Below are 922,746 nucleotides of genomic sequence, written 5' to 3' on the forward strand. Positions count from 1 at the left end.
CCGCAATACCGCCAGACAGCTTTCCAGCTTATCTACGTCGACAGCGATGTAGGACGGGCAGTCATGATGTCCGCTCAACAGGCAGACCGCCGCGGAAGCGACGGCCTCGCCGGCCAGCCGCAGGGCTTCCTTCTCCTCCGGCGCGACGGCGTGCTGCAGGCGCGGCGCGTGTTGATGCATTTCATGGCACAGTTCAAACAAGTTATCACGTAGATGGTCGTTTTCGCTGACTGACATATAGCCTTTTGCTTTACGCAGCTGCAAATAAGCGTCGAGATCAATGTTGGCATTAATCAGCTTATTCATCAGGTTACGATACAGTCTGTCAACGCTCATCGCGGTTCCTCCTCTGTCGTCCTTTACCACAACCATAATATGGTCATTTTTTGTACAAAACGATGAGGCAGATCAATAATTCTCAGGTCATTAACATCCTTTACAATGTTACAACGGCGATTAAAATCCTTTTCGGCGATCTCAACGACAAAAAGCAAAAAATGTTATACGTTCTCAAAATTAAAACCTTTCAACTCACGATGATAAAATTATTTATTGCAGTAATGATCACATATTAGCGCAATTCACATTGCCATAAAATGCCGCCAGGTGTCATATCATTTCATAAAATGTATTACGTATAACATTCAATAAGAGCAGCAAGCAGATCGATCCTGTTTGTAACCTTTACCGCTACCGCTTGAAGGAACTGAAATGATTACGCCCGGCAAAAGAAACTATATCTTGTTGAGTCTTTTCGATTTCCTCTACCTCTTCGCCTGGTCCTCGACCATGGCGTTCTTCGTTATCTGGACCACTCAGCATCTCGGGATTAGCGCAACCAAAACCGGTCTGCTCTACTCGGTCAACGCCTTTATCGCCCTGCTGATGCAGCCCTTCTTCGGCTTTATTTCCGATAAGTTCGGCCTGAAAAAACGGCTGATCTGGATCCTGGTCGCCATGCTGCTGCCGGTAGGCCCGTTCTTTATTTATTTGTATGCGCCGCTGCTGGTGCACAGCTTCTGGCTGGGCGCGCTGCTTGGCGGGGTATACCTGGGGATTATTTTCAACTCCGGCTGCGGAGTTATCGATTCGTATATTGATAAAATTTCGCGGCGCTACCAGTTCGAATACGGCCGGGTCAGGATGTGGGGATCGTTAGGCTGGGCCGCCGCCGCGTGGATCGTCGGCAAATATATCGACAGCAATCCGAACCTCGCTTTCTGGCTGGCCAGCGTCGCCATCGTTATCGCGGCGATCTGCTTTATGCTGACCAAAATCGAACTGACCGAAGCGGAAATGCAAAAAAGCAGCGCGCTGAAAGTTTCGCACGCCCTGGAGCTGGCGAAGAACGGCCAGTTCTGGATGCTGCTGGTCTTCACCCTTTTCGTCACGCAAATCTATGACACCTACGATCAGCAGTTCGCCCAGTACTTTTCTCTGCAGTTTTCGACGCCGGAAGAAGGCAATCGCTGGTACGGCATTCTGGCCTCCATTCAGGTATGCGGCGAGACCCTGTTTTTATGCCTGATGCCGTGGTTCGTAAACCGCACCGGCGCGAAATGGGCGCTGATCATCGCCGGGCTGATCATGTCGGTGCGTATCGTCGGCTCCGCGATTCCGCTGGGTCCGGTGTGGATCGGCGCGGTAAAAATGATGCATGCGCTGGAAAAACCGCTGATTTTAGTGTCGGTGTTTAAATTTATCGCCGCCAACTTCGACAACAAGCTCTCCTCGACGGTCTACCTGCTGGTGCTGTTCGTCGCCTCTATCGCCACCGCCATTTACTCGCCGCTGGCCGGGTATTTGTACGACACCATCGGCTTTGCGCATACCTATTATATTCTGGGCGGCATCGCCGGGCTGTTTACGCTAATCTCGGTATTTACGCTTCGCGATAATAGAGAACCGACCGCGCCGGGGGCTGCGCCAGGCGCTGGCGTTGCGCAAAGCCATTAATCAAAATTCGCCCGGAAGCCTCTTTCGGGCGAATTAGCGGAAGCTCCACTGCACGCTCATCACAAATATGGCCGGGACGATAATGCCCGTTTCGACGCCGAAATAATCGGTAAAATTGTACTGCAGGCCATGATAAATATAGGGAGAGAAACCGACGCCGGTGAGTTTCTTCGCCGTTCGATAGGTGCCTGAATCGCCGCAATCGCGAAAGGCTTTAAAGAAGAACTCGCCGGTATAGGCATAGACGCCCTTGAACGTCCAGCCATTTGCCCCCGCGTACCAGTCCCTTCGCGCTCCCAGAGAGAGGCAGCGGTCGGCAAAACTATTCTTCATGGTCCCGACCAACGCGCTGTACTTTGAATCCGCAGACAGCTTGCGCTCAACGGAAAAAAACTGGTTATTGAATTTTTCGTTATATTGACCGTGATTACCGGTCATGTGATAAACAAATGAACCGGTATTGACCGAATATAACGCCATCTCGTTGGCATAAACGGGCGTCGCGCCGATCATGGCCAGCGCGCAGACGAAACCACCCAACTTTTTAAACATGGGAAACCTGATAAAAAATAAAGACTAAAAGCAGCGGCTATTTTACCGCTTCAGGTTAAACCAGATCTAAACCGACGTCCCCCGATTGCCGAGATAATGGCTGAATAACCCCCTTATTTTGATTAACAATCTGGATAATCATGCCGATAAAAAGAAACACAGATATCGCCGGGCTAACATGAAAAGGAGTATAAACTTTCCGCCGATCTCTGTAGAATCCCTGCCCTGACCATCCCAATAATTGAACACTTTTTAAGCTATGAGCAATGTCACCCCTCAGCCGAAAATCGGCTTTGTCTCTCTGGGCTGCCCGAAAAATCTCGTGGACTCAGAACGTATCCTGACTGAACTGCGCACCGAAGGATATGACGTGGTTCCCTCCTACGATAACGCTGATATGGTTATCGTTAACACCTGCGGCTTTATCGATAGCGCCGTGCAGGAGTCGCTGGAAGCGATTGGCGAAGCGTTGAAAGAAAACGGCAAAGTGATCGTCACCGGCTGCCTGGGCGCAAAAGAAGATCAGATCCGCGAAGTGCATCCGAAGGTGCTGGAAATTACCGGCCCGCACAGCTATGAACAGGTGCTGGAACACGTCCACCACTACGCGCCGAAGCCTAAACACAACCCGTTCCTCAGCCTGGTGCCGGAACAGGGCGTGAAGCTGACGCCCCGTCATTACGCTTACTTAAAAATTTCCGAAGGCTGCAACCATCGCTGCACCTTCTGCATCATCCCGTCCATGCGCGGCGATCTGGTCAGCCGTCCGATTGGCGAAGTGCTGGCGGAAGCCAAACGCCTGGCCGATGCCGGGGTCAAAGAGCTGCTGGTGATCTCTCAGGACACCTCCGCCTACGGCGTTGATGTCAAACATCGCAGCGGCTTCCACAACGGCATGCCGGTCAAAACCAGCATGGTTAGCCTGTGCGAAGAGCTGGCGAAGCTCGGTATCTGGGTGCGCCTGCACTACGTCTATCCGTACCCGCACGTTGATGATGTGATCCCGCTGATGGCGGAAGGCAAAATTCTGCCTTATCTCGATATTCCGCTGCAGCACGCCAGCCCGCGTATTCTCAAAATGATGAAACGCCCGGGCTCCGCTGACCGCCAGCTGGCGCGCATCAAGCAGTGGCGTGAAGTTTGTCCCGAACTCACCCTGCGTTCGACCTTTATCGTCGGCTTCCCGGGCGAAACGGAAGACGATTTCCAGATGCTGCTCGACTTCCTGAAAGAAGCCCGCCTCGACCGCGTCGGCTGCTTCAAATACAGCCCGGTAGAAGGCGCAACCGCCAACGAACTGGCGGATCAGGTGCCGGAAGAGGTGAAAGAAGAGCGCTGGAACCGCTTTATGCAGCTGCAGCAGCAGATCTCCGCCGAGCGCTTGCAGGAGAAAGTCGGTCGCGAAATTTTGGTGCTGATCGACGAAGTGGATGAAGAAGGGGCAATTGGCCGCAGCATGGCCGATGCGCCGGAAATCGACGGCGCGGTCTACCTTAACGGTGAGAGTAAAGTCAAACCGGGCGACGTTGTGCGGGTGAAAGTCGAACACGCCGACGAATACGATCTATGGGGCTGCCGGGTTTAATTTCGCCCGCTGACCGTATCCCGGATGACGGCGCTCGCGCGCCTTATCCGGGCGACAAAACCGCACAGGATTAACGTGCGGAGTGCTTTCCCGGAGGCGGTGCTGCGCACCTGTCCGGGCTACTAAACCGCATACGGTGGTGAATCCGTAGCCCCGGTCAGCGCAGCCGGGGAATCACGCCCCTACCCTTTTATCCTCGGATCCAGCGCATCGCGCAGGCCGTCACCCAGCAGGTTAAACGCCAGCACCGTCAGGAAAATCGCGATTGCCGGGAACAGCGCCACGTGCGGCGCCATCACCATATCCGCCCGCGCTTCGTTGAGCATCGCCCCCCACTCCGGCGTCGGCGGCTGCGCGCCAAGCCCCAGAAATGACAGGCTGGCGGCGGAGATAATCGACACGCCGATGCGCATCGTAAAGTAGACCACAATCGACGATACCGTGCCGGGCAAGATGTGATTAAACAGGATGTTAGCATCGCTGGCGCCAATGCTGCGCGCCGACTCAATAAAGGTCTGCTGCTTAAGCACCAGAGTATTGCCGCGCACCAGACGTGCAAATGCCGGGATCGAAAAGATCGCCACCGCGATAATCACGTTCGACATTCCGCTTCCCATTACCGCCACCACCGCAATTGCCAGCAAAATCCCCGGGAAAGCGAACAGCACGTCACAGATACGCATAATAATGCGGTCCCACCAGCCTTCGTAGTATCCGGCCAGTAGCCCAAGCACCGTGCCGATGGCCGCGCCGATGAATACCGCGAGTACCCCGGCGGCCAGCGAGATCTGCGCCCCCACCAGCACCCGACTGAAGATATCCCGCCCCAGGGAATCAACGCCGAACCAGTGCATCATTGACGGGCCGTCGTTGAGCCGGTCGTAATCAAAATAGTTTTCCGCATCGAACGGCGCAATCCACGGCGCTACGATCGCCACCGCGATCAGCAGCAGGACAAATATCCCCGCCCCCATCGCCACCGGCTGACGGCGAAACCGCCGCCAGAACTCGTGCCATGGGGTACGTATCTGCCCGGGTTTAATCCCCGGCATCGCGTTGATAACCGCTTGTCTTCTCCAGTTGAGCAATCGCACCTTACTTGTACCTGATAGCTGGATTAATGGCGGCATACAGCACGTCCACCACTAAATTAATAAGAATAAACTCCAGCGAAAACAGGAGGACTTCCGCCTGAATCACCGGGTAATCGCGCATCTCCACCGAGTCCACCAGCAGACGCCCGAGGCCTGGCCAGTTAAAGACCTTCTCCACCACGATTGAACCGCCGAGCAAAAAGCCGAACTGCAGCCCCATCATGGTCACCACCGGGATCATCGCGTTGCGCAGGCCGTGCTTGAGCACCACCAGCGTTTCGCTGACGCCTTTCGCCCGCGCGGTACGCATGTAATCTTCATGCAGGACATCGACGAACGAGGCGCGGGTAAAGCGCGCCATCACCGCCGCCACCGCCGCCCCCAGAGTCAGCGAAGGCAGAATATAGTGGCGCCAGCTGTCGGCGCCCACCGTCGGCAGCCAGCCCAGCTCAACGGAAAAGACCTGCATCAACAGCATGCCGAGCGCGAACGCCGGGAACGAGATCCCGGTCACCGCCAGCGCCATCCCCAGGCGATCCGGCCAGCGGTTGCGCCACACCGCCGCCACGATCCCCGCCGCCATCCCGAACACTACCGCCCAGCTCATGCTGGCGAGCGTCAGCCAGAACGTGGGCATGAAACGGCTGGCGATTTCGCTGCTTACCGGGCGACGCGAGGCCATCGAGGTACCGAAATCCCCCTGCACAATATTGCTGATATAGTGCCAGAACTGCACGTGCAGCGGCCGATCGAGCCCCAACTGCTGGCGCACCATTCCCACCACCTGAGCATCCGCTTCCGGCCCGGCAATCAGCCGCGCCGGGTCCCCGGGCAGCATATGCACGAACAGAAACACCAGCACCGCCACAATCAGCAGCGTGGGGATCAGCCCCAGCAGGCGTTTAATCACATAATTGAGCATGCTTCTCCTTGCGTGAAATCCCCGCAGCCTGCGCCCGGGGACCCACAGCTATCTACTTAAGATCCGCCTGTTCAAAGCTAAATCCGGTATCCGGCTGGATATAGAATCCGGTCAGATTTTTACTGTGCGCTGAGACCAGTTTTTCGACCACCAGCGGCACCCACGGCGACTCTTTCCAGATAGTATCCTGCGCGTCCTTATACAGCCGCGTTTTTTCCTGCGCATCGGTGGTTTTCAGCGCGTCGTTGAGATCTTTATCGACCTGAGGATTGCTGTAGAAAGCGGTATTAAATAGGGTCGGCGGCCAGTTTTGCGACGCGAACAGCGGCGACAGCGCCCAGTCAGCTTCCCCGGTCGACGCCGACCAGCCGGTGTAGAACATGCGTACGCCGCTCTCTTTCTGCCCCTTACCTTCCACCTCCGCCGCGCGCTGGCCCGCATCCATCGCCGTCAGCTGCGCCTTAATGCCCACCTGCGCCAGCTGCTGCTGGGTAAACTGCAGCACTTTCTGCGCCGTACTGTGGTTATGCGACGACCACAGCGTGGTGCTAAATCCATTCGGATAGCCTGCCTCTTTCAGCAGCTCGCGGGCCTTGGCCGGATCGTACGGCCAGGCGCTGTAGCTTTCAGCGTAGGCAATAGACGGTGGCACCACGCCGGTCGCCGGGGTGGCATAGCCCGCAAAGGCCACCTTCACCAGCGCCTGACGGTTGATGGCGTAGTTAATCGCCTCGCGCACTTTAGGGTTATCGAACGGCTTCTGCGTCACGTTCATGCTGATATAGCGCTGCATGATCGACGGGCTGGCCACCAGCTCCAGCTTGCTGTTTTTCTCCAGCAGCGGCGCCTGCTCGTAGGGGATCGGGAACGCAAACTGCGCTTCGCCGGTCTGCAGCATCGCCGCGCGGGTATTGTTATCCACCACCGGACGCCAGGTAATGGAGTCCAGCTTCGGCAGCCCCGGCTGCCAGTAACCGGCGAACTTCTTCACTTTAACGAAGTCGGTCTGATTCCAGGTGTCGAGCTGGTACGGACCGGTGCCGACCGGATGGAAACCAATCTCTTTACCATATTTCTTCAGCGCCGCCGGAGAAATCATCGCCGTTGCCGGGTGGGCCAGGATATTAATAAACGCCGAGAAAGGCTGTTTGAGGGTAATTTTCACCGTCGTCGGGTCAACCGCCTCGGTGCTGGCGATATTTTTATACAGGTTATAGCGCTTGAGATGATTTTCCGGATTGCTGGCGCGATCGAGGTTGGCCTTGACCGCTTCGGCATTAAACTCGGTACCGTCCTGGAACTTCACCCCCGGGTGCAGCTTAATGGTATAAACCAGCCCGTCCGGAGAAACGGTATAGCTTTCCGCCAGCACGTTATGCAGTTTCATCTCTTTATCCAGGCCGAACAGCCCCTGATAGAAAGACTTCGCCACCGCCTGCGACAGCGTGTCGTTAGCATCATAGGGGTCGAGGGTCGTAAAGTTAGAACCGACCGCCACCACCACATCTTTTGCGGCAAAAGCCGGCGTCGCTGCCAGCGCCGAAGCGACGCCCAGCGCCAACAGCCATTTGCCTGAAACGCGTTGAGTCATGTTGTTCTCCTGAAATGCTGCATTATGGATGTCGTTGTTATCGTGCCAGCACGTCGGCGGCGGACTCTCTGGCGACAAAGTGCCCCGGCCCCACCTGCTGTAACGGCGTACTCACCCCCTCTTCGCCCCGTCTGAAGATATTACCCGGCAGCTCGTCGGAGAGCAGCACGCGCTGCGGACGACGATGCGTAGGGTCGGCTACCGGAACGGCGGCCATCAGTTTACGGGTATAGGGATGCTGCGGGTTTTCAAACACCGCGCGGCGCGGGCCAATTTCGACAATGCGCCCGCGATACATCACCGCCACGCGGTGGCTGATGCGCTCAACCACCGCCATGTCATGGGAAATAAACAGAAATGCGATGCCCATCTCGCGCTGCAAATCGAGCATCAGATTGATAATTTGCGCGCGTATCGACACGTCCAGCGCCGATACCGATTCATCGGCAATCACCACTTTTGGATTGAGCGCCAGCGCGCGGGCAATACAGATGCGCTGGCGCTGGCCGCCGGAAAACTCGTGCGGATAGCGCCAGGCATGTTCCGGCTCCAGTCCGACGCGTTCCAGTAGCCAGGCGACACGTTCGCGGGCGGCGTCCCCCTCGAGCAGGCGGTGCACGCGCAGCGGCTCCATAATCGAATAGCCCACCGTTTGCCGCGGGTCGAGGGAAGCGTAAGGGTCCTGGAAAATAAACTGGATATCGCGGCGCAGCGCCTGAAGCTTACCGCCCGTCAGCGTATCAATCCGCTGACCGTTGAAGGTGATGCTGCCGCCTTGGGTTTCCACCAGACGCAGCAGCGCCCGTCCGGTGGTGGATTTACCGCAGCCCGACTCCCCCACCAGGCTTAGGGTTTCGCCGGGCCATAAATCAAAACTGACTTTTTCGACCGCATGCACTTCACGGGTAATGCGGTTGAGAATACCGCTACGCAGCGGAAAGCGCGCCACCAGATCGCGAACTTTGAGGATCGGTTCCCCGGCCACAACGGTGTTCTGCTCCTCCGGCGACGGGCTTTGGTTTAGCAGCGGGAAACGGCGCGGCAGAGAGGTGCCGCGCATCGCGCCCAACCTGGGCACCGCGGCCAGCAGCGCCTGGGTATAGGGATGCTGCGGCGCGCGGAAAATCTCCTCCACGCTGCCGGTCTCCACCGCTTCGCCGCGATACATCACCAGCACACGGTCGGCGATATCGGCCACCACGCCCATATCGTGGGTAATAAAGATAACGCCCATCGCCATCTCTTTTTGCAGAACGGCGATCAGCTGTAAAATTTGCGCCTGGATAGTCACATCCAGCGCGGTCGTCGGTTCATCGGCAATCAGCACCGCCGGGCGGCAGGAGAGCGCCATGGCGATCATCACCCGCTGACGCATCCCGCCGGAAAGCTGATGCGGAAAGCGCGACAGCATGGCTTCCGCTTCCGGAATGCGTACCTGATCGAGCATTTTTTTCGCTTCGCGCAGGGCCTCATCATGCTTCAGGCCCTGATGTAATCGGATCGACTCGGCAATCTGTTCACCGATAGTGAAGACCGGATTCAGCGAGGTCATCGGCTCCTGAAAGATCATCGCCATATCCGCGCCACGCACGCCGCGCATATCGGCGTCAGACTGTTCGCTCAGCTCAATCACCTGCCGGTTGCGACGACGCAGCAGCAGCGCATCGCTGCGCACTTCGCTGACCGCCCGATCGAGCAGGCGCATCAGCGCCAGCGACGTTACCGATTTGCCCGAGCCGGACTCGCCGACTATCGCCAGCGTCTCGCCGCGCCGCAGGGTAAACGACAGGTCGCGAACGGCGGAAAAAGCCTGCTGCTGCTGGCTAAACGTAACGTTCAGGCCGCGCACCTGCAGAACATCATTAGCATCGATTTCTTGACTATGCGGCAACGCCCTTTCCTCTTATTCGCGATAAATACCAATCGTGGGCGTATCACCCGCATAACACCAGGCCCGGTACATGCCTTCACTATTAAACGGCAGCGCCACGTTGCCTTCACGGTCGACGGCGATCAGGCCGCCGCTGCCGCCCAGCGCGGGAAGTTTCTCCATCACCACCCTTTCGCAGGCCTCCTGCAGGCTGAGATGGCTGTACTCCACCAGCGCCGAAATATCGTAAGCCGCCAGCGTACGCATAAACACTTCGCCGGTGCCGGTACAGGAAACGGCGACGCTGGCGTTATTGGCATAGCAGCCCGCCCCCGGCAGCGGGCTATCGCCGACGCGTCCCGGCAGCTTATTGGTCATTCCGCCGGTTGATGTCGCCGCCGCGAGGTTACCCGCCAGATCCAGCGCAACCGCGCCGACGGTGCCCATTTTGTGCCGCTCATCCAGCGGCGCGGCGTGGTGGTCGAGCACGATATCGCCGCCCTCCTGCGCCTGACGCAGCTGCAGCAAGCGCTCGGGGGTCGAAAACAGGCTGTTATCGACCCGTTCCATACCGTGGGCAGCGGCAAACGCTTCCGCCCCCTCGCCAATCAACAGCACATGCGGGCTCTGTTCCAGCACCAGGCGCGCCGCCAGCACCGGATTACGTAAATGCTGAACTCCCGCCACGGCGCCGGCCTGCAAGCGGCAGCCATCCATCACGCAGGCATCGAGTTCATGGCGGCTATCGCGGGTAAATACCGAGCCAATACCGGCGTTAAATAACGGGCACTCCTCCAGCAGCCGGACCGCTTCGGTTACCGCATCCAGCGCGCTGGCCCCGGCCGCCAGCATTTTTTGTCCGCTATCGACAATCGCCGACAGCGCCGTTACGTACTCCCGCTCGCGCGCCGGCGTCATCTGCGCGCGGCTAATCGCCCCGGCCCCGCCGTGAATTGCTATAACCGCCTTACCCATTACGCCGTTCCTTACCGATAAAGTGTATAAATATCATTATCGTGCTGACTGTCCTATACAATTTTTGAATATAGAAAGAGCGGACGGTGATGTAAAGCTTGTACCCAGGTGGCATATAGCCCGCCCCTCTTTTCTGCCATAATAGGCGTTTTCGATGTTTGCCCGCAGGAGAAACCCATGGATTTTACCGCCGGACTGATGCCGCTCGACACAGCCCTGACCCAGATGCTCACTCGTATTACGCCGCTGAATGCGACGGAAACCGTACCGCTGTTGCAGGCCTTTTCGCGCGTGACCGCCCATGATCTCGTTTCACCGCTCAACGTTCCCGGTTTTGATAACTCGGCGATGGACGGCTACGCCGTACGCCTGGCGGATCTCGCCGACGGCGCAGCGCTGCCGGTGGCGGGCAAGGCCTTCGCCGGTCAACCCTATAACGGCGTCTGGCCCGCGGGCGCCTGTATCCGCATTATGACCGGCGCGCCGGTACCGGAAGGCTGCGACGCGGTGGTCATGCAGGAGCAGACCGAACAAACCGATGATGGGATCCGCTTTATCGCCCCGGTGAAAAACGGGCAGAATATCCGTCGTCTCGGCGAAGATATCGCTCATGGCGCGGTCGTCTTCCCCGCGGGAACCCGCCTGACCGCCGCCGAGCTGCCGGTCATCGCCTCGCTGGGCATTGCCGAGGTTGACGTGGTGCGTAAAGTGCGGGTGGCGGTGTTCTCCACCGGCGATGAGCTCCAGCTGCCGGGCCAGCCGCTGGCCGACGGGCAAATTTACGATACCAACCGCCTGGCGGTACACCTGATGCTGCAGGAGCTGGGCTGCGAAGTGATTAACCTCGGCATTATTCCCGACGACCCGGCTAAACTGCGCGAAGCCTTTATCCAGGCAGACCAGCAGGCCGACGTGGTGATAAGCTCCGGGGGCGTTTCCGTCGGCGAGGCGGACTACACCAAAGCGATCCTCGAAGAGCTGGGGGAAATCGGCTTCTGGAAGCTGGCGATTAAGCCGGGTAAACCTTTCGCCTTCGGCAAGCTCGGCCATAGCTGGTTCTGCGGCCTGCCGGGTAACCCGGTTTCCGCCACGCTGACCTTCTACCAACTGGTTCAGCCGCTGCTGGCGAAGCTGTCCGGCAACGTCGGGCAGGCTCAGCCGATGCGCCTGCGCGTGCGCGCCGCAACCCATCTGAAAAAATCGCCGGGCCGTCTCGATTTTCAACGCGGTGTGCTGCAGCGCGGCCCGGACGGCGAACTGGTGGTAAATAGCACCGGTCACCAGGGCTCGCATATCTTTAGCTCATTCAGCCTCGGCAACTGCTTTATCGTGCTGGAGCGCGAGCGCGGCAACGTGGAAGCGGGCGAATGGGTGGAAGTCGAGCCGTTTAATCATCTGTTCGGAGGGCTGTAATGGGCGTGGAGCTGAGCGATGCGGAGATGCTGCGCTATAACCGGCAGATTATTCTTCGCGATTTCGATTTTGACGGTCAGGAGCAGCTGAAAGCCTCGCGCGTGCTGGTCGTCGGCCTCGGCGGGCTGGGCTGCGCCGCCGCGCAGTATCTGGCGGCGGCAGGCGTCGGCCAGCTTACCCTGCTCGATTTCGATACCGTGTCGCTCTCCAACCTTCAGCGCCAGACCCTGCACAGCGACGCCACCATCGGCCAGCCGAAGGTCGACTCCGCCCGCGGCGCGCTGGCGCGGATGAATCCCCACGTTCAGCTCACGACGCTCAACGCACGGCTGGAAGACGCGGCGCTGGCGGCGCAAATCGCCGCCCACGATCTGGTGCTCGACTGTACCGACAACGTCGCGATCCGTAACCAGCTCAACGCCGGATGTTTCCGCCATAAAACGCCGCTGGTCTCCGGCGCCGCGATTCGCATGGAGGGACAAATCAGCGTCTTTACGTATCAGGAAGATGAACCCTGCTACCGCTGCCTGAGCCGCCTGTTTGGCGACAACGCCCTCACCTGCGTCGAGGCCGGCGTCATGGCGCCGCTGGTTGGCATCATTGGTTCACTACAGGCGATGGAGGCGATTAAGCTGCTCGCCCGCTACGGCAGCCCGGCGACCGGCAAAATCGTCATGTACGACGCCATGCGCTGTCAGTTCCGCGAAATGACGCTGCCGCGTAACCCTCACTGCGAGGTGTGCGGTACGCCCTAACCCCTTTCCGGCGGTACCGCCGCCGGATGTTTTGTGACCCGCCGCGACTTTTTCGCCTCCGTTTTCCCCCCTCGCTATGCTTGTTGATTTATATCAATACAACTTTCATTCGAAAGTAATTTAATCTTCATATGCAAATTAGAGGGTGAATTATGATCTTCAACATTCAGCGTTATTCAACCCATGACGGCCCGGGGATCCGCACTGTCGTCTTCCTCAAAGGGTGTTCGCTGGGCTGCCGCTGGTGCCAGAACCCGGAAAGCCGCGCCCGCACGGCGGATTTGCTGTATGACGCGCGCCTGTGCCTGGACGGCTGCGACCTCTGCCAGCAGGCCGCGCCGGAGGTGATTACCCGCAAGCTGGACGGCCTGATTATCCACCGCGAAAAACTCACCGATGCGTATATTGGCAAACTGCGCGACTGCTGCCCGACCACCGCATTAACGGTGTGCGGCGAAGAGAAGAGCGTCGAAGAGATTATGGCCACGGTGCTGCGCGACCAACCGTTTTACGAGCGCAGCGGCGGCGGCGTCACGCTCTCCGGCGGCGAGCCGTTTATGAATCCCGAGCTGGCCCGCCAGCTGTTTGAGGCCAGCCACAACGCGGGGATCCACACCGCGGTCGAAACCTGCCTGCACGTGCCGTGGAAATACGTCGAGCCCTCTTTGCCGTTTATCGACCTGTTTCTCGCCGACCTCAAGCACGTCAACGAAGCGATTTTCCAGCAGTGGACGGACGGCAGCGCCCGCCGGGTGCTGGATAACCTGCAGCGCGTCGCGCAGGCCGGAAAGAAAATTATCATTCGCGTGCCGCTGATCCAGGGCTTTAACGCCAACGAAAGCGATATTGCCGCCATTACCGATTTTGCCGCTGACCGCTTAAAGGTTGGCGAGATCCACTTCCTGCCGTACCACACGTTAGGAATGAATAAATACCAATTACTCAGTCAGCCCTATACCGCACCGGATAAACCGCTTGCTGCACCCGAGCTGCTCGCCTTCGCGCAGCGCTATGCTCAGAGCAAAGGTTTAACGGCGACTCTACGAGGATAACCTTATGACAACGTTGAAACTGGATACTCTGAGCCCGCGCATTCAGGCGCATAAAATGGCGCTGGTGCATATCGTCAAGCCGCCGGTCTGTACCGAGCGCGCCCAGCACTATACCGAAGCCTATCAACAGCACCTGGATAAACCGATCCCGGTACGCCGCGCGCTGGCGCTGGCCCATCACCTGGCGGAACGCACGATCTGGATTAAGCACGATGAACTGATCGTCGGCAACCAGGCCAGCGAAGTTCGCGCGGCGCCTATCTTCCCGGAATACACCGTTAGCTGGATCGAAAAAGAGATCGACGACCTCGCCGATCGCCCCGGTGCCGGGTTTGCCGTTAGCGAAGAGAATAAACGCGTGCTCCACGAAGTGTGCCCGTGGTGGCGCGGTCAAACCGTTCAGGATCGCTGCTACGGCATGTTTACCGACGAGCAAAAAGCGCTGCTGGCGACCGGCATTATCAAAGCGGAAGGCAATATGACCTCCGGCGATGCTCACCTTGCGGTCAACTATCCGCTGCTGCTGGAAAAAGGCCTCGACGGCATGCGGGCGAAAGTCGCCGAACGCCGTTCACGCATTAACCTGACCGTGCTGGAAGATCTGCACGGCGAGCAGTTCCTCAAAGCCATTGATATCGTGCTGGAAGCGGTCAGCGAACACTGTAAGCGCTACGCCGGGCTGGCGCGCAGCATGGCCGCGACGGAGAGCCGCGAAGCCCGCCGCGACGAGCTGCTGGCGATAGCCGAAAACTGCGATATCATCGCCCACGAGCCGCCGAAGACCTTCTGGCAGGCGCTGCAGCTGTGCTATTTCATCCAGCTGATTCTGCAGATCGAATCCAACGGCCACTCGGTCTCTTTCGGCCGCATGGACCAGTATCTCTACCCTTACTACCGCCGCGACGTTGAGCTGGCACAATCATTGGATCGCGAACACGCCATCGAGCTGCTGCACTGCTGCTGGCTGAAGCTGCTGGAGGTGAATAAAATTCGCTCCGGCTCGCACTCGAAGGCGTCCGCCGGTAGCCCGCTGTACCAGAACGTCACCATCGGCGGCCAGAATCTGGTGGACGGCAACGCGCAGGACGCGGTGAACCCGCTCTCCTACGCCATCCTTGAATCCTGCGGTCGCCTGCGCTCAACGCAGCCTAACCTCAGCGTGCGCTATCACGCGGGCATGAGCAACGACTTCCTCGACGCCTGCGTGCAGGTGATCCGCTGCGGCTTCGGCATGCCGGCGTTCAATAACGACGAAATCGTTATTCCTGAATTTATCAAACTCGGCATTGAGCCGCAGGACGCGTACGACTATGCCGCGATCGGCTGCATCGAAACCGCCGTCGGCGGCAAATGGGGCTATCGCTGCACTGGGATGAGCTTTATCAACTTCGCCCGCGTCATGCTGGCAACCCTGGAAGGCGGCCGCGACGCCACCAGCGGTCAGGTCTTCCTGCCGCAGGAGCACGCCCTGTCGAAAGGCAACTTCGACAACTTCGAGCAGGTGCTGGCCGACTGGGATACGCAGATCCGCTACTACACGCGCAAATCTATCGAGATTGAGTACGTCGTCGACACCATGCTGGAAGAGAACGTGCACGATATTCTCTGCTCGGCGCTGGTGGATGACTGCATCGAGCGCGCGAAGAGCATTAAGCAGGGCGGCGCGAAATATGACTGGGTTTCCGGGCTACAGGTCGGCATCGCTAACCTCGGCAACAGCCTGGCGGCGGTGAAGAAGCTGGTGTTCGATCAGGGCGTTATTGGTCAGCAGGCGCTGGCAAAGGCGCTGGCTGAAGACTTCGAAGGCCTGACCCACGAGCAGCTGCGCCAGCGCTTAATCAACGGCGCGCCGAAATACGGCAACGATGAGGACAGCGTGGATATGCTGCTGGCTCGCGCCTACCAGACCTATATCGATGAGCTGAAGCTGTATCATAACCCGCGCTACGGCCGCGGCCCGATCGGCGGCAACTACTACGCCGGCACCTCGTCCATTTCCGCCAATGTGCCGTTTGGCGCGCAGACCATGGCGACCCCGGATGGCCGTAAGGCGCACTCGCCGCTGGCGGAAGGGGCCAGCCCAGCCTCCGGTACCGACCATCTCGGGCCGACCGCGGTCATCAGCTCGGTGGGCAAACTGCCGACCGGTTCGATTCTTGGCGGCGTGTTGCTTAACCAGAAGCTGAACCCGGCCACGCTGGAGAATGAATCCGATAAGCAGAAACTGATGGTGCTGCTGCGCACCTTCTTCGAGGTGCATAAAGGCTGGCATATTCAGTACAACATCGTGTCGCGCGAGACGCTGCTTGAAGCGAAGAAACACCCTGACCAGTATCGCGATTTAGTGGTCCGCGTGGCCGGTTACTCGGCGTTCTTTACCGCCCTGTCGCCGGATGCTCAGGACGATATTATCGCCCGTACCGAGCATACGCTGTAAATAACGTCCCCCGGCTTGCGCTGCGCTTAGCCGGGCTACAGGTTCGAAGCCGTTTGCGGGCCACTGCCCCGGGTAAGGCGTTTACGTCGCAACCCGGGGTTTTCTCCTGCACATCGGTGAACGCCAACTTTCATTCGAAATAAATTTGTGCTCCCCATCACATTGTAATTAGAATGTTACTGGTCGAAGTTAAGCCAGGAGCATGTGTTATGACCGTTAAAGTTATCGTCACCGATATGGACGGAACTTTTCTCAATGACGCCAAGCAGTATGACCGCTCGCGTTTTCTTGCGCAGTTCGCGCAACTGCAACAGCAGGGTATTGAATTCGTTGTCGCCAGCGGCAACCAGTACTACCAGCTGATCTCTTTTTTCCCGGAAATCCGCGACCGCATCTCCTTTGTCGCCGAGAACGGCGCGCTGGTTTACGAACACGGTCAACAGCTGTTCCACGGCGAACTGACCCGTCATGAATCCCAGGTCGTCATTGGCGAACTGCTGAAAGACCCGCAGCTCAACTTCGTCGCCTGCGGCCTCGAAAGCGCCTATGTCAGCGACCGCGCGCCCGAGGCGTTCGTCACCCTGATGTCAAAGCACTACCATCGCCTGCAGCGCATTAGCAGCTATCATGATATTGACGATAAGCTGTTCAAGTTTTCGCTTAACCTGCCGGATAGCGAAATCCCGCAGCTTATCGATAAACTGCACGTCTCGCTGGACGGCATCATGAAGCCGGTCACCAGCGGCTTCGGCTTCGTCGATTTAATTATCCCCGGCCTGCATAAAGCCAACGGCATCAGCCGCCTGCTGAAGCGCTGGAGCATCTCGCCGCAGGCGTGCGTGGCCATTGGCGACAGCGCTAACGATACGGAAATGCTCAAGCTGGTGAAATACTCTTTCGCGATGGCCAACGCCGCCGACAGCATCAAGGCGGTGTCGCGTTTTGCCACCGATGATAATAACCACGACGGCGCGCTGAACGTCATTCAGGCCGTCCTCGACCACGCCGCCCCCTTCAACCAGTAACGCCGCGCCGGGGTTGACCGCCCCGGCTTCCCGTTTTGTGCGCCTCTGCATAATTTTAAACTTGCATTAACTTAATTTTAACTTAAATTATCATATGTAAGATTTATTACTTTCGAATGAAAGATGAGAGGTCATCATGGCTGTTACCCATACCAGTGAAACTTTACCTGCCGACCCTAAAGCGGCTATCCGCCAGATCAAGCGGGAGCTGCGGGCGCAAATTGGCGACGTACAGGCGGTGTTCGATCGGCTGACGGCGCGTATCGCCGCGCGTCTGGAAGAGATTGACGCCCTCAAGGCCAGCGCTCAGGACGTCTGGCCGACAATCCCGTTCGAGGCGATTGCGCGTGGCCAGGTCCCGGAGGCCCAGCGCGAGCTCATCAAGCGTCGCGGCTGCACGGTCATCAAAGGCCATTTTTCTCGCGAACGGGCGCTGGCGTGGGATAACTCGATGCTCGACTATCTCGACCGCAACCATTTTGATGATGTCTACAGAGGCCCGGGCGATACCTTTTTCGGCTCGCTGGAGGCGTCGCGGCCGGAAATCTATCCGATTTACTGGTCCCAGGCGCAGATGCAGGCGCGCCAGAGCGACGAAATGGCCGCCGTGCAGTCGTTCCTCAACCGCCTGTGGACGTTTAACCGCGACGGGAAACAGTGGTTTAACCCGGACGTGAGCGTCATCTACCCGGACCGCATTCGCCGCCGCCCGCCGGGAACCACCTCGAAAGGTCTGGGCGCGCATACCGACTCCGGCGCCCTGGAGCGCTGGCTGCTGCCGGCCTATCAGAAAGTGTTTGCCGACGTGTTTAATGGCAATATTGATGCTTACGACCCGTGGGACGCGGCGCACCGTACCGAAGTCGAAGAGTATACGGTCGACAATACCACCAAATGCTCGGTGTTCCGCACCTTCCAGGGCTGGACCGCGCTCTCCGATATGATCCCCGATCAGGGTCTGCTGCACGTGGTGCCGATCCCGGAAGCGATGGCGTACGTGCTGCTGCGTCCGCTGCTCGATGATGTCCCGGATGATGAACTGTGCGGCGTCGCGCCGGGTAAGGTGCTGCCGATTTCGGAAAAATGGCATCCGCTGCTGATCAAAGCTTTAAGCTCTATTCCGGCGCTTAACGCGGGCGATTCGGTATGGTGGCACTGCGACGTGATCCACTCGGTCGCGCCGGTGGAAAATCAGCAGGGCTGGGGCAACGTGATGTATATTCCCGCCGCGCCAATGTGTGAGAAAAACCTCGCCTACGCGCAGAAGGTCAAAGTCGCGCTGGCGCGCGGCGCTTCGCCGGGCGACTTCCCGCGCGAAGATTATGAAGCCAGCTGGGAAGGACGTTTCACGCTGGATGATTTAAATATCCACGGTAAGCGCGCGCTGGGAATGGTTGATTAATCGTCATATAGCCCCTTCGCTTCAACGGCGGTACGGCGGTTACCGGCGCGTATCCGCCGCACCGAATCGCGTACCGCCAGCGTGCCATGCAAGAGTAACGCGCCGTGCGGCGCATCGGGACGGATCAGTCTTTGCTGTAGCAAATGCACCGCTTCAACCCCTAATTCATCGCGCGGGACGTGGACGGCGGTTAGCGGTACATCCTGAATCGCCGCCAGGTTAAAACCGTCGATACTCATGACGGAAATGTCCTGCGGGACGCGCAAACCGCGTTTTTGTAAGGCGGCGATCGTGCCTGCCGCCATAAAATCACCGCCCACCAGGAATGCCGTCGGCAGCGGGCCGTCGCCGCGCTGATCCAGCCACTCCCCTACTTTTTCCTCGGTATCCCGGGCGCTGAAATTGGCCACATCAATGAGATCCCTGCTTTCGGCAAAGCTCAAATTCCGCGCGCGCCACGCCTGCTTGATCCCCAGCAGACGCAGCTCCATGGTATAGCGGCGCAGGCACATCACGTTCATGATCGCCTGATGCCCCATCTCAAACAGGTAGCGGGCGGCGAACTGGCCGATCAGCCGATGATCCGGCGCGACGGAGGGTAAGCGCATTCCCGCGTCGTGGCAGTTGATCATCACGCAGGGCTTCGCCAGATCGGCCGCCAGATCGTGAATATGCGGATCGTCGATACCCAGTAAAATAGCGGCCTGGGTCGAGGCTTCATGCATGCGCTGCAAAAACAAATTGGCATCGCTGTCATTCTCTTCCAGCGCGCAGTAGCGCAGGTGCACCTCGTGCGGCATAAGGGCGCTATTGATGCTTTGAATCACCCGATAGTAGTAAATATCCGTACGCTCATCGAAAGCGCGCTGGGGCGCGAATACCACGAGGTTGTTGAGCAGCATTCGCCCGGCGGCGATACCCTCCATCACGCCCAGCTCGCGGGCGCACTCCAGTACCCTCTGGCGGGCCCTGGCGCTGGTGTTCGCTTTCCCCGCCAGCACCCGCGATACCGTGCTGACCGACAGCCCGGTACGCGCCGCGATTTCGCTCACTTTAAGCTTTTTGTCCATTTTGTGATCGCGCTCTACTTTGCTGATGAAAAAATTTTCATATCGAGAATGTGAATATTTTTAAGCGATTTGGCGATGTCATACTGCGATCCCGATCGCCCCATGAAAAAATTTGCAGAATTGTCGCTATTGCCCGCTCGCATTCTCCCTTAGCCTGAATTGGTCCAACACCTTTGAGATTAGTCAACCAATAGTGTCGAGACATCAACCTTAACAAACAACGAAATAGAAAATTTTAGCGACAACTCAGCAAGCGGGTTGGTCAATTTTCCCTACTACATGTCTCGTGGAGAGTTCTATGAGCCAAGGCCTCAATAACGATATGGCGGTGAGTAAATCGCGCCGCATAGTGAAGAACCTGCGCTGGTGGATGCTGGTGCTGTTTTTGCTCGGCGTCACCGTTAACTACATCACGCGCAATTCGCTGGGGATTATCGCCCCGGAATTAAAAACCTCTCTCGGTATTACCACTGAACAGTACTCGTGGATCGTCGGCGCTTTTCAGCTGGCGTATACCATTTTTCAGCCGCTCTGCGGCTGGCTTATCGACGTCATTGGCCTCAAGCTCGGCTTTATGATCTGCGCCACGCTGTGGGCCATCGCCTGCATCGCCCATGCCGGCGCGGGGAGCTGGCTGCACCTGGCGATTCTGCGCTTTTTCATGGGCGGCGCTGAGGCGGCGGCGACGCCAGCCAACGCCAAAACGCTCGGCGAGTGGTTTCCTAAATCCGAGCGCCCGATCGCCGCAGGCTGGGCCGGGGTTGGTTTCTCCATCGGCGCCATGCTGGCGCCGCCGATTATCTACTTCGCGCACGCCTCGTTCGGCTGGCAGGGCGCATTTATGTTCACCGGCGCGCTGGCGCTCGTATGGGTCTTACTGTGGTGGGCGTTCTATCATAACCCGGAAAAACACCCTAACCTCGGCAAAGCCGAGCTGGCGCTTATCCAGCAGGACAATGAAGCGCCGCCGGTTAAGCTGCCCTTCTTTACCGCGCTGAAAACCGTATCGAAAAACAAGCGCTTCTACGGTATCGCCATTCCGGCCTTTATGGCGGAACCCGCCTGGGCGGTGCTGAGCTTCTGGGTACCGCTCTACCTGGCGAAAGAGCACGGCATGGATCTCAAGCAAATCGCCATGTTTGCCTGGCTGCCGTTTCTGGCGGCCGACCTCGGCAGCGTCGCCAGCGGCTATCTGACCAAACTGTATACCCGCTGGTTCGGCTGCTCGCGGGTGAACTCGGTGGTCGCCAGCTCCGTCACCGGCGCCTTCCTGATGATTTCCCTCGCCACCGTGGCGATTACCCGCGATCCCTATATCACCATCGTGTTGATTTCAATTGGCGGCTTCGGCCACCAGATTATCTCCTGCATGCTCAGCGCGCTGGTGGTGGAGTCGTTCGATAAAGGGCAGATGGCGACCGTAAACGGGATGCGCGGCTCCGCCGCCTGGATCGCCAGCTTTTTGTTCTCGCTGTTAATTGGCGTCACCGCCGACAAAATCGGCTTCAACCCGCTATTTATCGCCATGGGGTTCTTTGACCTGATTGGCGCGGTATTCCTGGTGGCATTTATTGCTGAACGTCGCGCAAAACGCGCCTGAGAGTGGATGTAAAAAAATGAAGACTTTGAAAAACTGGACCTTACACCAACGGCTGGAGCATCACGTTGAGCTGCTCGTCGACGGCCAGCACACCCTGTGTCTGTACGTACTGGAAGAAAATATGTTCCGCGTGCTGCTGAAGCGGCACGGCCAGCTGGCGCTGGATCGCACCTGGAGTATCGCTCCCCAACAGGACGTGCCGTGGGAAGGACGCCCGCGCGAAGAGCTGAGCGGCTTTAGCCTACCCGCCTGGCAGCTCACGGAGCATAGCGACGCCCTGACCATTGCCACCGACCAGCTGCGCGTCACCGTCCACCAGCCGCTGTGGCTGGAATGGCGCTATCGCGATGAGGCCGGCGAGTGGCAGCCGCTGGCGAACGACCGCCCCACCAGCGCCTATCTGGCGAATGCGCACGGCGACGGCGTTGCCCACTACCTGAGCCGACGCAAAGACGAACGCTTCTATGGTCTGGGCGAAAAGGCCGGCGATCTGCAGCGTAACGGTAAACGCTATGAGATGCGTAACCTCGACGCCATGGGCTATAACGCGGCGAGCACCGACCCGCTGTACAAACATATTCCGTTTACCATCACGCAGCGCAGCGATGTCAGCTACGGTCTGTTTTACGACAACCTGAGCAGCTGCTGGCTGGATCTCGGTAACGAAATCGATAATTACCATACCGCCTATCGCCGCTGGCAGGCGGAAGCGGGAGACATTGATTACTATTTGTTTTCCGGCAAGCGGGTACTGGATATCACCAAAGCGTTCGTCCGCCTGACCGGCAAAACGCTGTTCGGACCGAAATGGAGTCTCGGCTACAGCGGTTCGACGATGCACTACACCGACGCGCCGGATGCGCAAAACCAGCTGATGAACTTTATCCGCCTGTGCGATGAACACGCCATTCCGTGCGATTCGTTCCAGCTCTCTTCCGGCTATACCTCGATTAACGGCAAGCGCTACGTCTTTAACTGGAACAACGACAAGGTGCCGCAGCCGAAGGTGATGAGCCAGGCCTTCCACGATGCCGGGCTGAAGCTCGCCGCCAATATTAAGCCCTGCCTGCTGCAGGACCATCCGCGCTATCACGAGGTCGCGGAGCGCGGGCTCTTTATCCGCGATTCACAGGCCGATGCTCCCGAGCGCTCCAGCTTCTGGGATGACGAAGGGTCGCATCTCGACTTTACCAACCCGCAAACCGTCGCCTGGTGGCAGGAAGGCGTGACGACCCAATTGCTGGAGCTGGGCATCGACTCCACGTGGAACGATAATAACGAGTATGAAGTCTGGGACGGCGAAGCCCGCTGTCACGGATTCGGCCACGAAATTGCTATCAAACATATTCGCCCGGTGATGCCGCTGCTGATGATGCGCGCGTCGCTGGAGGCCCAGCAGCGCTTTGCGCCGCAGAAACGCCCGTATCTGATCTCTCGCTCCGGCTGCGCCGGGATGCAGCGCTACGTTCAGACCTGGAGCGGCGATAACCGCACCAACTGGGAGACGCTGCGCTATAACACCCGCATGGGGCTGGGTATGAGCTTGTCCGGGCTGTTCAACGTCGGACACGATGTGGGCGGCTTCTCTGGCGACAAACCGGACCCGGAGCTGTTCGTGCGCTGGGTACAAAACGGCGTTATGCATCCGCGGTTTACCATTCACTCGTGGAATGACGACCAGACGGTCAACGAAGCCTGGATGTACCCGGAGGTCACCCCGGCGATCCGTTCAGCCATTGAGCTGCGCTATCGTCTGCTGCCGTACCTCTATACCCTGCTGTGGCAGGCTCACGCCGACGATGAACCGATGCTGCGCCCGACCTTCCTCGATCACGAACACGATGCGCAGACGTTTGCCGAATGCGACGACTTCCTGCTGGGTCGCGATCTGCTGGTCGCCAGCGTCGTCGAACCCGGCGCGCGTCAGCGCCGCGTGTGGTTACCGGCAAACCAGGACGGCTGGTACGACTTTTACAGCCACCAGTGGTACGCAGGCGGCCAGTGGATCGTCCTTGATGCGCCGCTGGAAAAACTGCCGCTGCTGGTTCGCGCCGGGACAGCCCTGCCGCTGAGCGAACGCATTCGCCACGTTTGCGCTGAAAAAGACGATACCCGCGAGCTGAAACTGTTCCCGCTGAAAGGAATGGGGACCTGTCGCGGCCTGCTGTTTGAAGACGACGGCGAAAGCTGGGGCTACCGGAACGGCAATGCGCTGTGGGTGGAATGGGAAATGGTCTGCGATAGCGCCAGCATTAACCTGAAGGTCAAGGCGCGCGGCGATTATCGTCCGGCGTGGAAAGCGCTGAAGGTATTGTTGCCGGCGGGGGAAAAACGCAGGCTGCGGGTGAACGGTGAAGAAAGGAGCGAGTGGCGGGTGTAGCCCGGATAAGGCGCAGCGGCGCCTCCGGGGAATTCTGCCACTCTGCAAACTGCTCCCGGGGGCGGAGCTCAACGCGCCTTGCCCGGGCTACGGGCTCACCGCCGTCTGCGGGCCGGTAGCCCGGATAAGGCGCAGCGGCGCCGCAATCCGGGACAAGCAACAGAAAAATTATTCGATACCTTTAGTACGCAGATAATCTTCGTAGTTACCGGTGAAGTCGACCACGCGCTCCGGCGTAATTTCAATCACCCGGGTCGCCAGCGAGCTCACAAACTCACGGTCGTGGGAAACAAAAATCAGGGTCCCCTGATACATCTCCAGCGCCATGTTCAGCGATTCGATCGATTCCATATCCAGGTGGTTGGTCGGTTCGTCCATCACCAGAATGTTCGGTTTCTGCATCATCAGCTTACCGAACAGCATACGGCCTTTTTCGCCGCCGGAGAGCACTTTCGCCGGCTTTTTGATGTCGTCCTGGCTGAACAGCAGTCGGCCCAGGATGCTGCGCACCGCCTGTTCGTCATCGCTTTCCTGTTTCCACTGGCTCATCCACTCAAATACCGTCAGATCGTTTTCGAATTCATATTCGTGATCCTGGGCATAGTAGCCAATCTGCGCGTTCTCGGACCATTTAACGGTACCGTTATCCGGCATCAGGTCGCCGACCAGGGTTTTCAGCATTGTGGATTTACCCACGCCGTTGGCACCCAGAATAGCGATCTTCTCCCCCACTTCCAGCAGCAGGTTGAAGTTTTTAAACAGCGGGCCGTTGTCAAAGCCTTTTGCCAGCGCTTCCACTTCCAGAGCGTTACGGAACAGCTTCTTATCCTGCTCAAAGCGAATGAACGGGTTCTGACGGCTGGACGCTTTCACTTCGTCCAGCTTAATTTTGTCAATCTGACGGGCGCGCGAGGTCGCCTGGCGAGATTTAGAGGCGTTGGCGCTAAAGCGGCTCACGAAAGATTGCAGGTCGGCAATCTGCGCTTTTTTCTTGGCGTTATCCGCCAGCAGACGTTCGCGCGCCTGGGTCGCCGCGGTCATATATTCATCGTAGTTGCCCGGGTAAACGCGCAGCTCGCCGTAATCCAGATCCGCCATGTGGGTACAAACCATGTTCAGGAAGTGACGGTCGTGCGAAATGATGATCATGGTGCTGTCGCGATCGTTGAGGGTCTGCTCCAGCCAGCGGATGGTATCGATGTCCAGGTTGTTCGTCGGTTCATCAAGCAGCAGGATATCCGGGTTGGAGAACAGCGCCTGCGCCAGCAGCACGCGCAGCTTCCAGCCGGGAGCCACTTCGCTCATCGGGCCGTAATGCTGTTCAACCGGGATACCGACGCCGAGCAGCAGTTCGCCGGCGCGCGCTTCGGCGGAGTAGCCGTCCATCTCGCCGTACAGCACTTCAAGGTCAGCCACCTTGTAACCGTCTTCTTCGCTCATCTCCGCCAGGGAGTAGATGCGATCGCGCTCCTGCTTCACTTCCCACAGCTCGCCGTGGCCCATAATGACCGTATCCAGCACGCTGAACTCTTCAAACGCAAACTGATCCTGGCGCAGCTTACCGATACGCTCATTCGGGTCGAGGGAGACGTTGCCCAGCGTCGGCTCAAGATCGCCGCCGAGGATCTTCATAAAGGTGGACTTGCCGCTACCGTTGGCGCCAATCAGGCCGTAACGATTGCCGCCGCCAAATTTGACGGAAATATTTTCGAACAGCGGCTTACTGCCGAACTGCATGGTGACGTTGCTGGATACTAGCACGGGGTTATCCTGAAAATAGAGAATGAGAAGTGTGATGAACCAGACATTATGCCAGCAAATGCTTCACTTTTCACGGGGCGTTATAAAATCATCAATGACGCTTGTGTTAGGGTCGTGTCATATTGCGCGGTTACACTGCTTAATGCGTAATTTTTTACCTTAATCTGGAAGGAACCTATGACCACACTCTCCCGCCATCCGGCTTTCTTATCGCTGCAGGGCGGTATCAACTTTCGTGACCTGGGCGGCCAGCGTACCGCCGACGGGCGCCGCGTGCGGACCGGAAAACTATTCCGCTCCGGCTCGCTGCATATGATGACGGCCGATGACCTCACCCACCTGGACGCCATCCCTCTGAGCCGGGTCATTGATTATCGCGACCCGGGAGAAGTGAATCGTAGCCCCGATAAGCTGAACGAAGCGGCTCGCTACCTCAACGCTCCGGCGAATCCGCACGTTCGCGACGTCAACGCCAAAGTCACCGAGCTCAACGCCGCCACGCTAAACGCCCTTAACGGCGAGCAGTTTATGCTGGAGCTCTATCGCCAGCTGCCGTTTAATAACGCCGCTTATCGCCAGCTGGCCGGCTGGCTGATGGAGCCTTTCGACGGCGCGCTATTGCAGCACTGCGCGGTAGGGAAAGACCGTACCGGCGTGGGCTGCGCGCTGACGCTGTTCGCCCTCGGCTGCGATCGCCACACGGTGATGGAGGAGTACCTGCTCACCCAGGGCATGCTGACGCAGGTCGAGGATTTTTTGCTCGCATCCCTCGGCAATGAGCTGTCCGTCCGCGGTCGGCAAAACCTGGCGGAAATGATGACGGTGCATGAATCTTACCTTGCCGCCGCGCTTTCCGGCATCGATGAACGTTACGCCAGCGTCGATGCCTGGCTGGAAAAAGAGTATCAGCTGACGCCGCAGGCGCGAGAAGCGCTCCAGGCGCGGCTTCTGGAGGGGTAATCCCCTCCCGTTTTTAGCCTGCAGGGCCAGCGTTGACGGGCTACACTCACGGTCACAGGAAAAAAATGTGATTTCGTACACATCTCATTTACCTGTTTGCCGGAAAGCACATATAATGCGCTCCCATCGACTTCCTGTTTAAACTGACAAAGGCCTGTGCGGCATTAATATCGCCCACGACATAAAGATTATGAAATTATCAACACTCTTCGCGGCAGCCTTCGCCATCGTGGGCTTTTGCAACACAGCTTCTGCTGTAACCTACCCTCTGCCTACCGACGGCAGCCGTCTGATTGGCCAGAACCAGGTGATCACCATTCCGGAAGGCAACAAGCAGCCGCTGGAATATTTCGCCGCCGAATACCAGATGGGTTTATCCAACATGCTGGAAGCCAACCCGGGCGTGGACACCTTCCTGCCGAAAGGCGGCACCGTGCTGAATATCCCGCAGCAGCTGATCCTGCCGGACACCGTGCATGAGGGTATCGTCATCAACAGCGCGGAAATGCGCCTTTACTACTATCCGAAGGGCACCAACACCGTCATCGTGCTGCCGATCGGTATCGGCCAGCTCGGCAAAGACACCCCGATCAACTGGGTAACCAAAGTTGAGCGTAAAAAAGCCGGTCCGACCTGGACGCCTACCGCCAAAATGCACGCTGAATATGCCGCTGCCGGCGAACCGCTGCCGGCCGTTGTTCCGGCCGGTCCTGATAACCCGATGGGCCTGTACGCGCTGTATATCGGCCGCCTGTACGCCATTCACGGCACCAACGCCAACTTCGGCATCGGCCTGCGCGTCAGCCACGGCTGCGTGCGTCTGCGTAACGACGATATTAAATTCCTGTTTGAAAACGTGCCGGTCGGCACCCGCGTAGAGTTTATCGATGAGCCGGTAAAAGCCACTACCGAGCCTGACGGCAGCCGCTTCATTGAAGTTCACAACCCGCTGTCCACCACTGAAGAGCAGTTCCAGGGCGGCGAAATCGTACCGATTAACCTGACCAAATCCGTACAGGCGATTACCAGCCAGACTGACGTAGACCAGAGCGTGGTCGATCAGGCGATCCAGAACCGTTCCGGTATGCCGGTGCGTCTGAACTAACAGCGCATCGCGCAGCGCGGCGGGCCCGGTGCCCGCCCTTTTTTTATCCGTTATTCACCAGAATAATTCCGCCGTGATCGTAGCGATAGTGGCAATGGGCATACTCCAGCGGCGTACCGTCCTCCAGATAGATCACCTGCTCCACCTCCAGCACCGGATCGCTCGCTTCGCAGTTGAGATATTCCCTGTCCAGCGCCTGCGGTTTCATCGCCCGCACCACCCGATACGATCCCATCATCTTGAGCCCCAGCGTCTCCTGCAGGTAGCGAAACACCGAGCCTTCGAGATGCGTTTTATTCAGGCCGGGCACCAGCGCGACCGGCATCACGGTGAGATCCAGCGACACCGGTTCCTCGTTGAGCAGCCGCAGGCGAACGAAATCATAGACCGGGGCATCGGCGTCAATCAGCAACGAAGTTTGCTCTTTTTCCGTCGGAAAGCGCAGCTCGAAGCGAATCACCCGGCTGGCCACTTCCCCTAAGTGCTCCCAGGTTTTGGTGGCGCCAAAATAGTCGCTGCCGGGCAGTTCCCACTGCGAAAGCTGGAGGAAATTTTTGCGCACGAAGGTGCCCTGCCCCTTGCGGGTGTAGATAAGGCCTTCGACAATCAGCTGACGCATCGCCTGCTGGATGGTCATCCTGCTGGTGCTGAATTCCGCCGCTAACGCGAACTGGTCGGGTAACGGCGCGCTGGCGGGGTACTGTCGGCTGATGATACGTTTTTTGATTTCCCGCGCGATACTCAGATATTTGGCCGTCATTCCCCGATCCTTTTACGTTGCTGATAGCGACTGGCGGGCAGAATATACCATCTGCCCGCGCGAGGCGCCGCTACATCTCTTCGCCATTGCTGCGAATGGCCCGCTTGAGCCAGGCATAGCTTTTCTTCGGAACGCGCTTAAGGTCCTTCAGGTCGTGGTTTTCACGGTTCACATAGACAACGCCGTAGCGTTTGCGCATATCGCCCTGCGAACTGAGAATATCGATCAGCCCCCAGCCCAGATAGCCAATCACCTGCGCGCCGTCCTCAAATATCGCCTCTTTCATAGCGCTGATATGATCGCGATGATAGGCGATACGGTAATCGTCAGCGATCGGGTTCTCGCCGTCCCAGGACTCAATCACCCCGATGCCGTTTTCAATCGGGAAGACCGGCAGACGCCAGTCGTTGTAGTAGCGGGTAATGATGGTGCGAAAGCCCAGCGGATCAATCTGCCAGCCCCACTCGGTAGCGTTCAGATAGTCATTCTTTTTATCGCCGAACTGCATGTAGTGGTTCACCGGCGTGCCCGGCGGGATCGGATCGCTATCCAGCGCCTTGCTGGCGTAGTAGCTAAAGGCCAGATAGTCGATTTTGACCTGCGCCATCAGCGCCAGATCCTCTGCGCGGTAGATATCCGCAAAGCCTTCGCGAGCGACAACGTGCATGACTTCCGGGCTGTAGCCCTCCCCGGCGAAGGCGCGCAGCAGATTCTGGTTTAAAAATTCGTCGAGCTGCTGGGCGCAAAGGATATCGCGCGGTTTACAGGTCGCCGGATAGACCAGCGCGTGGGCCAGCATCCCGCCCATCAGGCACTGCGGCTTCGCCTGGTGCAGATACTGCGTCAGGTGCACGTGGGCCATCATCACGTGGTGCTGGATCTGATACAGCTCGCGCAGGGTCTTCTCGCCGCGCATGTAGCCTGAAATCAGAAACGCGTCCGGCATATGGTAGAGATTCTGTTCATTAAAGGTCAGCCACCACTTCACCTTATCGCCAAAGCAGTCGATCATCTTCTGCCCGTAACGAATAAAGGCTTCCATCACCCGGCGGTCGGTAAACCCGTTGTAGCGTTCAGCCAGCGACAGCGGCATATCGAAGTGATACAGGCAGATCATCGGCTCAATGCCGCGGGCAATCAGGTCATCGATAAACTGGTGATAAAAGGCGATACCTTCTTCATTGAACTCACCGTCGCCTTCCGGGCAAACGCGGCTCCACGCAATCTGGAAGCGGTAGCAGTTCATGCCCAAATCCTGCATCAGGTCGAAGTCTTCCCGGTAGCGGTGGTACGAATCGGTCGCCACCTTCCAGTCGGAAGTCAATTCCGCGGACTGGCGGATATCGTAAACCGACATCCCTTTACCGCCCTCATTCCACGCCCCCTCGGTTTGCATGCTGGAAACCGAGTTACCCCATAAAAAATCTGCCGCTAGTGTTCTGTTCATCGCTCGCACCCATGACTAGTCATATAAATTTCATGACTAGTCATATAAACGAAATCTTATTTTCGGGCAAACCCAGGGATCGTTTTTTGTGAGCGCAGCGGATAAAAAAGCCGGATCGCGAAACAGACGATCCGGCGTGCAAGAGAGGAAGTTACTGCTGTGCTAGCTGGTCGCGACGGTATTCGCCCTGGCGCTCCAGCATCCAGCCCGGATACTCTCGCGGCAGCGCGCTGACCGCATCAAGCCGCGCCAGCTCGTCGCCGCTGAGGACAATGCTGGTTGCCGCGAGGTTCTCGGCGAGCTGCTCCGCGCGCTTCGCGCCAATGATCACACTGCTTACCGCCGGCTGATGCAGCAGCCAGGCCAGCGCGATTTGCGCCACCGAAACGCCCTTCGCATCGGCAATCTCGCGCATTACATCAATGCAGTCAAAAGCCCGCGCTTTGTTCACCGGTGGGAAATCGAACTCCTGACGACGGCCGCCGCTCGCCGACTGTCCGTCGCGATCGTACTTACCGCTGAGCAGCCCTCCCGCCAGCGGACTCCAGACCATCAGGCCCAGGCCTTCGCTCTGCATCATTGGCGCCAGCTCGCGCTCCAGATCGCGCCCGGCAATGGTGTAGTAAGCCTGCAACGAGGCAAAGCGCGCCAGCCCCAGTCGTTCGGAAATGCCCAGCGCTTTGACTATCTGCCATGCCGCCCAGTTCGACACGCCGATGTAGCGGACGTGGCCGTGCTGCACCAGATTATCCAGCGCATACAGCGTCTCCTCGATGGGGGTCGCCGGATCGAAGCCATGGAGTTGATAGAGATCGATATGATCGAGCTGCAGGCGACGCAGGCTCTCCTTCACGCTGCCGATGATGTGATAGCGCGAACTGCCGCGCGAGTTCACGCCTGCGGTGCCGGTTTCGCCAAACACTTTAGTCGCCACCACGACGTTTTCACGCGGCACCTTCAGATTCTTCAACGCCTGGCCGGTAATCTCTTCCGAGCGCCCTTCCGAATAGACGTTAGCGGTGTCGATAAAGTTGATGCCCGCATCGAGCGCGCTGCCCACTAGCTGCTCTGCCTCCGCCTGGCGCAGCTGCCCCACTTTCCCCCACAGGCCGCCTTCGCCGCCGAAGGTCATGGTGCCCAGGCACAGCTCAGAGACAAAAAGGCCGGTATGGCCCAGTTTTTGATAACGCATAGGACTCTCCTTAATCAGGGTGATTCACCATCGTGAAGAGAGTTATACCCCGGAAAAGGAGAGCGCGAATGTGGCGTTTCTGTCCGTTTCTTGCCCAATTCTCTGAAAATCAGAGCTGCAGCAATCCATACCCCACCAGCGCCGCCCACAGCAGCATGGGCAGGGAATAGACGTGGAAACGCCACCAGATACGACGATCGCCGGCCATGCGCAGCGCAATCAGATTGGCCAGCGAGCCCGGCAGCAGGCCGAACCCGCCAACGTTAACCGCCCAGGCCAGCAGCGTTGAGGGCTGAACGTAATTAAGCAGCAAAATGGTCGCCGGGACGTTGCTGATAAACTGCGACAGGCCAATCGAGGTCAGCCACAATCCTCCCGCCGAGAGCTGGCCAACGCCGTTGAGCGCATGCTGTAGAACAGGCAGTTGGATCAGCAGGTGAACGTCAATAAACATCGCCATAAACACCAGCAGCAGCGTCCAGTCGACATTGATAATCACCGCCCGCGCCAGCAGCAGAAAACCCAGCGCGATCAGCGCCAGTCCCCACAGCTCCTGCTTCAGCTCTAAGGCGGTCAAAAAGACCAGATAGAACGCCAGGCAGCTCCAGACCAGCTTTGGCCGCCACGATGGCGCCTTATCGCTGCTCTGATAGTTGAGATGTTTCGCGGGAAAGCAGAACCAGCACAGCGCCAGCAGGGTGATCATCATCGCCGCCGCCAGCGGCAGCATCTGGCCGATAAAGGCCGGAAAGGAGAGACCTGAGCGCCCCCAGAGAAGAATGTTTTGCGGGTTTCCGATAGGCGTTAACAACGACCCGGCGTTCACCGCCAGCGCTTCAAAAATGATTAACCGGCTTGTCGGGATGGCGCACCATTTTTTCAGGGTCAGCGTGAGCGGTACGACAATAAACAGCGCCACGTCGTTGGTTAAGAAGGTGGAAAGCAGCGCGGCCGCCAGCACCATAAAAATGGCCAGCTGGCGTTCGGTCACAAAGCGGCGCGCCATTTTGCGGCCAATGACGTCAAAATAGCCGCTCAGTTCGATACCTTTGGTCAGTAGCATCAGCCCGCTAAGGGTGATAATCGTATGCCAGTCAATGGCGTGAAGCCAGGCGGCGGGGGCAAACGGAACAAAGAAGCTTAAAACAACGCCGATAATCAGCAGCAGATGTAAAAAGCGGTCGCGGATCAGCGACTGAACAAAGACGAGGTTCATTCTCCCAGCGACCCCTGCTTGAGGGTAAACTGTTTAAACATCGCCAGCGTCTCTTCGCTGACGTGGTGCTCCATCCCTTCGGCGTCGCGACGCGCAATCTCCGGGCTAACGCCGATCACCAGTAAAAAGTTTTCGACGATCTGGTGGCGTTCCCGGCTTTCATGCGCCAGCTTCTCCCCTTCCGGAGTCAAAAAGATCCCCCGCCAGGGGATCTGTTCGATCAGCCCGACGCTCGCCAGTCTTTTTAACATTTTCGCAACCGTTGGCTGCGACACCCCAAGACGCGCGGCCATGTCCACCTGACGGGCTTCTCCCACTTCCATAATCAGATCGGAGATCAGCTCCACGTAGTCATCAATCAGCTCCCGACGATGCGCCTCGCGCACCTGACGAAACCCCTCAACGTGCTCCTCGACATTCACTAGCTGCGTCACTTTTTTTGTTATTGGCTTACCTGCGCGACGGTTCATTGTGCTTCCTCATTCCTGTGACGCATCAAGCATCATATAAAAGGATCCCCATTGTAATGGATCGCGCACGGAGAACAAAAAATTAACGTTTTAGCCATAGCTATAAAATATAGCCTGTGCTATATCTGTACGTAATACACACATCCTTCAGGGAGCGAAGGACGAAGTTACAGGAGGTCGTTATGAATGAATTCAAGAGGTGCTTAAACGTGTTTACCCATTCTCCTTTTAAAGTTCGGTTAATGCTTGTCGGTATGCTGTGCGATCTGATCAACGGCAAACCCCCACAGGATAAACCCAACAACTAGCGCGGCGTCGCGGTACGCCGCTTCATTTTTCTGTCATATTTCCCTGCCACACTGGCTGATTACTCAGCGCTTCAGCAACTTTTTTCAAGTTTTGTAAGCTTTCTCCCAAAACAATCCGTTATGGATAGTTGACCTTAACATTTGCAAGCCCTATCTTTTGTCAGCCCTGCCACTACTGCGGCTCGCAGAGACCCTCTTCACGCACTGTCCAGCAGGTTTTACCCCTTGATGCCAGGGGACGCACATGGCTCTTTTTTGATTGTTTACTATGAATGTCACGCTGAAAGAAACGCTGGTCGCCCGCGGACTGGTACTGAACCCATGGACAGGATTCTATTTTTTACAATCGCTGTTTATTAACCTGGCGCTGGGCTACGACTTTAGCCTGCTCTATACCGTTGCTTTTACCTGCGTGCTGCATCTTCTGTGGCGCAGCTTTCCGCGCGCGCAAAAAGTGGTGGTCGGCGTTTATTCGCTGCTGGCGGCCATGTACTACCCTTTTGGCCAGGCCTACGGCGCGCCTAACTTCAATACGCTGCTGGCGCTGCATGCCACCAACCTCGAAGAGTCCACCGAGATCCTGACCATTTTCCCGTGGTACAACTATCTGCTGGCCGTGTTTATCTTTGCGCTCGGCGTCATTGCCGTACGCCGCAAGCCGGAAACGTCGGCGCGCTGGGGGAAAATGGAGACGCTGGGGCTGCTGTTCTGCACCGCGATTTTCTTTCTCCAGCCGGTGCAAAACCTCGCCTGGGGCGGCGTCTTTAAGGTTATCGATACCGGCTATCCCGCCGTCCGCTTCGTTAAAGATGTGGTGGTGAATAATAATGAAGTGCTGGATGAGCAGGCGCGAATGGCGCAGCTCGCCAATATGAAAGACAGCTGGCACGTACTGGCGGTAAAGCCGAAGTATCATCTGTATGTGGTGGTGATTGGCGAGAGCGCCCGTCGCGATGCGCTCGGCGCCTTTGGCGGCCACTGGGACAATACCCCGTTCGCCAGTTCGGTAAAAGGCTATCTGTTCAATGACTACGTTGCCGCCAGCGGCTCAACGCAGAAGTCGCTCGGTTTAACCCTCAACCGGGTGGTCGACGATAAGCCGCAGTTTCAGGATAACTTTGTGACCCTCGCCAACCGCGCCGGTTTTCAGACCTGGTGGTTCTCGAATCAGGGGCAAATTGGCGAATACGATACGGCGATTGCCAGCATCGCCAAACGCGCGGATGAGGTTCAGTTCCTCAAGAATGGTGATTTCGAGGCCAATAAAAATACCCAGGATGAGCAGCTCTTAACGCTGACCGCGCAGGTGCTGGCCACCCGCCGTACCCAGCCGCAGCTGATCGTCCTGCATTTAATGGGCTCACATCCGCAGGCCTGCGATCGCACCAAAGGGAAATACACGGTTTTTGTTCAGTCGAAAGAGACCTCCTGCTATCTCTACACCATGACGCAAACCGACACGCTGCTGAGCAATCTTTATACTCAGCTACAAAACTCTGGCGAAACCTTCTCGATGACCTATTTTTCCGATCACGGTCTGGCATTTAAAGAGCGCGGGAAAGAGGTGCAGTATCTGGCGCACGACGATAAGTATCAGCAGAATTTCCAGGTACCGTTTATGGTGATCTCCAGCGATGATAAAGCGCATAAGGTCATTAAAGCGCGGCGCTCCGCCAACGACTTCCTGAGCTTCTTTTCCCAGTGGACCGGGATCAGCGCTCAGGAGATTGCCCCGCGCTATCGTTTCATCTCTGAACAAAAGGCTGGCCCAACCTACATCACCAACTTCCAGCTGAAGAAAGTGGACTATACCCATCTGGGTACCGACGCGTTCACTATCAATTAACTCAGACGCGTAAACAGCAGGCAAAAAAAATCCGCCCCTCAAGGCGGATTTTTTATATCACCGAAGTGATTAGAAGCGGTAACCTACGCCAGCAATCCAGGTGCCAACGTCAACGTTACGAATGCGAGACTGCTCGTAGGAGAAGTCTAGGGCAACGTTTTCGATCGGGTTGAACTGCAGACCAGCGCCGTAAGAGAAACCGTAGTCGCTCATATCAGATTTGTTCGGGTAGCTGTTGTCCTGGAATTTACCGTAACCAACACCCACTACGCCGTAGATGCTAGCCCAGTCGTTCAGACGGTAAGCCGGACCTGCGGTGATGCCGTAGTACTGGCCTTTTTTGTAAACGCCAGATTCAGAACGATCTTTTTCGGTGTAGGTGAAAGAACCGATAACACCCAGCGGGTTGTTGTCTTGCTCGTAGCGGTACTTCAGGTTGAAACCGCCAGCTTTGTTCGCTTCACCCTGCATGTCGCTCTGCGCGTAGCCACCGGTAACGGTAGAAGTCGCAGCGAAAGCAGTGGTACCTACGGATGCAGCCAGAACAACGGCCAGTGCTGAAAAACGTGCAATTTTATTCATAACCACCTCAAATGTGTTTCTAATAAGTCCTAAGCCTTAAATATAACAAAAACTTTTGGGAAACTCTTTTCACTTTACATTGTCTAACGTACTTTTTCATGTAACTAAAGGTTTCTACGTTTCTATAACAAACTGGAAAACAAACCTTTTTTACAAATATACTCCTATTAAGGCTCATAAAGCGCCAGACGTGTATCCAGATTATTCCTAATCTGGTGGTGAAATTATCTTCAGACCCGCCCTATTGTACTGCTTTTAAGACCCTTTTTTTCAACATTAGCTCAACCGGCGCGGGGTAATTCAATTACACTGGAACCTTTACCGCATTTGACAAAATTGACAGGAGAAAGGATGCCCGGCTCGTCTCGTAAGGTACCGGCATGGTTGCCGATACTGGTTATTTTAATCGCCATGATTTCCATTCAGAGCGGCGCCTCGCTGGCCAAATCACTCTTCCCGCTGGTCGGCGCCCCAGGCGTTACCGCCCTGCGCCTGGCGCTCGGTACCTTAATCCTGGTGGTCATCTTCAAACCCTGGCGCCTGCGCTTTGCCCCGGAGCAGCGTCTGCCGCTGCTGCTGTATGGCCTCTCGCTTGGCGCGATGAACTACCTGTTCTATTTATCGATTCAACGCATTCCGCTCGGCGTCGCCGTCGCGCTGGAGTTTACCGGGCCGCTGGCGGTAGCGCTATTTGGATCCCGCCGCCCCCTCGACTTCGTCTGGGTGGCGCTGGCGGTGCTCGGGCTATGGTTCCTGCTGCCGCTGGGGCAAAGCGTGTCGCAGATCGATCCCGTTGGCGCGCTGCTGGCGCTCGGCGCGGGCGCCTGCTGGGCGGTTTACATTCTGACCGGCCAGCGCGCCGGGGAAGAGCACGGCCCGGCAACGGTTGCCATGGGGTCGCTGATCGCTGCGGTGGTCTTTGTGCCGATGGGGATGATTCAGGCCAGCGATACGCTATTTCAGTGGGGACTGCTGCTGCCGGGGCTCGGGATCGCCATTTTATCTACCGCGCTGCCCTACTCTCTGGAGATGGTGGCCCTGACCCGTATGCCGAGCAAGACGTTCGGCACCCTGATGAGCATGGAGCCGGCTCTCGCCGCGCTTTCCGGGATGGTGTTTCTTGGCGAAACGCTAACCGCGACCCAAACGCTGGCGCTGGGGGCGATTATCCTGGCGTCAATGGGCTCTACGCTGACAATGCGTCGGGAAACCAAAATCCAGAAGGTCGACATCAGCTAACTAAAAAAGGGCTGATTGGCGGAAAAACCAATCAACCCCCTTTGATTTATAAAGCATTTCACCCGACTAACAGCCCTGCACTATCAGACCGATAGAGACTACCGCCGCTGCAAAGCTCAGATCCGTTGCTATACTTAATTCCGCAAGTTATTGGGATGAGACGCTCCGAATAATTCGAATTTGAAGTATGACGAGTACATATATCAAGAGGATATGACACTATGAGTACCGCAAAACTGGTTAAAACTAAAGCAACGAATCTGCTCTATACCCGTAACGACGTCGCTGATAGCGCTAAGAAGGCGACCGTTGAGCTGCTGAATCGCCAGGTGATCCAGTTCATTGACCTGTCTTTGATTACCAAACAGGCTCACTGGAATATGCGCGGTGCAAACTTTATTGCCGTTCATGAGATGCTGGACGGCTTCCGCACTGCGCTCGTCGACCACCTTGATACGATGGCAGAACGTGCCGTACAGCTTGGTGGCGTAGCGCTGGGTACCACTCAAGTCATCAACAGCAAAAGCCCGCTGAAAAGCTACCCGCTGGATATCCATAGCGTCCAGGACCATCTGAAAGAGCTGGCCGACCGCTATGCCATCGTCGCCAACGATGTGCGTAAAGCCATCGATGAAGCCAAAGATGAAGACACCGCTGATATCTTCACCGCCGCTTCCCGCGACCTGGATAAATTCCTGTGGTTCATCGAAGCCAATATCGAGTAACGCCAACTGCCGTCAGCCACGCTGGCGGCTTTTTTATTTACTTCCTTCCCCCCCCCGCCACGCACCACCTCAGTGCATGAGAATGTTCAAAATACGTGCAAAAGTAAATCAATTGTAATAATCACCTCACACAATCGTTACGCCGAGATTGTTTTAACATCAGGGTTTGCGCTAAAAATGCTCGTGTTATGCGATGCTCTTATGATGCACCAAAATAACGCCCCATAATGGTGCATTTAACGTTGTCCGTTATCAACATTGTGCAACAGGATTCATCCTGATTGTTATAAAACAACAGGTTGTAAAACTGGCATGATATTTTCATAAGGCAACTTGTTCTCGCAGGGGATCGTCCCGTGGATAAAAAAGGAAATGCTATGAAGTCTGTATTTAAAGTTTCACTGGCTGCACTGACCCTGGCTTTTGCGGTTTCTTCTCACGCCGCTGATAAAAAACTGGTTGTCGCGACCGATACGGCGTTTGTTCCGTTCGAATTTAAGCAGGGCGATAAGTATGTTGGTTTCGACGTTGACCTGTGGGCAGCGATTGCAAAAGAGCTGAAGCTCGATTACACCCTGAAGCCAATGGACTTCAGCGGCATTATTCCGGCGCTGCAAACCAAAAACATCGACCTTGCGCTGGCGGGGATCACCATCACCGACGAGCGTAAAAAAGCCATCGACTTCTCAGACGGCTACTACAAAAGCGGCCTGCTGGTCATGGTCAACGCCAATAACAACGATATTATGGATGTCAAAGATCTGAACGGTAAAGTGGTTGCCGTGAAAGGCGGCACCGGTTCCGTTGATTACGCAAAAGCGAATATCAAAACCAAAGATCTGCGCCAGTTCCCGAACATCGATAACGCCTATATGGAACTGGGCACCGGTCGTGCCGATGCGGTTCTGCACGATACGCCAAACATCCTTTACTTCATCAAAACGGCGGGCAACGGCAAGTTCAAAGCGGTAGGCGACTCGCTGGAAGCGCAAAACTACGGTATCGCCTTCCCGAAAGGCAGCGACGAGCTGCGCGAAAAAGTGAACGGCGCGCTGAAAACGCTGCGTGAGAACGGCACCTACAACGAAATTTATAAAAAATGGTTCGGTACTGAACCCAAATAATAATTAGCGATGCTCTCTTCCAGGCCTGCGGTGGTCTGGTAGACCTGGAGCGCTCCGGGCTACCCCCTCAGCAGGCCTGAATAGTTTTCTCAGAGGGTTTTCCTCTGTTTTCGAGACGGTAACAGGAACACATTATGCAGTTTGACTGGAGTGCCATCTGGCCCGCCATTCCTATTTTGCTGGAAGGCGCCAAAATGACGCTGTGGATTTCGGTCCTCGGCCTGGTCGGCGGTCTGATAATCGGTCTGGTGGCCGGTTTCGCCCGCTGTTTCGGCGGCTGGATTGCCAACCACATCGCGCTGGTCTTTATCGAAATCATCCGCGGCACCCCGATTGTGGTGCAGGTAATGTTCATCTACTTCGCTCTACCCATGGCGTTTAGCGATTTACGTATCGACCCGTTCTCCGCGGCGGTGGTCACCATTATGATCAACTCCGGCGCCTATATTGCGGAAATCACCCGCGGCGCGGTGCTGTCGATCCATAAAGGCTTTCGCGAAGCCGGCCTCGCGCTGGGCCTCTCTCGTCGGGAAACCATTCGCTACGTGATCCTGCCGCTGGCGCTGCGCCGTATGCTGCCACCGCTGGGCAACCAGTGGATTATCAGCATCAAAGATACTTCGCTGTTTATCGTCATCGGCGTGGCCGAACTGACCCGCCAGGGCCAGGAAATTATTGCCGGTAACTTCCGCGCGCTGGAAATCTGGAGCGCCGTTGCGGTTATCTATCTGATCATCACCCTGGTGCTGAGCTTTGTTCTGCGTCGTCTTGAAAGAAGGATGAAAATCCTGTGATTGAATTTAAAAACGTTTCCAAGCACTTTGGCCCAACCAAGGTGCTGCATGATATCGATCTGAAGATCAACCAGGGCGAAGTCGTGGTGATTATCGGGCCGTCCGGTTCCGGTAAATCGACCCTGCTGCGCTGTATTAATAAACTTGAAGAGATTACCAGCGGCGATCTGATCGTCGACGGCCTGAAGGTTAATGACCCGAAGGTTGACGAGCGCCTGATTCGCCAGGAAGCCGGGATGGTGTTCCAGCAGTTTTATCTGTTCCCGCACCTGACGGCGCTGGAAAACGTGATGTTTGGCCCGCTGCGCGTGCGCGGCGCCAATAAAGCGGCGGCGGAAAAACTGGCGAAAGACCTGCTGGAGAAAGTCGGCCTCGCGGAACGCGCGCACCACTACCCTTCTGAGCTTTCAGGCGGGCAGCAGCAGCGCGTGGCCATTGCCCGGGCGCTGGCGGTGAAACCGAAAATGATGCTGTTTGATGAGCCCACTTCCGCGCTTGACCCCGAACTGCGTCATGAAGTGCTGAAGGTAATGCAGGATCTGGCCGAAGAAGGCATGACCATGGTTATCGTTACCCATGAAATCGGCTTCGCCGAGAAAGTGGCTTCGCGCCTGATCTTTATCGATAAAGGGCGCATTGCGGAAGATGGCGATCCGCAGATGCTGGTGAATAACCCGCCCAGCCCGCGCCTGCGCGAGTTTTTGCAGCACGTAGCCTGATGCCTCCGGCTCTCCCTTCGCGGGAGAGCCGCTTTCCAGAATCATCCCAACCCCACTCTCCGAATCGCGTCTTCTATACTTATTGGTTTGAGATGCAATGGAGGTGCCTGTGCCGCGGATTTTGTTACTGCTTGCCCTATTCTTCACCGCTCCGCTCTGGGCCGCGACGCTGCCCGGCGTTCCGGCAGCCACAACGGATCAGTCCAGCAGTAGCGAACCCGATCTGGCGCAGAAGAAAGCGGCCTACGGCGCGCTGGCCGACGTGCTTGAAAACGCCGATGCTCGTCAGGAGCTTATCGATCAGTTGCGGAAAGCCGCCGCCACGCCGCCGCCGGACAGTACGCCGACGCTGACGCCGCCGGAAATAAAAGATGAGACCACGGTGCTGGAGAACGTCACCCACATCAGCCGCGAATACGGCGAACAGCTCTCTTCGCGCTTCTCCCAGCTGTGGCGCAACATCACCGGTTCTCCGCACAAAGCGTTTAATTCACAAACCTTCACCAGCGCCGCCTGGCATTTCCTGCTGCTGGCAGGTCTGGTGTTTGCGTTCTGGTGGCTGGTACGCCTGGCGGCCCTGCCGCTGTATCGCAAGATGGGTCACTGGGGACGGCATAAAAACCGCGACCGCAGCAACTGGCTTCAGCTACCTGCAACGATCGCCGGCGCGTTTATTTTCGACCTGCTTCTGCTGGCGCTCACCCTCTTCGTGGGCCAGCTTTTAAGCGACCGCCTGAACGGTAATAATCCCACCATCGCCTTCCAGCAAAGCCTGTTTCTCAACGCCTTCGCGCTGATTGAATTTTTCAAGGCCATTCTGCGGCTTATTTTCTGCCCCCGCATCCCGGAGCTACGCCCGTTCAACCTCAGCGATGACGCGGCGAAATACTGGAACCTGCGCCTGAGCGCGCTGAGCAGCCTGATTGGCTACGGGCTCATCGTCGCGGTGCCGATTATCTCCAACCAGGTCAACGTCCAGTTTGGCGCATTGGCCAACGTGGTGATTATGCTGTGCATTACGCTCTGGGCGCTGTATCTGATATTTCACAATAAGAAATTGATTACTCAAGGACTCATCCATCTCGCCGACCGCTCGCTGGCATTCTTTAGCCTGTTTATCCGCGCCTTTGCGCTGATCTGGCACTGGCTGGCCTGCGCTTACTTTATCGTGCTGTTTTTCTTCTCGCTGTTCGACCCCGGCAACAGCCTGAAATTTATGATGGGCGCGACGCTGCGCAGCCTGGCCATCATCGGTGCCGCCGCGCTGGTCTCCGGTATTCTGTCGCGCTGGATTGCGAAAACCATCACCCTGTCGCCGGAAACCCAGCGCAACTATCCTGAACTGCAAAAACGGCTTAACGGCTGGATCTCCGCCTCGCTGAAAGCGGCGCGGATATTAACGGTTTGCGTGGCGATTATGCTGCTGCTCAGCGCGTGGGGCCTGTTCGATTTTTGGCAGTGGATGCATAACGGCAGCGGGCAAAAAGCGGTGGATGTGCTGATCCGCATCGCGCTGATCCTGTTCTTCTCGGCGATTGGCTGGACGCTGCTCGCCAGCCTGATTGAAAACCGTCTGGCATCGGATATTCACGGCCGCCCGCTGCCCAGCGCCCGCGCCCGAACGCTGCTGACGCTGTTTCGCAACGCGCTGGCGGTGGTCATTAGCACCATTACTATCATGATCCTGCTTTCGGAAGTGGGTGTGAATATCGCCCCGCTGCTGGCCGGCGCCGGCGCGCTGGGCCTCGCGATTTCGTTCGGCGCGCAAACCCTGGTTAAAGATATTATTACCGGGATTTTCATCCAGTTTGAGAACGGCATGAATACCGGCGATCTGGTGACCATCGGGCCGTTAACCGGGACGGTAGAACGTATGTCGATTCGTTCCGTCGGCGTACGCCAGGATACCGGCGCCTATCATATTATTCCGTGGTCTTCGATAACCACCTTCGCCAACTTCGTGCGCGGGATCGGCTCGGTGGTGGCCAACTATGATGTTGACCGGCAAGAAGATCTGGATAAGGCCAACCAGGCGCTGAAAGACGCGGTCGCGGAAGTGATGGCGCAAGAAGAGATTCGCGGGCTGATCATTGGCGAGCCCTCCTTCGCCGGGCTGGTGGGCTTAAGCAACACCGCCTTCACCCTGCGCGTCACCTTTACTACTCTGCCGCTGAAGCAGTGGACGGTCCGCTTCGCTCTTGATACTCAGGTAAAACGACACTTTGACCTCGCGGGCGTGCGGGCGCCGGTACAAACTTACCAGGTTCTGCCGATGTCAGCGCCGGCGGGACCGCCGGCTCCCGCCGAGCCGACGTTATAAAGCGCGGCAACGTTTGGCTTCGTCCATAAAGGTCCAGGCGATAAAGCGGCTTTGCTTATTCCCCTGGGCCATCTCTTTTTTCACCACTTTCACCGCGCCGACGTCGGTCAGCGCGCGGTAGAGCGGCGGCAGGTTGTCGCCGCGAGACACCAGCGAGGTAAACCACTTCACCTGACGGCCAAACTGCTGGCTCTCCTGAATCATCTGCGTAATAAACGCGACCTCGCCCCCTTCGCACCACAGCTCCTGCTGCTGGCCGCCAAAGTTCAGCACGCTCTCTTCGCCCAGCCCCAGGTTGCGACGCTTACGCTCACCGCCCGCCTGCGCGCTGGCGGCGGAATCATGGAACGGCGGGTTGCACAGGGTTGCGTCGTAGGTCTCATTTTTATGAATAATGCCGGTCAGAATCGCTTTGGCGTCTTTTTGACGACGCAGGCGGATCTGGCGAGTAAGGCCGGGATTGCCGTTGACGATAGCCTGGGCGCTGGCGAAGGCGTCGGCGTTCACTTCGCTGCCGGTGAAGCGCCAGCCGTACTCATGCACGCCGATCAGCGGATAGATGCAGTTTGCGCCAACGCCAATATCGAGAATACTGGCGTTGGCCGGGATGGTCCCGCTATCCAGCGCCAGCAGATCGGCGAGATGATGGAGGTAGTCCGCCCTGCCCGGCACCGGCGGGCAGAGAAAGCCGTCGGGTATATCCCAGTGTTTCACCGCGTAGAAGTGCGCCAGCAGCGCTTTATTCAGCGCCTTCACCGCCAGCGGGTTAGCGAAGTCGATGGTCTGCTCACCCACCGGGTTAAGGGTGATAAAGCCCTGTAGCTCAGGGTGGGCCTGGCACAGCGCGGGCAGGTCGTAGCGTTGTTGGTGACGGTTACGCGGGTGTAACCCCGGTTTCTGGGCTTTCATGGCAATCTCCTTTGAACAGCCGCGTAAGATACCCGTTGACGGCGGCGCGGTAAATAAGTGAGTCTGGATATCTCTTTTTTTGTCACGGGTATCGTATGTACTTCTACCAACCTTCGCACGGACACGGGCTGCCTCACGACCCGCTGAACGCTATTATCGGGCCGCGGCCCATCGGCTGGATAGCTTCCGTTGATAACAGCGGCCAGCGTAACCTCGCCCCCTACAGTTTTTTCAACTGCTTTAACTATCGGCCACCCATTATTGGTTTTGCCAGCAGCGGTTGGAAAGATAGCGTGCAGAATATCGCTGAGACGAAAGAGTTCGTCTGGAACCTGGCCACCCGCCCTCTGGCGGTCGCGATGAACGAAACCTCGGCCACCCTTCCCCATAACGAAGATGAATTCATCCGCGCCGGGCTGACTGCCGCTCCCAGCCGCATCGTCAGCGCGCCGCGGGTCGCCGAAAGCCCGGTAAACTTCGAGTGTCGCCTCTCACAATGCATCCAGTTAACCACCGCCGAAGGGCAAGCGGTTGACACCTGGCTGGTGCTGGGCGAAGTGGTCGCGGTGCATATCGATGAATCGCTGCTGGATGACGGAATTTACCAGACCGCCAAGGCCCAACCAATCCTGCGCGCCGGAGGGCCAAGCGCCTATTACGGCATTGATGAAAGCCTGCGTTTTGATCTTATTCGTCCGGACGCCCGCTAAGCGTACTTCCCGGCCGGCAATATCTCCGTTGCCCAGGCCGGGCTGCTGATTTCCGTATCCCCGCCTTAAGCTCCCCCTCCCCGTGCGCTTTATGTAGAAAAATTGCGGTCAATGTAAATAAATGTATTTATTTTTTTATAAATGAGTGATAAAAATTCGTTCGTTTTTGATAATGATTATCACAATCATTATCAAACTCATTACTTTGTATAGAAATCACCTGCAGTGGTCGGGGCGAAGCAACGCTTCGTCTGCGGTCGTTATGGCCTAATTAAAACGATAAGTCACTTATTGAAATGGAAAAAAATAACAATTTGCCGTTCAGCAGTTTTAACTCGCTCACGCTCTTCACTGGCTTATGCCTGAGTCTTTCTCCGTCCGGCCAGCTACTTGCAGCGGATAGCACTGAAAATACTAGCGGCGAAACGCTGGTGGTCGAAGCGCAGACGCCATCGCTTTACGCGCCGACTCGCTCCGCCGATCCAAAATTTTCACGGCCGATCGCCGACACCACGCGAACGGTTACCGTGGTTTCTGAGCAGGTGATGAAGGATCAGGGGGTCACTAACCTCACCGACGCGCTGAAAAACGTCCCCGGCGTCGGCGCTTTCTTTGCCGGCGAAAACGGCAACTCGACCACCGGCGACGCCATTTACATGCGCGGTGCGGACACCTCCAATAGCATTTACGTCGACGGTATCCGCGATATTGGCAGCGTCAGCCGCGATACGTTTAATACCGAACAGGTCGAAGTCATCAAGGGACCGTCAGGCTCCGACTATGGGCGCAGCGCGCCGACCGGCTCGATCAATATGATCAGCAAACAGCCGCGCCTCGATTCGGGTATCGACGCCTCCGCCAGCGCTGGCAGCGCCTGGTTCCGACGCGGCACGCTGGATATTAACCAGGCCATTGGCGAAACCAGCGCGGTGCGTCTGAATCTGATGGGCGAGAAAACCCACGACGCGGGCCGGGACAAGGTGAAAAACGAGCGTTACGGCGTCGCGCCATCGGCGGCATTTGGTCTCGGCACCGAGAACCGCCTGTACCTTAACTATCTGCACGTGACCCAGCACAACACCCCCGACGGCGGCATTCCTACCATCGGGCTGCCGGGCTATTCCGCTCCCAACGCCGGCACCTCGGCGCTGAATCACTCCGGCAAGGTCGCCACCAGCAACTTCTACGGCACCGATTCCGACTACGATGATTCCACAACCGATACCGTGACGATGCGTTTCGAGCACGACCTGAGCGACACGACGACGATCCGCAACACCACCCGCTGGTCTCGCGTGAAGCAGGATTATCTGATGACCGCGGTGATGGGCGGAGCGTCAAACATTTCCCAGCCAAACCCTGACGATGTGGGCACCTGGACCTGGTCGCGCCTGGCGAATACCAAAGACATCAGCAACAAGATCCTGACCAACCAGACTAACCTGACGTCGACGTTCTACACCGGCGCTATCGGTCATGACGTCAGCACCGGCGTGGAATTCACCCGTGAAACCCAGACCAACTACGGGGTCTATCCGCTCACGCCTCCGGCGGTGAATATTTACCATCCGAACAGCGACATCTCCATCGGCGGCCTGAACCGCAGCGGCGCCAACGCTAACGGGCAGACGGATACCTTCGGCGTCTATGCTTTCGATACCCTGCAAATTTCCCAGGACTTCGAACTTAACGGCGGGATCCGTCTGGACAATTACCAGACCAAATATGATAGCGCCAGCCTGTGCGGCGGTACCGGACGCGGCGCCATTGCCTGCCCGACGGGGGTCGCGAAAAATACCCCGCTCACCACCGTCGATACCTCAACCAGCGGTAACCTGGTGAACTGGAAGGCCGGCGCGCTGTACCACCTGACCGATAACGGCAATCTCTACGTCAACTACGCCGTTTCCCAGCAGCCGCCGGGAGGCAGCAACTTTACCCTCGCGCAAAGCGGCACCGGCAGCAGCGCCAACCGAACTGACTTTAAACCGCAGAAGGCCAAAACCAGCGAGCTCGGCACCAAGTGGGAGCTGATGGATAAACGCCTGCTGCTGACCGCCGCCCTCTTCCGCACCGATATTGAAAACGAAGTCGAGCAGAACGACGACGGCAGCTATTCGCAGTATGGTAAGAAACGCGTTGAAGGCTATGAGATTTCGCTGGCCGGTAACATCACTCCTGACTGGCAGGTTATCGGCGGCTATACCCAACAGCATGCCAGCGTTCGTGAAGGCGCGAACACCGCCCAGGATGGCACCAGCGCGCTGCCGTATACGCCAGAGCACGCGTTTACCCTCTGGAGCCAGTACCAGGCCACCGATGCGATCGCCGTCGGCGCCGGCGCGCGATACGTCGGCAGCATGCATCGCGGCAGCGACGGCGCGGTCGGCACGCCTTCTTATACCGAAGGCTACTGGGTGGCCGATGCTAAAGTCGGTTACCGCATTAACCGCAATCTCGACCTGCAGCTGAACGTCTACAACCTGTTTGATACCGACTACGTCGCCTCGATTAACAAGAGCGGCTACCGTTATCACCCGGGCGAGCCGCGGACCTTCCTGCTTACCGCCAATATCCATTTCTGATCCACGGCGGGGCGGCAACGCCCCGTTTTCTCAGGAGATAAAACGATGATGTACCATATTCCCGCCGTTCTCACCCCTCAGGAAGTGGACGATTTTACCGCTCAGCTTCAGCAGGCGGAATGGGTTGACGGGCGCGTGACGACCGGCGACCAGGGCGCTCAGGTCAAAAATAACCAGCAGGTGGACACCCGCAGCAACCTCTACGCCGAGCTTCAGGGCAACGTGCTGGCGGCGCTGAACCGCAGTTCGCTTTTTTTTGCCGCCGCGCTGCCGAAGGCGATTTCCAGCCCGCTGTTCAACCGCTACCAGCAGAGCGAAACTTACGGTTTTCACGTCGACGGCGCGGTGCGCAGCCAGGCGCAGGGCGGCTGGATGCGCACCGATCTTTCCGCCACCCTGTTTTTAAGCGCTCCGGAAAGTTACGCTGGCGGTGAGCTGGTCGTCAACGACACCTACGGGCAGCACGCGGTTAAGCTCCCGGCCGGGGACCTGGTGCTCTACCCTTCGAGCAGCCTGCACTGCGTCACCCCGGTGACCTCAGGCGTCCGCGTCGCCTCGTTCTTATGGATTCAGTCAATGATCCGTGACGATAAACGCCGCAGTATGCTGTTTGAACTGGATGGCAATATTCAGAAATTAAAAAGCCGCCACGGCGAAAGCGACGAAGTGCTGTCTCTGCTTAATCTGTACCATAACCTGCTGCGCGAATGGTCAGAGATCTGAGCCTTGTCTGGTCATTTTTTACCCCCATATTCTCTATACTAAAGAGAGAAGAGATAGCGAGGTGAACTATGGCATCAGGTTGGGCAAATGATGACGCGGTGCAGGAACAGATCGACAGCACCATCAACGACGCGATAGCCCGGGCGCGAAATGAGCTGTCATCGGGCGAAAGCAACAAATTTTGTGAAGAATGCGGAGAGCCGATTCCTGAGGCGCGCAGACGGGCGGTGGCGGGAGTCAAATACTGCGTTAAATGCCAACAGGAGAAAGATTTACATAACAATACATTTTCGGGATATAATCGCAGAGGATCCAAAGATAGCCAGCTTCGCTGACCGATATTTACCGTTCATTACCGCATATCGCATTAACTTTTCGCGCACGATTTTTGGCAAACGGAGTGGCAAAATGTGCCCTTCCAGCCCGCTGAACGCCGTCCCAACCGGTTTCGCCGCCACCGGCTAAAATAATTTATTAATATTCAATAAATTAATAATCATTCAAAAAATTAGATTGAGATTGTTAATTTCCTTCGATTTTATCTCCCGCCAAAAACCGTGATACTTATCACATCGACGGAACATCGTCCCCTATACAGAACAACCTGCGAGAGATTAATTATGAAAAACATCAAATACGCTGCTGCCGCTATCGCCCTGTCCGCTCTGTCTTTCGGCGCGTTCGCCGCTCAGCCGGTCACATCGGCTCAGGCAGAGAGCATGAACAAAATCGGTGTGGTTTCTGCTGAAGGCGCGACGACGCTGGATGGACTGGAAGCCAAACTGGCTGAAAAAGCAGAGGCCGCTGGCGCGACCGGCTATAGCATTACCTCCGCTAACAGCAACAACAAACTGAGCGGTACCGCGGTTATCTACAAATAATCGCCAGCATTTCCTGTAGCAACACTCTGTAATGCCACTGTTTTAACCCTGTAAGATCCTTTAATACCCTTGCCTTGCCCGTCCATGCCACTGGACGGGCTTTTTTTTGCCTGCCGATACAGTTACCAGCTCTCAGCCACCTTCGCCAGCCCCTGCTCCAGAGAGGAGGCGACGCCGGTCGCCACCAGACAGCAGGCCAGCTGAATTTTCAGCGATTGCGGCAACGGCTCGCTCCCTACAGAACAGCGCTCAATCCAGCGCGCGGTCACTTCGGGATCTTTTGACGCCGGCAGGACGAGCGCCTGCTCCGCTGCGCCATCCTGACGCTCGTTAACCACCCGCGTACCGGCCGCGTCAATCAGGCTGATCTGCGGACAGCGCTGCGGATTGGCGTAAACTTCGCCTTCGGTACCGTGCATCAGCAGCGCCCGGCCGCCGATCTCGGCAAAGAATTTCGCCACCCGGCCAACGTATTCAGGATGCGATACGCTCGACAGGCGCAGCGCCGCATCTTCAGCAAACGGCGTCGCCAGCTTGGCCAGCGTGTGGGCGCTGTTACGCACCCCCATGCGCCAGCGCATCGCCAGCTGTTTTTCCAGCGGCGGACACAATGCGCCGACCGGCACGTAAACCGGCTGATGGCTGTCTAACCGCGCCTGGGCCTGGCCCGCCTGAAGCGTCGCCGGGATCCCCATCAGTTCAAAAATCGTTTCCGTCAGCACGCGGGTGGGATCGTGGCTCACGCCGTGAACAATCACCGGGAAGCCAAGCTTATGCAGAAGCACGGCGAGCAGAGGCGTCAGGTTAGCCTGCTTGCGCGCGCCGTTGTAGCTGGGGATCACTATCGGCATCGGTTTAGCGACCGGCGGCGTCAGCTTCATCGTATGATTCTGCATCGCTTCATAGAAGCCCTTCATCTCCGCTTCACCTTCGCCCTTGATGCGCAGGGCAATGAGAATGCCGCCGAGTTCGAGCTCAGGCACCTCGCCGTTAAGCATCCGCGAGTAGAGCGCGCGCGCCGTCTCCACGTCCAGGTCGCGGGCGTGATTTTTGCCGCGCCCGACTTCTTTAATGATTTTGCTGTAGTCCATTGCAGGCTCCTCTGAGCTTCTCACATCATCGACACTGCACCGCTAACGCCGTTTGCGACGCGTCTGTTTTGTTTTAGTTTTTACTATAACCTCAGGGACGGCTGGCTGCTCTATCGGAAATACGGGTAATGCATTCAATAAACGCTTACCGTAGTTTTTGGTCAACAGGCGTTTGTCATAAATCACCACCTCTCCCCAGCAGCTATGGCTACGAATCAGGCGGCCAACCTGCTGAATCAGGTTGAATGACGCGCTGGGCAGGCTCTGAACTTCGAACGGATAGCGGTTGAGGCTTTTGAGCCACTCGCCTTCGGTAATCACCACCGGGCTGTCTATCGGCGGGAACGCGATCTTATGAATATGCACCTGGCTTAACAGCTCGCCTTTTAAATCCAGCCCTTCCGCGAAGGATTGCAGCCCAACCAGTACGCTGCGCTCGCCGCCTTCTACGCGTTTGCGATGCAGCTCGACCAACCGGTAGCGAGGCTTATCGCCCTGAACCAGCAGCAGCAGGCGCAGATCGGTAACGTGTTCGAGAAAGCGCTGCATCGCTCTTCCGCTGGCGAACAGCACCAGCATGCCGAGATGCTTTTTGCTCTCGACCTGCTCCCGGAAATAGGCGGCCATCTCGGCGATATGCTGCTCTTCGTTATCGATAAGCGGTTCGTAATGCATCTGCGGAATGACGATTTTGCCCTGTTCGACGTGGTTGAATGGCGAGTCCAGCGCCACAAAGCGGTCTCCCGCCTTCTCTTTCAGCCCGCTCATCTCCTGCAAACGCGAAAAGCTATTCAGCGAGCGTAGCGTCGCAGAGGTGACGACGATATGCGGGACGCTGCGCCACAGCAGCCTCTCCAGCTGTTCGCTGACGCGGATCCCCACGCAGTGGAACCAGATATGCATCTGGCCGTCCCGCAGGTCGCGGGTAACCCATTTGGTCACCGGCGCGCCGGAGGATTGCGCCAGCGATGCCAGCCGCCAGAGTTTACTTTGGCTCTCAAACATCCCCAGCGCGCGGTTCATCTGCAGCAGAACCCGATGCAAACGCACCACGTCGTGGCTGCCGGTTTTTTCGCCCAGATCGTTAAGGAACAGCTCCGCCAGACCGCGCAGCGTCTCGGTGAGCTTCGCCAGCCGCTGGCAGATTTCCATCACTTCCGCCGGTAGCTCTCCCATCGGGAAGCGGTGCTCAGCCTCCTGCCCGGCCGGCATGTACAGGTTGAGGATGTTATTCAGGGAGGAGATGAGTTCGTAGAGCTCCTCGCAATGCCCATTCAGCCGTTCGGGATTGGCCAGCGGCGGCGTGGTCTTAGGGCGAAACTGCTCCATGCAGGTCGCGACCAGCTTCGTAAAAAGATCCAGCTGCAGGCGGTACCACGGGGCGGTAATTTCCGCGCTCATTTCCAGCGCATCGCGGGCCACCTCCGGAAGATGGTGGCCTTCATCCAGCACCAGCAGCAAATGCTTAGGCTCCGGCAGCACCGCTTCGCTCTCCATGGCCGCCATCACCAGCGCATGGTTCGCCACCACCACTTCCGCCTCCTGAATTTCCCGGCGGGCGACGAAGAAGGGGCATTCGCGGTAGTAGTGGCAGTTACGATTCAGGCAGCTGGCTTTGTCGGTGCTCAGGCGGCTCCATAATGAATCATCAACGTTTTTATCGGTATGATCGCGCAGGCCGTCCCATTTATAGCTATCGAGATCCGCTTTCAGCGTCGCGCACAGCTTCTGCTCCGCCTGGTTATTGGGCGTGAGTTCGTCATCAAGAAAGGCCAGTAAATCCTGCTGCGTCGGTTCGGTGCTGGCAAGGGCGGCCAGGTTACGCGGGCAGACGTAGCGCCCGCGGCCAAAGGCGGCGGTAAATCGCAGGTCGGGAATGATTTTGCGCAGCAGCGGCAGGTCTTTGCTGTAGATTTGGTCCTGCAGAGCAACGTTGGCGGTACTGACCACCAGCGTTTTTTGTTCTTCACGGGCAATGGCGATGCCGGGAATCAGATATGACAAGGTTTTACCGACGCCGGTCGGGGCTTCTATCGCCAGATGCCGCCCCTCTTCCCCGGCAAGCGTCTTCGCCACATCGGCGATCATCTGCCGCTGCGGAGGACGGGGAATAAAGTCAGGAATTTGTTCCTGAAGCGCCTTATACCAGGCGGCGATTTGCGCTTTCAGCGCTGCGGTCAAAGCCATGAGAAAACCTGAATACTGTATAAACAGCCACTATTGTGCCATTTTTTCGCCATCGGGAGGAATGTCTTTCTGAGCAAACTGGAATCTCGCTCGAGGTTCAACGTGAGCGAAGAGCATGCCGGGCAAGGAGCCTTACCCGGATAACCCATCCGGGGCATGGCCGCGCGTTCGCGGCTATGCCCGCAGGAGTGACGGGATAGGGTTACTCAGCCGCCGCGGGTTTGCGCGGGCGACGACGGCGAGGAGGTTTACCGTCCTGAGTTCGCGCTTTCGGCGCTTCGCCATCGGTACGACGCGGCGCGGACTGCTGACCGCGACCTTGTCCCTGGCCGCCGCGGCCCTGGCTTTGGCCACCACGGCCGCCGCCGCGCTGCTGCTGACGACCGTTCTGAATCGGCTCGGCTTTGATCGACGGATCCGGCTCATAGCCCGCAAGGGCGATACGCGGGATCTCTTTTTTCAGCAAGCGTTCGATATCATGCAGCAGCTTATGTTCATCCACGCAGACCAGCGACAGCGCTTCACCCGTTGCCGCGGCGCGCCCGGTACGACCAATACGGTGCACATAGTCTTCCGGTACGTTTGGCAGCTCGTAGTTCACCACGTGCGGCAGCTCTTCAATGTCCAGACCGCGCGCGGCGATATCGGTCGCCACCAGCACGCGAATGCCGCCGGATTTAAAGTCAGCCAACGCGCGGGTACGCGCGCCCTGGCTCTTGTTGCCGTGAATGGCGGCGCTGCGGATGCCGTCTTTATTAAGCTGCTCCGCCAGATGGTTAGCGCCGTGCTTGGTGCGGGTAAAGACCAGCACCTGCTGCCAGTTGCCTTCGCCGATCATCTGCGACAGCAGCTCGCGCTTGCGCTTTTTGTCGACAAAATGCACCAGCTGGCTCACCTGTTCTGAAGCGGTGTTGCGGCGAGCGACTTCAATTTCCAGCGGATTATGCAGCAGCTTTTCCGCCAGCGATTTAATCTCGTCGGAGAAGGTTGCGGAGAACAGCAGGTTCTGGCGCTTTGCCGGCAGCTTCGCCAGTACCCGGCGAATATCGTGAATAAAGCCCATATCCAGCATACGGTCGGCTTCATCCAGCACCAGCACTTCAACTTTGTCCAGGCTCACGGCGTTCTGATGTTCAAGATCCAGCAGGCGACCGGGCGTTGCCACCAGGATATCGACGCCGCTGCGCAGCTTCATCATCTGCGGGTTAATGCTCACGCCGCCGAACACCACCAGCGAACGAACGTTAAGGTATTTGCTGTAATCCCGCACGTTCTCGCCAATCTGCGCCGCCAGCTCGCGCGTGGGGGTCAGGATCAGCGCGCGCACCGGACGACGGCCTTTAGCGTGCGGTTCTTTCTGGACCAGGTGCTGAAGCAGCGGCAGCGTAAATCCCGCCGTTTTACCAGTACCGGTCTGGGCGCTGGCCATCAGATCGCGACCCTGTAATACCGCCGGGATGGCCTGCTGCTGAATAGGGGTTGGCTCAACGTAGCCCTGCTCAGCGACGGCGCGCAGGATTTCAGGATTCAGGCCAAGGGAATCAAAAGACATAACAACTCCGAACCGCCCCGGCCCGTCACAGGCGTAGTTTTCAGGGAGATTATTGCGAAAGAGATGGCAAAAACCACAATGCCATGAAGCTGCGCAGTCTAGCAGATTTTGTGATGAACCGCATAAAATCTGCCGAAAAGAATCCTCTGGCTAACAAACCACTGCTCCCGGTCCTGGCGATAAACAAGCGCCGCCGCAGAACGCGGCGGCGACAACAACTAACGCAGGCGATACTTAATTTTTTCGACCATCTTCGCGGTGGAAATGCCGTAGCGGTCGTGCAGCGTCGGAAGCGCTCCGGCCAGCAGGAATTCGTCGGGCAAACCGACGGTATCCAGTTCGCAGCGCACGCCTTTGCGCATCAGCAGCGCGGCAACCGCCTCCCCTAACCCGCCAACCGACGTGTGGTTTTCCGCGGTCACCACCAGACGACCGGGCCTCGACGCCTGCGCAACGATCGCTTTTTCATCGAGCGGTTTGATGGTGGGTACGTGCAGTACCGCCGCGCTGATATTATCGGCCCGCAGTTTTGCAACCGCTTCCAGGGCGCGCATGGTCATCAGCCCGGAAGAGATGATCAGCACATCATTACCGTCCTCCAGCAGCTTCGCCTTGCCCAGCTCAAACTGATAATCATATTTATCGAGCACCAGCGGCACCTTACCGCGCAGCAGACGCATATACACCGGACCGCTGTGGTCGGCAATCGCCGGTACCGCCTGTTCTATCTCCAGCGCATCGCAGGGATCGACGATGACCATCCCGGGGATGCCGCGCATAATCGCCAGATCTTCCGTTGCCTGATGGCTCGGCCCGTAGCCGGTGGTCAGACCCGGCAGCGCCGCGCAGATCTTCACGTTCAGATGCTCTTCGGCGATAACCTGATGGATAAAATCATAGGCGCGGCGGGTAGCAAAAGCGGCATAGGTGGTGGCGAAGGGAATAAATCCCTCCTTCGCCATTCCCCCGGCGGCCCCCATCAGCAGCTGCTCCGCCATCCCCATCTGGAAGAAGCGATCCGGGAAGGCCTGGGCGAAGATATGCAGATCGGTATACTTTGACAGATCCGCGGTCATCCCGACGATTTCCGGGCGCTGCGCCGCCAGCTTCGATAGGGCGACGCCAAACGGGGCGGAAACGGCCGCCTGGCCTTCATCAGCAATAGAGGCGATCATCGCCGACGTCTTTAAACGTGGTTTACTCTGGCTCATTACAGCACTCCTTCCGGTTTGTTGGCGTCCAGCACCGCAATCGCCTTTTGCCATTCGTCGGCATCGACGCGGATAAAATGGTTCTTATCGCGGGTTTCCAGGAACCGCACCCCTTTGCCCATCAGCGTGTCGCATAAAATGACCCGCGGCTGGTTGCCCGCATGATTTTTCGCGTTGTCGAAGGCGGTAATCACCGCCGCCAGATCGTTGCCGTCCACGCGCTGCACGTACCAGCCGAAGGCGGACCATTTTTCATGCAGCGGCTCAAAGCCGAGGATTTTGCGCGAATCGCCGTCCGCCTGCTGTTTGTTCACATCAACGATATTTATCAGGTTCGTCAGGCCGTAGTGGGCCGCCGACATCGCCGCTTCCCAGGTCGACCCTTCGTCCAGCTCCCCATCCGACATGGAGTTATAAACCCAGGATGCGCTGCGCTTCTGCCGCAGGCCGAGCGCCATCCCGACGGCAATGGAGAGCCCCTGCCCCAGCGAGCCGCCTGACATCTCCATCCCCGGCGTATAGGTTGCCATACCCGACATCGGCAGACGGCTGTCGTCGGAGCCGTAGGTCTCCAGCTCCTCTTGCGGGATAATTTCCGCTTCCAGCAGCGCCGCATAATAGGCGATGGCGTAATGGCCGTGCGAGAGCAGGAAGCGGTCGCGTCCTTCCCACTCCGGTTCTTCCGGGCGGTAGCGCATCGCGTGGCTGAACGCGGTGGCCAGCACATCCGCATAGCCTAACGCCTGGCCGATGTAGCCCTGTCCCTGAACCTCGCCCATTTGCAGGGCATAGCGGCGGATACGCCACGCCGCCGCGGCAACTTTTTGTGATTCCGTGATTTTCATCTGCTTGCCTCGCTTAGTGGATTAACATGCCGCCGTTCACGTCCAGGGTGATACCGGTCGAGTAGGAAGAGAGATCGCTGCCGAGGAACAGGGCGGCGCGCGCGATATCCACCGCATCGCCAAGGCGGTTCATCGGGATCCCGGCAAGGATATTGGCCGTCATGTCGTCGGTCAGCTTACCGGCGGTGATATCGGTCTGAATCAGCCCCGGGGTAATGCAGTTAACGCGGACGTTATCCGGACCAAGCTCGCGCGCCATCGCCCGCGCCAGGCCGAGCACCCCGGCTTTCGCCGCGCTGTAGTGCGGGCCGCCGAAGATACCGCCGCCGCGCTGGGCGGAAACCGAAGAGATACAGACGATGCTGCCCGATTTTTGCGCCCGCATCGTCGGAATAACCGCCTGCGACATCAGCAGCGTGCCGCGCAGGCTGACGTCCAGCACCGCGTCGTAGTTGGCGCGCTTAATATCCATCAGCTTCAGCGGCTGAGTAATCCCGGCATTATTCACCAGCACATCGACCCGGCCATATTTCGCCAGAATCTGTTCCATCGCCGCCTGAACCTGAACTTCATCGGCAACGTTCGCCGCAAGGCCAAGATGGCCTTCGCCTAAGGCCGCGGCCGCCGCTTTGCTGGCTTCGCCATTGAGGTCGAGAATGACCACGCTGGCGCCGTTTTCAGCAAATAATTTGGCGGTGGCAAAACCCAAACCGCGTGCCGAGGCCGCGCCGGTAATAATGGCGACTTTATCTTTTAATAACATATTTTCACTCCATGACATGACGCATATTAATTAACAGGATATATTTCCGTTATTGTGGCTCATCGAGAAAGAGAATCACCACCAGACCTATTGCGGCGCAGATACCAAAATAGGTGAATACCGAATTAAAGCTGCCGGTTTGATCGAGTAAAAAGCCCGCAGCCATCGGGGCAACAAATCCGCCGAGGTTACCGCCGCTATTGATAATAGAAGAGGCGATCGGATAGGTTTTATTATCCGAAACGGCCATACCGTAGGCGGTAAAGGCCGGCCAGCCAATATTCAAACATAAACCGACGAAGAATAATCCGACACAGACCGCCCAGGTGCTCGCGGGAATATTTAGCATAATGAGCATCATGACCACGGTGGAAATCGCGGTAAACATCATTGTCGGTTTACGTCGCCGGCCTAATACCTTATCCGAAATCCATCCACCGCCAATCGCACCTATAAAACCGCCAATACACGGCATACTTGCCACGAAGCCCATGCTCATTACATCAAAACCGCGCTCTTTAACCAAATAAAGCGGGATCCACGTTAATAATCCGTACAGCACGCTAACCATCATAAAATAAGCCAGACAGTCGCCAAGAATATTTTTCGAGGTAAATAATCCTTTCGCCGTATCAATAGGGGTAAGCTTTTTCACCCGAATAAATTTATCCAGCCAGATAAAGCGATCGGCAATTAATATATTTTGCCGTACGGCGTTTTTATCGCTTTCACGCCCGGCGTTAATCTCTTCCAGTTCGCTTTGCGAAACAAATCCGCTCTCTGCGGGTGTTGACTTAACCAACAGGTACCACGCCACCGCCGCCACAATTCCCGGTATCGCAAAGGAGAAAAAGACCCATCGCCAGCCCCAGGTTACCGCGATCCATACCGCCAGCGGCGGTACGATGATCGGCGCAAACATGGTGGCGGCGATGTAGACGCCCGTTGCCGTGGCTTTCTCTTTCGGCGGGAACCAGTTATTAATGGTCGAAGCCAGGCCTACCGGACATGGCCCTTCGCTAAGCCCCAGCCCCAGCCGCACCATCTTCAGGCCAAACACCGAGCTCACGGTGCCCATTAGCCAGGTAAAAGCGGAAAAACCGAAAATCGACAGCGCGACCAGCCCTCGCGTGCCGCGTTTGGCAATGAAAAAGCCGGCCGGGATCTGGCTGACCGCATAGCCCAGGAAAAACATGCTGGCGATGGCCCCGGCTTCAAAGTTGTTGATATGAAACTCATCAATAATGAACGGCAATACCGCGCCGATATTCGTTCTGTCGGCGTAATTTATGGCATACACCAGGAAAATCATCGTCAAAACCACAAAACGATATTTTGTTTTCCTGGCGTCAGTACAGACCACAGTATCTATACGTGACATAGGGTATCCTCTGTATTTTTTATGCTTTTTGTCGCGAACCTTACCGCATCGCGCCCTGTTATCAGGCCTGTGGTTGCAATATAACAATCCCAAAAAGAAAGGGTATTCAAAAAAGCTCAATTACGCGTGAGAAAAATTTGCTTCGTGACTGCATTCAAATTCCTGTCAATTATTTTTCCGAGGGCTTCATATTTAAAACTGTTAAGTTCATCACGGATTACGCCATATCTTATTTCCCGGCTATGCTATCCTGACCCTCATTTTCTGGGATAACCGCTGGATGTACTGTTTTTTGAGTAAACAAATCACCCTGCATTATTCCACTCACCGGAGGAAATCATGAACCAGCCGCTGCCAAATAAAAGCTTGCCGATGCCATCCTTACGCAATATTCAGGCATTTATTGAAGTGGCCGATACCGGCAGCCTGAACCTGGCAGCGGAGAATCTCAATATTACAGCTTCCGCAGTCAGTCATCAGATAGCCAGCCTGGAACAGTATCTGGGAAAGAAGATATTTTCCCGCAGCAGTAAAGGAATGGTCTTAACCACCATTGGTGAAAAATATCTTAAAGAAGTTTCCGGAGCCTTAAATATTATTGGCCAGGCCACTAACCAGGTGATTAATGATATCCACCAGGATTATTTACGGATTCATTCAGCGCCGAGCTTTGGCTTATTGTGGTTGATGCCCCGACTTCATAAGTTTCGCCAGGCCTGGCCGGAGCTTAAAATTAGCCTGACCTGTTCTTATGAAAGCATTCAGTTCTCCCGCGATAATATCGATATTGATATTCGCCACGGGCTCTCACAGTGGCCGACCCTGGTGGTCAAGACCATAAAAAACGAACGCATGCTCCCCTTCACCTCATCGACTTATTTAGCCGGACGCGACGTTCAGTCCATTGAAGATTTGTTGGCCTGCGATCTTATTCATTCCGATAGCACGCTGATCGGCTGGAGCAACTGGCTGTCCTGGCATAAGGTTCGCGGCTGGAATAAAAACTTTATTTTTAATTTTGACCGCTCCTATATGAGTATCGAGGCCGCGCGCATGGGGATGGGGATTATTCTTGAGAGTAATTTGCTGGCCGGGCAGAGCGTTCGTCAACGTCACCTGGAACCCGTCTTTAGCCGCGACGTCAGTATGCCGGTGAATGCCCATCACTTCGTTTTACCGCACCCGAATGAGCAAAAAGAGAAAGTGAAGATCTTCTTTAACTGGGTTGCCGAAGAGCTAAGCCACGAAGGATTTCATATCTAGCAGCAAACGGTGGACAAACTGCAAACCTGCGCCTAGAGTTAATCAATCGATTGATTAACTTTTCCAGCGCGATGACGACAACTCCCATTACCAGCAAGGGCGAGCAGGCGAAAAGCCAGCTTATCGCCGCCGCAATCGCCCAGTTTGGCGAATACGGCCTGCACGCCACGACCCGCGATATCGCCGCTCAGGCCGGGCAAAATATCGCCGCCATTACCTACTATTTTGGTTCCAAAGACGATCTCTACCTCGCCTGCGCCCAGTGGATCGCTGATTTTATCGAACACAATTTCCGCCCCCACGCACAGGCGGCGGAAGCGCTGTTCACTGAGCCTGTGCCGGATAAAACTGCGATGCGCAGCCTGATACTTGGCGCCTGCCAGAACATGATCCTGCTGCTGACCCAGGACGACACCGTCAATTTGAGCAAATTCATCTCCCGCGAGCAGTTGTCGCCGACGCCGGCCTACCGGCTCATCCACGATCAGGTGATTGCTCCACTACACTGCTACCTGACCCGTTTAATCGCCGCCTATACCGGCCTTAACGCCGACAGCACGCAAATGGTGCTTCACACCCACGCGCTGCTGGGCGAAGTGCTCGCTTTTCGCCTTGGGCGGGAAACGGTGCTGCGGCGCGCGGGCTGGGCCGAGTTCGATCGGGACAAAACCGCACAAATTATTGAGGTTATCACCTGCCATATTGATTTCGTTCTGGAAGGATTATCGCAAAGGAGTCTGGAGTCATGAAAAAACCGCTCATCATCGTTGTGCTGCTTCTCCTGCTGGTCGCTGTCCTTGGCGGAGGCTGGTGGTGGTACCAGAGCAGCCAGCAGAAAACGCTCACGCTATATGGCAACGTGGATATTCGTACCGTCAACCTCAGCTTCCGCGTGGGCGGGCGGCTGGCGTCGCTCAGCGTCGACGAGGGCGATGCGATTAAAGCCGGGCAGACCCTGGGCGAGCTGGATCGCGCGCCGTACGAAAACGCCCTCCAACAGGCGCAGGCCAACGTGTCCACCGCCCGGGCGCAGTACGACCTGATGATGGCGGGGTATCGTTCGGAAGAGATTGCCCAGGCCGCCGCCGCGGTCAACCAGGCGCAGGCGGCTTACGACTACGCGCAGAACTTTTACCAACGCCAGCTGGGGCTGCGCAAAAGCAGCGCCATCTCCGCTAACGACCTGGAAAACGCCCGCTCCTCGCGCGATCAGGCCCAGGCGACGCTGAAGTCCGCGCAGGATAAGCTGCGCCAGTATCGCGCGGGAAATCGTCCGCAGGAAATCGCCCAGGCCAAAGCCAGCCTTGAGCAGGCGCAGGCCGCGCTGGCGCAGGCGAAGCTGGATCTGCACGATACCACGTTGACCTCGCCGTCCGACGGAACGCTGATGACTCGCGCCGTCGAGCCGGGCAGCATGCTCAGCGCCGGCGGCACGGTGATGACGCTCTCGTTAACCCATCCGGTGTGGGTACGCGCCTATATCGATGAAAAAAACCTCGGCCAGGCCCAGCCGGGTCGCGAAGTGCTGCTTTACACCGATAGTCGCCCGGATAAACCCTACCGCGGCAAAATCGGCTTCGTTTCCCCTACCGCTGAATTCACGCCGAAAACCGTGGAGACGCCGGATCTGCGCACCGATCTGGTTTATCGCCTGCGTATTGTGGTCACCGATGCCGACGACGCGCTGCGCCAGGGGATGCCTGTCACCGTCACCTTCAGTCACGGAAACGGCCAATGAGCGAGGACGTCATTACGCTGAGCGGCCTGACCCGGCGCTTTGCCGGCATGGACCGCCCGGCCGTCGCGCCGCTGGACTGCACCATTCACTCCGGCTATGTAACCGGTCTGGTGGGCCCTGACGGCGCGGGAAAAACCACCCTGATGCGCATGCTCGCCGGGCTGCTGAAGCCCGACGCAGGCAGCGCAACGGTCATCGGCTACGACCCGATTGCCGACGATAGCGCCCTGCACGCGGTGCTCGGCTATATGCCGCAGAAATTCGGCCTGTATGAAGATCTGACGGTGATGGAAAACCTGACGCTCTACGCCGATCTGCGCAGCGTGACCGGCGAGGCGCGGGAAAAAACCTTCGCCAGGCTGCTGGAATTTACCTCCCTCGGCCCCTTTACCAGCCGGCTGGCGGGCAAGCTTTCCGGCGGCATGAAGCAGAAACTTGGTCTGGCCTGCACCCTGGTCGGCGAACCGAAAGTCCTGCTGCTTGATGAACCCGGCGTCGGCGTCGACCCCATCTCGCGCCGCGAACTGTGGCAAATGGTGCATGAACTGGCGGGCGACGGAATGCTGATCCTCTGGAGCACCTCTTATCTTGATGAGGCCGAGCAGTGCCGGGACGTGCTGTTGATGAACGAGGGCCAGCTGCTCTATCAGGGGGCGCCAAAAGAGCTGACGCAGACCATGGCCGGACGCAGCTTTTTGATTTCCAGCGGCGAGGAGAATAATCGCCGCCTCCTCCAGCGGACGCTGAAGCTGCCGCAGGTGAGCGATGGCGTGATTCAGGGGAAATCGGTACGCCTGATCCTTAAAAAAGAGGCCAGCATCAGTGAAGTCCAGAACGCTACTGATATGCCGCCGCTCGAGGTCGCCGAAACCGCGCCGCGCTTCGAGGACGCCTTTATCGACCTGCTGGGGGGCGCCGGGACCGCCGAATCACCGCTGGGCAACATTATCCACACCGTGGAAGGCTCCCATGAGGACACGGTGATTGAAGCGCAGACCCTGACCAAGAAATTCGGCGATTTTGCCGCCACCGACCACGTTGATTTCCAGGTCAAGCGCGGGGAGATATTCGGCCTCCTCGGGCCTAACGGCGCGGGCAAGTCCACTACCTTTAAGATGATGTGCGGCCTGCTGGTCCCCACCTCCGGTAAAGCGCTGGTGCTGGGCATGGACCTGAAAGTCAGCTCCGGCAAGGCGCGTCAGCATCTGGGCTATATGGCGCAGAAGTTCTCGCTCTACGGCAACCTTTCCGTCGAGCAGAACCTGCGCTTCTTCTCCGGCGTGTACGGCCTGCGCGGGCGGGAGCAGAACGACAAAATCGCCAGCATGAGCGAGGCGTTTGGCCTGAAAAGCATCGCCCGGCAGGCCGCCGACGATCTGCCGCTCGGCTATAAGCAGCGCCTGGCGCTGGCCTGCTCGCTAATGCACGAGCCGGATATCCTGTTTCTTGATGAACCCACATCCGGGGTCGATCCCCTCACCCGCCGCGAATTCTGGCTGCATATCAACAGCATGGTGGATAAAGGCGTGACGGTGATGGTCACCACCCACTTTATGGATGAAGCGGAGTATTGCGATCGTATCGGCCTGGTCTATCACGGCAAGCTGATCGCCAGCGGCACGCCGGACGATTTGAAGGCGCTGGCAGCGGATGATAAACAGCCTGACCCGACGATGGAGCAGGCATTTATTACCCTCATCCACGATTGGGACAAGGAGAACGCCGGTGAGCGCTAAATGGCTATCGTGGCGGCGCGTACGCGCCCTGTGCGTGAAAGAAACGCGGCAGATTGTCCGCGACCCCAGCAGCTGGCTGATTGCGGTGGTCATCCCCCTGCTGCTGCTGTTTATCTTTGGCTACGGGATTAACCTCGACTCCAGCAAGCTGCGGGTGGGCGTGCTGCTGGAGCAGCAAAGCGAAGAGGCGCTGGATTTTGTCCATACCATGACCGGCTCCCCCTATATCGACGCCACCGTCAGCGATAACCGCCAGCAACTGGTGCAGATGATGCAGGCGGGACGCATTCGCGCGCTGGTAACCATTCCGGTAGATTTCGACCGCAAGATGGCCCGCCCCGGCGACGATGCGCCGATCCAGCTCATCACCGACGGCAGCGAACCGAATACCGCTAACTTCGCCCAGGGCTACGTCGAAGGCATCTGGCAAATCTGGCAGCAGCAGCGGGCGGAAGATCGCGGCGAAACCTTCGAGCCGCTTATCGACGTGCAGACGCGCTACTGGTTTAACCCGGCCGCCATCAGCCAGCATTTTATTATCCCCGGCGCGATTACCATCATTATGACGGTGGTCGGCGCGATCCTGACCTCGCTGGTGGTGGCCCGCGAGTGGGAGCGCGGCACCATGGAGGCGCTGCTGTCGACCGAGATTACCCGCGCCGAACTGCTGCTGTGCAAGCTGATCCCCTACTATTTCCTCGGCATGCTGGCGATGCTGCTGTGTATGCTGGTGGCGGTGTTTATTCTCGGCGTGCCGTTTCGCGGTTCGCTGGTAATTCTGTTTTTTATCACCAGCCTGTTTTTGTTGAGCACCCTGGGAATGGGGCTGCTGATTTCCACCATTACCCGCAACCAGTTTAACGCCGCGCAGGTGGCGCTGAACGCCGCGTTTCTGCCGTCAATTATGCTGTCCGGGTTTATTTTTCAGATCGACAGCATGCCGGCGATAATCCGCGCGGTGACCTACGTGATCCCGGCGCGCTATTTTGTTAGTACCCTGCAAAGCCTGTTTCTGGCGGGCAATATCCCGGTGGTGCTGCTGGTGAACGTGATGTTTTTAATCGCCTCGGCGGTAATGTTTATCGGCCTGACGTGGCTGAAAACCAAACGGCGTCTGGATTAATTTGTCTGCGCCCGCTCCCCGGGTCGCGGCGTGAACGCCTTACCCGGGCTACCGTTTCTGCCAGATTAGGTAGCCCGGATAAGCGCAGCGCAATCCGGGGATCACAAAGAGAGAATATACGATGTTTCATCGCTTATGGACGTTAATCCGCAAAGAGCTGCAGTCGCTGTTGCGCGAACCGCAGACGCGGGCGATTTTGATTATGCCGGTACTGATCCAGGTACTGCTGTTCCCCTTTGCCGCCACGCTGGAGGTAACGAACGCCACCATCGCCATCTATAACGAAGACAACGGCAAGCACGCCGTGGAGCTGACCCAGCGCTTCGCCCGCGCCAAAGCCTTCACCCACGTTCTGCTACTGAAAAGCCCGCAGGAAGTACGACCCACCATCGATGAACAAAAAGCGCTGTTGGTCGTGCGTTTCCCGGCAGATTTTTCGCGCAACCTCGACACCAACCAGACCGCCCCGCTCCAGCTTTTGCTGGACGGGCGCAACTCTAACAGCGCGCAAATTGCCGCAAACTATCTCCAGCAGATCGTCAAAAGCTATCAGCAGGACCTGCTGGAAGGTAAAGCCAAACCGAACAATAGCGAGCTGGTGGTGCGCAACTGGTATAACCCGAATCTCGATTACAAATGGTTCGTGGTGCCGTCGCTGATCGCCATGATCACCACCATCGGCGTCATGATCGTCACCTCGCTCTCCGTTGCCCGCGAGCGCGAACAGGGCACGCTCGACCAGCTGCTGGTGTCGCCGCTGGCAACCTGGCAAATCTTTATCGGTAAAGCGGTCCCGGCGCTGATCGTCGCCACCCTGCAGGCAACCATCGTGCTGGGGATTGGCATCTGGGCCTATCAAATTCCGTTTGCCGGCTCATTGCTGCTGTTTTACTTCACGATGATCGTTTACGGCCTGTCGCTGGTAGGATTCGGCCTGTTGATTTCGTCGCTGTGCTCCACGCAGCAGCAGGCGTTTATCGGCGTATTCGTCTTTATGATGCCGGCGATTTTGCTCTCCGGCTACGTTTCGCCGGTGGAGAATATGCCGGTATGGCTACAGAACCTGACGTGGGTAAACCCGATTCGTCATTTCACCGATATCACCAAGCAGATCTATCTGAAGGATGCGAGTCTGGCAATCGTGTGGGGGAGTTTGTGGCCGCTACTGGTCATAGCGGCCACCACCGGCTCAGCGGCGTATGCGATGTTCCGAAGAAAGATCGCGTAGTTTTTTATCTTTCGCCAGCAGTGATACCACCGCCGGACCGGCCAGTATCGCCAGCCCGGCGAGGGCCAGCAGCAGGTTATTGTGCAGTACGCGCGACAGCAGCCACAGCACGATCACCGCGGTGCCGAAGTACCAGGTGGTGGTGAGTTCCTCAAGGAAATCACCGACGTCGCGCCAGCGCTCATCGTGATGGCGCTGCAAAAACAGCATCGACACTAACGTGACGCCGTACAGCACGCACAAACCTAATCCGACGCGCACCAGCGCGCCGCTCATCCAACCCATCACCAGTACTGCCACGACCAGTAGATGCAACATAATCTGCCAGCAACTAAGACCCGTTGCGACGCGTACACGTTGTTGCCACTTCATGGCTTCTCTCCTGAAGGATTTTTCTCTGCTACTCAGAGTACCGCACTTTACGGAAAATTCCGTATCACCGCATCTTTTTGTGACCTCTACTACACTATTTCCTACAGGAAAGTGACATTGCCCAGAGAAATAAGGACGAACAAATGCCGCGATTTTCGTTAAACGTGCTGACAATTAACACCCATAAAGGCTTTACTGCGTTCAATCGCCGCTTTATTTTGCCCGAATTACGCGAAGCGGTGCGCAGCGTCAGCGCCGACATTGTTTGCCTGCAGGAGGTGATGGGGGCGCACGAAATTCATCCGCTGCATATCGAAAACTGGCCGGATACCACCCACTATGAGTTTCTCGCCGATACCATGTGGAGCGATTACGCCTACGGCCGCAACGCCGTTTACCCGGAAGGACATCACGGCAACGCGGTGCTTTCTCGTTTTCCCATTGAACATTATCAAAATCTCGATGTTTCGGTGGGCAACAGCGAAAAGCGCGGCCTGCTCTACTGCCGCATCGTGCCGCCGGAAAGCGGAATCGCTATCCATTTATTCTGCGTGCACCTGGGGCTGCGCGCTCATCAACGCCAGGCCCAGCTGACGATGCTGGCGGAGTGGGTGAACGGTTTACCCGCGGGCGAACCGGTGGTGGTGGCCGGTGATTTTAACGACTGGCGGCAGCAGGCTAACCGGCAGCTTAAAGCCCAGGCCGGGCTGGAGGAGATTTTTACCCGCGCCAGAGGGCGTCCGGCGCGGACTTTCCCGGTCAGCTTCCCCCTGCTGCGCCTCGACCGCATCTACGTAAAAAACGCCCATGCCAGCCAGCCTAAAACGCTGGCGTTAAAACAGTGGCGTCATTTGTCCGATCATGCACCGCTTAGCGTGGAGATACATCTGTGAAATGCAGCTGGCAGGAAGGAAACCGCATTCGGCTATTAGAAAATGGCGATAACTATTATCCGGCGCTGTTTGCCGCCATTGGTCGCGCGCAGCAGCGGGTGATCCTCGAATCCTTTATCTGGTTTGAAGATGACGTCGGCAAACAGCTCCATGCCGTTCTGTTAAAAGCGGCCCAGCGCGGCGTGCGCGTCGAGGTATTACTGGACGGCTACGGCTCGCCGGATTTAAGCGAAAGCTTTGTGGGGGAGCTGACGTCGGCTGGCGTGATTTTTCGCTACTACGACCCGCGCCCGCGACTGCTCGGTATGCGCACCAATTTGTTTCGCCGCATGCATCGTAAAATCGTGGTGATCGACGACGTTACCGCCTTCGTCGGCGGAATTAACTACTCCGCCGAGCATATGACCGATTACGGCCCGGAAGCCAAACAGGATTATGCCGTGCAGGTTGAAGGGCCGGTGGTGCTCGATATCCTGCAATTTGAACTGGAAAACCTGCCTACCAATGAGGCGACCCGCCGCTGGTGGCAGCGGCGTCGGCATAAGCCTGAAATCAACCGCAACCCCGGCGAGGCCCAGGCGCTGTTTATCTGGCGGGATAATCAGGATCATCGCGACGATATTGAGCGTCACTATCTGAAAATGCTGACCACCGCCCGCCGGGAAGTGATTATCGCCAACGCCTACTTTTTCCCCGGCTATCGCCTGCTGCACGCCATGCGCAACGCGGCCCGCCGCGGCGTGCGCGTCAAGCTTATCGTGCAGGGCGAACCGGATATTCCGATTGTCAAATTCGGCGCGCGCCTGCTCTATCACTATCTGGTGAAAGGCGGCGTGCAGATTTTCGAATACCGCCGCCGTCCGCTGCACGGCAAAGTGGCGCTGGCGGACGACCACTGGGCCACCGTCGGTTCCAGCAACCTCGACCCGCTCAGCCTGTCGCTGAATCTGGAAGCCAACCTGGTGATTCACGACCGCGAATTTAACCAGACGCTGCGCGATAATCTCAATGGCTTAATCCTTAACGACTGCCGCGAGGTCGATAAGCGCATTTTGTCGAAACGCACCTGGTGGCGGCTCGGCATTAGCGTGCTGGCGTTCCACTTCCTGCGCCACTTCCCTGCCTGGGTCGGATGGCTACCGGCCCATACGCCACTGCTGTCGCGGGTTCAGCCCCCGGTACAGCCAGAAATTGAAACTCAGGATCGCGTAGACCCGGAAAATCAGGAGGTGAAATCCTGATGGCGAAATCTCACCCTCGCTGGCGGATGGCGAAAAAAATCCTGACGGTGCTCTTTTTTATCGCCGTCGTCGTTCTGCTGGTGGTCTACGCCCAGAAAATTGACTGGCAGGACGTGTGGAAAGTGATTCGCGATTACAACCGTACGGCGCTGCTCAGCGCCATCGGGTTGGTTATCGCCAGCTACCTGATCTATGGCTGCTACGATCTGCTGGGGCGCGCCTACTGCGGCCACAAGCTGGCTAAACGCCAGGTGATGCTGGTGTCGTTTATCTGCTACGCCTTTAATCTGACGCTCAGCACCTGGGTAGGCGGCATTGGTATGCGCTATCGGCTCTACTCGCGTCTGGGGCTGAGCGGGGCGACCATTACCCGTATCTTCTCCCTGAGCATTACCACCAACTGGCTGGGGTATATCCTGCTCGGCGGCATTATTTTTAGCTCCGGCATGGTGAAGGTTCCCGAGCGCTGGTATATCAGCCAGCCGTCGCTGCAAATTCTGGGCGTCGTTTTGCTGCTGATTTCCGCGTTTTACCTGTGGGGCTGCGCCTTTGCTAAAAAGCGCCATCTGACGATAAAAGGCCAGCGGCTGGTTCTGCCTTCCTGGCGCTTCGCGATATTGCAGATGGCGGTTTCCAGCCTGAACTGGATGGCGATGGGGGCGATTATCTGGCTACTATTGGGGCCTCAGGTGGACTATTTTCTCGTGCTCGGGGTACTGCTGGTGAGCAGCATTGCGGGGGTTATCGTGCATATTCCGGCAGGCATTGGCGTGCTTGAGGCGGTGTTTATCGCCATGCTTTCCGGAGAAGAGATTTCGCGCGGCGCGATTATCGCCGCCCTGCTCGCCTACCGCGCGCTGTACTACTTCCTGCCGCTGCTGCTGGCGACCATCGGCTACTTAATTCTGGAGAGCCGGGCGAAGCATCTGCGGGAGAAAAACCAGCGCAAGCTGGCGGGAGAAGAGTAAAAAAAGCCCCGGTCGCGGATGCTGACCGGGGCTGCGATTGGGTCGATATCGTGGATATCTGCCGCTATTTTATCCACTTTTCCGTTGATGAACTTTCCCGGTGGCGCTTCGCTGACCGGGCCACAAGTTCACCGCTGTCTGCGAGCCGGTAGCGCGGATAAGGCGCATCGCGCCGCCACCCGGGAACGAGTTAACGACGGTTGCCGAAAATGCGCAGCAGCATCAGGAACAGGTTGATAAAGTCCAGATACAGCGTCAGCGCCCCAAGAATCGAGTATTTGCGCAGCGTTGACGCATCGCGAACGTCAATCTGCTCGCCGATGTTTTTCAGCTTCTGGGTGTCATAGGCGGTCAGGCCGACAAATACGATCACCCCGATGTAGGTCACTGCCCACATCAGCGCTTCGCTCTTCAGCCAGAAGTTAACCAGCGACGCCAGCAGGATACCAATCAGCGCCATAAACAGCATATTGCCGAAGCCGCTCAGATCGCGTTTGGTGGTGTAGCCGTAAAGGCTCATCGCGCCAAACATCCCGCCGGCCACCACGAAAGTACTGGCGATCGACGAGTAGGTATAGACGATGAAAATGCTGGAAAGCGTGAGCCCGGTGAGCGCCGAATAGAGCATAAACAGGGTGGTCGCCATCCCTGCGCTCAGCCGCTGCACCATGCCGGAGAGCACGAATACCAGCCCCAGTTGGGCGATGATCAGGCCGAAAAAGGTTATTTTGCTGGAAAAGACGAACATCATCACCGCAGGAGTATTGGCCGCAAACCACGCGATAAACGCCGTGAGCAGTAGCCCGACCGTCATCCAGCCGTACACCTGCGCCATATAAGTTTGAAGTCCGCTGCGACCCTGTACGATCGCCCCGGAACGAGGATATCTGTCCATGACTGTCTCCTGATTAACGAAATTTATCTTCTAAGCGTACCACACTACCAGCGTTCTGCCGCCCTGCGGTCGCTATCTCGCGCATCGACCCAGCGCTCGCCTTCCGGCGTCGCTTCGCGCTTCCAGAACGGCGCGCGGGTTTTCAGGTAATCCATAATAAACTCCCCCGCCGCAAACGCGCTGCCGCGATGGACGCTGGTGACGCCGACAAAGACAATCTCTTCTCCGGGCCACATTTCGCCGATACGGTGAATCACCGTGACCCGCCCCAGCGGCCAGCGCTCGCGCGCCAGCTCAACGATTTCCGCCAGCGATTTTTCGGTCATCCCCGGATAGTGCTCAAGAGTCAGCGCTTTGACGCTGTCGCCAAGGTTGTGGTTGCGAACCTTGCCGGTAAAGGTCACCACCGCGCCGTCTTCATCGCGCTCGGCCAGCCAGGGATATTCGTCGCCGACCTTAAAGCGGTCGTGGCTAACGATAATACGCGTCTGCGTCATCTTATCCTCCGGTGACCGGCGGGAAAAACGCCACTTCATCGCCGGCCGCCAGCGGATGATCAAACGTCGTCAGCGTCTGGTTTACCGCCGCCAGTAGCTTGCCCTCCTCCAGCGCCAGCGCCCAGCGGTCGCCGCGGGCGATCAGCTGCTGGCGAACGGCTTCAACCGTGGAAAGCCCGTGCGAATCGAGCGTCAGGGAATCGGTGCCGAGCAGTTCGCGCACCTGAGCAAAAAAAAGGACCTTAATCATGGCTATCTTCCACTTTAAAATCGCCGGACTTGCCGCCGCTTTTCGCCAGCAGGCGCACCGGACCAATCACCATATCTTTCTGTACCGCTTTGCACATATCGTAAATCGTCAGCGCGGCGACTGAGGCGGCGGTCAATGCTTCCATCTCAACGCCGGTTTTCCCGGTCAGGCGGCACAGGGATTCGATGCGCACCCGGTTATGCTCGGGCTGCGCCTGCAGATGGACTTCGACTTTGCTCAGCATCAGCGGATGGCACAGCGGAATAAGCTCCCAGGTGCGTTTTGCCGCCTGGATCCCGGCGATGCGCGCGGTGGCGAAGACGTCGCCTTTGTGATGGCTGCCGTCGATAATCATCGCCAGCGTCGTGGCCTGCATCTCAACATAGGCCTCGGCGCGCGCTTCGCGAACCGTCTCCGCTTTCGCCGAGACATCGACCATGCGCGCTTCGCCGGCGGCGTTAATATGGGTCAGCTGTGACATAAATTACTTCTTAAGGTGAGAGATAAAGTTGCACGGGCGCGTACGCGCATCGAGCTGCGGCGCAATAATATTGTCCCATGCGGTACGACAGGCTTTGGTTGAGCCAGGCATCGCAAAAATCAGCGTACGGTTGGCGACCCCGGCAACGGCGCGGGACTGCAGGGTCGAGGTGCCGATCTCTTCGAAGGAGAGCATGCGGAACACCTCGCCGAAGCCTTCGACCTCACGGTCAAACAGCGGCAGCAGCGCTTCCGGCGCCTGGTCGCCGTCGGTAAAGCCGGTGCCGCCGGTAATCAGCACCACCTGCGCCTCATCGCCGGCAATCCACGCCGACACCTGGGCGCGAATGGCGTAGCGGTTCTCTTTAACAATCGCCTTATCGACGATGACGTGGCCCGCCTCCTCTGCCGCATCGCGCAGCCAGTGGCCGGAGGTGTCGTCCTCTTCGCCGCGTCGGCTGGAGACGGTGAGAATAGCAATACGGGTCGGGATAAACTCAGCGCTGGCCTGGCTCATCTGATCGCTCCTTAAAATGAATTATCCACCGATATACGACAGGTTCTGCGTAATACCGGTGTTGCCCTGATGCAGGAAATGAGTTTGCTTTTTGTGCGTTAACGCCTCGGAAATTCTCGCCTCCAGCGCCGACTGCTGCCGCTCATCGGCGAGCAGATCGCGCAGGTCGACGCCGCCTTCACCGAACAGGCACAGGTGCAATTTACCCACGGAAGAGACGCGCAGGCGGTTGCAGGTAGCGCAGAAATCTTTTTCATAAGGCATGATCAGGCCGATTTCCCCGGCATAGTCCGGATGGCAAAACACCTGCGCCGGGCCGTCGCTACGCTGGCGGATCTGATGGATCCAGCCGCGGCGCAGCAACTCATCGCGCAGCACCATGCCCGAAATGTGATGGCGGCGAAACAGATCGCTGCCTTCGCCGGTTTCCATCAATTCAATAAAACGCAGCTGAATGCGGCGCGGCTGGATCCACGCCAGAAAGGTGTCGAGCTGGTGATGGTTAACGTCGCGCATCAGCACGGTATTGACCTTCACTTTTTCGAAGCCAGCGGCAAAGGCGGCATCGATGCCGTCCATCACCTGACGAAACTTGTCCTGGCCGGTGATGGCGTGAAACTGACGCGCATCGAGGCTGTCCACGCTGACGTTAATCGCCGTCAGCCCGGCATCGCGCCAGCTTTCAACATCCCGCGCCAGCCGGTAGCCGTTGGTGGTGACCGCAATCTGGCGAATGGAGGGATTTTCCCGCACGGCGGCGATGATGTCGGTAAAATCGCGACGCAGCGAAGGCTCACCGCCGGTCAGGCGCACCTTTTCCGTCCCCAGGGCGGAGAACGCGCGAGTGACGTGACGGACCTCATCGACGCTGAGGAAGCCTTTATTGGTGACGGCGCCGGGCTTATAGCCATCGGGCAGGCAGTAGGTGCAACGAAAGTTGCAGACGTCGGTAATTGATAAGCGCAGATAGTAAAACTTCCGCGCATATGCATCGGTAAGCTGTGAAGCCATAGACACCTTTCCAAATACGGGAGACGCGGTCATTTCTTTCCACGCCCTGGTGACAACCGAAGTTGTCACGGCCAAAGCACCATATCTTTTGACACAGGCACAGAGGCTAGAGTGTTAACGGGTTATGCCGATAGTAGCGCTTTCATAACGGTTTCGCCATTTCCGATTTCGTTATATATTCAATTACATATCGCTACGATCGCGCATTTTCGCTACAGAATAGCTAAAAACCACGCTTTTGCATTGATGTCGGTCAGTTTGTCAGGTCCCGCCCATCGTCTTTTAGGGGTAGATCGGTTACTGTGAGCCCGATTAATTGTTATAAGGGATTTTTATGCGCAATCGTACTTTCGCCGATCTTGATCGCGTTGTGGCTCTCGGCGGCGGGCACGGGCTGGGCCGGGTGATGTCATCCCTCTCTTCGCTCGGTTCACGCCTTACCGGCATCGTCACCACCACCGATAACGGCGGCTCTACGGGACGCATTCGTCGCGCGGAAGGCGGCATCGCCTGGGGCGATATGCGCAACTGTATTAATCAACTTATCGCTGAACCCAGCGTGGCGTCGGCGATGTTTGAGTACCGTTTTAGCGGCAACGGCGAACTTTCCGGGCATAACCTCGGAAATCTAATGCTTAAGGCGCTGGATCACCTGAGCGTCCGGCCGCTTGAAGCGATCAATTTGATCAGAAATCTCCTTAAGGTTGACGCGTTTCTGATCCCGATGTCGGAACAACCGGTCGATCTGATGGCCATTGACCACGAAGGGCACGAAGTCTACGGCGAAGTGAATATCGATCAGCTTGCCAGCGTGCCGCGCGAGCTTATGCTCTCGCCGCCGGTCCCCACCACCCGCGAAGCGATAGAAGCCATCGCCGAAGCCGACTTAATTCTGATTGGCCCCGGCAGCTTCTATACCAGCCTGATGCCGATTCTGCTGCTCGATGAGATGGCGCAGGCGCTACGCCGCACGCCCGCGCCGATGGTGTTTATCGATAATCTGGGCAAAGAGCACAGCCCGGCAGCCAGCCTGACGCTGGCGGACAGAGTCGCCATTATGGAACAGCAGATCGGTAAACGGGTGATTGACGCGCTGGTGGTCGGCCCGAAGGCCGATATCGCAGGGATTGAAAATCGGGTCGTCATTCAGACGCCCCTTGACGCCAGCGATGTGCCCTATCGTCACGATCGGCAGCTATTACGCCGCGCGCTGGATAAAGCGATTCAGGCCTTAGGCTAATCCTCAAAGCAGGCTTATTGTCGGGACACAATCAGGCTGGCTTAAAATCTTAAGGTTGTCTTAAAAAAAAACGGGCAGCATAGCGAACATCTCTTTATGTGGACGTTCGCTATGTCGTTATTTTCTTTACGCCGGCCAATGCTTAACCGTACGGTCTATTTGATTCTTTTCGCCAGCTATATCGGTCTGGTGCTGAATATCGCTTTCTATCGCCAGGCGTTTACCCTGCTGCCGGTCAACGGTCTGCACAACTGGCTGGTGTTCCTCAGTATGCCGATTGTGGCCATCAGCGTGATGAATATCATCACCACGATAGCGTCGTTCCTGAAGCTTGACCGCCTCGTCATCAGCCTGTTTATTTTGCTTAGCGCCTCGGCCCAGTATTTTATCTGGACCTTCGGGGTGATTATCGATCGGGCGATGATCACCAATATCCTCGATACCACGCCCGCCGAAAGCTTTGCGCTTCTCTCCGGCAGAATGGTCTTGATACTGGGTCTCACCGGCGTTCTGGCGGTGGTCGCGGCCTGGTGGGTTAAAATCCGCAAACCGGCAACCCTGTGGCGCAGCGTGGCGATACGGCTGGCGAGCATCGTGGTTTCAGCGCTGCTGATTATGCTGGTCGCGGCATTTTTTTATAAGGATTACGCCTCGCTGTTTCGCAATAACAAAGAGCTGGTGAAGTCCCTGAGCCCGTCAAACAGCATTGTGGCGGTGAATTCATGGTATGCGCATAACAGAATGGACAATCTTCCGCTGGTCAAAATTGGCGAAGACGCGGTTCAGAAACCGGTGATGCGCAGCGGACCGCGGAAAAACCTGACCATCGTGGTATTAGGCGAAACCTCAAGGGCGGCCAACTTTTCCCTGAACGGCTACGCCCGCGAGACCAACCCGCGCCTGAAACAGGATAATGTTATCTATTTCCCCGATACGACCTCTTGCGGCACCGCGACTGCGGTTTCCGTACCGTGCATGTTCTCTAATATGCCACGCGCCCACTATGATGAAGAGCTGGCGCACCACCAGGAAGGCGTGCTGGATATCCTGCAGCGGGCGGGAATTCAGGTGCAGTGGAATGATAACGACGGCGGCTGCAAAGGGGCCTGTGACCGGGTGCCGCATCAGAACGTCACCGATCTCAAGCTGAGCGGCCAGTGCATCGACGGCGAGTGCTACGATGAGGTGCTATTCCATAACCTGGATAGCTATATCGACAATCTTCAGCAGGACGGAATTATCGTTCTGCACACCATCGGCAGCCACGGTCCGACCTACTACAATCGCTATCCGGCACAGTTTAAACAGTTTACGCCGACCTGCGATACCAACGAAATTCAGAGCTGTACCCAGCAGCAGCTCACCAATACCTACGACAATACGATTTTGTATGTCGATTATGTGGTCGACAAAGCGATAAAATTACTGCAGTCAAAGCAGGATAAATTCACCACCAGCCTGGTGTATCTGTCGGATCACGGCGAGTCGCTTGGCGAGGATGGGGTATATTTGCACGGGCTGCCGTGGTCCATCGCGCCGGAGACGCAAAAACACGTCCCGATGCTGCTGTGGCTGTCCGCGGATTATCAACAGCGCTATGGCGTCTCCAGCCAGTGCTTGCAGCAGAAAGCGAAAACGCAAGCGTATTCGCAGGATAATCTCTTCTCCACCCTGCTCGGTCTGCTCGGGGTCAGCACCCGCGAGTACCAGGCAACAGACGATATTTTAACGCCATGTAGAGAGGCAGGCCGATGAAAATTTTAGTCATTGAAGACGATGCGCTCCTGTTACAGGGATTAATCCTGGCGATGCAAAGCGAGGGCTACGTCTGCGACGGCGTGTCAACCGCCCACGAAGCCGCGCTCTCTCTGGCCAGCAATCACTATAGCCTGGTGGTCCTCGACCTCGGCCTGCCGGATGAGGACGGCCTGCACTTCCTGGCGCGTATGCGGCGGGAAAAATTCAGCCAGCCGGTGCTGATCCTCACCGCCCGTGATACCGTTGATGACCGCATCAGCGGCCTGGATACCGGCGCGGATGACTACCTGGTTAAGCCGTTTGCGCTGGAAGAGCTTAACGCCCGTATTCGCGCCCTGCTGCGTCGTCACAATAATCAGGGCGATAACGAACTGACCGTCGGCAATTTACGCCTGAACGTCACCCGGCGGCTGGTCTGGCTCGGCGAGCAGTCTCTGGATTTAACCCCCAAAGAGTACGCCCTGCTTTCTCGTCTGATGATGAAGGCGGGCAGCCCGGTGCATCGCGAAATTCTCTATAACGACATTTACAGCTGGGACAACGAACCGGCCACCAACACGCTGGAGGTGCATATCCATAATCTGCGCGATAAGGTCGGCAAATCACGCATCCGCACCGTCCGGGGCTTTGGCTATATGCTGGTTGATAACGCGGAGACGGAATAACGCTATGGCTTTTTTTGTCAGTGAAAACTGGACCATGCGTCATCGGCTGCTGCTGACAATTGGCGCAATCCTGGCGGTGTGCCAGTTGATCAGCGTGTTCTGGCTGTGGCATGAAAGCCAGGAACAGATACAGCTGCTGGTCGCCAGCGCCATCGAAGGGCATAACAATCAGAAGCATATTGAGCATGAGGTTCGCGAAGCGGTAGCCAGCCTGCTGATCCCGAGCCTGCTGATTATTGGCCTGGCGCTGTATATTTCCCTGCTGGCGGTTAAAAAAATCACCAGGCCGCTTTCCCGACTGCAGCTCGAGCTGGAAAGCCGTACCCCGGATAATCTGCAGCCTATCGCGCTGAAAGAATCGGTTCCTGAAGTGACCGCAGTGACCACCGCGATCAATCAGCTGGTATCCCGCCTGAATTTAACCCTCGATCGCGAGCGCCTGTTTACCGCCGACGTCGCCCATGAGCTGCGCACGCCGCTGGCCGGGCTGCGGCTGCACCTGGAGCTGCTGGCGAAAGTGCACGGCGTTAACGTGGATCCGCTGATACAGCGTCTCGATCAAATGACCAACAGCATTACTCAACTGCTTCAGCTGGCGCGCGTCGGCCAGTCATTCTCCGCCGGTAGCTATCAGCAGGTTGCGCTAAAAGAGGATGTTTTCGAGCCGCTGCAGGACGAGCTCGAGACGATGCTGCAGCAGCGCCAGCAGAAGCTGGTGTTCAGTGATAAAGAGGGTGAAGCGGTAGTTTCGGGCGACGCCACGCTGGTGCAGGTGATCCTGCGCAATCTGGTGGAAAACGCCCATCGCTATAGCCCGACGGGGTCGACGATTAAAGTGTCGATAGCGCCCGGCCCAACGCCAATTCTGGCGGTCGAAGACGAAGGCCCGGGAATCGATGAGGCGAAAAGCGGTGAATTAAGCAAAGCGTTCGTTCGCATGGACAGCCGCTACGGCGGTATTGGTCTTGGGTTAAGCATCGTCACCCGCATCGCCCAGCTGCACGACGCGCAGTTCTTTTTACATAACCGTCAGCCCGGACCCGGCGTTCGCGCCTGGGTACTCTTCCCTAAAGCTTCGCGTCAGAACGTCAGCACCCACTGATGGAAAAAGGCAACGACGATAACAAACGCGCAGGTGACTGCCAGGTATTCGCGGAAGGTTAATTTTTGCATGGCGCTATCCTCAGTAAAGTGAGGATAGTTTCGCCAAACAAGATTAAGCCAACATTAAGCATCACGGAAAATCACGACAGAGGGGCAATAAATAACCAAAGCGTTCTGGCCACCTCGTTTTGACGCATGTGCTCGCTTTTCTGTCGGGTGGCGGCTAACGCCTTTTCCGACCTACGAAAAACACATCCTGTCCATCACCCCGAAGACCGTAAGGCCCGGCGATAACTCCGCTACGACGCGGCGATAAACAGCTCGCGCAGCTGATGAAGCTGGTCGCGAATTTGCGCCGCCTCTTCGAACTCCAGGTTCTGCGCGTGCTGCATCATCTGCCCTTCCAGTTCGTGAATCTTCTGCTGAAGCGCCTTCGGCGTGAGGGCGACCGTATCCGCCTCAACCGGAGAGCGGGACTTGCCGCGCCCCTTGGTTTTGGTTTTCGCGATATTCTGACCGAGCGCCAGAATATCGACCACTTTCTTGTTGAGCCCCTGCGGAACAATGCCGTGCTCTTCGTTATACGCCTGCTGCTTCTCACGGCGGCGCTCGGTTTCACCGATCGCTTTCGCCATCGACGGGGTGATTTTATCGCCGTAGAGAATCGCTTTGCCGTTGATATTTCGCGCCGCGCGGCCAATGGTCTGAATCAGCGAGCGTTCAGAGCGCAGGAAGCCTTCTTTATCGGCGTCCAGGATCGCCACCAGCGAGACTTCCGGCATATCCAAACCTTCACGCAGCAGGTTGATGCCCACCAGCACGTCAAACTCGCCGAGGCGCAGGTCGCGGATAATCTCCATGCGCTCCACGGTGTCGATGTCCGAGTGCAGGTAGCGAACCCGCTCGCCGTGCTCTTCCAGATATTCGGTTAAATCTTCCGCCATCCGTTTGGTCAGCGTCGTGACCAGCACGCGCTCGTTGATCGCGGTGCGGAGGCGAATTTCCGAGAGCAGGTCGTCGACCTGGGTGCCTACCGGACGCACCTCGATGATCGGATCCAGCAGCCCCGTCGGGCGAACAACCTGGTCCACCACCTCGTCGCCGGATTTATCCAGTTCATAGGCCCCCGGCGTCGCCGAAACGTAGATCGTTTGCGGCGCCAGGGCCTCAAACTCTTCAAACTTCATTGGCCGGTTATCGAGCGCCGACGGCAGACGGAAACCATACTCCACCAGCGTCTCTTTACGCGCCCGGTCCCCGCGGTACATGCCGCCGATTTGCGGGATCGTAACGTGGGATTCATCGATCACCAGCAGACCATCGGCCGGCAGGTAGTCAAACAGCGTCGGCGGCGGCTCGCCCGGGCCGCGGCCCGACAGGTAGCGCGAGTAGTTTTCAATCCCCGAACAGTAGCCCAGCTCGTTCATCATTTCGAGGTCGAACTGCGTACGCTGGCTTAGACGCTGCTCTTCCAGCAGCTTGTTGTTCTCCAGCAGCACCTTACGCCGCTCCGCCAGTTCCACTTTAATCTCTTCCATCGCCTGGACGATGCGCTCGCGCGGGGTGACGTAGTGGGTCTTCGGGTAGACGGTGAAGCGCGGGATGGTCGACTCGATATGACCGGTCAGCGGATCGAATAGCGACAGGCGCTCAACTTCCTCATCGAACAGCTCAACGCGCAGCGCGACGTCGTCAGATTCCGCCGGGAAGATATCAATCACTTCGCCGCGCACGCGGAAGGTACCGCGCTGGAATGCCTGATCGTTGCGGGTATACTGCAGCTCGGCCAGGCGGCGCAAGATAGCGCGCTGGTCAATGATCATGCCCACCGTCAGGTGCAGCATCATCTTCAGATAGAGGTCCGGGTCGCCCAGGCCGTAAATAGCGGAGACCGACGCCACCACCACCACGTCGCGACGCTCCAGCAGGGCTTTGGTCGCCGACAGACGCATCTGTTCAATGTGTTCGTTCACCGACGCATCTTTCTCGATGAAGGTGTCCGAGCTTGGTACGTAGGCTTCCGGCTGGTAGTAGTCGTAGTAGGAGACGAAATACTCCACCGCGTTCTCCGGGAAGAACTCTTTCATCTCGCCGTAAAGCTGCGCCGCCAGGGTTTTGTTCGGCGCCAGCACCATCGTCGGGCGCTGCAGGTCAGCAATAACGTTGGCGATAGTAAACGTTTTACCTGAGCCGGTTACCCCGAGCAGCGTTTGATGCGCCAGGCCATCTTCCAGCCCCTCTTCCAGGCGACGAATGGCTTCCGGCTGGTCGCCGGAGGGACGGAAAGCAGAATGCAGCTTGAACGGTTTACTCATCAATCAGAACCTGAAGAAGGGTTGAATGGCAGGTGTTTAATTCTACTCGTCAGCTCAGCTTTTGCCAATAAAAAATACTGGATATAAAGCCAGTATCCTATTATCGTATCCGGGCTAATTCGCGCTTTTTACCGCCAACATGGGCAAATAAAAAGCGCTTTACGGGATAATCCGCCACTCTGTAGGGTTATCCCCAAAAAGTATTGTCATTTAACATTTGTCAAGCGAGAGGATGAATGTTTTATGGCAGCCGGTGACACTTTTCTTACAGGCATTGCTTTTATCTAATCAATTGATATTTAATATAATTTAATAAAAGACGGGTTTCGCGTCAATTCGCCCGCAGGCCGCGTACTCTCTAGCTTACCGCAAGTTTTCTAACTCTAATGCACAAGGTTATCCACAGGAATAGTGGATAACTGTCTGCAGCCCATGACCCGTGCCACCCGCACAAAACCGATCGCCTCGGCAAAAACCGTCGCGAAAAAAATTAATTGAATTTTTTTTGCTGTTTATCGAGGAAGAGCAGCGAAATTTTTTGCACCACATTTCAGCGCGCGGGCACCGGGAAAGTGCAAGGTCGATCCGCTTTCGCCCGGCAGCACCTGTATAGACCAGCAAATACCGAGAGTTCTTTTTCCTGGCAAGAGATTTGCAGAATCTTCTTGTCGCCTGCTATCCCAGGAAAGGAGAAAACGTCTATGTTGAGTCTACGTGCCGTGAATCACTATTACGGAAGCCAGCACACGCTGTGGAATGTCGACCTCGAGCTCAGGCCCGGTAAATGCACCTGCGTAATGGGGCTTCAGGGGATGGGTAAAACCACGCTCGTCAACTGCATTACCGGCCATCTGCCGGTGGCCAGCGGCAGTATGACCTGGCAGGACGGCGGATCGGCGCCCTATGACCTGATGCCGCTCTCCGCGCAGTCGCGCAGCGCCATCGGCATTGGCTACGTCCCGCAGGATAAACGGATCTTTTCGCAGCTGAGCGTCGAGGAAAATCTGCATATCGCCCTCGCGGCGGGCGGCGAACCGGCGTCAGCGGTCGCCGGAGAGATTTACGATCTGTTTCCCGAGCTGTACGCTCTGCGGCAAAGTAAAGGGATTACCCTGACCGCCGACGACCAGTACCAGCTGGCGCTGGCGAGAGCGCTGATAACCCGCCCGCGCCTGCTGATCCTCGACGAGCCTTCGCGCGGCGGCGGCCAGCGTTTCCTGCACAAGCTCGGGGATTTACTGATGCGCCTGAACCGCGATATTGGCCTGACGGTGCTGATCGCCGAACAGCATCTGCCGTTTATTCGCCGGGTGGCGGATCGTTTCTGTCTACTGCACTGCGGACGCAGCGTCGCTCAGGGCGACGTTAACCAGCTGGATACTCCGCTGCTGGCGAAGTGGATGACGCCCGATCCAGCGCGCTGAGGTCGAGATACTGCCCCAGATCCTCACGCTGAACCGCATTCGCCAGCCACGGGATCTCGCCGAGCAACGGCGCGGGCAGTACGCGCTTCAGCGTCGCCAGATACTCAGAGTGGCGCCTGCCCGGCGGCTGGATATCATTGGCTATCCAACCCGCCAGCGGCAGCCCGGCCTGAAGCACCGCCTGAGCGGTAAGCATCGCATGGTTGATGCACCCCAACTTAACGCCAACCACTAAAATCACCGGCAGCCGCTCTTCCCGTACCCAATCGGCAAAGGTCAGCGTCTGCGAAAGCGGCGTAAACCAGCCCCCCGCCCCTTCCACCAGCAGCCAGTCAGACAGCGCTTCCAGACCGCGCAGGCCTGTAGAGATCGCGGCGGCGTCGATCGGCCTCCCTTCTTCAGCGCTGATAATATGCGGTGACGTCGGCTCAGCAAAGGTAAACGGGTTGACCTGCTCGTAGCGTAGCGCCACCCGGCTATTGCGCTGTAAAGCCAGCGCATCCTCGTTGCGCAACCCCTGCGGCGTATATTCGCTGCCGGAAGCCACCGGTTTGTAGCCCGCGCTCTTAAATCCTTCGCGGTTGGCCGCCTGCAGCAGAGCGCAGCTGGCGACGGTTTTACCCACTTCGGTGTCGGTACCGGTAACGAAAAAACGTTTAATCACGTTCGATAACTCCTGTGAAAAGATGATACGTCAGCGGACACTGGCCCTGCTGCTGCGGCCAGGCGAGCTGAAGCTGCCGCAGCTTGCCGCGGCTGAGCGTAGCTGCGCCGCGCCCGTGGTGTAGATGGGTCGCGCCAATGCCTTTAAGCGAGCGCATCGCGCTGAGCGCGTCGGCAAACGGCAGCGTGATGGCGTGGACGTGGCCGCTGGCGCGGCGACCGGCCAGCGCCTGACGCACCGCCTGCTCGCTGAGAAAACGGTTGGCGTGCGGCCGCGCATCGATGGCTCGCCAGGCCTGATTGAGCTCCGGCAATGAACCAGACAGCAGCGTACTAAACGCGACGCGCCCGCCGGGGCGTACCACCCGGGACAGCTCATCAATGGCGGTAGCGAGATTGTCGCACCACTGAACCGCAAGGTTGCTCCACGCCAGGTCAACGCTGCCGTCCGCCAGCGGGAGCGCTTCGATGTCGCCCTCGACGTAGCGGTGCGCGCAGTTTCCGCGGCGGGCTTCCGCCAGCATGTCGACGGAAAGATCCAGCGCCGTCACCCGGCTCCCTGCATCGCGCCAGAAACGGCTTACGCTACCGGGGCCGCAGCCCGCGTCCAGCACTTCAGGAAAGGTCTTGATATCGAGCTGTTCCAGCAGCAGAGAGGCGCTTAGACGCTGTAATTCGTCGTGCTGGGTGTAATGCCCCGCCGCGCGGCCAAACGCCGCCGCGATGGCGCGCTTATTCACCGCCGTCATGCAGCACCTCCAGCAGGCGGGCGATATCGGCGGATTTATGCGCGGCGGTCAGCGTCAGGCGCAGCCGCGCGCTGCCGACGGGGACCGTCGGCGGGCGGATTGCCGTCGCCCAGCAGCCTTCCTCGCGCAGGCGGGCGGCCAGCCGCAGCGCGCGGGCGTTGTCGCCGACAATCAGCGGCTGAATCGCGCTGCCAGAATCGGTGAGTTCGCCGGGATAGCGGGTCATTCCCCGGCGAAAGTCGGCGATATGGCCAGCCAGCGTTTCCCGCCGCTCCTGACCCTCGTCGCCGCGAATAACCTCCAGCGCGGCGCTCAGCGCCACCGCCTGCGCCGGGGGCATGGCGGTGCTGTAAATCAGATGGCGGGCAAACTGCAGCAGATAATCCGCCAGCACCTCGCTGCACAGCACCGCCGCGCCGCTGACGCCGAACGCTTTCCCGAAGGTGACGATAAGCAGATCCGGGCGTACCTGCTGCGTATGGCAGCTGCCGCGCCCCTCTTCGCCGAGCGCGCCGATACCGTGCGCGTCGTCAACCAGCAGAAGCGCGCCCGCGGCCCGCGCCGCCTGGCACACCTCCGCCAGCGGCGCGCTATCGCCGTCCATGCTAAAAATGCCTTCGGTCACCACCAGCTGCTGGCCGGTAAGCGGTTTCGCCAGCAACTCGTCAAGATGGCGGCAGTCATTGTGCTGAAAGCGCCGCAGCTGCGCCGGACTCAGGCTGGCGGCTTCCAGCAGCGACGCGTGGCTGAGACGGTCGGCGACAATCCGATCCTCTTTGCCCGCCAGCGCGGCAATCACCGCCTGGTTCGCGGCAAAGCCGGAAATAAACAGCAGCGCGCGCGGATAGCCCAGCCAGTCGGCCAGCTGCTCCTCCAGCGCGCGGTGCGCCTCGCTATAGCCGCTGACGTGGCCGGAGCCGCCGCTGCCGACGCCGTAGCGCTCCGCGCCCTGCTGCCAGGCTTTGACAATAGCCGGATGCTGGCTGAGGCCAAGATAATCGTTGCTGGAAAAATTGAGCCAGCGCCGTCCTTCGCGGCTGAGCCAGCGTCCTGCGCCCAGCGTCACCGGCAGGCGACTGCGCAAGGCATCCGCCGCCCGCCGCTCCTCCAGCGCCAGCTCGATGCGGTGCTGCCAGCTCATAGCGCCGCCGCGTTGTAATATTCCTCGGTATCCGGATTCATCAGCGCCTGCTCCAGGCGCTGCTGCTGGGCGTTATCGCCTTCCAGCACCGCGGTCTGCTGCGGGTTAATCCCCAGCTTGCGGAACAACTGCAGGTCTTTGTCCTCTTCCGGGTTTGGCGTGGTCAGCAGCTTGCAGCCGTAGAAAATCGAGTTCGCTCCGGCCATAAAGCACAGCGCCTGGGTCTGTTCGTTCATCTGTTCGCGCCCGGCGGAGAGGCGCACGTGCGAGGTCGGCATCATGATGCGCGCAATGGCGATAGTGCGGATAAAATCAAAAGCGTCCACGTCGTCGTTGTCCGCCAGCGGCGTGCCTTTAACCTTCACCAGCATGTTGATCGGCACGCTTTCCGGCGGCGTCGGCAGATTGGCCAGCTGCAGCAGCAGCCCGGCGCGGTCTTTAACCGTTTCGCCAAGCCCGACAATCCCGCCGGAGCACACTTTAATCCCGGCATCACGCACCTTGTCGAGGGTGTCCAGGCGCTCCTGGTAGGTACGGGTGGTGATGATATTGCCGTAGAATTCCGGCGAGGTATCAAGGTTGTGGTTGTAATAATCCAGACCGGCGCCGGCCAGGCGCTGCGCCTGGCTATCGTCGAGCGTACCGAGGGTCATGCAGGCTTCCAGCCCCAGCGCTTTCACCCCTTTCACCATCTGCTCAAGATACGGCATATCGCGGTCGTTAGGGTTCTTCCACGCCGCCCCCATGCAGAAGCGGGTTGAACCGGCTTGTTTCGCCTGTCGCGCCGACTCCAGCACCTGTTCAACTTCCATCAGGCGTTCGGATTCAAGGCCGGTTTTATAGCGTGCGCTTTGCGGGCAGTATTTGCAGTCTTCCGGGCAGGCACCGGTTTTAATCGACAGCAGCGTGCTGACCTGAACCTGGCGCGGGTCAAAGTGCTGACGATGGATCTGCTGCGCTTCAAACAGCAGGTCCAAAAATGGTTTATTAAATAACTCAGTGACTTGCGACATTGTCCAGCGTGGGTGGTGAGCCATTAGCCTCTCCAAAGGGTTTTGTTAATTGTCGGTTCGGTTTATACTCGTAAACCTAAATGTTTTCAAAATGGTTTACAAGTCGATTATGACAATGGACGATCTCGCTTTCGATCGGCGCCACATCTGGCACCCTTACACTTCAATGACTTCGCCGCTGCCGGTCTATCCGGTGGTGGCCGCCCACGGCTGTGAGCTGACCCTCGCCGACGGCGGGCAGCTGGTTGACGGCATGTCGTCCTGGTGGGCGGCCATTCACGGCTACAACCACCCGCGGCTGAACACGGCGATGAAAGCGCAGATTGAGCAGATGTCGCACGTGATGTTCGGCGGGATCGTTCACCCTCCCGCGATCGCCCTGTGCCGCCAGCTGGTGGCGATGACGCCGGAAAGCCTTGAGTGCGTATTCCTCGCCGATTCCGGTTCCGTCGCCGTTGAAGTGGCGATGAAAATGGCGCTTCAGTACTGGCAGGCGAAGGGCGACCCGCGCCGGCGCTTTCTCACCTTCCGCAACGGCTATCATGGCGATACCTTCGGCGCGATGTCGGTCTGCGATCCGGCGAACTCAATGCACAGCCTGTGGCAGGGTTATTTACCCGATAATCTCTTCGCCCCGGCGCCGCAAAGCCGCTTTGACGGCGAGTGGGATGAGCGGGATATCGTGCCGTTCGCCCGACTGATGGCCGCCCATCGTCATGAAATCGCCGCGGTGATCCTCGAGCCGATTGTCCAGGGCGCGGGCGGCATGCGGATGTACCATCCCGAATGGCTCAGGCGGATCCGCAAGATGTGCGATCGCGAAGGCATTCTGCTGATTGCCGATGAGATTGCCACCGGCTTTGGCCGGACGGGTAAGCTGTTCGCCTGCGAGCACGCGGGTATCGCGGCGGATATTCTGTGCCTCGGCAAAGCGCTGACCGGCGGCACCATGACGCTCTCCGCCACCCTCACCACCCGTCAGGTGGCGGCAACCATCAGCGACGGTCAAGCCGGCTGCTTTATGCACGGCCCGACCTTTATGGGCAACCCGCTGGCCTGCGCGGTGGCGACCGAGAGCCTGCGCCTGCTGGAAAGCGGCGAATGGCTGCAGCAGGTGGCGGCCATTGAAGCGCAGCTCAACGCCGAGCTGGCGCCGGCGCGCGAATCAGAGCAGGTTGCCGATGTGCGGGTACTGGGAGCGATTGGCGTGGTCGAGACGCATCGATCGGTCAACATGGCCGCCCTGCAGCGCTTTTTCGTCGAGCAAGGCGTGTGGATCCGCCCGTTCGGTCGCCTGATCTACCTGATGCCGCCGTACATCATTACGCCGGAGCAGCTGAGCCGCCTGACGCGGGCGGTTAACATCGCTGTTCAGGATGAAACATTTTTTAGCGAATAAGAGACGGTAAAGGCGCGGCTCACGCGCTACACTTCTTCGCTAATCAGTGAATTAATGCGAGGAAAGACGATGAAATTAATCAGTCATGATTTGCAGGATGGCGAGAAGCTGCCCAATCGTCATGTCTTCAACGGCATGGGCTACGATGGCGATAATATTTCGCCGCATCTGGCGTGGGACGATGTCCCGGCCGGAACCAAAAGCTTTGTGGTGACCTGTTTCGATCCCGATGCGCCGACCGGCTCCGGCTGGTGGCACTGGGTGGTGGCCAACCTGCCGGCCGATACCCGCGTGCTACCGCAGGGGGCGGGCTCCGGACAGGCGGAACTGCCCGAAGAAGCGATTCAGACCCGCACCGATTTTGGCCAGGCCGGATACGGCGGCGCGGCGCCGCCAAAGGGCGAGACCCATCGCTATATCTTTACCGTCCACGCGCTGGACGTCGAAAAGATTGCCGTCGATGAGGGCGCAAGCGGCGCGATGGTCGGCTTTAACGTCCATTTCCACAGCCTCGGCAGCGCATCGATTACCGCCCTGTTTAGCTAACGATCCCGGATTGCGGCGTAAACGCCTTATCCGGGCTACAGGTGAGTGCGATTGGGTAGCCCGGGTAAGGCGTCAGCCGCAACCCGGGAAAACCAAAACAATAACTACTCTGTTACCGCCAGTACGGCGTTTTTGCGCACACGCGCAAACCACACCGCCGTCAGCAGTCCAAGCCATACCAGACCGGCGATCAGCGCAATCCGCGTCTCCTCCACCATTCCCAGCACCGCGATGACCAGCCCCATAAACAGCAGCGTCAGCAGCGGGGCAACCGGCCACAACGGCACCGGGAACGCGATATTGCCGCGCTCTTCAGCGGACAGGCCGCGACGCATCGCAAAGTGAGCCAGCAGGATCATCACCCAGACCCATACCGTCGCGAAGGCCGCCAGTGAGGCAATCAGCACAAACACCTGCTCCGGCATCAGGTAGTTCAACACCACCGCCGCCAGCAGCGCCACGCCCATCACCACCACCGTCATCCACGGCACGCCGTTGCTGGCGATACGCTGGAAGCTCTTCGGCGCCAGCCCCTCTTTCGCCATACCGTACATCATGCGCCCCGCGCCGAAAATATCGCTGTTGATCGCCGAAATACTGGCGCTGATGACGATGATATTCAGGATGGTGGCCGCCGCTGGAATACCCAGACCATCAAAAATCAGCACGAACGGACTGCCCCGCTCGCCGAAGCTGTTCCACGGGAATATCGCCATCAGAATGGCCAGGGTGCAGACATAGAACAGCACGATACGCAGCGGGATAGTGTTGATCGCCTGCGGGATCACCTTCTGCGGATTCTTCGCTTCCGCCGCGGTGACGCCGATAATCTCGACGCCGCCAAAGGCGAACATCACGATACCGAGCGAGGCAATAATCCCCTCCCAGCCGTTAGGGGCAAAGCCGCCATGGCTCCATAGGTTCTCCAGCCCGGTTGCCGGGAAAGCGTTACCGAACCCGAAGAAAATAATACTGCCGCCCGCCACAATCATGGCGATAATCGCCACCACTTTAATCAACGACAGCCAGAACTCCATCTCGCCAAAAACGCGCACGCTGCACAGGTTCATGGCGCCGATAAAAAAGATAATGCTCAGCACCCAGATCCAGCGCGGAACATCGGGATACCACAGCCCCATATAGATGCCGAAAGCGGTAACGTCCGCGAGGGCGACGATCACCATTTCAAAAGTGTAGGTCCAACCGGTGATAAACCCCGCCAGCGGGCCAAGATACTGGCGCGCGTAGCTGCTGAAGGAGCCGGAAACGGGGTTACGCACCGCCATTTCCCCCAGCGCGCGCATCACGATAAACACCGCCGCGCCGCCGATCAGATAGGCCAGCAGTACCGCCGGACCCGCGGCTTTGATCGCCGATGCCGAGCCGTAAAATAGCCCGGTACCGATGGCGGAGCCGAGCGCGATAAAACGAATGTGCCGGGCGTTCAGCCCGCGCAGCAGGTGTGGCTTGTTTTGTTGTTGCATATGCAAGTGTCCTGATAGTTTTTATACGACGACAAATATGCGTGTAGGGCGGCCGGGAAGAAGCGATCTTCCCGGCGCGGGTACAGAGAACAGCGATGGTTTAGAGCACGGCGGGCAGCAGCCGCGTCAGATGACGCGCCGCCAGAAGCGCAATGGCGTTTTCGATATCCGGGGCGAAGAAACGATCCTCGGTGTAATGGGTGACCCGTTCGCGCAGCAGGTGCCGCGCCTCTTCCAGCAGCGGGCTACTGGTCAGGCCTTCGCGCATATCCAGCCCCTGTACGGAAGCCAGCCACTCAACGGCCAGCACACCGCGGGTATTTTCCGCCATCGCCCACAGGCGACGCCCGGCGGCTGGCGCCATGGAAACGTGGTCCTCCTGGTTGGCGGAGGTCGGCAGACTGTCCACGCTGTGCGGATGCGACAGCGCTTTGTTCTCGCTGGCCAGCGCCGCCGCCGTCACCTGGGCAATCATAAAGCCGGAGTTGACGCCGCCGTTTTTCACGAGGAACGGCGGCAGCTGCGACATATGGCTGTCCATCATCAGGGCGATGCGGCGCTCGGAGAGCGAGCCGATCTCGGCAATCGCCAGCGCGATATTATCCGCCGCCATCGCCACCGGTTCGGCGTGGAAGTTACCGCCGGAAATCACGTCATTCTCGCTGGCAAATACCAGCGGGTTGTCGGATACCGCGTTGGCTTCCACCAGCAGCACCTCCGCCGCCTGGCGAAGCTGGGTCAGGCAGGCCCCCATCACCTGCGGCTGACAGCGCAGAGAATACGGGTCCTGCACCTTGGTGCAGTTATGGTGCGACTGGGAAATAGCGCTGTCGTCGGTCAGCAGATGGCGATAGAGCGCCGCGGCGTCAATCTGCCCGCGCTGGCCGCGCGCTTCATGAATGCGCGGGTCAAACGGCCGGCGCGACCCGAGCGCCGCCTCGGTGGTTAACGCCCCGCAGACCACCGCGGAAGAGAATAGATCTTCGGCTTCGAACAGGCCGCGCAGGGCAAACGCCGTCGAGGCCTGGGTGCCGTTGAGCAGCGCCAACCCCTCTTTCGCCGCCAGAGTAATCGGCTCAAGCCCCGCCTGACGCAGCGCTTCCGTCGCCGGCAGCCACTCCCCGCCGCGCACCCGCGCTTTCCCTTCGCCAAGCAGGGTTAAGGACATATGCGCCAGCGGCGCGAGATCGCCGGACGCGCCGACCGATCCCTTCGCTGGGATCCACGGCGTCACGCCCGCGTTGACCAGGCCAATCAGCGCCTGGATCACGCTCAGGCGAATCCCGGAAAAACCGCGCGACAGGCTGTTAATTTTCAGCACCATAATCAGACGCGCGAGGTCGTCATCCAGCGGATCGCCTACTCCCGCCGCGTGCGACAGCACCAGCGAGCGCTGCAGGTTTTCCAGGTCTTCGGTAGAGATGCGGGTTTGCGCCAGCAGGCCAAAACCGGTGTTGATGCCGTAGGCGGTGCGGCCTTCCGCCAGAATGGCGTTAACGCAGGCGACGCTGTCATCAATCGCCGCGAACGCGCTTTCGTCGAGGGCGAGCTTTAGTGGCTGACTGTAGACGTCGCGCAGCTGCGACAGGCTGAGTTGACCCGGAATCAGTGTTAAAGCGTTCATTTAGCGTGCCCCTGCGTTGCTGCCACCATCGGAAGATTCAAACCTTGTTCTGTCGCGCACTCAATCGCGATATCGTAACCCGCATCGGCATGGCGCATCACGCCGGTCGCCGGATCGTTGTGCAGCACCCGGGCGATACGCGCCGCCGCTTCATCGGTACCGTCGCAGACGATAACCATGCCGGAGTGCTGCGAAAAGCCCATCCCTACCCCGCCGCCGTGGTGCAGCGACACCCAGGTCGCGCCGCTGGCGGTGTTAAGCAAAGCGTTGAGCAGCGGCCAGTCGGAAACGGCGTCGGAACCATCGCGCATCGCTTCCGTTTCGCGGTTCGGGCTGGCGACGGAGCCGGAGTCAAGGTGGTCGCGGCCAATGACAATAGGCGCGGAGAGTTCGCCGCTGCGCACCATTTCGTTAAACGCCAGCCCCAGCTTCTGCCGCCACTCGAGGCCTACCCAGCAGATACGCGCCGGTAGTCCCTGGAAGCTGATACGCTCGCGCGCCATATCCAGCCAGTGGTGCAGGTGCTTATCGTCTTTAACGATCTCTTTCACTTTAGCGTCGGTTTTATAGATGTCCTGCGGGTCGCCGGACAGGGCCACCCAGCGGAACGGGCCGATGCCGCGGCAGAACAACGGGCGGATATAGGCGGGTACAAAACCGGGGAAAGCAAACGCGTTGTCAACGCCCATCTCCTGGGCCATCTGGCGAATGTTATTCCCGTAGTCAAACGTCGGCACGCCCATGTCGTGGAAAGCCAGCATCGCCTGAACGTGGTCAGCCATTGAGCGCTTCGCCGCCAGGATAGTGCCCCGCGGGTCCGACTCGGCTTTAGCCTGGTACTCTTCCCAGCTCCAGCCTTTCGGCAAATAGCCGTGCAGCGGGTCGTGGGCGCTGGTCTGATCGGTCACCATATCCGGGCGCACGCCGCGCTTGACCATTTCCGGCACGATGTCGGCCGCGTTGCCGCACAGGGCGATCGAGATCGCCCGGCCTTCGGCGGTGTATTTTTTGATGCGCGCCAGGGCGTCATCCAGCGACGTCGCCTGTTCGTCAACGTAGCGGGTACGCAGGCGGAAATCGATACGGCTCTGCTGGCATTCAATATTCAGCGAGCAGGCGCCCGCTAAGGTCGCGGCCAGCGGCTGCGCGCCGCCCATGCCGCCCAGACCTGCTGTTAATACCCAGCGCCCCTTCAGGCTGCCCTGGTAGTGCTGGCGCCCGGCTTCAACGAAGGTTTCATAGGTGCCCTGCACGATGCCCTGGCTGCCGATATAGATCCAGCTGCCGGCGGTCATCTGACCGTACATCGCCAGCCCTTTAGCATCCAGTTCGTTAAAGTGTTCCCAGGTTGCCCAGTGCGGCACCAGGTTGGAGTTGGCGATCAGCACCCGCGGCGAATTTTCATGGGTTTTGAATACGCCCACCGGCTTACCGGACTGCACCAGCAGGGTTTCGTCGCTCTCCAGGTTTTTCAGCGCCTTCACGATGGCGTCGTAGCATTCCCAGTTGCGCGCCGCGCGCCCGATACCGCCGTACACCACCAGCTCATGCGGGTTTTCGGCGACATCCGGATCGAGGTTATTCATGAGCATACGCAGCGGAGCTTCGGTCAGCCAGCTCTTCGCATTTAGCGTCGTGCCACGCGGTGCACGGACGTCCTGCTGGCGGTATTTGCTTTGCGACATCGGGGGTTTCTCCTGACAATTAACGTTGTGTACGTAGATACATATACTTGTCTATACAAGCATGCGCAAGCCAGGATTTAACACAAATGATACATTTTTGTTATATTGCGTCAGCAATCACGTTTTGCCGACGCGCAGGAAGATCAGGAAGCAAAATGGCCCTGCAGACGGTAGCGGCTGCCGGGGAAAAGCAGACGCGCGTGGGAGACGATATGGGTAGTGGACCAGGTGCGGCGGCGGATCAGCAGACAGGGGTCGTGCGCGTGAATGTGCAACAGCGCGCACTCCTCAGCCGTTGCCTGCACCGCCTCGACAATATGCTCCCCTTCGGTCAGCGGGGCGATGAGCGACAGGTAGTCGTGGGGCGTGGTGGCGGTATAGTCCTGACGCAGATAGTCCGGCACCACGGCGGCGTTGACGCAGCGGTCCTCAATCTGTACCGGGACGTCGTTTTCAAAATGCACCATTAGCGAATGGAAAATCCGCGTACCGGCGGCCACGTTCAGCGCCGCGGCCTGAATCAGGTCGGCCTGCGTTTCCTCCAGCAGCAATACTTCACAGCGGTGCTGATGATGACGAGAGGCAATTTCTTCGGCGATGCTGCGCACTTCAAACAGCGCCGACTGCCCTTTCGGCTCTGCGACAAACGTCCCTACCCCCTGTAATCGCACCAGCAGGCCTTCATCAGTCAGTTCGCGCAGCGCCCGATTGATGGTCATCCGGCTAAAGCCAAACTGCGCCACCAGTTCCGCCTCCGAAGGAATGCGATCGTGCGGACGCCAGACGCCGCTGTGGATCTTTTCGCTGATAGCCTGTTTCACCTTTTCATAGAAAGGCGCAGGCGCGGAACGAGGTTGCGATGAGAACATGGCCGGGCTTCCTTGTGCGAATGGGCGCGAAACGTCCAGAATATACTGAATCGCTACTGCCACCAATGGGCGATTTGCCACGCCAGACGCGCTGCCGCGCGGGCTCCCTGGCTATCAATATCGTACTGCGGGTTAAACTCCACCAGATCCACCGCCTGGAGCTTACCGCTGCGGCACAGCGGCTCGACGATGCGCAGCAGCGTGGCCAACGGGATGCCGAGCGCGGCAGGCGCGGAGACGGCGGGCATTTCGCGCGCGGGCAGCACGTCGAGATCGATAGTCAGATACAGGCGATCGTAGCGGGCGATATTACGCGCGAGTTCCGGGATCGCTCGCGCTTCGAAAGCGTTAAGCACATCGAGATCTTCGATAATCGTCACCCCGCGGCGGGCGGCCTCGTCCAGCAGCGCCTGGGTATTGGCGGCGCGGCTCACGCCGATGCAGGCGTAATGAAAAGCGCGCCGCTGCGCTTCGCAGGCCAGCGCCAGCTGACGGAATGGCGTACCGGAGCTGGCCCGGTCGGCGATACGTAAATCCAGATGCGCGTCAAGATTAATAATGCCGACCTCCTCCCCGGGAAACGCGTCCAGAACCCCGGCGCCGTGGCCGAAGGCCGTCTCATGACCGCCGCCGAGGACCAGCGTACGCTTGCCCGCGCGTTGGCAGGCGGTTACCGCTTCGCGCAGCGCCTGCTGCGCCGCCTCCAGCGCGTCGTCCGCCACATGGATAGTCCCCATATCCACGCAGCGGTCATGTCCGTCATGGCTGGCCATATTGGCCAGCGCCCGGCGCAGGGTTTCCGGCCCCCTTTCAGCGCCGGTGCGCCCTTTATTGCGCCGAACCCCTTCATCACAGGCGAATCCCAGCAGGGCAATGTCGCCAGCCAGCATCTCCGGCTCAAAACGCTCGGCCCGGACGATAGTCTGAAACAGGCGCAGCGCGTTGGCCGCCTCCGCGCTGTCGTCGCGTCCCTGCCAAAGCGCGGCGGGGGTAGGTTGCCATAGCTTCATACGATTTCTCCACGAACGACGCGCTGCCAGAGCGGACTGCGCCCGGGCTCATAAACCATCTCCACCGGATGCTCCGCATCCCAGATAGCGAAATCGGCAACAAAGCCCGGCGCCAGCTGGCCGTGGCTCGCCTGGCGGCCCAGCGCCTGCGCCGCATGACGCGTCACGCCTGCCCACGCCTCCTCCGGCGTTAAGCCAAATTTCACGCAGGCCATATTCATCGCCAGATGCAGGCTGGCAAAGGGGCTGGTGCCGGGATTGTAGTCCGTCGCCACCGCCATCGGGACCTGATATTCACGCAGCAGTTCAACCGGCGGCCTGCGGGTTTCGTTAAGGAAATAGAACGCGCCGGGCAGGAGCACCGCCACGGTGCCGCTGCGGCTCATCGCCGCCACGCCTTCCGGCGTCAGGTATTCGATATGGTCGGCGGAAAGACCGTGATAGCGGCTCACTAATTCGGCGCCGCCCAGCGAAGAGAGCTGCTCGACGTGTCCTTTTACCGGAATACCCAATGCCTGGGCCGTGCTGTAAATCCGTTCCGTTTGCGTCGGGCTAAAGCCAACGTTTTCGCAGAAGGCATCGACGCTTTCAAATAGCCCCTCTTCCCACAGCGTGGGTAGAATGGTTTCACACACCAGATTGATATAGCCGTCCGGGTCGCCTTTATATTCCGGCGGCGTGGCGTGGGCGGAGAGCAGCGTTGGCGAAACCTCGACGGCATGCGTCGCGGCAAGCTGCTGTACGACCCGCAGCATTTTGCGCTCGTTTGCGAGATCCAGCCCGTAGCCGGATTTAATCTCGAGCGTAGTGACGCCTTCGCGCAGCAGAAGAGCCAGCCGCTGCCGGGCCAGCGCCAGCAGTTCGGCTTCGCTGCTATCGCGGGTGGCGCGCACGGTCGCGTTAATGCCGCCGCCGTTGGCGCTAATGGTCTGGTAGGAGACGCCGTTGAGGCGCTGCTCCCACTCCTGCGCCCGGCTGCCGCCGAAGACCAGGTGCGTATGGCAATCAATCAGCCCCGGCGTAAGCAGTCTGCCGCCGAGGTCAATACTCTGCCCTGCGGGCGCCTCGCCTTCTGGCACAATCGCTTCGATACGTCCGTTGCGTACCAGCAGCGCATGATGATCCAGCAGCCCGTAAGGCTGAGAGGAACGGGGGTCGAGTGTGGCAAGGCGGGCGTTTCGCCAGATTACGCGTTCGGAAAGGGTGTGTGTCATAGCCGTCAACTTGTCATGGGTTGTATAGACATTTATTTTGATCCCGCGCGAAATGTCAACCCGACAGCGGCGAATGTTATTTATTTGTGATCAAAAGCGATCCATTCCAGCCGCTCGCTATGTAAAGGAAACAACTTTTTTGCGCTACATCTTCCCGTTTCGTTTAAGTTGGTATAAAACAGCAGGCTTTAAAGGACTTATCCTCTTAATTTATTCTTGCCCGGAGCAATATGAACACATATTCCGTTTCCCGCCTGGCGCTGGCGCTGGCCTTTGGCGTGACGTTGTCCGCCTGTAGTTCGACGCCTGCCGATCAACAGCCCTCAACGCAGACTGCGCCGGGCACGGCCTCTCGTCCTGTTTTAACCGCCGATGAGGCGAAGAACTTTTTACCGGCGAGCTATTTCCAGTCTCTCGATCCGAACGCCGCTGCGTGGACGCCGTCCGCCATCAGCCTCCCGGCGCAGCCGGATTTTGTCGTTGGGCCTGCGGGTACCCAGGGGGTAACCCACACCACCATTCAGGCCGCGGTGGATGCAGCGATTACCCGCCATTCTAATCGTCGCCAGTTTATCGCCATTATGCCGGGCGAATATGCCGGCACCGTCTACGTGCCGGCGGCACCCGGCGCGCTGACCCTGTACGGCACCGGCGAGAAGCCGATTGACGTAAAAATTAGCGCCGCAATTGATTCAGAAATGGATCCGGTCTCCTGGCGTCATCAGGTTAATCCGGGCGGTAAATATATGCCGGGTAAACCGGCCTGGTATATGTACGACAGCTGCCAGAACAAACGTACCGCCACCATTGGTGTGATGTGCTCAGCGGTTTTCTGGTCGCAGAACAACGATCTCCAGCTGCAGAACCTGACTATCGCCAACAACCTCGGCGACAGCGTAGACGCGGGCACCCATCAGGCCGTGGCGCTGCGTAGCGATGGCGATCGGGTGCAGATTAACAACGTGAACATCCTTGGCCGCCAGAACACCTTTTTCGTGACCAACAGCGGCGTACAAAACCGCCTGCAGGATAACCGTCAGACCCGTACGCTGGTCAGTAACAGCTATATAGAAGGCGACGTCGACATCGTTTCCGGCCGTGGGGCGGTGGTGTTCGATAATACCGACTTCCGCGTGGTCAACTCACGCACCCAGAAAGAGGGTTACGTTTTTGCTCCGGCGACCCTTAAGAGCGTGACCTACGGCTTCCTCGCGGTGAACAGCCGCTTTACCGCTTCCGGCGATAACGTCGCGCAGCTGGGCCGTTCTCTGGACGTTGACGGCAACACCAACGGCCAGGTCGTGATTCGCGATAGCGTCATTAATGAAGGCTTTAATGTTGCCAAACCGTGGGCTGATGCCGTCGCTTCTAACCGTCCGTTTAGCGGCAACACCGGTACCGCGGATGCCAAAGGCAACCCGCAGCGTAACCTGAACGACGCGAACTTCAACCGCATGTGGGAATACAACAACCGCGGCGTGGGAAGCGTTGTCGTCGCAGAGCCGAAGCAGTAACGCTCAAACCGAAAGGGGGAGCCCTTCCCCCTTTGTCTTTCTGGTTTACCCTCTCCCTTCTCCATCGCCCTCACCCGCGCGCCATCATCGACACGACCGCCCGTTCGCCGCAGAACGCCGCTATGTACAAGTTTTTCACATTATCTTTACAAATAATAACTAATAAAAACAATGCTTTATTATGAGGTGTTAAAAAAACAAACTAAATGTACAAAATTAATTCGTAAAAATTGTACATCCTGAAAATCGTGACTATAGTTATTACGTAAGTTTTAAATCCTGCATTACAGCATTCTTATGATTTAAAAAAATGCGCACCATTTCCTTTGAGATGGTGAAGAACCGTATCGCAAAGATGATGGCTATCCACATCTTTGTTTGGTGATTTATTGCCTAATATGACTCGAGATATACCATGCAGACTAAAAACACCATTCCCGCAGAGTTTATTGCAAACTCGGCTTTGCTGAAAAATATCGAACATATGGTGCAGGCCCAGACGCAGAGTGAAGCCGTCAGCCACGATCGTTTAATCGTTGAGGTGCAGCGTCGCCTGAATATCGAGAAAAATGAAATTCTCGCCGACTTATATATCCAAACGCTGCATATGCTACGCGCCAAAAGTCATCACTAAGCGTGATATGTGATTTGTTAAATTAAGCCAGCATTAACATTTCTGCCTCGGAGGACAAATGAACAACGACAAGCAAGGTCACTTTTTTAATCATTACGATCTTTGGATTAACAATAACCTTCTTCGTCAAGGATTACAGCTGGTACTGGATTCGTTATCACCAGGCTGTTTTCATGGAAAATATGTCTTTTTCACCAGCGATAACTATTATGCGGTGCTCAATCATCATTATGATCGCAAAAGAGTTCGTTTTGTCCTGCTCACCGATGGCAATGATTTAAACTTTCTGAGCGAGCTGCCGATGTACAGAATTCCTGCGCGCGCCACGCCGGCTGAGATAAAATCTTTTATTCTCCGCCCTACCTTGTTCGGTAAGAAGCCTGACAGGGAATCAGAAAATATTATTTTTACCAGTCGTGAAAAAGAAGTGATTCGTCTGATGAACGATGGCGAAGCGATGGTAAATATAGGGAAGTCGCTGAATTTACATATTAAAACAATTTATCAAATTCGCCTGACCTTAATTAAAAAACTTGGCTGCTCGGGCCGGACAGATTTTTTTAATATTAGCCGCAGCGAAACATTTAAAGCCTGGACCCAGCGCAATTTCTGACAGTTTACCGAACGGCCAACCTGGTCACGCATCGGGAAGACAAGCGGCGGAATAACATCTCTAAAAATGTTCCGCTGCTAACCCCCTCTCTCGCTTACTCTCCGTGAAACTCGATAGTGTAGCCCTGGCTTTGCCAGTGGCTCAGTAATTCTGCCTGCAAAGGGGTCAGCGCGCGGCCAGTCCAGACAAAAATATGCTGTCCGGGGAATAATTCCGGGCGGGGAGAGTCAAGCGGCTCTGCCAGCACGTTGACGTGCCAGGCGCGCTGCGATAAACGCCACGCTTCCAGCCACAACCGGGTACGATCTTCGTTTCCCCAGCCAACCAGCAGGGTCTCTTTACCCACCTTTTTGCGCGACTCCGCAAGAATAAGCGCCACGCAATCAATCAGGATACCGTCCAGCATACTGATGATGGCCAGGGAGGTGTTCTGATCGAGATTGAGCTTGCTGCGCACCGGGACAAAAAGCCGGTCAATAAGTTTATCTACGGGATATTCATGGCTGAGAGACATGATGCGGGTACGTAATTTCGCGGGCTGTACAAGTCGCAGAAGAGACATCATCTCTTCCTGGAGCAGAACGGCTGCGTCGTGCGATTCAGGCTGCTGGCCTTCCAGTAGCGCCTTTACCTTGCCAACCGAAACCCCCCGATCGATCCAGCGTTTGATTTCCTCAATGCGCTGAACGTCCTCCTCGTCAAACTGGCGGTGCCCTCCCTCGCTTCTCTGCGGCTTGAGCAAACCATATCTCCGCTGCCATGCACGCAAAGTCACGGGGTTGATTCCGCAACGTTCGGCAACTTCACCGATGCTGTAATATGCCATTAGCGCCCTCTAACCTGAAAATACTTTCCCGACTAAATTAACTAATTTAGCCAGGTTGTACAATTAACTTTTCTTGTACAGTTAAAATAAACAGGTCGGACGCCAATGTACAGGTCAAAAAAGAATAATTATTTTACCGTTCACTACGTTTTTTTTACGTAAACATGCACTCCACCGCAGAAAAAATTTAAAGAAGCTCCCACGCTGTTTTTTTCTCAGGCCATGCTACCGCGGGAATTCCCCCCAGACACGGTCTGGCAAATAAATTACCCTGGAAATGGATAATGCCCGCGGACTCCAGCCACATCCACTCCTCCGGCTGCTCAACGCCCACCGCTGAAATGGCGATTTCCAGCGAATTACAGCATTTAATAATGGCCTGCACGATGGCCTGTTTTGGGCCGTGCTTATGGATATCTTTAACCAATTGGCGATTAATCTTAATGCGGTCCGGCTGAAACTGGGCCAGCAGCAAAAGCCCGGCAAATCCGGCGCCAAAGTGATCGATCGCCACGCGAATTCCCGCGGACTTGAGCTTTCGTACGGAATCGGTGAATTCATCAACGCGGGAAATGGCTTCACTCTCGGTGAATTCCACGATAATTTGTTCTGGAATCAAACCATTGGATTCAATTTCCGCCAGCAGAAATTCGACAGCCCCGGGAATATTAACCAACGTCATCGGTAGCAGGTTAATCGACAGAGTGCGTCCACGCAGGCGCAGACGTCCCGCCATAGCAAAGGCAATACGCTTGCTGAGGAGGTCCGTCGAGTACATTTCCTCTCGCGACAGCCCATCAAAATAGACCGCCGGCGATTCGCCGGAAGGGGTACGCAGCAGCGCTTCCACGGAGACGATCTCTTTCGCAAACGGGTCGATAACCGGCTGGAACGCGAAACTGCATTCGGCCCGCGCCAGCGGCGTATCAGGATACGAGGCTTCCCCTTCCGTCACAAAATCCCAGCTTTCGGCCGCTGGAATCTCGTAATAGTTCTCCTTTTCCGTTGCTTCCACGAAAGTACGGAAAAAATGGAGCGCTCTGTCGTCATAGGTGAGTTGATATTTCGTGGTCCCTTTATCCAGCACAACCTGCAGCACTTCATCGCGGTCATACTCTCGTAAATCAAAGAGTTCCATACCTATTTTGCCAAAGCGCCGCGTCGGACCATGATCCCTGAGTAGTTCAACAAGATTATGGTGCCGCGGGTCTGTGCAGATACGGCGATAAATTCCCTCGACCTTCTCTTCAGGCCCTTCTAATAATTGAAAAAAATGGGTGCCGTTAAAAAGCAAAATACCCGACACCTCTTCCTGGCCATTTTTTACATTTGCTTCAGCAACCATGCTGTCAAGCGATTTAATTGACACGTTGTCGCAGATATGGCTGCGATAAATGATGGTAGTGAGCATGAAATTTCCGACAGAAGAGATAAAAACTAATGAGATATTACAGTAGCAGTTCCACCGCAATAAGTCCTGTAAAACAGCTGGTCTTATTAACAAATAATTTACATTAACCAACTCATTTCACTGCGATTCTTGCCTGCCTGTACACCTGTACAAGCCGTACATCTTATGATGACGATACCCTTACGATAACAAAGATTAAAACTCATTTAAAATCAATAAATTATAAAAAATATCAAAAAACTTAACATATTTTTTTCATTTTTTATGTACAAGTTGACGATCATTGTATAACTTTAATCGCAAGTTTACTGATGATTGAACTGACAGGAGCACATATGCAGCAGAACGGTTACATTCCTGACACGGCTAACGCTATTGCCCACTACTTCAATAAAGCGTCACTGCCTTCGCAGCAGGAAACATTAGGGCAGATTGTTATGGATATCCTTAATGAAGGACGGAACCTCAATCGCAAATCTCTGTGTACAAAACTGCTGGGTCGCCTTGAAGTCGCTTCTGGGTCTGAAGAAGAAATGCATTATCAAACGCTGATCGGCCTCCTGTTTGAGAACCAGCAATAAAAGTTCCGCCGGCTATCTGGTGATTTAAGTCGTTACTGAATGAGGAAATATAAGGGATGGGCCAGAATCTGACACGGATTACCGGCTTGCGACTAAATTCCCAGTCATGGAGATGACGATGATCAGAGATACAGTTATGAATAGCGATGATTTTGATCCATTAACAGATTTACTGATTGGAGAAGCGGTCTTATCCCTACTCAAAAGTAAGGGGCCTATAAGTCAACAGGCGCTGATTGGTAAACTCCAGGCTATGCAGGCGGGAGAAATGGATTCAAAGCGGCGGAACGCCCTGGGGCGTATTATCGATGAAATCAGTAACAGGGTAGCTCGCCGTAGTAAGAAAATAACTCTGGGTACTTCAGGCGCTAAAAATAATTGGGCTGAACAAAATGCTTTATTAGGTTCTCCCCCGCGGCCTGGTACAAATAAAATCCACTGACCCTTCGCGGTCAATCTTTTAACTAACACAGTAGAGAATATGATGAGACAGACTATGCATCAGCAACCGGATATTTACGCAGGCCTGAACGATAACGCACTCTCTGAATATTTCCGCAACGCAGGCGACAGGCTGATCGATGAATCCGCGGTCATGTCGCTGGCTATCAGCAGTATTCTTGAGTCTGAAGGACATCTCAGCAACAAGGCGATTATTCTGTGGTTAATTACCGCTCTCGAGACCACCCGCGACGTGGTAACCGCGGACGTCATCCGCAAAACTCTGGAAATCGTCGTCAGCTATACCATGGATGATATCTAATTTATTAACCGCTCCGCATTAAACAGGGAAGTCGCATATCGCGAACCGAGGGATTATTTTATTACCAAAGCGGTGGGTATATGTTAAATCCCCGCGCGGTGTCATTTTTTTAAAACTCGCCCCTGACATCAGATCAATTATCTGAACGGGGCGAGTTTTAAATCAAGATAAGTATGCTAACCCGGCACTCAACGTTATTCATCCCGAGGAAAAGACCGCCGATATCACTGCGCTACAGCACCCCGGCCAGGCGGCGAACGCCGTCGAGCAGCACCTCTGGCGGATGGTTGGCAAAACCGAATAAAACCCCCTCGCGCGACATCGGCCGCTGGCAATATCGCTCAAAACTCTGCACGCCTAAACCGATCTGGCGCGCCTTAGCGACGACCTCTTTTGCCTTTAGACCATCCGCTAACCAGCAGACGATATGCACTCCCGAATCCGTTGGATGCACCCGCATGCGCCCGGCAAAATAGCGCTCAATCGCCGCCTCCAGCGCGCTTTTTCGCTCAAAACAGGCTTTACGGATACGACGAACATGGCTGGCATAGTGTCCCTCGCGGATAAAACGCGCCAGAATGGCCTGTTCCAGATATCCGCTACAGAGATCGGTGTAATATTTCGTCATGGCGAACTGTTCGCGCAAATGCTCAGGGACCACTAAAAAACCCAGACGAAACTCGGGGTACATCATCTTAGAAAAGGTACCGGAATAGATGACCCGCTGATGTTTATCCAACCCTTGCAACGCCTGTAAAGAGCGGGCGGCATAGCGGAATTCGCTGTTGTAATCATCTTCAAATATCCAGGCCCGATTGGCTTGCGCCCATTCCAGCAAAGCAAGCCTTCTTGGCAGGCTAAGCGTTCCACTGAGCGGGAACTGATGCGACGGCGCGGTATAGACCAGCTTAGCTTGCGGGTAATGACGTATTCCATCCTGAATATCCATGCCTTCACCGTCAACGCGAACGGGCCGGACCACCGCTCCCCGGGCGGCGAATGCGCCGCGCGCGCCATTATAGCCGGGATCGTCGAGCCAGACTTCATCGCCCTTTTCCAGTAAAACCTGAGCGGTAATGGCCAGCGCCTGTTGAATACCATTGACAATAATAACCCGATCTTCATGGCAATTTACGCCGCGCGTCGCCTGAATATAGTGGCTAATCGCCTGTCGTAAAGGTAGATATCCATAAGCCGTGGCGTGCGCCCCCAGTTCGTGGCGCGATTGCCGCCAGACGCGCCCCAGCAGCCGCCCCCATAACGCATGCGGGAAGAGATCGGTACAGCCGATACCGACGGCAAAAACCTGACGCATTTCACCGCTCTCTTCCCTCTCGGACCATGATGGCAGCAATGCGGCAACGTCAGGATTAAGCGGCCCTGCGGCGGCTATTGCCGTTTCCGGCTGTGGCGACGATTCATACTCGCTAATGACGCTATCCGGAATATGTTCGCAGACAAAGGTGCCCGCGCCCTTACGCGTCACCAGATACCCCTCATCCATCAGGCGGTCAAAACCAGAGATAACCGAATTCCTGGAGATCGCCATCATCTCTGCCAACGCCCGGCTGGAGGGAATTTTTGAACCCGCCGTTAAGCGCCCATCCAGAATCGCGTTACGCAGGGCGTGATACACCTGATCTTTGATAACGCCGCGCGGGAGCAACAGTTCCTGAAACAGCGGTGCAATAGGTTTTGGCATAGAGGCAATGGCGATCGTTAAGCTAAAAGTGGACCCTATAAATATACATAAAGTGTCACTTTTTAGGAACCAGAAGAGCGCCTACCATAGCGGCAGGTAAAGACCATCCCGGTTTATAAAAGTAAGGAACCGCCATGAATAGCCAAAATAGCGACGTTAATCACGGGCAAATCACCCTCCTCCCCGCAGCTGATAGCGACTTTGCCCAGTGGCTGCCGCTGTGGAAAAGCTACCAGACGTTTTATCACGTCGACATTCCGGAGGAGGTGACGCGCCTGACCTGGAGTCGGTTTTTAAATCCGGTCGAACCGATGTTTTGCGCCGTGGCAAAACGTGAGGGAAAGATAGTAGGATTCGTTCATTATCTCTTCCACCGCTCCACCTGGGCCGAAAGCGACTATTGCTATCTGGAAGATTTATTCGTTGATCCGGACGTCCGGGGTCAGCATATCGGTAAACAACTGATTGAGTACGTTCAACGGCAGGCGCGGAAACGCCATTCGGCCAGCCTGTACTGGCATACGCATGAGACCAACCTTCGGGGCCAGCGTCTATATAACTGGGTCGCGGAAAAAAGCGGCATGATTGAGTATCGTATGCGGGTGAAGTAGCCCTTTCGTCAGGCGTAAAAAAACCTCGCCGCGGCGAGGTTTCTGTCACGCACGGCGGGTTTAGTAAGCGTTTACCACCACCCACATTGGGCCCTGGCCTACGGCATAGCGCCCTTTTTCCTCTAGCAGCCCCTGCTCGCCTTCGATTTCATACACCGCGATATGATGCGACTTCTGACCGGCGGCGATCAGATATTTGCCGCTATGATCGAGGTTAAAGCCGCGCGGCTGGGTCTCGGTATTCTGATAACCTTCAATCGACAGCACGCTGCCGTCTTCCGAGACGCTGAAGATGGTGATAATGCTGGCGGTACGATCGCAGGCGTAGAGGTGACGGCCATCCGGGGTCAGATGGATATCCGCCGCCCAGCGCACGCCGGCGAAATCAGGCGGCATCATGTCCAGGGTCTGTACGCACTCGATTTTGCCGTGCGGATCTTTCAGCTCCCAGACGTCAACGGAGCTGTTCAGTTCGTTGACGCAGTAGCCGTACTGCTGGTTCGGGTGGAACACCATATGACGCGGGCCTGCGCCTTCAACGGTGGTCACTTCAGCCGGCTCCTGCTCTGCGAGAAAACCGTCGTCGCTCAGGGTAAACAGGCAGATACGATCCTGCTTCAGCGCCGGCACCCACAGGGTGCGATTGTCCGGGGAAATATTTGCCGAATGGCAGCCTTCCAGCCCTTCGACAACCGTCACCGCTTCTCGCGGCAGGCCGTCCACCAGCGGCGTGACGCTCACGCAGCCTGCATTATAGGACGCGCTAAACACAAAGCGCCCCTGATGATCGGTAGAAATATGCGTTGGGCTACCCGGCAGCGGGGCTTCGCCAGCGAAGGTCAGGGCGCCGTTATCGGGCGCAATGCGGTAGGCCAGTACGCGAAACTCCGGACGCACGCCGACGTAGAGATACTCTTTGTTCGGGCTCACCACCATCGGCTGGACCTGCCCGGGGGCATCGACAACCTGCACCAGGGTCAGTTTCCCCGCAAGATCCAGATCCCAGACGTGGATCTGCTGGCTTTCCGGGCTGGCGGTATAAACGGTTTGTTTCATGAATACTCCTTCCTCACTGCACGTGGAAATTTCATTTTTCAGACTAACGGCACCCTGAAAAACACAATATGCATACACCATGCTATTCAGGTTGCCTCCTCGCAGCCTGAAAGATCAAGTGTATCGGCTCTTTAGCGGTAGATGCTGAAAAGTTTGCCCGAATGGCGCAGCGGTGTACCATCATAGCCTGCTAACTTTTCATCATTAACCGGAAACAACACATGACCTCACGCGTGATTGCCCTGGACTTAGACGGCACCCTACTCACCGGCAAAAAAACCATTCTCCCCGCCTCGCTCGACGCGCTGGCACGCGCCAAAGACGCGGGATATCAGATCATCGTCGTCACCGGTCGACATCACGTCGCTATCCATCCTTTTTATCAGGCGCTGGCTCTGGATACACCTGCAATTTGCTGTAACGGCACTTATTTGTATGATTATCATGCAAAAAAGGTTCTGGAGTCCGATCCTATGCCGGTAGACAAAGCCCTGAGCCTGACCGAAATGCTTAACGAGCACGCTATTCACGGTCTGATGTACGTCGATGACGCCATGCTGTATGAGCAGCCGACCGGGCACGTTATCCGCACCGCCAACTGGGCGCAGTCGCTGCCCGTCGAGCAGCGTCCGGTGTTCACTCAGGTCGATTCTCTGGCGCAGGCGGCCCGTGAAGTCAAGGCCGTGTGGAAATTCGCCCTGACCGATGAAGACACCGCAAAACTACAGCGCTTTGCCCAACATGTTGGTCAGACGCTGGGTCTGGAATGCGAATGGTCGTGGCACGATCAGGTGGATATTGCCCGGGAAGGCAACAGCAAAGGCAAACGCCTGGCCCAGTGGGTCGCGTCGCAGGGGCTGTCGATGCAGGATGTTATCGCTTTCGGCGACAATTATAACGACCTCAGCATGCTGGAAGCCGCCGGTACCGGCGTGGCGATGGGCAACGCGGTGGAGGACGTCAAAGCGCGCGCCAACGTCGTGATCGGCGAAAACGAGACCACCAGCATCGCCGACTACATCTATCGCCACCTGTTGTAATCAGGCGGCTATCGACACGCTTTTTATCTGCGCATACAGCCGCTGGCCTGGGACAACCCCCAGCTCATCACGAGCCCAGGGGCTGATGCGCGCCCATAGCGTACGGCCGCTAATCTCCAGCCTGACCTCAACCTGGCCATGGCTTTCAATGCACTGCATGACCTGCGCGGGCAAAATGTTGCGGATACTGGTTTGCTGAGCGGGCTGCAGCACCAGAGAAACGTCCGAGGCCTGAATGCGGATCCGCGCGCTTTCGCCCTGCGGCCTGTCGAGCCGGTTGACCCATATCTGCCGATCGCCCAGCGCCAGCGCGGTCATGGCATACCGCGGATGCTGAGCGGCGACGGTTACGTTCAGGATAGTGCTTTGCTGATCCTGGGGAAGCCAGGGGTGCATTACGCTACTGCTCCACACCTCTTCCAGGCAACCAAAGGCTTTGACTTTCCCCGCTTCCAGCACCAGGACGTTATCCGCCAGATGCTGAATCTCATCCAGAGAGTGGCTGACGTACAGCATCGGGATATTGATTTCGCGCGCCAGACGCTGCAAATAGGGCAATAGTTCGCGCTTGCGCGGGATATCCAGCGACGCCAGCGGCTCATCCAGCAGCAGCAGTTCCGGGGCGGTAAGCAGCGCCCGGCCAATCGCCACCCGCTGTTTTTCTCCGCCGGAGAGACCGCCCGGCAGGCGGTCAAGCAGCGGCGCAATGCCAAGCAGCGCCACCAGCTTGTCAAACTGCGCCGCCATATTCTTCGCCATGCCATATTGCAGATTGCCGCGCACCTTATAGTGCGGGAACAGGCGAGCGTCCTGAAAAACGTAGCCAATACGGCGTCTTTCCGGCGCCAGGCAGATACGTTTTTCAACATCATTAAGCACTCTGCCGTTAAGCACGATGCGCCCCTGCTGCGGGCGCGTCAGGCCGCTAATGGCGTTAATCAGCGAGGTTTTACCCGCGCCTGAGACGCCGAAAACCGCGGTGATGCCGCTGGCGGGAAGCGTCTCGCGAATTTGCAGGCAGTGGGTGCCCAGCGTCTGGCTAAAGTCGAGTTCGAGCATGATTATTTCCCCATCCGCTGACGGCTAAGGCGGGCCAGCCATTCGGAAATCAGCAGCGATACCAGCGCCAGCGCAATCGAAATCAGGCATAAACGCGCGGCCGCGCCTTCGCCGCCGGGAGTCTGAATCAGGGTATACATTGCCGAAGGGATGGTGCGCGTTTCCCCAGGAATATTGGCAACAAACGTGATGGTGGCGCCAAACTCGCCCAGCGAGCGGGCGAAAGCCAGCACGGTGCCGACGATAATGCCGGGTAGCGTCAACGGTAGCGTAATCGTGAAAAACACCCGCCAGCGGCCGGCGCCGAGGGTACGCGCCGCCTGCTCAAGCTTGATGTCGACCCCTTCCAGCGCGAGGCGAATGGCCCGCACCATCAGCGGAAAGGACATCACCGCCGCCGCCAGTACCGCGCCGCGCCAGCTAAACGCAAAGCTCAGACCAAACCAGTCGTACAGCCAGCTGCCGATAAAACCCCGTCTTCCCATCGCGATCAGCAACAGATACCCCACCACCACCGGCGGTAATACCAGCGGCAGGTGGAGAAGGCTATCGAGCAGCGCTTTACCGGGAAAATCCCGGCGAACCAGCAGCCAGGAAAAAAAGATGCCAAAAGGCAAGCTCAGTAACACCGCCAGGGATGAGACTTTCAGGCTCAGCAGTACCGCCTGCCATTCAGGATCGCTTAAGAACATTAGTGGGTAGAAAATCCGTAACGTTTAAAGATGGCGGAAGCTTCCGGCCCTTTAAGATAGTCATAAAACGCGCTGACCGTGGCATTTTTATGCCCGTCGACGATGGCCAGCGGATATTCCACTTTCTTATGGGAATCTTCCGGGAAGGTACCGACAACTTTTACGCCCTTGCTGGCGACCGCATCAGAGCCGTACACGATCCCCAACGGCGCTTCGCTGCGCTCAACCAGAGCCAGCGCGCCGCGCACGTCTTCCGCCGGAGCCAGCTTCGGCGACAGCGTCTCCCAGGCACCCAGCTTTTGCAGCGCTTCTTTCGCATAGATGCCGGCCGGCACGTGCTCCGGGTCGCCAACGGCCAGACGACCGCCTTTCAGCAGGCTGGTCCAGTCGGTTTTATCATTAATACTGATATCGCCCTGAGCGCTGGCCTTCGGCGCCACGACCACCAGGCTATTGCCGAGCAGCGTCGCGCGTGATGCGGTATCAATGCTTTTTTTCTCGACCGCGTAATCCATCCATTTCTGGTCGGCGGAGATAAACAGATCCGCCGGCGCGCCCGCTTCAATCTGTCGCGCCAGGGTCGATGAAGACGCAAAAGAAGAGACAACATCAACGTTCTTCTCTTTCTTATACTCTTTAGCGATATCCTGCATGGCGTTGGTGAGCGATGCCGCGGCAAAAACCGTCACCTTGCCCTCTTCCGCCAGCGCGTGACCCGCAACGGAAAACGTTAACGTTGCCCCAGCGATAAAGCGTAACCATTGACCTGTCATCTGAAACTCCCGTCGGTTCGTTATGTAGTAGACAATATAACGATAGCGCTAAGATTTTCCCAGCGAAAATTAGGGGTAATCAGTAACGGCTCAATGGAGGGGGGACAAATAAAAACGCCCGGGAGAACCGGGCGCGGGGGAAATCAGTGGTTTTGCGGTCTGCTGTCTTTATGACCGGCTCCGGAGAAGAGGTTAAACACTTCGCCCAGCCCGTAAATCAAGCCCAGGATGATAGCCATCACCACAGGGACCATGACTACGGCAAAAACCAGACTTTTCAATAGCTCTAACATGGTTGGCTCCAGAAAGTACGGATAGTTTATTGTAACTAATTCAGCCGGAAAAACACGCCCCATTTGTGCGGTGCCTCACTGGCCACCGTGAGAGATGCATCTTGCAAGATGACCGCTATCGGTCACAATACTCTTTTTCATCAGGATATGATTATGCAGGCTGAAATCCTTCTTACCCTCAAATTACAGCAGCGCCTGTTCGCCGATCCCCGCCGTATCGCCCTGCTGAAACAGATTGACCAGACCGGCTCAATTAGCCAGGGGGCAAAAAACGCGGGCATCAGCTATAAAAGCGCATGGGATGCGATTAATGACATGAATCAGCTCAGCGAGCAGCCACTGGTCGACCGTGCAACCGGCGGCAAAGGCGGCGGCGGCGCGGTCCTCACCCGCTACGGGCAGCGGCTGATTCAGCTTTACGACCTGCTGGCGCAGATTCAGCAGAAAGCGTTCGATGTCCTGAGCGATGATGATGCCCTTCCCCTCGACAGCCTGCTGGCCGCCATTTCGCGATTCTCTCTGCAGACCAGCGCGCGCAACCAGTGGTTCGGCACCATTACCGGCCGCGACCATCAGCAGGTCCAGCAGCACGTTGAAGTCCTGCTGGCCGATGGGCAAACCCGCTTTAAAGTCGCCATTACCGCCCAAAGCGCCGATCGTCTGGGCCTTGCTGAAGGCCAGGAAGTATTAGTGCTGCTCAAAGCGCCGTGGGTCGGCATGACCCAGGATGCGGCCCTGGCGCAACAGGCCGACAACCAGCTGGCCGGACGTATCACCCACATCGAACGCGGACCGGAGCAGTGCGAAGTGCTCATGGCGCTCCCGGATGGGCAGAGCCTCTGCGCCACCCTGCCGCTGGAACAGACGCGCGATCTGGCGGAAGGGGCGGAGGCGATAGCATATTTTAACGCCGATCGCATCATTCTTGCCACGTTGTGCTAACGGCATTGACATTGCGCTCGCGAAGACGTATCCCTGAAGTACATCGCTGCAAAAAGTGGGATACACAATGTCATTGTTGCAAATTTCGCAAGGCACGTTTCGTCTTAGCGATACCAAAACGTTAAATATTGAACACCTCAGCGTGCGGGCTGGCGAAAGCTGGGCTTTCGTCGGCAGCAACGGTAGCGGGAAGTCGGCGCTTGCGCGGGCGTTATCCGGCGAGCTGACCCTGCTAAGCGGGCAGCGCGAGTGCACCTTCTCGCGCATCACCCGTCTCTCTTTTGAGCAGCTGCAAAAGCTGGTCAGCGATGAGTGGCAGCGTAACAACACCGATTTGCTCAGCCCGGGAGAAGAAGATACCGGGCGCACGACGGCGGAAATTATCCAGGATGAGTTTAAAGACGCCACCCGCTGCGCTCGCCTTGCTGAACAATTTGCCATTAGCCACCTGCTCGAGCGCCGCTTTAAATACCTCTCTACCGGTGAAACGCGCAAGACCCTGCTGTGCCAGGCGCTGATGGGCGATCCCGACCTGCTTATCCTTGATGAGCCGTTCGACGGCCTCGATGTCGCCTCGCGCCAGCAGCTCGCCGAGATGTTGGCCAGGCTGAACGACGAAGGTATCGCCCTTGTTCTGGTTCTCAATCGTTTCGACGAGATCCCGGCGTTCGTGCAGTATGCCGGGGTGCTGGCGGACTGCGTGCTGAGCGAAACCGGCGAAAAGCAGGCTCTGCTGCAGCAGGCGCTGATTGCCCAGCTCGCGCATAGCGAAAAGCTTGACGGCATGACGCTGCCAGAACCCGACGCCCCCGCCGCGCGCCTTGCGCTAGACAGCAAAGCGCCGCTCATCGTGCTAAACGACGGTCTGGTTTCTTACAACGACCGCCCGATCATTAATCGCCTCAGTTGGACGGTCAATCCCGGCGAGCACTGGCAGATCGTCGGCCCCAACGGCGCCGGTAAATCGACGCTACTCAGTCTGGTCACCGGCGATCATCCCCAGGGATACAGTAACGATCTGACCCTGTTTGGCCGCCGCCGCGGCAGCGGTGAAACCATCTGGGATGTCAAAAAACATATTGGTTACGTCAGCAGCAGCCTGCACCTTGAATACCGCGTCAGCACCAACGTGCGTAACGTGATTCTCTCGGGCTACTTCGACTCGATCGGCATCTACCAGGCCGTTTCCGATAAGCAGCACAAGCTGGTGCAAAACTGGCTGGATATTCTGGGTATCGACCAACGCACCGCCGACGCGCCGTTCCACAGCCTCTCCTGGGGGCAGCAGCGGCTGGCGCTGATCGTCCGCGCCCTGGTCAAACACCCGACCCTGCTGATTCTCGATGAACCGCTACAGGGGCTGGACCCGCTCAACCGTCAGCTGGTGCGTCGCTTCGTTGATGTGCTGATTAGCGAAGGGGCGACGCAGCTGCTGTTTGTCTCCCATCACGCCGAAGACGCCCCGGACTGCATTACCCACCGTCTGGCCTTTGTGAGGAGTGGAGACGGTTACACTTACCAGCAGGGTCCGCTGCAAAATTAAGCCTGTACAGGGGTCTGCGGATCCCTGATTTTTTCAGAATAATAGCTATCACACACACCATCACTCTGTTTTTACAATGAAAAAACCAAAATGGCCCGATTGGAAATTTTAGTGTAAACGATTCCACCAATTTGGCCTGTGTCACACTTTTGGCTTCTTTGGTATGCTATCTTCTTCTCACACGATAAGCCTATTGGAGCGAATCATGAAAGTACTGGTTACAGGTGGTAGCGGTTACATTGGAAGTCACACCTGCGTTCAACTGCTACTGCAGGGACACGAAGTGATTATTCTCGACAATCTCTGCAACAGTAAACGCAGCGTACTGCCAATCATTGAACGTCTCGGCGGGAAAAGCGCCACCTTTGTCGAAGGCGACATTCGTAACGAAGCGCTGATGACGGAAATCCTTCACGATCACGCTATTGAAGCGGTGATCCATTTCGCCGGCCTGAAAGCCGTCGGCGAATCCGTCGCCAAGCCGCTGGAATACTACGACAACAACGTGACCGGCACACTGAAACTCGTTTCCGCCATGCGCGCCGCGGGCGTGAAAAACTTTATTTTCAGCTCCTCCGCCACCGTGTACGGCGACCAGCCAAAAATCCCTTATGTCGAAAGCTTCCCGACCGGGACTCCGCAGAGCCCGTACGGTAAAAGCAAGCTGATGGTCGAGCAGATCCTCACTGACCTGCAAAAAGCGCAGCCGGAGTGGAGCATCGCACTGCTGCGCTACTTCAACCCGGTCGGCGCGCATCCGTCGGGCGATATGGGTGAAGATCCGCAGGGCATCCCGAACAACCTGATGCCGTATATCGCGCAGGTCGCGGTCGGCCGTCGTGAATCGCTGGCGGTATTCGGCAACGACTACCCAACCGAAGATGGCACCGGCGTGCGCGACTACATTCACGTGATGGACCTGGCCGACGGCCACGTCGCGGCGATGGAAAAACTGGCTGATAAAGCCGGCGTGCATATCTATAACCTTGGCGCAGGCGTCGGCAGCAGCGTGCTCGACGTGGTCAACGCTTTTAGCAAAGCCTGCGGCAAACCGATTAACTACCACTTCGCGCCGCGCCGCGAAGGCGACCTCCCGGCCTACTGGGCGGACGCTGAAAAGGCCGATCGCGAGCTGAACTGGCGCGTGACGCGCAACCTTGACGAAATGGCGCAGGACACCTGGCACTGGCAGTCCCGTCATCCGCAGGGTTATCCAGACTAAGGAACCTTCATGAGCGTATTTAACCCCGTCGACCATCCACATCGTCGTTATAACCCGTTAACCGGGCAGTGGATTCTGGTTTCTCCGCATCGCGCCAAGCGCCCCTGGCAGGGGGCGCAGGAAACGCCGGCAAAACAGAGCTTGCCCGCGCACGATCCGGACTGTTTCCTGTGCCCGGGTAATACCCGCGTCACCGGCGACAAAAACCCGAACTACACCGGTACGTTTGTTTTTACCAATGACTTTGCGGCTTTGATGACCGATACCCCAGACGCCCCGGAAAGCGACGACCCGCTAATGCGCTGTCAGAGCGCCCGCGGCACCAGCCGGGTCATCTGCTTCTCGCCAGACCACAGCAAAACGCTGCCGGAACTGAGCGTAGAGGCGCTGGAAGGCGTGGTTAAAACGTGGCAGGAGCAGACCGCCGACCTTGGAAAAACCTACCCGTGGGTGCAGGTTTTTGAAAATAAAGGCGCGGCAATGGGCTGCTCCAACCCGCACCCGCATGGCCAGGTGTGGGCAAACAGCTTTCTGCCTAACGAGGCGGAACGCGAAGATCGTCTGCAAAAAACGTACTTCACCGAGCACGGCGCGCCGATGCTGGTGGATTACGCGCAGCGCGAATTAGCCGACGGTAGCCGCACCGTCGTCGAGACCGAACACTGGCTCGCGGTGGTCCCTTACTGGGCGGCGTGGCCCTTTGAGACGCTGCTGCTGCCGAAAGCGCACGTACAGCGCCTGACTGATTTAACCGACGACCAGCGCAGCGACCTCGCGCTGGCGCTGAAAAAACTGACCAGCCGTTACGACAACCTGTTCCAGTGCTCATTCCCCTACTCGATGGGCTGGCACGGCGCGCCGTTTAACGATGAAGAGAATAATCACTGGCAGCTGCACGCGCATTTTTATCCGCCGCTGCTGCGCTCCGCGACGGTGCGCAAATTTATGGTCGGCTATGAAATGCTGGCCGAAACCCAGCGTGACCTGACGGCCGAGCAGGCCGCCGAACGTCTGCGCGCTGTGAGCGACGTCCATTTTCGCGAATCCGGAGTATAACCATGAGTCTGAAAGAGAACACCCAAGCCCTGTTTGCTGAGAAATTTGGCTATCCGGCCAGCCATGTTATCCAGGCCCCAGGCCGCGTTAACCTGATCGGCGAGCATACCGACTATAACGACGGGTTCGTACTGCCCTGCGCCATTGATTACCAGACGGTCATCGCCTGCGCGCCGCGCGACGATCGTACCGTGCGGGTGATTGCCGCCGATTACGCCAATCAGACCGATGAATTCTCTCTCGACTCGCCGATTACCAGCCACGATACCCAGCAGTGGTCGAACTATGTTCGCGGCGTGGTTAAGCACCTGCAGCAGCGGAATAACGCTTTCGGCGGCGCAGATCTGGTGATCAGCGGCAACGTGCCGCAGGGCGCCGGATTAAGCTCCTCGGCTTCGCTGGAAGTCGCCGTCGGCACCGTGTTCCAGCAGCTGTACCATCTGCCGCTCGACGGCGCGCAGATCGCGCTGAACGGCCAGGAAGCGGAAAACCAGTTCGTCGGCTGCAACTGCGGCATTATGGACCAGCTGATCTCCGCGCTCGGTAAAAAAGATCATGCCCTGCTAATCGACTGCCGCACCTTAGGAACGAAAGCGGTGTCGATGCCGAAAGGCGTGGCGGTAGTGATTATCAACAGTAACTTTAAGCGCACCCTGGTCGGCAGCGAGTACAACACCCGCCGCGAGCAGTGTGAGACCGGCGCGCGTTTCTTCCAGCAGCCCGCCCTGCGCGATGTGACTTTACAAGAATTCAATGCCGTCGCCCACGAGCTTGACCCGGTGGTCGCCAAACGCGTTCGCCACGTGCTGACCGAGAACGCGCGCACCGTAGAAGCCGCCGCCGCGCTGGGAAAAGGCGACCTGCAGCGGATGGGCGAACTGATGGCGGAATCTCACGCTTCCATGCGCGATGATTTTGAAATCACCGTCCCACAGATTGATACCCTGGTGGACATCGTCAAGGCGACCATCGGCGATAAAGGCGGCGTACGCATGACCGGCGGCGGTTTCGGCGGCTGTATCGTTGCGCTGGTGCCGGAAGATTTGGTCGATACCGTACAGCAGGCCGTTGCCAAAGAGTATGAAGCGAAAACCGGTATCAAAGAGACCTTCTACGTCTGCAAACCGTCTCAGGGAGCTGGACAATGCTAAACCCAACAACGGAGCTGGCGCCGGACGGCCAGCCGTGGAATCTTCTCACCCTGCGTAACGACGCAGGCATGACGGTCACGGTGATGGACTGGGGCGCGACGCTGCTCTCCGCGCGCGTGACGCTGGCTGACGGCAGCGTACGCGAAGCGCTGCTCGGCTGCGCGAACCCTGGCGACTATACCCGACAGGCCGCCTATCTCGGCGCCTCCGTCGGCCGTTACGCTAACCGTATTGCCAACAGCCGCTTTACCCTTGATGGCCGCACCGTCAATCTGACGCCTTCCAACGAGGCGGGGCATCAGCTGCACGGCGGTCCGGAAGGTTTTGACAAGCGCCGCTGGCAGATTGTCAGCGCCGACGATCGTCACGCGCTGTTTTCACTCTCATCCCGCGATGGCGATCAGGGGTTCCCCGGTAATCTGACGGCAACGGCGCGCTACCGCCTGACCGACGATAACCGGATAGCCATCGAATATCGCGCCACCGTTGACCAGCCGTGCCCGGTGAACCTGACCAACCACGTCTATTTTAACCTCGATGGCGTGCAGAGCGACGTGCGTAGCCATAAGCTGCAAATCTTTGCTGATGCGTATCTGCCCGTTGAGAGCGATGGTATTCCGGGAGGCGATTTGCAAAACGTCACCCTGACCAGCTTCGATTTCCGCACGCCGAAGGTGCTGGCGGACGACTTCCTGCGCGATGAAGACCAGCAGAAAGTGAAAGGTTACGACCACGCCTTTCTGCTCCAGGCGCTGGGCGATGCCAAAAGCCCGGCGGCCCACGTCTGGTCGCAGGATGAAAAGCTGCAGATGACGGTCTATACCTCCGCGCCGGCCCTGCAGTTCTACTCCGGCAACTATCTCGCCGGTACGCCGTCGCGCACGGCGCAGCCGTACGACGACTGGCAAGGCCTGGCCCTGGAGAGCGAGTTTCTGCCGGATTCGCCAAACCATCCGGAATGGCCGCAGCCGGATTGCGTGCTGCGCCCCGGCGAAGAGTACGTCAGCCTGACGGAATATCAGTTTATTGCGCAATAATCCCCCGCCCTCCCGATGGAGGGCTTTTTTTATCCTTTCGCTGAAAATTACGCCACTTACAGACAAAAACATAACCTCTGTTTTACAAGCACCTTACACTGAGCGACTATTTTCGCTATGGTTAGGGATAAGCATTGCCGTGAGGTAAATCACGGCAATATAATGAGAATAGTTATCAATCAATAAATATATACACTACCGCATTCGGGTCGCATCAAGGCGGCACATGAGCGAATCCTGGCAGCATAGTCAACTATGTCGCCAGGGTGAGTAAAAGTAGCCAACGAGGAAGCGGCGCGAAGGATGACGTGTATTGAGGAGTAAGTGTATGGCTGTAACTAAGCTGGTACTCGTTCGTCACGGCGAAAGCCAATGGAACAACGAAAACCGTTTCACCGGTTGGTATGACGTTGACCTGTCTGAAAAAGGCGTGGGTGAAGCAAAAGCGGCCGGTAAGCTGCTGAAAGAAGAAGGCTTCAGCTTCGACTTTGCTTATACCTCTGTGCTGAAACGCGCCATCCACACCCTGTGGAACGTGCTGGACGAACTGGATCAGGCCTGGCTACCGGTTGAGAAATCCTGGAAACTGAACGAGCGTCACTACGGTGCGCTGCAGGGTCTGAACAAAGCGGAAACCGCTGAAAAATATGGTGATGAGCAGGTTAAGCAGTGGCGTCGCGGCTTCGCGGTAACGCCGCCGGAGTTGACTAAAGACGACGAGCGCTATCCGGGCCACGATCCGCGCTACGCAAAACTGACCGACGCAGAACTGCCGACGACCGAGAGCCTGGCGCTGACCATCGACCGCGTCGTACCGTACTGGAACGAAACGATTCTGCCGCGTCTGAAAAGCGGTGAGCGCGTGATTATCGCCGCTCACGGTAACTCCCTGCGCGCGCTGGTGAAATACCTCGACAATATGGGCGAAGCAGAGATCCTCGAACTGAACATCCCGACCGGCGTACCGCTGGTGTATGAGTTCGACGAGAACTTCAAGCCTATCAAACATTACTATCTGGGCAACGCCGACGAGATCGCCGCGAAAGCCGCGGCCGTAGCCAACCAGGGTAAAGCGAAGTAATTTTCGCGGGATGTAAAAAAAGCGTGGAGCTATCCACGCTTTTTTTTATTTTGAGAGTCGGCGTAAAGCTTAGCCGCGACGCGCTTTTACCGCATTCGCCAGCTGACGAAGAAGCGTATCGGTATCTTCCCAGCCAATACAGGCATCGGTAATGCTTTTGCCGTAGGCCAGCGGCTCGCCGCTGTCGAGACTCTGATTGCCTTCCACCAGATGGCTTTCGATCATCACGCCCATAATCGACCGCTCGCCGCCGGCAACCTGCTGGCATACGTCTGCGCCGACCTCCATCTGCTTTTTAAACTGCTTGCTGGAGTTGGCGTGGCTGAAATCGATCATGATCTGAGCGGGCAGGCCTGCTTTCGCCAGACCGACCTTCACTTCGGCCACGTGCTGCGCGCTGTAGTTCGGCTCTTTACCGCCGCGCAGGATAATATGGCAATCGCTATTACCGCTGGTATTCACAATCGCCGAATGCCCCCATTTGGTCACCGACAGGAAACAGTGCGGCGCGCCGGCGGCGTTGATAGCGTCAATCGCGACTTTGATGGTTCCATCAGTGCCATTTTTAAAACCTACCGGACAGGAGAGGCCGGAAGAGAGCTCGCGATGCACCTGTGACTCAGTGGTACGCGCGCCAATCGCGCCCCAGCTCATCAGGTCGGCAAGATACTGCGGGGTGATCATATCGAGGAACTCCCCGGCCGCAGGCAGACCGCTGTCGTTAATGTCCAGCAGCAGCTTACGCGCGATCCGCAGGCCATCGTTGATGCGGAAGCTATTATCCATATGCGGATCGTTGATCAGCCCTTTCCAGCCCACGGTGGTGCGCGGTTTTTCAAAATAAACGCGCATCACGATTTCCAGCTCCCCTTTAAGCTCCTCGCGAAGCTTAAGCAGGCGTTCGGCATACTCTTTCGCCGCCGCCGGATCGTGGATGGAGCACGGGCCAATCACCACCAGCAGCCGATCGTCGTTACCTTTCAGGATCTGGTGGATCGCTTTGCGCGCATGCGCAACGGTATTGGCGGCATTTTCGGTAGCAGGGAATTTTTCCAGGAGCGCAACGGGAGGTAATAATTCGTTGATCTCTTTAATGCGTAAATCGTCGTTCTGATAATTCATCTTATTTCCAGCGTTGCCATACTTATCTAGTTAATTGCAATCCCTCCAATCTATCTCTTCGGTCAAAAAGTGTAAACATGATTTTACAGTAGCGGCAGAATATTCCTGGAAATAGGCTAAAAAACGCCATAAAGTCGCGGAATAATGGCCACAAGCTATAATTTTTAACTGTTAGAACTTAATTTTCTTTAGCATTCAGCATTATATATTAATGCCGTTCGCTAATACCGAAGCTTAAACCACAACGAGTAGAACCTCCGGCAAATGCACTGTTGGAAGAGGTAATGCGATAAATCGACATAACAGGAGCATCCAATGAAAATGAACAAGCTAACCAATCTTCTCCTCGCAGCAACCCTGGGTCTGGCCAGCGGCGCGGCGCTGGCTGCCGATACCGGCGCGCAGTCGAATAACGGGCAGGCCAATTCAGCGGCAGACGCGGGTCAGGTCGCCCCCGACGCGCGTGAAAACGTGGCGCCCAACAACGTCGATAACGGCAAGATCAACTCCGGTTCCACTGATACCGGCGGCACAATGCTCCACCCTAACGGCTCGACCATGAACCATGACGGGATGTCGAGCGATGAAGTGCACAAGAACTCAATGTGTAAGGATGGCCGCTGCCCGGATACCGATAAAAAAGTCGGCCAGGAAGACGCGACAAAAACTGATGGTACCACGCAGTAATCAAGGTGGGATGCCAGCGTTAGGGAGAGCTAAGGCTCTCCTTTTTTCATTTTATTCACCCCAAAACGCGAATCATGTCATAAAGTAATCATCAAAATAATAATGTAGGGATGTCACCATGGGGCAATCGCACTCGCATCGTTCTCCACCATCCGCCGAAGATAAGAATGCCCGTCGGCTGCTGCTGGCGTTCTGCGTCACGGCCGGATTCATGTTGATTGAGGTCGCAGGCGGACTCATTTCAGGTTCGCTGGCGCTGCTGGCCGATGCCGGACATATGCTGACGGACGCCGCGGCGCTGCTGTTCGCCTTTCTGGCCGTGCGTTTCGCCAGTCGCCCGCCCAACGCCCAACACACCTTTGGCTGGCTGCGCCTGACGACCCTTGCGGCCTTCCTCAACGCCATCGCCTTAGTGGTCATTACTATTTTGATCGTCTGGGAGGCCATTCAGCGCTTTCATCATCCGCAGCCGGTTGCCGGTAAAACCATGATGATCATCGCCGTTGCCGGGCTGCTGGCCAATATTCTGGCCTTCTGGATCCTGCATCGCGGCAGCGAGGAGCGTAACCTCAACGTGCGCGCCGCCGCGCTGCACGTGCTGGGGGATTTGCTCGGTTCGGTTGGCGCCATTATTGCCGCGATAGTGATCCTCACCACCGGCTGGACGCCTATCGATCCTATTCTGTCCGTGCTGGTGTCGTGCCTGGTTCTGCGCAGCGCCTGGCGTCTGCTGCAGGAGAGCGTCAATGAACTGCTGGAGGGCGCGCCGCGTTCGCTTAACGTCGACGCATTAAAACGCGATTTGCGCCGCTCGATACCGGAAGTTCGCGACGTACACCACGTTCATGCCTGGCTGGTAGGAGAAAAAACGGTGATGACGCTGCACGTGCAGGTGGTACCGCCGCACGATCACGACGGTCTTCTGGACCGGATCCTCGACTTCCTGGAGCATAAGTATGAGATTGAACATATTACGGTGCAGATGGAGTATCAGCCCTGTAGCGGCCCGGAGTGCCGTCTGAACATGACGCACGCCGGGCATGGACATCATCACCACCATTAACGGGAAAACGCGTGAGAGCCGCGCTCACGCGCGCTGTTAATCCACATGCGGCTGCCGTTGAGCGCGATAAATGTCAGCAGCAGGTATTCGAGCGACATCGCATAGACGCCCTGCAGGGCGAAAATCACCACGCTAATGACGTTTATAATCACCCACAGCAGCCAGTTTTCGACATATTTGCGCGTCATCAGAATCATCGCTACGACGGAGAGCACCATCATGCAGGAGTCCCAGAACGGGAAGGCGTCCGGCTGCAGCTCCGGCATGGCGACCTGCAGGCCCAGGGTTTGCATCAGCGCCACGGCAATCCGCGTCAGAAACGCGAACACCGGGTTAATAAATATCGTCATCAGGCCAATCGCCACCACGCAGGCCGCCAGCCAGCCTAACGCTTTCGGCAGCGGTAGCCAGCGGATTTGCAGTTCCGCCTGGTTATCACTGGTTTGCCGCGACCAGGCGTACCAGCCGTAGACGTTGGCCGCGAAGAAAAAGATCTGCAGCAGAAGGCTGGCGTAGAGCTGGATCTGAAAGAAGATAATGGCAAACAGCGTGACGTTGATCAGCCCGAAGGCATAGTTAGCGATCTTCTCCAGGCTCGCCAGCCAGATGCACAGCAGGCCAGCGACGGTGCCGACCGCTTCAATCCACGACAGGTCATATCCCCCGGCGCCAATTGGTATATGCACTAATATGTTCTGCGTACTAAAAAAATCCATCTTATCCCCAGAGCGTTCTGTAACGCAGTAATGATCTATCCCCGAAGTGTAGCCGCAAAATCGAGCATTCTGTTTAGCGGAACCAGCGCCCCGGTCCGCAGCTGCTCATCAACATGAATTTCATGTTCAGCGCCCCCCTTCTCCAGCGCTTCAGCAATCGCCTGCAGGCCGTTCATCGCCATCCATGGACAGTGCGCGCAGCTCCGGCAGGTTGCCCCTTCGCCTGCCGTGGGCGCTTCCAGCAGCTCTTTTTCCGGTACCGCCTGCTGCATTTTGTAGAAAATACCGCGATCGGTGGCGACGATGAGCTGCGTGTGCGGCAGCGTTTTAGCGGCATTGATCAACTGGCTGGTTGACCCCACCGCGTCAGCCATATCAACAATCGCCTTCGGTGATTCCGGGTGAACCAGCACCGCGGCCTGGGGATAAAGCGCCTTCATTCTTGCCAGCGCTTGAGTTTTGAATTCATCATGAACTATACAGGCGCCCTGCCAGCACAGCACGTCGGCGCCGGTCTGTTTTTGCACATAGCTGCCTAAATGGCGGTCCGGCGCCCAGATGATTTTTTCACCCAAGCTATCAAGATGCTCAATGAGTTCCACGGCGATGCTCGACGTCACAACCCAATCGGCGCGCGCCTTGACCGCCGCTGAAGTATTGGCGTAGACCACGACCGTACGATCCGGATGAGCGTCGCAGAAAGTGCTAAACGCCTCGATCGGACAGCCCAGATCGAGCGAACACTCCGCATGCAGCGTGGGCATCAGGATGGTTTTTTCCGGACTGAGGATTTTTGCCGTTTCTCCCATAAAGCGCACGCCGGCAACCAGCAGCGTTGAGGCGGAATGTCGGGCGCCGAAGCGCGCCATCTCCAGGGAATCTGAGATACAGCCGCCGGTCTCTTCGGCCAGTTGCTGGATTTCGGGGTCGGTGTAGTAATGAGCCACCATCACCGCATCGCGCTCGCGCAGCAGGCGTTTAATTTTTTCACGATAAAAGTGCTTCTCATCGCGGTTTAACGGCATTGGCTTCGGAGGAAAAGGGTAAATCGCCGCTTCCGGGTCAAACATTACGCTCATCTTGCAGTCTCGTTTCGCTGGCTTAACTTTCAGACCGTGATAATGCCTGCAGAGAGGTATTAGTCGGCCATGGTGTTTTATATGCTAAACAAGATAGCCGATTGTGCGGAAAATGTCGTGAGGAATTTTGCCCCTCAGGGAGCAGGAGCATTTCCCGGAGGCGATGCTGCGCATCTGTCCGGGCTACCGGCCCATGCACGGGTGCGCACAACGATAAGATGGAATAGCGCAGTATGGGATAGTTGTAATATTTAAGCGAAGGCTGGATAGCAAAAAAGCGCCGCCAGCGCCATTTTTACATTGGTGGGTCGTGCAGGATGACTCGCTTCGCTCGCCCTTCCGGCCGTCGCCGCAGGCGGCTCCGTTGTCTCTCTTCGTTCGACTCAAACCTGCGGCAGGTTCGAATCTTGGATATCGCAGATAGCAAAAAAGCGCCTTTAGGGCGCTTTTTTACATTGGTGGGTCGTGCAGGATTCGAACCTGCGACCAATTGATTAAAAGTCAACTGCTCTACCAACTGAGCTAACGACCCCTTGCGGGTTTACTGCTAACTGGAACGATTCAGGATGGTGGGTCGTGCAGGATTCGAACCTGCGACCAATTGATTAAAAGTCAACTGCTCTACCAACTGAGCTAACGACCCGCTCGGGTACTTCCTGAATATTCTTCACTCGTCACCAATTTATAATTGGTGGGTCGTGCAGGATGACTCGCTTTCGCTCGCCCTACGGGCCGTTGCTGGCGCAACGTTATCCTTCACGCTTAACATCTGAGTTCGATGTTAAATTGGTGGGTCGTGCAGGATTCGAACCTGCGACCAATTGATTAAAAGTCAACTGCTCTACCAACTGAGCTAACGACCCGAGTGGTGGGTGATGACGGGATCGAACCGCCGACCCCCTCCTTGTAAGGGAGGTGCTCTCCCAGCTGAGCTAATCACCCGATACAGCGCTGGATACATCTTTTAGTGGTGGGTCGTGCAGGATTCGAACCTGCGACCAATTGATTAAAAGTCAACTGCTCTACCAACTGAGCTAACGACCCACTATTTTTGCCGCTTTGGGCTTGTTCGATATCCCTTGGCAACGGCGGCATATATTACTGATTTCAGAATTCAGCGCAACAACAATTTAGATAAAGATCGCTTAACTGCTTAGGATTCATGCGACAAGACCAGAAATGATGCGATTTCTGGTCATGCCATAATCATCCGAGTGCGTTAAGGCGTTTTTGCGCTTGTTTGGCCCCATCGGTGCCAGGAAATTTACTGACCACCTGCTGGTAAACCGCCTTCGCTTTTGCGGTATCGCCTTTGTCCTGCATGATAACGCCGACTTTAAACATCGCATCGGGCGCCTTCGGGGATTTAGGGTAGTTTTTCACCACGGAAGCGAAATAGTACGCCGCATCGTCTTTTCTACCCTTGTTGTAATTCAGCTGACCGAGCCAGTAGTTGGCGTTCGGCTGGTAGGTTGAATCAGGATACTTTTTGACGAAGTTCTGGAAAGCCGCCATGGCGTCGTCCTGCCGGGAAGGATCCTTCACCAGCGCAATAGCCGCGTTGTAATCGGTGTTGGCATCGCCGGTTGACGCCGGAGCGCCTGACGAAGCCGCCGGCGCGCTAGCCGCAGCCCCCTGATCGCCCGCTGAGGTCTGGGTTTGCGCACCCGTTGCGCCGCCGCCGCTGCTCAGACCATCGATCTGCAGCAGGATCTGCTTCTGGCGCTCAACAACCTGATTCAGCTGATACTGGCTTTCCTGGATTTGACCGCGCAGGGAATCAATATCGGACTGATTATCGGAGAGTTGCTGCTGGAGTTGGGTTAAAAGCTGGCTGTGCGCATTGGAAATACGCTCGAGTTGAGTGACGCGGTCTTCGACCGAGCCTGAGCCGACACTACTGATTGGCGCCTGAGCAAAAGCGGCCCAGGGGGCCGCTATGCCAACCAGTAACGACAGACTCAACAGATGATGTCTGAAGTTACTGCTCATGCAATTCTCTTAGTAAACCAGTACGGCGCGACGGTTTTTGGCGTAAGCCGCTTCGTCGTGGCCCAGTACTGCAGGTTTTTCTTTACCGTAAGAAACGATGGAGATCTGGTCAGCAGAAACACCTTTGCCCTGCAGATACATCTTAACGGCGTTAGCACGACGCTCGCCCAGAGCGATGTTGTATTCCGGCGTACCACGCTCATCCGCATGACCTTCTACGGTCACTTTATAAGACGGGTTGCTACGCAGGAAGTTTGCGTGCGCGTCCAGCATTGCAGCGAAGTCAGAACGGATATCGTATTTGTCCAGATCGAAGTAAACGATATTGTTCTGCTGCAGCTGTTGCATCTGCAGACGAGCCTGCTCTTCGGAAGACATGTTGCCGCCGTTAGCGTTACCGTCCATACCAGTGCCGGCACCCAGCATGCCTTCACCGCTCTGGTCGTTGCTGGCGTTCTTGTTAGAAGAACATGCCGCGATTGCCATAACCGGCAGAGCGATCAACAGCCCTTTCAGCACTTTGTTCAGTTGCATTTCTTTGATTCCTTTAATAATCAATTATTTATTATCACAGATACGGCGACCAGGCAGGTGATTTTACCTGTCCATCAGTTGCCGGAAGACGCGCTTTGAAACGCCCATCTGTAGAAACCAGATTCAGCACGGATCCCATCCCCTGAGAAGAGCTGTAGATTACCATAGTGCCGTTAGGTGCCAGACTTGGCGTTTCATCTAAAAACGTTGATGACAGAACCTGTACACCACCCGCTTCCAGATCTTGTTTGGCAATGTGCTGCTGACCGCCGGCCGAGCTTACCATTACCATAGTTTTACCATCAGCGCTCACGTCAGCGTCCTGGTTTTGTGAACCTTCCCAGGTAATACGCTGCGGCGTACCGCCGTTAATATTGACTTTATACACCTGCGGACGACCCGCCTGGTCGGAGGTAAAGGCCAGGTTCTGGCTATCCGGGAACCAGCTTGGTTCGGTGTTGTTGCTACGACCGTTGGTCACCTGACGAATCTGACCAGAGCCCAGATCCATCACGTACAGGTTCAGGCTACCGGTTTTCGACAGGGCGAAGGCCAGTTTGCTGCCGTCCGGCGAGAATGCCGGCGCGCCGTTGTGCTGCGGGAAGGAAGCAATCTGACGAACGGAGCCGTTAGCCAGCGTCTGCACAACCAGCGCAGAACGACCGCTTTCGAAGGTCACATAGGCCAGCTTCGCGCCGTCCGGAGACCAGGCCGGAGACATCAGCGGCTGGGTGGAGCGGTGAACGAGGAACTGGTTGTAGCCATCGTAGTCGGATACGCGCAGTTCGTACGGGAACTGGCCGCCGTTGGTCTGCACCACATAGGCGATACGGGTACGGAAGGCGCCCTTGATGCCGGTCAGCTTCTCAAATACAGCGTCGCTGGCAGCATGCGCGGCATAGCGCAGATACTGTTTTGTAACTTTAAATGAGTTCTGCGCCAGCACGGTACCCGGCGCGCCACCGGTATCAACCAACTGGTAGGCCACGTTGTAGGAGCCGTCAGGGTTTTGCGTAACCTGACCCACTACGACGGCGTCAACGCCCAGCGCAGACCATGCCGCAGGCTGCACTTCCTGAGCGCTGCCCGGCTGCTGAGGCAGACGCGAGCGATCGAGCGGATTAAACTTGCCGCTGTTGCGCAGGTCAGCCGCCACGATACCGCCCACATCTTCCGGCGCAGCACCCTGCCCCGCCCACTGGAACGGCACAACGCCGATTGGGCGTGCCGAGTCGACCCCTTGGGTAATCTCGATGCGTACTTCTGCGTGCAGCACTGCCGCCCACAGCATTAAAAAACCAAATGCTACTCGTAATGCCTGCTTCATCATATCTCCCTTATCCAGGCGGAAAGCCCACGATAATTTAGCAGAATGTTAACAAACTCAAATACACAAAACTACCAAAACCCTGGGACTACCGAAGTTTGTTTTCCCCGCATAAACGGGGAAAACGATTACTGAGGTTTGAAGTCCAGTGGCGCATTTTTGAATGTTTCATAAACAGCCTGCGACGGCGGTTTAGGGAACTTCGTCATCCGGCTCGTTGCCGCCAGCATTTGCTGACAGAACGCCGGATCGCCGCCTTCCGATTTCACACTTAACAGCGTTCCATCCTGAGCCAGATTCACACGTAAAGTACAGGTTTTACCCTTATAGGTATCCCAGTCATAGAGATGACCTTTAATCGCAGCCTGAACCTGTGAAATATAGCTGTTAATCTCAGCCTGGGATGCCCCACCCTGCCCCTGCTTACTTCCTTTAGCAGGAGATGAGCCCCCAGCGCTACCGCTGGTATTACCTTTCGGCGCATTCTTACCGGAGCTCAGGTCGCCGAGAAGATCGTCAACGCCGTTGGCCTCTTTGGCCGCAGCGGCTTTCTTCGCGGCGGCGGCCTTAGCGGCGGCGGCTTTCGCCGCTTTGTCCGCGGCGGCCTTCTCTGCTGCTGCGGCTTTAGCTGCCGCGGCTTTCTCGGCGGCGGCTTTTTCCGCAGCGGCGGCTTTGTCGGCTGCCGCTTTCTCGGCAGCGGCTTTCTGCGCGGCGGCTTTTTCTGCCGCTTTTTCGGCGGCCGCTTTTTCTGCAGCGGCCTGTTTCGCCGCTTCCTGCTGCGCTTTTTTCTCTGCCTGCTGCTGCGCTTTCTTCTCAGCTTCCTGCTGAGCTTTCTTCGCCGCATCGGCTTCGGCTTTCTTCTGCGCGTCCGCAGCCGCTTTCGCGGCTTCCGCTTCTGCCTGTTTCTTCGCATCCGCCGCCGCTTTCGCCGCGGCCGCTTCGGCGGCTTTCGCCTGAGCATCGGCCTTCGCTTTCGCGTCAGCGGCGGCTTTGGCGGCAGCTTCCTGCGCCTCTTTCGCCTGTGCGTCCGCTTTGGCTTTGGCCGCTGCGGCGGCTTTCGCCGCGGCTTCTTCCGCCTGTTTCTGCTGCTCTTTCGCCTCTTTAGCCGCTTCCTGCGCCTGCAGACGATCCTGTTCCAGCTGTTTCAGCCGTTCCTGCTCAGCGGCCTGTTTTTCACGTAGCTCTTCCGCCTGCTGCTGAGCCTGCTTTTCACGCTGCTCGGCAGCGCGGCGGGCGCTGGCCTGCTGCTGCTGTTGGCGGTCATAATTCTTCACAACCGCCCCCGGATCGACCATTACCGCATCGATAGAGGCCCCCCCACCGCCGCCGGCAGAAGCATCCAGATGCTCGTCAAACGAACTCCAGATCAGCAGCGCTATCAATACGATGTGCAGCGCGACTGATACTATGATCGCTCGTTTAAGCTTGTCGTTTTGTTCGGTTGCCTTTGACACTATCGGTTCCCAAAAACTGTTCGCCTGTTCCCGTTATACGACGTCCGCCGCGGGACGCTGTTGTCCCAAAGCCGACATGCTGACGGGCGTGCATATTGCGAGCGATTAGATCGGCTTGGTCATCAAGCCAACCGATTTAACCCCTGCGCTATGCAACAGGTTAAGCGCTTTAATAATCTCATCGTATGGCACCTCTTTAGCGCCGCCGATCAGGAACACCGTTTTCTCATTCGCCTCAAGTCGACGCCTGGCTTCCGCAATCACCTGTTCCGGCGGCAGCTGCGATAGCGTTTCCGGGCCAACTTTCACGCTGTACTGCCCGACGCCGGAAACTTCAACGATCACCGGCGGCTCATCATTGCTTTTCACCGCCTGCGATTCCGTTGCGTCCGGTAGGTCGACCTCTACGCTCTGCGTAATGATCGGCGCTGTCGCCATAAAGATCAGCAGCAGCACCAACAGGACATCCAGCAGCGGAACGATGTTGATCTCGGACTTCAGTTCGCGACGCCCGCGTCCACGTGCTCTGGCCATGGCTTACCCCTTATTGCTTTCGCTGCTGGTAAACGCCTGACGGTGCAGAATAGCGGTGAACTCTTCCATAAAGTTGTCGTAGTTCAGCTCAAGTTTGTTCACGCGCTGGTTCAGACGGTTATAGGCCATAACCGCTGGGATAGCGGCAAATAGGCCGATAGCCGTCGCGATGAGCGCTTCTGCGATACCCGGCGCCACCATTTGCAGCGTCGCTTGTTTTACCGCGCCCAGCGCGATAAAGGCGTGCATGATCCCCCAAACGGTGCCGAACAGACCGATATACGGACTGATAGAGCCGACCGTACCGAGGAACGGGATGTGGGTCTCCAGGGATTCCAGCTCGCGGTTCATCGAAATACGCATCGCGCGCGATGCCCCTTCGACAATCGCTTCCGGCGCGTGGCTGTTCGCACGATGCAGACGGGCAAACTCTTTGAAACCGCTGTAGAAAATTTGTTCCGAACCGGTCAGATTATCGCGACGGCCCTGGCTTTCCTGATACAGGCGAGAAAGCTCGATACCGGACCAGAATTTATCTTCAAACGCTTCGGCTTCACGTGACGCCGAGTTGAGGATACGCGTTCTCTGAATAATGATGGCCCAGGAGGCGATAGAAAAACAAACTAAAATCAACATGATAAGTTTAACCAGAAGGCTCGCCTTCAGGAACAAATCAAGGATATTCATCTCAGTCACTGCTTAAACTCCGCGACAATAGACTTGGGAAGCGCACGAGGCTTCATTAAGAGTGGATCAACGCACACGATAAGAACCTCAGCTTCATTCAAAACGACGTTCTCGGCGTTGACGATTCGCTGCGTGAAAACCAGAGTAGCACCGCGCATTGCGGTTATCTCCGTCTGGATTTCGAGCATGTCGTCGAGTCTGGCGGGCGCAAAATACTCGAGAGTCATTTTGCGAACCACAAAGGCAACTCGTTCAGCCAGCAAAACCTGTTGGCTGAAGTGATGATGGCGCAGCATCTCTGTGCGTGCTCTTTCATAGAAAGCGACGTAGCTGGCGTGGTAAACCACACCACCGGCGTCGGTGTCTTCGTAATAGACCCGAACCGGCCATCGAAACAGCGTTGTATTCACTTTACATCCCGGTAATGCAACAAAAGGTTAGTGCTTTCAAACTTCGCTACTATACGCGCGGGAATCGTGGTTTGGAATGGGGGAAAGTAAACGAGGAGTAAATTTTTATGGGCTTATGCAAGCCCATATGGTTAACAGAGATTTCTTATTCAAAAGAAGAAAAAGAACAGGCCTAAAACGAGCACAATATCAGCGATAAGCGGACAAAAAATTCCCTGCCAGTGAATGGCGCGCGGACGGAAGCCCACGCCGTGGATAACGCCGGTACAAACCGCCCACATCAGCAGGAAACCGTGCCAGATTTCCAGCTCGCTGGTTTTGGCCGCAAAGCGCGACGGATCCCAGAAGATGCAGCCCGCCAAAGCCAGCGCCATCAATAAGGAAAGCGCCCTTAACGGGCGCTTGTCCATTATCGCATACAGAGTAGCGATAATACTCATCAGTGTTCTTCTTTACCTGCTTTGGTCGCTTCCACGTGCTCAAGCGCCAGCGCGGTAATCACCCCAAAGGCACAGGCAAGAAGCGTTCCCAAAATCCATGCGAAATACCACATATATAGCTCCTTACCTTAGTACAGCGAATGGGTGTTCTTTTCGATGTCTTCGCGCGTAATGCGACCGAACATTTTCCAGTAACACCAGGTGGTGTAGGCCAGAATAATCGGTACGAAGACAATCGCTACGTAAGTCATCACGTTCAGCGTCAGCTGGCTGGAGGTCGCGTCCCACATGGTCAGGCTCGCGTTCATCGCCGTGCTTGACGGCATAATGAATGGGAACATGGCGATACCGGCAGTCAGAATGATGCACGCCAGCGTCAATGAGGAGAACAGAAACGCCCATGCGCCTTTGTCCGCTTTGGTCGAGATGACGGTCAGCAGCGGCAGCGCCACGCCCAGGGCAGGAATCGCCCACAGCGCCGGCATGTTATTAAAGTTCACCATCCACGCACCGGCCTCACGAGCCACTTCTTTGGTCAGCGGGTTAGACGGGCCGGTATGATCCATCACCGATTTCACCACATAACCGTCGATGCCGTAGTAGACCCAAACGCCCGCCAGTGCGAAGCCGATCAGCGTCACCAGCGCCGCCACCGTAGAAACGGAGCGGGTGCGCAGGTGCAGTTCACCCACGGTACGCATCTGCAGGTAGGTCGCGCCCTGCGTCAGGATCATCGCCACGCTGACAATACCGGCCAGCAGGCCAAACGGATTCAGCAGCTGGAAGAAGTTTCCGGTGTAGTACAGGCGCAGATATTCATCAACGTGGAACGGAACGCCCTGCAGCAGGTTACCGAACGCCACGCCAATCACCAGCGGCGGCACGAAGCTGCCGACGAAGATGCCCCAGTCCCACATGTTGCGCCAGCGGTTGTCCTCAATCTTCGAGCGGTAGTCGAAACCTACCGGGCGGAAGAATAACGACGCCAGCACCAGGATCATTGCCACATAGAAGCCGGAAAACGCGGCGGCATAGACCATCGGCCAGGCGGCAAACAGCGCGCCGCCGGCGGTGATCAGCCACACCTGGTTTCCATCCCAGTGCGGGGCGATGGCGTTGATCATAATTCGACGCTCGGTGTCGTTACGACCGAGGAAACGGGTGAGCATCCCCACCCCCATGTCGAAGCCATCGGCGACAGCAAAACCAATGAGCAGAATGCCAATCAGCAGCCACCAGATAAAACGCAATACTTCATAATCGATCATTTGACGACTCCTGTCTTAGCGTGCCGACTGAATAGCCGCAGAGGACTGTTCAAAGTGATAGCGACCGGTTTTCAGGCTGCTTGGTCCTTTACGGGCAAACTTGAACATGAGGAACAGTTCAGCCACCAGGAACAGCGTGTACAGGCCACAGATCAGCACCATTGAGAAGATCAGGTCGCCTGCGGTCAGCGACGAGTTCGCGACAGCCGTTGGCAGCACCTCACCGATAGCCCACGGCTGGCGACCATATTCGGCGACAAACCAGCCGGATTCAACGGCAATCCACGGCAGCGGCAGACCATAAAACGCAGCGCGCAGCAGCCATTTTTTCTCACCAATGCGGTTGCGAATCACGCTCCAGAAGGAAGCGCCGATAATCAACAGCATCAGCACGCCGCACGCCACCATGATACGGAAGGCGAAGTACAGCGGCGCAACGGCAGGAATAGAGTCCTTGGTCGCCAGCGCAATCTGCTCTTCCGTCGCGTCAGAAACGTTGTCGGTATAGCGTTTTAGCAGCAGACCGTAGCCAAGATCCTTCTTCACGTCGTTAAACCGATCGCGAACGGCCTGGTCGGTTGAACCGGCACGCAATTGCTCCAGCAGCGCGTACGCTTTCATCCCGTTACGAATACGCTCTTCGTGCTGAACCATCAGGTCTTTCAGGCCGGTAACCTGTTTATCCACGGAGCGAGTCGCAATAATGCCCAACGCGAAAGGGATTTGAATCGCGAAGCGGTTCTCCTGCGCCTTCTGGTCAGGAATACCAAACAGGGTAAAGGCCGCCGGAGCAGGCTGAGTTTCCCATTCCGCTTCGATAGCCGCCAATTTGGTTTTCTGCACGTCGCCCATTTCGTAGCCGGATTCATCACCGAGAACAATAACGGAGAGAATCGCCGCCATACCGAAGCTGGCTGCGATAGCGAAGGAGCGCTTGGCGAAAGCAAAGTCGCGGCCTTTGAGCATATACCAGGAGCTGATGGCAAGAATGAACATCGCGCCGGTCACGTAGCCTGACGCCACGGTGTGAACGAACTTAACCTGAGCGACCGGGTTCAGAACCAGCTCGGAGAAGCTGACCATCTCCATACGCATGGTTTCAAAGTTGAAGTCCGACGCAATCGGGTTCTGCATCCAGCCGTTAGCGACAAGGATCCATAGAGCCGACAGGTTGGAGCCCAGCGCCACCAGCCAGGTAACGGCCATGTGCTGAACTTTGCCCAGACGATCCCAACCGAAGAAGAACAGACCTACAAAGGTAGATTCGAGGAAGAAGGCCATCAAACCTTCAATGGCCAGCGGCGCACCGAAGATATCGCCCACGTAGTGAGAGTAGTAAGACCAGTTAGTCCCGAACTGGAACTCCATGGTCAGACCGGTTGCCACACCCAGCGCAAAGTTGATACCAAACAACTTGCCCCAGAACTTGGTCATATCTTTATAAATCTGTTTGCCGGAAAGGACGTAGACCGTTTCCATGATGGCCAGCAGGAACGCCATACCTAGCGTCAGTGGCACAAACAGGAAGTGGTACATCGCGGTCAAGGCAAACTGTAAGCGCGACAGTTCGACTATATCTAACATCATGACTCCTTGCTCATCGCATGAAGACTCCGAGAGTGAACCCCGTTAGAAAGGGTCACACGCATGCCCCAATACAAATTTATTTGCTTCTTCTCACTACGCCCGTTTTCTCTTTCAAGAATGCGGAGGCACTGAAAAGTTACAAACATGTTAACAAAACACCCAAATTGATCCCGTGATTATATTACGCTGCAAAACCCTTACAATAAATAGGTTTTTATTGTGATAAATTTGCAGTTTTCGACAGCGATCAATTTTTAGCGAAAATACCAGATTTCGGTCAATTTGATCCGCGACAATTTAACTCCATTTCGCGGTCTTTTCCAAGTTTTAAACATTGATTTAAATCAATTTTCATTTTAAATGTTAATTATGTATATCGTGTACCTCACAGGTAAACACCAAGTTAACAATATGTTTTTCAAGAGTATCATCAGTTACTGAAAATGATAGTCCATTTATTTCGTCGCTGAGGGGAATTTAATGAGCTGAACGCTGATCGCGTAAATGTGGTTATCAGTCGATAATGCCGCGTAGCTCACAGATTTTTTTTATCAAGTTAACGCCATAAATTTTTTTCTTATTAGATTTATCATTGCATTTACTTAAAATTAACACAATTGCGTAACTATCTCATTATCAAGTAAACGCAGCGCCTCTTTTTTCTTTTGGTGATGTAAAGCGTCCTTCTCTTTCGCGGTATCATCTACATCGCGCTTTTACCCTCGCCACGTGACGCTTGCCGGCCCTCCCCCTTTTTTTTCAACAAAAATGAAATATAAATTGCACAAATCACCATTTTATATCTTTAATCTAACAAATTGCCCGCGCCACATATAAAAATCAGCACATAAATTCCGTTACTACGCTCACAGAAAAATTTAAAGAAGTGTATTCATCGCTTATTAGCGAAGGCAAAATCAAGACGAAATATAAAATAAGACCTTGCTCACAAACATCGCATTATATTTATTACCAGGATTCAAACAGAAATAAATCCAGACAATGAATAAAAATATAACCACATGATACAAAAGAAGTTTTTCACGAAAAATCAAAAACGAGAGTTTTTTGAAAGATATTCTGAAAATAGATCAATTGCTTCCCCTCTGCGAACCACAGACACTCCAGCCCTATTAACAGGCGGCCATCATCATCGCTGCAAATATTAGAAAGTCGTTTTTATTTTTTACCATTAGCCTTACAGAGGATTACCCATGAAGAAATCAACACTTGTTATTGGCGTCATTGGTGCTGACTGCCATGCAGTAGGCAACAAAGTCCTGGACCGCGTTTTTACTGCCCATGATTTTCGCGTAATCAATCTGGGCGTGATGGTCAGTCAGGATGAATATATTGATGCCGCCATCGAAACCGGCGCGGATGCCATCGTCGTGTCGTCTATTTACGGCCACGGCGACATCGACTGCCTGGGGCTGCGCGAACGCTGCATCGAGCGCGGTATTGGCGACATCCTCCTTTACGTTGGCGGCAACCTGGTGGTTGGTAAACATGATTTTGCCGACGTCGAGGCCAAATTCAAAGAGATGGGTTTCAATCGCGTCTTTGCCCCAAGCCACGATCTGGAAGACGTCTGCCAGCTGATGGCGAACGACATCAACCAGCGCCACGGCGTTGAACAGCAGTGTCTGGAAGAGGCTATCTGATGCAAACCGTCTCTGTCGATATCGGCTCGACGTGGACCAAAGCGGCCCTCTTCGCACAGGAGGGGGATGAGCTGACGCTGGTAAACCACGTTCTGACCCCGACCACTACCCATCACCTGGCGGAAGGCTTTTTTGCCAGCCTGAACCAGGTGCTCAACGTTGCCGATGCGCGCCCGCTGCTGAACCGCGGTGACGTGACGCTGAAATACTCTTCATCGGCAAAAGGCGGCCTTGCCGTCGCGGCGATGGGGCTGGTGCCGTCTATTACCCTGGAATCAGCGAAAGTCACTGCCCACTCGGCGGGGGCCAAAATCGCCCAATACTACGCCTACAAGCTCAACCGTCACGATATCCAGGAACTGGAAGCCACGCCGCCGGATATCCTGCTGTTTACCGGCGGCACCGACGGCGGCGAGGAGAGCTACGGCCTGGCCAACGCCCACGCGCTGGCGGAGTCAAAGCTTGACTGCGCCATTATCTATGCCGGAAACCGCGATATTCAGGACGAGGTTCAGGCCATCCTCGGCCACAAAGATTTGACCACGGTAGACAATATTCTGCCCGACCTCGATCACCCGAACCCGTACGCTGCCCGCAAGGCGATTTGCGATGTCTTCTTATCCCGTATCGTCAAAGGCAAAGGGCTGGACGTTATCGTCGCTGAAACCGGCGAAGAACCGATGCCGACGCCGTGGACCGTCTACGAGCTGGTGAAAACCATCAGCCATTACGACAGCGCATGGAAAGAGTTCATGCTGATTGACATGGGCGGGGCCACCACCGACGTCTACTCCGCCTGCGCCAACACGCTCTCCCCGGATACCGTTCTGCACGGGGTGCCGGAACCGTTTGTGAAACGGACGGTGGAAGGCGATCTCGGCATGCGCGTTTCGGCGGTCGTGGTCGGTGAAAGTACCCGGGAGCTGGTGAACGCGGTGTTTGCCCACCAGCCGCAGCGTCAGGAGGCCTTTTACCGCTACCTGCGCCATCTGGTCGCGCAGCCGGATTATCTGCCGGTTAACGAGGAAGAAAAATATTTCGACACCGTGCTGGCCGGGCTGTGCGTTGGCTACGCCAGCGAACGCCACGCGGGCACCAAAAAACAGGTGTGCACCTGCGTGGGCAACGTCGATTTACAGATGGGCCGCGATCTGACCACGGTGCGCAAAGTCGTGGGTTCCGGCGGATGGCTCTCCCGCGCCAGCCGCTTCGACATCCAGAGCTGGCTGAAATACCGTGAACTGGATGACGACGGCCGACGCATTCTCTTACCGACCCGGTTTGACTATTACCGCGATGCAAAAGGCCTGCTTCCGCTGCTGGCAAACGTTGCCAGGCTCTACCCCGAGCTCGCCGCTCGCACCAGCATTCACTGTTTAACCCTATAAATGAAGGCAGCTACGAATGGAACTTCGAAATAAAAAATTAACCCATGACGAATTCATGACCGAGCGGCATCAGGTATTGCAGACCTGGCATACCGGCAAGGACGTTGAGCACTTCGAAGATGGCGTGAAGTACCAGCAAACCATTCCTGAGAAAAAACGCTTTTCTCACGCTCTGCTGAAGGCCGACCAGGAAGGTAAAACCCTGAGCCAGCCGCGCGCGGGCGTGGCGCTGATGGATGAACACATCGCGCTGCTCAAAACCCTGCAGGAAGAGTGCGATCTGCTGCCGAGCACCATCGATGCCTATACCCGCCTCAACCGCTACGAAGAAGCGGCGGTCGGGATCCAGAAATCCATCGAGGCGGGGACCTCCAAACTGAACGGCCTGCCGGTGGTTAACCACGGCGTCGCCGAATGCCGGCGGATGACCGAAGCGCTGGAAAAACCGGTCCAGGTACGCCACGGTACGCCGGACGCGCGCCTGCTGGCGGAAATCTCCATGGCCAGCGGCTTTACCAGCTACGAAGGCGGCGGTATCTCCTACAACATTCCCTACGCCAAGCGCGTCACTCTGGAGAAGTCGATTCGCGACTGGCAGTACTGCGACCGCCTGATGGGCCTGTATGAAGAGCACGGTATCCGTATTAACCGCGAACCGTTCGGCCCGCTGACCGGAACCCTGATCCCGCCGTTTATGTCCCACGCGGTGGCGATTATCGAAGGCCTGCTGGCGCTGGAACAGGGCGTCAAGTCGATCACCGTCGGCTACGGCCAGGTCGGCAGCCTGACCCAGGACATCGCAGCCATTCGATCTCTTCGCGAGCTCTCCCACGAGTACTTCGGCAATTACGGTTTCGACGATTATGAGCTGAGTACCGTCTTCCACCAGTGGATGGGCGGTTTTCCGGAAGATGAATCGAAAGCGTTCGCCATTATCTCCTGGGGCGCGGCGGTAGCCGGGATGTCCGGCGCCACTAAAGTAATCACCAAGAGCCCGCACGAAGCGTTCGGTATTCCCACCGCGGCAGCCAACGCGCAGGGGCTGAAGGCCTCCCGCCAGATGCTCAATATGGTCAGCGATCAGAAGTTCCCGCCATGCGCCGCCGTTGATCAAGAAGTGGAACTGATTAAAAGCGAAGTCCGCGCAGTACTGAAGAAAGTGTTCGAGCTGGGCAACGGCGATATCGCCCGCGGTACGGTGCTGGCCTTCGAGGCGGGCGTTCTGGACGTGCCTTTCGCTCCGGCTTCCTGCAACGCCGGCAAAATTCTGCCGGTTCGCGACAATTCCGGCGCTATCCGCGTGCTTGAAGCCGGCGCGGTACCGCTGCCGAAAGACATCCTCGCCCTGCACCACGATTACGTCGCCGAACGCGCGCAATTTGAAGGACGCAAACCCTCATTCCAGATGGTTGTTGATGACATTAACGCGGTATCCCACAGTAAATTAATAGGAAGACCATAATGAAAATTAAACAGGCCCTTTTCACCGCTGGCTACTCTTCATTCTATTTTGACGATCAGCAGGCGATTAAAAACGGCGCGGGTCATGATGGATTCATTTATACCGGTGCTCCGGTAACGCCAGGCTTCACCTCGGTACGCCAGGCGGGTGAATGCGTGTCCGTCCAGCTGATTCTGGAAAACGGCGCGGTGGCGGTCGGCGACTGTGCCGCCGTACAGTACTCGGGCGCGGGCGGCCGCGACCCGCTGTTCCTCGCGGAAAATTTTATCCCGTTCCTCAACGATCATATTAAACCGCTGCTGGAAGGCCGCGATGTCGATACCTTCCTGCCGAACGCCCGCTTCTTCGACAAGCTGCGCATCGACGGCCATCTGCTGCATACCGCCGTCCGCTATGGTCTTTCCCAGGCGCTGCTCGATGCGACCGCGCTGGCCAGCGGTCGCCTGAAGGCGGAGGTGGTTTGCGACGAATGGCAGCTGCCCTGCATCCCGGAAGCGATTCCGTTATTTGGTCAGAGCGGCGACGATCGCTACATCGCCGTGGACAAAATGATCCTCAAGGGCGTTGACGTCCTGCCGCATGCGCTGATCAACAACGTCGAAGAGAAGCTGGGCCTGAAAGGCGAAAAGCTGCGTGAGTACGTGCGCTGGCTGTCCGATCGCATCCTGAGCCTGCGCGCCAGCCCCCGCTATCGCCCGACGCTGCATATCGACGTATACGGCACCATCGGCCTGATTTTCGATATGGACCCGGTTCGCTGCGCCGACTATATCGCCAGCCTGGAGAAAGAGGCGCAGGGTCTACCGCTGTATATAGAAGGCCCGGTGGATGCGGGTAACAAACCGGACCAGATCCGCATGCTGACCGCCATTACCAAAGAGCTGACCCGCCTCGGTTCCGGCGTAAAAATTGTCGCCGACGAGTGGTGCAACACCTACCAGGACATCGTTGACTTTACCGATGCCGGCAGCTGCCACATGGTGCAGATCAAAACCCCGGATCTCGGCGGCATTCATAACATCGTGGACGCGGTGCTGTACTGCAACAAACACGCGATGGAAGCCTATCAGGGCGGTACCTGTAACGAAACCGAGATCAGCGCCCGCACCTGCGTTCACGTCGCGCTGGCTGCGCGTCCGATGCGCATGCTGATCAAGCCGGGTATGGGCTTCGACGAAGGTCTCAACATCGTGTTTAACGAAATGAACCGCACCATCGCGCTGTTGCAGGCTAAGGATTAAGAGATGGCTCGTACCTTTAAGATCTTATCGCCCACGGCTATCCTCGGCTATGGCTTCCCGGAAGAGAGCTTTCGTAAAGCCATGGAAGAGTCGCCGGATCTGATTGCCGTTGACGCCGGTTCATCCGATCCTGGCCCCCACTACCTGGGGGCGGGCAAACCCTTTACCGACCGGGCCGGGGTGAAACGCGATCTGCGCTATATGATCGTGGCCGGCGTGAAAAACAATATCCCGGTGGTGATCGGCACCGCCGGAGGATCCGGCGCCGCGCCGCATCTGGAGTGGTGTCGGCAGATAATCCATGAGATTGCGCAGGAAGAACATCTGTCATTCTCCCTGGCGTTGATTCCGTCTGATGTCGATAAAGCGATCGTTCATCAGGCGCTGGATAACGGCAAAATCACTGCCCTGGATTTTGTGCCGGAGCTGACTCATGAGGCCATTGAAGAGAGCACCTATATCGTCGCCCAGATGGGGATCGAACCCTTCCAGCGGGCGCTGAAGGCCGGCGCCCAGGTAGTGCTGGGCGGGCGGGCGTACGATCCGGCCTGCTTCGCGGCGCTGCCGATCATGCGGGGCTTTGATGAAGGTCTGGCCCTGCACTGCGGCAAAATTCTTGAGTGCGCGGCCATAGCCGCCACGCCGGGCTCCGGATCCGATTGCGCTATGGGGATTATCGACGACAACGGCTTTACGCTGAAAGCGTTCAATCCAAAGCGTAAGTTTACCGAAACGTCTGCGGCGGCGCATACGCTGTACGAGAAGTCCGATCCGTATTTCCTGCCCGGTCCGGGCGGCGTGCTGAACCTGAAAGGATGCACCTTCACAGCCGTCAACGAGGGCGAAGTGTACGTCAGCGGTTCTCGTCATGAAACGACGCCGTACGCGCTGAAGCTGGAAGGCGCACGCCAGGTCGGCTTCCGCTGCCTGACCATTGCCGGAACGCGCGATCCGATCATGATTGCCGGGATCGACACGATTCTCGAAGAGGTACAGGCCAGCGTTAAGCGCAACCTCTCGCTCGCTGACGACAGCATCCGCATGACCTTCCATCTGTATGGAAAAAACGGCGTGATGGGCAATCACGAGCCGATGAAAACCGCCGGGCATGAACTGGGCATTTTGCTCGATGTCGTTGCGCCGACCCAGGATATCGCCAACAGCGTCTGCTCGCTGGTGCGCTCTACCCTGCTGCACTACGGCTATGAAAACCGCATTGCGACCGCGGGCAACCTCGCCTTCCCGTTCTCGCCTTCCGATATTCAGAGCGGCCCGGTATACGAGTTCTCAATTTATCACCTGATTGAAGCCAGCGACGCGCTGCGCTTTGACTTCCATATCGAACAGGTGACGCCAGAAGGAGTTCAGGCATGAAACAATCCCTATGCTCACTGGCGCAGGTGATCCGTTCCAAAAACGCCGGACCGTACGAACTGGTTTTAGATATTTTATTTAAAACCCGGGAGGATTATCAGCGGGTAAAACGTTCTGAACTATTAACTCCGCAGCTCATTGCCGGTTTATATAACGTGAAGCCTGATTTTATTCATCGTATTGTCTGGTTCGATCCGGCCAACGCGGTAAAAATCGTCATGCCACGGACTATTATTTCCGGCAACGTCGGAGACAATGATGTTTATGGCGCTCAGCAGCATGCGCCGTTATTAAGTATTGAGTTCGACCTGTAATTTCTAAAATACAACAACATCCATTGGGGTACAGGATTTCGCTGTATCACTGTATTCCAGACAATTTATGCGGTTGGTCACCACAGGCGTACGTCTGCGCTGCTACCTGGCGCGGGCGTACGCCGCCCTACACCACTTCACCGACTAACCCTGTTCCGATGGAGTAAATATGAAAAAAATAAGTTTAACCAAAATGATCATATTAGGCCTGATACTCGGCATGATTGCCGGGGTGATCATTAATAATATGGCATCAGCAGATACAGCAAAATCCTATGCGCAGGATATCTCCATCTTTACCACTATATTTTTACGCATGGTAAAAATGATTATCGCCCCGCTGGTAATATCAACGCTGGTGGTCGGTATCGCCAAAATGGGCGATGCGAAAACGCTCGGGCGCATATTCTCTAAAACCTTTTTCCTGTTTATTTGCGCCTCGCTGCTGTCGATTGCGCTGGGTCTGGTGATCGTCAATCTGTTCCAGCCAGGCGCGGGCATCAACTTCGTCCCCCACGATGCCGGAGCCGTGGCCGCCGTTCAGTCCGAACCCTTCACCCTGAAAGTGTTTATCTCGCACGCGGTGCCAACCAGCATCGTTGATGCGATGGCGCGCAACGAAATTCTGCAAATCGTGGTGTTCTCCATTTTCCTCGGCTGCAGCCTGGCGGCGATCGGCGAAAAAGCCGAGCCCATCGTGAAGGTGCTTGATTCACTGGTGCACGTGATGCTGAAGCTAACGGGATACGTCATGCTGTTCGCGCCGTTGACCGTTTTCGCCGCCATCTCCGGGCTGATTGCCGAACGCGGTCTGGGCGTGATGGTCAGCGCCGGGATCTTTATGGGCGAGTTCTACCTGACGCTGGGCATGCTGTGGGCGATCCTGATTGGCCTGTCGACGGTGATTGTCGGCCCGTGCATCAGCCGTCTGACCAAAGCGATCTTCGAGCCCGCGCTGCTGGCTTTCACCACATCCAGCTCAGAAGCCGCCTTCCCAGGCACCCTCGATAAGCTGGAAAAATTTGGCGTCTCTTCCAAAATCGCCAGCTTCGTCCTGCCCATCGGTTACTCCTTTAACCTGGTGGGCTCCATGGCCTACTGCTCGTTCGCCACGGTGTTTATCGCCCAGGCCTGCAACGTCCATCTTAGCATGGGCGAGCAGATCACCATGCTGCTGATCCTGATGCTGACCTCGAAAGGAATGGCGGGCGTGCCGCGCGCGTCAATGGTGGTTATCGCCGCTACGCTGAACCAGTTCAACATTCCGGAAGCGGGCCTGATTTTGCTGATGGGAGTCGATCCGTTCCTCGATATGGGACGCTCCGCCACCAACGTGATGAGTAACGCCATGGGCGCCGCCATCGTTGGCCGCTGGGAAGGCGAGCATTACGGTGAAGGCTGCCGCGGCACCGCCCCGGTCAAAAAACCGGAGCAGGATCGCCCTGCCAGCGAAACGTCCGAAGTGGCGATGTCCTGACAGCAACATGGCTATGAGCCCCAGGCCGGATACGTCCGGCCCGGTTCCCTCCAATCATCCCAACAGGACACACCATGAACGTAAAATTTCTCGGCGCCTGCATCTTAACCGCCAGCTTACTGTTTGGCGCCGCCGCGCAGGCGCAAAGCGAGCCGGACTACGCCAGCATTATCGAGCAGGCGCATCAGAAATATAAGAGCAACCACGATGGTAAAGTCGCCGACTATATCCCTGCTCTGGCGAGCTATAGCCCGAATAATTTCGCCATTACGCTCGCCACGGTCGAAGGCAAAATTTACCAGACCGGCGACGTGAAAAAAGCCTTTCCGATGGAATCCCTGAGCAAAGTCTTCACCCTGGCGCTGGCGATGGAACAGCGCGGGCCGCAGGAGGTGCTGGATAAACTTGGCGCCAATGCCACCGGCCTGCCCTTTAACTCCGGCTTAGCCGTGGAGCTCACGCAAGGCGCGCCGGAGAACCCGTTGGTTAACGCCGGCGCCATGAGTACCGTGAGCCTGATTGCGGCGAAAGACAAAACCGAACGCTGGAACAACATTCTCAACAACCTTAACGCCTGGGCCGATAGCTCGCTGCGCGTTAATGAGCCGGTATTTCAATCCGAAATGGAGACCAACCAGCATAACCAGGCGCTGGCGATGCTGATGAAGTCATACCACAGCTTTTATGGCGACCCTCAGGAAGCCGTCGAAATCTATACCCGCCAGTGTTCGGTGGATGTCACCGTCGAGCAGCTCGCCAAAATGGGGGCCGTACTCGCCAATAAGGGCAAATCGCCGTTCAACGGCAAGCAGTTGCTTAATGAACGCTACGTCCCGCAGGTGCTGGCGGAAATGGCGATTGCCGGACTGTACGACGGCAGCGGCAAATGGCTCTACACCGTCGGTATCCCGGCGAAATCGGGGGTCGCCGGCGGAATGGTCGCCGTCGTTCCCGGGCAATACGCTATCGCCGTCTACTCTCCTCCGCTGGATGCAGCCGGTAACAGCGTCCGCGCCCAGCAGACCATCGAGTATGTCGCGCATGCGACGCAGGCCAATCTCTTTATAGCGAAATAGTGAGAAGTAAAATGTCGAAACCCTTTGTCTGGCAGGAACTTTTTGTTCAGAGTAACGATAATACCGAATATGAATTACTAACGAATCAACATGTTAAAGTGACAGAGTTAGATGGGGAAGAGGTTATCAAGGTTGCGCCGGAAGCGTTAACATTGCTGGCTCAGCAGGCATTTTATGAGGCTTCATTTTTCCTGCGCGCCGGGCATTTAAAGCAGATCGCCAGCATCCTGCACGACCCGCAGGCCAGCAGCAACGATAAATACGTTGCGCTACAGCTGCTGCGCAACGCCGAAGTCTCGGCAAAAGGCGTGCTGCCCAACTGCCAGGATACCGGGACCGCCACCATCGTCGCGAGCAAAGGCCAGAACGTCTGGACCGGCGGCAACGACGCTGAGGCCCTGAGCCAGGGCATCTACACCACCTTTCAGGAAAACAATTTACGCTATTCGCAAAATGCCCCCCTTGATATGTACACTGAGGTCAACACGCAGACTAACCTGCCCGCGCAGATCGACATCAGCGCCGCGCCGGGGAGCGAATACCGCTTCCTTTTCGTCAATAAAGGCGGCGGTTCGGCGAACAAAGCCGCGCTATTTCAGGAAACAAAATCTATCCTGCAGCCGGAAAAACTCACCGCCTTTCTGACTGAAAAGATGAAAGCGCTGGGCACCGCCGCCTGTCCGCCGTACCACATCGCCTTCGTTGTGGGCGGTCTCTCGGCCGATCAGGCGTTGAAGGTTGCCAAACTGGCTTCGACAAAATATTACGACAACCTGCCGACCAGCGGAAACGAACTGGGGCAGGCGTTTCGCGATACGTCGCTGGAAGCGGCGCTGCTCAAAGCCAGCCGCGAGTTCGGCATTGGCGCGCAGTTTGGCGGCAAATACTTCGCCCATGATATTCGCGTGATTCGCCTGCCGCGGCACGGTGGCTCCTGCCCGATCGCAATGGCCCTTTCCTGCTCCGCCGACCGGAACATCAAAGCCAAAATCAACAAACACGGCATCTGGCTGGAGAAGCTGGAGCATAATCCGGGCAAGTTTATCCCTGATTCTCAGCGTATCGAAAACGGGGCTCAAAGCGTTCAGCTCGATCTGAACCGGCCGCTGCGCGAAATTCTCCGCGAGATGTCAACGCTGCCCGTGGGCACCCGACTGGCGCTGAGCGGTCCGATCGTCGTCGCCCGCGACATCGCCCATGCCAAACTCAAAGAGCGCCTCGATAACGGCGAACCGATGCCGGAGTACATGCGCAATCATATCGTTTACTACGCAGGCCCGGCGAAAACGCCGAATAATCTGGCCTGCGGCTCACTCGGCCCTACCACCGGCGGACGCATGGATGGGTACGTCGATGCTTTCCAGGCGGCAGGCGGTAGTCTCATCATGCTTTCCAAAGGCAACCGCAGCCAGCAGGTAACCGACGCCTGCCATAAACACGGCGGCTTTAATCTCGGCAGTATTGGCGGCGCGGCGGCCCTGCTGGCGCAGCAGTATGTGAAAAGTTTACGCTGCCTTGAGTATCCGGAGCTGGGGATGGAAGCGGTGTGGATGATGGAAGTCGATAACCTGCCGGCGTTTGTGCTGGTCGATGATAAAGGCAATAACTTCTTCAGCCAGTTCGAGCATCAGCATCGCTGCGCAACCTGCCCGGCGGGGCATTAAGGAGGGTTTATGCACGCGCGTGGAAATCCCGACCGCCACCGTCAGCGCCAGCAAAAGCTGAAAACGCAGGTTGATACCCGCGTGGCGGCGGCTACAGAGCAAAGAGGTATTCTGATCGTCTTTACCGGCAACGGTAAAGGCAAATCCACTGCCGCCTTTGGCACCGCAACGCGCGCCGTCGGGCATGGTAAAACCGTCGGCGTCGCGCAGTACATCAAAGGCCAGTGGGATAACGGTGAATACAATACTCTGCAACCGCTCGGCGTTGAGTTTCACATCATGGGTACCGGTTTTACCTGGGAAACGCAAAACCGGGAGGCGGATATTGAGGCGGCGTCGGCCGTATGGCATGAGAGCAAGCGGATGCTGGCCGACCCGGGCTACGATCTGGTGGTGCTGGATGAACTCACCTATATGCTGGCGTATCGCTATCTGGATACTCAGGAAGTGATTGCCGCTATTGTCAATCGTCCGCCCAGGCAGAACGTGATTGTCACCGGCCGCGGCTGCCACGCCCGATTGCTTGAGCTTGCCGATACGGTCAGTGAGCTGCGCCCGGTGAAGCATGCCTTTGACAAGGGCATTCAGGCGCAGGTAGGAATTGACTGGTAGTTTTATCCGGCTCGCGCTGCGCTTAGCCGGGCTACGGGTTCACAGCGTTCTGCGGGACGGTAGCCCGGACAGGCGCGCCAGCGCCGCCTCCGGGGAAAGTGCCCGGCCTGATACCTCGGCGCGGTTTCTTCCCGGTGGCGCTGTGCCGACCGGGCTACGGGTCCACTGCGTTCTACGGGACGGTAGCCCGGACAGGCGCGCCAGCGCCGCCTCCGGGGAAAGTGCCCGGCCTGATACCTCGGCGCGGTTTCTTCCCGGTGGCGCTGCGCTGACCGGGCTACGGGTTCACAGCGTTCTGCGGGACGGTAGATACTGTGAACGCCTGCAACTCTTTTCACCACTGTCATCTTCTCCGGCTCCCGGATGACAGGCACAACAACGACAGCGACATCCCGCGCTGTCGTTTCATCCGGCACGCTTTCTTACGCTATCAACAGCTCATGCTGTGACGCATCGAACGCCTTTCCTGACTTCAGTACACCGTACGCCACCTGCGCCAGCTTTCGCATCATCGCCCCTATGATGACTTTCGCACGCTTACCATTCCCTTCCAGCCTTTTCCTGAACGCTTTTCCCCACGCCGTATGGTACAGCGCCGATAACGCTGGCATGTATAGCGCTTTGCGCAGATGAACCGGTCCCGCTTTGCTCATCCGGCTCGCCCGCATCACGCTGCTGCCTGACTCATGCTGCACCGGCGTCAGTCCTGCATACGCCGCGAACTGCCGCCCTGTACCGAACTTCAGCTTCAGGCCCGTATACGCCAGCAGAACCGCCGCCGTTTTCTCTCCGATGCCCGGGATACTGTTCAGCAGCTTCCGCCGTTGTTTCATATCCGGGTCATTATCCGTCAGGTCTTTTATCTGTTTTTCGATACGCGCCAGCTCCGCGCTCAGACACCCCAGCAGGATATCAATGCTGGTCAGCTGAACTTCCGGCGCGGTTTCCCGCCGGTTTTTCTCCTGTGTCTGCATCTCTGTCAGCGCCTGATGGCGTAACACCAGGGCTTTCAGTGCCCGCTCTGTCGGATGGGGGGCCTCCCAGGCTGGCGGGCGTTTTTCCCGGCAGAAGTGAGCCAGCATACGGGCGTCCACTTTGTCGGTTTTACTGCGCAACCCCTCACTCTGTGCGAAAGCTTTACTGAGGGCGGGGTTGATGACGGACACGGTATACCCGGCATCACTCAGATGCGCGGCCGCGTCTTCCATGTAGGTGCTGGTGGATTCCATGCAGACATGGGCACGGTTCACATCATGGCCGCGAAGCCAGCGGACCAGCGCTTCGTGCCCGGAGAGGGTATTGTCAAATTTTTTACAACGATGCCGGCCATCAGGGCGAAGAATATCGACATCCAGTTTAGCTTTGGCGACATCAATACCGATGAAGTGGAGTTCATTTTCCATAGTGAAACCAACCTTGCGAATACGGGTTACCGGTGAAAGCCGGTCCATGATACTGTCCGGTTTATCACATGAGAAAGAACGGCGGTCCGGTGCAAAGGATCTACGGAACAGGCGCGAAAGCCTAAGCCCGGACACGGCATCCGGACCGCCATCAGAGAGAACTGGCCGGTTCTTTCTGACGGGTTAATCATACAAGCCCGGACAGGCGCGCCAGCGCCGCCTCCGGGGAAAGTGCCCGGCCTGATACCTCGGCGCGGTTTCTTCCCGGTGGCGCTGCGCTGACCGGGCTACGGGTTCACAGCGTTCTGCGGGACGGTAGCCCGGACAGGCGCGCCAGCGCCGCCTCCGGGGAAGGTGCCCGGCCTGATACCTCGGCGCGGTTTCTTCCCGGTGGCGCTGCGCCGACCGGGCTACGGGTCCACTGCGTTCTGCGGGACGGTAGCCCGGACAGGCGCGCCAGCGCCGCCTCCGGGGAAAGTGCCCGGCCTGATACCTCGGCGCGGTTTCTTCCCGGTGGCGCTGCGCTGACCGGGCTACGGGTTCACTGCGTTCTGCGAAACGCCATCAGGCAGCCGACACCACCGATTTTTGCAGCAGCCACTCGCGGAATACCTGTAGATGCCGGGATTCCGCTTTATCCTCCTGCCACGTCATAATAAAGCGGTTTCCGGTACGAATCGGCACATCGCAGGGGATCACCATCTCGCCGCTATCCAGGTCATGTTGAATAGCAAAACGCGGCAGCAACGCAACGCCCAGGTTCGAACGCACCGCCGCAATCAGCATCGAGAGCAGGTCAAAACGCGGACCAATGTTGATCTGCGGGCTGGTGATATTCGACAGCGCAAACCACTCCTGCCAGCCGTGAATTCGCGTGCTTTGATGCAGCAGCGGAAACTCGCTCAGCAGCTCCTCCACCGCCAGCTTCTGCCCGGGTTCGGGCAGCAGCCCGCAGCCGCACACCGGCAGAATTTCCTCTTCGAACAGATACTCAACCTCCGCCCACGGCGAGCAAAAATCCTCGCGCATAATGGCGGCATCGTACTCGCGGCTAAGAAAATCGCCAATATTCGCCAGCGAATGAATATTAACGATAATGCCCGCATGTAATTTATTAAACTCGCGCAGATTGGGGATCAGCCAGTGGGTGCTAAAGGTAGGGTTGACGGCCAGCTCAAGAACCTGCACCGTCGGTTGCCATGTCATAATCGAATTGGTATCACGCTCCAGTTTGTTAAGCGTTTCCTTAACGATAGTCAAATAATGCTTGCCAGCCTCATTTAAAAAAATCCTTTTTTTAGCATGGTTAAATAATGACGTATGGAGGAAATCCTCCAGCGCCGTGACTTGTCGGAACACGGCGCTTTGTGTTAAAGCCAACTCTTCCGCAGCTCGCGTATAACTTTCGTGGCGAGCCACAACCTCAAAGGTCACCAGTAATTCAGTTTTGGGTATTTTTCCTCTCATAACGTCTTCCATTTACGCCGTGCAAAAATTGTTTAATAGATAAAAAAAGCGCGCAAGGACATCCGGTTAGCCCCGTGTGTTATATTTTATTTTACCCTCAGATGTCATTGATCTATTCCATGATTAACGCATACTATAATCGATCAAATAATAACCAATGATACCCAGGCGCTACAATAAACACAATTTAAACAATGTGATTGCCATGCAAATAACGGCAAGAAGTTGTCAATATTTTTTCATATTAACTTGTTTATTTGCGAAGTCAGTCGATGGGCGGTGAAATTTAATTATACGCTGATGAACATAAATGGAAAATTTTCCGCGATCGGTCACACATAATGGACGCTCCAGGAAAAATCTGTATTAAGGTTAAACGGCGGCTAATCGGCCTGCGGAGAAGCCGCCGAGAGACGCCGATCGCGGAACAGTTGCGGGCTGGTGCGGTGAGCCGCGCGAAACACCCGGCAAAAATAGCTGGTTTGCGCGAACTGAAGCTTACGCGCTACGCTATCTATCGAATACCTCGGATCGGCGAGCAGTTCCCCGGCCCGCTGCATTTTTCGCTGATTAACCCAAACTTTAAAATTCACTCCCTGGCGTTTTTTAAAAAACCGGCTAAAATAATTCGCACTCAGACAGACGTGGGCGGCAACAGACTCCAGAGACAACTCGCCATATAAATTCTCATCAATATAGCGTAGCGCCGATATTAATTTTATTTCATGCGGAGATTTTTGCGAATAATAAAACCCCCTTTTCTCCAGCGATGTTTTCGAGCCCTCTTCTTTTTCCTCTGCAGCCGCAGAAATATTATTAATGATAAAATTAAGTAATCTTATTGCCGCCGCCCGATGATGATTATCGGTCGATTTATGATGGTCGCATATAATATAGCCGAATAACTTATCGCCCTGAATCAGCGGTAAGACCAGGAAATTGCCGCTACCATAGCAATCAGGCAATCGATTGTCTTTCACATCAATCACCGTTGCCACCAGCCCTGTTGCCCGAGAAAAAACCTCTGCCAGCGCCCTGAAATAATCCAATACTGCATCTTTGCTCTTTTGCGCCACGTTATTCTCCACAACTTTTGCAAACGCTTAATATGCAAAATAGTGCGGATAAAAAGGATGATGCCGGACGCAAAAAATAATCTCATTTGCGCAGGTGAAAATGATTAAATTGCATGAACGTGCGGCCGGAAGCCGAGTGATACCGGATAGCTCATCGCCAGGCAAAAAAAAAGGCCATCATCAGATGGCCAACCATGTCGAAATTGGACCAGCCCTTAACCATGCAGAAAGTCAGGGCTGTTTTTTTTTACTTATTACTTAATCACGGTTTTCAGCGCTTCGCCGATATCGGCCAGGCTGCGAACGGTTTTCACGCCTGCTGCTTCCAGCGCCGCGAATTTCTCGTCCGCAGTGCCTTTGCCGCCCGCGATGATGGCGCCCGCGTGACCCATACGTTTGCCTTTCGGCGCGGTCACGCCGGCAATGTAGCCGACAACCGGTTTGGTCACGTGATCTTTGATGTAAGCAGCCGCTTCTTCTTCCGCGCTACCGCCGATCTCGCCGATCATGACGATCGCTTCGGTCTGCGGGTCTTCCTGGAACAGCTTCAGGATATCGATGAAGTTAGATCCCGGGATCGGGTCGCCGCCGATGCCCACGCAGGTGGACTGGCCGAAGCCGTAGTCGGTGGTCTGCTTAACCGCTTCATAGGTCAGGGTACCGGAGCGGGAAACGATGCCCACTTTGCCAGGCTGGTGAATGTGGCCCGGCATGATGCCGATTTTGCATTCGCCTGGGGTGATCACGCCCGGGCAGTTCGGCCCGATCATGCGCACGCCCGCTTCGTCCAGCTTCACCTTCACGGTCAGCATATCCAGCGTCGGGATACCTTCGGTGATGGTGATAATCAGTTTAATGCCCGCATCGATAGCTTCCAGGATGGAGTCTTTGCAGAACGGCGCCGGAACGTAGATAACGGATGCGGTTGCACCGGTCGCTTCTACCGCTTCGCGCACGGTGTTGAACACCGGCAGGCCCAGATGGGTGGTGCCGCCTTTGCCCGGCGTTACGCCGCCAACCATTTGCGTACCGTAAGCAATGGCTTGTTCAGAGTGGAATGTACCCTGGCTACCGGTGAAGCCCTGGCAGATAACCTTGGTATCTTTATTAATTAAAACGGACATTATTTCCCCTCCACTGCGGCAACAACCTGCTGAGCTGCATCCGTCAGACTTTTCGCTGCAATAATATTCAGGCCGCTGTCAGCCAGTTTCTTCGCGCCCAGTTCGGCGTTGTTACCTTCCAGACGAACCACTACCGGGACGTTAACGCCCACTTCGGCTACCGCGCCGATGATGCCGTCGGCAATCAGGTCGCAGCGTACGATACCGCCGAAGATGTTAACCAGAACCGCTTTAACGTTGTCATCAGAGAGGATAATTTTGAACGCTTCGGTGACGCGCTCTTTGGTTGCGCCGCCGCCAACGTCAAGGAAGTTAGCCGGTTCGCCGCCGTGCAGCTTAACGATGTCCATGGTACCCATCGCCAGGCCCGCGCCGTTCACCATGCAACCGATGTTGCCGTCCAGCGCGACGTAGTTCAGTTCCCACTGCGCCGCCTGAGCTTCACGCGGATCTTCCTGAGACTGGTCGCGCATTTCGCGCAGATCCGGCTGGCGGAACAGCGCGTTGCCGTCAGCGCCCAGTTTACCGTCGAGGCAGATCAGGTCGCCCTGCCTGGTGATCACCAGCGGGTTGATTTCGATCAGCGCCAGGTCGCGCTCAAGGAAAATGGTCGCCAGACCCATAAAGATTTTGGTGAACTGCTGAACCTGTTTTCCTTCCAGACCCAGTTTGAACGCCAGCTCACGGCCCTGGTAAGGCATCGGACCCGCCAGCGGATCGATGGCGATTTTGTGGATCAGGTGCGGGGTCTCTTCCGCCACTTTTTCGATTTCCACGCCGCCTTCGGTAGAGGCCATGAAGACCACACGACGGGAGCTACGGTCAACGACCGCGCCGAGGTACAGCTCTTTATCGATATCGGTCGCCGCTTCCACCAGGATCTGGTTAACCGGCTGGCCGTTTGCATCTGTCTGGTAGGTCACCAGGCGTTTGCCCAGCCAGTGTTCAGCAAATGCGCGAATGTCTTCTTTGCTCTTAACTACTTTCACACCGCCCGCTTTGCCGCGGCCACCAGCGTGAACCTGACATTTCACTACCCACGGACCCGCGCCGATTTTTGAAGCGGCTTCTTCTGCTTCACGCGGAGTAGTACAGGCATAACCCACCGGCGCCGGTAAGCCATAGCGGGCAAAGAGTTGTTTTGCCTGATATTCATGTAAGTTCATGTGTTCAGTCCATCCTTCAGGGAATAATTATAAACCTGTAGGCCTGATAACGGCGCTAGCGCACGTTAGCCGGCCTACGGTAGGTAATACTCTTGCTGACTACACGTCCAGCAGCAGACGAGTCGGGTCTTCCAGCAGCTCTTTAATCGCAACCAGGTAGCCTACCGATTCACGTCCGTCTATCAGACGATGGTCGTAGGAGAGCGCCAGGTACATCATCGGCAGAATTTCGACCTTACCATTCACTGCCATCGGACGATCTTTAATGGCATGCATACCCAGAATCGCGCTCTGCGGCGGGTTGATGATCGGCGTGGACATCAGAGAACCGAATACGCCGCCGTTGGTAATGGTGAAGTTACCGCCGGTCAGGTCGTCTACGGTGAGCTTGCCGTCGCGGCCTTTTACTGCCAGCTCTTTAATTTTCTTCTCGATATCCGCCATGCCCAGCAGGTCGACATCGCGCAGAACCGGGGTCACCAGGCCGCGCGGCGTGGAGACCGCCATGCTGACGTCGAAATAGTTGTGGTATACCACGTCATCGCCATCGATAGAGGCGTTAACTTCCGGATAGCGTTTCAGCGCTTCAACCACCGCCTTCACGTAGAAGGACATGAAGCCCAGACGGATACCGTGACGTTTTTCAAACGCGTCACCATACTGCTTACGCAGATCCATAATCGGCTTCATGTTGACTTCGTTGAAGGTGGTCAGCATGGCGGTAGAGTTTTTCGCTTCCAGCAGACGCTCGGCAACGCGTTTGCGCAGACGAGTCATCGGCACGCGTTTTTCAGAGCGGTGGCCCAGCTGCGGAGCCGGAGCAGCTGCAGCGGGCGCAGCCGCCGGGGCTGGAGCTTTAGCCGGAGCGTTCGCCAGATGTTTCTCTACGTCTTCGCGGGTCAGGCGGCCGCCAACGCCGGTGCCTTTAATGGCCGCCGCGTCGAGGCTATGTTCCGCGAGCAGACGGCGAATCGCCGGGCTCAGCGCATCGTTGTTTTGTTCTTCCAGAGAAGCCTGCTGGCGCTGGGCCGGCGTCGACTCTTTGGCATCGGCTTTCGCGCCGGACTCTTTGCCCGCGCTGTTGCCTTCACGCAGGCGGCCGAGGATCTGACGAGACAGAACGGTGGCGCCTTCGTCTTCAATCACTGCGTCCAGAATGCCATCCGCTGAAGCCGGTACTTCCAGTACCACTTTGTCAGTTTCGATTTCTACCAGCACTTCGTCACGAACAACCGCATCGCCCGGTTTTTTATGCCAGGTGGCAACCGTTGCGTCAGCTACGGACTCAGGCAGGTCGGGAACCAGAATATCTACGCTACTCATTATGTATCCTTTAATTAATCGACGTTCAGCGCGTCATTGACCAGATCTTGTTGCTGTTTCTGGTGAACGGACAGGTATCCTACCGCCGGAGAGGCGGAGGCCGGGCGGCCTGCATAACGCAGAGAGGCCCCAAACGGAATCACTTCACGGAAGTGATGCTGGCTGCAGTACCACGCGCCCTGGTTGAGCGGTTCTTCCTGGCACCAGACAAAATCATGCACGTGCGCATAGGGTTTCAGCGCTTCCTGTACCGCCTGGTGCGGGAACGGGTAGAGCTGCTCTATGCGAACGATAGCGACATCTTTTTGCTCTTTCTTGCGGCGCTGTTCCAGCAGGTCGTAGTAAACCTTACCAGAGCACAGCACAACACGCTTCACGGCTTTCGGGTCGAGATCGTCGATTTCACCGATTGCCGGCTGGAAGGTGCCGTTCGCCAGTTCGTCCATGCTCGACACCGCCAGCGGGTGACGCAGCAGCGATTTCGGCGACATCACGATCAGCGGGCGACGCATACCGCGCAGCGCCTGACGACGCAGCATATGGTAAACCTGCGCCGGCGTGGACGGTACGCAAACCTGCATGTTCTGCTCGGCGCAGAGCTGCAGATAGCGTTCCAGACGCGCGGAGGAGTGCTCCGGTCCCTGGCCTTCGTAGCCGTGCGGCAGCAGCATCACCAGACCGCACATACGGCCCCACTTCTGCTCGCCGGAGCTGATGAACTGGTCGATAACCACCTGCGCACCGTTAGCGAAGTCGCCGAACTGCGCTTCCCAGATGGTCAGGGTGCGCGGCTCCGCGGTAGCGTAGCCATATTCAAACGCCAGTACCGCTTCTTCCGACAGTACGGAGTCCCAGACTTTGAAATGGCCCTGGCCGTTGTGGACGTGCTGCAGCGGCGTATAGGTTGAACCATTTTTCTGGTTGTGGATCACCGCGTGGCGGTGGAAGAAGGTCCCGCGCCCGGAGTCTTCGCCGGACAGACGCACCGAAATGCCTTCATCGACCAGCGTAGCGTAGGCGAGGTTTTCCGCGCCGCCCCAGTCGAACAGCTTCTCACCGGCGGCCATTGCCTGACGGTCGCCGTAGATTTTCGCGACGCGCGACTGCATCTCAACGGCTTCCGGCACCGTACTGATGCGTTTCGCCAGCTCCTGCAGACGCTTAGGTTCAACTTTATCCGGGTAGCTCTCATCCCACTCGTGGTTGAGGTAAGGGGACCAGGTAAAGGAGTGCATGTTCATCGGACGCCACTCCTGCACCACGCATTCGCCGGCATCCAGCGCGTCGCGGTAGAGGTTCACCTGCTCGGTAGCGTCTTCCAGCGTCGCGACCTTATCGGCTTCCAGCTTGTCAGCGTAGATTTTGCGCGGGGTCGGATGCTTTTTGATTTTCTGGTACATCAGCGGCTGGGTCGCGCTCGGCTCGTCGGCTTCGTTGTGGCCATGACGGCGGTAGCACACCAGGTCGATGAAGACATCGCGTTTGAAGGTATTACGGAAATCCAGCGCCAGGCGGGTCACGAAAGCCACGGCTTCCGGGTCATCGGCATTAACGTGGAAAATCGGCGACTGCACCATCTTACCGATGTCGGTGCAGTACGGGGTAGAACGCGCATCCAGCGGGTTGGAGGTGGTGAAGCCAACCTGGTTGTTGATAACGATGCGTACGGTACCGCCCACTTCGTAACCGCGCGCTTTGGACATGTTCAGGGTTTCCTGAACCACGCCCTGGCCGGTAACCGCAGCGTCGCCGTGAATAGTGATCGGCAGCACTTTGTTGCTGCTCGGTTCGTCGAGACGATCGAGACGCGCGCGTACGGAGCCGATAACCACCGGGCTGACGATTTCCAGGTGCGACGGGTTAAACGCCAGCGCCAGGTGCACCAGACCGCCTTCGGTTTCCATATCGGACGAGAAGCCCATGTGGTACTTCACGTCACCGGTACCAAGGTGCTCTTTATGTTTACCGGCGAATTCGTCGAACAGGTCCTGCGGTTTTTTACCCAGCACGTTGACCAGTACGTTCAGACGACCGCGGTGCGCCATGCCCAGCACCACTTCGCGGGTGCCGCTCTTACCCGCGTGGCGGATAATCTCTTTGAGCATCGGGATCAGCGCATCGCCGCCTTCCAGCGAGAAGCGTTTAGCGCCCGGGAATTTTGCGCCGAGGTAGCGCTCCAGGCCTTCCGCCGCGGTCAGCTCGCTGAGGAAGCGCTTTTTCTCTTCGGCGCTAAAGCTCGCTTTGCCCGCTACCGACTCAATACGCTGCTGGATCCAGCGTTTTTCTTCGGTAGAGGTAATGTGCATATATTCCGCGCCGATGGAGCCGCAATAGGTCTGCTTCAGGGCGGAGATCAGATCGCCCAGCTTCATCGTGTCTTTACCGATGGCAAAAGAGCCTACGTTATAGATCTCCTGGAAATCGGCCTCGGTCAGATCGTGGTAAGCCGGATCGAGATCCGCCACTCTCTCTTGCTGCCACAGGCCCAGCGGATCGAGATTCGCATGCTGGTGACCACGGAAGCGGTATGCGTTGATGAGCTGCAGGACTTTAACCTGCTTCACATTGGTGTCAGGGTCGGAAATCGAAGAAGTGTAACGCGAGGCATCCTTCGCCAGGCGGCGGAAATAATCACGCGTTTTGGAATGAAATTGATCCGGTTTGACTCCGGTGCCAGGTAACTGCTGGAACATAGAACGCCAGTTGGCGTCAACAGAGTCAGGATCGGTTAAGAAGTCTTCATAGAGCTGTTCTATCCAGCTCTGGTTCGAACCAGAGAGGTAAGAAGAGTCCAGCCAGGCTTTCATTGCGCCGTTCTGCATCGTGATCCCTTAAGCATTTATATGCTTATTTCGCCGTAGAAACTACCACGCACAGAAGTTGTACGTGCCGGGGTTCACTTTTTGCGGAGGAGTTGTGGTTTCGTCCGCTAAGGAACCTTTAAAAACTGTCTAATAATCTTCTTTGTTCAGGCTGCGACTGTGTTGCGACCCTCACTCACTCCGGTCACATCGTTCACTATGCTCCCGGAGATTCGTTCTGCTCGCGCCTTGTCTCGCGCTGAACATCTCGATTATTACTATTAATGTGGCAGTTTTTAGAGGTTTCCTGCTATATCCCCCGGCGGCGCGAACGCTTGCCGGGGCAACTGCTTCGGGTAGCCCGGATAAGCGATAGCGCCATCCGGGACAGACCGGGTTGCTTACGCACTGCGCTGCAGCAGCATCGACTTAATATGGCCGATGGCGCGCGTCGGGTTCAGCCCCTTAGGACACACACTGACGCAGTTCATAATGCTATGACAGCGGAATACGCTGAAAGCATCGCTCAGCCCTTCGAGGCGCTCGCTGGTTTCGGTATCGCGGCTGTCGATCAGGAAGCGATACGCGGCCAGCAGGCCAGCCGGGCCGATAAACTTGTCCGGGTTCCACCAGAACGACGGGCAAGAGGTTGAACAACATGCGCAGAGAATACACTCGTACAGACCATCGAGTTTCTCACGCTGCTCTGGCGACTGCAGATGCTCGCGAGCAGGAGGATTTTGCCCATTATTCAACAAGTAAGGCTTAATCTTCTCATATTGTGCATAGAATTGCCCCATGTCTACCACCAAATCACGGATAACCGGTAATCCTGGCAGCGGACGGATAACAATTTTCTTGCCCGGCTGATTCAGCGCCGAGATCGGCGTGATGCACGCCAGACCATTTTTCCCGTTCATGTTCAGACCGTCGGAGCCACATACCCCTTCACGGCAGGAGCGGCGGAACGACAGCGACGGATCTTTCTCTTTCAGCTGGATTAACGCATCCAGCAGCATCATGTCACGACCTTCTTCCGCTTCGAGGGTGTAGTCCTGCATGCGCGGAGCATCGTCTACGTCCGGGTTATAACGATAAACTGAAAACTCGAGTTTCATATTCCTGTCTCCGCATTAATAAGTACGAATCTTCGGCGGGAATGCCGGACGCAGCTTCGGTTCCATATTGACGCTACGACGCGTCATGGATTCCGACTCTGGCAGATACAGGGAATGGCACAGCCAGTTTTCATCATCACGATCCGGGAAGTCGAAGCGGCTATGCGCACCGCGGCTTTCGGTACGGTAGTTCGCAGACATTGCGGTGGCGTAAGCGGTTTCCATCAGGTTATCCAGCTCCAGACACTCAACGCGCTGGGTGTTGAACTCGCTGGAAGTATCATCCAGGCGGGCGTTTTTCAGACGCTCGCGGATCGCTTTCAGCTGCTCAAGGCCCTTCGCCATTGCGTCCCCTTCGCGGAATACCGAGAAGTTATGCTGCATACACTCTTGCAGCGCTTTGCGGATTTCGACCGGGTCTTCACCATTGCGGTTGCCGTTCCAGCGGTTCAGACGTTCCAGCGAAGCATCGATCTCGTCATCCGTCGCATCGCGCAGTACGCCCTGTTCGGCGATAGACTCCTGCAGATGCAGGCCCACCGCGCGGCCAAAGACCACCAGGTCAAGCAGCGAGTTGCCGCCCAGACGGTTCGCGCCGTGTACCGATACGCAGGCGATTTCGCCTACCGCGAACAGCCCCGGAATCACCACGTCTTCGCCCTGCTCGTTAACGGTCAGCGCCTGGCCGCTCACTTTGGTCGGAATACCGCCCATCATATAGTGGCAGGTTGGGATAACCGGAATCGGCTCTTTCACCGGGTCGACGTGAGCAAAGGTACGAGAGAGTTCCAGAATACCCGGCAGACGGGATTCGAGAACCTCTTTACCGAGATGGTCAAGCTTCAGCTTGGCGTGCGGGCCCCAAGGACCGTCACAGCCGCGACCTTCACGGATTTCGATCATGATGGAACGCGCCACCACGTCACGACCCGCCAGGTCTTTCGCGTTCGGCGCATAACGCTCCATAAAGCGCTCGCCGTGTTTATTCAGCAGATAGCCGCCTTCACCGCGGCAGCCTTCGGTCACCAGAACGCCCGCACCGGCGATACCGGTCGGGTGGAACTGCCACATTTCCATATCCTGCACCGGAACGCCGGCGCGGATCGCCATACCCACGCCGTCGCCGGTATTGATATGAGCGTTGGTGGTGGACTGGTAAATACGGCCTGCGCCGCCGGTCGCCAGCACGGTGGCGCGAGCTTTAAAGTAAACCACTTCACCCGTTTCGATGCACAGGGCGGTACAGCCGACCACCGCGCCATCGGCGTTTTTCACCAGATCCAGCGCGTACCACTCGGAGAAAATAGTGGTGTGGTTTTTCAGGTTCTGCTGATAGAGGGTGTGCAGCAGGGCGTGACCGGTACGGTCAGCCGCCGCAGCGGTACGTGCCGCCTGCTCGCCGCCGAAGTTTTTCGACTGGCCGCCGAACGGACGCTGATAAATAGTGCCATTTTCGAGACGCGAGAACGGCAGACCCATATGGTCCAGCTCCAGAATCGCTTCCGGGCCGGTTTTACACATATATTCGATGGCGTCCTGATCGCCAATGTAGTCCGACCCCTTGACGGTGTCGTACATATGCCATTCCCAGTTATCTTCATGGGTATTACCGAGCGCGACGGTGATGCCGCCCTGCGCGGAAACGGTATGGGAACGGGTCGGGAAGACTTTGGAGAGCAGCGCACAGGTCTGGCCGCTTTGGGAAATCTGCAGCGCCGCGCGCATACCTGCGCCGCCGGCACCGATCACAACTGCATCAAATTCTCTGACTGGCAATTTCATTACACACCCCACACCACAACAAATCCATAAAGAACGTAAGCCACCAGCGCAACAACGATCAGCAGTTGCAGAATTAAGCGCACGGCCAGTGGTTTAACGTAGTCCGTTAACACCTGCCACATCCCAATCCAGGCGTGGATCAGAATGGAAACGAGAGCCAGCAGGGTGAAGACTTTAGTGAACGCGGAGGAGAAAAAGCCCGTCCAGACTTCCCATGAAATTTCACCGGTGGTGGCAAAAAAGCCCACCATATAGATGATGTAGAGGGTCAGAACGATAGCGGTAGCACGGACCAGAATAAAGTCATGTACGCCGTTGCGTCCTAGTGCTGAGGCGTTGCTTACCATACGAGGACTCCTGCGAGAAGTGAAAGCACGACAGTAATAACAAAAGAAATTTTGGCGGAGCGTGTCCCTACTTCGAGGGTTTCTTCAAGGTAGCCAAAATCCATCAGCAGGTGGCGAATACCGACCACCGCGTGATACGCCAGCGCGGTCAGGATGCCCCACATGATGAACTTCACAAAGAAGCTATCCATAATGGATGCCGCAGTGAGAAAACCTTCGGGAGAGGAAAGGCTGGTGCCCAGCAGCCAAAGCAGAATCCCGACCGCCACGAAGGTGATCACTCCGGATACGCGATGGAGAATGGACGCTATCGCCGTGATTGGGAACCGGATCGTTTGCAGATCCAGATTGACAGGTCTTTGTTTTTTCACATTTCTTACCATGAATAACGCCCACATGCTGTTCTTATTGTTTCCTTCCTCCGGTCTGCTTGCGGGTCAGACAGCGTCCTTATCTATAACTAAAAGTCATGTTAAAACGCCTTTTCAGGAGTTAAAGCGTGACAAAATAACGCTGGGTGGCTCGGGATTGCAGGGTGTTCCGGAGACCTGGCGGCAGTATAGGCCGTTCACAAAATCATTACAATTAACCTACATATAGTTTGTCGGGTTTTCTCCCGAACAGTGATCAATGTCACGATAACAACATATTTTTAATTTTTAATCATCTGATTTGACAAATATTAAACATTATTGTTACAACCATTACCAGATAAATGCAATAATACGCAAAAGTTATGGGGTCACTCTTTTACCTGAGAATAAGTTATGCAACAGTGAGAGAGTATTGACCGATGTAATCAGGACAGTTATTAGTGGTATATAGTTTTAAAATATTCGGGCTGCTAAAACGCTGATTTGCTGTTGTTTCATCGTAGGCTGAAGTCGTACCATCAAGCGCCCTTGCTCTGTACCCTGCCCCTTTCGCGACGCAGAGCGATGTGCAACATAACAAACTGGTAACGTCATCTGCTACGGGCCGAATGCAAATCCACCACCCGGCAGTCTTAAGCAATAAAGGCGCTAAGGAGACCATAAATGTCTGATGCTAAAGCAAAAATCACCCTGGGTGGTGATACTGCTATCGAACTGGATGTGCTAAAGGGCACTCTCGGTCAGGATGTTATTGATATTCGTAGTCTTGGTTCAAAAGGCGTATTTACTTTTGACCCTGGTTTCACCTCAACCGCATCCTGCGAATCTAAAATCACCTTTATCGACGGTGATGAAGGTATCCTGCTGCACCGCGGTTTTCCGATCGATCAGTTAGCAACCGACTCCAACTATCTGGAAGTATGCTACATCCTGCTGAACGGTGAGAAGCCGACCCAGGCCCAGTACGACGAATTCAAAACTATCGTTACTCGCCACACGATGATTCACGAACAGATTACCCGTCTGTTCCACGCGTTCCGCCGCGATTCACATCCGATGGCCGTTATGTGCGGTATCACCGGCGCGCTGGCCGCCTTCTATCACGATTCGCTGGATGTAAATAACCCACGCCACCGCGATATCGCCGCATTCCGCCTGCTCTCCAAGATGCCGACTATGGCGGCAATGTGTTACAAATATTCTATCGGCCAGCCTTTCGTTTATCCGCGCAACGACCTCTCCTACGCGGGTAACTTCCTGAATATGATGTTCTCCACGCCGTGTGAAAAATATGAAGTGAACCCGATTCTGGAACGCGCCATGGACCGTATCCTGATCCTGCACGCCGACCATGAACAAAACGCTTCGACTTCCACCGTGCGTACCGCCGGCTCTTCCGGCGCCAACCCGTTTGCCTGCATCGCTGCGGGTATTGCCTCCCTGTGGGGACCGGCGCACGGCGGCGCCAACGAAGCGGCGCTGAAGATGCTCGAAGAGATCAGCTCCGTTGAGCACATTCCGGAATTCGTCCGTCGCGCGAAAGACAAAAACGACTCTTTCCGCCTGATGGGCTTTGGCCACCGGGTGTACAAAAACTACGACCCGCGCGCCACCGTTATGCGTGAAACCTGCCATGAAGTGCTGAAAGAGCTGGGCACCAAAGACGATCTGCTGGAAGTGGCCATGGAGCTTGAGCACATCGCGCTCAACGACCCGTACTTCATCGAGAAGAAACTTTACCCGAACGTCGATTTCTACTCCGGTATCATCCTCAAAGCGATGGGCATCCCATCCTCCATGTTTACCGTTATCTTTGCGATGGCGCGTACCGTGGGCTGGATTGCGCACTGGAACGAAATGCACAGCGACGGCATGAAAATCGCCCGTCCACGTCAGCTGTATACCGGCTATGAAAAGCGCGATTTCAAAAACGATATCGCCCGCTAAGTCGGCTATCGCTACGACAAAAAACGCGCCTTCTGGCGCGTTTTTTTATTGCTGGCATCCCGGGCACCAGTAAAACGGCCGCGACGACAGCATGGTCCTCTCGATAATCCCGCCGCAGCGCTCGCAGGCCTCCCCTTCGCGATGAAAAACCTTAAAGCGAAACAGCGCGCCGTGGTGCTTATTCTCATCGGCCAGACCGCGGGTGTTGTAGGACAATCGCGGGATCTCCAGCAGCGCATGCGCCAGCGCATCGAGCTGTTTTTCATCCAGTTCAGAGGCTTTATGCCGCCCGGTCAGCCCCACCTGCCAGAGGATCTCCACGCGCAGATAGTTGCCTAATCCGGCAAGAAACGCCTGATCCAGCAGCAGACCGGAGAACTGGCGGTTGCGAAATTTCGCCGACAGCAGCCGCGCTTTAACCTGTTCAACGCTAAGGCGCATATCGAGCACATCCGGCCCGACCCGCAGCAAAAATGGATGGCGGGCGAGCTGCTCGGGCGTCAGCATTTCAATATCGGAGGCGCTGTAGAGCAAAATCGCCCTGCGCGCGGTCTGCAGCCGGACGCGCAGAACGCGCGTCGTTTCAGGCTGCTCCCCCGCGTCCACCACTCGCCAGACGCCGTACAGCTGATTGTGGCTATACAGCGTTAGCCCGCCGGAGAAGTGGGTCAGCAGCGCCTTGCCGCGAGTTTCAATGTGCGTCACTCGCTGGCCGACCAGCTGAGATTGGTATTGTTGTAACTGCGGGAAGGCGAACCACGCCCCGGTCAGGGGTTCGCCTTTAATCGCCGCTTCCAGGCTATCCGCCGCGCGGCGAATTTCCGGACCTTCCGGCATAATCTTATCCTTGTGTTAATGCGTTGCGCCGCCGCCGACTTTCACGTCCCCGTCCTGCTGCAGGGCAACGGCGATAGCCGTTTCCAGCGCCGCACGCACCGTGTCTACCGCCATACTCGCTTCGCCGGGGTGAGCCGCGGCCTGCTCCGGCAAATACGGTATATGGATAAACCCGCCCTTCGCGCCGCTGCGATGACGCAGGCTATGCAGCAGGCCATACATCACGTGATTACAGACAAACGTCCCCGCCGTCTGCGACACCGACGCCGGAATGCCTTTGCTCCGCAGGGCGGTCACGATCGCTTTGATCGGCAGCGTGCTGAAGTACGCCGCCGGGCCTCCGGCTACGATCGGCACGTCGATCGGCTGCAGGCCTTTATTGTCCGGGATCCGCGCATCATCGACGTTGATCGCCACCCGTTCAACGGTGATGTCGACGCGACCGCCCGCCTGGCCAATCGCCAGCGTTAAGACAGGTTTCAGCTCATCCAGCGCGGCGTTCAGCGCCGTCATGGCGTCGCCAAAGACGCACGGCAGCTGCCGCGCCACCACCGGCTGCCCGGCGATGATAGCGCCGTCCAGCCGCTTTACCACTTCCCACGAAGGGTTAACCGCTTCGCCGCCAAACGGTTCAAAACCGGTAATCAGTACGCCAGCCATGATCCCTCCTTACAGGAACATCAGGAAATAGAGCAAAAATACGTTCACGATAAGCAGCATAACGCCGGTCGGCACCTGGGCTTTGATCACCGCGTTTTTATCCGGCAGCTCCAGCAGCGCGGCCGGGACGATATTGAAGTTCGCCGCCATTGGGGTCATCAGGGTCCCGCAGTAGCCGGAGAACATGCCAATTGCCGCCATCACCGCCGGGTTACCGCCGTGCTGCAGCACCAGAATCGGGATCCCGACGCCCGCCGTCACGATGGGAAACGCGGCGAAAGCGTTGCCCATCACCATCGTCAGCAGCGCCATACCCAAGGTATAGACGGCCACGGCGATAAACCGGCTGTCTACCGCCAGATAGTGCTGCGTCAGCCAGGAGATGCTATTGCCGACGCCCGCGGCGGTAAACAGCAGCCCGAGCACCGCGAGGATCTGCGGCAAAATAAACGCCCAGCCCACGGAATCCAGCAGGCGACGAGCTTCCTGCAACGGCTGCGCCGCCGTTTCATGGGTCATGCGGATAGCCATCACCAGGCCGAGCAGCGTACCTGCGGTCATTGAAAACAGCGTGATCAGCGTGGCGTGATTGCCCGGACCAAAGATAGCGATCTGCAGCGAGGGGAGATTATTAAACAGCAGCACGCCGATCACCGTCACCACCGGTATCGCCAGCGCCGGGAAAAACAGCCGGTTGCCAAGACGCGCGGCGCTGGCGGTACGTTCTTCCTGCGAGCGCTGATGATAGCGACCGAGGCGCACGCCGCCAAAACCGGCGATCAGCGCCAGTACCACCACCACCACGCCAACGCCGATATTGACGGTGCGCTTGTCGCCGACCAGCTCATAGGTCCAGTCGCCAAACAGAAACACCAGGCCGTACAGCCCCCAGAACAGGCCGGTTGTCAGCCTGCGCGGGTTGGCCTTATCGCGCCATGACATCACCGCTACCACCAGCAGAACGACGCCCGCCAGCCAGTAAAGCCAGGTTTGCTGAAAATTCATGCGGCACCGCCTTTCGCCTGGCCGGCGTTAACCTTGTCCAGCTCGCGCTGGAGATGGCGGTCGAGGCGCCACAGGCGGGCGGAGTGGATCAGGAAAGCGCAGACCGCCGTGGGGATCCCCCACAGGGCGATGTGCAGCGGCTCGGTCTGAATGCCACCCGACTCCAGCATAAAGTTATGCATAAAGATAATCGCGCCGAAGGCGACGAAAATATCTTCCCCGAAGAACAGGCCGACGTTATCGGTCGCCGCCGACATCGCGCGCAGGCGATAGCGGACCTCGCCAGGCAAGGCGCCAAAGTTTTTCTCCGCCGCCCCTTCCGCCATCGGCGCCAGCAGCGGGCGCACCATCTGCGGATGTCCGCCCAGGCTGGTGAGGCCCATCGCCGCGGTCACTTCACGCACGAACAGATAGACGATAAGCAGACGACCGGCGGTGGCGCTGCGGATCTTCGCGATCCACATCTGCGCGCGCTCTTTCAGCCCGTGCCGCTCCAGCAGGCCAATCACCGCCAGCGGCAACAGCAGAATAAACGGCAGGTTGCGAGTATTGAGAAACCCTTCACCCAGCTTTTCCAGAATGGTCGCGATCGGCATATGCGCCGTCAGACCGGTGATGATCCCGGACACAATAACCACCAGCACCGGGTTAAAACGCAGAACAAATCCGACCACGATCGCCGCAATGCCGATCAGTGGCCAGAGAGATAATGACTCTCCCATAGTAACATCCTGTATGTTGTTGTGAGTTGTTGTCTAATTTTAAAACATTGATTTTATTGTTTTTATTCTTGCACTTCCGCACTGACCTGTATATTGCGCCCGGCAAACGCCGCGCGCAAGCGGCGCGCAAAATCCAGCGCGTGCTCGCCGTCACCGTGCAGGCAGACGGTTTCCGCCACCACGTGCGCCCATTCGCCGGTGATACTGCGCACCCGGCTGTGCTGCACCATTTCCAGGGTTTGCGCCAGCGACTGTTCTTCGCTTTCGATCAGCGCGCCGGGCTGGGTACGCGGCACCAGGCTGCCGTCCGCCAGATAGCCGCGGTCGGCGAAGACCTCCTGGCGAGTGGTCAGCTGATAACGCTGCCCGGCGCGAATCAGCTCGCTGCCCGCCAGGCCCACCAGCACCAGACCCGCGTCAACGTCATATACCGCTTTGGCGATAGCGTCAGCTAGCTGCGGATCTTTTGCCGCCTGGTTATAGAGCATACCGTGCGGCTTGACGTGCCGCAGCTCGCCGCCCTGCGCGCGCACCAGCGCCGCCAGCGCGCCAACCTGATACAGCGTTTGCGCATAAACCGTTTCCGGCGGCAGCTGCATCGCCGTACGGCCAAAATTTTCCCGGTCGGGAAAGCTGGGATGCGCGCCCACCGCGACGCCATATTTCAGCGCTTCGCGGACGCACTGCAGCATCATTAGCGCATCGCCCGCATGGAAACCGCAGGCGATATTGGCGGAAGAGACCAGCTGTAGCAGCGCGCTATCGTTGGCGCAGCCTTCGCCGAGATCGGCGTTTAAATCAATCTTCATCGTTAAGTCTCCATGCCAGTTGTTCAAAGTAACGTTGCCTGTCGGCGCGCGCTTTCAGCGCTTCCTCCAGGGAGCAGGGAACAAAGTGGATCGGTTGTCCCAGCGGGATCTGCGCCAGCTGGTACATGTCGGCTTCGATAATGGTCGCAATCCGCGGATAGCCGCCGGTGGTCTGCGCGTCGTTCATCAGTACGATGGGCTGGCCGTTATGCGGAACCTGCACCACCCCAGGCAGCAGGCCGTGGGACAGCATCTCGCGATCGGTCATTCGCTTCAGCGGTTGCCCCTGCAGGCGGTAGCCCATGCGATTGCTCTGCGGGCTAAGCCGCCACGGCGAACGCCAGAAGGCGTCCTGCGACACGCTATCGAACTCCTGGTACTCCGGCCCGGGCAGCGCGCGGATGCGGTTGCCGATGGGCAGCTGCTTCACGCCGCGCGGTCCGCGGAACTGCTTATCCGATTTCCCCAGCTTCAGCCGGTCGCCGTCCTGCAAGCGTCGCCCTTCAAGGCCGCCAATTCCCACTTTCAGGTCAGTGCTGCGCGAACCCAGCACCTTCGGCACCGCAATTCCCCCCGCCACCGCCAGATAGCTGCGCACGCCGTGCTGGGGATTCTTGAGCACCAGATGCTGCCCGGCCTTGACCGCCGTTCGCCAGCCCACCCATACCGGCTCGCCATCGAGCTTCGCCTCGCAGGCGGCGCCGGTCAGCGCAAACCAGCCGCTACGCTCAAACTGAATATCCACCTGGCCCAGGGTTATCTCCAGCGCCGCGGCGTTGGCGCCGTTACCCACCAGCAGATTGGCGGTGACCAGCGCCGGCTTATCCATCGCGCCGCAGCGGCTGATGCCCAGCTGACGCAGCCCTTCACGCCCGCCGTCCTGCACCGAGGTATACATTCCGGCGCGGATAATTTTTAACATACGCCCTCCTTTTGCGGCACGAAACGCACTCTGTCGCCGGAACGCAGCAGCACCGGTTCCTTGCGCTTCGGATCAAATAGCGCCAGCGGCGTACGCCCCAGCAGCTGCCACCCCCCCGGCGTCGCCAGCGGATAGATCCCGGTTTGCGCGCCGCCAATACCGACGGACCCGGCGGGCACCAGCAGGCGCGGCTCCGCCCGTCGCGGCATCGCCAGCTTTTCTGGCAGGCCGCCGAAATACGGGAAACCCGGCTGAAAGCCGAGGAACCACACCACGTACTCCACCGACGAATGCAGCTCAACCACCTGCTTCTCGCTCAGGCCGCTGTGGCGGGCAATTTCCCCCAGATCCGGTCCGTATTCGCCGCCGTAAACCACCGGAACCGACACCTGCCGCGATTCCGGTTCGAGCGTATCGCACTCCTCCCACCAGAGCTGCAGGCGCTCAATCGCATCCCACGCCGTCTGCTGCGGATTACGCAATATCACGGTAATGTTGTTCATCCCCGGGATGGCTTCCACCACCTCGGTATGGCCTACCAGCCGCTGGGCTAACCGCCAGATCCGCTTCTGGCTTTCCAGGGTTACCGGCGGCTCAAGCTCCAGTACCACTGCCGTTTCACCTAACAAATAACAACGCGCTCGCTGCACTTTTGCCTCCGTTCATCAAGCCGGGTTGGGGATATCAATAAACGTGACGTCCAGTTCGGTATTTTCCGTTAGCCATTCGCTTAACGCGCGAATTCCGCCGCGCTCGGTGGCATGGTGCCCGGCGGCGTAAAAATGCAGCCCCTGCTCGCGCGCCGAGTGGATGGTTTGCTCTGAAACCTCACCGGTAATAAACGCGTCGACGCCAAAGCGGGCGGCGCTGTCGATAAAGCTCTGGCCGCCGCCGGTGCACCACGCCACGCGAGCGACTTTGTCCGGCCCGGTGTCGCCGCACCACAGCGGTTTGCGTCCCAGCCGCGCTTCAATCCACGAAGCCAGTTCCAGACCCGATACCGCCATCGACAGTTCGCCCCACGGCACCAGCGGCTCGATTTCGCCCATCACGTTGATGCCGAGCAGCGACGCCAACTGGGCGTTATTGCCCAGTTCCGGGTGGGCATCAAGCGGCAGGTGCCAGCCGTAGAGGTTAATGTCGTTAGCCAACAGCGTTTTGAGGCGGTTGCGCTTCATGCCGCGAATCACCGGCGATTCACCTTTCCAGAAGTAGCCGTGATGGACGATCACCGCATCGGCCTCCAGGCGCACGGCTTCATCCAGCAGCGCCTGGCTGGCGGTTACGCCGGTGACGATTTTTTGTATCGTCTCGCGCCCTTCCACCTGGAGCCCATTGGGGGCGTAATCACTGATGGCCGCGCTATTCAGCTTTTCATTAATCAGTTGTTCCAGTTCACTATTTTTCATTGCCGCTCCACCAGGTCATCATTCTATGCAGAGGGATAACATAACGGTATCCGCCCGGTCAGTCGATAGTTCTGCCGCTTCGCCGTCCATTTTGACTTTTCGCGAAATCCCGCAATTTGTCTACTCCCTCCTGCGCGCATTCGTGTATATTTATGCACTATTACAGCATATTAAATAACCAGAAAGCCTATAACGCCATGAATATCGCTAGTTAATAGCTATTCATGCAGAAAGATCGACTTTCTTTTTTATGGCAGGACGAAGCATTACATGAACACACAATCCTCACAGCCGCGGGCGATTTATTACGTCGTCGCGCTGCAAATCTGGGAATACTTCAGCTTTTACGGCATGCGCGCGCTGCTGATTCTTTATCTCACCAATCAGCTCAAGTATGACGATAATCACGCTTATGCGCTGTTCAGCGCCTACTGTTCTTTAGTTTACGTCACGCCGATTCTCGGCGGCTTCCTGGCCGATAAGCTGCTGGGCAACCGCATGGCGGTGATGCTCGGCGCGCTGTTGATGGCCATCGGCCATCTGGTGCTCGGCGCCAGCGAAATCGCCCCCACCTTCCTCTATCTGTCGCTGGCGATTATTGTCTGCGGCTACGGGCTGTTTAAATCCAACGTCAGCTGCCTGCTCGGCGAACTGTATGAACCCACCGACCCGCGCCGCGACGGCGGTTTTTCGCTGATGTACGCGGCGGGCAACGTCGGGTCTATCATTGCGCCAATCGCCTGCGGCTACGTGCAGGAGGAGTACAGCTGGGCGATGGGCTTTGCGCTGGCGGCGGTAGGCATGATCGCCGGGCTGGTCATTTTCCTCAGCGGCAACCGCCATTTCCGCCATACCCGGGGCGTCAATCGCGAAGCGCTGCGGGCGCGGAGCTTTGTTTTACCAAACTGGGGCTGGCTGCTGGTGCTGCTGATCGCCGCGCCGCTGCTAATCACCGTGCTGTTTTGGCAGGAGTGGTCGGTCTATGCGCTGATTGTGGCGACGGTTATCGGCCTGGCGGTACTGACGCGGATCTACCTGCGCGCGGAGACCGCCGGGCAGCGTAAAGATCTGCGGCTGATTATGGTGCTCACCTGCTTCAGCCTGCTGTTCTGGGCCTTTGCGCAGCAGGGCGGCAGTTCCATCAGCCTGTATATCGACCGTTTCGTTAACCGCCATTTTATGGGCTATGAAATACCGACCGCGATGTTCCAGTCGGTCAACGCCTTTGCGGTGATGCTCTGCGGAGTGGTGCTGGCGTGGCTGGTGAAAGAGAATATCAACGGCAACCGTACCGTGCGCATCTGGGGCAAGTTTGCGTTGGGCCTCGGCCTGATGAGCGCCGGGTTCTGCATCCTGACCCTCAGCGCCCGCTGGTCAGCCGCCTATGGCCACTCCTCGATGCCGCTAATGGTATTGGGTCTGGCGGTGATGGGCTTTGCCGAGCTGTTTATCGACCCGGTTGCGATGTCGCAAATCACCCGCATTCAGATCCCCGGCGTGACCGGCGTGCTGACCGGCATTTATATGCTGCTCTCCGGCGCAATCGCCAACTATCTGGCGGGGGTGATTGCCGACCAGACCTCGCAGGGGTCGTTCGACGCCGCCGGGGCCATCAACTACTCGATTAACGCCTACATTGAGGTGTTCAGCCAGATAACCTGGGGCGCGCTGGCCTGCGTCGGCCTGGTGCTGGCGATCTGGCTGTATCACTCCGTTAAGATCAGGGCTCGTCGCCTGGCGATGGAGTCTTAAGTTCTCTGGCGGCTTCCCAGGCCGCCAGCGTCTCCAGCCGCGCCTGCTTGTGGTCAACAATCGGGCGCGGATAATCCAGCTTTACGCCCTGCTTTTCCGCCCACAGCCACGGTTGATGCACCGCTTTCTCTGGCACTCCGGCCAGCTCCGGCAGCCAGTGACGAATAAACCGCCCCGCTTTATCGAAGCGTTCTCCCTGGGTCGTCGGGTTAAAAATACGAAAATAGGGCGCGGCATCGGTACCCGTGGAGGCCGCCCACTGCCAGCCGCCGTTATTCGCCGCCAGATCGCCATCAATAAGCTGTTCGATAAAGTAGCGCTCGCCCAGCCGCCAGTCGATTCGCAGGTCTTTCACCAGGAAGCTGGCGACAATCATCCGCAGGCGATTATGCATCCACCCTGTGGTATTAAGCTGACGCATGGCGGCATCGACAATCGGGAAACCGGTTTGCCCGCGCTGCCAGGCCTGAAGCGCGGATTTATCATCCAGCCACGCCACGTTATCGGTCCAGCCGATAAAAGGGCGACCTTTACACAAGTTTGGGTAGTAAACCATCAGATGACGGTAAAACTCGCGCCAGATAAGCTCGTTGAGCCATACTGCCCCGGCTTCGCCATCCAGCGCCCGCGGCTGCTCAACCAGCAAACGGTGCAGGCACTGGCGCGGCGAGAGCGCGCCCACCGCCAGGCACGGCGACAGCCGGCTGGTTCCTTCGACGGCGGGAAGATCGCGCTGCTGTTCATAATCGGCGGCTTTTTGCTGGCAGAAACCACGGAGCCGGGCGATAGCGCTTTTTTCATCCGCGGCGAACAGCTCGCTATCAAAGGGCGTCTGCGGATAGTCTATTTCCACATTAGAGGCGGCAGCGATGGGGCCACTCGCGCGGACTTTCGGCGCGGCGACGCACTCGGGCAGCGCTTCCTGTAAACGGCGAAGAAAGGCATTTTTAAACGGCGTAAACACCTTATACATTTCGCGATTGCCGGTCAGCACGCTGCCCGGCGGCAGCAGGACGCTGTCATCAAAACCCTGACAAGTCACTCCGGCCAGGGTATTTTCCACCGCGGCATCGCGCTGGCGTTCGTTAATTTCGTACTGATAGTTGTAAAACAGATGTGTGACCTGCTGCTGCCCGCAGAAGCTGGCGAGCCGTTTTACGCTGGCGGCAAAATCTTCCGCCTGTTCAACGTGCAGCGGGATCCCCTTTTCCGCCAGCGCCGCTTGCAGGCTGTGAAGGTGGCTGACGATAAATGCCGCCTGACGCGCCGCCATCCCGTGCTGGCGCCATTGCCCTGGCGTGGCGATAAATAACCCCAGCACCCTGGCATGGGGGTCGCGGCAGGCGGCAGCGAGCGCCAGATTATCGTGCATGCGCAAATCCGCGCGAAACCAGACCAGATGGGTGGCCATAACATTCCTTTCATCATTAAAATGGATACATACGACGTCTAAAACAGCTATCCCCCGGGCTTAGCCTGCGGGAAGTTAATAAGTGTAAGCCACTCCAGGCAAAAAAAAACCGCCGGATAAACCGGCGGCGTGATTGATAACAAAATTCTTAGGCGCAGCGCCTGCGCTTCAGCAAGCTTAGCCGTTCGGCCATCTGCAAAGGTTAATAAAAATCTGCGGAGGCCTTTTCCGCCTGCGCCATCCATACCGGCTGTTCGCTGGTTTTTGCCCACACGCGGTGCAGCCAGCTGTAAAAACGCGCGCGGTCTTTCCAGAACAGCATTACCGGCAGCGCCAGCACGCCAGCCGTCACGGCGAAAGCGCGACGCGCAAAGATGATATGAGCAGGATAAGTTTTGTACAACGCCATAATTTCTCTCCCCTTTGTCAGGCCGGCAAGCAAGGCCGGAAAAGTTACAATGTTTCTCTGCTTAAAATAGTACCGCTTTGGCTGTAATTTTACTACTCATCCGACCACTAAAAAGCGCCTATTTAGCTTTTATTTACATTCATCCGGTAACTTAGTTACAAAAAAGTTAAATTAATACTAATCATTAGTTAAATTGTGGGCTTGGTGATTTTTATATTTTTTTTACACCCCCGTCGCTGATTTTTGCGAAATCTTTGCGCCCGACTGCCTATTCTCCTCGTAAATCGAAAATACACCCGGAGGTGGATTGTGACTGCAGGCGTAATCGCTGGCGTAGCGCTGGTGTTCCTGTTGCTGGTTTATCTGGTTTATGCCCTGATACACGCGGAGGCATTCTGATGGCCGCTCAAGGATTTTTGCTCATTGCGAGCTTTATTCTGCTACTGATGATCCTGGCGCGTCCGCTGGGCGCGGCGCTGGCGACCATGATCAATGATGCCCCGCTACCGGGCCTGGCCGGTATCGAACGCGGTTTATGGCGGGCGGCGGGCATTCGTTCGCAGGAGATGAACTGGTATCAATATTTATTCGCTATCCTGCTGTTTAACGCGCTGGGACTGGCGGCGCTGTTCGCGCTGCTGACGTTCCAGGGCTCGCTGCCGCTCAACCCGCAGCATCTGCCCGGCCTGTCGTGGGACCTGGCGCTGAATACGGCGGTGAGCTTTGTCAGCAACACCAACTGGCAGGCCTATGCCGGTGAAACCACCATGAGTAGTCTTAGCCAGATGGCCGGGCTGGCGGTGCAAAACTTCCTCTCCGCCGCCACCGGCATCGCGGTGATCTTTGCCCTCACCCGCGCCTATGCCCGACAGAAAGTCAGCACCCTGGGCAACGCCTGGGTCGACCTGACCCGCATCACCCTCTGGCTGCTGCTGCCGATTTCGCTGCTCATCGCGCTGTTCTTTATTCAGCAGGGCGTACCGCAGAGCTTTTCCCCCAATCAGGGATTTACCTCGCTTGAAGGGGTACGCCAGATGCTGCCGATGGGGCCGGTGGCCTCGCAGGAAGCGATAAAAATGCTGGGGACCAACGGCGGCGGCTTCTTTAACGCCAACTCGGCGCATCCGTTTGAAAACCCTACCGCGCTGACCAACCTGGTGCAGATGCTGGCTATCTTTCTCATCCCGGCGGCGCTGTGCTTCGCCTTCGGCGAGGTGGTGGGCGACCGCCGTCAGGGACGCGCGATTCTGTGGGCGATGACGCTGATCTTCATCGTCTGCGTGGCGGTAGTGATGTGGGCGGAGACCCGCGGCAACCCGCATCTGCTGAGCCTTGGCGCCGATAGTAGCCTGAATATGGAAGGCAAAGAGAGCCGGTTCGGCATTCTCGCCAGCAGCCTGTTCGCCGTGGTCACCACCGCCGCGTCATGCGGCGCGGTCAACGCCATGCATGACTCCTTTACCGCGCTGGGCGGGATGGTGCCGATGTGGCTGATGCAGATAGGCGAAGTGGTCTTCGGCGGCGTGGGCTCTGGCCTGTACGGCATGCTGCTGTTCGTCATGCTGGCGGTCTTCATCGCCGGGCTGATGATTGGCCGCACACCGGAATACCTCGGCAAAAAGATCGACGTGCGCGAAATGAAAATGATCGCGCTGGCGATCCTCGTGACCCCAACGCTGGTGCTGCTCGGTACGGCGCTGGCAATGATGACCGAGGCCGGGCGCGCGGGCATGTTCAACCCCGGACCGCACGGCTTCAGCGAAGTGCTGTACGCCGTCACCTCCGCGGCCAACAACAACGGCAGCGCCTTTGGCGGCCTGAGCGCGGCGACGCCGTTCTGGAACCTGCTGCTGGCGTTCTGCATGCTGGTTGGCCGCTTCGCGGTGATTATCCCGGTGATGGCCATTGCCGGTTCGCTGGTGACCAAGAAAATTCAGCCCGCCGGCAGCGGCACGCTCGCCACCCACGACGCGCTGTTTATCGGCCTGCTGATCGGCACCGTACTGCTGGTGGGCGCCCTGACCTTTATTCCCGCGCTGGCGCTCGGCCCGCTGGCGGAACACTTTTCCTTACTTTAAGCGATTGCGGAGCAACCTGTTATGAGTCGCAAATCATTAGCCCTGCTGGAGCCGACGCTGGTGCGCCAGGCGCTGCTGGACGCCGTGAAAAAACTGAGCCCTGCCGTACAGTGGCGTAACCCAGTGATGTTTATCGTCTGGATCGGCAGCCTGCTGACCACCCTGCTCGCTATCGCCATGGCCAGCGGGCATATCGCCGGCAGCGCCGGTTTTACCGCCGCCATTAGTCTCTGGCTGTGGTTCACCGTCCTGTTCGCCAATTTCGCCGAAGCGATGGCCGAAGGCCGCAGTAAAGCGCAGGCCAACAGCTTGAAGGGGGTCAAAAAGACCGCCTTTGCCCGTAAGCTGCGCGCGCCGCAGCACGATGCGCAAATTGACCACGTACCCGCTGAAGATCTGCGTAAAGGCGACGTGGTGCTGGTCGAAGCGGGGGATATTATTCCCTGCGACGGCGAGGTTATCGAAGGCGGCGCATCCGTGGATGAAAGCGCCATTACCGGCGAATCCGCGCCGGTTATCCGCGAATCCGGGGGCGACTTCGCCTCGGTGACCGGCGGGACGCGTATTCTCTCCGACTGGCTGGTGATCCGCTGCAGCGTCAACCCGGGCGAAACCTTCCTTGACCGGATGATCGCCATGGTTGAAGGCGCCCAGCGCCGCAAGACGCCGAACGAAATCGCCCTGACGATCCTGCTTATCGCCCTGACCCTGGTGTTCCTGCTGGCCACCGCCACCATCTGGCCCTTCTCCGCCTGGAGCGGTAACGCGGTCAGCGTGACGGTGCTGGTGGCGCTGCTGGTGTGCCTGATCCCGACCACTATCGGCGGCCTGCTGTCGGCTATCGGCGTCGCCGGGATGAGCCGCATGCTCGGCGCGAACGTGATTGCCACCAGCGGACGCGCGGTTGAAGCGGCGGGCGATGTCGACGTTCTACTGCTGGATAAAACCGGCACCATTACCCTCGGCAACCGCCAGGCTTCAGCGTTCCTGCCCGCGCAGGGCGTGGAAGAGAAAACCCTTGCCGATGCCGCCCAGCTCTCTTCGCTGGCCGACGAAACGCCGGAAGGCCGCAGCATCGTGGTGCTGGCAAAGCAGCGCTTTAATCTGCGCGAGCGCGATCTGCAATCGCTGCACGCCACCTTCGTGCCCTTTACCGCCCAGACCCGGATGAGCGGGATTAACATCGACCAGCGGATGATCCGTAAAGGTTCCGTGGATGCCATTCGCCGCCACGTTGAGGCTAACGGCGGCCACTTCCCGGCCGATGTCGATAAACAGGTTGAAGACGTGGCGCGTCTTGGCGCCACGCCGCTGGTGGTCGCCGAAGGCGAGCGGGTGCTGGGGATTATTTCGCTGAAAGATATCGTCAAAGGCGGCATCAAAGAGCGTTTTGCCCAGCTGCGTAAAATGGGGATTAAAACGGTGATGATCACCGGCGATAACCGCCTGACCGCCGCCGCTATCGCCGCGGAAGCGGGCGTGGACGACTTTCTCGCCGAAGCGACGCCGGAAGCCAAGCTGGCGTTAATCCGCCAGTATCAGTCGGAAGGACGGCTGGTGGCGATGACCGGCGACGGTACCAACGACGCCCCGGCGCTGGCGCAGGCCGACGTCGCGGTCGCGATGAACTCCGGTACCCAGGCGGCGAAAGAGGCGGGTAACATGGTAGACCTCGACTCCAACCCCACCAAACTGATCGAGGTCGTGCACATCGGTAAACAGATGCTGATGACCCGCGGTTCATTAACCACCTTCAGTATCGCCAATGACGTGGCGAAGTACTTTGCTATCATTCCGGCCGCCTTTGCCGCGGTCTATCCGCCGCTGGCGATGCTTAACGTGATGCATCTGCACTCGCCTTCTTCGGCGATCCTGAGCGCGGTGATTTTTAATGCGCTGATTATCATCTTCCTGATCCCGCTGGCGCTGAAGGGGGTGAGCTATAAGCCGCTGACGGCCTCGGCGATGCTGCGCCGCAACCTGTGGGTCTATGGCCTGGGCGGACTGCTGGTGCCGTTTATCGGTATCAAAGCGATCGACCTGTTACTGACCCTGATCGGGCTGATGTGAGGAAAAAACCATGTCATTGATTCGTCCTGCTGTTGTGCTGTTTATTCTGTTAACGCTGCTCACCGGCGGCGTCTATCCGCTGTTAACCACCGCGCTAGGACAGTGGTGGTTCCCGCAGCAGGCCAACGGCTCGCTGCTGAGGATTGACGGCGAAGTGCGCGGTTCCAGCCTTATCGGGCAGAACTTTACCGCGCCGGGCTATTTCCAGGGTCGCCCATCCGCCACGGCGGAGATGCCGGATAATCCGCTGGCATCCGGCGGCAGCAACCTCGCCGCCAGCAATCCGGCGCTGGATAAAGCCATCAGCGAACGAGTGCAGACCCTGCGCGTCGCCAACCCGGACGCCACGTCCAGGGTTCCGGTGGAGCTGGTCACCGCTTCGGCGAGCGGACTGGATTACAGCCTGACCCCGGCCGCCGCCCTGTGGCAGGCGCCGCGCGTCGCCAAAGCCCGGCAGCTGAGCGTGGAGCAGGTCACGCAACTGGTCAACGAGGCAACGCAAAAACCGTTGCTCAGCTTTCTCGGCCAACCTGTGGTAAATATACTGCAGCTGAATATGTCGCTGGATGCCCTGAAGGATAAGTGAAATGAGTGACGAGCCGCTGCGTCCGGACCCCGATCGCCTGCTGCAACACACCGCCGCCCCGCATCGCGGTAAGTTAAAGGTTTTTTTCGGCGCCTGCGCGGGGGTGGGGAAAACCTGGGCGATGCTGGCGGAAGCGCAGCGGCTGCGCGCCCAGGGGCTGGATATTCTGATTGGCGTGGCGGAAACCCACGGGCGTAAAGAGACGGCGGCGATGCTTGAGGGGCTCTGCACCCTGCCCCAGCGCCGCCTCTCCCACCGCGGGCGCTACGTTAAAGAGTTTGACCTTGACGGCGCCCTGGCCCGCCGCCCGGCGCTGATCCTGGTCGATGAGCTGGCGCACAGCAACGCGCCCGGCTCCCGTCATCCTAAACGCTGGCAGGACGTCGAAGAGCTGTTGGAAGCCGGCATCGACGTGTTTACCACCATTAACGTCCAGCACCTCGAGAGCCTGAACGACGTCGTCAGCGGCATCACCGGCGTGCAGGTCCGTGAAACCGTCCCCGATCCGTTTTTCGACGCCGCCGACGACGTAGTGCTGGTCGACCTGCCCCCGGACGATCTGCGCCAGCGGCTCAATGAAGGGAAAGTCTATATCGGCGGCCAGGCCGAGCGGGCTATTGAGAACTTCTTTCGCAAGGGCAACCTGATCGCCCTGCGCGAGCTGGCGCTGCGCCGTACCGCCGATCGGGTCGATGAGCAAATGCGCGCCTGGCGCGATCGTCAGGGACAGGAAAAAGTCTGGCACACCCGCGACGCCATTTTGCTCTGCATCGGCCACAACACCGGCAGCGAAAAGCTGGTTCGCGCCGCTGCCCGCCTCGCGGCCAGGCTGGGGAGCGTCTGGCATGCGGTGTATGTGGAAACCCCCTCTCTGCATCGCCTGCCGGAAGCGAAACGGCGGGCGATCCTCGCCGCGCTCAGGCTGGCTCAGGAACTGGGGGCGGAAACCGCGACCCTCGCCGATCCTTCTGAAGAGCGGGCCGTTCTGCACTACGCCCGCGAGCATAACCTCGGCAAGATAGTGATTGGCCGCCAGCAAAAAAGGCGCTGGTGGGACCGCAGCGGCTTCGCCGATCGTCTGGCCCGCCACGCGCCGGACCTCGATCTGGTCGTGATCGCGCTGGATGAAAAAGCCGCCCCCCTGCCCGCTCGCGCCAGCGATGGCCGGACCGCAATGGAAAAATGGCGTTTGCAGCTCCAGGGATGCGTCGTCGCCATCGCCCTGTGCGCGGTGATAACCGTCGTCGCCATGCAGTGGCTGATGGCTTTTGAAGCCGCCAACCTGGTGATGCTGTATCTGCTGGGCGTGGTAATTATCGCCCTGTTGTATGGACGCTGGCCGTCGGTGCTGGCGACGGTGATTAACGTGGTCAGCTTTGACCTGTTTTTTGTCGCGCCGCGCGGTACGCTGGCGGTTTCCGATGTGCAGTATCTGCTGACCTTTAGCGTGATGCTCACCGTCGGGCTGCTTATCGGCAACCTCACCGCCGGCGTACGCTATCAGGCGCGGGTGGCGCGCTATCGCGAACAGCGCACCCGGCATCTGTACGAAATGTCAAAAGCGCTGGCGGTGGGCCGCAGCCGTGAGGATGTCGCCGCCACCAGCGAGCGCTTTATCGCCTCGACGTTTCAGGCGCGCAGCCAGCTGCTGCTGCCCGATGAAACGAACCGGCTCTCTCCGCTGACTCCGCAAACGGCGACCATCACCTGGGATGACGCCATTGCCCGCTGGAGCTTCGATAAAGGGCAGCCCGCCGGGGCGGGTACCGATACGCTACCCGGCGTGCCGTACCAAATCCTGCCGCTGAAAAGCGCCGCCCGCACCTGGGGGCTGCTGGTCGTGGAACCAGCCAACCTCCGCCAGCTGATGATCCCCGAACAGCAGCGCCTGCTGGAAACCTTCACCCTGCTGGTCGCCAGCGCGCTGGAGAGACTGACGCTTACCGCCAGCGAAGAGCAGGCGCGGCTGAACAGCGAACGGGAAAGCCTGCGTAACTCGCTGCTGGCAGCGCTGTCCCACGATCTGCGGACGCCGTTAACGGTGCTGTTCGGCCAGGCTGAAATCCTGACGCTCGATCTCGCCAGCGAAGGGTCGAAACACGCGCCGCAGGCCAATGAGATTCGTCAGCACGTGTTGAACACCACCCGGCTGGTAAATAATCTCCTCGATATGGCGCGGATCCAGTCCGGCGGCTTTAATTTGCATAAAGAGTGGCTAACTCTGGAAGAGGTGGTCGGTAGCGCGCTGCGTATGCTGGAGCCGGGGCTCGGCGGCCGGCATATTCAGCTCGCGCTGCCGGACCCGCTGCTGCTGGTTCACGTCGACGGGCCGCTATTTGAACGGGTACTGATTAATCTGCTGGAAAATGCGGTGAAGTACGCGGGAACAGAGGCGCACATCGGCATTACCGCGCACGTCGACCCGCACAATTTACTGCTTGAGGTTTGGGATAACGGACCGGGTATTCCTGCCGGCCAGGAACAGGCTATCTTTGATAAATTCGCCCGCGGGAATAAAGAGTCGGCGATCCCCGGCGTCGGTCTGGGCCTGGCGATTTGCCAGGCGATCGTTGAGGTGCACGGCGGAACGATTAGCGCCGCGACGCGCCCGCAAGGCGGCGCCTGTTTCCGTGTTACACTGCCGAGAGAAGCGCCCCCTGAACTGGAAGATTTAGCCGAGGAAATGTGATTAACGTTTTGATCATCGAAGATGAGCATGCTATCCGCCGCTTTCTGCGCACCGCGCTGGAAGCCGACGGCATGCGCGTATTTGAAGCGGAAACGCTGCAGCGCGGGCTGATTGAAGCCGCGACCCGCAAGCCGGATTTAACCATTCTCGATCTTGGCCTGCCCGATGGTGACGGCAACGCGTTTATCCGTGAGGTTCGCCAGTGGAGCCTGATGCCGATTATCGTCCTCTCTGCGCGCACCGAGGAGCAGGACAAAATCGCCGCGCTTGACGCCGGCGCCGATGATTATCTCAGCAAACCCTTTGGTATCGGTGAACTGCAGGCGCGGCTGAGGGTGGCAATGCGCCGCCATGCCGGCGCCCAGGCCGATGAGCCGCTGGTGCGTTTTGCCGATGTCGAAGTCGATATCCCCGCCCGCCGCATCGTGCGCGGCGACGAAGAGATCCACCTGACGCCCATTGAATTTCGCCTGCTGGCGGTACTGCTGAATAATCCCGGCAAAGTGCTGACCCAGCGGCAGTTGCTCAACCAGGTCTGGGGGCCGAACGCGGTGGAACACAGCCACTATCTGCGGATCTATATGGGACATCTGCGACAGAAGCTGGAGGCCGACCCGGCGCGCCCGCAGCATCTGCTGACCGAAACCGGGATCGGCTATCGGTTTATGCCCTAGCTGATCCCCGGCTCGCGCTTTGCTTAGCCGGGCTACAGGCCCGCCGTCGTCTGCCAGGCGGTAGCCCGGACAAGCGCGTCAAGCGCCGCCTCCAGGAAATGTGCCGGGCCTCATAAATCAACGCTGTTTCATCCCGGTGGCGCTGCGCTGACCGGGCTAAGGGTTCACCGCCAACTGCGGGCCGGTAGCCCGGATAAGGCGTTTACGCCGCAATCCGGGGAATGCAGGCGATTATTGCCCGTAGTAGGCCCCTGCCCCGTGTTTACGCAAATAGTGTTTATCCAGCAGCGTCGCAGAGACCGGCTGTTCATCAATGCTCAGCTGACGGGTCCACATATTCATATAGGCAATCTCCTCCAGCACCACCGCATTATGCACCGCGTTCGCCGGATCTTTTCCCCATGCAAATGGGCCGTGCCCGTGGACCAGCGCGGCGGGCACGCTGAGCGGATCGGTATGCTGCGCCCCCAGCGTTTCGATAATCACGTGACCGGTATTGGTTTCATAATCACCGCGGATTTCATCATCGCTGAGCGGGCGGGTACAGGGGATCGGCCCATAAAAATAGTCGGCGTGGGTAGTGCCCATCGCCAGCAGCGGCCTGCCCGACTGCGCCCAAATCGTCGCGTGGCGCGAATGGGTGTGCACAATTCCGCCCACGCCGCTAAACGCCTTATACAGCTCCAGATGGGTCGGCGTATCCGACGAGGGCTTATAGCGCCCCTCTACCACCCTGCCGGTCGCCAGCTCCACCACCACCATATCCTCGGCCGTCATCACGGCGTATTCCACGCCGGAGGGTTTGATCACCACCAGCCCGGCCTCGCGATCGATACCGCTGACGTTGCCCCAGGTAAAGGTCACAAGATGAAATTTCGGCAGCGCCAGATTGGCGTCAAGAACCGTCTGCTTGAGTTTATCCAGCATACTTCACTCCTGAATTCACATTAACTTCATGCTGCGGGGCAAGAAAACCCTGCTGGTATTTATCCGTTAACCACGCTTTGGCCTCGGCAATTCTCTCGCTATCCAGCCCGTCATTTTTGGCCCACATCTCAATCAACCATGCGCCGCGATAGTTCAGCGCGGCAAGCGAACGGAAGATCTCGCTGAAATCCACGCAGCCGGTGCCGAACGGCACATCGCGGAACTGCCCCAGCGAGGCGTGTGAAACGGGCTGGGTGTCTTTCAAATGGATGGCGCTGATTTTATGAATGCCCTTACTCAACTCTTCAGGAACATCGTTTTGCCACGCGCTTAAGTTGCCAACGTCCGGATAGACGCAAAACCACGGACTGCAAACCTTCCGTTCGAGATCCAGCCAGCGCGAGATATTGCTCATAAAGGCGGTATCCATAATCTCCATCGACAGCATCACCTGTGCTTTCGCCGCTTCGGCCACCGCCCAGTTGATGCCCTCAATAAAGTATTCCCGGGTCTGTGCCGAAGAGGATTCGTAATAGACGTCATAGCCTGCCAGCTGGATGTTGCGGATCCCGACGTGGCTGGCAAAATCCAGCGCATCAAGCATCAGTTCCCGCGCCTTGAGCCGGGTATCGCGATTGACGCTACCAAAGGGATGGCTGCGGTGCGCGGAGAGGCACATGCTCGGCACATCAATGCCGCTGTTGATTTTGTCCGCCACGAACGCCAGCCGCTGCCCCCGATTCCAGCGCAGCCTGGCCTGGCGTTCGGGGCTTTCATCAACGGAGATTTCGATAAAATCAAACGCCAGGCCGGCCGCCATTTCGAAGCGTTTCGGCCAGTCCAGCGCTGCGGGGAGCGCTTTTTCGTAGATGCCAAGTCTGGGTTTCATTGCGCCGCTCCCGTCGCCCTGGAGAGGCTTTGCGCGACAGCTAAGTAACGGGCGTAGCCTTCGCGCAGCTGCTGATGCCGATTGCTATCGGGTTGATAGCAGACCACCTCGGGCTGCGTGGCCGCAATCGCCTCGCTGAAGTTAGCGTAGGCGCCACTGCCGGCCGCGGCGCACAGCGCGGCGGCTCGACAGCCGGCCTGTTCGATATCCACTACTTCCAGCGGAAGATTGGCCGCATCGGCGTACATCTGCGTCCAGCCTCTCGACTGGCTCGGCCCGCCGGTAAAGCGAATTTTTTGAATATCCCGATTGAGTTCAATAATGCGGTCCTGATGCACCAGGTGAGAAAAAACGATCCCGCGATAGATGGCCGCAATAATATCCTTTTTCGTATGATGCCCCGCGAGGCCCACCAGCGCGCCGGGCAGATCCATCGCCAGATTGGAACCGAACAAATAGGGTAAAAAAATGAGGTTGCTGTCGGTATCTTGCGCGATCCAGCTTTCGAAATGGTCGTAGCAGCGGTCATCGTCAGGGAAAAACTGCTTCACAAACCAGGAGAGATTGCTCGCCGAAGTGGGGCTGCCCTCGTGAACGAAGTATTTGCCCGGAATGCAGTATTTCCCCCAGATGTAGGGAAAGTCGCTGGCAATAATGCTATCCGTCACCGAGGTGGCGATACTCCAGGTTCCGGCCACCGCGCTCAGGGTATCCGCCCGATCAATGCCCGAGGAGACGGCGGAGGCGACCACGTCGAAAAAGCCGCCGAAAACCGGCGTCCCCGGGCATAAACCGCAGTCCAGCGAGGCCTGCAAGGTAATGTGGCCCACGCAATCCGTTGAGTTCACCACCGGCGCGGTTTTATCCACCACTTCCTCAATGCCAAATAGCGCCATCATGTCGCTGTCGTAGCGAGAGGTGAACTGGTTATAAAAATTACTGCCGGAGATATTGGTGATTTCTGCCGTCGCTTCGCCGGTCAGGCGGAAACGGATGTAGTCGTGGACCATCAAAACGGCATCGATTCTGTCGTAATTGGCCGGCTCATACTCTTTAAGCCACGCCAGCAGCGACACCGGATGTCCGGTCCACAACTGCTGCAATCCTTTTGGATAGGCCAGTTTGTCGATACCTTCACGGTACCATTTTTTGACAAACTCAAGCGCCCGGGTATCAGATGAAATAATCCCATTGCGCACCGGCTCGCCTTTTTTGTCAATCGCGTAGAGCCCTTTGCCGTGCGAGGAGAAACCGATCCCGCCGATGCTTAGCGGCGGCACCTGGCTTTCATACAGCGCTTTTTTTATCACGCTGCAAACGGTATCCCATAGCTCATGCATGTTCCGCTCGGTAAAGCCCGGCTGTTCGGATAATACCTGCGCATATTGCGACGCCACATGAATCTCTTGCCCTAACTCATTATATATACCGGCTTTGGTTACCGTACCACCGATATCAACCCCGATAAAATTCATTTCCCTTCGCCTCATATTTAAAATAAATTAACGTCTGGCTGAGCTAATAAAGGTGGCGCCCCAAATAATAAGCCCTTTCACCACATACTGAACGTAAGGTGAGATCCCAAGGAGGTTTAAACCATTATTCAGTACGCCGAGCATCATGGCGCCAATCAGCGTGCCGATAATCATTCCGCGGCCGCCGGCAATTGATGCCCCGCCGAGCACCACGGCGGCAATTGCATCCAGTTCAAATCCGACGCCGGCATTCGGCTGGCCGCTCATCACGCGCGAGGTGAAAATAAGACCGGCAAAACTGGCGGTAAAGCCGCTGATCACGTAAACCAGCAATTTATAATATTTCACCCGCAGCCCGCTCAGGCGCGCCGCTTCTTCATTACCGCCGAGGGAATAAACATAGCGACCAAACGGCATATGATTCAGGACGATATAAAAGATGAGATATAAAACCACCATCAGAATAATAGGCACCTGAATACCGAACAGATATTCGCGGCCCCAAAAAGCGAATGAATCCGGTAAACCGGAGATGGGGTAGCCGCCGGTATAGATCAGCGCCAGTCCCTTCGCAATAATCATTGCCCCGAGGGTCACGATAATCGGCGGCATTTTACCGTAGGCGGTTAAAAAGCCGTTCAGCGCGCCAAAGGCGACGCCGGAAAACAGGCCGATAAGAATGGCTAACCACGGTTCTAAACCATAGTACTTCATTAATCCCGCCATCAGGGTACCGGCCAGGGCCATGACCGCGCCGACGGAGAGGTCGATCCCGCCGGTCAGGATGGCAAAGGTCATCCCGATAGCAATGATGGCATTAATCGAGACCTGGCGGGCGACGGTCGATAAGTTATCGACCGTTAAAAAGTAGTCATTAAAAATAGCCATACAGGAGAACAGGAGTACCAGACCAACAAACGGCAGGAACGCGGGCATTTTTAATAAACCATGGAGCATCTTTTTATTTTTATCAGGAGATGCGGCGGGCGCTAATGACACGTTTTCATTACTCATTTAATACTCCCTAAATAATATTACCGGCAGCGTGCAGCATAATCACAGTGGAATTTATTTGGTCGCTCTCGAGTTCGGCAACGATATTACCGTCGCGAAAAACCATCACCCTGTCGCTAACGCCAATCACCTCTGGTAGCTCAGATGAAATCATAATTATTGAAATACCCTGGGCGGTGAGGTCACGCATGATTTGATAGATTTCTGATTTCGCTCCGACATCAATACCGCGAGTCGGTTCGTCAAAAATAAGAATATTGACATCATGATTTAACCAACGAGAAATAACGACTTTCTGCTGGTTACCGCCGCTCAACGTCCCTACCGCGGTTCCAGCATCCGGCGTTTTCACGCCAACGTGATTAATTAAACGCTCGGCGGTCAGGCGCTCTTCGTTATCGCGGATAAGCGAGAACTGGCAGGCGTGTTTGTTAAGCCAGATATTATCTTTGACCGAAAAAGGAAGCACCAGCCCCTGCGTTTTTCGGCTTTCCGGCAACAGACCAATGCCCAGACGCAGAGCCCGGTCGGTGGATTTTATCGTCACCTCTTTTCCGGCCAGGCGGACGCGCTTTTTGAAGCATTTATCCGCGCCGGTCAGGGCCAGGATCGCTTCGGAACGCCCCGATCCCACCAGCCCGGCGAGGCCTAAGATCTCCCCTTTGCGCAGCGTCAGTCGATTGACCTGGCTAGTTTCGGTAAGCTGAATTTCCGCCTCCAGTAGTATGTCGTCATGCGCCAGCGTCCGCCGTGCGGGATAGATATTCTCCACTTCACGGCCGACCATCATCTGGATCATCTCGGCGATATCGATATTGTCGACCTTTGCCGACCCGATATATTTGCCGTCGCGGAGAATGCTCAGGCTGTCACAGATCTCATATATCTCCTCAAGATGGTGAGAGATAAAGAACATCCCGACGCCTTTGGCCTTTAAATCGCGCATCACGCGGAAAAGATGCTCCGCCTCACTCGGGGTTAAGGTCGCGGTGGGTTCATCCAGAATGAGAATTCGCGCATCTAGCGACAGCGCTTTGGCAATTTCCACGAACTGCTGCTCGGCGACGCTGAGATGGCAAATTTGCTCATCGGGATCGAGGGTCACGCCAAGATCTTTAAAAATCCGCAACGCCTCGCGGCGCATCGCTTTACGATCTAACAGACCAAAACTATTTACCTTTTCGCGATTAAGGAAAATATTCTCATAAGCGTTCAGATAGGGAATAAGAGAAAATTCCTGAAAGATAATCCCTACGCCGCAGGCAATCGCGTCACGATAGTTATGAAAATGCTGTTGCTTACCGTCAATAAAAATATTACCGGCGTCAGGTTGATATATCCCGCAAAGGATTTTCATTAACGTCGATTTACCCGCGCCGTTTTCACCTAATAAAGCATGCACCTCCCCTCGGCCAAGGGTGATATTAACATTATCCAGCGCCTTGACCCCGGGGAAGCTTTTACTGACGTTTTTAACTTCCAGTAAGCTGGGCATAAACATCGCTCCATAATGGCTCGATAAAATAGCGAGCCATACTTTAATAAGAATCCGGCACGGCTCACCTGAATTAGCGAGAGCCGCTATGGCGTAATAACGCGATTACCAGTGGAAATCTTTGGCGTTGGTTTTATCGATAAGCTTCACATCAACAGGGATCTCCTTAGGAATATTCGCACCCCAATGTTTCGCCAGGGCAATGCCTAAGCCAATACGCAGCTGATCGCGTGGGAACTGAGCGGCGGTAGCAATAAACGGCGTATTACCTTTAGCAATTTCAGCGACTGCTTCCGGGGAACCATCAACGCTCACCAGCTTCACATCGCGTCCTGATGCCTGAATCGCCGCCAGAGCGCCGAGTGAGCCAACATCATTCACGCTAAAAATACCGTTGAGCGTCGGGTTGGATTGCAGCATATTTTCCGTCACGCTCATGGAGGTATCGCGCTCTTGTTTACCATTCAGTTTGGTAATCACTTTAATATTGGGATGCTTTTTCATCGCATCTTCAAAGCCGCGCACGCGCTCCAGAATAGGCACTACCGGAATCCCGTCGAGAATCGCTACGTTGCCTTTATCACCCAGCGCTTTGGCTAAGTGTTCACCGGCAATAAAGCCTGCATCATAGTTTTTTGAGCCGACAAAAGAATCTATCGGGCCATTAGCCTGAGCATCTATCGCCACCACCACCACGCCAGCTTTTTTAGCGGCCAGCACGGCGGTTTCCGCACCGACGCTATCAGCCGGGTTAATCAGCAAAATATCTATTTTCTTTTGCAGCATATCCTCAACATCGCTAATCTGCTTGGAGACATCATGCGCCGCATCCGCTGTATAGACGGTGGCGTTAATATCTTTTGCCGACTGCTCAAGCGACTCTTTCATGGTGACGAAATATTCGTTATTCAATTCCTGGAACGACATGCCGATAGTTAGCGGCTTAGCATTAACGCAGGCGACCATACTCATCGCCAGAAGTCCTGAGAGTAATGCTTTCGTATTCAATTTTACAGGCATTCAATATCTCCTTTTTGAGTTATGCGCTAAAGGATAAAGATTATCCTTTAGCGTTTTCATGGTACGAATGTTGCCTGATAGCCTGAGCAATAAATTAATGACCGGTAGACTTCACCAGACCACCGATATTTACTCCAGTTATCACCATGATACAAATCCAGTATTTATTTAGCCGCCATTCATTTCAAAGCGGATGATAATTAAAATAAATGGCGCTATTTAAGAATTACGTTTTTATGGCTTAATAACGACCTTGATAGAATCGAGCGATTTTGCCATTTCAAACGCCGCTTTCCACTCATCGATAGAATAGAAATGAGTGACGACGCCTTTTGCAGTCAGCAGGCCGCGCTCAAAGAGATCGATGGCGATTTCATAGCTGTACGGGCCAAGATGCGCACCGCGAATATCCAGCTCTTTGCGGTCGCCAATGATCGACCAGTCGGCGGTGGTTTCTTTACCAAACACGCTGAACTCGACAAAACGACCTAGCTTACGAATCATCTCCAGTCCCTGAGTAACGCCAATCGGCGCGCCGGTAGCTTCAATGTAGACGTCGCAACCGTAGCCTTCAGTCATGGCTTTAACAATGGCAATGGCGTCTTCTTTGGCCGCATTGATAACCACATCCGCCCCAAACTCTTTCGCCAGCGCCAGACGGTCTTCCATGGTGTCGATCACCACCAGCTTTTTCGGCGTTTTCAGATGAGCGACCTGCACCATACACAGCCCCAGCGGCCCGGCGCCGGCGATAACAACCACATCATCCAGTTCGATATCTCCGCGGCGTACCGTGTGGATTGCGCAGGCCATAGGTTCGATCAGCGCAGCATCTTCTTCACTCAATGATTCAGGAATTTTATGAATAATCGCGCGTTCGGAGAAACGCATATATTCAGCCATACCACCATCGGCGACATCTTTCTGGAAGCCGTAAATATCATGGGTTTCGCACATCCAGTATTTGCCGGTTTTACAGAAACGACATTCATGACAAGGTACAATCTGCTCCGCCAGAATACGGTCGCCAATTTTTAATTTATATTTTTCTGCCGAGCCGGGGCCTAATTCAGCAACCCGGCCATAGAATTCATGTCCTGGCACCACTGGCGTTTTCACCCACGGATTATCGCCCCAAAACATCGGTGCGCCGTCCTGGGCTTTGCAATCACCAGCACATATTCCACAGCCATCAACTTTTATAACCACTTCTTTTTCTTGTGCTACCGGGCGCGTAATCTTTTCAAAGCGATAATCCTGGGGACCATGGCACACAACAGCTTTCATATCTTCAGGTAATTGTTCCATCGTAAACCTCATTTTCGGATAAGTAATGAAGATGGATAGTATTGCTGACGCAATTATCCTCCACCTGGCACAAGAGTCGTGAGATGATGATGCAAATATATTATTACGTAGAGAGTTTAACTGGTCTCTACGATTTCAAGGCATTCCTGACGATAGATATCTTTTGGTAGCTTATTAGTAATAAGAACATCAATATCTGCCAGGTCGCATATTTTATATAATGAATAGCGCTCAAACTTACTGCTATCGACCATCAGAATTTTTTGGTCGGCCACTTTCAGCATTTCTTGTTTCAGACGCACGTTGACTTCATTGCTATCTTTGATTTCCAGGCCTGAATCAAGGCCCTGGCAAGAAAAGAACAGTTTATTGACCTTAAAGTTATTAATAATAAATTCAGCTACTGGCCCATGAAAATCGCCGTGTCTTTCAGAATACTCGCCACCCACGCTGACAATTCTTATTTTCTTTCGGCAGGCTAATGTCTGAATAATATTTAATGAATTGGTAATTACCGTCAGTTCGATATCGGGCAACTGCCGTGCTAAAAACCAGCATGAACTACTATTATCCATAATAATGCATTCATGCTCATGAATGTACTGTAATGCGCTTTTGGCAATGCGCATTTTTCGCTCTGGTTGCTCTTTTGTTCGCTTAATAAATGCTTCAGCTTTATCGACAAAATTCCCATTATTTGTGGGATTATCCACATCTAAAAATGATGCATTATTTTCTGAAATCATCGCACCGCCAAAGCTGCGAACTATTTTTTTATTTTTCGCCAGCGAGGTTAAATCTCGGCGAATGGTTTCTGGAGATACGCCAAATATCTGTGAGAGCTCATTAACTCTGGCACATCCTTTTTCTACGACATATTCCAAGATTAATGAATGACGTTTCACTTGTAACATAGACGTTCTCAAGAAAGCATTCAGGATTTAATGACATAAATATAACAAAATCGTCCATATCAGTAAGTGATATAAATCATACAAAATCAAAACAAGTTTTTAGCTTTTTTTAGTTTGAAGCTGATCATATATATCAAGTAACTTTCATTTTGAATGAGATAAATTTGTGATTAAAATCGCAGAATTAGCCGTCATTGTTCGTTTGCTTTAGCAGCATATTCACTAAAACGGGCAAACCCGGTCAAAGCAATAATACCCGTTTATGCCCGATTCAGTCAGCGTAATGCCCGGCAAGGCTGTGCCGTCTTGATAACACGTAACGTCAAACTTTGCGACATCGCCAAAGGGTGACGACTTTTGCCGCCTCTGAAACCAGCAGGAACCCAATATAAAACGCGCTCCCCTTAAACTCCATCTCGCGCAGCATCCAGAACACCAGCGAAAGCGAAGGTAGCATGAAGATCAGACGCAACGGCGTCTGCGCATACGCCAGCCACAGCGCATAGCGACTGTGTCGCCAGAAGAGAATCATCGAGACGGGAATAGTGATAATCAATATGGCATTAAGCGGATATAGCCAGGCTGCCGCGGAACCGTAGCTTTGCACAAGCTGTAGATAAGCGAGGATATCGCTGTAGAAAGGCACTCGCTGATGGTAGACATTCCAGACAATAAACTGGAGGAGATAGAACAGATCCATCCCACCCCAGAACCAAAAAACGTTTTTTCGTTCCAGTTTCATCGCTATCCCTGCGAAAAAATCAGGCCCTGAAAAGGGCCTGATTATCATGATGTCAATTACGCGTTTTTCAGCACTTCGCTGACAATCTCCACCGCTTCTTTCTCAATCTGCTGACGATGTTCAGCGCCGAGGAAGCTTTCGCAGTAGATTTTATAGGCGTCTTCGGTTCCTGACGGACGCGCGGCGAACCAGCCGTTGTCGGTCATCACCTTCAGGCCGCCAATCGCCGCCCCGTTACCCGGCGCCGCGGTCAGACGCGCGGTAATCGGGTCGCCCGCCAGGGTGCTGGCGCTGACCATTTCCGGAGAGAGCTTAGACAGCGCCGCTTTCTGGGCAGAAGTCGCGGAAGCCTGCAGACGGTTGTAGCTCGGCGCGCCGAAGCGCTCTGCCAGCTCGTCGTAGTGCTGCTGCGGGTTTTTCCCGGTGACCGCGGTGATTTCCGCCGCCAGCAGGCACATGATGATGCCGTCTTTGTCGGTAGACCACGGGGTGCCGTCAAAGCGCAGGAACGAAGCCCCCGCGCTCTCTTCACCGCCGAAGCCGAAGCTGCCGTCAAACAGACCATCAACAAACCACTTAAAGCCGACCGGCACTTCCACCAGCTTACGGCCGAGGTCGTTAACCACACGGTCAATCATCGCCGAGGAGACCAGGGTTTTACCCACAGCGACATCTTTGCCCCACTGCGGGCGATGCTGGAACAGGTAGTTAATCGCCACCGCCAGATAGTGGTTCGGGTTCATCAACCCGGCCGGCGTGACGATACCGTGACGGTCGTAATCCGGGTCATTCGCGAAGGCCAGGTCAAATTTGTCGCGCAGCGCCAGCAGGCCCGCCATCGCGCACTCGGAGGAACAGTCCATACGGATTGCGCCGTCTTTATCGAGATGCATAAAGCGGAAGGTCTGATCGACGTGGTCGTTGACGATGGTCAGATTGAGGTTGTAATGCTCAGCGATACGCTTCCAGTATTCGATACCGGAGCCGCCCAGCGGGTCGACGCCGAGGGTCAATCCGGCTTTCTGGATCGCCGCCATATCGACGATATCCGCCAGCCCTTCAATAAACGGCTGCACCAGATCCTGTTCTTTAACGTGGCCGGAGGCCAGCGCCGCGTCAAGAGAAATACGCTTGACGCCCTGCAGACCGGCAGCCAGCAGTTCATTGGCGCGATTTTCGACAACCTTGGTCACGTTGGTATCAGCCGGGCCGCCGTTTGGCGGATTGTACTTGATACCACCGTCTTCCGGCGGGTTGTGGGACGGCGTGATCACAATACCGTCAGCCAGCGGACCGCCCTTTTTGTTATGCACCAGAATCGCATTAGAAATCGCCGGCGTCGGGGTGAAACCGTTGTTTTCCTGAACGATGACGTCAACGCCGTTCGCCGCCAGCACTTCCAGTACGGAAATGAAGGCCGGTTCGGAGAGTGCATGAGTGTCCTTCCCGACGTAGCATGGGCCGGTGATCCCGTTCTTCGCGCGGTCTTCCGCAATTGCCTGAGCAATCGCCAGAATATGCTGCTCGTTGAAGTTGTGGCGCGCCGCGCTGCCGCGGTGACCGGAGGTGCCAAACTTCACCGCATGTTCCGCGTTGCCGACTTCCGGCTTCAGCACATAGTACTGGGCAGTCAGCTGGGCGACGTTAATCAAATCACTCTGTTGCGCAGGTTGACCCGCGCGCTTATCGATTGCCATTGCCTGATCCTTCTGGTGCAAAAGTTAATTAACTAGATCGTACCGCAAACCTTTTCGATCAATTCCGCAGGGAACTGCATAGACTGCATGATATGTTCGATCATGCTGCATTTGCGACCGGTATTGGTATTTGTAATGACCCACCACGGCGTGCCCGGAACCTGCTTAGGTTTCGTCTGATTACCGTTTTTCTGCAGCGTGCGCTCATCCTCAGCGAAATAAACGCGAGTGCGGCCGTGGAGGGACTCGGTCGCCTCCGCGAACGCTTTGCTGTCTAAGGAGTAGAGGGTAGTCAGAACCAGCATGAAACGGTTTACCGCGCGCTTTTGATCAGCGTACTCATCAGATAACAGCAGCTCACGCATCGCGCGGACTTTATCCTTCAGAGGATTAGCGGGCTTCACTTCAGCGACAGGCGTTGGCGCAGGGGCCGGAGCGGCTTTCGCTACCGGCGCGACAGGCTGGGAAACGGCGGAAAACTTCAACATACGCCGTAAAATGTCGGATGCGCTCTCGCCAATATGCTTGGTGTGGCTGGCAATATAGCTATAGAGTTCATCATCAACTTCAATTGTTTTCATCTTAATCCAGTGCGATATCTTTTTCTGAATACAAGTTGTCGGGATTATAGGGTCAAATCCCAACCGCGGATAGCGTCAAACCAGGATGGCGGTAAAACTCGGAAATCTTCCGGGTCTTGCAGCCGGATGGCAGAATGTCCAACATAATACCCTAACCCGACGGAGCGAAAAAAAGAACTTTGCCATGAAATTAAATAGCCGAGCGCAATCTGCACAGAATCCGCACAATAATCCCCCTATCGTCCTGGTCCACGGCCTTTTTGGCAGCCTGGATAACCTTGGGATCCTCGCCCGCGATCTGGTTCACGATCGCGATATTTTACAGGTCGACATGCGAAACCACGGTCTTTCGCCGCGCTCGCCGGAAATGACCTATTCCGCGATGGCCCAGGATCTGCTTGATACTCTCAATGAATCACAGATTGAGAAAGCTACCTTTATTGGTCACTCAATGGGCGGAAAGGCGGTGATGGCGCTGAGCGCGCTGGCGCCGGAGCGCATCGCGGGTCTGGTCGCCATTGATATCGCCCCGGTGGATTATCACGTTCGCCGTCATGATGAAATCTTCGCCGCCATCAACGCCGTCACCGATGCGGGCGCCGCAACGCGTCAACAGGCGGCGGCAGTCATGCGCCAGCACCTTAACGAAGAGGGCGTGATTCAGTTTCTGCTGAAGTCTTTCGTGGACGGCCAGTGGCGGTTTAACGTACCGGTGCTGTGGGAGCAGTACGATAATATCGTCGGCTGGCAAGCCGTCCCGGCCTGGCCGCATCCGGCGCTGTTTATCCCCGGCGGTAACTCCCCCTACGTCACCGACGCATACCGCGACGCACTATTGGCTCAGTTTCCCCAGGCGCGCGCGCACGTTATCGCCGGCGCCGGGCACTGGGTACATGCCGAAAAACCGGAGGCCGTGATCCGCGCAATTCGTCGTTATTTAACCTCTATCGCCGCCTGACTGGCTAAAATGTGCCCGACCGCGCGGCTTAATGCCCGCGGTCGTTGGCGCAGCCCGTCGCCTGATGTATTATGGCGCGCTGTCTGCGTCGGCTATGCCCGATAGCTTGTTTCCCCCGAAGTCACTCTGAATCATGGCAAAAGAACAAACGGACCGTACGACATTAGATTTGTTCGCAACCGAGCGTCGGCCGGGTAGACCGAAAACCAATCCGCTTTCGCGCGATGAACAGCTGCGCATCAACAAACGCAATCAGCTTAAACGCGATAAGAGTCGCGGTCTTAAGCGCGTGGAGCTAAAGCTGAATGCCGATGCGGTCGACGCGCTTAATGAGCTGGCGGAAGCCCGTAATATGAACCGCAGCGATCTTATCGAAGAGATGCTGATGAGCCAGCTGGCGGCCCTGCGCGGCCAGGATAAAGCCTAAAACCCTCAAAAAATAAGCTTTCATGTAGCAGAGTGTGCAGTTGGGCGTGATTGCTGTTTCCGCGCCCTTCTCTGTTCTGCTATCATTGCCCCTATCTGCGGGCATTACGCCACTACCACATCATTAAGTTTCAAGAGGTTATTTTACTCATGGCAATCATCGGCATCTTTTTTGGCAGCGACACCGGCAACACCGAAAATATTGCAAAAATGATCCAAAAGCAGCTTGGTAAAGATGTTGCTGATGTTCACGACATTGCCAAAAGCAGCAAAGAGGATCTGGAAGCTCACGATATCCTGCTGCTCGGCATTCCGACCTGGTACTACGGCGAAGCCCAGTGCGACTGGGACGATTTCTTCCCGACGCTGGAAGAGATCGATTTCAACGGCAAACTGGTCGCGCTGTTTGGCTGTGGCGATCAGGAAGACTATGCTGAATACTTCTGCGATGCGCTGGGTACCATCCGCGACATCATCGAACCGCGCGGCGCAACTATCGTTGGCCACTGGCCGACCGCGGGCTACCATTTTGAAGCGTCTAAAGGCCTGGCCGATGACGATCACTTTGTTGGCCTGGCCATTGACGAAGACCGTCAGCCAGAATTGACTAACGAACGCGTGGAAAAATGGGTAAAACAGATTTCTGAAGAGCTGCACCTTGAAGAAATCAAGAATGCCTGAGTCTAAACGGCGAAATCATCAGATTTCGCCGAATTGATAGATAAAAGCAATCAAAGTTATAGCTACAAGTTTTTAACTTTTAATCACATATCTGTACAATGTCCTCTGATTTAACGGGGTCGCGTGAAGCACTTTGTAGCGAGTGCCTCGTTTTTGACAGCATACAAGGCCCGATGCTTGCAGTTTTCATTTCACCATGGCAGTTCTATAATGAGACGCATTACATCGGGTGATTCTCTGTATTACTTCCGCTGATGGAAGTAGATCGTTTAGCAACAGGACAGATTCCGCATGACTGACAACAATACCGCATTAAAGAAAGCTGGCCTGAAAGTGACGCTTCCGAGATTAAAAATCCTGGAAGTGCTGCAAGGACCGGATAACCATCATGTCAGTGCGGAAGACTTATACAAACGCCTGATTGATATGGGTGAAGAGATTGGCCTGGCCACCGTCTACCGCGTACTGAACCAGTTCGACGACGCCGGTATCGTCACCCGTCATAATTTTGAAGGCGGTAAATCCGTTTTTGAACTGACGCAGCAGCATCATCACGATCACCTGATTTGCCTCGACTGCGGCAAAGTGATCGAATTTAGCGATGATTCCATCGAAGCGCGCCAGCGTGAAATTGCCGCAAGGCACGGTATTCGTCTGACCAACCACAGCCTGTACCTGTACGGACACTGTGCGGAAGGCGACTGCCGCGAAGATGAACATGCCCACGACGCGGCAGAGAAATAATCACCGCATCGTATACCGCCAAAAGCCAACCTGAAGGTTGGCTTTTTTTTGCCCGGAATTTGCCGCCTCTTTCTCTCGCGCTGCAATACGTTTACTGTCAGTGCATCCTGAGGTGTACGGAGAGTCGACATGGAGCTTCGCCAGCTACGCTATTATGTGCGCATTATTGAAACCGGCAGTATGGGCCGCGCCGCGCTTGACCTGAATATCGGCGTCTCCGCGCTGAGCCAACAGATGGCGCGCCTGGAGAACGAACTCGCCATCCGTCTGCTGCAGCGGACATCGCGCGGCGTAATGCCGACCAGCGCTGGTCTCGCCTTCTACTCCCAGGCGCAGCTGGCGCTGCGCCACGCCGACGATGCGGTTCTCGCCGCGCGCGAGGCGCGCCTTTCCGGCCACGTCAGCGTCGGTATGGCCCCCAGCACCGCCTCTGTACTGGGGGTACCTTTTATTCACGCGATGCGCGAAAGCTATGCCGACGTCCGCCTGCATTTGGTCGAGAGCCTCTCCGGTAATCTGGAACGCATGATCAACACCCGCCAGCTTGATTTAGCTATCGTGTTCCAGAAGGAGAAGCTTGCGCGCTGGAGCGCCAGGCCGATTCTCGAAGAGCGTCTGTTTCTGATTGGCACCCATGACGTGCTGGCCCCCCTTCCCGAAGCGAGCATCTCGCCTGGCCAACTGGCCGCTATCCCGCTGATAATGCCAAGCCTGGGGCATGGCCTGCGCGGCAGGCTGGAGGCGATCTGCCAGGAGCACGCCCTGAGCGTCGATGTGGTGGCTGAAATCGACGGTCTGGCCCTGCTGATGCGCGCCGTCCGCGACGGACTGGGCGCCACGCTGCAGCCGGGGGCGGCGATTTCCCATCTCGACGGCGAGTCCCTGAGAGTGATCGGCGTCGAGAATCCGATACTCAGTCGGCCAAACTTTCTCGTCAGCCTTTCCGATGATGAACTGACCCCAGCGGGCCTTGCCGCGCGGGTGATACTGGCGAAAGTCATGCGTCAGCTCGTGGAGTCAGGCCGCTGGCCCGGCGCCAGCCTTTACGCGCACTAAACCCCCCTTTAGCAATACGCCATAGCGTCCTTACGGCCAAAACGAATACATTTCCATTACAAATTTAACAATCAAGCAAAGCGTAATGGAGCCAAAAATGGTGGATGTACTGGTGATTGGCGGCGGCAATGCCGCGCTATGCGCCGCATTAACCGCCCGGGAAGCCGGCGCGTCCGTGCTGCTGCTGGAGGCTGCGCCGCGGGAATGGCGAGGCGGAAACTCTCAGCACACGCGGAATCTTCGCTGTATGCACGATGCTCCGCAGGATGTTTTAATCGACAGCTATCCGGAAGAAGAGTACTGGCAGGACCTGCTGCGCGTCACCGAGGGCAACACCAACGAAGCGCTGGCGCGGCTGGTGATCCGCACTTCAGCGCAATGCCGGGACTGGATGCGCCAGCACGGGGTTAACTTTCAGCCGCCGCTCTCCGGCGCCCTGCACGTTGCCCGCACCAACGCCTTTTTTATGGGCGGCGGTAAAGCCCTGGTCAACGCCTATTACCGCAGCGCGGAGCAGATGGGCGTTAAGATCCGCTACAACACGCCGGTACAGGCGCTCGAATTAGATAACGGCGAATTCGTCGCCGCGCTGGCGGGCGAAGAAAGGATCGTCGCCAAAACCTGCGTCCTCGCCGCCGGCGGGTTTGAATCTAACCGCGAGTGGCTGCGTGAAGCATGGGGACAGAACGATCGTGGTGAATGGCCAGCCGATAACTTTCTCATCCGCGGCACCCGCTTCAACCAGGGCGTGCTGCTCAAGTTTATGATTGACGCCGGGGCTGACATCATCGGCGATCCTTCACAATCCCACTGCGTCGCCATTGACGCCAGGGCGCCGCTCTACGATGGCGGGATCTGTACGCGCGTGGACTGCGTGTCGCTGGGGGTGGTCGTCAACCGTGACGCCAGGCGCTTTTATGACGAAGGGGAAGATTTCTGGCCCAAACGTTATGCCATCTGGGGCAGACTGGTCGCCCACCAGCCGGGGCAAATCGGCTACTCAATTATCGACAGCAAAGCGATCGGCCACTTTATGCCGCCCGTTTTCCCCGGCGCCCAGGCCAATACCATTGAAGAGCTGGCTCGCCAGCTGGGATTGGACGCAGAAAGCCTGGCGCAAACCATCGCCCGCTACAACGCCGCCTGCGCGCCCGGCCAGTTCGATCATACCCGCCTTGATAACTGCGCGACATCCGGCCTGACGCCGCCGAAAACCCACTGGGCGCGGCCCATCGATACGCCGCCCTACTACGGCTATGCCCTACGACCGGGGATCACCTTCACCTACCTCGGGCTGTACGTCAATGAACACGCCGCCGTCCATTTTGCGGGCAAGCCCAGCCGAAGCCTGTTCGTTGCCGGTGAAATGATGGCCGGCAACGTGCTGGGCAAAGGCTATACCGCCGGCGTGGGCATGTCGATCGGGACGACATTCGGCCGCATTGCCGGCCAACAAGCCGCCAGGGCGGCACTGCAGGAGAGACACCATGAAGTCGCTTGAAAAGCTAATCATTGACGCGCAAATCATCACCCAGCCCGAAGCGGAGGTCGAACGGGTGATGCAGGTCTGTAACGCCTGCCGCTATTGCGAAGGGTTTTGCGCCGTGTTTCCGGCCATGACCCAACGCCTGGCTTTTGGTAAAGCGGATATAAACTACCTGGCCAACCTGTGCCATAACTGCGGTGCCTGCCTGCATGCCTGCCAGTACGCGCCGCCGCATGAGTTTGCCATTAATGTCCCGAAGGCGATGGCGGAAGTGCGGCTGGAAACCTATCAACATTATGCCCAGCCCGCGGCTTTCGGCAGCCTGTATCGTCGGGCCGGCGTGACCACGGCGCTGGCGCTGGTCGGTGGGTTGATCCTCTTTCTGCTGCTGGCGATGGGGCTCAAAGGCTCCCTGCTACATCCGCCGCTGGCCGGCGATTTCTACCAGATTTTTCCCCATAACCTGCTGGCGTGGATGTTTGGTTCGGTCTTCGTACTGGCCATGGGCTTACTGATGGCCGGCGTGATCCGTTTCTGGCGCGAGATCTCCCCGGGGCATCCCCACGCCGTTGATATCGCCGAAGCCTCGCATAACGCGCTGACCTTAAAATATCTCGACGGCGGCCACGGTAAGGGCTGCAACGAGGCTGATGACGCGTTTACCCTGATGCGCCGTCGTTTCCATCATCTTACCTTTTATGGTTTTCTGCTCTGTTTCGCTGCCACCCTGGTGGCCACGGGCTATCACTATTTTGCCGGATGGGAAGCGCCCTACCCGTTCTTCAGCGCACCGGTTCTGCTGGGCACGCTTGGCGGAATCGGCCTGCTGGTGGGCCCGGCAGGCCTGCTATGGCTGAACCTTCGTCGTTCGCCGCTGCACGGCGACCCGCGGCAAAAACCGATGGATCGCGCCTTTATCCTGCTGCTGCTGCTGACCAGCTTCACCGGCCTCGCCCTGCTGGCGGGACGGGACACCTCGTGGATGGGCATTCTGCTTGCCATTCATCTCGGCGTGGTGATGGCGCTGTTTTTAACCCTTCCTTACGGAAAATTCGCCCACGGATTTTATCGCTGTGCGGCGTTACTCAAGTGGGCGATTGAGAAACGGCGCGGAAAACAGGCGGCAGTCGCAGGCGACTAGCCCCCCTCTTACCTCTATAAAAACAAGATAAAGACAATGGAGAGCAAACCCTATGACGCAACCCTCATCGCGCGCCGGTACCATTGGCGCCATCCTCCGCGTGACCAGCGGTAATTTTCTCGAACAGTTCGACTTTTTTCTGTTTGGTTTTTACGCCACCTACATCGCCAGAACGTTCTTTCCGGCGGAAAGCGAGTTTGCGGCGTTAATGCTCACCTTCGCCGTCTTTGGTTCGGGCTTCCTGATGCGCCCTATCGGCGCGATAGTGTTGGGGGCCTATATCGACAGAATCGGCCGCCGTAAAGGGCTGATGGTGACGCTGGCGATTATGGGCTGCGGGACGCTTCTGATAGCGCTGGTGCCCGGCTATCAGACTATCGGCATTCTCGCCCCCATCCTGGTGGTTGTCGGGCGGCTGTTGCAGGGTTTCTCGGCGGGCGTCGAGCTCGGCGGCGTGTCGGTCTATTTATCGGAAATCGCCACGCCGGGGAACAAGGGATTCTATACCAGCTGGCAATCCGCCAGCCAGCAGGTGGCTATCGTTGTGGCGGCGCTGATTGGCTACGCGCTGAATGAAACGCTCGGCCACGATCAGATCGCCGAATGGGGCTGGCGCATTCCCTTCTTTATTGGCTGTATGATTATTCCGCTGATTTTTGTGCTGCGGCGTTCGTTACAGGAAACCGAAGCCTTCCTGCAGCGTAAACATCGTCCTGATACCCGGGAGATCCTGAGCACAATTGTCAAAAACTGGCGCATCATCTCGGCGGGCACCTTGCTGGTGGCAATGACCACGACAACTTTTTACTTCATTACCGTCTATACCCCGACCTACGGCAGAGCCGTGCTGCACCTGAGCGCCCGCGACAGTCTGCTGGTGACCATGCTGGTCGGCATCTCCAACTTTATCTGGTTACCGATCGGCGGGGCAATTTCTGACAAAATAGGCCGTCGAGCGGTGCTGATGGGCATTACCCTGCTGGCGCTGCTCACTACCTGGCCGGTAATGCACTGGCTCACCGCCGCGCCGGATTTCACCCGCATGACGCTGGTCCTGCTCTGGTTCTCGTTCTTCTTTGGTATGTATAACGGCGCGATGGTGGCCGCGCTGACGGAAGTGATGCCGGTCTACGTCCGCACCGTCGGCTTTTCACTGGCCTTTAGCCTCGCCACCGCGATCTTCGGCGGCCTGACGCCGGCAATTTCCACCGCGCTGGTAGAGATAACGGGCGATAAAAGCTCGCCGGGCTGGTGGCTGATGTGCGCCGCGCTATGCGGATTCGCCGCTACCGCAATGCTCTTCGTACGCCTGAGCCGCGGCTACCGGCCGGCAGAAATACCCCGCTAAAATAGCAACGGGCGGAGTTTTCGCTCCGCCCGTTTGCTTGCCGCCATCTGGCTTAACGCGGTGTATTATTGCTGCGGATCTCTTTCCAGATCTGGTCGCAGCGCGCCTCTACAGCCTGATCGTTCCCGGTTTTGCGCGCCTGGATGCACTGCTGATAATCCAGAACCCGCACGCTTTCCTGGGTCGCGAACTGCTGATGCTGTTTCTCCTGTTTCAGCACGTTCAGTACGCTCTGACAGGCTTCCACTTTATCCGGATTGCCCTCAGCGCTATTGATGCAGGCGCTGTAGGCATCTTTTAACTTTGAGTCTTCCTTAGGCGCTGGCGACTGGGTACAGGCAACCAGACCTGCTGCCATAATGGCGACAAGCATTAACTTTTTCATCATGAACCTCGGGAAATTGCGGCGGGTTTTCCCCGCCGCAGTGGCATCAGAAAATGGTGAACGGAGCGATAACCATGAACTTCACGTCGCGCTCATCCTGGAAGATGTTGCCGTAACCGCCGCTCCAGCTTGGGATATCGGAGTGGTTGTCGTATTGCGTAAAGTGGAGTTTGAACAGCGTGCCCTTCGCGCGTCCTTCCTGAACGGTGTACATGGCATCCAGGCTATAAGCGGACTCTTCCAGACGTTTATCCGGGTTGTAGTACGCATCAGGTGAGGACATTCTCCCCGGCTTCGCATCCCAGGCATAAACGTAGGATGCGCCGAAGGCCCAGCCCGGCATGTTCCAGTTCTTCATGTCATACATCGCGCCGAAGAACACCGCTTTTTCACCGTTGGCGTTGAAGTCCGAACGGTTATCCCACCAGATATCCAGTCGCCCGTTAGACGATGCATAGGTAGGCGTCATACGCTGCAGGAAGTAGCCCTGCTGGCCATCAGCTTTAACCCAGGTGCCTTCCAGACGCAGATCCAGAACGTCGGCAACCTTATAGCCAAAGGTCAAGGCCTGCAGCCACGCGGTGCCGTCATAGATATCGTTAGCCCCGCCGTTGCTGACTTTATCGCGGGTGCCATAGAACTGATAGCTGGTGGTTAACGGCGTGCCGGCGACATCAAACTTATAGCTGGCCTTGGCAAAATACTGGTCGATGTAACCCTGTGCCTGGCCAAACGCCGCTTCCAGTACAAGGTCGTTTTTAAAATCATATTTGGCGCCGAGAGAGTGGAGATAATCCACCTTGGTTTTCTTGTCGTTCTGATAGAACTCATCCATCTCAATGTGCCACGGCGCTTTATATTCGTTTGTCCACATATAGGAGAAACTCAGCGCGCCCGCATCACCGTAGTCAAAGTTCGCGCCAGCTTCCGCGCCCTGGTAAGTACCGGGCATAAAGCTCCAGTGCGGCGCCAGCAGCGTTTGGCCGGTTGGCTGAATATAGCCCGCGCGCGCCCATGCCGGACCAAATTTAAATTTCGCGGCTGCTTTATACAGGCTGATCCCGCTCTTATCGCCGGAATAGTCTTCATCGTAGCCTTTATTACGCGAGGAGAAAGCGATTTCGTTCGGGTGACCGCTCTCGCTGCTTTCACCCATTTCGATGGCGGTAAAGGCAGCGACGTCAATACCGAACATGTCGGCGGCATAGCCGGACTGGAAGTCGAGGTTGGCGTTCCAGGTGGAGTGTGACAGGTTAGTTTTATATTTATCGCCGTCGGTCACATCTTTACGGTCGCGTTCACGCTGCCAGTAATAGATGCCGCCGGTTAACGTTGAATCATCAATGAACCCTTCTGCTTTTGCATCCGGCACCATTGCAAATCCTGACAGGGCTGTGACACCGGCAATAGCCAGCGCCAGCGTACTACGTTTGCCACTAAACGTACGCATATGCATATCCTCTTTGACGTTTTAAAGTGCGGTCACCAAAGGGCAACACGCAAAAAATAAAATAAAACTGCTAAAAAAGTGGTGCGCTAAAAATTCGCATAACCACTGGGTATAGACTATTTTTCGTGACGCGAATTATCAATCTCTTTCGCCGACCAAAGATGAAGATTATGACAAAGCGCACATAATTTATGTCTTTATGTTTCAGTCTTAGACATCACACATTTAGCGTGGAAGTGCTTGCAAAAACAGAGAAAATCAATAGAAATGAAAGTGATCACCTAATTTCAGGTGATATGCCGGAAGGATTAAAAATAACGCTTATTACAATCTGTAAACAAGATTAATTCGCATCGCGAAAATATGGTAATTTAATTCGCTGATTCTGAATAAAAAAAACGCCGCAGTTAGCGGCGTTCTTAATGATGGCGAATAGCTACGCGCCGACTTTCGTCCAGGTATCGCGCAGGCCGACGGTGCGGTTAAACACCAGATGGCTTGCGGTGGCATAGCGGCTATCCAGGCAGAAATAACCTTCACGCTCGAACTGGTAGGCTTTTTCCGCCTGCGCCTGCGCCAGGCTCGGCTCAGCGAATCCCTGTTTAATCACCAGCGATTCCGGGTTCATCACCGCGAGGAAATCTTCCGCCGCGCCCGGGTTCGGTACGCTGAACAGGCGATCGTAGAGGCGGATTTCTACCGGCAGCGCGTGCGCCGCGCTCACCCAGTGAATCACGCCCTTCACCTTGCGACCGTCGGCCGGGTCTTTGCTCAGGGTGTCGGCATCGTAGGTGCAGAAGATAGTCGTGATATTGCCTTCCGCATCTTTCTCCACGCGTTCCGCTTTAATCACGTAAGCGTTACGCAGACGAACTTCTTTACCCAGCACCAGACGCTTGTACTGCTTGTTCGCTTCCTCACGGAAGTCGGCGCGATCGATCCAGATTTCGCCGCTGAACGGCACCTCGCGGCTGCCCATCTCCGGCTTGTTCGGATGGTTCGGCATGGCCACCATTTCACTTTCGCCCTGCGGATAGTTTTCGATAACCAGCTTAACCGGGTCGATAACCGCCATCGCGCGCGGGGCGTTTTCGTTCAGATCTTCACGAATGCAGGATTCCAGCGACGCCATCTCGATAGTGTTGTCCTGCTTGGTCACGCCGATACGTTTGCAGAACTCGCGGATAGATTCAGCGGTATAGCCGCGGCGGCGCAGACCGGAGATGGTCGGCATACGCGGGTCATCCCAGCCTTCAACGTGCTTCTCGGTCACCAGTTGATTCAGCTTACGCTTGGACATCACGGTATATTCGAGATTCAGGCGCGAGAATTCGTACTGGCGCGGATGCACGGGAATGCTGATGTTATCCAGCACCCAATCGTACAGGCGGCGGTTATCCTGGAACTCAAGGGTACATAGAGAGTGGGTAATCCCTTCCAGCGCATCGCTGATGCAGTGGGTGAAGTCGTACATCGGGTAGATGCACCACTTGCTTCCGGTCTGGTGGTGATCGGCAAACTTAATGCGGTACAGCACCGGATCGCGCATGACGATAAACGGAGAGGCCATATCGATTTTTGCGCGCAGGCAGGCTTTACCTTCAGCAAATCCGCCGCTACGCATTTTTTCAAACAGCGCCAGATTCTCTTCCACGCTGCGATCGCGGTACGGGCTATTTTTACCCGGCTCTTTCAGCGTGCCGCGGTACTCACGGATCTCCTCCGCTGACAGTTCGTCAACGTAGGCCAGACCTTTATTGATCAGCTCAACCGCATACTGGTGCAGCTGATCGAAATAATCAGACGAGTAGCAAACATCCCCGGACCAGTGGAAACCTAACCACTGCACGTCGTTTTTAATCGACTCAACGTATTCGATATCTTCCTTCACCGGGTTGGTGTCATCGAAACGCAGGTTGCATTGGCCCTGGTAATCCTGGGCGATGCCAAAGTTCAGGCAAATAGACTTCGCGTGGCCAATGTGCAGATAGCCGTTCGGTTCCGGTGGGAAACGGGTATGAACGGTGGTGTGCTTACCAGTAGCCAGATCTTCATCAATGATCTGACGAATAAAGTTAGTCGGGCGGGCTTCTGCCTCACTCATCGTGGGTTCCTCAAAGCGTAAACAACGTATAACGGCACATGATCTTACAAGCAGGGCGTAGAGACAACTATTAGTTACGCAAAATAGCGATCAGAAGGAGATTATGGGGGTGTTTGCGGTAAAAAAAAGCGGCGCAGCTTTCGCTGCGCCGCTGAGGCATAAACGCCACTCAGGAGTCTTACTTGCCTTTAATTTCGTACAGCGGCGTCTGGCCCGCAACAACCTTACCGGTTGCCTGGATAACCAGCGCGCTGTAGTCGTCGCTGTTGCTGCAGACGACCGGGCTAATCATCGAACGCGCGTTAGCGTTGAGGAACTCAAGATCCAGTTCCAGAATCGGCTCACCCGCTTTCACTTCCGCGCCCTCTTCCACCAGGCGTTTAAAGCCCTGGCCGTTAAGCGCAACGGTATCGATGCCCATATGGACGACGATTTCCGCACCGTTTTCAGTTTCCAGACAGAAAGCATGGTTGGTGTTGAAAATCTTCACCACGGTGCCCGCCGCCGGCGCAACAACAATCTTATCGGTCGGTTTTACCGCCACGCCGTCGCCGACGGCTTTGCTGGCGAAGGCTTCATCCGGAACCTGCTCCAGCGCCACAATGTCGCCGGTAATCGGCGAAACCAGCGCTTCGACAGTCTTCGCGTTAGCAACAGCCTGTGGTTTAACTGCCTGAGCGGCTACGGGTGCGCTATGAGACGCTGCAGCCGCTGCGGCAACCGGGCCACGGGCAACCACTTTCTTCATTTCATCGCCCACGGATTCCGCTTTCGCGCCCACGATAACCTGGATGGTCTGCTTGTTCAGTTTAACCACACCGGAAGCGCCAAGGCGCTTACAGGCCGCGTCGTTAACCAGCGCAGAGTCCGCCACGGTCAGACGCAGACGGGTAATACAAGCATCAATCGCTTTCAGGTTATCCGTACCGCCGACCGCCGCGATGTAGTTGGTCGCCAGCTGGGTTAAACCTTCTTCGGTATTGCTATTGGCCTCTTCAGTGACCACGTCATCCACTTTATCTTCACGACCCGGCGTTTTCAGATTGAACATGCGGATAACCGCGCTGAACAGCAGGAAGTAGATAACGAAGAACACGACGCCCATCACGATCAGCATCCAGACGTTTTTACTGGCTGCCGGCAGGCTGTACATCAGAACATAGTCGATGGCGCCTGCGGAGAAGGAGAAGCCCGCGTGGATACCCAGCGCCGTCGCAACGAACAGGCTGATACCGGTCAGGATGGCGTGCAGGAGGTACAGCAGCGGCGCCAGGAACATGAACAGGAATTCCAGCGGTTCGGTCACACCGGTCAGGAACGCGGTGATGGCCACCGAAAGCAGCATACCGCCGACCATCGGACGACGCTCTTTCGGGGCTGCGAAATACATCGCCAGCGCCGCACCCGGCAAACCGAACATCATGATCGGGAAGAAACCGGACATGAACATCCCCGCGGTGCCGTCACCCGCATAGAAGCGGTTGATGTCGCCGTGGAACACCGCGCCAGCAGCGTTGGTGAATTCACCAATCTGGAACCAGGCGATGGTGTTCAGCACCTGATGCAGACCCGTCGGGATCAGCAGGCGGTTGATGAAACCAAAGATACCGGAGCCGAGCGCGCCCGCGCCGACAATCCATTCACCGCCGGCATGAATGGCGTTCTGCACCGGCGGCCAGACGTAGCCGAAGATGGCTGCCAGCACCAGACAGAAGAAGCCGGTGGCGATGGGCACAAAGCGTTTGCCGCCGAAGAAGCTCAGGAAGTCAGGCAGTTTGATGCCCGACCAGCGGTTATACACGGCGCCGCCGACCAGACCGGTAATGATACCCGCCAGCACGCCCATGTTGATGGCCGGGTTGATGGTGACCATCGCTTTGGTCAAAACGAAGTAACCTACCGCCCCCGCCAGCGCCGCGGCGCCGGCGCTGTCTTTCGACCAGCTGGATGCGACGCCGATAGCGAAAATCAGCGCCAGGTTGTCAAAGATTGCCCCGCCCGCCTGGGCGATAAACGAAATGTTAAGCAGATCCGGTTGACCGAATCGCAGCAGCAGCGCCGCGACCGGCAGCACTGCGATAGGGAGCTGTAACGCCCTACCGAGACGCTGAAAAAAACCTAAAATATTCATCTTATTCCCCCTATGAGACCCCGATGAGGCTCACTAAAGCCACTTTATTATTGTGTAACCTGGTTAATTTTTTAACTTACCTGCAAAGTGTCTGAAAAATTAATTCGTCTCGCAAATTAAATGGGTATTTTTTGTGACAATAGTCACCAAATATCGTATTCACCTCCGCCTTTGACTGGCTAACAACGAAAACTTATTTTATCATTCAAAAAATCAACACGGATTGACCCCGGTCGGCGCAGTTACTGCGATACTCTTAATAGTATGCTGGCGCCAATCCGCCAGGTTCTAATTTAACTATAGAGGTGAACAATGAGACTGATCCCCCTGGTAACAGCTGAACAAGTCGGTAAATGGGCTGCCCGGCATATCGTTAACCGCATCAATGCGTTCAAACCGACAGCGGACCGCCCGTTTGTCCTCGGTCTGCCTACCGGCGGCACGCCTCTGACCGCTTATAAAGCCCTGGTTGAGATGCACAAAGCAGGCCAGGTTAGCTTTAAGCATGTCGTCACCTTCAACATGGATGAGTACGTAGGCCTGCCGAAAGAGCACCCGGAAAGCTATCATAGCTTTATGCATCGCAACTTCTTTGATCACGTTGATATCCCGGCGGAAAATATTAACCTGCTGAATGGTAACGCGCCGGATATTGATGCAGAATGCCGTCGCTATGAAGAAAAAATTCGTTCTTACGGTAAAATCCACCTGTTTATGGGCGGCGTGGGTAACGATGGCCACATCGCTTTTAACGAACCAGCCTCTTCTTTGGCTTCACGCACACGCATCAAAACCCTGACCCACGATACTCGCGTAGCGAATTCCCGTTTCTTCGACGGTGACGTTGACCAGGTGCCTAAATATGCGCTGACCGTTGGCGTGGGCACGCTGCTCGACGCGGAAGAAGTGATGATTCTGGTGCTGGGTCATCAGAAAGCGCTGGCGCTGCAGGCGGCGGTGGAAGGCAACGTAAACCATATGTGGACCATCACCTGTCTGCAGCTGCACCCGAAAGCGGTTGTCGTCTGCGATGAGCCGTCCACTATGGAACTGAAAGTTAAGACACTGAAATATTTCAACGAATTAGAAGCCGAAAATATCAAAGGTCTGTAATGTAGTTTCGTCCCGCAGCAGACCCTGCGGGACAACCATTTTTGACAACCGGGGGTCGTAATGTATGCATTAACCCAAGGCCGGATTTATACCGGTCATGAAATTCTGGATGACCATGCGATTGTTATCGCCAATGGCCTTATCGAACGTATCTGTCCGCAGACTGAGCTGCCCACCGGGATCGAACAGCGCTCGGTTAATGGTGCGATCCTTGCCCCCGGTTTTATCGACGTCCAGCTTAACGGCTGCGGCGGCGTGCAGTTCAACGACACGGCGGATGCGGTCACCGTTGAAACGCTGGAAATTATGCAGAAGGCGAATGAACGCTCCGGCTGCACCAGCTATCTGCCCACGCTCATTACCGCCAGCGATGACCTGATGAAACAGGGTGTCCGCGTGATGCGCGAGTATTTGCAAAAGCATCCCAACCAGGCGCTGGGCCTGCATCTTGAAGGTCCGTGGCTGAATATTGTCAAAAAAGGCACCCATAACCCGGATTACGTCCGTAAACCGGACGCCGCGCTGGTCGATTTCCTGTGCGAAAACGCGGATGTAATAACCAAAATCACCCTCGCGCCGGAACGCGTTGAACCAGATGTTATCCGCAAACTGGTGGCCGCAGGTATCATCGTCTCCGCCGGTCATTCCAACGCGACGCTAAAAGAAGCGAAAATCGGTTTTCGCGCCGGGATTACGTTTGCCACCCACCTGTTTAACGCTATGCCGTATATTACCGGCCGCGAACCGGGTCTGGCCGGGGCGATTTTCGACGAACCGGATGTCTACTGCGGTATCATCGTCGATGGCATGCACGTCGATTACGCTAACGTCCGCCTCGCTAAACGCTTGAAAGGCGACAAGCTGTGCCTCGTCACCGACGCAACGGCGCCGGCGGGTGCCAATATTGAGCAGTTCATTTTTGCTGGTAAAACAATATACTACCGGAACGGCCTGTGCGTAGATGAGAACGGTACCCTCAGCGGCTCTTCATTGACCATGATTGAAGGGGTGCGTAACCTCGTTGAGCATTGCGGCATTGCGCTGGATGAAGTGTTGCGTATGGCGACGCTCTACCCTTCCCGCGCCATTGGCGTAGACAAACAGTTAGGCAGCATTGCCCCGGGGATGGTCGCTAACCTGACCGCATTCACCCGCGATTATAAAATCACCAAGACCATCGTTAATGGTAACGAGGTCGTCACTGAGTAAGTAAAAGTATGACAGCAGGCGGACAGGCTCAAATTGGTAACGTCGATCTCGTAAAACAGCTGAACAGCGCGGCCGTCTATCGGCTCATCGATCAGCACGGCCCCATCTCGCGTATCCAGATTGCGGAACAAAGCCAGCTTGCCCCTGCCAGCGTAACCAAAATTACGCGTCAGCTTATTGAACGCGGACTGATCAAAGAAGTCGATCAGCAGGCCTCCACCGGGGGCCGCCGCGCCATCTCAATTATTGCCGAAACCCGCAGCTTTCACGCCATCGGCGTACGTCTTGGCCGCTATGACGCCACCCTGACGCTCTATGATTTAAGCAGTAAGACCCTCGAAGAAGAGCACTACCCGCTGCCGGAAAGAACCCAGGAAACGCTGGAACACGCCCTGCTCAACATCATCGCCTCCTTTATGGAGAGCTGTCAGCGCAAAATCCGCGAGCTAATCGCCATTTCGGTGATCCTGCCGGGGTTGGTCGATCCGGAAAGCGGCGTCATTCGCTATATGCCGCATATTCAGGTGGAGAACTGGGGGCTGGTTGAAGCGCTGGAAAAACGCTTTAAAGTCACTTGCTATGTCGGGCACGATATTCGTAGCCTGGCGCTGGCGGAGCACTACTTTGGTGCGAGCCACGACTGTGAAGACTCCATTCTGGTGCGCGTACACCGTGGGACCGGCGCAGGGATCATCTCCAACGGGCGGATTTTTATTGGCCGTAACGGTAACGTCGGGGAAATCGGCCATATCCAGGTCGACCCGCTGGGCGAGCGCTGCCACTGCGGCAACTTCGGCTGTCTGGAAACCGTCGCCGCCAACGCCGCCATTGAACATCGCGTTCGTCATCTGCTGGAGCAGGGTTATCAGAGCAAAATCTCCCTCGATGACTGCACGATAAAAACGATCTGCAAAGCCGCAAATAAAGGCGATGCGCTGGCCTGCGAGGTGATCGAGCACGTTGGCCGTCATCTGGGTAAAACCATCGCTATCGCCATTAACCTGTTTAATCCGCAAAAAGTGGTGATTGCCGGGGAGATCGTGGAAGCGGAGAAAGTTCTCCTGCCGGCGATTGAAGCCTGTATCAATACCCAGGCCCTGAAGGCATTTCGCAAAAATCTGCCAGTAGTGCGATCCACGCTCGATCATCGTTCAGCCATCGGCGCTTTTGCCCTGGTCAAGCGCGCGATGCTCAACGGGACTCTGCTCCAGCGTTTGCTGGAAAGCTAAAGCCGCTTTATAGTTTCGCCTTTCTCCAACGATGTCGGACAGTTCATGACCATTCAAAACATAATTTGTGATATTGACGGCGTGCTGATGCACGACAATGTGGCCGTGCCGGGCGCCGCTGAATTCATCAAGCGCATTCTCGAAAAAGAGATGCCGCTGGTGATGCTGACCAACTACCCTTCGCAAACCGGGCAGGACCTGGCAAACCGCTTTGCGACGGCGGGAATCGATGTCCCTGATACCGCCTTTTATACCTCGGCGATGGCCACTGCCGATTTTCTGCGCCGTCAGGAAGGCAAAAAAGCCTATGTGGTCGGTGAAGGCGCGCTGATTCACGAACTGTACAAAGCCGGCTTTACCATCACCGACGTCAATCCGGATTTTGTTATCGTCGGTGAGACGCGCTCCTTTAACTGGGAGATGATGCATAAGGCTGCTTTTTTTGTCGCTAACGGCGCGCGCTTTATCGCCACTAACCCCGATACCCACGGTCGCGGCTATTACCCGGCCTGCGGCGCGCTGTGCGCCGGTATTGAAAAAATCTCCGGCCGCAAGCCGTTCTACGTGGGTAAACCGAGCCCGTGGATTATCCGCTCCGCGCTCAACAAAATGCAGGCGCATTCAGAACAGACGGTCATCGTCGGCGATAACCTGCGCACGGATATTCTGGCGGGTTTCCAGGCCGGTCTGGAAACCATTCTGGTGCTTTCCGGGGTAGCCACGCTTGATGATATCGACAGCATGCCGTTCCGCCCTTCCTGGATTTATCCATCGGTTGCGGAAATCGATATTTTCTAAATAAAACCACGTCCTGCGACGTGGTTTCTTATTTTCAAGCCTCTTCTGAACGCTTTCATCTAAAAGAAAAGCGTTATTACTGAATATTCATCAACAAAAGCGCTCAAAACATACTCTTTTTTCACTATTCGACAATCACAATTGCGTTATTTTCTTTTGCTGGCGTAAACCCCTTGCGCCCTTCGCCCCTTTGCGGCATTTTCTAAAGCATGCACTGAGGCTTCGCGATTAGACGAAGCCTGCACAACATCAAACAAGACAGGGTAACGGAGAAGGCTATGTGTTCGATTTTTGGCGTACTGGATATTAAAACTGACGCGGGTGAGCTGCGTAAAAAGGCACTGGAGCTTTCCCGCCTGATGCGCCACCGCGGTCCGGACTGGTCAGGCGTCTATGCCTGTGATAAAGCCATCCTGGCGCATGAACGCCTGTCAATCGTCGACGTGAACGCCGGCGCGCAGCCGCTGTACAACGCTGCAAAAACTCACGCCCTCGCCGTTAACGGTGAAATCTACAACCACCAGGCGCTGCGCGCGGAATACGGCGACCGCTATGCGTTCCAGACCGGTTCCGACTGCGAAGTTATCCTCGCGCTGTATCAGGAAAAAGGTCCGGACTTCCTCGACGATCTGCAGGGGATGTTTGCTTTCGCTCTCTACGACAGCGAAAAAGACGCGTATCTGATTGGTCGCGACCACATCGGCATCATCCCGCTGTATATGGGTCACGACGAACACGGCAACTTCTACGTTGCCTCAGAAATGAAAGCGCTGGTTCCGGTATGCCGCACGATTAAAGAGTTCCCGGCAGGCAGCTACCTGTGGAGCAAAGATGGCGAAATCCGCGAGTACTATCAGCGCGACTGGTTCGACTATGACGCGGTCAAAGACAACGTCACGGACAAAAACGAACTGCGTCAGGCGCTGGAAGAGTCGGTGAAAAGCCACCTGATGTCCGATGTCCCTTACGGCGTCCTGCTCTCCGGCGGCCTGGATTCATCGGTGATTTCCGCCATCACCAAAAAATATGCCGCGCGCCGCGTCGAAGATCAGGAAAAATCAGAAGCCTGGTGGCCGCAGCTGCACTCCTTCGCCGTCGGTCTGGAAGGCGCGCCCGATCTGAAAGCCGCGCAGGAAGTGGCTAACCATCTGGGCACCGTGCACCACGAAATCCACTTTACGGTGCAGGAAGGCCTGGACGCGATTCGCGATGTTATCTATCACATTGAAACCTATGACGTGACGACGATTCGCGCGTCAACGCCGATGTACCTGATGTCGCGTAAAATCAAAGCCATGGGCATCAAAATGGTGCTGTCTGGCGAAGGTTCTGACGAAGTATTTGGCGGCTACCTTTATTTCCATAAAGCGCCAAACGCCAAAGAGCTGCACGAAGAGACCGTACGCAAGCTGCAGGCGCTACATATGTTTGACTGCGCTCGCGCCAACAAAGCGATGTCCGCATGGGGCGTTGAAGCGCGCGTGCCGTTCCTGGATAAGAAATTCCTCGATGTGGCAATGCGTATCAACCCGCAGGACAAAATGTGCGGCAACGGTAAAATGGAAAAACATGTCCTGCGTGAATGTTTTGAATCTTACCTGCCGGCAAGCGTCGCCTGGCGCCAGAAAGAGCAGTTCTCTGATGGCGTCGGTTACAGCTGGATCGATACTTTAAAAGAAGTGGCCGCTGAACAAATTTCCGATCAGCAGCTGGAAACCGCCAGCTTCCGCTTCCCGTACAACACGCCATCATCGAAAGAAGCGTATCTGTACCGTGAGATCTTCGAAGAGCTGTTCCCGGTTCCAAGCGCGGCCGAATGCGTTCCTGGCGGCCCTTCCGTCGCATGCTCTTCAGCAAAAGCGATTGAGTGGGACGAATCTTTCAAAAAAATGAACGATCCGTCAGGACGCGCGGTTGGCGTACATCAGTCGGCCTACTAACCGGCGCGGTTTTCCAAACGGACTCTTCGGAGTCCGTTTTTGTTTTGTGCCTTATTTAAGCCGTTAAAAACGATAAATAACCAATAATTGCCGATTATTGCGCCACGCTGTTCGCAACCTAACCAAACAGTTACGTTCAGCCCATTTTCGATGAAAAAGGGGTTGACGCTTCAAGGCTCAATACGCATAATGCGCCCCGCAACGCCGATAAGGTAACGCGCAAAAAGATGGCTACGTAGCTCAGCTGGTTAGAGCACATCACTCATAATGATGGGGTCACAGGTTCAAATCCCGTCGTAGCCACCATCTTTTTTGCGGGAGTGGCGAAATTGGTAGACGCACCAGATTTAGGTTCTGGCGCCGCAAGGTGTGCGAGTTCAAGTCTCGCCTCCCGCACCATTTACTCTTTCGCGTTGGCAGTAAAAGATTTTTGTTGGGGTATCGCCAAGCGGTAAGGCACCGGTTTTTGATACCGGCATTCCCTGGTTCGAATCCAGGTACCCCAGCCATATTTTCGATGTTTGCGGTTCACCGCGACGGTATTGGGGTATCGCCAAGCGGTAAGGCACCGGTTTTTGATACCGGCATTCCCTGGTTCGAATCCAGGTACCCCAGCCATCGAAAATAGAGTAAGATTTTGGCTACGTAGCTCAGCTGGTTAGAGCACATCACTCATAATGATGGGGTCACAGGTTCGAATCCCGTCGTAGCCACCATACAAAGGAATTATTGATTCAGTTCGATAAATCCAAAAGAATTGTTGGGGTATCGCCAAGCGGTAAGGCTCTGGTTTCTGATACCAGCATTCCGAGGTTCGAATCCTCGTACCCCAGCCAATTTTAAAAGTCGCTCACGCTGTGCGCGCACTCGTTGGAGTATTTCCAGGCGCTAAGCCACCGGTTTGACCCCGGTACGAAATGGTCAACGTAAAATTGGGGTATCGCCAAGCGGTAAGGCACCGGATTCTGATTCCGGCATTCCGAGGTTCGAATCCTCGTACCCCAGCCAACAAAAGCAAAAAGCTCGCTTCGGCGGGCTTTTTGCTTTTTGGCGTTTACGCTATGCGCATCACCGTTCCGCACCCCGACCTCACCTTTGCAAGCCGGGGTCTTTCTCGTTACAAACCTAACGCATATTTCAACGCCTGGCGCTTTAATCCGCCAGCGCGCTCGGCCGCCATCAGCCCTAAATTTCGCAGCATACGCACCGGCGGCAGGTCGTTGCTGAATCCGGCGTAAAACAGATCCATTCCCGACTGCATAATAAAGTTGTCCGCCTGACGCCGCGTCTGGTAGCGCTTAAGTACCGGCAGGCTGGCCCACTCCTCGCCGTGCGCTTTTGCTCTGCCAAGAATATCAAGCAGCGCATCGACATCGCGATAGCCGAGGTTCACCCCCTGCCCCGCCAGCGGATGAATGGTGTGCGCAGCATCGCCCACCAGCGCCAGCCCCGGCTTCACATACTGCAATGCGTGGCGGCGGGTGAGCGGGAAGGCGCCCGCGCTCAGCGGCGTAACCTCTCCCAGCCGCGACGGGAAGTGACGAGTAATTTCCTGCTGTAGCTGAGTCATGCTCATGCCCTGCAGCTGGCGGATCCGCGCCGGCGCGTCGTACCACACCAGCGAAGCCCAATGGTCAAACAGCGGTAAAAACGCGCGCGGCCCCGCTGGGGTGAACTGCTGCCAGGTACTGTCGCCGGGATCGCCCGCGCACTGTACGCTTATCAACATACAGGATTGCTGATACTGCCACGCGTGGATGCCGATTCCGGCCAGCTGCCGCACCTGCGAACTGGCGCCGTCCGCGCCCACCACCAGCCGCGCATCGATCTGGCTGCCGTCAGTCAGCGTTAACGACGTGTACATTTCTTCGCGCCGCATCGCCTGGAGCGATGTCCCCACCCGCAGCGATATGCGCTCATGGGCTTCCAGCGCCTGCCACAGGGCAAGCTGCAGGACGTTGTTTTCCACCATATAGCCCAGTTCAGGTAGCTTCAGCTCCGCAGCGTTGAAGACAACGTGGGCGCTTTCCCACTCCCAGGTCTCGAGCTGGCGGTAGGCATGGGCGCGCATTTTCCGCACGCTATCCCAGACGCCGAGTCCTCTCAGCAGCCCTACCGATGAGGCGCTGATTGCCGAAATACGCACGTCAGGCGGTGAAGAAGCATCAAAAGCCGGTGGCGCGTTTTTTTCAATAACCGTCACCGTAAAGCCCTGCTGCGCCAGGCCAAGCGCCAGGGCGCCGCCAACCATTCCGCCGCCGACGATAACGACATCTGTTGCATGAATTGTCATGGCTATTATCCTTAAACCCGAATCCCCTCAGTTTACCGGATTTTTATTCGGCTTGTGGTGATTACGGTCGTACTGGTCAGGGCGCGGTCAAAGCATTACAATACGCGCCCTGCAATCCTGGCTTTATATCCGTCACCCTTCACATTGCAGAGCAACATCCGGTGAAGACGCTGACTTTGGGTATACCTAATTAAGCATGAGCAAGTCGATGACAAAAAAACTCCATATTAAAACCTGGGGCTGTCAGATGAACGAATACGATTCATCAAAGATGGCCGATCTGCTGGATGCCACCCACGGGTATCAACTCACTGAAGTGGCGGAAGAAGCGGATGTGCTGCTGCTCAATACCTGCTCAATCCGTGAGAAGGCTCAGGAAAAAGTATTCCATCAGCTAGGACGCTGGAAGCTGCTGAAAGAGAAGAATCCCAATCTGATCATCGGCGTTGGCGGCTGCGTGGCTTCTCAGGAAGGCGACCATATTCGCCAACGCGCCCATTACGTCGATATTATTTTTGGGCCGCAGACCCTGCACCGTCTGCCGGAAATGATTAACTCGGTACGAGGCAACCGCAGCCCGGTCGTCGATATCAGCTTCCCGGAAATCGAAAAATTCGACCGCCTGCCGGAACCGCGCGCCGAAGGCCCAAGCGCCTTTGTTTCCATCATGGAAGGTTGCAACAAGTACTGCACCTACTGCGTGGTGCCTTACACCCGCGGCGAGGAAGTGAGCCGCCCAAGCGACGATATCCTGTTTGAAATCGCCCAACTGGCGGCACAGGGCGTGCGTGAAGTCAACCTGCTCGGGCAGAACGTGAACGCCTGGCGCGGGGAAAACTACGACGGCACCACCGGCAGCTTTGCCGATCTGCTGCGTCTGGTTGCAGCGATCGACGGTATCGATCGGATCCGCTTTACCACCAGCCATCCGATCGAGTTCACCGACGATATCATCGAGGTTTACCGCGATACGCCAGAGCTGGTCAGCTTCCTGCACCTGCCGGTGCAGAGCGGTTCTGACCGCGTGCTGAACCTGATGGGCCGAACCCACACGGCGCTGGAATATAAAGCGATTATCCGCAAACTGCGCGCGGCGCGCCCGGATATTCAGATCAGCTCCGACTTTATCGTCGGCTTCCCTGGCGAAACCACGCAGGATTTCGAGCAGACCATGAAACTGATCGCCGATGTGAATTTCGATATGAGCTACAGCTTCATCTTCTCTGCGCGTCCGGGAACGCCGGCAGCCGATATGGTCGACGACGTACCGGAAGAGGATAAGAAGCAGCGTCTGTATATTCTGCAGGAGCGTATCAATCAGCAGGCGACGGCCTGGAGTCGCCGTATGCTCGGCACCGTGCAGCGCATTCTGGTGGAAGGCACTTCACGCAAGAGCATCATGGAGTTGTCTGGCCGCACCGAGAATAACCGCGTGGTGAACTTCGAAGGCTCGCCTGAGATGATCGGCAAGTTTGTCGACGTCGAAATCACCGACGTCTGGACAAACTCCCTGCGCGGTAAAGTGGTGCGCACCGAGGACGAAATGGGTCTGCGCATCGCGGAAACCCCGGAGTCGGTGATTGCCCGCACCCGTAAAGAAAACGATTTGGGCGTCGGTATCTACCAGCCATAATCCGTTCAGGCCTGCCGCTCCGGCAGGCCTTGTATTTCCTCTCCTCAACCCAATATCTACAGGGATGCTTGCGCCATATTCCGATGACGTGAATAATTTCCTGACAGGCCATCTTCTGGCTACCTATGCATAAGAGGAACAGTTTGAACACAGACACTCGCGAAATCACCCTTGAGCCCGCAGACAACGCCCGTCTGCTGAGCCTATGCGGCCCGTTTGATGACAACATTAAACAGCTGGAACGCCGTCTCGGCATCGAGATTAACCGTCGTGACAACCACTTTAAACTGACCGGTCGACCGATTTGCGTCACCGCTGCGGCGGATATCCTGCGCAGTCTGTACGTCGACACCGCGCCAATGCGCGGCGAGATTCAGGATATTGAACCGGAACAAATTCATCTGGCGATTAAAGAAGCCCGCGTGCTTGAGCAAAGCGCCGAAAGCGTGCCGGACTACGGTAAGGCCATCAATATCAAAACCAAACGTGGCGTGATTAAGCCGCGTACGCCGAATCAGGCGCAGTACATCGCCAATATTCTCGACCACGACATTACCTTCGGCGTCGGCCCCGCCGGTACCGGGAAAACCTACCTGGCGGTCGCCGCCGCGGTGGACGCGCTGGAGCGTCAGGAGATCCGCCGTATTCTTCTGACCCGTCCGGCGGTTGAGGCCGGCGAAAAACTGGGCTTCCTGCCCGGCGATTTGAGCCAGAAAGTGGACCCGTACCTGCGACCGCTGTACGACGCGCTGTTTGAAATGCTCGGCTTCGAAAAAGTCGAAAAGTTGATTGAACGCAACGTGATTGAAGTCGCGCCGCTGGCCTATATGCGCGGCCGTACGCTGAACGACGCGTTTATCATTCTCGACGAAAGCCAGAACACCACCATTGAACAGATGAAAATGTTCCTGACCCGTATCGGCTTTAACTCTAAAGCGGTTATCACTGGCGACGTCACGCAGATTGACCTGCCGCGCAGCACCAAATCGGGCCTGCGCCACGCAATTGAAGTGCTGGCAGAAGTCGATGAGATTAGCTTCAACTTCTTCCACAGCGAAGACGTCGTGCGCCATCCGGTGGTTGCCCGTATCGTTAACGCCTATGAAGCCTGGGAAGAAGCAGACCAGAAACGTAAAGCAGAGCTGGCCGCCGAGCGCAAACGCGAAGCCCAGGAACAGGAGCATAAATGAGTCAGGTCATTCTCGATTTACAGCTGGCTTGCGAAGATAACGGCGGAATGCCGGATGAAGCCCTGTTTCAGCGCTGGGTCGATAGCGTTATCCCGCAGTTTCAGGAGGAGTCGGAGCTGACGATTCGTCTGGTTGATGAAGCGGAAAGCCACGAGCTGAACCTGACCTATCGCGGGAAGGATAAACCGACTAACGTGCTCTCTTTCCCGTTCGAAGCCCCGCCGGGCATCGAAATGCCGCTCCTTGGCGACCTGGTTATCTGCCGTCAGGTGGTTGAACAGGAAGCGAAAGAGCAAGGCAAACCGCTGGAAGCGCACTGGGCGCATATGGTGGTCCACGGTAGCCTGCATCTTTTGGGCTATGACCACATCATCGACGAAGAAGCGGAAGAGATGGAATCCCTCGAAACAGAGATAATGCTTGCTCTGGGCTATGAGGATCCGTACATTGCCGAGAAGGAATAACCCGTTGCCGGCTTTGCCGGCGACTGGCCGCTATGCCGGGCGCTGAGTATACGCGTGACGAGCGACTATTTAATCAACATGAGAACCCATACGACGCCATGAGCGACGACAATTCACACAGTAGCGACACAGTAAACAGCAAAAAGGGATTCTTCTCCCTGTTACTCAGCCAGCTCTTTCACGGTGAACCCAAAAATCGTGACGAACTGCTGGCGCTGATCCGTGATTCCGGGCAAAACGACCTTATCGACGAAGATACGCGCGATATGCTCGAAGGGGTAATGGATATCGCCGACCAGCGCGTCCGCGACATCATGATCCCCCGCTCGCAGATGATTACCCTGAAACGCAACCAGACGCTGGACGAGTGCCTCGATGTGATCATCGAATCCGCCCACTCGCGTTTCCCGGTGATCAGCGAAGATAAAGATCACATTGAAGGGATTCTGATGGCCAAAGATCTGCTGCCGTTTATGCGCAGCGATGCCGAAGCCTTCAGCATGGAAAAAGTGTTGCGCCCGGCGGTTGTCGTGCCTGAAAGCAAGCGGGTTGACCGCATGCTGAAGGAGTTCCGCTCCCAGCGTTATCATATGGCTATCGTTATCGATGAGTTTGGCGGCGTCTCGGGTCTGGTGACCATTGAAGACATCCTTGAGCTGATCGTCGGTGAAATCGAAGACGAATACGACGAAGAAGAAGACATCGATTTCCGTCAGCTAAGCCGCCATACGTGGACGGTGCGCGCGCTGGCCTCAATCGAAGACTTCAACGAAGCGTACGGCACCCACTTCAGCGATGAAGAGGTCGACACCATTGGCGGCCTGGTGATGCAGGCGTTTGGTCATCTGCCTGCCCGCGGCGAGTCTATCGACATTGATGGTTACCAATTCAAGGTCGCAATGGCTGACAGCCGACGTATTATTCAGGTACATGTAAAGCTTCCTGATGATGCCCCGCAGCCGAAGCTGGAAGACTAATCCAACGGGACGATTAACCTAAATGGTATTTGCCTCTCTTATTGAACGCCAGCGCGTACGCCTGCTGCTGGCGCTGTTATTCGGAGCCAGCGGAACGCTGGCTTTTTCACCTTATGACTTCTGGCCGGCGGCGATTATTTCGCTAATTGGCCTGCAGGGTTTAACGCTCAACCGCCGTCCTTTACAAAGCGCCGCGATTGGCTATTTCTGGGGACTCGGGCTATTCGGCTCGGGTATTAACTGGGTTTACGTGAGTATCGCGCAGTTCGGCGGCATGCCCGGTCCGGTTAACGTTTTCCTGGTGATTCTGCTGGCCGCGTATCTCTCCCTCTATACCGGGTTATTCGCCGGTATTCTTTCGCGCCTGTGGCCGAAAACCAGCTGGATACGCGTGGCCATCGCCGCGCCGGTGGTCTGGCAAATCAGCGAATTTCTGCGCGGCTGGGTGCTCACCGGCTTCCCGTGGCTACAGTTCGGCTACAGTCAAATCGACGGCCCGCTTAAAGGCCTGGCGCCCGTGATGGGCGTTGAGGCGATTAACTTCCTGCTGATGCTCGTCAGCGGCCTGCTGGTACTCGCTATGGCGCAGCGTAGCTGGAAGCCGCTGATCGCCGCCGTCGTGTTGTTCGCCCTGCCCTTCCCGCTTCGCTATATTCAGTGGTATCAACCGCTGCCGGAACGCGCAACCACGGTTTCGCTGGTACAGGGCGATATCCCCCAGGCGATGAAATGGGACCAGAATCAGCTGCTCAACACCCTGAAAACCTATCTGGATCTCACCCAACCGCACATGGGTAAATCGCAGCTGATCGTCTGGCCGGAGTCCGCAATTCCCGATCTGGAAATCAATCAGCAGCGTTTCCTGAGCATGATGGACGATCTGATGCGGTCGAAAAACAGCGCGCTGATTACCGGTATCGTCGACGCGCGCCTGAACGCGCAGAATCGCTACGATACGTACAACACCATTATTACGCTGGGCAAAGATAACCCATACAGCTACGACTCAAAGAATCGCTACAACAAGAACCATCTGGTGCCGTTCGGTGAGTTTGTGCCGCTGGAATCAATTCTGCGTCCACTGGCGCCGTTCTTCGATCTGCCGATGTCCTCTTTCAGCCGCGGGCCTTACGTGCAGCCGCAGCTGGTTGCGCATAATATGCGTCTGACGGCGGCTATCTGCTATGAGATCATTCTTGGCGAGCAGGTGCGGGATAACTTCCGCCCGGATACGGATTTCCTGTTAACCATCTCTAATGACGCGTGGTTCGGCAAATCTATCGGTCCGTGGCAGCACTTCCAGATGGCGCGGATGCGCGCGCTGGAGCTGGCCCGTCCGCTGCTGCGCAGTACCAATAACGGCATTACCGCGGTCATCGGCCCGCGCGGTGAAATACAGGAGATGATCCCGCAGTTCACCCGCGCCGTATTGACCACCAAAGTGACCCCGACTTCAGGGCTGACGCCGTACGCGCGTACGGGGAACTGGCCGCTGTGGGCGTTAACCGCGCTGTTTGGCTTTGCAGCGCTGCTGATGAGTCTGCGCCAGCACCGTCGCTAATTGCTTCTCCCGCGGCGGCATTCGTCGCCGCGGTCACCTCTCCTTCTTGTCCATTTTGGCACGACCATTGCTTAATAAATTGATGTAGCAGCGCGATCCTTGAGGGTACAACCTGGTTGCACCACCACCGATCGCCATGCTGCGCTATTTTGGTGCAATGGGGGATTTTTGCCTTTAAATGGTGCGGTACGCTTCGCAAAAATCAACAATATAAGAGCAAAATCTTTACATTAAGCCAAACTAAATGCTAACAAACACATACAAATGCTGCACGCAAAGACGGCAGCAATAAAAAGCACACACATTCACAATGGGTATCAATAGCGTCTGATGGCGCTGAGGATAAGGAGTCGGATATGCAATTACGTAAACTGGCCGCAGCAATGCTGGTCATGGGACTGACCGCCGGTGCGGCGCATGCAGAAGATGCGGCATCCACCGCTGGCCAGAGCACTCTGGATAAAATTGCCAAAAACGGCGTTATCGTCGTCGGTCACCGTGAATCATCCGTTCCGTTCTCTTACTATGACAACAAACAGCAGGTCGTCGGCTACTCTCAGGACTACTCGAACGCGATCGTTGATGCCATTAAGAAGAAGCTGAACAAACCGGATCTGCAGATCAAACTGATCCCGGTCACCTCACAAAACCGTATTCCGCTGCTGCAAAACGGCACTTATGATTTCGAATGCGGTTCCACCACCAACAACCTTGAACGTCAAAAACAGGCAGCGTTCTCCGACACCATTTTCGTTGTCGGTACCCGTCTGCTGGTGAAAAAAGGCGGCGCGATTAAAGATTTCCCGGATCTGAAGGATAAAGCCGTCGTCGTCACCTCCGGCACCACCTCGGAAATTCTGCTGCACAAGCTGAACGACGAGAAAAAAATGAATATGCGCATTATCAGCGCAAAAGATCACGGTGACTCCTTCCGTACTCTGGAAAGCGGTCGCGCGGTGGCCTTTATGATGGATGACGCTCTGCTGGCGGGCGAACGTGCGAAAGCGAAGAAACCGGATAACTGGGAGATTGTCGGTACCGCTCAGTCTCAGGAAGCCTATGGCTGCATGCTGCGCAAAGACGATCCGCAGTTCAAAACGCTGGTGGACGACACGGTTGCCCATGTTCAGACTTCCGGTGAAGCCGAAAAATGGTTCGATAAGTGGTTTAAAAATCCTATTCCGCCAAAGAATCTGAATATGAACTTTGAACTCTCTGACGAAATGAAAGCGCTGTTCAAATCACCTAACGACAAAGCTCTTAACTAATTAAAAAAACAAAGGGCGGGGAATCCTGCCCTCCCGATTGTTGCCACGGCGCGGACAGACTATACGGCGGCTGGTCGTTCCCCAGCGGCCGCGAATACCGAAACAGGCTGAGCAACAATCTTCGAGGGTAGCGCTGCTACCCTTTTTTTTCCAGGAGTCATTTATGTCAATAGACTGGAACTGGGGGATATTCCTGCAACAGGCCCCGTTCGGCAACACCACCTATTTAGGCTGGCTGTGGAGTGGTTTTCAGGTCACCGTCACCCTGTCGGTAACGGCCTGGATTATCGCGTTCTTTGTGGGGTCGCTCTTCGGTATTCTCCGTACGGTCCCGAACCGTCTGCTGTCAACTATCGGCACCTGTTACGTTGAGCTTTTTCGTAACGTTCCGCTTATCGTTCAATTTTTTACCTGGTATCTGGTGGTACCTGAACTGCTGCCGGAAAACATCGGTATGTGGTTTAAGTCCGAGCTGGATCCCAATATTCAGTTCTTCGTTTCCTCGATGCTGTGTCTGGGATTGTTTACCGCCGCGCGCGTCTGCGAACAGGTTCGCTCCGGCATCCAGTCCCTGCCGCGCGGGCAGAAAAACGCCGGGCTGGCGATGGGACTAACGCTACCGCAAACCTACCGCTACGTTCTGCTGCCCAACGCCTATCGCGTTATCGTGCCGCCGATGACCTCTGAAATGATGAACCTGGTGAAAAACTCGGCCATCGCCTCCACCATCGGACTGGCCGATATGGCCGCGCAGGCGGGCAAGCTACTGGATTACTCGGCCCATGCCTGGGAGTCGTTTACCGCTATCACCCTCGCCTACGTGTTTATCAACGCCGTTATTATGCTGATCATGTACGTGGTCGAACGTAAGGTCCGCCTGCCGGGCAATATGGGGGGTAAATAATGTACGATTTTGACTGGAGTTCCATTATTCCTTCCATGCCGTATCTGCTGGCTGGACTGGTTATTACCTTAAAAATTACCGTGACCGCGATTGTTATCGGGATTGTCTGGGGGACGATTCTGGCCGTCATGCGCCTGTCGAGCTTCCTGCCGCTGGCGTGGTTTGCCAAAACCTACGTTAACGTCTTCCGCTCCATTCCGCTGGTGATGGTACTGCTGTGGTTTTATCTGATTGTTCCGGGGTTCCTGCAGAACGTGCTTGGCCTGTCGCCGAAAACCGATATCCGCCTGATTTCAGCGATGATCGCTTTCTCCATGTTTGAAGCGGCTTATTACTCGGAAATTATTCGCGCCGGTATTCAGAGTATCTCTCGCGGCCAGTCCAGCGCTGCGCTGGCGCTGGGCATGACCCACTGGCAATCCATGAAGCTGGTGATTCTGCCGCAGGCCTTCCGCGCCATGGTACCGCTGCTGCTCACCCAGGGCATCGTGCTGTTCCAGGATACCTCGCTGGTCTACGTCCTGAGCCTGGCCGATTTCTTCCGTACCGCCTCCACTATCGGCGAACGTGATGGAACCCAGGTAGAAATGATCCTGTTCGCAGGCGCCGTATATTTTGTATTTAGTCTCAGCGCATCGCTGTTGGTCAGCTGGTTGAAGAAAAGGACTGTGTAATGATTACCCTGAAAAATGTTTCAAAATGGTATGGTCACTTTCAGGTGCTGACCGATTGCTCCACTGAAGTGAAAAAAGGCGAAGTGGTGGTGGTCTGCGGGCCATCAGGCTCGGGTAAATCCACGCTAATTAAAACCGTCAACGGTCTGGAGCCAATCCAGCAGGGTCAAATCATCGTCGACGGCACCACGGTTAACGATAAAAAGACCAATCTGGCTAAGCTGCGCTCGCGCGTCGGGATGGTATTCCAGCACTTCGAACTGTTCCCGCATTTGTCGATTATCGATAACCTGACGCTGGCGCAGGTTAAGGTGCTCAATCGCGATAAAGCCGCTTCACGCGCAAAAGGGCTCAAGCTGCTGGAACGCGTGGGACTTTCCGCTCATGCAGAAAAGTTTCCCGCTCAGCTCTCTGGCGGCCAGCAGCAGCGCGTGGCCATCGCTCGCGCATTGTGTATGGACCCCATCGCCATGCTGTTTGATGAACCCACTTCCGCGCTTGATCCAGAGATGATTAATGAAGTACTGGACGTGATGGTTGAACTGGCGAATGAAGGGATGACGATGATGGTGGTCACCCACGAAATGGGTTTTGCCCGCAAAGTAGCGAATCGGGTTATCTTTATGGATGAGGGGAAAATTGTCGAAGACGCGGATAAAGAAGCGTTTTTCGCTAACCCGCAATCAGAACGGGCGAAAGACTTCCTCGCCAAAATACTGCACTAAGCCTCCGGCGCGCACGCAAAGTGCGCGTCGTCCTTTTATTCCCCTTATCATATTGAATTATAATCACTCGCCCACGCTTAAATAACTGCCACCCATATATTCACACCCCATCGCTGATAATTCACAAGTTGAAATGACCAATTCAAATAAAATTCAGGATTAACATCGTAGCCTCGATAATCCTGCATCGCTAACATAGCACGACTATTTACGAGGACACTGAGCACTTAAAAAATTCGGTTTGGTATTTTATAAAAAATAAAATTCTTAAAATTGAAAACCACGAGCTGCTGGCGAGCTCATAACACCAGTCAGAACAAAACTCAATTTCCTTTACAAGGGCATCATTATCGAATGAAACAAATGGATATTTCTTCATGAAATACAACAATAACAAACTGTTAAACGCGCTTTTTCTTTACTTTATTTTTACTGCCTCCACGTTTGCGGATGTTGCCAACAACACTCATCAAACTGAACAGGATAAAGCTCGCCAGAGCGCATTAAAGCCCGAGCAGCAAGATTATCAATCATCGCGCACTGGCTCGCATAAATATAAACTTATTTTTCCGGTGGAGGAGACCTGCCGGTATATCAGCCACGTCAATATCATTTCCTCAAATGAAAAACTCACGCAACGTCTCCTGCGCAATATCGCCGTCCAGGCAGAAAAGAAATGTCTGGGTATTAAAGGCATTCGCCAACTCGCTACGGCATTACAAAATGAAATCATAGTCCAGGGGTATATTACTTCACTTATTGATATACCTTCACAGTCACTGGAAGATGGCGTTTTAGACATTACCCTCACCTACGGTAAGATAGGCAATATGATATGGTCTTCCGACAGCGGCGCCACGTCCAGCCTGTGGAATGCCATACCTACCGCCACGGGTGAGATCCTCAAACTAACCGACCTTGAGCAAGGGATGGCCAATCTGCAACGGCTACCCGGTTCGTCGGCGCAAATGAAAATCCAGCCCGGGAAAAACAACGCGGAAAGCGATATTCAGATAACGCGTAATCTGGCTAAAAAATGGCAGGTAAGCGCGTGGATGGATGATGCCGGCAGCCGGGAAAGCGGTCGCTATCAGTCCGGGGGCGCACTCTATCTCTATGATATGGCTACGCTTAACGATATTTTCTATGTCTCCGCCGGAGGCGACGTCGAATTTAATCAGCATAATGACGGCAACCACAATAGCAGCCTCTATTATTCGGTTCCTGTCGGGTACTGGTCGCTAAGCCTTTACGGCTCGCAGAGCGAATATCGTCAGCAATTTAAAGCCAACTATTCAACCACCGAATACAAAAGCGAAAACCGTTACGCCAGCGCGACGCTCTCGAGGCTGCTTTCCCATACGCGGCAGCAAAAAACCACCCTGGACGCCCGGGTTGCAAAAAGCACGTCTCGTTACTATTTTGGCGGCAGCGAACTCAAGGTTATGCGCAAGCAGAACCCGGTTTGGGAATTGACCCTTCGCCAGCAGCGCTACTTCAATAAAAAAATCATCGATGCCAGCCTGGGCATTCAGCGCAGCTTGCCCTGGCTTAGCTCCATGCCAACCCTTGAGGAAAAAGCGGGTCTCTACAGCCCACTTTCGCGGGTGATACATGCTGATATTCAGGCATTTATGAAATTTGATATTACCGGCGATCGTTTCAGCTACGCGCCGCATATTAATGCTCAGTTTAGTCCCGATATTTTATCCACGGATAATAAATTTAATATCGGCAGCCGCTGGACGGTACGGGGTTTTGATGGAGAAAATTCGCTGTCCGGCAACCAAGGCTGGTACTGGCGTAATGATTTTATCTGGGATATGCCAACCCCGGATCGGCAATTATATTTTGGTCTGGATATTGGCCGCATCACCGGCAGTGAAAAATATAAACAGGGTAAAGTTATTTCCGGCGCCGTAAGCGGGCTGCGCGGCCAGCTATTTTCCACGCAGTATGATTTTTTTATCGGTACGCCGTTCATTAAACCCGATCGTTTTCATAGCGATCCGCTCAACCTTGGTTTCTCGCTCAACTGGAGGTATTAACGTCGTTAAGTAAACTAATAAACATTCATCAACTTTTAGGCAATTTATTTAAAGGAATAAACGCAATGTTCAAATTTAAATTTACTTATGTCGCCCTGGCGGCAGCACTCAGTTCGTCTTACGTCTATGCCGATCCGACGGTCTGGACCCACTCATCCGGAGCTACCGTCGTTGATATTGAAACGCCTAACGCAGCGGGCGTTTCTCACAATATGTACCGTGACTTTAATGTCAGTAACAAGGGCATGATTCTCAACAATAGTTCCAGCGATCTTACTCACGACACCTTAGGCAATATCGCTAAAAACAATAATCTGGCTAATGGCGGCGCTTCGGTGATCCTCAATGAAGTGACCTCAAATAAATCCAGCTCGCTCAATGGATTTATCGAAGTCGCCGGCCAAAAAGCCGATGTTATCATCGCTAACCCAAACGGAATCTCCTGCTCAGGCTGTAGCTTTATTAACACCGATCGCGCGGTTTTAACCACCGGCCAGGTAAAGCTCAACGACAGTGGCGCGATTGACAGCTATACCATCTCCCAAGGTCAGATCACTATTGGGCAAAACGGGATGAATGCAACAAATAGCTATGCCGCCCTGCTGGCAAATGCTATTGCCATTAACGGTACCGTCAGCACTCCCAACGCGACGGTAGCCGCAGGAAACTTCACGCTTGACAACAATACAGGGCAAATGACCTCTGCGGGTAAAACGCCTACGGTACTACAGATGCTGATTCCGGAATACAGCATTGATATTAGCAATCTTGGCGGAATTAAAGCTAACAGCATCAGCATGATTGGCAACGACTTAGGTCTCGGCGTACGCAATAAAGGCGCGATTGTCGCCAATAGCACACTGACAATGTCCAGTAACGGTTCACTGACCAACGAAGGATCGATCACCAGCAACGGTATGCTTACGCAGATCGCCGCCGCCGGGAATATTAAAAACACGGGTAACATCTCGACGACAAACACAACTATTATCAATGGATTACAAACACTTACCAACAACGGAACCATATCCAGCAGCAAACAGTTGATGGTCAGCGCCTCTGGAAATATCGAAAACAACGGCACCATCAAAAGCAGCACAGCATTAAGCGTAGCGACTAACGGCAACCTGAAAACGGCTTACGGCTCTAATCTTCTTTCTGATAATCAACTGCTAGTATCGGCTCTTGGCAATATCGATAACGGCGGTTCAACCCGGGCGAAAAATACCAGCATTGCTTTTAGCGGTAGCTCGCTTAAGGTAACCGGTAACATTCACGGAACGGACAATCTCGTGATTCAATCGGTTAAAGATAAAGCGCTCTCATCCGGCGAAATCAGCAACTCGGGAACCTTAAAAGGGGGTAACGTCACCATCCAGACGAACGGTACGCTGGCGTTAAACCGTGATAGCAAAATACTCGCCAGCAATATGCTGACAACCAACAGCAACTGGCTGAATAACGACGGGGGAACCGTGCGCGGCGATTCTGCGGTCTTAAACTTTAATAACAACGCGATGCAAAACAGCGGAGAAATTATTGGCGGGACCATCAACATTTCCACCAACTCAGATCTGGTAAATAAATGGCTTATGCAATCCTTTGGCGATTTCACCATTGATACCCACAATAAAGGCAACATTATCAACCGCGACAAAATCGTAGCTGGCGGAACGATGACCTTAAATGCAAAACAAGTGGTTAACGGCGGCTATAAATGCGGGTTCCTGAAACTGTTCACCTGCGATGCCGGCTTACTGAGCGGCAATAAACTGGTCCTGAATACTTCTCACCGATATGCTTCTGAAGTGGGTGGCGAACAGTATTTCAAGTTAACGGAAGTTAACACCACCAAATAAATTATTAACCGCAAACCAGCCATCTTATTGAACTACACTCTGAAATGCCGGCGCTGGTAGCGCCGGCATTTTATAAAATTGACATGAGCCGCTGAGTTTATCCGAGGCCCGGTATATTCAACTCCGGGCCTTATCATTTATGGCTCAAATGGCCGACGCTGGAACTGATCGTGCCCGCATTTGGGGCAACGCGGCAGCACATCCGGCGTATACACCGGCAGATGGTAATGGCACTTCTCACACACCAGATTGCCGAGCCCGACCACTTCGCCGCTATGATAAACGCCGTGGTGGCTGAGGTCCTGGAACACTTCGCGCCACTCAAGCTGGGTTTTGTCGGTAATATCCGCCAGTTCCTGCCACAGGCTCTCTTTGATCACCCGCATAAAGACGCTGTCCGTTAGCTCATCCTGGCTCTCTTCATAGCTGAGGGCGAACTCTTCCAGATCGCGTCTGACGGCGCGAATAACGTTGTCGATTTCACTCTGCGTTAACTCGCCGGACTGGCTAATCTTGACCCTGGCCTGCTCCACCAGCGCGTCAATATCGCGTTCTCCGTTGCGTAACCGCTCGCTGAGCGTCGACACCAGCTCTCGGTAGAATTGAGCAACCTTGTTCATCTTTTCGCCTCCGGTGTGGTTAACTTCTTATAATGGTAGACGTTATCTGCGGATTGCTCTGCAAGCCAAGCCACAGAGTCGCGAAATTTTCTCTACCGCTTTCATCTCGGTAAGTGTGTGAAAGGCTGTTTTGACGTTGGCGTTTGGGCTATGCTATGCCGATCTGAAATAACACATCCATTGGCTACATTTTGTAGCTGTATTGAAAACAGGACCACTGGCTGCCATGCAAGAGCAATACCGCCCGGAAGAGATAGAATCAAAAGTCCAGCAACACTGGGACGAGAAGCGTACCTTTGAAGTTACCGAAGACGAGAGCAAAGAGAAGTATTACTGCCTGTCGATGCTTCCCTATCCTTCTGGTCGACTACACATGGGCCACGTGCGCAACTATACCATCGGTGACGTGATTTCCCGTTACCAGCGTATGTTGGGCAAAAATGTCCTGCAGCCTATCGGCTGGGATGCGTTTGGCCTACCTGCGGAAGGCGCAGCGGTGAAAAACAACACCGCGCCGGCCCCGTGGACCTATGACAACATCGCCTACATGAAAAACCAGCTGAAGAAGCTGGGCTTCGGCTATGACTGGAGCCGTGAAGTGGCGACCTGCACCCCGGAATACTACCGCTGGGAGCAGAAGTTCTTTACCGAGCTGTATAAAAAAGGCCTGGTCTACAAAAAAACCTCCGCGGTGAACTGGTGCCCGAACGACCAGACCGTACTGGCGAACGAGCAGGTTATCGATGGCTGCTGCTGGCGCTGCGACACCAAAGTCGAGCGTAAAGAGATCCCGCAGTGGTTTATTAAAATCACCGCCTACGCTGACGAGCTGCTGAACGATCTGGATAACCTGGATCACTGGCCTGACACCGTTAAAACCATGCAGCGCAACTGGATCGGCCGCTCCGAAGGCGTCGAAATCTCCTTCGATGTGAACGACTACGCCGACAAGCTGACCGTCTACACCACCCGCCCGGACACCTTTATGGGCTGCACCTACCTTGCCGTCGCTGCGGGCCACCCGCTGGCGCAGCAGGCTGCCGCCAATAACCCCGCGCTGGCGACCTTTATCGACGAATGCCGCAATACCAAAGTTGCCGAAGCCGATATGGCGACCATGGAGAAAAAAGGCGTCGATACCGGCTACAAAGCCATCCACCCGCTGACCGGCGAAGCGATCCCGGTATGGGCGGCAAACTTTGTGCTGATGGAGTACGGCACCGGCGCGGTGATGGCCGTCCCGGGTCACGATCAGCGCGACTACGAATTTGCCAGCAAATACGGTCTGAACATCAAGCCGGTTATCCTGGCCGCCGATGGCTCAGAGCCCGACCTCTCTGAACAGGCGCTGACCGAAAAAGGCGTATTGTTTAACTCTGGCGAGTTCGACGGTCTGGATCACGAGGCGGGCTTTAATGCTATCGCCGATAAGCTCGCGTCTCTTGGCGTCGGCGAACGTAAAGTGAACTACCGCCTGCGCGACTGGGGCGTTTCCCGTCAGCGCTACTGGGGCGCGCCGATCCCAATGGTCACCCTTGAAGACGGCACCGTGATGCCGACGCCGGAAGATCAGCTGCCGGTTATTCTGCCGGAAGATGTCGTGATGGACGGGATCACCAGCCCAATTAAAGCCGATCCGGAGTGGGCGAAAATCACCGTTAACGGCCAGCCGGCGCTGCGCGAAACCGATACCTTTGACACCTTTATGGAGTCCTCCTGGTACTACGCGCGCTACACCTGCCCACAGTACGACCAGGGTATGCTGGACCCGGAAGCGGCGAACTACTGGCTGCCTGTCGATATCTATATCGGCGGGATCGAACACGCCATTATGCACCTGCTCTATTTCCGCTTCTTCCACAAGCTGATGCGCGACGCGGGCATGGTGAACTCTGACGAACCGGCTAAACAGCTGCTTTGCCAGGGGATGGTGCTGGCGGATGCCTTCTACTACGTTGGCGAAAACGGCGAGCGTAACTGGGTGTCGCCGAAAGAAGCGACTACCGAGCGCGACGAGAAGGGCCGTATCGTTAAAGCCTTCGACCCACAGGGCCGCGAGCTGGTCTATACCGGCATGAGCAAGATGTCCAAGTCGAAAAACAACGGCATCGACCCGCAGGAAATGGTTGAACGCTACGGCGCGGACACCGTGCGTCTGTTTATGATGTTCGCTTCTCCGGCCGACATGACGCTTGAGTGGCAGGAATCCGGGGTGGAAGGTGCGAACCGCTTCCTGAAACGCGTCTGGAAACTGGTCTACGAACATACCTCCCAGGGCGAAGCCGCTGCGCTGGACGTTGCCAGCCTCAGCGAAGATCAAAAAGCGCTGCGTCGCGACGTGCATAAAACGATCGCGAAAGTGACCGATGATATCGGCCGTCGTCAGACCTTCAACACCGCGATTGCGGCGATTATGGAGCTGATGAACAAGCTGGCGAAAGCGCCGCAGGAAGGTGAACAGGATCGCGCGCTGATGCGTGAGGCCCTGCTGGCCGTGGTTCGTATGCTCAACCCGTTCACTCCGCATGCCAGCTTTACCTTGTGGCAGGAGCTGGGCGGCGAAGGCGATATTGACAACACGCCGTGGCCGGTCGCTGACGAAAGCGCGATGGTTGAAGACACCACTCTGGTCGTGGTCCAGGTAAATGGTAAAGTTCGTGGTAAAATTACCGTTGCGGTGGATGCAACCGAAGAGCAGGTTCGTGAGCGTGCGGGTCAGGAGCATCTGGTTGCGAAATATCTCGACGGTGTGACCGTACGTAAAGTGATCTACGTTCCGGGTAAACTGCTCAATCTGGTCGTTGGCTAAGCGCAGGAGGAAGCGTGCGATATCTGGCAACATTGTTGTTATCTCTGGCGGTGTTAATCACCGCCGGCTGTGGCTGGCACCTGCGTAGCACTACGCAGGTTCCGACCGCAATGAAAACCATGATCTTCCAGTCGGGCGATCCTAATGGTCCATTAAGTCGTGCCGTCCGTAATCAGCTGCGTCTGAACGGGGTTGAACTGGTCGACAGCAGTACGCTGCGCAAGGATATTCCTTCCCTGCGTCTGGAGACATCGTCCATTCAGAAAGATACGGCGTCTATTTTCCAGGACGGCCGTACTGCGGAATATCAGATGGTGATGACGGTAAACGCCAGCGTCCTGATCCCAGGTCATGATATCTATCCCATCACGACCAAAGTCTACCGCTCGTTCTTCGATAACCCGCAGGCGGCGTTAGCGAAAGATGCCGAGCAGGACATGATCGTTCAGGAAATGTACGACAAAGCGGCAGAGCAGCTGATCCGTAAGCTGCCGAGCGTACACGTTGCGGATGTCGAAGCCACCAAAGAGGATGAGAAGCCGGTCGCCACGACCCCAGCCGCTTCCACCTCCGGCAATCGCGTCTCCACCACGCTGGGTAACTGATGATTCGGTTGTACCCGGAACAGCTCCGCGCGCAGCTCACTGAAGGGCTGCGCGCGGCCTATCTGCTGCTTGGCAACGATCCGCTGCTGCTGCAGGAGAGCCAGGACGCCATCCGCGAAGCGGCCGCGACCCAGGGCTTTATCGAACACCACACCGCCACCGTTGATGCCAGTACCGACTGGCCCGCCCTCTTCTCGTTAAGTCAGGCCATGAGCCTGTTTTCCAGCCGCCAGACGCTGCTGCTGATCCTGCCCGATAATGGCCCTAATGCGGCAATTAACGAACAGCTTGCGACGCTCGTCGGCATGCTGCATGACGATTTACTGCTGATCGTTCGCGGTAATAAGCTAACGAAAGCGCAGGAGAACGCCGCGTGGATGACGGCGCTGACCAGCCGGGCGGTGCAGGTTAGCTGCCAGACGCCGGAATATGCCCAGCTGCCGCGCTGGCTCGCCGCGCGCGCAAAGCAGAATAATCTGCAGCTTGATGACGCGGCCAGCCAGCTGCTGTGCTACTGCTATGAGGGTAATCTGCTGGCGTTGGCCCAGGCTCTTGAGCGCCTTTCGCTGCTGTGGCCGGATGGTAAACTGACGCTGCCGCGGGTTGAGCAGGCCGTGAATGATGCTGCGCATTTCACACCTTATCACTGGGTGGATGCGCTGCTGGCCGGTAAAAGCAAGCGCGTTCTCCACGTTCTGCAACAGCTGCGTCTGGAAGGCAGCGAGCCGGCTATCCTGCTGCGCACCCTACAGCGCGAGCTGCTGCTGCTGGTCAACCTGAAGCGGCAATCGGCCCATACGCCGCTGCGTTCGCTGTTTGACAAGCATCGCGTATGGCAAAACCGCCGCCAGCTGGTCAGCGACGCGCTGGCACGCCTGAGCGCCGACCAGTTGCGTCAGGCTGTCACGTTGTTGACCCGCGCGGAGCTTACCTTCAAGCAGGATTACGGGCACTCCGTATGGCCCGAGCTGGAAAGTCTCTCTTTATTGCTCTGCCATAAAGCGCTGGCAGACGTTTTTATTGATGGTTGATATGACTCAGTTACAGGCGATGTACGGCGGCACCTTCGATCCGGTGCATTACGGTCACCTTAAACCGGTGGAAATTCTGGCCAACCTTATCGGCCTCAATAAAGTCACCATCGTGCCCAACAATGTGCCGCCGCACCGCCCGCAGCCCGAAGCCACCAGCGACCAACGCAGGCATATGCTGGCGCTGGCCATCGCGGATAAACCGCTGTTTATCCTCGACGATCGTGAGCTTAAGCGCGACACGCCGTCATATTCAGCGCAAACCCTACGCGAGTGGCGCCAGGAGCAAGGGCCACAGCGCCCCCTGGCGTTTATCATTGGCCAGGATTCGCTGCTCACCTTTACCACCTGGCACGAGTATGAAAGCATTCTTGATAACGTACATCTGATCGTTTGCCGACGCCCGGGTTATCCGCTGACCATGGCGTGCGAGCAGGATCAGCAGTGGCTGGACAAACATCTCACTCATGACGTCGAGCGGCTGCATAGCAGCCCGGCGGGCGTTATCTACCTGGCCGAAACGCCGTGGTTTGATATTTCTGCCACCCTGATTCGCCAGCGTCTTGAAGCTGGCGAGCCCTGCGCGGACATGCTGCCGGAAACCGTGCTCGACTATATCCATGAGCAGAAGCTCTACTGCTAGCCTTGCCACAAGGAGAGTCTTATAGACTCCTTTCGAGAGGGTCATCATGAAGTTATGGTTAGTTCGTCATGGCGAGACCGAGGCCAACGTCGCGGGCCTCTATAGCGGACATGCTCCCACAGCCTTAACCGAACGCGGAATCAGACAAGCGCAAACGCTGGGAAAGCGGCTGCAGGCCGTTCCTTTTCAGCGCGTGTTTTGCAGTGAACTTGAACGCACCCAGCGTACGGCCAGCCTGCTGCTTGGCGACCGTGACGTCCCTCGCCAGTCCTTTGCCGAGCTCAATGAAATGTTCTTCGGCGACTGGGAAATGCGCCACCATCGCGATTTACAGCATGAAGATGCGGAAAACTACGCCGCGTGGTGCGCCGACTGGCAGCATGCGGCGCCCACTAACGGTGAAGGCTTTCAGGCGTTCGCCGAACGCGTCTCCGGCTTCACCGCCGCCCTCCCTCAGCACCGGGAACTTAGTCATCTGCTGATCGTCGGCCACCAGGGCGTGCTTAGCCTGTTAATCGCTCAACTTCTGAATATGCCGGATTCGGCGATGTGGCACTTCCCCATCGAGCACGGCGCGTGGAGCCTTGTCGATCTCCAGCCCGATTTCACTACCCTGCGCGTGCTGAATAGCCAGGCAGTTTGGCTGGCGGAAGAAGAATTGCGCGCAGACCATTGACAGGGCAAAGCAGGCTGTTATTCTCCGCAGCCAGGCTGCATTTACCATTTGAACTTTGCAGAAATTGTTTTACAAAAATGGCGATGCAATCATCGGCGATGGATGGGATGATAGCGGCCTTAACCGCCTATTTATCGACATTTATCCCGATTTTGCTACCAGTTCAGGTATACTGTCAGGCTGTTTATTATTATCACTCTTCACACACCCAGGGGGAACTCTTGCAGGGTAAAGCACTCCAGGATTTTGTTATCGACAAAATTGATGACCTGAAAGGTCAGGACATCGTTGCCATTGACGTTCATGGCAAATCCAGCATCACCGATTGCATGGTTATCTGCACAGGCACTTCTACGCGCCATGTTATGTCCATCGCCGACCACGTAGTGCAAGAGTCTCGCGCCGCCGGTATGCTGCCGCTGGGCGTTGAAGGCGAAGCCGCCGCGGACTGGATTGTCGTCGATCTCGGCGACGTTATGGTTCACGTCATGCAGGAAGAGAGCCGTCGTCTGTACGAGCTGGAAAAACTCTGGAGTTAACGCGTGAAGCTGCACCTGGTAGCCGTTGGCACCAAAATGCCGGACTGGGTTCAGACCGGCTTTAGCGAATATCTGCGCCGTTTTCCAAAAGATATGCCGTTCGAACTGGTGGAAATCCCCGCCGGAAAACGCGGCAAAAATGCCAACATCAAGCGAATTCTGGAAAAAGAAGGTGAAATGATGCTGGCGGCCGCAGGCAAAAACCGCATCGTCACCCTGGATATTCCGGGGAAACCATGGGATACGCCGCAGCTGGCGCGCGAACTGGAACGCTGGAAACAGGATGGCCGGGACGTCAGTCTGCTCATCGGCGGCCCGGAAGGCCTTTCACCCGCCTGCAAAGCGGCAGCGGAACAAAGTTGGTCGCTCTCAACGCTCACCTTACCTCACCCGCTGGTTCGCGTACTGGTGGCCGAGAGTCTGTATCGGGCGTGGAGCATTACCACCAACCACCCTTACCACCGTGAGTAATGATGACCAGGGTAGACTAAGCAGCGAATGAAATTACAGAATTCTTTCCGCGACTATACGGCTGAATCCTCGCTGTTCGTGCGCCGGGCGCTGGTCGCTTTTTTGGGGATTTTGCTGCTTACCGGCGTATTGATCGCCAATCTTTATAACGTGCAGATTGTGCGTTACACCGACTATCAAACGCGTTCAAACGAAAACCGCATCAAGCTGGTCCCTATTCCGCCAAGCCGCGGCATTATCTACGATCGCAACGGCACGCCGCTGGCGCTCAACCGCACGATTTACCAGCTGGAAATGATGCCGGAGAAGGTCGACAACGTTCAGCAAACGCTGGATGCGCTGCGCGACGTTATCGATCTCACCGATGACGATGTAGCGAACTTTAAAAAAGAGCGCGCCCGCTCCCACCGCTTTACCTCCATTCCGGTGAAAGTCAATCTCAGCGAAGTACAGGTCGCCCGTTTCGCGGTTAACCAGTACCGTTTTCCCGGCGTAGAAGTCAAAGGCTATAAGCGCCGCTACTATCCCTATAATTCAGCCCTGACCCACGTTATCGGCTACGTCTCCAAAATTAACGATAAAGACGTCGATCGCCTGGATAAAGAGGGAAAGCTGGCTAACTACGCCTCCACGCACGATATCGGCAAGCTGGGGATCGAACGCTATTACGAAGATGTCCTGCACGGGCAGACCGGCTATGAAGAAGTTGAAGTAAACAACCGCGGCCGGGTAATTCGCCAGCTGAAAGAGGTTCCGCCGCAGGCCGGGCGCGATATCTATTTAACGCTCGACCTGAAGCTACAGCAGTATATTGAAACGCTGCTGGCCGGAAGCCGCGCGGCGGTCGTGGTCACAGACCCGCGTACCGGCGCCATCCTCGCGCTGGTCTCGACGCCAAGCTACGACCCCAACCTGTTCGTTGATGGTATTTCCAGCAAAGACTACTCCGGGCTGCTTAACGATCCTAATACGCCGTTAGTCAACCGCGCGACCCAGGGCGTTTATCCACCAGCATCAACGGTTAAGCCTTACGTGGCCGTCTCGGCGCTCAGCGCCGGGGTTATTACCCGCAACACCAGCCTGTTTGACCCCGGCTGGTGGCAGCTTCCCGGCTCGGATAAACGCTACCGCGACTGGAAAAAGTGGGGCCACGGCCATCTGAACGTCACTAAAGCGCTGGAAGAGTCGGCCGATACTTACTTCTATCAGGTTGCCTACGATATGGGTATCGATCGCCTGTCGGAGTGGATGGGCAAATTCGGCTATGGCCACTATACCGGCGTTGACCTGGCGGAAGAGCGCTCCGGCAACATGCCGACCCGCGAATGGAAGCTCAAGCGCTTCAAGAAACCCTGGTACCAGGGCGATACCATTCCGGTCGGGATCGGACAGGGCTACTGGACCGCAACGCCTATCCAGATGAACAAGGCGCTGATGATCCTGATTAACGACGGTGTGGTTAAAGTGCCGCACCTGCTGCAGAGCACGGTGGAGGACGGCAAACCGGTGCCGTGGGTTCAGCCCCATGAACCGCCGGTCGGCGATATTCACTCTGGTTTTTGGGAAATCGCCAAAGACGGGATGTTTGGCGTCGCCAACCGCGGCAACGGTACCGCGCATAAATACTTCGCCAGCGCGCCGTATAAAATTGCGGCCAAATCGGGTACCGCTCAGGTCTTCGGCCTGAAAGCCAACGAGACCTATAACGCGCACAGAATCGCTGAACGCCTGCGTGACCATAAACTGATGACGGCGTTTGCCCCTTACAACAACCCCCAGGTTGCCGTGGCCATTATTCTTGAGAACGGCGGCGCAGGTCCGGCAGTCGGTACCATTATGCGTCAGATTCTCGATCATATAATGCTGGGCGATAACAACACCAACCTGCCGAGTGAAAACCCGGCGGTAACGGCTGGGGAGGATCAATAATGACTGATAATCCGAATAAAAAATCGCTATGGGATAAAATCCACCTCGACCCCACCATGCTGCTTATCCTGCTGGCGCTGCTGACCTATAGCGCGCTGGTTATCTGGAGCGCCAGCGGTCAGGACATGGGCATGATGGAGCGTAAAATCGGCCAGATCGCCATGGGGATTGTTATTATGATCGTCATGGCGCAAATTCCGCCGCGGGTCTATGAGGGCTGGGCGCCCTATCTCTATATATTCTGTATTATCCTGCTGGTGGCGGTTGATGCCTTCGGCGCCATCTCTAAAGGGGCGCAGCGCTGGCTGGATCTCGGCATCGTCCGCTTCCAGCCGTCGGAAATCGCCAAAATAGCCGTACCGCTGATGGTGGCGCGCTTTATCAACCGCGACGTTTGCCCGCCATCGCTGAAAAATACCGCTATCGCGCTGGTGCTGATTTTCCTGCCCACGCTGCTGGTCGCCGCGCAGCCGGACCTCGGGACCTCGATTCTGGTCGCCCTGTCCGGTCTATTCGTGCTCTTTCTGTCTGGTCTGAGCTGGCGTCTGATCGGTATCGCCGTGGTGCTGGTCGCCGCCTTTATTCCGATCCTCTGGTTCTTCCTGATGCATGATTATCAGCGCCAGCGCGTAATGATGCTGCTCGACCCGGAAACCGATCCGCTCGGCGCGGGGTACCACATTATTCAGTCAAAAATTGCCATCGGCTCCGGCGGGCTGCGCGGGAAAGGCTGGCTGCATGGAACCCAGTCGCAGCTGGAGTTTCTGCCTGAACGCCATACCGACTTTATCTTTGCCGTACTGGCGGAAGAGCTGGGGCTGATTGGCGTGCTGATCCTGCTGGCGCTCTATATTCTGCTTATCATGCGCGGGTTGTGGATTGCCGCCCAGGCGCAAACCACCTTTGGCCGGGTCATGGCCGGCGGTTTAATGTTGATTTTATTCGTTTATGTCTTCGTAAATATTGGTATGGTAAGTGGTATTTTACCGGTGGTGGGGGTACCTTTGCCGCTGGTCAGCTACGGGGGCTCTGCCCTAATCGTATTGATGGCCGGGTTTGGTATCGTTATGTCGATCCATACTCACAGAAAAATGTTGTCGAAAAGCGTGTAAGGGGTTCGCGATGCGTAAGCAATGGCTGGGGATCTGCATAGCAGCAGGGCTGCTGGCGGCATGTTCGGGTGAAGACGTTCAACAAAAAACGGTCAGCACTCCACAGCCGGCCGTTTGCAATGGCCCGACGGTGGAAATTAGCGGCGCCGATCCGCAGTATGAAACGCCTAACGCAACGGCGAATCAGGATTACGAACGCGATGGCAAAAGCTATAAAATCGTTCAGGATCCCTCTAACTTCACCCAGGCGGGCTTCGCAGCTATCTACGACGCCGAGCCTAACAGCAATCTGACCGCATCGGGTGAAGCGTTTGATCCCACGCAGCTTACCGCAGCCCACCCCACGCTGCCGATCCCAAGCTACGCGCGGATCACCAACCTGGCGAACGGCCGCATGATCGTAGTACGTATCAACGATCGCGGCCCCTACGGTAACGATCGCGTGATTTCACTGTCGCGCGCCTCAGCCGATCGCCTCAATACCTCGAATAACACCAAAGTGCGCATCGATCCGATCGTCGTCGCGCCGGACGGCTCGCTTTCCGGTCCGGGGATGGCATGTACGACAGTGGCCAAACAGACCTATGCCCTGCCTGCCCGCCCGAATCTTGACGGCGATAACAGCGCGGGGATGAGTCAACCCGCACAAACTGACGTGCACGCCATCAGTAACTCAACCCTGAAGCCGGAAGACACTACCGGCGCTCCGGTTAGCAGCGGCGGTTTCCTCGGCGCGCCGACGCCGCTGAATAACGGCGTGCTGGAAGGCAGCGAGCCTGTCGTGCAAACCGCGCCGGTTACCGCACCAGGCTCAGTACAAGGCAGCGTTGCGCCTGCCGTAGCCGCCACTGCCGCCGTGACGCCTGCCGCAGCAGCCAGCGCCGGCGGAGATTTCGTCGTGCAGGTCGGCGCCGTCAGCGATCAATCGCGCGCCCAGCAGTACCAGCAGCGTCTGAGCCAGCAATTTTCCGTCCCGGGCCGCGTCACGCAAAACGGCGCGGTATGGCGGATTCAGCTCGGCCCATTCAGCAGCAAAGCGCAGGCCAGCACGATCCAGCAGCGTCTGCAAAGCGAAGCTCAGCTGCAGTCATTTATTACTCGCGCCAACTAAAGGCATCGCACCCGCGTCCCCTGCTCGTTGCGCATGACAAAGTCATTAACAAAGTCGTGCGCAATGTCGGATGCTGGTTCGTAGTGCGTTTGTTATAGTAAGGCACTTTTTTAACTCCATCACGGATGCCGTTGTTCAGACCATGAAGACCTCTTTTACCGCTCGTTTACTCGTTACGGCGCTCTCCGTGGCAGCGCTGTCCTCCGCTGCCCGCGCCGATGACCTGAATATCAAAACTATGATCCCAGGCGCCCCGCAGATTGACGCCGAATCCTGGATTCTTATCGATTACAACTCAGGCAAAGTACTGGCAGAAAACAACGCCGACTCCCGCCGTGACCCGGCAAGTCTGACCAAGATGATGACCAGCTATGTGATTGGTCAGGCCATGAAGGCGGGCAAGTTTAAAGAGTCCGATCTGGTCACCGTGGGTAACGACGCATGGGCGACCGGCAACCCGGTCTTTAAAGGCTCCTCGTTGATGTTCCTTAAACCGGGTATGCAAGTGCCGGTTTCCCAGCTGATCCGCGGTATCAACCTGCAGTCCGGCAACGACGCCTGCGTGGCGATGGCCGACTACGTCGCCGGTAGCCAGGATGCCTTCGTCAGCCTGATGAACAACTACGTTAACGCCCTTGGCCTGAAAAACACCCACTTCCAGACCGTTCACGGCCTGGATGCCGATGGTCAGTTCAGCTCCGCGCGCGACATGGCGCTTATTGGCCAGGCGCTGGTGCGCGATGTCCCGAACGAATACACCATCTATAAAGAAAAAGAGTTTACCTTCAACGGTATTCGCCAGCTCAACCGCAACGGACTACTGTGGGACAACAGCCTGAACGTCGACGGGATTAAAACCGGCCATACCGACAAAGCGGGCTATAACCTCGTGGCTTCCGCAACCGAAGGCCAGATGCGCCTGATCTCCGCCGTAATGGGCGGCCGTACTTACAAAGGCCGCGAGTCCGAAAGCAAAAAGCTGCTGACCTGGGGCTTCCGCTTCTTCGAAACCGTTAACCCGATTAAAGCCGGTAAAGAGTTCGCCTCTGAACCCGCCTGGTTCGGCGATAGCGATCGCGCCTCTCTCGGCGTGGATAAAGACGTTTATCTGACTATCCCGCGCGGCCGCATGAAAGATCTGAAGGCCAGCTACGTGCTAAATAACGCCGAGCTGCATGCGCCGCTGCAGAAAAATCAGGTGGTCGGCACGATTAACTTCCAGCTGGATGGCAAAACGATCGATCAGCGCCCTCTGGTCGTACTGCAGGAAATCCCGGAAGGCAATTTCTTCGGCAAAATCATTGATTACATTAAGTTAATGTTCCATCACTGGTTTGGTTAAAAATCGACCACTTGAAAGTGTGATTTACATCCCCATATACTAGATATCCTGATAACTCCCACACGTCGTGGGAGTTATTATTTTTTGTTGTAACACCGGAGCTGACATGAAAACCAAACTTAACGAACTGCTTGAATTCCCTACTCCATTTACTTACAAAGTAATGGGACAGGCGTTGCCGGAGCTGGTTGACCAGGTGGTTGAAGTGGTACAGCGCCATGCACCAGGTGATTACTCTCCGACGGTAAAACCCAGCAGCAAAGGCAACTACCACTCAGTCTCTATTACCATCAATGCAACCCACATTGAGCAGGTAGAAACCCTGTATGAAGAACTGGGCAATATTGAAATCGTACGGATGGTGCTGTAAATCGATTCCCCCGACCCGGCCCTGCGCCGGGTCTTTCTCGCTGTGATATACTCCCCCACTCAAATCATTCTCTCTCTGCGGAGACGTTGTTTTGCAGCACAATAAAATCCTCATCCGCCAGCTCGGCCTGCAACCTTACGAACCTGTCTCGCAGGCAATGCATGAGTTTACCGATAGTCGCGATGATGCCACCCTGGATGAAATCTGGCTGGTGGAGCATCATCCGGTATTCACGCAGGGTCAGGCCGGAAAGGCTGAACATGTTCTGGTCCCCGGCGAGATACCGGTTATTCAGAGCGATCGCGGCGGACAGGTCACCTATCATGGCCCCGGACAGCAGGTGATGTACGTTCTGCTGAATCTTAAACGCCGCAAGCTGGGCGTGCGTGAGCTGGTGACTCTTTTAGAGCAAACTGTCGTTAACACCCTGGCGGAGTATGGTATTGAATCGCACCCGCGGGCAGACGCGCCCGGCGTCTACGTGGGCGAACAGAAGATCTGCTCTCTGGGTTTGCGCATCCGCAAAGGTTGCTCATTCCACGGTCTGGCGCTGAATATCAACATGGATCTGTCACCATTCCTCAGGATTAACCCATGCGGTTATGCCGGAATGGAGATGACGCAGATGCGCCAGTGGCGGCCTGATGCTCGTACGGATACCGTCGCGCCACGCCTCGCCGCCAATTTGCTGGCTTTACTGAACGATCCGCCGGCGGAATTTATTCAATCCCGCTAGCCATCACGTCCCGTGAGCGCGGGACGTCACATTTTTCCATCAGGCTGGATTAAGTCTTTATTTTTGCAATCAATTATCACTAATAAAATCATTGTGCCCGCTATAATGGTGCTAATCATCACTAGCGGAAATATAGAGTGGACGAAAATAACTCTCAGCCAGAACCAACCGAACGCCTTGACGATCGCCACGATCGACAGATGTTTCGCATTCTGCGTAATATTGATCTCAATTTACTCACTATTTTTGAAGCGGTTTACGTCCATAAAGGTATCGTCAACGCGGCCAAAATACTGAATATCACGCCCTCTGCGATTAGTCAGTCCATCAACAAACTGCGCGCCCTCTTCCCTGACCCGCTTTTTATCCGTAAGGGCCAGGGCGTGACGCCAACGGCTTATGCCTCGCATCTTCATAAGCATATTAGCCAGGGTATGGAAGCATTTCTCAACGCCCTGGATTTAACCGGAAATACCCGTAGCGAGCGGGTGATAACCGTGGCTACCTCGCCGGCCATTGGCGCGTTGATCATGCCGGTTATCACCAGACAGCTGCGGAGCGTCTTTCCCCAGATTTTGCTGCACAATGTCGCCATCACCGACGCGGCCAGCCAGTTAAACCAGCGTCAGGTTGACCTGCTGATTGACAGCTTCCCCCATAGCGGGCAGGCGATTACGCACCATGTGCTGTTTCAGGATAGCGTACATATCTTCTGCCGGGCAGGGCATCCGGCCCTGGCGCTGCCGGCAACCTCAGCAAACCTGAGTCAATATGAATTCGCGCTTCTGCAGCCTGAAGGCCAGCGCTATACGACCATCCTGCGCCACCTGCAGGAGCATCTCGGCGAACGTCGCTATGGGTTCAGCAGCTACAATCTGTTAACTCAGGCAGCCCTGGTCAACGACAGCGATATGCTGGGGCTAATCACGTCCGGAATGTTCTCGCTGGTCGAGAAGATTTGGCCCTTAAAAATGATCGATTTTCCGCCTCTACGGGAAGAAAGAATTGATATTGCGCTGCACTATAACAAGCTCAGCGCGCAGGAGCCCTTGTTGAAAGAGATCGTCGAGACGATTCGCCAGGCTTTTTAGTCGATAAAGCACGTGAGGGAAAAGCATAAAACAACAACTATTTTACAATTTGCCGGCCAGCAGGCTGCTTTATCCCCCGTATCAATGATATACTGCCTGCGTTTAATTCAAAAATAGTTGATAAATGCAACATTTACTTGAATTGATTCGCTTTCCTTCGTCACTCGCAACTGGAACACGCACGCTATGAGTAAACCCATTGTGATGGAACGCGGTGTTAAATACCGCGATGCCGATAAAATGGCCCTTATCCCGGTGAAAAACGTGGCAACTGAGCGTGAAGCTCTGCTCAGAAAACCGGAATGGATGAAAATCAAACTTCCGGCTGACTCGTCCCGTATCCAGGGGATCAAGGCAGCGATGCGTAAGAACGGCCTGCACTCCGTGTGCGAAGAAGCCTCTTGCCCCAACCTCGCGGAATGTTTTAACCACGGAACGGCAACCTTTATGATTCTGGGCGCCATCTGTACCCGCCGTTGCCCGTTCTGCGATGTTGCCCACGGTCGCCCGGTGACGCCGGACGCCAACGAGCCGCAGAAGCTGGCGCAAACCATCGCCGATATGGCGCTGCGCTATGTGGTGGTGACTTCCGTGGATCGTGACGATCTGCGCGATGGCGGCGCTCAGCACTTTGCCGACTGCATCAAAGCGATTCGTGAAAAAAGCCCGACGATTAAAATTGAAACCCTGGTACCGGACTTCCGCGGCCGTATGGATCGTGCGCTGGAAATCCTCCAGGCGACGCCGCCGGACGTGTTTAACCATAACCTGGAAAACGTGCCGCGCCTGTATCGCCAGGTACGCCCGGGCGCCGACTACAACTGGTCGCTGAAGCTGCTGGAACGCTTTAAAGAAGCGCATCCAGAGATCCCGACTAAATCAGGCCTGATGGTTGGTTTAGGCGAAACCAACGCTGAAATCGTTGAAGTGATGCGCGATCTGCGTCGCCACGGCGTCACCATGCTGACGTTAGGCCAGTATTTGCAGCCGAGCCGCCATCACCTGCCGGTACAGCGCTACGTGAGCCCGGATGAGTTCGAAGAGATGAAAGCCGAAGCGATGGCCATGGGCTTTACCCATGCTGCCTGCGGCCCGTTCGTTCGTTCATCCTATCATGCCGACCTGCAGGCCAAAGGCATGGAAGTGAAGTAACCCCTCCGGCCGCGGCGTAATATTTTTCGCGCTGCGGCCCATCCTGCCGATGCATTCCATTACTCAGTAAAAAACCCGACGCGGTAACAGTTGGTTGCATCTTTTTCGGCGAAACTTCGTGCATATAACATAAAGAGGCCGCAGCGTTAACGCTGTGGCCTCTTTGCCGACGCGGTCTCCCCGTCGGAAGCGAGCCTCCTTCATCAGGAAACTCGTCGCGAATTACTCTTTATGAGAGAGCTTCTGTGCCGGCGCTTCTTCAGCACTGGTCTTCTTCGCACTGTCATCATCATCGCTCATGGCTTTTTTAAAGCCTTTGATAGCCGAGCCCAGGTCTCCACCCAGCGTGCGTAACTTTTTGGTACCAAACACCAGGATAATCAGCGCTGCGACTACCAGCAGTTTGGTAATACTAATCTCACCCATAGCTAACCTTCTTCTCTAATACAAGCTGCGAATACGCCATCATACACGCATACAATTAACGGCTATTTGACGCGCGGACACAATAGCAATCTGTAACAAGGTGAATCAAGCCTTGTTTAAAAAAACGTCATAATAATTGCGGTGGCGCAAAGCGGCGATTGCGCAACACCGGCAGGCGCTCGCGTACCTGCTGAATATAATCAGCTGAAAGTTCGGCAAAAATCAACTGCGGCCGCTCTCCCGCCCCGGCAAGCGTTGTCCCTAAGGGGTCGATAATACGGCTTTGACCGATATTACGCGTCCCGCACTCTCCTGCGGCGACAATATAGCAGGTTGTATCCAGCGCCCGCGCCGCCAGCAGCGTCGCCCAGTGATGTTCCTTCAGCGGCCCTTTTACCCACGCGGCAGGCAACACTATGAGCTGCGCGCCGCTGAGCGCTAACGACAGGGCCAGCTCAGGGAAACGTAAATCGTAGCAGGTCATCAACCCGACGCGCATCCCATCGACTTCGATTAGCGGCGGAATTTGCCGCCCGGCATCGACCAGCCTGGATTCCTGGATATTGAACGCATCATAGAGATGCAGTTTCTGGTATTGCGCCACAATCTTCCCCTGACGCAGGGCCACCAGCGTATTCGTCGCTCGACCTTCGCCGGAAGGGATATGCAGGGTCAGCACCGTCGTCAACGCGCTGTTTTCGCTCTCCGCCAGCAAGAGCTGTAAGAAGCCGCCATCCAGCTGCTGGGCGGATTTAACCGATAAATCCGCATCGTTATCGTCTCGCGCCAGCAACGCCTCAGGCAGAACCAGAAGCGACGCCCCCCGCTCCGCGGCCTGGCGCATCATGCTGACGCAGGTCTGCGCGTTTCCCGTCCAGTCCGGCGTTACGGCAAATTGTCCGGCAGCAACAAACATCTTTTCTCTCCCATCAGGTTAGTCGTAGCCAGTGAGGTCTTTCGCGCGCTACACTCGAAGTTTAGTCTCGATCAATAAACAGGGAATGACCGTGTTGCAACTCCTTTTGGCTGTGTTTCTTGGCGGCGGCACCGGCAGCGTTTTGCGCTGGTGGCTGGGTATGAAGTTTAACCCCATGCATCATGCTATCCCCATTGGTACGCTCACCGCTAACCTGCTGGGCGCTTTTATTATCGGCGCAGGGCTGGCATGGTTTAATCGCCTGACGGATATCGATCCGATGTGGAAGCTGCTTATCACCACTGGCTTTTGCGGCGGGCTGACCACCTTCTCCACTTTCTCCGCCGAGGTGGTGTTTCTCCTGCAGCAGGGGCGCTTTAGCTGGGCGTTACTCAACGTACTCGTCAACTTATTAGGCTCATTTGCCATGACCGCCGCTGCGTTCTGGCTATTCTCTCATGCCGCCAGCCGCTAACCGCAGGCAAAAAAAAACCCGCCATGAGCGGGTTTTTATATTCTACTGACGCGTTGCTTAGATAGGCATTACGTTTGCAGCAGAAGGGCCTTTGGCACCGTTAGTGATTTCGAACTCTACGCGCTGACCTTCAGCCAGAGTTTTGAAACCGTTGGACTGGATTGCAGAGAAATGTACGAATACATCTTTGCTGCCATCTTCCGGAGTAATGAAACCGAATCCTTTGGACTCATTAAACCACTTAACGTTACCTTTAATCTTAGACATCAAAATTACCTTTATATGAAAAAATCGACACTAATACTGTGTCGGGTATCAGTACACCAATTGTGGTACCTTTTGTCCAGCGCAACTTTGCTAAAAAGTGATAAAAGTCTCTATCTTTTTGTACCTCGTTCCCTTTAGTCTTTGTTTTTCCACAAGACAGTCCGCTTATCTCTTTTATGGCTATCAAAATTCGCATCAAAACTGAATGCGCGCCCAGGCAAAGTAAACGTTACCGTTGTTGTAGGTACCGGGTATATAGGTCATCTGGAACGTTGCCGGGCCGTAACCGATGGAAGCCAGGGGCAGCACGACCGGAATCGGGATATATTTCCAGTTATCACGCGCCGTCACGCCAAGCGTGTAGCCCAGACCAAGGTGGAAATTATCGTCCGCCAGCGGACGCCAGGTCTTCTCCCAGCCATAGCCGCCGATAGGCTCCCATTTGTTATAAGAGTCTTTAAAAGCCATCAGATAGATGCCATGCCAGTTCCCTTTATCGTCCCAGCGCGAAACCCCGAAGCCGGCGCCCCACGGGCGTTCGTTATAGCGGTCCGTTTTCTCTTTATCGTAGGCGAAACGGGCATGCCAGGTCACCGCGGGGATATAAAGATCGTAGTGCTCAGGCTCATTCCACGTCTGCGAGACGTTATCGCTTAGCGTATTGTAGCCGTCGCGAAGCGTCGAGCTAAACGATGCGTTAGCGGAGGTGGATGATAGCAGCAGGCCCAGGCATCCAAGAAAAAATCCTATAAATCGACGTCGCATTAACACGTTCTCTTACCAGTATCATTTTTAAAGCGGAGTAAGATAGCAAAGATAAACTTAATACTACCTTAACGGAATTAGGCAAACTCTTGATTTGCCCGGTACAAAAAATCTGAAATCCCCCTCGCCTGACGTTTAACTATGCGGGCCTTGTACCGTCAGAGAGAGATTCTCATCGATTTATTGATTTGCATCAGCGAGTTTCGCCCGTTTTTTAGGCACATTCGCTCACTTAATTTTTCCTTCGCTTTATTTATCAGCAGATTCTTTGGGTTAATGGTTTAGGGGTAAAAGAATGCTTACGCTAGTAGAGATCCTGATTGGGATTGTGGTCATTGTGGGCGTCGCCCGCTACATCATTAAAGGCTATTCCGCCACCGGCGTGCTGTTCGTCGGTGGCTTAGTATTACTCATCGCCAGTGCGCTAATGGGGCATAAAATTTTACCTGGCGACGCAAAGAGCACCGGTTACTCCGCCACCGATATTGTTGAATATATCAAGATACTGCTTATGAGCCGCGGCGGCGACCTCGGCATGATGATCATGATGCTCTGCGGGTTCGCGACCTATATGACGCACATCGGCGCCAATGACATGGTGGTGAAGCTGGCGTCGAAACCGCTGCGCTTCATTAACTCACCCTATCTACTGATGATCGCCGCCTATTTCGTTGCCTGCCTGATGTCGCTGGCCGTCTCCTCGGCAACCGGTCTGGGGGTGCTGCTGATGGCGACGCTGTTCCCGGTCATGGTCAACGTTGGCATCAGCCGCGGTGCCGCCGCCGCTATTTGCGCCTCTCCGGCGGCGATTATTCTGTCCCCGACCTCCGGCGATGTCGTGCTGGCCGCTAAGGCCGCCGAAATGCCGCTGATTGACTTTGCCTTTAAAACCACGCTGCCTATCTCGATTGTCGCCATTATCTGCATGGCGATCGCTCACTTTTTCTGGCAGCGCTACCTGGATAAAAAAGAAAACGTCGCCCATGAAATGCTCGATGTAAACGAGATAACCACCACCGCTCCCGCCTTCTACGCCATTTTGCCGTTTACCCCGATAATCGGAGTACTGATTTTCGACGGCAAATGGGGCCCAGAGCTGCATATCATCACTATTCTTGTTCTCTGCATACTGCTGGCGGCGGTTCTGGAATTCTGCCGCGGCTTTAACACCAAAAATGTGTTTAACGGCCTGGAGGCGGCGTATCGCGGCATGGCTGACGCGTTTGCCGGAGTGGTGATGCTGCTGGTTGCCGCCGGCGTCTTTGCTCAGGGGCTGAGTACCATTGGCTTTATTAACGGCCTGATTTCTGTTGCCACGTCGTTCGGCTCCGCCAGCATTATTCTGATGCTGGTGCTGGTCATTCTGACCATGCTGGCGGCCATGACCACCGGTTCAGGTAACGCCCCCTTCTATGCTTTCGTTGAGATGATCCCGAAGCTGGCGCACTCTTCCGGTATCAATCCGGCTTATCTTTCGATTCCGATGCTGCAGGCGTCTAATCTTGGCCGAACCATTTCGCCGGTATCCGGCGTGGTGGTCGCCGTCGCCGGGATGGCAAAAATTTCGCCGTTTGAGGTGGTAAAACGGACCTCTGTCCCGGTTCTGGTGGGTTTGTTAGTGGTGATTATCGCCACCGAAGTGCTGGTTCCCGGCAGCGCAATCCGCTAACGGTGAAACCCTGTGAAAAGGCGCCTGTTGGCGCCTTTTTTATGCTTTAATAACGCAATGTTATCAATGACCATTCGTCATCAGGAATAAAAATGTTCAGGAAGGATTTCGTCGCCATTGCCCTTTTGCTTAGCGCCGCCCAGGTCAGCGCGGATCCGCTGATCGCCACGCAATACGGTGATTTTGACCGCTACGTGCTGGCTCTCTCCTGGCAAACGGGGTTCTGCCAAAGTATGCAAGACCGAAACCGCGGCGAGCCGGAAGAGTGTCGCCTGCGGCAGGAACTCAGCAATAAAGCCGATTTCCTCACCGTTCACGGCCTGTGGCCGAGCCTGCCAAAATCCATTGCCGCGCGCGGAGTGGACGAGCGCCGCTGGATGCGTTTTGGCTGCGCGACCCGCCCTGTTCCCAACATGCCTGAAGCGAAAGCCGGGCAAAAATGTCGGGCGGCGGAAACCGGTCTATCGCTGGAAATGGCAAATAAACTTAACGGCGTCATGCCGGGTTCGGGCGGCAACTCATGCCTTGAACGTTATGAATACGCCAAGCATGGCGTTTGCTTTGGGTTTGATCCTGACAACTATTTCGGCGCCATGGTGCGCCTGAACGGCGAAATTAAGCAAGGGCCTCTTGGCGCTTTCCTGGCCAAACATTACGGGCAAACCGTTAGCCGGGATGACTTCAACGCCGCGGTCGCTCAGGCCTATGGAAAACAGAACGTTAAGGCGTTCAAGTTGACCTGCAACGGCAACCCCGCCTATCTGACAGAGATGCAAATCTCCATCAAAGCCGCGGCCATCAATGCCCCGTTATCCGCTAACTCACTCTTACCCCAGCCCCATCCGGGAAACTGCGGTAAGCAATTTCTGCTGGATAAAGCCGGCTAGGTTTTATACGACTTAGCTATCGTTCGTTAATGAATGTGCGTTTAATCACTTCAAACCACCAGCAAGTCTCAGTATGATGAGAGGACATTAACCCTTGCCATTTTCGGTGAGGGTTTTCTTTTACGGACAGGTTCCTGGATAACATGGAGTATGAGATGACCAGACCCGCAATCATCATTAATGAACTTGACGCAGAGCGCATTGACAGGCTGCTGGAACAGCCGGCTTTCGCCAACTCGCCGGTCGCGGACGCGCTAAATGACGAGCTTGACCGCGCGCAAATGCTGGCCCCTGAAGCCATGCCGCATGATGTTGTCAGCATGAATAGCCAGGTCAGGTTTCGCGATTTAACAACCGGCGAAGAGCGCATCCGCACCCTGGTTTTCCCGGCCCAGGTAACGGATAGCGCCACTCAGCTATCGGTTATGGCCCCGGTTGGCGCCGCCCTGCTGGGATTAAAAGTCGGCAGCGCGATCCACTGGGAATTACCGGGCGGCACCTCAACGCACCTTGAAGTGCTGGAACTGCTCTATCAGCCGGAAGCCGCTGGCGATTTCCACCGTTAACCCCCTTCCTGCCTGAGGCGTTTCACGCTTTATCCAGAGGATGTATCTACATCCTCTTTCTGAGCTTTTCACTCTTCACTTCTCATTTGACAAACTTTTACGCCGCACTCCAGCCGATCTGACAATTTTGCGACCTGAATGGCACAATACTTTCCTATAATGTGTTGATATAAAAGCAGACGAACAAGGAGGAATGCATATGTATAAAACAATCATTATGCCCGTTGATGTCTTTGAAATGGAGTTAAGCGATAAAGCCGTTCGCCATGCCGAGTTTTTAGCCCAGCAGGACGGGGTTATCCATCTTCTCCACGTACTACCCGGCTCATCAAGCTTCACGATGAGTCGTTTTACCGCCGACCTGCGCCGCTTTGAAGAGCACTTGCAGCACGAAGCAGAAACGCGCCTGAAAACGATGGCCGGACATTTCAGCATTGACCCGTCGCGAATCAAAATGCACGTCCGCTTTGGCAACGTGCGCGATATGGTCAATGAACTGGCCAATGAAATAAAAGCCGATGTGGTCGTGATTGGCTCCCGCAATCCTTCCATCAGCACGCACCTGCTGGGCTCCAACGCCTCAAGCGTGATTCGTCATGCCCATATTCCGGTGATGGTGGTCAGATAACTCCAGCGAGCTAAAAAAAAGAGGCTACCCAAGGGTAGCCTCTTTACTGTGCAGGTTGAGTCTTACTTTATTATGAATTATGCAGTTTTAGTGCGAATCAGGTAATCGAACGAGCTCAGCGACGCCTTCGCACCTTCGCCGGTGGCGATAATGATCTGTTTATACGGAACGGTCGTGCAGTCGCCGGCGGCGAAAACGCCCTTCACGTTGGTTTCACATTTCGCATCAATGATGATTTCACCCATGCGGTTGCGCTCAATCGCGCCTTCCAGCCAGTTGGTATTCGGCAGCAGACCTATCTGAACGAAGATCCCCGCCAGCGCCACGTGGTGTTCATCGCCGCTCACCCGGTCGCGGTACTGCAGGCCGGTGACTTTGCTGCCGTCGCCCACCACTTCTGTGGTCTGCGCGTTAAGGATGATATCGACGTTTTTCAGGCTACGCACTTTATCCTGCAGAACCTGGTCGGCCTTCATTTCCGGCGCGAACTCCAGCAGAGTAACATGCTCAACAACGCCTGCCAGATCGATTGCCGCTTCCACACCGGAGTTACCGCCGCCGATCACCGCCACGCGCTTGCCTTTAAACAGCGGGCCGTCGCAGTGCGGGCAGTAGGTTACGCCCTTGGTACGATACTGATCCTCACCCGGCACGTTCATGTTACGCCATTTCGCGCCGGTGGCAATGATCACGCTGCGCGCTTTCAGCACCGCGCCGGAGGCGGTTTCAATCTGATGCAGACCGCCTTCAACCGCCGCAGGGATCAGTTTTGAGGCGCTCTGGGAATCGATAACATCAACATCGTATTCGCTAACGTGCGCTTTTAATGCGCCAGCCAGTTTCTGGCCTTCCGTTTTAGGTACTGAGATATAGTTTTCGATATCCACGGTATCCAGCACCTGGCCGCCAAAACGCTCGCCCATCAGGCCGGTACGAATGCCTTTGCGCGCGGAGTAAACGGCTGCAGCTGCGCCGGACGGGCCGGAACCGACGATTAAAACATCGTAGGCTTCACGTTTATTCAGCTCTTCCGCCGCACGTTTTTCCGCACCGGTATCCACTTTAGCCACGATTTCAGTCAGCGTCATGCGGCCCTGACCAAATTCCTTACCGTTCATAAATACCGCCGGTACGCCCATCACGTTGCGTTCGGTGATTTCATTTTGATACGTTCCGCCGTCAATCGCCGTGTGCTTGATGCGCGGGTTCAGTACCGCCATCAGGTTCAGCGCCTGAACCACATCCGGGCAGTTATGGCATGAAAGCGAATAGTAGGTTTCGAATTCAAAATCGCCGTCGATATTGCGGATCTGCTCCAGCAGGGTCTGGGCTTCTTTTGACGGATGACCGCCGGTCCACAGCAGAGCCAGAACCAAAGAGGTGAATTCATGTCCCAGCGGAGAGCCGGCAAAGCGCGGTCCCTGGCTGGAGCCGGGGTTGGTAATCAGGAATGACGGCTTACGCACCGCCAGGCCGTTATCTTCTTTGAAGGTGACTTTATCTGAGAGTTCAGCAATTTCAGCCAGCAGTTCCCTGATTTCTGCCGATTTAGCGCCGTCATCCAGCGTGGCAATCAGCTCAACAGGTTTAGTCAGCTTCTCAAGGTAAGCCTTGAGCTGGGTTTTCATGTTGGTGTCGAGCATTTTTATCTCCTGGGCTTAAAACATCATCATGCAAGCGGCCTCGTCCAGGCAGCCTGAATACGCTTGCATCATGGTGTTGGAATAAAACGGGCGCCGGTGCGCCCATGACTGAAATAATTTCCAAACTATTTCGCGTCAGAGCAAGGCGGCGAGCCTGAGAATCCCCGGGAGCTTACTGAAGTAAGCGACCGGGGTGAGCAGGCGACGCCAACGCAGCTATGGCGTGAAAGACGATGGAAATTTAGATTTTGCCGACCAGGTCCAGGGATGGAGCCAGAGTCGCTTCGCCTTCTTTCCACTTAGCCGGGCAAACTTCGCCTGGGTGAGAAGCTACGTACTGAGCTGCTTTGATTTTGCGCAGCAGGTCAGACGCGTCGCGGCCGATACCTTCAGCGGTAACTTCGATAGCCTGGATAACACCCTGCGGGTCAACAACGAAGGTGGCGCGATCTGCCAGACCTTCATCTTCACGCATGTTGTCGAAGTTACGGGTCAGGGCGCCAGTCGGGTCGCCGATCATCGCGTATTTGATTTTGGCGATGGTTTCAGAGCTGCTGTGCCACGCTTTGTGGGTGAAGTGGGTGTCGGTAGAGACGGAGTACACGTCTACGCCCAGCTTCTGCAGTTCTTCGTAATGGTCTGCGACGTCGCCCAGTTCGGTCGGGCAAACGAAAGTGAAGTCAGCCGGGTAGAAGAAGAAGACGCTCCAGCGGCCTTCGGTATCTTTCTCGGTTACTTCGATGAATTCACCGTTTTTGAACGCCTGGTTTTTGAAAGGTTTGATTTTGGTATTAATTAAGGACATCTATACTTCCTCCGTGTTTTCGTTGAGGTCTAAGTTAACGAATTTTTCCTGACTCGACCAATGCGTTTGCATTATCGAATCAATAAGCGTTATCTAACAACCGGAACAAGACAACTTTGTGAACCTGTCAACGCGATGGCAAACTTCTGCCGCGTTTCGCATGATATGCGCTGAAAAGTAAAAAGGCCGCCCTCGCAGGCGGCCCCGTTACCTGAAACACCCGCAGGTAGGTTCAGCGCCAGTAGCTGGCAATGTGTTGCGCTCTACACCTTAATGTAATAGCTCAGCGATTACATCACCCGCTGAACGAAAGGGCAATCCATGCGTCTTCAGGTCTTACCTATGGCTGTAATAGGTTTTACCGCAGCCCTGGCTTTTATCATTGATTTTACAGGTCTTCACTAAATTGCCCCCTGTTCATACGGATCTGAATCCCCGGCTTCCGCGATGAGCTTCCTCCCGGCCGGCACATAGGAAGCGCCTTAATGACCCTCATCGGTTGATAAACGATACCGGCGTCAACGTCATAACGGTAATTGACCCTATGATAACGAAAATAGGCTTCAACACGCGATTAGGCCGCAGATAAAGAAAAACTACAGATTATGAAGGAGGTAAAGTCAGACTTCATAAACGCCCTTCAGCCTTAGGCGTTGCGGTAAACAAAAGGATCTGGCGGAATGTACGACGGTGGTATATATTTAGATAAACTTAATGACGACGCGAGTAATAAATAATAAGAAACAAATATTCACCCAGCAAATATGATGCGACCATATAATAATCTATTTTTCTTACCGCCAGCTTAACAGGACGTTGAAAATGGCTAATCTTTACGATCTCAAGAAATTCGATCTGAACCTACTCGTTATTTTTGAATGTATTTACCAGCACTTAAGCATCAGTAAAGCGGCGGAAACGCTATTTATTACCCCCTCTGCCGTCAGTCAATCTCTCCAGCGTCTACGTAACCAGCTCAATGACCCGCTATTCGTTCGTTCAGGTAAAGGGATAACGCCGACTACGGTAGGCGTTAATCTGCATCATCATCTTGAAAAAAATCTAAATCAATTAGAACAAACTATTTATCTGACCAATCGTTCTGAATTAAAGAAACGTCTTGTGGTTTATGCCCCGCAGCTTTTTATTACCCCTAAAACAACCAATTTGCTTCATATGTTATTAAATGATTCAAACCTGTACGTTGAGCATCACGATCTGCTGGCATCAGGAGAGTCGGTAGAAAGCTTGTTATCCTACCGTAAAGCCGACCTGGTATTCAGCACTCTGCCGCTGTCATCGCGAGCCACCGTCTGTAAACGCATCCAGGAAATGGACATTTCGCTGGTGTGTAATGAAAACCATCCCAGGCTGGCATCACTGACCACGACGAAGGCCATACTGCAGGAACGATTTACTTATTACCTGTCTAACGATCAGGGAACTAAATCCTTTCAGAACCAGGCTGCCGGCATTCTTGCTGATAGAAAAATCGCTTTCAGTAGCGATTCATACACTGCCATACTTAATGTTATTCAACAAACTGATTTAATCGGTTTTGTGCCGACCTGTATTTTAGAATACATTAGCTTTCAAAATAAGTTTAAAATTATAGAGGCGCCGTTTAAGATCCCCGCCATCAACATTTACATGATTTACAACCGGGTAAATATAGACGATCCAAAGTTTGCAAAATTTATCGATGACTTCGAAAGAAATAACGCCATCGAATAATTAAAATAATTTCATTAAATTGATGAATAATAACCAACCTCTTGATTACAAAAAGAGTATGATATAAGTAAAAAGTATCTTTCGCATTAAAGGAATAATGGCTGTGTCTTTTATAAAACTTCCATTACCAGAGTCCGTTCTGCAGGCTAGCCAGCAAAGAATAGAGTGGGTAATGGAAAACTTCTCCCGTATTTGCGTCTCTTTTTCTGGCGGTAAAGATTCAACAACCATGCTGCATCTCACGGCGCAGCATGCCCGCCATACAGGCAAAAAGATTTGCGTCCTGTTTGTTGATTGGGAAGCGCAGTTTTCCTACACCATTGCGCATTGCGAAAGGATGCGCGAAGAGTATCGCGACGTTATTGAGCAATTTTTCTGGGTGGCGTTGCCCCTCACCACGCAAAACTCGCTGACCCAATATAACCCCGAATGGCAGTGCTGGGAACCCGGTGCGAACTGGGTGCGCCAACCGCCGAAAGATGCGATTACCGATCCCGGCTATTTCCCGTTTTATCAATCGGGTATGAGCTTTGAAACGTTCGTCCGCGAATTTGCCGATTGGTTTTCGCAAAACCGTCCCGCGGCGGTTATGGTCGGCATCCGCGCCGATGAATCGCTTAATCGGTTTATCGCCATCTCCTCGCAGCGTAAGCTTCGCTTTGCCGACGATAAACCCTGGACCACCTCAGCGCCGGGCGGTCACGCGTGGTACATCTATCCTATCTACGACTGGAAAACCGCCGATATCTGGACCTGGTTTGGTAAAAGCGGCCTGTCCTATAACCCGCTCTATAACTTGATGTATCAGGCGGGCGTTCCGCTGCGCTATATGCGTATTTGCGAACCCTTTGGCCCGGAACAGCGCCAGGGGCTGTGGCTCTACCATGTGCTGGAGCCTGAACGCTGGGCTGCCATGTGCCAGCGCGTCAGCGGCGTCCACTGCGGCGGGGTCTATGCCGGTCACGATAATCAGTTCTACGGTCATCGGAAGCTGGATAAGCCGGAGCACCACACGTGGAAAAGCTATGCCCTGTTCTTGCTCGATAGCATGCCGGAGAAAACGGCGGAACACTATCGCAATAAAATCGCTGTTTATCTGCACTGGTACCAGAGGCGGGGAATGGCGGATATTCCGGATACCCAACCGGCGGATATTGGCTCCAAAGATATCCCCTCATGGCGGCGCATCTGCAAAGTTCTCCTGAACAATGATTACTGGTGCCGCCAGCTCTCTTTTAGTCCGACCAAATCTCATCAATATAAACGCTATCGCGAACGTATGAATAAGAAGCGCCAGCAATGGGGAATACTATGCAACGACAATTAATCCAGGCTATTGAACGCTATCTGCAATCGCTGGAAGATGAAGAGGAAAAGATTACTGCGCTTAACGCCTTCCGCCAGACTCTGCATAAATATAGCCCCTTCAAATCACAACCGGTTGATTGCGTACTGTGGGTCAAACAGGAAAACGTTTTGCCTAATGATTACAACCCAAATAACCTTGCGCCGCCAGAAAAGCGCCTGTTGTTCACCTCGCTGGAAACGGACGGCTTCACGCAACCCGTGGTGGTGTTGAAACAGGAGCATGAGCGCTACGCCATTATCGATGGTTTTCATCGCCATGAGCTGGCCAGCGGCAAAGCGGCGCTGAAAAAACGGCTGAAAGGCTATCTGCCCATCGCCTGCCTGGACAATAACGGCGCTAAGCGTGATTCTCTGATGGCCGCGACCATTCGCCACAACCGGGCGCGGGGGCGGCATCAGATTCATGCGATGTCGGAAATTGTCCAGGAACTGACGCATCTCGGCTGGTCCGACGCGAAAATCGGCAAAGAGTTAGGTATGGATTCAGACGAAGTATTGCGCCTGAAGCAAATCAACGGTCTGGTGGAGATGTTCGGCGACCGTCAATTTTCTCAGGCGTGGACCGTTAAATAACTACAGACGACACAAACGTTCCGCCGCAGCCAGCAGCGTTGCTGGCTGTTTGGCAAAGCACAGGCGTATCAGCTTATGCGGGAACGGATCGGCGCAGAACACCGACAGCGGGATCGCCGCGACGCCGATTTCAGTGGTTATCCAGCGGCAGAAGCTGACATCATCCAGATCCGAGACGGCGCTATAGTCCGCCAGCAGGAAGTAGGTCCCTTCGCAGGGCAAAATTTCCAGGCGGCTGGAACGCAGCGCATCAATAAACAGATCCCGCCGCTCGCGGTAAAACGCCGGAAGCTGCCGGTAATGCTCCGGTTCGCGACGCAGCATATCGGCAATCGCCAGCTGCGCGGGCGTATTGACGGCAAAAGTCAGATACTGATGCACTTTCCGCAGCTCGCCGCTAATGGCGGCAGGCGCCACGCAGTAGCCAACCTTCCAGCCGGTCATATGAAAGGTTTTGCCAAATGAAGAAACCGCTACCGCCCGTTCGCGCAGCTGCGGATGCGCCAGCACGCTGGCATGGCCTTCGGCGGCAAAGCAGATATGTTCATAAACTTCATCGCTAAGCACGTAGATTTCACGATCGGCAATCGCCTGCCATAGCGCGGCAAAATCTTCACGCAGCCACACCGTTGCTGACGGGTTGTGCGGCGTATTGAGGATAACCAGTCGGGTTTTGTCGCTGAGGCTCGCGGCGAACTGCTGCCAGTCAACGCGAAAATGTGGCGGCTGGAGGGCAATACGCTTCAGCACGCCGCCCGACAGCTCAATCGCCGGGGCATAGCTATCGTAGCTTGGGTCAAAGCAGATAACCTCGTCGCCGGCGCGCACCAGGGCGGTAATCGCCGCATACAGCGCTTCCGTCGCTCCGGCGGTCACGGTCACGTCGCTGTTGGCATCGGGACGGTAGCCGTACAGCTCTTCGGTTTTATCGACGATGGCTTCGCGCAGCGCGGCCACGCCGGTCATCGGCGCATACTGATTGGCCCCCTGCGCCACATGATATGCCAGTCGCTCCTGCAGATAGCGTGGGCCGTCGAAATCCGGAAACCCCTGCGACAGGTTAATCGCCTGATGCTGCTGGGCCAGGGCGCTCATTTGGCTAAAAATGGTCGTGCCCAGTGAGGGGAGTTTACTCTCAGGAATCAGTGGCTTATTGCTCATTCTTTTTGTACCGTTTGTGATGCTGTTGTTGAAGCCACTATAACACGATGTTAATATTTGGCAATCAAGACGCTTAGACGTCTAAATGATAACGTTATTTCGCTTATGATTGAAAAACCGCTATCAACACAACGCCACCGTCAGCACGACCTACCGTTCACTCTGGAGAACTCATGATCCGCGCTATCGTGACCGATATTGAAGGCACCACCAGCGACATTCGCTTCGTCCACAACGTTCTGTTCCCGTACGCCCGCGAACGCCTGGCCGGTTTCGTTACCGCTCAGCAGTTTGTCGAGCCGGTGAAGACCATTCTCGATAACCTGCGCGAAGAGATCGCCCAGCCGGCGGCTGGCGCCGAAGAACTTATTGCTACCCTCTTCGCCTTTATGGATGAAGACCGCAAATCGACCGCCCTCAAGGCGCTGCAGGGCATTATCTGGCGCGATGGCTACGTTCATGGCGACTTTACCGGCCACCTGTATCCGGATGTTCTGCCGGCGCTGGAAAAATGGAAGTCACAGGGTATTGATTTATATGTATATTCCTCAGGCTCCGTTGCTGCGCAGAAATTGTTATTTGGCTACAGCGATGAAGGTGATATTACTCATCTGTTCAACGGCTATTTCGATACCCTGGTAGGCGCCAAGCGTGAAGCGCAGTCCTACCGCAACATTGCTGAGCAGCTGGGACAGCCTCCTGCCGCCATCCTGTTCCTGTCCGATATTCATCAGGAGCTGGATGCCGCGGAAGAGGCCGGTTTCCGCACCCTACAGCTGGTGCGCGGCGACCGCGACCCGGCCAGCCACCATCCGCAGGTTCAGCGTTTTGACGATATTCATCCGGAGCAGATCCCAGCATGAGCGCATTAACCATTTTTTCCGTGAAAGACCCGCAAAACTCGCTCTGGCACAGCACTAACGCCGAAGAGATCCAGCAGCAGCTCAACGCCAAAGGCGTCCGTTTTGAGCGCTGGCAGGCCGACCGTGATTTAGGCGCGGCGCCAACCGCAGAAACGGTTATTGCCGCCTATCAGCATGCGATTGATAAGCTGGTGGCAGAGAAAGGCTATCAGAGCTGGGACGTGATCAGCCTGCGCGCGGATAATCCGCAAAAAGAGGCGCTGCGGGAAAAGTTTCTCAACGAGCATACCCACGGGGAAGACGAAGTGCGCTTCTTCGTCGAGGGAGCCGGTCTGTTTTGCCTGCATATTGGCGATGAGGTGTTCCAGGTCCTGTGTGAGAAGAACGACCTGATTTCGGTTCCCGCGCATACGCCGCACTGGTTTGATATGGGTTCTGAGCCCAACTTCACCGCCATCCGCATCTTCGACAACCCGGAAGGCTGGATTGCCCAGTTTACCGGGGACGATATCGCCAGCGCCTACCCGCGGCTGGCGTAATGCCGCGACTCAACGGGTGAACAGGCTTATCACCACTCTCATGGCGTTTTCCCGGAGGCCGCGCGTGGCGCGCCTGTCCGGGCTAGCCGACCCGCAGACGGCGATGATCCTGTAGGCCGGGCAAGGCGGCCAGCTATCGCCCGGCGATTCCCTGCGCCTAAGCGCCAATAAACCTCGGCGGATCGAAAGCGGTCACCGGCGGCAGCGCCTCGCGCCATGGCTCAATTTCCACCCAGCAGCTCTGGGCGCTACAGCCCTGCCCCAGGCGCGAACTGCCGCGATCCTCGGTGAGCACGTTGGGATTACCGTGCTTATCCAGCGATCCCTTTTCATTCGGATCCAACGGATCGTACCAGGCGCCGGTCGACATCTGCACCACCCCCGGCAAAATCTGCTCGCTCAGGTGCACGCCGGCGAGAATCGCGCCGCGGGCGTTATAAACCTTGACCACGCTGCCTTCGCGGATATCCCGCGCCTGCGCATCCTGCGGGTGCATCCACAGCGGTTCGCGTCCCTCAATTTTCGTCGCCCGGCTCACGCTGCCGTGATCGTACTGGCTATGCAGACGGGTGCGCGGCTGGCTGGAGAGCAGGTGCAGCGGCCAGCGCGCCGCTTCCTGCCGCTGCCGCTGCGCCTCCTGCTCATCCCACCACGGGTGGCCTGGGCACTCGCGATAGCCAAATCCGGCGATGGTTGCTGAAAAAAGCTCAATCTTGCCGGACGGCGTGGCGAGCGGATAGCGCTGCGGGTCGGCGCGAAAATCCGCCAGAAAGACCTGCGGTTTCTCCGGCGCGCTATACTCCAGCACTCCCTGCTGCCAGAACGCCTCAAACGACGGCAACGCGATCCCTTCTTCCTGCGCGCGCGGCCGCGACGCTTCGTAGATTTGCCGCAGCCACTGCCCGGCGTCGCGCCCCTCGCTAAAACGCTCAGCGAACCCCAGCCGTTCGGCGAGATCGCAGAAGATGGCGTAATCATCGCGCGCTTCGCCCACCGGCGGGATCTGCGCGCTCATGGCGATCATAAAGCCATCGTGACCGCCGCTGCCGATATCTTCCCGCTCCAGCGAAGTGGTGGCCGGCAAAACGATATCGGAAAATTTGGCCTGCGCGGTCCAGAACTGCTCATGTACCACTACCGTTTCCGGCCGCCGCCAGGCTTCGCACAGGCGGTTAAGATCCTGATGATGATGAAACGCATTGCCGCCCGCCCAGTAGACGAGACGAATATCGGGGTAGCGCAGATGCTGGCCGTCAAACTCGTACGCTTCGCCCGGATGCAGCAGCATATCGGAAAGACGCGCCACCGGAATCACACTGTTCACGGCGTTATCCCCGGCCGGAAGACGCGGCCCGGAAAAGGCCTTCCGCGCCGCCCCAGCCAGATTAGTACAGGCGTAGCCAAATCCTAATCCGCCACCCGGCGTACCGATTTGCCCCAGCAGCGCGGTGAGCGCCACCGTCGCCCAGTAGGCCTGCTCGCCCTGGCGCGCCCGCTGAATCGACCACGAGATATTGACCATCGTGCTCAGGCTCGCCATCTCGCGCGCCAGCGCGGCAATTCGCTGCGCCTCAATACCGGTTATCGCCGCCGCCCATTCCGGCGTTTTTGCGACGCCATCGCGCTCCCCCATCAGGTAGGCGCGATAAGGCGCGAAGCCCACGGTATGGCTGGCGACAAAAGCGCTGTCGTAGAGGGATTCAGTAATCAGCACGTAGCAGAGCGCCAGCAGCAGCGCGGTGTCGGTCCCCGGACGAACCGCAAGCCACTCTGCGCTCTCCACGGCGCTCAGGTCATTGCGCACCGGGCTGATATTGATAAAGCGCGTCCCCTGCTCCTGCATCTTTTCCAGCCAGTATTTCAGCATATGATCGTTGGCGCCGCCGCCGTTGACCTGCGCATTACGCAGCGGCAGGCCGCCGAATGCGACGAACAGCTGACACTCGCGCGCCAGCTCGGAAAAGTGGGTATGCTGGCGGTGCAGCGGGCTCAGCGGACCGAGTATATGCGGCAGGATGCGCTCGCCCGCCGCGCTGCTGTAGGTATTGGTGCTGGCGGTATAGCCGCCAAAGCACTTAAGGAAGCGATGCAATTGGCTTTGCGCGTGATGGAAACGCCCGGCGCTGGCCCAGCCGTAGGAACCGCCGAAAATCGCTTCATTGCCGCAGCGCGCTTTGACCGAATTCAGTTCACGCGCCAGCAGATCGAGCGCCACCTCCCAGCTCACCTCCACAAACGGCTCTTTACCGCGCCCCTCGCGGGAAGCCGGGCCATTTTGCAGATAGCCGGCGCGCACCGCCGGACGGCGAATGCGCGTCTTGCTGGTGACCGCATCCGGGAGCGACTGCCCAATAGGTGAGGGATTTTTATCCCACGGCACCGGCGTCACCGCCTCAATGTTGCCGTCACGGGCCTGGACCTGCCAGGTCCCCCAGTGCATCACGGTCAGATTATGTTGTTTTTTCATAGTGCCTGTTGTTTGTCACCCGATAATGGTCGCTATAATAAATCGCCGGAACAATAAAAATAAAACATCGGCAGCCATACAATCCACTGCATCAAAGGCATTATCCATTAAGAATGACTCAAGGTTATTGCATAAAGCGATATATTAAAGAGCCACATTAATAATAATTAAGCAGCAATAGTGTTTTGAATAAATAATACTGGCAAGCAAATTAAACCCACAAAATAAAAATGGATAAAGTCGCATCATGAAATATTTTCAGGTTGCCGATGACAAATTTAAGTTTTCCTCAGGCAAATCTGCGATATAACATTGTTGATATAACTTAGACATATTTTGTATTTGAGGTTGCGTAGCGGTTATTGTCATGCTACTGCTCCGCAGCCACCTCCATCACAGGACCATAATAACAATGTCGCAGAAAATGAAATTATTGCCCATCGCGCTGGGCCTGCTCTCGCTTGCCTCCGTTAACGCTCTGGCGGCAGAGGCGTTATCGCTTCAGGGAAAAACCATCGGCGTCGCCGTGGTCGGCACGCAGCACTTCTGGGATCGTGAAGCCTATAAGGGTGCGACCGAAGAGGTAGAGAAACTGGGTGGTAAAGCGATCGGCGTCGACGGCGGCCGCGATAACCAGGTTCATGCGAATAACCACGATATTTTACTGTCGCGTAAGGTTGATGCGGTAATTAGCATTCTGGGCGACAGCGCCGTTGAGCCTAAATTCAAAGCGCTACGCGATGCCGGCATTCCGGTATTTACCGTAGACCACGTTTCGAAATATTCGGTCAATAACACCACCTCAGATAACTACACTTTAGGGTCAACCATTGGTCGTTATATGGCCGATGAGCTGGGCGGCAAAGGCAACGTCGCGGTATTTAACGCATTCTCCAGCTCCCTGCGTATTTGCGGCATTCGTTACGACCAGTGGAAATATGTCCTTAAAGATTACCCGGATATTCATATTATTCAGCCGGAGCTGGCCGAACAGTTTGCCAACTCCCCGGAAGACGCGCGGAAGAAAACCCTCGAACTGCTGAGCCAGTACCCGAAAGGTAAGCTCGACGCAATTCACGTGGCCTGCTGGGATCAGCCGGCAATCGGTATTGTCCAGGCGCTGGAAGAGACCGGACGCGATAAAGACGTGAAAGTCACCGCCATCGACGCCGGTCCGGAAACCCTGGAGATCATGGCCGAACCGGGCAGTCCGTTCGTCGCCAACGTCGCCCAGCAGCCGCACCTGATTGGCCAGACCTCCGCCGATAACGTCGCGCGCTACTTCGACAAACAGAAGCTGCCGCTGCAAACCTTTATTCCGGTAGTCCCGGTGAAAGGCCCGCAGGAGGCGAAAGCGGTCTACAAACAGCTGGGATATGGCGAACTGCAGTGATCACTCAATCCTCCGGCGGGACGAACCCCGCCGCTGGCCTGGCGATGAACCAGATCAGCAAAAGCTTTGCCAACGTGACTGCATTAAATGCGGTCACGCTGCTTCTGAACCCCGGTGAAATTCACGGCCTGATCGGTGAGAACGGCGCGGGAAAATCGACGCTGATAAAAATCCTCGCTGGCGTCTACCGGGCCGATAGCGGCAACGCCACGCTGGACGGCGCGCCGCTGCCGCTCGGCAATCCCGCAGCGATTGAAGCGCTGGGCATCCGCGTTATTCACCAGGAGCTCAACCTGATCCCGCACTTTACCGTGGCGGAATCGGTGTTCCTCGGCCAGGAGTATCGCACCCGCTGGGGGGCGCTGGACCGACGGCGAATGAACGCCGCCACCCAGGCGTTTTTTCGCGACAGCTGGCAGTTGGACATCAATCCCCGCCGCCTGATCCGCGACCTCAGTCTCGCCGAGCGCAAGCTGGTGCAAATCGCCAGGGCGCTGATCGACGGCGCGGCAAAGCTGGTGGTCTTCGATGAGCCCACCGCGCCGCTGGAGGCGCAGGAAGCCAGCCTGGTCTCCTCAGCGATTCTGCGCCTTCGCGAGCAGGGGATCGCGATCCTCTATATTTCCCACTATCTCAACGAAATCGCCGCCCTTTGCGATCGCGGTACGGTGCTGCGTAACGGCGAGGTCGTCGGCTATCCCGACCGGGACCTCCTGCAGAATACCGACGCGCTGATTAAAATGATGGTCGGTCGCGACATTGAACAGCTCTATACCCCTCGCCAGAGCAGCGCGCATCAGGTCGATGCCGCCGCGCCGGTGCTGTCGGTTCGCCATCTCAGCGACGGTCAGCAGCTGCACGATATTAGCTTTGATATTCAGCCGGGAGAGATCGTCGGCGTCGCCGGGCTGCTGGGCGCCGGGCGCGACGTGCTGGTCGATCTGCTTTACGGGCTGCGCCGCCCCCGCAGCGGCACGATAAGCATCGACGGCCAGGCGAAGCGGCTGCGGACGCCGTATCAGGCGACCCGCGCCGGACTGGCGCTGGTGCCGCGCGACCGTCGCCATCAGGGGCTGATTCTCCCCTTCTCCACCGCCGACAATATCAATCTGGCTTCGCTACCGGAAACCGCCACTTTCGGCTGGGAGCATCGCGGCAAAGCGCTGGATAAAGCGCGCGGCTGGATCGAACAGCTCGCCATCCGCCCCGGCCGTCCGGAACTGCCGGTACGTTTTATGAGCGGCGGCAACCAGCAAAAGGCGATTCTCGCCCGCTGGCTGGGCACCGATGCGCGGCTTTTCATTCTCGATGAACCCACCCTCGGGGTGGATATCGGCGCGCGCAGCGATATCTATCAGCGTACCCGCGAGCTGGCGGATCGCGGTCGCGGCGTGCTGGTCTCATCCAGCGACGCGCCGGAGCTGCTGGGCCTTTGCGACCGCATCCTGGTGATGTGGCGCGGCGAGCTGGTGGCCAACCTCCCGACCCGCGGGCTGACGCTGGACGCGCTGCTGGTGACGATTAACGGTGGACAGGAACAACAGGTATGAGTGCAGGTATCCAGCGCCGCCCCCTTCCGGGCATCACGACGCTTATCGAAAAATTTCCCCTGATTCTCTTTTTTGCGCTGCTGGTCTGGCTCAGCCTGCAGTCGCCTTTCTTTTTAAGCTGGCAAAATATCAGCATGATGCTGGTGCAGAGCGTGCCGCTGGCGATCCTCTGCTTTGGCCTGGTCTGCGTGATTGCCGTCGGCGGCGATGATGTGGTCTCCGGCGGCATCGACCTGTCGCTGCCCGCCATCGCGGTGCTCGGCGTCGCGCTGCTCAGCCTCGGCATGGCCGAGTGGAACACCCCTTACCTGGCGCTGTTTTTACTGCTGATTGCCGTGAGCCTGGCCTGCGGCGCGGTCAACGCTACGCTGGTGCTGGCGGCGGGTCTGCCGCCGCTGCTGGCGACCCTGTCAACCTCGGTGGCCTTCACCGGACTGACCGACCTGCTGACCGGACAGCGGCGCATCGCGGTAAACGACCCGCTGATGGTGGCCTTTCGCGATAACGATCTTTTCGGCATTCCCTTGCCGCTGCTCTATCTGCTGGCAGTCTTCGCGTTGTTTCAGTTTTTGCTCCACCACTCCCGCTTCGGCCAGCATTTACAGGCGGTGGGCGGTAACCGCGATATGGCGCAGATGAGCGGGCTCAACGTCCGCCGTTTGACCATTATCGTCTGGCTGCTGGCGGGCATCGCCGCCGGCCTGGCGATTTTGCCGCTGCTCAGCCAGGGCTCCGGCAGCAGCAGCGGCACGGCGACGCCGCTGCTGCTGGAAACCGTCCTCGCCACTTTTATCGGCGCGGCGTTTTCGCGGCGTCGGGTGGTCACCATCTGGGGGGCGCTGCTCGGCGCGGTACTGGTCAATGCGCTCTCGAACGGGCTCGGCCTGCTGGGGGTGAATATTTTCTGGATGGGCGCGATCAAAGGCGGCCTGATCCTCGTGGTGCTGGCGGCGTCGGCGGTCAGACATAAAGGAGGCAACTGATGAGCCAGATGACGCTCAAGACCCCATCAACGAGTCAAACCGGCAGCAGCCCGCTGGCGTGGCTTTCCCGGGCGGGATTCGGCGGGATTACCCTGCTGGCGATTGCCCTGTTCGGCTGGGCGAACCCGGTATTTTTGACCTTCGATAACTGGGCCAATCTGCTGCAGGGCAGCGCGATTTTGTTGATCGTGGCGATGGCGATGACCCTTATCGTTAGCGCCGGGGCGATTGACCTCTCCGTCGGCGTCGCGCTTGATTTCGGCGCCGCCTTTGCGCTGGTGGCGCTCAAAACCTGGCACCTGCCGTGGCAGGCGGCGGTGGGCTGCGCGCTGCTCGGCGGGGTGATTATCGGCCTGCTGAACGCCTTCCTGATCCTGGTCTGCCAGATTCGCCCGTTCCTCGCCACCCTCGGCACCTGGTTTATCGCCAGCAGCGCCGAACGCATCTATACCGACGGCGGCGGCTCTATCTCCTACCGCCGGATGGCGCCGGAGTATCACGATCTGGCGGTCGGCAATATCGCCGGTATTCCAACGCCGGTGGTGATTGTGCTGGCGCTGTGGCTGGCGGCCTGGCTGATGACCGAACGCACGCTGTTCGGCAAATACGTACGCGCTATTGGCCAGAACGGCGAAGCGGCGCGGATCGCCGGGATCCGCGATCGCCGGACCATGCTATGGGTGCTGGTGGCGGCCTCCGCGCTGTGCGCCGTCGGCGGCGTCATTCTCTCCGCCAACTTGCGCCAGTTTACGCCGCTGGCCGGCCAGGCCTACCTGATGGACGCCATCGCCGCGGTCTTTATCGGCACCGCCTTCAACCGGCTGGGTCGGGTCAGCATCGCCGGCACCCTCGGCGGGGTGCTATTTCTGGCGATCATCGATAACGGCCTGAACCTGATGGGGCTGAACTACCTGGTGAAAGACGCGCTGGTTGGCGTGATTCTGGTGGTGGCGCTGGCCCTCTCCTTCTGGCAGGCGCGTCTGCGCCAGACCCATCGTTAAGCGGAGCTCTCATGGCAACCTTTGACGCCGTCTTTGTCGGCCTGACTATTCTTGATATCGCCGGTCGTCCGGTTATCGACATCCCGCCGCGCGGCGGGGTAGCCTTTATCGAACAAATCCGCCTTAACCCCGCAGGAACCGCCGCCGGGGCCAATATTAACGCCGCGAAGCTGGGCATTCGCACCGCCGCGGTGGCCTGCCTCGGCAAAGATGAAAAAGCCGATTTTATCCTCGCCAGCTACGCGCGCCTGGGGATCGACTGCTCGCTGATCCAGCGCACCGCGCAGCAGGAAACATCGGCGACGATCCTGCCCATCCGCCCCAACGGCGAGCGCCCGGCACTGCACTGTCGGGGGGCCTCCGATGCCCTTTTCGTCGGCGAAGAGGAGTTTGACGCGATCCTTGATTGCCGCTTTCTGCACCACGGCGGCAGCGGCCTGCTGGCGGCGATGGACAGTGGGCAAAGCGCGCTGCTGTTACAGGCGGCGAAAGCCCGCGGCGTCACCACCAGCTTTGATTTAATCGCCCCCGACGCGCGCACCCTGGATCTGCTGCGCCCGCTGCTGCCGTCGGTGGACTACTTTATGCCTTCCCTTGAAGAAGCGGCGTATCTCTCCGGGGAGACCCAGCCGGAAGCGATCGCCCGCTTTTTCTTTGCGCTTGGCGTCGGAACCTGCATTCTGAAGGACGGCGAGAACGGCTCCTGGCTGCTGACCCGCGATGGCGCCGTCGAGCATATCGCGCCGTACCGGGTCGATGCCGTAGATACCACCGGCTGCGGCGACAGCTACTGCGGCGGCTTTATTGCCGCGCTGGCCCGGGGGTTAAGCGTCAAAGCGGCGTGCGAGGTGGCTTCCGCCGTCGCCGCGCTGGTGGCGACCGGGATGGGATCGGATGCCGGCGTGGTGGACTGGCAGCATACGCAGGCATTTATGGCGACCCACCGTCGCGGATAACAAGCTTCGCCGCCGCATTGCGCGGCGGCAAGCGCGGCTTAACGCCACTGATAGAGCAGCGGCTCTCCGGCGACATAGCGCTGGAGGTCGGCGGCAATCATCGCCGTATGCTTAGCAATGCTCTCCCGGGTCGCCCCGGCGATATGCGGAGTAATAATCACGTTATCAAACTCGGTGACAAACGGATGGTCGCGCCACAGCGGCTCGCGATGGTAGACATCCAGCGCCGCGCCGCCCAGCGGGCCGTGGCGCAGCGCGTGAATCAGCGCTTCTTCGTCCACCACCGCCGCGCGCGAGGTATTAATCAATAGCGCGCCCGGCTTCATGCTATTCAACAGCTGCGCGTTCACCAACCCATCGCTGTGCGGGCCGCTGCTCAGATGCAGGCTCACGATATCCGCCTCGCGGAATAGCCCTTCAAGCGTCGTTTTCTGCAAACCCGGTTCGTTGATATCTTCGGCGGCGACAAACGGGTCCACCACCAGTACCGCCATGCCAAAGGCGCGGGCGATACGCGCCACCCGGCGGCCAATATTACCGTAACCGATCAGCCCCAGGGTTTTGTTGCGCAGCTCGCTGCCTTTAAACACTTCATAGGGGCTTTGCGGACTGACGTCCCACACCACATCGCGGCGCAGCCCGCTCTGGGTGGCCTGCGCGGCGTTCTCGGCGTGGGTAAATTCGCCGCGCTTTAGCGCCGCGTGCGATTGCGGAATATGCCGCGCCAGGCTCAGCATCAGCCCCAGCGTCAGCTCGGCGGCGGCGTCGGCGTTGCGCCCCGGCGTATAGAGCACGCGGATACCGCGCGCCTGGGCGGCTTTGGTATCGATGTTCACCGGATTGGCGCGCGTGCAGGCGATCACCTGTAAACGCGGGCAGGCGGCGATCACCGCTTCCGTCACCTCATCATAGCTGGTCACCAGCACCTCGGCGTCGTGGGCCAGTTCGATCAGCTGGCCTGCGCTCAGCTTCGGCTTGCCCAGCGCCCAGCCTTCCACCCGCAGTTCGCCCAGTTGCTGAAAAGCGCTGAGGTCGCCGGCGTGTTCGGCGGTAAAAACAATTTTCATATGCGTTATTCCTGAGAAATACGTTGAAGCGCCTCGCGGCGGGCCTGCCACACCGGGAGCATCTGCTCGCGCAGCAGGCGGTAAACCGGATAGAGCGCAGCGTAGCGGCTATGCGCCTGCGGATTGGGCCGATAGCGGGTCTGCTCCAGCGCCGGATAGCGGCTGAGGGCATCGACGCTGCGCGCCGCCAGAATCGCCGCGCCGCGCGCGCTAAGCTCGTTGAAAGGACTGGAAACCACCGTTCTGCCGGTACAGTCGGCAATCATTTGCAGCCATGTCGCCGAAGCCGCGCCGCCGCCGGTCAGGTACAGTTCGCCGCCCTGCGGGTAGTCCTGAAGCGAGTCGACGATGGCGTAGGCCAGCCCTTCGAACACCGCCCGCTGCAGCTCCGCGCGGGTGGTGTGCTGGCTAATGCCGAAATAACCGGCCCGCGCCTCGGGACTAAAGAACGGCGCGCGTTCGCCGTTGAGGTAGGGCTGCCAGAAGACGCCGCCGCTGCCCGGTTCGACGCTGGCGATATTCTGTTCCAGCTGCCGTAAATCCGGCTCCAGCGAGATTTGCTGCTGGAGCCAGTCGATGTTCGGCGTCCCGGCCTGCATCGGAAAAAGGTTAATAAAGCTGCCCGCTTCGGTGTGGGTGACGTAGCGCGTCCCCTCGTTGACCGACTGGCGACCGTGGCAGACGATACCGGTGCAGCAGGTGGTGCCGAGAATGGTGTAGATATCGCCGTCGTTGACCGCGCCGCAGCCCAGCGCCGCGCTGCAGACATCCAGCGCGCCGGCCGCCACCGGCGTGTCCGCAGGCAGCCCGGTGAGCGCCGCGACCTCTTCACGCAGCGCGCCCGCCTGCGCGTCCGGCGCCAGCAGCGGTGGGAACAGATGTTGTAAATCTGCCAGGCCCATCTCATTGAGCACCACCGTGGAGAGCTTCCCGCTCTGCTGATTCAGCAAAGAGGTGCTGGCATCGGTGAGATCCAGCGCCGCGACGCCGGTGAGGCGAAAGCGGATCCAGTCCTTGGCGAAAAACAGATAGCGGGCCGCCGCCAGCCGCTCCGGCTGGTGATGCTTGAGCCAGCACAGCTGCATGCTGGTGTTGCAGGGCTGCAGGTGGGTGCCGGTATCGTCAAAGAAACGGCGGTCAAAGCCGGGGCGGCTGAGCAGTTCGCTCATCAGCTCGCGGCTGCGGGTGTCGCTCCACAGAATACCCGGCCCGACCGGTTCGCCTTCGGCGTCGCTGAGCCACACCCCTTCGCCCTGCCCGGCGAGGCCGATGGCGCGTAAACGCCCGTTTTGCAGCGCCGGATGCCGGGCGATATCGCGCAGAATCGCCACCACCGATTGCCATAGCTGGGCCATGTCCTGCTCGGCGTCACCGTTGGCCGACAGCCGCGGGCCGGTATTCTGCGCCGCGCTGGCGCACGCCTGAAAGCGTTGATCAAACAGCACCGCTTTCACGCGCGAAGTGCCGATATCGATTCCGAGATAAAAATCCATGCCTGACCCGTTGGTGAAGAGAAATTTAGTCGCGTTCGTAGCGGCGGCGCATCAGCTCGCATTCGAAGAGAAACTCCAGTCCTTCCAGCTGGCGACGGGCCTCGTTAATGTCTTTGCCCCAGCAGGTCAGGCCGTGGCCGCGCAGCAGGAAGCCGTAGCGCAGCGGGTGGGTCTGGGCATAATCTTCAATACGCGCCGCCAGAGCGTCGATATCCTGGTCGTTATCAAAAATGGCGACCGGTACGGTGTCGAGATGGCTGTGCTGGCCGGTCAGGGTTTTCTGCATTTCATAGCCCTGCAGCGCCAGGGTGGCGCCTTTTTCAATCCGCGACAGCACGGTGGCGTTGACGGTATGCACGTGCAGAACCACGTTCGCCTCCGGGAACAGGCGATACACCAGGGTGTGCAGGCCGGTTTCAGCGGAGGGTTTACGCCCGGAAGGCGCTGTGTTGCTGGCGATCTCCACCTGCAGGAAATCCTCCGTCGTCAGGCTGCCTTTATCGCGCCCCGACTCGCTGAGCCAGCACCAGGTCTCATCCTGACGCACCGACATATTGCCGCCGGTAGCCGGCGCCCAGCCTTTCGCGCCGATCCAGTGACAGGTGGTGACCAGTTGCGCGAGTCTTTCTTGCCACATAGCAGTTCCTTAGTTTAGCGATGTTATATTTAGCCGTCTAAATGGCTATTCACCCGATACTAACATCGCCAGCGCAAGCGAACAATATTTCAGGAAAGACTTACTTTGATAATGGTTATATCAGAAAAGAATATGAAATTGCGCTTTTTAACAACAATACAACTGAGCATTTTCATGGCGCCAAAATTACCGGCTGCGGGCGGTCAAAAAGATGGGGGATCGTGCCACCGGAAAACGGCGCAAAATTGGCCGCATTTGTCGATTTAGCCCTCCCCGCAGTTCGCGCCACCCGACAGGAATGCGCGCGCAATAGCGCAATCCCCCTGCTCCACGGCGGTGCAAAACATGTCACTGTGCACACATTTATGGCAAACATCGGCTAAATAACGCCATTTTATGTGCACACTGCCCACCCCATTGTGTTACCCCTGCCCCGCTTTTTCTGGCACACCTCTTGCTACCCCTCAGTGATCGCTTTTCGGATAGCCACTCAGAGGTTCCACCATGTCAAACAGCAATGATTTTCCGCTCGTCGAAGCGCCCGCCTCCGGGCGTAAAGGCGTATTTTCCATCTCGATGGTTCTGTTCAGCTTTACCTTTTTTACCGGCACCATGTTCGCGGGCGGCAAGCTTGGCGTCTCTTTCTCCATCGTTAACCTGCTGTGGATTGCGGTAATCGGTAACTTTTTGCTGGCCCTGTACGCCGCGTCGCTCGGCTGGATCGCCGCGCGCAGCGGGCTGAATACCGTGCTGATGGGCCGTTTTTGCTTCGGTGAAATCGGCAGCAAGCTCGCCGATTTTATTCTCGGCTTCGCCGAGCTGGGCTGGTACGCCTGGGGCACCGCGACGGTCGCCATCTCGCTGGTCAAAATCCTCGCCCTGCCTGAGGCGACGACCATTCCGCTGATGATCCTGTTCGGCATCCTGTTCTGCGTCACCGCGCTGGTGGGCTATAAGGGGCTGGATGCGCTGTCGCGCGTGTCGGTACCGCTGATGTTTATTCTGCTGGTGGTGTCGATGTATCTCGCCGCCCATCATGCCGGCGGCTGGCAGGCGATGACCCAAATCGAACCGGGCGAAACCATGAGCTGGTCGGCGGCCATCACCATGGTATTCGGCACCTTTGCCAGCGGCGCGACCCAGGCGACCAACTGGACGCGGCTGGCCAACTCCAGCCGTACCGCCATCGTCGCCAGCATGAGCAGCTTCCTGATCGGCAACGGGCTGATGATTATCGCCGGCGCCTGGTGCGCCATCGTCTACCAGCAGGCCGATATCGTCGAGGTGCTGATTCTGCAGGGGCTGTCGGTCGCCGCGGTGGTGATGCTGTGCCTCAACCTGCTGACGATTCAGGGGCCGACGATCTATAACGTCTCGGCCGCCGCCTGTCATCTGCTGCGCAGCGAGCGTCGCCGCACCCTGACCGTGGTCGCCGCCGGCGTCGGGATTTTGCTGGCCATTGGCGGTATGTATGAAATGCTGATCCCTTTCCTGGTGCTGCTGGGCAGCATCATTCCGCCCATCGGCGGCGTTATCCTCGCCGACTACTGGTTTTATCGCGGCGGCCGCTATCCGCTGCTGCACACCGCCCGTTTGCCGCGTTTTAACTGGCTGGGGCTGGGCGCCTACGCCGTGGGCGCGGTGGTGGCTTACCTGTCGCCGTGGATCGCCCCGCTGGTTGGCATTAGCGTGTCCGCGCTGGCCTATATCGCGCTGACTCGCCTGAGTAAACGCCAGCCCGCCGCTGATTCGGTCGCGGAGCAGTAGCCATGAGCCTGACGGTCGGCGAAATCCTCGCCCTGGAGGGGCTCTCCGCCATGCGCCTGCGCGCCGGTAAACAGGGGCTGCAGCTGGCGGTTCGCTGGTACTACGTGGCGGAAAATGAAAATATCGCCGAATGGATCATGGGCGGGGAGCTGGTGTTTATCACCGGGATCAACCATCCCCGCGATGAAGACAACCTGATCCATTTGCTGATGGAGGGCAAGCAGCGCGGGATCGCCGGCATGGTGATCCTCACCGGCGACGTCTTTATTCAGGCGATCCCGCCGCGCCTGATCGCGCTGGCCGACGCGCTGGGCATTCCGCTAATCGAACAGCCCTATCTGCTGAAGATGGTGATCGTGACCGAACGCATCGGTACCGCGCTGGTGCGCAGCGAAAACGCCCTGCAATCGCAGCGCGATATTCTGCTGCAGCTGTTAACCGGCGACTATCCCGACCTGCAAATTCTGCATCAGCGCGCGCTCCACCAGCAGTTGGATTTTACCCGCCCGCTGCGGGTGGCGGCGCTGCGCCTTGAGGGGATACCGCGTCTGTTTCGCCAGTTTCCGCCGGAGCAGGCCGAAGCCTGGCTGCAGCAGGCCCGCCGCACCGTGCGCCAGCGTCTGCAGCAACAGCTCAATCAGCAGGGCAATCCCTACCCTCTGGTCGAACGCAGCAATATGTTTCTCTTCCTCCTCCCGGATGAAGACGGCGAGTTTTATCAGCAGAAAACCTGGCTCCAGGCGTGGCTGATTGCGCTGGCGGAGAGCGAAGACGGGCTTTCGCTGCTGTGCGGCCTTTCGGCGCCGGTACAGCAGCTGCAGGGATATCAGCGCGCGCTGTCGCAGGCGCGCCAGGCGCTGGACCTCAGCGATAACCTGCGTCCGGCCCAGCGCATCAGCGACTACCAGCAGCTGGGGTTTATCAAGCTGCTCTCCGCCGTTAGCGACCCCGCCCTGCTGAGCGATTTTATGCACGACACCCTCGGCTGCCTGGTTGAGCCGGATCGCAAAAGCCCCTGGCTGCTGCTGGAGACGCTGGAAACGCTGCTTCAGGAGAGCGGCAACGTGGTCAGGGCCGCCGAGCGGCTGGGCATTCACCGCAACACGCTGCATCAGCGTATTCAACGTATTGAAAAGCTGACCGGCTATCCGGTCAGCCATCCGCAATTTCATCTCAACGCCTCGGTCGCCTTAGCGATCTGGCGTATGTCGCAAAACCATTTACGGGAACAACCATGAAAATTATCAACGCGCGCCTGCGCCATCAAGAAGCGCTCTATACCCTCGACTTACAGGACGGCGTGATTAAAAGCATCAGCGCGCAGGCCGCGGCGCAGACGGCTGACGCCAGCGATATCGATGCCCAACAAAAGCTGGTTATCCCGCCATTCGTCGAGCCGCATATCCATCTTGACGCCACCCTGACGGCGGGCGAGCCGGAGTGGAACATGAGCGGCACCCTGTTTGAGGGTATCGCCCGCTGGAGCCAGCGCAAAGCGAGCGTCACCGTCGAAGATACGCGCCAGCGGGCGCTGAAAACCATCGGCATGCTGCGCGACAACGGCGTGCAGCACGTGCGTACCCACATTGATGTCACCGACCCTTCCCTGACCGCGCTTGAGGCGATGCTGAGGGTGAAAAAAGAGGCGGCCCATCTTATCGATCTGCAGATCGTCGCCTTCCCGCAGGAGGGCATTGAGTCCTTCCCCGGCGGACGCGAACTGATGACCCGCGCCATCGAAATGGGCGCCGACGTGGTGGGCGGCATTCCGCACTACGAAAACACCCGCGATAAGGGCGTCAGCTCGCTGGTTTTTCTGATGGATCTGGCCGAGCGCCACGGCTGCCTGGTGGACGTACACTGCGATGAAACCGACGACCCGCAGTCGCGCTTTCTGGAGGTACTGGCGGAAGAGGCCCGGGTGCGCGGCATGGGCGCGCAGGTCACCGCCAGCCATACCTGCGCCATGGGCTCCTACGATAACGCCTACTGCTCGAAGCTGTTCCGCCTGCTCAAAGCCTCGGGCATTAACTTTATCTCCTGCCCGACCGAAAGCATTCATCTGCAGGGGCGCTTCGACAGCTGGCCGAAACGCCGCGGCGTGACGCGGGTGGCGGAGCTGGACCGCGCCGGGATCAACGTCTGCTTCGCTCAGGACTCGATTCAGGACCCGTGGTATCCGCTGGGCAACGGCAACATCATGCGTATCCTCGACGCCGGGCTGCATATCTGCCATATGCTGGGATACGAAGATTTGCAGCGCTGCCTCGATCTGATTACCGAGAACAGCGCCCGCACCCTGTGCCTCGGCGACAACTACGGCATTGCCGAAGGACGCCCGGCGAACCTGCTGATCCTCGATGCGCAAGACGACTATGACGCGCTGCGCCGCCAGGCCAAAGTGCTGACCTCCATTCGACATGGCAAAGTTATTTTGCAGCGCCAGGCTGAGCAGATTCGCTACCCGGCATAAGCCTGACGTTGACGCGGCGCGCATCCCGCGTCAACCCGCTGCTCGCGCACGGATTTATGTGGTACCTTCTTACTACTTTTTCCGTGCCGGCCTTGGGCTCCAGCGTCGGCGCGGGCTCACTGAGAACAACCCGTACCCTGATACTATGAGCGAAAAAAAATGGATTAAGGCAGAGGACGTTGCCCGGCTCGCTGGCGTCTCCCGTTCCGCGGTTTCCCGTACCTTTACGCCCGGCGCATCGGTGGCGGAAAAAACCCGCCAGAAGGTCCTCGCCGCGGCGGAAACCCTGGGCTATCAGGTGAATATCATCGCCCGCACGATGAACACCGGCAGCAGCAACTTTATCGGCATCGTCACCGCCGGGTTTGATAACCCGTTCCGCAGCAAGCTGCTGTCGCCGCTGGTCCACCAGCTGGCGCTCAACGGTTTTATGCCGCTGCTGATGAACGCCGACGATCCGCAGCAGCTCGCCCCGTCGCTCAGGCAGCTGCTGAGCTATCACGTCGCGGGGGTCATTATCACCTCCGGGGCGCCGCCGCTGTCGCTGGCGGAGGAGTATCTGGAGCGAAAAATCCCGGTGACCCTTATCAACCGCCACGCCGAGCTGGCCGGCTGCGACCGCGTGTGCAGCGACAACGCGCAGGGGGCGAAACTGGTGGCCGAGCTGTTTGCCCAGCGCCAGTGGCGACAGGTCGGGTTTATCGGCGAAAGCCTGGATAACTTCAGCACCCGCCAGCGCTACGAAGCGTTTGTCGCCCACACCCAGGGCACGGAAGTTGCCGCGCACTTCTGCGACAGCGCCGGCTATCAGGCGGGGTTTGCCGCCGCCAGGCAGCTGCTCGCCGCGCATCCGCGGCTGCAGGCGCTGTTCTGCGCCACCGATATGCTGGCGCTCGGCGCGCTGGACGGCCTGCGGGCGGACAATCCCACGGCTTCGCTGCCTGCGATTATCGGCTTCGACGATATCCCGCAGGCGGACTGGCAGCCCTATCAGCTGACCACCGTGCAGCAGAATACCGCCCTGCTCGCCCACCATGCGGTGGATCTGCTGGTGACGAGGATCGCCAAATTCAGCCTGCCGTCACGCCACCGTGAAGTACCGGTGAAACTGATCGTTCGTCAAAGCGCGAAATGAAAAATTCATTTTATGCCGGAGCGATCACAGAATAATTTTTTTAATCCATCCACACTCATTTTGCCCTTCGGGGCTGTTTTTTTCAGGCAATTTGCACACGTGTGCAAAATGGGGAGTTATGATGAAATCACTGGAATCAAATGAACTGCAGGCCCGCTACCGTTTAGCCTGCGAGCTGGCGAAAGCCGGCGCTGAGCTGGCGTTCGAATACTATCAACAGCGCGACCGGCTGGCGGTGGATCATAAAGGCGACGACCTGCAGGACGTGGTCAGCGTCGCCGATAAGCGGGTCGAAGCGTTTGTTAAGCAGCGCATTATGGACGCCTTCCCGCAGGACGGTTTTCTCGGCGAGGAGAGCGGGACGCAGATGCCGGACGCGCGCGTGCTGTGGGTTGTCGATCCCATCGACGGCACCAGCTGTTTTCTCAACGGCCTGCACACCTGGTGCCTGTCGCTGGCCATCCTTGCCGACGGCGAACCGGTTATCGGCGTGGTGTACGACCCCAACCATCGCGAGCTGTTCCACGCCCTGAAAGGCCAGGGCGCATGGCTTAACGATGCGCCCATCGCGCCACATCCGGCGGCGACGGTCAAAGAGGGGGTGATGGGCGTCGGCACCTCGCACCGCGTGACGCCTGCGCTCTTTCTGCCCTTCCTTGATGCGCTGCTGAGCGACGGCGGGATGTTTATCCGCAACGGCTCCGGGGCGCTGATGAGCGCCTGGGCGGCGGCGGGCAGGCTTATCGGCTACTACGAACCGCATATGAACCCGTGGGACGGGCTGCCGGGGCTGGTGCTGATGCGCGAAGCGGGCGGCCTCAGCAATGACTATCTGACAAACGACGGGATTCGTCACGGCAACCCGCTGCTGCTGGCCAGCAAGACGCTCTACCCACAATTAAAAAACATGCTTTGTCACCCATTACCTTAACCGTATCGGGTCAGGCTTTATCTGATTATGTACTCTACACAACGACGATAAACCTCACGGACGAACCACACTAATCAGTCAGGCCTCCGACCTTCGGAGATACCATTATGTCTGGAAGAATTATCGCATTTTTTCGCGCTTCGCCGCCCAAAGCGGGCGGAGAGTTCGATGAACAGCGCTTTCGCAGCGTGCGCTGGCAAACCTTTATTACCATGACCCTGGCGTACGTCACCTTCTACGTTTGCCGGCTGTCGTTCACCGTCGCCAAAAGCGCGCTGGTGGAGCTCGGCATTACCCCGACGGAGCTGGGCATGATCGGCTCAACGCTGTTTTTCAGCTACGCCATCGGCAAGCTGGTCAACGGCTTTATCGCCGATCATGCCAACGTGGTGCGCTATATGAGTCTCGGGCTGCTGCTGAGCGCCGGGATGAACCTGATGATGGGGATGACCAGCAACGCCATGCTGCTGGCTATCTTCTGGGGAATCAACGGCTGGGCGCAGTCGATGGGCGTCGGCCCCTGCGTGGTATCGCTGGCGCGCTGGTACGGCTGTAAAGAACGAGGCACCTTTTACGCCATCTGGTCGACGGCGCATAACATCGGCGAAGCGATGACCTATATGGTGATCGCGGCGGTGATTGCCGGGTTCGGCTGGCAAATGGGCTACCTGTCGACCGCCGCGCTCGGCGCCGCCGGGGTGGTGCTGATGCTGTTGTTTATGCGCGACTCGCCGCAAAGCTGCGGCTTTCCGTCAATCAACGTGATTCGCGACGAACCGCTGGAAGAGACGGAAGCCCGCGGCTCGGTGTTTAAGAACCAGCTGCTGGCGCTGCGCAACCCGGCCCTGTGGACGCTGGCGCTGGCCTCGGCGTTTATGTATATCGACCGCTACGCGGTGAACTCATGGGGAATTTTCTTCCTCGAACAGGATAAAGCCTATTCTACCCTCGAGGCTTCCGGGATTATCGGGGTCAACGCCATCGCGGGTATCGCCGGAACCATTATCGCCGGGATGCTCTCCGACCGCTTCTTCCCGCGCAACCGCAGCGTGATGGCCGGCTTTATCAGCCTGCTCAACACCGCCGGCTTCGCGCTGATGCTCTGGTCGCCGCACGGCTACTACACCGATATTCTGGCGATGATTATCTTCGGTGCCACCATCGGGGCGTTGACCTGCTTCCTCGGCGGATTGATCGCCGTCGATATTTCATCGCGTAAAGCGGCGGGCGCCGCGCTCGGCACTATCGGTATCGCCAGCTACGCGGGGGCGGGACTCGGCGAGTTTCTCACCGGCATCATCATCGATAAAACCTCGATGATCGAAAACGGCAAAACGCTGTATGACTTCAGTACGCTGTCGCTGTTTTGGGTAGGCACCGGCCTCGTGTCCGCGCTATTCTGTTTTACCACCGCTGCGATTGTCGCCAGGCGACACGCGATAGAACGTCAGACCTCATTCTCATCATAACTCTTTAACCGATAAGGAATATTTTATGATGCCTGTACGACATCAGGTTTTGCTACGTCTGCTGCTCGCCTGCGCCCTGCCGCTGCTGGCCGCGCCGGGGCACGCCGCCGCGCAGTTTGCGCTGGAAAAGGTGGTTGAACTCAGCCGCCACGGCATTCGTCCGCCGACGGAGGGCAACCGGGAGGCCATCGAAGCCGCGACCCAGCGCCCGTGGACGCAGTGGACCACCCGCGACGGTGAGCTCACCGGCCACGGCTATGCCGCCGTCGTCAATAAAGGGCGCGATGAAGGCGCGCGCTATCGCCAGCTCGGTCTGCTGACAGCGGGCTGTCCGGCGAACGGGGAGATTTACGTTCGCGCCAGCCCCCTGCAGCGCACGCGGGCCACCGCCCAGGCGCTGGTGGACGGCGCATTTCCCGGCTGCGGCGTGGTGATTCATCACGTCAGCGGCGACGCCGACCCGCTGTTTCAGACCGATAAATTTGCCGCCACGCAACCCGATCCCGCCCGCCAGCTGGCGGAAGTGAAGAAGAAGGCCGGCGATCTGGCCCAGCGTCGGCAGGCGCTGGCCCCGGCCATTCAGCTGCTGAAAAACGCGGTCTGCGTATCCGACAAGCCCTGCCCGGTGTTTGATCTACCATGGCAGGTGGAGCAGAGCAAAAGCGGCAAAACGTCGATTAGCGGTCTGAGCGTAATGGCCAATATGGTCGAGACGCTGCGCCTGGGGTGGAGCGAAAACCTGCCCCTCAGCCAGCTGGCGTGGGGCCATATTACCCGCCCCAGCCAGATCACCGCCCTACTGCCGCTGCTGACGGAAAACTACGATCTGAGCAACGACGTGTTTTATAGCGCGCAAAAACGCGGCTCGATTCTGCTCAACGCGATGCTGGAAGGGGTACAAGAAGGCGCCGCACCGAACGTGCGTTGGCTGCTGCTGGTGGCGCACGATACCAATATCGCCATGGTGCGTACGCTGATGGATTTTAGCTGGCAGCTGCCGGGGTACAGCCGCGGCAACATCCCGCCGGGCAGCAGCCTGGTCCTCGAGCGCTGGCGCGATACCCACAGCGGGAAACGCTACCTGCGCGTCTACTTCCAGGCGCAAAGTCTGGACGATTTACGCCGCCTGCAAACGCCGGATAATCAGCATCCGATGCTGCGCCAGGAGTGGCGTCAGGCGGGCTGCCAGACCACCAACGTCGGAACGCTGTGCCCTTACCAGGCTGCGCTGACGGCGCTCGGCAAGCATATCGACCGGCAGTCCGCTCCGGCGGTAGAGATGGTGCTGCCATAAGTTGAAGGCGAAGCGAGGGAGATCGCTTCGCCTTTTTCGCTCAGGTTCAGGCCTTTTCTGGCTTGAACGCCCCGGCGGCGACCTGCTCCGGGGTCACCACGCCGCTATCCAGCACCCAGCCGCTGATTAACGATGCGGGCGTGACGTCGAACGCGGGATTGTAAACCGCGGCCTCTTTCGGCGCCCACTGTACCGCGCCAAAGCTGCCGGCGACGCCGGTCACTTCGGCGGCCGCCCGCTGCTCAATCGGAATCGCCGCGCCGTTCGGGCAATGGCGGTCCAGGGTGGTCTGCGGCGCGGCCACGTAAAACGGGATCTGATGATACTTCGCCAGCACCGCCAGCGAATAGGTGCCGATTTTATTGGCTACGTCGCCGTTGGCGGCAATACGGTCAGCGCCCACCCAAACCGCGTCGACCTGGCCCTGCGCCATCAGGCTGGCGGCCATCGAATCGGTAATCAACCGGTACGGCACGCCCAGCTCACCCAGCTCCCAGGCGGTCAAACGTCCGCCCTGTAACAGCGGGCGCGTTTCATCCACCCAGACGTTGGCCACGTTTCCCTGCTGATGCGCCAGCGCAATCACCCCCAGCGCGGTGCCGACGCCCGCCGTCGCCAGACCGCCGGTATTGCAGTGGGTCAACAGGCGGCTGCCCGGCGTCACCAGCGAGCTGCCCGCCTCGGCGATGCTGGCGCAAAGCTGTTTATCTTCTGCGATCAGGCGCAGCGCCTCCGCTTCCAGCGCCTGCGGATAGCGCTCCTCCGCCAGCGCCAGCTTCATGCGGTCCAGATTATTCATCAGGTTTACCGCCGTCGGCCGCGCGGCGCGCAGCGTTTCCAGCGCCTGAGACAGCTCATCGCGGGTCAGACCACGCTGCGCCAGCAGCGCCAGCAGCAGGCTCGCCGACAGGCCAATCAGCGGCGCGCCGCGCACCCGCAGGGCGTGAATATGCTCCACCAGCAGCGCCACGTTATCCGCCGCCAGCCAGCGTTTTTCCTGCGGTAAGGCCTGCTGGTCAAGAATAAAGAGCTGATTTTCGCTTACCCGCAGGCTGGTGGTCTGTAGTGTCTGCATTTAGTTAAATCCCTGTTGCGTTGTTGTATCACATTGTGTCAGGATGGAATCCAGAAGTATAGACGTCTGAACGGCTTAATCAGAATTTTGAGGATCGAGGCAATGTCGCAATACCATACTTTCACGGCCAGCGATGCGGTGGCTTACGCCCAACAATTTGGCGGTATCGAAAACCCGTCAGAACTGGTGTCCGCGCAGGAAGTGGGCGATGGTAACCTCAACCTGGTATTTAAAATTTTCGATACCGAGGGCGTGAGCCGGATCATCGTCAAGCAGGCGCTGCCCTACGTGCGCTGCGTGGGTGAATCCTGGCCCCTGACCCTGGACCGCGCGCGCCTTGAGGCGCAAACCCTGGTGGCTCACTATCAGCACTGCCCGCAGCATACGGTGCAGATTGTGCATTTCGACCCCGAGCTGGCGGTAATGGTGATGGAAGACCTCTCCGATCACCGCATCTGGCGCGGCGAGCTGATTAACAACGTTTATTACCCGCGCGCCGCCGGCCAACTGGGGGAATACCTGGCCCAGGCGCTGTTCCACACCAGCGACTTTTATCTGCATCCTCACGAGAAAAAGGCCCAGGTGGCGCAGTTTATTAACCCCGAGATGTGCGAAATCACCGAGGACCTGTTCTTTAACGACCCGTATCAGGTTCACGAGCGCAACAGCTATCCAGCCGCGCTGGAGGCCGACGTCGCCGCCCTGCGCGACGATACGCAGCTGAAGCTGGCGGTGGCCGCGCTCAAGCACCGCTTCTTCTCCCATGCCGAAGCGCTGCTGCATGGCGATATCCACAGCGGCTCGATTTTCGTCGCCGAGGGCAGCTTTAAGGCCATCGACGCCGAGTTCGGCTTTTTCGGCCCGATAGGCTTCGATATCGGTACCGCCATCGGCAACCTGCTGCTCAACTACTGCGGTCTGCCAGGCCATCTGGGGATTCGCGATGCCGCCGCCGCTCGCGAACAGCGCCTCAGCGATATCCAGCAGTTCTGGACCACCTTCGCCGAGCGTTTTCAGGCGCTGGCGGCGGAGAAATCCCGCGATGCCGCGCTGGCCTGGCCCGGCTATGCCTCCGCGTTTCTGAAGAAAGTCTGGGCCGACGCGGTGGGCTTCTGCGGCACCGAGCTGATTCGCCGCAGCGTCGGACTGTCGCACGTGGCGGATATCGATACTATCCAGGACGAAGCCATGCGCCATGAATGCCTGCGCCACGCCATCACGCTGGGTAAAGCGCTTATTCTTATTGCCGACCGTCTCGATAATGTCGAAGAACTGATTGCGCGAATTCGTCAGTACGGTTGAATTCTCTATCCTGTCGTTCCCGGCTCGCGCTGCGCTTAGCCGGGCTACGGGTTCACCACCGTCTGTGATCCGGTAGCCCGGCTAAGGCGTTTACGCCGCGAGCCGGGAAGCAACAACCCACCATCCCCTACCCCAGATACTCAATCACCGACAGCCCGCCGTTATAGTCGGTGCTGTAGATTATGCCCTGCGCGTCAACGAACACGTCGCAGGACTGGATCACCCGCGGACGACCGGGCCGGGTATCCATCATCTTCGCCGGCGCGGCGGGCACCAGCGCCCCGGTTTCCACCGGTCGATAAGGGTTGGAGATATCGTAAGCGCGAACGCCCGCGTTCTGATAAGTGGCGAAAATCAGCGTTGAGCTGACAAAGCTGCCGGGGCGATTCTCATGCAGGTTATGCGGGCCAAAGTGCGCCCCTTTCGCCACGTAGTCAGCTTCATCCGGCTGCGGGAAAGTGGCGATACTCACCGGGTTCGTCGGTTCGCGAATGTCGAACAGCCAGATCAGCTTCTCGCCGTCCTGCTGGTTATCCAATACCGCCTCATCGAGCACCACCAGCAGCTCCCGGTCCGGAAGCGGCAGCGCGGTGTGGGTACCGCCGCCAAACGGCGGACTCCAGTTACGGTGGCTAATCAGCTTCGGCTGCGCGCGGTCCTGCACATCGAGCAGCGTCAGGCCGCCGTCGCGCCAGCTACCGTAGGCGGTGTCGCCGGCGATAATCGCATGATGCAGCGCATAGCGCTTACCTTCCGGCCACTGCGGCGTTTCCCCCGTCGCCTGGTTCATTCCCGGCAGCCACCATCGCCCGGCGACTTCCGGCTTACGCGGGTCGGCCAGGTCGATAGTCAGGAAAATATAGTCGCTAAAGCCGTCGATCAGCGCGGAAACGTAGGCCCAGCGTCCGCCGACGTACCAGATGCGGTGAATGCCGATGCCGTTAAGCGACAGGAAGCTGATTTCACGCGGTTTATCCGCAACCGAAATATCAAAAATCCGCAGCCCGGCGCTCCAGCCCTTATCCTGCACGTCGCTGACCGTCTCGCCCACCGAACGGGTGTAGTAAACCTTTTCGTCGGCAAAGCGGGCATCGGCGAACAGATCCCGGGCGTTGATCACCAGCAGCAGATCGTCGTGCGCCTGTAAATGAACGTTCCAGGTACCGGGCGGCGCGGCGATGTAATTGACCGTTCGCGGATTTTTCGGGTCGCGCACGTCCACCACGGAAAAGCCCTGTGAGACCATATGGCCGATATAGGCAAAACCACGATGGACCATCAGCTGGACGCCGTCCGGGCGTCCCCCCTGATCGCTATGCCCAATCAGCCGCATATTGCGGCTGTATTCTGGTGTGGGCAAAACACTCATTTGTTTTTCGCTTCCAGGGTAGCGAACCACGGGGCGATAAAGTCTTCGGTCTGGCCCCAGCCCGGGATAATTTTACCCAGCGAGGCGACGTTCACCGCCCCCGGCTGCGCCGCCAGCAGCGCCTGCGGGATCGCCGCCGCTTTAAAGTCGTAGGTCGCAGGCGTCGGTTCCCCGGCAATCTTATTGGCGATCAGGCGCACGTTGGTGGCGCCGATAAGCTTCGGATCCACCGCCACGCTCACCTTCCACGGGCTGCCGGATTCGCGCATCAGCTGCAGATCCTGGTTGGAAATATCGATGCTGTAGAGTTTGATCTCGGTGCGGCCGTTCTCTTTCAACGCTTTATACGCGCCCTGGCTGAAGGCGTCCCAGGTTCCCCAGATAGCATCAATTTTGCCTTTCGGATATTTCGCCAGGATCGCGCCGACCTTGTTGGCGGTATCGCCCTGCACGTCGGAAGAGACCGCGCCGATGGATTCCAGCTCTTTGATGCCGGGATTTTGTTTAAGCAGCGTCTGGTAGGCCGCCTGGCGGCGCTCCATCGGCGGGAAACCCGCGACCCACAGTTTGACGATATTGGCTTTGCCGTTGAAATCTTTTACCAGTTGGCCAAAGGAGAGTTCGGTCAGCGAAGCGTCATCCTGCTGGGTAACGGTAACGCCCGGGATCTCGCCGTTTACCGCGGTATCGAAGACCGATACTTTGATCCCGGCGTCCACCGCTTTTTTCACCAGCGCGGTGGCGTAGGGGTCGCGTCCCTGAGAAAGAATAATGCCGTCGTATTTCTGGCTAATCGCCTGGTTAACGAAGTCCTGGAATTTGGCGTCATCACCGTTGCTGAGGAAGGTGCTGATTTTAAACCCAAGCTTTTTCCCCTCCTGGATCGCCCCGGAGACAAACTGGGTGGTGTTATCGTCGGAGCCCAGATTGCGGATCACCGCGATGCGAATCGGCCCGCTATGTTCGGCAATCGCCGCCGGAAGCGGCGTCGGGGTTTCAGCAAAGGCCGCCGCAGCGTTGAACAACCCCAGTGCGATGAGTGAAAACGTTATCTTTTTCATAGTGTTTACCCTGTAAAATATTAGGTGCGGCGCTGAAAATAGGTCAGTGCGAGCGCGCCAGCCAGCACCAGCCCTTTAATAATGTCCATTGCGTAGTACGGCACCGAGAGCATCACCAGGCCGTTGGAGAGCACGCCCAGGATCACCGCCCCCACTAGCGTACCGAGCGCGTTCGGTTTACCTGAACCGGCCAGCGAGAAGCCAATCCACGCCGCCGCCACCGCATCCATCAGGTAGCCGCCGCCGGCGTTCACCTGCGACGAGCCGATACGCGAAGCCAGCAAAATGCCGCCGAGCCCCGCCAGCAGGGAGGCGATCACGTATGCCGCCACCTTATAACGGGTGATCCGCAGGCCGGAGAGGCGCGCCGCTTCCGGGTTGCCGCCGATGGCGTACATCCGCCGCCCGTGGGTGGTAAAAGAGAGCGCCAGCTGAGCGATAACGGTCACCACCAGCATAATGATCACTATCGTCGGCACCTGCCCCAGCGAACCGAACGCCGCCGGGATCGCGCCTTCCGCCATATCGCCGCTCGGCAGCACCATATTTTCGGTAATTGACCCGCCGTAGCTGTAGGTCATCGCCACGCCCTGAATCACGAACAGGCTGGCAAGCGTCGCCAGCATGTCGGGAATACGCAGGATCACGATAAGAAACGCGTTAAATAGCCCCACTAAGGTACAGAGCGCCAGGGTGACAACAATCGCCTCGGTGGTGCCGAAGCCGTGCCAGACAAACAGCGAAATCACCAGCGCATTGGCCAGCGAGGCGGTGGAGCCTACGGACAAATCGAAGCCGCCGATGGTCAGCGATATCGACACGCCGATGGCGATCACCGTCACGATGGCGATGGAGCGCAGGATGTTGATGATGTTAAACGGGTCGAGGAAGTTGTCCGACGCGAGGCCAAAAACGGCGATCAGCAGGACGACGGTCAGCAACATGCCCCATTTGTAGAGAAAATCGAAAAATCGCTGACGGCCCGATACCGTCGCGTTCACTGCCAGGGCTTTACTCACGCTGCTGCTCCTCCGGTGGAGTAATAAAGAATGTTCTCTTCCCGGGCCTCTGCGCCCGGAATTTCCGCCACGATGCGCCCGTCCCACAGCACGCAGATGCGATCGCACAGCCCGACCAGCTCGGAGAATTCGCCCGAGGCGTAAATCACCCCTTTACCTTCCCGCGCCAGGCCGTCAATCACGTTGAAAAGATCCGTTTTGGCTTTGACATCGACCCCTTTGGTCGGCTCATCGAAAATCAGGACATTGGCGTTGCCGCGCAGCCATTTGCCAATCGCCACCTTTTGCTGATTGCCGCCGGAGAGACGGCGCAAGGTTTGCGCCGGACCCGATGTCCGTATCCCCACCCGGGCGATCACTTCTTCCGCCCACCGCCAGGCCTGACGATGGCCAAACAGGCTCCAGCGAGAGAAGCTGCTGTCGGCGCTAACCGCCAGGTTCATCGCCACCGGCTCTTCGATAAAAATACCCTCCTTGCGCCGCTCTTCCGGCACCAGCGCCAGACCGCGCGCCACCGAATCCGCCGGGTCGCGCGGTCGCCACGGTTGGCTGTTCAGCTCGCCGCGCGTCAACCGGCTTTTGCTGGCGCCAAACAGCGCCTTGCACAGCTCGGTTTTGCCGGCGCCCGCCAGCCCGGCGATCCCCAGAATCTCCCCCTTGCGCAGGCGCAGCGAGATATCCTGCAGCAGCCCTTCGTCGTGCAGCCCTTCAACCTGTAACAGCACCTCATCGCTATGCGGCGGCCGCTTCGGCGGGAAGATATCGCTCAGCTCATGGCCGAGCATCTTTTCGACGATCTGCTCGCCGCTCAGATCGGCCATCGGCCCGCTCTCAATCAGACGACCGTCGCGCAGCACCGTCAGGGTGTCGCAAACCGCGTTTAATTCATGAATGCGGTGCGAGATAAACACGATGCCTATGCCCTGAAGCTGCAGGAGGCGCACCACCGCAAACAGGCGCTCGCTTTCGTGTTGATCCAGCGGCGCGGTCGGTTCATCAAGGATAAGAAAGCGGCAGTGATGCGACAGCGCGCGGGCCAGCAGAATTTGCTGTTTTTCCGCCAACGTGCAGCCGTCGATGGAGCGACGTACGTCGAGGCTGACGTCAAGCTGGGCCAGGGCCTCGCGCGCCAGCTGGCGCAGCCGTCCCCAGCGAAAAGCCAGCCCCGGTTCAGCCAGCCTGTCGAGCATGATGTTTTCCGCGATACTCAGGCCCGGGACCAGCGCGACGTCAACCTCCTGCTGCACCAGGTGAATCCCCAGCTGTTTGGCGTCGCGCGGCGAGCGAATGCTCACCGGCTGATTGTTAATCACTACTTCGCCTTCGTAATGGGCGTGCGTGCCGCACAGCACCGCCATGAGCGTTGACTTACCCGCGCCGTTGGCGCCGGTGAGCGCGTGCACCGAGCCCCCCTTCAGGGTAAAAGACACGTTGCTCAGCGCCCGAAAGCCGGAAAAGGCCAGGCTAATATTTTGCATCTCAAGGCGATTGCCGGTCATCCCCTGCACCCTGTCGATTAATGTTCTGATTTAACGAATTTTTCATAGCCGCCCTTGACTGACAAATGCATAAAAGGCATAAGTTAAAGCGAAATAATATTAGCCATCCGGATGTCCAGACATAACATCGGGTTAGCGAAACAGCACAAGGACAGCATTGATGAGTCACAGCGATATCCGCGTGGTCCCCGGCCCCGCCAACTACTATTCCCATCCCGGCAGCCTTGCCCGGCTGCAGGATTTTTATAGCGAAGAACAGCTTTCACGCGCGGTGTGGGTGTACGGCGAGCGGGCTATCGCAGGCGCGCAGGCTTTTCTGCCGGCAGCGTTTAACGTTGCTGGCGCCAAAAAAATCGTATTTAAAGGCCACTGCAGCGAAAGCGACGTCAGCGAGCTGGCCCGCACGTCCGGCGACGATCGGTCGGTGGTGATTGGCGTGGGCGGCGGCGCGCTGCTCGATACCGCCAAGGCGCTGGCCCGCCGCCTCGGCCTGCCGGTGGTGGCCATCCCGACCATCGCCGCCACCTGCGCGGCGTGGACGCCGCTGTCGGTGTGGTATAACGATGCCGGTCAGGCGCTGCAGTTTGAGATTTTCGACGACGCCAACTTCCTGGTGCTGGTGGAGCCGCGCATTATTCTTAACGCGCCGGCGGAATACCTGCTGGCGGGCATCGGCGATACGCTGGCGAAATGGTATGAAGCGGTGGTGCTGGCTCCGCAGCCGGAGACGCTGCCGCTCACCGTGCGCCTTGGCATCAACGGCGCGCTGGCGATCCGCGATGTACTGCTGGACAGCAGCGAAACGGCGCTGGCTGACCAACAGCGCGGCGAGCTGACCCAGGCCTTCCGCGACGTGGTGGATGCGATTATCGCCGGCGGCGGTATGGTGGGGGGATTAGGCGAGCGCTATACCCGCGTCGCCGCCGCGCACGCGGTGCATAACGGGCTGACGGTACTGCCGCAGACCGAGAAGTATCTGCACGGGACCAAAGTCGCCTACGGCATTCTGGTCCAGAGCGCCCTGCTCGGCCAGGACGAGGTGCTGGCGCAGCTGGTGCAGGCGTATCAGTGCTTTAACCTGCCGACCACGCTGGCGGCGCTGGAGGTGGATATCAACAACCGCGAACAGCTGGATCAGGTGATTACCCATACCCTGCGCCCGGTAGAGTCCATCCATTTTCTGCCGGTTGAACTGAACGCCGAAACCCTGCGCGCCGCGTTTGAAAAAGTCGAACGTTTCGCCGGTTAATCCCCCGTTTTATTCGCCTCTGCCGCCCGGCGGAGGCGCTTTCGAGCCGCCTCGCAAAGCGGATGTTTCTGTCTTTATTCCGCATAAAATCTGCATTATCGTCTCCTATAAGATAATTTAAATTTACTTATAATCTTATTATTTACTTATAATGAGCTTTGACTTAAAGTGGAGGTCAGGATGATCGTTTTTTGGTCGAAAAGCGCAGAAAAACAGCTCGCCGCAATAGATTCCCGCTATCAGGAGAGAATCAAAGAAAAGCTACGCACCATGGATGATAAAAATGCGCCGGCTCCGGACATTAAAAACTCAAGCAGTCGGGATCCGAAGATCATTATCGATTGCGTGTCGGTGATTATCGCATCATCTTCACACAGTTTGAGGGGCTATCTGAAAGCTGCTATGTCGTAGCGATAAAACGAAGAACCTCAACAACCTATCTTCACGAGGAGGCAACGCCTTATGGCAGTGCAACTCATTAAGGACGACGAGGGCAACCCGCAGTATGTGGTGATCCCCTATAACGAATACTTCCAGATGCGTCTGAAAATGGCGGAATACGATGATGAAAAAGAGGAAGAGTGGGAAGACGTCCCCTACGAATCGGATGAATACGACGATATTCCCTTACCTGACAGCGTCTGCGACATCATGGATAAAGAGAAAGTCAGCCTGCAGGCGGCCTGGCGCATTTTGCGCGGCCTGTCGCAGCAGGAGGTGGCCGATAAGCTCGGAATTAGCCAGTCTGCGGTTTCCCAGCTAGAAGCTATCGACTCCCGCCCGCAAAAGCGCACCCGCGAAAAGCTGGCGGCGATATACGGCTGTACGCAGGAGCAGATCAGCCTGTATTTGCCGAAAGAGGGTTAGCAGCACTTCGCGCCGCCTTTGCCGCCGTAGCGCGCGTCCTGACGCTCGCGAAAAAACTCTTCGTAAGTCATCGGCGTTTGTTCGGGATGGGTCGCGCGGATGTGCTCCACGTAGTTGTCGTAATCCGGGACGCCGATCATCATTTTCGCCGCCTGGCCTAAATATTTTCCTGCTTTCGAAAGGGTATCAAACATTTTCAACTCTCATAATCGCCCCCCTTCTCTCAAAGAGGGGCGATAACGTGATGGTTTAGTGAGCGCGTTTCGCCTGGGTCACCAGGCTATCGGCATCAGCAGGCATCGCCTGGTACGGGGTCTCTTTCGCCGTCGGTTTGTCCTCTTTCAGCGCCGCCAGCGCGGTCTTAATCGAGAACAGCGCCAGCACCACGACCACCACCATAAAGAAGATGGTCAGCCCGGCATCCAGACGGTTGTTAAACACCAGCTGCGCCAGCTGCGACTCGGTGTACTGCGGCGGAATATTACCGCTGTCGATCATCGCCTGGAACTTGTTGGCAATCGCCAGGAAGCCGACTTTGGTGTCGGTGCTGAACGACTTCTGCCAGCCCGCGGTCAGGGTACAAATCAGCAGCCATGAGGTCGGCAGCAGCGCGACCCATGCATAGCGCTGGCGCTTCATCTTAAACAGTACCACCGCGCACAGCATCAGCGCCATCCCCGCCAGCATCTGGTTGGCAATACCAAACAGCGGCCACAGCGTGTTGATGCCGCCGAGCGGGTCAACTACGCCCTGATGCAGGAAGTAGCCCCACGCCAGCACGCACAGCGCCGTGGCGAGAAGGTTCGCCGGCAGCGAGCTGGTTTGCTTCAGCCCGGGGCTTATCACCCCCAGCAAATCCTGCAGCATAAAGCGCGCCGCGCGCGTACCGGCATCCACCGCGGTCAGGATAAATAGCGCCTCGAACAGAATGGCGAAGTGATACCAGAAGGAGACATCCATCAGGCCGCCCAGCGAACCGTGCAGAATGTAGGCCATGCCTACCGCCAGCGTCGGCGCGCCGCCCGCGCGGGAGATAATCGACTGCTCTCCCACTTCGTGAGCGATCTGGTTAAGGGTATCCGGCGTCACGGTAAAGCCCCAGCTGCTCACCACCTGCGCCGCCGACGCCACCACATCGGTCACGCCCGCCGGAGCCAGCACCGCCATCGGGCTGTTCATCGCGAAATAGACGCCCGGGTCGATAATACAGGCCGCCACCAGCGCCATAATCGCCACGAAGGACTCCATCAGCATGCCGCCGTAGCCGATAAAGCAGGCCTGGCCTTCATTGGCCAGCATCTTCGGCGTCGTGCCGGAGGCGATCAGGGCATGGAAGCCGGAAACCGCGCCGCAGGCGATGGTGATAAACAGGAACGGGAACAGGCTGCCGCTCCACACCGGGCCGGTGCCATCGATAAATTTGGTCAGCGCCGGCATCGTCAGCGTTGGACGCATGATCAGGATACCGATCGCCAGGCCGACGATGGTGCCGATTTTCAGGAAGGTGGAGAGGTAGTCGCGCGGCGCCAGCAGCAGCCAGACCGGCAGCACGGCGGCGATAAAGCCGTAGCCCACCAGAATCCAGGTGAGCTGCACGCCGGTATAATCAAACCACGGCGCCCAGGTCGGGCTTTCCGCCACCCAGCCGCCGGAAATAATGGCAAACACCAGCATCACCAGGCCAATCACCGACACTTCGCCAATGCGACCGGGGCGCAGATAGCGAATATAGATCCCCATGAAAATCGCCAGCGGGATGGTGAAGGCGACGGTGTAAGTCCCCCACGGACTGTGGGTCAACGCTTTCACCACGATCATCGCCAGTACCGCGAGGATAATCACCATGATCATAAAGCAGGCCACCAGCGCCAGCACGCCGGCGGTCGGGCCCATCTCCTCTTTCACCAGCTCGCCGAGCGAACGTCCGTCGCGACGGGTGGAGACGAACAGCACCATGAAGTCCTGTACCGCCCCGGCCAGCACCACGCCCGCAAGGATCCAGATCATTCCCGGCAGGTAGCCCATCTGCGCCGCCAGCACCGGGCCAACCAGCGGCCCCGCGCCGGCAATAGCGGCAAAATGGTGGCCGAACAGCACCTTCTTGTCGGTTGGAACATAGTCGAGGCCGTCGTTGTGACGCACCGCCGGGGTCATGCGCGTCGGGTCGACCGCCAGTACATTTTTGGCGATATAGAGGCCGTAGAAGCGATAGGCGATCAGATAGACGCAGACTGCCGCGACGACAATCCACAGCGCGTTGATCTGTTCACCCCGGTTTAGCGCGATATAGCCCAGGGCAAAGGCTCCGATAACGGAGAGCAGTGTCCAGATGAGGTATTTCCCTGAATTATTCATCATTGTGTTCCACTGGTAGGGTAATCAGGATGTTACAAGTTGTTTCTAGAACATAATGTGAATTTTAACAACTTTGAAACGTTGCAGATGTCGCCTGACGGCAAGGATTTATCTCACATTGCAAGCGAGATCACTTCTGGCAGGAAAAGAGATGAAAACGGGGAGGATAATCTGTAACTGCATCGCAGTCTGTTTCCCGGAGGCGGCGCTTGACGCGCCTTGTCCGGGCTACCGGCCCGCAGATGGCGTTGAGTTGGTCACCCGATCGCCGGCGCCACAGACGGCATGTTACCCGTAGCCCGGCTAAGGCGTTCACGCCGCCAGCCGGGAACAGGCCAGGCGCATTCCCGACCCGCAGGCGGCGGCGAACCTGTAGCCCGGTCAGCGCAGCGCCACCGGGGAGCAAAGCGCAGAGGATTTTTCGGCCAGGCGCATTGCCGACCCGCAGGCGGCGACAACCCCGTAGCCCGGCTAAGGCGTTCACGCCGCCAGCCGGGAACAGGCCATGCTTCAGCCGAGGATCGCCGTACTCAGCCGGCAGGTGCAGCAGCGGCGCCCCCGTTCGTCGAACACCACAATTTCCCAGCTTTGCCCCTGACGCCCCAGGTGCAGCGGTCGGCACTCGCCGCGCACTTTGCCGCTGGAGACCGCCCGGTGATGGGTGGCGTTAAGTTCGGTCCCCACCACGCACTGGCCCTCTTCGGTCATCAACCATCCGGCCATTGAACCGAGGGTTTCCGCCAGCGCCGCGGAGGCGCCGCCGTGTAGCAGCCCGAACGGCTGATGGGTTCGCGCATCGACCGGCATTTCCGCCTCCAGCACGCCCTCTTCCAGCCGGGTATACACCATCCCCAGATGCGCCACCATCGTATTCGCGCTGGTCGCGTTAAGCGCATCCAGCGTCATCTGACGTTTCCAGGCCATTTATGCCCCCAGCGTCGAGCCGCCGTCCACCACGATATCCTGCAGCGTGATATGGCTGGCGTGAGCGGAGGCGAGGAACAGAATGGTATTGGCAATCTCCTGCGGACGGGCGATTTTGCCCAGCGGAATGCCCAGCTTAAACTGCTCGCCGAAACCGCGAATGCGCTGCTGTTCAGCGTCATCGCTGACCCACAGCGTGCGCTGCATATCGGTGTCGGTCGAGCCAGGAGAAACCAGATTACAGCGTACCCCGCTGCCCGCCAGCTCAAGGCCAACGGTCAGCGCCAGGCTCTTCAGCGCCGCCTTTGACGCGCCGTAGGCGCTCATGCCGATGCGCGGAGTATGCGCAGCATCGGAGGCCACCGTCACAATCGCCCCGCCTTTCTGGCGGCGAAACTGCGCCATCGTCTGCTGGAACAGGTTAAACGCCCCGCCGACGTTGACGGCGAAGGTCTGCTGCCAGTCTTCCTGGCTCAGCGCATCGGTCGCCCCCATCCGTAAAATGCCGGCGGCATTGACCAGCACATCCAGCCGTTCAATGCCAGCCAGCAGGCGGCCACATACCTGCGCCACCTGCCGCGCGTCGGCGACGTCCAGCGTCTCGGTGGCGAACGGATAGCTTTCACCGTCGAACGCCAGATCAAAGCCGGTTACCTGCGCGCCGGCCTCAACGAACGCCAGGGCGGTGGCGTAGCCGATCCCCTTGCCCGCCCCGGTGATCCACACGGTCTGGCCGTGAAAATCGAGTCCGTTCATTATTTCACCTCGCGGGACAGTAGCGCCCACCAGGCGTCGATAGTCGGGTTTTTCGCCAGCACCACGAAGTCGATATCGCCATACACTTTACGCCAGCGCGCGGCGAGCGCCATCATACGCACCGAGTCGAGGCCGTAATCGATCAGGTTTTCATCGTCCATCGGCTCGTCGCTTTCATCCAGCAGCGGCAACACCAGCGCGCGCAGCGCCGCTTTTGACGCCGGCAGCGGCAGCAGCTCTTCGGTCATCACCACGCGACCGGAGCGGCCCGCCACGTAGTTGAGCGCCATCAGATGCTCTTCACGGCTGAAATCGGCCAGCGCATCGGCGACAAAGAACGGCTTAATATCGCGCATAAACGCGTCAGTCGCAGTGGTCATACAGCCGATATGGGCGTAAACGCCGGTGATGATTAGCTGGTCGCGCCCCGCCTCTTTCAGCATCTCCTCCAGCGGCGAGCGATGAAACGCGCTGTAGCGCCACTTCACCAGCACGGTATCGTTGTCGTCCGGCGCAAGCGCGGCAATCACCTGCTGCTGCTCCGGCGAACGGGTCAGGCCAGGCCCCCACATGTCGTTCAGCAGCGCGCGGTCTTCATCGCTCTGCTCTTTCGGCTGGGCGGTGTAAAAAACCGGAATATGGTTCTGTTTGCAGAACTCGCGCAGGGCGGCGATGTTGGCCACCACTTTCTCCATCATCGGGCTGTTTTCGCCCCAGAAGTTAAGGAAATACTCCTGCATATCGTGGATCAACAGCGCGGCGCGGGACGGCTCAAATGCCCAGTTCACTTTGTTCGCCGGGATATCGCTGGCTTCCGGCAGCGCGTAAGCCTGTAATTTTGGGATTGCCATTCTGTCTTCTCCTTCAGCCCAGCTTGCGTTCAGCCAGCCACTGACGTAATTGTTTTTTATCGACTTTGCCCACCGGCGTCAGCGGCAGCGCATCAACGCACTCCACGCGGTCCGGCAGTTTAAATTCTGCGACCCCTTGTTCCCGCAGGAAGCGGCGTACCGCCACCGCGCGCAGAGGCTCTTTTACCACCAGATATGCGCAGCTCTTTTCCCCCAGCAGGCTGTCTTCCATGCTGACCAGCGCCGCGTGGATCGCCGCAGGATGACGCAGCAGCAGGTTTTCGATCTCTTCCGCCGCGATCTTCTCGCCGCCGCGGTTGATCTGATCTTTTTCCCGCCCCTGCACGGTGATGTAGCCCTCTTCATCGATCGAAATCAGATCGCCCGAACAGTAGAAGCCGTCGGCATCAAAGGCTTCGGCATTATGCTGCGGGCTCTTGTAGTACCCGCGGAAGGTGTACGGCCCGCGGGTCATCAGGCGCCCGACTTCGCCGCGCGGCAGCGGATTACCATCGGCATCGGCCACCCACACTTCGTCATCCGGGCACATCGGGCAGCCCTGGGTGTTGATGATGCGCTCGGGGCTGTCGTTGAGGCGGGTATAGTTCACCAGCCCCTCCGCCATGCCGAAGACCTGCTGGAGCTGGCAGCCAATTTCCGCCGGAATGCGCGCGGCGAGGGTCGCTGAGAGGCGCGCTCCGCCCACCTGCAGCAGCCGCAGCGATTGCAGTTGAGCATTGCTGCCGGCGTCATGGATCTCCTGTAGCCACAGGCTGACCGCGGGGGGAACCAGCGAGGTCAGGTTGATCTGGTGCTTTTCTATCAGCGGGAAGCAGAGGGTCGCGCTCGGGTCGTGCGCTAACACCACCACGCCGCCGGCGAGGAACACGCCTAATGAACCCGGCGAGCTCATCGCGTAGTTGTGGGCGGCGGGAAGCGCGTTCAGATAGCGCGTTTCGGCGCTTACGCCGCACAGCTCGTTGCTGCGGCGAATGCTGTAGTCGTAGTCGTTATGCGTACGTGGGATGAGCTTCGGCGTCCCGGTACTGCCGCCGGAAAGCTGGAAAAAAGCCACTTCGTCGGCAGGCGTCGGATGCGCAACGAAACTATCGTCAGCGCGCTCGATGGCCGCCGTCAGGCTCTGCTCGCCGTCGTCGTTCAGCAGCAGCGCCACGCGTACCGACGGATGCTGCGCAACAAAAGCGTTAAGAAAATCATCATCGGCAAACAGCGCATGTGCGCGGTCGGCAATCAGTAAGGCGGGTTCAATTTGCGCGGCGTAGGCGTTCAGCTCGCTACGCTGGTGGCTGAACAGCGCGTTGACCGGCGCAACGCCGATACGCAGCAGCGCGAAGAAGGTGATATAAAATTCCGCAACGTTGCCCAGCTGCACCAGCGCCGTTTCGCCGCGCTTCAGGCCCTGATGCTGCAGCGAGGAGGCGAGGTTATCCACCAGGCGGTTGAATTCACGGTAGCTGTAGCTTTTGTCGCCGTCGATAATCGCCGGGGCGTCGTTTTCCGCATGACGGGTAATCAGTTGAGTTAACGGCAGATCCTGCCAGTAGCCTTTTTGCCGATAGCGGGCCGCGAACGCTTCCGGCCAGCGGGTAAATTCGATCATCATCGTCCCTTATTGCAAGCCGAATACGTTCAGCATGGTGGTCAGTTTGACGCCGGTTTCGCGCCACTCGCCCAACGGCGAAGAGGCCGGAACGATACCTGCGCCGGCAAATAGCCGCAGGGTGCGCTGCTGCAGGCGCGCGCAGCGGATGGTCACTACCCACTCGCCGTTGCCTTCGTCATCACACCAGCCAACAATGCCGCCGAATAGCTGGCGGTCGAACGGCTCCAGTTCGCCGATCAGGCGTTTCGCCGCCTGATGTGGGAAACCGCTCAGCGCCGGAGTCGGATGCAGCAGGCAGGCCAGCGACATGGCATTCTCGTTTGCCAGCGCGGTGCCCTGAATCTGCGTCGCCAGATGCCACAGGGTCGGCGTGGTGATCAGCTGCGGAGAGTCCGGCAGGGAGAGTTCGCTGCTGCGCGGCGCTAATACGGCCTTCATCGCCTGAGTCACCAGCTCATGTTCATGGCGATCTTTTTCCGACGCCAGCAGCCTGTGCCCCGCTTCACGATCCAGCACATCGTCCGGCTGGCGGCGGGCGGAACCGGCCAGCGGCAGAGAGCTGAAATGCGCGCCTTCTTTACGCAGCAGCAGCTCTGGGCTTGCGCCCAGCAGCACGCCGCCGTCTGAGAGCGGCACGTGGAAGTTAAAGCTGGCCGGATTCTGGGCGATCAGGCGCTCGAGCAGCGCCCCGCTATCGACCCGTTCGCGGGTGGTGATATCAATCAGGCGCGACAGGACCACCTTGTCCACTTCCGGCGTCGCGGTGAGGGCCGCCGCGCGCGCCACCATCGCCATAAAGGTGTCCTGCTCGGGGATCTCCCGGCGCTGCACGACATCCATCGGATTTTGCCCCGACGCATAGCGCGCGGAGTGCTGCTTTTCAGTGCGGGAGAACGCTGTCCAGCTCGCGGGGATAAACAGCTCGGAGGGCTCGCTGGTATCGAACGGAATGGCGCCGACCATCACCGGTCTGGCGATCCCGGCAGTGCGCGCCGCTTTAAAGGCGGCGGCCATTTTTTGCTGAAACTCTCCGTCCGGATCATCGCCGTCGGCGGCGGGATGAGAGAATCGGCTAAAGCAGCCAGCGGTGGTGAAACTGCGGTACGGCGACATAAAGAAGAAGCTTTCCGGCGGCAGGGTCATTTTTTTCTCCCGAACTTCCTCAGCCAAAGACGTTTCCATATCATCCTCCAAAAACGATAAAGATATTACGAATAATTATCATTTATATTTTGGTTGGCTAACCTAAAAGGTATTGCGCTTTATGTCAACCGTACAGGTAGCATGTTGTGCGACTTATACCCGTCATACTTCAAGTTGCAGGTGTGTTGGCTGTGTTCGCTCACCCGAATCATTTACTACAGTAAGCTCATCGGGATTCGTTCACTTGCCGCCTTCCTGCAACTCGAATTATTAGGGTATAGACTTGCATCCACGCGGCGCAAAGCTGAAAATGAGAAGCATTTATCACCACTCAATCAGGATGCGAATACGTGAATTTCTCCACCTTTTGCCGCCGTACCCTCCTCGCCAGCGGCCTGGCGATTTTAGGAATGAGCTCAGCGCTGGCGGCAGACTGGCCGCGCCAGATAACCGACAGCCGCGGAACCCATACGCTGGAAAGCCAGCCGCTGCGCATTGTCTCCACCAGCGTGACGCTGACCGGTTCGCTACTGGCGATTGACGCGCCGGTGGTGGCCAGCGGGGCCACCACGCCCAACAACCGCGTCGCCGATGGCCAGGGTTTTTTGCGGCAATGGAGCGAGGTGGCGAAAGCGCGCAAGCTGGCGCGCCTCTATATCGGCGAACCGAGCGCTGAGGCCGTCGCCGCGCAAATGCCGGATTTGATTCTGATTAGCGCCACCGGCGGCGATTCGGCGATGACGCTCTACGACCAGCTTTCCACCATCGCCCCGACGCTTATCATTAACTACGATGATAAAAGCTGGCAGGCCCTGCTGACCCAACTGGGGGAGATTACCGGCCACGAAAAACAGGCGGCGGAGAGAATCGCGGAGTTTGATAAAAAGCTGGCGGCGCTGAAAGAGAAAATGAAGCTGCCGCCGCAGCCGGTCACCGCGCTGGTCTACACCGCCGCGGCCCATAGCGCCAATATCTGGACCAAAGAATCCGCTCAGGGACAGCTGCTCGAGCAGCTGGGCTTTACCCTCGCCGACCTGCCCGGCGGGCTGCATGCCAGCCAGAGCCAGGGAAAACGGCATGATATCGTGCAGCTGGGCGGGGAAAACTTAGCCGCCGGACTTAACGGCCAGAGCCTGTTCCTGTTTGCCGGCGACCAAAAGGACGCCGATGCGATTAACGCCAACCCGCTGCTATCGCATCTGCCCGCCGTTGAAGGGAAACGCGTTTATCCGCTGGGGACGGAAACCTTCCGCCTGGATTACTACAGCGCTGTGCTGGTGCTGCAGCGTTTAGCAGCGCTCTTTGCCTAAGCCGATCTCCCGGGGGCGGCGCCAGGCGCCTTGCCCGGGCTACAGGACGGCAGACCGCTGGGGACGCGTAGCCCGGACAGATGCGCAGCATCGCCGCCGGGAAAATTCTCCAACACCCTGCGCGCTTCTCCCGGGGGCGGCGCCAGGCGCCTTGCCCGGGCTACCGGACCGCCGGGAAAGCCCAGCGGAGTTAACTTTCGCTGACCGCTTCCGGGCGCTGAAAGCGGCGCAGTTCGCGTAACAGCCCCACCAGCACCGCGCCCACAATCACCAGCGCCCAACCGCTGGCGCTCGCCGAGGCCACCGGCGTCAGGATCGCGCCCAGGCCGCCGAGCAGCGCCGCGCCTATCGCATCGCCGGTCACGTTCTGCGCGGTCCACAGACCGTTGATGCGCCCGAGCATATTTTCCGGGGTCTGGGTCTGAATCAGCGTATATTGCAGCAGCGAGCTTATCGCGCTTAGCCAGCCAAACAGCGCCAGACACAGCGCGCCCAGCTCCCACACCGGCATCAGGCTGAACAGCGCAATCGCCACAAACGAGCCGACGGTGGTCGCCAGCATCAGCACGCCCGGCTTCGCCGTCTGCGCCAGTTGCCCGCTGGTTAGTGCCCCGAATGCCGCGCCCAGTGGGATCGCAGCATAGAGCAGGCCAATCTGCGACGCCGACATCTGCCAGCTTCCGGCCAGCGCCGGATAGAGCACGCGCACCGCGCTGGCCATCGTCAGCAGACCGCCAAGCAGCGCGATGCCGCCGATAAGCGGGCTGTTAAACAGAAACTTCAGCCCCGCGTTCAGCGATTTCAGCGGGTGCTCGCGCGGCTGCGGCGGCGGCGCCAGCAGCGGTAAACGCAGCAGAGTCAGCGTGGTGATAAAGGTTCCCGCCGCCGCCAGACCGTAGTTCCAGGCCACGCCGCCGGTTGCCAGTAGCAGACCGCCGATCATCGGCGAAATCACCGAGCCCAGCCGCACCGTCAACATGGTGATCGCCCCGGCCTGCATCAGATTTTCCCGGCCAACCAGCGCCGGCGTCGCCGCCAGCAGCGCGGTCACGCCAATAGAGGCGAACAGACCGTCCCAGATACCGAGCAGATAGATGGCGATTAACGACGGCTCCGGCAGCATGGCGTTCAGGCACAGGCCGACGAAACCAATCCCGCAGGTGCCGCGCGCCAGCAGGATCAAACGCTTACGCTCATAGCGGTCGGCAAGCACGCCGCCGATCATCAAACCGACAAACATCGAAGCGCCGGTCAGGGTCACCGACAGCCCCACTTGCCAGGTTGAATGGGTCATCATCTGGATTTGCACCGGGATCGCCACGCCCAGCAGGCCAAGCGACAGGATTGAAATAAAGCGGGCGATAAAGACGGCGCGAAAGGCCGGGTGAGTTTTCAACAAGCTGAGATTCAGCAGCCAGGATTGTCGGTTCATGACAGCGCCTTGTTATTATTTTCCATACCATTTTTATGGGTGCACATGCTAACATAACTGAATAGAATCGATAACGATAATTACTATCATTATCATGCCAGGGATGTAAGCCATGTCGTGTTCCACGACCGCGGCGCGCGCCTTTGCCGTGCCGGGTCTTTTAATCGTTTTAATCATCGCCGTTGCGCTCAGCCTGCTGATCGGCGCCAAACCCCTACCGTTTAGCGTCGTCCTCGATGCCTTCACCGGCACCTGCCAGAGCGCCGATTGCACCATCGTCCTTGATGCCCGGCTGCCGCGAACCCTCGCCGGGCTGCTGGCCGGCGGCGCGCTGGGTCTGGCTGGCGCGCTGATGCAAACGCTGACCCGCAACCCGCTGGCGGACCCCGGGATCCTCGGCGTCAACTCCGGCGCCAGCTTCGCTATCGTGCTGGGCGCGGCGCTGTTTGGCCTTTCTTCGCCGCAGGAGCAGCTGCTGATGGCCTTTTGCGGCGCGTTCGGCGCCTCGCTGCTGGTCGCCTTTACCGGCAGCCAGGGCGGCGGCCAGCTCAGCCCCGTGCGCCTGACCCTCGCGGGGGTCGCCCTGGCGGCGGTGCTGGAAGGGCTTTCCAGCGGTATCGCGCTGCTTAATCCCGACGTCTATGACCAGCTGCGCTTCTGGCAGGCGGGTTCGCTCGACGTGCGCACCCTGCAAACCCTGAAAATTGTGCTGATCCCGGTGCTGATTGCCGGTCTGGTGACCCTGCTGCTGAGCCGGGCCTTAAACAGCCTGAGCCTCGGCAACGATACGGCCACCGCGCTCGGCAGCCGGGTCGCGCGGACTCAGCTTATTGGTCTGCTGGCGATTACCGTTCTGTGCGGTAGCGCCACGGCGGTGGTGGGGCCGATCGCCTTTATCGGCCTGATGATGCCGCATATGGCCCGCTGGCTGGTGGGCGCGGATCATCGCTGGTCGCTGCCGGTGACCCTACTGGCGACCCCCGCCCTGCTGCTGTTTGCCGACGTGCTGGGGCGCCTGCTGGTGCCCGGCGAACTGCGGGTTTCAGTGGTCAGCGCCTTTATTGGCGCGCCGGTGCTGATCTGGCTGGTGCGCCGCCAGCCGCGCGGAGGTGGCATGTGATTGCGCCTTCTCGTCGCCTGATATTGAGCTGTTTGCTACTGCTGGTCGCCAGCGTGCTGGTCTCCCTGTGGGGGCTGGGTAGCGGCCTGGTGCCGTTAAGCGTTGAGCAGGTTATTTCCGCGCTGCTTGGCGATGCGCCGCGTAACGTCACCCTGGTGGTGACCGAGTGGCGTCTGCCGCGCGTGCTGATGGCGCTGCTGATCGGCGCCGCCCTTGGCGTCAGCGGCGCGATTTTCCAGTCGTTGACCCGCAACCCGCTGGGCAGTCCGGACGTGATGGGGTTCAACACCGGGGCGTGGAGCGGCGTGCTGGTGGCGATGGTGATGTTCGGCCAGAACCTGGCGGCCATCGCCATGGCGGCAATGGTTGGCGGTATTCTCACCGCGCTGGTGGTCTGGCTGCTGGCGTGGCGCAACGGCATTGAGACCTTTCGCCTGATTATTATCGGCATCGGCGTGCGGGCCATGCTGGTGGCGTTCAATACCTGGCTGCTGCTGCGCGCTTCGCTGGAAACCGCCCTCTCCGCCGGGCTGTGGTATGCCGGTTCGCTTAACGGTCTGACCTGGGGAAAAACCTGGCCCTCCGCGCCGCTGATTCTCTTGATGCTGGCGTGCGGGGCGCTGCTGGCGCGGCGTATGCGGCTGCTGGAGATGGGCGACGATACCGCCTGCGCGCTGGGCGTGCGGGTTGAACGCTCGCGGCTGCTGCTGATGCTGGTCGGGGTGGTGCTGACCGCCGCCGCTACCGCCCTCGCCGGGCCGATTTCCTTTATCGCCCTCGTGGCCCCGCATATCGCGCGGCGCCTTAGCGGTACCGCCCGCTGGGGGCTGGCCCAGGCGGCGCTGTGCGGCGCCCTGCTGCTGGCGCTGTCTGACTACTGCGCGCAGCGTCTGTTTATGCCCTATCAGTTACCGGTGGGCGTGGTGACCGTCAGCATTGGCGGCCTCTACCTTATCGGGTTATTAATTCAGGAGTCCCGCAAAAAATGACCGCTGTCACCTCCCGTTTGCGCGGCGACCAGTTGACCCTGGCGTACGGCAAAAAAACCATCGCCGAATCGCTGAACGTCACCATTCCCGACGGCCACTTTACCGCCATTATTGGCCCCAACGGCTGCGGTAAATCGACGCTGCTGCGCACCCTGAGCCGCCTGATGACGCCCGCCAGCGGTCATGTTTATCTCGACGGCGAGCAGATCCAGCGTTACGCCAGTAAAGAGGTGGCAAAGCGCATCGGCCTGCTGGCGCAGAACGCCACCACGCCGGGGGATATAACGGTTCAGGAGCTGGTGGCCCGCGGGCGCTATCCGCACCAGCCGCTGTTTACCCGCTGGCGCAAAGAGGATGAAGAGGCGGTCAGCAGGGCGATGAAGGCCACCGGCATTACCGATCTGGCGCGGCAAAGCGTCGATACCCTCTCCGGCGGCCAGCGCCAGCGGGCGTGGATCGCCATGGTGCTGGCCCAGGAGACGGCGATTATGCTGCTCGATGAGCCTACCACCTGGCTGGATATCAGCCATCAGATCGATCTGCTTGAGCTGCTAAGCGAGCTGAATCAGCAGAAGGGCTATACGCTGGCGGCGGTGCTGCACGATCTGAACCAGGCCTGCCGCTACGCGACCCATTTGATTGCCCTGCGCGAGGGTAAAATCGTCGCCGAAGGCGCGCCGAAGGAGATCGTCAGCGCGGAGCTCATTGAAAAGATTTACGGTCTGCGCTGTACGATCATAGAGGATCCGGTGGCGCATACGCCGCTGGTGGTGCCGCTGGGTCGCCGATAGATATTCCCGGCTCGCGCTACGCTTAGCCGGGCTGGCAGAAACGGTAGCCCGGGTAAGGCGTTTACGCCGCAACCCGGGAGTTTTTCTATCCTTCCCCGAGGATCTCCCTGACCACCGGGCCAATCGCCTCAAAGGCCTGCGGGGAGATAATATCCACGTGGGCGCAATCCTGGCTAAACACCTCCAGCTCGCCGACCCACGGCCCCCAGACCCTCTGCGGCTCCATCCCGGGCTGACGGGTTTTCTCCGCCACGAACAGCGTCGCCTTACCGTCAAACTTCGCGCTGTGCGCGGTGGTCAGCAGGCGCACCGCGTCGGCGTAGTTACCCTCGATAACGCTGAACAGCTCACCGGAAGCCTGCCCCTGCTGGGCGGCCAGAAACGCCTCGCGCTCGCGGGCGATCTCCGCCAGCACCTCAGGGTCCAGACCGTTGGCCTCTTTCTCCGCCCAGTTCTGCGTTTCCGGCGGCCAGGTATCCAGCAGGCCGAGAAACGCCACCGCTTCGCCGCGCTGGCGTAAGCGGGCGGCAATTCCCTGCGCCAGGGTGCCGCCGAGCGAATAGCCCAGCAGATAATAGGGGCCGTGGGGCTGCTGCGAAAGCAGGGTTTGCAGATGATGCTCGCAGACCGCATCCAGATCCGCCGCCGTCGCCATCGGCCCGTGCGGTCGCGGCGACTGAATGCCGACGATCGACCAACGCGGGCTTAAATAACGCGCCAGCACGCTGAACTGCCAGGCAAAACCGGAAGCTGGATGGAAGCAAAATAGCGTCGGGCCGTCGCTCTCGCGCAGCGGCAGGATCGCGTCGAAGCCCAGCCGTTGCGCCTGCTCATCGCTAAGATCCGATGCCAGCAGCGCGCTCAGCTTGCCGACGGTAGAAGCGACCATCACCTGCCCCGGCGTCACCTGGCGTTGCAGTTCGCGGCCGAGCGTCGCCGCCAGACGCATCGCCAGCAGCGAATGGCCGCCAAGGGCGAAGAAATCGGCGTCGATATCGTTCACCTCGCAGCCCAGCAGCTGGCTGAACGCCGAGGCGACGGTGGTTTCCACGCCCGGCTCCGGCGGACGACCGCGGCTTACGCGGCTCAGCGTCGGCAGCGGCAGCGCTTTGCGATCCAGCTTGCCGTTGGCGCTCAGCGGCAGCGCCGGCAGTTGAATCAGCACCACCGGCACCATATGCGGCGGCAGCTGTTCGCCAAGCCGCGCTTTAAGCGCCTCGGTATCCAGCGGCAGGCCGGATTCAGAAACCAGATAGCCCACCAGCTGGCGGGCATCGCCCCCGGTCGCCGCCGCCTGGTTGAAGACGCAGGCGTGAGCCACCGCCTGCGCAACGTCCGGCAGCGCCGACATTGCGCGATCAATTTCCCCGAGTTCGATCCGCTGGCCGCGGATTTTTAGCTGGTCGTCGCTGCGCCCGAGATACTCGACCGCGCCGTTATCCAGCCAGCGGGCAACGTCGCCGGTGCGGTACATGCGCTCGCCCGGCGCGTAAGGGTCGGCGATAAAGCGGCTGGCGGTTAAATCGGGGCGCCCGAGATAGCCCTGCGCCAGCTGAATGCCAGTCAGGTAGAGATCCCCCGCCACGCCCGGCGGTACCGGGCGCATCGATGCATCGAGGATGCGTAAGCCGGTATTCCACACCGGCCAGCCAATCGGCACGCTGGCGCCGGTTACCGCCGCCAGTTCAGGCCCGCTGGCCGGATACCAGCTGACGTCCACCGCCGCTTCCGTCGGGCCGTACAGGTTATGCAGCGGCGCGCCGGTCAGCTCCTCCCACTCCCGGCACAGCGCCGTCGGCAGCGCTTCGCCGCTGCAGAAGACCCGGCGCAGGGTATGGCACGAAGCGACGTTTTCCGTATTCAGCGAGGCGACAAACGCCGCCAGCATCGAGGGGACAAAGTGGGTGGTGGTCACGCCGTAGCGGGCGAAGAACTGCTGCATCGCCAGCGGATCGCGATGGGCCTCCGGCTCGGCCATCACCAGCTGCGCGCCGGCGATAAACGGCCACCAGAACTCCCAGACCGATACATCAAAGCTGCACGGCGTTTTCTGCGCCACCACATCATCGGCGGTGAGCGGATAGTGGTCCTGCATCCACAGCAGGCGGTTGACGATGGCGGTTTGCCCGACCATGACCCCTTTCGGTCGCCCCGTCGAGCCGGAGGTGAAGATGATATACGCGGTATGCTCCGGCTGCGAGAGCGCCAGCGGCGCGGCATCCGCCGCCGCCAGCGGCTGTTGATAGCACAGGCTTTCGAGGCCGGGGATATCGCTGAAGCGCGCCCGCTGATCTTCAGAGGTAATCAGCAGCGAGGGACGGGCGTCTTCCAGCATCATCCGCAGACGATCGTCGGGATAGCCGGTATCCAGCGGCAGCCACGCGGCGCCGGCTTCAACGATGCCGTGCAGCGCCAGGGTCAGGAATACCGAACGCGGCAGCGCCACCGCCACGCTATCGCCCGGCTTGACGCCCCGCGCGCGAAGCTGTTCAGCCAGCGCCACCACCTGCTGGCGCATCTCGCGGTAGCTAAACTGCCAGCGGCCGTCCGCCAGCGCCGGGGCATCCGGGGTTTTCGCCGCCTGCTCCGCCACCCGCGCGCTCAGGGTGGTGAGCGGCAGATCGACGGCGGTGGCGTTCACCCGCTGTAGCTGCTCCGCTTCCGCCGCCGATAGCATATTCACGTCGCCGCAGCGCAGGGCCGGATTATCGGCAAACTGCGCCAGCAGCGCGGAAAGTCGGGCGATATGGTTGCCCAGCGTCTGTTTATCGTAACGCTGCTTATTGGCCAGCACCTCCAGCGACAGGCCGCCGGCTTCATCCGGGAACAGCGCCAGCTCAAGGTCGTTGACCGGACCGGTCGCCAGGGTATGGGTAATCGCCTGTACGCCATCGATATCCAGCTGATAATCAAAAACTTTAATATTAAGCACCGGGCCAAACAGCGGTTCGTCGCCCGCCGCCTTGCCGCTGTCGCGGACAATCTGTTCGGCGTCATAGCGCTGATGGCGGCGCATTTTCTTCAGCTGTCCGGCAAGACGCGCGGCCAGCTCCGCCAGCGTTTCCCCGGCGTCAATGGTGACCGCCAGCGGCAGAACGTTGAGCACCGGACCGGTGGCGGTGAGCGCCGCGGAGCCCATACGACGCATAAAAATAAAGCCTGCGGCATACTCCGTTCGGCTGCACAGCCGTCCCAGCCACAGGGCGGTCAGCGCCAGCGCCAGGTCCGCGCGCTGGCACTGCGGCGCGCTTGCCGCCAGCCGGCTAAAGACGCCGGCATCCACCTCCAGCTTCATGCGCCAGATATCGCTGCTGGTCGCCCTTCCCGCCAGCGGCGCATCCGACAGCGAGGCCGGAGACGGCAGCGCCTGACGCTGCGCCTGCCAGAACGCTTTGTCGCGCTGCCAGGCATCGCTGCCGTAATAGCGCTGGTACTCTTCCACCACCTCGGCAAAGGGCGTAAACGGCGAGGCGGGCGTCTCTTCGCCGCGCTGCCAGGCGCGATAAATCGCGGCGATCTGGCGGGTAATGGCCGGGAAGCTGAAGCCATCGACCAGCAAATGGTGGTAACGCTGATACCAGTACCAGCGGTTATCGCCTACCCGCAGCAGCTGATGGCAGACCAGCGGATTACCGCCATCCACCCGCAGATTCTGCCCGAGGTCGGCCTGCATCCTCGCCAGCGCGGCGGCGTGCGGGTCGCTCGCCGCGCGCAGATCCTGATAGTCCGGTTCGGCAAAAACGCGGCGTTCATCAACCCACTGCCAGGCTTCGCCGCTATCTTCACAAAAGCGCATGCTGAGGGTGTCGGCCTGAGAGAGCCCGGTGATAATCGCCCGCCCGAGCAAGACTGGGTCAATATCGCCGCGCAGCTCAACATAGTGGGCGACGCTCCATGCGCCGGGCAGCGTCGAGAGGCGCTCCGCTATCCAGATCCCCGGCTGCGCCGCAACCAGCGGTAAACGTGTGGTCATTATCGGCTCCTCAGGACGCATGGTGGGCGGGGGTCAAGGTAGACCAGTTCGCCGCCAGCCAGGCGTTGCACGCCTCTAACGACTGCGGCGGGCACTCTACCGACCAGCCTTGCGGCAGCGCGCAGTGGCGCGGCCACAGGCTGTACTGCTGCTGCTCATTGCGCAGGATGTAAAACTGCCCTTGTGGATTGTCGAAGGGATTACTGAATTGCATGTCAAATTCCTCGTAAAGCGCGCGTTGCTACTCGTCACGGCATAAAGGCTGCCACAGCTGGATGAGCCCCGCCGTCAGCCCGCCGCGCCAGCACAGCGCATCATGCCCGCCGTCAACCTGACGCCAGAAAATCGTCTGCTGTTCCAGATGCGCCAGCAGCGCCTGGTTGGCGCGAAAAATGATCGGCTCGCGAAGACCGGCTTCCAGCCAGATACGTAGCCCTTGCGGATGTAATTCGCCGCGGCTCAGGCGGTCAATCAGCAGGCCCGTCTGCGCGCCACCGCGATGCGGCCACCAGTAGGAGCCGGACTGGCTGAGCACGCAGCCAAAGCGCTGGGGCCAGTAGAGGGCGGCGAACATCGACGCCAGGCCGCCAAAGCTCTGACCCGCCACCACCGTGCGATCGGCGCGATCGCTGAAAGGCGCTAGTCGGTGAACCATTGGCAGCAGCTCTTCCTGTACCGCCAGCCAGAACGCGTCATTGCAGGGCAACTCTGCGGCCCGGTGCGGGTTATCAATCGCGTCAATCAGCAGATAAACCGCCGGCGGCAGCCGTTTTTCGCGGGTTAAGCCTGCCAGCGGCGACCATACCGGCATACTTTCGGCCCAGAACTGGCCGTCGAGCAGGATCGCCAGCGGGCGCTGCTGCGGCTGCGCGTCGCCGGTGGCGTAAACCCATATTCGTCTGCGGTTGCCGAGCCGCTGGCTGCGCCACTCAATGCAGATCGGAGGCTGATAAGGTTCTTCACCCAGCGCCCAGCCCGGCTGCTCCGGGGCTTCCGGCAGCTCCAGCGCGGAGACCGCGTGACCGCGCCCGCCCTTCCAGCTTTGCGGATTGAGCGGGTCGGCAATCGCCCGCGGCAGCAGCCTGCGCCAGCCTTCGCGCAGCAGCGCGCGGTCCGGGCCGTCGCCGTTAAAAAGCTGAGGAGAAAAGTCGTCGTCGCGCGCGGAAGGGATAAAGCAGTAGCTGCCGCGCCAGGTGGGAGAAAGCGTGGTTTGCCAGCGCCAGGCATCGGTGCCGGGAATGCGCTGCAGCGTTTGCGGCACGGCGTTTTTATGATGGTCAGTCACGCCGGTAATATAAATCCACACCCGGCGGGTTGCCGAAGACGCTTCGTCGCCCGCCGGATCGCGCCACCAGAAGGTCACCCGATACGCGTCGTCCACGGCCTCTATTTGCGGACCGGAGATAGTGCGCCACCAGTCGTCGCATCCTGTCTTATGCATTCCTTTTCAACCCTATGTTTATCGTGACATTTATCAACAAACGCATTAATAAACGCAATATTTATTGATAATATTATTGATAACTATTTTCATTTGCAATAGCGTATTAGCGCGCTGTGGGAAGCGCGTCTTTCAAAAATAAACATGTCAGAGAGGGCTCATTTAGCCAGCGACGGAATGCCTTTGCCCTCTACCGGCACTATTGATTCCGCCTCCCCTCCCGACGGGAAGGGCCTTTGGGGAAGGCGGCGACGAAAAGCAGGAATTACAATGAATAACAGGATCAAATCCCTGGCCTTGCTGGTCAATCTGGGAATCTACGGGGCTACCTTTCCGCTGAGCGCGGCGGAAACGGTCTCCGATAGCAAAGCCGCATCCGCTGATGAAACCATGGTCGTCACCGCCGCCGAGCAGAACCTGCAGGCCCCCGGCGTTTCAACCATTACCGCGGATGAAATTCGTAAACGCCCGCCCGCGCGCGACGTGTCGGAAATTATTCGTACCATGCCCGGCGTTAACCTGACCGGCAACTCCACCAGCGGCCAGCGCGGCAACAATCGCCAGATTGATATTCGCGGCATGGGCCCGGAAAACACCCTGATCCTGATTGACGGCAAGCCCGTGACCAGCCGCAACTCCGTACGTCTGGGCTGGCGCGGCGAGCGCGATACCCGCGGCGATACCTCATGGGTACCGCCGGAGCTGATCGAACGTATTGAAGTCATTCGCGGCCCGGCGGCCGCGCGCTACGGCAACGGCGCGGCGGGCGGCGTGGTCAATATCATCACCAAGAAGAGCGACGGCGAATGGCACGGTTCATGGAATACCTACATGAACGCCCCGGAGCATAAAGACGAAGGCTCGACTAAACGCACCAACTTTAGCCTCAGCGGCCCGCTGGGCGGCGATTTCAGCTTTCGCCTGCTGGGCAACCTCGACAAAACCCAGGCCGATGCCTGGGATATCAACGACGGACATCAGTCCGAGCGTACCGGCGCCTATGCCAATACCATGCCTGCCGGGCGCGAAGGGGTGAAAAATAAGAACATTAACGGCGTCGTGCGCTGGGATTTCGCGCCGATGCAGTCGCTGGAGTTTGAATCCGGCTACAGCCGTCAGGGCAACCTCTACGCGGGCGATACGCAGAACACCAATACTAACGATCTGGTGAAAGAGAACTATGGTAAAGAGACGAACCGCCTCTATCGCCAGACTTACTCCGTCACCTGGAACGGCGGCTGGGATAACGGCGTGACCACCAGCAACTGGGCGCAGTACGAACGTACCCGTAACTCGCGTAAAGGCGAAGGTCTGGCGGGCGGCACGGAAGGTATTTTCAACAGCAACCAGTTCAGCGATATCGACCTCGCCGACGTGATGCTGCACAGCGAAGTCAACATTCCTCTGGATCTGGTGTTCAACCAGAACCTGACGCTGGGCACCGAGTGGAATCAGCAGCGGATGAAGGATCTGGCGTCAAATACCCAGACCTTTATGGGCGGCGATATCGATGGCTATGACAGCACTGGCCGTAGCCCGTACTCGAAGGCCGAGATCTTCTCCCTGTTTGCCGAAGACAACGTGGAGCTGACCGACACCACCATGCTGACGCCGGCGCTGCGTTTCGATCATCACACGATCGTCGGCAACAACTGGAGCCCGTCGCTCAACCTGTCTCAGGGTCTATGGGATGACTTCACGTTAAAAATGGGCATCGCCCGCGCCTACAAAGCGCCGAGCCTGTACCAAACCAACCCGAACTATATTCTCTATAGTAAAGGCCAGGGCTGCTACGCCAGCGGCACCGGCACCGGTTGTTACATGATGGGTAACGATGACCTGAAAGCCGAAACCAGCATCAACAAAGAGATTGGCCTTGAGTTTAAGCGCGATGGCTGGCTGGCGGGGGTGACCTGGTTCCGCAACGACTACCGCGATAAAATCGAAGCGGGCTACGCGCCGATTTCGCACACCGCGAAAGGTAACGTCAAAACCGATATCTATCAGTGGGAAAACGTGCCGAAAGCGGTGGTTGAAGGTCTGGAAGGCACCCTGAACGTGCCGGTCAGCGAAACGGTGAACTGGACCAATAACATCACCTATATGCTGCAAAGTAAAAACAAAGAGACCGGCGATCGTCTGTCGATTATTCCGGAATACACCCTGAACTCCACCCTGAGCTGGCAGATTCAGGAGGATATTTCCGTACAGTCGACCTTCACCTGGTACGGCAAGCAGCAGCCGAAGAAATATAACTACAAAGGTCAACCGGCGGTGGGTTCTGAAACGGACGAAGTCAGCCCGTACAGCATCGTTGGCCTGAGCGCCACCTGGGATGTGACCAAAAACGTCAGCCTGACCGGCGGCGTGGATAACGTCTTCGACAAGCGCCACTGGCGCGCGGGTAATGCGCAAACCACCGGTAGCCTGACCGATGTTTCGTATATGGCTGGCGCTGGCGCCAATACCTATAACGAATCAGGCCGCACCTGGTATCTGGGCGTCAATACCCACTTCTGATTGTCTGGCCGTTCCCTCCGCCCTCTTCTCCTGGAGGGCGGACGGGAGAATCTGTTAACATCGCCTGATGCACATCCAACACTCGATCATTCAACTTGCCGGTCACTCGCTGCAGCGGGTGGATTTCGACCCGTTGACCTTCCAGCCTGAAGACCTCCTCTGGCTCCCGCATCATGCCCGGTTAAGCGGCTGCGTCCGCAAGCGGCAGTCCGAGCATCTCGCCGGGCGTATCGCCGCGGTTTACGCGCTGCGGGAAGTGGGCGAAAAAGGCGTCCCTGCCATTGGCGACCAACGCCAGCCCCTGTGGCCGGCCCCGTGGTACGGCAGCATTAGCCACAGCGAACGCAGCGCGCTGGCGGTGGTCTCCGCCCGGCCGGTCGGCGTTGATATCGAACGAGTCATGGCGCCTTCGCTGGCGGCGGAGCTGGAAAGCAGCATCATCAATAGCGCGGAAAAAAAACGGCTGGACGCCAGCGGCCTGCCGCCTGAACTGGCGCTGACGCTGGCGTTTTCGGCGAAAGAGAGCGCGTTTAAGGCCAGCCATTCGGCTATCCAGGCCAGGATGGGTTTCAGCGATTTTGAAGTGACGTATATAAAGGAAGAAAATCTGCGGCTTCGGCTCTCCGCCGGGGAGTATCGGCTGCAATGGATTAAGGCCGGTGAATACGTCATCACGATCTGCGCGCCGTAAAAACATAACCCGCGCGGTAGCCGCACGGGTTATCGGTTTAAGGCGCCGTAAAATCAGCGCATTTTCTGCGCCAGTTCGGCGACGGAAGCGGCATCGAAACCGTGGTGTTTACGCAGCCAGCCGCGATCTGCCGCCGCCGCATACTCGCCATCCGGGATCCCCAGACGTTTGAGCGGGATTCCCGCGCCGGCTTCAGCCAGCACTTCCGCCACCAGGCTCCCAAGACCGCCGTTGACGTTATGCTCCTCCACCGTTATCACCGCCTTGCACGGCTTCAGGGCCGCCAGCAGCGCGGCGGTATCGCAAGGACGGATGGACGGCACGCTCACCACTTTGGCCTGAATTCCCGCGTCGGCCAGCCTCTGCGCGGCATCGACGATTTCGTGCACCGTCGATCCGGTGGCGACCAGCGCGATATCTTCGCCTTCCCGCAGCGTGACGACCGCTCCCGGCACAAAGCGATAGCTTTCATCGTGCAGCTCCGGCAGCGCCTTACCGTCAAGACGAATATAGACCGGCCCCTGATAGCCGATGGCGTAATCGATAATCTGTCGACATTCGCGCGGCGAAGACGGGGCGAAAATCTGGATATTGCCGAAACCGCGCATCACCGCCAGGTCATCAATCGCGTGATGGGTGCTGGCCAGCGGGCCGTAGCTGGCGCCGGCGTTGAGGCCAAATAGCTTAACGTTGGTGTTGTTGTAGCAAACGTCGACTTTAATCTGCTCATTAGCGCGGGAAATCAGGAACGGCGCGGCGTTACAGGTAACCGCCACTTTCCCCCCCAGCGCCAGGCCCGCCGCCGTCCCGACCATGCTCTGCTCGGCGATGCCCACGTTCACCAGACGCCCGGGGAACTGTTTAATAAACGGCGCGATTTTGGCCGTTGAGGTGGAGTCAGCGACGACCGGCACCAGATCGACGCCGCGGTCAACCGCATCAATAAAGGCCTGAACCATCACGCTCGCCAGGTGTTCTGCATTACTCATCTTTCAGTTCCTCCAGTGCCAGTGCAATCTCTTCGCCTTTCGGTACCCGGTGGTGCCACTCCGGGCGCCCCTGAATAAAGGAAATACCGGCGCCTTTGGTGGTGTTGGCGATAACGACGTTCGGTTTACCTTCCTGCTTCAGCCCTTCCAGGGTCGCGACAACCGAGGCCATGTCGTTGCCCTGACATTCGGTGACCGTCATCCCGAAGGCCTTCCATTTGTCGGCCAGCGGATCGGTATTCATAATTTCGCGCGTCGGGCCCGCCAGCTGGAGATTGTTCTTGTCATTAATAATGATCAGGTTATCAAGGCCGTAATGCGCCGCGGCCAGCGCCGCTTCCCAGTTACTGCCCTCCGCCAGTTCGCCATCGCCGGTAATTAAAAAGATGCGGCGGGTGCTGTTGCTTTTTTTTGCCGCCAGCGCCAGCCCCACCGCAACAGGCAAACCGTGGCCCAGCGCGCCGGTGTTGAGCTCAATGCCCGGCGTTTTCTGACGAACCGGGTGACCGGGAAGATGGGAATTGGCATGCTGATAGGTGTCCAGCCAGTCAACCGGGAAGAAGCCCGCCTCGGCCAGCACGCAGTAGTAGCAGCCCACCGCATGGCCTTTCGACTGGATGTAGATATCGCGCTGGTCATCAGCAAGGCGCTCCGGCGCGACGTTCAGAATGCGGAAATAGAGCGCGGTGAGCAGTTCAACCTGCGACAGGTCGGCGCCGGTGTGCCCACCCGCAGGGCTGTTGGCGTTCAATCTGACGATATGGCGACGTACGGCGCGGGCTTTGCGCTCGAGTGCCTGGACATCATAGCTATAGGGATTCATTTAATACCTCTGAATTTATTTTCAACTTGGAATATTTATTCCGTCAGGGACTAAAAAAACCAGACATCCCCAGGCAACGCATCGTAAGGCTTACGCCGCTGCATCATACTCAGGAACATTCTGCCTCCTTACCACCGGGCGTGACGTCACCCGGGCACTTTTCAGTTGACCTGAAATCGCTATGAATATATATTCAATATCGACTCTTTATTCAATTATGCGGCTACTGTTCTGTTTTTGTCCATAGCTGATTTTGAGGATTGGCGAAAGTTAGATATCCATCACACTTAACTGTCTTTTCTTTTCGCGTATGATAATGAGCTCTAAGATAATGGCTGCACGTAAATGATTTTCGGGGAAATATATGGCTAAGCAGGATGAACAACGGCTATTAGTTAAGATTGCCACGCTCTACTATCTCGAAGGACGAAAGCAGTCCGATATTGCTCAAATTCTCTCCCTTTCTCAGTCATTTATCTCCCGAGCGATCGCCCGCTGCCAAAAAGAGGGCGTGGTCAAAATCAGCGTTGTTCAGCCATCGAATATTTTCCTCAATCTTGAAAAGGGCCTCGAGGATCGCTACGGAATTAAGCAAGCCATCGTCGTGGATACCGAAGAAGACGCCAGCGATCACACCATCAAGCGCGCCATCGGTTCCGCCGCCGCCCACTATCTCGAAACGCGATTAAGACCAAAAGATCTGATTGGCGTCTCTTCGTGGAGTTCGACTATCCGCGCAATGGTTGATGAGGTCCACGCGCAAAACCTGAAGGCCAACGGCGTGATTCAACTGCTCGGCGGCGTGGGCCCAAATGGTAACGTGCAGGCGACTATCCTCACCCAGACTCTGGCGCAGCATCTGAACTGCGAAGCCTGGCTACTGCCTTCCCAGAGCATTGAAGGCTCCACTGAGGAGAAAAATCGCCTCGTGGCCAGCAAAGATGTCGCCGACGTCATTGCCCGCTTCGATGAAGTCGATATCGCCATCGTCGGCATTGGCATCCTTGAGCCTTCGCAGCTGCTCAAAACTTCCGGTAACTACTATCACGAAGATATGCTCCAGGTGCTGGCGGAACGCGGCGCCGTGGGCGACATCTGCCTGCACTACTACGATAAAAACGGCAGAGCGGTGTTACGCGATGATGAAGATCCTGTGATCGGCATGGCGCTGGAGAAGGTGAAAAAGTGTCCTAATGTGGTGGCCCTTGCCGGTGGCAGCGAGAAGGTCGCGGCTATCAAAGGCGCGCTTTCGGGCGGTTATATCGATGTTCTGATCACCGATTACCCAACGGCCAGACTGCTGATTGCCGGTTAATTTCCTCACTCAAACGCTTTCCCACAACCTTTACGCTTTCTCCGAAGCGTAAAGGTAACGCAAATAAAACATTATATTTCAATAACATAAAACCTTAAAATCACCTCATTCCCCATCCGTACCTGAACGCTTCGCCGATCGGATAAGTGTGATTGCCAGCACAATTGATAACTTTTCCAGTAGCCCGACGGGAAGTTTCTGGCTAAGGTATCAAATAAATAATCACTATCGAATATATATTCAGTGATTAAAAAAGTGAAAACGAATTGTCACATCATGGCCTGCTAAGAAGCAATGCGATCAAGAGGAGTGCCTACCTTCCCCCTCCGCGCCAGGACGAAGTGTGACTCAGGAGACTACCTAATGCAGGCAACACGTAAAGAGTTCATCATTGCGCTGGATGAAGGCACCACCAATGCCAAAGCCGTCGTACTCGATAGCCGCGGCCAGGTCGTGGTGAAATTCTCTCAGCCGCTGGCGATCCAAACGCCGCGTGAAGGCTGGGTCGAGCAGTCGGGAGAAGTCCTGGTTGACGCTTCGCTGGAGGTTATCGCGAAAGCGGTAGCGCACGTTGGCGCAGAAAACGTCGCGGCATTAGCCATTAGCAACCAGCGCGAGACCGCGATCGGCTGGTATCGCCAGAGCGGTAAGCCAATCAACGCCGCGATCACCTGGCAGTGCAGCCGCAGCGCCGCGTTTTGCGATGAACTGCGCCACAGCGATAAAGAGCAGCAAATCAAGGCCGTGACCGGCCTGCCGATCGCGCCTCTGTTTTCGGCCTCGAAAATGCGCTGGCTGCTGGAATCCCTTCCTGAGGGGCGCGCGCTGGCTGAGCGCGGAGAAATCTGCCTCGGCACTATCGACAGCTGGCTGCTGTGGAACTTAACCCAGGGCGATGCGTTCTCCTGCGATTACTCCAATGCCGCGCGTACCCAGCTGCTGAACCTGCAAACCGGCCAGTGGGACGACGACATGCTGGCGCTGTTCCAGATCCCGCGCGCCGCGCTGCCGGAGATTAAACCCTCCAGCGGATTGTTTGGCTATACCCGGGGGTTGAACGCTATCCCTGACGGTATTCCGGTGATGGCGATGGTCGGAGATTCCCACGCCGCGCTGTTTGGTCACGCGCTGGGCGAACTCGGCTGCGTTAAGGCCACCTACGGTACGGGGTCATCGGTGATGGCGCCGGTAAAATCCGCACAGTGCGATATCGACGCGCTGGCCACCACCATCGCCTGGCACGACGGCGACAGCATCACTTACGGACTCGAAGGTAATATTCCGCATACCGGCGATGCCGTAGCGTGGATGGCGGACAGCACCGGCTTGAGCGAACTTTCCGATGCCGAACTGGCGCATGAACTCAACACCCTGCCCGCCTCCGTGGACTCCACGCTGGGCGTCTATTTTGTGCCGGCGTTAACCGGCCTGGGCGCCCCGTGGTGGGATGACAGCGCCCGCGGCGTGATTTGCGGCCTGAGCCGCGGCGTCAAGCGCGCCCATCTGATTCGCGCCGCGCTGGAATCCATTACCTATCAAATCGCCGATGTCGTGGTGGCGATGCGCCAGCAGGACGACTTCCACTTGACGGCGCTGATGGTCGACGGCGGCCCAACCAAAAATGACTGGTTAATGCAGTATCAGGCTGACCTGCTCGGCTGTCCGGTGATGCGCAGCGACGTTGCCGAGCTGTCGGCGATTGGCGCGGCCCTGCTCGCGCGCAAAGCCCTGAATCCCGGATCGGTGACCGACCTGAAAGCGTTTTTAACTGAACACAGCGAATTTATCCCCGATATGGCCCGCCACCAGCGCCTGCAGAAAAGATGGCAGGAGTGGCGCCATGCGGTGAACAGAACATTATGGAAACCGGCAACGTCCGCCTGACGCCCACCAGGGAATCGAACGCGTGACGCACCTTACTCATCAACAAAAGGAGACCCCCGGCCCATAAATTTGATTTACAGGCCTTACGTTGTTTCACCGTACCCGACAATAACAACCAAGAGAGAAAATTGTCATGAAATTACGTTTAACGCTTTTAACCGCTGCTACCCTGACCGCCTTTTCTTTCGCTGCCCAGGCGGCAGAAAAAGGCACCATCATGATCATGGTAAACTCGCTGGATAACCCCTATTACGCCTCTGAAGCCAAGGGCGCCAGCGAGAAAGCCAAAGAGCTGGGATATCAAACCACCATTTTGTCGCATGGCGAAGATGTCAAAAAACAGAATGAGCTGATCGATACCGCCATCGGTAAAAAAGTTCAGGGCATTATTCTGGATAACGCCGACTCCACCGCCAGCGTCGCCGCCATTGAAAAAGCGAAGAAAGCGGGTATTCCGGTGGTTTTAATCAACCGCGAAATTCCTGTCGATGATATTGCGCTGGAGCAAATTACCCATAATAACTTCCAGGCCGGTTCTGAAGTCGCCAACGTATTTGTCGAGAAAATGGCCGAGAAAGGAAAATACGCCGAGCTGACCTGTAACCTTGCGGATAATAACTGCGTGACCCGCTCTAAATCATTCCACCAGGTGATTGACCAGTACCCGGATATGGTCAGCGTCGCTAAACAGGACGCGAAAGGCACCTTAATCGACGGCAAACGCATTATGGACAGTATTCTGCAGGCGCATCCCGACGTTAAAGGCGTGATTTGCGGCAACGGTCCCGTCGCCCTCGGCGCCATTGCCGCACTGAAAGCGGCGAATCGCAACGACGTGGTGGTGGTCGGTATCGATGGCAGCAACGATGAACGCGACGCGGTCAAAGCCGGCACCCTGCAGGCCACCGTGATGCTTCAGGCGCAGGCCATCGCCGCTCAAGGGGTGACCGACCTCGATAACTACCTGCAAAAAGGCGAAAAACCGGCCAAGCAGCGCGTGATGTTCCGCGGCATTCTGATTACTCAGGACAATGCAGACAAAGTGCAGGACTTCAATATCAAATCCTGATTTCGGGTTGTTGCGCCCCTTGCGGGGCGCACAGGAGCGTATTATGTATAAAAAAATCTCGCTGATGCTGGTCGTTCTCGCGCTCGGAGGCTGTCGTATCGTCTCTCAGCAGGAACTGGCCGATCTTAAATCTCCGCCCAATCCGCATATGGCGGATATCGATCGGACATGGCAAGACCAGCTGGTTCCCCAGGTTGTGGCTAAAGCTCGCCCCGTCGCCGAGCTGATGACCGCCCTGCGCGCGGCGAAAGATATTGATAGCGCCTGCAAAGCGTTAGGCTATCGCGCTCAGGACGAAAACCCGTGCGTGTTTTACGTCAAAGTCGAAGGCAATATCAGCAAAATTGATTCCGCCTCGCGCAGCGGAAAAATGACGATTGAGGATACCCGCGGCGGCAACGTGGTGGTGCAAATTGGCCCGACGCTGCGCGGCACATTATTACGCGACGGCTATCAGGGCGCCAGCTATCAGGATTTTAACGATCAGGTGCTGTTTGGCGAATATAGCCGGAAGATTAACGAGCACGCGGTAAAAATGATCCAGACGGCGCAGGTGAAAACCGGTGAAGCAGTCCAGGTGTACGGCGTATTCTCGGCCTGGGATATTCCACAGAACATTCCTGATATTACGCCAGCAAAAATTGTTCGTTTGGGAGGACAATAACATGCAGCGGCAAGAACTCGTCAATTCCCAACCAGTCGACTCTGAAGTTATTATCGAAACCCGCGAATTATCTCGCGTTTATCCGGGGGTTGTCGCCTTAGATAACGTGAATTACCGGGTCTATCGAAATAAAGTAAACGTTCTGATCGGTGAAAATGGTGCGGGTAAATCCACCATGATGAAAATGCTTGCTGGCGTTGAAACACCCTCCTCCGGTCAAATTATTCTTGATGGCGCGCCGGTGACCCTTAGCTCGACGCACCAGGCTGAAAAGCAGGGAATCAGCATCATATTTCAGGAATTAAATTTATTCCCAAATATGAACGTCATGGATAATATTTTTATGGCTAACGAATTCTTTCAAAAAGGGAAGATTAACGAAAAATATCAATATGAGTTAGCCAAATCATTACTGGAAAGGCTGGAACTTGATGTCGATCCCTACACCCAGCTCGGCGAATTAGGCATCGGCCATCAGCAGCTGGTGGAAATTGCGCGCGCGCTTTCAAAAGACACCCGGGTATTAATTATGGATGAACCCACTTCCGCGCTCAGCCAGTCGGAAGTCAAAATCCTGTTTAACGTCATTGAACAACTTAAACGCCGCGGCGTCACCATTATCTATATTTCCCACCGTCTGGAAGAGCTGATGGAAATTGGCGACCACATCACCATTTTCCGCGACGGACGCTTTATCAGCGAGCGCGAGGTCAGCGACGCCAGTATTCCGTGGATTATCGAACAGATGGTCGGCGATAAGAAAAAACATTTCGACTACCGGCCGGCGCCGAAAGGCGAAGCGGTACTTGCGGTTGAAGGTCTGACGGCGCTTCATTCCAGCGGCGGCTATAAGCTCAACGATGTGACCTTTACCTTAAGTAAGGGAGAGGTGATCGGCATCTATGGCCTGCTCGGCGCCGGGCGCACGGAGCTGTTTAAAGGCCTGGTCGGTCTGATGCCCTGCCAGGGCGGGAACGTCCATCTCAACGGCGAAAATATCGACAAGGCGCCGTTCCAGGCGCGGCTGAAAAAAGGGCTGGCGCTGGTGCCCGAAGACCGTCAGGGCGAAGGCGTGGTGCAGATGATGTCGATTCAATCGAATATGACCCTCTCTGATTTCAGCCTGCAGGGCTTTCGCCGGGCGTGGAAGTGGCTGAATCCGCAGAAAGAAATCGCCTGCGTCAAAGAGATGATTCGCGAACTGGCGATCAAGGTCAGCGACCCCGAGCTGCCCATCACCTCGCTCAGCGGCGGCAACCAACAGAAAGTGGTGCTTGGCAAAGCGTTGATGACGAAGCCGGAGGTGGTGTTTCTCGACGAGCCCACTCGCGGTATCGATGTCGGCGCGAAAACTGACGTTTATCACCTGATCGGCAAAATGGCCCAACAGGGTCTGGCGGTGATGTTCTCTTCATCGGAGCTGGATGAAGTGATGGCGCTGGCGGATCGCATCCTGGTGATGGCCGATGGCCGGATTACCGCCGATTTACCGCGTCATGCGGTAACCCGCGAAAAGTTAATCGCGGCTTCAACACCTCAAGATTAATCAGGCTGGAACCCATCATGAACCAGAAATATATGATTTATATGTACCTGCTGAAGGCCAGAACGTTCATCGCTCTGCTGCTGGTTATCGCGTTCTTCAGCGTGATGGTACCGAATTTCCTGACCACATCTAACCTGCTGATTATGACCCAGCACGTGGCCATCACCGGCCTGCTGGCCATCGGCATGACGCTGGTTATCCTGACGGGCGGTATCGATCTTTCCGTTGGCGCCGTGGCCGGCATCTGCGGCATGGTGGCCGGGGCGCTATTAACTAACGGCCTGCCCTTGTGGAACGGCAGCGTCATCTTTTTTAACGTGCCGGAAGTGATTCTGTGCGTCGCGCTTTTCGGCGTGCTGGTCGGCTTTGTGAACGGCGCGGTGATCACCCGCTTCGGCGTCGCGCCCTTTATCTGCACCCTGGGCATGATGTATGTCGCCAGGGGTTCAGCGCTGCTGTTCAACGACGGCAGCACCTACCCGAACCTTAACGGCATGGAAGCGCTGGGTAATACCGGTTTCTCCACCCTGGGATCCGGGACGCTGATGGGCATTTATCTGCCAATCTGGCTGATGATCGGCTTCCTGCTGCTGGGCTACTGGCTGACCACCAAAACCCCGCTGGGCCGCTATATCTACGCCATCGGCGGTAACGAATCCGCCGCTCGTCTGGCCGGCGTGCCTATCGTTAAGGCAAAAATCTTCGTCTACGCCTTCTCCGGCCTGTGCTCGGCGTTCGTTGGCCTTATCGTCGCCTCCCAGCTGCAAACCGCGCACCCGATGACCGGCAATATGTTCGAAATGGACGCCATCGGCGCCACCGTGCTCGGCGGAACCGCGCTGGCGGGCGGTCGCGGCCGGGTGACCGGCTCAATCATCGGCGCGTTCGTCATCGTCTTCCTCGCCGACGGCATGGTGATGATGGGGGTCAGCGATTTCTGGCAGATGGTCATTAAGGGCGTGGTTATCGTCACCGCCGTCGTCGTCGACCAGTTCCAGCAAAAACTGCAGAACAAAGTCATCCTGATGCGTCGTCATGAGGAGAAGCTGGCTGCGGCAGGCGCCACCAGTTAATCACGTCTTTATTACCCCGCCGGACGCTCTGCCGTCCGGCCTCTATAAGGGATGAAAAATATGCAAAGAAATTTCACACATAAAACGGTGGTTATCACCGGAGCCTGCCGCGGAATTGGCGCCGGTATTGCCGAGCGCTTTGCTCGCGACGGCGCGAATCTGGTGATGGTCTCTAACGCCGAGCGCGTTCATGAAACCGCGGAAACCCTGCGCCAGCGCTACCAGGCCGATATCCTGTCGTTACAAGTTGATGTCACCGATGAAGCGCAGGTGCAGTCGCTGTACGAGCAGGCGGCGGCGCGTTTCGGCGCCATCGACGTCTCTATCCAGAACGCGGGCGTGATCACCATCGACTATTACGATCGCATGCCGAAAGCCGACTTTGAAAAAGTGCTGGCGGTTAACACTACCGGCGTCTGGCTGTGCTGCCGCGAGGCCGCCAAATATATGGTCAAACAGAACCACGGCAGCCTGATCAACACCTCTTCCGGCCAGGGCCGCCAGGGGTTTATCTACACCCCGCACTATGCCGCCAGCAAAATGGGCGTGATCGGCATCACCCAGAGCCTGGCCCACGAGCTGGCGCCGTGGAATATCACCGTCAACGCCTTCTGTCCGGGCATTATCGAAAGCGAAATGTGGGATTACAACGACCGCGTCTGGGGCGAAATCCTCAGCACCGAGCAGAAACGCTACGGTAAGGGCGAGCTGATGGCGGAGTGGGTCGAAGGCATTCCGATGAAGCGCGCCGGTAAACCGGAAGACGTTGCCGGGCTGGTGGCGTTTCTCGCCTCCGACGATGCGCGCTATCTCACCGGGCAGACCATCAATATCGACGGCGGCCTGATTATGTCGTAGTTGGGCTGTTTCCCCGGGTTGCGGCTGATGCCTTACCCGGGCTTCCGGTCGGCACAATTTTGTAGCCCGGATAAGGCGTTTACGCCGCAATCCGGGTAAACAACAGATCAGCACCGTCTGGTAGCCCGAACAGGCGCAACGCGCCGCCTCCGGGAACGCCAACACCGGGCATGCTAAAGAATATTTTTTAGAGAGTGATAACTATGATCGCAAAAGATTTCGCCCAACAGCTGTTTAATCTGCAGGATCGCGTGGCCTTTGTAACCGGCGCGGGCAGCGGCATCGGTCAAATGATTGCTTACGGCCTCGCCAGCGCGGGCGCCCGGGTCGTTTGCTTCGATCTCCGCGAAGACGGCGGCCTTGCCGAAACCGTCAAAAATATCGAAGCCATCGGCGGCGAGGCCTGTTTTTACACCGGCGATGTACGCCAGCTTAGCGACCTACGCGCTGGGGTGGCGTTGGCAAAAAGCCGCTTTGGCCGCCTTGATATCGCCGTCAACGCCGCCGGTATCGCCAACGCCAATCCGGCGCTGGAGATGGAAACCGAGCAGTGGCAGCGGGTAATCGATATTAACCTCACCGGCGTGTGGAACTCCTGTAAAGCGGAAGCCGAACTGATGCAGGAAACGGGCGGCGGTTCGATTATTAATATCGCCTCGATGTCCGGCATTATCGTTAACCGCGGCCTCGATCAGGCCCATTACAACTGCTCCAAGGCGGGCGTTATCCACCTGTCGAAAAGTCTGGCGATGGAGTGGATCGGCAAAGGGATTCGGGTCAACTCCATCAGCCCCGGCTATACCGCCACGCCGATGAACACCCGCCCTGAGATGGTTCATCAGACCCGCGAATTCGAAAGCCAGACGCCGATCCAGCGTATGGCGAAGGTTGAGGAGATGGCCGGCCCGGCGCTGTTCCTCGCCAGCGATGCCGCGTCGTTCTGTACCGGCGTTGACCTGGTGGTCGATGGTGGTTTTGTCTGCTGGTAGAACGGACCGAATGCCAGTATGGATGTCAATATACTGTCAGCGACCGGCGAAGCAGTATGCAGGGTGGCGGCGCGATTGTTTTAACCGGTCGTTGTTCTCTCGCCGTCCATCCTGCTCCCATAAGCAGAAAAAAGGTGCCTTAAGGTTCCTTACCCAGCCTGCGGATAAGCGGGGATAGCTCCCCGCATACCGGCTACTTCTTCGTTTCGTAAGCGAGAACGGCCTCAAACTCCATACTACGTTCTTTGATGCTCAGCTCGCACAGCGAGTCGCGCACCATTAACGTCACTCCCAGCGCTGTCAGACACAGCACGATGATTGCCACCAGGGCGTATTTTGTCAGCATCTCGTTGCCTCCATGCGAAGAAGAGGCTACTATCCAACGTGCTAGGGTTGGATCGTGAGCCTCAGGTTGATGGGAACATCTCCTGGGGCTTCGTCTTTCTGAATCCTCACCTAAGCCTGAACGCAGAAAGCCTCAGGCACCCGCCGCCATCATACGCTTCCCTGCGCAATCCACTGTATATTTAACCAGCTCAATCCCTTTTTCAGAAAACGTTTAGACGGCCTACATTCCGGGGAAGGTCACGCTGTTGCCCGGCGCTTCGCGATGCAGATGAATAAAGTTCAGATGGCGCTCGTACTGGTCAAGAATATCGGTGATCACCTGCTCTTTGCTGTAGTCCATCAGGTCGTTGCCCTGACTCCCCTCCAGCAGGAAGGTCTCCAGACGATAGTAGGTCGACTTCCCGCTGCGCGCCCGGTAGGTAAAACCGGGAATGGAGTACTGCTGCGGCCAGATCTGATAAACAAAGTTCTGCTCGTCGCCCATATGCACCAGCAGGTCGAGATGGCCCAGGCTGTCCCCCTCTTCCGGCGGCAGGCTTTTCAGCTCGACGTAAGCGCCGCGCAGCTTCAGCTCCTGCGCCACCTCTTCCATCGCCGGGAAGCACACCGTCTCCATCATCTGGCGGGTATAGCGCGTGCCGGGATAGTTCATCAGCCGCGACAGACGCTTCTTCCAGCTCAGGCGATCCTGCACGCCCATCGGTCGCGGGGCGGTGTCGCGGTTGGCGCTCTCGCGGCGATAATCTTCCACCTTCAACGACTTATACAACCCCGCCATCACGAAGAAGATCACAAAGCTAAACGGCAGCCCCATAATCACCGTCGCGTTCTGCAGAGCGGAAATGCCGTTAGTCATCAGCATCCCCAGGGTCAGCAGGCCGATGACCACCGACCAGAAGATGCGCAGCCAGTTTGGCGCATCGCTGTTGATATCCTTCAGCTTCGAAGTGAAGTTACCCAGCACCAGCGCCCCGGAATCCGCGGAGGTCACGTAGAACAGCAGGCCGGTAATGGTGGCGACCGAAGCGCTAAAGGTAAACGCCGGATACTGCGCCAGCAGGTTATAGAAGCCGCGCTCCGGGTGGGCGACCGCCTCGGCGGCGAAGGCCGCATTGCCGTGGATGATTTCATACAGCGCGCTATTGCCGAACACCGACAGCCACAGCAGGGTAAAGGTGAACGGGATAATCAGCGTTCCCACCACAAACTGACGAATGGTGCGTCCACGTGAAATACGCGCCAGGAACAGACCGACAAACGGCGACCACGCCACCCACCACGCCCAGAAGAACAGGGTCCAGTTGTTCATCCACTCTACCGGGCGATCGAAAGCGAAGCTGTTGAGGGTCATGCCCATAAAACGATTCACGTAGTCGCCAACGTTAAGCACCAGCGCGTTGAGCAGGAACTCGGTATCGCCCATAAACAGGATGAACAGGATTAGCCCAAGGGCCAGCACCACGTTAAGCTCGGAAAGAATACGGATGCCTTTATCCACCCCGGAGGTCACCGAGATGGTGGCGATTATCACCGACAGTACGATCAGCGCCGCTTTCGCCCCCAGCGAATCCGGAATATTGAACAGCACGCTGAGGCCGTAGTTAAGCTGTACCACGCCAATTCCGAGGGTAGTGGCGATACCGAAGATGGTGCCGATCACGGCGGCGATATCCACGCTGTGGCCAATCGGCCCATTAATCTTCTTGCCGAAGATCGGATAGAGCGCGGAGCGGATGGTCAGGGGTAAATTATAACGATAGCTAAAGTATCCCAGCGCCATCCCCATCAGGGCATACATCGACCATCCGGTCAGCCCGTAGTGAAACAGCGTCCACACCATCGCCTGGCGCGCCGCCTCCATGGTCTGCCCCGCCCCTTCCGGCGGCTGCATATACTGGGTCACCGGCTCGGCGACGGAGAAGAACATCAGGTCGATGCCGATACCGGCGGCGAACAGCATTGCCGCCCAGCTGAGCACGCTAAATTCCGGCTTCGAGTGCTCCGGCCCGAGCTTCACCGAACCGAAACGCGAGCAGGCGATGCACACCACAAACACGATATAGAGCGTCGCGGCCAGCAAATAGTACCAGCCGAAGGTGCGGGAAACCCAGTTCAGGGTGCGGCCAATCCAGGCCGCGGAAAAATCGCTGAAGAAGAGAGTCATCAGGGAAAACAACAAAATCAGTCCGGCGGAAGTGTAAAAAACCACCGGATTGATTTTGTCCTTTTCTCTGCTCGGCGAAAGGTCTGTCATCCATTCTCCTTACTGTTTTTGCAACTATTAGAACCAAAATCGGCAACAATTAAGACACATTTTATATTGAACGTCCAATCAAAAACCGCTTTAATAGATAAACAAAGCTGATGAATGGAGTCTGAGAAATGCCCAAACTGGGGATGCAACCGATACGGCAGCGGCAGCTGATTGACGCGACCCTGGCCGCCATCAATGAAGTGGGAATGCACGATGCCACCGTCGCGCAGATCGCCCGACGGGCTGGCGTATCGACCGGCATCATCAGCCACTATTTCAAGGATAAGAACGGGCTGCTGGAAGCGACGATGCGCGATATCACCGGCCAGCTGCGCCAGGCGGTGTTGAGCCGCCTGCACGCCCTGCCCGATGCCGGCCCGCGGGAACGCCTGCGCGCCATCGTGGCCGGCAACTTCGACGACAGCCAGATAAGCAGCGCGGCGATGAAGGCCTGGCTCGCCTTTTGGGCCAGCAGTATGCATCAGCCGATGCTCTATCGCCTGCAGCAGGTCAGCAGCCGACGACTGCTGTCGAATATCGTCTATGAATTCCAGCGCGCCCTGCCGCGCGAAGAGGCGCAGGAGGCCGGATACGGTCTCGCCGCGCTGATCGACGGGCTGTGGCTACGCGCGGCGCTGAGCGGTAAACCGCTGGATAAAGCCCGCGCAGAAACGCTCGCCGAGCACTTCATCAGCCAATATCTGCCACCGACTTCTCAATAATGGAGGACCCATGTCCCGAATGGCCGAACAGCAGCTTTACATCGACGGTGGTTATGTTTCCGCCACCAGCGGTAAAACCTTCGAGACGATTAACCCCGCTAACGGCGAAGTGCTGGCGACCGTCCAGGCCGCCGGCCGCGAAGACGTCGACCGGGCGGTAAAGAGCGCTCAAAAAGGGCAAAAAATCTGGGCGGCGATGAGCGCCATGGAACGTTCGCGCATTCTGCGTAAAGCGGTCGATATTCTGCGCGCTCGCAACGACGAACTGGCGCGTCTGGAAACTCTCGATACCGGCAAACCGCTGAGCGAAACCGCCGCCGTTGATATCGTCACCGGCGCAGATGTGCTGGAGTACTACGCGGGCCTGATCCCGGCGCTGGAAGGCAGCCAAATCCCGCTGCGCGACAGTTCATTCGTTTATACCCGCCGGGAACCGCTGGGGGTGGTCGCCGGGATCGGCGCCTGGAACTACCCGATCCAGATCGCCTTATGGAAATCGGCCCCGGCGCTGGCGGCCGGTAACGCGATGATCTTTAAACCGAGTGAAGTCACCCCGCTCACCGCCCTGAAGCTGGCGGAGATCTACCGCGAAGCGGGCCTGCCGGCGGGCGTATTTAATGTGCTACCGGGCACCGGTGCCGAAACCGGTCAGTATCTCACCGAGCATCCGGATATCGCCAAAATCTCCTTTACCGGCGGCGTCGCCAGCGGCAAAAAAGTGATGGCTAACGCCGCCGCTTCTTCACTGAAGGAAGTGACCATGGAGCTGGGCGGTAAATCACCGCTGATCGTCTGCGAAGACGCCAGCCTCGACCTCGCCGCCGACATCGCGATGATGGCTAACTTCTACAGTTCAGGCCAGGTCTGCACCAACGGCACCCGGGTATTCGTTCCGACGCGCCTGAAAGCGGCGTTTGAAGAGAAAATCCTCGCCCGCGTGGCGCGTATCCGCCCCGGCGATCTGTTCGCTGAAAGCACCAACTTCGGGCCGCTGGTGAGTTTTCCGCACCGCGATAACGTGCTGCGCTACATCGAGACCGGTAAGCAAGAAGGCGCGCGCCTGCTGTGCGGCGGCGAAGCGCTGAAAGGCGAAGGCTTCGACCGCGGCGCGTGGGTCGCCCCGACGGTGTTTACCGACTGCGATGACCAGATGACCATCGTTCGCGAAGAGATCTTCGGCCCGGTGATGTCCATTCTGAGCTACGACGATGAGGAAGAAGCGCTCCGCCGCGCCAACGCCACCGAATATGGCCTCGCCGCCGGCGTCGTTACGCCGGATTTAAACCGCGCCCATCGCCTGATTCATCGGCTGGAGGCCGGGATCTGCTGGATCAACACGTGGGGCGAGTCCCCGGCGGAGATGCCGGTCGGCGGCTACAAGCACTCCGGCATTGGCCGCGAAAACGGCGTGCAGACGCTGCACAGCTACACCCAGATAAAATCCATCCAGGTTGAGATGGGTCAGTTTCAATCCATATTTTAACCAGGAGGTCATTTTTGCAGTTTGACTACATTATTATTGGTGCCGGTTCCGCCGGCAACGTACTGGCTACACGACTGACGGAAGATCCCGATACCACCGTCCTGCTGCTGGAAGCGGGCGGCCCGGATTACCGTTTCGACTTCCGCACCCAGATGCCCGCCGCGCTGGCCTTTCCCCTACAGGGTCGGCGCTATAACTGGGCCTACGAGACCGAGCCTGAACCGCATATGAACCATCGCCGCATGGAGTGCGGACGCGGGAAGGGCCTCGGCGGATCCTCGTTAATCAACGGCATGTGCTATATCCGCGGCAACGCTATGGATCTTGATAACTGGGCCTCGGCGCCGGGGCTTGAGCACTGGAGCTACCTCGACTGCCTGCCCTACTACCGCAAAGCGGAAACCCGCGATATCGGCGCCAACGACTACCACGGCGGCGACGGCCCGGTCAGCGTCACCACGCCAAAGCAGGGCAATAATCCGCTGTTCCACGCGATGATTGAAGCCGGCGTACAGGCCGGCTACCCGCGCACCGACGATCTCAACGGCTACCAGCAGGAAGGGTTTGGCCCGATGGATCGTACCGTGACGCCGCAGGGACGCCGCGCCAGCACCGCGCGCGGCTATCTCGACCAGGCCCGCGCGCGTCCTAATTTGACTATTCGCACCCACGCGCTGACCGATCATATTATTTTTGCCAGCAAGCGCGCCGTCGGCGTCGAATGGCTGGAGGGCGACAGCACCGCGCCGTCAAAAGCCACCGCTAATAAAGAAGTGCTGCTCTGCGCGGGCGCTATCGCCTCGCCGCAGATCCTGCAGCGCTCCGGCGTCGGCAGCCCGGAACTGTTGCGCCAGTTCGATATTCCGCTGGTTCACGCCCTGCCCGGCGTCGGCGAGAACCTGCAGGATCATCTGGAGATGTACCTGCAGTACGAATGTAAAGAGCCGGTGTCGCTCTACCCGGCGCTGCAGTGGTGGAATCAGCCGAAAATCGGCGCCGAGTGGCTGTTCGGCGGGACCGGCATCGGCGCCAGCAACCAGTTTGAAGCGGGCGGATTTATCCGCAGCCGCGAGGCGTTTGCGTGGCCGAATATTCAGTACCACTTCCTGCCGGTGGCGATTAACTACAACGGTTCAAACGCGGTGAAAGAGCACGGATTCCAGTGCCACGTCGGTTCCATGCGCTCCCCGAGCCGCGGCCACGTGCGTCTGAAATCGCGCGACCCGCACCAGCATCCGGCGATCCTGTTCAACTATATGTCGCATGAACAGGACTGGCAGGAGTTCCGCGACGCCATTCGCATCACCCGTGAGATCATGAGCCAGCCGGCGCTGGATAACTATCGCGGCCGGGAGATCAGCCCGGGCATTGAGTGCCAGAGCGATGCCGAACTGGATGAGTTCGTACGCAACCATGCGGAAACCGCCTTCCACCCCTGCGGTACCTGCAAGATGGGCTACGACGAGATGGCGGTGGTGGATGGCGAAGGTCGGGTTCACGGGCTGGAAGGCCTGCGCGTGGTCGACGCCTCGATTATGCCGCAGATTATTACCGGCAACCTTAACGCGACCACGATTATGATTGGCGAAAAAATGGCCGATGCCATTCGCGGCCGCCAGCCGCTGCCGAAGAGCACCGCGGCGTACTATGTGGCGAACGGCGCGCCGGTTCGGCGGTAAGAGTAAGCCCCGCCCCTCTCCCTGCGGAGAGGGTTAGGGTAAGGGAAAACTAGCGAAAATCTTCCAGCCGCTTTATCTGCCGTCCATCAGCATCAAAATTCTCCGGCGCCAGCCACGCTCGCAGCGCCACGTCGCGCGCGGGCCATTCGCTATCGATAATCGACAGCATATCGCTATCGCGGGTGCGTCCTTTACGCACCATCCTCTGGCGAAGACGCCCTTCCCAGGTAAACCCCAGCCGGTCGGCGGCGCGGCGGGAGGCGAGATTCATTGAGTCGCATTTCCACTCCAGCCGACGATAGCCGTGAGCAAAACCATTTTGCAGCAGCAGCCAAACTGCCTCGGTCCCGAGCGGCGTATTTTTCATCGCCCGCGACCAGGTGACGTGCCCTATCTCCACCGTGCCCATCGCCCGCTCAATCGCCATATAGCTGACCAGCCCGACGGCCCGCTCGGCGTGGAGATCGATAACCGCATACGGCACCAGCCCATCGTCCATGACCTTGCCGGTAATCCAGTGCGCCGTTGACTCCACGCTCTGCGGACAGTTGCTGGCAAGCCACGTCCAGTCGCTGTCGTCGCCGAGGGTGTAGGCGGCAAACAGATCCGCCGCGTGCCGCTCGGTATCCAGCGGCTCCAGCCGGCAAAAGCGGCCATTTAACGCCGTGCGGCGCAGAAGCCCCGCGCCCTGCCACCCGGGCACGCGATCGTTGACCTGCTGACCAAACTCATTGATTTCCGGCACGCTTATCTCTCCCGTAGTGTTATCAGGTTGTTATATCAAGAAACCCGGATTGCAGGAAGATGCTGGCAGAATAAGCTATTGAGTTAAGATGGGATGAAAATCAGCCCCGTTCGCGCGAGGCTTAGCGGGGCTACGAGTAGGTGGCCCGGGTCAGGCGGTTACGCCGCGACCCGGGAAATCATCCCCTTACTTCGCCAGGCTCGCGAAGCGGGCGAATACCGCATCAAAAATCGCCAGCCCTTTTGCCACCTGTTCGGCGCTGATGGTGCACGGCGGCACCACGTGAATGCGATTTTCCACGACGAACGCCAGAAGGCCGGCTTCGGTCAACGCGCCTTTAATGGCCGCCATATCGGCAGCGCCCAGCGGCGTTTTATGTTCGCGGCTGCTAACCAGCTCCAGCGCCTGGAACAGACCGCGGCCGCGCACGTTGCCGATAATCGCGTGCTTCTCCGCCAGCGCTTCCAGCCCCGGACGCAGCACCTCGTTGCCGATGGTCGCCGCGTTCTCTACCACCTTCTCTTCTTTCATCGCGTCAATGGTGGCGACAATCGCCGCCATCGCCAGCGGATGGCCGGAATAGGTCAGGCCGCCGGCAAAGAAATGGTCATCAAAGTAGCGGGCGATCGGCTCGCTGATCAGCACGCCGCCGGCCGGGACGTAGCCGGCGTTAACCCCTTTGGCGAACGTCACCAGATCCGGCACCACGCCGTCCTGCTCGAAGGCAAACCAGCTCCCGGTGCGGCCAAAACCGGCCATCACTTCATCGAGGATCAATATAATACCGAACTCGTCAGCCAGCGCCCGCACGCCCTGCATATAGCCCTCCGGCGGCACCAGAATCCCGGCGGTCCCCGGGATCGACTCCAGCAGAATCGCGGCAATCGCGTTCGGGCCTTCACATTCGATCATCCGCCGCAGATGGGCCAGCGCGCGCTGGCACTCCTCTTCTTCCGTCGTGGCGTTAAATTCGCTGCGGTAGAGATAGGGGTTAAAGAAGTGAACGTGACCGCGCGAATACTCGTTCGGTACGCGCCGCCAGTCGCCGGTGGCGGCAATCGCGCTGCCGGTATTGCCGTGATAGGAACGATAGGCGGAGAGCACTTTATCGCGCCCGGTATAGAGCCGCGCCATACGGATGGCGTTCTCATTGGCGTCGGCGCCGGCGTTGGTGAAGAACACTTTGCTAAAGCCTTCCGGCGCCAGCTCGACAATCCGCTTCGCCGCTTCGCCGCGGGCGAGGTTGGCGGTGGCGGGAGCGATAGTCACCAGCGCTTCCAGCTGGGCCTTCATCGCCGCCAGTACGCGAGGGTGCTGATAGCCAATGTTGACGTTGACCAGTTGGCTGCTGAAATCGAGGTAAGTATTGCCTTCGTAATCCCACAGCTCGCAGCCTTTTGCCCCGGCGATCACCAGCGGATGTAAATTGCCCTGCATCGACCATGAATGAAACACATAAGCGCGATCCAGCTGCCGAACTTCATCATTGCTTATCGCTACCTCGTTCTGTAGTGCCAGCTTCATACCCTGCCCTCTCTCATGTCGTTGTTGTTGGCCTCATCATTGGCCGTTCAGGGAAGAAACGGATAGAGCCAGTCAGGCGAAAATGATGTGACACCGTGTCACATCGCCGCGCGCCGACTGGCCCTGTGCCCGCGCGCGCGGGGTTTCTATAGTGGGAACGACAACCTGCACAGGAGAATGAAATGGCAACGAGCAAAGTGGTGTTTATTACCGGGGCGACCTCGGGTTTTGGGGAAGCGGCGGCGCAGGTCTTCGCCGATGCGGGCTGGTCGCTGGTGCTGAGCGGACGCCGTTTTGAGCGGCTGAAGACGTTACAGGATAAGCTCGCCTCGCAGGTACCGGTGCATATTATCGAACTCGACGTGCGCGATAGCGATTCGGTCGCCGCGGCCGTGGCGGCCCTGCCCGCTGATTTCGCCGACATCACGACATTGATTAACAACGCCGGACTGGCGCTGTCGCCGCAGCCCGCGCAGAAAGTGGATCTGGACGACTGGAAAACGATGATCGACACCAACGTCACCGGGCTGGTCAACGTGACCCACGCGCTGCTGCCGACGCTGATTAACCACGGCGCGGGGGCGAGCATCATCAATATCGGCTCTATCGCCGGGCAGTGGCCCTATCCCGGCAGCCACGTCTACGGCGCCAGCAAGGCTTTCGTGAAGCAGTTTAGCTATAACCTGCGCTGCGATCTGCTCGGGACCGGGGTGCGCGTGACCGATCTCGCGCCGGGGATTGCCGAGACGGAATTTACCCTGGTGCGCACCAAAGGCGACCAGGCGGCGTCGGACAACCTGTATCGCGGCACCACGCCGCTGAGCGCGCGGGATATTGCCGAACAGATGTTTTACATCGCCACGCTGCCGGATCATATGAATATCAACCGGGTCGAGGTGATGCCGGTGCGCCAGGCCTGGCAGCCGTTCGCCATCGATCGGGATTAAGGTTTGGTAGACCGGAGACGCGCATCAGACATCGCGCTCGGGCCTGGTAGCCCGGACAGGCGCGATAAGCGCCGCCTCCGGGACGGTGTTGAGGGGTTCCGTTCACTATTATCCCGCAGAAAATGTCTCACCGTGGTACGTGAACGGGTAAAGGGGGAGAAAACCGTCTCCCCCTTTACAATCCCCGCGGTCCCGCAAAGAAATCGGTGCTGCGCACTGCGCTCACCTCCCGGACCTCAGGTTCGCCGATTTCAGCGGGGGCCAGGGCATCGCTGCATATCACGTTGTTTCAGAGACATATCCGCTGCTGCATGAAAATCTCCCGGAGGCGGCGCTTACGCGCCTGTCCGGGCTTGTATGATTAACCCGTCAGAAAGAACCGGCCAGTTCTCTCTGATGGCGGTCCGGATGCCGTGTCCGGGCTTAGGCTTTCGCGCCTGTTCCGTAGATCCTTTGCACCGGACCGCCGTTCTTTCTCATGTGATAAACCGGACAGTATCATGGACCGGCTTTCACCGGTAACCCGTATTCGCAAGGTTGGTTTCACTATGGAAAATGAACTCCACTTCATCGGTATTGATGTCGCCAAAGCTAAACTGGATGTCGATATTCTTCGCCCTGATGGCCGGCATCGTTGTAAAAAATTTGACAATACCCTCTCCGGGCACGAAGCGCTGGTCCGCTGGCTTCGCGGCCATGATGTGAACCGTGCCCATGTCTGCATGGAATCCACCAGCACCTACATGGAAGACGCGGCCGCGCATCTGAGTGATGCCGGGTATACCGTGTCCGTCATCAACCCCGCCCTCAGTAAAGCTTTCGCACAGAGTGAGGGGTTGCGCAGTAAAACCGACAAAGTGGACGCCCGTATGCTGGCTCACTTCTGCCGGGAAAAACGCCCGCCAGCCTGGGAGGCCCCCCATCCGACAGAGCGGGCACTGAAAGCCCTGGTGTTACGCCATCAGGCGCTGACAGAGATGCAGACACAGGAGAAAAACCGGCGGGAAACCGCGCCGGAAGTTCAGCTGACCAGCATTGATATCCTGCTGGGGTGTCTGAGCGCGGAGCTGGCGCGTATCGAAAAACAGATAAAAGACCTGACGGATAATGACCCGGATATGAAACAACGGCGGAAGCTGCTGAACAGTATCCCGGGCATCGGAGAGAAAACGGCGGCGGTTCTGCTGGCGTATACGGGCCTGAAGCTGAAGTTCGGTACAGGGCGGCAGTTCGCGGCGTATGCAGGACTGACGCCGGTGCAGCATGAGTCAGGCAGCAGCGTGATGCGGGCGAGCCGGATGAGCAAAGCGGGACCGGTTCATCTGCGCAAAGCGCTATACATGCCAGCGTTATCGGCGCTGTACCATACGGCGTGGGGAAAAGCGTTCAGGAAAAGGCTGGAAGGGAATGGTAAGCGTGCGAAAGTCATCATAGGGGCGATGATGCGAAAGCTGGCGCAGGTGGCGTACGGTGTACTGAAGTCAGGAAAGGCGTTCGATGCGTCACAGCATGAGCTGTTGATAGCGTAAGAAAGCGTGCCGGCTGAAACGACAGCGCGGGATGTCGCTGTCGTTGTTGTGCCTGTCATCCGGGAGCCGGAGAAGATGACAATGGTGAAAAGAGTTGCAGGCGTTCACAGTATCTACCCAATCTGCCACCCTCCAACACCGAGCCCGAAAATCCCGGGTCGCGGCGTAAATGCCATACCCGGATACTCCTTCGCAGACGGCTGGAAACCCGTAGCCCCGGTAAGCGCAGCGCCACCGGGGAGATTGGCCGCTGATGCTTACCGGCTGCTCTGCAAAAACTGCCTGACGCGCTCGGAATCCGGGTTGCTAAAAAACTTCTCCGGCGGCGCTTTCTCAATCAACAACCCTTTTTCGAGAAACACCACCTCATCCGAGACCTGGCGCGCAAAATCCATCTCATGAGTCACCACCACCATCGTGTAGCCCTCGGCGGCCAGCGCCTTCATCACGCCCAGCACCTCGTTGACCAGCTCGGGGTCCAGCGCCGAGGTCGGCTCATCAAACAGAATGACCTCCGGCGACATCGCCAGCGAACGGGCAATCGCCACCCGCTGCTTCTGTCCGCCAGAGAGCGTAATCGGATAAACGTCGGCTTTATGCGCCATCCCCACTTTCTCCAGCTGCTGCATGGCGATGGCTTTCGCTTCATCACGCTTCATCCCCTTCACGTGCAGCAGCGCTTCGCTGACGTTCTGCTGCACCGTCAGGTGCGGCCACAGGTTAAAGCTCTGGAACACCATGCCAACCCGCTCGCGGATTTTCGACAGCTGGCGGTGGGACATCGCCCGGCCATTATGCTCATCAATACCCAGCCGCTGGCCGCTGATGCGGATCTCGCCGCGATCCGGCTGTTCCAGCCAGTTCATGCAGCGCAGCAGCGTCGATTTACCCGACCCCGACGAGCCGAGAATGCTCACCACGGTCCCCTTCTCTACCGTCAGGTTGATATCACGAAGAACTTCAACGTTATCAAACTGTTTAGAGACGTTTTTGACGCTTACTGCAGTGGTATCAGACATGACTCATTCCTCTTCTGACTCCCCAGGCGCTCAGACGCTTAATCAGCAGCTCCAGCAGGATGCTGATCGCCCAGTAGAGCCCAATCGCGACGATAAAGGCGTTAAACGGGATAAAATAAGTGGCCTGCACGCTGTTAGCCGCAGCGGTTATCTCCTGGACGGTGATAATGCTGAGAAACGCGGTATCTTTCAGGCAGATAATCAGCTGGTTGCCCATCAGCGGTAGCGCTGAAGAGAGAATATTGGGCAGAATAATGCGGCGGAATATTTTGTAGCGCGAAAATCCCTGCGCCACCGCGGCCTCGATATAGCCACCGGAAAATACCCGACGCTGGCTGCGTAAAATCTCAAAAAAATAGGCGCCGTGGTAGATAACTAAGGCGATTAGGCCTGCGGTCCAGGGTTCCATACTAATACCAACTTGCGGTAGCCCGTAATAGAGCAAATAGGCAAGAATCAAAAAAGGAATCGCCCGCATTAAGCTAACAAAGGCAATAATAAGCCGGTTAAGGGTTTTCTTTTGATATTCGGTTAAATAGCACAGGACCACACCGATAATTAATCCGGCGATGGCCGCGGTAATAAAAAGCTCAAGGGTGGCGAGTAAACCGGCAATAAAGCTGTCGCGCACCGACCAGATAACGGCCCACTGATTCATAGCACCTCCTGTATTTATCGCGCCAGACGTTTCGCTTTACGCTCGGCCATCCCCTGCAGTTTCAGCAGCAGGCCAATAATCACCACGTACAGTAGACCCGCCGCCAGAATTGGCGAAAGAGGTTCATAGGTGACCGAGGAAATTCGGTTAGTGACGCGCGTCAAATCCACCACGCCAATCACCGCAATGGCCGGGCTACCCTTGATCAGGAACGACATCTCGTTAACCAGCGCGGGCAGGCTTTCAATCCACATCTGCGGCAGCATGATATAGCGGAAGTAGGCCCAGCGACGCATTCCTACCGACTCCGCCGCTTCCCGCTGTTCGCGGGGGAAGGTGCGAAAGGCGTTGCGCCAGATTTCGGCGTTAAAGGCCGAGGTATTGAGCGTCAGCGCCACAATCGCCGCGACGTTTTTATCGAGGTTGATCCCGACGGTCGGCAGAGAAAGAAACAGGAACAGCACCAGCGTGACCAGCGGCGTCGCGCGGGCAAGGCTGATATAGACCACCAGCAGCTGATCGATAACCGGGATACGCAACATGCGCACCAGGGCAATCAGCAGACCGATCGCCACGCCAAAAGCAATGGCGATGGCCGAAATCCAGAGGGTCGTCCATGCGCCTTCAATCAGTAACTGCCAGGAAATTGCATCCATGAAGCCCTCCTTCACCTAAACAGGCGGCGGTTTCCCGCCGCAGAACCCATTACAGACCGGCTAATTTATGGAACTGTTCCGGGCTGGTGATTGGCACGTTCGGAAGATCGTCATAGGTTTCGCCAAACCACTTTTTCTGTAGTTCCGCGAGCTTGCCGGTCTCCTTCATGTGGTTCATAAATTTGGTCATATAGGCCAGCAGCTGCGGCGAGTTTTTCGGGATCGGCCACGCCATATAGCCCGGGCCGGATACCGCCAGCCCCTTGGCGAACACCTTCGGTTTGGCCTTCGCCAGATCGTTGACTGAGATAACCACGTTAATCACGTAATCCAGCCGTTTGTTGGCAAGGTCGGCGTAGGCTTCAGGATAGGAGGGATACTCCACCACCGGCCCCAGCTTGCCGCCGGTTTTCTCCAGCATCGCTTTCAGTTCCGGCAGCCGCGCCAGCAGCGCGCTGCCCGCCTGGACGCCCACTTTTTTCCCGCTCAGTTCGGCAATGGTGTTCAGGGAGTTATCGCCCGCGCGTTTAACAAAATAGTGCTGCGCTGACGCCCACGGCGGCGTGAAATCAAAAACCTTGAGACGGTCGTCGGTAATCACCGCGCCGGTTAACGCCATATCGTATTGCCCGGTGGAAACCGCCGCCAATAATCCGGTCCACGGCAGAATGCTCTGGTCAACGTTGAATTTCGCGTATTTACGTAATTCATCGAGCATATCTTTGTTAAAGCCATCCGCCTGGCCGTTATTCATAAAGTTAAAAGGCGCGTAATCATCTTCGGTCGCGACTTTCAGGGTGCCGGATTTTTCTATTTCCGGAAGATCTGCGGCTGCTGCGTGATAAGAAAAGGCCATCGCCATGATGGCGCCCAGACAAATTGAACCTAATGATTTGTTCATTAATTCACCCCTAATTAATTCGCCAGACGTGTTCATTCCAGAACATGAAAAGGTTTTGCAAAATATGTGCCGACGGAAGTTCCGAACCGCGACTGATGAATGCGTTTTTACTGTAGGGAGCGTTTTTAATTTCCGGATAGAGCCAGATTCACCGCGCGGATGTGTCAGTCATTCTCAGGGTGGTATGGAATTTGCTCGAGTTTCTGTACTGAGCGTTTGAGTAAGGAGCCTGGCATGATCCGACACCTGTTACACGTTGATTTCGACCCGCGCCGCGGTTTGCAGGAGCAGGTGCGCGAGACGCTGATTAACGCCATTCTGGGCGGTATTTTTTCCGCCGACACGCCGCTTCCCTCCTGCCGCCAGCTGGCCAGCCAGCTGCGGGTATCGCGTAACACCACGGCGCTGGTTTTTGAGGGGCTGGTTAACGAAGGCTATCTGCTGAGCCGTCCGCGCAGCGGTTACTACCTGCACCCGGATTATCAGCATGCCAGCCGCGCCGCCGCGCCGGAAGCTGCACCCCAGGATGAGCGTTCTGCACCACGCTGGGGCACGCGGCTGCAAATCACGCCCAGCCAGCAGGAGTCGATTCTGAAACCGGCCGGCTGGATGAACTACCGCTATCCGTTTATCTACGGTCAGCCGGATACCCGCCAGTTTCCGCTGGCGACCTGGCGTTCGGCGGCAAACTGGCTGCACGGCGGCGTGCGCGACCCGGCGTGGGTGGTGGATCATATCGATCAGGACGTACCGATGCTGATTGAGCAGATCCGCACCCGGGTGCTGCCCAAGCGCGGCATTGTCGCCTCGCCGGACGAGATTCTGATTACCCTCGGTTCGCAAAACGCGCTTTACCTGCTGACGCGCCTGCTGATGTCATCCAGCACGCGCGTTGGCGTGGAGAATCCCTGTTTTCGCGAGGCCATTAACACCTTTCTGCTCGCCGATACCGATATCGTGCCGCATCCGGTGGATGAGCAGGGGATCGTCCTCAATGACGCCCCCTGCGATTACTACTATGTGACGCCCGGCCACCAGGTGCCGACCGGGGTAGCCATGAGCAAAGCGCGGCGCAGCCAGCTGCTGGAGCATGCCGCTCACCATGACGCGGTGATAATTGAGGACGATTACGACTCTGAAAGTAACTTTATGCTCAACCCGCTGCCGGCGCTGAAGGCCAGCGATCGCTGCGGTAGAGTGATCTACGTGAGCAGCCTGTCAAAAGCGCTATCGCCGGGCCTGCGGCTGGGCTTTATGGTCGCTGACCCGGATCTGATTGATGAAGCCCGGGCGCTGCGCCGTCTGGTGTACCGCCATCCGCCGACCAATATTCAGTATCAGATGGCCCATTTCCTCGCCCAGGGCCACTATGAAACCCACCTGCGGCGCTACCATTACGACTCGGCCCAGCGCTGGGACCGTCTCAACAACGCGCTGCAGCAGCATCTGCCGGAGTGCCAAATCATCCCCGGCAGCGAACACGCCAACGCGTTCTGGCTGGCCACGCCGGAGCAAATCAACACCCAGCAGCTGACCTGGCGCGCCGCCCACGCCGGGGTGCTGATTGAGCCCGGCGCGCGGCATTTCCTCAGCGACGCGCCGCCGGCTAACTTCTTCCGGATGGGGTTTCACGCCATTAATCCTGACGCTATCGAACAAGGCGTGGAGGTGCTGCGCGGCCAGCTGGCGCAGATGGGCTGAGCGCCGGGCCCCGCGTCCTCACGGTCATGATGACAAATAAGGGTGAACGGCGGAAACAATCAGACCGACGGCAAAACACATAAAGACGATGCCACCGGTTTTATTCAACTTAACAAAGGCATTCCCGGACGACATTTTCGTTTTTACGCTGTGTGCGAAAAGGCCGTAGAGTGAATGAATGACAACAACCAGAATACAGAAGGTTATCGACAGCACGCTGAACTGCGGAATAAAGGGCTGCTGGGGATGAATAAACTGGGGGAACAGCGCCATAAAAAACACAATGGGTTTGGGATTAAATAGCGACACCAGCAACCCCTGACGAAACCGGTAGCTGGCGGAAGGTATCACGTCCTCTGAAGACGAGAGAGGTTGATTCAGTACGCGGGGCACCGAGCGATAGAGTTTTATGCCCAGATAGATCAGATAGGCCGCCCCGACCCCCTTGACGATCAACAGCGTCAGCTGAGAAGTGGTAATCAGCACGCCAACGCTGCTGGCGGCAATAATCGAGATGACCCCCATTCCAACCGCCACGCCGATGATCCCCGCCATCGCATTACGCAGATTGTAATTCAGCGTGTTGGTCAGCGTCAGTAATACTCCGGGTCCGGGACTGGCAATGGTCAAACTGGCGATCAGAATATAAATGTAGAGCTGCTGCATTGAAAAAAGATCCTGTACAGAACAGGGCGCCACTCCGCCCCTGAAATGATTAACGACGTAGTATCTTCAGGACGTGCGTGCGCTCAGCGTCAAAAGCACAACCGTACATGATTTTTTGTACACTACAGTAACAATTTTAAATTGTCATTAAATTTAAAATTATCCATATAATTCATTAAAATAAATAATAATCGTTTATTTTAATATCATTACCCTGCTATTTATCCATTAAAAGATTACGGATAAGTAAACCTGTATAACGCAGCTAAAACGCCATCGTTATTATCCCGGCGACGATCGCCGATGGACTAGCGGTATTGTTCAAACTCCACGGCTTCGCGAACCTGGAGCAGCGCCGCACGCAGGCTATCCAAGGGGACTGAACCAAGGGCGATGCGGAGCGCCTGCGGCACGTTCGCGGCAGCGCAAAACGGTTCGGCGGTCGACACGGAAATATGGCGATCCATCAGCATTTTCACCAGCCGATCGGCCCGGCTCTCCTCGCCCAGAGGCAGCCAGAGGAAGTACGAACTCGGATGGCTCACAAAGGGAAGCGCGCCGAGCGTCTCACGCGCGAGCGACTGCCGCAGCCGCGCATCCCGTCGCTTCTGCGCCGCAAAACGCGCAACCGTCCCATCATCAATCCAGGCGCAGATCAGCGAGCTCATCAGCGAAGGGGTATTCCACGTCGTGGCCCGTATGGCGCGTACAATCTCAGACCGATAGCGGGACGGGCAGATAACCGCCCCCACGCGCAGCCCGGTGGCGACGTTTTTCGAAAAACCGGTGATATAAACCGTTCTTTCCGGCGCATAGCTGGCCAGCGGCGGCGGCGGATTGCGGACCAGCCAGGCGTATGCGGTATCTTCAATAATCAGCAGGTCATGCAGGCGCGCGAGGTCCGTCAGCGCCTGCCGCTGGCGAGAAGTGAGCACCCAGCCGAGCGGATTGTGCAGCGTCGGCATGGTATAAACCGCCCGTACCCGCCGCTGCCGGCACAGCTGGTGAAGCGCTTGCAGATCCGGCCCCTCCGCGCGACAGGGGATCGCCACCAGTTCCAGATGATAAAGCGCGGCCAGGGCCTTAAAGCCCGAGTAGGTCAGCGCATCAACCGCCACCACATCGCCGGGGCGCAGAAGGCCCATCACGGTCACCGCCAGCCCGTGCTGGGCGCCGCTGACGATCAGCACGTTTTCCGCGTCGGGCGCAAAGCGGCTACCGGTCAAATGGCGGGCGATAGTTTCGCGCTCGGAGAGCCGCCCGGCATGAGGCTGGTAGCGCAGATGAGATTCAATATCCCCCGCCATCGCCCGCCGCCTGAGCGCCTCGCGCAGCGCATCCCCCTGCGCCGGCAGCGAAGGATAGTTGAAGTTGAGATCGATAACATCGCCCGCCACCGACTGCTGATCGACGCCGTGCCCCGGCGGCAGCGAGATATCCCGCACAAAGGTGCCGCGCCCGGTTTCGCCGCTGACCAGCCCCATTGCTTCCAGTTCACGATAAACGCGGGTGGCCGTGGCCAGCGAGATGCGTTCATCGGCGGCAAGGGTACGATGGGTCGGCAGACGGGTTCCGGCCGGCATCTGTCCGCGATGAATCGCCTGCGCGTATCTGTCGACAATGGTTTTGTATCGGGCTTTCATCGGTGAATGTATCTATGACAATAATTTGATTGTATTAGATTAAGAACACTACCATCGCTTCAGACATTGCTCAAGCGGGCACTGCACAGCCAATATTGCGAGGTTAGCGTGGTAGATTCAGCGGTTCATAACACAGCTCCGGGGCCGTGGTCCGGATGGCTTAATGGTTTGCTGGGCGTCATCATTTTTAGCGGTTCGCTGCCCGCGACGCGTCTGGCGGTGCTGGAGATGGACCCTTTTCTATTGACCTTTCTGCGCGCCTCCATCGCCGGGCTCCTGGCCATCGTGCTGGTGGTCGGCTTTCGCCAACAACGCCCGCGCCTGTCGCAGCTTATGCCGCTGGCGATTGTCTCGTCAGGGGTGGTGATCGGTTTTCCGCTGCTCACGGCGCTGGCGCTGCGACACGTCACTTCAGCGCATTCGATAGTTTTTCTTGGGCTTTTGCCGCTGACGACGGCCATTTTTGGCGTGCTGCGCGGCGGCGAACGTCCGCGTCGCGCTTTCTGGATCTTTTCGGTTATTGGCAGCCTGCTGGTGGTGGGATTCGCCCTGACGCAAAACGCGGCGGCGTCGCTCAGCGGCGATCTGCTGACGCTGGCGGCGGTGATCGTCTGCGGCCTGGGCTATGCGGAGGGCGCGAAGCTGACCCGGGAGCTCGGCGGCTGGCAGGTGATTAGCTGGGCGCTGATTATGGCGCTGCCTTTTATGCTGGTGGCCTCGTGGATGACCCGGCCAGCGTCATGGGGCGCCCTGACGGTATCGACCTGGGCTGCGCTCGGCTACGTGTCGGTTTTCAGTATGCTTATCGGTTTTATCTTTTGGTACAAAGGGCTGGCCGCTGACGGTATCGCCGCCGTCGGCCAGCTCCAGCTATTACAGCCATTCTTCGGGCTTGGCCTGGCGGCGGCGCTGTTGCACGAAACCGTCAGCCCCGTGATGCTGGCCGTGACGCTGGGCGTGATTCTGTGCGTTGTCGGTTCGCGTAAATTTGGTCGCTGAAGCCGTTCCCAAAGGCGGGTTGCTAATATTGCCCTGGTAGCCCGGACAGGCGCGCAGCGCCGCCTCCGGGACGGTGTTGAGGGGTTCCGTTCACTATTATCCCGCAGAAAATGTCTCACCGTGGAACGTGAACGGGTGAAGGGGGAGAAAACCGTCTCCCCCTTTACAATCCCCGCGGTCCCGCAAAGAAATCGGAGCTACGCACTGCGCTCATCTCCCGGTTCGCCGATTTCAGCGGGGGCCAGGGCATCGCTGCATATCACGTTGTTTCAGAGACATATCCGCTGCTGCATGAAAATCTCCCGGAGGCGGCGCGTCGCGCCTGTCCGGGCTACCCGATCTGCCTCCCTCAGGCGCAGAACCCGCAAATCCCGGGTCGCGGCGTAAACGCCTTACCCGGGCGACGCCTTCGCAGACGGCTGGAAACCGTAGCCCCGGTAAGCGCAGCGCCACCGGGGAGAACGGCCGTTTACACTACCCGCGCGTACTGCAGCATCACCTGCAGCAGCACGTTCGCGCCGGCCTCAACGTGCTCCGGCGACGCATACTCGATTTCGTTGTGGCTGATCCCATCCTTGCAGGGGATAAAAATCATCCCGGTTGGCGCCAGGTAGCTCATATACACCGCGTCGTGTCCGGCGCCGGAGACAATCTCCCGCGCGGGATAGCCCAGACGCTGCGCGGCGTCGGCAATCGCCGCCTGGCAATCCGGGTGGAACGGCGCGGCCGGATAGTGGCTCACCTCTTTCAGCGCTACCTTCAGGCCGCTCTCCCGTTCTACGTCGGCGATAAACGCCCGCAGCTGACGGTCCATCTCATCCACCAGCGCATCGCTGAGATTGCGCATATCAATCGAAAAGGTTACCTCGCCCGGCACCACGTTACGGCTGTTCGGATAGACCTGCACCCTCCCTACCGTACCGCGCCCCTCGTCGCTGCGCCCGGCAATCGCCACCACCTCCTGCATAATACGGGTGGCGACCTGTAAGGCATCCTGGCGCAGGCGCATCGGCGTCGGTCCGGCGTGGGACTCCTGGCCGGTCACCACGCAGTCATACCAGCGGATCCCCAGCACGCCCTGCACGATACCGATCATTTTCTCTTCATCCTCCAGAATCGGCCCTTGTTCAATATGCGCTTCGAAGTAGGCGCCAATCGGATGATCGCCCGGCGTCTGGCTGCCGATATAGCCGATGCGCGCCAGCTCCTCGCCCACGGTTTTACCGTCCGCATCCTGAGCGGCATAAATGGTTTCCAGCGGGAAAACCCCGGCAAACACCCCGGAGCCCATCATCACCGGCACAAAGCGCGATCCCTCTTCGTTGGTCCAGAACACCACTTCAATCGGCGCTTCGGTTTCGATATCCCGATCGTTCAGGGTGCGCACCACCTCCAGCGCCGCCAGCACGCCGTAGTTGCCATCAAATTTACCGCCGGTCGGCTGGGTATCAATATGGCTGCCGGAGACAATCGGCGGCAGCGCCGGATTACGCCCTTCGCGGCGCATAAAGACGTTGCCGATTTTGTCGACGGTGACGCGCATCCCCGCCGCCTGCGCCCAGCTAATCACCAAATCTCGTCCCTGACGGTCAAGATCGGTGAGCGTCAGACGACAGCAACCGCCCTTCGGCGTGGCGCCGATTTCCGCCAGCGTCATCAGCGAATTCCACAGGCGTTCGCCGTTAATCCGGTAGTCGGTGGTGTCGGTCATCGGGGTAAAAAGGACATCACTGCTCATTTCGGTCTCCTTGCATAAACGCGGCGGCCAGCTCAACCAGCAGACGATCGCTGCCGCGCGGCCCTAAAAATGAGATCCCCAGCGGCAGACCGCCCGTCTGGGCGACCGGCAGCGTCACCTGCGGACGTTGGGTCATCACGGAAATTAACAGCAGGTCATGGGACAGGCGGCGGACCACCTCTATCTCCTCGGCCTGCGCCGTCAGCAGCGGCGCGCCGTCGGGAACGGTCGGCATCACCAGTACCGCATCGCCCAGCTGCGCGTCCCACCAGGCGGCAAAACGCACGCGCTGCTGGCAGGCGGCGTCAAACTGCGCGCGGGTGACCGCTTTGCCCCAAAAAAAGCGCTCGCGGACGTCCGGCCCTAGCTGCAGGCCGTAGCGCTCAATGGTTTCGCCCTGCGCCTGCCACGCTTCGTAGCCCTGAATCTGGCGAAAGGCGAGATAGATATCGTCCACGTCCGGCAGCGGCGCGGCGAGCGGGGTTACCGCGCCGAAAAAGCGCGCCAGCCGTTGGCGAACCGGCTGCAGCGCCTGCTGGCTGCGCAGCGGCAGGCGGGAAAACAGCCCATCATGACAGGCCAGCCGAACGCCGCTCAGATCCGCGCGTTCATCGGCAAACAGGCAGGCGGCGACGGCGGAAAAGACCTCCGGCGAGCGGGCAAAGAAACCGCAGGTATCCATGGTGGCGCACAGCGGCTGGCAGCCGTCGAGGGAGAGACGGCCGTGGGTCGGACGCAGGCCGAACAGTCCGCAGTAGCTCGCCGGCGTCCGAACCGAGCCGCCGGTATCGGTACCGAGGGCAAAATCGCACACTTCGTTCGATACCGCTGACGCCGAACCGGACGAAGAGCCGCCGGGAATATGGTTCGGCGCGGCGCCGTTGCGCGGGGTGCCGTAATGGACGTTGTGCCCGCTCATCGAATACGCCAGCTCGCTGGTATGGGTTTTACCGATAAAGCGCGCGCCGTTATCTAACAACGTTTGCACCACCGGCGCGGTGCGGTTTTTAATCCCGGACAGCGCCAGCAGATGCGGATTGCCGCCGCCGGTCGGATAGCCCGCCACGTCGAACAGATCTTTGACCGCAAAGGTTAACCCGCTCAGCGGCCCGCTGAGCGCATGCGCCACCGGATGCGGCGGATAGGGCATAAAGGCGCGAAGGTCATCCTGCATCGTGTTTTCTCCTGGCTTCAGGCGTAAAGCGCCTGGTTTTCAACGGACGGGCTCAGCTCGCGCCAGCGATGGCAGCTCACCACGTGACGCGGCCCGGCCTGGTCGGTGGCCGGCTGGCTTTGCGTACAGGCGGGACGCGCGTGCGGACAGCGTTCGGCAAACGCGCAGCCCGGCGGCAGGCGCGAGAGATCCGGCGGCGAGCCGGGAATGCAGCGCAGCGCATCGCCCTTTTTCAACCCCTCTTTCGGACGGCTGCCCAGCAGCACCTGGGTATAAGGATGGCGCGGGCGATACAGAATCTCCTCAATCGACGCCTCTTCGACGATGCGCCCGGCGTACATCACCGCCACCCGGTCGGCGATCTCCACCGCCGCGCCAATATCGTGGGTCACAAATATAATCGACAGATCGCGCTGCTTTTGCTGCTCACGCAGCAGGATCAGGATCTGGATTTGCACCGTGGCGTCGAGGGCGGTGGTCGGCTCATCCGCCAACAGCAGCTGCGGGTTGCAGGAGAGCGCGAGGGCGATCATCGCCCGCTGGCGCATTCCGCCGGACATCTCGTGCGGGTAAGCATCCAGCCGCCGCTCGGGGCTCGGAATACGCACCTGGCGCAGCGCCTCCAGCGCCCGCTCCCGCGCCGCCTGCCGCGACAGGCCTTCATGACGACGCAGCCCTTCGACAATCTGCTGGCCCACGGTATAGACCGGGTCGAAGGCCAGCAGCGGCTCCTGGAAAATCATCGCGCAGCGCGCGCCGCGGTAGCGCCGCAGCTGCCCGGCGTTCATGGTCAGCACCTCTTCCTCACCGACCTTCAGGGTGCCGGAAAGCACGCTGCTTTTCGGCGGATGCAGCCGCATCAGGGCGCGCAGGGTCACGCTTTTCCCGGAGCCAGATTCGCCGATCAGCGCCATGACCTCGCCCTTTTGCACATCAAAGGAGACGCCGTTGACCGCGTTGACCGTCTGACCGTCGCGGCGGAACTCAACCCGCAGATCGCGGATATGGACGTAGGCTTCATGCGACATGGCTGACCTCCTGAATGGCGATATTTTGATGCCAGGGCGACGCGGGCTGCGCCATCAGACAAGCGCTCTGGTGCCCCTCGCCGACGCTTTGCAACGTCGGTTTCACCTCGGCGCACACCGCTCTGGCGTGCGGACAGCGGGTATGAAAGCGGCAGCCGGAAGGCGGCGAAATCGGGCTGGGCGGATCGCCGTTAAGCGCAGAGGTTAAGGTGCGATTATGCGGGTCCATCGACGGCATCGAGCTTAACAGCGCCCGGGTATAGGGGTGGGCCGAGGCGGTAAACAGCTGCTCCGCCGGGCCAATCTCCACCACCTCGCCGAGATACATCACCAGAATGCGGTCCGACAGCCAGCGCACCACGTGCAGATCGTGGCTGATAAACACATAGGTCAGCGCCAGCGTCCGCTTCAACTCCTGCAGCAGCTGCAGTACCTGGGCTTCCACCGATTTATCCAGCGCCGAGACAGCCTCGTCGAGGATCACCAGCCGGGGCTTCATCGCCAGCGCGCGGGCGATATTCACGCGCTGGCGCTGGCCGCCGGAGAGCGCGTGCGGATAACGGTGGGCAAAACGTTCCGGTTCAAGGCCGACGTGCGCCAGCAGATAGCGGGCGTATTCGCTGGCCTCTTTGGCGCTGACGCCGTGTACCCGCTGGCCGAACGCGATGCTCTCTTCCATGGTCATACGCGGGTTGAGCGACGCGTAGCTATCCTGGAAGACCATCTGCACCTGGCGGCGATACGCTTTCATCGGCAGGCGCGATGAGCCCACCTCCAGGCCATCGAAGATCAGCTCCCCGCTATCCTGTTTGAGCAGCTGCATCAGCAGCCGCGCGGTGGTGGATTTACCGCAGCCCGACTCCCCCACCACGCCGAGGGTTTCGCCTTTAATCACCGCGAAGCTGACGTCGTCCACCGCCTGCACCACTTCACGCGCTTTGCCGCCGCCGGCGGGAAAATGCTTCAGCAGGTTGTTGACCTTCAGCAGCGGCTGCGCCGGTCCGCCGAGATCGATATTGATAAAGGGTTGCATCGCTTACTCCTTAATCGCCATTGCCGCACGCAGGCGGTCCGCGAGGATATTGAACGAAATGGAGGTGATAAAAATCATCAGGCCGGGCAGCGCCGCTACCCACGGCTGGGTATAAATCGCCGTACGCAGGGTGTTCAGCATCAGTCCCCATTCCGGCTCCGGCGGGCGAACCCCGAGGCCGAGAAAAGAGAGCCCGGAGGCGAGGATCATGCACACCGAAATGAGTCCGGTGGAGAAGACGAAAATCGGCCCCAGCACGTTGCCCAGCACCTGCACGCGAATAATGGTGAACGCGCTGGCCCCGGTGGCCCGGGCGGCGTCGATGTAGTCCATATGCCGGACCTGCGCGGTGACGCTTTCGGCGATACGCGCCACCTGCGGCACGAACACCAGGGTCAGCGAGAGCAGCGCGTTACCGATGCCCGCCCCCAGCGCGCCGGAGAGCGCGATCGCCAACAGCACCGAGGGAAAGGCGTAAAACACGTCCACGGTGCGCATAATCAGGGTATTGGTTTTACCGCCCGCATAGCCGGCGATAATGCCGATCGCCCCGCCGATAAAAAAAGCGAACACTACCGGGACAATCCCCATAAATAGCGACAGCCGGGTGCCGAGAATCAGCCTTGATAGCATGTCGCGCCCGAGCTCATCGGAGCCCAGCGGGAAGCCGTCGGTACCGATCGGCTTGAGGCGTAAAAACATCGACGTTTGGTACGGGTCTTTGACGATAAGCCAGGGGCCGAACAGCGCCAGCGTCAACAGCACGAGGATGATCGCGCCAACGAATACGCCGCCGGGGTCGCGCAGCAGGCGGCGAAACACGCCGCGCCAGTAGCCTTGTCTGGCGACCGTCGTGGCGGAGACGGCAATGCCTTTAGTCGTCACGGTATCCACCATCGTTAGCTCCTCTTAATTCGCGGGTCGAGACTGGTTTGCAGAATATCCACCAGCAGATTGAGCAGCACAAAGAACAGCGCCAGTACCCAGATGGTGCCCTGCAATAACGGCAGGTCGCGCTGGAAAATGGCGGTGTTCAGCAGCAGGCCGGTGCCGGGCCAGGAAAAAACGGTTTCCACCAGAATCGAGCCGCCCATCAGATAGCCGACCTGCAGCCCCATCACCGCCAGCGCGGTCGGCGCGGCGTTTTTCACCACGTGCAGAAAGATCCGCGATTCGTTGAGCCCCCGGGCGCGCAGGCCGACGATAAACTCCTGGCTGAGAATATCCGCCACCTGAGAGCGAACGGTGCGGGCGATGATGCCGGTCGGGATCACCGACAGCGTGAAGGCCGGCAGCAGCATAAACTGCAGGTGTTCCCAGTCCCACTGCCAGCCCACTTCGCCGATTGGCCCGCCGCCGGTCGCCGGCAGCAGCGCGAATTTGACGCTAAAAACGATCACCAGCAGCATCCCCAGCCAGTAGTGCGGCACGCTGACGCCGAACACCGACAGCACCGAGGCCAGACGGTCAATAATGCTGTTACGAAAGTAACCGGCGACAAAACCAAACAGGCTGCCCAGCACAAAGCCGATCGCCGTCGCCAGCAGCGCCAGACGCAGAGAGTAAGTGACCGCCGTCATCACCTCATCGATGACCGGACGCCCGGTGGCGACCGACATCCCCAGATCGCCGTGCAGCGCCCGCCATAGCCAGTGCACAAACTGCAGCGGCAGCGGTTTATCAAAGCCGTAGGCCTGCATTAAGGTCTGACGCAGCGATTCCGAGGCGTCCGGCGGCATCACCGATACCAGCGGATCGCCCGGCGCTATCTGCACCAGCATAAAACAGATCACCGCCACCCCGAGCATGGTGGGGACGGCCAGCAGGATGCGATATAGCAGGGTATTGATCATCTCTTGCTCCCGTGTCGATTACTCTTTTTTGCTCACCAGACTGAGATCGATAAACCAGCTTTGCGGCTGCACCACTCCGGTGACGGCTGGCGATATCGCCCGTGGTCCGACATCGTGGGCGACGAACAGGAACGGCACCTGATCGACCAGCGCGGCGTGCAGTTCGCCGGCGGCTTTATCCATTTCGGCCGGGGTAAACGCGTGCTTCACCGCCGCCGCCAGCTTTTCGGTTTCCGGGGTCGAGAAGTAGCCCCAGTTGGTCGCCACCGGCGGGAAGGCCTTCGCGGTGGAGAAGCGGATCATGCCGAAATAGGGATCGTTAACCGCGGCGCTAACGTTGATCGCGTCGATCCCTTTCGCGGAGGGATCTTTCGCCCCGAGGCGCCAGTTAGTGAACAGGGTGTTCCATTCGTTGACTTTAATATCGACGTTAAAGAAGCAGCTTTTCAGGCTCTGCTGGATGTACTCGTTCATCGGCAGCGGCTGCATCTGCCCGGAGCCGGAGGCCGAGGTGGCGACCGTGACGTGCAGCGGTTTCCCGGCGCTATACCCGGCTTCGGTCATCAGCTTGCGGGCGGTATCCGGGTCATATTTGATCTGGAAGGTAGGTTTACCGCGCCACGGACTGCCGGCCTCGTAGACGCCGGTCGCTTCGGTCATATAGCCGCCGAGATAGCTTTTAAGCTCCGCGCGGTTCAGGCACAGGTTGGCGGCTTTGCGCACGCGAATATCTTTCCACGGCGAGCCCTCTTCGAAGGAGAACTGCCACGGCCACAGGTGCGGCTGGGTGTTGGCGTAGATTTTAAAGCCCTGGGCTTTAATCTGATCGACCGCATCCGGGGCCGGGGCTTCGATCCAGTCCACCTGCTTCGAGAGCAGCGCCGCGGTGCGGGCGTTGGCTTCCGGCAGCGGGATCAGCACCACTTTATCCACCCGCGGAATGCGATCTTTGTTCCAGTAGTCGGGGTTTTTATCGAGGATCAGCTGCTGGCGGGGAACCAGTTTTTCCATTTTGAACGGACCGCTGCCCACCGCGTGGGCGGCGAATTCGGTCCACGCCTGCTTACTGCGCGCGGCGGTATCGCCGGTGCCCGACGGCACCGCGTCGTACAGCTTCTGCCACGCGGTCGGCGACACGATAAACAGGTTAGTGAGGTTATATGGCAGCAGCGCGTCCGGTTCGGAGGTGGTCAGCGCCACGGTGTGGTCGTCAATCTTTTCCGCGCCGGTGAGAGTCGGCATGCGCGACAGCGTGTTGCCGATCTGGCCGGGCGCATACTGCGGCGCGGCTTTATTCAGCACCTTATCCACGTTCCAGACGATGGCGTCGGCGTTGACCGCAGAACCATCGTGAAATTTAACCCCCGGGCGCAGGGTGAAAATCCAGCGGCTTTGATTTTGCGGGTCAACGTGCCACTCGGTCGCCAGCCCCGGCACCAGGCCGCTGGGTTTCTCTCCCTGCGACAGATCCCATTCAACCAGGGCGTCGTAAAGCGGAATGCCGGTAAAGCGGTTGCCCTCAAAACCCTGATCGGGCTGTCCGAGGGTCAACGGGATATCGGCGGCGGTCATGGCGATCCGCAGGGTTGAGGCCTGAGTCGGCACAGAGGCAAACAGCGCCAATGCCCCGCTAACAGCAACGGCGAGATGGCGTTTACGCGAAAGTAATTTTGTCTTCAGCATCACATTGTCCCTGTTAAATAAAAGTCGCTATTTAACAGGCAAGATACATACCAGTTCTGAACGCGCGGAAAATAAGTGTGAAATGGCTTATAAAATAAGAATGACTTATAACATCCCTATGATTTTACTTGAAAAATAAAATCACCTTATCTTTTTGCACCGCCAGCGGGAATTCTGTTGCAGGATTGCACCAGCCTAACTTTTTACGCAAAGGAATCATCACGTGACGTCACTTTTTATAAAATAAATTCATAATCTTCGGCAAATCATCAGTTTGAGGCGTTGTCTTCTATACTTCTTGATAAAGAGAAAGAGGGAGTCGCCATGCCGTTACCTGATTTTCACCGCTCCGAGCCGTTTACCCTCGGCATCGAGCTGGAGCTCCAGGTCGTCAACCCGCCGGGCTTTGATTTAAGCCAGGACTCTTCCGCGCTGATTGACGAGATCCAGGGTACGCTGAAAGCGGGCGAGGCCAAGCATGACATTACCGAAAGCATGCTGGAGATCGCCACCGGCGTCTGCCGCGACATCCACCAGGCGACGGCGCAGCTGAGCGCGGTTCAGCAGGCGGTGCTTCGTGCCGCCGCCCGCCATCACGTACAAATCTGCGGCGGCGGAACGCATCCGTTTCAAAGCTGGCAGCGCCAGCAGATCAGCGATAGCCCGCGCTACCGGAAAACCGTCGAGCACTTTGGTTATCTGGCGAAGCAGGCGACGATCTTCGGCCAGCACGTGCACGTGGGGTGTCAAAACGGCGATGATGCCATTTATCTTCTGCACGGCCTGTCGCGCTTCGTGCCGCATTTTATCGCGCTGAACGCGGCATCGCCCTGGCTCGACGGGACCGATAGCGGCTTTGCCTGCTCGCGGCTTAACCTTTTCGCCGCCTATCCCGATAACGGTCCGATGCCGTGGGTCAATAACTGGCAGGCTTTCATCGGCCTGTTTCGGCGCCTTAGCTATACCAGCATGATCGACAGCATGAAGGATCTGCACTGGGATATTCGCCCCAGCCCGCGCTTTGGCACTGTCGAAGTCCGGGTCATGGATACCCCGCTGACGGTTAGCCAGGCGGTGAATATCGCCGGGTTTATCCAGATCATCGCCTGCTGGCTGCTGACGGAGCGGCCGTTTAAGCATCAGCCCGAGGATTATCTGCTCTACCCCTTCAACCGCTATCAGGCCTGCCGCTATGGGCTCGACGGGATCAATACCGATGTGAACAGCGGCGAACAGCGAACATTGCGCGAAGAGATTTTACAGCTGGCGGATAAGCTGGCGCCCAGCGCCCATAAGCTCAATGCCGACAGCGCGCTGGAGGCGATGGTGCGCCAGGCGAAGCAGCATCGCAGCGAGCCGCAGCAGATGCGCGAGTTTGTCGCCAACGGCGGTTCATTGATCGGACTGGTGCAAAAGCATTGCGAGATCTGGACGGCGTAGCGGCGATAAAAGGCTATACTGCACGCTCTCGTTGGTTGTCTGGAACCCTGCCGTGCGCTTGCCATCACTTCTGCCGCTGTTGCTGTTATCTCTGCCCGCCTTCGCCAGCGGGACATGCTCGCTGACCGACCCGTCCCTGACGCTGCAAAGCTATACCGTCGATCCGCAGCGCGAACGCATTGTGATGTACTGGCAGAAAGAGGACGGTAAAGCCTGGGGATCGCTGCGCTCGCTGCTGGGGGATATCAACCGCGACGGGCAGGTGCAGATGGCGATGAACGGCGGAATTTATGATAAAGCCTACGCGCCGCTGGGGCTGTATATCGAGAAAGGTCGGCAGTTGACCCCGCTTAACCGCGCCTCCGGCGGCGGCAACTTTTTTATTCGTCCCGGCGGGGTGTTTTATCTGCGCGGGCAAAACGCGGGGATTGTCAGCATCAATAAATTCAGGGCGTCGCCGGCCATCCGCTACGCCGTGCAGTCGGGCCCAATGCTGATTGAAAACGGCAAGATCAACTGGCGACTGAAGCCATCCGCCAGCTCGCGCAAGCTGCGTAACGGCGTGGGCATCACCGGCGATGGCAAGGTGGTGTTTATGCTCAGCGCGCGTGAAACCAATTTCTACGATTTCGCCTGCTACGCGCAGGCGAAGCTCAACGTGCGCCAGATGCTCTATCTCGACGGCACCATTTCGAAGATGTACCAGAAAGGCGATAGCGTGCCGTGGCAGTATCATCCGTTCGTCACCATGATCGCGGTGGAGAGTAGATAGTCGGCAAAACATCGTCTGCGGGGGTGTTTCGCAACCCGGCAATATTCTGCACCGATTTCCCCGGTGGCGCTGCGCTTACCGGGGCTACGGGTTTCCAGCCGTCTGCGGAGGAGTAGCCCGGGTAAGGCGTTTACGCCGCGACCCGGGATTTCCGGGCACCGTGCCCGAGGCATCTACATCCGGCGATGCCCCCACTCGCGCAGGCGCTGGAACAGCACGTACAGCGACGGAATAAACAAAATGCCGATTACCGTCGCCACCAGCATGCCGCTGAACACCGTGGTGCCGATAATCCGCCGACTCTGCGCCCCGGCGCCGGTGGCGAGCATCATCGGCACAATCCCGATGATAAAAGAAACCGCCGTCATCATCACCGCGCGGAAGCGGCGGGTGGCCCCTTCGCGGGCGGCGTCGACGATCGACATTCCCTCTTCGCGCTTCGCCCTGGCAAACTCGACGATCAAAATCGCGTTTTTCGCCGCCAGCGCGATCAATAGCACCAGCCCTATCTGCACGTACACATCGTTGGCGTACCCGGCCCACCAGAGCCACAGCAGCGACCCGCCGATGGCGAACAGCACCGACAGCATTACGCTCGCCGGCAGCGTCCAGCTCTCATACTGGGCGACGAGGAACAGCCACGCCATCGCTACCGCCGCCAGCACAATCCACACCGCCTGGTTACCGGTCTGCTGCTCCTGCCAGGAGATGCCGCTCCAGGCGTAATCATAACCGTGGGGCAGGTTCGCTTGTAAAATCTGCTCCATCACCGCCATTGCCGTCCGGCTGCTGACGCCTTCGGCCGCCGACCCGCTCACCGATACCGACGGAAACTGGTTATACTGCTGAATAAACGGCGCGCCCACCGTCGGCGTAATCGTCACCAGATTACTCAGGCGAACCCGCTCGCCGCTGTCGCTGCGCACGTACAGCTCGCTTATCTGCTCTGCCCGCTCGCGCCACTGCATCTCGTTTTGCATTACCACGTGGTAGACACGATTGTTAATGCTGAAATCGCCGGCGCGAGTGCCGCCAAACGCGGTTTGCAGGCTGCTGAAAATCCTCGCCACCGGTACGTTCAGCCGGGCCGCCTGGTCGCGGTCAACGGTGAGCGTCAGCTGCGGCACGTTACTGCTCCAGGTGGTAAATACCCGGCTCAGCTGCGGATACTGGTTGGCCGTCCGCAGCACCTGCTGCGTCACCTGCTCCAGCTCCGCCGGCGATTGTCCGGCCTGGGCCAAGATGCGTAAATTAAATCCGGAGGCGTTGCCCAGCCCCGGCAGCGTCGGCGGCGCAAAAGTCATGATCGTCGCCTCCGGTAGCCCCATCAGCTGGCCCTGCACTTTTTCCATCACCGCCTCCAGCGGCGGCCGCTGGTGCCAGTCCTTCAGCATCACCGAGATAAACCCGCCGTTTGAAGCGCTGGTACCGTTGAGAATATTAAAACCGGAGACCTGAATCACATCCTCAACCGCCGGATTCAGTTTCAGCAGCTCGCGCGCCTGGGCCATCACCGCTTCGGTACGCTCCAGCGAGGCGGCTTCGGGCAGCTGTACGCTGGCAAAGAAATAACCCTGATCTTCCTGCGGCAGAAATCCCTTCGGCATGGTGGTGAAGCTAAACACCACCACCCCGGCCGCCGCCGTCGTCGCCGCCAGCGCCAGCCAGGGGCGACGATTCATCCTCCCGACCAGACGCCCGTAGCCATCGCGCACCGTATCCAGACCGCGGTTAAAACCGCGCCAGATGGCGGCTGGCTGCTGCGGCCGCGGACGCAGCAGCAGCGCGCACAGCGCAGGCGTCAGGGTCAGCGCCACCACGCTCGACAAAGTCACCGCCGTCGATAGGGTCACCGCGAACTGGCGATAGAGCTCGCCGACGATCCCCGGCAGCATCGCCACCGGCACAAACACCGCCAGCAGCACCAGGGTGGTGGCGATCACCGGCCCGGCGATTTGCCGCAGCGCCTCGGCGGTTGCCGCGCCGCGCGCCAGCCCCTCCGCCATTTTGCTTTCCACGCTCTCCACCACCACGATGGCGTCATCCACCACCATCGTCAGGGCGAGAATGATTGCGAACAGGCTCAGGGTATTGGCGCTGTAGCCCAGCGCATAGAGCACGGCGAAGGTACCGATAAGCGAAACCGGGATCGCCAGCGCGACTATCAGCGTCGCCCGCCAGCTCTGCAGAAACAGCGAGACCACCACCACCACCGCCAGCAGGGTCAGCGCCAGCGACACGCCGATCTCTTTGATCGTCGCCGCGACAAAGCGGGTGGTATCAAACTTCACTTCCCAGGTGAGATCCGCCGGGAAACGCGCATGCAGCCGGGTCAGCTCGGCGCGCACCGCGCTGGCGACCTGTAGGGCGTTAGCGGTGGGCGTCGGATAGATGCCGAGATAAGCGGAGTCTTTGCCGTTGAGCTGCGCGCCGGAGCTGTAGCTGCGCGCGCCCAGCTCGATAGTCGCTACGTCGGACAGGCGCACCAGCTGGCCGCGGTCGCCGCTGCGAACCACAATTTGTCCGAAACCGGCGGCGTCGCTCAGTCGACCAATACCGTTGATGGACAGCGTCTGCTGCTGGCCGTTAAACACCGGCGGCGTCCCCACCTGCCCCGCCGCGCCCTGCACGTTCTGCTCGCGCAGCGCCTGGGAAACATCATCGGTAGTGATATTCAGCGCGTTCATGCGGTCGGGCCGCAGCCAGATACGCATGCTGTAGTCGCGCGCGCCGAATATCTGCACTTCCCCGACGCCCGGCAGACGCGCCAACGCCTCGCGCACCTGTGTGCTGGCGTAGTTGCTGACAAACAGCGGCGACAGCGTGCCGAGCGGCGAGTAAAGACTGACGCCCATCAGCAGGTTCGTCGCCCGCTTGCGCACCTGAACGCCGTTTTGCTGCACGTCGGCAGGCAGTTGCGCCACCGCCTGCGACACGCGGTTCTGCACGTCGATCGCGGCTAAATCGGCATCGGTACCGGCGGCAAAGGTCAGGCTCAGGCTGTAGGTTCCCTCATCGGAGCTGGTAGACTCCATGTACAGCATATGATCGACGCCGTTGAGCTGGGTCTCCAGCGGCGCGGCAATGGCTTCCGCCACGTCCGCCGCGCTGGCGCCCGGCCAGCTGGCGCTGACGTTGATGACCGGCGGCGTAATTTGCGGATACTGCTCAACCGGGATCAGCTTCAGCGAGACCGCGCCGACGAAGGTCATCAGCAGCGCAATCACCATCGCAAAGCGCGGACGACGGATAAAAAACGTGAGCATCTTCTCTCCCTCTTTAGTTGAGCAGCTGAACGGCTGCGCCGTCACGCAGGCGCTGGGCGCCCTCCGTCACCACGCGCTCGCCCGGGAGGAGGCCTTCCGCCACCGCGAACTGCTGCCCCTGCTGCCCCGCGGGGGTCAAGCGGCGCATCGTCACGGTGTTGTCCGCCGTCAGCACCCAGCTGTAAAAGCCCTGCGCGTCCTGCTGCATCGCCGCCGCCGGGATCATCGGGCTCTCCTGAAGCTGCCGCGGGCGGAAGAAAATGGTGACGTTGCCGCCGGGCAGCAGACGGTGCTGCGGATTAGCGAATTCAGCGCGCAGCGCCACGCTGGCGGTGCGGCTATCAATACGGTTATCGACGGAGGTCAGAACGCCGTCTTCACGCCGTCCATCGACATCCACCTGCGCGAGCCACGCTTCCTTCAGCGCGGCAATATCCGTGTGCTGCCCCGCTTTGGCGAAAAAGGCGGTTTCATCCAGCGAGAACGCCACCCGAATCGGATCGAGCTGAACCACATCGACCAGCACGCCGCTGGCGGGGTTCACCAGGCTGCCGACGTGAAACGGGCTATGGCCGACGCGTCCGCTGACCGGCGAGGTAATGCGGGTGTAGCCGAGCGTAATCTGCTGGGCGGCAATGCGCGCCCGGGCCTGCTCCACGGCGGCAGCGGCGACATCGCGCTGCATCTGCGCGGTATCAAGGTCGTTGCGGCCGATCGCGTGGTTATTGATCAGCTGCTGGTAGCGGCTCAGCAGCTGCTGGGCCTGGCGTAGCGACGCCTGCGCGCTCTTCAGTTCGGCCTGGGCCAGCGCCAGCGCGGCTTTCGGCTGGGCGTCATCCAGCGTAAACAGCAGATCGCCCTGGTTGACGTACTGCCCATCCTGGAAGTGGCGCTGCACAATCTTCCCTTCGGTGCGGGCGCGAATATCGACGGAGTGAATGGCCTCGACGCGGCCGGAGATTTGCCGTTCGCCGGCGTGCGGCGCTTGTTCCACGGTGACGACGCGGACCGGAACGGCCGGCGCGGCGGCGGCGGCGAGCGCGTAGCCTGCCAGGCCGCAGGCCAGCAGGGCGGAGCGGATGATCTTGTTCATGGGGAATTCCTTACGACGATGCGGCGTCCCTCCCCCGCAGGAGAAGGGACGCCGGGCGGGTCAGACACGCTACGCGGTTTTACGGAAACGACGGGTCAGGCGTTTCTCAACTTCGACCACCAGGAACATCGCGATACCGATGACCAGCGTGATGAACCAGTAGCGCGGCGGCAGCCCTTCGGTGCCAAACATCGTCTGCATCACCGGTACGTAGATGATGACCAGCTGCATCAGCAGCAGTACGCCGCTCACCAGCCAGATGCCTTTGTTACGCAGCAGCCCCATGTTGAGCGAGAAGCTGTCGCTGCTGCGGCAGTTAATCATGTACACCCACTGTGCGGTAACCAGCATCTGCAGCAGGACGGTGCGGATAAACTCCGGGCTGTGGCCGCGCGGCGCCAGCCAGGCTTCCAGAATAAAGGCAGCCACGGCAATCATCGTGCCGACGAAGGCGACGCGCCAGACGGCGAAGGCGTCCATAACGTGCTGGCCGGTTTTACGCGGCGGACGGTTCATGGCGTTGCGCTCGGCGGCTTCAAACGCGAGGCCGAAGGAGAGCGTCGCGGAGGTGGCCATGTTCATCCACAAAATCAGCACCGGCGTCAGCGGAATGATGTTCCCCGCCAGCAGGGCGATGATAATCAGCAGCCCCTGCGCCAGGTTGGTCGGCATGATGAACAGAATGGTCTTCTTCAGGTTGTCGTAGACCCGACGCCCCTCTTTGACCGAACTGGCGATGGTGGCAAAGTTGTCGTCGGTCAGGACCATGTCGGCGGCCTCTTTGGTCACCTCGGTGCCTTTGATCCCCATGGCGATCCCGACGTCGGCCTGGCGCAGCGCCGGGGCGTCGTTGACGCCGTCGCCGGTCATGCCAACCACTTCACCGTTACCCTGCAGCGCTTTCACCAGGCGCAGCTTGTGCTCCGGGCTGGTACGGGCAAAGATATCGTACTCAACGGCGGCTTTCGCCAGCTCGGCGTCGTTCATGTGCTCCAGCTGGTAGCCGGTCATCGCCTGGCTGCTGTTGGTGATCCCCAGCATCTGGCCAATGCTCATCGCCGTCTGCGGGTGGTCGCCGGTAATCATCTTCACGCGGATCCCCGCGTTCTGGCAGGCGTGGATAGCGTCAATCGCTTCCGGACGCGGCGGGTCCATCATTCCGGCAATGCCGAGGAACACCAGACCTTCGCGCAGATCGTCGTGGGTCAGCGTGGTGCTGCCGACGTTGGCCGGTTTGTAGGCGGCGGCGACCATACGCAGGCCCTGGCGGGCAAAGCGCGCCATCTCCTCTTCCCAGTACTGAGGCTCAAACGGCACCGCCCCCTGCTTGCTCAACTGCTGGCGGCACAGGGCAAAAATCACGTCCGGCGCGCCGGTAATCAGCACCTGCTCGACGTCGCCCATTTTCTGGTGGGTCGCCATGTATTTATACTGCGAGTCGAACGGTATCTTCGCGACCAGCCGCGCGTCGACGGGCGCAAGCCGCGCTTTCGCCGCCAGCACCTTCAGCGCCCCTTCCGTTGGCCCGCCGGTAATGCCCCACAGGCCGCGCTCGTCCTGAATCATCTGGCTGTCGTTACACAGGTCGATGGTGCGCAAATAGGTTTCCAGCACGCTGCCCGCTTTAATCTGCACCGGCTCGTTGCTGCCTTCCAGGCAGATGTTACCCTGAGGCTCGTAGCTGTCGCCCTCGACGCGGTAGCAGCAGTCGGCGGTGATGATCGCTTTGACGGTCATTTCGTTCATCGTCAGGGTGCCGGTTTTATCCGAGCACACCACGGTCATGGCACCCAGGGTTTCCACCGTCGGCAGCTTGCGGATAATCGCCCGCTGACGCGCCATCGCCTGTACGCCCAGGGAGAGAATAATCGAGATAATCGCCGGTAAACCTTCCGGCACGGCGGCCACCGCCAGGCTAATCAGGGAGAGCAGCAGCTCGCCGAGAGGAATGTCGCGCAGCGCGAGGCTGAAGACGAACAGTGCGGCCATCATCGCGAGGATAATGACGAAAATCGCTTTGCCGAGCTTATCCATCTGCACCAGCAGCGGCGTACGGTGCTTCTCAATCCCCGCCATCATCTGGTTGATGTGGCCGAGCTCGGTCTCCTGACCGGTTGCGGTCACCACGCCAACGCCGCCGCCGGCGCTGATGGTGGTGCCGGAGAAGAGCATATTGGTACGGTCGCCCAGCGGCAGTTCGCCTTCCAGCGCGTCGGTGGTTTTATCCACCACCGTCGACTCGCCGGTGAGAATCGCTTCTTCAACCCGCAGATTATGGCTCTCAATCAGGCGCATATCGGCAGGGACGCGGTCGCCCGCGCGCAGAATCACGATATCGCCCGGCACCAGGTCGCGGGTGGGAATGGTTTCATGCTTGCCGCCGCGCTGCACGCGCGCGTCGCTGGAGAGCATATTGCGGATGCCCTGCAGCGATTTTTCGGCGTTGCTCTCCTGGATATGGCCGATCAGGGCGTTGATCACCGTGACGCCAAGGATGACGAGCGTATCGACCCAGTGGCCCATGACCGCGGTGAGCGCGGCGGCGGCCAGCAGGACAAAAATCAGTACGTCATTAAAATGGGCAAGGAAGCGCAGCCAGGCCGGCTTGCCTTTTTTCTCCGGCAAGGCGTTGGGGCCGAAGGTTTTCAAACGCTCTGCGGCTTCGGCGGCGCTGAGGCCGCTGGCATGGCTTTTAGTCTGCGCCAGCACCGCATCAACCGTCTGCTGATATGCGCGGCGTGGCGCGACATCCCCTGAGGGGGTGGTATTATTAGTTTTGATCGTTTTGGTCAAAATATATCTCCCTTAAAATTCCGTGAGGCGGAAAGCCTGGAATCATTCCGGGCCAATGAGAAAAATTTTAAACAGCGGAGATAATTTAAGCTTGCGCAATATTTAATCTCTCGCAAATACAAAATTTATGGTAAGTTAATTCTATAAAACAACTATTGCAGAATATTAATAAACCAAAACTAAACGAGGTCTACTATGTTTGGAATCTACCGCGGACGCCGTCTGGTACTGTACATCCTGCTGGCCATTATTATCGCGACTCTGGTGGGATATAGCACCTATACTTTTGTAAAAGCGCTGGCTTAATAATGACGTTAATTTACATTACGGTGTAATTAACTTAATCACAAATAGTGCCAAAATAATTAACATGAGAATAAGCGAGGACGTTTAAATATAATACTTAAGGCGTAATATGATTGCGTACGAAACGATATTGCATTGATTCTCTTTTTACCGGACAATATGTTTTTAACTGATGATTAACAAATAATGAAACATCCGCTAGAAACGCTCCTCAGCGCCGCCGGCATTTTGCTGCTGGCTTTGCTCTCCTGCCTGCTGCTGCCGGCGCCCTCGCTGGGCCTGACGCTGGCGCAAAAGCTGGTGGCGACATTCCATCTGATGGATCTCAACCAGCTTTATACCCTGATCTTTTGCCTGTGGTTTTTAGCGCTGGGCGCGGTTGAATATCTGCTGCTGCGCTGGGTCTGGCGTCGCTGGTTTTCCGTTGAGCGCTAGGCCGGTCAGGTCACGCATACCGCTGATCAGCGCTTCGCACCAGGCGGCGTAATCGTGGCCGCTGGAGGAGGGATGGAAGCTCACCGTATAGCCCTTCTCTTTGAGCACCTGCTCAAATTCAAGCGTATTGGCATAAATGCCGCCGTCCGGCCCGTTGGTTTCGAATTTCCCCGCCTGCAGCCAGAATCGCACCGGATAGCGCGGCGACTGCTGGTACTGGCGGGTCAGCCAGCTGGCCTCCTCCCCTTGCGGCGCCCACCAGTATGACCCGGACAGGCTCAATACGTTGCCAAACTGTCGCGGATAGCGCAGCGCTACCCAGGACGCGGCCAGCCCGCCGTAGCTGGAGCCGGCGACCACGGTTTTTTGCCGACTCAGGCTGAGTCCCTGGCGGCGCAGCCACGGCAGCAGCTCATGGGCCATAAAATCGGCGAAGTGCGGATTTGGCGGCAGCTCCTTCGCCCGTCGCGGATGATCGAGACTATCAATAAACACCACGTTGATCGGCGGCAGCCGATGGCTGGCGATCAGGGCATCCAGCACGTTGGCGAGGCGGTACTCGTGCTGGTAAGTTTTGCCGTCAAAGAGCAGTAGGGTCCAGCGCGCGGGCTGCGGCAACCGCGGGCGATAAATCAGCACTTCCCGCGTATTTTGCAGAAAGTCACTGCGCAGCTGATGGCGGGTTAAGGTTCCGTAGCGGAGCGGCTGCGCCATCCGCTGGGCGGTGCAAAAACGCGCGGCGTTGAGGGCCAGCAGAGAGTAGCGATTCCAGCGGTCGTGGGCGGCATTGACGCTGTTCGGGTTGAGCGGGTCAGCCTGGGCGCTGACCAGAATCGCCCGCCGCTGCTCCCGCGCGCTGCCGGTTACCTGCGGCACGTCCGGGGCCAGCTTATACTGCATGAGGGTATCGGCGGGCACCACGTAGCTGCGAAACCAGACGTCAGAATCGCCGAGGCGAAACAGCGGATCGTGATCCCCCGCCGGCGAACCCAGAATAAACACGTTGCGGCTCGCCCCGCGCCACAGGAAAGTTACCCGCTTATGGCCGGCGTCCACCGGTTCCACCATTGGCGTCCCTTCCCGCTCGCGCTCCTGCCAGAAATGCGCCGTTGAACCTCCCGCCGCCAGTTCACGCTTCAGCCGCTGCAGGCGCGGGCTGACCGGATCCAGCGGCTGAATTTTGGCCAGCGCGGTGGTTTCCCGCATCTGCCACTGAAAGCGCCAGCGCGCACCTTCTTCGCCGTGCAGCACCAGCGATGAGGCGCGGTGTACCGGCAGAGAAAACAGCAGGGTTTGCTCGCCGTCCGCCGGACCGCCCGCCAGCAGCGTGCGCAGACGGCGGTTATTGTCATCCAGCAGTCGGGCATCGGTGACGCCGGAGAGGGTCGCCGCGACGTAGTTCTCGCCCAATGTCGGCAGGTCAAAACAGACCTCGCCGCTGGCGTCGAATTTCCCCTGTAGTTCACCCTGTAACGAGGGAGATTCGCAGTTCATTGCCGCCGCCGGTAGGGTACTCATGCCAATCAGCAGGCCGCTCCACGCCGTCTTCATTAGCCGAAATTTCCTTGTAAGAATTTGTTAATAACGCTAATGCAAATAATAACCATTTGCAATAACATTAACGCCGTTAATGATAGGCGTCGGTCGATTCCCCTCGACGTGGGCGTTTTTTGATGGCGATTCAACCAAGGATAAAAAATAAACATGTTTAAATATAATAAGATAACAGCTTTCTGGGCCGCGGGCGTGGCGGCATCTCTGTTTGGCGGGCTGGCGCTGGCGGCGGAGGAAACGATCGTCGTCACCGCCGGCAGCGGCGAGGATCCCACCGCGCCGCTGAAGGGAATCGTGGCGACAAAAACGCTGTCGGCAACAAAGACCGCCGCGGAGATCGTCAAAACGCCGCAGTCGGTATCGGTGGTCACCCGCGATCAAATGCGGGCGCTGGACGTCACCTCGGTTTCCCAGGCGCTGCGCTATAGCGCGGGCGTTTTTACCGAATACCGAGGTTCATCTAACCGCAACGACGAGGTATTCGTACGCGGCTTCAGCTACGTGCCCAAATTCCTTGATGGCCTGAGCTACGGCGCCACCGCCTCGTCGCAAACCGGCACGTTCGACCCGTGGCTGCTGGAGCGCGTCGAGCTGGTGCGCGGCCCGGCCTCGGTGCTGTTTGGTCAGGTCAACCCCGGCGGGCTGATTAGCATGACCAGCAAACGACCGACCAGCCAGCCGATTCATGAGGTGCAGTTCCGTACCGGTAATAACCACCTCGCCGAAGGCGCTTTCGACGTTGGCGGTACGCTGAGCGATGACGGCCACCTGCTCTATCGCCTGAACGGGATCGCCCGCACCCAGAATAACCAGATCGATGACTATAAAGAGACGCGGATGGCTATCGCTCCCGCCCTCACCTGGTATCCTAATGACGCCACGCGCTTTACCCTGTTAACCAGCTATCAGAAAGACCCGGACGCCGGCTACCGTAACTTCCTGCCGCGTTACGGTACCGTGGAAAGCGTCGACGGCAGCTATATTCCGCGCGATTTTAACGTCAGCGATCCCAGCTACAACCAGTCGTGGCGTGAACAAACGATGATTGGCTATGAATTTGAGCACCAGCTCAACGATACCTTGACTCTGCGCCAGAATGCCCGCTACGCCACCATCAAACAGAAGTATCGCTACCTGGTTTACTCCACCAGCGCCGCCAACAGCTCGGTACTCTCCCGCCGCGCCCAGCATGAACAGCGCCAGACCGATGAGTTTGGCATCGATAACCAGCTTGAAGCGCAGTTCGCCAGCGGTCAGGTGGCGCATACGGTGATTGGCGGTGTGGATTACAAAACCAGTAAGGATAAGCAGTATCTTGGTCGGGCCGGCGGCTCGCAGTACGATATCGACTGGCGCAGCCCGAGCTACGGGGTTAACGTCGATGAAAGCGCCTTCAGTCCCGCCACTAATGAACAGCAAAATCTCGACCAGACCGGGGTGTATGTTCAGGATCAGCTGAGCTGGCGGAACTGGGAACTGTTAGTTTCCGGGCGCTACGACTGGGCGGAAGTGCGCACCACCGATTTTACCGACGCCAGCGGCACCCAGCAGAATGATAATAAGTTCACCTGGCGCACCGGCCTGCTGTACGCCTTTGATTCCGGTCTTTCCCCCTATATCAGCTACAGCACCTCCTTCGAACCTAACCTGCAAACCAACCGCGCACCGGGCGTCGGACCATTCGATCCCAGCGAAGGCAAACAGGTTGAGGTGGGTCTGAAATACCAGCCTGACCCAAACGCGTTGATGACCCTCGCGCTGTACGATCTGACGCAGAGCAACGTCGCGACCTACAACAGCGCGGCCGGGTGGTTTGAAAACAGCGGTAAAGTGCGCTCGAAAGGCGTTGAAGCCGAAGCGCACGCGACGGTTTTCGATAACCTCAATCTGATCGCGTCTTACACCTACACCGACGCGGAAACCGTCAATACCACCGTCGTCGGTACCGAAGGGAAAACGCCGGCACGCATTCCGACCCATATGGCTTCGGCGTTCACCAGCTATACCCTGCCGGACGGCGCGTTAAAAAGCCTGACCGCGGGCGTTGGCGTACGCTATATCGGCACCAGCTACGGCGATGCGAAAAACACGTTTAAGGTACCGGCAGTGGATCTGTACGACGCCATGGTCAGCTATGAGTTAGGCGAGCTGAATTCGAGCCTGAAAGGGGCGAAAGTGCAGTTCAACGTCAACAACCTCGCCAATACCAAATACGTGGCCTCCTGCGCCAGCGATAGCGCCTGCTTCTACGGCATTGGTCGGACGGTGACGGCGACGGTGAACTACGCCTGGTAAGAAAAACGTCCGCCGGTCTTCCCCCGGCGGACGCTTTCAGTGCGCGCGGCTGTGGTTTTCTTTACGGTAGGCGCCCGGCGGCAGGTTAAACGTGCGGGTGAAGATACGGGTAAAGGTTTGCTGCGAGTCAAAACCGTATTTCAGGCAAATATCGTAGACCCGCTGATCGGTATCGCGCAGATCGCGCGCCGCCAGCAGCAGCTTACGCTCGCGGATATAGCGCCCCAGACTCTCCCCTTTGTACTGTAAAAACAGCCGTTGCAAATGCCACTTCGAGTAACCGGCGTGGCGCGCAATATCGTCGATACGTAGCGGTTGATGCAAATTATCATCAATCCACTCGACGATAGTATCAATGACCTGAGCGGAAATAGTCATATGTCCTCTATCCTCCTGAACCACTCTCATCGTTAGCGCCACCAGGCGTTAAATGATTGCGTTTTATCAGCGACCCAAACCGGCTCACCCAACATTGGCGTCAGCAGTCGCCACGGTCGCCCTGTGCTGGCCTCCGCCAGCCTTATGTACGGATCGTCCCATGTGTGTTTTGCCAGCACGAAGCGCCCGGCATGGCCCGGCAACACCGCGCGTGCGCGCACATCGTCAGCGGCTTGCGCCGTCTCTTCCGGCATCATGTGGATGTACTTCCAGTCCTGGTCATACTGACCGTTTTCCATGATCGCCAAATCCACCGCGCCAAACTGTTCGCCGATGGCTTTAAAGTGCGGGCCGTAGCCGCTGTCGCCGCTGTAGTAAATTTTCTGCTGCGGGGTGACGAACATGAAGCTGGCCCACAGGGTCTGGTTGCGCTTGAGGCCGCGGCCGGAAAAGTGGCGCGCCGGCAGGACGTGCACCGTCAGCTCACCGCTCACCTGAACCGACTGATTCCAGTCCGCCTCGCTGATTATCGCGCTCTCCATTCCCCAGTAGCGCAGATGCGACCCGACGCCCAGCGGCGTCACCACCCGCTTGACCTTCGGCATCAGCGCTTTAATGGTGGCGTAATCGAGGTGGTCGTAATGATCGTGCGAGATAATCAGCAGGTCGATCTCCGGCATGCCCTCAGCGTGCCACGGGTAATCCCCGGCAAAGGCCTTATTAATAAACGAGAACGGCGCCGCATAGCGACTAAACACCGGGTCAATCAGGATGCGCTGGCCCGCCAGCTGCAGATACCACGAGGAGTGCCCCAGCCAGACCATCGCGTCCTGCCCTAACGGCAGGCTGGCCAGATCGGTGTTCACCAGCGGCAGCGGCTGGGCAGGTCTGGCGTTTTCCCGTTTGGCGACCAGAAATTCCCACCACGCGGCCAGCATATTTTTTTGCCCGGTAAACCCAGGCGTCGGAAGCTGATTGTGAAACTGGCCGTCGCGATAGTGCGGAGACTGCTCCACCAGGCTGAGCTGCGCGCCCTGCGGCGCCTGACCAAATCCGGCATTTAACACAAACGGCAAAGTTGTTGCTGACGCTAATAACATGATGGCGACCACGCTGAAAGTGACACGGTTCATATCCTGACCTGGCGAAATCCTCCTTCCTGGAGGTTTTAGTTATAAGGCTTGATTATGAGTGAGTAAGCACTCATTATTAGGAAGAAGCTGAAAGTCGTCAAGACGATTTTCAAATTTTGACAGACAGCGTTGCAGTGCCCATGTCAGGCATGCTTAGATCGTGGTTTTATCATGTGTGAGGTAAAGTGTAGTGGCTCGTCCTAAGAGTGAAGATAAAAAGCAAGCGTTACTGGAGGCCGCAACCGCCGCCTTTGCCCAATCGGGAATCGCCGCCTCAACCTCCGCCATCGCCCGCAGCGCCGGGGTTGCCGAGGGTACGCTGTTTCGCTACTTTGCCACCAAGGACGATCTGCTCAACGAGCTTTATCTGACCATAAAAGCGGATCTGGTTAAGACAATGATCGCCGGTCTCAACCCGAACGAGACCGAGTCGAAAGAGAACACGCGCAATATCTGGAACAGCTATATCGGCTGGGGCGTGCGTAATCCCATGGAGCATAAAGCGATTCGCCGGATGGCGCTGAGTGAAAGGATCACCGACGAAACCCGCAACCGCGTCAAAGAGATGTTTCCCGAGCTCAATGAACTCTGCCAGCGTTCAATCAAGCCCGTTTTTCAATCCGAAGAATACCGCACCTTTGGCGATGCGCTGTTTCTTTCGCTGGCCGAAACTACCATTGAATACGCCTGCCACGAGCCGGAGCGCGCCGTACGTTTTGTCGAGCTGGGCTTTGAAGCGATGTGGCAGGCGCTTGCCGAGGACAATCGCTGATGGACCACCGCTCGCTGCATGACCACGCGCATCGTATCGCGCTGGAGCTCCCCTTTACCGAGCACTGCTGGCCGTTTGGCCCGGAGTACGATGTGTTTAAAGTCGGCGGGCGGATTTTTATGCTGACCGCGACGGTTCGCGGCCGCGCGCTGGTTAACCTGAAGTGCGATCCGCAGAAATCACTGCTTCATCAGGCGATTTACCGCAGCATCGAGCCCGGCTATCACATGAACAAAAAGCACTGGATCACCGTGGTTCCCGGCGAAGATATCAGCGTAGATCTGCTGGCGGAGCTGATCGATGATTCGTGGAACCTGATCGTCGATAAACTCAGTAAAAAAGAGCAGCAGCGGCTGCGCCCGCGGTGATTTTCAGCGCTGCGCGATAAGTGTTATCGCATTTTTGCCCCTTATCTTTTTTCCGTCATCGCTGTACTCTTCCTTCACGAAACGCACCCGCAAGGGGTTGTAAACAGTGAGGAAGAGTATGGATATCGTATCGGTTGCCTTAAAGCGCTACTCCACAAAGGCATTTGACGCCACTAAAAAGCTGACTGCCGAGCAGGCGGAAAACCTGAAAACGCTGCTGCAGTACAGCCCGTCAAGCACCAACTCCCAGCCGTGGCACTTTATCGTTGCCAGCAGCGATGCAGGTAAAGCGCGCGTCGCCAAAGCGGCAAGCGGCACCTACGTGTTTAACGAACGTAAAATTCTCGATGCCTCCCACGTGGTGGTTTTCTGCGCCAAAACCGCAATGGATGACGCCTGGCTTGAGCGCGTGGTCGATCAGGAAGAGGCCGACGGCCGCTTTGCGAACGCCGAAGCCAAAGCCGCGAACCACAAAGGCCGTACCTTCTTTGCCGATATGCACCGCAAAGAGCTGCACGACGACGACCAGTGGATGGCGAAGCAGGTTTATCTCAACGTCGGCAACTTCCTGCTTGGCGTCGCGGCCATGGGTCTGGACGCCGTGCCGATTGAAGGCGTCGATTTCGCGATTCTCGATGCCGAATTCGACCTGAAAGCCCAGGGCTACACCAGCCTGGTGGTGGTACCGGTCGGCCATCATAGCGTCGAAGACTTCAACGCCGCCCTGCCGAAGTCACGCCTGCCGCAGGCGACGACGATTACCGAGATTTAATTCTCTGCTTTTCTTTTACGTCAGGATAATCCCCGGATTGCCGCTGTCGCCTTATCCGGGCTACAAAATTACACACTGTGGGAACCCGTAGCCCGGGCAAGGCGCATCAAGCGCCGCCCCCGGGAATAGCCCGCAGTATTTTGCAGCGAGGATACCCCCACGTGCCAGATGCGCTCCGCATAGCGACCAATGGCCGCCAGGCGTTGAGCGTACGCTGAATAATGCGCTGCTCTTTTCGGACCACGTTCATAGGCATTCCCTGTCGTTAATGTTTATCCAGCCACGCCAGCGCCTGCTCGCCCGTTTCATCCATCGGCAAATAGACCAGCAGGCGCGAACCGTTGCGCGGGGCCGAGTACCAGTACATCTGCTGCAGGCTGAAGCGGCCGAGCTGCGGATGGTTAAAGTGTTTCACCTGATTTTCCACCCCGCGCACCTCATAGCGCTGATGCCAGAGGGACTCGAACTCCGCCGACGCGGCGAAAAAGCGCGCCAGCTTATTTTCCCACAGCGGATCGCCGCGGTGCTCCGCCATCGCCGCGCGGAAATAGGAGACAAACGTCGCCAGCACATCGCGATTCTCGATGCGGCTGCGCCAGGTTTCATTGGTCAGGTACAGATAAATGCAGTTGCGATCTTCCTCCGGGATGGTGGCGAAATCGATACCCATCAGGCGGCAGAAGCTGTCGTTCCAGGCCACAATATCAAAGCCGGGATTCTGAATACTGGCGGGCTGCGGCATCAGGCTATCGAGCATCCGCCGGGTGCCGGGGCTGATGCCTTCGCATACCGTCACCTGAGTGGCCTCAGGCGGAGTCAGCCCGGCCAGCACAAACAGATGCCGGGTCTCAAGCGGGCTGCACTGCAGCGCATTCGCCACCCCTACCAGCACCGCCGCCGACGGATTGACCTCCCGCCCCTGCTCCAGCCAGGTGTACCAGGTGACGCCGACGTCCGCCAGCATCGCCACCTCTTCCCGCCGCAGGCCCGGCGTGCGCCGCCGGCCAACGCGGGGCAATCCCAGGCGCTGCGGGTCGAGGCTCTCGCGGCGGGCGCGCAGAAACGCCCCCAGCTGTTTGCGGCCGTCATCGGGCGCGGCGAGGGTCATTTCACGTTGCGGCATGGTCGTCATAAAACCTCCAGCATGGTAGTACCAATACCAGTATAAGCAGGAACTGGTACCCGTTTAATTTATCGGTGATGCTACGGCTATCCGCTGAATGACGCAATGGAGAGATCCGATGAATTCGTCTGCTGTTTCACCCGGCCGCGCCGGTTTATTCCTTCTGTTGACCGGCCAGATGCTGCCGCTGATCGATACCTCGATCGCCAACGTCGCGCTGGACTCCATTACCCAATCGCTTAACGCCAGCGCCACTCAGCTGGAGCTGATCGTCGCGCTGTACGGCGTCGCCTTTGCCGTCTGCCTGGCGATGGGCAGCAAGCTTGGCGACAACTATGGCCGCCGTCGTCTGTTTATGTGGGGCGTGGCGATGTTTGGCGTCGCCTCCCTGCTGTGCGGGATGGCGAACTCCATCAATACGCTGCTGGCGGCGCGCGTGGTGCAAGGGGCCGGTGCGGCGCTGATCGTGCCGCAAATCCTCGCCACCTTGCATGTCACCCTGAAAGGCACCGCCCACGCCCGGGCCATCAGCCTGTACGGCGGCATTGGCGGTATCGCCTTTATCGTCGGCCAGATGGGCGGCGGCTGGCTGGTGTCGGCGGATATCGCCGGTTTAGGCTGGCGCAACGCCTTCTTTATTAACGTGCCGATCTGCCTGCTGGTGCTGGCCTTCAGTCCGCGATACGTCCCGGAGACGCGGCGCGAAGCGCATTCGCGCATCGACTGGCAGGGCACCTTTAGCCTTGCGCTGATCCTCTGCTGCCTGCTGTTTCCGATGGCGCTGGGGCCGGAACTGCACTGGCCGTGGACGCTGCAGCTGATGCTGGCTGCGGCGCTGCCGCTGCTGGTCTGGATGCGGGCCAGCGCGCTGGGCAAACAGCAGCGCGGCGAGCAGCCGCTTTTGCCGCCTCGCCTGTTGAAGCTCACCAGCATTCGCTTTGGCATGGCCATCGCCCTGCTCTTTTTCAGCGCCTGGTCCGCGTTCATGTTCTGCATGGCGCTGACCATGCAGGCCGGTCTGGGGATGGCGCCGTGGCAGTCCGGCAACAGCTTTATCGCCCTCGGCGTGGCCTACTTCATCTCCGCGCTGTACGCGCCGAAACTGATAGCCCGCTACAGCATGGGACGCATTTTGCTGACTGGTCTGGCGGTGCAGATTGTCGGCCTGCTGCTGCTGAGCGCGACCTTTTATCGCCTCGGTATCCACACCACCACCCTGGCGCTGGTCCCGTCCACGGCGCTTATCGGCTACGGGCAGGCCCTGATCGTCAATAGTTTTTACCGTATCGGGATGCGCGATATCAGCGCCTGCGACGCCGGAGCCGGGAGCGCGATTCTCAGCACTCTGCAACAGGCGACGCTGGGTCTGGGTCCGGCGATTCTCGGCTCGCTATTCTTAGCTCTTGCCCAGCGCAGCGGCGGCGACTATCCGCGGGCGCTGATCGATTTCCTCGCGGTGGAAGTGGTGATGATGCTGGTACTGGGCGCCATCGCGCTATGGCTACGCCACCACCTTAACGTCCGCCCGGCGGTCGCGACCTCATAATCACATCCGCGTAACCTGCAATTTGCATAATAGACATCCAGCGGTCATCATAACCGCTGGATGTAAAGGAGACGTTATGCAGGAATTAATATCGCACATCGCCGCATTAGGCATCAAAATTACCCCCACGACCTCACTCATTATTATCTTCGGCATTATTTTTCTGACGGCGATTGTCGTTCACCTTATTCTGCACAAAGTGGTGCTGCGTACCTTCGAAAAGCGGGCGCAGGCCAGCAGCCACCTGTGGTTGCAAATTATTACCCAGAACAAATTGTTTCATCGTCTGGCCTTCACCCTGCAGGGGATTATCGTCAACGTGCAGGCGGTGTTGTGGCTGCAAAAAGGCAGCGAGGCGGCGGAAATCCTCACCACCTGCGCCCAGCTGTGGGTGATGATCTACGCGATGCTGTCCTTCTTCTCGCTGCTGGACGTGGTGTTCAATTTATCGCAGAAATTCGCCACCGCCTCTCAGCTGCCGCTTAAAGGCATATTTCAGGGAATTAAGCTGGTCTGCGCGATTATTGTCGGCATTCTGGTCATCTCCTTACTGATTGGCCAGTCGCCGGCGATTCTGATTAGCGGCCTCGGCGCGATGGCCGCGGTACTGATGCTGGTGTTCAAAGACCCGATTCTCGGCCTGGTCGCTGGGATCCAGCTCTCCGCCAACGATATGCTCAAACTCGGCGACTGGCTGGAGATGCCGAAATATGGCGCCGACGGCGCGGTGATCGACATCGGGCTGACCACGGTGAAGGTGCGCAACTGGGATAACACCATCACCACCATTCCCACCTGGTCGTTGGTTTCCGACTCGTTTAAAAACTGGAGCGGTATGTCGGCCTCCGGCGGCCGCCGCATTAAGCGCAGCCTGAATATCGATACCACCAGCATTCATTTTCTCGATGAACAGGAGCAGCAGCGCTTAATTCAGGCCCGGCTGCTGAAGCCGTATATGGATTCGCGTCATCAGGAAATCAGCCTGTGGAACCAGCAGAACGCCGCCGATCAATCGATATTGAATCAGCGCAAGATGACCAATATCGGCACCTTCCGCGCGTATTTGCAGGAATATTTGCGTAATCATCCGCGCATCCGCAAAGATATGACGCTAATGGTTCGCCAGCTGGCACCGGACGCCAACGGTTTGCCGATTGAGATCTATTGCTTCACCAACACGGTAGTGTGGGCAGAGTATGAGAGCATCCAGGCGGATATTTTCGACCACGTATTTGCGGTGGTTGACGAATTCGGCTTGCGGATCCATCAGTCCCCCACCGGCAACGATATTCGTTCGCTGGCGGGCGCGTTTACTCAGTAATATCCTCAGGCACTGGCGCGGGAAATGACGCGCCAGTCCATCATCACCCGCTCAACCGCGGCGTCGGGATTATCGATCCTTTTCATTAATAACGTCACGGCGGTACGGCCAATTTCGCGTGAAGGCTGTTCCACGGTGGTCAACTGCGGCGATACCACTTCAGCGAGTTCGGTGCCATCAAAGCCGACCACCGCGATATCTTCCGGTACCCGCAGCCCGGCCTGCGCAATGGCCCGCAGCGCGCCCGCCGCCAGCGAATCGGAAACCGTAAACACCGCATCCGGCTTCTCTTCCTGAGCCAGCAGCGTCTCCATCGCCTTTGTACCGGCTGCGGCGCTTAAGTCGCTGGCGTAGATCACCTGCTGATAGTCCAGCTCGCGAACGTGCAGCACGCTTTTATAGCCGCGCTCGCGCAGACGGGAATAGCGGTAGCTGAGATCGTGGTTGATTAAAGCAATGCGTCTGCGCCCGCCGTCGACCAGCCGGGAAACGGCGCCCTGCGCCGCGTCGACGTCGTTGATGCCGACGCAGGAGATACTGCCGTTATCGGCGTATTCCGCGCACTGAACCCAGGGCGCGTCGCCGATCATGGTGGTCAGTTCCGGCAGGCTGGAGAGCGCGTTCATGGTGATGATGCCGTCGACCATTTTGCCGGAAAGCAGCTGCAGGCCCGAGGTGGAACGGGCTAAATCCGAACCGGAATTACACAGCAGAATCCGGTAGCCGTTCTTTTCCGCCTCTTCTTCAATACCCTTGACCACTTCGGCGCAAAAGGGGTTGGCGATATTCGAGACCATCACCAGAATCATATTGCTGCGGGCCGTTCGCAGCTGGCGGGCCAGCAAATTCGGCTGGTAGTTACTCTCTTTGATCGCCTGCAGCACACGTTCGCGATTCTTCGCTTTCACGGTATCGCTGTTATTCAATACCCGCGATACCGTCGCCACCGAGACGCCCGCCAGACGAGCGATTTTCTGAATTGACATAGAGGCTGCACTTCCCGCATAGACGTTATATTTCGCAGGCTATCATAAATGAGCGCCGTCCGCGCCGTCAGCAGGTTTTGCAAGAATCGACGGGATTGATTAGCACGCTAAGGTCGCTATCATGATAGCGTCGGCGTTGTTTCGCGAGAGGCGAAACGTACGCTGGCCGTTGAACGTCATCGGCATATAACTGGGGTATCTCTTGAACACCATAAAAAATATTCACATCGCGGCGGCAATGATCACCGACGGTCAAGGACGCTGTCTCTTAGTACGCAAACGAGGGACGGAATACTTTATGCAGCCTGGGGGAAAGCCTGAAATCGGGGAAGCCTCGGAGGCGGCGCTGATCCGCGAGCTCGAAGAGGAGCTCAACTTCCTCGTCTCACCTGAAGAACTGGTTCCGGTAGGCCGCTTCACCGATACGGCGGCAAACGAGCCGGGCCATACGCTCTCTGCGGATATCTTTCAAATAGCAACCAACAGAGCGAGCTTTACACCGACGGCAGAAATAGAAGAAGTTATCTGGTATACGCCGGGCCAGGATCGGCATATTAAGCTTGCTCCTCTTACCGAGAATCACCTGCTTCCTCTGCTGAAAAAGGCGTAAGCGCCCGGGGCGCATCGAAAGTCTTGGTTCATTTGTCTGCAAGCCAAAATCCATGGTGCCGTCGTTCCGGTGGCGTTGCGGCGGCCTGCAGGCAGAGCCAGTTCAGGCTGAAGCGCCCCACTTCCACAAGAAACATTTGTCCGCATCTTCCGGTTAAGATTTAGCACATCCTGCTGATTCACCTCCCTTCAAACTGCGACGTGTTTTAGCTCTTAAAAACGCCCCATTTTGTACGCCAGATCATATTTCGCCAGACAATCCTTTCCCCCACAATCCAAAATATCGCAACTTTCCCTTACAAAAATAAGGGCATTACAGAATAACCCCCACGAAATAAAACAAAATAAAAACACAAAATTAACAAACAGCGATGAGATAGCGTTTTTTTTGACTTATTGTGCTGTTTTTTTTTAACCAATTCTCCCCGATTCAGCGAGAAAATTCCTGGTAACTATGGATTATTCTTAAAGAGAGATCGACATAAAATTCTGTATCTTAAGATTTTTCTTATTCATAATAGTAGGTTAGTATAAATCCAGACAATTTTTGGACTTAAGAATTTACACATTTTTCATCTATATAACTCTCCAGAAATTAAAGTTGTCACATTTATTAACTAGCCATAATATAGCCACATCATTGAACGATAGGGTAAGACAATATAGGGAAATAAATCGACATATGCTTCCGCAGAAATATGAGAAGGTATACTGCATAAGCTGTCAGTATCAGTGCGAAATCTATCCACGACCTACGATAAAATCGATTAACTGCACTGAAACTCACTATTGCGTATGGCCTGATAAAAATATCTATTTAAAAAATGGTGTGCATTGTTTTTTAATTAACAAGCACTACAACTTCTCTAATTCTGGATATATTTTTGTTGATTTTTCTCGCTATAACATCAGATTATTCACCAATAATAAATGGATTGAATATCTGCTCAAAACAGGCTTGCGGGTAATTTTGATTGCCGACAGATTAGCGCAGCCGCTGGCGCTGTACTGGAAACACCGCTGTCAGCAGATAATTTCGATTATCAATACCGGCGATACTCGAGATGAGATTGAAAAGAAAATACAGCTTTCGTTTCTCGGTCAAAGAGATGCTCGAGGTTACCGTCAAAAACTTAGCGATCAAGAGGTATTGGTACTCGATCATTTACTCGCAGAGAAGTCGGTTAAAGAGATAGCAAAAGAATTGCAGATGGCAGAAAAGAGAATTTACGCAATCAAGCTCAGCTTGCAGAATAAGATGGGAGGCAGAGGGAAGTTAAACATTATTCTATCTGGATAAAGTCATTATCAGTATTTGTAGCAATAACTCCATAAATGGAACTAACTTAATTATTCTCAGGAAATTTAAAATGAAAAAAATCGTATTAGCGGGTGTTGTGGCTGCGGCTCTTATCTCTACCAGTGCAATGGCTAACGTGACCACTTCCGCCACTGCCAGCTGGGATGCTAGCGCAACTAAAGACGTCACCAGCGCGCTGGTTGTCACTCCGCTGAAATCCCTGAACTTCCAGTACGCTGAAGGGATTAAAGCGTTTAACGCCCAGAAAGGCGCTTTTGACATCACCATCCAGGGCCAGTCTGGCGCGACTGACTTCACGCTGACCTCTCAAATCGTCAGCAACACCCTGAGCCGTACCACTGACGCCTCTACTCTGGCCGTTGGTGTGAGCTGGAACGGCAACGCGCTGAACAAAACCACCCCGGTAACGATGATTGATACCGCCAACAACATCTCCGCGGGTCTGGATGCGCTGGCAGTCGCGACCGCCTTCGCAGGCGCCGATCGCGTCAGCACTCAGGGTAACTTCGATTTCACTATCGACTCCGCGACTTCTGACGGCAGCACCGCCGCTGAGTTCAAAGATTTAACCGACGGTTACTGGAGCGGCGACGTTCGCGTTCAGTTCAATGCGGAATGGACTATCTAATCAGGTGTAGCCAACACCTGTCCGGTATGACAAGGAGGCTTCGGCCTCCTTATAAGGATGCGCCATGAAACTGAATCCATTATTACTCTCTCTCTTTTTATTCACCGTGACGCCCTCCTCCCATGCCATTAATGTCGGAGACGTCACCTCAATAATGGGGCCGGACGCCTCGACGCTGGCAAAAGAAATCATTAATACCACCGATACGGCACGTTACGTTAGCGTCAGCGTGGAGCGTATCTCATCGCCTATGGCCGGCGGCAAGGTTATCCCGATGGCGAGCAGATCGGAATTATTATCAACACCAGCCAGTCTGATATTACCTGGAAATGCTAAAGAGAACTTTCGTTTTTTTTACAAAGGACCTCAGGATAACCAGGAACGTTATTATCGCATATCCTGGACCGATGAGCCGGTGACCGAGTTTGAAGCCAATAAAAAGAAAAAACAGGGCGAGGCAACGACCTCGGCCATTATTGGTACGATTCTGGTGGTCGCGCCGCGTGAAGAAAGATTTGACTATCGTCGCGATAATGACACGGTAACCAATACCGGTAACGCTTCATTCCGCGTTATCTCCTACGGACCCTGTCGTGATAAAGCGAAGGATGAGGGGAAAGGCTGTCGTGAACGCTATTATGTCATGCCTGGTATCAGCGTAAAAATAAAGCATACCGATCTCACCAACAAAAAAACACGAATTGGAATATGGCACGGTGAGCAATATATAAATGTAAACTGAGTAATATTATGGATAATCTTGGTTATGTCAAAGGGACGTTGTTCGCTGGGTTATTGATTACGGTAAACCAGGGTTGGGCAGCTAATGCCACAGCGCCAGTTAAAGTCAGTAACTATGTTATTCCTTCGGTATTTGCTAACGCGTTATATCAGGGCATGTCGGTCCCTGTTTTTATTCGTTATGAAGGCGATAATAGTACCCAACGCAGCCAGCAAAAAATCGCTGATGCCATCCTTACCATCAAGGATAATGAGTTTCGCCTGAACCAGATCGCGCTCAGCGATCTGCCGGAACGAACCGAATTATCACCTCAGATAAAATCATTGCTCAACGACATGCAGGACAAAAGCATCGGCGACGGTCAGCGCGTTTATATCAACAAAGACGCCTCTCTCTCACTCGATACGCGTTCCTTTTATCTTGAGCTGACGGTTAACCGGGCAGCCATGCAGGCCGCTATTTTGCCGCGTACCAATATGCTTGGGGAATCCACTGCTCAGAATCTCTCGAGCGTGCTGAATTACTCGATGGGGAGCTATTACAACAAATATGAGAATACCGATAGCGCCAGCAGCTATCTGACGCTGGACAATACCTGGTCGCTGCGGGAGCACCATCTGAATTTTAACGGTTCCCTCTACGGGATTGGTACCGGCAACCAGCAGGGTAAACTGTATCGCTCGATGTACGAACGTGACTATCAGGGACGCCGCTTCGCAATGGGGATGGTGGATACCTGGAATCTGCAATCGATCGCCAGCATGAGCGCCCTGAACTCCAGCCGCATTTACGGCATCAGCTATGGCAATAAAAGCAGTTCCCAAACGCAGGACAATACGCTTGCTCTGGTGCCCGTAACGGTGTTCCTGCCGGCCGCCGGCGAAGTTCACGTTTATCGTGACGGCAAACTGCTCAGCATTCAAAACTTCTCGATGGGTAGCTACGAGCTCGATACGTCACGCCTGCCGTTTGGCATCTACAACGTTGATATACAGGTGGTCGTTAACGGGCGCGTGGTCAGCAGCCGGACGGCGAACATCAATAAAACGTTCGCCCGGAAATCGAGCGTGACCGGCGATCTCTCGTGGCAAACTTTCGCGGGCAGCCTCGAATACAACAAGATGGACTATCGCCATAAATACAACATCAATTATGGCACACGGAATACGTGGATAGCCGGGGTCGCCGCTGCAACCAGCCAACCCTGGCTTTCCGGCGTGAATCTGAAAACCACGCTCTACGGTTTTGACAATTACGGCGTCAATGAAACGGAAGCGAACGTGATTTTCAACAACGCGTTCAGCTTTAACCAGCAGGGGCTGCTCGCTACCGACGGCAGCTGGCAGAGTACCTCCACCTTCAACATGAGTTTACCGGACGGGTATGGCAACCTGTGGGGGTCGCGCCAGTACAGTTCCATCGGTAACGCGCTACCGATGCAGCAAAACGACTACGTGACCGTCGGCGCCAACGCTAACCTGCGCAAAATCGCGCCGTTCCTCGGTACGCTGAGCGTCAGCCGCACCAATAACAAATATACCGGGAGCACCTATACCAACGTCGATTACGATCAATCGCTGTTAGCTAATCGCTACGCAACCGTCACGCTACGCGCCGGTATTCAGAACTATCAGTACAACAACCATGAAAATCTGCGCGATAAGTACGTCAATATTGACGTCTCTATCCCCTTCTCTACCTGGCTCAGCACCGGGGTGTCCAGCCAGAACGGAAACATGCTGGCGAACGCCACGCTGCGCAAAAGCTTTGACAACAGCGCCATTACTCAGGTTGGGGCATCGGTTTCGAAGCAGATTAAACAGAATAAAAATGACGATAGCCGCTATCGTTCCGACGATTACGCCGCCAATGGTTACGTTAGCTATGACACCAAATATAACGCTGGCACCGTCTCCGTTAGCCGCTCATCGCAGCACAGTTCAAACTACAGCCTGAGTTCGCAGGGCAGCGTAGCCTGGACGGAAAAAAATATCTATGCCGGAAAAGGTACCCAAACCGCAGGCCTGGTGGTCAACACCAATTTCAACGGCAAGGGCCGGATGATGGCGCAGATCAACGGTCAAAGCTATCCCCTCACCGGCAAAAGCAACTTCATCAGCCTTCCGCCTTACGCGGAATATAAGGTGGAGCTGATGAACGACAAAAACTCAGAAGACAGCGTCGACATCGTGACCGACCGCCGCAGCAAAGTCGTGCTCTATCCGGGCAACGTCAGCGTGATTAATCCGGAAGTCAAACAGCTGGTCACCGTATTTGGCCGGGTGAAAGACCGTCGCGGCGGTTACTACGCCAACGCCGATATTCATAACCACATTGGTAAAACCCGAACCGACGAACTCGGTGAGTTCGCCATGGACGTCGATAAGCGTTATCCAGTGATTACCCTGGTCGATAAATTCGGCGGCATTTGCGAAGTGGATCTGGATCTGAGTGAAGCGAAAGGCGCCGTATGGGTCGGGGAGATTCCTTGTGAGATCCAACAACAAACGGCATCAGTGACTGGAGATGTTAAGAATGTCTATTAAACCCCAGAGCATCATGCTGCTGGCCGGCTGGCTGCTGGCTGCGCCGGCTATGGCGCTCACCCCCAGTAACAGCGGAAGCGGCAGCAACTCCTATATGTTTATCGACAATGATGTTGATGACGAATATTTCATCACCACCAGCTCCCTCGACCCGCGCTTCACCGGAGCCAACGTCTGGACAAAATATCCGACTAACCAGCGTAGCCTGGGATATATAACCTACATCGGCTGGGCTTACGCCAACCGCTACTTCGACCTGTGGATCGAGAATTCGCCCATTAACCAGCCATTTCTCGGGATCCGCTGCATGTCTACGGGCTCAAGCTGCCCGGCGTCTGGCTATATTTCTCCCGATGTCATCGATAAAGACGGCTACTATCATGCGATGTCCGGCAACACCGTAGCAAACGGTTATTACGGCGCCGGAGCGCTGAGCCAGTCGGCCTATGAGTATTTTCGCGATCGGCCGGTGGGGACCATCGATTCTTTGCAGCTTAATCTTTGCTACATGAATTCCAATACCGATTATGACTTTGCCTCCGGCGTTCGCTGTAAAGACCTCCCCAGCGGGGGAACATGGCGCTACTACACGTTCAACCTCGAAAAGGTCTCGCATCTGAAGTTAAACAGTACCGGTGCTCTGGCAGAAGTGTGGATTGCCAGCGATGGCACGCCAAGCGTTAACCTCGGCTCTGATTTGTGTCAAATGGGTGTGGTCGGGAGTGCTTCGGGGATCATCTGTAAAATGGTGTCTTACAGTTTTCAGGAGACTAAAACTCTCACCACCTTACTTGATTTCCGGATGGTGATCGACACGGCGATGCTGGGATTTTCTCCTTCTACGTCTGACGTAAAGTACAGCGGTGATGGGGCAAGCTGGACCAATTTTGGTACGGTCAGCACCTATAACAAGGTTTTCAAACCGTCAGGCGAGTACGTTTACGTATTCCTGTCCAACGCCTTTTTCCAAAAAGTCCTCAAGGCAGGAACGGATTTAACCAACAAGGATGCTCTGTTTACCTTCTATTTTGATAACTCCGTCACGCCACAATCGGGTTATTATCAGTTCACGCCATCAACATTAATTAACATCATCCCACGGGAATACGGGATTAGCATTGTCGCCAGCGACGGGACTTCTCATCCCAAAGCATCCGGCAAAATCGGTAGCGAAGAGCCCATCACCTTTGAGTATAAAGTCACCACCTCCGCGTCGCGTCAGGCCGACAGTATTACCGCCCAGGTGATTGGCGACTCCGTCAACATGTATGGCTTGCCGTTCTGCCTGTTTACCTCAGCGGACGAGACGCTAAAAGTACCGGTCCCGGCCTACCTCGAATGGACATCCGCTACCGGTAAAGCGGTAAAAGTCCGCAACAGCTGCGGCGAAGCGCCTGTCGATATGACCAACGCCGTTTGGGTACAGACGGCCTGGAACGCCAACGTCAACGATGGTTTCTTTTTTACCACCACGCTGAAACTGCTGTTTCCGATGGATGACCCACATTCACAATTCACCACCAATGGTCATGACTGGATGGGGACCGTCAGCGCCACCGGCGATGTAAAAGTGACCGCCACGTGGGTCGGCGTGGACCGGGGGGTGTGATGCAAAAAATCCTTGTCATCGGATTATGCGGGCTGTGTATTCAGCCCGCTTCCGCAGTGTACTTTGATTCCATCATTTATGATATGGATGCCAGCAAAGATTTTATCTCCCGGCCGCTGGTCAACGATACAAAAAGCACTAACTTATATACCATTTCGGCTTACAAAATCTCCCGGCCGGGCAACGGTAATGAGCGACCGGTGCCCGGTCAGGATAAAGATCTGGTCTGGTCGCCGCTGCAGTTCACCGTGCAGGCCAAAGGTCAGGAATATTTTAAGCTCTATTACCGTGGGCCTAAAGATGACGTTGAGCGCTATTATCGGGTGATCTTTAAGGAGACGCCCGTCACGGTTTTCCCCTGGCGTCAGGATCAGAAAAAACTGAATGTTGTCCCTTCGGTATCGATGAGCACAATTCTCATCGTGCGCCCGCGTAAGACGCGATTCCAGTATGAAATTAATGAAGCCACAGGCACCATTAAAAATACTGGCAATACCTATTTTAGAGTCATTCTGCAGAAAGGCTGCGATGGTGACGATGAAAGTTCAACGCAATTTTATATGCTGCCAGGGGAGAGCTGGACAGGCCCCGAGGCGAAGACTAGCAACAGGAAATACATTGTCGCATTAGGCCGCTATCATCAGTTAGGAAAGGGCTGTTTTATGAATTCGCCGGGCTAACCGCCGCTAATCCAGAGCGGGGATATTATGCCTGAAGCGCAGCTCGCGCAGGCGGTTGAGCCCGCCAAACTTTTTGCATAAAGAGTATTGAAAGCGGTAGACGCTGCGGGTATCGCACGCCATGATGCGGGCGATATCCTGACTGGAGTGCCCATCTGCCAGCAGGCGCAGCGTCTTCATTTCATGCTCCGTCAACGACGGTGTGCGCCGGCAGCGAAGATTTCGCCCCAGCATGATGCGTTTTATTTTCTTGATTAAGCTGGTTAAGCCATCGTTGACCTCTACCACCGACCATAATAATCCGGAACGCAACATCCAAAAATTAGCCATGGGTAGCATGCTCTTATCCGCGAGCAAAATAACTTTCAGCCCGGTCTCCTGCAATTTTTCAGCCCATCCCTCATGCAGAAAATACAAAATATTGTCGAGAGAGAAATCCACTACCACCATTCCTTCAGGCAGGAAACAGGTAATTTCACGAAATACAAGATCATTTACCGCACGTTTGAAAAAATAGTTTTTATCTGGCCATACAGAAAATTTCCTCTCTCCACAATGCGAACGTTCAATTTTATCTTCTGCTTCAATAGGGCAGTTTAAACCACACGCCATACATTTAATCTCATGGTCACCTGCCGGCATTACGCTTACCTCTTGAGTGGCTAAAAATATTTTCGAAAAGATACAGACGGAATATCAAACATACTATAAACAAAAATTCCTGCTGCTATTATATTTACTATAAACATAGAAAACAAAAGACTAATTTATACTTCCAGACCTTAGGGAAAATAACGTTAACAGATCTTATTAAATATTTTAATAGAATCTCCTATAATTTAACTATATCATATTCTATATATCAAAACATATCTGACCTGATTTCCTTAGTCGAAGCGAGCATAATATTTTTTTGTGACTAAATTTATCATCACGCAATACATAAAATTCGCAGGCTATCATCATTCTTTGCTTCTTGTGGGCAATGACCCATTCACCGCCGCCGGGAATGTCTCCGCCAGCCAGTCGATAAATACGCGCAGCCGGGAAGTGACATGGCGATTCTGCGCATAAACCACGTGAAAGGGATAAGGAGCCGGACGCCATTTGTTCAATATTTCCACCAGTAATCCGTTCGCCAGCGCATTTCTCAGCGAATATGAGAAGGTCTGCACAATACCCAGCCCAGCCTCCGCAGCCGCAATATGCGCGTTGCTCTCATTTATGCCAAGGTGATGTTCCGTTTTAATCTCTTGCGCGATGCCGTTAGCCAGAAAGCGGAACGGGAAGGCTCTTCCGCTGGCGGGAGATAAATAGCTGACCAGTCGATGTCCGTTCTTCAGCTCATCGGGATACGCGGGAACACCATAAAGCCTGAAATAGCCCGGCGTGGCGCAGGTCACGATCGTCGCTTCGCCGATTTTGCGCGCGATCAGCGTCGAGTCGTCCAGCGGCCCGCCTCTGATCGCGCAGTCGATATTGCCGCTGATAAGGTCAGATGGGCTGTCAGCGACCGCCAGATCGATGCGGATATCCGGATAAGTCGCCATAAAATCAGCCAACAGCGGGATCAGCACATCGCGAGCGGTGGATCCGCCTACCGCGACGCGCAGATGGCCCTTTGGCTTATTGCGGGAAGCGCGAAATGAGGCATCCACCTCATCCAGCTCTTTCAGAATCCGCACCGCTTTTTCATAGTACTCGCGCCCTTCCGGCGTGACGGTAATGCGCCGGGTCGTGCGCTGTAGCAAGCACACGCCCAGATGCGATTCAAGCTGTTGAATCGCTTTACTAAGGCTGGCATTGGGCATATTCAGGGAGTCTGCGGCCCGAGTAAAGCTGTTGGCTTCAACAACGCGCGTAAAAACTTTAAGGGCTGAAAACCGATCCATTATTCGCTGTTCCTGATAGCAGTCGCTGATTATTCACCGGCGTGAAGAGTGTTTTTCACATTACTCCGTTTTTTGCATCCGTGGCTGACGGTAGAGTGACTCCCGTACTCAGTCGCCAGGTGGTCACGGTAAGTGGATGACTCAATTGGCATATTCATACTTTAGTTAAGGAAGTGCATCATGAGTAAAAAACTTTCGGCAAAAATCGCGTTAGTCACCGGCGGCACCTCGGGCATCGGCCTGGCATCAGCCCGGGAGCTGGCCTTGCAGGGAGCGACGGTCTATATCACCGGTCGCCGTCAGGAAGAGCTTGATGCGGCGGTCGCGTTAATCGGTCCCGCCGCCAGCGGGATCCGCGCCGATGCCTCGATATTAAGCGACCTCGATAGGGTGTTTTCGACCATTGCCAGCGAATCAGGGCGACTGGATGTGCTTTTTGCCAATGCGGGCGGCGGCGATATGATGCCGCTGGGCGCCATAACGGAAGAGCACTTCGATCGCATTTTCGCTACCAACGTGCGCGGCGTGCTGTTCACCGTCCAGAAGTCCTTGCCGCTGTTGACCCTGGGGGCTTCCATCATCCTTACCGGCTCGACCGCGGCGGTGAAAGGCACCGCGAACTTCAGCGTGTACAGCGCCAGTAAGGCCGCCGTGCGTAATCTGGCACGCTCATGGGCGCTGGATCTCAAGGATCGCGGTATCCGCGTGAATGTGGTCAGCCCGGGACCCGTCCGTACGCCCGGCCTGGGAGGACTTGTCGCAGAAGAGCAGCGTCAGGGGCTCTTCGATATGCTGGCCGCCGACGTCCCGCTGGGCCGCATTGGCGAGCCCGAGGAGGTCGCTAAAACCGTCGCTTTTCTGGCGTCAGACGACGCGAGCTTTATTAACGCCGCCGAAATCTACGTTGATGGCGGGCTGGCGCAGATCTAAAAAATGCTGCCTGAAGACCCTTGGATTCATGGGTCTTCAGGTGCTACCGTACATCTATAATTAACCGTTTTGTTCTGTCGCCGAATGATCGGTATACCTGTTCTAATAATTATGGATGATGATATCAATGAAACTCAAAATAGCGCTTATCGCGCTCGGCTGTTCGCTCGCCGCCCTTTCCGGCTGTACCTCCTCAAAATCTTCACCGGAACGCCACGCTTACTACTTTATTTCACACCGCAGCGATTTCGTCGGCGGTAACTTCGCCACTAACCGTCAGGAAAACTACCGCTTAAATCTGCCGAACTTTACTGAAATCTATACCCGCGGCCAGCAGGACAGAAAATCGGGGATGAGCGAAAGCGACGCCCGCCGTACTGCCGACGCCATCAGGCAGCAGGTGGCGCAGGGCACAAAAACCCAGCACGCGTTCAACGGTAACGCCAGCGATAAATGGGACAACGAGATGGAAAATAAAGACGCCGTGCTGTTTGGTAATGAACTGGCCGGGACCTATCTCGACGGCTATTTTGGCGTGAAATAACACAGCGGGTGCGCGAAATGCGCACCGCGCCTTCTGCTTATCTTTCCACCTGCACCCAGCGCTGCTGCTGATGGCTTTTCACTATCGCATCAACGATGTACATCACGTCCGCCCCCTCATAGAACGAGGCGAAACGCCGCGACGACGCCGGCGGCATCTCACCGGCGCGCACCGCCTGATAAAAGCTGAGCATCATATTTTTAAACGCATCGGGCCAGCCTTCGTTATGCCCGCCGGGGAAATGGGCGCTGGCGGCGGCCTCGCCGAGCATCAGGCTCGGATCGTCGCTCAGCAGCTGGTTTGGCTGCTGGCGATGACCTACCCACAGCCGCTGCGGCACCTCCTGCTCCCATGCCAGCGAACAGTTACTGCCGTTGATCTCTACCGTCAGGCCATTTTTTCTCCCGGCGCTGACCTGCGAAACGGTAAAACAGCCCTTACTGCCGTCATCAAAACGGAACAGTACCGACCCCAAATCTTCGGTGTCGACGGGCCGCGCCTCATACGCGCCATTATCGCGATGCTGGCTAAAGGTCGCATCCCCGGCGACGGGCGCCTTACGCGTCGGCCAGACGATAGAGAGATCCGCCATCACCTCGACAATGCGGCGACCGGTCATAAACTGCACCGTATCGCACCAGTGGGAGCCAATGTCGGCCACCGCCCGCGAGGCGCCGCCCTGCGCTGAATCAACCCGCCAGTTATAGTCGGTTTCCAGCAGCATCCAGTCCTGCAAATAGCTGCCATGCGCCGCAAACAGCCTCCCGACGTCGCCGTTGCGCACCATCGCCGCCGCCTGCTGCACCATGGCGAACTGGCGATAGACAAAGCTAACCCCGTGGACCACGCCGGCATCCTCCGCCAGCGCCACCAGCTCACGCGCTTCTTCCGCGGTCATGCAGAGCGGTTTTTCTGAAAAAACGTGCAGACCGGCGGAGAGGATCTGGCGGTTAATCCGCGCGTGCAGGTGGTTCGGCGTACAGTTATGCACCACCTGCAATCCGGGGTGGGCCAGCAGCGCCTCGACGCTGCCGTAGGCGTGCGCCACGTTGAGCTGACGCGCCTTCTGCTGCGCCATCTCGAGGCTACCGTCGCACAGCGCCACCACCTCGATATCCCCCACCCGGCGCAGCGCCTCCAGGTGCGCCGGCCCGATAAACCCGGAACCAATAATGCCGACCTGGATCATTCTCTCCCCTCCTTGCCCGCGGCGAAATCATCAAACGCCCGCCCGGAGACCGGGATGATATGGCGGCGGATAAACTCGCTGCCTTCGCGCGCGCCAACCTCCGCGTCCTTCAGGCAGCACTCCCACTCCAGCACCGCCCAGCCGTCAAAATCATACTCGGTGAGCTTGCTGAAAATCGTTTTGAAATCGATCTGCCCGTCGCCCAGCGAACGAAAGCGCCCCGCCCGCTGCGGCCAGTTCTGATAGCCGCCGTAGACCCCGCTGCGCCCGTCGCGGCGGAATTCGGCGTCTTTGACATGAAACGCTTTGATTCGCGCGTGGTAGATATCGATAAAGGCCAGGTAATCCATCTGCTGAAGATGAAGGTGGCTGGGATCATAGAGTATGTTGCAGCGCGGGTGGTTATCGAGGCGCTGCAGAAAACGCTCAAAGGTGACGCCATCATGCAGATCTTCGCCGGGATGGATTTCGTAGCAGAGATCCACGCCCTGTTCGTCGAAAACGTCCAGCAGCGGTCGCCAGCGCCGGGCCAGCTCATCAAAGGCCTCATCGAGAAGCGGCTGATTATGCGGCGGCCACGGATAAAAATAAGGCCACGCCAGCGCCCCGGAAAAGGTGGCATGCGCTTTCAGCCCCAGACGCGCAGAGGCCACCGCCGCCTGGCGCACTTTCTCTACCGCCCACTGCTGGCGCGCCTGCGGGTTACCGCGCAGCGCGGCGGGCGCAAAGGCGTCAAAGGCCGTATCATAAGCCGGGTGAACGGCCACCAGCTGACCCTCAAGATGGGTGGACAGCTCGCCGATCGCCAGGCCATGCTCCGCCAGCTTGCCGCTCACCTCATCGCAGTAGGTCTGGCTGGCGGCGGCGCGTTCAACATCGAAAATCGCCGGATGGTTGCAGGGGATCTGTAATGCCTGATAGCCCAAACCGGCAGCCCACTGCGCCAGGCCCTCCAGGGTATTAAACGGCGCCTGCGAACCGATAAACTGCGCCAGAAAAATGCCCGGCCCCTTGATTGTTTTCATACCACCTCCTGAAAAATTAACGCGACTCTTTCTCGTTGTACTGGAAAGAGAAAAGGAAAATCAGGGCGATGACCGCTGCGGCCACCGCCGGGATCCACCAGAAGGCGACCCACGCCTGCGGTACGCTCTGGCCTGCCACCAGGTGGTTATACAGCGCGCCGGAAATCTGCGATCCCAACAGCATGCCGATACCGTAGGTGAACATCACAATCATGCTCTGCGCCTGGCCCTTCACCTTTTCACCGGCCACGCGATCGGTGTAGATAAAGCCGACAACAAAGAAAAAGTCGTAGCAGACGCCGTGCAGCAGGATGCCGAGATAAAGCAGGAACCGTCCCTCTTCGCTGACGCCCAGCGCAAAGAAGGCATAGCGTACAAACCACGCCGCCATGCCGATCAGCAGCATGTATTTCACCCCGAGACGGCGGAACAGCAGCGGGATCACCAGCATAAAGAAGATTTCTGACATCTGACCGAAAGACATTGCGGTGCTGACGTCCGCGATACCGGCATCCGCAAGATAAGACGCGGTGTAGGCGTAATAGGTCCCCAGCGGAATCGAAATCAGCGTCGCGCAGAGGGAGAAAATCAGGAAGTGACGCGTTTTCAGCAGCGCGAAGGCGTCGGCGCACAGCAGGTCGCGAAACTGGACCGGGGTCCCTTTCGCCGGGGCCGGCGTGTGCGGCAGCGTCAGGCTATAAACGGCCAGCGCCACCGAACAGAGCGCCGCAACAGAGAAAATTCCTGTGGTATCGGAAATCCCCGTCACGCCGATAAAGATACCGGCGATGATCCAGCCGATGGTGCCGAAGACGCGCACCACCGGGAAGGTTTTATCGACGTTCGCCAGGCTATGGAAAGCGATGTTATTGGTCAGCGCCAGCGTCGGCATATAGCACAGGGTATAGCCGAACAGCAGGCCAATCAGCAGCGCGCCGTTTTGCGCCACCAGCGCCTGCGGGACAAACCATAGAATCACCGCGCCGGCCAGATGCATCACCGCCATCACCTTCTGCGAAGCGAAAAAGCGATCGACCAGCATGCCCAGCACAAACGGCGAGAGAATAGACGCAATCGGCCCGGCGGAGAAAGCATCGCCGATCAGCAGCGACATCTCATAGCGGGTCATCACCAGCCCCAGCGTCACCGACCAGCTACCCCAGATAAAGAACTGCATAAACATCATTAACGACAGCCGCGGCACCAGAAAACGGTGGGCTACGCGGGGACTTTCACGACCTTCGGTTGTTGTGACCATTTCGACCGCCCTCAAAAAAGTAATCGATTACAAATACGCTCAAATAAAAAGTAATCGATTACAAAAAGAAGATCGCGAGCAAAATACGCTAAGCGCGAAGAAGATCACAATAAAAGTGGAAGATACCCCGCCGGACGGCGGGGCGATCGCGCGCTACGCCGTCCGGCGCAGGGTTTTAAAGGCCGCAAACAGGAACAGGATCCACACCGGCAGCAGAATCGCCGACAGACGCATCCCGTCGATGGTGCACATCAGCACCAGGATCAGCGCCAGAAAGGCGATACAGATATAGTTACTGGCGGGCGACAGCAGAGCTTTAAACTTCGGCTCGCGCCCCTTGCGCCGTTGGGCGGCGCGGAATTTCAGGTGCGCCAGGCAGATCATGATCCAGTTCAACAGCAGCGTCGCCACCACCAGCGCCATCAGCAGGCCGAGGGCTTTCTGCGGCAGCAGATAGTTAAGCACCACCACCAGGGAGGTAATAATCCCGGAAAGCAGCAGGGAGTTGACCGGCACGCCGCGCTTGCTGACGCGGGCGAGAAACTTCGGCGCGTTGCCCTGCACCGACAGTCCAAACAGCATCCGGCTGTTGGAGTACACGCCGCTGTTATAAACCGACAATGAAGCCACCAGAATCACAAAGTTCAGCGCAGAAGCCACCACGTTGCTGTCAAGATTATGGAAGATCATTACGAACGGGCTGCTGTCGGATTGGATTTCCACCCACGGATAGAGCGCCAGCAGAACCACCAGCGAACCGATATAAAACAACAGAATACGGTATACCACTTGGTTAACCGCTTTCGGGATGCTCTTTTCCGGGTTCTGCGCTTCTGCGGCAGTAATGCCAATAAGCTCCAGTCCGCCGAAGGAGAACATAATGACCGCCAGCGACATAATCAGGCCGTGCCAGCCGGTGGCGAAGAAACCGCCGTGTTTCCACAGGTTATCGATTCCCGCTTTACTTCCGCCGTGGCCGCCGAACAGCATCCACAGGCCAAAGCCAATCATGCCGATAATCGCCAGCACCTTAATCAGCGCGAACCAGAACTCCGCTTCGCCGTAAAGGCGAACGTTTACGAGGTTCACGGCGTTGATAATGAGGAAGAAAGCGGCGGCCCAGATCCACGTCGGCACGTCCGGCAGCCAGTACTGCATATAGATGCCGGCGGCGGTCAGCTCCGCCATCCCCACCAGCACGAACATTACCCAGTAGTTCCAGCCGGAAAGAAAACCGGCGAACGGGCCCCAGTATTTATAGGCAAAGTGGGCAAAGGAGCCAGAAACCGGCTCTTCAACGACCATTTCGCCAAGCTGGCGCATGATCAAAAAGGCGACGATGCCGGCGACGGCATAGCCGAGCAGGACCGCCGGTCCCGCCATTTGAATCGCTGGCCCGATGCCGAGAAACAGGCCGGTACCGATGGCGCCGCCAAGGGCGATAAGTTGGATATGTCGGTTCTGTAAACCGCGGTGCAGCGTCGGGCCGCTTTCCTCTACGGTCTCCGACGACGTTGACGCGTCTTTCACGTCGATCCCCTGTGTATTTATATGAAGGGGCACCTTTTAACACTTATACTCGCCATACTTCAAGCGGCAGATGCGCAGGCTTCATACGTTCATTGATTTATCACAAGGGACGATCGGCCCTGCCCGCCTCTGCATTTTGGCTCAGAACGCGTAACCTACCGATACCTTGAACGTCCGCGGTTCGCCGCGGAACAGATAGGTTCCGCTGTCATCCGCGCCGGACCAGTAGTTCTCATCCGTTACGTTATCGACACCCGCGCGTACCGTCATCTGGTTTTGATTCTCGTTAAGCGCCAGTCGATAGCGCACGCCGAGATCGAGGGTGGTATAGCTATCAATCTTCTTGCTGTTCGCCTGATCGGCATACTGCGAACCCGAGTGGTTGAGGCGCGCGGTGGCGGTCAGACCGTCGATGGGCTTGATGTCATACTCTGCGCCAAGCACCGTGTAGAACCCCGGCACGCCGATCGCTTTCTTACCATCGTTCACACCCTTCGCGGTTTTCGACAGTTCGGCATCCAGCCAGGTAGCGCTGGCGTTAAGGCGCAGGCCATACAGCGGTTCGCCGAAGATATTAAATTCGACGCCGCGGTTACGCTGCTCGCCGTTAAGCCCGTAATAGCCGTTGCTGTCGAGGACCGCTGACGGCATTTTAATTTCAAACAGCGACAGCGAGCCGCCAATTGTGCCGAAATCGGCCTTCACCCCGACTTCGTTCTGTTTTGAGTGAATGATCCCAACGCTTTCACCATAGTTTTTAGCGGAGGTTGGCGCATTGCTGCCCGGCTGTAGCGCTTCGGTATGGTTGGCGTATAAAGAAATCACTTTCCACGGCTTATAAACCACGCCGTAAGTGGGCATCCAGCGGCTGTCATCAAATGCGTCATCGGTTTGCAGGCCGGTGGTTTTGTTGTAATTGCGCACCACTACCTTTTGATGGCGCGCGCCAGCGGTAAACAGCAGCGTATCGTCGAGCACGCCAAGGGTGTCGCTTAGCAGCCAGCCCTGGGAACGGGTGCGGCCGCTGGTCAGCGGATCGTCATAGTCGCCGCCGAATGAAGCGTTGGCCGGAGGCGCGACCTGCCGGGTATCGTAGATGTTCACCAGCGGATTATCCGCCGCCTTCGACATCCGCCATGCGGTTTTGTCGTTTTGAGTTTTCGCCGAATAGCCGACGTTGACCCTGTGCGATACAAAACCGGTGGCGAACTCGCCGCGAAGGCCCGCCATGCCGCTGGCGGTATCAATATAGCGGTTGGTATCGAGGCGCCCCGCCGTGGCGTTGCCCGCCCGGTCAATCAGCTTCGAGGCGCTATACAGGCCAATCTCATGGGCATGCTGCGCCCCTAACGAGGCGTAGGCGGTCCATTTATCAATAATGTCGTATTCCATTCTCAGCATACCGAACTCATTTTCGATATCGCTGTAAGCCCATTTTTGCGTGTAGTTATGGGTGTTATCCGGCAGACGCGGGATAAAATCCACGGCCGAAATATTGATCCCCATCGGGCCGCCGTGGAAGGTTTTCTTCTGATAGCCAAAGTCAAAAGAGCTGCGTAAGCGCTCACCGCGATAATCGAGGCCAATCGAAGCCAGAGTGGTTCTGCGCTTGTCATTGTCGACCGCCGCCTCGCCTTCGCGATGCACCAGGTTCACCCGCGCGCCGAACTGGTTATCGTCGCCAAAGCGACGGCCTAAATCCAGCGAGCCGCCGACCTGCGAATCCGAGGTATAGTCGACGCCAACGTTGGCGGTGGGGATATCTTCCGCGCGCTTAGGTTCGAGGTTAATCATCCCGCCGACGCCGGAGCTGGCGGCGCCGTTGAGCAGGGCGTTGGCGCCTTTAAAAATTTCGACCCGCTCAAGCATGGCGGTATCCACCACCTGACGCGGCACCACCCCGGCCAGCCCGCTCAGGGTCATATCGTCGCCGTCAAACTTGAGGCCGCGAATGCGGTAGGTCTCGGCATAGTTACCGTAACCCTGCACCGGCTGAACCCCGGCATCGTTGCTCACCACGTCGGTGATGGTTTTCGCCTGCTGGTCCTGAATCAGCTTCGAGGTATAACCGATGATGCTAAACGGAACGTCCATGGCGTTTTGCTCGCCGAGCATCCCGAGACGCCCGCCGTTCGCCACCTGTCCGTCGAGATAGGCAGGCACCACCAGATCGCCGCCGGCTTTAAAATCGCTGGCGGGCGTTGCCTGGACGACCATGGTTTCTTCGCTTTTCTTGCTTTCCGCCGCCGCGGCTGAATGGGTGATTGCGCCGATGGTTAACGCCAGCAGCGTTTTGCGTAGCGGGAAAACAGAAGAGTGATAGGTACGCATAATGAGTCCCATAGGTAAGAAAAAATAAAAAAAGATTAATTATTAATAAAATCAATAAATTAACATTTACTTCGCCGCCGATGTTCTCTTTTCGATCTTGCGTGAGCGAGCCCTATCCCGCTTTCGCAGTTTCCCCGTGAGCATCCGCTGAGGCAGGCAATCACCGAAAACATAAAAACAAAATAAGAATGAGAACTATACGCATTATCTTAACGTAATCAAGAAGGGCTTTTAGCGCATGAAAAAACGTTTCATTTTTCGCTGAAAAGTATTCAGAGCCGGGGAAGTGACTAAAAGAGAAAAGAAAAGGAATACAAAACGCTGATGGAAAAGCGCCGGAACCTGACAGGCTCCGGCATACAGTATTACGCGCTGGCGCTGTCCAGACGCGCCAGCTGGTCGGCGCTCAGGGTCAGCGCGGCGGCGCGGGCGAAGCTCTCCACCTGAGCGATGCTGGTGGCGCTGGCGATAGGCGCCGTTACGCCTTCGCGGCTCATCAGCCAGGCCAGCGCGACTTCGGCGGGTTTGGCGTCGTTTTGCTCCGCCACCTCAACCAGCGTATCGACGATGCGCAGCCCGCGCGGATTGAGATATTTGCCAATGCCGCCCCCGCGCTGGCTTTGCGCCAGATCGGACTGCTGGCGGTATTTGCCGGTCAGGAAGCCGGACGCCAGGCTGTAGTAGGTCACCACGCCGATATCGCGGCTGATGCACAGGTCGCCGAGCGCGCCCTCAAAAGCCGAGCGATGATAAAGATTGTATTCCGGCTGCAGCACCTGCCAGGCCGGCAGACCGCTTTTGCGCGACACTTCCAGCGCGCTCGAAAGCTGGCCGGCGTCAAGGTTGGAGGCGCCCATAGCGCGGATTTTCCCCGCCTGCTGCAGAGCGTGAAACGCCTCGAGGGTTTCCGCAACCGGCGTTTCCGGGTCCGGCCAGTGGGCAAAATAGAGGTCGATATAATCGGTGTTCAGGCGCCGGAGTGAATCCTCAACCGCCTGCTGGATCCACGCTTTTTTCAACCCTTTATGCCCGGGAAGGCCTAAATCGGCCCCCACTTTGGTGAAGATCTTCACCTTATCGCGCATGCCGGGCCGCGCCTGTAGCCAGCGGCCGATAATGGTTTCAGACTCGCCGCCCTGATTACCCTCCGCCCAGCGGGAGTAAACATCCGCCGTGTCGATAGCATCAAAGCCGTGGTCTATAAACGCATCAAGAATGGCAAAACTGGTTTTTTCATCGATGGTCCAGCCAAAAACGTTGCCGCCAAACACCAGCGGGGCGATGGAAAATCCGGTTTTGCCCAAGGGACGTGTGATCATGCCGTTCACTCCTTATCGCTTATATTCAGTATCCTTCGGAACGCCGTGAGGGCCAGGAAAGGACAATTACGGGATAGTAAGAAAAGGAAGCTTGAAGCGGGCTAGCCGTGCCCGCTGAATGCATAACAACATTATGTCCCGGAATAGACGTCAAAGCTAAAATATTTCCCGGCTAACTTTTTATAAGTGCCGTCGGCGAGAATGCGGGCAATCGCGCCGTTAATCTCCTGGCGCAGGGCATCGTCCTCTTTGCGCAGGCCAATCGCCGCGCCGGCGCCGAACAGCTTGTCGTCCTTCAGATGGCCGCCAACGAAGGCAAAATCTTTACCCTGCGGCTGCTGCAGGAAGCTGTAGTCGGCCATCATCCCGGACAGCACCGCGCCATCAATACGCCCGGACTCCAGATCCTGAACCACGCGATCCGCCCCCTGATAGGCGACGATATTGATCCCCGCCGTGCGCCAGTGCTGGTTGACGTAAGTCTCCTGCGCCGAGCCCTGTTCCACGCCGATGGTTTTGCCCTTCAGCTGTTCGACGGTATTCCCGGCCAGGGTATTTTTACGCGCCACGAGGAACACCGGACCGTTGTAGAGCTTGTCGCTAAAGCCGATCTGCTCTTTGCGCTTCTCGGTCATATACATGCCGGAGAGGATCGCGTCGAACTTACGCGCCTTCAGCGCCGGGATAATGCCGTCGAAGTTGCTTTCCACCCACACGCACTTGGCCTGAAGCTGGGCGCAAATCGCGTTGCCGAGATCAATATCAAAACCCGCCAGCTTACCCTGCGGATCTTTCCATTCAAACGGCGCAAAGGTGGGATCGACGCCAAAGCGAATTTCCTTATTTTCTGCGGCCAGGGCTGAAGTTGAGGCCATCATCGCGACCCACAGCAGAAGAGATTTTTTCATTATTTACGGACTCCAGAGATCAACGGCAGTGTGTTTCAACTAACCGGACGAACAGCGTCGCGCCGGTAGAAATAATGTCATCATTAAAGTCATAGCCGGGGTTGTGCACCATACAGCCGCCCTTCCCGCCTTTCTCCCCATTACCCAGCAGGAAGTAGCAGCCGGGGCGTTTCTGGAGCATAAAAGCGAAATCTTCGCTGGCGTTCATCGGCGAAATGGATTCCAGCACGCCCTCCTCGCCAAATACCTCCAGCGCCAGCGCTTTGGCGAACTCGGTCTCCTCGTCGCTGTTGGTCAGCACCGGATAGGAGTCAAAAACCTCAACCTCGCTGCTGGCGCCGTAGCTTTTGGCGGTAAAATCAGCGAGCTCCTTGATCCGCTTAATCAGCAGGTCGCGAATTTCCGGCTTCATCGCCCGCACGCTCAGCTCCATCACCACGTTCTCGGGGATGACGTTGGAGGCGATACCCGCCTGGAAAGTACCGACGCTCACCACCGCGGTTTCGCCCGGCGGTACGTTACGGGCAACGATACTTTGCAGATTCATCACCAGCGCCGCGCCGGTCACAATGGGGTCGACGGTGCGCTCGGGGTGCGCGCCGTGGCCGCCGTAACCGGTAATGGTGATTTTGACCGTATCCGCCGAGGCCATAAAATTACCGGCGTAAAAGCCGAGTTTCCCCACCGGCAGGCCCGGCATATTGTGCAGGCCGAAGATGCGCTCGCAGGGGAAACGTTCAAACAGGCCGTCTTTAATCATTAAATCCGCGCCGCCGATAGCTTCTTCCGCGGGCTGGAATATCAGGTGTACCGTGCCGTTGAACTGGCAGGCCGGCGAGGCGATATATTTCGCCGCCGCCAGCAGAATGGTGGTATGGCCATCGTGGCCGCAGGCGTGCATTTTCCCGGCAACGGTGCTGGCCCACGGGAGATCGGTCGCTTCGAAAATCGGCAGCGCGTCCATGTCGGCGCGCAGGCCGATCGTGCGCGGAGAATCGCCTTTGCTTAAGGTTCCGACCACCCCGGTTTTCGCCAGCCCGCGGGTCACCGTATAGCCCCACTCGGTCAGTTTTCCGGCCACCAGCTCGCTGGTATTAAACTCTTCCAGGCTTAATTCCGGATGGGCATGTAAATAATGACGGATCGCAATCATTTCATCTTCGGTGGCTTTAATTTCAGGAATTACACAGTCGGTCATGCCGGTCTCCGGGAATAGAATCAGATGCAAAGCTTTAATAACTTAACGTGCTAAGGGTTTATTGCAAGCAGGATTTCTTATTCCGCAGGCAGTTTTCATCTGATTTATTCATAGTGATTTAACGGCGAAGCGGACGTCTTTTACTCTCGCCTGAACCAGGGCGCTTCTTACATTCTCTGCTTTTTATTAACCATGAAGCACAATAACAATTTATAAAGTCTAAATACGCAGATAAAACATCAAAGAAGAGGCGCAAGGATGATATTTTCAACTTTGCGCTTTTTAAGTGAGAACAAGGGCGGGTGGGCATTGCCCGATAGCGCTACGCTGACCGGACTACCGTCCCTCAGACGCGGGGAAATCGGTAGCCCGGACAGGCGCGCAGCACCGCCTCCGGGGGAAGCGGTAGCGAGGTTAAGGCAGAAAAAGGTTAGTGACTCAGCGCGCCGTTAATCAGGATCGACGTAATAATCCCGGTCGCGGCGGCAATCAGCACATAGTTGCCATCAATATAGGACCAGTGCTGCCCGCGCGGCGGTGCCGGTAATCCGCGATCGTTCCAGTCGTTTATCCGGTAATCATTGCCGCGAAAACGTTCCGGCGCCGGATGACCTTTGCGGAAATCATGCCCGTTCCACGCAAAGTGGTCCTGCTCATGACGCGCCTGATGAGGGTTACCCTGCGGCCCCTTGTCACCATGCGCCGGGCCACGGTTATCGCCGTTGCCCTGATGGTTGTTAGCCTGCGGCCCCTGCTGACGGTTACCGTTCGGGCCGCCGCGCCCGGCGTCTTGCTGCCAGACCTGCTGCTGACCGTGGTTGTTGCCGCCAGGGCCATCCGCCCAGGAGACAGAAGTTAAAGCACAAGATAAAATAATCGCCAGTGAAAGAATCTTTTTCATAATACACCTCCTGATATATTTCCTTTGTACCAGGAGAATGTGGAGGAATAGTGAGTAACAATATAACCAGGACAATTCCTGGCATATCCGCTTAGTCTTCCAGGGCGCATTTTTATTGCCTGCGCTCATTTAACCCAGCCACAGGGTTTACTATGCCCCCGGGTATACCGCAAGCCGGCTCGATATCCATTGCGGATAATTATCCCGAGGCTGAACCATGGACGCTAAATAACAAAAAAGGCCGCTTTCGCGACCTTTTTTAGCAAAGAGTCAGTAATTACTCAGTGACTTTAGTTTTTAGCTCTTCGGCACCCTGCTTGGTTTTATCCCAGCCTTCTTTGCTGACCTCTTTGGTCTTATTCCAGCCTTTTTCGGTGCCTTCTTTAGTTGCGTTCCAGCCCTTCTCAGTCCCTTCTTTGGTCTTATTCCAGGTTTTCTGCGCGCCTTCGCTGACTTCGCTGCCTACGCTGTCGCTTTTGCCTTCCGCCGCGTGTTTAGCTTTGAGCTGCTGCTCTTCACCCTGGTGCTGGGCCTCGTGCAGTTTTTCCTTCGCGGTGTTCGCCCCTTCATGGGCCGCCGCGACGGTATCGTCGGTTGCGTGTGTCGTTGTTGCAGCAAAAACAGGAGCTGCTACCAGAATCGCAGATAACGCAATCATTGCTTTTTTCATAATATCCTCTCTCGCTAACGAACTTAATGTTATGAGTCGCATTTAGCATGGCACAAGATTTTGCCGTCTGGCTTTAGGGATTGTTCTTAAAACTGATTTCAGACTTTTCTATCGACTTTTGGTCTGCCGCTCCCCCCCTTTGCACCTGTCCGGGCTGCCGCTTTTTACCGCTATAGAGTCCGCAGCCATCAGAAGTCTCTCCCGCTCAGCCGAACGGCCGCTCTTTTGCCAACCGGCTCACGTTTTTATACCCTGGTTCGCACTTTTCCGCCGCTGACGTTCCCCTGATCCTGTCGCTATGCTTTAATAAGCTAAACCGGTTTAACTAAGTTTAGCTATGGAGATTTTTCAGCATGATTGCAAAAGTTTGGGTTCTGGGAGATGCGGTAGTTGACCTGCTGCCGGAGAGCGAAGGCCGTCTGCTGCGCTGCCCCGGCGGCGCGCCGGCCAACGTGGCGGTAGGTATCGCCCGTCTTGGCGGCATCAGCGGGTTTATCGGGCGCGTCGGCGACGATCCGTTTGGCCGCTTTATGCGCCACACCCTGCAGCAGGAGCTGGTCGACGTCAGCCATATGCGCCTCGACGGCGAGCACCGAACCTCCACCGTCGTGGTCGACCTTGACGATCAGGGCGAACGCACCTTTACCTTTATGGTGCGCCCAAGCGCGGATCTGTTCCTGGCGAAAGAAGACCTGCCGCAGTTTGCCGCCAACCAGTGGCTGCACGTCTGCTCTATCGCGCTCAGCGCCGAACCCAGCCGCAGCACCACCTTCGCGGCTATGGAGAAAATCAAGCTGGCCGGCGGCCGGGTCAGCTTTGACCCCAATATCCGCCCGGACCTCTGGCAGGATCAGGAGCTGCTGCACGCCTGCCTCGATCGCGCCCTGCGCATGGCCAACGTGGTGAAGCTGTCGGAAGAGGAACTGGTATTCATCAGCGGAAGTGATGATTTAGCGCAAGGCATCGCCAGCATCACCGCGCGCTACCAGCCTGAATTGCTGCTGGTCACCCAGGGCAAAGCGGGCGTGCTTGCCGCCTTCCAGCAGCAGTTTACCCATTTCAGCGCCAAGCCTGTGGTCAGCGTGGACACCACCGGCGCGGGTGACGCTTTTGTCGCCGGACTGCTCGCAAGCCTTGCCGCCAAAGGGATGCCGACGGATATCGAAGGGCTGGAACCCACCCTGACGCTAGCGCAAACCTGCGGCGCTCTGGCGACAACGGCGAAAGGCGCGATGACCGCTCTGCCATACCAGCGCGATCTTAATCGCCAGTTTTGATTCTTCAGGCCGTCGTGCGCGGCCCACTTTGTTGCATCCATCACATTTATTAAACCGGTTTAGCAAAATCCATTTCCAAATGTTAAGGGTCATGCTTAACATAGCGCCTAAACCGGTTTAGCAAAAAAAACAACATTTCCAAATTTTACTTTCGGGATGCAACCAGCATGTATAAAAAAAGCACACTCGCGGTCCTTATCGCTTTGCTAACCGGTGCCGCCTCAGCCCACGCGCAAACGGACCTCAGCACCATCGAAGCCCGCCTGGTCGCGCTGGAAAAACGCCTGCAGGAGGCGGAAAACAGAGCGCAAACCGCGGAAAACCGCGCCGAGTCAGCGGAGAAAAAAGTCCAGCAGCTGACCACCCAGCAGCAAAAAAATCAGGACACGACGCAGGAAGTGGTTCAACGTACCGCCAAGCTTGAGAAAAAAGCCGATGAGAAAAGCGGCTTTGAGTTTCACGGCTACGCCCGCTCCGGCGTGATAATGAATGATTCCGCCGCCAGCACCAAATCCGGCGCCTATATGACGCCAGCGGGGGAAACCGGCGGGGCTATCGGCCGTCTGGGAAACCAGGCCGATACCTATGTTGAAATGAACCTTGAACATAAGCAGACCCTGGATAATGGCGCGACGACCCGCTTCAAAGTGATGGTCGCCGACGGCCAAACCAATTATAACGACTGGACGGCGAGCACCAGTGATTTGAACGTTCGCCAGGCTTTCGTCGAACTGGGCAACCTGCCTGCCTTTGAAGGGCCGTTTAAAGGCTCCACCCTGTGGGCAGGGAAACGTTTCGACCGCGACAACTTTGATATTCACTGGATTGACTCTGACGTTGTGTTCCTCGCCGGTACCGGCGGCGGTATTTACGACGTCAGGTGGAACGATAGCATTCGCAGTAACTTCTCTCTTTACGGACGCAACTTCGGCGATATTGCTGACTCGAGCAATAGCGTGCAGAACTATATCGTCAGCATGAACAACTTCATCGGTCCGGTGCAGGTGATGGTCAGCGGGATGCGGGCAAAAGACAACGATGAACGTCAGGATACCAACGGCAATCCGGTCAAAGGCGATGCGGCAAATACCGGGACGCATGCGCTGCTCGGGTTGCATAACGACACTTTTTACGGCCTGCGTGAAGGCACCAGCAAAACCGCCCTGCTCTACGGTCACGGCCTGGGCGCTGAAGTTAAAGGCATCGGCTCTGACGGCGCGCTACGCTCGGGCGCCAACACCTGGCGCTTCGCCAGCTACGGCACCACGCCGCTCAGCAAAAACTGGTTTATCGCCCCGGCTATCCTGGCGCAAAGCAGTAAAGACCGTTATGCCGAGGGCGACAGCTATCAGTGGGCAACGCTCAACATGCGTCTGATCCAGGAGATCAACCAGAACTTCGCCCTCGCTTACGAAGGCAGCTACCAGTATATGGATCTTAAACCTGAAGGTTATAACGATCGCCATGCGGTGAACGGTAGCTTCTACAAGCTCACCTTCGCTCCGACCTTTAAGGTCGGCAGCATCGGTGATTTCTTCAGCCGTCCTGAAATCCGCCTTTACACCTCATGGATGGACTGGAGCAAAAAACTGAATAATTACGCCAGCGACGACGCGCTGGGCAGCAGTGGTTTTAAATCGGGCGGCGAATGGTCGTTCGGTATGCAGATGGAAACCTGGTTCTGACGGGTAACGTCTGACGGCAGGAACATCCGGGGCGATTACGCGCGCGTTGTCGCCCCGGACACGATAACGACGCAGAAACTGCGCCCCCGTGAACACGGGACGACAACACGAAAATTTTACGCATTCAGAGGGTACTATGGATTTTGAACAGATTTCCCGCTCGCTGCTTCCGCTTTTGGGAGGCAAGGAAAATATCGCCAGCGCTGCGCACTGCGCCACGCGTCTGCGGCTGGTGCTGGTCGATGATTCGCTGGCCGACCAGCAGGCCATCGGCAAAATTGAAGGGGTTAAGGGCTGTTTCCGCAACGCCGGGCAGATGCAGATTATTTTCGGCACCGGGGTGGTGAACAAGGTCTACGCCGCCTTTATCCAGGCGGCGGGCATTAGCGAATCGAGCAAGTCGGAAGCCGCCGACATTGCGGCGAAAAAGCTTAATCCTTTCCAGCGTATCGCGCGCCTGCTGTCGAACATCTTCGTGCCGATTATCCCGGCAATCGTCGCCTCCGGCCTGCTGATGGGCCTGCTGGGGATGGTCAAAACCTACGGCTGGGTTGACCCGAGCAACGCCCTCTACATCATGCTGGATATGTGCAGCTCGGCGGCGTTTATCATTCTGCCGATCCTGATTGGCTTTACCGCGGCCCGCGAATTCGGCGGTAACCCCTACCTCGGCGCGACGCTCGGCGGCATTCTGACCCACCCGGCGCTGACTAACGCCTGGGGCGTGGCCGCCGGTTTCCATACCATGAACTTCTTCGGCCTCGAGATCGCCATGATCGGCTATCAGGGGACAGTGTTCCCGGTGCTGCTGGCGGTATGGTTTATGAGCCTCGTTGAGAAGCAGCTGCGTCGCGCGATCCCCGATGCGCTGGACCTGATCCTGACGCCGTTCCTGACGGTGATTATTTCCGGTTTTATCGCCCTGCTGATTATCGGCCCGGCCGGTCGCGCGCTCGGCGACGGCATCTCGTTTGTCCTGAGTACCCTGATTAGCCACGCCGGCTGGCTGGCTGGACTGCTGTTTGGCGGTCTCTATTCGGTTATCGTCATTACCGGTATTCACCACAGCTTCCACGCCATCGAAGCCGGGCTGCTGGGTAACCCGTCCATTGGGGTTAACTTCCTGCTGCCGATTTGGTCCATGGCCAACGTCGCTCAGGGTGGCGCCTGCCTGGCGGTATGGTTTAAAACCAAAGACGTCAAAATCAAAGCCATTGCGCTGCCCTCGGCGTTTTCCGCTATGCTGGGCATCACCGAGGCGGCGATTTTTGGTATCAACTTACGCTTCATGAAGCCGTTTATCGCGGCGCTGATCGGCGGCGCGGCGGGCGGCGCGTGGGTCGTGTCAGTGCACGTCTATATGAGCGCAGTCGGCCTGACGGCGATTCCCGGCATGGCCATCGTGCAGGCCAGCTCGCTGCTGAACTACATTATCGGTATGGTCATCGCCTTTGGCGTCGCTTTCGTCGTCTCTCTGCTGCTGAAATACAAAACGGACGCTGAATAATGTCACTTCCATCACGTCTGCCTGCGATTTTGCAGGCCGTTATGCAGGGCCAGCCGCGCGCGCTGGCCGATAGCCATTATCCCCGCTGGCACCATGCGCCGGTCACCGGGCTGATGAACGACCCCAACGGTTTTGTCGAGTTTGCCGGGCGCTATCACCTGTTCTACCAGTGGAACCCGCTCGCCTGCGATCATAAGTTCAAGTGCTGGGCGCACTGGAGTTCAGACGATCTGCTGCGCTGGCGGCATGAGCCTATTGCGCTGATGCCGGATGAAGAGTACGACCGCAACGGCTGCTACTCCGGCAGCGCGGTGGATAACAACGGTACGCTCACCCTGTGCTATACCGGCAACGTGAAGTTCGACGATGGCGGCCGAACCGCGTGGCAGTGCCTGGCGACGGAAAACGCCGACGGCACTTTCACTAAGCTCGGCCCGGTCCTGCCGCTGCCGGAGGGCTATACCGGCCACGTCCGCGACCCGAAAGTCTGGCGGCATCAAGACCGCTGGTACATGGTGCTGGGGGCGCAGGATCGGCAAAAGCGCGGTAAGGTGCTGCTGTTCAGCTCCCCGGACCTTCATCAGTGGCGCAGCGAGGGCGAAATCGCCGGTGACGGCATTAACGGCCTGAGCGACGCAGGCTATATGTGGGAGTGCCCGGATCTGTTTGCGCTCGGCGACCAGCATATTCTGATCTGCTGCCCGCAGGGGATTGCCCGTGAAGAAGAGCGCTTCCTCAATACCTATCCGGCGGTGTGGATGGCCGGTGGTTTCGACTACGACCGCGCCGCGTTCAGCCACGGCGAACTGCGCGAGCTGGACGCCGGATTCGAGTTCTACGCCCCGCAGACCACGCACACCCGCGATGGCCGCCGCCTGCTGGTCGGCTGGATGGGCGTCCCGGACGGCGAAGAGATGCGCCAGCCGACGCTCGCTCATGGCTGGATCCATCAGATGACCTGCCTGCGCGAGCTGGAATTTATCGACGGTCAGCTCTACCAGCGTCCGCTGCGCGAGCTGACCGCCCTGCGCGGGGAAGCGCACGGCTGGCAGGGGAACGCTCTGCCGCTGGCGCCGATGGAAATCGCGCTGCAAACTGCCGCCGACGACGCGCTAAGCCTTGATTTCGGCGGCACGTTAACCCTCGAGCGCGACGCCAGCGGGATCCGACTGGCGCGACGCAGTCTCGTCAGCGACGAGATGCACTATCGCTACTGGCGCGGCGAGGTCCGCACGCTGCGGATTTTCATCGATCGGTCGAGCGTGGAGATTTTCATTAACGACGGCGAAGGCGTAATGAGCAGCCGCTGCTTCCCGGCTTATCCGGCGCAGCTGATTTTCTCCGGTAGCGCGCCGGATGCATTCTGCTACTGGCCGCTGCGCACATGCATGGTAGAATAAGCGTTTTGCTTTCAGGCTCATGGCGTCGTAATGAAAACCAAACGCGTAACCATTAAAGATATCGCCGAACTGGCGGGCGTTTCCAAAGCGACCGCCAGCCTGGTGCTGAACGGGCGTGGCAAAGAGCTGCGCGTGGCGCAGGAAACGCGCGAGCGCGTGCTGGCGATTGCCCGCGAGCAGCACTATCAGCCGAGCATTCACGCCCGCTCCCTGCGCGATAACCGCAGCCACACCATCGGCCTGGTGGTGCCGGAGATCACCAACTACGGCTTTGCGGTCTTTTCCCATGAGCTGGAGATGCTGTGCCGCGAGGCGGGCGTCCAGCTGCTGATCTCCTGTACCGACGAAAACCCCGGTCAGGAGAGCATGGTGGTCAATAACATGATTGCCCGTCAGGTCGACGGGTTGATCGTCGCCTCCTGTATGCACGCCGATGCCGACTATCTCAAGCTCAGCGAACAGCTGCCGGTGGTGCTGTTTGACCGCTACCCGAATGAAAGCGCCCTGCCGCTGGTGATGACCGATTCAATTACCCCGACGGCGGAGCTGATTGCCCGCATCGCGCCTCAGCATCGCGATGAGTTCTGGTTTTTAGGCGGCCAGCCGCGCCTGTCGCCCTCCCGCGATCGTCTGGCCGGGTTTACGCAGGGTCTGGCCCAGGCGGGTATTGAATTGCGCCCGGAGTGGGTGATCAACGGCAACTACCATCCCAGCTCCGGCTATGAGATGTTCGCCGCCCTCTGCGCGCGTCTGGGTCGGCCGCCAAAGGCGCTGTTTACCGCCGCCTGCGGGCTGCTGGAAGGGGTGCTGCGCTATATGAGCCAGCACCATTTGCTCGATTCAGACATCCACCTGGCGAGCTTTGACGATCACTATCTCTACGATTCGCTGTCGCTGCGTATCGATACCGTCCAGCAGGACAACCGCCAGCTGGCCTGGCACTGCTACGATTTGATAAGCCAGCTGATTGACGGCAACACGCCCGAGCCGCTACAGCGCTACCTGCCGGCGACGCTGCAGTTTCGGCATCGGTGATACTACGGAGGTTTAAAAGGTTATCGAAACGTGTTAACGGACTATTTGTCTTGCCGCGTTGAAAATGCAGTGGCACCGGACGCGTTAAAGCCACGACTTACGTAGTCTCAAAATCTCTTCTGGCGCGCCTTCAAATATGAAAGGATTAAAAAACATCCTTCCCCAGAAGAGTTTTCTGTCCACTTCACTTAACCCCACCTCATCGCCGAGGGCTTTCCAGTTCATATGGACCGTATCGAGATAATGGGCAATAAGCTCAATGGCTTCACGTCTGCTCAGTAAAAAACGGTCGGCAGCCGACAGGCAAACCGCAAGGTTACTCATCCGATTTTCGCCTACGATCAGCATAGCCTGTGTGGCTTCATTGCCGGCTCTCCCTTGAGGACAAATGTCATATGCAGGCGTCAGGCTAAGCCTTTTACCATCCCAAAATGCCGCATGGTTTCTGGCATGATCGTCGGTATTACCACAAATAATGTTAAAAACAAGTCGCCCAAACAGCTCCCGCAGCGTCTCTTTAGGGGCACTAAAACGCTGACGTATAATGTCCGCCAAATCTTCATAGCTCGCATATCTTGCCATCATTTCATCAAGACCAAAGATAGTCAGCGCTGACACCATCAGGCGGCGTTGCCAACCGGTCTTGCTTTGGACGCGATCAAAACGCTCGATAAGCAAAACATCTTTACCAGTAGTATGGCGAAAGAGAACAGGCGCAACATTCAACCCAACGCAGCCTGCCAGGCGCATGGCGATATATTCGCCTTTAACAACATTATAGGTATCTGTTGAAGAAGAAAATTTAGCGATAAATTTACGATTCCCAAATTCGATCATCGCTTTTGGTCGTGCTCCACCGAGTGAAGTGCCGTGAAATAACGCCTGTTCAAGATCGACGGTTAACGGTATACCGTTTTCCACCATCGACGCTGCCTGCATAAGCTCTTCAAGCGATGCTCCTCGGGCCGCGCGTGGAACGTACTCCGTCGCAGAGCGCTGAAAATCAAGACCACCAATCCGATCGGAACCGGACTCAAGTAAGTAGGTCATTTCATCCAGGGTGTTGGGATCGGTATCTCTGCCTTGTGCGCCCATCAGTCGGTTCAGAATAACTCGCCGCCCCCAGGCATCAGGAGCTCCATCGCGTAACGCGCCAGCCATTTGCAAACCAGGGGCAGGTACCATTGCGCCTCTGACTAAAGGAAGCTCCGGCACATAAACCGCTATCGCCTCTTTCCGCTCCAGATAACTGCGGCCGTAGTTGAAAATAAACCGACCGTTGTCTCTGCTTAACACTCCGGCGACAACGGGTTCTGTTGCTCCAGGCAGCCAGATCCAGACATACACTTGCTCAAGGCTATTCTCAGAAGTCATCATTTATCACCTTCCTTGAGTGATGAACCGCACGCGGCATTAATGACAGCGTTTTCTCTGCATTAGCAATATGTAACGCCAGAGCAGAACTATCTGGCGTAAACAGCGGCACGCCCACTATTGTCGCCAGTTCAAATACCGCGCCAATCGCACATCCCATATCGCCTTCCTCAGCACGATAAACCAGCCCACGCGACACGCCAGCACGTTCTGCCAGCTCCTCGATAGTGAGTCTGGATTCTATGCGCGCGGTGCGGATCATCATTCCCAGCAACCGTGCTGCATCGCGACTGTAACGAGAGTAGGTTCGGGTTGACGGCTTTGCCATAATGCTTCTCTTGTCTTATTAATAGAACTTAGTTAGCGATTATAACCTGTTTATAGAACACTACAAATGAGCCAACTCAGTCATTCCAAAGAGCTCATGTCCCATAAAAAAAACAGAAATGGCTATTACGCCCCATTAATAGAACACGTTCACGCATCCAGGCCCGCGATCCGCACCAGATGTACGGTGAGCCATAACAGCTCGTTGCCGCCGAGGGTGATATCGAGCTGGGCTTTGACGTAATCGCGGATCAGCAGCGCGCAGCGGTACGCCTCCGGATACTCCTTAATCACCTGCACCAGCAGAAAACTGTCCCGCGCGCCGTCCAGCTCTCCCTCTTGTAAACGCTGGAGGAAAAACTGCATATGGACCAGAAAACGCGAGTAGTTAATCGAGTCGGTGTCTATCGGCTGTTTAAAGTGATACTGCACGAGATTAAAAATATCCTTCAGCATCTTCACCGACTGCATGGTTTGCGCCACGTCGTCGCCCTCGCTCTGGCCGTTTACCAGATGAAAGGCGATATTCCCGGCTTCCTCCTCCGGCAGTTCAATCCCGTACTGCTGGCGAATAATCGTTACCGCCTCGCTGGCGACGCGGAACTGCTGCGGATAAAAACGCCTGACTTCCGGCAGCAGGCGATTTTGAATGGCGATCCCTTTGCGGCTGCGCTCGATGGCAAAGGTCAGGTGGTCGGCGAGGGTAAAGAAAATCTGCTCGCGAACCTTGCTGGCGAGCTGCATATTGGCGCGGGAAATAATCATCGCCGCCATTTCAATGACCTCATCCGGAATGGCGGAGAGCGCCTCAAGATAGCCGCTGCGCGCGCCGAGCGCCTGGGTCACGAACAGCTTCTCAATCTTCTCCGGGGCGATCTCATCCCCGGGTCTGCTGTTGAAGCCAATGCCTTTCCCCATGACGATAACCTCCCTGCTATCGTCATCCATAGAGAGCACCAGGCTATTATTGAGCACCTTCTGAACAATCATCTCTGCGACTCGTCGTGGTTGCCGTTTTGCGCGATGACATCCTTATACCACCAGAAGCTGCGTTTGCGGATCCTTTGCAGGCTTTTCAGGTCATCCTCGCCGCGATCGACATAAATAAAACCGTAGCGCTTGGCGTATCCCTGATGGGTGCTGACCACGTCAATCGCCGCCCACGGACAGTAGCCCATCAGCTCGACGCCGTCGGCTATCGCCAGGCGCATTTGCTCAATATGCGCCTGTAAGAAGGCGATGCGATAGTCGTCATTTACCGTCCCATCAGGCGCCAGCTTATCCGGCGCGCCCATGCCGTTTTCGCTAATCAGAATCGGCAGGCCGTAGCGTTCGCACACTTTACGCAGCGTCAGGCGCAGCCCCACCGGATCGACCACCCAGCCGTAGGGGGTTTTGCCAACCCACGGGTTTTCCGCCGGACGATAAACCCCCTCTTCGCCCAGCATAATTTGCTGGTCCCCGGCGCGGGGCGCAACGTCGCCGCCGTCGCCCCGGCTGGCGGCAATGGTAGCGGTCGAGTAGTAGTTAATGGCGATAAAGTCCGGCCTCCCCTGCTGCAAAATCAGCGCATCTTCCGGCTGCAGCTCCGGCGCGAGGCCGCGATCCTGCATATAGGCCCACGCCAGGGCGTTGTAGCGGCCATGCGCCGCAACATCCAAAAAGCTCCAGCAGCGCAGCGTCTCCCAGTTATGCGCGGCGATGGCGTCCTCAGGCTTACAGCTTTCGGCGTACATCGACGTGGTGTTTATCGCCGGGCCAATGCGCAGCCCGGGGAACTCGCGGTGGCACAGGGCGAAGATCTGCGCCTGGGCCAGCATCATATGATGATTCTGCTGGTACAGCGCCTTCTTGTCCGGCAGTTCGCGATCCGCTGGCACGCCAATCGCGCCGGGATGGAGGATCATGGTGTTCTGTTCATTGATGGTCAGCCAGAGCGGAACTTTGGCGGCAAATTCGCTGAACAGCAGCCTGGCATAGCGCACGAATGCCTCCCCGGTTTTGCGGTTCAGCCAGCCGCCTTTAAGCTCCAGCGCCCACGGCAGGTCGAAGTGGTACAGCGTGACGATGGGGGTGATGCCATGGCGGGTCAGGGCGTCGATCAGGCGGTGATAAAACGCCAGCCCGGTCGGATTCACCGGGCCATCGCCGTCAGGTATCACCCGCGACCAGGCCACCGAAAAACGGTAGGCCTTCAGCCCCATCTGCGCCATCAGCGCGACGTCCTCCTCCACGCGATGATAGTGGTCGCTGGCGATGCGGAAGTCCGCCGTTCCCGGCGGATGGCTGAGCATATCGACCACCGAAGGGCCTTTACCATCTTCATTCCACGCGCCCTCGACCTGATAGGCCGAGGTGGACGCGCCCCACAGAAAACCGTCCGGGAACTGCGCTTTCTTTTGATAAATCATGCCTGCGCCTCCTTAGCGGATTGCACCATCAGTTGCTCCCCGTAATCGACCTGCGCGGCGGCAGTCAGGCGCAGTGAGTGCTGCTCATCGCCGTTGACCACAATCACCGGGGTAATCAGGTCATACCCGGCCTGCTCGATGGCGGGTATATCAAAGCGGATTAGCTCCTGTCCCGCTTCCACCCTATCGCCCACCTTCAGCGTAGAGCTAAAGTGCTGGCCGTTAAGATTAACGGTGTCGATACCGATATGGATCAGCAGCTCAAGACCGCTGTCGCTCTGCAGGCCAACGGCGTGGCACGACGGCAGAAACATCATCACCGTGCCGCTAAACGGCGCGCGCAGTACCCCTTCCTCGGGACGAATCGCCAGGCCCTCGCCCAGCAGGCCGCCGGAAAAGACGTCATCGTTCACTTCGCTGAGCGCCACCACCGGGCCGCGCAGCGGGCTGAATACTTCCGTCTCCCCCTCGTTTTTCGGGCTCACCGCAGGCTGCGGCGCCTCGCCCACTTCCTCTTGTTCCTCAGGAACGTCTTTAAAAGCGATAAACCAGGTCAGGGTAAAGGTCACCACGATGGAGATCGCGCAGGTTACCAGCGCATGGACGATGTTCATCGGGTTTTCGCCGATAAACGCCGGCAGCGCCGCGAGGCCTGGCGAGACAAACGCGTAGCGCACCAGCCCGCTCACCCCGGCGTAGACCCCGGCGCAGCCGCCGCCGATCATCGCGGCAATCAGCACGCGGCGGAACTTGAGCAGCACCCCGTACAGCGCCGGTTCGGTGATCCCCAGCAGCGCGGTAAAGCCCGACGAAGAGGCCAGCTGGCGCAGGTTGCTATTTTTGGTTTTCAGCGCCACGCACAGCGTCGCCGCCCCCATCGCCACGTTGGACGCCAGCATCCCCGGTCCGTTAATCATCTCGTAACCGCTTTTACTCAGCTGGCCGGTGGCGATCGGCGTCATCGCCCAGGCGGTGCCGGTAATAATCAGGAAGGGCTGCAGGGTGCCCATCAGCATCGGGATCAACCAGCTGGCGTGGCGGTCGATAGCGCCCGCCCCGGCAGCCACCAGATCGTTAAGCAAAATGCCCGCCGGGCCGACCACCACCAGCGCCAGCGGCGCGGTAATCAGCAGGATCAGCATCGGCTTAACAAAGAATTTAATAATCGACGGCGAGACTTTTTCGGCAAAGCGCTCCACCCACGACATCAGCCACACCGTCAGAATGATCGGCAGCACCGAACCGGCGTAATCGGAAAGCAGGACGTTGATGCCGACAAAATCGACCGCTTTACCGGCCGCCAGCATCTGGCCGATGCCCGGATGCAGCAGCACGCCCGCGAGGGTCATCGCCAGAATCGGGTTGCATTCAAACTTCAGCGATGCGCCGTAGGCCAGCAGCACCGGTAGGAAGAAGAAGGCGGCGTCGGCAATAATATTCAGCAGCTGATACGTCGAGCTGGTCTCGCTAATCACCCCCGTGAGCTTGAGAATAGCCAACAGCGCTTTAATCATCCCCGCGCCGGTAATCGCCGGGATCACCGGGGTAAAGGTGGTCGAAATAACGCTGATAATCCGTGCGACGATGCCGGCCGGCTTCGCATTTTTATCGCCGCCTGCCGGGCCTTTTTTCTCCGGCAGCGCCTTATTGAGCCGCCGGTAAACCTGCTGCACCTCGTTACCGATCACAATCTGGAACTGGCCGCCCTTCTCCACCACGCTGATCACGCCGGGGAGGGTGCCAATCTGCGCATCGTTTACCTTTGCGCGGTCGTTGAACTCCATGCGCAGCCGGGTGGCGCAATGGGTGAGCATGCGGATATTCTCCGCACCGCCCACCGCGTGGAGGATTTTGTCTGCTGTTTCGTTATAGTTCATAGTGTTCCCTGGTGTTGGGGCAAAAAAAAAGACCAAAACAGAGACGCTCCCCTTGGCGGGAGAGCATTTCTATTTTGGTCTTGCCTGCTTTCGCAGTAGCACGCCATCATAAAAATGGGTTATTTCGGCGGATTATCTAAGCGCCCCTGTGTAATGACAATGGCAACCGAACAAAAATGTGAGCTGGATTAAGTAAATTCTTAACTAAATATCAACCGAGGGCCTGCTGGCGTAGCCAGCTCTGCAATAGCTTACCGTTGGGGGTCATATCACTATCCTGACGTACGCAGAGATAATAATCCCGGCCATCATCAATTGCCGCATCGAAGATTTTCACCAACTCGCCGCTCTTCAGATAGGGAGCGATCAGCGGCTCGCGCATGAGCGCGCAGCCCAGCCCGGCCTGCACGCCCGCGAGGGTCAACAGGCCATCCTCAAACAGCGGCCCGGTCGAGCGCGGCGGGCGCTTCACTCCCTGCTGTACAAACCACTGATTCCAGGTCGTGCGCTCCTCGTCGTGCAGCAGCGGCATCTGCAACAGCTGTTCCGGGGTATCAATATGCCCGTGCAGGCGTAAAAAGGCCTGGCTGCATACCGGCACCATTTTGCCGGAAATCAGCTTTTCGCTTTGATAGCCCACCCAGTGACCGTTGCCAAAGCGGATCGACATATCGGAAGCGTCGCTAAGATAGTTGCGATGGTTGGCGTAGACCACGTTGATTTCGGTATGCGGATTGGCGTGCACGAATGACGGCAGGCGGGGAATAAACCAACCCATGCCAAACAGCGGGATCAGGCTGATCGTCACCTGCTGGGTTTGCACCTGCTCGACCAGATGCTCGGTGGCCTGGCGCAGCACGTTAAACGCCGCGCGGATCGAGCGATAATACTCCCGCCCCTGCTGGCTGAGGGTCAGCCGTCGCCCCTGACGTTCGGTGAGCGGGATCTGCAAATAGCCTTCCAGCACTTTGAGCTGATGGCTAACCGCCGAGGGCGATATCGCCAGCTCCTGCGCCGCCAGGGTTACGCTGCCGAGGCGCGCGATCGCCTCGAAGGCGCGCACCGCCCGCAGCGGCGGATCGTTTACCAAAGTACTCTGCGACCAGCTACCCGGCGCCTCCGATTGTTCTGTTTTTTTCATATATTGATTTTCTTAGCGCATTACGCTATCCAGTGATTTATTAAATTATATTTAAAATCATAATGATAGTTAACCACACATTTATAATAAGAAAGAATATATGCGTATTTTACAATTTAATTCATTTGTTGGATGGTAGCTATTATTTGAGCATCTTGTCGGAACAGTCAGTTGGACACACTCATACAACAAATCATCAACGGGGTCATGCTCGGCAGCATCTACGCCCTGATCGCGCTCGGCTATACCATGGTGTACGGCATCCTGCGCATTATTAACTTTGCCCACGGCGACATTCTTATGGTCGGCGCGTTGACCACCCTTTCCGGGATGCACGCCCTGAACGCGCATTTCCCCACTCTGCCGCCGCTGGCGCAGCTCGGGCTGGCGCTGCTGCTGGCCATGACGGTCTGCGCCCTGCTGGCGATGGCGGTCGAACGCTTTGCCTACCGCCGCCTGCGCAACGCCCCGCGCCTGGCGCCGCTGATCTCCGGGATCGGCGTCTCGGTGCTGCTGCAAACCGTGGCGATGATCGTCTGGTCGCGCAATCCGCTGATGTTCCCGCAGATCCTGCCAATGGATCCGATCGCCGTGACCCACGGCAGCGCAGCGCATCCTCCGGCTCTCATTACCGTCACCGGTATCGTCACCGTCGCGCTGGCCCTCACGGTGATGCTTGGCCTGTGGCTGCTGGTGGAATACACCCGCTTAGGCCGCGGTATGCGCGCGGTAGCGGAAAATCCACGCATCGCTACGCTAATGGGCGTTAACCCTAACGCGATTATCGCCCTCACTTTCGCCATCGGCGGCGTATTCGCCGCGCTGGCTGGCGTGATGATGGCCAGCAACTACGGCAGCGCTGGTTTCTCCATGGGCTTTCTGCCCGGCATTAAAGCCTTTACCGCCGCGGTGCTCGGCGGCATCGGCAATATTCGCGGCGCGATGATCGGCGGCCTGCTGCTGGGGCTTATCGAATCCCTCGGAGCGGGCTATCTCGGCGACCTGACCCACGGCGTCTTCGGCAGCAACTACCAGGATATTTTCGCCTTTATGGTGCTGATCCTGGTGCTGGTCTTCCGCCCGGCCGGTTTGCTCGGCGAACGCGTCGCGCACCGGGCTTAGGAGAAAAATCATGACAACGCTACAACTCGATACGCCTGCCGTCTCCCGCCGCTTCTGGTCCGGGATGACCCTGTTGGTCTGCGCGCTGCTGGTGGCGCCGATGGTCGCCAGCCAGCTCGGCGGCAACTACTGGGTGCGGGTCATCGACTTCGCCCTGCTCTACGTTATGCTGGCGCTGGGGCTGAATATTGTGGTCGGCTATACCGGCCTGCTGGATATGGGCTTTATCGCCTTTTACGCCGTCGGCGCGTATTTGGCGGCGCTGCTGGCTTCTCCGCATCTGCTGGACGTCTTCCCGATTTTAAATAGTTGGTTTCCGGACGGCCTGCACACCTCCTGGCTGGTGATTATTCCGCTCGCCGCGCTGGTGGCGGCAGGCTGCGGTATCGTGCTGGGCGCGCCGACGCTGAAGCTGCGCGGCGACTATCTGGCGATTGTCACCCTCGGGTTCGGCGAAATTATCCGCATCCTGATGCGCAACCTCGACCGTCCGGTCAACATCACCAACGGCGCAAAAGGCATCTCCGGGGTCGATTCGCTGAATCTGTTCGGCCTCAAGTTTAGCGGCGTTTATCACTGTTTCGGCTTTAAAGTCCCGGCGCTGTGGCTGTGGTACTACCTTCTGATGCTGGTGATTGTGGCGATTATTTTCGTCTGCCTGCGGCTGCAGCATTCGCGCATTGGCCGCGCCTGGCACGCCATCCGCGAGGATGAAGACGTCGCCCGGGCGATGGGCATCAACCTGCGTAACTACAAACTGCTGGCTTTCGCTATCGGCGCCTCATTCGGCGGCGTGGCGGGCGCGCTGTTCGGCGCATTTCAGGGCTTTGTTTCGCCGGAATCCTTTACCCTGCAGGAGTCGATTGCGGTGCTGGCGATGGTGGTGCTGGGCGGGATGGGGCATATCCCAGGCGTGATCCTCGGCGCGGTGCTGCTGACCGCGCTGCCGGAGCTGCTGCGCAGCCAGGCGGCGCCGGTACAGCAGGCGCTGTTTGGCGAAGTGCTGATTGACCCGGAAGTGCTGCGCCAGCTGTTCTACGGCCTGGCGCTGGTGCTGGTCATGCTTCTGCGCCCGCAGGGCATCTGGCCCGCGCGACATCAAGGAGCGAAAGCATGAGCCTGTTAAGCGTATGCCATATGACGAAGCGTTTCGGCGGTCTGACGGCGGTCGACAACGTATCGCTGAGTATTAATCAGGGTGAAATCTACGGCCTGATCGGCCCCAACGGCGCGGGGAAAACCACCTGCTTTAACCTGATTACCGGCCTCTACCCGGCGGACAGCGGCGAGTTCGCTATCGGTGGCGAAGCCTATTTTCCGAGCAATATTGAGAAAGTGACCGCCGCGGGCATCGCCCGCACCTTCCAGAACGTGCGGCTGTTTAACAACATGTCGGTACTGGAGAACGTTATGGTGGGCCGCCACGTCCGCACCCGCAACGGCCTGTGGGCCGCGATCTCCCGTCATAAACGCGCCCGCGCCGAGGAGACGCAAACCCGCGAGCTGGCCTGGCACCTGCTGGACTATACCGGCATCTCGCAGTTCGCCCACTATCGCGCCTGCGACCTCGCCTACGGTCACCAGCGGCGGCTGGAGATTGCCCGCGCGCTGGCCACCGAACCGCGCCTGCTGGCGCTGGATGAACCGGCGGCCGGAATGAACGCCGCCGAGAAGATGGCCCTTGGCGAACTGCTGCTGCGCATTCGTGACGACGGCAAAACGCTGCTGATGATTGAGCATGACGTCAAGCTGGTAATGGGGATCTGCGATCGCCTGATGGTGCTGGATTACGGCAAAACGTTAACCAGCGGCACGCCGGATACCGTACGCCGCGATCCGGCGGTGATCGCCGCCTGGCTGGGAGGCAATATCCATGTCTGATTTATTAACCGTCAACCAGCTTAGCGTCCACTACGGCGGCATCCAGGCGGTGCGCGACGTCTCATTCAGCGTTAAAGAGGGCGAGCAGACCACGCTTATCGGCGCCAACGGCGCGGGCAAAAGCTCCACCGTGCGCGCCATTACCGGGCTGGAACCCTTTAGCGGTGAAATTTTGTTTAACGGCAAGCCGATCCGCAAACGTCGGGCCAAATCCCTGCTGCGCGAAGGACTGGTGATGGTGCCGGAAGGACGCGGCATCTTTGCCCGCATGACGGTGCTGGAAAACCTGCAAATGGGCGCCTGGCTACGACGCGACGCGGCGGCGGTAAAGCAGGAGATGGGCGCCATCTTCGCTAATTTCCCGCGCCTCGCCGAACGCCAGCATCAGTTGGCGGGGCTGCTCTCCGGCGGTGAACAGCAGCTGCTGGCGCTCAACCGCGCCCTGCTCAGCCAGCCACGCCTGCTGATCCTCGACGAACCGTCGATGGGCCTGGCGCCGCTGATGGTCGAGAACATTTTTCGCGTTATCGCCACCCTGCGCCAGCGCGGCGTCGCGCTGCTGCTGATCGAGCAGAACGCGCGCCTGGCGCTGGAGGCCACCGACAGCGCCTGGGTGATGGACAGCGGCAGCATCGTCGAGCGCGGTCCATCGCAGACGCTGCTGGCCGACGATCGTATTGCACAGATCTATTTGGGCGAAATGCCCGTTTAACACACCAACCAGCATCAGGGAAAAACAATGAAAACCGTAAAAATCAGCGCGCTCAGCGCCGCTATCCTGCTCAGTGGTTTTGCCTCATCCGCCGCGTGGTCCGCAGCCAGCGAAACCGTGATTATCGGCCTGGCTGGCCCGCTCACCGGCCCTTCCGCGCGTATCGGCAAGGATCTGGAAAACGGCGCGCAGCTGGCGATTGACGATATCAACAAGCAGCACCCGACCATCGGCGGCAAGGCGGTAACCTTCAAGCTGCAGTCGGAAGACGATCAGTCCGACCCACGCACCGCCGTTGCCGTCGCCCAGCGTCTGGTGGACAGCGGCGTCGCGGGCGTCGTCGGCCACTGGAATACCGGCACCAGCATTCCCGCTGCGCGGGTTTACCACGATGCGGGCATCGCCCAGGTCGCGCCGGTCGCCACCGGGCACGCCTACACCAAACAGGGCTTCGACACCAGCTTCCGCGTGATGGGCCACGACGATGACGGCGGCCAGTTTGCCGGACAGTACGCGGTACAAACCCTGAAGGCCAAACGCATCGCGGTCATCGATGACCGTACCGCCTTCGGCCAGGGGCTGGCGGATGAGTTTATTAAGTCGCTGGAAGCACAGGGAATCAATATCGTCGATCGCCAGTACGTCGATGACAAAACCGTCGACTTCAGCGCCGTGCTGACCGCGATCCGCAGCAAAAACGCCGACCTGATTTTCTTTGGCGGCGTCGATAGTCAGGCCGCCCCGCTGGCGCGCCGCATCAAACAGCTGGGCATGAACGCTACCCTGATGGGCGCAGGTGGCTTCGTTAGCCAGACCTTCCTCCAGCTGGCGCAGAAAGAGGGCGACGGCGTGGTGGCGCTGGAGCCGGGACTGCCGGTCGAGCGGATGCCGGGCGGTAAAGCCTTCGAGCAGGCCTACCAGTCGCGCTATCACACCCATATCGAACTGCACGCGCCGTTCGCCTATGACGCTACCCGCGTGCTGGTCGCGGCGATGGAAAAAGCCGACTCCGTCGATCCCGCCGACTATCTGCCCGCCCTGCGCGCCATTAACTACGCCGGCGTGACCGGACAAATCGCCTTTGATAAAGAGGGCAACCTGAAATCGCCAACCTTTACCGTTTATAAAGTCGTCGAGGGCAAATGGCAGCCGCAAACCGTACTCGGCGGCGCAACAACGAAGTAACGCAGTGAGGCAATGTGATGAGTGATCATAATGAGCTGGGCATTCTCGCCCGCCGCAAAATTGAAGCAGAAATAATCAAGCCGATTTACGACATCCTGGTACGCGAGATAGGTAAGGCTCGCGCCCAGGCGGTCATCGGCGAAGCGATTGAAAACGCCGCCATTGAGGCGGGAAAAGCGTTTGCCCGCCAGGAGCCTGACGGCGCGGATATTCGCAGCTTTGTCGCGCTGCAGTATCTGTGGGAGAAAGATAATGCCCTGGAGGTCACGGTGCTGGACGCCGACGACCAGCAGTATAACTACAACGTAAACCGCTGCCGCTACGCCGAGATGTATCACGAAATGGGCCTCGGCGAGATTGGCCACCTGCTCTCTTGCGCCCGCGACGATAAATTTATCGTCGGCTACGCCCCGGACGTGGAGCTGACCCGCACCACCACCATCATGGAGGGCGGTAAGTGCTGTGACTTCCGCTATCGCGTGCAAAAGGACAAGTCATGATAACCGTCAACGGCGCACGTCTGTGGTCGACGCTCAACGAGATGGCGCTGCTCGGCGCCACGCCGGCAGGCGGCGTGACCCGGCTGGCGCTCAGCGAAGAGGATCGTCAGGCGCGCGACCTGCTGCGCCAGTGGGCGCGGGAAGCCGGCTTTCCCTGCGAAGTCGACAGCATGGGCAATATGTTTATTCGCCGCGCCGGTAAAAATTCGCAGTTAGCCCCGGTGCTGACCGGTTCCCACGTCGACTCCCAGCCGCTCGGCGGCCGCTATGACGGCATTTACGGCGTCCTCGCCGGGCTGGAGGCGCTGCGCACGCTGAACGATCGCGGCATTGAGACCGAACGCGATATCGTGCTGGTGAACTGGACCAACGAAGAGGGTGCGCGCTTTGCCCCGGCGATGCTGGCATCCGGCGTGTGGGCCGGGCAGTTTAGCGAAGATTTCGCCCTCGCCCGTATAGACCGCGACGGCATCAGCGTTAGCGCGGCGCTGGAGGCTATCGGCTATCGCGGGGAATGTCCGGCCGCCGCCTTCCCGCTCCACGCCTGCTACGAAGTGCATATCGAACAGGGGCCGATTCTGGAAGAAGAAGGCGTTGATATCGGCCTCGTTCACGCGGCAATGGGCCAGCGCTGGTTCAACGTCACCCTGGAGGGCTTTTCCGCCCACGCAGGCACCACGCCGATGGGCAGCCGCCGCGACGCGCTGACCGCTTTCGCCGAGTTGGCGCTGGCGGTGGAGCATATCGGTATCGCCCATAATCCCGACGGGCGCGCGACTATTGGGATGGCGCAGGTGATACCGGGCTCGCGCAACGTGGTGCCGGGACGCGTGGCGTGCAGCGTCGAGTTTCGTCATCCGCAATCCCCGGCGCTGGAAGCCATGGAACGGGAACTGCATCGCGCTGCTGAAGCGCTGGCGGCGCGCGGCGTGACGGCAAACGTCGAGCGTATTTTTGATTACGCGCCCATTACCTTTGATGCCGGATGCCTGGCGCGCAGCCAGCGGGCGGCGGAAACGTTGGGCTACAGCGCGCGAACCATAGTTTCCGGCGCCGGGCATGATACCTGCTATATCAGCAAGGTCGCGCCCGCCAGCATGATTTTCATTCCCTGCGAGAAGGGCATTAGCCATAACGAAGCGGAGAACATTCTGCCGGAATGGGCGGAGAAAGGGGCGAACGTGCTGCTCAACAGTTTACGTCTTGCCGCGGATGAGTCCGCTTGCGGCGCGGCATAAACGCGACATGGCCCACGGCAGTACAGGCCGTGGGCTATTGCCGATTAATGCTTTTTGCGGTTGCGGCGCATATCGATAGTCACCGCCGCGACGATAATGATGCCTTTGATAATATCCTGCACGTAGGCGTCGACGCCGACAAAGGTAAAACCGCTTTTAATCAGGCCGAGGATCATCGCGCCGATTAAGGTCCCGGTGATGCGCCCCACCCCGCCCATCAGGCTGCTGCCGCCGATAACCGCCGCGGCGATAGCATCCAGCTCGTAGGACATGCCCATGCTCGACTGCCCGCTGCTGACGCGCGCCGCCAGCACCACGCCCGCGAGGCCGGAGAGCGCCCCGGCGATGGCATAGACGATCACCAGGTATTTATTCACGTTGATACCGGAGACCTTGGCCGACGTCATGTTACCGCCGATAGCGTAAACGTATTTACCGTAGCGGGTATGCTTCAGGGCAATATGGAACACCGCGGCGACGACGAAGAAAATAATCACCGGCATCGCCCCCTGGCCGATGGCGGTAAAGCTGTCGGATAAGAAGCTGATGGGGTTGCCCTGAGTGTAATACTGCGCCAGACCGCGCGCCGACACCATCATCCCAAGCGTCGCGATAAACGGCGGGATGCCGGTGCGGGTCACCAGAAAGCCGTTGGTTAAGCCGCACAGCAGGCCGACGCCGATACCGGCGCCAATCGGGATAATCGCCGGCATATTGACCAGCGACGGGAACATCGGCGACAGGCTATCGGAGGTTTGCGCAAGGCTTGCCGCCACCACGGCGGCGAGCGCGATCACCGACCCGGAGGAGAGATCAATGCCGGTGGTAATAATGACCTGGGTGACCCCGACCGCGATAATACCGATAATCGCTACCTGTAAAACAATTAATATCAGGCGATTGGTGTTTAATAAAAAGGACTGGTCGCGGACGTACCAGCCGGCAATTTCAAAAGTCAGGGCAATCACCAGCATGACGATAAATATCCCGGTATCTTTCGGCAGCCGGTGGCGTAATTGCCCAAAGAAAGAGGGCTTCTCAGTGATCGGGGTTGCCGTTATTTTCATATTGCTCATTCTCTGTGCCTCAGTGGGATGCCAACGACAAAATGGTTTCCTGGTCGGCGTCCTCTTTATCGAGGATGCCGGTAATACGCCCTTCATGCATAACCATCACCCGATCGCTCATCCCGAGAATCTCAGGTAATTCTGAAGAGACCATAATCACCGCCACGCCGCGGTTGGCCAGCTCGCTGATCAGATGGTAAATTTCCGCTTTTGCCCCGACGTCGATTCCGCGCGTCGGCTCATCGAGGATCAGTATTTTCGGCTGCGCCAGCAGCCAGCGGGCAATCAGTACCTTCTGCTGATTACCGCCGCTGAGGTTATTAATAATCTGATCCATGGTGGGGGTTTTAATATTCAGGCGGCGGATCTGCTCCATGCAGTCTTCGGCCATTTTGAGGTGCTGAACAAAGCCGGTTTTACCGATATATTCCGGCATTTTGACGATGCTCATATTCTCCAGCACCGACAGCACGAGAAACAGCCCGGACTTTTTCCGGTCTTCCGTCAGCAACGCCATCCCTTTCTCAATCGCCGTCGAAGGCGAATCAATATTGACCGGCATCCCATCAATCAGCACTTCGCCGCTATCGGCTTTCTCCATGCCGAACAGGCTCTCCATCACTTCGCTGCGCCCGGCTCCCACCAGCCCCGCCACGCCGAGGATTTCGCCGCGGCGGACGCTAAAGTTGATATCGTGAAACGCCCCCTTGCGCGATAGATTGCGGACGGTCAGCACCTCTTCGCCAATAGCGTTATTGAACTTGGGAAAGAGCTGGGTGAGCTCCCGGCCGACCATCTGGGTAATCAGCGACTGGCGGGTAAACTCGGTGGTCTGTTTACTGCCGACCCAGGTGCCGTCGCGAAATACGCTGATCTCATCGGTAATCGCGAAAATCTCATCCATTTTATGGCTGATATAGATAATGGCTTTTCCCTGCTGGCGTAAATCGCGAATAATGGTAAACAGATGCGCCACTTCGCTCTCGGTTAACGCCGAGGTCGGCTCATCCATAATCACAATATCCGCGTTCCACGAAACCGCTTTGGCAATTTCCACCATCTGCTGGGAGGCGATACTTAACTCCCCCACCAGCCGGTCGGCGGATAATCGGATATTCAATTTATCCAGCAGATCCTGCGTCTGACGGGCAAGCTGGCGATGATCGACAAAACCATATTTCATCGGCTCGCGGCCGAGCCAGATATTTTCCGCCACCGTCATGTGCGGCACCAGGTTCAGCTCCTGGTGGATCATCGAGATCCCGGAGCGCAGCGCGTCCATCGTATCCTGAAACTGGACCGGCTCCCCTTTAACGCGGATCGCGCCCTTATCGGGACGGTAGATCCCGATAAGGCATTTCATCAGCGTGGATTTTCCGGCGCCGTTTTCGCCCATCAGCGCGTGCACCGTCCCCGGGCGCACGCGTAATGAGACGTTGTCGAGCGCCTTTACGCCGGGGAAGAATTTGCTGATCCCTTCGGCTTCAAGTGCAAAAGCGTTCATACTTCACCTCCGTACCCTGAGCGACTATTTCTGGTTGCGATTGACGAACTCAGCCATGTTGTCTTTGGTGATCAGCTGGTAAGGGACGTCAATGATCTTTTCCACTTTCTCGCCGTTGGCCAGCTTAATGGCGGCATCCACCGCGCCTTCGCCCTGCCCTTTGGCATCCTGGAAAATCGTGGCGATCATTTTGCCGTTTTTGAGCATTTGCAGGGCATCGGGCGTCCCGTCCACGCCGGCAATCAGGATATGGTTCGGGTTTTTACCCAGCGCCTGCAGCGCGCCGATCGCCATTTCATCGTTGTTGGAGGCGATGGCCTGAATGTCTTCGCCGCTGGTCATCCAGTTGCTGACCACGTCAACGGCGTCGTTACGGGTAAATTTAGCGGTCTGCTTCTGCACGATTTTGATATCCGGGTACTTCGCCACCACCTCTTCGACGCCTTTGGTGCGGTCACGGGTCGATTCATTCGCCAGGTCGCCGAGCAGAATGGCGACGTTACCTTTGCCGTTCATCGCTTTGGCTAACGCTTCCATCTGTAAGCGCCCAGCCAGCACCGAGTCGGAGCCGACGTAGGCCATTTTGTCGGTCAGCTGCGCCTGCGGGCGGCGGTTAACAAAGATCAGCGGAATGCCCGCTTTGGTCGCCTGGTCCATAATCGGTTTGACCGCGTTGGTATCCACCGGGTTGACGATAATCGCGTCGACGCCCTGGCCAATAAAGTTCTGTACCTGCTGTAGCTGCTGGGAGACGTCGCCTTTGGCATCTTCCACCTGCGCCTTAACGCCGTCTTTTTGCATCTCTTTTTGCATGGCGGTGCGCAGAATCGTCAGGAAGTTGTCATCGAAAAGCGCCATCGAAACACCGACCGAAATATCTTTCGCCATAACGACCGCTGGCAGCATGCAGGCTATCAAAGAGGCAACAACCGTTTTCTTGATGTTCATAGTTGATCCTTTATTTTCAGGTGCATCGGTTAGGTAAGGTAAAATGAAAAAATAGTTTCATTAATCGTGCGCTAAGCGCCTGCTTTTTCAGCTTTTCGAAAAAACGGCCTGCGCGCTGGCGCCTTTTTCTCGGGTGATCGAAATCACAAAATTCAGTTGTTTTAAAATGGTTTTTTGAAACATCAGTCCATTTGTCGCGGAAGAAAAATTCCAGACCATTTATTTCATTAACAACACATATGAAACTTTTATAAGTAAATAACTGAAATGAAAATTTTAAAACTACGCGTTAACAGAACTTTGACACACATCTAACATTGACGCATAAACGCGCAAAAAATGAGAGGCAGCCGACGATTTGCCGCGCGGCGCGCCGATAGCGGCAGCGGTATGAAACGGGGTATCAGATACGGGGTTAAAAGGGGATATTGTCACGCGGACCGCGAGCGTTCAGTCGACGTTTTCAGCGCTGTAAAGGATAAATTCGACCTTGCCGTCGCTAAAGAGATGCGGCTGATAGCCGGTTTCCAGGTGACGCAGAGCCAGCTCCACCGCCAGGCGGGCATGCTGATGGGCATGCTGATCGATCGTCAACGCCATTCCGCCCTGCGCCAGCTGTTCACGGGTGGTGCGGTAACGTTCATGGGTGATCCAACAGCACTCGCCGTAGCGGCGGTGGCGAGCCAGCGCCTGCGCCACCTGCGTGTTGCCCAGCCCGGTATTGTAGATGCCCACCACGTCGCAGTTGCGGCGCAGGGCCTCTTCCAGCAGGCGGTCGATCCGCTGCCGGTTGTCCTCCCCCGCCAGCACCTCGCCGAGCTGCAGATGCGGAAAGCGCTGGGTTATCACCTCACGGAATCCCTGAATACGCAAACGATGGGCGCTGAAGTCCTGGCGTCCGCTGAGCATCAGCACTTCTCCAGGCCGATGCGCCATTAATCCCATCATCCTGCCCGCGGTGCGGCCAGCCTGCTGCTGATCGATGCCGACGTGGCAGAGCCTCTGCGCGCCGGGCAGATCGGTAACCAGCGTAATCACCGGCACGTTCGCCTCGCGGCACTGGCGCAAAGCCTCGTAGACCAGCGGATGTTCGTTGCCAAAGACAATCAGCGCATGGCGCTTTTTGCTGCTGCGGATAATGCTTTTCGCCAGCTTTTCCGGCGCGGACTCCGCCACCAGCGTACGGTGCAGCGTCAGTCGGCGATAGCCAAGGCTATCCGCCACGTCGGCGAAATCCTGCGTCAGGCGGGTGAAAAAGCGCGAATCGTTACCGCTGAGAAACACTTCTATTTGCCACGGGAGACGGCGCTCTTCCGGCAGAATGCGCTTCAGCCCGGCTTCCCGCGCGGCCTGCAGCACCTTACGCGTGGTTTCCGGCGACACGCCGCCGCGTTCGTTAAGCACCCGGTCAACGGTTGCTACGCCCACGCCAATCCGTTTAGCCAGCGCCTCCAGCGACATGCTTTTCATCGTTTCCCCCATGATGGAAATCCATCAAAACGCCTGTGTCGGTCAGTGTAGCAAACGGATTACTTTGGCAACGCTGAATCCCTCTTTCTGGAGAAAAAAATGACCTGCATTCGTTTTGCCTTGTTGGGCAGCGGTTTTATCGGCCAGGTTCACGCCGCCAGCCTCGCTCGCCATGAGCGAACCGTTCTGTCCATGGTGGCTGACGCCGACCCCGAACGGGCGAAAGCGCTGGCGTCCCGCTACGGCGCGCGGGCGGTAACCGTCGCCGAGGCCATCAATAGCGACGCCATTGACGCGGTACTTATCGCCAGCTCGACGCCTTCACACGCGGCGCTGCTGGAGGCTGCCGCCCGCGCCGGGAAAGCGGTCTACTGCGAAAAACCGATCGATCTTTCGCTGGCCCGCGCCCGCCAGGTCGTCGAGAAAGTGCTGCCGCTCGGGGTACCGGTGACCGTTGGCTTTAACCGCCGCTTCGACGCCAGCCACCAGCAGCTGCGCCGGGAGATCGAGGCCGGGGTGATTGGCAAAATAGAACTGGTGCAGATGGTGTGTCGGGCATCGATTATGCCGCCGCTGGAATATCTGCGCAGCTCCGGCGGCCAGATGCGCGACCAGGCGATTCACTTCTTTGACCTGCTGCGCTTTCTTACCGGTGATGAAGTGACAACCGTCGCCGCCATGGGGGATGCGCTGGCGCTGGCGGAAATTGCTGAATTCGACGATGTCGATACTTCCATTCTGATGCTGCGGATGCGCGGCGGCGCAATGGCGCAGCTGGACAACACCCGGCGTACCGGCCACGGCTACGATGAGCGCATTAGTCTGCTTGGCTCGGATGGCGTGCTGGAGTCCGGCAGCCAGACAACGCGCGGCGTCACGCTGTGGCAGGGAGAGCGCCGCATTCAGCCCGGCCTCTACCCGGACTGGTTCAGCCGCGTCGAGGGATCGTACTACGCGCATCTGGACGCGTTTGTCCGCTCGCTAGGCGGAGAAGAGGTGGCGGACCTGCCGGGGCTGCTGGACGGCCTGCGGGCGCAGGCCATCGCCGAAGCCGCCGTGCTCTCGCTGCAGCAGGGGCAATTTGTCAGCGTCGAACCGCTGGCGTAAAAAAGCCCCGTATGCGGTCGGCATACGGGGCCGCTTCGCTTAGCGCTCTTCGTTAAATACCACGCCAATCTGCCGCCGCACTTCATCCATCACGCTCAGGTTTTCCAGCACCCTGGTCAGCGGGCGGATCGGCGAGTCCGTCAGCCCCTGACCGACGCACCAGGCAAAATGCTCGGCCTGATAAAACAGCTGGTCGTAGCGGTTGCGCGGCTCCTCCCAATGCAGCACCTGCCCCCCCTGACTGGCGGCGAGGGTAAAATTCCCCGGCGCGTAGAACTGCCCGTCAAGGGTAAGAGTCGCATCGCGTCCGGCCACCACCGCGCCGCCCGGCGTGTTGCTGAACAGGGTGGTGTTCAATAATCCCTGGAGGCCCTTTTCCCAGTTAAACAGCATCGAAATCTGCCCGTTGACGCCTCTTTGGGCGGGGCGTCCGCGGGCGATAATATCCTGCGGTACGCCGCCGACCATCACGCTGAATGAGGTCAGATAGCTGCCGAGATCCATCATCGGCCCGCCGGCGAGATCGGCATTAAAAATGCGATGATCCGGGGTAAAGAACTCGCCGTGATCGGCGAGCAGCGTGTGCAGGTCGCCCAGTACGCCGTCCTCCAGCAGTTGGCGAATCACGTCATACTTCGGCGCGTAGTCGCACCACATCGCCTCCATCGCCAGCGTCCCCTGCTTCACGGCTTCCGCTTTCAGCGCCGCGCCTTCCCGCCGGTTCAGCGCAAACGGCTTTTCAATCAGCACATGCTTGCCCGCCTGCAGCGCACGCAGCCCGTCGGGAAAGTGGTGGTTATGCGGCGTGGCAATATATACCGCGTCAATATCCGGTCGCGCCAGCATCTCATCCACCTGAGCGTAAGCCTGCGGGATCCCCCAGCGGGCGGCAAAGGCGTCGGCTTTTTGCTGCGTGCGCGAGGAGACGGCAACCACCTGCTGGCGGCTGAGCTCTTTTAACGATTTCACAAAGCGCTCGGCAATCCAGCCGGGGCCAATAATCCCCCAACGCAGCGTGGGGATCGCCGAGGCGGCGTGGTGGCGCGGTTTTGGTAACTGTGACGGGAACATAGCGGCTCCTGATTTTATTTTGCCGGGGAGGGACACTATAAGCAGGCGCGGAGGAGGACGAATAACGAATTTATGATGGAATTCCATCATCGACATAGTGCTTGTCAAAAGCGCGGGAGTCGCGGATAGTCCGGGCAGCTCATCACTATCAAGGAGTCAGAGATGTTGAAAAGTTCGTGGCGTAAAAGCGCCCTGATGGCCGCCGCCGCCGTTCCGCTGCTGCTGGCGAGCGGTTCATTATGGGCCAGTGCCGATGCTATCCAGCAAAAGCTGGCTAATTTAGAAAAACGGTCCGGTGGCCGGCTGGGCGTGGCGCTGATTAACACGGCGGATGATTCGCAAACCCTTTATCGCGGCGACGAACGTTTTGCCATGTGCAGCACCGGTAAAGTGATGGCCGCCGCCGCGGTGTTAAAGCAGAGCGAAAGCCATCCCGATGTGTTGAATAAAAGGCTGGAGATTAAAAAATCGGATTTAGTGGTCTGGAGCCCGATTACCGAAAAACATCTGCAAAGCGGAATGACCCTGGCGGAACTCAGCGCGGCGGCGCTGCAGTACAGCGACAATACCGCGATGAATAAGATGATTAGCTACCTTGGCGGACCGGAAAAGGTGACCGCATTCGCCCAGAGCATCGGGGACGTTACTTTTCGTCTCGATCGTACGGAGCCGGCGCTGAACAGCGCGATACCCGGCGATAAGCGCGATACCACCACCCCGTTGGCGATGGCCGAAAGCCTGCGCAAGCTGACGCTGGGCAATGCGCTGGGCGAACAGCAGCGCGCCCAGTTAGTGACGTGGCTAAAAGGCAATACCACCGGCGGGCAAAGCATTCGCGCAGGCCTGCCCGCAAGCTGGGCGGTCGGGGATAAAACCGGCGCCGGAGATTACGGCACCACCAACGATATCGCGGTGATCTGGCCGGAAAATCATGCCCCGCTGGTGTTAGTGACCTATTTTACCCAGCCGCAGCAGGATGCGAAAAGCCGCAAAGAGGTGTTAGCCGCGGCGGCGAAAATCGTGACCGAAGGGCTGTAGTCCGGGAACAGGCCCGAACTGCAACCCTCTGCGCTCTGCTCCCGGGGGCGGCGCTCAACGCGCCTTGCCCGGGCTACGGGTTCACCGCCGTCTGCGGACCGGCGCAACGCGCCGCCTGCGGGACAGCCTGAATAGACAGCCGCCACATTTTAGTCGGTAATTTTAAACGTCAGCGCGTAGGCGCTGGTTTTCCCTTCATCACGCGCGCCGCCCATCTGATATACCCGCACCGTATATTTCCCGCTGACACCCAGACGCTGTTCAAAAATATCGCCGCTCATAGAACCGTTAAAAATCGCGTGATTATCCGGAGTAATCACATTAAAAAAGGGATGCGGCCACTGGCTGTTCATACCGATATGCATCATCTGGCCGGCTTTCGCCTCCAGCGTATAGTCATTAACATCGTCGCCGGTCACGGTACTTTTTATTATCGTGCCGTTGCTGCCTTTATCAAAATGAATGGTATTGCTGTTTATATTATCACTTGCCATTGATAATACTGACGTTAATAAATAACTTGCACAGATCACGCCGCCAACAATTAATTTTATTTTTTTCATTTAATTAACACCTTATGTTTTTTATGCGCGCTGTTATAGCACATAAGGTGCCCGGAGTAAGCTTATTCGCCATATCACTCGCCGGGATAAACGCGTCGAAATTAAGGCCCCCCGCTCAAATAAACGAGGGGCCTGGTTTCAGCATGATTTATTTCTGCGGACGCATTGCCGGGAACAGGATAACATCGCGGATGGTGTGGCTGTTAGTGAACAGCATCACCATACGGTCGATACCGATACCCAGACCGGCGGTCGGCGGCAGGCCGTACTCCAGCGCGGTGACGTAGTCTTCGTCGTAGAACATCGCTTCATCATCCCCCGCCGCTTTGGCGTTGACCTGCTCCTGAAAACGCTGGGCCTGGTCTTCCGCGTCGTTCAGCTCGCTAAAGCCATTACCGATTTCACGTCCGCCGATGAAGAATTCGAAGCGGTCGGTAATTTCCGGGTTCACGTCGTTACGGCGCGCCAGCGGCGATACTTCCGCCGGATACTCGGTGATAAAGGTCGGCTGGATCAGATGCGCTTCCGCCACTTCGTCGAAAATTTCGGTGACGATACGCCCCAGACCCCAGCTCTTCTCAACGTGAATGCCGATGGATTCCGCCAGCGCTTTCGCCGCATCGAAGTTATCCAGCTCCGCCATCTCGGTTTCAGGACGGTATTTCTTGATCGCTTCGCGCATGGTCAGTTTTTCAAACGGCTTACCGAAATCGAACACCTGGTCGCCATACGGCACTTCGGTTTTACCCAGTACGGTCTGCGCCAGCGTGCGGAACAGGGATTCGGTCAGTTCGATCAGATCTTTGTAATCCGCATACGCCATATAGAGTTCCATCATGGTGAACTCTGGGTTATGGCGCACGGAGATACCTTCGTTACGGAAGTTACGGTTGATTTCGAACACCCGTTCGAAGCCGCCGACCACCAGCCGTTTCAGGTACAGCTCCGGCGCGATGCGCAGATACATATCCAGATCGAGCGCGTTGTGATGGGTGATAAACGGACGCGCGGAGGCGCCGCCGGGGATCACCTGCATCATCGGCGTTTCGACTTCCATAAAGCCGCGCGCGACCATGAACTGACGCATGGTCGCCAGGATCTGCGAACGCACCTTGAAGGTGTGGCGCGACTCTTCGTTGGAGATCAGATCCAGATAGCGCTGGCGATAGCGCGCTTCCTGATCCTGCAGGCCGTGAAACTTGTCCGGCAGCGGGCGCAACGCTTTGGTCAGCAGACGCAGCTCGGTGCAGTGAATGGAGAGTTCGCCGGTCTGGGTTTTGAACAGCTTACCGCGGGCGGCGATGATGTCGCCGAGATCCCATTTCTTAAACTGCTCGTTGTAGACGCCTTCCGCCAGATCGTCGCGGGCGACGTACAGCTGAATGCGTCCGCCCACGTCCTGTAAGGTGACGAAGGAGGCTTTACCCATAATACGGCGGGTCATCATGCGGCCAGCCACGGAGACCTCGACGTTCAGAGAGGTGAGCTCGTCGTTTTCCCTACTATCGTATTCAGCATGGAGCTGGTCGGAAGTATGGTCACGGCGAAAGTCGTTCGGGAACGCCACGCCCTGCTCGCGCAGCGCGGCCAGTTTTTCACGACGGGTTTTCAGTTCATTATTAAGGTCAATTGCCTCATCGGCACCTTGTGCTTGTTGTTCAGACATGTTGGTTCCTCATAACCCTGCTTGCAAACTTGCTTCGATAATTGAACCAGGCCTGTTCCGGCGTCGGCGCCGGAGAACAATCTTAAGGAGCCTGGCTTCAATTGCGGCTGATTTCACTCAGCCCTGTCTTTTGTAACCTCTTTTTATCTTCGGCTTTCGCGCCCGCCAGAATATCCTCCTCCTGTTCAGTAAGGGGTGCAAGGAGCGGCTTTTTGCTCCGTTTAGGGATGCGATAATCCCGGAGGCGGTGCTGCGCACCTGTCCGGGCTACAGATCCTGGGCATTGACGCCGGGAAGTTCACCGGCGGCCGCGCGGCGTTTGCCGACGCTGAACGCGGCGGCGAAGGCGACAACGACAATGACCGCTACGCAGCCCAGCGTCCATTCGCCCATCTGGGCAAAGAAGTGCTGATACGCGGCAATCGCCGTATCGCTGATTTGCGACTCGGTAGTCTGCTGCGCCACCACGCCCGCCAGCCAGTTGGCTACCGCGCCGGTCGCCAGCATATAAATCCCGGTCAGTACCCCGGTGACGCCGGGCATATTGAGGCGGGTGATCTGCGCCATCGCCACCGGGTCGATAAACAGCTCGGCGAAACCCATCAGCGCCAGGCCGGCCACCATCATGCCCATCGATGCCTGTCCCTGTGCCGCGCCGTGGCGCGCGTTAAGCGCCAGCAGCATAAAGCCGCAGCCCATCAGCACCAGGCCAAAGGCGAACTTCAGCCATACGCGCAGCGCCGAGCGGGTCGCGCCCTCCGGCCGCATCAGCCACGCCAGCACGACGCCCGCCGCCATCACCGCCACGGCGTTAACCGACTGGAACAGCGCGGTCGGCACCTCAATATTCAGCAGGCGGCGGTTAACAAAGTGGTCGATGAACAGGCTGATCGAACTGCCGCCCTGCTGCGCCAGTACCCAGAACAGGGTCCCGGTCAGCATCAGCAGAACGATTTGCCACAGCGCGCGGCGATGCTCCGGGGATTTGACCATAATGCGCGCCACCATCTGGGCGGCGAATACGCAGACGATCGCCAGCAGGTAGCCGGACCAGTTATTCTCCAGCAGCAGCGTGAAAAACACCGGCGCAACGCAGAGCATCACCACCAGCCAGCCCCAGGTCGGCAGCACAAATTTCACCGCCCGCAGCGCCTGTTTATCGACGCCGCGCGCGTGGCGGAAGTAGCGGCTGCCGCTTAAGAAAATCATCAGGCCGACAAACATGCCGATACCCGCCAGCGCAAAGCCGATATGCCAGCCGTACCACTGCGCCGCCAGCCCGCAGGCGATAGGCGCGGCGATGGAGCCGACGTTCCCGGCGGCGTACAGCAGCGAGAAACCGCCGTCGCGGCGAGGGTCGTCAACGGCGTAGAGCTCGCCCAGCAGACAGCTGATGTTGGATTTGAACAGACCGTAGCCGCAGATAATGATCGCCAGCGCGAAGTACAGGCTCCAGGTGGAATCGGATTCGACGCCCAGCACTACGTGGCCAAGCGTCATTAATAGCGCGCCGGCAATGACCGCCGTGCGGTTGCCGAGCAGGCGGTCGGCAAGCCAGCCGCCGAGAATAGGAGTGACGTACACCAGGGAGGCGTAGGCGCTGAACAGACTGATGGCGTGGCTGTCATCAAAGCCGAGCTGATGGGTGAGATAGAGGATGAGTAAGGCACGCATGCCGTAAAAGCTGAAATATTCCCAGATTTGGATCGCAACGATGTAATAGATCGCGCGCGGCTGTGAGGGTGTTTTCATGTGTTCTCCTTGCAGCGTGAAAAAGGGAAGCGGCAAGCCACTTCCCTGTTGTGCATCGATTATTTGTTGTTTTCTTCTCTCAGCACTTTAACGGTGTAACGACCATCCGCCTGACGATAGGCGCCGTGGATATCGGTTTCGAAGCCCGGATAGTGGGCGCCGATTTCGCACAGCATCTGCAGGAATTCCAGCACCGGACGGCTCTCTTCGGTGATCATTTCACCCGGCATCACCAGCGGCACTCCCGGAGGATACGGCAGGATCATGTTGGCGTTGACGCGGCCCACCATCTCTTCGAGATACACCTCTTCGGTCTGACCGTGCAGCTCTTTCTGGAACGCGGCGTACGGCGTGATCATCATGGTTGGCAGCACTTCGAACGCGCGGAACATCAGGTCCGGCAGGTTGTGGTGCTCAATCAGTTTGTGAATGTTCTGCGCCAGTTCCTGAACGCGCATGTTTTCGTAGAATTCAGGATCTTCACGGTACAGCGACGGCAGCATATTTTTCACCCGCAGGTTCAGGTCGAACGCGCGTTTGAAATCGGTCAGCGCGCGCAGCAGGCTCAGCGCTTTGGTTTTGTCGATACCGATGCTGAACAGGAACAGCAGGTTGTACGGACCGGTTTTTTCGACCACGATGCCGTGCTCATCGAGATACTTCGCCACGATGCTTGCCGGAATACCGAAATCATCCATGGTGCCGTCTTTCTTCATCCCCGGGGTCAGCAGCGTGACTTTAATCGGGTCGAGATACATATGTTCGTTATCGATGTTTTTGAAACCGTGCCACGCGCTGTCGGAGCGCAGCGGCCAGCATTCCGCGCCATCGATATGTTCCGGCTGCCAGACGTCGAAGAACCAGCCGTCGGATTCGCCTTTCAGGCGTTTAATCTCTTTACGGAACTTAATTGAACGTTCGATAGAGCCGTCAATCAGGCGCTTACCGGCGTTGCCTTTCATCATCGCCGCCGCGGTTTCCGTCGAGGCCACCACGCCGTAGTGCGGAGAAGTGGTGGTGTGCATCATGTAGGCTTCGTTAAAGGTTTCTTCGTTTACGTCGCCTTTAACATGAATCATTGATGCCTGAGAAAACGCCGCCAGCAGTTTGTGCGTGGACTGGGTTTCGTAAATCACTTTCCCTTCGACGCGGCCGCCGCTCATCCCGCATTTGCCTTCATAAATCGGCGAGAAGTTGGTGTAAGGCACCCACGCGGAGTCAAAGTGGATGGATTTCACATCCAGGGTTTTCTTGATGTAGTCCGTGTTGTACAGCAGGCCATCATAGGTGGAGTTGGTGATCACCGCGTGCACCGGCCAGGTCGCGTTCGGGGTTTCTTTCACGCGCTTCGCGATGGTCGCGTGCTGGAATTCGCTCTGCGGGATACCGCCGAGGATGCCGTAAGCGTTACGGGTCGGGCGGAAGTAGATTGGCGTAATGTCGCTCATCATCATCAGATGGGTCAGCGATTTATGGCAGTTACGGTCAATCAGCACGGTGCTACCGGCCGGGGCGGAATACATACCGACGATTTTGTTGGCGGTAGAGGTGCCGTTGGTCACCATGTAGCTGCGTTCTGCGTTGAAGACGCGGGCGATGTACTCTTCCGCTTCTTTATGCGGGCCGCTGTGATCCAGCAGGGAACCGAGTTCAGAAACTGAAATCGAGATATCGGATTTCATGGTATTGGAACCAAAGAAATCGTAGAAGATGCTGCCGACCGGGCTTTTCTGGAACGCGGTACCGCCCATGTGGCCTGGGGTACAGAAGGTATATTTGCCTTCACGCACGTATTTAAACAGCGCTTTGGTCAGCGGCGGCAGAATGGTGTCGATATACTCGTCGGTATTCTGTTTGATTTTGTTCGCAATATCTTCCGCCGCGCCCAGCGCATATTCGAAGAAGCGAACCTGCATGCGCAGATCGTTGAGGCTCACGTCCAGCGTTGAGTAAGTATTCGCAAAGGCGTACAGCGGCATATATTCGTTCATTTTGCTGATGTCTTCGCACAGTTCGAGATTGTATTTATCCCAGTCGAAGATCACGCCGCACAGACGCGCATTGTTTTCGATCAGTTTTAATAAGTCGTCACGGTCGTTCGGGTAGACAATACGGAAGTCCAGGCGTTCGAGGGCGCGATGCAGCTCACGGATGGGCTCTTCTTTGAAGTAAACACCCATGTGATTCATGATTGCGATAACGTTCATAGTCAAATCTCCAGATAAAGAAAGCCCCTCCCGCCACGTCGTGACAGGTGATGGAAGGAGCCTCAGGAATAGGGTTACGGATTAATGCGCGCTGGCGGTGCTGCTATCAGCGGAGCCGTCGTTACTCTGACGCTGGTGCATTTTGCGGCCGTAGAACATCAGGATGATCAGGCTGACGATAAAGGTGCCGGCCAGTTCGAAGGAGCTTGCCCCCATCAGGGCGATGAAACAGAACCCGCAGCCGAGGACGGAGCAAATCAGGCTGACGAAGTTGCGGACGTTAATGCCTTCGAAGCGAATCAGGTCAACGCAGGAGTAGAAGTAAGGCAGCATGGTCAGCAGAACCGCGATACCGGTCAGCTCGCCGAACAGGTCGGAGGCTTTCCCGCCGGTGGAGTTCATCAGGGTGATCAGCACCATCAGGACGGTCATTTTCACCGCGGCCAGCAGCAGGCCTTTTTTCGGGTTGCCGTTTTTATCCAGTTCACCGTAGATTTTCGGGAAGTTGCCGTCGTTAGCGGCGCGCACGCCGGCCTGGCCGACCAGCATCATCCACGAACCGAGAGAAGTCAGGCAGGCAAAGGCGGTAAAGGCCGACACCATCGGCGCAGCCCAGCCGCCAAGGATAGTCGATGCGCTGATAGCAAACGGCGCGCCGGACGCGGCCATCTCAGACGCAGGGTACATACCGGCGATGACCTGGGTCGCGGCGATATACACGATACCCGCCAGCGCGGTCCCCAGCATGGTGGCCAGCGGTACGGTACGTTTCGGGTTTTTCACCATCCCAGTACTGACGGCGGCAGATTCTACCCCGACAAAGGCCCACAGACAGAGAAGGATACTTTTCACCACCGCATGGCTATCCGTCGTGGCTGAGGTGTTCCAGTTTGCCTGATAGGTGGCAACGTCAAACCAGTGCCAGCCGACCACCGCGGTCATCACGACCGGAATAAGCACCAGCACCAGACCAATAGTCGTCAGGCGGCTTACCCAGGTACCGCCGAGCATATTCACGAAGGTGAATATCCACACGATGGCAATACAGGCAATACCTGCCGGTACCGGGTTATTTAAAATAGGGAAGAATGTTGATAAATAAGAGACGGCGGTAATGCCGATTGCCAGATTGCCGATCCAGTTAGCGTGATAATAAAGCACACCGGTCTGGAAACCGAACGCCGGAGATATTTCGCCGGCGTAGGCGATGGGGCCACCCTGCTGCGGGTTTTTGGTCGCCAGACGGGCATATACATAAGCCAGCGACATCGCGCCAATAATAGATATTACCCAACCCCAAATGGCGATAGAACCGATACTCGCCAGGTTCGCAGGTAATAATGCAATACCGCTCCCCATCATATTACCGGCTACCACGCCGGTACAGGCAAATAGCCCGATCTTCTTGGCAGAACTCATGTTTGCTTTTCTCCTAAGTTTATTTGGGAGGTACAGATCATGATGATGAACCTTTTATTGACCCGACCAACTGCCAATCAGATTACGGATTAGTACGAGATAAGTCCTAAAGATAAAGTGAAATAACTGCAAACATCAGACAAATGATATTTTGACCTTTTTCGCGCAACATATCAGGATGACATGTTGAGGTCAGGAAAAGATAAATATTAATAAATTACATGCATTTACGAACACAATTTCGTGTTGAAGATGTGTTAAAAACAAGCAAGAAAAGGATATAAAATATAACAACAGAGGCGCTCATGAGAAACATAAGTTTAACCTCACCACGGCCAAAACCATGACCATGATGAGGGTTTACTTATTCTGAAGCGAGGAAGTTATCGAGATACGGAACCACGCGGGTCACCGAGGTCTGAAATACCGCGTTTTCAATCCAGTAAAATGTATTCTCACCCGGACGTAAATTAAACGCCGTCAGGTAAGCATCGGCAGCTTCCCGGTTCTGCCCTTTCATTTCGTAGACCTTACCCAGCAGCACATAATTCATCCACGACATTTCCAGGTCAATGCCGGTATTAATCGCGCTGTAGGCTTCATCGACTTTGCCTTTGCCCAGCATATCTACCGTTTTAATCTGATAAAATATTGCCATGTCTTTAATCCCCGGCATATTACCCACCCGGGTTATTTCGCTGTAAAGATCGGCAAGCTGTTTATCATCCAGCGGCTGCTGAGAATGGCGTAATACGTCCACCAGCGCTTTTTCCGCCCAGGCATAGGTAAAGTCCGGCGACTGTTTATTCACGTCGGCAAGCAGGCTACTGGCTTTTCCGAGTGAATCGACGTCTCCATTCATTAATAGCTGATGCGCCTGATAGAAATGGGTAAGCGCGATACTTTGCGACGGCTGATATTGCTTTAACATCTCCTGCATCCGCGCCGGCCACGGCTGCTTCAGCGCCTCAGACAGGCTGCTCAGCAGGTCGTTCTGAATCGACAGCTGGTTGTCGCTGGTGACAAAGTAACGCTTATCCATCATGGTCGAACCGTCGGCGTTATCCACCACCTTCACCGACATAAAGCACTGCTGCGCGCGGTAGTGCCGCTGGTTGACGAACTCAATGGTCAGGGTTTTACCGGAGCTGCTCGGCTCATTGATGTTGTAGTTGGTTTTATCGTGCACCATAAAGGTGGAGAAGGTGTTCAGCGAGGTGGTAATCAGGCTCCCGAGACCAATGGCATAGGAGTGCTGCGATGACCAGTTGTTGCAGGCGCTGCCGCTGAGCAGGTGAATATCAACATCGCGCGGGTTGAGCAGCAGCCGCGTTTTCGTGACCGGCGGGCGCGACTCGAGGGTCGATAACGCCACCAGCGCCACGCAGCTCGCGAGGGCCAGCAGAAACAGGCCCCAGACGATAAACGTACTCAGCCGCTTGCGTTTTTCCGGCTTTACCACCGGCGCCATCTCTGGCGCAGCCGCCTCAGGCTGCGAGGAAACCGATGGCGCGTCCACGGCGACCGTCGGCGTTTCTGCCGGGATAACCGGCGTCAGTTCTTCCCCCTCTTCCGTACACCAGATCACCGGCACCGTTAGCTTATAGCCTCGCTTGGGTACGGTCGCGATATATTCAAGGCTGCCGTCGTCGCCATCTTTCAGCGACTTACGTAGCTCAGAGACGCTTTGCGTGACGACATGGCTGGTGACAACGTTGCGGGTCCAGACATTATCGATGAGCTCATCCCGGCTGAGTACTTCCCCAGGATGACGGGCAAAGAAAACCAGAAGATCGATTAAGCGCGGTTCGAGAGTTAGCTGACGCCCCTTGCGGCTAATTTGGTTAACAGAGGGAGTAACCAGCCATTCTCCAACGCGAACAACAGGTTGTTGCATAAAAAAGAGCCCCAGGACGAAACGGGAAAGGCGCGATGATATCACATTTACCCTACCTATTAATGATAGGGGTCATGACCATGAACGCAATATATTCATCTTCGTTTTTGATGACTGGCAAATTTTCATTTGCTAAAGGCGTTTTTTTGCCTCACAGCGACGTTTCTTAAGCGTGCGAAAGCTTACCCTTTTTCGCGCGATTTTCCCGGATTGTGTGACCTGAGCAAGGCTTAGGCGCGACAATCGTCGCCCATCCGCGGGGATATGCTATTTTTAGGTCGCCCGACAGAGATCGGACCGCCGAACAGATGGCCGAAAACAGTGCCTCACCCGCAGCGTAAGGAATGTCGACGATGACCTGGAAATTAGTTAAGCAAATTGTGCACGATGACGCGTTAAGAAAGAGCTTCATTGACCTGGCGATTAAAACCTTCGATCTCTCCTTTAAAGAGTGGTACCGCAAAGGCTACTGGACCGACGCCTATATTCCCTACGCCCTGGTCAGCAACAATAAAGTGATTGCTAACGCCTCCGCCAATATTATCGACCTGATCTGGCAGGGCGAACCCCGCCGCTATATCCAAATCGGCACCGTAATGACCGATATCGATCATCGCAATCGGGGCCTCGCCGGGCAGCTTGTGAATGAGATTTTGGCGGACTGGCATGATAAAGCCGACGCCTTCTTCCTGTTCGCTAACCCGACAACCGTTGATTTTTACCCGAAATTCGGCTTCGAGCGCACCGACGAGCATCAGTATATTATGCCGGTAGTACCGGCAGCGGGCGATTTCCGCAAGCTCGATATGGATCGGCCGGAAGACGTTGCGCTATTGCAGCAGTATTACCAAAAATCGAATCCGTTTTCGCAGCTGCGGGTGCAGAATAACTTCGGTTTATTGATGTTCTACTGCTCCGCCTTTATGCAGCACTTCGTCTATTATTCCGAGAAAAACCAGGCGATCGCGATTGCGATGCAAAACGGTCCGGCGCTGATCTGTTTTGATATTTTCTGCGACAGTGGCCGCTCCCTGTCGTCCATTGTCAACCAGCTCGCCGATGACAATACGTACCAGGCTATCCTCGGCTTTACCCCCAAAGAGAATCGGACCGGCGAGTATGAGAAAATCGAAGGCGAAGATATTCTGTTTATCTACGAGCAAAAAGAAAATATTTTCAAAGAGAATAAGCTGATGTTCCCGCTTTTATCCCACGCCTGAGGCTGCGCTTAATGCCAATAAGGCCCTGCCCGGGCCTTATTGCGTCAACAGCCACTGCTCGAACGCCCGTAGCGCCGACTCATTGACGCCGTTTTCCAGCGGCTTCACCAGGCAAAAGCGCTTGCTCAGGCTGCGGGCCTGCGGCCAGGGCGCAGCCAGTAGCCCGTTTTCGATCGCGTTTTCGACGTACACATGGGGCACCAGCGCAACGCCCTGCCCGGCCAGCGCGGCGGCTATCGCCATCTCATGCAGATCGTAGCGCCCCCCCTGCGCCGGATTATCCAGCACGATCCCGCACTCTTCAGCATAGCGCTGCCAGGCGTCGGGATTCTGCCGTCGATGAATTCGCGGCAGCGCGTTCAGTTGGCTGACGAGATCTTCTTCCGTGAGTAGCCCGGCGTGGCATACCGGTACCAGCCTCTCTTCAAACAGAAACTGCATACGCATTCCGGCCCAGGCGGGGTGTTCAAAGTGAAGCGCCGCGTCAAAACCGCTGCCGGTGAGGATAAACGGGTCGGTTCTGACCGCGATATTCAGCGTGATATCCGGATGCCGGTGCTGAAAATCCCCCAGCCGGGGAATGAGCCAGCGGCTGGCGAAGGTCGGCGGCGCGGCGATTTCCAGGCTTCGGCTGCCGTCCGCGGCCCCCATCAGATATTGAGTGTCCCGTTCAAGGCGCTCCAGCGTTTCGCGCACATGGTGCGCATAGCGCGCGCCGTTAGGATTCAGCCGTACCCGGCTCCCCGTCCGCTCAAACAGCCTGCAGTTCAACAGCGATTCCAGACGGGCGATTTGCCGACTGATCGCCCCTTCGGTAAGCGACAGTTCTTCCGCCGCGCGGGCAAAGTTACCGTGCCTGGCGGCAGCCTCAAAAGCCTGCAAAGAGGCGCTGCTGGGGAGTTTTTTTCGCACGATGACCACCTCTGCTGGATTTTGCATTAATGACAAAATGTCATTGAGGGATGAAATAATATCGTTTCAGAGCGCTCAATACACAACGTAGCATGATCAAACGTCAATATCATCACGCCATCATGCAGAGGTCAGCCCATGTTATATATCGTTGAGTGCAGCTACGCCGACCCGGAAAGCGAAGCCGGCTGGAATCGATTTTACAGCCAGCACAAGCTGCCGGCGCTGGTATCCGTCAGCGGGTTCCGCGCTTCGCAGCGCTTCCGGGCGCTCTCCTCCGGCTGCCCGGTCTATCTTGCCATCCATACTATCCATGATGCTGACACCATCGCCAGTGAAGCGTATCGCCATAAAGGCGGCGGCGACTTTGCGCGCTGGCAGGCGCATATTCGCGACTGGCGGCGAAACCTGTATCGGTACAGCGGGGTGTTCCCTGCCGTCTCTGAGGAGGATGTTTTGCTGCTGAGCCCGGAGCCGCTGGACTTTGTGGACTCGGAGCTGGGGTATCAGCCGACAAGACTTCCGGCCGCCGGGCTGGATAATAACCCGTCGCTGCGCGTGGTATACGTTCTGCCGCGCCGGGAGGCGATGCTACTTGCGGGACGGGAAAAAGCCTGGATCTATGAACCCATGGCCGGTCAGCTGCAAAGCCCGGCTGAAAAACAGCCAGCATCACGCTAAGAGGTTTTTATGCGCAATTCATCTTTTGTCACCCGCCAGATTGGCGATTTTCAGGTGACTGCCCTTAGCGACGGCAGCATGGCCGCCGGCCTGGCGCTGCTGTCCGGCATCGATAGCGGCGATGCCGCACAAATCCAGCGCGATGCGGGCGTCATCGACCCCGGCACTATTGACATTAATGGCTATCTTATCCGCGGCCGGGGAAGAACGATTCTGATCGACGCGGGGACGGGAGGCGGCGTGCTGGAAACCAGTCTGCGGGCGGCGGGAAGTGCGCCAGACGACGTTGATACCGTCCTGCTGACCCACGCTCACCCGGATCATATCGGCGGCCTGCTGGATGCCAACGGCGCGCCGCGCTATCCCAACGCTCGTCTTCATCTGCATCCTCTGGAAGCGGAGTACTGGCAGGATGACGTCATGTTAAGACGGGCTAATGAGCGCGGGCAGCGAAACTTCTCTCTCGCCCGCCGCACCCTGGACGCGTGGTCCCGGCGCCTCGGGTTTCTGGAGGATCGCGAAGTCGTCGCGGGTATCCATCCGGTCTGGCTACCCGGACATACGCCGGGCCATAGCGGGTTTCGCATTGACGCCGCCGGGCAAAGCCTGCTGATTTGGGGCGATATCGTCCACTTTCCGCATATTCAGGCCGCGCGACCCGCCGCCGCTATCGCTTTTGATTGCGATCCCGTACAGGCCAGAGCGACGCGGGAAGCGATTCTCGCCCAGGCCGCCAGCGAAAACCTGCTGATTGCCGGTATGCATCTTGGCGGGTCGGGGTTTGCCCATATCGTACCGACTTCGTGCGGCTATCGTATCGATGATTCTCAGCAGTAGAAGGGAAGCTGGGCGGTGAGGTCCGCCTTTGCTTATCCGATTAAGTTTTTTTTCGCCTGATGAAAGATTGAACTGACTCGCGTTTATTTTCCCACATAAATATAAAATGATGTTTTATTTTAAATGAATTTTAATTTTATTTTCCCATAAAATATGACATTAAGGAAAATCTATGCGCAATACCTTCAGACCTGCACGCGGCATGCTGGCGTTGGCAATCGCACTAGCCGGGCTCGCAGGCGGCTGTAATGACAGCGGCGGAACTGTCGATAACCAGCACGATGCGCCCGCCTCCGCGCCACAAAATGTCATGGTTCCGATACTGTCTGCCGATGAAAACAGCCTGGTGCTGGTCTGGGAAAAACCGGAGTCTGAGACCGAGCAGGTGGTGGACTACGCCGTCTATCGTCAAGGCAAGCGGCTGGGCCTGGCGCGTGAAAATCAAAACCATTTTTCCCCGGCAAAGCCCTATATTGATAACTTCTATCAGCGGATCGCCAGCGACGGCTGGCAGCAGAAAATCGATCTGCGCAGCTTCACGGCCACCAACCTGCAGCCGGATACGGAGTATGCCTTTACGGTGCGCGCGGTCTACGCCAATGGCCAGGAATCTCCGGACAGCGCAGTGGTTAAAGCGCAAACCCGCAAAACGCCGCACGTCATCGAAGCCAGCACATTCGGCGCGAAGGGTGACGGCACCACGCTGAATACCCAGGCGCTGCAGCGGGCCATTGATAGCTGTACCGTCACGCACTATCCTCAGGGCTGCAAGGTGCTGATTTCCGGCGGCGAATTCAAAACTGGCGCGTTGTTCCTGCACAGCGATATAACCCTGGAGATTGCGGCTGGCGCCACCCTGCTGGGTTCGGACGATCCGGCCCAGTATCCGCTTGATAAAGGCTATTACCTCTATCCCTATAGCGATCATCCGCAGCCTCGCCGCCCGCCATCATTAATTAACGTGCTGGGCGCGGACGATAAGGGCGAGTCTCCGGCCGGAACGTTTCGTAATATTCGCATCGTTGGGAAAGGCACGATTGACGGCAACGGCTGGACCCGCGGCGTCAAAAGCGGCGGCGATGCGACAATTAGCGACGAATTGGGCAACGCGCTGCCGCAGTACCGGGCCAGCAATGCCAAAAAAGTCGGCGCGGACGGTATTCTGGCAAAGCATCAGACCGAAGCGGCTATCGCGGAAGGGATTGAAAACAATAGCGCCTATAAAAACCGCCGCTCCAGCCTGATGACCTTGCGCGGCGTGCAAAATCTCTACCTTGCCGGACTGACTATTCGTAATCCCGCTTTCCACGGGGTGATGGTGCTGGAGTCAGAAAATATTACCCTGAATGGGCTTGTGCATCAGACCTTTGACGGCAATAACGCCGACGGCGTCGAGTTCGGCAATAGCAAAAACGCGTTGGTCTTCAATAACTTCTTTGATACCGGAGATGATTGCGTTAATTTTGCCGCCGGGTTTGGTAAAGGCGCGAAAACGTTTCATCAGCAGCCGCAAAGCGCGGCGTGGATTTTTAATAACTATTTCCGTAAAGGCCACGGCGCCGTGGTGACGGGTAGCCATACCGGCGCGTGGATCGAAAACGTTCGCGCCGAGGATAACGTCATGTATATGACCGACGTTGGCCTGCGCATGAAGAGCCGCCCCTACTATGGCGGTGGCGTGCGGGAGGTGCTGTTCCGTCATAACGCGATGAAAGATATCGCCAAAGAGCCGTTTGTTTTTACTATCAAATACAGCGCCGACGTAAATGATACGACCCCTGCCGACGAGCCCGCTCAGTTCCGCGACGTTCAGGTGCAGGATGTGACCGTCGATGGTACTTCGGCTAAGCACAGCATCCTGATTGACGGCATGACGGTAGCCGAAATGGCGGAGTCGTTTGGTATTCACTATTCTCGCGATGCCTATCATCAGAATCTGCGTTTTTCCAACGTCAGCTTCCGTAACACCAAAGCAACCAATATCTCTTTCCTGCACGACAGTCAGTTCGATGAGGTAACCTTCGCCAACACGCCGCAGGCCTGGGAATTTTTCGCCGTCAATGACGTAATGCTCGCCGACAGCCTTCATCAGCAGAGCATCACCCGTGGGGAGAACGACAAGGTTATCCTTGAGGGCGCAACGAAGTAATGCCGTTTCCGGCGGCTCCGGTCGCCGGGAATTAACCCGTAAGTCACATCAGAACAAATATATGGCGTTTATCTATCCATAGTAAATACGCAGGTCATCACCGGTGAATTGAGCGTTCCCCAGACAATGTAGTCCCTGTTCCGGGTAAAAATAAAGATGGGTGATTTTCCGGACAATCCCATGATATCATAAATAGGTATAATGAGATCATCAGGAATACTTCCATATCTATTATCGATTTTATCACCCGGTAATATTTTGTATCGTCCCTCACCATCGGCCATATAATCAAAGGCTATATCCTGCGAAAGATAGTACGATTCATCACCATCGACTATCTTTCCAGACAAAGAAACATAGCCACTATTATTGCTCATATCAAATAAAACATGGCCGTCAAAAGTGTATGAATCGTTCAATGATGAAATAGTAAAGTAAACATTTGCCTCACATGTTTTAATTTTATTTTTCTTATTCAGTAAAATCAGTAGATAAATAATCAGAGCGAAGACCGCGCAGAACAAAAAAACAAAGCACAGGTAGAATTTATTCTTAGTCATGCTGCCTCCACTGATTAGCGTAAAAATTATGACAATAGAGCGTCTTATGGCTTATGCTATTCACAGGGCAAAATGATGTAAAAACGGCGCCAGATTTACCATGAAGGACACTTCTTTGGACATAAACGATTAGTCTGGCCGGACTACTTTGACAGTGTTCAAGCAGCCCAGGATGATGCATCTCCATTAGATTAAGAACTTTTTCCTGCATTCTCTCGGGGATGGGAACAGACGATTTTAATTGACAGTTGCCGATACGAGTCAGATTGTCGGACTCTTTCAAACGAATAGATGGAACAACAACTTCATATTTAGCAAGCAAAATAAAAAAAAGGCTGGGGATTAGTGCTAAAATACCTCCACGTATCAGATAACTAAACCAGTGGTAACGGGTTCGCCGTGGAGGAGATAGCCCGTTGCTGACTTCATTGCATAGTTTAATTTTGATATCTGCAGACAGATAAAAGCCAACGCCTGGATTTGTCAAAATAATATTCTCTGTTCCCGTCAGGGATGATAGTTTCTTTCTGAGAATACTAATATATTGGTTTAAAGATGAATTTGAAGCTTCGAGCCCACGAGACTCCCACACCCTCTCTAACAGGCTTTGCCGAGGAACAATCTCACCGTGGGATTCAATCAGTATGGCCAGAATATGATTGGCCGTTTTCGTTAATTGGTGCTTATCCGTTACGCCAATATCAATACGAATAAGCTCACCAGACTCAGCATTATAAATCAGTTTGTTTTCAATTAAGTACTTCATAATTATTCTGCATCCTGTGAATACCTGAGTATGCTGCGGTAAGACAAGCTCTGAACGTGTTGAGCCCTGTAGCATCCCGGGGAAATTGAAGTCTTGTAAACACATCATACCAGGTCTCGAGAGGTATGCTACCCAACAGTCAGGCGTATGCATTCAGATCCCTGATATAATTAGCCTCCTGTCCCCCTGTTGACGATACAGGAATGAGTAAAGAGGTATCGTATTAATAAACCAATAGTATCAATAAACACAATGAGGAATGTTATAAGAACAATCATTTTATGTTAATTATGTGTACAACATCATATTAATCATCGCCGATGAAACAATAAAAAAACATTCAACAAATTCAGAAACAACTAATAATACAAAAACACACATAGCATTAAAAAATAATATTTCACAGTGCTTAAATGGCAATAAAAAACCTTTAAATTTTCGCATAAAAAATCTCTTAGAGTTTAAAGCGAATTATAAAAAACTAAAAATTAATACATTAAAATCTTTGCATTTATAATCACTAAGAAATTAACCTGCGATTGAATTATTTTTTTCTTGCCTATATATTTGAGAACAGCAGTATTCAGTCACTCAAAGAAAATACTTCGTAGATTTACAGCCAAATAAACATTAAGAATCAAGAGAGGATTATGTATAGTTATCGCTGGGCCAAATTCCTTATTGCAGGCGCAAGGTACAATGATAGCCAAGTTCTACTCGTGGAATTATATATCCACCGCGAGTCAGATGGCATCATTAAACCAGGAGTTTGCAGAAACAGACAATGGGTATTAAGCCATTTGGTTAATGGCTCAACTTTATTTACTTTAAATCAAAATAATAATAAGTGGCAAAAAAAGGATCGAATAATACTCAACCAAGTTGCTGGTAGATATTATATCAGGACGCATCCCTCTCCTCATCCCGGAGATGATATAGGCTATCATTTTACTCAAGGCTGTATGATATAAATTAAAAACTAGTTTTAGCAACTACAGGTATAATGACAATGTGGAAAATATGTTCGATTCTGGATATTATTCGCAGTAGCAATGAGAAACCATTGATAATAATTGTTAACGACAGTATGCATCTCCGGCTTATCAGACCATCTCTCTCATGTGAACAAATTAGGAAGATAAGCATCGAACAACTTGAGGAAATCATCATCAGAGAATTGTAAAGTCCTGGGCTGACGCTAAATTATATCATTAATCATTTTAATTCTTCATTTTCACTATCATTACGCTTACCAATACACCCGATATCGGGTGTATTGGTACCGCCAACATAAAAGAGAACAAGCGGCCACATAATCCACATTTTTATACTAATCAATGTTCAAGAGCGAGCGCGTAGACATGCTCAACATGAGACAGATCGTGGTATAAGTCAGGTAAGGTCATTTTCTGGCGAACAACCATTTTTAAATTAACCTCAATCTTTCCCTTTTTAATGTCTCTAATCGTAATATTCTCGATAATATTTTTTTGCTGATGAATACGGCTTATCAGCTTTTCAAGGGCCCCTCGTTCATCAAGAACCACCCGTACTTTCACTTTTCCAGGGAACTGATTTTTAGTTTGCAGGAATATAATGAATGGGCTTAATTTTATCGCCAATAAGAACAAACCCGTGGCGAAAAAAGCATGAAAATAAAAACCGGCGCCGCAGGTAATTCCAATCCCGGCTGATGCCCAGACAATGGCCGCCGTCGTCAGGCCTGAAATAGCATCGTCGTGGCGATGTAGAATCACTCCCGCCCCCAGAAAACCGACGCCGCTGATAATCTGGGCCGCCAGGCGCATCGGATCGCTACGGATGTTCATCGAAATTTCAGCATAGTATTCCGCCGACTGTATTGAAACGATGGTTAACACACAGCTGGCGACAGATAAAATGACACAGGTTTTGAATCCGACAGGTTTCCCTTTCGATTCTCTTTCCAGGCCAATGATGCCTCCCAGAATAAACGCAATGCTGATTTTGACGATGGTCAATAACGGAAACCATCCGTGATCGACGATCGTGGCGGCCAGATTATTCATATCTTTACCTTAATGAAAGATCCGTTATCAATCAGGAATTCGCTTTCTTCAATTCGAGATCCGTTTTGCGTTTTGACAGATCGTCGCGGAAGAAAATCAGGAAGAAGACGCTCACTACCGCGGCCACACCGGCTGAAACTAACCAGAATGTTTCCCATTGCGGTAACGCTTCCGGCCCTTGCTCAGTCACGGTAGTGTTAAAAATCTGCCCGCAAACGGTAGAAGCAAACAGCAGCCCGACGCCGTTGGAGACGATAAATCTCAAGCTTTGCGCCTGCGCTTTGATCTCTGGCGCGGCTTTGCGGTCAACATAAATATCGCCGACGGTAAAGAAAAAGTCCCAGCAGAATCCCTGTAACATCAGGCCGATCAGCACAAACATCATGTTGGCATCCAGCGAGGCATGAGCAAACAACAGCGTGCGGATGATCCAGCAAACGGCCCCCAGCATCAGCGTGATTTTAAAGCCGGCTTTTAGTAAGAAGAACGACAGCAGGAACATAAAAATCACTTCGCAGGCAATCCCGATCTGCATCATTGATGCGGCATTATCGAACCCCAGCGCTTTTAAAAAGACCGGAATATAGGCGGAATATGCAGTTTTGGGGATCATTAAGACAAAGATACTCAGCATCAGCACGCTGAAGCTACGATCTTTGAAGAGTGCCAGAGCATCGAGACATAACAGATCGCGCAGCGCAAAAGCGTTTCCTTTTGCTTTTGGCGGCGTATTCGGCAATGTGAAGCAATATAAGCCCAGGACGGCGCCGGAAGCTGCCGCAATATACCAGGTAACTGTGTTGCCGGAATATCCCATTTCACCAATGATAAAGCCGATTGCCATAAAGCCGAAGGTGCCAAAAACGCGGATGAATGGGAAATATTTAACCCCATTGATATGGCTGAAACTGATACTGTTAGCCAGCGCCGTTGTCGGATAAAACAGCAGACCGACCAGGAAAATCATGGTCAGCGTCATGCCGGTATTTTGTGCTTCAATAAATTGCGGAACAAACAGCAGAACGCCAGCATTGACTAAGTGCAGGATCGCCATGACCTTTTGTGATGCAAAGAAGCGATCGGCCACCATACCAATAAATAACGGTGAAATAATTGTCGCTAATCCGAGCAAGGCATAGGATGAGCCGATTATGGTCGCCATTCCATAGGTACTTAATACCAGCCCCATGGTCATATTCCAGGCGCCCTGCATAAAGTACTGTATGAACATCATAATTAACAGGCGTGGTGTTTTATTAAGGTCCATATTGCATATCCTTTATTGGTTAATGCTCAGGTTAAGCCCGTCCCAGGCGACAAGAATGTTCTCTTTTTCACATGCTGCTACTAGCTCATCGTGCAGGAGACCGCCGCTGTGTGAAATATGCGAGACGACAAGTTGACTTGTTTTCTTCAGGCAGCCCAGTTCCGCCAGTCTGTCTCTGGCAGCGAACACCGTTTCCAGACTCATATGGTTATTGGTACGGTTTTCTCCATTAAAGCCGTAAGTACACTCCAGAACGGCCAGATCGATTTTTTTACCTTCCAGCCACTGCCAGGTGAGCTCAGGAAACCAGCCAGAGTCATGACCGTAAAAAATTGACTGGCCCTCTTTTTCGATAAACCAGGTATAACAAAGCTCCCATTTAGCATGGTTAGCCAGCAGCGGAGTTATCCGATAACCACGGGTTTCTACGGTGACGAAGGGCACCAGGCAATGAAAGGCAAAGCGCTCTGCGCTATAGCCCGGCAAAACCTCTGCCGCACCGTTAATCGCACGATCGTTACCAAAGATATTCAGCGGATGGTTAATCTCAAATCCGTAACCCTCCATTCGGCTGAAAAGATCGCCGACGTTGAAATGATCGGGATGAGTATGGGTAAACAGAAGCGACCTGATTTCAGTTGCGTCCATGCCGTCGCGCAGCAGCTGCTGGCTAAATTCCGGCGCGACGTCAATCAACAGTTGATCATCAATAATCGCGGAAGAGTGTGTACGAATGTCTTTTCCCTTACGTATACGGGCTTGCTGACAGTGCTCGCAGCGGCAAAACGGGTTAGGTATCCCTTCAGACGCTGCCGTTCCCAGAAAATGGATCTTCATGATTTCCTCTTATCACTAACAGGTTGCTGTTTTTATCATCAGAAATGTAATCAAACGTAATTGGAACGTGTCAATTATGATTCTGCCATTTAACCGGAACAACAATCTTTTACCCCAGAAGTGATCTCCTTCAAAAACTTACTTAATTCATCTTAAATTTCAATAAATTGCCATTATTACCATATGGTTAATCATCTCAAGCGAGAAAAGATTAATATTCTTAATGTCTATAAATCACACAAATTTATTTTGTAACGTTCAAATAATACCGGCAACGATAGTTTTCAGATGTATGCCGTGCTAGCATCAACGTATGAGGGTAAGGATTAAAATATGCCGACAATCAAAGACATAGCAAAGCTAGCCGGTGTATCACACGGCACTGTCTCGAACGTACTTAATGGCAGAGGAAATGTCAGCGTTGAGAAGATTGAAGCGGTTCAACGAGCGGCTAAGGAAGTGGGCTATCAGTTAAATGCTCAGGCGCAATCGTTAAGAGCCAGTAAAAGCCAAGGGGTGGCGCTACTGCTGCCAGACATTAATGCGGAGCAGTATTACCAGCTTTACCGGGGCTTAAATCAGGTCTGTCAGCCATCATTAAGCGAACCGCTGGATCTTTACCTGACCAACGATCTGCCCAACCTGGAACTGGAGATTCTGCAAACGCTGGCGGCAAAATCTTACCAGACCATTGTTACCGTCAGCTGCCTGAGCAATAGCCAACCTTATTATGAAATGCTCAAGCTGCCCGCGGAACAGATCCTTTTTGCATACCGGCAACCTACCGGAGCTGACAACTATTTCAGCCTCGATTACGTCACTGCGGGTGAACACCTTGCGAGAAGAGCGCTCGCGCAGCGGCCGGGCCATATCGGTATCTTCTGCGAACCCCTTGAATATGCTCATAGCGCATGTTTTATTCAGGCGATACAGGAGACCTGCCGGACAGTCAGTCCGCAGGCTAAGCTCACCGTGTTATCCTCGCAGGCGGGCGAGTCTAACACCGTAGCGTTTGATTTTTTCCGCGGGGTTCCCCCCGATATTTTCATCACTCAGGATAGTGATAAAACGCGAGCCGTGACGCAGGCAGCCTGGTTTGGTAGCGCGCAGCCCTGTCCGCCGATACTGCAGTTGAGTGATAATCTTCCGGCAGCCTTCGACGGCGTCACAAACTACCAGATGGACTATGGTCGCCTGGGTACCGCCATCGCTTCCCATATTTGCCAGCCTAAAAAACAGGTAACGCATCGAATTCTGACAAATAGCGGATTTTCATTAGATGGCCAATCCGTCCAGCCGCCTGAGACCGAGGCGACGCTGAATATGTTAATTTTGCCCAGCCCCTCAACCGATGCGCTGAAAAAGCTGTTACCTCACTTTTATCGTCAGACCGGTATCAAGGTAAATCTTGCGGTTTATCCTTATGATGAAGTGTTTGAAATTCTTTCCCATCTTCATCTGCATCCTTATTACGATCTCCTGCGCATCGATATGGCCTGTTTTCCCTGGTTTGCAGAAAAAGCGTTATTGCCGCTGGAGTCGATTTCCCCTGCGCTGCCGCAGCTGCTGACTCATTTTTCTGACCAGATTCGACAGCACTTCAGCATAGTGAATGGCACCGCGTGGGCCATCCCCTTTGATGCCAGTATGCAGCTTCTGTTTTACCGACGCGATCTCTTTGAAGATGCGACGTTAAAACGGATGTTCTACGAAACGACGGGCAAAGAGTTGACGCTACCCAAAAACTTTGCGCAATTTGATGAGTTAGCGGCTTTCTTCAGTCGCCTGCATCAGCCGGATAACAGGCTGCGCCCGATGGGCACGGCGGTGACCTTAGGCAGCTCAGGGCTTATCGCCACGGAATATCTACTGCGTTACTACGCGCTCGGCGGACGTCTGGTTTGCGAAGGCGAACCGGTTCAACTGGAGACTTCGCTTGCCGCTACGGCGCTTGAACAATACCTGCAACAGCTCTCCGTCGCCGTGAATCTCTCAGGAGAATGGTGGAGTGACGCCGTTAAGCAGTTTGAGCGCGGCAACCTCGCCATGTTGATCATGTATCTCAATTTGTTCAACGACGTCGCGCATAGCCCTATCGCCCCCACTATCGGCTATGCTTCAGTCCCGGGACAGCTTCCACAGTTGGGAGGGGGATCCATTGGGATGTCCCGCTACAGCAAAAAGAAAAAACAGGTTGAGCAGTTCTTCAGCTGGCTTTATTCCGATGAAATTGCGCGTCATCTGGTTCTGCTCGGAGGAAATTGCGCCTGGTCAGGAATTTGTCACGATCAGAACGTCCTGAACCTCTATCCATGGTTTAATTTATTGAATGAAAAGGGCATGGTCGGGATAAGAGAGTCGCAGGGAACGCAGGGTAAGCCCTTCAACCTGCGCCAGGCAGAAATTATTATCGGCCAGGGTGTGACTAACGCGATTAATGGGATTATGGATGTCTCTCAGGCCGTGGAATACATTAACAGGCGAATAAAAAATGAAACCGGCGCCTGAGGCCGGGAAAACGAGCGAGCCTCTGCCCTTTTCTCAGAGAGTCTGCGTGTTGCCAGACTCTCCGAAACCAGGTCCAAGAGCAAGGTAACGTTGCGTTCCCAGCGGGGATAAATATCTATATTTTTTGGGATTGACGCCAGCGTTTAATCATCTCTTGAGTGACTTCTTTCTTATAACAAACTGGCGCATAACCTCCTGCTTTACTCCAGGCGCTGCGCCTGCCACAGGAACTGCCGTTTCTCGCCCGATTAAACGGACAAGCGCAAACGCCAGGATAAGAAGCAATAGAAGCCTCAATAATTTGCTGCTTAACTTGATCATTATTTAATTGCGGTGCTTTAGCGGCAGCAGCGCTGGCTATAAAAGCACACAGTAATACTAACACGGCGGTACCGAGTCGTTTAACGGCCATAAAGATTGCTCTCGTGAGAAAGGACAACTCAAATTACCCGGCAGAAGGAAAAAACATATTGATCTTTCTCAATAGTGCCGAATATCTCTGAAAGTATTTTTTGGTAGTGTCACAAGAAATCGTTATGCCTACCTGCAGGTTGCTCGCAGATCCTTGACACAAAAGTGCCATAAGGCCATAAAGGCTCGAATCTTATTCCGTGCTTATTCATTACCTTTAGCTTGAATATATTCGCTGAACGTCATTTTTCGAATCGCGAATCCGAGCTGAAATTTTACGGAAGCTATCTTTCCATTCAGCAGGTAATTTTTCACCTGAGCTATCTTACAAGCCATACTATAAGGAATACGCCCAAGCTTTTCGGCCAGCCAGAAGAGATGATCGCCTATTTTCTCCGTTGGAATAGGGTCTAATACTTCCCGTAGGATGGACTCATCATTGTCATTCCAGGCTATGCCAGCGTTTGGAAAACGTGGCTCGATAACCTTTTCTTTCTTTTCTTCACTCTTTTTAACCGACGAGGATTTTTGTGGAGAAAGTATAGCAACACGTCTTTTATCGCCCCGATGGCGGCAATAGCCCGGACCAAATCAAGGCGTTCTGTGCGTGTTAAAAAATTTTCATCACAAATTAAATTATTCAGCAAATCGATTATATCACTCAGCTCACCTTCAATTATATGATCCGACCCGACATATTGTGTGATTCAATAATGAATATATTAACGCAAATATTTTAAAGTATATCTGCTTATTTTACCAGGTATCTCTCAATCATCGTAAGGCCTACTGCTGTAGCTAATTGATACAATCTGCCGCCATTAATGAGTATGTATTATCTCTCTTTTGGCTCTGCCGTTTCTTTCTTTGGTAGATTGAGGGCTATGAGTCCCTCATCCTCCCAGGAACGAAATGAGCCCTTTAAAGGCTTATGTGCAGCTCTGATTCGGTTAGACCTACGTCAACTTCGATAGGGATAGTAAAAGAAAAACACTAATTCCAGGAAGTAAAAAGGTAAGGAAAGAGGATTCTTAACGAGAAAATGGTACGCCCTACAGGGTTCGAACCTGTGACCTACGGCTTAGAAGGCCGTTGCTCTATCCAGCTGAGCTAAGGGCGCATTGAGAAGCGAGCTTCATGATGTGCAATCGCCGGAATTATACGGTCCACGCCTGATGAGTCAATGTATTTTGCCGCGAATCTGCGCTTGCCCGTGCAGGCTGGCGGCTTATGCCGCAAAAGCAGTATAAAGTTTATCCAACCTTATGTTTCTGCACATTAACTTTTCTTCGGCTCTCGAGCTCCTTTTTGCGCTATTCGCGGCGCGGTCAGGCCCATTTTTAGGCCACCGCAGCGTCAAAGCAAGATAAAATCTTAAACGAAGACTGACAGCGGGGCTGGCTTCTGACAAAATATCGCCATCCCCCTTTCGTAAAGATACAGATGGAATCCTCTCTCTGATGGCAGCAAAAATTATTGACGGTAAAACGATTGCGCAGCAGGTACGCTCTGAGGTTGCGGAAAAAGTGAAGGCCCGCGTTGCGGCCGGATTTCGTGCTCCAGGGTTAGCCGTCGTGCTGGTCGGCAGCAACCCGGCATCGCAGATTTATGTCGGCAGCAAGCGCAAAGCGTGTGAAGAGGTAGGCTTCGTCTCCCGCTCGTACGATCTCCCGGAAACCACCAGCGAAGCGGAGCTGCTGGAACTTATCGACACGCTGAATGCCGATGAGGCTATTGATGGCATCCTGGTTCAGCTGCCGCTGCCCGCCGGCATTGATAATGTCAAAGTCCTCGAGCGCATTTCGCCGGACAAAGACGTTGACGGCTTCCACCCGTATAATGTGGGTCGTCTGTGCCAGCGCGCACCGCGCCTGCGTCCGTGCACCCCGCGCGGGATTGTCACGCTGCTTGAGCGTTACAATATCGATACCTACGGCCTGAACGCGGTAGTCATTGGCGCTTCTAACATCGTTGGGCGTCCGATGAGCATGGAGCTGCTGCTGGCTGGCTGCACCACCACCGTCACTCACCGTTTTACCAAAAACCTGCGTCATCACGTCGAAAACGCCGACCTGCTGATCGTGGCTGTCGGTAAACCGGGCTTTATTCCGGGCGAATGGATTAAAGAAGGCGCGATCGTGATCGATGTTGGGATTAACCGCCTGGAAAACGGCAAAGTGGTTGGCGATGTGGTCTATGAAGATGCCGCCGCGCGCGCGTCGTACATCACCCCGGTTCCCGGCGGCGTCGGCCCGATGACCGTAGCCACCCTTATTCAGAACACGCTGCAGGCGTGCGAAGAGTATCACGATATTCAGGAGGCCTGAGATGGCGAATTTTTCTTTAGGCAAACACCCGCACGTTGAGCTTTGCGACCTGCTGAAGCTGGAAGGCTGGAGCGAAAGCGGCGCGCAGGCGAAAATCGCCATTGCCGACGGTCTGGTCAAAGTCGACGGCGCGGTCGAAACCCGCAAGCGTTGCAAAATCGTCGCCGGTCAAACGGTCAGCTTTGAAGGGCAGAGCGTTACCGTTACCGAGTAAAAAGTTAAGGCGCCGCAACCGGCGCCTTAAATTTATCCCCATCCGGGAATTAGACCCTATGGTCAGCGCCTGATGCACTGGCCTGAGTATGGGCAAAAAAATGCCGGGGATAGCCCCGGCAAAAAGAGAGAATGAGACTACTTCCGGCGCCAGGTGGTACCCTGCGGGCCATCTTCCAGCACAATGCCCATCTCGTTGAGACGGTCACGCGCGGCATCCGCCGCCGCCCAGTCTTTCGCTTTACGCGCGTCCAGACGCTGCTGGATCAAAGACTCGATTTCCGCCACTTCGCCGTCGTCCGCCTGCGCGCCGCTCTGCAGGAAGGCGTCCGGCTCCTGCTCCAGCAGACCCAGCACCGAAGAGAGCTTACGCATATGCGCCGCCATCGCGTTGGCCGCGGCGGCATCTTCGGTTTTCAGGCGGTTAACCTCACGGGCCATATCGAACAGCACCGAATAAGCTTCCGGGGTGTTGAAATCGTCATCCATCGCTTCGATAAAGCGCGCTTCAAACGCCTCGCCGCCGGACGGCTCTGCGGTTTTATCGGTTCCGCGCAGCGCCGTATACAGACGCTCCAGCGCGGAGCGCGCCTGCTTTAAGTTCTCTTCGCTGTAGTTCAGCTGGCTGCGATAGTGGCCGGACATCAGGAAGTAGCGGATGGTCTCCGCGTCATAGAACTTCAGCACGTCGCGCACGGTGAAGAAGTTGCCCAGCGATTTTGACATTTTCTCGCGGTCAACCATTACCATCCCGGAGTGCATCCAGTAATTCACGTACTCGCCGTCGTGGGCGCAGGTGGACTGAGCGATTTCGTTTTCATGGTGCGGGAACATCAGATCCGACCCGCCGCCGTGTATATCAAAATGGTTGCCCAGCTGCTTGCAGTTCATCGCGGAGCACTCAATGTGCCAGCCCGGACGGCCCGCGCCCCACGGCGACGGCCAGCTCGGCTCGCCCTCTTTCGACATTTTCCACAGCACAAAGTCCATCGGGTTATGCTTGACGTCGACAACATCAACGCGCGCGCCGGCCTGCAGCTGGTCGAGATCCTGACGCGACAGCTGACCGTAGTTCGGATCGGTCGGTACGTCGAACATCACATCGCCGTTATCGGCGACATATGCGTGGCCTTTGGCGATCAGCTGCTCGGTAATCTCAATGATTTCCGCAATATGGTGGGTAGCGCGCGGCTCCATATCCGGGCGCTGAATATTTAAGGCGTCGAAATCTTTGTGCATCTCGACGATCATACGATCGACCAGCGCCACAAAGCTCTCGCCGTTCTCATTAGCGCGCTTGATGATTTTATCGTCGATGTCGGTAATGTTACTCACGTATTTCAGTTTGTACCCCAGGAAACGCAGGTAGCGCGAAACCACATCGAAGGCAACAAAGGTACGAGCATGGCCAATGTGACAGAGATCGTAAACCGTAATACCACACACGTACATGCCGACTTCCCCGGCATGGATAGGTTTAAATTCCTCTTTCTGGCGCGTCATTGTATTAAAGATTTTTAACATCGAAGATTCCATGTAAACACGTGTGTGGTTGAAAACCGGGTATTCTACCCGTAATTCAAACCCGAATCAGCACACAATGCAAGGTGATCGCATCCTGCGGTTATGCTATAACAGCCCCCTATATCTCACCCGACTCCGGGTGCAGGCACCACAATCATCGGAACAGGATGCAAAAATGGTTACTTTCCACACCAATCATGGCGATATCGTAATCAAGACGTTTGACGACAAAGCGCCGGAAACAGTTAAAAACTTCCTGGACTACTGTCGTGAAGGTTTTTACGACAACACTATTTTCCACCGCGTTATCAACGGCTTCATGATTCAGGGCGGCGGTTTTGAGCCGGGCATGAATCAGAAAACCACCAAATCCCCCATTCAGAACGAAGCGAACAACGGTCTGAAAAACACCCGCGGTACGCTGGCGATGGCCCGTACTCAGGCGCCTCACTCCGCGACCGCGCAGTTCTTCATCAACGTCGCCGATAACGACTTCCTGAACTTCTCCGGCGAAAGCCTGCAGGGTTGGGGCTACTGCGTATTCGCAGAAGTGGTTGAAGGTATGGACGTAGTCGACAAGATCAAAGCGGTATCCACCGGCCGCAGCGGCATGCACCAGGATGTGCCGAAAGAAGATGTTGTGATCAAAAGCGTTACCGTCAGCGAATAATTCGTGGCGACGCTTTTTATTGCGGATTTGCATCTGCAAACGGAAGAACCGGCGATTACCGCCGGTTTTCTGCGTTTTTTACACGGGGAAGCCCGCCAGGCGGACGCCCTGTATATCCTCGGCGACCTGTTTGAAGCCTGGATCGGCGATGACGATCCGAACCCGCTGCATCGGCAAATTGCCGCTGCGCTCAACGCGTTAGCCGAGTCCGGCGTCCCCTGCTACTTCCTCCACGGCAACCGCGATTTTCTCGTCGGTCAGCGCTTTGCCCGCGAAAGCGGCATGATCCTGCTGCCGGAAGAAAAGCTTCTCGACCTCTACGGGCGCAAAGTGCTGATTATGCACGGCGATACCCTCTGCACCGACGACGCGGGCTATCTGGCGTTTCGCGCGAAAGTCCACAATCCCTTGATCCAGCGCCTGTTTCTGGCCCTGCCGCTGTTTATTCGCCGCCGTATCGCCGCCAGAATGCGCGCCGACAGCAAAGCGGCCAACAGCAGCAAGTCGATGGAGATTATGGATGTCAATCCGCAGGCGGTGGTTGACGTCATGGAGAAACATCACGTCCAGTGGCTGATTCACGGGCATACGCACCGCCCTGCCGTCCATTCCCTGGAAGCCAACGGCAAAACCGCGTATCGCGTAGTGCTCGGCGCCTGGCACAGCGAAGGTTCCATGGTCAAAGTCACGCCAGAAGACGTCGAGCTGATTCATTTCCCTTTCTGATAGCCTGCAGGCACTATTCCGAAAAATCCCCTCAGGCAACTGAATTGCTGTCTTTCCTTGCTCCCGCCAGGTTAATTTTCCAGCAAACCTCTCTCAAGGAACGAGCATGCAAAAATGGAGTCAGCCCCTGATTTGGGGAATGGTCATCGCCGTCATCGGCCCGATTATGGCCAGCTTTTTTGGTCTGGCGTTTACCTATCTTGGAACGCTGAGCGTAGTCTGGTTCGCCATTTTATTATGGATTCTCTATTTTTACGCGATTTATCTGCTCTGCACACGGCCGCACGATGAGCGCTTTGTGCAGGTATACATGCTGATTATGAGTATTCTTATGCTGCCCTGGGGGCTGGTGCTGATTTTTACCTTTTTCGCCAGCGCGACCGCCGCCCATAACCGCCGCGTTTCATCAAATACCGACGAGACAAAAGTCGGCTAGCCATGCGTACGCAACCGTTTTCCTTGCCGTCAGTTCATGCTATTCTCTGTGGCCTCTAAAGCAGTGTGAAACACACCCACAGGAGTTTTAAGACGCATGTCTTCCCGCAATAATTCGGCGCGTATCGCCATCGTGATGGGGTCCAAAAGCGACTGGGCTACCATGCAGTTTACCGCAGAAATCCTTGATGCCCTGAACGTTCCGTACCATGTCGAAGTGGTCTCCGCCCACCGCACGCCCGATAAACTGTTCAGCTTCGCCGAAGGCGCGCAAGAGAACGGTTATCAGGTGATTATCGCCGGTGCGGGCGGCGCGGCACATCTGCCGGGTATGATTGCGGCAAAAACCCTGGTGCCGGTGTTAGGCGTGCCGGTTCAGAGCGCAGCGTTAAGCGGCGTTGACAGTCTCTACTCCATCGTCCAGATGCCGCGCGGTATCCCGGTTGGCACGCTGGCGATCGGTAAAGCCGGAGCCGCCAACGCCGCCCTGCTGGCGGCGCAGATCCTCGCCCAACATGATGCTGAACTCCTCCAGCGCCTCAGCGCCTGGCGTCAGGCGCAAACCGATGAAGTGCTGGATAATCCGGACCCGCGGGGTGCGGCATGAAGCAGGTGTGCGTCCTCGGCAACGGCCAGCTAGGCCGAATGCTGCGTCAGGCCGGTGAGCCGCTGGGTATTGCGGTCTGGCCGGTTGGTCTGGAAGCCGACCCGGAAGCGGTGCCGGTACAGCAAAGCGTGATTACCGCAGAGATTGAACGCTGGCCGGAAACCGCGCTGACCCGCGAACTGGCGCGTCATTCCGCCTTCGTCAACCGCGATGTCTTCCCGATTATCGCCGACCGTCTGACGCAAAAGCAGCTGTTCGATAAGCTGGCGCTCGCTACCGCGCCGTGGCAGCTTCTGGCGGATAAAAACGAATGGCCAGCGGTATTCGCCCGTCTCGGCGAGCTGGCTATCGTTAAGCGCCGCGTCGGCGGCTACGACGGTCGCGGCCAGTGGCGTTTGCGGGAAAACGAAATCGCGCAGCTGCCTGATGATAACTACGGCGAGTGTATCGTCGAGCAGGGGATTAACTTCTCTGGCGAAGTGTCGCTGGTCGGCGCTCGCGCCCGGGACGGCAGCACGGTCTTCTATCCGCTGACCCGCAACCTGCATCAGGACGGTATTTTACGCGCCAGCGTCGCTTTCCCGCAGGCCAACGCCCGCCAGCAGGCGCAGGCGGAACAGATGCTGACGGCGATCATGAATGAGCTGGGCTACGTTGGCGTAATGGCGATGGAGTGTTTCGTCACCGCCGATGGCCTGCTGATTAACGAACTGGCGCCGCGCGTGCACAACAGCGGCCACTGGACGCAGAACGGCGCGTCGATTAGCCAGTTCGAACTGCATCTGCGGGCGATCACCGATCTCCCCCTGCCGCCGCCGGTGGTAAACAGCCCGTCGGTAATGATCAACCTGATCGGTACCGATCTGAACTATGACTGGCTGAAACTGCCGCTGGTGCATCTGCACTGGTATGACAAAGAGGTGCGTCCGGGTCGTAAAGTCGGGCACCTGAACCTGACCGACAGCGATACCGACCGCCTGAGCGCGACGCTGGAAGCGTTGAAGCCGCTGCTGCCGCCGGAATACGCCAGCGGCATCGTCTGGGCGCAGGCGCAGCTGGCGTAATCCAGCCCCCCATTATCCCGGCTCGCGGCGCGCTGCGCCTTAGCCGGGCTACAAAAACCGCCAGATGCCCGTCTCCTTCTGGAACTTTCCCGGAGGCGGCGCTGCGCATCTGTCCGGGCTACCAGAGAGCACTCCCCCGTAGCCCGCACAAGGCGCCGCCCTCCGGGGGAAAAGCGCACGATATTTCACAGTGTGCGCCGCTGGTAAGTTTCACCAACGCATCAGGGCTTGATACACGTTCCCGCAAGTCCAGCCAGAGTGTCATCAATGCGCGACAGCGCGCCAATCCACGCCCGCTTGCCCCGACGGCGCACGTAGCCGCTGACCGCCGCGATTTTCGGCCCCATCGCGCCATCGTTGCGGGCAAAAGGCTCGAGCTCTTCCGGCGTCGCTTCGCGGATCGGTCGCTGCATGGGCGTCCCCCAGTGTTCATATACCGCATCGGCGTCGGTGAGGATCACCAGGCCATCGGCGTTAATCTGCTCCGCCAGCAGCGCGGCGGCCAGGTCTTTATCGATCACCGCTTCCGCGCCGCGCCCGCACTCCAGCACCGGGATCCCCCCGCCGCCGCAGCAGATCACCGCATGACCTTCGCCCAGCAGGCGTTCAATCGACTCGCTCTCCTCAATCCTCACCGGAGTCGGCGAGGGAACCACCCGGCGCAGATATTTGCCGTCACGCTTCATCGTCCAGCCGTATTCGGCTTCAAGCTGCGCCTGTAGCTCAGGTTCGTAAACCGGACCAATAAACTTCTCCGGGGCCGAAAATGCCGGATCGTTCGAGGCTACCGCGATGCGCGTCATCACCGTCGAGACCGGCGGCATTTGTGATTCCTGCGCCAGACGCTGGGCCAGCATATAGCCAATCATCCCCTGGCTCTCCGCCACCAGCACGTCCAGCGGGTAAGGTTCGACATCGCCATAGGCCAGATTTTGCAGCGACAGCAGGCCCACCTGCGGCCCGTTGCCGTGAACAATCGCCAGCCGGTACTTCTGCGCCAGACGCGCCAGCGCCGGAACCGCGCTATCAATATTGCGGTACTGATTTTCCACGGTCAGCGCTTCCCCGCGCTGCAATAAAGCGTTGCCGCCGAGGGCAACCACCAGCGTTTTCATGATTTTTCCTTAGATAATGTGTTGCGCCAGCCAGAATCCCAGCAGGGTATCCGCGCCGGAGGTGTGGCCCATCGCCAGCAGGGCTTCGACGGCGGGTTCAATACGTCGTCCGCGCTGAAGCGCGTGAGAAAAATGCAGCAGCGGCGAGGCGAAGCGCCCCGCGCTGGCATAGCGTAAATAGTTGACGCTCACCTGGGTCGTCGCCGCGTGCAGATCCCCGGATGCGCGAAAGAAAGCCTGCCCGCCGTGGCGCAACATCCGCCCCGCGCGCCAGGCCGCCAGCATCATGCCGATCAGCATATCGTCCAGGCTCGGCGTCAGGCCCGGCCCCTTTCCCAGCCACAGCCGCCAGTCAACGGCGTTCCCGCGCAGCGCTGAGGCAAAACAGTGGCGTAATTGCCGCAATTCAGGATGCAGTGGTAGATGAACCGCCTGCGACAGCGGCCCGAACAGCCCGGTCTCTTCCGGGCGATCCACCAGCGCTTTCGGTAAGCGAGCGCCAGCGGGCTGATAGCAAGGCCGCAGGGAGCAGCGTCTGCGCGGCGGCGACAGCAAAAGGTCATCAACCTGAATGCCATTTTCGCCCGCCGCAGGCAGAGCGCCCGCCCGCAGCGCCCCATGCAGGCGGATAAAATCGCGATGACGTAATACCCATCCGCCGGGACTGATGCCCTGCCCATGACGATGCAGCGTCAGCAATGCGCCGCCTTCAACATAGAGGTTGATAGTGCGCTGCCAGAGGCCGCCGGTTCGCCACGGCTGGCGATGGTCCGGCGCATCAACGCTGCCTGTCAGCGGACGGATAATCTGCATCGCGCGCTCCTTAGCTTACGCCCAGCTCGTCCGCCAGCGCTTCCAGCGCCAGCTCAAAGCAGGCCAGCGGCGCTCTGACGGTCCCGGCGCCAATCTGGCCGATCCCCGCCTCTTTGTGAGCGATGCCGGTGTTGATCAGCGGCGTAATCCCGGTTTCCACCACCCGGCGAATATCCAGCCCCAGACAGGCGCCCTGGAAATCCCAGCCCGGAATTTGCAGCTGCATATTGCGTTCAAGGAAGATTTCCGCCATCTCCTCGGAAACGGATTTCGCCGCCTCCATCCCGCCCGCGCCGACAAAGCGCGTGACGCCGGGAGCGGCGATCATCGCTGCGCCGCCGATGCCGAAGGTTTCGGTAATGGCGCTGTCGCCCATATCCGGGTTGGCCTGCTCCTGAGAGAAGCCGGTAAAGAACAGTCCCTGCGGGGTGTTGACCGGCGCGGTAAACCAGCGCTCGCCCAGCCCGCTGACGCGGATACCGAACATATTGCCGTTGCGGGTCATCGCGGTGACGATGCTGCCCGCGCGAATTTGCGCCCCGGAATCCATCGCCGCTTTACAGTAGGCCATCGCCAGGTTGAGGAAGAACTGATCGGTAATGGCGAGGAAATCCATCACCTCGGCAATCTGCTGCTTATCGTGATTAAGTCGCGCCAGATAAGGGGCCAGCGTGCGCATCAGCAACGCGGAGGTGGCGATATTGCGCTGGTGGAACTCATCGCCCATGGTGATGCCCTGGGCCATCATCGCGGTCAGGTCGATGCCGCGTTCCATCTGTTTCAGCGCCGCGCTGAGGACCGGCATCAGCACATCGCGCATCCAGCGCAGGCGCTGCTGCACGTCTTCACCGTAGGCGCCGAAACGCATCACCTTGCCAATCCCTTCATTCAGGTTGCAATAGGCGCGGTTGCCTTCGGCGATGTTCTCCACCACCAGCATCGGCATATTCGGCGAGGTTATCCCGCCCATCGGGCCAACGGCGTTAACGTGGTGGCAGGGAATAAAGGTAATCTCGCCGCCTTCCAGCATCGCGTGGGCGGTTTTTTCATCCTGCGCCCAGCCTTCGAATAAGCATGCGCCGATACAGGCCCCTTTCATCGGGCCGGTCATCTCCTGCCAGCGCATCGGCGGCCCGGCGTGGAGCAGGGTTTTGTTCTGATTCAGCGCCCCGATTAAAGAACCCGCTGGCTGCACATCCAGCCAGTGCGGACGTGCATTACGAATTCGTTCTATTACTGCGTCATTGGCCTGCGCCACTGATGTAAACATAGAGACCTCTTATTGCAAACGTTCTAATAAACGAGCCTGTTTCTTATTCCCCCCGGCGATCGGCGCCCACTGATAGTGGACAACCGGCGTTCCGGCGGACTGTAAATCGAGCGCGAAGCTGCGCAGACCAGCGTTAATCACCGCCACGCCTTCCAGCAGGCTGGCGCGCGGGGCCAGTTCCGCCATCCGCTGCGGGCTAATCAGCGCGCTGGCGAGCAGCGTGGCTTCGGGGAGGCTATCGACCACCACGATCCCCGCATCTTCGAGGGAAGCAATCTGCCGGGAACGGCACTGCGGGTCGCTTTCGGTGCCGGTCACCGTGGCGATGATATGCAGCGGATGGCGCTCGTCTCTCACCGCCCACGCCCGCAGGCAGGCTTCCACCAGCGATTCGGCGGGATCGGCGGTCGCGCCATAGCCAATCACCACGTCCAGCAGCAGCACGCCGACCTGATTTTCCTCGCCCAGTTCGGCAATCAGTTGGTTGCGCAGGGAGGGGTCGATCATCGGATGCGGGCGGCCAACGGTGTAAAAATCATCGCCGAGATCGACAACCTGATGGCCCTGCGCATTGAGCATCATGCCCTGCGGATGATGAGCGTCAGGGGTGATGCCCAGCCGCTCGGCGAGCAGCCCGGCGGATTCCGCAGCCAGCGTGCCGCCGGTGTATAAACCGCGAATTTGCTTGCCCGCGACTGCGCTCAGGGTTTGCTGGTAACGCGCGACGCGCGCCAGCAGGCAGGCCAGGCGCCCGGCCTCATCCAGGGTGCGGGCGAACCAGACGTTTTCATCGCGGGCGGCGGGCGGCGCATAGCCGAGAAACAGCGCCACCACCGGCTTAGCGCTGCGCTTCATGGCGCTAATCACCTTCTGGCGCACCATCTCAGCAGGCGGCTTCGAGACAAAGGCCAGCACCTGGCTCTGCCCGTCCTGGGTCAGCATTTCCAGCGCCGTTTGCGCGCTGATGCCGCCCACCTCGGCGCTCAGGTCACGCCCGCCGAGGCCAATCGCATGGCTTATCCCTTCCCCGCCAAGGACGATTTGCGAGACCAGCTCCTGAATACCGGTGCCGGATGCGCCAATCACGCCAATGTTGCCGTCCGGCGTGACGTTGGCGAAAGCCAGCGGGGTTCCGGCAATCATGGCGGTGCCGCAGTCCGGCCCCATCACCAGCAGCCCTTTGTCGCGGGCGCGGGTTTTCAGGGCGATTTCATCTTCCAGCGTGACGTTATCGGAGAAGATCATCACGTTTTTCTCGCTGCTGAGCGCCTGCTGGGCCAGCTCCGCGGCGTACTCTCCGGCAACCGAAATTAAGGCCATATTGGCCTGCGGCAGCTTTTGCGTCGCGCTCTGCCAGCGGCGAACCACGCTAAGGCTCTGACTCTGCCCGCTCCCCTGCGCCAGGGCGGCGAGGGCCTCATCAAGACGGGCGATAATCATTTCCGCCACCGACGCATCGGCGCAATCGGTACGGATCGCCACGCAAATATCATTCGGCGTCGCGGTGGTAAAATCGTCGTGCCAGAAACCGGTGGTTTCCAGCAGCGATTTATTTGCCGGTGTGCCCATCATCACCGAAACATCGTCGACATTTTCTGACTCGCTCAGCTTACGCGAAATAATCATTAAGCTGACTGAATCCTGAAAACAGCCCTTTTTTATAAAGGCATGGATCATAATAACTCCCCAATAATTGCACCCATTGCAATTGAATGAGCATGAATAATCTGCAATCAGGCTAACGAGATAAAATTATCGGCGGCGTGAGCCATATCACATGGAAATTATTACAAGACGCTTTCAAATAAAGCCGAAGGCATTAGCCCGGAATTTTCAATGAATAGATTAACCGGGTCCCTTCTGATAAACCCGCGGTGATTATTAAATAAAATCTAACTAACTATTTTTACCAATGCAGATCACAATTTAAGTTTATTTTCCCCGTATTTTAATCGTCAGTCAGGCTCTACACCGTCGTTAAAAGGAAGACAGATGAAAGTCAGTCGGGAAACACTTCATCAGCTTATTGCCAATAAGCTGAACAAAGCAGGGCTTACTCATAATCACGCGGATATTATTGCCGATGTGCTGGTTTATGCCGATGCAAGAGGCATTCATTCGCACGGCGCGGTCCGCGTTGAATATTATGCGGAACGTATTGCAAAAGGCGGAACTAACCGTCAACCCAACTTTACCTTTGAAAAAACAGGTCCCTGCAGCGGCATTTTGCATGCCGATAATGCCGCTGGTCAGGTCGCTGCCAAAATGGGCATGGAGCACGCGATAGAGATTGCCCGGGAAAACGGCGTCGCCGTGGTCGGCATTCGGCGCATGGGCCACAGCGGCGCGATCTCTTACTTCTCCCGGCAGGCGGCCCGCGCCGGATTTATCGGGCTTTCGCTGTGTCAGTCGGATCCGATGGTCGTGCCTTTCGGCGGCGCGGAAATCTATTACGGCACTAACCCGCTGGCCTTCGCCGCCCCCGGCGAGGGCGACGATATCATTACCTTCGATATGGCGACTACCGTGCAGGCCTGGGGGAAAATTCTCGACGCCCGCTCGCGCCATGAAACCATCCCCGACAGCTGGGCGGTGGATAAAAACGGCGCGCCGACCAGCGACCCCTTTGCCGTCCACGCCCTGCTTCCGGCAGCCGGTCCGAAAGGCTACGGCCTGATGATGATGATCGACGTGCTCTCCGGCATTTTGCTCAACCTGCCCTTTGGTCGCCAGGTCAGCTCGATGTACGACAACCTCAGCCAGGGACGCGAGCTGGGCCAGCTACATATCGTTATCAACCCGCAATTTTTCTCCTCCAGCACGCTATTTCGCCAGCATATCAGCGACACCATGCGCGAATTAAACGCCATTACGCCAGCGCCCGGATTTAACCAGGTTTATTACCCGGGGCAGAACCTGGATATCAATGAGAAAAACAGCGCGGTGGACGGTATCGAAATCGTTGATGAGATTTATGACTATCTGGTTTCTGACGCTTTATATAACCGCTCTTATGAAACCCATTCCCCTTTTGCTCAATAAATTAAAATACAGGAGTTGCGTATGGCTCATTATTTTCGACAGGCAATAGAAGAGACCTTGCCCTGGCTTTCCTCTTTCGGCGCCGACCCGACCGGGGGAATTACCCGCCTGCTCTATTCGCCGGAATGGTTACAGGCGCAGCAGGCGTTTAAACAACGGATGAGCGAAAGCGGGCTGGAAACGCGCTTTGATGAAGTCGGCAACCTTTATGGCCGCCTGCCCGGTACGCGCTTTCCCGACGAAGTTATCCTCAGCGGTTCGCATATTGATAGCGTGGTCAACGGCGGTAATCTTGACGGTCAGTTCGGCGCGCTGGCGGCCTGGCTGGCGGTACGCTGGCTAAAAGAGACCTACGGCGCACCGCTGCGTACCGTCGAAGTGCTGGCGCTGGCCGAGGAAGAAGGCAGCCGCTTCCCTTATGTCTTCTGGGGCAGCAAAAATATCGTCGGCATCGCCAACCCGGCGGACGTGCGCGAGATTAAGGACGCCAAAGGCGTGGCGTTTGTCGATGCCATGAAGCAGTGCGGATTCACGCTGCCCGCCGCCCCGCTGGCGCCGCGCCGGGATATTAAAGCCTTCGTCGAGCTGCATATCGAACAGGGCCGGGTACTGGAAACCAATAAGCAGTCCATCGGCGTGGTCAATGCCATCGTTGGACAGCGCCGCTACACCATCACCCTCACCGGCGAGTCCAACCATGCCGGTACCACACCAATGGGCTACCGCCGCGATACCGTTCATGCGTTTAGCCGTATCTGCTGCGAGTCTATCGCCAAAGCGAAGGCCCACGGCGACCCGCTGGTGCTCACTTTCGGCAAGGTCGATCCGCAGCCGAATACCGTTAACGTGGTACCGGGTAAAACGGTCTTCACCATGGACTGCCGCCATACCGATGCCCGCGAATTAACGGCCTTTACGGAAGTGATTGAAGCCGATATGCGGCGGATCTGCCGGGAAATGGAGATTGGCATCGAGATCGATCTGTGGATGGATGAAGCCCCGGTTCCCATGGATAAAACGCTGGTGGCCCGGCTCACCGCGCTTTGTGAGAAAGAGAGGGTGAATTTCCGCGTGATGCACAGCGGCGCGGGCCACGACGCACAAATTTTCGCCCCCTGCTTCCCGACCTGCATGATCTTTATGCCGAGCATTAAGGGCATCAGCCATAACCCGGCGGAAAGCACGCATATCGACGATCTGGCGGAAGGCGTAAAAACGCTGGCCTTAATGTTGCATCAACTGGCCTGGACTGAATAAGGAAAAGATAATGGGTTATTTAAATAATGTGGTTGGTTATCGCGACGATTTACTGGCCAGCCGTTCCATCGTGCGCCACGGCAATTATGCGCTGCTGACGCCGGACGGTCTGGTCAAAAATATTATTCCGGGTTTTACTAATTGCGATGTGACCATTCTGTCAACGCCGAAATTAGGCGCGACCTTTGTGGATTATCTGGTGACGCTGCATGAAAATGGCGGTAATCCGGGCGGTTTCGGCGGCGAAGGGATTGAGACCTTCCTGTATGTGATTGAGGGGGAAATCACCGCCGGGGCGCAAGGCAAAAGCTTCCCGCTAACCAAAGGCGGCTATATTTACTGCCCGCCGGGCGAGAAACTTACCTTCATCAATAACCGCTCAGGCAACAGCCAGCTGTTCCTCTACAAGCGCCGCTATATTGCGGTTGAGAATCACGCCCCTTATCTGGTTACCGGCAACGTCAGCCAGCTGGAGCGAATTCATTATGAAGGAATGGAAGACGTTATCCTGATCGATTTCCTGCCGAAAGAGCTGGGCTTCGATATGAACATGCATATTCTCTCCTTCGAGCCGGGAGCCAGCCACGGTTATATCGAAACCCACGTCCAGGAACACGGTGCCTATATTCTCTCCGGCCAGGGCGTTTATAACCTCGACAACAACTGGGTGCCGGTGAAAAAAGGCGACTATATCTTTATGGGCGCTTATTCACTACAGGCCGGATACGGCGTCGGGCGCGAGGCGTTTAGCTATATTTACTCGAAAGATTGCCATCGCGACGTTGAGATCTGATTGTCGCCGATGAAGTTCACCTTTTTTGTTTAGCTATGTTGGATTTTGCCACGGTGAAAACCGTGGCATTTTTTATTCAGACGGGGATTTGCTGACCTAATTTTATTGCGCAGGCAATATTACGCGCGCAGGCATAGAGATTCTGCTCGCCGCGATCCAGCACTTCGGCCAGCGGCGCCAGCGCGGGTAAAATACTGAATACCGCATCAATACCGTGCTGATGCACCGCTTCAACGCCGTCGCCCAGCACGCCCGCGATACCGATAACCGGGATGTCGTACTTTTTGGCGATCCGCGCCACGCCGACAGGCGCTTTGCCGCCAACGGTTTGCGAATCCATTCGTCCTTCGCCGGTGATCACCAGGTCCGCATCGCGCAGCGCCTCCTCCAGATGAACCGCTTCCAGCACAATATCGATACCTGATTTCAGCGTAGCGTTAAGGAAAACCCGGGCCGCCGCGCCCATTCCGCCGGCCGCGCCGCCGCCGACCATCGGCGCGACATCCTGACCGGTAGCCGCCAGCATAACCCGAGCGTAGTTTTGTAACCCGCGCTCCAGAACGGCAACCATTTCTATGCAAGCCCCTTTTTGCGGACCAAAAACCGCCGCCGCGCCGCGTTCGCCGAGCAGCGGGTTATCGACGTCGCAGGCCACCTCAATCCGGCAATCGTGAAGGCGCGGATCGAGGTCGCTTAGGTCTATTTTTACCAACCGCTGTAACGCCCCGCCGCCAAGGCCGACGCTCTCGCCGCGCTCATCCAGAAAGCGCGCCCCCAGCGCCTGGGCCATACCCATCCCGCCGTCTACCGTGGCGCTACCGCCAATACCGAGAATAATATGGCGAACCCCGGCGTCCAGCGCATGGCGAATCAGCTCGCCGGTGCCGTAGCTGGTAGCCCGCAGGGGGTTACGCTCCCCGGCGGGAACCAGCATCAGCCCGCTGGCCGCCGCCATCTCAATAAATGCGGTTTGCCCGTCGCCGCTCAGGCCGTAGAAGGCGCCGACAAAATCGCCCATCGGCCCCATGACCGGCAGCATCACCATTTTGCCGTCAGTGGCCTCGACCATCGCCTCAACCGTTCCTTCGCCGCCATCGGCGATCGGCAGACAGACGCACTCCGCCTGCGGGAAAATTGAGACAAAGCCCGCTTTTATCGCCTGGGCGCAGCGGCTGGCGCTAACGCTCTCTTTGAAAGAGTCCGGTGCAATAATAATTTTCATTGTTGATCCTTTTTGCTGTCATGACTTAATACGATCCCAGGGAATGAGATTTTCCATCACTACCGCCAGCAGCACGCCGATTAATAAGCCGTTGCCTAATAGCGGTCGAATTATCAGGGGTAGCGTCTGGAGATAAACTGGCGGCAGACCCATTAAAAAAATACCGATAAAGAGCGGCAGCGCCAGCCGGTAGATATTTCGCGCGGTGAAGGTAATTTGTTTACTGAACGATAAGCTGGAATATAACAACGGCAGATAAGAGACCAGCATGACCGCGCTGCTAATCGGCAGCGGCAGCGTGGTAAAAAAGTGGGTCAGCGGCGTAAACAGGCCAACTAAAAGACAACACAGGCAGCCGATAATAAACGGCTGGCGCGAGGTTTCTCCGGTTTGGGTTAATAAGCCTATCGACGAAACAAACGGTGAAAACGGCACCACGCTAAGAGGAACTGTTATTAAGGTCACCAGGCCGGAGATAATAAAGCTGCGTCGGTAGCGGCTATTACTGGCGCCCTGTTGGGGATAAAAAACGTCGGTGCCGCGAATGGCGCCGTAGGTATTGGTGATATTCACCAGCCCGGCCAGCAGCGCCGTCAGGATAATGCCTGGGCGTAGTTCTTCGCCGTAGCCGAGCGGAAACCATTGCCAGTGAATCGGCCCGGATGCCGCCGTGGCGGGCGGCGTGCGAAACAGCAGGTACCAGCTCGCCCATCCCGCCAGGGTTCCTGTCAGCAGAGCGTAGCGGGCGATGCCGTCCGGGAGAAAAATAATCATCCCCAGCACCAGGATCATCACCGCCAGCGCGAGGCCAAAGGGCGCCAGTTGAATGGCGGCGTTGGCCTGGGTCGAACTAAAGGGCAGCCCGAGCATGCCTTTAAAAAATATGGTCGTCAGCTGCGCGCCGAGCAGCAGCATAAAAAAGACCATCACCGTCGGGCTAAAGAGCTTCGCCAGGCGATGGCCGATGCCGCTGACGCCAATAATGATGGTCAGAACGGCTGAGAGAAAGATACCCACCGCCAGGCTGGCCGCAATGCTGTCGAACGCGGTGCCGCGCGCGGCTTCGCCGACGGTGACGGTCAGAATGGTGCTCCACCATAGCCCCGTCGGCCCCTCCATAATCGCGCGACGGTGGCCCAGCAGCGCCTGCGCCAGACACGCCAGCCCGGTGGTAATAAAACCGTATTGGGTAAGCGTAATCAGCGCGCTGGCGGGAAGCTGAAAAGCAGATTGTAATGTCGGCGGTACTACAACGGTATTGCAGAATATAAAGAAGAACCATTGAAATCCCGCCAGGGTGTTTCGTTTATTTAGCGGCAATACCACCATGATGTAATCCTGAAAAAGCGCCTGCTGTTAAACAGGCGCTAAACATGGAATGAACCGGGGTGCAAAACCCACATACGATATCGGGCCTGTCCCCTCGCCCCTTCGGGGAGAGGCTCAGGATGAGGGGGAGAGCGTGCCACCAATTCCCTCACCCCGGCCCTCTCCCGAAGGGAGAGGGAGAAAACCCTCTCCGCCTTTTATTTCCGGGGCTACCCCAGGGGCCTGTTCCGGGTCATCCGTTACTGCTGATGCTTAAGGATAAATTTCCCTTTCGGCGCGTGCGGGAAGCCCTGCTCGATGTCATAAATCACATCGCCGCGCAGGATGGTTCTGGTGATACGCGCGCCAATCTTCCGGCCAACATACGGGCTGACTTTATGGCGATATTCGAGGTCTTCCGCTCGCAGAACGTAGCTGCTGTTCGGCTGAATAAACACCAGGTCGGCGTCTTTGCCCGGCGCGATGCGGCCCTTGTGCTTGAGGCCGAAAATATCGGCGGCGTTGGTCGCCATCAGGCGGGCAAACTGCGGCAGAGACATACCGCGCTTCTGCACCGCTTCATCGAACATCACGTCCATGCAGCTTTGCAGCCCGGCAATCCCGCCCCAGGCCTGCATGATATTGCCCGCCTTCATTTCCGGCGGACACGGAGAGTGGTCGGAGACCAGGCAGTCTATTTCGCCGTTGAACAGCTTCTCCCACATTCCCTTCTGGTTCTCCGCGTCGCGGATCGGCGGAGAGCACTTCGCCAGGGTGCCAATCGCTTCGAACTGCTCGGTATCCAGCACAAAGTAGTGCGGACAGGATTCGCAGGTGACGTCCTGACCCTCCTGACGCGCGCGGGTCACTTCGGCGACCCCTTCCGGGCTGCTGACGTGGCATACGTGCAGGCGGCAACCGGCGACTTTCGCCAGATAGAGAACGCGGCGGATCGCCTCGACTTCGGTGAAGACCGGACGCGACGCGACATAATCATGCGCCGTCACGCGGCCCTCTCTTTTTGCTTCTTCGCCGAGCTCATCGCAGATCAGCGCATTTTCACAGTGCACCAACACGGTCTGCTTCATTTCGGCCAGCTTTTGCGCGCCTTTGAAAAACTGCCAGTCGTTAACGTCGCGGAAGTCGTTGTCGATCCCGCGATCGCCGCAGGTGGCGACAAAGCATTTGAAGCCCACTACGCCCACTTCATCCAGCTCGTGCAGGCGATCGAGGTTATAGGAGACCAGGCCGCCAAGCTGCGCCGCATCGATGGTCAACTTGCCCTTCGCGGCATCGAATTTCAGCTCGATGGTTTCGCGGTCGGTGGTCGCCGGGAGCTGGTTCAGCGGCATTTCGATCATCGTGGTGATGCCGCCTTTTGCCGCCGCGCGGGTACCGGTTTCGTAACCTTCCCAGTGGGTACGTCCCGGTTCTGAAATGTGCGTATGCGCATCGACCATCCCCGGCGATACGATCAGGCCCGAGGCGTCCATCACCTGCTTCGCTTCGCCCAGGTTTTCACCGATCGCAGCGATTTTGCCGTTAGCAACCGCGATATCCACCACCCGGGATTCGTTTTCCAGAATAACGGTGCCGTTTTTAATAATTAAATCAAAAGACATATAAAACTCCTTGTATGTGTACAGACGATTAACCCGCCATACTTCTGCTTGTGGCTTTGGGTATTGATGCTTCATCCCTGAAATAAATCTTCCTCTTGATAAGAAAATCAGCTAACAACATCCGGGTGCGAAATATTATTCGGCAGCGCCCGTTTTTTTAGTAAAGCGTATGCGGCAAAAGCGACGATGACGCCGACAAACCACGACACCCGGGAGAATGGTTCGAGCAGCGGAATAAATTTTCCGCCGAGCGATAAAATCACCGCCACGATGGTGACCAGGAATGCGGTAACGTTAAAACCATTATCAAAATACTTATAATCACCCGGCGCGGTATACAGCTCATCAAGATTAATTTGCCCGCGCATGACGACAAAGTAGTGCGCCATCATTACCCCAATAACCGGGCCCAGCATGCCGCCGATAATATCGAGAAAAAGATAAATACTGTCCTGATTCTCCATTAATTTCCATGGGCAGATCAGCAGGCTAATAATACTGGCGATCAGTACGCCGTTTTTATAGGTCAATTTAGTCGGCGCAATTGCCGCGATTTGATAGCCTGCCGGAATAATATTACCGGTGGCGTTGGTGGAGATCGTGGTCATTAATATCACCAGCACCGCAAAGAAAGAAGCAAACAGGCTGTCCCATTTCTGCACGATATCCAGCACGTTCCAGGTATCCATGTCGTAATGGATACTGGCCCCGGCGATAATGCACACCCCGGCCACCGCGAAAAGAATATAAGCCACGACTAAACCAAGGGTTTGCCCAAGCGCCTGATCGCGAAACGAGCGCGCGTTCTGGGTAAAGTCCGAGGCGCTGACAGCCGGCGCCGCCCACACGGCGACCACCGCGTTAATCACCACCAGGAACAGGAAACCGCTATGTTCCGCTTTCTCCACTCCGGTCGGTAGGTAGTCGAGGATCGGGCCGATCCCCACCAGCGAGATAGCCCAGATGGCCATGCCGCCGAACACAACATAGATACAGGGGTTGAGGATCGCGGTGAATTTATTGAGAACTTTTCCGCCGCCGAAACCAATCCCCACATTAATCAGCCAGAAAACCAGAAAGGCGATCAGCCCCGGCAACGACAGTCCCAGCAGCTTAAAATCGCCGCCAAGGGTCAAAAACGCTGGCCACAGTTTGCCTAATAAGATCAGGAATGCCAGCGAACCGGCATAGCATTGCAAACCAAACCACATAATCGCCGCAATACCGCCTCTGAGCAGGCCAGGTAATAATGCCCCGCGCACCCCATACGAGGCTCTTAAAATCATAGCGAAGGGTACGCCGTATTTACTTCCGGCAGCGCCATTAAACACCATAACCGCGGCAATAATAAAAGCACTCAATATTATTGCCATCATTATACTGAACGTTGATAGTCCAAGAATAAAAAAACCACCAACCATGACATAATTAGGTACGTTGTGTACGGATCCCATCCATAAGGTAAAATAGTTAAATGTCTTCCAGTTACGCTGCGATTCTATTTTTGGTAATAGATCGTCGCTATAACCTCTGGATTTGTACAGGTCTTGAGCTTGTTCCATAATTCCCTCTTAATACGCATCGGATTACGTTTACAGGTTTAGCTATGTGGAACAACAAATTATTATAATTATTTATTTTTATTATACGGGGATTGTCTTTGACTGTATTTTGTTCTTACGCAAGGTAATCAATGCAAACAGTATCGTTCCGGTAATAACTAGCCCGGCAGACATCACAAAACTAATTTCTTTTGACCCAGTCAGATCGGAAATAAAACCGGTGAGCGTCGGGGCAACGACCGCTGAACTCATACCAAAGAAATTAAATAAGCTGAAAGCGCGGCCTAATGTTTTCGCTGATGCCTGCTCGGAGACAAACGAAATAAGAATCGGGTCAACGGCCATTTTGCCCAGCAGTCCGTACAGCACGAGGCTAATCATCAGCATGGTGGTATTCGGCGACAGGACGGTAAACATCAGCATGGCCGCGGCGACAATCTCCAGCCCGAGAATAACTTTGACTTTACTGTCGCGGAATTTATCCGACAGATGGCTAAAGAACAGCGCCCCCGGCACCCCGACAACCGCCACCAGCGCCGAAGCAAAACCAATGGCCCCGCCGTCAAAGCCGCGTTCGGTCTGGAGATAGGAAGGCAGCCAGGTGACGATCAGGTAGTAGCCGTAGCAGGTGCAGAAATAGAGGAAGTAAACGCTGCACAGCAGCGGCGAAAACAGCGGCGCTGACTTCTCTTCGACCGGTGCTGACGCCGTGGCGCTATTTTTATTGACCGCTGCGGCTGGCTCTTTAAGCTTGCGACGAATCACCAGGGTAAACACGCCGAGCATCACCACCAGGATCGCGGCGACAATAAACAACACGTTTTGCCAGGCCATATGCATGCTTTTGACCAGAATGCTTGAGCCAATCAGGCCAATCCCCATCCCGATAGCCGAGCCGCTGTTAATAATGGCGTTCGCCAGCGCCCGACGCTCCTGCGGCACGTTGGCCGAGGAGAGCGAATAGGCGGAGCTGAAGAAGGACGCGCAGCCGGCGCCGGCCAGCAGCGAGCCGATATAAATCAGCGTCAGGTTTCCCGCATTAGCGATGCTTAGCGTGCCGATAATAAACAGCGAGAAACCACACATCAGCATAATTTTCTGCCCCAGTTTATCAACCAGAATACCGCAGGGGATCTGCATTCCGCAGTAGGCAAGAAAATAGAAGCTGGCTATCGCGCCAATTTCAGCGTTACTGACGTTGCCTAAGGACGCCTGAATTTCCGGGTAAATCGGCGTTAATACGGTACGATAAATCCATATTGCCACCCAGCCCAGACTCATTACCACGACTATTTTCTTCCAATAGTCGATACCCGTTTTATTGATAGTATCCATAAATTCACCCGTGAGGTTTAAAAAACGCTGCCGGAATCGGCAGCATTTTCTCATTACGATATTTTATGATTCGCCATTAATTCCAGCGCCTGAACTAAAGACGAGTGATCTAATTCGCTACCGCCGTTGGCGACGCAGGTATTAAATAGCTCCTGACAGGTTGCCGTATTTGGTAAATTAAGCGCCAGCGCTTTCGCGCTCTGCAATGCCAGATTAAGATCCTTCTGGTGCAGGGAAATTTTAAAGCCGGGATTAAAAGTCCGGTTCAACATTCTTTCGCCATGTACTTCCAGAATACGCGAGGAGGCGAAGCCGCCCATCAGCGCCTGACGAACGCGAGCGGGATCGGCTCCGGCTTTAGACGCGAAAACCAGCGCTTCGGAGACCGCTTCAATATTCAGCGCGACGATAATCTGATTGGCGACTTTACAGGTCTGCCCGTCGCCGTTACCGCCGACGAGGGTGATGTTTTTACCCAGGATATCAAACAGCGGCTTCACGCGAGCAAACACGTTTTCGTCGCCGCCGACCATAATCGAGAGCGTGCCTTCACGCGCGCCAATTTCGCCGCCGGATACCGGCGCATCGAGATAATCCGCGCCCAAATCCCGCACCTGCTGTGCAAAACGCTTGGTTTCAATCGGCGATATAGAACTCATATCAACGATGGTTTTGCCCTTCAGGGCCGCTTTGGCGCAGCCGTGTTCGCCAAACAACACGTCGGCGACCTGCGGGGTATCCGGGACCATGATAAAAATAATCTCGGACTGCTCCGCGACCTGCTCGGCGGTAGCCAGATGCTGCGCGCCCTGCTTGAGCAGTTCTTCAGCAACCGGACCGATGGTGGTCACGTGCAGCGCGTGGCCCGCTTTGGCAAGTCGGAGCGCCATCGGGGTGCCCATAATACCTAAACCAATAAATCCCAGTTTCATACGTTTCCTCTCAAAATTTCTGTTTCGATTTATTTGGGCAATAGTTATCCCTTCCCCGAAATGGAATAATAAATAGTGCCCAACGATAAATTAAAAATTAGCGGTAGCGATTAAACCATGTCAGGCCCGCTTCGGTGGTAGTCAGCGGTTTATATTCGCAGCCGACCCAGCCGTCATAATTTGACTTGTCGATAAATTTAAAAAGATAATCGTAATTAATTTCTCCGGTTCCCGGCTCTCCGCGCTCCGGGTTGTCGGCAATCTGTAAATGACCAATTCGGTTGGCATAAGTTTGCATCGTATGGGTTAATTCACCCTCCATGCGCTGCATATGATAAATATCGTACTGGATTTTCAGATTATCGCTGCCGACCTCATCAATAAGCGCTAGCGCCTGATGCGTGGTATTCAGATAGAACCCCGGCATATCGAAATAATTAATCGGCTCAATCAGCAGCAGAATCCCCTCCTGGGCCAGCGCGGCGGCGGCAAAACGTAAATTCGCCACCAGCGTGGCGCGAATATGATCTTCGCGATAGCCCACCGGGGTTTTACCGACCAGGCAGTTGATTTTACGATTGCCCAGCGCTTTGGCGTAGCGGACTGCGGCGTCAACGCCCTCGCGGAACTCCGCTTCGCGACCGGGAATACAGGCGATGCCGCGCTCCCCTGCCGCCCAGTCGCCAGCGGGTAAATTATGTAAGGTATGCTCCAGCCGGTTGTCGCTCAGCTTTTGCTTTAATACCTCGGGCGCATAGTCATACGGGAACATAAATTCAACGGCGCGAAAACCGCAGGCCGCCGCTTTATCAAAGCGCTCGAGAAAATCATATTCCTGAAATAACATCGAAAGATTGGCAGAAAAGCGCAACATAGGTTCACCTCATTTATTCATATTTCATAAAGCAGGTTTCGGTTGGCGCATCGATGGCGCTGTCGGCAACGTCTTCGAACTCCATGACGTTATCCAGCTCGCTGCCCATCGAGATATTGGTCACGCGCTCAAGGATCACTTCCACCACCACCGGCACGCGATACTCTTTCATCCACGCTTTCGCCTGTTCAAATGCGGGCGCGATATCTTCAGGTTTAAAGACGCGAATCGCTTTACAGCCGAGACCTTCGGCGACCTTCACGTGATCGACGCCGTAGCCGTTCACTTCGCTGGAGTTAATGTTTTCGAACGCCAGTTGGACGCAGTAGTCCATATCAAACGCGCGCTGCGACTGGCGGATTAAGCCCAGATAGGCGTTGTTCACCAGCACGTGAACGTAAGGAATATTGAACTGCGCGCCTACCGCCAGCTCTTCAATCAGGAACTGGAAGTCGAAGTCGCCGGAGATCGCCACCACGTTACGCTCGGGGTCGGCGGCGCAAACGCCCAGCGCGGCGGGCAGCGTCCAGCCCAGCGGCCCCGCCTGGCCGCAGTTGATCCAGTGGCGGTCTTTAAATACGTGCAGCATCTGCGCGGCGGCGATTTGCGACAGACCGATGGTGGTGACGTAGCACACGTCGCGACCAAAGGCTTTGTTCATCTCTTCATAAACGCGCTGCGGTTTGACCGGCACGTTATCGAAGTGGGTTTTACGCAGCAGCGTGCGCTTGCGCTCCTGACATTCGGCAACCCAGCGCTCGCGGCGAGGCAGGCGGCCCTCTTTTTGCATCTGCTGCGCGATATCCACCAGTTGGGTCAACGCCGCTTTCGCATCGGAGACAATCCCTAAATCCGGGCACAGCACGCGGCCAATCTGCGTCGGTTCGATATCGATATGGATGATTTTGCGGCCTGCGGTGTACTTCTCGACCGAACCGGTATGACGGTTGGCAAAGCGGTTGCCAATACCGAACACAAGGTCGGAGGCCAGCAGCGTGGCGTTGCCGTAGCGGTGCGCGGTTTGTAAGCCGACCATACCGGCCATCAGCTCGTGGTCGTCCGGGATACAGCCCCAGCCCATCAGCGTCGGGATCACCGGCACATGGGTGATTTCGGCAAATTGCTGCAACAGCGCCGCGGCATCGGCGTTAATTACCCCGCCGCCGGCGACTATCACCGGGCGTTCGGCCATCAGCAACATCGCCAGCGCGCGTTCAATCTGCGGGCGCGTGGCAACAGGTTTATACGCCGGGAGCGGCGCATACAGCTCAGGATCAAATTCGATTTCCGCGACCTGGACATCATAAGGCAGGTCGATTAGAACCGGTCCCGGTCTGCCGGAGCGCATCAGATGGAAAGCCTGTTGCAGCACGCCCGGCACCAGCGCCGCTTCGCGCACGGTCACCGCCATCTTAGTGACGGGCTTAGCAATGGACTCTATATCGACCGCCTGGAAATCTTCTTTATGCAGACGCGCGCGCGGCGCCTGGCCGGTGATGCACAAGATAGGAACGGAGTCAGCGGAGGCGGAGTACAGCGCGGTGATCATATCCGTTCCCGCCGGGCCCGATGTTCCCAGGCATACGCCGATATTGCCGGCCGTGGCCCGCGTATAACCTTCCGCCATATGCGACGCGCCTTCCACGTGACGCGCCAGAATATGACGGATCCCGCCGTGCTTGCGCATCGCCGAATAGAACGGGTTAATCGCCGCGCCGGGCACGCCAAATGCGGTGGTAATCCCTTCTTTTTCCAGTACATACATTGCCGCGTCGACGGCTCTCATTTTTGCCATTTTTTACTACCTCGCTATATTGGAAAAATTTTCCAAATTTGAAAAAAGCCAAAAAAGTCCCGCTCCGCAGAGCGGGTCGGTTCGGCTATCAATCAGCCTGGGGTTTGAGTCCCAGCGCGGTGCTGATATTCCTTGCCGTCTCCCTTACCAGCTCTCCCTGGCTGATAAAACGATCTGGGGTTAAGCGGGACGCCGGCCCGGAAATCGAAATCGCCGCGACCACGGACCCCACATCATCGTAAACCGCTGAAGCAATACAGTTTAATCCTGTCACGTGCTCCTCCTGGTCAATGCTGTAGCCGCAGGCTCGCGCCTCATCCAGATTCCGCTGCAGGACCGGCAAATCGACGATCGTCGCCGGCGTAAACCGCTGTAGTCCGGTCTTCACAATGACATCCACCAGCTCTTCCGCCGACAGCGGATACAGCAGCGCTTTCCCGGCGCCTGAAGCATGCAGCGGTAGTCGGCTGCCGAGCGGCGCGCACATCCTCACCATCGACTTGCACTCCTGCTGGCCAATCAGCACCGCTTCGTTGCCGTTGCGAATCGCCACGTTGACGGTCTCGCCCGACATCAGCATCAGCCGGCGCATAAAGGGTCCGCCGACGGATAAAACATCCCGGTTGTGGATGTACGCCGAACCGATATTGAATGCGCCAAGTCCGATGTGCCACCAGCCTAACTGCGCGTCCTGATACACAAAATCCGCGCCTTCCAGCACCTTAAGCAGACGAAAGGTGGTCGACAACGGTAAGTCCAGATTCAGGGAAATATCGCTGACCGACGAGCTGCCGCCGCTCTTTTCAAGGTATTGCAGTATCGCGATCCCTCTCTCCAGCGCCTGGGCGCCTTTTTGCGCGGAAGGCTCCTGCTGGCCCGGCCTTCCCCGCCTTCTCACTTCTGTCATACCTCGATTATCTCCGGCTCAAAACCTGAGCATAAATAGTGTGTAAGCGCCCACATGTTATGCAAGATAATCGATAGCGTCACGTGCAACCTCACGCAAAGCTCAACTCCACGGTCGGGATCTCTACCACATCGCAGTTATCTTTTCCGCCGCGATCGACGGTTAAAAAATCGGTTTCACTCTGCCAGGCAAACAGCGGGTGATGCCAGACGTTACGATGGTAATTGACCCCCTGACGGCCATTGGAGATAAACGCGCGCAGCGTGGTCATGTCCGGTTGATCGCCTCCTGCCGCGACCACCACGACAAAGGCTTCACCGTTCATCGGCACAAACGCCTGGGTGCCCAGCGGATGACGTTCCAGCTCGGTGACCACAATCGGTAGCGCCGCCGGCTGGGCGCGGTTAATGCTAATCAGCGTGCGCTCCTGCTGCAGGGTTTCCACCATCGCCAGATCGTGAAAACGCTGGACTTTGCCATCGTTGATGTGGAAAAAATCCTGTCCTTCCGTTTCGATAACGTCCCCATAGGGGCGGAAGGCTTCGCGCGTCAGCGGCAATACTTCTAGCTTCATTGCATATTCCTTAGTCATTAAAAACCGTTCCCCTCCTCATACCTTGAGGGTAAGAGATGTACCGGTCAATTCATGGCCATCTCAAAGTGGTATCAACTATAAGTTGGAATAATTTTCCAAAACCTGATTTAAGCCACATAATTGAAATGGTTATTATGAAAAAATACTTAAAAATCATGGGGGAATTATTAAATTACGAGGAATAAGGCGATGCTAGACCCCGAAACACTACGTACCTTTGTCAGCGTAGCGGAGAGCGGCAGCTTCTCCAGAGCGGCGGAAAAACTCTATAAAACAACCGCCACTATTAGCTATCGCATCAAATTACTGGAAGATAACACCGGCGTCGCGCTCTTTTCCCGCACCACGCGCAGCGTACTGCTGACCCCGGCCGGGATGCACCTGCTGGCGCAGGCCAGAGAATGGCTTGGCTGGATTGACAGTATGCCCGGAGAGCTACAGCAGATAAACGACGGCGTGGAGCGCCAGGTCAATATTGTAGTAAATAACCTGATGTATGACCCGCAGGCCATCGCCCGGCTGCTGGCCTGGCTCAGCCAACGTTACCCCTTTACGCAGTTTCATTTTTCGCGACAAATTTATATGGGCGTCTGGGATACGCTTCTGCACGATGACTTTTCGCTGGCGATCGGCGTTACCGGCACCGAACCGTTAGGCGAAAATATTGCGGTCACCCCGCTGGGCGAAGTGTCCTGGCTGTTCGTGATGTCGCCGCATCACCCGCTCGGCCAGCAAAGCGATCCGCTATCGGAGGCCCAGCTACGTCGCTATCCTGCGGTCAATATTGAGGACAGCGCCCGGAGATTGACCAAGCGCGTCGCCTGGCGTCTGCCGGGGCAAAAAGAGATTGTGGTTCCCGATATCGAAACTAAAATCGCGGCGCATATCGCCGGCGTCGGTATCGGCTTTTTACCCGAGCCGCTGTGCCAGCCGCTTATCGCTCGCGGTGAGCTGATCGCCCGACAGATCCCGGCGATGCGTCCCCCCTCTCCTCTGAGCCTCGCCTGGCGCAAAGATCATCATGGTAAAGCGGTGCAGGATATCGCCTCGCTGTTCGTCCATTCGGCCCCGGAAATCCAGGGATTCCTGACACTATTCAGCGATACACCGTGAAAAATCAATTCAGCCTACCGCTCACCGCGTACAATAGGAGGATTATCGCGTCGAACGACGCGTCTGGATGGCTTAACGGTTTAAATGATGCAATTAGTCCCACAGAATATTCGGCAGATCCTCGCCAGCGATACGCCGCTGATTGACGTACGCGCCCCGATTGAATTCAGGCAAAGCGCCATGCCCGCGGCGGTCAACCTGCCGCTGATGAACGACGACGAACGCGCCGCAGTCGGCACCTGCTATAAACGTCAGGGGCCGGAAGCCGCTCTCGCGCTGGGTCATCAGTTGGTCAGCGGCGAGATTCGCGCCAGCCGCCTCGCCGCCTGGAAAGAAGCCTGCGCGCGTTATCCCGAGGGCTACCTGTGCTGCGCCCGCGGCGGCCAGCGTTCGCATATCGTGCAGCAGTGGCTGAAGGACGCAGGCGTGGATTACCCGCTGATTACCGGCGGCTATAAAGCGCTGCGCCATGCGGCTATCCAGCTGACCGAAGAGCTGGTGCAGCGCCCTATCGTGCTGATTGGCGGCTGTACCGGTAACGGTAAAACCCTGCTGGTCTGCGCCCAGCCCGACGGCATCGATCTCGAGGGCCTCGCCCACCATCGCGGCTCTTCATTTGGCCGTACCCTGCAGGAGCAGTATCAGCAGGCAACCTTTGAAAATCATCTTGCCGTGGCGATGCTCAAAAAGTCAGAGCGGCAGACGCGCTGGGTGCTGGAAGATGAGGGGCATATGATCGGCGCCAATCACCTGCCGGAATGTATGCGTCTGCGCATGGCGCAGTCGCCGCTGGCGGTAGTGGAAGATCCGTTTGAGATCCGTCTTGAACGGCTGCGCGAGGAGTATTTTACCCGGATGCATCGCGATTTCCTGGCGGCCTACGGCGAAGAGCAAGGCTGGCGGGCATATAGCGAATATCTGCACCACGGCCTGTTCGCTATCCGCCGCCGCCTCGGGTTACAGCGTTTTGCCCAGCTCACTGCCAGGCTTGATGAAGCCCTGCTGGAGCAGCAGCGCAGCGCCAGCACCGAAGCCCACTTCAGCTGGCTGGTTCCCCTGCTGAACGAGTATTACGACCCAATGTACCGCTACCAGCTCGGCAAAAAAGCGGAGAAGATTATTTTTCGCGGCAGCTGGCAGGACGTCGCCGCCTGGCTGGCGCAGGCGCAGTAGTCACATCCTCCCTTGTCCCGGCTAGCGGCGTAAACGCCTTAGCCGGGCTACGGGTCCGCAAACGGCGAGCCCCGGAAGCGCAGCGCCGCCGGGGAAGTGTTTCAGCTTAGAAGTCGTAGCGCAGACGCACCAGGTTCATATCGCCCAGGTTGTCGGTGCTTGACGTGAAGACGTGTTCGTAGTCAACGCGGAAACCGTAATCCAGCTGGAAGCTCACGCCGACGCCGTTATCAATCCGCTGATAGTTGCGGCCGTTCACGTACTGCAGGCGGTCGCCCATAAAGTACGGCTGAATAGATTTCACCGCATACTGACCAATCGGGAATTTATAACCGGCAAAGTACTCAATACCCCAGGCATCGCCCGCGAAGTAGTTATGAACATCGGTTTTTTTGGTGGTCAGGAAGTTCTGATACCAGCCGCCGCCGAAGGAGAAGGTCCAGTTATCCGGCGTCCAGCTTAGGGCGGTACCGACGATATTCTGGTCGTATGATTTGCTGTCTGAACTCGAGGGGTTACGCATATCGGCGCGGGTATAGTTCCACGCGGCACCCCAGGTCAAATCCTTCATAATGTGGTAATCGGCGCCGATGGAGCCACCGCCTTTACGCTTGTAGCGCAGGCCGTTGCCCGGCAGATATTCGCTGTCTTCGAATAAGTAAGAAGCGTAGAGATCGACATCGCCAACGGTTTTCTTGTATTTCAGCATATTGCGTGAGCGATAGGAACCATCGTAGTCACCGTTGATGCCGTTACCCGGCGCCTGGCCTATCATGTCGTAATCCCAGATATCGGTTTTTACCCCGACCACGTCGTAATAAACGCTGTTCTGCTGACCGTAGGTTAACGTCCCCCAGGTATCGCTTTTCAGGCCGGTATAGAGCATACGGCGGCTGGTGTTATTCGCGCCTTCGGCATAGTGGTTATCCCAGTCGAAAAGCGCCGGAATATTGACGCCCAGCTCGTAGTAGCTGATCCAGCTAATATCATCGAACAGATAGTAGTCGGCGGCGAAGCGGAAACGGGTGCCGCCATCGAAACCGTTACGTTTATAAGAGCCTTTGTCTCCGTCGCCGGACATCATATTGAACTGGGGACGGATGCTCCCGCCGACGGTGAAGTTAAGCCGGCTTAACGGATCGCCCGCCTGCGGATCTTGTTTTAAAAGCGTAATTTCCGCCTGGGATGCAAAAGAGGTTAACGCCAGGGCTGCGCCGATCGTTATCGCCAGCGCTTTTATTTTATGTGCCATACTTTTTCCTTGATTAATAAGCAACCTTATATTTGCCAGTTGAATATTAACTGCGATTGAGTATGACGTGTTGTTGAGTTTTTAATGTTTCGTGCGGTTAAAAATCAGTGACTTACCATTTTGTGCCGTTAAAAAAACAGTGGTTATCTTTTCATCGCCATGTCATTAAAATGGTCTATTACCGCGCAAACTTCATCCATGGAGGAACTATGTCGAAAAAACTACTGCAGCTGCACTTTGCCTTTAATGGCCCCTTCGGCAGCGAGATGTCCCGTCAGCTCGTGGAACTGGCCGAGTCTATCAATCAGGAACCGGGGTTTATCTGGAAGGTCTGGACGGAAAGCGAAAAGGATCAGGAAGCGGGCGGGATCTATCTTTTTGAGAATGAAGAAACCGCGCTCGCTTATCTCAACAAGCATACCGCACGCCTGAAATCTCTCGGCGTGGATGACGTTATCTGCAAAATCTTCGACGTCAACGAGCCGCTCACCGTCTTGAACCACGGTCATCTGTAATAGCCACTCTCATCCGTACCGGCCCCCCCCCGGGTTGCGGCTAACGCCTTGCCCGGGCAACATCATTCACGCTATCCCTGACTAAACTGGCGGAACAGCGCCTTCCCTTTCAGCAAACGCAGCCCCAGCCAGCCGCCGCACAGCGATAGCAGTATCGCCCCGCACAGCGGCAGCATCACCCATAGCCGCCAGTCCGGAGACCACGGGAAGTCAAAGATTTTGCTTTGCAGCAGCGCCAGCGCTACCTCTGCGCCAATCGCCGCCACCACGCCTGACACCACGCCCAGCAGGGCGAACTCCGCCCACAGCGTGGTGCGCAGCAGAGACTTACCGGCCCCCAGCGTGCGCCAGACCACCAGTTCCTGATAACGCTGGCGCATCCCGACCTGCACCTGCGCCAACAGCAGCAACACGCCGCAGGCGGTGACCAGAATCACCATCACCTCAAGGGCGCGGCTTACCTGTGTCAGCACCTGGCCAATCTGCTGCAAAATCGCGCCGATATCCAGCAGGCTGACGGTGGGGAATTCGCGGTTGAGCTGCGTTAGCATCCCGTTGCCGTTATCCCAGCGGAAGCTGGTGAGCCAGCTTTGCGGCTGCCCGTCGAGCGCCCCCTGAGGGAAGATAAAGAAGAAGTTTGGCCGCAGGCTCTCCCAGTCAACTTTGCGCACGCTGGACATTTTCGCGCTAAAGTCCTGGGTATCCCCGGTAAACGTCACGCTATCGCCGAGCTTGACGCCCAGCCGCTGCGCCAGCCCCTCTTCAATCGAGACCTCGCCCGCTTTCGGCGGCCAGGTTCCGGCCACCAGCGGATTATGATCAGGCCGCTCGCGGCTCCAGGTGAGGTTAAGCTCGCGGTTCAGGGCTTCATCTTTATTGCCTTCCGTCGCCTGGCCGTTGATTTGCGTCAGGCGGGCGCGCACGATGGGATAGAACTCGGTGGCGCGGGTCTGATGTTCGGCAAGGAAGGTTTTCACCGGCACCACCTGCTCCGGGGCGATGTTGATCAGAAAGTAGTTAGGACTTTCCGGCGGCAGCTGCTGCTGCCAGCGATCGAGCAGATCGCCGCGCAGCACCAGCAGCAGGGCCAGCAGCATAAACGACAGCGAAAAGGCCGCCAGCTGGCTCAGGGTCGACCACGGCTGGCGCAGCAGACGATTCACCGCCAGACGCAGCGGCAGCGCTTTTAACGTCAAACGTTTCAGCAGCCACAGAACGCCCCATCCCGCCAGGCCGCATACCAGCGCCAGCACCACGGCGCCCGCCAGCACCGCCCATAGCAGAGGGCTACCGCCCATCAGCAGCGCCAGCAGCGCCACCACGACCAAGCACACCACGGGAATATAGAACTTAAGCGGCCAGACATTAGCGACAACATCCTGGCGCAGCACTCGCAGCGGCAGGGTCGCCAGCAGCAGTCGATAGGGTCGCAGCCCGACCAGCAGGGAAATCACCACCATCGCGCCGATCGCCCACAGCCACGGCCAGCCGCTCGCCGCCGGCAACACCGCCGGGAGCACCGGTTTAAGCATCACCAGCAGAATATTTTCCAGCCCGACGCCCATCGCCCCGCCGGCAACCACCGCCATCGCCAGCAGCATCAGCCACTGGCCGACAATCAGCTTGCGCAGCTGAGCCCGCCCGGCGCCGAGGGTTTTGAGGATCGCCACCAGATCGTAACGGCTGCGGCAGTAATGGCTCATCGCCACCGCCACCGCGGCGACCGCCAGCAGCAGCGTTAACAACGCCGACAGCAGTAAAAACTGCTGCGAGCGTTCCAGCGATTTGCCCAGCGCGCTGTCGTCCTGCTCCAGGCCGATCCAGCGATGTTCCGGCCCCAGCTTCGGCAGCAGCCATTTTTCATAATCCGCCAGCTGCTGCGGGGTTCCGGCGAACTTATAGCGCCAGGAAACGCGGCTGCCTGGCTGTACCGCGCCGGTTTTCGCCACGTCGGCGGTGTTCATCATCAGCCGCGGCGCCATCTGGAAGGGGTTAAAGCCGGCATCCGGCTCCTGAATCACCTCGCCGGCAATGCGCAGCGTAGCGTCGCCGACATCAATAGTGTCGCCGGTTTTCAGATTCAGCAGCGCCATTAATCGCGGCGCCAGCAGCACGGTCCCGGCGTGCGGCTTCAGCCCCGGCGGCTGGGTCTGCAGCTGACCATACAGCGGATAACGCTCGTCAACCGCTTTGACGTCCGCCAGCTGCGGCGTATCGCCGGAAAAGGTCATGGTGGCGAAGCCCAGCTGTTCGCCGACGGTTAAGCCAAGGCGACGCGCTTCGTCAATCCATGCGCCAGGGACTTCGCGTGAGCTGCGCAGCGTGCGGTCGCCAGCCATAAATTCCCGGCTCTGCTGGCTGAGTCCTTTCTCCATGCGGTCGCTTATCGAGCCCAGCGCCAGCACGCAGGCCACCGCCAGGCTTAGCGCCAGCCAGACAATCAGCAGCGACGGCGAGCGCCATTCGCGCCAGAACCAGCGGGCAATCATGCTTCCTCCCGCAGCTGGCCATCTACCAGCCGCAGCCGCCGGTCGCAGCGCGCCGCCAGCAGCGGATCGTGGGTGACGAGGATCAGCGTGGTGCCGTGCTCGCGGTTAAGCGAAAACAGCAGATCGGCAATTTTATCTCCGGTATGACGGTCGAGGTTGCCGGTGGGTTCATCGGCGAACAGCAGCTCCGGGCGGCCGTTAAACGCGCGCGCCAGCGCGACCCGCTGCTGCTCGCCGCCGGAAAGCTGCACCGGCAGGTGATGCAGGCGTTTACCCAGCCCCAGCTGCTCCAGCAGGGCCCGGGCGCTGCCGCGGCTCTGGCTGTCGCTTTCGCCGCGCAGCAGCGCCGGAAGCTCGACGTTTTCCAGCGCATTGAGGGTGGGTATCAGCATAAAGGATTGAAACACAAAGCCGACATGCTTTGCGCGCAGCTTCGCCCGCGCCTCTTCGTCCATCTGATGCAGCGGCTTGCCAAGCAGCGAGACTTCTCCGCTGCTGCCGTCGTCCAGCCCGGCCAGGATCGCCAGCAGCGTCGATTTACCGGACCCCGACTCGCCAATCAGGGCGATGGTTTGCCCTTGTTTGACAACCAGCTCAACTCCGGTAAGGATGGACAGCTGATGCTCACCCTGACCGACGGATTTCTTAAGATGATGAACTTCAAGTATGTTTTCCGCTGGCATTTGCCTTTCCTGTTTCTGGTCCTGTTTACCTGCCGCGCGATGGCGGCCGACACGCTGTTGGTTCTCGGCGACAGTCTGAGCGCCGGTTATCGTATGGCGGGCAATACCGCCTGGCCTGCGCTGCTTAACGATAAGTGGCAGACCAAAACGCCGGTGGTGAACGCCAGCATCAGCGGCGATACCTCACAGCATGGGCTGGCAAGGCTTCCGGCGCTGCTTAAGCAGCACCAGCCGCGCTGGGTGCTGGTGGAGCTCGGCGGTAACGATGGACTGCGCGGTTTCCCCCCGCAGCAGACGGAGCAGACGCTGCGTACCATTCTTGAGCATATCAAAGCGGCGAATGCCCAGCCGCTGCTGATGCAAATTCGCCTGCCCGCCAACTATGGCCGCCGTTATAATGAAGCCTTTAGCGCAATCTATCCGGCACTGGCCAAAGAGTTTGATATTCCTCTGCTACCCTTTTTTATGGAAGAGGTTTATCTGAAACCGCAGTGGATGCAGGACGATGGAATTCACCCCAATCGAGACGCCCAGCCGTTTATCGCCGACTGGATGGCGACGCGTTTGGCTCCCTTAGTTAATCATGACTCCTGATAACAGCGAGTCATTCGCAGGTAAAGTTATGCAAAAATCGGTTTTAGTTACAGGATGTTCCAGCGGAATTGGTCTTGAAAGCGCCCTTGATTTAAAGCGCCAGGGCTTTAACGTGCTGGCCGCCTGCCGCAAAGCAGAAGATGTCGCGCGGATGCACGAACTGGGGCTGAGCGGTGTTCTGTTGGATCTTGACGATCCGCAGAGCGTTGAACGCGCCGCCGCCGAGGTGATTGCCCTGACCGATAACCGCCTGTATGGCCTGTTTAACAACGCGGGCTACGGCGTCTACGGCCCGCTGCCGACCATCAGCCGCCAGCAGATGGAGCAGCAGTTTTCCGCCAACTTTTTCGGCGCCCATCAGCTAACGATGCTGCTGCTTCCGGCCATGGAGCCGCACGGTGAGGGGCGTATCGTGATGACCTCATCGGTGATGGGGATCATCTCCAGCCCCGGCCGTGGCGCCTATGCCGCGAGTAAATACGCGCTGGAGGCCTGGTCCGACGCGCTGCGCATGGAGCTGCGCCACAGCGGTATTAAGGTCAGCCTGATTGAGCCGGGCCCCATCCGCACCCGTTTCACCAACAACGTCAACCAGACCCAGGCCGATAAGCCGGTGGAAAACCCCGGCATTGCCGCCCGCTTTACTCTCGGACCGGAAGCTGTGGTGGAAAAAGTGCGCCATGCTTTTGTCAGCGATAAACCGAAGCTGCGCTACCCGGTAACCCTGGTGACGCACGCGGTCGCCCTGCTGAAACGCCTGCTGCCGACCCGCGCGATGGACAAAATTATCCAGGGCTAAGTTGAAGCGCCTGCCGTCGCCCCCATATATCTATACAAGTATCGACTAAAGAGACTCGCTCATGTCCGCACAGAATATTGTCAATATTACCGAAGCTAACCTACACCAGACGCTGCAGCAGTCCGCAGCGACGCCGGTGCTGTTCTATTTCTGGTCCGCGCGCAGCCAACATTGCGAGCAGCTGACGCCGGTGCTGGAGAGCCTGGCCGCCCAGTACAACGGTCTGTTTACCCTTGCTAAGGTTGACTGCGATGCCGAACAAATGCTGGCTTCGCAGTTTGGCTTGCGCGCTATCCCTACGGTTTACCTGTTCCAGAACGGTCAGCCGGTCGACGGCTTCGAAGGCCCGCAGCCGGAAGAAGCGGTGCGCGCGCTGCTGGATAAGTTCCTGCCGCGCGAAGAAGAACTCAAGGCGCAGCAGGCGCTGGCGCTGATGGAGGAAGAGAACTATGCCGAAGCCCTGCCGCTGCTGAAAGACGCCTGGCAGCTGTCGAACCAGGAGAGCCAGATTGGCCTGCTGCTGGCGGAAACGCTGATTGCTCTGCACCGTTCCGATGAAGCGGAAACCGTGCTGAAAGCCGTGCCGCTGCAGGATCAGGATACGCGCTATCAGGGGCTGGTGGCGCAGATCGAGCTGCTGAAAAAAGCCGCCGACACGCCGGAAATTCAGCAGCTGCAGCAGCAGGTAGAGCAAAACCCGCAAGACGCGGCGCTGGCCTCCCAGCTGGCATTACAGCTGCATCAGGTAGGGCGTAACGAAGAGGCGCTGGCGCTGCTGTTCAGCCATCTACAAAAAGATTTAGGCGCCGGAAACGGCGAAGTGCGCAAGATGCTCCAGGAGATCCTCTCCGCGTTGGGCACCGGCGACGCGCTGGCCGCGAAGTACCGCCGCCAGCTCTACTCTCTGCTTTATTAATCGCAAAAAACCCGGCTCGCGCTGCGCGTAGCCGGACTACAGACTGGATGATCTTGTAGCCCGGGTAAGGCGTTTACGCCGCAACCCGGGAAACGCTTATGCCCGTTTTTTCAGCTGCGTCACCACCAGCTGATGGCGAGCGTTAAAGAATTTCAGGTAGGTCAGATACCCGGCGATAATCGTTGACAGACTGGCGGTAGAGAGCAGCATGAACGTCACCATAATCTGATACTTAATCGCTTTTACCGGATCAATCCCGGCGAAAATCAGCCCCGACATCATCCCCGGCAGGCTCACCAACCCTACCGTTTTCGCCGAATCCACCGTCGGGATCAGCGCGGCGCGAATGCTATCGCGGATCAGCCTCGCGGAAGCCATCTTCGGCGTTGCGCCCAGGCTCAGCTTCTCCTGAATCTGCTGCTGCTCGCTGCTAAACCGCTGCCCCATATTGTTGTAGCACAGCCCGACCGCCACCATCGCGTTGCCGGCCACCATCCCGGCGATTGGAATGACCTGCATCGGCACAAAAGCAATCGACCCGGAAAAAACCAGCACCGCCAGGGTTAACCCGGCGCCGGTGGTTATCGCGATAAATGAAGAAACAAAGGCTTTATCGATATATTTGCTGCGTTTTTTCGCATTCCACGCCGCGTTAAAGCAGATAAACAGCACCATCAGCAGCGTCAGCACGGCGTGATTAACGTTAAAGATATATTTCAGCACGTAGCCGACGATAATCAGCTGCACAATCGCCCGGCAGATACTCCAGATAATATCTTTTTCCAGCGCCAGCTTTTCCCGGTAGCTGACCACAATCGCCACCAGCACCAGAACCATGGATAACGCCAGCGACTCGTTGGTAATATTATGCCCGTTCATTTTTTTGCTCCTCCTGCGCTTTGCCGCCGGCAGGCTGGAGCGTAATCACTTCATCCGCATGGGCAATTTCATTGCTATCGTGAGTGACCCACAGAACGGCGATATTTTTTTCGCTCGCATAGCGGTGAATAATCTCATTCACATTTTTTTTATTGCTCTCGTCCAGCGCGCTGGTTATTTCATCGAGCAGCAGCACCTGCGGTAAAAACTGCAGATTGCGAATCAATGAAACGCGCTGCTTTTCCCCGCCAGACAGCTCGTTAATGGATTTTTCCAGCGTATTTTTCGCCAGACCGAAGCGGGCAAGATCGGCCCCCAGCGCCTTAGGATCCGGCTGTTTTTGACGGATCTGCCACGGGAAGATCAGGTTGTCATACACCGAATCGCCGAACAGCGCCGGGGTTTGCGCGCAGTAGGAAACCTGCTGGCGATAGGTTTCCGGCGTTAAGTCATTAATATCTTTACCGGCGAAGAAAATGCTCCCCGAGGTGGGGCTTTGCAGCGAAGCGATTATTTTTAATAACGTGCTTTTTCCGCAGCCGGAAGGGCCGGTAATCAGCTTAAATTCCCCTGCTCTGAGCTGAAAATTAATCTCATTAAGGATGGTCACCCCATCGGCCTGAAAACCCACGTTCTCCAGGCGCAAAATAGCGTTACTTTCGGTCATTATTATTCCCAGTTTTTCGACAACGCCTCTAGTTTACTCCACTTTTCTTTCACCCGGATGCGCGGAAAGATATACTCTGGTTAAACGCGCGCCGCTCTTCCGGCGCATCAACAGGCAACAAGACAGGAGGTTTTTGATGCTGATTTTTATCCCCATTCTTATTTTCGTCGCGCTGGTTATCGTCGGAGCGGCGGTAAAAATTGTTCCTCAGGGCTACCAGTGGACGGTAGAGCGCTTTGGCCGCTATACGCAAACGCTGCAGCCGGGTATGAGCCTGGTGGTGCCCTTTATGGATCGTATCGGGCGCAAAATTAATATGATGGAGCAGGTGCTCGATATCCCTTCGCAGGAGGTGATTTCGCGCGATAACGCCAACGTCACCATTGATGCGGTGTGCTTTATTCAGGTCATCGACGCGCCGAAGGCCGCCTATGAAGTCAGCAACCTCGAGCTGGCGATCATCAACCTGACCATGACTAATATTCGTACCGTGCTGGGCTCCATGGAGCTGGACGAAATGCTCTCCCAGCGCGACAGCATCAACACCCGCCTGCTGCATATCGTCGATGAAGCGACCAACCCGTGGGGGATCAAAATTACCCGCGTTGAGATCCGCGATGTGCGTCCGCCAGCGGAGCTTATCGCCTCAATGAACGCCCAGATGAAAGCCGAGCGAACCAAGCGCGCCTATATTCTTGAGGCCGAAGGGATACGTCAGGCGGAAATTTTAAAAGCCGAGGGCGAGAAGCAGTCGCAGATCCTCAAAGCCGAAGGCGAGCGTCAGTCGGCGTTTTTACAGGCAGAGGCGCGCGAACGTTCCGCGGAAGCGGAAGCGCGCGCCACGCAGATGGTCTCATCCGCTATCGCCTCCGGCGACATTCAGGCCATCAACTACTTTGTCGCGCAGAAATATACCGATGCGCTGCAGCAAATTGGCGCGGCCAGCAACAGTAAAGTGGTGCTGATGCCGCTCGACGCCAGCAGCCTGATGGGCTCCATCGCCGGGATCGGCGAGCTGCTTAAAGAAGGCGCCGGCGCGCAGAAAAAATCATGATCGCGCTGATTCTCGCCCACCCGCATATTTTCTGGCTCAGCCTCGGCGGGCTGCTGCTGGCGGCGGAAATGCTCGGCGGCAACGGTTATCTGCTGTGGAGCGGCATTGCCGGCGTCGTAACCGGGCTGCTGGTCTGGATGCTGCCGCTGAGCTGGGAGTGGCAGGGTACGCTGTTTGCCGTCCTGACTCTGCTGGCGGCCTGGCTATGGTCGCGCTGGCTGCGTAACCGCGTTAAGCGCCAGAAGCCGGCGGACGCTCAGATTAATCAGCGCGGGCAGCAGCTGCTTGGCCGCCGCTTTACGCTGGAAACGGCGCTGGTTAACGGTCGCGGACACGTCCGCGTGGGCGATAGTTCATGGCCGGTCATTGCCGATGAAGACCTCGCGGCGGGCAGCAAGATTGAAGTGGTCGCCGTTGAGGGGATTACCCTGCGGGTCAGGGAGCTCCCCGCCGGGCGTTAAGCCTGCGCTTTGCGGTGACAGCAGCCCGAAAGATTATCGATGATCGGGCAATCCGCGCTGTCATCGCCGGGGCAGGAGTCCGCCAACGCCAGCAGATGCGCGCGCATCCCCTGCAGCTCGCTGATATGGCGCTCAATGTCCGCCACTTTCTCCAGCGTCCGGCGTTTCACGTCAGCACTGTGCCGCGACGGATCGTTAAACAGAAATATCAGCTCACGGCACTCTTCCAGATTAAACCCCACCTGGCGCGCCTGGCGCAGCAGGGTCAGTTCATCCAGATGCTGCTGGCTGTAGCTGCGGTAGCCGTTTTCGCTACGCAGCGGCGGCGTCACCAGTCCCTTCTCTTCGTAAAAACGGATCGCTTTACTGGTTAAGCCGGTTTTTTTCGCCACATCGCTAATATTCATCTTTCCCCCTTGACCTTCCCCTTGCTGGAAGGTTTAACCTTGCTAATACTCGATGAAAGAGTGTGTTCGGTCAATCATTAACCGGAAATTATTCAGGAGTTATTTATGTCTAACACTATCGACCTTGCGCTTGATGGCCTCTCCTGCGGCCACTGCGTTAAACGGGTAAAAGAGAGCCTGGAACAGCGTCCCGACGTTGAGCAGGCGGAAGTGACCGTTACCGAAGCTCACGTGACGGGCAGCGCCAGCGCGGAAGCGCTGATTGAGACCATTAAACAGGCCGGATACGGCGCGGAGCTCAGCCACCCAAAGGCTAAACCGCTGGCAGAATCATCAATCCCGCCGGAAGCGCTGACAGCGGCCACCACTGAGCTTCCGGCAGCCCGTGACGAAGATGACAGCCAGCAGCTGTTGATCAACGGCATGAGCTGCGCCAGCTGTGTTTCTCGGGTACAAAACGCGCTTGCGGCGGTACCGGGGGTCTCACAGGCGCGGGTTAACCTGGCGGAACGCACTGCGCTGGTGATGGGCAGCGCGTCCGCCGCAGAATTAGTCCAGGCCGTAGAGAAAGCGGGCTACGGCGCGGAAGCCATCGAAGACGACCTCGAACGCCGCGAGCGTCAGCAGGAAACCGCTGTCGCCACCATGAAGCGCTTCCGCTGGCAGGCGATCGTCGCCCTGCTGGTCGGTATCCCGGTCATGGGCTGGGGGATGATCGGCGACAACATGATGGTCAGCGATGATAACCGCTCCCTGTGGCTGGCTATCGGTGTTGTCACGCTGGCGGTGATGGTGTTTGCCGGTGGCCATTTCTACCGCAGCGCGTGGAAAAGCCTGAAGAACGGCACCGCGACAATGGATACGCTGGTGGCGCTGGGTACCGGCGTCGCCTGGCTCTACTCGATGAGCGTCAATCTGTGGCCGCAGTGGTTTCCGATGGAAGCACGCCACCTCTATTATGAAGCCAGCGCGATGATTATCGGTCTGATTAACCTCGGCCATATGCTGGAAGCCCGCGCGCGCCAGCGCTCTTCGAAAGCGCTGGAAAAACTACTCGATTTAACCCCGCCGTCAGCGCGGGTGGTCACCGACGAAGGCGAAAAAGATCTGCCGCTGGCGGAGGTTCAGGCGGGAATGACCCTGCGTCTGACCACCGGCGATCGCGTACCGGTCGACGGGGTCATTAGCCAGGGCGAAGCCTGGTTCGATGAAGCGATGCTCACCGGCGAACCGGTGCCGCAGCAAAAAGGCGACGGCGACGCCGTTCATGCCGGGACCGTGGTGCAGGACGGCAGCGTGCTGTTTACCGCCAGCGCCGTCGGCAGCCAAACCACGCTGGCGCGCATTATCCGTATGGTGCGCCAGGCGCAGAGCAGTAAACCTGAAATCGGCCAGCTGGCGGACAAAATCTCCGCCGTGTTCGTCCCGGCGGTCGTGGCGATAGCCCTGTTCAGCGCCGCAATCTGGTACTTTTTTGGCCCGGCGCCGCAAATTGTCTACACCCTGGTGATCGCCACCACGGTGCTGATTATCGCCTGTCCGTGCGCCCTGGGGCTGGCGACGCCGATGTCGATTATCTCAGGCGTGGGCCGCGCAGCGGAGTTCGGGGTACTGGTGCGCGACGCCGATGCGCTGCAGCGCGCCAGCACCCTCGATACGCTGGTCTTTGATAAAACCGGTACCCTCACCGAGGGTAAACCGCAGGTGGTGGCGATAAAAACCTTTACCGCTATGGATGAATCCGCCGCTCTGCGCCTGGCGGCGTCTCTGGAGCAAGGCTCCAGTCACCCGCTGGCGCGCGCCATCCTCGACAAAGCCGCAGACCAACGCCTGCCTGCGGTAGATAATTTCCGCACGCTGCGCGGGCTGGGCGTCAGCGGCGAAGCCGAAGGCCACCGTCTGCTGCTCGGTAACCAGGCGCTGCTGAATGAGCACAAGATTGCAACGGCTGAAATAGAAGACGAAATGACCGCCCAGGCGTCACAGGGCGCGACGCCGGTACTGCTGGCGGTGGATGGTCAGGCGGCGGCGCTGTTCGCCATCCGCGATCCGCTGCGCGAAGATAGCGTGGCGGCATTAGCCAGGCTGCACCGCCAGGGCTATCGGCTGGTGATGCTGACCGGAGATAACCCCACCACCGCCAACGCTATCGCCAAAGAGGCGGGCATTGATGAGGTGATTGCCGGAGTGCTGCCGGACGGTAAAGCCGATGCGATTAAACGCCTGCAAAGCCAGGGGCACCAGGTGGCGATGATCGGCGACGGTATCAACGATGCGCCCGCGCTGGCGCAGGCCGATGTGGGCATCGCCATGGGCGGCGGCAGCGATGTCGCCATTGAAACGGCGGCTATCACCCTGATGCGCCATAGCCTGAACGGCGTCGCCGATGCGCTGGAAATCGCTAAGGCCACGCTGCGTAATATGAAGCAGAACCTGCTGGGGGCGTTTGTTTATAACTCGCTGGGCATTCCGATTGCCGCCGGGATCCTGTGGCCGCTGACCGGAACGCTGCTCAACCCGGTGGTAGCGGGCGCGGCCATGGCGCTCTCTTCGATTACCGTCGTGAGCAACGCCAACCGTCTGCTGCGCTTTAAGCCCAAAGCATAAGGCAGTCTCTGACGAGGGCGAAAACAGGTTTCCCCTCTCCCCCTTCGGGAGAGGGGAAACCTCAGCCGATTTATCTATTCGAACTCACGGCCAGGATGCGGAACCGGATAATCAAAATCGACCTTGATCGGTGCCGCATAGCGGCTATTCCACAGCTGGCTGTAAAGCGCGTCCACGCGCGCGGCCATCGACGCATTATTCAGCACCAGCTCAAGGTTACGTGAGTTATCGAAATAGCCTCCGCTCCAGTTGCTGGTTCCGACCCACGCCGTCGTACCGTCGATGGTCATCAGCTTACTGTGTACCACCCTGGCAAAGGGGATAAACCCTCGGCTGGCGGGAGGTATGGTCACCACTTTTAGCTGAACGTTTGGCACCAGAGAGAGACTCTTCAGCCAGAATACCTCCGGCTTTTTCAGGTTCCAGTTCGCCACCATCAGCTCCACCTGTACGCCGCGGGCCGCCGCGCTGCGCAGGGCGTTATCAATGGGCGCATAAAAGGGCCGGCTCCCCTTTTCTCCCCACGCCAGCGGCGCATAGTCCATCACCTGCACCCGGATCCGCGATTTGGCGCTCGCCAGCAGCTGCGGCAGCGCCACCTGCGAATCAATCACCCCGCTCGGGTTATAATCGCGCGGGCTGGCAACCAGATAATTGCCCTGCGGGGCCGACGCTACCGCCTGCCGCGCCGGCTTCGGTACCGGCTTACTCTCCGCCAGCAGAGCTTGCGCCTGCCAGTCCTGATCGAAAATAGCCTGAATCTGCTGCACCGTTTGCGGATCGCTGATGCGCAGACCGGTCTCCTGGATCTGTTCCAGCGCGCGCCAGTCAAAATTCTGGCTACCGACAAAAGCCTCTTTGCCATCCACCAGCAGATACTTGGCGTGAACAATACCGCCGGTCAGCCGATGGAACGGAATCACCCGCAATTCCAGGTTCGGGATCGCTTTCAGGGCCGTCAGCGTTTCCGGCGTTGAAAGGCCCACGCCCTTCTCCTCCATCAGAAAACGAATTTTTACTCCACGCTCCCCGGCGGCCCGCAGACGTGCCAGAACCCCATCCAGCAGAGAGCCTTTTTCATTCGCCACATAAAACTGCGCCAGATCGATATGGCTGCGCGCCGCATCGAACATCTGCTGCCAGACTTCGGCGGCATGACGTAAATCATTATCTTGTAAGGTGGTTTCCTGCGGCGCGTTATACACCAGCTCGTAGCCGGGTATAGAGAACGCCGCCCATACCGGCTGGCTTAACAGCATCCAGCTCCCCGCCAGCGCGCTCATCAGGCAGCCTGCCGGCCACCCGCATTGACCATGTTCAGGCATAGCGCTGCGCCTCGTGGCCTTCCCAGCGTTTGCCGCCCTGTTCCGGACGGCTGACCGGGCTGCCGGCGCGGATCAGCAGCACCTTCAGCAGTTCGTTGATTCGCTCCATGCGGCTTTGCAAATAGTTATTGCCCACCAGGCACAGCAGCGCAATCGCAATGCCCAGGCCGGTGGCATACAGGGCGGTCCCCATACCCGCAGAAACCATGCTGGCATCGGAGACGCCGGAGGCGGAAAGGGCCTTAAAGGTATCCATAATACCGAGGATCGTCCCCAGCAGGCCCAGCAGCGGCGCGGCGGTGACAACGGTTTCAAGCATCCACAGCCCACGCGACATCTGCGGTTTGCTGAGCAGATACTGAGCGTCGATCAGATCGCTCATCGCCTCACGGTCTTCCGCCGTCTGCTTTTTCTCCAGCACCGGCAGAATGAGGGTCAGCGGGAGGCTACTGCGGCCGGTCAGCGATTCTGGCAGATCCGACGCGCGACGAACGTCCGGCGTCAGCGCCTTTTCAAAGCGCAAAGCCTGACGCTGGGCCCACGAAAAATAGAGGCCGCGTTCAACCAGTATCACCACGGCGATCGCCAGCGCGGCGTACATAACGTAGAAAATAATATCGTGAATCAGATTGGCATCCATCAGAGTGCCCTCCGGTTAATTAAAAGGTTGCTTCCAGCGAGACGCTAAAGGTGCGCTCTTCGCCAACGTTGTAGTACGGGGTACTGGCCTTCACGCCGTCGTAAGCCGCCGCGTTAAAAGTCGTCGAGCGGACGGAGGTCAGGTACTGTTTATCGAACAGGTTATCGATGCCAAAGCGCAGGGTGGCGCTTTTGACAATCTTTTTATCCACCGGCAGATGCACGCCCGCGGCGACATCAAAGACCGTGCGCCCGCCGATTTTTTCGTCGTTGGTCAAATCGCCGTAGAACGAACTGACGTATTTGCCGCCGAAGCTGCCGTAGTAGAGACCATCGTCATAGCCCAGCGATGCGTTAAGCATGTTTTTCGGTACGTTTGGCACCGTTTTGCCCGCCGTTGGCAGCGGATGTCCGCCGTTGCTCACAATGTCGTCTTTTTGTTCGGAATGGGTGTAGGTATAAGAGGTATAGTAGTTGAAGTTGTACGGCAGCTTACCGCTCCACTCCAGCTCCAGACCTTTACTCTCCACGCTGCCGATGTTCATCATTTCGTAGTCACCATCCGCATTGGTGGTCGAAATCTGCCGGTCGGTATAGCGCATATAGAAGAGCGTCGCGCTCAGCAGCATATCTTCGCGCTGAAAACGCCAGCCCAGCTCGTGGTTCCAGCTCAGCTCAGGTTTGGTGCTGATCGAATCGCCGACGTTGTAGAGCACGTAGTTGGGTGGCGTACGCATGTTGCGCGTCAGGTTATAGAACAGCTGATTTTCGCTATCCAGCTTATAGCTGATGCTAAAGTTCGGCAGGAATTCATGGTAGGTCGCCTGGCGTTTTTCCGCAGCGCTATACAGGCTGCCTTTATTATCGCCTTTACGTTCTACATACTGATAAGCCAGCCCGCCCACCAGCGTCCAGTCTGGCGTCACGAACCAGCTGTCCTGAAGCCATACTTTGTGCGCAGGAGTCACCGTGTACTGGTTACGCCCCTGTACCGTATTGCCGTTCGCATCTTTAACCTGATCGGAACCACCCGGTTTGCCGGAAACGTTCGCCGGGTTGCCATCGTCCTGAATGCTAATAAACGGCTGGGTCTGCGACTGACGCGCGCGCTCGTACCAGTAGCCAATATCCAGGCTGTGTTCGTCGTTAATATCCCACTTCAATTTCGTGGTAACGCCCGGCCGCCAGGTCTGGGTCCACGAAGGCCGGTAGTAGGTATTGGAAGTCAGGTTGCTGAGATCGTACTGTCCGGCGGTATCAGACGTATTGGACAGCACCGAGGCCGTTTGTCCGGTAAAGCTGCCGCCGTTACCCCAGTAGTAATAGGGCTGAACGGTCAACGCGAGGTTATCGCGCAGCTGTAAGCGCTGGCTAAAAGAGAGGGTGAAGGTTTCAAACGGATTACGGTTCAGCTTGTAATATTTGCTCAGTTGACCTTTGCTGTTGTAGACCGGGGTGGTCGAGTAGTCCTGACGCGGGTCTTCTTCGAACTGCGCTTTACTCAGGGTATTATAGTTGCTGTTATCCTGACGGTTATACTTCATGATCAGGTTGCTGCTGTTGCCGTTGCCATCCTCGTACAGCGAGTTCATTTCGAACTTATCGGAATAATTACGCCCCTCCCCGCGCCATTTTTTGGCTTCAGTATGCGAGTACGAGAGCCAGTTGCTAAAACCGTTGTACTCCCCGGTCTCCAGACGAGCGAAAGTTTTGCTGAGGTTATGGCTGCCGAGCGTTTGTTTGACGAAGCCGCCAAACTCCTTTGAGGGACGCTTTGTCACAAGGCCAATATTACCGCCGCTGGAACCAATATGCGGGCCGTCAGCCTCGGAAGAGCCCTGGGTGACAAAGATCTGCTCAAGGTTTTCCGCGTCGCCCAGCAGGTTGGGGTAGACAGCATAGTTGCCCGAGTCGTTAATCGGGATGCCGTCCATCGACAGGCCGATCTGATCCGAGTTCATCCCGCGCATGGTGTAGTCGATACCGCTCAGGCCGCTGGCGTCATTGCTGTTGACGTTCATTCCCGGCGTATATTTCAGCATGTCGATAGCGTTGCTGGCGCCGGGGGCTTTTTCCATCGCCTCTTTGGTCAGGTTGGAACGCGCTTTGCCGCTGTCTTCCTGCACCATCAGACCGCCGCCGAGCGATTGCCCCTTAACGTTAATCTCCCCCACGTCGCTGCTTTCCGCCGCCAGCGAGGCCCCCGATAACAGGGCCGACACCACGGCTAACGCAATCCCAGAATAATTAAAGTTTTTCATTTCTTTTCCTGTAAAAACAAATGATTAATTAGGCTTATGGCGCCTGATAATTAAACGTCGCGGTAAATTTTTTGCTGCTTTGTCCGGCAAAAGCCTCTTCAGGGAAGGGCTTCAGCTGGCTGATGCTTTGCAGGGAACTAAGCGCAGCGCGATTGAGCAGCATGTTCGGCGCCCTGCTGGCAATACCGGAAGCCAGCACTCTGCCGCTGCGGTCAACCTCCAGCCAGACCTCCACGTTGCCCTGCGGGCGCTCCAGCGAAGCCTGACGGCCGCTCGGGTAGCGCTTGCGCTGCTCTAGCTCCCGGCGCAGCGCCTGCAGATAGCCGTTTTCCACCGCCTGCGCGTTCGCCTTCGGCGCCGGGGGAGAAGGCGGCGGGGCCGGTTTACTCGCCGGGCGACGAACGGCGGCGGGCTGCGGAGCCGCGATCGCCTGCGGTTTCGGCGCTTTTTCCTTCACAACCGGTTTGGGCCTGGGTTTGGCTTTCGGTTTAACAACCGGTTTGGCCTGGATAATGGGTTCTGGCGCAGAAACGACGGGTTCAGCGACCGCCTCCGGTTCCGGCTCAGGTTGAATTTGCGGCGGTATTTCCGGCTGCGGTTCCGGGACAGGCTCCGGCTGCGGCGGTTCGGGTTCAGCCAGCGACAGTTCCATGACCGTATCGTCGTAATGCGGTTTGACCTGCAGCACTGCCTGCTGGCTGACAAACAGTAAACATCCGGCGACGACAAGGGCGGGTAGCCAGCTAACAACGTGACGTGAGCGATAAAGCAGGTACATATCACTGCTTCCGTGTGGCAATGGAAATGGAGAAGAAACCACCCTGACGCAGGGTATCCATCACGGCGATCAGGCGTTCCACCGCAACCTCTTTATCGCTGTTCACGATAATGGTGGTGGTTTGGTTTTCCTGCTGCTGCTTCAGGGTATTGACCAGCGCATTCAGGGGCAGCGGCTGGCCATCAAGCTGCAGCTGGTCGTCGGCGCCGAGGGTGATAATGGCTTTTTTTTGCGGTTTAAGCTGTTGGGCGCTGCCAGCCGACGGCAGCTGCGTTTTCAAGCCCAGAGCCGGGATCACATTCAGGCTAATCAGGACAAAGAAAACCAGTAGAAACATCATCACATCGATCATCGGGATCAGCTCGATATGGGCTTTATTCTTTTTAGGCTCACTCCAGTTACGCATGTCACTCCCCCCAAAAATTGAAGGGGCCAATATAGAAGCGTTTTGTTTATTTTTTGTTACAGATTTTTTATTTTATTATCACAATCGAGGAATATTTGAGAAAAAAACACCATATCAATTCACGTTATAAATAGTCATAACATTGTTTTTTAAGTGATAATTAATTTCAAAACGCCATTACAGAAATGACGAAAAAGAGAACATCAAATTTTTTTGTTATTTTCGTGACATTGCAAAACGCCTCTTCCGTCGCGCACGTTGAGTCCCCTTGCGCCCCAGCCCCCCGCGCGCTAGCATGGCTTCCTCACACTACGGAGCACGTATGGGCCTGTTAAACCGAATAAAAATGCTGTGGCAAGCCGCCGTCGGCTCGTCTTATTCCTGGCCCGCGCTGGACATCACCCTGCCCGGCGAGCGCTATCTACATCTGGTCGGCAGTATTCATATGGGCACCCGCGACATGTCGCCGCCGCCCGCCAGGTTATTAAAAAAGATCCGCCAGGCCGATGCGCTGATTGTGGAAGCGGATATTAGCGGCAGCGAAACGCCGTTCAGCAACCTCCCCTCCTGTCCGCCGCTAGCGGAACGCCTGAGCCCATCCCAGCTTGCAGAACTGCAAGATCGTGCGGGAGAAATGGGTCTGTCTATCGCGTTGTTCGACAACCAGCCGCTGTGGCAGGTGGCGATGGTATTGCAGGCGACTCAGGCGCAAAAATTAGGGCTAAGAGCAGACTACGGCATTGATTATCAGCTGCTGATGGCAGCGCGCGAGAGCCATATCCGCGTGATGGAGCTGGAGGGCGCCGATAGTCAGATTGCGCTGCTGCGGGATCTGCCCGACGGCGGGCTGGCGCTGCTGGAAGATACCCTCACCCACTGGCGCACGAATGCGCGTCTGCTGCAGGTGATGATCGGCTGGTGGCTGGAACAGCCGCCGTCACAAGGAACAACCTCGCTACCGACCACCTTTAGCCAGTCGCTGTATGACGTGCTGATGCACCAGCGCAACCTCGCCTGGCGCGAAACGCTGCTGGCGCTGCCGCCGGGGCGCTACGTGGTTGCCGTCGGGGCGCTACATTTATACGGGGAAGGGAATCTGCCGGATATGCTGACGTAAAAAAATGGCCAATATTTCTATTGGCCCGTCAAAGAGGAATTTCATCATTATTATTATTCCGGGGTTCGCGCCCCGGATCGTCTGATTGTCGCTCAAAGTGACCATCACTGCCAACACTATTGCGCAAGATGATACTATTTTTTAGACAGCCGTCGGGCGTATGCTTATGTCACATTTAATCGGTTGGTAAGAAGGATAACGATGACTCCCGCCGTAAAATTACTCGAAAAAAACAAAATTAGTTTTCAAATCCACAGCTACGATCACGATCCGCACGAAACCAATTTTGGCGATGAGGTGGTGCGCAAGCTGGGGCTCAACGCCGACCAGGTCTATAAAACGCTGCTGGTCGCCGTTAACGGCGACATGAAGCATCTGGCCGTCGCGGTGACGCCGGTAGCGGGTCAGCTGGATTTGAAAAAGGTGGCGAAAGCCTTAGGCGCGAAGAAAGTGGATATGGCAGACCCGATGGTCGCGCAGCGGGTCACCGGTTATCTGGTGGGCGGTATCAGCCCGCTCGGGCAGAAAAAACGTCTGCCGACGGTGATAGACGCGCCGGCCCAGGAGTTCGCCACCATCTATATTTCCGGCGGCAAACGCGGCCTGGATATTGAGCTGGCGGCCAGCGATCTGGCGAAGATCCTTGCGGCGAAATTCGCCGATATCGCGCGGCGCGATTAATTTACGGATTTTCGTCAGAGGACAATCCCGGAGGCGGCGCTGACGCGCCTTGCCCGGCTATAAAATCCACAACCGCTCAGACCTGTAGCCCCCGCCACCGGGGGCTACGCTGACGTTACTGCCAGCTCACCTCGCCTTTCGGCTCATAGGCTGCCGCGTCGAGCGGTGAGTTTTTCTGGATATACTCTTTCAACACTTCGGCGTCGATAAAGCCGGTATTCACATAGCCGGGCTTAGTATCGATATGCGGGTAGCCGTCGCCGCCGGTGGCGTTAAAGCTCAGGGTCGCCATACGGTAGGTCTTCGCCGGATCGACCGGTTCACCTTTGATGGTCAAATTGTTAAGCTTGCCGTCTTTGGCCACAAAACCGACGTTGGCAAACTGCGGATAGGCGCCGGAGTCGGGTTTCATCTGCGCCACCGCGGTCAGATACTCCGTCACTTCCTTACCGCTCATATCGACATACACCAGCACGTTGCCGAAGGGTTGTACCTTCATCACGTCTTTATAGGTGATATCGCCCGCTTCAATCGAGTCACGTACTCCGCCGCCGCTCATCACCGCGAAATCGGCATTGCTACGCGCCATCTGCGCCGCCAGCAGCAGACGTCCCATATTGGTTTGCACAAAACGCACTTTGCTGCGATCGCCCTCCAGATGCGCGTTCACGCTACCAATTTTCACCTGCAGCTGCGCTTTGCCTTTATTCTGGTACGGCGTCAGCAGAGAGAGCATCTGCGGGCTTTCAGGGATTTGCGGCGTATAGAGCACGCGCTCGCTCTCGCCGTTGTCGTAAGTGACCTTTTTCTTCAGGTTGACCGGGATCAGCTGATAGTGCACCAGCTTCATTTCGCCGTTGCGGAATTCGAAGTCGGCGCGGCCCACGTATTTGCCCCACTCGTGGGCCTGCACGATCCAGATACCGTTCTGCTTGTCCGGCGCGCACGGGCTGCCCGGGACATAATCCACCTGCTTTTTATTCTCCGATGCCATGCATACCGGGTCCTGCGAGTGGCCGCCGACGATCATCGCCAGCGATCCCGCAGGCAGGCTGCGCGCCATCTCAACGTCGCCAGGCGCATTAGAGCCGTGGGCGCCGTTGTCATAATGACCCATATGGGTGGTGGCCAGAATCACATCCGGTTTTTCGTTCTGCTGCAGTTCCTGGATAACCAGTTTGGCCTCTTCCGCCGGCTTTCGGAACTCGATATCGGTAAAGAACTCGGGATTGCCGATTTTAGCCGTATCGTCGGTCGTCAGGCCGATAACCGCAATATTCAGTCCGCCGCGCTTGAACAGCGCCCACGGCTTAAACAGACGCTCGCCGGTGCTTTTCTGGTAAATATTGGCGGAGAGGAAGGGGAACTTCGCCCATTTTTCCTGCTGACGCAGTACGCTAAGGGGATTATCAAACTCGTGATTGCCTACCGCCATCGCATCGTAGCCAATCAGGTTCATCCCGCGAAAATCGGGTTCCGCATCCTGTAAGTCGGATTCCGGCACGCCGGTATTGATATCGCCGCCGGATAACAACAGCACGCTGCCGCCCTCGTCCGCCACCTCTTTGCGGATACCGTCCACCAGCGTTTTTTGTGCCGACAGCCCGTATTCGCCGTAGTCGCTGCGCCAGAAGTGACCATGATGATCGTTCGTATGCAGGATGGTAATTTTATAGGTTTTATCCTGCTCATAAGCCTGCGCTGACAGGCTCCCCAGCGATAACGCGGTAAATAGCGCCAGCGCGACGCCTCGTTTAATAAGGTGCATATTTCTCTCCCTGACAAAGTAACAAGTGCCGAAAGTATAGCGAGATAGCGAATTAGACAAATATGTTTTCAGAATTGCGACTTCCTTCAAACCTTAGCGGCAGGTATGTTAGGCAGATAATAATTCCACCTGCATCCTCTATAAAAAACACTTAAGCGAACCTATGGCAATGAATCAGACCGCACAACCCTTATCCGGCCCTGCTGCTGCGCCGCAAAAAGCACGCACTTCGTTTCGCATTCTCGGGGCCATCAGCCTCTCGCATTTGCTGAACGATATGATCCAATCGCTTATTCTGGCTATCTACCCGCTGCTCCAGGCCGAGTTCTCGCTGACCTTTGTGCAGATTGGGATGATCACCCTCACCTTCCAGCTGGCCTCATCGCTACTGCAGCCGGTTGTCGGCTACCTGACCGACAAACACCCGATGCCGTGGTCGCTGCCAATTGGCATGTGCTTTACCCTGAGCGGTCTGGTGCTGCTGGCGATATCCGGCAGCTTCGGGATGGTTCTGCTCGCTGCCGCGCTGGTCGGGACCGGATCGTCGGTCTTTCATCCGGAGTCTTCTCGCGTGGCGCGCATGGCCTCCGGCGGACGTCATGGCCTGGCGCAGTCGATATTCCAGGTCGGCGGCAACTTCGGCAGCTCGTTAGGTCCGCTGCTTGCGGCCCTGATTATCGCGCCTTACGGCAAAGGGAACGTCGGCTGGTTTGTCCTGGCGGCGCTGCTGGCGATCGTCGTGCTGGCGCAGATCAGCCGCTGGTATGCCGCTCAGCACCGTCTGAACAAAGGTAAACCGAAAGCGGTGGTGGTTAATCCGCTGCCGAAAAATAAAGTCATTCTGGCGGTTAGCATCCTGTTAATGCTCATTTTCTCGAAATATTTCTATATGGCGAGCATCAGTAGCTATTACACCTTTTATCTGATGCAAAAGTTCGGATTGTCGGTACAAAATGCCCAGTTCCACCTATTTGCCTTTCTTTTTGCCGTCGCGGCAGGAACGGTGATTGGCGGGCCTGTTGGTGACAAGATTGGGCGTAAATATGTAATTTGGGGCTCTATCCTTGGCGTAGCGCCGTTTACCCTCGTTTTACCCTATGCATCGCTGGAGTGGACCGGTATTTTGACGGTGATTATTGGTTTTATTCTCGCTTCGGCCTTTTCCGCTATTCTGGTCTATGCCCAGGAGCTGCTCCCGGGGCGGATCGGCATGGTTTCTGGTTTGTTTTTCGGTTTCGCCTTTGGCATGGGCGGCCTTGGAGCCGCGGTGCTGGGGCTTTTAGCTGACCATACCAGTATCGAACTGGTCTATAAAATCTGTGCTTTCCTGCCGCTTCTCGGCATTCTGACGATATTTCTTCCTGATAACCGCCAAAAGTCGTGATTATCCGGCAGCCAAAGTGCAACTTTGGCTGCCGCAATCCCTTACTCCATCGGCATTACCCCGCATAACCTGCTGCCATTTGGCTGTCCGTGCCTTTTTAGGCGTCAATTCCATTTTTCTGCAAAATTCAATAATTATTCATAAACAAAACCACTGAAATTGTCATAAACTATTATTCGGTTTTTTGGTTTTTGTGCCGAAAATGGATCAGCTCACCACTGCAAGGAGACGGAATGCACCACGCAACACCGCTAATCACCACCATTGTCGGCGGCCTTGTGCTCGCCTTTATTCTCGGCATGATTGCCAATAAGCTACGTATTTCTCCTCTGGTGGGATATTTATTAGCGGGCGTGCTGGCCGGACCTTTTACCCCGGGTTTTGTTGCTGATACCAAGCTGGCGCCGGAGCTGGCCGAGCTTGGCGTGATCCTGCTGATGTTCGGCGTGGGTCTGCATTTCTCCTTAAAAGATTTGATGGCGGTCAAGGCCATCGCCATCCCGGGCGCTATCGCCCAGATAGCCGTGGCGACGCTGTTGGGCATGGCGCTCTCTGCCATGCTGGGCTGGTCGTTAATGACCGGCATCGTCTTTGGTTTGTGTCTTTCTACCGCCAGTACCGTGGTGCTGCTGCGCGCGCTGGAAGAACGACAGCTTATTGATAGCCAGCGGGGGCAAATCGCTATCGGCTGGCTGATTGTTGAAGATCTGGTGATGGTGCTGACGCTGGTGCTGCTGCCAGCGGTCGCAGGCATGACGGAGAAAGGCGACGTGGGTCTGGCTTCCCTGGCCCTCGATATGGGCATTACCATTGGTAAAGTCGTCGCCTTTATCGCGATTATGATGCTGGTGGGCCGCCGCCTGGTGCCGTGGATTATGTCACGCAGCGCGGCAACCGGTTCGCGCGAACTGTTTACCCTGTCGGTACTGGCGTTAGCGCTCGGTATCGCTTTCGGCGCCGTTGAGCTATTTGACGTCTCCTTCGCCCTCGGCGCCTTTTTCGCCGGTATGGTGCTCAATGAATCCGAACTCAGCCATCGCGCCGCCCACGATACGCTGCCGCTGCGCGACGCGTTCGCCGTGCTGTTCTTTGTCTCCGTGGGAATGCTGTTTGATCCGATGATCCTGCTTGAGCAGCCGCTGGCGGTGCTCGCGACGCTGGCCATCATTATTTTCGGTAAATCGGCCGCCGCTTTCTTCCTGGTGCGGATGTTTGGCCACTCGCCGCGCACTGCCCTGACCATTGCCGCCAGTCTGGCGCAAATCGGTGAATTCGCCTTTATTCTTGCCGGTCTGGGAATGGCGCTGGATCTGCTGCCGCAGGCCGGGCAGAACCTGGTGCTTGCCGGCGCCATTATCTCCATCATGCTCAACCCGGTCCTGTTTACCCTGCTGGAAAAATACCTCGATAAAACGGAGACGCTGGACGAACAGACGCTGGAAGAAGTGCTGGAAGATGAGAAACAGATCCCCGTTGATATCTGTAACCATGCGCTGCTGGTCGGTTTTGGTCGCGTCGGGAGCCTGCTTGGTGAAAAACTGATGGCTCAGGGGATACCGCTGGTGGTTATCGAAACGTCGCGCACCCGCGTTGACGAACTGCGCGCGCGCGGTATTCGCGCGGTATTAGGCAACGCCGCCAATGAAGAGATTATGAATCTGGCGCATCTGGACTGCGCCCGCTGGCTGCTGCTGACCATTCCTAACGGCTACGAGGCCGGGGAAATCGTCGCTTCCGCGCGAGAAAAATGCCCGAATATCGAGATCATCGCGCGCGCGCATTACGACGATGAGGTGGAGTATATCGTCGAACGCGGCGCCAACCAGGTGGTGATGGGCGAACGAGAAATCGCCCGCGCCATGCTTAAGCTGCTTGAAACGCCGCCAGCCGGCGAGCTTATTACCGGTTAATGCTTCGGCCCCGGATGACCGGGGCCAGCTTTATCCGGCCGCTTAACGATCCCAGTAAGCTTCTTCCAGGCTGTCTTCACGCTCCGGCAGGCCGCGGGTCAGACGCGGTGAATGCTGGTTCAGCACCTGATAGCTCACGCGGTTAGCGTATTTACACACCTGCGCCAGCGAGGAATAGGTCAGCCATTTGCATTTGTGCTTGCTGGAGTTCGGCACGTTATTGCGATGATAATTATTAGCGGTGATGTCGTGCAGCAGCGCCGCCAGCGCGCCGTCGCCCGCGCCGTTGGTATTCATGATCTTCTCCGGCCCGCCCATATAGGGTGCGATATGCGAATAAATACGCAGCGGATTTTCGCAATCCTGATGACGCATCGCGCGGCTGAATTCATACTGGTTAAACTCGGCAATCGCGCCCGGCAGCAGCGGATGCTGCGTTTTGCGCTTAGCCTCATCCTCGGTAAAGCTGGCCATATACAGCCCGGCAGGCCCGGCGGTGCACAGCACCAGGTCAACCCATTCCAGCGCCTTGTCGGAAGCCAGCAGCGGATCGGACAGCCCGGTCAGCGCTTCCGCCTCCTCTTCATTCATCGCCAGAATGGAAACGTGCTCTTTGAGGAACGCCTGCCACCACGCCGGATTATCGGCGATGACGTATTTAGTCCCCAGGGTCAGGACCACCGGTACATCGTGCTTTTTCGCATATGCGATGGCCTGCATCGTCGCGTCCGGCATCGGCTCGCCCGGCTTGCAGCGGACGAGATAGGAGGTTAGCACCAGCGCGGAAGCACCGGCGATTACGCTTTCCGGAATGCTTTCCGGGCGGAGCTTATTCATATGGCCGGGGCTGATCGCAAAGGTGCGCTCGCCGGAGTCGCTAATAAGGGTAAAGCAGCGACCAATCGCGCCATCCACCCCTTGTAGATAGTTCAGATCGGTACGGCTGGAGGTGTTGCACAGGTAGCGATAGGCGTAGCCGCCGATTTCAATATTGCTGCACATCACGCCAAGCAGAACCGAGCGGTCATCCGCCAGCACCGAGTAGTTGTGCATGGTGTTTCCGATGGTACCGCCGGCAAACTGATGGGTAATCAGGTCGTTGCGGACCAGTTCCTGGTACAGCGCCTCGGCGACGTCATCTTCAATCACCAGCGAATGCCCGGCGCTCAGGCCGTAGCGTACGATAAACGCCTCATCCACTTTCGCTTCGATATCAACGAGGGTTTGATCGATGCCGACGACCCAGGCGACGTTAGATTCATTATCCGGCTGAATTTGCTGCAGCAGCGGATCGCGAGCATTGACGGGAAAGTAGTGTTTGGATTTGCGTTTACCGGGAAATTTCATAGTGGCGATTTATTGGCAGTGAACAAGCGGGGAATAGTAGCATACTCCCCGCCGCACGCGCGATCAGCGATATTTCGCCGTCAGGTTGACCATCATTTCAATATGCGCGGTGTCCGCATTAAGCGCCGGAATGTACTCATATTGCTGGCCGCCAGCCTCGAGGAAGATTTCCCGATTTTGCACGGCAATCTCCTCCAGCGTCTCCAGGCAATCGGCGGCAAAGCCGGGACAGATAACCTGGATATGCTTCACCCCTTTCTCACCGAGCATTTTCAGCGTTTCGTCGGTATAAGGCGTCAGCCAGGGCTCACGACCAAAGCGCGACTGGAACGTCATCATCACCCGGTCATGCGGCAGACCCAGGGCGGAAACCAGCTCACGGGTGGTATCGCGACAGCGCTGAGGATAGGTATCCCCCTGCTGCGCGTAACGCTGCGGGATCCCATGATAGGAGAGCAGCAGTAAATCCGGCTCGCCGTGCACCGCGAAGGACGCGCGCACGCTGGCGGCCAGCGCGTGAATATAGTCCACGTCATCGGCGTAATCGCGAATAAAAGAGATTCCGGGGATCGCGCGCTTTTTGGCAAGAATACGCCCCAGCTCATCCCACACCGCCGCCACGGTGGAGCAGGAGTATTGCGGATAGAGCGGTAGCACCACGATGTGATCCACGCCCTGCGCCAGCAGTTCATCGACCGCGCTCTCCAGCGACGGCGAACCATAGCTCATCCCCAGCGCCACCGGCGTATCCGCAAGCCGCGCGGCCAGCGCCTGCCGCTGCTGCTGGCTGTAGACCATCAGCGGCGAGCCTTCTTCCATCCAGATGGACTGATAGAGCTTAGCGACCCTGGGGGCGCGCAGGGGCAGTATCACGCCGCGCAGCAGCGGCCACCACAGTAGACGGGAGGTATCCACCACGCGCTTGTCGCTGAGAAACTGTCGCAGATAGCGCTTTACCGCGTCGGGCGTGGGCGCATCGGGAGTGCCTAAATTGGCTAATAAGATACCTGTTTTCGTCTGATGCATTACCGCCTCTTAACCATTTGAATCGCTGACAATTGTAGCTGAAATGGCGCTAAACGGAACCAATCATAGAAAAAGGTAAAATGAGAGGAGTTCTCACCCCGCCGCTGCGGGATGAGAACTAACGGAATTAACCGAGGATTTTTTCCAGTTCAGCGCGAACGTCGGCCACCGCTTTGGTGCCATCGACTTTCGCGTATTGGGTGTTGCCCGCTTCCGCTTCTTTCTGATAGTAGCCGATCAGCGGAGCCGTCATCTGATGGTATTCAACCAGACGCTTACGCACGGTCTCTTCCTGATCGTCTTTACGGGTGGTCAGCTCTTCGCCGGTCACGTCGTCTTTGCCTTCAACTTTCGGCGGATTAAATTTAATGTGGTAAACGCGGCCGGAAGCTGCGTGAACGCGACGGCCGATAATGCGGTCAACGATCAGTTCGTCAGGAACGTCGAATTCCAGCACGTAATCCACGGCGATGCCCGCTTCTTTCATGGCGTCAGCCTGCGGAATGGTGCGCGGGAAGCCGTCCAGCAGGAAACCGTTGCGGCAATCTTCCTGAGTAATACGCTCTTTAACCAGGGCGATAACCAGTTCGTCGGTGACCAGCTTACCGGCGTCCATAATATCTTTCGCCTGTTTGCCCAGCTCGGAGCCTGACTTCACCGCGGCACGCAGCATGTCGCCGGTGGAGATTTGCGGAATACCGTATTTCTCCATGATGAACTGAGCCTGAGTTCCTTTACCCGCGCCCGGAGCGCCAAGCAGAATAATACGCATTACGAAAATCCCCTCAAAAGTTGATTCAATTTTTCAAAAAACGCTAAACCATACCACCAGAACGCGGATGGCTCAAGGAAGGCGGGGCGGCTGAAACGGTTAATGGTGAGATATTTTACGTATCGTGCGGTTTGATACCCTCTCCCAGCGGGAGAGGGTTAGGGTGAGGGTAAAGATTACGACGCCAGCAGCTGGTTCATACGGCGGATAAACTGGTTTGGATCTTCCAGCGTACCGCGCTCGGCCAGCAGCGCCTGATCGAGCAGCAGCTCAACCCACTCGCCGAACTGCGCATCATCCTGGGTATCCGCCGCGCGTTTTACCAGCGGATGCAGCGGGTTCAGCTCAAAGATGTACTTCACTTCCGGCGCGGCCTGGCCCGCAGCGGCAAACAGTTTCGCCATCTGAGTGCTCATCTCGTCCGCGTCGGTGGTGACGATGGCCGGCGTATCGGTCAGACGATGGGTCAGACGAACCTCTTTCACCCGGTCGCCGAGCAGGGTTTTGGCACGCTCAACGAACGGCTCCAGCGCCTTCTCGGCTTCTTTGGTGGTTTCATCCACTTCGTCCGTCAGCTTATCCAGCGACTCATCGGCTTTCGCCACCGACTGGAACGGCTTGCCGTCGAACTCGGTCAGATAGCTCATCATCCACTCGTCGATGCGATCGGAAAGCAGCAGCACTTCGATGCCTTTCTTACGCAGCAGTTCCAGATGCGGGCTGCTCTTCGCGGCGGCGTAGCTGTCGGCGGTAATATAGTAAATCTTCTCCTGCCCTTCTTTCATGCGGGAGACGTACTCTTCCAGCGACACGGTCTGCGCGGCGGAGTCGGTATGGGTACTGGCGAAGCGCAGCAGTTTGGCGATGGCCTGCTGGTTGGCCTGATCTTCCGCCGGACCTTCTTTCAGCACGAGGCCAAACTGCTGCCAGAAGGTCTGATATTTTTCCGCGTCGTCTTTCGCCAGTTTTTCCAGCATCTGCAGGGCGCGCTTGCTCAGCGCGGTGCGCAGATTGCGGGTGACGCTGCTGTCCTGGAGAATTTCACGCGACACGTTCAGCGGCAGATCGTTGGAGTCGACCAGCCCGCGGACGAAGCGCAGATAGTTGGGCATAAACTGCTCGGCGTCATCCATGATGAAGACGCGCTGCACGTACAGCTTCAGGCCGTGTTTATGATCGCGATTCCACATATCCCACGGCGCCTGCGACGGGATATACAGCAGGCTGGTGTACTCCTGCTTACCTTCAACGCGGTTGTGGCTCCAGGTCAGCGGATCGCTGTAATCGTGGGCAATATGCTTGTAGAACTCGTTGTACTCGTCGTCTTTGATTTCCGACTTATTGCGCGTCCACAGCGCCTGGGCTTTGTTGATTTTCTCCCAGGAGATCACGGTTTCGCCGTCCACTTCTTCGCGTTTTTCAATTTCCACCGGCAGCGCGATGTGATCGGAGTATTTGCTGATGATCGAACGCACGCGCCAGTCGTTGAGGAAATCATCCTCGCCTTCGCGCAGGTGCAGCGTGATCTCGGTACCGCGATCGGCTTTGTTAATGTCGGCAACGGTATATTCGCCTTCGCCAGCGGATTCCCAGAATACGCCGTTTTCGGCGCTATCGCCCGCCGCGCGGGTACGGACGGTGACTTTATCGGCAACAATAAACGCCGAGTAGAAACCTACGCCGAACTGGCCAATCAGCTGGCTGTCTTTCGCCTGGTCAGAGCCCATGGACTCAAGGAACGCCTTGGTGCCGGACTTGGCGATGGTGCCGAGATGGTCGATGACTTCATCGCGGTTCATACCGATGCCGTTATCGGCGATGGTCAGGGTGCGGTTGTCTTTATCAAATGAAACACGCACGCGCAGTTCGCCGTCGCCTTCGTACAGATCCGGCTGGGACAGCGCGCGGAAGCGCAGCTTGTCGGCCGCATCGGAGGCGTTGGAAATCAGCTCACGCAGGAAAATTTCTTTATTGGAGTAAAGAGAATGGATCATCAGGTGCAGAAGCTGTTTGACCTCTGACTGAAAACCACGAGTTTCTTGTCCTTTCATCTAAATCAACCTCAACAATGCCATTGTTAATGGTAAAAAAACCGTTGAGGGTGAGATGGGGACAGAGGGAGAGGTTTTCAAGCGGAGGCCCCGAAAAGCGCCTCCGTTTGATTAAAAACGAATCTTATGCCGCCCGGCGAGAGAGTGGGACAGCGTTGTGCCGTCAACCATTTCCAGCTCGCCGCCAACCGGAACGCCATGGGCGATACGGCTCGCGTCTACGCCATACTGCGCGCAGAGCTCGGCGATATAATTCGCCGTCGCCTCTCCTTCCACCGTTGGGTTGGTCGCAAGGATCACTTCCTGCATTGATTCGTCACGCAGACGCTGCTCCAGACGATCGAGCCCGATGTCATCCGGCCCAATCCCGTCAAGCGGCGACAGGTGGCCCATCAGCACAAAATAGCGACCGGAAAACTGCCCGGTCTGCTCGATAGCGTAGATATCCGCTGGGCTCTCTACCACGCAAATCTGGCCGTTTTCCTTGCGCCGTGGGTTGCTGCAAATATTGCATACCTCCTGCTCGGTGAAGGTGCGGCAATCGGCGCAGTGGCCGATTTCCGACATCGCGCGCGTGAGCGCCTGCGCCAGGCGCATCCCGCCGCTGCGGTCACGCTGCAGCAGGGTAAACGCCATGCGCTGCGCCGACTTCGGGCCAACGCCCGGCAGGCAGCGCAGTGCTTCCATAAGCTGCGTTAACAGCGGACTGGTCTGCATCAGAACGGCATCTTAAAGCCTGGCGGCAGCTGCATACCGGCGGACACGGACGCCATTTTTTCTTTCTGCGTTTCTTCGATGCGGCGGGCGGCGTCGTTAAACGCGGCGGCCACCAGATCTTCCAGCATGTCTTTGTCGTCTTCCAGCAGGCTCGGGTCGATCTCAACGCGACGGCAGTTGTGCGCGCCGTTGATGGTGACTTTTACCAGCCCAGCGCCGGACTCACCGGTCACTTCCAGACGGGCCACTTCTTCCTGCATCTGCTGCATTTTTTCTTGCATCTGCTGGGCCTGCTTCATCAGGTTACCCAGACCGCCTTTTCCACCAAACATAGGCTTCTCTCTCAGTAAGTCATCGTTAAGGATGCTGACCGCAAGTCAGACTTGCAATCAAATGGGGCGAATACTCTCTTCATCCAGGTCCGCATCGAAGAATCGACGCAGGGTCTGAATGTTATTATCCGCAATAATCGCTTCACGCGCCTGCGCGAGCTTTTCTTCATAAATTGCCTGCCGCCACTCAAGCGGCGTGCGCATCGCGGGATTATCATCTTCCACGATGGTCAATTCAACCGACGTACCGTACAAAATGCCGAGCGCTTCCGCCAGCTTTTGCTGCGCGCCCGCCGAATTCAGGTGACGCTGGCTCGGACGCAGATGCAGACAGACGCGATTGCCCTCCTGCTCTTTCCAGGCGTTAAGGGCCACCTGCTCCACCAGTTTTGGCACCGCGAGCTGGCTGACTTCCGCCGCCCAACTATCGCGTTCGACCGCTTCGACTGCCAGTTTCGCCGCCAGTTCCGGCGTTTTTTCATGCTCCAGCGCTTTTTTCAGCGCCTTCGGCGTCGCCACTTCTTCTTTTACGGTTTCAACAACCGTCGTCGATTTCCAGCGATAGGCTTCTTTTTTCGCCGGGGCTTTTTCCAGCGCAGCCGCAGCCGGACGCGCCTGTACGCGCTCGGTAATCGAACTCAGTCGTTCCAGCGCAGCGTTATTCACCGGCCGCGCGCGGGAAGCGGCTGCCGGTTCACTCTTTTTTGGGGTGGGCGCTCCCTGGCTACGCTGCAGCTGGCTGCGCGCCGCCAGCACCTGGCTGGTGGTCTGCGGCAAATTCGGCGGCGGCGGCGCGGATTCCGGAACGGCCTGCTGGACAGGTGCGGCCTGAATGGCCGGCATCGGCGGCGCCTCCGGTTCCGGTAATGGCATACGCGGATGGAAAGCCAGCGCACGCAGAAGCGTCATTTCGACCCCCATTCGTCTGTCCGGGGCGTACGGGAGCTCTTTACGGCCAATCAGTAGCGTTTGATAGTACAGCTGAACATCGGTTGGCGGCACCGTCCGCGCCAGCTCGCGCATACGCAGCTCAATCGCGGCCATATCCGCGCCCAGCGCCGACGGCGAGAGCTGAACCATCGCAATACGGTGCAGCAGGCTCTGCATCTCCACCAGCAAGGCCTCCCACTCCACGCCGCGGGCGGCAGCCTCATTCACACCAGCCATGACCCGCTCGCCATCGGCAGCCACCAGCGCTTCAATCAGCGATAGCGCCTGATCGTCGTCAAGGGTGCCGAGCATGGCGCTAACGGACTCTGCCGTCAGACGACCGTCGCCGCTGGCAATGGCCTGATCGGTCAGACTTAACGCATCGCGCAAGCTACCGTCCGCCGCGCGCGACAGCAGCTGCAGCGCGCGCGGTTCAAAAGCAATCTGCTCGGCGCCGAGAATACGCTCCAGCTGATGGCGAATCTGTTCGACGTCCAGCGCCTTGAGATGGAACTGCAGGCAGCGGGAAAGAATCGTTACCGGCAGCTTCTGCGGATCGGTCGTCGCCAGCAGAAATTTAACGTGCGCCGGCGGCTCCTCCAGCGTTTTTAACAACGCGTTGAAGCTGTGGCGCGAGAGCATATGAACTTCATCGATCAAATAGACCTTGAAGCGGCCGCGGGCCGGCGCGTACTGGACGTTATCCAGCAGATCGCGGGTATCTTCGACTTTGGTACGCGAGGCGGCATCGATCTCTATCAGATCGACAAAGCGCCCCTGTTCTATTTCACGGCAGTTATCGCAGACGCCGCAAGGCGTGGCGGTGATGCCGGTTTCGCAGTTTAATCCTTTTGCCAACAGGCGCGCGATAGAGGTTTTACCCACGCCGCGGGTGCCGGAAAAAAGATATGCGTGATGAATGCGCCCTAACGACAAGCCGTTCGCCAGTGCGGTCAGCACATGTTCCTGGCCGACGACGTCAGCAAAGGTTTGTGGGCGCCATTTACGGGCTAAGACCTGATAACTCATGGGCTGGCTCTGAAACGCTGGAAGGTGAAATCACGAGGGGTCATGCTATCACAGCCCCGCTCAATCAGCGAGGCTATGTGGCGGGATTTGCTTAGTGGCCCGGGAAAGGGACCAGGCTGTAGCAGTTGATTCCCCGTTTTTCCAGGCGCTGCTCGCCGCCCAGATCGAACAGATTGATAATAAAGGCCGCGTCATGCACTTCACCGCCCAGACGACGGATGAGCTTCACGGTGGCGTCGATGGTGCCGCCGGTCGCCAGCAGATCGTCAACCACCAGCACCTTATCGCCTGCTTTAATGGCATCAACATGGATTTCCAGCTGATCGGTGCCGTACTCCAGCTCGTAGCTTTCCGCGATGGTTTCACGCGGCAACTTACGCGGCTTACGTACCGGAACAAAGCCTACACCCAGCGCCAGCGCAACCGGTGCGCCAAACAAAAAGCCGCGCGCCTCGGTGCCCACCACTTTGGTAATACCCGCGTCTTTATAACGCTCGGCCAGCAGCTCAATGCTGAGCGCATAGGCCTTCGGGTCTTCCAGCAAGCTGGTGACATCACGGAAAAGGATGCCAGGTTTCGGATAGTCCTGGATGCTTTGGATGCTGTTCTTCAGATATTCAAGCTGCTGTGCTGTTGCGGTCATAAGTTTATGCCTGATTAAAACGGTGTTACTCGCGGACATGCAAAATGGGCCAAGGAAACTTTTGTTTAACCTTTGACCAGGCTTACCCGCGCTCGAAAACGCCAGAATTTACTGGCTGTCAGCGACAATTGCAACCATCATTATTGCGCATCAGTGCTTTTGTTGCTTTGCATCAACCACCGGAATGCGCCACATAAATATCAGCAGACAGGCCAGAACGATCAGCAGCAAGATGCGCACCCAGGTAAGATTAACCAGCCACAGGGAAATAGCAAAGGTCAGTAAAATCATCATCACCGCCCGCGGCTTAGCGCCCGGCGGCATAGCACGGTATTGCTGCCAGTGGCGCAGGTAGCCGCCAAACCATGAGCGGTACAATAGCCACTGGTGAAAGCGCGGCGACGAGCGGGCGAAACACCAGGCGGCAAGCAGGATAAACGGCGTCGTCGGCAGTAGCGGTAAAAAAACGCCCAGCGTTCCCAGCGCCACCGACAGCCAGCCAATGATGATCAAAATAATACGTGGCATAATGCGAATCGTTATCAAGAAGATAACGCTAATGTAGCACAGTTGCTTATCAGGGGATGGAGGAGTTATTTGAAAACCACCCGGCTTTTACATTCGCTGGAAAATCAGCTTGCGGAACTGGCCGCTCAGGTAGCGCCGATGGCGAATCACGCGACCCTCAGCCCGCGTTTCGATCGCCAGCTGTTCCGAACCCGCAGCACGCAGATGCAGGCTTATCTTGATGAAGCCAGAGATCGCTTTACGGAATTAAAACAGGCGGTCGAGCGCCAGCAGCTGGCGCAGGTTGCCTGGCTGGCGGAACGTCTTGTGGCTCAAATCGCCGCGATTAGCCGGGAAACGGCGACCTGGTCATTACGCGCCTGGGATAGCGCGTCGCCGACGCTTACCCGCTGGCAGCGGCGTCGGATACAGCATCAGGAGTATGAACGGCGCCTGCTGGCCATGCGCAACGATCGCCAGAGACAGCTGGCGCAAGCCATCAGCCTTGATGACCAGCAGCGGCTGGCAAAGGAAGTTGAGGCGTATGCCGGACGCCTCGCCCGCTGTCGCGATGCGCTGGAAAAAATTGAAAACAGGCTGGCCCGCTTAACACGCTAACTGGAGGGAGAAGTATGTCGCTGGAAAATGCGCCTGACGAGATCAAGCTGGCGGTCGATTTAATTATGCTGCTTGAGGAAAATAAAGTCCCTGCGCAAACCGTGCTAGCCGCGCTGGAAATTATCCGTCGTGACTATGAAAACAAAGTAAAAAGTGCGGAAGGGGCCTCGCAAAACGCGCCAGAGTAGTCTGTTGCCGAATCGGTGGGGGTGGCAGAGTCATCGCCTGCCCCTTACCACCACGGATAGATGCTCATGGAAAGATTCTCACGTACGCCGCACGATGCCATTTTTCGTCAAATGCTGACCCAGAAAGAGGTCGCTCGCGATTTTTTACAGCTTTACCTTCCCGCGCCGTTTTTAAGTATCTGCGATCTCAATACGCTGCAGCTGGCGTCCGGCAGCTTTATCGAAGAGGACCTGCGATCCAGCGACTCCGACATTCTCTACTCCCTGCAAACGCGGCACGGCGCTGGGTATACCTACGCGCTGATTGAACATCAAAGCTCGCCGGATAAGCTGATGGCTTTTCGCCTGAGGCGCTATATGCTGCAGGCGGGATCCACGGAAAAACCCGGGCCACTCATTCGCGAACTGGCGAAGCAGTCGCCCAGGCACAAGGAGCTAATAATGACGATTGCCGAATGGCTGGAGGGGCGTAAAGAAAACTCGCGCAGCATTGCCCTGAAAATGCTCGCCAGCGGGCTGGATCCAAAGATGGTGATGGAGCTGACCGGCCTGAGCCAGGAAGAACTCTCCTCGCTCAGCCATTAAAACCTGCGGGGCGGCATACCCACCGCCCCATTATGCTTAGCCCATCGTCGGCGAGGCATCGCCGCCTTTATCCCGCTTCACCTCTGTGACTTCATCGCCTTTCTCATTGCGCAGATGAACCTCAAGCTGGTTAAAGGCGATATCAATATTGTTCTCGCGACACAAGCGATCGATAGCGCGGTTAAGCTCATCCACCGCGTAGCTGCGATCGCGAAGTTCACGCACGTACAGGCGCAGTTCATGATCGAGCGTACTGGCGCCGAAGGTGGTAAAGAAGACCGCTGGCGCGGGCTCTTGCATGACTTTCGGATGCTCATGCGCGGCCTGGAGCAGCACTTCTTTGACCTTATCCAGGTCAGAACCATAGGCCACGCCAAGGCGGATGACCACGCGGGTGACGGTGTCGGAAAGCGACCAGTTAATTAAGCGTTCCGTCACGAAGGCCTTATTCGGAATAATGACCTCTTTACGGTCAAAATCCGTAATGGTCGTGGCGCGAATGCGGATTTTGCTGACGGTACCGGAGAAGGTACCAATGGTCACCGTATCGCCAATGCGCACCGGGCGCTCAAAGAGAATAATCAGACCGGAAACAAAGTTACCGAAGATCTCCTGTAAGCCAAACCCTAAACCAACCGACAGGGCGGCCGCCAGCCACTGAAGTTTGTCCCACGAAACGCCCAACGAGCCAAATACCGTCATCGCGCCAATAACAATAATGGCGTAATTAAGGATGGTCGTAATCGCATACGACGCCCCCTGGCGCATATTGAGCCTCGATAGCACCAGCACTTCCAGCAGGCCCGGCAGGTTGCGAATCAACGCCCAGGCGACCATCGACGCGACAATCGCGAACAGCAGGCTGCCCATGGTGACGCTTTTCACGGCGCTGACGCCGGCTTCCGTACCGTTGTAATGCCACAGCGTAATACTGTCGAGATAGGCGAAGACGGTGATCAGATCGGACCAAATCGCCCAGAACAGCACGGCAAATAGCGCGATCATCACCAGCATCGTAATACGTAGCGTTTGTTGGTTAACCTGCTCCAGGGCAATGGTCGGTTCTTCCTGGGGTTCGGCTCCTTCTGCCCCCTCTTTAACCAGATGCTGACGACGCGCCAGCGCCCGGCGCCAGGCAATACGCCGGGCGGCCACGCTCAGGCCGCGCAGAACGGTCTGGTAAAGCAGGTTCCACAGCATCACCAGATAAACGGTTTCAATCCAGCGGCCTGCCAGACGCAGCGTGGTGTAGAAGTAGCCGGTTGCCGTCAGCACCATCAGGGCGATGGGCACTATCGATAGCACGGTGACGGTGATAAGGCGCAGGCTGTGGGATTCTTTATCACGCCAGCTTTCGCGGCACATCGGCAGGACAAGCACCGCGATCAGCAGCAGGTTGAGGAAAATCACGAACTGCCCGAGCACGTCATCCATCAGATGCAGCGGCGACAGTTCCGACATCACGGACCAGAAGTTCAGCGGCAACAGGGCAAGGCTTACGCGGACAATCTGCCGCCGCCAGTGGCTGGTCAACTGCGACGGCATATTAAAGTGGCTCACCGCCACACCGTCTTTTTCCAGCACCTTCCAGCACAGGCCAAACACCAGCCAGAACAGCGCCAGCTTCTTGCTATAGGCCCACAGCAAATCGCTGATATTCAGCTGCATCGTCAGCAGAATCAGACCAATGGCCAGAATCACCAGTACCACAGGCAGCGCGCGGATCAGATCGATAAGAATCGCTTTCGGCGTGTGGAGCTGAGTATCATTGCGCAGCTGCCCCACCTGTGAAGCCAGCTTCGCCTGATACGCTTTCAGCCAGTTAAGGCGCCAGCGAATCAGACCGGCAATCAGCAGCAACGGCAGGCCGGCAAGGAAAGCGATAAATACCGCAGGCCAGGCTTTTTCCCAGTTTACGGTGATTTTCATCGCCTTAAACTGCCCTTTCAGCGCTTCCGGGAAGGATTTAACCCACTCCCAGTCCATAGGACGGTTGCTGTTTACCCAAAAAATCTGCTGCGTCAGAATGGCTTTCAGGTTGGTCGACACGCTCATTAACTGCTGCTGATTGATCTGCAGGTTAATGGCCATCATCAGCTGGTTACCCAGCTGTTTGTTAAACTGATCGAGCAGCTCACGGCGCATATCAACGATTTCGAGAAGCGCGTCATGCACCTCGGGATTCACCTCGCTGCTATGCCCCTCCTCCAGCTTCGCGACGTACGCATCGCTCTGGAACAACGCATCGCGCTGCTGGTTAACCTCAAACTGCTCGAGGCGCAGGTCAGCGATGCGGTTTGTCATGTCGCTCAGCTCCTCCGCAGAGGGCAGCGTTTGCTGCTGCTGATAAAGGATACGCGACAGCAGAAGGCTACCTTTCAGCACGGAGATCTGCTCTTTTATATCACGCTCGGATTGCAAAGCGCGATCGAGCCAGGTCTTCACTTTGATATTGCGCTGAACCAGCTGATTACCATTTTCCGTCGCTGAAATAAGCCTTTCGCTAAGCTGGTGGTTAATATCCAGCTCCTGCTTCACCAGCGGATTGGCCTGAATACGCGCCGTTTCGTCCGGGGACACGGCTTCCTGAGCCGTCTTTTCCGTCAGCGTCAGGCGCTTGCTATTCACCGCTTCCTGCAATAACTGCAGCTGGTGTTCCAGGCGATTGCTGTAGGCGGTGACGTAATCACGCTGCTTTTGCAGGGTATCCTGCAGCACCGTGTTGCCTTCCAGGCTTTTGCGCTGTTGGTCTATCTGCGCATTCAGCAGAGCCTGCTGCGCCAGCAGCAAATTCTGCTGGGTAGGACGCAGCGTCTCCTCGCCCGTCGAGGTGCCGTTCAGACGATTACGAATCTGCTGCAGCTGCTGCGAAGCGGAATACATCGCATTCTGCACGCGTTCCGGCTGCGTCTGTAGAGAAACGAGCTGGCTGTTGTAGGTTGCCAGGTCGTTCTGCGCGTTTTGCAAATCGTCCAGGGTCTGGGAGACACGCGATTCCAGTTGACGTAGCGATAACGTGCTGAGCGTTTTACGCGTCGCCTCATCATCGGGAACATCGCTTAGCGCGTTCAGGCTATCGATAGCCTGATTCATTTTCGCTGGCGCCTGAGTCACCTGCTGACGCAGCTGCGTCGTTTCCGACTTAATGCGTTCAATTTTATCGAGGGTTTCCAGGGTCTGGGTCAGGTCCTGCTGAACCAGCTTGTCCTGCGGGGTCAGATCCTTTTGCTTATTCAGCGTCGCGAGCTGGCTTTGGACCTCAGAACGTTCAGGTAAATCAGCCGCCAGCGCCGGGTTAACGCTAATACAGCCGATAAAAAACATCAGGGTAAGAACAACAGCGGATATGGCGTTTCGCCAACGGATAGTATGCAGCATAGTGTTAACATGAGTGATTGCAAAAGCCGGAGAATACCGGGGATCGTCGCAGCGCGAAGAATAGCACTTCTGTTATCGCGCGAATAGCGGCGGACAGCAGGAAAAATGTCCCTGATGTCCGCAAGGAAACTTAAGCTTCCCGTTCTTCGAAACCGCGTAAGGAGGGGCAAAATTGATACATTTCAAGCAGCGTTTCGACATAAGCCCGCGCCTCTTTGCGCAGATCGAAGGCGTTCGGCGCCAGCAGCCAATTTTCCATTAGGCCAGAAAGGTAGCTGCGCATTAAAATCGCCGCCCGGCGGGTCAATAAATTCGCGGGCAGCATCTTCGCCGCAATGCACTCTTTTAATGTTTGTTCAATACGATCGTAGCTATCAAGGCATAAACTTCGCTGCGCTTCCTGCAGCGTGACCATCTCACCGACGAATTCACATTTATGGAAGATGATTTCCATCATCAGGCGTCGGCGTTCCTCTGTCACCGTTGCTTCAAGGATATACACTAAGATCTCTCTGATAACTGACAGTGGATCGTTGGGGAATTTTGCCCGATACTCAACTTCGAGATCGTTGATGTTGGCTTCAGAAAGTACCCATATTTCATTAAATAGATCTGATTTATTTTTGAAATGCCAATAGATAGCGCCCCTCGTCACACCGGCCTCTTTTGCAATTGCGGCCAGCGAGGTGGATGATACCCCTTGCTGCGAAAACAAACGCAGAGCAACATCCAAAATATGTTGCCGGGTCTCAAGCGCCTGTTGTTTGGTTTTTCGTGCCATAGGTCGATGAGTTTACAGAGGTTACGTTTACATACATTTATGAATGTATGTACCATAGCATGACCATAATAGAAACACAGCAGTGGGTTTGTGGTCGATTGAGCCACTGAACAATTTGAAATTGGACACTCGAGGTTTACATATGAACAAAAACAGAGGGTTAACGCCTCTGGCGGTCGTTCTGATGCTCTCAGGCAGCTTAGCGCTAACAGGATGTGACGACAAACCGGCTCAGCAAGGGGCCCAGCAAATGCCGGAAGTCGGTATTGTGACGCTCAAATCCGCTCCTCTACAAATTACTACCGAACTGCCAGGCCGTACCAGCGCCTATCGCGTTGCGGAAGTTCGTCCTCAGGTCAGTGGCATTATTCTTAAACGTAACTTCACCGAAGGGAGCGATATCCAGGCGGGCGTGTCTCTTTATCAAATCGATCCGGCGACCTATCAGGCCACGTATGAAAGCGCGAAAGGCGATTTAGCCAAAGCGCAGGCAGCGGCAAATATGGATCAGTTAACGGTTAAACGTTATCAGAAACTGTTGGGCACTAAGTACATTAGCCAACAGGATTACGATACTGCCGTGGCGACGGCTCAGCAGAGCAACGCCGCCGTAGTCGCCGCTAAAGCTGCGGTTGAAACCGCGCGCATTAATCTGGCCTACACCAAAGTCACCTCGCCAATCTCCGGCCGCATTGGTAAATCCGCCGTCACGGAAGGCGCTCTGGTGCAAAACGGGCAAACCACCGCGCTGGCGACCGTGCAACAACTGGATCCTATCTATGTTGACGTGACGCAATCGAGTAACGATTTCCTGCGTCTGAAACAAGAGCTGGCCAACGGCAAGCTGCAGCAGGAAAACGGTAAAGCGAAGGTTGAACTGGTCACTAACGACGGTCTGAAATACCCGCAGAACGGTACGCTGGAGTTCTCTGACGTCACCGTTGACCAGACCACCGGTTCTATCACGCTGCGCGCTATTTTCCCGAACCCGGATCACACTCTGCTGCCCGGCATGTTCGTCCGCGCACGTCTGGAAGAAGGGGTAAACCCTGATGCGTTGCTGGTTCCTCAGCAGGGCGTAACCCGCACTCCGCGTGGCGATGCCAGCGCTATGGTTGTCGGCGAAGGTGATAAAGTCGAAGTTCGCCAGATTACCGCCACTCAGGCTATCGGTGATAAATGGCTGGTCACCGAAGGGCTGAAAACGGGCGATCGCGTCATCATAACCGGTCTGCAAAAAGTCAGACCTGGTGTGCAGGTTAAAGCGCAGGAAGTCGTTTCTGACGATAAACAGCAAGCCGCAGGCAACGCTCAGTCAGAACAACCCAAGTCTTAACTTAAACAGGAGCCGTTAAGACATGCCTAATTTCTTTATCGATCGCCCCATATTTGCGTGGGTGATCGCCATTATCATCATGCTGGCTGGGGGGTTGTCGATCCTCAAGTTGCCGATAGCGCAATATCCGACGATTGCGCCGCCGGCAATTTCCATTACAGCCATGTACCCCGGTGCCGATGCTGAAACCGTGCAGAACACCGTGACCCAGGTTATCGAACAGAACATGAACGGTATCGATCACCTGATGTACATGTCTTCTAATGGCGACTCCACCGGTACAGCAACCATTACGCTAACCTTTGAATCCGGTACCGATCCGGATATTGCCCAGGTACAGGTGCAGAACAAGCTGGCGCTGGCGACACCGCTGCTGCCGCAAGAAGTTCAGCAGCAGGGTATCAGCGTTGAAAAGGCATCCAGCAGCTTCCTGATGGTTGTCGGCGTTATCAATACCAACGGCACCATGAATCAGGATGACATTTCTGACTATGTCGCCGCCAACATGAAGGATGCGATTAGCCGTACCAGCGGCGTCGGTGACGTGCAGCTGTTTGGTTCCCAGTACGCCATGCGCATCTGGATGGATCCGAACAAGCTGAATAACTTCCAGCTGACGCCGGTTGACGTTATCAGCGCCCTGAAAGCGCAGAACGCCCAGGTTGCAGCAGGACAGTTAGGCGGTACGCCGCCGGTGAAAGGCCAGCAGCTGAACGCCTCCATCGTGGCGCAGACTCGTTTGACCAATACTGAAGAGTTCGGCAACATTCTGCTGAAGGTTAACCAGGACGGTTCCCAGGTGCGTCTGCGCGATGTCGCGAAGATTGAGCTGGGTGGTGAAAACTATGACGTTATCGCGAAGTTTAACGGTCAGCCCGCCTCTGGTCTGGGTATTAAATTAGCGACCGGCGCGAACGCACTGGATACCGCCAACGCCATTCGTGCCGAACTGAAGAAAATGGAGCCTTTCTTCCCTTCAGGCCTGAAGATTGTTTATCCGTATGACACCACGCCATTCGTGCAGATCTCCATTCACGAAGTGGTGAAAACGCTGGTTGAAGCAATCATTCTGGTGTTCCTGGTCATGTATCTGTTCCTGCAGAACTTCCGCGCAACGCTGATTCCGACTATCGCCGTGCCGGTCGTATTGCTGGGGACGTTCGCTATCCTCGCGCTGTTCGGCTTCTCGATAAACACGCTCACCATGTTTGGTATGGTGCTCGCCATAGGCCTGCTGGTGGATGACGCCATCGTGGTGGTGGAAAACGTCGAGCGTGTGATGGCCGAAGAAGGGCTACCGCCGAAGGAAGCCACGCGGAAATCAATGGGCCAGATTCAGGGCGCGCTGGTGGGTATCGCGATGGTGCTTTCCGCGGTGTTTATCCCGATGGCCTTCTTCGGCGGTTCTACCGGTGCGATTTACCGTCAGTTCTCGATCACTATCGTTTCCGCGATGGCGCTGTCGGTACTGGTGGCACTCATTCTGACCCCGGCGCTCTGCGCCACGATGCTGAAGCCCATCCAAAAAGGCAGCCATGGCGCAACCACCGGCTTCTTCGGTTGGTTTAACCGCATGTTTGATAAGAGCACGCATCACTACACCGATAGCGTAGGCAACATCCTGCGCAGTACCGGTCGTTATCTGGTGCTGTATCTGATCATCGTTGTCGGCATGGCCTGGCTGTTCGTTCGTCTGCCGAGTTCGTTCCTGCCGGACGAAGACCAGGGCGTATTCCTGAGCATGGCGCAGCTGCCAGCGGGCGCAACTCAGGAGCGTACCCAGAAAGTTCTGGATGAGATGACTGATTACTATCTCACCAAAGAGAAAAACAACGTTGAATCGGTATTCGCCGTTAACGGCTTTGGTTTCGCGGGTCGTGGGCAGAACACCGGCATCGCGTTCGTCTCTCTGAAGGACTGGAGCCAGCGTCCAGGCGAAGAGAACAAAGTTGAAGCGATTACCGGGCGCGCAATGGGCTATTTCTCGCAGATTAAAGACGCAATGGTCTTCGCCTTTAACCTGCCGGCAATTGTTGAACTGGGTACCGCAACGGGCTTCGACTTCCAGCTGATCGACCAGGCAGGATTGGGCCACGAAAAACTGACTCAGGCCCGTAACCAGCTCTTTGGTATGGTCGCGCAGCATCCTGACGTCTTAAGCGGCGTTCGTCCAAACGGCCTGGAAGATACTCCGCAGTTCAAAGTGGATATCGATCAGGAAAAAGCGCAGGCTCTCGGCGTGTCTATCAGCGACATTAACACGACGCTTGGCGCAGCATGGGGTGGGAGCTACGTCAACGACTTCATTGACCGCGGTCGTGTGAAGAAAGTGTATATCATGTCTGAAGCGAAATACCGTATGTTGCCGGAAGATATCGGTAACTGGTACGTACGCGGTAGCGATGGACAGATGGTGCCCTTCTCCGCCTTCTCAACTTCACGCTGGGAATACGGCTCACCGCGTCTGGAGCGTTACAACGGTCTGCCATCGATGGAAATCCTCGGCCAGGCGACACCGGGTAAGAGTACCGGTGAAGCGATGAACCTGATGGAAGAGCTGGCGGGTAAACTGCCTGCGGGCATTGGCTATGACTGGACCGGCATGTCTTACCAGGAACGGTTGTCAGGCAACCAGGCACCTGCGCTGTACGCCATCTCGCTGATTGTCGTCTTCCTGTGTCTGGCTGCGCTGTATGAAAGCTGGTCGATCCCATTCTCGGTAATGCTGGTCGTTCCGCTGGGGGTTGTGGGTGCACTGCTGGCTGCCACCTTCCGCGGATTGACCAACGACGTTTACTTCCAGGTTGGCCTGCTGACCACCATCGGCCTGTCGGCGAAGAACGCGATACTTATCGTTGAATTCGCCAAGGATCTGATGGATAAAGAAGGCAAAGGCCTGATTGAAGCAACGCTGGAAGCCGTTCGTATGCGTCTGCGTCCGATTCTGATGACCTCGCTGGCGTTCATCCTTGGGGTAATGCCGCTGGTTATCAGCTCCGGCGCAGGCTCCGGCGCGCAGAACGCCGTCGGTACTGGCGTAATGGGCGGGATGGTGACCGCGACGGTTCTGGCGATTTTCTTCGTGCCGGTGTTCTTCGTGGTCGTGCGTCGCCGCTTTAGTAAGAAAAATGAGGATATTGAGCACAGCCATCCGGTTGAGCATCATTAATCTCTCTTCACAGGGCCGCATACGCGGCCCTTTTCTTTTCCCTGATTTAAAGCGCACGGATTGTTATTGTTTATTTTATAACCTGAGATATAATATTTAATGATGAGTCGTGGTGCTTATCTCCGTTTTTTCTCTGCAACTTTCCTTCCCGTTTACCCTAACTCAGAATATTCTCAATCACTGACTTTATGTATGGTTGTCTTCGTATAACGGCAAAACGCAGCGGCTAACTTGATGAAATATAAGGTCAGTGTTCGTTTTTACCGATCGGGGTAACGGCACGATATAATAAAGACCGAGGCATTGAAGATAAATGGACGCTGATAATTGTAATTTTTCGTAATAGCACGATGAAATCTTTTTAAGAGTGGATTATAGTTAAACAGCAAGATTACAATGTATGTGTCAGGTCTGTTAGTCGTGTTCATCCCACAACGGTCGTTTAAACCACTCAAAAGGGGATGCGTTATGGACGAATACTCGCCAAAAAGACATGATATTGCGCAGCTTAAATTTCTCTGCGAAACCCTGTATCATGACTGTCTTGCAAACCTGGAAGAGAGCAACCACGGCTGGGTTAATGACCCGACCTCGGCTGTCAATCTTCAACTTAATGAATTGATCGAGCACATTGCCGCGTTCGCGCTTAATTATAAAATTAAGTATGCTGAGGATAATAAGCTGATTACTCAGATTGACGAATATCTGGATGACACTTTCGTCTTGTTCAGCAACTACGGCATTAACAGTGCGGATCTGCAGAAATGGCGCAAATCTGGCAATCGGTTATTCCGCTGCTTTGTCAACGCCAGTCGGGAAAACCCGGCCAGTCTTTCTTGTTAGTATTATTACAATCAAAAGGTGAATTTATGTCTGATAAAACATTAACCAAAATAGACTATTTGATGCGCTTACGACGCTGTCAGACAATTGATACGCTGGAGCGCGTAATTGAAAAAAATAAATATGAACTTTCCGATAATGAACTGGCGGTATTTTACTCAGCGGCCGACCATCGTCTTGCCGAACTGACGATGAATAAACTGTATGACAAGATCCCGCCTTCAGTCTGGAAATTTATCCGCTAGTTTATTTCAAATGAAAGTCATACATCTCGTGTCGAAAACGCCCCGCTTTGGTGATGATAATAAGTGTGATAGTGCTCACAGATGTTGGCTTAATGCACAGATGAAACCGGTTTCTTTTTATACTATGGCGGCCTGACGATAAGGAAATAGGGGAAGCGTCCATGATGAGTGAAGAGAAACAAAAAATGATTGCCGGTGAACTGTATCTGGCAGGTGACGCCACGTTGAAAGCCGATCGCCTGCGGGCCAGGCAACTGTTGCACCGCTACAATCATTCGGCGCCTGAAGAACATGAATTAAGAAAAGCATTATTGTCTGAACTGCTTGGGCACGCGAGCGATGCGTATATCGAACCCACTTTTCGCTGCGACTACGGCTACAATATCTCCCTCGGTAAAAATTTCTACGCGAACTTTGATTGCGTCATGCTGGACGTCTGTCCGATTCAAATTGGGGATAACTGCATGCTGGCGCCGGGCGTACATATTTATACCGCCACGCATCCCCTTGACGCCGTCGATCGCAATAGTGGTCAGGAGTACGGAAAACCCGTCACCATCGGGCATAATGTGTGGATTGGCGGCCGGGCAGTCATTAATCCTGGCGTGACTATCGGCGATAATGCCGTGGTGGCTTCAGGTTCCGTGGTAGTAAAAAATGTGCCCGCCAACGCCGTCGTCGGCGGAAACCCGGCACGGATTATCAAAATGCTGGAGAGCGAAAAACGGTAACTGTTATGCTTTTCTGCAACCAATCTGTTACTTTCCCCCTGGATTTACGCAACATAAAATACCCCCCAGGCTGAGCCCGGTTTGTCACGCCTGCATACGGGCTCATGGCAGAATTTGGGGAATAAGATGACAGAAATACAGCTGCTGCTAAAAAGCACCATTGATGAACTTAATGTGAAAGAGAAGCGCGACAATCGTCCGCGCTTTAGCATTAGCTTTATTCGCAATCACCCATGGCTTTTTGTCGCCATGTACGCGGCTTTCCTGGCCACGCTTATTGTGATGCTTCGTTCCGAAACGCTGGTGGATTCTGTCTGGCTGTTAATCGTGTTATTTGTTCTGCTAAACGGTTTCTTCTTCTTTGACGTCTATCCGCGCTATCGTTATGAAGATATCGACGTTCTTGATTTTCGCGTTTGCTACAACGGCGAATGGTATAACACCCGGTTTGTCCCTGAACAACTGCTCGAACGCATTCTGCAATCGCCACGCGTCGGTCGCGATCAGAAGGCGCAGCTACAAAAAATGATCGCCACCAAAGGCGAACTCTCATTTTACGATGTGTTTTCCCTTACTCGCGTCGGTTCTGCGCAATAAGACGATTGAGCGTCCGTACCGCAGCAATAAAATGTGAGGCGGACGTATTTCCGTAGCCCAGAACCAACCCGCTTCGCGCCGTTTTTGCATCAAGATAAAAACGGCTTAATGCCCCGGGCGCCAGCTGAAACCGCCGGGCCTGCTGCGCAATCGCCTGGTCATCCACGTTGTCGATAGCGACGGTCAGGTGCAAGCCCCCCTCGCCGCCCAAGAGTTCATAAGGATGGTTAAGTTCTTGAGCAAGGACGTCCCGCAGCTGCTGCTGGCGTTTGCGGTACAAACGGCGCATGGCGGCCAAATGACGTGCGTAGTGCCCCTCTTCAATGAACAACGCCAGCGCCTTCTGTTCAGCCCGGTGCCCGCCGCGTAATAGCGCCCCAATGGCGCCTTGTGCAGCGTCCGCCAGCGCGGGAGGCATCACCATAAAACCGATGCGCAGCGCTGGAAACAGCGTTTTGCTGAACGTCCCCAGATAAACCACCGGCCCGTGCTTCGCCATCCCCAGCATGGCCGGAATGGGCTCGCCGCTATAGCGAAATTCGCTGTCGTAATCATCCTCAATAATCCACGAATCATACCGGCGGGCATATTCCAGTAACGCCAGTCGTCGCCCGGCGCTCATTACGGCTCCGCAGGGGTACTGATGTGAAGGTGAAGTAAAGATCAATCGCGGCGCTTCGCTATCATCAGAGGTATCAAAACGCATTCCTTCACGATCAACCGGTACGCCCTTTATATGAAGCCCTGATTTGAGAAAGATGCTTTTTGCTCCCGGATAACCGGGCTCTTCCACCCATGCCCTATCGCCGGCTACGCTCAGCAGGTGCGTGCATAAATCGACGCCTTCCAGCGCCCCTTCAGTAATCACAATCTGGCTGGCTTCGCAGCGGATCCCCCGGGAGAGCGCGAGGTGCCGGGCAATGGCTTTTCGCAGTACGAGCTCTCCCTGCGCATCGCCGTAGCCCAGTAATGCGCTGGCCTCTTCGCGCAGTACCCGATCGAGCAGTCGACGCCAGATGGAAAGTGGAAAGTAATTAACCGCAGGCATTCCCGGCGTAAAGAGCAGCGTGGGCGAATCACGGTGAATTGCTGCCGGCAGTCCCTGTAAATATTCAGGGAGCACAATAACGCGCGCCTCAATGTCCCCTTCTCCCTGAGACCTCAAGGGCGCGACGTACGTCCCCTGGCGACTACGCAATAGATATCCTTCTATCGTCAACTGCTCCAGCGCGCTGTTGATGGTATTGCGCGACAGCCCCAGATGCTGCGCCATGGCGCGCGAACCGGGTAGACGACTATCGCCCGCCAGCGTGCCCTGCAAAATAGCCTCGCGCAGTTGCTGATAGAGGGTACGCTGTAGGGTTTCACTTCCCTTACCGCGCAGGGCCTGCTCGAGTAAAGTAAAAAAAGCATCATCCGGAATATTCATCACCGCTCCTCGTGGCACCATAAAAACATAAGCTTATGGCACTTTTTATGGAACCAACAAGTGCTTAATCTCATGGCATTCGCCCACAAAGGAAACCCCCATGAGCCATCTTAATCAATTCGATCAGCCCGTTGGCGCTGCCCTGCCCGACTGGCAGCCCCGTCAGCATCCCGAGAGGTTGAACCTGCAGGGTCGCCTTTGCCGGCTTGAGCCATTGCGCTCCACGCACGCCGGTGCGCTGTTTGACGCCCATAGACTGGCCCCGGATACGCGAAGCTGGACATGGCTGCTGCGTGAGCCGGATAACAGCGTCGAGGAATATCGCGCGTGGATAGAGAGCGTGGCCATGCAGGCCGACCCCATTCACTTTGCGGTGATAGATCAGCAGACAGACCAGCCCATCGGCTCACTGGCGTTGATGAGAATCGATGCCAAAAATGGCGTTGTTGAAGTCGGCCACGTTCACTTCTCGCCTCTGTTGAGCCGGACGGCGATGGCAACCGAGGCCCACTGGCTGCTGATGCACTACGTATTTGCTACGCTCGGCTATCGTCGCTACGAGTGGAAATGCAACAGCCTGAACGAGCCTTCACGCCGGACGGCGCTGCGGCTGGGGTTTCAGTATGAGGGACGCTTTCGTCAGGCGCTGGTGATAAAGGGCCACAACCGCGATACCGACTGGTTTTCGATTATCGATTCCGAGTGGCCACAGATTGACAGAGCAATGCGGCAATGGCTGGCCGCCGACAACTTTAGCGCCGACGGCCAGCAGTTACGAACGCTGGAGAGCTTCCGTTAACGTCTTTTCTTGCGGCCCTGTACGGCCTTAAAGCGGGGATTGCTTTTGCAGATAACGTACAGCCGCCCTTTTCGTTTAACGATCTGGCAATCCGGGTGGCGCTGTTTCGCGCTACGTAGTGAGTTGAGTACCTGCATTATTTGCTCCTCTTCGCATCAATAAAGCCGCCGAAGCGCTGGCGGAAACGTGCGGTGCTGCCTTCGTTGTTGAAGGCCTTCTGTTTACCGGTGTAATACGGATGCGATTTGGAGGAGACGTCGAGCGTCACGTAGGGATACGTCTCGCCATCCAGCTCAATCTCACGCTCGGTGCGGATCGTTGAACCGACTTTAAAGAATTCGTTAGCGCTGGTGTCGTGAAAAACCACCGTACGATAATGCGGATGAATATTGGGTTTCATAGCGACCTCAATCATTATGTTATAACATAACAATATCGTACGCCGTGCGAGTCTAAAGATCAACCCTGAGAATGAGAAGGATTATGGGCGGCACAGGCCGCCCGTTACGGATTAAGGGCTCAGCCGATGCGCCAGGGCCCTGAGCTGTTCGGCAATAGACTGCAGGTCTTTGCCGGGCTCCGTTTTCGGCCCGGTAGAGTGGCGCACGACCAGACGGGCCGGAAGAATAGAAGAAGTATGGGAGGTTTCGTTATCGCCGCTATCGAGAAGGCGCCGAACGGCCTCTTTTCCCTGTAAGTCAAGATCCAGCGAAACGGTGGTTAGCGCCGGGTAAAAGAACGAACTTTCATAGGTATCATCATAACCAATAACCGACTTTTCCCCCGGGATCGGTACCTGATGCTGGTGAAACGCGCTAAGCACGCCCAGCGCCATCTGATCGTTCCCCACCAAAACGGCGGTAAAGTTTGGCGTCTCCCGCAACATTTGCAGCGCGCCGGCATAGCCGCTCTGCGCATCCCAGTTACCGCGAATCACCGTGACCGGCTGTAGGCCATAACCTTCGAGGGTTTCTAGCCAGCTTTTCAAACGCAGTTTGGCCGATACCGAGCTTTCCGGACCGGCCAACAGCGCTATCTCCCGATGCCCCATTTCATAGAGATATTTGACGCTGGCTCGGGTGCCGTCCGCCGGGTTAAACGAAACGTTAAACACAGAGCTATAGGGATCGACATCTAAAAACAGACAAACGATATCATCGTTATCAGCGGCAATTTTCTGAGCCTGATCAGTCTCCAGCGGCACGTTGATGATGACCTTATCCACCAGTTGAGACTTAAGTTCATTAATGGAATCTTGAATGCTTTGGTTGACGCTCTCATCAATCATTGAAATGAGCACCTGATAACCTTCCACATTCGCATAGCGTTTTACCGCCGCGGCCACCTGGGAAGGCGCATGCAATGCGAGGGAGATCGTAACCAGGCCCACGGTACGGCTTTGCTTGCCTACCAGCTGTTGCGCCAGGCGGTTTGGGACATAGCGTAGCTCCTCAATGGATTTCTCCACCTTGCTGCGCGTGGCTTTGGATACATTAGCAGATTTGTTGAGTACCCTGGACACGGTCTGATAGGAGACGCCCGCATGGCGAGCAACGTCTTCTAAGGTCGCGCTTTTAGACTTCATGGTCCGGTTCCTTATGTTGTTATCCCTGAATTGTAACAGGGGCAATGTAAAAAAACGCTCATTGCCGCCTCCCCCGAACAACAATCAGCATTAAAAGTATTACGCTCACAATACAACAAATTGTGAATGGACTCACCACTCGTAACAAAACCCGCTAATTTATTTGCAGTTAATCACACTATAGCGATCATTCAATTGCCTGAATTTTGGTTTAGGCATTTTATAACATCGGTTATGTGAACGTAATACAAAACAATAAGAGGATAGACATGAACACTACGCTGCGCACACTCTCCGCTGCGTTGGCCGCTGCGCTGATTTCACCATCCGTGTTTGCTGCTTCCGCCACGCTTCCGGGTATCGATTTTCATGGCTATATGCGCGCCGGGGTTGGGGTCTCCGGCGACGGTAGTCAGGCCGAATGGCAAAAAAACAAAATTGGCCGTCTGGGTAACGAGTCCGATACCTACGGCGAGCTGGAGTTGGGCTCGGAGGTCTACAAGAAAAATGACGTGAGCTTCTATCTCGATAGCATGGTCAGCATGGTTTCAGACGGTTCGAACGATAACGAAACCACGCTCGATGATGATGCGCAGTTCGGCCTGCGCCAGCTCAACCTGCAAATTAAAGGGCTGGTCCCCGGCGATCCGAACGCGGTCATTTGGGGCGGTAAACGCTACTACCAGCGCCACGATCTGCACATCATTGATACCAAATACTGGAACATTTCCGGATCCGGCGCCGGGATCGAAAACTATACCCTCGGCCCTGGCGCCGTCTCATTTGCCTGGATCCGCGGCGACGCGAATGACGTTGACTACCGCGTCGACGGCGACAGCAACGTGAATATTAACTACCTTGACCTGCGCTACGCAGGCTGGAAGCCATGGGCCGGGTCGTGGACCGAATTTGGTATCGACTACGCGATGCCTAACACCACCAAAAAGCAGGACTCCTACGGCGGCCTGTATGATGCAGAAAACGGCGTCATGCTAACCGGTGAAATCAGCCAGGATATGCTGGGCGGTTACAACAAAACGGTGCTGCAGTACGCAAACAAAGGGCTGGCGCAGAACATGGTTTCCCAGGGCGGCGGCTGGTATGACATGTGGAACTACGTCAATGACGCCACCGGCTATCGGGTGATCAATACCGGTTTAATTCCGATCACCGAAAAATTCTCTATTAACCACGTTCTGACCTGGGGCTCCGCGGACAACATCACCGATTACACGGATAAAACGCGCATGCTGTCGCTGGTAGCTCGCGGACAGTATCAGTTCACCGAATATGTACGCCTGATTGGCGAAGTAGGCGGTTTTTACCAAAAAGATAGCTACAAGAACAATACGGACTATAAGCAGGCCGGTGAGAAATACACCATCGCGCTGGGCCTGGCCGATGGCCCTGACTTTATGTCTCGCCCGGAACTGCGTATTTTCGCTTCTTATCTGAATGACTCAGAAAATGGTAAACCGTTCGAAGATCAAACTGCCAATAATACGTGGAACTTTGGTGTCCAGGTCGAAGCCTGGTGGTAAGAGTAGCTAAACTGTTTTATCTCCAACTGTAAGGTCGTTAATTACCCTCCGGTAATGATTATTGCCATTGAATGCTTTGTTTTATTTTCGGGATAACCCATTATTGCGTTATCCCGTTTTATTTTATTTACGGCTGGCAAAGTGTTCGTCAAGTAATTGTCGCAAAGCATCCGACTGCTTACCGAAAATAGCATGCACCTGCTGCCCAAGAATAATCACGCCAAGCGCGCCCTGCTGCTGTAGTCCCTGAGAGTCAACAATCGACAGATTGTTCACCGTGACGCGCAAGCGGGTAATACAGGCGTCAACGTTGATGATATTTTCCTCACCGCCGAAAGCCTGAATTAACCGTTCAATCTGTTGTTGTTCCGCAGGGCTTAACGTTACCGCCGGACGAGACTGGGAGAAGTAATTCAGAAAGGATTTTAAACTCACCATAATAGACTCCTGATAAGCAGATAAAAAAACGCCTGCTCGCAGGAGCAGGCGCGGATAGAGAGAAATTACGCGTGACGACTGAGGATGCGGCAATCCCATGCTTTTAAGATCAACGGCGCGTTCAGGGCCGTGCCGGTGAGGGTATCCTGATAGCCATGCGGTAAGGTCACCTGCTGCTGCTGCGCGCTGTAGTTTTGCAGGAACACGTAAGTAGTCTCACCGTCCGTGCGCGCGGTCGCCACCACGCCCGGCGGGAAATCGGCCTCCACCGCGCGCGGCAGCGCCAGCTCTTTACTTATGGCGCTGAAGAAGTCCCGCTGGAAAGCCAGATCGTTGCGCGAAGCGACGTGCCAGGCCTTGCCTTTACCTACGTGATTGACGGTGACCGCCGGTCTTCCCGCGTAAAAATCATCGCGGTAGGTCGCCAGCGGCTGCGCCGTTTCGGCGTGGATCAGTTCACACAGATGGCGTACCTGATACGGCCCCTGCAGCCCCCCTTCATTGCCCGCCAGCCCCTGTACCAGATTACGTTCGCCATCGTTCAGGCAGTCAATCTCTTCCGCCCAGATGCCCAGCAGCTTGCGCAGCGGACCCGGGAAGCCGCCGAGATAGCACAGGTCCGATTCGTTAACAATTCCCGTCCAGTATGTTGTAACTAAGTGGCCGCCGTTGGCCACAAACGCTTCCGCGCGTTCGGCAAAGCCGTCGCGAACCATATACAGCATCGGGGCAATGACCAGCCGATAAGCGCTCAGGTCAACGTCGGCATCAATAATATCTACCGCAATCCCCTGTTCCCAGAACGGACGATAGTGCTCGTTGACGGTATTTTCATACTCCATCCCGAGATTACGCGGCCCCTGAGCATCATCCAGCGCCCAGCGGTTTTGCTGGTCAAAGATAATCGCCACTTGCGCATCCGTCCGGCAGCCCACCACGCCCGGCAGCTGGCTTAACATCTCGCCAAGCTTAGTCACTTCACGGCCCACGCGCGTATCCAGGTGACCGACGTGATCGATAATTGCGCCATGGAATTTCTCTACCGAACCGCGACTCTTACGCCACTGGAAATACTGTACCGAGTCAGCCCCGTGCGCTACCGCCTGCAGAGAAGAGAGAATATGCATTCCCGGTTTTTTCAGCTTGCTGGTCGGCTGCCAGTTAGTCGCGCTCGGCGTGGACTCCATCAGGACAAACGGTTTTCCGCCCTTCAGGCTGCGCATCATATCGTGATACATGGCGGTGTAGCAGGCCAGCGTGGTTTCATCTTTATCGCGATGCCACATGGGGTAGCTGTCCCACGAGATGAAGTCCAGCGCCGGCGCCAGCTGCCAGTAGTCGTAATCGTAGAAATACTCCATAAAGTTGGTTGTCACTGGCAGCTCAGCATTCGCCGCTTTCAGCGGCGCAATTTCGTGGCGGCAGAAATCCGTCACCTGAGCGGTATTGAAGCGATGCCAGTCAAGGTTCAGACCATGAATGGAGACTTCCCCCTGCGGAGCCGGGGATTCGATCTGCGACCAGTCGCTATAGGTGTGGCTCCAGAAGGTGCTCCACCAGGCGTGATTAAGATTATCCAGCGTTTCATAGCGCGCTTTCAGCCAGTCGCGGAAACGCTCCTGGCACAGGCTACAGTGGCACTCGCCGCCATACTCATTGGAGATATGCCAGCCCAGCACCGCCGGATGCTGCGCGTAGCGCTCCGCCAGCAGGGTGTTAATTTTCAGGGTTTTCTCACGATAGACCGGCGACGACATACAGTGGTTGTGACGCCCACCGTGCAGCGCAGGCACGCGATCGCGACCGACGCGCAGGACCTGAGGGTACTTTTGCGACATCCACGCCGGGCGCGCGCCGCTTGGGGTCGCGAGAAAGACATGAATTCCGGCGGCATACAGTTTATCCAGGATACTGTCCAACCAGCCAAACTCAAATACGCCTTCCTGAGGTTCAAGTTTCGCCCAGCTAAATATTCCTACCGACATGACATTACATTTTGCCTGCTGCATCATGGCAATATCTTTATCGATAATATCGGGATAGTTCTCCCACTGCTCCGGGTTATAGTCGGCGCCATGCAATAGCGCATTGACCTTCGGACTCAAAGGCGCAAATTTTTTCATAATAAACATCCTGAAGTTTAAAGCTGAATAATTAATTAAATACCTTCATCGACGGCAACGCTTTCCCCTGGCAATCAAACAGCGCCTGATTTTCCCGGGCATTCCCCTCTTTCCACTCATCGTGGATATATTTCATTCCGGCAGGCGTCGCCCAGGTATTTCCCGGCACGGCAATCCACGTCGGCTCCCAATAAAAAATACCTTTACCGCGGTGGCCCGGTACGTCCGCAACGGCCTGCATTAAGTCGTGAATATAATTATATTGCCCCTGTACGGTGGCAGGATAACCGCCATCCTTTTCCTCTTTTGCCTGGAAACTATTTTCGGCGTTGTCGCAGTTTTCCAGGGTATAGGCATAAGCGGCCTCTACCACAATCACGTCTTTGTTATAGCGCTTGCTGATATCATCCATATTAGCCTTCAGCGCGCTAATCGGGCCATTCCAGTAGGTGTACATCGACAGACCAATAATGTCGTAAGGCACGTTGCGCTTGCTGATTTCATCAAACCACCAGCGGAAGGTGTCGTTTTTCGTGCCTTCGGCCAGGTGAAGCATAATTTTAACCTGCTCACCGGCGGTGAGGTTTTCCTTCAGGCCATCGATGGCGGCATTAAGCAGCCCCGCCAGGCGATCGAACTCGCCGCCGCCCTGCCCCCAGCTTTTGCCTTCCGGCCACAGCATACCGCCGTTGATCTCGTTGCCGATCTGCACCATATCCGGCAGTACGCCCTCCTGCTTAAAGCGGGCAATCGTATCGCGGGTGTAGTCATGAATGGTGGTTTTCAGCTGCGGATAATCCATTTTCTCCCAGGCCTTCGGCTTGAACTGCTTGCCGGGATCGGTCCAGAAATCGCTGTAGTGAAAATCAAGCAGCAGCTTCATCCCCTGTGCTTTTGCCCGCTTCGCCAGCGCCAGCGTCGCCGCCAGATCGTTATCGCCGCCGCCGTAGCGCTGACCCTGGGCGTCTTTTGGATCGACCCACAGGCGCAGGCGAACATAGTTCACGCCGTCGGCCTTCAGAATCGCGATCGGATCCTGCTGCTGATTATTGTGGTTAAAAAACTTTGCGCCATGCTTTTCCGCGTCCAGCAGCGTGGAGATATCCGCGCCTTTAATAAAATCAGCGGGCATGTTGCTAAACGCTTTGGTTTGTAGCGCGTCCGCTGCCAGCGTACTGGCGGAGAAACAGCATGCCAGAGAAACAGCAAGCCACGCGGGTGTTAATCTTTTCATGGGGTTATCCTTTTGTACTGCCAGAGGTGAGGCCGGAAACAAAGTATTTTTGTAGCGCCAGATAGAGAATCGCTACCGGCACGGCAATCAGCACCGCGCCCGCCGCGTAGGTGGTGTAGCTGGCGCCCATTTTCTGCGCCACCAGGTTATACAGGCCGATCGGCAGCGTGTACTTATCCGGGGTACGCAGAATGGTGCTGGAAAGGATGAAATCCCCCAGCGGGCCGGTAAACGAGAACAGCGCCACCACCGCCAGAATCGGCTTCGACAGCGGCATAATGATTTCGAAAAAGATGCGGAAGCTGCTGGCGCCATCCATCCGCGCGGACTCATCCAGATCTTTAGGGATTGCGTCCAGGTAGCCTTTCATGAGCCAGGTATTCATCGGGATCATGCCGCCCACGTAGATCAGCACCAGCGCCAGATGGCTGTTGATCAGCCCCAGCAGCTGAGAGAGAACAAAGATCGCAATCAGCGCCGAGAACTGCGGGATCATCTGCAACAGCAGAAATAACATCAGCCCGTTCTGCCGCCCTTTGAAACGAAAGCGCGAAAACGCGTAGGCGGTGAAGCTCACGCTGATTAAGGTCAATACCATGGTCATGAAGCTGATTTTCATCGAGTTCCAGTACCAGGTGAGATAATTCACATTGCCGTTAAACAGATCCGCGTAATGCTGGAACGACAGGTTTTCAGGAATAATCGACGTACTCAGCAGACTGTTCCCGGCGTTCAGCGACGCCCCTACCGTCCAGACCAGCGGGTAAATAATCATCGTCGACACAAAGATGACCACTAGCCAGGTGAGTGACAAGCGAATCCACTTTTCGCGTTTAATACTCGGTGATTTAGCCATGTTGCTTCCCTTACGCCATGTCGTCGTTTTTGAAGGATTTCGTGGCGCGGAACTGCCACAACGCCAGGCCGACGACAAAAATCGACAGCAGGATCGTGATGGTCGCCGCGATAGCGTATTGCGAAGACGACATGGTCAATTTGTAGATCCACGACACCAGAATATCCGTACCGCCGGCATTCGACCCCGCTACCGCCGGCCCGCCGTTGTTGAACAGGTAGATGATGTTGAAGTTGTTAAAGTTGAAGGTGTACTGAGTGATGATGATCGGCGCAATAGAGTAGAGCACCAGCGGCAGAGTAATGGTCCGCAGGCGGGTAAACGCGCTGGCGCCATCCATGGTGGCCGCTTCATACAGATCGTCCGGGATCGCCTGCAGGACGCCGGTGGTCATGGCGAAAACAAACGGGAAACCCAGCCAGGTCTGCATCATGATCAGCGCCGTCTTGGTCCAGAACGGGTCGGTCAGCCACGCCTTCGGACTGATGCCAAAGAAGGACAAAATGGCGTTGTTAATCACCCCGAATGAATCATTGAACATGCCGGCAAAAACCAGAATCGTCACGAATCCCGGTACCGCCCACGGCAGAATGAAAATCGTACGGATCATCGGCTTAAAGCGCAGATCTTTCTGGTTGACCAGAATCGCCAGCAGCACGCCGACGGTACATTGCAGGGTCGTCGCCAGCAGCGTCCACACCACCGTCCACTGCAGCACATCAAAGAAGGTCGAACGCCAGATGGATAATGTGAAGATGTTGATGAAGTTTTTGAATCCCACCCAATCCACCAGCTTCGCCGGCGGCGTGTGGTAAAGATTGTAGTTAGTAAAGGCGATAGCAAAACCAAACAGGATCGGGAAGATGACCACAAACACCAGCAGTATGAAGCCGGGCGTGATCATCAGATACGGGAAACCCTCGCTGAGCAGCATCTGATACTGCTTGCGTACGCTATTCAGCGCCACGCCTTCATCGCGCTTTTTGCCGTTAACCCAGGCGTCGCGCAGCGAGAGGAAATAGACCAACACACCGAATGCGATAATCAGTACGCTGATTATCCCTTCCGCCAGCAGGAAAATAGAGTTATCCCGCGGGACTTCCTCGCCTAAGGTATATAACCCCCACAGGCCTTCGCTGAGAAAGTCATAGAAAATACTCATAAAACTGCTCAGCAGCACCAGGAAGACGATCCCCTTCAGCCACTGGCGGTGATAAAACTGCCCAAAACCCGGCACGATAGCCAGCAACAGGCCGCACCACGCATGGCGTCCTGCGCCGCGCGCTTCGGCAATATTTTCGCTGGGATTGATAATCACACACGACTCCTTCTGAAAACGGGAGGATGCCCCTCCCGTTCTGTTACATCACCGGATTATTGATTGCTGGCCTGCATGGCTTCGATCTGCATCTTGATCTGCTTCTCTGCGTTATCGAGCGCCGCCTTCGGTTCCTGTTTACCGGTCAGGCTAAGCTCCAGCGCGGCGTTCGCCGGGCCCCATACTTCGCCCATCTCCGGGATCCCCGGCATCGCCGTCGCCCGCGCTGACTGCACCGCCACCGCGCTGGCCTTTTCGTCATTCTTAATCAGCGGATCGTCAATCATGGCCTTCAGCGGCGGGATTTCCCCGGTGGCGACATAGCGCGCTTTTACGTACTGCGGCTGGTTGATGAACTCGATAAACTGCTGCGCCAGCGCTTTATCTTTACTCCACGTCGAGACCACATAGCCTTTCACACCGAGGAAGGAGCTCATCGGTTTGCCGTCCGGCAGCGTCGGCAGAGGCGCGACGCCATAATGAATGCCTGCCGCTTCATACGGCTGGAAAGCCCACGGGCCGTTAATCACCGCTGCCGCTTTCTTCTCGGTGAACAGCGAGTCGATGGCGTTCAGCCCGTTATCGCCGAGGATCCCCGCCGGGAAGACCTTGTCGGTGTAGAATTTTTTCAGGAAAGTCACCGCTTCGACCGCGCCTGGCTTATTCAGGCCAACATCCTGCGGGTTGAAGCCGCCCTTATCATTTTTGCCAAAGATATAGCCGCCCATCGGACCGATGGCGCCCCAGCTGTAATAAATTTGGTCAAACTTCGCCAGCAGGCCGTACTTACCCTCTTCGCGCTGCTTCTTCGAATAGTCGAACCACGCCTGCAGGCTATCCAGCGGCTTGTCGATCAGGTCTTTGTTGTAAATCAGCACCAGGGTTTCCACCGCTTTCGGTACGCCGTAAAGCACGTTATCCATATGGAAAGCGTTGATTGATGCCGGCGTAAAGGCCTCCTGCTTCGCCTGGTCCAGCGTCAGGGGAGACAGCAGCCCCTGGACGACCGCACCGCCTAGCTGGTCATTAGGGATCACCAGCACGTCCGGGCCAATGCCCGCCGGGCCATCAAGGCGCAGCTTTTCCAACTGCTGGGCATACGGCATTTCCTGCACGTTCACCTTAACGTTGAACTGCTTTTCAAAATCATTTACCGCGGCCTTAATGCCGTCGGATTTTTTGATGTCTTCCCAGACGTTGAGCTGTCCGGCCGCGTGCGCCTGCAGGCTCACCAACTGCCCGGCAGCCAGAGTAGTAAGGATCAGTGCAGCAAGAGTGTTCTTTTTCATTATCAACCTCATGTGAAGGTATAACAATTTAATGGTTTTTATTGGGCGATGTGACTTCCGAAAATCTTTCAGTTAACTGATAAACGGTGATTCATAAACAAATATGCCGTTATTCCTGATTTGTTATACGGTACGCTTTGAATGCTGACAAAACTACTGAAAGCTGCCAGTTGTGTGATCATGATTGCAGAAATGAAACATCGATATAGGGTGCTAAAACTCTGGAAGTTATAGTCACTACATGATTTTAGTGTCGTTGAGCATCGCTCGGCTGAATTGTTACACGTTATACAAATAGCGCGTCACAGCCCAAATCCCAACGGCAAAAACGGCTACTAACCCGGGGAATGTTGATGTCCAATATACGACTGAGGAATGTCACCAAACGGTTCGGCAGTACAGTGACGCTGCATCAGGTAAACCTTGATATTGAAGATGGCGAATTTGCGGTTTTCGTCGGTCCGTCAGGCTGCGGCAAATCAACGCTGCTGCGAATGATTGCCGGTCTCGAAGAGGTGAGCGAAGGTGAAGTACTGATAGGCGATGAGGTCATGAACGACGTCGTTCCCGCCCATCGCGGCGTCGCCATGGTATTCCAGTCCTATGCGCTCTATCCGCATATGACGGTAGCGGAAAATATGGGCTATGGCCTGAAGGTGAATAAAGTGCCAAAAGATGAAATTCGCCGCCAGGTTGAAATGGTGGCAAAAACGCTGCAGCTCTCTCATCTGCTGGATCGCAAACCTAAGCAGCTCTCCGGCGGCCAGCGCCAGCGCGTGGCGATCGGTCGCGCCATCGTGCGTAATCCACGGGTGTTTATGTTTGATGAACCCCTCTCCAACCTTGATGCCGAGCTGCGCGTTGAGATGCGCCTGCATATTGCTAAACTGCATCATGAACTCAAAACCACCATGGTTTATGTTACCCACGATCAGGTTGAAGCGATGACGCTGGCCGATAAAATCGTGGTGATGAACTACGGCAAAGTTGAGCAGATGGGTTCGCCGATGTCGCTGTATTACAACCCGGTCAATAAGTTCGTTGCGGGATTTATCGGTTCGCCGAAAATGAACTTCCTGCCCGCGACGGTCACCGCATGGCAGCCGGGCCAGCTTAGCGTCAAGATGGCGCAAGATCACAATCTGACGCTCAATATCACCACATCGCCGCTGCAGCCCGGCGCTGCCGTTACCCTCGGTATTCGTCCTGAACATCTCTCAACCGATGTGAATATCGGTACCGTGGTTGAGTTTCAATGTGAAGTCGTCGAGAGACTGGGTAACAACACCTATCTGTTCGGCCAGTGCTACGGCCACGATAACGTCAAAATTCTGCTGCCCGGCGACGTTCATTTCCGTCCCTGGCAGAAAATCAGCGTCGCGTTCGACGATCGCTACTGCATGGTCTTCGACGAAAATGACCTGCGGATTAGCGCCGACATCGCCGCGCCGGACGCTCATTAAACGCAACATCTGATTGTCATGATTGCGCTTTAGAATATGAATCTGTGCTGACAACGCTTATTGCCAGCATACCTGCCCTCGTTTTTCTCCGCGACGCTTCATGCCTTGAGCGTCGTGGTTCATCCACTGTTAGCCCGAATTCGTTGCTATCTTGCGGTTCGGGCCTTTTTCTACCCCGTGGTGAATCCTCTTTTATCTTTCGCGTATACTCATCGAACCCCTCCATAAAATAAGGAAATACTCATGACGACCCGGCATCAGGTGAGTCTGGTTACAGGGGTATTGATACTCGCCATTATCTTGCCGGTCATACTGAGCATCTGGCTGGCGACGCAGCAGGCCAAAGAGCAGTTTTATAGTGAGCTGGACAACTTTTCCGTCCGCGTGCTGGCGCGCGTTCAGCAGGTTGCCGATCAGGCAAGAGAGGCGCTGAAAGAAGCAGATGCGCATACGGCCACGACCTGCAGCCCGGAGCATCTGCTCACTATGCGACGGATCGCCTATACCCACCGCTACATTCAGGAAGTGCTGTGGCTACGCGAGGGTATTCCGCAGTGCTCCTCTCTTGAAGAGCACCAGGTGTCGGTCACCTTTCCCGCTCCCGACCATCTCACTGCCGATGGCTACCGTACCTGGCTCACGTCGGTTAGCGACCTGGGACTGAAACATAAAATGACGGCCATGGGCAGCGAACATCACGTGGTGATGATCGATCCGGTGTCGTTTATCGATGTCATTCCGTTAGGTCATGAAGAAATTCACACGCTTTTGTTTGGCACGAAGCGCGATCAAATCATTATCAGCAGTAAACCGCTCAGCGCTGCCGTCTGGGAGAAAATTAAGCATCTGGATGCCGAAACCTTAACCCTCGATAGCACCGTTTATCGTCTCCATCGTATCCCGGAACTGGGGTTGGCTATCGCCACCTGGTCCTCGACGGTGCCGCTGCAGAATAAGCTACATCAGCAGCTGATGCTGTGGCTGCCGATTGGTTTGTTCACCAGCCTTCTGGCCTCATTTCTGCTGCTTCGCCTGCTGCGCAGGCTGCGCTCGCCGCGTAATGGGATGCTGGATGCGCTGAATTCCCATGCCATCCAGGTCTATTACCAGCCTATTATTTCGTTGCAGAGTGGAAAGATCGTCGGTGCGGAGGCGCTTGCTCGCTGGAGGCAGCCCGATGGGAGTTTCTTATCGCCGGATATTTTTATTCCGCTTGCCGAACAAACCGGGCTGATTACCCGCTTAACCGAAGATATTGTACGGAAAATTTTTGCCGATCTCGGTACCTGGCTGCGCCGGCGTCCGGAGATACACATCTCGATAAACCTATCGGTCGATGATTTGCGCTCGCCAAAGCTGCCGCTCCTGTTGCAAGAGCAGCTTCAGCTTTGGGGCATCAGCGCTCAGCAGATCATTCTGGAAATCACCGAGCGCGGTTTTGTCGACCCGCAAACCACTTTGCCGGTGCTCGCCGGCTATCGTCAGGCCGGACACCGTATTTCCATCGATGACTTCGGCACCGGCTACTCCAGCCTGAGCTATTTACAAAAACTGGACGTAGACACCCTGAAAATCGATAAATCGTTTGTCGATACGCTGGAGTATGAACTGCTGACGCCGCACATTATTGAAATGGCGAAAGCGCTCAATCTGACGACCGTCGCAGAAGGCGTCGAAACCGAAAGCCAGCGCGACTGGCTACGTATGCATGGCGTGCAGTATGCCCAGGGCTGGCTTTATAGTAAGGCGCTGCCAAAAGAGAAATTTATCCTGTGGGCGGAGAATAACCTGAAGGCGGATTCGGCGCCCTCCGTGGTCGCTCACCTTTGAGCCTATTTAAGATAGGATTTTATTACCTGCATTACTACATCAAGGTCAGCTTCGCGCTGGCCCTCCTCCGGCTCTTTAACGACGTGATCCGTTAAATGCCCCTGGATAACCTGCATCATCATGCCGTTTACCGCACCGCGAATCGCAGCCAGCTGCTGTAAAACCTCGGCGCATTCATGTTCGCGGTTTAGCATTTTTTCCAGCGCGGCGCTTTGTCCCTGAATTTTCTTCAATCGGGTCAATAACATCTTCTTGTGACGAACGGTATGTGACATTACGCGATCCACTATTTGATTAATCGATCGTTTTGACTAACGACCACGATACACAATGAGAACAGCATAACATGCTCTACTCCCCCGGAGTATTTTTCTACTGGGGGGTAGTATTTATGTACTGGGGGGGAGTAGCATACCAATACTTTAGGTTAGAGATCACGTTATGACCGATTTCGCTTCACTCCTGCAGCAGGGCAATGCCTGGCTATTTATTCCCAGCGCTATTCTGCTGGGCGCCCTGCACGGCCTTGAGCCCGGGCATTCAAAAACCATGATGGCGGCGTTTATCGTAGCTGTCCGCGGAACCCTGAAGCAGGCGGTGCTGCTGGGGCTGGCGGCGACGGTGTCGCATACGGCGGTGGTCTGGCTGGTGGCCATGGCAGGCCTGTGGTTTGGCCGCGGCTGGAATGCGCAAACGTCGGAACCCTGGTTTCAACTGTTCTCAGGGATCCTTATCGTACTGATTGCCTGCTGGATGCTGTGGCGTACCTGGCACGAATCTCGTTCACATCACCATGAGCATGAGCATGAGCATGAGCATGAGCATAATCATGAGCATCACCACCACCCGCATGAACATCATCCCCACGTTCATCAACCTCCGCTGGTTGTCGCCGATGACTGGCAGGACGCCCATCAGCGCGCGCATGCGCAAGAGATCAATCGCCGCTTTAACGGGCAACGGGTCACGACCGGGCAGATCGTCTTGTTTGGACTGACGGGGGGGCTCATTCCCTGTCCGGCGTCAATAACCGTGCTGCTTATTTGCCTGCAGTTGAAAAAGTTCTCGCTGGGCGCAACCCTGGTGCTGGGGTTTAGCGTTGGGCTGGCGCTCACTCTGGTGGCTTCCGGCGCAATTGCCGCGCTGAGCCTGAAGCACGTAGCCAACCGCTGGCCTGGGCTGAACGATCTCTCGCGCAAAGCGCCGTGGATTTCCGGCACCCTGATTATGGTGGTGGGCTTCTATATGCTGCTGCATGGCTGGAGTCATCTGTAACGCGTCTATCGCCATCCCCACAAACGATGGGGATGGCAAAGATGAATTACTCATCCAGGAGCGGAGCAAAGCCGCCGTATATCATTCGTTTTCCATCAAAGGGCATATTATCGCCAAACTCTTTCATTCGCGGGTCGGCCATCATTTTGGCATTGGCGGCATCGCGAGCCTCTTTAGAGGGATACTCAATCCAGCTGAATACCACCTCTTCACCCTCCTCAGCTTTCACCGCCATGCGAAAATCGGTCAGCTTGCCATCCGGGACATCATCCGCCCAGCACTCGACCACGCGTAATGCGCCAAACTCTTTAAATAATGGCGCGGCCTTTGCTGCCATCTCGCGGTATGCCTCCTTATTTTCCGCCGGTACGGCAACGACAAAACCATCAACATACTTCATGAGTCTGCTCTCCGAAGTGAACAGTACGACCGGAGAATCCGGCCGTATCTGAATTGATAAGTTTAGTCGCCAGGCCTGATGGCAGCGTAAAATCAGGAAATAGCCTCACCGGGTTTCGCCAGAGCCTTACGCGCGGCCGGCTGATGGAACCACGGCAGGCACAGCTGGATCAGCGGGCCGATAGTTAACGCGTAGAGTACGGTTCCCACGCCAAACTTGCCGCCCATCATCCAGCCAATCAGCAGAACCGAAACTTCAATCGCGGTGCGAATACCGCGCAGCGACCATCCCGTACGGGCATGCAGGCCGGTCATCAACCCATCGCGCGGCCCGGGACCGAAACCCGCGCCAATATACATCCCCGTCGCCAGCGCATTCAGTACGATAGCCCCACCCAACAGCAGGCTACGCGCCACCAGCGAATCTAACGGCGGCAGCACGGCCAGAGTCGCGTTTGCCGCCAGCCCCAGCACAATGACGTTGCTTACCGTCCCCAGCCCCGGCATTTGCCGTAGCGGGATCCACAGCAGCAGTACTGCCGCTCCCGTCAGGATCATGACCGTACCGAAATCCAGATTAAACTGTTTGCCGATCCCTAAATGAAAAACATCCCACGGGTCTGCCCCCAGATTGGCGTGAACAAATAACGCGGTCGACACGCCGTACAGGACCAGACCAATGTAAAGTTGCAGCAAGCGACGTACCATTTTTCACCTCAGGACAATTGCGATTTCCCTCATCATCAGCAAAAATGGATTGATAATTAATGGCCAGTTTTTAAAAAGTGGATTGCTATGTCATCTCGTCGCTTTGGTTCACAATCGCTGGTACGGCTGCTCGGCAACTGGCAGGAGTCCACCTCTCGTACGCCTATCTGGCGTCAGCTGGCGGAAGCGCTGCGCCTGCTTATCCTCGATGGCCGCCTCGCGCTGGAAACCCGCCTGCCGGGCGAGCGTGAACTGGCGGCAGCCCTGAATATCAGCCGCACCACGGTTGCCAGCGCGCTCGGGCAGCTGCGGGAGGAGGGCTATCTCTATAGCCGCCAGGGAAGCGGTTCGCGGATCGCCCTGCCGGAGCGTCCGGTGGAAGCGTCAGCCCAAAAACCGGACCCGCTCTCGGTGAATTTGGCCGTTGCCGCCCTGAGCGCCGGACCTGAGATCCATCAAGCCTACAGCCAGGCTCTGAAGATCATGCCTGAGCATTTATCCAATACCGGTTACGATCAACAAGGGCTAGCGCTGCTGCGCGAAGCTATCGCCCGCCGCTATAGCGAACGCGGGCTGCCAACCCGCAGCGATCAGGTGATGATCGTCAACGGGGCGCTTAGCGGCTTTGCGCTGGTTCTGCGTTTATTCACCGGGCCCGGCGATCGGGTGGTGGTGGATGCGCCAACTTACCCCATGGCGCTTAGCGCGATTCAGGGCGCATCATGCCGTCCGGTTAGCGTTGCGTTACCGCAGCAGGGATGGGATTGCGACGGTTTGGCGGCAACGATCGCCCAAACGGCGCCGCGCCTGGCGTGGCTGATGCCGGATTTTCATAATCCTACCGGCCGCTGTATGGATAGCGCCACGCGCCAGCGGGTAGCAGATATCGCCGCGCAAACCCGCACCACGCTGGTGGTAGACGAAACGATGGTGGATTTATGGTACGACGCCCCGCCGCCGCCGCCTTTAGCGGCGTTTAATCCCGATGCCCCGGTAATAACCATCGGCTCGGCAGGAAAAAGCTTTTGGGGAGGCCTGCGCATAGGCTGGATCCGCGCCTCTTCACGAACCATTGCCTCGCTGGTTCAGGCGCGCGACTCTCTCGATCTCGGTTCCCCGCTGCTGGAACAGCTGGCCTGCTGCTGGTTGCTTGAGAATGAGAAAGGGCTGCTGCCGTCACGCCGCGCCATGCTGGCGACCCGCCGGGATATGTGCGGGGCGCTGATGGCGGAATATTTTCCCCACTGGCGCTTCACTCCGCCAGAAGGGGGGCTCTCTTTTTGGGTTGAATTACCCGGCATGCTGGCGACGCTCTTTTCCGTTCGCGCTGAAAGCCGCGGAATTCACATCGGGACGGGCACACGCTTTGGTCTGGCCGGCGCGTTTGATCGCTATTTGCGTTTGCCCTTTACCCTTTCGGATGAGGAACTACGCAGCGCGTTTACTACATTGCAGCCGCTATGGCATAGTCTTACGGAGCAGAAGGAGAGCTTTCGTCTAAGGAAAATCATCTAATAAAATATCGACGGGCTGGAGCCAGCCCGTCAAAAACCATCATCCGTGATGCATATGAGATGTTTTTATAAAATTGCCGTTCAATTTTGTCTTTCTGACGTGTCAGCCCGATGACAAAATTAAAATAGTTTCATTAATGCTGACGCGGGATCGGAAACCCTTTCAGAGAAATAATAAAGCCGTCTTCATCTTTTTTAATTTTTGCACCGGTGTCACACCAATCGGAGGCAATGCGAAAAAACTCATCGCTACCGATATTCCAGTTCAGGCGTACGTGCTTGACGTAGCCGGAACGCAGCATGTCGCAGGCTTCGCTATAGTTGCTGGCTGTAGAGAGTTGTTGTTTCATTTTCTCTTCTTCAGAATTTTACGTAATGCTTTGATTTCTTTAGGGGTTAATGGAGACGCTTCCTCTTCGGTATGCTGGCTATCGATATCTTCTTCCGAAACCCCCGCCTCGTCTGCTGATTCCACTGCCTGAAAGGCCAGGAGTAGCAGTTTCTCCGTAGCTGTTCCTAAATTTTCGTTATTTTCTTCCGCATACTGACGCAGCTTTTCTTTTAACTCGCCATCAATTTTTACGTTCAGAACTACCGTGGTCATAGTCACGCTTCCCGTGAAATAAAATCATCATATAATTAATACACGAAGTTAACATGCTGATCCAGAGATATATTTTTAGCTTATATCTAACAACATTTTCCCATGAATAATCTGCACGTTATATATGACATAAAGATGACATTAATATTTCAGTTAAATTTCAATTTTATGACGTAGCGAATTTTTGGCATAAAAAAGATATGTTTTAGAAACGGAAAAAAATACACACTCTATTTGTGGATATTAAAAATGAGGGGATGAGCGAAGCCGCTTATTAGATGTACAGAGCGCAGGGGCACGCTGGAATGGGTGGGGGCCCTGCCAGCTACATCCCGGCACACACGTCGTCTGCTCTGGCTGCTTCCTTCCGGACCTGACCTGGTAAACAGAGTAGCGTTGCGGGAGAACCAACAGAGCCCCCATTGAGAGCGCTAGTTACCTAACGCGCTGGCGCATTATCCCTGCTGAACCCCTGAATTGCAAGCCGCCGCCGATTGGGTGCTGGTTTATTGCGCAAAGTCGCGTAATCAGAGCGATATCGCGGCTTTGTAGCGTAAAATTTCCGTCCCTGGCAGGAGATTGCGAGCGCACTCTCAGCACAAACGCCCCTCAACATCCATAATGTTCACTATGAATTGTATGTTTTTTATCATGGTATCTGAATGAGTGAATCACCGCGTTTAATCACTACCCTGGCGATGCCGCCAATCGATGAAGTCACCGTTCCCTTCCGCGGTTTAAACTTTCTGCGCCCGGAGCTGCTTCTTGATTTTGTGACCATTAGCCAAAATCCGCTACTCGCCGTCACCCCGGTCGCGCTGCTCTACTCTAGCGTCGGCGTCCTTCAGCACATTGAATTACGTAAACTCCCTATCGAAGTCAGCGGTCGCGTGGTCTATCCAATATCAACGCTTAAGCTTCCGGCCATGCGCGCAAAACTGGTGATTAACGCTCAGTCAAAACGCCTGAAGTTTCTTGAAACCCTGCTGACCAATATACCGAATGAGAATGTCCATGGCATGCAGGTACTTGGCCTGGCGCTGGAATTTACCGTTGTTAAAACGGCTTAAGCCGCTATCTGTACAGCCCGTCGTACAACGATTATCCTGAGCCTTTCCCGGCAGCAGGACGTACCATGGATTCTCACGATACTTTTCCGCAGCGAGTCTGGCAGATAGTCGCCTCGATCCCAGAGGGGTACGTTGCTACCTACGGCGACGTTGCTCAGTTGGCCGGTTCACCGCGTGCGGCGCGTCAGGTCGGCGGGGTTTTAAAGCGTCTGCCTGAGGGGTCCCAGCTTCCCTGGCATCGGGTCGTCAACCGCCACGGCGATATCTCGCTTACCGGGCCAGATCTACAGCGCCAACGCCAGGCGCTCCTGGCGGAGGGAGTTCAGGTCTCAGGCAGCGGTCATATTGACCTGCAGCATTACCGCTGGATTTATTAAAGGCAAAAAAATGCCCCTGAAAGGGGCATTGTCGGGGTTATTGCGCGGCGGGAACGTTCGTATTTGCCACCGGCACCGCCGTTTGCTGGACCGGTACCAGCAGCAGATCGGCGCGATTGCCGCCCTGATTAATCACCGTCTGCACGGTATCGGTAATAAACATCAGCTGACCGTTAACGGTAATCGCCGAACTTAACAGGATGCGTGCATTAGGCTTAATGTCCGCCTGGTTGTAGGGCAGAACAAAGTTAAACGGCGCCTGCTTCCCTTCGGTCCTTACCGCTTTTTGCGACAGCACGTGCGCTGGCGCATCGGCCAGGGACGCATCCGACAGGGTTACGGTTAATACCGCATCCGGCGGTAACGCCACGCGCTGTCGAATATTGATGGTCCCGGAAACGTTAGGCTGCTGCTGCGAGGAGCTTAGTGAGGCAATGCCGTAAGGATCGGGCGCAGCCTGGTTCGCTGCATTACTGCTGTGGTTGTTCGCACAGGCAGACAACGTAGCCGCGACGGCTAAGGCACTTAACATATAGGCAAATTTCATTCTTTTCTCCTTTTCATCCCTTCTTTAACAGGAGTACATCCAGCCACAATCGGGGACAGGACATTAGTATCGTAAATAAGTGTGGCACAGATCTCAGTTCTCTTCCTGGAAAAGAGCCCATATTCAGATTATTGCACCCATCGGACCACTTGCGATTCCAGGTTATACTTTGCCTCAATAACGCGCTGCGCAAAGCAGTCATCATTGATTGAGGGTTACTATGAGTCAGGCATTAACCAATCTGCTGGCATTGTTAAATCTGGAAAAAATTGAAGAGGGATTGTTCCGCGGTCAGAGCGAGGATCTGGGCTTGCGTCAGGTTTTTGGTGGTCAAGTGGTTGGCCAGGCGCTATACGCAGCAAAAGAGACGGTCCCCGCAGAACGCCTGATTCACTCGTTTCACAGCTACTTCCTGCGTCCCGGCGACAGCCAGAAACCCATCATCTATGACGTTGAAGTCCTGCGCGACGGCAATAGCTTCAGCGCCCGCAGGGTGGCGGCGGTTCAAAACGGGAAGCCGATTTTCTATATGACCGCCTCTTTCCAGGCGCCAGAACCCGGCTATGAACATCAAAAAACCATGCCCGCGGCGCCCGCCCCGGACGCCCTCCCCTCCGAAACGGATATCGCCCGCAAGCTGGCCCATCTGCTGCCGCCGCAGGTTAAAGAAAAATTTCTCTGCGATAAACCGCTGGAGATTCGCCCGGTCGAATTTCATAACCCCCTGAAAGGCCACGTTGCAGAACCGACGCGTCAGGTGTGGATCCGCGCCAACGGCGCCGTTCCGGAAGATCTCCGCATCCATCAGTATCTGTTAGGCTACGCTTCGGATTTTAACTTCCTGCCCGTCGCCCTGCAGCCGCACGGCGTCGGTTTTCTGGAGCCCGGAATGCAGGTCGCCACCATCGATCACTCAATGTGGTTCCACCGTCCGTTCAACATCAACGACTGGCTGCTGTACAGCGTTGAGAGCACCTCCGCCTCCAGCGCGCGCGGTTTTGTGCGCGGCGAGTTCTATACTCAGGACGGCACGCTGGTAGCTTCCACGGTGCAGGAAGGCGTCATGCGCAACCGGAACCTCTTCCCGGGCAAATAGACGCTTCCGTTCGTTCAAAGATCGTCAGACCGTTGGGCTGCCACGCTTTGAGTCGCCCTGTGGTGCTGACGGTCGGTGAGCTCCCGGGTGTAGTTTATAAAATCGCGCAGGATGTTATTTTTAGTATGCCGCCGCCAGCACAGAGTGAGCGTGGTAGTGGCAAATGTTTCCTCCAGCAGGCAGTAGCTTACATCGGACATCAGCATCGAACTCTGCGTTTCTGGCACCAGAGCAACACCCATTCCCATTGAAACCAGGCCAATAGCCACCGATACATCACGGGTATACTGAATTTTCTGCGGGGTAAACCCGGCCTGCTGGCAGGCGTTAATTGCCGACCAGCCGAGGCCCACGCCGTAAGGGTCCTTTTGCATAAAAAATTGTTCTTTCGCCAGTAACGCCAGGGAGATTTTCCGCCGGTTACCCAGTTCATGGTTACGCGGCAGGACGGCAATAAGCGAACGCGTGGCAATATTCATATATTCCAGCTGTTCATATTGCGGTATTGGCGAACGAACAAAAGCCAGATCGATCCGTTTATCCAGTAACAATGTTAATAAATTATGAGCGTTATGTTCTTCTATTATCAAATCGGTCTCTGATTTTTTATGCCGATAGTTTTTTATTAACAATGTCAATGCCGGATCGAGAATAGATGACCCAACATAGCCGACTTTTAACTGTCCTTTATACCCCAGACGCAGGCTGTTTACATTTTCGAGGAACTTATCGCAGTGACCAAGAATAACTCGCGCCTCGTCAATCAAAAATAGCCCCTCTGTGGTCAATGAAACATTGCGCCGATCGCGAACAAACAGCATCAGGCCCAACGTATTCTCAAGGTTTTTAATCTGCTGCGTGAGCGCAGGCTGGGTAACGTTAAGCCTCTGCGCCGCCCGTCCGAAATGCAGCTCTTGCGCCAGTACCACAAAAGCATGTAATTGCCGATAATCCATAACGACCTCCAGGAAGACGCTAATAATAAATCCTTATTAAAATCCGGGGCAATGTTATTGGACTCTTATTTGTATTTATCGAAAATTAACCCCATCGCGATGATTAAAAATCAGGGTCGGCGCTATATGCCCATCGGGTCATCGTTTAATGAAATAAAAAGGAGAGTTCAATGCCCATGGAACAACCAAAAGTGACGGATCTGCGCTCCGCATTGGCTGTATTAAGCCATTACGATGATGAATTGATCTATACCGATGAACCTGTTGATCCTATTGCCGAATTATCTGGCGTATACCGCTACGTCGGGGCGCACGGCACCGTCCAGCGCCCTACTCGCGTGGGCCCAGCCATGATTTTTAACAAAATCAAAGGGTACGACGACGTAAAGGTGCTCATCGGTCTACTTTGCTCACGCAAGCGCGTCGCCCACCTGTTTGGCACCACGCCTGAAAACCTGGCGTTTATGCTAAAAGACTCCGTTGCCAACCCTATTGCGCCGATAGTCATCCCACGCGACAAGGCCGCGTGTCAGGAAGTCGTTCACCTGGCGACCGATCCTGATTTCGATATCCTGAAAATATTGCCTGCGCCCACCAATACTCCGGAAGATGCCGGCCCCTACTTTACTCTCGGTATGTGCTACGCCGCCGACCCGCAAACCGGTGAACGTGACGTCACCATTCATCGTTTATGCGTCCAGAGTAAAGATGAAATATCAATGTATTTTGTTCCAGGCCGCCACCTTGATACTTTCCGCCAGAAAGCCGAAGCCGCCGGAAAAGCGCTGCCTATCTCTATCAGTATTGGCGTCGATCCGGCAATTGAGATCGGCGCCTGCTTCGAGCCCCCGACAACGCCTTTAGGTTTTGACGAACTGTCAATTGCCGGTAGTTTGCGCAACCAGCCTGTAGAGCTTACCGAGTGCGTGAGCGTTAATGCGCTTGCTATCGCTAACGCTGAAGTCGTTATCGAAGGCGAACTCTTACCGAACGTGAGAGTGCGTGAAGATCAGAACACCGATACCGGTAAGGCTATGCCGGAGTTTCCAGGCTACACCGGCAGCGCTCAGGCTCAGGTTCCGGTAATCAAAGTTAAAGCTATTACTCACCGCCGCCATCCAATCCTGCAAACCTGTATTGGAGCAAGCGATGAGCACACCAATCTGGCCGGGATCCCAACAGAAGCCAGTATCTTGCAAATGGTTGAAAAGGCATTGCCTGGTTTCGTTCAGAACGTGCATTGCCCAACGCCGGGCACAGGCAAATATCTGGCCGTGCTACAGGTTAAAAAACGCACGCCAGCGGATGAGGGCAGGCAGCGCCAGGCCGCGCTTCTCGCGTTTTCGGCTTTCTCAGAATTGAAACATGTCATGTTGATTGATGAGGATGTTGATGTTTTTGATATTAACGATGTGATGTGGGCGATGACAACGCGCTACCAGGGGGATGTCAGTACTATCTTTATACCGGGTGTACGCTGCCATCCGCTCGATCCGTCATCCGATCCCGCATTCAGCCCATCAATACTCGGCCACGGGATTGCCTGTAAAACGATTTTTGACTGCACCGTTCCATGGAACCTGAAAGCGAATTTTCAGCGCAGCAAATTCCTTGAGGTGGATGTTAATCGTTTCATTCCGGGCTTCAAAAAATAGCCGTTCACTATCGGCAGGCTCATTATCCGCAGAGCCCGCCGAATAGCGGGTCCGTTCGTGGACTCATAACAAAAATAGATACTTTGAAAATATCAATAAGGTAAAACAATGATTGGGCCAATCATTAACTCCACTTCAACGCTTATCGGCGGGATCGTCGGCGGCTTAATTGGCGATCGCTTAAGTGAAAAATTCCGTACTGCGCTACCTCTGACTTTTGGTGCGGCCTCCATGGGAATGGGAATAACGGTCATCATTAAATTACACGCGCTGCCCGTAGTCGTCGCGTCATTACTCTTCGGCGCTATTATCGGTGAAATATTTTCTATCGAGAAAAATATTGGCCGCGGCGCATCTAAATTACGTTTTATTATCGATAAAATTGCCCCGCAAAAAAGCGGCAGCACATTATCACAAGAGGAGTATCTCGATAAATTCGTGGGGATTCTGGTGCTGTTCGTGGCCTCGGGAACGGGCATATTTGGCGCCATGCAGGAAGGGATAACCGGAGACATATCCATCCTGTTAACCAAATCATTCCTCGATATCCTGACCGCCGGTATTTTTGCCACCCTGCTTGGCCTTTCGGTCGCGACTATCGCGATCCCGCAATTTATCGTCCAGATGATTCTGCTATTCATCGGGCAATCAATCATGCCAATGCTAACGCCAGAAATGGTTGCTGATTTCTCCGGGCTTGGCGGTTTTATTATGTTTGTGACGGGATTGCGGATCTGCGGTATTAAATCCTTCCCGGTAGCGAATCTACTTCCGGGACTGATCATCGTCATGCCTCTCTCATGGCTGTGGGTCTCAACGCTATTGCCGTGGATCCAGTCGATTAGCTAACCATAGAAAAGCGGAGCCAGGCTCCGCTTTTTGTCGATTAAAGATAACGATTAATCAGGCGTTGTAGGCGTTTTCGCCGTGGCTGTTTACGTCCAGCCCTTCACGCTCTTGATCTTCCGGTACGCGCAGGCCAACGGTCATATCGGCAACTTTGTAACCAATGAAGGCGACGACGCCGGACCAGACGATGGTGATACCGATGCTTTCCAGCTGTACCAGAACCTGATGGCCCATGGTGACGCCTTCCGCGTAACCGACGCCGCCCAGAGACGTCGCGGCGAAGATACCGGTCAGGATGCAGCCTACGATACCGCAGACGCCGTGGACGCCAAACACATCGCATGGGTCATCAACGCGCAGCCAGCGTTTCAGTACGGTGACGCCCCACAGTCCCGCCAGGCCCGCAGCGATACCGACAATCAGAGAGCCGCCGACGCCGATGTAGCCGCACGCCGGAGTGATGCCGACCAGCCCGGCAATCGCACCTGAACAGGCGCCCAGCAGAGATGGTTTACCGCGGGTTGCCCACTCGCCGAAGGTCCACGCCAGAATAGCTGCCGCCGTTGCCACCACGGTATTAACGAACGCCAGACCGGCAATTTCGTTCGCCGCGCTGGCTGAACCGGCGTTAAAGCCGAACCAGCCAACATAGAGGATCGCGGTGCCGGTGAATACCATCGGCAGGTTATGCGGTTTGAACGCTTCTTTACCAAAGCCAACGCGTTTGCCCATCATATAGGCACCCACCAGCCCCGCTACCGCGGCGTTGATGTGAACCACCGTACCGCCGGCGAAATCAAGCGCGCCGTGCGTGGCCAACAGACCGCCGCCCCATACCATGTGCGCAATCGGCACATAAGAGAGCGTCATCCATACCACGACGAAAATCAGTACCGCCGAGAAGCGAATGCGTTCCGCCAGCGCACCGACGATCAGACCAACGGTAATACAGGCGAAGGAGCCCTGGAAGGCAACGTGGATGTACTGATAGAAGCTTCCCATCAGGGCTTTCAGTTCAATGTTTTTCAGCAGTACCCAGTCGAAGTTGCCGAAGAAGCTGCCGCCAGTGCCGAAGGCCAGCGTGTAGCCATAAACCACCCACAGCACGCAGACCAGCGCAAAAGTCACGATCACCTGAGTCAGCATGGAGAGAACGTTTTTACCGCGGATCAGCCCGCCGTAGAACAGCGCGATGCCAGGAATCGACATAAACAGCACCAGCGCGGTGCAAATCATCATAAAAGCGTTGTCGGCTTTATCCGCTACCGCCGGTGCGGCCATCGCCAGTCCCGGAAGAAGAGCCAACGCTCCCAGACCTGTTTTCATTGTTGCTATCTTCATTGTTTCGTTCCCCATCACTGTGTGGTCTGAAAGTTACAGTGCCGCTTCGTCAGATTCGCCGGTACGGATGCGAATCACGCGCTGCAGCTCGGCGACAAAGATTTTGCCGTCGCCAATCTTTCCGGTGTACGCCGCTTTACTGATGACATCGACGACTTCGTCCAGCTGATCGTCGGCAATCGCGACATCAATCTTCACTTTCGGTAGAAAATTGACGCTGTATTCGGCGCCGCGATAGAGCTCCGCGTGGCCTTTCTGACGGCCGAACCCTTTAACTTCAGTGACCGTCAGGCCCTGAATACCCATTGAAGATAATGCTTCACGCACATCTTCCAGTTTGAATGGTTTGATTACCACGGTAACCAGCTTCATAAGTCCCCTCCAGTCAGAATTCGGTAATGGCCGCAGCTAACACGTATCTACTAAAGCAAGGGCTATGCCAGAAATGAAAAAGGACCGCCAGGCGGCCCTTTTTGAGGGAGAAGGTGAAGAATTCGCCGGAAACGAAGCGGCAAACTGGCTCTTTCGGCTAAAACCGCACCATTTCAGTGCGCGATATGTGACTTTTTTGCACCACCTCAGGCCGCGGGATCGCGACTGCCTGATTATGGTGCATCAGGCGATCAGCGACTCTTCCTGCGTGCTGGCCGCCAGCTCTTCGCCAACCAGCTGCAGCTGATACATCTGCCAGTAGCGGCCTTTGGCCGCCAGCAGCTGCTGATGGTTTCCGCGCTCTACGGCCTGACCGCGGTGCAGCACCAGGATCGTATCGGCCTCGACGATGGTCGATAGGCGATGCGCAATCACCACCAGCGTCGTGTGCTCGCGCACCCGGGCCAGAGCCTGCTGAATCGCCTGCTCGGTACCGGAATCAATATTGGCCGTCGCCTCATCAAGAATCAGCACCTGCGGCGTATCGACCAGTACCCGCGCCAGCGCCAGCAGCTGTTTCTGGCCAACGGAGAGGTTATTCCCCTGCTCGCCCAGCTGCGTATAAATCCCGTTTTCCATTTCACGGGCCAGATCTGCCAGCTGGACCGCTTCCAGCGCCTCCCAGACCTGCTCTTCGCTGATGTCGCGACCGAGAGTAACGTTGGCATAGAAGGTATCAGCCAGCACCACCGGATCCTGCTGCACCATCGCAATCCCCTGACGCAGCGCGCTGTGGCTTAAGGAAGAAAGCGGACGACCATCGATGCGAATCTCTCCCTGAGTTAACGGGTAGTAGCCCATCATCAGGCTGGCCAGGGTGCTTTTACCGCTCCCGGTATGGCCAACCAGCGCCACAAAGCTGCGGGACGGGATATCGAGATTAATATCCTGCAACACCAGGCTATCGTCGCGGTAGGCAAAAGAGAGATGATCGATGCTAATTGCTCCGCTGCGCAGCGGCTCGCTATCTTCACCCCACGCCTGACGCGGTTTATCCATCAGCTCGAAGACGCGCTCGCCCGCGACGACCGCCTGCTGCAGCATTGACTGCTGGGTGGTCAGCTCTATCAGCGGCTCGTTCAGTCGCCCAAGGTAGCTAATAAAGGCGTAGAGCACCCCGACTTCGATCGTTCCGCTGCTGCTGAAACCAAACAGCATCAGCAGGCCGCAGAGAATTAATGAAGAGAACAGGCTCAGCAGCGGACGCAGCAGGAAGCCATCAAGACGCAGAGTTTGCATACGCGCCAGATAGTGGGCGTAGCTGGCCTCGCGCATCCGCTCGCCGAACCGCGCCTGCTGGCGGAACTGCTGGATAACGTTCATGCCGTTAATCACTTCATTAAAACCATCGTTGATATCCGCCAGCCAGGCGCGGACCCGCCTGACGATGGGCGTGCTGTAGCGCTGATAAATCATCATCACGATCAGCACCGCCGGGAAAATAGCGATAGCCACCAGCGCCATCCGCCAGTCAAGGCTGAACATCGCCACCAGCATCGCGCCAATCAAAGCGGCGCTACGCAGTACGGTGGCCACCACGGTCACGTACAGGTCACGAATGACTTCGGTATCGTTGGTCACCCGAGAGATGAGCTGCCCGACCGGCTGCGTATCAAACTCGCTGAGCGGCTGGCGCAGCGCGGCATCCATTACATCGCTGCGCAGCTGCTGCACCACGCCGACCGCCGCGCGATTAAACAGCAGCGCCTGGCAGTAATGCAGGCCAGCGGCAAGGAGTTGCAGGCCGATATAGGCCACGGCGAGGCCGCAGACCAGTTTCAACGGCAGCGAGTTCTTCGCCACCATATTGTCGATGAAATAGCTGATCAGCAGCGGGCCGCTGACTTCAGCCACCGCCGCAACCCACATGATGGCAACGGCAATCATCAGCGGTTTACGCCACGGGGAGCCGTAGGCCAGCAGGCGCTTTAACGTCGGCCAGAGTTCAGTGAAACTACGCACCGGCGACCTCCTCATCTTCCTGCGGGGCATCATCCAGCGCCGCTTCCAGCTGCTGATAACGGTACATGTCCCGATACCATCCCGGCTGCGCCGCCAGAGCCTCATGGCGACCGCGCTGGGCAATGTGCCCGTGCTGCATCACCAGAATTTCGCTGGCCTCGGTCAACGCCGACAGGCGATGGGCGCTAATGATCACCGTCCGCCCTTCTCCCCACTGCCGCAGGTTATGCAAAATCTGGTGCTCCGTTCTGCCATCTACCGCCGACAGGGCATCATCAAGGATCAGAATCTCCGCCTCCAGCAGCAGCGCGCGGGCGATGGAAATTCGCTGCTTTTGCCCGCCGGAAAGCATCACGCCGCGCTCGCCGACTTCGGTGTTATATCCCTGCGGCAGGCGCAGGATATCCTCATGAACGCTGGCAAGCCGCGCAACGTGTTCGATTTGCTCCTGCGTAGCATCCGGTTTACCAAGGGCGATGTTGCTGGCGACGGTATCGGAGAACAGGAACGGTGTCTGATTAACCACCGCCAGACGGGCGCGCCAGCTATCGAGCTGTAGCCGGGTCAGGGGAACGTCATGGAAGCGGATATCGCCTTCAGTCACGTCAAAGTGGCGCTGAATCAGCGCCAGAATGGTGCTCTTGCCGGAGCCGGTCGGCCCGCAAATCCCCAGCATCTGCCCGGGCTGTAGCGTAAAATTGACCTTTTCCAGCGAAGCCTTATTCGCCTGCGGATAGATAAACTCGCGCACGGCGACGCTGAGCGTACCGCGGCCTTCCGGCGTCGGCTCGCTGCCGTCGTTCACCACCGGCGCCTCTTCCAGCATGGTGCGAATGCGCGCATAGGCCGCGCTACCGCGCTCAACGATGTTAAACATCCACGCCAGCGCCAGCATCGGCCAAATCATCAGGCCGAGGTACATCACAAAGCTGGTGAGCTGCCCCAGGGTCAGGCTGCCCTGGATCACCATCCAGCTGCCGCCGCCGATGGCCAGCAGGTTAGCAGTACCGATGGCGATATAAATCGTCGGGTCGAAGCGCGCGTCGATGCGCGCCACGCGCATATTTTTTGCGCCGGTATCCGCGGCATCGGCGGCAAAAAGCGCCGACTGTCGATCTTCGAGACCAAAGGCTTTGATCATGCGGATGCTGGTGAGGCTCTCCTGGGTGCGGTCGTTGAGGCTGGAGAACGCCGCCTGAGCGACGCGAAAACGCTCATGTAATGCATCGCCGTTACGCTTGATCGCCAGCGCCATCAGCGGCATCGGCAGCAGCGCCAGCAGGGTTAACTGCCAGCTGATTTGCGTCGACATAACAATCAGCACCGCGCAGCCCATCACCAGGGAGTCCACCAGCGTTAACACCCCTTCGCCAGCGGCGAACACCACCCGATCCACGTCGTTGGTCGCCCGCGCGATCAGATCGCCGGTACGGTGGCGCAGGTAAAAGGCCGGATGCTGGCGGCTGAGCTGGCGATAGAAATCCTCACGCAGTTCGACGGCTAGCTGATAAGAGGCGCCGAAAAGCAGCACGCGCCAGACATAGCGCAGCAGATAGACCATCACCGCAATAACGACCAGCAGGCCAATCCACATCCACACCTTTTCCGCGGTGTAATGTTGTTTTGTGACGCCATCAACCACGATGCCCACCACCTTTGGCGGCACCAGTTGCAGGATGGCAATGACAATCAGCAGAGCAATAGCGCCGAGGTAACGGCGCCACTCCCGGCGGAAATACCAGCTAAGTTGAGCAAATAATCGCAAGCAGTTAAATCCTGAGTGTATAATTCGTAGCGGCTGATGCCGTTAATCAATGGGCAAGGCTGTCGTGTATTTTATCTGTTCCATGGCAAAACTCGAAGTGACATCCGAGAGCCCCGGTACGCTGTTTACCAGGCGTTTATAAAAATCATCGTAGTTTTTCATATCCGCAACCTGGACCCGCAGCAGGTAGTCATACTCCCCCGCCATACGCCAGAAACCGAGAACCTCCGCCATCTGGGTGACCTCGCTGACGAAGCGGCAATACCAGTCGCTACTGTGGTGCTGAGTCTTAATCAGCACAAACGCCGTCAGCCCAAGTCCGACCTTTTCCGCATCCAGCAGAGCGACTCGCCCGCGCAGGATACCTTCGTCTTCCAGACGCTTCAGGCGCTTCCAGCAGGGCGTGGTGGTCAGATTAACGGCATCAGCCAGCGCCTGCAAAGAGAGGGTACAGTCGGTTTGCAGTAAAGAAAGCAGCTTACGGTCAATTTTATCTAACATTACTCACCTCAGGAGAAAAATTTACTCCATTCATTGTAATTGAAAGGCTAAATGGCAACAATTTTTCCTTCGAATTCCGCTAAGCTGGGCACAAAATGACAAACAGGAAACAGAGATGAACAGCGCCTGGATAAAACACGCGATTAGTGAAATTAATGCCGATTATCAGCGTTCCGCCGATACGCACCTGATTCGTCTGGCGCTCCCGGAGTTCCCTGGGATCCAGCTCTATCTGAAAGATGAAAGCACCCATCCAACCGGTAGCCTGAAGCATCGCCTGGCCCGCTCGCTGTTCCTCTATGGTCTGTGCAACGGCTGGATTAAAGAAGGGACGACGATTATTGAATCTTCTTCGGGTTCAACCGCCGTCTCTGAAGCCTACTTCGCCCGTCTGTTAGGCCTGCCGTTTATCGCCGTGATGCCTTCCTGTACGGCAAAACGTAAAATTGAACAAATTGAGTTCTACGGCGGCCGCTGTCATTTTGTCGATAGCGCCTGCGAAATCTATGCCGCCTCCGAAACCCTGGCGCGCGAGCTGAACGGGCATTATATGGATCAGTTTACCTTTGCCGAACGGGCGACCGACTGGCGGGGAAACAATAATATCGCCGACAGTATATTCCGCCAGATGAGCCATGAGCCGCACCCGCAGCCGTCGCATATCGTGATGAGCGCGGGCACCGGCGGTACCTCAGCAACCATCGGCCGCTATATTCGCAGTCAGGGTTACGATACGCAGCTGCTGGTGGTTGACCCACAAAACTCAGTATTTTTGGACTACTGGCAAAGCCGCGACGCCAGCCTGCGCAGCCCGGTCGGTAGCAAAATTGAGGGCATTGGCCGCCCGCGCGTCGAACCTTCATTTATTCCCGATGTGGTCGATGAGATGCTGCGGGTACCGGATGCCGCCAGCGTCGCCACCGCCCTATGGCTGGAAACGCTGCTCGGGCGTAAGGTCGGCGCATCAACCGGCACCAATATGTGGGGCGTACTGCAGCTGGCCGTGCGGATGCGCGAAGAGGGGCGCTCCGGCTCTATTGTCACGCTGCTGTGCGACAGCGGTGAACGTTATCTGGAGACCTACTACAACCCGCAGTGGGTTGCGGCCAATATCGGCGATATTTCCCCGTGGCAGGCGCAGATCGCCGAAATACTGCGCACAAAATAAAAAAAGCCAGATATCCCGTGATATCTGGCTTGCTGGCAGGGTCTCTTTATTCGGGGGAATAAGGAAGATCAGGATTATCCAGCCAATGAGTCAAAAAGTGGGAAACGGCCTGATGACGGCAGTCGCCAATAACCGGTAGATGCGGAAGTTCAATTTTCAGCTGAGGCATCGCATTGCCCATAATCACCCCACGGCCAACGCTGCCGAGCATTTCCCGGTCGTTCATGGCGTCACCGAACGCCATGCAATCCTGTAACGTCAGGCCAAGATGCTGGCTTAGTACCGCCAGCGCCGCGCCTTTGTTACAGCCGCCGGGCAAAACTTCGAGACAATCCATCGCTGAAAAACAGAGATCCGCCCGGCCGCCGAGCGCTTCATTCAGTTGGATCCGCAGCCGCCGCAGATCGTCATGATCGCCGCAGAAGCAGATTTTCGTAACCTGATGCGCCGGCATCCGCTTAGGATCGTACAACTGGTAGCGAAAACCGCTAAAAACGTGCGCTTTCAATATTTCGGGAATCTCCTGCCCTGTGTACCAGCCGCCGTCGTTGAAAAAATGCATACTGGCTGAGGTTTCCCAGGCGCTGTGCAGCACCTCTTCCGCCACATCGGGGGCCAGATCGCGGCGATACAGCTCTTCGCCTTCCAGAGAGTGAATGCGCGTCCCGTTGCCGGTAATTAAAAACGCGTCCAGAGAAAACTCGCCAATAACGTGGCGCATCTCCAGAGCATGGCGACCGGTGGCGAAAGTCAGGGTGATATCGCGATCGCGCAGACGTTTTAGCGTCGACAGCGTTTTTTCTCCCAGACGATGGTCCGGCATCAGTAGCGTACCGTCCATATCAAATGCAGCCAGTCTTGCCATCTCCTGCTCCCCAGTGGTGGTGGATTTTGCTTGTGTTGCAGTATTGCCTGAGATATACGGAAGTAATAGTGAATAGATGAATTTTATTGTTCCGGGTTTACGGATATAGCGCAGGATTAAACAGATATGAGGCTATTAAACCGTCTCCATCAGTACCAGCGGCTCTGGGAACCCTCCTCGGGCGAGCCGCAGCAGGTTACCGTCGGCGAGCTGGCGGAGCGCTGCTTTTGCAGCGAACGCCATATCCGTACCCTGCTGCGCCAGGCGCAAGAATCCGGCTGGCTACGCTGGCAGGCCAGCTCCGGTCGCGGAAAGCGCGGGCTACTCCAGTTTTACAAAGCACCGGAAACGCTGCGCAATGAAATGATGGAGCAGGCGCTAAGTAAAGGACAGCAGCAGAACGCCCTCGAACTGGCGCAGCTGGCGCCTGTAGAGCTTAAAGCGCTGCTTTCCCCCTTTCTCGGCGGCCAATGGCAGAACGATACGCCTACCCTGCGTATTCCTTACTACCGTCCGCTGGAGCCGCTGCGCCCGGGTTTTATGCCGGGACGCGCGGAGCAGCACCTGGCCGGGGAGATATTTTCCGGCCTGACCCGATTCGATGCGCACAGTACCTGTCCGATAGGCGATTTAGCCCATCACTGGGAAGTATCGCCGGACGGTCTGCGCTGGCATTTTTATATTCGTTCAACCCTGTTCTGGCATAACGGCGATCCAATTAAGACCTCACAGCTGCAGCAGCGGCTTTTGATGCTGCTGCAGCTACCCGCGCTGCGTACGCTGTTCGCCAGTATTAGCGAGATTAACGTCACCCACTCGCAATGTCTGACCATCACCCTGCACCGCGCGGATTACTGGCTACCGTTCCGCCTTGCCAGCTACTGCAGCGTGCTGGCGCATCCGGACGATCCGGCGATCGGTAGCGGACCCTTTCGGCTAAAGTTATTTACCCCGGAACTGGTGCGGCTGGAAAACCATCAGCGCTATCATCTCACTCACCCGCTGCTGCAGGCCGTGGAATACTGGATAACGCCGCAGCTGTTCGAGCAGGATCTGGGCACCAGCTGTCGTCATCCGGTACAGATAACCATTGGCGATCCTGACGAGCTGACCAGGCTACGTCAGGTCAGCAACAGTATTAGCCTCGGTTTTTGCTATCTGACGCTGCGCCAGAGCCCTCGTCTTAACAAAGCGCAGGCGCAAAGGCTGGTCTCGCTGATTCATCGCTCCACCCTGTTAGAAACCCTGCCGCTGGATGAGGATCTGATCGCGCCAAGCAATGAAATATTGCCGGGCTGGTCTATTCCGCAGGGGCCTGAAAATTATGATACCCCTCTGCCTGAACGGCTTACCCTGCTCTATCACCTTCCCGTAGAGCTACACGCCATGGCGGAGCAGCTTCGGCAACGACTGGCAGAGCTGGGCTGCGAGCTGACGATTATTTTTCATGATGCAAAAAACTGGGATGGCTGCGGGCACTTTGCGAAGGCAGACCTGATGATGGGTGACCGCCTGATCGGCGAAGCGCCGGTCTATGCTCTGGAGCAGTGGCTACGCTGCGACGCACTGTGGCCTAATTTGTTGACCGGGGCGCAATATGCGCATCTTCAGGCGACGCTGGATGCCGTTCAGGCCCTACCGGACGAACGCAGCCGCAGCGAAGCTTTGCGCAACGTCTTTAACAGACTGATGGATGATGCCATCATGACGCCGCTGTTCAATTATAATTATCGCATCAGCGCGCCGCCGGGGGTTAACGGGCTACGCCTCAACGCTCGAGGCTGGTTTGACTTCGCCAGCGCCTGGCTACCGGCCTCAGCGCCGTGACAGAGCTGGTGGTCGCGCCCATCAGGCGCTACCATATGCGCTTCACTTCGATTGTCAGGAATTATCATGAAACGCGCCGTAGTTGTCTTCAGCGGAGGACAAGATTCGACGACCTGCCTGGTGCAGGCTCTGCAACAGTATGATGAAGTGCATTGCGTCACTTTTGATTATGGCCAACGCCACCGCGCGGAGATTGACGTTGCTCGCGAACTGGCGCTGAAGCTGGGGGCCGTCGCCCATAAGATCCTTGATGTCACGCTGCTTAACGAACTGGCGGTCAGCAGCCTGACCCGCGATAGCATTCCGGTTCCGGATTACGAGCCGGACGCCAGCGGTATCCCCAATACTTTTGTCCCCGGCCGCAACATTCTGTTTTTAACCCTGACGGCGATTTACGCGTATCAGGTTAAGGCGGAAGCGATTATCACCGGCGTTTGCGAGACCGATTTTTCGGGCTACCCGGACTGCCGCGACGAGTTCGTGAAAGCGCTGCACCATGCCGTCAGCCTCGGAATGGCGAAAGATATTCGCTTCGAGACGCCGCTGATGTGGCTTAACAAAGCCGAGACCTGGGCCTTAGCCGATTACTGGGGCCAGTTAGCGCTGGTGCGCCATGAAACCCTGACCTGCTATAACGGCATTAAAGGCGACGGCTGCGGGCAGTGCGCCGCCTGTAATCTACGCGCCAACGGCCTGAACCACTATCTTGGCGATAAGGTTGGCGTGATGACGGTGATGAAGCAGAAAACCGGGCTCCAGTAAGCGGTTATTTCCCGGCATCGCAGGCGGCAGAAGGCGCTGAGCCCGGTCAGATACGCAGCAGCGCCTTCGGGGAAATTGTGCAACTTTCTGCGCCCTCGCCCCAGGGGGGCGCGATGCGCCTGCCCGGGCTACCGGAGCGCAGGCTACTGGGGACGTGTAGCCCGGACAGGTGCGCAGCACCGCCTCCGGGACATCCCCCCTCCGGCTGGCCGGTTAACGAGGCTCAAGCTGCTCCAGCTTCTCCCGCAGTTCGCCCTCCAGCGGCAGCGCTTTCTGCGTTTTTAGATCGATACAGACAAACGTGATAAGCGCATCGGCGACCACTTCGCCGTTAGGATTGAGGGTGACCACCTGGCTTAACGTCCCGCTTTTTCCATTGAGCTTTTCGAGCTTGCTGGTGACGGTTAACACATCGCCCAGAACCGCCGGTCGGCGATAGTTGATATTGATATTCACCACCACAAAGGCGATGTTGCGCGCGGTCATCCACTGGAAAGCCGGGCTGCTTTCCAGACCATCCCAGCGCGCCTCTTCGAGAAACTCCAGATAACGCGCATTGTTGACGTGCTGATATACATCCAGATGATAGCCGCGAACTTTGATTTGAGTCTGCATAGCGCGAATGCCTTATCTTTAATTGTTGTTTTGAGGTCAGAGGTCACACCACTTGTGTGACCTCTTCATTCTGGCAAATAATAACGACTGTGCAAACTTCCGCTGAAAATTTACAGCTTCAGATGTGACAGGTTTCTCTCTACCAGCGAGTTGCCCATACCGGGGACCTGCTTAAGGTCGTCAACGGTTTTAAACGGCCCGTACTCTTCGCGATAGCTCACGATAGCCTGCGCTTTCTTCAGACCGACGCCATTCAACGCCTTAGCCAACTCCTCCGCGCTGGCGTGATTAATACTCACTCTGGTGCCTTCACTATCGGCCGCGTTTAACCCATCCGGCGCTTTTGCCTGCGGCGACTGCACGCTCTCCTTTACCGTCGCCGACGCTTTACCCGCAGAGGGCGCCGCCTGCGCTATCTGACTCCCCGCCGCGCAAACCAGTACCGCGGCAATAAGCGATTTCATTCCTCGTTTCATGCTGTTATCTCCTTGTTTGTTGACAGCAAGAGCACGATAACGACGAGGGAAAAAGAGTACAAAAGGCAAAATGCAGAAATGGAAAAGGCCGCGAAAGCGGCCTTTGAGGATTACATTACGTTACTTGCTTTTGCGAAGCAGCGCGAAATTATTGTTGCTGGTCGATAATGTCGCCGACCTTAATTTTGGCCGCTTTACGCAGGTTGCTCATCAGCGCTTCGAAAGCGATCTGGGCGTTATTCTGGGTGATCCCCTGAATCATCGCTTTTTTCTGCTCTTCCGGCATCGTACCCGCTTTCACTTCCTCCAGCGCCAGCAGCACCACGTTGCCCTGCAGATCGGAGCCCACGCCGTAGCTTGGCTTACCCGACTGCGGCAGCGGTAGCGCAAAGACTGACTGGCTCAGCGCTTCCTGACCGGTGCGTGACAGCGTCTGCGGCGCGCCAAAGCTCAGGCCCGCGGCTTTCATCGCTTCATCGCCTTTACCCTCTTTCAGGGCCGTCAGCAGCTTATCGGCGTCCAGCTTCGCCTGCTGTTCCGCTTTGTTGCGCTTAACGATATCGCTCACCTGCGCTTTCACATCCGCCAGTGGCTTAACCGCCTCCGCTTTATGCTCGCTGATGCGCAGAACAAACGCGCGATCGCCGTCAACGGTGATGATATCGGAGTTGCTGCCCGGCGTGCCGTTGTCGCCAACCAGACCGCCGTTGAAGATGGCTTCAGAGACCGGCTTGAAGTTCAGCTCTTGCGGCAGGCTGTCGCGGCCAAACCAGCCGGTTTCAACCACTTTCAGACCGGCAACCTGGGCGGCGCCCGCCAGCGACTCATTATCGTTGCTCGCCGCGTCGCTCACTTTCTGCTGCAGCGCGTAGTACGCATCCAGCGCTTTTTCCTGCTTCACTTTCGCCGCGATATCATCGCGAACCTCAGCCAGCGGTTTAACCTGAGCGGGCTGAACGTCATCCAGACGCGCCACCAGGAAACCGACGGAAGATTTAATTACGCCTGATAGCTGGCCTTTTTCTTTCAGACCGGCCTCTTTCAGCTCCGGCACGGTAGCCGCATCTTCCAGCCAGCCCATATCACCACCGTTGCGGGCAGAGATGATATCGGTTGATTTTTCTTTGGCCAGCGCGGCGAAATCAGCGCCTTTTTTCAGCTCATCAAGCACCGCCTGAGCATCCGCTTCGGTTTTGGTCTGGATGATGCTGTAGCGGTTACGCTGCGGCTGAGTGAACTGATCCTGATGCTGGTCGTACCATGACTGAATTTCTTCGTCAGAGGCGTTTTCCTGCATGCTCGCAGCGTCCATCTTGATATAGCTTACGCGGAACTGCTCCGGGGCCATAAAACGCGCCTGATTCTGCTGGTAGAAGGCGTTGATTTCATCGTCGGTAGCGGTTTGCTTCGCCGCCAGCGCGTTCACGTCGATAGTCGCTTCACGGACGACGCGCTGTTGAGAAACCAGCGCCGCCAGCTGGTCGGATTCGCCCGGCAGCATAAAGTCGGTACCGGCTACGGCGTTGATCAACTGCTGAGTCGTCAGCTGATTACGAAGCGCCTGCGCGTACTGATCCGTCGTCATCCCCATCTGATTAACGATGCGGCTGAAGCGCTCGTTATCAAATTTGCCATCCGCCTGGAAAGCCTGGGTCTGGAAGATCGCCTGCTTGACCTGGTCATCGCTGATATTGAGACCGAGCTCACGGGCGTACTGATCGAGCAGCGCTTCGTCAATCAGACGGTTCAGCACCTGCTGACGCATGGTCTTCATGTAATTTTCATTAGCCGCCAGCTCTGAGAACTGGTCGCCAAGCTGCTGCTGCATGCGATTACGCTCGCTGGCAACGGCATTCTCAAACTGTGTGCGACCAATCTCCTGGTCATTAACTTTTGCGGCATAGTTGTTGCCACCGCCAATCAGGTAACCACTCACCCCGGTCAAAATGAACGAGACGATAATGATACCGAAAATAATCTTGAGCACGACGCTGTTGGCGGCCGTGCGTAGGTTGTCCATCATGGTGTAACAACGCTCCGCTGTAGATGACTTTAGCTCGCGCAGCATAGCATGTGATGGCCGCCGCGCGTGAGGACGTATTTTGACAAGAAAACGGGGTGATTGTCAGCCCACAAGTGCGTATAAACTCACATTAAGTCGCATTCTGGCAAATAAAAAAGGCACATCTTGCGATGCGCCCTTGTACTTCGTCACAGACCCCAGTGGGGAAGTCGATCAGTTTACCGCGTCTTTCAGCGCTTTACCTGCGCGGAAACCCGGAACTTTAGCAGCAGCAATGGTGATTTCTTTGCCTGTTTGCGGATTGCGACCAGTACGGGCAGCGCGCTCTTTAACAGCAAAAGTACCAAACCCTACCAGCGCAACGTCATCTCCAGCCTGCAGAGATTCAGTAACAGAAGCGATTAAAGCATCTAACGCACGTCCAGCTGCGGCTTTAGAAATGTCCGCACCGGCAGCAATTTTGTCAATCAGTTGAGATTTATTCACTGTTCTCTTCCTCTCTTTATAATTTATATCGCACCAGAATCCTTCGTGGCGCGACCGCGCAGCAGTTATATCAGGACTGTCATGCCCTTACAACAGAGTTGTAATTGACCCCCCTGCCAGCGATCTAAGTTAGCTACACAAAAAAAGGCTGGCAAGTACGAATTTACTTACCAGCCCTATTTTTCTTAGCGCTATTTGCGCGAAATCACTATTTTGCCGTGACGACTTCCATTCCAAACGGTTCGTTCTGTAGCGCAAGTGCCAGAACTTCCTCGATTCGTTTCACCGGATGGATATCTAAATCGGCGATAACGTTATCCGGAATTTCTTCAAGGTCGCGTTTATTTTCATCAGGAATCAGAACAGTCTTAATGCCGCCGCGATGCGCGGCCAACAGTTTTTCCTTCAGACCACCAATCGGCAATACCTGGCCACGGAGGGTAATCTCACCGGTCATCGCCACGTCGGCGCGTACCGGATTACCCGTCAGACAGGAAACCAGCGCGGTGCACATCGCGATACCGGCGCTTGGACCATCCTTCGGCGTCGCGCCTTCCGGCACGTGAACGTGAATATCACGTTTTTCGTAAAAGTCTGAGTTAATACCCAGCTTATCCGCACGTGAACGAACCACCGTCAGCGCCGCCTGGATGGATTCCTGCATGACTTCACCCAGTGAACCGGTGTAGGTCAGTTTGCCTTTACCCGGAACGCAGGCGGTTTCAATGGTCAGCAGATCGCCGCCCACTTCCGTCCACGCCAGTCCGGTCACCTGACCTACGCGGTTTTCGCTATCCGCACGACCATAGTCGTAGCGCTGCACGCCAAGGAAATCGTGCAGGTTGTCGCCGTTAATCTCGATGTGTTTCAGCGACTTATCCAGCAGCAGCTGTTTCACCGCTTTGCGGCACAGTTTCGAGATTTCACGCTCCAGACCACGCACGCCTGCTTCACGGGTGTAGTAGCGAATGATGCCGATAATCGCGCTGTCATCCACCGTCAGCTCGCCTTTCTTGAGCGCGTTACGCTCAATCTGTTTTGACAGCAGATGGCGTTTGGCGATGTTTAGCTTCTCATCTTCGGTATAGCCGGAGAGGCGGATCACTTCCATACGATCCAGCAGCGGCGCCGGGATGTTCATGGAGTTAGAGGTCGCAACGAACATCACGTCGCTGAGATCGTAATCCACTTCCAGATAGTGGTCGTTAAAGGCCACGTTCTGTTCCGGATCCAACACCTCCAGCAGCGCCGAGGCCGGATCGCCGCGCATGTCAGAAGACATCTTGTCGATCTCATCCAGCAAGAACAGCGGGTTTTTAACGCCCACTTTAGCCATTTTCTGGATCAGTTTGCCCGGCATTGAGCCAATATAGGTACGGCGGTGACCGCGGATTTCCGCTTCATCACGCACGCCGCCCAGCGCCATACGCACATATTTGCGTCCAGTTGCTTTGGCGATGGATTGGCCGAGAGAGGTTTTACCTACCCCCGGAGGCCCAACCAGGCACAGGATCGGCCCTTTGAGCTTGTTAACACGGCTCTGCACCGCGAGGTACTCAAGAATGCGATCCTTCACGCGCTCAAGGCCGTAGTGATCGGTATCGAGGATCTCCTGAGCCTGACGCAGGTCTTTTTTAACCTTGCTGCGAGCGTTCCACGGTACCTGCACCATCCAGTCGATGTAGCCGCGAACGACGGTCGCTTCCGCCGACATCGGGGACATCATTTTCAGTTTTTGCAGTTCCGCTTCGGTTTTCTCTTTTGCCTCTTTCGGCATTTTCGCCGCGTCGATCTTACGCTTCAGCGCTTCGTTCTCGTCCGGGGCGTCGTCCATCTCGCCGAGCTCTTTTTGAATGGCTTTCATTTGCTCATTCAGATAGTACTCGCGCTGAGATTTCTCCATCTGCTTTTTCACGCGGTTGCGAATACGCTTCTCCACCTGCAGCAGATCGATTTCCGACTCCATCATCGCCATCAGATATTCCAGACGCTCGTTAACGTCGGACATCTCCAGCACGGACTGTTTGTCCGCCAGCTTCAGCGGCATATGCGCAGCGATGGTATCCGCCAGACGCGCCGGATCGTCGATGCTATTCAGCGACGTCAGCACTTCCGGAGGGATTTTTTTGTTCAGCTTGATGTAGCCTTCAAACTGGCTGATAGCGGTACGAACCAGCACTTCCTGCTCGCGTTCGTCAATCGCCGGCGATTCAAGGTATTCCGCCTTCGCCGAAAAATGTTCGCCATTATCAGACAGCGCAGAGATGCGCGCGCGCTGCAAACCTTCGACCAGCACTTTAACAGTACCGTCCGGTAGCTTCAGCATTTGCAAAATAGACGCCACGGTCCCGACGGTGAAAAGATCGTTTACACCCGGCTCATCCGTCGAGGCTTCTTTCTGCGCAACCAGCATGATTTTTTTATCATGGTCCATGGCTGCTTCGAGACAACGGATAGATTTTTCCCGCCCTACAAACAGGGGTATGACCATGTGCGGATAAACCACCACATCGCGCAACGGCAATACGGGGATTTCAATGCGTTCAGAACGCTCAGGATTCATAGAGCTCTCTCTTAGTTTAAAGTCCGCCAGGTAGCCGACGACGCAACTCAACGACGCGTCGCCGTTAATATGTAAACCAGTATATGGGGATGTATTCCATACATTCAACGGCGGGAATGCAGGAAAAATAAAAGGGGAGATAAAATCCCCCCTTTTTGTTAACTGCTTGAGCAAACTGGTTAATTATTCACCAGACGCCTGCTGCGCTTCCGGTTTGCCGTAAATCAGCAGCGGCTTGCTCTGACCATCGATAACCGAAGCGTCGATGACCACTTTTTCCACGTCTTCCATTGACGGAAGATCGTACATGGTATCGAGCAGCGCGGCTTCAACGATAGAACGCAGGCCACGAGCGCCGGTTTTACGCGCCATCGCTTTCTTCGCGATAGCGTCCAGCGCTTCGTCGCGGAACTCCAGCTCAGCGCCTTCAAGGCTGAACAACGCCTGATACTGCTTAGTCAGGGCGTTTTTCGGCTCTTTGAGGATCTGAATCAGTGCTTCTTCGCTCAGCTCGCTCAGGGTCGCCACGACCGGCAGACGGCCAATGAACTCAGGAATCAGACCAAACTTGATCAGATCTTCCGGTTCAACCTGAGACAGCAGTTCACCTTCGCTGGCTTTATCGGACTTCGCCTTCACCGTCGCGCCGAAACCAATGCCGGAGCCGGTTTCTACACGGTGGGAAATGACCTTATCCAGACCGGCAAACGCGCCGCCGCAGATAAACAGGATTTTAGAGGTATCAACCTGCAGGAACTCCTGCTGCGGATGCTTACGCCCGCCCTGCGGCGGAACCGCGGCCACGGTACCTTCAATAAGCTTCAGCAGCGCCTGCTGCACGCCTTCGCCGGAAACATCGCGGGTGATCGACGGGTTATCCGATTTACGGGAAATTTTGTCAATCTCATCAATGTAGACGATACCGCGCTGGGCTTTCTGTACGTCGTAGTCGCACTTCTGCAGCAGTTTCTGGATGATGTTCTCCACGTCCTCACCCACGTAACCGGCTTCGGTCAGGGTGGTGGCATCCGCCATGGTGAAAGGCACATCCAGCAGACGCGCCAGGGTTTCCGCCAGCAGCGTTTTACCGGAGCCGGTCGGCCCGATCAGCAGAATGTTGCTTTTACCCAGTTCAACGCCGTTGCTGGTGTCGCCATTGCGCAGACGTTTGTAGTGATTGTATACCGCCACCGCCAGCACTTTTTTCGCCGGCTCCTGGCCGATAACGTAATCGTCCAGATGGTGGCGAATTTCGTGGGGAGTCGGCAATGCACTGCGCTCGCGATGCGGCGCGACTTCTTTAATTTCTTCGCGAATGATGTCGTTACATAAATCAACGCATTCGTCGCAGATATACACGGACGGCCCGGCGATTAGCTTACGCACTTCATGCTGGCTTTTGCCGCAAAAAGAGCAGTACAACAGTTTGCCCGAACCATCTTTGCGTTTATCTGTCATGAGTCCAAACCTCTTATTAAGTTCTTTGTGCCGCACACGACGACGCAAATGCCATTCTCAGGCGCAAACCGCTGGTAAGCGTTGTGCCGCCCTCTTACAAACAAGTATAGCGGCCCCCTTGCGCCCGGGGCATCAATTACGATGAGTCAAAATGGAGTCGACGAGGCCGTATTCCACTGCTTCTGAGGCAGACAGGAAACGATCGCGCTCGGTATCACGCTCGATCTGCTCAAGGGATTGACCCGTATGATGTGCCATCAGTTCATTCATGCGGCCTTTCACTTTCAGGATTTCGCGGGCGTGGATTTCGATATCCGTCGCCTGGCCCTGATAGCCGCCCAGCGGCTGGTGAATCATCACGCGGGAGTTCGGCAGGCAGAAACGCTTACCTTTAGCCCCTGCGGTCAGCAGGAAGGCGCCCATCGAAGCCGCCTGCCCCATACAAATGGTGCTGACGTCCGGTTTGATGAACTGCATCGTGTCGTAAATCGACATCCCGGCGGTAATCACGCCGCCCGGAGAGTTAATGTACAGATAGATATCTTTTTCCGGGTTTTCCGCTTCCAGAAACAGCATCTGCGCCACGATCAGGTTAGCCATGTGATCTTCTACCTGGCCGGTCAGAAAAATGACGCGCTCCTTGAGCAGACGGGAGTAAATATCAAATGAACGTTCGCCGCGTGAGGTCTGTTCAATGACCATCGGCACCAGGGCCATATGGGGTGCAAAGTTGTCTCGTTCGCCACTGTATGACATTTCCGTCTCCTGGATTAATTTGAAAAAAACCGCTGCACTGATTGTAACCTTACGGACGGATTATCAGCCAGAATTTCTGCCGTTGGGCAGAAGTGCATAGATGCACGCTTCATTACGGCGCATGGTTATGCCACTGCAGTTACGTCTCCCGGTTATGGGGATGACGTTGCCTTAATTCAAGCATAACAATCTTTTGTCGTAACGCTATCACTGAAATCGCCTTTTCGCACGTATCCTAAGGCTATCATTGCAATAAAAAAACCCGCGGCCTTTCGGCAACGGGTTTTTACTCAAACCTTAAACCTTGGGGCGAAATTACGCCTGCTGGTTCATCAGTTCGCTGAAGGAAGTGGCTTTTTCAGATACTTTCGCTTTCGCCAGCACGGCTTCAACAGCCTGCTCTTCCAGCGCGACGTTGCGCATGTTGTCCATCAGCTCTTTGTTTTTGCTGTAGAACTCAACCACTTCTTTCGGATCTTCGTAAGCAGAAGCCATCTCTTCGATCAGGCCTTTCACGCGATCTTCGTCAGCTTTCAGCTCGTTGGTGCGAATCACTTCGCCCAGCAGCAGGCCAACAACAACGCGGCGTTTAGCCTGCTCTTCGAACAGCTCACGCGGCAGTTCCAGAGCCTGTTGTTCGTTACCGCCGAAACGCTGAGCAGCCTGGCGGCGCAGAACGTCGATTTCGCTGTCAATCAGCGCGGCTGGAACGTCGATATCGTTCGCTTTAACCAGACCTTCGATAGCCTGAGATTTCACGCGGTTACGCACGGCGCCTTTCAGCTCGCGCTCCATGTTTTTACGCACTTCAGCGCGCAGACCGGCGACGGAACCATCTTCAACGCCGAAACGCTTGATGAATTCTTCAGTCAGCTCCGGCAGTTCACGTTCTTCAACTTTCTTCAGGTTGATAACGAACTTAGCCGCTTTACCTTTCAGGTTTTCAGCGTGGTACTCTTCCGGGAAGGTTACGTCGATGGTGAACTCTTCGCCAGCTTTGTGACCTTTGATACCGTCTTCAAAGCCCGGGATCATACGACCCTGGCCCATCGCCAGTACGAAGTCAGAAGCTTTGCCGCCTTCGAACTCTTCGCCGTCAACGGAACCGGTGAAATCAACGGTAACGCGATCTTCGGCATCAACAGCGCCGTCTTTGTCTTTCCAGTTAGCCTGCTGCTTGCGCAGAGTATCCAGCATGGTGTCAACGTCAGCGTCGGTCACTTCAACAACCGGTTTTTCAACTTCGATCGCTTCCAGACCCTGCAGTTCAACTTCCGGATAAACTTCGAACTCGACCGCGTAGGTGAAATCTTCACCCAGCTTGTATTCGCCCGGAACATAGTTCGGCGCGCCGGCCGGATTAATTTTTTCTTTGATGATCGCGTCAACGAAGTTACGGCTCATCAGGTCACCCAGCACGTCCTGGCGAACAGATGCGCCATAACGCTGAGCAACAACATTCATCGGCACTTTGCCTTTACGGAAGCCGTCAATGCGAACTTTTTTCGCTACGTTGACCAGCTCGCTTTTGACAGCATTCTCGATGCTGTCAGCGGCGATAGTAATCGTTACACGGCGCCCAAGGCCCTGAGTGGTTTCAACTGAAACTTGCATCTTGTTACCTCAAAAAAATCACAGTGCTCGGTCAACTCTGGAAGCGCGAACAGGTTGCTTCGCAGAACCGGGATGCCCTCTTCAAATCAGAAACACATTCCCTGTCGTCAGAATCATCCCGAAGACATTCATAATAAAAGACGCGGCATTATAGCGGCATCACTTTTGTGAGTCGAGAACGGTTGTCGCCCACTGCTGCGGCTTTTTTCACATTTCCCGAGCAAATTTGCCTGTAAAAAGGCGCAAACTGCACATTTTCCAGGCAAAACAAAACGGCCCGCAGGCCGTTTTCTCATAAATCTTCACGCAACATACTGGAAAAGCTCCAGCGGTTGCAAATGCGATTTCTACGCGATACTTCCAGCCCCGCGACAAGGAGGAGAAGCAAAGACGGTATCCTGTAGCCCTTCCCACTCTTTGATTGTGTAGGTATGCAACGCCAGAGCGTGCACGGTGCTTGATAGTTCCTCAGTCAACGTTCCGTAAATCATACGGTGACGATTAAGAAAACGCTCGCCAAGGAAGCGATCGCTCACCAACACCACTTTAAAATGACTTTCAGAGCCCGCAGGAACGTTGTGGCGATAACTTTCATCCACGACTTCAAGATACACCGGGTCGAACGCTGCCCTAAGTTTTGCTTCGATCTGTTCACGTATCATCATGAATTTTCTCCTCCGACAACGCTGTATTGCCGCCATTCCCTTTAAATGTTAGCCGCTTTTACCGCTTCCATTGGGCGAAAACAACAAAAAATTGGCATTCCTCTGATATTTTCACGCAAAAGTATCGGCTTTACTGGTTCGGTATCCTGAAAGCCCCGCCTGAGTTGCGATATGCGATGCCGCAAGGACAGAAAACGCACAAGACGATGAATTTACATGCGTTGCCACTTCCCCTTGCCGTTGGCGATGTTATGATGGCGGGAATTGTCCTCATTACTACTCCCATGCGTTGAGACCCTGAACATGTTTAAGAAAATTCTTTTGCCTTTGGTCGCGCTGTTTATGCTGGCCGGATGCGCCACTCCGCCGACCACTATTGATGTATCACCGAAAATCACCCTGCCGCAGCAGGATCCCAGCCTGATGGGCGTGACCGTCAGCATTAACGGCGCCGATCAGCGCCCGGATCAGGCGCTGGCGAAAGTCACTCGCGATAACCAACAGGTTACGCTGACCGCTTCCCGCGACCTGCGTTTCTTACTGCAGGAAGTCCTTGAAAAACAGATGACCTCGCGTGGCTATATGATTGGTCCGAACGGCGCCGTTGACCTGCAAATCATCGTCAATAAACTGTACGCCGACGTTTCTCAGGGTAACGTGCGTTACAACATCGCCACCAAAGCCGATATCGCCATTATCGCCACCGCCGCCAACGGCAACAAGATGACCAAAAACTATCGTGCCAGCTACTCTGTTGAAGGCGCATTTCAGGCCTCGAACAAGAATATCGCCGATGCGGTTAATAGCGTGATGACCGATACCATTAGCGATATGGCGCAGGACACCAGCATTCACGATTTCATCAAGCAAAACGCTCGTTAATTTAAGCGGCAGACCCGGCCCCGCGTCGGGTCTGCACGACAAGACATGTCCAATCATTACTTACGCATTTTTACGCAGCCAAAATCAGCGATCCTGCTGATTCTTGGTTTTGCGTCTGGATTACCGCTCGCCCTGACCTCAGGCACGCTGCAGGCGTGGATGACCGTTGAAAATATCGATCTGAAAACCATCGGTTTTTTCTCTCTCGTCGGCCAGGCCTACGTCTTTAAGTTCCTCTGGTCGCCGCTGATGGACCGCTACACGCCGCCGTTTCTTGGCCGTCGTCGCGGCTGGCTGCTGGCTACCCAATTTCTGTTACTGATTGCCATTGCGGCGATGGGATTCCTTGAACCCTCCACGCAGCTGCGCTGGATGGCGGCGCTGGCGGTCGTCATCGCCTTTTGCTCCGCGTCTCAGGATATCGTGTTTGACGCGTGGAAAACTGACGTGCTGGCCGCGGAAGAGCGAGGCACCGGCGCGGCAATCAGCGTGCTGGGCTATCGTCTGGGGATGCTGGTCTCCGGCGGACTGGCGCTATGGCTGGCCGACCGCTGGCTAGGATGGCAGGGAATGTACTGGCTGATGGCCGCGCTGCTGATCCCCTGCATTATCGCCACGCTGCTGGCCCCGGATCCCAGCGACGTCATTCCTGTGCCGAAAACGCTGGAACAGGCGGTTGCCGCACCGCTTCGCGACTTCTTCGGTCGCAATAACGCCTGGCTAATCCTGCTGCTTATCGTCCTTTATAAGCTTGGCGATGCGTTTGCCATGAGCCTGACCACCACATTCCTGATTCGCGGCGTCGGTTTCGATGCTGGCGAAGTGGGGATGGTCAATAAAACGCTCGGCCTGTTCGCCACGATTGTCGGCGCCCTGTACGGCGGCGTGCTTATGCAGCGCCTGACCTTATTCCGCGCGCTACTGATTTTCGGCGTGCTGCAAGGAGTATCCAACGCCGGATATTGGCTGCTATCTATTACCGATAAACACCTTTTCTCCATGGCGACGGCGGTATTTTTCGAAAACCTGTGCGGCGGGATGGGCACCGCGGCGTTCGTCGCGCTGCTGATGACGCTGTGCAACAAATCCTTTTCAGCCACCCAGTTTGCCCTGCTCTCGGCGCTTTCCGCCGTCGGGCGCGTTTACGTCGGCCCTATCGCCGGCTGGTTCGTCGAGGCTCACGGCTGGCCTGCCTTCTATCTTTTTTCCGTCGTTGCCGCTGTGCCGGGTATTTTGCTGCTGTTAATTTGTCGGCGTACCCTGGAACACACCCAGCGGTCAGAGAGTTTTATGCCGCGTACGTTCTTTCCTCAGATCTACGGGCTGGCTTTAATGATTCTGGCGGTTGGCTGCCTGATGCTGGCGGTATGGCTGGTGCTGCTGGTGTTCAACGCGCTGGATTACACCAATTTCTCCTTCCTCGCGGGCCTGCTGGAGATCGCCGTACTCACCGCCGTTGCGGGTATTTTACTCGGCGCTTTCCTTGACTACCTGGCATTACGCAAAACCGAGCTGATTTAATCGTTACAGAAACGTTAGTGGACGTTGTAATTACCAAGCGTAATTATAACGTCTTATTAACGATTTTATATTCATGGCGCTGAGTTTGTTGTTTTGTGCGTTTTAGATTTCTGGAAATTATTGACAATTTTTATGCGAATCTTTAAATAATTTAAACGATTCAGCTTTACTGTTTTTATTTTCCGCTTTTATGATGTCTTTTATTTGATAATTAATTGTTAATTATTTGTGTTGTTTTGCAGGTGGTTATGCTCATTCTCTTATAAACCCCTTGGTTCTTATCCCTTTCGTTATCAATCCCGCGTAAATCAAGCTTTGCAAGGGATAATGTCACACTCCGTAACATATGTGACAAGGCAAGCAGAAGCCACTAACATAGAACAGACACAGCTCCAACTATGTTTACAGTAATGCAACCTTCCCGTAAAATGCCCGTACACTTTAAGCGCCACCAGATTCCGTGGAATTGAGGTCGTTCAATGAGACTTAGGAAATACAATAAAAGTTTGGGATGGATGTCATTAATCGCAGGCACTGTATTACTCAGTGGTTGTGATTCTGCACTCCTCGACCCAAAAGGACAGATTGGACTGGAGCAACGCTCTCTGATTCTGACGGCCTTCGGCCTGATGATGATCGTCGTTATTCCAGCCGTCTTGATGGCAGTAGGATTTGCCTGGAAGTATCGTGCGAGCAATAAAGATGCGAAGTATAGCCCGAACTGGTCACACTCCAACAAAGTTGAAGCTGTGGTCTGGACGGTTCCTATCCTGATCATCCTGTTCCTGGCCGTTCTGACCTGGAAAACAACTCACGCATTAGAGCCGAGCAAACCGCTTGCTCACGATGAAAAACCTATCACTATCGAAGTCGTTTCGATGGACTGGAAATGGTTCTTCATCTATCCGGAACAAGGTATTGCTACCGTCAACGAAATCGCCTTCCCGGCGAACGTACCGGTACACTTCAAAGTGACCTCCAATTCCGTGATGAACTCGTTCTTTATCCCACGTTTAGGTAGCCAGATTTACGCAATGGCCGGGATGCAGACTCAGCTGCACCTCATCGCGAATGAAGCTGGTACTTACGACGGTATCTCCGCCAGCTATAGCGGCCCGGGCTTCTCTGGAATGAAGTTCAAAGCTATCGCCACGCCGGATCGTGCAACCTTCGATCAGTGGGTAGCGAAAGCCAAACAGTCTGCGAATACCATGGATTCCATGGAAACATTCGACAAACTGGCTGCGCCTAGCGAATACAACAAAGTGGAATACTTCTCTAACGTGAAACCGGATTTGTTTAAAGATGTTGTTAACAAATTTATGTCTCACGGTAAGAGCATGGATATGACCCAACCCGAGGGCGAGCACGCAGCGCACGAAGGAATGGAAGGCATGGACATGAGCCACGCGGAAACCGCTCACTAAGGGGCCGAGGAAGAAAACGATGTTCGGAAAACTTACACTGGATGCAGTGCCCTACCATGAACCCATTATTGTGGTTACGGTGGCTGCAATTATCATTGGGGGACTGGCGCTTCTGGCAGCCATCACTTACTTCGGTAAGTGGTCCTACCTTTGGAACGAGTGGCTGACTTCGGTTGACCACAAACGTCTCGGTATCATGTACGTTATCGTAGCAATCGTTATGTTGCTGCGTGGCTTTGCTGACGCCGTTATGATGCGTAGCCAGCAGGTGCTGGCCTCGGCCGGGGAAGCAGGTTTCCTGCCGCCTCACCACTACGATCAGATCTTTACCGCCCACGGCGTTATCATGATCTTCTTCGTAGCGATGCCGTTTGTTATCGGTCTGATGAACCTGGTGGTTCCGCTGCAGATCGGCGCACGCGACGTTGCTTTCCCCTTCCTTAACAACCTGAGCTTCTGGTTCACCGTTGTGGGCGTGATTCTGGTTAACCTCTCTCTGGGCGTCGGTGAATTCGCGCAGACCGGTTGGCTGGCCTATCCGCCGCTGTCGGGAATCGAGTACAGTCCGGGCGTCGGGGTCGATTACTGGATCTGGGCTCTCCAGCTATCCGGTATTGGTACAACGCTTACCGGTATTAACTTCTTCGTAACGATTATCAAGATGCGTGCCCCTGGCATGACCATGTTCAAGATGCCGGTGTTTAGCTGGGCATCTCTGTGCGCCAACATCCTGATTATCGCCTCCTTCCCAATTCTGACCGTCACCGTCGCGCTGCTGACCCTGGACCGCTACCTGGGCACCCATTTCTTTACCAACGATATGGGTGGCAACATGATGATGTACATCAACCTGATTTGGGCATGGGGTCACCCGGAAGTGTACATTCTGGTTCTGCCGGTATTCGGCGTCTTCTCCGAAATCGCCGCGACCTTCTCGCGTAAGCGTCTGTTTGGCTACACCTCGCTGGTATGGGCAACAGTGTGTATTACCGTTCTGTCGTTTATCGTTTGGCTGCACCACTTCTTTACTATGGGTGCGGGCGCGAACGTAAACGCCTTCTTCGGTATTACGACCATGATCATCGCTATCCCGACCGGGGTTAAGATCTTCAACTGGCTGTTTACCATGTACCAGGGCCGCATCGTCTTCAACTCAGCGATGCTGTGGACGATTGGCTTTATCGTGACCTTCTCCGTAGGTGGTATGACCGGCGTTCTGCTGGCGGTACCGGGCGCAGACTTCGTGCTGCACAACAGCCTGTTCCTGATCGCGCACTTCCATAACGTCATCATCGGCGGCGTGGTGTTCGGTTGCTTCGCAGGTCTGACCTACTGGTGGCCGAAAGCCTTTGGCTTCACCCTGAACGAAACCTGGGGCAAACGCGCTTTCTGGTTCTGGATCATCGGCTTCTTCGTCGCGTTTATGCCGCTGTACGTGCTGGGCTTCATGGGTATGACCCGTCGCCTGAGCCAGCAGATTGACCCGCAGTTCCACCCGATGCTGGTTGTTGCAGCCTGCGGCGCGGCGCTGATCGCCTGCGGTATCCTCTGCCAGCTGATTCAGTTCTACGTGTCTATCCGCGATCGCGAGCAGAACCGTGACCTGACCGGCGACCCGTGGGGCGGCCGTACGCTGGAGTGGGCAACCTCTTCTCCTCCGCCGTTCTACAACTTCGCTATCGTTCCTGTGGTTCACGAGCGTGACGCGTTCTGGGAAATGAAAGAGAAAGGCGACGCGTACAAGAAACCGGCTGGCTATGAAGAGATTCATATGCCGAAAAACAGCGGCGCGGGCATCGTTATTGCTGCTTTCGCAACGGTGTTTGGTTTCGCAATGATCTGGCACATCTGGTGGCTGGCAATTGCAAGCTTCGTCGGTATCCTGGCGACCTGGATTATTAAGAGCTTTGACGAGGACGTGGATTACTACGTGCCGGTTGCAGTAGTCGAAAAACTGGAAAATCAGCATTTCGATGAGATTAACAAAGCAGGGCTGAAAAATGGCAACTGATACTCTTGCGCATAACGCCCACGCGCACGAACACGGGCACCATGATACAGGACCGATGAAGGTATTCGGTTTCTGGATCTACCTGATGAGCGACTGCATTATCTTCGCCACTCTGTTCGCGACCTATGCCGTTCTGGTGAACGGCACGGCGGGCGGACCGACCGGTAAAGATATTTTCGAACTGCCGTTCGTTCTGGTTGAAACCGCGCTGCTGCTGTTCAGCTCCATCACCTACGGCATGGCGGCTATCGCCATGTACAAAAACAACAAGAGCCAGGTGGTTTCCTGGCTTGCGCTGACCTTCCTCTTCGGGGCAGGGTTCATCGCGATGGAACTCTATGAATTCCATCATTTGATTGTTGAAGGTATGGGTCCGGATCGCAGCGGCTTCCTGTCAGCGTTCTTCGCGCTGGTCGGTACCCACGGTCTGCACGTGACCTCTGGTCTGATCTGGATGGCGGTGCTGATGGTACAGGTTTCTCGTCGCGGCCTGACCAACACTAACCGCACCCGTATCATGTGCCTGAGTCTGTTCTGGCACTTCCTGGACGTCGTGTGGATCTGCGTGTTCTCTGTTGTTTATCTGATGGGGGCGATGTAATGAGTCATTCTACCGATCATAGCGGCGCTTCTCACGGCAGCGTGAAGAGCTACATGACAGGTTTCATCCTGTCGATCATTCTGACGGTTATCCCGTTTGCAATGGTGATGAGTGGCTCCGCATCGCATGCGGCTATTCTGGGAACCATCCTGGTCACTGCAGTTGTGCAGATTGTCGTACACCTCGTGTACTTCCTGCACATGAACAGTAAATCGGACGAAGGTTGGAACCTGACCGCATTTATCTTCACCGTAATCATCATTGCTATCGTAGTTGTCGGTTCCATCTGGATTATGTGGAACCTGAACTACAACATGATGATGCACTAAGAGCGGCGAGTATGTTTAAGCAATACCTGCAAGTAACGAAACCAGGCATTATTTTTGGCAACCTGATCTCCGTGATTGGCGGTTTCCTGCTGGCCTCAAAGGGCCACATAGACTATCCGCTTTTCATCTGGACGCTCCTCGGAGTATCCCTGGTGGTCGCCTCGGGTTGTGTTTTCAACAACTATATCGACCGTGATATCGATCGTAAGATGGAACGGACGAAAAACCGGGTGCTGGTCAAAGGGCTGATCTCGCCAGAAGCTTCGCTGGTATACGCCACCCTGCTGGGTATTGCTGGCTTCATGCTGCTGTGGTTTGGCGCTAATCCCCTCGCCTGCTGGCTGGGGGTGATGGGGTTTGTGGTTTATGTCGGCGTTTACAGCCTGTACATGAAGCGCCACTCCGTCTACGGCACGCTGATTGGTTCTCTCTCCGGCGCTGCGCCGCCGGTGATTGGCTACTGTGCGGTGACCGGTGATTTTGACAGCGGTGCCGCTATACTGCTGGCTATTTTTAGCCTGTGGCAGATGCCTCACTCTTACGCTATCGCGATTTTCCGCTTCAAGGATTATCAGGCGGCGAACATTCCGGTACTGCCGGTAGTGAAAGGTATTTCAGTGGCTAAAAACCATATTACCGTCTACATCATCGCCTTTACCGTTGCGACGCTGATGCTCTCTCTGGGCGGCTACGCCGGATATAAATATCTGGTTGTCGCTGCGGCAGTGAGCGTCTGGTGGCTGGGGATGGCGCTGCGCGGATACAAAGTGGCGGATGATAAAGTTTGGGCGCGTAAGCTGTTCGTCTTTTCCATCGTCGCCATTACCGCGCTGTCGGTGATGATGTCCGTCGACTTTATGGTGCCGGATTCACATAACCTGCTGACGATGGTCAGATAAGACCACCTTCTGCAAACGCTCAGCAGCCTCCGCTCGCAAGACCGGGGGCTGTTTTTTTATCACGCAACCTATTGTCCCTCCCCTCCCCCAGGTTCTCTTCAGATAAAAATCATCTTCATCGGTTCATCTCCAGTCCAGCGTTATCAATCATTCAATGATGATGTTCATATAAAAATGATAAAGAAATCACCATCCGGGGGAGGTTGCCATCTGGTTTACCTCTATTTAGCGGTGTTAGCCTTTCGCGGTGAGTACGGTGCTCACTGATGACAATCCGTTGAATAAAGGAATAAAAATGAAAGAGTTAACTTTTAATGAAATGGAATATATTTCCGGTGGTTTTAATCTGCTGAATGCGGCTACTGGCTTTACCAGCTTTGTCGTCAACTCCGGGCTTGGCTTCGGATCTTTTGTCGCCACCTCAGGAGCCTCTTTCGCGAATTTTGTGATTGATAGCGCCGTAGAATTTGGCAAGTTCGTTATCGGTCAGTCTAACTGGAACACCTTTGTGTCTGCGGGGTTGGATAACTGGAATGGCTTTGTGAACACTGCCGCCAATAGCTGGTCAACCTTCGTGAACAACGCTGGGGCGGACTGGAATAGCTTTATCGACGGCGCGAAAGCCTGATATATCAGGCAGGTTCCGTTCAGAACCTGCCTGCCTCTTCCGCGGCTATCCAACCAACATCGCCTGGGCGCTATAGAGCAAATCCAGATGCTCGCGGCACAGGGCTTCAATCGAGGTTCTTGACTGATGGCTGGTTAAGCTCAGCGCTCCCCAGTAAATCCCTTCCCGGTCTGACAGCGGTACGGCCAGTACCAGCATGCCAATTTCAAACTCTTGCTCAATTGCGGCATATCCCTGGCGGCGCACCTGGGCGATCTTCTCCATCAGGGCCGTAACGTCGGTTACCGTATAGGGCGTGCGCTGTTCGCGTTTGATCCGTTGCAAAACGGTTTCGCACTCGGCTTCCGCTAATGACGCCAGCCAGAGCCGCCCGCCGGCGGTACAGTAAATCGGCACCCTCTCACCCAGGCGCACTGAGGTCGAATTAAACGGCGTGTGCTTACTGCGCGCGATATACACCAGCTCATCATCATCTATCACCCCCACCGAAGCGTGCTCTTCCGTCCGGCTGGCGATGTACTCAACGATCGGCCGTACCATGCGCGGGAACTGCGCCGAGTCAACATACGCCTGCCCCAGCCTTAACGCTTTGGGCGTCAGCCAGTAGTAGCGTCCGTCGGTTTGCAGGTAGCGCTCGTGCAGCAGAGTAAGGAAAAACCGCCGCGCGGCGCTTTGCGTCAGGCCGCTCATTTTCGCCGCCTGCGGCACGGTGAGTCGCGGGTGCTCTTTTGAAAATAGCTGGATCAGCGCCAGCCCCTTTTGCAGGCCGACGATCAGATCGCGGGGATGAATCTGGTTTTGCATACTTGTTCACACTTTCGCAACAATAAGATCGGTTTAGCGCGATTATCGCAGTGGTGGTGCGATTAACAACCAGTATGGCCGAATTCTGCGTTGTCGCTCTCAGCTTCGGCTGAAATACTTTCACAACATTCATTTAACAAAATGAGGTTTGAAATGGTCAGTGGATTCACTCAGGTCGTCGCCGTCATCGGTCACCCGATTACCCAGGTTAAATCGCCGGAGAATTTCAACCGCTACTTTGCCGACCAGCAGATGGACAGCGTCATGATCCCGGTGGATATCGCCCCGCAAGCCGTTGCTGACTATCTGCAGGCGCTACGCGGCTGGCATAACATGAGCGGCGTGCTGGTCACCGTTCCGCACAAACAGCGCGCCGCCGCCCTGGTCGATGAGTTAACCCCGCGAGCGCAGCATCTCAATGCCGTCAACGTCATCCGTAAGCTGGCCGATGGCCGTTTACAGGGCGACATGCTCGACGGCGTCGGCTTCCAGCTTGCCGCAGAGGCGCACGGCTTTAACGCCGCAGGTAAAAAAGCGCTGCTCTCAGGCTGCGGCGGCGTCGGCAGCGCCATCGCGTGGGGGCTTTGCGAAGCGGGCCTCCGTCAACTGGCGCTTTATGACCCGAATCCTGCCACGCTTCAGCTGCTGCATAACCGGCTGGCCACCCATTTTCCGCACGTTCACCTAACCGATCTGCCCGCGACGCTCAACGGTCTGGATGTGCTGGTGAACGGTTCTCCGGCGGGAATGGCCGGTTTCGATCCATTACCGCTGCCGCAAACGCTGCTGGAAACGCTGCCGGTATTAGCGCATGTCGCGGACGTGGTAACCGCCCCGGTTATCACCCCGCTTCTGGCCTTCGCCCGGGATCGCGGCTGCGCGATTCAGACCGGGCCGGAAATGGCGCTGGCGCAGATGAAATTAATGGGGCAGTTCATTGGCGCCATTGCGCAGGAACAGGGAGCGGCGGCATGAAAAGCTGGGACGTCATCGTTATCGGCAGCGGCGCCGCAGGCTTTGCCGCGGCGGTGACCGCCTGCTGTAAGGGGCTGTCGGTGCTGATGCTGGAAAAAGCCCCGCAGTTCGGCGGCACCTCCGCCATTTCCGGCGGCGCGGTGTGGATCCACGATAGCGATCAGGCGCGGAAAATGGCCGCAGGCGGCAGCCCGCAGGAAATCGAAACCTATCTGCGGACCATCATCGGTGAGCCCAACTATCGTCAGGATCTGATCGAAGCCTTTATCGCTTCGGGACGCGAGGCGCTGGCGTTTCTGGAAAAAGAGGGGGCGGTGAAATATAGCCTGCGTCCGCTTTCTCCGGATTATTACCCGGATGAACCCGGTGCCGTCGACGTCGGGCGGGCGCTGGAGGTGGTGGAGTTTGACGGGCGAGAACTGGGTGAGCATTTTCGCGACCTCCGCTCTCCTCCACCGGGGATGCTGCTGTTTGGCGGGATGATGGTCAATCGCATCGATATCCAACACTTTCTTGATATGCGCCGCTCCCTTAGCTCGTTCGCACACTGCGGCAGACTGCTGCTGCGCTATGGTCGCGATCGTCTCCGGCACCATCGGGGCACTCGCCTGGCGATGGGCAACGCGCTGATCGCCCGCATGGCGACGCTCGCTTTCCGCAAAGGCATGCAGCTCAGACTCAACGTCAACGTGCTTTCACTGAGCGAACGCAATGGCGAGGTGACCGGCGTAGAAATTGAGCACGAGGGTCAAAAGCAGGCTCTTGAAGCCCGCTGCGGCGTGGTGCTGGCAGCCGGAGGTTTTGCCGCAGGCAAGCTGGCTGAACGCTACCGCCCCCAGACCCGCGAGCACTATACCATGTCCCCCGCTGCCAACGACGGCGCCGCGCTGCGCCTTGCCGCCGCGCTCAATGCCCGCGAAGGCGCTGACCTGCCGTCTAACTTTTTCTGGGCACCGGTCTCCGTTTTACACCATGCCGATGGCACGCAGGAGCGCTTCCCTCACCTGGTCACCGATCGCGCCAAACCCGGCGTGATTGCCGTCAACCAGCGCGCGGTGCGCTTCGTGAATGAATCCAACTCTTATCACCACTTCGCCAGCGCCATGCAAAGCCGGGCAGAAAACGCCCCCTGCTTTCTGATTTGCGACGCCCTTGCCATGAAGCGCTACGGCCTCGGCCTGGCGCGCCCTGCACCGGTAAATAATGACGCGCTGGTGAAAGCGGGCTATCTGCACAAGGCCGATACGCTGTCAGAGCTGGCGCAGCGCCTCGGACTCGATCCGCAAACCCTCGGGGAAACGGTGGCGCGCTATAACCGCGACGCCGCTCAGGGCCAGGATGCGGAATTTGCTAAAGGCGGCAACAGCTATAACCGCGCGATGGGCGACCCCGGCCACCGGCCAAACGCCTGTAACGCCCCGCTGACCCGCGCGCCGTTTTATGCCGTCACCCTCTATACCGGCGATCTCGGTACCTCGCGCGGTCTGGTGACTACCGCCGATGCTCAGGTGATTAACCAGCAGGGTGAACCGATTAAAGGCCTCTACGCCGTGGGTAACGATATGAATTCGATGATGGCCGGAACCTATCCCGGCCCCGGCATTACGCTCGGCCCGGCGCTGACCTTCGGCTATCTCTCAGCCAGCCATATGGCGCAACAACATGCACTGTAAACAGGAGAAAATCATGATCTATGAAAAACGCACCTACACCATCAATCCGCTGAAAATGGCCGACTGGCTGGCGCTGTACAAAAGCGATGCTTACGCCGTGCAAACCGAGCATCTCGGTAAGCTCATCGGCTTCTTCTTTACCGAAATTGGCGTGGTCAATCAGGTGGTGCACATCTGGGCCTACGAGAGCCTCGACGATCGCCTGGCGCGTCGGGCGCGTATGGCGCAGGACGAACGCTGGCTGACGTTCTCGCGCAAAAACCGCGAGCTGGCTGCCGTCGAGCGCCTGGAGTCGGTTCTTCTGCGCCCCACTGATTTTTCACCTCTGCAATAAAGAGTCGGTCATGGGCGGGCAGATAAACGTGGATGTTCTGGTGGTCGGCTCCGGCGCGGCGGGGCTCTCTGCCGCCGTCACCGCCGCGCTCGGCGGCGCCAGCGTGCTGGTTGCGGAGAAGGAGTCTGTTATTGGCGGCACCAGCGCCTGGTCCGGCGGCTGGCTATGGATCCCGCGTAATCCGCTGGCGCGAGAGGAGGGTATTGAAGAAGAACCCGGCTCACCGCTCACTTATTTACGCCATGAAATGGACGGCGAGCCTGCCGATGCGCGTCTGCTCGCCTACTTACAGTACGGACCGGAGATGATCGACTTTTTCCGCCGCCGCACCGCCGTGCAGTTTCTTTCCGGCAGCAAAATGCCCGATTTTCACGCTTCACCGGGCGCTGCGCTGGGCGGCCGCTCGGTCACGGCGCAGCCTTTTGACGGACGGCTGTTGGGCGACTGGCTGCATCGCCTGCGGCCTCCGCTGGAGACCATCAGCCTCGCGGGGATGGGCATTGCCGGCGGCACGGATATGGCGCACTTTTTTAACGCCACCCGCTCATCGCGCTCGGCGCTGTACGCCACCTGTCGCCTGCTTCGCCACGGCTGGCAGCGGCTGCGCGCCGGTCGCGGACAGCATCTGGTTAACGGCAACGCGCTGGTCGCCCGCCTCCTGCGTTCGGCGCTGGATGCGGGGGTGAATTTTCAGCTTAACGCGCCGGTAGAACGTCTGCTCGCCGACAACAACGGCGTGACGGGCGCGATATTACGTAGCGACAGCGGCGCGCTGGAGGTTCGCGCCGGCGCGGTGATCCTCGCCTGCGGAGGCTTTCCCCACGACAGACAGCGTCTGGCCGAACAGGTTCCGCACGCCGCCAGCGGCTACGGCCACTTTTCCGCCGCGCCTCCGGGGAACCAGGGTGATGGCATTCGGCTCGGCGAAACGGTCGGCGGTCAGTTTGATCATTCGCTCAGGCACCCGATGGCCTGGGCGCCGGTGTCGCGCGTTACCCTCGCCAGCGGAGTGCAGCTCCCCTTTCCGCATCTGGTTGAACGCGCGAAGCCTGGCTTTATTGCCGTTTTGCCCAACGGCAAACGCTTCACCAATGAGGCCGACTCTTATCATGATTTTATTGCCGCGCTGCTGGACTCGACGCCGCCGGGCGAAACGCCGCAGGCGTGGCTGATTGCCGACAGCCGGGCGCTGCGGCGCTACGGATTGGGCCATGCTCGCCCCTTCCCGTTTACCCCAGAGGCCTGGCGCAGGACCGGATATCTGCAGACGGGCGAAACGCCGGAAGCGCTGGCAAAAGCCTGCGCCATTAATCCGCAGCAGCTAACGGAAACAATCACCCGGTTTAACGACTTTGTAGACCAGGGCGAGGATAAGGATTTTCAGCGCGGCGCGTCGGCATACAACCGCGCGCAGGGCGATGCCAGCCGCTCTCCGCACCCAACGCTTGGGAAACTCAGCCATGCGCCTTTTTATGCGGTACGCATTTTGCCCGGCTCGCTGGGCTCCTTCAGCGGATTAATCACCGATGAAAATGCGCGGGTTCTCAACGCGCAGCAGCAGCCGATTCAGGGGCTTTTCGCCATCGGCAACGACATGTCGAGCGTGATGCGGGGATTCTATCCCAGCGGCGGTATCACGCTGGGTCCGGCGATGACCTTTGGTTATCTGGTCGGAAAAAACCTGGCAGCAAATATAAATAAAACAACGCAGTAAAAGCATTTCACCAGGGACGGCAATACGCATAACAACAACAACCTGCAACTGTACTGGAGTCCTTTATGAACATGCGAACCCTGTCACTCGCCGCGCTTACCCTACTTGATGTCCCACCACCGGAACAGGTACGCATTGCGGCCCAGGCCGGCTTCACTCACGTAGGCCTGCGCCTGCTTCCCGCAACCCCGTCGGATCCGGATTACGCTATGCTCGGCGATACCCCCGCCGTTCGCGATACCCTGGCGGCGCTGATGGCAACCGGCGTTCGCGTCTCGGACGTTGAGATTGTCCGCCTGACGCCGGATTTTGCACTGAACGCCCGATTGCGGCTGTTCCTTGATACCGCCGCGCGCCTTGGCGCGAAGCAGGTTTTAGTCGCCGGCAACGATGATAACCGGGTCCGCAGCGCGGAAAATCTCGCTCGGCTGGCCGAAGCCGGCCAGGAGCATGGTTTAACCATGAACCTGGAGCCTATGCCATGGACCCACCTGCGCACCATCGCCGAAGCCCAGGCGCTGATCGCCGCCAGCGGCCGCAGCGATATCGGTATTTTAATTGATGCCATTCACTTCTGGCGGGCAGGCGAATCCCTTTCGACCCTCGCCACGCTCCCGCAAAATTACCTCAACTATATGCAGCTTTGCGACGCTTCGCCGCAAGCCCCCGCTGACGAGCAGGAGCTGATTTACCAGGCCCGCGCCGCGCGCCAGGTGCCCGGCGAAGGCGGACTCGACCTGCACGGCCTGATGGCGGCGCTTCCGGCCACGCTGCCGGTCTCTGTCGAGGTTCCGCTCAGCGGCCCCCGGGGCGCTCTGCCTGCGCTCGCTCGCGCTCAGCTGCTGTTTAACGCCGCGCAGTCCTACCTGCGCCCTTGCGCATAAGGAGAGCCCCATGACTCAGACTCAACGCCTGGACGTCAGGGAGTTAATCAACGCCAATCCGCTCAGCCGCTTTCAGAAGCTGGTGGTATTATTGGGCTTCTGCGTTATCGCGCTCGACGGTTTTGATATCGCCATCATGGGATTTATCGCCCCAACGCTGAAGCAGGAATGGGGAGTAAGCAACCACGAGCTCGGTTTCGTCATTAGCGCCGCGCTGATAGGCCTGGCGCTGGGCGCTATTTTCTCCGGCCCCCTCGCCGACTGGCTGGGACGGAAGAAAATTATCATCAATAGCGTCTTCTTCTTCGGCTTCTGGACCATCGCCACCGCCCTGTCACAAAATATTGAGCAGATGATGGTTTTTCGTTTTCTGACCGGGCTGGGGTTAGGCGCCGCGATGCCGAATATCGGCACCCTGGTGTCCGAGTACGCGCCGGAGCGCCAGCGCTCGTTTCTGATTACGATTATTTTTTGCGGCTTCACCTTTGGCGCGGCAGCGGGCGGTTTCTCCGCCTCCTGGCTGATCCCGCAGTTTGGCTGGCATTCGCTGATGCTGCTTGGCGGGATCCTCCCGCTGCTGTTCGCGCCGGTCCTGATCTGGCTGTTACCGGAATCAGTGCGTTTTCTGGTGGTTAAGCGCGCGCCAGCCGAACGTATTCGGCGAATTTTGCAGCGCCTTTATCCGGGACAAATCCCCGATGAGGCCGAGTTCAGCCTGCCGACGCAGCCCGTCCAGGCAAATGCCATGCGCATCGTCCTCTCCCGCCAGTATCGCTTCGGCTCAATGATGCTCTGGCTGGTCTACTTTATGGGGCTTTTTTTGGTCTACCTCCTCGGCAGCTGGCTACCGACGCTGGTAAAAGAGGTGGGCTTAACGGTCAGCCAGGCGGCGGTGATGACCGCCATGTACCAGGCGGGAGGAACCCTCGGCTCGCTGTTTGCGGGCTGGCTAATGGACCGGATCAACCCCCATCGGGCGCTCGGGCTGATATACGCGGTTGGCGGCCTGTTTACGATGGCGATGGGCTATGCCGCGGCAAGCTTTGCGCTCATCTGCCTGCTGGCGTTTATCAGCGGAGCCTGCTTAAACGGCGCCAATACCGGCATGAACGCGCTCTCCGCCCGCTACTATCCTACCGAGGCGCGGGCCACCGGCTCCAGCTGGATGCACGGCGTTGGCCGCCTGGGCGCCATCCTCAGCGCCTTCGCCGGGGCGGAAATGCTGGCGCTGAATATCAGCTTCGAAAGCGTATTCCTGATCCTTGGCATTCCGGCGGCGATTACCGTCGCCGGGCTGGCGGCCAAAGGTGTTTTTGCGGCTGACCCGGAGCCAAAACCCACCGCTTCAACCGCGCCCGTCAGAAGTACATTTTAAAACGTTGACGTTAAGGCGGGCGTGCTTCAAAAACACGCCCGCCCCAAAAAAAAAAGAAAAATTAATTTCATTTAAATGAATAATGAAAAATAAAAAATGCCGTGAAGTATCGATTCACCTCAAAAGTCACAGCGAAAAATCATCAAATTCATACAAAAAACAAATGAAATATCGTTCATAAAAACAATTAATAACCTTATCAATCAGAATGTCTTGATAACTGTAGCCAGGAAATTACGGCTCAATTTTTACGATTTTTCGATCCACCTCGCATATACAGAAATTAAATTCCAAACAATCATTGAAACGAAATAAACATTTCCTTATGTTCTGGCTGATATTCAGGATAAGGTCGTGCCGGTGGAACTGGCGCAGAGGTCCTGACTTGTCCTCCCAGACAAAGGAATTGACCATGAGTGAACAGCAGATTCTTCTCTCTCCGGCGGCGGCACGCGGCGATAAGCTAAGCTGGGCCACCCGAATCGCTTACGGCGGCGGCGATACCGCCTGTAACGTCGTTTTCGGCATGATCGGCACGGTTTTAACCCTGTTTTATACCGACTATGTCGGCATCAGCATCGCCACCGTTGGCCTGGTAATGCTGATCTCCCGTCTGTTTGACGGCGTTTCCGATGTCATCATGGGCCTGATGGTGGAACGCACGAACTCTCGCTGGGGGAAATCACGCCCCTGGCTGCTATGGATGAGCGTGCCCTACGCCGTATCGGCAATTTTACTGTTCACCGTCCCGCAGACCACCGGCACGCTGCAGTTTCTCTATCTGCTGGTGGCCTATAACTTCTGCACCACCGTGTGCTATACCGCCATCAACCTCCCCTACGGCAGCCTTTCTGCGATGATGACCCGCGCCTCCTGGGAAAGGGATATGCTCAGCATCACCCGCATGTCGATGTCGCCTTTTGGTCGTATCCTCGCCGTTGCCTGCACGCTGCCGCTGGTGAAGTACTTTGGCGACGATCAGGCGGCGTGGATTAAAACCATGTCGATTTGGGCTTTTCTGGCGCTGCTGTTGCTGCTGTTTTGCTTTTATAAATGCGAAGAGAAGGTCGTCATCAAAGCGCGAGAGAAACAGGGAAACGTACCGGTAAAAACCCAGCTTTCCGCGCTTTTTCGTAACCAGTACTTCTGGGCCAGCGCAATCCTGTGGGCCGCGCAAAGCGTGTACTACACCGTGGTGGGGATCGCGCTGCCTTACTACTGCCGCTACGTGCTCGGCGACGATACCTTCTATAGCTCCATTTTCGTTGCCGAAACCGCCTGCATTATTATTTTCACCTTCCTGAGCTCGGTGCCTATCCGCAAATACGGTAAACGCAACGTTGCCCTCTGCGGCATCGTGCTGGCGACCATCGGCCAGGTGCTGTTTATGTTTAACTCTGATGATTATCACTGGGCGCTGGCAAACGCGATTATTCGCGGTATTGGCTTCGCCCCGCTGAACGCCGTGCTGTTTGGCTTCTGCGGTGATGCCGTCGAATTCGGCCAGTGGAAAACGCGCGTCAGGCAGGAAGGGATGATCTTCTCCGCCGGTTCCGTTGGGACGAAACTCGGCGCAGGTATTGCCGCCGCGGTTATCTCCGGCCTGCTGAGCATGGCGGGTTACGTCAGCTCCAGCAGCGGATCCGGCGTTCAGCCGCAAAGCGCTATCGACATGATTAACCACGTTTATCTCTACGGCTCTTTCTTCCTGTGGATCGTTGTCATTATCACCCTGCTGTTTTACCGGCTGGATAAGCAATACCCGCAGATTATGCATGAACTGAAAGAACGCGAAGCGCGTGGAGAGATGTAAAACCCGGCTGCCACATCCGCGCTCGGCGAGCGCGGGTATACAGAACAACATCTGAAATCCGTAGTATCTCTATCATTGAGGAGAGCACCATCATGTTAAACGGCATGAAACCCTTATCCCGCTCCCTGCGCTGGGGCATGGTCGGCGGCGGCGGTACCAGCCAGATTGGCTACAGCCACCGTTGCGCGGCGCTGCGTGATAACGTCTTTACTTTGCTGGCCGGCGCGCTTGATATCGATGCCGTGCGCGGCCGTCAATTCGGCGAGCAGCTCGGCATCGCTCCTGAGCGCTGCTACGCCGATTATAAAACGCTGTTCGCGGAGGAGGCCAAACGCCCCGACGGGATTGAAGCCGTATCGGTGACGACGCCGAATAATACTCACTTCGCTATCACTAAAGCGGCGCTGGAAGCCGGGCTGCACGTTATCTGCGAAAAACCGCTGTGCTTTACCGCCGACGAAGCGCGCGAACTGCTCGCGCTGAGTAAAAAGCAGAATAAAATTATCGGCGTCACCTACGGTTATGCCGGGCACCAGATGATCCAGCAGGCACGGCAGATGATAGCCGAGGGGATGCTCGGCGAGATCCGCATTATCAATATGCAGTTTGCCCACGGTTTTCATAATGAAGCCGTTGAGCTGCAAGCGGAATCCACCCGCTGGCGGGTCACACCCAAATATGCTGGCCCTAGCTATGTGCTGGGGGATCTGGCGACCCACCCGCTATTTATTGCCGAGACGATGGTGCCGAATCTGAACATCACCCGCCTGATGTGCGCACGTCAAAGCTTCGTCAAATCCCGCGCGCCGCTGGAAGATAACGCCTTTGTGCTGATGGAATATAACAACGGCGCCGTCGGTTCACTGTGGACCAGCGCGGTCAACAGCGGCGCGATGCATTCACAAAAAGTCCGCGTCATTGGCGAAAAAGCCAGCATCGAATGGTGGGATGAACGCCCAAATCAGCTGAGCTACGAGGTGCAGGGCGAACCGGCGCGCGTACTGGAGCGCGGGATGCCCTATCTCAGCCAGCAGGCGCTGGCGGATGACCGCATTGGCGGCGGTCACCCTGAAGGGCTGTTCGAAGCGTGGGCCAACCTCTATCGCCGCTACGCCATCGCCATCGACGCCATGGATCGCGGTGACCGGGCATTCCTCGAGACCTTCTGGTATCCGGACGTGGAAGCCGGGCTGCACGGCGTTTACTGGGTTGAGCAGTGCGTTAAATCCGCCGACGCGGGCGGCCAGTGGGTTGACTTTAACTGCCATTAATCTCTGCACTCCAGTGGAGGCTCCTCCACTGGTTTTTTTTGCCTACCGTACTCACCTCATCATGCAACACAGTCGTAATATCTGTTAAACAAACATTTATTTACGCTTCTGTTTCCCCCCACTACACTAGGCGCAGTTTTTATATTGAGGTGGTAATGAACGATAATAAAATGACGCCAGGCGAACTGCGCGCGACCTGGGGTTTGGGGACCGTATTCTCTTTGCGCATGCTCGGCATGTTTATGGTCCTGCCGGTTCTGACCACTTACGGCATGGCGTTACAGGGCGCAAGCGAGGCCCTTATCGGCCTGGCAATCGGCATTTACGGGCTGGCCCAGGCGATATTCCAGATTCCTTTCGGACTGCTTTCCGACCGCATTGGGCGTAAACCGCTGATCGTCGGCGGCCTGTTAATCTTCGTCGTTGGCAGCGTTATCGCGGCGCTTTCCGACTCGATCTGGGGGATTATTCTTGGCCGCGCGCTGCAGGGTTCCGGGGCGATTGCCGCTGCGGTGATGGCGCTGCTTTCCGATTTAACCCGCGAGCAGAACCGCACTAAAGCCATGGCGTTTATCGGCGTCAGCTTTGGCGTCACCTTTGCTATTGCAATGGTTCTCGGGCCTATCGTTACCCATCAGTTAGGCCTGCACGCCCTGTTCTGGATGATCGCCTTCCTGGCGACGCTCGGGATTCTGCTGACGCTGTGGGTAGTGCCAAACAGCCAGAATCACGTGCTGAACCGCGAGTCCGGTATGGTGAAGGGCTGCTTCAGCAAAGTCCTTGCTGAGCCAAAACTACTGAAGCTCAATTTCGGTATTATGTGCCTGCATATCATGCTGATGTCGACTTTTGTCGCCCTGCCGGGCCAGCTGGAAGCCGCCGGTTTCCCCGCCGCCGAGCACTGGAAAATCTATCTGGTCACCATGCTGGTCTCATTTGTTGCGGTGGTACCATTTATTATCTACGCCGAAGTGAAGCGCAAAATGAAACGCGTCTTCCTGCTGTGCGTCGCCATCCTGCTGATCGCTGAGATCGTACTTTGGGGCGCCGGGGGCTATTTCTGGGAACTGGTTGCCGGCGTTCAGCTATTTTTCCTCGCGTTTAACCTGCTGGAAGCTCTACTTCCGTCGTTAATCAGCAAAGAATCACCGGCCGGCTATAAAGGCACCGCGATGGGAATTTATTCCACCAGCCAGTTCCTCGGCGTGGCCATCGGCGGAGCGCTCGGCGGCTGGGTGGACGGCTTTTTTGACTCGCAAACCGTCTTCCTGCTCGGCGCCCTGCTGGCGATGCTGTGGCTACTGGTGGCCAGCACCATGAGCGAACCGCCGTACGTCAGCAGCCTGCGGGTCGAGATCCCGGAGGATATCGCGGCGGATAAAATGCTAGAGGAACGTTTACAGGCTAAAGAGGGCGTAAAAGAAGCTCTGGTGATCGCCGAAGAGCGTTCGGTGTATATCAAAATCGACAGCAAGATCACCAACCGCTTCGAGATTGAGCAGGCGATCAAAGGAATCTAAACGCGAAATAACCTGCTTTACGCAGGCCAAAAAACGTTTTAAGCGATGAGTTTGTCTTCTGCCGGGCGGCGGTTAACGCCTTACCCGGCAGACAAAAACAGCGATAGCGCTATTTTAATCGCGGAAGTTTTTGAACTGGAACGGCTGACCTAAATCACCGCCGCGCACCAGCGCCATAACCGCCTGCAGGTCGTCGCGAGACTTACCGGTAACGCGAATCTCTTCGCCCTGAATCTGCGCCTGTACCTTCAGCTTGCTGTCCTTAATAAGCTTGACGATTTTTTTCTGCGTCGCGCTCTCAATGCCCTGCTTCAGCTTCGCATCGACGAACCAGGTCTTACCACTGTGCACGAACTCATCCGGCACCTCGATAGAACTGCCTTCGATTCCGCGTTTCAGCAGCTTCGCGCGCAGAATATCCAGCAACTGGTTAATCTGGAAATCAGACTCGCTGAGGACCTTGATGGTCTCGTTTTTTTCGTTCAGCTCAAAGCTCGCTTCGACGTTACGAAAATCAAAACGCGATTCAACTTCACGGGTCGCGTTCTCTACGGCGTTTCGAACTTCCTGAAGATCGACTTCAGAGACAATATCGAAAGATGGCATCTTTTCCTCTCCTTCCGTTTCTTTTGCGTTGCATAATACCCGCAACGCGACATAACTCAACTTGTTATCCCGAAAGGATAACTGATAACGCTATACTTTAGCCATGAGCACCTGATGCAGCACTCACAGGTGAGGAGGAATAATGAAAGTAACCGTACTCGGATGCGGTGCGCTGGGACAGTTATGGCTAACTGCGCTGTACAAACAGGGACATGAAGTCCAGGGCTGGTTACGCGTCCCCCAGCCGTTCTGTAGCGTCAATGTCATTGATACCGACGGCAGCGTGTTTAATGAATCATTTACCGCTAACGATCCTGACTTTCTTGCCAGCAGCGACCTGCTGCTGGTCACCCTAAAAGCCTGGCAAGTCTCGAACGCGGTGAAAAACCTGAGCGCCATCCTGCCCTCGTCAGTACCTGTTCTGCTCATGCACAACGGCATGGGTACCATTGACGAGCTGAAGACCCTCAAACAGCCGCTGCTGCTGGCTTCGACAACGCAGGCGGCCCGCCGCGACGGCAACGTTATCGTCCACGTCGCCAACGGCACCAGTCATATTGGCCCGGCGAAGGATTACCCTCAGGATTATAGCTATCTTGCCGATGTGCTGCAGGGCGTGCTGCCCGACGTCGCCTGGCATAACAATATCTACCCCGCGATCTGGAGCAAGCTGGCGGTCAACTGTGTGATTAACCCGCTGACGGCGCTGAAAAACTGTCAGAACGGCGACTTGCGCGAATACCCGCAGGAGGTTGCCGCTATTTGTTATGAAGTTGCGGCGGTGATGGATCGCGAGGGGATGCATACCTCGCCGGAAAACCTGTTATTCTATGTGCATCAGGTTATTGAAAGTACGGCAGAAAATACCTCCTCAATGCTGCAGGACATTCTCGCCCAGCGCCATACGGAAATCGACTATATCACCGGTTTTCTGTTAAAACGCGCCCGAGCCCACGGTATCGCCGTACCCGAGAATACCCGCCTGTTTGAACTGGTAAAGCGTAAGGAGAATGAATATGAGCGCGTCGGCACTGATTTGCCTCGCCCCTGGTAGCGAAGAGACCGAAGCGGTCACCACCATTGATTTACTCGTTCGCGGCGGCATAAAGGTCACCACCGCCAGCGTCGCCGGCGATGGCAGCCTGACCATCGTCTGCTCGCGCGGCGTTAAGCTGCTGGCCGATGCGCCGCTGGTGGAGGTGGCCGACGGCGATTTCGATATCCTTGTTCTGCCCGGCGGCATTAAAGGCGCGGAGTACTTTCGCGACAGCCCGCTGCTGGTTGAAACGGTACGCCAGTTTCATCTTTCCGGGCGCATCGTTGCGGCGATTTGCGCCGCGGCGGCGACCGTGCTGGTACCGCACAACCTTTTCCCCATCGGCAATATGACCGGATTTCCGGCGCTGAAAGAGCAGATCCCCGCCGAGCAGTGGCAGGATAAGCGCGTCGTCTGGGATGCTCGCGTCAAGCTGCTCACCAGTCAGGGGCCGGGAACCTCTATTGATTTCGCCTTGAAGATGATCGATCTGCTGGTTGGACGCGAAAAAGCGCACGAAGTCGCTTCCCAACTGGTGATGGCGGCAGGAATTTATAACTACTACGAATAAACGCAAAACGGCAACCCAAGGTTGCCGTTTTTAATGATTGCGCCTTGCTCCTGAGGAACTAGGGGCGATAAACCTTCACGTTTTCAAAGCCCTGCTCGCGCAGATACAGCGCCTGCAGGCGGCTCATCACCCCGCGTTCACACCACAGCAGCCAGGTTTTATTCTGGTCGAGATCGCCAAATTTGGTGCTCAGCTTATAGAAAGGTAGCGAAACCACGTCCACGCCCTCCACCTTCAGCGGCTTATCGTCCTGCTCGTCGATAGAGCGGATATCGAGGATAACGTCGTTAGGGCCAAAACCGCTGACGGTTTCCACTTCCACCACGTCCTGCTCGGTCTGCTGAGCGATATCGCGGATATCAATATTGCTCGCTTCCGCTACCACTTTCTCAAGGATGCTAAAATCGAAGTGCTCTTCTTCCGCCTCGATCTTCGCCTTCACCGCTTTCACGGTCGGGCTCTTCGAGATAACGCCGCAGTATTCCGGCATGGTGCGGGCAAAATCTTCGGTGCCGATTTCACGCGCGAGGTCAATAATGTGCTCTTTATCGTGCGAAATCAGCGGACGCAGAATCAGGGTATCAGAGACGTTGTCAATCAGGCGCAGGTTGGTCAGCGTCTGGCTGGACACCTGGCCTAACGCTTCGCCGGTGACCAGCGCCTGAACGCCGTAGCGCTCGGCGACTTTTGACGCCGCGCGCACCATCATGCGCTTGAGCACCACGCCCATCTGGCCGTCGTCGACTTTCTCAAGAATCTCGCCCACCACCGGCTCGAAGTTGATCGCCACGAAGCGCACGCGGTGCGAGCTGCCGAAGCGGTTCCACAGATAGTGCGCAACCTGACGCACGCCGATTTCATGGGCCGCGCCGCCAAGGTTAAAGAAGCAGTAATGCACGCGGCAGCCGCGGCGCATCAGCATATAGCTGGAGACGCCGGAGTCGAACCCGCCGGAAATCAGCGACAGCACGTCTTCCTGGGTACCGATCGGGAAACCACCGATACCTTCGTAGCGCCCTTTCACCAGCAGCAGACGATCGTTTTCAATCTCGAGGTTAACCGTCACATCGGGGTCGGTCAGCTTTACGCGCGCCGTTTCAATATGCTGGTTCAAGCCGCCGCCGACGTAGCGCTCCACTTCAATTGAGGTAAACTCATGCTTACCGCGACGCTTAACGCGCACGCAGAAGGTTTTACCTTCCAGCGCTTCACGCCACAGCGGCAGCGTCTGCTCGAAAATATCGTGCAGGGAGGTATAAGGAACGTCTTCGACTTCCAGAATATGGTGGATACCCGGGATACGGGTCAGGGCGTCACGAATGGCCGGGCGCTGATTTTCATCCTTCGCCCGGACCTCGATATGATCCCAGTGACGAACGACGGCAAGCGTCTCATCATAGTTTTTGAGAACGTTACGAATGTTCCCGGTTAAAATTTTAATGAAGCGCAATCGCACAGATTGGCTTTTGATGGTGATTTCCGGGAACAATTTAATGATAAACTTCATGGCGACACTATTCGTTGGCAAGCCCGACGGGGCTTTAAGCATAAAAAGTTGTACAGGCGCAACCGGCGTCTGCATCCAGGGCGCGGAGTATACCACTATTGGGCGCTTTTCACCTGGCATTGCGCGTTATTTGATTAACCGCGCGACTTCGTTACCATATTGATAGCCATCGAGACATTAAAAGAGTCTATATTCACTATGCCAAAGAAAAATGAGGCCCCGGCCAGCTTCGAAACCGCCCTGGGCGAGCTGGAGCAAATTGTTAATCGTCTGGAAAGCGGCGCGCTGCCGTTAGAAGAAGCGCTCGGCGAATTTGAGCGTGGGATCCAGCTGGCGCGCCAGGGGCAGGCAAAGCTGCAGCAGGCCGAGCAGCGCGTACAAATTCTGCTGGCGGATAGCGAAGACGCGCCGCTTACGCCTTTCACGCCGGACGCTGAATAAATGGACTTCCCGCAACAGCTACAGGCGTGCGTTGAGCAGGCTAACGCAGCGCTGCGCCGTTTTATCGCCCCGCAGCCTTTTCAGAACACTCCGCTGGTTGAAGCCATGCAGTATGGCGCATTATTAGGCGGCAAACGCCTGCGCCCGTTCCTGGTTTACGCCACCGGCGACATGTTTGGCGTCAGCCGCGCTACGCTGGACGCCCCTGCCGCCGCCGTTGAATGCATTCATGCTTATTCGCTGATGCACGACGACCTCCCGGCGATGGACGATGACGATTTACGCCGCGGCCAGCCGACCTGCCATATAAAATTCGGCGAAGCGAACGCAATTCTTGCCGGAGACGCTCTACAAACGCTGGCGTTTTCTATACTAAGCGATGCGCCCATGGCTGAAGTGCCGGATCGCGATCGCCTGGCGATGATTTCCGAACTGGCGCAAGCCAGCGGCATCGCTGGCATGTGCGGCGGTCAGGCGCTGGATCTGGAAGCGGAAGGCCATCAGGTTGACCTGGCGTCGCTGGAGCGTATTCATCGCCATAAAACCGGCGCGTTGATTCGCGCCGCGGTACGGATGGGCGCGCTGAGCGCAGGTGACGCCGGGCGCAGGGCGCTACCCGCTCTCGATCGATACGCTGAGAATATCGGTCTCGCCTTCCAGGTCCAGGATGACATTCTCGACGTGGTAGGGGATACTGCCACCCTTGGCAAACGTCAGGGAGCCGACCAGCATCTGGGCAAAAGTACCTACCCCGCCCTTCTGGGACTTGAGCAAGCCCGGAAAAAGGCCCATGACCTGATTACCGACGCCCGCCGGTCGTTAACTGAGCTGGCCGCGCAATCTCTGGATACCACGGCACTGGAAGCGCTCGCGAATTACATAATTCAGCGTGATAAATAAACAATAAATGAGTCTCTGATGAGTTTTGATATTGCCAAATACCCGACCCTGGCGCTGGTGGATTCCACCCAGGAGTTGCGTTTGTTGCCGAAAGATAGCCTGCCGAAACTGTGCGACGAACTGCGGCGTTACCTGCTGGACAGCGTCAGCCGTTCCAGCGGGCACTTTGCCTCCGGCCTCGGCACGGTAGAACTGACCGTGGCGCTGCACTACGTCTATAACACGCCTTTCGATCGCCTAATCTGGGACGTCGGCCACCAGGCTTACCCACATAAAATTCTGACCGGACGCCGCGATCGGATCGGCACTATCCGCCAGAAAGGCGGTCTGCACCCCTTCCCGTGGCGCGGAGAAAGCGAGTATGACGTCCTGAGCGTCGGCCACTCGTCTACCTCCATCTCCGCCGGCATCGGGATAGCCATCGCCGCTGCCAAAGAAGATAAGCAGCGCCGCGCGGTCTGCGTGATCGGCGACGGGGCGATAACCGCGGGAATGGCGTTTGAAGCGATGAACCACGCTGGCGATATCAAACCCGATCTGCTGGTAGTGCTCAACGACAACGAAATGTCGATCTCCGAGAACGTCGGCGCGCTAAACAATCACCTGGCACAGCTGCTTTCCGGAAAACTCTACTCCACGCTGCGCGAAGGCGGCAAAAAGGTCTTCTCCGGCGTGCCGCCGATTAAAGAGCTGCTCAAACGCACCGAGGAACATATCAAAGGGATGGTGGTTCCGGGGACGCTGTTTGAAGAGCTGGGCTTTAACTACATTGGGCCGGTGGACGGCCACGACGTTATCGGTCTGGTTAATACGCTGAAGAACATGCGCGACCTCAAAGGGCCGCAGTTCCTGCATATTATGACTAAAAAAGGCCGCGGCTATGAGCCCGCCGAAAAAGACCCGATCACCTTCCACGCGGTGCCGAAATTCGATCATACCAGCGGCGTGCTGCCGAAAAGCAGCGGTGGCCTGCCCTCTTACTCGAAAATCTTCGGCGACTGGCTGTGCGAAACCGCAGCGAAAGATGACAAGCTGATGGCCGTTACGCCAGCGATGCGCGAAGGCTCGGGGATGGTCGAGTTCTCAAAAAAATATCCCGACCAGTATTTCGACGTGGCCATTGCCGAGCAGCACGCGGTAACCTTTGCCGCCGGGCTGGCGATTGGCGGCTATAAGCCGGTGGTGGCGATTTACTCCACCTTCCTGCAGCGCGCCTATGACCAGGTGATTCACGATGTCGCCATCCAGAAGCTGCCGGTGCTGTTCGCTATCGACCGCGCGGGTATCGTCGGCGCCGATGGGCAAACTCACCAGGGCGCGTTTGATATCTCCTTCCTGCGCTGCATCCCGGATATGGTTATCATGACCCCGAGCGACGAGAACGAATGCCGCCAGATGCTGTATACCGGTTATCACTATAACGACGGCCCGTGCGCGGTGCGCTATCCGCGCGGCTCCGGTACCGGCGCGCCGTTTGAACCGCTGGCTTCGCTGCCTATCGGTAAAGGCGTGGTGAAGCGCGAAGGTGAAAAAATCGCGATTCTGAATTTCGGTACGCTGCTGCCGCAGGCCGCAAAAGTCGCGGAAAAGCTTAACGCCACCCTGGTGGATATGCGCTTTGCCAAACCGCTGGATGAGGCGCTGGTACTACAGCTGGCCGCAGAACACGAGGTGCTGGTCACCCTGGAAGAGAACGCCATCATGGGCGGTGCCGGCAGCGGCGTAAACGAGCTGCTGATGTCGCGCCGCCGCGCGGTTCCGGTACTGAATCTCGGCCTGCCTGATTTCTTCATCCCGCAGGGAACCCAGGAAGAAGCGCATACCGACCTCGGCCTGGACGCCGCCGGCATCGAAGCCAAAATCCACGCCTGGCTGGCATAATTGCCGCCACCGCTCCTGCTATGCTTAAAGGATACCCTTTATTCGTAGCAGGAGCGCACTATGCACTACATCCCTCTTGGCGATACCGATCTCCGCGTTTCCCGTCTCTGTCTGGGCTGCATGACCTTTGGCGAACCGGACCGCGGTAACCATGCCTGGACCTTACCGGAAGAGAGCAGCCGCCCGCTGATAAAATACGCTCTCGAAGGCGGCATTAACTTCTTCGACACCTCGAATAACTACTCTGACGGCAGCAGCGAAGAGATCCTCGGGCGCGCGCTGCGCGAGTACGCCCGCCGCGATTCCGTGATCGTCGCCACCAAGGTTTACCATCAGGTGGGCGATCTGCCGCAGGGGCTGTCGCGCGCGCAGATCCTGCGTTCCATCGACGACAGCCTGCGTCGCCTCGGCATGGAGTATGTCGATCTGCTGCAGATCCATCGTTGGGATTACGCCACGCCCATTGAAGAAACCCTCGAAGCCTTAAACGACGTCGTCAAGGCGGGTAAAGCCCGCTATATCGGCGCATCGTCGATGCACGCCCGCCAGTTTGCCCAGGCGTTAGCGCTGCAGACGCAGAATAACTGGGCCCGCTTCGTCACCATGCAGGATCATTACAATCTGATTTATCGCGAAGAAGAAAATGAGATGCTGCCGCTGTGCAGCCGGGAAGGCGTCGCGGTGATGCCGTGGAGCCCGCTGGCGCGTGGCCGCCTGACTCGCCCGTGGGGGGAAACTACCGCCCGTCTGGTATCAGATGAAGTCGGTAAATCGCTCTACAACGCCATGGATGAGAATGATGAACAGATTGCGACAAACCTGGCCGAAGTCGCGGAAGAGCTTGATGCCAACCGCGCCCAGGTGGCGCTGGCCTGGCTATTGAGCAAACCCGGCGTGGCCGCGCCAATTATCGGCGCCTCACGGCAGGAGCAGCTGGATGAGCTGCTGCATGCGGTCGATTTAACGCTGACGCCGGAGCAGATTGAAAAGCTGGAGACGCCGTATAAACCGCACCCGATCGTCGGGTTCAAGTAACGCGCGGTTCCCTACCAGATTCCCGGCTCGCGCTGCGCTTAGCCGGGCTACAGGTACACCAACCTCTGCGGACGACGGGTTCACCCACGCCTGCGGGCCGGTAGCCCGGAAAGGTGCGCCAGCGCCGTCTCCGGGAATGGTGCCACTCTGCTCCCGGGGGCGACGCAAAGCGTCTGCCCGGGCTACTGACTCACCCATGCCTGCGGGCCGGTAGCCCGGACAGGTGCGCAGCGCCGTCTCCGGGAAACGCCTGCCTGCTCGATTTCCCAGGGGCGGGCCGGATTTTATTTAGAAAAGTCCAATCGGCCAGTGGTGGCCAATCACATACAGCACCCCAGCGGAAATCACCCCGGCGACAATATCGTCGACCATGATCCCCATCCCGCCGTGAATATTGCGGTCGAACCAGCGGATAGGCCACGGCTTCCACATATCAAAGAGACGGAAAATCACAAAGCCGGCGGCGACCCACTGCCAGTCCATCGTCGGTAAAGCCATCAGGGTAATCCACATCCCCACGAACTCATCCCAGACGATGCTGCCGTGATCGTGGGTGCCCATATCTTTCGCCGTACGGTGGCAAATATAGACGCCAATGCAGATGCTCATCATCACCGCCAGCGAATAGAGCTGCCAGGGGAGTAAGGTGAGCAGATACCAGAAGGGGATCGACGCCAGCGATCCCATGGTGCCGGGAACCACCGGGCTAAGACCGCTGCCGAATCCCGTTGCCAGCAGATGCCAGGGGTTGCTCATCTTCAGGCGGCTTTTCGCCACATCTCTACTCCGCGCCAAAATGATCGTATCCCTTAAAATCGAACGTAACGGGCTTACCTTCGCGCATGAACTGCAGACCTTCCGATTGCGGAAGTATCTGTCCAATACAGGTAAAGCGCGCGCCGAGATTGGCAAGGGCCACGTCCAGCGCCCCGCGATTGAGTTCAGGCACGGTAAAGCACAGCTCATAATCCTCACCGCCGGAGAGCGCCCAGCGCAGCGCCTGTTCCGTCTCAACCTGGCGCAGCATCGCATCCGAGAACGGCATCGCATCGAGATCGACGCGCGCGCCGCAGCCGCTGGCGTTAAGAATATGCCCGAGGTCGGAAATCAGGCCGTCAGAGAGATCGATGGCGGAGTTCGCCAAATCGCGCAGCGCCTGCCCCTGTAGAACCCGCGGCAGCGGACGCAGATGGCGCGCCAGGAAATAATCCGCGTCGGCGTTATCTTGAACGTGCAGCCGATCCTGCAAAATCGCCAGACCCGCGGCGCTGTCTCCGGGCGTGCCGGTGACGTAAATCCAGTCTCCCGGCTTCGCCCCGGAACGCTTCAGACCGCGTCCCGTCGGCACAAAGCCATGGATACCCAGCGTCATCGACAGCGGTCCGCGCGTGGTATCGCCGCCAATGAGTTGCATATCATAATAGTTGAGCTGCACGAACAGGCTGTCGCTAAAGGCTTCAAGCCAGGCTTCGTCTGCTTCCGGCAGGGTCAGGGCCAGGGTTAACCACGCCGGTTCAGCGCCCATTGCCGCCAGGTCGCTCAGGTTGACCGCCAGCGCTTTATAGGCGAGGTCTGCAGGGTCGATATCGGGTAAAAAATGGTTTCCCGCCACCAGGGTGTCGGTGCTGATTGCCAGCGTTTTTTTCTCGGGGATGTTCAGGAGCGCGCAGTCGTCGCCAATGCCGGTTTCAACATCAAGACGAGCGCTTTTTACGCGATCAAAATAACGGGCAATCAGGGAAAATTCGCCGCATGCCATACGTTATGCCTCAGAAAAAGAAAAGAATAAGGCCGGTTTGCAAGAGTGAGACTCTACAAAAACCGGCCCTGGAGTTTACTTTTTGTTAGGACGAATTACCGGGGCAGCTTTGTCCAGCACGCCGTTGACAAACTTATGGCTATCTTCAGCGCCAAAGGTTTTCGCCAGTTCGATGGCTTCGTTAATCGCAACTTTGTACGGGACATCGCTACGCTTTGACAGCTCAAACAGTGCGATACGCAGCACCGCTTTTTCCACCTGACCCAGCTCGTCCAGCAGACGAGAAAGATACGGCTTCATCAGGCCGTCGAGATACGCGCTGTTAGTCGCCACTCCGGACAGCAGTTCACGGAAATACAGAACGTCTACATCTTTCACATCCTGTTCCGCCAGGAACTGGTATTCGACATCAGCGATGTCGTTTTTGGACAACTGCCAGGAGTAAAGCGCCTGGACAGCACACTCACGGGCGCGGCGACGAGCAGCAGGTTTCACGGAATTCCCCTTACAAAAATCAGGCCTTGATGGCTTTCAATACGTTAATCATTTCCAGCGCGGTCAGCGCTGCTTCAGCGCCTTTGTTACCGGCTTTGGTGCCAGCGCGTTCGATGGCTTGTTCAATACTTTCTGTGGTCAGAACACCGAAAGCTACCGGGATTCCGCTGTCCTGAGCGACGTGCGCCAGGCCATTGCTTGCACCGCCAGCCACATATTCAAAGTGCGCAGTGCCGCCACGGATAACGGTACCCAGCGCGATCACCGCGTCATACTTACCGGTTTTCGCCAGTGCGTCAGCCGCCAGCGGCAGCTCATACGCGCCTGGAACCCAAACAACGGTAATGTTTTCATCTTTGACCTGGCCAATACGCTTCAGGGCGTCAATCGCGCCATCCAGCAGGCTGTCGTTGATAAAGTTGTTGAAACGCGCAATGGTGATGGCGACGCGAGCGTCCGGGGTAGCAACGTTAGCTTCAATAATGTTCATACTCTTCCTTCGGGTTCAGTTCATTTGGCCCCGCAAGGGGGGCGGATTCTATCATAATAATCGGCGCACTGCTTTCCCTTTTGTCCGGGGAAATCAAGCGTTCACTAAATGCAGGCAAATATCCGGGCCTACATGACGTATCTCATTGAATTTGAAATGGGGGGCTTGCTCAAGTTTCTCAAGCTCCGGCAGTACACATAATCCGCGCGCATCGCTGCCTAACAGTTTAGGCGCAATATAGACGATAAGCTCGTCCACCAGCCCGGCCTCCAGCAGCGCGCCGGCAAGGGTGGAGCCTGCTTCCACCCAAATCGAATTAATTTGCTGTTTGCCCAGCAGCATCATCAGTACCACCAGATCGAGGCGACCATTATGCTCCGGCACCAGCAGCGTGCGTACGTTCTCCGGCCACTGGCGTTCATCTTCACGGGTACGGGCAAATAGCGTTTCACCCGCCTGCTCCACGATACGATGCTGCGGCGTGACGCGATTCTGACTATCGATAACGATGCGTAAAGGCTGACGCAGGTTTTCCTGCGGGTACAGCGCCTGGGTGTCGGCGTTGAGCTCGTCCCAGCGTACGGTTAGCGCCGGGTCATCCGCTAGCACCGTCGCGCTGCTGGTCAGGATGGCGTGGCTTTGCGCGCGCAGGCGCTGCACATCGCGCCGCGCCTGCGGCGAGGTGATCCACTGGCTCTCCCCGCTGGCCATCGCCGTACGCCCATCCAGCGATGCGCCCATTTTTAACTGGATCCAGGGAAAGCCGGTGCGCATCCGCTTAAGAAAGCCTCTATTCAGCGCTTCGGCTTCGTTCATCATCAGCCCATGGCTGACGTCGACCCCTTCCTGCTGCAAACGGTACAAACCGCGCCCCGCGACCTGCGGGTTCGGGTCCTGCATCGCCGCGACCACGCGGCTCACCCCCGCGGCAATCAGCGCTTCGCAGCACGGCGGCGTGCGACCGTGATGGCTACAGGGTTCCAGCGTGACGTACGCCGTCGCGCCTTGCGCTTTTTCGCCCGCCATGCGCAGCGCGTGCACTTCCGCATGCGGTTCACCGGCGCGATAGTGAAAACCTTCGCCGACGATCTCGCCATCTTTAACGATCACGCAGCCGACATTCGGATTGGGGTGAGTGGTGAAGCGTCCGCGCGCCGCCAGCTTCAGCGCTCGCGCCATGTACAATTCGTCCTGCATGGGCTCAGTCCTGTAAGCGGGCGATCTCTTCGCCAAACTCTTTGATATCTTCGAAGCTGCGGTAAACGGAAGCAAAGCGGATGTAGGCGACTTTATCGAGCTTTTTCAGCTGCTCCATCACCAGGTTGCCGATCATTTTGCTCGGCACTTCGCGCTCGCCGGTCCCACGCAGATGGGTTTTTATGTGGTTAAGCGCCATCTCGACGTCGTCCGAGCTAACCGGACGCTTCTCCAGCGCTTTCAGCATTCCGCTGCGCAGTTTGTCCTCATTAAAAGGCTCGCGCACGTCGTTGCTTTTTACGACCCGCGGCATCACCAGTTCCGCCACTTCAAACGTCGTAAAACGTTCATTACAAACCAGACACTGACGACGACGACGCACGGAAGAGCCCTCGCCCACCAGACGAGAGTCGATAACTTTGGTATCTACGGCGAAACAGAAAGGGCAATGCATAGCGCGTCCTGACATGTAGTTAAACTAACGGGTAGTTTACCGCGAAGTGACCCGACAACAAAGAAAGAGCTTTTGAGACAAAGGATCTATAGTGCGATTATCCGAACGATCTACCATTAAGCATCCTCTGTTAACGGAATCCCAACTATGACAAGACGTTATTTAAAACTGGCCATTGTGGGTAGCATTTTCACCCTCAGCGCCTGCGCGCAGCAAAGCGAAATCCGCCAGATGAACCAGAGCGTGAGCACGCTGAGCAAAGAGATGACCCAGCTCAATCAGCAGACGGTCAAAATCACCCAGCAAAACGTGCTGAATGCAAAATCGAGCAGCGGGGTTTACCTGCTGCCGGCGGCGAAAACGCCGGCCCGCCTGAAAAGCCAGATCGGTACCCTGCGCATGTCTCTGCTCAATATCACTGCGGATGGCGACGGTACCCGCCTGACGCTGCGCATCCAGGGTGAATCAAACGATCCGCTGCCGGCCTTTAGCGCGACGGTGGCCTCGGGACAGATCAGCGGCACCACCGAGAGCTATCAGGAAGTTAACGTCCAAAATCAGCTAATTAGCGCCCCGGCAAGCGTTCTGGCGCCGAGCGACGTCGATATTCCGCTGCGCCTGAATGGCGTAACGCCCGAGCAGGTTGGCTTTGTCCGCATCCACGATATCCAGCCCGCAAACCTGCCGTAACTCCCCTCAGCCGGGTGTCGCGGACATCCGGCTTCCCCCCTCGTGCCAATCCACTTACAGATTTTCCATTCAGTTCACTAAAAATTGACAGGATTTATGAATTTCGGTGGCATTCCGTCAAGAAATGCATAAAATCGTGAACGCAATCGATTACGTTAATGTTCGTTATGTGAAACAACACATATTTTTGTGAGCAATGATTCCTATAATAGACGCCACAGAAATACGAAATATTTAGAAACGCTTCGGCGCTTCTTTTAACGCCTTCAGGCTTAATTTAAACAGTGGCATCATTATGAAAAAAACATTACTGGCAGCCGGCGCAGCTCTGGCGCTGTCCGCATCTTTCTCTGCCAGCGCGGCAGAAAACGACAAACCGCAATATCTGTCTGATTGGTGGCACCAGAGTGTGAACGTGGTGGGTAGCTACCACACTCGTTTTGGGCCGCAGATCCGTAACGATACTTATCTGGAATATGAAGCGTTCGCCAAGAAAGACTGGTTTGATTTCTATGGCTATATGGATGCGCCGGTCTTCTTCGGCGGTAACACCAACGCGAAAGGTATCTGGAACCACGGTTCGCCGCTGTTTATGGAAATTGAGCCGCGCTTCTCTATCGACAAACTGACCGGTACCGACCTCAGCTTCGGCCCGTTCAAAGAGTGGTATTTCGCCAACAACTACATCTACGACATGGGCCGCAACAAGTCCGGTCGTCAGAGCACCTGGTATATGGGTCTGGGTACCGATATCGATACCGGGCTGCCAATGAGCCTGTCGCTGAACGTCTATGCGAAATACCAGTGGCAAAACTATGGCGCGTCTAACGAGAACGAGTGGGACGGCTACCGCTTCAAAGTAAAATACTTTGTGCCGCTGACCGACCTGTGGGGCGGTTCACTGAGCTATATCGGCTTCACCAACTTTGACTGGGGCTCCGATCTGGGCGATGACAACTCTTATGATTTGAACGGTAAGCATTCACGCACCAGCAACTCCATTGCTTCCAGCCATATCCTGGCGCTGAACTACGATCACTGGCACTACTCCGTCGTGGCGCGTTATTTCCACAACGGCGGCCAGTGGGCTGACGATGCGAAGCTGAACTTCGGCGACGGCGACTTTAACGTTCGCGCGACCGGCTGGGGTGGTTACTTCGTGGTCGGTTACAACTTCTAATCGGCATCGATTTTCCCCGGCGAACAGCCGGGGAAAGTAAAAAAGCTAACGCTCCTCGCATCTCACCTTACGTAAAAAATCACTCAATGAGCGATCGGCTCGTTCGCTAAAATGACGCCCGGTGGCGGATATTTCCAGGCAGCGGTCGAGGCGAAAACAGCGATAATCTTCCCGCAGCTCGCACCAGGTCACCAGCAGCCAGCGCTCGCCCCAGAAAAAAAGCCCCAGCGGCAGCACTTCACGCTGCGACACCTTCCCCGCTTCATCGCGATAGTGCAGCGCCAGCGCCTGCTGGGCGGAGACTGCCCGATGCACTAAATCAAACTGATCTTTGCTATAGCCCTGAGCGCCAAAGTCGGGAGCAAACAGCCGCGACTGCTCCGCCTTGCGCCGGCTCTCGGCAGGCAAAATAGCCAGCACTTTTTCCTGCGCCGATTCCAGCGCCAGGGATAGCGACGCGCCGCCCCAGGTTTGCAGGAGCCGAATAGCGGCCACCAGCGCTTCCGATTCCTGGGTTGTCAGCATCAGCGGCGGTAGGTCATAGCCCGCCAGCAGCCGGTAGCCGCTTCCGGCCTCCCCCTCAACCGGGACGCCGGAGAGCGAAAGGTCGCGAATATCGCGGTAAATCGTGCGCTCCGATACGCCGAGCCGCTCGGCCAGCAGTCCGGCGGTAGTTAATCGCCTTCCGCGCAGGATCTGAACGATTTGAAAAAGGCGGTCGGCGCGTCGGCTCATTTCGGTTATCTCATTTGTCAGGGCCTGTCCCAGTATGCGTCATTGGCGGAGTCAGTCTGGACCCGGATAGCGCACAGCAACCGGAGCGTACACGTAGTACGTGAGGATTGCGAGCGCTGCCCGGGTTCAAATGGCAAGCAAAATAGCATTAATGGGTCAGGTTCTTAGGTTGATGCAGACCAATCCGGTTACCCTCGCTATCGATAAACAGGGCAATCGTGCCGATATCGTCCGTCAGCTCAAGCGGGCCAAAAACGCAGCTTCCGCCCGCCGAGTTCACGCGTTCGAGCGCGGCCGCCAGATTGTCAGTATGCAGATAGATAATACATCCCTGATCGGAAGGCTTAACCCCGTCGAGCTTTGCCAGCGCGCCGCCGGGAGCCGGGTCCTCATACGGGAAAACGGCCATCTCGATGCAATCCATTTTTTCCCGACGCAGCGTCACCTGCATCACCAGCTCGTAAAACGCCACGGCACGATCCATCTCCACAACCGGGATCTCAAACCAGTTAATGACATTGTTCATACATCCTCCTGTCCATTGTTTGGGTTCAGGAGGAGTGTATGACAGGCCTACTGACAGCATTGTGTCAGTAGGGTGCGCACACCAGCGCGCGCTCGGGACTCAGCAGCCACGGGCGCAGATACCCCACGGTACTGGAAAACGGCAGCACCTCTTCAGGAAGCACAATGCCAAGCTGCTCGCCGATGTACAAGCGTCGGGCGACGATACGCTGCCAGAGCTGAGGGTAGCGCTGCGCCAGCGCCTGGCGCAGAGGGCCATCGGCAAGCGCCACGGTATCTTCAATGCTTGCGCCGCCGTAGCCGGAGCGGGAAGGAATGATGTCGATCTGCAGTATCATCCCGCTTTGCAGGCAGGCGGCGGAATGGGGGCCGATGGGCGAGCAGAGCCACTCCTCATCCGCGACCAGATGCCCGGGATTGAGGTGCCAGTGATATTCCGCCTTCGGCAACACCTGTTCTATCAGCGCATACATATCGCCACCGCGCATGCCGATGCGCAGATTTTCCAGCCAGTTAACCACCGCCTTAAAATAGGGCTTCGCCACCACCTCAAGATAATCGGCGACTTCCGGCGCCAGCTCGCGCTCATCGGCCACCACGTAAGCGGCGCGGCTGCTCAGGCCGCCTTTAAAGCTGGTGGTCAGCGAGAATTTATCTCCGCGCTGAATGACCTTATCGCCCGGATAAAGCCCTGCATTGGCAAAGCGATCGCCGGTGGCGGCAATCATCACCACGCTATTAGGCTGCCCTTCCGCCGCCAGCAGCGCGCCGATTTGCTTTTCCGTTTTACCCGGCGCAATGGCGTTAAGCGCGGTCAAAATCGCGGTGGAAGCCAGATTAGCGCCGTACTCATAGTGCGCCAGCTCATTGGCATTATTAGTGATTCGCGCCCCCTCTGCCGGGTCGATAAAAATACCGGTGGCATTGCTTAATTTCGCCTGCGGCCCGGCGGCCTGGCGAAGAGCGTCAACGATAAATGCCGGCAGATCGAACATCTGCGAGCGGTTATCCGCCGCGCCGGTAAAGAGCTTCCAGCCCGCCAGGCCGATACTTTTTTCCGCCGCAACGCCGGCCTCCTGGAGCAGCTGAGCCAGGGTTTTGCGGGTATCCATCGGCTGATTAGGCAGTGAAAACCACGGAGCGTGAATAACCCGATTTTCCAGCCGGGCATAGCCTGCGAGTTTGAGATTCTCGTTGCCCAGCACCAGCGCCGCCTCGCCGTCCCGATGCAGCACCAGCAGCGCCTCTTCGAAGCGGGGAATAAAGCCGGTGAGATACTCAAAATTGCCGCCATGCTCTTTATCGGCATAGACGATAAGCGTGTCTAAGCCGCGCTGAAGCATATTCGCCAGCACTTTGGCCTTGCGCAACCGCAGCGTGTCGTCGTCAAGGGTGACGGAGGGCACATCACGCCAGAGTGGGGGGTGAGGAACGGTGGAAAGCGTTACGACAGCCATCGGCATTTCTCCATGTCATTGAGTGCTAATACCGGAGAGTAACCAAAATCCGAACGGCTGTAATAAAAAAATCCCGGCCTTGCGACCGGGATTCGTTTATCAACACGCCATTGCCTTACGGCAGAATTGACGGCTGATCCGCCCCTTCTTTCTCGACTTTCTGCTGCAGCATGTGCTCGCGCTTCATGCCCAGCTTCAGCGCCAGCGCGGACGCGACGTAGATAGAAGAAGCCGTACCGATGGAGACGCCGATCAGCATAGTCAGCGAGAAGCCAGCCAGAATCGGACCGCCGAAGAGATACAGCATCAGGATAACCATCAAGGTTGTCCCGGAGGTGATCAAGGTACGGTGCAGCGTCTGCGTCAACGACACGTTAAAGATTTCGTACGGCGTACCGCGGCGAATCTTACGGAAGTTTTCACGAATACGGTCAGATACCACGATACTGTCGTTCAGCGAGTAGCCGATAACCGACATCAACGAGGCCACGATGGTCAGGTCAATCTCGATATGCAGTAACGACAGCACGCCCATGGTGATCACCACGTCGTGCGCCAGCGCGATAACCACCCCAGCCGCCAGGCGCCACTCAAAGCGGAAACCGACGTAGATCAGGATACATACCAGCGCGGCGATCAGCGCCAGCGCACCGGTTTGCGCAAGATCGGCGCCGACGCTCGGCCCGACAAACTCAATACGCTTGACCGTGGCGTTCTGGCTGGTCGATTCGTTAATGACGCTAACGACTTTACTGCCCAGCTCCTGGCTGCCGTTGGCGTCATGCACCGGCGGCATACGCACCATGATGTCGCGGCTGCTGCCGAAGTTTTGCAGCTGCGGCTCTTCAAAGCCCGCCTTCTGCAGCGACTGGCGCACCTGGTCCATATCGACAGGTTTTTCGAGGGTAATCTCAATCACCGTACCGCCGGTGAAATCCAGACCCCAGTTAAACCCGCGCACGCCAATAATAATAATGGACAGAATCAGCAAAAAACCTGAAATGCCGAAGGCCCAGTAGTCCCAGCGCATAAAGTCCCAGACTTTACGGCCGTGGTTCAATTGTTCAACAGTATATTCCTGTGCCACAACGCACTCCTCAGATAGACAGCTTTTTAACGCGCTTGCCGCCGTACAGCAGGTTCACGATGGCACGGGTGCCGACGATAGCGGTAAACATTGAGGTCGCAATACCAATACCGGTGGTAATCGCAAACCCTTTAATGGCACCGGTACCGACCGCGTACAGGATAATGACTTTGATAAGCGTCGTAATGTTGGCATCAAAGATGGAGCTGAACGCGCCGCGATAACCTTCGTCAATCGCCTGCTGCACGGAACGCCCGTTGCTCAGCTCTTCTTTAATACGTTCGTTAATCAGAACGTTCGCATCGACCGCCACCGCAAGGGTTAAGACGATCCCCGCAATCCCCGGCATAGTCAGCGTCGCCCCCGGAATCAGGGACATAATGCCGACGATCAGCACCAGGTTCGCCACCAGCGCCGAGGTCGCAATCAGGCCGAACTTCTTGTAGAAGAAGATCATAAACAGAATTGAGACCACCAGTCCGGCCAGACACGCTTCCAGGCCCTGCTTAATGTTCTGCATCCCGAGGGTTGGACCGATAGTCCGTTCTTCAACAATCTGAATCGGCGCAATCAGCGCGCCTGCGCGCAGCAGCAGAGAGAGCTGACGCGCTTCGGTTGCGTTGCTGATACCGGTAATGCGGAAGCTGTTACCCAGACGAGACTGAATATTGGCGATGTTAATCACCTCTTCCTCTTTCGCCAGAATCGCACGACCGTTGGCATCTTTCTTACCGCTGTCTTTGTACTCCACGAACAGGGTCGCCATCGGTTTGCCGATGTTGTCCTTGGTGAAGTTAGACATGATGTTGCCGCCAGCGCTATCAAGGGAGATGTTAACCTGCGCCTGGTTGTACTCATCCATGCTCGACGTCGAGTCGGTGATGTGATCGCCGGTGAGGATAACGCGCTTGTACAGCACAACCGGCTGGCCTTCGCGGGTAAATTTCACTTCAGAGTCGCCCGGTACGCGGCCGGAAGCGGCTGCTGAGCTATCAACGTTGGTGTTAACCAGACGGAACTCCAGCGTCGCGGTCGCGCCGAGAATCTCTTTCGCACGTGCGGTATCCTGAATACCCGGCAGTTCAACCACAATACGGTCGGCGCCCTGGCGCTGAACCAGAGGTTCGGCAACGCCCAGCTGGTTTACACGGTTACGCAGGATAGTAATGTTCTGCTGAACGGCATATTCGCGGGCTTCTTTCAGACGGTCGTCGGTCATCACGGCTTTCAGGCCAGTGCTGCCCTGAGTGGAGATAACCAGATCGCGGTGGCGAGGGCTAAGGTAGGAGATAGCCTGGTCGCGCGCGGCGCTATCGCGGAAGGCGATGCTCAGACCGTAGTTGTCTTCTTTACGCACGGTGGTGTAAGGAATGCCTTTATCACGCAGTTCGCTGCGCAGGCTGTCGATATTTTGTTCCTGCAGTTTGCCCAGCGCGGTGTCCATGTCGACTTCCATCAGGAAGTGCACGCCGCCGCGCAGGTCAAGACCCAGCTTCATCGGCTCGGCGTAAAGGGCCGCCAGCCAGCGCGGGGTTGCCGGAGCAAGGTTAAGCGCCACGACGTATTTGTCACCCAGCACGCCCATCAGCGCTTCGCGCGCGCGCAGCTGGATATCGGTGGTGTCGAAGCGCGCAAGAATTGCGCCCTCTTCCAGTGCCACAGACTTCGCGGTAATTTTTTCTTCTTGTAGTGTTTTCTGGACCTGGATCAGCGTTTGCTCACTGGCGGCGACGCCGCGCGCGCCAGTGATTTGAACGGCCGGATCCTCACCATACAGGTTGGGAAGCGCATACACTAAGCCGACGACAATAACGACGACCAGCATGACGTACTTCCACAAAGGATAACGGTTTAACACGGCAGTTCCCTTAGGGAAAATGGGTAATTACAGCGCCTTCATGGTGCCTTTCGGCAGAACGGCAGCTACGAAGTCACGTTTGATAACCACTTCAGTGGTATCGTTCAGCGCGATAGCGATATATCCGCTTTCCGCAACTTTAGTGACGCGCCCTACCAGGCCGCCGTTGGTCAGAACTTCATCGCCTTTGGCAATGGAGCTCATCAGGTTTTTATGTTCCTTGGTGCGTTTCTGCTGTGGACGCAGGATCATGAAGTAAAAAATCAGACCAAACACCACCAGCATCAGGATCAGAGACATCGGGCTGCCCTGCGCCGCGCCACCGGTTGCTGCTACCGCATCAGAAATAAAAAAGCTCATTGAAATTCCCTCATTATTAAAATTAGTCAACGTTCAAAGGTGGAACGGTTCGACCCTGACGTTGGTAAAAATCGGTCACGAAGCTCTCTAATTTACCCTCTTCGATAGCCTTGCGTAAACCAGCCATTAAGCGCTGATAGTAACGCAGGTTATGAATGGTATTGAGGCGCGCGCCCAATATTTCGTTGCAACGGTCCAGATGATGCAAGTAAGCGCGTGAATAGTTGCGACAGGTGTAGCAATCACATTCTGCATCCAGCGGCGAAGTATCGCTCTTGTGCTTCGCGTTGCGGATTTTCACCACGCCGTCGGTGACGAACAGGTGGCCGTTGCGCGCATTGCGCGTCGGCATGACGCAGTCGAACATATCGATCCCGCGGCGCACCCCTTCGACCAGATCTTCCGGCTTACCGACGCCCATCAGATATCGCGGCTTGTCGGCCGGGATCTGCGGGCAGACGTGCTCCAGAATACGATGCATATCTTCTTTCGGCTCGCCGACAGCCAAACCGCCGACAGCGTAGCCATCAAAGCCAATCTCTACCAGACCTTTAACAGAGATATCACGTAAATCTTCGTAAACGCTGCCCTGAATAATGCCAAACAGCGCATTTTTATTGCCCAGACCGTCAAAACGGTCGCGGCTGCGCTTCGCCCAGCGCAGGGACATTTCCATCGAGCGCTTAGCGTAATCCCAGTCCGCCGGGTATGGCGTGCATTCGTCGAAGATCATCACGATATCGGAACCGAGATCGTACTGAATCTCCATCGATTTTTCCGGATCGAGAAAAATCGGATCGCCGTTGATCGGGTTGCGGAAGTGCACGCCCTGCTCGGTGATCTTGCGAATATCGCCGAGGCTGAAGACCTGGAAGCCGCCGGAGTCGGTGAGGATCGGCCCTTTCCACTGCATAAAGTCGTGCAGGTCGCCGTGCAGCTTCATGATCTCCTGGCCCGGACGCAGCCACAGGTGGAAGGTGTTGCCGAGAATGATTTGCGCGCCGGTCGCTTCAACTTCCTCCGGCGTCATTCCTTTTACGGTACCGTAGGTGCCGACCGGCATAAACGCTGGCGTTTCAACGACGCCGCGCTCAAACACAAGACGGCCGCGACGCGCGCGACCATCGGTGGTATCTAACTCAAATTTCATTATCACTCCTGCGTCAGAAAAACAGTCTGACGTTAAACACGCGCATCGCGGACTTATTCCCCGACACGTTCAAAAATAGCCTGCGGATTGTACGTGATAAACATCGCGTCCCCGTAGCTAAAAAAGCGATATTTTTGTTCTACCGCAGCCTTATAGGCGTTCATGGTGTGCTGATAGCCGGCAAACGCGGAAACCAGCATAATCAGCGTGGATTCAGGCAGATGGAAGTTGGTCACCAGCGCATCAATGACTTTGTACTGATAGCCTGGATAGATAAAAATCTGCGTATCGCCGAAGAAAGGCTCAATCAGGTCATTTTTCGCCGCCTGCGCCGCGCTTTCCAGCGAACGCACCGAGGTCGTACCGACCGCAATCACCCGACTACCGCGCGCTTTTGCCGCCAGCACCGCATCGACCACCTCCTGCGGCACTTCCGCATATTCAGAGTGCATAATGTGGTCTTCAATGCTGTCTACGCGCACCGGCTGGAAGGTCCCCGCTCCGACGTGCAGCGTAACAAACGCCATCTCAACGCCTTTTTCGCGCAGCTTCGCCAGCAGCGGCTCGTCAAAGTGCAGGCCAGCGGTGGGCGCAGCCACGGCGCCCGGTTTTTCGCTATACACGGTCTGGTACAGCTCGCGGTCGGCCTCTTCGTCCGGACGCTCAATGTACGGCGGCAGCGGCATATGGCCGATAGCGTTGAGAATCTCCAGTACGCTGCGCGCGTCGTCGAACGCCACTTCAAACAGCGCGTCGTGGCGTGCCACCATGGTCGCTTTAATGCTTTCATCGTCGCCAAGCAGCAGCTCAGCGCCGGGTTTCGGCGCTTTAGAGGCGCGAATATGTGCCAGAATACGTTTATCATCCAGCATGCGCTCGACCAGCACCTCAATCTTGCCGCCGCTGGCTTTACGGCCAAACAGGCGGGCCGGGATCACGCGGGTATTATTAAAAACCAGCAGATCGCCAGGGTTGAGCTTGTCGAGTAAATCGGTGAAAGTACCGTGCGTCAGCGCGCCCGTCGGCCCGTCTAATGACAGCAAGCGGCAGCTGCTGCGCTCGGGCATGGGATAGTGGGCAATCAGGGATTCGGGTAATTCAAAGGAAAAATCGGCAACGCGCATGACGGTAACTCAGACTTAATAAAGAGGCGGGTAGTCTAGTGCCGGGAGGTTCTCCCTGCAACCGTTACCACCTCAGGACAAAGATTAAACGATGAATTTTCTTGCACACCTGCACCTTGCTCATCTCGCCGACAGTTCGCTGCCCGGTAATTTGCTGGCCGATTTCGTTCGCGGCAACCCCGCCGGCGACTGGCCGGCTGACGTTGTGGAGGGCATCTTTATGCACCGCCGGATCGATGTCCTGACGGATAACTTGCCCGAAGTCGCCGAAGCCAAAGGGTGGTTTCGCCCCGAAACGCGCCGGGTCGCGCCCATTACCCTGGACGTGATGTGGGACCATTTCTTGTCACGCCACTGGGCGCAGCTGTCGCCCGAACTGCCGCTGCCGGAGTTTGTCCGCTATGCCCACACCCAGGTCACATTTATTTTGCCCGCTTCTCCGCCGCGTTTTGTCAATCTCAACGAATACCTGTGGTCAGAGCGCTGGCTCGAACGCTACCGGGACATGGAGTTTATTCAGCGCGTGCTGAACGGGATGGCCAGCCGCCGCCCGCGGCTGGATGCCCTGCGCGACTCCTGGCAGGATCTGGATACCCACTACGATCGGCTACAGGAGCAGTTCTGGCGCTTCTACCCGCAGATGATGGCGCAGGCGAAAAAACGCGAACTGTAAAAGATTGCGCTTTTTTCAGAAAACGCTATTCTGAAAAGCGCTTTTAAATAACGATTGATAGACAAAACCTATCTCATCGATTGTCAGCGTCACGTTGAGTTCCTCCGCGCCGCTCCCTATACTTGCCCGCGTTGCGTTCCAATTAACCTTAGTATTAACAGGAGAATCATATGGTTCTGGTTACTCGTCAGGCTCCGGACTTCACCGCGGCAGCTGTTTTAGGTAACGGCGAAATCGTTGAGAAATTCAACTTCAAACAGCACACCAGCGGTAAAGCCACCGTTCTGTTCTTCTGGCCGATGGACTTCACCTTCGTTTGCCCATCTGAACTGATCGCTTTTGACAAGCGCTACGAAGAATTCCAGAAACGCGGCGTAGAAGTGGTTGGCGTTTCTTTTGACTCCGAGTTCGTCCACAACGCATGGCGTAACACCCCGGTAGACCAGGGCGGCATCGGCCCGGTTAAATACGCGATGGTTGCTGACATCAAACGCGAAATTCAGAAAGCGTACGGTATTGAGCACCCGGACGAAGGCGTTGCCCTGCGCGGTTCCTTCCTGATCGACGCCAACGGCGTTGTTCGCCACCAGGTGGTTAACGATCTGCCGCTGGGCCGTAACATCGACGAAATGCTGCGTATGGTTGACGCGCTGCAGTTCCACGAAGAGCACGGCGAAGTTTGCCCGGCGCAGTGGGAAAAAGGAAAAGAAGGGATGGCCGCTTCTCCGGAAGGCGTGGCTAAATACCTGACCGAGAACGTTTCCAGCCTGTAATCGGCATACGTTCGGCAAAAGGCTCGCAGACGCGAGCCTTTTTTGTTTTATACGCCGCCGCTTTTTTTCACTTCACGCCAGATGCGCCACGCCATCAGCGCCAGCACAACGACGCCAAATATCAGCGCTCCCCATACCAGCAGCGTTTTCCAGCTGCTCTGCTGCTCGGTAGCCGTCGTCGCCGTCAACCGCGCTTCGCCGCCCAGCGTGACGTCTTCTTGCGCGACCGCCAGAGGGAGATCGTTCACCGCCTGCGTCTTACGCAGCGACGGCGGGATCAGCATGTCCAGGGCGACATCCGCCTTTTGCGCCGCCCGGTTTCCCCAGGCCAGCATATAGGGCCCTTTTCCCTGGGTATTAAAGACCAGTTGGTATTTATCGCGCGCCCCGCTTATCGCCGGCAGCGACGCCGATAAGCGGGCATTAATCGTCTTGATGCGAACCGCTTCAACCGGTTGACCTGACAGAGGAATATCGTCCGAACGCTTGCCGTCCAGCTGATACAGCACGGTTTTCGTCAGCGGCTGCCAGGGCTCATTTTCGCCGCTGCGCCAGGCGAGCTCGACCGGTAGAACCCCTTCGCCTGCCAACGATATTCTGAGCGAAGTCAGCGGCTGAGGCCGGGCCCAGCGCCAAACGGCCTCCTCATCTGAAACCCTGTGCGCCTGAGCATTAAGCTCAATGCGCGTAGACTCCGGTTCTCTGCGTTCCGCCAGGGCCGTCACGCTATTTAACGCCGGCGCCTTGCTTTGCGCATCGAGGATCAGCAGCAGGTAACGATTACCTTGCGCCGAGAGGGTCAGGCTGGCGCTAATGGTGTCCATTTTCAAACGATCGTTATCGCGCGCCAGATCCATGAGGGGCGCATCCTCCTGAACCGGATGCCAGTACTTCAAATCGCGGCTGGAATACAGCGACGCTTTCCCCTGCCAGTTAGCCGCCAACGATTCCCAGTTCAGCCGCAGTTGAGCCAGCGCGAAAGCGTCCGTCTTATCCACCGGCAGCGTCAGTAAATAGCTCTGCCCGAGCGCCTTTACATCCTCTGTTTCCAGGCGAATTTCGATCCCCGTGGTTGAGCGCAGAAGCAGCGACTCTACGCCGCGACGACTCTCCTCCCGCGGCGGAACCAGCGACATCTGCAGAGGGAATAGACGTAGCGCCATCGTCTCAGGCATCGCTGGCTGGACCTTCTGCGCCTGAAGAGCGAACGGTACGGTCTCTCCCTGATGGTTGAATACCCGCACATCGCGCAAATCAGGCCAGGCCGTCCCCTGATATATCGTCGGCGGCAGCTCAACGCGGTACCAGGGCGACGCGCCGCTGGTTTCCAGCATCAGGCCCTGCCTGTAGTCCAGAGGCTGTTCTCGCGCCTCATCGCTACTGGCTGCCGTCCCCGCCGCGCCCAACAGCACGCCGCATAACACCGCTTTCATCCATTTCATTTCTTTTCTCCTGCTTTGGGCGGCAACGGGGAAAAATACCCGACGATCAACACCAAAATCGCCACGCCGATAAACGCAACAGCCCGCGCCAGCCCGCCGCCGCCTGCGCTATCCACCAGCATGAGTTTCACAATAACAATGCCTAACAACGCCGCGCCGCATAGCCATTCGCGGCGGGAAAGTCGCCGCGTCGCGCGCAGCATGACCGTCAGCGCCACCAGCGTCCAGACCAGAGCGAAAGTGGTCTGAATTAAACGCGAATGCCACAGTGGCGTGATACTCCAGTCCACCTCGCCGTACCAGGCCAGGGCGCGCAGCAGCAGGCCATTCAGCCACCAGAAGCCGAGCGCCAGCAGAGCAACGATGGGCCAGGGACGGCATACCGATAGCTGCAGCGGAAAATAACGCCGCGAAACGCGATAAAATATCGTCAGCCCCAGCAGCGCGAAAGCGGCGCCCTCTTCCAGCGGGTTAATCAGCGGAAAATAGGTCTGACCGTAGACCGTGCCATCCTGCACATTCGTCAGCATTAACAGGCATCCCAGCGCCACCGCCACCGGTATCATCGCCTGAGAAGCATACAGCGCAGGCCATACCCGGAATGGCCATACTTGCCGATGAACGGCTTCCGAGACGAGGAAAATCAGCATCCCGCCCGCCGCCATCATTAATCCGCTCGCCCAGGCCGACATGCCCCACGGCAAATCCTGGGTAAACCAAAACAGCTCCATTGCCAGCGCCAGCAAAATCATCCACAACAGCGACAGGTGGGCCAGCTTATTCAGGCGTGGCGGCAGTGAATGCCCATCACGCCAGAGCAGGGCCGCCGCCGCGGGTAGCGCCGCGCACCAGGCCAGATTTTGCCAGCCAGCAGCGAAAATCTGCTGCTGGGAGAGCTGGTAAAACAGCACCATCAGCATCATTGGCCACAGCAGCCATTTGCTCGCATCCAGCTCTTGCCAGGCCAAACGCGCGGCGGCCGCGCGCCAGCACCACACCGATGCCGCCAGCGCCGCCAGCACGCCAAAGACAATCTGCGCGTCTTTACTCAACGCCAGCTGCGATGCGCCGACAAGCGCCACCATCCAGAACAACAGGCCGCCGATAAGCAGCCCCCAACTGCCCTGCACCTGAACGGTTCGCCACAGCCATGCGGCCGTCAGCCAGCTCAGGCTGAGTACGGCGAAAATCAGCAGCAAAGAGAGCGGCGTGGCGCCATTCGCCTGCGCCCATAGCGCGCTGCCAACCGCCAGTACCAGTAACGCCGTACCGCTGTAGCTCATGCGTCGCTGCTGCTGTTGCACCCCCAGCCAGAGGATGCCAAGACCTTCCAGCGACCAGGCCATCGCGGTCCAGCGAGCCGACAGCGCCAGCGGGATGGCCAGCGTGGTAAAGGCACCGCCGAGCGCCAGCGCCGCCAGCACTAGCGGCTTCCCTAAAGAGGGGTAGCGACGCAGCGCCAGCCAGGCCAGGGCCAGATAGAAACCGCCGTAGCCCAGCGCGCTGAGCGCCGGCCCGTATGCCATGTGCCGGGTAATGGCGTACTGCATACCAAAGCCGACCAGCGGTGGCGCAAACAGCAGCACGCCGTCAATAATCTGACGACCTTTTTCCTGCGCCCGCAGCGACAGCGCCACGCTCAATACGCCAAAAATAAGCGTATTGGCGATTAAAAACAGCTGGCAGCTCAGGTAAAACGCTGGCCGATACTCATTCAGCCCCCACAGGCCGCCGATGCCAAAGGTAAACAGCAGACCAAGCAGATTAAGCTCGCGCCAGTGCTGGCGGATGCTGATAGCAAGAATGCCGACCGACAGCAGAAGATAGAAGGAGAACAGCGCCACATGGCTGCCGCCGCCGGTAGAGAGCAGCAGCGGCGCAAGATAACCGCCGAGGCTCGCCAGCATGGCCAGGCTGAGCGCTTTTTGCACAATCGCCAGTCCTACGCTCGCCGCGCAGATCGCCACCAGCAGCGCAAACGCCAGGGTCATCGGCAGCATCTGCCACAGGCGAAAGGCGCCAAAAACCGTGAGATAGAGCGCGCCCGTTGCCCCACCCTGCAAGATCAGGGCGTACACCGGTTGCTTATGCCGCAATCGCCATCCGACAGCCAGCAGGACGACCGCGAACAGCGCCGCCGCGACCAGACGTAATTCGAGGGGGAACAGAGCGTGTTCCACGGTATAGCGCAGCAGAAAGGAGAGGCCAAGAAACAGCAGCAGGATCCCGAGCTTCGCCAGCGGGTTGCCCTGCATAAACCAGGCTACCAGTGACGATATTATTCCGCCAAACGCGGAAGGCGGTTCGCTTTCGGGGGCAGATTTTACCGTTGGCTCTGGCTGCGGCGTTGGCTGCGCGCGCCACGGATCGATGGCTTCAGCCTCCGGCTCCGGCCGAGGCTCACTGGGCTCCGCCATCATCGCGTCAGCCGCGATAGCGGCCGCTGGCGTCGTCGGCGCGACGGCGGTGGCCTCTGCCGCAGGCGCCTGTTCGGCGCCGCGTCGCTCAAGCTCCTCAACCCGACGTCGCAAAGCCGCCAGCTCAAAACGGACCGCCGCGCTGCGCCTGAGGGCGACAATCGCGACGATCGGCGCAACCACCAGCCCGCAGAATAAAATAACACCGCCAAAGATCAGCAGATCGTCCATGTTCCCACCTTCACTCGTTGAAGAGGGAGCAGAATGACATAAATTGTCTTATCAGCGCTATCCGCGACAGATGAAAAACACAAATGAGGGCGTCACGCCCTCACCGGGTAAGCGCCTGGCGTTTTAAAACGCAAAGCAGGAGCAGCCAAGCACGCCCCAGAACGCCTGCTCATCGGCAACCGGAATCGACGATTTGCGCGCAATATCATGCTGATGTCCGTGCACGCCGCAGCTGCCGCAGCACTGGTGCATTTGCACGATCGCGCCGATTTTCGCGGCCGTCGGCGGCGCGGAACGGTAATGACCCGGAACCTTCACCACCGGCGACCACTCGGGCAGCACCGGAATGGGCGGCGGCGCCAGCGGCGAGAAGTGTCCGGCGGCGTACACCACTTTGCCGTCAACCACCGTCAGCACCGACTCGATCCCCTTAATTTCCTCTTCCGCGACGCTGAAATAGTCTTTAGAGAGCACCACCAGGTCGGCAAGCTGGCCTTGTTCAATGCGCCCTTTCTTACCCTGCTCGCTGGAAAACCACGCGCTTCCCGCGGTCCACAGCTCCAGCGCCACATCGCGCGGCAGGCGGTTGCTGTCGTCGTACATCGCCATCCCGCCGACGGTACGCCCGGAAACCAGCCAGTAGAGCGCGGTCCACGGGTTGTAGCTCGCCACGCGGGTGGCATCCGTCCCCAGCCCCACCGGAACCTCCAGCTCGAGCATTTTGGCGACCGGCGGCGTATGTTTGACCGCATCTTTCCCGTAGCGATCGACAAAATATTCGCCCTGGAAAGCCATACGATGCTGCACCGCTATGCCGCCGCCCAGCGCCTTAACGCGTTCGATATTACGCTCGGTGATGGTTTCCGCATGATCGAAGAACCAGTGCAGCCCGTTGAACGGGATATCGCGATTCACCTTCTCGAAGACGTCGAGCATCCGGCTGATGGATTGATCATAGGTCGCGTGCAGGCGGAACGGCCAGCGGTGTTCAACCAGATGGCGCACCACCCGCTCCAGCTCATCTTCCATCCCTTCCGGCAGATCCGGACGCGGCTGGAGGAAGTCTTCGAAATCCGCCGCCGAGAACACCAGCATCTCCCCGGCGCCGTTGGCGCGGTAAAAATCGGTGCCCTGTCCCGGCTTGAGCATATCGGTCCAGCGCTCAAAATCTTCCAGCTCCTGCTTAGGACGCTGGGTGAACAGGTTATAGGCGATACGTACGGTCATCTGCTCTTTGGCGTGCAGCTGTTCAATAATTTCATAATCTTCCGGGTAGTTCTGGAAACCACCCCCGGCATCAATGGCGCTGGTCAGCCCCAGACGATTCAGCTCGCGCATAAACTGCCGCGTTGAGTTGACCTGAAGTTCCAGCGGCAGCTTCGGCCCTTTGGCCAGCGTCGAGTAGAGGATCATGGCGTTGGGTTTGGCGATCAGCATCCCGGTCGGATTACCGTTGCCGTCGCGAACGATCTCGCCGCCCGCCGGATCCGGCGTCTCTTTGGTGTAGCCCACCGCCTTCAGCGCCGCGCGGTTTAGCAATGCGCGATCGTACAGATGCAGGACAAATACCGGCGTATCCGGCGCCGCATCGTTAAGCTCCTCCAGCGTCGGCATCCGCCGTTCGGCGAACTGGAATTCGCTCCAGCCGCCGACCACCCGTACCCACTGCGGCGACGGCGTGCGATCGGCCTGATCTTTTAGCATCCGCAGCGCGTCCGCCAGCGAGGGAACCCCCTCCCAGCGCAGCTCCAGATTGTAGTTCAGACCGCCGCGGATCAGGTGCAGATGGGAGTCGTTCAGGCCCGGGATGACCGTATGGCCTTTAAGATCGATAATTTGCGTCCCGTCCGCGGCAAAGCTCATGATCCGATCGTGGCTACCGGCGGCGAGAATTTTACCGTCAGCGATCGCCACCGCATCGGCCAGGGGATTTTGACGATCGAGAGTATGAACCCGACCGTGGGTCAGGATCAGTGTGGCAGTTTGCGACATAACGCACTCCTTCAGGAGGCTGGCTCAGTTTTTCTTTAACCAGCCAGCAAACAGACGGGTCACGATGGGCATCCAGAACCAGACCACCAGCGCGACCACACAGGCATCATTGATCAGATGCAGCAACAGGCTTCCCTTCAGCGAGGGCAACAGTATTCCGGTTATCGACGGCACCAGGTTGGTGCTGGGGAAAATCACCAGCAGGGTGATTAAAAATTGCTTCCAGCGTCGCGGCTGGCGCACGTTCACCGCCGGCGGCGTAAACCAGAAGGCCGGTTCGGTACGGACTTCGGTTCGGTCGCCTTCGCTCAGCAGCGGCGCGATTTCCGCCACCAGCTGGCGGCGGGTCTCCGACTGGGTCCAGGCGTAAAGATGCTCAATGGTGTCGAAGCGAATAATCACGCTCCATAAATTCTGTCCGGGGGCTGGACGGATGACGTTTGCGCCAAGATGGCCGGGAAACTCTGCCGCAATCGGCATAATTTTGCCCAGCCACGCCTCATAACGTTGGCCATGCTCGGGGTCAAGCACATGGCTGATCACCAGGGTCACCGATTTCTGCTGCGCCATTAACAGTTCCTTGCTTCAGGGAATGGCGGGTTGTCCGCCGCCATTCGCTATACATGACCATACACAAAATCATTCATGCTGCTTCGGGGCGGACAAACCAAGCCAACAAAGAGGCAGCGTGAAGGATGAAGTGTATTTAAGCTTTACGCTCTGGCGCGCCGTGCACCATGGTATAAGCGTAATCCACGCCCATCCCGTAGGCGCCGCTGTGCTCGCGCACCAGATCCATTACCGCGTCATAGGTCTCTTTACGCGACCAGTCGCGCTGGTACTCAAGCAGCACCTGCTGCCAGGTCACCGGCACCGCGCCGGCCTGCACCATACGGTCAATAGAGCGCTCGTGGGCATCAACCGAGGTGCCGCCGGAGGTATCTGTCACCACGTAAACTTCATAGCCCGCATCTAGCGCCATCAGCGCCGGGAAGGTCAGACAGACTTCCGTCCACAGCGCGGAAATAATCAATTTTTTACGCCCGGTGGCTTTTACCGCGGCAACAAAAGCCGCATCTTCCCAGGAGTTCATCGAAGTACGTTCAATGGGTTTCACATCAGGATGCACGGCCAGCAGTTCCGGCCAGATATAACCGCTGAAGCTTTTAGTTTCTACGGAGGTATAAATCACCGGAACATTAAAAATCTTGCCCGCTTTGGCTAAAGCCACCGTATTATTTTTGAGGGTCTGACGATCAATATTCGCCACGCCAAAAGACATTTGCGGCTGGTGGTCAATAAAAATAAGCGCCGAGTTAGCGGGATCAATCAGTTCACGAATAGACATAACTTATCCTGTTAATCAATGAGTTAAAAATACACTATTGTTGCCGTTGTGCTGTCTGGATCCTGACTGATAAAGTATGGTGAGTATAGTCAGTAATTTCTAACGAGTTATTAAAGATTTTTTTATTATTTATTTCCAAAGCGAAAAGTTATGGCTATTCGATTAACCATTACAAGATCAGAGAAATTATGTTTATCAAATTTTTACGGTTAACCGTTCTAAATTATTCACTAGAATTGAACAGGGCGCTCCGGTAAAACGGGAGCACTCTTTTTTATCGGAAGTTGACGCATGCGCCTGAACCTTGAGGTCCTGTTGATTCTCGACGCGCTGGACAAACATGGATCTTTTGCCAGCGCCGCAGAATCGCTATTTAAAACCCCTGCCGCGCTGAGCTACATGATTCAAAAGCTGGAAAACGATCTGAATATCACCCTGCTGGATCGCTCCGGGCACCGGGCAAAATTTACCGATACCGGCAGAATGATGCTGGAGAAGGGCCGGTTGCTGCTGAACGCCGCCAAAGATCTGGAAAAACAGGCGGTACAGCTCAGCGCGGGTTGGGAGCGGGATCTGGCTATCGCCCTGGATGACTCTTTCCCGTTCAGCGCGCTGCTGCCGCTGATCGACGCGTTCTACGCCCAGCACCCGCAAACCCGGCTTAACTTTACCCACCATACCCTTGCGGGCTCGTGGGAAGAACTGACCCACAACGGCGCGGATATTATTCTCGGGGCGATCAATGAACCGCCTACGTCCGCCGAATGGTCGTGGAAAATGCTCGGCGCCATGGACAATATTTTCGTCATCGCGCCGGGGCACCCGCTGGCGGAAACCACCCAACCGCTGACTAACAAGCAGCTCAGCCTGCATCGCGCGGTAGTCATCAGCGACAGCGCCCGCTACTGTCATCCGCTCAACAGCAACCTGCTCGACGAGCAGCCGCAAATTCGCGTGGATGATTTCGCCAGTAAAGTCGAACTCTTGCGCGCCGGGCTGGGCTGTGGCTTTTTACCGCGCCATATTGCCCGGCCGTGGCTGGAAAAGGGCGAGCTGATCGAAAAACCCGTCATCTCCTGTCGCGTGAAAGATATCACCTATATGGCCTGGCGCAGCGGCAATGACGGGCTGGCCCAGCGCTGGTGGCGCGAGGCCATTCTGCGGAGCGAAAGTCTGAACCAGCTCTATGCTTAGCGGCTAAACCAGACGCTGGCGGAGATTGCCGGTAGCGTCAGCACGCCGTCGTGCAGCGCGCCGGCGCCCTCTTTCAGCTGCCAGCCGTTGACGTCGAGCAGCGGCGAATCCTCTATCACCACCTCGCAGGCTTCGCCGCGGTTGATCGCCACCAGCACGCGCTGCTGTTTATAGACGCGCACGAACACCACCACATTATCTTCGGCATAAATCACCTGGCAGCCGCCGTAGCGCAGCGCCTGATGAGCCTTACGCAGCTTGCTCATCCGCTTGTACAGGTCGAGCAGATCGCCATCCTGCAACGCCGGATCCCATGGGAACGGTTTGCGGCAGAACGGATCGTTATTGCCATCCACGCCCACTTCGTCGCCGTAGTAAATGCACGGTACGCCCGGCCAGCTAAATAGCCATACCACCGCCAGCGGCAGGCGCGCGACATCGTTACCCAGCAGAGACTTAAAGCGGGCGGTATCGTGGCTATCAAGCTGGTTAAACATCCGCAGCTGCTGCTGGTGCGACAATCCGGCGCGATAGTTGTCCATCCACGCCATGCAGGTCTGCGCATCAATTTTCTGCGGATCGTAGGAGATATCGGTGTTCGCGAGGAAGCCCCACAGCGGGAAGGTGAAGCCGCGGTAGTTCATCGCCGAGTCTTCAACGTCGGCCTGTAGCCACTGGCGCGCGTCGCCGAAATGCTCGCCGAACACGAAAGCGTCCGGCCGCTCCAGCTTCGCCGCCTGGGTAATGCCGGCGATATGACGCAGGTTATTGCGCGCCCCGCCCCCTTCGCCCAGCATGTGCACCACGTCCAGGCGCCAGCCGTCCATGCTCCACGGCGCTTTCAGCCAGTGGCGCACCACGCTATCTTCCCCACCGTAGATTTCATCAATCAGCATCGACGAACGGTAGTCCAGCTTCGGCAGGCTGGCGTATCCCAGCCAGTCGTGGGCAACGCCCTCGGGGGAAAAATTATACCAGTCGCGCCACGGCGAATCGGCGTTATGGCAGGCGCCGCCGCTGCCGCGCTGGTGGCGGTCGAACCAGGCATGCGAATCGCCGCTATGGTTGAACACGCCATCGAGGATCAGACGCATCCCCTCTTTTTGCGTGTTGTGACGCAGGCGCAGCAGCGCGGCATCGCCGCCAAACTGCGGATCAACGCGGCGGTAATCTTCGGTATCGTATTTATGCACGCTGGGGGCGACAAACACCGGGTTCAGGTACAGCGCCGTGACGCCAAGCTGCTTCAGATACGGCAGCTTCTCGCTGATACCATCAAGATCGCCGCCATAAAAGGTGGAGCCGCCCGCCTCGGCGGTTAACGGTTCATCCCACGCTTTACGCACGATGTCGTGACCGGCGGCGTGATGGTAGTAAGTCGCATCCTGTTCCGCTTCGCGGGACTGGCTGCGCGCAAAACGGTCAGGGAAAATTTGATAAAACACCTGATCGGCCACCCACTGCGGTCCGCTGTCCGGCAGATCGACCGCAAACTGCTCCAGCCTCGCCGGCGGAAAGCGGTTGAATCCCTGCGGCGTGAACCACAGCTGGCGATCGGCCCACAGCAGCTTGAAGCTGTAGCGTCGACGCGGCTGTCCGTTGACGAGGTTGATTTCCCCGCGCCACGCTACCACGCCCGGATGCGGCGCCTGCCGCAGGCGGTGCATCGACAGAGACAGCTCTTCGTTATCCTCTTCCGCGCGTAGGGTCACCCGCGGCGGCAGATCGTCGCCGCTCAACCATAGCGTAATCATCAGTCGTTCCTGCTGTTCCTTGATAAACGGAGCAACCGGGAGGTGCCATGCCTTCAACATTGTTATTCCTCTCTTTGCAGAATGGGCACACCTTGCCACAGCGTACTGGCGTATGACTCATCATCGGCAGAATTATTGGGGGAGGATGGCGGGGGTGGAGGGATCGCTTGCCGGATAGCCTGAGCGTATCCGGCAAAAAGAGAAGTAAATGACTACGCTTTCGCCAGCTTTCGCTCGCGGCGGGTTTTAAACTGCCAGCCAATCAGCAGCAGGATAATCCACGCAAAGCCGACGTACAGCGAGATGCGGGTATCGGGGTGGTAGCCAATCAGCCCGATAATAAAGACCAGGAACAGCAGGCCAATCACCGTGGTCGTTACCCCTCCGGGTACCTTGAATTTAAGCGCCTTCGCCTCTTCCGGCGGCAGACGGCGGCGGAAGGCGATCTGCGACAGCAGGATCATAATCCACACCCAGACGGTGGCGAAAGTGGCCAGCGAGGCGATCACCAGGAAAACGTTCTCCGGCATAATATAGTTAAGATAGACCGCGAACAGCAGCGCGATGGTCATCACCATCACCGTCACCCACGGCACCCCGCGACGTGAAGTTTTCGCGAACATTTTCGGCGCGCTGCCCTGCTCCGCCATGCCATGCAGCATACGCCCCACGCCAAAGACGTCGGAGTTAATCGCCGACAGCGAAGCGGTCAGCACCACAAAGTTCAGGATGCTGGCGGCAAAAGTGATGCCGAGATGCTGGAAGGTTAAGACGAACGGGCTGCCGTTGGTCCCGACCTGGTTCCACGGATAGATAGACATAATCACAAACAGCGTACCCACGTAAAACACCAGGATACGCATCGGCACCGAGTTAATGGCGCGCGGAATGGATTTCTCCGGATCTTTCGCTTCGCCGGCGGTGATACCGATAATCTCAATGCCGCCGTAAGCGAACATCACCATCTGCAGCGACATCACCATCCCCAGCCAGCCGTTGCTGAAGAAGCCGCCGTTGCTCCACAGGTTGTGGATGCCGGTCGGCTGCCCGCCGTTGCCAATACCCCAGATAATGATGCCGAAACCGGCGAGGATCATGATGATAATGGTGGCGACTTTGAAGAAGGAGAACCAGAACTCCAGCTCGCCGAAGACCTTCACGCTCATCAGGTTGACGGCGCAGATAATCAGGACCACGCTGAGCACCCAAACCCAGTGCGGTACTGCCGGAAACCAGACGCCCATATAGATGCCGAAGGCCGTGACGTCGGCGATGGCGACAATCAGAATTTCAAAACAGTAGGTCCAGCCGGTGATATAGCCCGCCAGCGGGCCAAGGTAATCCTGCGCGTAGCGCGAGAACGAGCTGGCGGCCGGGTTATGCACCGACATCTCGCCCAGCGCGCGCATAATAATGTAGGCCGCGACGCCGCCGATAATATAAGCCAACAGAACGCTCGGACCCGCCATTTTAATCGCGTCAGCCGAACCATAGAAAAGGCCGGTACCGATTGCCGACCCCAGCGCCATAAAGCGAATATGCCGGGTACTTAGCCCGCGCTTAAGCTTGTTACTACTTTCCATCGTGTTCCATGCCGTTTTTCTCCTCTGGACTTCGCGGGGGCAAAGGACAAAGGAGGGTGACCAAAAAAACAAAAAACCACGGGACCTGAAGTCCCGTGGTTAAACACCTGTGTAAAGCGTCGGTTAGTGCGCGCTGGAAGTCACCTGACGTCCTGCTGCGCGATCCCAGATAACGGCCAGAATCACCATCACGGCGGTTGGCATCAGCCAGGCCAGACCCTGCTCCGCCAGCGGCAGACGCGCGGTCCAGGACGGCATAATATCTGCAAACGCCGACGCTTTAATGCCGTCAATGATACCAAACATCAGGCTGATAAACATTGCCGGGGCGATAACGCGGGACGAATTATGCCACCAACCGCGGGTAAAGCTTAATACAACCAGTGCGATACACGGCGGATAGATAGCCGTCAGCACCGGAATCGAAATCTGAATCAGGTGGCTCAGACCGAGGTTGGAAACCGCCATCGAAAACAGGCCGAGGATAAACACCAGCGTACGGTAGGAGAACGGCAGGTACTGGGCGAAGAACTCCGCGCAGGCGCAGGTCAGGCCCACCGCCGTCACCAGACAGGCGATAAAGATCAGCGCCGCCAGCATAAAGCTTCCCGCGCCGCCGAAGGTGTGCTGGACGTAAGCATGGAGAATCGCCGCGCCGTTAGCGGATTGCTCAACCAGCGTGCCGCTATCTGAACCTAAACGGAACAGCGCCAGGTACAGCAGCGTCAGGCCCACGCCGGCCATCAGGCCAGCCCACACGGTGTAGCGGGTCAGCAGGCGGGCTTCGGTCACGCCGCGGGAACGCGCGGCGTTGACAATCACGATACCAAAGACCATCGCGCCCAGGGTATCCATAGTCAGATAGCCGTTGACGAAACCGTTCGAGAAAGGCGCGGTACGGTAGGCTTCCATCGCGTGGCTCAGCGGACCGGCGGGCCAGACGATGGCCGCAACGGAAAGAATAATCAGGGCGATAATCTTCAGCGGCGCGAGGAAATTCCCCACGGTATCCAGCAGTTTGCCCGGGTAGAGCGAAACGAGGATCACCAGCGCAAAATAGATAACGCTGTAAATCAGCAGCGGCAGCGCGCCGTCACCGGTCAGCGGCGCAATCCCCACTTCAAAAGAGACGGTGGCGGTGCGCGGAGTCGCGAACAGCGGCCCAACGGCAAGATAGCAGACCACCGCCAGCAGGATACCGGCGACTTTACCAATCGGCGTGCTCAGGCTCTCTACGCCGCCGCCGACCTTCGCCAGCGCCACGACCGTTAGCACCGGCAGACCCACGGCGGTAATCAGAAAGCCAATAGCCGCGGTCCAGACGTGTTCGCCGGCCTGTAAGCCAACCATCGGAGGAAAGATAATATTGCCTGCGCCGACGAACAGCGCGAAGGTCATAAAGCCCAACGCAATGATGTCGCGAGATTTTAACTGATGGGTCATAAATTCATTACAGCCTGTGGATGTGGTGTTGTAAAAACGGATTTATACCGCGCCTTTCCCCTGGGGATGATACAGCGGCCATTGTCAGTAAACTCAGCGGGATATGCTCCCAAAGCGGCGTGGAAAAGAATAGTTTTTTGAATTACCACGCAAAAACAGTCTGTCTGCGACCGTAGGGGGGCAATTTAAACGCTTATAACGTTTTAAAGCAAGGAGGGATCGCAAAAGCAGATGATTATGCTAACTCTATTTTAATGATTAGCATCATTAGCCAGAAGGATAGAAAACATCTGGCTTATCATGCGAACAAAAAAGCAGCTAACGTTCGTTAATTACGCAGCTGTGATGGCGCTGCAAACGAAAATGACCAGCCGAAGCTGGTCATTGGCAAGGAATGCTGACACTCACCCGTCCGGGTTTAATTTTTGGCAATTAAACGTTCCGGTAATAAGAAGCTAAAGCGGGTGCCTTTGCCGACCGCGCTCTCGATCTCAAGGCGGCTATCGTGATGGCTGACGGCATGTTTGACAATCGCCAGCCCCAGCCCGCTGCCGCCGGTTTGCCGCGAACGCGCTTTATCCACCCGGTAGAAACGTTCGGTCAGGCGCGGAATATGCTCCGGCGCGATGCCTGGCCCGTTATCCTCGACGCTGAACAACGCGCCGTGCGGCGCCCGCTGCCAGGTTACGGTAATCACCGTTCCCGCCGGCGTATGGTTGACCGCGTTATACACAAGGTTGGAAATCGCGCTGCGCAGCTGTTCCTCATTACCCAGCACTTTTAGCGAGTCATCGACCGAAAAATGCAGCTCGTGCTTCTGCTGGCTTAGCGTTTGCGCCTCGCGCTCGACGACCCGCAGCATCATCGGCACGTCGATTTTATCGTTCATCGCCAGTACCGGCGCGGCTTCAATGCGCGACAGCGTCAGCAGTTGCTTCACCAGGCCTTCCATACGCTGGGTTTGTTCGCGCATGGTGTGTAACGCTTTTTCGCGCGTTCCCCCTTCCAGCACCTGCTCCTGCATCATCTCCAGATACCCCTGCAGCACCGTCAACGGCGTGCGAAGTTCATGGCTGACGTTGGCGAAAAAGTTACGCCGCGCCCCTTCCAACTGGTGCATCTGCGTGACATCGCGCGCCACCATCAGCAGCTGTTTGTCGCTATAGGGCATCATGCGAATTTCCAGATGGCGGCCATTATTCAGCACCAGATTGAGCGGCTTGGAAAAGTCGCGGTATTTCATGTAATTAGCAAATTCAGGATAGCGCAGGAGGTTGAGGATATTCTGCCCGTTATCGTCGGGCCAGCGCAGATTAAGGATCTGCTGGGCCAGGCCGTTACACCAGAACATCGCGCCTTCTTCGGTGGTCAGCACCACCGCGTCCGGCAGGGACTCCGCCCCGCTGCGAAAGCGCTTAATCAGGCTTCCCAGCTCACGGCGGCGCTTTTTATTACGCATCTGCATCTGGTGCAGACCGTACAGCAGGGGTTCCCAGCTGCCGCTACCCGGCGGCGGCGTCATGCTGCGGTCGACCCACAGCCACCACGACAGGCGCATCAGATTCCAGAAATGCCAGATAAGAAGACCGGTCACTGCCGCCAATAAAAACCACGGCAGATGACCTAAAAACGCCCCGAGGATCAGGGCCGGGATACAACATAAGAAAAGCTCAAGCGCCAGCCTTTTCCATGACAGCCGTTCCAGCACGGTTCACACTCCTGTCAGCATTCAGAAACGGGCGGAGAAACGATATCCCGTACCGCGAACCGTTTGTACCATCCGGTCATGGCCGCTATGTTCCAGCGCTTTGCGCAGACGGCGAATATGCACGTCTACCGTTCTGTCTTCTACATATACGTTGGTGCCCCAGACGTGATTCAGCAGCTGTTCGCGGCTATAGACCCGCTCCGGGTGCGTCATGAAGAAGTGTAATAATTTAAATTCCGTCGGCCCCATATCCAGCGGATTTTCGCCGGTCATCACGCGATGCGAAGAAGGGTCGAGGCTCAGCCCCTGCATTTCAATCACCTCTTCCACCGCCATCGGCGAAATGCGCCGCATCACGGCTTTAATCCGCGCCACCAGCTCTTTCGGGGAAAACGGCTTGGTGATGTAATCATCCGCACCGGTCTCCAGGCCGCGGACGCGATCTTCCTCTTCGCCGCGGGCGGTCAGCATCACCACCGGAATGTCACGGGTCATCGCTTCTCGCTTGAGCTGTTTAATAAACTGCAGACCCGACCCACCCGGCAGCATCCAGTCAAGGAGGATTAAATCAGGCCAGGGTTCATTGAGCTGATTGACCGCGCTGTCAAAATCTTCCGCCTCGACGGGCTGAAAGCCGTTTTGCTCCAGAACAAAGCAAACCATTTCGCGGATTGGAGCTTCATCTTCAACGACCAGAATTCTTCTCGCCATTATTTACCCTGTATTTTTTAGCCATCAGTATAGAAGTGCGCGGCCATTATGCGTCAGATTTATGACAGATTTATGAAAAAAATGACCGCCAGATGAACGCGGATTTCGCATTGTGACACGGACTTAACTCACCGAAGAGCGGCGTTATTCCCTCAATAATTCACGTGGCTTAGCGTCAGCCCCACAAGCACAGGTAACCAGATGGTTGAGGTGAGCGCGCGTAGCCAACACATAAGCAACTTGAAGTATGACGGGTATATAATGCCGCTTACGCTTTTTCGCTATGGAACAACTATGCGCATCCTTCACACCTCTGACTGGCATCTTGGGCAAAATTTTTACAGCAAAAGTCGCGCCGCCGAACATCAGGCGTTTCTCGACTGGCTGCTGGCCAGCGCGCAGGAGCATGATGTTGACGCCATTATTGTCGCGGGCGATATTTTTGATACCGGCTCGCCGCCGAGCTACGCGCGCGAGCTGTATAACCGCTTTGTCGTTCAGCTGCAGCAGACCGGCTGTCGGCTGGTGGTGCTGGCGGGAAACCACGATTCGGTCGCCACCCTAAACGAGTCGCGCGACATTCTTGCGTTCCTGAAAACCACGGTGGTGGCCAATGCCGGCCACGCGCCCTTTATTCTGCCGCTGCGCGACGGTACGCCGGGGGCGGTTTTTTGCCCGGTACCGTTCCTGCGTCCGCGTGAACTAGTGACCAGCCAGGCCGGGCACTCCAGCGGCGAGAAGCAGCAGCAGTTGCTCAACGCCATCAGCGACTACTACCAGCAGCAGTACCAGCAGGCCTGCGAACTGCGCGGCGACCGGGCGCTGCCGATTATCGCCAGCGGCCATTTAACCACCGTCGGCGCCAGCAAAAGCGACGCAGTTCGCGAAATTTATATCGGTACCCTCGACGCCTTCCCGGCGAACCGCTTTCCGCCCGCCGACTATATCGCGCTCGGCCATATTCACCGGGCGCAGGTGGTCGGCGGCTGCGAGCATATTCGCTACAGCGGCTCCCCGATTGCGCTGAGCTTTGACGAAACAGGGAAAAGCAAAAGCGTCAATCTGGTGACCTTTAGCGCTGGCCGCCTGACGGACGTCACGCCGCTGATCGTGCCCATCACCCAACCTCTGGCGGTCTTAAAGGGCGATTTCGCCAGCGTTAGCGCCCAGTTGAACCAATGGCAGAATAACGACCAGCAGCCCGCGGCATGGCTAGATATCGAAATCACCAGCGATGAATATATGCATGATATCCAACGGAAAATCCAGGCCCAGACCGAAACACTGCCGGTAGAGGTGCTGCTGGTGCGCCGCAGCCGCAGCCAGCGCGATCGCATTCTGGCGGGCGTTCAGCGAGTCACCCTCAGCGAACTGCAGGTGGAGGACGTTTTCGCCCGCCGTCTGGCGCTGGAAACCCTGGAAGAGGCGCAGCAGCAGCGCCTGGAACAGCTCTTTAATGAAACGCTGCATAGTCTCAACGGTGAGGATCGCCTGTGAAAATTCTCAGCTTACGCCTGAAAAACCTCAACTCACTCAAAGGCGAATGGAAAATCGATTTCTCCGCTGAGCCCTTTGCCAGCAACGGACTGTTCGCGATTACCGGGCCAACCGGCGCCGGCAAGACCACCCTGCTGGACGCTATCTGCCTCGCGCTTTATCACGAAACGCCGCGCCTGAGCAGCGTGTCGCAATCGCAAAACGATCTGATGACCCGCGACACCGCCGAATGTCTGGCGGAAGTGGAGTTCGAAGTCAAAGGCATCGCCTACCGCGCCTTCTGGAGCCAGAACCGGGCGCGAAACCAGCCGGACGGCAATTTACAGGTTCCGCGCGTCGAGCTGGCGCGCTGCGAGGACGGCAAAATCCTCGCCGATAAGGTCAAAGATAAGCTGGAACTGACCGCCTCGCTCACCGGCCTGGACTATGGCCGCTTCACCCGCTCAATGCTGCTGTCGCAGGGGCAGTTCGCCGCCTTCCTCAACGCCAAACCGAAGGAGCGCGCCGAGCTGCTGGAAGAGCTCACCGGGACCGAAATTTACGGCCAGATTTCCGCCCAGGTCTTTGAAAAACATAAGCAGGCCCGCGTCGAGCTGGAAAAAATCCAGGCGCAGGCCTCCGGCGTCCTGCTGCTGAGCGAGGAGCAACAGCAGGCGCTCCAGCAAAGTTTGCAAGCGCTTACTTCCGACGAAAAACAGCAAGTTAGCGAACAAACCCGGTTGCAAAACGCCCGTCAGTGGCAGATACGCCGTGAAGAGCTGACGGCAGAAGATCTGCGGGCTCAAACCGCGCTACGCGAAGCGCAATCTGCGCTGGAGCAGGCCCAGCCGCAGCTTAGCGCGCTGCTGAATGCGCAGCCCGCGGAGCGCTTGCGCCCGCAGTGGACGCGTCAGCTGGAGCAAACCGCCGCGCTGGCGCAAACCCGCCGCCAGAGAGAAGAAGTAAATACTCGCTTACATGACCGATTGCGGCTGCGGGCGGGTATTCGCCTCGCCGCCCGGCAGCAGTATGAGCAACTTCACAGCCGTCAGCAAACGCTGTCCGTATGGCTTAAAGAGCATGACCGCTTTCAGCTGTGGGGCAACGCGCTGGCCGGCTGGCGTGCCGCTTTCCAGCAGCAGGCTCGCGATACGCAGCAGCAATCCGCGGTACAACTACGCCTGGCGGAAACCCACCGCAGGCTGGGCGAACTGCCGCCCGCCGGGCTGACGCTGGATGCCGAACAGGTTAGCGCCGGGCTCGCGCAGCACGCTGCGGCCCGCGCTCTGCGTCAGCAGCTCGCTGCGCTGCATGGTCAGCTGCAGCCGCTGGCCCAGCGGCTATTGCAGCTTGATGCCGCCGGGCAGGCCAGTAAGCAGGAGCAGGAGCGGCTGGAAGCCACGCTGGCTCAGCGCCGTCAGGCCTATAAAGAAAAGCATCAGCAGTTCAGCGATGTGAAAGCCCTCTGCGAAATGGAAGCCCGTATTGCCGGTCTTGAGACCGAACGTGCTCGCCTGCAGCCCGGCTCCCCCTGCCCGCTTTGCGGTTCCGCGCAGCATCCGGCCGTCGCCGAATATCAGGCGCTGGTTCCCGGCGTAAACCAGGCGCGGCGCGATGCGCTGGAGCGCGAAGTTAAGCAGCTGGCGGAGGCCGGAGCGCTGGCGCGCGGCGAGCTTGACGCTCTGATCAAGCAGCAGCAAAAAGAGGCCGCCGAGAAAGCATCGCTTCTGCAGCAGGAGCAAGCGCTTACATCACGCTGGCAGGAGACCATCGCCGGATTAAATATTGACCTGACGCCAAAGGATGATATTCCGGGCTGGCTAAACGCGCAGCAGGAGCATGAACAGCGGCTGTATCAGCATCAGCAGCGTCTGGCCTGGCAGGCTCAGCAGCAGGAGTGCCAGCAGCAGCTCCAGCAGCTACAGCGGGAACAACAGCAGCGCAGCGCTGCGCTGGCGGCGGAGCTGAGCGCATTTGCGCTGGACTTACCGGCTGTCGGGCAGGCCGCCGGCTGGCTGGCGCAGCGGGAAGAAGAGACCCGCGGCTGGCAGGCCAAACAGAATGAACGGCTCGCCCTGCAGGAACAGATCCAACAGCTGGCTCCGCTACTGGAGGCTTTGCCGGAAACGGACTTAGCGGCGGAACCCGCGCCGCTGGACAGCTGGCGCCAGGTGCATGACGACTGCCTCTCGCTCCAGAGCCAGTGGCAAACCCTGGGGCAGCAGGAGAGCCAGCAGCAGGCACAGCTGAAAGAGAGCGAAGCGCAGTTCAGCGCGGCGCTGGCCGCCAGCCCGTTCGCCGATCGGCAGGCGTTTCTCGCCGCGCTGCTTGATGAAGAGACGCGCCAGCGCCTTGAACGCCTGAAGCAGACGCTGGAAAACGCGCTCCAGCAGAATCAGGCGCTGGCGCTGCGGGCCCGCGAGGCGCTGGTGAACCATAGCCAGCAGCCGCCGGCGGACGCGGACATCGGCCAGCCACCTGAAGAGCTACAAGACAAGCTTCAGCAGCTGACCTCGCTGCTGCGGGAAAACAGCGCCCGCCAGGGAGAGATTCGCCAGCAGCTGAAGCAGAATGCCGAAAACCAGCAGCGCCAGCAGTTGTTACGCCTGCAGATGGAACGCGCGGCCCAGGAAGTGGAAGACTGGGGGTGGCTGAACTCGCTTATCGGCTCCCGAGAGGGCGACAAATTCCGTAAGTTTGCGCAAGGCCTGACGCTGGATAACCTGGTATGGCTGGCCAACCACCAGCTTAACCGCCTGCACGGCCGCTATCTGCTGCAACGCAAAGCCAGCGATGCGCTGGAGCTGGAGGTGGTCGATACCTGGCAGGCGGACGCGGTGCGCGATACACGGACCCTTTCCGGCGGCGAGAGCTTCCTCGTCAGCCTGGCCCTGGCGCTGGCGCTCTCCGACCTGGTCAGCCATAAAACGCGGATAGACTCGCTGTTTCTCGACGAGGGTTTCGGCACGCTGGACAGCGAAACCCTGGATACCGCGCTGGACGCGCTGGACGCGCTTAACGCCAGCGGCAAAATTATCGGTGTCATCAGCCACGTCGAAGCGATGAAAGAGCGCATCCCTGTGCAAATTAAAGTTAAAAAAATCAACGGGCTGGGCTATAGCCGCCTCGATAAAGCTTTCGCCGTTGAGTAATTCTCCCCCTCCACTCCTTCCCTGAAGATCTCTCCCCGCGGGGAGAGATCGCCGCACCCTGAGAAATGACGCGCTTCCAACGGCCCGGCGTAGTACTCATTGCCATCCCATTCACGATTGATCTTGATTATGCACGAATATGCATGATATTTTATCTATCAGCTTATCAAAGGTCGTTTTCATTTGCTTTCGTGCAAATTCATGCATAAAAATAGTCTATGACGGAACGGACAACGGGAAGGAAGCCTTCAATAGCATTCCCATTCACGCATCAAGAAGGTCATAAATATGCAAAGTTTACTTATTTTGATCGCCGGCCCGGTACGCAGCGGCACCAACAATCGCGCGGAACTTATCGAGGCTAATCTGCACAATATGGCCCAGGTTGCGCTACGCGTTTACCAGAAAGGGCATATTCCCGTGGTCGGCGAATGGCTGGCGTTACCCGTCGCTAAAGCGGCGGGCTCCAAAACAATTGGCGATGCGATTAGCGAAGAGTATCTCTACCCCGTCGCTCACCGTTTAATTAGCCGCTGCGACGCTATTTTGCGTATGCCGGGCGAATCCCGGGGAGCGGACCTGGATATTGAGGAAGGCAAAAAACGAGGGCTGGCGATTTACTCTGCTCTTGAGGAGATCCCGGAGCGGTAACCCGCTGCGCCGTTGAGGCCGCGCAGCGGGTTGATGATTACAGCGGCCATAACCAGGCGGCGCCGCGTACGCCGCTGGAATCGCCATGCGCCGCTTTGCGAATCGGCGTCTCGCATTCGCCGCCAAAGACCCACGGTTTCAGCAGATTCGGCACCGTCTGATACAGTCGGTCAACGTTGCTCATTCCCCCGCCAAGCACAATAACGTCCGGGTCGAGGATGTTAATCACGTGCGCCAACGACTTCGCCAGCCGCGTCTCATAGCGGCTCAGCGCCAGTTCCGCCACAGGATCCCGCTCGCCGACGCGCTGCATAATCTCGCTGCCTTTCAGCGGATGCCCGCTCAACCGACGGTAATCGGTCGCAAAGCCGGTGCCGGAGATAAAGGTTTCAATGCAGCCCTGCTTGCCGCAGTAGCACGGCACTTCAGCGCGATAGCGTAGTTCGTCTTCATCCATCCACGGCAGCGGATTATGCCCCCACTCGCCCGCCGTACCGTTGCCGCCAATATGGGCGCGACCGTTGAGCGCCACCCCTGAACCGCAGCCGGTGCCGATAATCACCGCAAATACCGTTTGCGCCCCGGCCGCCGCGCCGTCTACCGCTTCCGACACCGCGAGGCAGTTGGCATCGTTGGCCAGACGCACTTCCCGTTGCAGACGCTGGCTCAGATCTTTATCAAACGGCTGACCGTTAAGCCAGGTTGAGTTAGCGTTTTTTACCACGCCGGTATAGGGCGAAATCGACCCGGGGATGCCGATGCCGACCGTGCCGCTCTGCCCGGTGGCCTGCTCGGCCATCTCTACCAGCGAGGCAATCGTCTCTATCGTCTGGCGATAATCGCCCCCCGGCGTAGGCAGGCGATGACGAAATAGCTGCTCTCCCTGGTCGCTCAGCGCGATGACTTCCGTTTTGGTTCCGCCTAAATCAATGCCAATGCGCACTGTGAATTCCTCCCCCGATTAACAATGCAAGCATAGCGACAATTCGCTATCATGCCCGCTGGATTTAACGACTAAGCCGTGGAAATTATCATGCTGTGGTTCAAAAATTTAATGGTTTATCGTCTCAGCCGCGACATTTCCCTGCGCGCCGAGGAGATGGAAAAACAGCTGGCCGAGCTGACCTTTACCCCTTGCGGCAGCCAGGATATGGCCAAAACCGGTTGGGTACCGCCGATGGGATCGCACAGCGACGCGTTGACGCATACGTCAAACGGCCAGATCGTTATCTGCGCGCGTAAAGAAGAGAAGATCCTGCCGTCTCCGGTGATCAAACAGGCGCTGGAAGCAAAGATCTTCAAGCTGGAAGCCGAGCAGGGCCGCAAGCTGAAAAAGACCGAAAAAGATTCGCTGAAAGATGAAGTCCTGCACTCTTTGCTGCCGCGCGCCTTCAGCCGCTTCAGCCAGACCATGATGTGGATCGATACCGTCAACGGATTGATCATGGTGGACTGCGCGAGCGCCAAAAAAGCGGAAGATACCCTGGCGCTGCTGCGTAAAACCCTCGGCTCGCTGCCGGTAGTCCCGCTAGCGCTGGAAACCCCGATCGAACTGACGCTCACCGAGTGGGTGCGCTCCGGTGCCGTTGCTCAGGGCTTCCAGCTGCTGGACGAAGCTGAGCTAAAAGCGATGCTGGAAGACGGCGGCGTGATCCGCGCGAAAAAACAGGATCTGGTCAGCGACGAGATCGCCGTACACATTGAAGCCGGTAAGGTCGTGACCAAGCTGGCGCTCGACTGGCAGCAGCGCATTCAGTTCCTGATGTGCGATGATGGTTCGATTAAACGCCTGAAGTTCTGCGACGAACTGCGGGACCAGAATGAAGATATCGACCGGGAAGATTTTGCTCAGCGTTTTGACGCGGACTTTATTCTGATGACCGGCGAACTGGCCGCGCTGATTCAGAATCTGGTGGAAGGGTTAGGCGGCGAAGCGCAGCGCTAATCGGGTGGTGAATTCCTTCCTGCCAGCGCAGGAAGGAAGCTGACGTTACAGGTAGCGGCAAAGATAAGACGTCGGCTCAGCCACCTGCAAATGAAACTCGCTATTCCCCGGTACGTTGAATACTTCCCCGGCGGCGTAGACTTTCCACTCGGTTTCCCCCGGCAGAAGTACGTTCAGCGCGCCGCTGACTACGGTCATCTCTTCTGGCTGCGCGGTGCCAAAGGTATATTCCCCTTCCGCCATCACGCCCACGCTCGCACGGCCGGTGCTGCTGCTGGTGAAGCCGATAGATTTTACTTTTCCGTCAAAGTATTCATTGCTTTGAAGCATAAACTCGCCCTTATGATCTTGTGTTGAAGGCACAATATAGGGGGCGCTCCTTGCCCCTGTCACGTAAAATTAACGTGTTACATCAGGTTAAACTAATAGTTCTGCCGCCAGTCGCGAAACCAGCACATTTGACAACAGAACCGGGATATCCAGCGCCTTTTGTAATATGTCGCGATGCTGCTGGTGGTAGCAAAGACAATCCAGCATCAGTACATCCGCGCCTTGCTCAATCAGCTCCCTGCCCGCAGACAGTAAATTCTCTTTACTACCGCTAACCGGGTTGGAGATGGCATACAGCGGGGTGTTTTCTAACACCTGCCATTTATCCCGCTGCATCGGCAAAATCTCTTCAACCGGCACAATGACCCCCACCTGATGACCGTCGACAATCGAGGCAACCAGCGGCGGGATAATCCTTTGCGGCTCAAGCAGGATCGCATTATTCGCCGTAAATCCACGAAAGGGATGGGTACTCATGAGTAATATCAGGTCGTAATCTTGTTTATCGAGCATCGCAATGACGCTACGTAAAACACGTTCAACCTTCTGCCGCGAGACCTGCGCGATTTCATTGTCGTTAAGCAAGGTCAATAGCATCTCATCGCCGGGCTCAATGCCGTAGTCCCGCATCACCTCTTCGCGCGCCATTTTGCCTAACAGGCTAATGTGGTCGATCTGTTCTTCCCTGATATGTTCAGTTAAAAGCGGTAACATCTCCGCCACCGGTACTACCCCAATGGTCAAAATTGCCATCGATGCACTACTCATATCATGTACCTTTTCACAACCGCTGTTTCAAAACAGGCTTCTATTGACGACTTCTGCCCCCTGGTGACCAAAAGCAACCGTCGAGAAGCGTAGCAGGTTACGGCTATTGTGGAATGTAAAGATTCCAGAAGCGTCAAAAACGCACCAGAAAATCCGTACCTTAGGTAATCATTAGTACGGTTAATAAATTAAAAATGTGATGCATGTCCGGTAGCGATCTTTTCAGAGCCAATCCCGGACATGAATGGGGGAATTAAGACTTGTCAGGATCTTCGTAGCGCCGTTTGGCGTCCAACGCTTCCTGTTCAGTAGGGTGTTCACTGATGAGGGAGTTTGGCGTCGGATGGTCAGCGCGCAGTTCATACCAGGTGACCGTTTGGCCCTGCGGGCCTTTTTCAACGGCGACAACACGCGCTTCCCTTGGATATGGAGGTCTGGTCGGCATAGCGTTTCCTTTTTTTACCTTAAGAGCTTTAAAGTATAGGCGCTGCCGATCCGTTTTCCCCAGGCAAAGTCTTAACTGGTATAGCTCACACCGCAGACGGTCGCCATAATCTGTTCCACGACCTCATCCGGCGACGCGGTGGCGTTAATAATATGATGCGCGGCCGCGCGATATAGCGCTTCCCTCTGCGCCAGCACCTCACCCACTTCCTCGCGGATGGGCTTGCCGGTCAGCGTCGGGCGCTGTTCAGCCTTCGGATAGGCTTCAAGACGGTCAATCAGCGCGGAAACCGAAGCCTCAAGATAGATCACGACACCATTTTCCCGCATAAACTGACGGTTATATTCGCTGAGTATAATGCCGCCGCCGGTGGCGATGATGGTTGCAGGTTGCGCGACTCTTTCTAACGCCTGCGTTTCCAGAGCACGAAAGCGTTCCCAGCCCTCCTGCTGGACGATCGCCGCTACCGTGCGCTGCTCATGCTCCTGCAGCTCATGGTCCGTGTCGGCGAACTTAAAGCTGCGAACTTTCGCCAGCGCGTGACCGACGGTCGTTTTACCGCAGCCGCGAGGCCCGACAAGAAATATTAGCTGTGTCATTACCGAAGACCCCTTGGTTCCGCGTACCGCGGATAAATGAAAGCGAAAAGAGAAACAATGGTACCGCAAACTTACCTGACGTTAACCGTAAAATAAACGTTACACACCATCTGCAAACCCTTTTACCTTAGTATTAGAAAGGACTTTACATGTAAACTTATCATTGCATTTGGTGTTATGCCAGCTTTACTTTTGTACAAAAGTTATTTTTTGTTCGCAGTCTGGCGTAAACAGTAACACATTTCTGCACAGCTTTACGCTGCCGCATATTTACAAGACGAGTGCTTCGGAGCGAATCTGAGGCTAATCAATCAGTATGACAGAGGTATGTAGTATGCAATCTGAAGAGCAACGCCTTATCGATGGACTGTTTTCCCGGTTAAAAGAGGCCGAGAGCCGCAGCGCATCGCGCGATGCCAGCGCTGAGGAGCGGATTGCCGGGCACATCAAAGAGCAGCCGTTCGCCCCTTACTATATGGCGCAGACGATTTTGATTCAGGAAGCGGCGATCAAACAGCTTAACGACCGTATTCAGGCGCTGGAAAGCCAGGTCACTCAGCTTCAGGCCGCGAAGCCGAGCAGCGGCGGATTTCTCTCCGGCCTGTTTGGCGGCGGGCAGTCTCGCGGCTCCGATCCGATTCCTGGCGCAGAGCAGTATGGCCGACCACAGGCCAGCGCCCAGCCTCAGTACGCCCCGCAGGCGCAACAGCAGAACTACGCGCCTCAGGCCTCGCGCAGCGGCGGCGGCTTTATGGCCGGCGCGCTGCAAACGGCGGCAGGCGTCGCGGGCGGCGTAGTGTTGGGCAATATGTTGACCAATATGTTTAGCGGCTCGCATCCGCAGGAGATCGTCAATATTATCGAAGATAAACCGCAGCCGGATCTCAGCCAGGCGCAGGACAGCAGCGTCGCTGACGATACCTTCCGCCAGGATGACGGGCAGTTCCTTGCCGACAACAACGACTATGACTCCGACTTTGACGCCGGTTTCGGCAACGATGATTTTGGCAGCGACGACGACAGCTGGGTTTAAGCCTGCGGGCGTTTGACCTCTAACAGCCATTTCTCCAGCGCGGCGGCAAACTGCTGGCGATCGCGCTGGGATAAGCTATCCGGGCCGCCGGTCTGCACGCCGCTGGCCCGCATCGTTTCCATAAAATCACGCATCGTCAGCCGCTCGCGAATAGTCGCCTCGCTGTAGCGTTCTCCACGCGGATTCAGCGCCGCCCCGCCTTTCTCCAGCACTTCCGCCGCCAGCGGAATATCGGCGGTAATCACCAAATCTCCCGGCTCGCATAAACGAACGATTTCGTTATCCGCCACGTCAAACCCCTGCGCCACGCGCAGCGTGCGGATAAAGCGCGACGGCGGGACGCGCAGCGGCTGGTTAGCGACCAGCGTCAGCGAGATTTGCGTGCGCTCGGCGGCGCGGAACAAAATATCTTTAATGACGTTCGGACACGCGTCCGCATCAACCCAAATAGCCATTGCGGCTCCTGTCGACCAAAAAGAGAGGCCGTATTGTCACCTGCTTTTGCCTTCCGCGAAAGCAACAAGATGATAAGCTATGTAGCTAACGATAAAACAAGCAAAGGGGATTGGTGATGGAGAAGAAAATCGGCTTTATCGGCTGCGGCAATATGGGCAAGGCCATTCTGGGCGGCCTGATCGCCAGCGGACAGGTTCAGCCGGGTCAAATCTGGGTCTACACCCCGTCGCCGGACAAAGTGGCGGCCCTGCACGACCAGTACGGCATTAATGCGGCGCAAAGCGCGCAGGAAGTGGCCCAGGTGGCGGATATCGTTTTTGGCGCCGTGAAGCCGGGCGTGATGGTTAAAGTCCTCAGCGACATCGCCTCCAGCCTGAATAAAGACTCGCTGGTGGTTTCTATCGCCGCAGGCGTGACGCTCGATCAGCTGGCGCGAGCCCTGGGTCACGATCGCAAAATAGTCCGCGCGATGCCCAACACGCCTTCGCTGGTCAACGCGGGGATGACGTCGGTCACGCCGAACGCGCTGGTGAGCGCCGAAGAAACCGCAGAAATCCTGACCATTTTCCGCTGCTTTGGCCAGGCGGAAATCATTGCCGAGCCAATGATTCACCCGGTGGTTGGCGTCAGCGGCTCCGCGCCGGCCTACGTTTTTATGTTTATCGAAGCGATGGCGGACGCCGCCGTGCTTGGCGGAATGCCGCGCGCTCAGGCCTATAAATTCGCGGCCCAGGCGGTGATGGGTTCAGCTAAAATGGTGCTCGAGAGCGGAGAGCATCCGGGCGCGCTGAAGGATATGGTGTGCTCGCCGGGCGGCACCACGATCGAAGCCGTGCGCGTGCTGGAAGAGAAAGGCTTCCGCTCGGCCGTCATCGAAGCGATGGTGAAATGCATGGAAAAATCAGAGAAGCTCAGCCGTTCCTGATTGAAATAGCGAATAGCGGGTGAGGTTTCCCTCACCCGCTTATTTCTTACACCTGTTTTTTCAGGCAGGCGCTCATAAATTTGCTGCGATCGTCTCCTTTCAGAGACTGCTGGGTCGCCTGAGCGTTGCACTCGCGCATCTTCTGCTGCTGAGGCGTTAGCCCCTTACCGTCCTGCGCGGCGCCATCTTTCTTCAGGCAGCTACTCATAAACGTTTTACGCTCATCCCCTTTCAGCGACTTCGACGACGCTTCTTTATTACACACGCTCATCTTTTGCTGCTGGGGGGTTAACTCTTTTTCCGCGGCACTCACCGCTGTCATAAATACCAGGCCAAAAAGTAGGGTCACAAGTAATGTTATTTTCATCGCACCATCCTCTATGAGTGGATCTCTGTAAGTCTGGTCGCTGATGGAGAAAAAACCAGCCGGTAACGAAAATTCGTCACCGGCGTCAGGTTATTTCAGATTAAGTGCGGCCTTCATGGTATAGAACAGGTCGGTCTGATCGGTTAGCCCCACCACGTTGGCCGCGTGCGGGCCGTAGGCGGCAATGCGCAGCTGGGTGCCGGTATGCTCCATCGAGGTTTCTTCAGAGTTGCCATAGCTCATGACCATCACCGCGCCGTCTTTGGTATTCAGCGCCTGCGTCAGGCCTGGGGCTTTGGTATCCGCCGGGATAATCTGGCTGGCGTGAGCGTGGTCAGCGGTGACGATAACCAGGGTATTGCCCTCTTTTTTGGCAAACTCCAGCGCCTTCTGTACCGCTTCATCCAGATCGACGGTTTCGCCAATCTGACCGCACGGATTCGCCGCGTGATCCTGTTTATCGATAGAAGCGCCTTCCACCTGCAGGAAGAAGCCCTTCTCACTGCTGCTCAGCAGATCGATGGCTTTTTCGGTCATCTGCGCCAGCGTCGGCACCGATGCGTCACGTTTCGGGTTCGGCGTACAGGTTACCGCCGGCTTATCGATATTGCCGTGATAAGACGCTTTTGGGCCTTCCCAACGCACCGGCATATTGCCTTCCGCGAAGAGACCGAGCAGCGGTTTGTCCTGATTGGCCTGGCTAATGGCGGCCAGCGAGCTGACGTCAGTGACGATCTGGTAGCCGCGGGCCACCGCCTGATCGTGCAGCGTTTTGCCCTGCCATTCGCCGGCCGTCGCGGTTTCAGCGAAGGTTTTCGCTCCGCCGCCCAGCGTCACGTCCGGACGCGCGTTCAGCAGCTGTTCGGTAATGGAACCCCTACCGCCTTTTTCCAGCGCGTTGCTGGCGCATTTTTCACTGGTTACGCTCGGACCGTAGCATTTACGCGAAGTGACGTGCGCCACCAGCGCAGCCGGCGTGGCGTCCTGCAGTTCCGCCGTCGAGACGTTACCGGTAGCTAAACCCGCCGCTTTCGCCAGCTCAAGGATGGTCTGATGATCTTTTTCATGGATATCCACGCCCAGCGCGCCGTTGTAGCTTTTCACGCCGGTGGTCCAGGCCGTAGCGGAAGCGGCGGAGTCAGTCACATAATCCGGCTTGCCGGTTTTCTTATCCAGCGAATAGTGGGTGTACTGGCCGGTCAGCGGCAGCGCGTCAATCCCTTTAAAGAATCCGCCCGCCCCTTCTGCATAATTTCGCGCGGCGGTAATTTCTGAATCGCCCATTCCGTCGCCAATCAGCAAAATAATATTTTTAGCCGGTTTATTGATTAACGAAGCGCGCAGCGCCTCGGTCTGGTCGCCGCTTAAACGACGCGCTCCGCCCGGCGTGGTGATATCGCCCTGCGCGGCACGATTTTCCAGAACCGGTGCGGTTGTTGTTTCAGCGTGAATAATCGGGGAGCCCAACAGAGGTATCAGGGCAATAAACAAGGCGCTTAATTTCACTTTTATCGTCTCCATGTAAAAAATACTTTAAAAAACAAAACGAGGGAGACTGTATAAAAGCGATGTGACAGTAAAATGACAGCATCCATACCTTGTCACAAAACTAACTACGAGGATGCCGTAACAGCTTCTTTATATATTGCTGCAATAGCTGGGTATCGCGGTCGTCGACCAGCGGGCCGGGGCTGGCCTCGTCGATGGCCTGCTCAATATCGCTGATCAGCGCCTGCTGGGCGCCCTGCTCCATGTGGCGTAGCAGAGCAGTCACCACCACTTCCAGCGCCTCCACCTGCGCCGTCAGTTCCTTCGATTCTTCTTCCTTTTGGGCGAGTTTAACCAGTAGCTCAGCAATGAGATTCTTCACAGCGCTTTATCCTTATGCGAGGTCCGTAGTCTGCTATTTATGTCATAGATTAGCCGTCGGTTTCCACCATTATTTTTTAAAAAGGATCGACACGTCAATGAATAACAAGCGAAACGTTTTGCTCATTGTCAATCCCTCCAGGAGTTTACTCAACGAGGGATTAATAAGCGTCATAACCAAAATTAACAAATAAGAATAAAACGGAATATCGCTATTCTATCGATAACTATAACGTATCGCCATAATATATCTGGTAGGCCAGATTAACGCTGTCCGGCGCGTCTTTACCGGCCAGGCGCGCAATAAGTATTTCGCTCGCGGTTTTACCGATGTCATAACGTGGGGTAATGACGCTGGCTATTTTTTGTAGCCGCGCCCGGCCAATTTCGAGGCCGTGAAAACCGGCAATGGCCATCTCCTGGGGGACGGCTTTCCCCTGCGCCTGGCACTCGAGCAGCACGCCCACCGCCAGGTCGTCGTTGGTACAAAAAATGGCGTCAATATCCGGGCGCGACTGCTGCATCTGCAGGAACATCTGCCGACCCAGCGCAACCGAGGAGATCGTCTTCGGCGCCATGTGATACGCCTTCAGACCGTGCTCCGCCAGCGCCAGTTCAGTGCCGTGAAAACGGCTTAAATCGCGGGGATCGTCCATGGAGCCAAAAAAGGCGATCGCCCGTTTGCCGCTCTCAAGGAAAGCGTGGGTCATGTCCCACGCCGCCTTCTCGTTATCGAAGCCCACCTGGATATCCAGCTGCTGACCGCCAAAGTCCATCAGTTCAGCGACGGGAATACCGCTGGCGCGCACGTACTGCACCATGCGATCGCTGTGCTGCTTGCCGGTCAAAATCAGCCCGTCGATGTTGTAAGAGAGCAGGTTGAGCACTTCGCGCTCTTCGCGCTGCGGGTCATATTCATAGTTGGCAATCAGGGTCTGGTACTGGTGCGCGGAGGTCACCGACTCGATGCCGGCCAGCACATCGGCAAAAATCTGGTTGCGGAAGGAGGGAATAAGCACGCCAATCGTTTTGCTGCGGGCGTTAAGCAGGATTTCCGGGGCGCGGTTGGGGATATAGTTGTTCTCTTCCATGACCTTTGAAATCAGCTCGCGGCTGCGCTCAGAAACCTGGCCGGGGTCGCGTAAATAACGGCTGACCGTCATTTTATTCAACCCCGCCAGATTAGCGATATCCTGCAATGTCATCCGGTTGTTTTTCATCAGGTTCTCTACGACAAACGACTTATGTGCTCGCAGAGAACCTTACCACAGCAGCGGCGGTTTATGTTAGCCGACAACCCTTTTTGCCACCGCCGGGGAAGAAGATTGCGGGTTAGCGCGCACGTTGAACATCAGCACGACGGACGATAACAGCGCGACGGCCATAAAGGTATAGGATACCCCCGGCCCGCCGGTTATCCCGTTCAGATACCCCACCAGCCACGCGCCAAGGAAAGCGCCGAGCGCGCCGAAGCTGTTGATTAACCCCATCGATACGCCGGAAACGTTGCGCGGCAGCAGTTCAGGAATAAGCGCGAAGAACGGCCCGTAGGGCGCATACATGCAGGCCGCGGCAATAACCAGCAGCGCATAGGATAACCAGAACGCCTGGTTGCCCACCATCCACGAGCCAAAGAAGGCGATAGCGGCAATCAGCAATAGCGGCCAGATAAACAGCTTACGATTCTGGAACTTATCCGACAGCCAGGAGACCGTCAGCATCAGGATAATCGCCGCCAGGTACGGCACCGCCGCCAGCCAGCCCACCGCCACGATATCCATCTGCGCGGCGTTTTTCAGAATCGACGGCATCCACATCATGAAACCGTAGACGCCGATGCTCCACAGCGCGTGTACGGCGCAGAGCATAATCACATTGCGCGAGCGCAGCGCTTCACCGTAGTTGCGCACCGGCTTGATATGGCTCTGCTCGCTGTCCATCACCTTCTGCAGGGTCTCTTTTTCCTGCTCGTTCAGCCAGGAAACCTCGGACGGTTTATCGCGCACCAGTATCCACCAGCATACCGCCCACAGCACCGCCGGAATGCCTTCAATGATGAACATTTCGCGCCAGCCCCACGCCTGAATCAGATAGCCGGAAACGATAGACATCCACAGCACCGTCACCGGGTTCCCGAGGATCAGAAAAGTATTAGCGCGTGAACGCTCGGTTTTAGTAAACCAGTTGCTGATATAAATCAGCATCGCCGGCATCACCGCCGCCTCCACCACGCCAAGCGTAAAGCGAATCGCCATCAGCATCGGAATATTGCTGACGAATCCGGTGGCCGCCGCGCAGAATCCCCATAAAATAAGGCTGCAGAAAATCATTTTCCGCACGCTGCGTTTTACCGCATATATCGCACCGGGAACCTGGAAAAAGAAATAACCGAGAAAAAATAATGCGCCAATCAGCGACGCCGTTCCTTTGGTAATACCCAAATCGCTTTCAATTCCCGCCGCAGCGGCAAAACCATAATTCGCGCGGTCAAGGTAGGCCAGACTATAGGTAATAAATATAATCGGCATTAAATACCACCAGCGACGCGCGGGTAATTTCGCGAGCATATGCATAAGCCATCCTCAGATATCAATATCTTCACACGAGTTAAATACGCCGTCCTTCTGGCAGCGCGGGCACGCTGCCGCCCGAAGGACGTGAAATGATTCAGACAGCGGCGAGCATTCCGCCGTCCACAAACAGCAAATGACCGTTAACAAAGTTTGCCGCCGACGAGGCCAGATACACCGCGGCGCCAATCAGCTCTTCCGGTTTTCCCCAACGCGCCGCCGGCGTGCGCTGATACAGCCAGGCGGAAAACGCCTCATCGTTGACCAGGGCGGTCGTCATCTCGGTGGCAAAATATCCCGGCGCGATACCGTTAACCTGAATATTATATTCGGCCAGCTCAACGCACATGCCGCGGGTAAGCATTTTAACCGCCCCTTTTGAGGCCGCATAAGGCGTAATTGTTTTACGTCCCAGTTCGCTCTGCATCGAACAAATATTAATTATTTTTCCCGCGCGGCGGCCCATCATATATTTCGCCACCTGCTGCGATACCAGAAAAACGCCCTTCTGGTTGACCTCAATAACGTTGTCCCACTCCTCCTCCGGAAACTCGGTAAAAGGGAAACGCCGCTGGATCCCGGCGTTATTAATTAAAATATCAATTGCGCCGACCTCCTCTTCGATGCGGGCTATCGTCTGCTCGACCTGCGCCGCCTGGGTGACGTCAAAGGCGTACCCTACCGCGCGAAAGCCCTGCGCCACCAGCGCCTGCGCCGCCTGGTCTGCTCTTTCCTGCGTCCGGTCGTTAATGACTATCTCCGCGCCGTACTCGGCGAGGCCGCCGGCCAGCAGATGGCCTATCCCCTGAGCAGAGCCGGTGATCAGCGCGCGTTTCCCTGACAAATCGAATAAATTTCGCATAAAACCTCTTTTTCAATAACTGTTACGCGTAACTGTATACGCGTAACAGTTACGAATAGAAGAGGGTGAGAAGGGAAAATGATCGTTTTGTGATCGGTGATACATTTGAAGATTAAGGAATACAAAGGCCGGCATTGACGCTGTGACGCAAATACCGGCCAGGCAGAAGAAGAAGGGATTAAGCCGCGGTACGGCGGCTGCGGCGCAGCATGATGGCCAGCTGCCAGATATTGATCAGCACAATAATCGCCGTGGCGATAAACACCCAGCGGAAACCGGCCATGGCCGAGACCGACGCGCCGATCAGCGGCCCGGCCACGTTGCCGAGATACATAAACGACTGGTTATAACCGAAAATACGCCCGGTGACGCTGTCGCTGCAGTACTTCAGCAGAAGCGTTTGCACCGCCGGCAGCATCGCCCCATCGGCAAAACCGAGCAGAAAGCGCAGGACGCCAAGCTGGAATGGGGTCGTAACGAACGACATGGCAAAGAACATCACCACCGCGCAGCACAACGTCGCCAGCAGAATTCGCGAGGTGCCGATTCTGTCACCCAATTTCCCCAGACGGGGCGCCGAAATCAGCGCCGATACGCCCGGCACGGCGGCGATCATCCCCGCGAGAAAGGCGATGTTATTACTATCCGGCGCCATCGACTTGATAAACAGGGCCAGAATCGGGCCGATTGAGCCGTTGCAGAGCTGAATCACCAGGGTGGTGAAAAACAGGCTGATCACCAGCCCCGGATAGGGCAGCGAGGCAAACACCGCCTTACCGCTCAGCCGCTCCGCCTTGCTAACCTGCGGGCGGGCGCCCTCTTTAATCAGAAACAGCGTTACCAGGAAGCTTACGGTGAGCAAAATCGCGGTGATGATAAATACGGCGCGCAAACCGACATGGTCAGCCAGGAAACCGCCGAGCAGCGGCCCGCCAATCACCCCGCTGATCTGCGCCGTCGACAGCGTGCTCAGCGCCCAGCCGCTACGCTCGCGCGGAACCTGAGACGCCACCAGCGCCATGGCGTTAGGAATATAGCCGGAAGTCAGCCCCATCACCGCGCGCAGGATAAACAGCTGCCAGACGTTGGTGGCGAAGGCCTGGAGTAAAATGGCGATAGCCATGCCGAGCGAGGCGCGCAGCAGCATCAGCTTGCGCCCTTTGCGGTCGGCGAGGCTCCCCCACATCGGCGAGACGATCGCCGACACCAGAAAAGTGACGCTAAAGGTCAGCCCCGACCACATGGATAACGCTTCATGCGAGGTCACGCCCAGTTGGGAAACGTACAGCGGCAAAAAGGGGAGAATTTGGCTGATAGCCAGTCCGGTAAAAAAACAGCCAAACCAGACGGAGATAAGATTAACCTTCCAGGATTCCATAACTACGCGTATTCATTAGTTTTTCGACAATTATTATCTAGCTTAGCAATTTCCCTCATCCGACGTTCTACCAGAGGTGCGCTGGCAGAGAGTTTGGTGTTTTATGACATGTGATTCCGTTATGACGAACAATTTCGTGGTGAAAAGCGTACAAGACAGCGAGATATGCTCAGAAACAGAATCCCTGGCCGCGCATGCCGAGGTGAAAATGGTTGGCGTGGGCCGCGTTGTAGTCCGGCCCTAAAGCGTTACCGTAATAGCCGCAGCCGCCGGTCAGTAACGCCTGCAGCCAGGGGTGATACTGCGCATCGGGCCACCCTTTCAGCACGCTGATGCGGCGGCCATCGGCCAAACGAAAGCCGCTGATATCCAGCGCCTCCGCGGTAGCATGTTCGCTGCGCCGCGCGTTCTGGCGATGGTAAATATTGCGGCAGGCATAGCTGCCAAAATGGTCAACCTGGCGGAGCTCCTGCCCCAGCATCCGGCGGGTCAGCGGTTTCGCCTGCTGTTGCAGATACAGCGCGCTGCTCAACGCCAGCGGGCAGCTGGCGAGGAAGCTGCTGCTGAGCTTTACCGCGCCAAAATCGCGTACCCGAACCACGTTTTGCAGAGGGCACTCTCCCCCGCTATCGGCCACCGGCTGGCTGGTGATGAGATTTCGCTGATTCGCTTTTTTCAGCAGGCCGGCGCACTGCGAGGGGGTCAATCGCCGCAGCTTATAGTGAGTGATGAACCCCGGCGGATCCTCCAGGCGCAGCGGCGCCAGCGGGTTATAGTGCGCGGGAAGATAACGATAGCCGTAATATCCGGCCGCCAGCAGCGCCAACAGAACGATAAGCCCTTTTCCTTTCACGCGCTGCCTCCCAATGCTTTACCCGGTGAATATTATGGCAGCCAGGCGGCTGTTTCACATGCTATGTTATGCCCTTTGATGTAATCATGATGGAAGTTGAAATGGCTAAGATGAGGGTTGGGATCGTTTTCGGCGGTAAGTCGGCAGAACATGAAGTGTCGCTACAGTCAGCGAAAAATATCGTGGAAGCGATCGATAAAACGCGCTTCGACGTAGTTTTGCTGGGGATTGATAAGCAGGGGCAATGGCATATCAACGACGCCAGCAACTATCTGCTCAATCCGCAGGACCCCGCCCATATTGCCCTGCGCCCATCCGATATTACGCTGGCGCAAATTCCCGGACGCGAAGCGCAGCAGTTGATTAACGCCGATAGCGGCCAGCCGCTGGCGGCCATTGACGTGATCTTCCCGATTGTTCACGGCACCCTTGGGGAAGATGGTTCTCTGCAGGGCATGCTGCGGATGGCCAACCTGCCCTTCGTCGGTTCCGACGTTCTCGGCTCCGCCGCCTGCATGGACAAAGACGTCACCAAACGTCTGCTGCGCGATGCCGGGCTGTCGATTGCGCCTTTTATTACCCTGACCCGCGCCAACCGGAATCAGATGAGTTTTGCCGAGGTGCAGGCGAAGCTGGGCCTGCCGCTGTTCGTCAAACCGGCGAACCAGGGCTCCTCGGTGGGCGTCAGCAAGGTCAACAGCGAAGAGCAGTATCAGCAGGCGGTCGCCCTTGCCTTCGAATTTGACCATAAAGTGGTGGTTGAACAGGGGATTAAAGGGCGCGAGATCGAGTGTGCGGTGCTGGGCAATGATAATCCGCAGGCCAGCACCTGCGGCGAAATCGTCCTCAACAGCGAATTCTACGCCTACGACACCAAGTACATTAACGATCAGGGGGCGAAGGTGGTGGTTCCGGCGGCCATCGACAGCGACGTCAACGATAAAATTCGCCAGATCGCCGTTCGCGCCTATCAGACCCTCGGCTGCAGCGGCATGGCGCGCGTCGATGTCTTCCTGACCGCCGAGAACGACGTGGTGATTAACGAAATCAACACCCTACCGGGTTTCACCAACATCAGCATGTATCCGAAGCTGTGGCAGGCCAGCGGTCTGGACTACACCAGCCTGATTAGCCGCCTGATTGAGCTGGCGCTAGAGCGTCACGCCGCCGATCGCGCGCTGAAAACATCGATGAATTAATCCCGGTAACGGGTTCACCGCCATCTGCCGGCGGTAGCCCGGGTAAGGCGTTTACGCCGCGACCCGGGGAGTGTGCCGGGATTGATGTATCAGCCCGGCCTTTTCCCGGCTCGCGCTGCGCTTAGCCGGGCTACGGCTTCACCGCCTCCGCTTTACGCTTCCTCTGCCGGGCGGCGGCGAATAATAAACCCGGCGATCCAGAAGCTAATCACCCACGTCACTAGCCCAACCGCGTAAGAACGCCAGCCTTCAGTTTCATAGCCGAGCAGCCCGACCACGCCATTCATAATAAAAATTAACCCCAGCGCAACCGCGTAGTAGTGCCAATCGCGGCGGATTTTTTCAGTGAGCTTCATAACCACTCCGACAACAAAAAAAGCATCTTCGCATAGCCGCCACCGCGGGTCTGTAGCCACGTTGAGAATTGTCGCACATTGCGATATCGGTCTAAATTTCACAAATTTGTAGCAAACTCACAACCCGATGAAATCAGGAATATTCCTGGGCGGAAATTACCAGCAATCCGATACTGAAATCCCCCCTTCGTTGCCAGAATAAACCTCTATGTAGCCGTGGAAAAAACGGCAGGCAGGTGAAGTATGGAGGTCAATATGGCAGAGTTCACCTTTGCAAAGACCGTCAACGGCGGCAAAAAGAGGGGCTCTATCACCAGCAGCAACATCGCTTACGCTCTGTTTGTGCTGTTTTGCTTCTGGGCCGGTGCGCAAATGCTGAGTATGCTAATCCACGCGCCGGGGGTTTTTGAGCATCTGATTCAAATGCAGGACAGCAGCCGCCCGCGGGTCGAGATTAGCCTGACGGTCGGTACTCTCTTCGGGCTGATTCCCTTCCTGGCAGGCTGCGTATTAATTGGTATACCAGGGCTGATTTTCCGCTGGCGCAGCCGCCGCTAACGGCGCGCCATACAGCTGGCCCGCCGGTCATCAACGCGTTTAGCAAACCAGGCGGTCGTCAGATTACGGGTAATTTTCGGGCTCTCTAGCTGAATGCCCGGCAGCACTTCCCGCGGTAGCGTTTTACCGGCTTTTTTATCGGCAATGCGAAACACTTTTTTATAGAGTTCGCTCTCTTCAAACGCCAGGGTATCGCCCTTTTTCAACTGACGATGGATATCGTCATCGCTCATCGCCAGCTGTGAGGATAAACGGCGCACCGCCAGTTCGGTGGTTCCGGCCTCGTCGCTATCGTAACGAATTAAATCGCCATCCAGCGCCAGCTTCACGCCGGTCGCCCTGGAGACCGCATTCTGGAACGCGGCGTTGCGGCTGGCGTACCATCCGGCGTTGAAATCGGCAAAACGGTACAGCGGCACGCTGTAGTTCGCCGGATAGTTCAACAGATGATAAGTGCCAAACCACAGACCGCCGCGCAGGCTGAACACCTCCTGGCGCACGGTACCGTCGATTTTCCACGGATAGCCGTCGGTATGCTGCTCGGCGAAGGCGATGCTGACCTGCATCGGGCCGCCGGTATGCACCGGGTTCAGGGAGCCGAACAGCTTCTGCCCCATCGGCACCATACCGATAAAATCATCGAAAATCGCGCTCAGCTGCTTTTCGGTTTTCACGCTGTCCAGGCGTTCGCTATAGCTTTTGCCGTTGGGCGACTTGATTTTCAGCGCGGTATGCACCAGAAAAACCGGGATATGCATTTTCTCCGCCCGGCGGTCTATCTCCTGCCAGGCGATTTTGTTTAGCCCGGGCACCGCCGGGTCCGACTGATAGTTGGACTCCTGCTGCGCCACCGCCAGCACCGAACAGACATTCTCTTCCGTCGGCGCCAACTTCTGGCTGGCGAAGGTTTTGGCGATGGCCTGCGCCCAGGCCTCGCGATCTTTGACGCTGGCGGGCATTTTCTGCCGCACCACCGCGGCAACATCAATCGGCTTTTCGCCCTCCTTCAGCACCGGCTCCGGCTTGCTGGAACAGGCGCTGAGAACCAACCCGGCCACTAGCGTCAGGGTGAGCGAAACAAAACGAGATGATGCTACGGCCATATTTCTTCCTTGCAATGGTTAACTTAATGTTTGGGTCACTTCCAGCAGCTCTTTGCCATCCAGTTCGCGTTCAAAGCTGCGCAGACGTTTGTAGATGGACATCAGCTCAACCAGCGTAGTCCAGGAGCTAATCAGATACTGGAACGAACCGCGAACCTGGCCAAAGACGTTGGTTATCTGAGTCATCAGGCCCAGCGTAATCGTACCGGCAACAATCGACGGAAACAGCAGGAACAAACCGAAAACGTTATCGACCTGAAGATAAAGAATACGGGCGATATTGAAATACATGTAGTGGAAATAGAGGCGGAAATAGTTGCGGCGCACGGCGCCAAAGAGCTCACGCACCGTCGGCGGCGTCGCGCGGCTGGCGTCATCCTCGCCGTACACCAGCTCTTTACGATAGGCGGCCTCGACGCGCTGGTTTTTAAATTCCAGCCCGGGCAGCTTGATTCCCACCACCGCCAGCAGGCCGGTGCCCATTAACGACCAGACGATCGCGGCAATCACCAGGCCGTAAGGCAGATGGCCGACAATCGGTAAATCCGGGACGTGCGCGGAGAGCGTCACCAGCACCGGCAGGAAGGCGATAAGCGTCATCACCGCGTTAAGGAAGCTGACGCCCATGCTCTCCAGGGTGGAAGCAAAGCGCATGGTATCTTCCTGCACACGCTGCGCGGCGCCTTCGATATGGCGCAGATGCTGCCAGTGCGCCATATAGTGTTCGTTCATGGCGGTACGCCAGCGGAAAACGTAGTGGCTGACGAAGAAGTTGTTCATCACCCCGATAATCACCGCGATAAGCGCGATGCCGAGAAAGATGCCAATCTCATGATAAAACTGGTTAATGCTGACCTTATGCGGCGTCGCCAGCGCGGCCTGAATAAGATCGTAGAACGGGGCGTACCAGGCGTTGATCGCCACCCCGACCTCCACCAGAAACCAGGTGACGAAAATAATCAGCGAGGTACCGAGGATCGACCAGTACTGCCAGCGGTGGGGGCTGTAGATAAACCAAAAGAGGGCGAAAACGCCCACGCAGAACACATAAAAGGCGTAGAACACCAGATAGTTAAGCGACCAAAAGCGCGCCGCGCTAATCGCCACATCCTGGGATGCGCCGGTGGCCCGCAGCAGCCAGTCGCCGCCGCCCGCCTGCCAAAAGATCACCGCCAGCAGCGACCAGATAAAGGCAGAAATAAAAAACGGCCCCGGTTTGGGGAAAAAGGATTTAAACATCATGCTCTCCTGCTAACTTCTTTTTCATTTTGCTGTGCTGTGTACCACAAAAACGCCCGCCGCAAAGCCGTCGCAGCGAAGCAAAGTGGGCGGATGATGAGACCGGATATCAGCGGCTTAGTTCGCCGACCATCCGTTCAGAATTGTTTCTGTCGATTTCACCTGTAAAGGATTGCCCGGAACGGTCAGCGTACGCCACACTTCGTTGTAGTGGGCGATCAGCGTGACGGCCTGCGCCGCCGGGCGGTTGGCGGTAGTATGGGCATCTTCAGCGACGGTAATCGCATAGCCCCGGCTGGCGCCGTTTTTGATGGTGGTATCTACGCAGTAGTCGGTGGCGCAGCCGCAAATCACAAACTGCGTGATGTGATGCTCGCGCAGCACCGCTTCCAGACGGGTGCGGTAAAAGGCGTCGCAGGCGGTCTTGGTCACAAACAGCGCGCCAGCGGGTTGGTGCAGTTCGGGCAGCAATGCAAAACCTTCGCTCCCCTCCTCCAGACCGCCCTCTTCGCAGTGCTGGATGAAGACAACGGTATCCGCGGCGTCTATCAGGCGGTTGATTTGCGCCGCGCAGCGCTCGCGCTCAATACGCGGCGTCGTGAAAACGCCGTTTTGCATATCCACTACCATCACTACCCGTTTCGCCGCCATCGTCTCTTGCCACCCATCTTAAGCCAAAACGATCATCATACGCGCCCGCGGGCGAAAGCCGCTATCCGAAAGCTTAAAAAAGGTTTTTTTACGCCAGGTTACGTTTTTCCGCACAGAATGGCGTTATTAGCGCTTTGCTCGGCGGCGCTTCGTAGTATAAATACGCTCTATATTTTTCTTCACCATGATGGATGTCCCCGTTGAAACGTAGTCTGCTCATTTTTGCTGCGCTGTGCGCGGCGTCGTTGACATCGGCGCAGGCCGCGCAGCCGAGCGTCGACCCGGAATTCGCCGCCGATGTTGTCGACCGTTACGCTAACCATATCTACTACGGCAGCGGCGCGACCGGTATGGCGCTGGTGGTTATCGATGGTAACCAGCGCGTATTTCGCAGCTTCGGCGAAACGCGCCCGGGCAATAATGAGCACCCGCAGCTCGATTCGGTGATCCGCATCGCCTCCCTGAGCAAGCTGATGACCAGCGAAATGCTGGTCAAACTTCTCGATCAGGGCGTCGTTAAGCTCAACGATCCGCTGAGCAAATACGCCCCGCCGGGCGCGCGGGTGCCGACATATCAGGGAGCGCCCATCACGCTGGTGAATCTGGCGACCCATACCAGCGCCCTGCCGCGCGAACAGCCCGGCGGCGCGGCGCACCGGCCGGTGTTCGTCTGGCCGACGCGCCAGCAGCGCTGGAACTGGCTCACCACGGCGACGTTAAAAACCGCGCCGGGTTCGCAGGCCGCCTATTCCAATCTGGCGTTCGATTTACTGGCCGATGCGCTCTCTACCGCCGCGGGCAAGCCTTATCCGCAGCTGTTTGAAGAGCAGATCACCCGCCCGCTGGGGATGAAAGACACGACCTTTACGCCGTCTCCCGATCAGTGCCGACGCCTGATGATTCCGGAGAAAGGGGCCAGCCCGTGCAACAATACCCTGGCGGCCATCGGCAGCGGCGGCGTTTACTCCACGCCTGGCGATATGATGCGCTGGATGCAGCAGTTCCTCTCTTCCGATTTCTTCACCCGCGGGCAGCAGGCGGACCGGATGCAGACGCTGATCTATCAACGCAGCCAGCTGACGAGGGTGATCGGGATGGACGTGCCGGGCAAAGCCGATGCGCTGGGCCTCGGCTGGGTCTACATGAAGCCGAAGAACGGCCAGCCGGGCATCATTCAGAAAACCGGCGGCGGCGGCGGTTTTATCACCTATATGGCGATGAACCCGCAGGCTAACGTCGGCGCCTTCGTGGTGGTAACCCGCTCGTCATTGACGCGTTTCAATAATATGAGCGACGGGATCAACGAGCTGGTCAGCGAATTAAGCGGCGTCCGCCCGGTGATGGAAACCGCCAGCCAGTAGCCTTGTGGGATGTTTTACCGACGATGGATAAGGATCGTTTTGGCGAAACATCCCGCCGCCAATTGAGGTAAACTCGCTTTTTTCATTTCACAAAATCAGGCAAACCATGACAGATTTAATCACTCGCCCACGCCGCCTGCGCAAGTCCGCTTCGCTACGCGCCATGTTTGAAGAGACAACACTGAGTTTGAACGACCTGGTGTTGCCGATCTTTGTTGAAGAAGAAATCGATGATTATAAAGCCATCGAAGCCATGCCCGGCGTGATGCGTATTCCGGAAAGACACCTGGCGCGCGAAATCGAGCGCATTGCCAACGCCGGTATCCGTTCGGTGATGACCTTCGGGATTTCCCATCATACCGATGCCGTTGGCAGCGATACCTGGAACGAAAACGGCCTGGTGGCGCGCATGTCCCGTATCTGTAAAGAGGCGGTGCCGGAGATGATCGTGATGTCCGACACCTGCTTCTGCGAATACACCTCCCACGGCCACTGCGGCGTGCTGTGCGACCACGGCGTCGATAACGATTTAACCCTTGCCAACCTCGGTAAGCAGGCGGTGGTCGCCGCTGCCGCAGGCGCCGATTTTATCGCTCCTTCCGCGGCGATGGACGGCCAGGTGCAGGCTATTCGCCAGGCGCTGGACGCCGCCGGATTTACCGATACGGCGATTATGTCCTACTCCACCAAGTTCGCTTCATCGTTCTATGGTCCGTTCCGCGAAGCCGCGGGCACCGCGCTGAAAGGCGATCGTAAAACCTATCAGATGAGCCCGATGAACCGCCGCGAAGCGATTCGCGAATCGCTGCTGGACGAAGCCCAGGGCGCCGACTGCCTGATGGTCAAACCGGCCGGTCCGTATCTCGATATCCTGCGCGATCTGCGCGAGCGCACCAACCTGCCGCTGGGCGCGTACCAGGTGAGCGGTGAATACGCGATGATTAAGTTCGCCGCCCAGGCCGGCGCTATCGATGAAGAGAAAGTGGTGCTGGAAAGCCTCGGCGCGATCAAACGCGCCGGCGCGGATCTGATCTTCAGCTACTTCGCTCTCGATCTGGCCGAAAAGAAAATCCTGCGTTAGTTTAGCTCCCCGGGCTACGGGCTTACAGCTATCTGTGGGCTGGTAGCCCGGACAGGCGCAACGCGCCGCCTCCGGGAAAGTCACTTTAACGACGCTCGCCGCGCAATAACTCCTTCACCTCTCCCCCCAATCAATCGGATACAAACTACGGCTTACATCGCGATGAAAGGTTGAATAGGGCCAATCCCGTACCTGACTTACCCACCCGTGCTTAACCGGAGTGCAATCTGGAAACGCGTTCGCAACTTTCCGGCTTCGGCCTTCCCGGAGGCGGCGCTGCGCGCCTGTCCGGACTACCTGCTACCAGCCTCCGCGGTTCCCGCCAATCCCAAATCTTCACCCAACTGTAATCTGAGCGACATCTGCGCCTTCTACTGTCTGGGCAGGACGGAGGAGGTGCCGCTATGTTTAGTCTCGACAATGTTATCGATGACCTGTGGCCTCAGGCAAAGCCAGCCCCCTGGCAGAAAAAGGTGCTGAAAAAGCTCCTGCATGAGGAAGAGTTTCAGCAGTTTGCCGCGCGTCATCATCACCTGAAAGGACTGGATACGGTCGAACAGGTGCTCGAACATCTCAATATTCGCTGTGCTATCCCGGCGCACGATCTCGAACAAATCCCTGAATATGGCCCGCTGGTCATTATCGCCAACCACCCTACCGGTACCCTCGATGGCCTGGCCCTGCTCTATGCGGTCTCCCGCGTGCGCCGCGACGTTAAAGTGGTCACCAACCGCATGCTGACCCACCTTGAACCGCTGAGCTCGCTGTTTATTCCGGTCGATAATATCAACGGCCGAACCGCCAAAGCGGCGCTGCAGCAGATGGACCAGCAGCTGCAAAACGGCGGCGTGCTGATTTTCTTCCCGGCAGGCGAAGTTTCACGCCTCACCCGACGCGGCATTCGCGATAAAAAATGGCACTCCGGATTTATTAAGCTGGCGGCGAAATATCGCGCCCCGCTGCTGCCGGCGTGGATCCGCGCGCGCAACAGCGCGCTGTTTTACGCCAGCACGTTGATTTCCGATAGCTTGCCGCTGCTGCTGCTGATGCAGCAAATGTTTCGTCGCCGCAACGGCAGCCTGCCGGTTAATTTCGGCCAACAGATTGCCTGGTCAAGCTGGTTCGATCCCCAGCGCTCTACGCGCGAGCTGACCGAGCGCTGCTATCACCACCTGCAACTGCTTTCAAAGGGGCAGCCCGGCGTATTTAAAAGCGAAAGCGCTATCGCCCGTCCCGAAGACCGCGCCCTGCTCAAGCGCGAACTGGGCCGGGCGGAAACCCTGGGGCGCACGGCGGACGGCAAAGTGATTTATCTCTGGCAGCGCCACGGCCAGGAAGATGCGCCGGTGCTGCGCGAACTGGGCCGCCTGCGGGAAATCGCCTTTCGCGCGGTGGGGGAAGGCAGCGGCAAACGACGCGACGTTGACGGCTATGACGACGACTATCTGCATCTGATTCTGTGGGATGAAGCAGACCTTGAAATCGTCGGCGCCTACCGCTTTATGCCGACCGCGATGCAGCTGGCAAAGCGCGGCCTGAACGGCATCTACAGCTACAGCCTGTTCCATTACGACGCGCGGATGGACGATATTCTGCAACACGGTATCGAGCTGGGGCGCAGCTTTATCCAGCCGCGCTACTGGGGCCGCCGCGGGCTGGACTACCTGTGGTCCGGCATCGGCGCGTATCTGGCGCGCTATCCGCACTATCGCTATCTGTTCGGCCCGGTGTCGATTTCCGGCGGGCTGCCGCCGTCGGCGCGCGATCTGCTGGTCGCGTTCTATCGACTGTGGTTCCCGGCGACGCATCCGCTGGCGGAGTCGCGCCGCCCTTATCCAGCCTCGCTGCCCGATGTGCTGGCGCAGTTTGGCGGAGAAGATTACAACGACGATCTGGCGCGGCTGAAGTCCCTGCTCGGCAACCTCGGCTGCGCGATCCCGCCGCTGTATAAGCAGTATTCAGAAGTCTGCGAGCCGGGCGGCGTGCAGTTTATCGATTTCGGCAGCGATCCGGATTTCAACAACTGCGTGGATGGGCTGGTGCTGGTGGATTTGACCTATCTGAAGGCCAACCGCTATCAGCGCTATATTGGCGCGCATTTGGACGCGCAAAAATCGGCATAAAAGCCTTTTCCCGGAGGCGGCGCGTTTATCGTAGGTTGTATCCCGGCTTGCGGCGCATTGCGCCTTAGCCGGGCTACGGATTTACAGCGTTCTGCGGACCGATAGCCCGGACAAGGCGCGTCATGCGCCGCCTCCGGGAAGCCGCGCGCAATACCGCTTCCGCTTTTCTCCGCGGCGCGCGGCCGGGCTACACCCATTACCCCGCCCGGTAATAGGGTTTATCCCCGAGAATCGTCGCCCGATGCATAATGCGCCGCTGCGGCAGGTAATCGGCGTTGGCGTAGTGCTGGGTGACGCGGTTATCCCAAATCGCCACGTCGTTCGGCTGCCAGCGCCAGCGTACCTGGAAGTCCGGTTTAGTGACGTGAGCAAACAGGAAGCCGAGCAGCGCCTCGCTCTCTTTCTCCGTCACGTCGACGATGCGGGTAGTAAAGCCCTCATTGACAAACAGCGCCTGCTTCCCGGTCACCGGATGGGTGCGCACCACCGGATGCAGCAGCGGCGGATTTTTCGCCACCGCCTCCAGCCAGCGCTGATGCTCCTCTTCGCTTTTGCGGTATTTGTACTCCTGAAACGATTTGCGGAAATCATGCTCCGCGCGCAGGCCGCTTAACAGCTGGCGCAAAGGCACGGAGAGCGCCTCATACGCCGCAATGCCGCTGGTCCACAGGGTATCGCCGCCGGTCGAAGGCAGCTCTTTTGCCGCGAGGATCGCCCCGGCGGGCGGCGTGTCAATAAAGGTGACATCGGTGTGCCAGTTATCGTTATCCGGCGGATTATCGTCGTGGGTATCGAGAACGATAATCTCATCCACGCCGGGCGCGTGCGGATAGACCGGATGAATATGCAGGTCGCCAAAGCGCAGGGCGAGATCGCGCTGCTGCTCGGGAGTGATGTTCTGCTCGCGCAGGAACACCACCTGATGGCGCAGCACCGCGTGATACAGCTGCTCAAACTGGTTGTCGCTCAGCGGGCGGGTGATGTCGACGCCGGATACCTGCGCGCCAATATACGGCCCCAGCGGGGTAATGCTTAAACGTTCGCTCATTGTACTTCTCCATGCCAGGGCGTCAGGCGACGCTGCAGCGCGCGCAGCCCCAGTTCCAGTAAAAAAGCGATGATGGCAATCACCGCGATGCCGGCCAGCACCACATCGGTGGCGAGGAACTCACCGGCGGACTGCACCATAAAACCTAACCCGCGGGTGGCGGCAATCAGCTCCGCGGCCACCAGCGTCGACCAGCCCACGCCAAGCCCAATACGCAGGCCGGTGAGGATCTCCGGCAGCGCGCCGGGCAGGATCACCAGCCACAGCACCTGCGCCCGGCTGGCGCCTAAAGCCTGCGCGGCGCGAATGCGCACCTGCTGGGCGCTCTTCACCCCCGCCAGCGCCGACATCGCCACCGGCGCGAATATCGCCAGGTAGATCAGCAGGATCTTCGAGGTCTCGCCGATGCCAAACCAGATCACCATCAGCGGTAAATAGGCCAGCGGCGGCACCGGGCGATAAAGCTCGATCAGCGGGTCGAGGATCCCGCGCACCGTGGGGCTCAGCCCCATGGCGATCCCCACCGGCACGCCGAGCAGCACCGCCGCCAGCAGCGCGATGACGATACGCGTCAGGCTCGCCGCCAGGTGCTGCCAGAGGGTGGCGTCCATAAAGCCCTGCGGACCGGCAATAGCGATCAGTTTCTGCCATACCTGCCCCGGCGGCGGCAGAAACAGCGGACTAATCAACTGCAGGGCGGCAACGGCCCACCAGATAGCCAGCAGTACCGCCAGGGTCGCCACGCTCAGGCTGAGCTGACGCGAGAGCGGCCAGCGCCACTTCAGTCCCCGCTGACGCGGTTTGTCATTGATGACCACGCTCATGAGAAAGCCTCCCGTTGTTCAAATACCCGGCTGAGGACGTATTCGCGCTGTTCGATAAACCGCGGGTCCGATTTAATGCTGCGGCAGGATTCCCCGGCGACGAAGCGGCGGCCAAAATCGAGGGACAGCCGTTCGAGCACGCGCCCCGGCCCCGGCGAGAGCAGTACCAGTTCGGTGGCCATAAACACCGCCTCTTCGATATCGTGGGTGATCAGCAGTACCTTCTTACCGGTCTCATGCCACAGGCTAAGCAACAGGGTTTGCATCTGCTCGCGGGTAAAGGCATCCAGCGCGCCAAAGGGCTCGTCGAGCAGCAGCAGCTGCGGATTTGCCGCCAGCGCGCGGGCAATGCCGACCCGCTGACGCTGGCCACCGGAGAGCTGCCAGATAAAGCGTTTTTCCGCCCCTTCAAGGCCCACTTTTTTCAGCATCCGCGCGGCGGTTGCCCGGCGCTGCGTTTTGTCGACCCCGGCCAGCTGCAGCCCGAGCGCGACGTTATCCTGCACGTTGCGCCACGGCAGCAGCCCTTCATGCTGAAAGACCACGCCGCGATCGGCTCCCGGTCCTTCAACCCGCTGGCCTTCGAGGGTGATGCTGCCGTGCTGATAAGGCACGAATCCGGCAATCAGGTTTAGCAGCGTGGTTTTACCGCAGCCGGAGGGCCCCAGCACCACCAGCAGTTCGCCGCTGTCCAGCGTCAGGTTGATATCCGCCAGCGCTGGTTTACCGCCGTAGTCGGCGGAAAGATGCGAGATTTGCAGCATCATGACCTCCTTTACTTCACAAAACGGTCGGTAACGTACTGGCTGTAGTCGCTGCCGGCGGCGGGTACTTTGCCCTGCTCTTTAAGGAACTTCGCGGTGTCGATGATGGCTTTATTCACCGGCCCGTTCAGCTCCTGCGCCTGCTGGGCGGCGGTCAGGTAGGTATTGCCTTTCACCAGCCCCGGCACGTCGGCTTCCGGTACGCCGCTTAAGCGCGCCAGCTTGCTGATGTTTTCCGGCTGCTTCAGCCATTCGTCCGGGTTGGCGATATAGGGTTGCTGCGCGTCAATGGCGCTTTTGGCGAAGGCTTTGACAATGTCAGGATGCTTTTCGGCAAAGTCTTTGCGTACTACCCACACGTCCAGCGTCGGCGCGCCCCACTCGCCCACCTGCGACGAGTCGGTGAGAACCGTGCCCTCTTTTTCCAGCGCGTTAACCGCTGGCGCCCAGACGTAGGCGCCGTCAATGTCGCCGCGCTGCCAGGCGGCGATAATCGCCGGCGGCTGCAGGTTAAGGATCTGCACCTGGCCCGGTTTAATCCCCCAGTGCTTCAGCGCCGACAGCAGGCTGTAGTGGGTGGTGGAGATAAAAGGAACGGCGATGCGTTTGCCGATCAGGTCCTGCGGTTTGGTGATGCTCTTCTTCACCACCAGCGCTTCGGAGTTACCGAGCTTTGAGGCCAGCAGAAACACTTCAATCGGCACCTGCTGGGTGGCGGCGACCGCCAGCGGGCTGGAGCCGAGGTTGCCGATCTGCACGTCGCCGGAAGCCAGCGCCCGCACGATGCTCGCGCCGCTGTCAAACTTGCGCCAGTCGACGGTCGCCCCGCTGGCTTTAGCGAAAGTGTTGTCCGCCTGGGCGACTTTCGCCGGCTCGGCGGAGGTCTGGTACGCCACGGTGACGTTGACCGCCTGGGCCTGAAATGCCGCCAGCGCCAGCGCGGCAATGAGTGTGATACGCGATGATAGTGCCATAGTGTCTGCTTCCCATAGTTGTTATGGGTGCAGTATTTCCGGCGCGATGCGTTTGATGAAGTAATTAAAAATTCTTGCTAAGAACAAAGCGTTTTTAGAAAAAAAATGGCAATGGTTAGTTAATTTTCACAAAAACCGCGACCTGGCTTTTATTGCGATTCTGTTACTTGGATTGCATAACTGCGCCTGATTGATTGCCAGCGCAGCGGCGGCAGGCATCATAGAACCATGATGCGCTAAGAGAGAAGAAACATGATTCGAGTGGTGCTGGTCGATGACCATGTGGTGGTGCGTTCAGGCTTTGCGCAGTTACTCAGCCTCGAAGAAGATCTCGAGGTGGTTGGCCAGTTCAGCAGCTCGGCGCAAGCCTGGCCGGCGCTGCTGCGCGACGATGTCGACGTGGCGGTCATGGATATCGCCATGCCGGATGAGAACGGCCTGAGCCTGCTAAAGCGCCTGCGCGCGCAAAAGCCGCAGTTCCGCGCCATCATTCTCAGTATTTACGACACCCCCACCTTCGTGCAGAGCGCGCTTGATGCCGGCGCCAGCGGCTATCTGACCAAACGCTGCGGCCCGGAGGAGCTCGTGCAGGCGGTGCGTTCCGTCGGTATGGGCGGACACTACCTGTGCGCCGATGCGCTGCGGGCGCTGCGCGGCGGAGAGCAACCGGCGCAGGTGCTGGAGGTGCTCACCCCGCGTGAACGCGAAGTCTTTGATTTGCTGGTTAAAGGCGACAGCGTCAAGGAGATCGCCTTCAAGCTCGAGCTCAGCCATAAGACGGTGCACGTCCATCGCGCCAACGTGCTGGGCAAACTGCAGTGTCACAGCACCATTGATCTGGTCCATTTCGCCCTCGACCACCAGCTGCTGGCGGGTCATTAATGTCGCGCAGCCTTCGCCACGGGGTGATTTCGCTGTTCATCGTGCTGGCCTGGGGAAGCGGCTGGCTAATGCTGTGGACGCTCGGGTTTTACCTGACCCATAACGGCCAGCAGGCGGCGCTGTTCCTGCCGCACGGCGTCTATCTGGCGCTGCTGATCCTGCTTTCGCGCCGCTACTGGCCCGCGCTGGCGCTGCCTCCCATGCTGATGCTGCTCTGGCTGCACGGCGAACAGCTGCTGAACGGCTATCTTCTGCTGGCCGCGCCCTTGATCGGCCTGCTCCCCGCCGGCATCGCCCAGCAGTTCTGGCACCGCTTTCCCCTTTACTGGCAGCGGCTGACGCTGCTGCTGGCCACGGTTACCGCCAGCGCATTACTCAACACCGCCCTGCTGTCGCCGTTTGTGAAAAGCCCGGCGATGATGCTCGGCCTGGCCTCGTTTACCGGCGGCGTGCTGCTGACGCCGTTTGTCTATCTGATCTTTGAATTCCTGCGCCAGCAGCACCGCTACCACCTGCTGGGGCTGGATACCAACAATCCGCCGCTGCGCACCTCGCTGATCATCTGGTGCAGCCTGTTCTTTATCATCGGTATCGGCACCCAAATGGTGCTGTCGCCGGAAATCGAGCGCCTGCTGCTGATTGTGGTATTTCTGCCTAACGTGGTGATGGCGTGGAAGTTCGGCTGGCAGGGCGGCGTCCTCTCCGGCCTGCTGGGTAGCATGATGATCACCATCGCCCGCCAGGTTGGCGTTGGATTCAGCAATCTGGTGGAGCTGGAGATTTTTCTGGCCACCCAGGCGTTGCTCGGCATCGGGCTGGGGATTGCCATCAGCCGCCAGCAGCACCTCGCGCAAAACCTGCACCACTATCGCCAACGGCTGGAAGCGGAGCTGGCGGCGCGGCGGGCGCTGGCCGAAAAGCTGATCCATACCGAAGAGGATACGCGCAAAAGCCTGGCGCGCGAGCTGCACGATGAAATCGGCCAGAATATTACCGCCATTCAGATCCAGTCGCAGCTGGTAAAGCGGGCGCGCGATCCGGCGCAAACTCAGGCCGCCGCCAGCCAGATTAACGATCTCGCCCGACGCATTCACCACTCCACCCGCCAGCTGCTGCGCCAGCTGCGCCCTCCGGCCCTCGATGAGCTGTCGTTTAAAGAGGCGCTGCACCATCTGCTCAATGAGTTTGCCTTTGCCGAGCGCGGTATCCGCTGCCGCTTTGACTACCGGCTCACCGCCACGCCGGAGAGCGAAACGGTACGCTTCACCCTCTATCGGCTGCTGCAGGAGCTGCTTAATAACGTCTGTAAGCACGCCGACGCCAGCGAAGTCGCCATTGCCCTGTTTCAGCAGGGCGCGCTGCTGCGCCTGGAGGTAAAAGACAACGGCATCGGACTTCGCGCCGACCAAATGGCCGGCTTCGGCATTCAGGGCATGCGTGAACGGGTCAGCGCCCTCGGCGGAGAGCTGACGCTGGAGTCGCAGCGCGGCACACGCGTAATTGTTAACTTGCCCACAAATTTGCAACAAACAGCCAGCTAACCAGGAAAAAGTCTTAGTCACTGCGGACTTTCTCTCATCCCCTTTCGATTTCACTTTCATATAGTCAGCAAAACGGAGACGGCTATGCACGCACGCTCAGCAACCGACATCAATCACCATTACCGGACGCTGCGTCCGCAGCTGCTGATGTACATGGTCATCGGATATGCGGCGTTTTACCTGACGCGCAAAAGCGTCAACTACGTATTGCCGGCGCTGCAAACGGATCTGGGGCTGGATAAAGGCGATATTGGCCTGCTGGGGTCGCTGTTTTATCTGACCTACGGCCTGTCGAAGTTTGCCGCCGGGCTGTGGCACGACAGCCACGGGCAGCGCTGGTTTATGGGCGCGGGCCTGTTCGCCACCGGTCTACTGAACGTGGTGTTCGCCTTCGGCGAGTCGCTGACGCTGCTGCTGGCGGTCTGGACGTTGAACGGATTTTTTCAGGGCTGGGGCTGGCCTCCCTGCGCCCGCCTGCTGACCCACTGGTACTCGCGCAACGAACGCGGCTTCTGGTGGGGCTGCTGGAATATGTCGATCAATATCGGCGGGGCGATTATCCCGCTGATTAGCGCCTTTGCCGCCCACTGGTGGGGCTGGCAGGCGGCGATGCTGGCACCGGGGATGATCAGCATGGCATCAGGCATCTGGTTAACGCTACAGCTGAAAGGAACGCCCCGCGAAGAGGGATTGCCTTCAGTAGGCAGCTGGCGTAACGACCCGCTGGAGCTGCGCCAGGAGCGGCAAAGCCCGCCGATGGGGCTATGGCAGATGCTGCGCACCACGATGCTGAAGAATCCGATGATCTGGCTGCTGGGCGTCTCTTACGTGCTGGTCTACCTGATCCGCATCGCGCTCAACGACTGGGGCAACATCTGGCTGACGGAGAGCCACGGCGTCAATCTGCTCAGCGCCAACGCCACGGTGATGCTGTTTGAAGCGGGCGGCCTGCTCGGGGCGCTGTTCGCCGGATGGGGTTCGGATCTGCTGTTCAGCGGCCAGCGGGCGCCGATGATTTTATTGTTCACGCTGGGGCTGATGGTCTCCGTCGCCGCGCTCTGGCTGGCGCCGGTGCACCACTACGCGCTGCTGGCGGTCTGTTTCTTTACGGTGGGCTTCTTCGTTTTTGGCCCGCAAATGCTGATTGGCCTCGCGGCGGTGGAGTGCGGACACAAAGCGGCGGCGGGTTCCATCAGCGGATTTCTCGGCCTGTTCGCCTATTTGGGGGCAGCGCTGGCGGGCTGGCCTCTGTCGCTGGTCATTGAACGCTACGGCTGGTCGGGGATGTTCAGTTTGCTCTCGGTCGCCGCAGTTCTGATGGGTTTATTGCTGATGCCGCTGCTGATGGCGAGCATTACTACCTCTGCTGCTCAAAGGATAAAATAATGAAAAAAACGCTGGTCACTACCCTGATTGCTTCCGGCATTGCGCTGGCGACGTTAAGCGGCGCGGCGCACGCCAAAGGTCGTCTGGTGGTCTATTGCAGCGCCACCAACGAAATGTGTGAGGCGGAAACCAAAGCCTTCGGCGAAAAATATGACGTGAAAACCTCATTTATTCGCAACGGTTCCGGCAGCACGCTGGCGAAGGTCGATGCCGAGAAGAAAAACCCGCAGGCGGATGTCTGGTACGGCGGCACCCTCGACCCGCAGTCCCAGGCCGGTGAAATGGGCCTGCTGCAGCCCTATAAATCGCCGAATCTTACGCAGGTCATGGAGCAGTTCCGCGATCCGGCGAAGCTGAAAGGCAACTACTCCTCGGCGGTGTACGTTGGCATTCTCGGCTTCGGCGTGAACACCCAGCGCCTGAAAGAGAAAAATCTGCCGGTGCCGAAATGCTGGAAAGATCTGACCAAACCGGAATATAAAGGCGAAATCCAGATTGCCGACCCGCAGAGTTCCGGCACCGCCTACACCGCGCTGGCGACCTTCGCCCAGCTGTGGGGGGACGATCAGGCTTTCGATTATCTTAAACAGCTCAACGCTAACGTCTCCCAGTACACGAAATCCGGTATCGCCCCGGCGCGCAACGCCGCCCGCGGTGAAACGGCCATCGGCATCGGCTTCCTGCACGACTATTCGCTGGAAAAAGAACAGGGCGCGCCGCTGGAGCTGATCTCGCCGTGCGAAGGCACCGGCTATGAAATTGGCGGCGTCAGTATCCTGAAGGGCGCGCGCAACCTCGACAACGCCAAACTGTTTGTCGACTGGGTGCTGTCGAAAGAGGCCCAGGAGCTGGCGTGGAAGAAAGGTAAGTCTTATCAGATCCTGACCAACACCACCGCCGAAACCTCGCCGAACTCGCTGAAGCTCGACGACCTGAAGCTCATCAACTATGACATGGATAAATACGGCTCAACGGACGTGCGTAAAGCGCTCATCAATAAATGGGTTAGCGAAGTGAAGATGGGTAAATAAGCCCGCATTGCGTTCATTTGCCGGGTGGCGGCATCAACGCCCTACCCGGCCTACGACACCGGAAAACTTATGTCACACACACTTACACTCCATCCCGTGAAAAAGCGGGATGCGATATTCCTTTGGGTTTTATTCGGCTGGCTGGCGTTTGCCCTGCTGCCGAGCTGGAGCCTGGATTACGGTCTGCTGGAGTCCACGAGCGATGAAATTCTCGCGGCCTACGGCTGGTCACAGCTGAATATCAGCTGGCTGTGGTATCTGCTGCCGAGCCTGCTGCTGATTCGTCCATGGCAGGAGGCGAGGCGGGAGCAGCGCAGCCGCCACTATCTCGATGCCGGCTGGGCGTTTTTATGTATGGCGTTTATCGTCGTCAGCGCCACCGTGGAAGGCCGCGGGTTAGGCTACGCCACCATCGTGCTGTTTGTCGCGCTGGGGGCCATCATGACCCTGGCGCTCACCCGCCTGGAATGGCTGGGCGGCGACCGCTTTGTGATCGGTTCGCTGGTCGCCATCGTGGCGTTAATCGGCGTCTTTATCGTCTGGCCGAGCATCGCTATTTTTATCCCGATGTTCACCAACGACGCGGGCGAATTTGCTCCGCTGGCGTTTATGGCCGTGCTGTCGCAGGCGCATATTGTCCAGGTCATTATTAACTCGATCGGCCTGTCAATTGCTGTAGGCGTCGGCTGCACCTTCTTTGGCCTGGTGCTGGCGATTTACACCACCCGCATCGCGAAGCGCAGCGCGATTATCGGCCGCATTTTCTCGATTCTGCCGATCGTCACCCCGCCGTTTGTCGTCGGCCTCGGCGTCACCCTGATGATGGGTCGTTCCGGCTACGTCACCGAACTGATGGTCGACTGGTTCGGCTTAACCAACACCAACTGGCTGTACGGATTTACCGGCATCTGGCTGGCGCAGGTGCTGGCGTTCACCCCGATGGCGTTTATGATCCTCGACGGCGCGATTAAGACCATTCATCCATCGCTGGAGGAGGCGTCGTACACCCTGCGCGCCAGCCGCTGGCAGACCTTCAACGGCGTCTTCGTCCCGCTGCTGAAACCGGCGCTGGCGAACGCGTTTTTAATCGTCATCGTTCAGTCGCTGGCCGACTTCAGCAACCCGCTGGTGCTCGGCGGCAACTTCGACGTGCTGGCGACGCAAATCTACTTCTATATCACCGGTTCGCAGCTCGATTATCAGGCCGCCAGTACCCTCGGCGCGTTCCTGCTGCTGTTCTCGCTGCTGGTGTTCTGCATTCAATATATGTGGATCGGCAAGCGTTCGTACGTCACGGTTTCCGGCAAGTCCTATCGCGGCGACGTGCAGCCGCTGCCGGTGACCCTGGTGTGGAGCGTGATCGCCATTCTGGCGGTGTGGATCGCCTTCAACGCCCTGCTCTACGGCAGCATTTTCTACGGCAGCTTTACCGTTAACTGGGGCGTGGACTACACCCTGACGCTGGATAACTTTATCAAGCTGTTCGGCCAGGGGATGAGTGACGGCGCCTGGCCTTCGCTGCTCGATACTCTGCTGTATGCCGGGATCGCCGCGCCGATCACCGCCGCCTTCGGCCTGCTGATCGCCTGGATCGTGGTGCGTCAGCAGTTTAAAGGCAAAAAGACCATCGAGTTCACCACCATGCTGTGCTTCGCGGTGCCGGGCACCGTGGCGGGCGTCTCCTATATTCTCGCCTTTAACAGCGCGCCGGTGTACCTCACCGGAACGGCGGCGATTGTGATTATCTCGATGGTGATGCGTAACGTGCCGGTCGGCATTCGGGCGGGCATTGCCGGTTTAGGCCAGATCGACAAATCGCTCGACGAAGCCTCGCTCAGCCTGCGCGCGGGTTCCCTGCGCACCATTACGCACATTCTGCTGCCGCTGCTGCGCCCGGCGATCCTCTCGGCGCTGATCTACAGCTTTGTGCGCGCCATTACCACCGTCAGCGCCATTGTGTTCCTCGTGACGCCGGACACCCGCGTCGCTACCGCCTATATCCTCAACCGGGTGGAAGACGGCGAATACGGCGTGGCGATCGCCTACGGATCGATTCTGATCGTTGTGATGCTGGCGATTATTTTCCTCTTTGACTGGCTGATCGGGGAGGCGCGTATCTCCCGTTCAAAAGCCAAAAACCAGGCGTAATGGAGCGCTCTATGAGTCAGAAAAATTTTGTTGAGCTGCGCAACGTCACCAAGCGATTCGGCAGCAACATGGTTATCGACAATATCAACCTCACCATCCCGCAGGGGCAAATGGTGACGCTGCTCGGCCCTTCCGGCTGCGGCAAGACCACCATCCTGCGCCTGGTGGCCGGGCTGGAAAAACCGAGCGAAGGGCAGATTTACATCGACGGTGAAGACGTCACCCACCGCTCCATTCAGCAGCGCGATATCTGTATGGTGTTTCAGTCGTACGCCCTGTTCCCGCATATGTCGCTGGGGGATAACGTCGGCTACGGCCTGAAAATGCTTGGCGTGCCGCGCGGCGACGTGAAAGCGCGGGTGAAAGAGGCGCTGGCGATGGTCGATCTGGAAGGATTCGAAGACCGCTATGTCGATCAGATCTCCGGCGGCCAGCAGCAGCGCGTGGCGCTGGCGCGCGCCCTGATCCTCAAGCCGAAGGTGCTGCTGTTTGACGAGCCGTTGAGTAACCTCGACGCCAACCTGCGGCGCAGCATGCGCGATAAGATCCGCGAACTGCAAAAGCAGTTTGATATCACCTCGCTGTACGTGACCCACGATCAGAGCGAAGCCTTTGCGGTTTCCGATACCGTGCTGGTGATGAACAAGGGGCATATCATGCAGATCGGCTCGCCGCAGGAGCTTTACCGCCAGCCCGCGTCGCGCTTTATGGCGAGCTTTATGGGCGACGCCAACCTGTTCCCGGCCGCCTTCAGCGAGGATTTTGTCGATATTTATGGCTATCGGCTGCCGAGGCCGCCGCATTTTGCCGCCCACGGCGAGGGCAGCGTCGGCGTCCGCCCGGAGGCGATCACCCTGAGCGATCGCGGCGAGGAGAGCCAGCGCTGCACGATCCGCCACGTGGCCTATATGGGGCCGCAGTATGAGGTGACGGTAGAGTGGCACGGGCAGGAGATCTTATTGCAGGTTAACGCCACCCGTCTGCAGCCGGACGTCGGCGAGCACTATTATCTCGAAATCCATCCGTACGGGATGTTTGTGTTAGCGGATGCCGGGTGATTGAGGCCGGGTAGCGCTCACGCTTAGCCGGCCTACGGTTCGTGCAGGTTGTAGGCCGGGTAAGGCATCAGCCGCCACCCGGCGCAAACTCAACGCCGCGCGTTCAATTCGGCAATATCCTTCGGCGTCGTGCGGCAGCAGCCGCCAATCAGCTTCGCCCCCGCCGCCAGCCACTGGGGTAAATATCCCGCCAGCGTTGCACAGGCTTCGCCGTGGTGATGCCAGGTTTTGGAGACCGGGTCATAGTGCTCGCCGGAATTAGGATAAACCACCAGCGGCAGCGCCGTCAGGCTATGCAGATGCGCCAGCGCGGCGGTGGTGTTCTCCAGCGCGATACAGTTAATTCCCAACGCCACCACCTGCGGATAGTTTGCCAGCACACCAATTACTTCCCGCAGCGGCGTGCCGTCGCTGAGGTGCTGCGCATCGCGCAGGGTAAACGAGAACCACGCCCGCGCGCGCGGATACGCGGTCAGCAGCTCCGCCAGCGCTTTAATCTCGGCGAAGTTGGGTAGGGTTTCGCAGGCCAGCAGATCGGCCCCGGCGTCGAGCAGCGCTTCCACGCGCGGACGATGAAACGCCTGAAATTCTTCATGGCTGCGGAGATAATCGCCGCGATACTCCGAGCCGTCCGCCAGGTAGGCGCCGTACGGCCCGACCGAACCGGCAACCAGCAGCGCGCCCGCCTGCGGGTTTTCCGCCAGGTACGCCTCCCGCGCCTTGCGGGCCAGCTCGACGCTTTTGCCGATCAGCGCTTTCGACTGCGCTTCATCCAGCCCGCGGGCGGCAAAGCCCGCCGGCGTCGCCTGATAGCTGGCGGTGATCGCCACCTGCGCGCCGGCGCGGAAATAGTCGAGGTGAACTTCGCGGATAAGCTCCGGGTTGTCGACCAGCACTTTCGCCGACCACAGGCTGTCGGCAAGATTACAGCCGCGCGCTTCCAGCTCCGTCGCCATCGCGCCGTCCAGCAGGATAAAGGGCCTTGCGTCAAGGAGGGCGGTTAACGGATTATTCTGCGACATGTTGAGGCTCCTGGGTGAGTTTCCGTGAACGAGTCAGATAATACGCACCATAACACAGGGCCACGAACGGGATCCCGCACCACAGCGCAATCCTCTGACTCGGGTCAAACGCCAGACCCACGCAGGCCACCAGGCAAAGGACAAATCCCAGCGCTGGCACCAGCGGATACCACGGCGCGCGGTAGTGCAGTTCGCTTAGCGCCTTCCCCTGCTGCAGATGACGGCGGCGGAACATAAAGTGCGAGGCGCAGATGCTCAGCCATACCGCCACCACCGCAAAGCCGGAAATCGCCGACAGCGCGACAAACACCGTATCCGGGGCCACGACGCTGGAGAACAGCGCCAGCACACCGCCGAGCATGCTCACCGAAATCGCCGTCAGCGGCACGCCGTTCCTGGTCAATTTGGTAAAACAGGCCGGCAGCGTGTTTTCATTGGAGAGCGACCACAGCATCCGCCCGGAGGCATAGAGGCCGGAGTTGGCCGCCGACAGAATCGCCGTCAGGATCACGAAGTTAAAAATATCCGCCGCGTAAGGAATGCCGACCTTTTCGAACACCAGCACAAACGGGCTTTTCTCTACCCCCGCCTGCTGCATCGGGATCAGCGCCGCCAGCACGAAGACGGTGCCGATAAAAAAGATAATCAGCCGGGCGATGGTGGTGCGAATGGCCACCGGAATGACTTTATGCGGATTTTCCGTTTCCCCGGCCGCAATGCCGATAAGCTCGGTGCCGGAGAAAGCGAAGTTGACCGCCACCATGGTCATCAGGATCGGCAGACCGCCGTGCGGGAACCAGCCTTCGGCGGTGATATTGCGCAGCCCCGGCGCCGGCGAGCCATCCTGCATCGGAATAATGCCAAAGATCGCCGCCCCGCCGAGAATGATAAAGGCAATAATGGTGATCACTTTCACCAGCGAGAACCAGAATTCACCTTCGGCAAAGAAGCGGGTAGAGATAACGTTGAGGGCGAAAATCACCGCGCAGAACACCACGCACCAGACCCATACCGGCACCTGCGGGAACCAGTACTGCATGCAGAATCCGGCGGCGGTGAAGCTGGAGCCAAGCGCCACGGTCCAGGTCAGCCAGTAGAGCCAGGCCACGGTATAGCCGGTCGCCGGGCCGAGATAGCGTGCGGCGTAGACGTGAAACGCCCCGGTTTCCGGCATCGCCACCGAGAGTTCGCCCAGACACTGCATCACCAGCCAGACCACCAGCGCGCCGATCAGATAGGCCAGCAGCGTGCCCGCCGCTCCGGTGGTGGAGATGATATAGCCGGTATTAAAGAATAACCCTGTGCCAATAACGCCACCCAGCGACAGCATGATCAGGTGGCGGGTCTTCATGGTGCGCTTAAGCTGCCCACCTTGTTGTTGTGTTGTTTGCATTTGACCCCATGGGCGTATAGACATCTAAACATCCAGATAAGAGATTCCTTATACCCCGCCTGTCGCCAAATTGCAAAGCCGCCGGGCCTGTCATCTATGCATTCGCCCAAATCATCATCGCCACTTATGGGCAGAATAACGACAAAAGAGAAACCGTGATCGCCGCACTCAATAAATCAAAACACTGGTGATAATTTTACAAAACAATAAACCAGAAAAGGATAATGCCATGATACCCCGCGCTTTGCCTCTGTGTGCCGCCGCTGCCGCCGTCGGCCTTCTACCGCTGCACGCCGCTCAGGCCGCGAGTTCCGTGAAGTTTCCCGATAAAGTCTGTGATATCACCCACTACGGCGCAGAGGGCCACCGGCTGCAAATCGCGCTCAACACCGATGCCATTCAAAAAGCGATTGATGACTGCGCTGCCGCCGGAGGGGGAACGGTGCGGGTGCCGAAAGGCAATTTCCTGACCAACCCGCTGTTTCTGAAAAACAATATTCAGCTTAAGCTGGAGAAAGACGCCACCCTGGTGGCCTCAACCGAAGAGGCCGCCTATCGCGGCGATGATAAAACCCGATACGCCGAAGCGGAGAACGGCTGGCTGCCGTTTATCAGCATCGCCGACGCGCAAAACGTGGCCATCGTCGGTGAAGGCACTATCGACGGCCAGGGCGCGGTATGGTGGGAGCGCTGGCGGGAAAATATCCGCGCCACCGGCAAGAAAGGCGGTACCGACCGGCCGCGGCTGATTTATATCACCCGCGCCAGCAACGTGCTTATTGACGGCGTGACCCTCACCCATTCACCCAGCTTCCACGTCGTCACCCGCTACGCGCACGATGTCGATATCAACGGCACGCGTATTCTTTCACCGTGGCATGCGCCAAACACCGACGCCATCGACCCTATCGATAGCCAGAATATCCGTATTACCAACAACTATATCGACTGTAACGACGACCATATTGCCATCAAGGCGGAGAAAGCCGACCCGCGCTTCCCGGACGGCGTGGTGGATAACATCTATATCGCCAACAACACTCTGAAGCAGGGGCGCGGGATCTCCATCGGCAGCGAGAGCGCAGGCGGCGTGAATAACGTGCGGGTGGAAAACAATACCTTCGAAGGTTCGATGTACGGCATTCGGATTAAAAGCCCGCGCGGCAAAGGCGGCGAGGTAAAAAATATCGTCTACCGCAACACCAGAATGCATAACGTTGAGGTGCCGCTGGTGTTCTCCGCTTATTACAAAGCCGCGCCGATTGTGCAGGCCGAGGTCGATAAGCTGCTGCAGGCGGGCGGCTTTACCCTCGGCGAACAGATCTATCCGCCGGACAGCGACCCGAAACAGCCCTTCGACAAATACAAGACCCCGCACTTCAGCAATATCACCGTTGAGAATTTAACCTCCACCGGCGACAGCAAAGCGGCGGCCTATATTATCGGTACCCCGGAAGCGCCGCTCAGCGGTTTCCATTTTAGCAACGTCAATATTGAAGCCGACCGCGGCCTGCGCATTCGCAACGCCGAGCTGGAGAGTAAAGGACTTAACCTGCAGGTAAAAGCAGGCCCGGTAATTCAAAAAGACGCTGGCGCCATCGTGCACCAGTAACGCCACATTTGCGGGCAGCTGCACCACGGCGACTCTCCCGCCGGGCGCGGTCTGCCCTTTTATCGATCGTCGTTGGCTTAGAGCCTATCCCAACAGGCGTAATCGTTGCAGACAGTTTGCACACGGACAGCGCGCAAGAACCAGAACGTACACGTAGTACGTGAGGACTCTGAGCACTGCCCAGGGCCAAACTGGCAAATAAGATAGCCCTAATGGGATAGGTTCTTAAACCGCCGCGTTTATCAGCGGTATGCCCTGGCATTCTCTTTGCAACTCTCCCGATATCTTTATCTGGCGAGGCAACGAACATGACAGAGCAAACCACAACGCTAAAAAGAACGCTCGGCAGTTTCCGCTTATGGGGGATCGCCGTTGGGCTGGTTATTTCCGGGGAGTATTTCGGCTGGAGCTACGGCTGGTCCCAGGCCGGGACGCTGGGCTTTATGATCGTCGCGCTGGCCATCGCCGCGATGTACTGCGCCTTTATTTTTAGCTTTACCGAGCTGACCACCGCCATTCCGCATGCGGGCGGGCCATTTGCCTACGCCTACCGCGCCTTTGGCCCGACCGGCGGGTTTATCGCCGGCTTCGCGACCCTGATTGAATTCGTCTTCGCCCCGCCCGCCATCGCCATGGCCATCGGCGCCTACCTTAACGTGCAGTTTCCGACGCTCGACCCCAAATGGGTAGCCTGCGGCGCCTATATTATCTTTATGACGCTGAATATTCTCGGCGTGGGCATTGCCGCCACCTTTGAGCTGGTGGTGACGTTATTAGCGATCTTCGAGCTGCTGGTATTTATGGGCGTGGTCGCGCCGGGCTTCTCGTGGAGCCACTTTACCGCTAACGGCTGGGCGGGCGCGGAGAGCTTCAGCGGCCTGGCGCTGCCGGGCATGTTTGCCGCCATCCCGTTTGCTATCTGGTTTTTTCTGGCGATTGAAGGCGCATCGATGGCCGCCGAAGAGGCTAAAGATCCGCAGCGCACCATTCCCCGGGCGCTGGGCGGCGGCATTCTGACCCTGACCGTACTGGCGATTGGCGTGATGATCTTTGCCGGCGGCGTGGGCGACTGGCGAACCCTGGCCAATATTAACGACCCGCTGCCGCAGGCGATGAAAATGGTGGTCGGCAACAGCAGCGGCTGGCTGCATATGCTGGTGTGGCTGGGGCTGTTCGGCCTGGTGGCGTCGTTCCACGGCATTATCATGGGCTACTCGCGACAGATTTACTCGCTGGCGCGCGCGGGCTATCTCCCCGCCAGCCTGGCGACGCTGAACCGCCGCACCCGCACGCCGCATCTGGCGATCCTCGCCGGCGGCGTGGTCGGCATCGCCGCCATTTTCTCCGATTCGCTGATCACTATTAGCGGGATGCCGCTGACCGCCTGTATCGTCACGATGTCGGTATTTGGCGCTATTGTTATGTATATCACCTCGATGGCGGCGCTGTTTAAACTGCGCCGCAGCGAGCCGAAGCTGATTCGACCGTTCCGCGCGCCGCTCTATCCGTGGGCGCCGGCCTTCGCCCTGGCGATGGCGGTACTCTGCCTGGTGGCGATGGTCTGGTACAACCCGCTGCTGGCGCTGATTTTCGCCGCCATGATGCTCGGCGGCTATCTGTGGTTTCGCAAGACCGCAGCGGCCCGCCAGCGCGCGGCGGTGGATCCGCAGCTGCGTACGGTCTCCTGAGGAGGCGACACATGTATAAAACTACGCTATCGGGCCAGGTATGGCGCTTTGATAGTCTGAAAACGCTGATGGCGAAAGCCTCTCCCGCACGTTCCGGCGACGCGCTGGCGGGGGTTATCGCCGGGTCCGCCGAAGAGCGGATGGCGGCAAAAATGGCGCTGGCGGAGGTTCCGCTCACCGAGATTCTCGATAATCCGCTGATCCCCTACGAGCAGGATGAGGTGACCCGGCTGATCCTCGATACCCACGACGCCCGGGGCTTCGCGGCGATTCGTCATCTGACGGTCGGCGATTTTCGCGACTGGCTGCTCGACGACGCCACCGACGAAGCGGCGCTGCGCCAGGTCGCCCGCGCGATAACCCCGGAGATGGCCGCCGCGGTCAGCAAACTGATGCGCAATCAGGATCTGATCCTCGCCGCCAGCAAATGCCGGGTGGTGACCCGTTTTCGCAACACTATCGGCCTGCCGGGGCGCCTGAGCGTGCGCCTGCAGCCCAATCACCCGACCGATGATATGAAAGGCATCGCCGCCAGCATGCTCGACGGCCTGCTGTACGGCGCCGGGGACGCGGTGATCGGCATTAACCCGGCCAGCGACAGCCTGCCGGTGCTGGCGCAGCTTAACCATATGCTCGACGATATTATTCAGCGCTTCGCCATCCCCACCCAGTCGTGTATTTTGACCCACGTCACCAACACCCTGCAGCTGATTGAGCGCGGCGCGCCGGTGGATCTGGTGTTCCAGTCGGTGGCCGGTACCGAAGCCGCCAACAGCGGTTTCGGCATTAATCTGGCGCTGCTGCAGGAGGCCAGAGAAGCGGCGCTTAGCCTGAACCGCGGCACGCTGGGCAACAACGTGATGTATTTTGAAACCGGCCAGGGCAGCTGCCTTTCCGCCAACGCCCACCACGGCGTTGATCAGCAGACCTGCGAAGCCCGCGCCTACGCCGTCGCCCGCCATTTCGAGCCGCTGCTGGTCAATACGGTGGTGGGCTTTATCGGCCCGGAGTATCTGTACGATGGTAAGCAGATTATCCGCGCCGGGCTGGAAGATCATTTCTGCGGCAAGCTGATGGGGCTGCCTATTGGCTGCGACGTTTGCTACACCAATCACGCCGAAGCGGATCAGGACGATATGGATACCCTGCTGACGCTGCTGTGCGCCGCCGGACTGACCTTTTTGATCGGCGTGCCGGGGGCTGACGATATTATGCTCAACTACCAAAGCACCTCGTTCCACGATGCCCTTTACGCCCGCCGTCTGCTGGGTTTGCAACATGCGCCTGAGTTCGCCGACTGGCTAACGAAGATGCAGATTATTGACCGCCACGGCGCGCTGCGTCTGACCGATGCCCGCCATCCGCTGCTTTCCGTCCTGCCGCAAGGAGAACCGGTATGAACCCTCCCGACGCCTGGAACCCGCTGCGCGAATTTACCGATGCGCGGATTGCGCTGGGCCGCAGCGGCGCCAGCCTGCCAACCCGCGAAGTGCTGAATTTCGGCCTCGCCCACGCCCGGGCGCGCGACGCTATCCACCAGCCTTTCGCCAGCGACCAGTTAGTCCAGCCGCTGGCGGAGCTGGGGCTGTCGACGCTGACCGTGCGTAGCGCCGCCAGCGATCGCCATATTTATCTGAATCGCCCGGATCTCGGGCGACAGCTGAACGAGGAGAGCCGCGCCGACCTCGCCGCCAGCGGCGCACGCCCCGCCGACCTGCTGCTGGTGATTGGCGACGGGCTATCGTCGTACGCCGTGCAGCGCCAGGCGGTGCCGCTGATCCGCGCTCTGCTGCCGTACCTGAAAACCCTCGAGCTGAGCCTCGCCCCGGTGGTGCTGGCGCACCAGTCGCGGGTCGCGCTCGGCGATGATATAGGCGAAACGCTGAAGGCCAGAGCGGTGGCGATATTAATTGGCGAAAGGCCCGGGCTCTCCTCGCCGGACAGCCTCGGGGTGTATTTAACCTGGCAGCCGCATCGCCAGCGGCTGGAGTCGGAGCGCAACTGTATTTCTAATATTCGTCCGGAAGGGCTGAGCTTTGATGCCGCCGCTTTTAAGCTGGCCTGGCTGCTGGAGCAGGCCTTTTTGCGGCGGCTTACCGGGGTGCGCCTGAAAGATGAAAGCGATAATCCGGCGCTGCATGGAAAAATAAAACCTTTGAGCCAATTAAAATAATAAGTCACGCGAGCAGCAGAATAGATTTTTAATATTATCGGGCGCACCTGAATATTATATTCTGGCGCGCGCTAAAATTGCGGATTTTCCAGGCCGGGTAAGGCGTCAGCCGCCACCCGGCAAAATGCGTTCAGCGTACCCAAAACAGGGTTGTCATCAGCCTTATGCCCTTTCCTGCAGGTAATAAGAATATTGCATGAGTAAAAATGAAACGGACGTTGTAAGGTAATTCTGCGCATTAAATATATCTCGTTATCTATTCAACATAACAGCCAATAATTCGCCGAGTACGCTGGCGAATTATTTTTCAATGTTATGCAGTCATTGATGGTTAAAGATAAATAATCGACCGACGGTGAGGTAGCAATGAACAAGTTTTCCGGGAAAGCGTCTTTAATGGCCACGCTGGTTGCCGCGTGGGTCGGTGCCAGCAGCGCGCAGGCGGCTGAAATTAAAATCGGCGTGGTATTGCCGCTGAGCGGCGCGCTGAGCGGCTACGGTCAGCCTTCGCAAAAAGGGCTGGATATTATCCAGAGCATTACGCCGACGTTAAAAAACGGCGACACCGTGAAGCTTATCGTGATTGACGATAAGAGCGACAAGGTCGAAGCCGCTAACGCCATGCAGCGCCTGGTCTCCAGCGATAAAGTCGACGCGGTGATCGGCGAAGTCACCTCCTCCAATACCCTGGCGATGACCAAAATCGCCGACGACAGCAAAACGCCGCTGGTCTCCTCAACCGCCACCAACGACCGCGTCACCCGCAACCATCCTTACGTCAGCCGGGTCTGCTTCTCCGACAGCTTCCAGGGCGTGGTCGGCGCTAACCTCGCCTCGCGCGATCTGAAGGCCAAAACCGCCGCCATCGTCTTCGACAGCAGCAACGACTACTCCGTCGGCCTGGCGAAGGCCTTCCGCACGCAGTTCCTGAAAAACGGCGGCACCATACCTATCGAAGTTCAGGCCCCTGGCGGCAGCAAAGACTTTAAGGCCCAGTTGGCCAGCGTGAAGGCGAAGAACGTCGACATGATTTATATGCCGATTTACTACACCGAAGGGGCGCTCATCGCCGTACAGGCTAAACAGCTGGGGCTGAGCAAACCGGTGGTCGGCGGCGACGGACTGGCGGCGGATCAGGTCTTTTTTGACGTTGGTAAAGACGCGGTCAACGGCTATATGACCACCGACTACTACTCGCCGAACGCCAAAGAGCAAACGCCGGCGGGCGAGGTGTTTATCAAAGCCTGGGAAGCCAAATACCAGCAGCCGACCCATACCTGGGGCGCAATGGCGGCGGACGCTTATAACGTCATTATCAACGCCATGAACCAGTGCAGCGACCCGCACGACCGGGTTTGCGTTAACGAAAAAATTCGCGCCACTAAGGACTTCCAGGGCGTGACCGGCACGCTGACGTTACAAAACGGCGACGCTATCCGCAGCGCGGTCATCAACGAAGTGAAGGATGGCAAGCTGGCGTTTCGTACCGTGGTTAATCCTTAAGGTTTTATAAGGGATATCAGATGGATGGTGCCATTTTTCTCCAGCAAGTGGTCAATGGAATGAGCCTTGGGGGCATGTACGCCCTGATTGCCATCGGTTATACGATGGTTTATGGGGTGCTGCGCCTGATCAACTTCGCCCATGCGGACGTGATGATGGTCGGGGCGTTTACCACCCTGTTTTTGTTTTCTTCCATTGGGCTACCCTTCGGGGTAGCCGTTTTCCTGACCCTCGCGCTGTGCGGTCTGTTCGGGATGCTGATCGACCGGGTAGCCTATCGCCCGCTGCGCCAGGCCTCCAAAATCTCAATGCTGATCACCGCCATCGGCGTCAGCTTCTTCCTCGAAAACCTGTTCAACGTGCTGTTTGGCGGCAGCTCGCGCTTCTTTTCCGCACCGGACTTTTTCAATAACACCCGCGCCTTTGGCGACGTGATTATCACCAACGTGGCGTGGATCGTGCCGCTGATTACCGTCCTGCTGCTGCTGGCGATCCTCTGGCTGCTGTACCGTACCCGCTACGGGATGGCGATCCGCGCGGTGGCCTTCGACGTCAATACCGTGCGCCTGATGGGCATCGACGCCAACCGCATTATCTCACTGGTGTTCGCCCTCGGCAGCAGCCTCGCGGCGCTGGGCGGGGTGTTCTACTCCATCAGCTACCCCACCATCGACCCGCTGATGGGGGTACTGATTGGCCTGAAGGCGTTCGCCGCCGCGGTACTCGGCGGGATCGGCAGCGTCACCGGCGCGGTACTCGGCGGCTTTATTCTCGGCTTTACCGAAGTGGTGGCGGTTGCCCTCTTTCCCGAGCTGGGCGGCTACAAAGACGCCTTTGCCTTTATGTTCTTGATTCTGGTCCTCTTGTTCCGCCCGGTTGGCATTATGGGCGATGAACGTCTGGAAAGGAGCCGTTTCTGATGCTCAACGCTACGACTACCGCCGGGGCGCAGCTGCGCAACCTGGTCATTATTGTTCTCTGCGTCGCGCTGCTGGCCGGGATCAACGTCGTCTTCAACGACTACATTATTCGCGTCATCAGCACTATTTTTGTCTTTATGATCCTCGCGGTCAGCTACAACCTGATCAACGGCGTGACCGGACAGCTGTCGCTGGAGCCCAACGGCTTTGTGGCGGTCGGCGCTTACGTCACCGCCCTGCTGATCCTCTCCAGCGACAGCAAGCTGGATATGTTTGAGATGGCCGCGCCCAGCCCGTGGATCCTCGTGCTGCACGCCGGTTTCCTGCCCGCCTTGCTGATTAGCGGCCTGTGCGCGGCGGCGCTGGCGGTGTGCCTGGCCCTGCCGGTCTTCCGCGTGCGCGGCGACTACCTGGCGATTGTGACCCTCGGCTTCGGCTTTATCATTAAAATCCTCGCTATCAACAACCCGCAGATCACCAACGGCGCGATTGGCCTCAACGACATCCCGCAGCAGCCGCACCTGCTGTTCTGGTGCGGACTGTTCGCCCTGCTGGCGACCGGGATGATTCTGCAGCTGGTGTGGTCGAAGTACGGGCGAATGATGAAGGCGGTGCGCGACGACGAAGACGCCGCTATCGCCATGGGGGTGAACACGTTTCGCATTAAAACCTGCGCCTTCGCCACCAGCGCCTTCTTCGAAGGGATCGGCGGCGGCCTGCTGGCCTCGCTGCTGACCACCATCTCGCCGGGCCTGTTCGACTTTATGCTCACCTTCCAGCTGCTGATTATTATCGTGCTCGGCGGCCTGGGCAGCACTACCGGCGCGCTGCTCGGCACCGTGCTGGTGGTCGGCAGCGGCGAGTGGCTGCGCTTTCTCGACCAGCCGCTCCAGTTCTTCGGTCACGATCTGGGCGCGTATCCGGGGCTGCGAATGGTGGTGTTCTCGCTGCTGCTGCTGATCATCATGCTGTTCGCCCGCGAAGGTCTGCTGGGCAAAAAAGAGATTTGGCAAGTGGGCAAAAGGGGCCGCGGCTATGGCGCAAAATAAGGTCATTTTAGAGGTACAGGACGTGACCATGCAGTTCGGCGGCCTGCGGGCCATCGACAGCGTCAGTTTCCACGTCGACGAGGCGGAAATTTTTGGCCTGATTGGCCCTAACGGCGCGGGCAAAACCACGATGTTTAACGTGATTACCGCCAACTATAAACCGACCAGCGGCAGCGTGACCCTGGCGGGAAAATCGCTAAAAGGGCTGAAGCCGAACCGGGTGGTCAACGCCGGGATCGCCCGCACCTTTCAGAATATCCGCCTGTTTAACTCGATGACGGTATTAGAAAACGTGATGGTCGGCCTCGACAGCGCCAGCCGCTATTCGCTGCTGGAAGCGGCGCTGCATATTGGCCGCTACTTCCCCGCCGAGCGGGCGGCAAAGGCCAAAGCGATGGCGATTCTGGACGATATCGGCATCGCCCATTTCGCCGACGTGCAGGCCACCAACCTCAGCTACGGCAACCAGCGCAAGGTGGAGATCGCCCGCGCGCTGGCGACGTCGCCAAAATTACTGCTGCTCGACGAACCCGCCGCCGGAATGAACCCGAAAGAAACGGAAGATCTGGCGGATCTGATCTTCCGCATGCGCAACGACTACCGGCTCAGCGTGCTGCTGATCGAGCACGATATGCCGTTCGTCAACAAGCTGTGCGAGCGGGTGATGGTGCTGGAGTACGGCAAACCGCTGTTCAGCGGCCTGATGTCCGAAGCCATTCAGGATCCGGACGTGATTTCCGCCTACCTGGGGGACGTTCGTTATGCTTAGCGCGCGCGAGTTAAAAGTGTTTTACGGCGTGATTCAGGGGCTGAAAGGGGTGGACATTGATATTCACGACCGGGAGATTGTGACCCTTATCGGCAGTAACGGCGCGGGGAAAACCTCCACCCTCAACGGGATCGTCAACCTGGTGCGTTCCACCGGGCGGGTCAATTTTCTCAACGAGGATATTTCCCGCAGCCAGACGCATCAGATTGTGCGTAAGGGGCTGGCGCTGGTGCCCGAGGGGCGACGCATCTTCACCAACCTGACCATCGAAGAAAACCTGCGCATGGGGGCCTACAACAACCTCGCCGGCTTTCCCCGCCTGCGCGATCGCATGTACAGTCTGTTTCCCCGGCTGAAAGAGCGGCGTACCCAGATGGCGGGGACCATGAGCGGCGGCGAGCAGCAGATGCTGGCGATCGCCAGAGCGTTGATGAGCGAGCCGGTACTGCTGATGCTCGATGAGCCAAGCCTCGGGCTGGCGCCGAAAATTGTCGGTGAGCTGTTCGCAACGATTAAGCAGCTGCGGGAGGAGAATATTACCGTGCTGCTGGTGGAGCAAAACGCCACGGCGGCGTTGACCATCGCCGATCGCGCCTATGTGCTGGAGAATGGGAAGATTATGCTCTCTGGCCCGGCGGCGGAGGTGCTGGCGAATCCGGAGATTAAGCGGATGTATCTTGGGGGATAAAGCTGTTCAGGGCTGCGGCATCGCTTCCTGCGTCGCCGCAACCGCAAACAGCCTCGCGCTACACAAAGCACACCTCGTTCCAGTAGGCTTCACGCGTCCTGCGCCGCTCAGTATGTTTTATCATGGCGAAACCACCTTGTTTCTACGTTGCCAAGCTCAATTCCGTAGAGACTGGCGACCGGTAATATCGCCTCCATAATGCGTTGGGTATCCTGCTGCCCGGCTTCTCCGCCAGATCCAGATAAAGAAGCCAGCCAGCCCGTTATGCGTTGCCACAGCGCCACTTTCATTTTTCTCCTCCGTCGGGAAGCGTTTTTGTCTGGGTCTATTTCAACCACAGTTGACGGCGGGCGGGAAATATCAATTCCGGATTTGTAATTCTGTGGGATGCATATTAAGGGGGAGAGGATCTTCCCGGAGGCGGTGCTGCGCACCTGTCCGGGCTACTTTTCTCCAGTCTGGTAGCCCCATGCGGGTAAACAATATCCACAGATTTGTTAAGTTCTTTTTCGTTATAGATAAGAACTTTTTCTTCTTTGCCGCCGACGGGCGATTTGTGGGAGCGTGATAAACACAAAACAAAACAGGGATTCAGGGGAAAACTATGCGCATTGCAAAAACAAAAATCGCGCTGGCGCTGGGCATGCTGGTGCTCGCCGCGCAGGCTCAGGCCGATCAATTAGCCGATATCAAAGCCGCCGGGGTGGTCAAAGTCGCCACCTTCGACGCCAACCCGCCGTTCGGCTCGGTAGACCCAAAAACGCATAAAATCGTCGGCTACGACGTGGACTTCGCCGAAGCGCTGGCGAAATCTCTCGGCGTTAAGCTGGAGCTGGTCGCCACCAACCCGGCCAACCGTATTCCGCTGCTGCAGTCCGGTAAGGCCGACCTGATCGTCGCCGATATCACCATCACCCCGGAGCGCGCCCAGGTGATTGATTTCTCAACGCCTTACTTCGTGACCGGCCAGCAGTTCCTCGTCCCGGCGAAATCCCCGGATAAGCTTGATGATTACAGCAAAGCGCGCATCGGCGCGGTAAAAGGCACTACCGGCGAACAGGCGCTGCATCAGCGTTTCCCGCAATCGCGCGTACTCTCTTATGACGACATTCCGCTGGCGCTGACCGCCCTGCGCAACGGCAACGTGCAGGCCATTACCCAGGACAGCACCATCCTCGCCGGACTGCTGGCGGAAGCGCCCGACAAGGCCAACTTCAAAATCATCCCCGACCTGCTGAGTAAAGAAGAGATTGGCGTCGGCGTGAAGAAAGGCGAACCGACCCTGCTGAAAGCGGTAAATGACGAGCTGGTCAAGCTGGAAAAATCCGGTGAAGCGGCAAAAATTTACGACGTCTGGTTTGGCCCGAGCACCAAAACCCCGCAGCCGCGCGCCTTTACTATCGAAGCTAAATAAGCAGAAAAAGATTATGTTATCGGCTCTATTTTCACGCTCCGCGGCATCGTCCGCGGATTTTTCGCATCTGCAGCGCGCCAGCATTGAGTTCCGCGATGTCGCCAAAAGCTACGGCGATCATCGGGTGCTGAACGGCGTAAATTTACAGGTTGAACCCGGCGAAGTGGTGGCGATCCTCGGCCCTTCGGGATCGGGCAAATCCACCCTGATCCGCCTGATCAACCAGCTGGAGTCCCTCAGTGGCGGCGAGATTTTGATCGACGGTAAACCGACGCACCAGCTTACCGGCAGCGCCCTGCGCCAGCTGCGCAGCCGGGTCGGCTTCGTCTTTCAGCAGTTTAATCTCTACGCCCACCTGACGGCGCAGGAGAATATCACCCTCGCGCTGGAACGCGTCCACGGCTGGGGCAAAAGCGCCGCCCGCGAGCGCTCGCTGGCGCTGCTCAGCCAGGTTGGCCTCGCGGATAAAGCCGGGCAGATGCCCGCCCAGCTCTCCGGCGGCCAGCAGCAGCGGGTGGCGATCGCCCGCGCCCTCGCCTCCTCGCCGCAGATTATTCTGTTTGATGAACCTACGTCGGCGCTGGACCCAGAGATGATCGGCGAAGTGCTGCAGGTGATGAAAACCCTCGCCCACAGCGGGATCACCATGGTGGTCGTGACCCACGAAATGCAGTTCGCCCGCGAAATTGCCGATCGGGTGGTGTTTATCGACGGCGGCGATATTCTCGAAGTCGCGCCGCCGGCCGAGTTTTTCGCCCGACCGCAGCACGCCCGCACCCGCCGTTTCCTGCAGAAGGTGCTCGACCCGCTGCACCAGGAGAGTGAGGCGTGATCCCGCATCTTGACTGGCATGGCGTGCTGAGCGGGCAGCCGCTACAGTGGATAATCTCCGGCTTTCTCACCACCGTCTGGGTGAGCGTCGCCGGGATGATTCTGGCGACCGTGCTGGCTATCCTGCTGCTGGCGCTGCGTCTCGGCGGCGGCCGGCCCGGACGCTGGCTGGTGGCGGCCTGGGTATCGCTGTTCCGCAATACGCCGCTGCTGGTGCAGCTGCTGTTCTGGTATTTTGCCGCCTGGAATCTGCTGCCGCTGGGGGCGCGCGATTTTATTAACGACGACCACAGCTGGTCGATTCTGCCGGGCAACGTCTGGTGGCTGACGCCGGAGTTTCTCTGCTCCATGTGGGGGCTTGGGGTCTTTACTTCGGCGTTTCTGATCGAAGAGATCGCCTCCGGGCTGCGCGCCGTTAGCCACGGTCAGCGGGAAGCGGCGCTGTCGCAGGGGTTTACCCCCTGGCAGGAACTGCGCCACATTCTGCTGCCGCAGGGGCTGGCAAACGCCTGGCAGCCGATTATCGGCCAGTATCTGAATCTGATGAAGCTCTCTTCGCTGGCGAGCGGCATCGGCTTCGCCGAACTCACCTATCAGGTACGGCAAATCGAGAGCTACAACGCGCATGCGCTGGAGGCGTTTGCCGTCGGCACCGCGCTGTATCTGGCGCTTGGGGTGGTGATGGGCGTGGCGCTGACGCGTCTCGGCCCGGGAAGAAATCAGCAAAGGAGAGCCGGGTATGAACGCTAATCTGGCGGTGATCGTTGATAACCTCGATTATCTGCTGTGGGGACGGCTGGCGGACGGTATTCCCGGCGGCGTGGTGCTGACGCTGCTGATGGCGATCGGCGCCGCCGCGCTGGCTTTGCCGGGCGGGGTCCTGCTGGCGGGGATCGCCTGGCGCTACGACGGGATCGTGCGGCGGCTGCTCTTCCTGTGGGCGGAGGTTATTCGCGGCATCCCGCTGATCTTCGTGATTTTCTGGCTGTGGTATCTGCTGCCCATGCTCACCGGCAGCGATCTGCCGGGCGCGGTCACCGTCACGGTGGCGCTGGCGTGGTTTACCGCCGCGTCGGTGATGCATTCGGTGCTGGCGGGCCTGCAATCGCTTCCCGGCGGGCAATACGAAGCGGCGCTGACCCAGGGTTTTACCCCCGGACAGACGCTGCGCCTGATCCTGCTGCCGCAGGCCCTGCGTAACGTTCAGCCCTCGCTGGTAGGTATATTGATCGGCCTGCTCAAAGACACGTCGCTGGCGTTTATCGTCAACGTACCGGAATTGACCACCGTTGCCGGCCAGGTCAATAACCGAGTGCAGATATACCCGCTGGCGATATTTGTCTTTACCGGCGCGGTTTATTATCTACTGTGCTGCGGCCTGAGCCTGCTGGCGAACCGTCGCTATGCCGGTCGTGCGGCTTAGCGACGAAGTGCGAAAAAAGCTGCCCGGTTACTTCACCGGGCAGTCTTTGGTCATCTTAATAAATTTATCGTTATAGATTATGTAGTGGTTCCCTGGTTGGCGCAGCGAAGCCTGGCGAACAACGTCCCCGGGCCGTAAATACCATGCGTCTCCTTCCTCTTCCGTCGTATCACACCCGGGCTTGATCAGCAGCTTAAACCAGGTATTCCCGGTATTGCTGACGGTACCCGCCGCACGATCGTAGGCCCACTTGAACTGCACCTCGCGCGGGCGAACAACGAGAATTGTGTCCATCACTACCACCGGATCCATACTCACTTCCGTCCCGCTTTGATTACGCATCACGTAATTGCGGGTGGGTATTTCACGGAACGACACCCGGTAATAGCGCTCACGGTTATCTTTCGGGCCGTGGTAGTAAAACTTAAAATATTCGCTCTCCCCCGCCTGAAGGGTGAGCTGGCGCGGGGCAAACAACAGCTCGCCGTCCGCCGGACGGGAGCGCACCTCTTTGCCGCCGGGGCGGTCGATAGCGACAATAGAGACCCGATACAATCTGGCGATTTTATTGTTATTAATCACCCGTTTAGACGCAAAATCATCTTCCGCCGCCATCGAGAAAGTTAAATTACCGACCGAGATGGCCTGCGCCGCGGTCGCCAGTCCGAGCGACAGCAGGCAGATAAGCATCCGCAGCAAATTAGTTAATGTTACGCCACGTCGCCTGAACATGAATTTCTCCTGAAGCACTCACTTCACCAAACCAGCCGTTATCTTCCACCGTGCGCAACGATATCGGGTTATCCATCGGAATGGAAAACTTCACCGTCGTTTTGTCCATCTGCCCAACGTCGCCGGAAATATCCGTCCACGGCGTGGTTAACCACAGGGCATCGGTCATATCATGCCAGGTATCATCACATCCGGCGTCATACGTTTTGATAGCCCCGGTCTGGGTGGTAAACGCCAGGGTCGCCGGGAACGGCACTCTCGACGTACCGTCCGGTGAAGTGAAAATACAGTATGAACGTCCGCCGATCGCCTGCGTTGGTCCCTTCACTTTGATAAGCACTTCATCGGCGGCGGTCTTACCGCTGGTGGTGACAATATAGCCGAAGTCCAGCGACGGTTCGCCGCTACCCACGTAGCCCTCACGCGTCGGCGTTGAGATATACTCATCGGAAATAATGCTGATGCTGAAGTCACGCGGTTTAATGATCAGCGTGTTGGACGTCGAAAACTCATACCACCCTGACTCCGGCGAGGTGGTGTTATAGAAACGGAAATTAAACAGGTCCTTAGTGTTCACGTCGCTGATGCCCAGCGTCACCATCTGCTTAAAAAAGTTGCTTGAGAAGAAAACATACACTGAATCTGATGATTTCATCTCGTTAAACGTATAGTACTGAGCGATGCCGCTTACTGGCTTCCATGAGTTACCGTCGAGGCTGAACTGCATATCGTAGCTTCCCACCGCGGAAGCCAGCGCCGAGTTGCTGATCGCCGGGAAAATATGAATTGAGGTATTACTCAGGCCATTATGCTGCAAATTGTAGTTCACCATTTTGCAGCTCAGACCGGAACGCGTGCCAATCGTCTGCGTGCGGCAGTCGGCGTTGCCTTCACCCAGCGTCGGAACCCCGTCGCTGTTGATAAAGACTTCCGCCAGCGCATGGGTATTAATTAACCGCAGATTGGCCGCTTTAGTATGGGTGACATTACGTACGTACCAGTAACCTGAGGCCTGGTCTTTGCAGCGTGCGCCGCTGCTGGCGTCATAGCTCACCGACGTCATGCAGGAGTTGATGGTCATTGAGAAGCTGCTGCCCACCGACATCTGCTGCAGATACTGGTAGAAAGAGTCGGACATCATGCCGTGCATCCACTTTTGCCCGCCGGGTGTTACCGTTGCGCCGTAGAAGCCGCTGGCATCGCTGGTTTGCGGCTGGATCAGGCTGGTCGCCATATCGCAGCCCGCATACCAGTTGATGCAGCGCAGGCCGGTCAAAGGATGGGAAGCCGGCGAGTTATCCAGCCACATATCGAAGAACCAGTTAGCGTACAGGCCGGTGTTATAGCCATTGTCGATATAGCCGAGGCTCTGCTGATAAATGGTGCCCGAGCCGTTATATTTCAGCCCGGTCCAGCGGTTAGCCCCGGTCATCCGCGGGTCCAGCGCGCCGCCGGGGGTGACGAAGAAGTTATCGTCCGAGTTGTTTTCCACAAAAACAAACTGCATGGCCGCCGCATCGGGCCAGGTGGTTTTGTTTACCGCAGCGTTGACCCGCGTCACGCACAGCGCCGCCGTTAACATGACTAAACATGCCAGCCATTTAGCTTTCATTACCTTCTCCTGTCTGCTGCACGCGGGCATAAGTGGAGAGGCCGCTGCAGACCACATCGCCCACCCACACCGCGCCGCGCGCCTGGCTCAGCTCCAGCGCCACTTCGCAGCTCTGGTTTTTACCGTAACTGAAATCGATGGTGGGATACTTTTTATCCACGTCCATCACAAACTCACCGTTCTCATCGGTGCGGGTACGACCGATGTGGTTATTAATCCGCGCGTTGGCCAGCAGCGTGCCGTCTTCCGCGCGAATCCGCCCGGAGACCGTGACCATCTGCTTCACTTCCGGCTCAATCACCGCCACGTTCCCCGGATAAAGGGTCAGTTGGCTCTTGCGCCCGGTCACGATGTCGTAGCTATCGAGCGAATTTTTGCTGTTCTGCAGCTCCACTTCATAGCGGTTGTACGGCGACAGCGGCAGGTAATTACGGTTGCCGGAGAGCTGCACAATACGGCCGTTCACCTTAGCGCTCAGCTTGCCGTCGTCTTCAAGACCGGTTTTGAAAATCACCCCGGCATTACCGTCGGTGCGGCCGCTGGCGGCGATATTTTTCCCCTGCCAGCCCACGCTGCCGTTGGCAGTCAGGTTGGTATTCACATAGCCATCCACGCCGCTATTCACATTCAGCGTACCGGTGGAGTAGCGGGTATCAAACTGGGCATACGCGCCGCCGCTGAGGGTTTTGTCATCGCCGGTGTCGCCGGAAATCGCCCGTGAAACGTTGGCGCCGATGGTGCGAATGCTGCCTTCATCAAACTGTTTACGCGCCGACAGGTTGGCCATGGTGTAGCCGTTCTGGTGCGTCATGCCGGCGCTGAACCAGTTGCCGAGCGGCAGCGAGAAGTCGAGCGCAATATATTTCCCGGTGCTGGCGCTGCTGTCGCCGTTATTAAAGCGCTGCAGGCCCGCGCGCAGGCCCAGCGATCCCCACGAGCCGGTATAAAGCGTCTGATAGTAGTCCGCCGTGTAGTAGTGGCTGTTATAGCGGCGGTCGTCATTATAGCTGATGCTGAACGTGCCCAGCTTTGACCATAATGAATTGAGATTCAGCGTGCCGCCGATAGCCCGGTTATCGGCATTGCTGCGGCGTATTCTGTCGCCAATCTGCGTTTTTTCCTGGTTGACCCATACCGAGCTGAAGCCGCCGGGGAGCGTGGCGCTGATGCTGCCGATGCTGCTCCAGGAGCTGTCGCTGGCCAGCATATTCTGCAGATTCACGCTAATGGATTCGGTCAGCGGCAGCGTCAGGCGCGTCTCGGCAACGGCATTGTTGTCATAGCCGTAGCCGGTCGCCGCCCAGCTTAAGGTGCTGAGCGACCCGGAGGCCGAGGCGCCCGCCAGCCAGCTGTCTTTTGCCGGCAGCGTCTTTTTACCGCTTTCGGACCAGCGGTCCATATGGAAGCTGCCGCCCCAGAACTGCCAGGCCAGCGGCGCGCCGGCGCCGCGTCCGCGGCTGAACAATTTATTGACCCGCTGGGTACGCTTGCTGACCACCCGGCCGTTCACAATCACTTCAACATCGACATCATAAATCCCATACGGCAGGCCGCGGGTGTCCACTTCGTGGTTACCCATGGCAAAGTTCTGCACGCTCATCAGGCGCCCGTCGCGGGTCAGATGGACCTCCCCGGCGGCGGGTAAAAAGGCGACCACCGGCGTGGCCGACTGGCTGTTATCGAATACCGTCGAACTGGCCTGGTTGCCCCAGGAAGCGCCGTAGATCTTCCCCGCCGAAACGGCGGTCATCGGGCCAAGGGACTGTAGATTCCAGGTATCCAGCATCCCGCCCGCAAAACGGTGACCGGCAAAGTCGCGCTCATACATCGCTTTATAGACTTCGCTGTCCTGATTGCCGGAGCCAATACCGTACAGCGAGCCGTCGAGCACCAGGTGGTGCTCGCGCAGCGCGGTGACGTTGTTCAACGACAGATAGCTGGAGGTATTATTGCCGCCGTTGCGCATCTGGTTGTTATAGACCCCGAGGTTATAGTTCAGGGTGCTGCTGAGGGTGTTGACGCTGGACTGGCCGATATCTTCGCTGCGCGAACGCAGCACCGTACCCAGCGCCTCCTTCTTCACCACCAGCTGCAGCAGCAGCTGGCGCAGGCTGAGCTGTAGCTGCGCATCATCTGTGAGGCTAATATTGAGTTCTTTGCTGAAAGCTTCATTGGCCAGCGCGGTGAGCTGTTTGCGGGTCTGTTCGCTGACGGTGGCGTTATTATCGTTTTCTTCCAGCTGAATTTGCCGTACGCGCAACACGCCGTTATCCAGCCAGATAAAGGCATTGCCGATCCGCTGATCGTCCTGGGTACCGGTGCTGCCTTTAAGGTGAATAAACAGAGGAATGCTCATTCCGTCCTGCAGCGCCTGGCTGAAGGCCTGGGGGATAATCACGCCGCCGATTTGCTGTACTTTGTCGGAGGCGGCAGTGACGCTAAATGGAACCAGCAAGATGACCATGCCGGAGGCAAAGAGTGTTTTTAATCCTGGAGCGATCCCTGGTTGAGCCATAATGTTGATCCGTCATAAGAAATGTCTATTTCACGGGAACAAACTGCTCGCCCTGCCAGAGCGCGACCCGTCCTTTTTTGTCCGCAACGTTCACGCGCGTGAAGCGACGCTCTTTACCCGGCATCAGGAAGTAATTTTCCTTGCACTCTTTACCGTCAGCCGGCTTCAGACACGGGCCGTAGGCAAGAATGCGCAACGTCGCGTTACCGGTATTGACCAGCGTGCCGTTGGCGTACTGATAGCGGAAGTTTGCTTTTCTTGGCGCCACCACCAGGATAGTGCCGATGCGTGCCGAGGCCGTGGCGACCGCGCTGCGGGTCGAGCCATTGCGCTGGGCATCGCTGAGCGCCTGATCGAACCAGACGATACGGTAATAGCGCTCTTTATCGTCCGCCGGGCCTTTGTAGAAAAAGCGGATCACGTCGCTGGCTTTCGCGGGCAGCAGCAGACTGGCCGGGGTCAGTAAAATCTCGTCCTGCTTATCCATCGGGATGACCTTGCCGCCATCCAGCGGCGAAGAGAGGCGTTCCATATGGATGTTAATTAAGCGACCGCTGTCGGTCGTGTTCTTGATCTCTTTACTCAGCGTGCTGCTTTCGCTGTTCATAAATGAAGAGATATCGCCCACATCCAGCGCCAGGGCTGGCGTCATTGTGCTGAGCAACAGGCTGATGGCCAGAATGTGTTTTTTCATATGAATTCAGTCCGTGAAATAAGGCAGGGGGAATACCCCCTGCCTGGTGCTACGAGAGGATCAGCTGGTCCAGGTCGCGTCGAACTGTACGCTGACGTCACCGCTCCAGATACCTTCCGGCAGGGCGCTGTAGTCAGTGACAGCCGTAGAGCCATTGGTCGTGCCGCTGATGATGGAGAACGTGAAGCCGTCCTGAGCGGTAGTACGACCCGCAACGTTATAGCCGTTAGACAGCGCGCTGAGGTTGCCGCCCAGGATGCCCGCCGCGGTGTCGATCATGGTGGTGTCAGCCGTTTTTTCGACCGCAGCGCCGTTGTAGTCAACGCCCACGCTCAGGGTGGAACCAGAGGTATCCAGCTGAGTCAGGGTGTTGGTGATCAGACGAGAGGTCAGTTTGAATGCGGTCGCGGTGGCGTCACCTTCGATAGCCACATCAAACAGGCCTTTCTGTGAGTTAAAGCCTTTAATCCCTTCGGCATACTGGAAAGCCAGGCTGCCCAGCGGAGTCACCACCAGCTTGCTGGTAGTGTCTTTTTTGGCGGTTGCGGACCAGGTAGCGACTGCCTGAGCAGTAACGTCAGCTGCCTGAGCGACACCCATACCGGCAAACGCGGTTACCAGAGCAATTGCAAGAACCTTTTTTTTCATAGCTTTTTCATCCTGAGTTTATTAAGGGACCTGATGTCCCACGTCTGTGTGCATTTCCCGCCATAGTTCAGGCCGCATAATGTTTATTGCGGCGAAAATTATTTTGGGGTTACGACCTGGTGCACAATTTTAAAATTAACGTCTATTACTAATTACAGCGCGAGCTTATATATCTTTGAATACAGTTTCGCCTCGGCATTTCGCCGATGGGTATAAACCGTTTTCACACTACAATTTTCAATTTTGGCGATAGATTTTGGATGCATTCCCTGCGCCGTCATACGAATTATCTTCATTTCCCTGTTGGTAATTTTGTCTTTCTTTATATCTTTGCGTAGAAAACGACCATTAATAACGTATGCCAGCTCCTGACGAATATCTTTCGTTAAGTCGACATAAACCACGCCACGAATAGAGCCATTGTAATACCAGTAATTGGCCAGCGCTTCCGAGCGCCTTGCGGCAATTAATACAATTTGTTTGCCTTTCATTTCAGCCAGCCACTCATTATCGCGGCGGATAAAATAGTTCAGCGAACTGGCGCTAAGATTAATAAATACAAATTCCCGGCGTACCTTTTCAAGTGACAGGTAAATTAAGTTATCGATATCAATAATTAGCTCAGCGAGTCCTTTAAGAAAATAACTGTCATGCGCTGGCCAAATGCACTGATCCAAAGAATATTTATAATCCATATAAAGTTAAACCCCATAGTCCTGGAAATCTTGAACGTATCACAACACTGCTGATAGCCCAGGCCTGCAAAGTCTAAGTCAGCAAATTCCCTCTTTAATATATTCAACCCAAAACTCAAAATAGTATTGCTTGAGACAAAGAACGCTAAATGACTTGCTTGTTTCTTGTGTTATCAAATTTAGGATTTTTCGCTATGTGTGTCAATAAGTGCTCTGAGGGCTAATTACCGAACAGGTCAATTTAAGCCAAAACAATAAAAATAAGAATATTGAGTTAAAAACAAAAGGCATTTATTTTCATAGGGTTATTGTGACTGCGTACGGGGATTCTTAAGTGAATATTATATGTTCCAGGATCTTAGCCATTATCAGTTAAGACTATTCTTAATGAGGGTTTCATTCGAAAATGCAAAAAAGTCAAACAAAGTCAAAAAATAAGAATATAATGCCAATAATCAACACAAAGTCAGTGGTTAATTCCATTAACTGGCGTAAATAATGAAATTACACGCCGCACAAAAGGCCTGGTCGCCGACTAAAAATTTATCGAGGTCAATCGTAATCAAGCACGAAAAGATTAACTATTCGGTTAAACCGACTCAGCATGAAGCCTGGCACGAACATCCTGAATGATGCCTCTGCGCCCAAGGCGGTAAATTTCCCCCGCTAATGTCGCATACAACGCCTTATCTTTATCAGAGGAAATACGTATCATTATTAATCTCATTGCCAAAGCGTATTAAAGGTAGCAGACCCTGCGCGAATTCCCGCTTGTGGATACAAAAGTGTGAGCCCTGTCGGGCTTTTTCGCCACCCACTACCCCAACTCTTGCGTCCGTTCACTATTTTTTCGTCTTACTGTCATCCGGCAGTCATATAAAACACCATTAATAGTGCCCAGTTGACTGACGAACCTGGACGCATTTATGAACAGTTCTCTGGCTGCGGTTGCAGAAACCGAGTTTCAACCGTTTACGCCCCCCTATACCGACCGGCAACGCAAGGTCCTGAGCGTACGTAACCTGAGCAAATCCTGGAACGCGCAGCAAACCGTCCTGGATAGCATCAGTTTCGATCTTCATGCGGGCGAACTGGTTGGCGTGATTGGCCGTTCCGGCGCCGGTAAATCGACGCTTCTGCACCTTCTGAACGGCACCCATAGCGCCAGCGGCGGCGAGATCCTGAGCTTCCCAGAAGTGGGGACGCCGCAGGACGTATCAAAGCTGTCAGGCCGCGCGTTAAACGCCTGGCGCAGCCGGTGCGGCATGATCTTTCAGGATTTCTGTCTGGTCCCGCGCCTCGACGTTTTGACCAACGTGCTGCTGGGGCGCCTGAGCCAGACTTCCACCCTGAAATCCTTATTCAAAGTCTTCCCCGACGCCGACCGCGCCCGCGCGATCTCCCTGCTGGAGTGGATGAATATGCTGCCGCAGGCGCTACAGCGGGCGGAAAACCTCTCCGGCGGCCAGATGCAGCGCGTGGCCATTTGCCGGGCATTAATGCAAAACCCCGGTATTTTGCTGGCCGATGAACCGGTCGCGTCTCTTGACCCGAAAAATACGCAGCGAATTATGAATGTCCTGCGCGAAATTAGCGAACAGGGCATCAGCGTAATGGTAAACCTGCATTCGGTGGAGCTGGTGCGTGAATATTGCACGCGGGTTATCGGCGTGGCCAAAGGCCAGATTATTTTTGACGACCATCCCACGCAGCTGAATCAGGAAATTCTGCACCGGCTGTACGGCGATGAAATTAGCCAATTGCATTAAATTTCACTCACACGGGCAAAATAATGAAAAAGTACATCACTGGCGCAGTTCGTTTATCCGCAGCGGTTGCAGGCATTATGATGGCGTGGCAGGCAGGCGCTGCTGAACAACCGAAGGAATTAAATCTGGGCATCCTAGGCGGTCAGAACGCAACGCAGCAAATTGGTGATAACCAGTGCGTTAAACAGTTTCTCGATAAAGAACTCAACGTCGATACGAAGTTGCGTAACTCGTCCGACTACTCCGGCGTGATTCAGGGATTGCTGGGCGGAAAAGTTGACGTCGTATTAAGCATGTCGCCGTCGTCGTACGCTTCGGTTTATATTAACAATCCTAAGGCCGTCGATATTGTCGGGATTGCCGTAGATGATAAAGACCAGTCCCGCGGCTACCACTCGGTGGTGATTGTCAAAGCCGACAGTCCGTATAAAAAGTTAGAAGATCTGAAGGGCAAAGCCTTTGGCTTCGCCGACCCGGACTCCACTTCCGGCTTTTTAATTCCGAACCACGCCTTTAAACAGCAGTTCGGCGGCACCTCGGATAACAAATATAATAACTTCTTCTCCAGCGTGACCTTCTCCGGCGGCCACGAGCAGGACATTCTGGGGGTGCTGAACGGCCAGTTTGCCGGCGCGGTGACCTGGACCTCCATGGTCGGCGACTATAACAGCGGCTACAGCGTCGGCGCCTTTAACCGCCTGATTCGCATGGATCACCCGGATTTGATGAAGCAAATTCGCATTATCTGGCAATCGCCGCTGATCCCGAACGGTCCGATCCTCGTCAGCAATGCCCTGCCGGCGGACTTTAAGGCCAAAGTCGTTACCGCGATTAAAAAGCTCGATACTGACGATCACGCCTGCTTTATCAAGGCGATGGGCGGTACTCAGCATATCGGCCCGGGCAGCGTGGCTGATTTTCAGCAGATCATCGATATGAAACGCGAGCTGGTTAGCGCGCGTTAATCCCGCCCCTGACGCCGCCGCCCGCGGGCTATCGCGGGCAGCGGCGACTCGTTGAAGACACCGCGACGCATGAATAACACCCATACCGAATTCGAACGCTATTACCAGCAGGTCCGCTCGCGACAAAAGCGCGATACCTTGAGCGGATCCCTGCTGCTGCTGGCGCTCTATTTTGCCGCCGGCAGCATGGCCGAGTTTAATCTCTTTACTATCTGGCACTCGCTGCCCAACTTTTTCGACTACATGTTTGAGACGCTGCCGACGCTGCGCGTCGCCGACCTGTTTGCCGATTCGCATACCAAAGGTTCGCTGGCTTACTGGGGCTATCGTCTGCCGATACAGCTGCCGCTGATCTGGGAGACGCTGCAGCTGGCGCTGGCGTCCACGCTGGTGGCGGTGGCGATAGCCACCCTGCTGGGGTTCGTTGCCGCCAGCAACGCCTGGTCCCCTGCCCCGCTGCGGGTTGCCGTCCGCGTGCTGGTGGCTTTTCTGCGCACCATGCCGGAGCTGGCGTGGGCGGTCATTTTCGTGATGGCTTTTGGTATCGGGGCGATACCGGGCTTTCTGGCATTGATGCTGCACACCATCGGCAGCCTGACCAAGCTGTTCTATGAAGCGGTGGAGAGCGCCCAGGATAAACCGGTGCGCGGCCTGGCCGCCTGCGGCGCGTCGCATCTGCAGCGTATTCGCTTTGCCCTGTGGCCGCAGGTGAAACCTATTTTTCTCTCCTACGGCTTTATGCGGCTCGAAATTAACTTCCGCTCCTCAACGATCCTCGGGCTGGTGGGCGCGGGCGGCATCGGCCAGGAGCTGATGACCAACATCAAACTGGATCGTTACGATCAGGTCAGCATCACGCTGCTGCTGATTATTATCGTGGTATCGCTGCTGGATATGCTGTCCGGCCGCCTGCGGCAGTGGGTTCTGGAGGGAAAAAAATGAATCAGTGGCAAAAACAACCGGATATCGCCGCCAGCCGCCGCCAGCATCGGCATTTATATCAGGCCCAGGGGCGCTATCTGCGCTATGTCGGCCTGCTGGCGCTGGCCAGCGTGCTCTATTATGTCTGGTTCTTTATGCAGTTCGGCATCAGCGGCGGGCAGCTCGCCGCCGGGCTGCAGCAAATCAGCCGCTATCTACTGCGGATGTTCGTCTGGCACGACTTTTTCAACTGGCCGTTTCGCTATTACTTCACGCAAATCGCCATTACCCTGGCGATTGTTTTCGCCGGGACGCTTACCGCAACGGTCATCGCCCTGCTGCTCTCGTTTCTCGCGGCGCGCAACATTATGCGCGGCGTTGTTCCGGGGCTCATCGCCCTGCTGATGCGCCGCCTGTTCGACGTGCTGCGCGGCATCGATATGGCTATCTGGGGGCTGATTTTTGTCCGCGCCGTTGGGCTCGGGCCGCTGGCCGGGGTGCTGGCGATTATCATGCAGGATACCGGGCTGCTGGGCCGTCTGTATGCCGAGGGGCATGAGGCGGTTGACCGTTCGCCGGGACGCGGCCTGACGGCGGTGGGGGCGAACGGTTTGCAGAAACATCGCTTCAGCATTTTTACCCAGTCCTTTCCGACGTTTCTGGCGCTCAGCCTGTATCAGATTGAATCGAATACCCGTTCCGCTGCGGTACTCGGTTTTGTCGGCGCGGGGGGCATCGGCCTGATTTATGCGGAAAATATGCGCCTGTGGAACTGGGACGTGGTGATGTTTATTACCCTGCTGCTGGTGGCGGTGGTGATGGCGATGGATACGCTGTCCGCCTGGCTGCGCCGCCGCTATATCGGCGGCAGCGCGGTGCCGCTGTTTAAAGCTGGTTAGTTTTTTCCCGGGTCGCGCTGCGCTTCCCCGGGGGGCCTGATATCGCGACATTCCCGGAGGCGGCGCATTGCGCCTGTCCAGGCTACCCAAACTGCACGAAAAAGTAGCCCGGGTAAGGCATTTACGCCGCCACCCGGGGGAAAATCACAGCCGCCACGCCAGCACCGGCCACCGGTGCTGCGCGTTCGCCGCCGCCAGCTGCGGGCAGGGATTGACCAGCCGTACGCGATCGGCGCGCAGGCACAGCGGCAGATCGTTAATCGAATCGGTGTAGAAGGTTATCTCACCCGAATAGTCGGGATGGGCCGCCAGCCACAGCTCAAGGCGCACGACTTTCCCCTGCTGATAGCTCGGCGTACCGGCAATCACGCCGCTATAGCCGCCGTCGGCCATCACGACGTCAATGCCCAGCGCCTGCTCGATGCCCAGCTCCGCCGCAACTGCCTGTACCAGCAGGCTGACCGACGCCGAGATCACCAGCATCTGCTCGCCTTTCGCCTGTAAAGTCCGAATCAAATCCCACGCCTGCGGATACACACGCGGCATAACCTCTTCGCGTACGCAGCGCGCCAGCAGCGCGTCCACATCCCGCTTTGCCACGCCAATCAGCGGCGCCTGGATCAGGGCCACGTAATCGGCGATATTCATTTCGCCGCGGTCGTAGTCCTCCATCAGCCGCGCTTCCCGCGCCAGGTAATCGGGATCGTTTACCCAGCCCTCGCGCACCATAAAGCGGCTCCACAGCGTACTGCTGTCTCCCTTAATTAACGTATTATCCAGATCGAAAATGGTCAGCGTTTTACCCATCGTTTATTTTCCCTTATCGGCCACGGCGCCTCGCGAGAGCATGCGCAAGAAAAATGACAGCAGAATGACCCGGACAAAACGCCCGAGATTCACGCATCAGTAAGGCTTTTTCCCGGGTCGCGCTGCGCTTATCCGGGCTACAGCTCTACCGCCATTTGCCGAACGGTAGCCCGGACAGGTGCGCAGCACCGCCTCCGGGAAGCAGCTTCCCTTTTCACCCCCACACGCTCATCACCAGCAGCACGGCAATCAGCAATAGCGGATAAATTCGCACATGCCAGCGATCCGGTAAACGCGCCAGCCAGCGGGAGGCGATTTTTAATCCCAGCCAGCTTCCCGCCACCAGCTGCGCCGCCGCCGACAGCCAGATATTGCCGACAAACCCAGCCGGCAGCGCCACCGGCGACAGCCACGCCATCACCAGCCAGGTGAGCGTCGCCGTTGCCGCCAGCGGCAGCGTCAGGAGGTTGGCCATCGCCGCGGCTTCAGACATCAGCACGCCGCGACGGCGCATCAGAGGAACCGTCATCACGCTTCCTCCGACGCCGAGAAAAGAGGCGATCAGGCCAATGACGCCCCCTACCGTCAGCTCATGGGGCGCCGTCGGCACCACCCGGCTGGACGGCGGCGTCATAAATCCGGCGCGAAGGTAGCAATCGATAATGGTCGCCAGCAGGTAGATAACGAACAGCCAGCGGATCCACTCGCCGCTCACCTGAAGCGCCAGCATCGCGCCCGCCGTTCCGCCCACGGCAATGCCGGTGAGGATCGCCCATAAGCGGCGCCAGCGGAGGATACCGGTACGCGCGTGCCGCCAGGTCGCCAGCAGCGCTGAACAGAGCATAACCAGCGCCGAGGTGGCGACGGCGATCTGCATCGCCTGCTGCCCGACGGCGCTTTGCGCCCCCCAGCCGCTGGTTGCCAGTAAATAGAGCAGCGGGACAGTAACGAAACCGCCGCCGAAGCCAAAGAGCCAGGTCGTGATGCCGGAAAGTATGCCGCACAGAAAAAGCCAGTCGCTCATTGGAACGCCTCCACAAAAGGAGGTAACGATATAGAATAAGGCTATGGCCGGCTTACGCTTTAAAGCCAATCTATTACGAATTTCAGCCAGGGCTACACTTATGCGCAACGTTGCGATTAATGACGTCGACCATCTTCCTCGCCCGGTACTGGCGCTGGGTAGCGACTATCCGCCCAATACGCTGCTGGAGCGCCACAGCCACCGCCGGGCGCAGTTTCTGTACGCCATGCACGGATTAATGAAGGTCGAAACCGATGACGGCCAGTGGCTGGTGCCGCCGTTCAGCGGAGTCTGGATCCCGGCGACGAAACCGCATCGCGTCTGGATGCCCGGCGTCAGCACCCACAGTCTGTATATTGACGCGCGGGACGCCCCGCGGGAAAGCGAGCGCTGCGAGGTCTTACAGGTCTCCCCGCTGATCCATCAACTGCTGCTGGCCGCCTGTCGGCTACCGCTGCTGTATGAAGAGAGCGGGCGCGATGCCGCCCTGATTACGCTGCTGCTCCATGAACTGCGCGCCGCCGCGCCGCTGCCGATGTTTACGCCGCTTCCGCAGAATAGCCGCCTCGCCGCGCTATGCGCCGATTTTCAGCGCCAGCCGAGCATCCGCAGTACGCCGCAGCAGTGGGCGCAAAAGCTGAGTAAAAGCGTACGCACGTTTAATCGGCTATTTCGCCGCGAGACCGGGATGGCGTTTTGCGACTGGCGCCAGCAGGCATGCCTGATGTACGCCATGACGGCGCTGCGTGAAGGGAGTTCGGTTACCGAAGTCGCGCTAAGTCTGGGCTATGAGTATCCGGCCGCCTTTACCGCGATGTTCCGCAAAGCGATGGGCTATTCGCCGATGGCGTTTATCCGTCAGATAAACGGCGGACCGGCACACGCCAGTCCGCCGTAGTCGCGGATTATCCGGCTGCGCGATTCAGCCAGTCAAACAGCGTGTCCACCGAGAGCTGCGCAGGCGCGCGCAATGCTAGCTGCCCCGGTTTAATCAGCAGCAGCGTCGGCAGGCCGCGCACGCCGAGGTCGCTCGCCAGCGCCTGATGCCGGTCGGCATCCAGATAGCGCGTATCCAGTTGAGCAATTCGCGAGCTGAGTTTTCCCTGCGCCAGCAGCTGCCAGAGCTTGCGGCAGTGCACGCAGCGTTCAGCGCCAACGAACAGCAGCACCGGCCGTTCGCTCTCCAGTTCGCTCGCCGCGCCGATCGGCGTGAACGCGCTTTCCGCGACGCGGAACAGCTTCGGACTGCGGCGCAGGGTATCGTTATCGGTTGCCACGCACAGCGCATCGGCGCTTTTACTGTACGGCTGCACGCCCGCCACCCGGACCACGCTTTGCGCCGGTCCCGCTGCCGCCGCGCCGGGCTGGCGCAGGGTTCGTACATCGACCGCCGCAATCGGCGTCTCCTGCGGCTGCGCCAGCTGCGGGATCCAGCCGTAGGGAATGCGGTAGGCGCGATAGACCATATTGTTGTTCAGCGTCTTACCCCAGAACGGCGAAATATATTCCCAGACAATTTCGTGGTCGCGGGTCACTTCAAAAATGCGCCCGTTCGATCCTTCGTTAATCAGGGTATTGCCGTTTTCCAGGCGCTGCATGTTGCTGATGTACGGACTGTAAAAGCGGTACGAATCGGTCGGCTGCGGTAGATCCGCTTCATAGGGCGAGTAGCGCCATTCGATATCGAGGGTCAGCGGGTTGATCTCCAGGATCCGGGAGTAATCGCGCCAGGCGTTTTTCACCCCGTCCGTCGACGCCGGATTCGGCGCGCCGTATCCCGCCCAGCCGCCGTTATCGAAAATCAGGATATTGCCCGCGCCCGGCAGCCCCTGCGGGATCATATGCGCATGGTGCTGGCCGATGATCCAGCCGATGTGCTTCAGCTCCGGCTTGCTGTAGTCCGGGCCCAGCTGCCAGACGATCTTGCCGCTCTGTTTATCGATAATGGCGATAACGTTGGATTCACGGGCGTCCCAGATAATATTGTCGGGATGAAAACGTTCATCGCCGGCGTCATACCACTTATTCGGCCCCAGCGCCGACATCGAGTTGATATGCATCCAGTCGCCCATTCCGCCGCCGCTGGCGCGCATGTTCGGGTTGTTGTACAGAGCGGTGCGCGCCGCATCGTCAAAGCCTAGTTCGTGAAAATGGTCGCTGCAGCGCCACTCCCACACCACGTTGCCCTGCCAGTCAACTTCAATAATGGTGTCATCCAGCAGCAGCTTGTCGGAGATCGCTTCATTGACCAGATTGGTGTGGGCGAGGATCAGGGTATTGCCGCCATCCACCTGCGGCTCTAGCCCCGGCGCGTAGTAGCCCACCGGGTTGCCCGCACGCTGATAGTCATGATGCGCGCGCGCCATCCAGCGCGTTTCATTGCCCGGATCGCTCACCTGCTCATAGCGATCGAATTTCCAGGTGACGTTGCCTTCCCAGTCCACCTGGATCAGATCGAGCATATCCTGCATGCCGTAGCGCGGGTCGCGCTCGCCGCTATGGCCAAGGATTGCGCCGCCGGGCAGGATTTTATTGGGAAAGCCGTGCAGTTCAGGCCATTCGCGCACCACGCGGCCGTTCATATCCACCAGCACCGCGCCGTGTTCGGTGGCCTGGAAAAGGGTGTAGCCGCTCCAGGCGCGCGGCGGATCGTAGAGGGTGGCGCCGGTCGGATAGACGGAAGGATGTCCCATATATTGCTCCTTAAATAAAAGAATCAGGCAGTGGTAATCAGGTTACGAATCTGGCGGCAGGCGGCGCTAAACGAAGCATCATCGCGCTGGCGCGGATGGGGCAGCGCCAGGCTCACCACTTCCCGTATCCGCCCCGGACGCGGCGAGAGCACAACGACCCGGTCGGCCAGAGCGACGGCCTCTTCCACATCGTGCGTCACCAGCAGCGTGGTGGTTCCCGCGCGCTGGTGGATCTGTAAAAGTTCCTGCTGCAGGGTGTGACGCGTCAGGGCATCCAGCGCGCCGAAAGGCTCATCGAGCATCAGGATCTGCGGACGGGCCACCAGGCCGCGGGCAATGGCCACCCGCTGGGCCATCCCGCCGGAGAGCTGCGCGGGTAGCGCGTTGGCGAATTCGCTGAGCTGCACGCGTTCCAGCATTTCCAGCGCCCGCTGGCGCTTCGCCGCCCGGCTGAGCTTTTCATCCGCCAGACCGAGCATCACGTTGTCGAGCACGTTAAGCCACGGAAACAGCCGCGGCTCCTGAAACACAATGCCGCGCTCTTTGCCCACGCCGGTGACCGGCTCGCCGTTGATGCGAATCTCCCCCTGGGTCGCTGACTCCAGGCCCACCAGCATCCGCAGCAGCGTCGATTTACCGCAGCCGCTGCTGCCCACCAGCGCCACCAGTTCACCGGCGGCGATATCCAGGCTGAAATTCTGTAGCGCCGTTACCTGTTGCCAGGATTTACGCACGTGGCGAAAAGAGACCAGAGTCGAAGAGGTCATAGCTGCTCCTGTTGGCGCCAGCGGGTGACGCGCATTTCCAGTAAACGTCCGGCTTTATCCAGCGCCGCGCCGGTGATACCGACCAGCACCATGCCGCAAAGAATGGTGGGCATATCCAGCAGCTGCTGGGCATTGATCATCAGGCTGCCGATGCCAACGCCGGAGGACATGAAATATTCCGCGCCGATATTGCCAAGCCAGGCGTAAATCAGCGCCAGCCGCAGACCGGCGAAGATCCCCGGCGCCGCGCCGGGAAGAATGACTCTGCGCAGGCGCGCTACTTCACCTAACCGCAGCACTCTGGCGACCTCATCGAGCTGCGGGTTGCGCTGGAGCACGGCCTGCCGGGTGCTAAAAAACATCGGAAAGAACGACGCCAGCGCGATAAAAACGATTTTGCCGCCGTTATCGTTGCCCACCCATGCGGTCAGCAGCGGCAGCCAGGCAAACAGGGCGATATGGCGCAGCACGTTGAGCGTAGGGGTGAAGATTTGCCCGGCGCGCGGGCGCAGCGCCAGCAGCAGTCCGCAGAGCAGGCCCCCCGCAATCCCCAGCACGCCGCCGACAAAGGCCCGCCCGAGGCTTGCCAGCATCGCCGCGGTCAGCTCTCCGCTCAGGGCGCCCTGCATAAAGCGCGTCGCCACCGCCAGCGGCGAAGAGAACAACGCGCCATCGATCCAGCCCCACTGGCTTGCCAACTGCCACAGCGCCAGCAGGACCAGCGGCAGCTGCAGCGCCCGCCAGCTGGCCTGCGGTTTCCACGCCAGGCGTCCGGCGGCTGGCTGCGGCCAGAACACCAGACGGGCACAGGCGCGGTTCGCCGCCCACTCCATCAGCATGCCGCTCAGGCCAACCACCGCAATGGTGACGAAGACGATATCCAACTGAAACAGCTGACGGCCCCAGACCATCAGGTAGCCAATGCCTTCCGAAGAAGCCAGCAGTTCGACAACGATAAGCGATACCCAGGCCTGGGACAGCGCCAGACGAAGGCCGGTAAACCAGCCCGGCAGGCTGGCCGGGATCTCCAGCCAGCGCAGCCGCTGCCAGCGGGAAAAGTTCATCACCCTTGCGGCTTCGCTCAGGGTCAGCGGCACGCCGGCCACCGCCTGCTGCGTATTAATGGTCATCGGCACCACGGTGGTTTTGACGATAACCGCCAGCTTGAGGCCGTTATCAATGCCGAACAGCACCATAAACAGCGGGATCCAGCCGAGCGTCGGGATTTGCGCCAGGGCGTAGAACAGCGGCTCCACGCGCTGCGCGGCGGCCGGGACCAGGCCGAACAGCGCGCCGAGCAGCGTGCCGGCAGTGGCCCCCAGCAGCAGGCCAAGCGCCAGATGCTGAAGGCTGAATCCCCACTGCGCCAGCAGGTCGCCGCTCAGCAGCGATAGCGCGGTATCGGCAACCACCGACGGCGCGGGCAAAATTTGCTCCGGCATCCATCCTTCGCGAGCGGCGACGTACCACAGCAGCAGCAGTAACGCCGGCAGCAGCCACGGCCAGCCGTTAAGCCTGAAGCCCGGCCTGGCTGGGGCATCGGTTCTTAAGATCATCTGCGACATATCGGTCCACTTTTCGGCAAGTTATGTCGCTATCAAAACGTGACTTCCCCTTCGCCGCCATTGCGTAAGGCGAATAATCCCGATGCATCGAATGCATTTCAGCCTGCCGGGCGCGCGGCGTCTGATTTAGCTTTTTTTCACCCAAGCTTGGCGAATAAAAGCATTTAACACGCGGCCCGTGGGCTCTTTAGGGTGAGAAAAAACTCAAGGGAGCAACACGTTATGATGAAAGCATTTTTTAGCCGCACCTTGCTGGCGCTGGTGGCGGTCATTGGCCTGGCGGCAAGCGCCCAGGCCGAAGCGCTGCGCACTATCCGCATCGGCGTGCCGGACCAGAGCGCGGGCAGTAAACCCTTTATTGAGGGGCCGGTCGGCATGGCGTTTATCCGCCATCAGCTGGAAGAGGTGTTTAAACCGCAGGGCGTGGAAGTACAGTGGCAGTTTTTCAAAGGTGCCGGTCCGGCGGTCAATGAAGCGTTAGCCAACCGCCAGCTGGATTTTGTCTATCTCGGCGATCTGGCGGCGATTATCGGTAAGGCCAATGGCCTGCCGACGCGCCTGCTGCTGGGCAGCCGCGGTTCGGAATCTTATCTGGCGGTGACCAAAGCCTCGGGGATTAAAACCCTGACCGATCTGCAAGGTAAACGAGTGGCGGTTTATCGCGGTACGGCGGACCAGCTGGCCTTTGACCGTGCGCTGCAAAGCGCTGGCCTCAATGAGCGCAGCCTGCAGGTCATCAATCTTGACTGGAATGCCGGCAAAGCGGCGCTGGCGGCCGGTCGCGTCGATGCGGTGTGGGGCGGCGTTTCGCTGCTGGCGCTGCGCGGCGATAAGATTGATGTGGTCGTCAAAAGCGGCGATTCCGGCCGTCAGAACACGACTCAGGCGGGATTCCTCGGCACGCAGACGTTTATTGACGCCTGGCCGCAGGCGACCCAGCAGATTATTAACGTGCTGGTGAAGAACGCCGCGGAAATCAACGACCCGGCTAATCGCGACGCCTGGTCCGCCGAGATGGCGCAGCAGAGCCAGATCCCGCAGGCGCTGTTTCTCGAAGAGCTGCAGCCGCAGGATCTGAACTTTACCACCTCGCCGCGTATCGACCCGTTCCTGACCGACAGCTTTAGCAGCAGCGTCGATCAGGCGAAATCAGGACGCCTGATCCGCAGCGCTTTTGACGTCAGCCAGTGGGTGGACGGCCAGTTTGTCGAGCAGGCACTGAAATCCCTGCGCCTGGAAAACCGCTGGCCACAGTACGACGCCAAAGGCCTGGCGAAAGACGCCGGTTAACCTCCCTCCTCCTGCGCCAGCAGCTGCAGCTGATGCTGACGATCGGTATGAAGGATAATCTCAATCAGCTTCTCCACCAGCGGCGGCTGCGCCGCGTGAACCGGAGAGATAATGGCAAACCGGGTCTGCATCAGCCGCCACTCCTCAGGCAGATCGCTGAGCTCCAGCTTAACCAGCCGATGGCTGTGCTGGCACAGCGCGAAGCCGTCCTCGCTGGCAAAGCTAATCGCGTTGGTCTGCGCGAGGGTGGCAAGCAGCGCGTAGATATGGTCGCACTGAATCGCCGGGGTAAAGTCCTGCTGCTGGCTGAGTGTCGCCAGCACCTTGCGCACGCCCGGCGGCAAATAAGGTGCCGCAAAGGGGTAGCGCAGCATCGCCTGGATAGAGACCGGCCCCTGTTTGGCCAGCGGATGGTCGGCATGGCAGACGAAAAAGCAGCGCTGCGGGCTGAGCGGCTGAACGCGCAACTGCGGGTCGAGCTCGGCCTGCCAGCTGTCGGCGACCACAAAAGGGTAAAGCTGGGAGTTCAGCGCCTGATGCAGCGCCAGCCAGTTATCAATCTGAAAGCGCACCCTCGCCTGCGGTAAAAGGCGATGAAACCCGCCGACGGCGGCCGGAATCAGCCTCGCGGCAGGGGCCGGGCCGCAGCCAAAGGCGACCTCGCCGTTTTGCGCATCGTCCGCTTCGCGCAGCTGGCTGCTGAGCTCCACGTTCAGCTCCTGAAAGCGGCGGGCGTAGGGCAGCAGCTTTTGCCCGTGCAGGGTGAGCGTCGGTAGCTTACTCTGGCGGTCGAATAAAGGATGGCCGACGCTCTGCTCCAGCGCCTGAATGCTGCGGCTGAAGGCCGACTGCGACAGGCACACCGCCTCCGCCGCGCGATTAAAACTGCCGTATTCAACTAGCGCCACAAAGTTGCGCAGTTGGCGAAAATCCAGATGCATTGGCCGCCCCACTCTCTCTTTTAGGCTACAAAAGTACTGGAGCGCAGCCAGGCGGCGCAATGCCGGGATGATGAGGATTTTTCACCCAGTACGGAAGCCGAGTAGGCGTCCAGCATTCGGATAGTTGTGAAATATTGTTTCACGAAGAAAAAAATTATTAACATGACAGGTTCGTTTTTTGCCATAAATAATCAGCGTTAATTATCACTGCGCGAACCGGCCTATATTATTTACGTAAGGTTTCGTAAATTTTGCGTTTGGTCATTCTGAGGCCGTAGCGAATCGGCTATAAAATATCACGGCCCGTTTTCAGTGACGAAAAACAATGATATGAAGCCCAGACTCTCTCACGCGCTACTATTTGTTCCTTTTTTGCTTTTGGCAGGATGTTCATCCTCATCAAAACCGCATAAAACCGCCGCCCAGAGTAGCCACTCGACCATTGACGGAGGTTCTGACGATCTGATCCCGGTGATCGCCGCGCTGCACGATCAGATGCATACCTGGGAGGGAACGCCCTACGAATGGGGCGGGACGGAGCAAAGCGGCGTCGACTGCTCCGGGTTTGTCTGGCGTACGCTCAAAGATCGCTTCAACTTGCCGATGGAGCGCATCACCACTCGCGAACTGCTGCACATGGGCGAGCGCGTAAGCCCGCGCCAGCTGCGGCCGGGGGATTTAGTTTTCTTCCGTATTAAAGGCGGCATGCACGTCGGCTTCTATGATACCGACCGTAATTTCCTTCACGCCTCCACCAGCCAGGGCGTGATGCGCTCTTCGCTGGATAATCCGTACTGGCAATCGGTATTCTACCAGGCGCGCCGTCTGCCGAAGGAATATAACGCCCAGATAACGATGAATAACGATAATCTGCATCTGGCGAAAAACCGTTAATCACAAATAATAAAGCCGCCCTGTTACCACGGCGGCTTTATTGTCGAGAAGACTTAGAACTGGTAGGTCATACCGACAGCGACGATATCGTCATCGTTGATCCCGAGCTTATTATCGCTCTTCAGCTGGTTGATTTTATAATCAACAAAGGCGTTCATGTTTTTGTTGAAGTAATAGGTCACGCCAACATCAATGTAGTTGACCAGGTCTTCGCTTCCCACGCCCTCGATATCCTTGCCTTTTGACAGCACGTAGCCCAGGGACGGACGCAGGCCGAAGTCGAACTGGTACTGCGCCACGGCTTCAAAGTTCTGCGCTTTATTGGCAAAACCGCCGCTGATTGGCGTCATTTTGCGGGTTTCGGAGTACATGGTCGCCAGGTAGATATTGTTGGCGTCATATTTCAGGCCGGTCGCCCAGGCTTCCGCTTTTTTACCCGTACCGCGGGCCAGCAGGTTCTGATCGTTCGTACGGTCGGAGCTGGTGTAGGCCGCGCTGACGGCGAAATCGCTGCCGCCGAAGTCATAGCTTAACGCGGTGCCAAAGCCGTCGCCGTTCTGTTTTTTAGCTTCACGGCCTTCGTTTTTGCCCTGGTACTGCAGAGTCAGATCCAGGCCATCCACCACGCCGAAGAAGTCGGTATTGCGGTAGGTTGCCAGGCCGCTGGCGCGTTTGGTCATAAAGTTATCGGTCTGCGCGGAAGAGTCGCCGCCGAATTCCGGGAACATATCGGTCCAGGCTTCGACGTCGTACAGCGCGCCGAGGTTACGACCGTAGTCAAATGAACCGTAGTTTTTGACTTTCACCCCGGCGAACGCCAGGCGCGTTTTCTGCGAAGAGTCGCTTTCGGTTTTGTTGCCGGAGAACTCCGATTCCCAGCGGCCGTAGCCGGTCAGATCGTCGTTAATCTGCGTTTCGCCTTTGATGCCGAAACGAACGTAGGTCTGGTCGCCATCTTTGCTGTCATAGTCGCTCATATAGTGCATCGCTTTGACTTTGCCGTAGACGTCCAGTTTATTGCCGTTTTTATTATAAACTTCTGCCGCCTGGGTAGCCGAAGAAGCAATAAGACCCATCATCATTAATGCCAGTGAGCTCTTTTTCATTATCTAGTCCTGGTGATTTATTTATACGCGCTAATCAATTCCGGGCGGAAGCCCTGTCAAAAACTGCAGGTTTTTTAACGCTCTAATATTAAAAATTTATGACAACATGGAACTTTTTATAAAAAAGGGGATTTAATTATTTCCGTCATGAATGTGTCACGTTTCCCCGCCAGAATGCCCGATCCGCGCAAGGAAGTGGTTCGTCCACCACGCCAGGTGTTGGCAAGCGGGCTGACTCCTGTTACAACATCAACTCGATATCGAAACTCCTTTTTGAACGGCAGAGAATCATGAGTGATAGCCAGACGCTGGTGGTAAAACTGGGCACCAGTGTTTTAACGGGCGGATCCCGCCGCCTGAACCGCGCCCATATCGTTGAATTAGTGCGCCAGTGCGCACAGCTGCACGCGATGGGCCACCGAATTGTGATAGTGACTTCCGGGGCGATAGCCGCCGGACGTGAGCACCTCGGCTACCCGGAACTGCCCGCGACCATCGCGTCCAAACAGCTGCTGGCAGCGGTTGGTCAGAGCCGTCTTATCCAGCTGTGGGAACAGCTGTTTTCTATTTATGGCATTCACGTCGGCCAGATGCTGCTGACACGCGCCGATATGGAAGACCGCGAGCGTTTCCTTAACGCCCGCGATACCCTGCGCGCGCTGCTGGATAACAACATCGTGCCGGTGATTAATGAAAATGACGCCGTGGCGACTGCCGAGATTAAAGTCGGTGATAACGATAATCTTTCGGCGCTGGCGGCGATTCTCGCGGGCGCAGATAAACTGCTGCTGCTGACCGATCAGCAGGGCCTGTTTACCGCCGACCCGCGCAACAACCCGCAGGCCGAGCTGATTAAAGACGTGTACGGTATCGATGACGCCCTGCGCGCGATCGCGGGCGACAGCGTATCGGGTTTAGGTACCGGCGGTATGGGTACCAAGCTGCAGGCCGCCGACGTCGCCTGCCGCGCGGGCATCGACACGATCATCGCCGCCGGTAGCCGTCCGGGCGTGATTGGCGACGTGATGGAAGGGGTTTCCGTTGGCACCCGCTTCCACGCCCAGGAGTCGCCGTTGGAAAACCGTAAGCGCTGGATTTTCGGCGCGCCGCCGGCGGGCGAAATTACCGTGGACGCCGGCGCGACCCAGGCGATTCTCGAACGCGGCAGCTCCCTGCTGCCGAAAGGGATTAAAACCATCACCGGCAACTTCTCGCGCGGCGAAGTGATCCGCATTCGCAGCCTTGAAGGCCGCGATATCGCCCACGGCGTCAGCCGTTATAACAGCGATGCGCTGCGCCGCATCGCCGGGCAGCACTCGCAGCAGATCGATGCCATTCTGGGCTATGAATACGGCCCGGTCGCCGTCCACCGTGACGACATGATTATCCGTTAAGGAGCTGAAAATGCTGGAACAAATGGGCATTGCTGCCAAAGCGGCCTCGTATAAACTCGCGCAGCTTTCCAGCCGCGAAAAGAATCAGGTGCTGGAAAAGATTGCCGACTATCTTGAAGCGCAGACCGAAGAGATTCTGCGCGCTAACGCTGCGGACCTGGCGGAAGCGCGCGCCAACGGTTTAAGCGAGGCGCTGCTCGATCGCCTGGCGCTCAACCCGGCGCGCCTGAGCGGGATTGCTAACGATGTTCGTCAGGTCTGCAGCCTGGCCGACCCGGTCGGTCAGGTGATCGACGGCGGCCTGCTCGACAGCGGCCTGCGTATCGAGCGTCGCCGCGTGCCGCTGGGCGTAGTGGGCGTGATTTACGAAGCCCGTCCGAACGTGACCGTCGACGTCGCCTCTTTGTGCCTGAAAACCGGCAACGCGGCGATTCTGCGCGGCGGCAAAGAGACCTGGCGCACCAACGCCGCCACGGTGAAAGTGATTCAGCAGGCGCTGCAGGAGTGCGGCTTACCGGCGGCCACCGTGCAGGCGATTGAGAGTCCGGATCGCGCGCTGGTCGGCGAGATGCTGAAGATGGATAAGTATATCGATATGCTGATCCCGCGCGGCGGCGCAGGTTTGCACAAGCTGTGCCGCGAGCAGTCGACGATCCCGGTGATCACCGGCGGTATCGGCGTTTGCCATATCTATATTGACCACTCCGCCGACGTTGCCGAAGCGCTGAAGGTTATCGTTAACGCCAAAGTGCAGCGCCCGAGCGCCTGTAACTCGGTCGAAACGCTGCTGGTACATCAGGATATCGCCGAACGCTTCCTGCCCGCGCTGAGCAAGCAGATGGCGGAAAGCGGCGTCAGCCTGCACGCCGATGCGGCCTCCCTGCCCGCGCTGCAAAACGGCCCGGCCAGCGTAGAACCGGTGAAAGCGGAGCAGTATGACAATGAGTATCTGTCGCTGGATCTGAACGTGAAGGTGGTGGCCGACCAGGATGAAGCGGTAGCGCATATTCGCGAGCACGGCACCCAGCATTCCGACGCCATCCTGACGCGCACCCTGGGCAACGCGAACCGCTTTATCAACGAGGTGGACTCCTCGGCGGTGTACGTCAACGCCTCTACCCGCTTTACCGACGGCGGCCAGTTCGGCCTCGGCGCGGAAGTGGCGGTCAGCACCCAGAAGCTGCACGCGCGCGGCCCGATGGGCCTGGAAGCCCTGACGACCTATAAGTGGATTGGTTTCGGCGACGATACCATTCGTGCTTAATGCTAATTGGGTGATGCAAAAGTAGCCGTTTGATTCGCAAGGGCATTGACGCATCACCCACTTAGTTTTAACCTTCTATCCCGTGCTTACGTTCGTCAGCACCTCTTGCAGGGCCGATATAGCTCAGTTGGTAGAGCAGCGCATTCGTAATGCGAAGGTCGTAGGTTCGACTCCTATTATCGGCACCATCACTTAAAAATCCTTATAAATCAATAATTTAGACTTAAAAATCTGCCTTTTATTCATCTATAAGAATCGGTAAATCATCCCTCATAACTGCCGTTATGGTTGATATGGCAATTGGGATGTTAACTGTAACGGCCTGTAGTTGTACAGCTCGAACAGGTACAAGCTTAACTCGAAGCTGATGACTTCCAATGTCTCAAAATTGCCCAATAAACGCTTAGAAGTCACGCATTCAGCCCCGATGCCCCTTACTGAGGGATAAACAGGCTTATGGTGATTCTCGTCCCTGTAAACGATATACAGGCTCTATCTCCGGCTGGCTCACGGTTCCATATGGATACACGAGCGTCCTGATAAGATGGCTTTTGAGCGTACATGATGAAGTCGCTAAAGCTCCCGTTGATTGGTATCACCAGCCGGGGCTAAATGGCTACTATTGTCTTTTAACGTCTAAGCAGATTTTTCAAGCAGATGAACAAGAGCGATGTGATGTCGCTGCTTATCACTACACCCTGCAATACCGTACCGCTTAACCAATTCATAGCTGACCCTATCCAGCCTTTTCAGTAGCTGCTCAGGTAGCGATAAGACCAAATTAAAGGCTACGGGGGTAAGCACCTCTTGCTTATCATTTTGTTTCAGTGGGTTGAATGCGTAAAGGTTCATTGTTCAGTCTCCACATTTCGTAGCATCTCACCAATTGCCAGTATTAGACGCTGTTCTTCTGACTTAATCCCGTCACCGATTCGGTTTGCCAGCCTTTCCAGTTTTCCCAAATAAAAAGGGTGAAGGTTCAGAACTACGTTTGCTCGTACTTGCTGACCATGTTCATTGAAGAATTGATTCATTTACAGTCCTCCTGTCATTTTCCTGATTGCCTCTTTCAGGGCTGCATCTCTTTGCTGTTCAATTGTTGGCGGCTTAGGCTTGACCTTATACGTGGTGACCGCTTTAGCTGGCTTCAAAGTTGGTTTAGGCTTATTACCTGAAGCAAGCAGCTTATAAGTTGATTCACTGATTTCTGCTTGACCGTTGAAATATTTGAATTCCATTGAGTCAGTAAGATGATTATAGCTGCCACGTTTGGACAGCCCTTTCATTGGAATACTCATTATTCGGTTACCTCTTCAGACTCAGTTACAATTACGTTTAAATAGTTTTCAAAGGATTTAATTGAATCCAGAGCTTTACGGGCTTCAATCACAATCTTGTTTCGCTGGTGGACAGCTTCAACTGTTTTCACTTTCAAACGCTCAATCATTTTATCAATGGTTGATTCAGCCTCTGCTGTAGCTTTATCTGTAATTTCCTGTAGAGGATTATCTTTAGCGTTCTTAGGCATACGAATAAAGGTAACCATTCCAACAGATACACGGTGAACCATATAACCTTGTTCAGCCATGCTTCGAATCACCTGTTGCTGGTTAGTTGGATAAACCTGCTTCACAATGAATCCGTGACGTTCTGAAGGATTAGCCAGATATTCAGCGGCTTTCTGATTAATCAACACTGAACGAGATTCTACAGCATCCTGATATTCAGATTCAGCTTTATTCATTCTGTCAGTAGCCTGTTGTACCTTTGGGAAATACAAGCGTTCAATATGCTGGCGCCGTTCAAAAGGTAGCAGATGGTTAATACTTGCGATGGGTTGGTTAATTGATACGGCTTTATTCAAGGTTGTCATTAGTAACGCTCTCGTGAAATTCAGATACAAAAATACACCACACAGGCCGTCTTTTACGTAACTCGTGTAGTGTCATCTGGAATGTGTAAGGGGTTGGCTAACCTGTCTCCGAGGAAGGATGCCACAGGAAAGCCATTAATTTGTTAGGAAATCAATCCAATATAAAAATGTTAACATATTGTTAAATTCTGTCAAGGGGTTTCAGTTTTCTGACAAATAGCTTTAATGATTTCATACCGTCTGGTTTTAGTCATCATACGAGGCGGGGTGTAACCAGAGGGAGGTGTAATTCCTGTTAATTCGGAAAGGCTCTTATACTGCATGTAGAATTGATGTGTCTTTTCCGCTACAACGATAAAGTATTTCTTCATTCATGTTAATACTCCTGAAACAGGAAAGGTCACCCCCCATAATAAAACATGAGAAAGTGACCTTCCAGCTATTCTCATCTATCTAAGACCCTGTTGACCGATTTTGATAAATGAGCATTACTGTATTATTATCATACGAGACTGTGTTTTTGTCCAGTGGTATTTTGTTATTACATTAATTGATTAATGGTTATTACTGGCTGAGTGGATGAGATGACAGAAATACATATTTAGCACTTTTTGCTATTGACGGATTTTTTACGATTGATATAATGCATTAAGACCTTTACAGATTATCTTTAAAGTTTTCTGATTATTACTAATTGAATACTACAATAAGAAAATGGCTTACGCCAAAAGCCATTAAAATCTTATTATCTCTTCAAAGATACTTAAATCAATACCTTAAAGATTACTGTTAAGATGTGGAATCACCAATCAAGGAATAGTCCTTTCAACATTCGCATGGCTTCGCGTTGTCATGCTTCTTGCTTTCGCCTTGTAATCTATTCAGATAGCCTATCAGAATCCCTCAGCGAGTGCTAAACCGGCTCAGATTACAATTGCATCAAACCATCATCTTTGATAGAATAATCAGTCTATTAGGAGATGAATGTGAAACATCGGAAACGATGTGGTAATCCTGCTGTAACGGCTCATTTAGTTGAGTTTGTAACAGATTCCAGTAAGCCCACCCGATTAGCAAATCATCAAATAACAGACCGATGAACGGTGAAGGATTCACACCCCAAATGTGACCAACCTACAGCTATCACTTATTATCGGTTCCAATCGCTGCCTACACCCTGAAACAGCAGCACATAACGCTTACACAGCAAGGGTTTTTCTTTCACTGGTGATTTCTGCTAGTGGACTTGATTAACTTTTGAACATGGACAAACAGTGTTATGAGCGTTCTACCTTTCGATTTAACTGATAAGGCTATTCAGCCAACTAATCAATTCATCTTTCTGACTGGTACAGAAGACTTCACCATCCGAAAAACTGCTGCTGCAAAGATTGCCAGAGCACGTGGTCAGCGTTTCTTTGTTCACATCTGCAAGAGACATGGTGCTAGTGAACATTATTCAAGCTGCATGGCTTGTGTTGAATGCCAGAAACAATGGTACAGGGATAACGGTAAGCATAAGCCGGATCCAGACATCAAACCTTTTAGCTCTGCCTATACAATTGCAGCGGTATTTTTCAAAGGTATTAGGCTGTGAGTAGATGATACATCCCTCCCTGCGAAAACAAAGAGGGAGGGCAAGATTACTTAATCACAACTTTAACTTCTTTTTCCTGCCAGCTTGATTTGTTAAATGACTGACCGTAAATGAGTTTTAGTGTGCTTTCCCCTTTCTTTTCACCAATGAAGTGAAGCACTTCTTCACCACCGCACCCTACGGCACCTTTCGGACAGTCTTTTGACTGCTCATATCCTCCAGAAACGAAAATCAATCCGTCAGGAAGGTCTTTAATCATCCAGCCGTAACCCGTAGTCGGATTGGACTCAAGGTATAGTTTGACATCTTTACCGACTTCACCTGTTACAGTAGTGGTTTCATTTGCAGCATTGGCTGTTATAGCAGCAGACATCATAACTCCGAAAACAACAGCTTTAACTTTGTTCATGTTACTCTTCCTTTTCACATATAAATCGACCAAAAAACCAGTGATACAACAATATCTGTTTTTCCATCTGCATGATTGAATCATGGCAGACTATGAATCCATCTCGAATGGCATTAATCTTATTTTTCCCAAAATTGGGTAAGGTCGTTTGATAGTCCAATATTTATACACTATGGAACATATCTATGAGGGTCTGGAAGATTTGATGAGCAGATGAATACCTGCTTAGAAGGCGAACCTGAGAAAGTAGCGGTTAACAAGCATTTTTTTGACATATCTGCAATGAAATCAATGAGAAAGCCCCGCACAAAGCAGGGCGTGACTCTTCACAAGTCAAATTAAGCCATCTCTTTGAGACTCTTACTGACCTTTGCCACCGTTGCCCTTGAGCAATTCACCGTTTCCATTACGTCACTGTAGGACATACCAGCCTGTAACAGCCTGGCTATTCTCTCATTGCGCTGTGTGTCCTCTGGACGGCCTCTGTACTTACCGTCTGATTTGGCCTTTACAATGCCCTGAGCCTGTCTTCTCTTACGGTCTGTGTAATCCTTTCTGGCAATAGCGGCGAGCATGTCCAGCATCATTCCGTTTAATGCCTCAAGCATTCTGCTGGTGAACTCATCCCCTGACTGAATAAGCTGGTGGCTTGTTGGCAGGTCTAAGGCAACGACTCTCACACCTTTCTCATTAATCAGTGACCGTAACTTGTTCCAGTCTTCACCGCTCAAACGTGACAGACGGTCTACCTGCTCGACTAAGAGAACATCTCCCTTCTGTGCAATCTCAAGCAGTCTGAACAACTCAGGGCGCTGTAGCGATGCACCTGATTCATTCTCTGTGAAGTAGCTTGAAATGGTCATACCGTTGGCTGTAGCGAATTCGTCCAACTGACCTTTGGCGCGTGTTGCGTCTTGCTGAGTGGTGGAAGCTCTGAGGTAAGCGTAGACACGTGAAGTCATGATAGTGAACCGTAGCAGTCTGTTTAAGATGGTTCAATTATATCAGTCTGTTTTGTGTGGTTCAATAAATCATTTTTGGGGTGAACTGGTTCAGTAAATCGGTGCCTCTTGAGGTATACCTTAACCAGACTGGAAACAGTGTGTAAATTACCAGTAAGTTCACTGTAATCACCACAGAACAGAAAAATGGCTTGAGGTCAGGACTGGCAAGCCATCGAAGAAGAAAATATGGGGTGTGAGAAAACTGTTAATCACTGTTAAAACAAAGAATAACCATTCAATTTAATCAGTGTACGCGGGATATCGATGTATAACTATGCACTTTTCATGAATGAAAAAGAAAGGCCGTCAGATAATAGCGGCCTTAACTTGATGTCAGACAGGAATGTTAAAGTAATGGCAAAGCGCATTGGTAAGAACAGCAGGAGCCACTGCGCCAGCGATTTTAAGCCCTCCAGTGAAAGCCTTTCCCGTCATCTTACCAATCCAAGCCCCAAAGCCCTTTTCAACTTCACCTTTTGAAGTCGGTTTATCAGTCTGTTTAACAAGCTGCTCCAGTTCTATGACATCAGCATCATCCAGCCCATGCTCTTTTAGCTGACGCGCAAGGGAGTTAAAATCACCTGAAGTAATACTGTTCTGTTGGTGAATATCTCCTGTGTTACCAGCACCAATAGCACCAGCATTATGCACGTTGCCGTTAAAGTTATTAATATTGTTAACAGTCATTGTTGCAGCCTCTTTTTTCTCTGCTTGTGAGAATAATAAACCTTCGCCTAAAATCCCTTTACTTTCTAATAATAAGGCCCAATCAAGTATCTTTGATTTCACATTGGAAAGTATTTTTGTAATCTGTGCTGGATTTATGCTCCATGCAAGGCGAAAATCACAATCGCTCGCTTGCTGTAAAAAGTTATATTGCACAGGGGGTAAATCACTGTATAAAGTCTGATTACTTTTAGCGAACTCTACTAACATAGAAACAGAGTTGGTGAGATGTAATGTTGTTAGAATTTCATAAACATCACGGTGATTTTCACTCATATCACCCAACTGAAATGGAATCCACCCAGCATATGGGTTATAGGCTCTAATAGGAACGTTTTTGATAACCCTGTATGCAGGGAGAGAATCAAATGAAGGATAACCATTTATCTCGTGCTCAAGCCAGTCTGAAATATCTTGTAAGCCAAGTTTTACTGATATCATTTTGGCTCGTGAAAGCAGCTCTTCAATATCTGTAGAGCTTGAGCTTGCAATGTCTTGTAATTTCAAGACGGGGGAATTGTTCATAGGCCACCACTTCTCGTGTAGTAGAGGGTTCATTTTAGCTAATGGTTTACAAAGTGTAACCAGTTTTTACGTTGATTGCCTCTATATCCACATGCTTTTTCAGTGACAAGCTTGAACCGCCAGCCAGAGAAAGCACTGACTGCTGAAGGTCAAGTTACAGGTCAAAATTGACCTTTTCCACGTACTGAGCAAGCTCTTTGAGTGAAGCCCCATGACTGTAAGTCTTGAAAGACTCTGTGCTCCCCCTCTCGTGACCTACAAGAAGCGCTATCCGGTCTTCAGGCACTTTGAGACGGTCAAGTTCAGTGATGAACATACCACGCAATGAGTGAAAGACCCTCCTCTCTGTTTCCTTCTCGCCTAAAGCCTTTCTCTTTGCTCTGGTGAATTGCTGTGTATGCCATGTAGAGCGCTTACCATCAGCCCTGTCTGTTAGCGCTGCATGTCTGAAAAGAAACTTATCCGTATGGTTTTGAATCAACTTATCAATAAGCACGTTAATTGAAGGATGAACGGGAACTAACCGAGCTGCATTCTTTGTTTTGCCTTTTGTGATGCGTAAACACCTTACGTTTTCCTCTGTAACAATATCATCAGTGGTGAGGCTACAAATTTCATTCAATCTCATCCCTGAATAAAGACCAATTAAGGTAACCTGTTTCATTTCTTCATTAAGTAACCTAAAGACTTTGCTTAACTCAGAAATAAGGAAAGGTTCATAACTATCATGTGAACTTTTGGCCTCTAACCTGTGCCCTCTGAAAGGATTATCTTTAGGCGCATCGTGATAGCGATTCTTTGCAAAATCGAATAGTTGAGCCAGTGCGCTTATATAGTTTTGTAGCGTTTGAGTTGCTTTCTCTTTTTTCAGTTGGTCAAGCCATCCGGTTACTACCGTTCGGTTAATATCCTGAAGCTGTGAATCACGTTGCTTAATGTGAGAAAGAATTAACTCAACGGCTTTAGTTATCTTTGAAAGCGTTGTTAGTTTGCGTTTATCGCTATATTGCAGCAAATAAAGGTCACGTATTTGTATCAGTGTAGGACAGCGCTCGATATTAGCCCCGTAATTCACTGGTGATTCCTTTGCAAAGTTGCTGATTCCACGTAGTTCATTGATTATCTGCTCAACCTTTGAGCCGTTTTGTTTTGGCTTGAGCTGTTCCCTTAGCTTGATGAACTCTACCGCTACAGCATCCCTGAAAAGCCTTGCTTGCCTGATATCTTTGGTGGCTGTGGATTTCATGTAGTAGCGCTTACCGTTGAAGTAAGGCTTCATGTAGGACGGTATAACGATTCGCACCATGTAAACCCCGCAATGGTCGAGAATCAGATATCTGTCACGCTTGTAAGTCATGTAAACCCCTGATATTTTGTCGGGGCAGTTTCAGGGTTGATATATACCTTTTGTTGCTGGTGAAAAGTCTAATTAACTAAGGTTAATCAATCAGTTAGCTAGGCTTTGTAGATAATTCATTAGAGTCTGCGAAGGTCGTAGGTTCGACTCCTATTATCGGCACCATCTTTTCTAATAAAATCATCTATTTACTATTGCATTGCTTTGCTTTTTTGACACGAATGTGCATTTTTGCGCGTTGTGAGTATGGCAAAATTGTGGCATGTACAGTGAGATTGTTTGTGGCTCAATGCAAAGGTATGCTTACAGCATGTGTTACCGTGTCGCTCCCGCCTGTCTTGTCTTTTGGGCAGTATTGCTACTTTGATGGCTTCTGGTTACGGATGTTGTCAGTCCAGTTCACTGGCTGCACGGATGGGTCGAAAAGATGTTACTGCAAAAACATACATTCAAACACGTTTAGTCGACCATTTCGGTATTTGCATTCACTTGGCTACCCACTTACGTTTTACTTGGTCATCTCTAACAAAAAAATGCATCCAACACCCTGCTATTGACAGGCAGCTTTGAGCGAGAAACGGACCTTTTGTTTGAAATAGCTATTCAGACTGGCACTATCCCTCAAAAGCCCTAGCCATTTTTAATGAAGGAGTTCACATGCTAAAGGTCATTGCCGAAGATTTTATCAAAACCGAGTGCATCGACACCGTTCTACCTTTATACCGCGAGCTCATCGCGGCAACGAAGCGAGAGCCTCTTTGTATTGCTTATGATTTGTACCGGGATGAAAAGGATCCGGGGCATTTTATTTTCATTGAAGAGTGGCCTGACCATACTGCACTTGATGCGCACTGCGCCAGCGAGCATTTCACTCGGCTAGTACCTTTGATTGACCAATATGCGCGTAAAGCTGCGCAGTACATCCTAATGGATAGTTTGGTGGATCCTGAGAGATAAAGCCCATTTCTGACACAGGAAGGACAAACTAAAAGAGCTTAAGGTCCGCTGTGAGCGAAAAGCGGAGGTTCGCAATCGAGTCGGAACGGGAATTATTAGCATTGGCGTGTTTTATCAAAGGGGAGCACTTCACCCTGTACGGCCCACAGGTTAGCCGGAATACACTTTTAATCACCGGGACAGTCGTGATGGCGAGGCCAGAATAGCGCTGAGGGTGCCCACGTGATGAAGGTGTTGCTGGCCTGAATAACCTCATCATCCAGCCTGAAAGTCATGGAGCCCCTGTTGATAAGGGCTTTGTGTAGGTGAGACAAGATGAAATGGTAAAGCCAGAAGTAGAGTAACCTCAGTAAAGTTTTTGGCATAAATTTTCCCTAAGGAAATTACTCTGTATTACTGATGAATACGCTAATTAACATCGTAACCTGACGAAAGTGGACTTTTCACCAAGTCAACTTAAAATGATGCAATGAATAATTCCTGCATTATCTTCACTATTATCACACCATGACTTTAGCCGCTGAAATTGACTATCTATGAAACCATACTCATCAAAATCGCATACATATGTTGTATGATGAATTGTGAGCAAATTACTACCGTTAAGTGCAAAATATGATGTAGATATTAGCTCCGCAACCACCCCATCAAGATCAAATCCTTTTGTATCAAACATAATTCTATTTTCATCATTTACTATATATCCATCAGGCATTAATGGCAATTTACGAACTAAATGTATTGCTCCATTAGAAATTCTTAGCGGCTCATATTTTGAAGGTAGAAACGATTTTAATTTTTTCGAGGAAAGCTCGAATGACCTATAGTACCAACCTAATAACTCATCTTTTTTAAAAACCTTAGCATAAAGTAATGGAGCTAATCCTTCGACATGATCATCATTGCCCCATGGCATACTTATATCGAACTGAATAGATATTTTACTCCAAATTAATTCAAGCATAATCCTAAGTGGGTTATCTCTTCCCGAAGCTATAACTGCCCAGTCATTTTTATTCTTTTCTTTTGAAAAGGAATAAGGAAGACCATTTGTTTTCACTAACGAAAACTCGTTTGCAGTTATTAGAGTCGGAATACTATTTATGCCTCTAATCATGTTAATTGAATCTGCTTTTTTTTCTTCCTCTTTTTTCTTTTTCTTCGTAAGGTTTTTTAAATAATTATCTTCATCTAAATAATCCAGAAAGACATCTCTCAGGCCTTTCTCTGATTTATATCCCCCATACCCGTGAATAATTGTCACTGGCGCCAATTGTTCAATTACTAACGAGTAAAACAACACTTGACTTTCCTTATCTAAATAAAAAATATCATCGTAGCTGCTTGGGCCACTTACACCTGTTATTTTTGAAAAAATTTCCGAAGCCACATTTATATTTGGCCTCAACTCCATAGCATCCATTTTTCCCGAAAAAAATTCGCCATATTTCTTTCTTAGGATAGCTAAATGTTCATATGCATCGATAAAATCATCTTTGTTGAGAGTTTTCTTTACTTCAAATATTGCTAATACATTTTCTATATCATATATATATTCATCCGTTAATCCATATTTATCCCCCTTGCCTTTCACCAACATGCAATCTATCTGATTGGGTAGTTGCTCTTCCCCGACGCGGATGAATCCGCTAACAACAGAGAGATTCAACCCCTTAGGGATTGAAAATGATTGGTTAATACCGTGTTTTGTAATCTCCTCGTAGGCTTTCCCCAACGTTGGCATATGTGGCATGTTGATGCTTTCAAGTTTATCTTGTTCTTCTTTTACAAAAGCACTTAAGAGTTCTGTCGCTTCAACAATCATATTCATTTATCCTATTGTTATACACTATTAGTCCCATACTACATGGCAAGCTAAGTAGCCATTTATTATTATCTTTACCCAATCGCCATCGGACTGACCTATGGCATATTGATATCGTCCGTTCTGCACGACTAACCAATTCTCAAAAGCGCTGACCTTACCTGAGAGCACACTGACAAACGCTCGGCTACCAATCTCTGGATACAGATGACTTGAGCTTAACGAGAAAAACATTTCTAATTGTTCTTTAGTCATGCTAGGCAACGGGGAAATATCTATAAATGCTGGTTCATCAATGCGTTGAATGCCAAGTTCATAAGCAATATGTCCACGGGCAAGTTTTAGAACAACCTCTTTAACACTTCCTTCTTCTGGCTGCCAAAATAGATTTCCGTGACGATCAGCTTGTTTTCCATTCTCAATTGTACTTGCAATCGATGGTCTAGCATTAAGGATGACAAATATCTTCGGCCGAAACTTTTCGTTAGGAATCGTAGTACCGTGCATCACGCACTCGATCAGACAAGCAATGTACTCTTCGGCTGCCGAGAACCCCTGATTGCAGGAGGCACATGATTCCACAACGGGTAAGTTCTTCGGATATGGCTCATCCAACAAGACCTTTGACGGTACGTGGTCACGTGAATTTGGCGTACCACCGCAATAGGCGCAAATGCCCTTCATACGGTCATCAATAAATAGCTTCTTAGGGTCCATATGTATAACTCATACCTAATGGGTGTGAAGCAAAGGGTATCCTAGTTGATCCCCTAATTAGCCTAAAAACTACTTTTGTTAGGCACCATACTTGGAAATTCAAAAATAAACCGGAGAAGCATTTCAATAAACACGATTAGCTCTTTGGCATCGTTTTCGCTCATTACTGTTATTTCATGCGTGGCTTCATTGCCTTTTTTTCGTATATGGTCAACCCAATGTTTTCCATTTGGTGGCGTGTATCCATTATCGGAAAGGTAAGTAACGTACTCGATAAATTTTAGTCCTTCTTTCGCCCCCTGAGCGACTGCGATATTCATTAGCATTTTTCTACAAAGTAAAACCGCACCGGTATAACAACCCTCGCCAGTACTGCGCCGCGCTTCTTCATAAAGCTCAGTTAGATGAGCGGGTACATGTTGTACTGAATTTCCAAGAGCAGGGGATGGAAGCTGTTGGCTATCTGGAGTGAAAAAAACCGGACCACCACAATTTGGGCAAACATATACAGCGCCAACCTGTGAACCACTTCCGTCACCATGCTGTCCTAGTTTGTATCCTTCTTACAGATGAAACATTAATATTGCAGTAGCCACATACGAATGAGGCATTAGGTAGATCCTGCAGACTACGCCAATTAAATGCTCCTTCCTGAAAAAAACTCATATTTTCTCCAAAAGGCTGATGCACTGTTAAGGTTTGGACAACCCTACCGCTGAGCTTTAAACACTATGGGTCAATTTGCGGGACTTGACAACAGCCATGGTTAAAATTTATGCCACATTTCAACTTAATAGAAAGATGAATGCTCCCGAGTTTGCTACTGATATTCTGTATTTATGTTTCCCATTGCACCCTAACTACTGGTTAAACTTCCCACCGATGTCCGCTTCTGGCACAGGCTGTGTAAAAACTCGGTTTTTGCAGTATCTGAGTACTATCCTCAGTCAGGGATGCAAGATATTCCTGATAATGACCGTATTCGCTGTGATTTGTATGTAGGGGCAGAACTAGGCTTTTAGTGGCTTGATATGGAGCGTTAATGGCTTGTTATTAGGGGTTAAAGCGGCCACTCCCGTTAGTTGCATTGTTCTTGCAGCTTAATGGCCAATCCTTCGGTACCCCAGATGGACATCATCCTTTTCAGGTTATAAGCCAGCACATGCAGACTGGTTTCTGTGCTGACGTTTTTAAACCGTTGCGTCAGGAAGTGAGTCGCTCCCATCCACATTTTAATTGTCCCGAACGGATGCTCTACCGTTTGCTTGCGCACGACAGCTGTTTGTGGCGATGCGTCAAGCCTGGCTTGCATGTCTTCCATTTCTGCTTCATGAACCCAGCGCCTTATACGTCTCGGATCGCGTTTTGATGTGGTGCACCTTGACCGCTGCCTGCAATTACGACAAGCAATATTGTTAAAGTACATTTGTTGTTCTAAACCATCCTCAAGCACAGTAAATCTGTTCTGAAGCTCGCTACCCATCGGACAAATATAAATATCTTTTTCCTGGTCATATTTGAACAATGAACGATTGAAAAGACCTTTGCGGTCAGCGCCAGAGGTATCACCTTTGGGTACTAAGGCTACGGCACCTAAGTCCTGCGTTGCTTTAATATCCCCCCGGCTGTAATAACCTTTATCAGCCAGTACGGTAATATCCACCTTGCCAACCGCATCTTGCGCTAATTTTGTCACCGCTGCTAGCTGCCCACGGTCTGGTGTATTTGTTACTTCATGCGCAACAATCAGGTGATATTTAGCATCAACGGCAGTCTGGACGTTATAGCTAACCTGGCGGTTAACATTGTTTATCTTCATTAGCCGGGAATCAGGATCTGTCAGTGACAACTGCTTATCAGGGTGCTGCACAACGGCCTGCTGGATTTGCTTGAGTTCTTTCAGACGCTTTCGCAGCCATGCCAGTTTTGCAGCGGTTAACCCTGCATTTTTTTCGGGCTCCGCAGCCTTGTCAGCTTCATCGAGCTTATTCAGGTAAAGAGCGATACTTTGCTCAACCCTTTCGATGTGGCCTTTTGTTTTCTGGGGCGTGAAGTTGTTCGATTTGCTGTTTACCGCCTTGAACTTACTACCATCGATGGCAACCACCACATCGGTGAACATCTGCATCTGCCGACACAGATCAATGAAAGCCCGGCAAGCATTTCTGATGCCTTTACCGTTGTTTTTTCTGAAGTCAGCAATGGTTTTAAAATCAGGTGTTAATCGCTCAAGTAACCACATCAATTCAACGTTACGATGGGCTTCTTTTTCTAACCTGCGGGATGACTGGATGCGGTTCAGGTATCCATAAATGTACAGCTTCAACATGGTTGCAGGGTGATATCCTGGCCGCCCGGTTTGTTTTGCATTAACACGCTCGAAGCCAAGAGCATCAAGCTGTAATTCATCAACAAAGACATCAATAACCCTGGCAGGGTTGTCTTCTGTGACAAAATCATCCAGCACTTCAGGGAGCAACGTCACCTGATGTCTGCCTTGACCTTTAATGTGGTGAGTCATATCTACACCCGCAATATTTAATCGTATGCTTTTAATTTTATTAAATAAAGTAGGTTACCGCATGGGTTTATCAAGAATGGTTGATCATATAAAACCACTGCTTAGACCAAAAAGTGATCAGCAGTTTTCACACAGCCTGGGCACTAAGCTGACCATCTGACCGAGCTTGAGGTCCGCTAAGAGCAGACAGCGAACGTCGGTTATGACGAAACAAGTCTCGAAGATCATTGCGGAAAATATTAACAATTCGGGATATACCGGCCTGATTATCTCAACCAGGCTCAAGGCCAAGCGTTTCCCGACGCAGCAGGGCCCATTCAATCAATGCCGCCATAGATGGGCCCAGTGCTGTTCCCAGTTCCGTGAGGGAGTATTCAACACGAGGCGGGACTTCAGGATAAAGCGTCCGTAATATAATCCCATCTTTTTCCAGCTGCTTAAGCTGCTGTATAAGCATCTTTTGATTTACCCCCTCGATCCTACGTTCAAGCTCAGAAAAGCGCAGTGGAACTTTAGCGGCGAAAAGCTGGCATAAAATTATTGTTTTCCATTTACCTTCAATAATCTTCAGGGCTTCGCTGGTAACCTGCGCCCATACGAGCCGTTGTTCAGGTATATCACAACGCCAGTCTCTTTCCATACTTACCTCCAGTAAGCTACCCACTATTTTGTGTGTTCTTGTCGTTACCACAGTAAGGGATTAGTGTACCCCCTATTGCAAACGACTTCAGGAGTGAAGATGAGAATCGGCGTAATTGGTACAGGCAATATTGGCGGTACGCTTGCACGTAAGTTAAGCGAAACTGGGCATGAGGTAAAAGTGGCAAATTCACGCGGTTTAGACGCGGTAAGGGAATTTGCCAGTGAAATTAACGCAGTGCCGGCGGACATATATGGTGCAGTGACTGACGTAGATGCCGTTATTCTGTCCATTCCATTCCCGGCGGTGAGTAGCCTGCCTGATGGGCTTTTCTCGGGTTTACCTCCACATGTCCCTGTCATTGATACGAGCAACTATTATCCAGGTCTGCGCGATCCGCAGATTGCTGCGCTGGATGAAGATCGGACGGAAAGCGAATGGGTTCAGGAGCAGATTGGGCATCCCGTTATCAAAGCCTTCAACAATATACTCGCCGACTCTCTGGCAGAACTGGGGCTGCCTGAGGGGAGCCGCGGTCGCCTGGCGGTCGCAGTAGCAGGAGATCATCCAGCCGCAGTACAGGTCACGATGTCCCTGGTTAACGATACCGGCTTTGACCCCGTATTTTCCGGGTCTATCGCTGAATCATGGCGTCAGCAGCCGTGCACGCCGTCCTATTGTTGCGACTGGGAGGCTGCCACCATGCTTCGCGCTTTCCCCCTGGCGAAAAAGGGAGAAGGACGGGCCCGTCTGCCTTCGCTTTATGCCAGCTTCGGTAAGCTGGGTGAGGCGCCAACACATAAAGATATCATTGATAATAATCGAGCCATCAACTGGCCTGTATAACGTGGCTGCCGATGATGACGAAAGCGGTACCTGCCTGAGCGGCGGCAAAATGCACATTCTTTAGAAGAATCGATGGTCAGAAGCTGGCTTAGCAATCCATTGCAAATCATTGTTGGAAAAGGTGAACCACGCTTTAAGATCGCCACTCGCCCTAAGAATGCCTGTTATACAGCAAATAAGACATTATTTGACTTTAGGGTTAACCGATATTTTTCCATAAAAAAAAACCACTGCCAGTGGCGACAGCGGTTAATAGTACAGCTTTTATTATTTTATGCAGAAATTAGCGTTGGGCGCTGAGGCCAATATCTTTATTCAGGCGTTGTTCTGTAGACGACACGGACAACAAAAAAATAAAGCTGAATTATGATGATAAGAACCAAATGGCCAAAATAAAAACGACTCCCCCGGGCTCTTATCAATAAACGCTTCAGGATTAAGTCGTGGCACGCCATCACGTCGTTTCCCAGCGACGAAACAGAAGACTCGCATTGACGCCACCGAAACCAAAACCGTTTGATAATGCATAGGTTATAGCAGCAGGACGGGCCTTTAACGCGACAAGATCCAGGCCCTGCCCCGCCTCATCCGGATGATGCAGATTCAACGTCGGCGGTATAACCTGATCGCGTAAGGCAAGCACGGTAAATATGGCCTCAACACCCCCTGCGGCCCCCAGCAGATGGCCGGTGGCAGATTTTGTCGAACTAATAGCGACACCCAATCCCCCACCGAACACAGACCTGATGGCCGCCAGCTCGCCCTTGTCTCCAATCTGCGTAGAGGTGGCATGGGCGTTGATGTGCTGGATCTCATCGGCCTTCACCTGCGCCTGAGCCAAAGCCAGTTCAATTGCCCGACGTGCGCCGCTACCGTCTTCCGGCCCGGCGGTAAGATGCCATGCATCGGCGCTGGTGCCATATCCCACCAGTTCAGCCAGAGGGGTCGCGCCGCGCGCAAGCGCGTGCTCAAGAGATTCAATGACTAATAATCCGGCACCTTCCGCCATAACAAACCCGTCCCGATCGCGATCGAAGGGTCTTGACGCTTCAGCCGGGTTTTCCGAAAACCCGGTGGAGAGCGCACGCGCCGCGGCAAAGCACCCCAGCGTAACGCGATCGATTGCGGCCTCCGTCCCCCCACAAATAGCGATATCAGCTTCGCCGCTTCTGATAAGCCGGGCCGCATCGCCAATCGCCTGCACGCCAGCCGCACATGCTGTGATCGGCGCGCCAAGCGGCCCCCTGAAACCATGTCGGATCGAGATATGGCCTGCAGCCATATTGGCGAGAAAAGAGGGCGCAGTGAACGGCGATAGTCGCCGTGGGCCGCGCGTATCGGTAGTCCTCACCGCATCAGCAATCGCGCCAAACCCTCCCACACCGGATGCGATAATGGTTGCTGTGCGTTGCTGCGAGTCATCATCCACCGGGCGCCAGCCTGCCTGCGTCAGCGCTTCCTCGGCCGCCATGAGCGCAAACTCAATGAAACGGTCCATTTTCTTTCGCTCTTTTGTCGGTATAAACCGCGCCGGGTCATAGCCGGCTTCAGGATCTTCGACAACAGAAGGGACCAGGCCCGCGACGGCAATACCGGTTCCATCGCTGACGTCTGGCGAAAGACGCCTTATCCCCGATTGGCCCTTAAGAAGCCTGCGCCAGGCTATCTCTGTATCACATCCCAGAGGGCCGATCATGCCGCATCCGGTTACGACTATTCGCTTTCGCCTTTTGAGAGCCATCGTTAAATCCTCATCATTCGGGTCGATATTTTCAGGGCCGCCGGAACGTCGTCTGGCGACCCTTTCTTTAGTGCATCACGGTCAAACTGCAGCCTGCGGTTCCGCAGGTTTCTGCGTATCAGGACGTATTTTGAACCAGATGGCATACATGGCGGGCAGGAACACCAGCGTGATAATGGTGCCGCCAAACGTCCCGCCAATCAGCGTGTAGGCCAGCGTCCCCCAGAACACCGAGTGCGTCAGCGGGATAAACGCCAGTATGGCCGCCATCGCCGTCAGCAATACCGGTCTAGCCCGCTGCACCGTTGCCTCCACCACCGCATGGAAGGGTGCCAGCCCCTCCTGCTCGTTGTGATGGATCTGGCCTATCAGGATCAGGGTGTTGCGCATCAGAATGCCGGACAGCGCAATCAGCCCGACGAGGGTATTGATGCCAAAAGGCTGGTTGAAGAGCAGCAGCGTTGGCACCACCCCAATCAGCCCCAGCGGCGCGGTGAGGAAGACCATCACCATCGCCGCCATCGACCGCACCTGCAGGATGATAATCAACAGCGTCATGGCAATCATGATAGGGAACAGCGGCACCATCGCTTTGGTGGCTTTCCCGGACTCTTCGATCGAACCCGCCTGCTCGATGCGGTATCCGTCCGGCAGCGTATCGATGACCGGCTGCAGCGCCTTCGTGATGGCGGTAGAAACATCCGGCGGCTGCAGATTTTCGGCTATATCTCCCCTGACAGTTATGGTCGGTATACGATCGCGACGGCGCATAACCGGCTCTTCCATTTGCACCTCAACCTCGCCAATCTGAGACAGCGGAATGCGCTGCCCGGCAGCCCCCACCAGGGTAAAGCCGGCAATTTTTGCCGGGTCAAGCCGGATATCCCCCGCCGCGCGTCCCATGACCTGTACCGAACGGATATCTTCCCGTACCGAGGTGATCGGAATCCCTGAAAGTAGGAACTGAAGCTGCTGCGCGGCCGCATTCGAGGTCAGCCCCACCGCCTGCAGGCGATCCTGATTGAGCGTGAAGTGCAGCGCCGGTACTCGCGGCCCCCAGTCGGTGTTGACGGTTCTCATCATTGGACTGGCCTGCATCACTTTTTCGACCTTATCTGCGATTTCGCGCAGCGTGGTAGGGTCAGGCCCCATGACGCGGTAAGCCACCGGATAGGGTGAATAGGGACCAAACACCAGCTGGGTCACGCGCACGCGCGCCTCGGGCGTCAGCCCACCGGCCACCGCTTCACGCAGTCTGAACTTAAGCGCCTCGCGGGCTTCCGGGTTGTCCGTCAGCACGACTATTTTCGCAAATGACGGGTCAGGCAGCTCGGGGGCCATGGCCAGAAAGAAACGCGGCGCCCCCTGCCCGATGTAGGAGGTGACGATTTTTGCCTCTTTCTGCTTTCTCAGCCAGGCTTCGATTTTCGCCGCGGTGGCATTGGTCTGCTCGATAGCGGTGCCATAGGGCATCTGCACTTCAACCAGCACCTCAGGACGGTCGGAGGTGGGGAAAAATTGTTTTTTCACCAGCCCCATGCCGAGTATCGCGACCGTAAAGACGGCAATCACGGTACCCGCTACGATCCACTTGCGCGCGATAACCCAGGCCAGCAACCGGCGAAAACGGTTGTAATGACGGGTGTTGTAAATCGCTGCGTGTCCCCCCTCTACCTTTTTGATATCGGGCAGCATCTTCACGCCCAGATAAGGCGTAAACACCACCGCGACAATCCAGGAGGCAATAAGGGCGATACCGACGATCCAGAACATGTTGCTGGTATATTCGCCGGCGGTGGACTGGGCAAAACCGTTAGGCATGAAACCAACGGCGGTGACCAGCGTACCGGCGAGCATCGGGGCGGCGGTGTGGCTCCAGGCATAGGCGGAGGCTTTGATGCGGTCGTAGCCCTCTTCCATTTTCACCACCATCATTTCGATGGCGATGATGGCATCATCGACCAGCAGCCCGAGCGCCAGGATCAGCGAGCCCAGGGTGATACGGTCAAAGTTTTTACCGGAAGCTTCCATCACCACGAAGACAATCGCCAGCGTTAACGGTACGGCAGCGGCGACCACTACGCCCACGCGCCACCCCATGCTGACGAAACAGACCACCATCACCACCAGCAGCGCGACAAAGAACTTGATCATAAACTCGTCAACGGCGGAGCTGATGTTGACCGACTGGTCGGTGACCTTGGTCAGGGTCATGCCGAGCGGCATACCCGCATTAATTTTGGCCGTTTCCGCATCCAGCGCCTTACCCAGATCCAGCCCGTTCCAGCCGTCCCGCATCACGATGCCCAGTAACAGCGCCGTTTCCCCCTGGTTGCGGATCTGGAAGGTTGCCGGATCTTCGTAGCCCCGCTCAACGGTCGCCACGTCCGATAGCTGCAGGGTCCGGCCCTGGACAACAATGGGGGTTTCGCGGATTTTCTCCAGTTTGTCAAAAGCGCCATCCAGGCGAATAAAGACCTGCGGTCCTTTAGTGTCAATCGATCCAGCGGGCGTCAGGACGTTCTGGCTGTTAAGGGCGGAGAAAATATCCTGAGGGGAAACGCCCAGCGTGGCCAGCCGGTCATGCGAGAACGAAACAAAGATGCGTTCGGCCTGTTCGCCGATAATATTGACCTTCTTCACCCCCGGCACGTGCAGAAGACGCTGACGCAGCGATTCCGCATCGCGAACCAGCAGCCGCTGTGGCTCTCCTTTCGCCTTCAGCGCAAAGAGCGCGAAGGTGACGTCGGAAAATTCGTCATTGAACATCGGTCCGATAACGCCTGCCGGCAGGTTTTTGGCCTCATCGCCGAGCTTCTTGCGCGCCTGATAGAACTCTTCCTGCACCTGTGAAGGCGGCGTGCTGTCCTGCAGTGACAGCATGGTATAAGCCAGACCGGGACGGGTGTAGGTTTCACTACGGTCATACCACTTGAGCTCCTGCATCCGCTTTTCAAGCGGTTCAGCAACCTGATCCTGCATCTCCTGCGCGGTAGCGCCCGGCCAGGCAGAAATAATCGTCATCTGCTTGACGGTAAACGGCGGGTCTTCCGCGCGCCCCAGTTCGAAAAACGACAGAACCCCGGCCACGGTAATCAGGATAATGAGGAACAGCGTGATGGAACGCTCGCGAACGGCCAGCGCTGAAAGATTGAATTTGCCGTCGCTCATGGCCGACTCCCGGCGACGCTGGCATCGTTCTGTACAGCCATGCGTACGGCCTCACCGTCATGCAGCAGATGCGCCCCGAGCGCGACCACCTTCTCGCCAGGCTGGAGATTACCGGATACCTGCGCCGCATCATCACTCAATCCCAGCACCTGAACGGACCGCCACGACACTTTGGCTGGCTGACCTGAAATCTGCCAGACGCCCGGCCCTTTGCCCGGATCGTAGAGGGAGGCTAATGGCACCTGCATCACCTGGTTCGGTAATTTACCGTCTGCAATGTGCAGCGTCACGGTGGATCCCAGCGGCGCATTCGCCAGCGCCCCTTCAAGCACATATCTCGCCTCGAAGGTGCGGGTGACCGGATCGGCCGCATCGGAAAGGAGACGCAGTTTCGCCGGGACCGTCTGTTTACCGGTGCCGTACAACATGGCCTCGGCCTCGCTTGCGGGAGCCGGACGTAACGTTTCGGGTAACTGCACGCTGGCCTCGCGCTGGCCCGCTCTGGCCAGACGAACCACCGGCTGACCGGCGCTAACCACCTGACCGGGTTCAGCCAGAGTCTCCATAACCACGCCGTCGGCGTCGGCCAGCAGCACCGTGTAGCCCGTGGCGTTTTGCGCCACATTCGCCTGGGCCTGAGCCGCATTGAGTTCAGCTTTGGCCGTATCGGCGGCCGCCTTAATCTGGTCGTAGGCCGATGCCGACACCGCCCCTGCCGCGACCAGACCGCGGTAACGCGCCTCATCCGCCGCAGCTTGTTTTGCGCGGGCCCGTGCGGCCGCGACAGCCTGTTGCTGAGCCTGCGCCTGCAGGCCGAGGTCCACGGGATCCAGACGCATCAACGGCTGGCCGCGCTTGACGTTCTGACCGGTATCGACCAGACGTTCAAGAATTTTGCCCTGCACTCTGAAACCGAGATCGCTTTGAACGCGGGCGACAACAACGCCGGTAAACGCGCGGGAGGCATCCATCGCACTCACTACGGTCGCAGACCTGACCAGAGGAGGCTGAGTGCGGGGATCGTCTGTGCCGGAAACGTCACCGCAGGCCGCGAGGGCAAACGGCAGCAGGCAAACGGCAAGAGGGGCTGATTTGAGCCTGAGCATGGAGTTCCTTAAACATTTTGACAGGACAGTTGAACCATACTCTTTCATGTGACCAACTAAGTCAATGGTCACTTTTGGATTGCTAAACTTCTGAGTATTAATGAGGAGAGCAGGACGGCCGCAGTGGGTGCGGTATCGAGGTTAAATTGCAGCTGTAACGGGCAAATATAAGGCTGCATGACCAGACAGATGGCATCAGCGGTCTCGTCCAGCGGGGTTTTGCGTTCAAACTCCCCCGCCTGCCGACCTTCCTGAATGATGTGCTGTATTAGCTGTCGCAGCTGCTGCTGATAGACGGCGGCGGAAGGCCAGCGCTCCCGGGAGGCAACGGCAGCAATGTCATAAAGCTTGCGATCGTGGAAGAACAGATCGTTACCGGCTTCGATCAGCGCGTTCAATAACCGCCTCAGCTTTTCGGAGGCGGTAGGCGCATCGGCAATCGCGTCATTGACGACCTCAGAGATTTTCGCCAGCCTGTTAGCACAAATGACTTCTCCAATCGCCTGTTTTGAATTGAAAAATTTGTATATATAGGCTTTTGAAAAACCAATCGTTTTCGCCAGATCTGACACGGTGGTCTTCTCGTAACCGAAATACCCGAAGTGCTCCGTAGCGGCTTCCACAATCCGATCGCGGACGCAATGGTCCGACGGTCCCCGTGAGGAGTGTGCATTTGTGTATTTTGTCATTTTTCCAGCTTAGCCCAGAAGGCCCCGATTGACAACTTGTGACCATTTGGTAATGTAGTCACAAATCACAGTTGACTCAAGGCACATCATGTTTCTCCTGCGTACTCTTGTCCTGGCCGTCACGGCTGGCTTACTGGCGGGCTGTGCCGTCGGGCCGGATTATCATCGTCCCGATGCACCGCTTTTGAAGCACTATCACTCTCAGCCTGCCGTCCAGCAAAGAAGCGCCTCGCGGATCGCCAGTTTTGATGTGTGGTGGGAAGGGTTTAACGACCCGATGTTGAGTTCATTGGTGTCTGACGCACTCGCGCAGAATCGGGATCTTGCTCAGGCAACCGCGCGGATGGCCCAGGCCCCCGCAGATCGCCTCTGTGGGGATGCCGGCCGACCTGCTTCGCCGGAGACCGGATATTATCGTGGCGGAGCGTCATCTCGCCGCCTCTCATGCACGTAACCGGGGGACGAATGAAAAGAATAGGCGTTCTGGGCGTGGATGCGTTAAGCGAAAAACTGATCGCAGGATTCTTTCAGGCGGAAACGGGCGCCCAGGTGTTTCTGTCCTCGGCAAACAGCGAACGGGCTCAAAGGCTGGCAAGGAAATTTCCCTGCTGGACCCTGGACAATCACCAGGCGGTCATTGATGAAGCGGATGTCATTATTATTAGCGTTAACCCTGATACTTTAAATGAACTCGCGCGCGGTGTGCGGTTACGCGATTCACACACCCTGATTTCGCTTGTACCAGGTATTCAGTCCCGAACCCTACGTGAGATATTCCAGCCTGCAAACTGCGTCAGATTACGCCTGGCATATAGTGATGGAATAAATCAATCCGCAGTCATCCTCACCGCAGCGGATGAAGAAATACAGCGCCTGTTTGCCTCGTTAGGGCCGCTCTTAGTGGCGGCCGACGAATCGGATTTTGATTCAACAACCGAAGGCCCTGTCTGAGCGGTGATTTCTATTGGGTTTTACAACAATTCTGACCAGCACGGGAATGATAACTCCCTGAAAACGGCTCATCTGCCCCCCTCGAATAAACGTGACAATTTTCGCCATGTTTTAGAGATAATCACCGGCCTGCTCCCCAACCTATCGCAGGCCAGATTGGCGTGATTCACCGAATTATAAGAGCCAGCCCCGCGGCGAAGAGAATAGAAAGCAGCACCGATGCCAGGCCAGGCAGCAGAAAAGGGTGATCGATAATATGTCGGCCCAGTTTGGTGGAGCCGGTATCGTCCAGCTCTACCGCTGCCAGTAACGTCGGGTAATTTGGCAAAATAAAAAGAGAAGCCGTAGCCGGAAAGCAGGCGACCAAAATAGCGGGAGCAACGCCCATGCTCAGCGCGGCAGGGAATAAAATTTTTGTTGAAGCCGCCTGCGAATACAAGAAACATGATGCCGCCATAATGATGAGCGCCAACATAATGGGCGAATCCAATAAATGTGACGAGACCGCGCTTTGCAGCCACTGTTGATTACTGTCCATAAAGGTGGAACCCAGCCAGGCGACGCCAAGGATACAGATGCAGGAGGTCATCCCGGTTTTAAACACCGAGCCGGACGGGACCTTGTGGACGTTAACCCGGCAGCACACCACAATCAGCAGCGCAACGCCCATCATCACCCCTACCCGCGCCTGCCCGCTGCTCATGACCGGATGGGCAATCAGCCCTAATTTTGGACTGGTGACAATCGCATAGGCCAGAACCGCAACCAGCCCAACGATAAAGATCAGCACCGAACGACCGGCATAGGGCGGGATAGCCCGCTCAGTCCGTGCCTTAACCTGAACCGGATTGTCACAGAGCCGATCCTGCTGGCGGATTCTGTCCCAGAACAGGTAAAAAACGGAGGTGACCAGCAGCGCAAGAAAGGTGGACGGTATTGATACCGCAATGAGCTCAATATAGCCCCAGCCGTCATGCCCTTTCTCCAGTATCCCCGAGAAAAAAATCACCGCCGCGGAAATGGGCGACGCCACAATACCCAGCAAAGACGCGCTGACGGAGAGAGCAAGCGCGCGGGTGGGTTTTATATTGTTCTCTTTCGCCACGCCGACAATAACCGGCATACAGGCAAAGGAGACCTGCCCGGTGCTGGCCATCATGGTTAATAGCCAGGTGGAAAGCGGCGCGGTGATGACTAACAATCGCGGATAGCGGCGCAGCAGGCGCTCGGTGAGGTCAACAAGATATTCAATACCGCCGGCCTCCTGCATGGCGGCAATCGCCACGATCACCACCATGATAAACACGATAACCAGCATCGGCATATCGCCCGGCGTCGCGCCGAGCGCGCTGAGGACAATCACGCCGGCGCCGCCGGCAAACCCCACGCCGATCCCGCCAACCCGCATGCCGATGTACAGAAACAGCAGCACCACCAGAAACTGGACCAATATCATATATTGCCTCCACGGCTCCCTGTCCGGCATTAACCCTTCGCAAGATGACATGGCCGCCGCGCAAACGCGCGCTCACCATATCTTTGGATGTAACCTGCCGGTGAACGACAATTTATCGCGATACAGCGGCATCGCTGCACACGGTGTGAATCAGGCATCCGATCTGCTCAATCTCAACTTCCACCTTGTCCCCGGGCTGCATAAAGAGCGGCGGCGTACGTTTTTTTCCGATACCGCCGGGGGTGCCGGTCAGGATAACGTCTCCCGGAGAGAGCGCGCTGAAGGTGCTGATATACGCAATGAGTTCGGCAATTGAATACAACATGCTGCCCGTATTATCCTGCTGCACCGTCTGGCCATTGAGCCGGGTGGTAATATTCAGATTTTGCGGGTCGGGGATATCATCCGCCGTCACCAGCCAGGGGCCGAAGCCGCCCGTTGCAGGCCAGTTTTTCCCGCCGGTAAAGCAGGCATGCTGCCAGTCGCGCACCGAGCCATCCATATAGCAGCTGTAGCCGGCAACATACTGCAGCGCCTCCTGCGCAGGGATATTGCGCCCTCCCCGGCCGATCACCAGCGCCATTTCGCCTTCATAGTCAAACTCATTGCTGCACTCCGGCTTGAGGAGCGGCGCCAGATGCCCGGTCTGCGAATCCGCAAAGCGGATGAATAGCACAGGATTCGCGGGCTTCTCGTTACCCGCAACGTTTTTATCGCGATAATTCACGCCGGCGCAGATGATTTTTTTCGGTTCAGTAATGACCGGCAGGAAAGCGATCTCGTTGAAGGAATAATGCGTTTTCTTCGCGGACGGCGGTAGAGTATCAAGCAGATGAAGGTGCGGCAGAAATTCAAGCAGACTGCCATATTGAGGGAACAGCGCCTGCAGATCGATGACGCCATCGGCGGTCGCCAGACCATATTTATTTTTATCATTAACGCGAAAGCTTAATAGTTTCATAAATCACCTTGGGAAGAGACAGAGGTGAAAGCCCCGACGTGATGATGAAGAGAATGAAATGATACCGGGGCGAAGTAACCGATTATCCGCAATACAGTAAGGCCGATTTCTGCATTGCGGATTCACAACTGAATCATAATGAATTAACGGACGCGGCCCAGCTCGGCGGCGCGCATGGCGTCGTGGATCTCTTTTTCAGCCCCATTCTCGAGCGGCAGCAGCGGAGAGCGAACGGTGGCATGTTCAAGGATCCCTCGCGCAACCAACGCATGCTTAAGGGCCACGGTACCTTCCATGTGAGAACCGCGGTGGTAGACGCTTTTGGTCACCGGCAGCAGTCGATCGTGCAGCTGACGCGCTTTAACGTAATCGCCCGCTTTACCCGCCTTAATCATTTCAATTAACGGCTCAGGCGCGATATTACCGTAGCCGACCAGGAAACCATCCACATCAAACGCGGTATGCAGCAGATACTCATCGTGGCAGCTTAAGATTTGCAGATCCGGACGCTCGCGACGAATCACCGGAATTTCAGTATCCCAGCGGCGCATATTACGTACGCCATTTTTCATGGCAAATACGCCCGGCTGCGCGGAGATATCCAGCAGGGTTTTCAGGTTGTAGGTGGCTTTAGTGACATCCGGATACTGGAAAAGAATCAGCGGCAGGCCGCTTTCTTCATACACCACGCGGTAGCGATCCTGGGGGGCGCCATCCTGATAGCCAAAACGCAGCCAACCGTGAGAAGGATAGAGCAAACCTGCGGATGCCCCGGCGGCAACGGCGCGCTTCGCCTCCAGCGCAGCCACTTCGGTCCCTTCCCCGGTGATACCGGCAATGATAGGAAGCTTATCATCCACCGACTTCACAAATGCGCGGATCACATTCGCCTGCTCTTCCTGGGTCAGAAAAGTCCCTTCCCCCGCGTGTCCCAGAACCACCAGACCTTTCACGCCGTCGATGCTGCCGAGCCAGTTACCGAGACGCTGAATGGCATCATAGTCTACGCGTCCATCGCGAGTGAATGGTGTAACCGGAGCCGGAGTTAAACCTCTCAGATCGATGTTAATCATAAATATCCCCTTGATGAGTAAGCATTTGTTTGCAGTTAAGCGATGATTTGAAACGAAAGTGAAATCGTTTCTGCAATCGTTTTCACGTAATTGACATTGAACCTCAAAAATAAAACCGTCAACGCCGTGTTGGTTAAAAATGCAACGCAGATCACAAACTAAACAGCAATCTGCATCCGGGATGAGATCCGTTATACAAAATTCAACCCTCCCCGCTTTCTCCAGGAAAGCCGGGGAGGATCGCAGGCGGATTATTTACGTGGAGACGAGGTAGACTTACGGGGAATAAGAGAAGGCGTGGTAATCCGCATATTATTATTTATCTCTGGATTCAATAACATATCAACCGCATTGCTGGCGATATGCTCCAGCGGCGTTCTGACCGAAGTCAGCGCCACGGGCAGTCTGCTCACCAGCGGAATATCGTTGTATCCCACCAGCGAGAGATCTTCGCCAATCACCAGGCCCTGCTGGTGCGCGGCCGCCAGGACGCCAATCGCCAGTTCGTCATTGACGGCAAACAGCGCGCTTGGGCGGTGAGGCTGGCTGAGAATTTTCATTCCCTGCTGCTCTCCCGAGGCGATGTTAAAATCTGAATGGCAGCACCAGTCCGCTTCGATCCTGAGCCCGGCTTCCTGCATTGCCCGCTCAAAGCCCTTACGCCGGTTGCGCGCGTTGGAGGCAAAATCAGGGCCGCCAATCAGGCCAATATCGCGGTGACCTAAATCGATCAGGTGCCGGGTAGCCAGATAGCCGCCAAGCTCATCGTCGCCTACCGATGAGGGGCTAAAACCGTCGGTACGCAGCGCCAGTACGTGGGGAACATCCCGTTCACGCAGGGCTTGCGGCAACGGATCGTCCAGCCGGCAGGTGGACATGATCAGCCCATCCACGCGGCGATCCAGCAGCGACTCAACGGCGTTTTTCTCCTGCTCCTTGCTATCCCCGCAGGTCGCTACAATCGCGAAATACCCTCGTCTGGCCGCGGCCCGGGCTATCTCTTCGAAAAGCATGGCGGTGACGGCATCGGTTAGCCTGGGAACCAGGACGCCAAGCGTCCCGGTATCGCCGCGCCGCAGGCTGGAAGCAACATAGTCCCGACGGTAGCCCAGCTCTCGGGCAACCTGGCGAATTTTATCTGCCGAGGCGCTGCGCGAGGTGGGTAATCTTTCATCGAGTACCCGTGAAACGGTCGAGACGCTAACGCCCGCGGCGCGAGCAACATCCCGCATTGTCGCCAGCTTTTTTTCCGGCAAATCGTTCAGTTCACTTTCTTGATCCATCTGCTGCTCCAACTCATCAATGCGGGTAAAAATCCGTGTTGCCCGTTCAACGGATACCATCGTGCAAACCGTGGGGTTAAAGGATCTTACGTCAAACCTCGCCCGGACAAAAGGAATGGTGCTTCACTTTGCCTGGGTGCGCCCGGCAGGTCGTTCATTGACCCTTTTTATTCACTTTGCCCTGCGTTCACCGCTTCGTTTTTTTACCGGTTAGTTTTTTCAGATTGTGAACTGCTCGACAATTATACAACAGGCGCAATTGACTTAGCGGTGAATCCAGCAAAGGATTAACTGAAAGTGAAATCGATTGCAGTAACGTTACCACAAACGAATTCAGAGAGCATTATATGCAGCACGTCTTTGGATAAGGGTCCGTTGCCCTGTTGTTATTCAGAACCTTACGTGTATGCCCCAGACAACGTTTAACAGGGTAATACTATGTCAACTCAGGCCATTGCTTCAGATTACGCCGTTGCCAGCGGAACGGCGTCAACACCGGACGCGCTGCTGGCAAGACTGGAACGTCTGCCCATCACCCGGCGGCTGAAGGCGATCCGCGTTATCGTCGGCTTATCGACGTTTTTCGATGCCTATACCATTATTGCTATCGCTTTTGCGCTTCCCCAGCTCACCCAGGAGTGGGGCCTTACGCCGACGTTTGTCGGTCTTATTATTGCGGCCAGCTACGTGGGCCAGCTGTGCGGCGCGCTGTTTTTTGGTTCGCTGGCGGAAAAAATAGGCCGTATCGGCGTATTACGTATCACCATCATCATGTTCGTTCTGATGGATGCGGCGTGCCTTTTTGCCTGGAACGGCTGGTCAATTCTGATTATTCGCTTTTTACAGGGGGTGGGTATCGGTGCGGAGGTTCCCGTTGCCAGCGCCTATATCAACGAATTTGTCGGAGCAAAGAAGCGCGGGCGTTTCTTTTTGTTGTATGAAGTGATTTTCCCTATCGGCATGATGTTTGCCGGATTGGTGGGGTATTTTCTGGTGCCCATCTATGGCTGGAAAGTCATGTTTTTAATTGGCTTAGTCCCCTCCGCGCTGACCGTTCCCCTGCGCTGGCTGATGCCTGAATCACCGCGCTGGTTGGCTGCAAAAGGTCGGCTGAAGGAAGCGGACAACGTCGTATCGACGCTAGAATCTGAGGTGATCAGGCGTGGGATGACGTTGCCCGAACCTGAAATAAAAGCCCCCGCGGTGCAAAAAGCGGCTCCGGAAGGGGTTAAGGCCCTCTTCGGCGGTATTTATAAATCCCGCACCTTTATGCTGTGGGGGCTGTGGCTGACGGTTTACAGCGTCAACAACGGAATGATCACCTGGTTCCCAACCCTTTACAAAACCTGGTTTAACCTCTCCCTCGATACCAGCCTGGCCTACGGCTGGATCACCTCCTCCTGCGGCGTCGTCGCTTCGGTGATCTGCGCCTTGCTGATCGACCGCGTCGGGCGCAAGCGCTGGTACACATGGGCCTTTTTACTGGCCGTCGTTCCGCTGATTGCGCTTTCTGTTCTGGGCGCAAAATCCGCCGTTGAAATTCTGATTCTGGGAAGCATGACCTACGCCATTCTTCAGACCATCGCCTTCTCGCTTTATCTCTATGCGGCTGAGCTTTATCCCACCCGGCTACGCGCCATTGGCACCGCGTACTCCAGCGCATGGCTACGCGCGGGGTCATCCATTGGCCCATTAATGGTCGGGTTTATCGTCAGCGGCTTCGGGATCCGTTTTGTGTTTGTCACTTTCGCGGTCATCGCGCTGATTGGCGGCTTGATTACGTGGATTTTTGCCATTGAAACCAAAGGGAAATCGTTAGAAGAGCTGTCGCCATAGACGGCCTGTGGCTCCGGGATTCGCGGAGCCACCTCTGACAGGAGGTCGGCGTAGTCGGCTGATTCAGCTGCGCCCTATCGGGAACACTTCATAGACCTGGCTCATCAACGGGCGGTGAAAAACATGAACACACTCATTAAAAGCGGCATGATGCTGCTGGCATTTCTCTATCCTTTACTGGCTCTGGCCAACGATACGCTTTTTTCTCCAACAGCAAAAAATATGACCGGAGAGTGGGGAGGCGTGCGGACGGATCTGCGTCAGCATGGCTATGATTTTACGCTGGAATATAGCGCGATGACGGCCACGAATATTTCCGGCGGTTACGATCGCGATAAAACCCTGCGCTACAGCGACCAGTATATTCTCGGCGTAGATATGGACCTGGAAAAGATTTTAGGTATTCGCGACGGTGAATTTAAAGCGTCGGTGAATAATCGTAACGGACGAGATCTGACTCAGGATCGGCTACAGGATCCGCGCGCGCCGGTAATAGGCTCCGGTGTCCAGAGTAACTACGGGCGGGGGCAAACATGGCACGCGACGCAGTTTTGGTTCAAAAAAAGCGGGTGGGAGAAGAAGCTGGATATCAAGGTGGGACTGATGCCGCCAGGAGAGGATTTTGATAATAACGGCTGCTTTTTTCAAAACCTGTCGCTGTGCGGTTCTTTAGCCGGACACGGCAGCGGCGTCTGGTATAACACCCCTATAGGCCAGTGGGGTGGCCGCGTCAAATACAGCCCTACCCCAGCGCTATACGTCCAGGCCGGGGCGTTTCAGTACAATCCTAACTACGCCACCCGCCACGGAAGCTTCGAGCTCGATGGAACCGGGCATCTGGGGTACATGTACCTTTTTGAGCTGGGATACTCACCCACCCTCGGCGCGGCAAAACTCCCCGGCATCTGGAAACTCGGGGGCTGGTATAACACGGCGGAGGCCAACGATGTGCTGGATGATGACAATGGCGACCCCTATGTCCTCACGCACCAGGCCGCCCGGCGACACGACGGCCGCTACGGAGGTTATCTCTATATCAGCCAGCAAATTACCCACTCGAGCAGCCATCGACAAAATGGCCTTAGCCTTTTCGCGCATCTGGCAATGAATGATAAAGATACAGCGACAATGGACTATCAGATGCAGGCAGGCGCCATTTATAAAGGTCCTTTCGCCAGTCGTCCGCAGGACTTTATCAGCTTCGGCGTCAGTAAAATGCACGCCAACGACAGAGTCGCCCGTCGGGCGCAGCTCCTGAACCAGATGCGGGGGATCGAGGATTACGATAATCCCCTGTATGTCCCGGTTCGCAAAGCCGAGTACGCCGCAGAGCTGCATTATAGCTTCCGCGTTACGCCCTGGCTGACCGTGCGCCCTAACCTGCAGCTGCTGGCCCACCCGGGAGGAAGCGAGGAGATTAAAAACGCGTGGGTGATCGGCAATCAGGTGACCGTGAAATTCTGATAACACGGGCTGCCGCCGTCAGGCCTGACCCAAGGTGCCCTTTCCTACGGTTCTGAATCCCCCTGACCCCGGCATAGCCTTGCGGCTATGCCGGGTATTTCAACTACCGCTTGATTAACGCAAACACGCCCCAGCCAAAATACTCACGCGTCCAGGTGACATGGCGTTTTGGCGCCATCGTCAGCTCCGCCCTGACTTCTGACGCAAAGTCATCATCGGGGTTTTCCTCTAACCAACGGCGCAGGGTGAGCCATTTCGCCGCTTCGTAGCGGTCCCAACCTTCCTGGTCCGCCAGCACCATTTCGACGAGGTCATAGCCAAGCGCATCGTAAGAGGAGACCAGGTCGGGAAGCGTCAGAAAGTCGGCGAGCGAAGAGGCGCCACAGGCCTGTGCTATCTCTTCCGTTGCCGGAATCTTGCGCCAGTACGGTTCGCCAATCAGCAGCATACCGCCGGGTTTGAGGCTTTTGCTCAGCAGCGCGATAGTCCCGGCAACGCCGCCGCCGATCCAGGTCGCGCCAACGCAGGCGGCGATGTCGCATTTTTCCTCGGCGACGTAACCGGCGGCGTCCTGATGAATAAAGGTTACGCTGTCGGCAACGCCGAGCTCTTCTGCCCGCCGCTGAGCCTGCTGGCTGAACAGCGCGCTCATATCAACGCCGATACCGCGGATGCCGTGATCGCGCGCCCAGGTACAGAGCATCTCCCCGGAACCGCTGCCGAGGTCGAGTAGGCGGGTTCCGGCCTTCATCCGCAGCACGCGGCCAAGGGCGGCGTATTTTTCCGGCGTAAACGGGTTATGGATGCGGTGAGCGCTTTCACTAATGGTGAAAATATGTGGGATATCCAATGGTTGAATTCCTTTTATGGGTGTTGCACAAAGAGAATCGGGAACGTTTTTTTCGGCCAGCAGCGCGTACATCTTGCCGGCAAAGGTTTCGCTGACCGGCCATTCCGCCTCATCCGGGCGGGTAATGGTGGTCAAACCCGCCGTACGCAGCAGGTCGAGATAGCCGTCATCGCGCCATGCGGTCATCTGGCTGCCGAAGCGCGTCACCTTGCCGCTCTCTTCAATCGCCATGAACAGCGTAGAGCTGGTTTGCGCCGCCGGATCCCAGGCGTGCTCGGTCAAAAGCAGGTGCGGAACATCCAGAAACAGCCCCTGCGGACAGCGCTGCCAGCCGGGCTCGGCCATTCCCTGACGTTTAACTTCGGCATAGGTATGAACCTCGATGAGCAGCTTTCCCCACGGAACCAGCCACTGCGCGCAGCGGTTGACCAGCGAACGGGCCTCAGCCGCGCTGAACACATTCAGTTCACCGAAGGTCATCATGATGAAATCAAACGGTGTTTCCGGCGCGTAGTCGCGAACGTCCTGCTGGTGATAGGCAATATCAAGCCCGGCCGCCTGAGCCTGCTGGCGGGCCCAGGCGATCGACGCCGGTGAAAAATCCACGCCCGTACAGCAGAAGCCGCGCTCGGCCAGCAGGCGCGTGTAAAGACCCGGCCCGCAGCCGAGGTCGAGAATGCGGGCGCCGGCGGGCAGCTGTCCGGCAATCCACGCCACCTGTTGTTCGATAACCGCCCGCCTGCGGCTGGCCCAGTCGTGCTCCTGCGACAGATGGTTCTCTAGCATACGCTGGCTAAACGCCGGGTCATCCCAGGGGATTTTGCGCTCCCGGGATGACAACACGATATGCCTGGAACCTGTAATAATCGTGCCAATAGTCATCATCATTTCCTTATTGATTACTCGCGCCAGTGCTCGGGTTTCATTAACGCCCGGGCGCACTGTATTTGACCCGTTCGTCCCAGCGGCTGAGATGAAAGCGGCTGCAGCATCCAGCAGGCTTTGAGCGCCTCGGGAATGGGATAAGGCGCCGGATAGCCTTTATCTCCCGCGCATGGCTCAAACCCATGCCTGGGGTAGTAAGTGGCGTGGCCCAGAACAAATACCGTCTGGCTTCCCATGGCTTTCAACTGCTCAATGCCGTGCCGGATAAGCCCTCCGCCAACGCCCGCGCCCTGGTATTCCGGCACCACCGCAAGGGGAGCAAGGATGTGCATCATCGGCGAGTCCGGCTCCCCTTTGAACGTCGCCCGGGTGAATAAAATATGCCCAACCGCCTTTCCGTTATGCCTGGCCAGCAGCGATAACGTCGGGCAGGCGCTCTCATCGTTGAGCAAATCGGCCACCAGCCTGGCCTCTTTGCTGTAGCCGAAAGCCCGGGTTTCGACATGGAGAATGTCATTGGTATCGCCTTCAGAGGCGACATGAAAAGTGAAGCTGTGGTTTGTCATCAGAGGCTCCTTAGCGATTATCCAGCTGTGCGCGGACATTATTCAGCCCGGTGGTATTGATGCGATAGGGCTGTCCGTTGACGGACTTAATCAGCTTTTTGGTTTTGAGTTTTTTGAAAACGGCGAGCGTGCAGTCGCTGAGCAGGAGCCCTTCGCGGCTGTAGCATTCAACAGAAGTGACGCGGCCTGATGCATCGCGAACGTGCGCGATCCGGCCACCTTTAGCGAGAACGTGTAAGGTACGTTGTTCCTGACGGGATAGATTCATACTGAAGAAACCTGTTCATCATCATGCGTAAAAACGAGCCAACACCCGCAGGTGTTCGCGTAAGGTTTAAGCGCAGCGATAACCAGTCCGGCCTGAAAAGGTCGGGAAACTGATTATCTAATGATGACATTCTCCAGCATCAAAGCCTCGGTGAGAGTTGAAAAGGTATTTACCAGCGAAATGATAACACGCAGTTTTTATATGGAAATCGTTATAGTCAAAAAGTGTGATCTACGGCGAGTCCGCACGCTTTCTGGCGCTTATGGTCGACATGTTGACGCTATTGGTTAACCATTTATCAAGACGTGACGCACAGGGCCCTACGCTCTCCTGAGCGTCAGCAGAATCTACAGACGCTACTCAACGGGGCTGAAATGAAGTCGGGCCTTTCACTTATGCCATTAGCGAATCTCCATCACATTTTGGTTTACCAATTTACCTTTCATGGTTGACTTGTTCGACCAATTGGAGGAATTTATACGCCATATCGTCTGGTTTCTCCTCCGTTACGATGGTTGACCGGAACCGACGCTCCCATCAAAGCAGCGGCCTGAAGCAGGTCAACAACGTGAAGAGGTTAAGCATGGAACAGACATGGCGCTGGTATGGCCCTAACGATCCGGTCACTTTAGCTGACGTCCGTCAGGCGGGCGCGACCGGAGTGGTTACCGCCCTGCACCATATCCCGAACGGCGAAGTGTGGACGGTTGACGAGATCCTCAAGCGTAAAGCCATCGTGGAAGAAGCCGGCCTGGTATGGTCGGTGGTCGAAAGCGTACCGATTCACGAAGAGATCAAAACTCATACCGGCAACTACGCGCAGTGGATCGCTAACTATCAGCAGAGCCTGCGCAATCTGGCCCAGTGCGGTATTCGCACCGTGTGCTACAACTTTATGCCGGTCCTCGACTGGACCCGTACCGACCTTGAGTACGTCCTGCCGGATGGCTCCAAAGCCCTGCGCTTCGATCAGATTGAATTCGCCGCCTTTGAGCTGCATATCCTCAAGCGTCCGGGCGCGGAAGCGGACTACACCGCCGAAGAGGTCGCCCAGGCGAATCAGCGTTTCGCCGCCATGAGCGATGAAGATAAAGCGCGCCTGACCCGCAACATTATCGCCGGTCTGCCGGGCGCGGAAGAGGGTTATACCCTCGACCAGTTCCGCCAGCATCTTGCGACCTATAAAGATATCGATAAAGCCGCCCTGCGCGAGAATTTCGCTGCCTTCCTGAAAGCGATTATTCCCGTCGCCGAAGAGGCTGGCGTGCGTATGGCGGTGCACCCGGACGATCCGCCGCGCCCGATTCTCGGCCTGCCGCGCATCGTCTCGACCATTGAAGATATGCAGTGGATGGTCAACACGGTGAACAGCATGGCGAACGGCTTTACCATGTGCACCGGCTCCTACGGGGTCCGCGCCGACAACGATCTGGTTGATATGATTAAGCAGTTTGGCCCGCGCATTTACTTCACCCACCTGCGATCTACGCTGCGCGAAGAGAACCCGAAAACCTTCCACGAAGCCGCGCATCTGCACGGCGACGTGGACATGTACGAAGTAGTGAAAGCGATTGTCGAAGAAGAGCACCGCCGTAAAGCGGAAGGCAAAGAGGATCTTATTCCGATGCGTCCTGACCACGGCCACCAGATGCTCGACGACCTGAAAAAGAAAACCAACCCCGGCTATTCCGCGATTGGCCGCCTGAAAGGGCTGGCTGAGGTCCGCGGCGTCGAGCTGGCGATTCAGCGCGCTTTTTTTAGCCGCTAATTCCTGACTGGCGGGGCCGACAGCGCCCCGCCTTTATCCCTTCGGTCGCCCGTTGCGGCCCACCCTGGAGTTTGCTATGACTGCCACCCTTGCCGACAGCAACCTGCCGGTTACACGCCCTGCGTGGGATCGTTCTCGCCTGGAATCCCGCATCGTTCACCTGGGCTGCGGCGCGTTTCACCGCGCGCATCAGGCGCTTTACACCCATCATCTGCTGGAAACCAGCGATAGCGACTGGGGCATCTGCGAAGTCAACCTGATGCCGGGCAACGACCGCGTCCTGATTGAGAATCTGAAAAATCAGCAGCTGCTTTATACCGTGGCGGAGAAGGGCGCTGACAGCACCGAGCTGAAAATCATCGGTTCAATGAAAGAGGCGCTGCATCCGGAAATCGACGGCTGCGAGGGCATACTGCGCGCCATGACGCGCCCGCACACGGCCATCGTCTCTCTGACGGTAACGGAAAAGGGCTACTGCACCGATGCGGCCAGCGGTCAGCTCGATCTGAATAATCCGCTGATTCAACACGACCTCGCTAACCCGGCGACGCCGAAATCCGCCATAGGCTATATCGTCGAAGCGCTGCGCCTGCGCCGCGAAGAGGGGCTAAACGCCTTTACGGTGATGTCCTGCGATAACGTTCGCGAGAATGGCCACGTGGCGAAAGTGGCGGTGCTTGGCCTGGCCCAGGCGCGCGACCCGCAGCTGGCGGCGTGGATTGAAGCCCATGCTACCTTCCCGTGCACCATGGTTGATCGCATCGTGCCCGCGGCGACGCCCGAAACCCTGCAGGAGATTGCCGACCAGCTTGGCGTCTACGATCCGTGCGCCATCGCCTGCGAACCGTTCCGCCAGTGGGTGATTGAAGATAGCTTCGTCAACGGCCGCCCGGCGTGGGACAAAGTCGGCGCGCAGTTTGTTGAAGACGTGGTGCCGTTTGAAATGATGAAGCTGCGAATGCTCAACGGCAGCCACTCTTTCCTCGCGTATCTGGGCTATCTCGGCGGCTATGAAACCATCGCCGATACCATGACCAACCCGGCCTACCGCAAAGCGGCTTTGGCCCTGATGATGCAGGAGCAGGCGCCGACGCTGTCGATGCCGGAAGGTACCGATCTACAGGCTTACGCCACGCTGCTGATCGCCCGATTCAGCAACCCGTCCCTGCGTCATCGCACCTGGCAGATCGCCATGGACGGTAGCCAGAAGCTGCCGCAGCGTCTGCTGGATCCCATCCGTCTGCATTTGCAAAATGGCAGCGACTGGCGTCACCTGGCGCTCGGCGTGGCGGGCTGGATGCGCTACACCCTGGGGATCGATGAACAGGGGCAACCGATTGATGTCGTCGACCCGCTACAGGCGGAATTCCAACAGATCAACCAGCGTTATCAGGAAGCGGAACGCGTCCCGGCGCTGCTGGCCATAAGCGGAATTTTTGCCCACGATCTGCCGGACAATAGCGAATTTGTCAATGCGGTAACCCAGGCGTACCAACAGCTGTGCAAACGCGGCGCCCGCGAGTCCGTTGCGGCAGTCAGGGCCAGCCTGTAATCACCCTCCTGTTACGGGTCAACTGAAGCATAATTTGGTTGACCCGTTTTGAGTATCCCCAGCCGAGAGAGATGCTAACCCTCCAGCCAAATGCTATAGTCAGCCACCGGGCTATCGCATCTCACAACATAACATCATGAAATCACAAATTTCTCAGCACAGACCCTATCAGGAAGTCGGCGCGTTGATCCGCGACCTGATCGTCAAGACGCCCTATCGCCCCGGCGATCGCTTACCGCCGGAGCGCGAGATCGCCGAGATGCTGGACGTCACCCGTACCGTGGTTCGTGAAGCGCTGATCATGCTGGAAATTAAAGGGCTGGTCGAAGTGCGCCGCGGCGCCGGGATCTACGTGCTCGATAACGCCGCCGGAGAAGGCGCGGCGGAGAGCGCGGACATGAACCACTGCAATGATGCCGGTCCGTTTGAACTGCTGCAGGCCCGCCAGCTGCTGGAAAGCAATATCGCCGAGTTTGCCGCCCTGCAGGCGACCCGGGAAGATATCATCAAAATGCGCCAGGCCTTACAGCTTGAAGAGCGCGAGCTGGCCAGCAGCGCGCCGGGCGGCTCCGAAAGCGGCGATATGCAGTTTCACCTCGCCATCGCCGAAGCGACCCATAACAGTATGCTGGTAGAGCTGTTCCGCCAGTCATGGCAGTGGCGGGAGAATAATCCCATGTGGATCCAGCTGCACCGCCATCTCGGCGATACCCACTACCGCCAGGAGTGGCTGGTGGATCATAAACGGATCCTCGCCGCCTTAATCAAAAAAGACGCCCGGGCGGCCAAGCTCGCCATGTGGCAGCATCTGGAAAACGTTAAACGGCGCCTGCTGGAGTTCTCCAACGTCGACGATATTTACTTCGACGGCTACCTGTTTGACTCCTGGCCGCTGGACAACGCGGACGCCTGACCCCTTCTGCAAACGCGCGGACATCGCCCGTCCGCGCGCCCCTTGCCGCTGCGCCGCAATCATTGATAATGATTCTCATTTTATTGTCGCTCTGCCCGCGCAATGGTAAAGTTACCCTATCTGATGACGCCCCCTTTCCGGTGCCGACAACCGCATGAACAAGACAACGACGCACAACGAACCCGCCCGCCAGGCGCCGAGAAAAACTTTCTCCGTCAGCGAGTTTATGGCGTTTGGTGAACGATACGGTATCGACTACCGCTTCCCGCTGCTGCGGCAAACGCCAGCCCCCTCGCACGCCAGCCCGGTGCTGCGGGGAGAAGTGGAAGAGATGACGCTGCCCTGCGGTATGTGCGTCACCCATTCTGATGTTCAGGTGTTGCAGCCCTATGAGACCACCTCCCGCCACAGCAGCCCGCTCTATATGCTGGTGGTGCTGGAAGGCTGTGTCGCCCTGACCCTCAACGGGGAGCAGCACCTCGTCCGTTCCGGGATGGCGTTCACTTCGCGTCTTAGCGAACAACAGACGATGCGCGCCCGCCACGATGCCGACAGCCGGCTACGTACGCTCTCCCTCGGACTCTACCCGGACGGCGCGTGGCGCGACGGCCTGCTCGATTCATTGATGCGCGAATGGGAAAGATGCCAGACGCCAACGCTTATCTGGCAGATACCGGGGTTTCTGCTGAGCGGGCTGCAGTACGCACAGCAGAGTTCGCCTGGCCGCGTTTCCCGCCAGCTGATGCTGGAGGGGCTGATTCTTCAGCTGTTCGGTCACGGGCTGAGCGTATGCCAGGACGAAAGCGCGAAGCACGTCGCCCCGGCGGGCGGCGAGCGGCAGCGGCTGGAGAGGGTTCGCCGCCTGCTGGAGCAGTCGCCGGAAAATGACTATAGCCTCAATGAGCTGGCCCAGCGGGCGGCGATGAGCTCCAGCAGCTTGCGCAGCAAGTTTCGCCAGACATACGGCTGCTCGGTCTTCGACTACCTGCGCGACTGCCGCCTGGCGCGGGCAAGAGGCTATCTGCTTGAAGGATATAGCGTACAGCAAGCGGCCTGGATGTCGGGCTATCAGCACGCCACCAACTTCTCTACCGCCTTTCGTCGGCGCTACGGCATCTCGCCCTGCGATGTGCAAAAGGTGGGCTAATCCATTTTTCCCTTTTTTGCGAAAAATAGTTAGCGGCTTTGGCAGCGCGCATACGTATCCTGGCATTGCGCATAGCTATAGAGAGCATCAAAAAGGTAATAATTCTTATTAACAATTAGAAATGCCTTTGGAGATGTTCATGTTTGCGAAAACTCGCCTGGCGCTACTGGTGGGATGGGTGACCGGCGGCGTCGCTTTCCCCCTGCTGGCCCAGGAAACAACTAAAAACGAAACCATCGTGGTCACTTCGCAGATGCAGAGCGGCGCGACCAAAATTGCCACGCCGGATATTGAGACGCCGCAGTCGGTGTCCATTATCACCCGCGAGCAGTTTGAAGAACAGGGCGCGATCAGCGTCCGCCAGGCCGTGAGCTATACCCCCGGGGTTTACAGCAACCAGATTGGCGCCTCCAACCGCTTTGACTATATCGTCCTGCGCGGCTTCTCCGACGGCAGCCTGGATAACGTCTATCTCGACGGCCTGAAAATGATGGGCGATACCAACTCGCACAGCTCGCTGGTGGTCGATCCGTGGTTCCTCGAAAATATCGAAGTGGTGCGCGGCCCGGCCTCGGTGCTGTACGGCCGCTCTTCGCCCGGCGGCATCGTCGCCCTCACCTCGCGTAAACCCTCATTCGATCCCGGCGGTGAAATCAAGCTGTTTGCCGGGAATAACAACCAGCGCGGGGCGGCGTTCGACGTCACCGGGGCGCTGGACGACGACGATCGCGTGGCGGCGCGCTTAAGCGGCATGACCCGCTATGCGGACTCGCAGTTTGATACCTTAAAAGAGCAGCGCTACGCGATCATGCCCAGCCTGACCTGGCGCATCACCGACCAGACGCGACTTGATTTAATGGCCTATCTACATCGCGATCCGGAGGGCGGCAGCCACTCGGGCCTCCCCTATGAAGGCACCGTGGTGCCGCACAACGGCAAGAAAATCGCGAATACCTTCTTCGAAGGCGAAGATGATTACGACAAGTACGATCGCCGCGAAAATATGGTCGGCTACAACTTCGAGCATATGTTTGATAACGGCTGGTCGGTGCGGCAGAAGCTGCGCTACCTGCATACCAAAGTTGAGCTGAATCAGGTGTATGCCGCGGGCTGGCTGAACGAAAGCGAGCTGAACCGCGGCTATTCCGGCTCGGACGAAAAGATGAACGCCATCACCCTTGATAACCAGCTCGACGGCAGCGTCGATACCTGGGCCGTCAACCATCGCCTGCTGATGGGGATCGACTATCAGGACCGCAGCAACGACACCACCGGCTACTATGGCGCATTCCCGGCTATCGACGCCTTTAATCCGGTCTACGGCGCGAAGCCGGATTACATCACCATGTACAGCCGCGAGAAGCACAAGCTGCGCCAGACCGGCTACTATCTGCAAGATCAGATGTCCTGGGAGCGCTGGCGCTTCACCCTCGGCGGGCGCTACGACCAGGTCAGCGTGTCGAATATCGATAAGCTCAATCAAACGCGCAGCGATCTGGATAAGAACAACTTCAGCACCCGCGCCGCGCTGTTGTATCTGTTCGACAACGGGTTTGCCCCGTACATCAGCTACTCTACCGCCTTTACGCCCACCAGCTTCGCCGATGAAAACGGCAACGTGCTCGATCCGATGAAAGGCAAGCAGTGGGAGGCCGGGCTGAAGTATGAGCCGGAAGGAATGAACAGCCAGTTCAGCGCCTCGGTATTCCGCATCAATCAGACCAATATCGCCACCAAAGAAGAACCGACCGATCCGTATCGTTCGATCGGCGAAATTGAGTCGAAAGGGGTGGAGCTGGAGGCGATCAGCCAGCTAACGGACAGCTTCCGCCTGCAGGCCGCCTATACCTATACCGACATTCGCTATAAGAAAAGCAGCCCGGAAGAGCAAGGCAAGCGCGCCGTCTACGCGCCGCGCAATCAGGCCAGCGCCTGGCTGAGCTACGATGTGAAAAGCGGCCCGCTGGATGGCCTGACGCTCGGTTCCGGCGTGCGCTACGTCAACGGCATTACCAGCGATCGCCTGAATACGCACACTCTGCCGTCCTATACGCTGGTGGATATGGCGATTGGCTATGACCTGTCGAAGGTGGGAATTAAAGGCCTCAGCGCCCAGCTGAACGTCAATAACCTGACCGACAAGAGCTACATTGCCGCCTGTAACTCGCTCTCCTACTGCTACTTTGGCGCGGAGCGCAGCATCGTCGGCAGCGTCTCCTGGAAGTTCTGATAACGTTAAAAAGCCCGGAGTTTTGGCTCCGGGCCGCCGGTTAATCTTCCGCTTTATGGGCCCACGCGGGCATGGCCGTTAAATAACGCATCGCCCGCTTGCGTGATTCCACGGGCCCGACCTTCTGCCAGGAATCGAGGTACTCGGCCAGGCCGGAAACGGCATCCTCCCAGGACTTAAGCTTCCCCTCGCTATCGCAGCACCAGGCGCAATAATCGTCGCTTGCGCTTTTCGCACCTTCGGCGGACATCGGCATTCCACAGGCCTGACAAAACCTTTCTTGCTGTGACATAGAGCGCTCCTTTCTTGCCAGTTGAGCATAAAAAATACCGCATTTTTTGCACAATAACGTACCGCCAGTTCAAATAACCGTAAATTAATGATGGTTATTGCGGCCGAAAAACGCCCGGCGCCCGGCTTCCTCAACGCGTTCGACTACACTAAACAGGGACAAATGTTTGACGCCGCTGGGTCTGCCGGGAGTATCAGTCCCCGCCGAGCCGGACGCATTCACTGCTAAAACAGATTAAGACAGGACGCAATCATGCAACTTAACGACCCTACCCTTTTTCGCCAGCAGGCAATGATTAATGGACGCTGGCGCGACGCCAGCGGCAAAGAGACTCTCGCGGTGACCAACCCCGCCAACGGCCAGCCGCTGGGCAACGTACCCAAAATGGGCGCCGGGGAAACCCGTGAAGCTATCGATGCCGCCGCCCGCGCGCTGCCCGCATGGCGCGCCCTTACCGCCAAAGAACGCTCCAGTATCCTGCGCCGCTGGTTTGAGCTGATGATGGAACATCAGGACGATTTGGCGCGCCTGATGACGCTGGAACAGGGGAAACCGCTGGCGGAAGCAAAAGGCGAAATTAGCTACGCCGCCTCCTTTATCGAGTGGTTTGCCGAAGAGGGCAAACGCATCTACGGCGACACCATTCCCGGCCATCAGGCCGATAAGCGGCTGCTGGTGATTAAGCAACCGATAGGCGTGACCGCCGCGATCACCCCGTGGAATTTCCCCTCGGCGATGATCACCCGCAAGGCGGGCCCGGCGCTGGCCGCAGGCTGCACGATGGTGCTCAAGCCCGCCAGCCAGACGCCGTTTTCCGCGCTGGCGCTGGCGGAGCTCGCCAACCGCGCCGGGATCCCCGAAGGGGTATTTAACGTCGTTACCGGTTCGGCCAGCGAGGTCGGCGGTGAGCTCACCGGCAACCCGTTAGTGCGCAAACTCTCCTTTACCGGCTCGACGGAAATTGGCCGCCAGCTGATGGAGCAGTGCGCGAAAGATATCAAGAAAGTCTCGCTGGAGCTGGGCGGCAATGCGCCGTTTATCGTTTTTGACGACGCCGATCTCGATAAAGCCGTCGAAGGCGCGTTGGCCTCCAAGTTTCGCAACGCCGGACAGACCTGCGTCTGCGCCAATCGCCTGTACGTCCAGGATAGCGTTTACGATCGCTTCGCCGAAAAGCTTCAGCAGGCGGTCAGTAAGCTGCAAATTGGCGATGGCCTGCAGCCGAACGTCACTATCGGGCCGCTGATTGACGAGAAAGCGATCGCTAAAGTGCAGGAGCATATCGCCGATGCGCTGGGCAAAGGCGCGCGGGTAGTAACCGGCGGGAAAGTCCATGAGCTGGGCGGTAATTTCTTTCAGCCAACGATTCTGGTGGACGTCCCCGGCGATGCGAAAGTGGCGAAAGAAGAGACCTTTGGCCCCCTCGCCCCGCTATTCCGCTTTAAAGATGAGGCAGATGTTATCGCTCAGGCCAACGACACCGAGTTCGGCCTCGCGGCCTATTTCTACGCCCGCGATCTGGGCCGCGTTTTTCGCGTCGGCGAGGCGCTGGAGTACGGCATTATCGGGATTAACACCGGCCTTATCTCCACCGAGGTCGCCCCCTTCGGCGGGGTTAAATCTTCCGGCCTGGGTCGGGAAGGGTCGAAGTATGGGATAGAGGATTACCTGGAAATCAAATACATGTGTATTGGGATTTAGCCGATGAACGCGCCAGCTCCCGCTGGCGCGGATGATTTCACCCGCGATCGCGGATCGGCCGGAACATGAAGCCCGCACAGCCGCCAGTTTGCCACCCGAGCCTCTGTTACTCTTAAATCCGGATCATCATTCATTATGCTTAATGGCAATGATAAAAAGTTATCGATTATCAGTCATGGACAGGTTCGACATAAGATTAATCGTAGGCTACAATAATCAACGCCAATCTAAAGCTTAATTTTTCAATAGATTCATAGACATAAATTCAGCTTTAAAGAAGGACAGGACATCATTTTATTGACTATAAAACGAGCAAAAAGATGACGGATAGTACCATTAAGATTTACAATGCCCGCTATAGCAAGCTGATGAAGCTAATGGATTTTTTTGCCGTCAACCTGTTTATTTTCGCTTATTTAAAATACTTTTTCGTCGAACCCTCAACGGCCTCTCTGTTCCTGGGAATAATATATTCACTTATTTTTATCCGGGCTAATGAACACTTTCAGTTATATTCCGGTCAGTTCAAGGGACAATATTTAAAAAAATTAACCAAGCTGTTCTTCAGCGTCTGTATTAGCGGACTGTTGTCATTTTTATTATTCGTAAGCGCCGAACTATTGCTGAACAATCACGCCAGCACAAACGCGGTGCGGTTGGCTGAAATAATTGTGCTGTGTTCGATGGCCATATTTATTAGCATGTTTCTTATTCGCGTTATCTCCAGCCGCTATTTTTTCAAATCCAGACTCAAGGTGGCTATTTTAGGCATAACGCCGGCCGGACTGGCCATCGAGCAGGCGCTGTTTAAGGAGTATACCCACGACGGGATAGACATTACCTTCTTTGAGGACCGCGCCGTTCAGCGCGACAGTCGCCTGCTCAGCATTGAGAAAAAAGGCAACTCAAGAGACCTGCTGGCGCTGGCGAAAGCCGGAGAAATCGATGAAGTCTATATTGCCCTGCCGATGGTCGCCCAGCAGCGTATCCGCCAGTTCCTGAACGAATTTTCCGACACCACCGTGGACGTATTCCTGGTGCCGGACCTCTTTTCCTACAGCTCACATATTTCTCAGCTGCGGATGTTCGGCAATATTCAGACCATCAGCATTTTTACGTCGCCATTTGAAGGCGAAGGCGCGGTGCTCAAGCGTATCGAAGATATCGTGCTTGGCGCTTTTTTTACCCTGGTCAGCCTGCCGGTGATGCTGGCGGTAGCGATCGGCATTAAGCTGACTTCGCCGGGCCCTGTTCTGTTTAAACAAAACCGTTACGGCCTGAACGGTAAACAGATCCCCGTCTGGAAGTTCAGAACCATGCGCGTAATGGAGAACAGCGCGGTAGTGACCCAGGCGACGCGTAACGATCCGCGCATTACCCGCTTTGGCGCTTTTTTACGCAAAACCTCGCTCGATGAACTGCCGCAGTTTTTTAACGTGCTGCAGGGAACCATGTCGATAGTGGGTCCACGCCCTCACGCAGTGGCCCACAATGAGCAATATCGTCTGTTGGTGGAAAATTACATGATCCGCCATAAAGTGAAGCCCGGCATTACCGGCCTGGCGCAAATTCACGGCTTTCGCGGCGAAACCGACACGATTGATAAAATGGAAAAACGTATTCAGTACGATCTGGAATATATTCAGTCGTGGTCGCTGCTGCTGGATATCAAAATCGTTTTTTTAACGTTTTTCCGCGGATTTGTGGGGAAAAATGCGTTCTGAACTCACTTTCCTCGCGGGTCTACTGGCGGTTCCTTACGCATGGGCGGACCTGCAGGCTAAACCACATACCGGTGTGGCTGGCATCGATTTCGAGAGCCAGGTGGGTTATGACGTCGGTTACAATGACAACGTGACCTGGCAACGCTACGGCGGCAATGAAATCGGCTCCGCTTATCAAGGCGTGAAGCCGATTTTCAAAGCCATCGGCGAGCGCTACGAAGACCGCTATTTACTGATGTACTCCGGCGATTACCGCCGCTACGCCAGCGATAGCGCAGATAACCGCGACAACCATTTTTTTATGTTTAACGGCAAGTGGCGCTTCGGCAGCATGCACGGGCTGTCGTTGGATCTCGATGAAACGTTCGGTCATGAAGAGCGCGGCCGCGATACCACCGAGGGGTTTCTCCCCGAGCAGTTTACAGAGTTTGGCATTAATCAGCCTATCGCCACGCGCTTCTTTAACAGCGAACTGCGCTATAGCTACGGCGCCCCGGAAGGGCGCGGCAAAGCAGAAGTCGCGCTCATGCACAAGCAGCTGCGCTTTCGCAATCTCGACAGCATCGAGGACGCCAGCGCCGACTTTCATTACTACATGCACGATCAGGAGTGGCATGAAAACAGCCTGGTCGCCGAGCTGTTTGATCAAAAAGCCAAAACGCTGCGCTATCGCTATAGTTTTATCACTAACCAGCGTCGCTATGAGCTCAACCCGTTAAAAGACAGTAATGAATACTATCTATTGGTCGGCATGAAAAACCGCCTTTCCGGCAAGACCGAGATCCACGGCAACGTTGCCTGGCTGTATAAAGATTTCATCCATAACCCCGACTCACAGGGATTCAACGGCCTGAACTGGGATATTAACGCCGACTGGAAACCGCTCGAACAGATAAAGCTCAACTTACACAGTTCGCAGCGTATTAAAGATCCCACCGACTCCGGCGGCTATATTCTGGTATCAAATTTCGGTGTGGGGTATGAGCACCACTGGCTGGTCGACAGATTCTCCACTCTGGTTGATTACTCTTATATTACAGAGGATTACAAGCACCAGACCAACGGACGCAAAGATCAATCAAATCTCGTGTCGCTCACCTTCAACTACGACTACCGTCCATCCGTTAATTTTCAGCTGAAGCTGCAATGGAACACGATGCATTCTAATAAAGAAAAAGATGCCTTTTATATTGGCCCGGACTATGACCATGAGGTCGAGCGCACGCTGGGCTATAACGACTCGGCCATTATTTTTATGACGCAGGTACAAATATGATCCTTACCTATGGAAAACGGGCGATTATTCCTCTTCTGGCGCTATGGCTGGCGGGCTGTTCGGCTCCCCAGCAGACGATCCGAACGCCGCCGGACGCCGTTTATCATCTGGATCAGGGCGATGAGATCAATATCGCGGTTTCCGGCGAGCAGGATCTCACTATGCGCGTAAAAATCGATAATAGCGGCAGCGTTGATTATCCTTATATAGGCTCGCTGATGCTGAAAGGAAAAACGCCGGAACAGGTCGGCAACGAAATTGCCGATAAGCTGCGCGGTAGCTATCTACAGGCGCCAATGGTGACCGTGAGCATTGCCGAATACCGGAAGATTTATCTGTTAGGCGAAGTCAAAAAACCGGACGGCTACGCATGGGAACCCGGCTTAACGGCGGAAAAAGCCATTGCGCTGGCCGGCGGGTTTACCGATCGCGCCGATCGCCACGACATCCGCATTCGCCAGTTTCGCGGCGGTAAACTGCTGGAAAACGTCGCCGCCGACTCCGCCGTACAGGCTGGGGATACCATTATCATTGGCATGAGTTTCTTCTGATATGGCAATTTCATTGGTTGAAAATGGAAAGAAGAAAGAAGGCTTTATCGACTTCACGCCTTATTTCAACAAAATTAAGCACAAGCTCATCTGGTGCCTGGTGGTGGTCGTGGTGGCGGCAGCGGCGTCATGGATCCTGACGCGCTTTATGTCATCCAGCTATACCGCAACCGCGACGGTGCTGTTTAAAGCGCAGCCGCAGGACGTCACTCCCCTGCCGCGGCTGGAAAACTACGATTCCACCCGCAGCGATTACTATGAAACCAAATATGCGCTGATGGGCTCACGCGTGGTGCTTGAGGCTGCAGTGAAGGCGATGAAGTTGGAACAAGACCCCGAGTTTAACGGCGGGGATAATCTTGATCTGGCCACGCGCGTCAATAACGCGGTTCGCGCACTGCAAAAAAACCTGACCATCTCCGGCGTGCGCACCACGCAGCTGGTTTCGGTTTCCATGGAAGCGAAATCGCCGCAAAAAGCCGCCGATATCGCCAACGGCGTGGCGCAGGCGTTTATCGATTACAGCCTGGCGCAGAAGCAAAAAACCTTGCTTCAGGCGCAGGGCTGGAACGAAAAAATGATGGACGATCTGCGCGCTAAGCTCGATCGCCAGAAAGCCGATATCGATGATTTTCTTAAACAGAACGGCCTGCTGACCTTCCGCAGCATGGATGGCTACGAGACCGAGCGGCTGGGCATCGTGATTAACCATCTTGCCGACGCCACCCAGCGCCGTCTGAAAGCGCAAACGGTATGGGATAAAGTGCGCCGTCAGCAGGGGAAACCGCCGGAAGCGATCATCTCGCTGCCGGAAATTTCCGGCCATCCGCAGATTCAGGATTTGCGCATCGCGCTAATCCAGACCCGGCGTAACCTGTCGGAAGCGGCGAAACACTACGGTCCTAAGCATCCGAAATATCTTCAGGCCCAGGCCCAGCTACAGGTCGTCAACGGGCAGATAGGCCAGGTGTTGGGCGAACTGCTTAACGGCTTACGCCAGCAGTATCAGATTACGCTGGACGATGAGCAGCACTACCAGAAGATGCTCGACGACCAGAAAGCCGATTTCCAGGCGCTGGGGGCCAAGCGCGACAAATACAACACCATGATGACCGCGCTGAACAAAACCGAGGAGCTGTATAAATCGCTGTATCAGCGGGCGAATGAGCAGAAGCTTTCCGAAACTTTTTCGGTTCCTGACGAAGCGATCTACGATGCCGCCGTGCCGCCAAATCAGCCCTCTAAACCGCAGCGCGGTCTGCTTATCGTGATGGCGACCCTGATGGCGCTGGCGCTGTATATCATGTACCTGATTGTCAGCACCGCGCTCGACAAAACGGTGAACAGCATCAGCGAACTCAAAGCCAAAACGGGCCTTGATGCCAGCGGGGAGTTTCCGCTGCTGCCTCAGGCGAACAGCGCGCAGCTGACGTTCCAGAATCTGCTGTACGCCGATATGATCCACAGCCTGCGCCTGGCGCTGCTCGGCCAGACTGAGTCACGCGGTACGATACTGGTGACCTCGGCGCAGACCCATGCCGGCAGCAGCCTGATAGCTGAACTGTTGGCGTGGTCGGCCAGTAAGTCAGGCAAAACCTTGCTCATCGACCTGGATTATCTGGCCAACGCAGGGCTCTCCGCGCGCTATCCGCAGCATAAAACAGGGTTCAGCGCGCGTCTGGAAGACCGCTGCGCCACGCCGCAGGCGGTCGTTTCTCTGGCCGACAATCTTGATTTTATGCCGCGCGGCGAACTGAACGACTCGACGCTGCTGCTGTTAACCTCGCAACGGCTCCCGGCCCTGCTGACCACGCTGCGGCAGACCTACGATTCGCTCATTCTTAATGCGCCATCGCTCGGCCTCGCTCAGGACGGCCTGCTGCTGGCCCCGCACGTCGATATCTCCCTGCTGGTGGTGAAAGCCAGCGAGCAAGCGTCCCGCGTCCGCGACGCGCAAAGCCGTCTGCACGCCGCTGCGCCAACGCCTGTCGCCATCATGCTTAACCAGGTGAAAGAAGAGAACCTGGAGACTCAGGAAGGCAAACGCCTGCCGGAGCGCGGCATGGGTGAACTGATCTCACCGAAGTAGCGATCATGAATTTAATTAAGAGTATTTCATCCATCGCCAGCTCCTCGGTCCTCTCGCAGGCGATCGGCGCATTTTCCGTGTGGCTGATTTCCCATCGCTACGGCATGGCGGAAGTCGGGCACTACGCGATGATCTACAGCAACGTGCTGATTGGCGCGCAGGTTTGCACTTTTGCGTCGCAGCTGCTGATCCCGCGCCAGGAGGAGCATGAACTGGGGCAGAACGTGGTGTTTTGCCTGCTGCAAAGCCTGCTCCTGGCGCTGCCGTGGGCGGTCATCACCGGACTGATATTCCATCTCAATATCGCGTTTCTCTATCTGCTGACCTTCGGCTATGCGCTGGTTTTGATCGCCGAGAACCTCTCGCTGCGCGGCGGCAACTATCCGTTTCTCACCTTTCAGCGCATCGCCGTGTCGCTGGTGGTGGCGATAGCCCTGCTGACGATGCCGAACGCCACCCTGTTCTATATTGCCTGGATGGTGGGCATTTTGCTGCTGCTCAGCCTGTGCCTGCTGCGTTTATTTCACTTCAGCACCCTGACGCCGGCGCATTTTTCTCCGCGCGCCAACGGCCTTTTCGCGCGCCAGCACTGGCAGCATCTCAGCCGCGTCGGCAGCGCGGAAGTGCTGGCGATGGCCAGCAACAATCTGCCGACGATGCTGATTAACGTCTGGTTTTCACCGCTGGTCGCGGGTTATTTCTCGGTGGTGAGCCGCTTCTGCTTATCGCCGGTGATGATTGTCGGTAACGCGGTGCGCAATTCCATCTTTTCAAAATGGTCGATGGATTTTCGCAACAACACCTTTAACTATGCGGAATACAAAAAAATTCGCCTGCTGCTGTTGGCCGCGGCGCTGATCTGTATCCTTGGGATCTGGATTTTCTATCCGCTGGTTATGCGCCTGGGCTTCAGCCAGGAGTGGCTCAATTCGATCCCGACCTCACGCTATATGCTGCCTTATCTGTTCGCCGCCCTGGCCGTCAGTCCGCTGACCGTTATCGAGCTTATCTTTGGTTCTAAACGCTATTTTTTACGCATTCAGATAGAGCAGTTGCTGATCATTATCGTCGCTTTTATCGCGCTGCCTGAATTGGGCCAGAGCTATGAAATTGCCCTGCTGACCTTCTCTGTTCTTACCAGCATTCGCTATCTGTTCATTCTGTTGAAAATGAATAAGCGGGCGCTGCAGCTCTCCCGGCAGGAGCAGAAAATATGCAGCTAAACACCGGTCGCTATCTGGAAGCATTCGCGCTGACGACCATCGTCTTCTGCGGCACGGTGCAGTATTTCACCGGCGTTGTCGCCGTACTATGGCTTCCGTTTTTCATGGTGCTGGTAATGGTGGTTCTGCTGATGATGCAAAGCCGGCAGCAGCCTCTCGCGCTCAGCGCCCGCGAGAAGGTGGTGCTGGCGCTGTATCTGACTTTTATTATCCTTAGCCTCTGCGCCACCGTTTTACAATCCGGCATCGTCACCGCCATCGTCGGTTTTAAAAACGAACTGGCCCTGTCGCTGGTGATGTTTTGCATGCTGCTTGGTATGTTTCGCGAGTCGCAGCTGCATCGCCTGACTCAGCTTTTTTACTGGCTGTTCTACGTCCAGTTCCCGCTGGCTATCTATCAGGTGCTGGTAGTGGTGCCAAAACGCGTCGCCCTGCGCGGTGAGGATGAAAAGTGGGATTCGGTAGTCGGCACGTTTGGCGGCGACCCGATGGGCGGCGGCAATACCGCGGCCATGGGGATGTTCTGCCTGCTGATTATGCTGCTGAAGGTGTCCGAATTTAAGCACGGTATCTGTTCATTCAAATCGATGGCGGCGCATATCGTGCTGGCCTTTTTCCTCTGCGTGGTAGGCGAGGTAAAATTCGTGATTCTGCTGTCGCCGTTCTTACTGGCGCTGCTGTGGATCATGCCCGCTTACGTCAGCGGCATCAGCAAAGTCACCCTGCGCTCGTTGATGATAATCGCCGCCGGAATGGTGGTGTTAATTTTTGCCGCTATCACCATTCTCGCCTCCAACTACTCGTCGGCCTTTGGCGGGGATCCGACCAAAAGCGCGCTCTCGGTATTTATCGATTCCCTCGGTTATATTTTTGATACTAACTACATTATGGAAAGCGGCGAGCTTGGCCGGTTTACCACTATTTTCTTCTGGCTTAAGCATAACGAACTTTTTGGCCCCGGCGGAATGCTATTTGGCTACGGTCTGAACGCGACCAACAGCGGCAGTACCGTCTCCCCAGGCTATATTGGCGCCTGGTATCATCTGATACTCGATTCCACCGCGCTAAGCATGATGCTGTGGGAAGTCGGTATTATCGGCGTGATCTTATTTATCGCCATGATTGCTTCTATTCTTATCGGCATGCGGCCCAAAGAGACCTTTTCCCGCTACGATCTAAAGCGTGAAGATTTACAGCTGCTCAGCTCCGCGCCTGCATTTTACGTCTTTGCCATCGGCTGTTTACTCAGCCTTCCCTACAGTCAGATCCTGATGATCATTCCCATGCTACAGTTTTTATTATGGCTGGCCCTCGGGGCGCTCATTGTCATTCATCGTTCCGTCCGTCTGAACTCCGGTACCCAATATGAATAAAACGCCATCAATTACCGTCAGCATTAAAACCCTCAACGAAGCGCAGGGGATTGAAAAAACGATCGACAGCGTCCGCAAGCAATTGCAGCCTTACCCGCATCAAATTATCGTCGCCGATAGCCTCTCCACCGACAACACCCGGGAGCTGGCCATCGCCAAAGACGCGATGGTGGTCTGCCTTGATAATGCGAAAGATCGCTGCTGCGGCGTGGGCCACCAGCTGGGCTGGTTATTCAGCGAAGGGGACTATCTGCTGCTGCTGGACGGCGATATGGAGCTGGAGCCGGGTTTTCTCGACACCGCCGTCGCCTTTCTCGAAGAACATCCCGAATACGCTGGCGTGGCGGGCAGCGTCGAGATGGATGATGCCGCTAACTATGAATTTAAATCGCGCAAGCAGCGCCTGCATCTTATTTATCCGCAGGGTGATACCGACCATCTTGGCGGCGGCGGACTCTATCGCCGCTCGGCAATCGAGAAAATTGGCTATCTGACTAACCTTAATCTCCACGGCTATGAAGAAGCCGAATTGGGGATCCGCTTGCAGGCCGCGGGCTATAAACTCCACCGCCTCGCTGCGCCCTATTTTAGCCATGCTTCCTATACCATGCCGACGTTTAGAATGTTGACCTATCGCTGGAAGAACGGTTTTTTATGGGCGCCCGGTGAGCTATTACGCAACTGCTGGGGGAAAAACCATTTTCCTGCCGCGCTTAAGATTGTTCGCAACGAACTGATATTCACGCTGTATATCCTGGTATTGATTATTTGCCTGCTGTCGTTAAATCCCGGTTTGATTATTATCGCCCTGCTTCCGCTGCTGGCGTTTATCGCCCTGAAGGCGATTAAAAATAAGTCGCTGCGGGACGGCGTACAGAGCGTTATCAACTTATCGTTATTTTCCGCAGGTATGGTGCGAGGCCTCATGAACTCCGTTCGCGATCCGATGAAACAACCCGCCGTGACCGTCTCCAACCCAAAACATATCCAGACAGAACATGAAAATATTATTCGTTAACAAATTCTTTTTTATTAAGGGCGGAGCGGAAACCGTATTTTTCCAGGAGCGAGACGCTATGCTGCAAGCGGGCTATCAGGTTGTCGACTTCAGCATGCAGCATGCAGAAAATAAACCCTCGCCCTGGGAAAGCTTCTTCGTACACAACGTGGACTACCATCAAAACCACGGGCTGACGGGCAAGCTCAAAGCGGGTATCGACTTTATCTACAACGCGGAGGCCTGCAGCAAGCTCAATACGCTGCTGCTGGCGCAGCGCCCGGATATTGTGCACTTTCATAATATTTACCATCAGCTGACGCCGGCGCTGATCGGCGTCGCCAAACGCTTTGGCTGCAAAACCGTGCTGACCGCGCACGATTATAAAATCGTCTGCCCATCGTACACCATGCTGCGCGATGGCCACGTTTGCGATGACTGTCTTACTGGTTCGGTGAGCAACGCCTTCCGCCATCGTTGCCAGCAGGGCGACACCTTTAAAAGCCTGCTGCTGTCGCTTGAGGCCTACTGGCAAAAGTTCGCGCAAAATTACGCCATGCTCGATTGCATCATCGCTCCCAGCGAATTTATGCGTCAGACGCTGCTGCGTAAATTACCCCGGTCACGGATCGAGACGATCGTCAACGGTATTGATGCCAGCGCCACGATCCCGGGCGATACGGCGGGCGATTATTTCCTCTATATCGGCCGCTTGAGCCGTGAGAAAGGCGTCGCTACCCTGGCGCTGGCGCAGCAAAAAATGCAGCAGCCCATGCCGCTGAAAATCGTCGGCGATGGCCCTCTCGGCAACGACCTGCGCGCCCGCTTTAGCGGTCCGGAATTTCTCGGCTATATGCGCCACGGAGAAGCGCTCAACGCGTTGATTCGCGGCGCGCGGGCGGTGATCGTCCCTTCCGAATATTATGAAAACTGCTCGATGTCGGTACTGGAGGCGATGGCGTTCGGTCGCCCCGTCGTCGGCGGCAATATCGGCGGCATTCCGGAGCAAATCCGCGATGGCATTGATGGCTATCTGGTGGAACCCGGGGATGCCGACGCGCTGGCGCGCATCATGGATGGCCTGGCCGCCAATCCGCAGCAGGCGCGGGAAATGGGCATCAACGCGCGCCAGCGTTTAGAAGAGAAATACGATCTCGCCCGGCATATGCAGGTTCTGCAGGAACTCTATCAGCAGCTTGTGGGGGAAGCGAAATGAAGCTCAAAGTGACGGTGCTTGGCACCCGCGGTATTCCGAATGTCCAGGGCGGCGTTGAGACCCATTGCCAGAATCTCTATCCGGAAATCTATCAACAGAATCACGCCGATATCTGCGTCATTGCCCGCTCACCGTACGTTGACTACCGCCGCAGCGAATATAAAGGCGTGCGGTTAAAAAGCCTGTGGGCGCCTAAAAGCCGCAAGTTCGAAGCCATTATTCACTCAACGCTGGCAGCCTTCAGCACCCTGTTTGACGGCTCAAATGTGGTTCACGTTCATGCGGTCGGCCCTGGCCTGGTGGTCCCTCTGCTGCGCCTGCTCGGCAAGCGCGTCGTTTTTACCCACCACGGCCCGGACTACGATCGCCAGAAGTGGGGCAAAATGGCGAAAGAGATGCTGCGTCTTGGTGAGAAATGGGCGGTGAAATATGCCAATGAAGTTATTGTTATCTCGGAAGTGATTAATACGCTGATTAAAACCAAACACGGCCGTACCAACGCTAACGTGATCTATAACGGCGTGCGCCAACCGCCGCTTCCCGCCGAAGAGACGCGACAGGCCACGCTGAATCAGTATTCGCTGAAAGCCGGGCAATACATTGTCGCCGTCGCCCGTTTTGTCGAAGAAAAAGGGCTGCACGATCTGCTTGCCGCCTACAAAGCCTCGAACTGTTCGCTGCCGCTGGTGCTGATTGGCGATGCCGATCATCCGGATGAGTATAGCGAGCGGCTGAAGAAACAGGCGGCCGCTACCCCGGGAGCGATCATGACCGGTTTTATTAGCGGCGATCCGCTGCATACCTTGTTCTCACAGGCCGGGCTTTTTGTTCTTCCGTCTTACCACGAAGGGCTGCCCATTGCCCTGCTGGAGGCCATGTCCTGGTCCTTACCGGTTATCGTCAGCGATATCCCCGCCAACCTGGAGATCGGCCTGCCTGCGGAGGTTTATTTTCCGACGGGCAATGTCGCCGCGCTAGCGCAAAAGCTCCAGTCCTGGCGCGGCGAGGAGACCGTGGATTACAGCCAGTTAATGCCCAAATACCGCTGGCCGGACATTGCAGCGAAAACGGCTCAGGTCTACCAGCGATTAACGAACAAGAGTCAACCGTGACAAAATCAACATCCGACCTGGTCATTGAGCGCTTTTATTCCGCGCTTGATGCGGAAACAGAAAGTTCATTAACGCCGGAGCAAAAACGCGGTATCGAACAGGCGCTGGTGAGATCGAGCCTGGCGTCGCGCCATCGTATCGACTTTCGCCATAGCTTTCCGTTTCTGCATCGTCGATATTTTGTAGTCTTTTTATGCGGTCGCGATCTGCGCAAAATCCCGCGGGAAAGTACGCTGCTCGGGCGTCTATTTTCCACCCTTGCGATTACGTTTGCCGTGCTGTTCGCCATTCTTGCCGTGCTGCTGGCGCTCTATATGCTGAAATCCGCGCTGGGAATCGATGTGTTTAAGAACTTTCACGTCGGTATCTGGACATGGTTTGTGAACCTCCACGATAAAGTGAATTAACGATGAGCTCTTTTTCGCCGCGCCGCGCCGCGCTCTGTTTGGCGCTCCTGCTGGCCGGAATCATTCCGTCTGCGGCGGTACTGGCTGAACGCACGGTTATCACCCCGCCGGCCTTCACCGGTCTGTTAACGAACCCAGGGATCGGCGTGGCCAGTTTCCACGATGGTTATGGCCAGAAGCCCTCTCTGCAAGAGTATCCGGACACCGGGTTTGAATACGATCGCTTTTACTGGAGCGATCTGGAGCCTGAAGAAGGCGTCTATAATTTTGCGCCGATCGATCATGCCTTCAGCGTCGCCGCTCAGCATCAGCCGGCGATGAACGTCGGATTGCGTATTATGGCGCTCGATGAACCGCAATCGGGCTCGAAAATCCCCGCCTGGCTTATCAAAAAAGGCATTCAGGGACAATGGGTCGAAAATGGCAAAACCTTTGTCCCGGATCTCAGCGATCCGACTTTTATCGCCTATGCGCAAAAGCTGCTTAACGCCCTCGGCGCGCGTTATGACGGTAATCCGGAGTTGGCGTTTGTCGATATCGGCATGGTGGGTTCGTGGGGTGAATGGCATAACTCCAATTTCCCTGACGTCGCGCCGTTGATGGAAAAGTACACTCCGCAACAGCTCAATCGCTACGTTGATATGCATTTCAGCAGTTTCCCTAAAACGCCCAAAATCATGTTGATCAGCGGCGGCGACTCGCTGGCCTGGGCCAGCCAAAAAGGCGCCGGATGGCGCGCGGACTGCTGGGGAGACTGGCATAACTTTTCCCCGGAGTGGAGCCATATGCGCGATGACTATCCTCAACGCCTGGCCGCCGCGCAGGCGGCGTGGGGCGGGTTTAATGACGGCTGGCAGCACGCCCCCGTGAGCCTCGAGATTTGCGGCTATATGGCGGAATGGGAAAGCGTGCAGCATTACACTCGCGAAGAGGTCCAGGCAAGCTTCGACTGGGCATTAGCGCAGCACGCCAGTACCCTGAATCTGAAATCGCGACCGGTGCCGGCAGCGTATCGCGATATCGTTGATAATGCGTTATTGCGCATCGGCTATCGCTACCGGGTGAGCCAGCTGGAATTTGATACGCCCGTACGTAGCGGCATGCCGCTTACGCTGAATGTCACCTGGCGTAACGACGGCGTCGCCCCGGCCTATCTCCCCTGGCTTGTACAATGGCGGATAGTCAATGCGGCGGGCGATACCGTTACGCAAATCAAAACGGCGGATGACGTTCGCCAGTGGCTGCCCGGAGCTCATCAAAGCCGCGCTACGCTAGCGCTGCCTGCCGGGCTGCCTGACGGTCAATACCGCCTGCAGGCGGCCCTGGCCAATCATCAGGGGCAACCGCGTATTCAACTCGCTAACGAAGGTCAAACCGGTGACGGATGGTATTCACTGGCTTCGTTTAACCTTAAGGAATAATCATGTTTGAGGCTATCAGACAGGTCGGCCAGGAGATCAAATCCTGCGGCGGCATAAAAGCGAAAATCGCGGTTCTGCTCTATCGTCTGGCGACGCTCTATCGCAGCCGTAATCCTCTGTGGAAGATCTGCGGGATCCCCTTCGTTATTCTCAATATCGTGATTAACGAGTGTTTATTTTGCATTGAGCTGCCGTGGCGAGCGCGCATTGGCTATGGGCTGAAGCTGTATCATCCGCACTGCATTGTGATTAACCGGGGAACGATCATCGGGCAAAATTGCACTTTGCGCCAGGGCGTCACTATTGGCAGCGTGACCGATAGTCAGGGCCGGGAAAGCGCTAGCCCGCGAATTGGCGATAACGTGGAATTTGGCGCCCACGCCGTGGTGATTGGCGCGGTCACGCTAGGCGACAATGTCAAAGTCGGCGCGGGCACGGTGGTAACCAAAGATCTGGCCGCCGGCATGATTGCCGTCGGTCAGCCATACCGGGTATTAAACGGCGATTAGCGTAGGTTTGCCTGGGGACAAAACCCACGCTGATAGAAACGCGGGTTTTAACGCGGGATAGCAAAATAACCGGAACTTAGGCCCTCAGCTTAACCGGTTCGCTGAAATCATCGGCGGGCTCCAGCTTAAGGCTGAAGGTCGCCAGTAACGCTTCGGCTCGTTGGTGAAAATCGCGTAGCGTCTTTTCGAGCTTTTCCGTGACTTCAGGATCGTCAATCGCGACCGGACGCCAGTCGCCTTCTTTATCGAACAATCCAAACTGATAGCTATAGGTGAAGCGCGAAGCCTGCGCTTCCATCTCCATCCACCATCCCCAGAACTCGCGTTTTTCAGGCGCTGGTTTTACGTTGACGCAAACTGCCAGGCAATCGAAAAAGAAGCGGTTGTCTTCACATTGCTCCTCACGGATGTAAGGGCCAAGCGCCGTGAATTTCTTAATCAGCTTACTCTTCAGGTGTCCACTCGGTAACGTCATTGCGATCTCCTTTAGTGATGCTATGACGTTACCAAATCAATAGAATTTAGCAATATATTAACTAAATCTATGGCTAATCCAGCGGGCGATCTGCCGCAGGGCGTGATCGAAATTACGGTAGACCGGATTGAACGGGATCTCCAGCAGCTTGCCGTCGGAGGAGGAGGAAGTGATTAAACGCGACTCCTCTTCCGGACTGAACGGATCGTCTTTCCAGAAACCGGAGAGCATCGGCGTAGGGCAGCGACGCCCCAGCAGACCCTGAACCTTCAGAGAATAGCGGTTAAGCTCAACCCGCAGCGCTTCGTCGGAGGCGTCATGCATACCCAGACGCGACGCCAGAACGTCGAGATACATTTCCGGCACCCGTCCCTGATGCAGCGGGTCCACCAGCAGTCCGTGCACCACCGGCCCCAGACAGGCCACCGCCTTCAGGCGCTGGGGTTCAAGATAGCCCAGCCGGACGGCGATGTTCGCGCCGAAGCGGAAACCAAAGGCGGCCACCCGGGTATGGTCAACCCAGGGAACATTAGACAGATGCTGCAGCACATACTGGTGCAGCATGCTGGTATCCTGGGTCAGCTTGCATTTTGAAGAGAAACCGATGGAAGGCATATCGACCGTCAGCATAGCGATGCCCAGGGGCGCAAAATAGTTCTCGTACAGGTTGTAATAATCGGTCTGTAGCGCGTCAAGCCCGCCGCACATCAGCACCGTCGGGAACGGCCCATCGCCCGGCGGCATATGTAAGAAACCGGTGATCGGCGCGGCGCCGGGGATGGCGAACTCCAGCTCTCGCAGTTTGCCGGGCAAGCGCTGGGCGGCTTCTTCATAGGCCCGGTATGCCAGCACCTGCGCCTGTTCCGCCAGCTCATCGCCCTTGATATGCGGATAGGCGGCAATGCTGTAAAGGTTTGCCGCATGGAGCCAGTGACGACCGCTAACCAGAAGATTCTCTTCCTGACCGGCCTTTTGCTGCCAGTCCATCGCCTGTTTGGCCCATTCAAAGATCCAGTTGCCGCCGCGATAGCCCACGACCGTATCGTAAAGCTCGGGGTCGGTCCGCTCCGCATCGCTCATGACGATACGCGCCTGCACGTCGAGGATTTCCTGTGGCGTCACGCCACGCCAGATCCACATCAGGCGGTTAATCAATCGGTACCAGTGATCAACGTGATTGCCGCTAAGCGCGGACTGGATCGGTTGTTGCGCTCCGGTGTTAAACCGACGCACCAGCGTAGAGGTTTCCGGATGTTTGAATCGGGGTTTAAACAACGTTTCGCTAAGGTTAGCCTGGGACATGTGCCGCCTCCATCATGTTGCCACTCAAGCTATTGTAACCTGCGTCAGGGTAAAAAAAACCACGCCCGGCAAAACCGGGCGTGGTAATTAGCATTTATGCGGGAAATTAACGGCCTGCGATAGGCGGTACGAATACCACGCCCATATCCCACGGCTGTTCAATCCAGGTATCTTGGGGAATATCAACGACATAATCATCAACCAGCGGGCGACCTGCCGGTTTGGCGAAGATGGTGACAAAATGTGCTTTAGGATACATTTCGCGGATGGCAACGGCGGTACCGCCGGTATCAACGAGATCGTCGATCACGATAAAGCCTTCGCCATCGCCTTCCGCACGTTTCAGCACGGTCAGTTCACGCTGATTATCGTGGTCATAGCTTGAGATGCAAACGGTATCAACATGACGAATACCCAGTTCACGCGCCAGTAATGCTCCCGGTACCAGACCGCCACGGCTAACGGCAATAATGCCTTTCCACTGTTCAACCGGCAGCAGACGGGTTGCCAGTTTGCGGGCGTGAATCTGCAACATGTCCCAGGTGACGACGTATTTTTCGCTCATGTGAAGTGTCCCAGCCTGTGTAATACGGCTTAAATAATGTTCGAGGGGGAAAATGGTTGCGCGAGATTATAGAGATCTGACGCGCTAAAAACCAGCGTTAAGCGGCCCCCGCGACTCTTTTTACGTGGTTTACACTACCAGAGTACACGGAAAGTGGTATTCTCAACCCCATCGCGCAAGCCCGGGCTTGTAGTGTATTTGATTGCTAACCCCTCGATCTGCAAACGACTTTTGCAGGTGATTGTAAGGAGACTTATCGTGTCTGAACTGTCTCAATTATCCCCGCAGCCGCTGTGGGATATTTTTGCCAAAATCTGCTCTATTCCTCACCCCTCCTATCACGAAGAACAGCTCGCTGAGCACATTATGGGCTGGGCAAAAGAAAAAGGCTTACACGCGGAACGCGACCAGGTTGGCAACATTCTGATTCGTAAAAGCGCGACTGCCGGTATGGAAAACCGTAAACCGGTGGTGCTGCAGGCGCACCTCGATATGGTGCCGCAGAAAAACAACGATACCGTTCACGACTTCGCTAAAGATCCTATTCAGCCGTATATCGACGGCGAGTGGGTTAAAGCGCGCGGCACCACCCTGGGCGCCGATAACGGTATCGGCATGGCCTCCGCATTGGCGGTGCTGGCCGACGACAACGTTGTTCACGGCCCGCTGGAAGTGCTGCTGACCATGACGGAAGAAGCCGGAATGGACGGCGCGTTTGGCCTGCAGGCTAACTGGCTGCAGGCGGACATCCTGATCAACACCGACTCCGAAGAAGAGGGTGAGATTTACATGGGCTGCGCCGGCGGGATCGACTTCACCTCTGACCTCGCGCTGACCCGTGAAGCCGTTCCGGCCGGTTTCCAGAGCTTTAAGCTGACCCTGAAAGGGCTGAAGGGCGGCCACTCCGGCGGCGAGATCCACGTTGGTTTAGGCAATGCCAACAAGCTGCTGGCACGCTTCCTCGCGGGCCATGCTGAAGAGCTGGATCTGCGCCTGGTCGATTTCAACGGCGGCACCCTGCGCAACGCTATTCCCCGTGAGGCGTTCGCTACTGTCGCCGTGGCCGCGAACAAAGTGGATACGCTGAAAGCGCTGGCTAATGAGTACCAGGCGATCCTGAAAAACGAGCTGGCGGCCAAAGAGAAAAACCTGACAGTACTGCTGGAATCGGTTGCGAACGACCAGCCTGCGCTGACGGCCCAATCTCGTGACACCTTTGTACGCCTGCTTAACGCCACGCCGAACGGCGTCATCCGCAACTCTGATGTGGCAAAAGGCGTGGTGGAAACCTCGCTGAACGTCGGCGTGGTGACCATGACCAGCGATAACGTGCAGATTCACTGCCTGATTCGCTCGCTGATCGACAGCGGTAAAGATTATGTCGTCAGCATGCTGGATTCTCTGGGCAAGCTGGCCGGCGCGAAAACCGAAGCGAAAGGCGCCTATCCTGGCTGGCAGCCGGACGCCAGCTCGCCGGTGATGCATCTGGTGCGTGAAACCTATCAGCGTCTGTTCAACAAGACGCCGAACATCCAGATTATCCACGCGGGCCTGGAGTGCGGTCTGTTCAAAAAACCGTATCCGGACCTGGACATGGTTTCTATCGGGCCAACCATTACCGGCCCCCACTCCCCGGACGAGCAGGTTCACATTGAAAGCGTTGGCCAGTACTGGACGCTGCTGACCGAGCTGCTGAAATCCATTCCGGCGAAGTAAGACAATTAAGGCCCACACCGCGAGGCGCGGGCCTTTTCTTTATAAGATGACCGTTCGAAAAGCCCGCCTTACCGATTGTGTATACCGGCCACGCGCATTTGCCGCCTTGAGTCATTGCAGGAAAGGCCTGCAAAGTGCGTTCTGAGTATTTAGCGCATCGATTTCCCGCCGCATCCGGTAATTAAGAAACCGCTCACCGCGCGCTTCAACCTGCTGTTGCTCAATTACGCTAAAACCGTGGCGTTCAAAAAAGGGCTTTGCCGTAATGCTGGCTTCTACCGTTAACACGCGTTCAGGCCGCCGTATAAGCAATGCGTTGAGCAATGCGCTGGCTATTCCCTGGCGGCTATAGTCGGGAGAAACAAACAGCAAATCAATATTGTCATCCACGGTGGTAATAAACCCGACCGGCGATGCCTCTTTTACCGCGACCAGTACCCGTGAAGCCGCTATTTTTTGCCGCCAGCGGGCTTCATCAACCTGAGCCCAGGCGGCAATTTGCCGGGGAGAATAATCGGCGCTGGCCGTCTCTTTAATCGCCCGCAAAAAAATCGCGCATAGCGTGGCAAAATCACGCTCTCCATACGGTCTTATTTTCGGCATTGTTATAACCCCAGAACCAATTGTCGCTCCAGCTGCGGATCGAGCAGCGTCACGTGCAGCCCTACCAGCCTGACTCCCCGACCTCCGCGCCGCTCGTTCCAGGCTTTATGGGCAGTGGTGATCAAATCATCTTTATTCAATCGGGGCCAGACATGCTCCTGAGTCGTGAGCTGGAAATCATTAAACTTCAGCTTGACCCCCTGCCGGGCGATCAGTAAATCCGGTTTAACCTTCGCCAGGCGCCGTTCCAGTTCCGGATAGAGATTCTCAATAATCGACTCACACTCCGCCCATTCGTGGATATCCTCTACCAGGGTTCGCTCAACGCCCACCGATTTGCGCTGGCGCTCGCTGCTGATTTCTCGTTCATCAATTCCCTGGCTGCGCTCCCATAGTATCCGCCCGAATTTACCAAAGCGCTTGAGCAACATCGCCAGATCGCTGTTCTGCACATCTGCACAGGTCCTCAGCCCCATGCTTTCGAGCTTCGCGGCGGAAACTTTGCCGACGCCCGGGATCTTCGCTAGCGGCAACGTTTTGACAAACTCCGCGACCTGATGCGGCGCAATCACAAACTGGCCGTTGGGTTTATTCAGGTCCGAGGCGATTTTTGCGAGAAACTTTACTGGCGCAATGCCTGCGGAGGCGGTCAAATTTAGCTCACGATGGATGGTCTCGCGGATCTCCTGCGCCATCAGCGTCGCTGACCCCTGACAATGAACGCTGTCGCTAACGTCCAGATAGGCTTCGTCCAGCGATAAAGGCTCGATTAGCGAGGTATAGCGGGAAAAAATCTCCCGGATATGGTTCGACGCCTCTTTATAAGCATCAAAGCGGCCGGGAAGCAGCGTCAGGTGAGGACAAAGCTTGAGCGCTGTGGCGGTGGGCATGGCGCTACGCACGCCGAATTTACGCGCCGGATAGTTGGCCGTACTGATCACACCGCGCTGCACCCGGCTACCGCCAATGGCGATAGGGATGTCGCGCAGTGCCGGGTTGTCCCGCATCTCCACCGCCGCGAAGAAGCAGTCCATATCAACGTGGATGATCTTACGCATAGCCAAACCTTAGACTGTACATGCGTACAGTATAGCAAAAGTCGGCGAAATTTAATCTTTTAAAAACCCTCGCCATAAAAAACGTGCTACAACATAAAAGTGCAACAAATATGATTTATTTTTCATATGGTTATATTAATGAACAGGGTGAATGTAATCATGAAATCAATACTTACTGCGCTTGGTTTGCTTATTGCCAGCAGCGCCTGCGCTGCGCCGCAGCTCATTGCTCATCGGGGAGGCACCGGCGATGCGCCGGAAAACACCCTTCCGGCGATAAAACTGGCGCTGGAGAATAAGGCCGAGGCGATTTGGATAACGGTACAATTAAGCCATGATGGCGTTCCGGTCTTATATCGCCCGAGCGATTTATCCGCCCTGACTGACCATACCGGGAAGGTCTCAAGCTTTAGCGCTGCCGAACTGGCCCGCATGGACGCGGGATGGAAATGGGGCGGTGAAACTCACCCCTGGCGCGGAAAAAATGCCACCATTCCAACGCTGCAATCAGTGCTGGAGCAATGGCCGCAGACCTTCTTTTACATCGATATTAAATCGCCTGATGCCGACCCGGCAATGATGGCTTCGCGTCTTAGTGAAGTATTGCAAACAACCCATAGCCTCTCGCGCGTACGCGTTTATTCCACCGAAGACCGCTATATCGCGGCGCTACCGGAATCTATTCCCCATTTCGTCAGCCGGGGCGAAACGCGAACGAAGCTGGCTAATATTTCCCTTAGCCACCAGTGCCAGCCAACCACGCAGCCGGGCGATGACTACTGGTACGGTCTGGAGCTGAAACGCAAGGTAGAAATCGTGGAGAAGTTCACCCTCGGCGAAGGCGTGTCGCCAGCCACCCTCACCTGGGATAAAGAAGCCATGGACTGTTTCCGCTCTCAGGGCAAAGCCCATATTGTCTTCTTCGGCATTAATAGCGCCGATGATTTTCGTAAGGCAAGCGAGCTGGGAGCCGATGGCGTGATGGTAGACTCGCCGGCGAAAGCGAAAACCTGGTAAATCGTAAAAGGCCGCGATAAGCGGCCTGCTGTTTAAATGATGCGATCCCGTTTGCGCTGCGCTTCGCGAGCCATGCGTTTTTTACGCGCATCGCAAGGTTCAGGACAGTCGCAGACCTTTTCCAGACCCAGCGATGAGATCCCGCCGCAGCTGCCCTGAAGAGTTTTGCGCTTGATCAGGTACCCTAGCGACATTCCCAGAATAACCAGCGCGAAAATCACGAAGGTCGCGACAAATACCGTCAGCATCATCAGCCTCCAAAATCGTCCAGCATGATGTTTTCATCCTCAACGCCGAGATCTTTAAGCATTTTGATAACCGCGGCGTTCATCACCGGCGGCCCGCACATGTAAAACTCACAATCTTCCGGCGCCGGGTGATCGCGCAGATAGTTTTCATACAGGACGTTATGAATGAAGCCAGTATGGCCGGTCCAGTTATCTTCCGGCTGCGGATCGGAGAGCGCCACGTGGAAGGTAAAGTTCGGGTTTTCCCGTGCCAGCTGTTCAAACTCGTCATCATAGAACATTTCTCGCAGAGACCGCGCACCGTACCAGAAACTGATTTTACGTGTGCTGTGTAGCCGCTTAAGCTGGTCGAAAATATGCGAGCGCATCGGCGCCATCCCCGCCCCGCCGCCGATAAACACCATCTCCGCCTGCGTTTCTTTGGCAAAGAACTCCCCAAACGGCCCGGAAATCGTCACTTTATCGCCAGGCTTCAGCGACCAGATATACGAGGACATAATCCCCGGCGGCGCATCAGGCACCTGCGGCGGCGGCGTGGCAATACGCACGTTGAGCATAATGATGCCCTTCTCTTCCGGATAGTTAGCCATGGAGTAGGCGCGTAACGTGGGCTCTTTCACGTCAGAGACATAGCGGAAAAGATTAAATTTATCCCAGTCGCCGCGATACTCGTCCGGAACGTCAAAGTCGGCATAGGCGACTTTGTGCGATGGACACTCGATCTGAATATACCCGCCGGCGCGGAACGGAACCGCGTCACCGTCAGGCACGCGCAGCTTCAGCTCCTTGATGAAAGTGGCCTTGTTATCGTTCGAGATAACTTCACACTCCCACTTCTTAACGCCAAAAATCTCCTCTGGCAGCTCGATTTTCATGTTCTGCTTCACCGCGACCTGGCAGGCCAGGCGGCAGCCCTCTCTCGCCTCACGCTTAGTGATATGAGAGAGTTCGGTAGGCAGGATATCACCGCCACCCTCTTTCACCGTCACCCGGCACTGGCCGCAGGAGCCCCCGCCGCCGCAGGCCGACGAAACGAAGATACCGTTGCTGGAGAGCGTATTCAGCAGCTTGTCGCCCGCCGGAGTACGAATCTGTTTATCCGCCTCATTATTGATTTCAATGACCACGTCGCCCGCATTCACCAGCTTCGAACGCGCGGCCAGTATCAGCCCCGATAGCACCAGGACGATCAGCGTGAACATCACTACGCCAAGAATAATTTCCATACTTTCCGCCCTTATAGCTGCACACCGGAGAATGACATAAAGCCCAGCGCCATCAGACCTGTGGTAATAAAGGTGATCCCTAACCCACGCAGACCCGCGGGCACGTTTGCGTATTTCATTTTTTCACGGATACCCGCCATCGCCACAATTGCCAGCAGCCAGCCGATGCCGGAACCAAAGCCGTAAACGATCGACTCGCTGAAGTTATAGTCACGCTGCACCATGAAGGAGACACCGCCAAAAATCGCACAGTTGACGGCAATCAGCGGCAGGAAGATCCCCAGAGCGTTATAGAGCGTCGGGAAGTACTTATCGAGGATCATCTCGAGGATCTGAACCAGCGCGGCAATAACGCCAATGAAGGTAATAAAGTTCAGAAAGCTCAGATCAACGCCTTCCACCAGCGCGCCGTCGCGCAGCACCAGGTTGTAAACCAGATTGTTAATGGGTACCGCCAGCCCAAGCACGACCGTTACCGCAACGCCGAGCCCGAAAGCGGTCGACACTTTTTTCGATACCGCGAGGAAGGTACACATCCCAAGAAAGAAGGCCAGCGCCATGTTTTCAACAAACACGGCGCGGACAAACAGGCTAATGTAATGAGCCATAATCGGTTACTCCTTTTCCTGCTGTTCAGGCTTCCAGCTACGCACCGCCCAAATCAACAAACCGATAATGAAGAACGCACTCGGCGCCAGAAGAAACAGGCCATTTGGCTGATACCAGCCGCCGTTCTGCACCGTTTCCAGCACCGTGATGCCAAACAGTTTGCCGCTGCCAATGAGCTCGCGCAGAAAGCCGACAAGCAACAGGATCGCGCCGTATCCTAGACCGTTGCCAATACCGTCCATAAAGCTTGCCAACGGCGGCGACTTCATGGCATAGGCTTCCGCCCGCCCCATTACGATACAGTTGGTAATGATAAGGCCGACGAATACCGATAGCTGTTTGGAGGTTTCATAAGCAAAAGCGCGCAGCAGTTGGTCAACGACAATAACCAGCGAAGCGATAATCGCCATCTGCACAATGATGCGCACGCTATTCGGAATGTGGTGGCGGATCATGGAGATAAACATGCTGGAGAAAGCCGTAACCAGCGTCACCGCGATGGTCATCACAAAAGCCGTCTCCAGCTTGGTGGTCACCGCCAGCGCGGAGCAGACGCCCAGGACCTGCAGCGTGATAGGGTTATTAGCGATAAGCGGCCCCACCAGCACGCGCTTCATTTCTTTCATGTCGCCTAAATCAGCCATTATTCAGCCCCCCTTCACGTACCTTATGCAGGAATGGACCAAAGCCCAGTTCGCCCATCCAGAAATCAAAACTATGCTGCACACCGTTGGAAGTCAGCGTCGCGCCCGACAGGCCATCCACGGCGTGCAGGTCGCCCGGACGCGCGCCGCCTTTAACGATTCTCAGCGCAGGCATACCTTTATCATCAAGCACTTGTTTACCGATAAACTGCTGGCGCCAGTTGGGGTTTTCGATTTCCCCGCCCAGCCCCGGCGTTTCGCCGTGATCGTAATAGGTGATCCCTTTGAGCGTACGGCCATCGGTTTCCAGCGCAATAAAGGCGTACATCACCGACCACAGGCCGTTACCGTAAATGGGCAGGACGATTTCCTGAATCTGCTGCTTTTCATCGCGCACCAGATAAATTTCGGCAATATTACTGCGGCGTTTGATGCCGGCCGGGTCCTGACTGGCGTCCAGCTGTAGGCTTTGTTGGGGATCTTTCAGAGCCTGGGCCTGATTAAACTTGCCGGGATCTTTATCCAGCAGCTCGCCGCTGGCTAAATCGACTAATCGCGGAGAGATACGGGCCTTAAAAATATCAGCCACGTCCTCTGCGCTCATCCCCTGCTTCATCAGACCGGCAACCGCCAGGATATTGCGCTGTTTATCGAGAGCGCGCTGCTCCTGCTGGCGCGATTTTAGCCCCACCGCAGAACCGGCGACCACGATTGAGCAGACCAGACAAAGCACCAGCACCACCAGCAGCGTTTTGCCGATGCTATCGTTACTTTTATTCTCAGCCACGCGACTTCCTCCGCTTAATATTGGCCCGCACCACCAGATAATCGAACAGCGGCGCGAAGAGGTTGGCGAAGAGGATCGCCAGCATCATCCCTTCCGGATAGGCCGGGTTGACCACGCGAATCAGGACGCACATCACGCCGATCAGCAGGCCATAGCTCCATTTACCTTTATCCGTAAACGACGCGGACACCGGGTCCGTCGCCATAAACATCATGCCGAAGGCGAAACCGCCGAGCACCAGATGCCAGTACCACGGCATGGCAAACATCGGGTTGGTATCAGAGCCAATGAAATTAAACAGCATCGCGGTAGCCACCATACCGATGAAAACCCCGGCGACGATGCGCCATGAGGCCACGCGACCAAAGATAATGATTGCCCCGCCGATCAGAATCATCAGCGTCGAGACTTCGCCAATCGAGCCCGGAATCTTGCCGAGGAAGGCATCCATCCAGCTTACCGGCAGACCGGTAGCGACGTTCACCAGCGATTCACCGCCGCCGCTGGCCCACTGGGATAGCGGCGTCGCGCCGGAGAAGCCATCCGCCGCAGTCCACACCAGGTCGCCGGAAATTTGCGCCGGCCAGGCAAAGAATAAGAACGCGCGCCCCGCCAGCGCCGGGTTGAGAAAGTTTCGCCCGGTTCCGCCAAAAATCTCCTTGGCCATGACGACACCGAAGGTGATCCCAAACGCGGCCTGCCATAGCGGCAAAGTGGGCGGTACGATCAGCGCAAACAGAATAGAGGTAACGAAAAAGCCCTCGTTAACCTCGTGCTTACGCACGATAGCAAACAGGACTTCCCAGAACCCACCAACAAGAAACACGGTGATGTAGACAGGCAGGAAAAATACCGCCCCCAGGGTCATCATACTGAGCCAGCCGGCGTCAGGGGTGAAGTTCACCCCCAACCACTGCGCAATGCTGTAGTGCCAGTTCCCGGCAATAACCTGCTGCAGCTGTTCAGCACCGTATAATTTATGCAGCGCCGGAATAGTCTGCAGGCCAACGTTATACATTCCCCAGAACATTGCCGGGAAAACGGCGAACCACACCAGAATCATCATCCGCTTGAGATCGATGGCGTCTCTGACATGCGCAGCGCCGCGCGTGACCTGCCCGGGGGTGTAAAACAGCGTCGCCGTTGCTTCAAACAGCGGATAGTATTTTTCCAGCTTGCCGCCGTGCGTAAAGTGCGGCTCAAGTTTGTCAAACAGTTGCTTTAAGCCCATCACTTATCCTTCCTGCTCAATCTGGGTTAACACGCTGCGCAACGCCGGGCCATATTCATACTTGCCGGGACACACGTAGGTGCAAAGCGCCAGGTCTTCTTCATCCAGTTCCAGACAGCCCAGCGCCTGTGCGCTATCGGTATCCCCCGCCAGCAAATCCCGCAGCAGCATGGTGGGCAGAATATCCAGCGGCATCACTCGCTCATAGTTGCCAATCGGCACCATAGCCCGCTCGCCGCCGTTGGTATCCGTCGAGAAATTAAACAGCTTACGCTTCATAAAGTGGCCGAGCGTGGTGCGAGTGATGGAGAATTTGTCCTTCCCCGGCATCACCCAGCCGAACAGCTCTTTCTCTCGCCCTTCCTTCACCACGCTGACCTGTAAATGAAAGCGGCCAAGAAAAGCATGCGGCCCGCGGGCATGCGTTCCGCTGAGGACCGAACCGGAAATAATCCGGTTTTCATCATCCAGCAGTTCATCTGCCAGCAGCTCATCAAGGCTGGCGCCTGAACACGTTTTTATCAGACGGGGCTCCTTCACCTGCGGGCCACCGAGGGCAATAATACGTTCGACAGACAGCTCCCCTTCCAGGAATAATTTGCCAACGGCGATAACGTCCTGATAGTTAAGATGCCAGACCTGCTTTTTCAGGCTAACCGGTTCGAGAAAATGGATGTGGGTCCCCACCAGCCCGGCGGGATGCGGCCCGGCAAACTGGTTGAAAGTAACCTGGCCAACCGGATGCCCGCCAAGCTTGCCGCCGCTGGCCTGACAGACATGGACTTTACCGTCGGTCAGCCGCGTCAACAGCGTCAAACCAGCGTCAAAGGCCTCACGCTGGGCCAGTATGATTGGCTGAGGGTCTGCCGCCAGCGGATTCGTATCAATGGCGGTGACAAATATGGCCGCTGGCACGCTGCCCGGCGCGGGTATTTTGCTGAAAGGACGGGTGCGAAATGCCGTCCACATCCCCGACTCCAGCAGTTGGCGCTGTACGGCCTCGCGCGTCAACCCGGCAAGATCGGCTAATTCATAGCGGGGAAAGTGAACGGCGTCATCGCCATCCACATCAATAACGACCGATTGCAGAACCCGACGCTCGCCGCGATGAATGGCGCTAATGGTCCCACTTGCCGGTGCGGTAAAACGCACGCCAGGATTTTTTTTGTCTTCGAACAGAAGCTGCCCTTTTTGTACCCGGTCACCTTCACGCACCGCCATCGAGGGGCGCATCCCGATGTACTCTTCACCTAACAGCGCAACGCGCTTAACCGCAGGCTTCGAAGAAATCTGCTGTGATGGCATGCCAGCTATGGGCAAATTCAGCCCTTTCGTGATTTTAATCATATCGTTAGCAGGTATCCGTTACCTAAACCCCGGCATCAGGCCGAGGCCAGCATAATTAATGGAAAATAAGAGGAAGAAAGGAACATTGTAGTCCTGGTGATTCACAAGACGGGAGAGAAGCATCCTTTCTTACCCTGAGCATTTAGCGGGCCAAGTGTAACATTTCGTGAGCGGCGCCTGTAGACAAACCGCCATTAAGTCGTTCTAAAATGCGAGCTATTACGCAAAGTTCTGACTGCGCTTTGCCTCAAGATTCGCTATAACGGAAAACTAAAACGTAAACGTGGCACATCGTGCTTGCGAAAAAATGCCGTGGTGCTAATGTGAGCGCTCTAAAACCAGAAAACTCTGATTTCGGGTCTCTCTTGCCGTCCTGGCAATGTGGTAATTTGTTTTATCAAGGAACAAGTAGTATGCGCAAAATCGCATTATTTATTGCGATGCTTCTGTTGCCGTGCGTTTCATTCGCAGGGTTACTTAGCAGTAACAGCTCGACAACGCCGATGAGCAAAGAGTATAAGCAGCAGCTCATGGGCTCGCCGGTCTACATTGAGATCTTCAAAGAAGAGCGCATGCTCGATCTTTACGTCAAGATGGGCGAAACTTACCAGCTTCTCGACAGCTACCGGATCTGTAACTATTCCGGCGGGCTCGGTCCAAAGCAGCGCCAGGGCGATTTCAAGAGCCCGGAAGGGTTCTATAACGTTTCGCGCAATCAGCTAAAACCCGATAGTCGTTTCTATAAAGCGATCAATATTGGCTTCCCGAACGCTTACGACCGCGCGCACGGCTACGAAGGTAAGTATCTGATGATTCACGGCGCCTGCGTATCCGTTGGCTGTTACGCCATGACCGATACCGGTATTGATGAAATCTTCCAGTTCGTCACCGGCGCGTTAGTCTTCGGCCAGCCCAACGTTCAGGTGAGCATCTATCCTTTCCGCATGACCGATGCCAACATGGCGCGGCACAAATATTCCTACTTCGCGGATTTCTGGCAACAGCTGAAACCGGGATACGACTACTTCCGGCAGACGCATAAACCGCCGGTGGTTTCCGTGGCCGATGGCCGCTACGTGGTGAGCAAACCGCTCAGCCACGAAGTTGTGCAGCCGCAGCTCGCGTCAAACTACTCGGTCCCCGAGGCAAAATAACGCCCACTCGCCTGGCATGATTTTATTCCAGGTTTCATTGCCGGTCAGCGGCTGGGTGGCGATAACGGAGACCACATCATTCGGTGTGGTCTCGCGTTGAAAATCAATTTCTACATCCTGATCCAGCAGCGTCGCTACGCCAAACGGCGCCCGTCGCGTAATCCAGTATAAATTCGTCGAGCAGAATGCCATCACGTAGCGCCCATCGGAAAGCAGCATGTTAAACACGCCTTTTTCACGCAGCTCTCCGGCAAGCGTAGCGATAAAGCTGAATACCTCCACCATATCGCCCGGCATTTCCGGATAGCGCTCGGTGATGCTGTGCAGCAGCCAGCAGAACGCCTTTTCGCTATCGGTTTCCCCGATGGGGTGCAGGTTGCCCGTCCCGAGATTCTCATACCCTTCCAGTTGACCGTTATGCGCATAGGTCCAGTTGCGCCCCCACAATTCCCGGGTAAAGGGGTGAGTATTTTCCAGCGCAACGATACCCCGGTTGGCCTGGCGAATATGGGCGATGACCGAGCAGGACTTGATAGGATATTCCTGCACCAGCTTGGCTATGGGCGACTGAAAGCTAGGCTGCGGATCTTTAAATGTGCGACAGCCCTTACCTTCATAAAAAGTAATGCCCCAGCCGTCTTTATGCGGCCCGGTTCCGCCACCGCGCTGCACCAGCCCGGTGAAACTGAAGCAAATATCTGTGGGCACATTCGCGCTCATCCCGAGCAATTCGCACATAGATCACCTCATACAGCAATGCGGGGTTAACCCCCGCGATTTATCAGGCTTTAACCATCTCTTTTTCGATAAGCATAATCAGGATATGAATCACTTTAATATGAATTTCCTGAATGCGGTCGGCGTAGCCAAAATGCGGTACGCGAATTTCGACATCCGCCGATCCCGCCATTTTACCGCCATCTTTCCCGGTCAGAGTAATCACTTTCATCCCCTGAGCGCGGGCGGCTTCGATCGCTTTGATTACGTTACCGGAGTTACCGGAAGTGGAGATCCCCAGCAATACATCGCCTGTACGGCCCACTGATTCTACGTAGCGAGAGAAAACATATTCATAGCCAAAATCATTGCTGACGCAAGAGAGATGGCTCACGTCTGAAATCGCAATTGCCGGATAGCCTGGGCGGTTTTCACGATAGCGCCCGGTCAGTTCTTCCGCAAAATGCATCGCATCGCAGTGCGAACCGCCGTTACCGCAGGAAAGGACTTTGCCGCCAGCTTTAAAGCTATCCGCCAGCAGCACCGCAGCACGCTGAATCGCATGAATATTGGCTTCGTCCTGCAGAAAGTTAGCCAGCGTTTCAGCGGCTTCATTCAGTTCGTTACGAATAAGATCCTGGTACATGAGGATAATCCTTCAGTATTTGTGGGATAACCCAGGCAGTTTACCGGATAGCCGACGCAGCGAGAAGCAGCACGCAAGGTAATCCCCCGTGCTTTTGATTTTATGTGCCGCATTTCCGTACAACAATGTGAGCAAGGTTGTAATTATTTTGTAAACACATTGCTAAAACAAATTACATCCACTACAACCATATCATCACAAGTGGTCAGACCTCCTACAAGACAGGGAGCATTTATCTATGATGATTTTGAGTATTGTTGCAACCGTAGTTTTACTCGGTGCGCTCTTTTATCACCGAATCAATCTGCTGCTCAGCAGCGCGATTTTACTTGTCTGGACCGCCGCGCTCGGCGCTGCGGGGCTGTGGAATATCTGGCTGCTAATTCCGCTGGCGATCGTTTTGCTGCCGTTCAACCTTGCCCCGATGCGTAAATCCATGATTTCAGTCCCGGCGTTCCGCGCTTTCCGTAAGGTCATGCCGCCGATGTCGCGCACCGAGAAAGAAGCGATTGACGCCGGTACGACATGGTGGGAAGGCGATCTGTTCCGCGGCAATCCCGACTGGCAGAAACTGCACAACTATCCGCAGCCGCGCCTCACCGCTGAAGAACAAGCCTTTATTGACGGCCCGGTCGAAGAAGCCTGCCGAATGGCAAACGACTTCGAAATTACCCACGAGATGGCCGATCTGCCGCCGGAGCTGTGGGCCTATCTGAAAGAGCATCGCTTCTTCGCGATGATCATTAAGAAAGAGTACGGCGGGCTGGAATTCTCCGCTTACGCGCAGGCTCGCGTACTGCAAAAGCTGTCGGGTGTCTCCGGAATCCTGGCGATTACCGTCGGCGTGCCGAACTCATTAGGCCCGGGCGAGCTGCTGCAGCATTACGGTACGGAAGAGCAGAAAAACCACTATTTGCCACGCCTGGCTCGCGGTCAGGAAATTCCGTGCTTCGCGCTGACCAGCCCGGAAGCGGGTTCCGATGCCGGCGCCATTCCGGATACCGGCGTCGTCTGCATGGGCGAATGGCAGGGCCAGCAGGTGCTGGGCATGCGTCTGACCTGGAATAAACGCTATATCACGCTTGCGCCTATCGCTACCGTGCTGGGGCTGGCGTTCAAACTCTCCGACCCTGACCGCCTGCTGGGCGGGGAAGAAGAGCTGGGTATCACCTGTGCGCTTATCCCGACCACCACTCCCGGCGTTGAAATCGGTCGTCGCCATTTCCCGCTGAACGTTCCGTTCCAGAACGGCCCGACCCAGGGGAAAGATATTTTCGTTCCTATCGATTACATTATTGGCGGCCCGTCGATGGCCGGTCAGGGCTGGCGGATGCTGGTTGAGTGTTTATCGGTTGGTCGCGGCATCACCCTGCCCTCAAACGCTACCGGTGGCCTTAAATCCGTCGCCATGGCTACCGGCGCCTACGCGCACATTCGCCGCCAGTTCAAAATCTCTATCGGTAAAATGGAAGGGATCGAAGAACCGCTGGCGCGTATCGCAGGCAATGCCTACGTAATGGACGCCGCCGCCTCGCTGATTACCTACGGCATTATGCTTGGCGAAAAACCCGCGGTACTGTCGGCAATTGTGAAGTATCACTGCACCCACCGTGGCCAGCGTTCAATTATTGACGCAATGGATATTACCGGCGGTAAGGGCATTATGCTCGGCAGCGGTAACTTCCTGGCGCGAGCCTATCAGGGCGCGCCGATCGCCATCACCGTTGAAGGTGCGAATATCCTGACCCGCAGCATGATGATCTTCGGCCAGGGAGCGATTCGCTGTCATCCGTACGTGCTGGATGAAATGGCGGCGGCGCAGAATAACGACATCGACGCTTTCGATAAGCTGCTGTTTAAACACATCGGGCACGTGGGGAGCAATAAAGTGCGCAGTTTCTGGCTGGGCCTGACCCGCGGTCTCACCAGCAGCACGCCGACCCGCGATGCCACTCGTCGCTACTATCAACATATGAACCGACTGAGCGCCAACCTGGCCCTGCTGTCCGATGTCTCAATGGCGGTACTGGGCGGTAGCCTGAAGCGTCGTGAAAGAATTTCTGCGCGTCTGGGAGATGTGCTGAGCCAGCTGTACCTGGCGTCGGCGGTCCTGAAACGCTATGACGATGAGGGGCGTAACGAAGCGGACTTACCGCTGGTTCACTGGGGGGTACAGGATGCGCTGTATCAGGCCGAGCAGGCGATTGACGATCTGTTGGTCAACTTCCCAAATCGTCTGGTCGCCGGAGCGCTTCGCGTGGCCATCTTCCCGACCGGACGTCATTACCTGGCGCCTTCAGACAAGCTGGATCATAAGGTAGCGAAAATTCTGCAGGTCCCGAGCGCGACGCGTTCGCGTATCGGCCGCGGTCAGTATCTGACGCCGAGCGAGCATAACCCGGTCGGCCTGCTGGAAGAGGCGCTGCTTGATGTCATGGCGGCAGACCCCATCCACCAGCGCCTGTGCAAAGAGCTGGGCAAGAATCTGTCGTTTACGCGTCTTGATGAGCTGGCCCACAACGCGCTGGCAAAAGGGTTAATCAATCAGGACGAGGCGGACATTCTGGTCCGGGCTGAAACCAGCCGACTGCGCAGCATTAACGTCGACGATTTCGCCCCGGATGAACTGGCGACCCGGCCGGTAAAGCTGCCGGAGAAAGTCCGCAAGATTGAAGCAGCTTAAAAAGCCCAAATAATCACATCACGATCGAGGCGGGGACTTCCCCGCCTCTCTTTTTTCAGATAATTCATCGAAGGGTATTTCCAGGGCTGTCATTCTTTTACAAAATATTCCCTGAGCCGTCCCTCGGCTGATATGGTGTTAAAATCATTATAATTCCTCTCATCATACTGGAGTTCACCACCGTGCCCGGACTGAAAATAACCCTTTTACAACAACCGCTGGTGTGGATGGACGGTCCCGCCAACCTGCGCCATTTCGATCGTCAACTGGAAGGGATAACCGGGCGTGACCTCATTGTTTTACCCGAAATGTTTACCACTGGCTTCGCGATGGAGGCAGCAAAACAGTCGCTATCGCAAGAGGAAGTGGTTGCCTGGATGGAAGCTAAAGCCGCACAAACCAACGCGCTGATTGCCGGTAGCGCCGCGCTACAAACGGACCGCGGTCCGGTTAACCGTTTTTTGCTGGTTGAGCCCAACGGTCAAATCCATTTCTATGACAAACGGCACCTGTTTCGCATGGCGGATGAACATCATCATTACGAGGCGGGTAACGAACGGGTTATTTTTGCATGGCGCGGCTGGAGAATTCTGCCGCTGGTGTGCTACGACCTGCGTTTCCCGGTGTGGTCACGCAACCATAACGACTACGATTTAGCGCTGTACGTTGCCAACTGGCCCGCCCCACGTTCAATGCACTGGCAGTCGCTGCTGGTCGCCAGGGCTATCGAAAATCAGGCTTATGTAGCCGGATGCAATCGCGTCGGCACCGATGGCAACGGGCATCATTACCGGGGCGATAGCCGGATAATTACCCCGCAGGGCGAGATTATCGCGACGGCCGAACCGCATCAGGCAACCCGCCTGGACGCTGAGCTTTCGCTGACGTCGCTAAAAGAGTATCGCGAGAAGTTTCCGGCCTGGCAGGACGCTGACCCCTTCACGCTCAACTAAAGCAAGCAAACTCGGGGAGCCATGGCTCCCTTTCTTATGCCGCAAACGCGCGCGTCAGGCCGGCAGCAAAGCCAAAAAAGTTTACCTGTCACCCATCAATGCGATTTGCGCAAGGCATGCGGGCTGCGCCGAGAGTCGGCATGTTATCGAGAGGATAGAAGCGTGTGTGAAGGCCTGGCTCAGGAAACGGCACGGGCCAGAACGACGAAAGCCTGAATCATTGCTGATTCAGGCTTTCTGAATAGTGGCGGAACGGACGGGACTCGAACCCGCGACCCCCTGCGTGACAGGCAGGTATTCTAACCGACTGAACTACCGCTCCACTTACTGTTCCCTTGGGAACGAGGCGAATATTACGGATTCCCCTCTACCCCGTCAACGCTTTTTCTTCATTTTTGAATCGCTTGCTGCAAAAATCGCCCATCAGGCTATTTTTAGCGCGTTTACGGGTAAATCAGGCGCGCCACAGGCAGCTTCCGCCTTTCTTTTGCACCAGATCGAGCCGCGATTCATGGTTCATCAACTCTTCATCGGAGGCATAAACCACCCGTAATTTGCTGGCAGCGCGAACAACGCGTTGAATGCCCATTTCTCCGGCCTGCTGCTGACCTTCCCCTTCCATTGAGAAAGCCATCGTCGTCTGGCCGCCGGTCATCATCAGATAGACGTCAGCCAGAATCTGGGCATCGAGCAACGCGCCGTGCAGCGTTCGCTTGCTGTTGTCTATTTCATAACGTGAACAGAGGGCATCAAGGCTGTTACGCTTGCCCGGGAACATTTTACGCGCCAGGGCCAGGCTGTCGGTCACCTTACAGAAGGTATCCGTCTTCGGAATTCCGCGATTCAGCTTCGCAAATTCATAATCCATAAAGCCGATATCAAACGATGCGTTATGGATGACCAGCTCCGCGCCGCGGATATAGTCGATGAACTCATCGACCACATCGCCAAACGCGGGCTTATCCATCAGGAATTCGTCCGCAATGCCGTGAACGCCAAACGCTTCAGGATCCACCAGCCGGTCCGGCTTTAAATAGACGTGGAAGTTGTTTCCGGTCAGGCGGCGGTTGATCACCTCCACCGCACCGATTTCAATTATCTTGTGCCCTTCATAGTGCGCACCAATCTGATTCATACCGGTGGTTTCGGTATCGAGAACGATCTGTCGCGTAATTGCAGTGCTCATAGCGGTCATTTATGTCAGACTTACCGTTTTACGTATCGATTTCAATTACAGGAAGTCTACCAGAGATGCTCAAACAGGTAGAAATTTTCACCGATGGTTCTTGCCTGGGAAATCCAGGCCCCGGCGGCTACGGTGCGATTTTACGCTATCGCGGGAAAGAAAAAACTTTTAGCGAAGGCTTTAACCTTACGACGAACAACCGCATGGAGATGATGGCCGCCATCGTCGCCCTGGAAGCGCTGAAAGAACATTGTGAAGTGATCCTCAGTACCGACAGCCAGTACGTGCGTCAGGGGATTACGCAGTGGATCCACAACTGGAAAAAACGCGGCTGGAAGACGGCGGACAAGAAACCGGTAAAAAATGTCGATCTCTGGCAGCGCCTGGACGCCGCGCTGGGTCAACACAAGATCAAATGGGAATGGGTTAAAGGCCACGCCGGGCATCCGGAAAACGAACGCTGCGACGAACTGGCGCGCGCGGCGGCATCTAACCCAACCCGGGACGACATCGGTTATCAGGCGGAAAGCTAATTCTGCCCCTTGCGCCACTGACGCGTGGCGCCTACCGCCTGCGGTATCCGTTTTTTTGCTTTGCCCGATTTCATCGGGTTTAGCGTCAACGGGATAGTGCGTTTACGGGCAATGATCAGCTGCAGACATCCCAACGCCGGGAGATGCGTACTGAGCATTTTCCCCCCGTGGCGCGACCAGGGAAGGACCTGATAGCCCCCATAATGCATAACTTCAAAATTAAGCAACCCCAGCCAATCCATCTGACGCGTTAAGGTGAACATGCGGCTGTTATAGGGGGGCTTATTGCGTAATACCGGCACCAGCTTACGTAAACCCATCAGGCTCATGGGGTTAAAACTGGTTAAAATTATCCAGCCATCGTCGATCAGCACTCTATCCGCTTCCCGCAGCAGTCGATGCGGATCGCTGCACCACGGTAAGGTATGCGCCAGCAGGCAGGCATCGACCGACTTCTCGGCAAAAGGCAAATGCAGCGGATCGGCCTTTACCTGCACCGGATTTCCTTGTAAAGAGACATTCACCTGATGGGAAATCGCACAGGATTCTGTATTGATTTCCGCGCTCAGATTGCCAATCTTAAGTAAATGAAAGCCATATAATTTAGCGAGCCAGGGCTTCATCTGCCGTTCCAGCGACTCGCGGTAGTATTCGCCCCACGGCATGCTGGACCAGTGCTCTGGCGCTGTAACTGTTTGAGGTATCCTTGCCGGCTTCATCGCAACCTTCCGCTACGCATTAGAGGTAATTTATGAATCTTATCAGTATTCCCGCATTTCAGGACAACTACATCTGGGTTCTTAGTGAAGATAGCGGGCGCTGCCTGATAGTCGACCCGGGAGAAGCCGCTCCGGTACTCGCCGCCATTGAACAAAATCGCTGGCAGCCGGAAGCTATCCTGTTGACGCATCATCACCACGACCACGTTGGCGGCGTAAAAAAACTGCGGGAAAAATTTCCGGCCATAGCGGTTTACGGACCGGCAGAAACCCAGGATAAGGGCATAACCCACATCGTCAAGGACGGAGAAAGCATCTCTGTTTTGGGCCGCGAATTTTCTATTTTTGCCACGCCAGGTCACACTTTAGGACACATCTGTTTCTTCAGCGCACCTTATCTATTTTGTGGCGACACAATGTTTTCCGGCGGCTGCGGCAGACTGTTCGAAGGGACTGCAGAGCAGATGTATCAATCATTTAAGAAGATTAACGCCCTCCCTGACGAAACCTTAATATGTTGCGCACATGAGTACACATTAGCAAATATGAAGTTTGCAATGAGCATCCTTCCCCATGATAGGGATATAAATGATTATTATCACAAAGTTAATGAGTTACGTGCAAAAAACCAAAAAACACTCCCCGTAATTCTGAAAAATGAGCGTCGTATAAATTTATTTCTTCGCACAGATGATGATGATTTAATTAAAGAAATTAGCAAAGAAACAAATTTGCAACACTCTGCTCAGCGATTTGCATGGTTAAGGTCAAAGAAAGACGACTTCTGATATTTAATTCTTGTCTTCAGCCGACTTCACCGTTATCCTTGCTCGTCTTTTAAGCAACTATTGACACACACATGAAGGCACGAGCGATTTTACTCGCCTCTGTCCTGCTGGTGGGGTGCCAGGCGTCTAAGAACGATGGCACCGTACAACAGCACGCACAGAGCCTTTCTGCAGCGAGTCAAGGGGAAGCAAGCAAGTTCACAAGTCGAGCGCGCTGGTTAGATGATGGAACCTTCTACGCGCAAGACCAGGATCTGTGGACTTCGATAGGCGACGAGCTAAAGATGGGAATTCCGGAAAATGTCCGGATTCGCGAACAAAAACAGAAGTACTTAAGAAATAAGAGCTATCTCCACGATGTAACTTTACGGGCAGAGCCGTATATGTACTGGATAGCCGGGCAAGTTAAGAAACGTAACATGCCAATGGAACTGGTATTACTACCCATAGTGGAGAGCGCTTTTGACCCGCACGCAACGTCTGGCGCCAATGCCGCAGGCATCTGGCAGATCATTCCGAGCACCGGGCGCAATTATGGTTTGAAACAGACCCGCAGTTACGATGCGCGTCGTGACATCGTTGCCTCAACCACGGCAGCGTTAAACATGATGCAACGTCTGAACAAAATGTTCGACGGCGACTGGTTGTTAACCGTCGCGGCGTATAACAGCGGCGAAGGCCGGGTAATGAAGGCTATCAAAGCGAACAAATCACGGGGTAAACCCACCGATTTCTGGTCGCTGTCATTACCGCAGGAAACCAAAATATACGTACCCAAAATGCTGGCCCTGAGCGATATACTCAAGAACAGCAAGCGTTACGGCGTAAGGCTGCCGACGGCAGACGAAAGCCGTGCCCTGGCGCGTGTACGCCTCGACAGTCCGGTTGAGATTTCACAACTGGCGGATATGGCAGGAATGCCTGTCAGCAAGCTGAAAACGTTCAACGCCGGCGTGAAGGGGTCGACTCTGGGTGCAAACGGCCCCAATTACGTCCTGGTTCCGCAGAAGCACGCGGCGCAGCTGCGTGAATCTTTGGCCTCTGGCGATATTGCCGCCGTACAGCCGACTCAGCTTGCAGACAACAGACCGTTGACCAGCCGCAGCTACCAGGTGCGCTCCGGTGATACCCTTTCCGGCATTGCATCGCGTCTCGGGGTATCAGCGAAAGATCTGCAGCAGTGGAACGGCATTCGCGGCTCTGGCCTGAAAGTGGGGCAGAATCTGGTGATTGGCGCAGGCAGCAGCGCGGAACGTCTGGCGAACAATAGCGATAGCATTACCTATCGCGTACGTAAAGGCGACTCTCTGTCGAGCATTGCGAAACGTCATGGCGTGAACATCCGCGATGTGATGCGCTGGAATAGCGATACTGGCAACCTCAAGCCCGGCGATCAGCTAACGCTGTATGTGAAGAACAGCGACAGACCAGAATCCTGATGATTCAGCAGGCATTAAAAAAGGCACCCTCGCGGTGCCTTTTGTTTTATCTCTGGGTTAGATTGCCTTATGGGCCTCAAACATAATCGTATCGCTGGTGAACGAACCGTCCTGCTGCAAGGCAAAATAGGCCTTAACCTCCGCTGATGCGCTGTCCTGGTATAAACGAATCGCCTCCGTCAGCGCCGCAGGCGTCCGCATCCGCGCGACCCATGAGCTGAACTCCAGAGGCAAGCGATCGGTCAGCAGATGATTTATCACCAAACCGGCCTCGCTCGCCATTGCCAGCCACTCGCCGCTGGAGTAGTTGCGGACATGGGAAGTATCGCGCAGGGCTTCAACGGTTTGCAGCCAGACGTCGCGAACAGGGTGACCGGGCGACATCACATCCATAATAATCATCACCCCACCCGGCTTCAGCACCCGCTTCACTTCGCGCAATGCCTGGCCGACGTCGTGCCAGTGATGCGCAGAATAACGGCTGATCGCCACATCAAAGCTGGCATCAGCGAAAGGCAATGATTCAGCGTAGCCCTGCTGAGTGGCGATATTGGTGAAACCTTTATCCCTTGCGGCCTGAGCCACCACGTCCAGCATCTGGCTGGATAAATCATATGCCGTCACCTGGGCAACCTGCCCTGCCGCCGCAAAGCTGGCGTGTCCGGCGCCGCATCCCATATCCAGCACGTGGGCCTGCGGGAAGTCCGCCAGCCGTTCGGCCAGGCGCTGTAAATCCCGCCCGGAAGCGTGTACGGCGCTGGTCAGGTAGGCGCTGGCCTGTGAGCCAAACTGTTTTTCGACGTTGTCATGATGAGAGCGTGTTGTCATTGCATTGTCCTTCGGTAGTTTGAGTAATAAAGGCAGCACCATGCATACGCAGGCCTGCCCCATGGCAGGCCTGACATACCTTAATTAATCAGGCTTGCCGGGACTGAATTCGACTAGTAGAGGGTTGTGATCGGAGGCGCGGGTCACCAGCACGGAAGCGTCGTGCACGCTTAACCCCCGATAAAACACAAAATCAAGCGGACGACCAAAAGTGCGACGGCGCTGATCGTCAGAGAAGCGGACTTCGCGCAGCGACATTTCACGCGCAAAGCGATACAAAGCGTTCATTCGCGGACGGCTCCAGGCGTTAAAGTCGCCCGCCATTATCACCGGCCCGCTGTGATGGGCAATCTGGTCGCCAATCGGCAGCAGCTGTTTGCTGTAGACATCAACGCCAAGACTAAAATTGACCGCGTGGATATTCACCACCATCAGCAGACGGGAATCCGGTAACGGGTAAACGGTGACCAACGCTGACTTTGCCAGCCGCAGGATAGGCTCGCGTTCGCGCAGAGGGCAGCAGTAAATGGGGTGCGCGGAAGCTAACGTCATGACCCCGGAAGGATGCTGCGGGAGCACCAGAGCCGGAACCTGGTCCGCGGCCAGATAGTTGGAGGTGGCGAATTTCACTAACTCAGGCGTGGTTTGCGCTTCCTGCAATAACACCAGGTGAGCATCTTTACCGAAATTATTAAGCACGGATTTCCACTCGGCGCGCTGTTGCTTGAAGATGTTCCACACCAGCACGCGGATTTTCTCATCCGAGCTTAACGGTACCCCGGCCGGAAAAGCCGGAGTCATGCCAGCAAACGACCCCGGAGGTAAGATTCTCTCCGCGGGTTGTCCGGCGACATAGCGCATGGCATAGGTATTCTTTCGCAATTTAGGCATCAAACCTCGATAACAGGAAACCAGCCCGACTGCGGCTGGTTCTTCTGTTATAGGGATTTTTGTATACACTTTCAATGCAATTTGCCAGAAACCTTTATCCTTCTACGGAAAGAGCCGTAGTACGGCGCCGAGGCCTATCGAGCCGACCGCTGAGAACCACCAGTAACAGTGCGACCAGAACAATTAACGCGCCAATCCACGGCGTCTGAGCCAGACCATAATGCTCTACCGTCTGACCGCCAATCACCGATCCTAAGGCAATCCCGATATTAAAGGCGGCAATATTCAGGCCAGAGGCAACGTCAACCGCGCCAGGGGTATACTGCTCCGCTTTCTGCACCACGTACACCTGCAGGCCCGGAACGTTACCAAAAGCAAAGATGCCCATCACCAATACCGTCGCCAGCGCCGCATACTGCAAACTGGCCGTAAATTGAAAGATCAGAAGTAAAGCAACTAACGCGGCAAAAATCAGCTTCAGCGCGGGCACGGCGCCGTGTTTATCCGCCAGCCTTCCGCCCCATACGTTGCCCACCGCCACAGATACACCGTAGCCGAGGAGGATCCAGCTAACGGCCGCTGGGCTAAATCCGGCAAGATCCTGCATCATCGGCGCCAGGAAGGTAAAAGCGGTAAATACGCCGCCATATCCTAAAGCAGTAATGGCGTAGATAATCAGCAAACGAGGATGGGTCAGAACCTGCAGCTGGGCGCGCAATCCCGCGCTGACGCGGCCAGGAATGTTATTCGGCACCAGAATAAGGCTGCTCATTAACGCAATGACGCCAAGGATCGACACGGCGAGGAACGTCTCACGCCAGCCAAAATGTTGGCCGATAAAGGTGCCTAATGGCACCCCGGTCACCAGCGCAACAGTCAGACCGCCAAACATAATCGCAATCGCCGAAGCCGCTTTCTCTTTCGGGACCAGGCTGGTCGCAATTGTCGATCCGATCGAAAAGAAAACCCCGTGCGCCAGCCCCGTCAGCAGGCGTGCCAGAACCAGAGTTTCATAGCCCGGCGCCTGCCAGGCCAGCAGGTTGCCGGCGGTAAACAGCGCCATTAACGCGAGCAGCAGTTGTTTACGCGGCATCCGCCCGGTCAGCGCGGTGAGTACCGGGGCGCCAATCGCCACGCCGAGTGCATAGATCGAAACCAGCAGCCCCGCAGAGGGGAGCGAAATAGCAAGTTGTTCTGCGATAGTGGGCACCAGGCCCACGATGACAAATTCGGTCGTGCCAATAGCAAAGGCACCGATAGTTAAGGCCAGTAGCGCCAGCGGCATAATGTACTCCGTATCAACATGATTAAGATGACACGTAGTATGAAGAGATGTTTTAATAACAAAAATAGTCAAAGTATCAATAGAATTTTGCCACAGGTGCAATAATGAGAGCTACCTCAGAAGAAATCGCCATTTTTGTCGCCGTGGTTGAAAGCGGCAGCTTTAGTCGCGCAGCCGAACAGCTAGGTCAGGCTAATTCCGCCGTCAGCCGGGCGGTGAAAAAGCTGGAATCAAAGCTCGGCGTGAGCCTGCTTAATCGTACGACCCGTCAGCTAAGCCTGACTGAAGAGGGAGAGCGTTATTTCCGTCGCATGCAGGTTGTGCTTCAGGAGATGGCCGCTGCCGAGAATGAGCTTCTGGAGAGCCGTACGACGCCAAGAGGTCTGTTACGGGTTGACGCCGCAACGCCGGTGATACTGCATTTTCTGATGCCTTTGATAAGACCCTTCCGCGAGCGCTACCCGGAGATGAACCTTACGCTGGTTTCGTCAGAAACCTTTATCAATCTGATCGAGCGGAAAGTCGACGTCGCGATCCGCGCCGGTACGCTGACCGACTCCAGCCTGCGCGCCAGGCCATTGTTCAATAGCTACCGCAAAATTATCGCTTCACCGGACTATCTTGCTCGCCATGGAACGCCGCAAAGCGTCGCTGAGCTAAAACATCATCAGTGTCTGGGCTTTAGCGAACCCGTTTCATTGAATACATGGCCAATCTCCTGCTGTGATGGTCAGCTACTGGAAATCGAAAGCGAGATATCTTCCAATAGCGGAGAAACGCTTAAGCAGCTGTGCCTGGCCGGTAACGGAATCGCCTGTCTGTCGGACTATATGGTGGATAAGGAGATTGCTGAAGGGGCGTTTGTCGAGCTGCTGGCTGACAAACGGCTGCCGATTGAAATGCCGTTTAGCGCGGTTTACTACAGCGACAGGGCCGTAAGCACGCGGATCAGAGCCTTTATCGACTTTCTTAGCGAGCATGTAAAACAGCTCCCGAAGGAGCTGTAACAGGGTTGTAGAGTACAGATGGGGGTTAAATTAGTCCCATTCAGGCGCCAGACCGTCCGGGCTAACCAGACGATCGTTGCAGTCCAGCGCGGCGATCGCCTGGCGATCGTCTTCATCCAGCTGCAGATCCTGAGCTTTGAGATTGCTTGCCAGGTTTTCGCGCTTAGTCGAAGACGGGATTACCGCATAACCTTCGCCCATTGCCCAGGCCAGGATAACCTGCGCCGGCGTGGCATCGTGTTTCGCCGCGATACGTGCGATCGCTTCATCTTTCAGCGCCTTACCGTAGGCCAGCGTCATGTAAGAGGTGATATGGATACCGTGTTCACGTGCCCAATTAACCACTTTACGGTTCTGCAGATACGGAGAGAGTTCAATCTGGTTGGTCGCGATGTTCTCCGCGCCAACGGCAGAAATTGCGCGCTCCATCAGCGGAATAGTGAAGTTAGAGATACCAATCTGACGGGTCAGCCCCTGTTTTTTCGCTCCCAGCAGCGCGGCCATAAACTCTTCAACCGCAACGGCATCATTTGGCGACGGCCAGTGGATTAACGTCAGGTCGACATAGTCAGTACGCAGCTTCTGCAGGCTCTCTTTCAGGCTGGCGATCAGCTTCTCTTTGTTGAGATTTTCAATCCAGATCTTGGTGGTGATGAACAGTTCATTGCGCGCAACGCCGCTTTCTGCAATCGCCTGACCCACAGCAGCTTCATTATCATAGATTTGCGCGGTATCAATGGTGCGATAGCCCAGTTCAAGCGCCGTTTTTACAGATGTAATAACCACGTCATCTTTCAGACGGAAGGTCCCAAGACCAAATGCAGGGATTGTCATGATTTTCCTCTTTCTTCATTCATATCGGTTAACGAGGACAATTATGACCAACGAGAAGATTGAGAAAAAGAGCGCTAAATGCAGAGGATTTTTGCTAAAACAGCAATAATTAAACAACAGGTAAAGAAAAAGCCCTGAGCATTTGCTCAGGGCTTTTAATAAGTGGCGGAACGGACGGGACTCGAACCCGCGACCCCCTGCGTGACAGGCAGGTATTCTAACCGACTGAACTACCGCTCCACCGAATACTTCTGTAACCACCGGATTAATGCACCGGCTTACTACTTAATTTGATGCCTGGCAGTTCCCTACTCTCACATGGGGAGACCCCACACTACCATCGGCGCTACGGCGTTTCACTTCTGAGTTCGGCATGGGGTCAGGTGGGACCACCGCGCTAGTGCCGCCAGGCAAATTCTGTTATCTGTATCAGGCTGAAAATCTTCTCTCAAATCCGCCAAAACATCTTCGGCGTTGTAAGGTTAAGCCTCACGGTTCATTAGTACCGGTTAGCTCAACGCATCGCTGCGCTTACACACCCGGCCTATCAACGTCGTCGTCTTCAACGTTCCTTCAGGACTCTCAAGGAGTCAGGGAGAACTCATCTCGGGGCAAGTTTCGTGCTTAGATGCTTTCAGCACTTATCTCTTCCGCATTTAGCTACCGGGCAATGCCATTGGCATGACAACCCGAACACCAGTGATGCGTCCACTCCGGTCCTCTCGTACTAGGAGCAGCCCCCCTCAATTCTCCAGCGCCCACGGCAGATAGGGACCGAACTGTCTCACGACGTTCTAAACCCAGCTCGCGTACCACTTTAAATGGCGAACAGCCATACCCTTGGGACCTACTTCAGCCCCAGGATGTGATGAGCCGACATCGAGGTGCCAAACACCGCCGTCGATATGAACTCTTGGGCGGTATCAGCCTGTTATCCCCGGAGTACCTTTTATCCGTTGAGCGATGGCCCTTCCATTCAGAACCACCGGATCACTATGACCTGCTTTCGCACCTGCTCGCGCCGTCACGCTCGCAGTCAAGCCAGCTTATGCCATTGCACTAACCTCCTGATGTCCGACCAGGATTAGCTGACCTTCGTGCTCCTCCGTTACTCTTTAGGAGGAGACCGCCCCAGTCAAACTACCCACCAGACACTGTCCGCAACCCCGATTAGGGGCCCACGTTAGAACACCAGCCATTAAAGGGTGGTATTTCAAGGATGGCTCCATGCAGACTGGCGTCCACACTTCAAAGCCTCCCACCTATCCTACACATCAAGGACCAGTGTTCAGTGTCAAGCTATAGTAAAGGTTCACGGGGTCTTTCCGTCTTGCCGCGGGTACACTGCATCTTCACAGCGAGTTCAATTTCACTGAGTCTCGGGTGGAGACAGCCTGGCCATCATTACGCCATTCGTGCAGGTCGGAACTTACCCGACAAGGAATTTCGCTACCTTAGGACCGTTATAGTTACGGCCGCCGTTTACCGGGGCTTCGATCAAGAGCTTCTCCTTACGGATAACCCCATCAATTAACCTTCCGGCACCGGGCAGGCGTCACACCGTATACGTCCACTTTCGTGTTTGCACAGTGCTGTGTTTTTAATAAACAGTTGCAGCCAGCTGGTATCTTCGACTGATTTCAGCTCCATGGGTAAACCACTTCACCTACATATCAGCGTGCCTTCTCCCGAAGTTACGGCACCATTTTGCCTAGTTCCTTCACCCGAGTTCTCTCAAGCGCCTTGGTATTCTCTACCTGACCACCTGTGTCGGTTTGGGGTACGATTTGATGTTACCTGATGCTTAGAGGCTTTTCCTGGAAGCAGGGCATTTGTCACTTCAGCACCGTAGTGCCTCGTCATCACACCTCAGCGTTGATAACGTTCCGGATTTACCTGGAACATCCGCCTACATGCTTAAACCGGGACAACCGTCGCCCGGCCAACATAGCCTTCTCCGTCCCCCCTTCGCAGTAACACCGAGTACAGGAATATTAACCTGTTTCCCATCGACTACGCCTTTCGGCCTCGCCTTAGGGGTCGACTCACCCTGCCCCGATTAACGTTGGACAGGAACCCTTGGTCTTCCGGCGTGCGGGTTTTTCACCCGCATTATCGTTACTTATGTCAGCATTCGCACTTCTGATACCTCCAGCAACCCTCACAGGCCACCTTCAACGGCTTACAGAACGCTCCCCTACCCAACAACACATAGTGTCGCTGCCGCAGCTTCGGTGCATGGTTTAGCCCCGTTACATCTTCCGCGCAGGCCGACTCGACCAGTGAGCTATTACGCTTTCTTTAAATGATGGCTGCTTCTAAGCCAACATCCTGGCTGTCTGGGCCTTCCCACATCGTTTCCCACTTAACCATGACTTTGGGACCTTAGCTGGCGGTCTGGGTTGTTTCCCTCTTCACGACGGACGTTAGCACCCGCCGTGTGTCTCCCGTGATAACATTCTTCGGTATTCGTAGTTTGCATCGGGTTGGTAAGTCGGGATGACCCCCTAGCCGAAACAGTGCTCTACCCCCGAAGATGAGTTCACGAGGCGCTACCTAAATAGCTTTCGGGGAGAACCAGCTATCTCCCGGTTTGATTGGCCTTTCACCCCCAGCCACAAGTCATCCGCTAATTTTTCAACATTAGTCGGTTCGGTCCTCCAGTTAGTGTTACCCAACCTTCAACCTGCCCATGGCTAGATCACCGGGTTTCGGGTCTATACCCTGCAACTTAACGCCCAGTTAAGACTCGGTTTCCCTGCGGCTCCCCTATACGGTTAACCTTGCTACAGAATATAAGTCGCTGACCCATTATACAAAAGGTACGCAGTCACCCCATAAAGAGGCTCCTACTGCTTGTACGTACACGGTTTCAGGTTCTTTTTCACTCCCCTCGCCGGGGTTCTTTTCGCCTTTCCCTCACGGTACTGGTTCACTATCGGTCAGTCAGGAGTATTTAGCCTTGGAGGATGGTCCCCCCATATTCAGACAGGATACCACGTGTCCCGCCCTACTCTTCGAGTTCACAGCCTGTGCGTTTTAGTGTACGGGAGTATCACCCTGTACCCTGCGACTTTCCAGACGCTTCCACTAACACACAAGCTGATTCAGACTCCGGGCTGCTCCCCGTTCGCTCGCCGCTACTGGGGGAATCTCGGTTGATTTCTTTTCCTCGGGGTACTTAGATGTTTCAGTTCCCCCGGTTCGCCTCGTTTGACTATGTATTCATCAAACGATAGTGCAACGAATTGCACTGGGTTTCCCCATTCGGACATCGCCGGCTATAACGGTTCATATCACCTTACCGACGCTTTTCGCAGATTAGCACGTCCTTCATCGCCTCTGACTGCCAGGGCATCCACCGTGTACGCTTAGTCGCTTAACCTCACAACCCGAAGATGTTTCGTGAAACATCATCGTGTCGCGAAAATTTGAGAGACTCGAACACACATTAACTGTGTGTCGTTTCAATTTTCAGCTTGATCCAGATTTTTAAAGAGCAAAACTTCGCAGTGAACCTTTTCAGGTACACTCTGAAGTTTTCTTGTTTTTGGCAGTAAAGATGGTGGAGCTATGCGGGATCGAACCGCAGACCTCCTGCGTGCAAAGCAGGCGCTCTCCCAGCTGAGCTATAGCCCCATCGTAGTTAAAATCTCATTTACCGTCATTCGGTTCCGGGCAAGGCGTGGAAGAACGAAGCATACTGAAGCATGCGAGTTATTTCACAACGCAGCACGGGAGCGAATTTGGTAGGCCTGAGTGGACTTGAACCACCGACCTCACCCTTATCAGGGGTGCGCTCTAACCACCTGAGCTACAAGCCTGCAGAGATTTTTTACTGCTTATTTTTCATCAGACAATCTGTGTGGACACTACAAAGGCAGGTTCTTTCAGGTAAGGAGGTGATCCAACCGCAGGTTCCCCTACGGTTACCTTGTTACGACTTCACCCCAGTCATGAATCACAAAGTGGTAAGCGCCCTCCCGAAGGTTAAGCTACCTACTTCTTTTGCAACCCACTCCCATGGTGTGACGGGCGGTGTGTACAAGGCCCGGGAACGTATTCACCGTGGCATTCTGATCCACGATTACTAGCGATTCCGACTTCATGGAGTCGAGTTGCAGACTCCAATCCGGACTACGACATACTTTATGAGGTCCGCTTGCTCTCGCGAGGTCGCTTCTCTTTGTATATGCCATTGTAGCACGTGTGTAGCCCTACTCGTAAGGGCCATGATGACTTGACGTCATCCCCACCTTCCTCCAGTTTATCACTGGCAGTCTCCTTTGAGTTCCCGACCGAATCGCTGGCAACAAAGGATAAGGGTTGCGCTCGTTGCGGGACTTAACCCAACATTTCACAACACGAGCTGACGACAGCCATGCAGCACCTGTCTCAGAGTTCCCGAAGGCACCAAAGCATCTCTGCTAAGTTCTCTGGATGTCAAGAGTAGGTAAGGTTCTTCGCGTTGCATCGAATTAAACCACATGCTCCACCGCTTGTGCGGGCCCCCGTCAATTCATTTGAGTTTTAACCTTGCGGCCGTACTCCCCAGGCGGTCGACTTAACGCGTTAGCTCCGGAAGCCACTCCTCAAGGGAACAACCTCCAAGTCGACATCGTTTACAGCGTGGACTACCAGGGTATCTAATCCTGTTTGCTCCCCACGCTTTCGCACCTGAGCGTCAGTCTTTGTCCAGGGGGCCGCCTTCGCCACCGGTATTCCTCCAGATCTCTACGCATTTCACCGCTACACCTGGAATTCTACCCCCCTCTACAAGACTCCAGCCTGCCAGTTTCGAATGCAGTTCCCAGGTTGAGCCCGGGGATTTCACATCCGACTTGACAGACCGCCTGCGTGCGCTTTACGCCCAGTAATTCCGATTAACGCTTGCACCCTCCGTATTACCGCGGCTGCTGGCACGGAGTTAGCCGGTGCTTCTTCTGCGGGTAACGTCAATCGACAAGGTTATTAACCTTATCGCCTTCCTCCCCGCTGAAAGTACTTTACAACCCGAAGGCCTTCTTCATACACGCGGCATGGCTGCATCAGGCTTGCGCCCATTGTGCAATATTCCCCACTGCTGCCTCCCGTAGGAGTCTGGACCGTGTCTCAGTTCCAGTGTGGCTGGTCATCCTCTCAGACCAGCTAGGGATCGTCGCCTAGGTGAGCCGTTACCCCACCTACTAGCTAATCCCATCTGGGCACATCTGATGGCAAGAGGCCCGAAGGTCCCCCTCTTTGGTCTTGCGACGTTATGCGGTATTAGCTACCGTTTCCAGTAGTTATCCCCCTCCATCAGGCAGTTTCCCAGACATTACTCACCCGTCCGCCACTCGTCACCCGAGAGCAAGCTCTCTGTGCTACCGTTCGACTTGCATGTGTTAGGCCTGCCGCCAGCGTTCAATCTGAGCCATGATCAAACTCTTCAATTTAAGTTTGATGCTCGTAGAATTAAACTTCGTAATGAATTACGTGTTCACTCTTTGAGACTTGGTATTCATTTTTCGTCTTGCGACGTTAAGAATCCATGTCACTTTGAGTGCCCACACAGATTGTCTGATAAATTGTTAAAGAGCAGTGCAACGCGGCTTTCGCTCACCGTTGCGAGGTGGCGTATATTACGCTTTCCTCTTTCAGAGTCAACCCGTTATTTCAGGATTTTTCTCTTCAACCGACCGGGTTGTTTGTGAAGTGATTCACATCTGCCGTGTCAGTGGGAGCGCATTATAGGGAGTTATTCGGCGCTGACAAGCGGTAAAATACAATTTTATTTCAACCGCTCATCTTTTATACATAACGCTTATTTTTGCTGCTTTTTGATAGCATCCGGCAGGTCAGCCAGGCTATTAAGCACCCAATCAGCGGCGCTTTCCGCTTCTGGAGTGACTGGCTTGCCGGTACGCACTAATACTTTCGTGCCGACATTGGCCGCCAGAGCTGCCTGCATATCTTCGACTTTATCGCCGACCATATAGGAAGCAGCCATATCAATATGCAGATAGTCACGCGCCGAGATCAGCATACCCGGATGCGGCTTACGGCAGTCGCAGGTCTGGCGAAACTCTTCGACGGTTCCCTGCGGGTGGTGCGGACAATAATAGATGCCATCCAGATCAACGCCGCGATCGGCCAGCGACCAGTCCATCCACTCGGTCAGCGTTTCAAACTGCTCTTCAGTAAACTTACCGCGGGCGATACCGGACTGGTTGGTCACCACCACCAGCGCGTAGCCCATCTCCTTTAATTGACGCATTGCATCAATGACACCATCGATAAATTCAAAGTTGTCGATTTCATGGACGTATCCGTGATCGACATTAATCGTGCCATCACGGTCAAGAAAAATTGCGGGTACTGACATTGCCACCGGTTTGCTCCTGATAAAGGCTAATGCGTGTAGTATCGCATGTTTCCCGACGCAAGAAAGTGCTCATTATACAGAGTCAGATTGATTTAGACGTCTGGATGCCTTAACATCCATTTCATTGACAGGCATCGCCTGGACACGGCAGAAGAAAATGCCACGGCAAACGGCTAAACGATAATAAATAACTGATGATTAAACTTTCGAAGATTACCAAAGTGTTCCAGCAGGGAAATCGCAGCATACAGGCGCTGAACGATGTCAGCCTGCATGTCCCCGCCGGGCAAATTTATGGCGTCATCGGCGCTTCCGGCGCGGGTAAAAGTACACTAATCCGCTGCGTTAACCTGCTCGAACGTCCAACTCAGGGCAGCGTACAGGTGGGCGGCCAGGAGCTAACGGCGCTGTCCGAAAAAGAGCTGACTCGCGCTCGTCGCCAGATCGGCATGATCTTCCAGCACTTTAACCTGCTTGCCTCACGTACCGTATTCGGTAATGTGGCGTTGCCGCTGGAACTCGACAATACCCCGAAGGAAGAAATCAAACGCCGGGTTACCGAGCTGCTCGATCTCGTCGGCCTGGGGGATAAGCACGATAGCTATCCGGCAAACCTCTCCGGCGGTCAAAAACAGCGCGTCGCCATCGCCCGTGCGCTGGCGAGCAACCCAAAAGTCCTGCTCTGCGACGAAGCCACCAGCGCCCTGGATCCGGCTACCACGCGCTCGATTCTGGAGCTGCTGAAGGATATCAACCGTCGTCTGGGCCTGACGATTTTGCTGATTACCCACGAAATGGATGTCGTCAAACGCATCTGTGATTGCGTTGCCGTGATCAGCAACGGCCAATTGATTGAACAGGATACGGTGAGCGAGGTCTTTTCTCACCCCAAAACTCCGCTGGCGCAACAGTTTATTCAGTCAACGCTGCACCTGGATATCCCGGATGATTATCAGGCGCGTCTGAAGTCTGAGGCTCTTCCCGATAGCGTACCCATGCTGCGCATGGAGTTCACGGGTCACTCCGTTGATGCCCCGCTGCTTTCTGAAACTGCCCGTCGCTTTAATGTAAACAACAACATTATTAGCGCGCAGATGGATTACGCGGGCGGCGTGAAGTTCGGCATTATGCTGACCGAGATGCACGGCACGCAGGAAGATACCCAGGCCGCGATCGCCTGGCTACAGGAACACCATGTAAAAGTAGAGGTACTGGGATATGTCTGAACCAATGATTTGGCTGCTGGTTCGCGGCGTATGGGAAACGCTGGCCATGACGTTCGTCTCCGGCTTCTTCGGTTTTGTTCTTGGTCTGCCGGTCGGCGTCCTGCTTTATGTCACCCGTCCGGGGCAAATTGCCGCTAATGCGAAGCTCTACCGTACGCTTTCGGCGGTGGTGAATATTTTCCGCTCGATTCCTTTTATTATCCTGCTGGTCTGGATGATCCCCTTTACCCGCGTGATTGTAGGGACGTCGATCGGCCTGCAGGCGGCCATTGTTCCGCTAACGGTCGGCGCAGCGCCCTTTATCGCCCGTATGGTTGAAAACGCCCTGCTGGAGATCCCCACCGGCCTTATCGAAGCGTCCCGCGCCATGGGCGCAACGCCGATGCAGATCGTGCGTAAGGTCCTGCTGCCGGAAGCGCTGCCGGGTCTGGTGAACGCGGCAACCATTACCCTCATTACGCTGGTCGGCTATTCCGCGATGGGCGGCGCCGTGGGTGCAGGTGGTCTCGGACAGATTGGCTACCAGTACGGTTATATCGGCTACAATGCAACGGTAATGAATACCGTACTGGTGCTGCTGGTTATTCTGGTGTACTTAATTCAATTCTCTGGCGATCGTATCGTCCGGGCTGTGACTCACAAATAACATCACACACAATACAGAATCTTACAGGAAGGAAATAACATGGCCTTTAATTTCAAAACCTTTGCGGCAGTCGGCGCGTTAATCGGTTCTCTGGCTCTGGTGGGTTGCGGTCAGGACGAAAAAGATCCTAACCATATTAAAGTCGGCGTTATCGTCGGTGCGGAGCAGCAGGTTGCGGAAGTCGCGCAGAAAGTAGCAAAAGAAAAATACGGCCTTGATGTTGAACTGGTGACCTTCAACGACTACGTTCTGCCGAACGAAGCGCTGAGCAAAGGCGATATCGACGTTAACGCCTTCCAGCATAAGCCGTATCTTGACCAGCAAATCAAAGACCGCGGCTACAAGCTGGTTTCCGTAGGTAACTCTTTTGTTTACCCAATTGCCGGTTATTCGAAAAAAATCAAATCGCTGGACGAGCTGCAGCCGGGCTCTCAGGTCGCGATTCCTAACGATCCCACCAACCTTGGCCGCTCTCTGCTGCTGCTGCAGCAGGTTGGCTTGATCAAACTGAAAGAAGGCGTTGGTCTGCTGCCAACCTCGCTGGATATCGTTGAAAATACGAAAAACCTGAAAATTGTTGAGCTGGAAGCCCCGCAGCTGCCGCGCTCCCTGGATGATGCGCAGATCGCTCTGGCGGTTATCAATACCACCTATGCCAGCCAGATCGGCTTAACGCCGGCAAAAGACGGTATTTTCGTGGAAGGTAAAGAGTCTCCGTACGTGAACCTGATTGTCGCTCGCGAAGACAACAAAGATGCGGAAAATGTTAAGAAATTTGTTCAGGCTTACCAGAGTGACGAAGTTTACGAAGCGGCTAACAAAATCTTTAACGGCGGCGCGGTGAAAGGCTGGTAATCTTTTCTCAGCGTAATATCATTCAGGACGGGCTTTATGCCCGTCTTGTCATTTATGCAAGCACCTGATTCAATAGCGCCCTGTTTTATTATTTATTGAGGAAATACTATGCGTGCTTTACCGGTCTGTTTGTTAGCACTCATGTTAAGCGGTTGTTCTATGCTAAGCAGATCTCCCGTCGAGCCTGTACAAAGCACCGTAACCCCGCCAGCCAAATCGGAACCGGCAAAACCGAAAGCGACGCGTCCGGCCCCGGTAAGAATCTATACCAATGCAACAGAATTGGTGGGTAAACCTTTCCGCGAACTCGGCGAAGTCACCGGTGAATCCTGCCAGGCCTCGAATCAAGACTCTCCGCCCAATATCCCGACGGCTCGCAAGCGCATGCAGATTAACGCTGCAAAAATGAAAGCCAATGCCGTGCTGCTGCACCGCTGCGAAGTCACCAGCGGAACCCCAGGCTGCTACCGCCAGGCCGTCTGCCTTGGTTCAGCGCTTAACGTTACGGCGCAATGAGTGATTTTCAGTTTGCGCAGATAGGCGTTATTCGCTCGCCCTATAAAGAAAAATTTGCCGTCCCCCGCCAGCCTGGGCTGGTTAAAAACGGCGGCGGCGAATTACATCTTCTGCCTCCCTATAACCAGGCCGATGCCGTACGCGGCCTGGAAAACTTCAGCCATTTGTGGGTCCTGTTTGTGTTTCATCAGACCATGGAAGGCGGCTGGCGCCCAACCGTACGCCCTCCCCGCCTCGGCGGCAACGCGCGGATGGGCGTTTTCGCCACCCGCTCTACCTTCCGCCCTAATCCAATCGGTATGTCGCTGGTCGAGCTAAAAGGTATTTGCTGCCAAAAAGAGCGCGTCGTTCTTGAGTTAGGCAGCCTGGACCTGGTGGACGGTACGCCGGTAGTCGACATCAAACCTTACCTGCCCTTTGCCGAAGCGCTGCCGGAAGCCAGCGCGAGCTACGCTCAGCAGGCGCCGCAGGCGGAAGTGGCGGTAAGCTTCACGTCAGAAACCGAAGCCCAGCTTTTCGCTCTGGAAAAGCGCTATCCCCGGCTTAAGGCGTTTATACGCGAAGTTTTGGCACAAGATCCGCGGCCGGCATATCGTAAAGAAGAAGACCCGGGAAAGACCTATGCCGTCTGGCTGCTGGATTTTAACGTGCGCTGGCGGGTGATTTCGTCCGGTTTTGAAGTCTTTTCTCTCGAACCACGCTAATTTTATTTTCCTCTCTTTTGGCATCTTTGCCACACTGGTAAACTAAACCACTTTTTTGTGTCAGGCTGGCTTCCAGCCTGTATCGATCGTCCAAATGGAACCGTAACAACATGCGTACTAGCCAATACCTGCTCTCCACTCTGAAGGAGACACCTGCCGACGCCGAGGTTATCAGCCATCAGCTGATGCTGCGCGCCGGGATGATCCGCAAGCTGGCCTCCGGGTTATACACCTGGCTGCCGACCGGCGTGCGCGTCCTGAAAAAAGTCGAGAACATCGTGCGTGAAGAGATGAATAACGCCGGTGCCATCGAGGTGTTAATGCCGGTAGTTCAGCCCTCTGAACTGTGGCAAGAGAGTGGTCGTTGGGAACAGTACGGCCCGGAACTGCTGCGCATTGCTGACCGTGGCGAACGTCCGTTCGTGCTCGGCCCGACTCATGAAGAAGTGATCACCGACCTGATTCGTAACGAGCTGAGCTCTTACAAACAGCTGCCGCTGAACTTCTATCAGATCCAGACCAAGTTCCGTGATGAAGTGCGCCCGCGTTTCGGCGTGATGCGTTCCCGTGAATTCCTGATGAAAGATGCTTACTCTTTCCATACTTCTCAGGAATCTCTGCAGGAGACCTACGACGCAATGTACGCCGCGTACAGCAAAATCTTCAGCCGTATGGGCCTGGATTTCCGCGCGGTACAGGCTGACACCGGTTCTATCGGCGGTAGCGCATCCCACGAATTCCAGGTGCTGGCGCAAAGCGGTGAAGATGACGTGATCTTCTCTGATTCTTCAGACTACGCGGCCAACATCGAGTTCGCCGAAGCCGTTGCGCCGAAAGAGCCGCGCGCTGCCGCTACTCAGGAAATGACCCTGGTCGATACGCCGAACGCCAAAACCATCGCCGAGCTGGTTGAGCAGTTCAATCTGCCGATTGAGAAAACGGTGAAAACCCTGCTGGTGAAAGCGGTAGAAGACAGCAAGTCTCCGCTGATTGCCCTGCTGGTTCGCGGCGATCATGAGCTGAACGAAGTTAAAGCGGAAAAGCTGCCGCAGGTCGCCAGCCCGCTGACCTTCGCCACCGAAGAAGAGATCCGCGCGCTGGTGCAGGCGGGCCCCGGTTCTCTGGGCCCGGTTAACATGCCGATTCCGGTAGTTATTGACCGTACCGTTGCCGCAATGAGCGATTTTGCCGCAGGCGCGAACATCGACGGTAAACACTACTTCGGCATCAACTGGGATCGCGATGTCGCGACCCCAGAAGTGGCTGATATCCGTAACGTGGTGGCGGGCGACCCGAGCCCGGACGGCAAAGGGACGCTGCTGATTAAACGCGGTATCGAAGTGGGCCACATCTTCCAGCTGGGTACCAAGTACTCTGAAGCGATGAAAGCCTCTGTCCAGGGCGAAGATGGCCGTAACCAGATCCTGACCATGGGTTGCTACGGCATCGGGGTGACTCGCGTGGTGGCAGCAGCCATTGAGCAGAACTTTGACGATCGCGGGATCCTGTGGCCGGAAGCTATCGCCCCGTTCCAGGTTGCGATTCTGCCGATGAACATGCATAAATCCTACCGCGTACAGGAGCTGGCCGAGAAGCTGTATACTGAGCTAACCGCGTTGGGTATCGACGTGCTGATGGACGACCGTAAAGAGCGTCCGGGCGTGATGTTCGCCGATATGGAGCTTATCGGTATTCCGCACACTATCGTGCTGGGCGACCGCAACCTCGACAACGACGATATCGAATATAAATATCGTCGCAGCGGCGAGAAGCAGCTGATTAAAACCGGTGATATCGTGAACTACCTGGTTAACGCTATCAAAGGTTAACAATCATCTTTGAATGCAAAAAGGCCTCGCTTATGCGAGGCCTTTCTTTTTCCACGGGTAACCATTACTGATTACAGTCTTTGCCTGGAATAAATTTAATATTTTTATCCGCCATCAGCGTTTTTACCATCTCGCCGTTATCCGGATTCGCTTCCAGCGTAAAGTGCCCCTCGACCACCAGCAGCACCGGACGAGTATCCGTTCCGCGCGCCGCGGCATAAGCACGCTCGAGCTGCGCATTATTCGCGACTGCCACCCGCTTGCCGGTTGCGCAATCGGTAAAGGTCGCGGCATCCGCCATATAAAAGTACATGCCGCGCATCGCCATCGGCGTGATGGGCAGGCTGGCTTTGACGGATTCCAGCGTATAGTTCAGCGTTGACTCGATGGGATTACCGTCGCGATCGAGCATTTCCAGCTTGTCGCCTTTCGCCCGATAGTAAGATTTCTCGCCTTTGCTGTCGGTCAGCACCAGCTTATCGGCCGTGCGCGCCCAGGTACCGTATGAAGCAAAAGAGGAGGGCTCGCGCCTGACGCCCTGGTATCGCTCATTCATCACCCAGGTGCCGTCTTTCTCAAGAAAGAGCGAGGTTTCGATACCTTCGCAGTCTGCGCACGGCAGCACGCCGCGCCAGCTCTGCTGCATCGGCTTTAGCTCTTCCATCGGCGCCGGTTGTAACGTTTCCATCTCCGCACGATGGTTGCAGCCGAATAACGCAAAAAGCGAACAGGCCGCCACGACTGAAAACACGATTTTCTTCACTGTAAATTCCTTATCATCCATTCCACCGGTTCGCCATGCCCTTAATGGCGAACTTTTCCACGCAGCGCTTTAACTGAAGATTTTTGCGCCTTTGAGGCAAGCCGGCGCTCTTTCGACGCTCTGGTCGGTCGCGTCTCCCGACGACTTTTCTGTACTGCGGTTAATTCTTGTATTAAGGCAACCAGGCGCGCAATCGCCGCTTCACGATTCATCTCCTGGCTGCGATATTCTTGAGCCTTAATGATAACCACACCATCGGCAGAAATTAAGTGATGGCTGGAAGTCAGCAGGCGTTCCTTATAAAACTCAGGCAGGCTCGATGCTTTAATATCAAAGCGCAAATGAATAGCCGTCGATGCCTTATTGACGTGCTGACCGCCCGCCCCCTGCGCGCGTATTCCGGAAAGTGAAACCTCATCATCCGCAATCATCACGCTGCGGCTAATCGTAATCATGCGGATGTTTGCCAGGCCGTTAAATGAATTTCAAGATTATTCTTAGCGTCTGATAACCAGATACCGCCGTCCTGAATAGTCGCCTGTAGCGACATCGTCCGATCGGCAAAAGCACTGAGCTGCGCCAGTTGAGTATCATCTAAATACCATACGGTCAGCTTTGAAAACTGTGCCATTTTACTTTTATTTTGCTGCCACCAGATTTCTGCCGCCCGACTATTATAGGCAAACAGCGCGACCTCTTGCGCCCGCGAGCAGGCTTTTTTAATCCGCCGCTCGTCCGGCAGCCCCAGTTCGATCCACAGATCAACGCCCAAATGATCGTTTAGCAGCCAGAGTTCAGCTTCATCATCGGAAGACAAACCGCGGGTAAACTGCAGACGCTCGTCGGCGTATTTAATCCACGCCAGCAAGCGCAGCATCATACGCTCCTGGGTTTCTGACGGATGCTGGGCAAGGGTCAAACTGACATCCAGAAACTGGTTGCGGTCCAGGTCGGCCACGTTCACCGTCGCTTTATAAATCGTCGCTTTCAGCGCCATGAGGAAACTCCTGATAAAAATGGCGTACATTGTAGCGAAACTGGCGGCAAAAGGCTGTCAGCAATCGCAGGATCCCCTTTCATCCTGCTGATATTGCTTAAATGACTATGGTATAGTCACCTTGCTAAACAGAGTTTATCTTCGTAGGCTTAAACTTACATCCCACGGTTAAGTCAGAACGCTGACAGGAGGGCATGTGGACAAATATTGTGAGTTAATACGCAAGCGGTATGCGGAAATAGCCAGCGGGGACCTTGGGTATATCCCGGATGCGCTAGGTTGCGTGTTGAAAGTATTGAATGAGGTTGCGGCGGATCAGGCCCTTGCTGAGTCAGTCAGGGAAAAGGCCGCATATGCGGCGGCAAACTTACTGGTGAGCGATTATGTCAATGAATGATACTTATCAACCCATCAATTGCGATGATTATGACAACCTCGAACTTGCCTGTCAGAACCATCTGGTCCTGGCGCTGGAGCTCAAAGATGGCGAACAGCTGCAAGCGAAGGCCAACGATCTTATCTCGCGCAAAAATATCGAGTATCTGGTCGTGGAGCTCGCCGGCGACGTTCGCGAGGTGCGCCTGGATAAAATCGCCAGCTTCAGCCATCCGCAAATCGGTACGGTAGTGGTCAGCGAGTCCTGAAGCAAAACGGGTGGCTCAGCCGCCCGTTTTCATCCATATCAACTGCACGCCTTCACCTTCCTGAACTTTCCCATCGACGGTAATAAACAGACCATCGGCTGCGGCGATTAGCGTTTCGCCGTAAAACAGCAGCGGCGTGGTATCGCGCCGCCAGGGAGCAACGTTCAGCTCCTGCCAGATTTTCTTCAGCTTACGGCCACCGTGGCGACCGACGATATGCAGATGACCGCTGGCGCGAAAGCGAATGGTTACCGCTTCGTCCTGGCGCGGGCCGCGTAACGGGCCGCCGGGCAGGAACCTCAGTTCACCCAGCCCGCCGGGTAACGGCAGCGGCTTAGCAATATCGGGCCACGCCAGTACCGTTTCACTCTGGCCGGGGAGATATTTCACCCAGTACAGCCGCTGCTGGAAGCGACGGACGGTAAATTGCCCAAGCCGCAGGCAGGGAAAAGCATCCTCGCGCGCCATCGCCACTTCACGCCAGATACGCTCCGGCACCTCGCGCGAAGGCATTGGCGCATTGAATCCAGCCAGCCAGCGGCGCAGCAGCGCGGCCCGACGCGGAGCGCTCATGGCCGTCAACGGTTCGATAGCCAACGCGCCATCCTCAGCCACCAGCGTTGCCAGCTCCGCCGCCAGCATTTCATCCAACAGTCGTTCCTGTTCGCCGCACAGGCTGGCGCTGCGCGCCACGGCCTCGGCAAAGTGCGGCCAGCGGGCGTTAAGCAGCGGAACAATCCGCAGGCGGAGAAAATTGCGATCGTAGGCGTCGTCCTGGTTACTTTCATCTTCAATCCAGCTGAGCTGATGGGCTATCGCCCACCGGTGCAGAGAGTCGCGACTTTCGTTAAGCAGCGGACGCAGCAGTTTCGTTCCGGCAAAATCGGACTCGCAGGCCATTGCCGAGAGCCCGGTGGGACCGCTCCCCCGCTTAAGCGCCAGCAGGAAGGTTTCACACTGATCGTCAAGATGCTGCGCGGTCACCAGCGCTTCGCCAGGCAGCAGCGCTGAACGGAAAGCCTGATAGCGCGCTTGACGCGCATGGGCCTCAATCCCCAGCCCCTCATCGGCGAGGACCACCCGTTCAACCAAAAGCGGCACCTGCCACTGCTGACATATTAGCCGGCAGTGCGCCACCCAATCGTCAGCGTTCACGCTGAGCCCGTGGTGAATATGCATCGCCCGCAGCTGAACGGTGGGATCCTGTTCGCGCCAGCGAACCAGGCGATATAAGAGCACGCTCGAATCCAGGCCGCCGCTAAAGGCCACTAAAAACTGGCGATGCGGTCGGAGCGTTTGCGCAATATCTGGGATCATCATCATGAGAGTACTAACTGAGGAAAGCGTGTCCGGCACGTTACCCGGCAGAACACGCTCTGACAAGAATTACTGCTGATAAATCTCCAGCGGTAGACCGTCCGGATCGTTAAAAAACGTGAATCGCTTACCGGTGAAGGGGTCGATACGAACGCCTTCACAGGCTACGCCATGCGCCTCAAGATGGGCAACGGCGGCATCAACATCGTCGACGCTAAACGCCAGATGGCGTAACCCGCAGGCTTCAGGGCGGCTCGGGCGCGCAGGAGGAAACGGGAAAGAAAACAGTTCAATAACATATTCGCCATTCAGCGCCAGATCGCCCTTCCATGAATCACGCTCTGCACGGTAAAACTCGCCCTGCAGGGTGAACCCCAGAATGTCGCAGTAGAACGCTTTACTCTTTGCATAATCCGTTGCAATGATGGCGATATGGTGAACCCGTTTTAAACCTAGCATGCTCAAACTCCTCCCGTTGAAGCCAACAACGTTACTCGTTCAGTTCGTTATTGCGCAAGCGCTTAGTCATTTTTTAAGACTCGAACCCAGTACACGCCATCTTCATCGCGTTTCGCGCCGTGGATATCGGTTTCGAAGCCTGGATAGTGGCGGCCGATGGAGCACAACATTAATAGAAAATTGAGCACCGCCCGGCTCTCCTCGACGATCATCTCACCGGGCATCAGCAGCGGCACGCCCGGCGGATACGGTAAGATCATATTCGCTGAAATACGCCCGACCAGATTCTCCAGTTCGATGGTTTCCACTTCGCCTTTAATCTGCCGCTGCCAGGCCTGATGCGGCGTCATTTTCATCTCCGGCAGAACGTCAAAGGCGCTCAGCATCAGCTGCGAGAGCTGGTGCTGGCGAATCAGGCGATGGATACCCTGCGCCAGATCCTGAATGCGCATGTTGCGGTAAAAATCAGGATCTTCAGCGTACAGATCCGGCAGCATGTTTTTCACCCGTAAATTGAGATCGTAAGAGCGTTTGAATTCGGTTAACCCGCGCAGCAGCCCCATCGCTCGGGTTTTATCAATGCCGATACTGAAAAGGAACAGCAGATTGTAGGGCCCGGTTTTCTCAACCACCACGCCGCGCTCATCCAGAAACTTCGCCACCAGCGCGGCCGGAATGCCTTCGCTATCCATGTTGCCCTGTTCGTCCATACCGGGCGTCAGAATGGTTACTTTCACCGGATCGAGGAACATATGGTCGTCATCGGCATCCTGAAAGCCATGCCATTGTTCACCGGGGGACACCGGCCAGCACTGTGCTTCCCCCACCTCTTCCGGCTGCCAGATATCAAAGAACCAGCCGTCAGACTCTTCGCGTAACCGCTGCACTTCTTTCCGAAAATCCAGCGCCCGTTCAATCGAACGCTGAATCAGCCGCCTACCGGAATTGCCGCGCAGCATCGCGGCAGCCGTTTCAATGGAGGCAACGATCGGGTAGCTCGGAGAAGTCGAGGTATGCATCATAAAGGCTTCATTGAAGGTGTCTTCATCGTAGCTGCCTTTAATATGAATCAGCGAAGCCTGCGATAGCGCGGCCAGCATTTTATGCGTCGACTGCGTTTCAAAGATCACTTTCCCCGGAATGCGATCGCCGCTCATCCCGCTTTTGCCCTGATAGATCGGATGAAAATGGGTGTAGGGCACCCAGGCGGAATCAAAGTGGATTGACGGTACGTCGAGGGTCTCTTTGATCCAGGTGGTGTTATACAGCAGCCCGTCATAGGTGGAGTTGGTGATCACCGCATGCACGGGCCACCCGGCGCCGCCTGTCGTATTCACCTTTTGCTGAATACTATCGCGGGTAAATTCGCGCTTAGGTATGCCGCCAAGGATCCCCAGCGCATTGCGCGTCGGTTTGAGCCACAGCGGCACCACATCGCTCATCATCAGTAAATGAGCCAACGATTTATGGCAGTTGCGATCGATAAGCAGGGTGCTGCCCGCCGGGGCGGAATACATCCCGACAATTTTATTCGACGTCGAGGTCCCGTTGGTCACCATATAGCTCTGTTCGGCGCCGAAGGCTCGGGCAATATACTCTTCAGCTTCCAGGTGCGGGCCACTATGATCGAGCAGCGACCCCAGTTCCGTCACGGATATGGAGACGTCGGCCTTTAAGGTATTCCCGCCAAAGAAATCGTAAAACAGACAGCCTACCGGGCTTTTTTGGTAAGCCGAGCCGCCCATATGCCCGGGGGTACAGAAGGTATATTTTCCTTCCTGCACATAGTTGAACAAGGCTTTGGTAAACGGCGGGGTAATGTTGTCGAGGTATTCGCGGGTGTATTGACCGATGCGGGTAGCGATCTCTTCCGCCAGCCCCAGCGCGTATTCAAAGAACCATAGCGTCATGCGCAGGTCCTGACTGCTGACGTCCATCGTCGAATGGGCGTTGATAAATGCGTAGAGCGGCAGGTATTCATTTAAGCGATTAATATCGCTGCACAGGTCAACGCTGTATTCATCCCAGTCGAAAATAACCCCACAGATCCGCGGATTATGCTCGATAAATTGCAAAAGATCGGCGCTATTTTGCGGCCAGATGGTCTGGAAGCCTTGCCGTTGCAGGGCGGCTTCCAGTTCTTTGATCGGTTCGTCTTTATAATAGACGCCGTGGGGACCCATGATCGCAATGATATTCACGCTTTCCTCCTGGAATTTACCTAAGGAAAGCATAATAGCACCCCGCCAGCGCTAAGCACTGGCGGATTTATCTCTATTACCGCGCTTTCCAGGCATCGCCCCAGGCTTAACGTGAACCCCTCAGACACGGCGCTTAACATGACAGTTTTATGCTATGCATATTTATCCTTGTTAACTGCCTGCCGGGTCGCAATATCTGGCCGTTGCTGCAGTTTCAGGGGAGACCGGCATCATCCGCTAATCACATTAGCTCTTGTCCCTCTCATCTCAGTCAACAATACATAAAAAAAGGGCCGGAAAATCCGGCCCTTAGAGATAAAAAATGAGATCGATAATCAGGCGTAGCCGTAGCTCATCAAACGCTGATAGCGTCGGTTCAGCAGCTCTTCCTCACTCAGAACGTCGAGATCAGCCAGATCGGCCAGCAGCTGCGCTTTCAGAGAGGCGGCCATCACTTCCGGATTACGATGCGCGCCGCCCAGCGGCTCAGGAATGATGGAATCAATCAGCTTCAGCTCTTTCAGGCGCGGGGCAACAATGCCCATCGCTTCGGCGGCCAGCGGCGCTTTATCGGCGCTTTTCCACAGAATGGACGCGCAGCCTTCCGGGGAGATAACGGAATAGGTGCTGTACTGCAGCATATTCACTTTATCGCCCACGCCGATTGCCAGCGCGCCGCCGGAGCCGCCTTCACCGATAACGGTGCAGATAACCGGTACGCTCAGGCGCGACATTTCACGCAGGTTGCGCGCAATCGCTTCAGACTGGCCGCGCTCTTCCGCGCCAACGCCAGGATAAGCGCCAGGGGTGTCGATGAAGGTGATGATCGGCATTTTAAAGCGCTCGGCCATCTCCATCAGGCGCAGCGCCTTACGATAGCCTTCCGGCGCCGGCATACCGAAGTTGCGGCGAATTTTCTCTTTGGTTTCGCGCCCTTTCTGGTGGCCGATAATCATCACCGGACGCCCGTCCAGACGCGCAATGCCGCCAACGATAGCTTTATCGTCAGCGTAGGCGCGGTCACCGGCCAGTTCGTCGAATTCGTCGAAAGCCAGGCGGACATAATCCAGGGTGTATGGGCGACGTGGATGGCGAGCCAGTTGCGCAACCTGCCATGCACCAAGATCGGCGAAGATCTTGCGCGTCAGCTCTACGCTTTTTTCACGCAGGCGATGCACTTCTTCATCGATGTTAATATCCAGTTTCTCATCCTGGCGGCTTACCGCTGTCAGAGAATCGATTTTCGCTTCCAGCTCTGCAATCGGCTGTTCAAAATCAAGGAAATTCAGACTCATAGTATTCCTGTATTAGTCAAACTCCAGTTCCACCTGCTCCGAGCCGATCAGGCCACGCAGATCGTTAAGTAAACGATCGCTCGGAGAGACGCGCCATGTTGCGCCAAAACGCAACCGCGCGCGTGCATCCGCCCTCTGATAATAGAGGTGTACTGGAATAGTTCCCGAACGGTGGGGTTCCAGAGACTGACGGAGTCGGTTTAAAAGCTGGTCATCAATTTGCCTGTCCGTCAGCGAGATAGCAAGCCCGCGAGCATATTTTTCCCGGGCTTCGTCAATGTCCATGACTTCACGAGCGGTCATTTTAAGCCCCCCGCTGAAGTCATCAAAGCTGACCTGTCCGCTGACGATAAGTATGCGGTCTTTTTCCAGCAATTGCTGGTATTTATCCAGGGCGTCGGTGAACAACATCACCTCCAGACGCCCGGAACGGTCATCCAGCGTACAGATGCCGATACGATTGCCGCGCTTGGTGACCATGACCCGCGCGGCAATAACGAGCCCGGCCGCCGTGGTCACTTTACCACGATCGGTCGGATGCATGTCTTTGAGTCGTACGCCGCCAACGTAGCGCTCGATCTCTTTCAAATACTGGTTAATCGGGTGCCCGGTCAGATACAGCCCCAGGGTCTCCCTTTCGCCATCCAGCACCACCTGTTCCGGCCACGGTTGACAGTTGGCGTAGGACTGCTCGATTTGCTCCGGCTCTTCCGCCAGCACGCCGAACATATCCGCCTGGCCGATGGCTTCGGCTTTGGCGTGCTGATCGGCGGCCTTCAGCGCATCGCCCAGTGAATTCATTAACGCCGCGCGATGTGGCCCGAGGCGGTCGAACGCCCCGGACATAATCAGTTTTTCCAGCACCCGGCGGTTGAGCTTTTTAATATCCGTTCGCGCGCAGAGATCAAACAGTTCGCGGAAATAGCCGCCCTGATTACGGGCTTCAATGATCGCTTCTATCGGGCCTTCGCCGACGCCTTTGATCGCGCCGATACCATAAACGATTTCGCCATCGTCGTTAACGTGGAAATGATACAGGCCGGAGTTAATATCCGGCGGCAGGATTTTCAGCCCCATCCGCCAGCACTCATCCACCAGACCGACGACTTTCTCGGTGTTATCCATATCCGCGGTCATCACCGCTGCCATAAATTCGGCCGGATAGTGCGCCTTTAGCCACAGCGTCTGATAGGACACTAAAGCATAAGCGGCGGAGTGCGATTTGTTAAAGCCATAACCGGCGAATTTCTCCACCAGGTCAAAGATTTTGATCGCCAGCTCACCGTCTACACCGCGCTTCCTCGCCCCTTCTTCAAAGGTGCCGCGCTGCTTAGCCATCTCCTCCGGCTTTTTCTTACCCATCGCACGACGCAGCATATCCGCGCCGCCGAGGGTATAGCCGGAAAGCTCCTGGGCAATCTGCATGACCTGTTCCTGGTACAGGATGATGCCATAAGTTGGCTCCAGTACCGGTTTCAGGCATTCGTGCTGCCACTGCACGTCCGGATACGATATCTCTTCGCGACCGTGCTTACGGTCGATAAAGTTATCCACCATCCCCGACTGCAGCGGCCCCGGACGGAACAGCGCCACCAGCGCGATCATATCTTCGAAGCAGTCGGGCTGCAGACGCTTGATCAGATCCTTCATACCGCGCGATTCAAGCTGGAAAACGGCGGTGGTTTCCGAACGCTGCAGCATATCGAAGCTTTTTTTATCGTCGAGCGGGATCGCGGCGATATCCAGCGGCCCCTCGCCGTTCTTCTCGCGGCGGGCGTTGATCATCTCCAGCGCCCAGTTAATGATGGTGAGCGTACGCAGGCCGAGGAAGTCGAACTTCACCAGCCCGGCATATTCAACGTCGTTTTTATCAAACTGGGTAACCGGATGCTGGCCCGCTTCGTCGCAGTAAAGCGGGGCAAAATCGGTAATTTTAGTTGGCGCGATCACCACCCCACCCGCATGTTTACCGGCGTTACGGGTGACCCCTTCGAGCTTACGCGCCATGTCGATCAGCGCTTTAACCTCTTCGTCCGCCTCATAAATTTCCGGCAGCTGCGGCTCGGCTTCAAACGCTTTCGCCAGCGTCATACCCGGGTCAGGCGGCACCAGCTTGGAAATGCGGTCCACAAAGCCGTACGGATGGCCCAGCACACGGCCAACGTCGCGGATAACCGCTTTCGCCGCCATGGTACCGAAGGTAATAATCTGCGATACCGCATCGCGACCGTACATGTCCGCGACGTGTTCAATCACCTGGTCACGCTTCTCCATACAGAAGTCAACGTCGAAGTCGGGCATGGAGACACGTTCCGGGTTAAGGAAACGTTCGAACAGCAGGTCGAACTCCAGCGGATCGAGGTCGGTAATTTTCAGCGCATAGGCGACCAGCGATCCGGCGCCGGAGCCACGTCCCGGCCCTACCGGCACGCCGTTATCCTTCGACCACTGGATAAATTCCATAACGATCAGGAAGTAGCCAGGGAACCCCATCTGGTTAATTACCTGCAGCTCAATGTCCAGGCGTTCATCATATTCAGGGCGGCGTTTCGTCCGCTCATCCGGATCGGGGAACAGGAATTCCAGGCGCTCTTCCAGACCCTCTTTGGATTTCTTGACCAGATAATCTTCGGTGGTCATATCCCCGGTCGGGAACTGCGGCAGGAAGTACTCACCAAGGCGCACGGTCACGTTACAGCGTTTGGCGATCTCCACGGTGTTTTGCAGCGCTTCGGGAATATCGGAAAAGAGCTCGCACATCTCCTCTTCGCTGCGCATATACTGCTGCGGCGAGTAGTTGCGCGGGCGCTTAGGATCGTCGAGGGTAAAACCGTCATGGATAGCCACGCGGATTTCATGGGCGTCGAAGTCACCCGGCTCAAGGAAGCGAACATCGTTGGTCGCCACCACCGGTAAGCCCCGGGTTTCCGCCAGCCCCACCGCCGCATGCAGATAGGGCTCTTCATCCTGACGGCCGGTGCGAATCAGCTCAAGAAAATAGCAGTCAGGGAAATGTTGTTCATAAAAATCAACGCACTGATCCACCAGCGCCATGTTGCCGCGCAGCAGGCTACGACCCACGTCGCCCATACGCCCGCCGGAGAGCAAAATCAGCCCTTCTTTTAATTCGATCAGCCAGTCGCGATCGATAATCGGGCCCGCCGCGCCGTAGCCGCGCTGATAAGCTTTGGAGATCAGCAGCGTCAGATTCTGATAGCCAGCGTTGTTAGCGGCCAGTACCGTCAGCTGGCTCAGTTCATCGCCAAGCAGATCGCTCTGGACGTGGAAATCGGCCCCTACGATGGGTTTAATTCCGGCGCCGTGTCCCGCTCCGTAGAACTTCACCAGTCCGCAAAGGTTGGTAAAATCGGTGATCGCCAGCGCAGGCATGCCGAGCGCGGCCGCCTTTTTTACCAACGGTCCGGTTTTCGCCAGACCATCGATCATGGAATAGTCGCTGTGCACCCGCAGGTGTACGAAACGTGGTTCAGCCATCTTCAGATTCCGCGTTACTTAATTGCTTGCGTGTCGGTTCAGGACGCCAGGCCCAGCGCTCGCTTCACCGGGCCAAAGCTGCGCCGGTATTGCTCGATTACGCCATGTTCCAGCAGCTTTTGCAGATGAAAAGCGGTGGGATAACCTTTATGTTGCGCAAAGCCGTACTGCGGGAATTCCCGGTCCAGCACGGCCATTTCAGCATCTCGCGTCACTTTAGCCAGAATAGACGCGGCGCTGATTTCCGCCACTCGGCTGTCGCCTTTAACGACCGCCAGTGAAGGTACAGGCAGCGGCGGACAGCGGTTACCATCAATAAGAACAAACTCAGGGGAAATGCTCAAGCCCGCAACTGCGCGCTGCATGGCCAGCATGGTCGCATGTAGAATATTCAGCTCATCGATTTCATGCGGCTCCGCGCGACCGAGGCTCCAGCACAGCGCTTTTTCTTTGATCTCGTCGAATAGCGCAAGGCGCCGCTTTTCGCTGAGCTTTTTCGAGTCGGCAAGGCCCAAAATCGGCTTTGCCGGATCGAGAATAACCGCGGCAGTCACCACCGCGCCAACCAGCGGACCGCGCCCGACTTCATCGACTCCCGCAACCAGATGGGTATGCGGATAAACGAACTCCATCATTTTGCTAACTCCAGTACTGCATCCGCCGCCTGCTCATCAGCGTTGCAGCGGATCTGCTGATGCAGCGCGCGAAAGGTTTCATGCATATCGTGGCTGGTTTTACCGTCGGCCAGCAGCGGCTTCAGCGCCTCGGCCAGCGCCTGCGGCCGACATTCATCCTGCAGCAGTTCTTTAACCAGTTCACGCCCGGCCAGTAAATTCGGCAGCGATACATAGTCGGTTTTAACCAGCCGTTTCGCCAGCCAGAAGGTAAACGGCTTCATCCGATAGCCAACGACCATCGGACACTTAGCCAGCATACATTCCAGCGCAGCCGTTCCGGAAGCCAGCAGCGCGGCATCGCTGGCGATCATCGCATCGCGGGCCCGGCCATCCAGTAGATGTACGGCAAGATCCGGCGCCGTTTCCGCTTTGATACGCTCGAACTGTTCCCGCCGCTTCGCGTTGACCAGTGGGACCACCACTTCCAGATCGGGGTAATACTCTCGCAGGATCTGCGCCGTTTTCAGGAAATCGGCGCTGAGCATCTCAACTTCCGCCCCGCGGCTTCCCGGCAGTAGCGCCAGGCAGTGCACGTTACGATCGATTCCCAGACGGTCGCGCGCCGCGCCTTTGTCCGGATCCAGCGGCATCGCATCCGCCATCGTGTGGCCGATAAACCGGCAGGGAACGTTAAATTTGTCATAAAACGCTTTTTCGAAAGGCAGGAATGCCAGTACCAGATCGGTGGATCTGCCAATTTTGAAAACGCGTTTTTGCCGCCATGCCCATACCGACGGGCTAACGTAATGAATAGTTTTGATGCCCTGCTTCTTCAGATTACCTTCGAGGGTAATATTGAAGTCAGGCGCATCAATGCCGACGAACACGTCCGGCTTGAGCTCGGTCAATCGACGGGTGAGATCGGCGCGAATATGCAGCAGCCGACGCAGGCGACCAAGCACTTCCACAATGCCCATCACCGCCAGCTCTTCCATCTCATACCAGGCCTCGCAGCCTTCCGCCTGCATCAACGGCCCGGCAACGCCGACAAAGCGGGCATCAGGGATGCGGGCTTTGAGCGCGCGGATAAGACCGGCGCCAAGAATATCGCCGGAGGTTTCTCCGGCGACCAGGGCAATCGTCAGGGGACGCGATTCAGCCATTAACGAATCAGGCCGCGCGTGGAGCGGGCAAAAAAGTCGGTAAATGTCTGCACTTCAGGGTACTGCGCCGCCAGCTCGGCGATCTCAGCTTTCGCTTCGTCCAGCGTTTTACCGCTGCGATACAGCAGCTTGTACGCGTTACGAATCGCTGTGATCGCCTCACGGCTGAAGCCGCGGCGTTTCAGCCCTTCGATGTTAACGCCAAACGGCGTCGCGTGGTTGCCCTGAGCAATCACGAACGGCGGAACGTCCTGCGCTACGCCTGAGCAGCCGCCAACCATTACGTGCGCGCCAATAATGCAGAACTGGTGCACGGCGGTCATGCCGCCGATGATAACAAAATCATCCAGCGAAACATGGCCCGCAAGGGTCGCGTTATTCGCCAGAATACAGCGGTCGCCCAGCGTACAATCGTGCGCCACGTGGGCGTTGATCATCAGCAGGTTATCGCTGCCCACCTTCGTTAATCCACCGCCCTGTACTGTGCCACGATGAATGGTGACGCTTTCGCGGATGCGGTTGCGATCGCCAATTTCCACACGGGTCGGTTCGCCAGCATATTTCAGATCCTGGTTAACTTCACCGATGGAAGCAAACTGATAGATCTCGTTATCGCGGCCAATTTTGGTATGCCCGTTAATGACAACGTGAGACTTCAGTACGGTACCTTCGCCGATTTCGACGTTAGCGCCAACAATACAAAACGGGCCAATGTGGACGTTAGCGCCAATAACGGCGCCATCTTCTACAATGGCGGAAGGATGAATAAAGGCGGTTTTATCAATCACGTATCAGGCCTCCCGGCTACGGGCACACATCATCGTTGCTTCGCAAACCACTTTTCCGTCAACCGTCGCAACGCCCTTGAAACGAGTCAGGCCGCGGCGGGTTTTCTCAAAAGTGACTTCCATAATCATCTGGTCGCCTGGCACGACCGGACGTTTGAAACGCGCTTCGTCAATCCCGGCAAAATAATACAGCTCGCCCGGTTCCAGTTTTCCAACGCTTTTGAATGCCAGAATACCGGTGGCCTGGGCCATGGCTTCGAGAATCAGTACGCCCGGTAAAATCGGCTTACCAGGGAAGTGTCCCTGGAAAAACGGCTCATTTACAGAAACATTTTTAACTGCGCGTAGAAAACGACCTTCTTCAAAATCCAGCACGCGATCGACCAGCAGGAACGGGTAACGGTGAGGCAGAAGTTCCAGAATCTCTTCAATGTGCAGAGTATGAGTGTCAGTAGTCAAAATACTCTTCCTGTCTAAATATCCTAAAAGGCAATAATAACACGGCCTGCGGCAATCTCATGAATGCAACAGGCCGAAAATTTAATGTGGCTGGATGAAGCACTAATCTTGCTGATTAACCTTGCGCTCAATGGCTTTGAGTCGCTTGCTCATATCATCAATATTCAGTACCAGCGCAGCGGTCTTACGCCAGACCTTATTCGGCTGCAGCGGGATACCTGAAGAGTAAACCCCTGGCTCGGTGATAGGACGCATAACCATCCCCATCCCCGTGACGGTGACTTTATCGCAGATTTCCATGTGACCGTTGATCACGCTGGCTCCGCCAATCATGCAGTAGCGGCCAATTTTCAGGCTGCCCGCCATGATGACGCCGCCAGCAACCGCAGTGTTGTCGCCAATCACTACGTTGTGCGCGATTTGACACTGGTTATCAATAATGACGCCATTTCCGATGACGGTGTCGTCCAGCGCACCGCGGTCAATGGTCGTACAAGCGCCAATCTCCACGCGATCGCCGATGATCACGCGACCCAGCTGCGGGATCTTCACCCAGTTGCCGCGATCGTTCGCATAGCCGAAGCCATCCGCGCCAATCACCGTGCTGGACTGGATCAGGCAATTCTCGCCGATCTCAATGTTGTGGTAAACGGTGACGTTGGCCCATAAACGCGAGCCAGCACCTATTTTCGTATTTTTCCCAACGAAGCAACCGGCGCCGATAACCACGTTATCACCGAGGATCGCGCCGGATTCGATAACGGCATTCGGGCCAATGGCGACGTGATTACCCAGCTTAGCCGTGGCATCGATGACCGCGCTGGGCGCGATATCCTGGGCCGGCTGCGGCGTGGTATCAAGAATTTGGGCCATGCGCGCGTAGGTCAGGTAGGGATTACGCACTACCAGCGCGGCGCTATGAGCAAAAGGCAAATCATCCTGCGTCATCACAACGGCAGATGCCTGGCAAACGGCCAGGTGTTCACGGTACTTAGGATTTACCATGAAGGTAATATCGCCCGCCTGTGCGGACTGCATGGACGCAACGCCGGTGATGACGATATCGCCATCACCGTGTAATTCTGCATCCAACTGCTGGGCTAAATCAGCCAGTCGAATTGAAGGCATTACTTATTTAACCTGTTTCAGCACATCAGCGGTGATGTCTTTTACATCGCTGCTGTTGTATGCGACGGCATTAGAGTCAACAACCAGATCGATGCTCTGATCTTTAGCCACGCTCTGCACGGCGCTCTGAATACGAGTCACCAGCTTGCCGCGCTCTTCGTTAGAACGACGTGCGCGATCCTGTTCGAAAGACTGCGCTTTCTGGGAGAAAGTCTGGCGCTGAGCCATAACGTCTTTTTCCAGTTTGGTACGGTCAGAGCCCGCTTTCATGGACTGCAGACGCTGCATTTTAGACTGCAGGTCGCCTTCCATACGCTGCAGCTCGCTCGCGCGGCCTTTAAACTCGTTTTCCAGCGTGTTAGAAACGCCTGTTTTCTGGGCAACCTGTTGGAACAGGCTGTTCATGTTAACCATTGCAATTTTATCTGCCGCCTGAGCGGAAGTAACCATTGCTAAACCCAGACCTGCAGCTAATAACCACTTTTTCACAATTAACTCCTTACCATCCCATGAGTACCCAGGGGTACCGTTATTTGCGTGGCCAGGCGATAACCTCAGTTATCGCCAATAGTCAGCGCTATACTGCAACTGCACTTACATTCCATTGTAGCCAACACCATTACCAGGTTTTACCGATGTTAAACTGGAACTGTTCGGCTTTGTCTCCATCGTACTTTTTAAACGGCTGAGCGTAGGAGAATACTAACGGCCCTAACGGCGACATCCACTGTACTGCGATACCCGCAGACATACGGATATTGCTTGGATCGCTGTAGTCCGGGTAACCGCCATATGCGGCTGAATCCCAGTGAGTATCCCACACGGTACCCATATCCCAGAAGAAGGAAGTACGTACCGAGTTCGCATATTTATCGCTAATAAACGGCGTTGGGGTGATCAGCTCAAGGCTGGCAACCGCCATGGCGTTACCGCCCACCGCATCATCAGACTTACACGGCGCAGATGCGCTGCTCTTACATTCGTTATCGTAGCTGTCGTCGTCGTCATGACGGCTGCTGGCCGGGAAGTAAACCGCTTTCGGACCGATAGTATTGGACTGGAAGCCACGCACGGTGCTTGAGCCGCCGGCGTAGAAGTTCTCATAGAACGGCATCTCTTTACCGCCCAGACCATCGCCATAACCAAAGCGGGTACGACCCAACATGACCCATTTATGATCGTCATCGATCGGTACATAGGTCGCGGTATCCAGCGTCGCTTTATAGTATTCGTTATCCGATCCCGGGATCGTCACTTTACCATTCAGGTTGACGCGTGAACCTTCCGTCGGGAAGAAGCCGCGGTCGAGCTTGTTGTACGTCCAGCCGTAGTTGAAGGTGAAGTCGTCAGCGCTGAACGAGTTTCTGTCGTTCGTGTTGTCCGGGTACTGCCCCATCGAATTCAGATAACGCCACATGGATACCTGAGGCTGCATATTGGACAGCTTGTTATGCACATAGCCCAGACCCGCGCGCAACGTATTGTATTCGTTGACCGGGAAGCCCAGCGTAATGTCTGTACCATAGCTTTTGTTGGTATAGTCAGACAGGTCCGCATCGTTAGCGTCGAAGTCGTTATAGAACACACGACCGCCGAGGCTAACGCCATCCACGGTAAAGTACGGGTTCGTCACCGACAGTTCAGTATAGGTCTGATAGTCGTTTTTGGTGCCGTTAATCCCAACGGAATAGCCGGTACCGAGCCAGTTATCCTGCTGAACGCCGGCCTGGAAGCTGACGCCGCTTTCCGTACCGTAACCGACGCCGAAGTTAAAGCTACCGGTGTTACGTTCTTTAACCTTGTAGACCACGTCAACCTGATCCGGGCTGCCCGGCACGCGCTGCGTATCGGTATCAACCGTCTCAAAGTAGCCTAAACGGTTCAGACGATCTTTACCCTGATCGACCAGGTCGCTACCCAGCCAGGCGCCTTCCATCTGACGCATTTCGCGACGCAGAACGGCATCTTTCGAGGTATCGTTGCCTTCGAAGCGAATTTTACGCACGTAGTAACGATTGCCCGCATCGACGTTAACGTGCAGCTTCACGGTTTTATCGGTATCGCTGATTTCCGGCTGGGACTGAACGCGCGGATAGGCATAGCCGTAGCGACCGAGGAGTTTCTTAATGTCATTCTCCATTTTGGTCACTTTGGTGCCGTTATACAGCTCGCCCGGCTCAACTTTGGTCAGCGCTTCGATTTCTGCCGAATGCCCCGCCAGGTCACCCGTCACCTGCACACCGGAAAGCTTGTACTGATCGCCTTCGGTAATGTTGATGGTGATGTAGATGCCTTTCTTGTCCGGCGTCAGGCTCACCTGCGTGGAGTCAATGTTGAAACGAGCATAGCCGCGATCCAGATAGTAGCTGCGCAGCGTTTCAAGGTCCCCTGCAAGCTTCTGTTTCTGATACTTACGATCGCCAACCACGTTCCACCACGGCACTTCATCGCGCAGCTGGAAGGTCGAAATCAGTTCATCGGTGCTGAATGCATGGTTGCCGACGATATTGATCTGCTGGATTTTCGCCGAGACGCCTTCCTGGAAGACAAGCTTCAGGTCGACACGGTTACGCGGCAGCGGCGTCACGACAGCTTTAACGCTGGCGCTGTACTTACCGACGCTGTAGTAGAAATCCTCCAGCCCCTTTTCGATATCAGCAAGCGTGGTGCGATCGAGGGATTCCCCTACGCGTACGCCGGATGCCTCAAGGTTTTGCTTGAGCATGTCATCTTTCACCGACTTGTTACCGGAGAAAGTGATGCTGGCAATCGTTGGACGCTCTTTCACCTGCACCAGCAGGGTATCACCATCGCGCAGGACGCGAACGTCCTCAAAGTTGCCGGTGGCAAACAGAGCACGGATGGTGTTACTGATATCATCATCGGTTACGGTATCGCCAGGACGCACTGGCATACTGAGGAGGGCCGCACCAACAGCGACACGCTGAAGGCCTTCGAAATGAATGTCCTTCACCACGAACCCGTCAGCACCGTATACGGTTGCGCTGCTAAACAGCAGCGACGCTATGAGCAACTTTTTCATCGCCATCGTTATTATGCGTTCTTCCTAACAAACTCTCTTACAACCGAGAGAAATCATTGAAAAGTGCAAGCCCCATTAACAGCACCAGCAATATTGAGCCAATGCGATAACTAAAGTCTTGAACTCGCTCGGATACCGGTCCGCCTTTCAGCTTTTCAATCGCCAAAAACAGCAGATGTCCCCCGTCAAGAACGGGAAGCGGGAACAGGTTGATTATTCCAAGGTTCACGCTGATCAGCGCAAGAAACATCAGATAATAAATCAGCCCAAATTCCGCTGACATCCCAGCCCCCTGGGCGATAGAAATCGGCCCGCTGAGGTTGTTCAGTTTGACATCACCGGTTATCAATTTGCCCAGCATCCTGACCGTTAACGACATCAGCTGCCAGGTTTTATCCGTGGCTTGAGCGATGGCGGCAAACGGCCCGTACTGACGCACTGTCTTATATTCATCAGGCAGCGGGATGACCTTAGGTACGACCCCTGCAAACCCCTCAGCTTTGCCTTTGGTAGACTTCGTGTCCGGCGTCAAGGTCACCGACAAGGGACTCCCCTGCCGCTCGATGTCCAGAACTAATGCCCTACCTGGATTATCACGCACCAGATTAACAAACGTCATCCACTGCGTTAACGGTTGACCATCGACTTTAACGATCCTGTCGCCCGCTTGCAAACCCGCCTTCTGCGCCGCCGAGCCAGATTGTACTTCAGCCAGGACGGTATCAATCTGCGCGCTGCGGGGTTGAATGCCCAATGAGGCAACCGGATCTTGTTTATCCGGCTCGAACGCCCAGTGCTGCAGATCGAGGATTTTATCCTGGCGTTGATTGGTCCCGAAAGGGGCGACGGTAACTATTGTTTGCCGATCGCCTATCTTCGCCACCAGCGCCATCCGTACTGCATCCCAATCAGGCGTTTCGATGCCATCTATCGCTTTAAGTTCCGTTCCTTTTGCAATTTGTGCTTGCGCGGCGATCGAGTTGGGCGTTATGTCGCCAACGACCGGACGAATGCCCGGGACGCCGATAATAAAGACCAGCCAGTAGGCAAAAATGGCAAAAAGGAAGTTCGCGATGGGCCCTGCGGCGATAACGGCGGCGCGCTGACCAACGGTTTTGTTGTTAAATGCGGCGTGACGCATCTCTGGCGCCACGGGCTCAACGCGTTCGTCGAGCATTTTGACGTAACCGCCCAACGGAATAAGGGCGATAATAAACTCCGTTCCCTGCTTATCAAAACGGCGCCAAAGCGCTTTACCAAAGCCGATAGAGAAACGCTCAACGCGGATACCACAGCGGCGAGCAACCCAGAAATGGCCAAATTCATGGACGGTAATCAGCACGCCCAGGGCAATAATAAAAGCAGCCAAATTCCAGAGAACGCTCAGCATAAAACCTTCCGTCAAATCGTCCTGAAAACCAACAAGAGTAGGCAAGCAAACACGGGCACCGCAGCGGTCAGGCTATCGATACGATCGAGAATACCGCCGTGTCCGGGGATCAGATTTCCGCTATCTTTAATGCCAGCTTCGCGTTTAAACATACTCTCGGTCAGGTCGCCAAGTACCGAGGCCAGGGCCGCGACAATGGAACATACCAGCAGCACCATCGGCGTCACATCCAGATGAGCCCACCAGCCGTAAGCCCAGGAGATAACCGCTGCCGTTAACAGACCGCCGAAAAAACCCTGCCAGGTTTTGCCCGGAGAAACCTTCGGCGCCAGCTTATGCTTACCGAACATTTTACCGAACATATAAGCGCCAGAATCCGCGCCCCAGACCAGAATCATCACGTACAGCAACCACAGCGCGCCGCTGTAATGGTCATCGGCGTAATGCCAGGCCCGAAGCGCCAGCATGCCCCAAAAAAACGGCACGATGGTCAGGACGCCAAAAATCAGACGTAGCGTTTTTGAATGGCGCCAGAAGGCCGCTGAAGCGGGATAGGTCAGCACCAGAAGCAGCGCGACGACCCACCAGCCAAATGATGCCCATAGCGCCCCCTCAACCAGCGGTTGATGAACGTCATAATGATATTCCGGCATCAGGAATAGCATCAGCGCCAGCAGCAGACCGCAAAGCACTGACAGCCAGACTCTCTGCGTCGTTGAAGTGAAGCCGCTAAATTGCCCCCACTCCCACGCGGCAAGCATGCAGACGACTAGCGTAACGATGGCAAAACCCGCGGGCGGCAGCAAAAAAAGCGCCGCTATCACCACGGGAATTAAGACGAAAGCAGAAATCAGGCGATACTTCAGCAAAAGTGACCCCCATCAGGCATTGTTGCCGCCCGGTTCAGTGCCGCCGAAGCGACGCTCTCGATTAACAAAGGCATGGAGTGCACCTTCAAAGTCCTGTTCAGCGAAATCGGGCCAAAGAACATCCGTAAAGTAAAGTTCGGCATAGGCAATTTGCCAAATCAAAAAATTACTAATGCGATGCTCTCCCCCGGTCCTAATAACTAAATCTACGGGAGCCAGTTCATGCATACAGACCTGCTGGCTCAGCATCTCTTCTGTGATTTGCTCGGGCTGAAGCAACCCGTCTTGTACCTGTTTGGCCAGATGGCGTACGCCCTGAACGATATCCCAGCGGCCGCCATAGTTCGCAGCAATATTCAGGGTCAAACCGGTGTTGTTCTCCGTCAGCGCCTCGGCTTTGCGAATACGTTCCTGGAGACGCGCGTTGAAGCGCGTGGTCTCGCCAATGATACGCAGGCGCACATTATGCCTGTGCAGACTTTTCACTTCGCTATCCAGCGCCCAGACAAATAGCTCCATCAGCGCACTGACTTCCTGCGCCGGGCGATTCCAGTTTTCACTGCTGAACGCGTATAACGTCAACGCTTCAATACCATTATTCGCCGCGAAAGAAACGGCGCGACGAACAGATTTTGCGCCGGCTTTATGGCCAAAGGCGCGGATCTTTCCTTGCCGTTTTGCCCAACGCCCGTTGCCATCCATAATAATGGCCACATGACGGCACCCATGCGCAGGCAACATTTCGCTGACAGTTTGATTAGCAGACAACATAACGCGTTTTAAGTCCATAATAAGGATTAGCTAAGCTACTAAACACGGGCCACCGGTCAGCGCTGGATACGCATTTTTATCCGGTACCGGAGCTACGGCCAATCGCAGAGAACAACCAAAAGCTTTACGCAAAAAAGCCGTGTCTTGCCACGGCCACCGTAATCTTTCACAACAAAATGCAACGATCGGATGGCGCAGACTATATCACTGAAGCACAGCGCCCACAAATATCACAACGAGTATCAGAATTTGCGCCGCGCGGCCAGGAGCTGACCTGCGCTTACCCGGGCCATCGCATCAATAGCCAGTACTTCATCAATACTTTGCGGCTCATTTAGCGCCTGCAGATCCAGCACCGACTGGTTTATCGCCGCAATATCGGTAAAGCGAATATCACCGTTCAAAAACGCCGCGACCGACACTTCATTCGCCGCGTTCAGCGCCGTGGTCGCCGCCTGACCGACATCAAAAGCCTCCATGGCCAGCTTCAGGCAGGGATAGCGCCCATAATCCGGCGCCGAGAAGCTCAGGTGACTCAATTGACAGAAATCCAGCGGTTTCACCCCAGAATTAAGGCGTTTTGGCCAGCCCATCGTGTGGGCAATCGGCGTACGCATATCCGGCTCGCCAAGCTGGGCGAGGACGCTGCCGTCCTGATAGCGCACCATCGAATGAATCACCGATTGCGGATGGATCAGAACTTCCATTTGCTCCGCAGAGGCGTTAAACAGCCACCGGGCTTCGATATACTCCAGCCCCTTATTCATCATGGTGGCCGAATCGACAGATATTTTGCGCCCCATCGACCAGTTTGGATGCTTACATGCCCGATCGGGCGTCATCGCCGCCAGTTCAGAAATCGCCGTTTCCCGGAAAGGACCGCCGGAACCGGTGAGCAGAATCGACGCCACGCCGTTCTGGGTTAAATCAGCGTATCCGAGATTATGTTGAATTGGTTCCGGCATACTCTGAAAAATCGCATTATGCTCGCTATCAACCGGTAACAATCGTGCGCCGTACTGCTGCACGGCCTCCATAAACAGACGGCCGCAGGTCACCAGCGACTCTTTGTTCGCCAACAGTACCGTTTTACCCGCGCGGATGGCTGCAAGCGTCGGCACCAGGCCCGCTGCGCCGACAATCGCCGCCATCACCTGCTCAACCTCGTCCAGCGCCGCCACCTCAGCCGCCGCCTGCTGGCCGCTCATGACTTCCGTACGGCTACCCTGCTCGCGCAGTTTTGCCCGCAGCAGCTCCGCGCTGTGCGCATCGTCCATTACCGCGTAACGAGGGGAGAATTCCAGGCATTGTTCAACCATACGGTCGACATTTTTCCCGGCGACCAGCGCGGTGATAGAAAAGCTATCAGGATTATGGCGCACCACATCCAGCGTGCTGCAGCCGATAGAACCGGTCGAACCAAGAATGGTTAATTGCTTCATGAGGCGTCCAGAAAAATGAAGACAGGATAAAAAGCAAAACGCCGCCAGCAAACCCTTATGCATCAATTATCGGATAATAGAGCGGAGGCGCCGAGCCTTTGACTTGGCGCCAAAGGCTACAAGGCCAGTCGTCTAAACGCAATCCCGAAAATTGAGCGTACGGTCTCCTGTACGGCGTTTCAGATTTTACGCAGGGCAATGCTCAGACCTGCGTGTCGGCAGAGAATCAGAACTGCATCAGTTCCGCTTCTTTATCCGCCAGCGCCGCATCAACTTTCTTGATAGCAGCGTCAGTCATTTTCTGCACATCTTCCTGAGAGCGGCGATCGTCATCTTCGCTGATCTCTTTCTCTTTCAGAAGCGCCTTGACTTTATCGTTGGCATCGCGACGAACGTTACGTACGGCAACGCGCGCTTGTTCAGCTTCGCCACGCACGATTTTGGTCAGATCTTTACGACGTTCTTCGGTCAGCGGCGGCAGCGGAACGCGGATATCGCTACCCGCAGAGCTTGGGTTCAGACCGAGGTCGGAAGCCATAATCGCTTTTTCAACGGCCGGGCTCATGGAGCGATCGAAGACGTTGATCTTCAGAGTGCGGGAGTCTTCTACCGTTACGCTAGCCAGCTGACGCAGCGGGGTCGGCGTGCCGTAGTATTCCACGATAATGCCATCCAGCAGGCTGGGAGAAGCACGACCCGTGCGTATTTTGCTGATTTGGGTTTTGAACGCTTCGACGCATTTGTCCATGCGTACTTCAGCATCTTTTCTGATATCGCTAATCACGTTACGAATCCTTGAAAACTTGTCTCAGACAGACCAGACGGTCGCCCACTGCAAAAGTGAGCTAAGTATAGTCATGTTTATGCTCAACGTCTTTCAGGCTGCGGGTCAGCCGCAGCATTCCGTCCACAGAGCATGTTGAAAACCATCGGGTCATAAACCCGTAAAAGTAAGGCCGAATATTACCCGTATTTGACGCTAACGGGAATTACTCAGTAATTAATGTGCCTTCTTTTTCACCCATCACCACGCGACGCAGCGCGCCTGGCTTGTTCATATTGAATACGCGAATCGGCAGTTTGTGGTCACGCGCCAGGGTAAAGGCCGCAAGATCCATCACTTTCAGCTCTTTATCCAGCACTTCGGTGTAGGTCAGCTGATCGTACATGGTCGCGGAAGGATCTTTGGCCGGGTCGGCGGTAAATACACCGTCAACTTTGGTTGCTTTCAGTACTACGTCGGCTTCAATTTCAATACCGCGCAGGCAGGCAGCAGAATCGGTAGTAAAGAATGGGTTACCGGTACCCGCGGAAAGAATGACCACGCGGTTGTTACGCAGCAGGCTGATAGCTTCCGCCCAGCTATAGTTATCGCACACGCCATTCAGCGGAATCGCTGACATCAGGCGGGCGTTCACATAGGCGCGATGGAGAGAATCACGCATTGCAAGGCCGTTCATGACCGTTGCCAGCATGCCCATGTGGTCGCCCACAACGCGGTTCATACCCGCTTTCGCCAGACCAGCTCCACGGAACAGGTTACCGCCACCAATCACTACGCCAACCTGAATACCCAGCTCAACCAGTTCTTTGATTTCCTGAGCCATGCGGTCAAGTATGCTCGCATCAATACCGAAGCCTTCTGAACCTTGCAGAGCTTCGCCACTTAACTTAAGCAGAATACGTTTGTAGACGGGTTTTGCATTGGTAGCCATGTTTCTTTCCTGAGACTGTCAACGAATGAGATGAGTTAATTCTGGCGACATTGTACGTCGCTTTTCAGCGTACCCACTATAGCGGTTGGCTGAATTTACACATTAGGCGCAAAAAGAAGCCGCCCTCAGGCGGCTCCTTTTGAAAATTAAGACTGCTTGGACATCGCAGCAACTTCTGCTGCAAAGTCAGTCTCAACTTTCTCAATGCCTTCGCCCACTTCAAAGCGGATGAAGCCAGTCACGTCAGCGTTGTGCTCTTTCAGCAGCTGAGCAACAGATTTGCTCGGGTCCATAACGAACGGCTGACCGGTCAGAGAAACTTCGCCGGTGAATTTCTTCATGCGGCCTTCAACCATTTTCTCTGCGATTTCTTTCGGCTTGCCAGACTGCATGGCGATATCCAGCTGAACCTGGTACTCTTTTTCTACCACTTCAGCGGAAACGTCTTCCGGCTTAACGAATTCAGGCTTGCTTGCAGCGATGTGCATAGCCAGCTGTTTAACCAGCTCTTCGCTCGCGCCTTTAGCCGCAACCAGAACGCCGATACGCGCGCCGTGCTGGTAAGAACCCAGAACTTCGCCTTCCAGAGAAGAAACGCGACGGATGTTGATGTTCTCACCGATTTTAGCAACCAGCGCAACGCGTTCTTCTTCGAACTGTGCTTTCAGAACTTCAACATCAGTGATTTTGCCAGCAACAGCTGCGTCCAGAACTTTGTTAGCAAATGCCTGGAAACCACCATCTTTAGCAACGAAGTCAGTCTGGCAGTTAACTTCCAGAATGATGCCGTAGGTGCCATCGATTTTAGTAATGATCACGCCGTCAGCAGCAACGTTGCCTGCTTTTTTCGCTGCTTTAATAGCACCGGATTTACGCATGTTTTCGATTGCCAGCTCGATGTCGCCGTTCGCTTCAGTCAGCGCTTTTTTGCAATCCATCATGCCTGCGCCAGTACGCTCGCGCAGCTCTTTTACCAGGGATGCGGTAATTTCAGCCATTCTTTATTCCTCGGGAGATGTGATCTGCCCGGTTCCAGGAACCAGACAGATTTGAAAGTGAAAAAGGGGCCGCTAAGAGGCCCCTATTTATACACGGTACTAAATAAGGGTATGCCTTATTATTCAGCTTCTACGAAGCTTTCTTCCGCCTGAGAAGCCAGATCCTGAGAACGGCCTTCACGAACGGTAGCAGCAACAGCGCTCAGGTACAGGCTAACTGCACGGATTGCGTCGTCGTTACCCGGGATAACGAAGTCAACGCCGTCCGGATCGGAGTTAGTATCAACGATAGCAAATACCGGAATACCCAGGTTGTTTGCTTCTTTGATTGCGATGTGCTCGTGGTCAGCGTCGATAACGAACAGCGCGTCCGGCAGGCCGCCCATGTCTTTGATACCGCCCAGGCTGTTTTCCAGCTTGTCCAGCTCACGAGTGCGCATCAGCGCTTCTTTCTTGGTCAGCTTGTCGAAAGTACCGTCCTGGGACTGAGTTTCCAGGTCTTTCAGACGTTTGATAGACTGACGAACGGTTTTCCAGTTAGTCAGCATACCGCCCAGCCAGCGATGGTTCACGAAGAACTGGTCGCAGCTGTTAGCAGCGTCTTTTACCGCTTCGCTTGCAGCGCGCTTAGTACCAACGAAAAGGATTTTGCCTTTACGAGAAGAGATCTTGTTCAGTTCAGCCAGAGCTTCGTTGAACATCGGTACAGTTTTCTCAAGGTTGATGATGTGAACTTTGTTACGCGCGCCGAAGATGAAAGGCTTCATTTTCGGGTTCCAGTAACGGGTCTGGTGACCAAAGTGAACACCAGCCTTGAGCATGTCGCGCATGGAAACAGTTGCCATGTTTAAAACCTCTATAGATAAAAGTTGGGGTTATGCCTCCACGTATCCCATATTACCGACCCCAAAGGGCACCCCGGAATATGTGCCGATACGTGTGTGTTGTTACACAAAGTGAGATTTGTCGCTTCAGTCCATCTTGTGTATCTGAGAATGGAACAGAAGTCCGGCGCGCTTTATACCACAAAACAGGAGCGGAAACCAACTGTTGTTGACGTCGCGTGCTGTTAATGATTCTCAATTTGGCAGCAGGACGCCCGGACTGTTAACATTGTTCAGACATAATCTATTATTGTCGAAAAAATCGACACTGCTGGACACAATCCATGGCTATTTCTATCAAGACATCTGAAGACATCGAAAAAATGCGCGTTGCCGGCCGCCTGGCCGCTGAAGTGCTGGAAATGATCGAACCCTACGTAAAACCGGGCGTCAGCACCGGCGAACTGGACCGTATCTGCAACGATTATATCGTTAATGAACAAAAAGCCGTTTCCGCCTGCCTGGGCTACCACGGTTTTCCAAAATCGGTCTGCATCTCTATTAATGAAGTGGTGTGCCACGGGATCCCGGACGACGGCAAATTGCTGAAAGATGGCGATATCGTCAACATTGACGTCACCGTCATTAAAGATGATTTCCACGGCGATACCTCGAAGATGTTTATCGTCGGTAAACCGACCATTCTCGGCGAGCGCCTGTGCCGCATCACCCAGGAAAGCCTCTATCTGGCCCTCAAAATGGTCAAACCGGGGATTAATCTGCGCGCTATCGGCGCGGCTATTCAAAAATACGTCGAAGCCGAAGGTTTCTCCGTCGTGCGCGAGTACTGCGGCCACGGTATCGGCCGCGGTTTCCATGAAGAACCGCAGGTGCTGCATTACGACTCTCCGGAAACCAACGTGGTGCTCAAACCCGGCATGACCTTTACCATTGAGCCCATGGTCAACGCGGGTAAAAAAGAGATCCGCAGCATGAAAGACGGCTGGACGGTAAAAACCAAAGACCGGAGCTTGTCTGCGCAGTATGAGCATACTATTGTGGTGACAGATAACGGCTGCGAAATACTGACGTTACGCAAGGATGACACCATCCCGGCGATAATCTCGCACAACGAATGATGAAAAGCCGGCGCCAGCCGGCTTTTTTATGACGGGCGTCCTGCCCGTCACCCCTTGGGCCGCCGCAGGCGACGTTAAAAATCGCTCCCGGCGATTTTTTATGGGCGATAGTTTTTTCTTATGGTGGCGCAATGAGCAACTCTTTATCTAATACTGTCCCCCCTGACCTGTCCGCTCAGCCAGAAAATCCGGGCGAGTGGCCAAAAAGTGATTTCAATTGCGCGACGATTAAGGCGCTTATCGACGCTTTTCAGCGCTGGCTGGGCGAGGCTTTTGATAGCGGTATTGCCGCGGAAAGATTGATTGAAGCACGTACCGAATTTATCGATCAGCTGCTCCAGCGGCTGTGGGTCGAGTACGGTTTCGGTTCCATTAACGACATCGCGCTGGTCGCCGTCGGCGGTTACGGCCGCGGCGAACTGCACCCGCTTTCTGATATCGATCTGCTGATATTGAGCCGCAAAAAGCTCCCCGATGAGCAGGCGCAAAAGGTCGGCGAGCTGCTGACGCTGCTGTGGGATATTAAACTGGAAGTCGGCCACAGCGTGCGCACCCTCGAAGAGTGCCTGCTGGAGGGGCTGTCGGACCTCAGCGTCGCCACCAATCTGATTGAATCGCGTCTGCTTATTGGCGACGTCGCGCTGTTCCTTGAACTACAAAAGCACATATTCAGCGACGGCTTCTGGCCATCGGAAAAGTTCTTTGCGGCAAAAGTTGAAGAGCAGAATGTACGCCATCAGCGCTATCACGGGACCAGCTACAACCTGGAGCCGGACGTGAAAAGCAGCCCGGGCGGCCTGCGCGATATCCACACCCTACAGTGGATCGCGCGCCGCCATTTCGGCGCCACCTCGCTTGATGAAATGGTCGGCTTCGGCTTTCTGACCGAAGCCGAACGCAACGAGCTAAACGAATGCCTGCATCAGCTCTGGCGCATTCGCTTTGCGCTACATCTTGAGCTCAACCGCTACGATAATCGCCTGCTGTTCGACAGGCAGTTCAGCGTCGCCCGCCGTCTGCGCTATGAAGGCGAAAGCAACCAGCCGATTGAGCATATGATGAAGGATTTCTTCCGCGTCACCCGTCGGGTGAGCGAGCTGAACCAAATGCTGATCCAGCTGTTCGAAGAAGCGATTCTCGCGCTCACCGAGGATGAGAAGCCGCGACCGATTGATGATGATTTTCAACTGCGCGGCACGCTTATCGATCTGCGCGATGACACGCTGTTTATCCGTGAACCGCAGGCCATTCTGCGCATGTTCTATACGATGGTGCGCAACAGCAGCATCACCGGCATTTACTCCACCACGCTTCGCCATCTGCGCCACGCCCGCCGTCATCTGACGCAGCCGCTTTGCTACATTCCGGAAGCGCGGACCCTGTTCCTCAGTATGCTGCGCCATCAGGGCGCGGTAAGCCGCGGGCTGCTGCCGATGCACCGCCATAGCGTGCTGTGGGCCTATATGCCGCAATGGTCGCATATTGTCGGCCAGATGCAGTTCGATCTGTTTCACGCCTATACCGTTGATGAACACACCATCCGCGTGCTGCTGAAGCTTGAGAGCTTCGCCAAAGAAGAGACCCGTAGCCGCCATCCGCTGTGCGTGGAACTGTGGCCGCGCCTGACGCATCCGGAGCTGATCCTTATCGCCGCCCTCTTTCACGATATCGCCAAAGGGCGCGGCGGCGACCATTCGATTCTCGGCGCGCAGGACGTACTGAAATTCGCCGAGCTTCACGGCCTTAACTCGCGCGAAACCCAACTGGTCGCCTGGCTGGTGCGCCATCATTTGCTGATGTCGGTTACCGCCCAGCGTCGCGATATTCAGGATCCGGAAGTGATCAAGCAGTTCGCCGAAGAGGTGCAAACGGAAAATCGTCTGCACTATCTGGTCTGTCTGACCGTCGCCGATATCTGTGCCACCAACGAAAACCTGTGGAACAGCTGGAAGCAGAGCCTGCTGCGCGAGCTCTATTTCGCCACCGAAAAACAGCTGCGCCGGGGGATGCAAAACACGCCGGATATGCGCGAGCGGGTGCGTCACCATCAGCTACAGGCGCTGGCGCTGCTGCGGATGGAAAATATCAATGAACAGGCGCTGCACCAAATCTGGAACCGCTGCCGCGCCAACTACTTTGTGCGCCATACGCCAAACCAGCTCGCCTGGCATGCGCGCAATCTACTGAAGCACGATCTCAGCAAGCCGATGATCCTGCTCAGTTCCCACGCCACGCGCGGCGGCACCGAGATTTTTATCTGGAGTCCGGACCGCCCTTACCTCTTTGCCGCCGTTTGCGGCGAGCTGGATCGCCGCAATCTTAGCGTTCACGATGCGCAGATCTTCACCACCCGCGACGGCATGGCGATGGATACCTTTATCGTTCTTGAGCCGGACGGCAGCCCGCTTTCCGCCGACAGGCACGAGATGATCCGCGTGGGCCTGGAACAAACCCTCAGCCAGCGCAGCTGGCAGCCACCGGCGCCCCGTCGTCAGGCGGCGAAGCTGAGGCATTTTTCCGTGCCGACGGAGGTGAATTTCCTGCCGACGCATACCGACCGGAAATCCTTTCTTGAGCTGATTGCTCTCGATCAGCCGGGTCTGTTAGCGCGCGTCGGCCAGGTGTTTGCCGACCTCGGCATTTCGCTCCACGGGGCGCGAATTACGACAATTGGTGAGCGAGTAGAAGATTTATTTATAATCGCCACCGCAGACCGGCGCGCCCTTAATAATGAGCTACAGCAAGAAGTGCAACAACGGTTGACAGAGGCCCTCAATCCAAACGATAAAGGGTAACGTATTTTTTTTAAGTAAATGGAAAGAGTAAACAATGCAGCAATTACAGAACGTTATTGAGTCCGCTTTTGAGCGTCGCGCCGACATCACCCCGGCAAACGTGGATACCGTGACCCGCGAAGCGGTTAACCAGGTGATTTCTCTGCTTGATTCCGGCGCGCTGCGTGTCGCTGAAAAAATTGACGGCCAGTGGGTCACCCATCAGTGGCTGAAGAAAGCGGTTCTGCTCTCTTTCCGTATTAACGATAACCAGGTTATCGATGGTGCGGAAAGCCGCTACTTCGATAAAGTCCCAATGAAGTTCGCGGATTATGATGAAGCGCGTTTCCAGAAAGAAGGGTTCCGCGTCGTTCCGCCAGCGGCCGTTCGTCAGGGGGCGTTTATCGCTCGTAATACGGTTCTGATGCCGTCCTATGTGAACATCGGCGCCTACGTTGACGAAGGCTCCATGGTGGATACCTGGGCGACCGTCGGTTCCTGCGCGCAGATCGGCAAAAACGTCCACCTGTCCGGCGGCGTCGGTATCGGTGGCGTACTGGAGCCGCTGCAGGCTAACCCGACCATTATCGAAGATAACTGCTTTATCGGCGCGCGTTCCGAAGTCGTTGAGGGCGTTATCGTCGAAGAGGGTTCCGTTATCTCTATGGGCGTGTACCTCGGCCAGAGCACCAAAATCTACGATCGCGAAACCGGTGAAGTGTTCTACGGCCGCGTTCCGGCAGGCTCCGTCGTCGTCTCCGGCAACCTGCCGTCAAAAGATGGCAAATACAGCCTGTACTGCGCGGTCATTGTCAAAAAAGTCGATGCCAAAACCCGCGGCAAGGTTGGAATCAACGAACTTCTGCGTACCATCGACTAAGCAGTATGAAAAGCGGGAGGCATCCCGCTTTTTTTATATATTAAGCTGGCGAAGATAGATTTTTTCGTTAATTATTCAAAGATTACGATGATATCAAAGGTACCGTTATGTACGATAATCTGAAAAGTCTTGGTATTACCAATCCTGATGAAATCGATCGCTATAGCCTGCGGCAGGAAGCCAACAACGACATTCTGAAAATCTACTTTCAGAAGGATAAAGGCGAGTTCTTCGCTAAGAGCGTCAAGTTCAAATATCCGCGTCAGCGCAAAACCGTGGTCGCCGACGGCGTGGGCCAGGGGTATAAAGAAGTCCAGGAAATTAGCCCTAACCTACGCTATATCATCGACGAGCTGGATCAAATCTGTCAGCGCGATCGTAGCGAAATCGATCTGAAACGTAAGATTCTTGACGATCTGCGTCACCTGGAAAGCGTTGTCACCAATAAGATCAGCGAAATCGAATCCGATCTGGAAAAACTGACGCGCAACAAATAAGTTGAGCCTGTTCCCGGCGTTAATCCTCCCGGCCGGGAACGATATTCTATCTCTGCTCATCGAGCTGCAGCGCAATATACAGCAGCAGACGATCGTCAAAATTGCCTAAATCCAGCCCCGTCAGCTCAGAAATGCGGTTCAAACGGTATTCCAGCGTATTGCGGTGAATAAACAGCGCCTTTGAGGTCGCCAGCGGCTGCACGTTATGACGAAACCATGCCTGTAAGGTGCGGCGCAGCAGACCGTTGTTATCCATCGCCTTCAGACGAACCAGCGGGCGCGCCAGTTCATTGGCCTGCCAGCCGCCGCGCAGGCTATCAAGCAGCACCGGCAGCATCAAATCCTGGTAGAAATAGCTGCGGCTCTCCGGCATCCGCTGCTTGCCGACCATCATCGTGGTTCTGGCGGTGCGGTATGAACGGGCGATGCTGCCCGGCCCGGTAAAAAAGTTTCCCAACGCCACGCGAAAACGCAGCTGACCGTTCTCTTTCATCCTGCTGATCAGCTGCTCGACCCGTTTGCAATGATCTTCCGCATCCCAGCGGCCAAAGGCATTCAGCGCGGGTTTCAGCACCACCATTTCCGTCAGCGAGACAATGGCCACCAGATTATTACGGTCCGGCGTGGTCAACGCGGTCTGGAGCTGCTGCAGCTCCGCCATCGCGCTATCTACGCCCAGCTGGCCGCTATCTACTTCTATCATCGCCACCACGCGCGGCTGATTGAGATCGATCCCCAGACGCTGGGCCCACTCGGTCAGCGCCGGGGTATTCTCTTCCGCCTGAATCAGGTTCATGACCAGTTCTTCGCGCAGACGGCTATCCTGGGCCAGAAGATGCATCAGCCGCGATTGTTCCAGCATCATCTCGGCGGTCATACAAACCAGTTCCCCGTATTTGCGCAGCGACTCCGGTTCCCCGGTCAGACCGATGACGCCGACGATCTCCCCTTCGAGACGCAGCGGCAGGTTTATTCCCTGACGCACGCCGTGCAGATGTCGGGCAACGGCATCATCAATATCGACAACCCGCCCCTGAGAAAGTACCAGCAGCGCCCCTTCGTGCAATTCACCAATTCGCTCGCGGTCTCCGCTGCCGATAATGCGCCCGCGGGCATCCATTACGTTAATATTGGTATCAATAATGCGCATCGTACGCGCCACGATATCCTGCGCCATTTTGGTATCAAGATGCCAGCCAGCCATGTAACCCTCCCGTGAGCAGGCTACCAGCATAAAAGAGTTGGCAAAACGCCGCATTGTGCATTCGCACAAAGGCGGGGCAAGATGTATGGAGTTGTGGAAGATGTCACAGAACGAAAAAGGAAAGGTCCAGCAGCAATAAAAAAGCCCCTTTCCTCCACAAGGAGAAAAGGGGCTTTGCGAACCGTCAAGAATTACTGCATCAGCAGATAAATCGACGTATCGCCGCGCTGGATATTGAGGGCCAGAACCGACGGTTTGGCATCAAAGATTTTGCGCAGGTCGGCGATATTTTTCACCGGCTGTTGGTTAGCGCCAACGATAATATCGCCTTTCTTCAGGCCAATCTGCGCCGCCGGCGTTCCCGCTTTCACATTGCTCACCACAACGCCTTTGTCCTGGCCTTTGTTGCTCATTTCAGCACCTTCAATACCGTTGAAGATAGTGCTTGAATCAACCTGATTCTGATTGCTTTGCTGCAGCTCAACGGTCACCGTCACCGGCTTACCGTCACGCAGCAGGCCAAGCTCGACTTTGCTGCCGATCGGCATGGTGCCCACCTGGGCACGCAGCGCGGCAAAGCTGCTGATCGACTTACCGTTCAGAGTCGTAATCACGTCGCCGGCCTTAATGCCCGCCTTAGCGGCCGCCGAGTTCGGCATCACCTGGCTGACGAAAGCGCCGCGCTGAGCGTCGACTTTCATCGCTTTCGCCAGTTCGGAGTTCAGCTCGGTCCCCATGATACCCAGCTCACCGCGTTTAACCTGGCCAAATTTGACCATCTGATCGGTCAGGTTTTTCACCATGTTGCTCGGAATCGCGAAGCCGATACCAATGTTACCGCCGTCCGGCGCCAGAATCGCGGTGTTGATACCGATCAACTCGCCGTTGAGGTTAACCAGCGCGCCGCCGGAGTTACCGCGGTTAATCGCCGCATCGGTCTGGATAAAGTTTTCATAATTTTCAACGTTCAGGCCGCTACGACCTAATGCGGAGACGATCCCCGAGGTGACGGTTTCGCCCAGGCCAAACGGGTTACCGATCGCTACGGTGTAATCACCAACGCGCAGGGCATCAGAGTCCGCCAGCTTAATCGCGCTCAGGTTTTTCGGATCCTGAATCTGAATCAGCGCAATATCAGAACGCGGGTCTTTACCGACCACTTTCGCGTCGAACTTACGTCCATCGCTCAGCTGAACTTTGATCGTGGTGGCGTTATCCACTACGTGGTTGTTGGTGACGACATAGCCTTTAGCGGCATCGATGATCACCCCGGAACCGAGGGCCATAAATTTCTGCTGCTGGCCGCCATCGCTACCCGGCGCGCCGCCCTGCCCGCCGCCCTGACAGAACGGAGAGCTTTGGAACGGAGAACCATCCTGACAGAACGGCGAATTATCGCCAAAGAACTGCTGGAAGTTACGCGGCATTCGCGGCGTATTAACGGTGGTGCTCCCCTCAACGTTAATGCTCACGACCGACGGCATCACTTTTTCCAGCATCGGGGCCAGGCTTGGCATTTGCTGCGCATTAGTCGCCGAAGAAGCTGTTTCCGCCGCGCTCGCAGAGAGAGGGGACAACGCCAGACCTAAACTCAGAGCCAGGGCACTCATTGCTAACGTGGTTTTTTTCATATGTTTCAATCTCGATTTCAGATAACGAATAGTTGCTGTGTTGGTGACTATCAGAGTCATTTTATAGCGCGAAGTTCCGGAATGAAGTTTTGGTAAAAGTAAAAATTTATTGTCCGTCTTTACAAAACTTACCCTTATTCTACGGCCATCAATCGTCGATATTCATCCCATGCATACAAGTCGGTCATTCCGCTGATATAGTCCTGAATGAGACGACAGCGATAATAATATTCCAGCACCGGAAATTCCGGATTATTGCGCGAAATCTTATTTACGGCCTCTATGTAAGCTAACCGATGGCGGGTTGAAAGTTTCTGAAAGAGACGCGATGCAATCGGTAAACTGCGCACCCGCTCTTTTTCCACCAGCAGACTAAATTCATCCAGCGATAATTTTAGCAGCGGCTGGTAGATATCCAACAAACCGCTGATAACGCGATAGCCCTGCAGCTCCAGCTGCTCGACATCAGGATGACTAAATACATGTTTTACCGCAACATTTTTATAAAGCTCAAGCAGTTGGCTGCAATCGCTGTCGTCCTCAAGCAGAGCATGATTAAAATCACCGCTAAAAATCTTCGGCAGATTATCAATAAACCGCCGCGCCGCGTAGGGTACCAGTCTATTGAGCGTATTCACCCGTAAATACATAAAAAACTGATCTTCGGTACTCCGGCTAAGAGAATTCGCACGCGATTTCTCCCAGGCGTTTTCGACAACTTGATTAAACAAAGAGCCTTTTTCGTGAACGCCCCAGGCTTCATAGAGATGCTGATAAAGCTGCTCTACGCTGAAGATGCGTTTTTCTACCGCATCTTCAAGATCGGCGACGCAATATGAGATGTCATCCGCAGCTTCCATAATCCACGTTAATGGGAAGCGATTGTAAGGGGCCAGATCCAGTTCTTTACGTAACCTCGCAATATAGCCCTCTTCGGCTAAATAATAACCAGGTTTTTTCATTAAATAATTGTGGCTGGCTGGCGGTTCCCCGCGCCACCATGCCGGACGCGTATATTTTAGAATACAGCCCACCTGCGCCCAGGTCAGATTCATTCGCATCAGCGTGTGCACTAAGCGAATGCCCTGGGCATTGCCTTCAAACCAGCATAAATCCTGGCGAACCTTGCGTCGGAGCTCGTTCAGTTGGCTATCGCCTTCCTGCAGGCGCAACGCCGCGACCACGCAGCGATCGTCAGTTAATGGCTGGCTGGCCGCATCGCCGGGGAAAAGCCGCTGGCTGAACCAATCGTTAATGGCCGCCTCGCCAAAATGGCCAAAAGGCGGATTGCCGATATCGTGCATCAGGCAGGCCATTTCAACGATGCTTTCGAACGGCCCGGTGAGCTCATCCAGCCCGTAGCTCTCCAGCAGCTTCTGTTCTTTCAGGCGGCTCAGCACTTCTTTAGCGATATAGCGGCCAACCTGTTGAACCTCCAGGGAGTGGGTCAGACGGGTTCGCACCGCGGCGTTGCGCTCCAGCGGGAAAACCTGGGTTTTCTGCTGCAACCGGCGGATCGCCGGAGAGTTGATGATGCGCCCGCGATCGCTTTCGAAAATTCGCAGGATTTCACGCTCCGTCTCAACGCCCTGCGGTGAACGATAGCGGCGACGCCAGTTAATCTTGTTGCGAAAATCGATCTTAGCCATGATCTCCCCCGAGCGAGCAATAACGTTTCCTTCTAAGCGCATGATAGACTATGCCGCTAAAACCCACATATCGCGAGTAAATCTATGAAAATCGGCATTATTGGCGCAATGGAAGAAGAAGTTACCCTTCTGCGCGACAAAATCGACAACCGCCAGACCCTCACTATCGGCGGCAGCGAAATCTACACCGGCCAGCTTCAGGGTATTGACGTCGCTCTGTTGAAATCGGGTATTGGCAAAGTGGCCGCCGCCATGGGTGCGACCCTGCTGATGGAGCACTGCAAGCCGGATGTGATTATTAACACCGGTTCCGCGGGCGGTCTGGCATCAACCCTGAAAGTCGGCGATATCGTCGTTTCCGACGAAACGCGCTATCACGACGCGGACGTCACCGCGTTTGGCTATGAGTATGGCCAACTGCCGGGCTGCCCTGCCGGTTTCAAAGCCGATGATAAGCTGATTGCCGCCGCGGAGACCTGCATCAAGGCGCTGAACCTGAATGCGGTACGCGGACTGATCGTCAGCGGCGACGCCTTCATCAACGGTTCTATTGGCCTCGCAAAAATCCGCCACAACTTCCCCCAGGCCGTTGCGGTAGAAATGGAAGCCACCGCCATCGCGCACGTCTGCCACAACTATGGCGTACCGTTTGTTGTCGTTCGCGCGATCTCTGATGTTGCCGACCAGCAGTCGCACCTGAGCTTCGACGAGTTTCTCGCCGTTGCCGCGAAGCAATCCACCCTGATGGTGGAAAACCTGGTGCAGCACCTGGCCCGTGGCTAAGTCGCTCAACGCGGCGCTTGCCGTCCTGATGCTGCTCGCCCCGGCATGGCTTTTCGCCGCGCCGCGGGTGATTACGCTCTCTCCCGCCAATACTGAACTGGCGTTTGCCGCCGGTATTACGCCGGTTGGCGTCAGCAGCTACTCCGATTATCCCCCTGAAGCCGCAAAAATAGAGCAGGTTTCCAGCTGGCAAGGAATGAATCTGGAACGTATCGTCGCCCTCAAGCCCGACATGGTGCTGGCGTGGCGCGGCGGCAACGCTGAACGTCAGGTGAATCAGCTTAGCTCGCTCGGGATAAAAGTCATCTGGGTCGAAACGTCGACCATTGAAGACATTATCGCAACGCTTCGCCAGCTGGCGCAGTGGAGCCCGCAGCCGGAAAAGGCGCGGCAAGCGGCGCAGAAAATGCAGGACGAGTACCAGACCTTAAAAGCCCGCTATGCGAGCGGGCCGAAAAAACGCGTTTTTTTACAGTTCGGCGCCAGCCCGCTCTTTACCACCAGCAAAGGATCGATTCAGGATCAGGTTCTGACCCTGTGCGGTGGAGAAAACATTTTTGCCGCCAGCCGGGTTCCCTGGCCGCAGGTGAGCCGTGAACAGGTACTGGCAAGGCAGCCTCAGGCCATTGTCATCGCCGGCGACGCCAGTCAACTTCCCGCCGTTGAGCGCTATTGGCAGAATCAGCTAAAAATTTCGTTTATTGCGCTACATGGCGACTGGTTTGAACGCGCGAGCCCACGTATTATCCTCGCCGCAAAACAACTCTGTACTGCGCTCGAGCAGATAAAATAACCACCTGCTAACCCAGGTGCTCAGAACCTATCCCACCAGGCGCAATTGTTGCAGCCAGTCTGGAGGACAGCGCGGAACAACCGCTGCGTACACGCAGTACGTGAGGTTCGTAAGCGCTGACCAGGGCCAAACTGGCAAATGAAATAGCCTGATGGGATAGACTATAAGTGGGAACTGACGATGCTTGTCTATTGGCTGGATATTATTGGCACCGCCGTGTTTGCCATCTCCGGCGTCCTGCTGGCTGGAAAGCTGCGCATGGACCCTTTCGGCGTGCTGGTATTAGGCGTGGTAACTGCGGTGGGCGGCGGGACTATTCGCGATATGGCCCTTGCTAACGGCCCGGTATTTTGGGTTAAAGATCCTACCGATCTGGTGGTGGCGATGGTCACCAGCATGTTCACTATCCTGCTGGTGCGCCAGCCGCGCCGGTTACCCAAATGGGTACTGCCGGTGCTGGACGCCGTTGGTCTGGCGGTGTTTGTCGGTATCGGCGTCAACAAAGCCTTTATTGCCCATAGCGGGCCGCTGGTGGCCGTCTGTATGGGCGTCGTCACCGGCGTCGGCGGGGGGATCATCCGCGATGTGCTGGCGCGCGAAATCCCGATGATACTGCGTACGGAAATCTACGCCACGGCCTGCATCGTTGGCGGCATCGTGCATGCGACGGCGTACTACACTTTTCAGGTTCCGTTAGAAAACGCGGCGATGATAGGTATGGTGGTCACGCTGGTCATCAGGTTGGCGGCAATCCGCTGGCACCTGAAGCTGCCAACTTTTGCGCTTGATGAGAATGGGCGGTAATAAAAGCAAAACGGTAACCTTAACGTTACCGTTTTTCGCGTTGGCTCCCTCTCTCTGTGGGAGAGGCTGGGGGGGCCGCGCTATCTTTAAACGCTGAACGAGGAGCCGCAGCCGCAGGTACTTTTCGCATTCGGGTTGGTCACGATAAAACGCGAACCTTCCAGACCTTCGGTATAATCGACGGCGCCGCCGACCAGATACTGCAGGCTCATTGGGTCAACCACCAGGCCGACGCCCTGCTTCTCAATAGTCATATCGCCTTCGTTAACCTGATCGTCGAAGGTAAAACCGTACTGGAAACCGCTGCAGCCACCGCCGGTGATATATACGCGCAGTTTCAGGTTGGGATTGTCTTCATCAGCAATCAGGTCTTTTACTTTAATCGCTGCGGCTTCGGTAAACTCCAGCGGCAACGCTACGTCATCACTCATTTTATGCTCCCATTGATACTTCTGACCGGTTAAAGAATAACCCGACCTTTTGAGCCATTATCCAATACCCGAGTAAATCGTTCAAGTATTCTCCCCGCCGACCGGCTGCGCCCTGGCTTCCTGCTCCGCCTTTTGTTTTGCCAGGGTGCGCTGCAGGATTGTCGAGTATAAAGGCTTACCGCCGAGGAATTGTGCCAATAGTGTTGCGCCGAGACAGGTAATAATCATTGGCAAAATGAGCTGATAGTTATCGGTCATCTCCAGCACCAGAACGATGCCGGTCAACGGCGCGCGAACCGAGGCGGCGAGCAGCGCGCCCATACCGGCGATGGCAAAGGTTCCTGCATCCAGATGATACGCCGGAAACAGCGGGGTCGCCGCCATACCAAATGCCGTCCCCAGCAGCGTCCCCAGCGCCAGCATCGGCGCAAAGATACCGCCGGGCGCGCCGGAAGAGAAGCAGAGCAGCGTGGTGATCACCCGCGCGATAAAAATAAACAGTAGCAGGCCAACGGAAAAATTGCCCGCCGCGGCGATAGGGATCAGGTTAAACCCGCCGCCGGATGCCGTTGGCTGAATCAGCCCCAGTACGCCGCAGCTGCCGCCGATCAGGCCGCCAATCAGCACCCACTTTTTGATATTGCCGCCGTGGATCCGCTGGAACATGTCCTGGGTACGCAGCACCAGCGTATTAAACAGTGGGCCAATGCAGCCAAAAATCATCCCGAGGATCAAATACAACCACAGGGTGTTGACCGGCGCATTGCTGAGCTTACCAACCTCGATAACCGCTTTATCGCCGTTGAAGATACGGAAAACGATGGTGGCCATAATCACGCCGGTAAATACGGCTTTAATGGAGATCAGGTTGTAGCGAAACTGCGGGCGCATCTCTTCAATAATAAACAGAATCCCGGCGAGCGGCGCGTTAAAGGCGGCGGAGAGCCCCGCCGCGGCGCCGGTGGCCAGAAGCGTATGGCGCGCTTCCGGGCTACGCATGCGGAACACGTCCACCACCATACGCCCAAGGTTGCCCCCAAGCTGGACCATCGGCCCTTCGCGTCCCAGCACCATTCCCGCGCCCAGCGTACCCATGCCGCCGATAAACTTCACCGGCAGCACGCGCCACCAGCGGACGGGACGCAGCTCTTCCAGCGCGCCTTCAATTTCCGGGATCCCGGAGCCGCCCGCTTCCGGCGCAAAACGCCGCACGAGGAAATAGCCCACCATTGCCAGCAAAGCGGAGAGTATAAAGGCCAGCGGCCACACCAGAAACCAGTGGTCAGCCACCTCTACCAGCGCGCCAATACGCAGGTTCTGCACCCAGTTGACGCTTTTCTCAAACGCGACGCCGACCAACCCCGCCAGCGTTCCGACAACGGCGGCCATTAATAACACCGCCAGCGGCGTCTTATCACGCTGAATCAACCGACGCACGGCATCGCTGCGGCGAACGCGTACGAACTGATGTGCTGAAGAAGAGGGATTTTCTGCTTTCATGCCATTATCAATGATGAGTAATACAAATAGAAAGAAGGGCATTCTAGCCAACCGGACAAGCGCCGTCGTCAAAAAAATGCGCCGCGACCTCATTGTTTCAATTGGGCAAAACTTTCATAACCTTCCTGGAATAACTTAGAATAGTCGACAAAACATTTTTCACGAACCAGGACCCAGGCAATGAGCAAATCTGAAAATCTGTATAACGCTGCGCGTGAACTTATTCCCGGCGGCGTGAACTCTCCGGTACGTGCCTTCACCGGCGTCGGCGGTACGCCGCTGTTTATCGAGCGCGCAGACGGCGCTTACCTTTACGACGTTGATGGTAAAGCGTATATCGATTATGTCGGTTCCTGGGGCCCGATGGTGCTGGGTCACAACCACCCGGCCATCCGCAACGCGGTCATTGAAGCCGCCGAACGCGGTTTAAGCTTTGGCGCGCCGACGGAGATGGAAGTCAAAATGGCGGCGCTGGTTACCGAACTGGTCCCGACCATGGATATGGTTCGCATGGTGAACTCCGGTACCGAAGCGACCATGAGCGCCATTCGCCTGGCCCGCGGCTTCACCGGTCGTGACAAAATCATTAAGTTCGAAGGCTGCTACCACGGCCACGCCGACTGCCTGCTGGTGAAGGCCGGCTCAGGCGCGCTGACGCTCGGCCAACCGAACTCGCCGGGCGTGCCGACGGACTTCGCCAAACACACGCTGACCTGCACCTATAACGATCTGTCATCGGTTCGCGCCGCGTTCGAACAGTATCCGCAGGATATCGCCTGCATCATCGTTGAGCCGGTGGCCGGTAATATGAACTGTATCCCGCCGCTGCCGGAGTTTCTGCCGGGCCTGCGCGCGCTGTGCGACGAGTTCGGCGCGCTGCTGATTATCGATGAAGTGATGACCGGCTTCCGCGTGGCGCTGGCCGGCGCGCAGGATTACTACGGCGTGGTGCCGGATCTAACCTGCCTTGGCAAAATCATCGGCGGCGGTATGCCGGTAGGCGCATTCGGCGGTCGTCGTGAAGTGATGGATGCCCTCGCGCCGACCGGCCCGGTTTATCAAGCAGGCACCCTCTCCGGCAACCCCATTGCCATGGCGGCAGGTTTCGCCTGCTTAAGCGAAGTGGCGCAGCCCGGCGTGCACGAGACGCTAACCGAACTGACCAACCAGCTGGCCCAGGGTCTGCTGGACGCCGCTCGCGATGCCGGTATCCCGCTGGTGGTGAATAACGTTGGCGGCATGTTCGGCATTTTCTTTACCGACGCGCCAACCGTGACCTGCTACCAGGACGTGGTCAAATGCGACGTAGAGCGTTTCAAACGCTTCTTCCACCTGATGCTGGAAGAGGGCGTCTATCTGGCGCCGTCGGCGTTTGAAGCGGGCTTTATGTCCATCGCCCACAGCGAAGAAGATATCGACAACACCGTTGCCGCCGCGCGTAACGCCTTCGCGAAGCTGTAACTCTGATTGCCGGGGCTGCTCAGCCCCGGCAATGCCTCTCCGAGGTGCTGCACTCTTTGAAAATCAATAAGCGGCTTATAACATCGCGACGCCCGGCGGGCATCGCGATGCGGAAAAGCTACCGGCTCTGTTTTCTTAACAGATAGATAAAGTACGGCGCGCCGATAAACGTCGACAACAAGCCCGCCGGGATCTGATACGGGAACAGCATCATCCGGCCGCACCAGTCGGCGAACACCAGCAGCACCCCGCCAATCAGGCCGGAGATCGCCATATGCGGCATCGTACGCCGGAATCCCATCATACGCGCAATATGCGGCGCCATTAATCCCACAAAGCTGAGGGGGCCAATCGTTAGCGTTGCGGCCGCGGTCAAACATGCCGCCAGCAGCAGTAGCCCAATGCGTGACGGCGTCAGCGCCATACCGACCGCCCTCGCCGCCTCGCCGCCCAGCGGCAGAATCGTCAGCCAGCGGCGGCAGAGCGGGGCCAGCGCCAGCAGGATCAGCATCACCACGCCGCTGCGCACCACCAGCTCCGGCGTCGCGCTGTAGGTGGAGCCGGAAATCCACGTCAGGATCTGCGCCATTCGCGGATCGCCGCTGGCCTGCAGCATCATCAGCAGCATGGTAAACGCGGTACTCAGCGCCATCCCCGCCAGCAGCATACGGTGCGGCGAAAATCCGCCGCGCCCGGCGGCAGCCAGGATAACCAGCAGCGTCGCCGCCGCGCCGAGGCTACCGGCGGGCAGCAGCCAGCCAAAGGCGTTGCCCGGCACGAAAAATAGCATCAGCACCACGCCAAACGCCGCGCCCGAGCTGATGCCAAGCACTTCCGGACTGGCCATCGGATTACCGGTTAAGCGTTGGATAATGCAGCCCGCCACCGCCAGCATCACGCCGGCGAACAGCGCCGCCAGAATGCGCGGCCAGCGCCAGGGCATTAGCTGATCCAGTAGCGTTCCGCTGGCCCAGTGCCAGCCCTGCGCGTCGCGGCCGAAAGCCAGCGCCGCGACGATGGCCAGCAGCAGAATCGCCAGCCCGCCCAGCGCGAACCACAGCACATGTTGGCGTTCAGCCAGCACTTTATCGCCACCGTTCATCACCGGCGCACTAATGCTGCGTAGGCGCGGCAGCAGCCATAGCAGCAGCGGCGCGCCAATCAGCGCGGTCACCGAACCGGTGGAGACCTCCATCCACACCCGGGCCAGCCACAGGATGAGCTGATCGGAGAGCCACAGCAGCAGCGCGCCAATCAGGGCCGCCAGCAGCAGGCGCGATAGCAGGCGGCGAGCGCCCAGCATCTTCGCCAGCAGCGGCGCGAACAGACCGATAAAACCAATAATCCCCACCGCATTCACCAACAGGGCGCTGATGATAATCGCCAGAGTCAACGCCCCCAGCCGCGCCAGAGAAAGCGCCAGACCGAGATTGCGCGCCACGCCGTCGTCCAGCCCCATCAGAGTCAGCGGACGCAGCAGCAGCAGGGTCAGAATCGCCCCGCCCAGCAGCTGCGGCCACAGCCGCTGCACCACGCTCCAGTCGGTCTGCGTCAGGGTGCCGGTGCTCCACAGGAACATGCTTTGCAGCTGGTCATGATGGAAGATCGCCATCAGCTGATTAAGCGCGCCGCAGTAGAGACTCACCACCAAGCCTGCCAGAATCAACGTCACCGGCGAGAGGCGTTTGCCCCACGACACGCCAAACACCAGCGCGCCGACAATGCAGGCCCCGGCCAGCGCGGCAAACTGCGACGCCAGCACGCCAGGGATTGCCCATAGCGTGATGACCGTCATGCCCAGCTGCGCCCCGGTCGCCACGCCGAGCGTCGTCGGCTCCGCCAGCGGGTTACGCAGCACCTGCTGGAACAGCACGCCCACCAGCCCCAGCCCGGCGCCGACCAGCAGCGATATCGCCAGCCGCGGCAGCAGGCTGTAGTGGAACAGCATCTGGGCGATATTATCGATACTCGGCTGCCAGAGCGCCTGTCCCCACTCGCTTCGCGGCAGCGCCACATTGAGGTTGAACAGCGTCAGCGCAGCAGCGACGATAAGCAGAGTTAACAGCAGAGATGTCGCCAAAGGCGAAATACGCGATCTCACGCCGGGCCTCCCTGAGCATCGGCCAACACGCGGGCAAAATGCATCGCCGATAGCGTCGCGCCATAGAACCACACCGCCGGGACGCGCTGAAAACGCCCTGCGCGAACGAACGGCATCGCTTGCCACAGCGGCGTCGCCGTGAGCTGCGCCATCTCCCGCGCATTGCCGTGATCGAAGCAGATAACGTCGGCGTCTCTGTAGGCCGCCAGCCGGTCAATACCGACGGTGACGCTGCCCCAAAAGGTGGTCTCGCCCTGCCAGGCATTGTTGATGGCAAAGCGGTCGAGCACTTCCTGGAACAGACAGTTCTGCGCAAAGACCAGCACGTGGCGGGTATCAAGCAGGGTAATCATCAGCAGCGGGCGATCGCCGCGACGGGCAAAGCGCGGACGCAGGCTCTCCATCAGCGCGTCAAATTCCGCCAGATGGCGCTTCGCTTCCTGCTGCCTGCCGATCAGGGCAGCCATTTCGCTAAGCGACTGCTGAGCCATCATCAGCGGACGCTTGCCGTCGCTGAAGGTGAATCCTCGTCCGGGCGCAATACGCGCCAGCTTTTCCGCCGACGGGCCATATCCTGCCGACCAGACCAGAAACGACGGCTTCATCTGCGTCAACAGCTCCAGATTGGGTTCGGTGCGCAGCCCAACGTCAATCACCGAATCAGGCAGCGCCGGTTCATTGACCCACAGCCTGTAGTTAGGGATATCGGCAACGCCGTAGGGCGTGACGCCCAGCGCCAGCAGCAGCTCTACCGGCAACCATTCGAGCGCGACAATACGCTGCGGATCCACTTCCGCCGCCCGCGCGCCGCGCATCTGCCATAGCAGCGGCGACAGCGCCATCGCGGTCAGCAGGCGCCGCCGCGTGATGAATGTGAGGTTTTCCATCAATAGACAAAACTTACTGGCGCTGCGCCAGCCGGATGCGGCAGGATCCCCATCGGGATGCCGTAAATTTGTTCCAGGGTTTCGCTGCGCATCAGCGCCGCGGGCGTTCCCTGAGCGATCATCTCACCGCCGCGAAGCGCAACCAGATAGTCGCAGTAGCGCGCCGCCATATTGATATCATGCAGGACGGCGATCACCGTCAGCCCGCGCTGCTGGCTGAGGCGATGAACCAGCGCCAGCACATCCACCTGGTGGGCGATATCCAGCGCCGAGGTCGGTTCATCAAGCAGCAGGCAGCGGCTATCCTGGGCCACCAGCATGGCAATCCACGCGCGCTGGCGTTCACCGCCGGAGAGGCTGTCCACCAGCCGCTGGGCCAGCGGTTTAAGCCCGACCAGCGCAATCGCCTCTTCCACTTTCTCCCGATCCGCCGCGCCAAAACGCCCCAGCGCCCCGTGCCACGGGTAGCGGCCGATCGCCACCAGCTCACGCACCGTCATGCCTTCCGCCGGTGGCAACTGCTGCGGCAAATAGGCGACTTTGCGGGCAAACGCTTTGCTGCCCCAGCTGTCGAGCGGCTGGCCGTCGAGCAAAATATCCCCATCCGACGGCGGCTGATGGCGGCCAAGCATTTTCAGCAGCGTTGATTTGCCGGAGCCGTTATGGCCAATCAGGCCGGTGACTTTTCCCGCCGGGAAAGTTAACGACAGAGGATGCAGCAGCGTTCGGCCGGGCACGCGGAAGGTCACGCGGTCCAGTGAAAACGTCGTATCGGAGTGCGGAATGTTTTCCTGCATAACGGAACCTGGTCAGAGGCGCGGCGAACCGCGCCCGTTAAGTGGTTAGAAACGGAAAGTCGCGGTCGCCACAACCTGGCGTTCAGCGCCCCAGTAGCAGGCGTATTCGCTGTAGCAGCTGGAAACGTATTCGCGATCGAACAGGTTGTTGACGTTGACCCCGATCGACGAACCCGGTAGACCAAAGCGCGCCAGATCATATTTCACGGTAGCATCCATTAACGCGTAGCCCGCGACGTTGAAGGAGTCGTCTTTTTTTCCCGTCGAAGTATTGTTTTTGTAATAGCTTACCGTTGAACCGACATAGCGCGCCCCGGCGCCCACCGTCAGGCCGCTCAGCGCGGTTTCGTGGAAGGTGTAGTCTGCCCACAGCGACGCCATATTGCGCGGCACTTCCGCCGGACGCTTGCCGTTAAAGGTGGTGTCATGCTGGTACTGGGCGTCGGTATAGGTATAGGAAGCCGTCACGTTGACGTTGGCGTTAACCGCCGCTTTCGCCTCCAGCTCAATCCCGCGTGAGCGGATTTCGCCCGTCTGGATACTGAACGAGGAGTTGTTCGGATCCGCCGTCAGGTTTTTATCTTTGGTCAGTTGATATACCGCGGCGGTCAGCACAACCGGCATATCCTTCGGTACGTACTTCACGCCGGCTTCGTACTGTTCGCCGTGGGAAGCATCGAAGGGTTTGCCATCCCGCGACGATCCGGAAACCGGCTCAAAGGACTGGCTGTAGCTGAAGTATGGCGAGATACCATTATCAAACAGATAGTTAATGCCGCCGCGCCAGGTGAACTGCTGATCGTGATTTTTGGCGAGGGTATTCGCAGGGCGCGTCAGGGTGGAAGCCATCGCATAGTCGTAGCGGCCACCCAGCGTCATCACCCACTTATCCCACGCCATCTGATCCTGCGCGTACAGGCCGGTCTGCTCCATGCGGTTCAGCACCGAATAGGGGAAGTTAACGCTGACGTCTGGATTGCCATACTGCGGGTTCTGCATGTCAATCGCGGAAGCCGTCCCGTAGTCGGCCTTAACATCATTACGCATGCGCGAATAATCCACGCCGGTTAACAGAGTGTGCCCTACCACGCCGGTTGCGAAATCAGACTGCAGCTGGGTATCAACGGTGAACGTATTGAGATGCTCATCGGAGCGAACATACGCGCGGTTGATTTTGCCTGTCGGCGTATATCCGTTGCCGTAGACTGAACGATACAGGGTATGGACATCCGCATAACGCAGATTCTGACGCACGGTGAAAGTGTCATCAAACTGGTGCGAGAAGCTGTAGCCGACCATCTGCTGACGGCGAGACATCTTATTATTCGCTTCGCCTTCGTTGAAGTCCGTCGGCAGCTTGTGCGCCTTACCGTTGGCGTCGTAATACGGCACCACTGTCCCTTCACGCGGCAGCCAGCCGTAATACCCGGCATAGGGATCGCTCTGGAAATTACTCAGGAAAGTGAAGTCCGTTTTGTCATCCGGACGCCAGCTAAAGGAGGGCGCGACCGCATAGCGGGTCGATTTCGCCATCTGCTGCTGGGCATCCTGGCTGCGACCCAAACCGGTCAGGCGATACGACCACACCCCGTCATCATCAATGGCATCGCTGAAATCAAACCCCGTCTGCCACAGATTATCGGTACCCATTTTAAACTGGATTTCTTTCAGCGGCTCAGTGGTCGGTCGCTTGCTGACCATGCTGACGATACCGCCAGGGTTGCTGTTGCCGTACAGCACCGACGTTGGCCCACGCATCACTTCAACACGTTCAAGGAAATAGGGGTCCATCGACACTTCAGAATAGTTATTCCCCTGCAGCTTCATCCCATCCAGATACTGGTTGGTGTTCACCGTCGTCGACGTGGTGAAGCCGCGAATCGTCACTACGTCATAGGTGGTTGAGCTGCCGCGAGTCGAGAATACGCCCGGCGTATAGGCCAGCGCTTCTTTAACCGTCGTCGGCTGCTTCATCTCCATTTCCTGGCGGGTCACTACGGAAATAGACTGCGGCGTTTTTTCGATGGGCGTATCGGTTTTTGTTGCGGTCGCCGAATGTTTCGCCGCGATGGTCGCTGCCGGTCCCCAGGCGCTCTCCTGCGGAGCCGGAGCGGCGGTTACGGTGATGGTTTCTTCTTTCGGTTCAACTGCCGCCTGTGCATAAACAGACATGCCGCTAACCGCCGTGGCTACTACAGCTGCGATTTTACGCAGCGAGTGATTTGGCTGAGCAGTTTTAAGACGCGCCATGGGTATATCTCTAATAGAAGTGAATGATAACGTAAACGAGAATTATTATTATAACGGCTGACATAATAGGCGAAACGATCGCGGCAAGGCAAGAAATATGCCCCTGACGAAATATCAAAGGATGAATAAATAACCAGACGGTAAGTGTGGAGTTAAGCGGGTGTTAATTAATTTATCGATATAAAAAGGCCCCCTAATACTGAGGTATTAGAGGGCCACTATTTTAGCATCCATTTAAACGACGAAGCGTCGGCTTAAAGGATGAAGCGGAACGTTAATTACTGCCGAACATATCCTTAATCCAGCCCGCGACGCCATCGCTCTTCTCCTGCTTCGGCGGTTGCTGCTGCTGGTTTTGCTGCTGTTGCGGCTGCTGCCCGGACTGGTTGAACGGATTATTCGCCTGCTGCTGCTGGAGCTGCTGCTGTTGGATCTGTTCGCCCTGGCGGCACAGCGCGTCCGGCGTGGTGGTCCATACCGGCAGCGAGCGCATGCCGCCGCTGCAGACAAAGTTACCGCTGCCATCGACGCCCATATCCACCACGTCTTCCGGCGGCGTCAGCACCAGCGGGGTCGGGGTCTGGTTTGCCAGATAGCGCTGGTAAATGGACATTGCGCCGCTGGCGCCGTACAGCTTGGTCGGCTGGTTATTATCGCGACCCACCCAAGTAATGGTCACCTGACCACCGTCAATACCGGCAAACCAGGTATCAACGTTGTTGTTGGTGGTCCCGGTTTTACCCGCCAGATGCAGGCCCGGATACTTCGCGCCCAGCTGGCGACCGGTACCGCGCTGCACAACCTGCTGCATGGTCCATAGCGTCATGTAAGCCGCCTGGGCCGGCACCGCGCGCTCCGCCTGCGGATAGCTCTGATAGAGCACGGTACCATCTTCGGCGATAACGGAACGCAGCGCTGACAGCGGCGCGCGGTTGCCCCCGCTGGCGATGGTCTGGAACGCCTGCGCCACTTCAATCGGCGTCAGGTTCAGCGCCCCCAGCAGCATCGACGGAACCGCGTTCAGCTGATTCTTCGGCGCGCCCAGTTTAGTCCAGGTATCGACCACCGCCGGCAGGCCCAGCGCCATCCCAAGGTTCACCGTCGGCACGTTCATCGAACGCGTCAGCGCGTCGACCAGCATCACCTTACCGCTATCGCTGTAGCGACGGTCGTCGTTCTGCGGCGACCACGTCTGGCCATTAGACAGGCGAATCGAGATAGGCGCATCGGCAATCCAGGTATTGAGACGATACTGGTTCGGCTGGCTTAGCGCGGTCAAATAGGTCGCCGGTTTTGCCAGTGAACCAATTGAACGGCGCGCCTGCATTGCGCGGTTATAGCCGGCAAACTGCGGCTCCGCCCCGCCGACCATCGCCCGCACCTCGCCGGTGAAGCGATCGACGACCACCATCGCGGTTTCCAGATCCGGCAGCTTACGCTGTTTCTTCAGCGCCGGAATACCTTCCGTCGCCGCCTTTTCCGCCGCATCCTGCGCGACTGAGTCGAAGGTGGTGAAGATCTTCACGCCGGAGAGATCTTTCACTTTGTCGCCCAGTTTCGCCTGCAGCTCCTGGCGCACCATCTGCATAAACGCCGGCTGCGGAGAGATAACCCCGCCGCGCGGCTGTACGCCCAGCGGACGCGCGCTCAGCATGTCATACAGCTCTTGATCGATAACCTGCTGCTGCTGCAGCAGACGCAGCACGAGGTTGCGTCGCTCCAGCGCCAGTTTTGGGTTACGCCATGGGTTGTAGACCGACGCGCCTTTTACCATCCCCACCAGCAGCGCCTGCTGATCGAGGCTCAGCTCTTCCACCGGACGGCCAAAGTAATAGAGGCTCGCCAGCGGGAAGCCGCGGATCTCGTTATCGCCGCTCTGACCGAGGTACACTTCGTTCATATACAGCTCAAGAATACGATCCTTGCTGTAGCGGGCATCAACGATCAGCGCCATATAGGCTTCGTTAGCCTTACGCCAGTAGGAACGTTCGCTGGAGAGGAACAGGTTCTTCACCAGCTGCTGGGTCAGCGTACTCGCCCCCTGCACCGTACGCCCGGCGGTCAGGTTCGCCAGCACCGCGCGGCCAATCGAGTAGAGGCTGATGCCGTCGTGTTCGTAGAAATGGCGGTCTTCCGTCGCCAGCAGGGTATCGACCAGCAGATCCGGGAAGCCGTTGCGCTTAACAAACAGACGCTGTTCGCCGTTGGCCGATTGCAGCATGGTGATCAGGCGCGGATCGAGACGGAAGAAACCGAACTGGCGGTTATTATCCATATTCTCGATGGTATCCAGGCGATCGCCGTTGAAGGTCAGACGCGCGCGCACCTGTCCTTCTTTACTGTCCGGGAAATCGAACGGACGGCGGATCATCTCGATGCTGTTGGCCTGTACCGTATATTCGCCCGGGCGCGTCATCGCGCTCACCTGGCGATACTGCGTGGCGTTAAGCAGACGCACCATTTCGTTTTTGCTGATCTGCATATCCGGCTCAAGGTTGACCATCCGGCCATAGACCGCGGCGGGCAGATCCCAGACTTTACCGTCAATGCGGCTACGGATTTTCTGATCGAGGTAGACGCCATAGGCGGCAATCAACACCGCGCAGACGACCCCAATCTTAATCAGCAGCCATAGCCAGGCCCGTTTACGACGAGGGGGTTTACCGCCTTTGCCTTTTCCTTTCCGCGGCATCGGTTTTTCATCCTCATAGTCATCATCGTAATCGTCGTCGTAGTCCTCTTCCCGAACCCGACGGCGAGTTACCTTTTGTTTTGCCGGGCGCGAGGGTCTCCCCTTACGTCCGATCGGCTCGCGGTCATCTCCCGCCATGCTTTTTCTCCGCAACTTACAGGCGTAAAAGCCTGATTCTCAATGTTTCCCCGATTGGGGGAAAGAAGAAATCTCTCAAATTGACGCCCGACCGTTTTGGCTTTCAGGCGACCATTTATGAACTGCGCGACGCGTTATCATGTCGCTCGCATGATTTTCACTTTAAAAATTCACCATACAAATCACATTGTTACCGGCTTCATCGACAGAATAGTTCGGGACACGGAACTGATTGTCCAGGCGATACAGGATAGCACTAAACCGTGACATTCTTAACCAGCATTTTACATGCTCATCAGGTAACAAAAGGGAAATTATTATGTTTTTTAACAACATAAACATGTCCGCCCGTCTCCTTCTGCATACCGCCAAAAGAAAGCGGAACGGTAACGCCGGAAAATAGTATTTCCGCCAGCAAAAAGAAATAACGCAGATGAAAGAAAAAGAAATTTAAAAGCGCGCAATGATAAAAACGCGAGCGGCTTAACATTGTTAATTTGGCAGATTTTCTGATGACTACGGATAAATATTTGTTAAACTGTCAGCCAATTAATTTTTCCGATTAATATATTATGCGCAACTTTATTCTATTTCCGCTGATGGCGGTCGTCCTGCTCTCAGGTTGTCAGCAAAATCGCCCGACAACCCTCAGTCCTGCCGTGAGCGGTCAGGCCCAGTTAGAGCAGCTTGCCTCCGTCGCCGCCGGGGCGCGCTATCTGAAGAATAAGTGCAACCGCAGCGATCTGCCCGCCGATGAAGCGATTAACCGTGCGGCAATAAACGTGGGTAAAAAGCGCGGATGGGCGAATATTGACGCGAATCTTTTAAGCCAGCGCAGCGCGCAGCTATATCAACAGCTCCAGCAGGACAGTACCCCGGAAGCGACAAAATGCAGCCAGTTTAATCGCCAGCTGGCGCCCTTTATTGATAGCCTGCGCGACAATAAATAGCGCTTATTTATATTCCGCCAGCGCTATTTTATTCTGCCTGCGGACTCTCCTCAATCGCCCCGCCCGGCCAGTCATCCAGCGCCGCGAGGGTAAACGTTTTACCGTTGAAGCTAAATACGGTGAGGTCCTGCTGAATCTGCTCGATAACCAGGTTCGCCAGCGGCGAGTCGCCCTCCTTCCAGGACTGTCCGTTTAATACAATGCTGCGTTTATCCGCCAGTGAAGCATAGACGTGCGCGCTGTAGCGCAGAGGCGGCAGGTTATCTTCATCTATCGCTATTTCCGGTTCAGCCTGAATTTCGGGCCCGGCGTTAACCGGCGCCACGGCAGCTTTGACCGCCGGTTGATTCAGCGGGACTAACGCCGCATGGGCTACCGACTGCCTCATCGGCTGCGGCTCGGGCTTGTTCCGCCACTGCTCGCCGCCGAACCATCCGAGCGCAATCAGCAGCGCGGCGTACAGCGGTACGGTCACGTAGGGGATCTGCACCATTCTTCCTACCGCCGCCGGGGGCTCGGACTGCGGGTACGGCTCTTGCGGGCGAACAAGCACCGGCTTCTCCTTCATCAAGACACGCCATCCCGGCCCGGGGTTTTGACGCCGCGGGCCGGGAGGTTAAGGTTTTACTTACTGCTTACCGGCAGCCCGGCGCCCTGGGCTTCGCCCTGCGGCAGTTCCAGCACCGCAACGGACCAGGCCGGCAGAGTGACGGTGCCATCAGCGGCAATCTGCACGCCGTTTGCCAGCGAGTTTTCGCCCGCCGTCTGCTGGATCGCGCTCAGCTGCAGCGTTTCACCGGCAAACTCATTCAGCGTGCGGCTTTCCGGCGCGGCGTTAATCGCCACCACCAGACCGTCAAGGCGGCTATCCAGGCTGGCGCCCGCTTTCATCCCGTCATCCACGGTCATCACCAGCAGACCGGCCTGTTGGTCGGAACCGGTATTACGGAAATCAACGCGCTTCATTACCGCGCTGCCATCGCCCAATGTGAACAACGGCGAGGATTTCCGCAGCTCGGTCAGCTCCTGGTAGAACGCGGTCATCTGCTTCAGCTCCGCTTCGCCCGGGGTGGCAACCATCTCTTTGACGCGAGTAATCACCTCATAGTTGCTGCCGTCATCGCTGATGCGCGGCATACCAACGTTGTAGTTATTATCCTGCAGGGAATAATCCACGCGGTTGAACCAGTCGCCGGAGTCGTAGGAGTCGCGGGTAAAGGATTTCGAACGCAGCAGTTCAGAGCCCTGCTGATCGAACGCGATCCCCTGCCCCAGCATCACCGTCGCCAGCGAAACGGCCTGCATGCGAACGCGGGTCGCCAGATCGGCTTCCTGGGACGCTTTGTAGCTGATCATGTCCCACAGCGTCTGGTTGTCGTGTTTCGAAACATAGTTGACGACTTCCGTCGGGTCTGCGGCGTAGCCGCCAGGCGCGCCGTTATAGTCAATTTCGCTGCCTTTCTTCGCCGCGCCGTCTTTGTCGATCATCACAAAGTCAGCGAGGTTACCGGCCATCCCCAGACGGGTCAGATCGGCCAGATGGCGGACCTGGTCATCGCTCAGGCTGGCGAGTTCGTTTGGCAACACGCCCGCGCCGCTGCCGATGCCCTGGTTCTGACGCAGCGCATCGCCGGAATCGAACGGGCCGCCGCCGCGCACGGAATCGCGCAGGCGATCGGAGAACGTGCCGATACCGGTACCTTTCAGGTTGATCTGCGAGGCGATTTCAAAACGATCGCTCTGGTTAGAGTCCCAGCCTTCGCCGAAGAAGTAGATATCCGGGTTCAGGGCCTTAATGCGCTCCCACGCCGACAGAATTTGCGCTTTCGGGTGATAGCCCATCAGGTCGAAGCGGAAACCATCGATTTTATAATCGGTGGTCCATACCGCCAGCGAGTCGGCGATCAGCTTGGCGAACATCCGATGCTCCGGCGCGGAGTCGGAACAGCAGGTGGCGGATTCGACGCTGCCGGTGGTTTCATTCAGACGCTGATAGTACCAGGGTACGATCTTATCCAGTACCGACGTGCGATCGGTCGGACCCGCGGCGTTGGTGTGGTTGTAGACCACGTCCATAATGACGTTCATCCCCAGATCCTGCTTGATCGCCTGAATCATGGTGCGGAACTCTTTGATGCGCGTCGTGCCTTCCGGATCGGTCGCGTAGGATCCTTCCGGAACCGTGTAGTGGAACGGATCGTAGCCCCAGTTGTAGGAGTCGGTCTGCGCCACCAGCGTATTCAGCGCCTGCACCTGCGGATTATCCTGGCTATCGCTCTGCTTAAGCTGATTCAGTACCTCTTCCACCGTGGAGCCGCTGTCGCAGTATCCGGCGAACTCGCTGCTTTTCACCGCGCTGTTCACTTCACACAGGCGACTGAACGGTTGCTGAATATCGGCGACCTTGTCGCTGAACTCGTTCACCGTCGCCAGATCGAAGACCGGCAGCAGCTCAACGTGCGTCACACCTGAAGCGGAGAGCGTCTTCAGATGCTGCACCATATTGCTGTCGCCGGCGGTCAGCGCAAGGTATTTACCGCGCAGTTCGGCCGGAACGGTCTGGTCCCAGGCGGAGAGATCGCGAATATGCGATTCATGGATCGTCATCTTCGCTAAATCCGCTTTCGTCTTCTGGGCGTGCGGCATCGTCAGGTTGTCCCAGCCGTCAGGCTTCAGGGCGCTGTCGTTGAGATCGACCACCTGGCTGTACTCCGAGTTGGTCGACAGGCTATGCGCATACGGGTCGGTGACTTCGTACTGTTCAACCTTACGCGACTGCGGGTGATAAACCGTCATCGCATAGCGGTAGAACGCGCCTTTCAGATCGCTGCCGCCCTGCCATGACCACGCGCCGGAAGCGCTGTCGCGGGTCATAGGATGGCTGCCAATGACTTTCTTATCGGCGCTGTAGACCACCACATCCACCTGCTGGGCAGTCGGCGCCCAAACGCGGAAGGTGACGCCGCCGTCGGCCAGCTGCGCGCCGTAGCTCAGGGCTTCCGCCGCTTCGGCATAGGCGTCATCCAGGACGCCCGCCGTCTGCACCTGGGTGGCGGAAATCAGGATCCCGTCCTCTGCGGCGGCAATGGCGACCGTTTCGCCCTGCAGCAGCTCGTCAACGTTGGCGTTGTCCGGCAGCTTAAAGGCCGCATAGCTGGAAAGGTGCGGGAAGCGCATGCTGACCTGCTGGCTGACGGTAGTCGGCGTCAGCTTCAGGTAGCGGTCGGTAAATTTGCCTTCGCCGTCGGCCGCCACTTTACTGCTGTGGCTGTAGTAGAGGCGCACGATGGGCTTATCCTGCCCGCCCGGCCACAGCAGCGTATTTTTGTCGACCCAGTGGGCTTCGGCCAGCGCGACGCCAAAAGCGGCGCGGAAGGCGTCGGCGCGGGAGTCATAGACCGCGCTGTTACCGGCGATCACCGATACCGTACGATCGGTGAAGTCGCCAAACGACACCCGCAGGTCGCTATCGATCAGCTTATCGGTGCCGTCACGAACGATGACGTTGATACAACCGCTCTCTTTGTTGAGCGGGATCACCCAGTACGGGCCATATTTATCGCTGCCGCTCGGCGTGGTGCTGACGTCATTCCAGTCGGCCACCGGCGCGCTCAGCGCGTCGCAGGTTTCATTGTTCCAGAGATAGAGGTTTTTGCTGCTGTAGTCCGCCGCGCTACTGCTGGTGATCCCGGCAATATCCACCAGGTGGATGACCGCCTGGTTTTCTACCGCCGTGACCGCTTCGCCGGGCACCGCAACGTCAGGTAAACGTACAACCACATCCTGATTATCAGGAGTGTCGGGATTTCCAGAGGAAGAAGAAGAGGATCCGTTATCGCAGCCGCTAAGTAAAACCAGCGATCCCAGAACCAGGGCATTACGGGTATATCTGAGCATTCGATAGTCCCTATACATGCTGATTAAATTATATGAAGTGTTATATACGCGAAACTATTCCTGGCGCACTTAAGCCCCATGAAGAAATGACGAGCATATCTTTAAAGCGTCGATAATTAGATATTCTTGCTCTCTTAGGTTCAATCATCCATTCACTCCTCCTCCGGGGGCGTAGGCGGCCGGAGGAGAAAAAATAAAAAGGGAATGACGACCGCAATAGCCAAACTCTTTATGATTCGCAGCGACCTACGCAGATTCCCGCAATAAGCACGCTCAAAAATAAAAAATGCCCCACCCATATCGGTAGGGCGGTACCTTTTGCTGAGGGAAATAGAATGAGCAAAGGAATAAAAATGCATAATTCCGTGATGAGATTAACAATACCAAATAAAAAAATAATTAATTACGCGCCTCATATTGTGACCTCCATCATATTATTTTTTATCTGCCAGCAGCTCGCGCAATTAACCTGGAAAATAATTCTCCCGGTAAACTTTACGGATAACGCATTGAGCTCTGCCGATATGACGTCGCCCGCAGCCACCTCCGCGGAAACGGCGCTGCCGCGCTTTACGCTGTTTGGCCTTGCGGAGAAAACCTCCGCCTCCGCGCCCGGCGGCAACCTCGACCAGGCGCCCGTTTCGGCGCTCAGACTGCGCGTTACCGGCCTGCTCGCCAGCACCGACCCGTCCCGCGCCATCGCTATCATGATGAAAGGGAATCAACAGGTTAGCCTCGGTATTGGCGATAATACGCCGGGCGGAGAGGCGAAAATCATCGCCATTTCCCCCGACCGCCTGATTGTTAATTACCGCGGCAGAAATGAGGCTATCCCGCTGTTTAACGACCCGCCCGCCGTCGGCAAAAATAGCGCCGCGCCGCCAGCCCGCCAATTGGCGCAGGAGCTCCGCGCGCAGCCGCAAAATATTCTTCATTACCTCAATATTTCGCCGGTCATGGTTAACGACAAACTCAGCGGATATCGCCTGAACCCGGGCAAAGACCCGGCGCTATTTCGCCAGTCGGGTCTCCGGGAAAACGATCTGGCGATAGCCCTCAACGGTCTGGATTTACGCGATAAAGAGCAGGCCCGCCAGGTATTAGCCCAGCTGCCGGAATTAACTGAAATAACCCTTACCGTTGAACGCGACGGCCAGAAAAACGATATTTATCTAGCCCTGAGGGATGAATAATTGATCATCGCCAACGTTATCCGCTCATTTTCCTTGACGCTGCTGATATTCGCCGCGCTGTTATTCAGACCGGCCGCGGCGGAAGAGTTTTCCGCCAGCTTCAAGGGCACCGATATTCAGGAATTTATCAATACGGTGAGTAAAAACCTGAATAAAACGGTCATTATCGATCCCAGCGTGCGCGGCACCATTACCGTGCGCAGCTACGATATGCTCAACGAAGAGCAATATTATCAGTTCTTCCTCAGCGTCCTTGATGTCTACGGTTTCGCCGTAATTAATATGAATAACGGCGTCCTGAAAGTGGTGCGTTCGAAAGACGCGAAAACCGCCGCGGTGCCGGTGGCGAGCGATGCCGCGCCGGGTATTGGCGATGAGGTCGTCACCCGCGTCGTGCCCCTGACCAACGTCGCCGCCCGCGATCTGGCGCCGCTGCTGCGCCAGCTTAACGATAACGCTGGCGCGGGCAGCGTGGTGCACTATGAACCCTCCAACGTCCTGCTGATGACCGGCCGCGCGGCGGTCATCAAGCGCCTGCTAACCATTGTCGAACGCGTCGATAACGCCGGAGACCGCAGCGTAGTGACCGTTCCGCTGTCCTGGGCCTCCGCCGCCGATGTGGTCAAGCTGGTGACCGAACTCAACAAGGACACCAGCAAATCGGCGCTGCCCGGCTCGATGGTCGCCAACGTGGTGGCCGATGAACGCACCAACGCGGTGCTGGTCAGCGGCGAGCCGAACTCCCGCCAGCGGATCATCGCCATGATTAAGCAGCTCGACCGCCAGCAGGCGACCCAGGGCAATACCAAAGTCATCTACCTGAAATACGCTAAAGCCTCCGACCTGGTCGAAGTGCTGACCGGTATCAGCAGCACGATGCAGAGCGAAAAGCAGGCCGCGAAGCCGGTGGCGGCGCTGGATAAAAATATCATTATCAAAGCGCACGGCCAGACCAACGCCCTGATTGTCACCGCCGCACCGGACGTAATGAACGACCTTGAGCGGGTAATCGCCCAACTTGATATCCGCCGCCCGCAGGTGCTGGTCGAGGCGATTATCGCCGAAGTGCAGGACGCTGACGGCCTGAACCTCGGCATCCAGTGGGCCAATAAAAACGCCGGGATGACCCAGTTCACCAATAGCGGCCTGCCGATATCCACCGCTATCGCCGGGGCCAACCAGTACAACAAAGACGGCACCGTCAGCAGCTCGCTGGCCAGCGCCTTAAGCTCCTTCAATGGTATTGCCGCCGGCTTCTACCAGGGCAACTGGGCGATGCTGTTAACCGCCCTCTCCAGCAGCACCAAGAACGATATTCTCGCCACGCCGAGCATCGTTACCCTCGACAACATGGAAGCCACCTTTAACGTCGGCCAGGAGGTCCCGGTACTCACCGGCTCGCAAACCACCTCCGGCGATAACATCTTCAATACCGTCGAGCGCAAAACCGTCGGCATCAAGCTAAAGGTGAAGCCGCAAATCAACGAAGGCGATTCGGTCCTGCTGGAGATCGAACAGGAGGTCTCCAGCGTGGCGGACGCCGCCTCCAGCACCAGTTCGGATCTCGGCGCGACCTTCAATACCCGTACGGTCAATAACGCGGTGCTGGTCGGCAGCGGCGAAACGGTGGTCGTCGGCGGCCTGCTGGATAAAAGCGTCTCCGACACCGCCGACAAAGTGCCGCTGCTCGGCGATATTCCGGTCATTGGCGCGTTGTTCCGTTCCACCAGCAAAAAGGTCTCCAAGCGCAACCTGATGCTGTTTATCCGCCCGACGGTGATCCGCGACCGCGACGAGTACCGCCAGGCCTCATCCGGGCAGTACACCGCTTTTAACGACGCCCAGAGCAAACAGCGCGGCAAAGAGAACAACGACGCGATGCTGAATCAGGATCTGCTGGAGATCTACCCGCGCCAGGATACCGCCGCGTTCCGTCAGGTCAGCGCCGCTATCGACGCGTTCAATCTGGGAGGCAATCTATGACCCCCGCCGCTGAACGACGCCCGCTGCTCCCCTTCGGCTACGCCCGCGCGCACAGCGTGATGCTCCTGAGCAGCGGCGAAAGCTGCGAGGTTTTCTGCCTCGCCGCTACCGCGCCGCAGGCGCTGCTGGAAGCCCGCCGGGTCGCCGCGATGCCGTTCCGCCTCGAGCGGCTGGAAGAAGAGGCGTTCGAAAAGCTGCTGGTGCTGAGCTATCAGCGCGACTCCGCCGAGGCCCGGCGCATGATGGCCGATATCGGCAACGAGCTGGATCTGTATACCCTTGCCGAAGAGCTGCCGGACACCGACGACTTGCTGGACAGCGAAGACGACGCGCCGATTATCCGCCTGATTAACGCCATGCTCACCGAGGCCATCAAAGAGAAAGCCTCGGATATTCATATCGAAACCTATGAGCGCCACCTGCAAATTCGCTTTCGCGTCGACGGCGTCCTGCGCGAAATCCTGCGCCCCCAGCGCCGACTCGCCGCACTGCTGATTTCGCGCATTAAGGTGATGGCGAGCCTGGATATCGCCGAAAAGCGCATTCCGCAGGACGGGCGCATGGCGCTGCGCATTGGCGGACGCGCCGTCGACGTGCGCGTCTCTACCCTGCCGTCGAGCTACGGCGAGCGCGTGGTGCTGCGTCTGCTCGACAAAAATAGCGTCAATCTCGACCTGCTGACCCTCGGGATGACTCCCGCCCTGCTGCGGCAGGTGGATGGGCTGATCGCCCGCCCGCACGGCATCGTGCTGGTGACCGGGCCGACCGGTTCGGGAAAAAGCACCACCCTCTACGCCGCGCTGAGCCGCCTCGACGCGCGCGAGCGCAACATCATGACCATTGAAGACCCCATCGAATATGAGCTGGAGGGCATCGGTCAGACCCAGGTTAACGCGAAAGTCGACATGACCTTTGCCCGCGGGCTGCGCGCCATTTTGCGCCAGGACCCTGACGTGGTGCTGGTGGGCGAAATCCGCGACGGCGAGACGGCGCAAATCGCCGTTCAGGCCTCGCTAACCGGCCATCTGGTGCTTTCGACGCTGCACACCAACAGCGCGCTGGGGGCCATCTCGCGCCTGCAGGATATGGGCGTGGAGCCTTTTCTGCTCTCCACCTCGCTGCTGGCGGTGATGTCGCAGCGGCTGGTGCGCCGGCTCTGCCCACATTGTCGCCAGCAGGAACCGGCAAACGCCGACGCCGCCCACCAGATGGAGATCGCCCCCGGCACGGCACTCTGGCAGCCCCGGGGCTGCGCCGAGTGCGGTTTTACCGGCTATCGCGGACGCACCGGCATCCATGAACTGCTGCTGGTGGACGATCGCGTACGCATGGCTATCCACCGCGGCGAAAATGAGGTGACGCTGATCCAACAGCTGGGGACGGATTATATGACCCTGCGCCGCGCCGGGCGGGAAAAGGCGCTGGCTGGGATCACCAGTTGGCAAGAGGTGCTAAGGGTCACCGAGCAGCCGATCGCGGAGGCTTCCTGAAATGGCGCTGTTTCGTTACCAGGCCCTCGACGAACAGGGCAAACCCCGGCGCGGCGTCCAGCAGGCGGACTCCGCCCGCCACGCGCGCCAGCTGCTGCGGGAAAAGGGCTGGCTGGCGCTGGACATCGACCCGGCAGCCAGCGGCGGCAGACCATCGCGCTTTATGCGCCGCACCAGCGCCCGCGATCTCGCCCTCGTCACCCGCCAGCTGGCGACGCTGGTCGCCGCCGCGATCCCGCTGGAAAAAGCGCTCGACGCGGTGGCCCAGCAGAGTGAAAAACCGCAGCTGAAAACGCTGATCGCCGGCGTGCGCGGCAAAGTGCTGGAAGGCCATTCGCTGGCGGAAGCGATACGCGGCTACCCGGGCTGCTTTGACGCGCTCTACTGCGCGATGGTCGCCGCCGGAGAAGCTTCAGGCCACCTCGACGGCGTGCTGAACCGGCTGGCGGACTACACCGAGCAGCGCCAGCAGCTGCGCGCCCGCCTGCTGCAGGCGATGATTTACCCCATCGTGCTGACCCTGGTGGCGGTCAGCGTGATCGTCATTCTGCTGTCGACGGTGGTGCCGAAGGTCGTCGAGCAGTTTATCCACCTTAAGCAGGCGCTGCCGTTTTCCACCCGCCTGCTGATGGCGATGAGCGATATGCTGCGCGCCGCCGGGCCGTGGCTGCTGCTGGCGATTTTGCTCCTCATTCTCCTGCTGCGCTACCTGCTGCGGCAGCCGGCAAAGCGGCTGGCCTGGCACAGGCTGCTGCTGCGCCTGCCGTTAATTGGCCGGGTCGCGCGCAGCGTTAACAGCGCCCGCTACGCCCGCACCCTGAGCATCCTCAACGCCAGCGCCGTTCCGCTGCTGCTGGCGATGCGCATCAGCGCGGATGTGTTGAGCAACGCCTGGGCGAAGCGCCAGCTGGAAGCCGCCAGCGACGCGGTGCGCGAAGGCGTGAGCCTGCATCGCGCGCTCGAAATGACCCAGCTTTTCCCGCCGATGATGCGCTACATGGTCGCCAGCGGCGAACGGAGCGGCGAGCTCAACAGCATGCTGGAGCGCGCGGCGGACAACCAGGACCGGGATCTGAGCGCACAAATTCAGCTGGCCCTCAGCCTGTTTGAACCCCTGCTGGTGGTGGCGATGGCCGGCATGGTGCTGTTTATCGTCCTCGCCATCCTGCAGCCGATACTGCAGCTCAATACCTTGATGAGTATGTGATTGTTCTAATGGAGAAAAATATGCAACGACAGCGCGGATTCACCTTACTGGAAATCATGGTGGTGATTGTTATCCTCGGCGTGCTCGCCAGCCTCGTGGTGCCCAACCTGATGGGCAACAAGGAAAAGGCCGACCGGCAAAAAGTGGTCAGCGATCTTGTGGCGCTCGAGGGCGCGCTGGACATGTACAAACTGGACAACAGCCGCTATCCCACCACCGAGCAGGGGCTGCAGGCGCTGGTCAGCGCGCCATCCGCCGAGCCGCACGCGCGCAACTATCCCGAAGGCGGCTATATCCGCCGTCTGCCGCAGGACCCCTGGGGCAGCGATTACCAGCTGCTGAGCCCCGGCCAGCATGGTCAGGTGGATATTTTCAGCCTCGGGCCGGACGGCGTGCCGGAGAGCAATGACGATATCGGCAACTGGACGATCGGGAAGAAATAGTGCGACAGCGCGGCTTTACGTTGCTGGAGATGATGCTCATTTTGCTGCTGATGGGGGTCAGCGCGGGCATGGTGCTGCTGGCTTTCCCCGCCTCGCGCGACGATAGCGCGGCGCAGACGCTGGCGCGCTTTGAAGCGCAGCTGCGCTTTGTCCAGCAGCGCGGGCTGCAAACCGGCCAGTTCTTTGGCGTCTCGGTGCACCCAGACCGCTGGCAGTTTCTGGTTCTGGAGGCCCGCGATGGCGCCGATCCGGCCCCCGCCGACGACGGCTGGAGCGGCTATCGCTGGCTGCCGCTGCGCGCCGGACGCGTCGCCACTTCGGGCAGCATCGCCGGAGGCAAGCTGAACCTCGCTTTGGCGCAGGGCGAAGCCTGGACGCCGGGCGACAATCCCGATGTGCTGATCTTTCCCGGCGGCGAGATGACGCCGTTCCGGCTGACCCTCGGCGAGGCGCCGGGTATCGCGTTTAACGCCCGCGGCGAAAGCCTGCCCGAACCGCAGGAGGCGCAATGAAAAAGCAGTCCGGTATGACGCTGATTGAAGTCATGGTCGCCCTGGTGGTCTTCGCTCTCGCCGGGCTGGCGGTGATGCAGGCGACGCTCCAGCAAACCCGCCAGCTGGGACGCATGGAGGAGAAAACCCTCGCTAGCTGGCTGGCGGACAATCAACTGGTACAGCTCCGGCTGGAAAACCGCTGGCCCGCGCTGAGCTGGTCGGAAACCACGCTGCAGGCGGCAGGCGTCAGCTGGCACATTCGCTGGCAGGGGGTGGAGACCGATCTGCCTCAGCTGCGGGCGCTGGACGTCGAGGTTCGCCACGCCAAAAGCGATAAGACGCCCGTCTCTTCGCTGCGCACCTACGTGACATCGCCATGATCCGGCGCTCAAGCGGCTTTACCCTCGTCGAAATGCTGCTGGCGCTGGCCATTCTCGCCGCGCTCAGCGTCGCCGCGGTCACGGTGCTGCAAAACGTGATGCGCGCCGATACGCTCACCCGCGATAAGAGCGGGCGCATGCAGGCGTTACAGCAAACGTTCAGCCAGATGGCGGCGGACTTTAGCCAAATCATTCCCCGCCGCAGCCGCGACAGCGCAAGCCTGTTTTTTGCCGGGCGCTTTCAGCTCGGCAGCGATGACGGGGCCATCGCCTTTAGCCGCAACGGCTGGCCCAATCCTTTGGGGCTCCTGCCGCGTTCGGAAATTCAGAACGTCAGCTACCGCCTGCGCGGCAGCCAGCTGGAACGTCTGAACTACGACCAGCAGGACCCGCTGCCCGGTAGCCAGCCAACGGTGACTATTGTGCTGCGCGACGTGCGGGCGTTTGGCCTGCGTTTTTACGCCAGCGGCCGCTGGCAGGACGAATGGCAGCAGGCGCAGACGCTGCCGCAGGGGCTGGAAGTCACCCTGACGCTGGAGCCGTACGGCGAGATCCGCCGGCTGTTTCTGCTTACGCCGGGAGACAGCCGATGAACCACCGCCAGCGCGGCGTCGCCCTGCTCATGGTGCTGCTGATCCTCGCCCTGATGATGGTGCTGGCGAGCGCCATGACCGAGCGCAGCGCCCGGATGTACCAGCAGACCGCCACCACCCTCGATCACCTGCAGGCCAAATGGTACGCGCTGGGGGCGGAAACCCTGGCGGCGGCGCTGCTGCAACGCGACGCGCTCGACTCTCCGAACCAGACCCACCTGGCGCAGAACTGGGCCCAGCAGGGGCGCCGCTTCACGGTCAATGACGGCGAGATCTACGCCACAATTACCGACGCTCAGGCCTGCTTCAACCTCAACGCCATTAACCAGCGCGGCGACGACGAAAGCGCCGCAGTACCTTACCCCGCACAGATCTTTACCCGCCTGCTGGAAAACCTCGGCAGCGAGCCGCTGCGCGCCTTACAGCTCACTGCCGCCCTGCGCGACTGGGTCGATGACGATCGCCAGCCGCTGCTGAACGGCGCGGAAGACGAGGTCTATATGGCGCAATCCCCCGGCTATCTGACCGGCAATCAGCCGCTGCAGGACGTCAGCGAGCTGCGTCTGCTGGCCGGGATGGACGCCGCGCTCTATCAGCGCCTGCTGCCCTACGTCTGCGCCCTGGCGGACGAGACGCTGCAGGTGAACGTCAATACCCTGCAGCCCGATCGGGCCGCGCTGCTGGCGGCGCTGTTCCCCGCTGAACTCACCCTCGTCGAAGCCCGGCAGCTGCTGCAGGCCCGCGCGGCCACCGGCTGGAGCAGCGTCGCCGCCTTCCTGTCGCAGCCGGCATTACAAAAAACCGATACCGCCGCCGCGCGCCCGTGGCTGGCGGTTCACAGCGAGCGTTTTATCGCCACCTTCAGCGTAGTGATGGGCAACGCCCGCTATCAGCAACGCAGCCTCCTGCAAAAGCAGGGGCGTACCTTCGGCGTCGTCCAGCGGCGCTACGGAATCTACTGGATAGCCGATGAATAACCACCATACCTCTTCCGCCGCCGTGCTGATTATTCGCCTCAATCCCGATGCCGCGACGGCGATATGGCGGCTGGCCGCGCCGGGCGACACGGCGCAGACTGGCGAGTGGCATCCTGACGCTGGCGATCCGACGCTCAGCCTACTGGCGCAGCGCCATCCGGCCTGGGTACTGGTGCCCGCCAGCGATTGCGCATTTCATCGCGTCGCTCTGCCCGCCGGGGCGCGCAGAAGACCGCAGCAGGCGCTGGGGTTTTTACTCGAAGAACAGCTGGCGACGGAGGTTGAGGAGAGCCACTTTGCCTTGCTCCACCAGCACAAAACCGACTGCGCCGTGGCGGTGGTCGGGCGGGAAAAGATGCGCGCCTGGCAGGCCTGGTGCGAGAGCCTCGGGCTGAGCGTACTGGCCCTGACGCCGGATGTCCTGGCGCTGCCGCACAGTCCCACCGGCTGGAGCGCCGTACGCTGCGGCGAGCAGTGGCTGTTTCGCTGTGATACGTGGGGCGGAATGGCGGTGGAAACCGTATGGCTCGACCAGCTGCTGACCCACTGGCAAGACCTCGCGCCCATCGCCTGCTACTCGCCGCCGCCGGATATCGCCGCGCCGTGGCAGCCTCTCCCGGCGCAGGATCTGCTGCAGCTGGCGGCGGCCAATCCCGATGCGCGCAGAATCTGCTTACGCCAGGGCGATTTTGCCGCAAAACGCCGCCGGCAGCCGACGCCACGACGCTGGCGCCCGGTAATCGTCGCGGCGCTGGCGCTACTGCTGCTGTGGAGCAGTAATTGCCTCCACGATCATCTCATGCTGGGACAGCAGGCCGACGCCGCCGTGCAGGCCAGCCGTGATTTTTACCGCCAGTGGTTCAAAACGGAAAAGAACGTCGTCAACCCGCGCCTGCAAATGCAGCAGCATCTGCGGCAGATGAAAAACGCGGGCGCCCGGCCGGCGCTTATCTCGCGGCTCGGCGCGCTGCAGCAAATCATCGACGACACGCCGGGCATCCGCCTGCGGACGTTGAGCTTTGACGCCGCGCGCAACGCGCTGCAGCTGGAGATATCCGCCGTTTCCTCGCAGGCCCTGGAGCAGTTCAGCCAGCGGGCGCGGGCGAGGTTTCGCGTGCAGACCGGCGAGATGAAGCCGCGCGCCGACGGTATTGAAGGGCGCCTGACGCTGGAGGGGAACGATGCATAACCTGCTCGCCTTATGGCAACAGCGTACGCGCCGCGAACGGCGTCTGCTGCTGGGGATGGCCGTGGTACTGCTCATCGGCCTGGTCTATTACACGTTATGGCAGCCGTGGCAAAACCGCGAGGCGCAGTGGCGGCAAACGCTGGCCAGGGAGCAGGCCAGCCTGCAGTGGATGCGCCAGCAGACGCCCCTTCTCCGTCAGCTTCGCAATCAGAAGCCGCCCACCGCGCCGGAAGAACCCTCGACGGTGATTATGCGCGAAACCGCCCGTCACGGTCTCACCATCGTTCGCCTGCAGCCGCAGGGCTCCCGCCTGAGCCTTACCGTGCAGCCCGCCGATTTCCAGGCGCTGATGGCATGGCTGGACGCGCTGGGGCAGGCGGGGATGACCACCGCCACCCTGGCGGTGACCGCCGTAGCGCAGCAGCCCGGCTGGGTGACCGTCAATACGCTGGTGCTGGAGCGCAGCGATGAAAAATAGACTCACTATCGGCCTGCTGCTGGCGGCGATCTATCTCTTCTGGCTGCTGCTCAGCGCGCCGGCGCGTCTGCTGGCCCTGGCGCTGCCGGACGGCGCGCGGCTCGCGCAAACGTCGGGCACCCTGTGGAAGGGAGAAGCCCTTCAGGCCAGCTGGCGCGGCGTTGAATTAGCCTATTTACGCTGGGAGTTTGGCTTCTCGACCTGGCTTCCCGGCTGGCATATCCGTTTTAACGATCCCTCCGGCCTGCGCGGCCAGGCCTGGCTGCACGGCCTGAACGAGTTTGTGGTGCGCGAGGGACGGCTCGTGATTCCGGCCCGTTTAATCAGCCAGCGGCTGGCGCTGGGTATGCCGCTGGAAGCCCGCGGCCAGCTGGCGCTGACGCTGCCGGAGGCCAGCTTTAACGCCAACGGCTGCCGGCGGATAGCCGCGAGCGCCGTGCAGTGGCAAGATGCGGCGCTCAGCTCCCCCGCCGGGTTGCTCGAACTGGCCCAGGTCAACGGCAAATTAAGCTGTACCCCGGCGGGTGCGCTGGCTGTCGCCCTGACCCAGGACTCCCATCAGCTTAGCCTCGCTGGACAGGGCGTTCTGGCGCCCGACGGGCGCTATACGTTTAACGGTACGCTGCAACCTCGTCAGGCGGCCCCGGCGCTGCTGACGCTGCTGGTCGCGCAAAACGGCCGTAAAGATGAGCAGGGACGCATACCGTGGCGGTGGCAAGGAGAGTGGCTATCCGAGGAGAAAAAATAATGGTCGAAAACATCGCGTTATTACCCGAGTTCGCCGCGCAATACCCGTTTCTCTGGGGCAGCTTTTTATTCCTGTCCGGACTGGCGTTCGGCAGCTTTTTTAACGTCGTTATCCACCGTCTGCCGCTGATGATGGAGCAGGCAGAGGGAATCAATCTCTGTTTTCCCGCGTCGTTCTGTCCGCAGTGCCGTGAGCCCATCGCCTGGCGGGACAATATTCCGCTGCTGGGCTTCCTGTTTCTTAAGGGGCGTTCGCGCTGCTGCGGGCAGCCGATCTCGCCTCGCTATCCCCTGATGGAGCTGGCGACCGGCGCGCTGTTTGTGCTGGCGGGATACCTGATGGCGCCGGGCGTGCCGCTGCTGGGCGGGTTGATTTTATTGTCGCTGCTGCTGATCCTCGCCGCCATCGACGCGCAAACGCAGCTGCTGCCGGACGGGCTGACGCTACCGCTGATGTGGGCCGGGCTGTTGTTCAATCTTAGCGCGACTTACGTGCCGCTGGCGGAGGCGGTCGTGGGCGCGATGGCCGGGTATTTATCGCTGTGGTCGGTGTACTGGGTATTCCGCCTGCTGACTGGTAAAGAGGCGCTGGGCTACGGCGATTTTAAGCTGCTGGCGGCGCTCGGCGCGTGGCTCGGCTGGCAGCCGCTGCCGCAGACGCTGCTGCTGGCTTCCGCCAGCGGCCTGGTCTGGACGCTGCTGCAGCGCCTGATAATCCGGCAGTCGCTCCAGCAGCCTTTGGCCTTCGGGCCCTGGCTGGCGCTGGCGGGCGGCGGCATCTTTTTGTGGAGCCAAATTTACCCCCCCATCTTCCCGGTGGCGCTGCGCTGACCGGGCTACGGGTTCACTGCCGTCTGCGGACCGGTAGCCCGGACAGGTGCGCCAGCACCGCCTCCGGGAAGCCGTACCCACCGAGGCTTCGCATACTCTCCCCGGTGGCGGCTGACGCCTTACCGGGGCTACGGGTTCCCCGCCGTCTGCGGACCGGTAGCCCGGACAGGTGCGCCAGCACCGCCTCCGGGAAGCCGTTCCTACCGAGGCTTCGCATACTCCCCCCCGGTGGCGGCTGACGCCTTACCGGGGCTACGGGTTCCCCGCCGTCTGCGGACCGGTAGCCCGGCCAGGTGCGTAGCACCGCCTCCGGGAAAATAACCGGTTACGAATATTTTTTGGTGCGCCGGGTCGGGGCGGTATTGGCCGGATCGTCCGGCCAGACGTGCTTCGGATAGCGCCCTTTCATCTCTTTTTGCACCTCGCGGTAGCTCCCCTGCCAGAATGCGCCTAAATCGCGGGTGATCTGCAGCGGGCGCTGCGCCGGCGACAGTAGCTCCAGCACCAGCGGCACCCGCCCCTGGGCGATAGTCGGGGTCGTCGCCTCGCCAAACATCTCCTGCATCCGCACCGCCAGCGCCGGAGGGTTATCATCGTGATAACGAATCGCGATGCGGCTACCGGTCGGCACCGTATAGTGCGTGGGTAGCTCGCTGTCCAGCTTCTGGCGCAGCGGCCACGGCAGCCAGTTTTGCAGCGCCTGACGCACATCCAGCGCCTTCAGCGCGCGCAGAGAATGGACGCCCGTCATCTGCGGTAACAGCCACTGCTCAAGCGATGCCAGCAGCGATGCCTCATCAACGGCTGGCCACGCCTCCTCCGGCAGCCACTGCGCCGCGCAGTGCAGGCGCAGACGCAGCTGCTCCGCCTCCGGCGTCCAGTTGAGCACGCTCAGCCCCTTTTCGCGGATGCCGTTGAGCATCGCCTGATGCAGCTCCTCTTCCGACGGCTTCGCCAGCGGTTGAGTTTTAATCACCAGCCGTCCGATACAGGTACGCCGCCAGGCCTTCAGCGTGCCTAACGTCTCATCCCACTCGACGATATCGGAGCGCTGGACCAGCGCCGGACACCGCTCAATCAGCGCGTTAATCTCTACCGGCAGCGCCAGCAGGATCCGCGCATCCGGCGATGAACTTCCCTGCAGCAGCAGCGGCGCGATCAGCCACTCGTGGCGGCCCAGCGCATCGTCGGCGTCGAGCATCGCCCCCATTCCGTTGGCCAGCTGATAGCGCCCCTCCTGGCCGCGACGATGGGCGATACGGTCGGCAAAAGCGGAGGCCAGCAGCGCCGCGATTCTGTCGGCGTCGGGCTGACCGCCGCGCACCGTCAGCCTTTTCATCAGCTGCTGCGCCCGCTGCTGCCAGTTGCCCTGCTGACGGGCAAACGCCGCGCTAAGATCGCTATTGCCGCCGCGCGGCGGCTCTTCCAGGATCGCCGCCAGCTTAGCCGCCGTGGCGGCGCCATCGGCATCCTCCGCCGCGGTCAGCATCGCCGCCAGACGCGGATCGTTGCCCAACGCCGCCATTTTGCGCCCGTGCGACGACAGCCGCTCGCCTTCCAGCGCAGAAAGGTCGGTGAGCAGACGCCGGGCCGCCGCCAGATTAACCGCAGGCGGCAGATCCAGCCAGCTAAGCTGCGCCGGGTCCTGGCATCCCCACTGCAACAACTCCAGCAACAGTGAAGACAGGTCGCTTTGCAGGATTTCCGGATCGCCCTGCGCCGCCGCGCGCTCGGCCTGCTCTTTAGCGAGCAGATGCAGACAGATCCCCGGTTCCAGACGCCCGGCGCGTCCGGCGCGCTGGGTCATTGAGGCCTGGCTGATGCGCTGCGTGACCAGGCGGGTAAGCCCGGTGCGGGCGTCAAAGCGGGCGACGCGCTCCTGGGCGCTATCTACCACCAGACGAATCCCCTCAATAGTCAGACTGGTTTCGGCGATATTGGTCGCCAGCACCACCTTGCGCATCCCGACGGGCGCAGGCAGTATCGCCTTGCGCTGCTCACTCAGCGGCAGCGCGCCGTACAGCGGGCACAGCACAACATCGCTCGCCACCCGCTCCGCCAGCCGCTCCTGTACCCGTTGGATCTCGCCAACGCCGGGCAGAAACAGCAGCATTGAACCGTTTTCGCTACGCAGCAGTTCCGCGGCGGCAATCGCCACCGCCTCGTCAAAACGCTGATGGGTCGCCAGCGGCTGAAAACGCCGCTCAACCGGAAACGCGCGCCCTTCGGAAACGATAACCGGCGCCTCCGGCAGCAGACGCTGCAGGCGCTCATTATCAAGCGTCGCCGACATAATCAGCAGCTTGAGATCGTCGCGTAGCCCCTGCTGGACGTCGAGCAGCAGCGCCAGCGCCAGATCCGCCTGCAGGCTGCGCTCGTGGAACTCATCGAGGATCGCCAGCCCCACGCCGCTCAGCTCCGGGTCGCGCTGGATCATCCGCGTCAAAATACCTTCCGTCACCACTTCGAGGCGCGTGTTCGGCCCGACGCAGGTCTCGGCGCGCATGCGGTAGCCCACGGTCTCGCCGGGCTTCTCCCCCAGCAGTTCCGCCAGCCGCTGCGCCACGTTACGCGCCGCCAGCCGCCGCGGCTCCAGCAGGATAATGCGCCCGTTAATTTTACCCTGCGCGAGGATTTGCAACGGCAGCCAGGTGGATTTCCCGGCGCCGGTTGGCGCATTAAGCAGAACCTGCGGCGCATGCCGCAGAGCAGAAAGAAGTTCAGGGAGGACGGCGGCAACCGGCAATGAGGACACGAAGCGCTCCGGAGGTTAACATTTGCGGGCAAGCATTGTAGCATCCCGGTAATTCATTACCGAGTCTCTATCATGTCCGAGCCGAAAAGGCTGTTTTTCGCCCTTGAACTTCCCGCAGAAGTTCAGCGGCAGATCGTTCACTGGCGCGCCGCCAGCTTTCCCGAAGATGCGGGTCGACCGGTGACGGCGGCAAACCTCCATCTGACGCTGGCGTTTCTTGGCGAAGTGAGCGCGGATAAGCAGCGGGCGCTGTCAGCGATGGCCGAACGAATTCGCCAGCCGGGCTTTACCCTGACCCTTGACGATGCCGGGCAGTGGCTGCGTTCGCGAGTGGTGTGGCTGGGCACTCGTCAGCCGCCGCGCGGAGTTCTGCAATTAGCGAATATGCTGCGCGCCCAGGCCGCCCGCAGCGGCTGCTATCAGAGCCCGCAGCCGTTTCATCCGCATATCACCCTGCTGCGCGACGCGCGCCACGCGGTGGCTATTCCGCCGCCCGGATTTCGCTGGGCGTTTGCGGTCAACGAATTTGTACTCTACGAATCCAGCTTTAGCCGCGGCCGCACCCGCTACAAGGCGCTGGAACGTTACCCTTTCGACAAGGAAAGCTGATGCTGTTTACTCCCCCGCTACGGTCCGCCACCCTCATTAAACGTTACAAACGGTTTCTCGCGGATGTGATCACCCCCGACGGTCGCGAGCTGACCCTGCACTGTCCCAACACCGGCGCCATGACCGGCTGCGCCGCGCCGGGCGATACCGTCTGGTATTCCACTTCAGATAATCCTAAACGCAAATATGCCCACACGTGGGAAATAACCGAAACCGTAGAAGGTGCGACAATTTGTGTTAATACTCTACGTGCTAACACGTTGGCGAAAGAGGCGATTCTGGCGGGAAATATTCCCGAGCTTTTGGGCTATAACACGCTGAAAAGCGAAGTGAAGTATGGTGATGAAAACAGCCGCATTGATATTCTGTTACAAGCAGATGACCAACAAAACTGCTATATTGAAGTGAAATCGGTTACGTTGGCGGAAAAGGAATACGGTTACTTCCCCGATGCGGTTACCGAACGCGGCCAGAAGCACCTGCGGGAGCTGATGAGCGTGGCGGCAGCGGGCGATCGGGCGGTGATTTTGTTCGCCGTGCTGCACTCGGCGATCGACCGTTTCTCACCCGCGCATCATATTGATGCCAGATACGCACAGCTATTGATTGAGGCGCAAAACAAGGGGGTGGAAATTCTCGCGTACAAGGCGGAACTTTCTACCGAGATGATGACTCTGAATAAGCCGATTACCGTGGTGTTAACCCCCGGTAAATAAACGGCTAAATAGTATTCGGGTCGCGAGCGCAAATACGCTTTTCCTCACAGGGTTGTCAAGTGTAACGTTTAGATAATTGCTATCCGGAAAAGCATCTGCTATTTATAGCGGCCTGATTTTTCCCCCAACACGGGGATCGATAGTGCGTGTTAAGGAGAAGCAACATGCAAGAAGGGCAAAACCGTAAAACATCGTCCCTGAGTATTCTCTCCATCGCTGGGGTGGAGCCGTACCAAGTGAAGCCGGGCGAAGAGTATATGAACGAAGCCCAGCTGGCGCACTTCAAGCGCATTCTTGAAGCGTGGCGTAATCAACTTAGGGATGAAGTGGATCGCACCGTAACGCATATGCAGGATGAAGCTGCTAACTTCCCGGACCCGGTAGACCGTGCCGCTCAGGAAGAAGAGTTCAGCCTGGAGCTGCGTAACCGCGACCGCGAACGTAAATTGATCAAAAAGATCGAGAAAACGCTGAAAAAAGTCGAAGACGAAGATTTCGGCTTCTGTGAATCCTGTGGCGTCGAGATTGGTATCCGTCGTCTGGAAGCGCGTCCGACCGCTGACCTGTGCATTGATTGCAAAACGCTGGCGGAAATTCGCGAAAAACAGATGGCAGGCTAATTCACTTCGCTGGCACATCTCTGGCGGGAGCTTTCTCCCGCCCTGATGCTTTAGTCATATCATGAAAGATTCACACTACATCGGGCGCTTTGCTCCCTCACCTTCCGGCGAACTCCACTTCGGTTCATTGATTGCCGCGCTTGGCAGCTATCTGCAGGCTCGGGCTCAGAACGGTATCTGGCGCGTGCGCATTGAAGATATCGATCCGCCGCGGGAAGTTCCCGGCGCCGCGGACACCATTCTTCGTCAATTAGAACGCTACGGCCTGCACTGGGACGGAGAGGTACTCTGGCAGTCAAAACGCCACGAAGCCTATCGCGAGCACCTCGCCTGGCTGCGCGAGCAGGACCTCTGCTATTACTGCACCTGCACCCGCGCGCGCATCCACGGCATTGGCGGTATTTACGACGGCCACTGCCGCGATTTACGCCTCGGCGCGGAAAACGCCGCTCTGCGTCTGCGGCAAACGCGTCCGGTCCTCGAATTTTATGACCGACTGCGCGGCACGATCGTCGCCGATGAGCCGCTGGCGCGGGAAGATTTCATTATCCACCGCCGCGATGGGCTGTTCGCCTATAATTTGGCGGTGGTAGTGGACGATCATTTTCAGGGCGTCAGCGAAATCGTCCGCGGCGCCGATCTTATCGAGCCGACGGTGCGGCAAATATCGCTTTATCAGCATTTTGGCTGGCAGGCGCCGGACTATATCCATTTGCCGCTGGCCCTCAACGCGCAGGGCAATAAACTGTCGAAGCAAAACCACGCTCCGGCGCTGTCTGAAGGCGATCCGCGCCCGGAAATTGTGCGGGCGTTAACGTTTCTTAATCAGGATGTCATTCAGGAATGGCAGACGCTCAGTATTGAGGATTTACTCGAGTACGCGATAGCGAACTGGCGGCCGGAGCAAATCCAGCATTCTCAAATGCGTTCCGCTGAGCTATGATTAGCCGCTATTTTTTTGTCCTGAAGTCCGTCTGACACTACGAGGTGTACCATTTTTACCCGAGTCGCTAATTTTTGCCGTAAGGTGCTAAGCCGTGAAGAGCGCGAGGCAGAAGCCGCCGTCGAACAATTACATATGACGGTTATCCCGCGCGAGCAGCATGCAATTTCCCGCAAAGATATCAGTGAAAATGCCCTCAAGGTCATGTACAGACTTAACAAGGCGGGCTATGAATCGTGGCTGGTCGGCGGCGGCGTACGCGATCTGCTGCTGGGCAAAAAACCTAAAGATTTTGACGTCACCACCAATGCGACCCCGGAACAGGTCCGTAAGCTGTTCCGCAACTGCCGCCTGGTAGGCCGCCGCTTCCGCCTGGCGCACGTGATGTTCGGGCCGGAAATTATCGAAGTCGCCACCTTCCGCGGCCATCATGAAGGCCACACCACCGATCGCATCACCTCCCAGCGCGGCCAGAACGGCATGCTGCTGCGCGACAACATCTTCGGTTCGATTGAAGAAGATGCCCAGCGCCGCGACTTTACCATCAACAGCCTCTACTACAGCGTGGCGGATTTCACCGTCCGCGACTACGTCGGCGGCATGAAAGATCTGCAGGATGGCGTCGTCCGTCTGATCGGCGATCCGGAAACCCGCTATCGCGAAGATCCGGTGCGCATGCTGCGCGCGGTGCGTTTTGCAGCGAAGCTCAGTATGAGCATCAGCGAAGAGACCGCCGAGCCGATCCCGCGCCTGGCGACGCTGCTGCACGATGTGCCGCCGGCGCGTCTGTTTGAAGAAGTCCTGAAGCTGCTGCAGGCCGGCGACGGTTATGAAACCTACATCCTGCTGCGCGAATATAATCTGTTCCAGCCGCTGTTCCCGACCATTACCCGCTACTTCACCGAGCGCGGCGATAGTCCAATGGAGCGCATCATCAGCCAGGTGCTGAAGAATACCGATACCCGCATTCGCAACGATATGCGCGTTAATCCGGCGTTCCTGTTCGCGGTGATGTTCTGGTATCCGCTGCTGGAAACCGCGCAGAAAATCGCGCAGGAGAGCGGACTGGCCTACTACGATGCCTTCGCGTTGGCGATGAACGACGTGCTGGACGAGGCCTGCCGCACGCTGGCCATCCCGAAACGTATTACTACCCTGGTGCGCGATATCTGGCAGCTTCAGCTGCGGATGTCCCGCCGTCAAGGTAAACGCGCGTGGAAGCTGATGGAGCATCCAAAATTCCGCGCCGCCTACGATCTGCTGGAGCTGCGCGCCGGCGCCGAAAACAGCAGCGAGCTGCAGCGTCTGACCAAATGGTGGGGCGAGTTCCAGGTCGCCGCGCCGCCGGATCAGAAAGATATGCTGGATGATTTAGGCGACGATCCGGCCCCGCGCCGCCGCCACCGTCGTCCGCGCAAACGCGCGCCGCGCCGCGAAGGTAGCGCATGACGCTCGTCTATATCGCGATTGGCAGCAATCTGGCCTCTCCGCTGGAGCAGGTCAACGCTGCCGTTAACGCGCTGGCGGACATACCCGATAGCCGGGTAATAAGCGTTTCCTCTTTCTACCGCACGCCGCCCCTGGGGCCGCAGGATCAGCCTGACTACCTCAACGTCGCCGTCGCGCTGGAAACCGCGCTGACCGCAGAAGCGCTGCTCAACCACACCCAGCGTATTGAACTGCAGCAGGGCCGCACGCGTAAAGCCGAACGCTGGGGACCGCGCACGCTGGACCTCGACATCATGCTGTTTGGCGATGACGTGATTAACAGCCCGCGCCTGACCGTACCGCACTACGATATGAAAAACCGCGGTTTTATGCTGTGGCCGCTGTTTGAAATCGCCCCCGAGCTGCGTTTCCCCGACGGTACGGCATTACGGGCTGTTCTGGCAAATCTCGGCGCAGAAAAACCCGCCCTCTGGTAATAACCCTTCTTTTTTAGCAATTACGGCGATCGTGGTAATCGGTTGCCTAAAACCATTGCCCCCCTGAATGCTGCTGTTAGAATGCCGGTTAAAATGACTTTCATCATCAGGAAACGTTATGAAACCGACCACTATCGCCCTGCTGCAGAAATGTAAACAGGAGAAGAAACGCTTCGCCACTATCACCGCCTACGACTACAGCTTTGCAAAGCTGTTCGCCGATGAGGGTATAAACGTGATGCTGGTCGGCGATTCGCTGGGCATGACGGTGCAGGGCCACGATTCCACCCTGCCGGTGACCGTTGAAGACATCGCCTATCACACGCGCGCGGTACGCCGCGGCGCGCCGAACTGTCTGCTGCTCGCCGACCTGCCGTTTATGGCTTACGCCACGCCGGAACAAACCTTCGAGAACGCCGCTATCGTCATGCGCGCGGGAGCCAACATGGTCAAAATCGAGGGCGGCGCCTGGCTGGCGGATACCGTGAAAATGCTTGCCGAGCGTGCGGTACCGGTGTGCGGACACCTCGGTCTGACCCCGCAGTCGGTGAATGTCTTTGGCGGGTATAAAATTCAGGGCCGCGGCGATGCCGGGCAAGTTCTGCTTGATGATGCGCTGGCGCTGGAAGCGGCGGGCGCGCAGCTGCTGGTGCTGGAGTGCGTACCGGTTGAACTGGCGAAACGCGTCACCGAGGCGTTAACCATCCCGGTGATTGGTATCGGCGCGGGCAACGTCACTGACGGACAAATCCTCGTGATGCATGACGCTTTTGGTATTACCGGCGGTCATATTCCAAAATTCGCCAAAAATTTCCTTAGCACAGCGGGCGACATGCGCGCCGCGGTACGGCAATATGTTGCCGAAGTGGAGTCCGGCGTGTATCCGGGCGAAGAACACAGTTTCCATTAAGGAGTGTTGTTGTGCTGATTATTGAAACCCTGCCGCTGCTGCGCCAGCATATCCGCCGTTTACGCCAGGAGGGCAAGCGCATTGCGCTGGTTCCCACCATGGGCAACCTGCACGATGGCCATATGAAGCTGGTTGATACCGCTAAAGCCAGCGCGGATGTCGTGGTGGCAAGTATCTTCGTCAACCCAATGCAGTTTGACCGCGCCGAGGATCTGGCGCGCTATCCGCGTACCCTGCAGGACGATTGCGAAAAGCTGAACAAACGGAAGGTCGATTTGGTCTTCGCGCCTGCCGCGGCGGAAATCTACCCGCAGGGTACCGAAAGCCAGACTTACGTCGATGTCCCGGGGCTGTCGACGATGCTTGAGGGCGCCAGCCGTCCAGGCCACTTCCGCGGCGTTTCCACTATCGTCAGTAAGCTGTTCAACCTGATCCAGCCGGACGTCGCCTGCTTCGGCGAAAAAGACTTCCAGCAGCTGGCGCTGATCCGCAAAATGGTCGCGGATATGGGCTACGACATCGAGATTATTGGCGTACCGATTATGCGCGCGAAAGACGGGCTGGCGCTGAGTTCGCGCAACGGCTATCTCAGCGCAGAGCAGCGCAAAATCGCGCCGGGGCTGTATAAGGTGATGAATCGCGCGGCGGAGAAACTGGCGGCCGGCGAGCGCAACCTTGACGAAATTATCGCGATTGCCGGGCAGGAGCTGAACGAAAAAGGCTTCCGCGCCGATGATATCCAGATCCGCGACGCCGATACGCTGCTCGATTTGACCGAAAACAGCCAGCGCGCGGTGATCCTGATGGCGGCGTGGCTCGGCGAAGCGCGTTTGATCGACAACCAGATAGTGGCGCTCGCTCGGTAGACACGGGTTAAAAATCGGGCAATACTGCCAGGAATTTCCTCAAGGCGGACGTCACGCCCGCTTTGTTATCGTTAAGCTTTAAAGGTAGACGTTATGATTCGTAATATGCTGCAGGGCAAACTCCACCGCGTTAAAGTCACGCAGGCCGACCTGCACTATGAAGGCTCCTGCGCTATTGATCAGGATTTCCTGGATGCGTCCGGCATCCTGGAAAACGAGGCTATTCATATCTGGAACGTGACCAACGGTAATCGTTTCTCCACCTACGCCATCGCCGCGGAGCGCGGTTCGCGAATTATCTCCGTTAACGGCGCCGCGGCGCACTGTGCGAGCGTCGGTGATATTCTGATTATCGCCAGCTTCGTTATGATGCCTGACGAAGAAGCCCGCGCCTGGCAGCCGAAAGTGGCCTATTTTGAAGGCGAGAACGAAATGAAGCGCCAGGCAAAAGCTATTCCGGTACAGGTTGCCTGATCTACCCCTGCGGCTGGTTGCTTATCAGCCGCGACATGGTTTCCAGCGAATCCGTTCTTAATACATACAGCCTTTTCAATAAGAACGGATTATCCCCCGGTTTCACCTTTCCTCTTACCGTCGTCACCGCCAGATGAAAACCAGCGTCATTCGCCGCCTGAACCGCCGTGGCGTTATAGCCGCCAAACGGGTAAGAGAGATACTGTACGTGCGGATTAAACTGCGCCAGCGCCCGCCGCGAATGCTCAAAATCAAACAGAATATTGTGATAGCTGCGGCTGAGCAGAATTGGATGACGATCGGTATCAACCCGATGGAGAAAATGGGTATGCGACTGCACGTCAAAAACGTCCTGAATCTGTTTTAGCTCGGAAATACTCATAAACTGCAGCGATTTCGGCGCCCATTTCTGCGGATGGCGCTTAATGCGCGACGAGATAATAAAAGCCGTGGCGTGAAAGCCATACTGCTTGAGGATCGGGTACGCGTAGCGGTTGACCGACTTCAGCCCATCGTCAAAGGTGATCACCACCGAGCGCGCCGGTAGGTTCACTTTATTACGCAGATAGCCCTCAAGCTGATACATACTCAGCGTGGTATAGCCCTGGTCGCGTAGCCAGGTCATCTGGTTGCTGAAGGCGCGAACGGAAGTCGTTGTTGAGGTATGGCGAAAGCGGGTGTTTTCTTCGTCACGAAGAATATGGTGGTAGGTAAGGATGGGGATGCCGTTATCTTCCTGGGCATCAAGGCTGCTCACCCACGCCAGCCGGTTGCCGATGCGAATCTGAAACCAGGTTTGATTCAGCCGATCTTTAAGCTTGCTGATAATCGGGTAACGCAAATTACTCGCCAGGGTGCCAAAGGGCGCGCTGCCAATGGCGGGGGCATCATATACCGGCGTATCTTTCCAGGTCATGAGGTTTTGGTTGCTCAGGGATTTATGCAGATCGCCCAGGCTGTCCTCAACCCGCTGCTTCCCCTGTACCGGCTCCAGGTGGCCTTTATCAATAAAGCCGGTCGCAAAGCCAAAATTAAACTCATAGTAATCCGCCGCCGTCGGCACTACCGCCAGAATCTGTCCTGCCCGCACGTGGCCGACGCTCACTACCTGATTGCCCACCTGTGCCCAGATATCGGCATCTTCGGTCGTCTGCATATAACGTGCCGGGACACCCTGCTGGCTTAACAAACTGGCTGAGGCGCCGAGCGTCGTGAACAGGAGAAGTAAAGCAAGAATTCGGGCAAACATGCGCATCGAACCAGTAGACAAGAACTGCCGTCATTGTAACAAAAGCATCATCAATACCAATGCTTAATTCCCGTACGGCTCATGCAGTAGTCGAAAAGGCGGATTTTTTTGCTGCTGATGCCAGAGGCTGCTCACCGCAGGACCTCCGGCGCTGACAATCGCGTGGCGGAAGGCTTCACTACTGAGGGACGGACGTAGCAGATACATACTTTCCAGTAATGGGTAGCTGATACCAGAAATCACTTCGCAGTGGGTGTGCTTGTGGCTCATCAGCGCAGCGACGCGATAAGGCGCCGCGCCGGTTTTATCAGTCAGAAAAATGACCCCTTTCCCGCCGTCAGTTTCGTGCAGCGCGTCGCACATCATGCGGCTCAGCATATTGCTGCTGAGATTACGCCAGTAGTTAACCGCCCGACACTGCGTCAGCGGCCCAAACTTTTTCTCCAGACGATCCAGCATCTCCTGCGCCAGTTCGTCATGACAGGTAATCACCCAACCTAACATCGCCTACCTCCTTAGCAGGCAAACAATTTAGCAAGGGAAGCGATAAATATCGGTGATGACAATCAAAATTGTTTGCTGGCGCTTCGCTTAACTGCGCAGCGAAGCGCCATGAACGGCTAAATTAGCTGCGCAGCCCGCGCCCGCGCTGGATCAGATACCAACACAAAATATAAAACGCGACGATAAACACCACCAGCACGCCGAAGGTTGTGGCGAGCGGAACATCATTAATGCCGAGGAAGCCGTAGCGGAAGCCGCTGATCATGTAGACAATCGGGTTCAGATGCGACAGGCCTTGCCAGAACGGCGGCAGCAGGGTCAGCGAATAAAAAACCCCGCCGAGGTAGGTCAGCGGCGTCAGCACGAAGGTCGGAATGAGGCTGATATCATCAAAGGTTTTGGCAAACACCGCGTTCAGCAGACCAGCCAGCGAAAATAACACGGCGGTCAGCACCAGAGTCAGGGCGACAAATACCCATGAGTGAACCTGGAACGGGACGAAAAACAGCGAAATCGCCGTCACCAGAATCCCGACGCACAGACCGCGGGCAACGCCGCCGCCCACATAGCCGGCGATCACCACATGGGTGGGGACCGGCGCGACCAGCAGTTCTTCAATATTGCGCTGAAATTTCGCGCTGAAGAATGATGACGCGACATTGGCGTAGGCGTTGGTGATCACCGCCATCATAATCAGGCCCGGCACGATAAACTGCATATAGGTAAAACCATGCATTTCACCGATGCGCGAGCCGATCAGATTGCCAAAAATGACAAAGTAAAGGGTCATCGTAATGACCGGCGGCACCAGCGTCTGGATCCAAATACGCATAAAGCGATGGATCTCTTTGGTCCAGATGCTTTTCAGCGCGACCCAATAAAGCTGCATCATGCTGATTCTCCTTTCCGATCGTGTACCAGCGTGACAAACAGCTCTTCCAGACGGTTAGCTTTGTTACGCATACTTAATACCTGTATTCCCTGCGCGCTCAATTGCGTAAATACGCTATTAATCCCCTGCTCGCGCAGCACCTCAACCTCCAGCGTCGACGTATCAACCAGACGATACTGATAGCCTTCCAGTACCGGTAATGGGCTTTTGGGAGCCAGATCGAGAATAAAGGTTTCTGATTTCAGCTTGGAAAGCAGCGCCTTCATCGAGGTGTTTTCCACCAGCTCGCCGTTCTGAATAATACCGATATTGCGACACAGCATTTCGGCCTCTTCCAGATAGTGGGTCGTCAGGATGATCGTGGTGCCTTTATCATTCAGATCTTTCAGGAATCCCCACATCGAACGACGCAGCTCAATATCCACTCCCGCCGTTGGCTCATCGAGAATCAGCAGCTTCGGTTCATGCATCAACGCGCGGGCAATCATCAGGCGGCGCTTCATGCCCCCGGAGAGCATCCGCGCGCGTTCGTTGCGCTTTTCCCAAAGATCGAGCTGTTTGAGGTACTTTTCGCTACGGGCGATGGCTTCTTTGCGCTCAACGCCGTAGTAGCCCGCCTGGTGAATCACAATCTGCTGCACGGTTTCAAAGGGGTTAAAGTTGAACTCCTGCGGCACCAGGCCGAGCTGGCGCTTGGCGTTCACCACATCCTTTTGCAGGTCATAGCCAAACACGTTGACCTCGCCGGAGGTTTTGTTCACCAGCGAACTGATAATGCCGATAGTGGTGGATTTTCCCGCGCCGTTCGGCCCCAGGAGCGCGTAAAAATCGCCCGCTTCTACCTGAAGATCGATTCCGCGCAGCGCCTGAACCCCGCCGGGGTAGGTTTTTTTGAGCTGTTTTAGTTCCAGAGCAATGGTCATTAAATGTCTCTTCTCGTGTCGTGACACGCGATGGGTTGTTTTAAAAAATGTGAGGTTAACCTATATTAGCGCAACGCACTTACTTGGTTACAGGCCCGTAAACATCCATGAACGATATAGATACACTCATCAGCAACAATGCACTATGGTCAAAAATGCTGGTGGAGGAAGACCCCGGTTTCTTTGAGAAACTGGCACAGGCGCAGAAGCCGCGCTTTCTGTGGATTGGATGTTCCGATAGCCGCGTCCCCGCTGAACGTTTGACCGGCCTGGAACCCGGCGAGCTGTTTGTACACCGTAACGTCGCCAACCTGGTGATTCACACCGACCTGAACTGCCTTTCCGTGGTGCAGTACGCGGTCGATGTACTGGAAGTCGAACACATCATCATCTGCGGCCACTACGGCTGCGGCGGCGTGCAGGCGGCGATTGAAAACACCGAGCTAGGCCTTATCGACAACTGGCTGCTGCATATTCGCGATATCTGGTTTAAGCACAGCTCGCTGCTGGGGGAAATGCCCGAAGAGCGCCGCCTTGATACGCTGTGTGAATTGAATGTGATGGAGCAGGTTTACAACCTTGGCCATTCAACGATTATGCAGTCGGCGTGGAAGCGTGGACAGAAAGTGACAATTCACGGCTGGGCCTACGGCATTCACGACGGCATGTTACGCGATCTTGACGTGACCGCCGTCAGCCGCGAAACGCTGGAACAGCGCTATCGCCATGGAATTTCCAACCTTAAAAGCAAGCACGTCAATCACAAGTAATTCACGCGCCCCTCTTAATATCCCGGATAAGCCGGGATAGATAATCCGCGTTACTCGTCCAGCAGCGTCACTTTGCCGATATACGGCAGGTGGCGGTAGCGCTGAGCATAGTCGATGCCATATCCCACCACGAACTCGTCCGGGATCGCAAAACCGACAAACTCAACCGGCACCTTCACTTCGCGGCGGCTTGGCTTATCGAGCAGCGTACAAATCGCCAGCGATTTTGGTTCACGCAGGCTGAGGATTTCGCGCACTTTTGACAGCGTGTTGCCAGAGTCGATGATGTCTTCCACGATCAGCACATCTTTACCGCGGATATCCTCATCCAGGTCTTTGAGGATTTTGACGTCACGGGTGGTGGACATGCCGCTACCGTAGCTGGAGGCGGTCATAAAATCGACTTCATGCGGTACCTGAACTTCACGGCACAGGTCGGCCATAAACATAAATGAGCCACGCAACAGCCCCACCAGCACCATTTCGCTGCCGCTATCTTTGTAGTGCTCGTTGATTTGGCGACCGAGCTCAGCAATACGGGCTTTGATCTCGGTTTCCGGGATCATCACTTCTACAGTATGTTTCATAAAACTAACCATTTGATTCTTAATGTAAATCATCAACTCCGCTGCGATTGCACCGACGTTGACCGGCAAGCCACGCAGTATACCAGCAAAAAGAAATATGCGATGCAGTGATTAATAAAGCCCATTTTGTGATTCCGATCACACTTGTTAAATCCTATAATTAATTGCAGTTAAAAAATTAACAAACAAACGAGTGTCCTTCTATGGCAGAAACAAAATCTCAACAATCACGGCTACTCGTGACGCTGACGGCTCTTTTTGCAGCGTTCTGTGGCCTGTATCTCTTAGCAGGCGGGGCCTGGCTGGTCGCCCTCGGCGGCTCATGGTACTACCCTGTCGCAGGTCTGGTGATGCTGGCCGTCACCGTCTTGCTGTTCCGCGGTAAGCGTTCTGCGCTTTGGCTGTACGCCGCGCTGCTGCTTGCCACCATGATCTGGGGCGTATGGGAAGTTGGCTTCGACTTCTGGGCGCTGACTCCGCGTAGCGACATCCTGGTCTTCTTCGGCATCTGGCTTATTCTGCCGTTTGTCTGGCGTCGCCTGCCGATTCCCTCCTCTGGCGCCGTTGCCGGGCTGGTTGTCGCCCTGCTGATTAGCGGCGGCATCCTTACATGGGCTGGCTTCAACGACCCGCAGGAGGTCAACGGTACGCTGAGCGCTGATGCAACGCCAGCGGCGCCAATTTCCGAGGTGGCAGATGGCGACTGGTCGGCGTATGGCCGCAACCAGGAAGGCCAGCGCTACTCGCCGCTGAAGCAGATTAACGCCGATAACGTGAAGAACCTGAAAGAGGCATGGGTATTCCGTACGGGCGATCTCAAGCAGCCTAACGATCCGGGTGAAATCACCAATGAAGTCACGCCGATTAAAGTTGGCGACACGCTCTATCTGTGTACCGCCCACCAGCGCCTGTTCGCGCTTGATGCGGCCACCGGTAAAGAAAAGTGGCATTTCGATCCGCAGCTCAACGCGGACCCGTCTTTCCAGCATGTGACCTGCCGCGGCGTTTCATATCATGAAGCCAAAGCGGATAACGCGCCGGCGGATGTGGTTGCCGACTGCCCGCGCCGCATTATTCTTCCGGTCAACGATGGCCGCCTGTTCGCCATCAATGCCGAAACCGGTAAGCTGTGTGAGTCCTTCGCTAATAAAGGCATTCTCAACCTGCAAACCAATATGCCAGTCACCACGCCGGGCATGTATGAACCCACTTCACCGCCGATTATTACTGATAAGACAATCGTCATCGCCGGCGCCGTGACCGATAACTTCTCCACCCGCGAGCCTTCAGGCGTTATTCGCGGCTTTGATGTGAATACCGGTAAACTGCTGTGGGCCTTTGATCCGGGCGCGAAAGATCCCAACGCGATTCCTGATGATGAACATCATTTCACCCTGAATTCACCAAACTCCTGGGCACCGGCGGCCTATGATGCGAAGTTGGATCTGGTCTACCTGCCTATGGGCGTGACCACCCCGGATATCTGGGGCGGCAACCGTACGCCCGAACAAGAGCGCTATGCCAGCTCCATCGTGGCGCTGAACGCCACGACCGGTAAACTGGCGTGGAGTTACCAGACCGTTCATCACGATCTGTGGGATATGGATATGCCGTCGCAGCCGACGCTGGCGGACATTGACGTGAACGGCAAAACCGTGCCGGTGATTTACGCTCCGGCAAAAACCGGTAATATTTTTGTCCTCGATCGCCGTAACGGCGAGCTGGTCGTCCCGGCACCGGAAAAACCGGTTCCGCAAGGGGCGGCGAAAGGTGACTACGTCGCAAAAACTCAGCCGTTCTCCGACCTGAGCTTCCGACCGAAGAAAGACCTGACCGGCGCGGATATGTGGGGCGCCACCATGTTCGACCAGCTGGTGTGCCGCGTTATCTTCCATCAGCTGCGCTATGAAGGGATTTTCACTCCACCGTCAGAACAAGGTACGCTGGTCTTCCCGGGTAACCTGGGGATGTTCGAATGGGGCGGTATCTCCGTCGATCCGAACCGCCAGGTGGCGATTGCTAACCCAATGGCGCTGCCGTTTGTCTCAAAACTGATCCCTCGCGGACCCGGTAATCCGATGGAGCAACCAAAAGACGCCAAAGGTTCGGGTACCGAGGCCGGTATTCAGCCGCAGTACGGCGTTCCTTACGGCGTCACGCTCAACCCGTTCCTGTCACCGTTCGGTCTGCCCTGCAAACAGCCGGCATGGGGCTATATCTCCGCGCTGGATCTGAAAACCAACGAAGTGGTGTGGAAAAAACGTATCGGTACGCCACAGGATAGCCTGCCGTTCCCGATGCCGGTTAAGCTCCCGTTCACCATGGGTATGCCGATGCTGGGCGGCCCAATTTCGACGGCCGGCAATGTGCTGTTTATCGGCGCGACCGCGGATAACTATCTGCGCGCTTACAATATGAGCAACGGCGAGAAGTTATGGCAGGCACGTCTGCCGGCTGGCGGTCAGGCGACGCCGATGACCTATGAAGTGAATGGCAAGCAGTACGTTGTCATCTCTGCGGGCGGTCACGGTTCGTTTGGCACGAAGATGGGCGACTATATCGTCGCTTATGCTTTACCGGACGACGCGAAGTAAAAAAAGAAGGCCCGGTTTCCGGGCCTTCTCTCTATGGTACGTCTCTCTCTTTTCGCGCCAGGCGAGCCCGCTTAGACGAGCTACACCGTAAATCCAAGCATCATCCCCGTATCTTCATGCTCCAGCAGATGGCAGTGCGCCATATAGGCATGTTCTTTCGGCGCATCGTGATCAAATTTCACCAGCACTTCACTGACATCGCCTTCCACCCTGACGGTATCTTTCCAGCCGCTCCGGTGGGGTGCCGGCGCTTTACCGTTTTCGGACAAAATACGGAACTGAGTACCGTGAATATGGAAAGGATGCAACATCATGTCGCCTTTGCCGGAAATCACCCACCGCTCATACTGCCCTTTCGCCGCCGCAAACAGGGGAACATTCATATCAAAGGCTTTACCGTTGATTCGATTCGCATTATGGAAATCAAAACCTTGATGACCGTGCTTCATCTGCGCCATGCCGCCATGATTCATGTTTCCGTGATTCATATTCCCCATATCGCCATGATTCATCATCATGCCATGGTCCATGCCGGACATCGCCTGGTCGCCATATTTTTGCATCAGCGCCTGCATCCCCATCATATCGAGCATCGGATCCATAGAGAGCTGCAGAGTACGCTGAGTAAACCCCTGAAGGGAGGGCAGCGCTGGCATAGCGGCCAGAACATCCGGCAGCTTACCGGAAGCCTGGATAGTCAGTGGCTGCACGCGTAATACCGGCTGCGGCCGATCAAACGGAGCAATCGCCATCCCCATCTGGTTAACCGGTAGCGTAATTAAATCAAAGGGTTTCCCGTCAGTGGTATCCACCAGCACTTCGAAACGCTCCCCCATCAGCACCGGCAGCTCGTTGACTTTCACCGGCTCAGCCAGCAGACCGCCATCGCTTGCCACCACGTACATGGGCCGCTTATCGCTGGTGGCGAAATTCAAAGAACGCGCATTACAACCGTTAAGCAGACGCAACCGTAGCCAGCCGCGAGGCGCGGCATGCTCCGGGTAAAGCGCCCCGTTAGTCAGCAGCGTATCGCCAAACCAGCCAACGGCTGCGCTCATGATATCGAGCTGATAATCAATCTCTCCCGCTGCGGTGAACTTTTTATCCTGCACAATCACCGGGACATCATCAATTCCCCACTGCTTTGGCAAGAGCAGCTTTTCGCTTTCCGCATCAGAAATCAGTACCAGCCCCGCCAGCCCCATCGCGACCTGTCTGCCGGTTTTGCCATGTTGATGAGGATGGAACCAACAGGTCGCCGCCCGCTGCGTTGGAGTAAAGGTCACCGTGCGGGAGCCTCCGGCGGCAATCACGCCCTGGGGACCGCCGTCAACGGCGCCGGGAACCTCCAGACCGTGCCAGTGTACGGTGGTCTCCTCCGCCAGCCGGTTATGAATATCGATGGTTGCCTGCTCCCCCTGCTTAAGCTGTAGGGCCGGGCCCAGCAGATTACCGTTATAGCCCCAGGTGGTCGCAAGATGAGAGCCGAACTGCGTTTTTCCGGCCTGGATGATCAACGGGATGCGATTGCGCGCGTCGGCGGTAAGTAGCTCCGGTACAGGCAACGATGGACGACTGGCGGCGAAAACCGAGCGACTCCATAGCGGCAATGCGCTGGCTACGCTTACCGCAGCGGTTAGTTTAAGAAACTCACGACGTTGCATTTTCACATCCTTTTTATTCTGCTGGTGAATAATTGAGCTTAAACCCTCCCCCAACAGGAAGGTCAAGTAGAAGAGTAAGAATAAAGCTCGGCGCAGTGTAACGAAGTATGCTAACGTTGTTCGTCCGTGATTCAATGGTAGAAAAAATGAAGACGCTTTTCAGAACAATAGTGCTTGGCAGCCTGCTCACTCTCTCCGCCAATAGCTATGCATTAAGCGAGTCCGAAGCGGAGGATATGGCTGATTTAACGGCAGTATTCGTCTTTCTGAAGAACGACTGCGGTTATCAAAATCTGCCCAACACGCAGATTCGCCGCGCCCTGGTCTTTTTTGCTCAGCAGAACCAGTGGGATTTAAGCAATTACGACAGCTTCAATATGAAAGCGCTGGGTGAAGATAGCTACCGGGACCTCAGCGGAATCAAAATCCCCACCACCAAAAAATGTAAAGCGCTGGCGCGTGACTCACTTAGCCTGCTTGCTTACGTGAAATAACCCCCCTCATTTCAAAAAATCGGTAGCCGTGAGAATACGGCTATGATGCGCCGTAATAATAGCGGCTCAATTAACTACGTGCTTTAATTTATATCTCAATTCATAGAATTCACTAACAATTCAAACTTAATTCATTAAGAATTTGACTCATCACCAAAACAAATATAATAAATAGACTTTCAAAAACAAAACTCTAATATTGCAATCTTCTTTTTTGCACACTATTATCGCCCAATAACACCCCTTTTTATCAATGGAATGAAACCTTGAACATATCCTTATTTACACGCATAGCGCCTCTGGCCGTCATTTTATTAGTGGGCTGTAATTCAACGCAGTCCAGACAATCCGCCAGATTAATGAAACCATTATCTGATACGACATTAAGCCAACAACAAACGGAACAGCAGAGAGTCGCAGATGAGCAAGCGCGTTTAGACTCCTGCCGTAAGGCTCTTGAGTCTCTGAAAGAAGTGAATCCGAAGCAGGCAGACAAACTCGGTAATGAGTTCACCGCCCTGCTGAGCGCTGCAACCCAATATAATTCTGTCCGCAGTAAAGTCGCTGAACCGACAAAACAGGGAATCGATTCGATGTACCAGTTCAAATCAATCAAGCTATGCGCTGATATTGAAAAGGCATTGATAGATAGTCTTGTTAAACGTGGTGAAAATGTTCAGCTATGAACGGGAAAATAGCTAAAAATTTCAATTCGGTATCGCTGGCAGCAGTGTTTGTGCTGGCGCTATCGCCGGACGCCTTTGCGGAAAAAGATGCGCTGATAAGCGTCACGACGAGTTCAAGCAGCGACGCTTCAGGCCCTGCATTTTTAAATTACGCTAAAGAGCAGCAGGCGCAGGAAAGTCGTGAGCCTGTTAAGCCCGAGGAGGAAAAAAGCAATAAAACAAAAACAACCAATAAAAAAAGCGTTCAGAGTACCAATGATATCTCCCGCCAGGCTGCAATAATTTCTCAAAAAGATAAACTCATCCGCCAGCTTCGACAGCAGCTGGAAGCTAAACCTGTGACGATTAATGCCGCAGCAGATAACCAAAAAGAGCTGACTGATAAAATTCAGCTGCTTGAGAAAAAATTAGCGGCTGCTGTAGCCGAAAAACAACGATTAATAGATAAAGAGCTAACGGCCGCAGCTGAAATAAAACAGAGCGTGGGCCAGCGTAACGCCTCCGAAAATAAAATAGTGCAGCAAGAAAAAAGGCTCTTATTAGTAGAATCCGCAAAACAAAAAGCCGAGCTGCAGCTGACTGAGGCAACCGCTGAAAAACAGGCACTGATAAAGAAACTCGCCGCGGCGGAAACGGAAAAGCAAGATACGGCCTCCAGGCTCACGGCTGCTGCATCAGACAAACAAGCGCTCATTAGCAAGCTCGCTGCCGCTGAGTCAGCTCAGGGGCAAATGCGCGCAAAACTCACCGCGGCTGACGCCGCCCGGCAGGCGCTACAAACGAAGCTGGAGGCGGCTGAAACAGACCATAAAGTCGTGCTCGCGAAGCTCGCCGCCTATGAAACGAAAGAAAAGGATTTAACGACAAAACTGGCGGCTGCAGGGGTAGAAAAACAGGCGCTCACGGCTAAACTGGATTCCTTTATCATCAGCAAGCAGCAGTCATCCCTTCAGGAGGATGCCGCCGATAAAGATAAAGCCCAACTGCAAGCCAGCGCAGATGAAATTACCCGACTAAAAACCATGTTAGCTGATGCCGAAGCTAAAAAACCAGCGGCTATCGACCTTGCGAAAGCGCCCCTGCAGCAGGCTTACGCTATTGGCGTATCGATGGGCGCTGAAGTGCTACAGCTCTTATCCACCCGGGATTCCCAGGGCGTAAAAATGAGCAAAGATACCGTACTGCAGGGGATCCAGGATTCTTTTTCCGGAAATATCGCCCTTGATGAGAAAGCGCGCAATAAAGCTTTGTTCGATGTATCTAAAAAAGTCTTTCAGAACCTGAAGAAGATCGAACAGCAAACGCTTAGCGAAGGAAAGAAATATCAGCAAAAGTTCGCGCAGCAAAAAGGAGTGGTATTGAAAGATGGCGTTTACAGTCGCATAGATTATGCCGGTAAGGGCAAGATTCTCGATAGCGACATCGTTACCGTCACCATCAAAGAAACGCTTACTGACGGAACCGTCATTAACGATATGGAGGCGGAGGGTAAAGTGTGGTCTCAGTCCCTGAAATCTTATCCTCCACTGTTCCTTGGGCCCATAAAGCGGCTGGGAAATCACGGCGCTATTACGGTCGTGATCCCTCCCGAGCTCGCCTACGGCAGCGAAGGCAAACCGCCTAAAATCCCGCCGGGAGCGACCATGGTCTATTCGCTCAGAATCGTTGACGCCACTGCAGCACAACCGCAGGCTAAAAAACCCTGATCCTAACGCCTCCCGCCAGGGCGGCGTTCGCCATTTTCTTACCACGCCTCATTTGCTGAAATATCCGCCGTGCATCATCTTCTATAGTTGGCTATGATGTTGCGCTCATTTTAATGGGTGTAACAGATGTTAACAAAGGAGGATCTGCCCGTGGCCGATAGCAATCTGTGGCATGAAACGCTGCACGACCATTTTGGTCAGTATTTCAGCGTTGATAACGTTCTGTATCATGAGAAAACCGAGCATCAGGATTTAATCATTTTCGAAAACGCGGCGTTTGGTCGCGTGATGGCGCTGGACGGGGTGGTACAAACCACCGAGCGTGATGAGTTCATCTACCATGAAATGATGACCCATGTTCCGCTAATGGCCCACGGTCAGGCGAAACATGTGTTAATTATCGGCGGCGGCGATGGCGCCATGCTGCGCGAAGTCTCTCGCCACGGCAATGTCGAAAGCATCACTATGGTAGAAATTGACGCTGGCGTGGTGTCGTTCTGTCGTCAGTATCTGCCTAATCATAACGCTGGCTCGTACGACGATCCGCGTTTTACGCTGGTCATTGACGATGGCGTCAATTTTGTTAACCAAACGGCGCAAACGTTTGACGTCATTATCTCCGATTGCACCGATCCTATCGGTCCCGGCGAGAGCCTGTTCACTTCCGCATTTTATGAAGGCTGCAAACGCTGCCTCAATCCTGGCGGGATTTTCGTCGCTCAGAACGGCGTCAGCTTCCTGCAGCAGGATGAGGCCGTCGATAGCCATCGCAAGCTCAGTCATTACTTTAGCGATGTGAGCTTCTATCAGGCGGCGATTCCAACCTATTACGGCGGCATTATGACCTTCGCATGGGCCACGGACAACGAAGCCCTGCGCCACCTTTCCAGCGAAATCATCCAGGCCCGCTTTCATAAATCGAACCTGAAGTGCCGTTATTACAATCCGGCAATTCACGCGGCGGCATTTGCTTTACCGCAATATTTACTGAATGCGCTATCCACCGTTAAGTAAGGGGGTGATCTAAATTGAAAAAATTGAAGCTGCACGGCTTTAACAATCTGACCAAAAGCCTGAGTTTTTGCATCTATGATATCTGCTACGCGAAAACGGCAGAGGAGCGCGATGGCTACATCGCCTATATTGACGAACTCTACAACGCCAACCGCCTGACAGAAATTTTGTCCGAGACCTGTTCAATTATCGGCGCAAATATTCTTAACATTGCGCGTCAGGATTATGAGCCTCAGGGCGCCAGCGTGACGATCCTGGTCAGCGAAGAGCCTATCGATCCGCAGCTTATCGATCAGACCGAACATCCAGGCCCGCTACCGGAAACCGTCGTGGCGCATCTCGATAAAAGCCATATCTGCGTTCATACCTACCCGGAAAGCCATCCTGAAGGCGGGCTGTGCACCTTCCGTGCCGATATTGAAGTCTCTACCTGCGGGGTCATTTCACCGCTGAAGGCCCTGAATTATCTGATTCACCAGCTAGAATCCGATATTGTCACCATTGACTATCGCGTTCGCGGTTTTACCCGCGATGTGAACGGCATGAAGCACTTCATCGATCATGAAATTAACTCCATTCAGAACTTCATGTCCGAGGATATTAAGTCTTTGTATGACATGGTGGACGTGAACGTTTACCAGGAGAATATCTTCCATACCAAGATGCTGCTTAAGGAATTCGACCTTAAGCACTATATGTTTCACACCAGGCCGGAAGATTTAACCGAAGAAGAGCGCAGGGTCATCACTGACCAGCTGTGGAAAGAGATGCGTGAAATTTACTACGCAAGAAATATACCGGCGGTGTAACGCCCGGCGGAGCACGGAGGCTCCGCCAGACTTAGCGCTGCTGCATAAACTCACGATAGGCGGCAACGACCTGTAAAAAATCTTCAATACCGCACAGCGAGAGGCTTTCTTCGTCGTAGTAGCTCATCCCCTCTTCTATCTCATCGCCGGAAAAATCCAGCTGATTGGCGCGGATCATCACTTCTTCACCATCCAGCCATAATGTGTATTCATGACCGGCACGCTGCCAGGAACGTTCGCTGCCTTTGACGGTGCGCGCGGCCTGCTCGACTTCATCAAGCAGGGTAAGGTTATCTTTGACCTCTTCGTTGAACCAGTGGCCGATAGCCTCATGATCCATCGACATTCGCACCTTTACCACTCCGGTAATATCGCGCAGAAATTCGTAATCCATAGTCTTTTCCTCTGCAAGGGCAGTGCGTCACCGCTGCACTGTACCCATAGCGTCATTATCGCAGCAGTAAGGGAGAAAAAAAGCGTCGCGGACGGAGGGATTGGAAATAAAAATGCCCGGTGACGCAAAGTTCACCGGGCATTGAGGGGATTATGTACCGCTCTGACCTAGCGCATTACACCGCGGTCTGGAAAATAACCCCGTCAGCCTTCTCAGTGTACTGACCCAGCTGGTCGAAGTTCAGATAGCGGTAGGTATCCGCCGCGGTTTTATCCACCTGAGCCACGTAGGTCTGGTACTCTTCCGGCGTCGGCAGCTTACCGATAAGCGCGGCGACTGCCGCCAGCTCCGCAGAGGCCAGGAAGACGTTAGCGCCGGTACCTAAACGGTTCGGGAAGTTACGGGTTGAAGTAGAAACCACCGTCGCACCGTCAGCAACGCGCGCCTGGTTACCCATGCACAGGGAGCAGCCAGGGATTTCAATACGCGCGCCGCTCTTACCAAACACGCTGTAGTAACCCTCTTCAGTCAGCTGCGCGGCATCCATACGGGTTGGCGGCGCTACCCACAAACGGGTCGGCAGTTGACCTTTGTGGTTGTCCAGCAGCTTACCAGCCGCGCGGAAGTGGCCGATGTTGGTCATGCAGGAACCGATAAATACTTCATCGATCTTCTCACCCTGCACGTCGGACAGCAGACGCGCATCGTCCGGATCGTTCGGCGCGCAGAGGATTGGCTCTTTGATATCGGCCAGATCGATATCGATCACCGCCGCATATTCTGCATCCGCATCCCCTTCCAGCAGTTCAGGTTCCGCCAGCCATTTTTCCATGCCCTGAACGCGACGTTCCAGCGTACGGCGGTCGCCGTAGCCTTCCGCGATCATCCACTTCAGCAGGACGATGTTGGAGGTCAGATACTCAACGATCGGCTCTTTGTTCAGCTTGATCGTGCAGCCTGCAGCCGAGCGCTCTGCGGAGGCATCGGTCAATTCAAACGCCTGTTCAACTTTCAGATCCGGCAGACCTTCGATCTCCAGAATGCGGCCGGAGAAGATGTTTTTCTTACCTTTCTTCTCAACGGTCAGCAGGCCCTGTTTGATCGCATACAGCGGGATGGCGTGCACCAGATCGCGCAGGGTAATGCCCGGCTGCATTTTGCCTTTAAAGCGCACCAGCACCGATTCCGGCATATCCAGCGGCATGACGCCGGTCGCGGCGGCAAACGCCACCAGGCCAGAACCTGCCGGGAAAGAGATACCAATCGGGAAACGGGTATGCGAATCACCGCCGGTACCGACGGTATCCGGCAGCAGCATACGGTTCAGCCAGGAGTGGATAACGCCATCGCCAGGACGCAGCGATACGCCGCCGCGGTTCATAATAAAGTCCGGCAGCGTGTGGTGCGTGGTGACGTCAACCGGCTTAGGATAAGCGGCGGTATGGCAGAAGGACTGCATCACCAGGTCGGAAGAGAAGCCCAGGCACGCCAGGTCTTTCAGCTCGTCACGGGTCATCGGACCGGTGGTGTCCTGAGAGCCTACGGAGGTCATCTTCGGTTCGCAGTAAGCGCCCGGACGAACCCCGGCTACGCCGCAGGCGCGGCCAACCATTTTCTGCGCCAGAGAGTAGCCGCGGCTGCTTTCCGCCACGTCTTTCGCCTGACGGAATACCTCGCTGTGCGGCAGGCCAAGCGCTTCACGCGCTTTGGTGGTCAGGCCACGACCGATGATTAGCGGGATACGGCCGCCTGCGCGTACTTCGTCGATCAGCACGTCGGTTTTCAGCTCGAAGGTCGCCAGCAGTTCGCCGGTTTCGTGGTTACGTACTTCACCTTTGAACGGATAAACGTCAATCACGTCGCCCATGTTCAGGTTGTTTACGTCCACCTCAATCGGCAGCGCGCCGGCATCTTCCATAGTATTAAAGAAGATAGGCGCAATTTTGCCGCCGAGAACCAGACCGCCGCCGCGTTTGTTCGGCACGTTCGGAATATCGTCGCCCATAAACCACAGCACCGAGTTGGTGGCGGATTTACGCGATGAACCGGTACCCACGACATCGCCGACGTACGCCAGCGGGAAACCTTTTTGCTGCAGTGCTTCAATCTGCTTAATTGGGCCGACGGCGCCTGGCTGATCCGGGTCGATGCCTTCACGGGCGTTTTTCAGCATTGCCAGCGCGTGCAGCGGAATGTCCGGGCGGGACCAGGCATCAGGAGCCGGAGACAGGTCATCGGTGTTGGTTTCGCCGGTGACTTTAAAAACGGTCACGGTGATTTTGTCAGCCAGCTGAGGACGGCTCAGGAACCACTCAGCGTCAGCCCAGGATTGCATCACCTGTTTGGCATATACATTGCCCGCTTTGGCTTTCTCTTCAACATCGTAGAAGTTGTCGAACATCAGCAGGGTGTGGGACAGCGCTTTCGCGGCAATCGGCGCCAGTTTTGCGTCGTCCAGCGCGTCAATCAGGGGATGAATGTTGTAACCGCCCTGCATGGTGCCCAGCAGTTCGACAGCTTTTTCACGGGTAACCAGTGGAGAAGTTGCATCGCCTTTGGCGATCGCGGCAAGGAATCCGGCTTTAACATAGGCGGCTTCGTCGACGCCCGGCGGTACGCGGTTAATTAACAGGTCTAACAGGAATTCTTCTTCACCCGCTGGCGGGTTTTTCAGCAGTTCTACCAGCGCGGCCATTTGGGTTGCATCTAAGGGTTTCGGTACAATCCCCTCGGCGGCACGCTCAGCTACGTGCTTACGGTATTCTTCTAGCACGACGGTTCTCCTCGCTCTCATTGTAAAATGCGGTAGGCGATTCTCTTCACGCTCCTGTGAGACAGCAGTTTGTAGGGTAAATGCCCGATACCGCGTCGGCAGCATAGCAGGATTTTGGCGGGGTGTTAATCTGTTTACAAAAAAGCAACATTAAAAATTAGCTGAATCGTTAAGGGCAGAATATTGCAGGTTTTCTGTCAGTTTAGCGGTATATAAAATTAATTCTGTTACACATCATTGTCCAAAAACCCAACTAAAATCAAAAACGCAAATTCGCGATCTTTATACTCAGGCAATCCCCCGCTTGACGACAATACTCTGTCAAAACGGGCCAATCTTTGTGCCGGGAGTCCTTATGACGCTGCCTTTCAAACCCCATCTGCTCGCGCTGCTTTGCAGTGCCGGACTATTAGCCGCTGCGGGTACGCTCTACGTTAAAAGCCGGGAACCGCAAACGGCCCCCGAGCCACCCGCCGTTGCGCAGACGTCGCAGACCACCGCCGCCGCTCGGCCGGTTACCGCAACCTATACCCCCGCGCAGATAGACCAGTGGGTCGCGCCAATCGCGCTCTATCCGGACAATCTCCTGTCCCAGGTGCTGATGGCTGCGACCTATCCGAGTAACGTCGTTCAGGCGGTGCAGTGGTCGCAGGATAATCCCGCAATGAAGGGGGATGCGGCGGTACAAGCGGTGGCAAGCCAGCCCTGGGATCCCAGCGTAAAATCGCTGGTCGCCTTCCCTTCCCTGCTCGCGTTAATGGGAGAAAACCCACCGTGGATAGAAAACCTGGGTAACGCATTTCTCGCCCAGCCGCAGGACGTCATGGATTCGGTGCAGCGCTTACGCGCCATCGCCCAGCAGACCGGAACGCTAAAATCTACGCCGCAGCAGAAAGTCATCACCGCCACAAACGCTGCGGCAACGTCGACAACCAGCACCTCACGCAGCAGCAGCGCCGTGACATCCTCCCCTCTCGCCCAGGTGATTAAAATCGAATCCGCCGATCCGAACGTGGTGTACGTGCCGGCCTATAACCCTTCTGTAGTTTACGGCGCCTGGCCTAACACGGCCTACCCGCCGGTCTACCTGCCGCCGCCTCCGGGTGAACAGTTCACCGATAGCTTCGTCAAAGGTTTTGGCTATAGCCTCGGCGTCGCCACCACCTACGCCCTGTTCAGCAGCATCGACTGGGATGATGACGATCGCCATCATGACGATGACGATCACCACCACGATGATGATCATCACGGCGGCTACTCGCACAACGGCGATAATATCAATATCAACGTCAATAATTTCAACCATATTACCGGGCAGAATTTGCCGGGTAACCACGCTAACTGGCAGCATAATCCAGCCTGGCGCGGCAATATTCCGTACCCGAACAACAACATCGCGCAGCATTACCATCAGACCAATGTTCCCGGCGGGCTTAGCGCTACCCAACATCAACCCGTCGATCGTAACGCGCAACGTCAGGCGGCCATGACTCAGCTACAGCAGCGTACCGGGCCTGCGGCTGCCGCGGATAACTCGCTTGCTCGCGCGCCGTCCCGCGATGCCCAGCGTCAGCTCGCATCGCAGCAGCTGCATCAGGTGACCCAGCGCAATAACTACCGCGGCTATGACGCCACGCCGGCGGTTAAACATAACGCCGTACAACAGCAGCATCGGGAAGCGGTAAAATCGCAAATTCAGCATCCAACGGCGCAGCAGCAACAGCGCCGCGAACAGCTGCGGACCACAACGCCCGCACAACGTCAGCAGAAGCTGAATGACCTGCACGCCAATGCCCTGAGCGGTAACGATATCCGCTCTCCTTCCTGGCAGTCGCAGCAGGCGCGCGGCCTGCAGAGCCTTCATATCTCGGGTTTAAGCAGCGAGCAGCGCAGCGCGGCCAGAGAACAGCTTTCTGAACATCATGAACTGCGCCGCCGCTGAGGATAATCAGATGAAAAAATTATTAACAATGACTCTGCTGGCCCTGGCGCCCGCCATATCGTTGGCTCAACAGCAGTTTTCCTCTCCGCAACAGGCCGCCAGCGCGCTGGCCGAGGCGATCGGCAAGCATGATGAATCGGCGCTCAACGGGCTGCTCGGCGATAGCTGGCAGCAGTTTTTACCGCCGGATGGCATTGCCCCTGACGCCGTCGATCGCTTTCAGCGTGACTGGAAAGTGAGCCATCGTATCGTTCAGCAACAGGATAGCGCCTGGCTGGAGGTAGGTCAGGAAGCATGGCGGCTACCGATCCCCATAATTCAGGATAAGAGCGGCTGGCGTTTTGATATGGCCGCTGCTGAAGATGAGATCCTGACTCGCGCGATTGGCCGCAATGAGCTGTCAGCCATTCAGGCAATGCATGCTTACGTTGATGCCCAGCAGGATTTCTATCGATTAAACCACGCCTGGGCGCAGAAGATTATCAGCAGCGATGGCAAGAAAGATGGCCTCTACTGGCCAGCCGCTCCCGGCGAAGCCCCCAGCCCGTTAGGACCGGCGTTTAGTCCCGTAGAACCCGGCGAGGGCTATCACGGCTATCGTTTCCGCATAATTAAAGACGGCGAGAATCAGGGCGCCGCCCTGCTGGCATGGCCGGTGGAATGGGGAAAGACCGGCATCATGAGCTTTATGGTTAACCAGAATGATGAGGTTTATCAGGCTAATTTAGGTGATGAAACGCAGATCAAGGCGCGGGCGATTTCTCAGTTTTCGCCTGACTCCGGCTGGCAGGCCATCCATCAATAGTAAAATGCCCGGCGCGATATGGCGCTGCCGGGCAGTATCACTACGTTGGCTTAGCCCTGATGAGGCATCAGAGACGGGTAGCCGGCAAAAGCCGGTTTAGTGCTGGTCAACGCCGCTTCATCAGCGCTGATGCTACCGGAGTTCGCCGCCCATACGCCTTCGCTGGTCTTCGTTATTTGCTGATGCTGTATATTCAAATCCTGGCCCATAGCGGCAATATGGGTGCTTTCGGTACCGCCGCTGTTATCAGCCCAGGGAATCGCGGCATCCGCCGCGCAGGCCATACCAGAAACCAACGTTGCAGCCAGGAGAGTGGTGGTTAAAAGCCTTTTCATCGCATACCTCACATATAGTTAACTGCCTATAAGTTTACATAGTTACTATTTTTCAGGAATTAATAAGGTATGCAATTTTATTAACGGCGACACAGTTCTAAACATCACCGATAAAAAAAGCGGCTCACTGAGCCGCTTTTTGATTTTGCCTGAAAGAAAAACTTACTTTTTCTTCGCTTTCGCGTTCGGCAGGTCGGTGATGCTACCTTCGAAGACTTCTGCCGCCAGGCCAACGGACTCGTGCAGAGTCGGGTGAGCGTGGATGGTCAGCGCGATATCTTCAGCGTCACAGCCCATTTCGATCGCCAGACCGATTTCACCCAGCAGCTCGCCGCCGTTGGTGCCGACAATCGCTCCGCCGATAACGCGATGAGATTCTTTGTCGAAAATCAGTTTGGTCATACCGTCAGCGCAGTCGGAAGCGATAGCACGGCCAGAAGCAGCCCACGGGAAGGTGGCGGTTTCGTAGCTGATGCCTTTCTCTTTCGCTTCTTTCTCCGTCAGGCCAACCCATGCAACTTCCGGCTCAGTATAGGCGATGGACGGAATCACTTTCGGGTCGAAGTAGTGCTTCATGCCGGCGATAACTTCGGCAGCAACGTGGCCTTCGTGAACGCCTTTGTGCGCCAGCATCGGCTGACCGACGATATCGCCGATAGCGAAGATATGCGGCACGTTGGTACGCAGCTGTTTGTCAACGCGGATAAAGCCACGCTCGTCAACTTCAACGCCTGCTTTACCGGCATCGAGGTTTTTACCGTTCGGCACGCGACCGATAGCCACCAGCACGGCGTCATAGCGCTGCGCTTCAGCCGGGGCTTTTTTGCCTTCCATGGAAACGTAGATACCGTCTTCTTTCGCTTCAACGGCGGTCACTTTGGTTTCCAGCATCAGGTTAAATTTCTTACTGATGCGCTTGGTGAAGACTTTCACCACGTCTTTATCTGCTGCCGGGATCACCTGGTCGAACATTTCAACCACGTCAATCTCTGAACCCAGCGCATGGTATACGGTACCCATTTCCAGACCGATGATACCGCCGCCCATAACCAGCAGGCGTTTTGGTACGGTTTTCAGCTCCAGCGCATCGGTGGAGTCCCATACGCGCGGATCTTCATGCGGAATGAACGGCAGTTCGATCGGACGGGAACCCGCCGCGATGATAGCGTTGTCGAAGTTGATCACGGTTTTGCCGTTTTCGCCTTCCACTTCCAGGGTGTTAGCGCCGGTAAATTTACCCAGACCGTTAACCACCTTCACTTTACGCCCTTTGGCCATGCCAGCCAGACCGCCGGTCAGCTGAGTGATGACTTTTTCTTTCCAGGTGCGAATCTTGTCAATGTCGGTTTTCGGCTCACCGAAAACGATACCGTGTTCGGCCAGCGCTTTCGCTTCTTCGATAACTTTAGCAACGTGCAGCAGTGCTTTAGAAGGGATACAGCCGACGTTCAGGCAAACACCGCCGAGGGTGCTGTAACGTTCTACGATGACGGTTTCCAGACCTAAATCAGCGCAACGGAAGGCAGCAGAATAACCTGCGGGGCCTGCCCCAAGTACCACGACCTGAGTTTTGATTTCAGTACTCATCATGACCTCTGTAATTTGTATCCGGCGGGTCTGACGCTATTGTTTTTACGCCCATGTCCACCGGGACGTTCTATCCGCAAGCATTTTACAAAATTGTTAACAATTTTGAAACAACAAACGGCAAACGATTTTGTCCTTTATTGCTGGTAACTTCAAAACGGATAAGAGATTACCAGAAAAAAGCCGGCCGTCAGGCCGGCTTTTCGCTTACATCACCAGGCGGCGAATGTCGCTCAGCATATTGTTGATGATGGTGATAAAGCGCGCACCATCAGCACCGTCGATCACGCGGTGGTCGAAGGACAGAGAAATCGGCATCATCAGACGCGGCACGAACTCTTTACCATTCCATACCGGCTCCATCGCGGATTTAGACACACCGAGGATAGCCACTTCCGGCGCGTTCACAATCGGCGCGAAGTGGGTGGTACCCAGGCCGCCGATGCTGGAGATAGTGAAGCAACCACCCTGCATTTCGCCAGCGGTCAGCTTACCATCACGCGCTTTCTTAGAAATCACGGTCAGTTCACGAGACAGCTCGGTAATGCTCTTCTTGTTCACGTCTTTAAAGACCGGAACAACCAGACCATTCGGGGTATCAACCGCCACACCGATGTTGATGTATTTCTTCAGCGTCAGACGCTGAGCATCTTCAGACAGGGAGCTGTTGAAGCGCGGCATCTGCTCAAGCGCCGCGGCAACGGCTTTCATGATGAAGACAACCGGAGTGAATTTCACGTCCAGCTTACGCTTCTCAGCTTCGGCGTTCTGCTGTTTACGGAACGCTTCCAGATCGGTGATATCGGTTTTGTCGAAGTGCGTAACGTGCGGGATCATCACCCAGTTACGGCTCAGGTTAGCGCCAGAGATCTTCTGGATGCGGCCCAGTTCAACTTCTTCCACTTCACCAAACTTGCTGAAGTCCACTTTCGGCCACGGCAGCATGCCCGGGATACCGCCGCCGGTAGCAGCAGGCGCGGCTTCAGCGCGTTTAACCGCTTCTTTCACGTAGGCCTGAACGTCTTCGCGCAGGATACGGCCTTTACGACCGGAACCTTTCACTTTCGCCAGGTTGACGCCGAATTCGCGCGCCAGACGACGAATCAGCGGCGTTGCGTGAACGTAAGCGTCGTTTTCAGCAAACTCAGATTTGCCTTCCGCTTTTGCAGCAGGCGCTGCGGCAGGTTTAGCCGCCTGAGCCGGTGCTGCAGCAGGAGCCGGAGCGGCTGCGGCCGGAGCCGCGGCAGGCGCTGCGCCTTCCACTTCGAAGACCATGATCAGAGAACCGGTGGAAACTTTGTCGCCGGTGCTGATTTTGATCTCTTTCACGGTACCCGCGAACGGCGCCGGCACTTCCATGGAAGCTTTGTCGCCTTCAACAGTGATCAGTGACTGTTCAGCGGCAATTTTATCGCCCACTTTCACCATCACTTCGGTCACTTCAACTTCATCACCGCCGATATCCGGAACGTGAACTTCTTTAGAACCCGAAGCTGCCGGTGCAGCAGCAGCCGGAGCGGCTTCCGCTTTTGCCGGAGCTGCGGCAGGCGCTGCGCCCGCCACTTCGAAGATCATGATCAGGGAACCCGTGGACACTTTGTCGCCGGTGTTGATTTTGATCTCTTTCACGGTGCCCGCGAACGGCGCCGGTACTTCCATAGAAGCTTTGTCGCCTTCTACGGTAATCAGGGATTGTTCAGCGGCGATGGTGTCGCCCACTTTGACCATGATTTCCGTGACTTCAACTTCATCACCGCCGATATCCGGTACATGAACTTCTTTCGCGCTGCCGGCTGCCGGTGCTGCGGCGGCCGGAGCGGCTTCTTTCTTCTCTTCCTGCGCAGGTGCAGCGGCTGCTGCACCATCGGCGGAATCGAAAATCATGATCAGTTTACCGGTCTCGGTTTTGTCGCCGACGGAGACTTTGATCTCTTTAACGACGCCAGCCTGCGGAGACGGAACTTCCATAGAGGCTTTGTCGCCTTCTACGGTGATCAGCGACTGTTCAGCTTCAACTTTGTCGCCCACTTTGACCAGAATCTCGGTGATTTCAACTTCATCAGCCCCGATGTCCGGTACTTTGATTTCGATAGCCATTATTCTTTTACCTCTTACGCCAGACGCGGGTTAACTTTATCTGCATCGATGTTGAATTTAGTGATGGCTTCCGCAACCACTTTCTTATCGATTTCGCCACGTTTAGCCAGTTCGCCCAGCGCTGCTACCACTACGTAGGAAGCGTCAACTTCGAAGTGGTGACGCAGGTTTTCACGGCTGTCAGAGCGACCGAAGCCGTCGGTACCCAGTACGCGGTAATCATCGGCCGGTACGTAAGTACGAACCTGCTCAGCGAACAGTTTCATATAGTCAGTCGATGCGACTGCCGGAGCGTCGTTCATCACCTGAGCAATATACGGAACGCGCGGCGTTTCCAGCGGGTGCAGCATGTTCCAGCGTTCACAATCCTGGCCATCGCGCGCCAGTTCGGTGAAGGAGGTGACGCTATAAACGTCAGAACCTACGCCGTAGTCGTTAGCCAGGATCTGCGCGGCTTCACGAACGTGACGCAGGATAGAACCGGAGCCCAGCAGTTGAACTTTACCTTTGCTACCTTCAACGGTTTCGAGTTTGTAGATACCTTTACGGATACCTTCCTCGGCGCCTTCCGGCATGGCCGGCATGTGGTAGTTTTCGTTCAGCGTGGTGATGTAGTAGTAAACGTTCTCTTGTTTCTCACCGTACATACGCTCCAGACCATCGTGCATGATGACCGCAACTTCGTACGCGTAAGACGGATCGTAAGAGATACAGTTCGGGATGGTCAGAGACTGAATATGGCTATGGCCATCTTCGTGCTGCAGACCTTCGCCGTTCAGCGTCGTACGGCCGGAAGTACCACCGATCAGGAAGCCGCGAGCCTGCTGGTCGCCGGCCTGCCAGCACAGGTCGCCGATACGCTGGAACCCGAACATGGAGTAGTAGATGTAGAACGGGATCATCGGCAGGTTGTTGGTGCTGTAGGAGGTCGCAGCAGCCAACCAGGACGCGCCTGCACCCAGTTCGTTGATACCTTCCTGCAGAATCTGGCCTTTCTCGTCTTCTTTGTAGTATGCAACCTGCTCACGGTCCTGCGGGGTGTACTGCTGGCCGTTCGGGCTGTAGATACCGATCTGACGGAACAGACCTTCCATACCAAAGGTACGCGCTTCATCGGCGATGATCGGCACGAGGCGGTCTTTGATGGATTTGTTCTTCAGCATCACGTTCAGGGCACGAACGAACGCGATAGTGGTAGAGATCTCTTTATTTTGCTCTTCCAGCAGCGGCCCGAAATCTTCCAGAGTCGGCAGCTCCAGCTTCTCATCGAAGTTCGGCTGACGGCTCGGCAGATAGCCGTGCAGTTTCTGACGCTGGGCGTGCAGATAGGTGTGCTCTTCGGAACCTTCCGGGAAGGTCACGTACGGCAGTTTTTCGATATCCGCATCGGCAACCGGCACGTTGAAACGATCGCGGACGTAGCGAACGCCGTCCATGTTCATTTTCTTAACCTGGTGGGCGATGTTTTTACCTTCAGCGGTGTCACCCATGCCGTAACCTTTAATGGTATGGGCGAGGATAACGGTAGCTTTGCCTTTGGTTTCCTGCGCTTTTTTCAGTGCAGCATAGACTTTCTTCGGATCGTGGCCGCCGCGGTTGAGGGCCCAGATCTGCTCGTCAGTCCAGTCGGCAACCAGCGCTGCGGTTTCCGGATATTTACCGAAGAAGTGCTCACGCACGTAGGCGCCATCTTTGGATTTGAAGGTCTGGTAGTCACCATCAACGGTCTCTTCCATCAGCTGGATCAGTTTACCGCTGGTGTCTTTACGCAGCAGTTCGTCCCAGCGTCCGCCCCAGATAACCTTGATAACGTTCCAGCCAGCACCGCCAAAGATGCCTTCCAGTTCGTTAATGATCTTGCCATTACCGGTAACCGGGCCGTCAAGACGCTGCAAGTTACAGTTGATAACGAAAACCAGGTTGTCCAGTTTCTCACGGGTCGCGATGGTGATCGCGCCTTTGGATTCCGGTTCGTCCATCTCACCGTCGCCGAGGAAGGCGTAAACGGTTTGTTTGGAAGTATCTTTCAGACCACGGTGTTCCAGATATTTCAGGAACTTAGCCTGATAAATCGCGCCGATAGGGCCCAGGCCCATAGAAACGGTCGGGAACTGCCAGAATTCCGGCATCAGTTTCGGGTGCGGATAAGAGGACAGACCTTTACCGTGAACTTCCTGACGGAAGTTGTTCATCTGCTCTTCAGTCAGACGACCTTCCAGGAAGGCACGCGCGTAGACGCCCGGAGAGATGTGGCCCTGGAAGTAAACCAGGTCGCCGCCATCCTGCTCGTTGCGTGCGCGGAAGAAGTGGTTAAAGCACACTTCGTAGAAGGTTGCGGAAGACTGGAAGGAAGCCATGTGGCCGCCCAGTTCGAGATCCTTTTTCGATGCGCGCAGAACGGTCATGATGGCGTTCCAGCGGATCGCAGAACGGATACGACGTTCCAGATCCAGATTCCCCGGGTATTCCGGTTCCTCTTCAACGGCAATAGTGTTTACGTAACCGCCGGTCGATGCGCCAGCAGCCACTTTCACCCCGCCTTTGCGGGCTTCAGAAAGGAGTTGGTCAATAAGATACTGAGCGCGCTCAACACCTTCTTCACGGATGACCGATTCGATCGCCTGTAGCCAGTCGCGAGTTTCGATCGGATCCACGTCATTGGGTAAACGTTCTGACATGGGGGGTATTCCTTATCTATCTAATCGTTGATTAATCTGGAACCTGTCCCATTGAATTCTCGCCAGAGAATGCAATAAGACAGGTTCTGCGTTTAGTTGCCGCGCTCTAAAAATGGCGCTTAAGAACCGGAGTTCTCATCTTTTCGTTGCTGTAAACGACGCAGCGAGCGTTCACGACGGCTCTGCTCACGGCTACGATCCAGCAAAATTTCCTCAATGAACGCCAGGTGACGATGCGACGCTTCACGCGCCTGCTCCGGTTCCCCGGCGATTATCGCCTCAAAAATGCGAGTACGATGATTGCTGACCTGCGGGAGCATCTCCCGACGGGCGTACAACAATTCAAAATTCTGGCGAACGTTCTGGGCCAGCATCGGCTCCATACAGCGTAGTAGATGGAGCAGCACCACATTGTGCGCCGCTTCGGTGACGGCAATTTGATACTGGACGACGGCATCGGATTCGGCGTCAAGATCGCCGGACTGCTGAGCCCGCTCAATGGCCTGATGCAGCTCGCGAATACGTTCGCGGTCTTCATCGTTGCTGCGCAGCGCTGCGTAATAAGCCGCAATGCCTTCAAGCGCGTGACGGGTTTCCAGCAGATCGAATTGGGATTCAGGGTGGTCGGACAGTAGCTCTACCAGCGGGTCGCTGAAGCTCTGCCACAGGCGGCTTTGTACAAACGTTCCGCCCCCCTGGCGACGAAGCAACAAGCCCTTAGCTTCGAGGCGTTGAATAGCCTCACGGAGCGAGGGACGGGAAACGTCGAACTGTTTTGCCAGTTCACGTTCTGGCGGGAGTTTTTCACCGGGGCGCAACGTCCCCTCAAGGATTAAAAACTCCAGCTGCTGCTCTATCACATCGGATAGTTTTGGTTGGCGGATCTTGCTGTAGGCCATATTCCCTGTCTCTGCCATTAGCCCGGAGTCAATTGGTCTTACCAATTCATAGTTCGTATCGCTAAAGTAACAAAGTATTCACCTTCTGTCCATACAGGTTTTGATTGAAATCATTAAACCTGGCACGTTTTAACAACCTTACAGAAATAACATTTCATAAATGTAACTTTGCACAAATGTTGTGTTTACTCACAAAGAGGTAGCGTTAACTTAATCGAAACGAAAAATTACGCTATCTGAACCGATTCAACTCACCAAGTAATGAATATAAATTCAATAAAAGCGACTAAATGGCAAAGAAGAGGTAGGAGCGGAATATTGAGGTGTGATTTACAAATGGTTTCTTTTTGCTCGCTTCGTCATCATCCCTTCATAAAGCAGGTGCATTCAGCGGCGCTTATCACTATTCTCCATGATACGAAAGGCCTTTTCATGAATTCCCTCTCCGCCTTGCGTAAAGAAATAAATACATCATCGGAATTTGATAATTACACAAACACAACAATATGTGCGTTGCATCACTCGGGGCAAAACGGAGCTCAGGCCCGCTGAAATTTCACTGACTATGCTATCAGGCAGGGATGGACAGCGAAGAAGTCACCTGAAGGATGACGCGGACAAACATAATAACCATAACCACACACGAGGTTTCATGATGGAAGGTCAACAGCATGGCGATCGGCTAAAGCGCGGCCTTAAAAACCGCCATATTCAGCTTATTGCGCTGGGAGGCGCTATCGGTACCGGCTTGTTTCTCGGTAGCGCATCCGTCATCCAAAATGCAGGTCCCGGTATTATTCTGGGCTACGCAATTGCCGGTTTTATTGCCTTCCTGATTATGCGTCAGTTGGGCGAGATGGTCGTTGAAGAACCGGTGGCCGGTTCATTTAGTCATTTTGCCTACAAATACTGGGGCGGCTTTGCGGGCTTCGCTTCCGGCTGGAACTACTGGGTTCTTTACGTGCTGGTCGCGATGGCCGAGCTGACCGCGGTCGGGAAATACGTTCAGTTCTGGTGGCCGGAAATTCCTACCTGGGTTTCTGCGGCCATTTTCTTTATCGCCATCAACGCGATCAACCTGACTAACGTCAAAGTGTTTGGCGAAATGGAGTTCTGGTTCGCTATCATTAAAGTTGTCGCCGTCGTGGCGATGATCCTGTTCGGCGGCTGGCTGCTGTTTAGCGGCAACGGCGGCCCGCAGGCCACCGTACGCAACCTGTGGGAGCAAGGCGGATTCCTGCCGCACGGCTTCACCGGGCTGGTGATGATGATGGCGATTATTATGTTCTCGTTCGGCGGTCTGGAGCTGGTGGGTATTACCGCCGCAGAAGCGGATAACCCGGAACAAAGCATTCCAAAAGCCACTAACCAGGTTATCTACCGTATTCTGATTTTCTATGTGGGCTCGCTGGCCGTTCTGCTTTCGCTGCTGCCATGGAGCCGCGTGACCGCCGATACCAGTCCGTTCGTCCTGATTTTCCATGAGCTGGGCGATACCTTTGTCGCTAACGCCCTGAATATCGTGGTCCTGACCGCGGCGCTTTCGGTGTATAACAGCTGCGTTTACTGCAACAGCCGTATGCTGTTCGGCCTGGCCCAGCAGGGTAACGCGCCAAAAGCGCTGATGAGCGTCGATAAACGCGGCGTGCCGGTCAACACTATTCTGGTCTCCGCGCTGGTGACCGCGCTGTGCGTCCTGATTAACTACTTCGCGCCGGAATCGGCGTTTGGTCTGCTGATGGCGCTGGTAGTTTCTGCCCTGGTGATCAACTGGGCGATGATCAGCCTGGCGCATATCAAATTCCGTCGCGCTAAGCAGCAGCAGGGCGTGGTGACCCGCTTCCCGGCGCTGCTGTATCCGCTGGGCAACTGGATTTGCCTGCTGTTCATGGCGGGAGTACTGGTGATCATGCTGATGACCCCTGGCATGGCGATCTCCGTTTACCTTATTCCGGTATGGATTGCCGTTCTCGGCGTCGGCTACCTGTTTAAGCAGAAAACGGCCAGCACCATTAAAGCATAATCATACATCTCCTGAATCTGTGCCCGCCCGCCGCAGGCGGGCACAGCGCATTGTTATCTGCTTCACACTTTCCCCCTGATAACCGATTTATCCATATCGTTAACCCTTTCCTACAACGCATTTATTTATTACCCGACTAATAATTCTCTCCATACCGCAACGGGGAGATCGCCGCGATGAATGGCAATAAGCTTTCAGTTAAAGAGAAAATAGGCTACGGGATGGGTGATGCCGGATGCAATATCATCTTCGGTGCCATCATGCTGTTTGTTAACTATTTTTATACGGATATTTTTGGCCTCGCACCTGCGCTGGTGGGTGTATTACTGCTCTCTGTACGCGTTATTGATGCGGTTACCGATCCGATTATGGGGGCGATGGCCGACCGTACCCGCAGCAAATATGGCCGTTTTCGTCCATGGCTGCTGTGGATTGCCTTCCCGTACGCGCTGTTCAGCGTCCTGATGTTTACCACGCCGGAGTGGACGTACAATAGCAAGGTTATCTATGCTTTCGTCACCTACTTCCTGCTCTCGCTAACCTATACCGCGATTAACATCCCCTACTGCTCACTGGGTAGCGTGATTACGAATGACCCGCAGGAACGCGTGGCCTGCCAGTCCTATCGCTTCGTGATGGTCGGTATTGCCACTCTTCTGCTATCCCTGACGCTGCTGCCGATGGCGGACTGGTTCGGCGGTGAGGATAAAGCCAAAGGCTACCAGATGGCGATGACCGTGCTGGCGTTTATCGGTATGTGCATGTTCCTGTTCTGCTTTGCCACCGTTCGTGAGCGCGTAAAACCCGCAGTCCAGACCAACGACGAGCTGAAAAAAGATCTGAAAGACGTCTGGAAAAACGACCAGTGGGTTCGCATCCTGCTGTTAACGCTGTGCAACGTCTGTCCGGGCTTTATTCGCATGGCCGCCACCATGTACTACGTCACCTGGGTTATGCAGCAAAGCACCCACTTCGCCACGCTGTTTATCAGCCTTGGCGTGGTCGGGATGATGATCGGTAGTATGCTGGCGAAAGTTCTGACCGACCGCTGGTGTAAACTGCAGGTGTTTTTCTGGACCAATATCGTCCTGGCCGTTTTCTCCTGCGCGTTCTATTTCTTCGACCCGCACGCCACCATGATGATTATGGCGCTCTACTTCCTGCTGAATATCCTGCATCAGATCCCCTCACCGCTGCACTGGTCGCTGATGGCCGACGTTGACGACTACGGCGAATGGAAGACCGGCAAACGCATCACCGGCATCAGCTTCTCCGGCAACCTGTTCTTCCTGAAGGTCGGTCTGGCTATCGCCGGCGCGATGGTTGGCTTCCTGCTCTCCTGGTACGGTTACGATGCTGGCGCGAAACAGCAAAGCGCATCCGCGATTAACGGTATCGTACTGCTATTCAGCGTTATCCCCGGCGTCGGCTATCTCATTACCGCGGGAGTGGTGCGTATGCTGAAGGTTAACCGCGAATTTATGAGGCAAATTCAGTCTGACCTCGAGAAACGCCGGGTCAACTATAGCGAGCTCAATGACTATCAGGAACTGAAAACCGGCGAACATGTAAGGAAAGCGTAATGAAAAACTGGCCGAATCCATTTATTGAACAACGCGCGGACCCGTATATTCTGCGCCATCAGGATAGCTACTACTTTATTGCCTCGGTGCCGGAGTACGACCGTCTGGAAATCCGTCGCTCAGCCACCCTTGAAGGTTTACGCGACGCGCAGCCGGTGGTCGTCTGGCGTAAACCGGACAGCGGCCCGATGAGCCAGCTCATATGGGCGCCGGAGCTGCATGAGATTGACGGAAAATGGTACATCTACTTTGCGGCAACCCACACGCACGATCTGGATGCGCTGGGGATGTTCCAGCACCGCATGTTCGCCCTGGAATGCGCGGACAGCGACCCATTAACCGGTAAATGGCAGGGAAAAGGGCAGATTAAAACGCCGCTTGATACCTTTGCGCTGGATGCCACGACTTTCCGCCATCAGGGTAAGCAGTGGTATCTGTGGGCGCAAAAAGATCCTGAAATTAAAGGCAATACCAACCTCTATCTGGCTGAACTGGAAAATCCGTGGACGCTAAAAGGTCAGCCGGTCATGCTGAGTCAACCTGAGTTCGACTGGGAGTGCCGCGGTTTCCTGGTGAACGAAGGCCCGGCGGTACTGTTCCACGGCGACAAGCTGTTCGTTAGCTATTCCGCCAGCGCCACCGACGAAAACTACTGCATGGGCTTACTGTGGATAGACGTTAGCGCCGACCCGCTCCGGCCGGAAAACTGGCATAAAGCGCCGCAGCCGGTATTCCGCACCAGTTATGAGAATCGTCAGTATGGGCCCGGACACAATAGTTTTACGCAGACGCCGGAGGGAGAAGATGTGCTGGTGTACCACGCGCGTAACTACACCGAAATCGAAGGCGACCCGCTGTACGATCCAAATCGTCATACGCGCCTGAAGCTTATTCGCTGGCAAGAAAACGGGATGCCTGATTTTGGCATCCCGGCAGCAGACACGTATTAAGAGTCATGCCTGCCCGCCAACGGGCAGGCGCTTAAATCAGCGTACCGTAAATGGTCAGCAGCGCCATAATTACCACCACCACCAGCGATGTTTTCTTCGCCATGGAGACCGCCGCCTTCGGCGTGGCCACTTTATCCACGTGCGGCTCACGCGCCAGCGAATACTGCGCCAGACGCGTCAATACCTGATACTGAGAAGAGTGGCGGTCGCCCAGCGAGGCAAACCACGCCGGTAAGGCTTTTTCCCCGTGTCCAACCAAAGCGTACACCACGCCGACCAGGCGTACCGGAACCCAATCGACCACGTGCAGAATACCGTCTATACCCGACTGTAAGCGATGGCGCGGCGTCTGATAACGCGCCAGCCACGTTTGCCAGGCCCGCAGCGTACAGTAGGCGATCAGGGTTAACGGCCCCCACGGCCCGCCGACCACAAACCAGAACAGCGGAGCAAGATAATAGCGGTAGTTAATCCACAGCAGCGCATTTTGCAGCTCGCTCAGATACTCACGCTGGTCGCAGCCGGGCGGTACGCCGTGGATCAGGGTAAGTTCACTGGCCATGGCGTCGCAGGCGCGGCTATCATCGCGCGCCGCGGCCTTCAGGTAGGCGTGATAGTGCAAACGGACTTTACCTGCGCCGATGCACAGCAGGCCCAGCAGGATCCAGAACACCAGCAGCGGAACGTTAAACAGCTGCCCCTGCAGCAGGCGCTGAATAATAAACACCACTGCCGCCGCCGCGACCGTCATCAGTACGGTTGTCAGCAGGGAATAATGCTTTATCCGGCGAAACAGCACTTCCAGCCGATGATCGAGCTGCCAGTGCTCGCCCAGCTTAAACAAGCGCTCGGCAATGAGGACTAACAGCGTAGTGAACAACGTCATGGCATCTCCTTATTCTGACGACGGGGTTAACAGACCGCGAAATTTTACCCAGTCAAAAGCCGGGCCGGGATCCGTTTTACGCACTGGCGCAATATCGCTATGGCCGGTGATATTGTCGGCTATCGCCGGATAGAGCGGGATAAGCTGACGGGTAACGGCTGCCAGCTGCTGATACTGCGCGTCGGTATAAGCCAGCTCGTCGGTCCCTTCCAGCTCAATGCCTATCGAAAAATCGTTGCAGCGCTCGCGCCCGTGATAGCTTGAAACACCCGCGTGCCACGCGCGCTTGTCGAAAGGCACATACTGCACGATTTCACCATCGCGGCGAATCAGACAATGCGCCGAAACGCGAAGATGGGCAATCTCGGCAAAGAAAGGATGGGCATGGGGATCGAGCGTACCGCTGAACAGGGCATCAATCCACGGGCCGCCAAATTCGCCGGGCGGTAGGCTTATATTGTGCACCACCAGCAAAGAGGGAGTTTCATTATCCGGACGACTATCTTGATGCGGCGAAGGTACCCGACGCGCCTCGACCAGCCATCCCCCGTTCAACTGCATGTTGAGTCTCCTTTTACTAGCTTATGCATTCGCGGCACCGCGTCCAACAAATCCCCGGCATCATACGCCCTGTCGCTCAGCGGACTAACGCCAAAAGCTGAAACCGCCGGCA

Annotated in this window: 821 protein-coding genes, 18 tRNA genes, 3 rRNA genes, 2 other RNA genes, 7 pseudogenes, 1 riboswitch and 1 other annotated feature (1 of these 853 cut by a window edge); of the genes and pseudogenes, 407 read left to right on the plus strand and 444 right to left on the minus strand. The window is 56.5% G+C overall.

Annotated features, from left to right (window positions below; genetic code table 11):
* Window positions 1-336, minus strand: the 5' portion of a protein-coding gene (gene bssR, locus ACE3MN_RS17965; RefSeq protein ID WP_004135130.1) for a biofilm formation regulator BssR. The gene continues 48 nt to the left of window position 1, outside the view; only the first 336 of its 384 coding nucleotides appear in the window; it begins with the start codon at window positions 334-336; the stop codon falls past the left edge of the window.
* A gap of 378 nt (window positions 337-714) precedes the next feature.
* Between bssR and ACE3MN_RS17970 the strand changes: the two genes are divergently transcribed.
* The gene (locus ACE3MN_RS17970; RefSeq protein WP_024360110.1) at window positions 715-1,956 is read left to right on the plus strand and encodes an oligosaccharide MFS transporter; all 1,242 of its coding nucleotides are present in this window, start codon (window positions 715-717) and stop codon (window positions 1,954-1,956) included.
* A gap of 33 nt (window positions 1,957-1,989) precedes the next feature.
* Here ACE3MN_RS17970 and ACE3MN_RS17975 read toward each other — a convergent pair whose 3' ends face one another.
* Complete coding sequence (locus ACE3MN_RS17975; protein ID WP_165775004.1) at window positions 1,990-2,469, minus strand: hypothetical protein; 480 nt, start codon at window positions 2,467-2,469, stop codon at window positions 1,990-1,992.
* A 298-nt stretch (window positions 2,470-2,767) separates the two neighbouring features.
* Here ACE3MN_RS17975 and rimO point away from each other — a divergent pair, with 298 nt between their 5' ends.
* A complete protein-coding gene (rimO, locus tag ACE3MN_RS17980; protein WP_004135138.1) occupies window positions 2,768-4,093 on the plus strand; it encodes a 30S ribosomal protein S12 methylthiotransferase RimO in 1,326 nt (441 codons plus the stop codon).
* Between the two features lie 182 nt (window positions 4,094-4,275).
* Here the strand turns inward: rimO and gsiD are convergent, their stop codons facing one another.
* Genes gsiD through iaaA form a run of 5 tightly spaced genes read right to left on the minus strand, consistent with a single transcriptional unit; the run spans window position 4,276 to window position 10,545 of the window.
* On the minus strand, window positions 4,276-5,187 hold the full coding sequence (gene gsiD / locus ACE3MN_RS17985) for a glutathione ABC transporter permease GsiD (protein ID WP_004135139.1): 912 nt from the start codon (window positions 5,185-5,187) through the stop codon (window positions 4,276-4,278).
* Window position 5,188: 1 nt separating this feature from the next.
* Window positions 5,189-6,109, minus strand: a complete 921-nt coding sequence (gene gsiC / locus ACE3MN_RS17990; RefSeq protein ID WP_004130799.1) for a glutathione ABC transporter permease GsiC — start codon at window positions 6,107-6,109, stop codon at window positions 5,189-5,191.
* A gap of 52 nt (window positions 6,110-6,161) precedes the next feature.
* Complete coding sequence (gene gsiB, locus ACE3MN_RS17995) at window positions 6,162-7,700, minus strand: glutathione ABC transporter substrate-binding protein GsiB (RefSeq protein WP_004135142.1); 1,539 nt, start codon at window positions 7,698-7,700, stop codon at window positions 6,162-6,164.
* A gap of 37 nt (window positions 7,701-7,737) precedes the next feature.
* Complete coding sequence (gene gsiA / locus ACE3MN_RS18000; protein ID WP_024360112.1) at window positions 7,738-9,591, minus strand: glutathione ABC transporter ATP-binding protein GsiA; 1,854 nt, start codon at window positions 9,589-9,591, stop codon at window positions 7,738-7,740.
* Window positions 9,592-9,603: 12 nt separating this feature from the next.
* Window positions 9,604-10,545, minus strand: a complete 942-nt coding sequence (iaaA, locus tag ACE3MN_RS18005) for a beta-aspartyl-peptidase (RefSeq protein WP_004135143.1) — start codon at window positions 10,543-10,545, stop codon at window positions 9,604-9,606.
* 177 nt (window positions 10,546-10,722) lie between these two features.
* Between iaaA and moeA the strand changes: the two genes are divergently transcribed.
* The 6 genes from moeA to ACE3MN_RS18035 all read left to right on the plus strand — a co-directional run bounded on the left by moeA (window position 10,723) and on the right by ACE3MN_RS18035 (window position 18,629).
* Window positions 10,723-11,958: a molybdopterin molybdotransferase MoeA gene (moeA, locus tag ACE3MN_RS18010; protein ID WP_004135145.1), complete on the plus strand. Its 1,236-nt coding sequence runs from the start codon at window positions 10,723-10,725 to the stop codon at window positions 11,956-11,958.
* On the plus strand, window positions 11,958-12,713 hold the full coding sequence (moeB, locus tag ACE3MN_RS18015; RefSeq protein WP_004135152.1) for a molybdopterin-synthase adenylyltransferase MoeB: 756 nt from the start codon (window positions 11,958-11,960) through the stop codon (window positions 12,711-12,713). The genes moeA and moeB overlap by 1 nt, the downstream gene beginning before the upstream one ends.
* A gap of 152 nt (window positions 12,714-12,865) precedes the next feature.
* Window positions 12,866-13,765, plus strand: a complete 900-nt coding sequence (locus ACE3MN_RS18020) for a glycyl-radical enzyme activating protein (RefSeq protein ID WP_024360114.1) — start codon at window positions 12,866-12,868, stop codon at window positions 13,763-13,765.
* Between the two features lie 4 nt (window positions 13,766-13,769).
* A complete protein-coding gene (locus ACE3MN_RS18025) occupies window positions 13,770-16,202 on the plus strand; it encodes a formate C-acetyltransferase/glycerol dehydratase family glycyl radical enzyme (protein WP_024360115.1) in 2,433 nt (810 codons plus the stop codon).
* A 209-nt stretch (window positions 16,203-16,411) separates the two neighbouring features.
* A complete protein-coding gene (locus ACE3MN_RS18030) occupies window positions 16,412-17,227 on the plus strand; it encodes a Cof-type HAD-IIB family hydrolase (RefSeq protein WP_004135161.1) in 816 nt (271 codons plus the stop codon).
* Window positions 17,228-17,363: 136 nt separating this feature from the next.
* The gene (locus ACE3MN_RS18035) at window positions 17,364-18,629 is read left to right on the plus strand and encodes a DUF1479 domain-containing protein (RefSeq protein WP_375364126.1); all 1,266 of its coding nucleotides are present in this window, start codon (window positions 17,364-17,366) and stop codon (window positions 18,627-18,629) included.
* On the opposite strand, the gene ACE3MN_RS18040 is transcribed toward ACE3MN_RS18035, so the two are convergent.
* The gene (locus ACE3MN_RS18040; protein ID WP_049085980.1) at window positions 18,626-19,699 is read right to left on the minus strand and encodes a LacI family DNA-binding transcriptional regulator; all 1,074 of its coding nucleotides are present in this window, start codon (window positions 19,697-19,699) and stop codon (window positions 18,626-18,628) included. The two genes, ACE3MN_RS18035 and ACE3MN_RS18040, sit on opposite strands and share 4 nt — an antisense overlap.
* Window positions 19,700-19,997: 298 nt before the next feature.
* Between ACE3MN_RS18040 and ACE3MN_RS18045 the strand changes: the two genes are divergently transcribed.
* Window positions 19,998-21,299, plus strand: coding sequence for an MFS transporter (locus ACE3MN_RS18045; protein WP_049133877.1), 1,302 nt, complete (start codon window positions 19,998-20,000; stop codon window positions 21,297-21,299).
* Between the two features lie 16 nt (window positions 21,300-21,315).
* A complete protein-coding gene (locus tag ACE3MN_RS18050; RefSeq protein WP_375364127.1) occupies window positions 21,316-23,679 on the plus strand; it encodes a TIM-barrel domain-containing protein in 2,364 nt (787 codons plus the stop codon).
* 168 nt (window positions 23,680-23,847) lie between these two features.
* Here ACE3MN_RS18050 and ACE3MN_RS18055 read toward each other — a convergent pair whose 3' ends face one another.
* On the minus strand, window positions 23,848-25,440 hold the full coding sequence (locus tag ACE3MN_RS18055) for an ABC-F family ATPase (protein ID WP_004135166.1): 1,593 nt from the start codon (window positions 25,438-25,440) through the stop codon (window positions 23,848-23,850).
* A 177-nt stretch (window positions 25,441-25,617) separates the two neighbouring features.
* Between ACE3MN_RS18055 and ACE3MN_RS18060 the strand changes: the two genes are divergently transcribed.
* Together ACE3MN_RS18060 and ldtB are read left to right on the plus strand one after the other, a co-directional pair.
* Window positions 25,618-26,400, plus strand: coding sequence for a tyrosine-protein phosphatase (locus ACE3MN_RS18060; RefSeq protein ID WP_098140525.1), 783 nt, complete (start codon window positions 25,618-25,620; stop codon window positions 26,398-26,400).
* Between the two features lie 190 nt (window positions 26,401-26,590).
* The gene (gene ldtB, locus ACE3MN_RS18065) at window positions 26,591-27,505 is read left to right on the plus strand and encodes a L,D-transpeptidase (RefSeq protein ID WP_004130773.1); all 915 of its coding nucleotides are present in this window, start codon (window positions 26,591-26,593) and stop codon (window positions 27,503-27,505) included.
* 43 nt (window positions 27,506-27,548) lie between these two features.
* Here ldtB and ACE3MN_RS18070 read toward each other — a convergent pair whose 3' ends face one another.
* The 5 genes from ACE3MN_RS18070 to mntR all read right to left on the minus strand — a co-directional run bounded on the left by ACE3MN_RS18070 (window position 27,549) and on the right by mntR (window position 32,590).
* Complete coding sequence (locus ACE3MN_RS18070) at window positions 27,549-28,265, minus strand: GntR family transcriptional regulator (RefSeq protein ID WP_004135171.1); 717 nt, start codon at window positions 28,263-28,265, stop codon at window positions 27,549-27,551.
* Window positions 28,266-28,335: 70 nt separating this feature from the next.
* Window positions 28,336-29,712: a glycoside hydrolase family 1 protein gene (locus tag ACE3MN_RS18075; protein WP_098363081.1), complete on the minus strand. Its 1,377-nt coding sequence runs from the start codon at window positions 29,710-29,712 to the stop codon at window positions 28,336-28,338.
* 151 nt (window positions 29,713-29,863) lie between these two features.
* Window positions 29,864-30,904 carry an aldo/keto reductase gene (locus tag ACE3MN_RS18080; protein ID WP_004135173.1) on the minus strand — a complete coding sequence of 347 codons (1,041 nt, stop codon included), beginning with the start codon at window positions 30,902-30,904 and terminating at the stop codon, window positions 29,864-29,866.
* 109 nt (window positions 30,905-31,013) lie between these two features.
* Window positions 31,014-32,120, minus strand: a complete 1,107-nt coding sequence (locus ACE3MN_RS18085) for an anion transporter (RefSeq protein WP_049130080.1) — start codon at window positions 32,118-32,120, stop codon at window positions 31,014-31,016.
* Window positions 32,117-32,590 (minus strand): manganese-binding transcriptional regulator MntR, encoded by a 474-nt coding sequence (mntR, locus tag ACE3MN_RS18090; protein ID WP_004130763.1) that lies wholly within the window; start codon window positions 32,588-32,590, stop codon window positions 32,117-32,119. Before mntR ends, ACE3MN_RS18085 begins: the two co-directional genes overlap by 4 nt.
* A gap of 182 nt (window positions 32,591-32,772) precedes the next feature.
* Here mntR and mntS point away from each other — a divergent pair, with 182 nt between their 5' ends.
* Both mntS and ACE3MN_RS18100 read left to right on the plus strand, forming a co-directional pair.
* Window positions 32,773-32,898, plus strand: a complete 126-nt coding sequence (gene mntS / locus ACE3MN_RS18095) for a manganase accumulation protein MntS (RefSeq protein WP_004130761.1) — start codon at window positions 32,773-32,775, stop codon at window positions 32,896-32,898.
* A gap of 268 nt (window positions 32,899-33,166) precedes the next feature.
* Window positions 33,167-34,744, plus strand: coding sequence for a phosphoethanolamine transferase (locus tag ACE3MN_RS18100; protein WP_024360123.1), 1,578 nt, complete (start codon window positions 33,167-33,169; stop codon window positions 34,742-34,744).
* A gap of 69 nt (window positions 34,745-34,813) precedes the next feature.
* Here ACE3MN_RS18100 and ompX read toward each other — a convergent pair whose 3' ends face one another.
* Window positions 34,814-35,326: an outer membrane protein OmpX gene (ompX, locus tag ACE3MN_RS18105; protein ID WP_004130755.1), complete on the minus strand. Its 513-nt coding sequence runs from the start codon at window positions 35,324-35,326 to the stop codon at window positions 34,814-34,816.
* Between the two features lie 351 nt (window positions 35,327-35,677).
* On the opposite strand from ompX, the gene rhtA reads away from it, so the two are divergent.
* The 6 genes from rhtA (at window position 35,678) to ybiO (ending at window position 42,247) form a co-directional block, all read left to right on the plus strand.
* A complete protein-coding gene (gene rhtA, locus ACE3MN_RS18110) occupies window positions 35,678-36,565 on the plus strand; it encodes a threonine/homoserine exporter RhtA (RefSeq protein ID WP_024360124.1) in 888 nt (295 codons plus the stop codon).
* 221 nt (window positions 36,566-36,786) lie between these two features.
* Window positions 36,787-37,290 (plus strand): DNA starvation/stationary phase protection protein Dps, encoded by a 504-nt coding sequence (dps, locus tag ACE3MN_RS18115; protein ID WP_004130751.1) that lies wholly within the window; start codon window positions 36,787-36,789, stop codon window positions 37,288-37,290.
* 377 nt (window positions 37,291-37,667) lie between these two features.
* Window positions 37,668-38,414 (plus strand): glutamine ABC transporter substrate-binding protein GlnH, encoded by a 747-nt coding sequence (gene glnH, locus ACE3MN_RS18120; RefSeq protein WP_375364128.1) that lies wholly within the window; start codon window positions 37,668-37,670, stop codon window positions 38,412-38,414.
* A 134-nt stretch (window positions 38,415-38,548) separates the two neighbouring features.
* Window positions 38,549-39,208: a glutamine ABC transporter permease GlnP gene (gene glnP / locus ACE3MN_RS18125; protein ID WP_004100490.1), complete on the plus strand. Its 660-nt coding sequence runs from the start codon at window positions 38,549-38,551 to the stop codon at window positions 39,206-39,208.
* On the plus strand, window positions 39,205-39,927 hold the full coding sequence (gene glnQ, locus ACE3MN_RS18130; RefSeq protein WP_004849106.1) for a glutamine ABC transporter ATP-binding protein GlnQ: 723 nt from the start codon (window positions 39,205-39,207) through the stop codon (window positions 39,925-39,927). The genes glnP and glnQ overlap by 4 nt, the downstream gene beginning before the upstream one ends.
* A gap of 109 nt (window positions 39,928-40,036) precedes the next feature.
* Window positions 40,037-42,247, plus strand: coding sequence for a mechanosensitive channel protein (gene ybiO, locus ACE3MN_RS18135; protein WP_154913233.1), 2,211 nt, complete (start codon window positions 40,037-40,039; stop codon window positions 42,245-42,247).
* On the opposite strand, the gene rlmF is transcribed toward ybiO, so the two are convergent.
* The gene (rlmF, locus tag ACE3MN_RS18140) at window positions 42,242-43,156 is read right to left on the minus strand and encodes a 23S rRNA (adenine(1618)-N(6))-methyltransferase RlmF (RefSeq protein ID WP_375364129.1); all 915 of its coding nucleotides are present in this window, start codon (window positions 43,154-43,156) and stop codon (window positions 42,242-42,244) included. The two genes, ybiO and rlmF, sit on opposite strands and share 6 nt — an antisense overlap.
* 95 nt (window positions 43,157-43,251) lie before the next feature.
* On the opposite strand from rlmF, the gene ACE3MN_RS18145 reads away from it, so the two are divergent.
* The 5 genes from ACE3MN_RS18145 (at window position 43,252) to ybiJ (ending at window position 48,055) form a co-directional block, all read left to right on the plus strand.
* Complete coding sequence (locus tag ACE3MN_RS18145) at window positions 43,252-43,866, plus strand: flavin reductase family protein (protein WP_024360127.1); 615 nt, start codon at window positions 43,252-43,254, stop codon at window positions 43,864-43,866.
* Between the two features lie 296 nt (window positions 43,867-44,162).
* Window positions 44,163-46,451: a catecholate siderophore receptor Fiu gene (locus tag ACE3MN_RS18150; protein WP_082237398.1), complete on the plus strand. Its 2,289-nt coding sequence runs from the start codon at window positions 44,163-44,165 to the stop codon at window positions 46,449-46,451.
* Window positions 46,452-46,496: 45 nt separating this feature from the next.
* Window positions 46,497-47,174 (plus strand): PKHD-type hydroxylase YbiX, encoded by a 678-nt coding sequence (ybiX, locus tag ACE3MN_RS18155; protein WP_049130075.1) that lies wholly within the window; start codon window positions 46,497-46,499, stop codon window positions 47,172-47,174.
* Window positions 47,175-47,242: 68 nt separating this feature from the next.
* Window positions 47,243-47,509 (plus strand): DksA/TraR family C4-type zinc finger protein, encoded by a 267-nt coding sequence (locus tag ACE3MN_RS18160; RefSeq protein ID WP_004130731.1) that lies wholly within the window; start codon window positions 47,243-47,245, stop codon window positions 47,507-47,509.
* Between the two features lie 285 nt (window positions 47,510-47,794).
* Entirely contained in the window at window positions 47,795-48,055 is a 261-nt protein-coding gene (ybiJ, locus tag ACE3MN_RS18165; protein ID WP_004130722.1) for a DUF1471 family protein YbiJ, read from the plus strand.
* Between the two features lie 122 nt (window positions 48,056-48,177).
* Here the strand turns inward: ybiJ and ybiB are convergent, their stop codons facing one another.
* The 7 genes from ybiB to ACE3MN_RS18200 all read right to left on the minus strand — a co-directional run bounded on the left by ybiB (window position 48,178) and on the right by ACE3MN_RS18200 (window position 57,085).
* A complete protein-coding gene (gene ybiB, locus ACE3MN_RS18170) occupies window positions 48,178-49,146 on the minus strand; it encodes a DNA-binding protein YbiB (protein WP_024360129.1) in 969 nt (322 codons plus the stop codon).
* Between the two features lie 42 nt (window positions 49,147-49,188).
* Window positions 49,189-51,333: an ATP-dependent DNA helicase DinG gene (gene dinG / locus ACE3MN_RS18175; RefSeq protein WP_024360130.1), complete on the minus strand. Its 2,145-nt coding sequence runs from the start codon at window positions 51,331-51,333 to the stop codon at window positions 49,189-49,191.
* Between the two features lie 202 nt (window positions 51,334-51,535).
* Complete coding sequence (rhlE, locus tag ACE3MN_RS18180; RefSeq protein WP_004130715.1) at window positions 51,536-52,885, minus strand: ATP-dependent RNA helicase RhlE; 1,350 nt, start codon at window positions 52,883-52,885, stop codon at window positions 51,536-51,538.
* 218 nt (window positions 52,886-53,103) lie between these two features.
* Entirely contained in the window at window positions 53,104-54,096 is a 993-nt protein-coding gene (locus ACE3MN_RS18185) for a transketolase family protein (protein WP_375364130.1), read from the minus strand.
* Window positions 54,096-54,941 carry a transketolase gene (locus tag ACE3MN_RS18190; protein WP_375364131.1) on the minus strand — a complete coding sequence of 282 codons (846 nt, stop codon included), beginning with the start codon at window positions 54,939-54,941 and terminating at the stop codon, window positions 54,096-54,098. The genes ACE3MN_RS18185 and ACE3MN_RS18190 overlap by 1 nt, the downstream gene beginning before the upstream one ends.
* 13 nt (window positions 54,942-54,954) lie before the next feature.
* Window positions 54,955-55,704: an SDR family NAD(P)-dependent oxidoreductase gene (locus ACE3MN_RS18195; RefSeq protein WP_049087277.1), complete on the minus strand. Its 750-nt coding sequence runs from the start codon at window positions 55,702-55,704 to the stop codon at window positions 54,955-54,957.
* 49 nt (window positions 55,705-55,753) lie between these two features.
* Window positions 55,754-57,085 carry an MFS transporter gene (locus ACE3MN_RS18200; protein ID WP_004135221.1) on the minus strand — a complete coding sequence of 444 codons (1,332 nt, stop codon included), beginning with the start codon at window positions 57,083-57,085 and terminating at the stop codon, window positions 55,754-55,756.
* Window positions 57,086-57,424: 339 nt separating this feature from the next.
* Between ACE3MN_RS18200 and ACE3MN_RS18205 the strand changes: the two genes are divergently transcribed.
* The 6 genes from ACE3MN_RS18205 to ACE3MN_RS18230 all read left to right on the plus strand — a co-directional run bounded on the left by ACE3MN_RS18205 (window position 57,425) and on the right by ACE3MN_RS18230 (window position 64,173).
* Window positions 57,425-58,348, plus strand: a complete 924-nt coding sequence (locus tag ACE3MN_RS18205; protein WP_004135224.1) for a LysR substrate-binding domain-containing protein — start codon at window positions 57,425-57,427, stop codon at window positions 58,346-58,348.
* 71 nt (window positions 58,349-58,419) lie between these two features.
* Window positions 58,420-59,097, plus strand: coding sequence for a transcriptional regulator CecR (gene cecR / locus ACE3MN_RS18210; protein WP_024360135.1), 678 nt, complete (start codon window positions 58,420-58,422; stop codon window positions 59,095-59,097).
* Window positions 59,094-60,086, plus strand: a complete 993-nt coding sequence (gene hlyD / locus ACE3MN_RS18215; RefSeq protein WP_049087275.1) for a secretion protein HlyD — start codon at window positions 59,094-59,096, stop codon at window positions 60,084-60,086. Before cecR ends, hlyD begins: the two co-directional genes overlap by 4 nt.
* On the plus strand, window positions 60,083-61,822 hold the full coding sequence (locus tag ACE3MN_RS18220; RefSeq protein WP_024360137.1) for an ATP-binding cassette domain-containing protein: 1,740 nt from the start codon (window positions 60,083-60,085) through the stop codon (window positions 61,820-61,822). The genes hlyD and ACE3MN_RS18220 overlap by 4 nt, the downstream gene beginning before the upstream one ends.
* A complete protein-coding gene (locus ACE3MN_RS18225; RefSeq protein ID WP_004135232.1) occupies window positions 61,812-62,945 on the plus strand; it encodes an ABC transporter permease in 1,134 nt (377 codons plus the stop codon). The genes ACE3MN_RS18220 and ACE3MN_RS18225 overlap by 11 nt, the downstream gene beginning before the upstream one ends.
* Before the next feature lie 121 nt (window positions 62,946-63,066).
* Complete coding sequence (locus tag ACE3MN_RS18230) at window positions 63,067-64,173, plus strand: ABC transporter permease (protein ID WP_049086703.1); 1,107 nt, start codon at window positions 63,067-63,069, stop codon at window positions 64,171-64,173.
* Here ACE3MN_RS18230 and ACE3MN_RS18235 read toward each other — a convergent pair.
* Complete coding sequence (locus tag ACE3MN_RS18235; protein WP_004135236.1) at window positions 64,135-64,545, minus strand: YbhQ family protein; 411 nt, start codon at window positions 64,543-64,545, stop codon at window positions 64,135-64,137. The two genes, ACE3MN_RS18230 and ACE3MN_RS18235, sit on opposite strands and share 39 nt — an antisense overlap.
* Before the next feature lie 143 nt (window positions 64,546-64,688).
* On the opposite strand from ACE3MN_RS18235, the gene ACE3MN_RS18240 reads away from it, so the two are divergent.
* From ACE3MN_RS18240 to ACE3MN_RS18250, 3 genes are read left to right on the plus strand one after another with little or no spacing between them, the layout of a single operon-like run.
* Window positions 64,689-65,438, plus strand: coding sequence for an endonuclease/exonuclease/phosphatase family protein (locus ACE3MN_RS18240; RefSeq protein ID WP_004135238.1), 750 nt, complete (start codon window positions 64,689-64,691; stop codon window positions 65,436-65,438).
* Window positions 65,435-66,679, plus strand: coding sequence for a cardiolipin synthase ClsB (gene clsB / locus ACE3MN_RS18245; RefSeq protein WP_004135240.1), 1,245 nt, complete (start codon window positions 65,435-65,437; stop codon window positions 66,677-66,679). The genes ACE3MN_RS18240 and clsB overlap by 4 nt, the downstream gene beginning before the upstream one ends.
* Entirely contained in the window at window positions 66,679-67,647 is a 969-nt protein-coding gene (locus ACE3MN_RS18250) for a YbhN family protein (protein WP_375364132.1), read from the plus strand. Before clsB ends, ACE3MN_RS18250 begins: the two co-directional genes overlap by 1 nt.
* Before the next feature lie 190 nt (window positions 67,648-67,837).
* Here ACE3MN_RS18250 and ACE3MN_RS18255 read toward each other — a convergent pair whose 3' ends face one another.
* The 6 genes from ACE3MN_RS18255 to moaA form a co-directional block, all read right to left on the minus strand.
* Window positions 67,838-68,542, minus strand: coding sequence for a Bax inhibitor-1 family protein (locus ACE3MN_RS18255; protein WP_004135244.1), 705 nt, complete (start codon window positions 68,540-68,542; stop codon window positions 67,838-67,840).
* A 44-nt stretch (window positions 68,543-68,586) separates the two neighbouring features.
* Window positions 68,587-69,039: a molybdopterin synthase catalytic subunit MoaE gene (gene moaE / locus ACE3MN_RS18260; RefSeq protein WP_004135245.1), complete on the minus strand. Its 453-nt coding sequence runs from the start codon at window positions 69,037-69,039 to the stop codon at window positions 68,587-68,589.
* 1 nt (window position 69,040) lies between these two features.
* A complete protein-coding gene (moaD, locus tag ACE3MN_RS18265; RefSeq protein WP_004135247.1) occupies window positions 69,041-69,289 on the minus strand; it encodes a molybdopterin synthase sulfur carrier subunit in 249 nt (82 codons plus the stop codon).
* Window positions 69,282-69,770, minus strand: coding sequence for a cyclic pyranopterin monophosphate synthase MoaC (gene moaC / locus ACE3MN_RS18270; protein ID WP_049086697.1), 489 nt, complete (start codon window positions 69,768-69,770; stop codon window positions 69,282-69,284). Before moaC ends, moaD begins: the two co-directional genes overlap by 8 nt.
* A 3-nt stretch (window positions 69,771-69,773) precedes the next feature.
* Complete coding sequence (gene moaB, locus ACE3MN_RS18275) at window positions 69,774-70,286, minus strand: molybdenum cofactor biosynthesis protein B (protein ID WP_004135251.1); 513 nt, start codon at window positions 70,284-70,286, stop codon at window positions 69,774-69,776.
* Between the two features lie 21 nt (window positions 70,287-70,307).
* Window positions 70,308-71,297 (minus strand): GTP 3',8-cyclase MoaA, encoded by a 990-nt coding sequence (moaA, locus tag ACE3MN_RS18280; protein WP_004135253.1) that lies wholly within the window; start codon window positions 71,295-71,297, stop codon window positions 70,308-70,310.
* A riboswitch (molybdenum cofactor riboswitch) is annotated at window positions 71,285-71,423 on the minus strand. (Overlaps the previous gene by 13 nt.)
* Window positions 71,424-71,631: 208 nt before the next feature.
* Here moaA and yvcK point away from each other — a divergent pair.
* From yvcK to pmrB, 4 genes are all read left to right on the plus strand, one after another.
* Window positions 71,632-72,537: a uridine diphosphate-N-acetylglucosamine-binding protein YvcK gene (gene yvcK, locus ACE3MN_RS18285; RefSeq protein ID WP_004135255.1), complete on the plus strand. Its 906-nt coding sequence runs from the start codon at window positions 71,632-71,634 to the stop codon at window positions 72,535-72,537.
* A 111-nt stretch (window positions 72,538-72,648) separates the two neighbouring features.
* Window positions 72,649-74,292 (plus strand): phosphoethanolamine transferase EptA, encoded by a 1,644-nt coding sequence (eptA, locus tag ACE3MN_RS18290; RefSeq protein WP_131930244.1) that lies wholly within the window; start codon window positions 72,649-72,651, stop codon window positions 74,290-74,292.
* The gene (pmrA, locus tag ACE3MN_RS18295; RefSeq protein WP_004135258.1) at window positions 74,289-74,960 is read left to right on the plus strand and encodes a two-component system response regulator PmrA; all 672 of its coding nucleotides are present in this window, start codon (window positions 74,289-74,291) and stop codon (window positions 74,958-74,960) included. Before eptA ends, pmrA begins: the two co-directional genes overlap by 4 nt.
* A 4-nt stretch (window positions 74,961-74,964) precedes the next feature.
* Window positions 74,965-76,062, plus strand: coding sequence for a two-component system sensor histidine kinase PmrB (gene pmrB, locus ACE3MN_RS18300; RefSeq protein ID WP_004135260.1), 1,098 nt, complete (start codon window positions 74,965-74,967; stop codon window positions 76,060-76,062).
* Between the two features lie 301 nt (window positions 76,063-76,363).
* On the opposite strand, the gene uvrB is transcribed toward pmrB, so the two are convergent.
* Complete coding sequence (uvrB, locus tag ACE3MN_RS18305) at window positions 76,364-78,379, minus strand: excinuclease ABC subunit UvrB (protein WP_004135262.1); 2,016 nt, start codon at window positions 78,377-78,379, stop codon at window positions 76,364-76,366.
* Between the two features lie 701 nt (window positions 78,380-79,080).
* On the opposite strand from uvrB, the gene ACE3MN_RS18310 reads away from it, so the two are divergent.
* The gene (locus ACE3MN_RS18310) at window positions 79,081-79,803 is read left to right on the plus strand and encodes an ABC transporter ATP-binding protein (protein ID WP_004135264.1); all 723 of its coding nucleotides are present in this window, start codon (window positions 79,081-79,083) and stop codon (window positions 79,801-79,803) included.
* On the opposite strand, the gene bioD is transcribed toward ACE3MN_RS18310, so the two are convergent.
* The 4 genes from bioD to bioB are packed head-to-tail and all read right to left on the minus strand — an operon-like array spanning window position 79,745 to window position 83,393.
* Window positions 79,745-80,467, minus strand: a complete 723-nt coding sequence (gene bioD, locus ACE3MN_RS18315; RefSeq protein WP_004135266.1) for a dethiobiotin synthase — start codon at window positions 80,465-80,467, stop codon at window positions 79,745-79,747. The genes ACE3MN_RS18310 and bioD overlap by 59 nt on opposite strands.
* Window positions 80,460-81,215 carry a malonyl-ACP O-methyltransferase BioC gene (bioC, locus tag ACE3MN_RS18320; protein WP_024360143.1) on the minus strand — a complete coding sequence of 252 codons (756 nt, stop codon included), beginning with the start codon at window positions 81,213-81,215 and terminating at the stop codon, window positions 80,460-80,462. The genes bioD and bioC overlap by 8 nt, the downstream gene beginning before the upstream one ends.
* Window positions 81,199-82,356, minus strand: coding sequence for an 8-amino-7-oxononanoate synthase (gene bioF / locus ACE3MN_RS18325; RefSeq protein WP_098140516.1), 1,158 nt, complete (start codon window positions 82,354-82,356; stop codon window positions 81,199-81,201). Before bioF ends, bioC begins: the two co-directional genes overlap by 17 nt.
* Entirely contained in the window at window positions 82,353-83,393 is a 1,041-nt protein-coding gene (bioB, locus tag ACE3MN_RS18330; protein WP_024360145.1) for a biotin synthase BioB, read from the minus strand. The genes bioF and bioB overlap by 4 nt, the downstream gene beginning before the upstream one ends.
* 85 nt (window positions 83,394-83,478) lie before the next feature.
* On the opposite strand from bioB, the gene bioA reads away from it, so the two are divergent.
* Window positions 83,479-84,768, plus strand: coding sequence for an adenosylmethionine--8-amino-7-oxononanoate transaminase (bioA, locus tag ACE3MN_RS18335; protein ID WP_102650077.1), 1,290 nt, complete (start codon window positions 83,479-83,481; stop codon window positions 84,766-84,768).
* A 69-nt stretch (window positions 84,769-84,837) separates the two neighbouring features.
* Window positions 84,838-85,314: a kinase inhibitor gene (locus ACE3MN_RS18340; RefSeq protein ID WP_004132457.1), complete on the plus strand. Its 477-nt coding sequence runs from the start codon at window positions 84,838-84,840 to the stop codon at window positions 85,312-85,314.
* A 104-nt stretch (window positions 85,315-85,418) separates the two neighbouring features.
* On the opposite strand, the gene ACE3MN_RS18345 is transcribed toward ACE3MN_RS18340, so the two are convergent.
* The 6 genes from ACE3MN_RS18345 to hutI all read right to left on the minus strand — a co-directional run bounded on the left by ACE3MN_RS18345 (window position 85,419) and on the right by hutI (window position 93,200).
* A complete protein-coding gene (locus tag ACE3MN_RS18345; RefSeq protein ID WP_049086687.1) occupies window positions 85,419-86,798 on the minus strand; it encodes an amino acid permease in 1,380 nt (459 codons plus the stop codon).
* Between the two features lie 100 nt (window positions 86,799-86,898).
* Window positions 86,899-88,422, minus strand: a complete 1,524-nt coding sequence (hutH, locus tag ACE3MN_RS18350; protein WP_082237408.1) for a histidine ammonia-lyase — start codon at window positions 88,420-88,422, stop codon at window positions 86,899-86,901.
* Window positions 88,419-90,107, minus strand: a complete 1,689-nt coding sequence (gene hutU / locus ACE3MN_RS18355; protein WP_049086685.1) for a urocanate hydratase — start codon at window positions 90,105-90,107, stop codon at window positions 88,419-88,421. The genes hutH and hutU overlap by 4 nt, the downstream gene beginning before the upstream one ends.
* 143 nt (window positions 90,108-90,250) lie before the next feature.
* Window positions 90,251-90,976, minus strand: coding sequence for a histidine utilization repressor (locus tag ACE3MN_RS18360; RefSeq protein ID WP_004134948.1), 726 nt, complete (start codon window positions 90,974-90,976; stop codon window positions 90,251-90,253).
* A gap of 53 nt (window positions 90,977-91,029) precedes the next feature.
* On the minus strand, window positions 91,030-91,986 hold the full coding sequence (gene hutG, locus ACE3MN_RS18365) for a formimidoylglutamase (protein WP_049086684.1): 957 nt from the start codon (window positions 91,984-91,986) through the stop codon (window positions 91,030-91,032).
* Window positions 91,983-93,200 (minus strand): imidazolonepropionase, encoded by a 1,218-nt coding sequence (gene hutI / locus ACE3MN_RS18370; protein WP_102650070.1) that lies wholly within the window; start codon window positions 93,198-93,200, stop codon window positions 91,983-91,985. Before hutI ends, hutG begins: the two co-directional genes overlap by 4 nt.
* A gap of 230 nt (window positions 93,201-93,430) precedes the next feature.
* Between hutI and ACE3MN_RS18375 the strand changes: the two genes are divergently transcribed.
* The 3 genes from ACE3MN_RS18375 to ACE3MN_RS18385 all read left to right on the plus strand — a co-directional run bounded on the left by ACE3MN_RS18375 (window position 93,431) and on the right by ACE3MN_RS18385 (window position 95,961).
* Entirely contained in the window at window positions 93,431-94,714 is a 1,284-nt protein-coding gene (locus ACE3MN_RS18375; protein WP_004134959.1) for a putative acyl-CoA thioester hydrolase, read from the plus strand.
* 415 nt (window positions 94,715-95,129) lie between these two features.
* On the plus strand, window positions 95,130-95,348 hold the full coding sequence (locus ACE3MN_RS18380; RefSeq protein WP_004134960.1) for a hypothetical protein: 219 nt from the start codon (window positions 95,130-95,132) through the stop codon (window positions 95,346-95,348).
* Window positions 95,349-95,406: 58 nt separating this feature from the next.
* Window positions 95,407-95,961: a LuxR C-terminal-related transcriptional regulator gene (locus ACE3MN_RS18385; protein ID WP_004134961.1), complete on the plus strand. Its 555-nt coding sequence runs from the start codon at window positions 95,407-95,409 to the stop codon at window positions 95,959-95,961.
* A gap of 94 nt (window positions 95,962-96,055) precedes the next feature.
* Here ACE3MN_RS18385 and ACE3MN_RS18390 read toward each other — a convergent pair whose 3' ends face one another.
* Window positions 96,056-96,787 carry a MerR family transcriptional regulator gene (locus ACE3MN_RS18390; protein WP_004134962.1) on the minus strand — a complete coding sequence of 244 codons (732 nt, stop codon included), beginning with the start codon at window positions 96,785-96,787 and terminating at the stop codon, window positions 96,056-96,058.
* A 187-nt stretch (window positions 96,788-96,974) separates the two neighbouring features.
* Window positions 96,975-98,198 (minus strand): diguanylate phosphodiesterase, encoded by a 1,224-nt coding sequence (locus ACE3MN_RS18395; RefSeq protein ID WP_024360154.1) that lies wholly within the window; start codon window positions 98,196-98,198, stop codon window positions 96,975-96,977.
* A gap of 335 nt (window positions 98,199-98,533) precedes the next feature.
* On the opposite strand from ACE3MN_RS18395, the gene ycgZ reads away from it, so the two are divergent.
* From ycgZ to ACE3MN_RS18410, 3 genes are all read left to right on the plus strand, one after another.
* The gene (gene ycgZ, locus ACE3MN_RS18400; protein ID WP_004134967.1) at window positions 98,534-98,779 is read left to right on the plus strand and encodes a regulatory protein YcgZ; all 246 of its coding nucleotides are present in this window, start codon (window positions 98,534-98,536) and stop codon (window positions 98,777-98,779) included.
* A 118-nt stretch (window positions 98,780-98,897) separates the two neighbouring features.
* A complete protein-coding gene (locus ACE3MN_RS18405; protein WP_004134969.1) occupies window positions 98,898-99,221 on the plus strand; it encodes a hypothetical protein in 324 nt (107 codons plus the stop codon).
* A 54-nt stretch (window positions 99,222-99,275) separates the two neighbouring features.
* A complete protein-coding gene (locus ACE3MN_RS18410; RefSeq protein WP_004134971.1) occupies window positions 99,276-99,542 on the plus strand; it encodes a biofilm development regulator YmgB/AriR family protein in 267 nt (88 codons plus the stop codon).
* 232 nt (window positions 99,543-99,774) lie between these two features.
* On the opposite strand, the gene ACE3MN_RS18415 is transcribed toward ACE3MN_RS18410, so the two are convergent.
* Window positions 99,775-101,244, minus strand: a complete 1,470-nt coding sequence (locus ACE3MN_RS18415) for a PLP-dependent aminotransferase family protein (protein WP_102650071.1) — start codon at window positions 101,242-101,244, stop codon at window positions 99,775-99,777.
* Window positions 101,245-101,378: 134 nt separating this feature from the next.
* Here ACE3MN_RS18415 and ACE3MN_RS18420 point away from each other — a divergent pair, with 134 nt between their 5' ends.
* Window positions 101,379-101,855 (plus strand): GNAT family N-acetyltransferase, encoded by a 477-nt coding sequence (locus tag ACE3MN_RS18420; protein WP_004134978.1) that lies wholly within the window; start codon window positions 101,379-101,381, stop codon window positions 101,853-101,855.
* A 60-nt stretch (window positions 101,856-101,915) separates the two neighbouring features.
* Here the strand turns inward: ACE3MN_RS18420 and pgl are convergent, their stop codons facing one another.
* Window positions 101,916-102,911, minus strand: coding sequence for a 6-phosphogluconolactonase (gene pgl, locus ACE3MN_RS18425; RefSeq protein ID WP_101867889.1), 996 nt, complete (start codon window positions 102,909-102,911; stop codon window positions 101,916-101,918).
* Window positions 102,912-103,132: 221 nt separating this feature from the next.
* Between pgl and ACE3MN_RS18430 the strand changes: the two genes are divergently transcribed.
* On the plus strand, window positions 103,133-103,951 hold the full coding sequence (locus ACE3MN_RS18430; RefSeq protein WP_004134981.1) for a pyridoxal phosphatase: 819 nt from the start codon (window positions 103,133-103,135) through the stop codon (window positions 103,949-103,951).
* Here ACE3MN_RS18430 and modC read toward each other — a convergent pair whose 3' ends face one another.
* From modC to ACE3MN_RS18450, 4 genes are all read right to left on the minus strand, one after another.
* Complete coding sequence (gene modC, locus ACE3MN_RS18435) at window positions 103,952-105,010, minus strand: molybdenum ABC transporter ATP-binding protein ModC (RefSeq protein WP_004134983.1); 1,059 nt, start codon at window positions 105,008-105,010, stop codon at window positions 103,952-103,954. It abuts the gene before it with no gap.
* Between the two features lie 2 nt (window positions 105,011-105,012).
* Complete coding sequence (gene modB / locus ACE3MN_RS18440; RefSeq protein WP_004134985.1) at window positions 105,013-105,702, minus strand: molybdate ABC transporter permease subunit; 690 nt, start codon at window positions 105,700-105,702, stop codon at window positions 105,013-105,015.
* Window positions 105,702-106,475, minus strand: coding sequence for a molybdate ABC transporter substrate-binding protein (gene modA, locus ACE3MN_RS18445; RefSeq protein WP_024360159.1), 774 nt, complete (start codon window positions 106,473-106,475; stop codon window positions 105,702-105,704). The genes modB and modA overlap by 1 nt, the downstream gene beginning before the upstream one ends.
* Before the next feature lie 143 nt (window positions 106,476-106,618).
* Complete coding sequence (locus ACE3MN_RS18450) at window positions 106,619-106,768, minus strand: AcrZ family multidrug efflux pump-associated protein (protein WP_004134988.1); 150 nt, start codon at window positions 106,766-106,768, stop codon at window positions 106,619-106,621.
* 153 nt (window positions 106,769-106,921) lie between these two features.
* On the opposite strand from ACE3MN_RS18450, the gene modE reads away from it, so the two are divergent.
* The 7 genes from modE (at window position 106,922) to gpmA (ending at window position 114,800) form a co-directional block, all read left to right on the plus strand.
* On the plus strand, window positions 106,922-107,710 hold the full coding sequence (gene modE / locus ACE3MN_RS18455; RefSeq protein ID WP_024360160.1) for a molybdenum-dependent transcriptional regulator: 789 nt from the start codon (window positions 106,922-106,924) through the stop codon (window positions 107,708-107,710).
* A gap of 67 nt (window positions 107,711-107,777) precedes the next feature.
* Window positions 107,778-109,253, plus strand: a complete 1,476-nt coding sequence (gene modF, locus ACE3MN_RS18460; protein WP_102650072.1) for a molybdate ABC transporter ATP-binding protein ModF — start codon at window positions 107,778-107,780, stop codon at window positions 109,251-109,253.
* Between the two features lie 205 nt (window positions 109,254-109,458).
* Complete coding sequence (galE, locus tag ACE3MN_RS18465) at window positions 109,459-110,475, plus strand: UDP-glucose 4-epimerase GalE (RefSeq protein ID WP_024360162.1); 1,017 nt, start codon at window positions 109,459-109,461, stop codon at window positions 110,473-110,475.
* A gap of 9 nt (window positions 110,476-110,484) precedes the next feature.
* Entirely contained in the window at window positions 110,485-111,531 is a 1,047-nt protein-coding gene (gene galT, locus ACE3MN_RS18470; RefSeq protein ID WP_024360163.1) for a galactose-1-phosphate uridylyltransferase, read from the plus strand.
* Window positions 111,532-111,533: 2 nt separating this feature from the next.
* Window positions 111,534-112,682 carry a galactokinase gene (gene galK / locus ACE3MN_RS18475; RefSeq protein ID WP_102650073.1) on the plus strand — a complete coding sequence of 383 codons (1,149 nt, stop codon included), beginning with the start codon at window positions 111,534-111,536 and terminating at the stop codon, window positions 112,680-112,682.
* Window positions 112,676-113,719, plus strand: coding sequence for a galactose-1-epimerase (gene galM / locus ACE3MN_RS18480; protein ID WP_004134996.1), 1,044 nt, complete (start codon window positions 112,676-112,678; stop codon window positions 113,717-113,719). The genes galK and galM overlap by 7 nt, the downstream gene beginning before the upstream one ends.
* A gap of 328 nt (window positions 113,720-114,047) precedes the next feature.
* A complete protein-coding gene (gpmA, locus tag ACE3MN_RS18485) occupies window positions 114,048-114,800 on the plus strand; it encodes a 2,3-diphosphoglycerate-dependent phosphoglycerate mutase (RefSeq protein ID WP_004100351.1) in 753 nt (250 codons plus the stop codon).
* 69 nt (window positions 114,801-114,869) lie between these two features.
* On the opposite strand, the gene aroG is transcribed toward gpmA, so the two are convergent.
* Window positions 114,870-115,922 carry a 3-deoxy-7-phosphoheptulonate synthase AroG gene (aroG, locus tag ACE3MN_RS18490; protein ID WP_004134998.1) on the minus strand — a complete coding sequence of 351 codons (1,053 nt, stop codon included), beginning with the start codon at window positions 115,920-115,922 and terminating at the stop codon, window positions 114,870-114,872.
* Window positions 115,923-116,237: 315 nt separating this feature from the next.
* Here aroG and ACE3MN_RS18495 point away from each other — a divergent pair, with 315 nt between their 5' ends.
* Window positions 116,238-116,609 carry a YbgS-like family protein gene (locus ACE3MN_RS18495; protein ID WP_064342367.1) on the plus strand — a complete coding sequence of 124 codons (372 nt, stop codon included), beginning with the start codon at window positions 116,238-116,240 and terminating at the stop codon, window positions 116,607-116,609.
* Window positions 116,610-116,727: 118 nt separating this feature from the next.
* The gene (gene zitB / locus ACE3MN_RS18500) at window positions 116,728-117,672 is read left to right on the plus strand and encodes a CDF family zinc transporter ZitB (protein ID WP_004135002.1); all 945 of its coding nucleotides are present in this window, start codon (window positions 116,728-116,730) and stop codon (window positions 117,670-117,672) included.
* Here zitB and pnuC read toward each other — a convergent pair.
* The 19 genes from pnuC to cydA all read right to left on the minus strand — a co-directional run bounded on the left by pnuC (window position 117,669) and on the right by cydA (window position 129,697).
* Complete coding sequence (pnuC, locus tag ACE3MN_RS18505) at window positions 117,669-118,388, minus strand: nicotinamide riboside transporter PnuC (RefSeq protein WP_049086250.1); 720 nt, start codon at window positions 118,386-118,388, stop codon at window positions 117,669-117,671. The genes zitB and pnuC overlap by 4 nt on opposite strands.
* A gap of 35 nt (window positions 118,389-118,423) precedes the next feature.
* Window positions 118,424-119,467 carry a quinolinate synthase NadA gene (nadA, locus tag ACE3MN_RS18510; protein ID WP_102650074.1) on the minus strand — a complete coding sequence of 348 codons (1,044 nt, stop codon included), beginning with the start codon at window positions 119,465-119,467 and terminating at the stop codon, window positions 118,424-118,426.
* Between the two features lie 301 nt (window positions 119,468-119,768).
* Window positions 119,769-119,894: non-coding RNA, RtT sRNA (locus ACE3MN_RS18515), on the minus strand.
* Between the two features lie 29 nt (window positions 119,895-119,923).
* Window positions 119,924-119,999 (minus strand) — tRNA-Lys (locus ACE3MN_RS18520).
* A gap of 35 nt (window positions 120,000-120,034) precedes the next feature.
* Window positions 120,035-120,110, minus strand: a tRNA-Lys gene (locus tag ACE3MN_RS18525).
* A 144-nt stretch (window positions 120,111-120,254) separates the two neighbouring features.
* Window positions 120,255-120,330: transfer RNA gene (locus ACE3MN_RS18530), tRNA-Lys, on the minus strand.
* 3 nt (window positions 120,331-120,333) lie between these two features.
* Window positions 120,334-120,409, minus strand: a tRNA-Val gene (locus ACE3MN_RS18535).
* Window positions 120,410-120,435: 26 nt separating this feature from the next.
* A tRNA-Lys gene (locus ACE3MN_RS18540) sits at window positions 120,436-120,511 on the minus strand.
* 162 nt (window positions 120,512-120,673) lie between these two features.
* Window positions 120,674-121,459, minus strand: coding sequence for a cell division protein CpoB (gene cpoB, locus ACE3MN_RS18545; protein WP_102650415.1), 786 nt, complete (start codon window positions 121,457-121,459; stop codon window positions 120,674-120,676).
* 9 nt (window positions 121,460-121,468) lie between these two features.
* The gene (gene pal, locus ACE3MN_RS18550; RefSeq protein ID WP_004100337.1) at window positions 121,469-121,993 is read right to left on the minus strand and encodes a peptidoglycan-associated lipoprotein Pal; all 525 of its coding nucleotides are present in this window, start codon (window positions 121,991-121,993) and stop codon (window positions 121,469-121,471) included.
* 34 nt (window positions 121,994-122,027) lie between these two features.
* Window positions 122,028-123,320: a Tol-Pal system beta propeller repeat protein TolB gene (gene tolB / locus ACE3MN_RS18555; protein WP_004133400.1), complete on the minus strand. Its 1,293-nt coding sequence runs from the start codon at window positions 123,318-123,320 to the stop codon at window positions 122,028-122,030.
* Window positions 123,321-123,448: 128 nt separating this feature from the next.
* Window positions 123,449-124,774 carry a cell envelope integrity protein TolA gene (gene tolA / locus ACE3MN_RS18560; RefSeq protein WP_375364133.1) on the minus strand — a complete coding sequence of 442 codons (1,326 nt, stop codon included), beginning with the start codon at window positions 124,772-124,774 and terminating at the stop codon, window positions 123,449-123,451.
* Window positions 124,775-124,879: 105 nt separating this feature from the next.
* Entirely contained in the window at window positions 124,880-125,308 is a 429-nt protein-coding gene (gene tolR / locus ACE3MN_RS18565; RefSeq protein ID WP_004130580.1) for a colicin uptake protein TolR, read from the minus strand.
* 3 nt (window positions 125,309-125,311) lie between these two features.
* On the minus strand, window positions 125,312-126,004 hold the full coding sequence (tolQ, locus tag ACE3MN_RS18570) for a Tol-Pal system protein TolQ (RefSeq protein WP_004100332.1): 693 nt from the start codon (window positions 126,002-126,004) through the stop codon (window positions 125,312-125,314).
* The gene (gene ybgC / locus ACE3MN_RS18575; RefSeq protein ID WP_004130578.1) at window positions 126,001-126,405 is read right to left on the minus strand and encodes a tol-pal system-associated acyl-CoA thioesterase; all 405 of its coding nucleotides are present in this window, start codon (window positions 126,403-126,405) and stop codon (window positions 126,001-126,003) included. The genes tolQ and ybgC overlap by 4 nt, the downstream gene beginning before the upstream one ends.
* A 149-nt stretch (window positions 126,406-126,554) precedes the next feature.
* Complete coding sequence (gene ybgE, locus ACE3MN_RS18580) at window positions 126,555-126,845, minus strand: cyd operon protein YbgE (RefSeq protein ID WP_004100327.1); 291 nt, start codon at window positions 126,843-126,845, stop codon at window positions 126,555-126,557.
* Window positions 126,845-126,958 (minus strand): cytochrome bd-I oxidase subunit CydX, encoded by a 114-nt coding sequence (gene cydX / locus ACE3MN_RS18585; protein ID WP_004100325.1) that lies wholly within the window; start codon window positions 126,956-126,958, stop codon window positions 126,845-126,847. Before cydX ends, ybgE begins: the two co-directional genes overlap by 1 nt.
* 15 nt (window positions 126,959-126,973) lie before the next feature.
* A complete protein-coding gene (gene cydB / locus ACE3MN_RS18590) occupies window positions 126,974-128,113 on the minus strand; it encodes a cytochrome d ubiquinol oxidase subunit II (RefSeq protein ID WP_004133408.1) in 1,140 nt (379 codons plus the stop codon).
* A gap of 15 nt (window positions 128,114-128,128) precedes the next feature.
* The gene (gene cydA / locus ACE3MN_RS18595) at window positions 128,129-129,697 is read right to left on the minus strand and encodes a cytochrome ubiquinol oxidase subunit I (protein WP_004133409.1); all 1,569 of its coding nucleotides are present in this window, start codon (window positions 129,695-129,697) and stop codon (window positions 128,129-128,131) included.
* 1,217 nt (window positions 129,698-130,914) lie between these two features.
* Between cydA and glmS the strand changes: the two genes are divergently transcribed.
* The 10 genes and pseudogenes from glmS (at window position 130,915) to cobO (ending at window position 141,972) form a co-directional block, all read left to right on the plus strand.
* Complete coding sequence (gene glmS, locus ACE3MN_RS18600; protein WP_049087170.1) at window positions 130,915-131,364, plus strand: methylaspartate mutase subunit S; 450 nt, start codon at window positions 130,915-130,917, stop codon at window positions 131,362-131,364.
* Window positions 131,364-132,752, plus strand: a complete 1,389-nt coding sequence (glmL, locus tag ACE3MN_RS18605) for a methylaspartate mutase accessory protein GlmL (RefSeq protein WP_064342364.1) — start codon at window positions 131,364-131,366, stop codon at window positions 132,750-132,752. The genes glmS and glmL overlap by 1 nt, the downstream gene beginning before the upstream one ends.
* A 16-nt stretch (window positions 132,753-132,768) precedes the next feature.
* Window positions 132,769-134,214 carry a methylaspartate mutase subunit E gene (locus tag ACE3MN_RS18610; protein WP_024358777.1) on the plus strand — a complete coding sequence of 482 codons (1,446 nt, stop codon included), beginning with the start codon at window positions 132,769-132,771 and terminating at the stop codon, window positions 134,212-134,214.
* Entirely contained in the window at window positions 134,214-135,455 is a 1,242-nt protein-coding gene (locus tag ACE3MN_RS18615) for a methylaspartate ammonia-lyase (protein WP_004130566.1), read from the plus strand. Before ACE3MN_RS18610 ends, ACE3MN_RS18615 begins: the two co-directional genes overlap by 1 nt.
* A 3-nt stretch (window positions 135,456-135,458) precedes the next feature.
* Window positions 135,459-136,829 carry an acyclic terpene utilization AtuA family protein gene (locus ACE3MN_RS18620; protein WP_155037077.1) on the plus strand — a complete coding sequence of 457 codons (1,371 nt, stop codon included), beginning with the start codon at window positions 135,459-135,461 and terminating at the stop codon, window positions 136,827-136,829.
* Complete coding sequence (locus tag ACE3MN_RS18625; RefSeq protein ID WP_004133422.1) at window positions 136,826-137,143, plus strand: DUF4387 domain-containing protein; 318 nt, start codon at window positions 136,826-136,828, stop codon at window positions 137,141-137,143. The genes ACE3MN_RS18620 and ACE3MN_RS18625 overlap by 4 nt, the downstream gene beginning before the upstream one ends.
* Before the next feature lie 169 nt (window positions 137,144-137,312).
* Window positions 137,313-138,591: pseudogene (locus ACE3MN_RS18630) on the plus strand (dicarboxylate/amino acid:cation symporter); the annotation flags it as partial.
* A gap of 103 nt (window positions 138,592-138,694) precedes the next feature.
* The gene (gene glsA / locus ACE3MN_RS18635; protein WP_004133425.1) at window positions 138,695-139,696 is read left to right on the plus strand and encodes a glutaminase A; all 1,002 of its coding nucleotides are present in this window, start codon (window positions 138,695-138,697) and stop codon (window positions 139,694-139,696) included.
* Window positions 139,697-139,707: 11 nt separating this feature from the next.
* Complete coding sequence (locus ACE3MN_RS18640) at window positions 139,708-141,360, plus strand: class I fumarate hydratase (protein WP_102650419.1); 1,653 nt, start codon at window positions 139,708-139,710, stop codon at window positions 141,358-141,360.
* 9 nt (window positions 141,361-141,369) lie between these two features.
* Entirely contained in the window at window positions 141,370-141,972 is a 603-nt protein-coding gene (gene cobO, locus ACE3MN_RS18645; RefSeq protein ID WP_102650420.1) for a cob(I)yrinic acid a,c-diamide adenosyltransferase, read from the plus strand.
* A gap of 422 nt (window positions 141,973-142,394) precedes the next feature.
* On the opposite strand, the gene ACE3MN_RS18650 is transcribed toward cobO, so the two are convergent.
* From ACE3MN_RS18650 to sdhC, 11 genes are all read right to left on the minus strand, one after another.
* Window positions 142,395-143,375: an IS110 family transposase gene (locus tag ACE3MN_RS18650; protein WP_049130515.1), complete on the minus strand. Its 981-nt coding sequence runs from the start codon at window positions 143,373-143,375 to the stop codon at window positions 142,395-142,397.
* Window positions 143,376-143,939: 564 nt separating this feature from the next.
* Window positions 143,940-144,842 (minus strand): LysR family transcriptional regulator, encoded by a 903-nt coding sequence (locus ACE3MN_RS18655; RefSeq protein WP_004133431.1) that lies wholly within the window; start codon window positions 144,840-144,842, stop codon window positions 143,940-143,942.
* Window positions 144,843-145,225: 383 nt separating this feature from the next.
* Entirely contained in the window at window positions 145,226-145,918 is a 693-nt protein-coding gene (locus ACE3MN_RS18660) for an AraC family transcriptional regulator (RefSeq protein WP_049130869.1), read from the minus strand.
* 254 nt (window positions 145,919-146,172) lie between these two features.
* Window positions 146,173-147,042 (minus strand): succinate--CoA ligase subunit alpha, encoded by an 870-nt coding sequence (gene sucD, locus ACE3MN_RS18665; protein ID WP_004100288.1) that lies wholly within the window; start codon window positions 147,040-147,042, stop codon window positions 146,173-146,175.
* Window positions 147,042-148,208: an ADP-forming succinate--CoA ligase subunit beta gene (sucC, locus tag ACE3MN_RS18670; RefSeq protein ID WP_004130532.1), complete on the minus strand. Its 1,167-nt coding sequence runs from the start codon at window positions 148,206-148,208 to the stop codon at window positions 147,042-147,044. Before sucC ends, sucD begins: the two co-directional genes overlap by 1 nt.
* 99 nt (window positions 148,209-148,307) lie before the next feature.
* Entirely contained in the window at window positions 148,308-149,531 is a 1,224-nt protein-coding gene (gene odhB, locus ACE3MN_RS18675; protein ID WP_004130530.1) for a 2-oxoglutarate dehydrogenase complex dihydrolipoyllysine-residue succinyltransferase, read from the minus strand.
* Between the two features lie 14 nt (window positions 149,532-149,545).
* Window positions 149,546-152,353, minus strand: a complete 2,808-nt coding sequence (gene sucA / locus ACE3MN_RS18680; RefSeq protein WP_004130528.1) for a 2-oxoglutarate dehydrogenase E1 component — start codon at window positions 152,351-152,353, stop codon at window positions 149,546-149,548.
* Window positions 152,354-152,733: 380 nt separating this feature from the next.
* Window positions 152,734-153,450, minus strand: coding sequence for a succinate dehydrogenase iron-sulfur subunit SdhB (gene sdhB, locus ACE3MN_RS18685; protein WP_004130526.1), 717 nt, complete (start codon window positions 153,448-153,450; stop codon window positions 152,734-152,736).
* Window positions 153,451-153,465: 15 nt separating this feature from the next.
* Entirely contained in the window at window positions 153,466-155,232 is a 1,767-nt protein-coding gene (sdhA, locus tag ACE3MN_RS18690; RefSeq protein ID WP_009651647.1) for a succinate dehydrogenase flavoprotein subunit, read from the minus strand.
* Complete coding sequence (gene sdhD / locus ACE3MN_RS18695; protein ID WP_004100278.1) at window positions 155,232-155,579, minus strand: succinate dehydrogenase membrane anchor subunit; 348 nt, start codon at window positions 155,577-155,579, stop codon at window positions 155,232-155,234. The genes sdhA and sdhD overlap by 1 nt, the downstream gene beginning before the upstream one ends.
* Window positions 155,573-155,977 carry a succinate dehydrogenase cytochrome b556 subunit gene (gene sdhC / locus ACE3MN_RS18700; protein WP_004130523.1) on the minus strand — a complete coding sequence of 135 codons (405 nt, stop codon included), beginning with the start codon at window positions 155,975-155,977 and terminating at the stop codon, window positions 155,573-155,575. The genes sdhD and sdhC overlap by 7 nt, the downstream gene beginning before the upstream one ends.
* Before the next feature lie 639 nt (window positions 155,978-156,616).
* Between sdhC and gltA the strand changes: the two genes are divergently transcribed.
* Window positions 156,617-157,900 carry a citrate synthase gene (gltA, locus tag ACE3MN_RS18705; protein ID WP_004100276.1) on the plus strand — a complete coding sequence of 428 codons (1,284 nt, stop codon included), beginning with the start codon at window positions 156,617-156,619 and terminating at the stop codon, window positions 157,898-157,900.
* 45 nt (window positions 157,901-157,945) lie between these two features.
* Here the strand turns inward: gltA and nei are convergent, their stop codons facing one another.
* From nei to ybgI, 8 genes are all read right to left on the minus strand, one after another.
* On the minus strand, window positions 157,946-158,737 hold the full coding sequence (gene nei, locus ACE3MN_RS18710; protein WP_004133438.1) for an endonuclease VIII: 792 nt from the start codon (window positions 158,735-158,737) through the stop codon (window positions 157,946-157,948).
* A 15-nt stretch (window positions 158,738-158,752) separates the two neighbouring features.
* Window positions 158,753-159,397 carry a pyroglutamyl-peptidase I gene (pcp, locus tag ACE3MN_RS18715; protein WP_375364134.1) on the minus strand — a complete coding sequence of 215 codons (645 nt, stop codon included), beginning with the start codon at window positions 159,395-159,397 and terminating at the stop codon, window positions 158,753-158,755.
* 9 nt (window positions 159,398-159,406) lie between these two features.
* Entirely contained in the window at window positions 159,407-160,402 is a 996-nt protein-coding gene (locus ACE3MN_RS18720) for a DUF979 domain-containing protein (RefSeq protein WP_049088759.1), read from the minus strand.
* The gene (locus ACE3MN_RS18725; protein WP_049086580.1) at window positions 160,399-161,124 is read right to left on the minus strand and encodes a DUF969 domain-containing protein; all 726 of its coding nucleotides are present in this window, start codon (window positions 161,122-161,124) and stop codon (window positions 160,399-160,401) included. The genes ACE3MN_RS18720 and ACE3MN_RS18725 overlap by 4 nt, the downstream gene beginning before the upstream one ends.
* Window positions 161,125-161,186: 62 nt before the next feature.
* Window positions 161,187-161,933, minus strand: a complete 747-nt coding sequence (pxpA, locus tag ACE3MN_RS18730; RefSeq protein ID WP_004132170.1) for a 5-oxoprolinase subunit PxpA — start codon at window positions 161,931-161,933, stop codon at window positions 161,187-161,189.
* Complete coding sequence (gene pxpC / locus ACE3MN_RS18735) at window positions 161,923-162,855, minus strand: 5-oxoprolinase subunit PxpC (RefSeq protein ID WP_024358786.1); 933 nt, start codon at window positions 162,853-162,855, stop codon at window positions 161,923-161,925. The genes pxpA and pxpC overlap by 11 nt, the downstream gene beginning before the upstream one ends.
* Window positions 162,849-163,505: a 5-oxoprolinase subunit PxpB gene (pxpB, locus tag ACE3MN_RS18740; protein WP_004132173.1), complete on the minus strand. Its 657-nt coding sequence runs from the start codon at window positions 163,503-163,505 to the stop codon at window positions 162,849-162,851. The genes pxpC and pxpB overlap by 7 nt, the downstream gene beginning before the upstream one ends.
* Window positions 163,506-163,520: 15 nt before the next feature.
* Window positions 163,521-164,264: a radiation resistance protein YbgI gene (ybgI, locus tag ACE3MN_RS18745; RefSeq protein ID WP_024358787.1), complete on the minus strand. Its 744-nt coding sequence runs from the start codon at window positions 164,262-164,264 to the stop codon at window positions 163,521-163,523.
* 270 nt (window positions 164,265-164,534) lie between these two features.
* On the opposite strand from ybgI, the gene dtpD (ACE3MN_RS18750) reads away from it, so the two are divergent.
* Window positions 164,535-166,016 carry a dipeptide permease DtpD gene (gene dtpD / locus ACE3MN_RS18750; protein ID WP_004132624.1) on the plus strand — a complete coding sequence of 494 codons (1,482 nt, stop codon included), beginning with the start codon at window positions 164,535-164,537 and terminating at the stop codon, window positions 166,014-166,016.
* On the opposite strand, the gene phrB is transcribed toward dtpD (ACE3MN_RS18750), so the two are convergent.
* Together phrB and ACE3MN_RS18760 are read right to left on the minus strand one after the other, a co-directional pair.
* On the minus strand, window positions 165,985-167,427 hold the full coding sequence (phrB, locus tag ACE3MN_RS18755; RefSeq protein ID WP_064342357.1) for a deoxyribodipyrimidine photo-lyase: 1,443 nt from the start codon (window positions 167,425-167,427) through the stop codon (window positions 165,985-165,987). The two genes, dtpD (ACE3MN_RS18750) and phrB, sit on opposite strands and share 32 nt — an antisense overlap.
* Before the next feature lie 202 nt (window positions 167,428-167,629).
* Window positions 167,630-167,839, minus strand: a complete 210-nt coding sequence (locus ACE3MN_RS18760; RefSeq protein WP_162626030.1) for a YbfA family protein — start codon at window positions 167,837-167,839, stop codon at window positions 167,630-167,632.
* Between the two features lie 306 nt (window positions 167,840-168,145).
* Between ACE3MN_RS18760 and kdpF the strand changes: the two genes are divergently transcribed.
* Genes kdpF through kdpE form a run of 6 tightly spaced genes read left to right on the plus strand, consistent with a single transcriptional unit; the run spans window position 168,146 to window position 175,933 of the window.
* On the plus strand, window positions 168,146-168,235 hold the full coding sequence (gene kdpF / locus ACE3MN_RS18765; protein WP_049250631.1) for a K(+)-transporting ATPase subunit F: 90 nt from the start codon (window positions 168,146-168,148) through the stop codon (window positions 168,233-168,235).
* The gene (gene kdpA / locus ACE3MN_RS18770; RefSeq protein ID WP_024358789.1) at window positions 168,235-169,914 is read left to right on the plus strand and encodes a potassium-transporting ATPase subunit KdpA; all 1,680 of its coding nucleotides are present in this window, start codon (window positions 168,235-168,237) and stop codon (window positions 169,912-169,914) included. Before kdpF ends, kdpA begins: the two co-directional genes overlap by 1 nt.
* A 21-nt stretch (window positions 169,915-169,935) precedes the next feature.
* Window positions 169,936-171,984, plus strand: coding sequence for a potassium-transporting ATPase subunit KdpB (gene kdpB, locus ACE3MN_RS18775; protein WP_221027602.1), 2,049 nt, complete (start codon window positions 169,936-169,938; stop codon window positions 171,982-171,984).
* Window positions 171,985-171,994: 10 nt separating this feature from the next.
* Entirely contained in the window at window positions 171,995-172,570 is a 576-nt protein-coding gene (gene kdpC / locus ACE3MN_RS18780) for a potassium-transporting ATPase subunit KdpC (RefSeq protein WP_004132632.1), read from the plus strand.
* A 1-nt stretch (window position 172,571) separates the two neighbouring features.
* Window positions 172,572-175,259, plus strand: coding sequence for a two-component system sensor histidine kinase KdpD (gene kdpD / locus ACE3MN_RS18785; protein ID WP_375364135.1), 2,688 nt, complete (start codon window positions 172,572-172,574; stop codon window positions 175,257-175,259).
* The gene (gene kdpE, locus ACE3MN_RS18790) at window positions 175,256-175,933 is read left to right on the plus strand and encodes a two-component system response regulator KdpE (protein WP_116944038.1); all 678 of its coding nucleotides are present in this window, start codon (window positions 175,256-175,258) and stop codon (window positions 175,931-175,933) included. Before kdpD ends, kdpE begins: the two co-directional genes overlap by 4 nt.
* A 231-nt stretch (window positions 175,934-176,164) precedes the next feature.
* On the opposite strand, the gene araD is transcribed toward kdpE, so the two are convergent.
* From araD to seqA, 11 genes are all read right to left on the minus strand, one after another.
* Window positions 176,165-176,860, minus strand: coding sequence for an L-ribulose-5-phosphate 4-epimerase (araD, locus tag ACE3MN_RS18795; RefSeq protein ID WP_049088755.1), 696 nt, complete (start codon window positions 176,858-176,860; stop codon window positions 176,165-176,167).
* Window positions 176,850-177,749: an L-ribulose-5-phosphate 3-epimerase gene (locus ACE3MN_RS18800; RefSeq protein WP_049086590.1), complete on the minus strand. Its 900-nt coding sequence runs from the start codon at window positions 177,747-177,749 to the stop codon at window positions 176,850-176,852. The genes araD and ACE3MN_RS18800 overlap by 11 nt, the downstream gene beginning before the upstream one ends.
* Window positions 177,746-179,224, minus strand: a complete 1,479-nt coding sequence (locus ACE3MN_RS18805; RefSeq protein WP_049086592.1) for an FGGY-family carbohydrate kinase — start codon at window positions 179,222-179,224, stop codon at window positions 177,746-177,748. The genes ACE3MN_RS18800 and ACE3MN_RS18805 overlap by 4 nt, the downstream gene beginning before the upstream one ends.
* 27 nt (window positions 179,225-179,251) lie before the next feature.
* Window positions 179,252-180,181, minus strand: a complete 930-nt coding sequence (locus ACE3MN_RS18810) for an ABC transporter permease (RefSeq protein ID WP_049086598.1) — start codon at window positions 180,179-180,181, stop codon at window positions 179,252-179,254.
* Window positions 180,182-180,248: 67 nt separating this feature from the next.
* The gene (locus tag ACE3MN_RS18815) at window positions 180,249-181,733 is read right to left on the minus strand and encodes a sugar ABC transporter ATP-binding protein (protein ID WP_049086600.1); all 1,485 of its coding nucleotides are present in this window, start codon (window positions 181,731-181,733) and stop codon (window positions 180,249-180,251) included.
* A gap of 105 nt (window positions 181,734-181,838) precedes the next feature.
* Complete coding sequence (locus ACE3MN_RS18820; protein WP_014228426.1) at window positions 181,839-182,705, minus strand: ABC transporter substrate-binding protein; 867 nt, start codon at window positions 182,703-182,705, stop codon at window positions 181,839-181,841.
* Window positions 182,706-182,987: 282 nt separating this feature from the next.
* On the minus strand, window positions 182,988-184,061 hold the full coding sequence (locus ACE3MN_RS18825; protein WP_049086594.1) for a zinc-binding dehydrogenase: 1,074 nt from the start codon (window positions 184,059-184,061) through the stop codon (window positions 182,988-182,990).
* 116 nt (window positions 184,062-184,177) lie between these two features.
* Complete coding sequence (locus ACE3MN_RS18830) at window positions 184,178-184,975, minus strand: DeoR/GlpR family DNA-binding transcription regulator (RefSeq protein WP_049086595.1); 798 nt, start codon at window positions 184,973-184,975, stop codon at window positions 184,178-184,180.
* A gap of 322 nt (window positions 184,976-185,297) precedes the next feature.
* A complete protein-coding gene (locus ACE3MN_RS18835) occupies window positions 185,298-185,717 on the minus strand; it encodes a hypothetical protein (RefSeq protein WP_049086596.1) in 420 nt (139 codons plus the stop codon).
* Window positions 185,718-185,773: 56 nt separating this feature from the next.
* The gene (gene pgm / locus ACE3MN_RS18840; RefSeq protein WP_024358792.1) at window positions 185,774-187,414 is read right to left on the minus strand and encodes a phosphoglucomutase (alpha-D-glucose-1,6-bisphosphate-dependent); all 1,641 of its coding nucleotides are present in this window, start codon (window positions 187,412-187,414) and stop codon (window positions 185,774-185,776) included.
* 32 nt (window positions 187,415-187,446) lie between these two features.
* The gene (gene seqA / locus ACE3MN_RS18845) at window positions 187,447-187,995 is read right to left on the minus strand and encodes a replication initiation negative regulator SeqA (RefSeq protein WP_004132642.1); all 549 of its coding nucleotides are present in this window, start codon (window positions 187,993-187,995) and stop codon (window positions 187,447-187,449) included.
* 184 nt (window positions 187,996-188,179) lie between these two features.
* Between seqA and ybfF the strand changes: the two genes are divergently transcribed.
* The 8 genes from ybfF to ACE3MN_RS18885 all read left to right on the plus strand — a co-directional run bounded on the left by ybfF (window position 188,180) and on the right by ACE3MN_RS18885 (window position 195,835).
* Window positions 188,180-188,953: an esterase gene (gene ybfF, locus ACE3MN_RS18850; protein WP_049086768.1), complete on the plus strand. Its 774-nt coding sequence runs from the start codon at window positions 188,180-188,182 to the stop codon at window positions 188,951-188,953.
* A 133-nt stretch (window positions 188,954-189,086) separates the two neighbouring features.
* Complete coding sequence (ybfE, locus tag ACE3MN_RS18855; RefSeq protein ID WP_004130480.1) at window positions 189,087-189,380, plus strand: LexA regulated protein; 294 nt, start codon at window positions 189,087-189,089, stop codon at window positions 189,378-189,380.
* 149 nt (window positions 189,381-189,529) lie between these two features.
* Window positions 189,530-190,060, plus strand: coding sequence for a flavodoxin FldA (gene fldA, locus ACE3MN_RS18860; RefSeq protein WP_004100234.1), 531 nt, complete (start codon window positions 189,530-189,532; stop codon window positions 190,058-190,060).
* 291 nt (window positions 190,061-190,351) lie between these two features.
* The gene (gene fur / locus ACE3MN_RS18865; protein ID WP_004130476.1) at window positions 190,352-190,804 is read left to right on the plus strand and encodes a ferric iron uptake transcriptional regulator; all 453 of its coding nucleotides are present in this window, start codon (window positions 190,352-190,354) and stop codon (window positions 190,802-190,804) included.
* Between the two features lie 129 nt (window positions 190,805-190,933).
* Window positions 190,934-191,860 carry a tricarballylate utilization LysR family transcriptional regulator TcuR gene (gene tcuR / locus ACE3MN_RS18870; protein WP_004134132.1) on the plus strand — a complete coding sequence of 309 codons (927 nt, stop codon included), beginning with the start codon at window positions 190,934-190,936 and terminating at the stop codon, window positions 191,858-191,860.
* Between the two features lie 97 nt (window positions 191,861-191,957).
* Window positions 191,958-193,361, plus strand: coding sequence for an FAD-dependent tricarballylate dehydrogenase TcuA (tcuA, locus tag ACE3MN_RS18875; RefSeq protein ID WP_004134134.1), 1,404 nt, complete (start codon window positions 191,958-191,960; stop codon window positions 193,359-193,361).
* The gene (tcuB, locus tag ACE3MN_RS18880; RefSeq protein ID WP_082237430.1) at window positions 193,348-194,487 is read left to right on the plus strand and encodes a tricarballylate utilization 4Fe-4S protein TcuB; all 1,140 of its coding nucleotides are present in this window, start codon (window positions 193,348-193,350) and stop codon (window positions 194,485-194,487) included. The genes tcuA and tcuB overlap by 14 nt, the downstream gene beginning before the upstream one ends.
* 52 nt (window positions 194,488-194,539) lie before the next feature.
* Window positions 194,540-195,835, plus strand: a complete 1,296-nt coding sequence (locus tag ACE3MN_RS18885; RefSeq protein WP_082237431.1) for an MFS transporter — start codon at window positions 194,540-194,542, stop codon at window positions 195,833-195,835.
* Window positions 195,836-195,887: 52 nt separating this feature from the next.
* On the opposite strand, the gene chiQ is transcribed toward ACE3MN_RS18885, so the two are convergent.
* From chiQ to nagE, 4 genes are all read right to left on the minus strand, one after another.
* A complete protein-coding gene (gene chiQ, locus ACE3MN_RS18890) occupies window positions 195,888-196,220 on the minus strand; it encodes a ChiQ/YbfN family lipoprotein (RefSeq protein ID WP_004134140.1) in 333 nt (110 codons plus the stop codon).
* Between the two features lie 46 nt (window positions 196,221-196,266).
* Entirely contained in the window at window positions 196,267-197,670 is a 1,404-nt protein-coding gene (gene chiP / locus ACE3MN_RS18895) for a chitoporin ChiP (protein ID WP_024358798.1), read from the minus strand.
* A 436-nt stretch (window positions 197,671-198,106) separates the two neighbouring features.
* Window positions 198,107-199,774: a glutamine--tRNA ligase gene (glnS, locus tag ACE3MN_RS18900; protein WP_004134144.1), complete on the minus strand. Its 1,668-nt coding sequence runs from the start codon at window positions 199,772-199,774 to the stop codon at window positions 198,107-198,109.
* A 178-nt stretch (window positions 199,775-199,952) separates the two neighbouring features.
* Window positions 199,953-201,905 (minus strand): PTS N-acetyl glucosamine transporter subunit IIABC, encoded by a 1,953-nt coding sequence (gene nagE, locus ACE3MN_RS18905; RefSeq protein WP_004134146.1) that lies wholly within the window; start codon window positions 201,903-201,905, stop codon window positions 199,953-199,955.
* Window positions 201,906-202,217: 312 nt separating this feature from the next.
* Between nagE and nagB the strand changes: the two genes are divergently transcribed.
* The 12 genes from nagB (at window position 202,218) to ACE3MN_RS18965 (ending at window position 209,202) form a co-directional block, all read left to right on the plus strand.
* A complete protein-coding gene (nagB, locus tag ACE3MN_RS18910) occupies window positions 202,218-203,018 on the plus strand; it encodes a glucosamine-6-phosphate deaminase (protein WP_004130458.1) in 801 nt (266 codons plus the stop codon).
* A gap of 60 nt (window positions 203,019-203,078) precedes the next feature.
* Window positions 203,079-204,227, plus strand: a complete 1,149-nt coding sequence (gene nagA, locus ACE3MN_RS18915; protein WP_004134149.1) for an N-acetylglucosamine-6-phosphate deacetylase — start codon at window positions 203,079-203,081, stop codon at window positions 204,225-204,227.
* Window positions 204,228-204,235: 8 nt separating this feature from the next.
* The gene (locus ACE3MN_RS18920; RefSeq protein WP_024358801.1) at window positions 204,236-205,456 is read left to right on the plus strand and encodes an N-acetylglucosamine repressor; all 1,221 of its coding nucleotides are present in this window, start codon (window positions 204,236-204,238) and stop codon (window positions 205,454-205,456) included.
* A 45-nt stretch (window positions 205,457-205,501) separates the two neighbouring features.
* Window positions 205,502-206,254 (plus strand): HAD-IIA family hydrolase, encoded by a 753-nt coding sequence (locus ACE3MN_RS18925; protein ID WP_024358802.1) that lies wholly within the window; start codon window positions 205,502-205,504, stop codon window positions 206,252-206,254.
* A 278-nt stretch (window positions 206,255-206,532) separates the two neighbouring features.
* The gene (gene asnB, locus ACE3MN_RS18930; RefSeq protein WP_004130452.1) at window positions 206,533-208,194 is read left to right on the plus strand and encodes an asparagine synthase B; all 1,662 of its coding nucleotides are present in this window, start codon (window positions 206,533-206,535) and stop codon (window positions 208,192-208,194) included.
* 229 nt (window positions 208,195-208,423) lie between these two features.
* A tRNA-Met gene (locus tag ACE3MN_RS18935) sits at window positions 208,424-208,500 on the plus strand.
* Window positions 208,501-208,508: 8 nt separating this feature from the next.
* Window positions 208,509-208,593, plus strand: a tRNA-Leu gene (locus ACE3MN_RS18940).
* A 35-nt stretch (window positions 208,594-208,628) separates the two neighbouring features.
* Window positions 208,629-208,703: transfer RNA gene (locus tag ACE3MN_RS18945), tRNA-Gln, on the plus strand.
* A 34-nt stretch (window positions 208,704-208,737) separates the two neighbouring features.
* Window positions 208,738-208,812, plus strand: a tRNA-Gln gene (locus tag ACE3MN_RS18950).
* Window positions 208,813-208,833: 21 nt separating this feature from the next.
* Window positions 208,834-208,910: transfer RNA gene (locus tag ACE3MN_RS18955), tRNA-Met, on the plus strand.
* A 45-nt stretch (window positions 208,911-208,955) separates the two neighbouring features.
* Window positions 208,956-209,030 (plus strand) — tRNA-Gln (locus ACE3MN_RS18960).
* 97 nt (window positions 209,031-209,127) lie between these two features.
* Window positions 209,128-209,202: transfer RNA gene (locus ACE3MN_RS18965), tRNA-Gln, on the plus strand.
* A 109-nt stretch (window positions 209,203-209,311) separates the two neighbouring features.
* Here ACE3MN_RS18965 and ubiF read toward each other — a convergent pair.
* Window positions 209,312-210,487 (minus strand): 3-demethoxyubiquinol 3-hydroxylase, encoded by a 1,176-nt coding sequence (gene ubiF, locus ACE3MN_RS18970; RefSeq protein ID WP_154948532.1) that lies wholly within the window; start codon window positions 210,485-210,487, stop codon window positions 209,312-209,314.
* Between the two features lie 208 nt (window positions 210,488-210,695).
* Here ubiF and miaB point away from each other — a divergent pair, with 208 nt between their 5' ends.
* The 11 genes from miaB (at window position 210,696) to ACE3MN_RS19025 (ending at window position 223,790) form a co-directional block, all read left to right on the plus strand.
* Window positions 210,696-212,120: a tRNA (N6-isopentenyl adenosine(37)-C2)-methylthiotransferase MiaB gene (gene miaB, locus ACE3MN_RS18975; RefSeq protein WP_024358804.1), complete on the plus strand. Its 1,425-nt coding sequence runs from the start codon at window positions 210,696-210,698 to the stop codon at window positions 212,118-212,120.
* A 143-nt stretch (window positions 212,121-212,263) separates the two neighbouring features.
* On the plus strand, window positions 212,264-213,310 hold the full coding sequence (locus ACE3MN_RS18980) for a PhoH family protein (RefSeq protein WP_004134159.1): 1,047 nt from the start codon (window positions 212,264-212,266) through the stop codon (window positions 213,308-213,310).
* Window positions 213,307-213,774, plus strand: coding sequence for an rRNA maturation RNase YbeY (gene ybeY / locus ACE3MN_RS18985; RefSeq protein WP_024358805.1), 468 nt, complete (start codon window positions 213,307-213,309; stop codon window positions 213,772-213,774). The genes ACE3MN_RS18980 and ybeY overlap by 4 nt, the downstream gene beginning before the upstream one ends.
* A gap of 98 nt (window positions 213,775-213,872) precedes the next feature.
* Window positions 213,873-214,751 carry a CNNM family magnesium/cobalt transport protein CorC gene (gene corC / locus ACE3MN_RS18990; RefSeq protein WP_004130445.1) on the plus strand — a complete coding sequence of 293 codons (879 nt, stop codon included), beginning with the start codon at window positions 213,873-213,875 and terminating at the stop codon, window positions 214,749-214,751.
* Window positions 214,752-214,773: 22 nt separating this feature from the next.
* Window positions 214,774-216,312, plus strand: a complete 1,539-nt coding sequence (lnt, locus tag ACE3MN_RS18995) for an apolipoprotein N-acyltransferase (RefSeq protein WP_375364136.1) — start codon at window positions 214,774-214,776, stop codon at window positions 216,310-216,312.
* 356 nt (window positions 216,313-216,668) lie between these two features.
* Window positions 216,669-217,580 (plus strand): amino acid ABC transporter substrate-binding protein, encoded by a 912-nt coding sequence (locus ACE3MN_RS19000; RefSeq protein WP_004134168.1) that lies wholly within the window; start codon window positions 216,669-216,671, stop codon window positions 217,578-217,580.
* 163 nt (window positions 217,581-217,743) lie between these two features.
* A complete protein-coding gene (locus ACE3MN_RS19005) occupies window positions 217,744-218,484 on the plus strand; it encodes an amino acid ABC transporter permease (RefSeq protein ID WP_004111387.1) in 741 nt (246 codons plus the stop codon).
* On the plus strand, window positions 218,484-219,158 hold the full coding sequence (gene gltK, locus ACE3MN_RS19010) for a glutamate/aspartate ABC transporter permease GltK (RefSeq protein WP_004130439.1): 675 nt from the start codon (window positions 218,484-218,486) through the stop codon (window positions 219,156-219,158). The genes ACE3MN_RS19005 and gltK overlap by 1 nt, the downstream gene beginning before the upstream one ends.
* The gene (locus ACE3MN_RS19015) at window positions 219,158-219,883 is read left to right on the plus strand and encodes an amino acid ABC transporter ATP-binding protein (protein WP_004100186.1); all 726 of its coding nucleotides are present in this window, start codon (window positions 219,158-219,160) and stop codon (window positions 219,881-219,883) included. Before gltK ends, ACE3MN_RS19015 begins: the two co-directional genes overlap by 1 nt.
* Before the next feature lie 377 nt (window positions 219,884-220,260).
* Complete coding sequence (locus tag ACE3MN_RS19020; RefSeq protein WP_375364137.1) at window positions 220,261-221,931, plus strand: ShlB/FhaC/HecB family hemolysin secretion/activation protein; 1,671 nt, start codon at window positions 220,261-220,263, stop codon at window positions 221,929-221,931.
* A gap of 65 nt (window positions 221,932-221,996) precedes the next feature.
* On the plus strand, window positions 221,997-223,790 hold the full coding sequence (locus ACE3MN_RS19025) for a filamentous hemagglutinin N-terminal domain-containing protein (RefSeq protein ID WP_102649665.1): 1,794 nt from the start codon (window positions 221,997-221,999) through the stop codon (window positions 223,788-223,790).
* Between the two features lie 137 nt (window positions 223,791-223,927).
* Here ACE3MN_RS19025 and ACE3MN_RS19030 read toward each other — a convergent pair whose 3' ends face one another.
* Window positions 223,928-224,410, minus strand: a complete 483-nt coding sequence (locus ACE3MN_RS19030) for a zinc ribbon-containing protein (protein WP_004134173.1) — start codon at window positions 224,408-224,410, stop codon at window positions 223,928-223,930.
* A 226-nt stretch (window positions 224,411-224,636) separates the two neighbouring features.
* Here ACE3MN_RS19030 and leuS point away from each other — a divergent pair, with 226 nt between their 5' ends.
* The 15 genes from leuS (at window position 224,637) to lipA (ending at window position 240,027) form a co-directional block, all read left to right on the plus strand.
* Complete coding sequence (gene leuS, locus ACE3MN_RS19035) at window positions 224,637-227,219, plus strand: leucine--tRNA ligase (protein ID WP_102649664.1); 2,583 nt, start codon at window positions 224,637-224,639, stop codon at window positions 227,217-227,219.
* A gap of 14 nt (window positions 227,220-227,233) precedes the next feature.
* Window positions 227,234-227,824, plus strand: coding sequence for an LPS assembly lipoprotein LptE (gene lptE, locus ACE3MN_RS19040; RefSeq protein ID WP_004134176.1), 591 nt, complete (start codon window positions 227,234-227,236; stop codon window positions 227,822-227,824).
* A complete protein-coding gene (gene holA / locus ACE3MN_RS19045) occupies window positions 227,824-228,855 on the plus strand; it encodes a DNA polymerase III subunit delta (protein ID WP_004134178.1) in 1,032 nt (343 codons plus the stop codon). The genes lptE and holA overlap by 1 nt, the downstream gene beginning before the upstream one ends.
* Entirely contained in the window at window positions 228,848-229,498 is a 651-nt protein-coding gene (gene nadD / locus ACE3MN_RS19050) for a nicotinate-nucleotide adenylyltransferase (RefSeq protein ID WP_049085343.1), read from the plus strand. The genes holA and nadD overlap by 8 nt, the downstream gene beginning before the upstream one ends.
* A gap of 46 nt (window positions 229,499-229,544) precedes the next feature.
* Window positions 229,545-230,174, plus strand: coding sequence for an adenosylcobalamin/alpha-ribazole phosphatase (locus ACE3MN_RS19055; RefSeq protein ID WP_064342348.1), 630 nt, complete (start codon window positions 229,545-229,547; stop codon window positions 230,172-230,174).
* A gap of 221 nt (window positions 230,175-230,395) precedes the next feature.
* Entirely contained in the window at window positions 230,396-230,713 is a 318-nt protein-coding gene (rsfS, locus tag ACE3MN_RS19060; RefSeq protein ID WP_004100162.1) for a ribosome silencing factor, read from the plus strand.
* 3 nt (window positions 230,714-230,716) lie between these two features.
* Window positions 230,717-231,184 (plus strand): 23S rRNA (pseudouridine(1915)-N(3))-methyltransferase RlmH, encoded by a 468-nt coding sequence (gene rlmH / locus ACE3MN_RS19065; RefSeq protein ID WP_102649663.1) that lies wholly within the window; start codon window positions 230,717-230,719, stop codon window positions 231,182-231,184.
* Window positions 231,185-231,211: 27 nt separating this feature from the next.
* On the plus strand, window positions 231,212-233,113 hold the full coding sequence (mrdA, locus tag ACE3MN_RS19070) for a peptidoglycan DD-transpeptidase MrdA (protein WP_004130417.1): 1,902 nt from the start codon (window positions 231,212-231,214) through the stop codon (window positions 233,111-233,113).
* Window positions 233,113-234,225 (plus strand): peptidoglycan glycosyltransferase MrdB, encoded by a 1,113-nt coding sequence (mrdB, locus tag ACE3MN_RS19075; protein WP_004100156.1) that lies wholly within the window; start codon window positions 233,113-233,115, stop codon window positions 234,223-234,225. The genes mrdA and mrdB overlap by 1 nt, the downstream gene beginning before the upstream one ends.
* A gap of 10 nt (window positions 234,226-234,235) precedes the next feature.
* Window positions 234,236-235,336, plus strand: a complete 1,101-nt coding sequence (gene rlpA / locus ACE3MN_RS19080) for an endolytic peptidoglycan transglycosylase RlpA (RefSeq protein WP_004134184.1) — start codon at window positions 234,236-234,238, stop codon at window positions 235,334-235,336.
* 142 nt (window positions 235,337-235,478) lie between these two features.
* Window positions 235,479-236,678, plus strand: a complete 1,200-nt coding sequence (gene dacA, locus ACE3MN_RS19085) for a D-alanyl-D-alanine carboxypeptidase DacA (protein ID WP_004134186.1) — start codon at window positions 235,479-235,481, stop codon at window positions 236,676-236,678.
* 106 nt (window positions 236,679-236,784) lie between these two features.
* Window positions 236,785-237,048, plus strand: a complete 264-nt coding sequence (gene ybeD, locus ACE3MN_RS19090; RefSeq protein WP_004100153.1) for a DUF493 family protein YbeD — start codon at window positions 236,785-236,787, stop codon at window positions 237,046-237,048.
* A gap of 91 nt (window positions 237,049-237,139) precedes the next feature.
* Window positions 237,140-237,784 carry a lipoyl(octanoyl) transferase LipB gene (lipB, locus tag ACE3MN_RS19095; RefSeq protein ID WP_024358813.1) on the plus strand — a complete coding sequence of 215 codons (645 nt, stop codon included), beginning with the start codon at window positions 237,140-237,142 and terminating at the stop codon, window positions 237,782-237,784.
* Window positions 237,785-237,921: 137 nt separating this feature from the next.
* Entirely contained in the window at window positions 237,922-238,875 is a 954-nt protein-coding gene (locus ACE3MN_RS19100; RefSeq protein ID WP_004134190.1) for a YbeF family transcriptional regulator, read from the plus strand.
* Between the two features lie 186 nt (window positions 238,876-239,061).
* Entirely contained in the window at window positions 239,062-240,027 is a 966-nt protein-coding gene (lipA, locus tag ACE3MN_RS19105; RefSeq protein WP_004130412.1) for a lipoyl synthase, read from the plus strand.
* Window positions 240,028-240,249: 222 nt separating this feature from the next.
* Here lipA and tatE read toward each other — a convergent pair whose 3' ends face one another.
* Together tatE and ACE3MN_RS19115 are read right to left on the minus strand one after the other, a co-directional pair.
* The gene (tatE, locus tag ACE3MN_RS19110; RefSeq protein ID WP_004100149.1) at window positions 240,250-240,453 is read right to left on the minus strand and encodes a twin-arginine translocase subunit TatE; all 204 of its coding nucleotides are present in this window, start codon (window positions 240,451-240,453) and stop codon (window positions 240,250-240,252) included.
* A gap of 127 nt (window positions 240,454-240,580) precedes the next feature.
* Window positions 240,581-241,369, minus strand: coding sequence for a deaminated glutathione amidase (locus ACE3MN_RS19115; protein WP_082237433.1), 789 nt, complete (start codon window positions 241,367-241,369; stop codon window positions 240,581-240,583).
* 91 nt (window positions 241,370-241,460) lie between these two features.
* On the opposite strand from ACE3MN_RS19115, the gene crcB reads away from it, so the two are divergent.
* Window positions 241,461-241,844 carry a fluoride efflux transporter CrcB gene (gene crcB, locus ACE3MN_RS19120; RefSeq protein WP_024358815.1) on the plus strand — a complete coding sequence of 128 codons (384 nt, stop codon included), beginning with the start codon at window positions 241,461-241,463 and terminating at the stop codon, window positions 241,842-241,844.
* A 57-nt stretch (window positions 241,845-241,901) separates the two neighbouring features.
* On the opposite strand, the gene cspE is transcribed toward crcB, so the two are convergent.
* A complete protein-coding gene (gene cspE / locus ACE3MN_RS19125) occupies window positions 241,902-242,111 on the minus strand; it encodes a transcription antiterminator/RNA stability regulator CspE (protein WP_004100146.1) in 210 nt (69 codons plus the stop codon).
* A gap of 195 nt (window positions 242,112-242,306) precedes the next feature.
* Window positions 242,307-242,882, minus strand: coding sequence for a lipid IV(A) palmitoyltransferase PagP (gene pagP / locus ACE3MN_RS19130; RefSeq protein WP_162685303.1), 576 nt, complete (start codon window positions 242,880-242,882; stop codon window positions 242,307-242,309).
* A gap of 289 nt (window positions 242,883-243,171) precedes the next feature.
* Here pagP and dcuC point away from each other — a divergent pair, with 289 nt between their 5' ends.
* The 4 genes from dcuC (at window position 243,172) to uspG (ending at window position 246,626) form a co-directional block, all read left to right on the plus strand.
* A complete protein-coding gene (gene dcuC / locus ACE3MN_RS19135) occupies window positions 243,172-244,545 on the plus strand; it encodes an anaerobic C4-dicarboxylate transporter DcuC (RefSeq protein WP_102649661.1) in 1,374 nt (457 codons plus the stop codon).
* Window positions 244,546-244,637: 92 nt separating this feature from the next.
* A complete protein-coding gene (rna, locus tag ACE3MN_RS19140; RefSeq protein WP_102649660.1) occupies window positions 244,638-245,432 on the plus strand; it encodes a ribonuclease I in 795 nt (264 codons plus the stop codon).
* A 155-nt stretch (window positions 245,433-245,587) separates the two neighbouring features.
* A complete protein-coding gene (rnk, locus tag ACE3MN_RS19145) occupies window positions 245,588-245,998 on the plus strand; it encodes a nucleoside diphosphate kinase regulator (RefSeq protein WP_004111326.1) in 411 nt (136 codons plus the stop codon).
* Between the two features lie 199 nt (window positions 245,999-246,197).
* Window positions 246,198-246,626: a universal stress protein UspG gene (uspG, locus tag ACE3MN_RS19150; RefSeq protein ID WP_004100140.1), complete on the plus strand. Its 429-nt coding sequence runs from the start codon at window positions 246,198-246,200 to the stop codon at window positions 246,624-246,626.
* A gap of 77 nt (window positions 246,627-246,703) precedes the next feature.
* Here uspG and ahpF read toward each other — a convergent pair whose 3' ends face one another.
* Complete coding sequence (gene ahpF / locus ACE3MN_RS19155) at window positions 246,704-248,269, minus strand: alkyl hydroperoxide reductase subunit F (RefSeq protein ID WP_024358819.1); 1,566 nt, start codon at window positions 248,267-248,269, stop codon at window positions 246,704-246,706.
* A 241-nt stretch (window positions 248,270-248,510) separates the two neighbouring features.
* Window positions 248,511-249,074, minus strand: coding sequence for an alkyl hydroperoxide reductase subunit C (ahpC, locus tag ACE3MN_RS19160; protein ID WP_004130404.1), 564 nt, complete (start codon window positions 249,072-249,074; stop codon window positions 248,511-248,513).
* An 822-nt stretch (window positions 249,075-249,896) separates the two neighbouring features.
* On the opposite strand from ahpC, the gene citR reads away from it, so the two are divergent.
* The 3 genes from citR (at window position 249,897) to ACE3MN_RS19175 (ending at window position 252,749) form a co-directional block, all read left to right on the plus strand.
* Entirely contained in the window at window positions 249,897-250,808 is a 912-nt protein-coding gene (gene citR, locus ACE3MN_RS19165) for a DNA-binding transcriptional repressor CitR (protein ID WP_049130972.1), read from the plus strand.
* 103 nt (window positions 250,809-250,911) lie between these two features.
* On the plus strand, window positions 250,912-252,135 hold the full coding sequence (locus ACE3MN_RS19170; protein ID WP_102649677.1) for a phosphoadenosine phosphosulfate reductase: 1,224 nt from the start codon (window positions 250,912-250,914) through the stop codon (window positions 252,133-252,135).
* Window positions 252,120-252,749 (plus strand): ParB/RepB/Spo0J family partition protein, encoded by a 630-nt coding sequence (locus tag ACE3MN_RS19175; RefSeq protein WP_049130973.1) that lies wholly within the window; start codon window positions 252,120-252,122, stop codon window positions 252,747-252,749. Before ACE3MN_RS19170 ends, ACE3MN_RS19175 begins: the two co-directional genes overlap by 16 nt.
* On the opposite strand, the gene ACE3MN_RS19180 is transcribed toward ACE3MN_RS19175, so the two are convergent.
* Window positions 252,750-253,895 (minus strand): pyridoxal phosphate-dependent aminotransferase, encoded by a 1,146-nt coding sequence (locus ACE3MN_RS19180; protein ID WP_180971287.1) that lies wholly within the window; start codon window positions 253,893-253,895, stop codon window positions 252,750-252,752.
* Window positions 253,896-254,083: 188 nt separating this feature from the next.
* Between ACE3MN_RS19180 and mtnC the strand changes: the two genes are divergently transcribed.
* Window positions 254,084-254,773, plus strand: coding sequence for an acireductone synthase (gene mtnC, locus ACE3MN_RS19185; RefSeq protein WP_024358822.1), 690 nt, complete (start codon window positions 254,084-254,086; stop codon window positions 254,771-254,773).
* On the plus strand, window positions 254,770-255,312 hold the full coding sequence (locus ACE3MN_RS19190) for a 1,2-dihydroxy-3-keto-5-methylthiopentene dioxygenase (protein WP_004135399.1): 543 nt from the start codon (window positions 254,770-254,772) through the stop codon (window positions 255,310-255,312). The genes mtnC and ACE3MN_RS19190 overlap by 4 nt, the downstream gene beginning before the upstream one ends.
* A 157-nt stretch (window positions 255,313-255,469) precedes the next feature.
* Here the strand turns inward: ACE3MN_RS19190 and ACE3MN_RS19195 are convergent, their stop codons facing one another.
* A complete protein-coding gene (locus tag ACE3MN_RS19195) occupies window positions 255,470-257,779 on the minus strand; it encodes a molybdopterin-dependent oxidoreductase (RefSeq protein WP_102649658.1) in 2,310 nt (769 codons plus the stop codon).
* Between the two features lie 412 nt (window positions 257,780-258,191).
* Between ACE3MN_RS19195 and ACE3MN_RS19200 the strand changes: the two genes are divergently transcribed.
* From ACE3MN_RS19200 to ACE3MN_RS19220, 5 genes are read left to right on the plus strand one after another with little or no spacing between them, the layout of a single operon-like run.
* Window positions 258,192-259,172, plus strand: a complete 981-nt coding sequence (locus tag ACE3MN_RS19200; protein ID WP_004135401.1) for a sugar ABC transporter substrate-binding protein — start codon at window positions 258,192-258,194, stop codon at window positions 259,170-259,172.
* Window positions 259,173-259,216: 44 nt separating this feature from the next.
* Window positions 259,217-260,722 carry a sugar ABC transporter ATP-binding protein gene (locus ACE3MN_RS19205; RefSeq protein ID WP_024358824.1) on the plus strand — a complete coding sequence of 502 codons (1,506 nt, stop codon included), beginning with the start codon at window positions 259,217-259,219 and terminating at the stop codon, window positions 260,720-260,722.
* Window positions 260,719-261,705, plus strand: coding sequence for an ABC transporter permease (locus tag ACE3MN_RS19210; protein WP_064411362.1), 987 nt, complete (start codon window positions 260,719-260,721; stop codon window positions 261,703-261,705). Before ACE3MN_RS19205 ends, ACE3MN_RS19210 begins: the two co-directional genes overlap by 4 nt.
* Window positions 261,705-262,706, plus strand: a complete 1,002-nt coding sequence (locus ACE3MN_RS19215; protein ID WP_004135403.1) for an ABC transporter permease — start codon at window positions 261,705-261,707, stop codon at window positions 262,704-262,706. The genes ACE3MN_RS19210 and ACE3MN_RS19215 overlap by 1 nt, the downstream gene beginning before the upstream one ends.
* A gap of 11 nt (window positions 262,707-262,717) precedes the next feature.
* Complete coding sequence (locus ACE3MN_RS19220) at window positions 262,718-263,662, plus strand: carbohydrate kinase family protein (protein ID WP_049130977.1); 945 nt, start codon at window positions 262,718-262,720, stop codon at window positions 263,660-263,662.
* A gap of 38 nt (window positions 263,663-263,700) precedes the next feature.
* On the opposite strand, the gene ACE3MN_RS19225 is transcribed toward ACE3MN_RS19220, so the two are convergent.
* From ACE3MN_RS19225 to ACE3MN_RS19235, 3 genes are read right to left on the minus strand one after another with little or no spacing between them, the layout of a single operon-like run.
* Window positions 263,701-264,729, minus strand: a complete 1,029-nt coding sequence (locus ACE3MN_RS19225; RefSeq protein ID WP_004130378.1) for a 2-hydroxyacid dehydrogenase — start codon at window positions 264,727-264,729, stop codon at window positions 263,701-263,703.
* Between the two features lie 5 nt (window positions 264,730-264,734).
* Window positions 264,735-266,222 carry an FGGY-family carbohydrate kinase gene (locus ACE3MN_RS19230; RefSeq protein ID WP_049086617.1) on the minus strand — a complete coding sequence of 496 codons (1,488 nt, stop codon included), beginning with the start codon at window positions 266,220-266,222 and terminating at the stop codon, window positions 264,735-264,737.
* A 25-nt stretch (window positions 266,223-266,247) separates the two neighbouring features.
* Entirely contained in the window at window positions 266,248-266,859 is a 612-nt protein-coding gene (locus tag ACE3MN_RS19235) for a methylthioribulose 1-phosphate dehydratase (RefSeq protein ID WP_004135408.1), read from the minus strand.
* 41 nt (window positions 266,860-266,900) lie between these two features.
* Here ACE3MN_RS19235 and ACE3MN_RS19240 point away from each other — a divergent pair, with 41 nt between their 5' ends.
* The 8 genes from ACE3MN_RS19240 (at window position 266,901) to ACE3MN_RS19275 (ending at window position 275,928) form a co-directional block, all read left to right on the plus strand.
* Window positions 266,901-267,242, plus strand: a complete 342-nt coding sequence (locus ACE3MN_RS19240) for a hypothetical protein (protein ID WP_286454301.1) — start codon at window positions 266,901-266,903, stop codon at window positions 267,240-267,242.
* A gap of 121 nt (window positions 267,243-267,363) precedes the next feature.
* Window positions 267,364-268,626, plus strand: coding sequence for a cytosine permease (gene codB, locus ACE3MN_RS19245; protein ID WP_102649657.1), 1,263 nt, complete (start codon window positions 267,364-267,366; stop codon window positions 268,624-268,626).
* A 2-nt stretch (window positions 268,627-268,628) separates the two neighbouring features.
* Window positions 268,629-269,864, plus strand: a complete 1,236-nt coding sequence (locus tag ACE3MN_RS19250; RefSeq protein WP_049086619.1) for a PucR family transcriptional regulator — start codon at window positions 268,629-268,631, stop codon at window positions 269,862-269,864.
* A complete protein-coding gene (gene codA / locus ACE3MN_RS19255; RefSeq protein WP_049089677.1) occupies window positions 269,861-271,099 on the plus strand; it encodes a cytosine deaminase in 1,239 nt (412 codons plus the stop codon). Before ACE3MN_RS19250 ends, codA begins: the two co-directional genes overlap by 4 nt.
* A gap of 145 nt (window positions 271,100-271,244) precedes the next feature.
* Complete coding sequence (locus ACE3MN_RS19260; RefSeq protein ID WP_082237444.1) at window positions 271,245-272,234, plus strand: LacI family DNA-binding transcriptional regulator; 990 nt, start codon at window positions 271,245-271,247, stop codon at window positions 272,232-272,234.
* 121 nt (window positions 272,235-272,355) lie between these two features.
* Entirely contained in the window at window positions 272,356-273,165 is an 810-nt protein-coding gene (locus ACE3MN_RS19265) for an inositol monophosphatase family protein (protein WP_004135414.1), read from the plus strand.
* A gap of 107 nt (window positions 273,166-273,272) precedes the next feature.
* Entirely contained in the window at window positions 273,273-274,634 is a 1,362-nt protein-coding gene (locus tag ACE3MN_RS19270; RefSeq protein ID WP_004135416.1) for an MFS transporter, read from the plus strand.
* Between the two features lie 25 nt (window positions 274,635-274,659).
* Window positions 274,660-275,928, plus strand: a complete 1,269-nt coding sequence (locus ACE3MN_RS19275; RefSeq protein ID WP_154922299.1) for a histidine-type phosphatase — start codon at window positions 274,660-274,662, stop codon at window positions 275,926-275,928.
* 46 nt (window positions 275,929-275,974) lie between these two features.
* On the opposite strand, the gene mtnA is transcribed toward ACE3MN_RS19275, so the two are convergent.
* Window positions 275,975-277,003 carry an S-methyl-5-thioribose-1-phosphate isomerase gene (gene mtnA, locus ACE3MN_RS19280; protein WP_221028101.1) on the minus strand — a complete coding sequence of 343 codons (1,029 nt, stop codon included), beginning with the start codon at window positions 277,001-277,003 and terminating at the stop codon, window positions 275,975-275,977.
* 102 nt (window positions 277,004-277,105) lie between these two features.
* Between mtnA and mtnK the strand changes: the two genes are divergently transcribed.
* The gene (gene mtnK / locus ACE3MN_RS19285) at window positions 277,106-278,305 is read left to right on the plus strand and encodes an S-methyl-5-thioribose kinase (RefSeq protein ID WP_024358832.1); all 1,200 of its coding nucleotides are present in this window, start codon (window positions 277,106-277,108) and stop codon (window positions 278,303-278,305) included.
* Between the two features lie 127 nt (window positions 278,306-278,432).
* Here mtnK and ACE3MN_RS19290 read toward each other — a convergent pair whose 3' ends face one another.
* The 4 genes from ACE3MN_RS19290 to ACE3MN_RS19305 are packed head-to-tail and all read right to left on the minus strand — an operon-like array spanning window position 278,433 to window position 283,253.
* Window positions 278,433-279,674, minus strand: coding sequence for an LVIVD repeat-containing protein (locus ACE3MN_RS19290; RefSeq protein ID WP_064342338.1), 1,242 nt, complete (start codon window positions 279,672-279,674; stop codon window positions 278,433-278,435).
* On the minus strand, window positions 279,671-280,735 hold the full coding sequence (locus ACE3MN_RS19295) for a sugar ABC transporter substrate-binding protein (RefSeq protein WP_024358834.1): 1,065 nt from the start codon (window positions 280,733-280,735) through the stop codon (window positions 279,671-279,673). Before ACE3MN_RS19295 ends, ACE3MN_RS19290 begins: the two co-directional genes overlap by 4 nt.
* A 20-nt stretch (window positions 280,736-280,755) precedes the next feature.
* Entirely contained in the window at window positions 280,756-281,754 is a 999-nt protein-coding gene (locus ACE3MN_RS19300; RefSeq protein ID WP_004130353.1) for an ABC transporter permease, read from the minus strand.
* Window positions 281,751-283,253 (minus strand): sugar ABC transporter ATP-binding protein, encoded by a 1,503-nt coding sequence (locus ACE3MN_RS19305; protein WP_148865225.1) that lies wholly within the window; start codon window positions 283,251-283,253, stop codon window positions 281,751-281,753. The genes ACE3MN_RS19300 and ACE3MN_RS19305 overlap by 4 nt, the downstream gene beginning before the upstream one ends.
* A 160-nt stretch (window positions 283,254-283,413) precedes the next feature.
* Here ACE3MN_RS19305 and ACE3MN_RS19310 point away from each other — a divergent pair, with 160 nt between their 5' ends.
* From ACE3MN_RS19310 to ACE3MN_RS19320, 3 genes and pseudogenes are all read left to right on the plus strand, one after another.
* The gene (locus ACE3MN_RS19310; protein ID WP_375364138.1) at window positions 283,414-284,502 is read left to right on the plus strand and encodes an oxidoreductase; all 1,089 of its coding nucleotides are present in this window, start codon (window positions 283,414-283,416) and stop codon (window positions 284,500-284,502) included.
* A 180-nt stretch (window positions 284,503-284,682) separates the two neighbouring features.
* Window positions 284,683-284,984: pseudogene (locus ACE3MN_RS19315) on the plus strand (type II toxin-antitoxin system RelE family toxin).
* Window positions 284,965-285,369, plus strand: coding sequence for a helix-turn-helix domain-containing protein (locus ACE3MN_RS19320; RefSeq protein ID WP_004135430.1), 405 nt, complete (start codon window positions 284,965-284,967; stop codon window positions 285,367-285,369). The pseudogene ACE3MN_RS19315 and the gene ACE3MN_RS19320 overlap by 20 nt, the downstream one beginning before the upstream one ends.
* Here ACE3MN_RS19320 and ACE3MN_RS19325 read toward each other — a convergent pair.
* The 7 genes from ACE3MN_RS19325 to entC form a co-directional block, all read right to left on the minus strand.
* Entirely contained in the window at window positions 285,366-285,563 is a 198-nt protein-coding gene (locus ACE3MN_RS19325) for a YbdD/YjiX family protein (RefSeq protein WP_004130340.1), read from the minus strand. The two genes, ACE3MN_RS19320 and ACE3MN_RS19325, sit on opposite strands and share 4 nt — an antisense overlap.
* Window positions 285,564-285,618: 55 nt before the next feature.
* Window positions 285,619-287,724 (minus strand): pyruvate/proton symporter CstA, encoded by a 2,106-nt coding sequence (gene cstA / locus ACE3MN_RS19330; protein WP_004135432.1) that lies wholly within the window; start codon window positions 287,722-287,724, stop codon window positions 285,619-285,621.
* Window positions 287,725-288,234: 510 nt separating this feature from the next.
* A complete protein-coding gene (gene entH, locus ACE3MN_RS19335) occupies window positions 288,235-288,648 on the minus strand; it encodes a proofreading thioesterase EntH (protein ID WP_064362404.1) in 414 nt (137 codons plus the stop codon).
* The gene (gene entA, locus ACE3MN_RS19340; protein WP_004135435.1) at window positions 288,649-289,404 is read right to left on the minus strand and encodes a 2,3-dihydro-2,3-dihydroxybenzoate dehydrogenase EntA; all 756 of its coding nucleotides are present in this window, start codon (window positions 289,402-289,404) and stop codon (window positions 288,649-288,651) included.
* Window positions 289,404-290,255 carry an isochorismatase gene (entB, locus tag ACE3MN_RS19345; protein ID WP_203259749.1) on the minus strand — a complete coding sequence of 284 codons (852 nt, stop codon included), beginning with the start codon at window positions 290,253-290,255 and terminating at the stop codon, window positions 289,404-289,406. The genes entA and entB overlap by 1 nt, the downstream gene beginning before the upstream one ends.
* 13 nt (window positions 290,256-290,268) lie before the next feature.
* Window positions 290,269-291,876, minus strand: a complete 1,608-nt coding sequence (gene entE, locus ACE3MN_RS19350) for a (2,3-dihydroxybenzoyl)adenylate synthase EntE (RefSeq protein ID WP_024358841.1) — start codon at window positions 291,874-291,876, stop codon at window positions 290,269-290,271.
* 9 nt (window positions 291,877-291,885) lie between these two features.
* Window positions 291,886-293,061 carry an isochorismate synthase EntC gene (gene entC / locus ACE3MN_RS19355; RefSeq protein WP_024358842.1) on the minus strand — a complete coding sequence of 392 codons (1,176 nt, stop codon included), beginning with the start codon at window positions 293,059-293,061 and terminating at the stop codon, window positions 291,886-291,888.
* A gap of 371 nt (window positions 293,062-293,432) precedes the next feature.
* On the opposite strand from entC, the gene fepB reads away from it, so the two are divergent.
* On the plus strand, window positions 293,433-294,332 hold the full coding sequence (fepB, locus tag ACE3MN_RS19360) for a Fe2+-enterobactin ABC transporter substrate-binding protein (RefSeq protein WP_241181748.1): 900 nt from the start codon (window positions 293,433-293,435) through the stop codon (window positions 294,330-294,332).
* A 190-nt stretch (window positions 294,333-294,522) separates the two neighbouring features.
* On the opposite strand, the gene entS is transcribed toward fepB, so the two are convergent.
* Window positions 294,523-295,764, minus strand: coding sequence for an enterobactin transporter EntS (gene entS / locus ACE3MN_RS19365; RefSeq protein ID WP_024358844.1), 1,242 nt, complete (start codon window positions 295,762-295,764; stop codon window positions 294,523-294,525).
* A gap of 112 nt (window positions 295,765-295,876) precedes the next feature.
* On the opposite strand from entS, the gene fepD reads away from it, so the two are divergent.
* Genes fepD through fepC form a run of 3 tightly spaced genes read left to right on the plus strand, consistent with a single transcriptional unit; the run spans window position 295,877 to window position 298,664 of the window.
* The gene (gene fepD, locus ACE3MN_RS19370; protein WP_004135441.1) at window positions 295,877-296,884 is read left to right on the plus strand and encodes a Fe(3+)-siderophore ABC transporter permease; all 1,008 of its coding nucleotides are present in this window, start codon (window positions 295,877-295,879) and stop codon (window positions 296,882-296,884) included.
* Window positions 296,881-297,873 carry an iron-enterobactin ABC transporter permease gene (fepG, locus tag ACE3MN_RS19375; RefSeq protein ID WP_004135443.1) on the plus strand — a complete coding sequence of 331 codons (993 nt, stop codon included), beginning with the start codon at window positions 296,881-296,883 and terminating at the stop codon, window positions 297,871-297,873. Before fepD ends, fepG begins: the two co-directional genes overlap by 4 nt.
* Window positions 297,870-298,664 (plus strand): iron-enterobactin ABC transporter ATP-binding protein, encoded by a 795-nt coding sequence (gene fepC, locus ACE3MN_RS19380; protein ID WP_004135445.1) that lies wholly within the window; start codon window positions 297,870-297,872, stop codon window positions 298,662-298,664. The genes fepG and fepC overlap by 4 nt, the downstream gene beginning before the upstream one ends.
* An 85-nt stretch (window positions 298,665-298,749) precedes the next feature.
* On the opposite strand, the gene entF is transcribed toward fepC, so the two are convergent.
* Genes entF through fes form a run of 3 tightly spaced genes read right to left on the minus strand, consistent with a single transcriptional unit; the run spans window position 298,750 to window position 304,078 of the window.
* Window positions 298,750-302,637: an enterobactin non-ribosomal peptide synthetase EntF gene (entF, locus tag ACE3MN_RS19385; RefSeq protein WP_375364139.1), complete on the minus strand. Its 3,888-nt coding sequence runs from the start codon at window positions 302,635-302,637 to the stop codon at window positions 298,750-298,752.
* A 10-nt stretch (window positions 302,638-302,647) separates the two neighbouring features.
* Window positions 302,648-302,851, minus strand: coding sequence for an MbtH family protein (locus tag ACE3MN_RS19390; RefSeq protein WP_004135449.1), 204 nt, complete (start codon window positions 302,849-302,851; stop codon window positions 302,648-302,650).
* A 27-nt stretch (window positions 302,852-302,878) separates the two neighbouring features.
* Window positions 302,879-304,078: an enterochelin esterase gene (gene fes, locus ACE3MN_RS19395; protein WP_375364140.1), complete on the minus strand. Its 1,200-nt coding sequence runs from the start codon at window positions 304,076-304,078 to the stop codon at window positions 302,879-302,881.
* A 270-nt stretch (window positions 304,079-304,348) separates the two neighbouring features.
* On the opposite strand from fes, the gene ACE3MN_RS19400 reads away from it, so the two are divergent.
* A complete protein-coding gene (locus tag ACE3MN_RS19400; protein WP_154913173.1) occupies window positions 304,349-306,598 on the plus strand; it encodes a TonB-dependent siderophore receptor in 2,250 nt (749 codons plus the stop codon).
* A gap of 67 nt (window positions 306,599-306,665) precedes the next feature.
* Window positions 306,666-307,289 (plus strand): enterobactin synthase subunit EntD, encoded by a 624-nt coding sequence (gene entD, locus ACE3MN_RS19405; protein ID WP_004135455.1) that lies wholly within the window; start codon window positions 306,666-306,668, stop codon window positions 307,287-307,289.
* Window positions 307,290-307,342: 53 nt separating this feature from the next.
* Here the strand turns inward: entD and ACE3MN_RS19410 are convergent, their stop codons facing one another.
* The gene (locus ACE3MN_RS19410; RefSeq protein ID WP_014228346.1) at window positions 307,343-308,278 is read right to left on the minus strand and encodes a transketolase family protein; all 936 of its coding nucleotides are present in this window, start codon (window positions 308,276-308,278) and stop codon (window positions 307,343-307,345) included.
* Window positions 308,271-309,101 (minus strand): transketolase, encoded by an 831-nt coding sequence (locus tag ACE3MN_RS19415; protein WP_024358849.1) that lies wholly within the window; start codon window positions 309,099-309,101, stop codon window positions 308,271-308,273. The genes ACE3MN_RS19410 and ACE3MN_RS19415 overlap by 8 nt, the downstream gene beginning before the upstream one ends.
* A gap of 364 nt (window positions 309,102-309,465) precedes the next feature.
* Here ACE3MN_RS19415 and ACE3MN_RS19420 point away from each other — a divergent pair, with 364 nt between their 5' ends.
* The 8 genes from ACE3MN_RS19420 to ACE3MN_RS19455 all read left to right on the plus strand — a co-directional run bounded on the left by ACE3MN_RS19420 (window position 309,466) and on the right by ACE3MN_RS19455 (window position 318,499).
* Window positions 309,466-310,416 carry a sugar-binding transcriptional regulator gene (locus ACE3MN_RS19420; protein ID WP_024358850.1) on the plus strand — a complete coding sequence of 317 codons (951 nt, stop codon included), beginning with the start codon at window positions 309,466-309,468 and terminating at the stop codon, window positions 310,414-310,416.
* Between the two features lie 363 nt (window positions 310,417-310,779).
* Complete coding sequence (locus tag ACE3MN_RS19425; RefSeq protein ID WP_004135470.1) at window positions 310,780-312,300, plus strand: FGGY family carbohydrate kinase; 1,521 nt, start codon at window positions 310,780-310,782, stop codon at window positions 312,298-312,300.
* 133 nt (window positions 312,301-312,433) lie between these two features.
* Complete coding sequence (locus ACE3MN_RS19430) at window positions 312,434-313,369, plus strand: D-ribose ABC transporter substrate-binding protein (protein ID WP_004130307.1); 936 nt, start codon at window positions 312,434-312,436, stop codon at window positions 313,367-313,369.
* A gap of 43 nt (window positions 313,370-313,412) precedes the next feature.
* A complete protein-coding gene (locus ACE3MN_RS19435; protein WP_004135472.1) occupies window positions 313,413-314,033 on the plus strand; it encodes a DUF2291 family protein in 621 nt (206 codons plus the stop codon).
* A gap of 1 nt (window position 314,034) precedes the next feature.
* On the plus strand, window positions 314,035-315,579 hold the full coding sequence (locus ACE3MN_RS19440) for a sugar ABC transporter ATP-binding protein (protein ID WP_004135476.1): 1,545 nt from the start codon (window positions 314,035-314,037) through the stop codon (window positions 315,577-315,579).
* Window positions 315,580-315,596: 17 nt separating this feature from the next.
* The gene (locus ACE3MN_RS19445; RefSeq protein WP_004100048.1) at window positions 315,597-316,652 is read left to right on the plus strand and encodes an ABC transporter permease; all 1,056 of its coding nucleotides are present in this window, start codon (window positions 315,597-315,599) and stop codon (window positions 316,650-316,652) included.
* Window positions 316,653-316,712: 60 nt separating this feature from the next.
* The gene (locus ACE3MN_RS19450; protein WP_004132240.1) at window positions 316,713-317,510 is read left to right on the plus strand and encodes an SDR family oxidoreductase; all 798 of its coding nucleotides are present in this window, start codon (window positions 316,713-316,715) and stop codon (window positions 317,508-317,510) included.
* Window positions 317,511-317,713: 203 nt separating this feature from the next.
* Window positions 317,714-318,499, plus strand: coding sequence for an SDR family oxidoreductase (locus ACE3MN_RS19455; RefSeq protein WP_004130297.1), 786 nt, complete (start codon window positions 317,714-317,716; stop codon window positions 318,497-318,499).
* A gap of 193 nt (window positions 318,500-318,692) precedes the next feature.
* Here ACE3MN_RS19455 and ACE3MN_RS19460 read toward each other — a convergent pair whose 3' ends face one another.
* Together ACE3MN_RS19460 and ACE3MN_RS19465 are read right to left on the minus strand one after the other, a co-directional pair.
* Window positions 318,693-318,845: a Hok/Gef family protein gene (locus ACE3MN_RS19460; RefSeq protein ID WP_049089648.1), complete on the minus strand. Its 153-nt coding sequence runs from the start codon at window positions 318,843-318,845 to the stop codon at window positions 318,693-318,695.
* Between the two features lie 222 nt (window positions 318,846-319,067).
* Complete coding sequence (locus ACE3MN_RS19465) at window positions 319,068-321,101, minus strand: choline transporter (protein ID WP_049131322.1); 2,034 nt, start codon at window positions 321,099-321,101, stop codon at window positions 319,068-319,070.
* A gap of 128 nt (window positions 321,102-321,229) precedes the next feature.
* Between ACE3MN_RS19465 and betI the strand changes: the two genes are divergently transcribed.
* The 3 genes from betI to betA are packed head-to-tail and all read left to right on the plus strand — an operon-like array spanning window position 321,230 to window position 324,985.
* On the plus strand, window positions 321,230-321,823 hold the full coding sequence (gene betI / locus ACE3MN_RS19470; protein ID WP_004132233.1) for a transcriptional regulator BetI: 594 nt from the start codon (window positions 321,230-321,232) through the stop codon (window positions 321,821-321,823).
* Between the two features lie 10 nt (window positions 321,824-321,833).
* On the plus strand, window positions 321,834-323,306 hold the full coding sequence (gene betB, locus ACE3MN_RS19475) for a betaine-aldehyde dehydrogenase (protein ID WP_004132232.1): 1,473 nt from the start codon (window positions 321,834-321,836) through the stop codon (window positions 323,304-323,306).
* Between the two features lie 14 nt (window positions 323,307-323,320).
* Window positions 323,321-324,985, plus strand: a complete 1,665-nt coding sequence (gene betA / locus ACE3MN_RS19480; RefSeq protein ID WP_134878615.1) for a choline dehydrogenase — start codon at window positions 323,321-323,323, stop codon at window positions 324,983-324,985.
* A gap of 49 nt (window positions 324,986-325,034) precedes the next feature.
* Here the strand turns inward: betA and ACE3MN_RS19485 are convergent, their stop codons facing one another.
* Both ACE3MN_RS19485 and ACE3MN_RS19490 read right to left on the minus strand, forming a co-directional pair.
* On the minus strand, window positions 325,035-325,730 hold the full coding sequence (locus ACE3MN_RS19485) for a GNAT family N-acetyltransferase (RefSeq protein ID WP_286454296.1): 696 nt from the start codon (window positions 325,728-325,730) through the stop codon (window positions 325,035-325,037).
* Between the two features lie 186 nt (window positions 325,731-325,916).
* The gene (locus ACE3MN_RS19490) at window positions 325,917-327,254 is read right to left on the minus strand and encodes an aspartate aminotransferase family protein (RefSeq protein ID WP_064371454.1); all 1,338 of its coding nucleotides are present in this window, start codon (window positions 327,252-327,254) and stop codon (window positions 325,917-325,919) included.
* Between the two features lie 182 nt (window positions 327,255-327,436).
* Here ACE3MN_RS19490 and ACE3MN_RS19495 point away from each other — a divergent pair, with 182 nt between their 5' ends.
* Window positions 327,437-328,201, plus strand: coding sequence for an SDR family NAD(P)-dependent oxidoreductase (locus tag ACE3MN_RS19495; protein WP_049087080.1), 765 nt, complete (start codon window positions 327,437-327,439; stop codon window positions 328,199-328,201).
* A 548-nt stretch (window positions 328,202-328,749) separates the two neighbouring features.
* Entirely contained in the window at window positions 328,750-329,730 is a 981-nt protein-coding gene (locus tag ACE3MN_RS19500) for an IS110 family transposase (protein ID WP_049130515.1), read from the plus strand.
* Between the two features lie 257 nt (window positions 329,731-329,987).
* Here the strand turns inward: ACE3MN_RS19500 and ACE3MN_RS19505 are convergent, their stop codons facing one another.
* The 4 genes from ACE3MN_RS19505 to ACE3MN_RS19520 are packed head-to-tail and all read right to left on the minus strand — an operon-like array spanning window position 329,988 to window position 332,964.
* Window positions 329,988-330,749 carry an amino acid ABC transporter ATP-binding protein gene (locus ACE3MN_RS19505; RefSeq protein WP_024358860.1) on the minus strand — a complete coding sequence of 254 codons (762 nt, stop codon included), beginning with the start codon at window positions 330,747-330,749 and terminating at the stop codon, window positions 329,988-329,990.
* Window positions 330,742-331,407, minus strand: a complete 666-nt coding sequence (locus ACE3MN_RS19510) for an amino acid ABC transporter permease (protein WP_004132434.1) — start codon at window positions 331,405-331,407, stop codon at window positions 330,742-330,744. Before ACE3MN_RS19510 ends, ACE3MN_RS19505 begins: the two co-directional genes overlap by 8 nt.
* A gap of 14 nt (window positions 331,408-331,421) precedes the next feature.
* Window positions 331,422-332,063 carry an amino acid ABC transporter permease gene (locus tag ACE3MN_RS19515; RefSeq protein ID WP_004132432.1) on the minus strand — a complete coding sequence of 214 codons (642 nt, stop codon included), beginning with the start codon at window positions 332,061-332,063 and terminating at the stop codon, window positions 331,422-331,424.
* Window positions 332,064-332,112: 49 nt separating this feature from the next.
* Window positions 332,113-332,964: a transporter substrate-binding domain-containing protein gene (locus tag ACE3MN_RS19520; RefSeq protein WP_004132430.1), complete on the minus strand. Its 852-nt coding sequence runs from the start codon at window positions 332,962-332,964 to the stop codon at window positions 332,113-332,115.
* 234 nt (window positions 332,965-333,198) lie between these two features.
* On the opposite strand from ACE3MN_RS19520, the gene ACE3MN_RS19525 reads away from it, so the two are divergent.
* A complete protein-coding gene (locus ACE3MN_RS19525) occupies window positions 333,199-334,665 on the plus strand; it encodes a PLP-dependent aminotransferase family protein (RefSeq protein ID WP_024358861.1) in 1,467 nt (488 codons plus the stop codon).
* Between the two features lie 24 nt (window positions 334,666-334,689).
* On the opposite strand, the gene ACE3MN_RS19530 is transcribed toward ACE3MN_RS19525, so the two are convergent.
* Both ACE3MN_RS19530 and ACE3MN_RS19535 read right to left on the minus strand, forming a co-directional pair.
* Window positions 334,690-335,331, minus strand: a complete 642-nt coding sequence (locus tag ACE3MN_RS19530; protein ID WP_024358862.1) for a LysE family translocator — start codon at window positions 335,329-335,331, stop codon at window positions 334,690-334,692.
* Window positions 335,332-335,639: 308 nt separating this feature from the next.
* Window positions 335,640-336,974 (minus strand): PLP-dependent aminotransferase family protein, encoded by a 1,335-nt coding sequence (locus ACE3MN_RS19535; RefSeq protein ID WP_375364141.1) that lies wholly within the window; start codon window positions 336,972-336,974, stop codon window positions 335,640-335,642.
* A 108-nt stretch (window positions 336,975-337,082) separates the two neighbouring features.
* Here ACE3MN_RS19535 and ACE3MN_RS19540 point away from each other — a divergent pair, with 108 nt between their 5' ends.
* Window positions 337,083-337,973, plus strand: a complete 891-nt coding sequence (locus ACE3MN_RS19540; protein WP_375364142.1) for a DMT family transporter — start codon at window positions 337,083-337,085, stop codon at window positions 337,971-337,973.
* A gap of 469 nt (window positions 337,974-338,442) precedes the next feature.
* Here ACE3MN_RS19540 and ACE3MN_RS19545 read toward each other — a convergent pair whose 3' ends face one another.
* From ACE3MN_RS19545 to ACE3MN_RS19575, 7 genes are read right to left on the minus strand one after another with little or no spacing between them, the layout of a single operon-like run.
* On the minus strand, window positions 338,443-339,711 hold the full coding sequence (locus ACE3MN_RS19545) for a Zn-dependent hydrolase (protein ID WP_286454294.1): 1,269 nt from the start codon (window positions 339,709-339,711) through the stop codon (window positions 338,443-338,445).
* Window positions 339,701-340,885, minus strand: coding sequence for an amidase (locus ACE3MN_RS19550; RefSeq protein WP_024358865.1), 1,185 nt, complete (start codon window positions 340,883-340,885; stop codon window positions 339,701-339,703). The genes ACE3MN_RS19545 and ACE3MN_RS19550 overlap by 11 nt, the downstream gene beginning before the upstream one ends.
* A gap of 17 nt (window positions 340,886-340,902) precedes the next feature.
* Window positions 340,903-341,913 carry an ABC transporter ATP-binding protein gene (locus ACE3MN_RS19555; RefSeq protein WP_024358866.1) on the minus strand — a complete coding sequence of 337 codons (1,011 nt, stop codon included), beginning with the start codon at window positions 341,911-341,913 and terminating at the stop codon, window positions 340,903-340,905.
* Window positions 341,903-342,946, minus strand: coding sequence for an ABC transporter ATP-binding protein (locus ACE3MN_RS19560; RefSeq protein ID WP_004132154.1), 1,044 nt, complete (start codon window positions 342,944-342,946; stop codon window positions 341,903-341,905). The genes ACE3MN_RS19555 and ACE3MN_RS19560 overlap by 11 nt, the downstream gene beginning before the upstream one ends.
* A gap of 3 nt (window positions 342,947-342,949) precedes the next feature.
* Window positions 342,950-343,843 carry an ABC transporter permease gene (locus tag ACE3MN_RS19565; RefSeq protein WP_004132151.1) on the minus strand — a complete coding sequence of 298 codons (894 nt, stop codon included), beginning with the start codon at window positions 343,841-343,843 and terminating at the stop codon, window positions 342,950-342,952.
* 2 nt (window positions 343,844-343,845) lie between these two features.
* Window positions 343,846-344,799 carry an ABC transporter permease gene (locus ACE3MN_RS19570; RefSeq protein WP_004100013.1) on the minus strand — a complete coding sequence of 318 codons (954 nt, stop codon included), beginning with the start codon at window positions 344,797-344,799 and terminating at the stop codon, window positions 343,846-343,848.
* An 18-nt stretch (window positions 344,800-344,817) separates the two neighbouring features.
* Window positions 344,818-346,482 (minus strand): ABC transporter substrate-binding protein, encoded by a 1,665-nt coding sequence (locus ACE3MN_RS19575; RefSeq protein WP_004130238.1) that lies wholly within the window; start codon window positions 346,480-346,482, stop codon window positions 344,818-344,820.
* A 324-nt stretch (window positions 346,483-346,806) separates the two neighbouring features.
* Between ACE3MN_RS19575 and ACE3MN_RS19580 the strand changes: the two genes are divergently transcribed.
* Complete coding sequence (locus ACE3MN_RS19580) at window positions 346,807-347,922, plus strand: YbdK family carboxylate-amine ligase (RefSeq protein WP_024358867.1); 1,116 nt, start codon at window positions 346,807-346,809, stop codon at window positions 347,920-347,922.
* Window positions 347,923-347,974: 52 nt separating this feature from the next.
* Window positions 347,975-348,694, plus strand: coding sequence for a phosphodiester glycosidase family protein (locus ACE3MN_RS19585; RefSeq protein ID WP_024358868.1), 720 nt, complete (start codon window positions 347,975-347,977; stop codon window positions 348,692-348,694).
* A 173-nt stretch (window positions 348,695-348,867) separates the two neighbouring features.
* Here the strand turns inward: ACE3MN_RS19585 and ACE3MN_RS19590 are convergent, their stop codons facing one another.
* The 3 genes from ACE3MN_RS19590 to ACE3MN_RS19600 form a co-directional block, all read right to left on the minus strand.
* Window positions 348,868-351,960: an efflux RND transporter permease subunit gene (locus tag ACE3MN_RS19590; RefSeq protein ID WP_024358869.1), complete on the minus strand. Its 3,093-nt coding sequence runs from the start codon at window positions 351,958-351,960 to the stop codon at window positions 348,868-348,870.
* Window positions 351,961-351,973: 13 nt separating this feature from the next.
* Window positions 351,974-353,053: an efflux RND transporter periplasmic adaptor subunit gene (locus tag ACE3MN_RS19595; RefSeq protein WP_049088993.1), complete on the minus strand. Its 1,080-nt coding sequence runs from the start codon at window positions 353,051-353,053 to the stop codon at window positions 351,974-351,976.
* Window positions 353,054-353,122: 69 nt separating this feature from the next.
* The gene (locus ACE3MN_RS19600; RefSeq protein ID WP_024358871.1) at window positions 353,123-355,846 is read right to left on the minus strand and encodes a cation-transporting P-type ATPase; all 2,724 of its coding nucleotides are present in this window, start codon (window positions 355,844-355,846) and stop codon (window positions 353,123-353,125) included.
* A gap of 492 nt (window positions 355,847-356,338) precedes the next feature.
* Here ACE3MN_RS19600 and ACE3MN_RS19605 point away from each other — a divergent pair, with 492 nt between their 5' ends.
* On the plus strand, window positions 356,339-356,587 hold the full coding sequence (locus ACE3MN_RS19605; protein WP_004135363.1) for a DUF1158 domain-containing protein: 249 nt from the start codon (window positions 356,339-356,341) through the stop codon (window positions 356,585-356,587).
* On the opposite strand, the gene ACE3MN_RS19610 is transcribed toward ACE3MN_RS19605, so the two are convergent.
* Window positions 356,516-358,138 (minus strand): esterase family protein, encoded by a 1,623-nt coding sequence (locus tag ACE3MN_RS19610; protein ID WP_049086050.1) that lies wholly within the window; start codon window positions 358,136-358,138, stop codon window positions 356,516-356,518. The genes ACE3MN_RS19605 and ACE3MN_RS19610 overlap by 72 nt on opposite strands.
* A 153-nt stretch (window positions 358,139-358,291) precedes the next feature.
* On the opposite strand from ACE3MN_RS19610, the gene ACE3MN_RS19615 reads away from it, so the two are divergent.
* Window positions 358,292-360,436, plus strand: coding sequence for a TonB-dependent siderophore receptor (locus tag ACE3MN_RS19615; RefSeq protein WP_004135359.1), 2,145 nt, complete (start codon window positions 358,292-358,294; stop codon window positions 360,434-360,436).
* A gap of 36 nt (window positions 360,437-360,472) precedes the next feature.
* Here the strand turns inward: ACE3MN_RS19615 and ACE3MN_RS19620 are convergent, their stop codons facing one another.
* Together ACE3MN_RS19620 and ACE3MN_RS19625 are read right to left on the minus strand one after the other, a co-directional pair.
* Window positions 360,473-360,814: a RamA family antibiotic efflux transcriptional regulator gene (locus ACE3MN_RS19620; protein ID WP_004130221.1), complete on the minus strand. Its 342-nt coding sequence runs from the start codon at window positions 360,812-360,814 to the stop codon at window positions 360,473-360,475.
* A gap of 32 nt (window positions 360,815-360,846) precedes the next feature.
* Window positions 360,847-361,947: an MBL fold metallo-hydrolase gene (locus ACE3MN_RS19625; RefSeq protein WP_049103412.1), complete on the minus strand. Its 1,101-nt coding sequence runs from the start codon at window positions 361,945-361,947 to the stop codon at window positions 360,847-360,849.
* A 190-nt stretch (window positions 361,948-362,137) separates the two neighbouring features.
* Here ACE3MN_RS19625 and ACE3MN_RS19630 point away from each other — a divergent pair, with 190 nt between their 5' ends.
* The 3 genes from ACE3MN_RS19630 to nfsB all read left to right on the plus strand — a co-directional run bounded on the left by ACE3MN_RS19630 (window position 362,138) and on the right by nfsB (window position 363,859).
* The gene (locus tag ACE3MN_RS19630) at window positions 362,138-362,719 is read left to right on the plus strand and encodes a TetR/AcrR family transcriptional regulator (RefSeq protein WP_004135355.1); all 582 of its coding nucleotides are present in this window, start codon (window positions 362,138-362,140) and stop codon (window positions 362,717-362,719) included.
* Complete coding sequence (locus tag ACE3MN_RS19635) at window positions 362,719-363,087, plus strand: MmcQ/YjbR family DNA-binding protein (RefSeq protein ID WP_004135353.1); 369 nt, start codon at window positions 362,719-362,721, stop codon at window positions 363,085-363,087. The genes ACE3MN_RS19630 and ACE3MN_RS19635 overlap by 1 nt, the downstream gene beginning before the upstream one ends.
* A gap of 118 nt (window positions 363,088-363,205) precedes the next feature.
* A complete protein-coding gene (nfsB, locus tag ACE3MN_RS19640) occupies window positions 363,206-363,859 on the plus strand; it encodes an oxygen-insensitive NAD(P)H nitroreductase (RefSeq protein ID WP_004135351.1) in 654 nt (217 codons plus the stop codon).
* Between the two features lie 265 nt (window positions 363,860-364,124).
* Here the strand turns inward: nfsB and ACE3MN_RS19645 are convergent, their stop codons facing one another.
* Window positions 364,125-364,991 (minus strand): helix-turn-helix transcriptional regulator, encoded by an 867-nt coding sequence (locus ACE3MN_RS19645; RefSeq protein WP_004135348.1) that lies wholly within the window; start codon window positions 364,989-364,991, stop codon window positions 364,125-364,127.
* Between the two features lie 109 nt (window positions 364,992-365,100).
* Here ACE3MN_RS19645 and ACE3MN_RS19650 point away from each other — a divergent pair, with 109 nt between their 5' ends.
* On the plus strand, window positions 365,101-366,528 hold the full coding sequence (locus ACE3MN_RS19650; protein ID WP_138110230.1) for an MFS transporter: 1,428 nt from the start codon (window positions 365,101-365,103) through the stop codon (window positions 366,526-366,528).
* 76 nt (window positions 366,529-366,604) lie between these two features.
* Complete coding sequence (locus tag ACE3MN_RS19655; RefSeq protein WP_024358876.1) at window positions 366,605-367,849, plus strand: mechanosensitive ion channel family protein; 1,245 nt, start codon at window positions 366,605-366,607, stop codon at window positions 367,847-367,849.
* Window positions 367,850-367,854: 5 nt separating this feature from the next.
* Here the strand turns inward: ACE3MN_RS19655 and ACE3MN_RS19660 are convergent, their stop codons facing one another.
* Window positions 367,855-368,835, minus strand: a complete 981-nt coding sequence (locus tag ACE3MN_RS19660; RefSeq protein WP_064362425.1) for a LacI family DNA-binding transcriptional regulator — start codon at window positions 368,833-368,835, stop codon at window positions 367,855-367,857.
* Window positions 368,836-369,046: 211 nt separating this feature from the next.
* On the opposite strand from ACE3MN_RS19660, the gene ACE3MN_RS19665 reads away from it, so the two are divergent.
* From ACE3MN_RS19665 to ACE3MN_RS19695, 7 genes are all read left to right on the plus strand, one after another.
* On the plus strand, window positions 369,047-369,445 hold the full coding sequence (locus ACE3MN_RS19665; protein WP_024358878.1) for an NUDIX domain-containing protein: 399 nt from the start codon (window positions 369,047-369,049) through the stop codon (window positions 369,443-369,445).
* Between the two features lie 681 nt (window positions 369,446-370,126).
* Entirely contained in the window at window positions 370,127-370,744 is a 618-nt protein-coding gene (locus ACE3MN_RS19670) for a LuxR C-terminal-related transcriptional regulator (RefSeq protein WP_004135339.1), read from the plus strand.
* 70 nt (window positions 370,745-370,814) lie between these two features.
* Entirely contained in the window at window positions 370,815-371,393 is a 579-nt protein-coding gene (locus tag ACE3MN_RS19675; RefSeq protein ID WP_024358879.1) for a common pilus major fimbrillin subunit EcpA, read from the plus strand.
* A 64-nt stretch (window positions 371,394-371,457) separates the two neighbouring features.
* Window positions 371,458-372,135 carry a hypothetical protein gene (locus tag ACE3MN_RS19680; protein WP_049087495.1) on the plus strand — a complete coding sequence of 226 codons (678 nt, stop codon included), beginning with the start codon at window positions 371,458-371,460 and terminating at the stop codon, window positions 372,133-372,135.
* Window positions 372,136-372,143: 8 nt separating this feature from the next.
* Entirely contained in the window at window positions 372,144-374,681 is a 2,538-nt protein-coding gene (locus tag ACE3MN_RS19685) for a TcfC E-set like domain-containing protein (RefSeq protein WP_024358881.1), read from the plus strand.
* Complete coding sequence (locus ACE3MN_RS19690) at window positions 374,671-376,290, plus strand: hypothetical protein (protein ID WP_024358882.1); 1,620 nt, start codon at window positions 374,671-374,673, stop codon at window positions 376,288-376,290. The genes ACE3MN_RS19685 and ACE3MN_RS19690 overlap by 11 nt, the downstream gene beginning before the upstream one ends.
* Window positions 376,287-376,970, plus strand: coding sequence for a fimbria/pilus periplasmic chaperone (locus ACE3MN_RS19695; RefSeq protein WP_024358883.1), 684 nt, complete (start codon window positions 376,287-376,289; stop codon window positions 376,968-376,970). The genes ACE3MN_RS19690 and ACE3MN_RS19695 overlap by 4 nt, the downstream gene beginning before the upstream one ends.
* Before the next feature lie 6 nt (window positions 376,971-376,976).
* On the opposite strand, the pseudogene ACE3MN_RS19700 reads toward ACE3MN_RS19695, so the two are convergent.
* Together ACE3MN_RS19700 and ACE3MN_RS19705 are read right to left on the minus strand one after the other, a co-directional pair.
* Window positions 376,977-377,674 (minus strand): annotated as a pseudogene (locus ACE3MN_RS19700) (helix-turn-helix transcriptional regulator).
* A 258-nt stretch (window positions 377,675-377,932) separates the two neighbouring features.
* Complete coding sequence (locus tag ACE3MN_RS19705) at window positions 377,933-378,862, minus strand: LysR family transcriptional regulator (RefSeq protein ID WP_049087499.1); 930 nt, start codon at window positions 378,860-378,862, stop codon at window positions 377,933-377,935.
* A 180-nt stretch (window positions 378,863-379,042) separates the two neighbouring features.
* Here ACE3MN_RS19705 and ACE3MN_RS19710 point away from each other — a divergent pair, with 180 nt between their 5' ends.
* Both ACE3MN_RS19710 and ACE3MN_RS19715 read left to right on the plus strand, forming a co-directional pair.
* Window positions 379,043-379,792 (plus strand): SDR family NAD(P)-dependent oxidoreductase, encoded by a 750-nt coding sequence (locus tag ACE3MN_RS19710; RefSeq protein ID WP_004135321.1) that lies wholly within the window; start codon window positions 379,043-379,045, stop codon window positions 379,790-379,792.
* A gap of 127 nt (window positions 379,793-379,919) precedes the next feature.
* Entirely contained in the window at window positions 379,920-380,336 is a 417-nt protein-coding gene (locus ACE3MN_RS19715; RefSeq protein ID WP_375364144.1) for an Exc2 family lipoprotein, read from the plus strand.
* Between the two features lie 37 nt (window positions 380,337-380,373).
* Here the strand turns inward: ACE3MN_RS19715 and ACE3MN_RS19720 are convergent, their stop codons facing one another.
* The 10 genes from ACE3MN_RS19720 to ACE3MN_RS19765 all read right to left on the minus strand — a co-directional run bounded on the left by ACE3MN_RS19720 (window position 380,374) and on the right by ACE3MN_RS19765 (window position 392,665).
* A complete protein-coding gene (locus tag ACE3MN_RS19720; RefSeq protein ID WP_024358886.1) occupies window positions 380,374-381,525 on the minus strand; it encodes a Gfo/Idh/MocA family protein in 1,152 nt (383 codons plus the stop codon).
* Window positions 381,522-382,550 carry a sugar phosphate isomerase/epimerase family protein gene (locus ACE3MN_RS19725; protein WP_024358887.1) on the minus strand — a complete coding sequence of 343 codons (1,029 nt, stop codon included), beginning with the start codon at window positions 382,548-382,550 and terminating at the stop codon, window positions 381,522-381,524. The genes ACE3MN_RS19720 and ACE3MN_RS19725 overlap by 4 nt, the downstream gene beginning before the upstream one ends.
* Before the next feature lie 16 nt (window positions 382,551-382,566).
* A complete protein-coding gene (locus ACE3MN_RS19730) occupies window positions 382,567-383,808 on the minus strand; it encodes an MFS transporter (RefSeq protein ID WP_004135314.1) in 1,242 nt (413 codons plus the stop codon).
* Window positions 383,809-383,961: 153 nt separating this feature from the next.
* Window positions 383,962-385,338, minus strand: coding sequence for a phenylalanine transporter (pheP, locus tag ACE3MN_RS19735; protein ID WP_024358888.1), 1,377 nt, complete (start codon window positions 385,336-385,338; stop codon window positions 383,962-383,964).
* Between the two features lie 141 nt (window positions 385,339-385,479).
* Window positions 385,480-387,681 (minus strand): TonB-dependent receptor, encoded by a 2,202-nt coding sequence (locus ACE3MN_RS19740; RefSeq protein ID WP_375364145.1) that lies wholly within the window; start codon window positions 387,679-387,681, stop codon window positions 385,480-385,482.
* Between the two features lie 353 nt (window positions 387,682-388,034).
* Window positions 388,035-388,988, minus strand: coding sequence for an aldo/keto reductase (locus ACE3MN_RS19745; RefSeq protein ID WP_024358890.1), 954 nt, complete (start codon window positions 388,986-388,988; stop codon window positions 388,035-388,037).
* Between the two features lie 131 nt (window positions 388,989-389,119).
* Complete coding sequence (locus ACE3MN_RS19750; RefSeq protein ID WP_154929607.1) at window positions 389,120-389,896, minus strand: ABC transporter substrate-binding protein; 777 nt, start codon at window positions 389,894-389,896, stop codon at window positions 389,120-389,122.
* A gap of 19 nt (window positions 389,897-389,915) precedes the next feature.
* The gene (locus ACE3MN_RS19755; protein ID WP_049087502.1) at window positions 389,916-391,094 is read right to left on the minus strand and encodes a M20 aminoacylase family protein; all 1,179 of its coding nucleotides are present in this window, start codon (window positions 391,092-391,094) and stop codon (window positions 389,916-389,918) included.
* A gap of 430 nt (window positions 391,095-391,524) precedes the next feature.
* On the minus strand, window positions 391,525-391,995 hold the full coding sequence (locus ACE3MN_RS19760) for an RcnB family protein (RefSeq protein WP_004135302.1): 471 nt from the start codon (window positions 391,993-391,995) through the stop codon (window positions 391,525-391,527).
* 277 nt (window positions 391,996-392,272) lie between these two features.
* Complete coding sequence (locus tag ACE3MN_RS19765) at window positions 392,273-392,665, minus strand: hypothetical protein (protein WP_004130158.1); 393 nt, start codon at window positions 392,663-392,665, stop codon at window positions 392,273-392,275.
* A gap of 353 nt (window positions 392,666-393,018) precedes the next feature.
* Between ACE3MN_RS19765 and ACE3MN_RS19770 the strand changes: the two genes are divergently transcribed.
* From ACE3MN_RS19770 to ACE3MN_RS19790, 5 genes are all read left to right on the plus strand, one after another.
* Complete coding sequence (locus ACE3MN_RS19770) at window positions 393,019-393,942, plus strand: aminoimidazole riboside kinase (RefSeq protein WP_024358893.1); 924 nt, start codon at window positions 393,019-393,021, stop codon at window positions 393,940-393,942.
* Between the two features lie 167 nt (window positions 393,943-394,109).
* Window positions 394,110-395,627: a carbohydrate porin gene (locus ACE3MN_RS19775; RefSeq protein ID WP_024358894.1), complete on the plus strand. Its 1,518-nt coding sequence runs from the start codon at window positions 394,110-394,112 to the stop codon at window positions 395,625-395,627.
* 136 nt (window positions 395,628-395,763) lie between these two features.
* A complete protein-coding gene (locus ACE3MN_RS19780) occupies window positions 395,764-397,134 on the plus strand; it encodes a sucrose-specific PTS transporter subunit IIBC (protein WP_024358895.1) in 1,371 nt (456 codons plus the stop codon).
* Window positions 397,134-398,534: a sucrose-6-phosphate hydrolase gene (locus ACE3MN_RS19785; protein WP_219192131.1), complete on the plus strand. Its 1,401-nt coding sequence runs from the start codon at window positions 397,134-397,136 to the stop codon at window positions 398,532-398,534. Before ACE3MN_RS19780 ends, ACE3MN_RS19785 begins: the two co-directional genes overlap by 1 nt.
* Window positions 398,535-398,564: 30 nt before the next feature.
* Entirely contained in the window at window positions 398,565-399,569 is a 1,005-nt protein-coding gene (locus ACE3MN_RS19790) for a LacI family DNA-binding transcriptional regulator (RefSeq protein ID WP_004135287.1), read from the plus strand.
* Between the two features lie 84 nt (window positions 399,570-399,653).
* On the opposite strand, the gene ACE3MN_RS19795 is transcribed toward ACE3MN_RS19790, so the two are convergent.
* The 6 genes from ACE3MN_RS19795 to ACE3MN_RS19820 form a co-directional block, all read right to left on the minus strand.
* Entirely contained in the window at window positions 399,654-400,943 is a 1,290-nt protein-coding gene (locus ACE3MN_RS19795; protein WP_024358897.1) for a type II toxin-antitoxin system HipA family toxin, read from the minus strand.
* Window positions 400,933-401,271, minus strand: a complete 339-nt coding sequence (locus tag ACE3MN_RS19800) for a helix-turn-helix domain-containing protein (protein WP_024358898.1) — start codon at window positions 401,269-401,271, stop codon at window positions 400,933-400,935. The genes ACE3MN_RS19795 and ACE3MN_RS19800 overlap by 11 nt, the downstream gene beginning before the upstream one ends.
* Window positions 401,272-401,420: 149 nt before the next feature.
* On the minus strand, window positions 401,421-402,260 hold the full coding sequence (licT, locus tag ACE3MN_RS19805) for a BglG family transcription antiterminator LicT (protein WP_024358899.1): 840 nt from the start codon (window positions 402,258-402,260) through the stop codon (window positions 401,421-401,423).
* Entirely contained in the window at window positions 402,257-403,681 is a 1,425-nt protein-coding gene (locus tag ACE3MN_RS19810; protein ID WP_024358900.1) for a glycoside hydrolase family 1 protein, read from the minus strand. The genes licT and ACE3MN_RS19810 overlap by 4 nt, the downstream gene beginning before the upstream one ends.
* Window positions 403,678-405,558: a beta-glucoside-specific PTS transporter subunit IIABC gene (locus tag ACE3MN_RS19815; protein ID WP_224358944.1), complete on the minus strand. Its 1,881-nt coding sequence runs from the start codon at window positions 405,556-405,558 to the stop codon at window positions 403,678-403,680. Before ACE3MN_RS19815 ends, ACE3MN_RS19810 begins: the two co-directional genes overlap by 4 nt.
* A gap of 211 nt (window positions 405,559-405,769) precedes the next feature.
* Window positions 405,770-406,699 carry a LysR substrate-binding domain-containing protein gene (locus tag ACE3MN_RS19820; RefSeq protein WP_004135280.1) on the minus strand — a complete coding sequence of 310 codons (930 nt, stop codon included), beginning with the start codon at window positions 406,697-406,699 and terminating at the stop codon, window positions 405,770-405,772.
* Between the two features lie 171 nt (window positions 406,700-406,870).
* Between ACE3MN_RS19820 and ACE3MN_RS19825 the strand changes: the two genes are divergently transcribed.
* From ACE3MN_RS19825 to ACE3MN_RS19855, 7 genes are read left to right on the plus strand one after another with little or no spacing between them, the layout of a single operon-like run.
* Window positions 406,871-407,821: a branched-chain amino acid ABC transporter permease gene (locus ACE3MN_RS19825; RefSeq protein WP_004135279.1), complete on the plus strand. Its 951-nt coding sequence runs from the start codon at window positions 406,871-406,873 to the stop codon at window positions 407,819-407,821.
* A 10-nt stretch (window positions 407,822-407,831) separates the two neighbouring features.
* Window positions 407,832-408,938 (plus strand): branched-chain amino acid ABC transporter permease, encoded by a 1,107-nt coding sequence (locus ACE3MN_RS19830; RefSeq protein ID WP_375364146.1) that lies wholly within the window; start codon window positions 407,832-407,834, stop codon window positions 408,936-408,938.
* Complete coding sequence (locus tag ACE3MN_RS19835) at window positions 408,935-409,702, plus strand: ABC transporter ATP-binding protein (protein ID WP_004135277.1); 768 nt, start codon at window positions 408,935-408,937, stop codon at window positions 409,700-409,702. Before ACE3MN_RS19830 ends, ACE3MN_RS19835 begins: the two co-directional genes overlap by 4 nt.
* A complete protein-coding gene (locus ACE3MN_RS19840; RefSeq protein ID WP_131930339.1) occupies window positions 409,695-410,414 on the plus strand; it encodes an ABC transporter ATP-binding protein in 720 nt (239 codons plus the stop codon). The genes ACE3MN_RS19835 and ACE3MN_RS19840 overlap by 8 nt, the downstream gene beginning before the upstream one ends.
* A gap of 27 nt (window positions 410,415-410,441) precedes the next feature.
* Window positions 410,442-411,599, plus strand: a complete 1,158-nt coding sequence (locus ACE3MN_RS19845) for a branched-chain amino acid ABC transporter substrate-binding protein (RefSeq protein WP_024358902.1) — start codon at window positions 410,442-410,444, stop codon at window positions 411,597-411,599.
* Window positions 411,600-411,616: 17 nt separating this feature from the next.
* Window positions 411,617-412,099: an L-2-amino-thiazoline-4-carboxylic acid hydrolase gene (locus tag ACE3MN_RS19850; RefSeq protein ID WP_004137832.1), complete on the plus strand. Its 483-nt coding sequence runs from the start codon at window positions 411,617-411,619 to the stop codon at window positions 412,097-412,099.
* On the plus strand, window positions 412,096-413,337 hold the full coding sequence (locus ACE3MN_RS19855) for a Zn-dependent hydrolase (RefSeq protein ID WP_064342310.1): 1,242 nt from the start codon (window positions 412,096-412,098) through the stop codon (window positions 413,335-413,337). Before ACE3MN_RS19850 ends, ACE3MN_RS19855 begins: the two co-directional genes overlap by 4 nt.
* A gap of 44 nt (window positions 413,338-413,381) precedes the next feature.
* Here ACE3MN_RS19855 and ACE3MN_RS19860 read toward each other — a convergent pair whose 3' ends face one another.
* From ACE3MN_RS19860 to ACE3MN_RS19875, 4 genes are all read right to left on the minus strand, one after another.
* Entirely contained in the window at window positions 413,382-414,404 is a 1,023-nt protein-coding gene (locus ACE3MN_RS19860) for an ABC transporter permease (protein WP_170873311.1), read from the minus strand.
* A gap of 19 nt (window positions 414,405-414,423) precedes the next feature.
* Window positions 414,424-415,908, minus strand: a complete 1,485-nt coding sequence (locus ACE3MN_RS19865) for a sugar ABC transporter ATP-binding protein (protein WP_004130130.1) — start codon at window positions 415,906-415,908, stop codon at window positions 414,424-414,426.
* Window positions 415,909-415,932: 24 nt separating this feature from the next.
* Window positions 415,933-416,856: a sugar ABC transporter substrate-binding protein gene (locus ACE3MN_RS19870; protein WP_004848507.1), complete on the minus strand. Its 924-nt coding sequence runs from the start codon at window positions 416,854-416,856 to the stop codon at window positions 415,933-415,935.
* A 450-nt stretch (window positions 416,857-417,306) separates the two neighbouring features.
* Window positions 417,307-418,326, minus strand: coding sequence for a LacI family DNA-binding transcriptional regulator (locus tag ACE3MN_RS19875; protein ID WP_064411392.1), 1,020 nt, complete (start codon window positions 418,324-418,326; stop codon window positions 417,307-417,309).
* 99 nt (window positions 418,327-418,425) lie between these two features.
* Between ACE3MN_RS19875 and ACE3MN_RS19880 the strand changes: the two genes are divergently transcribed.
* Window positions 418,426-419,433, plus strand: coding sequence for a Gfo/Idh/MocA family oxidoreductase (locus ACE3MN_RS19880; RefSeq protein WP_024358906.1), 1,008 nt, complete (start codon window positions 418,426-418,428; stop codon window positions 419,431-419,433).
* A 39-nt stretch (window positions 419,434-419,472) separates the two neighbouring features.
* Here ACE3MN_RS19880 and ACE3MN_RS19885 read toward each other — a convergent pair whose 3' ends face one another.
* Window positions 419,473-420,504, minus strand: a complete 1,032-nt coding sequence (locus ACE3MN_RS19885) for a Gfo/Idh/MocA family protein (protein ID WP_102649638.1) — start codon at window positions 420,502-420,504, stop codon at window positions 419,473-419,475.
* Window positions 420,505-420,666: 162 nt separating this feature from the next.
* Between ACE3MN_RS19885 and ACE3MN_RS19890 the strand changes: the two genes are divergently transcribed.
* Window positions 420,667-421,542 carry an extended-spectrum class A beta-lactamase OXY-6-7 gene (locus ACE3MN_RS19890; protein WP_098066351.1) on the plus strand — a complete coding sequence of 292 codons (876 nt, stop codon included), beginning with the start codon at window positions 420,667-420,669 and terminating at the stop codon, window positions 421,540-421,542.
* Between the two features lie 149 nt (window positions 421,543-421,691).
* On the opposite strand, the gene ACE3MN_RS19895 is transcribed toward ACE3MN_RS19890, so the two are convergent.
* From ACE3MN_RS19895 to cadC, 6 genes are all read right to left on the minus strand, one after another.
* Window positions 421,692-422,105, minus strand: coding sequence for a hypothetical protein (locus ACE3MN_RS19895; RefSeq protein ID WP_004130120.1), 414 nt, complete (start codon window positions 422,103-422,105; stop codon window positions 421,692-421,694).
* A gap of 148 nt (window positions 422,106-422,253) precedes the next feature.
* Entirely contained in the window at window positions 422,254-423,771 is a 1,518-nt protein-coding gene (gene lysS, locus ACE3MN_RS19900; protein WP_101868566.1) for a lysine--tRNA ligase, read from the minus strand.
* A gap of 267 nt (window positions 423,772-424,038) precedes the next feature.
* The gene (dtpD, locus tag ACE3MN_RS19905) at window positions 424,039-425,523 is read right to left on the minus strand and encodes a dipeptide permease DtpD (protein WP_375364148.1); all 1,485 of its coding nucleotides are present in this window, start codon (window positions 425,521-425,523) and stop codon (window positions 424,039-424,041) included.
* Window positions 425,524-425,582: 59 nt separating this feature from the next.
* On the minus strand, window positions 425,583-427,730 hold the full coding sequence (gene cadA, locus ACE3MN_RS19910; protein WP_004130111.1) for a lysine decarboxylase CadA: 2,148 nt from the start codon (window positions 427,728-427,730) through the stop codon (window positions 425,583-425,585).
* An 81-nt stretch (window positions 427,731-427,811) separates the two neighbouring features.
* On the minus strand, window positions 427,812-429,149 hold the full coding sequence (gene cadB / locus ACE3MN_RS19915; RefSeq protein WP_024358910.1) for a cadaverine/lysine antiporter: 1,338 nt from the start codon (window positions 429,147-429,149) through the stop codon (window positions 427,812-427,814).
* Window positions 429,150-429,513: 364 nt separating this feature from the next.
* A complete protein-coding gene (gene cadC / locus ACE3MN_RS19920; protein WP_024358911.1) occupies window positions 429,514-431,046 on the minus strand; it encodes a lysine decarboxylation/transport transcriptional activator CadC in 1,533 nt (510 codons plus the stop codon).
* 353 nt (window positions 431,047-431,399) lie between these two features.
* Here cadC and ACE3MN_RS19925 point away from each other — a divergent pair, with 353 nt between their 5' ends.
* Entirely contained in the window at window positions 431,400-432,266 is an 867-nt protein-coding gene (locus tag ACE3MN_RS19925; RefSeq protein WP_049130777.1) for a GNAT family N-acetyltransferase, read from the plus strand.
* Between the two features lie 36 nt (window positions 432,267-432,302).
* Here ACE3MN_RS19925 and ACE3MN_RS19930 read toward each other — a convergent pair whose 3' ends face one another.
* Window positions 432,303-433,178 carry a LysR substrate-binding domain-containing protein gene (locus ACE3MN_RS19930; protein WP_004137847.1) on the minus strand — a complete coding sequence of 292 codons (876 nt, stop codon included), beginning with the start codon at window positions 433,176-433,178 and terminating at the stop codon, window positions 432,303-432,305.
* A 138-nt stretch (window positions 433,179-433,316) separates the two neighbouring features.
* Between ACE3MN_RS19930 and ACE3MN_RS19935 the strand changes: the two genes are divergently transcribed.
* The 3 genes from ACE3MN_RS19935 (at window position 433,317) to ACE3MN_RS19945 (ending at window position 436,845) form a co-directional block, all read left to right on the plus strand.
* A complete protein-coding gene (locus tag ACE3MN_RS19935; protein ID WP_049088974.1) occupies window positions 433,317-433,859 on the plus strand; it encodes a hypothetical protein in 543 nt (180 codons plus the stop codon).
* 9 nt (window positions 433,860-433,868) lie between these two features.
* On the plus strand, window positions 433,869-434,696 hold the full coding sequence (locus ACE3MN_RS19940; RefSeq protein WP_082237490.1) for an MBL fold metallo-hydrolase: 828 nt from the start codon (window positions 433,869-433,871) through the stop codon (window positions 434,694-434,696).
* A gap of 172 nt (window positions 434,697-434,868) precedes the next feature.
* On the plus strand, window positions 434,869-436,845 hold the full coding sequence (locus ACE3MN_RS19945; protein ID WP_049130779.1) for a glycosyl hydrolase family 28 protein: 1,977 nt from the start codon (window positions 434,869-434,871) through the stop codon (window positions 436,843-436,845).
* 68 nt (window positions 436,846-436,913) lie between these two features.
* Here ACE3MN_RS19945 and ACE3MN_RS19950 read toward each other — a convergent pair whose 3' ends face one another.
* Together ACE3MN_RS19950 and ACE3MN_RS19955 are read right to left on the minus strand one after the other, a co-directional pair.
* Window positions 436,914-437,405 carry a hypothetical protein gene (locus ACE3MN_RS19950; RefSeq protein WP_004137850.1) on the minus strand — a complete coding sequence of 164 codons (492 nt, stop codon included), beginning with the start codon at window positions 437,403-437,405 and terminating at the stop codon, window positions 436,914-436,916.
* Window positions 437,398-438,171 carry a transcriptional regulator gene (locus ACE3MN_RS19955; RefSeq protein WP_004137851.1) on the minus strand — a complete coding sequence of 258 codons (774 nt, stop codon included), beginning with the start codon at window positions 438,169-438,171 and terminating at the stop codon, window positions 437,398-437,400. Before ACE3MN_RS19955 ends, ACE3MN_RS19950 begins: the two co-directional genes overlap by 8 nt.
* 650 nt (window positions 438,172-438,821) lie before the next feature.
* On the opposite strand from ACE3MN_RS19955, the gene ACE3MN_RS19960 reads away from it, so the two are divergent.
* Entirely contained in the window at window positions 438,822-439,142 is a 321-nt protein-coding gene (locus tag ACE3MN_RS19960) for a hypothetical protein (protein ID WP_071830639.1), read from the plus strand.
* Between the two features lie 363 nt (window positions 439,143-439,505).
* On the opposite strand, the gene ACE3MN_RS19965 is transcribed toward ACE3MN_RS19960, so the two are convergent.
* The 3 genes from ACE3MN_RS19965 to ACE3MN_RS19975 are packed head-to-tail and all read right to left on the minus strand — an operon-like array spanning window position 439,506 to window position 442,323.
* A complete protein-coding gene (locus ACE3MN_RS19965) occupies window positions 439,506-440,219 on the minus strand; it encodes an MgtC/SapB family protein (protein ID WP_004137852.1) in 714 nt (237 codons plus the stop codon).
* Between the two features lie 31 nt (window positions 440,220-440,250).
* Entirely contained in the window at window positions 440,251-441,486 is a 1,236-nt protein-coding gene (locus ACE3MN_RS19970; protein ID WP_024358918.1) for an MFS transporter, read from the minus strand.
* Between the two features lie 12 nt (window positions 441,487-441,498).
* Window positions 441,499-442,323 (minus strand): MBL fold metallo-hydrolase, encoded by an 825-nt coding sequence (locus ACE3MN_RS19975; RefSeq protein WP_024358919.1) that lies wholly within the window; start codon window positions 442,321-442,323, stop codon window positions 441,499-441,501.
* Between the two features lie 333 nt (window positions 442,324-442,656).
* Here ACE3MN_RS19975 and ACE3MN_RS19980 point away from each other — a divergent pair, with 333 nt between their 5' ends.
* The gene (locus ACE3MN_RS19980; protein ID WP_024358920.1) at window positions 442,657-444,831 is read left to right on the plus strand and encodes an extracellular solute-binding protein; all 2,175 of its coding nucleotides are present in this window, start codon (window positions 442,657-442,659) and stop codon (window positions 444,829-444,831) included.
* A 115-nt stretch (window positions 444,832-444,946) separates the two neighbouring features.
* Here the strand turns inward: ACE3MN_RS19980 and ACE3MN_RS19985 are convergent, their stop codons facing one another.
* Window positions 444,947-445,243 (minus strand): hypothetical protein, encoded by a 297-nt coding sequence (locus ACE3MN_RS19985; protein WP_071991919.1) that lies wholly within the window; start codon window positions 445,241-445,243, stop codon window positions 444,947-444,949.
* A 1,042-nt stretch (window positions 445,244-446,285) separates the two neighbouring features.
* A tRNA-Arg gene (locus ACE3MN_RS19990) sits at window positions 446,286-446,362 on the minus strand.
* A 340-nt stretch (window positions 446,363-446,702) separates the two neighbouring features.
* On the opposite strand from ACE3MN_RS19990, the gene folD reads away from it, so the two are divergent.
* Window positions 446,703-447,569 carry a bifunctional methylenetetrahydrofolate dehydrogenase/methenyltetrahydrofolate cyclohydrolase FolD gene (folD, locus tag ACE3MN_RS19995; protein ID WP_004137856.1) on the plus strand — a complete coding sequence of 289 codons (867 nt, stop codon included), beginning with the start codon at window positions 446,703-446,705 and terminating at the stop codon, window positions 447,567-447,569.
* 1 nt (window position 447,570) lies between these two features.
* Complete coding sequence (ybcJ, locus tag ACE3MN_RS20000) at window positions 447,571-447,783, plus strand: ribosome-associated protein YbcJ (protein WP_004099787.1); 213 nt, start codon at window positions 447,571-447,573, stop codon at window positions 447,781-447,783.
* A gap of 137 nt (window positions 447,784-447,920) precedes the next feature.
* Here the strand turns inward: ybcJ and cysS are convergent, their stop codons facing one another.
* Entirely contained in the window at window positions 447,921-449,306 is a 1,386-nt protein-coding gene (gene cysS, locus ACE3MN_RS20005) for a cysteine--tRNA ligase (protein ID WP_024358988.1), read from the minus strand.
* Between the two features lie 175 nt (window positions 449,307-449,481).
* Here cysS and ppiB point away from each other — a divergent pair, with 175 nt between their 5' ends.
* From ppiB to purK, 5 genes are all read left to right on the plus strand, one after another.
* Window positions 449,482-449,976 carry a peptidylprolyl isomerase B gene (gene ppiB, locus ACE3MN_RS20010; RefSeq protein ID WP_004130079.1) on the plus strand — a complete coding sequence of 165 codons (495 nt, stop codon included), beginning with the start codon at window positions 449,482-449,484 and terminating at the stop codon, window positions 449,974-449,976.
* 3 nt (window positions 449,977-449,979) lie between these two features.
* Window positions 449,980-450,702, plus strand: coding sequence for a UDP-2,3-diacylglucosamine diphosphatase (lpxH, locus tag ACE3MN_RS20015; protein ID WP_024358989.1), 723 nt, complete (start codon window positions 449,980-449,982; stop codon window positions 450,700-450,702).
* A 106-nt stretch (window positions 450,703-450,808) separates the two neighbouring features.
* Window positions 450,809-451,138 (plus strand): hypothetical protein, encoded by a 330-nt coding sequence (locus tag ACE3MN_RS20020; RefSeq protein ID WP_004137860.1) that lies wholly within the window; start codon window positions 450,809-450,811, stop codon window positions 451,136-451,138.
* A gap of 96 nt (window positions 451,139-451,234) precedes the next feature.
* Complete coding sequence (gene purE / locus ACE3MN_RS20025) at window positions 451,235-451,744, plus strand: 5-(carboxyamino)imidazole ribonucleotide mutase (RefSeq protein ID WP_004137862.1); 510 nt, start codon at window positions 451,235-451,237, stop codon at window positions 451,742-451,744.
* On the plus strand, window positions 451,741-452,808 hold the full coding sequence (gene purK, locus ACE3MN_RS20030) for a 5-(carboxyamino)imidazole ribonucleotide synthase (protein WP_024358990.1): 1,068 nt from the start codon (window positions 451,741-451,743) through the stop codon (window positions 452,806-452,808). The genes purE and purK overlap by 4 nt, the downstream gene beginning before the upstream one ends.
* A gap of 221 nt (window positions 452,809-453,029) precedes the next feature.
* Here purK and ACE3MN_RS20035 read toward each other — a convergent pair whose 3' ends face one another.
* From ACE3MN_RS20035 to ACE3MN_RS20050, 4 genes are read right to left on the minus strand one after another with little or no spacing between them, the layout of a single operon-like run.
* On the minus strand, window positions 453,030-453,923 hold the full coding sequence (locus ACE3MN_RS20035) for a carbamate kinase (RefSeq protein ID WP_024358991.1): 894 nt from the start codon (window positions 453,921-453,923) through the stop codon (window positions 453,030-453,032).
* A 9-nt stretch (window positions 453,924-453,932) separates the two neighbouring features.
* Window positions 453,933-454,736, minus strand: a complete 804-nt coding sequence (locus ACE3MN_RS20040) for a DUF2877 domain-containing protein (RefSeq protein WP_098066496.1) — start codon at window positions 454,734-454,736, stop codon at window positions 453,933-453,935.
* Window positions 454,737-454,746: 10 nt separating this feature from the next.
* Window positions 454,747-456,006, minus strand: coding sequence for a DUF1116 domain-containing protein (locus ACE3MN_RS20045; RefSeq protein ID WP_098066498.1), 1,260 nt, complete (start codon window positions 456,004-456,006; stop codon window positions 454,747-454,749).
* Between the two features lie 9 nt (window positions 456,007-456,015).
* Complete coding sequence (locus tag ACE3MN_RS20050; protein ID WP_375364149.1) at window positions 456,016-457,683, minus strand: acyl-CoA synthetase FdrA; 1,668 nt, start codon at window positions 457,681-457,683, stop codon at window positions 456,016-456,018.
* Between the two features lie 315 nt (window positions 457,684-457,998).
* Here ACE3MN_RS20050 and allD point away from each other — a divergent pair, with 315 nt between their 5' ends.
* Genes allD through allE form a run of 3 tightly spaced genes read left to right on the plus strand, consistent with a single transcriptional unit; the run spans window position 457,999 to window position 461,098 of the window.
* Complete coding sequence (gene allD / locus ACE3MN_RS20055; RefSeq protein ID WP_064342297.1) at window positions 457,999-459,048, plus strand: ureidoglycolate dehydrogenase; 1,050 nt, start codon at window positions 457,999-458,001, stop codon at window positions 459,046-459,048.
* A gap of 21 nt (window positions 459,049-459,069) precedes the next feature.
* Window positions 459,070-460,305: an allantoate deiminase gene (gene allC / locus ACE3MN_RS20060; RefSeq protein ID WP_049085527.1), complete on the plus strand. Its 1,236-nt coding sequence runs from the start codon at window positions 459,070-459,072 to the stop codon at window positions 460,303-460,305.
* A 10-nt stretch (window positions 460,306-460,315) separates the two neighbouring features.
* Window positions 460,316-461,098, plus strand: coding sequence for a (S)-ureidoglycine aminohydrolase (gene allE / locus ACE3MN_RS20065; protein ID WP_004137879.1), 783 nt, complete (start codon window positions 460,316-460,318; stop codon window positions 461,096-461,098).
* Between the two features lie 76 nt (window positions 461,099-461,174).
* Here the strand turns inward: allE and glxK are convergent, their stop codons facing one another.
* From glxK to allA, 10 genes are all read right to left on the minus strand, one after another.
* Complete coding sequence (glxK, locus tag ACE3MN_RS20070) at window positions 461,175-462,320, minus strand: glycerate 3-kinase (RefSeq protein ID WP_049131940.1); 1,146 nt, start codon at window positions 462,318-462,320, stop codon at window positions 461,175-461,177.
* 18 nt (window positions 462,321-462,338) lie between these two features.
* Entirely contained in the window at window positions 462,339-463,649 is a 1,311-nt protein-coding gene (locus tag ACE3MN_RS20075) for a uracil/xanthine transporter (RefSeq protein WP_102649636.1), read from the minus strand.
* Between the two features lie 239 nt (window positions 463,650-463,888).
* A complete protein-coding gene (allB, locus tag ACE3MN_RS20080; RefSeq protein ID WP_102649635.1) occupies window positions 463,889-465,250 on the minus strand; it encodes an allantoinase AllB in 1,362 nt (453 codons plus the stop codon).
* A gap of 107 nt (window positions 465,251-465,357) precedes the next feature.
* Entirely contained in the window at window positions 465,358-466,812 is a 1,455-nt protein-coding gene (locus ACE3MN_RS20085) for an allantoin transporter (protein ID WP_004137887.1), read from the minus strand.
* An 81-nt stretch (window positions 466,813-466,893) separates the two neighbouring features.
* Window positions 466,894-468,147, minus strand: coding sequence for an MFS transporter (locus tag ACE3MN_RS20090; protein WP_049088868.1), 1,254 nt, complete (start codon window positions 468,145-468,147; stop codon window positions 466,894-466,896).
* 53 nt (window positions 468,148-468,200) lie between these two features.
* Complete coding sequence (gene glxR, locus ACE3MN_RS20095) at window positions 468,201-469,079, minus strand: 2-hydroxy-3-oxopropionate reductase (protein ID WP_004137891.1); 879 nt, start codon at window positions 469,077-469,079, stop codon at window positions 468,201-468,203.
* Between the two features lie 97 nt (window positions 469,080-469,176).
* Window positions 469,177-469,953, minus strand: coding sequence for a hydroxypyruvate isomerase (gene hyi, locus ACE3MN_RS20100; RefSeq protein WP_004137893.1), 777 nt, complete (start codon window positions 469,951-469,953; stop codon window positions 469,177-469,179).
* A 13-nt stretch (window positions 469,954-469,966) separates the two neighbouring features.
* Window positions 469,967-471,748: a glyoxylate carboligase gene (gene gcl, locus ACE3MN_RS20105; protein ID WP_049085207.1), complete on the minus strand. Its 1,782-nt coding sequence runs from the start codon at window positions 471,746-471,748 to the stop codon at window positions 469,967-469,969.
* 88 nt (window positions 471,749-471,836) lie between these two features.
* Window positions 471,837-472,655 carry an HTH-type transcriptional repressor AllR gene (gene allR, locus ACE3MN_RS20110; RefSeq protein ID WP_049088818.1) on the minus strand — a complete coding sequence of 273 codons (819 nt, stop codon included), beginning with the start codon at window positions 472,653-472,655 and terminating at the stop codon, window positions 471,837-471,839.
* A gap of 91 nt (window positions 472,656-472,746) precedes the next feature.
* Complete coding sequence (gene allA, locus ACE3MN_RS20115; protein WP_004137898.1) at window positions 472,747-473,229, minus strand: ureidoglycolate lyase; 483 nt, start codon at window positions 473,227-473,229, stop codon at window positions 472,747-472,749.
* Window positions 473,230-473,439: 210 nt separating this feature from the next.
* Here allA and allS point away from each other — a divergent pair, with 210 nt between their 5' ends.
* Together allS and mnmH are read left to right on the plus strand one after the other, a co-directional pair.
* On the plus strand, window positions 473,440-474,363 hold the full coding sequence (allS, locus tag ACE3MN_RS20120; RefSeq protein ID WP_004137900.1) for an HTH-type transcriptional activator AllS: 924 nt from the start codon (window positions 473,440-473,442) through the stop codon (window positions 474,361-474,363).
* Window positions 474,364-474,450: 87 nt separating this feature from the next.
* A complete protein-coding gene (gene mnmH, locus ACE3MN_RS20125) occupies window positions 474,451-475,536 on the plus strand; it encodes a tRNA 2-selenouridine(34) synthase MnmH (protein ID WP_082237800.1) in 1,086 nt (361 codons plus the stop codon).
* Between the two features lie 106 nt (window positions 475,537-475,642).
* Here the strand turns inward: mnmH and ACE3MN_RS20130 are convergent, their stop codons facing one another.
* The gene (locus ACE3MN_RS20130) at window positions 475,643-476,788 is read right to left on the minus strand and encodes a porin (protein WP_004130005.1); all 1,146 of its coding nucleotides are present in this window, start codon (window positions 476,786-476,788) and stop codon (window positions 475,643-475,645) included.
* A 209-nt stretch (window positions 476,789-476,997) separates the two neighbouring features.
* Here ACE3MN_RS20130 and ACE3MN_RS20135 point away from each other — a divergent pair, with 209 nt between their 5' ends.
* On the plus strand, window positions 476,998-477,303 hold the full coding sequence (locus ACE3MN_RS20135; protein WP_049085210.1) for a monooxygenase: 306 nt from the start codon (window positions 476,998-477,000) through the stop codon (window positions 477,301-477,303).
* 71 nt (window positions 477,304-477,374) lie between these two features.
* Here the strand turns inward: ACE3MN_RS20135 and ybbP are convergent, their stop codons facing one another.
* Entirely contained in the window at window positions 477,375-479,792 is a 2,418-nt protein-coding gene (ybbP, locus tag ACE3MN_RS20140; RefSeq protein WP_082237517.1) for a putative ABC transporter permease subunit YbbP, read from the minus strand.
* Window positions 479,789-480,475, minus strand: a complete 687-nt coding sequence (gene ybbA, locus ACE3MN_RS20145; RefSeq protein WP_024359143.1) for a putative ABC transporter ATP-binding protein YbbA — start codon at window positions 480,473-480,475, stop codon at window positions 479,789-479,791. The genes ybbP and ybbA overlap by 4 nt, the downstream gene beginning before the upstream one ends.
* On the opposite strand from ybbA, the gene tesA reads away from it, so the two are divergent.
* The 3 genes from tesA to ACE3MN_RS20160 all read left to right on the plus strand — a co-directional run bounded on the left by tesA (window position 480,443) and on the right by ACE3MN_RS20160 (window position 482,784).
* Window positions 480,443-481,069 (plus strand): multifunctional acyl-CoA thioesterase I/protease I/lysophospholipase L1, encoded by a 627-nt coding sequence (tesA, locus tag ACE3MN_RS20150; protein ID WP_102649675.1) that lies wholly within the window; start codon window positions 480,443-480,445, stop codon window positions 481,067-481,069. The genes ybbA and tesA overlap by 33 nt on opposite strands.
* Window positions 481,059-481,868, plus strand: coding sequence for an SDR family oxidoreductase (locus tag ACE3MN_RS20155; protein ID WP_162685301.1), 810 nt, complete (start codon window positions 481,059-481,061; stop codon window positions 481,866-481,868). The genes tesA and ACE3MN_RS20155 overlap by 11 nt, the downstream gene beginning before the upstream one ends.
* Window positions 481,869-481,929: 61 nt before the next feature.
* A complete protein-coding gene (locus ACE3MN_RS20160; RefSeq protein ID WP_004137910.1) occupies window positions 481,930-482,784 on the plus strand; it encodes a co-chaperone YbbN in 855 nt (284 codons plus the stop codon).
* Window positions 482,785-482,880: 96 nt separating this feature from the next.
* On the opposite strand, the gene fetB is transcribed toward ACE3MN_RS20160, so the two are convergent.
* Together fetB and fetA are read right to left on the minus strand one after the other, a co-directional pair.
* Window positions 482,881-483,663: an iron efflux ABC transporter permease subunit FetB gene (gene fetB / locus ACE3MN_RS20165; RefSeq protein WP_004129987.1), complete on the minus strand. Its 783-nt coding sequence runs from the start codon at window positions 483,661-483,663 to the stop codon at window positions 482,881-482,883.
* Window positions 483,650-484,330, minus strand: coding sequence for an iron efflux ABC transporter ATP-binding subunit FetA (fetA, locus tag ACE3MN_RS20170; protein ID WP_049131889.1), 681 nt, complete (start codon window positions 484,328-484,330; stop codon window positions 483,650-483,652). Before fetA ends, fetB begins: the two co-directional genes overlap by 14 nt.
* Window positions 484,331-484,466: 136 nt before the next feature.
* On the opposite strand from fetA, the gene ACE3MN_RS20175 reads away from it, so the two are divergent.
* Together ACE3MN_RS20175 and ACE3MN_RS20180 are read left to right on the plus strand one after the other, a co-directional pair.
* Window positions 484,467-485,384, plus strand: a complete 918-nt coding sequence (locus ACE3MN_RS20175; RefSeq protein WP_024359008.1) for an SPFH domain-containing protein — start codon at window positions 484,467-484,469, stop codon at window positions 485,382-485,384.
* Entirely contained in the window at window positions 485,381-485,845 is a 465-nt protein-coding gene (locus ACE3MN_RS20180; protein WP_375364150.1) for an NfeD family protein, read from the plus strand. Before ACE3MN_RS20175 ends, ACE3MN_RS20180 begins: the two co-directional genes overlap by 4 nt.
* Here ACE3MN_RS20180 and cueR read toward each other — a convergent pair.
* Complete coding sequence (cueR, locus tag ACE3MN_RS20185; RefSeq protein WP_004129970.1) at window positions 485,842-486,252, minus strand: Cu(I)-responsive transcriptional regulator; 411 nt, start codon at window positions 486,250-486,252, stop codon at window positions 485,842-485,844. The genes ACE3MN_RS20180 and cueR overlap by 4 nt on opposite strands.
* Before the next feature lie 105 nt (window positions 486,253-486,357).
* On the opposite strand from cueR, the gene copA reads away from it, so the two are divergent.
* Window positions 486,358-488,859 carry a copper-exporting P-type ATPase CopA gene (gene copA, locus ACE3MN_RS20190; RefSeq protein ID WP_024359010.1) on the plus strand — a complete coding sequence of 834 codons (2,502 nt, stop codon included), beginning with the start codon at window positions 486,358-486,360 and terminating at the stop codon, window positions 488,857-488,859.
* Between the two features lie 74 nt (window positions 488,860-488,933).
* On the opposite strand, the gene ACE3MN_RS20195 is transcribed toward copA, so the two are convergent.
* Genes ACE3MN_RS20195 through ACE3MN_RS20215 form a run of 5 tightly spaced genes read right to left on the minus strand, consistent with a single transcriptional unit; the run spans window position 488,934 to window position 494,268 of the window.
* Entirely contained in the window at window positions 488,934-490,184 is a 1,251-nt protein-coding gene (locus ACE3MN_RS20195) for a phospholipase D-like domain-containing protein (protein ID WP_049088814.1), read from the minus strand.
* The gene (locus ACE3MN_RS20200; protein ID WP_004137930.1) at window positions 490,177-490,824 is read right to left on the minus strand and encodes a MotA/TolQ/ExbB proton channel family protein; all 648 of its coding nucleotides are present in this window, start codon (window positions 490,822-490,824) and stop codon (window positions 490,177-490,179) included. The genes ACE3MN_RS20195 and ACE3MN_RS20200 overlap by 8 nt, the downstream gene beginning before the upstream one ends.
* Before the next feature lie 19 nt (window positions 490,825-490,843).
* A complete protein-coding gene (locus ACE3MN_RS20205) occupies window positions 490,844-493,084 on the minus strand; it encodes a TonB-dependent receptor (protein WP_064411202.1) in 2,241 nt (746 codons plus the stop codon).
* 34 nt (window positions 493,085-493,118) lie between these two features.
* Window positions 493,119-493,862 carry an energy transducer TonB gene (locus ACE3MN_RS20210; protein ID WP_004137935.1) on the minus strand — a complete coding sequence of 248 codons (744 nt, stop codon included), beginning with the start codon at window positions 493,860-493,862 and terminating at the stop codon, window positions 493,119-493,121.
* Window position 493,863: 1 nt separating this feature from the next.
* Window positions 493,864-494,268, minus strand: a complete 405-nt coding sequence (locus ACE3MN_RS20215; protein WP_024359012.1) for a biopolymer transporter ExbD — start codon at window positions 494,266-494,268, stop codon at window positions 493,864-493,866.
* A 322-nt stretch (window positions 494,269-494,590) separates the two neighbouring features.
* On the opposite strand from ACE3MN_RS20215, the gene ACE3MN_RS20220 reads away from it, so the two are divergent.
* Together ACE3MN_RS20220 and ybaK are read left to right on the plus strand one after the other, a co-directional pair.
* On the plus strand, window positions 494,591-495,385 hold the full coding sequence (locus tag ACE3MN_RS20220; RefSeq protein ID WP_024359013.1) for a TraB/GumN family protein: 795 nt from the start codon (window positions 494,591-494,593) through the stop codon (window positions 495,383-495,385).
* A 201-nt stretch (window positions 495,386-495,586) separates the two neighbouring features.
* Complete coding sequence (gene ybaK / locus ACE3MN_RS20225; protein WP_049085218.1) at window positions 495,587-496,066, plus strand: Cys-tRNA(Pro)/Cys-tRNA(Cys) deacylase YbaK; 480 nt, start codon at window positions 495,587-495,589, stop codon at window positions 496,064-496,066.
* A 115-nt stretch (window positions 496,067-496,181) separates the two neighbouring features.
* Here the strand turns inward: ybaK and ushA are convergent, their stop codons facing one another.
* Window positions 496,182-497,834 carry a bifunctional UDP-sugar hydrolase/5'-nucleotidase UshA gene (gene ushA / locus ACE3MN_RS20230; RefSeq protein WP_049085219.1) on the minus strand — a complete coding sequence of 551 codons (1,653 nt, stop codon included), beginning with the start codon at window positions 497,832-497,834 and terminating at the stop codon, window positions 496,182-496,184.
* A 163-nt stretch (window positions 497,835-497,997) separates the two neighbouring features.
* Here ushA and ACE3MN_RS20235 point away from each other — a divergent pair, with 163 nt between their 5' ends.
* Window positions 497,998-499,218, plus strand: a complete 1,221-nt coding sequence (locus tag ACE3MN_RS20235) for an MFS transporter (RefSeq protein WP_024359016.1) — start codon at window positions 497,998-498,000, stop codon at window positions 499,216-499,218.
* Window positions 499,219-499,451: 233 nt separating this feature from the next.
* A complete protein-coding gene (gene ybaL / locus ACE3MN_RS20240) occupies window positions 499,452-501,128 on the plus strand; it encodes a YbaL family putative K(+) efflux transporter (RefSeq protein ID WP_024359017.1) in 1,677 nt (558 codons plus the stop codon).
* A gap of 42 nt (window positions 501,129-501,170) precedes the next feature.
* On the opposite strand, the gene ACE3MN_RS20245 is transcribed toward ybaL, so the two are convergent.
* The 9 genes from ACE3MN_RS20245 to ACE3MN_RS20285 form a co-directional block, all read right to left on the minus strand.
* Entirely contained in the window at window positions 501,171-502,475 is a 1,305-nt protein-coding gene (locus tag ACE3MN_RS20245) for an inosine/guanosine kinase (protein ID WP_004137947.1), read from the minus strand.
* A gap of 63 nt (window positions 502,476-502,538) precedes the next feature.
* Window positions 502,539-503,501: a ferrochelatase gene (gene hemH, locus ACE3MN_RS20250; RefSeq protein ID WP_004137949.1), complete on the minus strand. Its 963-nt coding sequence runs from the start codon at window positions 503,499-503,501 to the stop codon at window positions 502,539-502,541.
* 127 nt (window positions 503,502-503,628) lie between these two features.
* Entirely contained in the window at window positions 503,629-504,273 is a 645-nt protein-coding gene (adk, locus tag ACE3MN_RS20255; protein ID WP_004137951.1) for an adenylate kinase, read from the minus strand.
* 176 nt (window positions 504,274-504,449) lie between these two features.
* A complete protein-coding gene (htpG, locus tag ACE3MN_RS20260) occupies window positions 504,450-506,324 on the minus strand; it encodes a molecular chaperone HtpG (RefSeq protein WP_049088812.1) in 1,875 nt (624 codons plus the stop codon).
* 111 nt (window positions 506,325-506,435) lie between these two features.
* Window positions 506,436-507,041, minus strand: coding sequence for a recombination mediator RecR (gene recR, locus ACE3MN_RS20265; protein ID WP_004129946.1), 606 nt, complete (start codon window positions 507,039-507,041; stop codon window positions 506,436-506,438).
* The gene (locus tag ACE3MN_RS20270) at window positions 507,041-507,373 is read right to left on the minus strand and encodes a YbaB/EbfC family nucleoid-associated protein (RefSeq protein ID WP_004129943.1); all 333 of its coding nucleotides are present in this window, start codon (window positions 507,371-507,373) and stop codon (window positions 507,041-507,043) included. The genes recR and ACE3MN_RS20270 overlap by 1 nt, the downstream gene beginning before the upstream one ends.
* A 57-nt stretch (window positions 507,374-507,430) precedes the next feature.
* Window positions 507,431-509,332 carry a DNA polymerase III subunit gamma/tau gene (gene dnaX, locus ACE3MN_RS20275; protein ID WP_102649634.1) on the minus strand — a complete coding sequence of 634 codons (1,902 nt, stop codon included), beginning with the start codon at window positions 509,330-509,332 and terminating at the stop codon, window positions 507,431-507,433.
* Window positions 508,034-508,098: a sequence feature (DnaX frameshifting element), on the minus strand. (Overlaps the previous gene by 65 nt.)
* 91 nt (window positions 509,333-509,423) lie before the next feature.
* Window positions 509,424-509,975 (minus strand): adenine phosphoribosyltransferase, encoded by a 552-nt coding sequence (gene apt / locus ACE3MN_RS20280; RefSeq protein WP_024359020.1) that lies wholly within the window; start codon window positions 509,973-509,975, stop codon window positions 509,424-509,426.
* A gap of 150 nt (window positions 509,976-510,125) precedes the next feature.
* Window positions 510,126-510,503: a DUF454 family protein gene (locus ACE3MN_RS20285; RefSeq protein WP_049085229.1), complete on the minus strand. Its 378-nt coding sequence runs from the start codon at window positions 510,501-510,503 to the stop codon at window positions 510,126-510,128.
* A 69-nt stretch (window positions 510,504-510,572) separates the two neighbouring features.
* Here ACE3MN_RS20285 and priC point away from each other — a divergent pair, with 69 nt between their 5' ends.
* The 3 genes from priC (at window position 510,573) to ACE3MN_RS20300 (ending at window position 511,873) form a co-directional block, all read left to right on the plus strand.
* On the plus strand, window positions 510,573-511,100 hold the full coding sequence (gene priC / locus ACE3MN_RS20290; RefSeq protein ID WP_004136061.1) for a primosomal replication protein N'': 528 nt from the start codon (window positions 510,573-510,575) through the stop codon (window positions 511,098-511,100).
* Between the two features lie 14 nt (window positions 511,101-511,114).
* On the plus strand, window positions 511,115-511,288 hold the full coding sequence (gene rsmS, locus ACE3MN_RS20295) for a pleiotropic regulatory protein RsmS (protein WP_004136059.1): 174 nt from the start codon (window positions 511,115-511,117) through the stop codon (window positions 511,286-511,288).
* A gap of 66 nt (window positions 511,289-511,354) precedes the next feature.
* Entirely contained in the window at window positions 511,355-511,873 is a 519-nt protein-coding gene (locus ACE3MN_RS20300) for an Rpn family recombination-promoting nuclease/putative transposase (RefSeq protein ID WP_102649633.1), read from the plus strand.
* Window positions 511,874-511,909: 36 nt separating this feature from the next.
* Here ACE3MN_RS20300 and mscK read toward each other — a convergent pair whose 3' ends face one another.
* Both mscK and acrR read right to left on the minus strand, forming a co-directional pair.
* Entirely contained in the window at window positions 511,910-515,251 is a 3,342-nt protein-coding gene (gene mscK, locus ACE3MN_RS20305; protein WP_004136058.1) for a mechanosensitive channel MscK, read from the minus strand.
* Between the two features lie 130 nt (window positions 515,252-515,381).
* Window positions 515,382-516,032, minus strand: a complete 651-nt coding sequence (gene acrR / locus ACE3MN_RS20310) for a multidrug efflux transporter transcriptional repressor AcrR (RefSeq protein WP_102649632.1) — start codon at window positions 516,030-516,032, stop codon at window positions 515,382-515,384.
* A 142-nt stretch (window positions 516,033-516,174) separates the two neighbouring features.
* Here acrR and acrA point away from each other — a divergent pair, with 142 nt between their 5' ends.
* The 5 genes from acrA to maa all read left to right on the plus strand — a co-directional run bounded on the left by acrA (window position 516,175) and on the right by maa (window position 522,356).
* Complete coding sequence (gene acrA, locus ACE3MN_RS20315) at window positions 516,175-517,368, plus strand: multidrug efflux RND transporter periplasmic adaptor subunit AcrA (RefSeq protein ID WP_004136054.1); 1,194 nt, start codon at window positions 516,175-516,177, stop codon at window positions 517,366-517,368.
* A 22-nt stretch (window positions 517,369-517,390) separates the two neighbouring features.
* On the plus strand, window positions 517,391-520,537 hold the full coding sequence (acrB, locus tag ACE3MN_RS20320) for a multidrug efflux RND transporter permease subunit AcrB (RefSeq protein ID WP_004848339.1): 3,147 nt from the start codon (window positions 517,391-517,393) through the stop codon (window positions 520,535-520,537).
* Window positions 520,538-521,005: 468 nt separating this feature from the next.
* Window positions 521,006-521,380, plus strand: coding sequence for an Hha toxicity modulator TomB (gene tomB / locus ACE3MN_RS20325; protein WP_004129911.1), 375 nt, complete (start codon window positions 521,006-521,008; stop codon window positions 521,378-521,380).
* Window positions 521,381-521,406: 26 nt separating this feature from the next.
* A complete protein-coding gene (locus tag ACE3MN_RS20330; protein ID WP_004099646.1) occupies window positions 521,407-521,625 on the plus strand; it encodes an HHA domain-containing protein in 219 nt (72 codons plus the stop codon).
* 164 nt (window positions 521,626-521,789) lie between these two features.
* Window positions 521,790-522,356 carry a maltose O-acetyltransferase gene (gene maa / locus ACE3MN_RS20335; protein ID WP_049085237.1) on the plus strand — a complete coding sequence of 189 codons (567 nt, stop codon included), beginning with the start codon at window positions 521,790-521,792 and terminating at the stop codon, window positions 522,354-522,356.
* Here maa and ACE3MN_RS20340 read toward each other — a convergent pair.
* Complete coding sequence (locus ACE3MN_RS20340) at window positions 522,328-522,462, minus strand: hypothetical protein (protein ID WP_223226911.1); 135 nt, start codon at window positions 522,460-522,462, stop codon at window positions 522,328-522,330. The two genes, maa and ACE3MN_RS20340, sit on opposite strands and share 29 nt — an antisense overlap.
* A gap of 20 nt (window positions 522,463-522,482) precedes the next feature.
* On the opposite strand from ACE3MN_RS20340, the gene ACE3MN_RS20345 reads away from it, so the two are divergent.
* On the plus strand, window positions 522,483-522,953 hold the full coding sequence (locus ACE3MN_RS20345) for a YlaC family protein (RefSeq protein WP_004136048.1): 471 nt from the start codon (window positions 522,483-522,485) through the stop codon (window positions 522,951-522,953).
* On the opposite strand, the gene ACE3MN_RS20350 is transcribed toward ACE3MN_RS20345, so the two are convergent.
* Window positions 522,928-524,382: a PLP-dependent aminotransferase family protein gene (locus ACE3MN_RS20350; RefSeq protein WP_024359024.1), complete on the minus strand. Its 1,455-nt coding sequence runs from the start codon at window positions 524,380-524,382 to the stop codon at window positions 522,928-522,930. The two genes, ACE3MN_RS20345 and ACE3MN_RS20350, sit on opposite strands and share 26 nt — an antisense overlap.
* A 100-nt stretch (window positions 524,383-524,482) precedes the next feature.
* Between ACE3MN_RS20350 and ACE3MN_RS20355 the strand changes: the two genes are divergently transcribed.
* The gene (locus ACE3MN_RS20355; RefSeq protein ID WP_102649631.1) at window positions 524,483-525,181 is read left to right on the plus strand and encodes a GNAT family N-acetyltransferase; all 699 of its coding nucleotides are present in this window, start codon (window positions 524,483-524,485) and stop codon (window positions 525,179-525,181) included.
* Here the strand turns inward: ACE3MN_RS20355 and ykgO are convergent.
* The 3 genes from ykgO to ACE3MN_RS20370 form a co-directional block, all read right to left on the minus strand.
* Window positions 525,178-525,318, minus strand: coding sequence for a type B 50S ribosomal protein L36 (ykgO, locus tag ACE3MN_RS20360; RefSeq protein ID WP_003859006.1), 141 nt, complete (start codon window positions 525,316-525,318; stop codon window positions 525,178-525,180). The genes ACE3MN_RS20355 and ykgO overlap by 4 nt on opposite strands.
* Window positions 525,318-525,581, minus strand: coding sequence for a type B 50S ribosomal protein L31 (locus tag ACE3MN_RS20365; RefSeq protein WP_004129897.1), 264 nt, complete (start codon window positions 525,579-525,581; stop codon window positions 525,318-525,320). Before ACE3MN_RS20365 ends, ykgO begins: the two co-directional genes overlap by 1 nt.
* A 111-nt stretch (window positions 525,582-525,692) precedes the next feature.
* Window positions 525,693-526,766 (minus strand): LacI family DNA-binding transcriptional regulator, encoded by a 1,074-nt coding sequence (locus tag ACE3MN_RS20370; RefSeq protein WP_024359025.1) that lies wholly within the window; start codon window positions 526,764-526,766, stop codon window positions 525,693-525,695.
* A gap of 269 nt (window positions 526,767-527,035) precedes the next feature.
* Here ACE3MN_RS20370 and ACE3MN_RS20375 point away from each other — a divergent pair, with 269 nt between their 5' ends.
* Window positions 527,036-528,307 carry a maltoporin gene (locus ACE3MN_RS20375; protein WP_014228201.1) on the plus strand — a complete coding sequence of 424 codons (1,272 nt, stop codon included), beginning with the start codon at window positions 527,036-527,038 and terminating at the stop codon, window positions 528,305-528,307.
* 123 nt (window positions 528,308-528,430) lie between these two features.
* On the opposite strand, the gene ACE3MN_RS20380 is transcribed toward ACE3MN_RS20375, so the two are convergent.
* The 6 genes from ACE3MN_RS20380 to ACE3MN_RS20405 form a co-directional block, all read right to left on the minus strand.
* Entirely contained in the window at window positions 528,431-528,745 is a 315-nt protein-coding gene (locus ACE3MN_RS20380) for a glucose PTS transporter subunit EIIB (protein WP_004136039.1), read from the minus strand.
* Window positions 528,746-528,810: 65 nt separating this feature from the next.
* A complete protein-coding gene (locus ACE3MN_RS20385; RefSeq protein WP_024359027.1) occupies window positions 528,811-530,868 on the minus strand; it encodes a beta-galactosidase in 2,058 nt (685 codons plus the stop codon).
* A 31-nt stretch (window positions 530,869-530,899) separates the two neighbouring features.
* Window positions 530,900-532,102, minus strand: coding sequence for an arabinogalactan endo-beta-1,4-galactanase (locus ACE3MN_RS20390; protein WP_102649630.1), 1,203 nt, complete (start codon window positions 532,100-532,102; stop codon window positions 530,900-530,902).
* Between the two features lie 4 nt (window positions 532,103-532,106).
* Window positions 532,107-532,958, minus strand: a complete 852-nt coding sequence (locus ACE3MN_RS20395) for a sugar ABC transporter permease (protein ID WP_004136033.1) — start codon at window positions 532,956-532,958, stop codon at window positions 532,107-532,109.
* Window positions 532,959-532,968: 10 nt separating this feature from the next.
* Window positions 532,969-534,276 (minus strand): carbohydrate ABC transporter permease, encoded by a 1,308-nt coding sequence (locus ACE3MN_RS20400; RefSeq protein WP_004136032.1) that lies wholly within the window; start codon window positions 534,274-534,276, stop codon window positions 532,969-532,971.
* 56 nt (window positions 534,277-534,332) lie between these two features.
* Window positions 534,333-535,565 carry a maltodextrin ABC transporter substrate-binding protein gene (locus ACE3MN_RS20405; RefSeq protein WP_004136030.1) on the minus strand — a complete coding sequence of 411 codons (1,233 nt, stop codon included), beginning with the start codon at window positions 535,563-535,565 and terminating at the stop codon, window positions 534,333-534,335.
* A gap of 353 nt (window positions 535,566-535,918) precedes the next feature.
* On the opposite strand from ACE3MN_RS20405, the gene ACE3MN_RS20410 reads away from it, so the two are divergent.
* The gene (locus tag ACE3MN_RS20410; RefSeq protein WP_004099610.1) at window positions 535,919-537,028 is read left to right on the plus strand and encodes an ABC transporter ATP-binding protein; all 1,110 of its coding nucleotides are present in this window, start codon (window positions 535,919-535,921) and stop codon (window positions 537,026-537,028) included.
* A 243-nt stretch (window positions 537,029-537,271) separates the two neighbouring features.
* Window positions 537,272-538,858 (plus strand): EAL domain-containing protein, encoded by a 1,587-nt coding sequence (locus ACE3MN_RS20415; protein ID WP_004136026.1) that lies wholly within the window; start codon window positions 537,272-537,274, stop codon window positions 538,856-538,858.
* A 2-nt stretch (window positions 538,859-538,860) separates the two neighbouring features.
* On the opposite strand, the gene ACE3MN_RS20420 is transcribed toward ACE3MN_RS20415, so the two are convergent.
* Complete coding sequence (locus ACE3MN_RS20420; protein WP_004129869.1) at window positions 538,861-539,133, minus strand: metal-sensing transcriptional repressor; 273 nt, start codon at window positions 539,131-539,133, stop codon at window positions 538,861-538,863.
* Window positions 539,134-539,299: 166 nt separating this feature from the next.
* Here ACE3MN_RS20420 and ACE3MN_RS20425 point away from each other — a divergent pair, with 166 nt between their 5' ends.
* Window positions 539,300-540,133, plus strand: coding sequence for a nickel/cobalt efflux protein RcnA (locus ACE3MN_RS20425; RefSeq protein WP_155552746.1), 834 nt, complete (start codon window positions 539,300-539,302; stop codon window positions 540,131-540,133).
* A 46-nt stretch (window positions 540,134-540,179) separates the two neighbouring features.
* Here ACE3MN_RS20425 and ACE3MN_RS20430 read toward each other — a convergent pair whose 3' ends face one another.
* Window positions 540,180-540,533, minus strand: coding sequence for a DUF1428 domain-containing protein (locus ACE3MN_RS20430; RefSeq protein ID WP_004136022.1), 354 nt, complete (start codon window positions 540,531-540,533; stop codon window positions 540,180-540,182).
* 92 nt (window positions 540,534-540,625) lie between these two features.
* Entirely contained in the window at window positions 540,626-541,240 is a 615-nt protein-coding gene (locus ACE3MN_RS20435; RefSeq protein ID WP_024359031.1) for a YitT family protein, read from the minus strand.
* 87 nt (window positions 541,241-541,327) lie between these two features.
* Between ACE3MN_RS20435 and ACE3MN_RS20440 the strand changes: the two genes are divergently transcribed.
* Window positions 541,328-542,755 (plus strand): PLP-dependent aminotransferase family protein, encoded by a 1,428-nt coding sequence (locus tag ACE3MN_RS20440; RefSeq protein ID WP_102649628.1) that lies wholly within the window; start codon window positions 541,328-541,330, stop codon window positions 542,753-542,755.
* A gap of 133 nt (window positions 542,756-542,888) precedes the next feature.
* Here the strand turns inward: ACE3MN_RS20440 and ACE3MN_RS20445 are convergent, their stop codons facing one another.
* The 3 genes from ACE3MN_RS20445 to ffs all read right to left on the minus strand — a co-directional run bounded on the left by ACE3MN_RS20445 (window position 542,889) and on the right by ffs (window position 543,771).
* Entirely contained in the window at window positions 542,889-543,104 is a 216-nt protein-coding gene (locus ACE3MN_RS20445) for a hypothetical protein (RefSeq protein WP_004129860.1), read from the minus strand.
* The gene (locus ACE3MN_RS20450) at window positions 543,101-543,358 is read right to left on the minus strand and encodes a hypothetical protein (RefSeq protein ID WP_004129858.1); all 258 of its coding nucleotides are present in this window, start codon (window positions 543,356-543,358) and stop codon (window positions 543,101-543,103) included. Before ACE3MN_RS20450 ends, ACE3MN_RS20445 begins: the two co-directional genes overlap by 4 nt.
* Before the next feature lie 316 nt (window positions 543,359-543,674).
* An RNA gene (ffs, locus tag ACE3MN_RS20455) (signal recognition particle sRNA small type) lies at window positions 543,675-543,771 on the minus strand.
* A gap of 249 nt (window positions 543,772-544,020) precedes the next feature.
* Here ffs and ACE3MN_RS20460 point away from each other — a divergent pair.
* Together ACE3MN_RS20460 and ACE3MN_RS20465 are read left to right on the plus strand one after the other, a co-directional pair.
* Complete coding sequence (locus ACE3MN_RS20460) at window positions 544,021-544,428, plus strand: hypothetical protein (RefSeq protein WP_004136017.1); 408 nt, start codon at window positions 544,021-544,023, stop codon at window positions 544,426-544,428.
* Window positions 544,429-544,493: 65 nt separating this feature from the next.
* Window positions 544,494-544,805 carry an MGMT family protein gene (locus ACE3MN_RS20465; protein WP_004136015.1) on the plus strand — a complete coding sequence of 104 codons (312 nt, stop codon included), beginning with the start codon at window positions 544,494-544,496 and terminating at the stop codon, window positions 544,803-544,805.
* A gap of 37 nt (window positions 544,806-544,842) precedes the next feature.
* Here ACE3MN_RS20465 and ACE3MN_RS20470 read toward each other — a convergent pair whose 3' ends face one another.
* The gene (locus ACE3MN_RS20470; protein ID WP_004129852.1) at window positions 544,843-545,352 is read right to left on the minus strand and encodes a YbaY family lipoprotein; all 510 of its coding nucleotides are present in this window, start codon (window positions 545,350-545,352) and stop codon (window positions 544,843-544,845) included.
* Between the two features lie 220 nt (window positions 545,353-545,572).
* Here ACE3MN_RS20470 and tesB point away from each other — a divergent pair, with 220 nt between their 5' ends.
* Window positions 545,573-546,448, plus strand: a complete 876-nt coding sequence (tesB, locus tag ACE3MN_RS20475) for an acyl-CoA thioesterase II (RefSeq protein WP_004136012.1) — start codon at window positions 545,573-545,575, stop codon at window positions 546,446-546,448.
* Window positions 546,449-546,462: 14 nt separating this feature from the next.
* Here the strand turns inward: tesB and ACE3MN_RS20480 are convergent, their stop codons facing one another.
* Window positions 546,463-547,404, minus strand: coding sequence for a LysR substrate-binding domain-containing protein (locus ACE3MN_RS20480; protein WP_004136010.1), 942 nt, complete (start codon window positions 547,402-547,404; stop codon window positions 546,463-546,465).
* Window positions 547,405-547,574: 170 nt separating this feature from the next.
* On the opposite strand from ACE3MN_RS20480, the gene ACE3MN_RS20485 reads away from it, so the two are divergent.
* Both ACE3MN_RS20485 and ACE3MN_RS20490 read left to right on the plus strand, forming a co-directional pair.
* The gene (locus ACE3MN_RS20485) at window positions 547,575-549,059 is read left to right on the plus strand and encodes a UbiD family decarboxylase (protein WP_102649627.1); all 1,485 of its coding nucleotides are present in this window, start codon (window positions 547,575-547,577) and stop codon (window positions 549,057-549,059) included.
* Window positions 549,060-549,167: 108 nt separating this feature from the next.
* Window positions 549,168-549,908, plus strand: coding sequence for a DUF554 domain-containing protein (locus ACE3MN_RS20490; RefSeq protein ID WP_004136002.1), 741 nt, complete (start codon window positions 549,168-549,170; stop codon window positions 549,906-549,908).
* A 54-nt stretch (window positions 549,909-549,962) separates the two neighbouring features.
* On the opposite strand, the gene amtB is transcribed toward ACE3MN_RS20490, so the two are convergent.
* From amtB to ACE3MN_RS20515, 5 genes are all read right to left on the minus strand, one after another.
* Complete coding sequence (amtB, locus tag ACE3MN_RS20495; RefSeq protein ID WP_375364151.1) at window positions 549,963-551,249, minus strand: ammonium transporter AmtB; 1,287 nt, start codon at window positions 551,247-551,249, stop codon at window positions 549,963-549,965.
* A gap of 33 nt (window positions 551,250-551,282) precedes the next feature.
* On the minus strand, window positions 551,283-551,621 hold the full coding sequence (gene glnK, locus ACE3MN_RS20500; protein ID WP_004099573.1) for a P-II family nitrogen regulator: 339 nt from the start codon (window positions 551,619-551,621) through the stop codon (window positions 551,283-551,285).
* A gap of 243 nt (window positions 551,622-551,864) precedes the next feature.
* Window positions 551,865-553,643: a SmdB family multidrug efflux ABC transporter permease/ATP-binding protein gene (locus ACE3MN_RS20505; RefSeq protein WP_375364152.1), complete on the minus strand. Its 1,779-nt coding sequence runs from the start codon at window positions 553,641-553,643 to the stop codon at window positions 551,865-551,867.
* Complete coding sequence (locus tag ACE3MN_RS20510; RefSeq protein ID WP_098140397.1) at window positions 553,636-555,408, minus strand: SmdA family multidrug ABC transporter permease/ATP-binding protein; 1,773 nt, start codon at window positions 555,406-555,408, stop codon at window positions 553,636-553,638. Before ACE3MN_RS20510 ends, ACE3MN_RS20505 begins: the two co-directional genes overlap by 8 nt.
* 42 nt (window positions 555,409-555,450) lie before the next feature.
* A complete protein-coding gene (locus ACE3MN_RS20515; protein ID WP_004135994.1) occupies window positions 555,451-555,909 on the minus strand; it encodes an Lrp/AsnC family transcriptional regulator in 459 nt (152 codons plus the stop codon).
* Window positions 555,910-556,024: 115 nt separating this feature from the next.
* Here ACE3MN_RS20515 and ACE3MN_RS20520 point away from each other — a divergent pair, with 115 nt between their 5' ends.
* Window positions 556,025-557,077, plus strand: coding sequence for a PLP-dependent cysteine synthase family protein (locus ACE3MN_RS20520; protein WP_098140396.1), 1,053 nt, complete (start codon window positions 556,025-556,027; stop codon window positions 557,075-557,077).
* Window positions 557,078-557,123: 46 nt separating this feature from the next.
* On the opposite strand, the gene cof is transcribed toward ACE3MN_RS20520, so the two are convergent.
* Window positions 557,124-557,942, minus strand: coding sequence for an HMP-PP phosphatase (gene cof / locus ACE3MN_RS20525; RefSeq protein WP_024359040.1), 819 nt, complete (start codon window positions 557,940-557,942; stop codon window positions 557,124-557,126).
* Between the two features lie 126 nt (window positions 557,943-558,068).
* Between cof and ACE3MN_RS20530 the strand changes: the two genes are divergently transcribed.
* Window positions 558,069-559,769 carry an SgrR family transcriptional regulator gene (locus tag ACE3MN_RS20530; protein WP_024359041.1) on the plus strand — a complete coding sequence of 567 codons (1,701 nt, stop codon included), beginning with the start codon at window positions 558,069-558,071 and terminating at the stop codon, window positions 559,767-559,769.
* Between the two features lie 66 nt (window positions 559,770-559,835).
* Entirely contained in the window at window positions 559,836-560,531 is a 696-nt protein-coding gene (gene queC / locus ACE3MN_RS20535) for a 7-cyano-7-deazaguanine synthase QueC (protein WP_286454264.1), read from the plus strand.
* Window positions 560,532-560,744: 213 nt separating this feature from the next.
* On the opposite strand, the gene ACE3MN_RS20540 is transcribed toward queC, so the two are convergent.
* From ACE3MN_RS20540 to bolA, 9 genes are all read right to left on the minus strand, one after another.
* Window positions 560,745-561,146 carry a YbgC/FadM family acyl-CoA thioesterase gene (locus ACE3MN_RS20540; RefSeq protein WP_004135982.1) on the minus strand — a complete coding sequence of 134 codons (402 nt, stop codon included), beginning with the start codon at window positions 561,144-561,146 and terminating at the stop codon, window positions 560,745-560,747.
* 110 nt (window positions 561,147-561,256) lie between these two features.
* Complete coding sequence (locus ACE3MN_RS20545) at window positions 561,257-561,622, minus strand: helix-hairpin-helix domain-containing protein (protein WP_024359043.1); 366 nt, start codon at window positions 561,620-561,622, stop codon at window positions 561,257-561,259.
* Between the two features lie 148 nt (window positions 561,623-561,770).
* A complete protein-coding gene (gene ppiD / locus ACE3MN_RS20550) occupies window positions 561,771-563,645 on the minus strand; it encodes a peptidylprolyl isomerase (protein WP_024359044.1) in 1,875 nt (624 codons plus the stop codon).
* Between the two features lie 213 nt (window positions 563,646-563,858).
* Entirely contained in the window at window positions 563,859-564,131 is a 273-nt protein-coding gene (hupB, locus tag ACE3MN_RS20555) for a nucleoid-associated protein HU-beta (RefSeq protein WP_002444653.1), read from the minus strand.
* Window positions 564,132-564,339: 208 nt separating this feature from the next.
* Window positions 564,340-566,694 carry an endopeptidase La gene (gene lon / locus ACE3MN_RS20560; RefSeq protein ID WP_004099539.1) on the minus strand — a complete coding sequence of 785 codons (2,355 nt, stop codon included), beginning with the start codon at window positions 566,692-566,694 and terminating at the stop codon, window positions 564,340-564,342.
* Window positions 566,695-566,877: 183 nt separating this feature from the next.
* Window positions 566,878-568,152 (minus strand): ATP-dependent protease ATP-binding subunit ClpX, encoded by a 1,275-nt coding sequence (clpX, locus tag ACE3MN_RS20565; RefSeq protein WP_004099538.1) that lies wholly within the window; start codon window positions 568,150-568,152, stop codon window positions 566,878-566,880.
* A gap of 132 nt (window positions 568,153-568,284) precedes the next feature.
* Complete coding sequence (gene clpP, locus ACE3MN_RS20570; RefSeq protein WP_003021624.1) at window positions 568,285-568,908, minus strand: ATP-dependent Clp endopeptidase proteolytic subunit ClpP; 624 nt, start codon at window positions 568,906-568,908, stop codon at window positions 568,285-568,287.
* Between the two features lie 315 nt (window positions 568,909-569,223).
* On the minus strand, window positions 569,224-570,522 hold the full coding sequence (gene tig / locus ACE3MN_RS20575; RefSeq protein ID WP_004129807.1) for a trigger factor: 1,299 nt from the start codon (window positions 570,520-570,522) through the stop codon (window positions 569,224-569,226).
* A gap of 347 nt (window positions 570,523-570,869) precedes the next feature.
* Window positions 570,870-571,187, minus strand: a complete 318-nt coding sequence (gene bolA, locus ACE3MN_RS20580; RefSeq protein WP_004133447.1) for a transcriptional regulator BolA — start codon at window positions 571,185-571,187, stop codon at window positions 570,870-570,872.
* A gap of 303 nt (window positions 571,188-571,490) precedes the next feature.
* On the opposite strand from bolA, the gene ACE3MN_RS20585 reads away from it, so the two are divergent.
* From ACE3MN_RS20585 to ACE3MN_RS20620, 8 genes are all read left to right on the plus strand, one after another.
* Complete coding sequence (locus ACE3MN_RS20585) at window positions 571,491-572,069, plus strand: lipoprotein (RefSeq protein WP_004129805.1); 579 nt, start codon at window positions 571,491-571,493, stop codon at window positions 572,067-572,069.
* A 45-nt stretch (window positions 572,070-572,114) separates the two neighbouring features.
* Window positions 572,115-573,590, plus strand: coding sequence for a muropeptide MFS transporter AmpG (gene ampG, locus ACE3MN_RS20590; RefSeq protein ID WP_049088796.1), 1,476 nt, complete (start codon window positions 572,115-572,117; stop codon window positions 573,588-573,590).
* A gap of 479 nt (window positions 573,591-574,069) precedes the next feature.
* Window positions 574,070-575,017 carry a cytochrome o ubiquinol oxidase subunit II gene (cyoA, locus tag ACE3MN_RS20595; protein WP_004129799.1) on the plus strand — a complete coding sequence of 316 codons (948 nt, stop codon included), beginning with the start codon at window positions 574,070-574,072 and terminating at the stop codon, window positions 575,015-575,017.
* A 19-nt stretch (window positions 575,018-575,036) separates the two neighbouring features.
* On the plus strand, window positions 575,037-577,028 hold the full coding sequence (cyoB, locus tag ACE3MN_RS20600; RefSeq protein ID WP_004133450.1) for a cytochrome o ubiquinol oxidase subunit I: 1,992 nt from the start codon (window positions 575,037-575,039) through the stop codon (window positions 577,026-577,028).
* A complete protein-coding gene (locus ACE3MN_RS20605) occupies window positions 577,018-577,629 on the plus strand; it encodes a cytochrome o ubiquinol oxidase subunit III (RefSeq protein WP_004129790.1) in 612 nt (203 codons plus the stop codon). Before cyoB ends, ACE3MN_RS20605 begins: the two co-directional genes overlap by 11 nt.
* Window positions 577,629-577,958 (plus strand): cytochrome o ubiquinol oxidase subunit IV, encoded by a 330-nt coding sequence (locus ACE3MN_RS20610; protein ID WP_004099523.1) that lies wholly within the window; start codon window positions 577,629-577,631, stop codon window positions 577,956-577,958. The genes ACE3MN_RS20605 and ACE3MN_RS20610 overlap by 1 nt, the downstream gene beginning before the upstream one ends.
* Window positions 577,959-577,969: 11 nt before the next feature.
* Window positions 577,970-578,857 carry a heme o synthase gene (gene cyoE / locus ACE3MN_RS20615; RefSeq protein WP_004133451.1) on the plus strand — a complete coding sequence of 296 codons (888 nt, stop codon included), beginning with the start codon at window positions 577,970-577,972 and terminating at the stop codon, window positions 578,855-578,857.
* A 295-nt stretch (window positions 578,858-579,152) separates the two neighbouring features.
* Window positions 579,153-579,485 (plus strand): hypothetical protein, encoded by a 333-nt coding sequence (locus ACE3MN_RS20620; RefSeq protein ID WP_004133452.1) that lies wholly within the window; start codon window positions 579,153-579,155, stop codon window positions 579,483-579,485.
* Between the two features lie 45 nt (window positions 579,486-579,530).
* Here the strand turns inward: ACE3MN_RS20620 and ACE3MN_RS20625 are convergent, their stop codons facing one another.
* A complete protein-coding gene (locus tag ACE3MN_RS20625) occupies window positions 579,531-580,289 on the minus strand; it encodes an IclR family transcriptional regulator C-terminal domain-containing protein (protein WP_004133453.1) in 759 nt (252 codons plus the stop codon).
* A 153-nt stretch (window positions 580,290-580,442) separates the two neighbouring features.
* On the opposite strand from ACE3MN_RS20625, the gene ACE3MN_RS20630 reads away from it, so the two are divergent.
* From ACE3MN_RS20630 to ACE3MN_RS20670, 9 genes are all read left to right on the plus strand, one after another.
* Window positions 580,443-581,264 (plus strand): shikimate dehydrogenase family protein, encoded by an 822-nt coding sequence (locus ACE3MN_RS20630; protein WP_375364153.1) that lies wholly within the window; start codon window positions 580,443-580,445, stop codon window positions 581,262-581,264.
* Window positions 581,261-582,937 carry an FAD-dependent oxidoreductase gene (locus tag ACE3MN_RS20635; RefSeq protein WP_131930392.1) on the plus strand — a complete coding sequence of 559 codons (1,677 nt, stop codon included), beginning with the start codon at window positions 581,261-581,263 and terminating at the stop codon, window positions 582,935-582,937. Before ACE3MN_RS20630 ends, ACE3MN_RS20635 begins: the two co-directional genes overlap by 4 nt.
* 13 nt (window positions 582,938-582,950) lie before the next feature.
* Entirely contained in the window at window positions 582,951-583,271 is a 321-nt protein-coding gene (locus tag ACE3MN_RS20640) for an NIPSNAP family protein (RefSeq protein ID WP_004133454.1), read from the plus strand.
* A gap of 10 nt (window positions 583,272-583,281) precedes the next feature.
* Complete coding sequence (locus ACE3MN_RS20645) at window positions 583,282-584,985, plus strand: FAD-dependent oxidoreductase (protein WP_082237534.1); 1,704 nt, start codon at window positions 583,282-583,284, stop codon at window positions 584,983-584,985.
* Between the two features lie 65 nt (window positions 584,986-585,050).
* Window positions 585,051-585,869: a sugar phosphate isomerase/epimerase family protein gene (locus ACE3MN_RS20650; protein ID WP_375364154.1), complete on the plus strand. Its 819-nt coding sequence runs from the start codon at window positions 585,051-585,053 to the stop codon at window positions 585,867-585,869.
* A 10-nt stretch (window positions 585,870-585,879) separates the two neighbouring features.
* A complete protein-coding gene (locus tag ACE3MN_RS20655) occupies window positions 585,880-587,244 on the plus strand; it encodes an aromatic acid/H+ symport family MFS transporter (RefSeq protein ID WP_024359051.1) in 1,365 nt (454 codons plus the stop codon).
* A 412-nt stretch (window positions 587,245-587,656) separates the two neighbouring features.
* Window positions 587,657-589,057, plus strand: coding sequence for an MFS transporter (locus ACE3MN_RS20660; RefSeq protein WP_004133459.1), 1,401 nt, complete (start codon window positions 587,657-587,659; stop codon window positions 589,055-589,057).
* A 92-nt stretch (window positions 589,058-589,149) separates the two neighbouring features.
* Window positions 589,150-590,328, plus strand: a complete 1,179-nt coding sequence (locus ACE3MN_RS20665; RefSeq protein WP_375364155.1) for a Gfo/Idh/MocA family protein — start codon at window positions 589,150-589,152, stop codon at window positions 590,326-590,328.
* Between the two features lie 155 nt (window positions 590,329-590,483).
* Window positions 590,484-591,848 carry an MFS transporter gene (locus tag ACE3MN_RS20670; protein ID WP_049088792.1) on the plus strand — a complete coding sequence of 455 codons (1,365 nt, stop codon included), beginning with the start codon at window positions 590,484-590,486 and terminating at the stop codon, window positions 591,846-591,848.
* 114 nt (window positions 591,849-591,962) lie between these two features.
* Here the strand turns inward: ACE3MN_RS20670 and ACE3MN_RS20675 are convergent, their stop codons facing one another.
* Window positions 591,963-592,454 carry a YajQ family cyclic di-GMP-binding protein gene (locus ACE3MN_RS20675; protein WP_004129715.1) on the minus strand — a complete coding sequence of 164 codons (492 nt, stop codon included), beginning with the start codon at window positions 592,452-592,454 and terminating at the stop codon, window positions 591,963-591,965.
* Window positions 592,455-592,596: 142 nt separating this feature from the next.
* Here ACE3MN_RS20675 and panE point away from each other — a divergent pair, with 142 nt between their 5' ends.
* Window positions 592,597-593,508, plus strand: a complete 912-nt coding sequence (gene panE / locus ACE3MN_RS20680) for a 2-dehydropantoate 2-reductase (protein WP_024359054.1) — start codon at window positions 592,597-592,599, stop codon at window positions 593,506-593,508.
* Complete coding sequence (gene yajL, locus ACE3MN_RS20685) at window positions 593,471-594,061, plus strand: protein deglycase YajL (RefSeq protein ID WP_004129704.1); 591 nt, start codon at window positions 593,471-593,473, stop codon at window positions 594,059-594,061. Before panE ends, yajL begins: the two co-directional genes overlap by 38 nt.
* Window positions 594,062-594,119: 58 nt before the next feature.
* Here yajL and thiI read toward each other — a convergent pair whose 3' ends face one another.
* Window positions 594,120-595,568 carry a tRNA uracil 4-sulfurtransferase ThiI gene (gene thiI / locus ACE3MN_RS20690; protein ID WP_004139920.1) on the minus strand — a complete coding sequence of 483 codons (1,449 nt, stop codon included), beginning with the start codon at window positions 595,566-595,568 and terminating at the stop codon, window positions 594,120-594,122.
* Between the two features lie 198 nt (window positions 595,569-595,766).
* On the opposite strand from thiI, the gene xseB reads away from it, so the two are divergent.
* From xseB to ACE3MN_RS20710, 4 genes are read left to right on the plus strand one after another with little or no spacing between them, the layout of a single operon-like run.
* Complete coding sequence (xseB, locus tag ACE3MN_RS20695) at window positions 595,767-596,009, plus strand: exodeoxyribonuclease VII small subunit (RefSeq protein WP_004129702.1); 243 nt, start codon at window positions 595,767-595,769, stop codon at window positions 596,007-596,009.
* A complete protein-coding gene (ispA, locus tag ACE3MN_RS20700) occupies window positions 596,010-596,909 on the plus strand; it encodes a (2E,6E)-farnesyl diphosphate synthase (protein WP_375364156.1) in 900 nt (299 codons plus the stop codon).
* Between the two features lie 18 nt (window positions 596,910-596,927).
* A complete protein-coding gene (gene dxs / locus ACE3MN_RS20705; RefSeq protein WP_375364157.1) occupies window positions 596,928-598,790 on the plus strand; it encodes a 1-deoxy-D-xylulose-5-phosphate synthase in 1,863 nt (620 codons plus the stop codon).
* Between the two features lie 60 nt (window positions 598,791-598,850).
* Complete coding sequence (locus tag ACE3MN_RS20710; protein WP_024359056.1) at window positions 598,851-599,825, plus strand: aldo/keto reductase; 975 nt, start codon at window positions 598,851-598,853, stop codon at window positions 599,823-599,825.
* A gap of 288 nt (window positions 599,826-600,113) precedes the next feature.
* Here the strand turns inward: ACE3MN_RS20710 and pgpA are convergent, their stop codons facing one another.
* The 6 genes from pgpA to nrdR form a co-directional block, all read right to left on the minus strand.
* Window positions 600,114-600,581, minus strand: a complete 468-nt coding sequence (pgpA, locus tag ACE3MN_RS20715) for a phosphatidylglycerophosphatase A (protein ID WP_029669799.1) — start codon at window positions 600,579-600,581, stop codon at window positions 600,114-600,116.
* A gap of 25 nt (window positions 600,582-600,606) precedes the next feature.
* Window positions 600,607-601,584: a thiamine-phosphate kinase gene (gene thiL / locus ACE3MN_RS20720; protein ID WP_024359058.1), complete on the minus strand. Its 978-nt coding sequence runs from the start codon at window positions 601,582-601,584 to the stop codon at window positions 600,607-600,609.
* 75 nt (window positions 601,585-601,659) lie between these two features.
* Complete coding sequence (gene nusB / locus ACE3MN_RS20725; RefSeq protein ID WP_004099457.1) at window positions 601,660-602,079, minus strand: transcription antitermination factor NusB; 420 nt, start codon at window positions 602,077-602,079, stop codon at window positions 601,660-601,662.
* 19 nt (window positions 602,080-602,098) lie between these two features.
* A complete protein-coding gene (gene ribE / locus ACE3MN_RS20730) occupies window positions 602,099-602,569 on the minus strand; it encodes a 6,7-dimethyl-8-ribityllumazine synthase (RefSeq protein ID WP_004129690.1) in 471 nt (156 codons plus the stop codon).
* A gap of 93 nt (window positions 602,570-602,662) precedes the next feature.
* Entirely contained in the window at window positions 602,663-603,766 is a 1,104-nt protein-coding gene (gene ribD, locus ACE3MN_RS20735; protein WP_375364158.1) for a bifunctional diaminohydroxyphosphoribosylaminopyrimidine deaminase/5-amino-6-(5-phosphoribosylamino)uracil reductase RibD, read from the minus strand.
* Window positions 603,767-603,770: 4 nt separating this feature from the next.
* Window positions 603,771-604,220, minus strand: a complete 450-nt coding sequence (gene nrdR, locus ACE3MN_RS20740; RefSeq protein WP_004099449.1) for a transcriptional regulator NrdR — start codon at window positions 604,218-604,220, stop codon at window positions 603,771-603,773.
* 147 nt (window positions 604,221-604,367) lie between these two features.
* Here nrdR and ACE3MN_RS20745 point away from each other — a divergent pair, with 147 nt between their 5' ends.
* Complete coding sequence (locus ACE3MN_RS20745) at window positions 604,368-604,910, plus strand: DUF3251 domain-containing protein (RefSeq protein ID WP_024359060.1); 543 nt, start codon at window positions 604,368-604,370, stop codon at window positions 604,908-604,910.
* Between the two features lie 295 nt (window positions 604,911-605,205).
* Window positions 605,206-606,090 (plus strand): nucleoside-specific channel-forming protein Tsx, encoded by an 885-nt coding sequence (locus ACE3MN_RS20750; RefSeq protein ID WP_004133935.1) that lies wholly within the window; start codon window positions 605,206-605,208, stop codon window positions 606,088-606,090.
* A 45-nt stretch (window positions 606,091-606,135) separates the two neighbouring features.
* On the opposite strand, the gene ACE3MN_RS20755 is transcribed toward ACE3MN_RS20750, so the two are convergent.
* The 8 genes from ACE3MN_RS20755 to queA form a co-directional block, all read right to left on the minus strand.
* Window positions 606,136-606,825 (minus strand): helix-turn-helix transcriptional regulator, encoded by a 690-nt coding sequence (locus ACE3MN_RS20755; RefSeq protein WP_004129678.1) that lies wholly within the window; start codon window positions 606,823-606,825, stop codon window positions 606,136-606,138.
* A 148-nt stretch (window positions 606,826-606,973) separates the two neighbouring features.
* Window positions 606,974-607,351 carry a VOC family protein gene (locus ACE3MN_RS20760; protein WP_004133949.1) on the minus strand — a complete coding sequence of 126 codons (378 nt, stop codon included), beginning with the start codon at window positions 607,349-607,351 and terminating at the stop codon, window positions 606,974-606,976.
* Window positions 607,352-607,415: 64 nt separating this feature from the next.
* Entirely contained in the window at window positions 607,416-608,807 is a 1,392-nt protein-coding gene (locus tag ACE3MN_RS20765) for a M24 family metallopeptidase (protein ID WP_064411220.1), read from the minus strand.
* A 115-nt stretch (window positions 608,808-608,922) separates the two neighbouring features.
* Window positions 608,923-609,894: a protein translocase subunit SecF gene (gene secF, locus ACE3MN_RS20770; protein ID WP_004133953.1), complete on the minus strand. Its 972-nt coding sequence runs from the start codon at window positions 609,892-609,894 to the stop codon at window positions 608,923-608,925.
* Between the two features lie 10 nt (window positions 609,895-609,904).
* The gene (gene secD / locus ACE3MN_RS20775; protein ID WP_004133955.1) at window positions 609,905-611,752 is read right to left on the minus strand and encodes a protein translocase subunit SecD; all 1,848 of its coding nucleotides are present in this window, start codon (window positions 611,750-611,752) and stop codon (window positions 609,905-609,907) included.
* 27 nt (window positions 611,753-611,779) lie between these two features.
* Entirely contained in the window at window positions 611,780-612,112 is a 333-nt protein-coding gene (yajC, locus tag ACE3MN_RS20780; protein WP_004133958.1) for a preprotein translocase subunit YajC, read from the minus strand.
* Between the two features lie 22 nt (window positions 612,113-612,134).
* A complete protein-coding gene (gene tgt, locus ACE3MN_RS20785; protein WP_004129667.1) occupies window positions 612,135-613,262 on the minus strand; it encodes a tRNA guanosine(34) transglycosylase Tgt in 1,128 nt (375 codons plus the stop codon).
* A 53-nt stretch (window positions 613,263-613,315) separates the two neighbouring features.
* Window positions 613,316-614,386 carry a tRNA preQ1(34) S-adenosylmethionine ribosyltransferase-isomerase QueA gene (queA, locus tag ACE3MN_RS20790; protein WP_024359064.1) on the minus strand — a complete coding sequence of 357 codons (1,071 nt, stop codon included), beginning with the start codon at window positions 614,384-614,386 and terminating at the stop codon, window positions 613,316-613,318.
* Window positions 614,387-614,477: 91 nt separating this feature from the next.
* On the opposite strand from queA, the gene acpH reads away from it, so the two are divergent.
* Together acpH and ACE3MN_RS20800 are read left to right on the plus strand one after the other, a co-directional pair.
* On the plus strand, window positions 614,478-615,059 hold the full coding sequence (gene acpH, locus ACE3MN_RS20795; RefSeq protein ID WP_375364159.1) for an ACP phosphodiesterase: 582 nt from the start codon (window positions 614,478-614,480) through the stop codon (window positions 615,057-615,059).
* 170 nt (window positions 615,060-615,229) lie between these two features.
* Window positions 615,230-615,832, plus strand: a complete 603-nt coding sequence (locus ACE3MN_RS20800; RefSeq protein WP_004099418.1) for a peroxiredoxin — start codon at window positions 615,230-615,232, stop codon at window positions 615,830-615,832.
* Window positions 615,833-615,879: 47 nt separating this feature from the next.
* Here ACE3MN_RS20800 and ACE3MN_RS20805 read toward each other — a convergent pair whose 3' ends face one another.
* The 5 genes from ACE3MN_RS20805 to ACE3MN_RS20825 form a co-directional block, all read right to left on the minus strand.
* The gene (locus tag ACE3MN_RS20805; protein ID WP_004133962.1) at window positions 615,880-617,274 is read right to left on the minus strand and encodes a DUF3999 domain-containing protein; all 1,395 of its coding nucleotides are present in this window, start codon (window positions 617,272-617,274) and stop codon (window positions 615,880-615,882) included.
* Window positions 617,271-619,922 carry a DUF2339 domain-containing protein gene (locus tag ACE3MN_RS20810; RefSeq protein WP_375364160.1) on the minus strand — a complete coding sequence of 884 codons (2,652 nt, stop codon included), beginning with the start codon at window positions 619,920-619,922 and terminating at the stop codon, window positions 617,271-617,273. Before ACE3MN_RS20810 ends, ACE3MN_RS20805 begins: the two co-directional genes overlap by 4 nt.
* 123 nt (window positions 619,923-620,045) lie before the next feature.
* Window positions 620,046-621,914 (minus strand): amidohydrolase, encoded by a 1,869-nt coding sequence (locus ACE3MN_RS20815; protein WP_004133963.1) that lies wholly within the window; start codon window positions 621,912-621,914, stop codon window positions 620,046-620,048.
* Window positions 621,915-621,938: 24 nt separating this feature from the next.
* A complete protein-coding gene (locus ACE3MN_RS20820; protein WP_004133964.1) occupies window positions 621,939-622,484 on the minus strand; it encodes an antibiotic biosynthesis monooxygenase in 546 nt (181 codons plus the stop codon).
* A gap of 136 nt (window positions 622,485-622,620) precedes the next feature.
* Window positions 622,621-623,262, minus strand: coding sequence for a hydrolase (locus tag ACE3MN_RS20825; protein ID WP_004133965.1), 642 nt, complete (start codon window positions 623,260-623,262; stop codon window positions 622,621-622,623).
* Window positions 623,263-623,553: 291 nt separating this feature from the next.
* Here ACE3MN_RS20825 and ACE3MN_RS20830 point away from each other — a divergent pair, with 291 nt between their 5' ends.
* A complete protein-coding gene (locus tag ACE3MN_RS20830; RefSeq protein WP_098363613.1) occupies window positions 623,554-624,456 on the plus strand; it encodes a LysR family transcriptional regulator in 903 nt (300 codons plus the stop codon).
* Here the strand turns inward: ACE3MN_RS20830 and malZ are convergent.
* The 5 genes from malZ to phoB all read right to left on the minus strand — a co-directional run bounded on the left by malZ (window position 624,453) and on the right by phoB (window position 631,655).
* Window positions 624,453-626,270, minus strand: coding sequence for a maltodextrin glucosidase (malZ, locus tag ACE3MN_RS20835; RefSeq protein WP_224246718.1), 1,818 nt, complete (start codon window positions 626,268-626,270; stop codon window positions 624,453-624,455). The two genes, ACE3MN_RS20830 and malZ, sit on opposite strands and share 4 nt — an antisense overlap.
* A gap of 152 nt (window positions 626,271-626,422) precedes the next feature.
* Window positions 626,423-627,793, minus strand: a complete 1,371-nt coding sequence (gene proY, locus ACE3MN_RS20840) for a proline-specific permease ProY (RefSeq protein ID WP_004133973.1) — start codon at window positions 627,791-627,793, stop codon at window positions 626,423-626,425.
* Window positions 627,794-627,916: 123 nt separating this feature from the next.
* A complete protein-coding gene (gene brnQ, locus ACE3MN_RS20845; RefSeq protein ID WP_049088783.1) occupies window positions 627,917-629,236 on the minus strand; it encodes a branched-chain amino acid transporter carrier protein BrnQ in 1,320 nt (439 codons plus the stop codon).
* 418 nt (window positions 629,237-629,654) lie between these two features.
* Entirely contained in the window at window positions 629,655-630,944 is a 1,290-nt protein-coding gene (phoR, locus tag ACE3MN_RS20850; protein ID WP_064411224.1) for a phosphate regulon sensor histidine kinase PhoR, read from the minus strand.
* 21 nt (window positions 630,945-630,965) lie between these two features.
* A complete protein-coding gene (gene phoB / locus ACE3MN_RS20855; RefSeq protein WP_004099401.1) occupies window positions 630,966-631,655 on the minus strand; it encodes a phosphate response regulator transcription factor PhoB in 690 nt (229 codons plus the stop codon).
* Between the two features lie 294 nt (window positions 631,656-631,949).
* Between phoB and sbcD the strand changes: the two genes are divergently transcribed.
* The 3 genes from sbcD (at window position 631,950) to ACE3MN_RS20870 (ending at window position 636,934) form a co-directional block, all read left to right on the plus strand.
* Entirely contained in the window at window positions 631,950-633,152 is a 1,203-nt protein-coding gene (gene sbcD, locus ACE3MN_RS20860; RefSeq protein ID WP_049087371.1) for an exonuclease subunit SbcD, read from the plus strand.
* Window positions 633,149-636,283 carry an exonuclease subunit SbcC gene (sbcC, locus tag ACE3MN_RS20865; RefSeq protein ID WP_375364161.1) on the plus strand — a complete coding sequence of 1,045 codons (3,135 nt, stop codon included), beginning with the start codon at window positions 633,149-633,151 and terminating at the stop codon, window positions 636,281-636,283. The genes sbcD and sbcC overlap by 4 nt, the downstream gene beginning before the upstream one ends.
* A gap of 288 nt (window positions 636,284-636,571) precedes the next feature.
* Window positions 636,572-636,934, plus strand: coding sequence for an NUDIX hydrolase (locus ACE3MN_RS20870; RefSeq protein WP_049087369.1), 363 nt, complete (start codon window positions 636,572-636,574; stop codon window positions 636,932-636,934).
* A 37-nt stretch (window positions 636,935-636,971) separates the two neighbouring features.
* Here the strand turns inward: ACE3MN_RS20870 and mak are convergent, their stop codons facing one another.
* Window positions 636,972-637,877: a fructokinase gene (gene mak, locus ACE3MN_RS20875; RefSeq protein ID WP_004132468.1), complete on the minus strand. Its 906-nt coding sequence runs from the start codon at window positions 637,875-637,877 to the stop codon at window positions 636,972-636,974.
* Between the two features lie 90 nt (window positions 637,878-637,967).
* Between mak and rdgC the strand changes: the two genes are divergently transcribed.
* Complete coding sequence (gene rdgC / locus ACE3MN_RS20880; RefSeq protein WP_375364162.1) at window positions 637,968-638,879, plus strand: recombination-associated protein RdgC; 912 nt, start codon at window positions 637,968-637,970, stop codon at window positions 638,877-638,879.
* Window positions 638,880-638,924: 45 nt separating this feature from the next.
* Here rdgC and ppnP read toward each other — a convergent pair whose 3' ends face one another.
* The 4 genes from ppnP to aroL form a co-directional block, all read right to left on the minus strand.
* Window positions 638,925-639,209: a pyrimidine/purine nucleoside phosphorylase gene (gene ppnP, locus ACE3MN_RS20885; protein WP_002890284.1), complete on the minus strand. Its 285-nt coding sequence runs from the start codon at window positions 639,207-639,209 to the stop codon at window positions 638,925-638,927.
* A gap of 87 nt (window positions 639,210-639,296) precedes the next feature.
* Window positions 639,297-639,977 (minus strand): AroM family protein, encoded by a 681-nt coding sequence (locus ACE3MN_RS20890; protein ID WP_165774989.1) that lies wholly within the window; start codon window positions 639,975-639,977, stop codon window positions 639,297-639,299.
* Between the two features lie 253 nt (window positions 639,978-640,230).
* Window positions 640,231-640,422 carry a YaiA family protein gene (locus ACE3MN_RS20895; RefSeq protein ID WP_004129622.1) on the minus strand — a complete coding sequence of 64 codons (192 nt, stop codon included), beginning with the start codon at window positions 640,420-640,422 and terminating at the stop codon, window positions 640,231-640,233.
* 71 nt (window positions 640,423-640,493) lie between these two features.
* Window positions 640,494-641,021, minus strand: a complete 528-nt coding sequence (gene aroL, locus ACE3MN_RS20900; RefSeq protein WP_064342266.1) for a shikimate kinase AroL — start codon at window positions 641,019-641,021, stop codon at window positions 640,494-640,496.
* Between the two features lie 334 nt (window positions 641,022-641,355).
* On the opposite strand from aroL, the gene ACE3MN_RS20905 reads away from it, so the two are divergent.
* The gene (locus ACE3MN_RS20905; RefSeq protein ID WP_049100112.1) at window positions 641,356-642,054 is read left to right on the plus strand and encodes a DUF2076 domain-containing protein; all 699 of its coding nucleotides are present in this window, start codon (window positions 641,356-641,358) and stop codon (window positions 642,052-642,054) included.
* On the opposite strand, the gene ACE3MN_RS20910 is transcribed toward ACE3MN_RS20905, so the two are convergent.
* Window positions 642,051-642,509, minus strand: a complete 459-nt coding sequence (locus ACE3MN_RS20910) for a YaiI/YqxD family protein (protein ID WP_004132476.1) — start codon at window positions 642,507-642,509, stop codon at window positions 642,051-642,053. The two genes, ACE3MN_RS20905 and ACE3MN_RS20910, sit on opposite strands and share 4 nt — an antisense overlap.
* Before the next feature lie 116 nt (window positions 642,510-642,625).
* Between ACE3MN_RS20910 and proC the strand changes: the two genes are divergently transcribed.
* A complete protein-coding gene (gene proC, locus ACE3MN_RS20915; protein WP_004132477.1) occupies window positions 642,626-643,435 on the plus strand; it encodes a pyrroline-5-carboxylate reductase in 810 nt (269 codons plus the stop codon).
* A gap of 46 nt (window positions 643,436-643,481) precedes the next feature.
* Here the strand turns inward: proC and psiF are convergent, their stop codons facing one another.
* From psiF to ACE3MN_RS20955, 8 genes are all read right to left on the minus strand, one after another.
* The gene (gene psiF, locus ACE3MN_RS20920) at window positions 643,482-643,802 is read right to left on the minus strand and encodes a phosphate starvation-inducible protein PsiF (RefSeq protein ID WP_004132478.1); all 321 of its coding nucleotides are present in this window, start codon (window positions 643,800-643,802) and stop codon (window positions 643,482-643,484) included.
* Between the two features lie 90 nt (window positions 643,803-643,892).
* Complete coding sequence (gene phoA / locus ACE3MN_RS20925) at window positions 643,893-645,323, minus strand: alkaline phosphatase (RefSeq protein ID WP_049088779.1); 1,431 nt, start codon at window positions 645,321-645,323, stop codon at window positions 643,893-643,895.
* A gap of 88 nt (window positions 645,324-645,411) precedes the next feature.
* Entirely contained in the window at window positions 645,412-645,672 is a 261-nt protein-coding gene (gene iraP / locus ACE3MN_RS20930) for an anti-adapter protein IraP (protein WP_004129608.1), read from the minus strand.
* A gap of 226 nt (window positions 645,673-645,898) precedes the next feature.
* The gene (locus tag ACE3MN_RS20935; RefSeq protein WP_024359075.1) at window positions 645,899-646,891 is read right to left on the minus strand and encodes a substrate-binding domain-containing protein; all 993 of its coding nucleotides are present in this window, start codon (window positions 646,889-646,891) and stop codon (window positions 645,899-645,901) included.
* Window positions 646,892-646,957: 66 nt separating this feature from the next.
* Window positions 646,958-648,244 (minus strand): MFS transporter, encoded by a 1,287-nt coding sequence (locus ACE3MN_RS20940; RefSeq protein WP_049087362.1) that lies wholly within the window; start codon window positions 648,242-648,244, stop codon window positions 646,958-646,960.
* 94 nt (window positions 648,245-648,338) lie between these two features.
* On the minus strand, window positions 648,339-649,103 hold the full coding sequence (gene idnO / locus ACE3MN_RS20945; protein ID WP_024359077.1) for a gluconate 5-dehydrogenase: 765 nt from the start codon (window positions 649,101-649,103) through the stop codon (window positions 648,339-648,341).
* Between the two features lie 178 nt (window positions 649,104-649,281).
* Window positions 649,282-650,481 carry a multidrug efflux MFS transporter gene (locus tag ACE3MN_RS20950; RefSeq protein WP_004129587.1) on the minus strand — a complete coding sequence of 400 codons (1,200 nt, stop codon included), beginning with the start codon at window positions 650,479-650,481 and terminating at the stop codon, window positions 649,282-649,284.
* Between the two features lie 169 nt (window positions 650,482-650,650).
* Entirely contained in the window at window positions 650,651-651,334 is a 684-nt protein-coding gene (locus ACE3MN_RS20955; protein WP_004132485.1) for an extensin family protein, read from the minus strand.
* A gap of 101 nt (window positions 651,335-651,435) precedes the next feature.
* Here ACE3MN_RS20955 and ddlA point away from each other — a divergent pair, with 101 nt between their 5' ends.
* Window positions 651,436-652,533 (plus strand): D-alanine--D-alanine ligase, encoded by a 1,098-nt coding sequence (ddlA, locus tag ACE3MN_RS20960; RefSeq protein WP_375364163.1) that lies wholly within the window; start codon window positions 651,436-651,438, stop codon window positions 652,531-652,533.
* Between the two features lie 152 nt (window positions 652,534-652,685).
* On the opposite strand, the gene ACE3MN_RS20965 is transcribed toward ddlA, so the two are convergent.
* Window positions 652,686-652,889 carry a DUF2754 family protein gene (locus ACE3MN_RS20965; RefSeq protein ID WP_004132489.1) on the minus strand — a complete coding sequence of 68 codons (204 nt, stop codon included), beginning with the start codon at window positions 652,887-652,889 and terminating at the stop codon, window positions 652,686-652,688.
* A 255-nt stretch (window positions 652,890-653,144) separates the two neighbouring features.
* Between ACE3MN_RS20965 and ACE3MN_RS20970 the strand changes: the two genes are divergently transcribed.
* Window positions 653,145-653,447 (plus strand): DUF2755 family protein, encoded by a 303-nt coding sequence (locus ACE3MN_RS20970; protein ID WP_004129576.1) that lies wholly within the window; start codon window positions 653,145-653,147, stop codon window positions 653,445-653,447.
* Here the strand turns inward: ACE3MN_RS20970 and ACE3MN_RS20975 are convergent.
* The 3 genes from ACE3MN_RS20975 to ACE3MN_RS20985 form a co-directional block, all read right to left on the minus strand.
* Window positions 653,444-654,550 carry a DUF1615 domain-containing protein gene (locus tag ACE3MN_RS20975; protein WP_024359080.1) on the minus strand — a complete coding sequence of 369 codons (1,107 nt, stop codon included), beginning with the start codon at window positions 654,548-654,550 and terminating at the stop codon, window positions 653,444-653,446. The genes ACE3MN_RS20970 and ACE3MN_RS20975 overlap by 4 nt on opposite strands.
* Before the next feature lie 18 nt (window positions 654,551-654,568).
* On the minus strand, window positions 654,569-655,789 hold the full coding sequence (sbmA, locus tag ACE3MN_RS20980) for a peptide antibiotic transporter SbmA (RefSeq protein WP_004132492.1): 1,221 nt from the start codon (window positions 655,787-655,789) through the stop codon (window positions 654,569-654,571).
* A 117-nt stretch (window positions 655,790-655,906) separates the two neighbouring features.
* Window positions 655,907-656,419 (minus strand): cysteine hydrolase family protein, encoded by a 513-nt coding sequence (locus ACE3MN_RS20985; RefSeq protein WP_176518982.1) that lies wholly within the window; start codon window positions 656,417-656,419, stop codon window positions 655,907-655,909.
* A 221-nt stretch (window positions 656,420-656,640) separates the two neighbouring features.
* Here ACE3MN_RS20985 and ampH point away from each other — a divergent pair, with 221 nt between their 5' ends.
* Window positions 656,641-657,801, plus strand: coding sequence for a D-alanyl-D-alanine-carboxypeptidase/endopeptidase AmpH (gene ampH, locus ACE3MN_RS20990; RefSeq protein ID WP_004132496.1), 1,161 nt, complete (start codon window positions 656,641-656,643; stop codon window positions 657,799-657,801).
* A 106-nt stretch (window positions 657,802-657,907) separates the two neighbouring features.
* A complete protein-coding gene (gene hemB, locus ACE3MN_RS20995) occupies window positions 657,908-658,882 on the plus strand; it encodes a porphobilinogen synthase (protein ID WP_004132498.1) in 975 nt (324 codons plus the stop codon).
* Window positions 658,883-658,967: 85 nt separating this feature from the next.
* On the opposite strand, the pseudogene ACE3MN_RS21000 reads toward hemB, so the two are convergent.
* Window positions 658,968-659,101 (minus strand): annotated as a pseudogene (locus tag ACE3MN_RS21000) (transposase); the annotation flags it as partial.
* A 185-nt stretch (window positions 659,102-659,286) separates the two neighbouring features.
* Here ACE3MN_RS21000 and ACE3MN_RS21005 point away from each other — a divergent pair.
* Window positions 659,287-661,005, plus strand: a complete 1,719-nt coding sequence (locus ACE3MN_RS21005) for a lysophospholipid acyltransferase family protein (RefSeq protein WP_004133711.1) — start codon at window positions 659,287-659,289, stop codon at window positions 661,003-661,005.
* A 196-nt stretch (window positions 661,006-661,201) separates the two neighbouring features.
* Here ACE3MN_RS21005 and tauD read toward each other — a convergent pair whose 3' ends face one another.
* From tauD to tauA, 4 genes are read right to left on the minus strand one after another with little or no spacing between them, the layout of a single operon-like run.
* Window positions 661,202-662,053 carry a taurine dioxygenase gene (tauD, locus tag ACE3MN_RS21010; protein WP_102649614.1) on the minus strand — a complete coding sequence of 284 codons (852 nt, stop codon included), beginning with the start codon at window positions 662,051-662,053 and terminating at the stop codon, window positions 661,202-661,204.
* Window positions 662,050-662,877: a taurine ABC transporter permease TauC gene (tauC, locus tag ACE3MN_RS21015; RefSeq protein WP_024359084.1), complete on the minus strand. Its 828-nt coding sequence runs from the start codon at window positions 662,875-662,877 to the stop codon at window positions 662,050-662,052. Before tauC ends, tauD begins: the two co-directional genes overlap by 4 nt.
* Entirely contained in the window at window positions 662,874-663,641 is a 768-nt protein-coding gene (gene tauB, locus ACE3MN_RS21020; protein WP_024359085.1) for a taurine ABC transporter ATP-binding subunit, read from the minus strand. Before tauB ends, tauC begins: the two co-directional genes overlap by 4 nt.
* 11 nt (window positions 663,642-663,652) lie before the next feature.
* Window positions 663,653-664,615, minus strand: coding sequence for a taurine ABC transporter substrate-binding protein (tauA, locus tag ACE3MN_RS21025; protein ID WP_004129543.1), 963 nt, complete (start codon window positions 664,613-664,615; stop codon window positions 663,653-663,655).
* 252 nt (window positions 664,616-664,867) lie between these two features.
* Between tauA and ACE3MN_RS21030 the strand changes: the two genes are divergently transcribed.
* From ACE3MN_RS21030 to fbpC, 6 genes are all read left to right on the plus strand, one after another.
* Window positions 664,868-665,497, plus strand: a complete 630-nt coding sequence (locus tag ACE3MN_RS21030; protein WP_004133720.1) for a response regulator transcription factor — start codon at window positions 664,868-664,870, stop codon at window positions 665,495-665,497.
* A complete protein-coding gene (locus ACE3MN_RS21035) occupies window positions 665,497-667,038 on the plus strand; it encodes an MASE1 domain-containing protein (RefSeq protein ID WP_024359086.1) in 1,542 nt (513 codons plus the stop codon). The genes ACE3MN_RS21030 and ACE3MN_RS21035 overlap by 1 nt, the downstream gene beginning before the upstream one ends.
* Window positions 667,039-667,122: 84 nt before the next feature.
* Window positions 667,123-668,424 (plus strand): MFS transporter family glucose-6-phosphate receptor UhpC, encoded by a 1,302-nt coding sequence (uhpC, locus tag ACE3MN_RS21040; protein ID WP_024359087.1) that lies wholly within the window; start codon window positions 667,123-667,125, stop codon window positions 668,422-668,424.
* On the plus strand, window positions 668,424-669,455 hold the full coding sequence (locus ACE3MN_RS21045; RefSeq protein ID WP_004133724.1) for an ABC transporter substrate-binding protein: 1,032 nt from the start codon (window positions 668,424-668,426) through the stop codon (window positions 669,453-669,455). The genes uhpC and ACE3MN_RS21045 overlap by 1 nt, the downstream gene beginning before the upstream one ends.
* Window positions 669,456-669,524: 69 nt before the next feature.
* Complete coding sequence (locus tag ACE3MN_RS21050; RefSeq protein ID WP_049087356.1) at window positions 669,525-671,603, plus strand: iron ABC transporter permease; 2,079 nt, start codon at window positions 669,525-669,527, stop codon at window positions 671,601-671,603.
* A gap of 11 nt (window positions 671,604-671,614) precedes the next feature.
* Window positions 671,615-672,661: a ferric ABC transporter ATP-binding protein gene (gene fbpC / locus ACE3MN_RS21055; RefSeq protein WP_004133729.1), complete on the plus strand. Its 1,047-nt coding sequence runs from the start codon at window positions 671,615-671,617 to the stop codon at window positions 672,659-672,661.
* 89 nt (window positions 672,662-672,750) lie between these two features.
* Here fbpC and mmuM read toward each other — a convergent pair whose 3' ends face one another.
* Both mmuM and mmuP read right to left on the minus strand, forming a co-directional pair.
* Window positions 672,751-673,683, minus strand: a complete 933-nt coding sequence (gene mmuM, locus ACE3MN_RS21060; RefSeq protein ID WP_049087354.1) for a homocysteine S-methyltransferase — start codon at window positions 673,681-673,683, stop codon at window positions 672,751-672,753.
* Entirely contained in the window at window positions 673,670-675,076 is a 1,407-nt protein-coding gene (gene mmuP, locus ACE3MN_RS21065; protein ID WP_024359090.1) for an S-methylmethionine permease, read from the minus strand. The genes mmuM and mmuP overlap by 14 nt, the downstream gene beginning before the upstream one ends.
* A gap of 229 nt (window positions 675,077-675,305) precedes the next feature.
* Here mmuP and ACE3MN_RS21070 point away from each other — a divergent pair, with 229 nt between their 5' ends.
* The 4 genes from ACE3MN_RS21070 to eutC all read left to right on the plus strand — a co-directional run bounded on the left by ACE3MN_RS21070 (window position 675,306) and on the right by eutC (window position 680,549).
* Window positions 675,306-676,688 carry a glycoside hydrolase family 28 protein gene (locus ACE3MN_RS21070; protein WP_375364164.1) on the plus strand — a complete coding sequence of 461 codons (1,383 nt, stop codon included), beginning with the start codon at window positions 675,306-675,308 and terminating at the stop codon, window positions 676,686-676,688.
* A gap of 308 nt (window positions 676,689-676,996) precedes the next feature.
* On the plus strand, window positions 676,997-678,376 hold the full coding sequence (eat, locus tag ACE3MN_RS21075) for an ethanolamine permease (RefSeq protein WP_286454247.1): 1,380 nt from the start codon (window positions 676,997-676,999) through the stop codon (window positions 678,374-678,376).
* Window positions 678,377-678,387: 11 nt separating this feature from the next.
* Complete coding sequence (locus ACE3MN_RS21080; RefSeq protein ID WP_004133738.1) at window positions 678,388-679,776, plus strand: ethanolamine ammonia-lyase subunit EutB; 1,389 nt, start codon at window positions 678,388-678,390, stop codon at window positions 679,774-679,776.
* The gene (gene eutC, locus ACE3MN_RS21085) at window positions 679,773-680,549 is read left to right on the plus strand and encodes an ethanolamine ammonia-lyase subunit EutC (RefSeq protein WP_004133740.1); all 777 of its coding nucleotides are present in this window, start codon (window positions 679,773-679,775) and stop codon (window positions 680,547-680,549) included. Before ACE3MN_RS21080 ends, eutC begins: the two co-directional genes overlap by 4 nt.
* Window positions 680,550-680,809: 260 nt before the next feature.
* Here eutC and ACE3MN_RS21090 read toward each other — a convergent pair whose 3' ends face one another.
* Window positions 680,810-680,953 (minus strand): hypothetical protein, encoded by a 144-nt coding sequence (locus ACE3MN_RS21090; RefSeq protein ID WP_165909802.1) that lies wholly within the window; start codon window positions 680,951-680,953, stop codon window positions 680,810-680,812.
* On the opposite strand from ACE3MN_RS21090, the gene ACE3MN_RS21095 reads away from it, so the two are divergent.
* The 5 genes from ACE3MN_RS21095 to ACE3MN_RS21115 are packed head-to-tail and all read left to right on the plus strand — an operon-like array spanning window position 680,946 to window position 685,478.
* Entirely contained in the window at window positions 680,946-682,052 is a 1,107-nt protein-coding gene (locus tag ACE3MN_RS21095; protein ID WP_024359092.1) for an ABC transporter substrate-binding protein, read from the plus strand. The two genes, ACE3MN_RS21090 and ACE3MN_RS21095, sit on opposite strands and share 8 nt — an antisense overlap.
* 20 nt (window positions 682,053-682,072) lie before the next feature.
* Window positions 682,073-682,972: a branched-chain amino acid ABC transporter permease gene (locus ACE3MN_RS21100; protein ID WP_004129493.1), complete on the plus strand. Its 900-nt coding sequence runs from the start codon at window positions 682,073-682,075 to the stop codon at window positions 682,970-682,972.
* A complete protein-coding gene (locus ACE3MN_RS21105) occupies window positions 682,972-684,021 on the plus strand; it encodes a branched-chain amino acid ABC transporter permease (protein ID WP_004133743.1) in 1,050 nt (349 codons plus the stop codon). Before ACE3MN_RS21100 ends, ACE3MN_RS21105 begins: the two co-directional genes overlap by 1 nt.
* Window positions 684,008-684,790, plus strand: coding sequence for an ABC transporter ATP-binding protein (locus ACE3MN_RS21110; RefSeq protein WP_024359093.1), 783 nt, complete (start codon window positions 684,008-684,010; stop codon window positions 684,788-684,790). The genes ACE3MN_RS21105 and ACE3MN_RS21110 overlap by 14 nt, the downstream gene beginning before the upstream one ends.
* Window positions 684,783-685,478: an ABC transporter ATP-binding protein gene (locus ACE3MN_RS21115; protein WP_004129484.1), complete on the plus strand. Its 696-nt coding sequence runs from the start codon at window positions 684,783-684,785 to the stop codon at window positions 685,476-685,478. The genes ACE3MN_RS21110 and ACE3MN_RS21115 overlap by 8 nt, the downstream gene beginning before the upstream one ends.
* A 107-nt stretch (window positions 685,479-685,585) precedes the next feature.
* On the opposite strand, the gene ACE3MN_RS21120 is transcribed toward ACE3MN_RS21115, so the two are convergent.
* Window positions 685,586-685,768, minus strand: a complete 183-nt coding sequence (locus ACE3MN_RS21120) for a hypothetical protein (RefSeq protein ID WP_004129481.1) — start codon at window positions 685,766-685,768, stop codon at window positions 685,586-685,588.
* Between the two features lie 314 nt (window positions 685,769-686,082).
* Here ACE3MN_RS21120 and ACE3MN_RS21125 point away from each other — a divergent pair, with 314 nt between their 5' ends.
* From ACE3MN_RS21125 to ACE3MN_RS21140, 4 genes are read left to right on the plus strand one after another with little or no spacing between them, the layout of a single operon-like run.
* Window positions 686,083-686,892 (plus strand): ABC transporter substrate-binding protein, encoded by an 810-nt coding sequence (locus ACE3MN_RS21125; RefSeq protein WP_004133747.1) that lies wholly within the window; start codon window positions 686,083-686,085, stop codon window positions 686,890-686,892.
* Between the two features lie 13 nt (window positions 686,893-686,905).
* The gene (locus ACE3MN_RS21130) at window positions 686,906-687,724 is read left to right on the plus strand and encodes an amino acid ABC transporter ATP-binding protein (protein WP_049130850.1); all 819 of its coding nucleotides are present in this window, start codon (window positions 686,906-686,908) and stop codon (window positions 687,722-687,724) included.
* Entirely contained in the window at window positions 687,721-688,473 is a 753-nt protein-coding gene (locus ACE3MN_RS21135) for an amino acid ABC transporter permease (protein ID WP_004133751.1), read from the plus strand. Before ACE3MN_RS21130 ends, ACE3MN_RS21135 begins: the two co-directional genes overlap by 4 nt.
* Window positions 688,463-689,146 (plus strand): amino acid ABC transporter permease, encoded by a 684-nt coding sequence (locus tag ACE3MN_RS21140; protein ID WP_049087351.1) that lies wholly within the window; start codon window positions 688,463-688,465, stop codon window positions 689,144-689,146. Before ACE3MN_RS21135 ends, ACE3MN_RS21140 begins: the two co-directional genes overlap by 11 nt.
* Window positions 689,147-689,173: 27 nt before the next feature.
* On the opposite strand, the gene ACE3MN_RS21145 is transcribed toward ACE3MN_RS21140, so the two are convergent.
* From ACE3MN_RS21145 to ACE3MN_RS21170, 6 genes are all read right to left on the minus strand, one after another.
* Complete coding sequence (locus ACE3MN_RS21145; protein ID WP_375364165.1) at window positions 689,174-689,878, minus strand: fimbria/pilus periplasmic chaperone; 705 nt, start codon at window positions 689,876-689,878, stop codon at window positions 689,174-689,176.
* Window positions 689,847-691,460: a hypothetical protein gene (locus ACE3MN_RS21150; protein ID WP_224232991.1), complete on the minus strand. Its 1,614-nt coding sequence runs from the start codon at window positions 691,458-691,460 to the stop codon at window positions 689,847-689,849. The genes ACE3MN_RS21145 and ACE3MN_RS21150 overlap by 32 nt, the downstream gene beginning before the upstream one ends.
* Before the next feature lie 19 nt (window positions 691,461-691,479).
* Window positions 691,480-694,005, minus strand: a complete 2,526-nt coding sequence (locus ACE3MN_RS21155) for a fimbrial biogenesis outer membrane usher protein (RefSeq protein WP_024359098.1) — start codon at window positions 694,003-694,005, stop codon at window positions 691,480-691,482.
* Window positions 694,006-694,030: 25 nt separating this feature from the next.
* Window positions 694,031-694,699: a hypothetical protein gene (locus tag ACE3MN_RS21160; RefSeq protein WP_004133761.1), complete on the minus strand. Its 669-nt coding sequence runs from the start codon at window positions 694,697-694,699 to the stop codon at window positions 694,031-694,033.
* Between the two features lie 60 nt (window positions 694,700-694,759).
* Window positions 694,760-695,347: a common pilus major fimbrillin subunit EcpA gene (locus ACE3MN_RS21165; RefSeq protein ID WP_004133763.1), complete on the minus strand. Its 588-nt coding sequence runs from the start codon at window positions 695,345-695,347 to the stop codon at window positions 694,760-694,762.
* A gap of 152 nt (window positions 695,348-695,499) precedes the next feature.
* Window positions 695,500-696,042, minus strand: coding sequence for a helix-turn-helix transcriptional regulator (locus ACE3MN_RS21170; RefSeq protein ID WP_004133765.1), 543 nt, complete (start codon window positions 696,040-696,042; stop codon window positions 695,500-695,502).
* A gap of 926 nt (window positions 696,043-696,968) precedes the next feature.
* On the opposite strand from ACE3MN_RS21170, the gene phnC reads away from it, so the two are divergent.
* From phnC to phnE (ACE3MN_RS21190), 4 genes are all read left to right on the plus strand, one after another.
* Entirely contained in the window at window positions 696,969-697,811 is an 843-nt protein-coding gene (phnC, locus tag ACE3MN_RS21175; protein ID WP_024359099.1) for a phosphonate ABC transporter ATP-binding protein, read from the plus strand.
* Between the two features lie 23 nt (window positions 697,812-697,834).
* On the plus strand, window positions 697,835-698,776 hold the full coding sequence (gene phnD / locus ACE3MN_RS21180) for a phosphonate ABC transporter substrate-binding protein (RefSeq protein WP_029669800.1): 942 nt from the start codon (window positions 697,835-697,837) through the stop codon (window positions 698,774-698,776).
* Between the two features lie 69 nt (window positions 698,777-698,845).
* Window positions 698,846-699,718 carry a phosphonate ABC transporter, permease protein PhnE gene (phnE, locus tag ACE3MN_RS21185; RefSeq protein ID WP_004132516.1) on the plus strand — a complete coding sequence of 291 codons (873 nt, stop codon included), beginning with the start codon at window positions 698,846-698,848 and terminating at the stop codon, window positions 699,716-699,718.
* Window positions 699,715-700,596, plus strand: coding sequence for a phosphonate ABC transporter, permease protein PhnE (gene phnE, locus ACE3MN_RS21190; RefSeq protein WP_004132520.1), 882 nt, complete (start codon window positions 699,715-699,717; stop codon window positions 700,594-700,596). Before phnE (ACE3MN_RS21185) ends, phnE (ACE3MN_RS21190) begins: the two co-directional genes overlap by 4 nt.
* Window positions 700,597-700,740: 144 nt before the next feature.
* On the opposite strand, the gene ACE3MN_RS21195 is transcribed toward phnE (ACE3MN_RS21190), so the two are convergent.
* Together ACE3MN_RS21195 and ACE3MN_RS21200 are read right to left on the minus strand one after the other, a co-directional pair.
* Window positions 700,741-701,403, minus strand: coding sequence for an HAD family hydrolase (locus ACE3MN_RS21195; RefSeq protein ID WP_004132522.1), 663 nt, complete (start codon window positions 701,401-701,403; stop codon window positions 700,741-700,743).
* Window positions 701,404-701,617: 214 nt separating this feature from the next.
* Window positions 701,618-702,427 (minus strand): sulfite exporter TauE/SafE family protein, encoded by an 810-nt coding sequence (locus ACE3MN_RS21200; RefSeq protein WP_375364166.1) that lies wholly within the window; start codon window positions 702,425-702,427, stop codon window positions 701,618-701,620.
* Between the two features lie 100 nt (window positions 702,428-702,527).
* On the opposite strand from ACE3MN_RS21200, the gene ACE3MN_RS21205 reads away from it, so the two are divergent.
* Window positions 702,528-703,325: an AraC family transcriptional regulator gene (locus ACE3MN_RS21205; RefSeq protein WP_004132526.1), complete on the plus strand. Its 798-nt coding sequence runs from the start codon at window positions 702,528-702,530 to the stop codon at window positions 703,323-703,325.
* Window positions 703,326-703,332: 7 nt separating this feature from the next.
* Here the strand turns inward: ACE3MN_RS21205 and ACE3MN_RS21210 are convergent, their stop codons facing one another.
* From ACE3MN_RS21210 to ACE3MN_RS21220, 3 genes are read right to left on the minus strand one after another with little or no spacing between them, the layout of a single operon-like run.
* Entirely contained in the window at window positions 703,333-705,120 is a 1,788-nt protein-coding gene (locus ACE3MN_RS21210; protein WP_004132528.1) for an aryl-sulfate sulfotransferase, read from the minus strand.
* 23 nt (window positions 705,121-705,143) lie between these two features.
* Window positions 705,144-705,887 (minus strand): ABC transporter ATP-binding protein, encoded by a 744-nt coding sequence (locus ACE3MN_RS21215; protein WP_004132530.1) that lies wholly within the window; start codon window positions 705,885-705,887, stop codon window positions 705,144-705,146.
* Window positions 705,884-707,452: an ABC transporter permease gene (locus ACE3MN_RS21220; protein ID WP_064371484.1), complete on the minus strand. Its 1,569-nt coding sequence runs from the start codon at window positions 707,450-707,452 to the stop codon at window positions 705,884-705,886. Before ACE3MN_RS21220 ends, ACE3MN_RS21215 begins: the two co-directional genes overlap by 4 nt.
* A gap of 222 nt (window positions 707,453-707,674) precedes the next feature.
* Between ACE3MN_RS21220 and ACE3MN_RS21225 the strand changes: the two genes are divergently transcribed.
* Window positions 707,675-708,742 carry an ABC transporter substrate-binding protein gene (locus tag ACE3MN_RS21225; protein WP_024359105.1) on the plus strand — a complete coding sequence of 356 codons (1,068 nt, stop codon included), beginning with the start codon at window positions 707,675-707,677 and terminating at the stop codon, window positions 708,740-708,742.
* Here the strand turns inward: ACE3MN_RS21225 and ACE3MN_RS21230 are convergent.
* Entirely contained in the window at window positions 708,739-709,683 is a 945-nt protein-coding gene (locus ACE3MN_RS21230) for a LysR family transcriptional regulator (RefSeq protein ID WP_004132534.1), read from the minus strand. The genes ACE3MN_RS21225 and ACE3MN_RS21230 overlap by 4 nt on opposite strands.
* A gap of 330 nt (window positions 709,684-710,013) precedes the next feature.
* Here ACE3MN_RS21230 and ACE3MN_RS21235 point away from each other — a divergent pair, with 330 nt between their 5' ends.
* The gene (locus ACE3MN_RS21235) at window positions 710,014-710,577 is read left to right on the plus strand and encodes a C40 family peptidase (protein WP_004099299.1); all 564 of its coding nucleotides are present in this window, start codon (window positions 710,014-710,016) and stop codon (window positions 710,575-710,577) included.
* 53 nt (window positions 710,578-710,630) lie between these two features.
* On the opposite strand, the gene phoE is transcribed toward ACE3MN_RS21235, so the two are convergent.
* Window positions 710,631-711,683 carry a phosphoporin PhoE gene (gene phoE, locus ACE3MN_RS21240; protein WP_004129421.1) on the minus strand — a complete coding sequence of 351 codons (1,053 nt, stop codon included), beginning with the start codon at window positions 711,681-711,683 and terminating at the stop codon, window positions 710,631-710,633.
* A 290-nt stretch (window positions 711,684-711,973) separates the two neighbouring features.
* On the opposite strand from phoE, the gene proB reads away from it, so the two are divergent.
* The 3 genes from proB to ACE3MN_RS21255 all read left to right on the plus strand — a co-directional run bounded on the left by proB (window position 711,974) and on the right by ACE3MN_RS21255 (window position 714,529).
* The gene (gene proB, locus ACE3MN_RS21245) at window positions 711,974-713,077 is read left to right on the plus strand and encodes a glutamate 5-kinase (RefSeq protein WP_004099297.1); all 1,104 of its coding nucleotides are present in this window, start codon (window positions 711,974-711,976) and stop codon (window positions 713,075-713,077) included.
* A 10-nt stretch (window positions 713,078-713,087) separates the two neighbouring features.
* Window positions 713,088-714,341: a glutamate-5-semialdehyde dehydrogenase gene (gene proA / locus ACE3MN_RS21250; protein ID WP_049085721.1), complete on the plus strand. Its 1,254-nt coding sequence runs from the start codon at window positions 713,088-713,090 to the stop codon at window positions 714,339-714,341.
* A gap of 112 nt (window positions 714,342-714,453) precedes the next feature.
* Window positions 714,454-714,529, plus strand: a tRNA-Thr gene (locus ACE3MN_RS21255).
* 448 nt (window positions 714,530-714,977) lie between these two features.
* On the opposite strand, the gene ACE3MN_RS21260 is transcribed toward ACE3MN_RS21255, so the two are convergent.
* The 4 genes from ACE3MN_RS21260 to ACE3MN_RS21275 are packed head-to-tail and all read right to left on the minus strand — an operon-like array spanning window position 714,978 to window position 716,214.
* A complete protein-coding gene (locus ACE3MN_RS21260; RefSeq protein WP_064278254.1) occupies window positions 714,978-715,193 on the minus strand; it encodes a hypothetical protein in 216 nt (71 codons plus the stop codon).
* Window positions 715,190-715,375, minus strand: coding sequence for a hypothetical protein (locus ACE3MN_RS21265; protein WP_023320404.1), 186 nt, complete (start codon window positions 715,373-715,375; stop codon window positions 715,190-715,192). The genes ACE3MN_RS21260 and ACE3MN_RS21265 overlap by 4 nt, the downstream gene beginning before the upstream one ends.
* Complete coding sequence (locus ACE3MN_RS21270) at window positions 715,376-715,639, minus strand: hypothetical protein (protein ID WP_023320403.1); 264 nt, start codon at window positions 715,637-715,639, stop codon at window positions 715,376-715,378. It abuts the gene before it with no gap.
* Window positions 715,639-716,214 carry a hypothetical protein gene (locus tag ACE3MN_RS21275; protein ID WP_224251089.1) on the minus strand — a complete coding sequence of 192 codons (576 nt, stop codon included), beginning with the start codon at window positions 716,212-716,214 and terminating at the stop codon, window positions 715,639-715,641. The genes ACE3MN_RS21270 and ACE3MN_RS21275 overlap by 1 nt, the downstream gene beginning before the upstream one ends.
* Window positions 716,215-717,493: 1,279 nt before the next feature.
* On the opposite strand from ACE3MN_RS21275, the gene ACE3MN_RS21280 reads away from it, so the two are divergent.
* Entirely contained in the window at window positions 717,494-717,811 is a 318-nt protein-coding gene (locus ACE3MN_RS21280) for a hypothetical protein (protein ID WP_072060716.1), read from the plus strand.
* Window positions 717,812-717,857: 46 nt separating this feature from the next.
* Here ACE3MN_RS21280 and ACE3MN_RS21285 read toward each other — a convergent pair whose 3' ends face one another.
* The 4 genes from ACE3MN_RS21285 to ACE3MN_RS21300 form a co-directional block, all read right to left on the minus strand.
* Window positions 717,858-718,220, minus strand: coding sequence for a protease inhibitor I42 family protein (locus tag ACE3MN_RS21285; protein ID WP_052954250.1), 363 nt, complete (start codon window positions 718,218-718,220; stop codon window positions 717,858-717,860).
* A 338-nt stretch (window positions 718,221-718,558) separates the two neighbouring features.
* Entirely contained in the window at window positions 718,559-719,182 is a 624-nt protein-coding gene (locus ACE3MN_RS21290) for a recombinase family protein (RefSeq protein ID WP_137963390.1), read from the minus strand.
* A gap of 375 nt (window positions 719,183-719,557) precedes the next feature.
* A complete protein-coding gene (locus ACE3MN_RS21295) occupies window positions 719,558-720,475 on the minus strand; it encodes an abortive phage resistance protein (RefSeq protein ID WP_089191221.1) in 918 nt (305 codons plus the stop codon).
* Between the two features lie 154 nt (window positions 720,476-720,629).
* On the minus strand, window positions 720,630-721,832 hold the full coding sequence (locus ACE3MN_RS21300; RefSeq protein ID WP_089191222.1) for a tyrosine-type recombinase/integrase: 1,203 nt from the start codon (window positions 721,830-721,832) through the stop codon (window positions 720,630-720,632).
* A gap of 657 nt (window positions 721,833-722,489) precedes the next feature.
* On the opposite strand from ACE3MN_RS21300, the gene ACE3MN_RS21305 reads away from it, so the two are divergent.
* Window positions 722,490-722,789 carry a putative quinol monooxygenase gene (locus ACE3MN_RS21305; protein WP_102649600.1) on the plus strand — a complete coding sequence of 100 codons (300 nt, stop codon included), beginning with the start codon at window positions 722,490-722,492 and terminating at the stop codon, window positions 722,787-722,789.
* Window positions 722,790-722,937: 148 nt separating this feature from the next.
* Here ACE3MN_RS21305 and ACE3MN_RS21310 read toward each other — a convergent pair.
* The 6 genes and pseudogenes from ACE3MN_RS21310 to ACE3MN_RS21335 form a co-directional block, all read right to left on the minus strand.
* Window positions 722,938-723,154 (minus strand): annotated as a pseudogene (locus ACE3MN_RS21310) (transposase); the annotation flags it as partial.
* An 86-nt stretch (window positions 723,155-723,240) separates the two neighbouring features.
* A complete protein-coding gene (locus tag ACE3MN_RS21315; protein WP_142385536.1) occupies window positions 723,241-724,614 on the minus strand; it encodes a DUF6602 domain-containing protein in 1,374 nt (457 codons plus the stop codon).
* Between the two features lie 27 nt (window positions 724,615-724,641).
* Entirely contained in the window at window positions 724,642-725,331 is a 690-nt protein-coding gene (locus ACE3MN_RS21320; protein ID WP_102649598.1) for a hypothetical protein, read from the minus strand.
* Between the two features lie 62 nt (window positions 725,332-725,393).
* Entirely contained in the window at window positions 725,394-725,651 is a 258-nt protein-coding gene (locus tag ACE3MN_RS21325) for a DUF4145 domain-containing protein (RefSeq protein WP_142385535.1), read from the minus strand.
* 758 nt (window positions 725,652-726,409) lie between these two features.
* Window positions 726,410-727,852: an IS1182 family transposase gene (locus ACE3MN_RS21330; protein ID WP_080922782.1), complete on the minus strand. Its 1,443-nt coding sequence runs from the start codon at window positions 727,850-727,852 to the stop codon at window positions 726,410-726,412.
* A 271-nt stretch (window positions 727,853-728,123) separates the two neighbouring features.
* Complete coding sequence (locus tag ACE3MN_RS21335; RefSeq protein WP_004132581.1) at window positions 728,124-728,492, minus strand: winged helix-turn-helix transcriptional regulator; 369 nt, start codon at window positions 728,490-728,492, stop codon at window positions 728,124-728,126.
* A gap of 99 nt (window positions 728,493-728,591) precedes the next feature.
* Here ACE3MN_RS21335 and ACE3MN_RS21340 point away from each other — a divergent pair, with 99 nt between their 5' ends.
* Window positions 728,592-729,338 carry an NADPH-dependent F420 reductase gene (locus tag ACE3MN_RS21340; protein WP_102650408.1) on the plus strand — a complete coding sequence of 249 codons (747 nt, stop codon included), beginning with the start codon at window positions 728,592-728,594 and terminating at the stop codon, window positions 729,336-729,338.
* Between the two features lie 454 nt (window positions 729,339-729,792).
* On the opposite strand, the gene fabF is transcribed toward ACE3MN_RS21340, so the two are convergent.
* The 4 genes from fabF to ACE3MN_RS21360 form a co-directional block, all read right to left on the minus strand.
* Window positions 729,793-731,079: a beta-ketoacyl-ACP synthase II gene (gene fabF, locus ACE3MN_RS21345; protein ID WP_102650407.1), complete on the minus strand. Its 1,287-nt coding sequence runs from the start codon at window positions 731,077-731,079 to the stop codon at window positions 729,793-729,795.
* Window positions 731,080-731,160: 81 nt separating this feature from the next.
* Window positions 731,161-734,250: an efflux RND transporter permease subunit gene (locus tag ACE3MN_RS21350; protein WP_024359111.1), complete on the minus strand. Its 3,090-nt coding sequence runs from the start codon at window positions 734,248-734,250 to the stop codon at window positions 731,161-731,163.
* Window positions 734,247-735,356, minus strand: coding sequence for an efflux RND transporter periplasmic adaptor subunit (locus ACE3MN_RS21355; protein WP_049085660.1), 1,110 nt, complete (start codon window positions 735,354-735,356; stop codon window positions 734,247-734,249). The genes ACE3MN_RS21350 and ACE3MN_RS21355 overlap by 4 nt, the downstream gene beginning before the upstream one ends.
* A gap of 68 nt (window positions 735,357-735,424) precedes the next feature.
* Window positions 735,425-736,045 (minus strand): TetR/AcrR family transcriptional regulator, encoded by a 621-nt coding sequence (locus ACE3MN_RS21360; protein ID WP_102650406.1) that lies wholly within the window; start codon window positions 736,043-736,045, stop codon window positions 735,425-735,427.
* 88 nt (window positions 736,046-736,133) lie between these two features.
* Between ACE3MN_RS21360 and ACE3MN_RS21365 the strand changes: the two are divergent.
* Window positions 736,134-736,406, plus strand: a pseudogene (locus ACE3MN_RS21365) (TolC family protein); the annotation flags it as partial.
* 104 nt (window positions 736,407-736,510) lie between these two features.
* Window positions 736,511-736,996, plus strand: coding sequence for a pyrroline-5-carboxylate reductase (locus ACE3MN_RS21370; protein WP_102650404.1), 486 nt, complete (start codon window positions 736,511-736,513; stop codon window positions 736,994-736,996).
* A 166-nt stretch (window positions 736,997-737,162) separates the two neighbouring features.
* Here the strand turns inward: ACE3MN_RS21370 and ACE3MN_RS21375 are convergent, their stop codons facing one another.
* The 4 genes from ACE3MN_RS21375 to ACE3MN_RS21390 form a co-directional block, all read right to left on the minus strand.
* Window positions 737,163-738,452, minus strand: a complete 1,290-nt coding sequence (locus ACE3MN_RS21375) for an anaerobic C4-dicarboxylate transporter family protein (protein ID WP_102650403.1) — start codon at window positions 738,450-738,452, stop codon at window positions 737,163-737,165.
* Between the two features lie 112 nt (window positions 738,453-738,564).
* The gene (locus ACE3MN_RS21380) at window positions 738,565-739,413 is read right to left on the minus strand and encodes a fumarylacetoacetate hydrolase family protein (protein ID WP_049085655.1); all 849 of its coding nucleotides are present in this window, start codon (window positions 739,411-739,413) and stop codon (window positions 738,565-738,567) included.
* Between the two features lie 143 nt (window positions 739,414-739,556).
* Window positions 739,557-740,486: a dihydrodipicolinate synthase family protein gene (locus ACE3MN_RS21385; RefSeq protein ID WP_004129307.1), complete on the minus strand. Its 930-nt coding sequence runs from the start codon at window positions 740,484-740,486 to the stop codon at window positions 739,557-739,559.
* A 251-nt stretch (window positions 740,487-740,737) separates the two neighbouring features.
* Window positions 740,738-741,769 (minus strand): LacI family DNA-binding transcriptional regulator, encoded by a 1,032-nt coding sequence (locus tag ACE3MN_RS21390; protein WP_004129304.1) that lies wholly within the window; start codon window positions 741,767-741,769, stop codon window positions 740,738-740,740.
* A 438-nt stretch (window positions 741,770-742,207) separates the two neighbouring features.
* On the opposite strand from ACE3MN_RS21390, the gene ACE3MN_RS21395 reads away from it, so the two are divergent.
* Window positions 742,208-743,605, plus strand: coding sequence for an MFS transporter (locus tag ACE3MN_RS21395; RefSeq protein WP_004132593.1), 1,398 nt, complete (start codon window positions 742,208-742,210; stop codon window positions 743,603-743,605).
* A 123-nt stretch (window positions 743,606-743,728) separates the two neighbouring features.
* Window positions 743,729-745,069 carry a carbohydrate porin gene (locus tag ACE3MN_RS21400; protein ID WP_049085654.1) on the plus strand — a complete coding sequence of 447 codons (1,341 nt, stop codon included), beginning with the start codon at window positions 743,729-743,731 and terminating at the stop codon, window positions 745,067-745,069.
* Between the two features lie 103 nt (window positions 745,070-745,172).
* Here ACE3MN_RS21400 and ACE3MN_RS21405 read toward each other — a convergent pair whose 3' ends face one another.
* The 4 genes and pseudogenes from ACE3MN_RS21405 to ACE3MN_RS21420 all read right to left on the minus strand — a co-directional run bounded on the left by ACE3MN_RS21405 (window position 745,173) and on the right by ACE3MN_RS21420 (window position 747,638).
* Entirely contained in the window at window positions 745,173-745,919 is a 747-nt protein-coding gene (locus tag ACE3MN_RS21405; RefSeq protein WP_257999610.1) for an SAM-dependent methyltransferase, read from the minus strand.
* A 408-nt stretch (window positions 745,920-746,327) separates the two neighbouring features.
* Window positions 746,328-746,807, minus strand: a pseudogene (locus ACE3MN_RS21410) (class I SAM-dependent methyltransferase); the annotation flags it as partial.
* 11 nt (window positions 746,808-746,818) lie between these two features.
* Window positions 746,819-747,370 carry a GNAT family N-acetyltransferase gene (locus ACE3MN_RS21415; RefSeq protein WP_004132606.1) on the minus strand — a complete coding sequence of 184 codons (552 nt, stop codon included), beginning with the start codon at window positions 747,368-747,370 and terminating at the stop codon, window positions 746,819-746,821.
* Between the two features lie 10 nt (window positions 747,371-747,380).
* Window positions 747,381-747,638: a YjhX family toxin gene (locus ACE3MN_RS21420; RefSeq protein ID WP_004132607.1), complete on the minus strand. Its 258-nt coding sequence runs from the start codon at window positions 747,636-747,638 to the stop codon at window positions 747,381-747,383.
* Window positions 747,639-748,221: 583 nt separating this feature from the next.
* On the opposite strand from ACE3MN_RS21420, the gene uxuA reads away from it, so the two are divergent.
* From uxuA to foxA, 5 genes are all read left to right on the plus strand, one after another.
* Window positions 748,222-749,406 (plus strand): mannonate dehydratase, encoded by a 1,185-nt coding sequence (uxuA, locus tag ACE3MN_RS21425; RefSeq protein ID WP_102650401.1) that lies wholly within the window; start codon window positions 748,222-748,224, stop codon window positions 749,404-749,406.
* Between the two features lie 76 nt (window positions 749,407-749,482).
* The gene (locus ACE3MN_RS21430) at window positions 749,483-750,958 is read left to right on the plus strand and encodes a fructuronate reductase (protein WP_049130810.1); all 1,476 of its coding nucleotides are present in this window, start codon (window positions 749,483-749,485) and stop codon (window positions 750,956-750,958) included.
* 136 nt (window positions 750,959-751,094) lie between these two features.
* Window positions 751,095-751,871: a Uxu operon transcriptional regulator gene (gene uxuR, locus ACE3MN_RS21435; protein ID WP_024359123.1), complete on the plus strand. Its 777-nt coding sequence runs from the start codon at window positions 751,095-751,097 to the stop codon at window positions 751,869-751,871.
* Window positions 751,872-752,025: 154 nt separating this feature from the next.
* On the plus strand, window positions 752,026-753,018 hold the full coding sequence (locus tag ACE3MN_RS21440; protein WP_049085651.1) for an AraC family transcriptional regulator: 993 nt from the start codon (window positions 752,026-752,028) through the stop codon (window positions 753,016-753,018).
* 121 nt (window positions 753,019-753,139) lie between these two features.
* Window positions 753,140-755,248, plus strand: a complete 2,109-nt coding sequence (foxA, locus tag ACE3MN_RS21445) for a ferrioxamine B receptor FoxA (protein WP_102650400.1) — start codon at window positions 753,140-753,142, stop codon at window positions 755,246-755,248.
* A gap of 40 nt (window positions 755,249-755,288) precedes the next feature.
* Here foxA and ACE3MN_RS21450 read toward each other — a convergent pair whose 3' ends face one another.
* Complete coding sequence (locus ACE3MN_RS21450) at window positions 755,289-755,540, minus strand: zinc ribbon domain-containing protein (RefSeq protein ID WP_004133790.1); 252 nt, start codon at window positions 755,538-755,540, stop codon at window positions 755,289-755,291.
* A 252-nt stretch (window positions 755,541-755,792) separates the two neighbouring features.
* On the opposite strand from ACE3MN_RS21450, the gene gabD reads away from it, so the two are divergent.
* The 13 genes from gabD (at window position 755,793) to ACE3MN_RS21515 (ending at window position 771,139) form a co-directional block, all read left to right on the plus strand.
* On the plus strand, window positions 755,793-757,241 hold the full coding sequence (gene gabD, locus ACE3MN_RS21455) for an NADP-dependent succinate-semialdehyde dehydrogenase (protein ID WP_049088527.1): 1,449 nt from the start codon (window positions 755,793-755,795) through the stop codon (window positions 757,239-757,241).
* A 320-nt stretch (window positions 757,242-757,561) separates the two neighbouring features.
* Window positions 757,562-758,965 (plus strand): undecaprenyl-phosphate glucose phosphotransferase, encoded by a 1,404-nt coding sequence (locus ACE3MN_RS21460; protein ID WP_004133794.1) that lies wholly within the window; start codon window positions 757,562-757,564, stop codon window positions 758,963-758,965.
* A complete protein-coding gene (locus tag ACE3MN_RS21465) occupies window positions 758,955-760,241 on the plus strand; it encodes an outer membrane beta-barrel protein (RefSeq protein ID WP_004133795.1) in 1,287 nt (428 codons plus the stop codon). The genes ACE3MN_RS21460 and ACE3MN_RS21465 overlap by 11 nt, the downstream gene beginning before the upstream one ends.
* Window positions 760,238-760,792: a polysaccharide biosynthesis/export family protein gene (locus ACE3MN_RS21470; RefSeq protein ID WP_024359125.1), complete on the plus strand. Its 555-nt coding sequence runs from the start codon at window positions 760,238-760,240 to the stop codon at window positions 760,790-760,792. Before ACE3MN_RS21465 ends, ACE3MN_RS21470 begins: the two co-directional genes overlap by 4 nt.
* 1 nt (window position 760,793) lies before the next feature.
* A complete protein-coding gene (locus tag ACE3MN_RS21475) occupies window positions 760,794-762,881 on the plus strand; it encodes an exopolysaccharide transport family protein (protein WP_102650399.1) in 2,088 nt (695 codons plus the stop codon).
* Window positions 762,882-762,886: 5 nt separating this feature from the next.
* Window positions 762,887-764,104, plus strand: a complete 1,218-nt coding sequence (locus ACE3MN_RS21480; protein WP_024359126.1) for a capsular biosynthesis protein — start codon at window positions 762,887-762,889, stop codon at window positions 764,102-764,104.
* Complete coding sequence (locus ACE3MN_RS21485; RefSeq protein ID WP_004133807.1) at window positions 764,095-765,477, plus strand: hypothetical protein; 1,383 nt, start codon at window positions 764,095-764,097, stop codon at window positions 765,475-765,477. Before ACE3MN_RS21480 ends, ACE3MN_RS21485 begins: the two co-directional genes overlap by 10 nt.
* On the plus strand, window positions 765,470-766,495 hold the full coding sequence (locus tag ACE3MN_RS21490) for a glycosyltransferase family 2 protein (RefSeq protein WP_004133808.1): 1,026 nt from the start codon (window positions 765,470-765,472) through the stop codon (window positions 766,493-766,495). The genes ACE3MN_RS21485 and ACE3MN_RS21490 overlap by 8 nt, the downstream gene beginning before the upstream one ends.
* Complete coding sequence (locus ACE3MN_RS21495; RefSeq protein WP_004133809.1) at window positions 766,476-767,690, plus strand: glycosyltransferase family 4 protein; 1,215 nt, start codon at window positions 766,476-766,478, stop codon at window positions 767,688-767,690. The genes ACE3MN_RS21490 and ACE3MN_RS21495 overlap by 20 nt, the downstream gene beginning before the upstream one ends.
* Window positions 767,687-768,802: a glycosyltransferase family 4 protein gene (locus ACE3MN_RS21500; RefSeq protein ID WP_004133810.1), complete on the plus strand. Its 1,116-nt coding sequence runs from the start codon at window positions 767,687-767,689 to the stop codon at window positions 768,800-768,802. The genes ACE3MN_RS21495 and ACE3MN_RS21500 overlap by 4 nt, the downstream gene beginning before the upstream one ends.
* Window positions 768,799-769,209 carry a hypothetical protein gene (locus ACE3MN_RS21505; RefSeq protein WP_004133811.1) on the plus strand — a complete coding sequence of 137 codons (411 nt, stop codon included), beginning with the start codon at window positions 768,799-768,801 and terminating at the stop codon, window positions 769,207-769,209. The genes ACE3MN_RS21500 and ACE3MN_RS21505 overlap by 4 nt, the downstream gene beginning before the upstream one ends.
* A 2-nt stretch (window positions 769,210-769,211) precedes the next feature.
* Window positions 769,212-770,630 carry a DUF4832 domain-containing protein gene (locus ACE3MN_RS21510; RefSeq protein WP_102650398.1) on the plus strand — a complete coding sequence of 473 codons (1,419 nt, stop codon included), beginning with the start codon at window positions 769,212-769,214 and terminating at the stop codon, window positions 770,628-770,630.
* Between the two features lie 2 nt (window positions 770,631-770,632).
* Window positions 770,633-771,139 (plus strand): serine acetyltransferase, encoded by a 507-nt coding sequence (locus tag ACE3MN_RS21515; RefSeq protein WP_004133814.1) that lies wholly within the window; start codon window positions 770,633-770,635, stop codon window positions 771,137-771,139.
* A 76-nt stretch (window positions 771,140-771,215) separates the two neighbouring features.
* Here ACE3MN_RS21515 and crl read toward each other — a convergent pair whose 3' ends face one another.
* The 3 genes from crl to gpt form a co-directional block, all read right to left on the minus strand.
* Window positions 771,216-771,614 (minus strand): sigma factor-binding protein Crl, encoded by a 399-nt coding sequence (crl, locus tag ACE3MN_RS21520; protein WP_004133815.1) that lies wholly within the window; start codon window positions 771,612-771,614, stop codon window positions 771,216-771,218.
* 57 nt (window positions 771,615-771,671) lie between these two features.
* Window positions 771,672-772,916 carry an esterase FrsA gene (gene frsA / locus ACE3MN_RS21525; RefSeq protein ID WP_024359130.1) on the minus strand — a complete coding sequence of 415 codons (1,245 nt, stop codon included), beginning with the start codon at window positions 772,914-772,916 and terminating at the stop codon, window positions 771,672-771,674.
* 106 nt (window positions 772,917-773,022) lie between these two features.
* Window positions 773,023-773,481: a xanthine phosphoribosyltransferase gene (gene gpt / locus ACE3MN_RS21530; RefSeq protein WP_004129200.1), complete on the minus strand. Its 459-nt coding sequence runs from the start codon at window positions 773,479-773,481 to the stop codon at window positions 773,023-773,025.
* 258 nt (window positions 773,482-773,739) lie between these two features.
* Between gpt and pepD the strand changes: the two genes are divergently transcribed.
* The gene (pepD, locus tag ACE3MN_RS21535) at window positions 773,740-775,197 is read left to right on the plus strand and encodes a cytosol nonspecific dipeptidase (protein ID WP_024359131.1); all 1,458 of its coding nucleotides are present in this window, start codon (window positions 773,740-773,742) and stop codon (window positions 775,195-775,197) included.
* Between the two features lie 111 nt (window positions 775,198-775,308).
* Here the strand turns inward: pepD and ACE3MN_RS21540 are convergent, their stop codons facing one another.
* Window positions 775,309-775,800 carry a GNAT family N-acetyltransferase gene (locus ACE3MN_RS21540; RefSeq protein ID WP_375364167.1) on the minus strand — a complete coding sequence of 164 codons (492 nt, stop codon included), beginning with the start codon at window positions 775,798-775,800 and terminating at the stop codon, window positions 775,309-775,311.
* A gap of 2 nt (window positions 775,801-775,802) precedes the next feature.
* Complete coding sequence (gene dinB, locus ACE3MN_RS21545; RefSeq protein WP_049086427.1) at window positions 775,803-776,858, minus strand: DNA polymerase IV; 1,056 nt, start codon at window positions 776,856-776,858, stop codon at window positions 775,803-775,805.
* 159 nt (window positions 776,859-777,017) lie between these two features.
* On the opposite strand from dinB, the gene ACE3MN_RS21550 reads away from it, so the two are divergent.
* Window positions 777,018-777,875, plus strand: a complete 858-nt coding sequence (locus ACE3MN_RS21550) for a glycerophosphodiester phosphodiesterase family protein (RefSeq protein WP_064342200.1) — start codon at window positions 777,018-777,020, stop codon at window positions 777,873-777,875.
* 32 nt (window positions 777,876-777,907) lie between these two features.
* On the opposite strand, the gene nqrM is transcribed toward ACE3MN_RS21550, so the two are convergent.
* Genes nqrM through ACE3MN_RS21585 form a run of 7 tightly spaced genes read right to left on the minus strand, consistent with a single transcriptional unit; the run spans window position 777,908 to window position 783,967 of the window.
* Entirely contained in the window at window positions 777,908-778,123 is a 216-nt protein-coding gene (gene nqrM, locus ACE3MN_RS21555; RefSeq protein ID WP_004133833.1) for a (Na+)-NQR maturation NqrM, read from the minus strand.
* Window positions 778,124-778,125: 2 nt separating this feature from the next.
* The gene (gene nqrF, locus ACE3MN_RS21560) at window positions 778,126-779,349 is read right to left on the minus strand and encodes an NADH:ubiquinone reductase (Na(+)-transporting) subunit F (RefSeq protein WP_049086425.1); all 1,224 of its coding nucleotides are present in this window, start codon (window positions 779,347-779,349) and stop codon (window positions 778,126-778,128) included.
* Window positions 779,350-779,360: 11 nt separating this feature from the next.
* Complete coding sequence (gene nqrE, locus ACE3MN_RS21565) at window positions 779,361-779,957, minus strand: NADH:ubiquinone reductase (Na(+)-transporting) subunit E (protein ID WP_024359136.1); 597 nt, start codon at window positions 779,955-779,957, stop codon at window positions 779,361-779,363.
* A 6-nt stretch (window positions 779,958-779,963) separates the two neighbouring features.
* The gene (locus ACE3MN_RS21570) at window positions 779,964-780,602 is read right to left on the minus strand and encodes an NADH:ubiquinone reductase (Na(+)-transporting) subunit D (RefSeq protein WP_004133840.1); all 639 of its coding nucleotides are present in this window, start codon (window positions 780,600-780,602) and stop codon (window positions 779,964-779,966) included.
* Window positions 780,595-781,389: a Na(+)-translocating NADH-quinone reductase subunit C gene (locus ACE3MN_RS21575; protein WP_004133842.1), complete on the minus strand. Its 795-nt coding sequence runs from the start codon at window positions 781,387-781,389 to the stop codon at window positions 780,595-780,597. The genes ACE3MN_RS21570 and ACE3MN_RS21575 overlap by 8 nt, the downstream gene beginning before the upstream one ends.
* On the minus strand, window positions 781,382-782,620 hold the full coding sequence (locus ACE3MN_RS21580; RefSeq protein WP_049131106.1) for an NADH:ubiquinone reductase (Na(+)-transporting) subunit B: 1,239 nt from the start codon (window positions 782,618-782,620) through the stop codon (window positions 781,382-781,384). Before ACE3MN_RS21580 ends, ACE3MN_RS21575 begins: the two co-directional genes overlap by 8 nt.
* 3 nt (window positions 782,621-782,623) lie before the next feature.
* A complete protein-coding gene (locus tag ACE3MN_RS21585; protein ID WP_098067483.1) occupies window positions 782,624-783,967 on the minus strand; it encodes a Na(+)-translocating NADH-quinone reductase subunit A in 1,344 nt (447 codons plus the stop codon).
* A 413-nt stretch (window positions 783,968-784,380) separates the two neighbouring features.
* Here ACE3MN_RS21585 and dpaA point away from each other — a divergent pair, with 413 nt between their 5' ends.
* Window positions 784,381-785,121 (plus strand): peptidoglycan meso-diaminopimelic acid protein amidase, encoded by a 741-nt coding sequence (gene dpaA / locus ACE3MN_RS21590; protein WP_004129169.1) that lies wholly within the window; start codon window positions 784,381-784,383, stop codon window positions 785,119-785,121.
* Here dpaA and ACE3MN_RS21595 read toward each other — a convergent pair.
* Both ACE3MN_RS21595 and lpcA read right to left on the minus strand, forming a co-directional pair.
* Window positions 785,092-785,859, minus strand: coding sequence for a class II glutamine amidotransferase (locus tag ACE3MN_RS21595; RefSeq protein ID WP_004133846.1), 768 nt, complete (start codon window positions 785,857-785,859; stop codon window positions 785,092-785,094). The genes dpaA and ACE3MN_RS21595 overlap by 30 nt on opposite strands.
* Window positions 785,860-785,902: 43 nt before the next feature.
* Window positions 785,903-786,484 (minus strand): D-sedoheptulose 7-phosphate isomerase, encoded by a 582-nt coding sequence (gene lpcA, locus ACE3MN_RS21600; RefSeq protein ID WP_004133848.1) that lies wholly within the window; start codon window positions 786,482-786,484, stop codon window positions 785,903-785,905.
* 238 nt (window positions 786,485-786,722) lie between these two features.
* Between lpcA and fadE the strand changes: the two genes are divergently transcribed.
* The gene (gene fadE / locus ACE3MN_RS21605; protein ID WP_131930411.1) at window positions 786,723-789,167 is read left to right on the plus strand and encodes an acyl-CoA dehydrogenase FadE; all 2,445 of its coding nucleotides are present in this window, start codon (window positions 786,723-786,725) and stop codon (window positions 789,165-789,167) included.
* A 182-nt stretch (window positions 789,168-789,349) separates the two neighbouring features.
* Window positions 789,350-790,120, plus strand: coding sequence for an amidohydrolase (locus tag ACE3MN_RS21610; RefSeq protein ID WP_004133852.1), 771 nt, complete (start codon window positions 789,350-789,352; stop codon window positions 790,118-790,120).
* Window positions 790,121-790,365: 245 nt separating this feature from the next.
* Here ACE3MN_RS21610 and ACE3MN_RS21615 read toward each other — a convergent pair.
* Together ACE3MN_RS21615 and dnaQ are read right to left on the minus strand one after the other, a co-directional pair.
* Window positions 790,366-790,442 (minus strand) — tRNA-Asp (locus ACE3MN_RS21615).
* 132 nt (window positions 790,443-790,574) lie between these two features.
* Window positions 790,575-791,306, minus strand: a complete 732-nt coding sequence (gene dnaQ, locus ACE3MN_RS21620; protein WP_004133854.1) for a DNA polymerase III subunit epsilon — start codon at window positions 791,304-791,306, stop codon at window positions 790,575-790,577.
* Window positions 791,307-791,371: 65 nt separating this feature from the next.
* On the opposite strand from dnaQ, the gene rnhA reads away from it, so the two are divergent.
* The gene (gene rnhA / locus ACE3MN_RS21625; protein ID WP_004129160.1) at window positions 791,372-791,839 is read left to right on the plus strand and encodes a ribonuclease HI; all 468 of its coding nucleotides are present in this window, start codon (window positions 791,372-791,374) and stop codon (window positions 791,837-791,839) included.
* On the opposite strand, the gene ACE3MN_RS21630 is transcribed toward rnhA, so the two are convergent.
* Complete coding sequence (locus ACE3MN_RS21630; protein WP_004133856.1) at window positions 791,836-792,558, minus strand: class I SAM-dependent methyltransferase; 723 nt, start codon at window positions 792,556-792,558, stop codon at window positions 791,836-791,838. The two genes, rnhA and ACE3MN_RS21630, sit on opposite strands and share 4 nt — an antisense overlap.
* A 32-nt stretch (window positions 792,559-792,590) precedes the next feature.
* Here ACE3MN_RS21630 and gloB point away from each other — a divergent pair, with 32 nt between their 5' ends.
* Both gloB and mltD read left to right on the plus strand, forming a co-directional pair.
* Window positions 792,591-793,346 carry a hydroxyacylglutathione hydrolase gene (gene gloB, locus ACE3MN_RS21635; RefSeq protein ID WP_049086174.1) on the plus strand — a complete coding sequence of 252 codons (756 nt, stop codon included), beginning with the start codon at window positions 792,591-792,593 and terminating at the stop codon, window positions 793,344-793,346.
* Window positions 793,347-793,417: 71 nt separating this feature from the next.
* Window positions 793,418-794,785: a murein transglycosylase D gene (gene mltD, locus ACE3MN_RS21640; protein ID WP_024359140.1), complete on the plus strand. Its 1,368-nt coding sequence runs from the start codon at window positions 793,418-793,420 to the stop codon at window positions 794,783-794,785.
* 57 nt (window positions 794,786-794,842) lie between these two features.
* Here the strand turns inward: mltD and ACE3MN_RS21645 are convergent, their stop codons facing one another.
* The 3 genes from ACE3MN_RS21645 to ACE3MN_RS21655 form a co-directional block, all read right to left on the minus strand.
* The gene (locus tag ACE3MN_RS21645; RefSeq protein ID WP_004133862.1) at window positions 794,843-795,613 is read right to left on the minus strand and encodes a class I SAM-dependent methyltransferase; all 771 of its coding nucleotides are present in this window, start codon (window positions 795,611-795,613) and stop codon (window positions 794,843-794,845) included.
* Between the two features lie 84 nt (window positions 795,614-795,697).
* Window positions 795,698-796,495: an endonuclease/exonuclease/phosphatase family protein gene (locus ACE3MN_RS21650; RefSeq protein ID WP_024359141.1), complete on the minus strand. Its 798-nt coding sequence runs from the start codon at window positions 796,493-796,495 to the stop codon at window positions 795,698-795,700.
* 103 nt (window positions 796,496-796,598) lie between these two features.
* Window positions 796,599-797,789, minus strand: coding sequence for an MFS transporter (locus ACE3MN_RS21655; protein ID WP_004133865.1), 1,191 nt, complete (start codon window positions 797,787-797,789; stop codon window positions 796,599-796,601).
* A gap of 104 nt (window positions 797,790-797,893) precedes the next feature.
* Here ACE3MN_RS21655 and yafC point away from each other — a divergent pair, with 104 nt between their 5' ends.
* Window positions 797,894-798,796, plus strand: coding sequence for a DNA-binding transcriptional regulator YafC (gene yafC, locus ACE3MN_RS21660; protein ID WP_004133867.1), 903 nt, complete (start codon window positions 797,894-797,896; stop codon window positions 798,794-798,796).
* Between the two features lie 30 nt (window positions 798,797-798,826).
* Here the strand turns inward: yafC and dkgB are convergent, their stop codons facing one another.
* The 8 genes from dkgB to gmhB form a co-directional block, all read right to left on the minus strand.
* Window positions 798,827-799,630, minus strand: coding sequence for a 2,5-didehydrogluconate reductase DkgB (dkgB, locus tag ACE3MN_RS21665; RefSeq protein WP_154916132.1), 804 nt, complete (start codon window positions 799,628-799,630; stop codon window positions 798,827-798,829).
* 163 nt (window positions 799,631-799,793) lie between these two features.
* Window positions 799,794-799,870, minus strand: a tRNA-Asp gene (locus ACE3MN_RS21670).
* Window positions 799,871-799,925: 55 nt separating this feature from the next.
* Window positions 799,926-800,041, minus strand: a 5S ribosomal RNA gene (rrf, locus tag ACE3MN_RS21675).
* 67 nt (window positions 800,042-800,108) lie between these two features.
* Window positions 800,109-803,015, minus strand: a 23S ribosomal RNA gene (locus ACE3MN_RS21680).
* A 178-nt stretch (window positions 803,016-803,193) separates the two neighbouring features.
* Window positions 803,194-803,269: transfer RNA gene (locus ACE3MN_RS21685), tRNA-Ala, on the minus strand.
* Window positions 803,270-803,377: 108 nt separating this feature from the next.
* Window positions 803,378-803,454 (minus strand) — tRNA-Ile (locus tag ACE3MN_RS21690).
* 71 nt (window positions 803,455-803,525) lie between these two features.
* Window positions 803,526-805,065: ribosomal RNA gene (locus ACE3MN_RS21695) — 16S ribosomal RNA — on the minus strand.
* The 16S, 23S and 5S rRNA genes sit together here with 3 tRNA genes alongside, the layout of an rRNA operon.
* A 368-nt stretch (window positions 805,066-805,433) precedes the next feature.
* Window positions 805,434-806,000 (minus strand): D-glycero-beta-D-manno-heptose 1,7-bisphosphate 7-phosphatase, encoded by a 567-nt coding sequence (gene gmhB, locus ACE3MN_RS21700; RefSeq protein ID WP_024360366.1) that lies wholly within the window; start codon window positions 805,998-806,000, stop codon window positions 805,434-805,436.
* A 188-nt stretch (window positions 806,001-806,188) separates the two neighbouring features.
* On the opposite strand from gmhB, the gene metN reads away from it, so the two are divergent.
* The 6 genes from metN (at window position 806,189) to proS (ending at window position 811,770) form a co-directional block, all read left to right on the plus strand.
* Complete coding sequence (gene metN / locus ACE3MN_RS21705; protein ID WP_004129149.1) at window positions 806,189-807,220, plus strand: methionine ABC transporter ATP-binding protein MetN; 1,032 nt, start codon at window positions 806,189-806,191, stop codon at window positions 807,218-807,220.
* The gene (locus ACE3MN_RS21710) at window positions 807,213-807,866 is read left to right on the plus strand and encodes a methionine ABC transporter permease MetI (protein ID WP_004129148.1); all 654 of its coding nucleotides are present in this window, start codon (window positions 807,213-807,215) and stop codon (window positions 807,864-807,866) included. Before metN ends, ACE3MN_RS21710 begins: the two co-directional genes overlap by 8 nt.
* Window positions 807,867-807,905: 39 nt before the next feature.
* A complete protein-coding gene (gene metQ / locus ACE3MN_RS21715) occupies window positions 807,906-808,721 on the plus strand; it encodes a methionine ABC transporter substrate-binding lipoprotein MetQ (RefSeq protein ID WP_004137967.1) in 816 nt (271 codons plus the stop codon).
* 108 nt (window positions 808,722-808,829) lie between these two features.
* On the plus strand, window positions 808,830-809,237 hold the full coding sequence (gene rcsF, locus ACE3MN_RS21720) for an Rcs stress response system protein RcsF (RefSeq protein ID WP_004137968.1): 408 nt from the start codon (window positions 808,830-808,832) through the stop codon (window positions 809,235-809,237).
* Window positions 809,234-809,941 (plus strand): tRNA (N6-threonylcarbamoyladenosine(37)-N6)-methyltransferase TrmO, encoded by a 708-nt coding sequence (tsaA, locus tag ACE3MN_RS21725; RefSeq protein WP_024360364.1) that lies wholly within the window; start codon window positions 809,234-809,236, stop codon window positions 809,939-809,941. The genes rcsF and tsaA overlap by 4 nt, the downstream gene beginning before the upstream one ends.
* A 110-nt stretch (window positions 809,942-810,051) precedes the next feature.
* Window positions 810,052-811,770 (plus strand): proline--tRNA ligase, encoded by a 1,719-nt coding sequence (proS, locus tag ACE3MN_RS21730; RefSeq protein ID WP_102650234.1) that lies wholly within the window; start codon window positions 810,052-810,054, stop codon window positions 811,768-811,770.
* A 64-nt stretch (window positions 811,771-811,834) separates the two neighbouring features.
* Here proS and nlpE read toward each other — a convergent pair whose 3' ends face one another.
* From nlpE to ACE3MN_RS21745, 3 genes are read right to left on the minus strand one after another with little or no spacing between them, the layout of a single operon-like run.
* Window positions 811,835-812,533, minus strand: a complete 699-nt coding sequence (gene nlpE / locus ACE3MN_RS21735) for an envelope stress response activation lipoprotein NlpE (protein WP_098067564.1) — start codon at window positions 812,531-812,533, stop codon at window positions 811,835-811,837.
* Window positions 812,534-812,574: 41 nt separating this feature from the next.
* Window positions 812,575-812,988, minus strand: coding sequence for an alternative ribosome rescue aminoacyl-tRNA hydrolase ArfB (gene arfB, locus ACE3MN_RS21740; RefSeq protein ID WP_004137972.1), 414 nt, complete (start codon window positions 812,986-812,988; stop codon window positions 812,575-812,577).
* The gene (locus ACE3MN_RS21745; RefSeq protein WP_004137974.1) at window positions 812,985-813,530 is read right to left on the minus strand and encodes a YaeQ family protein; all 546 of its coding nucleotides are present in this window, start codon (window positions 813,528-813,530) and stop codon (window positions 812,985-812,987) included. The genes arfB and ACE3MN_RS21745 overlap by 4 nt, the downstream gene beginning before the upstream one ends.
* A gap of 196 nt (window positions 813,531-813,726) precedes the next feature.
* Between ACE3MN_RS21745 and ACE3MN_RS21750 the strand changes: the two genes are divergently transcribed.
* Window positions 813,727-813,927 (plus strand): YaeP family protein, encoded by a 201-nt coding sequence (locus ACE3MN_RS21750; protein ID WP_004098778.1) that lies wholly within the window; start codon window positions 813,727-813,729, stop codon window positions 813,925-813,927.
* Entirely contained in the window at window positions 813,914-814,174 is a 261-nt protein-coding gene (gene rof / locus ACE3MN_RS21755) for a Rho-binding antiterminator (protein WP_004137976.1), read from the plus strand. Before ACE3MN_RS21750 ends, rof begins: the two co-directional genes overlap by 14 nt.
* 15 nt (window positions 814,175-814,189) lie before the next feature.
* Here the strand turns inward: rof and tilS are convergent, their stop codons facing one another.
* The 20 genes from tilS to rpsB all read right to left on the minus strand — a co-directional run bounded on the left by tilS (window position 814,190) and on the right by rpsB (window position 838,169).
* Window positions 814,190-815,491, minus strand: coding sequence for a tRNA lysidine(34) synthetase TilS (tilS, locus tag ACE3MN_RS21760; RefSeq protein WP_024360361.1), 1,302 nt, complete (start codon window positions 815,489-815,491; stop codon window positions 814,190-814,192).
* A 69-nt stretch (window positions 815,492-815,560) separates the two neighbouring features.
* On the minus strand, window positions 815,561-815,950 hold the full coding sequence (locus ACE3MN_RS21765) for a VOC family protein (protein ID WP_004137980.1): 390 nt from the start codon (window positions 815,948-815,950) through the stop codon (window positions 815,561-815,563).
* Window positions 815,951-816,012: 62 nt separating this feature from the next.
* The gene (locus ACE3MN_RS21770; RefSeq protein WP_004137982.1) at window positions 816,013-818,151 is read right to left on the minus strand and encodes a lysine decarboxylase LdcC; all 2,139 of its coding nucleotides are present in this window, start codon (window positions 818,149-818,151) and stop codon (window positions 816,013-816,015) included.
* A 335-nt stretch (window positions 818,152-818,486) separates the two neighbouring features.
* Window positions 818,487-819,446 carry an acetyl-CoA carboxylase carboxyl transferase subunit alpha gene (accA, locus tag ACE3MN_RS21775; RefSeq protein WP_004137983.1) on the minus strand — a complete coding sequence of 320 codons (960 nt, stop codon included), beginning with the start codon at window positions 819,444-819,446 and terminating at the stop codon, window positions 818,487-818,489.
* A gap of 12 nt (window positions 819,447-819,458) precedes the next feature.
* Window positions 819,459-822,941 carry a DNA polymerase III subunit alpha gene (gene dnaE, locus ACE3MN_RS21780; RefSeq protein WP_004137985.1) on the minus strand — a complete coding sequence of 1,161 codons (3,483 nt, stop codon included), beginning with the start codon at window positions 822,939-822,941 and terminating at the stop codon, window positions 819,459-819,461.
* A gap of 38 nt (window positions 822,942-822,979) precedes the next feature.
* The gene (rnhB, locus tag ACE3MN_RS21785) at window positions 822,980-823,576 is read right to left on the minus strand and encodes a ribonuclease HII (protein ID WP_004129122.1); all 597 of its coding nucleotides are present in this window, start codon (window positions 823,574-823,576) and stop codon (window positions 822,980-822,982) included.
* Window positions 823,573-824,721, minus strand: coding sequence for a lipid-A-disaccharide synthase (gene lpxB / locus ACE3MN_RS21790; RefSeq protein WP_004137990.1), 1,149 nt, complete (start codon window positions 824,719-824,721; stop codon window positions 823,573-823,575). Before lpxB ends, rnhB begins: the two co-directional genes overlap by 4 nt.
* Complete coding sequence (gene lpxA / locus ACE3MN_RS21795) at window positions 824,721-825,509, minus strand: acyl-ACP--UDP-N-acetylglucosamine O-acyltransferase (RefSeq protein ID WP_004137991.1); 789 nt, start codon at window positions 825,507-825,509, stop codon at window positions 824,721-824,723. Before lpxA ends, lpxB begins: the two co-directional genes overlap by 1 nt.
* 3 nt (window positions 825,510-825,512) lie before the next feature.
* Entirely contained in the window at window positions 825,513-825,968 is a 456-nt protein-coding gene (fabZ, locus tag ACE3MN_RS21800; RefSeq protein ID WP_004098761.1) for a 3-hydroxyacyl-ACP dehydratase FabZ, read from the minus strand.
* 102 nt (window positions 825,969-826,070) lie between these two features.
* Entirely contained in the window at window positions 826,071-827,096 is a 1,026-nt protein-coding gene (lpxD, locus tag ACE3MN_RS21805) for a UDP-3-O-(3-hydroxymyristoyl)glucosamine N-acyltransferase (protein ID WP_004872009.1), read from the minus strand.
* A 3-nt stretch (window positions 827,097-827,099) separates the two neighbouring features.
* Window positions 827,100-827,585 (minus strand): molecular chaperone Skp, encoded by a 486-nt coding sequence (gene skp / locus ACE3MN_RS21810; protein WP_004098757.1) that lies wholly within the window; start codon window positions 827,583-827,585, stop codon window positions 827,100-827,102.
* A 130-nt stretch (window positions 827,586-827,715) separates the two neighbouring features.
* The gene (gene bamA / locus ACE3MN_RS21815) at window positions 827,716-830,145 is read right to left on the minus strand and encodes an outer membrane protein assembly factor BamA (RefSeq protein ID WP_004872013.1); all 2,430 of its coding nucleotides are present in this window, start codon (window positions 830,143-830,145) and stop codon (window positions 827,716-827,718) included.
* Between the two features lie 31 nt (window positions 830,146-830,176).
* The gene (gene rseP, locus ACE3MN_RS21820) at window positions 830,177-831,529 is read right to left on the minus strand and encodes a sigma E protease regulator RseP (protein WP_004872016.1); all 1,353 of its coding nucleotides are present in this window, start codon (window positions 831,527-831,529) and stop codon (window positions 830,177-830,179) included.
* An 11-nt stretch (window positions 831,530-831,540) separates the two neighbouring features.
* On the minus strand, window positions 831,541-832,398 hold the full coding sequence (cdsA, locus tag ACE3MN_RS21825; protein ID WP_004872017.1) for a phosphatidate cytidylyltransferase: 858 nt from the start codon (window positions 832,396-832,398) through the stop codon (window positions 831,541-831,543).
* A gap of 12 nt (window positions 832,399-832,410) precedes the next feature.
* The gene (gene ispU / locus ACE3MN_RS21830; RefSeq protein ID WP_004129109.1) at window positions 832,411-833,169 is read right to left on the minus strand and encodes a (2E,6E)-farnesyl-diphosphate-specific ditrans,polycis-undecaprenyl-diphosphate synthase; all 759 of its coding nucleotides are present in this window, start codon (window positions 833,167-833,169) and stop codon (window positions 832,411-832,413) included.
* A gap of 242 nt (window positions 833,170-833,411) precedes the next feature.
* Window positions 833,412-834,611, minus strand: coding sequence for a 1-deoxy-D-xylulose-5-phosphate reductoisomerase (gene ispC / locus ACE3MN_RS21835; RefSeq protein WP_049100382.1), 1,200 nt, complete (start codon window positions 834,609-834,611; stop codon window positions 833,412-833,414).
* A gap of 226 nt (window positions 834,612-834,837) precedes the next feature.
* Window positions 834,838-835,395 (minus strand): ribosome recycling factor, encoded by a 558-nt coding sequence (gene frr / locus ACE3MN_RS21840; RefSeq protein WP_004098748.1) that lies wholly within the window; start codon window positions 835,393-835,395, stop codon window positions 834,838-834,840.
* A gap of 205 nt (window positions 835,396-835,600) precedes the next feature.
* Window positions 835,601-836,326, minus strand: a complete 726-nt coding sequence (pyrH, locus tag ACE3MN_RS21845) for a UMP kinase (protein WP_004872019.1) — start codon at window positions 836,324-836,326, stop codon at window positions 835,601-835,603.
* 146 nt (window positions 836,327-836,472) lie between these two features.
* Window positions 836,473-837,324, minus strand: a complete 852-nt coding sequence (gene tsf / locus ACE3MN_RS21850; protein ID WP_004098746.1) for a translation elongation factor Ts — start codon at window positions 837,322-837,324, stop codon at window positions 836,473-836,475.
* Window positions 837,325-837,443: 119 nt separating this feature from the next.
* Entirely contained in the window at window positions 837,444-838,169 is a 726-nt protein-coding gene (gene rpsB / locus ACE3MN_RS21855; protein ID WP_003856207.1) for a 30S ribosomal protein S2, read from the minus strand.
* 323 nt (window positions 838,170-838,492) lie between these two features.
* On the opposite strand from rpsB, the gene map reads away from it, so the two are divergent.
* The 4 genes from map (at window position 838,493) to ACE3MN_RS21875 (ending at window position 843,438) form a co-directional block, all read left to right on the plus strand.
* On the plus strand, window positions 838,493-839,287 hold the full coding sequence (gene map / locus ACE3MN_RS21860; protein WP_004872025.1) for a type I methionyl aminopeptidase: 795 nt from the start codon (window positions 838,493-838,495) through the stop codon (window positions 839,285-839,287).
* Window positions 839,288-839,418: 131 nt separating this feature from the next.
* The gene (glnD, locus tag ACE3MN_RS21865) at window positions 839,419-842,082 is read left to right on the plus strand and encodes a bifunctional uridylyltransferase/uridylyl-removing protein GlnD (protein ID WP_024360359.1); all 2,664 of its coding nucleotides are present in this window, start codon (window positions 839,419-839,421) and stop codon (window positions 842,080-842,082) included.
* A 34-nt stretch (window positions 842,083-842,116) separates the two neighbouring features.
* Complete coding sequence (dapD, locus tag ACE3MN_RS21870) at window positions 842,117-842,941, plus strand: 2,3,4,5-tetrahydropyridine-2,6-dicarboxylate N-succinyltransferase (protein WP_004872026.1); 825 nt, start codon at window positions 842,117-842,119, stop codon at window positions 842,939-842,941.
* 107 nt (window positions 842,942-843,048) lie between these two features.
* Complete coding sequence (locus tag ACE3MN_RS21875) at window positions 843,049-843,438, plus strand: DUF3461 family protein (RefSeq protein WP_004872029.1); 390 nt, start codon at window positions 843,049-843,051, stop codon at window positions 843,436-843,438.
* A gap of 46 nt (window positions 843,439-843,484) precedes the next feature.
* On the opposite strand, the gene cdaR is transcribed toward ACE3MN_RS21875, so the two are convergent.
* The 3 genes from cdaR to dgt form a co-directional block, all read right to left on the minus strand.
* The gene (cdaR, locus tag ACE3MN_RS21880; protein ID WP_004098741.1) at window positions 843,485-844,642 is read right to left on the minus strand and encodes a DNA-binding transcriptional regulator CdaR; all 1,158 of its coding nucleotides are present in this window, start codon (window positions 844,640-844,642) and stop codon (window positions 843,485-843,487) included.
* A gap of 191 nt (window positions 844,643-844,833) precedes the next feature.
* Entirely contained in the window at window positions 844,834-846,273 is a 1,440-nt protein-coding gene (degP, locus tag ACE3MN_RS21885; RefSeq protein ID WP_004098740.1) for a serine endoprotease DegP, read from the minus strand.
* Window positions 846,274-846,407: 134 nt separating this feature from the next.
* Window positions 846,408-847,922 (minus strand): dGTPase, encoded by a 1,515-nt coding sequence (dgt, locus tag ACE3MN_RS21890; protein ID WP_024360358.1) that lies wholly within the window; start codon window positions 847,920-847,922, stop codon window positions 846,408-846,410.
* 84 nt (window positions 847,923-848,006) lie between these two features.
* Between dgt and mtnN the strand changes: the two genes are divergently transcribed.
* The 3 genes from mtnN to ACE3MN_RS21905 all read left to right on the plus strand — a co-directional run bounded on the left by mtnN (window position 848,007) and on the right by ACE3MN_RS21905 (window position 850,302).
* Window positions 848,007-848,705, plus strand: coding sequence for a 5'-methylthioadenosine/S-adenosylhomocysteine nucleosidase (gene mtnN / locus ACE3MN_RS21895; protein ID WP_024360357.1), 699 nt, complete (start codon window positions 848,007-848,009; stop codon window positions 848,703-848,705).
* A complete protein-coding gene (btuF, locus tag ACE3MN_RS21900) occupies window positions 848,698-849,498 on the plus strand; it encodes a vitamin B12 ABC transporter substrate-binding protein BtuF (protein WP_004872042.1) in 801 nt (266 codons plus the stop codon). Before mtnN ends, btuF begins: the two co-directional genes overlap by 8 nt.
* Before the next feature lie 180 nt (window positions 849,499-849,678).
* Complete coding sequence (locus tag ACE3MN_RS21905; RefSeq protein WP_004129095.1) at window positions 849,679-850,302, plus strand: TRIC cation channel family protein; 624 nt, start codon at window positions 849,679-849,681, stop codon at window positions 850,300-850,302.
* Window positions 850,303-850,388: 86 nt separating this feature from the next.
* On the opposite strand, the gene erpA is transcribed toward ACE3MN_RS21905, so the two are convergent.
* Both erpA and clcA read right to left on the minus strand, forming a co-directional pair.
* Window positions 850,389-850,733: an iron-sulfur cluster insertion protein ErpA gene (gene erpA / locus ACE3MN_RS21910; protein WP_004098733.1), complete on the minus strand. Its 345-nt coding sequence runs from the start codon at window positions 850,731-850,733 to the stop codon at window positions 850,389-850,391.
* Between the two features lie 81 nt (window positions 850,734-850,814).
* Window positions 850,815-852,233: a H(+)/Cl(-) exchange transporter ClcA gene (clcA, locus tag ACE3MN_RS21915; RefSeq protein ID WP_004872045.1), complete on the minus strand. Its 1,419-nt coding sequence runs from the start codon at window positions 852,231-852,233 to the stop codon at window positions 850,815-850,817.
* Window positions 852,234-852,413: 180 nt separating this feature from the next.
* On the opposite strand from clcA, the gene hemL reads away from it, so the two are divergent.
* A complete protein-coding gene (hemL, locus tag ACE3MN_RS21920) occupies window positions 852,414-853,694 on the plus strand; it encodes a glutamate-1-semialdehyde 2,1-aminomutase (protein WP_102650232.1) in 1,281 nt (426 codons plus the stop codon).
* A 118-nt stretch (window positions 853,695-853,812) separates the two neighbouring features.
* Here the strand turns inward: hemL and fhuB are convergent, their stop codons facing one another.
* From fhuB to mrcB, 5 genes are all read right to left on the minus strand, one after another.
* On the minus strand, window positions 853,813-855,795 hold the full coding sequence (fhuB, locus tag ACE3MN_RS21925) for a Fe(3+)-hydroxamate ABC transporter permease FhuB (RefSeq protein ID WP_102650231.1): 1,983 nt from the start codon (window positions 855,793-855,795) through the stop codon (window positions 853,813-853,815).
* Window positions 855,792-856,682: a Fe(3+)-hydroxamate ABC transporter substrate-binding protein FhuD gene (gene fhuD / locus ACE3MN_RS21930; protein ID WP_024360354.1), complete on the minus strand. Its 891-nt coding sequence runs from the start codon at window positions 856,680-856,682 to the stop codon at window positions 855,792-855,794. The genes fhuB and fhuD overlap by 4 nt, the downstream gene beginning before the upstream one ends.
* Window positions 856,682-857,479, minus strand: a complete 798-nt coding sequence (fhuC, locus tag ACE3MN_RS21935) for a Fe3+-hydroxamate ABC transporter ATP-binding protein FhuC (RefSeq protein WP_024360353.1) — start codon at window positions 857,477-857,479, stop codon at window positions 856,682-856,684. Before fhuC ends, fhuD begins: the two co-directional genes overlap by 1 nt.
* 45 nt (window positions 857,480-857,524) lie before the next feature.
* Window positions 857,525-859,729, minus strand: coding sequence for a ferrichrome porin FhuA (gene fhuA / locus ACE3MN_RS21940; protein ID WP_102650230.1), 2,205 nt, complete (start codon window positions 859,727-859,729; stop codon window positions 857,525-857,527).
* Window positions 859,730-860,003: 274 nt separating this feature from the next.
* A complete protein-coding gene (gene mrcB, locus ACE3MN_RS21945; RefSeq protein WP_004872057.1) occupies window positions 860,004-862,559 on the minus strand; it encodes a bifunctional glycosyl transferase/transpeptidase in 2,556 nt (851 codons plus the stop codon).
* 572 nt (window positions 862,560-863,131) lie between these two features.
* Between mrcB and pulS the strand changes: the two genes are divergently transcribed.
* Window positions 863,132-863,509: a GspS family T2SS pilot lipoprotein variant PulS gene (gene pulS, locus ACE3MN_RS21950; protein ID WP_220982917.1), complete on the plus strand. Its 378-nt coding sequence runs from the start codon at window positions 863,132-863,134 to the stop codon at window positions 863,507-863,509.
* Between the two features lie 28 nt (window positions 863,510-863,537).
* Here pulS and gspB read toward each other — a convergent pair whose 3' ends face one another.
* Complete coding sequence (gene gspB, locus ACE3MN_RS21955) at window positions 863,538-864,077, minus strand: type II secretion system assembly factor GspB (RefSeq protein WP_375364168.1); 540 nt, start codon at window positions 864,075-864,077, stop codon at window positions 863,538-863,540.
* A 56-nt stretch (window positions 864,078-864,133) separates the two neighbouring features.
* Window positions 864,134-867,406: a pullulanase-type alpha-1,6-glucosidase gene (gene pulA / locus ACE3MN_RS21960; RefSeq protein ID WP_154975742.1), complete on the minus strand. Its 3,273-nt coding sequence runs from the start codon at window positions 867,404-867,406 to the stop codon at window positions 864,134-864,136.
* A 353-nt stretch (window positions 867,407-867,759) separates the two neighbouring features.
* Here pulA and gspC point away from each other — a divergent pair, with 353 nt between their 5' ends.
* The 13 genes from gspC to ACE3MN_RS22025 are packed head-to-tail and all read left to right on the plus strand — an operon-like array spanning window position 867,760 to window position 879,411.
* Window positions 867,760-868,599, plus strand: coding sequence for a type II secretion system protein GspC (gene gspC, locus ACE3MN_RS21965; RefSeq protein ID WP_064362594.1), 840 nt, complete (start codon window positions 867,760-867,762; stop codon window positions 868,597-868,599).
* Window positions 868,600-870,582, plus strand: coding sequence for a GspD family T2SS secretin variant PulD (gene pulD / locus ACE3MN_RS21970; RefSeq protein WP_024360346.1), 1,983 nt, complete (start codon window positions 868,600-868,602; stop codon window positions 870,580-870,582).
* Complete coding sequence (gene gspE / locus ACE3MN_RS21975) at window positions 870,579-872,072, plus strand: type II secretion system ATPase GspE (RefSeq protein WP_064411316.1); 1,494 nt, start codon at window positions 870,579-870,581, stop codon at window positions 872,070-872,072. Before pulD ends, gspE begins: the two co-directional genes overlap by 4 nt.
* A 1-nt stretch (window position 872,073) precedes the next feature.
* Window positions 872,074-873,279, plus strand: a complete 1,206-nt coding sequence (gspF, locus tag ACE3MN_RS21980) for a type II secretion system inner membrane protein GspF (RefSeq protein WP_102650226.1) — start codon at window positions 872,074-872,076, stop codon at window positions 873,277-873,279.
* 20 nt (window positions 873,280-873,299) lie between these two features.
* The gene (gene gspG, locus ACE3MN_RS21985) at window positions 873,300-873,722 is read left to right on the plus strand and encodes a type II secretion system major pseudopilin GspG (protein ID WP_004098709.1); all 423 of its coding nucleotides are present in this window, start codon (window positions 873,300-873,302) and stop codon (window positions 873,720-873,722) included.
* Window positions 873,722-874,234: a type II secretion system minor pseudopilin GspH gene (gene gspH / locus ACE3MN_RS21990; protein WP_098140347.1), complete on the plus strand. Its 513-nt coding sequence runs from the start codon at window positions 873,722-873,724 to the stop codon at window positions 874,232-874,234. Before gspG ends, gspH begins: the two co-directional genes overlap by 1 nt.
* Window positions 874,231-874,596 carry a type II secretion system minor pseudopilin GspI gene (gene gspI, locus ACE3MN_RS21995; RefSeq protein WP_024360343.1) on the plus strand — a complete coding sequence of 122 codons (366 nt, stop codon included), beginning with the start codon at window positions 874,231-874,233 and terminating at the stop codon, window positions 874,594-874,596. Before gspH ends, gspI begins: the two co-directional genes overlap by 4 nt.
* On the plus strand, window positions 874,593-875,189 hold the full coding sequence (gene gspJ / locus ACE3MN_RS22000; RefSeq protein ID WP_024360342.1) for a type II secretion system minor pseudopilin GspJ: 597 nt from the start codon (window positions 874,593-874,595) through the stop codon (window positions 875,187-875,189). The genes gspI and gspJ overlap by 4 nt, the downstream gene beginning before the upstream one ends.
* The gene (gspK, locus tag ACE3MN_RS22005; RefSeq protein ID WP_102650225.1) at window positions 875,186-876,166 is read left to right on the plus strand and encodes a type II secretion system minor pseudopilin GspK; all 981 of its coding nucleotides are present in this window, start codon (window positions 875,186-875,188) and stop codon (window positions 876,164-876,166) included. Before gspJ ends, gspK begins: the two co-directional genes overlap by 4 nt.
* On the plus strand, window positions 876,159-877,355 hold the full coding sequence (gene gspL / locus ACE3MN_RS22010) for a type II secretion system protein GspL (RefSeq protein WP_064342184.1): 1,197 nt from the start codon (window positions 876,159-876,161) through the stop codon (window positions 877,353-877,355). Before gspK ends, gspL begins: the two co-directional genes overlap by 8 nt.
* On the plus strand, window positions 877,348-877,833 hold the full coding sequence (locus tag ACE3MN_RS22015; RefSeq protein WP_102650223.1) for a type II secretion system protein M: 486 nt from the start codon (window positions 877,348-877,350) through the stop codon (window positions 877,831-877,833). The genes gspL and ACE3MN_RS22015 overlap by 8 nt, the downstream gene beginning before the upstream one ends.
* Window positions 877,823-878,581: a type II secretion system protein N gene (locus tag ACE3MN_RS22020; RefSeq protein ID WP_024360338.1), complete on the plus strand. Its 759-nt coding sequence runs from the start codon at window positions 877,823-877,825 to the stop codon at window positions 878,579-878,581. The genes ACE3MN_RS22015 and ACE3MN_RS22020 overlap by 11 nt, the downstream gene beginning before the upstream one ends.
* Window positions 878,581-879,411 (plus strand): A24 family peptidase, encoded by an 831-nt coding sequence (locus tag ACE3MN_RS22025; protein WP_082237589.1) that lies wholly within the window; start codon window positions 878,581-878,583, stop codon window positions 879,409-879,411. Before ACE3MN_RS22020 ends, ACE3MN_RS22025 begins: the two co-directional genes overlap by 1 nt.
* Window positions 879,412-879,424: 13 nt before the next feature.
* On the opposite strand, the gene ACE3MN_RS22030 is transcribed toward ACE3MN_RS22025, so the two are convergent.
* Window positions 879,425-879,628: a hypothetical protein gene (locus ACE3MN_RS22030; RefSeq protein WP_142385546.1), complete on the minus strand. Its 204-nt coding sequence runs from the start codon at window positions 879,626-879,628 to the stop codon at window positions 879,425-879,427.
* Window positions 879,629-879,736: 108 nt separating this feature from the next.
* On the minus strand, window positions 879,737-882,166 hold the full coding sequence (hrpB, locus tag ACE3MN_RS22035; protein ID WP_102650222.1) for an ATP-dependent helicase HrpB: 2,430 nt from the start codon (window positions 882,164-882,166) through the stop codon (window positions 879,737-879,739).
* Window positions 882,167-882,238: 72 nt separating this feature from the next.
* On the opposite strand from hrpB, the gene thpR reads away from it, so the two are divergent.
* From thpR to panD, 9 genes are all read left to right on the plus strand, one after another.
* Window positions 882,239-882,775: an RNA 2',3'-cyclic phosphodiesterase gene (gene thpR / locus ACE3MN_RS22040; RefSeq protein WP_024360335.1), complete on the plus strand. Its 537-nt coding sequence runs from the start codon at window positions 882,239-882,241 to the stop codon at window positions 882,773-882,775.
* On the plus strand, window positions 882,775-883,491 hold the full coding sequence (gene sfsA, locus ACE3MN_RS22045; protein WP_024360334.1) for a DNA/RNA nuclease SfsA: 717 nt from the start codon (window positions 882,775-882,777) through the stop codon (window positions 883,489-883,491). Before thpR ends, sfsA begins: the two co-directional genes overlap by 1 nt.
* 164 nt (window positions 883,492-883,655) lie before the next feature.
* A complete protein-coding gene (dksA, locus tag ACE3MN_RS22050; protein ID WP_004098689.1) occupies window positions 883,656-884,111 on the plus strand; it encodes an RNA polymerase-binding protein DksA in 456 nt (151 codons plus the stop codon).
* A gap of 61 nt (window positions 884,112-884,172) precedes the next feature.
* A complete protein-coding gene (gluQRS, locus tag ACE3MN_RS22055) occupies window positions 884,173-885,054 on the plus strand; it encodes a tRNA glutamyl-Q(34) synthetase GluQRS (RefSeq protein ID WP_024360333.1) in 882 nt (293 codons plus the stop codon).
* A gap of 51 nt (window positions 885,055-885,105) precedes the next feature.
* Window positions 885,106-886,503, plus strand: coding sequence for a polynucleotide adenylyltransferase PcnB (gene pcnB / locus ACE3MN_RS22060; RefSeq protein ID WP_071830632.1), 1,398 nt, complete (start codon window positions 885,106-885,108; stop codon window positions 886,501-886,503).
* Window positions 886,500-886,979 carry a 2-amino-4-hydroxy-6-hydroxymethyldihydropteridine diphosphokinase gene (folK, locus tag ACE3MN_RS22065; RefSeq protein ID WP_024360332.1) on the plus strand — a complete coding sequence of 160 codons (480 nt, stop codon included), beginning with the start codon at window positions 886,500-886,502 and terminating at the stop codon, window positions 886,977-886,979. Before pcnB ends, folK begins: the two co-directional genes overlap by 4 nt.
* A gap of 118 nt (window positions 886,980-887,097) precedes the next feature.
* Window positions 887,098-887,889, plus strand: coding sequence for a 3-methyl-2-oxobutanoate hydroxymethyltransferase (panB, locus tag ACE3MN_RS22070; protein ID WP_004098680.1), 792 nt, complete (start codon window positions 887,098-887,100; stop codon window positions 887,887-887,889).
* A gap of 11 nt (window positions 887,890-887,900) precedes the next feature.
* Window positions 887,901-888,755 (plus strand): pantoate--beta-alanine ligase, encoded by an 855-nt coding sequence (gene panC, locus ACE3MN_RS22075; protein ID WP_004872105.1) that lies wholly within the window; start codon window positions 887,901-887,903, stop codon window positions 888,753-888,755.
* A gap of 93 nt (window positions 888,756-888,848) precedes the next feature.
* A complete protein-coding gene (gene panD, locus ACE3MN_RS22080) occupies window positions 888,849-889,229 on the plus strand; it encodes an aspartate 1-decarboxylase (RefSeq protein WP_004129045.1) in 381 nt (126 codons plus the stop codon).
* Window position 889,230: 1 nt separating this feature from the next.
* Here panD and ACE3MN_RS22085 read toward each other — a convergent pair whose 3' ends face one another.
* The 4 genes from ACE3MN_RS22085 to ACE3MN_RS22100 all read right to left on the minus strand — a co-directional run bounded on the left by ACE3MN_RS22085 (window position 889,231) and on the right by ACE3MN_RS22100 (window position 892,797).
* Window positions 889,231-890,484, minus strand: coding sequence for a polysaccharide deacetylase family protein (locus tag ACE3MN_RS22085; protein WP_102650221.1), 1,254 nt, complete (start codon window positions 890,482-890,484; stop codon window positions 889,231-889,233).
* A gap of 57 nt (window positions 890,485-890,541) precedes the next feature.
* Window positions 890,542-890,982, minus strand: coding sequence for a PTS sugar transporter subunit IIA (locus tag ACE3MN_RS22090; protein ID WP_004872110.1), 441 nt, complete (start codon window positions 890,980-890,982; stop codon window positions 890,542-890,544).
* Between the two features lie 121 nt (window positions 890,983-891,103).
* Window positions 891,104-891,874, minus strand: coding sequence for an ABC transporter permease (locus ACE3MN_RS22095; protein ID WP_004129040.1), 771 nt, complete (start codon window positions 891,872-891,874; stop codon window positions 891,104-891,106).
* Window positions 891,871-892,797: an ABC transporter ATP-binding protein gene (locus tag ACE3MN_RS22100; RefSeq protein WP_004872112.1), complete on the minus strand. Its 927-nt coding sequence runs from the start codon at window positions 892,795-892,797 to the stop codon at window positions 891,871-891,873. The genes ACE3MN_RS22095 and ACE3MN_RS22100 overlap by 4 nt, the downstream gene beginning before the upstream one ends.
* Window positions 892,798-892,904: 107 nt before the next feature.
* Between ACE3MN_RS22100 and can the strand changes: the two genes are divergently transcribed.
* On the plus strand, window positions 892,905-893,567 hold the full coding sequence (gene can / locus ACE3MN_RS22105) for a carbonate dehydratase (protein WP_004129036.1): 663 nt from the start codon (window positions 892,905-892,907) through the stop codon (window positions 893,565-893,567).
* Window positions 893,568-893,617: 50 nt separating this feature from the next.
* Here the strand turns inward: can and hpt are convergent, their stop codons facing one another.
* Window positions 893,618-894,154: a hypoxanthine phosphoribosyltransferase gene (gene hpt / locus ACE3MN_RS22110; protein WP_014227950.1), complete on the minus strand. Its 537-nt coding sequence runs from the start codon at window positions 894,152-894,154 to the stop codon at window positions 893,618-893,620.
* Between the two features lie 203 nt (window positions 894,155-894,357).
* On the opposite strand from hpt, the gene ACE3MN_RS22115 reads away from it, so the two are divergent.
* Window positions 894,358-896,748: a glucose/quinate/shikimate family membrane-bound PQQ-dependent dehydrogenase gene (locus tag ACE3MN_RS22115; protein WP_004872116.1), complete on the plus strand. Its 2,391-nt coding sequence runs from the start codon at window positions 894,358-894,360 to the stop codon at window positions 896,746-896,748.
* A gap of 80 nt (window positions 896,749-896,828) precedes the next feature.
* Here the strand turns inward: ACE3MN_RS22115 and cueO are convergent, their stop codons facing one another.
* Entirely contained in the window at window positions 896,829-898,412 is a 1,584-nt protein-coding gene (cueO, locus tag ACE3MN_RS22120) for a multicopper oxidase CueO (RefSeq protein ID WP_102650220.1), read from the minus strand.
* A gap of 146 nt (window positions 898,413-898,558) precedes the next feature.
* Here cueO and ACE3MN_RS22125 point away from each other — a divergent pair, with 146 nt between their 5' ends.
* The 5 genes from ACE3MN_RS22125 to speD all read left to right on the plus strand — a co-directional run bounded on the left by ACE3MN_RS22125 (window position 898,559) and on the right by speD (window position 903,121).
* Window positions 898,559-898,906 (plus strand): YacC family pilotin-like protein, encoded by a 348-nt coding sequence (locus ACE3MN_RS22125; protein ID WP_004872121.1) that lies wholly within the window; start codon window positions 898,559-898,561, stop codon window positions 898,904-898,906.
* Window positions 898,907-899,172: 266 nt separating this feature from the next.
* Window positions 899,173-899,592 carry a hypothetical protein gene (locus ACE3MN_RS22130; RefSeq protein ID WP_024360328.1) on the plus strand — a complete coding sequence of 140 codons (420 nt, stop codon included), beginning with the start codon at window positions 899,173-899,175 and terminating at the stop codon, window positions 899,590-899,592.
* Window positions 899,589-901,298: an FKBP-type peptidyl-prolyl cis-trans isomerase N-terminal domain-containing protein gene (locus tag ACE3MN_RS22135; RefSeq protein WP_102650219.1), complete on the plus strand. Its 1,710-nt coding sequence runs from the start codon at window positions 899,589-899,591 to the stop codon at window positions 901,296-901,298. Before ACE3MN_RS22130 ends, ACE3MN_RS22135 begins: the two co-directional genes overlap by 4 nt.
* A 150-nt stretch (window positions 901,299-901,448) precedes the next feature.
* The gene (gene speE, locus ACE3MN_RS22140) at window positions 901,449-902,312 is read left to right on the plus strand and encodes a polyamine aminopropyltransferase (RefSeq protein ID WP_024360327.1); all 864 of its coding nucleotides are present in this window, start codon (window positions 901,449-901,451) and stop codon (window positions 902,310-902,312) included.
* 14 nt (window positions 902,313-902,326) lie between these two features.
* Window positions 902,327-903,121, plus strand: a complete 795-nt coding sequence (gene speD, locus ACE3MN_RS22145; protein WP_004872133.1) for an adenosylmethionine decarboxylase — start codon at window positions 902,327-902,329, stop codon at window positions 903,119-903,121.
* A gap of 31 nt (window positions 903,122-903,152) precedes the next feature.
* On the opposite strand, the gene yacL is transcribed toward speD, so the two are convergent.
* Window positions 903,153-903,515, minus strand: coding sequence for a protein YacL (gene yacL / locus ACE3MN_RS22150; RefSeq protein WP_004129024.1), 363 nt, complete (start codon window positions 903,513-903,515; stop codon window positions 903,153-903,155).
* Window positions 903,516-903,690: 175 nt separating this feature from the next.
* The gene (gene acnB, locus ACE3MN_RS22155) at window positions 903,691-906,288 is read right to left on the minus strand and encodes a bifunctional aconitate hydratase 2/2-methylisocitrate dehydratase (RefSeq protein WP_102650218.1); all 2,598 of its coding nucleotides are present in this window, start codon (window positions 906,286-906,288) and stop codon (window positions 903,691-903,693) included.
* A 355-nt stretch (window positions 906,289-906,643) separates the two neighbouring features.
* Between acnB and ACE3MN_RS22160 the strand changes: the two genes are divergently transcribed.
* Both ACE3MN_RS22160 and ACE3MN_RS22165 read left to right on the plus strand, forming a co-directional pair.
* Window positions 906,644-908,230 carry a DUF3300 domain-containing protein gene (locus ACE3MN_RS22160; RefSeq protein WP_102650217.1) on the plus strand — a complete coding sequence of 529 codons (1,587 nt, stop codon included), beginning with the start codon at window positions 906,644-906,646 and terminating at the stop codon, window positions 908,228-908,230.
* 10 nt (window positions 908,231-908,240) lie between these two features.
* Window positions 908,241-909,035 (plus strand): DUF2950 family protein, encoded by a 795-nt coding sequence (locus ACE3MN_RS22165; RefSeq protein WP_049085610.1) that lies wholly within the window; start codon window positions 908,241-908,243, stop codon window positions 909,033-909,035.
* Between the two features lie 50 nt (window positions 909,036-909,085).
* On the opposite strand, the gene ACE3MN_RS22170 is transcribed toward ACE3MN_RS22165, so the two are convergent.
* The 5 genes from ACE3MN_RS22170 to pdhR form a co-directional block, all read right to left on the minus strand.
* Window positions 909,086-909,370, minus strand: a complete 285-nt coding sequence (locus tag ACE3MN_RS22170; protein ID WP_004872139.1) for a hypothetical protein — start codon at window positions 909,368-909,370, stop codon at window positions 909,086-909,088.
* 162 nt (window positions 909,371-909,532) lie between these two features.
* Window positions 909,533-910,957 (minus strand): dihydrolipoyl dehydrogenase, encoded by a 1,425-nt coding sequence (gene lpdA, locus ACE3MN_RS22175; RefSeq protein WP_004098637.1) that lies wholly within the window; start codon window positions 910,955-910,957, stop codon window positions 909,533-909,535.
* Window positions 910,958-911,164: 207 nt separating this feature from the next.
* Window positions 911,165-913,054 carry a pyruvate dehydrogenase complex dihydrolipoyllysine-residue acetyltransferase gene (gene aceF / locus ACE3MN_RS22180; RefSeq protein WP_049090140.1) on the minus strand — a complete coding sequence of 630 codons (1,890 nt, stop codon included), beginning with the start codon at window positions 913,052-913,054 and terminating at the stop codon, window positions 911,165-911,167.
* Window positions 913,055-913,068: 14 nt separating this feature from the next.
* Window positions 913,069-915,732 carry a pyruvate dehydrogenase (acetyl-transferring), homodimeric type gene (gene aceE / locus ACE3MN_RS22185; protein WP_004872141.1) on the minus strand — a complete coding sequence of 888 codons (2,664 nt, stop codon included), beginning with the start codon at window positions 915,730-915,732 and terminating at the stop codon, window positions 913,069-913,071.
* Window positions 915,733-915,851: 119 nt separating this feature from the next.
* Window positions 915,852-916,631, minus strand: a complete 780-nt coding sequence (gene pdhR, locus ACE3MN_RS22190) for a pyruvate dehydrogenase complex transcriptional repressor PdhR (protein ID WP_004098632.1) — start codon at window positions 916,629-916,631, stop codon at window positions 915,852-915,854.
* Window positions 916,632-917,283: 652 nt separating this feature from the next.
* Here pdhR and aroP point away from each other — a divergent pair.
* The 3 genes from aroP to ACE3MN_RS22205 all read left to right on the plus strand — a co-directional run bounded on the left by aroP (window position 917,284) and on the right by ACE3MN_RS22205 (window position 921,187).
* Window positions 917,284-918,654, plus strand: coding sequence for an aromatic amino acid transporter AroP (gene aroP / locus ACE3MN_RS22195; RefSeq protein WP_098067371.1), 1,371 nt, complete (start codon window positions 917,284-917,286; stop codon window positions 918,652-918,654).
* Between the two features lie 176 nt (window positions 918,655-918,830).
* Window positions 918,831-920,237 (plus strand): glycoside-pentoside-hexuronide (GPH):cation symporter, encoded by a 1,407-nt coding sequence (locus tag ACE3MN_RS22200; protein ID WP_004872145.1) that lies wholly within the window; start codon window positions 918,831-918,833, stop codon window positions 920,235-920,237.
* The gene (locus ACE3MN_RS22205) at window positions 920,237-921,187 is read left to right on the plus strand and encodes a family 43 glycosylhydrolase (protein WP_102650216.1); all 951 of its coding nucleotides are present in this window, start codon (window positions 920,237-920,239) and stop codon (window positions 921,185-921,187) included. Before ACE3MN_RS22200 ends, ACE3MN_RS22205 begins: the two co-directional genes overlap by 1 nt.
* A 31-nt stretch (window positions 921,188-921,218) precedes the next feature.
* Here the strand turns inward: ACE3MN_RS22205 and ampE are convergent, their stop codons facing one another.
* Together ampE and ampD are read right to left on the minus strand one after the other, a co-directional pair.
* Window positions 921,219-922,073 (minus strand): beta-lactamase regulator AmpE, encoded by an 855-nt coding sequence (gene ampE / locus ACE3MN_RS22210; RefSeq protein ID WP_024360320.1) that lies wholly within the window; start codon window positions 922,071-922,073, stop codon window positions 921,219-921,221.
* A gap of 9 nt (window positions 922,074-922,082) precedes the next feature.
* Window positions 922,083-922,634, minus strand: coding sequence for a 1,6-anhydro-N-acetylmuramyl-L-alanine amidase AmpD (gene ampD, locus ACE3MN_RS22215; RefSeq protein ID WP_004872150.1), 552 nt, complete (start codon window positions 922,632-922,634; stop codon window positions 922,083-922,085).
* Between the last annotated feature and the right edge of the window lie 112 nt (window positions 922,635-922,746).

The organism is Klebsiella grimontii, from assembly GCF_042137965.1.
GTDB classification, from domain to species: domain Bacteria; phylum Pseudomonadota; class Gammaproteobacteria; order Enterobacterales; family Enterobacteriaceae; genus Klebsiella; species Klebsiella grimontii.

Bases quoted from the DNA above. Each gene is read 5' to 3' on its own strand.
- ACE3MN_RS17975 (WP_165775004.1), bottom strand. From the start codon at position 2,469: ATGATCGGCGCGACGCCCGTTTATGCCAACGAGATGGCGTTATATTCG.
- rimO (WP_004135138.1), top strand. From the start codon at position 2,768: ATGAGCAATGTCACCCCTCAGCCGAAAATCGGCTTTGTCTCTCTGGGC.
- gsiC (WP_004130799.1), bottom strand. From the start codon at position 6,109: ATGCTCAATTATGTGATTAAACGCCTGCTGGGGCTGATCCCCACGCTG.
- gsiB (WP_004135142.1), bottom strand. From the start codon at position 7,700: ATGACTCAACGCGTTTCAGGCAAATGGCTGTTGGCGCTGGGCGTCGCT.
- iaaA (WP_004135143.1), bottom strand. From the start codon at position 10,545: ATGGGTAAGGCGGTTATAGCAATTCACGGCGGGGCCGGGGCGATTAGC.
- moeA (WP_004135145.1), top strand. From the start codon at position 10,723: ATGGATTTTACCGCCGGACTGATGCCGCTCGACACAGCCCTGACCCAG.
- moeB (WP_004135152.1), top strand. From the start codon at position 11,958: ATGGGCGTGGAGCTGAGCGATGCGGAGATGCTGCGCTATAACCGGCAG.
- ACE3MN_RS18020 (WP_024360114.1), top strand. From the start codon at position 12,866: ATGATCTTCAACATTCAGCGTTATTCAACCCATGACGGCCCGGGGATC.
- ACE3MN_RS18025 (WP_024360115.1), top strand. From the start codon at position 13,770: ATGACAACGTTGAAACTGGATACTCTGAGCCCGCGCATTCAGGCGCAT.
- ACE3MN_RS18030 (WP_004135161.1), top strand. From the start codon at position 16,412: ATGACCGTTAAAGTTATCGTCACCGATATGGACGGAACTTTTCTCAAT.
- ACE3MN_RS18035 (WP_375364126.1), top strand. From the start codon at position 17,364: ATGGCTGTTACCCATACCAGTGAAACTTTACCTGCCGACCCTAAAGCG.
- ACE3MN_RS18040 (WP_049085980.1), bottom strand. From the start codon at position 19,699: ATGGACAAAAAGCTTAAAGTGAGCGAAATCGCGGCGCGTACCGGGCTG.
- ACE3MN_RS18045 (WP_049133877.1), top strand. From the start codon at position 19,998: ATGAGCCAAGGCCTCAATAACGATATGGCGGTGAGTAAATCGCGCCGC.
- ACE3MN_RS18050 (WP_375364127.1), top strand. From the start codon at position 21,316: ATGAAGACTTTGAAAAACTGGACCTTACACCAACGGCTGGAGCATCAC.
- ACE3MN_RS18060 (WP_098140525.1), top strand. From the start codon at position 25,618: ATGACCACACTCTCCCGCCATCCGGCTTTCTTATCGCTGCAGGGCGGT.
- ldtB (WP_004130773.1), top strand. From the start codon at position 26,591: ATGAAATTATCAACACTCTTCGCGGCAGCCTTCGCCATCGTGGGCTTT.
- ACE3MN_RS18070 (WP_004135171.1), bottom strand. From the start codon at position 28,265: ATGACGGCCAAATATCTGAGTATCGCGCGGGAAATCAAAAAACGTATC.
- ACE3MN_RS18075 (WP_098363081.1), bottom strand. From the start codon at position 29,712: ATGAACAGAACACTAGCGGCAGATTTTTTATGGGGTAACTCGGTTTCC.
- ACE3MN_RS18080 (WP_004135173.1), bottom strand. From the start codon at position 30,904: ATGCGTTATCAAAAACTGGGCCATACCGGCCTTTTTGTCTCTGAGCTG.
- ACE3MN_RS18085 (WP_049130080.1), bottom strand. From the start codon at position 32,120: ATGAACCTCGTCTTTGTTCAGTCGCTGATCCGCGACCGCTTTTTACAT.
- mntR (WP_004130763.1), bottom strand. From the start codon at position 32,590: ATGAACCGTCGCGCAGGTAAGCCAATAACAAAAAAAGTGACGCAGCTA.
- mntS (WP_004130761.1), top strand. From the start codon at position 32,773: ATGAATGAATTCAAGAGGTGCTTAAACGTGTTTACCCATTCTCCTTTT.
- ACE3MN_RS18100 (WP_024360123.1), top strand. From the start codon at position 33,167: ATGAATGTCACGCTGAAAGAAACGCTGGTCGCCCGCGGACTGGTACTG.
- ompX (WP_004130755.1), bottom strand. From the start codon at position 35,326: ATGAATAAAATTGCACGTTTTTCAGCACTGGCCGTTGTTCTGGCTGCA.
- rhtA (WP_024360124.1), top strand. From the start codon at position 35,678: ATGCCCGGCTCGTCTCGTAAGGTACCGGCATGGTTGCCGATACTGGTT.
- dps (WP_004130751.1), top strand. From the start codon at position 36,787: ATGAGTACCGCAAAACTGGTTAAAACTAAAGCAACGAATCTGCTCTAT.
- glnH (WP_375364128.1), top strand. From the start codon at position 37,668: ATGAAGTCTGTATTTAAAGTTTCACTGGCTGCACTGACCCTGGCTTTT.
- glnP (WP_004100490.1), top strand. From the start codon at position 38,549: ATGCAGTTTGACTGGAGTGCCATCTGGCCCGCCATTCCTATTTTGCTG.
- rlmF (WP_375364129.1), bottom strand. From the start codon at position 43,156: ATGAAAGCCCAGAAACCGGGGTTACACCCGCGTAACCGTCACCAACAA.
- ACE3MN_RS18145 (WP_024360127.1), top strand. From the start codon at position 43,252: ATGTACTTCTACCAACCTTCGCACGGACACGGGCTGCCTCACGACCCG.
- ACE3MN_RS18150 (WP_082237398.1), top strand. From the start codon at position 44,163: ATGGAAAAAAATAACAATTTGCCGTTCAGCAGTTTTAACTCGCTCACG.
- ybiX (WP_049130075.1), top strand. From the start codon at position 46,497: ATGATGTACCATATTCCCGCCGTTCTCACCCCTCAGGAAGTGGACGAT.
- ACE3MN_RS18160 (WP_004130731.1), top strand. From the start codon at position 47,243: ATGGCATCAGGTTGGGCAAATGATGACGCGGTGCAGGAACAGATCGAC.
- ybiJ (WP_004130722.1), top strand. From the start codon at position 47,795: ATGAAAAACATCAAATACGCTGCTGCCGCTATCGCCCTGTCCGCTCTG.
- ybiB (WP_024360129.1), bottom strand. From the start codon at position 49,146: ATGGACTACAGCAAAATCATTAAAGAAGTCGGGCGCGGCAAAAATCAC.
- dinG (WP_024360130.1), bottom strand. From the start codon at position 51,333: ATGGCTTTGACCGCAGCGCTGAAAGCGCAAATCGCCGCCTGGTATAAG.
- rhlE (WP_004130715.1), bottom strand. From the start codon at position 52,885: ATGTCTTTTGATTCCCTTGGCCTGAATCCTGAAATCCTGCGCGCCGTC.
- ACE3MN_RS18185 (WP_375364130.1), bottom strand. From the start codon at position 54,096: ATGAGCCAGAGTAAACCACGTTTAAAGACGTCGGCGATGATCGCCTCT.
- ACE3MN_RS18190 (WP_375364131.1), bottom strand. From the start codon at position 54,941: ATGAAAATCACGGAATCACAAAAAGTTGCCGCGGCGGCGTGGCGTATC.
- ACE3MN_RS18195 (WP_049087277.1), bottom strand. From the start codon at position 55,704: ATGTTATTAAAAGATAAAGTCGCCATTATTACCGGCGCGGCCTCGGCA.
- ACE3MN_RS18200 (WP_004135221.1), bottom strand. From the start codon at position 57,085: ATGTCACGTATAGATACTGTGGTCTGTACTGACGCCAGGAAAACAAAA.
- ACE3MN_RS18205 (WP_004135224.1), top strand. From the start codon at position 57,425: ATGAACCAGCCGCTGCCAAATAAAAGCTTGCCGATGCCATCCTTACGC.
- cecR (WP_024360135.1), top strand. From the start codon at position 58,420: ATGACGACAACTCCCATTACCAGCAAGGGCGAGCAGGCGAAAAGCCAG.
- hlyD (WP_049087275.1), top strand. From the start codon at position 59,094: ATGAAAAAACCGCTCATCATCGTTGTGCTGCTTCTCCTGCTGGTCGCT.
- ACE3MN_RS18220 (WP_024360137.1), top strand. From the start codon at position 60,083: ATGAGCGAGGACGTCATTACGCTGAGCGGCCTGACCCGGCGCTTTGCC.
- ACE3MN_RS18230 (WP_049086703.1), top strand. From the start codon at position 63,067: ATGTTTCATCGCTTATGGACGTTAATCCGCAAAGAGCTGCAGTCGCTG.
- ACE3MN_RS18235 (WP_004135236.1), bottom strand. From the start codon at position 64,545: ATGAAGTGGCAACAACGTGTACGCGTCGCAACGGGTCTTAGTTGCTGG.
- ACE3MN_RS18240 (WP_004135238.1), top strand. From the start codon at position 64,689: ATGCCGCGATTTTCGTTAAACGTGCTGACAATTAACACCCATAAAGGC.
- ACE3MN_RS18250 (WP_375364132.1), top strand. From the start codon at position 66,679: ATGGCGAAATCTCACCCTCGCTGGCGGATGGCGAAAAAAATCCTGACG.
- ACE3MN_RS18255 (WP_004135244.1), bottom strand. From the start codon at position 68,542: ATGGACAGATATCCTCGTTCCGGGGCGATCGTACAGGGTCGCAGCGGA.
- moaE (WP_004135245.1), bottom strand. From the start codon at position 69,039: ATGACGCAGACGCGTATTATCGTTAGCCACGACCGCTTTAAGGTCGGC.
- moaD (WP_004135247.1), bottom strand. From the start codon at position 69,289: ATGATTAAGGTCCTTTTTTTTGCTCAGGTGCGCGAACTGCTCGGCACC.
- moaC (WP_049086697.1), bottom strand. From the start codon at position 69,770: ATGTCACAGCTGACCCATATTAACGCCGCCGGCGAAGCGCGCATGGTC.
- moaB (WP_004135251.1), bottom strand. From the start codon at position 70,286: ATGAGCCAGGCCAGCGCTGAGTTTATCCCGACCCGTATTGCTATTCTC.
- moaA (WP_004135253.1), bottom strand. From the start codon at position 71,297: ATGGCTTCACAGCTTACCGATGCATATGCGCGGAAGTTTTACTATCTG.
- yvcK (WP_004135255.1), top strand. From the start codon at position 71,632: ATGCGCAATCGTACTTTCGCCGATCTTGATCGCGTTGTGGCTCTCGGC.
- eptA (WP_131930244.1), top strand. From the start codon at position 72,649: ATGTCGTTATTTTCTTTACGCCGGCCAATGCTTAACCGTACGGTCTAT.
- pmrA (WP_004135258.1), top strand. From the start codon at position 74,289: ATGAAAATTTTAGTCATTGAAGACGATGCGCTCCTGTTACAGGGATTA.
- pmrB (WP_004135260.1), top strand. From the start codon at position 74,965: ATGGCTTTTTTTGTCAGTGAAAACTGGACCATGCGTCATCGGCTGCTG.
- uvrB (WP_004135262.1), bottom strand. From the start codon at position 78,379: ATGAGTAAACCGTTCAAGCTGCATTCTGCTTTCCGTCCCTCCGGCGAC.
- ACE3MN_RS18310 (WP_004135264.1), top strand. From the start codon at position 79,081: ATGTTGAGTCTACGTGCCGTGAATCACTATTACGGAAGCCAGCACACG.
- bioC (WP_024360143.1), bottom strand. From the start codon at position 81,215: ATGACGGCGGTGAATAAGCGCGCCATCGCGGCGGCGTTTGGCCGCGCG.
- bioF (WP_098140516.1), bottom strand. From the start codon at position 82,356: ATGAGCTGGCAGCACCGCATCGAGCTGGCGCTGGAGGAGCGGCGGGCG.
- bioB (WP_024360145.1), bottom strand. From the start codon at position 83,393: ATGGCTCACCACCCACGCTGGACAATGTCGCAAGTCACTGAGTTATTT.
- bioA (WP_102650077.1), top strand. From the start codon at position 83,479: ATGACAATGGACGATCTCGCTTTCGATCGGCGCCACATCTGGCACCCT.
- ACE3MN_RS18340 (WP_004132457.1), top strand. From the start codon at position 84,838: ATGAAATTAATCAGTCATGATTTGCAGGATGGCGAGAAGCTGCCCAAT.
- ACE3MN_RS18345 (WP_049086687.1), bottom strand. From the start codon at position 86,798: ATGCAACAACAAAACAAGCCACACCTGCTGCGCGGGCTGAACGCCCGG.
- hutH (WP_082237408.1), bottom strand. From the start codon at position 88,422: ATGAACGCTTTAACACTGATTCCGGGTCAACTCAGCCTGTCGCAGCTG.
- hutU (WP_049086685.1), bottom strand. From the start codon at position 90,107: ATGTCGCAAAGCAAATACCGCCAGCAGGACGTCCGTGCACCGCGTGGC.
- ACE3MN_RS18360 (WP_004134948.1), bottom strand. From the start codon at position 90,976: ATGTTCTCATCGCAACCTCGTTCCGCGCCTGCGCCTTTCTATGAAAAG.
- hutG (WP_049086684.1), bottom strand. From the start codon at position 91,986: ATGAAGCTATGGCAACCTACCCCCGCCGCGCTTTGGCAGGGACGCGAC.
- hutI (WP_102650070.1), bottom strand. From the start codon at position 93,200: ATGACACACACCCTTTCCGAACGCGTAATCTGGCGAAACGCCCGCCTT.
- ACE3MN_RS18375 (WP_004134959.1), top strand. From the start codon at position 93,431: ATGAACACATATTCCGTTTCCCGCCTGGCGCTGGCGCTGGCCTTTGGC.
- ACE3MN_RS18380 (WP_004134960.1), top strand. From the start codon at position 95,130: ATGCAGACTAAAAACACCATTCCCGCAGAGTTTATTGCAAACTCGGCT.
- ACE3MN_RS18385 (WP_004134961.1), top strand. From the start codon at position 95,407: ATGAACAACGACAAGCAAGGTCACTTTTTTAATCATTACGATCTTTGG.
- ACE3MN_RS18390 (WP_004134962.1), bottom strand. From the start codon at position 96,787: ATGGCATATTACAGCATCGGTGAAGTTGCCGAACGTTGCGGAATCAAC.
- ACE3MN_RS18395 (WP_024360154.1), bottom strand. From the start codon at position 98,198: ATGCTCACTACCATCATTTATCGCAGCCATATCTGCGACAACGTGTCA.
- ycgZ (WP_004134967.1), top strand. From the start codon at position 98,534: ATGCAGCAGAACGGTTACATTCCTGACACGGCTAACGCTATTGCCCAC.
- ACE3MN_RS18405 (WP_004134969.1), top strand. From the start codon at position 98,898: ATGATCAGAGATACAGTTATGAATAGCGATGATTTTGATCCATTAACA.
- ACE3MN_RS18410 (WP_004134971.1), top strand. From the start codon at position 99,276: ATGCATCAGCAACCGGATATTTACGCAGGCCTGAACGATAACGCACTC.
- ACE3MN_RS18415 (WP_102650071.1), bottom strand. From the start codon at position 101,244: ATGCCAAAACCTATTGCACCGCTGTTTCAGGAACTGTTGCTCCCGCGC.
- ACE3MN_RS18420 (WP_004134978.1), top strand. From the start codon at position 101,379: ATGAATAGCCAAAATAGCGACGTTAATCACGGGCAAATCACCCTCCTC.
- pgl (WP_101867889.1), bottom strand. From the start codon at position 102,911: ATGAAACAAACCGTTTATACCGCCAGCCCGGAAAGCCAGCAGATCCAC.
- ACE3MN_RS18430 (WP_004134981.1), top strand. From the start codon at position 103,133: ATGACCTCACGCGTGATTGCCCTGGACTTAGACGGCACCCTACTCACC.
- modC (WP_004134983.1), bottom strand. From the start codon at position 105,010: ATGCTCGAACTCGACTTTAGCCAGACGCTGGGCACCCACTGCCTGCAA.
- modB (WP_004134985.1), bottom strand. From the start codon at position 105,702: ATGTTCTTAAGCGATCCTGAATGGCAGGCGGTACTGCTGAGCCTGAAA.
- modA (WP_024360159.1), bottom strand. From the start codon at position 106,475: ATGACAGGTCAATGGTTACGCTTTATCGCTGGGGCAACGTTAACGTTT.
- ACE3MN_RS18450 (WP_004134988.1), bottom strand. From the start codon at position 106,768: ATGTTAGAGCTATTGAAAAGTCTGGTTTTTGCCGTAGTCATGGTCCCT.
- modE (WP_024360160.1), top strand. From the start codon at position 106,922: ATGCAGGCTGAAATCCTTCTTACCCTCAAATTACAGCAGCGCCTGTTC.
- modF (WP_102650072.1), top strand. From the start codon at position 107,778: ATGTCATTGTTGCAAATTTCGCAAGGCACGTTTCGTCTTAGCGATACC.
- galE (WP_024360162.1), top strand. From the start codon at position 109,459: ATGAAAGTACTGGTTACAGGTGGTAGCGGTTACATTGGAAGTCACACC.
- galT (WP_024360163.1), top strand. From the start codon at position 110,485: ATGAGCGTATTTAACCCCGTCGACCATCCACATCGTCGTTATAACCCG.
- galK (WP_102650073.1), top strand. From the start codon at position 111,534: ATGAGTCTGAAAGAGAACACCCAAGCCCTGTTTGCTGAGAAATTTGGC.
- galM (WP_004134996.1), top strand. From the start codon at position 112,676: ATGCTAAACCCAACAACGGAGCTGGCGCCGGACGGCCAGCCGTGGAAT.
- gpmA (WP_004100351.1), top strand. From the start codon at position 114,048: ATGGCTGTAACTAAGCTGGTACTCGTTCGTCACGGCGAAAGCCAATGG.
- aroG (WP_004134998.1), bottom strand. From the start codon at position 115,922: ATGAATTATCAGAACGACGATTTACGCATTAAAGAGATCAACGAATTA.
- ACE3MN_RS18495 (WP_064342367.1), top strand. From the start codon at position 116,238: ATGAAAATGAACAAGCTAACCAATCTTCTCCTCGCAGCAACCCTGGGT.
- zitB (WP_004135002.1), top strand. From the start codon at position 116,728: ATGGGGCAATCGCACTCGCATCGTTCTCCACCATCCGCCGAAGATAAG.
- pnuC (WP_049086250.1), bottom strand. From the start codon at position 118,388: ATGGATTTTTTTAGTACGCAGAACATATTAGTGCATATACCAATTGGC.
- nadA (WP_102650074.1), bottom strand. From the start codon at position 119,467: ATGAGCGTAATGTTTGACCCGGAAGCGGCGATTTACCCTTTTCCTCCG.
- cpoB (WP_102650415.1), bottom strand. From the start codon at position 121,459: ATGAGCAGTAACTTCAGACATCATCTGTTGAGTCTGTCGTTACTGGTT.
- pal (WP_004100337.1), bottom strand. From the start codon at position 121,993: ATGCAACTGAACAAAGTGCTGAAAGGGCTGTTGATCGCTCTGCCGGTT.
- tolB (WP_004133400.1), bottom strand. From the start codon at position 123,320: ATGAAGCAGGCATTACGAGTAGCATTTGGTTTTTTAATGCTGTGGGCG.
- tolR (WP_004130580.1), bottom strand. From the start codon at position 125,308: ATGGCCAGAGCACGTGGACGCGGGCGTCGCGAACTGAAGTCCGAGATC.
- ybgE (WP_004100327.1), bottom strand. From the start codon at position 126,845: ATGAGTATTATCGCTACTCTGTATGCGATAATGGACAAGCGCCCGTTA.
- cydX (WP_004100325.1), bottom strand. From the start codon at position 126,958: ATGTGGTATTTCGCATGGATTTTGGGAACGCTTCTTGCCTGTGCCTTT.
- cydB (WP_004133408.1), bottom strand. From the start codon at position 128,113: ATGATCGATTATGAAGTATTGCGTTTTATCTGGTGGCTGCTGATTGGC.
- cydA (WP_004133409.1), bottom strand. From the start codon at position 129,697: ATGTTAGATATAGTCGAACTGTCGCGCTTACAGTTTGCCTTGACCGCG.
- glmS (WP_049087170.1), top strand. From the start codon at position 130,915: ATGAAGAAATCAACACTTGTTATTGGCGTCATTGGTGCTGACTGCCAT.
- glmL (WP_064342364.1), top strand. From the start codon at position 131,364: ATGCAAACCGTCTCTGTCGATATCGGCTCGACGTGGACCAAAGCGGCC.
- ACE3MN_RS18610 (WP_024358777.1), top strand. From the start codon at position 132,769: ATGGAACTTCGAAATAAAAAATTAACCCATGACGAATTCATGACCGAG.
- ACE3MN_RS18615 (WP_004130566.1), top strand. From the start codon at position 134,214: ATGAAAATTAAACAGGCCCTTTTCACCGCTGGCTACTCTTCATTCTAT.
- ACE3MN_RS18620 (WP_155037077.1), top strand. From the start codon at position 135,459: ATGGCTCGTACCTTTAAGATCTTATCGCCCACGGCTATCCTCGGCTAT.
- ACE3MN_RS18625 (WP_004133422.1), top strand. From the start codon at position 136,826: ATGAAACAATCCCTATGCTCACTGGCGCAGGTGATCCGTTCCAAAAAC.
- glsA (WP_004133425.1), top strand. From the start codon at position 138,695: ATGAACGTAAAATTTCTCGGCGCCTGCATCTTAACCGCCAGCTTACTG.
- ACE3MN_RS18640 (WP_102650419.1), top strand. From the start codon at position 139,708: ATGTCGAAACCCTTTGTCTGGCAGGAACTTTTTGTTCAGAGTAACGAT.
- cobO (WP_102650420.1), top strand. From the start codon at position 141,370: ATGCACGCGCGTGGAAATCCCGACCGCCACCGTCAGCGCCAGCAAAAG.
- ACE3MN_RS18650 (WP_049130515.1), bottom strand. From the start codon at position 143,375: ATGGAAAATGAACTCCACTTCATCGGTATTGATGTCGCCAAAGCTAAA.
- ACE3MN_RS18655 (WP_004133431.1), bottom strand. From the start codon at position 144,842: ATGAGAGGAAAAATACCCAAAACTGAATTACTGGTGACCTTTGAGGTT.
- sucD (WP_004100288.1), bottom strand. From the start codon at position 147,042: ATGTCCGTTTTAATTAATAAAGATACCAAGGTTATCTGCCAGGGCTTC.
- sucC (WP_004130532.1), bottom strand. From the start codon at position 148,208: ATGAACTTACATGAATATCAGGCAAAACAACTCTTTGCCCGCTATGGC.
- odhB (WP_004130530.1), bottom strand. From the start codon at position 149,531: ATGAGTAGCGTAGATATTCTGGTTCCCGACCTGCCTGAGTCCGTAGCT.
- sucA (WP_004130528.1), bottom strand. From the start codon at position 152,353: ATGCAGAACGGCGCAATGAAAGCCTGGCTGGACTCTTCTTACCTCTCT.
- sdhB (WP_004130526.1), bottom strand. From the start codon at position 153,450: ATGAAACTCGAGTTTTCAGTTTATCGTTATAACCCGGACGTAGACGAT.
- sdhA (WP_009651647.1), bottom strand. From the start codon at position 155,232: ATGAAATTGCCAGTCAGAGAATTTGATGCAGTTGTGATCGGTGCCGGC.
- sdhD (WP_004100278.1), bottom strand. From the start codon at position 155,579: ATGGTAAGCAACGCCTCAGCACTAGGACGCAACGGCGTACATGACTTT.
- sdhC (WP_004130523.1), bottom strand. From the start codon at position 155,977: ATGTGGGCGTTATTCATGGTAAGAAATGTGAAAAAACAAAGACCTGTC.
- gltA (WP_004100276.1), top strand. From the start codon at position 156,617: ATGTCTGATGCTAAAGCAAAAATCACCCTGGGTGGTGATACTGCTATC.
- nei (WP_004133438.1), bottom strand. From the start codon at position 158,737: ATGCCGGAAGGTCCGGAAATTCGCCGCGCGGCGGATAGCCTGGAAGCG.
- pcp (WP_375364134.1), bottom strand. From the start codon at position 159,397: ATGGCTGGCGTACTGATTACCGGTTTTGAACCGTTTGGCGGCGAAGCG.
- ACE3MN_RS18720 (WP_049088759.1), bottom strand. From the start codon at position 160,402: ATGAATTTTCAGCAAACCTGGCTTTACTGGCTGGCGGGCGTCGTTCTG.
- ACE3MN_RS18725 (WP_049086580.1), bottom strand. From the start codon at position 161,124: ATGGGAGAGTCATTATCTCTCTGGCCACTGATCGGCATTGCGGCGATC.
- pxpA (WP_004132170.1), bottom strand. From the start codon at position 161,933: ATGAAGATTGATTTAAACGCCGATCTCGGCGAAGGCTGCGCCAACGAT.
- pxpC (WP_024358786.1), bottom strand. From the start codon at position 162,855: ATGTTAAAAATTATCCGCGCCGGAATGTATACCTCGGTGCAGGACGGC.
- ybgI (WP_024358787.1), bottom strand. From the start codon at position 164,264: ATGAAAAATAGTGAACTGGAACAACTGATTAATGAAAAGCTGAATAGC.
- dtpD (WP_004132624.1), top strand. From the start codon at position 164,535: ATGAACACACAATCCTCACAGCCGCGGGCGATTTATTACGTCGTCGCG.
- phrB (WP_064342357.1), bottom strand. From the start codon at position 167,427: ATGGCCACCCATCTGGTCTGGTTTCGCGCGGATTTGCGCATGCACGAT.
- kdpA (WP_024358789.1), top strand. From the start codon at position 168,235: ATGGCCGCTCAAGGATTTTTGCTCATTGCGAGCTTTATTCTGCTACTG.
- kdpB (WP_221027602.1), top strand. From the start codon at position 169,936: ATGAGTCGCAAATCATTAGCCCTGCTGGAGCCGACGCTGGTGCGCCAG.
- kdpC (WP_004132632.1), top strand. From the start codon at position 171,995: ATGTCATTGATTCGTCCTGCTGTTGTGCTGTTTATTCTGTTAACGCTG.
- kdpD (WP_375364135.1), top strand. From the start codon at position 172,572: ATGAGTGACGAGCCGCTGCGTCCGGACCCCGATCGCCTGCTGCAACAC.
- araD (WP_049088755.1), bottom strand. From the start codon at position 176,860: ATGCTGGATAAACTCAAGCAGACGGTTCTTGACGCCAATCTGGCGCTG.
- ACE3MN_RS18800 (WP_049086590.1), bottom strand. From the start codon at position 177,749: ATGAAACCCAGACTTGGCATCTACGAAAAAGCGCTCCCCGCAGCGCTG.
- ACE3MN_RS18805 (WP_049086592.1), bottom strand. From the start codon at position 179,224: ATGAATTTTATCGGGGTTGATATCGGTGGTACGGTAACCAAAGCCGGT.
- ACE3MN_RS18810 (WP_049086598.1), bottom strand. From the start codon at position 180,181: ATGCTCCATGGTTTATTAAAAATGCCCGCGTTCCTGCCGTTTGTTGGT.
- ACE3MN_RS18815 (WP_049086600.1), bottom strand. From the start codon at position 181,733: ATGCCCAGCTTACTGGAAGTTAAAAACGTCAGTAAAAGCTTCCCCGGG.
- ACE3MN_RS18820 (WP_014228426.1), bottom strand. From the start codon at position 182,705: ATGAGTATGGTCGCCTGCGTTAATGCTAAGCCGCTAACTATCGGCATG.
- ACE3MN_RS18825 (WP_049086594.1), bottom strand. From the start codon at position 184,061: ATGGAACAATTACCTGAAGATATGAAAGCTGTTGTGTGCCATGGTCCC.
- ACE3MN_RS18830 (WP_049086595.1), bottom strand. From the start codon at position 184,975: ATGTTACAAGTGAAACGTCATTCATTAATCTTGGAATATGTCGTAGAA.
- ACE3MN_RS18835 (WP_049086596.1), bottom strand. From the start codon at position 185,717: ATGAAACTGGAACGAAAAAACGTTTTTTGGTTCTGGGGTGGGATGGAT.
- pgm (WP_024358792.1), bottom strand. From the start codon at position 187,414: ATGGCAATCGATAAGCGCGCGGGTCAACCTGCGCAACAGAGTGATTTG.
- seqA (WP_004132642.1), bottom strand. From the start codon at position 187,995: ATGAAAACAATTGAAGTTGATGATGAACTCTATAGCTATATTGCCAGC.
- ybfF (WP_049086768.1), top strand. From the start codon at position 188,180: ATGAAATTAAATAGCCGAGCGCAATCTGCACAGAATCCGCACAATAAT.
- ybfE (WP_004130480.1), top strand. From the start codon at position 189,087: ATGGCAAAAGAACAAACGGACCGTACGACATTAGATTTGTTCGCAACC.
- fldA (WP_004100234.1), top strand. From the start codon at position 189,530: ATGGCAATCATCGGCATCTTTTTTGGCAGCGACACCGGCAACACCGAA.
- fur (WP_004130476.1), top strand. From the start codon at position 190,352: ATGACTGACAACAATACCGCATTAAAGAAAGCTGGCCTGAAAGTGACG.
- tcuR (WP_004134132.1), top strand. From the start codon at position 190,934: ATGGAGCTTCGCCAGCTACGCTATTATGTGCGCATTATTGAAACCGGC.
- tcuA (WP_004134134.1), top strand. From the start codon at position 191,958: ATGGTGGATGTACTGGTGATTGGCGGCGGCAATGCCGCGCTATGCGCC.
- tcuB (WP_082237430.1), top strand. From the start codon at position 193,348: ATGAAGTCGCTTGAAAAGCTAATCATTGACGCGCAAATCATCACCCAG.
- ACE3MN_RS18885 (WP_082237431.1), top strand. From the start codon at position 194,540: ATGACGCAACCCTCATCGCGCGCCGGTACCATTGGCGCCATCCTCCGC.
- chiQ (WP_004134140.1), bottom strand. From the start codon at position 196,220: ATGAAAAAGTTAATGCTTGTCGCCATTATGGCAGCAGGTCTGGTTGCC.
- chiP (WP_024358798.1), bottom strand. From the start codon at position 197,670: ATGCGTACGTTTAGTGGCAAACGTAGTACGCTGGCGCTGGCTATTGCC.
- glnS (WP_004134144.1), bottom strand. From the start codon at position 199,774: ATGAGTGAGGCAGAAGCCCGCCCGACTAACTTTATTCGTCAGATCATT.
- nagE (WP_004134146.1), bottom strand. From the start codon at position 201,905: ATGAATATTTTAGGTTTTTTTCAGCGTCTCGGTAGGGCGTTACAGCTC.
- nagB (WP_004130458.1), top strand. From the start codon at position 202,218: ATGAGACTGATCCCCCTGGTAACAGCTGAACAAGTCGGTAAATGGGCT.
- nagA (WP_004134149.1), top strand. From the start codon at position 203,079: ATGTATGCATTAACCCAAGGCCGGATTTATACCGGTCATGAAATTCTG.
- ACE3MN_RS18920 (WP_024358801.1), top strand. From the start codon at position 204,236: ATGACAGCAGGCGGACAGGCTCAAATTGGTAACGTCGATCTCGTAAAA.
- ACE3MN_RS18925 (WP_024358802.1), top strand. From the start codon at position 205,502: ATGACCATTCAAAACATAATTTGTGATATTGACGGCGTGCTGATGCAC.
- asnB (WP_004130452.1), top strand. From the start codon at position 206,533: ATGTGTTCGATTTTTGGCGTACTGGATATTAAAACTGACGCGGGTGAG.
- ubiF (WP_154948532.1), bottom strand. From the start codon at position 210,487: ATGACAATTCATGCAACAGATGTCGTTATCGTCGGCGGCGGAATGGTT.
- miaB (WP_024358804.1), top strand. From the start codon at position 210,696: ATGACAAAAAAACTCCATATTAAAACCTGGGGCTGTCAGATGAACGAA.
- ybeY (WP_024358805.1), top strand. From the start codon at position 213,307: ATGAGTCAGGTCATTCTCGATTTACAGCTGGCTTGCGAAGATAACGGC.
- corC (WP_004130445.1), top strand. From the start codon at position 213,873: ATGAGCGACGACAATTCACACAGTAGCGACACAGTAAACAGCAAAAAG.
- lnt (WP_375364136.1), top strand. From the start codon at position 214,774: ATGGTATTTGCCTCTCTTATTGAACGCCAGCGCGTACGCCTGCTGCTG.
- ACE3MN_RS19000 (WP_004134168.1), top strand. From the start codon at position 216,669: ATGCAATTACGTAAACTGGCCGCAGCAATGCTGGTCATGGGACTGACC.
- ACE3MN_RS19005 (WP_004111387.1), top strand. From the start codon at position 217,744: ATGTCAATAGACTGGAACTGGGGGATATTCCTGCAACAGGCCCCGTTC.
- gltK (WP_004130439.1), top strand. From the start codon at position 218,484: ATGTACGATTTTGACTGGAGTTCCATTATTCCTTCCATGCCGTATCTG.
- ACE3MN_RS19015 (WP_004100186.1), top strand. From the start codon at position 219,158: ATGATTACCCTGAAAAATGTTTCAAAATGGTATGGTCACTTTCAGGTG.
- ACE3MN_RS19020 (WP_375364137.1), top strand. From the start codon at position 220,261: ATGAAATACAACAATAACAAACTGTTAAACGCGCTTTTTCTTTACTTT.
- ACE3MN_RS19025 (WP_102649665.1), top strand. From the start codon at position 221,997: ATGTTCAAATTTAAATTTACTTATGTCGCCCTGGCGGCAGCACTCAGT.
- ACE3MN_RS19030 (WP_004134173.1), bottom strand. From the start codon at position 224,410: ATGAACAAGGTTGCTCAATTCTACCGAGAGCTGGTGTCGACGCTCAGC.
- leuS (WP_102649664.1), top strand. From the start codon at position 224,637: ATGCAAGAGCAATACCGCCCGGAAGAGATAGAATCAAAAGTCCAGCAA.
- holA (WP_004134178.1), top strand. From the start codon at position 227,824: ATGATTCGGTTGTACCCGGAACAGCTCCGCGCGCAGCTCACTGAAGGG.
- nadD (WP_049085343.1), top strand. From the start codon at position 228,848: ATGGTTGATATGACTCAGTTACAGGCGATGTACGGCGGCACCTTCGAT.
- ACE3MN_RS19055 (WP_064342348.1), top strand. From the start codon at position 229,545: ATGAAGTTATGGTTAGTTCGTCATGGCGAGACCGAGGCCAACGTCGCG.
- mrdA (WP_004130417.1), top strand. From the start codon at position 231,212: ATGAAATTACAGAATTCTTTCCGCGACTATACGGCTGAATCCTCGCTG.
- mrdB (WP_004100156.1), top strand. From the start codon at position 233,113: ATGACTGATAATCCGAATAAAAAATCGCTATGGGATAAAATCCACCTC.
- rlpA (WP_004134184.1), top strand. From the start codon at position 234,236: ATGCGTAAGCAATGGCTGGGGATCTGCATAGCAGCAGGGCTGCTGGCG.
- dacA (WP_004134186.1), top strand. From the start codon at position 235,479: ATGAAGACCTCTTTTACCGCTCGTTTACTCGTTACGGCGCTCTCCGTG.
- ybeD (WP_004100153.1), top strand. From the start codon at position 236,785: ATGAAAACCAAACTTAACGAACTGCTTGAATTCCCTACTCCATTTACT.
- lipA (WP_004130412.1), top strand. From the start codon at position 239,062: ATGAGTAAACCCATTGTGATGGAACGCGGTGTTAAATACCGCGATGCC.
- tatE (WP_004100149.1), bottom strand. From the start codon at position 240,453: ATGGGTGAGATTAGTATTACCAAACTGCTGGTAGTCGCAGCGCTGATT.
- ACE3MN_RS19115 (WP_082237433.1), bottom strand. From the start codon at position 241,369: ATGTTTGTTGCTGCCGGACAATTTGCCGTAACGCCGGACTGGACGGGA.
- cspE (WP_004100146.1), bottom strand. From the start codon at position 242,111: ATGTCTAAGATTAAAGGTAACGTTAAGTGGTTTAATGAGTCCAAAGGA.
- dcuC (WP_102649661.1), top strand. From the start codon at position 243,172: ATGCTTACGCTAGTAGAGATCCTGATTGGGATTGTGGTCATTGTGGGC.
- rna (WP_102649660.1), top strand. From the start codon at position 244,638: ATGTTCAGGAAGGATTTCGTCGCCATTGCCCTTTTGCTTAGCGCCGCC.
- rnk (WP_004111326.1), top strand. From the start codon at position 245,588: ATGACCAGACCCGCAATCATCATTAATGAACTTGACGCAGAGCGCATT.
- uspG (WP_004100140.1), top strand. From the start codon at position 246,198: ATGTATAAAACAATCATTATGCCCGTTGATGTCTTTGAAATGGAGTTA.
- ahpF (WP_024358819.1), bottom strand. From the start codon at position 248,269: ATGCTCGACACCAACATGAAAACCCAGCTCAAGGCTTACCTTGAGAAG.
- ahpC (WP_004130404.1), bottom strand. From the start codon at position 249,074: ATGTCCTTAATTAATACCAAAATCAAACCTTTCAAAAACCAGGCGTTC.
- citR (WP_049130972.1), top strand. From the start codon at position 249,897: ATGGCTAATCTTTACGATCTCAAGAAATTCGATCTGAACCTACTCGTT.
- ACE3MN_RS19175 (WP_049130973.1), top strand. From the start codon at position 252,120: ATGCAACGACAATTAATCCAGGCTATTGAACGCTATCTGCAATCGCTG.
- mtnC (WP_024358822.1), top strand. From the start codon at position 254,084: ATGATCCGCGCTATCGTGACCGATATTGAAGGCACCACCAGCGACATT.
- ACE3MN_RS19190 (WP_004135399.1), top strand. From the start codon at position 254,770: ATGAGCGCATTAACCATTTTTTCCGTGAAAGACCCGCAAAACTCGCTC.
- ACE3MN_RS19195 (WP_102649658.1), bottom strand. From the start codon at position 257,779: ATGAAAAAACAACATAATCTGACCGTGATGCACTGGGGGACCTGGCAG.
- ACE3MN_RS19200 (WP_004135401.1), top strand. From the start codon at position 258,192: ATGTCGCAGAAAATGAAATTATTGCCCATCGCGCTGGGCCTGCTCTCG.
- ACE3MN_RS19205 (WP_024358824.1), top strand. From the start codon at position 259,217: ATGAACCAGATCAGCAAAAGCTTTGCCAACGTGACTGCATTAAATGCG.
- ACE3MN_RS19210 (WP_064411362.1), top strand. From the start codon at position 260,719: ATGAGTGCAGGTATCCAGCGCCGCCCCCTTCCGGGCATCACGACGCTT.
- ACE3MN_RS19215 (WP_004135403.1), top strand. From the start codon at position 261,705: ATGAGCCAGATGACGCTCAAGACCCCATCAACGAGTCAAACCGGCAGC.
- ACE3MN_RS19220 (WP_049130977.1), top strand. From the start codon at position 262,718: ATGGCAACCTTTGACGCCGTCTTTGTCGGCCTGACTATTCTTGATATC.
- ACE3MN_RS19225 (WP_004130378.1), bottom strand. From the start codon at position 264,729: ATGAAAATTGTTTTTACCGCCGAACACGCCGGCGACCTCAGCGCTTTT.
- ACE3MN_RS19230 (WP_049086617.1), bottom strand. From the start codon at position 266,222: ATGGATTTTTATCTCGGAATCGATATCGGCACTTCGCGCGTGAAAGCG.
- ACE3MN_RS19235 (WP_004135408.1), bottom strand. From the start codon at position 266,859: ATGTGGCAAGAAAGACTCGCGCAACTGGTCACCACCTGTCACTGGATC.
- ACE3MN_RS19240 (WP_286454301.1), top strand. From the start codon at position 266,901: ATGGCTATTCACCCGATACTAACATCGCCAGCGCAAGCGAACAATATT.
- codB (WP_102649657.1), top strand. From the start codon at position 267,364: ATGTCAAACAGCAATGATTTTCCGCTCGTCGAAGCGCCCGCCTCCGGG.
- ACE3MN_RS19250 (WP_049086619.1), top strand. From the start codon at position 268,629: ATGAGCCTGACGGTCGGCGAAATCCTCGCCCTGGAGGGGCTCTCCGCC.
- codA (WP_049089677.1), top strand. From the start codon at position 269,861: ATGAAAATTATCAACGCGCGCCTGCGCCATCAAGAAGCGCTCTATACC.
- ACE3MN_RS19260 (WP_082237444.1), top strand. From the start codon at position 271,245: ATGAGCGAAAAAAAATGGATTAAGGCAGAGGACGTTGCCCGGCTCGCT.
- ACE3MN_RS19265 (WP_004135414.1), top strand. From the start codon at position 272,356: ATGAAATCACTGGAATCAAATGAACTGCAGGCCCGCTACCGTTTAGCC.
- ACE3MN_RS19270 (WP_004135416.1), top strand. From the start codon at position 273,273: ATGTCTGGAAGAATTATCGCATTTTTTCGCGCTTCGCCGCCCAAAGCG.
- ACE3MN_RS19275 (WP_154922299.1), top strand. From the start codon at position 274,660: ATGATGCCTGTACGACATCAGGTTTTGCTACGTCTGCTGCTCGCCTGC.
- mtnA (WP_221028101.1), bottom strand. From the start codon at position 277,003: ATGCAGACACTACAGACCACCAGCCTGCGGGTAAGCGAAAATCAGCTC.
- mtnK (WP_024358832.1), top strand. From the start codon at position 277,106: ATGTCGCAATACCATACTTTCACGGCCAGCGATGCGGTGGCTTACGCC.
- ACE3MN_RS19290 (WP_064342338.1), bottom strand. From the start codon at position 279,674: ATGAGTGTTTTGCCCACACCAGAATACAGCCGCAATATGCGGCTGATT.
- ACE3MN_RS19295 (WP_024358834.1), bottom strand. From the start codon at position 280,735: ATGAAAAAGATAACGTTTTCACTCATCGCACTGGGGTTGTTCAACGCT.
- ACE3MN_RS19305 (WP_148865225.1), bottom strand. From the start codon at position 283,253: ATGACCGGCAATCGCCTTGAGATGCAAAATATTAGCCTGGCCTTTTCC.
- ACE3MN_RS19310 (WP_375364138.1), top strand. From the start codon at position 283,414: ATGAGTCACAGCGATATCCGCGTGGTCCCCGGCCCCGCCAACTACTAT.
- ACE3MN_RS19320 (WP_004135430.1), top strand. From the start codon at position 284,965: ATGGCAGTGCAACTCATTAAGGACGACGAGGGCAACCCGCAGTATGTG.
- ACE3MN_RS19325 (WP_004130340.1), bottom strand. From the start codon at position 285,563: ATGTTTGATACCCTTTCGAAAGCAGGAAAATATTTAGGCCAGGCGGCG.
- cstA (WP_004135432.1), bottom strand. From the start codon at position 287,724: ATGAATAATTCAGGGAAATACCTCATCTGGACACTGCTCTCCGTTATC.
- entH (WP_064362404.1), bottom strand. From the start codon at position 288,648: ATGGCCTGGAAACGTCAGATGACGCTGGATGCGCTTAACGCGACCAGC.
- entA (WP_004135435.1), bottom strand. From the start codon at position 289,404: ATGAACGGACTCGATTTTCACGGCCAGACCGTGTGGATCACCGGGGCG.
- entB (WP_203259749.1), bottom strand. From the start codon at position 290,255: ATGGCAATCCCAAAATTACAGGCTTACGCGCTGCCGGAAGCCAGCGAT.
- entE (WP_024358841.1), bottom strand. From the start codon at position 291,876: ATGATCGAATTTACCCGCTGGCCGGAAGCGTTCGCGGCCCGCTATCGG.
- entC (WP_024358842.1), bottom strand. From the start codon at position 293,061: ATGGAAACGTCTTTGGCTGAGGAAGTTCGGGAGAAAAAAATGACCCTG.
- fepB (WP_241181748.1), top strand. From the start codon at position 293,433: ATGAGCTCAGCGCTGGCGGCAGACTGGCCGCGCCAGATAACCGACAGC.
- entS (WP_024358844.1), bottom strand. From the start codon at position 295,764: ATGAACCGACAATCCTGGCTGCTGAATCTCAGCTTGTTGAAAACTCAC.
- fepD (WP_004135441.1), top strand. From the start codon at position 295,877: ATGTCGTGTTCCACGACCGCGGCGCGCGCCTTTGCCGTGCCGGGTCTT.
- fepC (WP_004135445.1), top strand. From the start codon at position 297,870: ATGACCGCTGTCACCTCCCGTTTGCGCGGCGACCAGTTGACCCTGGCG.
- entF (WP_375364139.1), bottom strand. From the start codon at position 302,637: ATGACCACACGTTTACCGCTGGTTGCGGCGCAGCCGGGGATCTGGATA.
- ACE3MN_RS19390 (WP_004135449.1), bottom strand. From the start codon at position 302,851: ATGCAATTCAGTAATCCCTTCGACAATCCACAAGGGCAGTTTTACATC.
- fes (WP_375364140.1), bottom strand. From the start codon at position 304,078: ATGCATAAGACAGGATGCGACGACTGGTGGCGCACTATCTCCGGTCCG.
- ACE3MN_RS19400 (WP_154913173.1), top strand. From the start codon at position 304,349: ATGAATAACAGGATCAAATCCCTGGCCTTGCTGGTCAATCTGGGAATC.
- entD (WP_004135455.1), top strand. From the start codon at position 306,666: ATGCACATCCAACACTCGATCATTCAACTTGCCGGTCACTCGCTGCAG.
- ACE3MN_RS19410 (WP_014228346.1), bottom strand. From the start codon at position 308,278: ATGAGTAATGCAGAACACCTGGCGAGCGTGATGGTTCAGGCCTTTATT.
- ACE3MN_RS19415 (WP_024358849.1), bottom strand. From the start codon at position 309,101: ATGAATCCCTATAGCTATGATGTCCAGGCACTCGAGCGCAAAGCCCGC.
- ACE3MN_RS19420 (WP_024358850.1), top strand. From the start codon at position 309,466: ATGGCTAAGCAGGATGAACAACGGCTATTAGTTAAGATTGCCACGCTC.
- ACE3MN_RS19425 (WP_004135470.1), top strand. From the start codon at position 310,780: ATGCAGGCAACACGTAAAGAGTTCATCATTGCGCTGGATGAAGGCACC.
- ACE3MN_RS19430 (WP_004130307.1), top strand. From the start codon at position 312,434: ATGAAATTACGTTTAACGCTTTTAACCGCTGCTACCCTGACCGCCTTT.
- ACE3MN_RS19435 (WP_004135472.1), top strand. From the start codon at position 313,413: ATGTATAAAAAAATCTCGCTGATGCTGGTCGTTCTCGCGCTCGGAGGC.
- ACE3MN_RS19440 (WP_004135476.1), top strand. From the start codon at position 314,035: ATGCAGCGGCAAGAACTCGTCAATTCCCAACCAGTCGACTCTGAAGTT.
- ACE3MN_RS19445 (WP_004100048.1), top strand. From the start codon at position 315,597: ATGAACCAGAAATATATGATTTATATGTACCTGCTGAAGGCCAGAACG.
- ACE3MN_RS19450 (WP_004132240.1), top strand. From the start codon at position 316,713: ATGCAAAGAAATTTCACACATAAAACGGTGGTTATCACCGGAGCCTGC.
- ACE3MN_RS19455 (WP_004130297.1), top strand. From the start codon at position 317,714: ATGATCGCAAAAGATTTCGCCCAACAGCTGTTTAATCTGCAGGATCGC.
- ACE3MN_RS19460 (WP_049089648.1), bottom strand. From the start codon at position 318,845: ATGCTGACAAAATACGCCCTGGTGGCAATCATCGTGCTGTGTCTGACA.
- ACE3MN_RS19465 (WP_049131322.1), bottom strand. From the start codon at position 321,101: ATGACAGACCTTTCGCCGAGCAGAGAAAAGGACAAAATCAATCCGGTG.
- betI (WP_004132233.1), top strand. From the start codon at position 321,230: ATGCCCAAACTGGGGATGCAACCGATACGGCAGCGGCAGCTGATTGAC.
- betB (WP_004132232.1), top strand. From the start codon at position 321,834: ATGTCCCGAATGGCCGAACAGCAGCTTTACATCGACGGTGGTTATGTT.
- ACE3MN_RS19490 (WP_064371454.1), bottom strand. From the start codon at position 327,254: ATGAAGCTGGCACTACAGAACGAGGTAGCGATAAGCAATGATGAAGTT.
- ACE3MN_RS19495 (WP_049087080.1), top strand. From the start codon at position 327,437: ATGGCAACGAGCAAAGTGGTGTTTATTACCGGGGCGACCTCGGGTTTT.
- ACE3MN_RS19500 (WP_049130515.1), top strand. From the start codon at position 328,750: ATGGAAAATGAACTCCACTTCATCGGTATTGATGTCGCCAAAGCTAAA.
- ACE3MN_RS19505 (WP_024358860.1), bottom strand. From the start codon at position 330,749: ATGTCTGATACCACTGCAGTAAGCGTCAAAAACGTCTCTAAACAGTTT.
- ACE3MN_RS19510 (WP_004132434.1), bottom strand. From the start codon at position 331,407: ATGAATCAGTGGGCCGTTATCTGGTCGGTGCGCGACAGCTTTATTGCC.
- ACE3MN_RS19515 (WP_004132432.1), bottom strand. From the start codon at position 332,063: ATGGATGCAATTTCCTGGCAGTTACTGATTGAAGGCGCATGGACGACC.
- ACE3MN_RS19520 (WP_004132430.1), bottom strand. From the start codon at position 332,964: ATGAACAAATCATTAGGTTCAATTTGTCTGGGCGCCATCATGGCGATG.
- ACE3MN_RS19525 (WP_024358861.1), top strand. From the start codon at position 333,199: ATGATCCGACACCTGTTACACGTTGATTTCGACCCGCGCCGCGGTTTG.
- ACE3MN_RS19530 (WP_024358862.1), bottom strand. From the start codon at position 335,331: ATGCAGCAGCTCTACATTTATATTCTGATCGCCAGTTTGACCATTGCC.
- ACE3MN_RS19535 (WP_375364141.1), bottom strand. From the start codon at position 336,974: ATGAAAGCCCGATACAAAACCATTGTCGACAGATACGCGCAGGCGATT.
- ACE3MN_RS19545 (WP_286454294.1), bottom strand. From the start codon at position 339,711: ATGAGCAGTGATGTCCTTTTTACCCCGATGACCGACACCACCGACTAC.
- ACE3MN_RS19550 (WP_024358865.1), bottom strand. From the start codon at position 340,885: ATGCAGGATGACCTTCGCGCCTTTATGCCCTATCCGCCGCATCCGGTG.
- ACE3MN_RS19555 (WP_024358866.1), bottom strand. From the start codon at position 341,913: ATGTCGCATGAAGCCTACGTCCATATCCGCGATCTGCGGGTTGAGTTC.
- ACE3MN_RS19560 (WP_004132154.1), bottom strand. From the start codon at position 342,946: ATGCAACCCTTTATCAATATCGATCTCGGCGGACCGGCGCAGCCGCTG.
- ACE3MN_RS19565 (WP_004132151.1), bottom strand. From the start codon at position 343,843: ATGGTGGATACCGTGACGACTAAAGGCATTGCCGTCTCCGCCACGACG.
- ACE3MN_RS19570 (WP_004100013.1), bottom strand. From the start codon at position 344,799: ATGATCAATACCCTGCTATATCGCATCCTGCTGGCCGTCCCCACCATG.
- ACE3MN_RS19575 (WP_004130238.1), bottom strand. From the start codon at position 346,482: ATGCTGAAGACAAAATTACTTTCGCGTAAACGCCATCTCGCCGTTGCT.
- ACE3MN_RS19580 (WP_024358867.1), top strand. From the start codon at position 346,807: ATGCCGTTACCTGATTTTCACCGCTCCGAGCCGTTTACCCTCGGCATC.
- ACE3MN_RS19590 (WP_024358869.1), bottom strand. From the start codon at position 351,960: ATGCTCACGTTTTTTATCCGTCGTCCGCGCTTTGCGATGGTGATTGCG.
- ACE3MN_RS19595 (WP_049088993.1), bottom strand. From the start codon at position 353,053: ATGAACAAGATCATCCGCTCCGCCCTGCTGGCCTGCGGCCTGGCAGGC.
- ACE3MN_RS19605 (WP_004135363.1), top strand. From the start codon at position 356,339: ATGAAACATCCGCTAGAAACGCTCCTCAGCGCCGCCGGCATTTTGCTG.
- ACE3MN_RS19610 (WP_049086050.1), bottom strand. From the start codon at position 358,138: ATGAAGACGGCGTGGAGCGGCCTGCTGATTGGCATGAGTACCCTACCG.
- ACE3MN_RS19615 (WP_004135359.1), top strand. From the start codon at position 358,292: ATGTTTAAATATAATAAGATAACAGCTTTCTGGGCCGCGGGCGTGGCG.
- ACE3MN_RS19620 (WP_004130221.1), bottom strand. From the start codon at position 360,814: ATGACTATTTCCGCTCAGGTCATTGATACTATCGTCGAGTGGATTGAT.
- ACE3MN_RS19625 (WP_049103412.1), bottom strand. From the start codon at position 361,947: ATGAACCGTGTCACTTTCAGCGTGGTCGCCATCATGTTATTAGCGTCA.
- ACE3MN_RS19635 (WP_004135353.1), top strand. From the start codon at position 362,719: ATGGACCACCGCTCGCTGCATGACCACGCGCATCGTATCGCGCTGGAG.
- nfsB (WP_004135351.1), top strand. From the start codon at position 363,206: ATGGATATCGTATCGGTTGCCTTAAAGCGCTACTCCACAAAGGCATTT.
- ACE3MN_RS19645 (WP_004135348.1), bottom strand. From the start codon at position 364,991: ATGACGACCATGCCGCAACGTGAAATGACCCTCGCCGCGCCCGATGAC.
- ACE3MN_RS19650 (WP_138110230.1), top strand. From the start codon at position 365,101: ATGAATTCGTCTGCTGTTTCACCCGGCCGCGCCGGTTTATTCCTTCTG.
- ACE3MN_RS19655 (WP_024358876.1), top strand. From the start codon at position 366,605: ATGCAGGAATTAATATCGCACATCGCCGCATTAGGCATCAAAATTACC.
- ACE3MN_RS19660 (WP_064362425.1), bottom strand. From the start codon at position 368,835: ATGTCAATTCAGAAAATCGCTCGTCTGGCGGGCGTCTCGGTGGCGACG.
- ACE3MN_RS19670 (WP_004135339.1), top strand. From the start codon at position 370,127: ATGCTTCCGCAGAAATATGAGAAGGTATACTGCATAAGCTGTCAGTAT.
- ACE3MN_RS19675 (WP_024358879.1), top strand. From the start codon at position 370,815: ATGAAAAAAATCGTATTAGCGGGTGTTGTGGCTGCGGCTCTTATCTCT.
- ACE3MN_RS19680 (WP_049087495.1), top strand. From the start codon at position 371,458: ATGAAACTGAATCCATTATTACTCTCTCTCTTTTTATTCACCGTGACG.
- ACE3MN_RS19685 (WP_024358881.1), top strand. From the start codon at position 372,144: ATGGATAATCTTGGTTATGTCAAAGGGACGTTGTTCGCTGGGTTATTG.
- ACE3MN_RS19690 (WP_024358882.1), top strand. From the start codon at position 374,671: ATGTCTATTAAACCCCAGAGCATCATGCTGCTGGCCGGCTGGCTGCTG.
- ACE3MN_RS19705 (WP_049087499.1), bottom strand. From the start codon at position 378,862: ATGGATCGGTTTTCAGCCCTTAAAGTTTTTACGCGCGTTGTTGAAGCC.
- ACE3MN_RS19710 (WP_004135321.1), top strand. From the start codon at position 379,043: ATGAGTAAAAAACTTTCGGCAAAAATCGCGTTAGTCACCGGCGGCACC.
- ACE3MN_RS19715 (WP_375364144.1), top strand. From the start codon at position 379,920: ATGAAACTCAAAATAGCGCTTATCGCGCTCGGCTGTTCGCTCGCCGCC.
- ACE3MN_RS19720 (WP_024358886.1), bottom strand. From the start codon at position 381,525: ATGATCCAGGTCGGCATTATTGGTTCCGGGTTTATCGGGCCGGCGCAC.
- ACE3MN_RS19725 (WP_024358887.1), bottom strand. From the start codon at position 382,550: ATGAAAACAATCAAGGGGCCGGGCATTTTTCTGGCGCAGTTTATCGGT.
- ACE3MN_RS19730 (WP_004135314.1), bottom strand. From the start codon at position 383,808: ATGGTCACAACAACCGAAGGTCGTGAAAGTCCCCGCGTAGCCCACCGT.
- ACE3MN_RS19740 (WP_375364145.1), bottom strand. From the start codon at position 387,681: ATGGGACTCATTATGCGTACCTATCACTCTTCTGTTTTCCCGCTACGC.
- ACE3MN_RS19745 (WP_024358890.1), bottom strand. From the start codon at position 388,988: ATGATCACACGTCCCTTGGGCAAAACCGGATTTTCCATCGCCCCGCTG.
- ACE3MN_RS19750 (WP_154929607.1), bottom strand. From the start codon at position 389,896: ATGAAAAAATCTCTTCTGCTGTGGGTCGCGATGATGGCCTCAACTTCA.
- ACE3MN_RS19755 (WP_049087502.1), bottom strand. From the start codon at position 391,094: ATGACCGACTGTGTAATTCCTGAAATTAAAGCCACCGAAGATGAAATG.
- ACE3MN_RS19760 (WP_004135302.1), bottom strand. From the start codon at position 391,995: ATGAAAAAGATTCTTTCACTGGCGATTATTTTATCTTGTGCTTTAACT.
- ACE3MN_RS19765 (WP_004130158.1), bottom strand. From the start codon at position 392,665: ATGAAAAAAGCAATGATTGCGTTATCTGCGATTCTGGTAGCAGCTCCT.
- ACE3MN_RS19770 (WP_024358893.1), top strand. From the start codon at position 393,019: ATGATTGCAAAAGTTTGGGTTCTGGGAGATGCGGTAGTTGACCTGCTG.
- ACE3MN_RS19775 (WP_024358894.1), top strand. From the start codon at position 394,110: ATGTATAAAAAAAGCACACTCGCGGTCCTTATCGCTTTGCTAACCGGT.
- ACE3MN_RS19780 (WP_024358895.1), top strand. From the start codon at position 395,764: ATGGATTTTGAACAGATTTCCCGCTCGCTGCTTCCGCTTTTGGGAGGC.
- ACE3MN_RS19785 (WP_219192131.1), top strand. From the start codon at position 397,134: ATGTCACTTCCATCACGTCTGCCTGCGATTTTGCAGGCCGTTATGCAG.
- ACE3MN_RS19790 (WP_004135287.1), top strand. From the start codon at position 398,565: ATGAAAACCAAACGCGTAACCATTAAAGATATCGCCGAACTGGCGGGC.
- ACE3MN_RS19795 (WP_024358897.1), bottom strand. From the start codon at position 400,943: ATGACTTCTGAGAATAGCCTTGAGCAAGTGTATGTCTGGATCTGGCTG.
- ACE3MN_RS19800 (WP_024358898.1), bottom strand. From the start codon at position 401,271: ATGGCAAAGCCGTCAACCCGAACCTACTCTCGTTACAGTCGCGATGCA.
- licT (WP_024358899.1), bottom strand. From the start codon at position 402,260: ATGATTGTTCAGAAGGTGCTCAATAATAGCCTGGTGCTCTCTATGGAT.
- ACE3MN_RS19810 (WP_024358900.1), bottom strand. From the start codon at position 403,681: ATGATTTATCAAAAGAAAGCGCAGTTCCCGGACGGTTTTCTGTGGGGC.
- ACE3MN_RS19815 (WP_224358944.1), bottom strand. From the start codon at position 405,558: ATGAACTATAACGAAACAGCAGACAAAATCCTCCACGCGGTGGGCGGT.
- ACE3MN_RS19820 (WP_004135280.1), bottom strand. From the start codon at position 406,699: ATGAAAAAAACAGAACAATCGGAGGCGCCGGGTAGCTGGTCGCAGAGT.
- ACE3MN_RS19830 (WP_375364146.1), top strand. From the start codon at position 407,832: ATGACAACGCTACAACTCGATACGCCTGCCGTCTCCCGCCGCTTCTGG.
- ACE3MN_RS19835 (WP_004135277.1), top strand. From the start codon at position 408,935: ATGAGCCTGTTAAGCGTATGCCATATGACGAAGCGTTTCGGCGGTCTG.
- ACE3MN_RS19840 (WP_131930339.1), top strand. From the start codon at position 409,695: ATGTCTGATTTATTAACCGTCAACCAGCTTAGCGTCCACTACGGCGGC.
- ACE3MN_RS19845 (WP_024358902.1), top strand. From the start codon at position 410,442: ATGAAAACCGTAAAAATCAGCGCGCTCAGCGCCGCTATCCTGCTCAGT.
- ACE3MN_RS19850 (WP_004137832.1), top strand. From the start codon at position 411,617: ATGAGTGATCATAATGAGCTGGGCATTCTCGCCCGCCGCAAAATTGAA.
- ACE3MN_RS19855 (WP_064342310.1), top strand. From the start codon at position 412,096: ATGATAACCGTCAACGGCGCACGTCTGTGGTCGACGCTCAACGAGATG.
- ACE3MN_RS19860 (WP_170873311.1), bottom strand. From the start codon at position 414,404: ATGAAAATAACGGCAACCCCGATCACTGAGAAGCCCTCTTTCTTTGGG.
- ACE3MN_RS19865 (WP_004130130.1), bottom strand. From the start codon at position 415,908: ATGAACGCTTTTGCACTTGAAGCCGAAGGGATCAGCAAATTCTTCCCC.
- ACE3MN_RS19870 (WP_004848507.1), bottom strand. From the start codon at position 416,856: ATGAACATCAAGAAAACGGTTGTTGCCTCTTTGATAGCCTGCATGCTG.
- ACE3MN_RS19875 (WP_064411392.1), bottom strand. From the start codon at position 418,326: ATGAAAAGCATGTCGCTGGAGGCGCTGGCTAAACGGATTGGCGTGGGC.
- ACE3MN_RS19880 (WP_024358906.1), top strand. From the start codon at position 418,426: ATGACCTGCATTCGTTTTGCCTTGTTGGGCAGCGGTTTTATCGGCCAG.
- ACE3MN_RS19885 (WP_102649638.1), bottom strand. From the start codon at position 420,504: ATGTTCCCGTCACAGTTACCAAAACCGCGCCACCACGCCGCCTCGGCG.
- ACE3MN_RS19890 (WP_098066351.1), top strand. From the start codon at position 420,667: ATGTTGAAAAGTTCGTGGCGTAAAAGCGCCCTGATGGCCGCCGCCGCC.
- ACE3MN_RS19895 (WP_004130120.1), bottom strand. From the start codon at position 422,105: ATGAAAAAAATAAAATTAATTGTTGGCGGCGTGATCTGTGCAAGTTAT.
- lysS (WP_101868566.1), bottom strand. From the start codon at position 423,771: ATGTCTGAACAACAAGCACAAGGTGCCGATGAGGCAATTGACCTTAAT.
- dtpD (WP_375364148.1), bottom strand. From the start codon at position 425,523: ATGAAAACACCCTCACAGCCGCGCGCGATCTATTACATCGTTGCGATC.
- cadA (WP_004130111.1), bottom strand. From the start codon at position 427,730: ATGAACGTTATCGCAATCATGAATCACATGGGTGTTTACTTCAAAGAA.
- cadB (WP_024358910.1), bottom strand. From the start codon at position 429,149: ATGAGTTCTGCCAAGAAGATCGGGCTATTTGCCTGTACCGGCGTGGTA.
- cadC (WP_024358911.1), bottom strand. From the start codon at position 431,046: ATGCAACAACCTGTTGTTCGCGTTGGAGAATGGCTGGTTACTCCCTCT.
- ACE3MN_RS19925 (WP_049130777.1), top strand. From the start codon at position 431,400: ATGACCTGGAAATTAGTTAAGCAAATTGTGCACGATGACGCGTTAAGA.
- ACE3MN_RS19935 (WP_049088974.1), top strand. From the start codon at position 433,317: ATGTTATATATCGTTGAGTGCAGCTACGCCGACCCGGAAAGCGAAGCC.
- ACE3MN_RS19940 (WP_082237490.1), top strand. From the start codon at position 433,869: ATGCGCAATTCATCTTTTGTCACCCGCCAGATTGGCGATTTTCAGGTG.
- ACE3MN_RS19945 (WP_049130779.1), top strand. From the start codon at position 434,869: ATGCGCAATACCTTCAGACCTGCACGCGGCATGCTGGCGTTGGCAATC.
- ACE3MN_RS19950 (WP_004137850.1), bottom strand. From the start codon at position 437,405: ATGACTAAGAATAAATTCTACCTGTGCTTTGTTTTTTTGTTCTGCGCG.
- ACE3MN_RS19955 (WP_004137851.1), bottom strand. From the start codon at position 438,171: ATGAAGTACTTAATTGAAAACAAACTGATTTATAATGCTGAGTCTGGT.
- ACE3MN_RS19960 (WP_071830639.1), top strand. From the start codon at position 438,822: ATGTATAGTTATCGCTGGGCCAAATTCCTTATTGCAGGCGCAAGGTAC.
- ACE3MN_RS19965 (WP_004137852.1), bottom strand. From the start codon at position 440,219: ATGAATAATCTGGCCGCCACGATCGTCGATCACGGATGGTTTCCGTTA.
- ACE3MN_RS19970 (WP_024358918.1), bottom strand. From the start codon at position 441,486: ATGGACCTTAATAAAACACCACGCCTGTTAATTATGATGTTCATACAG.
- ACE3MN_RS19975 (WP_024358919.1), bottom strand. From the start codon at position 442,323: ATGAAGATCCATTTTCTGGGAACGGCAGCGTCTGAAGGGATACCTAAC.
- ACE3MN_RS19980 (WP_024358920.1), top strand. From the start codon at position 442,657: ATGCCGACAATCAAAGACATAGCAAAGCTAGCCGGTGTATCACACGGC.
- ACE3MN_RS19985 (WP_071991919.1), bottom strand. From the start codon at position 445,243: ATGGCCGTTAAACGACTCGGTACCGCCGTGTTAGTATTACTGTGTGCT.
- folD (WP_004137856.1), top strand. From the start codon at position 446,703: ATGGCAGCAAAAATTATTGACGGTAAAACGATTGCGCAGCAGGTACGC.
- ybcJ (WP_004099787.1), top strand. From the start codon at position 447,571: ATGGCGAATTTTTCTTTAGGCAAACACCCGCACGTTGAGCTTTGCGAC.
- cysS (WP_024358988.1), bottom strand. From the start codon at position 449,306: ATGTTAAAAATCTTTAATACAATGACGCGCCAGAAAGAGGAATTTAAA.
- ppiB (WP_004130079.1), top strand. From the start codon at position 449,482: ATGGTTACTTTCCACACCAATCATGGCGATATCGTAATCAAGACGTTT.
- ACE3MN_RS20020 (WP_004137860.1), top strand. From the start codon at position 450,809: ATGCAAAAATGGAGTCAGCCCCTGATTTGGGGAATGGTCATCGCCGTC.
- purE (WP_004137862.1), top strand. From the start codon at position 451,235: ATGTCTTCCCGCAATAATTCGGCGCGTATCGCCATCGTGATGGGGTCC.
- purK (WP_024358990.1), top strand. From the start codon at position 451,741: ATGAAGCAGGTGTGCGTCCTCGGCAACGGCCAGCTAGGCCGAATGCTG.
- ACE3MN_RS20035 (WP_024358991.1), bottom strand. From the start codon at position 453,923: ATGAAAACGCTGGTGGTTGCCCTCGGCGGCAACGCTTTATTGCAGCGC.
- ACE3MN_RS20040 (WP_098066496.1), bottom strand. From the start codon at position 454,736: ATGCAGATTATCCGTCCGCTGACAGGCAGCGTTGATGCGCCGGACCAT.
- ACE3MN_RS20045 (WP_098066498.1), bottom strand. From the start codon at position 456,006: ATGTTTACATCAGTGGCGCAGGCCAATGACGCAGTAATAGAACGAATT.
- ACE3MN_RS20050 (WP_375364149.1), bottom strand. From the start codon at position 457,683: ATGATCCATGCCTTTATAAAAAAGGGCTGTTTTCAGGATTCAGTCAGC.
- allD (WP_064342297.1), top strand. From the start codon at position 457,999: ATGAAAGTCAGTCGGGAAACACTTCATCAGCTTATTGCCAATAAGCTG.
- allC (WP_049085527.1), top strand. From the start codon at position 459,070: ATGGCTCATTATTTTCGACAGGCAATAGAAGAGACCTTGCCCTGGCTT.
- allE (WP_004137879.1), top strand. From the start codon at position 460,316: ATGGGTTATTTAAATAATGTGGTTGGTTATCGCGACGATTTACTGGCC.
- glxK (WP_049131940.1), bottom strand. From the start codon at position 462,320: ATGAAAATTATTATTGCACCGGACTCTTTCAAAGAGAGCGTTAGCGCC.
- ACE3MN_RS20075 (WP_102649636.1), bottom strand. From the start codon at position 463,649: ATGGTGGTATTGCCGCTAAATAAACGAAACACCCTGGCGGGATTTCAA.
- allB (WP_102649635.1), bottom strand. From the start codon at position 465,250: ATGTCTTTTGATTTAATTATTAAAAACGGCACCGTTATTCTGGAAAAC.
- ACE3MN_RS20085 (WP_004137887.1), bottom strand. From the start codon at position 466,812: ATGGAACAAGCTCAAGACCTGTACAAATCCAGAGGTTATAGCGACGAT.
- ACE3MN_RS20090 (WP_049088868.1), bottom strand. From the start codon at position 468,147: ATGGATACTATCAATAAAACGGGTATCGACTATTGGAAGAAAATAGTC.
- glxR (WP_004137891.1), bottom strand. From the start codon at position 469,079: ATGAAACTGGGATTTATTGGTTTAGGTATTATGGGCACCCCGATGGCG.
- hyi (WP_004137893.1), bottom strand. From the start codon at position 469,953: ATGTTGCGCTTTTCTGCCAATCTTTCGATGTTATTTCAGGAATATGAT.
- gcl (WP_049085207.1), bottom strand. From the start codon at position 471,748: ATGGCAAAAATGAGAGCCGTCGACGCGGCAATGTATGTACTGGAAAAA.
- allR (WP_049088818.1), bottom strand. From the start codon at position 472,655: ATGACAGAAGTGAGAAGGCGGGGAAGGCCGGGCCAGCAGGAGCCTTCC.
- allA (WP_004137898.1), bottom strand. From the start codon at position 473,229: ATGAAGCTAGAAGTATTGCCGCTGACGCGCGAAGCCTTCCGCCCCTAT.
- allS (WP_004137900.1), top strand. From the start codon at position 473,440: ATGCTAGACCCCGAAACACTACGTACCTTTGTCAGCGTAGCGGAGAGC.
- mnmH (WP_082237800.1), top strand. From the start codon at position 474,451: ATGCAATTAGTCCCACAGAATATTCGGCAGATCCTCGCCAGCGATACG.
- ACE3MN_RS20130 (WP_004130005.1), bottom strand. From the start codon at position 476,788: ATGGCACATAAAATAAAAGCGCTGGCGATAACGATCGGCGCAGCCCTG.
- ACE3MN_RS20135 (WP_049085210.1), top strand. From the start codon at position 476,998: ATGTCGAAAAAACTACTGCAGCTGCACTTTGCCTTTAATGGCCCCTTC.
- ybbP (WP_082237517.1), bottom strand. From the start codon at position 479,792: ATGATTGCCCGCTGGTTCTGGCGCGAATGGCGCTCGCCGTCGCTGCTG.
- tesA (WP_102649675.1), top strand. From the start codon at position 480,443: ATGATGAACTTCAAGTATGTTTTCCGCTGGCATTTGCCTTTCCTGTTT.
- ybbA (WP_024359143.1), bottom strand. From the start codon at position 480,475: ATGCCAGCGGAAAACATACTTGAAGTTCATCATCTTAAGAAATCCGTC.
- ACE3MN_RS20155 (WP_162685301.1), top strand. From the start codon at position 481,059: ATGACTCCTGATAACAGCGAGTCATTCGCAGGTAAAGTTATGCAAAAA.
- ACE3MN_RS20160 (WP_004137910.1), top strand. From the start codon at position 481,930: ATGTCCGCACAGAATATTGTCAATATTACCGAAGCTAACCTACACCAG.
- fetB (WP_004129987.1), bottom strand. From the start codon at position 483,663: ATGAACGGGCATAATATTACCAACGAGTCGCTGGCGTTATCCATGGTT.
- fetA (WP_049131889.1), bottom strand. From the start codon at position 484,330: ATGACCGAAAGTAACGCTATTTTGCGCCTGGAGAACGTGGGTTTTCAG.
- ACE3MN_RS20175 (WP_024359008.1), top strand. From the start codon at position 484,467: ATGCTGATTTTTATCCCCATTCTTATTTTCGTCGCGCTGGTTATCGTC.
- ACE3MN_RS20180 (WP_375364150.1), top strand. From the start codon at position 485,381: ATGATCGCGCTGATTCTCGCCCACCCGCATATTTTCTGGCTCAGCCTC.
- cueR (WP_004129970.1), bottom strand. From the start codon at position 486,252: ATGAATATTAGCGATGTGGCGAAAAAAACCGGCTTAACCAGTAAAGCG.
- copA (WP_024359010.1), top strand. From the start codon at position 486,358: ATGTCTAACACTATCGACCTTGCGCTTGATGGCCTCTCCTGCGGCCAC.
- ACE3MN_RS20195 (WP_049088814.1), bottom strand. From the start codon at position 490,184: ATGCCTGAACATGGTCAATGCGGGTGGCCGGCAGGCTGCCTGATGAGC.
- ACE3MN_RS20200 (WP_004137930.1), bottom strand. From the start codon at position 490,824: ATGGATGCCAATCTGATTCACGATATTATTTTCTACGTTATGTACGCC.
- ACE3MN_RS20205 (WP_064411202.1), bottom strand. From the start codon at position 493,084: ATGAAAAACTTTAATTATTCTGGGATTGCGTTAGCCGTGGTGTCGGCC.
- ACE3MN_RS20210 (WP_004137935.1), bottom strand. From the start codon at position 493,862: ATGTACCTGCTTTATCGCTCACGTCACGTTGTTAGCTGGCTACCCGCC.
- ACE3MN_RS20215 (WP_024359012.1), bottom strand. From the start codon at position 494,268: ATGCGTAACTGGAGTGAGCCTAAAAAGAATAAAGCCCATATCGAGCTG.
- ACE3MN_RS20220 (WP_024359013.1), top strand. From the start codon at position 494,591: ATGGGCCTGTTAAACCGAATAAAAATGCTGTGGCAAGCCGCCGTCGGC.
- ybaK (WP_049085218.1), top strand. From the start codon at position 495,587: ATGACTCCCGCCGTAAAATTACTCGAAAAAAACAAAATTAGTTTTCAA.
- ushA (WP_049085219.1), bottom strand. From the start codon at position 497,834: ATGCACCTTATTAAACGAGGCGTCGCGCTGGCGCTATTTACCGCGTTA.
- ACE3MN_RS20235 (WP_024359016.1), top strand. From the start codon at position 497,998: ATGGCAATGAATCAGACCGCACAACCCTTATCCGGCCCTGCTGCTGCG.
- ybaL (WP_024359017.1), top strand. From the start codon at position 499,452: ATGCACCACGCAACACCGCTAATCACCACCATTGTCGGCGGCCTTGTG.
- ACE3MN_RS20245 (WP_004137947.1), bottom strand. From the start codon at position 502,475: ATGAAATTTCCCGGTAAACGCAAATCCAAACACTACTTTCCCGTCAAT.
- hemH (WP_004137949.1), bottom strand. From the start codon at position 503,501: ATGCATCAGACGAAAACAGGTATCTTATTAGCCAATTTAGGCACTCCC.
- adk (WP_004137951.1), bottom strand. From the start codon at position 504,273: ATGCGTATTATTCTGCTTGGCGCTCCGGGCGCGGGTAAAGGAACTCAG.
- htpG (WP_049088812.1), bottom strand. From the start codon at position 506,324: ATGAAAGGACAAGAAACTCGTGGTTTTCAGTCAGAGGTCAAACAGCTT.
- recR (WP_004129946.1), bottom strand. From the start codon at position 507,041: ATGCAGACCAGTCCGCTGTTAACGCAGCTTATGGAAGCACTGCGCTGC.
- ACE3MN_RS20270 (WP_004129943.1), bottom strand. From the start codon at position 507,373: ATGTTTGGTGGAAAAGGCGGTCTGGGTAACCTGATGAAGCAGGCCCAG.
- dnaX (WP_102649634.1), bottom strand. From the start codon at position 509,332: ATGAGTTATCAGGTCTTAGCCCGTAAATGGCGCCCACAAACCTTTGCT.
- apt (WP_024359020.1), bottom strand. From the start codon at position 509,975: ATGACCGCAACAGCACAGCAGCTTGAATATCTGAAGAACAGCATCCAA.
- ACE3MN_RS20285 (WP_049085229.1), bottom strand. From the start codon at position 510,503: ATGCCACGTATTATTTTGATCATCATTGGCTGGCTGTCGGTGGCGCTG.
- rsmS (WP_004136059.1), top strand. From the start codon at position 511,115: ATGTCGCTGGAAAATGCGCCTGACGAGATCAAGCTGGCGGTCGATTTA.
- ACE3MN_RS20300 (WP_102649633.1), top strand. From the start codon at position 511,355: ATGGAAAGATTCTCACGTACGCCGCACGATGCCATTTTTCGTCAAATG.
- mscK (WP_004136058.1), bottom strand. From the start codon at position 515,251: ATGCTGCATACTATCCGTTGGCGAAACGCCATATCCGCTGTTGTTCTT.
- acrR (WP_102649632.1), bottom strand. From the start codon at position 516,032: ATGGCACGAAAAACCAAACAACAGGCGCTTGAGACCCGGCAACATATT.
- acrA (WP_004136054.1), top strand. From the start codon at position 516,175: ATGAACAAAAACAGAGGGTTAACGCCTCTGGCGGTCGTTCTGATGCTC.
- acrB (WP_004848339.1), top strand. From the start codon at position 517,391: ATGCCTAATTTCTTTATCGATCGCCCCATATTTGCGTGGGTGATCGCC.
- tomB (WP_004129911.1), top strand. From the start codon at position 521,006: ATGGACGAATACTCGCCAAAAAGACATGATATTGCGCAGCTTAAATTT.
- ACE3MN_RS20330 (WP_004099646.1), top strand. From the start codon at position 521,407: ATGTCTGATAAAACATTAACCAAAATAGACTATTTGATGCGCTTACGA.
- maa (WP_049085237.1), top strand. From the start codon at position 521,790: ATGAGTGAAGAGAAACAAAAAATGATTGCCGGTGAACTGTATCTGGCA.
- ACE3MN_RS20340 (WP_223226911.1), bottom strand. From the start codon at position 522,462: ATGAGCCCGTATGCAGGCGTGACAAACCGGGCTCAGCCTGGGGGGTAT.
- ACE3MN_RS20345 (WP_004136048.1), top strand. From the start codon at position 522,483: ATGACAGAAATACAGCTGCTGCTAAAAAGCACCATTGATGAACTTAAT.
- ACE3MN_RS20350 (WP_024359024.1), bottom strand. From the start codon at position 524,382: ATGAATATTCCGGATGATGCTTTTTTTACTTTACTCGAGCAGGCCCTG.
- ACE3MN_RS20355 (WP_102649631.1), top strand. From the start codon at position 524,483: ATGAGCCATCTTAATCAATTCGATCAGCCCGTTGGCGCTGCCCTGCCC.
- ykgO (WP_003859006.1), bottom strand. From the start codon at position 525,318: ATGCAGGTACTCAACTCACTACGTAGCGCGAAACAGCGCCACCCGGAT.
- ACE3MN_RS20365 (WP_004129897.1), bottom strand. From the start codon at position 525,581: ATGAAACCCAATATTCATCCGCATTATCGTACGGTGGTTTTTCACGAC.
- ACE3MN_RS20370 (WP_024359025.1), bottom strand. From the start codon at position 526,766: ATGAAGTCTAAAAGCGCGACCTTAGAAGACGTTGCTCGCCATGCGGGC.
- ACE3MN_RS20375 (WP_014228201.1), top strand. From the start codon at position 527,036: ATGAACACTACGCTGCGCACACTCTCCGCTGCGTTGGCCGCTGCGCTG.
- ACE3MN_RS20380 (WP_004136039.1), bottom strand. From the start codon at position 528,745: ATGGTGAGTTTAAAATCCTTTCTGAATTACTTCTCCCAGTCTCGTCCG.
- ACE3MN_RS20385 (WP_024359027.1), bottom strand. From the start codon at position 530,868: ATGAAAAAATTTGCGCCTTTGAGTCCGAAGGTCAATGCGCTATTGCAT.
- ACE3MN_RS20390 (WP_102649630.1), bottom strand. From the start codon at position 532,102: ATGAAAAGATTAACACCCGCGTGGCTTGCTGTTTCTCTGGCATGCTGT.
- ACE3MN_RS20395 (WP_004136033.1), bottom strand. From the start codon at position 532,958: ATGGCTAAATCACCGAGTATTAAACGCGAAAAGTGGATTCGCTTGTCA.
- ACE3MN_RS20405 (WP_004136030.1), bottom strand. From the start codon at position 535,565: ATGAAAAAGAACACTCTTGCTGCACTGATCCTTACTACTCTGGCTGCC.
- ACE3MN_RS20410 (WP_004099610.1), top strand. From the start codon at position 535,919: ATGTCCAATATACGACTGAGGAATGTCACCAAACGGTTCGGCAGTACA.
- ACE3MN_RS20415 (WP_004136026.1), top strand. From the start codon at position 537,272: ATGACGACCCGGCATCAGGTGAGTCTGGTTACAGGGGTATTGATACTC.
- ACE3MN_RS20420 (WP_004129869.1), bottom strand. From the start codon at position 539,133: ATGTCACATACCGTTCGTCACAAGAAGATGTTATTGACCCGATTGAAG.
- ACE3MN_RS20425 (WP_155552746.1), top strand. From the start codon at position 539,300: ATGACCGATTTCGCTTCACTCCTGCAGCAGGGCAATGCCTGGCTATTT.
- ACE3MN_RS20430 (WP_004136022.1), bottom strand. From the start codon at position 540,533: ATGAAGTATGTTGATGGTTTTGTCGTTGCCGTACCGGCGGAAAATAAG.
- ACE3MN_RS20435 (WP_024359031.1), bottom strand. From the start codon at position 541,240: ATGGTACGTCGCTTGCTGCAACTTTACATTGGTCTGGTCCTGTACGGC.
- ACE3MN_RS20440 (WP_102649628.1), top strand. From the start codon at position 541,328: ATGTCATCTCGTCGCTTTGGTTCACAATCGCTGGTACGGCTGCTCGGC.
- ACE3MN_RS20445 (WP_004129860.1), bottom strand. From the start codon at position 543,104: ATGAAACAACAACTCTCTACAGCCAGCAACTATAGCGAAGCCTGCGAC.
- ACE3MN_RS20450 (WP_004129858.1), bottom strand. From the start codon at position 543,358: ATGACCACGGTAGTTCTGAACGTAAAAATTGATGGCGAGTTAAAAGAA.
- ACE3MN_RS20460 (WP_004136017.1), top strand. From the start codon at position 544,021: ATGAGTGAATCACCGCGTTTAATCACTACCCTGGCGATGCCGCCAATC.
- ACE3MN_RS20465 (WP_004136015.1), top strand. From the start codon at position 544,494: ATGGATTCTCACGATACTTTTCCGCAGCGAGTCTGGCAGATAGTCGCC.
- ACE3MN_RS20470 (WP_004129852.1), bottom strand. From the start codon at position 545,352: ATGAAATTTGCCTATATGTTAAGTGCCTTAGCCGTCGCGGCTACGTTG.
- tesB (WP_004136012.1), top strand. From the start codon at position 545,573: ATGAGTCAGGCATTAACCAATCTGCTGGCATTGTTAAATCTGGAAAAA.
- ACE3MN_RS20480 (WP_004136010.1), bottom strand. From the start codon at position 547,404: ATGGATTATCGGCAATTACATGCTTTTGTGGTACTGGCGCAAGAGCTG.
- ACE3MN_RS20485 (WP_102649627.1), top strand. From the start codon at position 547,575: ATGCCCATGGAACAACCAAAAGTGACGGATCTGCGCTCCGCATTGGCT.
- ACE3MN_RS20490 (WP_004136002.1), top strand. From the start codon at position 549,168: ATGATTGGGCCAATCATTAACTCCACTTCAACGCTTATCGGCGGGATC.
- amtB (WP_375364151.1), bottom strand. From the start codon at position 551,249: ATGAAGATAGCAACAATGAAAACAGGTCTGGGAGCGTTGGCTCTTCTT.
- glnK (WP_004099573.1), bottom strand. From the start codon at position 551,621: ATGAAGCTGGTTACCGTGGTAATCAAACCATTCAAACTGGAAGATGTG.
- ACE3MN_RS20515 (WP_004135994.1), bottom strand. From the start codon at position 555,909: ATGTTAGATAAAATTGACCGTAAGCTGCTTTCTTTACTGCAAACCGAC.
- ACE3MN_RS20520 (WP_098140396.1), top strand. From the start codon at position 556,025: ATGAACAGCGCCTGGATAAAACACGCGATTAGTGAAATTAATGCCGAT.
- cof (WP_024359040.1), bottom strand. From the start codon at position 557,942: ATGGCAAGACTGGCTGCATTTGATATGGACGGTACGCTACTGATGCCG.
- ACE3MN_RS20530 (WP_024359041.1), top strand. From the start codon at position 558,069: ATGAGGCTATTAAACCGTCTCCATCAGTACCAGCGGCTCTGGGAACCC.
- queC (WP_286454264.1), top strand. From the start codon at position 559,836: ATGAAACGCGCCGTAGTTGTCTTCAGCGGAGGACAAGATTCGACGACC.
- ACE3MN_RS20540 (WP_004135982.1), bottom strand. From the start codon at position 561,146: ATGCAGACTCAAATCAAAGTTCGCGGCTATCATCTGGATGTATATCAG.
- ACE3MN_RS20545 (WP_024359043.1), bottom strand. From the start codon at position 561,622: ATGAAACGAGGAATGAAATCGCTTATTGCCGCGGTACTGGTTTGCGCG.
- ppiD (WP_024359044.1), bottom strand. From the start codon at position 563,645: ATGATGGACAACCTACGCACGGCCGCCAACAGCGTCGTGCTCAAGATT.
- lon (WP_004099539.1), bottom strand. From the start codon at position 566,694: ATGAATCCTGAGCGTTCTGAACGCATTGAAATCCCCGTATTGCCGTTG.
- clpX (WP_004099538.1), bottom strand. From the start codon at position 568,152: ATGACAGATAAACGCAAAGATGGTTCGGGCAAACTGTTGTACTGCTCT.
- clpP (WP_003021624.1), bottom strand. From the start codon at position 568,908: ATGTCATACAGTGGCGAACGAGACAACTTTGCACCCCATATGGCCCTG.
- tig (WP_004129807.1), bottom strand. From the start codon at position 570,522: ATGCAAGTTTCAGTTGAAACCACTCAGGGCCTTGGGCGCCGTGTAACG.
- bolA (WP_004133447.1), bottom strand. From the start codon at position 571,187: ATGATGATACGTGAACAGATCGAAGCAAAACTTAGGGCAGCGTTCGAC.
- ACE3MN_RS20585 (WP_004129805.1), top strand. From the start codon at position 571,491: ATGTTTAAGAAAATTCTTTTGCCTTTGGTCGCGCTGTTTATGCTGGCC.
- ampG (WP_049088796.1), top strand. From the start codon at position 572,115: ATGTCCAATCATTACTTACGCATTTTTACGCAGCCAAAATCAGCGATC.
- cyoA (WP_004129799.1), top strand. From the start codon at position 574,070: ATGAGACTTAGGAAATACAATAAAAGTTTGGGATGGATGTCATTAATC.
- cyoB (WP_004133450.1), top strand. From the start codon at position 575,037: ATGTTCGGAAAACTTACACTGGATGCAGTGCCCTACCATGAACCCATT.
- ACE3MN_RS20605 (WP_004129790.1), top strand. From the start codon at position 577,018: ATGGCAACTGATACTCTTGCGCATAACGCCCACGCGCACGAACACGGG.
- ACE3MN_RS20610 (WP_004099523.1), top strand. From the start codon at position 577,629: ATGAGTCATTCTACCGATCATAGCGGCGCTTCTCACGGCAGCGTGAAG.
- cyoE (WP_004133451.1), top strand. From the start codon at position 577,970: ATGTTTAAGCAATACCTGCAAGTAACGAAACCAGGCATTATTTTTGGC.
- ACE3MN_RS20620 (WP_004133452.1), top strand. From the start codon at position 579,153: ATGAAAGAGTTAACTTTTAATGAAATGGAATATATTTCCGGTGGTTTT.
- ACE3MN_RS20625 (WP_004133453.1), bottom strand. From the start codon at position 580,289: ATGCAAAACCAGATTCATCCCCGCGATCTGATCGTCGGCCTGCAAAAG.
- ACE3MN_RS20630 (WP_375364153.1), top strand. From the start codon at position 580,443: ATGGTCAGTGGATTCACTCAGGTCGTCGCCGTCATCGGTCACCCGATT.
- ACE3MN_RS20635 (WP_131930392.1), top strand. From the start codon at position 581,261: ATGAAAAGCTGGGACGTCATCGTTATCGGCAGCGGCGCCGCAGGCTTT.
- ACE3MN_RS20640 (WP_004133454.1), top strand. From the start codon at position 582,951: ATGATCTATGAAAAACGCACCTACACCATCAATCCGCTGAAAATGGCC.
- ACE3MN_RS20645 (WP_082237534.1), top strand. From the start codon at position 583,282: ATGGGCGGGCAGATAAACGTGGATGTTCTGGTGGTCGGCTCCGGCGCG.
- ACE3MN_RS20650 (WP_375364154.1), top strand. From the start codon at position 585,051: ATGAACATGCGAACCCTGTCACTCGCCGCGCTTACCCTACTTGATGTC.
- ACE3MN_RS20655 (WP_024359051.1), top strand. From the start codon at position 585,880: ATGACTCAGACTCAACGCCTGGACGTCAGGGAGTTAATCAACGCCAAT.
- ACE3MN_RS20660 (WP_004133459.1), top strand. From the start codon at position 587,657: ATGAGTGAACAGCAGATTCTTCTCTCTCCGGCGGCGGCACGCGGCGAT.
- ACE3MN_RS20665 (WP_375364155.1), top strand. From the start codon at position 589,150: ATGTTAAACGGCATGAAACCCTTATCCCGCTCCCTGCGCTGGGGCATG.
- ACE3MN_RS20670 (WP_049088792.1), top strand. From the start codon at position 590,484: ATGAACGATAATAAAATGACGCCAGGCGAACTGCGCGCGACCTGGGGT.
- ACE3MN_RS20675 (WP_004129715.1), bottom strand. From the start codon at position 592,454: ATGCCATCTTTCGATATTGTCTCTGAAGTCGATCTTCAGGAAGTTCGA.
- panE (WP_024359054.1), top strand. From the start codon at position 592,597: ATGAAAGTAACCGTACTCGGATGCGGTGCGCTGGGACAGTTATGGCTA.
- yajL (WP_004129704.1), top strand. From the start codon at position 593,471: ATGAGCGCGTCGGCACTGATTTGCCTCGCCCCTGGTAGCGAAGAGACC.
- thiI (WP_004139920.1), bottom strand. From the start codon at position 595,568: ATGAAGTTTATCATTAAATTGTTCCCGGAAATCACCATCAAAAGCCAA.
- xseB (WP_004129702.1), top strand. From the start codon at position 595,767: ATGCCAAAGAAAAATGAGGCCCCGGCCAGCTTCGAAACCGCCCTGGGC.
- ispA (WP_375364156.1), top strand. From the start codon at position 596,010: ATGGACTTCCCGCAACAGCTACAGGCGTGCGTTGAGCAGGCTAACGCA.
- dxs (WP_375364157.1), top strand. From the start codon at position 596,928: ATGAGTTTTGATATTGCCAAATACCCGACCCTGGCGCTGGTGGATTCC.
- ACE3MN_RS20710 (WP_024359056.1), top strand. From the start codon at position 598,851: ATGCACTACATCCCTCTTGGCGATACCGATCTCCGCGTTTCCCGTCTC.
- pgpA (WP_029669799.1), bottom strand. From the start codon at position 600,581: ATGAGCAACCCCTGGCATCTGCTGGCAACGGGATTCGGCAGCGGTCTT.
- thiL (WP_024359058.1), bottom strand. From the start codon at position 601,584: ATGGCATGCGGCGAATTTTCCCTGATTGCCCGTTATTTTGATCGCGTA.
- ribE (WP_004129690.1), bottom strand. From the start codon at position 602,569: ATGAACATTATTGAAGCTAACGTTGCTACCCCGGACGCTCGCGTCGCC.
- ribD (WP_375364158.1), bottom strand. From the start codon at position 603,766: ATGCAGGACGAATTGTACATGGCGCGAGCGCTGAAGCTGGCGGCGCGC.
- nrdR (WP_004099449.1), bottom strand. From the start codon at position 604,220: ATGCATTGCCCTTTCTGTTTCGCCGTAGATACCAAAGTTATCGACTCT.
- ACE3MN_RS20745 (WP_024359060.1), top strand. From the start codon at position 604,368: ATGACAAGACGTTATTTAAAACTGGCCATTGTGGGTAGCATTTTCACC.
- ACE3MN_RS20750 (WP_004133935.1), top strand. From the start codon at position 605,206: ATGAAAAAAACATTACTGGCAGCCGGCGCAGCTCTGGCGCTGTCCGCA.
- ACE3MN_RS20755 (WP_004129678.1), bottom strand. From the start codon at position 606,825: ATGAGCCGACGCGCCGACCGCCTTTTTCAAATCGTTCAGATCCTGCGC.
- ACE3MN_RS20760 (WP_004133949.1), bottom strand. From the start codon at position 607,351: ATGAACAATGTCATTAACTGGTTTGAGATCCCGGTTGTGGAGATGGAT.
- ACE3MN_RS20765 (WP_064411220.1), bottom strand. From the start codon at position 608,807: ATGGCTGTCGTAACGCTTTCCACCGTTCCTCACCCCCCACTCTGGCGT.
- yajC (WP_004133958.1), bottom strand. From the start codon at position 612,112: ATGAGCTTTTTTATTTCTGATGCGGTAGCAGCAACCGGTGGCGCGGCG.
- tgt (WP_004129667.1), bottom strand. From the start codon at position 613,262: ATGAAATTTGAGTTAGATACCACCGATGGTCGCGCGCGTCGCGGCCGT.
- queA (WP_024359064.1), bottom strand. From the start codon at position 614,386: ATGCGCGTTGCCGATTTTTCCTTTGAATTACCCGAATCCCTGATTGCC.
- acpH (WP_375364159.1), top strand. From the start codon at position 614,478: ATGAATTTTCTTGCACACCTGCACCTTGCTCATCTCGCCGACAGTTCG.
- ACE3MN_RS20800 (WP_004099418.1), top strand. From the start codon at position 615,230: ATGGTTCTGGTTACTCGTCAGGCTCCGGACTTCACCGCGGCAGCTGTT.
- ACE3MN_RS20805 (WP_004133962.1), bottom strand. From the start codon at position 617,274: ATGAAATGGATGAAAGCGGTGTTATGCGGCGTGCTGTTGGGCGCGGCG.
- ACE3MN_RS20810 (WP_375364160.1), bottom strand. From the start codon at position 619,922: ATGGACGATCTGCTGATCTTTGGCGGTGTTATTTTATTCTGCGGGCTG.
- ACE3MN_RS20815 (WP_004133963.1), bottom strand. From the start codon at position 621,914: ATGTCGCAAACTGCCACACTGATCCTGACCCACGGTCGGGTTCATACT.
- ACE3MN_RS20820 (WP_004133964.1), bottom strand. From the start codon at position 622,484: ATGGCGCAGCAGAAATCGGTGACCCTGGTGATCAGCCATGTGCTTGAC.
- ACE3MN_RS20825 (WP_004133965.1), bottom strand. From the start codon at position 623,262: ATGTCTATTCGTGAACTGATTGATCCCGCTAACTCGGCGCTTATTTTT.
- ACE3MN_RS20830 (WP_098363613.1), top strand. From the start codon at position 623,554: ATGCGCCTGAACCTTGAGGTCCTGTTGATTCTCGACGCGCTGGACAAA.
- malZ (WP_224246718.1), bottom strand. From the start codon at position 626,270: ATGTTGAAGGCATGGCACCTCCCGGTTGCTCCGTTTATCAAGGAACAG.
- proY (WP_004133973.1), bottom strand. From the start codon at position 627,793: ATGGAAAGTAGTAACAAGCTTAAGCGCGGGCTAAGTACCCGGCATATT.
- brnQ (WP_049088783.1), bottom strand. From the start codon at position 629,236: ATGACCCATCAGTTAAAATCTCGCGACATCATTGCGTTGGGCTTTATG.
- phoB (WP_004099401.1), bottom strand. From the start codon at position 631,655: ATGGCGAGAAGAATTCTGGTCGTTGAAGATGAAGCTCCAATCCGCGAA.
- sbcD (WP_049087371.1), top strand. From the start codon at position 631,950: ATGCGCATCCTTCACACCTCTGACTGGCATCTTGGGCAAAATTTTTAC.
- ACE3MN_RS20870 (WP_049087369.1), top strand. From the start codon at position 636,572: ATGCAAAGTTTACTTATTTTGATCGCCGGCCCGGTACGCAGCGGCACC.
- rdgC (WP_375364162.1), top strand. From the start codon at position 637,968: ATGCTGTGGTTCAAAAATTTAATGGTTTATCGTCTCAGCCGCGACATT.
- ppnP (WP_002890284.1), bottom strand. From the start codon at position 639,209: ATGCTTCAAAGCAATGAATACTTTGACGGAAAAGTAAAATCTATCGGC.
- ACE3MN_RS20890 (WP_165774989.1), bottom strand. From the start codon at position 639,977: ATGAGTAGTGCATCGATGGCAATTTTGACCATTGGGGTAGTACCGGTG.
- ACE3MN_RS20895 (WP_004129622.1), bottom strand. From the start codon at position 640,422: ATGCCGACCAGACCTCCATATCCAAGGGAAGCGCGTGTTGTCGCCGTT.
- aroL (WP_064342266.1), bottom strand. From the start codon at position 641,021: ATGACACAGCTAATATTTCTTGTCGGGCCTCGCGGCTGCGGTAAAACG.
- ACE3MN_RS20905 (WP_049100112.1), top strand. From the start codon at position 641,356: ATGCAATCTGAAGAGCAACGCCTTATCGATGGACTGTTTTCCCGGTTA.
- ACE3MN_RS20910 (WP_004132476.1), bottom strand. From the start codon at position 642,509: ATGGCTATTTGGGTTGATGCGGACGCGTGTCCGAACGTCATTAAAGAT.
- proC (WP_004132477.1), top strand. From the start codon at position 642,626: ATGGAGAAGAAAATCGGCTTTATCGGCTGCGGCAATATGGGCAAGGCC.
- psiF (WP_004132478.1), bottom strand. From the start codon at position 643,802: ATGAAAATAACATTACTTGTGACCCTACTTTTTGGCCTGGTATTTATG.
- phoA (WP_049088779.1), bottom strand. From the start codon at position 645,323: ATGGAGACGATAAAAGTGAAATTAAGCGCCTTGTTTATTGCCCTGATA.
- ACE3MN_RS20935 (WP_024359075.1), bottom strand. From the start codon at position 646,891: ATGAAAAACAACCGGATGACATTGCAGGATATCGCTAATCTGGCGGGG.
- ACE3MN_RS20940 (WP_049087362.1), bottom strand. From the start codon at position 648,244: ATGCATATGCTCGCGAAATTACCCGCGCGTCGCTGGTGGTATTTAATG.
- idnO (WP_024359077.1), bottom strand. From the start codon at position 649,103: ATGCGAAATTTATTCGATTTGTCAGGGAAACGCGCGCTGATCACCGGC.
- ACE3MN_RS20950 (WP_004129587.1), bottom strand. From the start codon at position 650,481: ATGGAATCCTGGAAGGTTAATCTTATCTCCGTCTGGTTTGGCTGTTTT.
- ddlA (WP_375364163.1), top strand. From the start codon at position 651,436: ATGGCTAAGATGAGGGTTGGGATCGTTTTCGGCGGTAAGTCGGCAGAA.
- ACE3MN_RS20965 (WP_004132489.1), bottom strand. From the start codon at position 652,889: ATGAAGCTCACTGAAAAAATCCGCCGCGATTGGCACTACTACGCGGTT.
- ACE3MN_RS20970 (WP_004129576.1), top strand. From the start codon at position 653,145: ATGGCAGAGTTCACCTTTGCAAAGACCGTCAACGGCGGCAAAAAGAGG.
- ACE3MN_RS20975 (WP_024359080.1), bottom strand. From the start codon at position 654,550: ATGGCCGTAGCATCATCTCGTTTTGTTTCGCTCACCCTGACGCTAGTG.
- sbmA (WP_004132492.1), bottom strand. From the start codon at position 655,789: ATGTTTAAATCCTTTTTCCCCAAACCGGGGCCGTTTTTTATTTCTGCC.
- ACE3MN_RS20985 (WP_176518982.1), bottom strand. From the start codon at position 656,419: ATGGTAGTGGATATGCAAAACGGCGTTTTCACGACGCCGCGTATTGAG.
- hemB (WP_004132498.1), top strand. From the start codon at position 657,908: ATGACAGATTTAATCACTCGCCCACGCCGCCTGCGCAAGTCCGCTTCG.
- ACE3MN_RS21005 (WP_004133711.1), top strand. From the start codon at position 659,287: ATGTTTAGTCTCGACAATGTTATCGATGACCTGTGGCCTCAGGCAAAG.
- tauD (WP_102649614.1), bottom strand. From the start codon at position 662,053: ATGAGCGAACGTTTAAGCATTACCCCGCTGGGGCCGTATATTGGCGCG.
- tauC (WP_024359084.1), bottom strand. From the start codon at position 662,877: ATGAGCGTGGTCATCAATGACAAACCGCGTCAGCGGGGACTGAAGTGG.
- tauB (WP_024359085.1), bottom strand. From the start codon at position 663,641: ATGCTGCAAATCTCGCATCTTTCCGCCGACTACGGCGGTAAACCAGCG.
- tauA (WP_004129543.1), bottom strand. From the start codon at position 664,615: ATGGCACTATCATCGCGTATCACACTCATTGCCGCGCTGGCGCTGGCG.
- ACE3MN_RS21030 (WP_004133720.1), top strand. From the start codon at position 664,868: ATGATTCGAGTGGTGCTGGTCGATGACCATGTGGTGGTGCGTTCAGGC.
- ACE3MN_RS21035 (WP_024359086.1), top strand. From the start codon at position 665,497: ATGTCGCGCAGCCTTCGCCACGGGGTGATTTCGCTGTTCATCGTGCTG.
- uhpC (WP_024359087.1), top strand. From the start codon at position 667,123: ATGCACGCACGCTCAGCAACCGACATCAATCACCATTACCGGACGCTG.
- ACE3MN_RS21045 (WP_004133724.1), top strand. From the start codon at position 668,424: ATGAAAAAAACGCTGGTCACTACCCTGATTGCTTCCGGCATTGCGCTG.
- ACE3MN_RS21050 (WP_049087356.1), top strand. From the start codon at position 669,525: ATGTCACACACACTTACACTCCATCCCGTGAAAAAGCGGGATGCGATA.
- fbpC (WP_004133729.1), top strand. From the start codon at position 671,615: ATGAGTCAGAAAAATTTTGTTGAGCTGCGCAACGTCACCAAGCGATTC.
- mmuM (WP_049087354.1), bottom strand. From the start codon at position 673,683: ATGTCGCAGAATAATCCGTTAACCGCCCTCCTTGACGCAAGGCCCTTT.
- mmuP (WP_024359090.1), bottom strand. From the start codon at position 675,076: ATGCAAACAACACAACAACAAGGTGGGCAGCTTAAGCGCACCATGAAG.
- ACE3MN_RS21070 (WP_375364164.1), top strand. From the start codon at position 675,306: ATGATACCCCGCGCTTTGCCTCTGTGTGCCGCCGCTGCCGCCGTCGGC.
- eat (WP_286454247.1), top strand. From the start codon at position 676,997: ATGACAGAGCAAACCACAACGCTAAAAAGAACGCTCGGCAGTTTCCGC.
- ACE3MN_RS21080 (WP_004133738.1), top strand. From the start codon at position 678,388: ATGTATAAAACTACGCTATCGGGCCAGGTATGGCGCTTTGATAGTCTG.
- eutC (WP_004133740.1), top strand. From the start codon at position 679,773: ATGAACCCTCCCGACGCCTGGAACCCGCTGCGCGAATTTACCGATGCG.
- ACE3MN_RS21095 (WP_024359092.1), top strand. From the start codon at position 680,946: ATGGCCACGCTGGTTGCCGCGTGGGTCGGTGCCAGCAGCGCGCAGGCG.
- ACE3MN_RS21100 (WP_004129493.1), top strand. From the start codon at position 682,073: ATGGATGGTGCCATTTTTCTCCAGCAAGTGGTCAATGGAATGAGCCTT.
- ACE3MN_RS21105 (WP_004133743.1), top strand. From the start codon at position 682,972: ATGCTCAACGCTACGACTACCGCCGGGGCGCAGCTGCGCAACCTGGTC.
- ACE3MN_RS21110 (WP_024359093.1), top strand. From the start codon at position 684,008: ATGGCGCAAAATAAGGTCATTTTAGAGGTACAGGACGTGACCATGCAG.
- ACE3MN_RS21115 (WP_004129484.1), top strand. From the start codon at position 684,783: ATGCTTAGCGCGCGCGAGTTAAAAGTGTTTTACGGCGTGATTCAGGGG.
- ACE3MN_RS21120 (WP_004129481.1), bottom strand. From the start codon at position 685,768: ATGAAAGTGGCGCTGTGGCAACGCATAACGGGCTGGCTGGCTTCTTTA.
- ACE3MN_RS21125 (WP_004133747.1), top strand. From the start codon at position 686,083: ATGCGCATTGCAAAAACAAAAATCGCGCTGGCGCTGGGCATGCTGGTG.
- ACE3MN_RS21130 (WP_049130850.1), top strand. From the start codon at position 686,906: ATGTTATCGGCTCTATTTTCACGCTCCGCGGCATCGTCCGCGGATTTT.
- ACE3MN_RS21140 (WP_049087351.1), top strand. From the start codon at position 688,463: ATGAACGCTAATCTGGCGGTGATCGTTGATAACCTCGATTATCTGCTG.
- ACE3MN_RS21145 (WP_375364165.1), bottom strand. From the start codon at position 689,878: ATGTTCAGGCGACGTGGCGTAACATTAACTAATTTGCTGCGGATGCTT.
- ACE3MN_RS21150 (WP_224232991.1), bottom strand. From the start codon at position 691,460: ATGTTAACGGCGGCGCTGTGCGTGACGCGGGTCAACGCTGCGGTAAAC.
- ACE3MN_RS21155 (WP_024359098.1), bottom strand. From the start codon at position 694,005: ATGGCTCAACCAGGGATCGCTCCAGGATTAAAAACACTCTTTGCCTCC.
- ACE3MN_RS21160 (WP_004133761.1), bottom strand. From the start codon at position 694,699: ATGAAAAAACACATTCTGGCCATCAGCCTGTTGCTCAGCACAATGACG.
- ACE3MN_RS21165 (WP_004133763.1), bottom strand. From the start codon at position 695,347: ATGAAAAAAAAGGTTCTTGCAATTGCTCTGGTAACCGCGTTTGCCGGT.
- ACE3MN_RS21170 (WP_004133765.1), bottom strand. From the start codon at position 696,042: ATGGATTATAAATATTCTTTGGATCAGTGCATTTGGCCAGCGCATGAC.
- phnC (WP_024359099.1), top strand. From the start codon at position 696,969: ATGAACAGTTCTCTGGCTGCGGTTGCAGAAACCGAGTTTCAACCGTTT.
- phnD (WP_029669800.1), top strand. From the start codon at position 697,835: ATGAAAAAGTACATCACTGGCGCAGTTCGTTTATCCGCAGCGGTTGCA.
- phnE (WP_004132516.1), top strand. From the start codon at position 698,846: ATGAATAACACCCATACCGAATTCGAACGCTATTACCAGCAGGTCCGC.
- phnE (WP_004132520.1), top strand. From the start codon at position 699,715: ATGAATCAGTGGCAAAAACAACCGGATATCGCCGCCAGCCGCCGCCAG.
- ACE3MN_RS21195 (WP_004132522.1), bottom strand. From the start codon at position 701,403: ATGGGTAAAACGCTGACCATTTTCGATCTGGATAATACGTTAATTAAG.
- ACE3MN_RS21200 (WP_375364166.1), bottom strand. From the start codon at position 702,427: ATGAGCGACTGGCTTTTTCTGTGCGGCATACTTTCCGGCATCACGACC.
- ACE3MN_RS21205 (WP_004132526.1), top strand. From the start codon at position 702,528: ATGCGCAACGTTGCGATTAATGACGTCGACCATCTTCCTCGCCCGGTA.
- ACE3MN_RS21210 (WP_004132528.1), bottom strand. From the start codon at position 705,120: ATGGGACATCCTTCCGTCTATCCGACCGGCGCCACCCTCTACGATCCG.
- ACE3MN_RS21215 (WP_004132530.1), bottom strand. From the start codon at position 705,887: ATGACCTCTTCGACTCTGGTCTCTTTTCGCCACGTGCGTAAATCCTGG.
- ACE3MN_RS21220 (WP_064371484.1), bottom strand. From the start codon at position 707,452: ATGTCGCAGATGATCTTAAGAACCGATGCCCCAGCCAGGCCGGGCTTC.
- ACE3MN_RS21225 (WP_024359105.1), top strand. From the start codon at position 707,675: ATGATGAAAGCATTTTTTAGCCGCACCTTGCTGGCGCTGGTGGCGGTC.
- ACE3MN_RS21230 (WP_004132534.1), bottom strand. From the start codon at position 709,683: ATGCATCTGGATTTTCGCCAACTGCGCAACTTTGTGGCGCTAGTTGAA.
- ACE3MN_RS21235 (WP_004099299.1), top strand. From the start codon at position 710,014: ATGAAGCCCAGACTCTCTCACGCGCTACTATTTGTTCCTTTTTTGCTT.
- phoE (WP_004129421.1), bottom strand. From the start codon at position 711,683: ATGAAAAAGAGCTCACTGGCATTAATGATGATGGGTCTTATTGCTTCT.
- proB (WP_004099297.1), top strand. From the start codon at position 711,974: ATGAGTGATAGCCAGACGCTGGTGGTAAAACTGGGCACCAGTGTTTTA.
- proA (WP_049085721.1), top strand. From the start codon at position 713,088: ATGCTGGAACAAATGGGCATTGCTGCCAAAGCGGCCTCGTATAAACTC.
- ACE3MN_RS21260 (WP_064278254.1), bottom strand. From the start codon at position 715,193: ATGAACCTTTACGCATTCAACCCACTGAAACAAAATGATAAGCAAGAG.
- ACE3MN_RS21265 (WP_023320404.1), bottom strand. From the start codon at position 715,375: ATGAATCAATTCTTCAATGAACATGGTCAGCAAGTACGAGCAAACGTA.
- ACE3MN_RS21270 (WP_023320403.1), bottom strand. From the start codon at position 715,639: ATGAGTATTCCAATGAAAGGGCTGTCCAAACGTGGCAGCTATAATCAT.
- ACE3MN_RS21275 (WP_224251089.1), bottom strand. From the start codon at position 716,214: ATGACAACCTTGAATAAAGCCGTATCAATTAACCAACCCATCGCAAGT.
- ACE3MN_RS21280 (WP_072060716.1), top strand. From the start codon at position 717,494: ATGAGCGTTCTACCTTTCGATTTAACTGATAAGGCTATTCAGCCAACT.
- ACE3MN_RS21285 (WP_052954250.1), bottom strand. From the start codon at position 718,220: ATGAACAAAGTTAAAGCTGTTGTTTTCGGAGTTATGATGTCTGCTGCT.
- ACE3MN_RS21290 (WP_137963390.1), bottom strand. From the start codon at position 719,182: ATGACTTCACGTGTCTACGCTTACCTCAGAGCTTCCACCACTCAGCAA.
- ACE3MN_RS21295 (WP_089191221.1), bottom strand. From the start codon at position 720,475: ATGAACAATTCCCCCGTCTTGAAATTACAAGACATTGCAAGCTCAAGC.
- ACE3MN_RS21300 (WP_089191222.1), bottom strand. From the start codon at position 721,832: ATGACTTACAAGCGTGACAGATATCTGATTCTCGACCATTGCGGGGTT.
- ACE3MN_RS21305 (WP_102649600.1), top strand. From the start codon at position 722,490: ATGCTAAAGGTCATTGCCGAAGATTTTATCAAAACCGAGTGCATCGAC.
- ACE3MN_RS21315 (WP_142385536.1), bottom strand. From the start codon at position 724,614: ATGATTGTTGAAGCGACAGAACTCTTAAGTGCTTTTGTAAAAGAAGAA.
- ACE3MN_RS21320 (WP_102649598.1), bottom strand. From the start codon at position 725,331: ATGGACCCTAAGAAGCTATTTATTGATGACCGTATGAAGGGCATTTGC.
- ACE3MN_RS21325 (WP_142385535.1), bottom strand. From the start codon at position 725,651: ATGAATATCGCAGTCGCTCAGGGGGCGAAAGAAGGACTAAAATTTATC.
- ACE3MN_RS21330 (WP_080922782.1), bottom strand. From the start codon at position 727,852: ATGACTCACCACATTAAAGGTCAAGGCAGACATCAGGTGACGTTGCTC.
- ACE3MN_RS21335 (WP_004132581.1), bottom strand. From the start codon at position 728,492: ATGGAAAGAGACTGGCGTTGTGATATACCTGAACAACGGCTCGTATGG.
- ACE3MN_RS21340 (WP_102650408.1), top strand. From the start codon at position 728,592: ATGAGAATCGGCGTAATTGGTACAGGCAATATTGGCGGTACGCTTGCA.
- fabF (WP_102650407.1), bottom strand. From the start codon at position 731,079: ATGGCTCTCAAAAGGCGAAAGCGAATAGTCGTAACCGGATGCGGCATG.
- ACE3MN_RS21350 (WP_024359111.1), bottom strand. From the start codon at position 734,250: ATGAGCGACGGCAAATTCAATCTTTCAGCGCTGGCCGTTCGCGAGCGT.
- ACE3MN_RS21355 (WP_049085660.1), bottom strand. From the start codon at position 735,356: ATGCTCAGGCTCAAATCAGCCCCTCTTGCCGTTTGCCTGCTGCCGTTT.
- ACE3MN_RS21360 (WP_102650406.1), bottom strand. From the start codon at position 736,045: ATGACAAAATACACAAATGCACACTCCTCACGGGGACCGTCGGACCAT.
- ACE3MN_RS21370 (WP_102650404.1), top strand. From the start codon at position 736,511: ATGAAAAGAATAGGCGTTCTGGGCGTGGATGCGTTAAGCGAAAAACTG.
- ACE3MN_RS21375 (WP_102650403.1), bottom strand. From the start codon at position 738,452: ATGATATTGGTCCAGTTTCTGGTGGTGCTGCTGTTTCTGTACATCGGC.
- ACE3MN_RS21380 (WP_049085655.1), bottom strand. From the start codon at position 739,413: ATGAAACTATTAAGCTTTCGCGTTAATGATAAAAATAAATATGGTCTG.
- ACE3MN_RS21385 (WP_004129307.1), bottom strand. From the start codon at position 740,486: ATGATTAACATCGATCTGAGAGGTTTAACTCCGGCTCCGGTTACACCA.
- ACE3MN_RS21390 (WP_004129304.1), bottom strand. From the start codon at position 741,769: ATGGATCAAGAAAGTGAACTGAACGATTTGCCGGAAAAAAAGCTGGCG.
- ACE3MN_RS21395 (WP_004132593.1), top strand. From the start codon at position 742,208: ATGTCAACTCAGGCCATTGCTTCAGATTACGCCGTTGCCAGCGGAACG.
- ACE3MN_RS21400 (WP_049085654.1), top strand. From the start codon at position 743,729: ATGAACACACTCATTAAAAGCGGCATGATGCTGCTGGCATTTCTCTAT.
- ACE3MN_RS21415 (WP_004132606.1), bottom strand. From the start codon at position 747,370: ATGACAAACCACAGCTTCACTTTTCATGTCGCCTCTGAAGGCGATACC.
- ACE3MN_RS21420 (WP_004132607.1), bottom strand. From the start codon at position 747,638: ATGAATCTATCCCGTCAGGAACAACGTACCTTACACGTTCTCGCTAAA.
- uxuA (WP_102650401.1), top strand. From the start codon at position 748,222: ATGGAACAGACATGGCGCTGGTATGGCCCTAACGATCCGGTCACTTTA.
- ACE3MN_RS21430 (WP_049130810.1), top strand. From the start codon at position 749,483: ATGACTGCCACCCTTGCCGACAGCAACCTGCCGGTTACACGCCCTGCG.
- uxuR (WP_024359123.1), top strand. From the start codon at position 751,095: ATGAAATCACAAATTTCTCAGCACAGACCCTATCAGGAAGTCGGCGCG.
- ACE3MN_RS21440 (WP_049085651.1), top strand. From the start codon at position 752,026: ATGAACAAGACAACGACGCACAACGAACCCGCCCGCCAGGCGCCGAGA.
- foxA (WP_102650400.1), top strand. From the start codon at position 753,140: ATGCCTTTGGAGATGTTCATGTTTGCGAAAACTCGCCTGGCGCTACTG.
- ACE3MN_RS21450 (WP_004133790.1), bottom strand. From the start codon at position 755,540: ATGTCACAGCAAGAAAGGTTTTGTCAGGCCTGTGGAATGCCGATGTCC.
- gabD (WP_049088527.1), top strand. From the start codon at position 755,793: ATGCAACTTAACGACCCTACCCTTTTTCGCCAGCAGGCAATGATTAAT.
- ACE3MN_RS21460 (WP_004133794.1), top strand. From the start codon at position 757,562: ATGACGGATAGTACCATTAAGATTTACAATGCCCGCTATAGCAAGCTG.
- ACE3MN_RS21465 (WP_004133795.1), top strand. From the start codon at position 758,955: ATGCGTTCTGAACTCACTTTCCTCGCGGGTCTACTGGCGGTTCCTTAC.
- ACE3MN_RS21470 (WP_024359125.1), top strand. From the start codon at position 760,238: ATGATCCTTACCTATGGAAAACGGGCGATTATTCCTCTTCTGGCGCTA.
- ACE3MN_RS21475 (WP_102650399.1), top strand. From the start codon at position 760,794: ATGGCAATTTCATTGGTTGAAAATGGAAAGAAGAAAGAAGGCTTTATC.
- ACE3MN_RS21480 (WP_024359126.1), top strand. From the start codon at position 762,887: ATGAATTTAATTAAGAGTATTTCATCCATCGCCAGCTCCTCGGTCCTC.
- ACE3MN_RS21485 (WP_004133807.1), top strand. From the start codon at position 764,095: ATGCAGCTAAACACCGGTCGCTATCTGGAAGCATTCGCGCTGACGACC.
- ACE3MN_RS21490 (WP_004133808.1), top strand. From the start codon at position 765,470: ATGAATAAAACGCCATCAATTACCGTCAGCATTAAAACCCTCAACGAA.
- ACE3MN_RS21495 (WP_004133809.1), top strand. From the start codon at position 766,476: ATGAAAATATTATTCGTTAACAAATTCTTTTTTATTAAGGGCGGAGCG.
- ACE3MN_RS21500 (WP_004133810.1), top strand. From the start codon at position 767,687: ATGAAGCTCAAAGTGACGGTGCTTGGCACCCGCGGTATTCCGAATGTC.
- ACE3MN_RS21510 (WP_102650398.1), top strand. From the start codon at position 769,212: ATGAGCTCTTTTTCGCCGCGCCGCGCCGCGCTCTGTTTGGCGCTCCTG.
- ACE3MN_RS21515 (WP_004133814.1), top strand. From the start codon at position 770,633: ATGTTTGAGGCTATCAGACAGGTCGGCCAGGAGATCAAATCCTGCGGC.
- crl (WP_004133815.1), bottom strand. From the start codon at position 771,614: ATGACGTTACCGAGTGGACACCTGAAGAGTAAGCTGATTAAGAAATTC.
- frsA (WP_024359130.1), bottom strand. From the start codon at position 772,916: ATGTCCCAGGCTAACCTTAGCGAAACGTTGTTTAAACCCCGATTCAAA.
- gpt (WP_004129200.1), bottom strand. From the start codon at position 773,481: ATGAGCGAAAAATACGTCGTCACCTGGGACATGTTGCAGATTCACGCC.
- ACE3MN_RS21540 (WP_375364167.1), bottom strand. From the start codon at position 775,800: ATGCCGAAAATAAGACCGTATGGAGAGCGTGATTTTGCCACGCTATGC.
- dinB (WP_049086427.1), bottom strand. From the start codon at position 776,858: ATGCGTAAGATCATCCACGTTGATATGGACTGCTTCTTCGCGGCGGTG.
- ACE3MN_RS21550 (WP_064342200.1), top strand. From the start codon at position 777,018: ATGAAATCAATACTTACTGCGCTTGGTTTGCTTATTGCCAGCAGCGCC.
- nqrM (WP_004133833.1), bottom strand. From the start codon at position 778,123: ATGCTGACGGTATTTGTCGCGACCTTCGTGATTTTCGCGCTGGTTATT.
- nqrF (WP_049086425.1), bottom strand. From the start codon at position 779,349: ATGGAAATTATTCTTGGCGTAGTGATGTTCACGCTGATCGTCCTGGTG.
- nqrE (WP_024359136.1), bottom strand. From the start codon at position 779,957: ATGGCTCATTACATTAGCCTGTTTGTCCGCGCCGTGTTTGTTGAAAAC.
- ACE3MN_RS21570 (WP_004133840.1), bottom strand. From the start codon at position 780,602: ATGGCTGATTTAGGCGACATGAAAGAAATGAAGCGCGTGCTGGTGGGG.
- ACE3MN_RS21580 (WP_049131106.1), bottom strand. From the start codon at position 782,620: ATGGGCTTAAAGCAACTGTTTGACAAACTTGAGCCGCACTTTACGCAC.
- ACE3MN_RS21585 (WP_098067483.1), bottom strand. From the start codon at position 783,967: ATGATTAAAATCACGAAAGGGCTGAATTTGCCCATAGCTGGCATGCCA.
- dpaA (WP_004129169.1), top strand. From the start codon at position 784,381: ATGCGCAAAATCGCATTATTTATTGCGATGCTTCTGTTGCCGTGCGTT.
- ACE3MN_RS21595 (WP_004133846.1), bottom strand. From the start codon at position 785,859: ATGTGCGAATTGCTCGGGATGAGCGCGAATGTGCCCACAGATATTTGC.
- lpcA (WP_004133848.1), bottom strand. From the start codon at position 786,484: ATGTACCAGGATCTTATTCGTAACGAACTGAATGAAGCCGCTGAAACG.
- fadE (WP_131930411.1), top strand. From the start codon at position 786,723: ATGATGATTTTGAGTATTGTTGCAACCGTAGTTTTACTCGGTGCGCTC.
- dnaQ (WP_004133854.1), bottom strand. From the start codon at position 791,306: ATGAGCACTGCAATTACGCGACAGATCGTTCTCGATACCGAAACCACC.
- rnhA (WP_004129160.1), top strand. From the start codon at position 791,372: ATGCTCAAACAGGTAGAAATTTTCACCGATGGTTCTTGCCTGGGAAAT.
- ACE3MN_RS21630 (WP_004133856.1), bottom strand. From the start codon at position 792,558: ATGAAGCCGGCAAGGATACCTCAAACAGTTACAGCGCCAGAGCACTGG.
- gloB (WP_049086174.1), top strand. From the start codon at position 792,591: ATGAATCTTATCAGTATTCCCGCATTTCAGGACAACTACATCTGGGTT.
- mltD (WP_024359140.1), top strand. From the start codon at position 793,418: ATGAAGGCACGAGCGATTTTACTCGCCTCTGTCCTGCTGGTGGGGTGC.
- ACE3MN_RS21645 (WP_004133862.1), bottom strand. From the start codon at position 795,613: ATGACAACACGCTCTCATCATGACAACGTCGAAAAACAGTTTGGCTCA.
- ACE3MN_RS21655 (WP_004133865.1), bottom strand. From the start codon at position 797,789: ATGCCGCTGGCGCTACTGGCCTTAACTATCGGTGCCTTTGCTATTGGC.
- yafC (WP_004133867.1), top strand. From the start codon at position 797,894: ATGAGAGCTACCTCAGAAGAAATCGCCATTTTTGTCGCCGTGGTTGAA.
- dkgB (WP_154916132.1), bottom strand. From the start codon at position 799,630: ATGACAATCCCTGCATTTGGTCTTGGGACCTTCCGTCTGAAAGATGAC.
- metN (WP_004129149.1), top strand. From the start codon at position 806,189: ATGATTAAACTTTCGAAGATTACCAAAGTGTTCCAGCAGGGAAATCGC.
- ACE3MN_RS21710 (WP_004129148.1), top strand. From the start codon at position 807,213: ATGTCTGAACCAATGATTTGGCTGCTGGTTCGCGGCGTATGGGAAACG.
- metQ (WP_004137967.1), top strand. From the start codon at position 807,906: ATGGCCTTTAATTTCAAAACCTTTGCGGCAGTCGGCGCGTTAATCGGT.
- rcsF (WP_004137968.1), top strand. From the start codon at position 808,830: ATGCGTGCTTTACCGGTCTGTTTGTTAGCACTCATGTTAAGCGGTTGT.
- tsaA (WP_024360364.1), top strand. From the start codon at position 809,234: ATGAGTGATTTTCAGTTTGCGCAGATAGGCGTTATTCGCTCGCCCTAT.
- proS (WP_102650234.1), top strand. From the start codon at position 810,052: ATGCGTACTAGCCAATACCTGCTCTCCACTCTGAAGGAGACACCTGCC.
- arfB (WP_004137972.1), bottom strand. From the start codon at position 812,988: ATGATTACGATTAGCCGCAGCGTGATGATTGCGGATGATGAGGTTTCA.
- ACE3MN_RS21745 (WP_004137974.1), bottom strand. From the start codon at position 813,530: ATGGCGCTGAAAGCGACGATTTATAAAGCGACGGTGAACGTGGCCGAC.
- rof (WP_004137976.1), top strand. From the start codon at position 813,914: ATGTCAATGAATGATACTTATCAACCCATCAATTGCGATGATTATGAC.
- tilS (WP_024360361.1), bottom strand. From the start codon at position 815,491: ATGATCCCAGATATTGCGCAAACGCTCCGACCGCATCGCCAGTTTTTA.
- ACE3MN_RS21765 (WP_004137980.1), bottom strand. From the start codon at position 815,950: ATGCTAGGTTTAAAACGGGTTCACCATATCGCCATCATTGCAACGGAT.
- accA (WP_004137983.1), bottom strand. From the start codon at position 819,446: ATGAGTCTGAATTTCCTTGATTTTGAACAGCCGATTGCAGAGCTGGAA.
- dnaE (WP_004137985.1), bottom strand. From the start codon at position 822,941: ATGGCTGAACCACGTTTCGTACACCTGCGGGTGCACAGCGACTATTCC.
- rnhB (WP_004129122.1), bottom strand. From the start codon at position 823,576: ATGATGGAGTTCGTTTATCCGCATACCCATCTGGTTGCGGGAGTCGAT.
- lpxB (WP_004137990.1), bottom strand. From the start codon at position 824,721: ATGGCTGAATCGCGTCCCCTGACGATTGCCCTGGTCGCCGGAGAAACC.
- lpxD (WP_004872009.1), bottom strand. From the start codon at position 827,096: ATGCCTTCAATTCGACTGGCTGATTTAGCCCAGCAGTTGGATGCAGAA.
- bamA (WP_004872013.1), bottom strand. From the start codon at position 830,145: ATGGCGATGAAAAAGTTGCTCATAGCGTCGCTGCTGTTTAGCAGCGCA.
- rseP (WP_004872016.1), bottom strand. From the start codon at position 831,529: ATGCTGAGCGTTCTCTGGAATTTGGCTGCTTTTATTATTGCCCTGGGC.
- ispU (WP_004129109.1), bottom strand. From the start codon at position 833,169: ATGTTGTCTGCTAATCAAACTGTCAGCGAAATGTTGCCTGCGCATGGG.
- ispC (WP_049100382.1), bottom strand. From the start codon at position 834,611: ATGAAGCAATTAACCATTCTTGGTTCGACCGGTTCTATCGGCTGCAGC.
- pyrH (WP_004872019.1), bottom strand. From the start codon at position 836,326: ATGGCTACCAATGCAAAACCCGTCTACAAACGTATTCTGCTTAAGTTA.
- tsf (WP_004098746.1), bottom strand. From the start codon at position 837,324: ATGGCTGAAATTACCGCATCCCTGGTAAAAGAGCTGCGCGAGCGTACT.
- rpsB (WP_003856207.1), bottom strand. From the start codon at position 838,169: ATGGCAACTGTTTCCATGCGCGACATGCTCAAGGCTGGTGTTCACTTT.
- map (WP_004872025.1), top strand. From the start codon at position 838,493: ATGGCTATTTCTATCAAGACATCTGAAGACATCGAAAAAATGCGCGTT.
- glnD (WP_024360359.1), top strand. From the start codon at position 839,419: ATGAGCAACTCTTTATCTAATACTGTCCCCCCTGACCTGTCCGCTCAG.
- dapD (WP_004872026.1), top strand. From the start codon at position 842,117: ATGCAGCAATTACAGAACGTTATTGAGTCCGCTTTTGAGCGTCGCGCC.
- ACE3MN_RS21875 (WP_004872029.1), top strand. From the start codon at position 843,049: ATGTACGATAATCTGAAAAGTCTTGGTATTACCAATCCTGATGAAATC.
- cdaR (WP_004098741.1), bottom strand. From the start codon at position 844,642: ATGGCTGGCTGGCATCTTGATACCAAAATGGCGCAGGATATCGTGGCG.
- degP (WP_004098740.1), bottom strand. From the start codon at position 846,273: ATGAAAAAAACCACGTTAGCAATGAGTGCCCTGGCTCTGAGTTTAGGT.
- dgt (WP_024360358.1), bottom strand. From the start codon at position 847,922: ATGGCTAAGATCGATTTTCGCAACAAGATTAACTGGCGTCGCCGCTAT.
- mtnN (WP_024360357.1), top strand. From the start codon at position 848,007: ATGAAAATCGGCATTATTGGCGCAATGGAAGAAGAAGTTACCCTTCTG.
- ACE3MN_RS21905 (WP_004129095.1), top strand. From the start codon at position 849,679: ATGCTTGTCTATTGGCTGGATATTATTGGCACCGCCGTGTTTGCCATC.
- erpA (WP_004098733.1), bottom strand. From the start codon at position 850,733: ATGAGTGATGACGTAGCGTTGCCGCTGGAGTTTACCGAAGCCGCAGCG.
- clcA (WP_004872045.1), bottom strand. From the start codon at position 852,233: ATGAAAGCAGAAAATCCCTCTTCTTCAGCACATCAGTTCGTACGCGTT.
- hemL (WP_102650232.1), top strand. From the start codon at position 852,414: ATGAGCAAATCTGAAAATCTGTATAACGCTGCGCGTGAACTTATTCCC.
- fhuD (WP_024360354.1), bottom strand. From the start codon at position 856,682: ATGGAAAACCTCACATTCATCACGCGGCGGCGCCTGCTGACCGCGATG.
- fhuC (WP_024360353.1), bottom strand. From the start codon at position 857,479: ATGCAGGAAAACATTCCGCACTCCGATACGACGTTTTCACTGGACCGC.
- fhuA (WP_102650230.1), bottom strand. From the start codon at position 859,729: ATGGCGCGTCTTAAAACTGCTCAGCCAAATCACTCGCTGCGTAAAATC.
- mrcB (WP_004872057.1), bottom strand. From the start codon at position 862,559: ATGGCGGGAGATGACCGCGAGCCGATCGGACGTAAGGGGAGACCCTCG.
- pulS (WP_220982917.1), top strand. From the start codon at position 863,132: ATGCGCAACTTTATTCTATTTCCGCTGATGGCGGTCGTCCTGCTCTCA.
- gspB (WP_375364168.1), bottom strand. From the start codon at position 864,077: ATGAAGGAGAAGCCGGTGCTTGTTCGCCCGCAAGAGCCGTACCCGCAG.
- pulA (WP_154975742.1), bottom strand. From the start codon at position 867,406: ATGCTCAGATATACCCGTAATGCCCTGGTTCTGGGATCGCTGGTTTTA.
- gspC (WP_064362594.1), top strand. From the start codon at position 867,760: ATGCATAATTCCGTGATGAGATTAACAATACCAAATAAAAAAATAATT.
- gspE (WP_064411316.1), top strand. From the start codon at position 870,579: ATGACCCCCGCCGCTGAACGACGCCCGCTGCTCCCCTTCGGCTACGCC.
- gspF (WP_102650226.1), top strand. From the start codon at position 872,074: ATGGCGCTGTTTCGTTACCAGGCCCTCGACGAACAGGGCAAACCCCGG.
- gspG (WP_004098709.1), top strand. From the start codon at position 873,300: ATGCAACGACAGCGCGGATTCACCTTACTGGAAATCATGGTGGTGATT.
- gspI (WP_024360343.1), top strand. From the start codon at position 874,231: ATGAAAAAGCAGTCCGGTATGACGCTGATTGAAGTCATGGTCGCCCTG.
- gspJ (WP_024360342.1), top strand. From the start codon at position 874,593: ATGATCCGGCGCTCAAGCGGCTTTACCCTCGTCGAAATGCTGCTGGCG.
- gspK (WP_102650225.1), top strand. From the start codon at position 875,186: ATGAACCACCGCCAGCGCGGCGTCGCCCTGCTCATGGTGCTGCTGATC.
- gspL (WP_064342184.1), top strand. From the start codon at position 876,159: ATGAATAACCACCATACCTCTTCCGCCGCCGTGCTGATTATTCGCCTC.
- ACE3MN_RS22015 (WP_102650223.1), top strand. From the start codon at position 877,348: ATGCATAACCTGCTCGCCTTATGGCAACAGCGTACGCGCCGCGAACGG.
- ACE3MN_RS22020 (WP_024360338.1), top strand. From the start codon at position 877,823: ATGAAAAATAGACTCACTATCGGCCTGCTGCTGGCGGCGATCTATCTC.
- ACE3MN_RS22025 (WP_082237589.1), top strand. From the start codon at position 878,581: ATGGTCGAAAACATCGCGTTATTACCCGAGTTCGCCGCGCAATACCCG.
- ACE3MN_RS22030 (WP_142385546.1), bottom strand. From the start codon at position 879,628: ATGCGAAGCCTCGGTAGGAACGGCTTCCCGGAGGCGGTGCTGGCGCAC.
- thpR (WP_024360335.1), top strand. From the start codon at position 882,239: ATGTCCGAGCCGAAAAGGCTGTTTTTCGCCCTTGAACTTCCCGCAGAA.
- sfsA (WP_024360334.1), top strand. From the start codon at position 882,775: ATGCTGTTTACTCCCCCGCTACGGTCCGCCACCCTCATTAAACGTTAC.
- dksA (WP_004098689.1), top strand. From the start codon at position 883,656: ATGCAAGAAGGGCAAAACCGTAAAACATCGTCCCTGAGTATTCTCTCC.
- gluQRS (WP_024360333.1), top strand. From the start codon at position 884,173: ATGAAAGATTCACACTACATCGGGCGCTTTGCTCCCTCACCTTCCGGC.
- folK (WP_024360332.1), top strand. From the start codon at position 886,500: ATGACGCTCGTCTATATCGCGATTGGCAGCAATCTGGCCTCTCCGCTG.
- panB (WP_004098680.1), top strand. From the start codon at position 887,098: ATGAAACCGACCACTATCGCCCTGCTGCAGAAATGTAAACAGGAGAAG.
- panD (WP_004129045.1), top strand. From the start codon at position 888,849: ATGATTCGTAATATGCTGCAGGGCAAACTCCACCGCGTTAAAGTCACG.
- ACE3MN_RS22085 (WP_102650221.1), bottom strand. From the start codon at position 890,484: ATGCGCATGTTTGCCCGAATTCTTGCTTTACTTCTCCTGTTCACGACG.
- ACE3MN_RS22090 (WP_004872110.1), bottom strand. From the start codon at position 890,982: ATGTTAGGTTGGGTGATTACCTGTCATGACGAACTGGCGCAGGAGATG.
- ACE3MN_RS22095 (WP_004129040.1), bottom strand. From the start codon at position 891,874: ATGATGCAGCTTTATTGGGTCGCGCTGAAAAGCATCTGGACCAAAGAG.
- ACE3MN_RS22100 (WP_004872112.1), bottom strand. From the start codon at position 892,797: ATGACCATTGCTCTGGAACTAAAACAGCTCAAAAAAACCTACCCCGGC.
- can (WP_004129036.1), top strand. From the start codon at position 892,905: ATGAACGATATAGATACACTCATCAGCAACAATGCACTATGGTCAAAA.
- hpt (WP_014227950.1), bottom strand. From the start codon at position 894,154: ATGAAACATACTGTAGAAGTGATGATCCCGGAAACCGAGATCAAAGCC.
- ACE3MN_RS22115 (WP_004872116.1), top strand. From the start codon at position 894,358: ATGGCAGAAACAAAATCTCAACAATCACGGCTACTCGTGACGCTGACG.
- cueO (WP_102650220.1), bottom strand. From the start codon at position 898,412: ATGCAACGTCGTGAGTTTCTTAAACTAACCGCTGCGGTAAGCGTAGCC.
- ACE3MN_RS22125 (WP_004872121.1), top strand. From the start codon at position 898,559: ATGAAGACGCTTTTCAGAACAATAGTGCTTGGCAGCCTGCTCACTCTC.
- ACE3MN_RS22135 (WP_102650219.1), top strand. From the start codon at position 899,589: ATGAACGGGAAAATAGCTAAAAATTTCAATTCGGTATCGCTGGCAGCA.
- yacL (WP_004129024.1), bottom strand. From the start codon at position 903,515: ATGGATTACGAATTTCTGCGCGATATTACCGGAGTGGTAAAGGTGCGA.
- ACE3MN_RS22160 (WP_102650217.1), top strand. From the start codon at position 906,644: ATGACGCTGCCTTTCAAACCCCATCTGCTCGCGCTGCTTTGCAGTGCC.
- ACE3MN_RS22165 (WP_049085610.1), top strand. From the start codon at position 908,241: ATGAAAAAATTATTAACAATGACTCTGCTGGCCCTGGCGCCCGCCATA.
- ACE3MN_RS22170 (WP_004872139.1), bottom strand. From the start codon at position 909,370: ATGAAAAGGCTTTTAACCACCACTCTCCTGGCTGCAACGTTGGTTTCT.
- lpdA (WP_004098637.1), bottom strand. From the start codon at position 910,957: ATGAGTACTGAAATCAAAACTCAGGTCGTGGTACTTGGGGCAGGCCCC.
- aceF (WP_049090140.1), bottom strand. From the start codon at position 913,054: ATGGCTATCGAAATCAAAGTACCGGACATCGGGGCTGATGAAGTTGAA.
- aceE (WP_004872141.1), bottom strand. From the start codon at position 915,732: ATGTCAGAACGTTTACCCAATGACGTGGATCCGATCGAAACTCGCGAC.
- pdhR (WP_004098632.1), bottom strand. From the start codon at position 916,631: ATGGCCTACAGCAAGATCCGCCAACCAAAACTATCCGATGTGATAGAG.
- aroP (WP_098067371.1), top strand. From the start codon at position 917,284: ATGATGGAAGGTCAACAGCATGGCGATCGGCTAAAGCGCGGCCTTAAA.
- ACE3MN_RS22200 (WP_004872145.1), top strand. From the start codon at position 918,831: ATGAATGGCAATAAGCTTTCAGTTAAAGAGAAAATAGGCTACGGGATG.
- ACE3MN_RS22205 (WP_102650216.1), top strand. From the start codon at position 920,237: ATGAAAAACTGGCCGAATCCATTTATTGAACAACGCGCGGACCCGTAT.
- ampE (WP_024360320.1), bottom strand. From the start codon at position 922,073: ATGACGTTGTTCACTACGCTGTTAGTCCTCATTGCCGAGCGCTTGTTT.
- ampD (WP_004872150.1), bottom strand. From the start codon at position 922,634: ATGCAGTTGAACGGGGGATGGCTGGTCGAGGCGCGTCGGGTACCTTCG.